This window comes from Pseudomonas sp. MH10, assembly GCF_034353045.1.
Taxonomy (GTDB): Bacteria; Pseudomonadota; Gammaproteobacteria; order Pseudomonadales; family Pseudomonadaceae; genus Aquipseudomonas.
This window is the reverse complement of sequence record NZ_CP133783.1, coordinates 57672-980417: the sequence shown is the minus strand read 5'-3', so window position 1 is coordinate 980417 and position 922746 is coordinate 57672. Positions and strand designations below refer to the sequence as shown.

Below are 922746 nucleotides of genomic sequence, written 5' to 3'. Positions count from 1 at the left end.
TTTCTTGCATGCTGTTGCTCTAACCAGAGTGAATTTTTTAAGCCAGCGTGAACGTCTCGCTGCTTAAGGTAGCCTTCGTCGACTCCATGTGTAGCGGGTTGAACAGATAGCTGGGTATGTGGCAATCACACTGGGAACCAGTATCAGTGTGGGGCGGTCATTGATACGAGTACCCTTACCGTAATTCAGATTCGTCCACCTCATCCTCTTCAACTGCATCATCGGAATTCAGGGAATTACGACACTGATCAACGAGTGCTGCAAGCTTTGACTGAAAGGTCTCGAGGTTGGATAGGATCACGCGCCGCTCGTCCTTAGGAGCTGGCCCGTCTTTCTCTTCCTCGGCTAACGGTCCCGTTGGCTCTTCCAGTTCAGTGTCTACGTCATCGTCGATAAATTTTGAATAGAAGGCCTCTAGGTCGAAGTCTTCTGAAGCTGGGATGACTAACAGTTTCTTCCACCGTCCCAACTGGTCAGTCAGGAATCGTTCATCCTCCGTTAGCGCATCCCATTCAGCATCTTCGATGGATCGAACCTCTACGGGACGGGTCAACAGGAGTCCGCTCATGACGATCTGTGTGAGCACACCGAACATTTCATGAAGCAGATCATCTTTCGAATGAGTGCGTCGAAACCGTGCCCAAGGATTCGCCGTAGGCTGCATTGCAGTCAGAAGTTCTATCGCGGCCATCTGACCACCCATTGGGTCAACCGATGCCGGTAGAGAGCGGCGGTTTGCCCAAAGCTTGATTATCAATTCCGCAGCTTGCTTTTTTGCTGTCTGTCGGACCTCCCCTTCACTGTTCTCAGCGAGATCCATAAGTTCTGCAAGATGATGAGCCATCCAGCGAGACGCCAACTCACCACGCGTGTCGTTTTCAAGCTGATGGACAATCGCTCTCCCAAGATCCAATACACCCTTCGGCGGTATAGAGGCGCCCTTCTTCGTCGAGTCTGTAGACCCGAGCGTACGTGGCCTCGGGATTCTGCTCTTCCGAGTCATAGCCTCGTCGACTGCTGCGTCCTTCACGTCTGACCTCCATCACGATGACAAGCTCAAGCCCCTCATTCTGTAGGAGCGCTTTTAACTGATTACGCTCGGTCAGCAATCTGCATCCCGAGGTCGAAGGGTACGATTGATAGTGATCTCCGTCCGATTCACGGTCACCCCAAACTTCGTAGCGAAACATTGCTGCTTGACCGGGTAACGACCAGGCATTCCCGCCATCCGGATCGCATTCCAGTCCGTATTCGCCGATTATCCAGCTCGCTGGCATCCAGCCCACGAGCGTTGCGTTGCCTCGCAAAGGATCTTGACTATCGATTCCGCCATCTGAATACGGTCGGCTTAGCCAGGGAATCATCTGATAATCGCCGTCATCGCCGTCGTAAGCGTCCTCACTCTCGGTCGGGATCGAATAATCCCACGTGCTCTCCATCGTCTGTAAGGTGCGTACCAAAGATCCGGCAAGTTCCTTCTCAACCAGAGCGCTTGAAAAAGAAAGTGTCTCAACGCGATCGGCATTAACAAGCCGCCATTCACCGCCGACAAGGATGTGGCCAGGGCAATCGGTCGGTATCATCTCTCTCCGCATGTTGAGCTCTGAGACCTGCTCCACCCAAATAGCTAGTGATTCCTCGGATTTCCGCCAGAAGTCAGACCGCAGTGGAATAGGCCCCAGTAGGTCTGCCGACCAGCACGGCGGTTGGGTTAGCATTTGACGTTCGACGCGATTAGACAGAGAACTCCAGTCCGAGTGTTCTCCCTCAGCGAGCGGCTCGGTTCGTAGCAGCTCGCCAAGGGAACACCATAGCGCATGCCATTCGAGATGGGTGCTCAGGCGCTCGAGTGTCGGATTGGCACCATGATCATTGCGCGTGAGAGCCCAGTCATGAGATGAGATACGTCCCTGCTGACGTTCTGCCTCGTACGATCGAATTTCGCCAGGATAACCCCAGCGATCAATAATCCAGGTCTCTGCCGTAGTCAGCAGCAGATCTTGGGAAACATTGGCAAAGCTATCAAGCATCGGATCGTACCAATAAGGCACCGTATCCATAGGGTCGAACTGAAAGCGGCGTTCTGGTTCTCCGGAGCCGTTACGGACCCGAGGTGGCCTACGGCTCGTCCCCGGCAGAGGTATCAACGCTGATCGCCCGGCAGCATTCAATTGTTCTATTTGGGAAGGATCAAGCGCAAGGGCGCCCGCGTCTACCAGTTTGAGGCAAGCATCGCGCGCAAATGAGACAAGAAGCAGATGTGGAAAAGTCTGATCCAACGCGACGGCGAGTAGAAGTGTTCCCACTTGAGCACCTATTTCTGGCAGCTCAGCTGCAATGCGATCCCAGGCAATCACAAACCACAGCCGCGCGGCGATCCAGAAGAAGTCGAGACGAGAAGACCGAAAGATTGACTCATCCCGACGGCCGTATTCGTCGATTAGCGCTTTCAGCTCTTCGACAGCATCAAGTCTGGCCAAACGCCGTATCCCATGAGCTGCGCGCCATCGCACTCGCACATCATAGTCGCCCAAGCATGCATAGAGGAAACGCGCCACCGATGCTGGAACGTTTACAGGTACATCCCGCGGTTGCCAGGTTTGGTCTCGATTTTCGGGCGAGACACGTTCGGCAAGACGGTTTGCGTACCATACGCCAATGACTGACGAAGAGTGCGGATCCAGATGCCCTGCAATCAGCCCCGCCAGAACAAAGACCTGTTCTCCGTCGAACATTTGCCCATGCTGCTCCACACCACGCAAAAGCAAATTTGCTGCTCCATCTGGGGCCAAACCAGTCCACTTCAATGCTTTAGGGAGAGACGTTTCGCTGTGTCCGATGTATCTGGCAAAATCGGGAAGGCGCTCAACGATAACTTCGGGCAATTCCGATGCAGCCCATCTTCGAATGGCCGGTGTATTCCATCGATCGAGCATTAGCAACATCATTTCGACCACGCTCGCACCATCTCGAACCTTAAGGTCTCGTAACACCTTGAGAAAAGCCAAGCGGTCACGTATCTCAACGCGTTCCGCAGCAGTTGCAATCAGATCCGATAGCGAAACATATCTATCTTCAGTACGTGCAGTCTGAAGCGCAGTTTTCAAAGCATTGGCAAAGTCCTCGCCGTTGAGCAGGTTCTCCCGGGTCCAAGTCGTTGTGGAGCGAACTTCAGGCTCTGTTGTCGCTACTTTCGTGATAGCGGGCAGAGAAGAGGCTGTCTCCTCCAGACTTTCAAGAAATGCCTGTCGCTCACGGAGTGCCCTGCTCCATTGCCCCGACCACTTCGCCATCCCACGACTAATGAGCAGCTTGCTGTTATCACGTTCGTTGTGGCGGATTAATGCGTTCCACGCCGCTTCCTCAAGATAAGATCCTGGGTTAACGCAGTTGGCGACGTGGTCCAATGCTGCATCATCGATTGCATGATTGCCGTGCAGCATCAACTCTAATGCCATTGCCGCAGCTGGGTCTAGTGTCCCTTGGGTGAGTCCAGAGTTGAGGACCGGCGCCAGTGTTTGAGAGAAGTCGACGAGATTGGCATCTTGCCACTTCGCCGTGTTTGCGAGCGCGAGAGGAAGGTCTAAAGCCGCAACAGTTTCCATGACCTCTTTCCAGGGCAGGTTCTCATCGCCGTCTAGACGGACGGCTGCATCAACCAGCACCTCACAAAGATCACGGGCGGCTACTCTCCTGTCCTCGACGTCACCAGTGCCTCGCTTGAAAAGCTGGCCGAGCAAGCGTAGTTGCGCCACGATTTCCCGATCGAGTTGGCTGGCGGCCTCAATTGCATCATGAAAAACAGCATTAGCATCGTCGGGACTGAACGGCAAGAGCAGGCGTGAGTAAGTTAGAAGCGCTTGGGATTTGTCTCGGGCGCCAATGCGTTGAGTGCCCATAACAGAAGCCGCTGTGTCAATATCCACGACAAGTGCGGCCTGCAGTTCTGGGCGCAGCATCATACGCTCCGCAAACTCTATATCCGGCTGCAAATCGGAGTCTCCCCGCCTACCATGAATTCGCTTGGCGATGCGTAGAACGAACTCCGCGTCTAATTTACGGCCTACGAGCAATAGCGCGCCACGAGCGGCTGCCATGGCAAGCGCGCTGGCACTGTGATCGCGCGCGAGACGCCATGTGTTGCTCTCTTTGTGCCTCGTCGCTTGTTCCAGAACATTAGCGATTGTGTCGTCATTCTTCCCGGACATCGCTAGTGCAGTCGCCGCATAGACGGGATACAGCATATTGGTCAGCTCGTTTAGCTTACGATCTGCCTCTTCTTGGTGATAGGTGTCGCGGCCGCGCTCCTTTTTCTCCGCGGGCTCGGGCCTGGATTCGTAGAGGTCGTCGGGTTCCAACTTCCCGCCGGTCCGGGCCGCTCGGAGTGCGTGCGCTCGAAAGAGCAGATCCATATGACTTGTGTTACTGATATGAACCTTGTCGATTCTCCGGCTGTCAGGCAAAAGCACTACATCCAAGAAACCATCTACAGCAGTCGCAGATAGCGGGTCCGCAGCAAGAAGCTCACAAGATGTCATGGCAACATCCATCATCCATGACCACAAGCTTTCCAGCAGACTGCGTGCACCCTGACGCTTGGGAGATAACATCCAGCGCTTGCAAAAGGCGCTCAGGCTGCTCGTGAGCCTTTTGGTATCCAAGGGAGCACCGGACACCACCAAGGGTACGAGTACAAAAAGCTCTTCCCAGGGTTTGAGATGACGTGTGTCCAGTACTCCCTGAAGCAGACCCGACCCATCTTGCGCAATTAGCCGCGGAATCAGGCAGCGCGCCACCAGCAGCCGAACCCGCTTCGGCTTCCATTTCCACAGCGACTGCAAAGCAAACTCTGGCCCATTACTGCGAAGCGCTGTTTCGATGCTGGCCGCAACGTCTGCAACTTCAAGCCGCCAGTCGCAATGCTGGGCCTTTTGAATGAGGGCTTTACGTGCAGCCATCCAAGCTTCGATAAATCGCTGCCCCTCATGCAACGAAATTCGATCGCCGTTGAGCGAGTCAATCACTTGTTTGTGAAGCAGGAAAGCGCCGTGGTAGCCGATTTGTTTCGGATCGGTAAGGACGAGCCTCCCAGCAGTGTCAGCAGCGAATCGCACCGCAAGGTCTGGATTATTAGACAGGAGTGCCCGTAGCGCGCGCTCAGTCTTGAGCCCTTCGCCTCCGATGAGCACGAAACGCAGCGCGCGTTGACTATCGCCCGCCTTCCGACAGAAGGAGATAGCTAACCGTAAGCGCGTAAGTTCCGCTTCTCGCCGCTTCACCGGATCATCAATTGCAGCCGGCGAAGGTCCGTGTTCAACGAGATCAAGCAGCTTATTGCCCAAGCCAGACGCAGCGAGTAGACCTGCGACGTGCTGCGCAGCATAAGAATCGCTTTCGCAGCGGCTCATCAGCCAATCAGCAGCGTTCTGGGTTACTTCGCTTAGCATTGACTCCCCCGCTTCACGGACGAAGTGCTCGAAGTCTTCGTCCGCAAAGGCGACAGTGTTTTCAGTGAGCCGAATCGCTGGTGCCATGTCGGTGCAGATGTCAATCAGCGCTGGCACCTGGATACGAATGATCGCGCTGAGATCTTCTATCGGTACTGGCCGCGCAAGAGCAATGAGCCCTGCACAAAACCTTGGAAGGTCTGTTGCGATTCCGCTTTTCCCCAGGGCTCGCTCAAACTGCTCGCGAAATACTTGGTCCAGAGACCGGCCTGCGGGCAAGAGGCGGTCAATCGCTTTTTCGGGAGGTGCATCACCCAGATCCATAGCATAAGCTTGGACTCTAGGTACTCCCATGGTCAGCCTGTGAAACGCATCGATCCAATCATCTGTTGCAGCCCACTTCCGCTGTACATTGATTTCAGTTTCATCACGGGTAAACGGTTCGATCTCTGAAAGTCTATAACTAGACGGTAGGGCAAGTTCAGCGAGACGGCCTGTCCTTGCCGTAACGATGAACCGGACATTAGGCGGCAAGTCGCCCAGTTCCAAGAAGTCGTGTACAAAGCAAGCCTCAGGCGGTTTGCGTGTTGTCGCAGCCGTAACGGCATTGTCGGCGGCGTCAACGGCAATGACGATCAGCGCGTCCGGATATTCAGACGCGTGCGCCTGGGCTGCGTGGCCTAGGCGATTCGAGAACAGGCGCGGAGGGTCTGATAGCTGGTGACGGCTAAGCAAAATTGGCAGCCGCAGCCTCGTGGCAAGCTCATTGGATAGCTGTAAAAACGCGTCCACATGTCGATGACGCAAAGTAGCGGCATCTAGATAGGTGCCACCTCCATAACAATCGTAAGTCACCATGATCGAATGAGGCGGGAGCATCGCCTCAATTTGCTGCAGCGCAGTCGTCTTGCCGACCCCTCCAGGACCATGTAGACAGATTCGCTGTTTGCCGGCAGCGATCTCGGTCGCAATGTCAGCGACGCTGCTCCGTGGCACCGGTGCATCAACTCGTTCAAGGACAGGTGGGCAAGGGAACAATGCGCCCATCGTAGAGACGCCGAGTTCGAGTAAAACTGACTCCTTCGTTATTAACTCGCCCGCAAATTCGGGACGCATGCGCTGACGAATGAACTGGCGAAGATTAGAGACTGGCGCTTGTAACTCGAGATCGGTCCATCCAGAAATATCAGCGAGCAACTTTTTCTCAATCGCGAAGCGCGATCCTGCTCCACCATTGAATCGAAGAGCCTTTGCAAATTCGGGCAGCACAGATTTGGACAGTCCGGCGGCGAACGCCATTTTTCGCTCGTCCGGCTCATCCTTTCCAGGTCGTTTTCGTGGAGCGGATACGCTACCTGTTGCGAGCTTTGCTGTAACAGTTTTTAACTCAGCCGCGATGGGCTGGTTGGTTACCAGTGATACTTCAACTGTTCCTTTTGGCTCCAGGGCTTGTATCCCAGCCCAGGCTTTTGCCAAGCGATTCAGGACGCTGTCCTCGCGCTTATCGCCGCTCACCATTCGTGCGACGGTCCACGAACTGCGAGGATTCGCGGCGGAATACTTCAGTTGCTCCAACAATATACGATCAGCTTCCTTTGCGTTGCCGCCGCCTTCGTACAATGCGCAATCCACGCCGTCCCACGTAGAAGGGGATGACCCAGCTTCGTCACTTGGAGCAATCCCTTCTACAGTCAACGCTTGAAGCGGATCACGGTCGTCTAGAAGGCGGATAGCATGCCGGGCGGCCCATAACTCGTGGAAGTCGTCGCCGGTGTTGGAACCTCGAGCTCCTCTGAAATCACTCACTTGCGTTCCTTGCATCCATCAGTTGATCGCCCAACACCCACAACCGGTGCGGTCGCAGATGGGTAGTTTGTTGTTCGGCATTTTCTTCGCACGCTTGAGCAACCGTCAATGCCTGACAGCACTGTGACATCGTTGCAGAGCTCCCCCGGCACGGTAAAATGCCCAGCCACGGAGTAATTCTTACGAGTCGCAGGTGTACATACCAGAGTACAGCGCGCGGCCTTGATCCGCGCATCGGGTATTTCGGTGATTTGCGCCATTACGCCTGGAGCCATTGCTGCTAGTGTGTTAATCGCCACCCTGCCCGCTGCCGCTGTCTATCGGAAACCAGGGGCGATTCAGACGTACCTCCTGTGGAGATCACCTTCCAGTACCCACTGGGTATCGTATGAACCTTATTCGCCCCAGGCAACCAACCCATATTCCGCTCGTAGAGTGACCCCGTCGCCACATACACCGATTCCACACCCTGAACCTTGCTCAGGCTCCTCTCTGAACCTCCAAACGCGCCTAGGCGCTCCATACCGGTATGTTCGAAATTGGAAAGCTCATCTGACTTATGGACAAGGCTAGTTGGCGTAGGTGAAAGAAAGGTATTTCAGTTTAGGTCGGGCGGCCAATGCCGACTTAAGCGGAGAGCATTAAAGTTTCTTGCTCTTGTTCCGATAACGCAGTAATCCTACCTCATCGCAATCACACTATTTCATGCAGGATCTTAGTAATAATGAGAAGTATAAAGCGAACTACCAAAACTGCTTCCGGGGAGCACGCTGCCATTACTAGGCGAGAAAAATTTCTCGAACTCACGAAGCGAGTTTCATTAGTCGGAACCGCTCTTTTCTTTTTTCTTTGTATCACTCCGGCTCAATGGCGACTTGTATCATTTTCAACAACTGTAATCTTTCTTGGTATCGCGATCGCAATTAGTGTGATGCAAATTCTCCACCCAGAAAAATATGATCTCAATAAATTCGCTGGTTTTTTGGGAGGCATAGTAAACTGGTACGATAATCTTGAACGCTATCATCAACTTTACCTCAATGTTATCCTGTTCCTCCCTTTTCTGGGATATCTTTACTTGCTGGACCCCAGCAATTTATTTGCACCGACCGCGATAGTATTTTTTATTTACTGCCTAGGCGTGGCTGCGCATGATGTTTATCGCATCTACGCAATCCTCTATGAAACCACGGTTGGCAAGGGGTTGATCGCCATCGCATTTGCTGTTGGCTCCAATCTCGCGTTCAGCGTCTCGGGAAAAATAATCGGTGGAATGGCTCATGTACCCCCTACAACCTTTCCTCATACTTTGGCTTTTTTAGCAATATTCGCGATTCCATTTCTTTTTATTGCTGCGGGAGCAATTTTTATTCCTATCTCCGTTGCAATGGCTCCATTTTTCATTTACGGATCGACTTTTGCGACAAAAGCACCACGACTTACGAAATGGATTTTTGGAGTTAAGGTTAATGATAAAGGCAGTCGCTACGCTGTTGCTACAGTTATTTTTCAGGCAATTTTTTATTTGGCGATTTGGACTTTGACGCCAGCAACATTTTTCCTTCTGCTAAATAGATACGACCAACAAATAGAATGGGCTATTGGACAATTGATATACGAACTCGATATGTATCCAGGCACAGAATGCAAGATGGGTTTAAGTTATCGCCAAGCATCGCTAGGCGACGAGAACTATATTTTAGCAAGCAAACAATCAGCGGGCATAACATTCGAATCGCCAACAAAATGTGCTCTCTGACGAGCCCCTTATGCGTATTGAATCGACCGCAGAAAAAAGGGCCCATAAACAGGCTGTGTGAAAAACCCAACCAGAAATTGAAGAGCGCGCTTGTGCGTGAAATCTGAAATTGATCGGCTGGTTTGTGAGGTCGGATTGTGCATGCGGTTTTCAGCCCTATTTTGGTGGTCGCTTCGCTCACAAACGCTTTCACACCGCTTGGGTCGAAAGAGTTTTAGCCGCTTGCAGTCAGCCTGAACCTTTTTGCGAGCGAGGGCGGAGTCCTCATGCTGGTCGTTCAGCCGATCGCATCGCCTGACCAGGTCATACACTGACTCTCCATAGCGCAACAATTGTGGGCCGGAGCTGATCGAATGCGACCGCCTTCATTGTGGTCGCAAAAGCCTTGCCTTAGGCCCATTAATGCCTGCACCAGAATCAATGGCGGCCCCCCGTTTCTTTCTGAGTGTGGGTTGCAGCCGCTCACTATCGTTCGCAAGCCAGGGTACAACCTTGCTGGCGGTCAACCAAGATATGCCAAATGCGAACAGACCGGCCGATTCGCCTGCAAATACAAAGCCTCGGTATTTTTCGTCCAAGTGGAATATCGCCCCAACTCCTAACGCGGCAACCGATCCGAGTATTGCGATAGCGCATATTAAGTAGATCACCATTCGTCGGCCGGCCATAGTCGGCTTTTGAGTGAGCGACTGCTCGCATTTTCGTTTAGCCCTGAGGTAGAAAATGCGGCAAAACGCGGTAAGGACTAGAAAGAGAACTGTAGCGGAGGCCAGATGAACGCCGGGCACCCGTTCCATCGTTGGGGGCTCAACACAGCTGGCTAACGCGGCTCCCGCCGTGCGCACGGCTTCGTCAACAGATGGGCATAGCTTGCAGTTACATGGGAACAACGCAACCCCAAGTGCAGCGACTGCAGCAATCTTGCTCAGCCAGGCCTCGCACTTCGAACCGCCAAGATAGGCAAGTAGGAACGCGGCAATTGAGAACAGGGACCCCACAAATACGTCCCGCGCCCAACCACCTTGGACGTATGCTTCACTGATAGAAGTAAGCCATTTGCCTGCCAAGAGGGTGCACACTGTTCCCAGAGACACTGCAATAAGGCCCACTATCAGCTTCATGGTGCCTTGATCTATGTCTTCAGGCTCATCCGTCGGGTCACTTGTTGCTTCGATAGGGCATCGGCCAGGAAGTACGTTTGAAGAAGCTTCTGTGTCCATATAGGGAATCTCGGGCTGTTCGGACAGTTTTCCGATGGATGAATGGACGGCGCTGGAGCGGTGTAAGCCCTCGTGCCACACCTGACATTACGCAATCACGATGTACTTACGAACTTCGCAATCCCTAGAGCCCCCTCTCGGCCAGCCTTGAGGACACATGTAGGTTTAGCACAGGGCGGCGGAGAACACGCACCCTCAAAGGCAGGAAGACCAACGGTGATGATTCAGTCGCCGGCCACTGGGTTGTCACGCAATCGGAGCCTTCATACCCAACTGCGCGCTGGCCTTGGATAGCAACCGGACGACGTGCATCTGGGTTTCGGCGGTGATCTCGCAGTCAACGCAGGAAGCCACCTGCGCCTTGACCTGCATTGCATCTCACTCAAGACCGCGTGAGGACATCCGCTTTTGGCCGGTTTTGGCCCGTCGCCACCGGCCGCTGTGGACCGCTGTGGGCCGAAACGACCCCGTCATATGCTTTCAAGTTGAGCACCCCACGCGCGACAGGCTGTACGGAATCTCATAGGCATCGTCGGACTAGGCACGCTTGCCACGCACACCCCGTTGCCGGATTTGGCAACGGGGTACAGATACTTCTGAGAATTTGAACGATGAAACGGCAGCATCCTTATTGGATATTAGCTCGATGTCACGCTTAAAGCAGAAAGCTAATTGAAATTTTCAAGCGATTTTCTGCGTGGGCCGACCTTTATGTTGATCTTGTGCGACTGAGAATCACGAGGAAATATGAAATTACTCATATTCCGAATACGGCGGAGTCAGCCCCGCATCATAGTATGCGTTATTGACTTTTATCTTTGCTTTCAGAACATCTAAGCGGTACTGGAGAATGGTATCATCGGAAGTGGAAACACTATTTTTAAGCGCTGTGTCCAAAATATTTTGAGATATTTCTAGCTGAGCACTTGAGGTTATTACGTCTTGAGTCTGCCCCCTTTTGACCGAATCAGCAGCGTCTGCGGTTTTTTTCCTGGCCTCGGGCAATTGATCTCCCACGGCTTTACCGAGATCTCCTGCGGAGGTACTAATTACATTTGCTAGGGCGACTCCAAATTTGTTTGCTTCTCTTGTATGGCTAATGCTGCCTACTGTAGAAATATATCCTGCTTGAGGATAGTCAGCTTTCTGATCGTCACCAAAGCAAGATCGCGGTCCATTTTTAGAGACATACCCTTTGCAAACTTCCTTAGCCCATCTAATTCTTCTAACTTTCAAATCATCGCTTTTCTCTGCATTCGACAAAACTTTAATAAGCTTGTCCCTCTCAGGTCGCTGTAACTCCCATCCGGAGCAAAGTGAATCTATGCTTGATGCCTTAAGTGACTTGCAGTAACTTATTAAGTTGTCGCGAGCACCGTTTACTGAGTACACGCTTACTACATCTTTATTGTATTCAAAATCGTTTGTTACACCTCCATTGTCAATATATGAAATGGCATCAACACGATCTTTCCCCTTCTTCGCTTGTGCGGCCTGTATTGCGCTAACATCGTTTAACTGAGGAGCAGCAAATGAATCGCTAGTGAGGAAGGTTAGTCGCGGGTCATTGACTTTTAACTCATACCCTTTCGTAACATCTGTAAAAAATATTGTGATTGAGCCAAAATTTTGTTCAGCATACATTGACTTTAATGTTATTTGTAGGTCTACACGCCTGCTTTTTGTCCAGAAGCTGGAGTCCTCAAACTCCTTTATATTTGCATACACTGGTCTAAATCGCAGAAATTTTTTGTCAATTGGGTCTTGCTCAAGCCTCAACTCGAAATACATTTGATCGTTTGGCCTCATAGCCCCAAGACTTCGGGCCCCATCCAAAATACTGAAATCACTTGCACTATAGATCCCTTTACGAATTATAAGGCATTTTTTATTTGAGACAATTTCCCCGAGCGGAGTAACTTTGTAAAATTTAGAATAAACAGGCTGTGATGCTCTGATAATGGTACTTGTGTCGGCGGAAGCCTTTATAGCCGCGCCAACTGCATCTACGGCAGCCTCCGCCGCCTTTGGTATAAGGATAGCTGCTACAGCCACACCAAAGGATTGAGCGGTGCGGTCTAATTTTTCAATAGGGCATGACTCATCCCAAGTCGCCACGGTCTGCGCTGGCTCTGCACCTATGCAAGTTTTAGCAAACGCCAAGACAACAAAAAAAGTAGTGCTTATTGATTTAGAGTGATTCATAGGTCGTCCCCTATTGATAGGTTGCAATCAACTGACACACCAACTATCTGAACATTTCCGATCTCTTGCACCTTGCGATTTTTAAAATACAAACTAAGCTATAGTATCAATATGCCTTTACGTCAAGGCACTCTCTAGGAGGGTTCATGATTAGTAAGCATATCCAAAAATGCCTGGAAATCGCGTCTGCACTGGCAAGGAGTTACCCAGCCTCTATTGGCGTAGATTATGGGTACGTCTATAAAAAAGGGAAAAGATTAAAAAATTTGGAATTCGCTTTCACGTACCCAATAAAATATCTCTAGATAGGCTGTTAAAGGATCACATCTTACCAAAAAGTATAAACGGCATCAGGTGTGACGTTATAGAGCGCATATATTACCCACACAGCAACAGCTATGACGTTTTGAATCCATTAATATCTGGGGCACTAATAGGAAACTTTTCTAGGCAAACCGCTGGAACCCTTGGCTTCTTTGCTAAGGATAACTTAGGCCGCGTAGGTTTGGTTAGCAATTGGCATGTCTTGGAGGGCAGTTTAGCTTGGGGGAATGAGACAATTCAGCAACCAAGAAGTGCCAGAGACGTTGCCACTACCGTGTCAATGCTTGAGCCAGTGACCGGTTACGACTTTGGATTTGCTGTATTGAACGAAGGGATCTCATGCTCTAGTGAAATATTAAATCTTGGGTTTTCTATTGTAGGTGTAGAACAGCCAAGGGCCGGAATACCGGTTGTTAAGTACGGCGCTGCCACAAAAGAAACGCACGGAGTAATAGAAGCTTATCCAAGCAAGGATCTTCCAATGGTATATCCAAGTCTGAACAACCAAACTTATTTTCTCAAAGCTTTTTGCATTACACCCGTACCTGGTGGCGAGCAGATAATTAGTGATCAAGGCGATTCAGGGAGTGTTTGGATAAACCCCGCAACACACAAGGTTGTTGGACTTCATGTGGGCGGTCTTAAAGATCAGGCAGAAGTGGCAGTTGCTCATTCAATTGTTGATATTCTCGATAAATTAGGATTGGAATTATTTACTCAATGAGGAGGTAAACGCAGTAGACAGCCGAGGGATAGATTAAGCTGATGGTCATTAATAGCGGTTCTCCGCGGCCATCGACCGTCCGCAATTGGCCGACTGCAATTGGCCGACTGCTGCCGGCAGCGAGGGCAATGGTAATGCAGCAAAAGACTCGACGGCCTGTCCGAGTCGAGATCACTGCGCAGACGCGCCGTGGAGGGATGTCTACGACAGGCTCGACTCAGAAATGAGGACTTCTTATTTCCAAGTCGGCTAAAATTCCGGAACACCTTTCCACATGCCAATGCGTGACTTCCATTGGCCTCGAACCAGTGCCTTATGCCGCCTATACGATGCGCCGGACCAAAGCTTCACTGATCCGTCGCAGAACAAAATCATCAGAACAGTACAAATACTTCTCGGCCACACCAAGCGAGAAAGTATCGTTAGATAGAAGCTGATGCAGGATTAATAGGTCGGACCATACCCTCCCACTATTGAAGGTGAAAAAGACTGAGCCTTCAGGCATAACCGCTTCCCCTCCAGCAACGCAACATAATCGATCAGGAACCTGCGAAAGTCCCCCTTGAAGATGCCGTTGTGCGCTTCTATCAACTCGTTCTCACTGTAGGCGACCACAAACGGGCTGAACTGTTTGCTGCGGCCAGGCAATGCGGCTAAGGTTGCATCGGCAAACGGAACACCAGGGTTAGTCAGGTCAAAACCCAAAGCCTGCCGGCAATAATCTTTCGAAAACTCATAGGAAGCCGTATTGGGCTGTAACTTCAGCGAATGCGTTCGTTGTGGTTCGTACTCACCCAATGCCGTAATCCACTCAGCTTTTTTCTCATCGCTTGAAAATGCCGGCCTGAACCAGGCACTGATGCGCCGCCCGACCGGGAAGAACCATTGCCGCGCCCAATCCCCCTCCCCTGAAAACACCAGCAACACAGGTGTCTGTGCCGGGCTGTAAGTGTATCTGGACTGCAAAGCTCGCAGGCGATCGAACTGTGCTGCCTCAAACGCTGGATTGATCAGCACGGCGACATCGCCCACGCCGGCCACTGGCATCTGGGCCGGTTGCCCCTCGTGCAGCAGGAAATTATCTTCCAAGTATGCCTCGACGGATTTATAAAGCACCTGCCCACCAAAACTATGACCAATGCTGACCAGGCCCATGAAATGCTGCTGATCACTTTGGTTACGTTTTTTATATATCTCGTTGAGGCGGAAGATAAACTCCCGCGCCGCACCATCCCCCACTCGCTCCGCGGCAGCCTTGCGTCCCCAGAAAGTTGAGTAATCCAGAAAACCAGGGAGCGACTCGCCTCGCCAGGAAAGATAGACACCCACGACCTTTACATCTCCGCCGATCTTCAACGTCGTTCTGGCGTCCTGGTAAATCTTTTCCTTGAGCTTGTCATCCATCGCCTTAACGGTAATGTGAAAGTCGTTGCGGTTGGTGTCGTCGTCGGCTGCGTTATGATGCCAGCCATGGACAAACAGCAGCACGACCACATTGGAGTTTGCCGCGCTGTCATCGATAGCATTGAGGATACTTTCCGCCTTTGTGCGATCCCAGAAATTGCCAAAATCATCCATTTCCACGTCGACGTTCGATAGGTCGTGCATGTGTTGCAATGGCGTCTGCTGAAACGGCCGATGTCCGTAATTGCAGCTGGTCAAAACAACGGCAGCGACACCCAGCAAGACTGCCAGGCCTGCCCTTCTTCGCTTGCCTGCGAAATTGGTCATTTAACCCTCTCCGTTGATTTTCAAGCAGGTGGCTAGACGAGTTGAGTGTAGGTGGTGGCGGATCAGCACGCGCGATAAATGTAGCCAACGACGGCGGGATCAATGGCAAATCTGTCCTGCCTGAAGACTGAATCAAAGAGGCCACTCGCTGGGCTTTCTGTTTCAAATGGCTTCACCAGAACTCTTATTAAGCGCGTTGCCACACATCAATCGGTCACCAACAGCCACACCTTGCGCAGCAACACAAGCGGGAGTGGTCGAAGTCGCATCGGCAAAAGCTATTACCGCATTACTGATGACAGTTCGCTTATATTAGGCTTTGATTTTCGGTGACAGGTGCCGCTTGAGTCCAAAGCCCAGAAGGTGACTGTGACCAGCTTGAGTCCCTCTGTAGCAATTCTGAAAGTTTTGCAAAATCCATGAAGCTCATGGTTTTTGTATGCGCGCTATAGCTTTCTACAACCCCTTTCGCTATAGCGGAAGACGTTACAAGTAATGATTTATCGCGCTTATCGCGGTGTTGGACCCCAAATAGACGATCAGCGACTCCGATTCCTACATTATCTTTATGCCGCTTCACCTCTACGACTACAGTTTTATTTACACCACCTTCTACATAAAACGCGAGTATGTCTGTACCACCGTCTTTAGAGAAACGACTAAGCTCCACCCTATAAAACCCGATATCTCTCAGCACTGCTGATACAGCAACTTCAAACACCCTGGCATCGAGCTGCCTAATAAGAGCTGGGTCTTTTTTCAGGACGCCCAAAATACAGTTCTCGGCCTCGCCAATTGAAATATCTCGTTTATGCCTTTTCCTTTCGCCATTCTCAATTACGGTAAAAGCGTCTAGAAAAAAGTGATCAAATGTAGTATCGATAGGCATTTGGCCGCCTAACGAGCGATCACTTTTGTTGAACGCAAGGTTGGCGGAAGTAATATCTAAAACTCCGGATTTTGTTCCCTTAATTGAGGCCATTTCGCCATTACGGGCTTTTGCTAGACCATTGAGAAGCTGTTCAATCTCAAAAACGTCAGAAAAATAGTCCTGATAATCGGGATCCAAATACTCAAATGATGCTTCTATGGTATCGACCCTTTGAGTTGTAACCCTATCCACCTTGATAACAAACTCGTCAAGACCATTTTTATATATATTCTCAAGCTTACTCAAGCCACCACTCCTTAACTCCTGAAAAACAGGAGAGACTACACCGACCTTCAAAAGCAATTTAATTTAAAGACCGGCAAAAAAATAACTTAAAAATTAGCAATTGCCCGGTTTAATACAATAGAGTTCTTTTCATACGCCTGATATTACATTGCATCGTCCACCAACTCCAACCCATTTGTAATTTTTGACTCGGGCTCGATACTTCAATGGTAATCAATTAGTCGACAATATTCCGGGTCGCCATGCAGTGGTTTGCAAACTGACCTGGTTGCAGCTAGACGGACTGAATCGCCCCAGGTTTCGTAGATACCCGACTGACCGCTTTGGCCGATAGCGGCCATTCTGTCTGTCTACGAAAGTTTGGCCCGAAGCTGCTAAACGATCACACGCCAATATCGTGGGCAAGGAGATTTTCTTCGAGCGTTTCCATACCGTGCTCTTGCGCAACCAGCTGCCGCTGTAGGCTTCAGACTAAATGGCTCCGTAACCTGGAACGCAGTTCGATAGCCAACCCTGATCGTAGAACCTCACGTCTCTGCTGGGGGCATCGAGGAGTATTTGATGGGACGCCTGACCGATACGTGCAGGCATGATCCTGACTGGCTTATTCTTCCGGGTTTTGTGCACGTATGCATTGAACACCTCGCTGACTTGACGCCTCAGGCTCGCAGCGTAGATGACATGTGCCCTTTCCCAGACCTCGCGATCAAATACCCGCCCCATGAAATCCAGGCTATCGAAAAGGCAGGAGGCCATCACTATGATGGGCATTAGGCTTTTGAGCTCAACAGCACGTATGGGGGCATGGTATGGAAGACTTCATCAAGCAACACCAGGACGTTTGGGGTGACGATCCCAGCGTGCTCTTGGATCAGTATGATTACCAGCCTGAGCTCACCAAAAAGCTCGATGGCCTTGACGCGACGCAGTTGACCGAGCAGACACTGCTGGAAATCGTGTTATGGAAACTGGATCGCTATCCGCAACTCGATACTTCACTGCTGAAAGAGCTCAAGGCTGTAGGCCACCTTAAAGCGAAGCAGCACAGAGAAGCCAAGGATGTGCTCGGCAAGCTACTCGTATCCTCAGGGATCCGCCTGCCCATGGCTTCCACTATCCTTCGATTCGTGAACCCAGATGTGTTCCAGATCATTGACGAGCGAGCCTTTCGGATGCTCCGCCCTACTCACAAAAGCTACCCAGATAAGCCCGTCGTAAAGACAAGGCTCAGCGCCTACGTTGAAAAATCGTCAACGATCTATTTCGACTACTTGGACGCCATGCATGAGGTCGTTTCCGAAAAGCTGCCATTTCGCCTGGCTGACCGAATCTTGTACCAACTGGATATTGAGCGCGACAACAAGATCCGTCAGAAGAAGTCGCCTGTGAAGTGACAGGATTGCCACTTCGCACATTGGTCGCACTAGATGCTGAATCCGTGACCGGTCAGCTGCCCATATAGGCGGCTACCCTTCAAGACCTTCAGGAAACACACCACCAATCATGTGTTATGTCAGATATCTTCTTGAGCAGCTTAAAGGGGGGATTCGACTGCGACGTTTTTTGCGATGTTTCCTCGCATAAACTCTTGCCGATTTACCCGTCTAATCCCCCTCTCTTGCGTTCGCTTACTGTCCTCCCAACGCCAAACAACGGGAGATCAGAATGCATGAGCGAACACTCGGAAACAGCTCGCTCACAGTGTCGGCTCAACAATCATGAACACACATCGATGAACACATCTTTCTACTGATCGACCGCTTAGCTAGCTCTGACAGCCCTTTTGTAGACTTATGAACATCTGACATCGCCCACTTGTTAAATAGCGTATCTTTGCCCGTCTTCCGCCGCGCTGTTGTCTGTTTCCACTAACCTACGCACCCGATTTCACAAACCCCCGAAATCCCGGCAAATCAGCAACCTCACGGCTTCTCGTGCTTGCATGTGCCATGACCGTACTTCTCCGTTTGAGTTTTTCAGCATGGCCGGGGCGATGAATGCGTATGGATCAAATTGAAGTAGTGCATCTGAGCCTCGACATTTTAAGTTATGTCAACGGCTCACATTCACCAATCAGCACCGGCCGGACGTACAGCTCTCAAACAGAAAGTCTTTGAATAGCGACGTCCATCCCCTCACCTAACCATCACTCGCGTGCTGTGGAAACGTTCACCGTATTCGGCAAAAAACCATTGCTGTTCTGGCCTACAGCCCTACCCCTTTTTTCAGTATCTTCCGGCAACCTTAGGCCCGACACTTTTAGTGATTTTGAGAACCTTCCCAAGAAAGGCAAAGTCCTCCTCTCGAGGGTGTGCGCGTTCCTCCACAAAACAGGCAGCCTTTGGGTCCTGAGGTCGTCAACCACGGTTTTCAGCCGGGCTTCATTAGTCCGAATAGCGAATGCTGTAATAGTTGCGACTTGAAGGGTTAAGCTTTAGCAAAACTTTGCTAGCTCAATCAAGGCTGCGTCCCCACCTGAATTATCAGCTTGAGGGCACCCTCAAATGCTCGGAATATACTTCTGAGACCATCATTCGGCGTCCCTTGGCTCAGTATTTTAACGCGGAGCTGCTTTACAAATACTCGCAGAATCAGTTTCTGACTCAACCATTTTGCAGCAGCGAATACCACTTGAAGATCGACCGGTAAAACTCGATGAGCATGGTTTTAGCGCCAGGCTTGCTAAGCTCCTCTCCCCCCAAACCGGTAGACTTCGTAGTCGACCAGTTTCAGCACACGGTCAGCTGCCATCATGTCTGAGATGCGTATCAAATTTGGCGGCAAAAAACTCACGCCCCCCGCAATATCAAATCCGCACCTTTCTCTGCCACCATCAACACCGCTGCATGGGTATTTCCAGAAGTCAGATTAGGAAAAATCGAAGCATCGACAATCCGCAATCCTTTAATCCCATGAACCTTCAATTCCTTATCTACCACCGAGTTGTGCTCATCCGCGCCCATGGCACAGGACCCGCACAGGTGGTAAATCGAACCACTGTTTTCACGGAAGTACTGCAGCATCTGTTCATCGCTTTCGACCGCTGGCCCCGGCAGTACTTCTTCGACGGTGATGCCTTTGAGCGCTGGCGCTTGCATGATTTTACGCATCAGCCGACTGCCTTGAATCACTTCGTCGATGTCTTTTTGTGTACTCAGGTAGTTCGGGTCGATAAGCGCTGCGTCCCGTGGATTTTTGGACGCAATTTCGATTGCTCCACGGCTGGTAGGTCTGCATGGGTTGAAGCACAACAGGAAGCCTGAATACGGCTCTGGCTTGAGGCTTGCCTTGTTGTTTTTTGGAATTTGATACGAAAGCGGATTGAAATACAACTGCAGGTTGGGGTAGGCCTGAGCCTCATTGCCGCGGAAAAAACCGCCCGCCTGGTTGACGCTCATGGCCAGTGCGCCTTTGCGAGTCAGCAGGTACTTCAAGCCCAGTTTGAACTGACCGAACAGCGAGCTGAGTTGGTCGTTAAGGGTTGGGATATTGGCCTTGTAGTAGTAACTGGCACACAGGTGATCTTGCAGGTTCTGGCCTACCGCTGGCAGGTGCTTGACCAAGGGAATCGCATGTTTGGCCAATAATGCCTGATCACCCACGCCCGACAATTGCAGAATCTTTGGTGTGTCCACGGCACCGGCACAGAGGATCACTTCCTTGTTGGCCGTGAACGTGCGAACCACGCCGTTCTGGGTCACGGAAATCCCGGTGGCGCGCTGTTGCGCTTCATCGAATATCACCCGATCAACCAATGCGTGAAGCTCTACAGTCAAGTTAGGTCGGCTCAATGCAGGGTGCAAATGCGCAAAGCTGCTGGAGCAGCGCTGGCCTTTGCGGGTGTTGACGTCGTAGATGCCTGAACCTTCAAATGTCGGGCCGTTGAAGTCGTCGCTGTGGGGATACCCCAGTTCGTCGCAGCCCTTGAGAAATACATCGCAAATGGGATGGGTCTGCCCCTTCATCGGCGTGATGCTGATAGGACCACTACCGCCGTGGTATTCGCTGTCGCCGAGTGGGTGATTTTCCAGTTTGCGGAAGTACGGCAGTACGTCTTTAAAACCCCAGCCTTCGTTGCCGTTGGCTGCCCAATCGTCGAAGTCGTGGGCCTGGCCGCGAACGAATATCATGGCGTTGATCGAGCCCGACCCACCCTGCACCTTGCCCCGTGGCGCGTAGATTTCACGGTTGTTCAATTGCTTTTGCGGTTGGCTGTAGTACATCCAGTTGAAGGTCGGGTTGTAATACATTTTGGCGAAGCCAACCGGAATCTTGAACCACAAAGAGCTGTCTTTGCCGCCCGCTTCCAGCAGCAACACGGTGTGCTTGCCCGACGCTGAAAGCCGGTTGGCGAGGATGCAACCTGCGGCGCCCGCGCCAGCGATGATGTAGTCATAAGTCATGTACGGTTACCGCGTAAGTCGTTTTAAAGCACCCGCATCAGGTGCCATGCCCCGCCCATTTAAAGGCGGGGGTGGTTCTCAGCCCCTGGCCGGGGAGGTGTCTTTAACGTCGGCGGGAGCGGCCGCCATTTGCAGGTGCAGGCGCTCGCCGGTGTAGGGCGAATGCTTGCGCACCACGTCCATGTTCAACTCCACGCCCAGGCCCGGCTCGGTGGACGGGATGATGTAACCGTCTTCCCATTGCAGCGGTTTGGTCAGGATTTCGGCATGGAATCCACCCCAAGTCATGATGCTTTCCTGGATCAGGAAGTTCGGCGTGCAGGTAGCCAGTTGAAAGCTCGCTGCCGCGCCAATGGGGCCGTTATAGAGATGCGGTGCAATTTGCGCGTAATAGGCTTCGGCCATGCTCGCGATCTTTTTGGCTTCCAGCAGGCCGCCACAGCGGGCGACGTTCATCTGCAAAATGGAGGCGGCACCGGTCTGCAAAACCTTGAAGAACTCATACTTGGTGGTCAGGCGTTCGCCGGTGGCAATGGGGATGCTGGTCTTGGCCGCGACTTGCGCCATGGCCTCTTCCTGACCCGGCGGCACTGGCTCTTCGAACCACAATGGGTCGTACTTTTCCAGGCGCTTGGCCAGACGGATCGCCGAGGACGGCACCATTTGCCCGTGGGTGCCAAACAACAGGTCGCATTTATCGCCCACCGCTTCGCGAATTTTGCGGCAAAAGGTTTCGCAGCGCTCTAACACTTCTAGGGAGATCTGGTGGCCGGAATACGCGGTATAAGGGCCGGCCGGATCGAACTTCAGCGCGGTGAAACCTTTGTTCATGTTTTCGATGGCGCATTCAGCCGCCAGGTCCGGGTCATCGTAGTCGTACTCGCCCTTGCTGTTGACCGGATACAGGTAGGTGTAGGAACGCAGGCGTTCATTGACCTTACCGCCGAGTAATTCGTAAACCGGTTTGTTCGCTGCTTTGCCGATGATGTCCCAGCACGCCATTTCCAGGCCGCTGACCACGCCCATCATGGTCAGGTCCGGACGCTGGGTGAACCCGCTGGAATAGGCCTGACGGAAGAAGCGCTCAATGTGGTGCGGGTCATGGTTGAGCAAGTAGCGTTCGAATACGTCTTCGATGATCGGCAGCATGGCTTTGGGGCCGAAGGTCGCAGCGTATATCTCGCCAACACCTTCGATACCGCAATCGGTTTTGATTTTGACGAACAACCAGTACATGCCACCAATGTGCGGTGGAGGTACGGCAACGATATGGGTTTCAAGGGCGACGATTTTCATCTCAGGCACCAGTCTGGTTCAAGGATTTACGATTGATACGCGCGCGCAATCCCAGAGCCGCGAAGGTCCCGAGCATGCCGACGAAGGCGATATAGCCGAAATAAAGCTGGTAACCGAATGCACCGGGGAAATTTTCGGTGAGGTAGCCATTGATCAGCGGAATGAAGGTGTCTGGCAGATACCCCACCACCGAAACAATGCCGATGGCGAGGCCGGTGATACGCAGCGGGATGTCGCAGGTGTCGAGAATGGCCCAATACAAGCCGCGGATGGCATAGGTCATCAGGCCAATGAAAATCACCGTACCGATCAGCAGTGCCAGACTGTTCAGCCCCGGGAACACTATCAAGCCCGCCATCCCCAAGGTCGCCAGCACCAGCGCCACGATCAGTACCGAGATATTGGAAAACTTGTCGCCGAGCAAACCTCCGCCAATACCACCAATGGGCCGCATCCATAACTTGATGGTGGTTATGGTCCCCGCCATGACCGCAGTCATACCGTTGCCTTGCAGGTAATCGGAGAAGCTATAGGTGGCCCAGAAGATGTGATAACCGCAAAACACAATGGCAGTTACCAGCCACAGCTCCGGGATTTTGACCAAGGTAGCCAAGTCCGAGAGCAGGTTGAAGCTGCCTTTCTGCTCCGCTGCGGTTTCAACCAGCGCCTTTGGATCTTTGATCAGCACCAGTGCAAAACCGATGGCGATGCAGATAAACGCGTACAGATAAACGACGTGTTTGAAACCTTCGGCTGCCGACTCGCCGCGGGTCTCGGTGGCGAAGGCAAAAAGCCCAAGGGCAATGGTGGCCAACAGCGCTTCTACCAAGCCGCGACCGCCATCAAGGATGCCGAAGAAGCGGCCCTGTTCAGTGTGGTGGGCAATCATTTTTACGCGTTTGAGCACCGAAGCCCAAAAGGTCAAACCGGTGGTCAGCCCCCAGCAACCAAAAATAATCATCAGGCCGGTCATGGACGGTGCGGTTGAATACCAAAGGCCCAATGCGCCGGTAGCGACCAGCGAAAAGAAGATTAAAAACCGTGGTGCAATCCGGTCGGCCAACCAGCCGCTGGGCAGATAGCTGAGCAGAAAGATCGTACCCAACATCGAATACAGGTACCCCAACTCACTGTGGCTGATGTGGAACACGTCGAGCATGGTGGTTTGGTAAACCTGACGCAGGTACAGGATCGGGTAGATCGCACCTGCGGCAAGTACCAACAACGACAACTGGATATAACGACTGGCCTTGTCACTGCGGCCTTTTAACGCCGAATTCTGAACAGCGGCAGCAGTGGATGCATGCTTGGACATCTGTGTGACCTCGGGCGTCCTGGTGATCCAGGTGCCCTGATAATTATTGTTTTAGGTGAAGCGGTAAGCGGTATAGAAACGGCCACAAGCGGCTAGCTGCGAACTAAAAACGGTTGGCGCTGAACGTGGCGTTTGAAGCCTGTAGCTGACCTTAAAACTTCATCACGACTAATCGAGTCTGGGTAAATTCGAGCATGCCGTGTTTACCGTCATCACCGCCCAGACCTGAGCGTTTCCAGCCAGCGTGGTAACCCTGATACGGGTCGGCCGGGGTGCGATTGATGTACAGCTCACCGGACTCGATGGCGTTGGCCACTTTCATGGTGGTGCGGTAGTTCTCGGTGTACAGCACCGACGACAAACCAAATTGGTGGTCGTTGGCCATGGCCAACGCTTCGTCGATGTCGCGGTACTTGAGTACGGGTAGCACTGGGCCGAAGATTTCTTCCTGAACGATTTCCATGTCCTGACGGCAACCGCTGAGCAGGGTCGGCGGATAGAAATGGCCTTTGCCTTGCGGCAGCACGCCGCCTGCTTCCAATACAGCACCGTCGGCAATGGCGCGCTCAACCATGGCATGAATGTTTTGCTGGGCACTGGCGCTGACCAGGGGCCCCATCAGTCTAGCGTCGGTGCTGCGGTCACCGATTTTCACCGCCTTGATTTTGGTTCGGAGCAAAGCCAGAAATTCGTCGTAGACATTTTCTTGCACGTAGACGCGCTCTACTGCCGTGCACAGCTGGCCGCAATGAGTGGTCTTGGAGGCGATAATGTCGCTGGCGGCTTTTTCCAGGTCAGCGTCTGCTTCGATGATCGCCGGAGTTTTGCCGCCCAGCTCCAGAGAAGGTTTGGCGATGTTGGTCTTGCAGTAGTCCAGCACCACTCGCCCGGCGTTGACGCTGCCAGTCAAGGTGATCATCCCGACCGATTTGTGGGTGCACAAGGACGATGCCGTGGCGTGGTCCATGGTCAGGATGTTCACCACGCCTGCTGGCATGCCGGATTGCTGGACGGCCTTGGCGATTTCAAAGGCTGAAGTCGGCGTGTTGTTGCTCGGGCGCACTACCACGGTGTTGCCGGCAATCAGCGCCGGGGCGATTTTGCGCAGCAAGGTGTAAACCGGGTAGTTGAACGGAATAAGGCAGGCCACGACGCCGATCGGTTCGCGGTGCAAAAAGATGTTTTCGTCCGGGGTGTCGCTGGGAATGATTTCGCCTTCGATACGGCGAGCCCATTCAGCGTGGTAGCGGGTGATCTGCGCGGCATAACGGGCTTCGTTGCTGGCGTCGGCCACGCTTTTGCCGGACTCGCTGGCCAAGGCAGCACCGATGCTTTCGGCACAGGCATCAAGGGCATCAGCGAAGGCACGCAGGTGGTCGGCGCGCTCAATGCTGGCGAGCTTGCCCCAACCTTTCTGAGCAGCGGCGGCGGCATCTACTGCTGCAATGGCTTCGCTGGCAGTGGCGGCGGCTACATGACCGACCAAGGCTTCGGTCGCGGGGTTGTACACCGCGATCGATGCGTCGCTGGTCGGTTCAATGAAGTGGCCGTTTACAAAGTTTCGCTCTAATCGCATGTCAATCGCCCATCGTTGTTTTTATCCAGTCACCGCAGTCTTGTCATCCGCGCCGGGTTGAACAAACGATTTATTGAGCATTAAAACATTCGTAAAACGCAGGTTACCCCTTACGTTACCCTTCAGACGGCTGACGGCACCGCTTTAGAGGGTTCCAACTGACGTTGCGCCAACCAGATCTCTTCTTGCAGCCATTGGTTGAATAGCTGTAATTGGGGCAACGACGTCTGCTCCGGGCGGGTCACCAGCCAATAGGATTGATGCCCGTCGACATGCACGTTAAGCACTTGGGTCAATTGCCCGCTGGCCAGTTCGGAAGCGACCATGTGCCAGTCGGCAATGGTGATGCCTAAACCATCGGTGGCCGCACGGATGGCGAGGTCCAGCAGGTCGAATTCGTAACCGCCTTGTGTGTCGACACCGCTGATGCGCGCGGCGTCCAGCCAGTGCTTCCAGGTCAAATAACGCTGGTCTTCCCGGGCCAGCACATGCAGCAGGGTCAAGCGATTCAGGTCGATGCCGCGCTCGCTCCACTCCCGCGCATACAAGGTCGGCGAGCACACGGCGATATGCCGCTCCTGTATCAGCAGCGAGCTGTCCAGCCCGTCCCATTCGCCGTCGCCAAAACGGATCGCACAATCCAGGGTGCTGGTCTCGGCCAGACTGTCCTGTAGGCGCGTGGTGATGCTCAATTCCAACTCCGGATGCCGCTCGCGCAGCCTGCCCAAGCGAGGCATCAGCCAGCGATTGGTGAACGTCGGCGGTGCATTGATGTGCAAGCGATTGGCGTGGGATTTCTCCTGAATGCTACGCACCGTCAGCTCGATCTTATCGAAGGACTGATGCAGCGCTCGCAGCAAAACCCGGCCCGCACTGGTCAGTTCCAAATGGTGGTGACGACGCTCCAGCAAGTTCTCGCCCAACTGCTCCTCAAGCTGACGAACCTGGCGGCTGACGGCACTTTGCGTGACGTTCAACAATTCCGCAGCGCGGGTAAAACTGCCCGTACTGCCGGCCACTTCGAAAGCTTTGAGTGCGTTCAGCGCGGGCATTTTGCGTTTCATTAAAGATACTTCCGCATCGGCTGACGAATGCCAAGCATCCCACACCCCGCAGAAAATTTTCTGAGTAACATGCATTTTTGTGTTGGCCGCAGCCACAAGGCTGCCATCAGTACGGCTTTAAGCAGCACTGTTTCCCATCATTAATCATGGCCGGGACAAATCCTAGGCTCGAGGCGTCGGTTTGAGACCAATAATTGTCGCTCACGCATAAGTAGCATGAGTATTTCGCAGTGCAACCATGACAATTAAGCACTGGCGATTTTTATTATATAAACGCTAGTCTAAGTTCAACAGTTAGCCTGTTATCTCCTCGCGTTTATTCTCGGCAAGATTAAAGCTTTGCCTGCACGTGGTACATCCAACCTTATCGAGTCAGACACATGCCAATGCCCATTAACTCGCCGGCAAGAAGTATCGGTGTGCTGGCAGTTATCTTTACCGCGTGCAACGCCACCACCCACGGTTTCAGTATTTTTCTGTATTCGGCTCTATTACCCGAGATCCGCCAAGTCTTCGGGCTAAGTTATAGCCAGGCCGCCTTCATCGCCGCGCTGCTGCAACTGTTCTATATGGGCGCATCTCTCGTCAGTGGCATCGCTGCGGCCTGGATCAGCCCTCGCAATATGGTGCGTTTGACCATTGCGTTAAGCCCGGTGTTGATGGTTTTAGCGGTTGCCACGCCATGGGTCATACCGTTCGCACTGTGCCTGGCGCTGATCTCGGCCTGCGCCGTATCGAACTGGAATGCCATTGCAGCATTGGTGGGCGAGGTAATCCCTGTCTCCCACCGAAGCCGCGTGCTGGGTCTGGCGTCATCGGGGGCGGCGTTTGCGATTTGCCTTAATGGACTGCTGATCGCTTTGTTGCAGGGCATCTCCCTGACGCACTTTTGGTTTATCTGCGCAGGCTTGACGCTGATCGTTACGGTAGCAACGTTTTGGGCGCTGGCACCACTGGCAGCGGACCAACGCGACAAGCCTCAGCGCAAGCCGTCGTTGTGGCGGGAACTCAAGCAATGGCTGCACCTGTGCCTGGAATACCCGGTGGCGCGGCACATACTCGTGCTTAGCGCCTGTGTTGGCGGGATCAGCGGACCCTTCCTGAATTTTCTCTCGGCGTTTGTCAGCGAACAGCTGGGCGCCAGCGCACAAACCACTGGATCGCTGTGGACGCTGATCGGTATCGGCGGGGCGGTAGGCGGTTTGTTGTTGGGCTCATTGGCGGATCGATGGGGCGCGCTGCGAGTCATGGCCTTGAGCATCAGCGCGTTCGGCCTGGCAATGATCGCCTTGCTGTGGCGGCCGAATCTGGAACTGACGTGGCTGGCAGCCGGACTGTTCGCGCTGTTCTATTTTCCGGCATGGGGCTTGATGGCGGCCTACCTCAGCGCACGGTTGAACCCGGTGCAGAGCCTGCAAGTGGTGAGCCTGAGCATGGTCGGCTATGGACTGGCCAGTGCCACCGCCAACGGGCTGTGCGGCTGGATACTGCAAACTACGGGACAGTTCAGCTGGGTACATGGCTGGATTGTCTGTTCGGTAGCGGCCAGCGTATTACTGCTGCGGCTGATGGCTGGTCGTCAACGCGGCGAGTCCGCGCTGGGCCGACAACTCTGAACGGCCCAACTGGCGCCACAAGATATCTGCCAGCGCCGTGACTGCCAACTCCTGACACTGGGCAGAACGCCAGAACATCAACCTCGCGGGTTCGATGGGCGGGAAGCCTTGTGCCTCGTCCAGAATTTGCCAGCCGGCAGGCACCAAGCGGCGCGCAGTAACTCCCACTGAACGCCCCTGTTCGATGGCGATGGCAATGCCACGCGGGCTTTGGCTGGTATACACCACATGCCACGGCCGCCCCGCCTCGGCCAGTGCACCAACGGCGTTGGCGCGAAAAGCACAGCCCTCCGCATACACGGCCAACGGCACGGACTCGTGGGTATCACAGCGCCAATCCCCGGCAGCCACCCACACCAGTGGCTCGTCACACAGGTATTCGCCTTGCTGCATGTTGGTGTGTTGCACGCCCAGCACCAAGTCCAGCTCGCCGCGTTGCAAACGGCCGACCAGCGCCGTGGACATTTCGCAGCAAATGTCTGGCCGCACCAGGGGGAACTGCTCTTGAAAGTCCTGCAACACCTGTGCGAGGCAAAATTGCGCGTAATCCTCCGGCATACCCACATGAACACACGCTTGCTCGTTGGGCAGGTGCACTGCGTTGATCGCATCGCCGTGGAGTTTGAGGATTTGCCGGGCGTATATCAGAAAGGTCTCGCCGCCAGGCGTCAGGCTAACTGAACGACTGGTGCGCTGGACCAGGGGCGTGCCGACGATTTCTTCCAGGCGCTGCAAACTCTGGCTGATGGTCGACTGGGTTTTATGCAAGCGCTCAGCTGCCGCAGAGAATCCGCGGCACTCGATAATCGCGACAAAAACTTTAAGTAAGGTCCCATCCAATTCGCCTGACATAACTATCGCACCCGCCGATGGATTCGATCACAACTTGTAATTTCCACTTCTCACCTCGTTAAGCAACTATCGACTCCACGCAAAACAGTGGTTAAGCCACTCCCAAAATACCCCGTGTATTGATAGTTCCAGGAGCCCTGCATGAGTCTTCAACTTGCCGACGCCGAAGTGGGCGATATCAGCGACATCATTAATACTGAGTTGTACCCCATACATGATTCGGGCCATGTCCGATTGCAGGCACTGATCGAGCACGCCCGCGCTGAATTGGCCGAGGATGGCTGCTGCTTGCTGAAGAACTTCCTGCGGCCGCAAGCGCTGGAACAGGCACGTGCCGAAGGACAGGCGCTGTCGGGCAAGACGTTTTATTCGGTGCGCAAGGTCAATGCCTATTTCACCGAAGACGACCCCACCCTGCCCCAAGATGACCCGCGACGCACATTCATGGAGCGCACCAGCGGCTTCGTGACACGAGACATGATCGCCCCAGACGCAATCATCCATCGCTTGTACGTGTCACCCATAATGAAGCGCTTCATCGGCGCCTGCCTGAACGAGCCAGAGATTTTCGAGTACGCCGACCCGTTCGCTGGCCTGGTGATCAACGTCATGCCCCATGGCACCGAACAACCTTGGCACTTCGACACTAACGAATTCATCGTCAGCATGATGACTCAGAAGCCAGAAACCGGTGGCTTGTTCGAATACGCACCGATGATCCGTTCGCGCACCCAGGAAAACCTCGGCGCGGTGGGCAAAGTAGTACGCGGCGAAGACCACAGCCGCGTGCAGGAACTGGACCTCAACCCCGGCGATTTGCAGATTTTCAAAGGGCGCTTCTCCGTGCACCGAGTCACCAAAGTGCAAGGTCCCACCGAGCGCAATACGGCGATTTTTGCTTATTCCGAAAAGCCCGGAATCGTCGGTCGCGCCCAACGCACCAAGCAGCTTTACGGACGACTGTCCGAAGCCCATCTACAGGCCGAACGCAACTTGGTACGCAGCGACCAGTTGCTCGACTGATTCAACCCCAAAACCTCTATAAAAAACCCACTACGTGCCCCGTGAGGAATACCCGATGAGCTTGTCCGGCCCAAACCGTAACCCCGCCGACTGTGAACCGACCTATGACGAGATCCAACAGATTCAACTCGACCGCCTGCAACGGGTGCGCAATGAGCTGAAGAAGCGCGATTACGCCGCCTGCGTAGTGTTCGACCCCACCCACATGCGCTACGCCACCGGCTCGCGCAACATGCAGGTGTACTCAGCACGCAACCCGGCACGCTATGCCTTTATTCCGGCGGAAGGTCCGGTAGTCATATTCGAATTTGGTGGCTGCCTGCACTTGGCGGAGTTACTCAACACCGTCGACGAAGTGCGTCCGGCCAAAGCCATTTCTTATTACTTCTGCGACAGTTTTTTGAGCAACGTCACCGCCGATTGGGCCGCCGAAATTGACGACTTGGTACGTAAATGTGGGGGCGGCAAACGTATTGCCATCGAAAGCGCGACGTCGGCGGCTGCGTTCGAACTGCAGAAGCTCGGCTACCAGGTGTTCGACGCTCAGGAACCGTTGGAGCGGGCCCGCTGCATCAAGGTGCCTAACGAGTTGAAGATGATCCGTGCCAGCCTGCGTGCAACTGAAGCGGGCGTGCGCTTGATGGAAAGCAAACTTACCCCTGGCATTACAGAAAACGAGTTGTGGTCGCACCTGCACCAACACGTGATCGCCACCGATGGCGACTACGTGGAAACCCGCCTTCTCTCCTCCGGTCCGCGCACTAACCCATGGTTTCAGGAATGCAGCACCCGGCCCATTGAGGCTGGTGATCTGGTGGCGCTGGACACCGATGTCGTCGGGCGTTTCGGTTACTACGCAGACTTCTCAAGAACCTTCCTTTGCGGCGAACAAGCAGCCACCGCCAAGCAGCAGGAACTGTACAAACTGGCCTACGAGCAAGTGCAGACCAACATGGAAATGCTCAAGGCCGGGCGCAGTTTCAAGGAGTACGCAGAGCTGGCATGGAAGATTCCTGACAACTACAAGGCCAACCGTTATTTCGCCCTGGCCCACGGTGTTGGCATGACCGGTGAATACCCCTACGTAGTGCACCGCGAGGACATTGATGCGCTGGGTTACAACGGCGTGTTCGAAGCGGGCATGACCATTTGTGTAGAAAGCTATATCGGTCACGATGCCGGCGGCGAAGGCGTCAAGCTCGAAGAGCAAATCTACATCCACGAAAACGGTATCGAATTGCTCTCCGATTACCCGTTCGATTCGCGCCTGTTGCCCCGTTGAGTTCCCCCGAACGGGGTCGACGCCTCCTTCGACGCCGTTCGTTTTCCCCTTGTTCCACACGGAACGAGGGTTTTTTTGGGCCACGCGCTCAGGGTTTTGCACCTGTGCGTTCACTCGTCCGGCCTGTCTAGCTCAAGCGGCAGCCTTCATTGCGGTCAGTAACATGCATTTATCGAACGTTTCACCCATGAATTTATCATTTGTCCATCGTGGCTCAGATGACAAAACTGCGGCCATCTCTAATAAAAATAAAATGAGAGCTGCCCCATGCCATACCCCGCATCCGTCCTCCTGATTTCGTTGCTCCTTTGTTTGCTGCCGGCTTCACGCCTGTCTTGTCTGCGCCTTTGCGGCACCTGCCACTGACAGTTTCGGTTTATCGGTTCGGTTCATCGAAAAGCGACCGCGTCTGCCGCGAGCCCCCTCTGCGGCCAGTCGGAAAACGCATATTTGCACGTTATCGGAGAGGCATATGAAAGACTTAATGACACTGGACGGCGCCCTGCCGCATCCAGCCGTAAACAGCCTGTGCACTCAAGTCCAAAGCGGCGAGATCAATCGTCGACAGTTCCTGCGTACCGCCGCGCTGCTGGGCATTACCGCCGCCAGCGCCAGCACGTTTGTGGGTTCTGCGCTGCTCGCTGACTCGGCCAGCGCCGCCGATGCCATCGCACCCCGTCAGGGCGGCAGCCTACGATTCGCCTGCGCCATCCAGGAAATCCAAGACCCGATGTTGATCACCTGGATCGAAGCCTCGAACCTGTTGCGCAACTCGCTGGAGTACTTGACCTGGGTAGACGCCGACAACATCACACACCCGTACTTGGCCGAGAGCTGGAGCCCGTCGGACGACCTCAAGACGTGGACCTTCAACTTGCGTCAAGACGTGAAGTGGAGCAACGGCGACACCTTCACCGTCGAGGACGTACAGCACAACATCGAGCGCTGGATTGCTGCCGATTCCAAATCAGTCAATCGCACCGCGTTCCAAGACATCGGCTCCTTTGAAAAACTGGGCGACTTTCAATTTCGCCTGATACTCAAGCGGCCGATACTGGCGATACCGCAAATGCTCAACGCCTTCACCTGCGCCATTGTCCACCGCAGCTTCAAGGCCGGTGACGACTGGGTAAAAAACCCGCTGGGCACTGGGCCGTTCAAGCTGGTCTCGTTCGCGGTCAACAAGCAGGCGACATTTGCCAAGCGTGCCGATTACTGGCGTAAACCTGCCAACCTCGATGAATTACGTTACGTCGACATGGGTACCGACGTTTCCACCCACTTGGCCGCACTGCAAGCAGGCCAGGTCGACGTGCTGTATCGGGTAACCGTCGCAGAGCTCGACCTGGCCAAACGCTTGCCGGGTGCTCAATTGCTAACCTGCAAATCGGCGCAAACCATCGTGATGCGCATGGCCTGCGATCAGAAGCCGTTCGATGATCTGCGGATTCGTAAAGCCGTGGTGCTCTGCGCCGACAACGCACAAATGCTGAAAATTGCCTATCGCGGCATGGGCACTTTGGGCGAAGACCACCATGTTGCCCCCTCCCATCCGGAGTACTTCCCGCTGCCCAAACGCGCCAGGGACGTGGCAGGCGCCAAAAAGCTGCTCGCCGAAGCGGGCCATCCCAACGGGATTGATATCGACCTGATCGTCGGCAATACCCAAGGCCGCTACGAACAGGACTGTGCACAAATCCTGCAGCAGAATTGCGCCGAAGCGGGCATCCGCATCAACCTCAAAGTGATCCCCGCCACTCAATACTGGCCGATTTGGGACAAAGCTGCTTTCAGCCTCACGTATTGGGCCCACCGCCCCTTGGGCGTGATGTCCTTGGAGCTGGCCTACCGCAGCGGCGCGGCCTGGAACGAAAGCCATTACAGCGACCCGGCATTCGATGCCGCGCTGGACAACGCCATGGGCATCATCGATCCAAAACAGCGCGCAGTGGCGATGCAAGCCGTCGAGCAGATTCTGCAAGATGCTTGCGTCATGGTGCAGCCGTTCTGGGGAGACAAATTCACCGCCGCCAGCAAAAAGGTACACGGGTTCAACGTGCACCCTTCGGACTTCTACCCAATGGATGAAGTGTGGTTGAGCGCCTGATTCCGGCGCCCACTCATTGAGCTTGCCCGCTCGGCGCGGCAAGCCTCCATCCCTTGATTAACGGAGCGTGCGAGCATGGCTGAATTTTTAATGCGCAAGCTATTGGCGCTGGTAGCAACCCTGCTGTCGGTGTCGGCGATCGTATTCCTGGCTCTGGAGCTGAACATCCAGGACGTAGCAATCAATGTTCTCGGACCCTACTCCGCTGCCGACCAGCGCGCAGCGTGGCTGGCGGAGCACGGCTACAACCAACCCTTCGTTTTACGATACCTTGTGTGGTTAAAAGACTTCGTGAGTGGCGACTGGGGCACCTCGGTACACTTTCGTGAGCCGGTGATCGACCTGTTGCTGCCTAGCCTCTGGCAGACCCTGATGCTCGCCGGACTGGCGCTGCTGATCATGGTGCCGGTGGCACTGACACTGGGAATTCTAGCGGGCATTCGTCAAGGCTCGGCACTGGACCGCCTGGTATCGTTTTTGTCGATCGTTACCACTTCGATTCCCGACTTTGCCAGCGCGGTGTTTGTCTCGGCCATCTTCGTCTTCTGGCTTAACTGGTTGCCGGGGGTCAGCAGCATGAGCGACGGCTTCAACGCCGTGGAAATGGCACTGCCACTGATGGTGCTGTGTCTGTTCGGCATCGGTTACCTGGCGCGGATTACGCGAGCGTCCATGGTCGAAGTGATGCAGGCGCCCTACATCCGAACTGCCCGCCTGAAAGGTGCATCCACCACTCGCATCGTACTGCGCCACGCCCTGCGCAACGTGCTGATCGCGCCTATCACGGTGATCATGTTGTACATCCCGTGGCTACTGTCGAACGTCATCGTGGTCGAGGTGTTTTTCGCCTACAAAGGTTTCGGCTCGCTGCTCTACACCGCTTCGCTGAACCATGACGTTTACTTGATCGAAGCGTGCGCAATGATCAGCGGCGTAGTGGTCGGTGCGACCAAAATATTCTCGGACCTGGCGTACACCTGGCTCAACCCGCGCATCACCCTGCGCAGTCTTGGCGCAGGTGCCCAATGAACCTTCTTAACTCGTTCAAACACCCCTTGGCCGCGCTCGGTCTGCTGCTGGTAGGCAGTTGGGTGCTAATGGCACTGTTTGCGCCTTGGCTTGCGCCTCATGACCCGCTGGAAAGTTTCACTCCGCTGCTGACACCCATGACCCCCGACAGCAACGGCATGAGCTTCCTGCTGGGCACCGACATGATCGGCCGGGACATTCTTTCACGGCTCATCTGGGGCACCCGAACCGTATTGTTCTGGTCGATCCTGGCGACGCTGACTGCATTCGCGGTGGGCATCGCCATGGGCCTGTGCGCTGGTTACTTCAGTGGCTGGGTGGACGCCTTGCTGTCGTATGTCGCCGACACCGTGTTGTCATTTCCGGTGTTGGTGCTCTACATCGTGATCATCATCGCGCTGGGTGCCTCGGCGCTGAACATTTTGATTGCAGTCACGTTCACCAGCGCCCCGGCGATCTTCAGGATCATGCGTGCGCTGACCATCGACATCCGCTCCAGAGACTACGTGCTCAGCGCCATCACCCAAGGCGAAGGTCCGCTGAGGATCATGCTGGTAGAAATCCTTCCCAACTGTGGTGGCCCGCTGATCGTCGATTTTTGCCTGCGCATTGGCTACACCGCAATCATGATCGGGGCCCTCGGTTTTCTTGGCCTCGGCTTGCCGCCACCCACCCCGGATTGGGGCGGAATGATCAACGAAGGCCGGAGCATGGCTATCGCCTTCCCGCACTTGGTGATTTTCCCCTGCATTGCCATCTCCACCCTGATGCTAGGCCTAAGCCTGCTAGCGGATGGTCTGGACGAACACGCCCAGAAAAGCACAAGGAGTTGAGCATGAGTCCCCAACCTAATCAGCAACAAGTGCTGCGTGTGGAAAACCTTTCCATTGAATTGCCCGCGGGCGCTGACCGCAGCCACGCTGTAAAAGGTATCAGCCTGGACGTGCGCAAGGGTGAAATCCTGTGCGTGATCGGCGAGTCCGGGTCCGGTAAGTCGGTATTGTCGGCGGCGATCATGGGCGACTACGCCAAGGGCCTGCGTCACAGCGAGGGAGTCATCGACTTTCTCGGCAGCGATATTTGCCGCATGGATGAGTCCGCATTGCGCCGGCTGCGGGGTAATCGTATTGCGATGATTTTCCAGGAGCCCATGGCAGCGCTTAACCCGGCGATTCGCATCGGTCAGCAGGTCGAAGAAATTTTCGATATTCACGCGCCAACGATGCCTGCTGCCGAGCGCCGCGAACGCACACTGGCACTGCTTGCTTCTACGCAGTTACCGGACCCGCCACGAATCGCTAACAGTTTCCCCCATCAACTTTCCGGCGGCCAATGCCAGCGCGTGGTGATTGCCATGGCACTGGCGATGAATCCTGATTTGCTGATTGCTGACGAACCGACGACAGCGCTCGACGTGACCACTCAAGCTCAAGTGTTGAAGCTGGTGCGGGACCTGCGCGGCCGCGGCCAGCACGGCATTTTGTTCATCACTCACGACTTCGGCGTGGTCGCAGAAATAGCTGACCGAATCGCCGTGATGGAAGGCGGTGTGCTGGTGGAAATTGGCGAGCGTGATCAAGTGCTGCACGCGCCGAAACACCCCTATACCCGCAAACTGATCGCGGCTGTGCCGGCCCTGCACCCTGAACTGCATGCACCGAGTGCAGACGGCGAAATTGCGCTACGTATTGAGCACCTGACCAAAACCTACACTGTCGGTGGTCGCTCGGTGTCGGCCCTCAAGGACGTTTCGCTGCAGTTGCCACGGGGTAAGACGTTGGCAATTGTCGGCGAATCGGGCTCTGGTAAAAGCACGCTGGTGAAAGCAGCCATTCGCTTGATCGACAGCGACAGCGGACACGTATGGCTCGGTGACACTGACTTTCTGGCCTTGAACGGTTCAGCCCTGGCGGCCAATCGTCGGCGGATCCAGATGATTTTCCAAGACCCCTATGGTTCGCTCAACCCACGGCATCGGGTCGGCGACATTATCGGCCGGGCTGCGCAACTGCGTGGGCTGTCGGCCAAGGATGCATGGACCGAAGCCGGCGACTTGTTAGAGCAAGTCGGGCTCAAGCGAGACGCCCTCAAACGTAAACCACGGCAATTTTCCGGTGGCCAACGCCAGCGCATCGGTATCGCCCGGGCGTTGGCGATGCGCCCGGAAATACTGATTGCCGATGAAAGCGTCTCAGCGCTGGATGTCTCGGTACAGAAGCAGGTCCTGGAGTTGCTCGCCGAGTTGCAACAACGGTTCAACCTGAGCATTTTGTTCATCACCCATGACTTGCGCGTAGCGGCGCAGATCAGCGATTACATCGCGGTGATGCGCCAAGGACAAGTGGTGGAGTACGGCACGGCGGAACAGGTGCTTTTGCGGCCGCAAAACACCTACACCCAAACCTTGCTGGCGGCGGCTCCCGGCGCCTCGGCGATACCGATGGCACCCGCAACAACCTCTGCGTTGAGGCTGATAAGACCCTAGTTCAACTGAGTCAACAAACCTTACCCCGTGCCGCCGCATTCGCTGCGGTCCGGGCTGCTGTTGCCCATTATAAAATCAGACATCGGAGCTCACTTTGCGCACACTCACCCCTCGTGCTATCCGTTCCATTGCTTTAATTCCCGTATTAGGGGCCTTCGCGGCGCCAGCCATGGCGATACAGGTGACCGACAACCTCGACCTCGGTGGCGCAGTGCGTGCCCGTTGGGACTACGACCCTGACCGCGACATTCAGAAGTTTAACTTCGACACGGCATTCCTCACTGCCAAGTACACGTCTGACACGTGGATCGGCGCGGCCAAGTACCGCTTTTACGGGCGGGCTTATCCTTACCAGTACACCAATAACGTCGGCGATGTAGCCTTTGCCGAGTCTGCCTGGGTCGGCTATAAATTCAATCCAAACCAGCAAATCCAGGTCGGCCTGAATCAGGTGCCATTTGGCCTGCAGCCTTATTTTGGCAGCACCTTCTATGAAACGCTGGGTAACGTCATCGGCTTGGAGGACTTGGAGGAAGTAGGTACCAAATACATCCAGCAAATCGGCGACTGGAACGTGCAGGCAGGTTATTACTTGCGTCCTGCCTGGCAAGGCAAAGGCACCAGCAAGGGCGATACCTACTCCAGCGCTATCTCCCAAGCTGACAGCTACGTTGTCGATGGCAGCAACAACCAGGAACGCAACACCGTGATCCTGCGAGTGGCCAAGGCACTGGACATCGGTGGCTGGAAATCCGAAGTTGGCATTTCCGGCCTGACCTCGGAACTAAAAAACAGTGATACCGATAACACCGGTCGTCGTAACGCGGTGGCTGTGCATTACCTCGGCAAAAATGGCCCGTGGGGCGTGCAGGTACAGGCCACGCGCCAACAGATGTCACCGCGTAACCCCGGCACCGACGCGCTGGTCACCGTTGGCGGCTACGACGGCACCTACAACGTTGCCGCCCGTGGCAACCTGTACGTGGCGGACCTGAGTTACGACGTCGAAGGCAAGCACCTGTTTGACCTGATCAGTGGGGTCAAGCTGTACGCCAACTACAGCGCCTTCGTGAAATCAGACGACGATTTCAACACCTCACAACGGGCAATCTTCGGCACCTCGTTCTCGTTCAGCAAACTGTGGATCGCCACAGAATGGCTGTACGGCAAGAACGACCCATACATTGGTGGCAGCAGCTATACGCAGAGCCTGGGCGCCGGTGGGACAAACCATTGGGAGAATCAGCTGTATACGAATATCGGGTATTACTTCTAAGGGCAAAAGCGCGGCGTGTAGCTTGTTAACGGTAATACGGCGCCGCTGCTTCGCGCTCCATCGCGAGCAAGTTCGCGCCTACAGAAGATGTGTGTTTGGTTGGCTAGTTGGGGCTGACCAAATCCTGTAGGAGACTGGCTTGCCAGCGAATGCCGCACCAAAGTTGTTCAGGTAGCCCGCGTTACCAACCGCGCTGATGGCCTGGCAAACCGCCTTCATCAGGTCAGGAAAAATCGCAGCCTTCGGCAGCCCCTACAAGATGAGGTAAAGGCATAAGACTTGGCGGCCCCCTTACACAAAATAACTACAACTCCTTGCACCACGCCCTACAGATAGCGTCAGATAAGCACCACAGAAGCGTCACCCACAAAAACAATAAACCAGCCCCACGCAACACCGGCGGCAGGTGTGGAGTCATCCTTTCATGCGTCAACTGCCCTCGCTGAATATGCTGCGGGTCTTCGAAGAGGTTGCTCGGCATCGCAGCTTTAGCCAAGCTGCCTTGGGTTTGAACGTCACTCAAGGTGCCGTCAGCCGGCAGATCAAGCAACTCGAAGATTACCTTGGCCACGCTCTTTTCATCCGTACCCCGCAAGGACTGTCGCTGACCGAAACCGGCATTGCCCTTTCCCCTCATCTGGAGCAAGCGTTCGACCACATCGAACGTGCCCTGCAATCTGTGCGAGTGCCCAACTTGCGCCAGCGCTTGCGAATTGTGGCGCCACCGACTTGGGCCACGCGTTATTTGTCAGCGCACCTGCGCGCATTCTGCCAGCGCTACCCTGATATCAGCCTGAGTGTGACCCACCAAAATGGCCACGATAACCTCGCTGAACTCGACTGCCATATCCGCTTTGGTGTCGAAGCCGCCAGTCACTGCAGCAGTCAATTATTGGTGATGGAACGACACATGGCGGTAGCGAGCCCGGAGTTGTTCGTCAACGGTCAGCCACCGGATCTGCAGCAGCATCCATTGCTGCACATTCTGCACGACGGCAAGCGTTTGAGAGTCTGGGAGAACTGGTTGGCGGCCATGGGTCGTGACGATATCGATGCCGGGCAAGGACTGGAATTCAGCACCCTGGACCAAGTCATTCACACAGCATTGGCAGGAGGCGGGCTCGCGGTCATCGACCGGCAGATGATCGAAAAGGAACTGTCCAACGGCAGCCTACTGCCAATCACCCCGGTGGAGGTGATCGGACCTTATGGATATTGGTTGGACGTGGCCAATGACAAGCTGGGGTTATCGAAAGTGCGGTTGTTTACTGAGTGGTTGGGGCTGGTGAGCAACCCTTGAAGGTGCGGATTCCAGCTCATCACAGAGCCCTTTTTCACTGGCGATGGCCTTCAGCTTCCCAGTGGCACCGCCACGTTGACCGCCGTTGAAGGACTGCCCTGAACAGGGATCGGAGCTGTGACCTGCGCCGTGCCCTGGACCTTGCATGCTTGGCTTAACGTGAGGGATTTGGTTTCCGGTGCCCAGGCCCAGGAAATGATCGCACCTAGGGTCAAAATAGCCGCGAGAATGCCCATGGTGGGACTCAAACCTATTCCTGCCACACTGACCGGCAACAGGAACGTACTGATCGCCGAGCCAAGGCGACTCACTGCTGTCGCCAGACCAATGCCACTGGCACGAACCTCGGTCGGAAAACTTTCAGCCGGGAAAACTCCCACCAGGTTACTCACCGCCGACAGCACCAAGGTGAAGACCCCAAACGCCAAAATCATGAAAAATGCCGCGTTGTTCGGCAGTACCGCGAGGATCAGCAAGGCCACCGCGAGAACAATAAATGCGTTGATCAAGAATCCCCGGCGCGAAAACTTTACCGTGCACCAGATGCCAATCAGCGCGCCCAAAATCAACAGCATGTTCAGCATCAATTCAGTACCAAACCCTTCGGCTAAACCCATCTTGCTCAGGATCGACGGCAGGAAGGTGTAGATAGCAAAGTACGGCATCACGATGCAGACGAAGAACAGGCAGTTGAAAGCGGTACGCTTACGGTATTCGGGGCTTAGCAGCACCGCATAGCCAGAACGCGTTTCAGTGGATTGGGTTTCGTCCAGTTCGACGTTGTCACCCAAGTGCTTCTTGACGATGGCTCGGGCTTCGGCAATGCGCCCCTGATTGACCAACCAGCGTGGCGACTCTGGCGTGCCGATACGGGCAACTAGAATCAACGCGGCGGGGATCGCCGAAGAGGCCAGCATCCAGCGCCATGCGTCATCACCCAAGCTGAGCATGGCGGTGCCAACGAACGTCGCCGCGACATAACCGAAAGTCCAGATCACACTGAATGATCCCAACAACACACCGCGGTTTTTCTTCGGCGCAAACTCGGCAAGCATGGCGTGGCCGACACTGAAATCACCGCCTAAACCGATGCCGATAAGCACTCGGCATAAAAACAACTGCAGGGGCGTTTGGGCATAGAACTGCATCACCGATGCCACAGTGATCAATACGAAACTCACCAGGAAGATCTTCTGCCGACCCGTTTTGTCGGCGATCCAGCCAAAGAACAGACTACCGAGAAATAACCCGATCAGAGCCGAAGCACCAATCAATCCTTGCCACAGTGCATCCAAATGCATCTGCGGGCTAAGCAGCGTAAACGCGATGCCGATAAGCCCGAGAATATAACCGTCTGTAAAGTGCGCACCGAACGTCAGGCCGGCGATTTTGATGTGGAAGCGCCCAATGGGCAGGTCATCGATCTTTATCGGTTGAACCGACATATTCTTCTCCTTTTTCTTATTTTTCAGGGAGTAAAACGTCGAGCATCAGGCGCCCCCGCGTACGAAGGCGCCGCTGTGTTACAAACCGCCCATCAACAGGTATTTGATCTCCAGATAATCCTCAAGGCCATACCGAGAACCTTCGCGGCCCAGCCCTGACTCCTTCACTCCACCAAAGGGAGCGACTTCAGTGGAGATTATCCCTTCGTTGATGCCGACCATACCGACCTCCAGCCCTTCGGCCATGCGCCACACCCGGCCGATGTCACGGCTGTAAAAGTAGGCTGACAACCCGTAGGGCGTATCGTTGGCTCGTTGCAGCACCTCGGCTTCGTCTTGAAATCGGAAACAGGCAGCCACTGGGCCAAAGGTTTCATCCTGGGCGATCAGCATGTCGCTGTTGGCATCAATCAGAATTGTTGGTTCATAGAACGTGCCGCCCAGTGCGTGACGGCGACCACCGCACAACAACGTGGCACCTTTGGCCAGTGCATCACAGACGTGAAGTTCAACCTTGGCTAGCGCCGCAGCATTAATCAGCGGACCTTGCTCGGTGTCGCCTTCCAAGGCGCTTCCGATGCGCATCGCTGCGACCGCTTCAGCCAGTTTGCCGGTGAAAGCTTCGTAGACGCCGTCTTGGATAAAGAAGCGGTTAACACATACGCACGTCTGCCCGGTATTGCGAAACTTGGAGGCCATGGCGCCTTTAACAGCGGCATCCAGATCGGCGTCGTTAAATACAATAAACGGCGCGTTACCGCCCAATTCCAACGAGACCTTTTTCAAGGTATCGGCGGCCTGACGCATGAGCAATTTGCCCGTGCGGGTGGAGCCGGTAAACGATAGTTTGCGTACGACGCTGGAAGCTTGCAGCGCGCCACCGATGGCCACCGCGTCACCGGAAACGACGTTAAATACGCCGGCTGGTATACCCGCCTGCTCTGCCAATACTGCCAAGGCAAACGCTGACAACGGCGTCTCTTCCGAGGGTTTGAGGATCATTGTGCAACCGGCTGCCAGTGCTGGGCCGACTTTGCGAGTGACCATGGCCAGCGGGAAATTCCATGGGGTAATTGCCGCTACTACGCCGATGGCCTCTTTGACGACGATGATCCGCGCATCAGGCTTATGGCTTGGAATGACGTCGCCGTAAGCGCGTTTGGCTTCTTCGGCGAACCATTCCAGGAAACTTGCCGCGTACACCACTTCGCCCATGGCTTCGGCCAGTGGCTTGCCCTGCTCGCGGCTGAGCAAAGTTGCCAGTTCTTTTTGATGACTGAGCATCAAGTCGCTCCAGCGCTTGAGACGCTGGCTGCGTTCTTTGGCGGTCAGTTTGCGCCAGGCCGGCAAGGCACGCTGGGCGGCAGCGATGGCACGATTGGTTTCCCCAGCACCGGCTTTTTGTACCTCTGCGATCAATTCGCCATTGGCCGGGTTCAGTACGGGATAACTCGGGCCGCCACTGGACCACTGGCCGTCGATGAAATTGCCGTTACGGATCAGCGCGCTCATGCCACAGCCTCGGTCAAAGTGAAACGTTCAAGACCCGGACGGGCCGTACGCAAAATACGTTTACCGGCGGTGTAGTCATTGATCACGTCGCACGGGGTGTAATTGCGCTCCAGCTCATGCAATTCGTCGGCATCAAATCGGGTTTCCAGCGCTGCCAGCGCGCTGTCGAATTGTGCAGTGGTGTCAGCACCCACCAGCATGCAATCCACCCCTGGATGGTTGGCGACCCACGCTTGGGCAATCTGTGCGTTGGACACACCACGGGCACGGGCAACACGCTGCACTGAATGGGCAATCGCAAACGATGCATCGTCGCTGTACATCTGCTGGGTAAACAGGTCGGTCTGGTTGCGTGTCGACTGTACGTCCCCGGTCAACAGCCCGCGGGCCAATGGACTAAACACCGAGACACCCAAACCTTGATCGCGGCAGAACGGAATCATCTCTCGCTCTTCTTCGCGGTAAGCGCAGTTAAGTTGCAGCTGCATATTGATGGGCTTGACCCAACCGTTGCGCTCACAGGCCAAGAGGACTTTTGCCAGTTGTCCTGTAAGCATGGTCGACACGCCGATGTAACGTGCTTTACCGGAGCGCACGATATCGTTCATGGCGCACATGGTTTCTTCCACCGGTGTGTTCACGTCGAAGTAATGCAACATGAACACATCGACGTACTCCATGTTCAGGCGCTTGAGCGAAGCATCGATGCTGTCCATGATGTGCTTGCGCGAATGACCGCTGACGTTGAGGCCATTGCGTGTTCCATAACCGACTTTAGTGGTGATGACCAAGTCTTCGCGACGGGCCAGACGCTTGACGATACGCCCCACCACTTCCTCACCCACACCAGCGGAATAAAAGTCCGCCAGGTCGATGAAGTTCACCCCATTGTCCAGCGCGTGCGCGACGATCGGCTCGCTTTGCTGCTCATTGAATATCCATGGTTTCCAGTCCGGGGTGCCCATGTTCATGGTGCCCAGGCACAGGCGGGAGACTTGCAGGCCGGAATTGCCCAAACGAATATATTGCATGGGAAACCTCAGGCTTTTGGCGTGTAGAAAGGGTTGCTGATGTGGTCGACCACATCCGTCAGTTGTGCTTTTTCCGGTTTACCGGAAAGGGCCGCTCGAATCGCCGTGCGGCAGGCGTTGTAGTTGTTGCGGTACACCGCATCCAGGTCGTTGCAGGCCGGGTTGACCCAGTTCGCGGTCACAATCGCCCACTCGTCTTCGGCTTCAGGCGGTAAGGTGCCGTCCAGCAACGATTCCAGAACAGCTTTGGCGATCCCCGCTTGGGACGCGCCCCACGTTGCATTGCCATGCAACTCGCTGCCGATGGCTGCTTTGTTGACATAAAGGGTCATGGGTTTGACCGGAATATTGGGCTGAGCGATCACCATGAACGGGCAATGCCCTTGGCTGGGTGACGCAAGGCTATTTGCGAAAGCCTGACCCGCTGGGCCATTGCGTGGGCCGATAAGAATATTAATGTGTGCTGCGTTGACGCCTGGACCTTCGAAGCCTTCACCGATGTACAAGTCGAGTTCTTTCATGAGTTATTACTCTTCAGGGATTTTGGGTGGTCAGAAATGCACGCAGGTGTAGGCTGCGTGATAAAAATCGGGGTTCGAAGAGCGCAGTACGTAACTGGCGAAGACGTGGCAGTGATGGTGAGTCATGGTTGCAAACGCTCTTTTTGTTGGGGAGCTGATTTGCGACTTTTTAGCATTGGGGATTGAAGGGGCGACAACCATTAAAAATCATGAGGCCATGAGTTAAGGTCATAACGAGCGATCTCGTCGATATTCAGTAATTTTCGCGCTGTACTACTCGGCTGAAATACTGGGTCAGGTCTGCTGCGCAGATGAAGCGTGTAATTGTATTGCTCAAGGTTTTGACAGCGGGAAGCCCCGAAAAATTGAGCCGGGCCTGTCGTCGACGCTCCAATCGAGACCATTGTTCAGTGAGTAATAATTGCTCCAGAAAATCGGCGTAACTGGTCTCTTTTTCGGCCGCCTGTTGCGCCAGTGCAGGCCATTTGGCGGCGAAGGTGTTCAGTTTAGGTGGACACCTTCGCCTTTGGCATCGGTGTCTGGAAGGCGTGTTCGCCGCACGGATACCAACGACCGCCCTATCCTGCTGCCAACACTTTAAAAGACCGGCAATCGCTCGAATCTTGACGCAGATAGTGCGTGAAGCCTCTAATAAAAAGCCTTAGCTATTTTTGTCCAGACGATAAACATTGGAACGGGCATCCTCCGTTCAATTTCGGAATCGGCTATGGATATTAGTTCCGACCTGCGGGTCTAGCTTTCATTGAGCCTCTAGCAGAAGCACCTATGAACCCTATCAAGATCATCTGCACTTTAATTCTCCTTCAGGGCTTAGCAGGCTGCACGACCGAGCCTACAACTCTGGAAGATGGCCAATCCAAGGTTAACCTGCAGGCACAGCCTGGTGACGAGATGATTGCAAGACGATTAGACGAAGAACGATCGAAAAAATTAAAATATTTCATCGTTTCTTCCGGAGAACACAAAATGGAGCTTGGAATAGTCAAATGGGACTACCAAGAAAGACGTCGTACTTGCCTTGCGGCTCTCAGTTTTAGGGATTTTTTACCGAATCAACGTTACGACTTGGTGGAGAGCAGTGGCCTCGGCAGGAATGTGACGGTGACCCTTATTGACAGCAAAGGTAATACCATCGCCAAAAATGACAAAGTAGCTTGCCTGTGAGATTTCAAAATCTTGCACCCCGTTGATGTTAGATGATTGACCAAGCGCATGAGCTAAAACGCTATTATTGAACACGGATTCCGAGACATTCCCCATCAGGCCCCAGCAGTAGCTGTAGCCATTGCCGTGCTGCCGATCGCTCGTCTACATCACCGTCATGTTCAACCCGCGCACTTCAGCCGCGCGTGATCCTGAGAAAGGGTCAGTCCAACAGGATTCGCAATTGCGCACATCAGTACGCTGGGCGGTAAGCTAACCATCCGGAGGAATGCCAACGATGTATCCAACCACGCCTGACGGGCACTATTTTGTTGTCAAAGGACGACTGTGGCGATGCTCCAAAGACTTGGATACCGACTTTTCTTTGTATGAGCGTCCAATCCCGAGATACCCACTCCCCCTCTACATCCCGATTAATTTGGCCTAGGACGACCTATGACCTTCTTCATCTTTCTTCTAGCATGCTGCGCAGCTGCAGCTACCGGTATCATTTTCAAACCTGGGGCATGGTATGAAGCGCTTCAAAAACCGAGCTTCACTCCACCGAATTGGGCGTTTCCGGTGGCTTGGACGACCCTCTATTTGCTTCTCGCGTGGGCAGGATATCGCCTAACTCTGCTTCCTGGCAGCGAGACAGTGCTGGCTTTATGGGCCGCTCAGATTGCACTTAATACGTTGTGGACACCGGTGTTTTTTGGAGCGAACCACATCGTCGCTGCGATGGTAATTCTTGCTCTGCTGTGGATCGTTGTGGCCGCGATGGTCGTGATGGCTTTGCAGCTAGACATCGTTACAGGGCTTATTCTATTCCCCTACCTGGCGTGGCTCTCGGTGGCAGCTGCATTGAATTTCTCAATCCTTCGTCACAATAAATGACGAAACCGAAGATGGTTCGTCGTAATAATTCTCAGCGTGGAAGCGGTATGCCCGCTTGGATATTGGAGGGCCAATATTGCATCTGGAAAGAACGCGTGAACGCTGTTTTGGAGAGGACAGTCGTCTAACTTCAGACATACACGTTGAGCTACAGGGGGCGACCACGGCTTATATCTATAACTTCGCAGTTGCCTGACCGGCGCAGTCTACGAAATCCCACGGGCGGCATGGCAACGCTCGAAATGACACCAGACGATCAGCATATCGAAGGCGCCAGGTAGTTTCTTCCCTGGCTACATCGAGCTCACCAAAATCCCGAACTCATTCGACTGCCAGACCTCAGATAAGAAGGTCTTGAAAAGTCGAAGGAACGGAAGATGAAAACGCTGAAGGTAGCGACGTTCAACGTTAACGGCATCAATACACGGCTCTCGAACCTTAAACAGTGGCTTGAGCGAGAGCAGCCCGATATCGTTTGCCTGCAAGAACTTAAAGCTCAGGATAAAGACTTCCCCGCACGGGAACTCGAAGCTGCGGGTTACGGATCGTTGCACCTGGGCCAAGCGTCTTGGAACGGGGTGGCCATTCTGGCCCGAGACTCGGAGCCGCTGCTCATCCAGAAAGGTCTTCCTGGCGAAGAGAAAGACATACAGTCCCGTTATTTGGAAGCCGCCGCACACGGCCTTATCGTAGCGTGCCTGTATCTGCCCAATGGAAATCCCCAACCTGGGCCAAAGTTCGAATACAAGCTCAGGTGGTATGAGCATCTAATTGAACATGCCAAAACGCTACAATCCAGTGACCACCCTGTTGTTCTTGCGGGCGATTTCAATGTCGTACCGACCGACATGGACATCTATAACTCGCGCTCCTGGCTTAAGAACGCACTGCTGCAGCCCGAAAGCCGTGAGTGTTTTGAGCGACTCTTGGGTCAAGGCTGGCTCGACTCGCTGCGGCATCTTTATCCAGAGGAGCGCGTATATACATTTTGGGATTATTTTCGCGGGCACTGGCAGAGCAATTCAGGTCTGCGCATCGACCATCTCCTGTTAAACCCGGTACTGGCCCCTCGCCTACAAGAGGCAGGAGTGGACGCCTGGGTGCGAGGTGAGGAGCATGCCAGTGATCATGCCCCCACATGGATCAGAATCGCGGAGTCCCCGAAAAAGCCCAAGAAAAACGCAAAGAAGACTGACGTTGCGCCTTCAGCATCAAAGTCCCATCCGAATCTTGAAGAGTACAACCGCAAGCGGGACTTCGAAGCCACCCCGGAGCCTTCGGGTGCTAAAAAAACCAAGTTCGCCGTAAACCACAAGGCAAAAGCGCCAGCGGCTTTACAATTTTGCATTCAAAAGCATGACGCATCCCGCCTCCATTACGATTTCCGCCTGGAACTGGATGGCACGTTGAAAAGCTGGGCTGTTCCCAAGGGGCCTTCACTCGATCCCCAAGTAAAACGCTTGGCCATGCATGTCGAAGATCACCCGATTGATTATGCAACGTTCGAAGGCAGCATCCCCGAGGGGCATTATGGCGCTGGCGATGTGATCGTCTGGGATCGTGGCGTCTGGAAACCACTGTCAGACCCCGCCGAGGCCTATTCCCAGGGGCGGCTCAAATTTGAATTGCAGGGAGAAAAGCTCAGCGGTCTCTGGAACTTGGTCAAAGGCCACAGCGAAGGAAAACAAAAACCGTGGTTTTTGATTAAGCACCAAGACGATTTCGCCCGCCCTGAATCAGAGTACGACGTCGTCAAGGAATTGCCTGACAGCGTGTTAAGCGAGCGGACGATTATCGCCAAAACTCATGGGGGAAAGGCCGCCGCCCCTAAGCCTGTTGAAACAGTACCGGCTGCGAAGAAAAAGACTGGCAACACTCAACTAACCGGGGCCCAAGCAGCCGAGATGCCTGACAGTATAAAACCAGAATTGGCAACGTTGGTGGAGTCAGCGCCTGGCGGTGATTGGCGTTACGAAATTAAGTTTGATGGCTATCGCATCATGGCCAGAATTGACGCCGGCAAAGTTCAGTTGTTTACCCGCAATGGTCATGACTGGACGCACAAACTTCCTCGCCAAGCCGAAGCCATCGCCGGTCTTGCGCTTGAATCGGCATGGCTAGATGGAGAAATGGTCGTCGCCAACGACGAAGGTGTTCCCGATTTCCAAGCGCTGCAAAACGCATTTGAAGTTGGTCGCAGTGGCAACATCGTCTACTACCTGTTCGACCTGCCCTATCTCAACGGTATGGATCTGCGGGAAGTGCCCCTTCAGCAGCGTCGCGCCGCGTTATCACAACTGCTGGAGCGCAGTGAAGACGACATACTCAGGTTCTCAGAAGATTTTGGCGAGGAGCCCGATGCTCTTCTGAACAGTGCCTGCCAGATGAAGATGGAGGGCCTGATTGGTAAGCGAGTCGGCAGCTCATACACCTCGCGCCGCAGCGGCGACTGGATCAAGCTGAAGTGCAAACGGCGGCAAGAGTTTATTGTGGTCGGTTATAGCGAACCCAAGGGCGCTCGCAGTAAATTCGGAGCCCTGCTATTGGGACTGCATGACGCCGATAGCGGCGAACTAAGGTACGCGGGAAAAGTCGGTACCGGATTCAACGAAGCCACGTTGAATACAATCTTCGATCAGCTTGTGCCGCTTGAAATGAAGAAGGCGGCGGTCGTCAATCCACCAACAGGCTTTGAAGCCAAAGGGGTTCATTGGCTCAAGCCCGTACTGCTGGCGGAAGTCGCATTCGCGGAAATCACCAAGGAAGGTTCTGTACGGCACGCAGTTTTTCATGGCATGCGCAATGACAAGCCGGCGAAGGCAATTACCGAAGAGCGCCCTGCTCCGCCAATAGCCGAAAAGAAGCAGACACCGTCCAAACCACCTGTAAAAACCCCGCTAGACAATCAGGCCCCCGAAGTTAAAACAGCTGCCTCCAAGACGACTGGCAAGATCAGACTGACCCACCCCGAGCGGGTAATCGACCCCGTCAGCGGTTCGTCCAAGCGTGATCTTGCCGATTACTACATCGGCGTCTCAGACTGGCTGCTTCCCGAACTTGCCAATCGTCCCGTCGCATTGGTGCGCGCACCTGAAGGCATCGCCGGTGAATTGTTTTTCCAAAAAAATGCAGACCGTCTCGCTATACCCGGCATTGAAACCATGGGCAAGGAATACACCGGCCACCCCGTGATGTTGATCAACAACATCGAAGCCCTGGTGGGTGCCGTCCAAATGAGCACCATCGAGTTGCATACGTGGAATGCTGTCTCCAAAGATCTTGAGCGACCCGACCGTTTCATCCTCGATCTCGATCCAGACCCCGTGCTGCCTTGGAAGAGCATGGTCGAGGCCACTCAGTTGACGCTAACCGTTCTGGATGAGCTCGGGCTCAAGTCATTTCTGAAAACAAGCGGAGGCAAAGGAATCCACTTGGTTGTGCCGCTTACGCCAAAAGACGACTGGGAAGCCGTCAAAAGCTTCAGCCATGCCATTGTTAAACATATCGCCAAACTACTCCCTGATCGTTTCTCCGCCGTTTCCGGGCCGAAAAACCGCGTCGGGAGAATCTTCATCGACTACCTGCGAAACGGCCTGGGCGCAACGACTGCATGTGCTTACGGGGTTCGCACCCGCGAAGGTTTGCCGGTCTCGGTGCCGATTTTCCGTGAAGAATTGCTGGAGATCAAAGGCGCTAATGTCTGGAATATCCAGAACATCCATGAACGATTGGGTCAGTTAGACAAGGATCCCTGGGCTGACCTGAACAAAACTCGACAAACGATTACGGCTGAAATGCGCAGGCGTGTTGGCCTCAAGTGAAACTCAAAAAACCGGAGAATGAAATCGACAACAACTCACATCAACAAAACCGACAAAGGCTGGGCGCTTACCAAGCAAGGTGCATAGCGCGCATCGAAAACCGCCGCCACTAAATAAGAGATTACGAAGCTTGCAGTTAAGATTTTGGACGGTAAGACGGCTTCGCTCACAATCCATCAAGACGATGGCACGACTCAAGAGGAACGTACCTACCCACGCAGCGCTGATCCGACTAAGTCCAAGGGCTAGGGTTAAAATCAGGGGTGCTGATTACAGTGACACTCCTACCGCCATCAGCCTTGCACACAATTTTGACCTCCATGACGCCGAGTGGATGTCCAATGCGCAAGCTCTGTGCATGCTCTTCCTTCTAGACGCTGGCCGATCTTGGCCTGGATTTCGACGCCGTGTGAATTTGGGCTTTTCGGGCAAAGCCCTTCTCATGATGCAATGAGAAGTCTATGCGGCCTGTACAGTGGAGGAATATGAGGGGTGAGGCGCCTGATTCAGGAGGCCCTAACGGTTAAGCTCTTCCAATGAGCGCCCGCGAGTGCGAGGTCCAAATAGGATGATCGACAACATTGATACTGCCATGGCACCGCAGATCAGCATGAGTGCGCCGGACACGCCCGCATACTTCAGCGCAGCAGCGATCAGGAACCCGCTCATTGCCCCACCGAGCCGCCCAATAGCGACCACAAAACCAGTTGCAAGCGCTCTGTTGCGGGTGGGGTAAAGTTCAGTTTGATAGGTATGTACGACCATCGGCACGACGGTTGCGCCCAGTGTGATTAACGAACCTGCCAGGATCAGCGGCAACATACCTCGCACCTCGACAAATAACAGACCACCGAAAATCATCAGGCTACCAGCAACGAGTAATTGCCATTTACGCTCAATTCGATCGGCGAAAAAGAACGCCACCAATGGACCGAGAGGTGTTACGCAAGAAATTATCAGGCCGTACTCAAGGCTCTTGGTGAGCCCAATGCCATGCTCAACAAGGAACGTGGGCATCCAGTTTGAGAAACCAAAAAGTGCAATGCCCATCGCCACCTGACACAACAGCAACATCAGGGTGCGACCGCGGTAGTGTCGGCTCCATATTTCGGTGAAGCTCACCTGCTCCCGAGTTTTCAGCACGACTCCCTGCGTTGGCGTCGGCTTCGGCAGCGCCTTACCATAATGAGTCTGTACCCTCGCCTCCAATTGACGCAGGACCGCGTCCGCCTCCTTTAAACGGCCATGGCTGGCTAGCCAGCGCGGGCTCTCTGGTAAACCACGGCGCAGGAACCAGATGAACAGTGCACCACAGGAGCCGATCCAGAAGACCCATCGCCACCCCTCGTAGCCGAGCAACGTGGTTGGTACCAAAAGGTAGGCGATCAATGCCACCATGGGCACGGCGATGAAGCTGCACATTCTCAGAATGGCGAAGGCGCGGCCACGAATCCGGGCTGGTACGAGCTCGCTCAGGTAAGTGTCGATGGTGACGATTTCTACGCCGAGGAACACACCAGCGACGAGTCGCCAGATGTTGAGCGTATGAGCGTCAGTCTGGAAGGCCATAATTGCCGAGGCAATCGAGTAGCCCAGTAGAGCGCAGGTGAAAACAGTGCGACGGCCGAATCGGTCGGCGACTTGGCCGAACAACAGAACGCCGAGGAACATGCCGACAAAGGTAGCCGCGATGTAACTCGCCGCGCCGGTCATACCGAAGAAACTTTCCGTTGTTGTAGTGAGAATCCCACTCGCGATCAACCCTGGCATGACGTAGGCCGTAGAAAATATTTCGTAAAATTCAAAGAACGACCCAAGCGCCAGCAACAGCACCATAGTCCAAACCGAGCGGGTTGCCGGAAGTCGGTCGAGCCGGGCGGCGATGTCGCCAGCCGAAATGGAATCGGAGAGAGACGTCGCAGCCGTATTGGCAGAGTCATCAAGGATGTGTTCACGCACAGAAATACTCCTGCTCTCTTATTTTTATCGTTCGGCTTGACTGTAGGTCTCGCCGCAGAACGGTGCGCCAGCAAGCAGCGCACCTCGGATGCATCAACTGGCGCTGCAAAGCGCCATGAGCTGGCCAAGAGACTCAGCCTTTTCCAAATTCAACACTACATCAACGATTTGTTCGGCCGCTTCGCGACTAATCGCACGGGTAGCGTTCGCAAAGAACTTGACCTCGATCTCGGCCCGCGACAGGGGTACTTCCGGCGTTCCAAGGCTGGTGGGCTTACGGCAACGAAAGACGCGCCCGTCCTTGAGCGTGACAATCACCTCCCCCGGAAAATGCTTAGGAAAATCGCTGTTGATGTCATCGATGCAATGCACCTTTGCCGCAACTTCCAGCACTTTAGGATCGCTGATCGGCTCGTCATAAAACGCTACCAAATCGACACGCCCCTTGGTGAGTGCGAGCGCCACCACATAATGCACACTGAAAAGCGCCGCATAGACGGTCGGAGGTTCAATGCAACGCTCGCGTGGTGCGCCAACCATCGGGTGCAACATCGCAGTCAGCGGGCATTCGATGCGCTCGACCTCATCCAGGTCGAACTGGCCACGCAACTCCAATGCGGCGTCGACAAATCCGTGGATGAAATGACAGCAGGGATATGGCTTTAGGGCGATGCCGAGAGTTTGCCAAGTCTCGCCGAGACCATGAGCTGGAGAGTGCTCACCCTGCGGCACAGATTGCACGTGAGTCGCATAAAAGCCGTGTGAGCCTTCGAGTACGGTATTGGGTCCAAGGAAACCCACTCGCCCGAGCGCCACCGCACTCAGACCTCCATGTGCGGCCCAGCCCGGATGCAAGCGCTTAAGCCAAGACTGTCCAACTTCAAGGATGCCCGCCGCCATGCTTCCGCACAGCCCCAAAGCTGATACCAATGCAGGGTATCCAAGTTTGTTGAGGCGGCCAGCAGCAGTAGCAGCGGCAAAGGTGCCGCACAGCGCGGTTGGATGGAAGCCTCGGACGTGGAGCTTGCCGGCAGCGCCGGTGCCCAGTCGGCATCCGATCTCCACAGCAATGATGAACGCGGTCAGAACCTCGCGGCCGCTGGCTTCGGTCGCCTCGCCGGCAGCCAATGCCGCCGCCATGGCTGGAGCGCTGGCGTGGTAGATAGCACCAATGTGGGTATCGTCGAAATCCAAACTATGAGCGAGGATGCCATTAGCCAGCGCGGCAGAAGTTGCCGGAAGGCGCTCTCCGGTCCCCAATACAGTGGCCTCGTCTCCCTTGCCGAGTGCGCGTGCACCCTCAATGGCTACGCGGCCGAATTCGAAACGAGAGGAAGCCAAGGCAATGCCAAGAACGTCCAGCAGATGCTCCTTGGCAAGTATCTGCACCTCGGCTGGAATTGCATCTAGATCTAGCTGCAAGGCAAAAGCAGCAATCCGCTCGGAATCAGTAGGTGACGTCGGCGCTTGATGTGTGTTCATAAGGGTTCTCTCCGAATCTTGGTTTTGTTTTGAAGAGCGGCGGTAGCTCAAGGAATATCGATGTCCAGCAACAGTGCGTGTTGCTGTGCGCCAAAAGTGTCGCGCTCCCCTATTCCACCCTGATTGCCATGACGCTTGATGGTGAATTTGAACGCGAGCGCGGGCTCAAAAAACATGAAAGTAATCAGTTCGCCAGGAGGAATCTGGTACAACTCAGTGATCAGCTCCTGCGTCAGTACGCGACTGGTGCGGACACGTTCGTAACGCTGGCGATCAGCGAAAATGACATCGAAAGTAATTTCGAACGGGCCTGAATTCTTACTACGTATTACTTGGGCCAAGCTCTTCAGCGCTGTCATACATGGGCCTCTATCACCTTGCTTGGAAACAGTTCACAGGGCGACTCCACGTCCATCAGGTGATAAAGCGAGAATCTGCAAACAGGACCAATAGGATTCTCCGGCGGATTGAGCGGAATCGCGAAGTTACCGCCAGTTGCCATCTGCCCCGGATAAGGCATGTGCAGCATGGCGATGCGCGCAGTGCTGCAAATGGCATTGGCCAATGTTTGTGTCGAAGCGGTAACTTCTCCAAGAATGCCAACCTCGTGAGGCTCGTGGTGACTTAAGGGTTCGCGCTTTCCCATCACCGCGTGCTTGCCATATACGTGGAAGTTTATTTGCGCTTCTCCGCTGGCCATCTCAGGGTAATAACCTTGCAGATATTGGCGTATGGAAATCAGTGCCTTATCGATAATGGCAATCAGGATTGGATCACGAACACCTCCGATGAAGATTGTCCGATAACCATCAATCGCAGCACCTTCGAGCTTTACCTGGTAGGTCGACGCTGGATGGAAAATGCTGCCACTGACGCGGACTCGGCGGTCGTCGAGCGCTTCATATTTCGAACTGCGAAGGTCGAGCACGCCGCCAGGACCGGCCAGCAAGTCTGGACGGCTCTTCTCGTACAACGTATGAGCAGCGACTGACGTAGGTGTGCAACGCTCGGCTGGATTCAATGGTTCCAGATCGAAGCTGTCGGCCCGCACCGTGGCGAGAATCACCTTGCCCTTCGGTTCAGCGCAGGCACCACCACACTCCATTATCTTGCCCATGTGCCAGTAAATGCCCGGCTCGATGCCATGCAACATGCAGAAAGCAGCAAAAGGCGCCGGATCGTAAGCGCGTCCGGCCACAACTACGTCTACATCGGGATGCTCACGCAGCACCTGATAAATAGGTTCAGCGCCCATCTGAGCGACAATGTGCACGCTCTGATCGATGTCTGCTTGGGTTAGCTCTGGAGCTGAGGCACAAGACTGAGTGCGCCCTGCGGCAAAACGCGCGCTTACCAACCCTGGATCAACGTCGGCATATATCGCAACTATCTTCAGTGACTTGCCCAACTCGGCGCCGATACGCTGAATGGTCTCCACCATGTCGTCGACGTGTTTTGCCGTGCCTGGACCGCCAGCAGAACCAATCAGCAGCGGCACGCCGCGTGCCGTACAACCCTTAAGCATCACACGCAGGTCACGGACGTATGCCTCGGGCTTGGCAAGAGTCTCGCCAAGGCCCAATTGGTAAGGTCCTGGATCGGTGGATCCGGAGTCGACGATCACGACATCTGCACCGGCCTCGAGCCCTGCCTCGAAGTCAACCTCGGGCACACCGTAGCCAAGCATCCCGATCGGGGTGAGGATTTTGATTTCTTTCATGACCATTATCCTCAGACGTATTTGCGCCAGGCGCGGGTTGTCGGCCTTTTAATATCCAACGTATCGCGCAAGGTCTGGCCCGGATACTCCTTGCGGTAGAGACCACGACGCTGCAGTTCAGGCACTACTAAGCGGACAAAATCTTCATAGGTCCCGGGCATTGAGGTGGCTTGCAATACAAATCCGTCGCAGCAATTCTCGAACCACTCAACCATCTGATCTGCAACTTGGGTTGGCGTGCCGATGAACGCAGGGCCTTCTTTGATGGTGCCGCGCCCGCTGCACTCGACAAAGTCACGTACCGAAGGGTTCTTCTTACCGCTGATGCGGATGACCTGATCTCGAAGGCTGTGCCAAGATACTGCGGCCAGTTCAGCGTCGCTAAATGGCTTATCGTAAGGACGGGTCGAAAAGTCGACGTTGAGCGCTTCACAAAGCAGCGTAAGCGCATCGATTGGCCGGCCCAATGAGCCAGCGTATTCGTACTTTTCTCTTGCCAACGCTTCGGTTTCGGCAACGAAGATTTTCACCGCTGGAGCAACCTTCACAGTTGCTGGATCTCGACCAGCCGCCTGGGTAGCTTCTTTCAAGTGGGCATATTGCTTTTTGCCAATTTCTAAATTTGGATATGCACCAAACACCAATTCCGCCCAACGTGCAGCGAATGCCATTCCACGACCGCTCTGTCCAGCCTGCAGAATCACTGGGCTTCCCTGCTTGGATCGCGGGACGGTGAATGGTCCGCGCGATTTGTAGAAGCGCCCCGCGTGGTCAAGACGATGCACTTTATCCGGATCTGCGAAGCGGTCGCCCACTTTATCAAGGATTAACGCATCATCTTCCCAGCTATCCCAATGACCCATTACGACTTCCATGAATTCGTCAGCGCGGTCATAGCGCAGGTCGTGCTCTTCATGCGCGTCTCGGCCGAAGTTTTCAGCTTCTGAGTCATTTAACGAAGTAACAACATTCCAAGCCACGCGGCCCTTTGTCATTAGATCGAGCGTGGCGAAGAGACGAGCAACATGGTACGGCTCGTAGTAAGTGGTCGAGTAAGTTGCGCCGAGACCAAGCTTACTAGTGACGGCTGCCATAGCCATTAGTACTGGCGTCGGATCGAGTTTCACCGCCCGAATGCCATGTGCAACCGTTTCGTGGTGGTCAGCCCCGAAGATATCAGGCATTGCAAGCCGGTCGTCGAAGAACGCCATGTCGAACAAACCGTCTTCCAGCGTACGTGCGATACGCTGGTAATATTCAGGCTCCATAAAATCATTCATAGTCGCAGGATGGCGCCATGAACCCACATAATTGGAACAATTCTGGGCCTGCATAAAGGCGACCATGCTGATCTGACGCGGTATTTTGGAACTCATTTTTATTTTTCTCCGACAAAATGATGAGGCTCATGCCCCAGCCCCGGTCGTTTAACGCGTCCGCGCCATCAATGTATGGAGCGTGACCGTGAAACAAGGACCTTACTAAAAGCAGGGCTCATCTTTGGCGATAAATAACGCTTGAACAAATCACCTTCTGCGATAGACTTATTTGAAATTAAAATAAATCATCAAAGTGTCTTTTCCCTATGACGAGTTCCATTTCTTCACTGCACGAGCCAATTTCGGCGATGGGGATCAAACTGGTCGAACTGGAAACCTTCCTTGCGGTCGCCGAATGCGGCAGCTTTAGCCAAGCAGCGGAATCACTACATGTCACCCAACCGTCTGTAACCAGTCGCGTGCAACGGTTGGAGTCGATCCTCGGAATCCAACTACTCGAACGAACGACTCGCAGAGTTGAACTGACCGCCGATGGCACACGCCTGGCAATCGAGGCTTCAACCGCCCTGCGAGGTCTGTTTAAAGTAATTGGCGACCTGCGCAATGAGACCCAACTGGCGCGCCAATGCGTTGTGATTGCCGCAACTCCGATGCTCGCCGCGCTCACGCTGCCACCCGTAATTCAAGCCTATACGCAGCGCTATCCCTCCGTGCAGGTGGAACTACTCGACCTCCAATACCCCGAAGCCCTTGCTGCTCTAGACAGCGGCGCGGCCAACTTCGCTGTCATCGCTTTCGAACCTCGCAGTGAGCGCTACCAACGGGAGCTACTTTGGCGCGAAAAAATGGTGTTAGTGGTGCCGGCTCAGCACCCGCTTGCAAAGTTTCGCAGCGTCGAACCCGCGATGCTGGTGAATTATCCGTTGATGGTGATTGAGCAATATCGATCGCTTCGTGCCCAGATTGCTGAAGTGTTAGAACAGCAAGGCCTGGTAATGCCACCGGTAAAATCTGTCGGCAACCTGAACACCTTACTCGGGATGCTTGATGCCGGAATGGGCGTAACGCTGTTACCGCATGTCATCGCTAAGCGCAACGATGAACGAGGAACGCGGATCGTCTTATTGGAAGGACTGGATCTGCATCGTGACTTTGGAATCGCTTATTCACAAAAAATCGATCAGAGCACCGCCGTCACCAGCTTTTGCGAGTTCTTGCGCCAACATATGGCACTCGAGGCGGCCGAAACCTCGGCTAAAGCTTGATCATTTATTCGCAGCTCCTATAGAGCGATTGACACTCGCAAATTGTTAGAGTCCTGCCTCGTGATTAGACTTGTTCTCCTACAAGACGGACTACTTCAGGAGAGCCGCTATGACCACAACTTTTACGGAATTTGATCAACGCCAGCTACGCAACGTGCTCGGCACATTTCTGACTGGGGTCACCGTCGTCACTACGCGTGACCCATCAGGTAAAGCGTTTGGCGTGACCGCCAATTCTTTCAGTTCTGTATCCCTTGATCCGCCGTTGGTGCTCTGGAGCCAATCTCTGAGTTCAAGCAGCTACCCGGCTTTTCGCGATAGCGACCGCTTCACCATCAATATACTTGCTGATGATCAGATCGCGATTTCCAATCATTTCGCGAAATCACAAGATGACAAATTCAGCTCTATTGCTCATAGCAACGGACTAGGCGATATTCCTCTTTTAGTGGGCGCAGCAGCGCACCTAGAGTGCACCAAAGTAGCAGCGTATCCAGGGGGCGATCACGTAGTATTTCTTGGTCGGGTTGAGGGTATCGGTGAGTCCTGTAAGCGGCCCTTAGCGTTTGGTAGTGGTAAGTATATGGTCGCCTATAGCCATGACTTGGGTCCGCTCGCGTTGCACCTTGGTACTTCAACGCCGACACAAATGGCCAGCGTTCGGCGAGTTATCCAAGAACTACCACAATTGGCCGAAGAAATGGGTGGTCATACGCTATGTTTAGCCGTCTGGGGAAATCACGGTCCAACTGCAATTTACTGGGAGCCTTCCAGCCAACCTGTGAGCCAGCAGTTACGGTTAGGATTAGTAATGCCTGTCACGCAATCTGCAACTGGACGCGCGTTCGCAGCATTTCTGCCTGACGAGATGACCAAGAACTTGATATCTGAAGAACTGCGCCAATATCGCGAGGAAGGTGAGGACGCGGCAACGCAACGAGAGCGCTTCGAGCACGAACTGGATGTGATACGTAGTCGAGGATTTGCTCAAGCTGCACGCTCCCAGCCGTCGCCGCTTCATCTGCAGACTGTAAATGCGTTCAGCGTACCGATTTTCAGCGATGGGCAGATGATCTTAGCGTTGTCGGTCACTTCGCCAGCTGGCCGCTTAAGTGCAGACTGTGATGGTCACTTACCAAATGCGCTCACAAACGCCGCTAAACGGCTGATGAGTTTAGTTCGGCAAACGAAACAAATTTAATTGGCTTTCAAATCCCCGCCACTGCCATTCGCAATACACCGGAATTCTATTGGATGATATCGATAAACTTTTCCAGGCATTATTTTGTTCGCATTAGCGTCAACAAAATCGACAATGCCGGATAGCTACGTTTGCAGTCCCATCTCAAAGGATATCGATGAAACCAACTGGCGGAAGTTTAGTTTAAGGACGCCGCCCTGGTCAGGGTGGTGGAATGAACTACGCTAGACCCGAAACGCTCCAATCAGCGACTTTAGCTCACCCACCTGGGCAGCAAGTTCACGGCTTGCCTGCTCTGCCTGGTGAGCACCCTCGGCAGTGCGCTCACCCGCATGGTTGATAGCCACGATGTTCTGATCGATATCACGGGCCACCGCAGTTTGCTGTTCGACTGCGGCGGCGATCTGCTGGTTTTGCTCGACTATGGTACCAACCGCGCCAAGGATATTTTTCAACGCCTGCTGCACCTTGTCCGATTGCCCCAACGTGCCGCTGGCCATACGATGACTTGTACCCATGGCGGCAACCGCAGCTCCGACGCCACCCTGCAAGCGGACGATCATGTGCTCGATTTCTTCGGTGGATTGCTGAGTGCGTTTGGCGAGGTTACGTACTTCGTCAGCGACCACCGCAAAACCGCGGCCCTGCTCACCTGCCCTCGCCGCTTCGATAGCAGCGTTCAGGGCCAGCAGGTTGGTCTGGCCAGCGATTTTTTTGATCACCTCAAGTACTTGGCCGATGGCCGTGCTGTCGGTTGCCAGTTGGTTGATCACTTGCACTGAGGTTTCTATTTCGGTAGCCAGTTGCTGGATGCTGCCAAGCTGGGACTCGACCAGCTCGCGTCCAGTTACCGTCTCGTCGTTCACGCTGTGCGCGCTGCTCACTGCCGCCGCAGCGTTTCGGGCAACTTCCTGCGCGGTGGCAGACATTTGGTTCATCGCCGTGGCCACCTGCTCGATCTGACCACGCTGCCCGGCGACAGCCTGGTTGCTGGCGCCGGAAACTGCCTCGACCCGATCGGCCTGACGCTGGACCTCGACCACCGTCTGGCCGACCCGATCGATTAGGCCGTGAATTTTTTTTACAGTACCATTGAACACCCGGCCCAGTTCCCCCAACTCATCTCGACTTTTCGCTTCGAAGCTCACAGTCATATCGCCCGCAGCAACCTTGTCCATCATTGCCCCGAGGCTCTTCAAGGTGCTGACAGTCGATACATAGAACGACGCGTACAAATAAACGATCAGCAGAAACACCAGCGCCAGCCCACCCGCAAGCCAAACCATATGCAGGCGGTTCTGCAGCAGCCTCTGCTCAAGTTCATGACGGACCAGCACTAGCGTTGCATCGTTAAGCTGGTAGGTGCTCGCCATGGACGCAGTGGTCTGGTCGTAAAAGTCGGTCCAGGCCATATCCAGAGTACTGGCCATTACTACCTTTTCTTCGAACAAGCGGCTGGCCTGTTTTAACGACACTTGGCTTTTCGCGGCCTGCTCTTGCAAGGCGTCCTTGGCCGAGCTGCCTTGCAGTGCGTCCTGAAGCTTGAGCGTGTAATCACCGTCTAGCTTGTCGAGCTGCTGGAGTATTTCATCGAACTTGCTGCTGGCAGCGGAATTAAGGAATCCCTGTCCCAGCGAATAGGAGCCCATGACACGGCCTTGAGCCAGAGCGTGGGTTACCAGCGGCGTAGAACCGACGACCAGTTCGGTCAATTGGCGCACCTGTGGGTTGTAGTCCTGATTGAAACCAGCCTGCCCGGCGACCAGCCGGCAGAACACCAAGGTCTGCGTGAGCACCTTATCGAGAATCTCGCTCTTGCTACGCAACGAGTTCTCGTTTTGCTGCTGTTTGAGCTGGTCAAGGAGTTCTCTTCGTGAAGCGTTGAAACGCTCGACGTCTTCGGACTTGTCGCTAGGAGAATTCAGCCCCTGCAACGTGCTGATGATGTCGCTGGTCAGCTTCGTAGCGCGGGCATTGAGGTCTCCGCCTTTGCCGGAGATACCCAGTACAACGTTGATAGCGACTAGGCTGTCAAGACTTTCGATATCGCGCCGCAGGCCAACGCTGGAATGCAGTAAGTCGATACTTTCAAGCTCGGCGCGGGTGGCTACGAACTGATCGTAAGAGTCGCGCACAAGGACGTAATTTGTCGCCAGCATCGGCGCGAAAAACAAGATACTGATCAGGCTGAACTTCATCGCGAAGCTCAAGCGATCCATTAAGACAATAGCCGGATATAATAGGCTTCTCACTGAAGTTCTCTCCCTATTCTTTGTTTTTATAGTGGGGATACCAATCTTGGCGGCCTGTGTAGCAGGTTGAATAGTCAGCAAGTTACGCTGACCCGCGTCCCGCTGGAGTAGCTCTGGAGGACGCAGGTCGGGTGCCGGTCATCTCCTCTTGGCGAAGATCAGCACCGATGCCAGCGCTGGGGTCAAGACTAGGGTTCCGATCATGTTCCAGATAAACAGCAGCACCAACAACACGCCCATGTCCGCTTGGAATTTAAGAGATGAAAACGACCAGGTGGCAACGCCGACCGCCAAGGTCAGGGCAGTAAAGACGATCGAGGTACCGGTGGTTTTCAGCGACTCCAGAAATGACTCTTGCAGCGTCAGCCCTTGACGCAGGAAACCTTCAATTCGGCTGTAAAGGTAAATGCCATAGTCCACGCCAATCCCCACGCCCAAGGCAATCACCGGCAAGGTGGCGATTTTTACGCCGAGACCCATTTTGGCCATCACAGCTTCGCAAAGCACGGTGGACAGGTACAGCGGTGCCATCAGGGCGAAAGCAACCTTAAGGGAGCGAAATTCCCACCACACCACCGCGCTGATTATCAAGAACACCAAAATCAGCATCAGCTTTTCAGAATGCCCGATGACGATATTGGTGGCCGCTTCTATGCCGGCGTTGCCAGCGGCCTGAAGCAGCTGTAGACCGCCAGTATTATTGGCGTTGGCAAACGTCTGTACCGCATTGGCCACTGCGGTGAGGGTTTGGGCCTTATGGTCGGCGAGGTACAGACTGATCGGCGCTACGCTGCAATCGCTGTTGATAAACTCTGTGGCGACGCCGGCGCGGGCGGTATTCATCACGTAAGGGTCGCGGGATAATTCGGCCCATTTCGGGTTGCCTTCGTTACTTGCCATGATCTTAAAACGCATCGCATTGTAAAGCGATTGCACTGACTCCACCCCAGGCACTTCGCGCATCGTGCGCTCGAATCGGCTCGCCAGGTCTGCCGCAGCGAAGCGAGCACACTGCTCTTGCGGCGTCTTGAAGATCACTACGTAAACGTCGGTGCTCGTGGTGTAGTGATTGAGCAAGTAAGCGTTGTCCTGGTTGTAACGCGCTTCTGGACGAAACTCAGGCGCACCCTTGTCCAGATCGCCGATCTTCAAGTCCTGACGAGCGTGATACCCGTAGCCCAGTAATAGCAGGCTCGCAACGATCAGCGGCCAGGCGAAGCGCGGTTCGCAGACCCTAGCCAAACGGGTAAAAACGGGCCATTTATAATTCAAACGCTGTTGTTGTTTACGCAGCCCTCCGGGGCTCACACCGACGTAGGACATCAACACAGGCAGCAGAAACATTTTTGTAAACAGCGCTACAAATACGCCGATGCTAGCTGTTATTGCCAGTTGCTGGATCACACCAATGTCGATCACCATCAACGTAATGAAACCCACAGCGTCCGCCAGTAACGCCGTTGATCCAGGCAGAAACAGCGCTCTAAAGGTGCGTCTAGAAGCCTGAAGTGGCGAGGCACCCTGCCCTATTTCGCTCATCATCAGGTTGATGTTCTGCACCGCGTGGCTAATGCCAATGGCAAAGATAAGGAACGGCACAAGAATCGAATACGGGTCGAGCCCCAAACCCAGAACACTCAGCAGACCGAGTTGGCATACCACCGTCAACAGGCAGGTCAACACGGTGACGGCGGTACTGCGCCAGCAGCGGCAGTAGCCATACAACAGCAGCGTGATCAGGCCCACGGTGATGGCGAAGAAAAGCGCAATGTCAGCCGCCGCCGCCAACAAATCACTAATGATCTGTGCAAAACCGATCACGCGAATGTGTACGCCTCGGGCGTCGAAGTGCGCCCGCACTTGTTTTTCTAAGTCATGCGCCAATACGCCGTAGTCCAAAGGCTTACCGCTTTGGGGGTCGTTCTCTAACAATGGAACCCGGATCACCACCGACCTGAAGTCATTGGCAACGAAACTACCTAGCATGTTGGCCCGCAAAATGTTCTGTCGCACCTGTGCCAAGGCTTGCGGCCCGCCGTCGTAGTTATCTGGGATGACACGCCCGGAGCGGATACCCTCGGTGGTGACTTCGGCCCACAGCGCATTTGGTGTCCACAGCGATTTGAGATTGCCTCGATCAACACCGGGAATAAAGAAAATCGCGTCATTAACTTCGCGCAGGGTGTCTAGAAACGCTTTGTTGAAGATATCGCCATTCGGATTTTCCACTACCACGCGCAAAACATTGCTCTGTGGGCGCAGCACATCTTCGAACTTCAGGTAGTTGACGACAAAAGGATGGTGAACAGGGATCATCCGGCTGAAGCTAGCGTCCGGGCGCAGGGACAATGCGGCGTATCCGAGCAAGAGGGAAACCAGCAGGAACAACGCCAACACTAGGATGCGATGCCCGAACAGATACCGTTCAAAGCCTGCGACCAGACGGTTAGTTAAGTTGGGGGGCGTCTGAATCTGTCGTGCAGCATTCATTGCAGGTGCTCCTTGAGCTCGATCAACGACTGGTTTTGCAGACCGGCGCTGCCAATCAACACCACTTGAGTCGAAGAAACCTGACCAATACCCAGCCAAGGCAACTTGCTTTTCGAACGCCAGACTTTGAAATGTTCGCCGTCGTCGCTGTACAGCAATATCCCACCCTGTCCGGCCAATATCAGGCTGCCGTCGGTTAATTGCTGGCCCCCATAGAGGCCCGCTTTCACCGGGTTGCTTAATGCCTGCCAACTGACACCGCTGTCATGGCTAGCAAATAGCACACCGCCAAATCCCATCGCCAGAACTTCACCGTTTTTCAAGGCCAGCAGTTTGTAAAAAGACGCAGGGCCAAGAGCCATGGCAGCCTGCCAATGCAATCCGTTATCCGCCGAGCGATAGATTCGTCCGCCCTCACCCGCCACTAGCAACGTTCCATCCGCCAGGCCCAGAACAGCGTTCAGGTGCAGTCGGTCTGGGTTATCCAGGTCGGGCAAGTAGTGCCAATTCTGCCCGCCGTCGATTGTCGATAACATCATCCCGTAGGCGCCCACCGCCCACCCCTGATTGGCATCGCGAAACCACAAATTGAGTAAAGGTCGCGACGGCCCGGCAGCACTGCTGGCCTTGGCATCGTCGACGGCAAACAGTGCGTTTTCCAACGCGCTTGTTTGTGTTTTATCGTCAGGTTGCGTGGCAACCGCCTGCTGCAGACGTGTGGCCTCGCTTGCGGTCCAAACGTTGAGCAGAGCATTGATGGCGTTGCCATCCAGCTGCTTTTTCCAGTTTTGACCCCCGTCATCGCTGTGCAAGATCACACCGTCATGACCCACCACCCAGCCTCGCTGGTCATCGACGAAATATACCGCCGTCAGCAGTAAATCCACCGGCACCTTGGCTTGGGTGACGCTGCCATCGGCTGCGAGCAGCAAAATGTGGCCACTGTCACCGACCATCACCTGTCGGTCGCCCAAGGTCTGAATATCGGTGAGCGGCGAATGGCTGGCCGACGCCGACATCGGTGAAGGCCGTTGCAAACGATCAGGGACCGGTTGCGCCAGAACAGGCACGCCTACGCTTAAGGCCAACGTCAGCGCAAGCGCTGGGCGCAAAATCAAAATAGTCATCGCGAAGGTGTCTCTGCTTCGAATTCAGCAACAAAGAGCGTGGCCGCACACCGGCCTCGCTCGTTCATTCGACCGTCGTCAGTTACCTGCTCGGCGCAAGGCCGCGGGACTGAAGTCTTGAAGGGTGAAATGGACGCCGAAACTGGACTGTTTTTCCTGATTCTCCAGGCCGTTGACCACATAGCTACGCGCTTGCAGGTCGTAGGCAACGTCGCTGATCGCAATGCTCGACAACACGTCGTAGCGTTGCAGCCCGTGGGCTTCCTGCATACGCCACAGCTCGCCACGACCGTCGAAAAGGTCTGCGGCGAGAATTGCCCAGCTGTCTTCGTCGATGTAAAAAATGCGCTTGGCGTAAATGTGCCTTGCACCCGGTTTCAAAGTCGCCTGCACCACCCACACACGATGTGTTTCGTAGCGGATCAAGTCTTGATTCAGGTGATCAGGCTTGACGATATCGCTGTACTGCAATGAGCGGTCGGCCAGTTTATAAGTGTCATACGGCACAATCATTTCTTTCTTGCCGAGCAGTTGCCAGTCGTAACGATCCGGCGCGCCGCTGAACATGTCGTACATATCCAGGGTGCGCAAACCGTCAGACAAACCATCGACAGTGTCATAGGCCAATTCAGGAGCTCTCAGCACTCGACGCTGACCTGGGTTGTACTGCCAGGCAAGCCGAGGTTCCTTGACCTGATCGATCGGCTCATGCACCAAGCTTTGCTGGCCTGCAACGCTGTCCGGCCCGGTCACCTTACTCAAGTAATAGTAGAGACGGTTCGGTTCAGGGTTGCCCAATGCAGAGGCCATCGCCAACGTCACATCACGATGAATTACCGTGAAGTTGCCGCCAGGCTTGACCACCATTTCGGTAGGGAAATAATGGTAGCCACCCGAGCGGTAGCGCAGAGAATGATTGTAAAGCAATTCCTGAGCAGTCTTCGGAACCGGAAACGGTACGCTTGTTTTATCGTAATTGAGCATCCCGGCGCCATTGTCAGCCAGGGCAACGGTCCCCGCTTCTTTCTTGATCTGTTCGTACTCGGTCGCAGGCAACCCAACCGGCCGATGCGTCGGATAGACGATCATCTTGTAGCTAGCAAATTTCTGCAGCATGGCCTTGTAGCCTGGCGTCAATTGATCCGCGTACTGCGCCATATTGGCAGCGGTAATGGTGTACACCGGTTTGTCGCTAGCATACGGATCGACGTAGCCTTTACCCGGAATGAATCCGGCTGGCGCCTGGGTCAACCCACCTGTCCAGGCAGGGATGGTGCCGCTAGCGTTACCAGCCTTTTCCGAGCCAAATGGCGTCAAATCCTGGCCCAGACGCGCCACATCGGCTGCGTCGGCCTTGGCCAGCGCGACGCTACTGGCAAGACCAAGCATGCTGCCCATGACGGTCACACAAAGCAGTTTTCTTGTTTTCATTGGATGCCTCATTTTTCCGAATGCTTTTTAGAAACCCATGCTGACGCTGAACGCGACAAAGTCTTTATCCGTTGTTGCCCACGGTGTGTTGCCGCTACCCGACCAGGACAAGTCGGCAGAGTATTTCTGCAAGTAATCAGCTTTGACCCCAACTGAACCGAGCAAACGGTCTTGGACGAAGTTGCCGTCGTAGGACCAACCTTTGATGTCCTGACCAAACGCCATGTAAGGAGAAACGTTGATCCCTGCTAACAGCGAGTTATAGGTCAGTTGCGCCTTCAGACGATAACCAGAAGAAAACTTGGTGGTGTAGCCGTCCTTTGAGCAGGCGAGCTTGGCATATTTTGGATTGGACGCAGTGCCGATGGCACAACCGGCAACGCTCCCGCTGGCCAAATCGGAGCCGTACTGGTCTGTACGACCAAAGCGGGCGTCACTCAAACTTGGCAAGTTGTTCATGTACTTCATACCCATCTCGCCGACCAGGCTCAGCGTGTCTGCACCCAACACATGCTGGAACGTCTTGACAGCGCCCAATGACAGTTGCGTCACTTTCAGCCGCTCGTATCCGTCGACTACGGTGCCGGGTGCGTAGACTTGATACGCCTCGCTCGCCAACGGAATACCTAACGCTTTACCCGTACCGGGAGGCAGTGCTGCAAAGGCAGCAATGAGGTCGGCACTGGCCAGTTGTACCGGCTGATTAGGGCGATAGCTTAACTCCCCAAACACTGACGTACTCAAGACGGTCGTTGAGAAACTTACGCCAAAGATGCGGATGTCCTCTGGATAACTGACGTCGTATTCACCGTTGCCCGCTGCCAGTGCAGGGCTAGTCGTCGGGCTGACCCAACCTGGATAAGGTCCTGACGCAATCGAGCGTGCACCAATGACCGAATTCGAATATGGGGTGCGCGAGTGAATGTTCATCGCATAAGCGCCAAACTCGGTTCCAATTTCGTCGGCAAAATACCGCAAGGCGAAGCCAAACTGGCCCATGTTTCTCGGATCTTTATCCGGTGCACGCTGGATAATCTGACCATTGGCAAAGGAAGCTTGATCGTTGCTGCCTGCCCGGGGCACGCCGTAGCAGCCGTCTGGAATGTAATCGTTGGTTGAAAAGAAAGTCCCACAACCTTCCAGAACCGTTTTGCGCCATGCGAGTTGGTAAAACGACTCAACACTCAGGCTGTCGGTGATTCCGAAATTGCCATAAAGCATCGGGACCGGCAGCAACCCTTCTTTAAGTTGTGCGCCGGGACGACGCAAGGCCGCTACGTCAAGTGGGTTGATAGCGTTAATACCGTTCTGAAAAAACAACCCTTCCCCCCAACTAACCACTTGTTTACCGGCGCGCACGTTTAACGGATGTCCTTCGATATCGTAATTACCGTAGACATAGGCATCCAGCAATTCGACTCCCTGGAACTTGGCCAGCTTGTCATAGTGGGCGTCGTTCAGGGTTTGATTTTGCTGATAGCCGTTGGCCGAACTACCGTAATCGACCTCCTTGTTTTCCAACGTGTAGTCGTACCAAGCCTTGCCACGAAGGAATAGGCCGTAGTTTTTCCACTTTAGTTCGGTTTCGGCCAACAGCGTGATGGGTGAGGACACCAACTCACCGGGCTTGTGAAAGTTCAAGCGGCTGTCATCTGAGGTACGCCCTCCACCGTTATTGAACTGACCGGCGTGGCCATAACCGATGCTATTAGCACTGCCTTGATTGATCGTTGAGTTGGTCGGGCTTTGAGTGCTCCAGAGCGCCCCAGCGGTAATATTGCCATTGTAGCGGCCAGTGATTTCACCGAAGTCGAAGTCGGTGGCGCGAGCACTCAATGAGATCGCACAAGCCAACGGTGTCAAAGTCAACGTTGCTATGCTCAGCCAAGGGGTACGACGAAACGACAGATGCGTACGTGTTGTCATGCAGCAGCTCCTATTATTTTTATTTTGAGTCATGTGCGGTATTCCGTAACTCGTGCCATCCAGGCCTAAACATTGACGAATAGGTATGGAGCGTCGCCGTGAAACTAGGACCTTTGCTAAGTCCGGGCTCATATTTGGCGATAAAGAACGCTTGAACAAATCACCTTCTGCGATAGACTTATTTGAAAATCCAATAAATCATCAAGCGCTTTTCTCCATGTCGATTTCCATTGCTTCTCTGCCCGAGGCAATTTCGGCAATGGGGCCAAGCTGGTCGAACGGGAATCCTGTGCGGCATTTCGTGACTCGTCCTCGCCCTAGGCTTAAACATTGACGAATACAAAATACATTGATTTTTACTTGACGATAACGAGCCTAATCAATCAAGCAATCGCTGTAAATCTGTACGTTTTTTGTCAATGTTCGGGAGCGCCTGACCGACGGGTTTGGATCGCGGTTCAATAGGAGCGAAAAAGTAACCGATACGCCTGTGCGGGCGGGACCTCAATCTCAGTCCGGCAACGGGCCGGTGTATTTGGCTCGCGGACGGATGAGAGGTTGATGGTGATACTGCTCGCTCGCATGGGCCAGCCAACCGATTACCCGGCCTACACCTGGCAGCGCCAGCTCTTGACCTTCGAGCTTCAGTTTTCGCCCGACAAAGCACAGCAAAAGGATGAAATCAGGGGGTTGTTGAATCAATTCATGGGCCACTTGTGCCGCCTTAAGTAAGCGCTGGAATTCGACATCAGCACTGAACAGCTGTTGCAAAGTCACCAACAGGCTTTGCGCCCGGGGGTCCACCACGCCATGCATATTCGAACCAAAACCCGGAATCGCTTCGCCTTCGCGGTAGCGCTTTAAGACCGGTGTTTGTGGATTCTGCGCAGTGCAAATTTCTTCTAACAGACGGACCACTGTTTCGCCCCGACTGTAGGCTAGTCGCCGTCCGCGAGATGAGGCCAGACCGGTGACGGCCGCGTAGTACGGGGTTACGCCTGTATTGGCGGCCGCGCGAACGGTGTAAGTCGATGGATCGAGTTCGTGATCAATGGACAAGATCAATACTTGACGCACCAGATCCTCAAATGCCGGATCAACGCCCAGTGCCCCTACGATAAATGCCGGTAACGGTTGAGCACTCGGACCGTCAGCCCCCACCATCAACGCCGCCATCCAACGCACCACGCCTACGCCTGTGCGCGCATAGCCTTCTGGGGACAAATCATAGGCCTTCGGGTTTTCGCGTTCTATCAGCGGAAACAACGCAATAGCCTTCTCCACGGGGTGCAGGTCTGCGAATGCCTTTAGCAGCTGTGTAGCCGCTTTCGGCCGCTTTGGCAGTACGTCCGTGAATACGCCTGGTGCCTGCCACATTAACTCCGCGACCTGCTCAACGCTGGCGCTGGCGGCCAACTCCGCCACATCAAGGCCCCGGTAATAAAGGCCCTTGTCGGTAAGCAAGGTGATCGTACTGGACGATGCAATGCGTTGTGGCTCATTTGACAGAGCTACCACATCGCTTCTCGGCTTGGCCAGACGTTGGATGTCCGCTGCCCAATACCGGCGGCTGCGCGAACCATCCACCTTCAATGAACGAATGTTTTTACGACTGACGTACGCGTAAAGCGTGGGCAGGCTGACGCTCAGGATTGCAGCCGCCTCATCAGCTGACAGGTACAAACCGTCTTCAGGACTTTCCATATAAAGTTCTCAGGTTGATGAATTTCGTACAGATTTACAGTTGCCAATTCGCGCTATATCTTCACATTAACAAAAATAAAGTACATATATTGATCTATATATGTAGTAGGTGGAGTGAAGCACTATGGAAATACGCGTTTTGGCACCGACCGGCGTGATTGGCGCCGGATTTAAGGTAAGTTCACTGGAACGTGGTCTTGCCCTCGCTCCCCACGTTATCGCTTGCGATGCTGGCTCTACCGATTCGGGGCCTTCAGCGCTGGGCAGTGGCCGCGCTAAGCTGTCACGCGATGCCTGCAAGCGTGACTTACGTCTGTTGCTGTTGGGTCGCGACAAACTCGACGTGCCGTTGATTATTGGTTCCTGCGGTACCAGCGGGCGTGATAGCGGCGTCGATTGGATGGCCGAGATCGCGTTGGAAATCGCCGATGAGGAAGGTCTGCGCTTTAAACTCGGTTTGATCTACGCCGACCAGTCATCCGCTTATCTGCGCATGCGCCTTGAAGAAGACCGAATTAAGCCGCTGATGCCAGCTCCGCATTTCGACGCTGCCGTGATCGATAGCAGCCATATCGTCGGGATGATGGGCACCGAACCTTTGAGCGAAGCACTTGATCAAGGCGCGCAAGTCATTCTCGCCGGTCGCGCAAGCGATTCAGCGCTATACGCTGTCGTTCCAGAACGTATGGGTGCCGACCGAGGCCTAACGTGGCATGCGGCCAAAACGATCGAGTGCGGAGCCGCTTGTTGTGTAACCCCAGCGGCCGACGGCTTGATCGCATACATCCGCGACGATCATTTCGAGATCGAACCACTGGACTTGGACGCCAAGGTCACCCCGCTATCGGTAGCAGCACATACGCTCTATGAGAATGCCAACCCGTATTTGCTTACTGAGCCGTCTGGCGTTGTCGACACCGAAGGCGCGATATACACCGCGCTGACTGACCGCACGGTAAAAGTCAGCGGATCGGCTTTTCATCCAGCCGACGTATACACCGTGAAGCTTGAAGGCGCACAGCCGAACGGTTTCCAAACTGTGGTAATCGGCGGTATTCGAGATCCGAACGTGTTCATGGCCCTCGATACGTTGTTGCCCAAGGCTCAGGAGTATTTCAACGCCCGGATTGCCGATCTGTTCGGCGGTCGCCTTCAGCCGAACGAATATGACATCAATTTCCGCCTGTACGGCATGGGCGTTGTCATGGGCCCGCTGGAAGTCGAGAAGCACCCTAAGCCGTCAGAAATCGGGGTGTTGATCACCGTCACGGCGCCGTCGCAGGAGTACGCCAGCAAGATCGCCAGTTTCGTAGCGCACGTCAGCGCCCACCTGCCAGTGCCCGGTTACGAAGGCCTGATCAGTACCATCGCCTACCCGTTCTCGCCGCCTGAAATGGAGCGCGGGCAGATCTATCGCTTCAGCGTCAACCACTTGCTGCTGCCCGACGACCCGTTGGAAATGTTCCGCATCAAGCTACTTGAGGTCTGACCCATGACAACCATTTCTGAACTGTGCAGCCTGGTGCGTTCGAAAAACGCCGGCCCCTTCGTCCTGACCTTTGACCTGATGTTCACCAATGAGGACAACTACGCCCGGGTGCGCCGCACCCAGCCGCTCACCCGAAGCATTTTGGCGCAGCTATATAAGCAAAAGGAAGAGGACATCGTGCTGGTCTATCACGACGCGGCGCGCGCCATCAAAGCCTCGTTCCCGCGCCCGGTGTATCAGGGCGAATTGGCCGACAGCGATTGCTATGGCGGCCAGCAGTACGTGCCGCTGCTGTCGATCCAGGTTCCGGAGTAAGCACGGGCAAGACCTGCAGAACTCGATAACAAGGATAAAAATAATGAGTGTTTTTTCAGCCTCGCCGCTTCAACAACCGGCCATGTCTGCGCAGGCGATGCTCGCTGCACGCATGGATCGGCTGCCATCGAGCAAGGTGATCTGGCAGATGGTGATTCTATTGTCGCTGGGTGGTTTTTTCGAAACCTACGAGCTGTTCTCAACGAGCTTTGTCATCCCAGGCATTATCCACAGTGGCGTACTGACCGCCTCCACCGCCGGATTATTTGATATTCACGGTGCGGCCAGTTACATCGCCGCCACGTTTATTGGCATGTTCATTGGCACCTCTTGCGTCAGCTTTGTGGCCGATCGCCTCGGTCGGCGCAGGGTGTTTATTTATGCACTGCTGGGCTATTGCGCATGCTCACTGATCATGGCCTGCCAGACAGACGCAATGGGCTTATGTTTCTGGCGCTTGATGGCCGGAATCGGACTAGGCGTGGAATTAGTGACCATCGATACCTACCTTGGAGAACTGGTTCCACCGGGAATTCGTGGTCGTGCCTTTGCTTATAACCACGTGATTTCTTATTTGGCGGGCCCGATCTGCGGCGTTTGCGCGCTGCTGCTGGTGCCCCATGAACCCTACGGAATAGAGGGTTGGCGGTGGGTAATTGGTCTCGGCACGCTAGGTTCGCTTGGTGTATTTCTGCTGCGCGGCAGGTTGCCGGAAAGTCCACGCTGGCTCGCGAGTCGCGGCCATATTGATCGCGCCGAGCAAATTGTCGCAGAGCTGGAGCGCAAATCCGTTCTGCAAACAGGCCGCGATCTTTTATCTCCGACCGTCACCAGCCTGCCACCACAGGAACACAAAGGACATTTTTCCGAGTTGTGGAACCGCAAATACGCCCGGCGAACCTTCATGTTGGTGATCTTCCACTTTTTCGCCTCGATTGGCGTGTACGGCTTCATGAACTGGGTACCAACTTTTCTTATCGAGCAGGGCGTATCGGTTGCGCACAGCTTGGCCTACACCATCGCTATGGGCTGCAGCGCTCCGCTTGGACCATTGCTCAACAGCACCTTTGCCGACAAAGTTGAACGCAAGTGGCAAATCGCCGGGGCGGCGCTGGTGATGGCTATCGGCGGGCTAGCCTTCGCATTCGTCCGCGAGCCTTCACTGGTGATTCTGTGCGGGGTGCTGGTAACAGTGGGCTCAACCGTCATGTCGGTGAGCTACCACGCGTATCAATCAGAACTCTATCCCACCCGAATTCGATCCCAGGCGGTCGGTTTCGTGTACTCGTTCAGCCGTATTTCCGGAATGCTCAGCGGCTTCATGATCGCCTTCTTGCTCGGCCATTACGGCGTTATATCAGCGCTTGGGCTAGTGGCCGGTAGCATGGTGGTCGTCGCTCTGATCATTGGAACGATGGGGCCCCGCACCCGAGGGCGCACCCTCGAAGCCATTAACGATTGACCCTTACTCCGGTCGCTGCCGAGCAGCGCCACTGACTCAAATGCACCAAGGAGAATAAAAATGAGAGACACCTATAATGGCCCTTGGAACTGGATGGCCTCTGACATGGAAGACCCGGTTCAATGGTGTATTCACCTGACGCCGGCTCACATCCGGGCCCTCGACAACGCCCTGCGTAGCGCGAAAAAAGGCGGCGTGACACTCGACAGACTAACCAAGGAAAACTTTCCGCTTAGCGACTTCGACCAACTGATCCCTGAAGTGCTCGACCGCTTGGAGAATGGCCGTGGCGTAGTGGTATTGCGTGGCCTGCCAGCGCTCGACTACAGCAAGGAAGAATTGCGACTGATGTATTGGGGTCTTGGCCTGTATCTGGGCACTGGCGTATCACAGAGCAGCAAAGGCGATTTGCTCGGTGACGTGATGAACTTTGGAGCTGATTTCAACAGCTCTACCGGCCGTGGCTACATGTCAAAACAGGCCCTTGGGTTTCACTCCGACAGCGCTGACGTTGTCGTACTGATGGTGTTGCGCACAGCAATGAATGGCGGGGTAAGCAAAATTTGCAGCTCGGTGGCGATCCGAAATGAAATCGCACGCACCCGACCCGATTTGCTTGAAGTGCTCTACACACCCTTCTACTGGAGCTGGAAAGGCCAGCAGGCGCCCGACGAAAAGAGTTACTACCCACAACCGACCTATTCTGAACATAAAGGCAAGTTCGCGTCCCGGCATATCCCGCCGCATGTATTGAGCGCCCACGAGGACAATCCAGAACTGGGCCCGCTGCCCGACAAGCAGAAAGAAGCCATGGTATTGATCAACCAACTGGCAAACGAGCCGCGGTTCCACTTCGGTATGCTCTTCGAGCCGGGCGATATCCAATTACTCAACAACCACGTGACCATGCACTCGCGCAGCGAGTTCGAAGATTGGCCAAACGAGCCTGAGCGCAAGCGCCACTTGTTGCGCATGTGGCTGTCGATGCCGAACACCCGCGAGCTCAGCCCGCTGATGTCGGCCCTCTATCAAGACCAGCGTGGCGGCACAGTCCGCGGTGGTTTCCCATCACGCACAGGCTCGCACAGCTTTGAAACGGTTGCTGCCAAGGATTGATGCCATGAACGAACTACCTTTTGCGATGATCCTTGCCCAAGCGCTAGCCTCGTTAACCGTCGACCACTTGACCGCAAACGTCATCCAGACCGCCAAACGCGGCATCATTGATACCGTGGGAGTGACCCTGCTTGGTGCGACCGAGCCGGTGGTCGAGGTGCTGCACAAAACCCTGACCGGCACCCTCGCCAACGGCCCAGCGCTGGTGTTCGGTGCACACCAGCGCATAAGTGTGCTGGACGCTGCGCTAATCAACGGCACCGCATCCCACGCCGCCGACTATGACGACATGGCCCGGCATATGGGCGGCCACCCATCAGTAGCGCTGGTGCCCGTGATCGTGGCCCTTGGCGAGGCGCTCGGCTCGACCGGTCTAGAGCTGCTGGAGGCTTATGTAGTCGGTTTCGAAACGGTCTGTCGGCTGGGTCGGGTAGTTCACCCACATCATTATGAAACCGGCTGGCACCCGACCTCGACACTGGGTGTGTTCGGTGCTGCCGTGGCGGCGGCGCGTTTACTACGCCTGAATGTGCAGCAAACGGCTACAGCGCTGGCCATTGCGGCGTCGCAATCGGCTGGCATCAAAGCCAACTTCGGCACCATGACCAAGCCATTGCACGTGGGCCAGTGCGTGCGCAACGGCCTGTTCGCCGCGCAATTGGCGAGCCAGGGCTTTACCGCTAACCTCGCGGTGTTCGAGCACAAACAAGGCTTTTTTGCTTCTTACGATGGCATGGCCAACGTGCACCCTGAACTCTTGCTTGATCAATGGGGTGGCATTCTGGAAATCGAACAGAAATCCGTCGGCCTCAAGCAGTTCCCTTGCTGCGGGAGCACCCATCCGGCAGTGAGAGCCATGCTGCAACTGCAGCGCGGCGGTTTGCGTGCCGAGGACGTCGAATCGATCCTGATTACCACCCACCGCCTACGATTGCCGCACACCGATAATCCCGACCCGAAAACCGCACTGGGTGCCAAATTCAGCGTGCAGTACGTTACAGCGCGCGCCTTGGTGGACGGCGTCGTGCGCCTCAAGGATTTCGAAGGCGAAGCCCACAACGACCCCCGCGTGCGTGGATTGATGGCCAAGACATCACTGGCCGTCTATCCGGATGAACCGAAGCAAACCACGGCATCCAGTAATGAATTCGCTGCCGACATTCGCGTGCTAACACGCACTGGCGAGACTTTGCTCAGCAAGGCTCCACATGCCCTCGGTCGTGGCGGCACAAACCCTATGAGCGACGAAGAAATGTGGACAAAATTCAGCGACTGCGCATCTCGCATGATGCCGCAAGCGCAAGCGCTGGTAGCCTTCAATGCCTGGCAACAACTGGAAAACTGCCAGCGAGTCGTTGAGTTGACGCAACTGCTTGAGGTACACAGCGCATGATGGATGCTATTACACGCAGTTTCTTTTATGCGGGCGGTCGCTACGTAACGGACGACACTGGCAAGCAACTGATGGTCGGGCAAATGTACGTTGAAGTCTTCACGCCCGCCGAAATCACCCAGCGCTACCCTCTGGTGATGATCCACGGCAGCGCGCAAACGGCTACCAATTGGTTGCGCACTCCGGATGGGCGCATCGGTTGGGCAGAGTATTTCGCCCGTCAAGGCTATGCGGTACACGTGGTCGATCAGCCGGCACGTGGCCGGTCGGCTTGGCACGCTGGGTTCAACGGTGAACTTGGCAGTATTCCAGTGGCGGCGACCGAGCGTTACTTCACCGCAACCGCCGAGTTGGGCGAGTGGCCCCAGGCTCGCCGGCATACACAATGGCCAGGCACCGGTCGACAAGGCGACCCGGTATTCGACGCGTTCTACGCCAGCCAGGTCGATTATCTAGTCGACAGCGTCGAAACCGAACACCTCTTCCAGGCTGCGGGCAGCGCCCTTCTCGACACTATCGGGCCGGCGATTCTGATTACCCACTCACAATCCGGACCGTTGGGCTGGCTGCTCGCCGATGCCCGGCCTCAGTTGGTAAAGGCCATTGTGGCGGTTGAGCCGCAAGGCCCACCCGTGAAAAACATGTCGTTGCAAAAGGCTCTAAAAAACCAGACACAAGACACGTCCGGGCAGCCGCCTCGGGTCGGCGGCATCACCGACATCCCGCTTGCCTACGACCCACCGCTCGCTGAGGGTCAAGCCTTGGTATTCGTTCAGCAAGACCCCGTAAATAGTGCGGAACGAGTACCGTGTTGGCTTCAACAGCCCCCTGCCCGGCAACTCCTCAATCTCGCGCATGTACCGGTACTCATCGTGACCGGTGAGGCCTCGTTCCATGCACTTTACGACCATGGTACTTACGAATATCTGATCCAGGCCGGCGTACCCTGCACCCACTGGCGCCTGGAAGACTTCGGCCTCTACGGCAACGGCCACATGCTGATGCTTGAACGCAACCACTTGGAAATCGCCGAACTGCTCAGCCGTTGGATCGCCGAAATTTAGGGCTTATTGATACATTCTCGCAGCTTGGCGGCTTAGGGGGCGCATGCCCGAAAAGGATCCAGCGGATGCTGAAACAAGGTTTTAGACTACATTCTGACCGGTCACTATTATGGCTGGTGGCCGGTGGCTTTTTTATGCTGACGCTCGATGCCACGGTGGTTACCACGGCGTTACCGGCAATGGCGCGCAGCCTTGGTGAAAGCCCGCTGCGCATGCAGTCGGTGATCGTCGCTTACGTTATGACCATGGCCCTGCTGATACCGGCCTCGGGTTGGATCGCCGACCGCTTTGGCACACGGCGTGTGTATATCACTGCCATTGGTTTATTTACTTTTGGCTCGCTGTGCTGCGGGATGGCACAAAGCTCCGAGCAGTTGATTGCCGCTCGGGTATTGCAAGGTCTTGGTAGTGCGTTGATGTTACCCGTGGGGCGTTTGGCCGTGATCCGCGTATTTACCGGCAACCGCTTATTACCTGCCATCAGCTTCGTCACCATTCCCAGTCTGATCGGCCCATTGATTGGCCCAGCGCTCGGTGGCTGGCTGGTGCAGATCGCCAGTTGGCAATGGATATTCCTAGTCAATATACCGGTAGGTTTTATTGGTGTGCTGGGCGCCTGGATGTATATGCCAGGGCGGCCGCTCAGCGGGCTTGGTCCATTCGACTTTGCCGGCTACGCCTTGCTCGCCCTTGGCATGCTTTGCGTCACATTGGCGCTCGACGGCGTCGCCAGTTTTGGCTTTGGCTGGGAAATAGCGTTGACTTTAATAATGCTGGGTTCAGCCAACCTAGCGGGCTACTGGCGGCATGCAATGCGCCATCGCAATCCTTTATTTCCACCGACCTTGTTTCGTGTCGCCAGCTTGCGCATTGGTTTGTGGGGCAACTTTGTAGCGCGTTTGGGCTGCTCCTCGACGCCATATCTGCTGCCGTTGTATTTCCAGGTATGCCAAGGATACTCCCCGCTGAATGCCGGCTTGCTAATGCTACCCATAGCGATGGCGGGGATGGTGGTGAAGCCGCTGGCCAACCGCTTGGTTACCCGCTTTGGATACCGCAATGTGCTGATTAACAATACCTTGTTGGTCAGCCTCACTATTGCCAGCTTCGCCATGGGTCGAGGCCCACGAACTCTCTGGCTGCAACTACCCGCGTTGTTATTTTTTGGGGCCTTTAACTCTCTGCAGCTTACGGCGATGAGCACGCTGACACTGAAAGACTTGGCTCCGCAACAGACCAGCAGCGGTAATAGCACACTGACGATGGTACAAATGCTTGCGATGGGGATGGGCGTATCTGGAGCTGGTGGTTTGCTGGTGCTGTTTTCCCATCTGTTCGCCAGCGATGCTGAAGTAACTCTGTTGACTTTCCGCACAACCTTTGTGTGCATGGGAGCAGTAACTTTCCTGTCAGCCGCGATTTTTTGGCGGCTGAACAATGATGCCTTAAAACCCAGTTTAACTAGGTTGGGTTAGTCGATGAAAATCGACCACGCATACCAAGCTAGTATCGCTGACATAGCCGTCAAGGGTTTTAAGAGGGGGGTGCTCTGACCACGATGTTCACCTCTGAATAAAACGCTTCATGGGCAATCCCTACGATGAAGTTCTCAGAAATCATAGAAAGGGTTTGATCAAGCGTTTTTCTTCACACCTCTGGGCCAAAAACAGCCGTTCGGACCTATATAGGGATGCAGGAACGAGTCATATCTCAACTTGGGGCGACACCTAACCTAAGCTTTGAACAATTGGTGGGAGTATCGAAAATGCCACTATCTAGCATCGTGCACGAGCAGACGCCGGGCGATCATCCAGGTAGGCAGCGCGTCCATCACTGGCGCGGCTTTTTCTTGTCGCATTCGTCGGCGTAAATCCGGTTCCAGGTCGCGGACTTCACGCTCGATTTCGAACAGCAGCTGAATGTATCGCAACGCCTGTTCGGCCAGTTGGCGCTTGTGTGTGGCGTGCAAATCGAAAAACCTGCACCGTGCATGGGCCATGCAACCGATCTCGGTCACGCCCTGTTCAAAACTGGCCTTGTAGCCGCCAAAATCGTCGCAGACCAACTTGCCTCGGATCTGGCGTTCGACGGTGAACACGCTCGGTGTGTAGTCGAGTTTTTCGCTGACATCCTCGCCAATACGCTTGAGTGCGCAGCCGCACTGCCAGTGGCTATTGTCGGGTTCGTGATGAATCAGGGTCGCTGTCACACGATGCGCCGGTTGGATTAGTCGAAGTTGGTTGATGTAGCGTCAACATCAACATCAACATCAGCACGGCTAAAATGTTCGACGTTTAAAACCTCTCGGGCGTTATTTTGGTCAAGTAACCAAACAGGTAAAGCAATTGCCTCCATCGGCCTAGCAATCAGATATCCCTGAATCTCATGGCAACCCCAACCACGGACAAGCTCGTAGGTCTCCATTGTTTCGACACCTTCCGCGACTACGCGGTATCCCAAAGAACAAGCAAGCTGGATGAGTGTCCGCACCATGCACTGGTTTTTGGGATTCTGAGCGAGGCCATCAATCAATGACCGATCCAATTTCACGACACGAGCAGGTAGCTGCTGGAGGTGTGACCAGTTGCTATAGCCGGTTCCGAAATCATCGATAGCAATCTCGATCCCGTAGGCGCGAAGCTGATCCAGATGCTCCAACATGCGCCCTAAGTTTACGACGCGAGCACTCTCGGTTAGCTCCAATTCAATTAAATGGGGGTCAACACCCTCGACGTGAACCCTCTCAATAAGATAATTGATGAATAGAAGAGATTCGAGGTCGTTAACCGTCACATTAATTGAGACTTTGAAGTTGAACCCTTCACGATGCCAATGGGAAGTCTGTTTGATAGCGTTCCGCAAAACCCAAAAGCTAAGCGGCCCCATCAGTGCTGTTTTTTCAGCTAGCGGGATGAATTCTCCGGGCCCGATTGATCCTAGAGTTGGATGCTCCCAACGCAGAAGTGCCTCAACCGAGGTGCATTCGCCAGTAATAATGTCGATGCGAGGTTGGTAAACCAGTCTAAGTTGATCATCGCTATACATGGCTGTGGTGAGCGAGCGCAAAAGCGTGAAGGTACGTTGCTGCGCAGCATCCAGCCCATTTTCGTAGTACCCCCAACCAACGTTTCGATCTCTGGCGTCACCAGCCGCGCTTATTGCCAACCGAACACACTCCTGCGACGAGCGACCTGACTGATCGAGTTTGAACAAGCCGATGCCCACCGTCATCTGCAGAGGAATGCCTTCGCACACTACCGGCGTTTGGTAGTCGTTGATAACTGCCTGGCTAAAGGCTTCTGCTTCGTGGCCAGCGAGCATGAGCCCGAAACGAGTGGGACTGATTCTGTATAGCTGGCAGTCCGCAGCAACGAGCTTTGAAAGGCGTTCCTTGATGGCCAGCATCAGACCCAACGAAAACTCATAACCTAGCGTTTTGACGATGTCATCTAAAAAGCTTGGGGAGATGATGTCGACCGCTACGACGAGACACTCAGGTGCCTCGGGACTCACTTTTCTAATGTCTTCTTCAAATCTGGTACGGTTGTAGATTCCGGTGGCAGCGTCAACAAAGTGTTCTGATCTAAGCGCGAGGATTCGGCTCATTACAAGCTTAGCCAAATGCATCAGCATTGAGAGGTCTTGTAGGCTCATCGCCGGCCTGGCCACAGTATCTATCACGCAGAGAGTGCCTAGACCCAGGCCATCTTCAGTGGTTAGAGGCGCACCAGCGTAATAGCGGATATTGGGGAGACCGGTGACCAGTAGATTGTCTTTGAATCGGACATCGGCTGTTGCATCCGGCACTTCCAGAAATTCATGCGAATGCACGGTATAGGCACAGAACGACTCGCTGCGCTGCGTTTCGTTGATGCTTACGCCGACCTTGGCGCGGAACCATTGCTTGTGCTGATCAACAATTGAAATAAGCACGATGGGCGCACGAAAGTAATCGGCACAAAGCGCCACAATTTGATCAAAAGTATCATCGTGGTGATCGTCGAGGAGGCACAACTCCCGAATACGTTCAAAACGACGTAGTTCAATTGTTGATGGTTCTTCAGCGTGTTTCATCCAATTCCCAAGAGAGGTGATCAGTAGCGGTAAGGGGATGTCGACGTACGCGTGCGATCCGTGCCAGCAGGAGCATCATGCTCCAAAAACGCAGCCATGATGTCGAAAGGCTACTACTTTAATCATACGCCCCGGTGCTAGGTTTCCCAAATGATAAAACGATGCCCCCATAGCGCTGACCAACTTCGCGGTGACGCACTAGTTCTTTCCTACGGCCGAGCAAGGGTGACAATATCTTCGTACACGCTCAAGCCCGGTCGTCATGGGCGGTCACAGGCGTTGGCAGATGCCCGGAGGTTATGGCCAGCGTTGAGATTGGCGCTCTGAAATCCAGGAGCTGAGCTTCTAACACGCTCACACTCTGCCATCAGCATGGCGTCGTGCTCGCCATCCAATGCGTCGCATAGACTCAGATAGAAGTACAGCTGATGGCTCAACAGCAGATCCCAGATTACGAACCAGCGGTCTCACTAGGGCGACCCCAGGGAAAAAGGAATTCGCAACGACTCAATGGGGCCTTCACGCCCGCCGCACATTTCATCATGGACACACTGCTGCACAAGCACACATGGAAACGGCGGAACCGCTTGCAACAGATCGCGCAAGTGAGTGACGGAACGAAGGTGCATAGGCTTCGCCGAATCGTTCAGCAGCGTAAGCTGGCCGTGATCAAGCCTAACGCGCGCTATGTAGATACCGCGCTCCAGTGACAGCAGTTCCAGTTCCCGTATCTCGCCATTTGCAGCCAACTCAGTCAGCTTTTTCAGATTCAAGTTTCACTCCTCGCCTACCAAGGTAGGCGCTCTCCGTCATAAGCAAAGAAGTTTCCGCTGTCGGCAGGGCCCAGTTGATCAATCAGCGATAGCAGCTCATGTGCGGCAATACGTGCCGGTCTTGCTCCAGCGGCGCCACGGAAGGGTTGGGAAAGGCCCGAAATAACGGTGCCTGGATGAAGGCTGAGTAAGCGGGACTTAGGGCAGGTTCGTGCCAGTTCGATTGCTGCGGTTTTAATCAGCATGTTCAACGCCGCTTTGGAGGCACGGTAGGCATACCAGCCGCCCAAGCGGTTATCGCCAATACTCCCGACCTTGGCAGAGAGCAGCGCCATCGCTCCACGAGAGTCAAGCAATGGCAGAAAGTGACGCAACACCAGCGCGGGCCCCAACGTATTCACTTGAAATACAGTCCTGAACGCATCGTCTTCAATCGCGGAGTAACTTTTCTCAGGCTTGATTTCGCCACGATGAAGCAGGCCTGCGGCATGCAGGATCAACTGATACGGTGCTTCTTCGGCTAATTCGGCAGCAGCCTTGGCAATACTCTCAGGTTCTTCCAGATCCAACCGTGGAAAACCATGGCGTCCCAGTTCGCGAACCCCCACACAATGTGGATCCTCCTTGAGCAATTCGCAGAAGGCCGACCCGAGTGCCCCGCTGGCGCCTATTACCAAGGCCCGGTAGCCGTCGCCAAAGGAATTCATCCGCAAGGTATTGTTCATTGAGTTTCCTCCGCATACTGGCGATGGAAAACCAACGCCACTTGCCCCATCTCGATGCCGAACTTAGGCATAGAGAGATTGATGACGCCGACGAGAGTTTTACCGTGATGCTCTACTAATGAAGGGTTCATTTTGACTTCTCGCGGCAATATTGCACTTCAGGAGAGGTTCACTCTAATCATTAGGGACGTGCCTTTAACGCTTGGCTTGAAGCAGATAACGCAGGTTTCGGTAGAGCAGCACCTATGGCCCGGATTCTTCGTCGGACGAATGACAGAGTGAAGCTGTCTAGGTCTTCTTTGTTTTCGATGTTGACTGCTTACTTGCCGCGGTTTTCGGCTCCGGCACTGTGCATCGGTTGTCGCGACAGCGACGGCTGCCATCAGGATGAGGTAGCCATGCCAAATAGGGGCGTAGGCGGCAGAACAGGCTATAGCCGACTGCAAGTAGCGGCCGAATTGCGCGCCATGTCAGTGGAGTGGCCCACATACCCAGACCGGCTGCTCGCCAGCTCCATAGGGTAGCGTCTAGACCGGTAACCCAGCGGCCATCGGCGAAGCTGGCATGAAGTGACGACTGCATTTGCTCGAGCGTGAACCCCAGTGCCTTGGCGTCAAAGTCATCGCGACTGATGTCAAAAAACAGCAGTCGTGCCTCTGTGGCGCTTCGGCTCAATATCTTGATTTCTCGAGCGCAAAGCGGGCAGTCACCATCAAAATAAAGCGTCAGTGGCCATTGCTCAGCGTTATACATATGAATGCACTTTGTATAGGTTTTGCATAGGGTATGCCGAAAAAAACAGACTTACAATGGCCACCATTCCTTTACCGTGATAGGGGCCGTCATGCCCGCCCCAGAGGCAGGCTCATCTGGGTTTGCGATGGGGCTTACCGCCGGAATGAAAATGATTGCAGCGGTGCATCGAGCATTCTGAAATGACTAGCAGCGGGTTTTCTCCCCGTCGACGCGTGTCATGAAATACAGGGTTCAGGCGCTTGTTCGAGCATTCGCAAGGGCAGAACAAAACGGCTCTATAGCGTGCACCTATTGCCTCGCCTGTCAGTATCAGTACGCGGCCACAACCACCGAACGTGCCCTGCCCTCAGGGCGATGGCTCATTCATATCGCTCCATCAAGCCCTTACCGGAGCTCCTAGCTCTACGCTCTACCTAGGAAAACTCAGTCTCCCCTGCCACGCGCGTCGGCCTTGGCATCGCCGCCAACGTGTCGCTACTTAAATGGATAACCGCCGTTGGTATTCAGCGGGAGGGCTCTATCGACTCCACCCTGGAAGACGTCAGCGAGAATGCGAAGTCATCAAACTGGTAAAGGCCTTCACCGATTCTGTTGTACCGTTGGATCAGCTTTTCGCAAGCCCGCACGTGACATCGCATGAGCAACTACTGCTGCAGGCCATTAAAGACATTGATCCGAAAAACACTCTTAACAGTATCGAGCTTTCATCGACTATTCTGCGCCAGCTTTAACTGGTACATCATCCGTCTGGATAACAGACATTCCTGACCCCAGCGCCTAGGGCGAGAGCCGAAGTGCAGGCAAGTTACCAGCGTCAAGGTGACCTGCTGAGGCCCGTTTGGGGGGTTACACCACCTCAAAGAATACCCCCCACGCAACGATGGTATTTTGATATGCAAGCCAATGAGTCTGTTAAGTTATCGAGCGTGCATAGAAATTATGCTCGATTTGGCCGACCCATGAGCGAGGCCGTAGCTGGATAATTTGGATTTATGGACAGTGATGACGAGTTCATTCGGAGCAAGGAACAGGAACCAAGCCTTTGCCAAACGTGCATTGATGCCTCGTGCTATAGGGCTGGCCGCTGGTTTTTTCTGCGTCGCCGGGGTCTTTTGGGAGCAAGGTCGTCCACCTTTAATCTGGGCATTGCTCATTACGTTTTGCTTCGTATGGCCGTGGATAGCCTTTGTACTAGCACTGTTCGCTGAACATCCCGCGTATATAGAGCGGCGCAGTGTCCTACTGGATTCAGCTTTGTCCGCGTTTTGGATCGCCGCCATAGGATTCAACTTGCTTCCCAGCGTGGTAATGCTATCGATGCTGGCAATGAACAACGTTGCTACAGGCGGGATGGCTTTCGTATTGCGTGGCTGGCTGGCCAAAATAGTTGGAATCGCCGTTTTCGTTGCAATATTTGGCTTAAGTATTTCGCTTTATAGCAGTCCTTTAGTCGTCTATTCGTCGATACCGATGATTATCATCCAGCCATTGGTCATCGGTTGGACGCTATACAAACTTGCGCTTCGGCTAGGGCGCAACCGTGAGATTTTGCGTGAGTTGAGTGAGACCGACAGCCTGACGGGTCTCTACAACCGTCGCTACTGGAACGCGCTGCTCTCAAACGAATATAAACGCAGCGTGTACGGGGTTTCGAAGGGCTGTCTCGCAATCTTGGATCTGGATCATTTCAAGCAGATTAACGACACGCATGGCCACTTTGTTGGGGATGAAGTCCTGAGGCATGTGGCTTGCGCACTCAGGTCTAACCTACGCTCAACTGATATAGTCGCGCGGTTTGGAGGAGATGAGTTTTGTGTGTTCCTACCTGATACCGATCGAGTAACAGCCTTTCAAGTTCTTGACAGGGTGAGGATAAAGGTCGCCGACTCTGTATTCGGTCAAAAGCAGACAACCGTTGCGACATTAAGCATCGGTCTAACGGCGTTCGACAACCCAATGTTACTACATGAATGGTTCAAACAGGCGGACATTGCGTTGTACGAAGCAAAAACGCGTGGACGCAACCAAGTTGCCTTTTATAATACAGCTGCAGGAGCTTTGAAATAACATAATACCTAGGTTGAAAAGGAACTGTGCTACGTCAAGGTACTGTTGCGTTCTCCACAGCAACGAAGTGCTCGACCTGACAAGGTGCCCGCTTCCTGGTTTGAATATTTCTTACACTTCACAGACTTCAAAAAAACATACGCAGCAGATTACGACTGTAAAGTTTTCAAATCTCCTAGGATGGAGGACACGCTCCCTATGCAACCAGTTGATATTACTCAGTGCTAGAACTCTGGTATGTTTTTGTATCTGTACTTCCAGGTATTTTCATCAAGGGCCATGTACTTCGCGTTCATGGCAAGTCATTGTTCGGCTACCGCACATCGAAGGGCTCTATAAATCTCAGAAATCACCTGCATCGTCGCGTCTTCAATCGTTCCTTCATTCCGGCATAAAACCCAGCCATGATCTGCAATCGCTCGCTCGAACGCCGTGGTACAAGCGACATGATCTTCAAGTTTATGGATCACAGTACTGCTCAGACCACGCCGTCGTGCCGCTGCCCTCGCCCATGAAATATCAGGCGCGGTGACTACCCCGACATGCAGGTCTGGCACCCGCACGTTTCGATCAATGTTCAACTGTAGGATCTCTGCAAACGGCACTATCCGGCGAAACGCGGCTTCAGACGGGTACCAGCGATCGATCAAGATGATGCTGCCTTGTGGCTGTTTAGCTAGCACGTGCTGGGAAATCCAACTACGGCTATCCGCAAAGCGCTCACAAACCCTCAGCTCCAAATCCCTGGTGGGATTTCTCACCAGTCCGTTAACGAGGGCCATTGTTTCACCCCTATAGGGGTCACTTTTTTTCTCGCAAAGCCGGATCACTTTTTTATTGTCTGCCCTCAGCTCTTTAGTGACGGCCTCCAACAGTGTGGTTTTGCCGACTCCCTTAGGTCCATCTAGAGAAACAAACAACGGACGATTCATTCTTCACATATCGATTGGTATACGGTTTTTTTGCCCTGTTGGTTCGCGGGAACCACTTGGCGCAACCACGCGAATCGAGTGGATGGCCCTATGAACAGACATTGATGAACACTCTAACCTGATTTGGCTAACGGGGCTCGAAATCCAGGATTATGGTCGGTCCGACCAGCCCATAGGACTGAAGCTCGACGCGGCCCAACAGTATCGTCCCCTCGTAGTTTCACCGCCCTCACCGGCTCCCCGCTCTGCTTGTCGGCATTGATCTTTGAACCACTGCTTGGCGCTTTTTCAGCGTTCGCGGCAGCCAATGGACCCTCTCTTACAATTGAGGCAAACACTCGTAGAGTCGATGTTTCCGTCGATCACTTTCCAAGTCGCCAGGTAGGTGACGTACCGTACCAGCCGCTCATCAAGTGCGACTCTTTGCCGGGGTAGTGGACGTGCGCTGGCCTCGCTGACTTCAATGCCTGATCGGCTTGGTATTTTGCAAGGTAGCTGGCCGACACCACTCCCTGACCCGATTAGCCCCGCACCACCCCCCTTCAAACCAATCCATTACCCCTCATTCAGGAAACAGTGTTTGTCGCAAACCTGCCTACTCACCGTTCCACCACTTCCTTAAGATCCGAGCCCTCGCAGAGGCTGCTGTAACTATTCACCAAACTCCAATTCCAAGAGAATCTTCGACAGCGTCTGACGGAAAAATAGATCATATAACGCGATCGCTTTTAGTTATATCGGAGTTAGAGATGAGTATAAGAAACGCGCTGATCACACTTGCACTTGCCGGCTTAAGCATTTCTGCGATGGCGGAGGATGCTGCGACTGCCAAGAGCGATCAGACCGCGCCGGTAGACATGTATACCTATGACAGCCACCCGGACATCGCCAAGGTCATCTCGCACACCGAGCCCGGCAACTCCTGCGGTGCAGAAACCGTGCAGCTGACCTACGAAGACTCGACCGGGATACGGCACGTTATGCAGTACCTGGTGATGGGCACCGGTTGCGACCACGGTTGATTTGTTGAACCTGATACTTACTGAGTTACACCGCTTGGCCATCTGATGAAAAAAACACCGCGCCAGTCCATAACTTAACGACAGATAAGACTGGCGCGTCAAGCTTGTTAACAATTCATAATAAATACACTTTGGGGCAACTATGCACAGCAAATCATTGTCAGCCGCGTTGGCGCTGACGAGTTTAACCGTGGGTCTTGGATTAACGGCCACGGCGCGCGCAGACTTTATCGAGGACAGTAAGTTATCGCTGGGCATGCGTAACTTCTTTTTCAACTCTGATAACCACTCCGGTGGTGCAGATCAAAAAGAATGGGCGCAGGGGTTCAAGCTTGACTATATCTCTGGGTTTACCGAAGGCCCTGTCGGTTTTGGCTTGGACGTACAAGGTATGCTGGGTCTGCACCTGGACGGCGGCAAAGGCATGCACCCGGCGGTCAATACCTTCACTCCGAGCAAAAGCGACGGTTCGGCTGAATCCACTTGGGCCAGTGCGGGTGCTACGGCCAAGGCGCGCTTCTCCAAGACCGAATTTCGCTATGGCAACACGCTGACCCCAGCCCTGCCGATCTTGTTGGCCAACGATGGGCGCCTGCAACTGCAGACCTTCGAGGGCGGCATGATCACCTCCAAGGACATCGATAACCTGACGCTGACCGGGGGCCAAATTGAAGGGGTCAAAGGCCGCGCTTCAACCAACAGCACCGGCTTGTCGGTGTCCGGCGCCACGCAAGACAGCAATAAATTCTTATTTGCCGGTGGAGACTGGAAGGTCAATAAAGACCTAACCCTGCAGTACTACTACGCCAACATGGAGAACTTCTACTCTCAGAATTTCTTGGGACTGGTGCATGTGCTGCCGATCACCGACGACTCTTCGTTCAAGACCGATCTGCGCTACTTCAAGAGCACCTCGGACGGACGCAACGGCGAGTCTGGCTACGCGTTCAACAACAACGGTGGCTACGCGAAGAACGCCGGTAAGGTAGACAACACCACCTGGAGCACGATGTTCACCTACTCCTTGGGTAACCAATCGCTGATGCTTGGCCGAACCCAAGTCTCTGACGACGGTGGTTTCGTCTGGAACAACGATGCCAGCGAAACTAACCAATACGGTAAGAACGAAGGCCAAGGCGGCTATAGTTTCTACCTGTTCAACGACGCTACGGTCGGAAGCTTCGCCCGAGCGGGTGAGGCCACCAACTTCGGCCAGTACAGCTATAACTTTGCCGGTCTGGGTATTGCCGGCCTGAAGGCGTCTGTCAGCTACCTGCGGGGCGCAGATATCAGAGCGGCCGATGGCCATGGGGCCGATCAGCACGAATCGGAAATCGACACTCGCGTCGACTATGTTGTGCAAACCGGCCCATTGAAAGGCTTCGGCACCACCCTGCGCCACGGCACCTACCATGCAGGTAACACGGGTTCTGCTGATCTGGATCAGACCCGGTTGTTCTTCAATTACACCTACAACTTCTTCTGATCTGACACCGCGTCAACCATTCCCAGGCAAACCTGCTCCCATAGAAGAATGCGTTCGCCTGTGGGGGCGGCCGGTCTCGCGTCTCCTGTATTTCCGCTCCCCAGCAAATCCATGGCCCTATTAAATATAGAGTTCTCGCGATCAAAAAGAGCGATATCCCTTGGCGACCGTTTTTCTACAACCTGAAAGCGGTAATGCAAAAAGTACGTTCCCTTTGGCCCGCTGCCTCGCAAGCCAGTGAAATGCCAGAGCATCAAAAGAATGTATTACGTGCATTGGAAGTTCTTGCATCCTGACATTCGGATTGGGTGCCGCGAATGACCTGCCTATTGGCGATAGGCAGGGACTGATCAAACTTGATGGTCAAGTTCTTGGCATCAAACCCTGTCCCCCAACTCGTTCTATTAAATCATTCGGAACCAAGTGTGGCTCAGGGTCATGGCCTTCGGCGACGTTCAAAAAAGCTATTCGCTCCTGCCCTGCCTTTAAATCTTGCTTGGCTCTATTCAAAAGAGATGTTTCAGCCCGCAGTTCAAACTTCAAGAAGTTGGCTGCCATTTCCGCGAGTGTGCTCAAGATTAACTCCTGACTAATGCTCCTCTCGGAACACGTCGATGCGAAGATGTGGGTATAGGTTTTAGCGCCAATTTTCAGTTATCAAGAACGCTTGAGCGGACCCGTTTGCAATGATCAGACCATCGCTAAACGTTAGAAGGTGCCATCTATCGGGATAGCAGGCCGCCGAAGTCGTACCCACGTGGCGTTCTATGTCGGATGGCCTAAAGCGATGTCGGCAGTTCCGGTACTAAAGGACGTGTTTGAGTCACGCTCGAACACCGGGTGATTCGTTCGACCATTCGCGCAGCGCTTGAACGAACAACCGCAATGCCATCGGTGGGTGACGATTGGCCGGGTAATAAAGACTCAGGCCTGGGTAGCTTGGGCTCCACTGTGTCAGTAAATGAACCAATCGGCCAGCCGCCAGATGCTCGGCTACCTGGTCTTCGGGCACCCAGCCAACGCCAATCCCTGCCAGTGAGGCCTCAATCATCAGGTTGATGTTATCCATTGTCATCGGGCCTTCGACATCAACGCTGGTGCTGGTTCCAGCGTGTTCAAGATCCCATCGAAACAGAGCGCCGCTGGCAAATCGAAAGCGTATACAGCGGTGTTGTTTGAGTTCGTGCGGCTCGTTCGGTGCGGGATGACGCTCAAGGTATTCAGGAGACGCGACTGCCGCAAAACGAATATCGGGGCCAAAGCGTACGGCGATCATGTCACGCGGAACGTCGTCGAACGCTCGAATGCCGGCATCGAAGCCGTCGGCAACGATGTCCAGCAATTTGCTGTCTACCACGAACTCAACGTGAATCTGCGGGTACGTTGCCAAAAACGCTGGAATAACGTGGCGGATAAGCGGCCTGATCGCTGATTCTGAGGCGCTGATACGGATCGAACCCGAGGGCGTATTGCGTGCGGAAGTCACCTCGTTGACGACGTTTTCCAGATCGCCAAGTAACGGCCGAACGCCATTGAATAGTTGCTCCCCCGCCTCCGTAAGCGCCACTGATCTCGTCGTGCGGTTGAACAGGCGCATCTCCAGTCGGGCTTCGAGGCCGCGCATTGAATGGCTGAGCGCTGACGGCGAAACCCCAAGGACGCGGGCGGCACCGCTGAAACTACGGTGTTCGGCAATGGCAATGAATGCCGTAAGTTCAGGTAGCCCGGCACGAATCATTTGTGATTTTTCCTCAATAACCTATGTACCGGAAGACGGATTGTTGAGGAGATTACAGCAATATAAGGTAGCAGACCGGCTGTAGGAGCCAACAAGTAGCCATCTACAGACATTTCAACAGGAGACTGATTATGCAAAAGCGCACAGTAGGCAGCAGCGGCCTTGAGGTATCAGCAATAGGCTTGGGGTGCATGGGCTTGAGTTTCGCTTACGGCCCGGCAATGGAGAAGTCATCTGCCATATCGCTTATCCGTAGCGCTTTCGACGCAGGCGTCACGTTCTTCGACACTGCCGAGGTTTACGGCCCATTCGTTAATGAAGCATTGCTCGGCGAGGCATTAGCACCGTTTCGCGATGAGGTCGTGATTGCTACAAAATTTGGCTTCAAAAATGCCGAAGTTGCACAAGGCCTCGACAGTCATCCTGACACCATTCGAGCGGTGGTCGAGGCCTCGCTCAAGCGCCTGAAAACGGACCGCATCGACCTGCTGTACCAACACCGGGTCGATCCGAGTGTTCCCATGGAGGACGTCGCGGGGGCGGTGAAGCAATTGATCGAGCAAGGAAAGGTCAAACACTTCGGCCTGTCAGAAGCCGGCGTGCAATCAATCCGTCGTGCCCATGCGGTGCAGCCGGTCACCGCGTTGCAAAGCGAGTATTCAATGTGGTGGCGGGAGCCGGAAAAAGACATTTTCCCCGTCCTGCAGGAACTGGGCATCGGTTTTGTACCGTTCAGCCCCTTGGGCAGAGGGTTCTTGACCGGGGCCATTGACGCCAACACCACATTCGCAAAAGACGACTTCCGCAATACGGTCCCGCGTTTCAACGAAGAAAACCGCAGGGCCAACGCGCAATTGGTCGAAGCCTTGGGGCGAATAGCCGAAGGCAAAGGCGCCACCCGTGCACAAATTGCCCTTGCCTGGTTGCTGGCTCAAAAGCCTTGGATTGTGCCGATTCCAGGCACCACCAAACTGCATCGTCTGGAAGAAAACGTCGGTGCTGCGACCGTCGCATTAAGCGATGCTGACGTGGCCACCATTGAGTCGGCATTGGCGCGGATTACAGTGGCGGGTGATCGCTACCCGGCTCACTTGCAGCAACGCGTCGACCGTTGAGTTCCCTTGGAACGCCTACTCCCGCCGATACGGGCTTAGGCGGTTCGTCTTTTTCCATACGCTCATCGTGGCCGCTTTTCAATATCACCTACGGGCCAACTCGTGCTTCAAGCATTCCTCGTTATAGGTTTGCTTGACCCCAGCGGGCTTTAACCGCGAGGCGCTGTTGTAGGTCTGCTCGGTGATTCCTATTGCCATCATTCGCATCCAACTCTGTTTGAACTTTTGATACTGTAACTTCCGGCGAGCGCCATAACGACTGACGCCTGAGAGCTTTGATGCTTGGGCAGAGCCCGCAATCCCGGCACCCCAACTGCACACAAACCGATCACTTTTACTCAACTGCTTAGCCTGAGCACCAAGCGCAACGCTGACCAAAATAAACCCTAGGAACGTAGATACTAAAATCCGCACATGACCCTCTCTAACCACCTGAAAAGTCAGCGATTTTGACAAGAAGATAGAGATCAAAGGGCCAGCAACCTGACGTTTTTGACAATTCAGCTCACTGTTATGACGTGAGCGTTATCAGCGCCGCTTTCGACTTCTGCTCTATGCGCCGAAAGAAGGTCTGCGCACGAATGTCCTGCGCATATGCCACGTTCAGCCGTAGCCAGTCACAGGTCTGACCCTCTGGCATGAATGCCGACCCTGGCGACAGTTGCACATGCAGTTCCTCGGCGATTTGATTGACCTGCTGGGCGCTTAAATGCCGCGACCGTGCCCACACGAACATACCTCCGGTGGGCTCGGAAAAAACCTCCCAATGAGCGTCGTCAAGTTGCCGAAGCGTGTTCGCCATCTGCTTGTTCAGGTGTTGGCGCAAGCGCTGGATCAGCTTGCGATACGACCCATTGGCTAGCAAGGTGGCAACCACGTTTTCGGCGAACAACGGGCAGCCTAAACCAGTGATCATTTTGACTTCAGCTAACCGATTGATGATTTTCGGTTGGGCAACCACATAGCCGACTCGCAATGAGCTGGTCAGGGTCTTGGAAAAGCTGGCGAGGTAAATCACCCGATCCAAGGCGTCCAGGTTGGCTAACCGAGAGGTTGTACCGTTCTGAAAGTCGGCGTAGATATCGTCTTCGATGATTCGAAAGTCATGTTGGGTGGCCAATTGCAGTAACCGGTAGGCGACGCTCGGCGCTAGGCTGGTGCCGGTTGGGTTCTGGTACATGCTGTTGATGAAGAAATAAGACGGGCTGTGTTGGCTGAGGATCGCTTCAAGACTGGCGATATCAGGCCCGTGCTGAGTTCTGGGTACGGCCAGGGTTTTGATCCCGTGCAACTTCAACAGGTTGAACAGATTGTAATAACCGGGGCTTTCCACCAACACCAGGTCACCCGGTTTTAACAACGTCCGCACCAACAGATCCAGGCCATGACTGGCACCTTGAGTGGTGATGATCTGATGCGGTTCGACGTGAAGGTCAATCAAGCTCAGACGTTTCTGAATGTGCTGCCGCAAATGAGCAGAGCCCAGTGGGGAGCTGTAGTTGAATAACGAGTGGCTGTCGCTGCGCACCACCTGGCGGATTGCCAGCCCCAAATCGGTACCCTCTCGCCACGATTCAGGCAACCAGCCACAACCCAGTTTGAGCGCTGTGGACTCACTGCCGAACAGCTCCCAAGCGCCGTTGTCGTGTTCTCGGTGGGTCTCCACGGACTGGGACCGCGTCTCGGCCACGAAGAAGCCCGATCCATGGCGGGACTCCAGCACACCGACGGCCACTAATTGATCGTAGGCTTTGATCACGCTCGACAGGCTCAAGCCGTTTTCCTGCGCCAATTGACGGATGGAGGGCAATCGGGCGCCAGGCCGGATGCGACGTCGCTTTATCCACTGGGTAACATTAGTCACCAGCTGCTGAGTCACCGGCGATGCAGCGTTTCGATCAATGTTCAAGTCCACGACGGGCACTGTTCTCAGATTTTGAGCGAACAGTTAAGCATAAAAGGTACCCGTCTGTTCCTTGTTTACATCGCCCCCCGGAATAGATAGTCCGGGAGTTTAGTGAAGGAACTAAAACGCCTATTTACGGAGCAGCATCTTTGAACGCACAGCATCGGAATTCATGGGGATTAGCGTTCGTTCTTTGCCTGATCACCCTCGCGGTAAACTTGCAGGCCCCGTTGTATACGACCTATGCGCAATTGTCTGGCTATGGCGCGGGCGCTACTGCGCTGGCGTTTTCCGGTTATGTACTGGGCGTGTTGCCGGTGTTACTCGCCCTCGGCGGACTGGCTGACCGGGTAGGACGCAAACCGTTGATTCTGACAGCGCTGTGTTTATCCATCATGGCGACGCTCATCATGCTGCTCTGGCCAAATTTGCTGGCACTGGGCGCGGCGCGGCTGCTGTTGGGCATCGGCACGGGGCTTGCCTCGGTCACCGGCACGGCCTACATGACCGAATTGATGTCGACGGGTGATGCTCGCGCCCCCGCTCATTGGGTCACTGCCAGTACGTCGTTAGGCTTTGGACTCGGCGCGGTGCTGACCAGCCTGTTTCTGCTTTCCCACGACAGCGTTACACCCGGCAGCTTTTGGGTGCAATTGGCGTTAGCGTGCGTGGCGATTGTTGTAGTGGTGAAGCTGCCGGACTCTAAAGTGAAAGTCAAAAACACGCCGCTGATACGCTTGCCTAGATTTCCCGCCGGCAGCCTCCCCTACAGTTTTTCAATTTTGTTGGCGTGGGCTGCCTCGGGAGTAGTCATCGCCATCGTGCCGTCGGTGCTTGCAGCCCATGGTATTGAACGTTGGTCTGGCGTCTGTACGTTCTTGGTGATCAGCAGTGGCGTGGTGTTTCAGCCTTGGGTTCGACGGATGCAACCGGCCAAAGCTACGGGGTTGGGACTGTTGATCTTGTCCCTGAGCTATGCACTGCTGGCGTGGGGTGCGATCAGCGGTTGTCTCGCTGCCGTATTAATAGGCGCAGTGGGTGCCAGCAGTGCGTGTTACGGGTTTATTTATTTAGGCGGGCTATCGGCCGTCACGGCGATGGCGGGCTCGGAAACACCCCGCGTCAATGCCGGGTTCTTTCTGTTGGCGTATATGGGTTTCAGCATTCCGGTCATTGTTACCGGCCTTCTGGCCGACCGCTTCGGCGCTCACGCTGCACTGTGGGTGTTCGGGTTGTTTCTGTTGCTGGGCGTGATCACAGTGGGGATTGTCATCGTTCGAAAAGAAGGCTATGTCGCCAAGGGCTGGGGCACCGGACGCAGCACAACCATCGCTACCGCGCAGGCCGCCATTAAGACAAAGGTGCCGATGAACACCATCCGCATACCGAAATGACCACCTAGATATCCTCCGGTCAAAGGCCCAAGCACTTGGCCGACATATTGGCTGGACGTGGAATACCCGAGCATCCTCCCGGCGATGTTCTCGGGTACCGAGTGGCGGATGATGGCCGCAATACAAGGCAATAATCCGCCCAATGCCAACCCCATCAGGAAGCGCAATACCACCAGTTGCCATTCATTGGTGACAAAGGCTTGGGGAATCAACAGCACTGCCGCCACTGACAGGCAGACCGTGACCACCCGCCAGTGGCCCACCGTGTCGGCAACCTTTCCCAAGCGCGAAGCGGAAATAATGCTGCCCAATGCTGCCGCCGACATGACCACCCCTGCCATCATTGTCAGGCTTTCTGTGTGCAATTCTTGCAAGTAAACAGTGATGATCGGCTCGATGGACATGGTTGCGAACATGACCAGACAGGCCACTACAAACATGATTTTTACCGGTCGTTTATCGTCAATCTGATCCCAGACGCGAAGAGGCGGCTCACCTTTCTGAGTGGCCTTGCGCGGCGCTCGTGGTGCTTCTTTCAGGAAAAAAACCGTCGCCAGAAACGTCACGAATATCACCGCGCCGGCGAGGAAAAAGGTGTTACGGATACCAATCAATGGCGGTAATAAACCACCCATCAATGGGCCCACGAGACTGCCGGCCATGATTCCCGAAGACAGCATGCCCAACGCCCATCCCGAACGCGCTTTGGGGGTTTGCGTAGCCACCAGAATCGTCGCGCCCGAGGCATAGCCGCCCAATAACCCTGCCAATAACCGCAGCAGAACCAATTGCCAGACATTCTCTGCCAAGCCAATCAACGACATGGCCACCGCCATTCCGAGGCTGGCCCGAATCAGCATCAACTTGCGCCCGTAACGGTCGCCCAGCCGTCCCCACAACGGTGCCGTAAACGCGGCGCTAAGAAAGGTCGCGCCAAACGCCACCCCCGACCATTGCACGATGGCGCCGGGGTCGCTGACGCCCAGGTGCTCAACGTATAGCGGTAAGAAAGGCAGCAACAAGGTCATCGCAATGATCGTGGTGAAAGAGCCGAAAACACACACTGCCAAATTACGTTGCCAGTGCTGCTGGGTGGAATTCGAAACCGTTGTCATGCCGACCATCCAGGGAAGGAGAACGGCACACGCTACAGCGTTGGTTTAAATAAATAAAATTCATGTTTTTTATGCAATGGATTCCATTACGGAATACAACCGACATCATCACCAAACACTAAGAAACCAAATTCTTTTCGCGGGGATCTGCGGGGGCTGCAACCACCTTGTTTCGGCCAGACTGTTTAGCCGTATAAAGCATTGTGTCCGCCTGCTTCAGAACTTCATTGATATCGGATGAGGTGTGCGGCCAATGTGCAACGCCCAACGAAATCGTGATGTGCCCAGCGGTCTTAAACAGCGTGAGTTCGACTTGTTGTCGCAAACGCTCAGACACCCTAAGGGCGACCTCGGGCGAGCTATTGGGTAACAGAATTAAAAACTCTTCACCACCAATGCGGCATAGCACATCATCGTCTCGCGTGTTGATACGCATCAACTCGCCCAGCCGCTTGAGCACTTGATCGCCGATGCCATGACCAAAGTTATCGTTCACCCGCTTGAAGTGATCAATGTCCACGGCCACCGCAGCAAAGGGTATCTGCTCGGCTTTCAGCCTTTCCAGAGAGCTGTCCAGGACACGGCGGTTGTACAAACCGGTAAGCGCGTCGGTTTGCGCTTCACTGGTGAGCAAGCCAATTTTTGCGTGAAGCAAGCGAACGCCCACCAACATGACGCGCTTGAGTTGCGCCGCCTCGTAGTACCAAGGCTTCACGCGCTCAATACGTCCCGCCGCACCAGGTGATTGCATTTCTTGAGCACTTTCAGCCAACTGCAGCAGAGGACGTGAAATCAAACGTGCCAGCCACCACACGATAATCAAACCGAAAATTCCCAAAGGCGCCGTGTTACGCAGCATGTCCAACATCAGGTTGTTGAGGGCTCCCAATCTTGCGTCGGTCTCCTTTTGCGCCACGATCCCCCAATGCGCCGACGGCACATTGGCATAGCCGGCCAACATGCTGACGCCCTTACTATTAATCAGTCGCTTCTTGCCATTCTCCCCACGAATGACCGCTTCGACCACGGGGTTGCCATGCACGATCTGGCCCACCCGTGCAGGATCCGGGTGATACAACAGACGGCGGTTTTGATCAACCACGTACAGATAGGAACCGTCGTGGTAGTACTGTTCGCCGAGAAGATCATTGAGGATGCTTTTTTTCTTAAGGTACAGCGTCCCGCCGATGTACCCGAAGTAATGGCCCGCTTGATCGACAACAGGGTGAGAAATAAATACCACCAAATTACCTGCCAGCGAGATGTACGGCTGACTGATGAGGGGCTGCTGTTTAGCCAAAGCTTCAATGGCGCCGGGTGTCTTTGCCATTTTTTGCTTTCCGGCAAATAAATCGGGCGAGACTGCCAATATCCAGCCTTGCTCATCCACGATCGCGACTGAATTAAAACTGTTGGTCTGCAACTGCAATCGCCGCACTTCCGATTGCAGCATTTGTTTGTTTTCCAGTTGGTCAGCTAACAGCGCGGCACTGTAGGCCAGCTGTTGCCTGGCCGCGATGAGAAACACATCGGTGCTGTTAGCCAGCTTGGTGGCGTAGACACGGTTCGCTTCCAAGGTGTTATCGATCAACAATTGGCGTTGAACGCGGTAGCTGGCGTAAAGGCTGTTGACCAGGGTAAGAGCAGCACTCAAGAGTGCCAACGTTATTATTAGACGGCGTAAATTGATGCTAAATATAGGTTGGGGGGGCATGCAGGCTATCCGGTGGGTCATCCTTGATCGTGTGACGCATTTATGTCGAAGTGGTCAACTTATTAATGCAGCTTTGCCCAGAACTGCTTGGTCAATTCATGCAGCGCGGACGTTAGACGTAAAGCTTCACTTGCGTTGTTATGATTGTTTTGGCTCGTGCTAACGCTCAATTCGGTAGCATCCCGAATATTAGCAACGCTGCGATTAATCCCTTCGCTCACCTCCCCTTGCTCTTCAACCGCTGCTGCGATTTGCATGTTCATTTCCGTGATTTCATGAACGCCACGACCAATGCCGCCTAGCGATTCTCTCGCTTGACGAGCCTGACTGACGCTCAATTGCGCGTGATCGCGGCTTTTCTCCATGACGCTCACTGCAGAACGGGTACCGTCCTGCAACGCGTTGATCATCTGCTGAATATCGGCGGTCGACTGCTGAGTCCGCGCAGCTAAACTGCGTACTTCGTCTGCGACCACAGCGAAACCGCGACCTTGATCTCCCGCGCGGGCCGCTTCTATTGCGGCATTGAGTGCCAACATGTTTATTTGTGCCGCGATATCGCCAATCACTTCCAACACTTGGGAAATATCGTTGCTGTGGTTTTCCAACGCATAGATGACGTTCGTGGCCTGATGAATTTCAATTTCCAGCGCAGTGATCATCTTGCTGGTGTCGCTGACCAATTGCTGTCCAAAGCGCGTCTCATTGCCAGCCTTTTCCGCCGCGCTGGCAGCAGTCTGCGCATTGCGCGCCACTTCCTGGATGCTGGCCGCCATTTGAGTGATTGAAGTGGCGATCTGATCGGTTTCGACCTGCTGCTCGACGGTCAGCCGATTGCTCGCATGAATTTCGTCCAGCAAGTTTTTCGCACACCCCCCCAGTCGGTCAGACGCATCGGCAATGCGACCGATAACAGCACCGGTTTCTGCATGGGCGGTCAGCAACGCAAATTGGATCTGACCGACCACGTCCGCCCGGCCCGTGTAAAGGATCTGGCTCAGTGGATTGTCTGCTGACCCGCGTACCTGACGCGCCAAGCCTCGCAGGGGCCTAAGTACGACGGCTATGGCGACACAGCTTAATGCGCAACTTAGCGCGGTTTCCAGAAGCGAAACATACGATGGAATCGACAGCACGCTGCCGAGGCTGAAGATGCTTAGCGTGATCAAGCTGCACACCAGCACAGAAATTTTTGTGCTTAATCCCAATCGCAACCATCGACTGGCCGAGCCCGACCCACTGCGCAGCTGCGTATATAGTTTTTCCGCTGCCTCAACCTGAGCGGCGGAAGGTGCAGTGCGTACGGACTGGAATTCGACTGTTTTGCCATTCTTTCGAATAGGTGTGACATACGCACTGACCCAATAGTGATCGCCGTTCTTACAACGATTCTTGACCAATCCCATCCAAGAGTGACCCATGTGCAGCGTTGCCCACATATGCTCAAACGCCAACGCGGGCATGTCCGGGTGCCTGACGACGTTATGGGGCTGACCTAGCAGTTCCGCTTCGCTGTAGCCGCTGAATTTTATAAAGTCAGGGTTCACATAGGTGATCAGGCTAGCGGTATCGGTCGTAGAAAGAATGTTTGCATCGCTTGGAAGTTGAATGGCGCGGCCGGTTACAGCTGAATTTTTTCTCATGCGCAATCCCTATTATTCTTGCCGCGTAACGACCGCCGCGCAGTGGCTATTTAGCAAAGTTACCGCTGATAATTAGGAATGCATTGTTCAATTGTCAAACAATCAACACCCTCATTCGGATAGCCCATGCAGCAACTCTCCGTTAATAATGCACAGCCCATACGTTAATTATTACGCAAAAAAAGTATGCATAATAATAGGCTTTTATTACTGACTTATTAATGCCGCCAGAACGTTGTCGCATAAATATGCGTATACGGCTGAATAAATACTTAGCTAACAAACTACTGTTCAATCACAGGAAAAAAGTCAGTGTGGCATTTCCTGTTAGCAGGCGAACAAGATAGTCAGTTAAGCGGCTTTGATGTGCGTGTTTAAAAAAGCGGATCAAAAAAGGCATTTGGCCATTACTTTTATGCCTGAACGGGACCGTACAATATCGTACAACCACATACAAGGTATAAATCGTCGCATCCCCATAATTAGCATGCTTGTCTTGGATCAATATATGCGCGTGTTGTTAGAGAAACGCCTTTGTCACAGGTCCGACGATAAAGCCCGTAGGATGGGCAGGAGGATGCGGTTCCAACGGCAATTCATCGCCCTCATGAAACCGCTGAAGGTCGCTCCCACCTTATCGCAGCGTTCGGCTGTTCCTACATTTCCCGAACTATATGCGGTCATAGATCAATCGTAAAAGGGTTCGACCCTTTCGCGGCTGCCCACGAAAAAGCTGTCCGCTACCAGACGCAATGGCTGAAGGTCCAGGTCACTGGATTTCCCTCTAATCAACTGCTCGAAGTGTCGGTACACCGCCGTGTATTCCCCTTCATCGGCTACTGACTGGGCAACACCATCGATGCTCAGAGACGCCCCGCCACTGTCCAGTCTCAGTATTCCATCAGCACAACGAACCTCGATACTCCAGAGTTCATCATGCCCATGGTCGAAATCGAACTCGGCTCGAATGTCCAAATGGTTTGGGTCGGACAGACGCAGCGACGCAGCAATTGGTGATTGGCAATTGCTCGGGACCCGCAGTTCGGCTGACTCAACGAACAGAGGCAATGGCAATAAATGGGTCACGATGGATAACGCGTTAATGCCAGGATCAAATACCCCCAAGCCGCCCGGTTGCCAGATCCATGCCTGACCTGGATGCCATTTGCGCACGTCTTCTTTCCAATCGATCTGCACGGACTGGAGGGTACGGCCCGACAGCCATGTGCGTGCCGCTTCAACGCCCGGGGCAAATCGTGAATGCCAGGCAAACAAACCACTCACTCCTTGATCGCGGGCTTGTTCCACCAGCGCCAGGGCTTCACCCAATGTGGCGCAAGGCGGTTTCTCCACCAAAACGTGTTTGCCCGCGGCCAAGGCGGCACGCACCAACGCGTAACGACCCTGAGGCGGCGTACAAAAAGCGATGGCGTCCAGCTCTGGCGACTGCTCGAGCATTTCGTCCAAGGAACTGAAATTTTTTACCCCTGGGCACGGTTGCCCAAGGCTGGCGACCGCGAGCAGTTGGAACGCGGGGTTGGCCAGAATCGCCGGTACGTGCTGATCCTGCGCAATCTTGCCGTAGCCCACTAAACCGAGACGAATCGGTTGCATCTGTGACTCCTGTTTTTGTACTTATGGTCGATGCAGCAACCTAGACGTAAAACGCTTGCTAAACAACTGGATCATGCTCGTGGCGGCGTTGACTCCAGGACGAGGCAACGCCGGCGCCCCAGTGCGGGTGGTCCGCCCGGAAAAAATTGAGCAGGCTGTTATTCGGGAAGCGGACAATGCGGTTGACTGTCAGATCGTATTTTGTCTGTAGGAGGGGCCCGCCACGCTGTCGCGCAGCAAACTGGACGTGTAGGAGCTGCCGCAGGCTGCGATAAGGTCGGCACAACCTTCAGTGGTCTTAAGAAAGCGACCGGTTCCCGGTCGAATCGCAGACTTCGGCAGCTCCTACAGTTTAAATGTTGATATTTCAATGAGTTACATCGTGTTTGACGAGGGTCAACCTGTTGGCGAGAGACAGGATGCGGCCCGGCTTGCACACCTCCTCACCAACAAGTCACCTTTTCCAGCCGAAATTTTAGAAGCTGAAATCGACCTTGGTCCACAGGGTACGGCCCGGCTCATTGATCGCCTTGTCGCCCGGATAGCCAAAGCCTGCATCGCCCGCAAGGTTCAGGTGCTCCGCATAGTCTTTGCCCAGCAGGTTATCGACGCCGGTGCTGACTTTCAGCTGTTTGCTGATTCGGTAGCTGGTGTTCAGTGAGAACACGCCGAACCCGGCGCTCTTGCCGAAGTCTTGACCCACCACATTGCCTTGATTGACTGCCACCCGATTTTGCTCGGCAACTATCCGCCATAGCGCCCCGGCGCCCCACGCACCTTTTTGATACGTCAGGCCAAGGCGGGTTTCCAACGGCGGCATTTGGGGTAAGGCCTGGCCGTCGGAGGTGTTTTTGCCCCAAGCGTAAGCCATGGTTGCGTCGGCCTTCAGGTTGGGCGTCAAACGGTACGCCGCCCCCAGTTCACCGCCCAGGGTTCGAGCATTAACGTTTTCGGCTTTGGAGCTGCTCATGCCCATCATGCTGGTGCTGTAGTCGAACAGGATGTAATCCTGCACTTGGCCTACATAACCGGACGCCCAAGCCTGCAAATCGTCACGGTTGTACTGAACGCCGAAGTCGATTTGTGTGGTTTTTTCAGGCTTCACGCCACTGAACGCATTGCTCGTGCCCGCCGGACCGCTACCCGCTGAAAACAGCTCCCAGTAGTCAGGAAAACGCTGCACATGGCCAATACCGACATACACGGTGGTGGGTGAGTCGGCCAAGTCGTATTCGTAACGTGCGAAACCGCTGGGCAAAGTATCGGCGCGGGTATCGCCGGCGGTGGGGTTGGACGAACTCATTGACATGCTGCGCAGGGTTTGCCGGTAATCCTTGGCTAAGGCGCGGTCCAGTCGAGCGCCGGTAATTACCCGTGAGCGTTCAGCGGCATACCAGGTCAGTTCCGCAAAAGCACCGTAATTGTGCTCGACCGCGTCTTTGCTCCAGGCCATTTCGTCGGTGTCGGTAAAGGTATCGGTCATCATGGCGTATTCGGAATCACGCACACGGTGTTCGCTGCGCAATGCATCGACCCCGGTTATCAGTTCCACCTCGGTCCACTTCCAGGTGGCCGCCATGCGCCCGCCCAGCGTGCGACGGTCGACTTCTGAAGCCATGGGCATTGGCATCATGCTGCTGGGGTCCGGTGTCCGCAGGCGGAAGTTGTCCATGATGTGATCGGCGTAGTTGTAGTAGACCTGCGTTTCGAACTTATCCAGCACCCCGCCGAGGTTGCTCTTCTCGAACTTCAGCCCGAGGCTTTCACGTTTAAACTGCGTTCCGTCCATGCTGCGCCCGGCATAGCGAGCTTCCCCGTTGCCCTTACCCGCCGTCAACTCCAACAACGTATCGGCGTCGGGCGTCCAACCCAGCGACACATCGCCGTTCCATTTGTCCCAGCGCGAAGGCACTGTGTGGCCGCCACCGTCTTTATAGTCATCCGCCTGTGACTGGTTGCCGACGGCGCGCAGATAGCCTTGCGGTCCGCCGACCGCGCCGTCGAGTACTTTGTCGAAGCGCCCGTTGGAGCCGGCCAGCACGCTACCACTCAAGCGGCTGCCCAATTGGGCAAAGTGTTCCGGGCCGCGCTCAAACAACACCGTACCGGCTGAAGCTCCCGGCCCCCACAGCACTGTTTCGGGCCCTTTGATTACGGTGAGTTTGTCGAACGTTTCCGGGGCTATGTAAGAACTGGGCGCATCCATTCGAAACGGACACGCGCCGAGCATCAGCCCACCGTTGGTGCGAATGTTTAAGCGTGAGCCGAACATGCCGCGCAGCACGGGATCGCCGTTGGTTCCGCCATTACGAATCGCCGAAAAGCCGGGAATGGTCTTGAGGTAGTCCGTGCCATCGCTGGCCGGGACCGGCTGGCGTGGGTCTTTTGGGTTAGTGATGATGGTCAGCGGTGAGCTTTGTTGAACAGCCGTAATCACTGTCGGTTCCAATACCAATGGCGGCGGTACGGGTGTCGAATCAAGGTCTTCAGGCTCAGCGGCCATTACACACACGGGCAGGGTCAAGCCCAAAAAGAATGCAAACGCCTGACGCCAGTAAAGATGCTGCGGGCGCAGGTGAAACAGGGACGCGTTAAAGATCGAGCGCATGAAATCGTCCGTTGAAAAGTCAGCGTTATCCGGGATAACAGGTTCACAAAGATGAGCGCCCGCACGGGGGCCGGCGCGTGTGCGCCCTGCTCAGCTTTTGCCTTGGGAAACAGGGTGAATGACGATCAGCAGAGTGCAGGTGGCGCCCGAGTCCTGGCCCCGGGAAACACCGGAGGCATTGCCGCTTGCGGCGCGACGCAAGACACCCGAAATAACGCGGGAGGGTAGCCCGAGCGGACGACAGTGAAGGTAGATGGCGGTAACGCCGGATGCTGGAACAGCAGCGAGCAATACCCGCACTTCTCCCAGACCACCAGGCTGTGAGGCGGGCTGATTTTAGCCGGCTCGGAAGCCTGCGCCATGCCAGGCATGCTGTCGTGGCACGGCATCTCGCCCATGGTCATGGCGTCGTTCATGCCATGAGACAAGCTCATGCCCTGAGAGACCAATGGCCCAAGGAAGATCATCAGCATGGCGAACAAACTGAGCCATGCGCCGATCGATCCCTTGCTGCTGCGCATCACGTGAAAGACGCCCCGTCGAATAGCGCGTGCAGAGGCATCCGCAAGCGGTGCTCTGTGATCACGGGGATTCGGGCGATTTTCATGGGCGCGGAATCTAACACCGTCCCGTCGGATGCGACACCAGCCTGTGTTGAGTAGGCGGTCAATGATGCAGTGAAACTTCCTACACGCGGCTGATTTAAAGGCGATGAAGCGTCGTGCGACATAACGGCGCATCTCTGGGCAATCACCACGGCGTTTAATTTTTGCAGGAAGACTGCCAGACTGACCGACAGCCAAACGCCCAGAGCACACCATGATCCAGATCCGCCCCATGACCGCCGCCGATTTCGAGGGTTTTTGGCCGACCTTTCAGGCCATTGTCACTGCGCGTGAAACCTACGCCTACGACCCTGAAATTACCCAGGAACAGGCGCTTCAACTGTGGTTGCAGACGCCGCTGCATACGTTGATCGCCGAAGAAGACGGTGTCGTGCTCGGCAGTTATTACCTAAAAGCCAACGCCGCAGGCCCCGGCAGTCACATCTGCAACTGCGGCTACATGGTCAGTGAGGCGGCCCGCGGGCGTGGCGTTGCCCGGCTGATGTGCGAACACTCCCAGCAACTGGCCCGCGACAGCGGCTTTTTGGCGATGCAGTTCAATTCAGTGGTGTCCAGCAACGAAGTGGCCGTCGCGTTGTGGCACCGGCTAGGATTCGAGACCGTCGGGCGCTTGCCCCGCGCTTATCAGCATGCGCGGTTGGGGTTGGTGGATTGCCTGGTCATGTTCAAATGGCTGGCGGATCCGATAGAAAAATCCGTTCCCGCACAAGCCAAGTTGATCGGTCGCAAGAACATTGAATCCATCGTATCGCGCCCGCGGCGCGGTGGATGATCGCTAAAGGCGGTGCGATTTGTCTGAAACGCTATGCCTGGCCCTTCCCGAACAAGTTCGCTCCTACAGAGTCTGTTGATGACCGCCTTCTAAAATGCTTTTTAAAAGGAAATCTGAATGCCATCCCTTTTTGATCCGTTGAAAATCGGCACCGTCTCTGCGCCTAACCGCATATTGATGGCGCCATTGACCCGCGGTCGTGCGACCCGTGAGCATGTACCCACTGAATTGATGATCGAGTACTACTCCCAGCGAGCCAGTGCCGGTTTGATCATCACTGAAGCGACCGGCATCAGTCAGGAAGGTTTAGGCTGGCCGTATGCGCCTGGAATCTGGAGCGATGAGCAGGTTCACGCCTGGAAAGCTGTGACCGACGCTGTTCATCAAGCGGGCGGGCGTATCGATCTGCAGATGTGGCACATGGGCCGTATTGTCCACCCAAGCTTCCTTGGCGGTGCGCAGCCGGTTTCATCGTCGGCCACTACCGCGCCGGGCAGTGCCCATACCTATGACGGCAAGCAACCGTATGCATTGGCGCGGCCGTTGAGCGTCGAGGACATCAAACGTTTGCTCGACGACTACGCCAAGGCCGCTAAAAACGCCATGGCAGCCGGTTTTGATGGGGTGCAGATCCACGCAGCCAACGGGTACCTGATTGATCAATTCCTGCGTGACAACACCAACTTCCGACAAGATGAATACGGCGGTTCGATCGAAAACCGCATTCGATTGTTGGTCGAGGTTACTCAGCGGGTTGCCGACACCATCGGCGCCGAGCGCACCGGCGTACGGTTGTCGCCCAACGGTGACTCCCAGGGCGTCAATGACAGCAATCCGGAAGCTCTGTTTGGCGCCGCAGCGGCAGCGCTGGACAAGATTGGCATCGCTTACCTGGAACTGCGCGAACCGCCGTTCAATGGCACCTTCGGCAAAGCCGACCGACCGCCGATTCATCCGGTGATTCGCAAGGCCTTCCGCGGCGCGCTGTTTTTGAATTCCGATTACAGCTTTGAGCGTGCTCAGGCTGCACTGGTCGCAGGCGAAGCTGACGGCATCGCTTTTGGGCGGCCGTTCCTTGCCAACCCAGACTTACCGCATCGTTTCGCCAACGGCTTGCCGCTCAACGATGACGTCATGCAGACCTGGTACAGCCAAGGGCCTGAGGGCTACGTCGACTACCCCACCGCGGAAGATTGAGTCTGTTGCAGCAATAAAAAAGCGGGCTGTGTTTTGCGCAGCCCGCCTTGTGACCTCGTAATCGATAACACTCAGTGAATTGTGTACAAACGAACCTCGGTATCGCCTACTTTCAATTCTGTCTCTTTATTCCATTCGCTTGGGATCGAGCGGAAATCATCGGGCTGGTAGCTCCCACTGACCAACCACACTCGACCGGTGCCTTTGGGCATTACCTGCAAGCGATCAACGTAGATTTTATCCGCGTCTTCGTCCACCAAGGTGCCGAAGCCGTAAGCGTTCGGACGGCCCGAAGTGCCGTCAGGCAAAGTGGGTGTATAGAGCAAGGGCTGTGCGCCAGTCTTGTTGTAATAGACGTAGCCGAAATACCAGAACAAATCGCTCACCACGATGCGGTCGCCCGCGACGTAGTTTTGATTGACGTAGTTGACCAGGACGTCGAACTGTTCGTTGTCCACGCTGTAGTTATTCTTTAAACCGACCATTTCAATGCCCAGCACTCCGACCAGCAGGCCAATCGCCAGAAAACGAAAACGTCGTTCAAGCTGATCGATGGCGACCGCCAACACCAACGGTAAGCCAATGGCGGCAAACATTAAGTACCGCTCGACCAGCAACGGTGTCACGAACGACACCGCAAAAATCACCAGCAGCGGCAGGAAAGTGTACGCCACCAGCAGTCCATTAAACCGGTAGTCGCTTCGGTCTCGGACGACAACCATGACTGCGATAGTCGCGATGGCCAGCGGCATTAACAGATACAGCGGAAACCAAACGTCGCCACCGTCTTTCAAGGTCAGAAATTGCCAGATCGCCGACGGTAAAGAATCCAGGGTGATGGGTGGAATCCAGCCTACATCACCGCCGACCCGCAATTGATCAAGGTGGGTCAACTGCCCAACCAAGCTAGGAATCCAAGGCGCATACAGCACGATAATTGCGACGTTGGTCACCCACCAGGCTGGTCGTGTGATCAGCTTGAGTTTGTCCTCAGACTTGCAGCGCAGCATCAACAAGTAGAACCAGTGAGCCAGCACGCAAAGGCAGGTGAAGTAATGGGTATAGAAACTTGCGGTCATCAACAGCGCATAGATCGCCAGATAACGCTTGCGGCTAGGGTTTTTGACCCAATACACCAGCGCCACGGTTGCACCCATCAGCCAGAAGCCCATCAGAGAGTACATGCGTACTTCCTGGCTGTAGCGCACGACGATGGGCATTAAGGCCAGTAACACCCCGCCCAGCACCGCCGCGCGGGGGGTCGTGATTAAGCGCATCAACCAGACCGCGAGGCCCACGGTCGCGATACCGGGTAAAGCACTCATGGCCCGAATCGAAAAGATCCCGTTACCGAAGACATTCATCCAGGCATGCAGCAGCAGGTAATAAAGCGGGGGGTGTACGTCGTGCGCGCTGTGAAACCAGGTCAGCGCGGGCGAGTACTGGCTCATGAGCAGGCTGGAGCCTTCGTCGCACCAAATCGCGGTTTGGGTCAAACCGTAAAAGCGCGCGATGGCGGCCAATGCCAAAATCGGGACGAGCCATAACGCATGTATCCAAAGGCCATGAGTCGATCGCGACGAGCGTCGGGTTCCTTCCACCTGCTGGCGATAGAAGGGTTCCCCCAACTCATAATCCCGTTGTAGCTTCATTCGCCCTCCGCCCCAAGCCATCAAAATGGTACTGCCAGACTCGCCACATCAAGGGTTCAAGGCACGGCGCTGCGCACAGAAAATACGAAGGCAAACCCTTCCAGACAACGTCTTTGCTTATCTGGACGCGATGGTACCCGCGCATTTATTCAAACGTCCAACTGTGAATAGGTTTGGCCCGTTCAGGTCACACGTAATGCGCTATTGAGGCTTAATTTTGAAACAAGTTCCGAGCCAACCCAATGAATCAAGGCGGTATTGCGCCTGATACCACCCGATTTCCAGATGCACGGCACAATTTCGTACGCGCGCCCAAGATGGCTGCGTTTACCGAGGTGGTTCAGATAAGGTGAGGGGCATCGCGCCCTTTCTTTACTGGAGAACCGCCCCTTGATCATTCCCGAATCTGTAGGACTTTCTTCCGAGCGTTTGGCACGTATCGACGCGTTCATTCAGAAAGAATACATAGACACCGGAAAGTTGCCCTGCGCGTCGACACAAATCTGGCGCCACGGCCAACTGGCGTACAGCTCGGTGTTAGGCTCTGCGGACAAAGAGCGCGGTCTGCCACTGAAGGCCGACAGCCTGTTTCGTATTTATTCGATGACTAAACCCATTACTTCCATCGCCTTCATGATGCTGGTCGAGGAAGGTAAGGTTTCATTGGATGATCCGGTGGCGCGCTATATCCCCTCCTGGGCAAACCTCGGTGTGTTTCAAGCGGGCGTAACCGGCGCCTTCCAGACGCGCAAGCCTACCCAAGCGATGCAGGTCATTGATTTGTTGCGCCACACCTCTGGCCTGACTTATGGATTTCAACAACGCAGCAACGTCGACGCTGCCTATCGCCACCTCAAGCTGGACGGCGTTAACAGCGAGGGAGGTCTTGAAGCGTTTGTCACAGCGCTGGCCAGCGTGCCGCTTGAATTTGACCCCGGCGAAGCCTGGAATTATTCGGTTTCCACCGACGTACTGGGTTATTTGGTGCAGGTGATTTCGGGGATGCCGTTCGAGACGTTTCTCCGTGAGCGAGTTTTTCAGCCGCTGAACATGGTGGATACCGATTTTTCGGTGCGCACAGGCCAAGAACACCGGCTGACTGCCTGCTACGCCCTGGATCAACACGGCAATGTCGTATTGCAAGACGATCCCGCCACCAGTGCCTTCTTGAGCGACCCTGCCACAAAATCCGGCGGCGGCGGTCTAGTCTCAACCGCCGACGACTACATGCGCTTCAGCCGTATGTTGCTCAACGGTGGCGAACTGGACGGCGTGCGAATTGTTAGCCCGAAAACGTTGAAACTGATGACCATGAACCACCTGCCGGGCGGCAAGGAGCTGGGAGAAATGTCCGACTCGCCGTTCAGTGAATCTCTGGTCGATGGACTGGGTTTTGGATTGGGGTTTGCCGTCACGATTAATCAAGCCCGCACGCTGAACATGGGTTCACTGGGCGAGTTCTTTTGGGGCGGCATGGCTTCTACCGGTTTCTGGATCGACCCGGTGGAAGACATTGCGGTGGTGTTCATGACTCAGCTGATGCCGTCGAGCGCGTACCCAATCAGACAGAAACTGCGCACGTTGGTGTATTCGGCACTGACGGAATCAGACGCCTGATCGCAGTCAGCTTTTGCCGAGATTGGCGAGCAAATCCGCCTGGACGATCTCGATCCAGTAGTTATCCGGGTCGCTGATAAAAGCCACGTGTTTCATACCTTTGTCCAAACGTTTTACGAACGGCACCTGCAAGGCATCGAAGCGCACACAAGCGGCTTCGATGTCCGGCACCGAAAAGCAGATATGACCGAAACCGCGCGGTTCCTGATTGCCGTTGTGGTACTGCGAATCGTCAGTCTCCGTGCCCCAGTTATGAGTCAACTCCAGCACCGATTCACGGCCAAAGGTATACACCTGGCGCTCTCCAGACTCGTCCGGCACGGCGTCGCCCTTCGTCATGGCCAAGAACATCAGGGAGAATTTGGCTTCTGGAAAGTCCACCTTGCGCAGCAAACGCATGCCCAGCACACGGCTGTAAAAGTCCAGGGATCGTTGGGGATCTTTGACCCGAAGCATGGTGTGGTTGAACACATAATCCTGAGTAACGGGATCGGGTGTCAGGCAGACACCGGGCTGATTTTCGCTGACGAAAGGCATGAAGGGATTCGCTCTTGTTGGGAGACGAACAGTCTAGTTCGGGTGGTGGCGGGTGGGTAATACGGGGTTACTACGAATGACGATCAAGATGCGTCGGGTTGGGGGTTTGCTTGTCGCTTCCCTGATCGAACGGGTTGCATAACAGCTTGATATGCCGTCACAACGAAAATCCAGATCATCGCCAGGGTACCCATCAGGATGCTAGGTTTCTGATCGCGAAATACCCCCATCTGTTCATGACTGGAGGACATGGTGAGTGATCCCAAGGCACATGCGGCCTATTCCTTGAAAGCTCAGGCCGATTTGGTCGCTCGATAACCGAAGATAGCGCCAAGAATTGCACCGATGACAGCGCTTCCTAGACTGGGGAAAATCATATTGGCGATGGCTGCAGAGCCGATAGTGGTCGCGATCATCGTGACATCCATGGCGCGGGCAATTGGGGATCGGGCTGACGTGTGATTGATCTTTTCAACTGACATTGGCTTGTCTCCATCCTGGATGTGCCTGCTAAGGCCTGTGTGAACGAACGCTGCGGCGGATTGTGTATTCGGGCATTCAAATCAGCAACGCCAATACGTAACTGAACAAAACCAACCGGGCACATCGGCCCCATGGCCTTATAACCACGTAGTAGCTCGCTATTACCTCTCTCCCCTCAGGCCTACTAGTATCAAGTGAGCTGAATCGCGTCCTACAAAAAAAATAACAAGGAAAATTAGCCATGAGTGACCTGAAACTCGATCGCCGCCGCTTTCTTCAGGGAAGCGGCGGTCTGCTGCTGGGTACCTTGTTGTTCGGTTCTGGGCCCATCGCCTTATTAGCTCCCAGCCAAAGCTGGGCACTGCCAATGACCACACTGGACAGCGCTACTGGCGATCATCTGCTGGTCATCGTCCGCCGCATGTATCCCCACGACACCATGGAGGACGCGGTTTACGCCTTCTCGGTCAAAGCCCTCGACGAAAAAGCCTCCAAAGACCCCGGCATTGCTGACTTGCTCAAGAATGGCGTGGCCGACCTCGATCAGAAAGCCGGTGGTTCATGGCTCAAGCTCGACGAAGCACACCAAGTCGCAATTCTGGCATCGGTAGAACACAGCGACTTTTTCACCATGGTGCGCGGGACGACCGTGGCGTCCCTGTACAGCAACGAACTCGCTTACCTGCACTTTGGTTATGAAGGCGCTTCCTTTCCGAAAGGTGGCTATCTGCACCGTGGATTCAACGACCTGACGTGGTTGCCCAATCCCCCTGCCGATGCCAGCCCTGCCCCCCTTTCTTGAGGAACACTGCAATGACTACCTATGCACTTGATGACGAAACCGTAGTAGTAATTATTGGTTCCGGCGCCGGCGGCGGCACCTTGGCCAACGAGCTGTGCCAAAAAGGTATTTCCGTGGTGGTGCTGGAGGCAGGCGAACGCCAGTCCACTGCAACCTTTATTAACGACGAATGGCCATCGTTCACTCAACTTGCCTGGTCAGACAAGCGCACCACGTCTGGCACTTGGCGGGTGGCGAAAGACTTCCCGAACCTGCCTGCCTGGATCTGCAAAACCGTGGGTGGCACCACAACGCACTGGGCCGGTGCCAGCTTGCGCTTTCGCGACTATGAGTTTCGCGCGCTAGAAACCTACGGCGCGGTCAAAGATGCAGACTTGCTGGATTGGCCGATTACGCTGGCCGAGCTTGAGCCCTATTACGCCCGCGCCGAAGACAAGATGGGCGTCACGCGCACCAACAACGTTCCAGGTCTGCCCGGCAACAACAACTTTAAAGTGCTGTACAACGGCGCAAAGAAACTTGGCTACACCGAATGTTCCACCGGCCACATGGCGATCAACAGCGCACCTCGAGCCGGGCGCGCCGCGTGCCAGCAGTTGGGCTTCTGCTTCCAGGGCTGCAAAATGGGCGCGAAGTGGTCGACGCTTTACACCGAAATCCCCGCGGCTGAAGCCACTGGCAAACTTGAACTGCGCACACAGGCCCAAGTGGTGCGTATTGAACACGACGACAAAGGCCTGGCCAGCGCAGTGGTTTACGCGGATGCCAAAGGTCAACTGCAAAGGCAAAAAGCACGGGTGGTCGCGGTGGCGGGTAATGCCATCGAAACCCCACGTTTGTTGCTCAACTCGTCCAGCACTTTATTTCCCCATGGCCTGGGTAACGGCGCGGGGATGGTGGGCAAGCATTACATGCGTCACATGACCGGCTCGGTGTTCGCCGAATTCAAGGAACCGGTGCATTTCTATCGCGGCACCATCATGGCGGGGATTATCAGCGACGAAGTGGCCAACAAACCTTCGCGTGGTTTCGTCGGTGGCTACGAGATGGAAACGATTTCCCTGGGCCCATCGTTCATGGGGGCGTTCTTTAATCCCGGGGCTTGGGGTCGTGACTTCACTCGGGTGTTGGACCAATACACGCACCTTGCCGGTATGTGGCTGATCGGTGAAGACATGCCGCGCGCCACCAACCGCGTCACCGTCAATGACGCGGTCAAGGATCAGTTCGGCATGCCGGTGGCCAACGTACATTACGACGATCACCCCAACGACCTGGCCATGCGCGAACATGCATTCACCCAGGGCGAAAAGGTGTACGCAGCGGCCGGCGCACTCAAAACCCACCGCGTCCCGCCCTACCCTTCGACCCACAACATGGGCACGTGCCGAATGAGCGCCAACGCGCAAGACGGCGTGTGCAACAGCCACGGACAGAGCCATGAGGTCGCGAATCTGTTCATCTCCGATGGCAGCCAATTCACTACCAGTGCGGCAGAGAATCCGACCTTGACCATCGTCACCCTGGCCATTCGACAAGCCGATTACATCGCTGAATCGTTAAAAGCGCAGCGGATCTGAAGGCGTTGGAGGTGCCATCGAGTTATCACGTTTAATTTAACAATGCGTGAGGACTTCGTTACGGCGAGCGCTCAACAATGGAGACCAGTTAGCGAATAACTAACGGCGTGCAGCACAGGTTGTTCGCCTCTCCAACCAACGTTTGAAGGGAATTACTCATGAAAAAATTATCCGTAGTCGTATTGTCCATGTGCATGGCCCTGGGTGCAGTTGGTAGTGCCTTCGCAGCCGACACAACCAGCGGCGATGCCATGAGCAAAAGCAGCATGTCCAACGACGCGATGAAAAAAGACACCATGAGCAAGGACAACATGTCCAAAGATGCGATGAAAAAAGATGCAATGAAGAAAGACAGCATGAGCAAAGACAGTATGTCCAAAGACGCTATGAAGAAAGACACCATGAGCAAGGACGAAGCTAAAGACCCAATGACCCATTGATAAATCTGTAGGAGCCAACGTGTTGGCGAATGGCCTGATGCGGTGTCACAGGTAAACCGCTTCGCCAACACGTTGGATCTCAAACTACTTTTCGGCAGCTCCTTGAAATCTGTGCAGCGTCAAAACTGTGGGACCGAATTTATTCGGGAAGGCTTCAGTCCTGCCACCCTGCAACCTCAAACCACACAAAGTGCCACACAGTTTGCTGCGCGACAGCGCGGCGTCGAAGACGTGGCGGTTCCTCCTACAGAAATGTTTATCGGTTATTTAAAATCCCGACTGCGTACATCCAATCCCGTCAACAGCGGCGTCAGGTCTTGCAAGCGTTGGGCGATCAAATGCCGTACGCCGTCTTTTGATTCAAGGCGACCATAGACCTGCAACAACCGCGAGCCCACCAATACGCGACGTTGGCGTTCGGCCAAATCCTGCCAGACCACCACGTTGATCATTCCGTGCTCATCTTCCAAGGTGACGAAAATTACCCCGCTGGCGGTTTGCGGTCGTTGTCTACCGATGACCAGCCCTGCGGCATTGATGCTGCGCCCGTGCTCGATGCTGATCAGGTCTCTTGAACTGCGGCAGCGTCGGGCGCTCAACTGAGGCCGCAACAAAGCCAGCGGATGCGGGCCGAGTGTCGTCCCGAGGGTGTCGTAATCGGCGTACATATCTTCGCCCACGGTGGGTAACGGCAACGGCACTTGGGGTTCTTCGATGGCCGTTTGTTCTGCAAACAAGGGTCGTTGCGCTTCGACGCCCGCCACCTCCCAGCGCGCCAGATGCCGGTGCCCGAGCAAACCGCGTAACGCTCCGGAATCTGCCAATAACTCCCGAGCCCGCTGGTCAAGACCGGCGCGTTCGCACAGATCGCTGGCATCGATATACGCCCGCTGGGTTCGGTTTTTTTCGATGCGCTTCGCGTCTTCCTCACGAAAGCCTCGGACCATGCGCAGGCCGAGGCGAATCGCCAGATCCGCATTACACGGTTCAAGGGAGCAATCCCACTCGCTGTAGCGCACATCCACAGGACGGATTTCGATCTGGTGACGACGGGCGTCCTGCAGGATCTGATCGGGGCTGTAGAAACCCATGGGCCAACTGTTGATCAGCGCGCAAGCGAAGGCCGCAGGTTCGTGGCATTTGAGCCAGCAACTGGCGTATGTCAGCAGGGCAAAACTGGCAGCATGGGATTCCGGGAAGCCATAGCTGCCAAAGCCTTTGATCTGTTCAAAGATATGGTTGGCAAATTCCAGGGTGTAACCGTTCTTGAGCATGCCTTCGGTCAAGCGCTTTTGATGCGGTTCAAGCCCGCCGTGGCGTTTCCAGGCGGCCATGGAGCGGCGCAGTTGATCGGCCTCCCCCGGCGTGTAATCGGCAGCGACCACCGCCAATTCCATAACCTGCTCCTGAAACAGCGGCACGCCGAGGGTGCGTTCGAACACCGCTTTAAGTTTTTCGGAGGGATAATTGATGGGTTCTTCTTTATTACGCCGCCGTAAGTACGGGTGCACCATGTTGCCCTGAATCGGCCCCGGCCGAACGATGGCCACTTCGATGACCAAATCGTAAAAAGTCCTGGGTTGCAGGCGTGGCAGCATAGCCATTTGCGCTCGGGATTCGATCTGAAACACGCCCACTGTGTCCGCACGGCTGATCATGTCGTAGGTGGGTGCATCCTCTTGCTCGATGGTTGCCAGCGTCAGGTCATACCCCCGGTAGCGGCGCACCAGATCGAAGGTGCGGCGCAAGGCGCTGAGCATGCCCAGCGCCAGAATGTCGATTTTGAGCAGCCCGACCATGTCCAGATCGTCTTTGTCCCACTGAATAATGGTGCGGTCGGCCATGGCCGCGTTTTCCACCGGCACCAGGGTTTCCAGCGGGTGTTCGGAGATGACGAAGCCACCCGGATGCTGGGACAGGTGCCGAGGGAAACCGATCAATTCTCCGGTCAAGGCCAAGACCCGGCGCAAGATCGGGCTGTCGGGCTCGAAACCGCACTCGCGCAGGCGTTCCGGCGGCGGCAAGTTATCGCTCCAACTGCCAAAGCAATCTGCCAACGCATTGATCTGGTCGGGCGGCAAACCCAACACCTTGGCCACATCGCGCACCGCCCCGGAGCCGTGATAGGTGCTGGCTACGGCGGTGAGCGCCGCCCTGCCCCGGCCATAGCGCTGAAACACGTACTGCAACACTTCTTCGCGGCGCTCGTGTTCAAAATCGACATCGATGTCCGGCGGTTCGTTGCGCTCTTTGGACATGAAGCGCTCGAACAGCATATTGCTGACCGCTGGATTTAACTCGGTGATGCCCAGGGCAAAGCACACCGCCGAGTTGGCGGCTGAGCCGCGACCCTGACACAGAATGGCTTGGCTACGGGCGAAGCGGACGATGTCATGTACGGTCAGAAAATAGCTTTCATAACCCATTTCGCTGATCAGGCTCAATTCACGCTCGATCAACGTACGGGCTTTCTCGGGCGCACCGCCAGGCCAGCGACGAAGCGCGCCTTCTTCCGTCATCTGTCGCAGCCAAGTGGCCGCAGTGTGGTCTTTGGGCACCAACTCATGGGGGTATTCATAACGCAACTGACCCAGATCGAAACTGCAACGCTGGGCGATACGCACGGTTTCTGCCAGCACGTGCGCCGGGTACAGCGCTGCCAGCTGCGGCAATGAGCGTAAATGCCGTTCGCCATTGGGGAACAAGCGATGCCCAGCCTCAGCCACGGTGGTGTGGTGACGAATCGCCGTCATGGTGTCTTGCAGGGCGCGTCGGCCACGGGCGTGCATGTGTACATCGCCGCTGGCCACGGCCGGAATGTTCATGCACTCGGCCAGCACCAAGAGATCGCTCAGGCGCTGAGCATCGTCAGGGCCACGATGCAATTCAACAGCGAGCCATAAGCGCTCGGGGAACACGCGGCTCAACCAATGGCCGTGTTCTGGACAGGTGTCACTGAGTAAATCCGGTAGCCAGAGCGCCAACAACCCCTCTAACGGCCCGCAGAAATCTTCACGCAACAGGCGGTACTCGCCCTTCTTGGCGCGACGCCGACCGACAGTGATCAACCGGCAAAGGGCCTGATAACCACTGAGGTTTTCTGCTAGCAGCACCAACGCCGGGCCGTTTTCTATGCGTATTTCGCTGCCGACAATCATCGGCAAACCGCAATCGCGTGACGCTTGCCAAGCACGGACAATACCAGCAAGCGTGCACTCATCTGTAATCGCCAGCGCCTGATAACCGTGGCGCTGGGCACGCTCGAACAACTCCTTGGCGCTGGACGCTCCGCGCTGAAAACTGAAGTTACTCAGGCAGTGCAGCTCGACATAGCCCGTCGTCTCGGCCGTCATGCAAACCATCCCTGCAACTGCAAACTTCCGTTTTCACCCACCGTTTGATAGGCCCAGGCACGCTGACCAGAACGGGTTTCCACCAGGAAGTAATCGCGCCGCACATCGCCGCCATCCCACCAACCGGATTCGATACGCTCGGGGCCCGCGAGAATACGCACGGCCGACTCGCTCAACGGCACCGGCTCACGCAATAACCAACCCGGACGCAAAGCCATCAGCAGCGGTCCAGTGGACTTGGTTTCAATGCTCGGTTGCCAAGCGCATTCGGGACGGTGATCGGCATGGGCACGCAAACCGTTGACCGCTTCATCACCCAATCGCGCTCGCAACCGTTCGCGCAGTTGCTCCCAAGGCAATGCCTGTTGCGGACGCTCATCGAACAGCTCGCGGTGGGTGGGAACAAAACTCGGCAGATCCCGGGCCAGCAAACGCAGCGCCCGCACCGGTGAAGACACCTGTATTTGCTCCAGTCGACCCCGGGCCAGCTCGAACAGCATCGCGGTTTCACGCTCGGCACTCAGCAATCCGACCGGCACCACTGTGTCTTTGCCTTCCAGGTGTTCCAGATGAATCGCGAAACGCTGCACGCCGCTGTCACGCCCGGCGAGAAACACGGCCAAATCAGAGATCAAACGCTTGAGCGGGAATAGCAGCGCTTGGTGGGACTCGACGTCGAAATTCAGCTCGATTCGCGTGTCAAAAAAGTCCGGTGGCAAGTAACACTCCAGCGCTAACGCTCGCTCGCCCAGCAGGGTATCCAGATGCTGTAACACCTGCGCCGGGAAGCGCCGCGCCAAGGTGTCGCGCGGCAGGGCCAGTACGTGCTGCAGCGTACGCAAACCCATGCGTGAAAAGGCAGTGGAAACCTCACGGCTCAGTCCGATGCGGTCGATGGGCATCCGCGCCAACACTTCGTGTAGAGATTCGCGGCAGGTTACGGCGAGACCGTCATGCACATTGGTCAGCATCCGCGCCGCCGCTGGGTTGGGTGCGACCACGATTCGATGGTGAAACCCCAAGGCGCTCAATTCGTCCCGCAAGCGTTTCTCAAACACCGGCCACGGCCCGAACAGGCCCAGGCTGGATTCGATTTCCATCATCAATACCCGAGGGTATTTCAGGCTGACCTGGGAACTGAACCGGTAGGCCCACGCAGCCAATAGACGGTGCCAACGTTCGACATCGGTCGGCTCATATTCCACTGTCGCAAAATCCCGGACTAATGCTTGCGCTGCCGTCAACGATTGTCCGGCACGCAGGCCCAACGCCCGCGCAGCCGGATTGACGGTCTGCAATACGCGACGCTGTGCAGTGCCGGTCAGCAGCGCCAACGGCTGATCGGGGTCGGCGCGACGGCGCATTACGCCGTCGAGCGCCAACTGTGGCAGCAAGACACAGGCCCAGAGCATATGAACCTCAGGAATCGATTGAAAACGGGATCGGTGACGGCGGTGTCAGCCCACCCCGACATTTGAGAACGCGCAACTGCCGAGGTCGCGCATCGATGGCAATCCGTAACGCCGCCGGTGACGGGTTTAATGCCGCGTGGGCGGGTCGACAGGCGAAGGCCAGGGTCTGGCCGGTTTCAGCGGCGACTTGCAGGCGACGCAATGCCCGATCATCCGCCTGTTTTTGCGGCGGCCAACACAACACGGCGCCGCAGCTGCCAGAACGCAAACATTGCTCGGTCGCCCACAGCGCATCCCGAGGACTGGCATCGACCAGCGTCAGCCAGCGCAAATCAATACCCGCCGCCTGCCACGCAGGGGGATAAGGCACAAAAGGTGGCGCTATCAGCACAATGCGTTCGCCTTTTTCCGCCAACCGTTTGAGGGTTGGCCAGAGCAATTGCAACTCACCGCTGCCATCGGCAGCCACCAGGATTTCGCTCAGGGCCGACGCGGGCCAGCCCCCGGTTGGCAGCGCCGCATCCAAGGCGGCGTGCCCGGTGGGTTGCGGACTGACGGGCGGCGCGACGGATCGGCCTTTCCAGACTCGACGCTCGTCCAGCAGCGTGTCGAGGCTGACCACGGCGCCCATCATTCGCGACGGACCAAGCCGCAATAAACGCCTTCAATGGCGAAGTCTTGGGTCGGCGAGACCACAATCGGCTGATAGGCGGGGTTGCGTGGCAACAGACGAAACTCCCCGGCACGGGTTTCAAGGCGCTTGATGGTGACTTCGCCGTCCAGTCGTGCGACGACGATTTGTCCGTCCTTGGCCTCGGCACTGCGCAATACGCCCACTAGGTCACCGTCGAGAATGCCGTCTTCGATCATCGAATCGCCCTGCACCCGCAGCAGATAATCCGGCACCCGATGAAACATGCCGCGATCCAGCACCAAGGTATCGTGCAGACCGATGTCCGGCCCAATCGGCGCCCCCGCCGCGACCCGGCCCAACACCGGAATCTCGATCATCTCCGGGCGTTGACGGCTGCCCGCGTAGTGCGAGACCAGCCGAATACCGCGCGCCTGATTGGGCGCAACCTCGATTAAGCCGGCTTCAGTCAGGGCCACAATGTGTTTGCGCGCCACGCTGCGCGAGGCAAAACCGAAGGCCTCAGCGATTTCAGCCAGGCTCGGAGATTGACCCTGCTGCACGATGCGCTCGCGGATAAAGGTCAGAATGGCAGTACGTCGGGGAGATAATAGGCTCATGGAGTACATTTGTACTCCTTTCGCGGTATTGCTGCCAGCGCCGCTTATCAACGGTTGAGATTGCAGGGTGTCAGGACTGAAGCTTTCCCGAATAAATTCGGTCCCACAGATTTCTGTAACGCCGAGCATTTCGCACGGCACCAGCACTATCCACGCTCAGCCACGGCAACAAGCTGGGGTCTTGAGGTTGGCCTGCGCTTGACGCTGCAACTCGGCACGCAATTGCACCAGGCTTGGGGTCACGATGGGCACGAAGGCCGACTCGCGCCAGCGTCGGGCAAACCCTGCGCCGTGAGCGGACAGGTACGCTTTGCCGCCGCTGGCCTGTAATTCCAACTGCACCGCGTTGGCGGCGGATTCAGCAAGGGCAATGCGTAACTGGAATAACGCGGCGGGTTGCGCAACAAAACGCTGTGCCAGCAAGCCCTGCTTCAACTGCAAGACAACGTTTTCCAAACGCCCGAGTTGCTCAAATAACTCGTCGCGCAAACCCGAACGAGAGCTTTCAAGATGGGTGCCGACTTCAACCAGCGAGCGCCGTGCCAAGCCGATGGCTAATCCACATTGCAACCCGAGAAACGCCGGGCGGACCACCGGTAAAAATAACCGTGCATCCTCGTGCAACAACCATTGCGCGCTCAATTCGACGCGCTCCAAGCTGAGCGCAGCGGTGTTGCTCGATTGCAAACCCATCAGCTCCAGGTCAGCGGAACGATACAGGCCCGGCGCTGAGTCAGGTATCGCGACAATGAACGGCACGCCGCCCTGCTCAGGCTCGATGGCAGCGGCCACCACAAAGTTGTTTTTGCGCAAATTGGTCACCCAGTGCAACTGACCCTCAAGCGTCCAGCCGCCCTCATGCGACTGCGCGCGGATCTGCAGGGCTTCGATGCCGGATAAAAACTTCATGGCGTTGGACAGTCCTGTGGCACCGGCCATCCGACCATTCAACAGATCAGGCAGCAATTGCTCACGCAACCCGGCGTTGGGGCTTTGCAGCAGGTATTCGATAAATGCCCGCTGCCCCCACAGCACAAACGCGGCGGCCAGCGAATGACTGGCCACGCTGGACAAAACCTCCACGGCATCAGCCAGATCACCGCCGCTACCGCCTTGATCAGTACTGATTCCAACCTGAAGCACGCCAGCACGGGCCAACTGCGGCAGCACCGTCTCAGCGTCGCAGGCGCCCAGATCCAAAGCGTTAGCCTGCGCGTCGAGCCACTGTGTCAATCCTGGGTCAAGCATGAACGTCTCCCGTCAAGCAATAGGCTGTGTATTCAAACCGCCGTTTTATCCCAGCGGTATTTCGCCAACTCGGGATTGAGCGGCGTGCGGGCGAAGACGTTAGTGAAGTTGCACAAGGTTGCCAGGCTGACGCCAAGAATGACTTCCAAGGCGTTGCCTTCGGTATAACCCGCAGCCTGAAATTCGCGGTAGACCTCATCTCTCACGTCACCACGGGTGGCCACCACTGCTTGGGTGAAGGCCGCCAAAATTCGTAGTTTCCCTTCAGGCAACTCAGCCCGAGCACGGAGCGCGGCGACCACGTCTTCCGACAGTCTGGCTTTATTCAAGGCCACCGCCGTGTGCCCGGCGACGCAAAAATCACAACCGTGTCGGGTGGCTGCGACCAATTGCACCACTTCCCTTTCCCCCAGACTTAGCTCAGCCTTGGCGTTGAGTCCCGACAAGGTGAGGTAGGCTTCCAGTGCAGCAGGTGCATTGGCCAGCACCCCGAGCAGGTTGGGCAGGTAACCGTTATTTTTCAGTGCGACGTCCAAGAAGGGGCGTGCTGCTTCAGGTGCGGTGTGTTGGGTCTGCAAAGTGACGCGGGACATGGGTTAACACTCCGAGTCAAAGACTGCCCCCATTCTGTTAGTTATAAGAACGTCTCTCCATATTCGAACGTCGTGTTTTCTTGCTCCAGAGTCTTTTCATTAGATGATTTCCTCCAGCCGCACTGTTGATTGGTTATTAGCAAGTATTGAACTCGATGCCAGCCTGTTTCACGTCGGCCGTTATTGCGGGGGCTGGCACGCCAGCACATACGGATTGGCCCGTGCCAGTTTTCACTTGGTGGTACACGGACAGTGCTGGTTGCATATCGACGGGCAATCCTGCGCACAACCGTTGAGCGTCGGCGATGCAGTGTTTTTAGTGCGTGACGTTAAATATCGCCTGTCCAACGAAGCGATTCTGGAACAAGCACTGCACCAGCCACGTACAGAAATGCAGCCATTGGATAAAACAGCGAAGGATGGAGTTGGATTGGTGTGTGGTTTCTTTCACTTCCAGTCAGGCTTGTCGACGCTGATCATCAACGCACTGCCGGACCTGATCATCCTGCGCGCTGATGATCCGTCTTCAAGCGCGGCGCGCAGCCTGTTTGCGCTGATCCTGGAAGAGTGCCAGCGACTGCCCGCCCCCTCCTCGACCTTTCTCGAACGGTTAAGCCATTTGTTATTTTTGTACGTGTTGCGCCATCAGGTGGTGGGCAACGCTGACCTCGGCGGTCTGGTGGCACTGGCACGGCACCCGACTTTTGCGCAGTTGCTGACGCAATTAATCGACCACCCCGAACACGGCTGGACCCTGGAAAGCATGGCGGCCAGCGTCAAGCTGTCTCGCTCGGCGTTTTTTAAACGGTTCAATGAGATGACCGGGCAGTCGCCGGGCCAAGTGTTATTGGTGCTGCGCATGCGCCACGCCTGCCAATTGCTCAAAACCAATAACACCGTGGAGCAGGCCTCGGTGGCCGTGGGTTACCAATCGATCTCAGCGTTTACCCGGGCGTTCAATAAAGTCGTAGGCGTACAACCCGGCGCGTACCGCAAGCAACATGAAGGCCGTTAGTGGCCGCGATGCCCCATCAGACCGGGCAACTCAGCGACCCGTTGTTCAGCCCTTGCTTCACCACTTTATGACTAACCGTCGCTTTGCCGTCATGCCACACAAGGGTCAGCACGTAGAGCGAATCGTAGTCACTGGAATCCCAGTCACTAATGATGACCTGGTCTTTTCCCGAGGCTTCAGTGGCGACCCGGTTAATCAGCTCCGGCAGATAACCGTGTGACCAGGCAGTGTAGACCGTGGCTGCGTGGTATTTGTCATGCATCAATTCATCCGCCAAGTCGCTGGTGTCATTGGCCGAGAAATCGATGTTGATCGCAAGGCCCAACTTGATGGCGCTCGGGGAAATGGTCAGTAGCGGGCGCAAGTAACTGAAGGATTCGTCGTTGACGCCTTCTTTTACATGGCGATTAGGGTTAGAGGCAAAGACAAAGTTGGCGTTGCCGTAGTCCCGTGGCAACACGGTTGATAAGGCGATAGCGCGGTTTAAGCCCTGGCAGTTGAGTTGCCCTAATCCTGCGGCTGGCTTCTCGGCGTGCCGGATGAAGATCAAGGTTTGTGTGCCGCCTGCTGTTTGTGCTTGTAGGCTTCTGCTGACGGAAAAAAACAAAACAAGGGCTCCCATAAATATAACGGGTAATAAAAGGGATGCCCAAGGACGCAAGCGCTTCAGAACAGCGGTACGGTTGTAGTTTTTCATTATTCTCATTGTGTTCAATACGCGTTATAGGAAGCTTGCTGCGAATGTGACTGGAGTGAATGTGGCGATTGAGTCCTGATTAATCGACCTTTAGTTTGTAAGGAAACTTGTCAAATTGCCTGAAGTGTTACTTATTTTTGCCGCGAGCAGACAATAGCACTCAATGCGATGGCCAATCCGGCAATGGCATAGACCCACGTCGCCGAAGCGACTGGCAACAGCACACCCGCCAGTAAAGGACCCATGCCGGCGCCGATATCACGCCAAACCGCATTGGCGGCGATGGCCTGCACGCGTCCTGTACCCGGGTTGCGTTGGGCAATGATGATCACCACCAGCGGCAGCTGTAACGCCCGCAATATCAGCACACAGGCGGCGCCGGCAATTAGCCAATGGCTGCCGAAAGCGGTCAGTGCAAGGCCGCTGAGGATTGAAAAGGCCACCAGCATGCGCAGCGCCCCGAAGTTTTCGGCGGCGCGCCCACCCATCGGGCTCAAGAGCATTTCCGACACGTAGCGCAGGGCCAGTAAGATGCCCGCGATAACCACCGCATTGCCGCCGAGCATGGCTTGGGCTTGCAGCGACAGCCCGAAAATGAATAACCCGTCCAACGCCACGCCTTCGACAAATGACCAGATCGCCACGCTGTCCGGCAGTTTGAAGCGTCGCCCCGTAGGCGCTGACAAGATGTGCCCGGTGCTGGGTAAACCGCGCGCCACCCAGAGCGCAACCAGTGCCGATACACACGCCAATAGAAAAACCAGCCGTGGTCCGATTTCAAGGCTCAGCAAAGCGCCCAGTGGCAACGCAACCATCGGGCCCGCCGCGATTAACGCCCTTGAGCGCCCTGCCCGGCGTGCGGCACCCGACGTTTCCGAGGTCGCCAACACTTGCGTCGACAGGTTTAGCGCGCCGAAACACAAGCCCCACGCGAGACGCAAAATCAGCAGCCACCAAAAACCGGAAATCAATGCGTTGCCCAATGCACACAGCGCGGCGACACCTGAGGCCAACATCAGCGTCGGACGATCGCCGTTTCGTGCGTAAAAGCGCATGACGTAGCCATAACCGAAAATCCGCACCAGTCGATTGGCCGCCAACAACACCCCGGCCTGCGCCAGCGTCACGCCGAATGCTTGAGACTGCATGGGCAGCAACAAGTACAGCAGCGTATCGCTGGGCAAGCAAAGACCCAGGACGATCGCTGCACGGCGGGAGTATGAATCGGCAGTAGATGGTACGGCGGCAGTCATGACCGGAGAAATCCTGAAACACCAAATGGCGCCTAGCATGCACGGTTTGACATATTTGATGACAATTATTCGGGCTCCCGATTCCTGCTCAATGGCCGACCGTTCAGTCCATGAAGGTTGACGCCAGCCTCGCTTTGGTGTTTTCTGAAACCGTTTTTAGAGCCCAATAACTATAATCCGGGTCACTATTTTGAATAGCTTTTCTCCCCATTCGCGCCCCCGCGTCACGATGAATGATGTCGCTGAGTTCGCGGGAGTGTCCAAAGCCAGCGTCTCGCGCTTTATTGGCGATGATCGGCAATTGCTGTCTGACGCCATCGCCTCACGCATCGAACACGCGATCGAAACCCTCGGTTATCGCCCCAATCAAATGGCGCGAGGGCTCAAGCGTGGACGTACTCGATTGATTGGCATGCTGGTCGCCGACATCCGTAATCCCTATTCCGTAGCGGTGATGCATGGCGTCGAAACTGCCTGCCGTTTGCATGGTTACAGCCTGGTAGTGTGCAACACCGACCGCGATGACGAGCAGGAGCGTGTACACCTCGCTGCCCTGCGCTCGTACAACGTTGAAGGCTTGATCGTAAACACCCTCGGCCATCATCTGGACGAACTGCGCCAATTGCATGAAGAACTGCCGATGGTGTTGGTTGATCGCAAAGTCGAGCAACTGCAAAGCGACTTGGTCGGGCTGAACAATGAGGATGCCGTGCGCCAGGCCATCGATCACCTGGACGACCGCGGTTATCGCGACATCTTGCTGGTCAGCGAACAACAGGACGGCACCAGCTCGCGGCTTGAACGGGTTAACGCTTTCAAACAGCTGATCGCCCAACGTGGGCACATGCGCGGACAAGTATTGGAAACCGGCGATCAACTGGGCACGCAATTGCAGGCCTTTTTAGCGGCGCCCGGTCCCGGACCTAAAGCGCTGTTCACCGGCAACGGCGTCGCCACCTTGACCTGCACGCGCTTGCTACGGGAGTCGGGCTATCCATTGTTCGACGACATCGGCCTGATCGCGTTGGATGAATTGGAGTGGTACCCCTTGGTGGGCAGCGGCATTACCTCGCTGGCGCAACCGACCCACGATATCGGCGTGACGGCGTTCGAATGCCTGCTCAACCGCTTGCGTGGCGATTCAGAACCTCCCCACCTCGTCGATTTCCGAGCAACCTTGATAGTGCGCGGCTCGACTCAGCGTCGCGCTTAACGACGCTAGACGCTTACGAACACTTTTCTTGCAGTAAAAATGAAACCGGTTTCAGAGGACAACGCCAATGACCCTTTACCCCGTCTCCATCAGTCTTTCGAGCTACGGCGCGGACATGGTTCGTGAAAAAGGCCAAGCCAGTTTTATCCCGTTGGTAGCTGATGCTGGCATGACACGCATCGAACTTCGGGAAGAGCTGTTCAACGACGAAAATCAACAGCGGTTCGCACCAGCCATTGCTGCTTATGGTTTGGAATGTCTGTACTCATCGCCGCTGGAGCTGTGGGTTACCGGCCAAAGCCAGCCCAACAACCAACTGGAAGCCACCCTGCTGCGGGCAACGGCCTGCGGCGCGCAGTGGTTGAAAGTTTGCCTCGGGGATTTCAGCGACAGTTGTGATCTGGGCGCGCTGGCTGAGTGCCTGGCACGGCATTCCGTGCGCTTGCTGGTTGAAAACGATCAAACGGTCAAGGGCGGGCGGATTGAGCCGTTACGGCGGTTCTTCGCCCGTATCGACGAATTGAGCGCCCCAGTCGGCCTGACGTTCGACATCGGTAATTGGCAGTGGCAGGAGCAATCCGCTGCCAGCGCCGCCAAGCAGCTAGGGCGCTACGTTGAATACGTGCATTGCAAAGCCGTGGCGCGCAATGCTCAGGGTACGCTTATTGCGATCCCGCCAGCACCAAGTGATTTGCAGCGGTGGGAATACTTACTGAGCCAGTTCACGCCGGGTGTGATTCGCGCTATTGAGTACCCGTTACAAGGCGATGATTTGCTAACACTGACCCGCCAACATCTGCACCCCCTCGCCCGGCTCGGCCAACCCAAGGAGGCCTTTGATCATGTCTGAATTCGACATCCTTTCCTTCGGTGAAACCATGGCGATGTTCGTCGCCGAACAGCCGGGTGATTTGGCTCAAGTAGAGCATTTCAGCAAGCGCATTGCCGGGGCTGACAGCAACGTCGCCATTGGTCTGTCCCGATTGGGCTTCAACGTGGCGTGGCTGAGCCGGGTCGGGGCAGACTCGCTGGGACGCTTCGTGATCGACAGCCTGCAGCGCGAAGGGGTTGACTGCCGTCACGTCACGATAGACCTCGCACACCCGACCGGTTTTCAGATGAAATCCCGGGAGCTTGATGGCCGTGATCCGGGTGTGGAGTATTTCCGTCGTGGGTCAGCCGCCAGTCATTTGTCCGTGGCTGATGTCCATTCCACGTTGCTGAGCGCTCGTCATCTGCACGCCACCGGCATTCCGGCAGCGCTGTCAGATGACACCCGCGAGCTGTCTCGGCTGTTGATGACCTCAATGCGTGAATCAGGCCGTAGTGTGTCGTTCGATCCCAATTTGCGCCCGTCGCTGTGGTCAAACCAAGCAACGATGATCCGCGAAATCAACCACCTGGCCGGGCTTGCGCATTGGGTCATGCCAGGTTTAGCCGAAGGGGCGCTGTTGACCGGCTTCGAAGATCCGGGCGACATCGCAGCGTACTATCTGGATAAAGGCGTCGAAGCCGTGGTGATTAAACTCGGCGCTAAAGGCGCGTACTACCGCACCCAGCACGATCAAGGTTTCGTCGCCGGTGTGCCGGTGGTCAATGTGGTAGACACCGTGGGTGCGGGGGATGGCTTTGCGGTGGGGGTGATTAGCGCCTTGCTGGAGAACCAGAGCTTTGCCTTGGCGGTGGCTCGCGGTAACTGGATAGGCAGCCGCGCCGTGCAAAGCCGAGGCGATATGGAAGGCTTGCCATCGCGCGCTGAATTGCAGGCCGCTCTGCCCCATGACCCCCTGCTACGACGACAGCCGGCCTGACTCGGCCGTTAGGTTTGTGCACGTCGATACCTGCTGCGACAAAAACAAAACCAGCTCAGGAGCCTCACCATGGAAAAGCTACGTCTGATCAACCGCCGCTGGCTGTACATCATGCCCATCGTGTTCATCACCTACAGCCTGGCCTATCTGGACCGCGCCAATTATGGGTTTGCCGCCGCATCGGGCATGGCCGAGGACCTGCACCTCACCCCGGGCCTTTCGTCATTGCTGGGTGCACTGTTTTTTCTGGGTTATTTCTTCTTCCAAGTCCCCGGCGCGATTTATGCGCAAAAGAACAGTGTCAAAAAGCTGATTTTCGTCAGCCTGATTTTATGGGGCTGCCTGGCCACGCTGACCGGGATCATCTCCAATGCTTACGTGCTGATCGGCATTCGTTTCATGCTAGGCGTAGTCGAAGCGGCGGTCATGCCGGCGATGCTGGTGTACCTGTGCCATTGGTTTACCCGCGCCGAACGCTCGCGAGCCAACACCTTTTTGATCCTCGGCAACCCGGTAACGATGCTTTGGATGTCGGTAGTGTCCGGCTACCTCGTGGCACATTTCAATTGGCGCTGGATGTTCATCGTCGAAGGCATGCCAGCAATCATCTGGGCGTTTATTTGGTGGCAGGTAGCCGATGAAAAACCGGCGCAGGCGAAATGGTTGCACGAGGCCGAAAAAGCCGAACTGCAAAGCACCCTGGAAGCCGAGCAAGTCGGCATCAAGCCAGTAAAAAACTATGCCGAAGCCTTTCGCTCACCCAAGGTAATCATCCTGTCGTTGCAATTTTTCTGCTGGAGCATTGGCGTTTACGGGTTTGTGTTGTGGCTGCCGTCGATTCTCAAACAAGGCGCCGACTTGAACATGGTTGAGGCGGGATGGTTGTCGGCCCTTCCGTACTTGGCGGCGGTGATTGCGATGCTTGCAGTTTCCTGGGGCTCAGACCGGATTCAGCGCCGTAAACGCTTCGTTTGGCCGCCGCTGCTGTTGGCGGCCCTCGCCTTCTACGGGTCATATGCCTTGGGCAGCGAGCATTTCTGGTGGTCCTATTCACTGTTGGTGCTGGCGGGCGCTTGCATGTACGCGCCCTATGGGCCTTTTTTTGCCATCGTCCCCGAGATATTGCCCGCCAACGTGGCCGGCGGCGCGATGGCGCTGATCAACAGCATGGGCGCGCTGGGTTCGTTTGGCGGTTCTTATTTGGTCGGTTATTTGAACGGCGCAACCGGCAACCCAGGTGCCTCGTATCTATTAATGAGTGGCGCGTTGTTGGTCTCGGTGGTGCTAACGCTGCTGCTCAACCCCGGCAATGACACGAAACCGGCGCGCACCGAGCGTCCCCTACCCCGGGTGGCTGCGCATCCTTGAACACAGGCGTGAATACCATGAGAAAACAGGTCGTTTTGTACAAAAAACTGTCCCCCGCGTTGATGAGCCGCTTACAGCAGCACGCCGACGTTGTGTTTATCGACGAGCCCAATCGCGACGCACTGGCGCGCCTGCGGGCGGCCCTGCCTCAAGCACACGGTTTGCTCGGTGCCAGCCTTAAGCTGGACGCGGCGCTACTCGACCTAGCGCCGCACCTGGAAGCGGTAGCGAGTGTCTCGGTGGGTGTTGATAACTATGACCTGGAATACTTCCACCGGCGCGGCATTGTGCTGACAAATACTCCGGATGTGTTGACCGAAACCACCGCCGATACCGGCTTTGCGCTACTCCTTGCCGCCGCCCGGCGAGTGGTTGAGCTGGCCAACCTTGTGCGTAACGGTCAGTGGACGAGCAACTTGGGAGCTGAGCATTTTGGTAGCGATGTCCACGGTAAAACCTTGGGTATCATTGGCATGGGCCGGATTGGCGAGGCGCTGGCGCAGCGCGGGCATTTTGGCTTCGGCATGCCGGTGATTTACCACAGCCACTCCCCAAAACCCGCCGTCGAGGCGCGTTTCAATGCAAGCTATCGACGCCTGGATGCGCTGTTGCAGGAAGCCGACTTTATTTGCCTGACCCTGCCTTTGACCGCTGAAACCGAGGGCATGATCGGTGCTGAACAATTTGCTTTAATGCGCCCGCAGAGCATTTTTATCAACATTTCCAGGGGCAAGGTGGTGGACGAGGCAGCGTTGATTGCGGCGTTGCAAAGCGGTCAGATTCACGCCGCAGGGCTTGATGTGTTCGAACGTGAGCCGCTGGACCCGGAGTCGCCGTTGCTGAGGTTGGACAACGTCGTCGCCACGCCGCACATGGGGTCCGCTACCCACGAAACCCGCGAAGCAATGGCCCGATGTGCGGTGCAGAACTTGATCAGTGCATTGGCGGGAGAACCACCTGCGAACAGGGTGAAAACTGACGCCGCCGCCCACGCAGCCTATCGCTAGCCTCGGCCTTCTGTAGGCGCTTTACTCGCGATTCAGAACGTTGTGCCGTTTTTGATCGGATCAAATCACAAACCTAGCCACCATCTCATTCAGATCAAGCGCCAATCGAGACAGTTCAGTGCTGGCCGCGCTGGTTTGATGCGCGCCGGCAGCGGATTGGGTGGCGAGGTCGCGGATGTTGACCAGATTGCGGTCGACTTCACGCGAGACCTGAGCCTGCTCTTCCGACGCACTGGCGATTACCAGGTTGCGTTCGTTGATGTGCGAAATCGCCACTGTGATCTGCTCCAGCGCCACGCCGGCGGCACGGGCCAGCTCTAACGTCGACTGGGTACGATTGGTATTCACCAACATCGATTGCACCGCTTCACCGGTGCCGTTTTGAATCCCTGCGACCATTTGCTCGATTTCCTGGGTCGACTGCGCCGTCCGATGGGCCAGTGCCCGTACTTCGTCAGCCACCACCGCAAAGCCCCTGCCCGCCTCACCGGCACGTGCCGCTTCAATGGCCGCGTTCAACGCCAGCAAGTTGGTTTGCTCGGCAATCGACCGAATCACGTCCAGCACTTTGCCAATATCTCGCCCTTGCACGGCCAAGCCTTCAACCAACAACGTCGTGGTTTGCACGTCTTGGGTCATGGCTTGTATTGCCGAAACCGTTTCCACCACCCGATCACGGCCCTCACACGCCGTCTGGTTCGATTGCTGCGAGGCTTCGGACGTGGAGACGGCGTTGCGTGCAACCTCTTCGACTGCGGCGGTCATTTCGTTGACCGCAGTAGCTGCCTGCTCGATTTCATTATTCTGCTGTTGCAGGCCACGGGAGGCTTCGTCTGTGACTACGCTCAGCTCTTCAGCCGCCGAGGCCAGCTGGGTCGCTGAACCGGAAATCTGCTCGATGGTTTTACGCAGGTTTTGCTGCATGACCTGCAATGCCGTCAGCAAGCGCGCCGGCTCATCGTGACCGTCAATCAGAATGGTCTTGGTCAAATTACCACCGGCGATGTCTTCAGCTGCGCGCAGTGCTCGTGTCAGTGGGATGACAATGCTGCGGGTCAACAGCCACGCCAGCAAAACCGTCAACAGCGCGGCACTGACCGCGACCACGATGACCATGACAGTAGCGTTATCGTATTTAGCGCTGGCGTCATCTAGCGTCTGCTTTGCTTCACTTTTGTTAATAGCGATCAATTGCTTGAGTTGATCACCCATCAAATCTGAATCGGCTTTCATGCGCGAGTTGATCACACCGCGTGCTTCTTCAAGTTTATCGTCCCGCGACAACTGAATCATTTGGGTCTGCGCATGGAGGTAACTGTCCAGCGTAGCGCTGAACGTTTTATATAAAGCGGCCTCCTCGGTTGTCATGGGCAGCGCCGAATAGCTGGCTTTTGCTTGCTGTAACTTACTCACCAAGTCATCAATGCGCCCGGTGCTTTCTTGCAACATGGCCGGTTCACGATTGAGCAGTATCCGAAAGGAAGTAACGCGCAGGCGCAGTACGTTCTCCGTCACGTTTCCGAGAAACGTAACACTGGGCAGGACGTTGAACTGCATCTCAGTGGCGGCTTGACGGATCACGGTCATGCGGTTCAGCGCAAACACCCCCAAGCCTATAACCAAGACTGCAATAAACGCGAACCCGAGAAAGGCGCGTGGTGCGATGTTCATATTTCTTATTGTCACGGGCGGTTCTCGATTAGGTAAGAAATCACAAGCGTCTATACACGGCCCATTAATGAGCCTGTGCCGTTCTAATTGTTTTGAACTTACGATTGCCTGCGAACTATTCATTTGAATGCGTCCGCGCAAAACTTAATGCTGTATTGAAGGTATAACCTTAGGTGTAACTGCGGCGCAATAGGGTGTTGAACGACAGGCGTCGAAACTGTTTCAACGGCCGTTACTTGTAGCGAATTTTATCAAGTCGCGCCACCGGTTTATAGCCCGACTCTATACCCGAGTGGCCCGCTATGGCTTCAGCCATAGCCCGCAAGCGTGTGAGCGACTTAACCCAGCGGTTCAGGCCGACCCTTCCAAGAACACCAGCGTCAAGCAGTCATTCGAATACTATTTTCCTGCTAAAAGTCGAATAGCACTCCATTTGAGTGGCCTGAGGGGCTTTTTTTTAACGGCATTTTAAATCAAGACCGTCAGCTTATTAACGTCAGAGATTTGACCTGCGTCATAAAATCGAAAAAGTTATTTCAACCCTGCAAAAAAACCGTTTTGGCCCAGCGTAACGGAGTGCTATTTTTAGTCACCTAACGGATAGGCGCAGCGGATGCGTCGCCTTTAAAGTGGGCTAAGCAATTGCTCGATTGAATAGGTGGGCCGTATGAACAAAGTAACGTTCCCCAATGCCTGTCAACTGATGCGCTGGCACTTCCATCCGGTTGGATTTGAAGCCGGAATGGACTCACCCAGCAGCATGGTCGCACGCCTGTTCGATCGCGCTACGGGCGAGACGATCATTGCAATTGCTGCCATCCCCTGTGCAACCGTCATGGACGTCACCGAGGTCGAGCGCATGATCGAGGCCATCGAATATGAGCTTGAGTCCTTCGTGCCGCCTCTCACATTGAAAGTCTCCTGATCGGAGACGTTCGCTTCAATCGCCCTGACTGTCTGCCTTGCCTCGTCTGTCGTCGAAAAAGGGCCTGTGGCCCGTAATTTTGTCGGACGCTTTAGGCACTGCCGAGTTGTCTGCGGACCCCGTGCTGTTGTTCTTATCGATGTACCAATAGCAATGGCGCACGGCGCGAGTAATGGCGACGTAAGCCAATCGCAGTATTTCGTCTTTCTGGGCGGAGTCGAAGGGATCCGCATCGCCGTCTTTGCCCAATCCCGCCAGACGGTAAGCTTGGTTTTTGAACGGTGATTGGGTCAGATGCTGGCAATCCCCGAGCAAAAATACAGCGTCAGCCTGGAGGCCTTTGGAGCTGTGATAGGTCAGCTGTTTAAACCGTCGAGACGCCGTCGGCAACCCAGAATCGTAATTAACTAGCGACTGTAAGCCTTCGGAAAACTTGGCTTTTTCGTTACTTTTCCGGTAAAGCAGCAAAATGGAGTCACCGTCGTTGTAATGCTGGATCAAACGTTCGGTGAGTTCGTCGTCATCACGGTCCAGCACCGTCACCGGTACCAACTCTTGAGCCGCGCCACCGGCCTTGGCCTTTTTGCCGGCAATCGCTGGCGCGCTGCGCACGATGTGTTCAGCGGCGTCAATGATGTGCTGATGGCTACGGAAGTTATCAATTAGCATCACTTTGGTAGTGGCGGGCGATGCGAACTCCTTGGCGAACGCCATGAAGTACTTTGGAGAACTGCCGCGCCATCCGTAAATCGACTGCCAATCATCGCCTACACAGAGTAATGACGAACGTTGCGCCACCCGGCCCACGTGCAGCGCCGGGCCACGACTGCGTATCTCCCGCAGGCTGGCACGAATCCAGGAAACGATTTGTGGCGAAACGTCTTGGAACTCATCGATCATTAAGTGCGACAGCGGCCGCAGCAGCTCATCGCTAATCTGTTTGAGATTCTCCGGTGACGTCTCGCCGAACAAGGCAAACATTCTGTTGTAGGTCATGACCGGTGGTGTTTGCGCCAGCAGGTGCCCTTCGAATGCTTTCCAAAATAGGCTCAGGGCTTCAAAGAAATACCGATCCGGGTCGTTCGCGGCAAAGCTCATCTGTGCCACGGCGGCGGGCACATCCAGGCCCAAGTTCTCAATAAAGCTGGCAGCGGCGACAAATCCATCCAGCACGGGGGCCGCGCTCAATTCACCTTTCACCTTGTAGTCGAAACCCGGGCCGGCCACTGCCGCCCCCGCCAATGACTGTAAAACGCGTGTGGCGGAATCGTAATTCTCTAGCCATATCACAGGCTTGCGACAGAAAGCTTGAAACAGGGTGCGCTTGATCAGCCATTCAGCCCAGACCGGCAACTTTGCCGACGACCGCTTCATCTGCTGGTTTTCAGACGGGTCAAACCCGAGCACCACCCAGGCATCAAGTTCGGCAATGTAGCCATGGAAATGAAACGAAAAACCATTGATTTCAACGGCTTGGCGCATAGGCTCAATGCCGTTTATAGGCCATGCGTTGGCGTGGATCCACAGGTCTTCAATGGTGTCGCACAGCTCTTCGTCGCGCTTGGCGGAGAGCTCGGTCACAACGACGCGTTTTTGCACGTCGGGATGATCGCGGTCCAGTTCCTTTAGTTGCAGGGCGTGGCGAAACAGCTGTGACATGACGTCCCGAAACCGTTCGTTACTCGCGTACAGATCTCGATAGCACAGGTTCAATTGCTGGCGCTGCGCATCGTTGATTCGCAGGTCAAACGGGTTGCTGTCGGCCCCTTCGTCCGAGCCCGATTGTAGAGCTTGGTTGCTAAGGTTCTCAAACGCACGCAACTGGCCGAAGCCAGGCAAGCTGCGCACCAGCGGCAAGATGCGCGAGTGAAAGGTGCGCACCAAGTCCCGGCCCTCTTTCAAGCTCAGGGTATGACCCCACAGCCCCATGATCTCAATCAGCTTGTTGATGAAGTCCTTGCGCGACTCTCGGGTGAAGGTCACTACGGTCATAGAACTGAGTTCAAAGCCTAAATAATGACTCAGCAGCAAAATGCGAAGCACCAACGACGTGGATTTGCCCGCGCCAGCACCTGCGATGACATACGTAGACGGCGTGTCGCTGAAAATCATCTTCCATTGCGCCGCGCTGGGCTGCACATGTGCCGGCAGCTTTAGCGCAACATCGGCCTTGATCCGCTTTTTCAGCTCGGGAGTCAGGGCCAAGCGCCAATCATCAAACAGATGGTCGTCGATGCGCGGCCCACGGTGCTCGGTGGGACGAGTGTCACGAATCAGCAAGACCTGACGTCCTTCTTCTACCCCGTCCAGACGACCCTCCGCATAACCTTCGTTCACGCCTTCCCCATGGCCATTGAGGTAGCCGTCTGCGTGTCCTTGTGACCATGAAGGTGAATGCAGCGCGCGCAGGCTATTGAGGCTGCGGCCAATCAGACGAGCCAGCAGGCGTTTAATCCAAGGCAGCTGTTCAGGAAGAGAAAGATCATCAGGCAATTGATGCGGCACGCGGGCTCCAGGTGTCAGTTGTGAGCGAATTGACGGACATGGTGGCCGCATTCAGCGATGACTTCTAGTGAAATGCTTTGCGATCAGCGTGTTAGCCGATCAAGTGCAGGTAAAGTCGCAAAGTCTACTGAGCGTCATCGATCCTCGCGTGTGTGCCAAAGGCGCAGCAAATAGACCGTGGAATCTTGAATTTCGTAACGCATCTAATAGTGGCCAATAAGGATTCGGCGCACATCCCGTGGCTCAAACTCTTCAAGTCTTTCGCCAATGCGTGGATTGTTCATCAAAACGTCTGGAGCAACCGTGAGCCTTAAAACTGTAAGCGCGGCAGCGGATCGGTCCACGGTGGCCAGAAACTCGAACAGCCGGGAAAGGTCGGAAAGCGCCTTGCTTGTCCACTTCAACTCCATCAGCGTGGCACTGGTAGCGGGGATTCGGTGCTGAGGCTGTCGGCCCAAGCCTGGACAGCCTGATGATTAATGACTCTACCAGCGTCCACATCTGCCAAAGCCTCTTGGGTTAGGCGACTGCGCTCCTCTTCGTGGTCAATCCAGGCAGAAAGAGCTTGCTTGACGATCCAATTCTTGGAGCGCTCCAGACGCTCAGCCATTAAATCAACCCTCTCTGCTAATTGCACGGGTACGTGAGCGGTAATAGATCGAGTTTTTGCAGCAGTTGCCATGATGGAAATGCTCCTATTCTGTGAAAGCGCAGGCCTTCTTTCAGTTTTTTACTCAAAGTCAATCATAGTGAATAACAATGTATCAGTCTCACGCTATAACATCGAATAAGTAGATATTTTTACTGCAAAAATCCCGCTTTTTACTGATCAATATTTGATAGATGATACTTCCCATCAACCCACACAACGCTCAGCAGCACTGAAGCACGCAGTCGGTTCTGCTCTGGAGAGGCCATAACCATGCTCGAATTAAGACCTTTCAACACCTTGGGCGGCGCAAACCACGGCTGGCTGAACGCTCATCATCACTTCTCTTTTGCCGAATACTACGACCCGAAACGTATGAATTGGGGTCAATTGCGGGTGTGGAATGATGATGTGATTGCCGCAGGTACCGGGTTCCCTAAGCACCCGCATCGCGACATGGAAATCATCACCTACGTTCGTGAAGGTGCAATCAGCCACGAGGACAACCTGGGCAATAAAGGCCGGACCGAAGCCGGCGATGTTCAAGTCATGAGCGCAGGCACCGGAATTGCCCACAGCGAGTACAACAAGGAGTCCACAGAGACCCGAATTTTTCAGATATGGATCGTGCCCGACGAGACCGGCTCAGCGCCGTCCTGGGGCGCTAAACCTTTTCCCAAGGGCGACCGTGAAGGTTTCGTGACGTTGGCCAGCGGTAAGGTCGGCGATGACCAAAGCCTGCGGATTCGTGCGGATGCGCGAGTAGTGGCGGCTAACCTTAAAGCAGGTGAAACCGCTGAGTATCGGTTGGATGCAGGCCGTCGTGCGTACCTGGTTCCGGCAACCGGCGTTATCGAAGTCAATGGCCTGCGGGCGGTGGCACGCGATGGCGTGGCGGTAGAACATGAGCGCGTCTTGACAGTAACAGCCATTGAGGACAGCGAAGTCGTTTTGGTGGATGTGGCGTAATTGTGGGCGGTACGCAAAAGGGACGGCTGATGCCGTCCCTTTTTTTTCGCGCTCGCTTAGCGGCAATTAAGGCGCGATGGCCGCGTCTACCAGGACCTGAGCTTCGGCCACCAAGCGTTTGAGGTGGTCTTCGCCGATAAAGCTTTCTGCGTAGATTTTGTAAATATCTTCGGTGCCCGAAGGGCGTGCCGCAAACCAGCCATTTTCGGTCATGACTTTCAAACCGCCAATGGCCTGATCATTACCGGGCGCGTGGCTGAGGATGCTCTGAATGGTTTCCCCAGCCAGCTCCGTAGACTTCACCTGATCGGGAGACAACTTGCCCAGCAGCGCTTTCTGCGCGGGATTGGCCTTGGCTTCGACCCGGGTCGAAAACGGTTCGCCCAGCTCTTCTGTCAGTGCTTGGTAGATCTCGCTAGGGTCACGGCCCTTACGTGCGGTAATTTCTGCCGCCAGCAAGGCCGGAATCAAACCATCTTTATCGGTGGTCCATACGCTGCCGTCTCTGCGCAAGAACGACGCGCCCGCGCTTTCTTCACCGCCAAAGCCCAGGGAGCCGTCGAACAGGCCGTCAGCAAACCATTTAAACCCCACGGGCACTTCATATAGACGCCGGCCCAAACGCTTGGCCACGCGATCAATCATGCCGCTGCTCACCACGGTTTTGCCGATGGCTGCATCGGCGCGCCATTGCGGGCGGTTCTGAAACAGGTAATCGATGCTGACAGCCAGGTAGTTGTTCGGCGCCAGCAAGCCCCCGGTCGGGGTCACGATGCCGTGGCGGTCATGGTCCGGGTCGCAGGCGAAGGCCACTTGGAAGCGGTCTTTGAGACCGATCAAGCCTTGCATGGCAAAGCTCGACGAGGGGTCCATCCGTATACGACCGTCCCAATCGACACACATAAACCGGAACGTTGGATCGACTTCTTTATTCACCACTTCCAGGTTCAGGCCGTAGTGTTCGCCGATGGCCGACCAGTAACGCACCCCAGCACCGCCCAGAGGGTCGACGCCCAAGCGCAGATTAGCGCCGCGAATGGCGTCCATGTCGATTACATTTTTCAAGTCGGCAACATAGGTGTTGAGGTAGTCGTGGCGATGAGTCGTGTCGGCCTTCAGGGCTTTTTCATAACTGATCCGCGTGACGCCCAGTACCTTTTCAGCCAACAGCTCGTTGGCCTTGGCCTCGATCCATTTGGTCACGTGGGTGTCAGCCGGGCCGCCATTGGGCGGGTTGTATTTAAAGCCACCACTTTCCGGCGGATTGTGCGACGGGGTAATTACGATGCCGTCTGCAAGCCCGCTGGTGCGACCGCGGTTGTAGCAAATGATCGCGTGGGAAATCGCCGGCGTAGGCGTGTATTCGTCGTTTTCGGCGATCATCACCTGCACGCCATTGGCGGCCAACACTTCCAGTGCGGTGACACTGGCCGGGGTCGACAACGCGTGGGTATCTGCGCCTAGGAACAGCGGGCCGTCAATGCCGTTTGCCTGTCGGTACAGACAGATCGCCTGGCTGATGGCCAATACGTGCCATTCGTTGAAGCTCAGTTCAAACGAGCTGCCGCGATGGCCAGACGTGCCGAAAGAAACGCGCTGGGTGGAGACCGAAGCATCAGGCTGACCGGTGTAATAGGCCGTCACCAATCTCGGGAGATCGACCAACAGTTCTGCGGGCGCTGGTTTGCCGGCAAATGGACTGAGACTCATAAGAAACCTCCATGGGTGGAACCATTACAAAAATGAGTGGGCCTGCTGCACGCAATCCGCATAAACAAATGACGAAACAGCCCGTGGCGCGGCAGTTTACTGGCAGTTTGACCGTGGCGCTTAGCTATCTATCCGTAAGCCGTTGAAGGTTTTACAACTGCCACCACGCGGGCAGCAAGTTTTGCACCTTGCGCTCGGCAAATCGGTCGTCGATCAGCATCACCACGCCACGGTCCTCAACCCCGCGAATCACGCGTCCGGCAGCTTGTACGACTTTTTGCAGGCCCGGATAAAGGTAGGTGTAATCGTAACCTGCGCCGAACAACAGCGACATGCGCTGCTTGAGTTGTTCATTGACCGGGTTCAGTTGGGCCAGACCCAAGGTTGCGATAAACGCCCCAATCAAGCGGGTGCCCGGCAGGTCAATGCCTTCACCAAAGGCCCCGCCCAATACGGCGAAACCAATGCCTTGGCTGCTCACGGTGAATTTATCGAGAAAGGCCTGTCGTTCAGCTTCCGCCATGCCTCGCGATTGCAGCCATAGGGTCAGGTGTGGATGGCGTTCGCGCATTAAGTCGGCAACTTGCTGCAAATATTCGAAGCTGCTGAAGAACGCCAGGTAATTTCCAGGTTGTTTTAGAAACTGCTCGGCCATCAATTCGACGATGGGCGCGAGGGACGCCTTGCGATGGACAAAACGGGTTGAAATTTGGCTGATGATGCGCACGTCCAACTGCTCACGGGAGAACGGTGACTCGACATCGACCCACGCGGTACTCGGTGGCAGGCCTAACAGGTCGGCGTAGTAATGACGCGGACTCAAGGTTGCCGAGAACAGCACCGTGCTGCGCGCGGTGGTGAGGCGCGGACGGATAAACGCTGCTGGCACCACGTTACGCAAATTCAATCGCGACAGGCTGCGGACGTCCTTCAGCTCACGTTTATTGATGTCAAAGACGAAGTGGTCATCGAACAGCTCGGCGATGCGTGAGAACTGGATCGCTTCGAAATAAAAGCTCTGCAAAACTCCGTCGACTGCATGCGGGTGCTCATTGAAGTAATCGCCAATGGCTGCGATGCAAAAGCTCAGGCTTTGCAAAAATCTACCCGGGGTATCGGGGTAGGCTTGATACCCGGCGTCCTGGTCTTTGTGCAGCGCACTCCAGTCGCGGTCAAGTCGCTCGAGGAATTTCCCCACCGAAGCCGGCGCGCCGGGCCGAATGGCGTTCAGGCTTTGCTGGTCGAGGCTGGCGCTGTACATCTGCCGCGTACGCTCAACCATGTTGTGCGCTTCGTCGACCAGCACTGCCACTTGCCATTGATTGAGCTGGCAGAGCCCGAACAACAAGGCGCTGAGGTCGAAATAATAGTTGTAGTCGGCGATGACCACGTCGGCCCAACGTGCCATTTCCTGACTCAGGTAATACGGGCAGACTTGATGCTGTAGCGCCACGTCACGCAACCCGGCTTGATCAAGCCAGGGGTTAATCAAGGCCGCGCTGCGGGCCGCTGGCAACCGGTCGTAAAACCCTTTGGCCAAGGGACAGGAATCGCCATTGCAGGCTTTGTCCGGGTGTTCGCAGGCTTTGTCGCGCGCCACCATTTCCAGTACACGCAAGGTCAGTTCCGGGGCGCTGTGGCGAATGACCTTCAAGGCATCCAGTGCCAGCTTGCGGCCCGGGGTTTTGGCCGTTAGAAAGAATATTTTGTCGAGCTTCTGGCCGGGGGCGGCTTTGAGCATCGGGAACAACGTGCCCACGGTTTTGCCAATACCAGTAGGCGCTTGCGCCATCAGACAGCGCCCGGTGCTGACGGCTTTGTAAACCGATTCGGCCAATGCCCGTTGCCCAGTCCGAAACGTCGGATGAGGAAACGCCATCGTGCCCAGTAACTCATTGCGCGCCTGAGTGTGCGCCATTTCCTGACGCGCCCAGCGCAGAAACACCGCGCACTGCTCGTTGAAAAACGTTTGCAGTGAAAGCGCCGTGTGCTGTTCGCGTAACGTGGTTTCTTCTTCGCTGACAACGTTGAAGTAGACCAGTGCGACGCGGATTTCATCCAGTTCAAGCTGCTGGCAGAGTAACCAGCCATACATCTTGGCTTGGGCCCAATGCAGTTGCCGGTGGTTGGCGCGCATGGCGGTCAAGTCGCCGCGGTAGGTTTTGATTTCTTCCAGCTGATTCAGCGCCGGGTTATAGCCGTCTGCCCTGCCCCGGATCTTGAGGTGCAGGTACTCGCCACTGAGGGCAATTTCGGACTCATAACCGTCGCCGCGTCGAGCGACGACAATACGGTGACCAGCCATACCCTCCAGGGCAGTGGGCGCCGGGGTAAAGCGCAGGTCGAGGTCGCCCACCTTCGCCGTGAACTCGCACAAGGCGCGTACGGCTACGGTATAGCGAGGGTCGTCGGTGGGGTTAATGGTCACTGGAGAAAAACGGCCGTTTGTTGCCCATACTGGATGGGCGTACAGATAGCAGTTATGGCCCGATGCTGGCAAATATTTTTGGATCAATGGCTGGCATTGGCAAGCTTAATCGCCACCGTTTAACCCGCTGTTTACAGGCGTTCCTGGCGCAACGCCCGGTCCAGCAAATCCAACGCCCTGCCAATGTCCTGGGTCCAGTCAAAGGCAAAACTTATTCTCAGGTTCTGTTGGTGTAACCCCTGAAGACTAAAGACCTCACCGGGTGCAATAGAAATTCGATGTTTGAGTAGACGATCAAATACTTGGCGCATGTTTACGGGCTGTATGCATTCGGCCCAGATACCCGCCCCCCCTACGGGCAGATTAAATCGCAAGCTGTCACCGACGCGCTCGTTGAGCAGCGTTGCCATCATCAGCATCCGGTCTTCCAGTAGTCGCCTTAGCCCAATAACGTGCAGGTCGATTCGCCCGGTGCTGTAAAGCCGGGCGATGGCTTTTTGACGAATAGGCGACAGCCGAAATGAGCGCACCAGAAAGTGCTGCTGCAATTCAGTTCTAAGGTGTTTGCACAGCACGTAACCATAAGGCGCCTCAGGTCCGATGATTTTGTCGAAAGCTGAGAACACCATCAGTCGATGAGGATTGACCCAATCGCGCAATCGGTTCGCCGATTGCTCGAAACACAGCTCGCCATGGCTATCGTTCTCCAACACCCAAACGCCGTGCTGATTCAACAAACCGGCCAGTTGTCGGCGATTCTCCACCGCAGCCGGTCCGATTATCGGGCTGACGCAAGAGGGTAGCAGCGCCAAACCGATATTTTCTTTACTGAGCAGGGCTTGGAAACAAGCAAGGTCGACACAGCTTTGAGCATCGAGGGGCACTTCGATCACACGGATATTGAACGATTTCAACACCCGCAAAATAGTCCATGAACAGGGTGATTCGACCAACACCGTCCCACCACGCAGCGCCAAGACATCGAGGACAATTTTGAGTACGCCACTCAAATCAGCACCGACATAGACGTTATCGGAGCACCAGCCATGCACCGCGCACGTGGTATAGCGGTCTGCTAAGGCGGTGCGCAGCTCAAGTTCGCCAAAAGGCTGAAACACCGAATAGGCCCGGCGCGGGTAATGTCGAATCAACTCACGCTCAAGCATTAACAGTGGACTTTCCAATGACGCCAGTACCGTCGGGTCGTCATGGCTGAGCACAAACATGCCGGGGCGTCGGGCATTTGCGTACAAGGTTTCAAGCAAATCCCCGCCCTCGTCGGGTATCTGACGATCCACGCCCGCCAGCGTGAAGTACCCGGATTTAGGTATCGAGCACACCCGGCCCTCCTTTTCCAGCAGGCAGTACGCATACTGAACGGTGGAAACGGAGACCTTCAGACGCCCGGCAAGGTGCCGCAATGAGGGCAATTTAGTCGAGGTGCCGGACTGCACGTTGTCGATCAACCGATTGAGGTACAGGTACACCGCCTGATACGCAAAGCTAGGCACGTCTTTCATGAGTGACAGCCCTCCTCGGCCGTTGATGACCGGGTGCCGGTAGACTTCACCGGAAGAATTTCCACTCAGCGCCCAGACACTGTTTGAGCCGATGGCTCACCCGTTTCGGCATCCACCGTCATGATTCGACGCTTGTCCGGGTCCCCTGCGCGAACCCTCGCAATCAACGAAGTTGGATCATTGAAATCCACACGTTTTTTGCCATACAGCGCTTGCAGACCCACCTTACTCAGGCCGCTGATATCTATCAGCCATTGAGTCACGTGCTCGGGCACCGGCAACCCCATTAGGGCTTTGTGCAAGTCGGGCAGCGCAACGAGCATGCCGGGATGGCAACGACGAAGGAACGCCTCAAGGAACAGACCGGAATCGACAAACGGAGCAAACAGCAGGCACACCAGTTGGGCATCGTTCAAACCAAATGCATCCAGCGCATGGGCCGCTGACAGCATGCGCCTGGCCTCGATTTTTGCGAGGGTGTCGTAGGCGGCCATGGCTTGGTCGATCAATTGCTCTGGCATTTTTTTTCCGCGCATCAAAGCTTTCGCCAGTATCAGGTATTCCCTGACGCCTTCCGGGTACGTGCGATCATTCACATACTGGGCTTGCAAGCCGCGCATATGCGCCATCAACATCGGATTAGCGCAATCCGACTCACTGAAATTGAATGAAAGGTCATCAAACTGAAAGTTCAGGAATTCGATCAGTAACGGCCAATGATCCTCTGCATTGCAGCTCACCAGATCGAAAAGCGTGAGGAATGCGGGAACCACTGCTTTGTTCGGGTAAGCGCATGTTCGACCGGTGGCCTCAGCGCCCTCGCCGTACAGCTCGTGATAATACGCTTGCCCTACTCCACTAACGGTTTTGAGTACCCCGTTGAAACTTTGGTTACGCCAGTCTGATGCAGGCAGATCGAGCCCCTCAGCCAAGCGCATGGCCCAGGCCATGTACTGTTTTTGTTCCTTGCGTGAATCACCGCTGACCAGTGAATCGATCCCGGTACCCCAGCAGGCTGCGCGGGCGAAAAAATCTGCTAGCCCCAAATAGCAGCTGTTGCAGAAGGTCGCGCGACCGTCACCGGCCGTCATGTGGCCGGTGAGCAGCATGTCCGAGCGGTTTCGCTCACGGCCTGCCGAAGAAAACGGTGACTCAATATTGAAGGTTCTGACGAACTGGTGATCCACCATCAAGACTTCGACGCGTGGGTCGTCATACAGAAATAAAGCGGAATAACTGCGGTGGATGTTGTCCATCACCGCCGACGTCATGCCAGCGTGACGCAGGGTGGCCACTCGCAGGGAGAAGGTGGTGGGCGACCGGTTAGCGATGCTCAATTGCGCCGCACGTAAAAATGCCACGGTGTAAGCACTGTCCTTTCCACCGCTGAACGCAACCATCACCTTGTAAGTCCCAATACGCTCGATACCACCGGCGGACACAATTAAACGCTGAATAAACAGTTGCAGAGCGGTTCGCTCAGCGCGAGAAAAGTAACTGGTCAACCGCTGCAATACTTGCTGGTAAACGTAGTTCATTGCCTGTTCATGAATAGAACTCATAGGGCAATTCCGCTGCAATGACAACCCGTTATCGAGCGATAGACAGTTGTCATCCAGCCCCAACTCCGTACGCAATAAGGGTTAAGTTCAGGCAGGGATGAAGAGCTGGAGATGTATTGTTGTTCGACCATGACTCATTCCTTGAGCAATAATTACCGGGCTATTATCAGTATTTGAGAAATGATTACAAGGTACAGAATTCTCATATAATGCAGCGCAGCAACTTTTAAACTTCCGTTTTCTCAGCGGCGTTTATTACTTATACGCCGCGCGTTTATTAATAGCTGCTTACTGGGCATTGTGTTTATTGCGCAGGGTCAAACCCCTTGCGCAACGCGGGCCCGAGCTACTTTAAGCGTCTGTTGAAACATTGCAGACGAAAAAAATCCTGCCGGATGACGGCAAGATTTCTGGGCTGCAAAAGACGTTAGATGACAGCGGGCTGTTCGTTTCACGGCGCCTGAACAGCGGCGCCGGCAGAGCAAACAAACAGTATTAAGCAGGATCGACCACTAATACCGCTCGCCCGGTGACGGGGCATTGGTCCATATAGCGATGAGCTGCAACAACATCGTCAAATGCAAATATCCGGGTGACCTGCGGCAGTAATACCCTATCAGCTGTTAGCTGATTGATTTCACGCAACGCACGTTGCAAGGCAGCTTCGTCTTGTGTGATACCCAACTCAGGCTTGCCGGTGAAGTTACCCAAGCAATGTACAAAGAACTGAATATTTTTCTGGAACGCGGCGCAGGCCGGGAACGGTGTTTGATTGCCACCCTGTAAGCCGTACAGAATGAGACTGCCGCGTGGTGCAAGAACGTCACCCAGGATCGACATCTGCGGGCCGCCCAAACCATCGAGCACCACATCTACACCACGGTTGTCGGTGTATTTATTAATAGCGATCAGCAAGTCTTGCTCTTCAGTGACAACGACTTTATCCGCCCCAAGGGCCAGCAAGTTGTCACGTTGCTCTGCAGATTTGGCTGCCGCGATCACTTTCACGCCCAACGCCTTGCCCATTTGAACGAAGGCCGGGCCAGCGCAGTGGGTCGCGTCAGTGATAAGTGCGGTTTGCCCCGGCTTTACCCGCGCCAGGTCAACATAGGCAAAATAGGCGATCAACAGCGGTGTGTAATGAACGCTCGCTTCAACCGGCGTCAACAGGTCCGGGTAGCGGGTCAATGCTGCTCGAGGCAAAACGATCAACTCGCCGTAGACCGGATGTTGGTTGGCAGTGGCTGCCGGGAAGCTTGCCACTTTGTCACCGACTGCCAAATCGGTAACGCCTTCACCCAATGCCGAAACAACACCAGCCATTTCCTGGCCAAGTCCAGCCGGCAAACGAGCTTGTGAAGGTGCCAGATTCTGCCGCCATAGAACGTCATACCAGCTGATGCCGATCGCTTCGACGCGCACTTGCACCTCACCGGGTGCCGGTTGCGCAGCAGGGAATTCCTCGATTTTGAGGACCTCCGCCGGACCAAACTGATGAAAACGGATTGTGCGGGACATTTCGAACCTCGCCTAATGAACCTTAATGCCATGACTCTATCCGGGGTTTTCCGCGAACACTATCAGTGGCTATTAATAGTCGACATGTCTGTCATTGATTCTGAAATTTTTATTGGTCAGTAAAATCACCGGCAAATAACCGCTGGAATCCTGCCATTTCTGGGGCGCATTGAATAGCATGTGGGCGCGACAATGCAACCCACCTTTATAATTCGGTCGTTTGGAAGCATTTCTGATTGGGGTACATCCTACGACGAGCGTTCCCTCAGCGTTCCCAACGGTAGCGTTTCAACGTTGGACTATCATTGACGTTGATGATAAATCCACTGACGTTGAATTTATCGATGTCCCAACAACAGAATCCTCGTATTATTCATTTCGGCGATTTTTCACCTGGGCATTAGTGCCTGAGCAGAACGATCGCAAGCCCCGTGCTGGCACAGACCAACGCATCGACAAACGGCCCGAGATCATCTGTCTATGAATCGCAACGACCTGCGTCGCGTCGACCTCAACCTGCTAATCGTGTTCGAAACCTTGATGCATGAGCGCAGTGTCACTCGTGCTGCAGAGAAGCTGTTCCTCGGACAACCGGCGATCAGTGCGGCGCTCTCGCGGTTGCGTGGGTTGTTTGATGACCCGCTGTTTGTGCGCACTGGCCGCAGCATGGAGCCCACCGCCCGTGCGGTGGAAATTTTCGCGTTGCTCTCCCCGGCCCTTGACTCCATTTCAACGGCCGTCAGTCGCGCGTCGGAATTCGACCCAGCGACTAGCACAACCGTCTTCCGGATCGGCTTGTCCGATGACGCGGAGTTCGCGTTACTGCCTTCGCTATTAAAACGGCTACGTTCTGAAGCGCCCGGCATCGTGCTGGTGGTTCGCCGCGTGAACTACATTTTGATGCCCGCGCTGTTGGCTTCTGGGGAAATTTCCATTGGCGTCAGCTACACCACTGACCTGCCCGCCAACGCCAAGCGCAAAGTCTTGCGCCGCAGTAAACCCAAGTTGTTGCGGGCCGATACCGTGCCTGGCCCCTTGAGCCTGGATGATTTCTGCGCGCGCCCTCATGCATTGGTCTCGTTTGCTGGCGACTTGGGTGGGTTTATCGATGAACACTTGGAAAAGGTCGGCCGTAAGCGCCATGTGGTTCTGGCGGTTCCGCAATTCAACGGTCTGGCGACGCTGATCGCGGGCACGGATATCGTTGCGACGGTTCCAGATTACGCGGCAGAAGTGCTGACGGCCGCAGGCGGTGTACGCTCCGAGGACGTCCCCATCGAAACCCGCACCTTCGATTTACACATGGCATGGCGCGGCTCGCAGGACAACGATCCGGGCGAGCGCTGGCTGCGTTCTCGCATTCAAATGTTCTTTGGTGACCCCGATAGCCTGATCTAGAGCCTTCGAGGGGGGTATCTATCATTCCCACTGATATTAACCTTCGGTTTATTCGATTCGTGCAATACAAGCTGTCAGAACAGAATCCGCCAACTCAACGAATATTGGCGGATTATTCCCATGGCACAGTCATTCAATCACTTGCGCTACCCCCTTGCTGCACTGGCACTGATCGTGATCAGTGCCTGTGGTCAGCACGGCCCTGCAGCGGCAGCCGCACCCGCTGCTGCGAAAGTGACCGTGGCCAAGGTACTCGAACAGCCTGTCAACGAATGGGACGAGTTCACTGGCCGCTTGGAAGCACCGGAAACCGTTGAAATCCGCCCAAGGGTTTCCGGCCAGATCGATCAAGTCTCTTTCACCGACGGCGCCCTGGTGAAAAAAGGCGACACGCTGTACCAGATTGACCCTCGCCCGTTCCTCTCTGAAGTTCATCGTCTGGAAGCCCAGCTGGCTCAAGCCCGCGCCGCACAAACCCGTACCGGTAACGAAGCGCAACGTGGCCAGCGCCTGCTGAGCAGCAACGCGATCTCCGCCGAACTGGCTGACACCCGTACCACCTCCGCCCAAGAAGCAAAAGCCGGTGTCGATGCCATCCAGGCTCAACTGGATCTTGCTCGCCTGAACCTGAGCTTCACCCGCGTGACGTCGCCAATCAGTGGCCGCGTCAGCCGTGCAGAAATCACCGCCGGCAACATCGTGACCGCCGACGTGACAGCGCTGACCAGTGTGGTTTCCACCGACAAGGTGTACGCCTACTTCGACGCGGACGAACGTGTTTTTCTGAAATACAAAGAGCTGGCACGCAAAGGTAAACGCGGTCAGGCCACCCCAGTATTCCTGGGTCTGTCCAACGAGGAAGGCAACACCCACCAAGGCACGATGAATTTCATCGACAACCAGGTCAATCCGCAAACCGGCACCATTCGCGGGCGCGCAGTGTTTGATAACGCCGACGGTCAGTTCACACCCGGCCTGTATGCCCGTTTGAAGCTGGTCGGCAGCGGCACCTACTCTGCGGTGTTGATCAACGATGAAGCCGTCGGTACCGATTTGGGTAAAAAGTTCGTACTGGTTATAGGCGCTGACAACAAATCGGCTTACCGCAGCGTTGAACTGGGTCCGAAACTCGAAGGCCTGCGTATCGTCCGCAGCGGCTTGAGCAAAGACGACACCATCGTGGTCAAGGGCTTGCAACGGGTTCGCCCTGGTACCGTGGTAGACCCTGAAATGAGCCCGATGGCCAGCGCTGAAACCCTCGCTGCTCTCGCCAAACAGCGTGAAGCGCTTGAGGCCAGCAATGTTCAGCAAGCAGCAGTGGCAGCCAAATTGGCAAGCAACGCTTCCCCACGCGGTTAAGGGATAACTCATGAACTTCTCTCAATTCTTTATATCGCGACCGATCTTCGCAGCGGTGCTGTCGCTGATGATCCTGATCGCTGGTGCCATTTCGCTGTTCCAACTACCGATCAGTGAATACCCGGAAGTGGTGCCGCCGACCGTGGTGGTGCGTGCAAACTTCCCTGGCGCCAACCCTAAAGTGATCGGCGAAACCGTTGCTGCGCCGTTGGAGCAGGCCATTACCGGTGTCGAGAACATGCTCTACATGTCCTCGCAATCTACGGCCGATGGCAAGATCACCCTGACCATCACCTTTGCGCTGGGCACTGACCTGGACAACGCCCAGGTGCAAGTCCAGAACCGTGTGACCCGCACCGAGCCGAAACTTCCAGAAGAAGTGACGCGCATCGGTATTACCGTGGACAAGGCATCTCCCGACTTGACGATGGTGGTCCACTTGACCTCCCCGGACAAACGCTACGACATGCTCTACCTGTCCAACTACGCCATCCTCAATATCAAGGATGAGCTGGCACGACTGGGTGGCGTCGGCGACGTGCAACTGTTCGGCATGGGCGATTACTCGCTGCGAGTGTGGCTTGATCCAAACAAGACAGCCTCGCGCAACCTGACCGCTACCGACGTGGTTAACGCAATTCGCGAACAGAACCGTCAAGTTGCCGCCGGTTCCCTGGGCTCACCGCCGGCACCGAATGCCACCAGCTTCCAGATGTCGGTGAACACTCAAGGTCGTCTGGTCACGGAGGAAGAGTTTGAGAACATCATTATCCGCGCTGGCGCCAATGGTGAAATCACGCGCCTCAAAGACATCGCTCGAATCGAACTCGGCTCCAGTCAATACGCGTTGCGCTCGCTGCTGAATAACCAACCCGCTGTAGCCATTCCGATCTTCCAGCGTCCTGGCTCCAACGCCATCGAAATCTCCAACGAAGTTCGGGCCAAAATGGCCGAACTGAAACAGAGTTTCCCTGAAGGCATGGACTTCTCCATCGTCTATGACCCAACCATCTTCGTGCGTGGCTCCATCGAAGCAGTGGTTCACACCTTGTTCGAAGCGCTGATTCTGGTGGTATTGGTTGTCATTCTGTTCCTGCAAACTTGGCGTGCCTCGATCATTCCACTGGTCGCTGTACCAGTGTCGTTGATCGGTACCTTTGCGGTCATGCACCTGTTTGGCTTCTCGCTCAACGCGCTGTCACTGTTCGGGTTGGTGTTGGCCATCGGCATCGTGGTGGATGACGCGATTGTGGTGGTGGAGAACGTCGAACGAAATATCGAGCTGGGACTCAGTCCGATCGAAGCCACCAAAAAAGCCATGAGTGAAGTGACCGGCCCGATCATCGCCACCGCGTTGGTGCTGTGTGCGGTGTTTATCCCAGCCGCCTTCATCTCGGGCTTGACCGGTCAGTTTTATAAGCAGTTCGCCCTGACCATTGCCATTTCCACGGTGATTTCAGCCTTCAACTCCCTGACCTTGTCCCCTGCCCTGTCGGCCGTATTGCTCAGAGCGCATGACGCACCGAAAGACGGCTTCTCGCGCTTTCTCGATAAACTGTTGGGCAGTTGGTTGTTCCGCCCCTTCAACCGCTTCTTCGACAAAGCTAGCCATGGTTATGTCGGCACCGTAGGCCGCGTTATCCGCAGCAGCGGCATTGCATTGTTCCTGTATGCCGGCCTGATCGTGCTGACGTGGTTCGGTTTTGCCAACACCCCCACCGGTTTCGTGCCGACTCAAGACAAGCAGTACCTGGTGGCCTTCGCGCAATTACCGGATGCTTCCAGCCTTGATCGTACCGAAGACGTGATCAAACGCATGTCCGATATCGCTCTCAAGCAGCCGGGCGTGGACAGTGCGGTGGCCTTCCCTGGCTTGTCGATCAACGGTTTCACCAACAGCCCGAACGCCGGCATCGTGTTCGTCACACTCAAGCCTTTTGACGAACGTAAGGACCCCAGTGAATCAGCCGGTGCGATTGCCGGTGCGTTGAACGGCAAGTTCGGTTCGATTCAAGAAGCGTACATGGCGATCTTCCCGCCCCCACCGGTCCAAGGCCTCGGTACCATCGGCGGCTTCCGGGTGCAGATCGAAGACCGTGGCAACCTGGGTTACGACGCGCTGTACAAAGAAACCCAAAACATCATCACCAAGAGCCGCACTACGCCAGGACTGGCCGCACTGTTTACCAGCTACACGGTTAACGTGCCCCAAGTCGATGCTGCCATCGACCGTGAAAAAGCCAAGACTCATGGCGTGGCCATCAGTGATATTTTCGACACGCTGCAGATCTACCTGGGTTCGCTGTACGCCAACGACTTCAACCGTTTTGGCCGCACGTATCAGGTCAACGTTCAGGCCGAGCAACAGTTCCGCCAGGAAGGTGAGCAGATCGGTCAGTTGAAAGTACGTAACAACCTTGGCGAAATGATCCCGTTGGCGACTTTTATCAAGGTCAGTAATACCTCAGGGCCTGATCGCGTTCAGCATTACAACGGCTTCATCACCGCAGAAATCAACGGCGCCGCGGCACCGGGCTATAGCTCAGGCCAAGCCCAGGAAGCGATTGAGAAACTGCTCAAAGATGAACTGCCAAACGGCATGACCTATGAATGGACCGACCTGACCTATCAGCAGATTTTATCGGGTAACACGGCGCTGTTGGTCTTCCCACTCTGCGTACTGCTGGCGTTCCTGGTGTTGGCTGCCTTGTACGAAAGCTGGAGCCTGCCACTGGCGGTGATCCTGATCGTACCGATGACCCTGCTGTCGGCTATCGCCGGGGTGATCATTGCGGGCAGCGACAACAATATCTTCACCCAGATTGGCTTGATCGTACTGGTGGGCTTGGCGTGTAAGAACGCGATCCTTATCGTCGAGTTCGCCAAAGACGAGCAAGAGAAAGGCAAGACGCCGCTGGAAGCTGTTCTGGAAGCCTGCCGCCTGCGTTTGCGCCCAATCCTGATGACCTCCTTCGCCTTCATCATGGGTGTTGTGCCACTGGTTCTTTCCAGCGGTGCCGGTGCTGAAATGCGTCATGCCATGGGTGTAGCGGTGTTCTCCGGAATGCTTGGGGTGACCTTCTTTGGTCTGCTGCTGACACCGGTGTTCTACGTGCTGATTCGTAACTATGTAGGTCGCAAAGCAGCCCGTAAAGCAGCCCGTAAACAGGCTCACGAAGCTGACAAGGCCCTGAAGCTGGAGTCGCAACAATGAGCGTCACAACGGTAAAGTTTTTCCTCCCGAGCCTGTTGGTTCTGGCGCTGGCGGCCTGCGCCGTCGGCCCGGATTACAAGGCCCCAGTGACCCCAGCGGCTGCGGTGTTGTCTGCCGCCCAAGGCAATTACGACCGCACTCACACTGAGTCAGTCTGGTGGGCGCAGTTCGATGATCCGGTCCTGAATCAACTGGTTGCTCAGTCGATGACCGGCAACCGGGATTTGCGCGTGTCGTTTGCTCGTTTGCAAGCTTCCCGGGCGATCCGTGATCAGGTGGCGTACACCCAGATGCCGATCATCACCAGCGGCGTCAGCAGCCAGATAGGCAAGGCGCAAGTGCCGGGTCAGACCAATCAGCGCGTTAACATCGAGAGTTACACCGCGGGCCTGGACATGGCCTGGGAAATCGACCTGTTTGGTCACATCCAGCGCCAGATCGAGTCGGCCAATGCCGATCAGCAAGCCAGCGAAGCCGATCTGTTCCAGTTGCAGATCAGCATCACCGCCGAACTGGTGGATGCCTACGGCCAGCTGCGCGGCGCGCAACTGCGTGAGCGAATTGCCCGGGACAACCTGAAAAACCAGCAGGAATCGCGCACTGTCACCGTCAGCATGCGTGACGCCGGGGTCGGCAACGAACTCGACGTGGTGCGCGCCGATGCCCGTCTGGCGGCGGTTGAAGCCACCGTGCCGCAGTTGCAAGCTGAACAAGTGCGGGAAAAAAACCGCATCGCGACCTTGATGGGTGAGCGTCCGGAATCGATGAAAGTCGACCTGAGCCCAGCGCAGTTGCCAGCGATTGCCAAGGCCTTGCCGATTGGCGATCCCACCGAACTGCTGCGTCACCGTCCTGATGTGCGTGCCGCTGAGCGCCAATTGGCCTCGGCCACCGCGCAAATCGGGGTGAACACGGCGGACCTGTTCCCACGGGTCAGCCTCACCGGTTTTCTCGGTTACACCGCCGCCCGTGGTTCGCAGATCGGTTCTTCGGCTGCTGCTGCCTGGTCGCTTGGCCCAAGCATCACTTGGCCGGCGCTGGATTTACGCAGCGTGCGAGCGCGGATTCGCGGGGCCAATGCCGATGCTGACGGTGCGCTGGCCAACTACGAGCAGCACGTGTTGCTGGCGTTGGAGGAGTCGGAAAACGCCTTCAGCGATTACAACAAGCGTCAGGAACGTTTGATCTCGTTGATCCGTCAAAGTGAATCGAGCCGTAAAGCGGCAGATTTGGCCTCGATTCAGTACCGTGAAGGCACCGCTGACTTCCTGGTGTTGCTGGATGCCGAACGTGAACGCCTGGCAGCCGAAGATTCTCAGGCCCTGGGTGAGATCGACACCTACCGTGGGATTGTTGCCATTTACAAGGCATTGGGTGGCGGTTGGCAACCTCAGTCTTAATGCTTCGCTAGCCCCACTAAAGGCGCCTCCTGTTTCTGGGAGGCGTTTTTTTTGAGCCCGGAAAAGCTCGTCTGGCAACCGCACCCTGCGATCGTCGTTTGACAGCTGACAACCACTCGCTGAAGCTGCAAGCCGTTATGAATTGGAAATTGGTATGCCCAAACCGCCTTTAAACGGTTCACCCGCCGAGCCGAAAACCCGTCGTCGATGGCCCATTGGTTTCTCCATCGCATGTCTGGCCATCGCTGTAGGGGGTGGTCTGCTTTGGTTGCGCAGTGGCCCCTCTGCTCCGCCCGCTATTGTCCACACCATCAGTTACGGCCGCGCTCTGGCACAGGCTCAAGACGGCAAACCCGGTGCCGCCCGCGTGCTTTATCAGCAATTCGCCCGCACCGACTTGTCCGGCCCCCGACGTGCAGGCCTATTGGTTGAACTGTCAAATTTCCCAGGTCCGCAGGCGCTCAAGCTGGCCGGCGAAGCGCTGCACAGCGATGAAGTCCTCGTTCGACAAGCGGCGATTGATGCGATCGTCAAACTCGTATCTGGAAGTCAGCGCAGCGTGTTGCTGGGCCCTTTGCTCGATGAAAAAGAGCCGGATACCCGATTCAGCGCGGCGAAAGCATTGCTGGGACTCACGCCAGATGAAGTCGGGTTGTATTTCACCCCGTTGGAGCAAGTCGTCGAGGAATATAAAACGGCGCTGCAAGCCAAGGTCCCCGCGACCAGTCAAAGTCAACTGCAACTGGCCAGGCTTTATTTGCACACCAATGATCCAGCACGGGCCGCAACAGCCCTGGAGCAGGCCCTCGCCCTTGAGCCGGGCAATCTGGAGGCCGCACTGGCGCAGATCGACCTTCTCGACAAGCAAGGGCAAGCTGAAAAAGCCAGGCACCTGCTGGGACAGCTGCTTGAGCACAATCCCTCGTCTTCGATGCTGCAGCACGCCTTTGGTATGTGGTTGCTCAATCACGGGCAAAGCGAATACGCGCTGCTGGGCCTGACAAAAGCCGTGGAGTTGGACCCGGAAAACAATGATTTCCGCTATGACCTGGCGGTCGCGCTGCACGGTCTGGAGCAATTGGAGCCTGCGCAGAAGCAGCTTGAAGACATTTTGCAGCGTCAACCCGCCAACCGACGCAGCCGAGTGCTCCTGATACATTACTGGCAAGAAAGCGGTCAGTTGCAAAAGGTCCAAGTGTTGCTCGCAGAACTTGAGCAACAAAATCCAGACGACCCGGCCTTGCAGCAAGGCCTCTAAGGCTCTAAATCAGGCGCCCGTAGCGGGCGCTAATGGTTTCCACAGACCCCGCTAATCTCGGAAATAACTTACAAGCAGCTTCTCCCGATATGACAAAAAACACGACTGCCGGTTAAGTGTAAATTTCCCTTTACTCTAATGAATTGCATAAGACTATTTTCTAACTCGAAAAAAAAGTGCATGATTTGTCCGTCGCTGGTTAACAACTACCCCTTTCACCAAACGTGATTGACAGCAAACCGTTAGTTTCTTCCCCCGACGGAAAACGCTCAGGGGGTTGGGTAGAGAACTGAGGGATCGCATCGGCCAGACGTTTTTTTCTTATCGCTTTGTCAGGCTAAAATCAGCCAACTACACTGTCGGAGTAAACCTATTTGTCCAGACTTGCCGAGTTTCGCGCAGCAGAAAAAGCCCTTCAAGAACAGCTTGCACAGCTGGAGACTTTGAAGAATGACGCCGGACTAAAGAAGGAGATTGAATTCGAACAAAAGCTTCAAGGTTTGATGAGCACCTACGGCAAGAGCCTGCGCGACATCGTCGCCATCCTCGACCCCAAGAGCTCGCTACCACAGGCCGCCCCATCAGGAATCAAGCGTCGCAGGGCCCGTGTCGTCAAGGTTTATCAGAATCCGCACACCGGCGAAATGATCGAAACCAAAGGCGGCAATCACCGCGGCCTGAAGTCCTGGAAAGAGCAGTACGGTGTTGACGCTGTAGATTCATGGCTTCGCGCCTGATCAAACTGTCACACTTAAAAAGCCCTGCTTGGCAGGGCTTTTTAATGGCTGTCAATATTACGTTCGCGCTAATATGTAACTCGTTCAGCGTTCAGACAGGAAAGTATCACTAGATGGGCAAAAAAATAGTTCTGACGTTTCAGCAGTACATTTTCGTACAGCCGACTCAGACTATGTCCTACGTGTTGTATTGGACCTTTCATCATGTTTCGACTGTCAGGGATGTAACACAAGGCGCTTGCAGTAAACGTCCGGCTTAATACACGACGCCAGATAATCTAGTGGCGTTTCAATGTTGAATGGTCACATTCTGAATAATTCATCTGAAGGCTGGTAGAGTGCCTTTCACTGTTTTTGAGTACACCCGCAACCCGCGTCTGAACTCCATTAGTTGGGAACGGAAATCCTTCACATATTTTTCACATCGATTCTTACAGGATGAAGGCTGCTAAAGGATTAGCGCCCCAATGCCCGCTTCGGCGGGCTTCTTTTTTCCTGTTATTTGGCGCCATCCCTTTAACACTTGCTATGCCACTAACAGCGGAGTGCTATTGCTCAACTACTAACTGAAGGCTGTCGCGAATATGCTGCACCTCATCCTTCGTAGCGGCATAGCCGTCAGCAGAACCTGCGTATGACAACGACCACGCCGTGTCCTTGGTTGCCGCCGCCACCAGCGTCTGAGTCATCACGTGACCGCCGTTCTGAGTAATGCTGCAGGTCGTCTCCAGCGTAGGCAATGCACTCAGGGTGCCCTCGTGGACTTTGCTACAAACGCTTTGGAAGCCATCGCGGGCAAAGTTGATCTGAATCGCCTTGCGCATCTCCAACAACACGCTCTGCACATTTACCTCGTGCCCTGGCTGAAGCCGCGTTTGGGTGAGTTCCATGACCATGACCGGATTTCCATTCTGATCATTCTTCACCGCACGCTGTCTCATCTGGACCGAGGGCTGCCCTTCAGTTGCGGTTGTAGCAGGCAATGGCTCAACTTCCCAGCCCGCAGGCCAGGTCACCATCGCATAGGCGGCGTGGGCGCTGCTAACGGCTAGCAGCAGGCCCAGGCTTATCAACGACGATTTGCATTGCGGGTAGATCATGATGGGTATCACCGGAACTGTTGAGCAGGAAAGTTTGGGCCTGTCCCCCTCGTGGAACAAGGCTTAGCACTGTTTTTATCGAAACCTCCTCACCGTTCGGGTTTGGCACTGATTGCTCTGACCCGTATCCTTTAGCAGTTGCACGACTATTTGAACCGGAGATTTCCATGAGCTTGCACGAATTGAACACCTTTGCCGGCGTCACTGCCGTACCGGAAACCGCAACACAAGGTTTTGTGTTCAACCACACCATGCTGCGGGTCAAGGACATCACCGCCTCGCTGGATTTTTATACTCGCGTGCTGGGCTTCAGCCTGGTTGAAAAGCGTGACTTTCCGGAAGCCGAATTCAGCCTGTACTTTCTTGCGCTGGTCGACAAAGCGCTGATCCCTGCTGAAAGCAGTGCGCGTAACCAGTGGATGAAGTCCATCCCCGGGATTCTAGAGCTAACGCATAACCACGGCACCGAGAATGATCCGGCCATCGCGTATCACAACGGCAACGCTGACCCGCGCGGTTTTGGGCACATTTGCATCTCTGTACCCGATGTCCACGTGGCCTGCGAACGTTTCGAAACCCTGGGTGTGCCGTTTCAGAAACGCCTGGCGGATGGTCGCATGAACAGCCTGGCGTTCATCAAAGACCCGGATGGGTACTGGGTTGAGATCATTCAGCCGACACCGCTGTGATTTGACCCTCCCCATAACGCATCTTTTGTAGGAGCCAACTGGTTAGCGAAGCTGGTTCGGACTTATCGCAGCCTTCGGCAGCTCCCGCAAAAATCTATCCAGCGCCAAAATCTGTGGGACCGAATTTATTCGGGAAGGTAGCGGCGCGGTGTTCCAGACATACCGAGGCGCCTGCTTACCGAATGAATTCGGTCCCTCAGAAATCACAAAGACCGACTAGGTGCACTCTTCACTGCTTGCGAAAGAACAACGTCACTTGTCCCAACTCGACACCCAGCTTGCTCATGTAGGAACGATTGGCCAAGGTTTTGTCATCGAGCATGTACATCCAGTCGTCAAAACGAACTTCGTAGGTCTTGCCGTCCACTGGCAGGTTCAGCACGTAGTTCCAATGGAAGGTATTGCCTGAAACCTCGCCGAATGCCTCGCCGACCACGTCACTCGCCGTGCCACGCCAGTGTCCTGGACCCTCCGGACGCAAGGTCCAGACCCGGGTCTGTTTTGTGCCGTCGCTGTAATTGAAAGTCTCATGCATGATGAGCGCGTCGCCTTCACTGTGGCTATCGATCACTACATGAAAGCGTTTGGTTACCTCGCCCGAGCGTTTTTGAAAAATACCTGACGCCAACACCTGCCCCGAGAAGTAATCGCGCAGGTCGAGTTTCGGGGTTTCTTGACTGTATTGCGTCACCTGGACACCGCTACAACCCGCCAGACCCAAGGTCAGCGCCAACGCTATTGTTTTCAACATATGACTTCCTCATGAGGGGACGCACCGTTTAACGCTTATGGTTTCGGGTGCAGACAGATATCGACCTGTGTTTTCGCAGAACGATGCCCGAATGGTTACGACAGGCCAAAAAAAAGCCGAAATCCTTATCAAATTCCGACTTTTTCTATCGCTATGCTGCGACGCCCGAGGCTTTACTCTGGCGCTGACGTGCGAATCAAGTGATCAAATGCGCTTAGCGATGCCTTGGCACCCTCGCCCAAGGCAATAATGATCTGTTTAAACGGTACGGTGGTGACGTCGCCAGCGGCGAAGACGCCGGGAATCGAGGTCTCGCCACGGGAATCCACAATGATCTCGCCGCGCGGTGACAACTCAATGGTGCCTTTGAGCCAGTCGGTGTTAGGCAGCAAGCCGATCTGAACAAAGATGCCTTCTAGGTCGATGGCAATCTCTTCGTCGTTCAAACGGTTTTTGTAGCGCAGACCGTTAACTTTCTGGCCATCGCCCAGCGCTTCTGTGGTGAGTGCATTGGTGATGACGGTGACGTTCGGCAGGCTCAACAACTTGCGCTGCAATACCGCATCGGCGCGCAGTTGCACGTCGAATTCCAGCAAGGTGACGTGCTTGACGATACCGGCCAGGTCGATTGCTGCTTCGACGCCGGAGTTACCGCCGCCGATGACCGCAACACGTTTGCCCTTGAACAGCGGACCGTCGCAGTGCGGGCAATACGCTACGCCCTTGTTCCGGTATTGCTGCTCGCCCGGCACGTTCATTTCGCGCCATCTTGCACCTGTCGCAATAATCACCGTACGGGCTTTGAGCGAGGCCCCGCTGGCGAATTTCACTTCGTGCAGCTCGCCCGCCTTGCCTGGGATCAACTGATCTGCGCGCTGCAGATTCATGATGTCGACTTCGTACTGTTTGACGTGTTCTTCCAGCGCAACGGCCAGTTTCGGACCTTCAGTGTGCTGAACAGAGATAAAGTTTTCGATGGCCATGGTGTCGAGCACCTGACCGCCAAAACGCTCCGCCGCGACGCCGGTGCGAATACCCTTACGTGCCGCGTAGATCGCAGCGGCCGAACCCGCTGGGCCGCCGCCGACGACCAGTACATCGAAGGCGTCTTTGGCGTTGAGCTTTTCTGCCTGACGATCACCAGCACTGGTGTCGATTTTGGCCAGAATTTCTTCCAGGCCCATGCGACCCTGGCCGAACAGCTCGCCGTTGAGGTAGACGCTAGGCACCGACATGATCTGACGGTCAGTCACTTCAGCCTGGAACAACGCACCGTCAATAGCGATGTGTTTGATGTTCGGGTTGAGCACGGCCATCAGGTTTACCGCCTGAACAACATCCGGGCAGTTCTGACACGACTGGGAGAAGTATGTTTCGAAGGTGAAATCGCCCTTCAGCGATTTCGCCTGTTCAATGGCGTCCGCGCTGGCCTTGGAGGGGTAGCCGCCGACTTGCAGCAGCGCCAATACCAGCGAGGTGAATTCGTGACCCATAGGGATGCCGGCGAAACGCAGGCTGATGTTTTGCCCTGGGCTGTCCAGCGAGAACGATGGAGTACGCACATCGGAGCCGTTGTCTTTAAGCGTAATAAAAGTCGAAAGGCTGGCGACTTCTTTAAGCAGCTCCAGCATTTCTTGAGATTTCGCGCCGTCATCAAGGGACGCAACGATCTCGATTGGGCGGGTAACCCGTTCCAGGTACGATTTCAACTGGGCGTTAAGATTGGCGTCCAACATGGCGCGATTTCCTTTTTTTGATTCGGTAGAAAAAACAACGCCCGAGCGATAGTCGCCCGGGCGTTTTTTGGGGGCGATGCGGTTTACTTAGTGCTTAAAAGCAGAGCCCATGGCCCCCAGCCGATGCATGTCGACTTAGATCTTGCCAACCAGGTCCAACGACGGGGCCAGAGTGGCTTCGCCTTCTTTCCATTTAGCTGGGCAAACTTCGCCTGGGTGAGCAGCGACGTATTGAGCGGCTTTAACTTTGCGCAGCAGCTCAGAAGCGTCACGGCCGACGCCGCCATCGTTCAGTTCAACGATTTTGATCTGACCTTCTGGGTTGATCACGAAGGTGCCACGGTCAGCCAGTCCTGCTTCTTCGATCAACACGTCGAAGTTGCGGGAGATCACGTGAGTCGGGTCGCCGATCAGTGGAAAGGTGACTTTGCCGATCACGTCGGAAGTATCGTGCCAGGCTTTGTGAGCGAAGTGGGTGTCGGTGGACACACCGTAGATCTCAACGCCCAGTTTCTTGAACGCAGCATAGTTGTCAGCCAGGTCGCCCAATTCGGTAGGGCAAACGAAGGTGAAGTCAGCCGGGTAGAAGAAAACGACAGACCATTTGCCTTTCAGGTTGGCTTCCGAGACTTCAACGAATTCGTTGTTGACGAACGCCGTGGCTTTAAATGGTTTGACGTGGCTGTTGATGATAGGCATCGGTGAATCTCCTGATGGTTGGGAAAAGCTAATGAAGTGGATCTTACGCATAATCAGCGATATAGGCTCATTGGCAAACCTCATGCTGCTGATTACCTTTCACTATAAGAGATCTCTATTAATAGAAGAAATCTGTGACAGCTGTGTGAGGTCATTCAGCGTCTTAAACGGCGTGGCTTCGATGTAGCGCAAGGCCGATTTCATGTCCTTCCAGCCGACGTAGGTCATCAGCGATTTCAAGTCCCAACCGCTTTGGTGGGCCCACGTGGCAAAGCCTCGGCGCAATGAATGACTGGTGTACTGCTCGGAAGGAAGGCCCGCACGCTCCAGCGCCTGGCGTAGCAGCGGAATAATGCTGTTGGCGTGCAAGCCCTCCTCCCCCAGATTGCCCCAGCGATCAATGGCCCTGAACACAGGCCCACGCACCAGCGCCGCACAGTTGACCCATTCGATATAGGCCTGCACCGGGCACAAGCGCTGCAGCGCTGGCGTTTGGTAGGTTCTGCCGAGGTTGTCGCGATCACTTTTGCTGCGCGGCAGATACAGGCTGATGCCCGAGCCGGCAATCGCTTGAACGTGCTCGATGTCTAGCCGGCACAACTCATCGCTGCGAAACCCCCGCCAAAAGCCCAACAAAATCAGGGCAGTGTTGCGACGGCAACGCAACAACGCCGGTTGATCGTGATCGACAAGCGCTTGCGCGCCCTCTCGATCAAGCATTGCGATCACCTGCTCCAGATGCTGCAACTCCAAAGGCTCGGCCTGCTTCTCCTGCGCGGGGTGCAGGGCCCGAATGCCCTTGAATACCTTGCGCACCACTGGCGCCTTGGTCGGATCAGCAAATCCCTGGCTGTTGTGCCATTGCGCCAAGGCCGACAAACGCAACTTCAAGGTGTTAATCGACAACACGCCAGCGAACGCGACCAAGTAACGGGCGACGCTGTCGCTGGTCGCGGGCAGGAAGCCGCCCCATGTCACTTCAAAATGCTCAATGGCCGCCCGATAGCTGCGCCGCGTGTTGTCACGAGTAGCAGCGGTCAGGTAGCGGTCCAAGTCATACATGCCAAGCGCGCCCGTTGTGTACTGAAAACCACCTTATAAAATTGGTTTCCGTGAATGACACGGGATAATACCAGTATATCCCGTGTGTATTTTCGTTAATTTTAGAACGTAATTGCCAAACTTATAGTATGTAATTACAGCGTACATACCACAGTACGAAATCGTAGGAGCAATGCATGGCACGCGGCGGAGTCAATAAGGCAGTGGTTCAAACGGCACGCATGGCGTTGCTCGCTCGCGGCGAAAATCCGAGCATTGACGCGGTGCGTATCGAGATGGGCAACACCGGATCGAAAACCACCATTCACCGCTACTTGAAGGAACTGGATGAGCAGGAGTCCAAAAGCTCCGCCCCCGCCCCCCAGGTCAGTGATGAACTGACTGAGTTGGTGAGTCGTCTTGCTCAGCGACTAAAGGAACAGGCCCAAGAGCGTATTCATCTGGCCCAGGCGGTGTTTGACGACCAGATGCAAACATTGTCAGAGGAATTGGCAAGGACTCAGTTGCATGTCAGCACCCAAGAGCAACAACTGAATACGCTGACCGCTGAGTTGAACGCAAAAAGCCTCGCCTTGGACAGTACGCGCGGCGCGTTGCAAGCCGAACAGACGTCTAACGCTCGCCTGATTCAGTCGCAGCTAGATCAAGACATTCGCCTGCAGGACAAGGATGGACAAATTCGCTCGTTGGAAGAAAAGCACCTGCATGCCCGCGACGCACTTGAGCACTATCGCAACTCAGTCAAGGAGCAACGCGAACAGGAGCAGCGTCGTCACGAAGGCCAACTGCAGCAGGTACAGATGGAAATACGCCAGGCGCAACAGGCCGCGATGGTACGGCAGGAGGAGATCACTCAGCTAAACCGAGACAATGAACGTTTATTAAGCGAAACACGCAGTACGTTGCGCGAGCTGAGTGCGCAACAGGAACAGCTGAAAAAAGCGACTCACGAGACGAGCAGACTTGGCGAACAGTACCAGCTCACCCACACCCAGTGCGCGTTGCTGCAAGAGCGCTTGAGCGCGGCCCTTGATGAAAGCAGCGCACTCAAGCAAACCGTGAATGAACATGCGCAGGCCAATCAGACATTGCACCTAGAGCTGATCAAATCCCAACTGGCCCTTGAGTCCGCAGCGCTGCTTGCCACGCAGAAAGAGCCCGAATTAACCACTCCCCTGTAGGAAAGTCCGCCACGTCTTCGACGCCGCGCTGTCGCGCAGCAAAGTGTGTGGCACTTTGGGTAGTTTGAGGTTGCAGGGTGTCAGGACTGAAGCCTTCCCGAATAAATTCGGTCCCACGGATTTTGGCGCTGCACAGACTTCTGTAGGAGCTGCCGAAGGCTGCGATAAGTCCAAAGGACCCTCGCCAACACGTTGGCTCCTACAGAAAATCCGACCGATCTTATTCGGGAAGCCTTTCATCGGGCACACACCGCGTGTCGCCGATCATCGACCGTACTTTCAGCGCCAACTCATCGACACTGAAGGGCTTGGTCAGTATGTCCATACCAGGATCGAGCAGCTCAGCCCGCACTTCAGCGTTTCGCGCGTAACCGGTCATGAACAACACGGGCAAGTCCGGACGGAATTGCCGAGCCATTTCCGCCAGCTGGCGACCGTTAAGCCCCGGCAACCCTACGTCACTGATCAGCAGATCGATACGCTCCGCACTTTGCAGTACCGGCAGCGCAGTCTTGCTGTCACCGGCTTCAAGCGTCGAATAACCGAGTTCGCGCAGCACGTCGATTACCAGAAGGCGCACCGCGACCTCGTCTTCGACCACCAGCACTTGCTCGCCCCTCACTGCCCGGGGAGCGCTGAGACTCTCTGGCTCCGCGATATGGCGCGCCCCTTGCTCGAGATGGCAAGGAAGATACAGCTGAATCCGGGTGCCTTCTTGGACCACGCTTTCGATCTGTACGTGGCCGCCGGTTTGTTTGACGAATCCATAGACCATCGACAGCCCCAAACCCGTACCCTGCCCAATCGGCTTGGTAGTGAAGAACGGATCAAATGCTCGCCGGATGACCTCAGGCGACATGCCAAAACCACTGTCTTCGACGCTGAGCAGAACATACTCGCCCGGAGCCATGGCTTCCCGCTGAATATCAACATGAACCACCGTGGAACTGACCGTCAGACGACCACCCTCAGGCATGGCGTCGCGGGCATTGATTACCAGATTCAACAACGCACTTTCCAGCTGATGCTCATCGGTATTGGCTTGCCACAACCGGGGTTGAAGGTCGATGCACAGTTCGATGCTCTCGCCGAGGGTGCGTCGCAGCAATTCCTCCATCGACATCACCATCTGGTTAACGTCCACGGCTTGAGGGTTAAGCGACTGACGCCGGGCAAACGCCAGCAGTCGATGGGTCAAGGACGCCGCGCGATTGGCCGAGGTCATTGCGGCGTTGATATAGCGATCCACCTCCGCCACGCGTCCTGCTGCGACGCGCCGTTGAATCAAATCCAGCGCACCCAACACACCGGTGAGCATGTTATTGAAGTCATGGGCAATGCCGCCGGTGAGTTGACCGATGGCGTCCATTTTTTGCGCATGCCGCAACGCCTCTTCGGCACTTTCGCGCTCGGACATCTCAACTTGCAGCAACTCGTTGATCGTGACCATCTCGCGAGTCCGCTCAGCCACTCGCCGCTCGAGGCTGTCATTGAGCTCACGCAAGGCTTCTTCGGCGTTAACCTGAGCGGTGATGTCGGTGTGGGTTCCCAGCCAATGCGTGACATGACCCAAACCGTCTCGAATGGGCAGCGCCCGAGACAGAAACCAGCTGTAGTTACCATCCCTGCCTCGCATGGGAAACGTATCTTCCCACACCGACCCGGTCGCGAAGCAATGCTTGACCCGCGCAGTGACTCGGTCAAAGTGCGCAGGGTCGTGAACCGAGCGCCAGCCCAACGCCAACATCGCTTCCAGCGAAGTGCCGGTATAGTCATACCAACGCTTGTTGTACCAATAGATTTTGCCGGACGGCTCGGCGGTCCAGGCCAACTGACTCATGTTGTCGGCCAAGGTGCGAAATTGCAGCTCGCTATCGCGCAGTGCCCGCTCGGCACGTGAACGCTCCATGGCAACCCAGCTGCGTTCGGCAACATCACGAACAAAACTGACTTCTTCGTCGCTCCAAATGCGCGGCTGCACACCGTGCAACATCAATAATGTGGTGATAACACCCTGTTCGAGCAGCGGGATGTTGATCAGCGTTCGCATGCCACGCGCCTGGCATTCACCGTCGCCTTGGGCGGTACGCGCATCCAGCTGAGTGTCGTTGATGACCACGCCCTCGCCACGGCGCATCGCGTCAAATAACGCGCCGAAACTATTGAGGCTGTAAACACCAACAAGGCTTGGAACTGCCCCCAGCACCCAATCACGTTTAATGACAATGCTGTCTTGTTCAAGGTCAACAGTGGCAAACGCGACGCGCTCAATCCCCAGTGTCATGCCCAAAATTCTGGCCGCGGCCTGTCGGATCTCCGTACAACCGGTTTTTTCGCGTAATTGATCACCCAGGATCAACAACGCCGCCTGAAAGCGCTCGGCACATGCACGCTCAACGATCTGGCTTTCCAATACCGCATTGATTCGGCGGAGATTTTCTTCACCGTTGCGTTCGAGCGTAATGTCTCGCGCGGTCCCAATCAAACGCACAGTACCGTCGCGCTCTTGCATCCGCCGCCCACGGATCGTCAGCCAGCTCGGCAAGCCATCGACACGCGGATGAACTCGAAAATCGAGGCTGATTTCGCCGGTAGAGCGAGCGCTCAGTGCTTGCGCGACAGCCTGCACCAAGGCGCTTCGATCCTCGACGTGGACGGCGACCAGAAAATCTTCGACCGTTGGATCGAGCTGCTCAGGCGACAGCTCGGCAATCATTCGCGCTTGGCTATCAAAGTGCAGTTGATTGCGGCTGATGGTGTACTCCCAGACACCCACGGCAGCGATGGAGTTCGCCAACTTGACCCGCTGCTCGGCTTCCAACAGGGCGTTGCGCGCTTTGGCTCGCTCATCCGCCGCCTGGGTGCGCTCCACCACTTCACGTACGAGAGCAATGTCTTCGGGCGACCACTGTCGCGGCTGCTCCGAGCTTATATAAAGCAGTGCATTGAAACCCAAGTCATCGCCCAAGGGCGCAATCAATATGCTGCGAACGTTGTAATCGGCGTAACGCTGTGCGGCAGCGGCCGTACGCGGGTCACTGCACACATCCTCAACGGCGATCAACTCGCCTTGAGTCAAGCGCTCGAACAAACCTTCGCCATATTCGTCAATTTGATGAAAGCCACGACTGCTGCGCGCCGAGCTTTTTAGCCATTCGCTCTCAATGGTCAATAAGCCCTGCGCGTCGAAGCGACCATGACCTATACGCTGGATTTCCAGAGTCGAGCCCAAGCTCTCGCCCAGATTGAACACCACATCTTCAGCGCGCACCGCGTCGTGCAAGCGATCGCTGAGCTGCAGCAAAAACGCCTGGCGCGCTTGTTGCTGCCGGTGGCGAACCTCGCTTTCACGTTGAGTGACCAGTGCACGGCGCAGCTCCAACTGACTGACCACCTGACTCGCCAATGTCGCCAGGGCGGCTATCTGCCGTTCGGACAGATGCCGGGGGCGCACATCGAGCACACACAACGCGCCCAACGGTCCATAGGGCGAAACCAATAAGGCGCTGGCATAAAATCGTAACCGGGCACCCCCAGCAACCTGCGGATGCTTGGCAAACCGGGGATCGGCCGACAGATCTTCAATGATCATGCCGTCCGCCTGCTGAATGGCATGGGCACACAACGAATACTCGAGGGGTTGATCGCCCTCTGCCAGACCGAATTGTGCCAAGGACCATTGCCGATCAACGTCGATCAGGTTGATCTGCGCCATGGGCGCATCGCACAGATACGCCGCAAGGCTGGCAAGCTCTTCAAATGTTCGCTCTGGGGGCGTGTCAAGTATGTCCAGCCGCGCAAGGGCGGTAAGCCGATCCTGCTCACACCAAGGCAGTGACGTCCAAACGTTTTGGTTGTTCAAGAAATGGGCCCGCGTCCTATAAATTTCTTATTTATGCCTCGACCCACTTCCCTGTGATCTAGTGATGCTCGGTTGGCCGCTGAATCAGCTGCCAACCGGTGTGCGCAGCGTGACAAACTCTTCGGCTGCGGTCGGATGCACGCCAATCGTGTCGTCAAAAATCTGCTTGGTTGCGCCCGCCTTCAACGCAATCGCTAGGCCTTGGATGATTTCACCTGCCTCTGGCCCGACCATATGACAACCGAGCACCCGATCTGTATCAGCATCGACCACCAACTTCATCAGCGTGCGCTCTTGATCCTGGGTAAGCGACAACTTCATGGGGCGGAAGCGGCTTTCGAATACCACCACCGTGTGACCAGCTTTCTTAGCGTCTTCTTCGGTCAAACCCACCGTGCCAATGTTCGGCAGGCTGAAAACCGCCGTTGGGATATGACGATAGTCCACCGGCCGATACTGCTCTGGCTTGAACAGCCGGCGCGCCAACGCCGTGCCTTCAGCCAGCGCTACCGGAGTCAACTGCACACCGCCAATGATGTCGCCCAGTGCCAGAATAGACGGTTCGCTGGTTTGATAAAGCTCATCGACTTCGATGAAGCCAGCCTTGTTCAGTTTTACCTGAACGTTTTCGAGACCGAGGTTGTCCAGCATAGGTCGACGGCCCGTCGCGTAGAACACGCAATCGGTGGTCAGCAGCCGACCGTCTTTAAGGACCACATGCAAGCTGCCATCGTCATTTTTGTCGATACGTTCGATGTCTGAGTTGAATTGCAGATCAATGCCGCGCTTCACCAATTCCTGTTTCAGATGAACCCGAACCGCATCATCAAAACCACGCAGGAACAGCTCGCCGCGATACAGCTGGGTCACGTCGGCCCCTAAACCATTGAAAATCGACGCAAACTCAACCGCAATATAACCGCCACCGACGACCATAATACGTTTAGGGAGCTTATTGAGGAAAAATGCATCCTGGGACGTAATCGCCAGATCACTGCCCGGAAATTCCGGAACCTGCGGCCAGCCGCCAGTCGCAATCAAAATGTGTTCTGCGCTGTAAGTCTGGCCATTGACTTGGACCCGATGCGGATCTACCAGCTTAGCGTGGCCTTCATGCAGGGTCACCCCGCTGTTGGTCAACAAGCTGCGATAGATCTCGTTAAGACGGTGAATCTCACGATCTTTGTTGCTGATCAGGGTCGCCCAATCGAACTCAGCCTCACCGGCTGACCAACCGTAGCTTTTGGCTTGCTCGAAGTCTTCGGAGAAATGCGCCCCGTACACCAGGAATTTTTTCGGCACGCAGCCGACATTAACGCACGTGCCGCCCAGATAGCGGCTCTCGGCAATCGCCACTCGGCCGCCATAACCCGCAGCAAAACGTGCCGCCCGTACACCGCCGGAACCGGCACCAATCACAAAAAGGTCAAAGTCGTAGGCCATTGCTGTCTCCTTAGCAGGTGCACAGCATAACCGCTTCGGCGAGCGGGGTCAGTGCTGACAGCCAGAAACGACAAAGCCACCCAACGGTGGCTTTGTCCTACAACCAAACGGGCAATGACTCAGTAAGCTTTGCCGGTTTTGTAGAAGTTTTCGAAACAGAAGTTGGTCGCGTCTATGTAGCCTTCGGCGCCGCCACAGTCGAAACGCTGGCCTTTGAATTTGTAGGCGAGGACGTTGCCCTCTTCCGCCATTTTCATCAGTGCATCGGTGATCTGAATTTCGCCGCCTTTACCGGGCGGGGTGTCTTCAATCATTTTGAAGATGTCCGGCGTCAAAATATAACGACCGATGATCGCCAGGTTGGACGGTGCGTCTTCAGGCTTGGGTTTTTCAACCATGTGGCTGACACGGTAAAGGCCCGGGTGGATTTCTTCGCCAGCGATGACACCGTACTTCTGAGTTTCGTCCGCCGGTACTTCCTGGATGGCGACGATGCAGCAACGGTATTTGTTGTACAGCTTGACCATCTGGGTCAGAACGCCGTCACCGTCGAGGTTTACGCAAAGGTCATCCGCCAGTACCACGGCGAAGGGTTCGTCACCGATCAAAGGACGGCCGCTGAGAATCGCGTGACCCAAGCCTTTCATTTCAGTTTGGCGAGTGTAGGAAAAGCTGCACTCGTCCAGGATTCGACGAATACCCACCAAGTATTTTTCTTTGTCGGTGCCTTTGATTTGATGCTCAAGCTCGTAACTGATATCGAAGTGGTCTTCTAATGCACGTTTGCCACGACCCGTCACGATGGAGATTTCTTTCAAGCCAGCATCAAGTGCTTCTTCCACGCCATACTGAATCAGCGGTTTGTTGACCACTGGCAGCATTTCCTTGGGCATGGCTTTTGTTGCAGGCAAAAAGCGCGTGCCGTATCCGGCTGCTGGGAACAAGCATTTCTTGATCACATTCTGGCTCATATAATTCCCTAATAAAAAAGGCGGTGGCTATTGCGGCGCAGTCTAATCAGGCACAGAGCACCTTACAATGCCCTTACTGGCCATCCTATGCCTTGATAGAGAGATTTACGCCACGATAGTTCCGTCGCGTGGAGATTGCCCTCGTCTGAGAGCAGCAGTAATAACGCCTATTTAGCCTCACCAAGCCTAGCTGAACGCACCTGACTGTGCGGGAATAATGTGCAGCTTACGAGCAGGCGCTCTATCATGTGCCGCTTGAACCATTCAGCGAGAGAGACCGATGTCGGAAGTGAAAAATGTTAACGGTTACTTGATCAACAAACTTCAAGATGGCCAGTGGTGGGTATCGGATGCCAGCGGCGAAGCGATCGCCGGCCCGTTTGCCTCGGAAAGCGCAGCCATTGAGGTGGCCGCTGTCTTGCAAGACCAACCCAAGGCTCATTCTCGTCGGCGCTCCGGGCCTAAAACCTGAAAAACAACACAGCGACGAACGCACAACGATTACGTCATCGCAGGGTCGAACCGTTCAGCCATGACGTCTGGTAACTCACTCCCATCCGCCCTTATTACGAAGCACGAAAATCATGAACAAACTTTTGCTGGTTGTCGCGGTATTGGGAATCGCCGGTTGCGCTACAGCCTCTAACACCTACCTGAACAACGGCCAGCAAGGCGTTAGCATTGATTGCTCAGGCGAGGCGATGTCATGGGACAGCTGCTACCAAAAAGCAGACGCCTCTTGCCCCAACAAGGGCTACAACATTGTTGCAACCAACGGCACCCCACAACCCAAGGAAAGCGATAAGACCCTCGGGGTTGATGTCGGCAACTTCAAAAGCCGCAGCCTAGTGGTGATGTGCAAATAACTAAAAGAATGGCAGAACACTGAGTGTTGCGTGTTGCGGGTGAAGTTTGCGAACCGCCCGCTTAGACGCAACCACTGCTAAAGATGGATTTCGGCAAACTTGATTCCCAACCCTCGGACTATCACCACCAGATCATCCAGCTGAGTGAAAGATTCGACCTCATCGCCGTCATCCACCAGAAAAAAACTTCTGCCCTCGCTCTTCTTGAAAAAAACAATCCACTCGCCGACTACTGCCGGATTTTGAATAATGTGCGTCGCCGAAATTTGGCCTTCGGCATGCCGTTGCTTTACCACTTCGCGTTTCATTGCTGCTCCATCAATTAGGTTGTGCGGCACATTTATCAACCCGAGATGCAGGCAGTCGCGGCGTTTTGCACATCTTTGGGCCGTATTGGCACATTGGACAGATGCTCATACAGCTTGATTGAGCTGCCGTTGTTGCTACGGCTCTCAATCAATACTACCGCAGCAGGGTCGGAATTGAAGTTCTGCGAAATGATCATGCGCAAACCGTCATGATGCGGCTCAACCAGTGGCGGTTTGCGGCTACCGGCAAGTTTGTGGACCAAGCAGTCAGCATAACTCTGAGGGCTTTTGCCGGAAATTACGCTCAGGGTCGGAGGGGTACGCTCAATCTCGGCAACCGTCGCGCAGCCAGTCATCGCAAGTGTCAAAACCACCACAGCTATTTTCATACAATCGCTCCACTAAAAGACCTACGACACGCTTGTGACCGAATAGATCCCTGTTTAGGCACTTTTATCGGGTATAAACGCAATAAAACCACTCGCGGCGGATAAATGCCGTCGCGCCCATGCTATCGTTTTGATTTTGCAGAAAAAGCCTTTTTGGAGACACCATGAAATTTGTACATCAGCGCGAACACCTCAACGAAGACGACCTCGTCGTCATCGAGTGTTCCCAGCTCTGTAACATTCGCTTGATGAATGACGCCAATTTTCGCAGCTTCAAAAACGGTGGTCGTCATACCTATCATGGCGGCGCATTCGACCGGTTCCCGGCAAAAATAGCAGCGCCAAGCACCGGCTTCTGGAACATCACCATCGATACGTCTGGCCGTAAAGCCGACACCGGTGGTGGCCGCAAACCCGCATTCACTCACACCATCAAAATCGTTCGTCGCTCGGCTACACGGCTGAGCTGACACGTATAAATAGCGCCTGAAGAAAGGAGCCGCTTGTGAGCACCCCCACTGCCACCACCAAATATGCGATTAGCTACAAACTCAACGGTGAACGTCGATTCGAGTTCGCCCAGTTACACGCAGAGTCATCAGAAGAAGCGACCGCGACCCTTGAAAAGATGCACAGCGGCAGCGGCGATAAAGTGACTGACGTAAAAGTCAGCAAAGCACTCTAACCCCTGCATCCCGGGATTCGACCACAGGTTTCGGGCTTTTACCAGACCACCGTGGGCGCCGAGGCAGCCACTGACATCAGTCGTGGCCAGGCAGCGGACGTAACACCGTTCGTGGAGAGATTGAAATGCTCAAGCGCAGCGGCTCTGAACCCGGCACATTGGATTTATTTGCCGACGACGTTACTCAAGCGCCGCGCACCGAGCAAATCGGCCCACAATCATTTGTCTTGAGGGGCTTCGCACTGCCGCTGATTGAACGCGTGCTACCCGCCCTGCAACACGTCCTCGAACAATCCCCTTTCAGGCACATGATGACCCCCGGCGGGTTCACCATGTCGGTTGCCTTGAGCAACTGCGGCACCCTTGGCTGGGTCACTGATCGCAACGGTTATCGCTATACCCGAATCGATCCAGAGACCGGCAAGCCATGGCCTGTTTTACCGGACGTATTCATGCAGCTGGCCCAGTCTGCAGCAACAGAATGTGGTTTTGCCGGTTTCACCCCCGACGCCTGCCTGATCAATCGCTATGTTCCCGGTGCGAAGATGTCCCTGCACCAGGACAAAAACGAACGTGGTTACCAATGGCCCGTTGTTTCGGTGTCATTAGGCATCGCCGCGAGCTTCTTGTTTGGTGGACTCGACCGTAGCGACAAAACCCAGCGCGTGTCGCTTTTCCATGGCGATGTCGTGGTGTGGGGTGGTGAAGACCGACTTCGCTATCACGGTGTGCTGCCGCTCAAACAGGCCGACCACCCCTTGCTGGGTGAACAACGCATCAACTTCACCTTTCGCAAAGCTGAATAACCCTCCGCAACGGGCTTAGCCCACGGTTGCATCGCTGTGACCACTGGCCCTGGATACCGCCGGGCATGCCGAGCGATGCAGATTGAGCGCTGTATTAATGATCCCGATATGACTGAATGCCTGGGGGAAATTACCCAGCATCCGTTTTTCCCTCGGGTCATATTGCTCAGCGAGCAGACCCACATCGTTGCACAGCCCACATAACCGCTCGAACAATGCCTCTGCATCGTCATAACGCCCCAACAGGACGTAAACGTCGGCCAGCCAGAACGAACACACGAGGAATGTCCCTTCATGACCCGAAACACCATCCACGGTACGGTCGGCGTCATAGCGCAACAGTAAACCGTCCTCCACCAGCGCCTTTTCGATAGCGGCCACGGTACCCACGACCCTTGGATCGGCAGCCGGCAAGAAGCCGGTCAGGGCAATCTGCAACAAGCTTGCGTCCAAGGACGTTGAGCCATACGTCTGTACAAAACTGCCGAGCTGGGTATCAAAGCCGTTGAGGCAAACATCAGCATGAATCTCGTTGGCGATGGTCCGGTAATGGAACGCCAAGGCAAGGTCTTCATCGTTTTCCGCGGACTGCTCAGCGAGGTGCGCATTTCGGTCGAAGGCCACCCAAGCCATGACTTTGGAATGGGTAAAATGCTGCGGCTCGGAGCGAATTTCCCAAATGCCTTTGTCCGGAAGGTGCCAGACCTTTTCCAGAAACGGCATGATCACCTTGATGATCGCTGCACTGCGAGGGGGCCTTGGCAGCCCACCTTTGGCGGCTTGGACCATGGCGTCGGCCACTTCTCCGAAGACATCCAATTGCACCTGTGTGGCCGCCGCATTGCCGATACGCACCGGGGCCGAGTTTTCGTAGCCGGTCAGCCAGGGCAGTTCATATTCGGGCAATCTTCGTTCGCCACCCAGCCCGTACATAATCTGAATCTGTTCCGGGTTGCCCGCCACTGCGCGCAACAGCCAGGCTCGCCATGCCTCTGCCTCCTCGTAGTACCCAAGGTTCATGAGCGCCAACAAGGTCATGGTTGCATCGCGCAGCCAGCAAAAACGGTAATCCCAGTTACGTTCGCCGCCCAGCTGTTCCGGCAACGACGTCGTGACGGCCGCGACAATCCCGCCAGTAGGTTCATACGTCAGTGCTTTAAGGGTAATCAGCGAGCGTTTGACCTGCGCCGACCACTGCCCTACTTCTGGACAGCGGCTGGAAAACTTTAGCCAGAAATGCTCGGTGTTCTTCAGCGCCGCTTCGCCGTCGATGCCGGCATGCACGGGGTGATTCGACGTCTGATGGCTGAGCACAAACACCTTGCGCTGGCCGGTCTCGACCGAAAAGTGACTGCCGGTGTGATGGTCGAAAGCATGGAGCTCAACCGGTGTATGCAGAATCAGCATTTCTGGACCGGCAATTGCCGTCAGCGTGTACTCGTCTTTCATTTCGACCCACGGCACGCTGCTGCCGTAGTCGAAGCGTATGGCCAGGTCCATGCCAAATTCGACGCGGCCCTCAAGACCCACCACGATGCGCACCACGCTACTGCCCACCTCAGTGGGCATGAATTCAATCAGCATGGCGCGCCCGGCGTTGGTCTCAAACACAGTTTCGAGGATCAGCGTACCTTCGCGATAGCGTCTTTCGGAGCGAGTGACCACATCCGACGGCGCGATTTTCCAGCGACCGTTGCTGCTTTCGCCCAGCAGCGCAGCAAAGCATGCGGGGGAATCAAACCGAGGGAAACATAACCAATCCAGTGAACCGTCCTTGGCGACCAGCGCGGCAGTCTTGCAGTTGCCGAGCAATGCGTAGTCTTCAATTAGTGCGGCCATTGGTAAGTATCCGAAAATGTCAGTGAATGAGTTTTCGAACAGGCCCCGCTCCCGGAGGCCTGCAGGGTGGTGCATGGTGTTTAGCGGTGTACGTTTAGCGCGGCAAAATATAGCGCCTAATGGCTGTCGCCACACCGTCCTCTAAATTACTGCCTGTCACGTAATCGGCCTGGCTGCGAACACTTTCATCGCCCTGCCCCATAGCAATCGACAACCCGGCGACATGGAACATCGCCACGTCATTGCTACCGTCACCAATAGCGGCAGTCTGGCTCAGTTGCACCCCCAGAAATTCGGCGAGGGTCACCAGCGCGTTGCCTTTGTTGGCTTCCACGGCATTGACGTCCAAGTAGTACGACTGCGACCGCGACGCTAATGCCAAGCCGTCAATCTGCGGATTGAGCTGTGCCTCAAGGTCTTTCAACAGTTGGTGATTGGCGCTGGCGGCGACGATTTTGTCGATCCGATCCAGATATGGCTCGAAACTGGAGACCACGATGGGGTCGTAACCCAGTGTCTTGCGCTCATGGTCGACCAACGCCCCATTGAGATCGCGCAACAACCATTGGTCATCGGCGAAGACCCACACCGAGCAATCCTGGCCAGTAAACATCGCCAGGCTCGCACTCGCCGCTGCCCGTGGAATACGGTGGGCTGACAACACCCGGCCATCGGGATGAGTGATCAAGCCGCCGTTAAACGCCACGGTTGGCAAATCAATCCCCAAGGCTTCGATCTGCTGGCGCATGGCCCTGGGAGGACGACTGCTGGCCAAGGTAAAGCGAATGCCCGCAGCGCGCAGTTGTTTGATCGCGTCGGCGTTGGCCTGGCTCAAGCTGTGGTCGGGACGTAGCAAGGTGCCGTCGATGTCGGACAGCAAAAACTGGATGAGGGGTTGCGCGGGGTCGCTCATCCGATAGTGCGCCATTCAAAGCCGTCGCGCGCCAGTAGCTCATCGGCAGCAGCGGGGCCTTCTTCGCCCGCCTTGTACTGCTCGACGTTGGGGTGCTTGGCCCAGGCATCCAGAAACGGTTGCACGGCGCGCCAGCCGTTTTCGATGTTATCGGCCCGTTGAAACAAGGTTTGGTCGCCGGCCAAGCAGTCGTAGATCAGGGTTTCGTAACCGGTCGACGGCAGCATCTCGAAGAAGTCTTTGTAAGCAAACCCCAGCTCGATGTCGACGATGTCCAATGTAGGCCCTGGTCGCTTAGCCTGCAGGTCGAACGACATGCCCTCGTTCGGTTGAATCTGGATCTTCAGATAGTTGGGCTTTGGCTGCTCAACGTCCGTATCGCGAAACTGCGCGTAAGGCGCAGGTTTGAAGCAGATCGCAATTTCAGTGTCACGGGCACTCAAGCGCTTGCCGGTACGCAGGTAGAACGGCACGCCGACCCAGCGCCAATTGTCGATCATCACTTTTAACGCGACGTAGGTTTCCGTGGTGCTGTCCGGCGCGACGTTGGGCTCTTCCCGATACCCGGCGACACTTTGGTCGCCCACCGTGCTTTCTGCGTACTGACCGCGTACCGAGTTGGCCAACGCCTCTTCTTGCGTCCACGGGCGAATCGCGCCAATGACTTTGGCTTTTTCGCCGCGCACCGCATCGGCGCCGAACGCGGCCGGTGGTTCCATGGCCACCATGGCCAGCAACTGAAACAAGTGGTTGGGCACCATGTCTCGCAATGCACCGGTACGCTCGTAAAAACTGCCTCGGGTTTCAACGCCCACGGTTTCTGCGGCAGTGATCTGAATGTGGTCGATGTAATGGTTGTTCCAGAACGATTCGAACAAGCCGTTAGAAAAACGGCTGACCATAATGTTCTGCACGGTCTCTTTGCCCAAGTAGTGGTCGATCCGGTAAATCTGCTTCTCAGCCATCACCTTTAGCAGGCAAGCATTGAGACCTACCGCGCTCGGCAAGTCGGACCCGAACGGTTTTTCGATCACGACGCGCCGGAAGCTGTCGTCACTCTCGACCAGCAACCCCGACGAGCCCAGACGCTTGGCCACTTCGCTGAAAAAGCGGGGTGCTGTAGCGAGGTAAAAGATTGCGTTACCCGAGCCGGTGGTTTTGATTTTTTCGCCAATGTCGCTGTAAGTCGAATCGTCGAGAAAATCACCCTGCACATAGCTGATACGGCTGGCCAGATCGCTCCACAAGGCAGGGTCCAGCGGTTCGGCTCCGCCTTCGGCGACTTTGCTGGCCGCTTCCTGGCGAATGAAGTCTTCGAGTTTTTTTGCAAAATCAGCGTCGCTAATCGCGTTATGGTCAACGCCAACAATGTGAACGCCGTTGCCCAGAAGACCATCACGGCTGAGGTTATACAGCGCAGGCATCAGCAAGCGTTTGACCAAATCACCGTGGGCGCCGAACAGAAACAACGTGGCCGGCGGGGCAACTTTCGGCGCTTGATTGGAGGTGGCTCGCGACAGACCCATTATTTTGGTCCCTCTTTGTGGCCGCCAAAACCGAAACGCATGGCAGACAGCATTTTATCGCCGTAGGTGCTTTCCTGCCGTGAGCGAAAACGCGCGAACAATGCGCTAGACAGTACCGGCACCGGCACTGATTGCTCCATGGCCGCATCAATGGTCCAGCGACCTTCACCACTGTCGGCCACATTGCCGGAGTAAGCATTGAGCTGCGGATCAGTGGCCAGCGCGTCGGCAGTCAGGTCCAGCAACCATGAGGACACGACGCTACCCCGACGCCAGACTTCAGCAATATCGGCAACATTGAGGTCGAAGCGCTGCTCAGGCGGCAAGTGGTCGGAGTTTTTCATCTTGAGGATGTCGAACCCTTCGGCAAACGCCTGCATCATCCCGTACTCGATGCCGTTGTGGATCATCTTCACGAAATGCCCGGAACCCGCAGGGCCGGCATGAATGTAACCCCGCTCGGCACGGTCGTCGGCCGCGTTGCGGTCTTTGGTGCGCTCAATGGAGCCATAGCCGGGAGCCAAGCTGTCGAACAGCGGATCCAGGCGTTTAACCACGTCGACATCGCCGCCGATCATCATGCAGTAACCGCGTTCCAAGCCCCACACGCCGCCTGACGTCCCGACATCGACATAGTGCAGTTGTTTCTGGGTGAGCGCCTGGGAGCGACGAATATCGTCTTTATAGAAGCTGTTGCCGCCATCAATGATCACATCGCCCGGCTCCAGCAGCTCACTCAAGGCATTGACCGTGTCTTCGGTGGGAGCGCCCGCCGGGAGCATGACCCACACCGCCCGGGGTTTTTCCAAGCCCGCGACCAGCGCAGCGAGGTCAACAACGGCGGTGGAACCTTCCTTAGCCATTACGGCACGAGCGCTCTCATCGCGGTCGTAAACGACCGTAGTATGGCCATTAAGCATCAACCGTCTTGCGATATTGCCGCCCATGCGGCCCAGTCCAATAATCCCAAGTTGCATGTGGGGTGCTCCTTAATACGAAGAAAGGGATGCCTCACCTTATATAGCCCAGCAGTACATAGCAGATAGTCCACAGCGGCCGGACCAGGGGGTATCAAAGGCAGGGGGCGTGGGTGAGCCTGCCTGATTCAGTAGATTTTCGCGATCAAGAAACATTCGCGACAATTAAAAATAAAAAAGTTCCATTCCTGAATAAAAGAAATCAGAATCGCCACCGATAGCTCAGTAGGCTAACGAAGATTCACGCTTAACCGAAGCCTGAAATTCTCACACGTCCAACGCTGAGTCGAAACACGATATTTGCGAGGTAAGCAATGGGCACCCTCCTGTCAGCACTCCCACCCCAAACCCTTTATGTCAGCATTCGTCGTGACGAGTTGCGTCAGCTCAAAGACGAACGTGATCAGTTGCTGCGAAAAGTGGCTCGTTTGACCGAGCGGCTACAAACGCTTGCGCAGACTGATTCAAATCCCGCCTCGCGCCTGACCAACTGACCTGATACCCCCTCTGTAGGCGATTCAAGCTTGATACGGTGTGTCAGGCTAATTGCCTCGCGAACACGTTCGCTACAGGTCGCGTCCGCAGCGTTCTCATTGGGTTCCGACCAGACACAGTCGCTAACGTTCCCCTGCACGGTTTGCCCGTCTGGTTACCTGATGCAATACTTCTTGCCCGCCTCAGCTATACTCTGCGCCCTTTTTATACGGCCCGGCTTACGGGTGAAGACAGGCTGGTCGGCTCGGACTCACGTTGTCGGCAGTACTAATGGATAACGTGCTGGAGCGCTAATGGCGATTTTCAAACGGGGTAAGACGACCTCGAAAGGTTTTGATTGGGCCGGTCTATGCTGGCTCTTCGTATTCTTTTGGTATTTTTCCGGCATCACCCAGCTGCTTATTCAAGTCACCGGAATCTCAGGTTTTGCCGGCTTTCGCCAGGCGTTCGTCATGAGCGCCATCTGGCTGGTGCCGATGGTTCTGTTCCCATCCAAAACCCGGGTGATGGCCGGCGTCATAGGCGTGGTGTTGTGGCTGTGCTCGCTGGCGAGCTTGGGTTACTTCTTCATTTACCAGCAAGAGTTCTCGCAAAGCGTGATTTTCATCATGTTCGAGTCCAACGTCTCTGAAGCCGGTGAGTACATCACCCAATACTTCGCGTGGTGGATGGTGTTGGCGTTCGTGGCGCATACCGCGTTTGCGGTGTTCCTGTGGACCCGTTTGCGCCCTGTTCAGATGAAACGCCGTAGCGCCTGGATTACCTCGCTGGCCATCGTGTTCCTCCTGATCGTGTTGCCGTTTGGCAAGCAGTTGGACCGGCGTGGCGATTTAGCCGCAGCCTTTGAAAGCTACGAAAGCCGTGTCGAGCCCGCAGTGCCATGGCAAATGCTGGTGGCCTACCACCGTTATGGCCAGCAGTTGAATAGCATGCAAGGGATGCTTAAAAGCAGCAGTGAAATCCCTCCGCTGACCAACTTGAAAGACCAGCAGGCCAATCTTCCAGCCACGATGGTCTTGGTCATTGGCGAATCGACCAACCGCCAGCGCATGAGTCTGTACGGTTACCCCCGCGAAACAACGCCCAACCTCGACCAGTTAAAGGACCAGTTGCAGGTCTTTGACAACGTCATCACACCACGGCCCTACACCATTGAAGCGCTGCAACAGGTGCTGACCTTCGCCAATGAAGAAAACCCGGACCTGTACCTGAAGACACCGTCTATTGTCAGTGTCATGAAACAAGCAGGGTACAAAACCTACTGGATCACCAACCAGCAGACGATGACCAAACGCAATACCATGCTGACCACGTTCTCGGAACAAACCGACGAGCAGGTGTACCTCAACAACAACCGCAATCAGAACGCTCGCCAATACGACGGCGATGTCATCGAACCGTTTAACAAGATCCTCAACGATCCGGCGCCGCGTAAATTCATCGTGGTCCACTTGCTGGGCACCCACATGAGCTACCAGTACCGCTACCCGGAAACGTTCGATAAATTTACCGATCGGACCGGCATTCCGGCCGGCGTCAGCGATGATCAGGTGCCGATCTACAACACCTATGACAATGCAGTCTTGTACAACGATTTCGTGGTATCGAGCCTGATCAAGAGCTACGCCAACGTCGATCCGAACGGCTTCCTGCTGTACCTCTCTGATCACGGCGAAGACGTTTATGATGGTCCGAAATACGATGTACTCGGCCGCAACGAGGCCAAGCCCACCGTGCCGATGTATACCATTCCGTTTATGGTGTATGCGTCGCCGAAGTGGCGTCAGACGCACAATTGGGACTTTTCCAGTATCAAGAGCCGGCCGTTCAGCAGTTCTTCGCTGATCTATACGTGGGCTCAACTGGCGGGACTGAGCTTCGATCAATTGGACAGCACCAAGAGCCTCGTCAGTTTCGACTTCAAAGAGCACCCGCGCATGATCGGCGACCCCTACGCCCAAAAAGGCCTGTCAGATTTCAGCCTGATGCGCGGCAATACACCACCGACCGTCGCGCCTAAAGTGGTCCAGCAATAGCCCACACAGGCCTGCCCTTCTGGCAGGCCTTTTTCTATCAATACCGATACCGATCTTCTGCCCGACGGACCCGCTTTAAAGCGGTGTCGTTTTGCGTGCACTCTAATCAACCAAATCGACACCTCAAAAGTCCACCCGCGCACCGGGAACTGGCAGTCGCTTTCGCTCACTGATTATTGCTGGCGCGTTTTTCTAGGCAAGTTTTTGTAACCCGGTTATTTTTTGGCCCATTGTCTAACAATCCGACCAATGGTTCGCGTCTCTGGGTTATCGTTGACCTGCCTCATAGAAGTGCATTTCAGTTGATAAACGCCTTGTAATATCGCGCACAAACCCGGCCTATTGAGCTGAGACCCCCTTGCCACGCCACTTCGTAAAAATAATCGAAACTTTCTGATACATCGGTGGGTCATCATGAAAGAGAGCCTAAGCTATTGGCGTAACCCGAGTAAGGGCTCAGTCCCCTGTCCAGCTATCACGCATACGGTAAATGGGTACCGTTCTTGCGTAGCGCTTGTGTGGACGGCCATAGGAAATGGCTAATAAGAAATCGAGTGCTGCACCACACTGTATTTATAACGGGAGAAAAAGATGATTAGCGCCGCTGTCAAAACCCAGAAGGGAGAGAGTTTTAATCAGCCGGCCAGCGAGCTGACCCATCTGCCGGTCTTCGCATCGACGAGCGTTCAACTGCTGCAACTACCGACTTCACAGCCAACTATTACTCTGACGAACAGAAGAAAAATTCTATTCGTGACGTCGGAGCTGGCTGATCTGGTGAAAACCGGAGGTCTTGGTGATGTGTCTGCTGCACTGCCGCGAGCCATGCGCCACCTGCACGATGTCCGCGTGCTGATTCCCGGTTACCCCCAAGTTCTCAATAGCGGTAATCCGATTCACGTCATTAGTGAGTTGAGTGGTTATGCCGCGTTGCCTGCGTGCAAAATCGGCCGAATGGACATGAAAGACGGTCTGGTCATATATGTTCTGATTTGCCCCGAGCTGTACGAGCGCGAAGGTACGCCGTATGGCGACAACAACGGCCGTGACTGGTCGGACAACCATATCCGCTTCGCTCGACTGGGCCTTGCCGCCGCTGACTTTGCCGCCGGTGCAGTGAAAACCCAGTGGTGCCCTGAGCTGGTTCACGCCCACGACTGGCCTGCTGGCTTAGCGCCGGCCTATATGAAATGGCGCGGGCAGACAACACCAAGCATTTTCACGATACACAACCTGGCGTATCAAGGGACGGTCAGTACCGGTTGTAACCGCGAGCTGGGTATTCCCGATCAAGCGCTGGGCACTGACGGTATGGAGTTCTACGGCAAGCTTTCGTTTATCAAAGCTGGCATGGCCTACGCCAGTCACATCACCACGGTCAGCGCGACCTACGCCAAGGAAATCACAACTCCGGCATTCGGGTGCGGGCTTGAGGGCTTCTTACAAAGCAAGGCTGAACAAGGCCTGCTCAGTGGTATTCCAAACGGCATCGACGCCAGTTGGGACGCAGCCACTGACGAGCACTTGATTTGCCGGTTTGAGCCTAACGAATGGCAGCGTAAAGAAATCAACGCCGACTATGTGCGTGAACTGTTTGAACTCGAACCGTCTCAGGGCCCACTGTTTGCGGTGGTGTCACGGTTGGTGTTTCAAAAAGGCCTGGACCTGACCATTGGCGTTGCTGAACACATCGTCAACTCAGGGGGCCAGATAGCGATCATTGGTCGAGGCGAACCCGAAGAAGAAGACGCCATGCGTGCCTTGGCGCTGCGTTTCCCCGGCCAAGTGAGTGTCCGTGTCGGCTTCAACGAAACCGACGCTCGCCGGATGTTTGCTGGCAGTGACTTTTTGTTAATGCCATCGCGCTATGAACCTTGTGGCTTGAGCCAGATGTACGCTCAGCGCTTCGGTTCGTTACCGGTAGCCCGTAATACCGGTGGCCTGGCTGACACCATTGAAGATGGCGTCACAGGTTTCTTATTTGAAGACGCCTCCATAGAAAGCTATTCGGAAGCGCTGACTCGGGCAATCAAGGTGTTCGCCAATCCCGAGCTGCTCAATGCGATGCGCTGCCGGGCAATGGCCGCGCCTTTTAACTGGCACCAAGCGGTGGAGCCTTATGCCGAGCTGTACCAGGAACTTCTGAAAAAGAATGTGGGTGCTACCGCCAACAACTAAAAGGGGTTGAACGGATGCCTATGCGCACGGATGAAAACTGGCGCCACGGCGCCGTCATGTTGGATGCCGAACGCACCCGGTTTGCCCTCTGGGCACCGGATGCTCACTCCGTCAGTGTTGAATGCGAAAACCAGCCATCTGCGGCAATGCTGCCGCAGAATGACGGCTGGTTCGTGTTGGAAACCTATTGCCCTGCCGGAACGCTGTATCGCTACAAAATCAACCATGAGCTTGAAGTGCCCGATCCCGCTTCTCGGGCGCAATCTTGCGATGTGCACTCCTCCAGCCGAGTGATCGATCACTCGGCGTATCGTTGGCAACACCCTGAGTGGGCCGGACGACCTTGGCATGAGGCGGTTATTTATGAGCTGCATGTGGGTGTACTGGGCGGTTACGCCGAAGTCGAAAAACACCTGCCGCGTCTTGCAGAGTTAGGCATTACCGCTATCGAACTCATGCCATTGGCGCAATTTCCCGGTGATCGCAATTGGGGCTACGACGGTGTTTTACCCTATGCGCCGCAATCGTCTTACGGCACCCCGGACCAGCTCAAAGCCTTGATCGATGCCGCCCACGGGCACGGCCTGATGGTCATTCTCGACGTGGTGTACAACCACTTCGGACCAGACGGTAACTACTTGGGCAATTACGCCAAGGGTTTCTTCCGCGAAGACATTAAAACCCCGTGGGGCGCGGCCATCGATTTTCGCCGTCGCGAAGTTCGTGACTTTTTTATCGACAACGCTTTGATGTGGTTATTGGACTATCGCTTCGATGGCTTGCGCCTGGATGCGGTACACGCGATCAAAGACGACACGTTCCTTAAAGAGTTCGCCGAGCGAGTACGCCAGCAAGTTGATGCCCCCAGGCAGGTATGGCTGAACCTGGAAAACGAGCACAACGAGGCCAGCTTGTTAGAAGAGGGTTTTGATGCGCAGTGGAACGATGACGGGCACAACGCACTGCACGTCTTGCTGACTGACGAAAGCGATGCGTACTACGCAGACTTTGCCAACGACCCTGCGCAAAAATTGGCTCGCTGCTTAAGCGAGGGCTTCGTGTTCCAAGGTGAGGGCAATCGTCATGGCCACCCCCGGGGCGAACCAAGCGGGCATTTGCCGCCCAGCGCGTTCGTATTATTTTTGCAGAATCACGATCAGATCGGTAATCGAGCGTATGGCGAACGTCTACCGCTGTTAACGAGTGGCCAGGCCCTTCGCGCAGCCACCGTTCTGTTGTTGCTGTCGCCAATGATTCCCTTGATGTTCATGGGTGACGATTGGGCCGCAAGCGAACCGTTTCTGTTTTTCACCAGCCACCACGGCGAGCTGGCCGAAGCCGTACGTGAAGGTCGTCGCAGCGAGTTTGCTGATTTTCCAGCGTTTGCTGATGAAGAAACCCGCGAAAATATTCCCGACCCTAATGCCCGCAGCACGTTCGAAAAATCGCGCCCGGCCTTCGACAAGGTATTTCTGGAAACCGATCAGGGGGCTGATCATCAACAGTGGCTCGCACTTTACAAGCAACTGCTGACGCTGCGTCACCAACACATTGTGCCGCGCCTGATTGGCGCCGAAGCATTAGCGGCCTGCGTGCTGGGCCACGGTGCCCTGATCGCACGCTGGCGTATGGGCGATGGCAGCGTGTTGCGCATCGATTTGAATCTGGGCGAGCATCCTGTCGATCTGCTCGCCTCTGAACGTGGCACCGTACTCTTTGAAACCCTGCCTCATTCGGCAGAACTTTCTCGGCACGGCACCCTCAACCCCTACACGGCAATTGTCAGCCTGACAGCGACCGATGTTTTGGAGGAACAGGATGAGCAATGAGCAACTCCATGGTTTGGCCATCCGCGCGGGTCTGTCGGTCCACTGGATCGACGCCAACGGACGGCCGCAAACTGTCGCTCCCGACGTATTGTGCAAAGTGCTCGACGGCCTGGGTTATCCCGCCTACAGCAGCCTCGATATCGACACCAGTCTGCAACGTCTGACCGAGTCGGATATACAACACAGCGCGCCGCCTCTGTTGACGGTGGATGACGGTCATGCGCTGGATCTTTTTACCTGGTTCGCACCCCATACTCCGTTTGTGCTCGAGCTTGAAGACGGTGGCACCCTTAACGGCGAATTGACCGATACCGTGCAACTGCCGGCGCCGGGGGTTGTCGGCTACCACCTGTTGCTGATCGACGGGCAGCGCCTGACAATTGCGGTAGCGCCGAAAACCTGTTTCAGCATGGCCATGGCAACCGAGACGCCCACCCCCCGGGTATGGGGTTTGACCGTGCAGCTGTATTCATTACGGCGCCAGGGTGACGGTGGATTTGGCGACACTCAGGCATTGGAAACCTTTATCCGCTCTGCCGGTGAACGTGGCGCCGATGCGGTGGCCATCAGCCCGATGCACGCGATGTTTGCCAGTGACCCCCATCGTTACAGCCCCTATTCACCCTCCAGCCGCTTGTTCCTGAATGGCTTGTATGCCTCGCCTGGCAATATCCTCGGCGAGCGCGACGTGCGCATGGCGATTGAACAAACCGACTTAACCGACGAGCTGGCGCGTCTTGAGGGGCTGCCACTGGTCGATTGGCCGGCGGCGGCCGCTGCCAAGTGGAAGCTGTTGCACGCGCTGTACGCAGGCTTCAGCAATGGCACGCACCCGATGAATGAGGACTTCGTCAGCTTTTGTGAAAAAGGCGGCGAAGCACTGGAAAATCACTGCCGCTTCGAGGCCTTACAGGCGCAATGCGTGACCCGTGGCATGAGTACGGATTGGCGTGAATGGCCGCAAGAGTTTAAGAATCCTCAAAGTAGGGACATTGCCGAGTTCGCAGATGTACACCGCGAGCAGATCCGTTTCCACGCCTTCGCTCAGTGGCTGATTGCCCGAGGGTTGGAGCGCGCGCAAGTCGCGGCACGCAGCAGCGGCATGTGTGTTGGCCTGATTGCCGATTTGGCTGTCGGCGCAGACGGTGCAGGCAGCCAGGCCTGGAGTCGGCAGGATGAACTGCTCTCGGCACTGACCGTGGGCGCACCGCCAGACATTCTTAATCGCTCCGGGCAAAGCTGGGGCATTTCGGCGTTTTCCCCTGATGGCTTGAAGCGCAACGGTTTCCGGGCGTTTATCGAGATGTTGCGGGCCAACTTCGCCCACGCCGGTGGCTTGCGCATTGACCATGTCATGGGCCTGCAACGCCTGTGGGTGGTGCCGGTGGGATCACCGCCCAGCCAAGGCGCCTACCTCAACTACCCGCTGGACGACATGTTGCGCTTACTCGCCCTGGAATCCTGGCGTCACAAAGCTGTAGTGCTCGGCGAAGACCTTGGCACCGTCCCCGAAGGCATGCACGACAAGCTGTCGGCCCGAGCCATTCTTGGCATGCGCGTTCTATTGTTTGAACAGGACAACGCGCATTTCAAACCGATTCTGAAATGGTCAGACGAAGCATTGGCCACCACCAGCACCCACGACTTGCCAACGCTCACTGGTTGGTGGAATGAGCTGGATATAGACTGGAGCCGTGGCCTAGGGCTGATCGACGAGGACACCGAATGTCATGCCCGCGAAAGCCGGCAGCGCGAACGCGAAGGGTTACGACAGGCGTTGAGCCAAGACTGGGCGAACTTTCGCGATCCCCTCAGCGAAAGCGCGCAAATTGTAGATGCAAGCGTCCGCTACCTCGGTCATACCCGGGCACCGCTGGTGCTGTTGCCGATGGAAGATGCCCTCGGCGTCGAAGAACAATCGAACTTACCTGGCACCATCGACAGTCACCCCAATTGGCGCCGGCGTCTGTCGGGAGACAGCGCGACCCTGCTTGATGATGAACATGCCGCCCGCCGCCTGGAACTGCTGTCTCAATCGCGGGTGCAAGCAGCGGAGCGTGACCAATGAACACGCCGTCCAATGCGCCGCTGCAACCGTTGCGAGCCACCCAGCGGCTGCAATTCCACAAGGGTTTTACCCTAGATGACGCCGTGCCGCTGGTGCCCTACTTCGCCCGCTTGGGCATCAGCCATGTTTACGCCTCGCCGCTGTTGAAGGCTCGAGCCGGGTCGATGCATGGTTATGACGTGGTCGATCCACGGGTGATCAACCCTGAGCTGGGTGGCGAACCGGCGTTGCGCCGGCTGGTCAGTGCGTTGCGCGAACACGGCATGGGCTTGATCCTCGATATCGTTTCCAACCACATGGCGGTCGGTGGTTCGGACAACCCTTGGTGGCTGGACTTGCTGGAGTGGGGCCGCCGCAGCCCCTACGCCGACTTTTTCGACATTCAATGGCATTCACCCGATCCGTTGCTGGAAGGCCAGTTACTGTTGCCGTTTCTGAGCAGTGATTACGGCACCGTGCTGCAAGCCGGGGAAATCCCGTTGCGCTTTGATGCGGTCATTGGCGGGTTTTACATCGAGCATTATCAGCACCGCTTCCCGATCAACCCAATCACCTACACTGCGCTGCTTGATGCCGCAGAGCACCCAAAGCTCAGTGAGCTGAGCCAACGTTTTGCCGCACTCGAACGCTACCCGCAAGCCTATGAACGCGCCCGACAGGCCCGTGCCGAACTGGCTGAACTGGTTCAACAACCGGACATCCTCCAAGCCATCGAACGTGGCTTGAAACAGTTCGACGCCAGTGAAACCCAAGGCTTTGAGCGACTCCATCAACTGCTCGAACGCCAACGTTATCGTTTGGCCAGCTGGCGCACCGCCGGCGACGACATCAACTGGCGACGGTTTTTCGACATCAATGAACTCGGCGGTTTGCGCGTCGAGCGGCCCATGGTCTTCGAAGCGACCCACGGCAAAATTTTCGAAATGATCAGCGACGGTCTGGTTGACGGTTTGCGCATCGACCACATCGACGGCCTCGCCGACCCACGAGCTTACTGCCGCAAACTGCGCCGGCGCGTCGAGGGCTTGCTCTCGAAACGTCCTGCCGCTACCCACGTCAGCCATGTGCCCATTTTCGTCGAAAAAATCCTTGGGCCCGATGAACAGTTGCCGTTGGACTGGGGTGTGGATGGCACCACCGGTTATGAATTCATGAACCAGGTGTCGTTGCTGCAGCACGATCCCCGCGGCGAAGTACCCCTTGGTGAGTTGTGGAGTCGGCTCAGCGCACGCACCGCTAATTTCAATCAAGAGGTGCTGGAAGCTCGGGATCTGGTGCTGCACGGCACCTTGGCCGGTGACTTTGAAAGCGTTGCCCAAGCCTTATTGCAGGTGGCCCGCAGCGACCTGATGAGCCGTGATTTGACCTTTGGCGCAATTCGCCGGGCGCTGCTGGCACTGGTGGTTAACTTCCCGATTTACCGCACCTACATCAGTGCGTGCGGGCGCTCTGCCGAAGATGACCGGTTTTTCCAACAAGCCCTGCAAGGCGCTCGACTCAGCCTCGGCGAAGCCGACTGGCCAGTGTTGGATTATTTGCAGCGCTGGCTCGGTGGACAACCTTGGCGTGAATTGCCGCGGGGACGTTTGCGCACGCTTCACCGCACTGCGTGCGTGCGCTTTCAACAACTCACCTCCCCGGTCGCCGCCAAGTCGGTTGAGGACACCTCGTTCTACCGCTCAGCGGTGCTGCTCTCGCGTAATGACGTTGGCTTTCACCCTCAGCATTTCAGTGCAACACCCGAGCACTTTCATGAAGCCTGCCAACGCCGCGTCGAATTTTTCCCCGACAACCTGTTGGCCACTGCAACTCACGACCACAAACGCGGCGAAGACACCCGCACACGGCTTGCCGTATTAAGTGAATGCGCTGGCTGGTACGCCGAACAAGTTGAGCGTTGGCGCACATTGGCTGAGCCATTGAAGGTGGGAGACGTCAGCATCAGCGCTGGCGACGAACTGATGCTGTATCAGGCGTTACTTGGCAGTTGGCCGCTGAACATGGACGGCGAAACTGCCTTCGAGGCGTTCGCGGAACGCGTGGTCAAATGGCAAGAAAAAGCCCTGCGCGAAGCCAAACTGCTCAGCAGTTGGAGCGCACCGAATGAACCCTATGAGCGGGCGTGTCGAGACTTTCTCAACAACCTGCTGTTAGCGCCCGAAGGCGTGGCCTTGCGTCAATCGCTGGGTGCCACGGCCAATCGTATTGCCGCAGCCGGTGCGCTTAACAGTCTGACCCAGACGTTGTTGCGGATTACCGCGCCTGGGGTTCCAGATTTGTACCAAGGCACCGAATTTTGGGATTTCAGCTTAGTGGACCCCGACAACCGTCGTCCCGTTGACTATCCCGCTCGGGTCGCAGCGTTGGCGGAGTTGCTGAGCCCCGAAGCGCTGATTGAGCAATGGCAAGACGGGCGGATCAAACAGGCGTTGATTCATCGCGTACTGAGCCTGCGCTCAGAGCATGCTCAACTCTTCAGACGCGGGCGTTATATTCCGTTGAACGTATTGGGTACACATGCCGACCACGTCCTGGCGTTTGCACGGGAGAGCGACGGACAGCATGCGGTGGTCGTCGTGCCGCGATTAATCACTGAACTATTGGGCACCGCGCAAACTCCATTAATCAATGCAGGTAGTTGGGGTGACACGCGAGTGGTGTTGCCGTTTGCCCAGGCACGCCATCGCTGGAAGGGAATTTTTTCCGAAGCGGCAGTTTCAATTGATCAGGAGCTGCTGCTCAGCGCGGCGCTCGTAACGTTTCCTGTAACCCTGCTTATTCAAACTGTGTAATACCTGGGAGTGCCGAGATGAGTGCCGACGAGAAACGTGTTCGGGAATTTGCGTACCAAATCTGGGAGTCTGAAGGGCAACCTGACGGCCAGGAAGAGCGCCATTGGGAAATGGCCCGCAAACTGGCCGAAGCGGAAGCTCTGGCGCCAGACAAAAAGGATGTGCGCAAGACTGCCAAGCCCAAGTTGCCCAAGGTTGACGGTGCCGGTGATGCTAAGCCTATGGCCTCTAAGCCCGCAGCCAAGCCCGTCGCAAAAGCGGCTTCCAAGCCAGCGCCCAAAACAACGGCGGCTCCGGCATCTACTCCGGTGGCCGCACCGGTAGCCTCAACGGCGAAGAAACCCAGTGCACCGCGTAAACCGTCCGCGACCTGACCGATTACCGGCGCGAAGCGTATGGCCGCAGGCATCGGTTTAACCGCCGATTAACCTGCGGTAGTTCCAATTGAACTAACCACCCACATTAGGGCTTCTGACGCCCGGCGGTGACGAATTCGGCCGCGTTTCAGAAAGCATCAAACCGCAGGGAATGTTTATGAGTACGTCACACGCCAAGGCAACAAAAGATCAAGACGCTAACCAACAGCCATCACCCAAAGACAGTACTGAACAAGTAACCTCACGAATCCGTGAAGGGCTGCCCTTCCCACTGGGCGCTAATTGGGATGGCCTCGGGGTCAACTTCGCGCTGTTCTCGGCCAATGCCACCAAAGTGGAGCTGTGCCTGTTCGACTCCAGCGGTGAAGTGGAACTTGAGCGTATCGAGCTGCCGGAATACACCGATGAAATTTTTCATGGTTACCTGCCCGACGCCCATCCAGGGTTGATCTACGGCTATCGCGTTTACGGTCCTTACGACCCGCAGAACGGCCATCGTTTCAATCACAACAAACTGTTGATCGACCCCTACGCAAAACAGCTGGTCGGCCAACTGAAATGGTCTGAAGCCTTATTCGGTTACACCATCGGTCACGAAGACGGTGACCTGAGCTTCGACGAGCGTGACAGCGCGCCCTTTGTTCCCAAAAGCAAGGTCATCGACCCTGCTTATACCTGGGGCCGCGACCAGCGGGTCAACGTGCCGTGGGATAAAACCATCATTTATGAAACCCACGTCCGCGGTTTCACCATGCGCCATCCGGCCGTCCCTGAAGACTTGCGCGGTACATTCTCCGGGCTGAGAAACGACGAGGTTATCGAGCACATCCGCAAACTCGGGGTAACCTCCGTCGAGTTGCTGCCGATCCATGCGTTCGTCAACGACCAGCATTTGTTGCAAAAAGGCATGACCAATTACTGGGGGTACAACAGCATCGCCTTTTTTGCCCCAGACCCGCGCTACTTGGCTCACGGCAAGATTGCAGAGTTCAAGGAAATGATTGCCCACCTGCACGATGCCGGCCTCGAAGTCATTCTGGACGTGGTTTACAACCACACCGCCGAAGGCAACGAGCTAGGCCCGACCCTGTCCATGCGCGGTATCGATAACGCCTCATACTATCGCCTGATGCCCGACGACAAGCGCTTCTACATCAACGATTCCGGGACCGGTAACACCCTGGATCTCAGCCACCCGTGCGTGTTGCAAATGGTCACCGATTCCCTGCGCTATTGGGCCACTGAGATGCATGTCGATGGCTTCCGCTTTGACCTCGCCACCATTCTTGGCCGTTACCACGATGGTTTTGACGAGCGCCACAGCTTCTTGGTGGCCTGCCGCCAGGACCCCGTGCTGCGCCAAGTGAAAATGATTGCCGAACCTTGGGACTGTGGCCCCGGCGGTTATCAAGTCGGCGGCTTCCCACCGGGCTGGATGGAATGGAACGACAAGTTTCGCGACACAGTGCGCGCCTTCTGGAAAGGCGACGAAGCCCAACTGTCCGACTTTGCAGCTCGAATGACGGCGTCCGGGCAGATGTTCAATCAGCGCGGGCGCAGCACCTTTGCCTCGGTCAACTTCATCACCGCCCATGATGGCTTCACGTTGCATGACCTTGTGTCCTACAACGACAAGCACAACGAAGACAACGATGAAAACAATCAGGACGGCAGCAACAACAACCTGTCCTGGAACCACGGCGTTGAAGGGCCGACCGATGACCCTGAAATCAACGCCCTGCGTCTGCGGCAAATGCGTAACTTCTTCGCCACCCTGCTGTTCTCCCAAGGCACACCAATGGTTGTGGCCGGGGATGAATTTGCCCGCACTCAACACGGTAACAACAACGCCTACTGCCAAGACAGCGAGATCGGCTGGGTCAATTGGGACCTGGATGAAGACGGCAAGTCGTTGCTCAAGTTTGTTCGACGCCTGATCAAGTTGCGCCACAGTTACCCGATTCTGCGTCGTGGACGTTTCCTGGTAGGTGAGTACAACGAAGAAATCGGCGTCAAGGACGTGACCTGGCTCGCCCCGACTGGCAGCGAAATGACCATCGAGCAGTGGGAAGACGGCAATGGCCGTTGCCTCGGGATGCTCATGGACGGCCGCGCGCAAGTGACCGGTATCCGCCGCCCCGGTGCCGATGCCACGTTAATGCTGGTGGTCAATTCACACCACGAGGAGGTCAACTTCACCTTGCCCGAAGTGCCCGAAGGCGTTTATTGGACCTTGCTGGTCGATACCAACCAGCCCGATACGCGCGGCGACGATCAACTTCCTTTCGGAACGCAGTACGCCGTTACACCGCGGTCCTTGTTGCTGTTTGAACTCCACCACGAAGAACAAGCATGAACCAAGCGCTCGGCGAGTTCCTCGGCTGGCGCAAGCACGGTTATGCCGATGCGAAAGCGCTCGGCGAGTGCTTGCAGGCGCTCGTGCATGAAGGACTCGATCATCTTCCGCTGCCCGCCGGCGGGCAAACCCTTGAGCGCTGGCGGGGCTTGGCCTGTGTGGCGGGTCATGACCTGGGCCTGTGCAAGCTGTATGAAGGGCACACCGACGCCTTAGCGATCATGACCGAGTTGGGTGCCCCGCCGCCTTCAGCCAGCAGTACCTGGGGCATGTGGGCAGCCGAACCGCCCCAGGCCAAGGTTTCCATCACCCCCGACGGCGACGCCGGTGATCACACTGACGGACAACCCGTGCGGCTGGACGGCCGCAAGGCGTGGTGTTCCGGCGCAGCCGTACTCAGCCATGCATTAATAACCGCGTGGGATGAGCAGAATCGACAGCAGCTCGTGGCTGTCGCCCTCAATCAACCCGGCGTCAGGATTACAACCGAGGGATGGCGTGCCGTGGGCATGGGCGCCACTGGCAGCGTGGAAGTGCAATTCGAACGAGCGCAGGGCTATCGAATAGGTTCTTCAGGACAGTACCTGACGCGATCAGGATTTTGGCACGGCGCAATAGGCATTGCAGCCTGCTGGTACGGGGCGGCCAATGCGCTGGCGAGCCGCTTGTTGGTACAGGCCAATAAACACGCAGAACCTCATTCTTTGGCGCATCTGGGGGCGGTTGATAGCGCATTGCACAGCGCGGCGAGCGTGTTGCGCGACAGCGCTCAATACCTTGACGATCAACCAACCGTCAATGCCGAACACGTGGCGCGGCGCAGTCGGGCGGTGGTCGAAGCCACTGCCGAATTGGTGATTCTCCACGTTGGCCGGGCGTTGGGCGCCGGCCCCTATTGCAAGGAATCGCACTTTGCGCGCTTGAGCGCCGATCTACCGGTGTTCCTGCGCCAAAGCCATGCCGAACGCGACCTCGCTGCGCTTGGGCAACTCACCAGTGATTCATTCACCAACCACTCACTGGACAGTGAGTCAGACGTTGGCCGTCAGCCGACAAGGATGTGGGGTCTGTGAGCGTAAATTTAATTGTTGGCGAGGGCACGTCGTTGCAGACGTGGAATCACTCGAAAAGCCTGGCGCGACTTCCGGTAATGAGTGCCGAACTCCTGGTTCCGGTGGGTTCCAGAGCGGTGATTGTCGCCCCCCACCCGGATGATGAGGTCCTGGGCTTCGGCGGTCTGATGCAACAGCTGGCGCAATTGGGCCGTGCTATGCAGCTTATTTCGGTGACCGATGGCAGCGCCAGCCACCCTGGTTCACACACTTGGCCGATGGAGCGTCTGGCGGTCATACGGCCTCAGGAATCCGCCGAAGCGCTGCGGCGCCTCGACCTGCCATTGCACCGCCTGCAATGGATTCGTGGCGGTTTCAGGGACAGCGCCATTGCCCGAGACGAACACGCCCTTAGCAGGTTCATCGAACGTTACCTGCGCCCGACCGATGTTGTCTTTGTCACGTGGGATCACGACGGCCACAGTGATCACGATGCCACCGGACGCGCGACCCTGCGGGCTGCCGAAAATGTCGGTGCCCCGTGTCATCAGGTGCCAATATGGGCCTGGCATTGGGCACAGCCTGAAGATGAGCTTATTCCTTGGCCCCGTGCACGAAAAATCCTGCTGGACCCGATGACCATCGCCCGAAAACGTCATGCGGCCCACGCCTTTGCCAGCCAGTTACAAGGCGACCCCGACATTGGCCTGCCGCCGGTGCTGACCGCCAACGTGCTAGAGCGATTGCTGCAACCGTTTGAAGTGGTGTTCCTGTGAGCGTCGCCGACAGTTATTTCGAGCAACTGTTTGATGGCAACGATGACCCCTGGGCATTCAAACAGCGCTGGTACGAGCGCCGTAAACGCGCCCTCACCCTGGCCGCCTTGCCGCGTGAACACTACTCAGCCATTTTCGAACCTGGCTGCGCCAACGGTGAACTCAGTGCCGCACTGGCAACTCGCTGTGATCATTTGCTGATTTGCGACACGTCGTTAACTGCCGTGGGTCTCGCCAAGCAGCGGTTACAGGGGGTTGAGCATGCTCAAGTGCTTCACGCCCGGTTGCCCTACGATTGGCCCGAGGAAACCTTTGAGTTGATTGTGTTCAGTGAGTTGGGTTACTACCTTGACCCCCTTGACCTGGACCAATGGATCGACCGCGCCCTTACCTCGCTGGCTCCCGACGGCCAACTACTCGCCTGCCATTGGTGCTTGCCCATCGAGGGCTGCCCGCAAACTGCGCAGCAGGTCCATCAGCGGCTGCAAGAGCGGCTGCCAATGCATCGGCTATTTGCCCATCAGGAAAAGGATTTTCTGCTGGACGTTTGGAGCCGCGATCCGATATCAGTGGCTGAAAAGGAAGGTTTGCGATGATCGGAGTCCTGATCCCCGTCCATAACGAAGAACAACTCTTGAGCCTGTGCCTGCAAACCGTGCAGTCGGCCAGTCAGCACGCGGCGCTCAATGGCGAAGCCGTGCTGGTGCTGGCGGTGCTGGACAGCTGCACCGACGGTTCGGCGACGATCGCTGAGAGTTTTGGGGTTTCAACCTTGGCATTGACCGTGCGCAACGTCGGTTTGGCCCGTGCTGCAGGCGCCCGGATGTTGCTTGAACAAGGCGCGCGCTGGATCGCCTGCACCGATGCCGACAGCACTGTTGCCGAGGACTGGCTGGTGCAACAATTAGCGCTCGGAGCCGACGCGGTGTGCGGCACGGTGACGCCCGGTCACTGGCACGCAGAGATTGCGCTCGAAGCGCAAATTCGCTACCAGCAAGGCTATCAACATCGCGACGGGCATCGCCATATCCACGGCGCCAACCTGGGCATCAGCGCGACAGCCTACCTCCGTGCCGGGGGCTTTCCGCCGCTGGCCTGCCATGAAGACGTGACCCTTGTTCAGCACCTGGAGTTATGCGGCGCGCGGATCGCCTGGAGTTGCGGGCCGCAAGTAACCACCAGCACCCGACTTGATAGCCGTGCCGTGGGTGGTTTTGGGGATTACCTGAGATCGCTGATTAGCGCGTGATGCACCTACCCAATCACCGTAGGGCCGAATTTATTCGGCAAGCAGGCGCCTCGTCTGTCGCAATACCGCGTTGCTGCCTTCCCGAATGAATTCGGTCCCACAGATCTTAGCGCTGCACCGATTGCTGTAGGAGCTGCCGAAAGCTGCGATCAGCTTGAAGGACCTTTATTATTCCTGTTCCTGATGCGCCGTCTGCATACCTTCCTGACTCGGCTGCCCTATGGTTTCACCAAAAAACCGTACGGCGTCGGCCGTCAAGTTGCGATGAATGTCCAACCGGTCTACGCCTTCGGCATCGGTACACAAAATCGCTTGGGTCGCTTGCTGCTCATCCGTGCACGGTGCGAGGAAGACAAAATGCCCAGCGCCCGGCAACAGCTTGAATTCAGGCGCCTGGGGCAATTGGCGCGCCAATGCCTGAGCATTTTTGTCCAGTGCGAGCAATTGATCGCCGTCGCCGCTGTACATCAACACCGGCACATGCACCTCGGCCAGCGCGTGGCGGCCGAACATTAAGCTCAGGGGTGCCATCAGCATCAATGCTCCGACCCGTGGGTCTGCCTCCGGGCGCAGATCATCCCGGTCAACAATCAATTCACCTTGAGTCTTGCACGCATCTTTGTCCTGCGGACGCTCCGCACAATATTTACGCAGACGCTGCAAATCAGGTTGAGCCCCGGCGAGGATTAACGCGGTTTCGCCACCGGCTGAATAACCGATCACGCCCACTCGCTGAGCATCGACATACGTGGACAACATTGGATCGGCCAGCGCGGCGGTGATTGCTTCGGAAATCTGCAATGGCCGCCCGTAAAGATTACTCAGGCTGCCCAGACGGCTGTGGTCAAGGTAGTTGTCGCCAGGATGAATCACGGCGACCACAACGAACCCTTTTCGGGCCAAAGACGTGGCCAGGTCATGCAGGGCCAGAGGCGTCCCGGTATTACCGTGGGACAGCATCAGCATCGGGAATCGACCCATGGCGATATCAGCGTCTTCAGTCGCTTCTACCAAGTACCCGTCGACCCGGTGGGTCTTCTTTTCGGCGGTGGAAGGATAGAAGGCAATCGCCTGCATCGGCTGGAGATCCAAGGGATCAAGGAACGTCAGCCGATGAAAGCCCGCGCTCAAATATTCAGCTGCTTCGGCTTGCACCGAAATCAGGCTTGTAAAGAGGCAAATCACTAACACCGCACAAAGACGCACCATCGCCAGGCCCCACCTTTGTTGATCCATATCATCCACGTGTGCAGTCCGCTGCGAGTTTCCGCGCTCCGCACCGTTTAACGCTGTTCGCGCTGACTAAGTTAAGAGTAGCTGCCAGACAAATAATGCATAAGCCGGGCCAAACGCTTGAAATTAAGTTTTAAAGTTGCCGACATAATTTTCACATCAGCGCTGATAGGGCGATCTTACTGCTAATGACAACGAGTTACCTGTCAGTTCTCCGTCAAGATTGATGATCGGTCGCAAATCAGCCGACAAATGGCGCTAAACGCAAAAACTCCACAGGCTCCTTGCTTGACAGCGCGGACTGTGGAGTTTTTTGGCAGCAGTGTTATTAAGCGATGACGCTATTACGCAACGGCAAACAGAGTTTCGTTGATCTGTTTTTCTGCGGCGGTCATAGCGTTGGCACGGGGTTCTTCACCGTAGGCCAAACCGTGAGCGAAGACGAATTGAATATCCGTAATGCCGATGAAAGCAAACAGCAGCCTTAGATAGTCTTCGTGACCAACGCTCGACGGCTGGCCAACATGCAGGCCGCCCGACGTTGAAACGATGATGATTTTTTTGCCAGCGCACAGGCCCTTTGGACCGTTCTCGTCGTAGGCAAAGGTACGGCCGGCAACCGAGATGCGGTCGATCCAGGCTTTCAGCTGGGTCGGCAAGCTGAAGTTGTACATCGGCGCACCGATCACCACGACGTCTGCCGCCAGGAATTCTTGCAGAATCGCTTCGTTGTTATCGACTTCAGCCAGTTGAGCGGCGTTGCGGGCTTCACTCGGTGTGCCGCCTGCGGCCAGCGTGGCGGCAGAGAAATGGCCCAGCGGGTCTTGAGCCAGGTCACGGTAGGTCACTTGGCCGTCAGTTTCAGCCGCTTTCCATGCCTGAACGACGCTACGGCTGAGCTGGCGGGAAGCAGAGTGGTCGCCAAGAATGCTTGAATCGAGGTGCAAAAGTTTCATGAAGCTCTCCAAGTAGGAATCGCCGCTGGGCGACCAAGTGCGGATCATCCTACAGTGCAAAGTAATAGCTGATTAGTCAGAAGAAATGCGATAGTTCGTCCCACTCATAGAACAGTCAGGTTTTCCGATGCAGGATCTTAACGATCTGTATTACTTTGCGAAGGTGGTGGAAGCCGGTGGTTTCGCTGCGGCTGGGCGGGTCTTGGGGATTCCCAAGTCACGCCTGTCACGGCGAATCGCGGAGCTGGAAACTCGCCTCAATGCCAGCTTGCTGCAACGCACTACGCGCAAATTGGCGCTGACAGCCGTGGGCGAACGCTATCTTCAGCATTGCCAGGCGATGCTGCTCGAAGCAGACATGGCCGATGAAGCGGTGGCTTCGCTGTCCGCCGAACCCAGGGGTCGGCTCAGGGTTTCATGCCCGGTGGGGTTGGTCCACTGGGAACTGTCCCACGTGGTCAGTGATTTTGTCGCCAGCTTCCCTCAAGTTCAGCTGGAAATGCTGCTGGTCAACCGCCGAGTTGATTTGGTTAACGAAGGCATCGACGTGGCGTTACGAGTGCGTGATATCGGTGATGAAGACCCAAGCCTGATTGTCCGGAACCTGGCTCCGACAACGGCCGTACTGGTCGCGGCGCCTGCATTGCTGGTCAACCGAATCATCAACACGCCACAAGACTTATCCAGCCTCCCGGTACTGGGCGCCATTGAGGCGGATCGCAAGGTTCATTATCAGTTGGTGCACACCAGCGGCACGCGTTGCGATATGTCCATGGACGCGCGGCTGGCCATCGATGACTTCCCTATCCGAAAGACCGCCGCCTTAAGAGGGCTGGGTTTTAGCATGCTCCCAATGATGAACTGTCGCGATGAACTGGCCGATGGACGTCTGATTCAATTGCTGCCTGACTGGTCATTGCCCAGCGGGCATTTGCAGGCGGCTTATACCCAACGGCGCGGTACACTGCCGGCGGTAAGGGCGTGGATCGATCACATCAGCGCAGCCTTTGCCCATAATGCAGGTGAGCAAGGCTGTTTCCAACGCTGATTGTCAAGGATAACCATGATGACCTCAGAACAGGTTGCACAGTTTTGCATGACCCTTCCGGGCGCTCGGGAAGATTATAAATGGGGGGGCACCCGGGTATTTTCCGTGGTGCAGAACAAGATGTTTGCGGTGCTTGATCTCGCAGGCATGGGCTTATCGTTCAAAATCGGGCCCGAGCTGTTTCTTGGTTATGTCGACCGCCCTGGCATTCGCCCGGCACCTTATCTAGCCCGCGCTTATTGGGTCAGCATCGCCCCACCCTACCCCCTAAGCGACAATGAACTGCGCGAACTGCTGACCCGTTCTCACCAGTTAGTGGTCAGCAAGCTACCGAAGATTCGTCAGATTGGGTTGAAGCTTGATCAGTAAAGGTGTCTGGCCAGGAAACGCCCGCCCAGTAACAGACGATCGAGCCAGAACAGCTCATGCGCTACAACGATGAGCCAAAAAACCACCTGATAAGACACTTTGCGGGTTTTATGCCGCAAGATTTGCTGCGCAACTAAACCGCCCGGCCAACCACCCAGCAGCTCAACAACGTGCAAGACTTTTTCTGGTGTACGCCATCCTTCATTCCGCGCCTGGGATTTATCTCGCCAGTAGAGAAAGAAGGTCAGCACGCTCATCACGCCATAAAGACACGCAGGGATCGCTGAGACGCGGCCGATAAGCATCGACAGCGCCCCGAAAACCGGCAGCGCACTCAATCCCAGTAAGATAAACAGCTTGACTCGCAAATACTGTGTCGGCCGTTTCACTGAGCGGGATTGAGCGCGCTGGTCCATGTTTATGGTCCCTTACGCCGAGACCGACGACCAATCGATCCAGCCAAACTTCCAGGTGGCGAGGATCAACAGGCCGAAGACGATCCGGTACCAGGCAAATGCCGCATAGCTGTGGGTGGCGATGTATTTCAACAACGCACGGACCGCGATCATGGCAAAAATAAACGACACCACAAAGCCAACCGCAATCACCGGAAAATCATCCGGCTGGAACAGATGACGATATTTAAAGCCCGAATAAATAGCGGCGCCTACCATCGTTGGCATGGCCAGGAAGAACGAAAACTCGGTAGCGGTCTTGCGTGAAAGACCGAACAACAAACCGCTGATAATCGTTGCACCAGAGCGCGACGTGCCCGGAATCATCGCCAGGCATTGCGCGCAACCCACCTTCAAGGCGTCGACCCAGGTCATTTCATCCACGGTCTCGGCATGTACCACGTGCTGGCGACGCTCGGCCCACAACATGACCACGCCGCCGATAACCAACGCCGTAGCGACCGTAATCGGGTTGAACAGGTATTGGTGAATCAAGTCGGCAAACATAATGCCCAAGACGACTGCGGGCAACACCGCAATAATCAGGTTCACGGTAAAACGCTGGGCTTCGCGTTGCTTGGGCAGCCCAGTGACAACATCGAGAATCTTGCGCCGAAACTCCCACACCACCGCCAGAATTGCCCCGAGCTGGATGATGATGTTAAACGCCATTGCCCGTTCACCACCGAAGCCGATCAAGTCGGCGACGATGATCTGATGCCCCGTACTGGATATCGGCAGAAACTCCGTCAGCCCTTCAACAACCCCAAGTATCGTCGCTTGTGCGGCGGTCCAAAGATCCATCATTCCCCCATGGGGCAGTGCGCTCGGCATGCCCTATTTAGTATGTCTATTGAAGTGAGTACGCGACGTCCGATACCTATCGGACTAAGAGTGTGACCATTAATACGTGAAAAAGGTGTGAGTCCCTCATGTTTAGGCCTACCGCGCCGAAATCCTGTCAGACACAGGTTATTAACGCTGTACAGTGAACAATGTAGTGCATGCTCTGATGCGGTTGCATGACAGCAAAACAAGAACAAATCGTTATGGAGTGGAACCTCATGAATAGCTTGCGCAGTATGTCGATCAGCCGCCGTCTCTGGCTGATTTTAGTGGTCTCGGTATTTATGCTATTTATGCTCGGCGTGTTGATGCTCAAGCAAATCCACACTGACCTGTATGCCGGAAAGTCCGAAAAAACTCATCATCTTGTAGAAACCGTCAGCGGCATTCTTACGTATTTCCACGATCAAGAAACGGCAGGCAAGCTCAGTCGCGATCAAGCGCAGCAACAGGCACAGGCCGTCGTGCGGGGGCTGCGCTATAACCAGAGCGAGTACTTTTGGATCAACGATTTGCGTCCGGTGATGATCATGCACGCGGCCAACCAAAAGCTCGAAGGCCAGGACCTGTCGGCGATCAAAGACGCCGATGGTGTGTTTATCTTCAATGAAATGGTCGCCATCGCGAAAAGCAAAGGCGCAGGTCCGCTGAATTACCGCTGGCCAAAACTAGGCTCAAGCACCGCAGTCGAAAAAACTTCTTTCGTTCAACTATTCGAGCCGTGGGGTTGGGTAGTCGGTTCAGGTGTGTACATTGATGACTTGCAGGCCGAGTTCTATGCGCAAGTGTGGAAAGCATCGATTGCCGGATTCAGCATTGCGGTGTTGATGGCGTTGTTGGTGGTGTTGATCTCCAGAAGCATCGTCCGACCGTTACAAGACGCAGTGGACGCCATGGCGAATATTTCCAGCGGCGAAAGCGACCTTACCCGCAACCTGGACACCCATGGACGCGACGAGGTGACGCAACTCGCGAACCACTTCAATGCGTTCACTACCAAAATGAAGCTCGTGGTTGAGCAGTTGATGGATGCCTCGTCGGCGCTGGGTCTGGCCTCGACCGAGCTGGGCAGCAGCGCCAGCCAGGCGCAAGTCCATAGCCAGCAACAATCGCAGCAGATGGAACTTGTGGCGACCGCCATCAACGAAGTGACCTACGGCGTTCAGGACGTAGCGAAAAACGCCGAACAGGCCGCCAGCGAAATGCGCGACGCGGAAAACCAAGCCAAACAGGGCCAGGTCAACATCGACAGCAGCTTGCGCCAGATCGATCTTTTGTCCAATACGATTACCCAGGCCGTGGCCGTCATCCAAACCCTGGCAGCTGAAAGCACACAGATTGGCAGTGTGTTGGAGGTCATCCGTTCCATCGCTGACCAGACCAACTTGCTGGCGCTAAACGCAGCCATTGAAGCGGCGCGGGCCGGCGAACAAGGTCGCGGCTTTGCGGTGGTGGCGGATGAAGTTCGCTTATTGGCACAACGTACACAAAAATCAACGGCTGAAATCCAGACGATGATTGAACGCTTGCAGGGTCATTCCAACGCGGCGGTCAAAGTGATCGGCGACAGCAGCCATGCGTCGCAGTTGACCATCGACCAAGCCAACCAGGCCGGTGCGAGCCTGGCGTCTATTACCCAGGCGTTGCGTAACCTCAATGGCTTGAATGCCTCGATTGCCAGCGCCACGTTGGAACAGGCGCATGTGGTCGAAGACATCAACCAGAACGTCACTCAAGCCGCAAGCTTGTCGCAAGACGCAGCCTATGCCGCAGAACGCTCCAGCACCGCCAGCGTTCAATTGCGCACGCTGAGTGATCGTTTGAAAACGTTGTTGGGACAGTTCCGGGTTTAGGCCTGCGCTAGTCCCCTATCGGGACTAGCCTTCCCCCTAACGCAGCGCCCGTACCTCGCCGGGCGCGGGCGCTCACACCCTCTCCTTCCCCACCATTCCCCAACCCGCTTACAATCCCCCGCGCCTTTATCCCCGCTGTCCCAAGGAGTTGTCATGTCCGGGCTTGAACTTTTCGCTGCCGCACTAGGCGTCACTGCTGTGTGGTTGACGGTGAAACAGAATCGCTGGTGCTGGCCCATCGGCTTGGTCATGGTGCTGCTGTATACGTGGGTGTTTTTCGAAGTGAAGCTGTATTCGGACATGCTGTTGCAAGTGGTGTATGCCGTATTGCAAGTGTACGGCTGGTGGCAATGGACACGTCGTGACTCAGCCCACCCAGGGCGGTCAGTCAGTTATCTGGCAACGAGTTCACTGCTGATGAGCCTGGTGATTGGCGGGTTGGTCAGCGTGGTATTGGGCGCTGCGATGGCGTATTTCACCGACGCGGCTCAACCTTGGCTGGATGCAACGCTGACCGGTTTCAGCTTGGTCGCGCAAGTGTGGATGGCGCAAAAGCGCGTGCAATGTTGGCCGTTATGGATTGTGCTGGATGTGATTTTTGTCAGCCTTTTTGTCTACAAAGACCTCTACCTCACTGCGGCCCTGTACGCGTTGTTTACTTTGATTGCGGTTCAAGGCTGGCGTGAGTGGCGCAACGATCCGGCGCTTGCCCGATGAAGGTGCTCGTATTGTCAGGACCAGAATCCAGTGGCAAGAGTTCGCTGGCGGCCCGTATTCAGGCACGCTTTGGCGGTCAGGTGGTGGGCGAATACGTGCGCCACTTCATTGAAGAAACCCAGCGTGAAACCTGCTATGCCGACATAAGCGCCATCGCCCAAGGTCAATTGGCGTGGGAAGACGCCGCGCGGGCCACAGAGTCGACATTGTTGATCCTCGATACCCACTTGTTAAACAACATGCTGTGGAGCCAGACGCTGTTTGGCGATTGCCCCGCTTGGCTTGAGCCACAACTATTGCTTCGCCGCTACGATTTGCACCTGTTGCTGGCGGCTGAGGGGTCTGAATGGGTCAGCGATGGCCAGCGCTGCCAGCCGGATTTAAATGATCGCCAAAGGTTTTTTGACGCCAGTCAGCAGTGGCTCGAAAAACACGCTCAGCCGTACCAGGTCATAGGGGGTGATTGGACGTCCCGCGAACGACAGGCCTTTATTGCGATCAGCCAACTCCTGGACCGCGTATAAAGTCTTCAAAAAGCGCAAAACTTCGAGTGAAGTGTCCGCTGCTGATACACATAAATCACACAACCGCCTGTCCCAGACAGCTCCGCTATCAAAATGCCTTTATGTGTTAAGCCAATGAAACACTCGCATTGAGGTGTTGCCGTCGGTCTGATGCGCGTAAACGCCCCTTCTATCCGTTTGAATCTGTATCAGCACCGTTACAGGCGCAATTCAATTTCACAACACCTCGTCTTAATCCGTTGATTTTCATCAACTAAACAAAAGCGGCACAGCTCCTGCTCTCTCTCCTTGCATCGCTGATTAGGGCCAGCGCATCTCACAAGGAAGAAGGTCATGGGGCGTTTCGAAAAAGGCGTATTTAGCCTACTAATGATGGGCTGCGTCAGTAGCACATTCATGCATCTTTCTGCTTTTGCGGGTAACGGTGAGATTGTTCTTGAACGCACCGTTCAGCCCCACGTTGCAACCCGTCCCGTGATGCGTCCTGATCCAAATCCCACCACTGTCAGTGCCAACCCGTCGAGTCAAATTCTCGGGGCCGTGGGCAGTTCTGAATTATCTGACGGCGACTTTGCCAGTGTCAGCAGCGGCGCAACTATTACCCACTTGATGATGCCCGGCGGAAGTTTGCGCGGTACGGATGCGCTTGGCCGTGGATTGCCCGGACTTAACGCAGGCCATTCGGGCGGATCCACTGGCGGCATCGGCGGACAAGTGACCAGCGCCGTACAACAAGGTTTGGCGCCGCTGCGAATGATGACAGGAGACATGAAATGAGCCGCTTTTTGCTGATTAGCGCATGGCTCTGCTCCTGTGCGGCGCTTGCCGACTCAAACAGTCCGGTGGTTGACCAATCCGCCATCAGCAATACCGGGCAAGGCTATCAAGGCAATGTTTCGGTCAACCAAGCGGCCGGCGATCAACAGCAACAAGTAAACGGCCGCGCCATCGCTATTGGCACGCAGGCGCAATCCACCGGCCAATACCGTCAGCAAATCAGCACCCGCGCCGACCCTGCACGGGATGCGCGATCCGTTATCGAAGGCAACGCTTTCAGCAATGGCGACGGGATTCTGGGGGTCAACCAGTCCTCCGGCGCCAACAACCAACAAATCAACGCCGTGCGCCTGAGCATCAGTGTTCAGCCGCAAAGCATCGACGACAGCGCCCTGTCACAGCAAAACGTGGCGCTGTTGCAAGGCTCCGGTTCATCTGAACATTCCCCCGGCAATCGCCAGGTCGCTACCAGCGATCAGGCCTTCACCGGTAGTCGGGGGGTCGTTCAATTGAACCAGAGCGCCGGGGTGGGAAATCAATCGATCAACGCCCTGAGCGTCCGGGTCTCGAACTGACCCAGCGGTAAACCGCAGCAAAGGTCCCAACACTTAGCTATCTAATAAAAATGGAGAAACACCATGAAACCTACAATGGCAATTAAGCCTTTGGTTTTTGCACTGGCAGCAGTCCTCGCAGTAGCCGCTCAAGCGGCTGAACACGGCAGCAACGACCATCGTGGAAATGATAACGATCCAAGCCCTCTGCTGAGCCTGCTCGTTAATGCCGGTTCCGCAGCCACCGTGATGGATTCACAGAGCAGCCATGACAACACTGTCCTTAACCAAGGCACGCAAAACAATGCGACCGTCGAAGGTTCGGCCTCTAACGCCAATGGCAACTTGGGGATCAACGTCGCGGGCGGCGACGCGAACCAACAGGACAACGCTGCGGCCATCGCAACCGCTGACGAAAGCTTCATTTTCGGCAGCGCTATTTCGGCGACCAGCGCGACCCAGACCAACACCGGTAACGCAGCGGGCAACTACTCCACTCACAGCAACGCGTCGCTCAGCAACTCGGCCAATAGCAGCTCGGGTAACGTGGGAGTGAACGTCACTTCTGGCGACTACAACCAACAGAAAAACAACCTGGCCATCGCGGTATCTGGCGGTCGTGTTGCGTCGGCATCGGCGTCGGCTAACCAGACCTCCAGCGCCACTTCCGTGGGCAACTACGCAACTCAGACCTTTGACAAAGTCACCCTGAAAGACACCGTTGACGTCACCGGTACCTACAAGGGCAAAGGCGAAGGCACCGTGGCTAATAATGAGCACCGCGGCTGGGGTGGCGAACGCAGCACCAAAGACAAACTGGCCTTCACCGAAAGCGGCACTGTTGAGCTGAGCGGCGTGGCGACTTATCAGGTATTGACCCCAAGTGGTTGGGCCAACCCTGTGACCAACAGCGCATCGTTGAGCAATTCGTTGAACAACGTGTCGGGCAACGTCGGCGCCAACGTGGCGGCTGGCATCGGCAACCAACAAAGCAACTCGCTGTCCATCGCGGCGGGCTGCAAAGCCTGCATGTAAAGGCAACGGTGAACGGGGGCTCTCCTGGAGAGCCCCCTTTTTTCCAGCTGCACAATGCAGAGGCTTAAACCATGCGCAGCAGCGCCCTTTTCTGCTTGTTATTTCTGGCGGGGCTGACCCAGGCCGGCCAAATGGCGGTCCCAGGGTTGCCCGGAGCGAACCTGGTGTATAAGCACGTTCAAAGCATTCGCGAGCGTCGTTTTAGCGATTTAGTCGAACAAAAAACTGATTTCAGCTGTGGCGCTGCCGCACTGGCCACAGTATTGCGTCAAGCCTATTGGCTGGATGTCACGGAAAACCAACTGATTGAGGGCATGCTCGTGACCGCGGACCAGAAACTGGTGCGCACTCAGGGCTTCTCAATGCTCGACATGAAACGCTATGTAGAAAGCATCGGTATGCGCGCGCGCGGTTACCGCATTCCAGCAGACAGCCTGGATCGCCTGACCATCCCGGTAGTAGTGCTGATGGATATTCGCGGTTACAAGCACTTTGTAGTCATGCAAAAAGCGCAAAAAGAGTGGGTCTATATCGGCGATCCGGTATTGGGTCACAAGCGTTATTCCCGCGAGGATTTTGCAAAAGGTTGGAACGGCATCATTTTCGCGGTTATTGGCCCAGGGTATGACAAGAATAACGCCTTACTGGATCCTCCTCTGCCGGTGACTGCCAAGGGTCGGTTGGACACCTTTAAACCGGTGCGGGATGCTGAGTTGTTGGATTTTGGCTTTATGAAAAGTGATTTCTTTTAAAAACACTTGATGATTTACCAATAATAAAAACAGCACCGGGAGCCGCACATGAACATGCACCAGTGGTTAGCCGCCGCTTGCCTGGCCGCTAGTTTACCCACGCACGCCTCGTCATTATTTCAACCCATCGAACTTAAAGACCAGGAACTGTCCCAATTGCGCGGGCGTTATGTCATGCCGGACCGAATTGTTTATTTCGGAATGACCATGACCAGCACCTGGCAAAACGCCGCGGGCGATGTGCTGGGGGCAAAAACAACACTGCAAGTCCAACAAAATACTATCAAGCCTCAATTCTACGTTTCGCTTATCAATCAAAAAGGTGATGGTTCTACGCCGGTAATCGGCAGCGGTTCTATCACTGGCGGTGCCGGTTTGAACACTGTTCAAGGCGTGGCGCAAAGCACCCGAACGGCGGGTGACAGCAACAGCGCCAATAACACCGTCGATATTAACGTCCAGCAAAACGGACAAGTGCCCAGTATTGCAACCCATCAGGGCGAACTCTTAAACAGCGGAACAACCCTCAGCACAGCGAATGGCGCCGGTGCGTTGTCGGTATCGTCAGTCAACGGTGGCGTGCAGTTAGCCATCCAGGCCGCTAATAATCAGGGGGATGCTTTGCAACGTATTGCCGCGGGTGGTGTGAGCCAAGCAGTCAATCTGATCGGCGCTGGAAATCAGGTTCAAAACTTGACGCAACTCAATGTTGTGCTACGAAACGATCTCCCTTCCGCCGGTTCATTAAATAATAACCTTGAGCAATTAAAGGGGCTCCGATCCCTGGGTTATTGAACTACGCTCTGTCTCATAAAAAAGACACTCATGGAAGGCTAAAAACTATGTCCCGATCGTTCTCGTTTCGCGCGGTTGTTTGTTTAAGTGCACTATTGCCAGCGACCTTTATTCAGGCGGCAACAGATGCCGATGTCGACACACTGAAACAGGAACTTCTGGAACTGAAACAACGTTACGACGTTCAGCAAAAAGCCTTAATGGTGCTGGAACAACGGGTTCGCCAGGTCGAAGACCAACCCGCTACGCCGCAACCCAAACGGCTGGTTCGTTCACCGGCCACACCGGCCAACAACGGCAGCACCGTGTCCACCGCCAGCAGCGACGCCCGCGCGCCCGGCACATCAGCCTCCAGCAGTTCGTATGGGCAATCGCTGAAAGACGATTCGGCACCGGCGCAAAGCGTGACCAACCTGTATGACGAGGCCAGCGGGTTTTTCGGCGGCGGCACTTTCAGCCTGGAGACCGGCCTTACCTATACCCACTACGACACGCACCAATTGATCCTCAATGGCTTCCTGGCGCTGGATTCAATCTTCCTCGGCAGCATCGGCGTCGATCAAGTCAAGGCCGACAACTGGACCCTGGACTTGACCGGCCGTTATAACTTTGATCAACGTTGGCAGTTCGACCTCAACGTGCCGGTCATCTATCGCGACACCACCTACTCCTCAGCGGGGGCTGGCAACTCGTCCACCGCCATCTCCGAAGTCGACGTCAAACGCAATCCGACCGTGGGCGATATCAACTTCGGGGTGGCGTATAAATTCCTCGATGAAACCGCCAACAGGCCCGACGCGATCTTTACCTTCCGGGTCAAGGCGCCCACGGGCAAAGACCCGTATGGCATCAAACTGCAACGCTCCAGCCAAAACGACAACCTCTCGACACCCGAAAGCCTGCCGACTGGCAACGGCCTATGGTCGGTGACGCCGGGCCTGTCGCTGGTTAAAACCATTGACCCTGCCGTGCTGTTTGGCAGCATTGCTTACACCTACAACCTGCAAGATTCGTTCGGCGACATCAGCCCTACCGAAGGCATTAAAGTGCCGGGCAAGGTCAAGCTGGGCGATACGTTCCAAATAGGCGCAGGCATTGCGTTCGCCCTGAACGAAAAAATGAGCATGTCGTTCTCGGTGTCTGATTTGATCGCGATGAAAAGCAAGGTCAATCAGGATGGCGCAGGCTGGCAAACTATCAGCAACAGCGATGCTAACGCCGGTTACTTCAACATCGGCATGACCCTCGCGGTCTCAGACAAACTGACCATCGTGCCTAACCTTTCCGTGGGCCTCACCTCTGACGCACCGGACTTCACCTTCAGCGTTAAATTCCCGTACTACTTCTAAAGATGGCTTACATGAAAAGCCCGCGATCATCGCGGGCTTTTTGTTTACGACCTGTAGGCTTCAACGAATCTGATGTTTATGCAGCAACCGGTAAAAAGTCGGCCTCGACACGCCCAATACCTTGGCGGCCACACTGAGGTTATCGCTGTGCCGTGTGAGTACGTCACACAGTGCCTGACGTTCGGCCCGGGACTTATAGTCATCCAGCGTGCCCATGGTGCTGATCACTTCATGCTGGCCCACCAGCCCCAAATCAACTGCTTCGATTTGTCGACCTTCAGCCAACACCAGCCCACGACGAACCCGGTTTGCCAGTTCACGAACGTTGCCCGGCCAGTCATGTTTGCCCATGGCCACCAGCGCATCCTGACTAAAGTTACGCGGACGACGGCCTGTTTCCTGGCTATAAAAGTGCGCAAAATGGTTGGCCAGCATCGCCAAATCACCGTGGCGCTCACGCAACGGTGCGGTGCCCACTTGCAGGACATTTAACCGGTAATACAAATCTTCGCGAAACCGGCCTAACGCAATGGCCGCTTCGAGGTCCACATGGGTCGCCGCCAACACCCGAACATCGACCGAGATAGGTTCACGACCGCCCACGCGCTCAATGTGTTTTTCCTGAAGAAAGCGCAACAAGTTGGCTTGCAACTCCAAGGGTAAGTCGCCAATTTCATCGAGAAACAACGTGCCGCCATTGGCGGCTTCGATGCGGCCGATCTTGCGTTGATGGGCCCCTGTGAACGCGCCTTTTTCGTGACCGAACAGCTCGGACTGAATAAGGTGCTCAGGAATCGCGCCGCAGTTGATCGCCACAAAAGGTTTGCCTTTGCGGTGGGACTGCTGGTGCAAGGTGCGAGCGACTAACTCTTTGCCCGTGCCACTTTCGCCACGAATCAATACCGGCGATTCGGTGGGCGCCAGTTTGCTCAGTAATTTGCGCAGTTCACGGATCGGCCGGCTTTCCCCCAGCAGTTCATGTTCGAGTTCTCGAACTTGAACCGCTCCCTGTCCACGCAAACGTGCCATGCCGTAGGCACGCCCAAGGGTGACCTGAACGCGGGAAACATCGAACGGCAAGGTATGAAAATCAAAAAACCATTCGCAGACGAAATCACCGAACTGCTGGCGCCGGAGGTCTTCAGGACTGACCACGGCGATCCATTCGGTGTGACTGCGGGTGATCAAATCCTTGACCGCTTCCGGGTGTTCGACGTGATAAGGCAATAGCCGAAGCAAGCCCACATCACAGGAACGTTCAACCGCCAACTCCAAGGTGCTGCTGTCTACACCCCACCCAGCATCGCGTAGCGCGGGGATCAATCGATGACAATCGTCGCAGGGATCAACAACTAACAGGCGACGCAGTGGAGCCGATTCTTGCATAGAGATTCCTTGACGCCAGATTTTATAACTCTTTTAGAAACAGTAAGTTGGCAAGCCCGGCTGTAACACTAGCAAAACATTGACGCGCGCTTATATTGTTTAGCTATATTTTTCCTAACTAAAACCACTAATGAATTAACTCGGTAATGACAGGAAGCCGGTTGTTTCATATCGCGTACTGCCCGGAGATCCCCAGCCACAGGCGCTCACCGATGAAACACTGGATTATTAATTTTTTTACAAGGGGTTGTGACTTAACCCGACGCTGAGATCATCAGTAAAAGGAACCAGCCGAACGGTAAGCCCATCGACGGTGAATGAACTATTCAGGACACAGAGAGGAACCCTCATGAACGTTCCATTGCGCTTTAACGAAGCACTTTTGATCGCGGGTCATGCATTCGAACCTTTTCAATGCGTCGCCTGGGCCCCGCAAGACGGTAACGGCGAACTTAATTTGACGGTCATTGACCGCACGAATAACAGCATTGGCCGACAACGAATCCCCAGCAGCGTTTATTGCGACCCTGCGCAGTTGGAACGACTGTTGGAACAGGTGCGGGCTGAGATCAGGCAGGGGGGGTACAGATTGATGCCGTGGTCGATGCCGGTTTGAGGCGCTTCAAGTCCAACGCATCGCTAACACGTTGGCTCCTACAGGTTTTATAGGGATCGCCCGAGAACTGTAGGAGAGTCCGCCACGTCTTCGACGACGCGCTGTCGCGCAGCAAACACAGGACAGCAGCAGAAGATACTGTGGGAGCAGGCTTGCCTGCGAAGAGTCCCGTCATCGCGCCGCTGATGCCAACCTGAAATTTGGGTCGCCTGCATTGACGCTTTCGTTGGCAAGCCAACTCCCACAGAAACTTCGGCAGATAAGAAAGGGTAGGCGCAGAGAAATCTTATCGCAGCCTTCCGCAGCTCCTACAAAATTATGGCGAGACGTCCCATCTGACACACCACTTATTACCACGCAAATATGCCCTTTATCGACAACGCATCAATGTGGCAATAATCCGCCCCTAGCGCCGACGCCAGTTGCAACGCCCTTCCCAACCTTATTGGCCCGGATTCAATATCAATCAACACACTGGGGCATTCGAGCTTGGCCATCACCGGCATATCTTTCACACGGCCATCAGTCAGTACTAAAACCCGTTGTTGCTCGTTCGGACGCTGTTGTTGCCGCACGGTCAGCCAATGATTAGCCAATTGCAACGCAGCAAAAAGCGGGGTTCCGCCCCCCGCCCCCAAGTCGTCCAACCATGGCTTCAAACCGGCTGGGGCTTTTAGGCCTTGATGCTGCCAGCGCGGTGAGTCACCACTGGCTGTCAACAGCGCCAGGCGCACGCGGCGGCGGTAGGCGTCATCGAACAACTGGCTTAATAACCCTTTGGCCTGACTCAGCGCGTGATGACGTCGAGTAGAGGCCGAGGCGTCGACGATGACCAACCACAATTCCTGAGGCTGGCTGCTGCGCGGCATGCGAATCAGGTCTTTTCGGGTACGCGGTCGACCCCTAAACAGGGTCGGTACCCAGCGAACTGCGCCGTCGACGCCGTTCCGCGCAGCGCCGCGTTTGCCGCCGATCAGGCTGCCGGGGCGGGGGGTGGCATCCGCCCCCAGCGCTAAACGAGGGCGGATGCCTACGGCTTTTTTGGCCAGCTCGGCACTTCACGGCGCTGGCCGACGGGCACGGCTTGCGCAGGTAATGCTCCCCAATTGCCCTGGCCGTCACGCGTGTCGTCAGGTTGTTCGTTGGGAGACTGATCCGTGACGGGCGGTGCAGTGGCCTCGTTCGGCGGCGGTGGATTACGGCGCCGGTGACGTAGGGCAAATTCCGCCACTGCGTTGATGTCCTCGTCGACGATTTCCCATGCCCCTCGCCACGCCGCATGGGCGCGCGCTGCCCGTAACCAAACCAGATCCGCCCGCATGCCATCAACGCCGGCCTCGAAACAGCGCTCGGTGATCTGCGCCAGGGCGTTGTCGTCCAGCGCAATGGTCGGTAGCAGCGCCCGGGCCTGCTCGCAGCGCTGTTTCAGCGCTTCTTGCTGGGTCTCCCACGCAGCGCAAAAGGCCACGGGGTCGTTATCGAAATCCAGACGTCGACGGATAATCTGCCCACGCTCGGCCGGCGCGGTCTGCCCACTAAGGGCTACGTTCAAGCCAAAGCGGTCCAGTAGCTGTGGGCGTAACTCACCTTCTTCAGGGTTCATGGTGCCAATCAACACGAAACGCGCAGAATGACGGTGGGAGATACCGTCGCGCTCCACAACGTTGACGCCACTGGCGGCGACGTCGAGCAACAAATCAACCAGGAGATCTGGCAGCAGATTGACTTCATCGACGTACAACACTCCGCCGTCGGCCTTGGCCAGAACGCCCGGTGAAAACTGTGCCCGCCCCTCACTCAATGCAGCGTCCAGGTCCAATGTCCCGACCAGCCGCTCCTCGGTCGCACCCAACGGCAGCGTGACGAATTGCCCGCTGGCCAGCAGATCGGCCAACCCACGGGCAAGGGTCGATTTGGCCATGCCTCGGGGCCCTTCGATCAGCACGCCGCCGATTCTCGGGTCGATGGCTGTTAAGCACAGGGCCAACTTGAGTTCGTCGGCGCCCACCACTGCCGCGAGGGGGAAATGCGGGATATCGCTCATGGACAATTCTCAAAAGTGATCAATGTTCTTCGATGTCCAGCAGCAGGTTTTCCAGGGCCTGGCGGTAATCGCCGGGTGCTTGCCAGAGCCCGCGCTGCTGAGCCTCCAGCATGCGTTCGGTCATGTCCCGCAGTGCATCTGGATTGTGCTGCTGAATAAAATCCCGGGTCGATGGGTCAAGCAAATATGCATCAGCCAGCAATGCGTATTGATGATCGTCGATCAACTGAGTCGTGGCGTCGAAGGCGAATAAGAAGTCCACGGTTGCGGCCATCTCAAACGCGCCTTTGTAACCGTGGCGTTTGACCCCTTCGATCCACTTCGGGTTGGCCGCACGGGAGCGCACCACCCGATTCAGCTCTTCTTTAAGGGTTCGAATTTTCGGTAAATCCGGCTGACTGTGGTCGCCGTGGTAGCTGGCGGCGGGTTGGCCGCTGAGGCTTTCCACCGCAGCCAGCATGCCGCCCTGGAATTGGTAATAGTCATTGGAATCGAGCAGGTCATGCTCGCGATTGTCCTGGTTTTGCAGAACCGCTTGCACTTGGCCCAGGCGTTGGGCGAAACGCTCCCGGGCGGGCGTGCCTTCGTCGGCCACGCCGTACGCGTAACCGCCCCAATTCAGGTAAACCTCGGCCAAGTCATCGCGGGTTTGCCACAAACGCCCGTCGATGGCGCCTTGCACCCCTGCGCCGTAGGCACCCGGTTTGGCGCCGAAAATACGCCAACCCGCTTGGCGCGACGCGTCCTCAGTGGTTAAACCTTCGCGTTCAAACCTGAGCCGTTCTTCGCGGACCTTGGCCGCCAGCGGGTTCAGCTCATCCGGTTCATCCAAGGCAGCGACGGCCTGTACGGCCGCATCAAACAGTCGAATCAGGTTGGAAAATGCATCGCGAAAGAACCCGGAAACCCGCAGCGTCACGTCGACCCGAGGACGATCCAGCAGGCTCAGCGGCAAAATTTCAAAATCATCGACCCGCTGACTGCCGGTGGCCCAGACCGGACGCACGCCCATCAGGGCCATGGCCTGTGCGATGTCGTCGCCACCGGTGCGCATGGTAGCGGTGCCCCACACCGACAGACCCAACTGACGCAAGTGATCGCCGTGGTCCTGCAAATGACGCTCAAGCAGCAGGTTGGCCGACTGGAAACCAATACGCCACGCGGTGGTGGTCGGCAGGTTTCGCACGTCTACTGAGAAAAAATTGCGCCCGGTCGGCAGTACGTCGAGGCGACCACGGCTCGGTGCGCCGCTGGGGCCTGCCGGGACAAATCGACCGCTCAGTGCATCGAGCAACCCTTGCATTTCAGCCAGGCCACAGGCATCAAGGCGCGGCGCAACCACTTCGCGCAATGAATGAAGAATAAGTTTTAAGTCATTGTTTTCAGATAACTCGTCTATTGGTGACCCGTGCAGCACTTGCTCAATCAGCTGCGCCGCATACAATTCCAACCGCTCTCGAACGTCGCCAGCCGTTCGCCAAGGGTCTTGGCTGACGCTGAGCAACGCATCGGGCCGAGGGCCGTTCCAAGGCTCGGATAACTCACAGTTCAACGGGTCGAAACCTAAATCGAGAGCTTTGCTCAGGGCCCGTAGCAAGCTCGATTGAGCGCCACGGCCGTCGCCTCGGGGGATGCGTAATAGGGCCAGCAAGGTGTCGATGCGCAACCGACCGCTGGGCGATTCGCCGAAAATGTGCAAACCGTCGCGAATCTGCGATTCCTTGAGGTCGCACAAATAGGTGTCCAGACGCGGCAGCCAGCCCCCCGCATCGGCGTCGCTGTCGAGCTGCTCGCCCAGTTGCAGCTCGCGGTCGATGTGGGTTTCCCGGACCAGCTTAAGAATGTCGCGTTGCAGTTCCCGTGCCCGGCGTGGATCGAGCAATTGCGCTTCGTAGAACTCGTCGGCCAGCACTTCCAGGTCACGCAACGGGCCATAGGTTTCGGCTCGGGTCAACGGCGGCATCAAGTGGTCGATGATCACCGCTTGGGTACGGCGCTTGGCTTGAGCCCCCTCGCCCGGATCGTTGACGATGAACGGATAGATGTTCGGCATCGCGCCTAATACCGCGTCCGGCCAGCAGGTCTCTGACAACCCCACGCCTTTGCCCGGCAACCATTCAAGATTGCCGTGTTTGCCAACATGGATCACCGCATGGGCGCCGTAGGCTGTGCGCAACCAGAAATAGAACGCGAGATAGCCGTGGGGCGGCACCAAATCCGGGTCGTGATAGACCGCACTGGCATCGACCTGGTAACCCCGTGCTGGCTGAATACCAACGAAGGTCATTCCAAAACGCAGCCCAGCAATCATCATGCGCTCGGCGCGAAACATCGGATCGGCCTGTGGCGCACCCCAACGCGCAGTCACCGCCTGTTGATTGGCCAATGGCAATTGACTGAATGCCGCCCAGTAATCGTCCAGCGCCATGCTCTGCTCGCAAGGACGTTGGTCAATGGTTTCCAAATCATTGGTGACGCCGCCGAGCAGCGCATGGATCAAGGCCGTACCGCTTTCGGGCAACGGTGTCAGCAGGTAACCCTGCGCCTGCATCTCGCGCAAAATATTCAGCGCGGCGGCGGGTGTGTCCAGGCCCACGCCATTGCCGATGCGACCATCGCGGGTCGGGTAATTGGCAAGTATCAGTGCAATGTGTTTTTGCTCGTTCGGCAGCCGTGCCAGCTCAATCCAGCGCTGCGCCAACTCGGCGACAAAATCCATGCGTTCAGGCTGAGCGCGATAACACACCACGTCCGACTGGCTGCGTTCGCTGTGCCACGCCAAGTCCTTGAAACTGATCGGCCGACTGATAATCCGCCCGTCCAGCTCCGGCAACGCGATGTGCATTGCCAAGTCCCGCGCGCCCAAGCCTTGTTCACTGGCCTGCCAAGCGGGCTCGTTGTCCTGCGCACAAATAGCTTGAATGACCGGCACGTTGCGCCGAAACGGTCGCAGATGAGGGGCTTCGGGGCTGGATTGGGCAAAGCCGGTGGTATTGAGGATCAGCTCAGCCCGGACCTGATCGAACAGGTCCTCCACCACCGCCAGACAACCCGCTTCTTTCAAGCTGGCGACTGCAATGGGCAGTGGATTCAGGCCCTGAGCCTGCAAACGGGCGCAAAACACGTCGATAAATCCAGTGTTGGCCGCTTGCAGATGGGAGCGATAAAACAGCAGCCCTACCACCGGTTGCGACGGCTGCCATTGGGCTTGCCAATCGCTCAGGTTCGCGTTGGTTATGTGCGGGTGATAAATCGCGGTACGTGGCAGGGTGGCCGGTTCAGCCCATGGATAGTCACGCGCCAGAAAGCGACTGGCCAAGCACCGATACAGCTCCAGCGCATTGTGCAGGCCGCCCTGGCGCAAAAAATGCCAAAGCCGCTCGCCCTCTTCCGCCGTCACGTTGCTTAAGCCGCTAAGCTCCGGGTCAGGCCGGTCATCGCCGGGCACCAGAATCAGCTTCACACCACGCTCAGCCAACTGCACCAGGCGCTCGACGCCGTAACGCCAATAACCGATACCGCCGTGCAGCGAAATCAAAATAACCTTGGCGTGTCGCAGCACTTGGTCGACATACAGGTCCACCGATGCATGATTCTGCACTTGCATCGGGTTGGCTAGGCGCAGACTTGGGTAGTCGTCGGGTAACTGTTGCGCCGCTTCAGCGAGCAGCGCCAAGTGGGAATCGCCGCTACAGAGAATCACCAGCTCGGCCGGGGTTTGCCCCAAATCGGCGATGCTGTCGTCGGGGACGAATCCGCCGGGCTGGGTTCTCAGTAAATGCATGGGTCAGCCAGCAACCGTTGCGCGCAACTGGGCTTCAAGCACCCCGGCGTCGAGCTTCTGACCGATCAACACCAAATGGGTTACTCGCTCTTCGTCGGCACGCCACGCGCGGTCGAAATGTTTGTCGAAACGGGTACCGACACCCTGAATCAGCAAACGCATCGGTTTGCCCGGAATCGCGGCAAAGCCTTTGACCCGCAAAATACCGTGCTGCACCACCAATTGGTTCAAGGCATCGAGTAACACGCTTTCGTCAGCCTGCGGCAAGGTGATTGAGATCGAGTCGAATGCGTCATGGTCATGATCGGCAGGGTCTGCGCCTTCATGAGAATCGTGATGGCTATGGCGACCGTCGATATGCAACTCGGACTCGGCGGCCAAACCCAACAACACGCTGATCGGCAAGCGACCATTGCTGGCTTCGATCACTTTCACCGCTGGCGGCAGCTCTTCCGAGACTTCGGCACGGACTGCGGCGAGGCCGGCAGCGTCCATCTTGTCAGCCTTGTTGAGGATTACCAGATCAGCGCTGGACAGCTGATCGGCGAACAACTCGTGCAGCGGCGATTCATGGTCCAGGTTCGGATCCAGCTTTCGTTGGGCATCGACTTGATCCGGGAATGCCGCGAAGGTACCGGCCAGTACTGCCGGGCTATCGACGACGGTGATTACCGCGTCAACCGTGCAGGCGTTGCGAATTTCCGGCCACTGAAAAGCTTGAACCAAGGGTTTTGGCAACGCCAGGCCAGAGGTCTCGATCAGGATGTGGTCCAGATCGCCACGGCGTGCGACCAGTTCGCGCATGACGGGGAAGAACTCTTCCTGAACCGTGCAGCACAAGCAGCCGTTGGCCAACTCATACACCCGGCCATTGGCTTCTTCTTCGGTGCAGCCAATGCTGCATTGTTTGAGCAGGTCGCCGTCAATCCCCAGTTCGCCGAACTCGTTGACGATCACCGCGATGCGCCGACCGTCAGCGTTATCGAGCATATGCCGCAGCAAGGTGGTTTTGCCCGAACCGAGGAAGCCGGTGACGATGGTGACAGGAAGTTTGGCCAGCGTTTTCATTGGGTGCCCTTTGGCAAAGCGGCGGGCAAAACAGGACGAGAACCACGCAGCGCAGGCGCGCGGATCAACTCGCCACCGGATCACCCCGCCCGGTTGTAGTGAGAATTCTGATGTTGAGGCAGGTCTCCTGGCTTGCGGTGGCGTGTCGAGCGCCTCTTCGCGAGACGTCCTGCACGCGTTCATTGCGCCTTCCCGCGTCAGGCGCAGTGGCTGTGCAATGAACATGACCGATTACAGTTGCGGGGGCAGCCGCGGCATTGACCGCGTTCCCTTCTTAGCCCCGACCTGCGCCGGAGAACCTCAAGCGTGCAAGGCTACGCAGTGACCTTGGGCAGGTCAATCACCAGCGCCGTTTGACGGGATGTGCGATTGACGTTTTGCGCTGAGTCATGGTCTCCTGCCACGCTTTGTCGGTACCTGAGGACAGCACGATGTCGACGACGCTGGTGGTGGGGCTTGGCTGCCAGCGCGGCTGTCCCGCCAGCCTGTTGCTTGAACTGATGGAGCAGAATTTGGCGGCTCACGGGTTTCTCATCGAAGCGATTGCCGCCTTGGCCTCCATTGATCAGAAAAGCGCTGAACCGGGACTGCTGGCGCTGGCCACGCAGCTCGCTCTGCCCTTGGTGTTTTTCAGTTCGGCCGAACTGGCGGACTTCGATGCGCAGTTGAGCCATCGATCGGCGCTGGCCTTTGCGCATACCGGTTGCCATGGCGTGGCAGAAAGTGCCGCCCTGGCCCTGGCGCAACGCCTCAGCGGACACCCCGGTACCTTGCTCATCAACCGCAGCAAAAACCGACGCGCGACATTTGCCTTGGCGGGTGATGTGCCTAATCGTCGATAATCCGCATCCTTGCTCACTTCAGCTATCCCTTCGCAGCTTCAGGAGATTCCATGACCGTCTTTTTCATCGGCGCAGGCCCCGGCGACCCGGAGCTGATCACGGTCAAAGGCCAACGTTTGATCCGCAGCTGCCCGGTGATTATCTACGCCGGATCATTGGTGCCGACGGCAGTGCTGGAAGGCCATAACGCGTTGCAGGTCATCAATAGCGCGGAGTTACACCTGGAGCAGATCATCGCCGTGATGAAGTCTGCTCATGAACAAGGCCAAGACATCGCCCGGGTTCATTCGGGCGATCCGAGCCTGTATGGCGCAATCGGTGAGCAAATTCGTCACTTGCGCGAGTTGAGCATCCCGTTCGAGATCATCCCTGGCGTTACCGCCACCGCTGCGTGCGCAGCGCTGTTAGGTGTGGAGCTGACGTTGCCGGACATTTCCCAGAGCGTGATTTTGACCCGCTACGCGGATAAAACCTCGATGCCGGTTGGCGAGGAATTGGCCAGCCTGGCGCAGCATCAGGCGACCATGGCCATTCATCTGGGGGTTAACCATCTGCCCAAGATAGTGGCCGAACTTGTTCCCCACTACGGCGCCGATTGCCCGATTGCGGTGGTCCATCGCGCCAGTTGGCCGGATCAGGACTGGGTGATAGGCACTTTGGCGGACATAGAAGAAAAAGTGCAGGCCAAAGGTTTTCGCCGCACCGCGTTGATTCTGGTGGGCCGGGTGTTGGGCAATGACAACTTTTCCGACTCATCGCTATACCGCGCCGGGCATGCCCATGTGTTTCGGCCTTGAGTGATGACCTCTGTAAGAGCCAACGTGTTGGCGAGGCGTCTTTCAGCCACCGCGCACTGAACTCCAACCAAAAAAAATACCCCGAACCAGTCGGGGTACTTTTTTGTTCAGGCCACGCCGCAGCTTTAGTAGTAGGCGTGCTCTTTTTGCGAGTGATCGGTCACGTCACGGACGCCTTTGAGTTCAGGAATGCGTTCGAGCAATGTGCGCTCAATCCCTTCTCTCAAGGTAACGTCAGCTTGGCCACAGCCTTGGCAGCCGCCACCAAATTGCAGGACCGCGATGTTTTCGTCGTTTTCTTCGACCACATCGATCAACGTCACTTGCCCGCCATGACTGGCCAGACCAGGGTTGATTTCGGTTTGCAGGTAATAGTTGATGCGCTCGTTGATCGGGCTGTCGGCATTGACCATAGGTACTTTGGCGTTTGGCGCCTTGATGGTCAGTTGGCCGCCCATGCGATCAGTGGCGTAGTCGACAACGGCATCGTCTAGAAAGGCTTCGCTGAAATTATCAATCCAGGCAGTGAAGCTTTTCAGGCCAATGGCGTTGTCTTCAGGTTTTTCTTCGCCCGGCTTGCAATAAGCAATGCAGGTTTCAGCATATTGGGTGCCAGGCTGGGTAATAAACACGCGGATGCCGATGCCCGGGGTGTTCTGCTTTTCGAGCAGATCGGCCAGATAGTCGTGGGCAGCATCGGTAATAGTAATAGCGGTCATGAAAATTCCTCGCAGACGTAGCCGGAGTTTACGCCAATCGCTCGCGCCGCACAAAGTCCTAGTAATTTTGTCGGGAAAGGGCCGCATCGGTCTTTTCGGTCCGATGCCGATCCAACCAGCCCTTGAGACGACGATACAGTCCTTTTTCGAGCCATTCATAACTGACCCAAGCACCCAAACCGATCACTGGCACGCAAACCGCAAACACTGCGTAGGGATTGAGCCCATAACGCTCGGCCGCCAGCCAACCGCTGTACAGCACCAACACATGCAGCAAATAGACCGAATACGAACAATCCCCCAGCGCCTTGAGCAATCGGTTGCCCTCAACATACGGTTCTAATGAGATACAGGCGATGACGATCAATGCACTCGGCAGGCCCCAGTTGATAAACCGATCATTTGCCGGCAAGTGATAAATAGTGATCAGCGCGCCCGCGATCGCTAATAAGGGCAGCCACAGCCCGTTGGCAATCCAACCGCGACGATAAATCACGCCAATCCCAATCCCGAGCAGAAACTCGTAAACGATGTCGTTTCGATAAAAATGGCTGATCACGCCATAGCGGGCCAGCACGCCATTGACGGCAAACAATGCCGCCGCCACCAACAGTGGACGATGGCGCTGGTGAACCAGAAATACCGTCGAGAATAATAAATAGAAGAGCATTTCGTAATTCAGCGTCCATCCCACATTGAGGGTTGGATACATACCGTAGCCGCCGGGATTTTCCGAAGGGATGAACAGCAGCGACAGGATGAAATGCTGCCAATCGACAACGGCATGCGGCATCAACGGCTTGGCAACTACGATCAAAAGGCCCATGGCGGCGGTGTAGACCCAATACGCGGGCACGATGCGGATGATGCGATTGACCATGAAGCGGCCGATGGGCATGTCTTTGCTTTGTGTCGACAGGTAGATCACCAAGCCGCTGATCACGAAGAAGATATCGACCCCTACCTGCCCCCGATCAGTGAAAAACTGCCCTATCGGGCCAGACGCATGAAAATCAAAGAAAATCTGCATGAAGTGGTGGCATACAACGACCCATGCGGCGAGTGCCCGCAAGGCTTGAACCGAAATCAACATCCGCAACTCACCTGTTTTCCAACCGCGATCAAGAACCTCGAACAGCTAATGCCCCAGGACGTGTTCATAGTTCCGACCGCGTAAAGGCCGAAAAGGTTGCGCCGGTTTGATGACCGGTAGATGGCTGCAGGCCATGTTTAACAAGGAATTAACCCGGTTTCTCTAGGAGCGCGCTTGCCGGTGATGGAGCTGACGCGGTATTCCGGATTCACCACAGCGCCAAAAAGCTGCGCGACAATGCGATATCGACGAAGCGGCGCCACCCCCTACAAATTCTCATACCGATTCATGTCCAGAATCCCTGCCTCTACTGGGTTGGTCTCTTGGAGATAGCGTGTCAGGTCGTGGAAGAAATCCCAAAAATGCGGGTTGCTGCGGCGTATGCCCCAGCGTTGGACGATCTTTTCAAACGCGTTGTTATCTCGGGCCCTTTCCATTGCCGCAACGAACTCCGGCACCTCGACCGCCGGGAGGTCGAACATGAAATTCGGGTAACTGCTCAGCACGCCGGGGTAGACCGTCAACGTGTCCAAACCGGGCTGATAGCGCGACTCATCGCCGAGGATGAACGCCACATTCGTGTGCGCTCGGTTGCGCAACATGCTGTATATCTCGCGTTTACCGTCACCAGCGTGGACGCGCAGCATGGTGGCCTCAGGGAGGTAATCGACAACGTGCAACCCGGCGGCAGGCCTGGCAGTCAAACGACTCAAGGCCTGCTCGGCGTCCTGCAACTCGGGTTCAAGGTTCGGCCGCGAACAGTACGCACCCCTACAACGATTGATCGGGTCTGGCTTTGCATTCAAGTCGCCATAGCGACGAATCAATTGCTGAGCAAAATCGTGCTCGGGGTCTTTATTGTCGAGAATCAGGCCGGTTGGGGTATCGTCATCAACTTTCTGATAATCGAGCCAAAGCCTGACCTTGCCACCCTCCTGGTACCAATCGTCCAGAAAATCATCGCGGGAGTCGGCAGGCATCAACCGCAGAAAATTGACCTCCGCGCCGTTGCGTATCAAATCGAAATACAGCCGGGTCTGGGCTTGATGTGCGACGTTGCCGAACACATCGAAATTGACCGCCAACTGATAATAGGTACGCTCCAACAAGGGAAAGTCGAACAGCCACATCGTCTGCGGCACTTCGCCAATCAACCCCTTATCCACCGATGCGCTGTCAAAATGGCGAAAGATCGACAACAGCGCATTGTCATTACCCGCCCAGAGGCTTGACCAACTGGGCGGCGGCGCGGCCGCATAGGCGTCGCTGCGCAGAGACTCATACTCATTGCGCTTGTCACGATACGACAGCCACAGGGTCAAAATGCTGCCGACATCGTCGATCTGCCCCGGCATGGCCAATAGCGGCGTCGCTTTGGCGCGATAGGCTGAGTTGGTCAGATAAAGGTCATGGCTTGGGTCTTGGAAAAACGCCCAGAAATTGTCCCGAATGACGTCACTGGCGATTTGCCCCCGACACACCGGGCCGCGAATGAAGGTGCGGACGAAATATTCGGCGTTATCGAGCATGAATTGATACCGGGCTTGAGCAGGAATTTGCTCGAAAGTCTCGAACGGATTGGCCCGACGACGCGGTCCATAGCCGGGCAACGAATCCACCGTCCAGTTACCGCTGTAGAACAAAGCTTTGACCCGCGCCATTTTGGCGGGACTCATGGGATAGGTGATGTGAGTCTTGTGCACGATCACGCCTTGTACCGGCCACAACCGGTAATAAACCAAAGTGCCAGGATCGTCGTTGGGACGGCGGGTGTTGATCAAGTCAATCGGCTGGCCACTGGGCGTGCGCGAGCGAACCCACTGGAAAAAATGCCCCGGCTCGCCGCCTTCGAAATAGATGTGTGCGAGAAACAAATGTTCGTACAGCCAACGAGCGACCAACGATTCGCGAGCGCCAGGCGCGTTGAGCAAGGATTCCCACTGGGTGATCTGCGACACCTCGTTGGCATTGGGCGAAAGTCCCCGTTCGTCAATGGGCGCACCCGCCGCCAGCCAGCGGCGTAAGGTTTGGTACTGCTGATCCGTCAAACCGGTTACTGCCAGTGGCATGCCCTCTTTAGGGTGGCTGGCGGCGTAACCCGCGAACTCTCCCGGCACAGGGCATTGATTGTCCCGGTTCATGCCCAGCAGGATCTCGGCGGGTATTTTGGCGTTGGCGAGCAAGGGCATGTTGTGCCCCAGCTCAAGCATGCGCGCCATCAAGGCCGCTTGACTGGCCTGCGCGTCCAGCACGGAATAAAAGCCTTTTTGCTGCCAGGCACTGGCGCTGTGGGCGTCGAGATAGAGGCGGGTCGGTGCTTGGGCATCGCGCCGCTCACCGTCATAGACCCGAATTTTGCTGGCACCGCGGGCGGCACCTTCGCCACTGCCGAGGTTAAGCTGGCAGGCCGAGTCATAGCAGGCATGGCAGGCCACACATTTCTCGGTAAAAATCGGCTGGACATCGCGGGTGTAAGAAATCGAGGGGGAATCCGACGCCAACGGCTCCTGTGCGCGCACGCCGCAGCAAATCAATAGCAGTAGAAAACTAACCAACAACCGATACGGCATATCCAACGTCCAGACAATTAACGCGGTAATTCTATCGAGACTGTCACCCTTCCAACATGAGCGATATTCATGCAAAACCGCGGCTCTCACTAAAAGCGCGCAGGTTTGCTATTATCCCCGACCTTCTGTATCAGCCTATTTCAGGTAGTCCTATGTCCGATCGCAGCGTTCGCCTCTCAGCTCTCCAAAAAGCCCTCAAAGAGCGCATTCTGATTCTCGATGGCGGCATGGGCACCATGATCCAGAGCTATCGGCTTGAGGAAGAGGACTACCGGGGCAAACGCTTTGCTGATTGGCCAAGCGACGTCAAAGGCAACAATGACCTGTTGATTCTCAGTCGTCCGGATGTGATCGGGGCTATCGAGAAGGCCTACCTCGACGCCGGTGCCGACATTCTCGAAACCAACACCTTCAACGCGACCCAAGTGTCCCAGGCCGATTACGGCATGGAAGCGCTGGTCTACGAGTTGAACGTAGAAGGCGCCCGCCTCGCCCGCAAGGTGGCTGACGCAAAAACCCTGGAAACGCCGGATAAACCGCGTTTCGTCGCCGGCGTTCTAGGTCCGACCAGCCGCACCTGCTCGCTGTCGCCAGACGTCAATAACCCGGGCTATCGCAACGTTACTTTCGATGAATTGGTGGAAAACTACACCGAAGCCACCCTCGGGCTGATCGAAGGCGGCGCCGACCTGATTTTGATCGAGACGATTTTCGACACGCTGAACGCCAAAGCGGCGATTTTCGCGGTACAGGGCGTGTTCGAAGACGTCGGATTTGAATTGCCGATCATGATTTCCGGGACCATCACCGATGCCTCGGGCCGTACCTTGTCCGGGCAGACGACCGAAGCGTTCTGGAACTCCGTCGCCCACGCCAAACCCCTCTCAGTGGGCTTGAACTGCGCGCTGGGTGCCGCTGATTTACGGCCTTATCTGGAAGAGCTGTCGAATAAAGCCGGCACCTATGTGTCGGCTCACCCTAACGCCGGTTTGCCCAACGCCTTCGGCGAGTACGACGAAGAGCCGAACCAGACGGCCGCGATCATCGAAGAGTTTGCCCAGAGCGGTTTTCTCAACATTGTTGGCGGCTGCTGCGGCACCACCCCTGCGCACATCAAGGCCATCGCCAATGCGGTGAGCAAGCACCCGCCGCGCGCTATCCCGGATATCCCGAAAGCCTGCCGCCTGTCAGGCCTGGAACCGTTCACCATTGATCGCAGCTCGTTGTTCATTAACGTCGGCGAGCGTACCAACATCACCGGTTCCGCACGTTTTGCCCGGTTGATTCGTGAAGATAACTACACCGAAGCCCTGGAAGTTGCCTTGCAACAGGTCGAGTCCGGCGCCCAGGTGATCGACATCAACATGGACGAGGGCATGCTCGATTCGAAGAAGGCCATGGTGACCTTCCTCAATCTGATTGCCGGCGAACCGGACATCTCCCGCGTACCGATCATGATCGACTCCTCCAAATGGGAAGTGATCGAAGCCGGCCTGAAATGCATTCAGGGCAAGGGCATCGTCAACTCCATCAGCATGAAGGAAGGTGTCGAGCAGTTCATTCATCACGCCAAGCTGTGCAAGCGCTACGGCGCCGCCGTGGTGGTCATGGCGTTCGATGAAGACGGCCAGGCCGATACCGAGAAACGCAAAAAAGAAATCTGTAAGCGCTCTTACGACATTTTGGTCAACGATGTGGGCTTCCCGCCGGAAGACATCATCTTCGACCCGAACATTTTTGCCATCGCAACCGGCATCGAAGAGCACAACAACTACGCGGTCGATTTCATCAACGCCTGTGCTTACATTCGCGACCACCTGCCCCACGCCCTGACCTCGGGCGGCGTGTCCAACGTGTCGTTCTCGTTCCGGGGCAACAACCCGGTGCGTGAGGCGATTCACTCGGTGTTCCTGCTGTACGCGATCCGCAACGGCTTGAGCATGGGTATCGTCAACGCCGGGCAGCTGGAAATTTACGACCAGATCCCTACCGAACTGCGCGATATCGTCGAAGACGTGGTGCTCAACCGCACCCCGCACGGCACCGACGCGCTGGTGGCGATTGCCGACAAGTACCGGGGCGACGGCAGCGTCAAGGAAGCAGAAACCGAAGAGTGGCGCGGCTGGCCGGTGAACAAACGCCTGGAGCATGCCCTGGTCAAGGGCATCACCACGCACATCGTCGAAGACACTGAAGAGTCGCGGCAGTCGTTCAAGCGCCCGATCGAAGTCATCGAAGGCCCGTTGATGTCCGGCATGAACATCGTTGGCGACCTGTTTGGCTCGGGGAAAATGTTTCTGCCACAGGTGGTGAAATCGGCGCGGGTGATGAAACAGGCCGTGGCGCACTTGATCCCGTTCATTGAACTGGAAAAAGGCGACAAGCCGGTGGCCAAGGGCAAAATCCTCATGGCCACGGTCAAGGGCGACGTGCACGACATCGGCAAAAACATTGTCGGCGTGGTCCTCGGTTGCAATGGCTACGACATCGTCGACCTCGGGGTGATGGTGCCTGCCGAGAAAATTCTCTTGGCCGCCAAAGAACACAAGTGCGACATCATCGGTTTGTCGGGCCTGATCACGCCTTCCCTGGACGAGATGGTCCACGTTGCCCGGGAAATGCAGCGGCAGAACTTCTTCCTGCCACTGATGATCGGCGGCGCAACGACCTCCAAAGCGCACACGGCGGTGAAAATCGAGCCCAAGTACAGCAACGATGCCGTGATCTACGTCACCGACGCCTCCCGCGCCGTGGGTGTGGCCACGCAATTGCTGTCCAAGGAGCTGAAACCGGCCTTCATTGAGAAAACCCGGCTTGAGTACATTGACGTCCGGGAACGCACCGCCGCCCGCAGCTCCCGCACCGAGCGCTTGAGCTATGGCGCAGCGTTGGCGAAAAAGCCCAAGTTCGAGTGGTCCAGCTATCAGCCCGTGAAACCGACGTTCACCGGTATCAAGGTGCTGGAGAATATTGACCTCAACGTGCTGGCTGAGTACATCGATTGGACGCCGTTCTTTATCTCGTGGGACCTGGCGGGCAAGTACCCGCGCATCCTCACTGACGAGGTGGTGGGTGAAGCTGCCACGTCATTGTTTGCCGACGCTAAAGAGCTTCTGCGCAAACTGATCGACGAAAAACTGATCAGCGCCCGGGCCGTGTTTGGCTTCTGGCCTGCTAATCAGGTGGATGACGATGATTTGGAGCTGTACGGCGATGACGGCGTGCCTCGGGTCAAGCTGCACCATCTGCGGCAACAGATCATCAAGACCGACGGCAAGCCTAACTTCTCCCTGGCCGACTTTGTAGCGCCCAAGGACAGCGGCGTGACCGATTATGTCGGTGGGTTTATCACCACCGCCGGCATCGGCGCTGAAGAGGTCTCCAAGGCTTACCAGGATGCCGGCGACGACTACAACGCGATCATGGTCAAGGCATTGGCCGACCGGTTGGCCGAAGCCTGTGCCGAGTGGCTGCACCAGCAGGTGCGGAAAAACTATTGGGGTTACGCCAAGGACGAGCAACTGGCCAATGAAGACCTCATCAAAGAGCAATACGTCGGCATTCGCCCCGCACCAGGGTACCCCGCGTGCCCGGACCACACTGAAAAAGGCACGCTGTTTGATTTGCTCGACCGTGGTGACGATGGCCAGACCGGGCTGAGCGGCGTGTTCCTGACCGAAAGCTACGCGATGTTCCCTGCGGCTTCAGTCAGCGGCTGGTATTTCGCCCACCCTCAAGCGCAATACTTCGCGGTCGGCAAAATCGACAAGGACCAGATCGAAAGCTATACCGCGCGCAAAGGCCAGGACTTGAGCATGACTGAGCGCTGGCTGTCGCCAAACCTGGGTTATGACAACTGATTGCATTTTTGCCTGAATAAAAACGGCCCTTCGGGGTCGTTTTTCATTTGTGGCCTACGCTCATCACTTACCTACCCTTTAATCGACCGTAGGAGCCAACGTGTTGGCGCCTACAGGGACTGGGTTAGACAAGCACATCTGCGAGGACGTATGAACGACTCACCAGACAACTCCAAGGGCAAACCACCGACGCTCTGGCAAATGCTGCAGAGCGTCACGGCAGCCGCCTTTGGCGTACAAAGTGGCAAAAATCGCGAACGGGACTTTACCCATGGAAAGCCGAGCCATTTTGTCCTGCTGGGGATTTTGTTTACAGGGGTGTTTGCGCTGACGCTGTTTGGCATCGTGCAGTTGGTGTTGCACTTCGCAGTGGGATAGACATCTGCGACGCCTACATGACGCACTGTCCGACACGCGTGCCGGACAGCCGCAGGTTGCTTTCGTTATTGGTGGCTCACCCAAAAAACGGCCGTGGAAACGACCAGGATGATAATGAAGAGAATGGCCCAAGCATCGGTTTTGCTATCGGGTTTTGCGATTTTGACAGGGTTGCTCATTGCATCGCCTCTTTTCGGTTTTATGGGTGATTGCATGAAGCGTGACCAGCACTCTGCCTTCAGAACACCAGGGTCACCCCCACAGTAAAGTCGAGCATTGGCCATCGCTCAAGTAGGGTTATCCAAACAAATTACCGCCATTAGTTCTTTTAGTTCTTTGCATATACTCAAACTTCACTTTTGCGCATAACTGCAAACTGTTATCTTCCCCCGGCTCCGTTGGGAGTGCGCGGCCGTGCGCGCGGATTTGCTCCAAGCAGCTGAGAACAGGACCTATATGTACGTATATGACGAGTACGATCAGCGGATCATCGAGGACCGCGTCAAGCAGTTCCGTGATCAGACCCGCCGCTATTTGGCCGGAGAGCTGAGCGAAGAAGAGTTTCGCCCGCTACGCCTACAGAATGGCCTTTACGTTCAACGTTTTGCGCCGATGCTGCGGGTCGCTGTGCCTTATGGTCAGCTGACGTCGCGTCAGATGCGAATGATGGCCAAAATTGCCCGGGACTATGACAAAGGCTATGCCCACGTCAGCACCCGGCAGAACATTCAATTCAACTGGCCCGCGCTGGAAGACGTGCCGGACATCCTGGCTGAACTCGCTACCGTGCAAATGCACGCGATTCAGACCAGCGGTAACTGCCTGCGCAACGTCACCACCGACCAATTCGCTGGCGTTGCCGCTGACGAACTGGTGGATCCACGCCCTTGGTGCGAGATCATTCGGCAATGGACGACATTCCACCCCGAATTCGCGTACCTGCCGCGTAAATTCAAGATCGCCCTCAATGGCTCACGCAGTGATCGTGTCGCAATTGAAGTGCATGACATTGGCCTTGAGCCGCTGCTCAACGCTGAAGGCGAGCTGGGTTTCCGGGTGTTGGTCGGCGGTGGTCTCGGCCGTACGCCAGTGGTCGGTGCATTCATCAATGAATTCCTGCCGTGGCAAGACCTGTTGAGTTACCTGGACGCTATCTTGCGGGTCTACAACCGCTATGGCCGTCGTGATAACAAATACAAGGCGCGGATCAAAATTCTGGTTAAAGCGCTGACCCCCGAAGTCTTCGCTGAAAGAGTCGACGCTGAGATGGTCCACCTTCGGGGCGGCCAAACCACGCTGACAGAAGCTGAAGTACAACGCGTGGCCAAGCACTTTATCGATCCCGAATACAAAGCCCTGACTGATCAAACCGCCGAACTGGCGCAGCTTGATCTTGATCACCCAGGTTTTGCACGCTGGCGCTCACGCAACATTCAGGCGCATAAAAAGCCCGGCTACGCTGCGGTGACCTTGTCACTTAAGCCTACCGGCGTCGCGCCAGGCGATATCACCGACAAACAGCTCGACGGCATTGCCGACCTGGCTGACCGTTACAGCTTCGGTGAACTGCGCACGTCCCATGAGCAAAACATCATTCTGGCAGACGTTGAGCAAAGCCAACTGTTCGCCATGTGGGGTGAGTTGCGCGAGCAAGGTTTCGCGACGCCGAACATCGGCTTGCTGACCGACATCATTTGCTGCCCGGGTGGCGATTTCTGCTCCCTGGCCAATGCCAAATCGATCCCGATTGCCGAATCCATCCAGCGCCGTTTCGACGATCTGGATTACCTGTTCGACATCGGCGAGTTGGACCTGAACATTTCAGGCTGCATGAACGCCTGTGGTCACCACCATGTGGGCCATATCGGCATCCTGGGTGTCGACAAGAAAGGCGCAGAGTTCTACCAGGTATCTCTCGGTGGCAGCAGCAACCGTGACGCGAACCTGGGCAAGATCCTCGGCCCGTCGTTCGCTCAGGAAGTCATGCCTGATGTGATCGAGAAGTTAATCGATGTCTACATTGAGAAACGCACCGAAGATGAGCGCTTCATCGACACCTTCCAGCGTATTGGCATTGACCCTTTCAAGGAGCGCGTCTATGCAGCGAATCATTAAGAACAACGAAGTCATCGACGAGACCTGGCACCTGCTGCCCAAGGACGCGACGTTGGACGAGTTGTCCAATTGCGACGACCTGATCGTGCCCTTGGCTTTATGGCTCGATCACGGTCACGCCCTAAAAGCGCGCGACGGTGGTCTTGGCGTATGGCTGGACAGCGACGAAGAAGCCGAACACATAGGTGACGACGTCAATCAGTTCCAGGTCATTGCCCTGAACTTCCCGGCGTTTACCGACGGCCGTAGCTTCTCCAACGCCCGTCTGCTGCGTGACCGTTATGGTTACAAGGGTGAGTTGAGGGCCATTGGCGACGTGCTGCGCGACCAATTGTTCTACATGCGCCGCTGTGGTTTTGATGCCTTTGCCATCCGCCCGGATAAAGACCCGTACGAAGCCCTTGAGGGTTTGAAAGATTTCTCGGTGACTTACCAAGCGGCAACTGATGAGCCATTGCCGTTGTTTCGGCGCCGCTGATCGATCATAGCGGCACTCTGTGGGACCGAATTTATTCGGGAATGGATTTCAAATCCAACCGCGTCGGCGTCTGATACGACGCCTTCCCGAATAAATTCGGTCCCACAGAGCCGGCACAGGCAGTGGTTACCAGAAGCGTTGCTGGGTCAATCGGCTCCACCACGTTGTCAACACACGATCCACTGAAGCACTGGCCGCCAGCCCCACACGTTCTTGAAGGCTTTTACGTTCGGAATAATGCAGATGGAACACGTCAGCGATTTTGGCGCGCTCTGACAGGTACTCATCACTGGTCTTCAGTTCGTCCACCAACTGTTTATCCAACGCAGCCATGCCGAGCCAGACTTCTCCCGTTGCCACATCATCAATGGCCAACTGCGGGCGGTAGCGGGCAACAAAGTTCTTGAACAGCTCGTGAGTGATGTCCAACTCTTCTTGAAACTTCTCACGGCCCTTCTCGGTGTTTTCGCCAAACACCGTCAGCGTGCGCTTGTATTCACCGGCGGTCAGCACTTCGAAGTCGATATCGTGCTTCTTCAACAGACGATTGACGTTAGGCAACTGCGCGACAACACCAATCGATCCAAGGATGGCAAAGGGCGCGCTGATGATCTTGTCGCCAATGCACGCCATCATGTAACCGCCACTGGCCGCCACTTTATCGATGCAAATCGTCAGCGGAATCCCCGCCTGACGAATCCGCGCCAACTGCGACGACGCGAGGCCGTAGCTGTGGACCATGCCGCCGCCACTTTCCAGGCGCAGTACCACTTCATCCTTGGCGGTGGCGAGGGTCAGCAGCGCGGTGATTTCATGGCGCATGCTTTCAGTCGCGGACGCTTTGATGTCACCGTCGAAGTCCAGCACGTAAACCCGAGGTTTTGGTTCGGCCAACTTCTTCTGCTTCTTCAAGCCCTTGGCCTGCTCTTTGCGCAAGACCTTTAGCCGGTCCTTGTCCAGTAACGATTGCTCCAGCCGCTCGCGCAACGCTTTATAGAAGTCATTGAGTTTGCTGACCTGCAACTGACCTGTAGATTTACGACGGCCTTTGCTTCGCACTGAGGCGAATGCCGCCAACACGATCAAAATGGCGACCACCAACGTCACCGTCTTCGCTAAAAAGCTCGCGTATTCAGCTAGAAAATCCACAGTTTCTCCTCAAGAACATTTCGCCCCTTCACTCAGGGGCTTAACAAAAAGCTTCGAATGGCCCAAGCATACCGGCGCGCCCTGCAGACGACCAGTCTGTGAGCACGCAACCATGGGCCCGTGAATCTGATTCAAACAAGCGTATGTTTTTTTATTGACAGGCTATGAGCATCCTCCTAACCTCGCAAAACCTCTAACGCACCAGGATGACGCGGACGTGGGCAGCATCTATCTGATACGACATGGCCAGGCCTCCTTTGGTGCGGACGACTACGATGTTCTTTCGCCCACCGGTATCCGCCAAGCAGAAATTCTCGGCGCGCACCTCGCTCAACTGAACGTGCGCTTCGATCGCTGCCTGTCCGGTGACTTGCGCCGACAACAACACACGGCTCAAGCAGCCATGGCGCAATTGGACGCGGCTGGGCAAAGCACGCCCACGCTAGAGATCGACACTGCTTTTAACGAGTTCGATGCTGACGCAGTGATACGCGCCTTGTTACCGGCCATGCTGCCGGACGAACCGGAAGCCCTGCACGTATTGCGAAACGCTGCGCAAAACCGCGCAGAATTCCAACGTTTATTTGCCTTGATCATGGGTCGCTGGCACAGCGGCAACTACGACACGCCGGGACTGCAAAGCTGGCTCGGTTTCGCTGAGCAGGTTCGGTCGGGTCTGTACCGGGTCCTGGACAACGCGGGTAACAAAGACAGCATTGCGATTTTCACTTCAGGCGGCACTATTACCGCCCTGCTCCACTTGATCACCCAAATCCCTGTCCATCAGGCCTTTGAACTCAATTGGCAAATCGTCAACACCTCGCTCAACCAGCTTAAGTTTCGTGGTCGTGAGGTCGCTCTGGCGTCGTTCAACAGCCACACGCATTTGCAGTTGTTGAAGAACCCGGAGCTCATCACCTACCGCTAACCCAGCGCAATCAAAGCTTGAGTTCGCTGGGCCCAAACCCCAAGTTTCACCAGACCCACAAAAAAGGATAAACACAATGACCTCCGTAGCCGACGCCGTTCAAGCAATGAAAGCCAAGTTCAACCCAAGTGCCGCTGCGGGCCTGGACCTGGTTTTCGGCTTCCGTATCGATGAAGACAAAAATTTCTCGCTGGTTGTCAAAGACAGCACCTGCGAACTGAAAGAAGGCGTGAACCCCGATGCCCAAGTGACCCTGGTCATGGACGGCGATACTCTGGACGGCATCGTCACCGGCGAAACCGACGGCATGCAGGCATTCATGGGCGGCAAGTTGCGCGCTGAAGGCGACATGATGCTGGCGATGAAACTCAGCGAGTTGTTCCCTTCGTAAGGGTTCTTTTCGAAAAAACCGAAGCTTGCGGGCTTCGGTTTTTTTTCGCCTGACAGATGTCGCTGTTCAGTAATCAAAGCCAATGATTTGCCTGCAACACGCTGGCCTATAAGGCCGCTTTAGCCTTGTGAGCAAATGGACGGCGCATTAGATTAGTCAATAATCTCTGCCCCTAATAATAAGCAGAAGGGATAAGCATGGCGCTCACTGATCAGTCCACCAAGATTCGCGTTGGCGAAGAACTAGACGCCAGCCTCATCGACCCTTACCTCAAAGCCCATATCCCCGGCTTGAGTGGTTCGCCTGAGATCAGCCAGTTTCCCGGTGGCGCTTCTAACCTGACCTACCTGATTCGCTACCCGGAACATGAATTCGTGCTGCGCCGCCCGCCCTTTGGCAGTAAGGCAAAATCAGCCCACGACATGGGTCGCGAATACCGCATCCTGAATCAGCTCAGTGATGGTTTTCCGTATTGTCCCAAGGCTTATGTCCACTGCACCGACGAGACGCTGATCGGTTCGGAGTTCTATGTCATGGAGCGGGTCAATGGCATTATTCTTCGCTCCGAACTGCCGCAGGAATTGAATTTCAATACCCAGCAAACCACTGCGCTGTGCAAAAACTTCATCGACAAACTGGTCGAATTGCATCAGGTCGATTACGCCGCCTGCGGGCTGGCGGATCTTGGCAAGCCCGAGGGTTATGTCGAGCGGCAAATCAGCGGCTGGAGTGATCGCTATGATAAAGCGCGCACCCCCGATGCGCCGAGTTGGGAAAGCGTCAGACGCTGGCTCAAGGAGAAAATGCCGGCCAATAGTCCAGTTTCCAGCATCGTACACAACGACTATCGCTTCGATAATGTGATTCTCGATCCGAACCAGCCGATGCAGATCATCGGCGTACTGGATTGGGAACTGACCACAATCGGTGACCCGCTGATGGACTTGGGCAATACCCTCGCCTATTGGATCGAAGCTAATGACCCTGCGCCCGTGCAGTTAATGCGCCGTCAGCCGAGCCACGCGCCGGGGATGTTGACCCGACGGGAGTTTGTCGATTATTACGCCGAGCGATCAGGCATCCAGATCGATAATTTCGACTTCTACTACACCTATGGCCTGTTTCGTCTGGCGGGCATTGTGCAGCAGATTTACTACCGCTTTTTTCATGGCCAGACCCAAGACAAACGCTTCGCGCAGTTCATTCACATGAACACGCTGTTGGAGCACATGAGCCTGCAAGTCATCGATAAATCCAGCCTTTGATAGCGACACAATAAGGAAGAAAACATGTCCAAGACCCACTTGTTCGACCTCGATGGCAAGATCGCTTTCGTTTCCGGCGCCAGCCGTGGCATTGGTGAAGCCATCGCCAAACTATTGGCTCAGCAAGGCGCCCACGTCATCGTCTCCAGCCGCAAAATCGACGGTTGCCAGCACGTGGCCGACGCGATTATTGCAGACGGCGGCAAGGCCACCGCGATTGCCTGCCACATCGGCGAGATGGAACAGATTCAGAGCGTGTTTGCGCAGATTCGTGAACAGTTCGGGCGCTTGGACATTTTGGTGAACAACGCAGCGACCAACCCGCAATTCTGCAATGTACTGGACACCGACCTCAGTGCATTCCAGAAAACCGTCGACGTGAACATTCGCGGCTATTTCTTCATGTCGGTGGAAGCCGGCAAGTTGATGCGCGAAAACGGCGGTGGCAGCATCATCAACGTGGCCTCCATCAATGGTATTTCTCCCGGCGTGTTCCAAGGCATCTATTCGGTGACCAAGGCCGCAGTGATCAACATGACCAAGGTGTTCGCAAAAGAATGCGCGGCCTTCGGTATCCGTTGCAACGCACTGCTGCCGGGACTGACCGACACCAAGTTTGCATCGGCGCTGGTAAAAAACGACGCCATCCTCAACATGGCCTTGGCCCAGATCCCACTCAAGCGTGTCGCGGCTCCCAGTGAGATGGCGGGCGCAGTGCTTTACCTGGCCAGCGATGCGTCAAGCTACACCACCGGCGTTTCACTGAACGTGGACGGTGGTTTCCTTTCCTGAGGTGCTCGTCAGAGCGGAAAAAACAGCCTGCGGGCTGTTTTTTTATGGGTCGCTCAGAGAATATTTATTCCATATATTAAAATTAGAGAATATATTTTCCGAACAACAACTCCAAAGGACCTCGCCATGCGTCAGTTTTCTCATCCTCCGACACCGTTGCCGGTGTTGGGTATCGGCCTGATCGGCACCGGGTTTATGGGGCGCGCCCATGCAATGGCCTTCCGTAACGTCAACGCGGCATTCGCGCTACCGGTTAAGGTCCGCTTGGCAGCGCTGGCGGATGCTGACGCAGCACGTGCCGAACAGTGCGCCCATGACTGGGGCTTTGACCATGCGCACAACGACTGGCAACAGCTGATCAATGATCCTGCCGTACACCTTGTCGCGATTACCACCCCCAATCATTTGCATTACCCCATGGCCCTGGCAGCGCTTGAGGCCGGCAAAACGGTGTACTGCGAGAAACCTTTGGCGATCAACCTCACCCAAGCAGACGCTATGCGCCAGGCCGCCAAAAAAGCCGGGGTCGTCACGCGGGTCGGTTACAACTACCAGCACAACCCCATTATTGAACTGGCGCGGCAGATGATCGACAGCGGCGAGCTGGGAGACATCATCAGCTTCCAGGGGGAGTTCAGCGAAGACTTCATGGGCGACCCGGCAAGCCCTTGGTCATGGCGTTGTGAAGAAGCGCATGCCGGCGGTGCATTGGCCGACTTGGGCAGTCATTTGCTCGCGCTGGCCCGGCATTTGTTGGGTGATATCGACGCTGTGTGCGCTGACTCACAGACCGTTCATACCCACCGGCCGGCGGTTTCCGGTAGCGATGAAAAACGCCTGATCGCCGTCGATGACCAGACCCACGCTTTGTTGCGTTTCGCCAATGGCGCACGCGGTACGTTCAGTAGCAGTTGGCTCAAGCACGGCTACAAAAACCACTTGGCGTTTGAAATCAGCGGCACCCGTGGCACCTTGGCGTTCGATCAGGAGCGGCTCAACGAACTGCGCGTATGTCGTTCCGGCCAGGACGGTTTTCAACGAATACTTGCCGGCCCCTCACTGCCAGGCTACGCCGCGTTCTCTCCCGCGCCCGGGCATCAACTGGGCTACAACGAACTGAAAACCCTTGAAGTGCATGCGCTCATACAAGCGGTTTGCAATAAAGGCACTGACGGCCCGGACTTTGAAGAAGCCTGGCAAGTGGAGCGTTTGGCAGCGGCGATTCGATTGGCCGCGCGGGAACAGCGTTGGGTCAGGATTGATGAGCTGTAGCGTAGTTGCGATTCGGTCCCACAGAATTCCGGCATGACCAATCCGGTGGACCTCGTTTATCTATAGGAGCAACTGGTTGGCGAAAAGGCCGCGACATAGGGCTTGAGATATACCGCGTCGCCGGCTGGATCGCCAACCAGTCCTACAGAGAATGCGTGCGCGACTCGACTCTCCGTGGGAGCAGGCTTGCCTGCGAAGAGGCCCATCATCGCGCCGCTGATGTCGACTTGAAACCTGGGTTGCCTACACTGACGCGTTCGTTGGCAAGCCAACTCTCCACAGGGGACTTCGGCATATCTGGAATAGTAAGGACTGAAAATCTTATCGCAGCCTTCGGCCGCTACAGATCTTGTGTGATCGCCTCACCAACACGCTTCACTCTCAGGGTAAGATGGCTGCCTTCTGGCGCAGCCATTCTGCCCAACAGCCGTGTAAGTCGAAAATCCCCATGCCTTTCGCCCTCAGTGTTGACCTGACTACCCTCGCCGTCCTCACCGCCGTCGCTTTTGTTGCAGGCTTCATCGATGCCATTGCCGGGGGTGGCGGTCTGTTGACTACACCTGCGTTGATGACGGCCGGCTTGCCGCCACATTTGGTGCTGGGTACCAATAAGCTCAGCTCGACCTTTGGCTCGGCGATGGCCAGTTACACCTTCTTTCGCCGCAAGCTGTTTGATCCAAAACAATGGATTCATGCCCTGCTGGGCACGGCGGTCGGTGCGTTGATCGGTGCCGTGGTGGCGCATTATTTGCCCTCTGAATGGATCAACCAGATGCTGCCGGTGATCGTCTTTGGCTGCGGCCTGTACCTGTTGTTCGGCGGAGTTCCCAAGGCGCCACTGGACAGCAGCGCTCCCATCAAAAAGAAATGGCAAGTGCCTCAAGGCTTGGGTCTTGGCTTTTATGACGGTGTCGCTGGACCGGGGACCGGTGCGTTCTGGACCGTCAGTTCATTGCTGATTTACCCCTTGGACCTGGTGAAAGCCAGCGGCGTGGCGCGGAGCATGAACTTCGTCAGCAATGCTGCTGCCCTGTCAGTGTTCATGTTTTCCGGGCAGGTCGATTGGATGATCGGCCTGTGCATGGGTTCGTCACTGATGGTCGGTTCGTTCTTCGGTGCGCGGACAGCGATTCAGGGCGGAGCAAAATTTATCCGCCCGGTGTTCATCGTCGTGGTGCTCGGCCTGACTGTGCGCCTAGCCTGGCAACACTGGTTCAGCTGAGCCTGTGCGACGCGCCAGGTACAGGTCGATCAAGTAACGAGCGATGGAACGGTTGGCCGGCAGCGGTGGCAAATCGTTGAGGTGGAACCAGCGCGCATCCTCAATCTCATCGGCCTGCGGAACTATGTCACCGCTGGCGTATTCGGCATGGAAGCCCAGCATCATCGAGTGCGGGAACGGCCAGCATTGGCTGCCCATGTACTGAATGTTTTTGACCTTCAGTTGCACCTCTTCCATGACCTCGCGACGCACACAATCCTCGACCGACTCTCCCGGTTCGGCAAACCCTGCCAGCGTGCTATAGACCCCCGTCACAAAGCGCGGTGAGCGTGCCAGCAGTATCTCGTCACCCCGGGTGATCAGCACGATCATGCTCGGCGAGATGCGCGGGTAATGGCGCAAGTTGCAGTGTTCGCAATACATCGCGCGCTCACCCGGCACCTGCTGCATCGGCAAACCACAACTGCCGCAAAAACGGTGTTCCCGCGCCCAGGTGCTGATTTGAGCCGCATAACCGAGTTTTCTATAAACGTCGACGTCGCCTTCGAGCATGAATTGACGAAGCCCAAGCCACGTGCAGCCGTCAATTTCAGTGGGGTGTTTGAGCACCAGCAGGTACACCGGCTCACCGTCAAAATGACCGATTCCGTGCTCACTCAGCACCGACAGATCCTGCCGCTTGAGCCATTCACGAGGAAACATAGCGCCGTTGTCGTCGCGCAGAAAACCTTCCGGGCTATGGACCACGGCCCAACCACCACTGAGCTGGGTATCAAGGACGGCAGTTGTCCAACGTGTCATGAAAATCTCCAGGCTTTTTTTATCGTCGAAGGCTGTCTATCGAAGCCTAATTATCAAACGCGGCTTTCTGTTTGCTCATGTGCGCAGACAAGGCCACGCGCAGATCGGCTGATTGGAGCATGGCAGCGTTCCACGTCGCGACGTACTCAAGACCGTCATCAATCCGGTGGTCGCGCATGTAACTGATCATCTCTTTGGTTCCGGCAATGGCGATCGGTGATTTATCAGCAATCTCCTTAGCAATGGCCATCACGCCCTCCAGCAGACTTGGCGCGTCCACAAAAGTGCGATTGATCAAGCCGATGCGGCACGCTTCTTCTGCGCCCATAGTACGCCCGGTGTAGGCCAATTCGCGCAACATACCGTCGCCAATAATTCGCGGCAGTCGCTGCAAGGTGCCTACATCGGCGGCCATGCCCATGTCGATTTCCTTGATCGAGAACTGTGCGTCATCGGCGCCATAGCGCATATCGCAGGCCGAAATCAAATCGATTGCACCGCCGATGCAATAGCCCTGAATCGCTGCCAGGACTGGCTTACGGCAGTTATCGACGGCATTGAACGAAGCCTGCATCTGCAAGATTTTGCGCCGCAACATTCTCGCATTACGGCCCACGTCTTTGCCCAGTTCTGAGGCCACCGACGCCAGCATCATAAGGTCAATGCCAGACGAAAAATGCTTACCAGCGCCGGTGAGGACCACCACGCGTACCTCGTCCGTGTCATCGACCCATTGAAAGATCTCGATGATCTCGGCCCAGAAAGCGGCGTTCATGGCATTGATCTTTTCCGGCCGATTGATTTGCACATGAGCGATGTGATCGGTCAGTTCAACGTGAAACGCTTGGTAATCGGACACGGCAGTCCTCCTTGGAAGCAGAAATGAGGGGGGTTAAACAGTGGTCAGACTATAACAAGCCTTCCCAGGCGACCGTAAGGTTGCGATTACGCCATTTGCAAGACCATAGAAGACACTCGTTTGAGTGCATTTTTAATCAAAATCGTCCATAAGCCGGAACGGTGGCGTTTGACTGTGGTCCAGAGTTAAGCGAACTATTAAAACCGCCGGATGCCATGTGTCATCTAGTCCAGCTAGCCAAGGTGGCTGACTGAGTGGAATGACTCTTTGCGAAGCGAAAGAGGGCGATTTGATCAGGTTAAATGCTCTACCAAAGGATGAAAGCGTGTGATCACCCAACGCGTGTTATCCGAGCGCGCAATTATCCTGGCTCCCCACGACCAGGAGAGCGACGTCGCACTGACGCTACTCGAACAAGCAGGTTTTACCGCGCTGATTGCCCCGGACCTGGCGGGGCTGATTGCCGAACTGGCCGCCGGTGCCGGTCTGGCGATTATTGCGGACGAGGCGCTCTACGGCATCAACATCCATACGCTGTTAGCGCTTATGGATCGGCAGCCTTCCTGGTCCGACATGCCTATTGTGTTACTGACCCATCCTGGCGGCCCGGAGCATAATCCTTCGCTCCAACTTGGCGCCCATCTGGGCAACGTCACTTTCCTTGAACGCCCTTTCCACGCGGCGACGCTGGTGAGTCTGGTCAGTACGGCGTTACGCGGCCGTCGTCGGCAATACGAAGCCCGCGCGCGCATGGACGATATTCTGGAAAGTGAACAACGCCTGCAGAACGCGCTCAAGGCGGGGCGTTTGGGCTCTTGGCAATTGGACCTCGACGACCTGACTTTTGACTGCTCGGCCATCAGCAAATCTCACCATGGCCGCAGTGAGCGCGACACCTTCACTTTCGACGACTGGCTTGGCTCGGTGTTGGCAGAAGACCAGCCGGCCATGCAAATGGCCCTGCACAGTAGCCTGCAAACGGGTGACGATTACATCTCGGAATACCGCAACGTCTGGCCCGACGGCTCGGTGAATTGGGTGGATGTCCGAGCCAGAGCGATTCGCCGCGACGACGGCAACGTGTGCTCATTGGTCGGCGTGACGTCTGATATCAGCGAACGTAAACGCGTTGAAGAACAACTGCACCGCCTAAATGACACCCTTGAGCAGCAGGTAGAAGAACGCACCTTACAACTTCGGCACAACGAAGAAGCCCTGCGTCAGTCGCAAAAAATGGAAGCGGTCGGGCAACTCACAGGGGGTATTGCCCACGACTTCAATAACCTGCTGACCGGCATCATCGGTAGCTTGGAACTGCTGCGTAGACGGCTATCCCGAGGTCGAACCGAAGACCTCGACAGCTTGATCGATCTGGGCGTGACGTCGGCTAACCGTGCTGCGGCGCTGACTCATCGCCTTTTGGCTTTTTCCCGTCGGCAGTCGCTTGATTCAAAACCGGTGCAGATGAACCAGTTGGTTAATTCCATGGGCGAGTTGATTGACCGCAGCCTCAACGGAAGCATTCGCCTGGAGGTGCAGTTGGACGAGCATCTCTGGACTGCCGAGGTTGACCCAAACCAATTGGAAAGCGCCCTGCTCAACCTTGTTTTGAACGCTCGCGATGCGATGCCCGAAGGTGGAAAACTGACCATCAGCACCTTTAATCAGCGGTTAGAAAAAACCTTCACCCATACCCATGAGAATTTACAGCCGGGGGAATACGTGGTGCTGAGCGTCAGCGACACTGGGTGCGGCATGCCACAGCACATTATCAGCCGGGCGTTTGATCCCTTTTTCACTACAAAACCCATTGGCCAAGGAACGGGCTTGGGCCTTTCAATGATTTACGGGTTCAGCAAACAGTCTCGCGGTCACGTCGGCATCCAGAGTGAAGTGGGTGTCGGCACCACGGTGCGCCTGTACCTGCCGCGTTGTCGCGCAGAACATGACCACGATGAAATCATCTACCAAAGCAATGCGCCGTACGCTAAATCGGGTGAAACCGTCCTGATCGTTGAAGACGATCCCGCCGTGCGCGTCCTGGTCGGCGAAGTACTCAGCGATTTAGGCTACGCCTACGTTTACGCAGGGAACGCCGATGCCGCGATGCCCATCCTTGAGTCTGGTCAGCGCATTGATTTAATGATCAGCGACGTGGGTCTGCCAGGCATGAATGGAAGGCAACTGGCCGACCTGGGCAGGCAGCTGCGCCCGTCGTTAAAGGTTTTGTTCATCACCGGTTACGCCGAACACGCCGCCGTGCGTGCCGGATTCCTTGATTCAGGCATGCAGATGATTACCAAACCGTTTGCCTTCGATCACCTGACCGCAAAGGTCCGAGAGATGATAGAAGCCTGACTCTTCGTGGGCAGTTGAGCCTAGAACAACAAACATTTGATCTGGTTATGCAGGCTGTCCATGGTAAAGGGCTTGGCCAGAATCGGTGCTTGCAAGGCGATGGGGCTCCCCGATTCAGTAATTTCGGCAGGGTAACCGCTGATGAAGATAACTTTCAGTTCGGGCCGCAATTTGACTGCGGGCTCGGCAATCATCACCCCAGAGATACCGCCTGGCAGGCGATAATCGGTAATCATCAAGTCCAAGTGAGGTTTAGTTGCCAGGATCTCGAACGCTTGCTCACCATTTTCAGCCTGCAATACCTTATAGCCTTCGCCTGACAGGTAGTCGGAGAGCAACATCAGGATCAGCGGCTCATCTTCGACAATAAGTACGACATTTTCTGCATCAGAACTCATGGGGACGCCTTACACCTTTGATTAGCTGCCATTACGACCATAGAGTACGACGGAGGTTGCGTTGTCTGTCAGATAAATCCAACCGTCAATCACAGCGGTAGACTGACCCGGAACAGCGCGCCCGCCCCCTCCTCGCTTTCAACGGCGATATTGCCAGCGTGCGCGGTCACGATCTGTTCGGAAATAAACAGCCCCAACCCCAACCCGGCTACGGCATGTTTGGCCGACACTCGCTCGAATTGCTGGAAAATCCGCTTCTGGTTTTCTTCACTGACCCCGATGCCTTGATCAAGCACGTCTACCCTTGCCTGACCATCCTGACTATAAACTCTGACGTCGATCGGCTTTTTAGCGCCATAGCGCAATGCGTTAGTCAGCAGATTAGCAACGACTTGTTCGATACGGAATTCGTCCCATGTGCCAACAACGGGTACATCCGCCGTCAGCGACACAATGGATTCAGCAGCGGTAATTTGGGCGGAAAAGCTTTCAAGCAGATGGCTGACCAACTGCACCAAATCAAAACGACTGGGCCGAATAGACAGTTTTCCCGTGCGAATCCGTGACACATCGAGCATGTCTTCGACGAGCCTGATCAGGCTTTGAATCTGGCGCTCATCTCTGTCGACCATCGCCCGTAGCTTTTCCAGCGTGAACGCTGCGGTATTGTCTTTGGCCAAGTGCAGCTTGCGCAGCTGTGTTTCCAGAATCAACCCGTTCAGCGGCGTACGCACCTCATGCGACACAATCGACATGAAGTCATCACGCATTTGTACAGCGTGCTGCAACTCGTTCTGCGTGGCCTGAAGCTCCTTGAGCAAGGCCTCCTGCTCTTGGCGGCTTTGTTCCAAGGCTTCAACCTGTTGCTTCATGGCCTTGCGCTGCCAGAAGAGATCAACGAAGACATTCACTTTACTTTTGACCGCGTGAATATCCAGCGGCTTATGCAGGAAGTCCACGGCACCGCTTTCATAGCCTTTGAACGCATAGTTCAGATCACGGCCGGCGGCGCTGACAAATACGATCGGAATGTTCTTGGTTTTCTCGGTACCGCGCATGAGTTCCGCCAGCTCGAAACCGTTCATTCCCGGCATCTGCACGTCGAGGATGGCCAACGCGAATTCATGTTGCAGCAGCAGCGATAAAGCCTCGTCTGCGGACAAGGCTTTATAGACGGCGCGGTCTTCGCGCTTGATCAGTGCTTCAAGGGCCAACAGATTTTCTGGCAGATCATCGACGATCAGCAGTTTGGCTCGGACTTCACTTAGCATGCGATTCTTTCCAGCTCGACCAGCAGTTGACCAATATCACTCAAAGCGAGAATGCGATCCGGTACGCTCAACGCCAAGGCGGACTCGGGCATTATCGACGCTTGGGCAGTTTTCGGGTCTTGGACCACTGTAAACCCACCTTCTTGCTTGATGTGCGCCAAGCCACGAGCCCCGTCCGCATTGGCGCCGGTCAGTAAAACCCCTGCCAGACGCCTTCCAAAGGCATCTGCGGCTGACTCAAAAAGTATATCGATACTGGGGCGAGAATGGTGGACGCGGTCTTCAAGGCTTAAGGACAAGCTGAGATCACTTTCCACCGATACGTGATAGCCGGGGGCGGCGAAGTACAAGGTGCCTGGGTTAATAAGTTCCTTGTCGGCAACCTCTTTGACCCTCATCCCCAGATGTTGCTGAAAAACTGAAGCCAAACGGCTGCGACGCTCTTCCGGCAAATGCAACACCACGATAATCGGCAAACGAAAACCGGGTGCCAACGGAGAAAAAATCCGCAAGAGGGCTTCGACTCCACCTGCCGATGCGCCAATGACAATTGCATCGACAAGGGGCAACACGTTGCTGGAAACCGATTGAACGTCGTCATGGGTATTCATGATTTGCGGTAGATCCGTTCCTGCTTGACCAAGGCCACGAAATTTTTGCTATACGCCGAAAAGTCGAGTGTCTCTTTGCTGCCAAGCACTAGAAAACCGCGATGACACAGCGAGTCATGAAACAGCCCAAAGGCGCGATCCTGCAATTTTTTATTGAAGTAAATCAAAACGTTCCGACAGGAAATTAACTGAGTCTCTGAGAACACGCTGTCAGTGGCCAAGCTGTGATCGGCGAACGTCACGTTTTCACGCAGGGTTTTGTCGAAAATCGCGTAATCATACGCCGCCGTGTAGTAATCGGAGAACCTTCGCTCGCCGCCGGCCTTCTGATAGTTCTCGCCGTACGCCCGAATATTTTCCAGCGCGAAAATACCTTGCTTGGCCTTTTCCAGCGAACGGGGATTGATGTCAGTCGCGTAAATGATGGTTCGCTCAAGTAGACCTTCCTCACGCAGCAAGATGGCCATGGAGTAGACCTCTTCCCCCGTGCTGCAACCCGCAATCCAGATTTTTATCGATGGATACGTTTTCAGCAGCGGCACGACTTCCTGGCGAATGGCTAAAAAATGCCCAGGGTCGCGAAACATCTCACTGACCGGAATCGTCAGGTACTGGAGCAGTTGCAAGAACGCGGTCGGATCGTGCAGCACCCGCTCTTGCAATGCCGAAATGGTTTTGCAGTCGAATTGAATCAACGCGTGGTTAACCCGGCGCTTGATCGAAGCGCCGGAGTAATCGCGAAAGTCATAGCTGTATTTGAGATAAATCGCCTCGATCAACAGCCGCAATTCAATTTCAGCGTTTCGTTCATGAGGCATCGAGAAAATCCGGATACACGAGTCTGAGAATCATCTTAGTGGCCTCAAAGTCTCAGACGTTCCATTCAGATCCGCTCCATTTTTGGCAGCCACACCCGAATCAACGAAAACAGTCGATCAAGGTCGATGGGCTTGGCCAAATAATCATTGGAACCGGCCTGTAAGCAGCGCTCCTGATCATCTTTCATCGCCTTGGCGGTGACCGCAATAATTGGCAGTTTGCGCCAGCGTGGGTCTTTGCGAATTTCGATGGTCGCTTCGTAGCCATCCATTTCCGGCATCATCACGTCCATCAGCACCAAGTCGATGTCGTCCACTTCGTCCAGTTTTTTGATGGCTTCGAGACCATTACGGGCGATTTCAACCACTGCGCCCTTATGTTCCAGCGCGCTGGTCAGCGCGAAGATGTTACGCACGTCGTCGTCCACGACGAGGATTTTCCGACCCTCGAACACCTTGTCGCGGCTGCGAGCCGCTTTGAGCATTTTCTGCCGCTCGTTGGAAAGCTTGGATTCCACTTTGTGCAGGAACAAGGTCACTTCATCCAGCAGCCGTTCCGGTGAGCGAGCGCCCTTGATAATGATCGAACGTGAATACTTGAGCAGTTCGGCTTCTTCGTCTCGGGTCAAGTTTCGCCCGGTATAGACGATGACCGGTGGAAAGGCGCAGATGTCATCGGTCGACATGCGCTTGAGCAAATCATTGCCCAACATGTCCGGCAGCTTAAGGTCGATGATCATGCAGTCGTAGACGTTGTCGTGCAGCAGCGACAACGCATCCTGAGCAAAGCCGACTGCCGTTATTTCGATGTCATCGTCGCCAATCAGACGGGCAATGCTGTTGCGCTGCAACGCATCGTCTTCGACCAGCAGGATGCGTTTGACCTTCTGGGTCAACTTGGCTTCGAGCTTGGCAAAAACGTCTTTGAGTTCTTCACGTGTGGTGGGTTTGACCGCGTAACCGACCGCGCCCATGTGCATGGCCGCCTCTTGCCGGTCTTCGACTGATATCACGTGCACGGGTATGTGTCGGGTAGAAGCCAGCTCCTTCAATCGCTGCAATACCGTGAGGCCCGAATGATCGGGCAGGCGCATGTCCAGCAGGATGGCGTCAGGGATAAATTGCACCGCCAGGTTAAAACCTTCATCGGCGGCATGCGCCACCAGGCATTGGTAACCCAGTTCGTGGGCCAGGTCGAAAAGTATCTGGGCGAAACGGACCTCGTCCTCAACGACCAAAATGCATCTGGATTTAAAGGGGGTGTTATTTCGATCATCAGCAAACAGCGCAACCGGCTCTGGAGAAAGGGTGGCTGGCGCTACAACCACCGGCGCCGCGACGGGCAGTTGGATCGGCGCGGGTTGCTCACCGTATTCGAGCTGAACGGGCTCAACATACTGCTCCGGAACTACCAGCGTAAAAATACTGCCCTGCTCAGGAGCGCTGGTTACGGCAATTGAACCACCGAGTAGCTTGGCCAAGTCGCGGGAAATCGATAACCCCAGGCCTGTGCCGCCATACCGTCGATTGGTGGTGCCGTCGGCCTGACGGAACGCCTCGAAAATGCTCTCTTGATGCTCCTCGGCAATACCGATTCCCGAGTCGCGCACGGTAAAGGTGATGCCCTCACCCGGCTGGCGCGAGACGATCAAGCTGACGCTACCGCGTTCGGTGAATTTGATGGCGTTTGATAACAGGTTTTTCAGCACTTGCTCTAGGCGCTGGCGGTCGGTGAACAACATCGTTGGCGCACCCGCCTGGAGTTCAACCTGAAAATCGAGTTTTTTCTCGTTAGCCAAGGGTTGAAACATCCCTCGCAAGCCTTCAACCAACCGTGCCACGCTGGTATTTTCGGGACGCATGTCCAGTTTGCCGGCCTCGACTTTTGAAATATCGAGAATATCGTTAATCAAATTGAGCAAATCGTTGCCTGCCGAATAGATCGATTCGGCGAACTTGACCTGTTCCTCGGTGAGGTTTTCTGTCGGGTTTTCCGCCAGCAATTTTGCCAAAATCAATGAACTGTTCAGCGGTGTGCGCAGTTCATGGGACATGTTGGCGAGGAATTCCGACTTGTACTTACTGGAACGTTGCAGCTCCTCGGCCCTCGCCTCCAGTTCGACCTGGGCGATGTTCAGCTCTTCATTATTGCGATCCAGTGCATCGCGCTGGTCTGCCATCTCCTGGCCCTGCTCGGCCAGCTGCTTGTTAGTTTGTTCCAGCTCAGCCTGCTGGGTTTCCAGATGGACTTGGGATTCCTTGAGAATCCGTGACTGCTCTTCAAGCTCCTCGTTAGCGGTTTTCAGCTCTTCCTGCTGCACTTGCAGTTCTTCGTTCAGTTGCTGGGTTTCAGCGAGCACTTCCTGCAACCGCTGACGGTATCGCGCGGCCTCGATGGAGGTGCCAATATTGTCTGAAATCACCTGCAGGAACTCGACATCGCGCTCGGTGAGCGCTCGCAAGAAGCCCAGTTCTATGACCCCATTGACCTGATCATCGTTACTGGTCGGTACGACTATCACACTGCGCGGCGAACCTTCGCCTAACCCGGAGCTGACCTTGAAGTAGTCATGCGGTACATCGTCCAGTGTGATGATTTTGTCCTGCTGCGCCGCTTGGCCAATGACACCTTCGTCACTGTAAATCGACTGGTCGTGCTGTTCCTGCTCACGGGAAAACCCATAGGACGCGACGCGCCGATAACCGCCGTGCTCCTGGCGGACGTACATCGCTGCGACCGAGGCGCCCAAATACTGCGCAAAAAATTGCAAAACGTTACGACCGAGCAAGTTCAATGTCAGTTGCCCGAGCACCTGTTCGGCTAACTCACTCTGCCCGTTGCGCAGCCATGCGACGTGCTGCAAACGCAGTGCGTTTTCTTGCTGCAGTTTTAAATTGTCACTGTAAGTGCCAGACAGCATGAGCATGTCGCGACGGCCAATGAAGGCAACCAGCCCGCTGATCGACAGAACAAAGATCAAGTAAAGGCTGACAGTCCAAATCGTGGTTCGCGTTACGCCTTCGTTGCGAGACGTGCGCAGTTGTTGCTCCATCTGCACTGCAACTTCATATTCGGTTCGAATCTCGTCGGATAATCGCTTGCCACGTCCCGCTCGAATTGCGCTCTGATAGTCGCCGTTTTGACGACGCAGAGTGATCATTTCCTGGGCAAAGTCGTTCCAGTCGTTCTGCAAAGCAGACAGGCGCTTAAACCGATCGACTTGGGGAGGGTTGTCCGCGACGAGTTCTTCAATCCCTTTAAGCTCGCTCCTTATCGCCGGCTTGGCTACTTCGTAGGGATCAAGGAAATGCTCGTCACCGGTCAGCAGAAAACCGCGCATCCCGGTCTCCATGTCGACTGACAGCTTGAGCGAGCGATTGGCATTATTAATGACCCTATCGGTATGCTCGACCCATTGAATCGCTGACAATAAATACGTGATCAGGATGATGAAAAACACCGCACTCAGCACCCCGACGCCTAAGGGCAGGCTGATATTGCGGGTTAACATTTTGCGGAAGCGTTGCTCGTCAATCGAAGACGGATGGTTCATCAGGAGGCCCGGGCGAATTCATCGAAACCGCAGAGTCTGCCGTAAACGTCACCAAAAGACTCGATATCTGACATAAAAATACAAAATGTCAGGCACGAAGGGATGCCATTATTTTTTGAATAGCGACTTTGGTTGAATAGCGGACAGAAAAACACTCGTTTGAATAGATTTTTCGTAAATGTTGAACTTGTTGTCATTTTTTACTCACTGATGAATAGGCCGAACGGAGACAATCAGCCATCTACCTCGCTTTCATTCCAAGGAGTACCCCCATGTCCGCAGGCGCCAGCACCATCCTTGTAGTGGAAGACGATCACATTGTCCGCATGTTGATCGTCGATGTGCTGGAAGAGCTGGAATACACCGTATTCGAAGCGGCTGACGCCCAATCCGCTCTGGCGCAATTGAGCGATCATGGGAAAACGTTTGATTTGCTGATGACCGACCAAGGTCTGCCCGACATGAAGGGCGTCGACCTGGCCAACGCTGCGCTGGTCTTGCGCCCTGCATTGCCTGTGTTATTCGCCAGCGGTTATTCGGAAAACATCGACGTCCCTAAAGGCATGCACATGATTGGCAAGCCCTTTTCGATCGATCAACTGCGGGAAAAGGTTAGACACATTTTGAGTCAAGCGCATTGATGCGCAAACGGGTGCTCACCGCTCAATCGTTGTACGCACTTTAGTAATAGAGTATTCCCTCTGGCCAGCACCCCGGGAGTTGCGCAGACCTGAACGATCCAGTGCGCAACAGCTTGCGCAGTTCATTCGAACTGAAAGCTAAAAATCTCGAATAACAATGAGTTAATCATCTCAATATACTGTTTTTATTGACTATTTTATTTATGGCACAGCTCTTGATAAAGACAGGTCTCGCGACGCACTTGCGTCGACGTGGACCCCGTAATTATTAGTAAGGAGAGCTTCATGCCAACACCCGCTTATTTGACGATCGAAGGCACCAAACAGGGCCTGATCACCAAAGATACTTTCACCGCGCCCTCGGTTGGCAACATCTATCAGGAAGGTCATGAAGACCAGATCCTGGTCCAGGCCTTCGCCCACCAGATCATCATTCCTCGAGACCCTCAGTCCGGCCAACCTACGGGCCAGCGCGTTCACAAACCGCTGATGATCACCAAGGTGTTCGACAAGTCCTCGCCGTTGATTTTCACTGCCTTGACCACCGGCGAAATGCTGACCAAATGCCGTCTTGAATGGTTCCGCACCTCGGCGTCCGGCGCCCAAGAGCACTACTTCACCATCGAGCTGGAAGACGCACTGATTGTTGACGTGAACTCGCGGATGCCGAACTGCCAAGATCCAAGCCAGTCGCATTTCACCCACCTTGAAGACGTTTACTTTACCTACCGTAAAATCATCTGGACCCACGAAGTCAGCGGTACTTCGGGCTCTGATGATTGGCGTATCCCGGTCGCGGGCTAACCTCGACTGACGCTGTAAACAACGGCCAGGTTTTCCTGGCCGTTGTTCGTTATGACGCGGCACTTCCGATCCCCATGACGCCCTGTGGTTTAATAACCGCCCCCCGAACACAAGAAGTCTTTCCACATGAGCCTGAACCAACCGAGCACTGCGACCCATGTGCTCATCATTGGTTACGTCTGGCCCGAACCGCGCTCATCCGCGGCTGGCGGGCACATGATGCAAATCATCGACTGTTTTCTGGAGCAAGGCTGGCAGATCACGTTCAGCAGCCCGGCAGCAGTCGGCGAGCACAAGGCTGATCTTGCGGCGCTGGGCATCTGCGAAGTTAACATTGAACTCAATAACAGCAGTTTCGATACGTTCATTACCGAGCTTCAGCCGGACATCGTGTTGTTTGATCGCTTCATGATGGAAGAGCAATTCGGCTGGCGTGTAGAGAAGCACTGCCCGAACGCGCTACGGGTTCTGGAGACGGTCGACCTGCAATGCCTGCGCGACGCCCGTCATCTATTGTTCAAAGATCACCTCAAGAACAGCGTAGACCCCAATGAATTGAATGAATTTTTCAGTTCTCTTGCTCAAGGCGTTCTGCAACCGATGGCGGCCAGTGACGTCGCCAAACGAGAAATCGCTTCGCTTTATCGTTGCGACCTCAACCTGATGATCTCCGACGTCGAAATCGACCTGCTTGCGGATCAGTTCATGGTGCCCAAATCACTGCTGCACTGGTGCCCATTCATGCTGGATGACGTCCCCAGCCAAGGGCGACGGTTCGATGAGCGTGCGCACTTCCTCACCATTGGCAACTTCCGGCATGCGCCTAACTGGGACGCGGTGCTTTGGCTAAAAACTGCGATTTGGCCGCTGGTTCGCCAACAGCTGCCGTCTGCGCAACTGCATATCTACGGCGCCTACACCCCACCCAAAGCCACAGCACTGCACAATGCGGCGCAAGGTTTTCATGTAATGAACTGGGCCGAGGATGCATTGGAGGTCATGTCCGGCGCCCGCATCTGCCTGGCCCCGTTGCGTTTCGGCGCTGGCATCAAAGGCAAACTCCTCGACGCCATGCTCTGCGGCACCCCCAGCGTCACCACCCCCATTGGCGCCGAAGCCATGCACGGCGAACTGCCATGGCCCGGCGCAGTCGTCAGCAGCGCTAACGAGATTGCCGCTGCCGCCGTCGAACTGTACCGGGATGAAAACCTTTGGACCGCAGCGCAGGCGAAAGGCTGGGCACTACTGGAAGCGCGGTATCGCCATCAGCAACACTGCGCCAGCCTGATCACCCGCATCGAGGAATGTCGGCAAAACCTGCAGCAACATCGCCTGCAGAACTTCACCGGGGCAATGCTCCGCCATCACCATCACAAAAGTACCCAGTACATGGCGCAGTGGATTGAGGCGAAGAATCGGAACGCTCATTGAATTTGATGGCGGTGTTTGAGGCTGACTTACGTGTGAAATCACAGCTTCAAATGTAGGAGTATTCCTAAACTCAGGTGAAGTGCAGTCTCGAATATCTTGGCTTGATAAAGTTTGTGGGTTTTCAATCCAAGGATAGATACCCATGCCGATGCCAGCTTCCCCTCCAACCGAATCAGTGGTCTCCAATATATTGGATTAAAGAAGGCATCCGATATGCGCAATCCAAGGGACATTATGCTGACTAAACGGCTATCAATTTACGCGTTACTTGCGTTCTCGCTGCTCATCAACGGCTGGACTTGGCTTACTAGCCCGAACGCACCTCAACTTGACAAAGTTATCCTTAAATACCCATTTGGGGATCAAGGGTTTGTTTACGGCGTCAGCACAAATGGCGGGGGTGCGACCGTAGGATTCAGCTACCGGTATTACTTGGATAAAGGCCTACCCAACGACGAACAGATTCTGTCATCACTCACAGACGCTTCACCGTTCCTGATAACCAAAGACCCTAACGTAAAGATTCAATCTCGAGGCGAGGAATTGGACGTATGGGTAGCTGGACGCATTGATCAGTTCCGCAGCCAAGCCCTTGTCCGTCGCAGCCGTGATGAGTACCGCGTAGTGAATATCAACCTGACGTCTTCTAGTGGAGAAGTCGGGTCAATGTAGACCGACAGATCGCGGCGCTTCATTCGCAGGCAAGCCTGCTCCCACAGGATGTTGGTTAAACGAAAATTCTGAGCCAAACGCAAATCCTGTGAATTTAGATATTTCAATTGGTTATGTCTTGAAAGGTTTGCGCAACAGGTAGGTGTCCATGATCCAGCCCTTCTCCCGCCTGGCCGTTTCGCGGGTGCGTTTGATGTCAGCGCTGACGTCTTTGAGCCTTCCGGATATCAAAATCTCATCCGGCGTGCCCAGGTACGCGCCCCAATAAATGTGTAAATCACTGTCGGTCAGGCGATCAAAGGCGCAATGGGCGTCGAGCATCACCACCACATTTTCAACGCCGTCAGCGCCCTGCTGCATCAGTCGCCGCCCGGTAGTGATCTGAATCGGTTCGCCGATACGATTCAGCGGGATGCGATGCCGAGCGACCAGTGCCTGCACACTGGTAATACCTGGAATGACGTGATACTCGAATGGCTGAGCACCGCGCGCCAAGACCCGGTCAAGGATCCGCAGGGTGCTGTCGTACAACGACGGATCACCCCAAACCAGAAAACCACCCACTTCGCCCTCGCCCACTTCGTCGGCAATGAGTTGCTCGAACAGCACGGCTCGCTGCTCATGCCAGGCCTCAATACCCATTTCATAGGACACCGGATTTCCCAGCCGCACGGGGTCCTGCACTTGCACTATTCGGTAATTTGCGTGGGTGATGTAGCGCTCGCAAATGTCCTTTCTCAGGCGCAACAAATCGTCATTTTCATAGCCCTTGTCGAGTACGAAGAACACGTTCGTCTGGTTCATGGCGTTCACCGCCTGAATCGTGATCTGTTCCGGGTCCCCGGCGCCGATACCGATCAGCAGTATTTTTTTCATTAGGTAACAGCTCCAAAAGTGACGCGTGCTTTAAGCCCATAGATAGTGAACACCCGCCGCGGAGCAAGCAAACAGCAAAATCGGCGGGATCATCAAGGCGCGGCGCCTGACCCAAGTCCAAGCGGCCGACATTCTTGGCATGCCCCAACCCAAGGTTTCGGAGATGCTGCGGGGCAAATTTCGCGGCATCAGCGAATCAAAAATGATCGACTGCCTTGCGCGTTTGGGCCAAGACGTACAAATTGTCGTCAAGGCCGCACCACCCTCCCGGCGCGAGGGACGGGTTGAAGTGATATTTGCCTGACTGACACACTATTGCGACGAACAACCCATGACAAAAACAACAAGAATCACCGATCCGTCTTATGAGCTGATGGACGACCATAATGGCCTGTCGATCATCTACCGTGAACATGGCTTCCCGTGCCCGCTGGTGCGTTGGCACTTTCACAAAGAATACGAACTGCATTTGATCGTCGCCAGTTCCGGCAAGGTTTTCGTGGGCGATTACATTGGCAACTTCTACCCGGAAAGCCTGTTTCTGACAGGCCCTAACCTGCCGCATAACTGGATCAGCCAAGTCGACGAGAACGAGGTTGTGCCCAAACGCGACATGTTGGTGAATTTTACCGATGAATTATTTGAAAGCGGCAATTTGGTGTTCGCTGAACTCAAGACCCTGACGCCGCTGCTGGAGCGCGCCCAGTATGGGATTGAGTTCCGCTGCAAACGCACCATCCGTCAGGCCATGAAGCTGATGCAAAAAATTGCCGACAGTAAAGGCATCAGTCGCTTGGGGCATTTTTTCATTTTGCTGGAGCTGCTGGCGGCCAGCGATGACATTCAGTTGCTGTCAGGCACCCAATCGCCGCAACTGCCGGACGAACACAGTGTCGACCGCACCAACCGCGCCGTGGACTATATATTTGCCCACTACGCCCGCGAGCTGCCCCTTGAAGAAGTGGCCGACTATTTGGGCATGAAGCCGACGTATTTTTCCCGAGTGTTCAAACAGGCCACTGGCCGGTGTTTTGTGGAATTCGTCAATCGGCTGCGCATCAGCAAATCCTGCGAACTGCTGGCGGTGGGCGATAAGCCCGTGACCGATGTCTGTTTCGAGTCCGGGTTTAATAACATCTCAAACTTCAACCGCCGCTTCCAACAGCTCAAGGGCATGACGCCGTCCCACTACCGTCGATTAGCCGTGCAGCGCCTGACCGAACAAAACCTGTACTGAATTACCCCTCCCCATCGCCCTTCAAAAATGCCAAAACCGCTCTATGCTATGCAGGGGCGGTATTTCAGTGCGTTTACTTTCACGCACCCTGTGCAAAATAGTATCAGTTCGAGTGCTGCGCAGGATTTGTCATTGCACGCCGAGACCGTTGTAATCAGTGGACAGTCTTCCGTACCTCCGGAAGCTACAAAAACAATAACTGACCCTCTGCAGCCTCATCGGCGCAGAAGAGGAGTAATCGATGAAGATCCCCGCAAAGCTCTTACTTGCAAGTACCTGTCTGGCTCTCAGCGGCATCGCCTCCGCCGGCACTGTGACCATCGCCACGGTCAACAACAGTGACATGATCCGCATGCAACGCCTCTCCAAAACCTTCGAGCAAGAACACCCTGACATCAAGCTCAATTGGGTGGTGCTGGAAGAAAACGTCCTGCGTCAACGACTCACCACTGATATCGCCACCAAAGGCGGGCAATTCGACGTGCTGACCATCGGCATGTACGAAGCGTCACTCTGGGGCCAGAAAGGTTGGCTTGAAGAGATGAAGGACTTACCGGCCAGTTACGCGCTGGACGATGTGTTCCCGTCCGTACGTGATGGCCTGTCAGTGGATGGCAAACTTTTCGCCCTGCCGTTTTACGCTGAAAGCTCAATGACCTACTACCGCACCGACCTGTTCAAAGCGGCCGGTCTGACCATGCCTGAGCGTCCAACCTGGACTCAAATTGCCGAGTTCGCGGCCAAACTCACCGACAAGAACAAAGAGCAGTACGGCATTTGTTTGCGTGGCAAAGCCGGCTGGGGCGAAAACATGGCCCTGATCAGCACCGTCGCCAACTCGTTTGGCGCACGCTGGTTCGACGAACAGTGGAAACCGCAGTTCGACCAACCTGAATGGAAAAACGCGCTGAACTTCTACGTCAATACCATGAAGGCTTCCGGTCCTCCCGGTGCCTCCAGCAATGGTTTCAACGAAAACCTGGCCTTGTTCAACAGCGGCAAATGCGCCATCTGGGTCGATGCCACCGTTGCCGGCTCGTTCGTCACCGACAAGACCCAAAGCAAAGTCGCGGACAACGTAGGCTTCACTTACGCACCGCATGAAGTCACCGACAAAGGCTCGGCGTGGCTTTACTCCTGGGCACTGGCGATCCCGACCAGCGCAAAAAACCAGACAGACGCCAAAGCCTTTAGCGAATGGGCAACCTCCAAGGAATACGCTGCGTTAGTCGCCAAGACTGACGGTGTTGCCAACGTGCCACCAGGGACCCGCGCTTCGACTTACAGCGACGCGTACATGGCGGCTGCACCCTTCGCCAAAATCACCCTGGAATCGCTGAAAGCCGTCACGCCAAAAACACCGACGCTTAAGCCGGTGCCTTACGTTGGCATCCAGTTGGTGACCATTCCTGAGTTCCAGGCAATCGGTACGTCTGTTGGCCAACAGTTTTCGGCAGCGCTGGTCGGTTCCAGCACGGTTGACGCGGCTCTGGCCTCGGCTCAAACCACCACCGAACGCGACATGAAGCGCGCGGGCTATCCGAAGAAATAGTCACGACCGACTGTTGCCAGTGCCGAGCGGCTCCCCGCTGCTCGGCACCTTGTCCAGGCTTGCACCGAGTTTCGGAGTCACCATGAATACGTCTGCCATCAATCCTCGTCTGGATACGTCCAGCCCGACACCCAAAGCAAAACGCCGCCTGACTAAACCCGGCTGGTATCTGGTCAGTCCCTCGGTATTGATGTTGCTGGTGTGGATGATCGTGCCATTGAGCATGACCGTTTACTTCTCTACGATTCGTTACAACCTGCTGTCGCCCGGCGACCACGAATTTGTCGGGTTGGAAAACTTCACGTATTTCATCACTGACAGCGGGTTCATTCCCGGCGCCATCAATACCTTGTTGCTGGTGGGCAGCGTGCTGTTGATCAGTGTCATTCTCGGCGTATTGATTTCCGCATTGCTGGAGGCCAGTGAATTTTTCGGTCGCGGCATCGTGCGTGTGCTGTTGATCTCGCCATTCTTCATCATGCCAACCGTCAGTGCGTTGATCTGGAAAAACCTGATTTTCCACCCGGTGTCGGGAATTCTCGCGGCGCTCTGGCGAGTCTTTGGTGCGCAGCCGGTGGACTGGCTGGCTCACTTTCCGCTGATGTCGATCATTATCATTGTGTCCTGGCAATGGCTGCCCTTCGCCATTCTGATCCTGATGACCGCCATGCAATCGCTGGATCAAGAACAGAAAGAAGCAGCCCGCTTGGATGGTGCTGGCCCAATCGCGATCTTTTGGCACCTGACCTTGCCGCACTTGGCACGGCCCATTGCGGTGGTGATCATGATCGAAACGATTTTCCTGCTCTCGGTATTCGCCGAAATTTTCACCACCACCAACGGCGGGCCGGGCTATGCATCGACCAATCTGGCGTACCTGATCTACAACCAGGCGTTGCTGCAGTTCGACGTCGGTATGGCTTCGGCTGGCGGCTTGATCGCCGTGGTCATTGCCAACATTGCCGCGATTATCCTGATTCGGATGATCGGCAAAAACCTCACCGACAAGTCATGAGGGCCTTGCCATGATGACACTCAAACAATCCCGCCGTTTACAGAGCGTGCTGCTGGGCACCCTGTCCTGGGCGATTGCAGCACTGATCTTTTTCCCGATCTTTTGGATGGTCCTGACCAGTTTCAAAACCGAGATCGATGCCTTCGCCACACCGCCGCAGTTCTTCTTCACCCCAACGCTGGAAAACTACATCCATATCCAGGAACGCAGTGATTACTTTCACTTCGCCTGGAACTCAATCGTTATTTCCTTCAGCGCCACCATCATCTGCTTGCTGGTGGCCGTGCCGGCGGCTTACTCCATGGCGTTTTTCGAGACTAAGCGCACCAAAGGCACACTGCTGTGGATGCTCTCGACCAAGATGCTGCCGCCCGTGGGCGTGCTGATGCCGATTTACTTGCTAGCCAAAACCTTTGGCCTGCTGGACACCCGCTTTGCGCTGATCGCCATTTACACCCTGATCAACCTGCCGATTGTGGTCTGGATGATTTACACCTACTTCAAGGACATTCCTCCGGACATTCTTGAAGCAGCGCGTCTGGACGGCGCCACCACCGCCCAGGAAATCTTTCGGGTGCTGGTCCCGATCTGCAAAGGCGGATTGGCATCTACCGCCCTTCTTTCGTTGATTCTGTGTTGGAACGAAGCGTTCTGGTCACTGAACCTGACGTCATCAAACGCCGCGCCGTTGACGGCCCTGATCGCCTCCTACTCCAGCCCCGAAGGGTTGTTCTGGGCCAAGCTTTCTGCGGTCTCGACCCTGGCTTGTGCGCCGATCCTGATCTTCGGTTGGATCAGCCAAAAACAATTGGTTCGCGGCCTGTCTTTCGGCGCCGTCAAATAGATAGTTTCAGCCTCTTTAACGAGAGCAGAACGGAGGCCATATGGCTAACCTGAGCATTAGAAATTTACAAAAAGGCTTCGACGGCCACGAGATTCTCAAAGGTATTGACCTGGACGTTCGCGACCGTGAGTTCGTGGTCTTTGTAGGACCCTCGGGCTGTGGCAAATCAACCCTGCTGCGGTGTATCGCCGGGCTTGAAGAAGTCACTGGCGGCACCATCGAGCTTGATGGACGTGACATCACCGAAGTGTCCCCGGCCAAGCGCGATTTGGCCATGGTGTTTCAAACCTACGCGCTCTACCCCCACATGACCGTGCGCAAGAACATGTCCTTCGCCCTCGACCTGGCAGGCGGTGACAAAGCTGAGGTCGACCGCAAAGTCGCCGAAGCCGCGCGTATTTTGCAACTGGAACCGCTGCTGGAGCGCAAACCGAAACAGCTGTCCGGCGGACAGCGCCAGCGGGTCGCCATCGGGCGTGCCATCGTGCGTAATCCAAAAGTCTTCCTGTTCGACGAACCGTTATCCAACCTCGACGCCGCCCTGCGGGTACAAACCCGGCTGGAGCTGTCGCGGCTGCACAAAGAATTGAAAGCAACGATGATCTACGTGACCCACGATCAGGTCGAAGCCATGACCCTGGCCGACAAAGTGGTGGTACTCAATGGCGGCAAAGTTGAACAGGTCGGTACGCCACTGGAGCTGTATCACCACCCGGCCAACTTGTTTGTTGCCGGTTTTCTCGGCACACCGAAGATGGGCTTTCTCAAAGGCAAGATCAGCCGCGTCGACAGCAGTGGCTGTGATGTGTCCCTTGATGCGGGTGCCATTGTCAGCTTGCCGTTGAACGGCGCCAGCTTGACAGTCGGCAGCCCGGTGACCTTGGGCATTCGTCCGGAGCATCTGAACATTGCCAACGTCGGCGACTGTCAGATGCAAGTGATTGCCGACGTCAGCGAACGCCTGGGCAGCGACACGTTTTGCCACGTGCGGACCTCGTCTGGTGAAGCCTTGACCATGCGTATCCGCGGCGATCTCGCCAGTAAGTACGGCGAAACGCTGAACCTGCACCTGGACAGCGCCCATTGCCATTTGTTCGACGCCCAAGGTCTGGTCATCGCCAACGCCTTGCAGGTCGCCGCTTAAGCATTCGAGAATTCTGATCATGAAGCTCAACAAGCAAAACCTGTCACAACTGGATCCGCATATTGCCCGCCCGGCCTACTCGCCCAGCGAAACCCGTCAAGGCATCGCCCACATCGGGGTCGGTGGTTTTCACCGTGCGCATCAGGCGTTTTACACCGATGCGCTAATGAACACCGGCGCAGGCCATGACTGGAGCATTTGCGGCATCGGCCTGCGACCGGAAGACCTCGGCGTGCGTGACGCCTTACAAGGACAGGACTATCTGTACACGCTGTACGAGTTGGGTGACACCGACGACACTGAAACCCGCATCATCGGCTCCATCAGCGGCATGTTGCTGGCGGCAGACGGTGTCCAGGCGCTGATCGACAAGCTCGCCAGCCCTGAGATTCGTATTGTGTCGCTGACCATCACCGAAGGCGGTTATTGCATCGACGACAGCAACGGCGAATTCATGGCGCATTTGCCACAGATTCAGCACGACTTGGCGCACCCGTCGACACCCACCACCGTCTTCGGCTTACTGTGCGCCGCATTGGCCAAACGCCGCCAGAACGGCACGCCCGCGTTTACCTTGATGTCCTGCGATAACCTGCCGCATAACGGCGCTGTGGCCCGAAAAGCCCTGCTGGCGTTCGCGACCTTGCGCGACGCCGATTTGCACGACTGGATCGCCTCCAATGTCAGCTTCCCCAACGCCATGGTTGACCGCATCACCCCCATGACCAGCACCGCTCACCGCTTGCAGCTGCATGACGAAAAGGGCATCGACGACGCTTGGCCAGTGGTCTGCGAACCTTTCGTGCAATGGGTATTGGAAGACAAGTTCGTCAACGGGCGTCCCGCGTGGGAAAAAGTCGGCGTGCAGTTCACTGACGATGTAACGCCTTACGAAGACATGAAAATAAAGTTGCTCAATGGCAGCCACTTGGCATTAACGTATTTGGGCTTTTTGCAGGGCTACCGCTTCGTCCATGAAACCATGAACGATCCACTCTACGTGCGCTACATCCGCGCCTACATGGACCTGGACGTGACACCGCAATTGGCTTCGGTGCCCGGCATTGATCTGGACACCTACAAAGACACCTTGATTCAGCGCTTCTCCAACCAGGCCATCGCCGACCAACTGGAGCGCGTGTGCTCCGACGGCTCGTCGAAGTTTCCCAAATTCACGGTTCCGACCATCAATCGGCTGATTCTCGACAAGGGTAACCTCGACCGCGCATCGTTGGTGGTCGCAGCTTGGGCGCTGTACCTCAAGGGCAAAGACGAGAACGGCGCAACGTTCAAGATACCCGACCCGCGCGCCGAGTTCTGCCAAGCGTTGGTGGCTGATGATGTGTTGGTTACCCAGCGGCTGCTGGCGGTGGAAGAGATTTTCGGCGCGGCCATTGCGCAATCGGCTGAGTTCATCGCGTCTTTCGAACACAATCTCAACAGCCTGCGCGAGCTGGGCGTGAAGAAAACCCTGGAAAAACTGTTGGCCACAATCGCCTGAGGTGACCCTATGTTTCTCGGTATTGACTGCGGTACCCAAGGCACCAAAGCGATTGTGCTCGATGCCGAGAGCGGTAAGGTCCTCGGCCAAGGCTCCGCGCCGCACACCTTGATCAGCGCTGCCAATGGGCGGCGCGAGCAAGAGGTCTCGCAGTGGCTGACAGCGTTCGAGCAAGCGACTCGCCAAGCGCTGGCGCAAGCGGGCATCAGCGGTTCGCTGATTCAGGCCATTGGCGTCTCAGGTCAACAACACGGATTGGTGTTGCTCGATCAACAGGGCGAGGTGTTACGCCCGGCCAAGCTGTGGTGCGACACCGAAACCACACCGGAAAATGATCGGCTCTTGGAGTACCTCGGCGGTGAGGCGGGTTCATTGGCGCGCTTGGGTGTTGCCATCGCGCCGGGTTACACCGTGTCCAAGCTGCTGTGGACCAAGGAGCAGCACCCGGATGTGTTCGAGCGCATCGATAAGATTCTTTTGCCCCACGACTACCTGAATTATTGGCTCACCGGCCGCTGCTGCAGCGAGTTTGGTGATGCCTCTGGCACCGGCTATTTCAACGTCCGCACCCGCCATTGGGACTCGGCCATTCTGGAACACATCGACCCCAGCGGTCGGTTACACCGGGCCTTGCCGCAGTTGCTCGACGCCCAGCAATGCGTGGGCACGATTCTTCCCGAAATTGCTCAACGGTTGGGGCTCAACCCTGAGGCGATTGTTTCCAGTGGCGGCGGCGACAACATGATGGGCGCCATCGGCACTGGCAATATCGAACCGGGCTCAATCACCATGAGCCTGGGTTCGTCAGGCACGGTTTACGCGTACGCAGGCGAAGCGCAGGTCAGCGATCAAGCGTCGGTGGCGACGTTCTGTTCGTCTTCCGGCGGTTGGCTGCCATTGATTTGCACCATGAACCTGACCAACGCCACCAGCGCTGTCCGCGAATTGTTTGCGCTGGACATCGAGCAATTCAATCGAGCCATTGCCGAGGCGCCCATCGGTGCGCACGGCGTGTTGATGCTGCCGTTTCTCAACGGCGAACGCGTCCCTGCCCTGCCCAATGCCACCGGTAGTATTTTGGGTCTCGACAGTACCAACCTGAACCAGGCGAATCTGTGCCGAGCAGTGGTCGAGGGCACGACCTTTGGCTTGCGCTACGGCTTGGACTTGTTGCGGGCCAGCGGCATCAAAAGCCAGGCGATCCGGCTGATCGGCGGCGGCGCTAAAAGCGCCATTTGGCGGCAGATTGTCGCTGACATCATGGACACCCCCGTCATCTGTACCCAGCACAGCGAAGCGGCAGCGTTAGGCGCGGCAATTCAAGCCGCGTGGTGCTGGTACGAAGAGCAGGGGCAAAATCCCGGGCTAAACTCTTTGTGTCGTCGTTGCGTCAGCCTTGATGCAAGCAGCGAAACTCAACCCGTAGCGGAAAATGTTGCTGCCTATCAGCGGGTTTATGACCGCTATCGCGCGTGCTTAAAGGCACTTTGAGGCCATTGATGTTTTTGGAGCGTTTATGTTTTTAGTCTGTGGCGAAGCGTTGTTCGACTTTTTCAGCCAGCCAGATAGCAGCGGGCATAGCAATCGAGTCGGTTTCCAAGCCGTTGCCGGCGGTTCACCATTCAACGTGGCGGTCGGGCTAAGCCGACTGGGCATCACGGCGGCGCTGTTTGCCGGCCTTTCCAACGATTATCTGGGCCGGCGTTTACGCACCGTGCTGGACGAGGAAGGCGTACGCCCCGATTACCTGATTGATTTCAACGCCCCGACCACGCTGGCAATGGTGGCCGTGGGTGCCGACGGTTCACCGCACTATAGTTTTCGCGGTGAAGGTTGCGCGGACCGTCAGTTGCAACTGGAGCACGTGCCCGTATTAGGCGACCACATACGGGGTATCCACGTGGGCTCTTTTTCATTGGTGGTACGCCCAGTCGCCGATACGTTGCTGGCCTTGGTCAGGCGCGAGAGCGCACAACGGTTGATTAGCCTGGACCCGAATGTTCGTCTCAATCCAGAGCCCGACATTCAACGCTGGCGTGAGCAGATCAGCGCCTTCGCCGAGCACGCGCACCTGATCAAAGTCAGCGATGAAGACCTCTCCCTGCTGTACCCCGATCTGGATCCACAGACTGTCGCCGAAGGTTGGTTAACTCAACGTTGCCAATTGGTGTTCCTGACCCGTGGCACCGAAGGCGTCAGCGTGTTCACCCGCCATCACGGAGCCTGGTCTATTGCGGCCCGCAAAGTCGTCACCGCCGATACCGTCGGTGCAGGCGACACTTTCCAAGCGGCGTTGATTACCTACCTCACCGAACACCAACTCGACAGCCCGCTCGGCCTCGAAGCGCTGACCCACGAACAAATCACCGAGATGATGCAGTTCGCCGTCGCTGCAGCGGCCTTGACCTGCACCAAAGTCGGACCGGACTTGCCGTACCGGGATCAGGTCACGCTGATATAACTCTAGATGCATCTTTGGGGTTGCAGTATGGCTCTTAGCCGCATCCGCGGACTTGAAACACTGTGGGCGAGGATCGACGACGGCCCAACGTTCCACACCCTAACGATTATTTTGAGGAATCCGCATGAGCCTGTCTTACTACCAACTGTCTGTCCCGGTATTCCTGCGCAGTTTGAACAACTTGTCGAAGTGGCTGGATAAAGCAGTCGAACACGCCACCGCCAATGGCACGACTATCGACGAACTGTTGCAAGCGCGCCTCGCACCGGACATGTACACCCTGACGGGTCAAATCCAAGCAGCCAGCGATGCATCGAAACTCTGCACCGCACGCTTGGCCGGGGTGACGCCGCCGAGCTACTCGGATACCGAGACCACCCTCGAGCAGTTGCGCGAACGCATCGCCAACACCCAGGCGTTTATCCGCAGCGTGACGCCAGAGCAATACGAAGCCAACGCGGGCAAGACCGTCACTCTGAAGACCCCAAGCCAGGAAATGATCTTCAGCCAGCAGGATTACCTGTTGAACTTTGCTGTGCCGAACTTCTACTTTCACCTGACCACCGCCTACGACATTTTGCGTCACAACGGCGTGGCAATGGGCAAGCTGGACTTCTTGGGCGGGATCTAGGCCATCGGCTTAGCAGCAGAATCAGGCAATAACCGGGCAGGATCCAGATAGCGCTGCTGATTGTCCGGTCGTAATCTCGATCCATGCGAAGCGCCCCACAGCGGCGCTTTGCAAACGGGTTCTCAGCGCTGCATCGCTTGTTTTTATTCGGGTTCCCCCGCACTGACCGTCCCGGACCTTCTTTCCTGAATGTGGCCGGAGTCAACTCATGAAAAGCTTTATCGCCGCGCTCTTCACCGTGATGATTCTGGCCATCAGTGCCAGTGCCTTGGCAATGCCCAGGACGCACGAACGCTCGCACAGTAACGGCCCGCATTCAGTACACGTTTACCTCACCCAATTCGACATCGAGTATTTCGACGTGATGCTACTCAGCTGATGACCGCAGAGGCATTCAGGCGCTTTTGGAAAAAGAAACGCTGGTGCCCCGGCGGAAAGTCTTCGACTTTGGCGAACTCGACGAACCCGTGCTTGCGGTAGAACTCAGGCGCCTGAAAGCTAAAGGTATCCAGCCATATGCCTATGCAGTCGTTCTTGCGGGCGTGGTCTTCGGCCATGTGCATCAGGCGCGAACCCATGCCTTGCCCTCGGCACTGCTCAGGCACGGCCAGTAACTCGACAAACAACCAACGGTAGAGACTGCGGCCGTACAAGCCGCCGATGATTTCATTGCTCTGCTCGTCGCGAATCAGCAACGCGAATCGCTCAGGCTTGGCATCGCCCGCCTGGGAAACGTTGTAGGCCCGCAACGGCTTGAGAATCGCCAGGTATTCTGCTTCACCAGGACTTTGTGATACGTCGATCCTAACGCTCATTCGCTTCTCCCTAAGCATGCCCAAACACTCAGAATTTCACCTTGCGGCGCATGAAACCATTGATGACGACCACAACGACCGCCACGGCGATAGCGATGTACTGAAAGGTTTTTTCCGTGATCACGCCGGTGTTCTGCAGGTGTGACAAGCCCAGCATGATCGCCAGTACCACGAGGGCGATCACAATCGAATACGACAAACGCTGTTTGTTAGTCATTACGTTTTCCTGATAGGCGTAGAAATCATTTGCGCCGTGCAAATGCGCGCCTATGGTACCGCTGATAGTCTGGCGTGGCACGATCGGTTTGAGTTACTGAGCCTTGAGCTTCTCAAAGGACATGCGCATGTCCGAAGCCCAACCGTCGAGAACCACTTTGACGTCGACGGCAGTCAGCACCTGCTTATGGTTTTCCAGGGTTTTTCCGGTGCCCTTGCGCACCACCTGCCCGACTACCTGATTACTGCCTGGCCTCCAGGACAACCCGCAATCGCAATTGCACCGGCACAAAGCACACTGAACAACAATGGCTGTTTCATTCCCTGACTCCTGAACCAGTTGAGCAATCCTTACAGACTGCCGGCGCACCACACGTTGAACTAACACGCCTACGAGCTAGTTATAAAACACATTGTCGATTACGCCAGTTTAGAGGTGCATTTAATATTCGGCACGCGGACGACTTATCATCTGCAAAAACCCGGTAACTGATCCGTATCAGTGTGAAACCAAAGCCGATGAGATAAACCTTCGTGGTCTAATGCCCGCCCGTTTCCAACACCACGTCTCAAAGGAGTCACCGATGCCCCACGAAGGCAACCTGCTGCAGGCCGCTGTTGTGTTTCTGCTTGCCGCAGTCCTCACCGTGCCACTGGCCAAACGCTTGCAACTGGGCGCGGTGCTGGGCTATTTGTTTGCCGGAGTGATTATCGGCCCGTCGGTGTTGGGGCTCATTGACAACCCACAAAGCGTCAGCGACATATCCGAGTTGGGCGTGGTACTGCTGCTGTTCATCATTGGGCTTGAATTGTCGCCTCGGCGTTTATGGGTGATGCGCAAGTCGGTGTTTGGCGTCGGACTGGCACAGGTGCTAGTGACCGGGCTGGTGATTGGCGGCGTTGCCTTGTTCGCTTTCGACCAGCCGTTCAATAGCGCGGTGGTGTTGGGACTGGGTTTGGCGTTGTCGTCCACTGCCTTCGGCCTGCAAAGCCTGGCCGAGCGTAAGGAGCTCAACAGCCCCCACGGTCGCCTGGCCTTTGCCATTTTGCTGTTCCAGGACATCGCTGCTATTCCGTTGATTGCCATGGTGCCGTTCCTCGCGGGCGTCAACGATCACGCCAGTCACGCCGACAAGCTGACCCACGGTCTGCAAGTAGCAGGGAGTATCGTAATTCTTGTGATTGGCGGACGTTATCTGTTGACACCCGTGTTTCGCATCGTCGCCAAAACTGGCCTGCAAGAAGTCTCAACCGCTACCGCATTGCTGGTGGTCATCGGTACTGCCTGGCTGATGAGCCAAGTCGGCGTCTCCATGGCCCTTGGGGCATTTTTGGCTGGATTACTGCTGGCAGATTCCGAGTACCGCCACGAATTGGAATCGCAGATTGAACCGTTCAAAGGCTTGTTACTCGGGCTGTTCTTTATCAGCGTGGGCATGGGCGCCAATATCGCGTTGTTGTTTAGCGTGCCCAGTGTGGTGCTGGGCTTGATGCTGTTGTTGATGCTGTTGAAGTTGCCCCTGTTGTTTTGCATAGGACGGTTAGCGGGCGGACTCAATCAGCAAAGCGCCCTGCGCCTGGGCGTGGTGCTGGCGGCCGGAGGGGAGTTTGCCTTCGTGGTGTTCAAGATCGGCCGCGATCAAGGGCTGTTTGAACCTCGACTGTACGACATTCTGGTATTGACCATTACCTTGTCTATGGCCCTGACGCCCTTGTTGCTGCTGCTGGTTTCACACCTGCTGAAACGAAAAGTCGTCGCGCAGGTGGTGCCAGACGAGTACCGCGATATCGAAAGCGACGCTCCCCGCGTGGTGATTGCAGGTATGGGGCGGATGGGCCAAATCATTGCGCGGATTTTACGGGCGCAAAAAATCTCCTTCGTGGCGCTGGACACCTCCGTAGAGTCCATCGAGTTCTCTCGCAGCTTCGGGCATATGCCGGTGTTTTATGGTGACCCGTTACGCCCGGAGATCTTGCGTACGGCCAAGGTTGATCAAGCAGAATTTTTTATCATCGCCACCGATGACCCTGATACCAACATCAAGACTGCCGAACTGGTGCGCAAGCTGTACCCAACGATGAAAATCATCGCTCGAGCACGTAACCGTCAGCATGTGCATCGCTTGATGGACGTCGGCGCGCAGCCAGTGCGGGAAACCTTCTATTCCAGCCTGGAAATGAGCCGTCGCACGCTGGTCGGCTTAGGCCTAAGCCAGAACCAAGCCGATGCGCGGATCAGTCGCTTCAAACACCACGATGAACAGGTGCTCAATGCTCAGCATCAGGTGTACGACGACGCGGCCAAAGTCATGCAGACCGCGCGGGAAGCCAGAGCCGAGTTGGCGAAACTGTTCGAGGCGGATCGGCAGGAAGAGGAATCGGCAAAGGGCTGACACCTGCCATCTTTGACCCCAAGGAGCCAACTTGTTGGCGATATATCAGATAAAGCGGTCTTGCTGAAACACCGCGTCGCGCCCTTCCCGAATGAATTCGGTCCCACCGACAAATCGCGACCCCCTGTGGGACCGAATTTATTCGGGAAGCGTTATACCTGGCACACCGCGTTGATCGCCTCGCCAACAAGTTGGCTCCCACAGATTGAATCCGCTGGGACGGTAAAACGCCTGTCGGCTCAGGCAAAAACCTCACTCAAGGGGATGAAATTCACCCAGTCGCCCTCAGCAACGGTGGTGCCTTCTCGGATTTCGATTAACCCGTCCGCCCAGGCTGCGCTGCGCAATACACTCGAGCTTTGGTTGCGGTAATACATCGCTCGCCCCTGCTCCATGCGTCCGCGTAGATATTCTCGGCGGTCACCGGGCTTGCTCCAGGTAAAGCCGGCGGGCACTTGGAATTGCAGCGGGGCCACGTCTTCAACGCCTTGACGGCGCAACAGATAAGGCCGCGCCAGCAGCGCGAAGGTCACCAGTGTCGAGGCTGGGTTACCCGGCAATCCGATCACCGGCACGCCACGAAAATGGCCAAAGGTAAGGGGCTTGCCCGGTTTGATCGCCAGTTTCCACAATGACAACTCCCCGTCTTCTCGCAATGCATGCCCGAGAAAATCGGCCTCGCCCACGGATACACCGCCCGTCGACAGGATCAAGTCGACGTGGCTAAGGCTGCCCAACGCGGCACGGGTTTTTTCCAGATCATCTGGCAAGATCCCGGCGTCTATCACCTCGCAACCCAAGCGCTGCAGCCAACTGCACAACAACACCCGATTACTGTTGTAGATTTGCCCCGGCCCCAAGGGTAGCCCCGGCTCAATCAACTCATCGCCCGTAGACAAGACTGCCACGCGCGCACGTCGGACCACGGTCAACTGCGCCAGGCCTAGCGAGGCGGCAAGCCCCAACTCGATGGGACCCATGCGTGTACCTGCCGCCAGTACCTGCTCGCCGACTGTTGTTTCCTGACCCTGCGGGCGGATGTTTTGCTCAAGTCTCATCGGCTCAGTGAAATGCACCCGCTGATCGGCCAATACTTCGGCGTTTTCCTGCATCTCCACACAGTCGGCACCGGCCGGAACTGGCGCACCGGTAAATATCCGGGCGCAGGTGCCTGGGGTTAAAGGGGCTGGCGCTTGCCCGGCAAAAATCCGTTGGCTGACCGGCAACGGCTCGCCAGTCCAGTCCGACAACCTGAGTGCGTAACCGTCCATGGCGCTGTTAGGCCATGGGGGTAAATCCAGGGTTGAGACCAATTCTTCAGCCAACACCCGTCCGTGCGCGCTTGCCAATGAAACCCGCTCACTCTCAAGGATGGGCGTTGCTTCAGCCATCTCCAGTAAACGCGCCATGGCCACTTCGACCAGCATCATCGGCCGGGCTCCAGTGCTTTTCATATCCACTTACCCGCGGGTTTCGCAGGGCTCGGCCTGCTTAAGGTGGGCAACGAAATTACACGGACGGTGACGCGAATCCAGTTGTTCCGCCAGAATGCCATCCCAGCCGGTGCGGCATGCGTTGGTTGAGCCCGGCAGGCAACACACCAATGTGCCATTGGCCAGCCCTGCCAATGCGCGGGATTGCACGGTTGAGGTGCCGATATCGTCCCTGGAAATCTGCCGAAACAGCTCACCAAAACCATCGACTTTTTTGTCCAGCAAACAGTTAACCGCTTCCGGCGTACTGTCGCGCCCGGTGAAGCCGGTGCCGCCGGTAATCAATACCACCTGTACGTCGTCATCGGCGATCCAAGTCGCCACCTGAGCACGAATCTTGTACAGATCGTCCTTGAGCAATACCCGTTCTATCAGGCTATGCCCCGCTTCAGTCAGGCGATCGACGAACACTTGGCCGGACGTGTCGGTTTCTCGGGTACGGGTATCGCTGACGGTCAATACGGCAATATTCAAAGGAACGAATGGTGTATCAGCCTTCGATTTCATAGGCTCAATCCAGAGAGAAAGAAATAGCCCGCTGTTATATCACAGCGTCGATTTTGCAGGCCCGCCGGTTGGGGTGACAACGATTGACTGCCCATAACACTATTCAGGGAACTTGCCAGTGATGTATACGTCTCAAGCTCGTAAGCTCTAAACCAAAGCATTCCCTGATGGAGAGACGTTATGACTCAACGGACCCTAACCGCCGCCTTCCTGCTCGCATTGAGTGTGGCCAGCCTTGCCGGCTGTGCTTCGCCTACTGTGATCACTCTTAATGATGGTCGCGAAATTCAGGCTGTTGATACACCTAAATTCGACGAAGAGACAGGCTTCTACGAATTCAAACAGCTGGATGGTAAAGAGACCCGCGTAAATAAAGACCAGGTTCGCACCGTTAAAGAGCTGTAAGTTTTAACTGTTTCAGTTTTGGCAATACCGCTTGCGGCCAGCGTCGCAAGCGGGTGGCGGGCGCAATTGATGTATGTTGAATCAGTTCGATGTCCGGTTATTTCGGGGTGTAGCGCAGCCCGGTAGCGCGTCTCGTTCGGGACGAGAAGGCCGCAGGTTCGAATCCTGTCTCCCCGACCACCTGAGTGTTTCGACCCTTTGAAGTACGGCCCGAAACGTTGAAAAACCCGCCAAGCGCGGGTTTTTCTTTGTCTAACGCACGGCTGGAATGCTGAAACTAAACGTACTGCCCTGCCCCGGCTCGCTGCTTACCCACAACCGGCCGCCGTGGGCTTCGACGATCCCATGGGCAATGTAAAGACCCAGACCGCTTCCGGTTGGGTTGCCCTCTCGGTTAGCCCAGTAGCGGTCGAACACGTGGGGCAACTGTTCAGGATTGATACCAACACCATTGTCCCGAACTCTGAATACCACTCTGTCGTTGGCTGCCTCGGCCGACACTTCAATTTTGCCCGTCGACGGGGTGAATTTAATTGCGTTGCCCAATAAATTTGAGAACACCTGAAACAGCCGTTCCGGGTCAGCCTGGATGGTCAGGTTTGGCTCAGTCCCATAGCTGAACTCGATATTTTTGACCGCAATCAGTGGCGCAAGCGTCGTGCAGATCTGCTCTAGCATTACTTGGACATCAGTGGTGCGCAGTGAGACCGAATATCGCCCAGCCTCAAGCTTGGAGGTGTCGAGCAAATCATCCAGCAAGGCATTCATCCGCGAAGTGGCCTGGCGCATGGTATTGATGGCCGAGCCCATTCGTTGGCTGGACTTGCTGTCATCCACGACCACCATGTTTTGCATCACGCCACACTGCAGGGTGATGATGGTCATCGGTGTGCGCAGGTCGTGGGAAACCACGGCGACCAAGTCATCGCGCTCCCGTACCGCCTGGTGCTCGCGCTGCACCTGCCGTGACAAGTCGTTTTCCAGCGCTGAGCGTCGCAAGTTCTCTACGGCATAGAGGTCGCCGGAGCTCCAACGCTGGCTCATGCCCTCGACCTGCTGCTTCCATATTTCAAATGATAATCGCGGGTGCAAACGGTGAGGCCCGGACCCCGGCTTATCGGGCTTTCCGCTCCATTTGACCGTGGCTTTCACTTCCGCACGAAACCACATGACGGCGTTATCCACGGGTTTGGGCAAGGTGAAACCCAAGAGTCCGCTGGCCACACCGTGGTAAGCCTGGGCCGGTGAAAACTCAGCGCCAAGGTTTGCCGAGTGAAAAATCCCTTGCTGCTTGTGCCGCACCCAGCGATACAAGACGCGGATGTCCGTCGCGCTGGGGCAGTCGCCAAACACGTACAACTGATGCGCTATCAACACCGCGGCACCTGTAGCGCCGGTCAATGCCATCAGCTGCTGGGGATTGTTGATCAGGCCCTCAAGCACGTCGTTTTCAGCCGCCACCATGGCGGTGACCAAATGGTCCACCAGAACACTCTTTTGCGCCTGCTGATGTCGGGCGTCTATGTCTTCTAGCATGCTGATCTGTGAGGACAGCAACTGGCCTATGGACTTACAGGCGGTGCGCAATTCATGGGATACCGTCAATGGTTGACGATTACCGCAGGTGATCAAGCCCCAGAGTTTTTCATTTTTGATCAGGGAGATACTCATGGACGAGCGTACGCCCATGTTGTGCAGGTATTCGCAGTGCCAGGGCGACACGCTGCGCAAGACGGCGAAACTCAAGTCCAGCGGTTGCTGCGTGTCCGGGCACAGGGCTGGCTGAATCGCCGCGGGCAGATAGCGCGCATCTGGAATCACCCGAATCCAGTTTGCGCGATACAACTCTCTGGCCTGAGGCGGAATATCCGAGGCCGGAAAAAATGCCCTAGGTACGGTGACATCCCAGGCATCAACGCTTCACCGATGACCTGCCCATGCCCGTCTTCCTCGAAGCGATAAATCATCACCCGGTCGTAACCGGTCAGCGCCTGTATCTCACTGACACTGACCTGGTAAAGCGCATCCAGGGTTTTAGCCGCTTGCATTCTGCGTAATGCACGGGCAATAAGTCTTTGTTGATCGAAAAAGACCGGCGCATTCAACTCCAACTCAAGAATCAGTACACCCTGATGCCGATGCAGCAGACCGTCGAACAGGTTATCGCCCAGCTTTAACCTAAGCGGCTCGTTGTCCTCGCTGTCGAGATCTTCTACTGCGTGCTGCAGGCTTTCGAGCTGGGCGACGTCCAATAAGACCGCCACTGAGTGCTTGAGTAATTGGGCGGGAGCCAGCCCCAGTATGTCAAAACTGTTGGCGCTGATTTGCAGGACGGTCAAATCAGGTTCGGCCAGGGTCAGTAGCACCCCATGGGGCTGAATCGAACCGGGGATACGAATAGGCTCGTCTGCGCATTCTTTCAGCGCAACGGCAGGTGCGCCCAGTTCCAAGTAGGTCATTACAACACCCCTGAAAGTTCTAGCCATCCTTCAAAGCAGATAAACGTCTGCTGGGCGACTGCCACCGTTTGTGCAATGTCTTCAGCTTCGTGTACGCACGAAAGGCAGGCCAAAAAAACCTGCCATAAGTGTCGGGTTTCAACGCCATAGACGTCCATGAACGCGCCGCCCGTAGCGAACTCGACACCGACTTTAGCCTTAATGATGGGACGCAATGCTTGACCGCCTAGCGTCGCGCCTTCCACCACATACAACGCGCCCAACGCTTGGGCGTGTGTTTCAACCACGGGCAGGTTTTGGCATAACGGCAACGCGGCAATCTGCGCATCGGTCAAACCCAGCGCGAGTAAATCCTGCTTTAAAGTGGGCGTTTTAAGCCGCTGCGCCCACCCCATGCCCGGTATGTTCGATGCCGGCTCAGCAAGCAAGGCTTCGAAGGGCAAATAGAACCCGTAGTAGGCCTGCATAATGCGCCGATACACGGCGATGTCAGTGGTAAAAAAAGGTAAACGAGCATCCAGACGACGATGCAGGTGGGAAGTAGCGGCACGCAGATCGCTGTGGACCGGCTGCACAGGAAGCTGCTGTGTTTTCATATGCCTTGTAAAGTAACAGCAAGCTGTAAACCAATGTATCTTCGTTCGACACTATTTAATAAATAGTTGCCATGCCATGACTGGGCTAGTGATTTCTGCTCACCACTTCAGCTCGATGTCGGTCTCGAACAGCCGGACTTGCCCAGACAACGGATCGATAAAACGCAAGCTTTGCGCCAACAGTTTCAAGGGTTGATTGAAGTCATCCTTCACTGTGTTGATGACCTCCGGATAAAACGGGTCGTTACAGATGGGCGCACCCAACGCCGCCATGTGCACGCGCAATTGATGCTTCTTGCCCGTTACCGGGTACAGGCCATAACGCCAAAACTCGCCATTACGTTCACTGACCTCAATACGGGTTTCGGTATTGCTGACGCCCTCTGCTTCGCGCATTCGAAAAAAAGGCTCTCCGGCTACCAGACGGCTTTTATGCACTCGGGGAAACTCGACGTCAGGCAACGCCCGCGCAATGGCCTCATAACGTTTGTCGATTTGACGGGTTGGAAACAAGGACTGATACGCCGAACGGCTGCTCTTTTTTGCCGAGAACAACACCAGACCCGCCGTGTGGCGGTCAATTCGATGCAAGGGCACCAGATTGGGATTGTCGAGGCGGTGGATCAGACGTCGCAATAACGTCTGCTCTACATATTCGCCGGCGGGCGTTACCGGCAGAAAATGCGGTTTGTCGGCCACCACCAAGTGCTCATCAGCATACAAGATCGTTTCCAGTACCGGGATCGGTGTTTCGTTCGGCACTTCGCGAAAATAGTGAACACGCAAGCCTTCTTTGTAGGGTAACGCAGAGGTAATGGCCAAACCGCTAGCGTCCAGCACCCGGCCTCTGGCGATTCGATCCAGCCATTGCTCTCGACTGATCGCCGCAAAGTGCGCGCACAAACACTCCAGAACCGTGCCCCACGGCCCGGCGGGCAAATAAAGGGTGCTGGCCTGGGTGTGTGCGGGGGAGAAGTTCGACTCGGACATGAATGGGCTCAGCAGCGGGCGGGCCTTGATTGGCCGGTTGCGCATTATCGCGCAACGGTTGACTGGAATCTAATAGCCGTGTGCGCTGGTGCGGCCTTAGCCCGGAACCTGGCACCTAACCTAGCACCGAGCCAGCACCTGGCTTTGCGCCGCAGCGGCTTCAGTAAACTCTTTTAACCAACGCAATACGTCCACTGCCTCCCAGCGTGCGGGGTCGTATAACGCGTAAAGCAGGCCCTGATAACCGACCACATCCAACTGACGGTGATAACCTGCACGCTGAAACAGCGCTTCGATTTCGGCGAAACAGGTATTGAAATGCACTTTGGTAAACGGGGTTTTGCCCTCGGTGACCAAGCCATCCATGCGTAACTCCAGCACGGCTTCGCTGACCACCTCGGCCGACATGTGATTCACGCTGTTTTTCAATTGTTCGACATTGACCATGACTGTAGCTCTCTGTGTGTTCTTTGCATTCGTTCAATCGCGATTGGACTGCGCTGTCAAGCGCTGAGCTCTATCAGCACGGTTGCAAGACAGGACGCCCATGCGCCAGCGCGGAAATCGCAGGCGGCGGGAAGACCAGAAGCATACGAATAAATCCGCATTCCTGTACATGCATACAGTAAACGAATCAGAGATGACTGACCACGGGTTAATGCCGAGCGGGCGTCTAACGAAGAAACGTCACCACCTGTTCGGCATCGAAAGGCCAGTCCAGCTCGGCACCGGTATCGATGCGGCGCAGCACCGGAATACGCAGCCCGTAGTCCTCGAACATCGCTTCACTCTCGCCGATATCGATCAGCTCGACCATTAAACCGTGCTCGACCAAAGGCAACAGTTCCGCTTCGGCGACTTCACACAAGTGACACCCGAGGGTGCCCAATAGCTGGCATTCAGGAGGCATGGTTACACCTTTAAACAGAGACATTTGAGCGTGAGACAGGCCCTATTTTAGGCCCGTGTCATTGAGGGCGTCGAGGGCAAATCCCACGCTAAACGCTGCCAGGCTTTCAATCCTGACTGACCGATCCGATCTTGTGTATCGACAAGTCGGCACCGTAGTACTCCTCCTCCTGGGTCAAGCGCAGGCCGGTCACCCACTTGATTGCGCCATAAACGACGAATCCACCGAGCAGCGCCACGCCTACCCCCGCCGCGCTGCCGATCAATTGGCTAACCAGACTGACACCGCCCAATCCACCCAGCGCTGTTTGTCCAAAGATGCCGCAGGCGATACCCCCCCAAACGCCGCACAAACCATGTAACGGCCACACACCCAGCACGTCATCAATTTTCCAGCGCACTTGGGCGGCGGTGAAACACCAGACAAACAAGGCGCCGGCAATTACGCCGGTTATTAAAGCGCCAACGGGGTGCATCAAGTCTGATCCGGCACAGATCGCCACCAACCCCGCCAACGGACCATTGTGCAGAAACCCCGGATCGTTACGACCAACAATCAGTGCCGCAACAGTGCCACCTACCATCGCCATCAGTGAGTTGACGGCCACCAGCCCGCTTACGGCCTGCAGGGTTTGAGCGCTCATGACATTAAAGCCGAACCAACCGACGATCAAAATCCACGAGCCCAGCGCCAAAAAAGGAATACTTGAAGGTGGATACGCCACCAACTTTCCCTCTCGATAACGCCCGTTACGGGGACCCAACAACAGCACTGCGGCCAAAGCCAGCCAACCGCCCATAGCATGCACGACAACCGAACCGGCAAAGTCGTGAAAGCTGGCGCCGAAACGGGCCAACAACCAGGCTTGCAGGCCAAAGTTACCGTTCCAGACAACGCCTTCGAAAAAGGGGTAAACAAACGCCACGATCAAAACGGTTGCACACATCTGCGGGGCGAATCGCGCACGTTCAGCAACCCCACCGGAAATAATCGCTGGAATAGCCGCCGCGAACGTCAGCAGAAAAAAGAATTTCACCAAGCTGTAACCGTGATCAGCGCTGATTACTGCGGCAGGCTGTAGAAAACTCACCCCATAGGAAATCCAATAGCCTATAAAGAAGTACGCGAGCGTCGACATCGCAAAATCACTGAGAATCTTCGACAGCGCGTTCACCTGGTTTTTATGGCGAACGGTACCGACCTCAAGAAACGCGAAGCCAGCGTGCATGGCTAACACCATGACTGCGCCGAGCAAGATAAAAACGGTGTTGGAGCTCTGGACTAAATTGTCCACAGCACTGTGTAGATTTTCCATGGATGGGCAGGCCTGCAAATTTGCTGAAAAGCACCAAAACAGGTCAACTGACGATAACCCGCACCGAAACAGCGCCACCCTATTTCAGCGGTATCTCGGCGTGTACCTATTTGGCGCAAATAAATCAGGCAGTCATTCTGAACAATGGACTTTTACGAAAGTTTTTGAGTGCGAGCGTCAGGTCTGGAGCATATTGCCCTAGCCTTCGCCCTTATTAAGCGCATCCGCCCTCCGTGGCGCACCAACGAGAAGCAAGTCCTGTACCAGCCAACAGCGATTAGCGGCTTGCGATTGAAATGAACCTTCAGTAAACGGTTAGACTCGAAGCACCAGAAGCCACTAAACGGAGATAACCATGGCCCGCACTACAGCGCAAAACGCTCAGGAAGTACTAATGGCTGATTTTCAGACATTGGTCAGTGACACGGAAAAGCTGCTGGCACACACCGCAACGTTAGCGGGTGATCAGGCTGATGAGTTGCGGGGGCAGATTCACGAAAGTCTGCTCAAGGCGCGGGAAACACTGAAGCTCACCGAAGAATCGCTCCGCGAACGCGGCAAAGCGGCCGTAGTGGCCACCGAAGACTATGTGCAGAGCAATCCGTGGCAATCCGTTGGCATCGCAGCCGGCGTCGGGTTCTTGCTGGGTCTTCTGGCTACCAGGCGCTGACGGTTATGGCTTTGGGTACAGAATCAGGTCCATCCCCTTCGGACCCTACCTCTACGCCTCGGCGCTTGAGTGCTGCATTTCTGGGCTTGCTGCACAGCCATGTCGAATTGTTCGGCATTGAACTGCAAGAGCAAAAATCACGCACGGTCAGCCTGTTTCTCTTTGCGGGCTTGGCGCTGGTGTTCGCATTGTTGCTGTTCATAGGCCTATCGGCCCTGGTGTTGATCTTGGTATGGGACACTTACCGGCTCGCTGGCATCATCGGCCTGTGTCTGTTCTATACCTTGGCCGCAGCGTTCTGTGGCATGCGACTAAAAGCGGCGATCTTTGATGAGTCTTCACCCTTTAGCGCAACGCTCGAAGAACTGGCCAATGACCGTGAGCGACTGATGCCATGAGCCTGATTGAACCGCAACCAAACTCCCGACGTGAGCTGCGCAAGGCGCTTATCCGCCTGCGAATGGAAATGCACCGCCAGGAAATTCGCCACGAAACGAGCCAACTACTGCAACCGCTGCGTCGAGTGCGCGGCATGAGTCAGGACTGGCAAGGCGTACTGGGAATTAAACATGCTCCGCTCTGGGGCATGGGCATTGTTACCCTGCTTGGCTTTCTCGGCGGCAAGGGGACCAAAGCCGGTGGTCTCAACAGCGTCTCCCGCTTGGTAAGACTGGGCACCACCCTTATGCCATTGATAAAACTGGTATTACAGGGTTCACCGCCCAAACGCTGATTATTCTATCTGGCTGCATTCTTGCAGAGCGTTACCGACTTGATCACCTCATGGCTTGCCATGGGGTGATGGGTGATGGGTGCTGCCTACTCGGCAGACCCTTTTCTGAACCCACAAAGGAGGTTCCGTGATCGATGGGCAACCGCTAGCCTGCTTTCAGCCGTTCATCGATACCGCTACAGGCCGCATTGCCGGTGTCGAAGCCCTGGGTCGCCTGCGTCAACTTGATGGTCAACTGTTATCCGTTGGCCCGTTATTCGCTGACCCGAAAAGCTCTCCGGCGATTCTTCGCCGTCTTGACCGAGCCATCCGCGACAATGCCTTGAGCCGCCTGCATGAAGTCCCTGCTGACTGGTTTTTGAGCCTTAACATTTCGCCGCGCTGGATCAGTCGGCTTCGTCCCGGCCAGCCGCTCCCCAGCCTAAAACAGCTGAAGCGTCATGGTGTGGCGCCACAGCGCATTGTCTTTGAAATAACTGAGCTGGTCGGCGATAGCCAGCGCTTGGCCAGCGTCGTCGCACGCTACCGCGAAGCGGGGGCACGCATTGCTATCGATGATTTTGGGGCGGGCTATTCACAGTTGGATCGGGTGCTGGCGTTACAACCCGACATCTTGAAACTGGACATGCGTTTATTCCAGGCCGCTGCGAGGGGTGGTCCCAGCAGTGATGTGGTTAAAGCGCTCGCGCAGATGGCCGAAAAGACCGGATGCTGGATCATTGCCGAAGGCGTTGAAACCGAAGCTGAACTGGATTTCGCCCTGGAATGCGGATCACGTTACGTGCAGGGTTTTTTATTCGCCAAAGGTGAATTGGACTTCCCCCCCGCCGACGCATTTGTCCGGCGATTCGGCGAACTGCGTGACCGCTATGTGCTGAAAAAGCTGGAAGAGCGCGCTCGCCTCATGACCTTACGTCAGCAGTTGGGCACATTGATGAATCTCCTCCAACGTTGGGCGGAGGGTCATGCCCCTGTCAGTGATCTACCGCAGTTGCATGACTACCCTTGGTTTCTGCGCTTCTACCAATGTGATCGTCACGGAACCCAATTGACGCCAAACCTGGAATGGCGCAACGGCGCCTGGCACGCAGACCCCAGCTACCTGGGTCACAACTGGTCCTGGCGACCGTATTTTTACCAGCTGTTGGCTGAAGGATGGGACGACCGGCGCCTGACCCTCTCCAACACCTATCGCGACGCGACCAGCAACCAATACTGCCTGACTGCCGGACAGTTTTTCGACAATGGTCAACGTTTGTTGCTTATCGATATTGATGCAGCGGGGTTGTGATTCGGGATGTGCATAGCATGCAGATAGGCCCTAGCGCAGATCAACAGACAAACGCACGCCGGGACTGAAGCCTTCCCGAATGAATTCAGTCCCACAGATTTTGGCGTTGCACAGATTTTTGTAGGAGCCAAAGGCTGCGATAAGTCCGAAGGACCTTCGCCAACCCGTTGGCTCCAGAGGTGTAGATCACCGTGCCAAAAAACGCTCTCGGCCTTTTGTATCCGCCCCGATACATTCACGACAATCCCCCGACACGCTGACAGAACAGCCTTGCGCGCCGTCTGTAGGCGAGTAGCCTGCGGGCAGCGGTGTTCTTCAACCTTTAGACGGCACTCGCACCATGCAATTAAGCCCTACCCCCACACCCGACAACGCCCTGGCCGAAGAACGTCGCTGGAACATCCGTGCGCTGATCGTCGACGACGATGTGCCGATTCGCGAGCTGCTGTGCGATTACCTGGCGCGCTTCAATATTCAAAGCCGCGGCGTGACCGACGGCGTGGCGATGCGCCAGGCATTGACCGAAGAAACCTTCGACGTGGTGGTGCTCGACTTGATGCTGCCGGGGGAAGACGGCCTGTCGCTGTGTCGCTGGTTGCGAAGCACGTCAGACATTCCGATTTTGATGCTGACCGCCCGTTGCGAACCCACCGACCGCATCATTGGACTGGAACTGGGGGCCGATGACTACATGGCCAAGCCGTTCGAACCCCGGGAGCTAGTGGCCCGTATCCAGACCGTGTTACGCCGGGTGCGTGATGACCGCAGCGAGCAGCGCACCGTCGTTCGTTTCGATGCCTGGCGCTTGAACAGTGTCATGCGCCAACTGACCGCACCCGATGGCTTAGTGGTGCCGCTGTCCAACGCTGAATTCCGTTTATTGAGCGTATTCCTCGAACGTCCACGCCGAGTACTTTCCCGCGAACAATTGTTGGATGCTGCCCGTGGCCGGACGATTGATGCGTTCGATCGAAGCATTGATCTGCTGGTGTCTCGCCTGCGACAGAAACTCGGTGACGACCCAAAAGCGCCGCAACTGATCAAAACCGTACGGGGCGAAGGCTATCTGTTCGACGCCAGGGATATCGGTTGATCCGTTCAGCTGACACCCTGTTTGCCCGGCTTTTCGGCGGTGCATTGCTGGCAATCTTGCTGGCGCACCTGTTGGCCTTCATGTGGTTCATGCACTACGGCCCGCCGCCTGCGCCACCTCATCCGCCGTTTGCTGCAGAATACGGCCCGCCCGGCCCCGATGTCGGCCCCGACTTCGAGCACTCAAGACCGCCACGGATGCAGCACCCGCCAGGCCCACCACCCCTGTTCGGTGGGCCGATTGTGCCTTTAGTCTTTCAACTGATCACCTTGGTCGCGGCTGCCTGGTATGGCGCCAAGGCGCTAAGCCGACCGATTCGGCGCATGAGCGAAGCCGCCGAGCGTTTGAGCGAGAACCTCGACAGCCCGCCGCTGGAAATCACGGGGCCCTACGAGGCGCGCAAAGCCGCCCAGACTTTCAACCTGATGCAGCAGCGTATCCGCGAGCAGGTTCAGCAACGCGGGCGCATGCTTGCGGCCATGTCTCATGACATGCGCACGCCGCTGTCGCGCTTGAAGCTGCGGGTCGAACACATCGAAGAACCCAAGCTGCACGGGCAAATGTCCCAGGACCTGGACGACATGATCAACATGCTCGACGCCACCCTGACCTACCTGCACGAACAGCGCACCCGGGAAACGCCGCAACTGTTTGATCTGCAAGCGCTGGCCGAGTCCCTCACTGAAAACGCTCAGGATCAGGGTGACGATGTGCAGTGCCATGGCCACTGCACGCCGCTCATGACGCAACCGATGGCGTTGCGGTCCTGTTTGAACAATTTGATTGATAACGCCTTGCGCTACGCCGGTCATGCGCACATCGACATTCACGACCACCCGCATCAGGTCCAGGTTCGAATTATCGACCGGGGGCCCGGCATCGACCCCAGTCAACATGAATCGGTGTTCGAGCCGTTTTTCCGCGTTGAGGGTTCCCGTAACCGCAACTCCGGGGGTGTCGGCATGGGCATGACCATCGCCCGCGAAGCCGCACGGCGCATGGGCGGCGACCTGCAACTGGAGCAAACCGTTGGCGGCGGACTGACAGTGGTCCTCAATCTGCCTCGCCCGTTGTCGTAGCAAGCTCTGGACAACTGTAGGGGCTGCCGAAGACTGCGAAGAGGCCCATCGTCAGCTCAGAATGTGTGCACTACCTGAATCTGTGGGACCAATTCATTCTCTGTAGCCAACTTGTTGGCGAAGGTTGGTGCGGTGAATCAGGCACACTGCCTCGCCAACAAGTGGCTCCTACAGCGGTTTGCCGGCGCGTTTGATTCCAGGTATCGGCTCCGGTACACGCCTCACACACCGCGGACACTTCATCCCCAGAGTCTGTATAAGCCGGAGCACCGTTACCGGCCAAATCAATCTGTGGGGAGTCAGTCCGATGATCAGTGGCGTCAGTAGCAGCAATAGTTATTCGAGTTACACCAGCTCAAGCGCGACGGCAACTGCCAGCGCGGCCAGTAAAAAGTTCCAGGCTGAGTTGCTGGCAAAACTGGACACCAATGGCGACGGTAGCATCAGCAAGGACGAACTGAGTTCAGCCGAGACGTCGGACAGCAAAAACCGTGTCTTGGTGAGCCTGAGCAAGGCCTTCACCAGCCTCGACAGCAATGACGACGGCAGCCTCGACGCGACCGAGTTGTCCGCCATGGTGCCACCTCAGCCGCCGGCGCAACCGTCCACCGACGTCGCCGATAAGCTGCTGAGCTATCTGGACACCAACGGCAGCGGCTCCATCAGCAGTGACGAACTGAAAACAGCCTTGAGCAGTACCGACAGTACAGCTGACAGCTCGAAACTGTTCGCCGCACTGGACACCAATAAAGACGGCACCGTCAGTCTTGATGAGCTGAGCAGCGCATTGCAGGCGTCCTCTGGACCACCGCCTCCGCCGCCTGCACAGGACTCCGCCGCTCAATTGTTTAGTCAGCTCGACGCCAACAACGATGGCAGCATCAGCGCCAGCGAGTTGAGCAGCGCACTGGACAGCGCATCCGCGAGCAATAGCACCAGCAGCACGCACTCAACTACCAGCGCCAACGACTCCAGCTCGCTATTGAGCAGTCTCGACAGCGACAGCAGCGGCAGCATCAGCCTTGAAGAATTGACGTCGGCGCTGACGAGCACCTTGAGTGCCAACGCAAGCAGTGCAAGTACGGGCGCTAGTACAAGCTCAAGTACAAGCGCCACCACCGTTGCAAGTACCAGCACGGACACCAACCTCACGGGGCAAAACACCACCGAAGCCAAACACGCCGCAGCCTTGGCGCTAAGCAAGATGATTGCTGAGCTGACTCAGCGTTACACCACCAACGGCGGCAAACCCGTCGGCAATAACCTGAACGTCGCAGCCTGATACAAAAACGCCGCGACACCCAGGTTTCGCGGCGGTTCAGCTAACACCCCACCCAGCGGATCAGAGGACGGTTGGAGTGTCAGGACGTTGGTTTTTTGAAGCGGTCCAGTCGATCAACAGGCTGTAGGCCACCGCCAATAACGTCGGACCGATGAACAAGCCAATAAACCCGAACGCCAGCAAGCCGCCAAATACCCCCAGTAACACAATCACCAACGGCAAATTGCCGCCCCGACTGATCAGGTAAGGCTTAAGCACGTTGTCGACGCCACTGATGATGAACGTGCCCCAAATGCCGAGAAAGATCGCCATGCCGTATTGGCCTTTCCAGGCCAGCCACGCCGTGGCGGGAACCCAGAGCAGCGGTGGGCCCATCGGCACCAGACTGAGCAAGAAGGTGCCAATCCCCAGCGCCATTGCGCCCGGAACGCCGGCAATCAAAAACCCGATAAACGCCAACACCGCTTGGGCCGCCGCTGTACCGATGACCCCATTCACCACTCGCTGAACCGTACCGGCCACCAAGTCCAGATAATAATGGGCTCGGTCGCCAATCAAACGTTCCAACAGGCTGAGGACAAACGCCGCCAGCCTTGGGCCGTCGCGGTAGAAGAAAAACACGAACACCAGGCTCAAGGTAGTTTCGAGAATCCCGCCTCCAATCTGCGCACTGCGCGCCAACAACCAGTTCCCGACCTGGCCCAAGTAAGGCTTGATCGCGATCATCGCCGCAGCGCCCTGTTCGTCAATGGTGTTCCAGTAACCCACCAACCGTTCCCCAACAATCGGCACCCCGGCCAACCACACGGGCGGCTCGGGCAGGCCATCGACCTGAACGTCCTTGATGAACAGGGTCGCATCCCGCACGTGGTCTGCCAGGTTAAACCCTAGCCAGACCAAAGGCGCTGCCACCAGCAACATCCAGATCAGGGTCAACACGCCGGCCGCCAGCGACTCGCGCCCGTGAAGCCAGCGCGTCAGCACGCGCATCATCGGCCAACTGGCGAACGCCAACACCGCGCCCCAAAACAGCGCCGACCAAAACGGCGCCATGACCCAGAGACACGCACCCAGTAGCGCCAGGAGCAGAATCTGCACCAGCAGGCGATCATTATTGAGCATGGGTTATCCCGAAAAAGAAAACGGAGGTTGTAAGCATAACGGCGAACACCGACAGCGCCAGTGTTCGCCCGATGAGAACAAGGATTTCAGCGAATAAGCTCGACAACCAGACCCGGCTTGTCAGCACTGCCGGTTTCAAGACGTGCCGCGCGCACGCTTTTGGTGATCAACGCCTGACGCCAAGCTTCGGCATTCGCCCCGGATACCGTGACCCGCACCGTGCTGTCCAGATTGAGCGCACGGGAAATCAAGGTCGTCCAGGTGTCCTGCGGGTCGCCAGTCAGCTTCGGAAACTCCAGTTTGCCGGTGCTTTTCAACTGACGCAGCAAGGTCGCCGAGGTGGGCAGTAGATCACCCAGCGGTGCGGCGGAATCAAACTGTTCGACGTGCAAATAGGCTCGTCGATTGCCACGGGTAATGCCATACAACGCCACCAATGTGTCGTTCTTCGGGACCGCCAGACGAAGCAGCAAATAGGCCTGCTGGTCATCGGCGCCGTACAGTTTGGAGTTACCGAACACTTCGTTGGCCCACAAGCTGCTTTCACCACAGTCCCGAGCCTGGCACCAGAACAACAGCTCGGCGCCCTGCTTTTGCAGCGCTTCCCGAGCGATGGTAAAAGCCTCATCCGAGGTGTGTTCGGTGGGCAGCTCGTAGGTCACAGAAGTGGCGCTGCCTTTGGCGCTGACTTGGCCGTCAAAGCGCAACTGGCCACTGATTTTGCGGATAGAACCTAACGGGTAAATTCGCTCCAGGTCCACCGGCGGGCGGTAGTCGACAATTTCGGCGTCCAACACCCGTGGCACCACATCCAGGTCATGGCTGCCGGGAACATCGGCGGCAAAGAGCAGGGTACTTAGCAACGAACTGCTGATCGACACGCTGAGAACACTCAGTAAACGCATACGTGCTTTCATCGGGTCGCCAAGGTGAGGGCGGGCTGGTTGGGGTTGCAGGTTACGGCGGGACGGTGGTCCATCAAGGTCATCTCCTGTTTCAAGGAGCCCAGCCTCGGCAGTTGCCCGCCGCAAGTCAAGGAACGGCGTAAAAGCGATTGAAACAGTCTGCAACAGAGCGTGCGCCCTCTTCGTCATTCAGGTGCAGGTGATGACCGCCCTCCAGGGTCGTGACTTCAAAAGGCAGTTGCGACAATAACTCCGGATGTTGCGCCAGCATGCCCTGCCCGGCCACCACCAACTGCGTCGGACAACTGACGCGTTTAACGAAGGCCATCGCCTGATCTCGGGTCAAGCGCATGGGTGACGCCAGGGTCAAGCGGCTGTCACTGCGCCAGGTATAACCACCGGCTACCGGCATCAAGCCACGTTGGGCGAGCAATTCAGCCGCTTCACGGCTCACGGCCACCACGCCTTTCATCCGGGCTTCCACTGCACTGTTCAGGTCAGGGTAGACCGGCTTGTGTTTGGCAGACAGGTTCAACTTCGCCTGCAATGCCATGCCCATCCGCTCTGCGGTACTGTCCGCTTCGCCAGTGGGCGGAATCACGCCGTCGATCAAGGCCAGACGCGTAACCCGCTCGGGCAGCGCACCGGCCAGCACCACAGAAATAATCGCGCCCAACGAATGCCCCAGCAAAGAAAAGCGCTGCCAGCCCAGTTGTTCAGCCACCTGCAACACGTCATGGGCGTAGTCCCACAAGGTATAACCGGAACCCACTGGGCGATGGTCCGAGTGCCCGTGTCCGGCCAGGTCCAAGGCGACAATCCGTAGCCCTTTAAGTTGTGGCGCCAGGCGCGCGAAGCTGTTGGCGTTGTCCAGCCAACCGTGCAGGGCGATCACCGGTTGACCGTCTTCCGGCCCGAACAGGTGGGCGGCCAATTCGATGTGCGGCAACCTCAGGCGAACTTCTTCGACCGGCATACTCATGCGCTGATTCTCTCGGTGAGCGCCATGTTCCAGCGAGCAAATACCTGCTTGAGCAGGTCGGCGGTTTCTTGCGGACGTTCCAGGGGAAACATGTGACCTCCGGGCATAGATAACGACTCACCCAGCGGCAGGTGTTTTACCGAACGGGCGTGATGACGCATGACCACTCGGCTGTGCTTGCCGCGAACCACGGCCAGCGGTACTTGCAACTGTTGAGCGCGACCGGGGCTGGTGTGCGGAACGCTGCGGTAGATGCTGATTTCCGTGGCCGGGTCGAAGCTCAAGCGCAAGTGCTCTCCGTCTTGCCGCAAACCGTGCAGCAAGTAGGCATCGAAGCATTCTGGATCAAAACGCCGAAACAGGGTTTTGCCGGAAAAGTAGTGGCGGGCGGCGTCCATGTCAGCAAACGCTTCCCGACGTCCCAAGGTGCGGCCCGCCGGGGTAATGCGATCAATAAAGCCAAAGCGCTTGGCCGCGCGGATCATCAGTTGATCGGCCAATGTGAGTACCGGTGAGTCAAGCATCACCACCCCGCGATACAGCTCCGGACAGCGCAGCGCTGCATGAAAATGCAGCACGCCGCCCAACGAGTGCCCCACGCCCCAGACCGGCTCGGGCTGTAGACGCAGGTGATAAATCAGCTCATCGACTAAATTCAGCCAGTTGTCATCCACCGGAAATCGCGGATCATGGGCGTGCTGCTGCAAATGTGAAACGACGAAATCCGGCGCCAAGGCAGCAAACAACTTGCCGTAGGTGGCCGACGGAAAGCCGTTGGCGTGAGCGAAAAACACCTGTTGCGACATACGAGCACGTCCATAACGAAAACCCAGTGGCGATTGTGCGCACCCGCCCAGCGCCGGGCAATGACTGTAACCGCCACTTGAAGTGACACTTAGGACAGGATTGCCTTCACAGGATCAACGAACCGGCGGTTGCTCGCCTATGGGCACGACCGCCATGGTCAGGCGCGAGATACAGCTGGCCTTGCCTTCGTCGCTGGTCAAGCGAATGTCCCACACGTGTGTCGTGCGGCCAATGTGGATTGGGTGGGCGACTGCCGTCACTCGACCGCTGCGCAAACCGCGCAGATGGTTGGCGTTGATTTCCAGACCGACGCAAAAAAACTTGCTTGGATCGATGCACAGGTAGCTGGCCATCGAACCCACGCTTTCTGCCAGCACCACCGAAGCCCCCCCGTGCAACAGCCCATAAGGTTGATGGGTACGGTGGTCGACCACCATGCTCGCGGTAAGGGAGTTGTCATCGAAACTTTCGAAACGTATGTCCAGCAGCTCACCGATGGTGTTCTTCTGCAACCCATTGAGTTGTTCGATATTGGGGGTCGTAAGCCAAAGGCTCATGTTAAATCCCTGGGTTATGGCGCCCGGTTGGCGAGCGCTTAAATTGGAGTCGGTCGCCGCATAGTAGCGTTTTCGAACGCCCGTTTCATTCGGTAAAAAATGATGTGATCACGTCAGATTTTCGGGGTTATGCCCAGCGCGGTGCTGATCTCCACCAAGATCGCCGGATCATCAATGGTAGAAGGCGGCGTAAACACTTCCCCGTCGGCTATTTTGCGCAACACGGCGCGCAGTATTTTGCCGGAGCGAGTTTTGGGCAGTCGCTTGACCACCACTATCCGCTGCAAACAGGCTAACGCGCCGATTTTCTCACGCACCAAAGCAACCATTTCGCTCTGCAGTTGCGCATTGCTTTCTTCGATGCCGTCTTTAAGCACGATCATCCCTAACGGCACTTGGCCTTTGATCTCGTCATGTACGCCAATCACTGCGCACTCGGCGACGGCCGGGTGTTGGCCCACCAGGTCTTCCATCTCGCCGGTGGACAAGCGGTGACCCGCGACATTAATCACGTCGTCGGTGCGGCCCATGATGTAGACGAACCCTTCGTCATCGACATAGCCGCCGTCGCCGGTATGAAAATAACCGGGGAAGCTCTGTAAATAGGCCTCAAGGTAGCGCGAATGGTCGTTCCACAAGGTTTGGCTGCAACCGGGTGGCAACGGCAAGGCAATCACCACCGACCCCTGCTCGCCAGGCCCGACCAGTTGCCCGTGCTCATCCATCACCCGAACGTCGTAACCCGGCACCGCGCGGTTGCTTGAGCCAGGGCCGGGACGGTGACCTTCCAGACCCACGCATGGCGCAGTCACCGGCCAACCGGTTTCGGTCTGCCACCAATGATCGAGGACGGGCTTGCCAGTCAGTTGTTCCAACCACTCGTGGGTGCTGGAATCGAGTTTTTCCCCGGCCAGAAACAGATGACGAATCGAGCTCAGGTCGCGGTGTTTGATCAGTTCGCCGTCGGGGTCCGCCTTGCGAATCGCCCGCATGGCGGTCGGGGCGCAGAACAAGGCATTAATCCGGTACTCCTCGATCATCCGCCAATAGCTTCCTGCATCCGGCGTACGGATCGGTTTGCCTTCGTACAGCACCGTCGTGCAACCGGCCATCAACGGCCCGTAAACAATCAGCGAATGGCCAACGACCCAGCCCACATCGGAAATCCCCCACCAGACATCGCCGGTTTGCATGCCATAAATCGAGGCCATGGTGAAGATCAGCGCCACGGCGTTGCCACCGTTTTCGCGAACGATGCCTTTGGGCCTGCCGGTAGTGCCTGAGGTGTACATGATGTACAGCGGGTCGCTGCTCGCGACCGGCACCGGATCAACCGGTGCAACACCGGCTAACGCAACGTTCCAGTCCAAGTCGCGCCCTGCCTGCAACGGCGCCAGAACTTGGGGGCGCTGCAAAACCAGCACCTGACGCGGCTGATGACGGGCCAACTCCAGCGCTTTATCGACCAGGGGTTTGTATTCAATCACCCGGTCAAACTCGAGGCCGCAGGAGGCGGTCAGCAATAACGTGGGTTTGGCATCGTCGATCCGCAGCGCCAGTTCGTTGGCCGCAAAACCGCCGAAGACCACCGAGTGAACCGCGCCCAACCGAGCACAAGCCAGCATGGCCATCACCGCTTCGGGAATCATCGGCATGTAAATAATCACGCCGTCGCCTTTTTCCACGCCCAACTGGCGCAACAGTCCGGCCAACCGCGCCACTTCGTCACGCAGTTCGGTGTAGCTGTAACGGACTTTGCTGTAGCTGACCGGCGAGTCGTAGATCAACGCTGCCTGATCGCCGCGCCCTTGCTCGATGTGGTGATCCAGCGCCAGGTAGCTGCTGTTGAGCAGGCCATCGCCGAACCAACGGTGCGTGCCGTCGGCCAAGGTTTCAAGGGTATTGAGGGGCGCGCGATACCAGGCCACGTGCCGCGCCTGTTCGGCCCAAAAAGCCTCGGGGTCGGCGATCGATTGCGCGTGACTCTGGACGTAGTTCATCGGTTGCTGGCTCATCGGTATCCCTGTGATTGTTCTTGTTCTGGGCTTGCGAGAAAGGCCTTACACCGATGAACGTAGCAGATGCGCAGCGAAATTCCGCTACGACTTTTGTCGATCGTATCAGCCGCGTTGCAGCCTGCGAGTGTTGGCCAACCGTTGAAGCAACAGCCCGAACAACGCCAAGACCGCGAGAACGATGACCACCAGCCCGTAGACGTTGGCAGTGTTGATCAGGCCGAAGCTGTGCGAAGACAAGCCTGCCACCAACGCAGGCACACAAAATGCCAAGTAACTGAGCACGTAGAACGTCGACATCAACCCTCCCCGTTCATGGGCATGAGCCAGTGGCATTAGCAGCCGCATGGCGCCCAGAAACCCCGAGCCGAAGCCACAACCCGCGATCACCGTGCCAACAAAAAACAACCACAGCCAGCCGCTGTTGACCGCCAGCAAAATCACCGCGACGCCAATGCCCAAGCAGGTCGCGCCGACGAACAAGGCCAGAACCGGCGCGCGCTTGCGCAGGTTAAGAATCGCCAGCACCCCACTCAAGGTGAGCGCAGCCACGGCCAACCCGCCATTCATGACCGAGGTTGAACCGGTTGCTGCGGCCAACAGCGAGGGCGTCAACGACAGGTAGAACCCACCCAGCGCCCATGCCGCAATGTCCACCGGCAGAATCAGCCAGAGCGTGCGCCGCGCTTGCGGCGGTAGGCTCAGCGTCGGTTTTAGCGAGGCCCACACACCGGGTTGCGGGCTGACCGTTTCCGGCAAACGCCACAGGTACGCTGCTTGCAGCGCAAAGGCGATCAATAGCACGATAAACGCCAGTGTCAGCGGCATCGGTGCGTAAGCCACCAACACGCTGGTTCCCAGCGCGCCGCCCGCCATGCCCAATAATGGCGCCACGCTATTGACCAGCGGGCCTTGGACCTGATCACAGTCGAGCAACGCTGCGCCCAGTGCGCTGGCGGCCATTCCCGTGGCGAAACCCTGGAGCAACCGCGCCCAGAGCAACCAGGTCACGTCCGTGGCACCGATGAACAACGCCATCGACAGGATTTGCAGCAACAGTGCGGCAAAGATCACCGGGCGCCTGCCGAGGTAATCCGACAATGACCCCACGACCAGCAGTGCCACCAACAAGCTCAACGCGTACGCAGCAAAGATCAACGTCAGCATCGCAGCCGAGAAGCCCCAGCTTTGTTGATACAGGTGATAAAGCGGGGTCGGCGTACTGGATGCGGCGAAAAAGCACAGTGTGGTAATGGCCAGAAACCCTACACTGTTACGACCGCGAACCGTCATAGACGGGTTCTGCAAAGGGTGGGACATGGGTACACTCTCCAAACAAAGCAAACCGCTAAAGCCTATATTTAGCTTTTGCGAGTGTGCAACGCGATTTCGCTTAAAGCAAATTCTTTGTGTTAAGGTCTGCCGCATGGCTATTAAAGAAGGTATTCGCACGGGCGGCCGCAGTGCCCGTATTCAGGAATCAATCCACGCGGCCATCCGCGACCTGTTGCTTGAGCATGAGCGCTCGATCCTCAGCGTGCCGATGATCGCTGCACGGGCTGGCGTCACACCGTCCACCATCTACCGGCGCTGGGGCGACCTGACGAGTTTGTTGGCGGATGCGGCAGTAGAACGTTTGCGCCCGGACGTGCCGGTCAATTGCGGCAACCTGCGCGATGACCTGCAAAGCTGGACCGAGCAATACCTGGATGACATGAATTCCCTCGCCGGCCGGGAAATGATGCGCGACGTCGTGGGAAGCGCCACCAGTTGCTCAAGCAAATGTGCGTCTATCGTTCGCGATCAACTGCAAATCATTGTCGATCGCGCCATCGCGCGGGGCGAGGCCTCGCCGCCTGCCGAAGAACTGGTGGATGCCATTGTCGCGCCGATGATCTACCGGATTCTTTACGCTGAAGCCGCGCCGAGCCTGGAACGAATGTTTCAGTTAATTGATATCTGCCTGGTCCGGCACCGCTGATGATGATGGGTGCCGATAAACGACCCCACACCCTCGAACGACTCCGCGCAGGCCAACTCGACGGCATCAAACGCCTCGATTTGTCCTGCGCACTGGTTGAGTTTCCAGCGGAAATCTTCGACCTTGCTGACTCGCTTGAAACGCTTAACCTGACCGGTAATGCACTCAGCAGCCTGCCAGCCGACCTCTATCGCTTGAAAAAACTACGGGTCTTGTTCTGTTCGCAGAATCAATTCACCGAGCTGCCGGCGTGTATTGGCCAATGCAGTCAGTTGCAAATTGTCGGGTTCAAGGCCAATCGGATTCAGCACGTTCCGGCCGAGGCACTGCCGCCGCTGCTGCGCTGGTTGATCCTTACCGACAATGGCGTGAAAAGCTTGCCCGAGGCATTGGGCGACTGCGCCCGCTTGCAAAAACTAATGTTGGCCGGCAACCAGCTGCGTTCATTACCAGCGTCCCTTGCTCGCTGTACGCAACTCGAACTGGTGCGTATTTCCGCCAATCATCTGACCTCACTCCCCGACTGGCTGTTGAAACTGCCCGCCCTGGCATGGCTGGCCTACGCGGGTAATCCGCTGCCCACCCATCACGCCGAGACGCCAATTCGGCAAGTTGTCTGGTCGCACCTGGACGTGCAGCATCAATTGGGCGAAGGCGCTTCCGGGGTTATCCAGCAGGCGCTGTGGCAAGCACCGGAACAAATCGAGACCTCGGTGGCGATCAAACTCTATAAAGGCAGCATCACAAGCGACGGCTCGCCGCTGAACGAGATGGCCGCCTGCATAGCGGCAGGGGCGCATCCGAACCTGATCACCGTCGAAGGGCAAATCGCCGACCACCCGCACGACCAGGTCGGTTTGGTCATGCAACTCATTGCCCCGCACTTCGGCAACCTCGCCGGACCGCCAAGCCTTGAGTCGTGTACTCGGGATATCTACCCTGCCAACACTGTGTTCTCTTTAGAAACCGCGTTACGCCTGGCACGCGGCATAGCCTCGGTCGCCGAGCACTTGCACGCCTGCCACCTGAGCCATGGCGACCTGTATGCCCACAACATCTTGTGGAACCAGGACGGAGAATGCCTGCTGGGCGACTTCGGTGCGGCGTCTTTCCATCCCACTGAACACACAGACCAACCGGCGCTGCTTGAGCGGATCGAAGTTCGGGCATTCGGGATCTTGCTCGGCGAACTGCTGGAGCGTTGCGGGGCGCAGGAGGCGGGATTGCTAACGCTGCAGCGTCAGTGCATTCAACCGGACGTGTCGGCACGGCCATCCTTTGTTGAAGTAAATCGAGTGTTGCAGACGTTTTGAACGCGCGACCTCTGTAGATCGGTGTAATTGCCCAACGAAAGCGCGGCTGTCGAAGACGCTGGGGCAGCGTCTCCACAGTCTCTTTTTATGCGTTGCCTGGAATCATCAATCCGGCTGAGCAGCCTACCCTGCCAACCCCACATAGACATTCTGCACATCGTCATGCCCATCAATCGCTTCCAGAAACGCCTCAACATCAGCCATTTCCTCATCACTTAAGCCATCAACCGTGCTTTTAGGCCGATAGCCCAGCTGCGCCGATTGCACGGTAAAACCAAACTCCGGCAGCGCTTTGCACACTGCGTCCAAGTCGGTCAACTCGGTCAAGAACAGCGTAGCGCCCTCTTCACCCGGTTCGAAATCCTGAGCACCGGCTTCGATAGCCGCCAACTCAGCGTCGGCATCGGGCGTAGCGGGCACGGCTTCGATCATCCCAAGATGGTTAAAGTCCCACGACACCGAACCTGCAGCGCCGAGTTGACCCTTGCGAAACAACACGCGAATTTCTGACACCGTGCGATTAATGTTGTCTGTCAGGCACTCGATGATCACCGGAACACGGTGTGGCGCAAAGCCTTCATAGGTCAGGCGCTCAAAGTGCACGCTTTCGCCTAACAGACCCGCCCCTTTCTTGATGGCGCGCTCCAGTGTTTCCTTGGGCATCGAGGCTTTCTTCGCTTGTTCGATGACCAACCGCAAGTGAGAATTCGTGTCTGGATCTGCACCATTGCGCGCGGCAATCATGATTTCCTTGGACAGCTTGCCAAAGATTCGACCCTTGGCGTTCGATGCCGCTTCTTTATGCTTGACCTTCCACTGTGCGCCCATGTTCTTCTCTTGATCGGTGGCTGATAACTGCCGCCGTAGCGGTCAGCAGGCAGCTGACGAAACGGTGGCAAAACGCTGAAATTGGCGGTCATTTTATACGCGATGACGTGAGATGAAACCCCCCGTTGGCCGCCGATGGCAAAACGGATCCTATCTGCAATCAAAATCCGCTTTAGCAACGGGGATACTTACCTTTGACTTGTAGTCCTTTTCCGAATAATCGCGCAGCTCTGACGTTCTGCATCGGCATTCCGTACCCTCTGCCGAGGTTTTTTAGAAGTAAGGAACGAGCCGTTGAGCCAAGACGAGGAAACATGGGTCACCTTGACCGTCGCCAACACCCCGCTGGAATTGCACATCACCCAATTCAGAGGCTATGAAGCACTAAACCGACCGTACCGGTTTGAAATTGATCTGATCAGTCAAACCCCGCATATGGACGTCAGACTGCTGAAATCGCGAGCCGCCTTTCTTTGTTTTGGTGACGTGAACACGGGTATTCATGGCCTGATTGGCAGCATCCTCCCGCTGTACGTTGGCGCAACCCTCAGCCATTTTCGTGTGACCCTTGAACCATGCGTGCAAGCGTTGCAGCAGCGCTATCATCGGCGGCTGTTTCACTGTTTGAGCGTCCCCCAAATCATTGCGCAGCTTCTCGAGGAGCACGGTATTGGCGTTGACCACAGTCGTTTCGAAATGCCAGTGGGGCTGTATCCACCACGGGCAAGCTGTGCCCAGTACGACGAAAATGATCTTCATCTGCTGCAGCGGCTCTGCGCAGAAGAAGGTATTTATTACCGTTTTGAGCATCGCCCCGACCGGCACGTGATTGTTTTTGGCGACGATCCGGCCAGCTTCCCCGAGTTACCGGCACCCACCCGCTACCGAAAAGGCGGCGACAGCGGTGCAAAGGGCCCCACCATCAGCCATATGGCCGAGACCCATGCGTTTAGCGCTCGCCCTAACCGCCACGGGGCTTTTGCCCAGGACTCGCCGCGAACCGCTACGCAGGACAGCGTTCTGATTCCTCGGCACGACCTGGCAGCCAATCAGTCTCGCGATGTCTCTCGCCGCAACGAACATCTGGATGCGACGCAGACCAGGCGCCGCCAGTTGAGCGAACGCACGTTAGAGCGCATGCGCTGCGAGCGGCGACACGTGCACGGTCTTAGTGATCAACCCATGCTGGGCAGCGGCCGAATACTGTGGGTGGTCGCTCATCCCGACGGCGCGTTCAACGACCATTGGTTGCTCACTGAGCTTCACCACGCGGGCAAACAGCCCCAGGTGTTGAAAGGGCTCGACCCGCTAGACAGTGTCGGGATCATTGAACAGGCGTCTTTTGACCATGATCAGTGGCCACGGACCTTGGACCTCGAGTCTGACTTCATGGATGGTCAAGGGATTGCAGCCTTTACTCGCGGCTATCGAAACCACTTTCGGGCTATCCCGTGGGTCATGGCCTATCGCCCGCCACTCACCCCTCATAGGCCAAGAATTGACGGAGATCACACCGCCATATTGATGGGCGCAGACGGCGATCCGGTAACACGTGACGAGCAAGGCCGTGTTCGGGCCACCTTATGCTGGCCACAAACTCAGGCAAATCACGATGCGTCTGTGTGGTTGCCATTGGCCCTCGCAATACCCACCGTCCAGAGACCGGCGGCCTTGCTGGCAGGCACCAAGGTGATGCTGAAACATTTCGACAGTGACCCGGATCGACCGGTCATTTTCAGCACGGTTAAAAACGACGCGACAGCGCTGCAGCGGCCACCGATAAGCATTGATGGTCAAATATTGAACCGCATGGCGCAACACATCCATTTAAGCGCCAGCCAGGCGTTACGCGTTGATGCGCAGTTACCTCTAACCCTGGCCAGTGCGCAAACCCGCATCGAGTTGTATGCCGACTGTATTCGACTGTCTAATCCGAAACGGGTGAATCGCAACGTCTGCGAGGAAGAACCCAGTCCATATGGGACGCTACGGCAATCAGGCCCACTCGATCTCTCGCCCACCCGGCCTGACTTCAGTGCGCTGCTGCACTGGGCGGGCCGGTCTCAACCCGACCCCGGATAATCAATGTCCTTTGAAGAGCGGCTCGCGTTTTTCGATGAACGCAGTCATGCCTTCTTTTTGATCGTCCGTCGCGAAGGCCGCATGGAACACCCGGCGTTCAAAACGGACGCCTTCGGAGAGGCTCACTTCAAAGGCACGGTTAACGCTTTCCTTGACCATCATCGCTACGGGCAGGGATTTCGCAGCGATTTCAGTGGCGACTTTTAACGCCTCTTCCAGCAGTTCATCCACAGGCACCACCCGCGACACCAGCCCGGAACGCTCAGCCTCAGTGGCGTCAATCAGGCGCCCGCTCAAGCACATTTCCATGGCCTTGGCTTTGCCCACCGCGCGGGTCAGGCGCTGGGTGCCGCCCATGCCAGGCAAGACACCCAACTTGATTTCCGGCTGGCCGAATTTGGCGTTATCTGCGGCGAGGATAAAATCGCACATCAGCGCCAGTTCACAGCCCCCGCCCAAGGCAAAACCCGACACAGCGGCGATCATCGGTTTGCGTCGGCTGGCGACGCGATCGCTGTCGGAAAACAAATCATCGAGGTAGATTTGCGGATATGTCAGCTCGGACATCTCCTTGATGTCGGCCCCGGCGGCGAACGCTTTTTTGGAACCGGTCAGGACGATACAACCGATGTCGCGGTTAGCGTCCAGCACGTCAAGCGCCTGGTTCAATTCACTGACCAACTGGGCGTTCAGGGCATTCAAGGCGTGTGGGCGGTTTAACGTAATCAAACCTACACGACCTCGAATTTCCATCAGAATCGTTTCATAACTCATTGATTTTTATCCATTATAAAATTCATTAAAAATCTGATCAGGTCATACATTCAACGTTAACTAAAGATTACAAGCGACTGATAAATATGATTAAAGACTTCTTGAAATCACTATTCGTTGAATATCGCTGGTGCCTTCATAAATCTGGCAGACCCGCACGTCGCGGTATATACGCGCCAAGGGAAAATCATTCAAATAACCGTAGCCACCCAAAGTCTGTAAAGCATTGGAACAGACTTTCTCGGCCATCTCTGACGCAAACAGTTTGGCCATAGACGCTTCTACCAACGCCGGCTTTCCACTGTCACGCAGCGCCGCCGCGTAGTGCACCATTTGCCGGGCAACCGCTATCGAGGTGGCCATGTCCGCCAGGCGAAAGGCTACAGCCTGATGTTCAGTCAGCGACTTGCCAAAGGCGGTCCGCTCCTTGGCGTAATCACGCGCTACTTCAAATGCAGCACGGGCCATGCCGATGGATTGAGCCGCTATACCGACGCGCCCTCCTTCGAGGTTGGCCAAGGCAATTTTGTAGCCTTCACCCTCGGCACCCAGGCGCTGATCAATCGGCACTTTGACGTTTTCAAACAGAATCTCGCAGGTGTCGGAGGCGTGCTGGCCCAGCTTCTCTTCCACCTTGGCGACGGTGTAACCCGCAGAGTCGGTCGGCACGATAAACGCGGTGATTCCACGCTTACCGGCGCTGGGGTCGGTTACGGCGAAGACGATCACCACGCCGGCATTTTTCCCGGACGTGATGAACTGCTTGCTGCCGTTCAGTACGTAATGATCACCTTCCAGCCGCGCCCGCGTGCGCAGGTTGCTGGCGTCGGAACCCGCCTGGGCCTCGGTCAAGGCGAAAGCCCCGAGCATCTCGCCACTGGCCAACGGCGTCAGAAACCGCTGCTTCTGTTTTTCGGTACCGAACCTGAGAATTGGCACACAGCCCACTGAGTTGTGCACGCTCATAATGGTCGAACAGGCGCCATCGCCCGCGGCGATCTCTTCCAGGGCCATGGCGTAAGCCAGGTAACCGGTGTCGCAGCCGCCCCATTGCTCAGGGACCAACATGCCAAAGAATCCGAGCTCGGCCATTTCACTGATGGCCTGGCGCGGAAAGGCATGATCGCGGTCCCACTGCGCAGAGAAGGGCCGGAGCCGCTCTTGAGCGAACTGCCGGGCTGCATCGCTAATCTGTTGCTGTTCTTCAGTGGGGAGCATGACCGTTTCCTTGTTTAACGCTTCAGTACAGGCATTCAACCGCGACCGCTGTGGCTTCGCCGCCGCCAATACACACAGCGGCTACGCCGCGTTTAAGACCCTTTTGGCGCAGTGCCGAGATCAGCGTGACCAAAATCCGCGCCCCTGAAGCGCCAATCGGGTGGCCCAACGCACAGGCGCCGCCATGAATATTCAGTTTGCCGTGAGGAATTTCCAGGGTGTTCATCGCGACCAATGCCACCACGGCGAACGCTTCGTTGACCTCAAACAGGTCCACGTCTGCCAGCGACCATTCAACTTTGTTCATCAATTTTTTGATCGCACCGATGGGCGCGGTCGGAAACAAACCCGGCTCATCGGCAAAAGCCGCGTGGCCGTGAATCATTGCCAGAGGCTGCAGCCCACGGTGTTCGGCTTCGGAGCGGCGCATCAACACCAATGCGGCGGCACCATCGGAAATGGAGCTGGAATTGGCAGCGGTCACCGTCCCACCGTCGCGAAACGCCGGTTTCAGGGTCGGAATTTTCTCCAGGCGGGCCTTGGGCGGCTGTTCGTCATCGCTGATCAACCGCTGCTCCTTACCAACGGTGACCTGCACCGGAACAATTTCAGCGGCGAAACTTCCGTTGCTGATGGCCTGTTGCGCACGCAACAGGGACTCCACGGCAAACGCATCTTGCGCCTCGCGGCTGAGACCATTGCGCTCAGCGCAGTCTTCGGCGTAGGTACCCATCAAGCGGCCCTTGTCGTAGGCATCTTCCAGACCGTCGAAGAACATATGGTCAAGCACACGGCCATGGCCCATCCGATAGCCGCTGCGGGCCCGATCAAGCAGATACGGCGCGTTGGACATGCTTTCCATACCACCTGACACCACCACCTTGGCGCTGCCAGCCAACAACGAGTCATGGGCCAGAATGGTGGCCTGCATGCCCGACCCACACATTTTGTTGAGCGTGGTGCAGACCGTCGAATGGCTCAAACCCGCACCCAATGCTGCTTGCCGAGCGGGCGCTTGACCTAAACCAGCCGACAGCACGCAACCGAATAACACTTCGTCGACATCCTGGGGCGCAATGCCTGCACGCTCGACGGCCGCATGAATTGCCGCTGCGCCCAGTTGCGGCGCGGTCAGGCTGGCCAGCGCCCCTTGGAACCCGCCCATGGGTGTACGGGCTGCGCTAACGATGACAATGGGATCTTGAATAGACATTTATGGACTCCTGGTTATGGGTCAGTTACTTGGCGGCCATACGCAAGGCGCCGTCGAGGCGGATGACCTCGCCATTGAGCATGCTGTTTTCGATGATATGCCTGACCAGCGCCGCGTATTCTTGCGGCTTGCCTAGGCGTGGCGGGAACGGCACTCCGGCCGCTAGCGATTCACGCACCTGCTCGGTCATGCCGGCCATCATCGGTGTTTCAAAAATGCCGGGGGCGATGGTCATCACCCGAATACCAAACCGCGCCAGCTCACGCGCTGCGGGCAAGGTCATGCTGACGATAGCGCCTTTGGAGGCTGCATAAGCGGCTTGGCCGATTTGGCCATCGTAGGCCGCCACAGACGCGGTATTAATGATCACGCCTCGTTCGCCCCCCTCATCGGCCTCCGTTTCGGCGATGGCGGCTGCGGCTAATCGCAGCAGGTTAAAGCTGCCGATCAGGTTGATAGTGATCACCCGGCTGAAGCTGTCCAATGCGTGCGGACCGGTTTTACCGAGGATTTTTTCGGCACCCACCACGCCGGCGCAATTCACCAAGCCATGGAGCCCACCGAATGCGGTCACGGCGGCCTCAACGGCAGCCTGCGCCGCCGATTCCTGGCTGACATCGGCTACCGCATAGCGCGCTTGCGCACCCAAGTTTTGCGCCTGAGCGGCGACTGCGGCTTCGTTTATATCCACCAGCATGACCTTGGCGCCCGCGGCCACCAGCATCTGCGCGGTGGCCGCCCCCAATCCTGAAGCGCCGCCACTCACTAGAAAAACCTTGCCTTCGATCTGCATGAACGTGCCTTCGCTTTTTTGGAATAGCGAAATAGTCGACGTACGGGCAAGCGCGGGCAATGGTCAAAGCGCTCAAGTTGGCTGACTGGTTTGGCCAATGGTCTGCAGAAGCCAGCGTGTTGGCGAGGCGGTGGTTCAGGCTTACGGGCCTCTCGCCACAGTTGGCTCTACAGATTTGTGCATCGCCCGAACCGGTGAGAGCAGGCTCGACTGCGAAGAGGCCCGTCATCGCGCCGCCGATGACGATCTGAACCTGCTGCGCTTGCAATGACGCTTTCGTTGGCAAGCCACCCACAGGGATTAGGGTCTGTGCATCGCCAGTATCTGTGGGACCGAATTCATTCGGGAAAGCGCCGGTCCTGACGCATGCAGCCTCAAACCCCCACGATCAAGCTCCGGTAATGCCCGGGATTGGAGCCGGACCATTTGCGGAAGGCTTTATAGAACGAACTGGTGTCGGCAAACCCCAATCTCGCGGCGATGTCAGCGAAGCTGACGTCAGGATCGGCCAGCCAGACAATCGCCAATTCCTTGCGCACGCTGTCTTTGATGGCTTGGTAGGTCTGGCCTTCTTCCGCCAAGCGCCGGCGCAGGGTTGACGCTGACATGTGCCAGGCCTGGGCCAAGGTCTCGGTCTCCGGCCAGTATTCCGCGGGCTGCGTGCGCAGTTCGTTTTTGATCCGCTGGGCGACGCTTTCCGGGTCGCGGTACTTCACCAGAATATTGCCCGGCGCCCGGGCCAGGAATTGAGTCAACTCCTCGGCGCTGCGCTTGATCGGCAGGTCGAGGCAGTCTGCCGCGAAGATCATTCGAGTACGCGGTCGGTCGAAACGCAGGTTGTCGGAAAACATCACCGCGTAGTCTTCGTAAAAGTCGGGCTTAGCGCAGCGCAACTCGATGGCCAGAATCGGAATCCGTCGCCCCGCGAGCCAACACGCCACCCCGTGAACAATCATCCAATAGGCGAAGTAGGTGAACGCCCGTTGCGGGGGTTGGTCGCGCTCTTCTAGAACGATTTCAGCCAAGGTCTGCTGTCGGAACAGGCTCGCCTGAAAGCCCTCCAGCATCAGCGACAAAAAACTCAAGCCCGACTCAAGCCCTGCCGACACGGTCAACTGGGCCATGGACGAGCGGCACAGAAACGCCAGGCTGCCCGACTTTAGCCGCCGGGGGTCCATGCCGAAAAACTCATCGTCCAGACGGCGCGCGAGCAAACGCCACAACCGTGCGTAAGCGCTGGCCGTTACCCGCGCATCCGGCTGCGCAAAGGATTCCGGCGCAATACCCACCTTGTTCAACACCTCATCGGTGGCCGCGCCGGGTGTGCAACACTGCAACAACGCCTCGCGCACCAGTTGCATGGAGATGGTGTCTTTTTCCGACATGAATGAGGGCTGCCCTGCTGGCCATTTAGGTGTGTTTAGGCGTCGCTGGTCATCTTAGGGCGCAAATAGTAAAAAGCCAGTCCCTGCGTTGGAAGCGAACCTATAGTCCCCCGAGGGGTCGCACAGTGGAGCCGCTAAGCGTTCACTTTGCTCAAGGAGACATCGATGCCGCTACGCCCACTTCGCGCCCTACTGGCTTCATTACTGATCATTGCACTTAGCGCCTGCGCGTTATTGCCCAACCGTGACCCACTGAACATCAACGTGGTCGGTATTGAGCCGCTGCAAGGCCAAGGCCTGGAAGTGCGCTTTGCGGTCAAGCTGCGGCTGCAAAACCCCAATGAGACGGCCATCGATTATTCCGGGGTTGCCCTCGACCTTGATGTGAACGGCAAGCTCTTGGCGTCTGGCGTCAGCGATCAACGCGGCACTATCGGACGTTTCTCCGAAGCCGTGCTGGTGGTGCCGGTGACGGTTTCCGCGTTCGCCGCCCTGCGCCAAGCAGTCGGACTGAGCCAAAGCGAAGGGATCGACAATTTACCCTACGTGCTGCATGGCAAGCTGGCGGGCGGTTTGTTTGGGACGATGCGTTTCAGTGACAGCGGCACCCTCAGCCTGCCCCGCGCCGACGGCAGTTGGTGAGTCTATTTGGTCGCGGCGACTAAACGGTTCACTTCACTGCGCACCATGTTGGCGTATTCCGGTGGGGACATAAGGTCGAGCTCGGAACGGACCCACTCGGACCATTTGCCCTTGCGCTTGGAGCGTTCGCCCATCAGCCTTGCGGCATCGCTCTTGGCTTTGCCCAAGTTGCTCTGCCAAAGGTCGAACAATCTGGATTTTTCATCTTCAAGCGCCGCGCGCTCGGTGATAGGCCGGTTGGCAAGGTTAAAGCTCATACGAATCACCTGTGACTGAAAACGGCTGCATCTTACACTGCCGAGTGAAGTTTCCGAGGCGACATTGTTTGCCGAGTTGAGGGACGAAAGCAAAAAACACTGCAACTTTTCCGCTCACCGGGGCTCCATTGCTCACTGTCGTAATCAACTGGAAGGATGAAATCATGGCGCGCAAAACTGATGCTCAAAACACCGCCGAGCAAATCAAGGATCAAGCATTCAGTGAGTTACAGGCGCTGATCGAGGAATCAGACAAGTTGCTCAAGGACAGCGCCGCGCTGGTCGGTGAGGACGCTGCCACCCTGCGTGAGCAGTTGAGCCAAAAGCTCAAACAAGCGCTGGATTCGGTGTCCAGTGTGCGTGAAAGGACCAAGCCGGCTGTCGACGCCACCGAAACCTACATCGGTGGTCATCCGTGGCAGACCGTTGCGGTATCTGCCGGGTTTGGCTTGGTGATTGGCCTGCTGCTTGGGCGTCGCTCTTAAGTCGTTCGCTGGGGCGGTGTGTCTGACACACCGCTTCGCTAGACCGACGATTCAGGCTGTATGCGCACTGACTCAGACAGGATGCTGAGGCACCAATGTTTGCAGCTGACGCGCAAAATAATCGGCGGTGAATTGATGAGTCGCCGATTCTTTTACCCCGATGCGTCGGGTCATCTGCCACTCGCTGCCGTCGGCATCCAAGGTCAATGACACTTGCTCCTGCGCGTGCACGCTCAGGCCAGTGGCGGCAATCGAAATCAAGCCTTTAGGGCCCATTGCATCGGGCACGAACACAACCTGCCGTCCAGCAAATGACAAGGTCAAACGCTGAGTACGAAACGGTGAGTTCTCGTCTGGATAGCCCTTGCTTTGCGCCTGGTGCGGCTCGTATTCAAACTCCATCTGGCCAGTGCTTTTAAGCGGTGCCATCCAGCTTTCGATCTGCTGGTACAGGCCTGAAATACCGGATTCCCAGCGCGCAAGGTCAGTGTGGAACTGCTGGTGTTTATGCTCTTCGTTGCGTTGATTGGCGCTCAGTAACTCGCCTAACCGTTGTACTTCGTCCATAAATTGCTCCCGCAGTCGCTTGCTTGATAAGGCGCAGGTGTTAACACACCCGTGTTTGAGTGTCGCGTTGCAACTGAATGTGGAGAATCGTATCGAACGCGAGCCGATTACTGGCTACAGCATGTGGTCGACGATAGACGACTCATAACTCATCTTCAGCGCCAATTGCGCGCGTTTTTCTTCAGCGGCGGCCCTGGAGTTGAATGGGCCGAGCAATACGCGCTCCTTCCCGTCACGAACGGCGACAAAAGACGGAAAACCGTGCTCGACGAGCCTGTCGGTCAAGTCACTGACGGCCTTGGGGTCTTCGACCAAAACGTCCCACTGAGGTACTGAAACCTGAGCCACGGCTGGCGCCTGCACTTTCGCAGGCTTATCCGCTGCCCCCTCGCCACACCCAGCCAACATCAAAACAGCTACCGCCATGAGCAATCCGCGCACGATTCTTCCCTCCCGTGTGAAGTGTCGGGAGTTTATCACTCCCACGCTTCCTACAGGCGCGAACGAAACGGCGACTTTTGGGTGATTTACAAGAGGCAATACAAGGCCGACGTCAATGCGTAAGGCTGTCGATCATCCCCTGACCTATAAGAATGCCGGCGTGATGGGCTTCGTCGTAAGACTCGTAACCGCGGCCGCAAACGTTGATGGCCGGCGAGGCGGCTTGGTGGTTCAACGTCACGGTCACTTGAACGATGAAATCAACAGTGTCGAGAACGCCTGGCGGACAAACAACCAAAACATCGATCACTTGCCCCCGGTAAACGTCCGAGAACGTCCGGCAAGGCATGTCCATACGAGTACTCTTTTAGTCGATTAAGATGTTTCGACTACGTTATCGACCATTTGTTGCAAAATAGCATCCAATTTGACGATGATCGGTACTCTTGTTTTCCCGACCTTCAGATCAGGGTATCAGCTTGCACGGTAGGCTTGGGCTCAGCCAACACCGCTTCAAGCCGATTATCGTTCATTGCCTGGATCGCCCGCGTGGCCTTGGCTTGATCGAAAGAGCCGTCCCATTTGGCGATAGCAATGGTGCCAATGCCGTTGCCGATCAGGTTAGTCACTGCACGCGCTTCGTTAAGGAAGCGGTCGACGCCCAGCAGCAGGACCAAGCCCACCAGCGGAATCGCGTGGATCACCGACAATGTCGCGGCCAGCGTGACAAACCCTGCACCCGCGACCCCTGCCGACCCTTTGGAGGTCAGCAACAACACACCTAAAACCACCAACTGATCCATCAAACTCAGCGGTGTGTTGGTGGCTTGGGCGACGAAGATCGCGGCCATGGTCAGGTAGATACAGGTGCCGTCGGAGTTGAAGGTGTACCCCGTCGGCAATACCAACCCGACCACTGATTTTTCACAACCCAGCGCTTCGAGCTTGACCATCATTCGCGGCAACACAGCTTCGGTCGAACAGGTGCCCAGCGTTACCAGGATCTCGTCCTTGAAATAACGCAAGAACTGCAACAACGGCAACCCCGACCAGCGCGCCACGGTGCCGAGCACGACCACAATGAAAATCAGCGTGGTGACGTACAACGCGATTAACAGTTGCCCCAACGACAACAACGTACCAATTCCGTATTTGCCAATGGTAAACGCCATACCCGCGCCCGCGCCCAAGGGTGCCAGGCGCATCACCATCGCAACGATACGAAACAGGCACTGCAACAGCATGTCGATGACCGAGACCAGCGGCTTAGCGGTTTCGCCCAACTGCACCAAGGCGATACCCATCAGCACCGAGACCAGAATCACCTGAAGCATCGCGCCCTTGGCGAACGCATCGAACAAAGTGGTCGGGATGATATCGAGGAAGAACTGAATGATGCCGCCTTGGGCAGCCGCCGCTTGGGTGTAGCTGGTGATCGCACTGCCGTTGATGGTGCTGATGTCGACGTTCATGCCGACACCCGGCTTGAGTACGTTAACCACGATCAAACCGATGACCAGCGCCAGGGTCGACAGCACTTCAAAGTAGATCAGCGCCTTGGCGCCGATGCGCCCGACCTCCTTGACGCTGCCCATTTTGGCGATGCCGACCACCACCGTCCCGAAAATAATCGGCGCCAGCAGCATTTTGATCAGTTTGATGAAGCCATCGGCAATGGGTTGTAGCTTGGCGCCGAGGTCAGGAACGAAGAAGCCAATAGCGCCACCAATGACGATGCCGATCAGTACTTGGATGTAGAGTTGGCCGTACCAGCGGGCCGGAGCATTATCCACGGGGTGTACCTCATATTTATTTTTATAGTGAGCAAGCATCGAGCCTTCCGGGAAAGCCGTGCGGCTCGACGCCAAAGACCTCGCCGAGCCGCGAACCTCATGACCATATTGCTATCACGCGCGCTCGCCCAACTCACGCATCACCGCGTACAACGCCGATTTGGCTTCAAAGCCCACGCCTGGAATGTCCGGCAACCCTACGTAACCGTTTTCAACACGAATACCGTCAGCAAAACCGCCAAAAGGCTGGAACACATCGGGGTAGGATTCGTTGCCGCCAAGATGCAAACCGGCCGCGATGTTCAGCGACATTTGGTGGCCGCCATGGGGTACGACGCGACGCGATGACCAGCCCATCTCCTCCATAACTTCGAGGGTCCGCAGGTATTCCACTAAGCCGTAGGACAGCGCGCAGTCAAATTGCAGGAAATCGCGATCCGGGCGCATGCCGCCGTGACGCAGCAAGTTACGTGCATCTTGGTGGGAAAACAGGTTTTCACCGGTGGCCATCGGCAGGTCGTAATGATTGGCCAACTCGGCTTGCAGGGCGTAATCCAGTGGATCGCCTGCTTCTTCGTACCAAAACAAGTTGTACGGCTTGATTGCCTCGGCGTAGGCGATCGCGGTTTTCAAGTCAAAACGGCCGTTGGCATCGACTGCCAGGCGCTGACCATCACCGACCACTTCCAGCACGGCTTCAATCCGACGCAGGTCTTCATCCAGCGACACGGCGCCGATTTTCATTTTCACCACGTCGTAACCGCGGTCCAGGTAGCTGCGCATTTCTGCCTGCAACTTGGTTTGGTCTTTGCCGGGGTAGTAATAACCGCCTGCCGCGTAGACCCAGACTTTGCTGTCTGCTACACCGCCGCGATAACGGTCGGCCAGCACCCGGTACAGCGGTTTGCCTTCAATTTTGGCCACTGCGTCCCACACCGCCATGTCAATGGTGCCCACCGCAACCGAGCGCTCACCGTGGCCGCCGGGTTTTTCGTTGGTCATCAGGGCTTTCCAGATGGCAAACGGGTCAAGGTTGTTGTGTTCTTTATCGATCAGGCTTTCAGGATCAGCTTCCAGCACACGCGCCAGAAAGCGGTCACGCATCAACGCGCCTTGCCCATAACGACCGTTGGAGTTGAAGCCATAGCCGATCACCGGCTTGCCATCGCGGATTACATCGGTGACGACCGCTACCACCGAACAGGTCATCTTGGAAAAGTCGATGTAGGCGTTGGCAATAGGGGATGCGATAGAAACCGTCTTCTCGCGAATGTCCACGATACGCATGGTGAATCCTCTCTTAGTGATTATGTTCAAGCAGGTCGCCACTCTAAAACTGGACGTTGCAGCGCGGCCAATGCTAAAAACACCGCACTTCATGCAGGAACGGCATTGCGATGGAACTGGTGTGGCTGGAAGATTTCAACGCGCTCGCGGACAGCGGGAATTTCTCCCGTGCAGCCGAGCTGCGACACGTAACCCAACCGGCATTTAGCCGGCGCATACGCGCGCTGGAAACCTGGGTGGGGGTCGATTTGTTCGAGCGCACCACCCAAGGCGCGGCTCTGACCGAGGCGGGCAAACACATGCTGACCAGCGCCCAGGAAATGACTCGGCGCCTGTATCAGATGCGACTGGATGCGCGGGAAGTGGCGGGTAAACAAGTGCGTACGCTGCACTTTGCTGCCACTCATTCGTTATCGTTCACCTTCTTTCCAGGCTGGATCAGAGGCATCGAGCGCGGCGCGCCAATCGAAGCTCTTCGCTTACTTTCGGACAGCATGATGGTCTGCGAGCAAATGCTCTTGCATGGCGAAGTTCAGTTTTTGCTCTGCCATCAACACCCTGACGTTCCCCCCCGCTTTGCCGCAGACCAGTTTCATTCCAAGGCGGTGGGCGGTGATGTGCTGACGCCGTTACGGGCTGCGGATTTTCTGGCCGAGGGCGACTCCGCTCCGTTGCAGCATTTGGCCTACACCGCAGAGTCCGGCCTGGGACGGATCGTCGGTGCACGCTTACAGGGTGAACACTCCCCGCCCGCGCTGAACACGGTGTTCAGTTCGCACTTGGCCGCTGTTCTGTTGTCAATGGCACTGGAAGGCAAAGGCATCGCCTGGCTGCCCCGGTCCTTGGCGGAACAAGAAGTGAGCAGCGGCAAGCTGGTGCGGGCGCTGGATGAGCGCTGGGACATCCCTGTAGAAATCCGTCTGTTTCGACCTAACGCGGCGTTGAGTGATTTTGCTGAGGACTTCTGGGCTCGGCTTTGATCTGTCCTGACCTGCGATATTTCCCCGACTGTCTGGAGTCAATGATGCCCAAAGCGCCCTTCTCTCCTTACCAATCGTTGGCCGAAATCTTGTTGACCCAAGCAGGTCAAAGCCAGTCAGACGGCTCCCACGACCTCTCTCATCTGTATCGGGTGTGGAGCAATGCTTGCTCGATTCATCGTGATGAAGGCGGTGATCTTGAAGTGCTATTGGCCGCGACCCTGTTGCATGACTGTGTGTCCGTCGAAAAGAACTCGCCCTTGAGGTCGCAGGCCTCTCGATTGGCCGCCGAAAAAGCGGCTTCCTTGCTCAAGGCGCTGGATTGGCCCCAGGACCGAATCGATGCCGTCGCCCACGCCGTGGAAGCCCACAGTTTCTCGGCCGCTATTACCCCAACCACCCTCGAAGCAAAAATCGTTCAGGACGCCGACCGACTCGACGCCATCGGCATGCTCGGCGTCGCCCGTTGTTTCTACACCGCAGGCCGTATGGGCAGCGCCATGTACGACGCCACCGACCCCGACGCGCAGCACCGCGAGCTTGATGACAAACGCTTCGCCGTTGATCACTTCCATACCAAATTACTGCACCTGGCGGATGAGTTTCAGACAGCCACTGGGGCACGTATTGCAGCGTTGAGGCACGAGCGGCTGAAGCGGTTTTTGGATGAGTTCATGGAAGAGGTTGGGGCTGATTGACCGGGGGGTAGCTCCGAAGGCCCTCCGCTAACAAATGGCTCCTACAGATGGCCGCTCGCCCATGGATGTTAGGTGCTCACTGCTCCAGATCCGCCGAAGTCCCCTGTGGGAGATTGGCTTGCCAACGAAAGCGTCGTTACCGGCGACCCAGGTTTCAAGTCGACATCAGTGGCGCGATTACGGGCCTCTTCGCAGGCAAGCCTGCTCCCACAGAATGCGCGGCGACGTGAGTCTTTCGGCCGATGAAATCCAAGAGCTGTATCGGCTTCGCAGCCTTCGGCAGCTCCCACAGTTCAGTGTTTGCTGCGCGACAGTGCGGCGTCGAAGACGTGGCGGACCCTCCCACAGAGACGTGGCCAGTCACGAACTTGGGATTCGATGAGGTCCTTATTTGGCGCACTTATCCAGCAACGCGCAGGCATCAATGAAGTTCATCTTCTTTTTACGCATCGCGTCTTGAACGGTCTGTGTGGCTTTTTCCAGGGCTGCACTGGGTTTGGCCCACTGCTCGGCGGGAATGGGTTGGGACCAACGCTGCACCGCTTCAGGCAAAACGGGCGAACCGGCTTTATGGCCCCATTCTGCGAGCATGTAAGGCATTTTCCAGAAGGTCAAAACGCGGCGCACGTACCACCAACGCAGTGGCCAGCGGGTGCGGGGTTCAAGGCCTATTTCGGCCATGCGTTCATCACTGATCGGCATATGTAAGCTGCCCATGTCTTCTTTGATTCGTCGCTCCACGTTCCATGTATGCAGTCCTTCATACGGACGCAACTCATCTTCTGTTAAATCACGGCCTATCATCCATACCGACAGGTCATCCGCCTGGCTTGGTATGCCTTGCTCCATGTACAAGCGGATCGCTTCCCATGTACCGATGGCGTGGGCTTGACTGGGCTTACTGGCCAGGACGAACTGCACGGTGTCGTTCTTTTCATCCTCAAGCCCCATGCCGAATTCGAAAAATTGAATGCTGCCGTATTGACCCATCATTTCCGACTGGGACACCCAGGCGACAACGCTTTCCCATGGCACGATCAACACTTCATAGGTGTCGTTGTCGACAAAACAAACTTCGCGGCGTTGGCGATTGAAACGTAGGGGGTATTGTTTGGCACTTGTGCGGACGCCTTGAAGAGTGGCGTGCCAACATATACCAATCATAAAAGCCCCAGAAATCAGCGCTACTTCAAAATTAGCCTGTATGCCCATCCCGAGGAGTTCCCAAAAAAAACGCTCGATATGAGGAGGTGAAAAAACAACCATCATCGTCGCTAAAATTAGTGGGAATATGAACATTATAATTAACACTATCCAAATAACCCATGCCAGCAACTTCCCCTGCATCACCATGCCGTTGTTACTTCCCCCCAATCTGCAGATAGACATCGTTCATTTCGGAAAAGTTCTGGGTACTAATAGGCTGCTGCCCGGTAAAAACCGGCAGCGGGGCGAGATACAGAATTTCCTCCGGTCCGTGTTTCCGAACTTCTCCAACGCGGGGCCTGTTGTTTTTTATGTCTGGCTTCGCTACGGACGGCAATTTGTTTGGTTTGCGCCGGTACAGTTTATTGAGCATTTCTTTCCAACAGCGCGCAGGCATCAATGAAGTTCATCTTCTTTTTACGCATTGCGTCTTGAACGGTCTGTGTGGCTTTTTCCAGGGCTGCACTGGGTTTGGCCCACTGCTCGGCGGGAATGGGTTGGGACCAACGCTGCACCGCTTCAGGCAAAACGGGCGAACCGGCTTTATGGCCCCATTCTGCGAGCAGGTAAGGCATTTTCCAGAAGGTCAAAACGCGGCGCACGTACCACCAACGCAGTGGCCAGCGGGTGCGGGGTTCAAGGCCTATTTCGGCGATGTATTCATCGCTAAACGAGCAGTGTAAATCCCCCAGATCCTCTTTAACTCTCCGCTCTACATTCCACGTGTGCAGCCCTTCATACGGCCGTAATTCATCTTCGTTTAAATCACGCCCCAGCATTAGTCTCATCCAGTCACCGGTCTGATCCTTGGGAATGCCTTGCTCCATGTACAAGCGGATCGCCTCCCACGTACCGATGGCGTGGGCTTGACTGGGCTTACTGGCCAGGACGAACTGCACGGTGTCGTTCTTTTCATCCTCAAGCCCCATGCCGAACTCGAAAAATTGAACGCTGCCGTATTGACCCATCATTTCAGACTGGGACACCCAAGCGACCACGCTCTCCCATGGCACGATCAACACTTCATGGGTGTCGCTGTCGACAAAACAAACTTCGCGGCGTTGGCGGTTAAAACGTATTGGGTATTGTTTGGCACTTGTGCGGACGCCTTGAAGAGTAGCGTGCCAACATATACCAATCATGAAAGTCCCAGAAATTAGCGCTGCTCCAAAATTAGCCTGTATGCCCATCCCGAGGAGTTCCCAAAAAAAACGCTCGATATGAGGAGGTGAAAAAACAACCATCATCGTCGCTAAAATTAGTGGGAATATGAACATTATAATTAACACTATCCAAATAACCCACGCCAGCAACTTCCCCTGCATCACCATGCCGTTGTTACTTCCCCCCATCTGCAGATAGACATCGTTCATTTCGGAAAAGTTCTGGGCACTAATAGGCTGCTGCCCAGTAAACACTGGCAATGGGGCAAGATATAAAGTTTCCTCCAGCCCGTGCCTCCGAACTTCTCCAACGCGGGGCCTGTTGTTTTTTATGTCTGGCTTCGCTACGGACGGCAGTTTGTTTGGTTTGCGCCGGTACAGTTTATTGAGCATTTTTTTCCAACAGCGCGCAGGCATCAATGAAGTTCATCTTCTTTTTACGCATCGCGTCTTGAACGGTCTGAGTGGCTTTTTGTAGGGCTGCACTGGGTTTGGCCCACTGTTCGGCGGGAATGGGTTGGGACCAACGCTGCACCGCTTCAGGCAGAACGGGCGAGCCGGCTTTATGGCCCCATTCTGCGAGCAGGTAAGGCATTTTCCAAAAGGTCAAAACGCGGCGCACGTACCACCAACGCAGTGGCCAGCGGGTGCGGGGTTCCAAGCCTATTTCGGCCATGCGTTCATCACTGATCGGCATATGTAAGCTGCCCGTGTCTTCCTTGATTCGTCGCTCCACGTTCCATGTATGCAGTCCTTCATACGGACGCAACTCATCTTCTGTTAAATCACGGCCTATCATCCATACCGACAGGTCATCCGCCTCGCTTGGTATGCCTTGTTCCATATACCGGCGAATTGCCTCCCACGTACCAATGGCATGAGCTTGGCTGGGCTTACTGGCCAGGACGAACTGCACGGTGTCGTTCTTTTCATCCTCAAGTCCCATGCCGAACTCGAAAAATTGAACGCTGCCGTATTGACCCATCATTTCAGACTGAGACACCCAGGCGACCACGCTCTCCCATGGCACGATCAACACTTCATGGGTGTCGCTGTCGACAAAACAAACTTCACGGCGTTGGCGGTTAAAACGTATTGGGTATTGTTTGGCACTTGTGCGGACGCCTTTAAGAGTGGCGTGCCAACATATCCCTAGCAGGGATACTGCCGTCAATACACGCGCTTCAATATGAACCTGAAATCCTAGGCCGACTATTTGCCAGAAATCACGTTCTATATCGACGGGGGAAAAAACCACTACGAACGCTGCCATAAAAAATGGAGATATTACTGTCATGAACAACACAATCCAGATCACGAAAGCCAGCATTTTCCCCTGCTCAACCATGCCATTATTATTCCCTCCTATCTGCAAATATACTTCGCTCATCTCCGAGAAATTCTGGGTACTAATGGCCGGCTGCCCAGTGAAGACCGGCAGCGGGGACAGGTACAATATTTCTTCCGCACCGTTTTTCCGAATCTCCCCCACGCGAGGCTTATTATTTTTTATATCAGGATTCGCTACGGGTGGTGCGCTAATTTTTTTGCGCCGAAATAACTTATTCAGCATCACGGCTCCTCAACTCTATAGCTGTTAACGGCCAAGCGTCAGTGGCTTGCAACTTGAAGGGAAGTTCCGTCTCTGGCTTGTATTTAAACACGCCCTTGTGATAAAGGGCCCTACTGTGTACATAGGATTTGTGTATGTCGAGGATAGGAAAAATAGTTCGATGGCGTAAAGGTTGGTGGTCTTCCAGCTTGTAGGCCAGCGCGACAACTAAACCGAACGGGTCGGTCAATTCGTATTTTGAAAACGAAAGGCTTAATACCAACGCTTCATGGTTTTGGCTGACGATGCGAAGCTGGCTCGCAAAATATTCACTGCGCCCCTCCCAGTAAGGCGGGATATGTACCGGGCGACCCCACCCCTTCTGTGATTGCTCCCTCTCACGGCGCTGATGCACTTCGATAGACACCTCACGACGGTCCAAATCTGCAGTGCTGACGCCGGGCAATGCGAAGCGGAACTCGGTCACGTCATCGTCTTGGCGAATCATTTCGCACAAGGGCTGTTGGACGGCGGTCGCCAACGCGATCCAATCGTCTTCCAGACTGCGGTTGAGGTTGTCCAAACCCCAAGCGCTGCGGTGCAGCCATTTTTTTGTATCATCCAAATTAAAGTAATTGTAGATACCTTGCCCTGCCATTTGCAGCGCCATACCAATGATACCGATCAGGTTGGCACGGGCAGCAATGCTGACTAAGCGCGGACTTTTTTCAGCCCAGGCCATGGCGCGCAACTCTTTGGGCAAGCGCAGGATGTCCCTGGTGATGATGTAGGAATGGCTAAATCCCCAGCCATTGGCGCCCATCAAAACGACGTCGCCCCCCATCTGTATCGATGTTGCAGCAAGTTTCTTTCCATCGCCCTCCGCTAGTGCTCGCCCCCATTGGTTGGTATGCCTTATTAGATCGAGTCCAGCCGCTGCAAAACCAAAACTAAAGGCGCCAAGTCCTGCGAAAGCCGACCATCTACCTAACCTACTCATAGCATTAAGCTTGCCTGATGCACTTTCCATCGCTGCAATATGGGCTTGTAGTATGCCTATCGCCATGCCTTGGCTTGCAGAAAATCCGGCTGCGGACATTCCAATCAGTGAGATGAAAAAATCTCCTAATTCAGTTCGCGACATTGACCTGCCGCCTAATAGCTCATCCGCAGCACTAACAAAATTAACCGCCTGAAAATAAAACACAACCACCGCAATCTGATTACCTTTAGCCGTCAATGCACCTGCAATCGGTTTTTTAAACGTGCCCGTACTTCGATAATCCCGAACCGTGCGCTGCATCTCGTCGCATAGCTCGGCGTCCATGTTGCCCAACACCAATCCAATTTGGCCGGGGCCTTTACCGCCAGGCGTAAGCCCCTGAGTAAGACGATCCTCCACAAGTTCAAGACTATTTTTTAGATTAGCGATCTGGTTATTTAAATGACGCGAGGCTTGATGACGAATTAAAACAAGGTGGCGCTCTCTGTATAACTGCTTCAGTTCTCGTCGCATGTCGATTGCTGTGTTGCGGTCGCGGTTGAAATTCTCTATCTCAAACGGTGTCGCTGCCCGAAGTGTCAGCCCACTGGTGGCATACGCACGGAGCAGCCGCAGCCGTGCAACTGGACCGATGTTACGAATAAAACTGTTGAGATCAACGCGCGAGCCTCTCTCAAAGTCCTGCTTAAAAAGGTCCAATTGATGAGCCGTGGTCATCTGCCGTGCCGGGTCATACGCCCCACCCAACAAGCTATTCAACCCTTCAAACTGACTGGTCAACGCCATGTAATTAGGCAAGCGCTGGCGCATGAGGCTGTTGAACTGGTTGGCCAACGCATCCATTTCCGCGACAGCGGCTGGGGCGTCGGCGATTTTGATTGAGATATTACTGAGGTCCGCGAGTTCTTTTAATGTCGCGTCCTGTTCGGCACTGCCCAGGGTGTCCAGACCTGGCACTTGTACCAGTGGGTTTTTCTCCAAGTAGGTTTCCAGTTGCTGCCAAGCATCCTGGTCGTCGCAGATGGCGGCAACGCAGAGCAGTTCAGTTTCCAAGCGGTGCTTGATCTGTTCGCTTTGTTGAAAGTCGTAATACCAGGCGGCACGGTGAAAATGCCCTTCGACGATCATCTTCAGGCGGTCGGCGCGGATGCGCTTGAGTTGACCTTGCCAGTGCTGCAACAGGGTTTGCTGCTTGAGCACAAAGGTCTGCATGGCTTGGCGCTGGACTAAATCATCAATACCGCGCTCGCCGGGCTCTGCCCCATGAAGCGATTCATAGGTTTGAAGATTAATTTCGGCGATGGTTTGTTCGTGCTTTTGCCAGCGTTCGCCCCCCAAGGCATCGCGCAAGGCCAATATGGATTCGGCGAACGGAATGGTTTTCGCCATCTCGCGCCATTTGAGCTCGTCGCCATACAGCGTAGGCCCTTGGTACTCACGCTTGTTGTGCAGGTAGCTAACCAGTGTTTCCTGTTCTGATTCGTTGATGTCTTTAAGTAATTCGGTGACGCCCGGATTATCGCGGGCCAGGTCCACAAGGCGTTTTTGATTGACGGTGTACAGAGACTGAATGTAAGAGCCGGTCACGTATTGACGCTGAATGATGTCATCGTCGGCCCATTCACCCATCCAATCGGCAACCTTGAGTTGCGCGGCTGCCAGGTCGCGCATGATGCCAATGTCGTCGCGAACGACCAGAAACAAGAAGTCATTTTTGTGCGCGCCACCGACCTGACTGGTCAGCTCCTCAATCCAGGTATGACGAAACAACGGCGCCTGTTCCCAGAGGTAAGCAGTGTTTTCTTCCGGGTTGGCGCCTTCGGGCAGTTGCGCTGTGGGTGCCTTATCAACCGGACCGCGACCGCCCGCCTCGCAACGATTTTCCGCAACTTCTGCCAACCAGGCGCTGGCTTGGCTCTCGGTCAGTAGATGTTTGGCGGTGCGTTCACTGCTTGCTGAAGCGAGATTCACGCGTTGCATGAACCGTTCACGCTCAGTCGCGGACTGGATCACTTGCGAGCATTTATAGGCGGTCCACTGGATTTCCGAGTAGGCGACATAGACGGCGTTGTTTCGGGGGACTATCAGCGTACTTTCATTGCCAACGGCATGTTGACGTACATCACTCGCCACCTCGGCTCCGTCCCAAAGCAGCTTGGAAAGGGAACCCTGCTCAATCAAATACTCATGGAGGAACCCGTTGCTGCTGTCGACAACATACAAGTAGCCATCGCGCAGCAATCGAATGCCCATGGCCTTGCTTTGCAAGGTATGGGGCATGGGCAAGTCGGAAGGTGGCGTGAGGTGTTCCACCAATCCGTAGCGCAGCGGCAACAACTGAATCGTGGTTTTGGTCAGCGGGCATGCGCCGCCAGCGCTGGCGCTGTCATGGCTGCGTGACTTGGCAATCAAATTGGCCAAGTGTCCACGTGGGGTCATTAGATTTGTCATGGGAAGCATTTCCGCTCGGCCAATGAGGAGATAAGGTGCATGCGCTGTTCGGGAGACGGTTGCTCCGGCGCCAATAATTGGAGGATTTCCGGGTCTTCGCCCATGACCTGATCACCCAGCAACCCGTGAGCGTTGGCGTAAAGCCAGATGTCCGCTTCGCTGTCATGCCCGTAGGCAGCCGCGCGTTTGGCTAACCGGTACAGATGGTCCCAGCGTTCGTGCGCGGTCAGGGTTGATTGGTATTGCGGAAAAAATTCGCTCATGTGCTGATAGAGTTCTGACACCATTTTGCTAAAACTGGCGCTTTCCAGAAGCGACCATTGGTGCTCGCTCAGTTGGTACAGCGCCGAGTGGTCCGCAATGGGCGCCTCGCTGTGGCGGATAAAATGATCCCAGCCATCGCCAATCGGGTTGATCACGACCACCCGTTGGCAAGGCCCGAACAGCGTGGCCGTCGATGTTTGTGTATCGCCTAACAGCGCGCGAGCCACTGCTGGATCGGCGATGCGCAATAGCATGTCGGCCCCTGACGGGTGCTTGATGCTTGCCAGCCAACGCAGGTGAGCGACCATTTCCGCCCATGGCGCAACACTGCAGATGAGATAGCCCCAATGCTCCTGAGCGTGGGCCAGAAACTCGACAAGTGCCGGATCACTTGGACTTCTCACCCGCACTAGGCAGGGTGAAACGTCTCGGAGCTGGGCGAAACGGGTTTGCAGGTAAAGGGGCTCTACCTTCACGGTGCAATCCCACGCGAACAGCTTCGGCAGCAAGTTCCCGACCTGTACGGCGTCAAGCAGTAAGCCCACGCTCTGCGTCCAAGGAAGATCATCGGGTATTTTCAGCGGGGTCCGTTTAGTCGTTGTCATGGGTTTGCTCCGTGTTATCCAGTACGCACACCGGGCAGACCAAGGATTTGCTTTTGAGCGCTTTGATCAGCCCCTCAGTGGCCAACGCTACGCCTGCATCCAGAGGCTGGGTGCTGCCAGGCGCTAAAGGCGCCGCAGGTGTTCCCGGCAGCGGCGCTCCTCCCAACACAATCGGCACACTGCAGAAAATGCCCGCCGGGTTGAGCACCAGATGCTGACCATTGATGGAGAGGGTCAGCGTGATGCCGCCATCGATAACGATGTTTGCGCCAGAAAGGTGTACTTCTTGCGCCGCGTCTATGACCAGCGCGCCACCGACCCGGGTGTGGCTGGAGCCGGCCACTTGTAAATGATCCCCCGCTGACAGTTGCACCTTGCGCGCGCCGGTAACTGTGAGGTGTTGCTCGGCCTTGATAACGGTGGTGCTGTTGCCTTTGATCGTCTCCAGCCGCTGACCGCGCACTTCAAGACGGCTGTCGTTCTGGATCAGTTGTTCCATGTCGCGCTGGGCACGCAGGTAGACCCGTTCAGCGCCATCGCGATCTTCAAAAGAGACTTCGTTGAAGCCCTGGCTGGCCTTGGAGCTGCGACTGCGGAACACGCTTTTGGTCTTGTTCGCCGGCAGCTCACACGGCACCGGATTCAGACTGTTCGGCAAACAGCCCATGACAATCGGCCGATCCGCGTCGCCTTCCAAATAAGAAATCAGCACTTCCATGCCGACCCGAGGCAAGGTCACCGCGCCATGACTGTTGCCCGCCCAACTCGACGCCACCCGCACCCAGCAGCTGGTGGTTTCGTCATTCAGCTCGCGGCGGTCCCAGTGAAACTTGACCTTTACCCGGCCGAATTTATCGCAGTGAATTTCTTCGCCTTCCGGGCCGGTAACCTTGGCGGTTTGGGTGCTGTGAATCAGCGGTTTGGGGTGCCTCAAGGCGGGGCGAAACTGGATGGTTTCGGGGATGGCGGTGAAGGAATTCCGATAACCCTGAGCGATTTTCCCGGCGGCGACCGGGGCGTCAGCGCCCAATTCTTCCAATACCTGCGGCTGCCGCCCTTCGTGCTTGATCGAAATCAGCACCCACGGGTTATTCCATTTCAGCTGCGGATGGTCTTCCAGCTGGATCACCGTCCCGCTGCGCAACACCGGGTGATCGCTGCTGCCGTCGGCCAGTTGGAAATCCGTGCGGTGCCGTTCCAGGTCTCGGTTGGATAATCGTCTGCCGTGATCGTCCTCCAGAAAGCGGCCGGGATAGACGTAATGCTCAAGCTTGGGATCGACATGCAGGGCCTCACCCCTTTGGGCTTGCGCTTGCGTCAGCGAAGGTTGTCTCGAACTTTCCAGCAAATAACCGGCTTTCTGGAAATCGTAATCGCGATGCACCACGTGGCTGGTGCGCGCCGCCAGGCGCACGCCGAAGGTATTTATCGAATACTCGTCGGGCACCATGCCGTTCAGCGGCTTGAACGGCAGCGTCCGCCGCGCCGCATGGGGAAACATTATTTCGTCATCGGCGAAAATCAACCGATGGCCGTCAGCCGAATGCTCAAAACGGTAAAACCAGCCGTCTTCTTCACACAGCCGATTGACGAAGTGCAGGTCGCTTTCGTCGTACTGCACGCAATATTCACGGATCGGAGCGCGGGTCACGCCACTGTCGAATTGCACGTCCAGGCCGTCAAACAGGCCGTGTTCTTTGAGCACTTCAAGAATAATTGCGGGCACGCTCATCTGCTGGAACGAGCGGCGGTGGCTGCTGTGTTCCAAGTACGCGAGAGAGGGTTTGAGCACCGCGACGTAGCGGGTCAGCCGGGCATTGGAATCGCTTTTGTGGATGGAGTGAATCTGCCCGTGAATGCCTTCGCCGTTCGGGCCAAAACCGAGAAAAGCCGCCTTGTGCAGCAGGTCCGACAGCTCAATACCAGACGACCGACTGACCAGTTCGACGGTGATGGCGTACGGCGTGCTGACGGCTTCTGCGCCATCAAACGCGAGCACTTGCAAAGAAGGATTTTCAAGACCTTTCACACTAAGCGTGAAGGTTGGGACGGCGGCCTGGGACATTGGCAGATTCTCCGCATCAAAAGATGCGGCAACTCTGCAGGACTGGGCCTTTAACGACTATCGGGCGGAGCTAACATAGGACGTAGGACGCTTCCCATGATTAAGTAATCTGAGACTTACAGCCACTTCCTTACTCTTTACCCTCATACGCCGACACTCGATTTCGACCGCCTTCCTTCGAGACGTACAGCGCCTGGTCGGCCCATTCGATGAGTTGTTTGTACTCCGGAGCCGGCTTGCTCAAGTCGGCGACGCCGAGGCTGATGGTGCAGCGGATCGGTTTTCCGTCATGCACCACTTCCTGCGCTTCCACCGCTTCGCGCAGGCGTTCGGCGAAGACCACGCCCCCCGCCTTTGTCGTGCCTGGCAGCAGCACTGCAAATTCTTCTCCGCCGTAACGGCCGGCGATGTCAACATCGCGGATATGCTCAAGCACGGTTTCAGACACGCACTGGATCACCTTGTCACCCGCTTGGTGGCCGTAGGTGTCGTTAACGCGCTTGAAGTGATCGATGTCGAACATCACCAACGTCATGGGCGTGTCGTAGCGGCAATGGCGGGCGTATTCGAGCTTGAGCGCTTCTTCCCAATGGCCGCGGTTGTACAGGCCGGTGAGTCGGTCGGTGCTGGACAGCAACTGCAGTTGACGGTTGGCGGTTTGCAGTTGGTGAGCATGGGTCGCCACGTCGGTGACGTCGTAGATCACCAGGCAAATGTGGCTGATTTCGCTGTTGGTCGAGCGCAACGGGAACAAGGTGGTGTTCTGGTACATGAAGTCTTCCTGGCCAGTGATTGGCTGGTAACTCTTGAAATGCACCAGGTACGGACGTTGCTCCCAGATGGTGAAGGCCGGTGTGCCGAGGGTTAGCACGCTCTCGATTTTTTTGCGAAACCACGCTTGATTGACCTCGGGAAACAAGTCAAAAAACGATTGATCATGGGCCACGCTCGGCACGACGCCGGAACGGTTTTCCATGAAGGTGTTCCAGACTTGCACTTTAAAGTTTCGGTCAAATACCACCACGCCCACGTCGATGCTTTGAGTGATGGTCAGCAGCCAATGAAGTTCTTTAATGTCGATGCGGTCGTTCATGGTCAGCTCATCACGTAGGCGAGTTTTTTGGTGAGCCGCTCTACCGAGTCTTCGGTGAACAACAGCAAAAGATCAAAATGGATATTGTGGCCTTCAAGGCTGTAACTGATTTCCACCGCCAGGGTTTTCTTCCAGCGCCGCTGATTGGTCCGAATCAGCTCCTCAATGCTCCCCAGCACTTGCGGGTGGCCTTGGGAAAAAACCACGTCAATTTGCTCGGCAATTCCGGTCAAACAGGCACCGATCAAAATCGTCGACAGGTCCAGAAGCATTTCCATGTCGGAATAGTCGGTGGAGTCCTGCTCCATCAACTTGGCCATGTCGGCGAGTTCAGAGCCGTGAAAGATCAACAGCGCCTCACCCGCGATACCGCCACCAATATAGCCCTGACAAACCGCCGTCAGTTGCTCGCCGCTCTGGGCATCGGCCAGCGCCATGTGCAATTCGCCCACTTCCAGCATGTTTACATTGGGCACAGGCAAATGAACGAACACGCCAAGCACCCGCGCCAATAGCGCAGCGGCACGGCCCATGGCGACGTTGATAACTTCGCGAAACGCATCTTGAAAACTGGTGGCAGACTCGACCACGGACTGCGCAACGGCCACGGACCGGTTCGATTCGCCCAATATCCCAAGGTTTTCGAGCAGACTCTTCAGCTCTTCCGGTTCCACCGGCTTTTTTAGAAAAGCCAGTGCCCCCAACTCTAGAACGCGACGCACCGCTTCAGCCTGTACGTCGCCGGAAACGACGATGACCCGGGTTTTCAGCTGTTCTTCACGAATGGTCGCCAGCACCTGATAGCCGTCCATCTCCGGCATGGTCAGGTCGAGCAACACGACCTCCCCCAACCCGCGGCGAATGGCCTCGACCCCTTCTTTACCATTCGTTGCCAAGGTTACCGAGACATTTAAGTCGTCGGGTAACGCTCGCAGTAACTGCTTGCGCGCCATGTTGGAGTCGTCGCATATCAGCAGGGGTATCGTGGGCATCGTGTTCTTTTCTCACTGCGTAAAGAGTTTAAGACCGAAGCCAGTGTGCCAATGCACCTTTAAGGTGCCCAATGTTCGCCCGTCTAGTGACGAGACCTGATGAAACGCACTTAAAAACCCCATATAAACGCGTGTGCCATCATTATGCAATTTCTGTGCAAGCCGCCGGGCCGTTTTAATACCGCGACCCCAGGATGACTCACGACATTTGCATTCACATTGGGATGAATCGACAGAGCGGCTGCAGCAGTGAGCTTGCCCTTCCCTGATCAGCCTCGCAGCCTGTTAAGACGCGTCCTGCGGATCACGAATTGGCCTGTTTGCTAACGCGTATGGATCGGTTAGAGGTCACGACGGCGAGCTAAAAAGCCGCGCCATTGTAACTGAACTGTTACCTGACGAAACGCCTGCTAAACGCGCGTCACTCTTTGCGCACAATCAGGCGTTTGGTTCAGGTTGATTAGGGCCACGCATTTCGTTGGCAACGCAGAATATACACTTTCAACGTTGCGTCGCCGAAGCTCGACGTAATCCCCGCCAACCCTCGTGATCATCTTGCGTGAAGCAACGTGATACAACGTGTATGCGCTAATGAGCCTGGCTGTGCCGCCATACATTTTCCCCACCCTCCACCTCCATGATTCAACGTCTTCATCTTCCATTTATAGGGTCATGCATGCCTGGATTCGATCCACACACCGTCATCTGGATCGCCGCTGCCTTGGCAACCTGTTGCGTGATTTTTCGACCGTTTGGCGTTCCGGAGTGGGTCTGGGCGTTGAGCGCCGCCGCGTTGCTGACCGGCTTCGGGTTGATTCCCTGGCCTTCTGCGTTGGCAGCGATTGCCAAAGGCACTGATGTCTATCTGTTCCTGATCGGCATGATGGTGCTGGCCGAACTGGCACGTCAGGAAGGCCTTTTCGACTGGCTGGCGATGTACGCCGCGCAACATGCACAGGGTTCCGGGCAGCGGTTGTTCGACCTGGTGTTCCTGGTCGGGACGCTGGTCACCATTTTTCTGTCCAACGACGCGACGGCGGTCGTCCTGACCCCGGCGGTGTATGCCGCCGCCAAAGCAGCCAAGGCCGAGCCACTGCCTTATTTGTTCGTCTGCGCTTTTATCGCCAATGCGGCAAGTTTTGTGCTGCCGATATCCAACCCTGCCAACCTGGTGATTTTCGGCAGCCACATGCCGCCGTTGCTGACGTGGTTGTGGCAATTCAGCCTGCCGTCGATGGCCGCTATTGGCCTGACCTACATTGTCTTGCGCCTCACTCAGCGCAAGCACCTGCGTCAAACCTTGGAAACGGTCATCGCCCTCCAACCCCTGTCCAGCGGGGCGCGGCTGACAGCATTTGGCATCATGCTTACGGCCGCGGTGTTGTTGCTGGCATCGGCCTTCGACCTGCAACTGGGGTTGCCGACGTTTTGTGCTGGATTGGCCACCGCCGGTCTGATTCACCTGCGTCAGCGGATGAGCCCGATGCCTGTACTCAAAGGCGTTTCCTGGGGCGTGTTGCCGCTGGTGGGCGGCCTGTTCGTCCTGGTTGAAGGGCTCGCCCAAACCGGGATCATCAATTCGTTGGCGCATACGTTGGCCTCCCTGGCCGAACATTCCAGCAGCCAGGCAACCTGGGGTGCCGGGCTGGTTGTGGCGATTGCCAGCAATGTCATTAATAACCTGCCAGCGGGTTTGATCGCTGGCTCCGTGGGGCATATTGCTCACCTGCCGACGCCTACTACCAGCGCATTGCTGATTGGCGTCGATCTGGGGCCGAACCTGTCGATTACCGGTTCCCTGGCGACGCTGTTGTGGCTGATCGCCGTGCGTCGCGAAGGTGAGCATGTCAGTGCCGTCGACTTCCTGCGGGTCGGGATTCTGGTGATGCCGCCCGCCCTGATCGGTGCACTGGCGGCGTTATCCCTCAACCCGGGTTAGTCGATCATTTGATACAGCGGATGCGGTAAAGCCCGTCTTCTACCTCGACCCCGTGGGTATCGTGGGTAAACCCTGGGAAGTGCCGGTCGTATTCTTCCAGCGCCTTGAGGTAGCCGAGTATCGGGCCGTCTGCTGCACCCGCGCTTTCGCCAGGCATTAACAGCGGAATACCCGGCGGATACGGCACCACCCCGGTGGCCACGGTACGCCCGGCCATCTGCTCCAACGTCAGCACTTCGATGTTGTCGCGGACTAACTGCTCGTACGCGGCCACCGGGCTGAGCCGAGGTTCCGGCAGGGTCGAAAACGCCTGAGACAATGCGTCTGTGGTGCGCAGTTCGGACATTTTTTGGAACATGCTTTCGCACAATGCGCGCAAGCCCATGCCCCGATAGCGTTGCGGATGCGCTGCCAACAACGCGGGTAACACGCTGTCCAGCGGTGCATCGGCATCATAGTCACGCTTGAAATCGAGCAGCGTATTGACCAGCGTGCCCCATTTGCCTTTGGTCACGCCGATGGAAAACAGAAACAGAATCGTGAAATCGGTGGTTTTTTCTACCACTATGCCTTGGCGATCCAGATAAGCGGTGAGCACCACGGCCGGAATGCCCTGTTCGCTCATGCCGCCACCAGGCAAAATTCCCGGCGTAGTGATCGACACTTTGATCGGGTCCAGCATGCAGTAGCCGTCTTCGATATCACCGAAGCCATGCCACGCCGCGTTCGGTTTAAGCACCCAGCACGCCGGTTCAGTCGCCAGCAATTCCTCGTCAGCGGCAAAAAACGGCAGGACCTGAGCGCTTTTCGGGTGGGTCACGGTGTCCGGCTGCCAGACGTTGAAGAACCATTCGCCCTTGGTCTGGAACTCGCTGTTGAGTCGCGCCAGCATTCGCCGAAACGCAATCGCCTCGCGGATCGAATCACCGGTCAGGGCTTTGCCGCTGGGGCCGTCCATCATCGCCGCACTGACGTCGTTGGAGGCGATGATCGCGTAATTGGGCGAGGTCGAAGCATGCATCATGAACGCTTCGTTGAACCGCGCATGCTCAATCGGCCGCCGACCATCGCGGACATGGATCATCGACGCCTGGGACAGCGCCGCCAGCAGTTTATGGGTCGACTGAGTGGCGAACACCGTCGGCCGGTCAGCGCTGTAATCAGCCGGCTCGCCATGCATCGCGAAGCGCTCGCGGTAGAGGGGGTTGAAGCGTGCGTAACCGAACCAGGCTTCGTCGAAATGCAACCGGTCGACGCTCTGACCCAGCAGCGCTTCGACCCGGGTCACGTTGTAGCAAAGGCCGTCGTAGGTCGAGTTAGTAATGATCGCGTGCATCGGCGTCGGGTCCAGCCCTTCGCGCAACAGCGGGTTGCTTGCTATGGCGCTGTGAATCGCTTCCGGGGTCAATCGCTGCGGCGGAATCGGGCCAATCAAGCCGTAATGATTGCGCGACGGAATCAAGTAAGTCGGAATCGCCCCCGACATGGTCATGGCGTGTTCGACTGACTTGTGGCAGTTGCGATCGCACAACGTGACCTGATCCCGGGTCACGCTGGCCATCAAGATCACCCGATTGGAGGTCGAGGAACCGTTGGTGACGTGGTACGTGCGGTGCGCGCCAAAGACCCTGGCGGCATACACCTCGCTGGCTCCGATCGGGCCGGAATGATCCAGCAGCGAACCCAGCTCACCGACGGAAATCGACAGGTCGGAGCGAAACAGGTTTTCGCCAAAAAAATCAAAAAACGCGCGCCCTACCGTGGACTTCAAAAACGCCGTACCCCCGGTGTGTCCCGGCGTGTGCCAGGAATATTCGTACACCTGGGAAAACCGCACCAGCGCGCCAAACATCGGTGGCAACACGGCCTCACGGTAACGCTGAATCGCGGCGACAATACGGCCACTGATAAAGCGTGTGGTGTCTTCCAGCAGCCAAATGAAATCGTCTGACTTCTGCATCGCTTCTAGGGGAACGGTTGCCGCGCTGCTGCGGTCGGCCAAAAGAAAAATCGGCACGCCTTCGCTACGTTCACGCACGGCGTCCAACACCCGGTTGGCGATGGCATGGCTGTCGTCCAGCGCCAACTCCCAATCGAGCAATACGCATTGCAACATCGGGTCCGAATGGATCAGGACGATGGCGTCTTCTGCCGACTGCGCCAACAGGACTTCCACTTGGCGTTCTTCTAACTCTTCGGCAAGCTGCCGGACGGCGCGACCGGCCGAGCTGTTGGCGGCAAGTTCTTCGTGAATAAGCAGGGCTTTCATGCCCAGACGATGGTGCTGATGAAGGGACATGGCGTCCTCCGAACTCATAGGAATGCGGCTCGACGCGCGCTATGACGCGTCGAGTCCCGACTTTCAGGGGGCTGCGGCTGGCGCGGGGGCAACGGCAGGTTGTTGCAGCTCGCCTGGCAAAGGCACCCGACGCTGCAAGTTGAGGTCGTCACGGCTACCGACGGAGACCCAGAACGTACCGATCAACGCGGCAATGACCATGGCCAACGCCATGTAGCGAACCCAAGTGGGCGAAATGCCGCCGGGGTGCAGATGGCCTTCCTCGATTTCACGACGACGGGTAATAGCGCCGGAGTAAAAGACGATGGTCGCAATAACGAAGATCAGTGCCCAGCGGGTTTGAGCGCCGTCGGAACCGACCATCGCCCAGATGCTGTAGACCGCACCGACCAGGCCGATGAAGGTGTACAGCGCATATTGGTTAGGCGGCATGGCTTTGTAGCCCAGCACCTTGATCGAAATACACGAGTAGATGTACGGCAGCAGCGTCATGATCACGGCAATCGACGCGATCTTGCCGAACTGTTCGCTGGCGGTCGGCGACATGGTCACCAACACCTGAACGCTCATGATCGCCGCAACAATCGCCAGCCCTGCGGCCGGAACGCCCTTGGCATTCACCCGGGAAAACACGTTTTGGAAAAGGCCATCATCCGCCGCGGCTTTGGCGGTCTGTCCAACCAGCAACGTCCAGCCCGCCAGCGATCCGAGGCAACCAATGGCGGCGCACAAGGCGACAATATTGGCGGCGGTGTTGCCCAATGCCAGCCGTGCAGCATCGGCAAACGGCGCAGAAGACGAGATCAATTCCTTGTTTGGAATCATGCCCATGATCACCGAGGAACTGAGGATATAGCAGACCGCCGCGATGATCACGCCGCCCACCGTGGCGATGGGCACGTTACGGCGCGGGTTACGCACCACTGCCGCCGAGACCGACGCACTTTCCACGCCAATAAATGCCCACAGGGTGAAGTTCAGGGTCATGCCGACCGCAGAGAAATCACTTTTGCCACTCACGTTCCAGCCGGCCATGTACACATCGCCGCTGAACCAGAACCAGCCAAACAAGGCCATGCCGACAATTGGGAACAAGGCAAAGATAGTGGTAACCGACTGCACCCGACCTACCAGTTTTGGCCCGAGGATGTTGGCGTATGTCAGCAGCCAAATGACAAAAATCTGCGCAATGGCGAATACCAACGGCTCTTTCAGCGATGGAAAGAAGTGCGTCAAGTAACCCAAACCAGCCACCGCCAGGCCAACGTTGCCCAGCACATTGGCCAGCCAATACACCAGATTGGTCTGGTAACCCATGTAGTTGCCGAAGGCTTTGCGGGTGTAGGCATAAGGGCCGCCCGCTGCAGGATCGATGGAAGCCAGTTTGGCAAAGGTCAGCGCAAGGGCGACTGAACCGACGATGGTAATCAGCCAACCGTACAACGCGATGCTGCCGATACCGGCGAGGTTGGCCGGGAGCATGAACACCCCCGAGCCCATCATGTTGCCCGCGACCATCAGAATTGCGGGGGTAAGCCCCATTTTGTTGGAGTCGTCATCTATAGCTGCCATGAACCAGACATCCTTGATAAGGCATAAAGAGGAAATCACTGCGACCCGCTGGCTGTTTCTCTGCCGCCATAGAGGCACATGACAAGAGCAGCCAAGAGCGTAGTCTAGTTTTTGCGCAGCTCTTATAACAACGAACGCTAATGGCCCTACTGCGCTGGATCAACGAAGCCGTCCGTCAGCTTTTCCAGGCGATCAATCCCACCTCCAGCGGCACCGTCAACCCAGTCGAGTCGTCGGCGATGACTCGCGCCGTGTATTCACTCGCGGGCCGGTCGTCAGCTACTTCAACCCGGTAAAGCAATAGCCCATCCGCTTGGGCCGCCAGGTCGACCTTCAAGTCAACGATGGTAGCGTCCGCTGCGCCCACGCCCTCGACGTACAACTGAACGCGAACTTGAGACGGTGAAAGCCCGCCCAGGTCCATGTGTAATGCCACGGCGTAGCGGCCTGCCCGCCGCTGCATGTCCATTTGCAGAAAACGAATGTCGCCCCAGTGGGTGCGCAACTGTTCATGGTCCTGAGCCAGTTGCAGCGCCAGTCGGCTGCCGTCGGCACCCCGCGCGTGGTAAGCGCTAGCGGCGGGTAGGTAATAGTGTTCGGCGTACTCCCGGACCGCCCGGTCGGCTGAAAATTGAGTGACCAGGCTCCCCATGCTGGCGCGCATACGTCGAATCCATTGCCCGGGGATACCGTCGGCGTCACGTTCATAAAACGCAGGCACGACCTCGCTTTCCAACAGCGTGTAGAGCTGATCGGCATCGGCTGCGTCGTACTCAGCGCCATGTTCGGCACCATCCCCAATGCCCCAGCCCACTTCGTCGGTGCAGGCTTCGGCCCACCAACCATCGAGCTGTGACAAGTTCAAGCCGCCGTTGGCCAAGACTTTCATGCCGCTGGTGCCGCTGGCTTCCCACGGCCGACGCGGGGTGTTGACCCACACGTCGACGCCCTGCACCAGATGGCGCGCCACGCGCATGTCGTAGTCTTCAAGGAACGCCACCCGCCCATTGGTTTCCGGGCGACGAATGAACGCGTGCCAATCAAGAATCATTTGCTGCCCGATGCTATCAGCCGGGTGCGCTTTGCCGGCAATAAGCAACTGCACGGGTCGAGTGGGATGGTTGAGAATTCGCAGCAGACGCTCAGGGTCTTGCAGCAATAAATTGGGTCGTTTGTAGGTAGCAAAGCGACGGGCAAAGCCGAGGGTCAATACTTGCGGGTCGAACGCCACCCCGGCCGATTCGATGGCCTTCAGTGATGCGCCATGAACGGCTTCACTGCGCGCAAGATGGGTGCGCACAAATTCAAATAGCAAGGCCCGCGCCTGCTCGCGCAATTGCCACAAGTCCTGATCATCGACCTGCTTTAACAACTCGTTGACCCTTGCTTCGCGGATGCCGCGCCAGGGCAGATCGTCACCGTGCAGCGCTTGCCAATGGGCTTCGGCCTCCAATGAAACCCAGGTCGGCAGGTGTACGCCGTTGGTGACGTGGCCGATGGGCACAGCGTCATTGGGCCAGCGCGGAAACAGCGGCTGAAAAATATGCCGACTGGTCGCTCCGTGCAAACGGCTCACGGCGTTTACCGCTCCGGCACAATGAGTCGCCAGGAACGCCATGTTGAACAGCTCTTCGGAGTCGTCACCGCGTTGCCGGCCCAAGGCCAAAATGCTTTCCAACGACTGGCCCAGCTCATGCTCAACGTAACGTCCGACGTATTTGCTGATCAACGCGGCGGGAAAACGATCAAACCCGGCTTCAACCGGAGTGTGGGTAGTGAACAGGTTGCCGGCGCGGGTTGCGGTCATGGCCACGTCGAAACTGACCTTGTTGGCCTGCATGTAACTGCGCGCCCGTTCAAGCACCGCAAACGCCGCGTGCCCGTCGTTCAGATGAAGCACATCCGGCGTGTAGCCTGCCGATTCCAGCAAACGCCAACCGCCGATGCCCAACACCATCTCCTGACGCAGGCGCATCTCTACATCACCGCCATATAACTCACCCGTCAGCAACCGAAACGGCGGTGGATTCGCCGGGTCGTTGCTGTCCAGCAGCAATAACCGGTTACGCCCGACCGTCGCCTGCCAACCACGCAACCAAACGGTCAATCCTGGCAGCTGAATAGCTAGGCGCAACAGGCTACCGTCGGGACGGAGCAAGGGTTCAATGGGTAATTGCCGGGTGTCGTTGACTGGGTATAACGCCTGTTGGTGCCCGTCGACGCTGATCTCCTGACGGAAATAACCGTGCTGCCAAAGCATCCCGACGGCCACCACCGGAACCCCCAAGTCACTGGCGGCTTTCAGTTGATCCCCCGCGACATTTCCCAGCCCACCGGAATAGATCGGCAGTGCTTCGCTGAGCATGTACTCCATGGAGAAATAGGCCACCTGGTGCAGTGACGCGTCCGCGTGTTCGCGCTCAAACCAGGTTGTCTGGGCCAATACCGCATGGTGCGCCGCGGCGATCTCGGTGACGCGCCCATGAAAATGGATGTCGGCGAGCAAGACGTTGATCTTTTGCTCGGACACCGCGTTAAGCACGAGACAAGGATTGTGGGTGAGTTCCCACAGCTCGTTGTCCAGTCTGCGCCAGATATCGTCGTTCAAATCGGACCAACGAACGGTTTGATCAAACGCCAGTTGGCGCAAGGTTACGATGTTAGATTCAAGCGGCGTGCGACGAGAAGGCATGAGCTGACCCTGATAAGAAATACCACCACTCTCTGTAGGATTTAATGCGTCACGCATCGGTAAAGGTCTGGCCCCTTGGATGCCCTTTGGCCAGCGGTGGGGGGCCGTCGGGTTCGCTGAAGTCGTCTGTCCAGTGCCAGTTGCGGATCTCGGGCATGTCTTCGAAATGCTCACGGATGTAGGTGTGATGCCGACGCAATTGGCCTTCGAAGTAACTCATGGCGTCGAGGCTGTGGGAGCGCAAACGCGGCACGTGGCTCAAGGCGTCGATGGCGAGCTGGTAGCGGCTCATGTCGTTGAGCACCACCATGTCGAACGGCGTGGTGGTGGTGCCTCGATCCGAGAAGCCCCGCACGTGAAAGCGCGCCTCGTTGGCGCGGCCGTGAACCATGGAATGAATCACCCACGTCGAGCCGTGAAACGCAAACATCACCGGGGCCTCGCGGGTGAACAACGCATCGAACGACACGTTGTCCATGCCGTGCGGCCGGGTTTGCGGGCTGCTGAGGATGCCCAGATCCACCACATTGACCAGCCGCACGCGGATCCCCGGCACGTGTTTTTGCAGCAACCAGGCCGCCGCCACCGCTTCGGTAGTGGGCACGTCACCGGCGCAGGCCAGCACCACGTCCGGATCGTCGCCGTCATCGTTGCTGGCGAAGTTCCAAATTGAGGCCCCTTGGGAGCAGTGTTTCAGTGCTGCGTCGAAATCCAGCCATTGGAAATCCGGTTGCTTTCCGCAGGTGACCACGTTCACGTAATTGCGGCTGCGCAGGCAGTGATCGAACACGTTGACCAGACAGTTTGAGTCTGGTGGGTAATACACCCGCACCACGTCCGAACGGCGTTGCAGCACGTTGTCGACGAAGCCGGTGGATTGATGGCTGAAGCCATTGTGGTCGTTACGCCAGGCGTGACTGGTGAGCAATATGTTGAGCGAGGCCAACGGCCGACGCCAAGGGAACTCGCGGCTTTGCTGCAACCACTTGGCGTGTTGGGTAACCATGGAATCAACGACCTGGGCGAACGCCTCATACGTCGACCACATGCCATGGCGCCCGGTGAGCAAATAGCCCTCAAGCCAGCCTTCGCACAAGTGCTCGCTAAGGACTTCCATCACTCGGCCATCAGCCGCTAGGTGATCGTCAATTTCAAGGATCGGTCCAGCAGCCGTGCGGTTGGTGGCCTCGAAGACCGCGTTCAGACGGTTGGAATTGGTTTCATCCGGGCCAAATACCCGGAAATTATGCGGATTAGCGCGAATCACGTCCCGCAGGTATTCACCCAGTTTGCGCGGTGCCTCGGCTATGACTTCCCCCGGCCCGGGGACGTCGAGGCCGTAATCGGCGAAGTTGGGCAAGTCCAGCGCCACCAATACCCGGCCGCCATTGACGTGGGGAACGGCCCCCAAGCGCAGCGCAGACGGTGGGGTCAGGGCGCGCAGTTCGGGCACCAGCGCGCCATTCTCATCGAACAGCGTCTGAGGTGAATAACTGCGCATCCAGCGCTCCAGTTGCGCCAAATGCTCAGGGTTCTGGATGACATTAGCCAGCGGCACTTGGTGCGCGCGAAACGTCCCTTCCACCGGCATGCCGTCGACTACTTTCGGCCCGGTCCAGCCTTTGGGGCTGCGCAAAATGATCATCGGCCAGCGCGAGCGTGTAACCGACCCCTCCTCCCTCGCTCGGTGCTGGATATCCCGAATCCCGGCGTAGCAGGTGTCGAGGGCCGCCGCGAAACGTTGGTGCATGCCGGGCAGGTCATCGCCGGCGACGATGATCGGCTCGTAGCCACGCCCTTGATACAGCGCGATCAGGTCGGCGTCGTCGGTGCGTGCTTCCACCGTGGGGCCGGAAATCTTGTAGCCGTTGAGGTGCAGAATCGGCAGCACCGCACCGTCGTAGACCGGGTTAAGAAACCGAATACTTTTCCAACTGCCTTCCAACGGGCAGGTTTCCGCTTCGCCATCACCGATGACGCAGGCCACCACCACCTGCGGGTTGTCGAACGCGGCGCCGAACGCATGCACCAACGAATAGCCCAGCTCGCCGCCTTCATGCAGGGAGTTGGGCGTGTGCGGACCGCAGTGGCTCGGCACGCCACCGGGGGTGGAGAAACTGCGGAAGAAGCGCAGCATCCCCGATTCATCGGCGGTGATCTCTGGGTGAACGTCGCTGTAAGTGCCTTCCAACCAGGCACACGCATTCAACGTTGGACCGCCGTGACCGGGGCCTGAAATATAGATCATTTGTATATGTTGTTCGCTGATCAGCCGGTTCAAGTGCACATAGATAAAGTTCTGCCCGGCCGAAGTGCCCCAGTGTCCCAATAGCCGAGGCTTAATGTGATCGGCGCTCAACGGTTCACGCAGTAATGGGTTGGCCTTGAGGTAAATCTGGCCGACGCACAGGTAATTGGCGGCGTACCAATAGCGGTTCATCCGCTCCAGCAGTTCAGGCGCCAGCGGGCCATTGTCGACCAAAAGCGGCTCGATAATCGGTGCGCTGGAGGGGTTATCGGCGCTGGACAGCAGTGGGTTGAAGATATACATGGCGACTCCAGTGGAATGGGCGATGTAAAACCCTCGGGCCCAAGCCCGAGTCTCAACTAATGGCTGCTGGTGTCCAGCAACTGCAAGGTATGGCGGGCGATCACGTGGTCTTCATCAGTGGGGATCATCCAGGCAGCGACGCGGCTGCTGGACTGGGACAGAAACGGCCCGTCAACTTCATTGGCCTGCTCGTCGATTCTCATGCCAAGCCAGGCACAACCTTCGATAATCCGTGCGCGCACGCTGGCTGCATGCTCACCAATACCGCCTGTGAACACCAGTGCATCGAGGCCGCCCAGAACCGCAGCGAAGGCTCCGATTTCACGGACGATGGTGTGTACATACAGATCAATTGCTTCTTTGGCCGCTGGGTCCTCGCTGACAGACAGCTCCCGCATGTCGCTGGAGATGCCACCGGAAACGCCGAGTAAACCACATTCGTGATACAGCAAATGCTCAAGCGCCTCAGCGGTCATGCCACGCTCGCGCAACAGGTACAGGAGAATGCCGGGATCAAGGTGTCCGGGGCGTGTGCCCATGAGAATCCCGTCGAGGGTGGTAAAACCCATGCTGGTGGCGCAACTGCGGCCGCCGCGCAAGGCACACAGGCTCGCGCCATTACCGAGATGAGCCACGATGGTCCGCCCGGCCGCTGCCCGGCGATCATAAGCGGGCAGGACACTGGCGATGTACTCGAACGACAAACCGTGAAAACCATAACGACGGATACCCTCCTCGCTCAAGGCACGGGGCAATCCATACAAGGTTTCCATCCGGTCCAGCGAATGATGAAAGGCGGTATCAAAACAGGCTACTTGTTGCAAATGAGGATGTTCACGCGCCAGAAAGCGCACCGGGGCCAGGCACGCTGGCTGATGCAACGGCGCAATAGGAATCAACGCCTCCATTTCCGCCATCACGGCCTCGTCGATCAACGCCGCAACTTGGGTGCGCGTGCCGCCATGAACGATTCGATGACCGGCGGCAGATAGCGTGTCGCCGGTGTGCTGCTCGATCCACTGGATCAGCCGGGCCAAGGTCTCGTCAGTGATCGACTCTTCGGAGTGTGGCCACTGCTCTTCGATATCTTTTTCGCCGCTGGCCTCGCGAAAACACAGCCAATAGTGATCCACGTGTTTTTCCAGGCTGCCGTAGCCCAGGGCAACCGGTTGGCCGTGGCTGTCCAGACTGGCGCGGTAAATCGCGAATTTGATGCTGGACGAACCCGCGTTGACGACCAGCAGCAGGCCGGAGGTGGTCTGATCCAGCGCAACGCTTACCGGTTCAACTAACTGCTCAACCATTCGATCTCCCCGATCGCGAATATCAGCGCGAACCGTCCAATGAGACAGCTTCACGTCGGCCATGGCAGTTAGTTATAGCAGGGTGCTTTTTTTCGACCATTGATTTGGATCAAGGGTCATTCGCGGTATCTCGTGACGCTGAAGGCGACGATTTATAGCCATCAGGCTCGGCGCCTTTAAGGCGGCCACGAATCAGTGCTTCGGGATGTCGCCCAATGAAATCAGTTAACACCCTTACCGAACGGGCGGTGCGTTTCACTTCTTGCATGGACTGGCTCAATTCCTGGCGCTGCGGTGAGTCCTCGGCGAAGGCTTCGTTGGCCGATGCGAGGGTTTTTCGGGTCTGCACGAGGGTGTCGCGCATCTGCGGCAGAACGGAGCCATTCACTTGTTTCAGGGTTAGCTGAAGTTCGGCCAAGCTGCCGTTAAGGTTGTTGGCAATCTGATCGATGGGCAGTTTGTTGATCTTATTGACAATACTTTGTAGTTGCTCCTGAAGCTTGTCCAGGCTCGCCGGCACCGTGGGCACCTCTGCCGGCTTGGCGTTCAGGTCAAAGGTCACCGGCTTCGCACCCGGGACAAAATCCAGCGCGATGTACAGTTGGCCGGTGAGCAAATTGCCGTTTCGCGCTTGGGCCCTGAGCCCTTTTTCGACTAACTGGGCAATGACCGCGAGCGCCCGGGCATCGTCGTCCTTGCCCGGTTCGCGCAGGAGTTTTTCATGGGCCTTGCCCAGCCTATTGGGGTAAATGACCGCACCGACCAAGGTCGGGAAGTCTTTGGTTACAGGGTCATAGTCGAGGTCCACTGACACCACACGGCCCAGGGTGACCCCGTGAAAATCAATCGGTGCATTGACAGTCAAGCCACGCAACGGCTGATCGAAGCGCATGCGAATGTAGCGCGATGGTCCATCGATGGGGGCCATGGCGGTGTCCTGGTCGGCAAACAACGCAAACTGAGTGCCTTCTTCCGCCGCCTGTGAATCAGGGTTGTATTTGGGTTCAACGAACGCGATCCCTCCGGCCAGGATCGCAGACACCGATTGGGTGTTCAGTTTTAGGCCCTCGGCACTCAAGCTGATATCGACGCCGCTGGCGTTCCAAAAGCGTGAATCCCGGGTGACAAATTTATCGTTGGGCGCGGTCACAAAAATCTGCACATCCACGCCTTTACCGTCGGGGGACAGCTGATAAGACACCACCTGACCTACGGTGATTCGCCGGTAGTAAACCGCCGAACCGATGTCCAATGAACCCAGGGAGTCGGTGCGCAAGCTATAACGGGTGCCCTTCTCTGCGTAGGTCACGGGAGGCGGCGTTTCCAAACCGACAAAATCTTTCTGGACGTCGTCCGACGCTCCCGCATCAGCGCCGATAAACGCCCCGGACAACAAGGTATCGATGCCGGAAATACCGTTGGCACCGATCCGCGGGCGTACCACCCAGAAACGAGAACCCTGAGTTGCGAAGGTCTTTGCCGAAGCGTCCAGATCAAGTGTCACGTCAACATGACTGCGGTCTTTACTCAAGGCAATGGCCGTGACTTCGCCGATCACCACGTTCTTGTATTTGACTTGGGTCTTGTTCGCCTGCAGGCCCTCTGCGGTCTGAAAGGTGAGCGTAATCTCGGGGCCGGCCGATATCGCGTTATGGACCAGCATCGATAACCCCACCAGCGCCGCCACGATGGGCACAATCCACACCAGCGATACATTGAAACCTCGATGTTTGATCTCGGCTGCGCCGGGTACCGGGCTGGCCGTGGGCTTCGGGTTTTCAGGCATGGCTTACCTCGGCATCCCAGACGAGTAAGAAGCAAAACGAACCGACTATGGACAGCCTACGCTGGGATCCTGCGCCCATTTGCGCGCCGTCCCGGCGATTATAGTCGCCAACTGCGCGATGACCTGCTGGTGCGCCATGATCACGTCTTGCACTTGCATCCCGGCGGGTTGGCGAAGGGTTGAACTGCAGGTCAAGCTGCGACGCGGTTCGGTATCAAGCCGGCGACTGATGCTCCACACCACGTCGATCAACGCGTACTGACCCGGCACCGAGTCAAAGCGTCGAACGTCGGTTTGCAGTGAAATGACCGGGCGGCCGGGCATTTTGGGCAAGCCCTCAAGGTTTCGCGTACCGAGTCGCAGCTCCATCTGGTTGGCCAAGGCGTCGTGAAACTCATCGGCCAACGGCGCGCTCCAGCGTTCGGTTTCAAGAATCGATAAGGCACCACTGCTGAGTCGCACTACCACTTGGGGCTGATCAACTTGCACCGGTATCAGCACCGGCTGCATTTCGAACTGAAACGCCGGCATGCTGCTGCTCGCTCGCGCATCGTTGGCGGTGGGCACCAGCGTGTAGTAATGCGTGGGCGCCGACACACAAGCGGCCAAACCCAGCGTGGCCAAGAGGGCAAGAAAGCGACTTTTCATGGGGATCATTCCGGATCAATCTCGCGAGAAGACGAAGGTGACGATGTGTAGCCATCGGGTTGGGCGGTTTTCACGCGCCCACGAATCAAGGCTTCAGGGTGCCGGCCGAGGAAGTCGGTCAATACCCGCACCGAGCGAGCGGTGCGTTTCACTTCCTGCATGGCCTGACCCAGCTCCTGACGTTGTGGCGAATCCTCGGAGAAGCTGTCGTTGGCTGACGCCAAGGTTTTTTTGGTTTGCGCCAAGGTGTCGCGCATCTGCGGCAGTACATCGCCATTGACCTGTTTCAAGGTTTTCTGAAGCTCGGTCAAACTGCCGTTGAGGTTGCTGGCAATCTGATCGATGGGCAGTTTGCTGATTTTGTCGACGATCTGTTGTAACTGCTCCTGCAGTTTGTCCAGGCTGCCGGGGATGGTCGGAATGTCCAAGGGTTGCGCGGTTGAGTTAAATGCCACCGGTTTTGCGTTCGGCACAAAATCCAGCGCGATGTACAATTGGCCGGTCAACAAGTTGCCGCTCCGGGCTTGGGCACGCAGCCCTTGTTTAACGAATTCCGCCATCAACTCCTGGGTTCGAAGGTCGTCAGCTTTGTCCGCGCCGGCCTGCTTCAGGAGCGTTTCGTGGGCCTTGCCCAATCTATTGGGGTAAATAACCGCACCGATCATGGTCGGAAAGTCTTTTTTCGTCGCGTCATAGTCAAGATCGACCGACACCACTCTGCCGATGTTCACCCCATGGAATTCGACCGGCGCGTTGACCGACAGCCCGCGCAACGGCTGGTCAAAGCGCATGCGGATGAAGTGCGGATCGCCGTCAGCGGGCGCCATGGCGGTTTGCTGGTCGACGAACAGCGAGAACGTAGCATCCTCCTCCGCCACCACCGGATTCGGGCTGTACTTGGGTTCGACGAAGGCAATACCGCCAGCCAGAATCGAAGAAACCGACTCGGTATCCACCTTCAGGCCGTTAGCATCCAGACTGACATTTACGCCACTGGCATTCCAAAATCGTGTGTCCTTGGTCACGAACTGATCGTTTGGCGAATGAACGAAAATTTGCACATCAACGCCTTTGCCGTCTTCAGACAACTGATAGGCAACCACCTGCCCCACCGCGATGCGGCGGTAGTAAACGTCCGAACCAATATCCAGCGAGCCGAGGGTGTCGGTGTGCAAGGTATAGCGCTTGCCCTTCTCGCCATAGGTCACCGGCGGCGGCGTTTCAAGGCCGACAAAGTCTTTTTTGGTCTGTTCGGATTCGCCGGCATCGGCACCAATAAATGCCCCGGAAAGCAAGGTACCTACCCCAGAAATACCGTTGGCACCGATGCGGGGGCGCACGACCCAGAAGCGCGATCCCTCGGTGGCGAACGACTTGGCGGACGCATCTAGGTCGATGGTCGCATCCACACGATTACGGTCTTCGCTCAAGGCGATGGCGGTGACTTTACCAATCACCACGTTTTTGTATTTGACCTGGGTCTTATTGACCTCAATCCCTTCAGCGGTCTGGAAGCTGACATTGATTTCCGGTCCAGCCGAAAGAATGTTATGCGCCACCATAGACAACCCGACCAACGCCGCCACGATGGGTACGATCCACACCAGTGATACGTTGAAGCTTCGATGCTTGATATTCGGCGCGCCTGGTGAGGGTGGACCCGACGCGGGGTTTAGGGTGGAACGTGGGTGATCAGACATCTTCAACCTCTGTATCCCAGATAAGCCGGGGATCAAAACTAATGGCGGCTAACATGGTCAGGACGACTACCAAACCAAAAAACAAAATACCCATGCGCGGGTCGATGGTGCTCAGCGAGCGAAATTGCACGAGCGCGGCAATCAAGGCCACCACCAGCACGTCCAGCATCGACCAATAACCGACCACCTCTATCAACCGATATAGCCTGGCCCGCTCCCGCCTGGCCCAGTGGCTGCGGCGCTGACAGGTAATCAGCAGCGTGCCCAGTACCAGAAATTTCAAGCACGGTACCGCCACGCTGGCGATGAAAATCAACAATGCGAGGTCCCAGGAACCCTCGCTCCAAAACTCTATGATGCCGCTGAAGATCGTGTTTTCACTGCCGCTGCCAAAGATGTTGGTGTACATCACCGGCATCAGGTTGGCCGGGATATAGCAGATCAGGCTGGCGAGCAAAAATGCCCAGGTGCGGGTCAGGCTGTTCGGTTTGCGTCGATGCACCGCTGAATTGCAACGAGGGCATTGTGCATCGTTCACCGAGCAGGCGTAGCCGCAGGTATGGCACAGGACCAGGTTCATTTCGCTGGCATACGGCGGCTGACTCACGGAATGACACCTTCAAGGTCTTTCCACAGCCGACGGATGCCTTTGCCCGAAATCAGGATGATCAGCACGGTTAGCATGCCCAGTGCCCATAGGCCAACGCCGGGGTGTACATCGAGCATGCCAGCCAATTTGACGATGGACACCAGAATGCCCAGCAAGCAGACCTCGAGCATGCTCCATGGCCGCAGGTGTTCCAGCGTTCGCATGCAGAGCTTAAAACCAGGCGCCGCACGCCTGGCCAAGGCGAAACTGAGCACCCAGCAGAGCAGAATGATTTGCAGAAAAGGCGCAAGAATGATCGTCAGCCCCGCCACGGCTGCCATCGGGCTGATTTGCCCTTGGGCCAGAGCCTGAACCGATTGCCACAAGGTGGCCTGATTGCTCAAGCCTTGCAGGCTGATGGAAATGACGGGGAACGCGTTGGCGAAAATGAAAAGCATTGCGGCGCTGATCGACAGCGCCAACAGTTGTTGAATGCTCAATTGACCGCCGCGCCCAAGAATGGCAGCGCAACGCACACAGCGCGCGGTCTGGCCTCTGGCCAACGCCGTGGACTGATAAACCGAGTCGCAGTGTTCGCAGATAATCCATGCTGGGGACGATGTCATAGGCTCGACTGGTCGTAATGCAAATCCAATCCTTGGAGCCGGGCATTGCCAGCTAGTTCAAGGGGCAAGGTCGCGCAGATGAATAATGTCTGCGGGCGGTGATTATACCGGCCCAGGCATGGCTGCCAACACTAAGCTGTTACGGACACCCCCGGCGGGAGCCAACGTTTTGGCGAACGCTATCACTGCGCTACAGGCACTATCCCGAAGCCACTCACCGAATCACTGACAATTCGAAAATGTTGAGAGCCGCTGCCCTGCAACTGAACCGCCAGCTCGCGGTGCAAACGGCCTTTGCTGCACATTGACGTGTCCTGTTCATCGAGGCCGATGCCCACGATCCGAGCACCCGCGGGCACCTGAAAATGCGCTTCTTCACCGATACCGATTCGGGCGGCGACGGTGCGGTCAATCGAAAAGGCCAGGAAACAACCGCCGCCCAGCATCCCGATGTCACGGTTTACGATGATTTGCCCCCCGCCCTCCACCGGCTGTTGGAACGCGAGCAGGCGATCCTCTGGCACTTGGGTCACGTTGTCCGGATCGGCCGTGAATGATGAACAACCCGCCAGCAACAGAGGAATCGCGAAACAGATCAAGCGCATTGAGACTTCCTTAAACAGATGTCAGCACAGGGTTGCTGCAACTGTAGCTGAAGGACGCTCGCCGACAAGTCTGATCCGCTAAAGCCCACGAACCACCTGCATTAGGTGGGTAATGCTGGAGTCGGTCGACTGCTCATTGCCCGCCATGTTCTGCTCGATACACAGGCCCGAAAAAAACACCATGATCAGCTCGGCAATCGTCGCCGCGTCCATGGTCGGGTTTCGACAACGACGAGGGCGTGCCGACGGCAATGTCAGCCCGCCCCTTGCGGTTAAATGTCTTTCGGATAGTTGAACGGGAACAGCGCCCGTCGCGCTTGCTCGTCCATCTCTTTTTTGAATGCATGGTCTTTGCCGACTGCACGGGCGCGGGCGACGGCCGGGCGAGCATCGATGGCTTGGAACCAGCGCTTGAGGTTAGGGAACGGCGCCAACGGATCTGCCTCGCCTTTGAGTACACGCGGAGCCTTGTCCAGCCAACCCCATGCCGAGATGTCGACGATTGAGTAGGTATCACCGACGATGTAGTCACGTCCCGCCAAACGCTCATCCAACACCTGATAGTGCCGCTCGATTTCACGCCGATAGCGATTGATCGCGTATGAGTTTCCTTCTGGCGCGGCGTATTGGAAATGCACTGCCTGCCCCGAAAAAGGCCCCAAACCTGTACCAATGAAGAACAGCCACGACAGCAGCTCTGGCCGATCAGCGGGCGTGCCCATGAACTGAGCGGTTTTTTCGCCGAGATAAAACAGAATCGCGCTGGAATCGAACACCCGCGTTTCAACGCCGCCCGGTCCATCCGTGTCGACGATGGCGGGCACCTTGCCGTTTGGGTTGATGGCATGAAACTCCGCCGTGTGCTGCTCGCCCTTGCTGGTATCGACCGGCACGAGCTCGTAAGCAAGCCCGGTTTCTTCAAGCATCAGCGCAACTTTCGCCGGATTCGGTGTCGGGTGGAAATAGAAACGGATCATGGCGTCACCTTTGTATTCTAGAACGATTGATTTAGAATAGTGGGTAACGGAAAAGGGGGCAACCGCTTCCTTCCCCGATGGGAGGAAATACCTAATGGCTCGGCCAAGAGAGTTCGACGAAGCAGCGGCATTAGACGCAGCGATTTTGTGCTTTTGGGCGCGTGGCTACGAGGCCACGTCCATTCGTAACCTTACCCAAAGCATGGGGATTACCGGCGCCAGTCTCTATAACGCGTTTGGCGACAAGCGTTCACTCTATGAGCGCGCGCTGGATCATTACATCGAGCGCGGCTCGTTGGACCGGATCAAGCGACTCGAAGCGCACTTGCCACCGCGTCAGGCGATTACTGCGTTCTTCGAAGAAATCATCGAGCGCTCGCTGAGCGATCCGCAACGTAAAGGTTGCTTGCTGGTCAACGCAGCGGTTGAGGTCGCACCGCATGACCCAGGTTTCCAACAAATTGTTGCGGATGTTCTGGTTCAGATTGAAGCGTTCTTTCGCCGTTGCGTCGCCACGGGTCAACGTACCGGCAGCATTTCCATCGCCCAACCTGCGGAGGATCTGGCCCGCCTGCTATTGGGTCTGTTGTTGGGCATTCGCGTGCTGGCCCGCGCCCGGCCTGAGCGAGATTTATTGGAAGGTATGGTGCGCCCAGCCTTTGCGTTACTTGACTGTCATTTCATTGCACAGGAAATCTCCACCCATGATTGAACTCTATTACTGGCCAACCCCCAACGGCCAAAAAATCACGATGTTTCTTGAAGAAGCGGGTGTGGCGTACAACCTTCATCCCGTGGATATTAGCGCTGGCGATCAGTTCAAGCCGGAATTCCTGGCGTTTTCGCCGAACAACAGAATGCCAGCCATAATCGACACCGAACCGGCTGACGGCGGCGAGCCTATTACTGTGTTCGAGTCTGGCGCAATTTTGTTGTACTTGGCCGAGAAGACCGGACAGTTTCTGCCCAGCGACCTGCGCGAACGCAAGACCGTGATGGAGTGGTTGTTCTGGCAAATGGGTGGGCTGGGGCCTATGGCCGGACAAAACCACCACTTCGGAATCTATGCACCGGAAAAGCTTCCGTACGCGATCAATCGCTACGTCAACGAAACCAATCGCTTGTACGGCGTGCTTGATCGTCGATTAGCAGGCCGTGAGTTCATTGGCGGCGATCACTACAGCATTGCGGACATGGCCGCTTACCCGTGGATCGCGCCCTGGAAAAACCAGCAGCAGAACCTGGATGACTTCCCTGACCTGCGTCGTTGGTTCGATGCCATCCACACGAGGCCGGCAACCGTTCGTGCGTATGCCAACGCCGAACCCTTCTCCAGTCGCCCGACAGTGACCGAAGAAGGCAAAAAAATCTTGTTCGGCCAAACCTCAGCCCCACGCCCGTAATTTGCGGATGCCCCGGGAACCGTGGGACCGCATTTATTCGGAATGGATTTTACGTCCAACATCGTCAGCGCCTGACACGACGCCTTCCCGAATAAATTCGGTCCCACGGATTTTGGTGATGCACCTATTTCGGTTCTGCAATGCCATCGCTGAGTTCGTGCGGACCCAAATCACCCCGTGGGAGATTCTATGTTTGAGGGCAACCCCCAGAGCCGTCCCGGCTTCGCAGCTCTCGGCAGTGCCTTCAGTTGCCCGGCGTTTGCTGCGACAACGTGTTGACGGACAACCTCAGGGCATGAATGAATTCGGTCCCTCAGTGACGGAATTCTGTAGGAGCCAACCTGTTGGCGAGGCGGTATGTCAGGCAAACCGCATCAAGCCCCTTCGCCAACAAGTTGGTATCTACAGGCGTGGATACCCGAGAATTTAGCGGGCTTCTGGCATGACCTGGAACGGGGCTTCTTTATCCGTTCGCTCTTTACTGCCCCATGCCGCTACACCGACCTTGATCGCGTAGAACAGGATGGCGAATACCACGAACAGGAACAGCGCTGTCAACGTAGCGTTGGTGTAGGCGTTGAAGATCACGTGCTGCATCTGGTCGATGGTCTTGGCCGGGGCCAGTACCTGACCCGCGTCCAGCGCCGTTTTGTATTTGCTCGCCAAGGCGAGGAAACCCAGTGCAGGGCTTGGGTCGAACAGCTTGATGTAGCCGGCTGTGGTGGTGCAAATCAGCAACCAAACCGCTGGCAACAAAGGCACCCAAATGTAGCGCTGGCGCTTCATTTTGATCAGGACCACGGTGGCGAGCATCAGCGCGATGCCGGCGAGCATCTGGTTCGAGATGCCGAACAGCGGCCACAAGGTGTTGATCCCACCCAATGGATCGATCACGCCTTGGTACAGCAAATAACCCCACATCGCGACGCAACCGCCGGTGGCGATCAAGTTGGCCGTCCACGATTCCGTCCGCTTGAGCGCCGGAACAAAAGTGCCGAGCAAATCCTGAAGCATGAAGCGACCCGCACGGGTGCCTGCATCCACCGCCGTCAAAATAAACAAGGCTTCAAACAGAATCGCGAAGTGGTACCAGAACGCCATGGTGTCCTTACCAGGCAGCACCTGGTGCAGGATCTGCGCGATGCCAACGGCTAACGTGGGTGCGCCGCCTGCTCGGGCCAGCACCGTGGTTTCGCCAATGTCTTTCGCCACAGCCATCAGCGCGTCCGGGGTAATGGCAAAACCCCAACTGCTGACGGTTTGTGCCACGGTTACCACGTCACCGCCGACAATCGCTGCCGGGCTGTTCATGGCGAAGTACACGCCCGGATCAATCACGGAAGCCGCAACCATGGCCATGATGGCCACGAACGATTCCATAAGCATGGCGCCGTAGCCGATGTAACGAGAGTTGGCTTCGCTGTCCAGCAGCTTGGGCGTGGTACCCGACGCGATCAACGCATGGAAGCCAGACACCGCACCACAGGCGATGGTGATAAACAGGAACGGGAACAAGCCCCCCTTCCACACCGGACCAGTGCCGTCAGTGAACTGCGTCAACGCCGGCATTTTCAGTTCAGGAGCCAGAACCAGAATACCAATGGCCAACGCGAGGATGGTGCCGATTTTCAAGAATGTAGACAGGTAGTCCCGAGGCGCCAGCAGCAGCCAAACCGGCAATACTGCGGCAACGAAGCCGTAACCGACCAACATCCAGGTGATTTGGATGCCTGTGAAGGTGAACGCCTTGGCCCACACCGGATCGGCAGCAACGTGGCCGCCCGCCCAGATCGACGCCAGCAGCAGAACCACGCCGATCACCGAAATCTCACCAATTCGCCCGGGACGGATGTAGCGCATGTACACGCCCATGAACATGGCCAGGGGAATGGTTGCCATGACCGTGAACATGCCCCACGGACTGTCAGCCAAAGCTTTGACCACGATCAGCGCCAGCACCGCGAGGATGATGATCATGATCAGGAAGCAACCGAACAGTGCGATGGAACCTGGGACTTTGCCCATTTCCTCACGGACCATCTCGCCCAGTGAGCGACCATTACGCCGGGTCGACATGAACAACACCAGGAAATCCTGCACCGCACCGGCGAATACCACGCCGGCAATCAGCCACAGGGTGCCAGGCAAGTAACCCATCTGCGCGGCCAATACCGGGCCGACCAAGGGGCCAGCGCCAGCGATGGCGGCAAAGTGGTGACCGAACAGGATGTGCTTGTTGGTCGGCACGTAGTCCAGACCATCGTTATTGAGGACTGCGGGGGTCGCGCGGTTGGGGTCCAGCTGCATCACTTTAGTGGCGATGAACTTGCTGTAATAGCGATAGGCAACCAGATAGATTGCGACTGCGGCAACCACGATCCAGAGGGCATTGACGGCTTCACCGCGACGCAGCGCGACGACACCCAGTGCGAATGCCCCCAAGCAGGCAACGGCGAACCAAGCAAGATGTTTGGTCAGTCGGGTCATTGTGGGTCTCCTGCCGAGGACCGTAACCCTGCGGCGATAATTGTTATTGTGTGCCCTGTGAAATGAGCCACGCTACTATCCGCGCACCGCGCCCGCATAGACATCCGCAGTACTACCGGGGCGCCTGCGTAGTACTACGCAGGTAAATGCCGCCTGATGCGATTACCCTGTGCCACTTAACGGCCTTCCATCCGGATTTCATCTGCCATGCAGCTCAAACATAAAATCGTCGCGCTTGGGATTTTGCCGCTGATACTCGCGGTGGCGATCATCAGCGCGCTGGTGATTTCCCAGAACCAGCGGCTGGGCGAACAGCAGGCGCAATTGATCGAGGACAGCATTCTCGCCAGCAAACGCGCGGAGCTTAAGAACTACGTGGAAATGGCCATGAGCTCGCTGGCGCCGCTGTATAAAAGTGGCCGCGACGACGAACACACCAAGCAACAAGTGCTCAACGAGTTGGCGAAGCTGAGTTTCGGGATCAACGGCTATTTCTTCGTATACGACCACAACGGCCGCAGTCTGATGCACCCTCGGCAAGCCGACCTGGTAGGCCGCGACCTATGGAACATGACCGATCCCCATGGGTTGCTGGTGATTCAGGCACTACTGAAAAGTGCACAAAGCGGTGACGGGTTTCAGCCTTATGCCTGGGAAAAACCTTCTACCGGCCAAGTCACCGACAAGCTCGCCTACGTGGTCATGCTCGACCGCTGGGGCTGGATGCTCGGCACCGGAATTTACTTGGAAGACGTCGAGCACGCCACCCATCAAGCACGGGAAGAAGTGGCTCGCGGCATCCACACCACCATGCTGGCCATCGGTATCGTGGCGCTGATCGCGGTGCTGCTGGTGTTTGCCTGCGGCCTGACTTTGAACGCCAGCGAACATCGCCTGGCGGACAAAAAGCTCCAGGGCCTGACCCAACGGATCGTCAGTCTGCAGGAAGAAGAACGCTCCAGACTTTCCCGAGAGTTGCACGACGGCATCAGTCAGGTGCTGGTGTCGATCAAATTTCAATTCGAATTGGCAGGCCTTGAATTGGAAGCGCAAAGCGGTAAAGGCCCGGATATCTTGCGCCAAGGCATCGACCGGCTGGCCGACGCGATTGGTGAGGTCCGAAGTATTTCCCATGACCTGCGCCCTTCCCTCTTGGACACCCTGGGGCTTGCCGCCGCCATTGCGCAGCTGGTCACCGAGTTCGAGGCCCGCAGCGGTCTGACAGTGCACTACCAAAACAACCTCGGCGACTTCCAATTGGTGGAGGGCGCGCCCGTGGCCATGTTCCGAATTCTTCAGGAAGCCCTGACCAACATCGAACGCCATGCTCAGGCCAAAAACGTTTACATCGACCTTGAAGGTGACTCGGTCCACGTGAAGTTGTCGGTCTGCGACGACGGCGTTGGCTTCAAGATCAACCGGCTGGAGTCGATACAGGGAGGTATCGGTTTGAGTAACATTCGCGAACGGGTTGACCATTTCGACGGCCAATTCAGCCTGACGTCTGTGCCTGGCAGAAGCGAACTGAGCGTAACCCTGCCCACCCGACCCCGTTCATTCCTTAACCCAACCCGAGTCTATTCATGACCCCTGCACGCCCGATTCGCATTGCCCTGGTGGACGATCACGCGTTAGTACGTGACGGCGTACGCGCGTTGCTGGCCGTCAGGCCTTCGTTTGACGTGGTGGGCGAAGCGGAAGATGGGCCCGAAGCCATTAATCTCTGCAGCCAGGTGTCGCCGGATATTTTGCTGATCGATATCGGTTTGAAGGACATGAATGGACTGGAACTGACCAGGCTGCTGCGCGCGCAGTACCCGGCCATCAAAATCCTGATCTTGAGCATGTACGACAATCAGGAATACATCGCCACCTCGATCCGAGCCGGCGCCAGCGGTTATGTGCTGAAAAACGCACCGTCCCGGGAAATCGTCGCGGCCATTGAAGCGATTGCCGCCGGTGGAACGTTTTACAGCGCCGAAGTCGCACTAAAGCTGGCGAGTAAAAAGTCAGACGAAACGGAACTTACACCGAGGGAAAGTCAGGTGTTAGTCGGATTGGCGCAGGGTTTGGACAACAAGACCATCGCCCGGGAACTGGCGATCAGCGTACGCACCGTCGAAACCCACCGCCTGAGTATCCGACGCAAACTAAACGTCGATAAGCCAGCAGGATTGGTCAAATACGCCATGGAGCATGGGCTGCTTTCTCGTTAAAGCAGGCGTTGACCAGCCAAAGACCTCGTTGTGAACATCGCGTCGCGGCCTTCCCGAATAAATTCGGTCCCACCGGTTTCTTTGGCGATTTACAAAAAACCTGTAGGAGATCGCGGCCGATATCACCGCACACCCGCTACCGGTGCAACCGCCACGCTGGCAAGTTCACCGGTATTCCAACCGCCGCCCAGGGCTTTGATCAGGGCCACGTTGGCACTCAGTTGTCGGGTCTGTAAATCCAACACGCTACGCTGGGCGTCAAGTGCAACGGTTTGCGCTTCGACGACATCCAGATAACCCACCGCGCCCTGGCGATACCGCGCTAGCGCCAAGTCTTCTGAATACTGCGCGGCATCTGCGGCATCGTGTTGATCTTTCAGCGCTTCGCCTAGCCCGGAGATAAGCGTCAGGTTGTCTTCCACCTGCTGAAACGCTCCCAAGACCACGCTGCGATAGCGGGCGCCGGCTTCATCGGTTTGCGCCTTGGCAATGTCAACCCCGGCTTGCCGTGCACCGGCGTCGAATAACGTCGTGACCAATGAAGGTCCGATTGCCCAAAACAAGTTGGGTGCAGCAAGCAGGCCGGCGTATTCGTCGCTTTGATAACCGGCCTGCGCGCTAAGGGTGATGGTCGGGAAGAACGCTGCACGGGCTACGCCGATTTTCGCGTTGGCTTCGGCGATCCGCCGTTCCGAAGCTGCGATGTCAGGCCGGCGTTGCAACAGCGCCGATGGCACTCCGGTTGGCACCACCGGCAAGGCAATGGCTTGGGTGTTAGCGTTGACGCGAAACTCAGAGGCAGAAGCACCCACCAACGACGCGATGGCATGCTCCATCAGCGCCCGCTGGGCAAGGTTTTGCTTAAGTTGCGACTTGGCCGACGACAACTGCGTCTTCGCCCGAGAGACGTCCAGCCCGGAAACAATACCGCCGCCGTGCAGGCCTTCGGTCAAGTTCACCGCTTTGGCATACGCCTCAGTGCTCTCGTTCAGCAATTGCGTCTGCTGGTCCAGACCGCGCAGGCGAATGTAGCTGTCGGCCAACTGGGTTTGCAGGCTCAGGCGCGCATTGGCCAGATCGGCTTTGCTCGCTTGCGCCTCATCGGTGCCGGCGGCAACGGAGTCACGCACTCGGCCCCACAGATCGACCTCGTAATCGACCTCGGCACCCACGGTAAACGAGTTGTACTCCGGCCCCGCCGTTGCCGACCGCAGCGGACGGGTGTCAGATTGCCGATCACGCTGACCGTTGGCGTTGCCTTTGATGCTGGGGAACAACCCCGATTGCACCTGCGTCACAAACGCTTGAGCCTGGGCGTAGTGCGCCAGGGCGGCCGCAAGGTCTGGGTTATTGGTTAGCAGACGCTGCTGCAAATCGTTGAGCTGTGGGTCGTTATAGATACGCCACCAGCCATCGCGGCTTAACTGATCGCAAGGTTGCGCGGCGCGCCAAGGACCGTCGGTACGGTATTGCGCAGCCATCGGGATCGCAGGCACCTGGTACTCCGGCGCCAGATGACACGCGCCCAAGCCCAAGAATGTCATCAGCAATGCGCTTAATTTAAACGCCGGGTGCGGATTAACCATGAGCTTTGGCCACCGCTTCGTTGGGCTTGTTGGTGTCGTTGGGTTTGGCGATTTGTACCGTGTCGCCATCAAGCAGACCATCGGGTGGCGTGTTGATGACCTTATCGGTGGGCAACAGGCCCGAGCCAATTTCCACTGCATCGCCGAAGTCACGGGCAATGGTCACGGTCTTGAACAGCACATGGTTGTCCTCGCCAAGGGTCGCCACGCGCAAACCATGGTCGTCGAACACCAGCGCGCTGGACGGCAAACGCAAGGCATTGGCCTGCACCGGAAGCTTGAATTGGACGTTAGTAAAGGCGCCGGGCATCAAGCGACGACCCGGATTTTCCACCAACAATTGCACCAAGGTGGTTCCCGACGCGGCATTAACCGCATCGGCCGAGGCAATCACTTTCGCGGTGAACTGCTCTTGCTGATATTCCGGCACCGTTAAGCTGGCGATGGCTCCTGCTCGGACCAGTGGTGAAAAGCTCTGAGGCACTTGCACGTAAACCCGTAGGCGACTGACGTCCGATACTGCAAACAACTCTTGCGCGGTGCCGCCACCCGCGTTGATCAATTGACCAACGTCGGTGTTACGCGCAGTGACCACGCCATCAAACGGCGCGACCAGACGCTGGAAGCCTTTGGTAGCCACCAGCCGCTCAACGTTGGCTTTCGCCGCCGCCACATCGGCCTGTTTGGCCGCTTGATCACTGACGCGCTCATCGACTTCCTGACGCGACACTGAATCAGAGGCCAGCATCGCCTGCCAACGTTTAGCCGTGGTGCCCGCCAAGGACGAATTGGCCTGCGCCGTAGTCAATACCGCACGGGCCTGAACCAGTTGCTGATCCAGCTCCGGCGTGTCGATTTCAGCCAATAACTGCCCGGCTTTGACCGGGGCACCAATGTCCACTTTCCACGATTTCAGATAACCCCCTACCCGCGCCGAAATCGACGCCCGGGAGTAGGCTTCCAACCGGCCTGGCAAGTTCAGCACCGGTCCTTGTGGCGAAGGATTAGGCGTGATCAGCACCACGCTGGGCGTCGCTTGAGTATCGGTCCAGACTTTCAGGTCTTTGGATTCGCTGGCCCGGATCGAAATACCGGCCACGACCACGATGACCACGACAATCAGCGCAATCACGATGCGTACCTGGCCGCCGCGCCGACGAGGGGGTGATGTGTTGTTTGAGGAAGAAGTATCAGTTGACATGTCAAGACCCTTGAATGGCGTTTGCCGGGATGGACGCTTGCTCGCGGCGTGCGTGAAGAATGCTGAAGATCACCGGGACCAGAAACAATGTTGCAATGGTGGCAAACGCCAAGCCGCCAATAACGGCTCGTCCCAAGGGTGCGTTTTGTTCGCCGCCTTCACCCAGGCTCAGGGCCATGGGCGCCATACCAATGATCATCGACAACGCCGTCATCAGCACCGGACGGAAACGCGTGAAACCGGCTTCAAGCGCTGCCTTGATCGGGTCGCCGTGCTCGGCCAGCTGTTCTCGACAGAAGCTGACCACCAGAATGGCGTTTGCGGTCGCCACCCCCATGCACATGATGGCCCCGGTCAACGCCGGCACTGACAACGTGGTGTGCGTCACGAACAAGGTCCAGACAATGCCCGCCAGCGCCGCCGGCAAGGCGGTAATGATCACGAACGGGTCGGTCCAGGACTGGAAGTTGACCACGATCAGCAGGTAAATCAGCACCACTGCGCCGAGTATCCCGAACAGCATCCCGTTGAACGCGTTGTTCATGGTTTGCACCTGCCCCTGGAACATGACTTTTGATCCTTTGGGCACGTCATTGGTGCTGTCGGCAATCAGTTTTTGAATGTCTGACGCGACAGCGCCCAGGTCGCGGTCTTGGGTCGAGGCGAAGATTTCCACCACCGACTGGATGTCCGATTGGCTTACCACCGAGTTGCTGTGGGTCCGCTCAATGGTCGCCAGTCCACCGAGAATTTGCCCACCAACACCCGGTCCCGATGAACTGAGCGGCAGGTTATGCAGCGCCGCTAACGTATCGAGGCTGTATTGCGGGGTTTGCATCACGATGGGGTATGACACCCCGTTCGCGCTGTTCAACCAATAGGTCGGAGCGACCTGGCTGGAGCCGGCAAAGTTGACCACCAAGCTGTTGGTGATGTCGCGCTCGGTGATGCCCACCAACTGCGCACGGGTCCGGTCAACATTGACTTTGAACGTCGGCAATTGCTGCGATTGTTGAAGCCGCGCATCGACGACCCCAGGCACTTTGCGAATATCACGCAGCAGCTTGTTGGCGTAGGCAAAGTTACCCGCCAAATTGTTGCCCTGCACCTGCACGTCGATGGGCGCCGCCGCACCGAAGTTAAGAATCTGCCCCACAATGTCCGCCGGCGGATACGAGAACACCACACCCGGAAACTCTCGCGGCAAGCGCTCGCGCATCTCACGGATGTATTCAGCGGTGGGGCGGTGACCGTCGTTAAGCTTGACCTGAATGTCGCTGTCCTGCGAACCCACCGTACCGGTGTTGTTGTAGGCGGTATTAATACCGCTGATCGACAAGCCGATGTTATCCACCACGGTGCCCAGTTCCTGAGCAGGGATAATCCGTCGGATGGCGTTTTCCACGTCAAAAACCACCTGCGCCGTGGTTTCAACGCGCATTCCGACCGGTGCTCGGACGTGCATCAGGATCTGCCCTGAATCCACCGCAGGGAAGAAGTTGCGCCCCAGGAATGGCACCAGACCGAACGACAGCACAACAAATCCAAGGAAGCAGGCAACGAACAAACCCCGGTGGTGCAACGCCGTTTCCAACATGGCGTGGTAGCTGTCGCGGACATTCTCGAAGCGCTTCTCAAACCCACGCTGAAAGCGCACCAATGGATTCGAAGAAGGCTTGGTGTGTTCTTCCTCTGCTTCTTTGGTGTGCGGGCTGAGCAGGAAGTTGGCCATGGTCGGCACCAAGGTACGCGACAAGATGAACGAGGCGATCATGGCGAAAATGACTGCTTCGGCCATGGGCACAAAGAGGAATCGCGCCACACCATCAAGGAAGAACATCGGTACGAACACGATGCAAATACACAGCAGCGAAACGAACGCCGGGGTCACGATTTGCGCGGCACCGTCGAGAATCGCCTCTTTGACTTGCTTGCCTTGTTCGAGGTGCCAGTTGATGTTCTCGATGGTCACCGTAGCATCGTCCACAAGAATACCAACGGCCAGCGCCAGCCCTCCCAGGGTCATGATGTTCAGGGTCTCGCCCAGCGCCGACAGCATCGCAATGGAAGACAGAATTGCCAACGGAATCGACACCGCAATGATCACCGTTGAACGCCAACTGCCAAGGAACAACAGAATCATCAGACTGGTCAGCGCAGCGGCGATAACGCCCTCCCGCGCGACGCCTTCGATGGCGGCACGAACGAACAGCGACTGGTCACTAATAAAATCGATCTTCAGGTTTTCAGGCAATGCTGCCTTCGACGCCTCAAGCTTCTCCCTGATCCCGGCAATGACCCCCAGGGTCGACGCCGAGCCGGTTTTCAGCACAGTGATCAATACCGAACGGCTGCCGTTAACGTGGACAATGTTCTGTTGCGGTGGGTTGCCATCGCGCACGCTGGCCACGTCACGCATCAATACCGTCGTGCCGTTAGCGGTCTTGATGGGCAAGTCCTCCAAGTCGGCAATCGCCGACGGCGCGTTGTTCAACTGCAGCATGTACTCGTAGCCACCGATTTTTTCCGTACCGATGGGCGTGATCAGGTTTTGCGTGGCCAGGGCATTGGCCACGTCCTGGCCCGATAAACCCCGTGCTTGCATGGCCGCAGAATCAAGGTCGATCTGCACCTGCCGGCTTTTACCACCAAACGGATACGGCATGGCCGCGCCGGCAACCGTGGTCAGCATCAGCCGCACGGTGTTCAGCCCCAAGTCACCCAGTTGCTGTTCGCTCAGGCCTTTGCCCGATAGCGCGAGCTGCACGATGGGTACCGTTGAGGCGCTGTAATTGAGGATCAGCGGTGGCGTGGTACCGGCCGGCAACTGTTTAAGGATCGCCTGAGACACCGACGTCAGTTGCGCGTTGGCAGTACTGATGTTCACGTTGGGCTGAAAATAGACTTTGATGATGCCGAAGCCGTTCAGCGATTGCGCTTCAATGTGCCTAACATCGTTGACCGTGATGGTCAGCACCCGCTCGAACGGTGAGGTAATCCGACCCGCCATTTGGTCTGGGGACAGACCGGTGTACTGCCAGATAACGGCAATAACTGGGATACGAATTTCAGGAAAGATATCGGTCGGCGTGCGCAGGGCCGCCAGCGGACCGATGATCATGATGAATATCGCCAGCACGACGAAAGTATACGGTCGGCTTAAAGCTATACGTACGAGGCCTTGCATTGTTGTTATCCGGACTGGGAACCGAGCAGAGACCAGCGCACCTCAACGCAGACTACAGGCGCTGTAAATTGCGCTGCATCTCCATGGTTACGTAAAAGGCCGCGATGAGCTGCGGAACTCGAACAGGACATTCGATTGATCCGCAGGCTGAGCGCACAGTTCAAATGCTGATACCCAAAGGGTACAAATCAGCCAAAACCACCGGTTTTTCCGTGACGGTCATGCCAACTGACGCGCCAACAGCATTCAATCTTCATCACCATATTCCTGCAACAAGCCCCACGAGCGGGGGCATGCGCCACAATATCGATATTAGGGGTATATGCCAACAAATATCTACGCGAAGACTACGTGCGTATTACGGCCCGAACCTACTTTGCTCCTTCCAAGAATAAAGACGCTAGCCATAGGCCGTCCTAACCGACCAATTAAAGCCTTGCCCTTTCAAAATGCCCGACCATAATCGAGGCATATACCGCTATGACAGTGAGTCAAATGACCAAGACTGCCGTTTTGCTCAGCCCTGCCATCCCTTCCGGTAGTGGCTGTTCCAATGGTGCCATCCGCCGTGCAGCACGGCGCATGGGCCAAATTTACGATGATGCCTTCGCTCCCAGCGGGCTTAAAGGCACCCAGTATTCGTTGTTGTCACAAATCACGCGCTTGCAAGGACCGACCATGCGCACCCTGGCTCAGGAATTAGTCATGGACCTCTCGGCCCTGGGCCATACCTTGAAACCCTTGGTGCGAGATGGGTTTGTTGAACTCAATGTCGATGCAGATGATCGCCGATGCCGGCGGGTAACCCTTACCGAAAAAGGCGTGAAAAAATATCAGGAAGCACGGGAAATCTGGACCCGCGTCAGGCGTGTGTTTGATGAGATCTATGGCGCCGAAGAGGCCGTTCGACTGCGCGCGACCCTTGATTACATCGCTTCGGAATCGTTTGCTGCGGCCATGGCGCTGAAGCTTGCCGCCCGTTGATGTTTTCAGACCTGTTGCTCGAATGGGGTATCCGGCGTCATCACCGTTCGTCGTCATCTCACGCACTTATTTGATCACGCGGCACCCAACTCATGTAACGACTCTATAACCCCGGAGACGAATCATGACCCTGAAATATGTCACGACCCTTGCATTCGCTACCCTGCTGTCGGCCGCTTCGATGGTCGCGATGGCACAAACCACCGGCACTAGCGACCCGATGAATAAAACGCCTTCAACCACCGGAATGGGCGCTGACCCCACCAATGATGAGGGCACGGTTCCGTCGGACAGAACCCTCAATCCGCCGAGTAAGGCGAACCAGAACTCTTCTCACGTTCCGGGCACCAAAGGCTCCAACAACAATGGTGCCGATCAGTCGACCTCCACCGGTGTGGGCAAAGGCAGCGGCGCGGACGGTGACACCACCAACGAAATCAAATAAGCCATATATAGCAAAGCGCCACATCATTGAATGTGGCGCTTGTCCGGCGCTCTGACATTCACTCTGAGCGATCGGTTTCACTGGACGCCGCGTCATGCAAACTAACCACTGATTTTTCGTGCTCTGAGCGCTCAACTTGAGCTTCTTCCTGCTGATGCTGCTGCATCACGGCTTCGTTATGCGCCAACATCAGCGCCATAGTCCGGTCGCCGCCGCCTTCGGCCATTGCGCTTACAGAAGTGCCCAGCAAAGCGATGATGAATAATGTTTTCAACGTGTTCATAAGGTTTTCCAAATAGGGTCTGCCGGCACCTATTGCCGACAGAAGCGTTAAGCTCGAGCCCATTTTGGGGGGATAGGGCTTTCAGCCCGATCCCCACCACATGAATTTTTTGACAGGTTTTAAATTAATTCACCCAACCGCCGCCACGCCAGTGCCAGCCATCAGGACGGTGTTCCCAATGCGGGTGCACATAGCGATAGCCTGGACGCGCTGGTTCCCAATGTCCGCCAACGGCCACATAACGCCCGCCGTCCCAGCGCCAATAGCCATGGGCCCAGATAAAGCCGTCACGACGACCCGGCTCCACTTCAACGATACGTTCAGGGGGAGGTTGTGGAGCGACCACTTCAACGTACTGGGTCTGAACCGGACGCTCGCGAACGACGCGTTCATGGACCCGCTCAACACACCCACTGGTCATAGCGACCACAGCGATTACTGCCACGCAGCGTAAAAACATAGCTTTCCCTCGGTTAAACTTTCGACAATTTCAGACACATTTTGAAACCTACATCACTCTGCTCATCAGTAACAGCAGCTTTACCGGACCATTACATTCAGCTGAAAGCCACGTCCCGTGGGCGCAGTCGCCCGCTTGCCGGTCCTCGGATATGCGGCCACTATGGTTCCAGATGCGCCCCTGATCGTCAGTTCGACGGCATGGAAAACTCATCTCGGAAACCTTTCAAATGCTCGCATTCAGCACCGTATTACGGCCTTTGTGTGTGTCGGTTTGCTTGTTGTTGCTCGCGCCGTCTCACGCCATGGCAAGCGCTCCCGTCCCTTTGAATACTGCGGACATTGCTTGGTTGCGGCGCGACGGTTTTGACCTCGATGCGGCCAGCGTGACGCGTTTGCGCTCGATGGGCCGCGCGGGTCTGCTGGAAGCGCAACTGACCGACCGCATTCCCGACCTATTGCCGCCGGCCATCAACACCTTGTTGCATGGCTATCCGGCCCTGACCTCTTCGCTTGAATCATCGTTGATTGCCCGCAAGCAAGAGCAAGAACAGCTTAACGCCATGCCCGACGGCGATGACAAAATAGCGGCAAAAAAAGCGGCGCAACAAGCCGCTAACGAATACGGACAGCAAGCGCAGGAAATCGTGATGCTGCGGGCGGTGTATGGACCCAATCAGTTGAAGGAGCAGTTGATCAGCTTTTGGCTTAACCACTTCAGCATCTACATGGGCAAGGGTCGCGTGCGCTGGATGGCGGCGGATTATGAAGAGCAAGTCATCCGCCCCCATGCACTGGGCAAGTTCAAGGACTTGGTAATGGCGACGCTCAAAAGTCCGGCGATGTTGGAGTTTTTGGACAACGCCCAAAACGCACAAGGTAAAGTTAATGAAAATTATGCCCGTGAGCTGATGGAGTTGCATACGCTCGGTGTAGGTTCAGGGTACACCCAGCAAGACGTGCAACAGCTGGCGCTGATATTGACCGGCGCTGGCCTTGCCCCGCTGGATGGCAAGCAACAACGGTTTCCGCCCGCGCTGGCGCCGTTCGTGGTCCAGGAAGGCGTGTTCGAGTTCAATCCCAAGCGTCACGATTTCAGTGACAAGGTCCTGTTGGGGCAGCCCATCAGGGGTTCAGGTTTTGATGAAATCGCCCAGGCCGTTGAGCTGATCACTCGCCAGAAAGCCTGCGCAGTATTTATCTCGCATCAATTAGCCCAGTACTTTGTGGCCGACAACCCACCACAGGCACTGGTCGACCGCATGGCCGCGACCTTCCAGCGCACCGATGGCGATATTGCCCAAGTGATGCGTACGTTGTTTCAATCTAAGGAGTTGCAGCAGAGCGCCGGGACGAAGTTCAAGGACCCGATCCAGTTTGTTGCTTCATCAGTCCGACTGGCCTACGACGGTAAAACCTTGGCCAATGCCAGGCCGATGGTCAATTGGCTGAACCAACTGGGCGAGCCGGTGTTTGGTCGCGTCACCCCAGACGGTTGGCCGCTGGATTCCAGCGGTTGGACCAGCTCGGGACAGTTGTCCAAACGGTTTGAAATTGCACGCATTATCGGCAGGGGCGACAACCGGTTGTTCACCCCCGAAGGCAGCCCAAAGGAAGGTATCGGGTTTCCGATGATTACCACCCGACTTTTTTATGATGCGGTGGCTCCGGGCTTGAGTGCTGCGACCCGAGGGGCGCTTGACCAAGCAGCCTCGCAACAGGAATGGAATACGTACTTGTTGTCGTCGCCTGACTTCAACAGCCGATGACAATGCGAGTTACGTGAGCAAGGCCAGGGCCGGCTGAATCGTTGAATGTCTACCATGATCCATTGCGTCATGAGGTGCCTGATGAACCGTCGAGAATTCCTGTTAGCAACCGCTGCCGCCGCAGCGTTGCCAAGCCTGTCGTTTTCCGGGAAATTATTTGCCGCGCCACCTTCCGCGCCCCGATTCCTGTTTGTGTTCTTGCGCGGCGGCTATGACTGCAACAACTTGTTGGTGCCTTACAACAGCGACTTTTACTACGATTCGCGGCCTACCCTGGCCATCGCCAGACCCGATCAGGGCAACCTCGACAGTGCCATCGCACTTGATTCCAATTGGGGGCTGAACCCGGTGCTGCGCGACTCGATCTACCCGCTGTGGCAACGCAAACAAATCGCCTTCGTCCCGTTCGCAGGCACCGACGACCTGTCGCGCAGCCACTTCGAAACTCAGGACAACATCGAATCCGGCGAGCCGAGCCAGCAGCGCAACGGGTACGGCTCGGGCTTCCTCGCCCGCTTGGCGCTAGCTGCCCCCGACAGCGCGCCCATTGCATTCACTGACGCATTGCCGCTGAGTTTTCAAGGCGGTAAAGACATTCCTAACCTGTCGTTGCGTGGGGTTTCGAAACCGGCGTTCGATAATCGGCAATCGTCGATCCTCGCCAGCATGTACAAGGGCACCCCGCTTGCCGCGTCTGCGTCTGACGGCCTTGAGCTGCGCCAGCATGTCTCGAAAGACCTGGAGGAAGAGATGATGCGCGCCAATCGCGGCGCGGCTACGGCGAAGAACTTTGCTGCCGAAACCCAACGTATCGCCACGTTAATGCGCGACCAGTACCGGTTGGGGTTCGTCGATGTGGGCGGTTGGGACACCCACGTCAATCAAGGCAGTACCACGGGCAATCTCGCTAACAACCTGGCCAACCTCGGTCAAGGCTTGGCAGCGTATGCACAAGCACTCGGTGACGAGTGGAACACCACCACGGTGGTGGTGGTGTCTGAATTCGGCCGCACATTCCGCGAGAACGGCAACCGTGGCACCGATCATGGCCATGGCACGGTGTACTGGGTGCTTGGCGGCAACGTTCGGGGTGGGCGTATCGTCGGCGAGCAAGTCGCGGTGAACCAGAATACACTGCTGCAAAACCGCGATTACCCCGTGCTTAACAATTACCGCGACCTGCTCGGCGGATTGCTCGGGCGTACGTGGGGCTTGTCCACTTCACAGCTTCAAGCCGTGTTCCCCGGCGCGCGACCCAATGCGCTGCAATTGGTTTGACGGTACATATGCCGCCGCCTCGCCAACCAGTTGGCTCCTACAGGGCGCAGCAAAAAGCCCGGATAACCGGGCTTTTTTAAGCGTTTAGTCGATCAATAGCGCTGATACTGCGAACCGAATTCTTTGCGGTTTTCAGCAACGATGACGTTGCCGTGCAGGTCACTGCTCAGACGCTCAAAGGTCTTGGCCGAGTTTTCCGCGACGCGAACGTGAGTCGCTTCAGCGACTACTGGCTTGGCAACCGAAGTGGTGGTCTGAGGGCTGGCGAAAGCTGAGGTTGCGGCCAGAACCGAAAGGGCGAAGCCGAAAGCAAGGGTACGTTTCATGGTTAAGCTCCAATAGGTAGTTCAAAGGAAGGTGGGTTTCGAGTAAGTGGCGCTAAGTTACCCCCTGCCCCCGCCAATGAAAAACCACGAGCATAGATACCCACTATCGACAGCGGTGATCTGATACTAAAGTCGGTAAGCGCCGACGTATTTGGCGCGGCGTCTACACATCAGAAATCAGCACCCTTCAAAACAAACCCATTTGCCCGCCAACCAATGTGCTGAAGTCGTCATTCACAAACGGCAAGATCGCGTCTGCCACCGGTTGCAGTTGGCGGGTGACGTAGTGGTCGTAGTCGATGGGTGCTGCTTGGGTTTCCAGAGGTTCAGGGCCTGCGGTGGTCATTACGTAACTGATCCAACCGCCGCTTTGATACTGCTGTGGTCGGCCCTGTTGGTCGTTGTACTCATCGGCGATTCGCGCCGCGCGGACGTGGGGTGGCACGTTGCGTTGGTAATCGTCCAGTTTGCGCCGCAGCCGCTTGCGGTAAATCAACAGGTCATCAAGCTCGCCTTTCAAGGTCTTGCGAACGTAATCGCGTACGTAGTCTTGGTACGGTTGCCGGTTGAAGATTCGTTCATACAGTTCCTGCTGAAACTGTTGCGCCAACGGTGACCAATCGGTGCGCACGGTCTCCAGCCCTTTGTAGACCATCTCGTCGCGACCGTCCGCCCGGGTGACGAGGCCGGCGTAACGTTTCTTGCTGCCCTCCTCGGCACCCCGCAGGGTCGGCATTAAAAAACGCCGGAAGTGCGTCTCCAATTGCAGTTCAAGCACGCTGTCCAGTCCAAACGTCTGTTGCAGATACCCACGCCACCATTGGTTGACGTGCAACACCAACGCGCGCCCGATACGCGCGGCGTCTTCCTCGGTATGCGTGCGACGGAGCCAGACAAAGGTGGAGTCGGTATCGCCGTAGATCACCGCGTGACCTTCAGCCTCGATCAGTTCGCGGGTTTTGCGCATGATCTCGTGACCGCGCAAGGTGATGGACGACGCCAGACGCGGATCGAAGAAGCGGCAGCCGCTGGACCCCAACACGCCATAAAACGCGTTCATGATGATTTTCAGAGCCTGAGACAACGGCGCGTTACGTTCACGTTTCGCCACTTCGCGGCCTTCGGACACACGGGAAATAATCGCAGGCAAACAATGCCGGGTGCGGGAGAATCGTGCGCCACGAAAACCCGGCACCGACTCTGCATCGCCGGGCTGGCGTATGCCTTCGACCAGTCCCACCGGGTCAATCAGGAAAGTGCGGATAATCGACGGGTACAGGCTCTTGTAATCCAGCACCAATACCGACTCATACAAACCCGGTTTCGAGTCCATGACAAAACCACCAGGGCTGGCCTCGGGCGGGCGCTCGCCGAGGTTTGGCGCCACAAAGCCTTGGCGGTGCATCAGCGGCATGTACAGATTACTGAAGGCGGCGACTGATCCACCGCTGCTGTCAGCAGGCAAACCCGTCACCGAGGCCCGCTCCAGCAAAAACGTCAGCAGTTCGGTTTTGGCAAATATTCGCGTCACCAGCTCGCAGTCTTTGAGGTTGTAGCGCGCCAGCGCCGGCTTGTCCTCGGCAAACATGCGGTTGATTTCGTCCATTTTTTGGTAGGCGTTGTTGATCGCTTTACCCTCACCCAACAAGGATTGCGCGACGTTCTCCAGGCTGAACGAAGGAAAGCTCCAAGTCGCCGAACGCAACGCTTCGATGCCATCAATGATCAAACGCCCGGCCGCCGACGCGAAATAATGATTATTGCGCGTACCGTGCTGACGCCAACCCATCTCCTCGCCGCCGCGTCCGAGGCGTAACGGCACGTTCAGGCGCTGCGCGTGTTCGTGCAGCACGCGCAGATCGAATTGCACCAGGTTCCAGCCGATGATTGCATCAGGGTCGTGGCGCACCAGCCATTCGTTGAGTTTTTCCAGCAACTGCGCACGGCTGTCGCAGTACTCAAACAGAAAATCGACCTCATCCTCCACGCCATTCGGCGGCCCGAGCATATAAACCTGACGCTGGCCACACCCCTCCAGCGCGATGGAATACAGCTCGCCTTGCGCCGTGGTTTCGATGTCCAGCGAGACCAGCTTCAATGACGGTCGGTACTCTGGCGCCGGCTTCATCTGGGCATCAAGCAGCAGGCCGTTGGCGCCCGGCTTTCCACTGAACGTCACGGGTGCGGTGATAAAACGCTCCATCATGTAGCGTTCCGGTGGCCGAACATCCGCCTCGTAGACATCGACCCCAAAGGCGCGCAATTGCTTGTCGACATTCATCAGTTGCCGATGCTGCTGGCAATAAAGGCCTAGCACCGGGCGGTGACGGAAATCGCACAGGTCCAACGGCCGAAGTTCGACGTTACGTTCGCTGCGCAGTAATGACTTGGCTCGCTCCTGCTGCTCGACCGGGATAAACGCCACTGAGGGTTGGTGCGGCAGCCGAATGTGCCGAGGGCCGTTATCGGTGGCCAGCCAAAACTCGACTTCGGTACCCAAGGCGCTGTCGCGCCAATGTCGGGTCAGGACAAAACCCTGCTGTAAATCCACCGTTGCAACCTCGATCACTTGAATCCGCGACGTTTCTCATGCGCTTGAGCCGTTAGCGTCATTAACGGCCACACTATAAAGATTCGTTACGGTTCTGACCGGGTTTTGTTTACTGTGGTGCCTTGGCGAACCCTTGCAGCCAAACACGTCCCGCAGCTTACCCACCGATGCGTAACTTTAATCCTGAGGCCCCGCTACCCACCATGAACGCCCTGCCCCTTGAAATCCACCTGACCGGGTTGACCGTCGAACTTCAACCGCTGCAACTGAGGCATACCCCACAACTGCTGGACGCCGCCGCTGACGGGCAATTATGGAGCATGACACTCACCGTGGTGCCGGGGCCGGACACGGTCGAGCAGTATGTTTCGACGGCGCTGGAGGGAAGACAGGCAGGCACAGTGATGCCGTTCGCGATCATTCAGCGCGAAACCGGCAAGCTGGTGGGAAGTACACGTTTTTGGAAGATTGACCGCAAGAATCGAAAGCTGGAAATTGGTCACACTTGGTTGAGCGAGTCAGTGCAGCGCTCGGGGATCAATACCGAAGTGAAGCACCTGCTGCTGATGTACGCCTTCGAGGTCATGCACTGCGTGCGGGTGCAATTTACCACCGACGAACTGAATGAAAAATCCCGCGCAGCCATCTTGCGGATTGGCGCGACGCAGGAAGGGATTGTCCGTCATGAACGAATCATGCCCGACGGCCGCAAACGCAACTCCGTGCGCTTCAGCATCATCGATTCGGAATGGCCGAACGTGAAAGCGTCGCTGGAAGCGAAGATGCGTCGTTAAGCGAAAGGCAGCAAACCGGGTGGCACGCTGTGTGGGTTGGGGTAGCAGCGCGTCAAGACTGAAGCCTTCCCGAATAAATTCGGTCCCACAGATCTCGGCGCTGCAAAGGCTGTGAACAGATTTTCAGTGCCTACTATTCCGTGTCCGTCTCTGTGGGAGATTCTATGTTTCAGGTCAACATCAGCGGCGCGACTACCGGCCTCTTCGCAGGCAAGCCTGCTCCCACAGTATCTACGGCTCCTACAATAGTCCGGTGTTTGCTGCGGCAACGCGTTGACGGACCAGGGCATGAATAAATTCGGTCCCTGCGAACAGTCCGGAGCACCTTCGCCCACTTGTTGGCGAGGCGCCGTCGCTTACATCACCCTCAAGTCGTCAAGCTATAAGCCGGTCGTTCGCCACGGAAGTTCTGCTCCAGACTGACCACGACGATTTCGCCCATGCGGGTGCGTGTCTCAACCGTTGCGCTGGCACGGTGCGGCTGCAGCACGACGTTTTCCATGCTCCACAGCGCTTCAGGCACATGCGGCTCGTCGACGAACACATCCAGACCGGCACCGGCGATACGGCCTTCGGTCAGCGCAGCAACCAGGTCGGTTTCGTTGACCAATTTGCCACGGGCGACGTTGATCAGGTAGCCGTCTTTGCCCAGTGCGTTGAGCACTTCAGCGTTAATGATGCCTTCTACTTTATCCGCAGCTGCCGCAACGATCAGCGCATCGCACTGCTTGGCCAATTCGGCGAGGTTGTCGACAAAATCATAAGGCACGTCGCTGATGGTCTGGAGATCGGTGTAGCTGATATTGCAGTTGAACGCTGCGGCACGGGCTGCGACTGCACGCCCTACCCGGCCCATACCGACGATGCCGACGTGCATGCCGCTGAATTGGCGAGCCAAAGGCAATGGCACCAACGGCGTGGCGCTCTTGCCCCACTTGCCGTCACGTACATAACGGTCGCCGGTGTTGATCCCACGACAGACCGCGATCAGCAGGCCAATCGCCAAGTCAGCCACGTCATCGGTCAATGCGCCGATGGTTGCAGTGACGTGAATACCCCGTTCCCGGGCGTAGGCCATGTCCACGGCATCAGTGCCGACGCCATTGACCGCCACCACTTCCAGCGCTGGCAAACGCTCCATCATTGCCCGGGTAATCCCGGTATGACCACCGGAAATAACGCCGCGAATATTGGCCGCGTGTTCTTGCAAAAAGGCTTCTTTATCGGCCTGAGCCTGCTGAAAGTACGGACGAATCGTAAACAGCTCATTCAACTTTTCGTTGATCGACGGGATCAACACAGGACTCAACTGCAAAATTTCGGGTTTCATGGGATTCGACTCATGGCGTTAAAAGGGTCGCCGGGCCGACAACGGTTATCGAAACCGCCATCAACCCGAGGGAATACGCAAGACTATTAGCCCCGGCCAACGAACGGCATGTTGGTTGCCATCACAGTCATGTTCAGCACGTTGGCTGACAGCGGCAAAGCCGCAATGTAGCGCACGGCGTCAGCGATGTGTTTGACATCAACCATCGGTTCGATTGCTGTTTGCCCGTTAGCCTGACGAACACCTTTGGTCATGCGCACCGACAGGTCGGTCAACGCGTTACCGATGTCGATCTGGCTGCACGCGATGTTGTATTCGCGGCCATCCAGCGCCAAAGCTTTGGTCAAACCCAGCACCGCGTGCTTGCTGGCGGTGTAAGGCCCGGTGAAAGGACGCGGCGTATGGGCAGAAATAGAGCCGTTGTTAATGATGCGACCGCCCTGTGGGCTTTGCTTTCTCATCAAACCGAACGCGCCGCGAGCGCAAAGGAACACGCCGGTGACGTTGGTGTTGATCACGTTCAGCCACAGGTCGACGTCAAGCTCGTCCACTGGAATAGCCGGCGCGTTAATGCCGGCGTTGTTGAAGGCAACGTCCAGGCGACCGTAAACCGCTTCGATTTTTGCAAACAGCGCGTCAACGCTGGCAGGGTCACGAACGTCGGTAGAGACCCCAATGGCGCTTTGGCCCGCGGCTTTGGCAATCTCGACCAATTCGTCCAGCGGTTCTTGGCGACGACCCGCCAGGACCACACTGAAACCATCAGCCAACAGTGCTTGAGCAACAGCGCGACCGATGCCGCTGCCTGCGCCCGTTACCAGTGCAACTTTCAAAGTGGACGTGTTGGACATTGTTATTTCCTTCTTCAAATTAGTGTTTGATCGATACCGACAGATGGCCGATACCGTCAATGCCTGCGGTCACGGTGTCACCGCGCTGGATGCCTTCCACGCCAGGTGGAGTGCCGGTCATGATCAAGTCGCCGGGGTTGAGCTGGACGGAGCGAGAGATGTGACTGATCACCTCGGCCACCGACCATATCTGATTCGCCAGGTCTGACCGTTGGCGGTCAACATCATTGACCTTCAGCCATACCGCGCCTTGGCTCGGGTGGCCGATGGTGCTCACCGGCACAATAGCGCTTATCGGCGCGGAGCCGTCGAACGCCTTGGAACCTTCCCACGGCCTGCCCTGCTGTTTCGCGACCATTTGTAAGTCACGCCGCGTCAAATCCAACCCGGCGCCGTAACCCCACACATGGTCGAGGGCATCGGCGATAGCGATATCTTTACCCGACTTGCCGATAGCGATTACCAGCTCGATCTCAGGGCAAAACTCCCCGGTCAACGACGGATAATCCAGCTCACCTTGTGCATCGATAACAGCCTGAGACGGCTTCATGAAGAAAAACGGCAGTTCACGCTCTGGTGCTGTTTCAGTCGATGCATCAGGCCACCAGTAGTTACGGCCGAGACAAAAGACCCTGGCCACCGCAAAGCGTTTGGTGTCACCGACTACGGGCAAACTTGGCTGGGACGACGGGGGGAAAACATAGTGGCTCATACAGATCCTTGCTCAACGACTTGACGACTTACCCGGCAACCAGTGTACGCAGCGTCGTCCTGTTCAACAGGACGAAACTGCGCATTATTTGGACAAAACACACAACCTGCGGGTGTGTATTAACGCGCAACCAGAACGATGCGGTGCAACTTGCCCAGCAACAGTGAGTAGGACAACGCGCCCATCAAGGCCACCGCACCAATGAAATAGAAGGCCAATGTAAAGGAGTGAGTGACGTTCAAGATCGCGCCAATCACGATAGGGGTGATGATGCCGCCAATGTTTGCCGCAAGGCTGGTGACACCGCCGGTCAAGCCGATCAATTCCTTCGGTGCGATTTCCGCGACTGCTGCCCATGAAGCGGAAGCAATACCTTGAGCGAAGAAAGCGATGGTCAAGATCGCGATACACAGCACGTTGGAGTCAGTGAAGTTAACCAACACGATGGACATCCCAAGCATCGACCCCACTACCAACGGTAACTTGCGAGCAAACGACATGGTGTGGCCGCGACGGATCAAGACGTCTGACACCAGCCCTGCCAACAACACACCGACGGTTGCGCCAATGAACGGCAGCACGGCGAAGATGCCGACTTTGATCATGGTCAGGTGACGCTCTTCAATCAGATAGGTAGGGAACCACGTCAAAAAGAAGTACAAGGCCGACGTGCTGGCAAACTTGCCGATGCAAATCGCCCAGATCTGCCGATAGCGGAACAATTCGGCCACTTGGCGCCAGTTGAACTTAGTGCGCTCCTGGCTACTTTTGACCAGACCACCACCGTCTTCGATGTACTGCAATTCTTCCTTGCTGACTTTCTTGCAGGTCAAAGGATCGCGGTACAGGTACATCCAAGCGATACCGAAAATCACACCCACAATGCCGGTAGTGAAGAAGATGTAGCGCCAGCTGTAGGTCGTCGCCAGCCACAACAGGCCGCCGGTAAACAACGCTGTGCCCAAGTACTGTCCGCTGACATAGATGCTGCTGGCCAAACCGCGCTCACGAATGGGGAACCAAATGGCTACTGCCCGAGTGTTTGCTGGGAACGCCGGGGCTTCTAATGCACCCACGCCCAACCGAAGCCCGAACAATGAGGCGAAACCACCTGCGGCACCCTGTGCCACGGTAGCGATTGACCAGGTGATCAGTGAAATACCATAGGTCAGCCGTGAGCCGAAGCGGTCTGAAATGAAACCTGCCGGTACTAACGCAAACGCATAAGTCCAAGCGAACGCCGAGAAGATCAATCCCATCTCAAACTTGTCCAGCCCAAGGTCTTTGGCCATGAACGGTGCGGCGATGGAGATATTGACCCGGTCCGCATAGTTGATAATCGTCGCGATCAACAACAAGAAAAGCATGAAGTAGCGACGCCGTGTCGGTAACCGGGTGGCCACCTCGGCAGGTATGGCTTGCGCAGCGTTAGTAGTCATCGAGAGGCCCTCATTATTTTTATAAACCAAACAGGAACAGCGACTGCTTTTGCGATCCAACTGAGTCGAGCAACAACGGTTAAAGCGACTGCGGACCCTGCTTGGCCATCAATGCAGCGAGCATTTCAAACTCTTCTGCGGTGAGATCAGTCAGTGGCGTGCGGACTGGGCCTGCGTCGTAACCAGCGATTTTTGCGCCGGCTTTAACGATGCTGACCGCGTAACCCGATTTGCGGTTACGGATGTCCAGGTACGGCAGGAAGAAGTCGTCGATCAGCTTGCCAACAGTGGCGTGATCGTCACGGGCAATGGCGTGGTAGAAGTCCATGGCCATTTTTGGCAGGAAGTTGAACACCGCCGACGAATACACCGGAACGCCCAGCGCTTTATAAGCAGCGGCGTAGACTTCGGCAGTCGGCAGGCCGCCCAGGTAGCTGAAGCGATCGCCAAGGCGATGACGAATGGAGACCATCAGTTCGATGTCGCCCAGGCCGTCTTTGTAGCCGATCAGGTTCGGCCAGACGTTCCAGCAGCGGAGCGGTCAGGCGGCAGACGTTACGGTTGTAAACGATCACGCCGATCTTGACCGACTTGCACACGGCTTCAACGTGGGCGGCAACGCCGTCCTGGCTGGCTTCGGTCAAGTAGTGCGGCAACAGCAAGATGCCTTTGGCGCCCAGGCGCTCGGCTTCTTGTGCGTATTCGATGGCTTGGCGGGTCGAGCCACCGACACCGGCCAGAATCGGCACGCTATTAGCGCAGGTATCGACCGCAGTCTTGATGACTTCGGAATATTCGCTGGCGGCGAGGGAGAAAAACTCACCGGTGCCGCCGGCAGCGAACAATGCGGTAGCGCCGTACGGGGCGAGCCATTCAAGGCGCTTGATGTAGCCGGCCTTGTGGAAGTCGCCCTGAGCGTTGAAATCGGTAACAGGAAATGAGAGCAGACCGGACGAAACTGTAGCTTTGAGTTCTTGTGGGGTCATTTTAAAATCACTTTCTTATGGTTGTTGTGGTGATGCACGCTCAGACACGACGTACGTTATCGTACATCTCTATTAATACAAGCCATATTTTTTGCTGACTCACTCATAAGGATGGAATCATGGCTGCATCCAATCGCTCGCCAATGTGGCAAATAAGAGCGGCTAATCGTTAATAATCAACTATATATGATTTAGAGCTCATGCAAACGGTAACTGCGAGCAGTCATAGGACATCTGATGACCGGAAATACGCTTAACGATAATGGGTACAGGGATCTACGTACTTAAGGCGGCTGGGTGCTGCGTCCATACCTAAAACTGAACAACCCCTCCCACCGTAGGTCTGACCCTTGGTGACTGAAACTGCCCTTACACAGGAATTCCCATGATCATCGTCCATCACCTGAACAACTCGCGCTCACAGCGGATCCTTTGGCTATTGGAAGAGCTGGCCATCCCCTACGAACTCAAGTGCTATCAGCGCGACCCAACGACAAATCTCGCACCGCCTGAGCTCAAAGCGATTAACCGGCTGGGCAAGTCGCCGGTCATCGAAGACGGTTCCAATGTCCTGATCGAATCCGGGGCAATCGTTGACTACCTGATTCGACGCCACGGCCACGGGCAGCTGCAACCAGACCCGTCCACGTCGGCGTATGACGAGTACGTGCAATGGCTGCACTTCGCCGAAGGCTCGGCCATGTTGCCGTTGATGCTGAACTTGTACGTCGCTCGTTTAGGGGAAGCCGGCAATGCGCTGCATCCTCGGATTGATTCGGAAGTGACCAACTACTTGAGCTATATCGACGAGGCGTTGAGCCATTCCGACTACCTGCTCGGCGATGAGCTGACCGGCGCGGACATCCAATTGAGCTTCATCGGCGATGTCGCCAAACAGTTCGGCAAACTGGGCGCTTACCCTCACCTCGCCGCGTGGGTAGACCGCACCCAAGCACGCCCTGCCTATCAAGCGGCGCTGGAGAAAGGCGGCGAATACATTTTTGCGCGGCATTGAGCAGTCGCTGAATAACCGCTGAGTCACTGCAACATGAGTTCCGGCGCCCCGGATTTGACGTGGGTGACCGGATTCCCCAAGCTAATGCCCTCGAATTTCACCAGGAACGCATCGTGTGATTGATTTTTTCTGCCGCTGGCGCCGGTTTTTGTTTTGCGTCGCGCCACTCTTCGCCCTTCTGGCCGCCTGCGACAACGGCGTGCCCAAGGCCACGCCGCCGACTGTGACCACCTACGTCAGCGTCAAGTGGGAGGACCTGCCGGTGACCAGCGATGAAGACCTCCTCGCAGGCTTCAACACCTGGTATTCCGCGTGCACTCGGATGGCCAACGATAAAATCTGGAAAACCACCTGCAGCGCTGCCGCTCAAGTCCAACCAAACGCCCCGGCGATTCGTGAATTTCTTAAGTCAAACCTGCAGGTGTATAGCCTGCGCTCGGCAGACAAAGGCGCCAAGGGATTGATCACCGGTTATTTCGAGCCCATCTACAAAGGCAGCCTTGAGCGCAGCGATACGACCACTGTCCCGGTGTATGGCGTGCCGGATGACTTGGTGGTGGTCGCGTTGGATAGCATCTACCCCGAACTCAAAGGCAAACGCCTGCGTGGCCGGCTTGAGGGTCGCACGCTCAAGCCCTATGACGATGCCGCTACCATTGGCCGCCAAGGCGCAAACGCTCCGGTACTCGCATGGCTAAGCAACCCGATGGACCTGCAATTTCTGCAAATCCAGGGTTCTGGCCGCATCCAGTTAGACAGTGGGAAACAGGTGCGCATTGGCTATGCCGACCAGAATGGTCATCCCTACAGACCCGTTGGACGCTGGTTGGTCGATCATGATCAGCTCAAGAAAGAAGAATTGAGCATGAGCCGAATTCGCGATTGGGCAACGGCCAACCCGGATCAGGTTCCGGAGTTATTGGCGAGCAATCCAAGTTATGTGTTCTTCGGTATCCGCCCAGAAAGCAACGAAGGCCCACGCGGTTCGCTCAACGTGCCACTGACGGCGGGTTACAGCGTGGCGATTGATCGCAAGGTCATTCCGCTGGGCAGCTTGCTATGGCTCTCCACCACCCGCCCAAACGGCGGGGCCATCGTCCGTCCAGTCGCCGCACAGGATACCGGTGGTGCAATTGCCGGCGAAGTTCGCGCGGACCTATTCACCGGTACCGGTGTGGAAGCTGGCGAACTGGCGGGGAACATGAAACAGTCGGGGCAAATCTGGTTGTTGTGGCCTAAAGATACGGCGATGCCGACGGTTCAGTGAGGGCTGCGCAAGGCTAAGGCGAAGGTTTAATGCTTACTATTCTAGGTCTGCCTAGGTCTGTGTGAGTTGGCTTGCCAACGAAAACGTCAATGCAGGCGCCCCAGGTTTCAAGTCAACATCAGCGGTGCAATTACAGGCCTCTTCGCAGGCAAGCCTGCTCCCACAGATTCGGTTCTACAATGCCATCGCTGAGTTCGTGCGGACCCAAATCACCCCGTGGGAGTTGGCTTGCCAACTAAAGCGTCAATGCAGGCGCCGTAGGTTTCGGGTCAACATCAGCGGCGCGATTGCTGGCCTCTTCGCAGGCAAGCCTGCTCCCACAGATTCGGTTCTGCAATGCCATCGCTGAGTTCGTGCGGACCCAAATCACCCCGTGGGAGTTGGCTTGCCAACGAAAGCGTCAGTGCAGGCGCCCCAGGTTTCGGGTCAACATCAGCGGCGCGATTGCTGGCCTCTTCGCAGGCAAGCCTGCTCCCACAGATTCGGCTCTGCAATGCCATCGCTGAGCTCGTGCGGACCCAAATCACCCCGTGGGAGTTGGCTTGCCAACGAAAGCGTCACTGCAAGCGACCCAGGTTTCAGGTCCACATCAGCGGCGCGATTGCCAGCCTCTTCGCAGGCAAGCCTGCTCCCACAGATTCGGTTCTGCTATGCCATCGCTGAGCTCGTGCGGACCCGAATCACCCCGTGGGAGTTGGCTTGCCAACGAAAGCGTCAGTGCAGGCGCCGTAGGTTTCGGGTCAACATCAGCGGCGCGATTACCGGCCTCTTCGCAGGCAAGCCTGCTCCCACAGATTCGGTTCTGCGATGCCATCACTGAGTTCGTGCGGACCCAAATCACCCCGTGGGAGTTGGCTTGCCAACGAAAGCGTCAGTGCAGGCGCCCCAGGTTTCGGGTCGACATCAACAAGTTGGCTCCCACAGAAAGACCGTGCTGATTGCCCGTTCCTGTTACTGCCCTTCTGGAAAATCCGCACCTAGCGTGGTGCTTTCCCACGTATCGAAATCATGACGTAACGATTCGATTTTCTTGCGGGCCAATTCCAGCGCAGCTTTGCCCAGGAGCAAGCGCAGTGGCGGATTTTTCGAGCTGGCAGCGTCGATGATCGCTTGGGCGGCGCGTACCGGATCACCTGCTTGGTTGCCACTGCGTTGGGAGGTCTGGCGGCGACGTTCGCCGGCGGTGGCGTCGTAATCATCAATCACCGTAGCCGACGCTTTGATCGATGGACCAGCCCAATTGGTGCGGAATGGGCCTGGCTCGACGATCAATACATCGATTCCCAACGGTTTGACTTCAATCGCCAGCGACTCGGAAATACCCTCAACCGCGTATTTGGTACCGTGGTAGTAACCAGTGGCGCCAAAGCTGGCAAGGCCGCCGATGGAGGATACGTTGATGATGATCCCACTGCGTTGCTTACGCAGGGTCGGCAACACCGCTTTTGTCATGTCGACCAAGCCAAACACATTGGCTTCGAACATGGCCCGCACTGCGTCGTCTTCGCCCTCTTCAATCGCCGCCAAGTAACCATAACCGGCGTTGTTGACCAACGCATCGATACGGCCAAAACGCGCATTAGCTTGACTTACAGCGTCGTGGATTTGCTGAGGATTAGTAACGTCGAGCGCCAGCGCCAGTGAGGAGTCTTCATGGCCTTTGACAATATCGGCGAGCGTTGACGGATCACGGGCGGTCACCACCGCACGCCAGCCACGTGCCAACACCAACTTCGCCAGTTCGCGACCAAAGCCTGTAGAGCAGCCAGTGATCAGCCATACGGGTTTATCTTGAGTCATCATCTATCGGGTTCCTTTGGGATTTGCGCGGCACACAAAACAGAACACCGGGCATTTACAGACGTGCTTCGGAGACCGTGACGTGCGTCGACACCGTAAGTAGAGCTTGATCGCAGCTCCCCCCCACAAGTTCCCTCAAAATTCGCGCGGCACATCAAATTTCTTGCGCAGCACGTATACCCGCCACATCGCGTACAGCGGTAGAAAATCCAGGCGTTTCTCAATTTCGAAGCCGGCTTGAACGAACTCGGCTTCTGCTGTTTTCACTGGAATTACGAAGCGGTTTTGATAGCCGCTTTGCTTTCCATCCACCAGACGCAGTTGCTCTTGGCGCTTGCGCTTCCACGCCTTGAAGTTGCCGTCGACCCACAACGAGATAATCACCGTGTCACGGGTAACACGGTTCAACTGCTTAAGTAACGACACTCTATGGTTAGGGTCACCAATGTGGTGTAGCAAGCGCATGCAAAAAATGCAGTCCACCGCGTTCTCAGGCAATTCGATATCGAAGGCTGAGGTTTGCAACGTTCGCACGCGCTTTACGACCGCAGGCGACTGGGATTCACACGCGGTCTGCAACATTGCTGCCGAGTTGTCCGCCGCAATAATAACCCGATTGGCTTTCTCTGCCAGCAGCGGCCAAAACCTGCCCGCCCCGCAGGGAAGGTCTAGCACGGTGGTTGGCTCACCCGCTAACGCCAGGGCTTTGCGTGCTAATTGTTCATCTCGCCAGTGCGACAGCCGGCGGGCTGAACCGTCCTGATGCTTGAGAAAATAGCGCTGCGCATGGGCTTCATCGTATTTCTCGGAAAACTTGAGCTTGATGGGATTAGTCATCTTCTACTCCACTAATAATGACAAAATATTATTCAGTGGCGCGTCGCAACGAAGTTACCCCGCTGTGAAAATTCCGTTTAAATCCGCCCAACAATTACAAGACATGACAAGAACACGCTTAACTAAGCAAAACTAAGCAGATGTATGAATCCTGTATCCGACCCCATGATAGTTATGCAACAAAGGAATATCAAAACCCTTATCCACGACTTTACGTAATAAATAAATATTACTTCTCAGGCTGTCACTGTCCGGTAAATCAGTACCCCAGACCGCTTCTTCCAATTCCTGCCGACGCACGATGGCCGGACTTTTCAGCATGAGCACCGCCAATAACGTCAGGTTTATCGGGTTAAGTTTTAACGGCTTTCCCGCACGCGTGACCTCAAGCGCATCCAGGTCGTAGACCAAATCATGAATCTGGATAATGCGCTTTTGCAGGCCCTTTTTACGCCGTGCGATGGCTTCGATCCGCGCCAACAATTCTGACAGCGCAAAGGGTTTAACGATGTAATCGTCGGCCCCGGATTTGAACCCTTTCAAGCGATCCGGCAAATCGTCCCGGGCGGTCAACATCAAAATCGGCGTGTCCAATCGCGCATGTTCGCGCAGATTCTTACACAGCTGATTTCCATCCATCCCCGGCAACATGACGTCGAGGATAATCGCGTCAAACGTCTCTGTTGCCGCCAGATGCAGACCGGTCAAGCCGTCCGCTGCCCCCACTACTTCACAGCCCTTCAGCACCATGTACTCGGAGATGCTATCTAAAATATCTTTATGGTCTTCGACTACCAGAATACGCATGGTTTTTTCCTACACTGCTCGTTATGCAAGCCACCTTGACGCTTAGTGTTCCGGGTGGCTAATGAAAATAACGTCAAAACTCTCCTTATTTTTAGTAATAAAATCGCTGTAACGCGCCGCTCATGCGCTCTAAATCAGCGGTTATCAAGCAACAGTGAGTTCGGCTGCAACGGCACGACGGGTGCGCAAGCGATCAAACCATAGGTAAACAACCGGCGTGGTGTACAGCGTCAGTACTTGGGAAACCAGCAAGCCGCCGACTATAGCGATGCCCAGCGGCTGGCGTAATTCCGAACCGGCACCATGCCCCAATGCCAGCGGAACCGCGCCCAACAATGCTGCCAACGAGGTCATGAGGATCGGCCGCAATCGTAACAAGCACCCTTCACGCACGGCGTCTGCCGGAGACATTCCCTGCTTTTCCGCCGCCAGGGTGAAGTCAACGATCATGATGGCGTTCTTCTTGACGATACCGATCAACAAGATAATCCCGATCATCCCCAGCACCGACAGGTCCTGACCGCAAATAATCAACGCCAACAGCGCGCCAAATCCGGCCGACGGCAGGGTTGAGATGATAGTCAGCGGATGGATGGCGCTTTCATACAGCACGCCCAACACGATGTAGACGGTCAAAATGGCCGCGAGAATCAACCACGGTTGAGACTTCAGAGAATCCTGAAACGCTTGGGCCGTGCCTTGGAAACTACCGCGAACATTGTCCGGCAACGCCACCGCCAATGAGGCGTTCTGGATTGCATCGACCGCTTCGCTTAACGCATGCCCCGGCGCCAAATCGAACGACAGGGTAATCGCCGGAAAGATGCCCTGGTGGTTGATGATGATCGGCACCAATTCATTCTTGAGGTTGGTCATCAAACTTAACGGCACTAGCGCGCCACTGCTCGAGCGCACGTACAAATGGCCTAGGGTTTCTAGCGACAATTGCCACTTCGGATCGAGTTCCAGGATGACGTGATTCTGGTCCAGCGCCGTGAACATGGTGGCGATCTGGCGTTGACCGAACGCGTCATACAGCACGTCGTCGATGGCTTGCACAGTGACGCCCATCCGCGACGCAGTAGCGCGGTCGATGACCAAGGTTGCCTGGGTGGTGGCGCGTTGCTGGTCGGACGTCACGTGTTGCAACTGCGGCAAGGTCTTGAGTTTGGCCAGTAACACGCCGCTCCAATGGTCCAACTCGGTACTGTCAGGGTCTTGCAGGGTGTATTGGTATTGAGTTTTGCTGGCTCGACCGCCGATCTGGATGTCTTGGTTGGCCTGCATGTACATCTTGATGCCAGGGATCTTGTCCAGCTGTGGCTGCAACCGCGCAATCACTTGTTGCGCAGAGGCCGTACGCTGAGCAAATGGCTTGAGGTTAATCATCACCTTGCCCTGGCTGATGGTCGGGTTGGGGCCAATCCAGAAGTAGACTTTGGCCACCGCCGGATCAGCACCGACGATATCTGACAGCAGCGCCACTTGGTCACGCATGGCTTTGGGCGAGATATCCGGTGCGGCCTCGGCGATCCCTTGGATCAAGCCATTGTCCTGTTGCGGAAAAAAGCCTTTGGGGATGTAAACGTACAGTGCGGCGGTCGCCAGAAAAGTCGCCATTGCCACGGCCAAGGTCAGTCGCTGGTGGGCCAGCACCCAATCAAGGCTGCGACTGTAGCCAGTGTGAATGCTGTTGAACGCGTTTTCACAAATCCGTGAAAAACGCCCCGGCTCAGGTTCTTCCTCGTGGTGTTTGAGCAGCCACGCGCAGAGCATCGGCGTAACCGTCAAGGACACGATGCACGACATCAAAATCGCCACGCTGACGGTTACTGCGAACTCACGCATCAGCCGGCCAACAATGCCGCCCATCAACAGAATCGGCAGGAACACAGCGATCAGCGAGATGGTCATCGAGACGATCGTGAAGCCCACTTCCCGCAGTCCTTCTACTGCGGCCTGTATTTTTGTTTTGCCCATTTCCAAGTGACGGACGATGTTTTCCATGACCACGATGGCGTCATCCACCACGAACCCGACGGCAATCGCCAAGCCCATGATCGACAGGTTATCGAGGCTGTAACCGAGCACATACATCACCGCAAACGTTGCCACCAGTGACAGCGGAATGGTCAGCGTTGGAATCAAGGTCGCCGTGGCTTTGCGCAGGAATACAAAAATAACCACCACCACCAAGGCAATCGACAGTAACAGCGTGAACTGCACGTCGTTGACCGAGGCTTCGATGGTTTGCGTGCGGTCGCCCACCACCTGGACATTAACGTCTTTGGGCAACTGCGCCGTTAATACTGGCAGTCTGGCTTTGATGGCGGCGATGGTCGACAGGACGTTGAAGCCGGGCTGCTTGTGGATGTCAACGATGATGCCCGGCTCGCCTTCAATGGCCGCGGCTTGTTGCGTGTCTTCTGCGCCATCAATGACCTTACCCAAGTCACCCAGCTTGATTGGCACGCCGTTTTTATAGGCGACCACTTGTTCGCGATAGCCTTTGGGATCGAGCAACTGGTCGGTTGCACCCAGCGTGATCGAGCGGTATTCGCCATCCAGGCTGCCCTTGGGTTGGTCGAGGGTGCTGACACCGATGATGCTTCGCACGTCTTCCAAGGTCAGACCGCGAGCTGCCAATGCATCAGGGTCGATTTGCACCCGCACCGCTGGTTTTTGTTCGCCATGAAAGTCGATCAACCCCACGCCAGGCATTTGCGACAGCTGCTGTGCGAGGTAGTTATCGGCGTACAAATCCAGCTGGTGCAGGGTTTTGGTCGGCGAGGTCAGGGCCAACGACAAGACCGTGAACTCAGCTGGGTTGACCTTGTTGAAGGTCGGGGTGCTGGTCATGGTTTTCGGCAGGTTCGGGGTGGCAGTGTTAATCGCCGTCTGAACGTCTTGCGCTGCGCCATCGATGTCGCGGTTCAAGTCGAACTGCAACACAATCTGGGTTTTGCCAGCGGCGCTGGTCGAGGTCATCGAGGTGACTTGCGGTACCGCTGAAAACGCCCGCTCCAGGGGTGTCGCCACCGAGGTCGCCATGGTGTCAGCGCTGGCACCGGATAATTTGGCCGTGACCTGAATAGTGGGGAAATCCACCGTTGGCAATGGCGCGACTGGCAATTGGAAGTAGGCGTAACCGCCAAGCAACATGATCCCAATGGCCAACAGGCACAGGCCCACGCGGCGTTGAATCAAACCGGCTAACGCGTTCATCGACTGGCCTCCGCATTCACCGGGGGCTGGAGGGACGTCACGTCAGTCTGGACTGCCGAAACTTTTACCCCTGAGGCGATTCTTGACTGCCCCTGGACCACCACGGTTTCACCCGGCGACAGGCCTTTGCGAATCCATTGCTGCCCGCCGACCACCGAAGAGGCATCCACCAAGCGCGGTTCTACCCGCTGATCGGCGTTGACCACGTACACGAACGAACCCTTTTGCCCTTGTTGCACCGCATTAACGGACACCACCGTGGCATCGCGCTGGGTGTGCAGCAGAACCCGCGCGCTGACCAACTCACCCGGCCACAGTTGCGACTTATCGTTGCTGAACTCGGCCTTTAACTGGATCTGGCCGCTGCCCGCAGCGACTTGGCTGTCGATAAAACTGAGCTTACCGGTGGCGATTTCCTGCTTGCCATCCCGGCTCATTGCAACGACTTGCAAGGGCTGACGGGCGTTTTCTTCGAGAATTTCAGCCAGGACGTCCTGGTTTACCGAGAACGCCACCGAAATGGGGTTCATCTGAGTGATGGTGACCAACCCGGTCGCGTCAACGCCGTGAGCGATGGAACCGACGTCAAGCAAACGCTGGCCAGTGCGGCCGGTTAGCGGCGCGGTGATTTGGGTAAAGCTCAACTGTAATTTGGCGTTATCCAGCGCAGCTTGGTCGGCCTGAACCGTGGCTTGTTGCGCCGCCAGCTGTGCACGGAACGTGTCGACATCCTGAGTCGGCCCGGCCTTCGCGGCGGCCAGCTTACTGGCTCGGTCCAGATTGACACGCAGATCGGCAACCTGTGCCTGGTCTTTGGCGACCATCGCCTGCGCTTGCGCCACTTGAGCTTGATAAACCCGTGGGTCAATTTTCGCGAGTTCGTCGCCAGCCTTGACCATTTGGCCTTCGTTGAACAGCACCTTCTGCAATTCACCATCGACCCGCACACGTACGTTGACGGTGTTGAGCGCCTGTACATTACCAATGGCATCCAGCCAGATCGGCAAGTCTTGTTGCTGCACCTGTTGCTGGGTGACCGGAACCGCCGCATCAGCGGCCACGCTCGGCGCAACGTGCACCCGGCCCGGCCAGAACTGGCGCACCAGCACCGCGATAATTACCGCGACGACCAGTGCAATGAGTCGAAATCGACGACGAGAAGAAACAGGTTGCACCGAAGTCATGGGCGGGAGGCCTGAAGAGAGGAAGAAGATGTGGATGGCAGGACGTTGCTGGCAACGCTGGCGGGGCTGAAATCACCGCCCAATGCCCGGAACAAGCCAACCGCAGCTTGCAGGTGTTGAAGTCGTACTTGCAGCAACGTGTCTTCGGCTTGGTATTGGGTGCGTTCGACGATCAGCAAGGTTTGAAAATCAGTTGAGCCCAGCCGGTAGCGTACTTGCGCCAATCGTGCGGCCTCACGGGCGGAGGTCACGGCCGCCGCATTCAAGGTGTAACTCTGGTCGAGTTGGTGCGCGGCGCTCAGTTGGGTTTGTACGTCCTGCAGGGCCTCGATCACCGACTCGCGATAGCTGGCGGTTAATTCCTGGACGTGGGCCTGGTCGAAGTGCAATTGGCCGTTTAGCTGTCCGCCAGCAAACACCGGCTGGCCCAAGGCGCCGAGCATGCTCCAGATATTGCTGCCGGTCAGGGTGTCGATACCGCCTTGAAGGTCAAGAGATAGGTTGGGTAAAAACGCGGCCCGTGCGACGCCGACATCAAAGTTGGCTGATTTCAAGCGTGCTTCCGCCGCCTGAATATCTGGGCGCTGACGCAACAGCCCGATCGGCAGACCGGCGCGAGGAATCGGCACGGCCAAATCGTTGAGGCCCTCTTGGTTAACCTTGAAACCCTGAGGCGCAACCCCGACTAAAACCGCAAGCTGATACAGCGCCATGTCTCTCTGTTGGCGCAGCGGTGGGACTGCGGCCTGGAAGGTCTGGAGCGCGTTACGCTGCTGCGCAACTTCCAGGTTGGAAACCGCGCCTTGGGCCGCTTGGACGTTCACCAGGTCAAGCACCTGTTGCGCATCGCCGGCAATCGATTGAGCCAGACGCAGTCGGTCATCCAGTGACAACACCTGAAAATAGGTGTTGGCGATGGTCGCCCCGAGGGTCATGCGCAACGTTTGGGCATCGAACGCACTGGCGTGGGCCAATGCCGTGGAGGAATCGGCGGCGGCGCGTTGATTGCCCCAAAAATCCACCTCGTAGGAAGCGTCGGCAAACACACTGCGCTTTTGCGTGGTGCCGTAGTCGTTCTGGCGCTGAAAGCTGCCGCCCAGCGACAGCAATGGGTATTGCGCGGCGCCGGTCACCTGGGCCAAGGCTTGCGCTTCATCGATCCGACTCACCGCTGCCTTAAGCGTGTAATTGTCCGCCAGCCCTTTAGCGACCAAGCCGTTGAGTTCGTCGCTGTGAAACTCTTCCCACCAAGGGCCACCTGACGCTGCCGATACCCCTTGCGCGCCGTCCCACGCTGGAGCGACTGGCACTTCAGGCTGATTGTAGGAAGGCACTAACGAACAGCCCGCGAGCAATAGCCCTGCGACGAACGCCAGTGATCTATAAGCTCGCCCTGGCGCTAAACGCTTTACAACTCTTGACGGTAGTGATGCGCCTGACATGTGCTGCCCATTCCCATAACCCAGTGGGACGTCCCACGAAAGGTTGGAAGATAACCAGCCGCGACTGTCACTGCGGTCCTCTGGACTTAAACAATTGTTTAATAAGCCTGGGAGGCTAGTGGCCGCGCAGAAAACACAGGACATCCTTAGAAGCGCGCTTGCCAGCTATCAGCTGCGCAACAGTCGTAAAAACAGGCAGCTCAGTTCTTCCCGTTGGAACAGGGGGCGACCTGTTGGGAGCGCTTCGCGCGGAATCGCGGGCAAGCGCGCTCATACAATTTAGGTATCGTTCATTCAACGGTTATGCGGTGTTTGATGTGCTCACTCATCACTCGACTCAAACACATACCCCGCCCCCGCCACTGTCCGAATCAGGGAGCGGTCGAAGCCTTCGTCCAGCTTGCGACGCAGGCGGTGAATATGTTTATCGATAACGTTGTCATTGGGGTCAAACGCGTAGTCCCAAGCACTTTCCAACAGCATGTCACGGGTCACAACTTGGCCAGCATGGCGCATGAGTTTGGCCAGTATCAATGACTCCCGGTGTTGCAGAACCACCACCCGCCCCTTTCGCGTCACCGAGCGTATGGCGCAGTCAAGTTGCACCTCGCCAACGGACACGACTTGTGAGTTCCCGGCAGGCTGATCAGCCGTTCGCAGCAACGCGTCAAGCCGCGCCAACACCTCAACGAAGGCGTAAGGCTTGGTCACGTAATCGTCGCATCCGGCACACAAACCTTCGACCCGGTGTTGCGTCGAGGCCAGCGCGCTGAGCATCAAAATCGGTGTACGCAGACCCCGATCACGTAACGTGCGCACCAGCACCAAACCATCCATGCCTGGCAGACGCCGATCAACGATCAAGGCGTCATAAATACCTTCGAGCGCCATGGCCAAGCCGCTGTGCCCTTCGTCGGCGGCATCGGCAACGTGCCCACTCTCGTTCAAACCCCGCACCAAATACGCGGCGGTGCGGGCGTCATCCTCAATTACCAGTATCCGCAAAATAACCTCGATGGAACTGCAGCTAAACTTTTGTTCATGTTGGCGCGAACTTCCCGTTCACTGCGCATTGGCACACTATGCCACCACTGACGAGGACTGTACCCGGTCCTTGGCTCTCATTCATCGAGGACGGCATCGCCCCATGACCCACGTACTCATCGTCGAGGATGACGCGCCCACTGCCAATGAAATCAAAGCCGCGCTGCAAGACCACGGTTTCGAGGTGACCTGCGTTGACAACGGTCGTGACGGACTAATGAACGCGTTTAGCGGCGATTTCGACATCATTGTGCTGGACCGAATGTTGCCTGGCGCGGTGGATGGGCTGGGCGTGCTAACCGCCTTGCGCGCCGCTGGCATTGCCACACCGGTGTTGATCTTGAGCGCCTTGAGCGCGCTCGATGAACGTGTGAGAGGGTTGCGGGCGGGCGGCGATGATTACCTGACCAAGCCTTTCGAGTTCATCGAACTCACCGCGCGCCTCGATGCGCTGATCCGCCGTCGGGTCTCGCCGCCAAGCCAGGAACGGGAAAGCCGGTTGAAGGTCGGTCAGCTTGACGTCGACCTGTTAGCCCGCACCGTACGGCGTGGCGAGCGAACCATCGACCTGCTGCCGCGCGAGTATGCGTTGCTTGAACACCTGATGCGTCACGCCGGCCAGGTCATCACCCGCACCATGCTGTTCGAGGCGGTGTGGAATTACAGTTACGACGAACGCACCAATGTCATCGAAGTGCACATCGGTCGTTTGCGTCGCAAAGTCGATGGCGAGGGCGAAGACCCGATGATTCACACCGTACGTGGAGCCGGCTATGTTCTCCGTTCACCTGAGTGAAATCCCACGCACCATCAGCTTTCGCACTGGGCTGATGTTCCTCGGCTTATTCGGCTTTTCGTTCCTCGCGCTGTTTGGCTATATCTATTGGCAAACAGCGGTTTATCTCAAGGCCGAAGCGGACACTGCCCTGCAACGTCAGGTTGATAATCGCAGTCACCAGACACCCGAATTGCGCGAGCAGGAAATCCGCAAACACGACCTGCAGGACGTTGACGGGCGGCTCCCCCACTCGCTGTTCGATGAGCATGGCAAGCTCATCGTTGGCCCCATCGACACACTGCCCGCGTTCAAAGCCTACGACCAGCCTGACGAATTTCGCTGGGAAAATCCCAACGGCCGCACGCGCCCCATCCGCTTCATGGTGCACAAACTGGACGACGGCAATACGTTGCTGGTCGCTCAGGACATGCATGACATTCATGAGTTCGACGAGTTGCTGGTCAATGCGCTGGTGTCCGGTGGCTGCCTGTTACTGGTGGTGGGTTTGATCGGCTCAATAGGACTGGGGTATTTGGCCCGACGCAGGCTCGACACCTTGAGCACCTCGATCAAACAGATCGTTGAAGGCGACCTCAGCCGACGCTTGCCGACACGGGGCAATCGCGACGACATCGACCGTCTGGCCAATGTGGTCAACGGCATGCTGGACGAACTTGAACGACTCATGAGCGAGGTCAAGGGTGTCTGCGATGACATCGCCCATGACCTGCGCACGCCCCTGACCCGGCTGATTGCGGGCCTGGAACGCGCACAACGACGCGGCCTGCTGGAAGAAGATTACGCCCTGACCGTGGACTCGGCACTTAACGAGGCTCGAGGCTTGCTGCTGACCTTCCGCGCGTTGCTGCGAATTTCTGAAATTGAAGACAGCGCACGCCGCAGTAGTTTCGCCGAGGTCGATCTAAACCGCATCGGTGCTGATGCAGCCGAGTTCTTTGAGCCTTTGGCCGAAGAGCGTGGCATGACCCTGACCTTCGAGCCCGCGCCGACGCCTGCGATTCTGGCGGGGGACGCGCAACTGCTGTTCGATGCGGCGTGTAATTTGTTGGACAACGCCATCAAGTTTTCACCGGACAACAGCCGCATTCGGGTCACGGTGGCCGGTGGCGCGGACGGTCCGTGCTTGATGGTCAGCGACAACGGTCCCGGCATTCCGGAAATCGAACGCGAAGCCGTTTTTCGACGGTTGTACCGTTCTGAATCCAGCCGACATACGCCGGGCAATGGTTTGGGGCTGAGCATGGTGGCGGCCGTGGCCCGCCTGCACGATATGACCTTGGAAGTGTGTGACGCTGAACCGGGGTGTCAGATCGTATTGAGGAGCGCCAGTCGTTAACGCGTTTCGCTCACGCCGTTTTTTTCACTTGCTCTCTACATATTTTTGACAAAGACTAAGGGATAGTTGCGCGCACGATTAATAGCTGGGCTGTCTTTTTCATTCGCATATTCCGCGTGAAGGCTCTAGTCCGAGTATCTCCTGACAATTTACTGGGCCAAATGGCTTGTTGATTGACGATGGACGTTCGCAAGAAATCGTTAGGCTGATTTCTATCCACTCCGCACCACCCTTTTTATGTCATCGAATTACATCAAGCTGACGCTGCACCCATAAAACGTCCCCTTCGAATTGCTTATTCGAAACACCCCTGACGTTGCACACCATCAACGCCATGCGTAAGGAAATAATAATGCGTGCTCCTCAAACAGCGCCCGTTCGCTATCTACTTTTATTGACCGGTACCTGGTTCGCGATTTTTTTAATCACCCGCGCTGTGCTCTTGGCCACGCATTTACACGAAGCAGGCCATGGGTTTTTGTCCATTTTCGGGATCGGCGCTATTTATGACATAGCGTTCCTGATATACGCCGCATTGCCCTTGGCCTTCTACGTGCTGTTCTGCCCGCCAGCCCTTTGGCGCACGCGCGGCCACCGTTGGTTTTTGCACGGGGTCATGACGGTCAGTATTTTCATCATGCTGTTTGTGTCCGTCGCTGAATGGTTGTTCTGGGATGAGTTCGGCGTGCGCTTCAACTTCATCGCCGTGGACTATCTGGTCTATTCCAAAGAAGTACTGAACAACATCCTTGAGTCTTACCCTATTGGAGCCTTGCTGGGCATTTTGGCCGTGGCCGCCATCGGCCTGAGTGTTGTGCTGTACAAGCCGGTCAAGTCTGCGGTAAATGCGCCCTTGCCCAAAGCACGGCTGCGACTGATCAGCTTTGCCGTATTGCTGGTACTCGCCGGGCTGGACATGCAGTTCATCGATCAAGAAACCCCACGGGGAGAAGGTGGCAACGCGTACCAGCATGAGTTGGGCACTAACGGACCGTTTCAGTTCTTCGCGGCGTTCAGGAATAACGAACTCGATTACAAGCAGTTCTTTGCCAGCCTGCCGAACGAAGAAGTCGCCCATCAATTGCGTGCGGAATTGGCCGAGCCCAATGCCACGTTCGTCGGCAAAGACCCGCAGGACGTTCGTCGCAACATTGCGAACCCCGGCACACCCCGGACCCCAAACATTATCTTGGTCACCATCGAAAGCCTTAGCGCCAAGTACATGGGCAGCAACGGCGACCCACACAACTTGACCCCCAATCTCGACGAACTGCGCAAGCACAGCCTTTACTTCAACAACTTCTACGCCACCGGCACTCGCACGGATCGCGGGTTGGAGGCCATCACCTTGTCGATTCCGCCGACGCCGGGGCGCTCAATCGTCAAGCGTATTGGTCGTGAAAGTGGTTACGGTAGCCTGGGCCAACAATTGAACGCCGTGGGATACGACAGCGTGTTCATGTATGGAGGCCGTGGTTACTTCGACAATATGAACGCTTTTTTTAGCGGCAACGGTTATCGCATTGTTGACCAGAGCAGCATCAAGGAAGCAGACATCCACTTCAAAAATGCCTGGGGCATTGCCGACGAAGATCTTTTCCAGCAATCACTGAATGAGGCGGATGCCGTCTTCGCCAAACACACACCGTTTTTCTTACAATTGATGACCACTTCAAACCACCGTCCTTACACCTACCCCGAAGGTCGGATCGACATTAAATCGGGTGATGGCCGCAACGGTTCGGTGAAGTACACGGATTGGGCCATCGGTAAATTCCTCAACGACGCACGACAGAAACCTTGGTTCAGCAACACGATCTTTGTGTTTGTGGCCGACCACACGGCGGGGAGCGCAGGCCGAGAAGACTTGCCGATTACCAACTATCAAATTCCGTTGTTTATCTATGCGCCGACCCTGATTGAAGCGCGGGAGTCATCCCAACTGGCGAGCCAGATCGACTTGGCTCCGACGCTGCTTGGACTGTTAAACCAGAGTTATCAGTCAACGTTTTTTGGCCGTAACTTGTTACAGGACAATCCGCTGCCCCCTCGCGTACTGGTGGGTAACTATCAGCACTTGGGGTTGTTCGACGGCACCAACCTGGCCATTCTCAGCCCGCAAAAATTGCTGCGCCGTCATGACCAGGCACTGGGTGAGAGCCGTGAGTCACGGGTTAACGACACCGACCCATTGATTATTCGCGCCATCAGCTATTACCAGGGCGCCAGCTACGACTACAAGCAGCGTTTGCTGAACTGGGTACCCGGTAACACCGCTCAGTAATACCTAGAATGCCGACGCCACTAATAAACCCGTGGCGTCGGCTTTTTTTCATCTTGTCTGCAGCCATTAACCCAATAGATGCTTGGCTGACTGATCGGTCTTCGCTAAATTTTCACATCTTTTTTACCGTCAAACTACGCCCCCTCCCTTACTATCAACTGTATAACGATTGCACACCACTTCCTCTTAAAGCTGACTAGCAAGCTTTTAAGGTTGCGGGAATCGCGCATCGAAAATTCGTCATCTCGGAGCACTAAGCAGGTGAAAACCTCAACTGACGTTTCAACACCGTCATTAAAAACGCCAAACGCGAACACCCTTAAAAAAGCTGTGTTCGCAACAGTGCTGGTGCTTTGCATCGTGTTAGTCATGGGGTTTGTATGGTGGCCAAAGTCGCTGACAGACTTGGGCAAACACGAAAACATGATCACTGCAGGTGTCTATAGCCACTGGCAACAAGGTGACATTGTTGCCCTCGTGCGGCACGCCGAACGCTGTGATCGGTCGAGCAATCCGTGCCTGGGTCCGGCAGACGGTATCACCCAGGCAGGCAGCGACACCGCGGTTCTAGTGGGCAAGGCGTTCAACAGACTGGGCATGAGTAACACCGACGTCATGAGCAGCCCCCTTCATCGTACCGCGCAAACCTCGTTCGCCATGTTTGGCAAAGCCAGCCCTAATCAAGAGTGGCTGGTCAACTGCGAGCACGCCATGCTCGACAACGTACTGACCCACAAGACCGCTCATCGCAACATGGTGTTAGTCACCCACAGTGGGTGCATGAGTGCCTTGGAAAAAGAGCTGGGATTTCCCCATGCCAAAACCAGCGAATACGCCAGCACGTTCCTTGTTTCCATTGGCGCTGACGGCCGCCCGAAAGTGCTGGGTTTCATTAACTACCAGGACTGGGCATCGACCCTGGACAAGAAACCGTAAGTCTCCATTGATCACTATTGAGCACGACGAATGCCAAACCTTATGGCGAAACCTTGGGCCCTGCTGTTTTTGTTACTGGCCTTTGTTATTTTTTATTTGCTGCCCCTAACCACTCATGGCCTCTGGGTTCCAGACGAAACCCGCTACGCGCAGGTCAGTCAGGAGATGCTGCTAACCGGTAAGTGGGCCGCCCCTCATTTGATGGGCCTGCGTTACTTCGAAAAGCCTGCGCTTGGCTACTGGATGATTGCCCTCGGCCAAGCCCTGTTTGGCGACAACCTGTTCGGCGTTCGCATTGCTTCGGCGCTGAGCTTGGGACTGAGCACTGTGCTCGCCTACCTGATCGCCCGGCGATTGTGGAATTCGCCGCGCAGAAGCCTGGCGTGTGCGACGGTTTACATGAGTTTTGGCCTGATCATCGGCCAGGCTGGCTATGCCAACCTCGATCCGCAATTTACCTTATGGGTCAACCTGAGCATCGTTGCGCTGTGGTATGCCGTCGACAGTACGACACACCGAGCAAAAGTCATCGCGTGGGCCGTTTTGGGATTGGCCTGTGGCATGGGTTTCATGACCAAGGGGTTTCTTGCGCTGTTGTTGCCGGTACTCATCGCCCTGCCCTACATGATCTGGCAGCGGCGCTTCAAAGAACTGGTGCGGTACGGCGGTATCGCAGTGCTGGTTGCCACCTTGATCTCGCTGCCGTGGGTATTGACCATTCAGGTGCGCGAGCCCGACTTTTGGCGATTCTTTTTCTGGCATGAACACATTCGCCGTTTCGCCGGCGATGACGCACAGCATGCTGAGCCCTGGTGGTTCTATTTGCCGTTGCTGATCGGCTCCAGCGTGCCGTGGGCGCTGTTGTTGCCAACTGCGTTGAAGCATGCCTGGCAAAACCGCAAACAACAGAACACTGCTTTTCTGCTGCTGTGGCTGTGCCTGCCGCTGGCTTTTTTTAGCCTGAGCAAAGGCAAACTTCCCCCCTACATACTTCCGTGCATGTTGCCATTGGCGCTGTTGCTAGGCGATGCGTTGATCAATCGGCTCGAACAGGCCAAGACCTTGGCCATCCGCAGTAATGCCGCCTTCAATATCGTGGCCGGCGCCGTTGGACTGATGGCGGTGATTTACCTGCAAATCAAGCATCCCATCTTCGACCATGAACCGCTGCATATGGCCTTGTTGATCGTCGCCCTGGCAAGTTGGATTTTGGCCAATGCGTTGCAGCTCAGCAAACCGCAGATGTTCTACCTCGCCCCGGCCTTGGGTATGTGGCTGATGGTGGCGCTATTGCCTGCGGCGTTGCCGGACAACGTAGTCGAAAACAAGACGCCTGGCAGGTTTATAGCCGAGCATGCCCAGGCACTTCGCCAAAGCCATGCATTGATGAGCAACGATCTGGCGGTTGCGTCGGCACTGGCGTGGAAGACAGCGAACCCTGAAGTAACCCTCTACAACACCGTAGGCGAGGCCAAATATGGGCTCGCCTACCCGGACGTCACGGACCGAACCGTCAAGACCGCCAATGTTCAGCAATGGCTGGCCCAGGCACGCCGTGAGGGGTCGGTGGGCGTGGTGATGCGGGTCAAGAGTGACGATGAACGGCGTGAGCTTGAACAGTTGCCCACTGACGCAACGCGGTATGACCGTGGCAGCGAGGTGATCTTGCTCTACACGCAAACTGAACCCAATCACATCTCCATAAAGTAATACGCTCGGTCGCCCACAATGATTTTCTTCAAGACTTTGAGTGGCGCGACCGGGTCAGTCTGACGCTCCATCACCGCAACGTTGGTGGGCGATTCACTGAGGAAGCTGTTTAGCTGTTCCTCGGATTGAAGGGCCACCAACAAGCTTTGGGTGTAGAACACTCCCGCTCCGGCGAGTCGTTCGCTGGGCGTGAACAACACAACCCGTTGGCCGTTTTGCTGTAACGCGCGAATCTGTTCGGTAAGCGGGGTAAAAGCTTGTTGGCGGTCTTCCCTCGGAATGACCCAGATCGCCACCGCCAAGTAGCTGATTACGAACAGGCCCACCACACCGAAGATCGATGCTCGTTGGTGACGAACGAGCCTCTGCGCCCACACCGACGTGGCTGATCGCTCACGCAGGCGCTCCAGCAGCAGCGCCCCGTACTCGGCGGCGATGACCGCAGCAGCCGGGGTCATCGACATCAGGTAGACCATGCGTTTGCTGGACGCAAGCGTCAACAAGGTCAGTTGCGCCAACAACCACAGGCTGAAAAAAAGTAGGTACGGACTGGCGCGCAGTTTTTTGCAAAAATGCCACAGGCCGACATAAACCAGAATATTCCAAGGTAAAAACGCCTGCGGCAACTTCGCCAGGTAATAGTAAAACGGCTCGAAATGCCCGGCCTCTGAGAAGCCACCGCTGAAACGCCCTACGCTGTTGGCCCACAGCACCTCGTTAATCGCGGACCCACCGCCTGCCTGATACAGAAACCCGAGCCACACTGCCAATGGCAGCAAAGCGACCAAGGTCAGCGCCGCCGGCCACACCCAATCGGCTAGCACAAAGCGTTTTTCGATCAGGCTTTGCGCAATCAGAAACGCAAAAATCACCGCCCCCGGCAGTGCCAACCCCAGCACGCCTTTACTCAGGGTGGCGATGACGATACCCAGGGCAAACATCGACCAGAGCCCGACCGAACGACGACGCTGCAACACCCAATGCTGGCTGGCGAGAAAGAACCCCAGCAGCGCCAAGGTTACGCCCAACGAGAGTAACGAATCTTCCCCGACCTGCCGAACGTTGCTCCAGTAACTGGCCGTAGTCGCCAGGAACACCGCTGCTGCGACCGCGATCATCACCGGACGTCCCAATTTACGCAGGGCACCATATAGCGTCAGCATGCTCAACAACCCGGCCAGCGCAGAGGCCAACCTGACTGACCAAGTGTTCGCGCCAAATACCCTTATGGCGCCCGCGTCCAGCCATAAACTCAAGGGTGGTTTTTCCAGAAAGGGTTGGCCGTTGAGCTTGGGCGTCACCCAGTCGTTATCCAAGTGCATCTCCATGGCGATCCCAGCCACGCGGGGCTCAGTGGAACCTTGCAATTGGTGGTTACCCAATCCGACGAAGAACAATAGACAACCGAGTACGAACAACAGGAAGACGGGACGAGTTGACATAAGCGTGTGCGACTCACAAGGGTAATCAGCGACGGAAAGGCGGCAAGCGTAACGCAGAGTAGACAGATCAAGGCGACATCATTGACCCCACAAGGCAACCTTTCGCCATCCAGGGGCACGCCCGATTCCATTCATAGCGCGCAGCCGCGCCTGAGCTTTCGGTGTAGTAGGCCAGTTTAAGTTGGGTAGAGGTGAAGTCGAGTTTGGCGAAACCAGCTTCAGACTTAGCAAAATTGACCGGGGAATGTTTCGCCGATATCGCAGACAGCGTTTTTCCGCCGCCACCGGAGATGACCCAGGCCGGCTCGCCTTCATTGAGGATCAGTTGTTGGTTGTGGTCATGCCCGGACAAATAAAGGTCCACTTTAAGACGCTTGAGAACCGGCAGCAACTCGGTTACCAAAAGGGAGTTTTGATTGTGCTCTCCCACATTCCGTACCGGGTGATGAGCCGCCACCACACGCCAGATAGGCTCGGGACCGGGCTGCATAAACGCCTGCTCTAAAATCGCGATTTGCGCCGACAGTTGACTGTCGGGCACCGACGTGTCGATGAACACCATGCGCACCAGCGGACGGCCCTCATCGCTGCCGAAGTCTCGGGTGTAGGTGTGGTCGGGCATTTGCCAGCGGCCCGAGCCTTTATGCCGGCGGCTGTATTCAATTTCCACCCGTTGCGAGTCGGGATAATCGTGATTACCCAGCACTGCATAAAACGGCACGTGGCTTAACCAGCGGCCCCAATAAACACTCTCAAACCTGGTCCGCCAGCTCAGGTCAGCGGTGCCGGTCAGCGACTTGCCGTAGAAGTTGTCGCCCAACAACACCACCATGTCCAGTCGGCCATCTTTCTCCGCGACTTTTTCCATGGCATAGGCGACGGCCCACTGCTGGAAGTTTCCGCTGCCTTGGTCGCCCATTGCAATGAGCGACACATGGGTCGGATTCAGACCGGTCATGGGCGTATAAGGCGTCGGTGGTAAATAAATAAAACCCATTACTGTTAATGCGCAAAACAGCAGAATGGCCAATCCGACCAGTGTCCAGCGCCGGGTGCGTCGTGAAAAGTGGGGGGGGGCAGGATTTTTAAGCGATGCAGTGCCAGGCATTTATAGGTGTCATCCGATATCGCGCAATGGAAACTTATCGCGTGACAAGTAATACGGAAGGACTCTCCAACCTTCCGTAAACAGCACTTGTGTGTGCAGATCAATCAGCATGTGGGTACGTACAATTCTATCCTAGGGACGCCTGTGTGAAAAACAGGTGAACGCCATGTGAAGGCCGCTGATCAAGTGGCTTACGCCTCAAGTCGCATTACCCCGTTTTCGTCAACCCGGACAACGGTTCGCTGGTAATCCATGATCGACGCGTGCGACGTGTCCATCGGATCAACATGGGTGGCGGTCACCACCATCACAGCGGCGCCCGCCGCTTCGCCCGCAAGAATGCCGACGGGCGCATCTTCGAAGACCAAACAATCAGACGCGTTCACCCCCAACTGTTGCGCCGCCAGTAGGTAGCAATCGGGGTTCGGTTTGCCATGGCTGACGTCTTCGGAGGTTATGAACACAGCAGGAAGGGGAATTCCCGCGACCTCCAGGCGCCGGATGGCCAACTCTTTTGGCGCCGAGGTGACGATGGCCCATTTGTTTGCCGGAAGCGATTTAACAAACGCAGCAGCGCCGGCCACTTCGACAATTCCGGCGAGGTCAGCTATTTCAGCTTCAGTAATGGCCAGCGCCTCGAGTTCTGGATCTACCCCGACAAGCCCCAATCGCTTGATCGTATCGACAGCGCGCGCACCGTGTATGGTCGGCAGGAAGGTATCGACTTCAACTCCGTGCGCCCTCGCCCACGTCGCCCAAATACGTTCGGCCGCCGCGATGGAATTAATCAGGGTGCCGTCCATGTCGAATAGAAACCCATTGTAATGACCGTTAAACACTGATGAGCGAGCAGACAAGGTTCAGTTCCTTCCAGCGAGCGTTGGGCCGATTCGGGGATCGCGCCAATAAACCTTAAGGCCCGTCATTTGTCTAGCATCGAGCGTCGCTAGGCATTTGAAAGTCAGAACGACATCCGACTGCCATATAAACGTCCAATCAGATTTTTCTATCCCCTATGCATTCGTTTCGACCTTGCCCAATTGGCCATACTCTACGATTCTGTAGGGGCAATTAGGGCGATTCGCGCTCGCCCCTTAGAATCCTGCCTGGAGAGACCCCTAATGAAGACCGTCGCACAACTACTCAATACAAAAGCCGATGACCACCGGCAGGTCCATACCATCGCTCCCGACCAGACAGTATTGACGGCGCTTAGCCTGATGGCAGAGAAAAACGTCGGCGCGTTGCCGGTCGTCGAGAATGGCCACGTGATTGGGGTCATCAGCGAGCGAGACTATGCGCGCAAGGTCGCGCTGAAGGGCCGCTCGTCTGCGGACACACGGGTTAGCACCATCATGAGCGAGCGCATTATCACGGTGAGCCCCAGCGAAAGCGTCGAAAAATGCATGAGCATCATGACCGACAGCCATCTGCGCCATTTGCCGGTGGTCAAAGACGGGCAACTGATGGGGTTGTTGTCGATTGGTGATTTGGTGAAAGAAGCCATTGCCGAACAGGCTGATTTGATTCGGCAGTTGGAACAATACATTCGGGGTGAGTAGGAAGTTCTTGTTGAAAGTCTGTAGGAGCGAACTTGTTCGCGAAGCGGCATGCGCGACATACCGCATCAAACCTTCACCAACAAGTTGGCTCCAGAGTGGCCCCGTCCATACGATGCGAAGCGGCGCGGTCATCGTCGTGCGTCTGTTGGTTAACGCGCTTTATCCATTCTGCTGGCGGCACGCCGATGATGCTCATGAAGGTCCGCGAAAACGAGGCCTGGGAGCTGTAGCCCACTGAGGCGGCAATGACTTTGATCTGAACCCCGTCGCGGAGCATGTCTTGCGCTACCCGCATGCGCCAATGGGTCAGGTAGACGATGGGCGACACTTCCATGATTCTCGAAAAATACGCCGAAAACTTCGACCGCGACATGTTTGCCAGCGCCGCCAGTTGCTCCACGCTCCAGTCGGCTTCCGGCTCGCGATGAATGGTGCTCAATACCTCCCCGAGGCGTCCATCTTGCAGGGCGAACAGCAAACCGCTGGTGATTTTCTTTTGTTGCACCGCTTGGCGCACCAGCAAAATAAACACGTATTCGAATAACAGATTCAGTGCTTTACCCCTGCCCGGTGCGTCATCGCGAAATTCTCTGGTCAGCGATGAAATGGCGGGGACAATGTGCTCAAAAGCTTCCAACGGAAAGACCAGGGTTTCGGTCAATCCCAGCGGCAAAACGTAGCGCGCTTGCTGGCCAAACTGAAACGACGCGCAAATGATATCGGCCCCTGGCGAAGCCGTTGAACGCAGCTGATATTGGCAACTGCTCGGACAAAACAACACGCTGGGTTCATCGATGGCGATCTTCGGCACGCCGGGTCTGACCAGATCGATGCCACCATTTTCAATCACATGGACAAACGCCATGCCAGGCGGTTTGTCCAACACCAGCGTGCCGTCCACCCGGCCAGCAAAAAACAGCCGCCCTTGCAGGTGGGTTCGCTCAAAAAACTCGGAAAGAATGTCCATTGGGGATAACCGGTCAAAGGTTGTGTACGCCCAGGGAAAAGCGCAAAAAATTTCGGCCTAGGATGAAGTCTTCGCTGGGCACAATACACCGGTCGACCGGAATGCCCAGGCGGGAATGAAACCCTTAGCCGTTGGAGGCCTTTTACCATGAGCACCGAGACAACCCGTCCCTCTGCAAACCCTTACGCCGACACGGACACACCTGCGCTGCCGGGCTCGGTCATGAAGCTCGACCTGAGCAAAGCCGCGTTGGTGATCATTGATCCGCAAAACGACTTCCTCAGCCCCGAAGGCGTGAGCTGGGCGTTGGTGGGCAAGAGCGTGACTGAGAACGATACGGTCAAGCACATCGGCCAATTGTTCGCCGCCGCAAAACAGGCCGGGATTACTGTCGCCGTGTCTGCGCACTATTATTATCCATGTGACCACGGCTGGCACTTCGGCGGCCCACTGGAACATGTGATGCACGACATCGGCATGTTCGACCGCAAGGGTCCATTGACCCTGGAAGGCTTCGAAAACTCTGGTGCTGACTTCCTGCCTGAGTACAAGCAGTACATTCTTGACGGCAAAACCATCATTGCGTCACCACACAAAGTCTACGGGCCGGAGAGTAACGACCTGGCCCTGCAGCTGCGCAAACACGGTGTGTCGCAGATCATTCTGGCGGGCATGGCGGCGAATCTTTGCGTTGAATCTCACCTGCGTGAGTTGCTGGAGCAAGGCTTCGAAGTGGCCGTCGTACGTGACGCCACCGCCGCGCCGATTATTCCCGATGGCGACGGCTATCTGGCCGCACTGATCAACTTCCGTTTCCTCGCCAATGCGTTGTGGACCACCCAAGAGACGGTCGCACGCCTTGGCGCGGTGGACTGATCTTCGCGAAACAAAAATCACGCGGGTTCAACCCCGCGTGATTTTTTTTGCTTAAATCACCGCAGCAGGCCGTCGCAATGCCCGCCAATGGGTCCAGGTCGCCAGCACCGAAACTACCAACAGCACGGCAAGATACCCCTGCGCGGTTTGCAGAAGGCCAAACGGCGCAATCAAAAACCCCGCCACAACCGGCGCAAGGCTCAACGACAAATACGAGGCCACGAAGATCGCCGCGAACAGCTCGGCGCGCTCGTGCTCATCCGCCAATGGCGCGAGGGTTTGCACCAGCGCTGAGAATGCGGCGCCCGATCCTATGCCGGCTATCGCTGCGCCAATGAAAAACAGCTCAACCGAGTGCGTCGCCAACGACAGCAGAAGAATCAACAACCCTAGCGAAATGCTCGCCATCCCCAGCACTGCCGTTACTGCTGGCCGCCATGACCTGAGCAACGGCGGAGTCGCCGCGCCAAAGCCACATAACACCGCAACTGGTTCTACACGTCGCTGGAATTTACCGAGGACCCAACGCAGACGCCCCGGCCGATGTGATCGGCCGGGGCGCTGAGAAATTCAGTCAGTTTCAGGCAGGGGTTTTCACGCTTGGACGTTCGCCGACTTTGGCATTCCAGGCGATCAGGGCCGTGCATTCTTCCGGCACTTTGATCTGCGCGTAACCGGCGAAGATCAAGCCCGCCCAGACAGTGATGTCCGCCATGGAGAACTGTTCGCCAGCCACGTAGGGCTGGGTTTTCAGCACCGAATCAAAGTACTTCATGCCTTTGATGGCCTTGTCACGGTGCATTTCGCCCCAGACAGTGCGATCAGTCCACTCAGGACTTTTGTACGGTTTTAAACCAGCGCCAAGGCCGTCGGTGGCGTGATGGAAGTAGATGCCGATGGCGTCGATGAGTTGGTCATCCGCGCGCTTCTGCATCATGTGAATGATGCCCTTCTCTTTCGGCGTGGTGCCGGTGAGCGTTGGCTTGCCATCCAGGTTGTCGAGGTATTCAGTGATGGCGGTGCATTCCGACAGGTAGAAACCGTCGTCAAGTTCAAGTACTGGGACAGTACCGGCCGGATTCATCGCCAAGAAAGCCGGCTGCTTATGTTCAGCGCCCGGCAGATCGATGTTGATGAATTCGACCTGCGAAGCCAGACCTTTTTCGGCCAAGACAACACGGATACGCAAAGGACTAGGGAAGCCAGGGATATCATAAATCTTCATGTGAGCACCAGTTGTTGTCTACCTATCGAGTGATAGATACTAGAGAGCGTCACATACCCCTGTCAACGATTATCTATCACTAGGTAGGTTTTTCTATCAGTGGTCATCCGGGACGGTTTTAACCTTCACCCCGTAAAAGGCGCCAATAGCGAAGCCCTGCACCAGGGCTTCGCTCACGGACTCAATAACCGAGAGAAAGCCCGGTATTACGACGCGGGTCATTTGCGCCATAGAAGCGATTGTCACCCACCGGTTTGCCGCCAAGGGAAGGCGCTCCGACTAAAATTGCAGCCAAGTGGTTAGAGGGCTGTGCGCCGGCAAATTTCTGCCCCCAACTTTCGAGGATCTTCTGGGTGTCCGGGCTGATCGCGAATTTCTCCAGGTTGGTTGTTTCAGGCAACCACTGCTGATGGAACCGGGGGGCATCGACGGCTTCCTGAATGTTCATCCCGTAGTCGATCACGTTGAGCATTGTTTCCAGCGTCGCCGTGATAATCCGGCTGCCGCCCGGCGTACCGACCACCATGACCGTTTTGCCGTCTTTGGTGACAATGGTTGGGCTCATCGAAGACAGCGGGGTTTTCCCTGGGGCAATGGCGTTGGCTTCTCCCTGCACCAGACCGTACATGTTGGGAACGCCGATCTTGGAAGTGAAATCGTCCATTTCGTCGTTCAGCATGACCCCGGTCCGGCTGGCCATCACCCCGGCCCCAAACCAGTCGTTCAGCGTGTAGGTCACCGAGACGGCGTTGCCCCACTTGTCCACGATGGAATAGTGAGTGGTGTTGTTGCCTTCGTGCGGCGCAACGCCAGGCTTGATGTCCCGGGAAACACCGGCTTTGTGCGGGTCGATGGCGGCCCGAATTTTCGCTGCGTAGTCTTTATCGAGCAAATGAGCCACCGGGTTCTTGACGAAATCAGGGTCACCCAAATAGCTGTTGCGATCGACATACGCATGACGCATGGCTTCGATCTGGTACTGCATGCCTTGGGCTGAGCGGAAACCCAGATCCGGCATTGGATAGCCTTCGAGGATGTTCATGATCTCGCAGATGACCACCCCGCCCGAGCTTGGAGGCGGCGCCGAGACCACGTGATAGCCGCGGTAATCGCACTCAATCGGCGCGAGTTCACGGGTCTGGTATTTATCCAGGTCTGCCTGAGTAATCAGGCCTCTACCGGCGTAACTTGAAGACACAATGGAGTTCGCCACCCAGCCTTTATAGAAGCCATCGGTGCCTTTGCTGGAGATTTCCCGCAGCGTCCTGGCCAGGTCTTTTTGCACCAGCTTTTGACCTACCTTCAGCGGTTCTCCTTTGTCCAGGAAGATGGCGCCCGAGTCATGCATGTCTTTTTTGAATTCGGCGGTCGCCGTATCCAGCAGGTCGACATCACCCTGTTCGAGAATGAAACCTTCATCGGCGTACTTGATGGCGGGCGCGATAACCTGTTCGCGCTTCATGGTGCCGTATTTCTTCAGGGCCAACTCCATGCCGGACACCGTGCCGGGAACCCCAACGGCCAAGTAACCCTTGGTGCTCAAATCAGGGATCACGTTGCCGTCTTTATCGAGGTACATGTCGGCGGTGGCCGCCAACGGCGCTTTTTCACGGAAATCCAAAAATGTCTTGCGGCCATCGGCCAGCTGTACGGTCATGAACCCGCCGCCACCAAGGTTACCTGCTGCGGGATAAACCACCGCCAGCGCATAACCAACCGCCACCGCGGCATCAATGGCGTTGCCACCGTCCTTGAGCACATCAACCCCTACATGGGTCGCCAAGTGCTGGGCCGTGACCACCATGCCATTTTCAGCAGCAACCGGGGCTTGCGAGGCTGCTTGCGCGCAGGTGTAACAAACAGCGAGTGCCGTCGCGATAAGGGATTTGGCAAAGGGCTCAAATTTCATGAAGTCGATTCTCTTGTTTTGAAAGGAGTAGTCGTGCGGGCAGTTCATGACGTGCGATGAAAGGTGCCTACGGCACCCACTTCAAAGTACCGGCTCTTCGACGTTGAAGACAGTCCCCATTCGGAGAACTGACCGATTTCAGCGATCCGTAAGCACGGGCAGGTAGGAGACCGCCCGCGATCGGCTGCGAAGCAGTCGTAAATCAACGACCCAGTTCTTTTCAGTTGAACCGAGTGAGTCCATTGGACCGCTTCGCGTTACATCGCGGGCAAGCGCGCTCCTACAATTTCTTTCGACAGCGCCTACAAGCCCTCAATTCGCTGGCCGAAAGCCCGGCGATCGTAAACCGTGCACACAATAATTCTCCCTATCAGTAGATAGTCGTTGACAGCATCCACTACCGGAACCTAATCTGCGCCTATCGGTAGGTAGGCAGAGCATCGCAGGTCAGTTAAACCGCCCGAGCACTGGATCTCAATCCCACTTTTGTAGCCTTTGAACTTGGAGCATCACCATGAGTCGTTCCCCCCTGCAATCAGCGTTTCGGCAGGCATTGCTCGTCGCCGCTTTTGCCACAGCGTTTACAGCCCTGCCTGCCACTGCCGCGGTTAAAGCGCCAACGTCCATCAGCGCCGTCACCTTTACCACCGCTAAAACCCGGTTCATCGAAGTCGATGGCGATCGTTTGGCTTATCGTCGGTTCGGTAAACATGAAGGGATTCCCTTGGTGTTCTTCCAGCACTTCGTTGGCAACCTCGACAGCTGGGACCCTAAAGTCATCGACGGATTTGCACACCACCGTGTGGTGATTCTGTTCGACAACGCTGGCGTTGCTGGCTCGGGCGGCGAAGTGCCTACCAACATCGAAGGCATGGCCAAATACGCCATTGATCTGCTGAAAGCATTAAACATCAGCAAGGCAGATTTGCTCGGCTTCTCCATGGGCAGTCTGGTCGCACAAGAGGTTACCTTCGAGCGTCCTGACCTGGTTCGTCGCTTGGTCTTGGTAGGCAGCGCGCCCCGCGCAGCAGTCGGCATGACCCCGCTGACTCCAGAGTTTCAAGCGGTGATCGCGAAGAAACGTGAAGTGCCGGAAACCTTGCTGCTGGATGCATTCTTCACCGCATCCCCTGCCAGTCAAAAAGCCGGACACGCCTTTCTTGAACGCCTGCATGCCCGCACTGTAGACCGCGATGTCAACATCAACGAAAAAGTCGCACCGGCTCAGATCGCAGCGTTTGCTGCCTGGGGCAAGCCAAGTCCTGACGCACTTCCCTACCTGAAATCGATCAAACAACCGGTGTTGGTCGTCAGCGGCAGCAACGACATCATTCACTACCCGGTTAACTCGTTCACCCTGCAACAGAATCTGCCGAACGCCGAACTGATCATCTACCCTGATTCCAACCACGGTTCGCTGTACCAGTACCCGGAACTGTTTTTGGCAAACGTCACCACGTTCCTGAACCAGTCCAACTAACGGCAGCAGGACACCCGTTCCGCAACCGCCCTGCTGCCATTAATCAATGACAGCAGGTTTTTGTTTTTGATCAAGGAAATCCAATGAAGAGCTTTGTTTTCCGCGCCACCGGTGAACCGTCCGAAGTCCTTGCGCTTGAAGAGGTTCCGCTTGCGCTTCCGGGGCCCGGCGAGGTTCGGGTACGCGTGCATTTGGCGCCGGTTCATCCCGGCGATTTGCATGTGTTGCGAGGTAAGTTCGGACGCCAACCCGTGCTTCCTGCGAGTCCAGGGCTGGAATGCATGGGCACTGTTGACGCCCTCGGCGCCGGTGTTGTTAGCCCAGCAATCGGTACTCGGGTGATACCGCTCAACGTGCCTGGCACGTGGCAAGTATTCATCGTCGTACCGGCGGATCGGCTTGTGGTTGTGCCCGACACGATTTCGGACAACGACGCGGCGCAGGCCATGATCAATCCCTTTACTGCGCTGGCATTGACTCGGCATTTACGCGGTCTGAAGGCCAACGATTGGCTGGTGCAAACCGCTGCGGGCTCCACCGTGGGACGCCTGATTTTACAACTGGCGCGCAGCGAAGGTTTTCGTACCATCAACCTAGTCCGACGCGAAGAGCAAATGGCCGAAATAATTGCGCTGGGCGGCGACGTGGTGATTTGTACCGATGACGACAATTGGCCACAGCAATTGCTAGCGGCTACCGACGGCAAAGGCGCTTCATTCGCGATCGACTCCGTGGCCGGATCGGTCGGTGCAACCATCGCCCGCAACATGGCGGCAGGCGGTCATATGCTGGTCTACGGTGCACTGTCATCGCACCGGCAGACTGAGCCCAGCGCCTTTCAATTACCGCTCTTCACGCCGCAACTCATCTACAAGAGCATCACGGTTGAAGGCTGGTATCTGTTCCATTGGTTGGCGGTCGCGCCCCTCGAAGACACCCGCTCACTGCTTGAAGACGTGCTCAATCGAATGGCCACCGGTCGTCTTGAACTGCCAGCGGCGAAACGTCACTCGATCAACGACATCCGCCAGGCATTGATTGACGCCGGAAGCAGCGCCCGGGAAGGCAAACCACTGTTGGAATTTTTCAATTCAGGTTACCAACCCGCGCCGCGCGAAAACTCATAGCCCACCAACCCCGTTCGGCGAGGGGGCGTCTAGCTCGGCCTCCTGGCCGCTCACCGACTGATTGTAAAATTATGTAGTGCCTTTAAAAAAACACTACATAACGGTTGACGCCCCCTATTCGTCCCGGCATGATGGCCCTGTCTCCCCGATCGGGAGCGCCGGCAAAGGTATTCCAAACACACTCGACGAGCCGTCGAGTCGTTAGCGGATGTGTACTGCCCACAAGGCAGATTGATGAAGTTGACTGGCAGGATCGTTCCGCAAGGACGAGAAAGCTGGCGAAACGTTCTCATGATGCTTGTGGTTGACCGCATTAACGTCGCCCTTCGTATTTTTGATCCGTTCGCTTGTCCTCCTACCCTCATCAAACCCCTGCCTGATGTGCATTCGATCGACCATTGGGTCCATTGAACTAACCACTAAACAGATCAACGAATGGTCTAGGGGAATACCGATGAACTTGAACAATCAGCCTACTGTTGACCAACTTGCCCGACTGTTCGCTTCACAAAAGGACAGTCTCGACAGCCACATCCTCTGGGTGGGCGAAGCCGGAGACGTTCACATCGACCGGCTGTCGAGCAACGCAGGTGAAGGCGAATTCGAGCAATGCAACCCGAGCATGCGGGCCAGGCTGAAGATGTACCGCAGGGGCCAGGGTTATGTTGGTAAGAAAGCCGCCGCTGACGAGAACTTCATGGGTCAGGTACTGCAAACCCTGACACGTGAATGGCAGTCCCTCGGTAAAACCGCAGAAGTTCGTGTTGTAGACAGCTACTGCTAATGCTTTAACCGCGTCGCCGGTAAGCGCCCCAAGCGCTTACCGGCGACGTTTTTTTTTGGTTTTGATACCCCGCCTGAAATAACACTACATCCCCGATTTCAAGCTCGCGCTCAAGCGCTGGCCTGCATTTGGGCAGCCGGTCCGCAGTATTGAACCGCCGTGGACAACGCCGGTCAGGTTGATTAAGTCCCCGAGCCAATAGCCAAGAATCCAAGAGCGCAGGCTGCGGACCGAATTACGCCTCTGCCCTAATCTGACCGGAGAAACCTGATGACAACGCTTCTTAACGTTCAGCCGTTACCGTTTGAACCTTCTTTTGAGCAAATACCGGAAGACGAATCACAGACCAGCCAAGCGTTGGCCGAAACCATGCGCTCCATTCTGGAAACCACTTATCACGACTACGGCCACGCCGTGCGCGGCGTGCATGCCAAAGCCCATGGGTTGTTGTATGGGGAAATTCAGATTCTCGACGGCTTGCCTGCAGCACTGGCCCAAGGCGCATTTGCCAACCCCGTCAAACTGCCGGTGGTTTTGCGTTTCTCAACCAATCCCGGCGATATTCTCGATGACAAAGTATCGGCGCCCCGTGGCCTGGCGATCAAAATGATCGGCGTAGAAGGCAGCCGTCTGCCCGACAGCGAGGGTGATATTACTCAGGACTTTGTGCTGCAAAACGCCAAGGCCTTCACCGCCGCTGACCCCAGGGCATTCCTGAGAACCTTGAAAATGTTGGCCGCAACCACCGACAAGGCACCGGAGTCAAAAAAGGCCTTTTCCGCCTTGCTCAGGGGCGTGGAAAGTATCGTCGAAGCGGTAGGTGGTGAGAGCGGCACACTCAAAAGCTTGGGCGGTCACCCCATTACCAATCTCTTGGGCGAAACGTATTACAGCGTGGTGCCGTTTTTGTACGGTGCGTATTACGCAAAATTAAGCATCGTTCCGGTATCGCCCGAGCTGACTGCATTGACCGACAAAGAAGTCGACGTCGCAGACAAGCCCGATGGCCTGCGCGAAGCGGTTCAGGATTTCTTTTCGAGCAACGGAGGAACCTGGGAAGTACGGATTCAGTTGGCCACGAATTTAGAGAAGATGCCGATTGAAGACGCGTCAGTCCAATGGCCAGAAGACGTCAGTCCGTTTATAGCCGTCGCTCGAATCGACGTTCCGAAACAACAGTCATGGTCTAAACGTCGTGAAGCGGACATAGATGAAGGCATGGCCTTCAGCCCATGGCATGGTTTGGAGGCTCATCGTCCATTGGGCGGCATCATGCGGGCGCGCAAACCGTCGTATGAATTGTCATCGCGTTTTCGGAGTCAACGCAACGGCTGCCCCATTCATGAACCCCGTGAACTCAACGAAAATTGATTCAATTTCGTGAGGTTTTCTATAGACAATAAAAAACCCGCCGAAGCGGGTTTTTCCAAGACCATTCCAACACCCTGTCGGTGGCCATCCGGGCCATGGTCGATCATCCTTGATCCGCTGGCGCTCCAAGCGCCTGCGTTGATGGATCAAGAATATCGCTGACAGCAGCCCCCCGCATAGAGCGAAGTTACCCTTCGTCGTGTAAGCCTTTCGCTATAGCCGGCTCTACAAAAATTTGCCAGTTCCGGAAGTGGTCAACCTGAGCCCGACGCACATTCAGCGGCGTACAAGCGCGGCGACATCGATGGTGCGCTCACCGGATCGAGCGCCCTGACCGGTGGCATTGAACGGAGTTGAACATTTATTGAGATTCAAATCACCAATGGTTAACGGGCCCGAAAAGTTGGGCGAAACAATGGACTAGCACACCGTGACCGATCTTCATGACCTCCAGCCTGCGCAGTTAAGGCGCCTCAACGCTTTGGCCCAGTTTGGTGAACTTGCGCTGAAATCACCGAGCCTTGACGAGATCCTGCAACAGGCCTGCGCACTGGTGCGCGAGGCGTTGGGTACTGACTTTGCGAAAATCATGATGCTGTGCGACGACGGTCGCTTCCTGAAGGTTCGCAGCGGGGTGGGATGGCAACCAAACGTGGTCGACAACGTGACAGTACCGATCAAAAAGGACGTCTCGGAGGGCTACGCCTTTGGCTCGAAATACCCGGTCATCTCCACCGACGTCAGCCTGGAAAAACGCTTTCGTTATGCGCCGTTTTTGCTCGATCACGGCGTTCAGGCACTGGTCAATGTCCCGATCTTGGGGGTGGAAGGAAAGTCCCCGTTCGGGATTTTCGAAGTCGACAGCAAAAAGCCCAGAAATTTTACGGATCGCGATATCGACCTGTTGCGCACCTACGCGAATTTTATCGCGGGTGCCGTGGAGCGTTTTAGATCGCTGGATGAAATCAGAGCCTCCGAACGTGCGCTGCGCAGCAGCGAAGAACACTTCCGCGTGGCCGTGGAACTCAATCCGCAAATTATCTGGACCGCCGACGCGGAAGGTCGCGTGACCTCGTTTGATCAACGTTGGCTGAAACTGACCGGCCTCAGTCAGGAGCAGGCGCTGGATCAAGGCTGGCTGCAGGTTTGCCACCACGACCACGAGCAGAAGATTGCCGACGCCTGGGCCTACTCGATACGCACCAAAGTGCCCTATGACGTCAGCGCCACGTTGCGCAAAACCGGGGGCGATTATGGCTGGTTTCGGATGCGCGCCTTTGCGCAGCTCGATAGCCAAGGCGCCTGCCTTCAGTGGTACGGAACCATCGAAGACATCGAGGAGCGCGTTCGACTCGAATCGGCCCTGCGTGACTGGAATGAAACCCTGGAAGAGCGGGTGGCTGAGCGCACGCTCGCGTTGGTCAAGGAGCAGGGCGAGCGTGAAGCCACCGAAGAGAAACTTCGGCAGAGCCAAAAAATGGAGGCTGTCGGGCAATTGACCGGGGGCTTGGCCCATGACTTCAACAACATGCTGGCCGGCGCCTTGGGCAGTCTTGAGCTAATGCAGCTCAGGCTCGCACAAGGCAAGGTCGACAAGCTGCCTTCCTACATCGATTTGGCCAAGTCGACGGTGCAACGTGCGGCGGCATTGACCCATCGGTTGTTGGCGTTTTCCAGGCAGCAAACGCTTGAACCCAAAGTCATCCACCCGAATAAACTCGTCGCCGGCCTCGAAGACTTGCTGCGAAGGACCGTAGGCCCCGGCATTGATCTCGAAACCACCTTGGCCGCCAACAGCGCGATCCGGTGTGATCCAAACCAACTTGAAAACGCAATCCTGAATTTGGCGATCAACGCTCGGGATGCCATGCCCAACGGGGGATCACTGTCGATAAGAACCGGTCGAACTCCAGCCGAGCGGCCGGTGGTCCAAGGTCGGGATTTCGCCGTCAACGATTACGTGACTATCACGGTGACGGATTCTGGCACCGGCATGACACCCGAGGTCATGGAGCGGGCCTTCGATCCATTTTTCACCACCAAGCAATCGGGGGAAGGCACCGGATTGGGTCTGTCGATGATTTACGGCTTCGTCCAGCAATCCGGTGGGCATACGCAGATCAGCAGCGAGATGGGCCACGGCACCTCGATCGCGCTTAGCTTTCCGCTGCACAGCGAAGTGGTCGACGAGTCCAGCTTGATGACCAGTGCCGTCAAGGCGTTGCCGAGGGCGTCGGGTGAAACCGTTCTGTTGGTGGACGATGAAATGGTGGTTCGCCACGTGATGATCGAATTGCTGACCGATTTGGGATACACCGTGCCTGAAGCGATTGACGGCCGGTCAGCACTCAGTCGCGCAGAAAAGCTCGAACATATCGATTTGTTGGTCACCGACATCGGTCTGCCAGGCGGGCTGGACGGGCAGCAACTCGCCGCCCTCCTGCGGGTTCAGCACCCGCAGCTAAAAGTGCTGTTCATCACCGGGTTTGCGAAAAACCTGCAGATCGATGAAAACGCCAAACCGGCCACCCGGGTTTTGGCCAAGCCGTTCAGCATCAGCGATTTTAGTGAGCGCATCCGCTTAATTCTTGGCGAAGACTAAGCGGTCTCAGGCCAGGGGCCTTGGAATCAAGGCAAATCCTATCGACTGGCCACGATAAATAATCGTGGAAACGGCAACAGCACTTTGCCGTGCGCTGATACCGGGTAGGCTTCTTTCATGGCTGCCAGGTATTGCGCAAGGAACGCCGCTTTTTCGGCATCGTCTAGCGGACCGAGGTACGGGCGTAATGCCGATCCCTTGAACCATTCGACTACCGCTTGCGCACCACCCGCCAATGGGTGGTAATACGTGGTTCGCCACACATCAACCTTGCTGCAATGATGGCTCAGCAGGTCGTAATAATAGTCAGCGCTATGGCGCGGCGGATGCAGTTGGCCGCCGATTTTATTGGCCCACGGCCCGTTCGCGGCAATCTTACGCGCCATCCGGTGAGCCGGCTCTTCCAGGTTATCAGGGGTCTGGATCGCGAGACTGCCACCCGGTGCAAGCTGCTTCACTAAAAACGGGTACAACCGTTCATGGTCCGGCACCCACTGCAACGAGGCGTTCGCCAGGATCACGTCGTACTGCTTGGTCGGCTTCCAGCCAGCGATGTCGCTGACCTCAAACTGCATGGAGGGCAGTCGTTTATTGGCAGCGGCAACCATGTCTTCAGAGCTGTCGATGCCACTCACGACGGCATCGGGGTAGCGCTCGGCAAGGACTTCAGTGGAGTTCCCCGGACCGCAGCCCAAGTCGATGGCAACGCGTACTTCATGCTGCGCAATGGCGCCAACAAGATCCCGCACGGGGCGGGTACGTTCGTTTTCAAAGGCAGAATATTGCTTGGCTGACCACGTCATCATGATGTCCTTATGTGCGGATGATTGCCGGCAAGGGTACCCTTAATTGCGCATCAATCATGAGGCATGAATATATGTCTGAATAATTCATCTGAGGCGCCTCGTTGCCAGCCAATCAGCTGCGAATCGACCTCGCGTGCTCGTCGTCCTGGCGAACCATCAACATCAACGCATCGCGTTTTTCCAGCAAGTGATGGCGCAGGATCGCGCTCAAACGCTTGCCGTCACGGGCTTCCAGCGCTTCGATCATTTGCTCATGATCATGCACCGCCCGGTCCCATTTCGGGGCCTGAAAATTTGACCGAAACCGCAGCGCCTGCAACCTGAAGTTAAGCGATTGATAGGCCTGACACAGCGCCGAATTGCGCGCGGCCTGATTGATCAGATCGTGAATGGCGCGGTTGCGCTGGTAGTAACCGGGCAAGTCGTTTTGGTTCTTGCACACGACCATGGCGTAATGCAGCGCCCTGATTTGCGCCAGTTCCTCGTCAGTGATTCGCTCGCAGGCCAGCTCTCCGGAAAACCCTTCCAAACCGCTCATCAATTCGAAGGCTTCGCGGATTTCCAGCTCAGACATGCGTGCGACGCTGGCGCCGCGATTGGGCGATATTTCAATCAAGCCTTCCGCTGCCAATACCTTCAATGCTTCCCGCAACGGCGTTCTGGAAATGCCGAGGGTTTCGCACAGTTCTCGCTCGTTCAGTTTCCTGCCAGCTTCCAGCACACCTTCGATAATGAAGCTGCGCAGGTGCTCAACGACGGTGTCATGCAAACGTTGGCGTTCTACTTTGGGTAATTGTCGAACGGCGTCCTTTTCCGTAATGAAATCTGAATCTTGCATACAAAGTCCTCAAATGGCTGAAAGGATCTTAATTCATTTTCAGCGTTTAAGCCCAATGGATAGGGGCTAAACAACAATTTTATTCAGGTTGACGTGGCGCGGAGTCCTGCTATGGTATTTTGAATTCAAAATACAACAACAAGGAAAACGACCATGGTAAAGCTCGATTTTCACCCAGCCGGCCGCCACTTTTTACAGATTCCCGGCCCAAGCCCGGTTCCCGACCGCATCCTCCGTGCCATGAGTTACCCGACCATTGATCACCGAGGTCCTGAGTTCGCAGAACTCGGTTTGAAGGTGATTGACGGCATCAAGCAAATTTTCAAAACCAACCAACCGGTGATCATTTACCCAGCCTCAGGCACCGGCGCCTGGGAAGCCGCGTTGTGCAATACCCTGAGTTCCGGCGACAGCGTGTTGATGTTTGAAACCGGTCATTTCGCCACTCTCTGGAAAAAAATGGCCGAAAGCCTTGGCCTGAAACCTGAGTTCATCGGCTTGCCCGGTGTTGAAGGATGGCGTCAGGGACTCAAGCCCGAGATGATCGAAGCGCGTCTGCGCCAAGACTCAAACCACAGCATCAAAGCCGTCTGTGTTGTACATAATGAAACCAGTACCGGCGTTACCTCAGACATCGCCGCCGTGCGTAAAGCTATCGACGCTGCCGGCCACCCTGCCCTGTTGCTGGTCGATACTATTTCCGGCCTGGCCTCAGCCGATTATCGCCACGATGAATGGGGCGTGGACGTCACTATTTCCGGTTCGCAGAAAGGCTTAATGCTGCCACCCGGCATCAGCTTTAACGCGGTCTCGCCCAAGGCCATCGCCGCCAGCAAAACCGCCGGTTTACCACGCAGTTTCTGGGCGTGGGACGAAATTATCGAAATGAACAAGACCGGTTACTGGCCGTACACGCCAAGCACCAATTTGCTGTATGGCCTTAGCGAAGCATTGGACATGATTCTCGGCGAAGGCCTGGACCACGTGTTTGCCCGACACAATCGCCTGGCCGAGGCCTGCCGAATCGCTGTCACCGCGTGGGGCCTGAATATCCAGTGCGCCGACCCGAGCGTCTACAGCCCGGTATTGACCGGTGTCATGACCCCTGATGGCGTCGATGCCGATCAGGTGCGCAAGATCATCTACGAACGCTTCGACATGTCGCTGGGTACCGGCCTGGGCAAAATGAAAGGCCGTATGTTCCGCATTGGCCACTTGGGCGATTGCAACGACCTGACGCTGATGGCAACCCTGACCGGCTGCGAGATGGGCCTGAAAATGGCGGGTGTGAAGCTCAACGGCAGCGGTGTAGTTGCGGCGATGGACTTCCTCGGCGCCCAGGATGTCCCGCTGCGCCGGTAATGAAACCCACCAAAAACCTGTAGGAGCCAACGTGCTGGCGAGAGGTCTGTTATCAATTGCCTGATTGATCGCCTCGCCAACACGTTGGCTCCTACAGGATGTTAATTCCCGTAATCAGTAGAACAATAAAGATCTATCCCGACCTATCGTGCGTCGTTGCACGAACAATAAGAAACTGGAGATAGCGTCATGAAACGGTTCCGCTTACGCCCAACGAGCATGGTGTTGCTCATGCTCTGCGTCATGTACTTCATCACCTACCTTGACCGCGTTAACGTCAGCACGGCGGCCTCGGGTTTCGGTGCCGAATTCGGCCTGTCAAACACCCAAATCGGTCTGGTTTTTTCTGCCTTCGCTTACCCTTACCTGGTGTTTCAGGTCATCGGCGGGTGGATCAGCGACAAATATGGCGCTCGGCGCACGCTGATTTTCTGCGGAGCGTTGTGGGGCGTAGCGACCATTCTTACCGGTTTTGCTGGCGGCCTGTATTCCATGCTCGCCGCGCGCTTGCTATTGGGTCTGGGCGAAGGTGCAACCTTCCCTGCCGCTACCGCCGCGATGTCGCGCTGGGTGGCTAAAGAAAAACGCGGTTTTGCTCAAGGCATTACCCATTCGGCAGCCCGTATTGGCAACGCGGTTGCACCAACGGTCATCGTTGCCGTGATGGCCACGTATAACTGGCGCATGGCGTTCTATGTGTGTGGCGCCATCAGCTTGATCTGGGTAGTGGTCTGGGCTTTCGTATTTACCGAACACCCTAAAGATCACCCACTGATCACCCAAGCAGAACTGGCAGTGCTGCCAGCACCAAAAGGCCCTGCACCTAAAGTGCCGTGGGAAGCCCTGTTTAAACGCATGGCACCGGTGACCATTGTTTACTTCTGCTATGGCTGGACGCTCTGGTTATTTCTGTCGTGGATCCCTCAGTACTTTTTGCACAGCTACAACATGGACTTGAAGAAATCGGCGGTGTTTGCATCGGCAGTATTCTTCGCCGGTGTGATCGGCGATACGGTGGGTGGCGTCATTACGGACAAGCTGTTGATCAAAACCGGGTCGCTGAAGAAGTCCCGCAGTTGGATGGTTGCGATCTGCATGTTCCTGACGTTGGCGTGCCTGATGCCCGTGATGTTCAACCACAACATGTACATCTCAATGGCCTGCCTGGCGGGTGGTTTCTTCTTCGCCGAAATGATGATTGGTCCAATGTGGGCGATCCCGATGGACATCGCGCCGGAGTTCAGCGGCACCGCGAGCGGCATCATGAGCACCGGCTCTGCCGCCGCCGCAATCCTTTCACCAGTGGTTTCCGGCTATTTGATCGACCGCTATGGCAGCTGGGATTTGCCCTTTGTCGGCAGCATGCTGCTGATGGCCATCGGCGTTATTCTGGCGTTTCGCATGAAGCCCGAGAACAAGTTCGAATGCGTGACTAATCTGCCTTCCGAGGTAGACGAGCAGCACCCGCAACGGCCTTCGGTTATTGTCGGCAAATGATCTCGATTGCTTCATTCCCCGCGCAGCCATTGACTGAACCGGCGCGGGTTTCACCTTCAAAATATTCAAAGGAACTGCCCCATGACTGACACCGCTCACACGTCCAACATCGCCCAACTGATTGTCGACGCCGGACGTCATCGCCAGCCCATCGCGCAGTTATCGGTAGACCAGGTGCCGGTCGACGCCGCTGGGGCCTATGCGTTACAGCAAGACATTCTGCGGCTACGGGGTTGCACCGTCGGCGGCTGGAAAATCGGTTCAAAGTCCCACACCGGCCCGGTTCAGGGCGCCCCGCTCCCCACTGAATGCTTGTTGCCCAGCGGCGCCAACCTCGAACGAGCCGCGTATTTTCCGCCGGGCCTGGAGTTGGAAATCGCCTTTCGTTTCAACCGCGACTTCGCACCCCGCGCCGACGCCTACTCGGATGAAGAAGTACGCCAGGGCATCGGCTATATGGCAGCGACTATCGAACTGGTTGCCAGCCGATTTGCGGTCTGGCCAAAGGTCGAGCCGCTGTTGCAACTGGGCGACTTGCTGAACCACGGTGCGTTGATCGTGGGCGAATTTGTCGAGTACAGGGAGGATTTCCCGTTTGCCGAACCCGAGATGACCTTCACCTACGCTGGCCAAAACATCGTGCCGGGTAAAGCCGCCAATCCAGCCGGGGATCCCCGTCGGTTGCTGGCCTGGCTGGTCAACCACCACACCGGACAGGGATTGACGCTGAGCAAGGACACCGTGATCACTGCAGGTTCCTTTACCGGTATGTATATCGTCGAAGGCCCAGGTTTGGCCTGCGGTGAAATCACAGGTTTACCTGCTGTGTCGCTGAGTCTTTTCTGAAACATCGGGCGGTTCGCGAGCGCTCCGCGAACCGCCGCCGCTCAGGATTGGACCCAGTAATTCGGGCGATTATAGACCTCCTTCAAGAACGCAATAAAAAACCGGACTTTGGCGGGCAGATAATGCTGTTGCGGGTAAACCCCTTGGATGTCGTAACTGGGCAACGCGAAGGTATCCAGAACCGTCACCAGTTCGCCGCTTTCCAGCGCGCTTTGGATTTCCCAGACCGAACGCCAACTGACGCCAAGACCACGCTTGGCCCAGTCAAACAACAGCTCACCGTCGTTGCAGTACAGATTGCCCGCGACCTTGACCGCGACCTGTCGCCCGTCACGCTGAAAGGTCCAGCCCCGGTGCTGTCCGCCCTGCAGGTTGAACGTCAAACAGTTGTGCTTCGCCAGGTCTTCCAAGGTGTGCGGGTAGCCATGGGTCTCAAAGTATTGCGGCGCACCGCACACCACCCGTTGGTTGGAAAACAATTTGATCGCCACGTAATTGGGGTCCAGCACCTCGCCAATGCGAATCGACAAGTCGTAGCCCTCACGGACCAGATCGATCACGTTGTCGGTCAAATCAAACGACAAATTAAGCTCTGGGAACCGCGCCTGAAATTCCGGCGCGTGAGGCGCTACGTGGCGTCTGCCAAAACCAGCGGGTGCCGACACCATCAGATGGCCGCGTACCGCACTTTGGTTCTCGCTGACGCTGGCGTCGAGTTCTTCGAACGTACGCAACAGCGCTTTGGCGCTCTCCAGGTAGGACTCACCCAATTCGGTCAAGGTCAGGCCCCGGGTGGAACGATGGATCAGCTTAATGCCCAGTCGGTCCTCAAGTGCAGTGAGACGGCGACCCATGATGACCGGCGTCACCCCTTCAACCAGCGCCGCCGCCGCGAAGCTGCCTTTGGCGGCGACCAGCACATAACTGTGCAATTCGGTGTAGCGGTCCATTCGATACTCCTGATACCGATAGAAAGGATTAAAGCAGCAATTCTCAACGTTATCTTGAAGAAGCAGGATAGTCAGGTACTCAAACTATCGACTTCAGGAGACTACCAAATGACTGTCATGCGCGCTATCGAAGCGGCCGTTCTGGTGATGCAACGTGAGGGAATCGACACCGCGTTCGGGATTCCCGGTGCAGCCATCAATCCGTTGTACGCAGCCCTGAAGAAGCTCGGCGGCATTGATCACGTGCTGGCACGTCACGTCGAAGGCGCTTCGCACATGGCAGAGGGTTACACCCGCGCGGTCGCAGGCAATATTGGGGTGTGCATCGGCACCTCAGGCCCGGCCGGCACCGACATGATCACCGGCCTGTACTCAGCCTCGGCAGATTCGATTCCGATCTTGTGCATCACCGGACAAGCGCCCCGCGCCCGCCTGCACAAAGAAGACTTCCAGGCAGTAGACATCGCCAGCATCGCGGCACCGGTGTGCAAATGGGCGACGACGGTAATGGAACCGGGGCAGGTGCCGTATGTGTTTCAGAAAGCGTTTCAACTGATGCGCAGCGGACGGCCTGGTCCTGTGCTCATCGACCTGCCGTTCGACGTGCAAATGGCCGACATCGAATTTGACATCGACGCCTACGAACCGCTGCCCATCGTCAAACCCAAGGCCAGCCGCAAGCAGGTAGAAAAAGCCTTGGCGATGCTCAATCAGTCCGAGCGCCCGCTGATTGTGGCCGGTGGCGGCATCATCAACGCCGACGCTTCGGCAGCTTTGGTTGAGTTCGCCGAGCTGACCGGTATTCCGGTGATTCCAACGCTGATGGGCTGGGGCACTATTCCTGACGATCACCCCCAAATGGCGGGCATGGTCGGGCTGCAAACGTCCCACCGATACGGCAACGCCACAATGCTTGAATCGGACCTGGTGCTGGGGATCGGCAATCGTTGGGCCAACCGCCACACCGGCACTGTTTCGGTGTACAGCGAAGGCCGTAAATTCATCCATATCGACATTGAACCGACGCAGATAGGTCGGGTGTTGATGCCAGACTTGGGCATCGTCTCCGATGCGGGCGCTGCTTTGGAGATGTTCCTCGAAGTCGCTAGGGAAATGCACGTCGCCGGAACGCTCAAGAACCGCAGCGCCTGGCTGCACAGTTGCCAGGAGCGCAAACGCACCCTGCAACGTAAAACCCATTTCGACAACGTGCCGGTCAAGCCGCAACGGGTGTACGAAGAAATGAACCGTTACTTTGGCAAGGACACCTGCTACGTCACCACCATCGGGCTGTCGCAAATTGCCGGGGCGCAATTCCTGCACGTTTACAAACCACGCCACTGGATCAATTGCGGCCAGGCCGGGCCGCTGGGCTGGACAATTCCAGCAGCACTGGGTGTGGCCAAAGCTGATCCTGGCCGCCAGGTTGTTGCGCTGTCCGGGGACTATGATTTCCAGTTCATGATCGAAGAATTGGCCGTGGGTGCGCAGTTCAAACTGCCCTATATTCACGTCGTAGTGAACAACTCGTACTTGGGCTTGATACGTCAGGCGCAGCGCGGTTTTGACATGGACTTCTGCGTGCAATTGGCCTTCGACAACATCAATGCACCGGAACTGGAAGGGTATGGGGTGGACCACGTCGCGGTGGCTGAGGGCTTGGGCTGCAAAGCGATTCGCGTCACCGATCCGGCCCACCTGCAGGCAGCGTTCGCTGAAGCCAGCTCCCTGATGCAGCAATACCGCGTTCCGGTGGTCGTCGAAGTGATTCTGGAACGAGTGACTAACATTTCCATGGGTACAGAGATCAACGCCATTAATGAATTCGAAGCGCTGGCAGAGTCCCGCGCCGACGCCCCTACATCTGTCAGCTTGATGGACTAAACCTGATTGACTGACAACCGTTTCGACTGAGGAGCCCACCATGCCACGCTTATGCGCCAACCTGTCCATGCTGTTCACCGAACATGACTTTCTGCACCGCTTCGACGCCGCCGCGGCGGCGGGTTTCACCGGGGTTGAATACCTGTTCCCTTACGAGTTCAACTCGGCGCAAATCAAGGAGCGGCTGGATGCGAACGGGCTGACCCAGGTGCTGTTCAATCTACCTGCGGGCGACTGGGCCAACGGCGAACGCGGCATCGCCTGTCACCCGGACCGCGTCGAAGAGTTTCGCGGCGGGGTCGATCTGGCCATCGCCTACGCCCAGGTTTTGGGCAACACGCAAATCAACTGCCTAGCGGGGATTCGTCCGGCTGAGGGCAGCGATGAGCTGATCGAAAACACCTTCATTGCCAACCTCAAATACGCCGCCGACAAACTTGAAGCCGTGGGTATTCGGTTGATCATGGAAATGATCAACACCTTGGACATTCCAGGCTTTTACTTGAACACCACTCGCCAGGCACTGGACATTCGCGACAAGGTCGGCAGCAAAAACCTGGCGCTGCAATACGACATCTACCACATGCAAATCATGGAAGGTGACCTGGCTCGCACGCTAGAGACCCACCTGCAGGTGATCCAGCACGTGCAGTTGGCCGATAACCCTGGCCGCCATGAGCCCGGCACCGGGGAGATCAACTATCACTTTCTGTTCGAACACCTGGACCGCATCGGCTACCAGGGCTGGGTCGGCTGCGAATACAAACCGCTGACCAGCACCGAAGCAGGATTGGGCTGGCTGAAAACGTATAACGTGATTTAACAACTTGCCTGTGAACCAGGCAACTCGGTTCATCAGATAAACCGCAGTGCAGCGTTCGCAGGCAAGCCTGCTCCCACAGAATTCCCATTCGCCTGAATGCGTTCGTTGAATTCAGGAAACCGACTACAAAAGGATCACCACCATGGCAACAATCGGATTTATCGGAACCGGCATCATGGGTCTGCCCATGGCTCAAAACCTGCTCAAGGCAGGCCATACGCTGATTCTGTCAGACCATCACAGCACCCCACCCGGCTCGCTGTCCGAGGGCGGCGCACAGGTGTTGCACAGCCCGAAAGCCGTCGCAGAAGCCTCAGAGTTCATCATCGTTATGCTGCCCGACACCCCGTACGTCGACGCCGTGCTGTTTGGCGAAAACGGCATCGCCGAGGGTGTATCAGAGGGCAAGGTCGTTATCGACATGAGTTCGATCTCCCCGTCTGCCACCAAAGTCTTTGCCGAGAAAATCAACGCCACCGGCGCGCAATACCTTGACGCGCCGGTGTCTGGTGGTGAGGTCGGCGCCAAAGCAGCCACGTTGAGCATCATGGTCGGCGGCAACCAGGCCACCTTCGACCGCGCCCTGCCGCTGCTGCAAACCATGGGTAAAAACATCACTCTCGTGGGTGGCAATGGCGACGGTCAAACCGCAAAAGTCGCTAACCAGATCATCGTCGCCCTGAACATTCAGGCGGTGGCTGAAGCGCTGCTGTTCGCCGCTAAAAACGGTGCTGATCCCGCTAAGGTCCGTGAGGCACTCATGGGCGGTTTTGCAGGCTCGAAAATCCTCGAAGTACACGGTGAGCGGATGATCAAAGGCACGTTCAACCCCGGCTTCCGTATCGCGCTGCACCAGAAAGACCTGAACCTGGCACTCGAAGGCGCTCGCGAACTGAACCTCAACCTGCCCAACACCGCCAATGCCCAGCAAGTGTTCGGCACCTGCGCCGCCATCGGTGGCAGCCAGTGGGACCACTCAGCGCTGATCAAAGGCCTTGAACACATGGCGAATTTTTCTATACGTGGTGCAGAACCTAAAGCATGAGGCCATAACCTTAAGTAAATCGGTAGGAGCCAACGTATTGGCGAAGGTCCTTCGGACCTTATCGCAGCCTTCGGCAGCTTGCGCCTACAGAAAACTCTGTCGCTGTTGGGCGTATGCTGCGTTCATGCGCTTTCGCTCGCTGACGCAGGATTATTATCAATGTCACAAGCTCCGCTGATAACGCTCAATGATGGTGTGCAAATTCCTCAGTTAGGGTTGGGCGTCTGGCAGCTCACCGATGAGCAAGCCTTCGACTCATCTACGGCCGCGCTTGCCGCTGGCTACCGGCATATCGACACTGCAATGATCTATGGCAATGAGGCCGGTGTGGGTCGCGCCGTGGCTGAGAGTGACGTGCCGCGTGAGGATATCTTCATCACCACCAAGCTATGGAACGCCGACCACGGCTTCGACAAGACGCTGCGGGCGTACGACGCTAGCCTCAAGCTGCTCGGGCTGGAAAAGGTTGATTTGTACCTGATCCACTGGCCGCTGCCGGCCAAAAATGCGTACGCCGCCAGTTGGCGTGCCTTGGTACAACTGCAAAAAGAAGGCCGTATTCGCTCGATTGGGGTGTCCAATTTCAACGCGGATCATCTTGAAAGAATCATCGGTGATACCGGTGTAAAACCGTCGGTCAACCAAATTGAGATCCATCCGGATTTCGTGCAACAGGAGTTACTCCAGTTTTGCCAATCCCAAGGCATTGATACTGAATCCTGGAGCCCGCTGGGCCAAGGTGGTGAGTTGCTCAACCAGCCGGTATTAAAAGGTATCGCTGCCGGCCACGGCCGCACCGCGGCGCAAGTGATTCTGCGCTGGCACTTACAGACCGGACGCATTGTCATACCGCGCTCCAGCAACCCAGGGCGAATTGTCCAAAATTTCAGCGTGTTTGATTTTGAATTGAGTGCTCAAGACATGGCCGCGATAGCCAGCATTGAGCAGGCCAAACGCCTGGGCCCTGACCCGGCCACATTTAATTTGGGGGCTTAATGTCACCTGATAGCCCAAGCACCACTCAAACGAGGTAGTAAGCGCTTTCTCAGGTAGTATGCATCGCACAGGCGTGTACTACCCTGAACCGAACACGGCAAGCGAGCCGCACCCTCCGGCCCGCTCCACTCTAAGCGCCTATATTTCCGGTAATCCACCCGATGCCCCGCACCAACAATAATCTTAATGAGTGCGATCGCGAGCCCATCCATCGGCTTGCTCGGGTTCAGACATTTGGGTTTCTAATCGCTGTGTCCCATGACTGGCTGATAACGCACGTTTCCGCCAATCTCAGCAACTTCCTGCCCTTTTCTGCCGAATCGGTGATCGGAAAACCGTTGGGCGACATTGTTCCGTTGCCAACCCTTCACGCACTGCGCAACGGACTGCAGTTCATGGCCTCTGCAGACTCGGTAGAACGGGTCTTCGGTGAACCGTTGTTGCCCGATCAACTGTTTGACTTCGCCATTCATTACAGCGGCTCAAGCATTGTGATTGAAGCCGAACCCGCAGCAACGGTTCACCGAGCAGACTCGGCGCCCACGCTTCGCGCCATGATCATGCGGCTACAGCGACCAGGAGACTTACTGACGCTGTGCAAAGAAGCCGTTCGCCAGATAAGGGCGTTGACCGGTTATGACCGGGTGATGGTGTACCGATTCGAGCAGGACGGGACCGGAGAAGTCATTGCCGAGAAAGCTGCCACGGGGATGACGGCGTTTCTGGGCCTGCGCTACCCCGCTGGCGATATTCCGCAACAAGCCCGCGCGCTGTATGTGCGCAACAGCCTGCGTATCATCGCGGACGTCAGTGATTGGGGTGTAATCATCCTGCAAGACCCCGTAAACCCTACGCTCGACCTGTCACTCAGCGTCCTGCGCTCAGTCTCGCCCGTTCATTTGGAATACCTGAGCAACATGGGTGTCGCAGCCTCATTATCGATTTCGATTATTCACCAGGGACAACTGTGGGGCCTTATCGCCTGCCATCACGGTGTATCGGGCCCGCTGTCATTGGAAATTCGTACGACGGCCGAGTTATTCGGGCAGATGTTTTCGCTGATGCTTGAAAGCCGCGAGCGGGATACCGAACTTAAACAATCGCTCTACAAGCGCGCATTACATGATCAGTTAATCGCAAGACTGAGTACGGTCACGCCGATATTTAAAGGTCTTGGCAACGCCCTCGACGATTTCGCCGGGCTGATTGATTGCGATGGCGTTGGGTTGTGTATCGACGGCAGGGTTCGCATCAGCGGCTATACACCTGACGAACAGGCGTTTTACGCCATGACCGGCTTCCTCAACCATGCCGCAACCGCTGACGGGTTTTCTACTTGTGCACTGGCAAGTGTTTACCCCTTAGGCGATAAGTTCGTCGAGGCTGCCGCCGGGGTGCTGGCGATCCCGCTGTCGCTCACCCCTGGCGATTACCTGGTCTTTTTCCGTCGCCAATGGCGCCATTCAGTGAATTGGGCGGGTAACCCCGACAAGAGCGTCGTGGTGACAGATGACGGCGAACGACTGACACCGCGCAAAAGTTTTGCAGTGTGGAGCGAACAGGTCGAGGGACAGAGCCGCCCGTGGACCGACGGTGATCATGCAGTCGCCCGGCACCTGCGCACCGCGCTTTTGGAAGTTATTCTGCGAGTAAAAGACCCCAGCAGCATCGAGCGTCAACAAGCCGATGAAAAACGGGAATTGCTGGTGGCCGAACTCAACCATCGGGTGCGCAACATCTTGACCCTGATTCGAGCCGTTGTGGGCCAAAGCCGAGACACCGAAACGACACTTGAACAATTTATTCAATCAGTCAGCGGACGGATCCAGGCACTGTCCCTGGCCCACGATCAAATCACCGCCGATCAGTGGAGTGCAGCGCCCCTGCGCGCCCTCATCGACGCCGAAGGCAAAGCCTACCTGTCTCAAGGTCATGAACGACTCAAGATTGATGGCCCCGATGTGCTACTGGACCCCCAGGCATTTTCCACGGTTGCGCTGGTGGTTCATGAACTGATGACCAACTCGACCAAGCATGGCGCGCTGTCAAACGCCCAAGGGGGAATCAACATTGACTGGCGCCTTGACCTGGCCGGGCGGCTGACGCTGTCCTGGAAAGAGCATGGGGGGCCGGCAGTCACGCCGCCCAGCCGTCGCGGCTTTGGTAGCACCATCGTCGAGCGCTCGATACCCTTTGATCTAAAAGGCACTGCCGAGGTGCTTTATGCGCGGCATGGTCTTGAAGCGAGCTTTGTCATTCCGTCGGCCTTTGTAAAACTGGCCAGCACCCGACCGTTAGCAAAAGCAACGGCTCAAACAGCCTGGCCGTCCACGTATCATGGACGGGTGTTGGTTCTCGAAGACAACATCATTATTGCGCTTGAGGCCGAAGATATTCTGCTCAAGCTCGGCGCGCAGGAGGTCGACATTACGTCCAGGGTGATTGATGCGCTGCGCATCATTGACCAAACGCCACCGAGCTTCGCGTTGCTCGATTTTAACTTGGGAAGCGAAACCAGCTTGCCGGTAGCACTGAGTCTCAAGCAGAAAAACATTCCCTTTGCGTTTGCTACAGGCTATGGAAATGAGCTTCGCGTGCCGGCCGAACTCGCTGGCGTCGCCATCATCAAAAAGCCCTACAGCGTGGAATCTTTTCTGGTTTCAAAGCCCTCCGTTGAGTAAATCAGCTGCGATTTTCGGATGTCCGCACCGGCCCGCCGTGCTCTGACAGCAGCGTAATGCTTTAAATCGGTTTGCCCGCGACTACGTTGACGAACTCGAACGTCGCGCATATCGCAAGCCCAAGCACTTGGAATTCGGGATAAAGAATGAGTCCGATATCTTGCATGGCAGTGGACGCCCGTATGACCTGACGGTGATGGAATCTATAGGAGCTGCCTAAGTCTCTGTGGGCGTTGGCTTGCCAACGACATCGACAACATTCCCCATTGAGCGTTTGGGTTCAATGAGGGAAAGCTTACCGTCAGAACGATACGACTCAAATGTCAAAGACACCACTTTTCAGGACATAGTAACGGTTATTAGAATTCGCTTAGACGCGAGCTTTGACGGCATTGATCCACGCAGGGTCAAATCGAGCCTGATCGGTGTCGATCCCTAGCTGGGTCATCCGCACCCGGTGTTGATCTATTTCTTGGATCATTTGCAGGTGAGCACTGGAGTTGGCATCCAGCTGATGCATTTCGCTAATGCCCAGATGGTAAAAGCGCAGCAACTTCATGGCCGTTGGATCGTTAACCTCCACACCAGCGGTCACGTAATGCATCACGTTGGTAACTTTCATCAGGTTACGTTTAAGCTGCCAACCGTACACAGCGGGTGCCATCCAGCCTTGTGACCAAAATTTAAACCGCACCAACGCGACCGTCAGTAACAGGCCGATTACAACGCCGGCTGCATTCAACCAAAAATTATCCCCGCCTGCTTCGCCTAACAGCTTGACCGCGACGCCGGACAACACGACCGCCAACACCGCGAACGTCAGGGCAATAATCAACGTACTGCGCCGGGTTTGTCGGCGATAGGTTTCAGGATTCAGGTGTTTTATCTCGAACATGACTGCTGCCGAACTCCAAGGGTGAGTTGATTACAAAATGACAGGGCATTATCGCCCGTAGAAAGGGTCACACACACAGTTAATCAGTTTTCCGGGACATGCCATTTGATCTGAGTGCCGGAGTAAGATACGAAAACCACTCGCTTTCCACTGTTTATTGGCTCATAGATCTTTAACTGCCGCTCTCTGCTGCGCCGCGAGACAGCTCGCCACCGATGGTCCCCACACACCATTTGCATTCGTGCCCGGTCGCCGGAGAAAATGCCCGCCGCGCGATCATCTGCGGCGCTCACTTATTTTGAGGCAACTGCTCCCCTTCTGGCGTGGTTGCCTCGTTTTCAGGAATTCAGAATGGCTTTAAGACACGTAATTAACGCTTCGGTCAGCCCAAAGGGCAGCCTTGAAACATTGTCCCAACGCGAAGTTCAACAATTGAGCGAAGCCGGGTCAGGCAGTATTTATAAATTATTCCGCCAATGCGCCCTGGCAATCCTCAACACCGGCGCCCACGTTGATAACGCCAAGACCATTCTTGAGGCGTATGAAAGCTTTGAAGTTCGCATCCATCAGCAAGACCGTGGTGTGCGCCTGGAATTGCTCAACGCCCCGGCCGACGCCTTCGTCGACGGAGAGATGATCGCCAGCACCCGCGAAATGTTGTTCTGCGCCCTGCGCGATATCGTCTACACCGAAAACGAGTTGGACAGCCCACGTATAGACCTCGAAAGCTCTCAAGGCATCACCGATTACGTGTTCCATCTATTGCGCAACGCCCGCACCTTGCGTCCTGCGGTAGAGCCGAAGATCGTCGTGTGCTGGGGCGGTCACTCGATCAACACTGAAGAATACAAATACACCAAAAAAGTCGGCCACGAACTGGGCCTGCGCAGCCTGGACATCTGCACCGGCTGTGGCCCTGGCGTCATGAAAGGTCCGATGAAGGGCGCAACCATTGCCCACGCCAAACAACGCATCAGCGGCGGCCGCTACCTGGGCCTGACTGAGCCGGGCATCATTGCGGCCGAAGCGCCGAACCCCATCGTAAACGAGCTGGTGATTCTGCCGGACATCGAGAAACGTCTGGAAGCCTTCGTCCGGGTTGGCCACGGGATCATTATCTTCCCAGGTGGCGCAGGCACCGCCGAAGAGTTCCTTTATCTGCTCGGCATCTTGATGCACCCGGACAACCAGAACTTACCGTTCCCGGTGATTCTGACCGGGCCGAAACATGCGGCGCCGTACCTGCAACAACTGCACAACTTCGTCGGCGCCACCCTGGGCGAAGCTGCACAGCGTCGCTACCAGATCATCATCGACGATCCGGTTCAGGTCGCACGGGAAATGAGCGCCGGGCTCAAAGAGGTCAAACAGTTCCGTCGCGAGCGCAACGACGCGTTTCACTTCAACTGGCTGCTAAGAATCGACGAAGGTTTTCAGCGTCCGTTTGATCCGACACACGAGAACATGGCTAATTTAAAATTGAGCCGCGACCTGCCACCTCACGAACTGGCGGCCAATCTGCGCCGGGCGTTCTCTGGGATCGTGGCGGGGAACGTCAAAGACAAAGGCATCCGGCTGATCGAAGAACATGGTCCATATGAAATCCACGGTGACGCTGCCGTGATGGAGCCACTGGATCATTTGCTGCAAGCCTTTGTCGCACAACACCGCATGAAACTTCCCGGCGGCGCGGCGTATGTGCCGTGTTATCGCGTGGTGACGTAAGAGGCTTCATATCTCCTGCCGGACACTCGTGTCCGGCATTAAAACCATCGCGTTTTGTAGGAGACGCAGCGCTGTCGCGCAGCAAAAACGAGGAAATTAAATGGATTACGCGGTGTTTGATGAGAGGGTTGCAAAGTAACCACCCGCGGCTAGGCTAAGTTCAAATAAAACGACTGCCAACACGGGCAGGACATGCCATGGGCAAACTAGACTCGAAAGATCCTATCAAGTCTGCGCAGTCCGATATTGAACTGCACCGTATTACGGAGCGACGCAAAGCTCTCGATATCGATCAGCGACCCGATCATCCGCGCCATTGGGGTATTGCGTTATCCGGCGGAGGTATTCGTAGCGCGACGTTCGCCCTTGGCGTGTTGCAAGCGATGGCACGGGCACCGGCCCTGCCGATCAAACCTTGCCGCAAGCCATCGCAGCAAAGCGATTACTTATTACCCCATTTCGATTACTTGTCCACGGTCAGCGGCGGCGGCTATATAGGTTCGTTCTTCATTAGTTTGTTTGTACCGGGCCGACTTACCGGCAACCCATCACCTTCGTCGTCTCCGTCTCTTGAGGGACACTTTGCCGCAGCTGAAAATGCCTACGCGGCACTTCGCTTGGAGCCCCCTGGGCGCATTCATACCACACGCGATTACAGTGAAAACCGCGGCGAAGCGGCCATGGCGTGGCTTCGAGAAAACGGCCGCTACTTACTGCCGTCCGGTTCTGGAGACTTTTTCTATGCGATGGCGCTGACGCTGCGAAATCTGCTGTCGGTGCAGTTTGTGATCGGTATGCCGGTGCTACTGATTCTTTCGTTACTGGCAATGGTGCGGCTTTATGTCAATGCGCTGTATTGTGCACCCGGCATCGTCGACCCTGAAAGTGGAGTGGGGATGCTGCTTTGCACATCGCTCTGGTGGCTACCCCTGTTGTGGTTAGTCGCGGCCGGAGGGCCACTGGTGCTCGCGTTCTGGATGGTCTATTCAGTCAATAGCCAAGATGAAAAGGTGGAGGCGATCAGTTGGTGTAGCGTCATCATGAGCATTGTGGGTATCGCGTTTGCTGGCGCCGCATTGAAGATGGCCCTACCAGCAAACTTGACCGCCATCTTTTTGTTGGGGGCGTTCGAAATCGGAACCATGCTGTTGGTGTTCCTGACCCTCATTTTTTTTATGTACCTCAACAGCACAAGCACCACCTTCACCGGCCCATTTAACAGCGTGCGCAATTACCGAGTTCTCATCACGCGGTTACTTTCTCAACAGTTGATTGCCGTCATTGCCATGGTATTCATTGCAATCGTTACCAGTCTGACCGAGTGGGTATATGGCCAGTTGCACGAGCACCCTTGGTCCAGTATCGCCGTTGCCACCCCGCCCGCTCTCATCGCACTGGTACGTCTATTTTCAAAGTTTCTGGATGATAAATCGGTACCGGGCTGGCTCAGCAAACTGCCGACAGACATTCTGGCCGGTATTGTCGGGTTTTCGATCCTGCTCTCTATCACCGTGCTGTGGGGTTTGCTCGTAGCGTGGGTGCGCGACGATGTGTCACTCATCAGCCTAACGAACAGTTCCGCCTACTATGGGTTAGTGATCTTGTCAGCAGCGGCGCTGGGGCTGACGTTATCATCCGGTCAGTTCATCGGCTTTATCAACCTCTCCTCGTTACAAGCCTTTTACTCTAGCCGCCTCGCCCGAGCCTACCTCGGCGCCTCAAACGGTCAGCGCTTTACGTTTGATACTAATATCCAGTCTCAACGGTCGCGCTTAAGCGTTGCTGATGCGATGGCAGGCGACGACCTCCAACTAGGGGACTATTACGCAAGCGTCTGCGCGCCCATTCATTTGATCAACGTGACCATGAACCTGACCGTGGACCCTGCTGAACAACTGGTTCAGCGGGATCGCAAAGGCAAGCCGCTGTGTATTGCCCCTGGCGATGCTAAAAGCTCAAGCAAAGTCAGCTTCATACTTGATGGAGAATTACGCGCGCAGCAGAACAAATGCTCGCGCAAAAGCGAGATTAACCAGCCGCTGTCCGTGTCCTACTGGATTGCGACTTCTGGTGCGGCCTTGACCACCGGTCTAGGCCGCGCAACCTCCTTGGGAACGTCCATGGCGCTCGGTCTGGCTAACGTGCGTTTAGGGACGTGGTGGCCGTGCAACTTTGATTCAAAAAGTCTAACCCAGTCCATCTACCAAAAAGTCTTCCCCATTCAGGCCTATCTGCTCTACGAATTGACGGCTCGCTTCCACGGGTTGCGGCGCGAATTTCAGTACCTCTCTGACGGAGGGCACTTCGAGAACACTGCCGCTTACGAGTTGATCCGCAAGGAACGTGATATTGAACTCATTGTGTTATGTGACAGCGGTTGCGATGTTAACTATGAGTTTGACGACTTAGCCAATCTCACTCGCCTTGCCAGGATTGATCAATCGCTGGAAATAGAAGTCGATACCGAGATTCTGAAGCACCCCATCCTTGGCTCTATTTTCGGCGACGTCGGCGATTTCAGCCCCCAGAAAGAAGCCGACCAGCGCTGCGCCTTATTGCTCAATGTCTTCAAAAAAGACTGCCAACGCGACTTACAAAGCCGGATCCTAGTCTTAAAACCGCGAGTGATCGTTGGCGTGTCTGCGGACGTATCAAACTACGCCGTACAGAATCCGAAATTCCCCAACGAAAGCACCGCAGATCAGTTTTTCAACGAGGCACAGTTTGAGAGCTATCGCCAGCTAGGATTGACCATTGGCCAATTGCTGTTCGGTCATGCCGAGTCTGGTAAATCGAAAGTGGCGCAAGCCCTCTGGTCCTATTTATGGTCTGAGCAAAGCGATATCACCGGTTGAAGAAAACAGTGCCCTGCTCAACAGGCACAAAATCCGGAGTCTTTATCAAACTTGTGCCTGTGGGCTCAGCGGGTCGTCTATAAGGTTCAGGATTTCGCTTTGTAGCATATTAAGGATGCTGCTGCGTTGCGGTTCTCCAGCGCCAGGCTGACGTCCCGGGCCTTGATACTAACGCGCACGCGTTGGCCCAACGGCAGTTCGCTCAACGGCAAAAATAGCCAACCGCCCGGCACGCATACACGACTCAGGCGGAAGATTTCGTCATGGGCGTCGAGCACGCCTTCCAGCGCGGTTTCAGCTTCATCCAGATGTGCCAACGGCAGATCGGCACGGGTCAACAGTTGGTTCCGCGGTCCGGCGGCGCGCAGTTGGCCGTTTTCCACGTAGAGCATGTGGTCTGCCAAGCGGCTGACTTCCTCCAACGAGTGACTGACGTAATGCACCATCGCTCCTACAGAGAGTGTCGCAAAATCAATACGCCTTTGCCGCAACCTTGCCGTTGCTGACGATGGAAATCCCGGAACTGGTGCCAAGGCGAGTGGCGCCTGCGTCGAGCATCGCTTGGGCGGTTGCTGCATCCCTTACGCCACCCGACGCCTTGACGCCGATATTCGGTCCGACCACTCGGCGCATCAGCAGCACGTCATCCAAGGTTGCGCCGCCATGCCCGAAGCCGGTGGAGGTTTTGACGAAGCCGACGTTCAAGTCGCGACAGATTTCGCAAGCGTGAATTTTCTCCGCGTCGTTAAGCAAACCGGTTTCAAGAATCACCTTAAGCGTGGTCCCTTGGCAGGCGCTCAACACCTGAGCGATGTCGTCACGCACTTGGTCCAGTAGACCGTCCTTGAGCCAACCAATATTGAGCACCATGTCGATTTCGCCGGCGCCGGCCTCAATGGCCGCACGGGCTTCAAACGCTTTGGCGACACTCAACCCCGCCCCTAACGGAAACCCGATCACCGCGCACACCAATGGCGATGCATCGCGCAAGCACTGAGCGGCCAGTGGCACGTTGGCGCTGTTGACACACACCGATTTGAAACCATGCTCGATGGCTTCTTCGCACAGGCGCCGAATGGCGGCTTGCGAGGCGTCAGCGGCAAGCAGCGTGTGGTCGATGTAGGCAGCAAAAACTGAGGCGGAGGCTGGCATGACGATGTCCTTTCCAAGGGCGCAGCGAGGCGGCTGCTGAATGTTACCTTTCGATCATTAAATGTTAATATTTTCACATTGTAAATATTTTTTTCACCCCCCCGCTTCGCCTAGTATCTAGACCACCAAGGTGCGGTAATTTTTTCTCATTTTGTTAGAACTATAACAAAATCGCCTTGACACATGACGACTTGGGGTCCAGATTTTCAAATGTGATGACTCATCACATTTGTGAGCGACACCCCAATGAGGGCGGCGCTTGACTCCAACAACAATAAAAATAGGAATCGCCATGTTGCAGATAGCCCGCACACCTGTTCATGCTTTTTCCCTGGCCCTTGCCATCAGCGCTGCCGTGCTGACCGGCATGCCCGCCTACGCCAACGACCTGAAAATTGGCTTCAGCCAAGTCACCCTGCAATCGCCTTTCTACGTGCAACTGCGCGACGGTGCCAAAGAAGCGGCCGCCAAAGACGGCGACACGCTGATCTTCCTGGATGCCAACGGCGACATCAGCAAACAAAACAACGACATTCAAGACTTGCTGACGCAGAAGGTCGATGTGCTGATTATCAACCCGGTCAACCCTGACTCCGTCGGTGCGGCGCTAGACGCGGCCAAGGCCGCCAAGGTGCCGGTGATTGCCGTGGACAGAGCGATCAACGGCGAGGTCGCGGCCAGCATCGGGCGCAATAACCAGAAGATGGGTGAACTGTCCGGCAGTGCGTTGCTTGCCGCCCTGAAAGCCAAAGGCGTGACCAAAGGCAAAGTCATCGAGATTCAGGGCGATGCCGGCGGCACGGTAATGAAGCAGCGCCGTGCCGGCTTCCACGCTGCTTTTAAAGGTAGCGATTTCAAAATCATCGATGGCCCCTACAGCGAATACATCCGCGCCAACGCCGTAACCGCCATGCAGGATTTGCTGCAAGCCAACCCTGACGTCAAAGCCGTGTTCGCCCACAACGACGACATGGCCATGGGTGCGTTGCAGGTTCTTAAAGAGCGCGGTTTGACGACGGTGCTGGTGGCCGGCGTCGACGGCTTGTCCGAAGCCATTAGCGCCATCGAAAACGGTGACCAGTACGTGGCCACCGCGTTGAACGACCCGCGCTATTTGGGCGAAATCGCCATCGACGCCGCACGCAAATTGGCCACCGGCAAAACCGTGGATACGTTTGTCGACGCCGGTACCGAGGCCGTGACCAAGGCCAACGCGGCTCAGGTCAAGCACGACGCGACCTTCGGTGAGTACCGCCCCGGCGCGCAATAAGCCTTATTTGATTCATGAACGTTTTGGGCGCCTCTCACGAGAAGTCTGCCCCTGCACGTCATTCACCAAGAGGATGTCATCGTGAAAGCAGCCGTCATGTACAAACCGGGGGATATCCGGGTCGAGGAAGTCGAAAAACCTACGGTCAAAGCCGGCCATGCTTTGGTACGTGTTGCCGCGTGCGGGGTATGCGGTTCGGATATTCCGCGCATGCTGAGCAAAGGCGCGCACCGCATGCCGCTGATTTGCGGCCATGAGTTTGCCGGTTTCATTGAAGAGATTGGCGACGGCGTAGAAGGCTATGCCCTCGGCGAGCTGGTCACCGTGCCGCCGATGATTCCCGACGTCAGCAGCGACCAATACCAGCGTGGTTTCCCATCGCGTTCGGAAAACTATGACTACTTTGGCAGCCGCCGCGATGGCGCGTATGCCGAGTTCGTCAACGTGCCGCTCACTAACCTGATCAAAGTCCCGGCGGGCATGGACCCGATTGCCGCCTCTCTGGTCGACCCGGCGGCGATTGCCCTACACGCCATCTGGAAAGCCGATTTCAAGGCGGGCCAAACCGGCGCGGTGGTGGGTTGCGGCCCCATTGGTTTGTTCGCCATCCAGTGGCTGAAATTGATGGGCGCCAAAGACATCGTCGCCATCGACATCGCCGAAGAAAAACTCGCTATGGCCCGTGAAGCCGGCGCCACCCAGACCCTGCTCAGTGGCGCACCTGATGCCGAACTGCCGCGCTGCCAACTGGTGATCGAAGCCGCTGGCCACCCGAGCTCTATCAACCAGGCGGTGCAACTGGCCAAAGCCGGCGGGCACGTGGTGTTCATCGGCATTCCGGTGAACGACGTCCCGATCAGCACCGCAACCTTCTCGCATTTTTTGCGTCAGGAAATCTCCCTGCACGGCGCTTGGAATTCGTTTTCCGCGCCTTTCCCTGGCGACGAATGGACCGCCGCCATCGACAAATTGGCCAGCGGCGAATTGCAGTGGAAGTTCATGATTACCCATGACCTGCCACTGTCGGACTTACCGGACATGTTCAAGCGCTATGCAGAACGCAAGGAGATCGCAGCGAAAGTGATCTTCCGGCCCTGAGCGCGTGACGTGGCTGGCGACCTAAACCGCTGGCCACCGGTCAGATGCACCGCAAACCAATAAAACAAGAAGCGTCGCCAGAGACGCAGGAGAACAACAATGACCCTGTTGCTGGGACTGGATTTCGGAACGGGTGGTGTCCGGGCCGGCTTATATGACCTCCACAGCCACAAGCTGGTGCAGGTCGCCGAGGCGCCTTACGCCACTGACTATCCGCAGTTGGGCTGGGCCGAGCAATCGCCGCTGGAATGGTGGTCGGCATTGGGCAGCGCGTGCCGAACCTTGATGATCCAGGCCGGGCACCCGCATGTAGCCGCCGTGTGCGTGGCGACCACCGCCTCCACGGTGGTCGCAGCCCGCAGCAATGGTGAGCCGTTACGCCCGGCGTTGTTATGGATGGACTGCCGCGCCACCGAACAATCCGCCCACACCGCCCGCGTGACGCACCCGATGATGAACGCCGGTGGCGATGCCGTGGAATGGCTGATCCCCAAAGCCATGTGGCTGGCGCACCACGAACCTCAGGTCTATGCCCAAGCGGATCGCATTTGCGAAGCGGTGGACTGGATCAATTATCAACTGACCGGTCGCTGGGTCGCCTCGCAATTGAACGCCAGCTGCAAATGGAACTACGACACCCTGAATCAATGTTTTCCGGTGGATTTGTATGCAGAACTCGGGGTGCCAGAACTGGCCGAAAAGCTCCCCCGTGAGGTGATCCCGGTAGGTGGTCGCATCGGTCAACTAAGCGCCAACGCCGCCAACCATTTAGGACTGAGCCGCGACACGCTGGTGGCCCAAGGCGGAATCGATGCGCACATGGCGATGCTCAGCGCCGGGACGACCGGGGCCGGAGAATTGCTGTTTATTGGCGGCACATCGGTGGTGCAGTTGATGCACACCCCGCAACGCATCGACGTACCCGGCATCTGGGGCCCCTACCCCGGCGCGCTGCTTGAAGGCCAATGGTTGATGGAAGGCGGCCAGGTCTCAGCCGGTTCGATTCTCAACTGGTTGGCGCAAAAGATATTTGGCCTCAACGCCGCCGAACACCAGCAGATGATTCAAAAAGCGGCCCAGCTACAACCGGGTTCCACCGGCTTGCTGGTGCTCGATTACTGGATGGGGAACCGCACGCCGTATCGCTCACCGGACATGCGCGGGGCGATTCTGGGTTTATCCCTCAATCATGACCGGCACGATTTATACCGCGCCTCGGTGGAAGCGATTGCCCTCGGCTCGGCGAATATTTTTCACACCTGGCGCGCCCAAGGCATCGAGATCACGCGGGTGGTGGCGGCCGGTGGTTTTCAGAAAAATCCGTTGTGGCTGCAAGCAACCATTGATGCCACCGGCGTGCCGTTCGAAATGGTTGCCCATGATAATTTGACCCTGATTGGCACCGCCGCCGCTGCCGCCTGCGCATTGGGCGAGTTCGGCCATCTGCAGGAAGCGGCCGACAACTTCACCACCCGTGGCACCCTCATCGAACCGGACGCCCAAGCCCACGAGCAATACGTTGAGCTGTTAGGCCGCTATCGCGCCGCCACCGACAGCGTGGCGCCCATCAGTTGCAAACCTGCACTCGCCCGCTTGAGCGGCGTAAGGCCCATCGCATGAGTAACCTGACCGATTCAAAAATCCCGGAAACCTTGCCCGCTCGGCTGTCTTCCGATGCCCAGCGCGAAGATTTGATGGTCCAAGTGGCCAAGCTGTATTACGACCTGGAAAAGACCCAAAGCGATATTTCCAAAGAAACCGGGCTGACCCGCTGGCAAGTCAGCCGTTTGTTGCGCGAAGCCCGTGACACCGGTGTGGTCAGAATCGAAATCATCCCGCGCTCCTCGCGCTTGCCCGAGTTGGAGGCTGCGTTACAGCGGCGTTTCGGCCTGCGCGAAGCCTTGGTGCTGGGCGTAGTCGGCGATGACAGCGGGCTGAATGCGGTGACTCAAGCTGCGGCGCGCTATGTGTGTAGCCTGCAACCGGCACCGGATTTGATCGGCGTGTCGTGGGGCCGAACCCTGACCAAAATGGCCCAGTGGCTGGTGCCGCGCTGGAACGAGTCGGTCAACGTGGTATTGCTCAATGGCGCCATCAATACCCGCTCAGTGGGCGAGCCCAGCCATAACGTCGCCGAGCGTTTCGCCCATGCAGCACGCGGCCAAGCTACTTTATTGCCGGTGCCGGCGATTCTCGGCAATGCCCGAACCCGCGAGGCGCTGGAACAGGACCCGATCATCGCGGACGTATTGCGCTTGGGCGAACAGGCTCCCGTTGCGTGCTTCAGCCTCGGTGAACTGACCGCGCATTCGGTGCTGATGGAATCCGGTTATATAGACGCCGCACTGTTGGCCGAGCTGGAGCGGCGCGGCGCAGTGGGCGACATTATGGGCCGCTTCATTGGCGCCGATGGCCAAGTGGTGATGCCGGAACTGGATGACCGAACCCTGGGCCTGCGCCCTCAGGCACTGCGCGACAAAGCCTGGTCGATTGCCGTCTGTGTCGGCACGCACAAGCACCAGATCGCCAAAGCCTGTGTCCGCGCCGGGTACGTCAACGTACTCGCCACTGACGAAGCCACCGCCCGTTTCTTGTTGGAGCAGGACCATGAATGAATTGGCGCTCGAGATTCGTCACCTCGCTAAACGCTTTCCGCCTAACGTCATCGCGCTGACCGACGCGTCACTGACTGTGCGCCCCGGTGAAGTCCATTGTTTGCTCGGCGCGAATGGCGCCGGAAAAAGTACGTTATTGAAAATCGTCGCTGGCGCCCATCGGCCCGACGGCGGCGAAATGCTCGTCGGTGGTCGGCAGGTCGAGCTGAAAAGTCCGCAGCAAGCCCGTGAAGCCGGAATCGTAATGATCTATCAGGAACTGGACCTGATCGGGCAAATGACCGTCGAAGAAAACCTGATGCTCGGCTACACCCCCAGCCGCTTTGGGATCATTTCCCGGGCCAAACGCAGCGCCCGGGCAGCGCTAGCCTTGAAACGGGTCGGCGCCCACTTCAGCGCCACGGCGCGGGTCGAAACCCTGTCTATCGCCAATCAACAACTGACGGCCATCGCCAGGGCATTGACTTGCGACGCCAAGCTAATGGTGATGGATGAACCGTCTGCCGCGCTCAATGAAACTGAGTTGAAACGGGTGTTCCAGGTGATCCGTGAAATCACCGCCGCGGGCGTCGCCGTTTTGTACGTCAGCCACCGCTTGCACGAGATTCGCGAAATTGGCCATCGGGTGACGGTGCTGCGTGGCGGCTGCACGTTGGAAACCCGTGAATTGAGTGACGTCGACGACCAGGCCTTGATCAACGCCGTGGTCGGCGAACACCGGGAGTTGCTGGAACGCAGCGCCCGTACCCCGCCCCGCGCCGAGCTGGCGCTGAAGGTCGACAATTTGCACGGTGCCCAAGGGCTGGACGTTCATGGCCTTGAAGTGCGTCAGGGCGAAATCGTCGGCCTGGCCGGGCTCAACGGCGCCGGGCGCAGCAGCCTGCTTAAAGCCTTGTTCGGCTCCGGGCGATTCACCGGCAACATCCAACTGTTCGGGCACGCCTATAAACCCAACACCCCACGCGATGCCATTCGCCTGGGGGTGGGTCTGGTCCCGGAAAGTCGCAAAACCGAGGGCTTGATGCTGGATGCGCCGATCTACCGCAACGCCACGCTGGTGCACACCCATCGCTTGACCTGGTTTTCTCATTGGCAGGCCAAGCAGCGCACGGAGCCGGTACTCAAACGCCTGCAAACCAAGTTCGACAACCTGGACCAGCCGGTGCGGCAATTGTCCGGCGGCAATCAACAGAAAGTGGTCATGGCCAAGTGGGTCATCGAAGGCACGCGCTTGTTGCTGTTGGACGAACCGAGCCGTGGCCTTGATGTGGGCGCCAAGGCCGACTTGTACGCCTTGGCCCGCAGCCTGGCGCAGGAAGGCTCGGCAGTGCTGGTCGCCAGCAGCGAACTTGATGAGTTGTATGTCAACTGTGACCGCATCTGGGTGATGCATGAAGGCCGCAATGCGGAGTGTTTCGATCCATTGACCACTCCTCGCGATCACATCGAGCACGCCATCCTGACCGGTAAACGAGTGCACACATCATGACGACGACTAGCAACCCACTGCCTGCTTTCGAAAAAGTGTCTGTCTGCGGTCCCCCGCGCAGAAGCGCAGCCCTCGACTGGGTCATGCGTTATAACTTCGTGTTCATTTTTCTGTTGGCGGTGGTGGTCGCTACGTTTCTGTCCGATGACTTCCTGACCTTCGGCAACATCGCCAACCTGTTTCAACAAGGCGCCATCGTCGGCATCGTTGCCATCGGCATGACCTTCGTGATCCTGACAGCCAACATTGATCTGTCGGTGGGCAGTGTCTGCGCCTTCGGCGGGATCGTGGTCTCGGTGATGCTGCAACAACAGATCGGCAGTTGGCTCGCGGTACCGGCGACCTTAGTCGTCGGCGTGCTTATCGGCACCTTTATGGGCGGCATCACCGTGTTCGGCAAAGTCCCGAGTTTCATCGTGACGTTGGCGGGATTAGTGTCGCTGCGGGGCGCAACCTTTTTAGCGTCGGACGGCGCGCCCATCGGTAACTTGCCCGCAGGTTTTACCCGGATTGGCTCAGCGATGATCGACATCCTGCCCAGCCAAGGCATTGTGTTTCCGGTATTGGGTTTGATCTTTATTGTGATCACCGCCGTCGCCTGGTTGGTGCTGCGTTACACCGTGTTCGGTGAATACGTACTGGCCACGGGCGGCAATCTGGAAGCTGCGCGCTTATCCGGAGTTCCGGTGCGCACCGTGACCATTGCGGTGTTTGCCATTTGCGGCGGGCTCGCGGCCTTCGCCGGCATGCTCCTGACCTCGCGCTTACACGTGGGCCAACCCACGGCCGCCCAAGGGTTGGAACTGGATGCGATTGCCGCCGTGGTATTGGGCGGCACCAGCCTGTTCGGCGGACGCGGCAGCGTGGTAGGTACGGCAGTGGCCGTAATGCTGCTGCAAGTGCTGCGCAATATTTTCAACTTGCTGGGGCTGGGTTCGTTTTATCAAATGGCGATTACCGGGGTGATCATCGTCCTGGCCATTCTGTTGAATCGCCTGATCGACCACTACGCGGGCCGCACGTGAGCCGCCACGCGATGGCCGCAGTGATCTTCGACATGGACGGCTTGCTGCTGGACGCCTTCGGCAGCTCTTATAAAACTACTTTTCAATCTGTTAAAAGCAATGGGTTGGCGCTGAGTTTTGTGTGTACATCCAGCATTTGTGGGGGGATGAAATTATGGTTTCGCTTTTACAGCGAGGCACCTTTTTCAACCGTCGGAACGCCGAACCGCAAAAAGGTCCCCAAAAACGCTTGCCCCACCATGCAGGACCTCGCTTAGGCTCGGTCTTCCCTCACTCCGGCGTCGCTTGCTTCATCGCCAACACGCCGGCTACGGGCGCTTTGGCCATTCCAAGGTACGACCGTATGTCGCCGCAGAACTGCCTGCCGCTGTCCGTTTGTCGTCCAACACACCAAAGTCAAAAACTTCCACTCATAATCAAGCCTTCGAGCGATTCGGTCGGTGGCGGACAATAGTCTGAACCGAGGCCATTCGAGGGTCGCCGAAGTGTCCCTTTGTAGTTTCCCTGAACGCGACGTTCGTTCGCGAAGGGAGTACCGCAGTCATCGGCTGTCTATGCCGCATTACGCATAGTTGATGTAATAAACATGCAGCTTGTGCTCCCGAGCATGGCTTGGGCGGTAGCATTGTTTTTTTCCTTCTCGCACCCTGCCAACAGTCGTTGTGATTGCACGCGCAGTAAGCCGCGTTGCCCTGAAAACTTTCTCGGGCACTGACCGGCATAAAACCTTCATGGATGTTTACCACCGACACGTTCCAGGTTGTTCTGGAGGGGGTTGAGCCGAGTATTTTTTACCACGCTGCTTCTATCGCACTGCGAGAAAGGATCCTTGATGAATGACAGGCAACGTTTGTTGACGTTACTCGTACTTGTGCCTTTCCCGATGATCGCTATGGCGGATGAACCGCAAAGTGTGGAACTGGGTGGCTTTGATTTCACGCCGACGCTGAAAATCGGCGAGCGTTATGACGATAACTTCCGAACATTGCCCAATCAGGTTGAATCCTCCTGGATTACATCCGTGCGTCCAACGTTTGTGTTGGAAACGCAAACCCGCACCAGTGGCTATCAACTTGAGTACGACGTTGACAGCCTGACGTACCAAGACCATGCCGACGCCGACCATGTTGATCAGCACGTCATGGCCAAGAGCATCGTAGAGTTTGATTCGCGTAATCGTCTGAACTGGGAGCTGGGCTATCGCCGCGCCGAAAACACAGTGCAAACCGCCCAGCCGCGGGAGAACGACAAGTACACCTTGAAGAACGCTGATTTGGGCTACAGTTTCGGCGTGCTCAGTGGCATGAACCAAATTGATCTGTTGGCCGAATATCAACAGCTACGTTACCGCAACAGCGATGGAATCAATGATGACAAGGAACACAACACCACCCTCCTCGTCGCGACTTGGTTTCACCGCCTCGGCGGTAGCACCCGCGCGTTGGTTGAAGTGCGCCACAGTGATTTTGATTATTTGCTCCACGACAGCACCCGAAACAGTACCGGCGATGCTGCGTTAGTCGGCGTTACACGGGACGTCAGCGCCAAAGTCAGTGGCAGCGTGCGGGTAGGTTATGAACGCAAAGACTTCGAGGGCGTGGCCAATGATTACAGCAGCCCAACGTGGGAAGTCGGCGTGGACTGGAAGCCGCGCACCTATTCCACGTTCTCTCTGAATGCAAGCAAAAAATACGAAGAAGGCGACGACGGTTCCTACACCGTCCACGACACCAGCACCCGTCTGGGTTGGCGACATACCTGGTCGCCGTGGATCGCGTCGGAGATCGATTACCGTTATGCAGACCTTCAATACCTGGGTATCGGGCGCGACGACAAACTCAACACCTACGGCGCTTCACTGATTTACTCAGCCACCCGCTGGGCTGACATCACCCTGGGCTACCAGCGTTGGGAAAACGACTCGAACTTCAGCGACCAGACCTACACCCGCAACGTATTTATGTTGAGTATTGCGTTGAGTCTTTGATTTAGCTGGGCGCCAGAACACGTCCCCGTCTTCGACGCCGTGCTGTCGCGCAGCAACACCGGGCAATTGTTAAATATTCAATTCAACAGGTTACGCGGTGCTTGATAAGAGGTATCCCTTATGTTCATCCGTCAATTCGTTATCGCGGCGTTGCTGATGGTGTGCAGCCTGCCGATTTTTGCGGCGGCTCAGTATCAGCTCAGTTCCGGCGATGTGATCAATATCAACGTCTTCGGCGAATCCGACCTCAGTTTCAAAGAGATCCGACTAACCGACGCCGGGACGTTTTCCTATCCGTTCATTGGCGAAATCAACGCCAAGGGCTTAACCCCCACCGAGGTGGAAAAGCTGATCACCGACAAACTCAAGGACGGCTATTTAGTCGCCCCGCGGGTTTCAGTCAGCGTGCTCACGTATCGACAGTTTTACATCAGCGGTGAGGTCAAGTTACCGGGTGGCTATCCGTTCCAGCCGGGGTTGACCCTGGACCGCGCCATCGCAGTAGCCGGTGGGCTGACAGAGCGTGCGTCGGATAAGCGCATCAGTATTGTGCGCGGCACTGACCCGACCCGTAGAAGCCTCAAAGCGAGCTTGAACACGTTGGTCGAACCGGGTGACACCATCACCATTGAACAGGGGTTCTTTTGACATGGGCCAGATCAGCATCAGCAGACGTGACGTGCCAAAGCGTTACATGGCGCCGCTGGAAGATGACAGGGACTTCATCGACTCGCGCAAAATCGGGCATACGCTGTGGGGCCGCAAGTGGAGCATTCTGGCCCTCGCTATCTTGGCCACGATGCTGGCGGCGGTCCTTATGCAATCGATCACGCCGGATTATCGCGCTGTGGCGTCGCTGGTCATCGAACCCAAGGGCGCGATGCTTATTTCATTCCAGCAAACCGCCGACCCGAATAATCCAACCAACGATTACCTGCAAACCCAGATCAGCCTGATCCAGAGCCGGGCCGTGGCCGAGCGCGCGGTGCGCCAGTTGAACCTTACCGAGCACCCTGAGTTCGACCCGCGTCAACGGCTGTACCTTATGCCGCGCATTAAAATGCTGATGGCGCGTATACAACCCGAATGGTTCCCACCCAGCTGGAGCCAGAACCCGCCGCTGACGCCGACTGAAGTGTTCGATGGTACCGTGCTGGAATTGATGGAACACACTTCGGTGTCATCCGTGGGTAAAAGCCAGGTGGTGACTATCGGCGTGACGCTCAACGACAAAGAGACCGCTGCGCTGGCCGCCAACGCCTTGGCCCAAGGCTATCTGGACAGCCGCCTCGACGCGCAAATTAGCGACTCGTTGACCGCCAGCCGTTGGATGAACACACGTTTGGTTGAGTTGCGCACCCAGTTGCAACAGTCCGAAAACAAACTGCAAAGCTACCGCGATGCTGAAGGACTCGTGGACGTTGACGGCGTGGTGACCATCAGCGCCAACGAGCTGTCGAAAAACAGCGATAACATGGTCGCGGCGAGGCGCGAGCGGGCTGAGGCGCAGAGCCAATACCAACAAGTGCAGGGCATGGGCTCTAAAGGCTCGGATCAGATGTCGAGCATCCCGGCAGTGATCAACAACCCGGTCATTCAGCAGTTCCAGGCCGACGAAGCGCGGGCCCAAGCCAAGGTCGATGAGCTGTCGCGGCGCTATGGCGACCGCCACCCGAAAATGCTCGCGGCACGCTCTGATCTTGCGGCCGCTCAGGCGAGCATGCGCATCCAGGTCAACCAAGTGGTGGCCGGGCTCAAGCGTAATTATCAGTTGGCCCAGGCCAACGAGGACTCATTGCGCGCGTCGGTCAATAGCAGCCGCGCGCAAATTCAAGACATTTCGCGTAAAGAGTTCAAGCTGCGTGAATTGCAGCGCGATGTAGAAAGCAATCGCTCGTTGTACGACACCTTTCTCACCCGCCTGCGCGAGACCACGGCGACCGCCGATATCGGGCTAAGCAACGCCCGCATTGTCGACGAAGCCATCGTGCCGCAGCAGCCCAATACACCGCGTAAATCCTTGATGCTGTCGATTGTGGCGGTATTGGCATTAGGCGTCGGCTGCGCCTTGGCGCTACTGCGCGACGCCATGAAAAACACCTTCAAATCCAGCGATGAGGTTGAGAAGAAACTGCGCTTGCCGGTGCTGGGTGTGGTGCCGTTGCTGCAAAAGAAAAACCGCGCACGCATTGCTCGTCAATTCGAGCGCAACGACAACGCGGGCTTCAATGAGGCGATTCGAACCTTGCGAACGGGTGTGATGCTCAGCGACATCGAAAACCGACGCCGGGTGGTGGTGGTTACTTCTTCGGTGCCCGGCGAAGGTAAAAGCGCAGTCGCCGTTAATCTTGCCTGCGCGTTGGGACGCCTGGAACGGGTGCTGTTGATTGAAGCCGATTTACGGCGGCCGACCCTGGCCCGAAACGTTGGTCTGAATAATGAGAAAGTGGGCTTGGCGGACTTGATCAGCGGCAGTGCCCGCAGTGAAGAGTGTATTAAGCGGGTCAGTGGTATCGACGTTCTGCCCGCTGGAGAGGTGCCGTCCAATCCGCTGGAGCTGCTTGCATCGCCACGCTTCAGCAGTTTTCTGGAATGGGCCAAACAACGTTATGACCGAATTATCATCGACTCTCCCGCCAGTCAGTCCGTCAGTGACGCGGCACTGTTATGTGCAATGGCGGATGCCGTGCTTTACGTCGTCAAATCCGACAGCACCTCTGCGCCACAGGTCCAGCGCGGGGTGGGTGAGTTGTTGCGCAATGGGGCGCCCGTGACTGGCGTGGTGCTCAACCAAGTCTCTGCGACCAACGCTCGGTATGGCCATCAAGGGTATTACGGCTATTTGCCCGGCGAGACAACTTAGACCGTTACCGCAATCAATAGCACCGGCCTGGGCGGGGATTTACAGGCATGCGGCGATCACTGGGAGCTACGAGCATGATTGCTCGACGCCTACACCCTTCGGTCAATCGGCGCGGCCTGACGTTCTGGAGCCAGTGGTTTTGCGCAACGGGAGCGTCCAGCCTCGCCTTTTGCCTCTTGGTGTTCTTCACGTTTGGCTATATCCCCCCGTCCTACCGGGTGCTGGTGGTACTCGGCGTGCTGTGTTCGGTGCCGATCTACAGCGCGTTGCACGTGTACCACAAGCGCTTCGGCTATGGCTCGGGGCTGTTGCGGTTGCTGATTGGCTGGGCGGTACTGATGGTCGCTTTGATTGGAATGTTACGGTTGTGCAAGGTCTACACCGGCCTTGACTACCGGTTGCTGGCGAAAGCCGCGTTACTGGGTTTTTTGGCGCAGGCCTTCACGTTTGTGCCGCTGCACTGCCTGATGAACCTGCACGCGCGGCGGCTACGTTTCGAGCGCACGTCGGTGATCATTGGCACCAGTGTGCTGGCGTATACCCTGGCCAAAAGGCTGCGCAAGCGCGTTCCAATTGTGGGACTAGTATCGACCGACGCCCATGCCGAGGACGTGCAGCTCGACGCTAATTTGCCCATTCTGGTTGGATTGCCAACGCTGACCGATTTGGTCAAAAGCGGTAAGGTTCGGCGGGTGTATATCGCCCTCTCACTGAGTGAGTCAGCTCGAATCGAGGCGCTGTACCGCGAGCTGCTCGACCTGAACGTCGATGTCGTCTGGGTGCCGGACTTCAGCGGCATGACACTGCTTAATCCCTCCTTCTCGCAGATAGAACAATTCCCCGCCATTTACCTCAATGAAACGCCACTTAGTTCTCATCCGGCGTCAGCCTTCGGCAAAGAATTATTTGATCGCGTGGTGGCCTTGATCACGCTGATTATCTTGTTCCCGGTGCTGCTGGCCGTAGCGATTGCCGTGAAACTGTCGTCCCCCGGCCCGGTGTTTTTCCGCCAGCCGCGTCATGGCTGCAACGGCACCGTGATTCAAGTGTGGAAGTTTCGCTCCATGCGCCAGCACGATGACGAGGCCGTCAAACAGGCGACCCAAGGCGATCCACGCGTTACCCGTGTCGGCGCGTTTTTGCGGCGCAGCTCAATGGACGAACTGCCGCAACTGATCAACGTACTGCGCGGCGAAATGGCGCTGGTAGGTCCACGCCCGCATGCGATCACCCACAACAACTATTACGGCGACAAAATTCTGGCCTACATGGCCCGGCACCGGATCAAACCCGGCATCACCGGATTGGCGCAAGTCAACGGCTATCGAGGTGAGACCGAGACCCTGGAAAAAATGCAACGCCGGGTCGAACAGGACTTGGCATATATCAATCACTGGTCGCTTTGGCTGGACATCAAAATTCTGCTCAAAACGCCGTTCACCTTGTTCTCGCGGAATATCTATTAAACGGTTTCTGTAAAAGCCTGTAGGAGCGAACACGGTGTTTATTGCGCACCCGCGCGGAGTAGTTTTAAAGCGTTTGACCGGCGCGGAGAAGGTAATGATAGACCCCCAATTAAGCGCCTCGGCACCGCAATCACGCAGGGTTGGATGGCGCGCCGGGCTGCAGCAGTTTTACCGGGGCCGCCTGGTGCGCAACATTCTGACGACCATTTCCGGCAGCGCGGGAGCCCAAGCAATCAACTTGGCGCTGATTCCCGTGATCATGCGCATCTATGGTCCGGACGCATTCGGGGTAGTCGGGACCTTCCAGAGCCTGATCATTATTCTGATTCCGTGGTGCGCATTGACTTACCCCATGGCAATTGTGCTTCCCGTACGCGACGACGATGCCCGAGGATTAATCCGGTTGTCGCTGCTGATAGCGGCCACGGTTTGCGCGGCGTCGGCTCTGTTGCTTTATGGCTACGGCGCGCAGTTCGCCGCGTCACTGGGCATCGACATCCTGACCCCGTACCTGATGCTGCTTCCCATCGTCATGTTCAGTTCCGCGGTGCTGGAGATCACGCAACAGTGGCTTTACCGAACCCAGCGTTTCAGCCTGACAGCCCGAGCTGCGACCCTTCATGCCCTGCTCTACAACGCTACCCGCAGCCTCGCGGGCTTGATCCAGTCGTCGGCCCCGGTGCTGGTGGTGACCAGCGCGCTTTACTACGTCATTCACAGTTCTCTGTTACTGATCGGCATCCGTTTGGGTGGCGATCAGATCCCTTTGTCAAATGCCCACCCGTCGGACGTCGGACAGCGCAAAAGCCTGCGGCAACTGGCATTGGACTACCGAGACTTCCCGGTTTACCGCGCGCCACAAGTATTGATCAATGCGCTGTCGGTGCACATGCCGACGCTGGTCCTGGCGTCTGCTTTCGGCGCAGTGCCCGCAGGCTTCTTTGCGTTGTGCCTGCAAGTGCTGGCGATGCCGAGTAATTTTATTGGCAAGGCCGTGGGCAGCGTTTATTACCCGCGCATCACTCAGGCGACCCACGCCCACGAACCGGTGACCCGCTTGTTGGCACGAGGAGTGGCAGGCATGGCGCTGGCCGGGTTGGTGCCCTTCGCCACCTTGGCTATCGCCGGGCCGTGGCTGTTTGGCTTGGCGTTTGGTGCGCAATGGGAACCCGCCGGCGAGTACGCGCGTTGGCTGGCGCTGTCCGAATTTGCAGGGTTTATCGGTGGTCCTTGTCAGGTAGCCATTCCCGCGTTGTCGTTGCAGAAGCGCTTTTTGGTGTTCGAGATCGTCAGCACCAGCCTTCGAATTTCAGCGGTGTTTACCGGCGCGTTGTTCTTTAAAGAAGCGCTGGCGGTGGTCATGGCGTTTGCCGCCGCGAACGTCGTCATCAACCTGTCGATGATCGCCATTGTGCTGTTTGAGGGGCATCGCGGGTATCGCCGCCAAATCGCCTGAACACTCGTATTTCCGCATCGGCGGTGTGTCGATCCCCTCGGTGTTCGACACGTTATCAGTTCCCCTCAACACGTGACTGAGCAGGTATTAATGACATGGAAAGAAAGCGCGCATTGATCACGGGCATCACCGGTCAGGACGGCTCTTACCTGGCTGAGTTGTTGTTAGAGAAAGACTACGAGGTGCATGGCATCAAGCGCCGCACCTCGTTCTCCAACATTCAGCGCATTGATCACTTGCATCGAAATCCGGAGTTGGTTGATCGGTTTTTCCTGCACGACGGCGACCTCAGCGACACGTCCAGTGTGATTCGAATCATGAACCACGTGCAGCCCGACGAGGTGTATAACCTTGCCGCCCAGTCGCACGTTGGCGTCAGTTTCGAATTGCCGGAATACACCTCCGATATCGACGGCATGGGCACGATGCGACTGTTGACGGCGATCCGCGAGCTAGGGCTTGAACACACAACCCGCTTCTATCAAGCGTCCACTTCCGAACTGTACGGCTTGGCGCAGCAAGTGCCGCAAACTGAGTCCACCCCGTTCCATCCACGTTCGCCCTACGCCGTGGCCAAGCTTTATGGCTACTGGATCACGATCAATTACCGCGAATCCTATGGCATGTATGCGTGCAACGGAATTTTGTTCAATCACGAGTCCCCCCGGCGCGGAGAGACCTTCGTCACCCGGAAAATCACCCTTGGCCTGGCCAATATTGCGTTCGGCCTGCAAGCCTGCCTGACCTTGGGCAACCTGAATTCAATGCGTGACTGGGGGCATGCCAAGGACTACGTGCGCATGCAGTGGATGATGCTGCAGCAGGAGCAACCGGAAGATTTCGTGATCGCCACTGGCGTGCAGCATTCGGTTCGCGAATTCATTACCTGGTCGGCTGCGGCTATGGGTGTTCGCCTGCGCTTTGAGGGCGAAGGCGTGGACGAACACGCCATCGTGGTAACGATTGAGGGCGACCTGGCGCCGGCGATAGACGTCGGCGATGTGATCGTACGCGTTGATGCACGGTATTTCCGTCCGGCCGAAGTCGAGTCGTTATTGGGCGACGCAACAAAAGCCGCAATCAAGTTGGGTTGGGTTCCAGAGATCAGCGCTCAAGAAATGTGCGCCGAGATGATGCATGAGGACCTCAATGCCGCCAGGCGTACTGTCATGCTCAAGAACTCCGGTCTTTGAGGCATTCACCATGAACATTAACACCGTGTGCGCTATTGTTCTCAACTGGAACGGCGCTGAGCAGACCCTAAGGTGCGTCCAGTCTCTAGAGGCCTGCAGTTCGATTCCCATCGTCATCATCGACAACGATTCGCAGCCCGAAGACTATCAAAAGCTGGTGGCCTATATGACCGGGCAAGATCCTCAACGGGCGCTGATTACCACTCAAGAAGAAATCAAACACCTCGACCGCACCTATTCACGCTGCCTGATCAAGAACAACCGTAACGCGGGGTATGCAGGCGGCAATAACGTTGGCATTGATTACGCGTATCGAGCCGGTTATGACTACTTCTGGGTCTTGAACAACGACGTCACGGTAGAAGCAGGCGCACTTGAAGCGCTGCTTGAGACGATGAAAAGTAACCCGTCGTGTGGGTTTAGTGCTTCGGTGTTGGTCTATGCCGACAACCCGAACAGTGTTCAATGTGTGGGCGGGGGAACGGTGTATCCGTGGTTGGGCAAGACTAAGTTGATCGGTAAGAATTTGGATCGCTCGCGACTGGAACAGGCCTTATTACCCACGCCGGACTATTTAATGGGGGCGTCGATGATGGTCGCGCGCGAGGTTGTTCAGCGCGTGGGGCTCATGGACGAGCGTTATTTCATGTATAGCGAAGAAGTCGACTGGCAACGCCGGGCAGCGGTAGAAGGCATTGGTTGTCAGGTGTCACTGCGCAGTTTTGCGCGTCACGCAGACAGTGGTAGCACTCAGGGTAAGAGCCACCTTTTTCACTTTTATCGAAACCGCGCCGCGATTATGTATAACCGCAAATTCCATTCCATGACCTGTTGCATTGTGTCATCGCTGGCGCTGGCATCAATCACGGTGCTGCAAAACCGTGGAAGCCTGAAAAATATTCACTATGGCCTAAAGGGCATCAGCGAAGGACTGACTTTTTCCTGGCGCTGATGATGAATACCCGGCCCCTCCCCCACGGGTTTATCCACGAAGGTATAAGGCTGTGATCCGGACGCTGTTCTCCTACCGAACCCTCTTATTCATGCTGCTGTTTCTGAACTCGGCGTGTTTGTTTTTGACCGAGAACAAGAAAGCCGGGGTGCCCTATTTGCGTGAGGTATTTATCGTCGCCATTGTGGCGTCCGCCTTTATCCTGCTCGTGATCTGGAAACGCGCACAACAGTCGCGGGCCAGTTTATGGGTGTTGTGTTTCGGATTGCTGTTACCGGCCTTATCGGCACTGCTGGCCAACATCAAGTTCGGGCAGCCCCTGATCTTTGGCTTACTCGAAGAGCGTCGCAGTTTTCTCTACCTGCTGTTCTTCCCGGCCTTGTATTTGATGATCAAGGCCCGGCCTACTCAGGAAGAACTGGAACGGTTCTTTTTGTGCTGCGGGTTGGCGTGTGTCGTCGTCGGTTATCTGTATTACGTCGGTGTGATTCCAGAGAATAACGACTTTGCCTTTACGGTCGACGAGAAAGACTATGGGCTTGATCCTCTGCGGCCCAATCGGTTCGGCATCGGCGCGCCTTACGTCAGCGCCTGTGCCTTTATGTTGATGTACCGCCTCAAACGCCGCTTCTCGCTGATGACGGTGTTGTTACTGCTGCTGTTTGTCTCTTACTTGTGGTTGGTTATTCAGACTCGCAACACCATGGTGATTTGGGCGTTGGCGGGGGTGTGGATTTTCCGAAGCCAGTGGGGCGTGCTGCTCAAAGTGGGCATCGCAGTGATCGGGATTTTACTGGTGGCCTATTTGATCCTGCCGGAGGCCTTTTTTACCGAACAATATGCCAAATTCAACGCGCTGTTAGCGGAAGCAACCAGTGACGGCGGCGTGCGCAGCACCACGGCGCACATCGTGCTTGGGGAAGTAGCTCAGAACTTTTACATGGGCATGGGCGCCTTGTCGTTGCAATGGCAGAACGGCTTTGCACGGATCTACAGCTCGTACTTCTACCTGTCCGATGTGGGCCTGTTGGGTGTGTACTACCGCTATGGTTTCCTCGCACCGATCATTGCGTTGATTTACTACATCGGCTATTGGCGAATCATGCGTCAATGCCGCAACAAAGCTGATCTATTGAGTGCATTGCAACTGGACTTCGCGTTCAACTGCATTAACTTCTTTCTCTCGGCATCGATCATGTATGGCGGCGAGATGGCGGGGTTGGCGATTGCCGGTTTCGTTTACTTTGCCCAGGTATCCGTGGCGCAGGAGCGGGTAGAGACTTCTCCTGCGTGGCAACCTATAAGCCCATGAAGTCGGTTCCCTGTGGGACCGAATCTACAGAGGGTTTGGGGCAGGACCGTAATCAGTACACTTCGGGGCTTCAAGGTATTTGGCGAGCACCGGCCATTGCGGGCGGTCGCGGCCATTTATTGGCTCGACGGCCAGCCTGTATTCACCCCATGCCTCGCCCGCTGACCAATAGGCCACTGGCACGCACTGGCTACGCAGGAAGCCGAGCAAGCGATCCGTCGCCTCGAGCCAGCGCGGGTCATCGTCGGGAATGCCCATTTCGCCAATCTGCCCACGACGGCCATTCTTTTGTAGCCACGCAATAAAGGGTTTGACCCGCTTGACCCCGACATCGGGGTCGATGTGCGGGTCTTTGCGCTTTTTGTAGTCACCGCCTGCGTCTTCGTCCATGTACAAATGCGCCGAGAACACTAGGTGATTGGCCGGGTCTTTCAGTGCCAGTAATTCATCGTTGTATTGCGGCCAGCGTGAGGCGCTGGACCATGATCGGCCTTCAACAATGATCAATCGCCGTGGGTCCACCGTGCGAATAGCATCAATGCCCGCCTGCGCCGCTTCAGGCCAAATCGCGTCGGACTCATCGTGGGGCTCGTTCATCAGGTCATACGCATACAGCGCCGGATTGGAATGCCAGCGCTGGGCGATGTGCTGCATCAATTGTCGATAGTGGTCGACAGTGACCACGGGCCCACCGATGACCTGGTTTTTGTAACGCGCGGAATTATGCACATCAAGAATGACGTCCACGCCCTGCTGGCCGGCCTGGTCAAGCATTCGGTCAATCAAACTGGCATAAGTGCCGTCCAACTCGCCGCCCAGAGTAGGTTGCAGGCGCTCCCATTTCACCGGGAAGCGCACCCTGCGAATGCCCTTGGCTTTCCAATGGGCGAAGAACCCCTCAGAAGGGAAAGAATAGTTGGTGCCGTTTTTTCCAGGCCACACCCCGTCCGCAAACTCGGCCCCCGAAACATTGATTAACACCATGGGCAGCGAGGCCGTCTCGGCACGCGCAAGCGCCCCGTGAACAAGAGTCCACATCAGCGCAAAAGCCGTTACAGCGCCCATCGTCGGCGATGAATGACGGTGTGCCTGACTTTTCATTAAGGAGCCATCCTATGAACGTGTTTGGAATTGAGTTCTATCACGGACAACGGCAACAACTCATCGAAGAGCTAATCATCCTGAGTCGCGCACCTTTCAGTTATATGGTGACCGCCAACGTCAACCACATCGTGCTGCTCGATCATGACGAGCGGTTTCGCGATGCGTACCAGCATGCCAGGCATCGAATCTGTGACAGCCGCGTTTTGTTTCCGTTATTGCGACGTTTCAAAGCTGAAGTTGCCGAGCCGATCCCCGGCAGCACACTCACCCGATCGATGATGTCCATCGCGCAGGATCGACGTTGGACGGTCACGGTGCTCGGCTGCGAAGACGACGTTATTGCGACGCTGAAAATCAAGTACCCGTCGATCACGTTTTATCACTTCAACCCGCCCATGGGCTTTATTGATGATCCGCTCGAAGTCGAGCGCTGCGTGGCCTTCATCCGACACCACGAAGCGCATATGACGGTGTTGTCCGTTGGCTCGCCTCGCCAGGAAATAGTTGCCGCTGAAGTGCTGGCGCGGGGCGGTGCCATGGGCTTTGGATTGTGCGTGGGTGCGTCGCTGACGTTCTTGTCTGGCAAAGTCAAACGTGCACCGAATTGGGTACAACGGTTGTCGTTGGAATGGTTGCATCGGATGTGCACCGAGCCCAAGCGTTTGGCCGGACGTTACGCAGTCGATGCCTACCGGATACTGCCGATCATCGCGCGGCAGTTGCGAAAGCATCATTGGGATAGGTAAGGCTGAGTGTAGAACGGCTACTGGTTTTTGCACGGAAAGCTGTCGATAACGCGGAACGATTTCGCCTTGGTTCACGTGCAAAAACAGCATAAGTGCCCAGTTAAATTACGGGGTTAGCGGTTTCTTCAGTCAGCATTTTAGGTGCAGCAATTTTCGGCTGATCGTTGCGTTCATGAACATGACGATGAGACGTGCGATCAATGTTCAGGCTTAACATTTGCGGACGACTGTAGTGACCGCGACTATCCATCTGGCGTTTGCGTTTTTCAATTTCAAAAAAGTCGATGTCCGCGATCACCCCACCTTCGCCCTCGGTTATCGAACCGACAACTTCGCCTTGTGGGTCGATGATCGTGGTGTAGCAACACCCGGAGATTGGACCGATGGCGCAACCGGATGCTGACTTCCATTTGACGGGTGAACAGGTCGCCGGCGAACGATCATCCGTAGTGGCGGACGGCACGACTACGGCTTTCCAGCAACCTGTAGTGCTCAGAGCCTATTTCAAACGGCGTCTGCACGAAAGAGAAGTACGGGTAGTACGCAACGATGGTTTCCGGGAAAACGGCGAACTGAACGCCCTTTTCACCGAGTTCAAGAATCTTGGCGACGACCTTTACAACAGTGCCTTTGTTGATCCCTGGCGCACAACACAATAGGATTTAGATCAACATACAAAAAAAGGAACAGTCGATGAATCGTCGTTACGTGACCGCAGATGTATTTACGGATACGCGGTTCCATGGCAATCCACTCGCAGTGGTGTTGGACGCTGAGGGGTTGTCCACGCGCCAAATGCAAACCGTTGCTGCCGAATTCAACTACGCGGAAACCACTTTTGTGCTGCCGCCTACAGCCGCAAAAAATACGGCGCGTATCAGAATTTTCACCCCGGTTCGGGAAATGCCCTTCGCGGGCCATCCGAATATAGGCACCGCGTATGTGCTGGCACATCAGGCGGAAAAAGAGGGGCGTTCGTTGCCGGACAGCATCACTCTTGAACAAATCGCAGGTGAAGTGCCCCTTAGGTTTCTCAGACAAGGCAACAACGTCGTCGGGGCTGAGCTTGTCACTCCGACGCCATTCATATCGCTTTCAACCGTATCTGCACAAAATGCCGCGCTGTGCTTGTCGCTCAGCGTGAACGATGTCCTGACTCACATCCACACCCCTCAAATCGCGTCAGTCGGCATGCCGTTCTTGATCATGGAACTGATGTCGAGAAATGCGTTGCGAGCCTGTGTACCCAACCTGAGTGCGTTCAAATCGCTGTTCCCCTTAGATGGCGCTACTGCTGTTTATGCCTACACGCGAGCAGTTCAGGACTCGGCGTCAGCCTGCGAAATAGAAGCCCGGATGTTTACCATTCGAATGACAGAAGACCCCGCAACTGGCGGCGCAGCAGCCGCACTCGCCGCATTGCTGTCCAAGGTTCAAGGCGTGGACGATCTGGAGTTGGTGATTGCCCAAGGTACAGATATTGGCCGACACAGCCTGCTGCGAACGGCGGTCCAAACAACCGCGAAAGGCGCGTTCGTCAGGCTTGGAGGGGAATGTGTGAGGATGATGGAGGGGGTGTTTTTTTTGGAGGGTGAATAGGAAAATTGCGAAGGAGAAGGCTTAAGAAGTCGACGGATGACGCAATACTCACGCACATGAAAAAGTCCCGAAAAACTCCCGACCATAAAAAAGCCCAACTGGCTAGAGTTGAGCTAAGTCATTGAAAAATATGGTCGGGACGGAGTGATTCGAACACTCGACCCCTAGCACCCCATGCTAGTGCGCTACCGGACTGCGCTACGCCCCGACTAGGCGTGAATCTTTTATTCGCGTCTGCGAAAGAGGATCAGGAATATAGCCTAAGCGTTTGAATTAATAAAGTATGGGCTGACCAATTACTTGCGCAGCACACCCAGTACGTCTTCCAGTTCTGAAATCATCTGGCGGATCATTTGTTTGTACTGGGTCGTGTCGTCCTTGGCCTCATCACTGGACATACGCAAGCGCGCACCGCCAATGGTGAAACCTTGGTCGTAGAGCAAGGCGCGGATCTGCCGGATCATCAGCACATCTTGTCGCTGATAATACCGCCGATTTCCACGTCGTTTGACCGGATTGAGCTGAGGAAATTCCTGTTCCCAATAACGCAAGACATGCGGTTTGACCGCACAGAGCTCGCTGACTTCACCAATAGTGAAGTAGCGTTTGCCTGGAATGGGCGGTAGCTCGTCGTTATGACTTGGTTCCAGCATAAGCCTCAACTCGGGCCTTCAACTTCTGCCCTGGACGAAAGGTGACCACACGGCGAGCCGTAATCGGGATTTCTTCTCCCGTCTTTGGATTTCGACCAGGCCGCTGGCGTTTATCGCGCAGATCGAAATTGCCGAAACCGGACAATTTAACCTGTTCGTTATCTTCCAACGCGTGCCTGATTTCCTCAAAGAACAGCTCAACCAGTTCCTTGGCTTCCCGTTTGTTCAGGCCTAGCTCTTCATACAAGCGTTCGGCCATCTCAGCTTTAGTCAGAGCCCCCATACGCTACTTCCTTAACGTGGCGTTTAACCTTTCCTCGAGAGAGGTGAGGATATTATGCGTTGTCGCATTCACCTCATCGTCATTAAGAGTGCGTGATGGATGCTGCCAGGTCAAGCCGACTGCAAGACTTTTTCTATGTGGATCAACACCTTTACCCTGATAGACGTCAAATAGCCTGAGGTCTGTGAGCCATTCGCCTGCATTTTCACGGATTACATCCAATACTGCGCTGGCAGCGACGTCGCTATCAGCAACTAACGCGAGATCACGACGCACTTCCGGGAAGCGTGAAAGCTCCTGGAATTTCGGCAGATGACCCAAGGCGACTTCAGCCAGCAGCAATTCGAAGACAAACACGGTGCGATCAAGACCCAAAGCTTTCGTCAGCTCAGGGTGCAGCGCGCCGACAAACCCGACTTCGCGACCGTCACGTTCAATCCGGGCGGTCTGCCCAGGATGCAGCGCAGGGTGCTGACCTGATGTGAAAGTGAAGGCGTCAAGGGCACCAGCAAAGCCGAGCACTGCTTCAACATCAGCCTTGATGTCGAAGAAATCGACGGTATCCCGACCTTGAGCCCAGCCTTCAGGCAGGCGGCTGCCGCAGATGACGCCAGCAAGCATGGGTTCTTGCTTCAAACCGTCCAACTGACCGACGAACCGCAGGCCGCTTTCGAACATGCGCACGCGGTCTTGCTGACGGTTGAGGTTGTGCTGCAAGGCTTTGACCAGACCTGGCCACAACGAGGACCGCATGGCAGCCATGTCGACCGAAATCGGGTTGGCCAGCAACAAGGGTTCGACGCCAGGGTTGAACAGCTCGAACCACTTGGGATCGATGAAGCTGTAAGTGATCGCTTCCTGATAACCACGTGCGACCAATAAACGACGCAAAAGCGGCAGATCCGCCTGCGCTTCAGCTTTGGCTTGTGGCGCCAAACGCGCCTGCGGATAACGAACCGGCAGACGGTTGTAACCATACAAACGGGCCAACTCTTCGATCAGGTCCACTTCCAGACTGATGTCGAAGCGGTGACTCGGAACCTTAACGAGCCATTGACCCGCAATGCCGGGGGACACGCTCAGGTCCAGGCCGACGAGCAAACGCTCGACTTCAACCGGGTCCATTTCCATACCGAGCATCTGGGTAATACGGTCGGCACGCAGGACAACAGGGGCGATCGATGGCAGGTCTTTCTCGCTGACCGCCTCAATGATCGGGCCTGGCTCGCCGCCAACGATTTCCAGCAACAGGCCTGTTGCGCGCTCCATTGCCTCGCGGGCCAATTGCCAGTCAACGCCACGCTCGTAGCGGTGCGAAGCATCGGTGTGCAGGCCGTAGGAACGAGCTTTGCCCGCGACCATGATCGGATCGAAAAACGCAGCTTCCAGGAATACATCTTTTGTCTTGGCACTGACACCGCTGTGCTCGCCGCCCATGATGCCGGCAATGGCCAAGGCGCGGTCGTGGTCGGCAATGACCAGTGTGTCTGCCCGCAAGCTGACTTCCTGACCATCCAGCAGAACCAGCTTCTCGCCCTCTTCGGCCATTCGCACACGAATGCCGCCGTTAATTTCGGCGAGGTCGAATGCGTGCAGCGGCTGACCCAGTTCAAGCATCACATAGTTGGTGATATCGACTGCGGCATCGATGCTGCGCACGTCTGATCGGCGCAGGCGCTCGACCATCCACAACGGCGTTGGGCGCGACAGATCGACATTACGTACTACTCGCCCCAAGTAACGAGGGCACGCGGCAGTGGCCAACACTTCTATTGGACGCACTTCATCGTTTACAGCAGGCACCGCAGCCACTATTGGGCGCTTGACCTCAGCGGCATACAATGCGCCAACTTCACGCGCCAAACCCGCCACCGACAGGCAATCGCCACGGTTAGGGGTGAGGTCAACTTCAATGCTCGCATCGTCCAGTTCAAGGTAGACGCGGACGTCCTGCCCTACTGGCGCATCGGCGGGCAGCTCCATCAAACCATCGTTGCCCTCGCCTACTTGCAGCTCGGCAGCGGAACACAACATGCCGTTGGACTCCACGCCCCGCAGCTTGGCCTTTTTGATTTTGAAGTCGCCGGGCAGTTCAGCCCCAATCATGGCGAACGGAATTTTCAAGCCAGGGCGCACGTTCGGCGCGCCACACACGATTTGAAAGGTTTCGGCGCCATTGCTGACTTGGCACACGCGCAATTTGTCGGCATCCGGGTGCGGCTCGGTGCTCAACACCTCGCCGACTACCACGCCGGTAAACTCGCCGGCGGCCAACGTAACGCTGTCGACCTCAAGACCGGCCATCGATAGACGCGCAACCAGTTCGTCGCGGGATACTTGCGGGCTTACCCAGCCACGCAGCCATTGTTCACTGAATTTCATCCTGCTCTCCTGAAAGATTCGTTACGAACGTGCGACCTAGCGAAATTGCGCGAGGAACCGCAAGTCGTTGTCGAAGAACAGACGCAAGTCATTCACGCCGTAACGCAGCATGGCCAAACGCTCAACGCCCATGCCGAATGCAAAGCCCTGAAACTCTTCGGGATCAATGCCGGACATCCGCAGTACGTTCGGATGGACCATGCCGCAACCCAAAACTTCCAGCCAGCCGGTTTGCTTGCACACACGGCAACCTTTGCCGCTGCACATCACGCATTGAATATCGACTTCTGCCGACGGTTCAGTGAATGGGAAAAACGAGGGGCGAAAACGCACCGCCAGTTCTTTTTCGAAGAACACCCGCAGGAATTCCTCGATGGTGCCTTTCAGGTCCGCGAAATTGATATCGCGGTCAATCAGCAACCCTTCAACCTGGTGGAACATCGGCGAATGGGTGATATCCGAATCGCAGCGATAAACCCGACCTGGGCAAACGATGCGAATAGGCGGTTGCTGCGTTTCCATGGTCCGCACTTGCACCGGGGAGGTGTGGGTGCGCAAGAGCATGTTCGCATTGAAATAGAAGGTGTCATGCATTGCCCGCGCCGGGTGGTGGCCGGGGATGTTGAGCGCCTCGAAATTGTGGTGATCGTCTTCGACCTCAGGACCTTCAGCAATGCCGTAGCCAATATGAGTGAAGAATTGCTCGATCCGCTCCAGCGTTCGGGTAATTGGGTGCAAGCCCCCAGAGGTTTGGCCGCGGCCCGGCAGGGTCACATCAATGCACTCAGCCGCGAGCTTGGCGGACAGTTCCGCTTGCTCCAACGACGCTTTACGCGCATTGAGAACCTCTGTAACGCGCTCCTTGGCGACGTTGATCAGCGCACCGAATTGTGGACGCTCTTCAGCCGGCAAATTCCCCAGGGTCTTCATCACCTGAGTCAACTCGCCTTTCTTGCCAAGGAACTGAACCCGAATTAGCTCCAGGGCATTAATGTCTTCAGCGTGTTGCACGGCCTCAAGTGCTTGAGAGACCAGCGCATCCAGGTTTTCCATGTACAGACTCCAGATACGAAATAGGGGAAGAGCTTAAAAGGCTCTTCCCCTATTTATGACGTTCAACACCGAGCTCGAAAACCGAGCCCAGTGATTGTCGGGGACTTAGGCCAAAGTGGCTTTAGCTTTCTCGACAATCGCAGCAAACGCAGCTTTTTCGTTCACAGCCAGATCAGCCAGAACCTTACGGTCGATCTCGATGAAAGCTTTTTTCAGACCGGCAATGAAACGGCTGTAGGACAGACCGTTAACACGAGCACCAGCGTTGATACGAGCGATCCACAGAGCGCGGAACTGACGTTTTTTCTGACGACGGTCACGGTAGGCGTATTGACCTGCCTTGATTACCGCTTGTTTGGCAACACGGAATACGCGTGAGCGCGCGCCGTAGTAGCCTTTAGCAAGTTTCAGAATCTTTTTGTGACGTTTACGGGCGACAACGCCACGCTTTACACGAGCCATGAGTTACTTCCTCTATTCTTGACCAGGATTAGCAAAGACGCAGCATGCGCTTCACTTTCGCGACGTCGGACGGATGCAGCAAGCTGCTACCGCGCAATTGACGTTTACGCTTAGTGGACATCTTGGTCAGAATGTGGCTCTTAAAAGCGTGTTTGTGCTTGATGCCATTAGCAGTTTTCAAAAACCGCTTAGCTGCACCACTTTTCGTTTTCATCTTTGGCATGTTCGGTACTCCGCATTCAGTTGATAAACATAACCGTAAGGCCTGCCGTGCCCTGGTGGTTACTTCTTCTTTTTCGGGGCGATGACCATAATCAGTTGGCGTCCTTCCATCTTAGGATGCTGTTCGACCGAACCGTATTCAAGCAAGTCACCTTCAACCCGCTTCAACAATTCCATCCCCAGCTCCTGGTGGGCCATCTCACGACCACGGAATCTTAACGACACCTTGGCCCTGTCCCCATCACTCAGGAAACGTACCAGGTTGCGCAGTTTTACCTGGTAATCCCCTTCCTCCGTCCCTGGACGAAACTTGATTTCTTTTACCTGAACCTGCTTCTGGTTCTTCTTCGCTGCAGCAACCTGCTTCTTCTTTTCAAAGATCGATTTGCCGTAATCCATCACGCGGCAAACTGGAGGTACTGCGTCGGCAGAAATCTCTACCAGATCGAGCTTGGCTTCTTCAGCAATACGAAGCGCTTCATCAATCGAGACGATGCCAATCTGCTCGCCGTCAGCGCCAATTAACCGAACCTCGCGTGCCGAGATATTCTCGTTGATCGGGGCCTTCGGTGCAGCTCGTTTATCTTGTCTCATTTCACGCTTAATAATAATTACTCCGAATCATGGCGACCACGCCGGGAAACCGCTTGAGCGAGAAATTCAGCGAATTGCGCGACCGGCATTGAACCCAGGTCTACGCCTTCACGTGTCCGCACAGCGACAGTCTGCATCTCGACTTCCCGATCTCCAATAACCAAGAGATAAGGAACCTTGAGCAAAGTATGCTCGCGGATTTTAAAGCCGATCTTTTCATTTCTCAAGTCAGACTTGGCACGAAACCCGCTTTCAGACAGGGTTTTTTCTACTTCAAGGGCAAAATCTGCCTGTTTATCAGTGATATTGAGGATCACTGCCTGAGTAGGTGCCAACCAGGCCGGGAAAGCGCCTTCGTAGTGCTCGATCAAAATACCGATGAAACGCTCGAAGGAACCGAGAATCGCACGGTGCAGCATGACCGGGTGCTTGCGGCTGTTATCTTCCGAAACATACTCGGCGCCCAAGCGGATTGGCAGGTTGAAATCGAGCTGCAATGTGCCGCATTGCCAGACCCGACCCAGACAATCCTTCAACGAAAATTCAATCTTGGGGCCGTAAAAGGCTCCCTCGCCGGGTTGCAGATCATACGGCAAACCAGCGATGTCGAGTGCAGCTGCCAATGCATTTTCTGCACGATCCCACAAATCATCCGAACCAACGCGCTTTTCAGGGCGAGTCGACAGCTTCAGTTCGATATCCTTGAAGCCGAAGTCAGCGTAGACATCCAGCGTCAATTTGATGAACGCGGCGGACTCAGCCTGCATTTGCTCTTCAGTACAGAAGATGTGCGCATCGTCCTGTGTGAAACCACGTACGCGCATGATGCCGTGCAACGCACCTGACGGCTCATTGCGGTGGCAAGCACCAAACTCAGCCAGACGCATTGGCAGTTCGCGGTAGCTTTTCAGGCCTTGATTGAACACCTGCACATGGCACGGGCAGTTCATCGGCTTGATGGCATAGTCGCGGTTCTCGGACTGCGTGGTAAACATGTTTTCGGCGTAGTTAGCCCAGTGACCAGACTTTTCCCAAAGGGAACGATCGACCACCTGTGGCGTTTTAATCTCCAGATAACCGTTTTCGCGCTGTACTTTACGCATGTACTGCTCAAGCACTTGGTACAGGGTCCAGCCATTCGGGTGCCAGAAGACCATGCCCGGCGCTTCTTCCTGGGTGTGAAACAACCCAAGACGCTTGCCAATCTTGCGGTGATCGCGCTTTTCAGCTTCTTCGATCCGCAGGATATAAGCAGCCAATTGTTTCTTGTCTGCCCACGCAGTGCCGTAAATCCGTTGCAGCTGTTCGTTCTTCGCGTCACCACGCCAGTAGGCGCCAGACAGCTTGGTCAACTTGAACGACTTGAGAAAGCGTGTGTTCGGCACGTGGGGGCCGCGACACATGTCGACGTATTCTTCGTGGTAATACAGGCCCATGGTCTGTTGCTCGGGCATGTCTTCAACCAAGCGCAGCTTATAGTCTTCATGGCGAGCCGTGAAAACCTCGATGACTTCTGCTCGCGGCGTAACCTTCTTGATGACGTCGTAATCTTTTTCGATCAGCTGCTGCATACGCAATTCGATTGCAGCCATATCGTCTGGCGTGAACGGACGCTCGTACGCGATATCGTAATAGAAGCCGTCATCGATCACGGGGCCGATAACCATTTTGGCCGTCGGATACAGTTGCTTGACTGCGTGCCCTACCAAGTGAGCGCAAGAGTGGCGAATGATCTCCAGCCCCTCTTGATCCTTGGGCGTGATGATTTGCAGGCTGACATCGCCCTCGATGAGATCGCTGGCGTCGACCAGTTGACCGTTGACCTTGCCGGCCACGGTGGCTTTGGCCAGGCCGGCACCGATCGACAGTGCTACCTCGGCTACGGAAACCGGATGATCGAACGAACGCTGACTGCCGTCGGGAAGAGTAATGGTGGGCATGGCGCCTCCTCTCCTAGTGGTGACCCCTACCAAAGGTCACGTGGGTTGGGATGAGCCAGTACAAGATCCGGCGGTATGCCTGCCTCACAGTGGCAGGAGCCCGAAGGCCAACCGTTTAACCGAACCAGAGTGACTGGAGTGGAACAAACAGGTGTGCAGCAAATAAAGCGATTACAACGACCAACTGAGCAGTTGCTCGGCCACCCGCGGATATTCAGGCGCGCATGCTACCACACATGTTCACGAAGGACGCCGCGACATGACTCAAATCCGCAAAGACAACCAAAAAAGAGCCTTACACTGAACTAGAAGAAAGAAACGACCCTCAGATGTTGGGTGAACGTTGTGACACAAACCCCTCATCACAAGGAGTATTCAAGCATGCGTGTTTATCGCTTATTCACTCTCGCCGCTTCCCTCGCGATGCTGCTGCCTTTCGGCGCACAGGCTGCTCAAGCCGTTTGGCCAGGTGGTGGACGCGCTGAGTTCGTCAACGACTGCGTGAGCATCGCCAGCAAGAATCTTGGTCAGGCGTCGGCTCAGGCGCATTGTGATTGCGGTGCGGATACCGCAGAGAAAAAACTCAGCCCCGCCGAAATGAAGGTGCTTGATGACCAAACGGACATCGGCCGAGCTGCACGTGCGAAGTTACTCAAAGAAGTCGATACTGCATGCCCGAGAAAATAGATTATTCAATCGGTGAATGGGGCATTACTCGCCCGAACTTCAGCTTTTTCCACTTTTTTTACGATAAAAGTGGATTTTTTTAAACAGTCTAAATTGAGCGAAGGCCCCGTAGAACGGGGCTTTTAACCATCTAACCACGTACCTGAGGTGTATTGCGTGTGTAAACAGTGCTGCGAAAGCGCTCTACATCCAAACATTTCGACTATGATAGCTCGGTGTGCCCAGTTGGCCTGAGCAGCACAGTACTACTGAAAAATTATGTTCTTGGAGATACACCATGTCTAATCGCCAAACCGGCACCGTAAAATGGTTCAACGATGAAAAAGGCTTCGGCTTTATCACTCCTCAGGGTGGCGGTGACGACCTGTTCGTACACTTCAAAGCTATCGAAAGCGACGGCTTCAAAAGCCTGAAAGAAGGCCAGACTGTTTCGTTCGTGGCTGAGAAAGGCCAGAAGGGCATGCAAGCTGCTCAGGTTCGCAGCGAGTAATTTCCCCTCGAACTAAAAAAACCCCGTCCACGTGACGGGGTTTTTTATGGGCGAACAAAAGCGCCCTGCCCGCCATTAGCCGCAATTGACGCGAGTGATCGTCGCCGAATCATCCGCATTAACATTCAGGCGATCTGAACGGTATTCGAGCGTCACGATAGTATCGGGCTTAAGCAGTCGAACGCTCCAGGCGCCGGCCTTGATCCGAGCTTGCTCCAACAGTTCGGGTGATGCTTTCTTACCCACGGCGAAATTAGCGGCGGCAGCGTTGCAACTGCTGCGCCCCTCCTCCGTGACTCCCGGGTCCTGGGCGGGCATTGGTTTCGTGCCACACCCAGCCAGTAAGGCTGCTGCGACCACAACACCAAACGATGCAAACTTCCAAGGCATACAACCTCCTTTCAAATAACGGTATCGAGCCGTCCTGCGACAGCGTCCAAAAGGTTCTGCTGCAAAGGCTGTCACTGCTGAGCTCCGCCTTCGAAGCCGGGAAGTCTGCCTCAGCCGGTAATCGGGCGCGCAGCCCAATCGTGTCAAAACGTGTTCAGTACACATCCACATAATCAAATCGCGGATTAGCCCAGTTATCCTTTAGCGCATTGAATATCTGCATGACCCACACCGCATCACTGGCTGGAATAGGCCCTACACAGCCGGAACCTGCAGACCAGGTTTCGAGACGAAACAGCAAGCCGTCGATGTCGACCCCGCCCACTGCCGACGACGAGATATAAGCGTTACCGGCCGTGGTCACGCGCAATTGGTTATGTACCTCATCGTTGCCCGAGGCAATGAGTTGGCGCACGGCATCTAACGTGAAACTAGCAGCGTTGTTCAAATCAATGTGCACGGCGGCATCCTCGTAAATGTATCGACAAGTTTGGCATGAGCCTCTCGTCATGCCTAAGTCTGAGTGCCAAATGCTGGCCAAGATGGTTTACTGACCCGCTTTAGCGCGCAGGGTTGCAGCGAAGTAGAGGCACCCGGGCCTTTTTTTGGACCAGATGAGATCGAAATGGCAATTGTATCAATTGACGCGGACATTAAGGCCAAGTGGCCTCAGGGACAGTGCTCGTATAGCCCGGGCAGCGCTGAAGAAATGGCGATTATCGGCATAGACTTGCTGGTTAAAGAGTTGGGCACCGAAGGCGCCCAAGCGTTTGTCAGCCAGGTTTTCGAGAAATACCCTACGGGACAGGCCGGCGAGTAACGCAGCACCCAATAAGGGTTTCGTAGGGCGTATGGCCGAGTTACTTCAAGCGACCCAGCCGCGCGGTCAGCAGGTCAAAGAACCCTTGGGCATCGCCGTTTTCAACCCAGAATACGTTCTTGTCTTGCTTGAGCGTGTCGTACCAATCAACCACGGTCTGGCCGAAAGTAATGCCCTCGCGAGTGTCTATCGCCAGGTTGACTTGCTTGCCGGAAAACAGCTCTGGTTTAAGTAAGTAAGCAATGACGCTGGCGTCATGTACCGGGCCACCCGGCAGACCGTAATGCACCATGTCGGCCTTGACGTATTCGTTAAGAATATCGCCGACCAACTTACCCGCTTGATTGTTTAGCGCCTCAATCTGTTTGAGTCGCGCCTCGCTGGTTAGGATTTTATGAGTAACGTCCAATGGGATGTACGTCAGTTTCACGCCGCTGGCCAGCACCACCTGTGCGGCGTGCGGGTCGGCAAACATGTTGAATTCCGCGACGGGCGTGATATTGCCACCGTTGAAGTGCGCGCCGCCCATGACGATGACTTCTTTAATGCCCTGAGTGATGTGCGGCGCTTGTATCAGCGCCAGTGCCAGATTGGTCTCTGGGCCGAGTAACGCTAGGGTAATACTGTGCGGCGGCGCTTTGCTCAAGGTTTCAATCAGGTAATCCACCGCATTACCTTTGGCCAACCCCACTTTGGGCTCATGCACCGCGACACCGGGCAGGCCTTCTTGACCATGGATGTTTTCGGCGTAAATCGGCGTGCGCACTAAAGGTTTGGGTGCGCCTGCGTAGACAGGCACTTCTTCGCGCCCCGCCCATTCCCGGGCCAACCGGGCATTGCGTGAGGTCTTATCCAACCGCACATTACCGGCCACGGTGGTGATGGCCAGCACATTCAACTCTTCAGGCGACGCCAATGCCAACAGCAGCGCCACCACATCGTCTGCGCCCGGATCGGTATCGATGATCAGGTCGCGTTTTTCGGCGGCCTGCACAGCGCTAACACTGAGTAAGGACAAAAGCAGGACACTCCGAACAAGTTGTTGCAGGTAGTGGGTATAGCGTGACATGTGAAGTTCCCTATTCAAACGCGCTTACTACTTGAGCATCGCCTTTTAGAAGGTGACGCCTGCGACAAGAGCGATATTGGTATACGGCTGGCATTCACCCGTGCGCACGATGGCTCGTGCCGAACGGCTCAGTTTTTTTAGCTCATCATGACTGACCGAACACTGCCGGCCCAAGCCACCCTGGAGGTGCAGGCCTTCAACGACAACCAATGCCGGAGGTTGTTTATCAAACATCTCCTCGGCAATCACATGGCTCTCGACCTGCATTTCTGTCAGGACGATCCGCAACACGCTGGCGAAATCGGGAATGCCTGGGGTCAGCGCCAAATCGATAAGCTCGACACCCGGCGGCACCGGCATCCCGGCATCGACGATCATCAAGATGTCGCCATGGCCCAACGAAGCGATAACCCGCGACAAAGCGATATTGAGCAGCGGTGTCTTTTTCATGGTTGATGAAAACTCTGAACGTCATTGAAGTGGGGGATGGAAGGTTGTGCTCCCGCCCGCGTGACCGACAAGGCCGCAGCAATCTGACCAAACTGGATGGCCTGAGCCTCGCTCTTGCCCTGCGCCAATGCCGCGGCAAAACCACCGACGAAGGTGTCGCCCGCCGCAGTGGTGTCAACCGGCTGGACCTTGGGCGCCGGAAAATGCTGAACACCTTGACCGTCGGCGAACAGCGACCCCTGAGCGCCCAAGGTGATGATGACTTTTGCGACGCCCGCTTCGAGCAGCTTGTTCGCGGCTTTTTCGGCGGATGCCAGAGAGTCCACCGCCAGCCCGCTCAATGCAGCGGCCTCGCTTTCATTAGGAATCAAATAATCGATCATCGGCAACCAGGCGCTCGGCAATGGACCCGTGGCCGGTGCCGGGTTAAGGATGACAACCTTGCCCAATTCACGACCGCGCTTGAGGGTGTACGCGACGGTGTCCATCGGGACTTCAAGCTGGCAGATGATCACGTCGGCCTGAGCCAGTTTGGCGTCAAAGCCTGCTAATACCTCAGGGGTCAACCGCCGGTTGCCACCCGCCACGATGACAATCGCGTTCTGGCTGCTGGCATCCACCACGATGAGCGCGACGCCGCTGGAAACACCTGTCGCGATGGTCACCGCCTCACAATCAATCTGTTCAGTCAACAATGCGGCACGCAGCTGTTCACCATACGCGTCGTCCCCGACGCAACCCACCATCGCGACGTGGGCGCCCAGCCGTGCCGCAGCCACCGCCTGATTAGCACCTTTACCGCCCGGCACGGTGGTAAACGATTCACCGGCCAAGGTTTCACCTGCACGCGGCAGGCGTTGCGCCCGAGTGACCAAATCCATGTTTAAGCTGCCCACTACCACTACGTTTGCTTGCATGCGTCAGCACTCTTTGATCCGTCTCAACGGCTATCTGTTTACGGCTATCTGTTTCAACGAAAGGCGTTGAAAACAGTGGTTGGCGGCGCCGTGGACTCCCGGATAACGATACTCGGCGCCACGATGCGCTGCTCAATGGCGGTGTCGGTTGGGGCAGAGATGCGCCGAAGCAGCACCTCAGCAGCCATTTCACCTAGTTGCAAAATTGACTGGCCGACCGTGGTCAGCGCCGGGTAAACAAAGCGGCTCATTTGGATGTCATCAAAACCAATCACCGACAGGTCGCCGGGCACCCGCACGTTGCGCTCGGCAGCCGCCCGTAATACGCCGATACCTATCATGTCGTTACCGGCAAAGATGGCCGTTGGCGGGTTGTGGTCCAACAAGCCAACCGCCGCCTGGTAGCCGCCCGGACTGGTAAAATCGCTCTCCACCACCCACTCTTCCGGCACGACCACCTTAGCTTCAAACATGGCCCGGCGATAACCGGCCAGACGCATCTGCGCGACACTGGTTTTGGCAGGCCCGCAGATGCAGGCTATATGCCTATGCCCCAGGTCCAGCAGATGACAGGTGGCCAGATAAGCCCCCAATTCGTGGTCGATTCGCACCAGATCAGCAACGATGCCCTCCAGATCACGGTCGACCACCACCATGGGCGTACGCACCGCTGACAGGCCTTCGTCCATGCCGATGCCGCCGCCCACAGAGGAGACGATCAAACCGTCGACGCGTTTTTCCAGCAGTACGCGCAAGTAACTGCGTTGCTTGTCTGGGTTATCGTCGGCGTTGCACAAAATCACGCAAAACCCGTTGCGCTCGCAATAGTCCTCAATGCCCCGCGCTAGTTCAGCGAAATACGGGTTGCTGCCATTGGGAATCAGCAAGCCAATGGTCGAGGTCGCCTTGGCCTTGAGCGACCGGGCGACGGCGCTGGGTACGTAGTCGAGGGTAATGATGGCCGCCTCGACCTTGATCCTTACTTCGTCACTAACAGGCCTGGTTTTGTTCAGAACGTGGGACACCGTTGTGTAGGAAATCCCCGCCAGCGCAGCTACATCCTTGATGGTCGACATATCAAGCCTGCCGACGTGCGCGGTTGCTGCGGTAGGTATCCAGCACCACCGCGACGACAATCACCGCGCCGGTAATAATGCGTTTGGTCGGTTCAGTTGCGCCGATTTGCGCCAACCCGGCGGCCAGCACCGAGATAATCAAGACACCGAAGAACGTGCTGATCACCGATCCACGGCCACCCATCAAACTGGTGCCCCCGATGACAACGGCGGCAATCACTTGCAACTCTAAGCCAGACCCCGCGTTTGGATCGGCGGCTTCCAGGCGTGAAATCTGGAACAGCGCCGCAACGCCGGCTAGCAGGCCCATCAGCGAAAACACCAGAATCTTGTAGGGTTTTGGATTAATCCCCGCCAGACGCACCGCCTCTTCGTTGGTACCGATTCCGATCAGATACCGGCCAAAAACGGTACGGGTCAGCACGGCCTGGGCAATGAAGATCACGGCCAGCGCAATGATGAACGAAGGCGAAATCCCAAACGCAATCGGGTTCGACAGCCAGGCGAACGCATCGCCGATATACGCAGTACGCGAGCCAGTCATCTGGTAGGCGACGCCACGGGCCATCTCCAGAACACCGAGGGACACGATAAACGACGGAATTTTCCAGGCCACGGTGATCGAGCCGGTAATCGTCCCGGCAATTGCAGCGCAAACCATTCCCAACAACGCGGCAGGCACAACGCCCCAGCCCCATCCAAGGATGGCAACGCTAACGGCGGACGCGGCCAAGGCCAGGACTGAGCCGATCGACAAGTCGATGCCGCCGATGATCAGGACGAATGTCATGCCCACCGCCAGCACCATCAAGTCGGGGATCTGGTTGGCCAAGGTGCTGAATGTTTCGTACGACAAGAAGTGATCGCTGAGTGCGGAAAACAGCACAATCATCGCGGCCAATGCGCCCGCCAGGCCCAAGTAAGTGCCAAGGCCATAATAGTTACCGCTGCGTTTTCCGGGCGATGGCACGGCCTGGTTTGACGGGGTCGTGGTGGTAGAGGGTTTCATAAGTCGTTCCTGGGCGCGGCTTCAGTCAGCAGCGCATCACGTTTTTGATAGCCGGCAAACGCGGCGGCAAGCAGTTCGTCCTGGGTCCAGGTCTCCCGTTCGAAGGTATCGATCAGGCGGCCAGCGGACAGCACGCCGATACGATCACAGATCAGCATCAACTCACGCAGATCACTGGAGACCACGACCAGCGCCCTGCCCTGGCGGGTCAATTCGCCCAATAGCGCATAGATATCAAACTTGGCGCCGACATCGATACCACGAGTCGGCTCGTCGAACAGCATCACTGTACTCTCGCGCTCCAACCAACGACCGATCACGACCTTCTGTTGATTGCCACCCGACAGCTCGGAGACTAATTGGGTCGGGCTGGAACTGCGGATGCGCATGGCATCGACTTGACGTTGGGCCAGTTGCATTTCATCGCGGCCGTTAACCACACCGCCTTTGGAGATCGACGGCATGTTACCCAGCGCGATGTTGGCGCTGATCGATTGCGTCAGCAACAAGCCTTCACCCTTGCGGTCTTCGGTGATCAACGCGATGCCCTCTTTAACCGCGTCGACCGGAGAGCGAATGGTTACCGGCCGTGAAGGAAACCCCAACGCAATAGTGCCGGTGTCCGCGATGTCAGCACCATAAATCAACCGTAACAGCTCAGTGCGACCGGCGCCGATCAACCCGGAAATGCCGAAAATCTCGCCACTTCGGACCTCGAACGACACGTCCATCACCTTGTTCGAGCGGCCCAGTCCTTTGACCGACAAGGCCACGTCGCCTATCTGGCGCGGGCCCAGGTCAATATGCTCACCCAGCTCGCGCCCGACCATCAACGTGACCAGTTGCTCACTGTTGTAATCGGCCATTGGCTCGACGCAGACCAACTGACCGTCACGCAGCACCGCAATCCGTTGTGCGACACGGGCCAGCTCTTCCAGCCGGTGGGAAATATAAATGATCGACACGCCGCGTGCTTGCAGGCGGGTGATCTGTTCAAAAAGCATTTCGACTTCACGGGACGTCAGCATCGCCGTCGGTTCGTCGAGAATCAGTACATGGCAATCGCCAATCAAGTTGCGGGCTATCTCGACCATCTGTTGATGGCCTATCCCCAACTCGCTGACCAAGGTGTCTGGATCGATAGCATCCAGTCCGACCTGAGCCATGGCCTGAATGGCGTCAGCGCGCAATTGCTTGCGATTGATCCAGCCGCCACGATTGGGCAAGTTATCGAGGAACAGGTTTTCCGCCACAGATAACGTTGGCAGCAGGTTCAGCTCTTGCATGACCATGCGGATCCCGAGCTGCTCGGCCTGGGTTCGACTGGTGGGCGCGTAAGCTTGACCCTGAAACTTCATCTGCCCCGTGGTTGGCGTAACCAGCCCACCAATAATTTTCGACAGCGTACTTTTACCGGCACCATTTTCACCGGTCAAAGCCAACACTTCACCGCGCGATAGCGTCAGGTCGATGTTGCCGAGCACAGGTTGAGCGTAGGTTTTGCCGATACCGCTGACCGATAGAACCGTCGCCTGAGCAGACGCTGACATGAGAATCTCCAGGCGCCCGCCGCGATAGCGGGCGCTCTTATTGCAGAAGAACGACTATTGCCGAGTATTACGGTTTAGTAACCAGCTCGACGGGCGTTTCAATCCGGTCGCTGGCGCTGTCGGCCTTACCGTCTTTGATGATTTTCAGCGCGGCTTCGATACCGAACACCGCTTGCTTGGCAGCGAACTGATCGGCAGTCGCCAGCACTCGGCCGTCTTTGAGCATCGGCTTGATCGCGTTGATGTTGTCATAGCCGACCACTTGCACTTTGCCAGCCTTGCCCGCAGCGCGCACGGCCGATACAGCGCCCAATGCCATGCTGTCGTTACCGGCCAAGAGTGCCTTGACGTTCGGGTACTCGTTGAGGATGGCCGACGCTACAGCGTTGCCTTTATCGATTTCCCAATTACCCGACTGCGTGGAGACGATTTTCATCCCGGCAGCGTCCATGGCGTCTTTAAAACCGGCGGTACGTTGCTGAGCATTGGTGGTGGTTGACACCCCTTCGATGATTCCAACCTCATCGCCAGACTTCAACTGCTTGGCCAAGTAGTCACCTACAATACGCGCGCCTTTGCGGTTGTCAGGGCCTACGAATGGCACACTCATGCCCTTGCTTTTCAGCACGTCCGGGTCAAGTTGGTTGTCGATGTTGATGACCGTGATACCGGCGTCTTGAGCCTTCTTGATCACCGCCACCAATGCTTTAGAGTCGGCGGGGGCAATGACCAGTGCGTTGACTTTCTGCACGATCATTTGGTTGACGATGGAGATTTGCGCAGTGGTGTCGGACTCGTCCTTGATGCCGTTAGAGATCAAGTCGAAATCAGCCGAATGTTCTTTTTGGTAGGCCTTGGCGCCGTCTTCCATGGTCAGGAAAAACTCATTGGCCAGTGACTTCATCACCAACGCAACTTTTGGTTTTTCAGGGGTCTGAGCATGCGCTGCGGACAGCGGAAGGATGGCCGAGGCGGCGGTGAGCATAGCGACAGCGAGAAGACGAGCAGCGAATGGCAGCTTCATGGGTTCACTCCGATCTTATGATTATTTTTAGCATCGAATGCGAGGAGGCGCAAACGTTTGCGTGAAGGGGACTATAGAACGACGCAATGATTTGTCAACTCTCCACTCACGCCTCCTGACGAGCAACGCGGTGACTTATTGAGTTTGCTTAACGGCGCCATCACGTCGGTCCTAGAATTTGATCAATCCGTCGGTTGCGAAAATTCCCACAGTGAAATACTGTATGCACATACAGCAAACCAAGGATTCCTCCGTGGCAAAGACGACTGCAGCGACACCCAAGGCCCCTAGTTCCTACGAACTACTTGGCGTGCGGATTCAAAAGATCATCAATTCCACTCACGCACAGAAATCGAGAACCGCGCTGATTATGCGTCTTCCAGAAGAGCTGGAAGATGAGTGGAATCAACTACTGGGCGAAATAGCAGAAAACGATAACGTCACCCTCGCCTACCGTGACGACGGCGGCGTGCAGATTTTCTGGACCGTACCGAAGGAAGATTGAGGCAGTGTTTGTACGAATAATCGCCTTGCTAGCATTGAGCTTTTCCATCACTGCCCATGCTGATGCACCCCGCACCTTCAGTGAAGCCAAAAAAATCGCGTGGGGTCTCTATGCGCCGCAATCGACCGAGTTTTATTGCGGCTGCAAATACAGCGGACACCGGGTCGATATCGCCGGATGCGGGTATGTCCCACGCAAAAGTGCCAGCCGCGCCCAGCGCATTGAATGGGAGCACATCATGCCGGCCTGGCAGATCGGCCATTTGCGCCAATGTTGGCAAAACGGTGGACGTAAGAACTGCACCAAGAACGATTCGATGTACCAGCACGCCGAAGCCGACTTGCACAATCTGGTGCCGAGTATTGGGGAGGTCAACGGTGACCGAAGCAACTTCAGTTTTGGCTGGCTTCCCGTCCGGTCAGGGCAATACGGTTCTTGCCTGACTCAAGTCGATTTCAAAGCCAAGAAGGTCATGCCACGCCCATCGATTCGCGGAATGATCGCCCGGACCTATTTTTATATGAGCAAGCAATACGCCCTGCCCCTGTCGAAACAAGACCGCCAGTTGTACGAAGCCTGGAACAAGACGTACCCGGTAGAGCCGTGGGAAAGTCAACGCAATCAGCGGGTGGCCTGCGTGATGGGTCGAGGCAATGAGTTTGTCGGCCCGGTGAATCTTAAGTCCTGCAGCTGACTAGCGAAACAATCGACGCAAAAAAGCCCGACACTTGCGAAAGTGCCGGGCTTTTTGATGAAGCCGGACGACGTCTTATGACGCGTCGGCTGCATCCTCTTCAGCCTGGATACGCAGGGAGCGCTGGATCATCAACTCCGACGCGTAATCAGCGGCCAATTCGGCAGCGTCGACGGGCTCGATCGCGCCGCGGCCGATCAAACCGGTCAAGGCCGAGGCTGCAAACATATCCCAAATGTCTTGTTCATCATCTAGCAGTGACATGCGTACTTCCTCGTCTAAATAGAGACGGCACTGTAACACCGGACGTCGCCGGACGTTGTAAGTCAGTTCCGAAAACAGGCCAATTCTTGAAGCGCGCCCTTTACAATTTTTGCGTGTTTCCACTCATCGGAAGATCGTCCAATGTCGTTCAAAAAGGTGCAATTTCTTCGACAGTGAGAAGTCCGAAAGAGAGGCTTTGTAGAAACGTTTTTTCGAGCGACAGCTCTTGCGCCGTAGCTGCTTGAAGTGATCGACATGCCGCACTTTTACGTTAACTGGCGGAGGCGCATTGATGGACCAGCAAATAGGATTTGAAATTTGTTATCAGTTCAACGGAGAGCAGCGTCACTTTGCTCATAACGCCGCTCATTTGTGTGAAAGTGAAGCGCTGCACATGGCCACCCTTCACGCAGGGATTGTGAGCGCCCATGCGCAGGTGGCCGCTGGCCCGCTTCGATTGGCACTCCAGCAAGCCGAAGGGCTTGGGATTACCGGAGTGCAATGGAAACGCTCGAGTTAAAACGACTTTAAATGCTGGGGTACTCACCCGTACCCTCTGGCCAAGGCGTCAACAGCTCAAAACCGGTAGCGGTGACCGCTACCATGTGCTCCCACTGAGCAGACAGGGATTGATCGCGGGTCAGAACCGTCCAGCCATCGGGTAATACCTTGGTGCCGGGTTTCCCCGCGTTGATCATCGGCTCAATGGTGAACACCATGCCGATTTTCAATTTCATTCCCTGCCCGGCACTGCCGTAATGCAGCACTTGCGGGTCTTCGTGGTAGGCGCGGCCGATGCCGTGCCCGCAGTATTCGCGCACCACGCTAAAGCCTTCGCGATGGGCAACGCTCTGAATGGCATAACCGATATCGCCCAGCGTTGCCCCGGGGCGAACGGCGAGGATGCCGGCGCGGGTGGCTTCATACGTGGTCTCCACCAGGCGCCGTGCCAATGGGCTGACTTCACCCACAAAATACATGCGGCTAGTGTCGCCAAACCAACCGTCTTTGATCACTGCCACATCGATGTTGATGATGTCACCATCCCTGAGGATGTCTGTTGGCGACGGAATACCGTGGCACACCACCGTGTTCGGAGAGATACAGGTGGTTTTTGTAAAACCGTGATAGCCCACGTTGGCCGGAATGACTTTCAGCTCGTTCACGATGTAATCGTTGCAGATATCGTCCAGCGCTTCGGTGCTGATCCCGGCTTTTACATGAGGACCTATCATCGCCAGTACATCTGCGGCCAATCTGCCGGCGATTCGCAGTTGAACCAGATCGGCTTCGGTCTTGATACTGATGCTCGGGCTCATTGCAACGCTTCCTGGGATTGGCCAGTCTGAGCCGATAGGTCAAATGGAGTCGCCGATAAGACACTGCCACCCGCGTGTTCGGCACGAATGAGCAGTTGGCAGATATCGCTGTAATTCAACGCAGGATGCAGTTCCGCCATCATCCCGACCTTCATCCAATGCTCGGCTTGTGCATTGATAGAACGACTCAGCGCCGCGCTAGCAGCGCGCGCATTGGCATGCATTTGTTCCGATATTTTTACCAGCCCCATCTCTAACACCTCGCAATCAATATACGAAGCATATACGTTTCATTTATAAATGATCAACAGGGAGGGATGCAATTGAAGCGGATAATCAAGAAAGCGCAGAAATCGGGATGGTGGGGTACCGCATTAATCAGTCAGACATTCTGAAAGCGACAGCGCGAGCTGACCGATCGCGTCTTGATCGACTCCCGTGAGCGCGCGGTAATGAAGGATGACGATTCGTTCGGCCTCGGTCAGACTTTCGATACGCAGCGGCGTTCGATGGCCAGACAGCAAATAAAGCACGTCAACGCCCTTGAAACTCAAGGCCGCCAGGTAATCGGAGCGCGGCGTACGCTGGCCACTTTCATATTTACCCTGCGCGTTGGCTTCGACGCCGCCGATCGCGGCGAAGTCATGTTGAGAGAGCCCCAGCGTCTTGCGCTCTTCTTTCAACCGCGAACCGAGATGATTCATTTGGGTTTACCTAAAGAGTAATATCACTCATAACCATACGCGCACTTTGCTTACGGGGTTGAACAATCAAATCAGCGTCTGGATAAGGTGGCGGTTTGAGTTGTCAAATCGCCGCGCGGCGCTGGGCAAACGGCTCCACAGGCCTTATGTATGGGGCTTAATGGCATCGATTGGCGCATTTATTTCAACGAAAATTTAATTGCACGGTCTGACCGAAGGAACCCCATCCGCCGACCGTTTAGGACAAAACACACAACAAAAAGCCGAGGCATGAGCCTCGGCGATCGGTGACGTCAGATGATCGGACCTAAACAGTCATTTCCTGTGCGCGAAAGAATGAGTAATCCGTGTAGCCGATTTCCGTCCCGCCAAAAAAACTCGGGCGGTCGTAAAGGTTCAATGGTTGCTTGTTACGAATGCGCTCAGGCAGGTCCGGGTTGGCGATGAAGTCGCGCCCGAAAGCCACCAGGTCTGCATCGCCAGCGTTGATGATGGCTTGGGCTGTGTCGCCCTTGAAGCCACCCGCCGCGATAATGATGCCCTTGTAGTGCTTGCGAATCAGTTGTGCAGCTACCGGGTTTTGATCCTTGGTGTCGTCATCGACGTTGCCTAAAATACGCGGCTCAATCAGGTGGATATACGCAAGGTAGCGGTATAAGCCACGCCGCCGTGAGGGACTGCAGACGGACCGACAGGTTGAACATCCTGTGGTTGAACGTCGGCATGGGATTGGCGACCGGCGTGATAAAGCGCGGAGCGAGCACCACGCGATGGGAAAACGAGTAGGGGCCGACGTTAACGGCGGACATGAGTTTGGACATAATGACCTCGACGTAATGGGTTAAAAGCGCAGAGCGCTAAAGACGTTTGAATTTTTCGGCAGATTCAGATTTCGTTTCATTTGCCTAGGTGGGCAGTACAAACGAATTTGACTCAAAGAAAAATGGTCCACGTCGCCACACACATCGGACATCTTGTCGTTAATCGCGGGCTATCTCGAGCGAAAAGCAACCCCTCCGCGCCGCTCATACAACGTTAATTTTTGCATCAATCGGCTATGGGTGTTAGGGGAAGTGAAGCTACGAAATCACCAAATGACTGTCCGAGCTATCAATCAAAGGAGAGTGATCACCCTTGACCTCCCCACGTTGGTGGCTAAGCAACCTGCGCGACTTCTCGACGTTGAAGGCCTGCCCTTTGGCTTTCATCTCGGCAAACAGTGCGCCGCTGACTCGAAAATGCCCACACTCCGGGCAATCAAGCTCAACCCAATCACCCATGGTTTTGATGCGCTGCGCTGCGGCATTACAAATCAAGCAATTCATACCCCAATCCTTAATTTATGACACCTGAACTGTAGTCAGCAATTTAACTGAATAGGACCTGCCATTCAGAGCGACTTCCCCTCTAACGCCTACACCGTGATCGCAACCGGCTCCAACGTCGCAAGGTCCACCAGCGTGAAATACCCGCTGCCATCCGAACGCCAGCCGCCAGTGTCGATATACAAGACATTACCCAGCCACTCAGCCTTACGTAAAGGACTATGTCCAACCAGCAAAGCACGAATATCTGGAATGCCGTCCGAATTTCTATCCTGAAGACGCTCACGTGACCATTGGCAGTATTGCTCGACCTGCTGTTGACCCGAAAACTGTCCGCTCAATGTTTCCCTGAGCCGTTGCCATGTCGGTGACGGACAATCCGCATGGACGATTCCGACAAGCCCCGCTGACGTTTCCACCTCAATCGCAATCGGCATGTCTGCGAAGCGAGCTGCGAATTGCCGCTGATAGCCGGGTGAAAGCTTTAGAAACCAAGTGCCTCCGCTGGCGCGATACATCTGATAGTCGAGACTTTGCTGCCGCACATGCTGAATGGCCAGCGCCTCATGGTTACCCTGAACCGCAAAAAACCACGGTTGCGCCAACCATTCAAGCGAATCCTTACTTTCTGGCCCCCGATCGACAATATCACCGACGCTAAACAAGCGATCCACTGCCGAATCAAAACTAATAGCGTTCAATGCGCCGCGCAGCCGGGTGAAGTGTCCATGAATGTCACCGACAGCAAAGTCGCGGCCATTCATATTTCGTTCACAGTGCTGGAACTTGCTCACGACCAATCTCCTTGCGCGCCGAACACCCCCATCGTGGCACAGACCACCCGGCGCGCGCGAGTTGTGAGGTTTGATTCACACCGGCGGATCAAAGAGGATCGGGTTCGCCATCCAGCACGGCAGTGTCCGTTTGTTCACGGGTACGCTCGGGGTCGACGCCGCTATCGTCATCCGGCTCAAAAGCCCCCTCGCCCTCAACGTCCGATAGCTGTTCTATACCCTCCTCATCGTCCGGATTAACCGTCGCCAGACCTGGGCTCAGAGGATTAGTCGGCGATGGCAACGGGTATTCCGGGGTCTCGTCGTCTGGCGAGCTGATTTCGTTATTCATGGCGAACCTCCAGTCAGGCTTGGAAACCAAGCACTAACTATTGGAGGGTCAGCAACGACTTGCGGTTCGGTAGCGGAGACGATTGGTGCTTTTAACTGGCCAATTGATGAATTTTTCCGACGGTCACTGTCAGATAAAATACTAATCACTCACCACGAGGTGTAATTTTAACCTCGAACGGATTTAAAAAAATTCCTGCGGAGCTCAAATGAATGGTATCGGTACTCGTTTAAAGGAAGAACGCAAACGGCTCGGTCTATCACAGACAAAGCTGGGGGCGATTGGTGGAATTGAGCCCAATTCTCAAGGGATGTATGAACGAGGCCAACGCTTTCCCAATGCCACCTACCTTTCGTCAATCGCTGATTCCGGGGTCGACATTCTGTATGTCATTACGGGCGTGAAAAAAGTGCAGGCTTCTGACGGGATATCGGCCATAGAAACCAAGGTCTTGCGCGAACTGGACAGCCTGCCAAAAGATGTTCAGACAGACATCAAGCAACTGATTACTACACTGTTTAAATCTGACTGAGGCTAAACACGTGCCCCCTGATTTCGTCACCTCGCCCAAGGCTCGCTGATAAATAGTTCACGAATACATCACCGTCGATAAATGATCAGGAGGCTGCCGTGACCCTCGAAGAAATGAACATCCCCACAGAAATCAAACGCGCCGCCGCCGACATCATCGAGCGCATCGAAGACGCCACAGGAATGCTCGATGCGACCATGGCCGGAGGGGTCGCTGAAGGGTTTGTGCTCGGGCTGGACTGTTTAAAGGCCGTGAGTCCTCAGCACCTTGATGAGCTAGAAAGATTGTTTGGTAAGGCGACTGATCGGAAGATGGCGTTGTTGAGGTAGGGGGTTGCCGTTTTTCTCTCAAACAACGCGTCTAGAAGACTATTCCAGCAAACAGCTCAACCCAGTGAAATTACTCTAAAGAAAGCCATGCAAGACGTTGGATCTGGACCATAGCTAATGAAAATAGCGGAGGGCGATGTAAAATCGGCCCTATCGCCTCGGATGTTACCGTTGTGTTCAATATCGCGCCAGCAACAAAAAAACAGGCAACTTCACGATTGATTAACTGTTCCCACTGCTGTTACTGGCACGGCGAAAGCGGGGGGCAGATTAACGTCCGAGTCCGACTCCCAACGCGGAAACACCGTAACTATAAAATTCGTGAATCTAGTCCATTCCAATGGATGCTCAGGCATATTAGGGACGCTTGGCTGACATAACCACAGTGGTGTCTGGACCAAAACCACTCAATTACGCCCGACTCAAATAGAATCAATATAAAAGGCCTGTCGCCTTTGGAGTGACAATCACTCCTCAAGAACGATTGAACATAAAGTAGCTAAAGAAATGACAACAGAAACCCGGCTCAATTACCGGGTTCCTCAACACAGCATTTGTAGCGAGTCAGGAGGCTTCATCCGACACCGAATTGTTGACCTCGACATCCGACATATCCTCATCGACGGATGCTTCGTCGTCGCGAGCCAGAGGCATTTCACTTTCGTTACCGGTCAGCACCTCGCGGCCTCGCTCTTGCCGCTCACGCAATTCGTCCTCGTCTAGCGACGACTTGGCTTCATCCGACCTAGGGTCAAATCCTGTTTCGTTATCTGTACCGCTCGTTACGCCCCTTTGAGATATGTTCCCTGGCGCATTTTCATTGATGTCCATAATGGGTCTCCGTTAAAGCCCGGGATATCCGTGCTTTAATTTGAGAGATGGCGATGTAGCAAGTGCCCATAGTTGGACGGACGGCAAAAGTTCCCAGACGAATACATCTAAGCGTTACTGGGAAATGGTCGACGTACTGACTCCCGTCAGCCGTCTGACCTCTGGCAATTTGATGAGCTCAATTGAGCCGTCATAAATTTAATGCTTGGCCGACAGCGGTTGCATAGGGGTGGCGATGTGCCCTAGTCTGTAGCGCTATGCATTTAGCCATCGCCTGGCGAAGACGTGTTGTTTGGCGTGGCCGTAGCGTTGGCTAGCAGATCAGACGTGGCGGATATCTGTAACGTTTAGATGGAGGCAGTTATGGGCCTTAAAAACCGAATCAAGAGTTGCGGCGCAACCTGAAAAATGTTTCGTTAAACCCTGAGCAGACGGCGATTGACGCTCTGAGACTGACTTCTCGGGCTGACGCAGAGCATGCCGTCGCAATTTTTTTCCACTTGGTGAATCGCCGTGATGAGGATATTGATTGTCTAGCTACTTATGCGGACGAAATTAAGGCGGGAAGGATTGCGCGGGGAAGGCTGAATAACTCGCGATACTAGCCCAAGTATTTTGGCGGACGACGCACTCGTGCTAAAAATTGAAAGACAAAGCAATACCCTGCAGAAGGGTAACTGAATGCCGAAGAAACAACCGGAAAGTAAAGTTGCAGCGACTGCTGCTGAAATTGAGCGCTCTATCCAGACCCTGAACAAAATGGCGGAACGCCTTTGGGGAGAGGGTCGAGAGGCTGAGGCGAAAGCTCTCCTCAATGCCTTGGACGCGTTAAACCGGGCGCTTGATCGAATCAGAATTGGAGAGAGTCGAAGAATTCTCCATTGAAGGTACAAATTAGCTGGCGGCTGAAGGGTTATGAGGTGAGGTGCGGGCTGGGAGGATTGTGCGAGCCAAGGCTGAGTAGGTGGCGTGGCCGGAATTTGTAGGGTGTTTTTGTAAGCATTCTCTTACGAGAAGTGTGTGACCAAATCTACAAAATACGGGCGCCGGGCCACCCAAGCGGAGATTTGAAATGTGCGGAAGACTGACCCAGTACCGGGGCATTCACGATTTCGTTGCAGCCCTGAGCATGCCGAACCCGATGATCAACACAACGGGCGATCTGCCGTTTGAGCGTTACAACGTGGCACCGGCCACTCAAGTGGCCTTGCTCCATATGGACGGCGAGACATTGAGAGCGGATCGCGTGCGCTGGGGATGGCGTCCGTTCTGGGCGAAGGATCGTGCGGCACCGATCAATGCCCGCGTCGAGAAAGTCGCCCACGGGCCTTTCTTCCGCAATGTCTGGCCGCACCGAGCCATTACGCCAATCGACAGCTGGTTCGAGTGGGTCGACGAAGGTGGGCCGAAGAAGCAGCCGTATTTGATCCAGCGCAGGGATGGGGCACCGATCTTCTGCGCATCTATCGGGCAATTTCCCGCAGAGGAGGCGCGCGACGATGATGGGTTTGTGATTATTACAGCCGACAGCGAAGGGGGAATGGTGGATGTGCATGACCGTAGACCGGTTGTGATGTCGCCAGAACTGGCAAGGGAATGGCTTGACCCGGCCACGCCGAAAGAGCGCGCGGAACAGATGGCCTTGTTGAAGGGCGAGCCGACAGAAACGTTTGAGTGGTTCCGGGTGTCGGCTGCTATTGGGAATGTGCGGAGTCAGGGGGTGGAGCTAATCGAAAACATTGAATTGGCTCGCAACTGAAGGCAACGGAATGCATTAAGTCGCCGATCCGGTCGCCCTACCTAATCCACTACAAGCCCCGAGCCGAAAGAAATTCAGTACGTCGAGGTGGGTGCCAATTTGGCATTTTGAGGCGGGGTGACTTGCAAACGTTTTGCAAACCGCAAACAACAAAAAAGGGGCCCACCTTTCGGTGAACCCCTTCTAGACCGCCCAGCAGGGAGCGGATTTTATGTGGTAGGCGCGACTGGACTCGAACCAGCGACCCCCACCATGTCAAGGTGGTGCTCTAACCAACTGAGCTACGCGCCTGCTGTGGGTCGGCATTCTACGGAAATCCAAATGTGTGTCAACCTCTTTTTTACGCTAACTCCCTGAATATGCGTATTTTTTTTAACCGCCTCTACGAAGCTGATTTCACCCCTCGCTGGTGACGGTTTTTCTTCTGAGGTAGGATCTGGTCATCCGTAAAAAATATAAAACAGAGGTTGCAGGATGACGAACACTCCTTATCCACAGTCTTACTACGCCGCGTCGGCAAACGATGCCCCAGTGCGCCCTCGGTTGGAGGGTGATGTCGAAACGGATGTTTGCATCATCGGCGCCGGGTACACCGGGCTTTCCAGTGCATTGTTTTTGCTGGAGCACGGTTTTCGGGTCACGGTGCTGGAGGCCGCGAAAGTCGGCTTCGGTGCATCGGGGCGCAACGGCGGTCAGATAGTTAACAGCTACAGCCGTGACATCGATGTGATTGAGCGCACAGTAGGCCCAAAGCAGGCTCAGTTGCTCGGGCGCATGGCGTTTGAGGGCGGCGCGATTATTCGTGAGCGGGTGGCCAAGTACCAGATTGATTGCGATCTAAAAGACGGTAGTGTCTTTGCGGCGGTCACGGCTAAGCAAATGGTGCATTTGGAAGGGCAACAAAAACTCTGGGAGCGCTACGGGCATACCCAGCTGAAATTGATGGACAAGCGTCGTATCGGTCAGGTTATTGGTAGCGAGTTGTACGTCGGCGGTTTGCTTGATATGAGCGGCGGGCATATTCACCCACTCAACCTGGCCCTTGGTGAAGCGGCGGCGGTTGAGTCATTGGGGGGTGTCATTCACGAACAATCCGCGGCGATTCGGATCGAACGCGGCTCGCAGCCTGTGGTTCACACGGAACACGGCAGGGTTCGGGCAAGCTTTATCATCGTCGCAGGCAACGCTTATTTGGGCAATCTGGTGCCGGAGCTGGCGGCCAAATCGATGCCGTGCGGCAGCCAAGTGATCACTACCGAGCCGCTGAGTGACGAGCTGGCGCACAGTTTGTTGCCGCAGGACTACTGCGTCGAAGACTGTAATTACCTGCTGGACTATTACCGCCTCTCGGCCGACAAGCGCCTGATTTTCGGCGGCGGTGTGGTCTATGGCGCCAAGGACCCAGCGGATATTGAAGCGGTTATCCGGCCGAAAATGTTGAAAGCCTTTGCGCAGCTCAAGAACGTAAAGATCGATTACACATGGACCGGAAACTTCCTGCTGACCCTGTCTCGCCTACCCCAAGTCGGGCGGCTGGGCGACAACATTTACTATTCTCAGGGCTGTAGCGGTCACGGGGTGACGTACACCCATCTGGCTGGCAAGGTATTGGCCGAAGCATTGCGCGGTCAAGCAGAACGGTTCGATGCGTTTGCCGGCCTGCCCCACTATCCGTTTCCCGGCGGCCAATTGTTGCGCACGCCGCTTACAGCCTTAGGTGCGTTGTATTACTCACTGCGGGATAAATTGGGGGTCTGATCAGGTACAAAAAAACGGCGCCCAGTGCGCCGTTTTTTCTTTCAGCGAGAAACACTATTGCGCCTTCAACGCCTTGGTCGCTTCGCCTGCTGCCTGTTCTTGTCCGGCCTGAGCCAACTCCTTAGCCGCATTCAACCAGCGTTGCTGATCGACTTGCGCTGGAAGCTGCCGTGGCCCTTGAATCAGCACCGCCCAGTGGCCAGCGTCTTTCCAGGCCGACGTGAAGCTGCTGAAGCTCATCAACACTCGACGGTCCATGCCCGCGTGCAGCAAAACCGTCTGTTTGTTGCGGTTATAGCCAATCAGCAGGGCGTACCGAGGCTTGGACCACCATGCGGAACCTTCGGTGATACGCAGCATGACAGGGAATCCAGCGGAGACCTGAGTCAACAGCGCGTCCAACTCGCCGTCCAGCGGATAGACCATAAAGCCGTATTCACGCGCCAGGTTTTGCATGTTTTGTTCGAGGTTGGCTTCCCTACCCGGTAATTGCAGCGGTTTGTCCAACAGGCCAGGGGTAATGATCACACCCTGCTGCGACAGCATGGCGGCCAAGGTTCCCGGCCCGCTTTGATAAACGTTGCCCCTAAAGAACGGCACCGAATTGAGTTCGACCCTGTCTGGCAAGCGCTTCATCGCCGGCGTCACGCCGCTAGCACAGGCTGTCAGGGACAGAATAAACGCCAACACCAAACCGATTCGCCTGGATTGAACGGAATGAAATAGTGGTAAGGCCAGCAGCATGTTCACTCGCTTAAAAGACTAGCGCCGGGCAACCCGCGACCCCGCTTGAATGCAGATCATAGGATGCTGCCCGTCTGCGGTATAGCTCCATTTGCGCCAGTTTTTAGCTCTGAATAGAGCAAATCTGTCATACGCCTTAGACCATTGGTCAACAGACGGAAACATAGCGTGGTCTAGACTGTCGATTAGTAAGACGCAGACCGTCACCACATCGGGGGGGATGTATGAACCTGGGACTGACAATCGTAATGCTAGTTTCGGCTTGGTTAGCCGTAGCATCAGCCATGCTATGGGGAGTCATGCGCGTTTCTCGCCACCATCATCTGCACGCACAACCCACGCCTACGGAACAAACCTCAGCCGGACATAATCGCCCCGTCGCTTCGCATTAATTCACGGTTCTATGCCGCTTCGCCTTGCGCGACAGCATGTTCAAGCATTCGATCGCTGCCGAGAACGTCATGGCGGCATAGATGTAGCCTTTGGGTATGTGCACGCCAAAACCATCGGCGATCAACGTCATACCAATCATGATCAAGAAACCCAACGCCAGCATCACGATGGTCGGGTTGTCGTTGATGAATTTCGCCAGGGGTTCTGCCGCCACCAACATCACCACCACGGCGGCGATCACAGCAATCATCATGATCGGTAAATGCTCGGTCATGCCGACGGCGGTGATGATGCTGTCGATGGAAAACACCATGTCCAGCAATAGAATCTGGCCGATGGCCGCAGCGAACCCAAGGGACACACCCGACGTGGTGACTGTTTCTTCCTCTGTTTTGCGGGCGACACTGTGGTGAATCTCCGTCGTGGCTTTCCATAACAGGAACAAACCGCCCGCGATCAGGATCATGTCTTTCCAGGAAAATACCTGGCCGAACACGTCAATCACCGGCTCAGTCAACCGCACGATGTACGCCGCAGTGCTGAGCAAGGCCAGCCGCAGAATCAGCGCCATGCTGATCCCGATACGCCGCGTTCTGGCGCGCTGATGCTCGGGTAATTTGTTGGTCAGAATCGAGATAAAAATCAGGTTGTCGATACCCAGTACGATTTCCATCACCACCAGTGTCGCCAACGCAATCCACGCGGTGGGGCTGGCAGCCAGTTGTAAAAGATATTCCATGTGTGAGAACCCTGATTCAGCGTGAAGCATTTAAGTGAGTGCCTGGACATAAGGCGTAACAACAGCGCGCATTCTAGGCAGACCGACACATCAGGAAAATTCGTATTTTCACCGTGTATACTTCGGTTTTTACGAATCGGCGATTCTCATGCTCAATTATCGACAACTGCACTACTTCTGGGTGGTGGCGAAAACCGGCAGCGTGGCGCGCGCGTCGGAACAGTTAAACCTGACGCCGCAGACCATCAGCGGACAGATCAGCCTGCTGGAACAGACTTATGGCATGGATTTGTTTCGCCGGGTGGGTCGGCAGTTGGAGTTGACCGAAGCCGGGCGCCTTGCCCTGCCCTACGCCGAACAAATGTTTCAGCTAGGCGGCGAGCTGGAAGCCCTGCTCCGCGCGCAGCCAGATGAACAACAGCTTCTGTTTCGCATCGGCGTTGCAGACGTCGTACCTAAATCCATCGTGTACCGGCTGATTGCACCCACCATGGAGTTGGCCGAGCCGATTCGCATTACCTGCCGCGAAGACACACTGGAGCGCTTGCTGGCTGACTTGGCGATCCAGCGACTCGATCTGGTGATTTCCGACAGTCCCATGCCTTCGCACCTAGACATAAAAGGCTACAGCCAGAAGCTGGGCCAATGTGGCATCAGCTTTTTCGCGACCAAAGCGCTGGCCGAGCGCTACGGCGCTGACTTTCCCGCCGGTTTGCAAGGCGCGCCGCTGTTGGTGCCAGGGCAAGACACGGTAGTGCGCAGTCGTCTGATGCGCTGGTTCGCTGAGCACAATATTCGGCCGCGCATCGTGGGCGAGTTCGATGACAGTGCACTGATGAAAGCATTCGGCAAATCCGGCAGCGGAATTTTCATTGCGCCCAGCGTGATCGCAGACGAAGTGCAGTCCCAATACGGCGTGCAGTTGATCGGCCACACCGACGCGGTTACCGAGTCTTTCTACGCGATTTCCGTTGAGCGCAAGGTGAAACACCCCGGCATTGTCGCCATCACCGAAGGCGCTAGACGCGAGTTATTCACGGTGCCCGATTAAGTGCAAACCGGCACCGGCTTGAAAAACATCATCCACAGTGCCAACAGAATCGACAGCACGATGATCCCTGCGGCGGCAAACCCCAGACTGCCCAGCCCGAGATGGTCAATCACACGGCCGCCGATAATCGCCCCCACGCCGATGCCCAAATTGGCGCCAGCGATGTTCAACGACGCCGCAAAGGCTGGCGCGTGGGGCGCGGCCTTCATCAGTCGTACGTGACTGACCAAAAACAGCGCCGCTTGAGTAATACCCCACACCCCCAAGGCCAACGCCAGGCCCAACACTGAATGCATGCTCGGCACAACCGCCACCATTCCGGTGACCATGAACACGCTAAATACCAGGCTGGCAATCAACGGGTGATGATCCACCATGCGCCCGCCCAACGAATTACCCAGCAAGCCGACAGCGCCGAAGCCCATCAAACACCAGCCCACCAAGGTGCCGTTGAAGCCAGCCAAGCGTTCGAGCATGTCCGCCAAGTAGGTGTAGGCCGTGAACATGCCGCTGAACACCAGCACCGACAGCAACACATGCCCAAGCATCAAAGGACTGCGCAGAATCTTGAACTGAGTCCAAAAGGACGCTGGCGCGACATGTTTGTGAGTCACCGGCAGGTAAATCCATAGCAATAGCGCCTTGGCAAACGCCACGACCGCCAGGATCGCAAAGGCGCTGCGCCAGCCAAATGCATCGGAGATCAAGGTGCCGACCGGAATGCCAAACACCGTCGCGCAGACAATACCGAAACCGATTTTGGCAATAGCGCGTCCGGCGTACTCCGGGCCGACAATATCGACCGCCGTTTCACTGGCCAGCGCCCAGAACACCGGCAACCCCAACGCAGGAAGCAACCGGGCACAGGCCATCACCTCGATGTTGGGCGCCAGTGCTGCCAGCACGTTGGACAGGCCGAACATGATCAGAATGGTGACGAACAGACGCTTGCGCTCAAAACGCGAAAAGTAAGCAGTCAGAAATGGCCCGAATGTCGCTACGGTGAACGCGAACAACGTCACCAGCAGGCCCGCTTGCGACACGCTGACCTCCAGGTCACGGGCGATGGCAGGCAATAGACCGACGATGACGAACTCTGTGGTCAGTACGGTAAAACCGGCAGCCGACAACAGCAAAATGGGGAACAACATGAAAACTCCAGAACGACGACACGGATCAATCAACAGGAAAGATCTGTAGGGGAATACGCAGGGGAAAATGAATAGTAACAGACTGTCGCAAGGCTAAAGCGCGCAAAAAAACCGCTGCCTGAAAACGGCTCAGGCAGCGGTTGGGTGTCAATGATGCAGCGTGATCAATGCATCAGTACGAGGTGAATCAATACGAGCCCATGAAATCGCGCTTGCCGACTTCAACACCGTTGTGGCGAAGGATCGCGTAGGCCGTGGTGACGTGGAAGAAAAACTGCGGCAGGCCATACCCCAGCAAGTAGGTCTGAGCGCCGAAGCGCTTTTCTTTTGGCGTGCCCGGACGGGTGATGATTTCGCGATCTTCCTGGCCGTTAATCTGCTCGGGTTGAATAGTGGCGATGAACGCCAGGGTCTTGGCGATCAAAGCGTGCAGCTCGGCAAAGGTTTTTTCCGAGTCGTCGTACTTCGGTGCATCAATGCCGGCCAAGCGAGACGAGACGCCTTTGGCGAAATCAACAGCGATTTGCACTTGGCGAACCAGCTGGAACATGTCCGGGAACAGGCGCGCTTGCAGCAGTGCGTCAGGCTCAATAGATTTGGCAGTGGCATGCGCGTCGGCCTTGGCCAGAACGTCGCTCAACGCGGAGAGCATTTGCTTGAAAACCGGAATGGAGGTGGCGTACAGGGAGATAGTCATGGCAGGTCCTGGGTTTAAGGTGAGTGATTATAGTCATGGCGGGCAGCGAAGCGGCTTGTCTTTTATGTCGCCGAGCCCCTAGGCTAGTGGCCTTTGAACGCCTAGGGAACGCACTATGTCTACTGAGCCCGTGTCCACCGACTCTGCCGATAAACTGCAACTCAACAGTGCGGAAATCCGCATCCTGGGCTGCCTTATCGAAAAGAAGGCCACCAACCCCGAGACCTATCCCCTCACGCTCAATGCGTTGGTCACTGCCTGTAATCAGAAAACCAGCCGCGAACCGGTGATGAGCCTGACCCAAGGCCAAGTCGGCCAAAGCCTTCGCGCACTTGAAGGTCAAGGCTTGACCCGGTTAGTCATGGGCAGCCGAGCCGACCGCTGGGAGCACCGCGTCGACCGAGCGCTAGAGTTGGTCCCGGCTCAGGTGATCCTGAGCGGATTGTTGTTCTTGCGCGGGCCGCAAACCGTCAATGAACTGCTGACCCGCAGCAACCGCATGCATGAGTTCGAAGACGTTGAGCAAGTCGTTCATCAATTGGAACGCTTGATCGCTCGGGGACTGGCGGTGCTGTTGCCGCGTCAATCCGGTCAGCGGGAAGATCGCTATGTACATTCGCTGGGAGACCCTGGCGATATCGATTTGATTCTTGCGGCGCGAAGCACTCAGCCTGAACGCACGGGAGGCGGAAACAACGCCGCGTCCGCCGAACGTTTTGATGAGCTGGAAGCCAGGATTGCCGCCTTGGAAGAGCGATTGGCGAAGCTGGAATAAGTCTTGTGGGTAAGCGGCTGGTCCGCTTCCCATTGCTTACGCCACTGGGTGGGCGATAATGGTGCCCTGAGTGCCCAGACACACTTACACAATATTTACTCACGCGTTTCGCAGATTGCTGCAAAACCGCTGTCTTAGAAGTATCCCGTGGCAGTGCTTGAGAGTAACGCAAGCTCGCGACAACGGGATTGAAAGTCGAGGAATAGTCATGATTCGTCAAATCCCCAAGGTTGCCCTTTTCATAGGTGCCCTAGCTATCGCAACCCAGGCGTCAGCCCACGGTGGCGGAGGTTGGGGTCCGGGTCTTGCGGTAGGCGCTGTTGTCGGTGCTGTTGTCGGTAGCGTTGTAGCCTCTCAACCGCGGACTGTGTATGTCCAACCACAACCGGTATATGCGCCGCAGCCGGTTTATTACCAAGCTCCACCGCCTCCGGTTTATTACCAACCGGTGGTTGTAGCGCCTGGCCCTGGTTACTATCGCCCGGGGTATTACGGCCCGCCCCGCGGCTATTATGGTCACCCGCATGGTTATTACGGCGGTGGTTACGGCCACTACTAACAGCCCCGACTCTGGCCTCGCCCCTGAAAAGGGCGGGGCTTTTTTTTGTGTACATATTAGTGTGCTGGAGGTCGCTGGCAAGACAGCGTTTTTTAGCGGAGGCAGGCATCATTTCTAATCGCGCAATGAATTGTTAACCGATCAAAACAGTCACAACGTCACAGCCAAACATTGGCTCGTTAATACCGATCAACTTTTTCACCTCCCTAACAATAAGGACGTCCCCAATGCCAACTCAACACCCCTACCGCGCGGCGGGCTTGTGCACATCGAACAAAGTGTATTGCGCACTCACCGAACTCAAGAGTCTGGAAGGTCATCGCAGCGCAAAATTTCTATCGTTGCTTGCGCAAAACCTGGTTGAGAAAGGGATCATCAGCGACCACGAAGTCATGAACATGCTTGACCAAGTGGTTGATTGATCCACTGCGGCAGTACAGTCGTTCTCGATCAAGGATCTCGCTACCGTCAATGTCCACTATCGAGAGGGGTGATTATCCCTGCCTCCCCTGGCGCCGTAGAGTAGCGCCATAGATTGATGGAGGCACTTATGAACCAGGTCCAAGTTATGTCGGTCATTGGTAGCGCAGTCCCAGCCCCGCTCAGAGCGTCAGGTTTGTTGGCTTGCTGGTACTTGGTACAAAACGGCGAGCCAGTCTGCGGCCCCTTTACATCACTGCCAGCAGCGCAAGCGCTGTCAGCAACGTTTGAGGCGCACCGATTGAGCGCCTGAACAGTTTTCGCGTTTAAGCCCAGTTTTTAACGATCATGCTTGACCCAGTATCGTGCGTTGCTCCGCACATCCCTTACCCGCATCCCTGATGCGGGTTTTTTTTGCGCCGCAGAAAGCACGTGGGATCAGAGACGCTCAGCCATCGTCGCGTTGACTTGAGTCTTGTGCACCAGCTTCTGCAAACGCTTGTCCAGGTTCATCAACACGCCGCGGTCCGATCGACCGCTTTCAAGTTCATCGACCAGTTCGTTCACCACTTGCCGCAGTTCATGGGCAATTACAACGCGATCATCGTTCAAGTCTTGCTTGTGAGATTCAAACAAACGATGCAGATAGTCTTGAAGGTTGTGTTGCAAGCGGTGCCGATCCGTAGCACGCAGGTGGACCAGATTGGCATTGATCTTTGTCAGTAACTCGGTCAACTCGGCACACAGGTACTGCATTCGGCGTGAAAAGCCTATTTCCCGCTCACGTAGTTGGGTGTGCTGGGTGCCCGCATGCTGCTTTTTCTGAATCGCCGGGATTGAGATCGCCATCATCAAACCGACGATTAAACCGATGGCCTGAATCCAGCCAGCCCAGTCTGCGGGCTTCTGAAACGCGCCAATCCCAAGTAAAAGCACCGCAACCAGAACCGCAACGGTCACCAGTACGACGTAATCCTTGCTGATAAAACCCTTGGGCATTGTTTGACTCCTCAATTGTTGAGAGCGTGTTGGTATCAATGGCGAAGGATGCTAATCGCTGCGCTCTTCAGACACCACGGATATTGCTGATCTGCTCGGCAATTGTGGCTTTTTCGTCCATAAAAGCGCATAGCTGCGTTTAACCATGATTCAACTCACAACACATATCGACAGCGCAAGGAGCTGCTAATAAACTGCAACAGATTTCATAGAAAACCCCGTGCTAAACGGCATATCCATTATTAGTGAGCCTCGCTCGTGAAAATTCGTCATTCCCTTCTGAGCCTATTATTTGTATGTACAGGCGCCGCACTGACCGACAGTGCTTCAGCAAACGAACCCGCTCCGTTTAATCGCGACCCTTCACAACTTCACCTGGCCTCCGGCAGCGCCATGGTGGTTGACCTGAAAACCAACAACGTGCTGTTTGCCAACAATCCAGATGTCGTCGTACCCATCGCTTCAGTTACCAAGTTGATGACGGCAATAGTAGTGCTTGATGCCAAGCTGCCAATGAATGAAATGATTCCGGTGTCCATTGTCGACACCAAGGAAATGAAAGGTGTGTTTTCCCGCGTCAAAATCGGCAGCGAGCTAGATCGCAAAACCATGCTGCAGATTGCCCTGATGTCGTCTGAAAACCGTGCCGCCGCGAGCCTGGCCCACAGCTACCCGGGCGGCTATAGCGCTTTTATCATCGCGATGAACGCCAAAGCCAAATCGCTGGGCATGAAGCACACGGTATATGTAGAGCCTACCGGCTTGTCGGTCTACAACGTTTCCACCGCCCGCGACCTGAGCAAGCTGGCACTCGCGGCGCGCCAATACCCGATGTTGAGCGAACTGAGCACCACCCCCGATAAAACCGTCACCTTTCACAAACCGACCTACAGCTTGGTATTCAACAACACCGATCACCTGATCAAAAAATCCAACTGGGACATCAAACTCACCAAAACCGGATTCACCAATCAGGCCGGTCACTGCTTGGTGCTGCTGACCACCATGGCTAACCGGCAGGTATCGGTAGTGATTCTGGACGCCTTCGGCAAATACACGCACTTCGCCGATGCAGGCCGCCTGCGCAATTGGATGGAAACCGGTAAAAGCGGCCCGGCTCCACAGGTTGCAGTGCTGTACAAGAACGAGAAAAACATGACCATGCAGCAGATCGGGATCCAGGCCAAGGAATAGTTGCCTGACCACCTGACAAGCCCTGCTTTATAAGCCCTGGGCGATGCGTTCCGCGCACCGTCCTAGGCCTTATTGGGCCTCTGTACTTGATCGGCCCTGACGGTGCTTACGCATCGGATGAACTTTCAAACGGTTTGATTAGTCATCCAACTGTGTCGAAAAATTAACGCTTTGTGAGACCTGACTCAGGCAAAACTCACACGGTGAGCTAATACTCAGTTATCCGCCAGTCGGTGGGTGATGTGCTTTTCGTTAATGAATGGAGATGAAAAACCATGTACTTCAAATGGTTCCTGGCAACATTGCATCTCTTGGCATATGGGGTTGCACTCGGGGCAGTGTTGAGTCGTGGGCGGTCTCTACGGCGGTTGAACAGAACCAACCCTTCCAAACTTCGGGACGTCTTCGTCGCCGATAACTTCTGGGGCATTGCTGCCGCCGTACTACTTGTAACCGGGGCTATGCGCGCGTTCGGAGGATTTGAAAAAGGCACGTTCTATTATCTTCATCAACCGCTGTTTCATCTGAAGATGGCCGCGTTTGTCGCAATCATCCTGCTGGAAATCGCACCGATGGTGACGCTGATTAAATGGCGTAACGCGTTCAAGGTGGGCGCACCCATCGACACCCATCGTGCCCTGCTCTACTCAAGGATCAGCCACATTCAGGTAGGGCTGATCATTGTCATCCTGGTCGCCGCGTCCGGCATGGCACGTGGGATGTTTATCAGTTAGCCATCGCAGGCAAAAGAGAAGAAAATAGCGACCTTCTCTTTTATACGGCTCTCACATGAAAATCTGCGGTATCGAAATCAAGGGCAGCGAAGCCATTTTCGCTGTCGCTACACTGCGCGACCACACCCTCGAACACCTGCCGTTGCCCATCAAAAAAATTGCCCTTGAGGACGATGACGAGTCATCGAACGTCAAAGCGTTCGCGGCGCTTATCGAGGCCTTCGTCCGTGACAATGGCATCGAGCATCTGGCAATCAAGAAGCGCAGCAAAAAAGGTGAATTCGCGGGCGGGCCCACCACGTTCAAAATCGAAGGCGTTCTGCAATTGCTCAACCAGTGCAGCGTGACCTTGGTGTCGCCGCAGACAGTCAGTGCCCAGCACAAGAAGCACGACTTCACACTGGCTGCGTCATTGAACAAGTACCAGCACGAAGCCTATAAAACCGCCTGTTCAGCGTTGATGAAAGCGTCCTGAATGCGCGTTCAGACGTTACCGTCGTGCGCCTGGGAAAGCGGCCGAGCCACTGACTCCAACGACTGGCGCTCCGCTGCAACGCCCCACAGCGCCTGAACAATGGCGGCCAGCAGCATCAACCCGGCGCCGATCAGATAACCGATGAGCACATTGCTGCGGTTATGGGTTTCGATCAGATGGCCAAACAACGTCGGCCCGACAATACCTCCCAACCCGGTGCCAAACGCGTAGAACACAGCGATGGCCAACGCCCGGATTTCCAGCGGGAAGGTTTCTGCGATGGTCAGGTACGCAGAACTGGCCGCTGCCGAGGCGAAAAAGAAAATGACCATCCAGGCCACGGCCTGCTGCGTGACCGTGAACAAGCCCTGCTGAAACAGATAGCCACTGATGGCCAGCAGCACCCCTGACACCCCATACGTCAGGCTGATCATCACCCGGCGACCGATCACATCGAATAAGCGTCCCAACAGCAACGGACCACAGAAATTGCCCAACGCCAATGGCAGTACATACCAACCGATACGCTCATAGGGCACGTCGTAAAAGTCGGTGAGCACCAACGCATAGGTGAAGAAGATCGCGTTATAAAAGAACGCCTGGGCACTGAGCAACGTCAGTCCCACCAGGGCGCGACGACGATAGGTCACGAACAACGTCTCGAAGACTTCCCGCAACGGCGTGTGATCACGGGACAGCAAGCGCAACGGCGGCGCCGTAGACGGTTGCAACTCGCGCCCTTGTTCGCGAAAGCGCGCTTCGATGGTTTCGACAATCCTTTTCGCTTCCTCCGGCTGATTGTGGATCAGCAACCACCGAGGGCTCTCGGGCACCCACAAGCGCATGAGCAATATCACCAGCCCCAGTAACGCACCGATCCCAAAGCACAAACGCCAGCCAAGATCGCCACCGACGATATTCGGATTGAGCAAGACGATGGAGCCACCCGCGCCCAGCGCAGCACCCAGCCAGAAGGTGCCGTTGATGGTCAAATCAACCCAGCCGCGGAACCTCGCTGGGGTGAATTCCTGAATCGTTGAATTGATCGCCGTGTACTCGCCACCGATGCCCATCCCGGTCAGAAAGCGGAACAGCACGAAGCTCCACAGGCTGAAGGAAAACGCCGTGGCGGCGGTTGCACTGACGTAAATGAACAGCGTGATGAAAAATAGTTTTCGACGCCCTAAACGGTCGGTTAACCATCCGAAGAACAGCGCCCCCACCACCGCGCCGGTCAGATACGCCCCGCCGGCCAAGCCAATATCGCTGTTGGACAAATGCAACAACCGGCTGTTTTTCAAGGCCCCTGACACCGAGCCCGCTAATGTCACTTCCAAGCCGTCCAACAGCCAAGTGATGCCCAGAGCTATTACCAGCAAGGTATGAAACCGCCCCCACGGCAATCGATCCAAACGCGCAGGCAGATCGGTTTGGTAAATGCGCGACTGCTGATTGGCTGCTGTCATACGATGCCCCGCAGGAATTTAAAAATCCACGCGTGTAGAAAGTTCCGCGCTTGCATAGCTGTGGGAGCGCGCTCCTACCCTTTAATAGTAAAAGTTTATGCATTGGCGGACACACGGATTGTGAGTCCCCTCAGCACCGATGAGTTCAGCCCCTGCAAAAAACGCCCGCCTCCAATAATCGGTATAAGCTCAGGCCTCAAGAAAAATCCTAGTCCCAGCAAAGGAAATTACCGACATGAATTTCATTTTCGGCACGCGCCTGCGCAACCGCGTATTGGCCTCGACAATTGTCGCGGCAACGCTCATGACCGCAGGCTTCGTACAGGCTCAAGATGCGGTGCCGGCGCCACGAATCGGCGTACGTGGTGCGATCACAGCGCTCGACGGTGACGCCATGAAAGTCCACACCACCCGTGGTGAAGACTTAGTCATCAACTTGACCAAAGACACCCAAGTACGCGGCGTGACCTTGGCGAAAATATCCGACATTAAACCCGGCAGCTACGTGGGCACCGCCGCGGTCCCGTTGCCGGATGGAACCTTGAAAGCCCTCGAAGTACACGTTTTCCCGCCATCAATGGCAGGTACCGGGGACGGGCACCGCGCTTTTGATCTGACCAAAGACAGCACCATGACCAATGGCAGCGTCGGTGATTTGGTCACCAGCAACGGCCGCACCATGACCGTGAAATACAAAGGCGGTGAAAAGACCGTGGTCGTACCGGATGACGTCCCTATCGTCAACCTGGTGCCCGGCGACCGTAGCTTGCTCAAACCCGGCGTCAAAATCGTTTTGTTCGCGCAAAAGGCGGCCGATAACAGCATGACCGCGTTGTCGGTTTCAGCTGGAGAAAACGGTATTACGCCACCGATGTAACGAGTGTTTGCACAGGGATTGGCCGTGCAGGACGTTCGGCACCTAAAAAAAGCTGAACCGCTTTTCTGTACCGTTCTTGAAAAAGCACCGTGAACAAAACGAAAGGAGCTGCGAGAATCGCGCCACTCTTTTTGTCGACCTCGGTGGGTTCATGCTCAAGCGCGTCAGTTCTACACGGTTAGTCATCCTGTTTTCGTTGGCGCTGGTGGTGTTTTACAACCTTGCCACCTGGAAGGCGTTGATCAGCCTTACCCAGTTGCAGGGCCTCAAGGCGCTGCTGTTCGAGCTGTCGTTCGGATTTTTTCTGTGGGCCGCCTTCACCCTCCTATTACTACCGTTCTCGTTCAAACCGACGCTCAAACCGATATTGAGCCTGATCGCCCTCTGCTCGGCGTCTGCGGCTTATTTCATGAACGACTACGGCATCTCCATCGACACGGTGATGATCCAAAACGTCGTGGAAACCAACCCCGCCGAAGCCACTGCGCTGGTGAGCGCCAAGCTGTTCGTGTACCTGGCCGTGCTCGGGCTGCTGCCGATTATCGTGATCTGGCGGGCACCGGTCGTTTACCGCAAAGTGCTGCCAGGGCTGCTGAACAAGATTCTCGCCATGATCGGTTGCGTGATCATAATCGCAGTCTCGGTGGGCGCGTTCTATTCCACCTACGCACCGATCTTCCGTAAACAAGACGAACTGACCCACTTCATCAACCCGACTAACTACGTGTACGCGGTTGGCAAGTTGACCAAAGACCGCTTTGCAATCAAACAAAATTTAAAAATCCAGACCGTGGGTGAAGACGCGACCTTAAGCACCGCCGCCCAGCAACGTAGCAAAAAGAGCCTGATGATTTTCGTTGTCGGTGAAACCGCCCGCGCCGACCACTTTTCGCTCAATGGCTATCCACGCGACACCAATCCAGAACTGTCGAAGCTCGACATTCTCAACTTCACCCAAGTCAGCTCGTGCGGCACCTCGACCGCGGTGTCGGTGCCGTGCATGTTCTCGATGTTCCCGCGCACTGATTACAGCGATAAAAAGGGTAAAACCTACGAAGGAATGCTCGATATCCTGCAACGTGCAGGCGTGCAAGTCTTGTGGCTGGACAACAACAGCGACTGCAAAGGCACTTGCCTGCGCGTGCCGCACAAGGACATTCCAAAGAATCAGCCCAGCCCGTTTTGCGACGGTAACACCTGCCTGGATGAATCCCTGCTGGTCGGACTTCAAGACTACATTGACAGCCTCAAGGGCAACGCAATCATCGTGCTCCATGCCGACGGCAGTCATGGCCCGGAATATTACGAGCGCTACCCGAAAAGCCTTGAGCGCTTCACCCCGGTTTGCCACACCAACCAGTTGGGCAGTTGCAGCTCGGACGAGCTGATCAATGTCTACGACAACACCATCCTTTACACCGACCACTTCCTCGCCAAAGTGGTCGATTTGCTGGGCAAAAATCAGGACAAATACGACACCTCAATGATCTACGTGTCGGACCACGGCGAATCCCTGGGCGAGAACGGCGTTTACCTGCACGCCGCCCCTTACGCCATCGCCCCGGTCGCGCAAACCCACATCCCGATGGTCATGTGGTTCGGCAACAGCACCCTCAGCGACGCCGCCGTCGACCGCAAATGCCTGGCCGCCAAGCGTGACAATACGGACTTGAGCCACGACAACATGTTCCATTCGGTACTGGGTATGTTCGGCGTACAGACCGGCGTTTATAAACCCGCGCTGGACATTTTCCACAGCTGCCACTCCGGCACCTAAGTCATCGTTATTGATTTGTGTAGGCGCTGCCGAAGGCTGCGATAGGCGTTCGGTGCCTACTATTCTGGATCTGCTCAAGTTCTGTGAGAGATGGCTTGCCAACGAAAGCATCAGTGCCTGCGACCCAGGTTTCTGCTCAAAATCAGCGGGGGGGCATTGGCCTCTTCGCAGGCAAGCCTGCTCCCACACTATCTGCGGCTGCGTGCGATCAACTGCATCAATGAAATCGGCACTCCAGACCATCGGTATCCTCAGGCCCTTGAGCGATCCCTCGGGACCTTGTACTGTACATAAAACCAGTATAAGAGCCGACCATGCAACTCATCGAAAAGCTGAGCATCCTTGCTGACGCTGCCAAGTACGACGCTTCTTGCGCCAGCAGCGGCGCGCCCAAGCGCAGTTCGCAAGGTAAGACCGGGCTTGGGGCCACCGATGGCATGGGCATTTGCCACAGCTACACGCCCGATGGCCGCTGCGTCTCACTGCTGAAAATCCTGCTGACCAACTTCTGCTTGTACGACTGCCAATACTGCGTCAACCGCCGCTCCAGCGACGTGCCCCGCGCGCGCTTTACGCCGGAGGAGGTGGTGACGTTGACCCTGGACTTTTATCGGCGCAATTGCGTGAGCGGTTTGTTCCTGAGCTCCGGGATCATTCGTTCAGCGGACTACACCATGGAACAGCTGATTCGGGTCGCAAAACTCCTGCGCGAAGAACACGAATTTCGCGGCTACATTCATCTAAAGACCATCCCCGACGCCGACCCATTATTGATCGAAGAAGCCGGGCGCTACGCAGACCGGCTAAGCGTCAACATTGAGTTACCCACTGACCTCGGCCTCAAGACCCTTGCGCCGGAAAAAGACGTCGCGTCGATCAAACGTGCCATGCAGACGATCTACACCGGCGAACAAACCATGCGTAACGAACCGCGCGCGCCACGTTTCGCTCCCGCCGGGCAAAGCACGCAGATGATAGTCGGCGCCGATGACACCGACGACAGCACCATCCTGCACACTGCTGAATCGCTGTACGGTCATTTCCGCTTGCGTCGCGTCTATTACTCAGCCTTCAGCCCGATACCCAGCAGCCCAAAAAGCGTGCCCTTGGCCGCCCCGCCGCTGATGCGCGAACACCGCTTATATCAAGCTGACTTTCTGCTGCGTGCTTACGGTTTCACTGCCGGCGAACTGTTTCAAGGCCCCGGCGATCTGGCGCTGGACATCGACCCGAAACTGGCTTGGGCACTGGCGAACCGCGAGGTCTTTCCGTTGGACTTGAACCGCGCCGAACCCGCATTGATCGCGCGGATCCCTGGCATCGGCATCCGCACCACCAAACGCTTGGTAGAACTGCGTCGCCAACGGCGCATTCGTTACGAAGACCTGACCCGCTTGCGCTGTGTGTTAGCCAAAGCCAAGCCATTCTTCATTACTTGCGATTACCACCCTCGGCAAGCAGACAGCAGCAGCCAGTCGTTGCGTCAGCAATTGCAGGATCGGCCACAACCGCAACAAATGGGCTTATGGGGATGATCAGCCTCGATTGCGACGATCTGTTCAGCACCTGGCGACAGCAAGCCCGTTGGCTACTCAGCCATCAGATCGACCCCGCCCGCGTGAGCTGGTCGCGGCACAGCGCGGCCGACCTGTTTGCCACCGACGAACCGATTTCCGAGCACCAAGGACCGTTCCAGGCGCGTATTCCCCTGACGTTGCTGGCCCTCCTGGAAAACGCCGCGCGCTACCGTGGTGATCAGCGCTGGAGTTTGCTGTATGAAGTGTTATGGCGGGTCAGTCATGGTGACCGCACCGCCATGCTGGCCGGCGACAAGCTGGGCAGCGAGTTGCACCGCCGGATCAAAACAGTGGAGCGAGAAGCGCATCATCTGCACGCGTTTGTGCGTTTTGTCGCGGTGCCATATCAGATTCCGGACGACAAACACCCCGCGACCGACAAACCTATCCAATCCGCCGAACTGCCTCAGTACGTTGCCTGGCACGAACCGGCGCACGATATTTTGCACAGCGCCAGCGCCCACTTCATCGGTCGCATGGGGCAACAGCGCTGGATGATAGCCACGCCGCAGGACGGGGTTTATTACGACGGCCAGCAGTTGATTCATCACCGCCACTGCCCCCTCAACTGGCAGCATTTGGCGCAAAACATTGACGACCCGTGCGGCGATTTATGGCTGACGTATTACAGCCACATTTTCAACCCGGCGCGCTTGAACCCCAAAGTCATGCAAGGGCACCTGCCTGCGCGCTTCTGGAAGAACTTACCTGAAGGCATGTTGATTCCCGCGCTGATCAGCGAGGCCCGTACCGGCAAGCAAAGGGATGGGCAAGCCAGCAAAATCGCCTCAAAACCGGGAAAACGTATTTCCCTTACCCTTGAAAAGCGCGACCCGCTGCAAAGCTAGGTGCGCGCTTACTCTTTAAACCGACGGCCATCGCGGCGTCAAAGAATGGGTTTACCGCCCGTAACACCGATCCTCGATCCAGAGATGTAGCTGGATTCGTCTGACGCCAGTAACACGTAAAGCGGCGCCAGCTCTGCGGGTTGGCCAGGCCGACCCAACGGCGTCTGCGATCCGAACGAAGTGATGTCCTCGGAGGTCATGGTCGAGACAATCAGCGGCGTCCAAATCGGGCCCGGCGCCACACTGTTGACCCGAATGCCTCTCTGGCCCAACAACTCGGCGAGCCCGGCGCTGAAATTGGCGATGGCGCCTTTGGTCGCAGCATAGGCGAGTAAGGTTGGCTTCGGCATGTCGGAATTGACCGAGCTGGTGTTGATGATCGAGCTGCCCTTGTCCATGTATTTAAGCGCCGCCTGAGTGATGCGAAACATGGCGGTGATGTTCACATCAAAGGTCCGCACCCACTCCTCGTCCGGAATCTCTTCGAGGCTTTGATAGGTCATTTGAAAGGCGGCGTTATTGACCAAAATGTCGATACGCCCGAAACGTTCCACCGTCTGATCGACAATGCTCAGGCACTGCGAGCGTTGAGCAAGGTCGCCGGGCATCAGCAAGCATTGACGGCCCGCCTGTTCGATCAGTTGCGCAGTGGCTTGGGCGTCTTCGTGTTCATCCAGATAAGAAAGGGCAATGTCTGCGCCTTCACGGGCAAACGCGATCGCCACCGCCCGACCAATACCGCTGTCTGCGCCGGTGATCAGCGCAACTTTGTTGGCCAAACGCCCTGAACCTTTGTAGCTCTCTTCGCCACAGTCAGGCACTGGGTTCATCCGTTGTTGATCACCTGGAACGCTCTGATGTTGATCGGCAAATGGCGGCCGTGGGTACGATTTCATGGGTAACTCTCCGATTCGATAAGCGGACATTTCGCCCATCAAAAACGTCGATTCACTGCTAAGACGCTTCCGGCAGGCGTGCTTATTTTTCCGACCCAGTGAGTGTGTGCAGGTTCAGAGCAACTGCTTATTGGTGTTTTGAGGAAGCCAAACACATGGTCGCAGTATAAAAAACACCGTAAAACGCTAATGGCCGAGATCGGAAAGCAAAGGATTCGAAATGACTGAACTAACAATCTCTAAAAGGCTCATCTTTCGGCGCCCGGAAATCAGCGATTTAAAGACGTTCTTCACGATATTTGGTGACCCCAGGACCCAACAATTCAACCCCGCCGGCCCGATCCTGGATGAAGCGGCCGCCTACCAGGCACTGAGTAAGCTGATTGGTCATTGGGATGAACATGGGTTTGGGCAGTGGGCGATTCTTTCTAGGGACGAACCGGACGTGCCGCTGGGGTTTGGAGGGCTTACCTTTCATCCCTACAACGAAACAACCAGGCTGAATGTAGGGTACCGATTAGCTTTTGAGGCGTGGGGCAAAGGGTTCGCAACCGAGATTGCGCTGACAGCCCTGCAGCAAGCCGCCCTCATCCACCCCGGCGAGTATGTGTTTGGCTTAGTCAGGCCTAGCAATCTGGCGTCGATACATGTTCTCCAAAAAAGTGGCATGCAGTTGTACGGAACGTTAGACGACGTTCCGGGTAAAGAAAGCAGCCTGGTTTATCGGACCTCCGGTATTGCCTGAATCAAGATCCCTGACTGCAGGTTATATCAGCGGCGAGTCATTAACCGGTTCGCGTCAGCAAAGCTTATAGCGCTGTCTGCAAAACTAAACGTGCCGTTGTTTTTTACCTCTTCGGCGGCGCGGATAAACGCCCCCAGCGCAGCCCTTGCGAGCGAGCTGCCAAGACTTATTCTCTGGACCCCAGCGTGAGCGAGTTCATCGACAGTAAATGCACAACCGCTCAACCCCATCACCACATTGACGGGTTTTTCCAACGCATCGCAGACAAGTCGAATGGTTTCCAAATCAGGTAACCCAGGTGCGAACAAAACATCGGCACCCGCCTCTTGAAATGCGATTAGCCGGCGAAGCGTATCGTCCAGGTCAGGCCGACCACAGATGTAATTTTCGGCGCGCGCCACGAAGACGAAAGGAAACGGAAGACTTCGTGCTGCCTCGACGCCCGCGGCAACGCGCTCTACGGCATGATTGAAATCATAGAGGGGACGGTTCAACTGACCGGTTGCATCTTCGATTGAACCCCCAACAAGCCCGACTTTCGCAGCGGCATGGATGGTGTAAGCCACCTCTTCGGGCGAGTCCCCAAATCCATTTTCCAGGTCTGCGCTTACCGGCAAATCAGTTGCTTCAACTATGCACCGTGCATTCTCAAGCACCTCATCACGCGATAGAGCTCCTTCAGCATCTCTTTTCCCCAAGCTGAAGGCCAAGCCTGCGCTGGTGGTGGCCAACGCTTCAAACCCAAGCGCCGCCAGTACCTTAGCGCTGCCTGCATCCCAAGGATTGGGAACAATTAACGGCTGGTTCCGTCTGTGACAACGCTGGAATATCAGTGCTTTTTCGGTGGTAGACATATGCCATCCTGTTTTTTCAAAAGTTCTGCCACGGCTGTTGCAGCATGCCTGCATCCAATTTCGCTTCCCCAACACCCGTAAGTTACAGGTCTGGCCGCTGCGCAATGATCAGCAGGAGATTGATCTGCAACTGCCGATCTCCATGGTCTGCAACACTCTCGAAGCCGCGAAGGGTTGGACTGCGGCAAGCGGGTCCGAATCCTTCCCGGCTGTTCTGCATCCGGCACCTTCAAGATCATGTGGCCCCCGGACAAGCACCCTGCTCTCAAGTTGCGGGTGTTCATAGACTTCAAAGCTTACAAGCGATCGGCCAGAAACATGTCGGTGATAGGGCGCAGATACTGTGGGATCACCCGAATTTCACGTTCATGGTGATTTTCGCCGTAAACACTTTGACCCCGTCCTCATCGAAGATGTCCACGGGAACGATTTTGTCCCCTGCTGTCGCCCAGTCGATGGCACTGCCGTCCGCTACGGCGCGAATGTTGGTTTTGGCTTTCGCCAGGTATTCGACGGTCATGCCCTTGGGAATCCAGCGTGCGCCTTCCGGGATCGATACGTCGGTCATCGTGCCGCCGGCCAGCTCGGCGGCGTTGCACAGTGCTATCGCATGCACCGTGCCCAAATGGTTGGTAATTTCCTTGCGGAACGGCGCTGTCACCACCGAATAACCCGGCCGGAGCTCGGTGATTTCGGGGGTAATGGAGCTGAAATAGGGGGCCATTGTGCAGGCCATGTTGCTGAATGCAGCAGGGCCGACGCTGTTGTAAAGACTAAGGGTTTGGCTCATAGCGCACCTCGATGTGGGAGTGGAATAATTACAGAATATTATTCCGTAAAGGAACAATATTCCGTAAACTCCACACCTGTCAATCCGGCGCATTCCCCCGCTGCCGTGATCTGCCTTACTATCGCAACCTTTGGCCTGGCAAACAGCATGGAAACCCTAGACTTGCTCGACCGCTGCTATCCCGGCAGAAGAGCCGAGCTGAAACGCTCGATTCTTAAAACAGCCCTGTCACTGTTCAATGAGCACGGGATAGAGGCCACGACCATCGACACCCTTCGGGTCGCGTGCGAGACCAGCGTCGGCGCAATTTATCATCACTTTGGCAACAAAGATGGGGTAGTCGCCGCGCTGTTTCTTACCGCCATTGAGGACCAGACGCGCTTGCGTGACAGCTTTCTGGCCGAAGCTACAACCTCTAGGGAATGGGTGCACGCGCTGGTCTACAGCTACGTCGACTGGGTGGAAAGCCAACCCGACTGGGCAAGGTTTCAGTACCACGCGCGGCATGCGGTGACCAAAGGTCCTTTCAATGAGCAACTGGTGCTGGCCAATAAGTCGCGTCATTCAAAACTGTCCGTTTGGTTAAAAGACCCTCTCCACAGTCGCGAACTAAAAGCACTGCCCATGGAGTTGGTGCCGTCTTTGATCATTGGTCAGGCCGAAAATTACTGCCGGGCCTGGCTGTCCGGACGCGTGAAACACAGCCCCATGACCTACCGGGAAGAACTCGCTGAAGCCGCCTGGAGTTCGGTGGGGTTGAGTGAAGTAAGTCGGGCTACGGTATGACGGAAACACCGCGTCGCATTCCCCCCGATACGAATGAATTCGGTCCTACGGATTCTGGCGACACATAAATTTCTGTAGGCGCTAAGGCTGCGATCCGATTTTCAGTGCCTACTACTTCGTGTCTGCCGATGTCTCTGTGGGAGATTGGCTTGCCAACGAAAACATCATTGCAAGCGACCCAGGTTTCAGCTCGACATCAGCGGCGCGATTACACGGCCCCTTCGCAGGCAAGCCTGCTCCCACAGTATCCACGGCTGCTCGCTATCAACCGTGTCAACGAAACCCCAGAGCCGTGCCGACCTCGCAGCCTTCGGCAGCGCCTATAGAACCCACACGGAATCTCGGATTATCTGTGCAGGCCGTGTGAAAACGCCTGTTTTTAACGCAGTAATGCCGAGCGCAGTAGTTTTCACACAGCCTGTGTGAGACCGAATTCATTCGAGAGGCCTTTGTATTTGACACACCGCATGAGTTGCTTACTCAAGCCACCCACTCAATCAACTGTTGCCGCTGCGCCTCGGTCAGCACCGGCGTTTTCGGCCATGTAGCGCGGCGGGGGGACGAATCGAAGATTAAAACCGCAGAAGCACCGGCAGCCAGTGTCAGTATTTTCCGTCGGGTGAAAACAGTCGGGTGCGTCATGGAATTCCCCCTGTAGACCGTTTAACGTTGAGCGCATCCTCAAACAGACACCTTAAGACCAACCGATACGGTGCGGAAAATGAGATTAACGCTTCTGTTCATGCTGATAACGTCAGCCGCTTTCAGCAACGCGCAGGCTGGAGATTTGAACGTCCTGACCGCAGGCGCGTTCAAGCCAATCCTTGTAGCGATGGCGCCGAGGCTCAAAACATCAGCCCATATCAACCTGATTATTTCCAACGCAACGGCTGGCGAGTTGAGCAAACGGATCGACGCGGGAGAGTCCTTCGACGTAGCGATCCTGACGGACACCCTGGCGTCGACATTAGAACGCTCCGGCAAACTGGCGCAGGGCTCAGTTAGAAACGTGGCCAAGGTGGGCATTGGGGTCGCCGTGCCCTTAGGCGCGCCGAAACCCGATATATCAACTGTAGACCGGTTCAAAAACACCCTGCTCTCGCAGCAACGGGTGGCGTATATCAGTCCTTCATCAGGGGGTTCATCGGGAGTTTATCTTTCTGCGCTGTTTAGCCGACTGGGGATTGCGGATGACATCGCGAACAAAGCAGTACTGGTCAACGGCGGTTTAGTGGGCACCACGCTGGTGGATGGCAAAGCAACCTTGGCGATCCATCAAATCAGCGAGCTGTTCGCAGTTAAAAACATCCAGTACGTCGGGCCGTTGCCGAAGGCAATACAGAGCTACACCCGTTATGCCGCCGGTATCGCCAACGACTCCAGCCACGCTGCTGATGCCGCGATCCTGATGAAAGCGCTCGCTGATAAACAGACGTTGCGCCTTCTTCAAGAAAAAGGAATGGGTTCACCTGACCCGCTGTAAACCTTACTTCGCCTTGCCGTCGTGAGGTTTGTAGAACAGGAACGTGTCGGTCTCAGTGGTCTTGATGTATTCCTTTGCCCAACTGGGGTTCACTTTTTTGTCGTGAAAATACATGGCGCCACCGGTTCGATCCTTGAGTTGTTGGTTGAGGGCTTTGCGCGCTATTTCCTTGGCAGCCGTGTAACGGTCGTCCTCGTCTACCTGATCGGAACGCCCGTCACACCACCATGAGAACTGACATACCTTCTTTTCAGCCCCTTGCTTGACCACTTCACAAATCGTACCCGGAAAGCCGTCGTGGCCGATCCGATTCAAGATCACATTGGCGACATCTTCCATGTCAGTCGATGTTCCGCCCTTGGCTTCCCAGTAAATCGTCCGAGACAAGCACGTGATCGCATCGTCCACCGGCGCTGCGCCTGCGGGGTCAACCGCCTGAATTTCAGATTTGGTGATGGTCGCGGCCTGAGGCAAAGGCGCAATGCTTTCCTTGTCGGCCGCTTTCTGCTCAAGGACCTGCGCTTTGACCACCGCGACTTCCGTGCTGGGATCTTTCTGCGCCCCGCTCGCCTGCCCCCCGAAAACAACAATTGCCCAGCACGTTGCTATCCAAATAAGGCGCATGGTCGACCCTGATGATTGAGGCAAAATTGATCCTGCAATCACGCCATGATTAACCTACGGATTAAGGCCAGTCAGTCATGGGGTGAAAGAGACATTCGCACTAAAATCTGGCGGTAAAGAGTCGACACGCCACTGTTCAAATCATTCCAACAGTCTGCGAAATTCTGCGCATCAAGCGCCGGTAATCCTGTGCGGTTAAACGATAGGCTTGACCGAAATCACTTCGAAATACTTGAACTTCTTCTTTTTCGCTTCATTCTTCGCTTCTTGCTCGGCGACGAAAGTGCTCAAAGTGTTCGCATCATAAATAAACACTTCTTCCTCGCCTTCGAACTCATTCGTGACGTGCAACGTCACCCTAAGCTTGGGCGAAAGCGGTTTTGAAACCGAACGGGCTTTCGGGCTAGGCTTGGGTTTTATGACAATTTCCGGCTCGGGTATCACCGCTGGCGGCTCGGGATCAGGCGTGTTCGAAGGGCCGAATAGCGCTTCGCGCATCTCTTCCTCACTCACTTCTGCGCTCATGGACTTCTCGTTACTCAGATAAGAGCCGGGATCTTCACCACGTCGAGGCCATTTGGCAAGCCCTGATGGCCCGCAAACCTTCGTTCGGCGTGCTTACCCGCCGTCAACTCGCACCCATGATTCGATGAACCTTCGGGTTGGCCACTCGGTCGATAGTTGCCACTTGGCAAGTTTTTCCGGTTTCCTTTAGACGGTGGTAACTTGCATGCTTAACTTTCTGGAGAGCGATGCGGTGATATCTAGTTTAAGCATTGCCAGGCTCAAAGCATGGGGCGCCCATGGTTTTACCGCGACGGGCGTAGTCACGGCGTTTTTGGCGACGATTGCGTTATTCGACGGTCAGCCCAAAGCCTGCCTACTGTGGTTGGGGGTTGCTCTGATCGTGGATGGACTGGACGGAGCGCTGGCACGCAAGGTCAATGTTTCATCGGTATTGCCCAATTTCGACGGGTCGATTCTGGACTTGGTTATCGACTACTTGACCTATGTATTCATCCCGGCGCTGTTCATCTATCGCTATATTCCGTTGCCGGCTTACACGCTGCTGCTGACGGTGTCTTTGATTCTGGTCTCGTCGCTGTTCTGCTTTTGCAACGTGAACATGAAGAGCAAGGACAACTATTTCCAGGGTTTTCCGGCCGCGTGGAACGTCGTTGCGCTGTGCATTTACATCATCTCCCCGCCGTCTTGGTTAACGCTGGTCACTGTTGTCGGCTTTTCACTGCTGACCGTGACCCGGATAAAGTTTCTTCACCCCTTCCGCGTCCGTCAGTTCATGCCGATCAACATTGCGGTTACGTCCGTTTGGCTGCTGTGCAGTCTGTCGCTGGTGGTCAACCATCCCGACATCAATCCCATGGTGATGGGCCTGTGGCTGTTGATGTCGGCGTATTTTCTGGGCATCTGCGCATGGCGCACGCTGGCCGACCGGCTTGATCGATCGCGGGCCTAATGTACCGATTTCTGTAGGAGCCAACGTGTTGGCGAAGCGGTTTACCTGGCATACCCTTCGCCAACACGTTGGCTCCCACAGGTCAATTGTTCGCATGGCGGCTTACGTCCACACCTTTACCCTGATATTCACGGGGTGTGCAACCGAATTCGCGTTTGAACACGGTGTGCAGGTATTGCGCTGATTTGAAGCCGCAGTCACGGGCGATGTCGGCGATGCCGACGGTGGTGTTGTCCAAACGGGTCGCAGCCGCTGTCAGCCTGAATCGGAGGATTTCGTCATGGACGCTGCGGCCCAATTCGCTGCGAAAGTGAGCTTCCAAGGACGAGCGCGAGACGCCGACGTAGTTCGCTACCTGTGCCGTTTTGATCCCTTGGCATGCGTACTGACGAATAAAATGCAGGCCTTGCATGACGTAGGTATCACCCAATGGCTGGTGCAGGCTTGAGGTCTGCACGTTGATTGCTTCGGGTGGCACCAGAATCTGGCTGCCGGTCGATGGCATGCCGTGCAGCATCTGATGCAACAACCGCGCGGCGGTGCGCCCCATGCTTTCAGTGCCCTGGATTACCGAGCTAAGTGGCACCCGGGTCAGGGTTCGGGTCAGCGGGTCGTTGTCGATGCCAATCAACGCCACCTGTTCTGGCACCGCAATGCCGGCGGTCAGGCAGGCTTGCAGCAATTGTCGGGCACGCGCGTCGCTGACCGCGATGATGCCGATGGGTTTGGGCAGGCTGTGTAGCCAGGCGATTTGCTGTTCCACGGCGCTGTCCCAGAGCGGCGCGCTGGTTTCCAGGCCCCGGTAGATCTCCACCGTTACGCCATCGCGCTGGAGCAGTCGGCGAAAGGCTTTTTCCCGCTCTTGGGCCCAGCGATTAATCTGCGCGTGGGGCAAACTGAAACAGGCAAAGCGTGTCAGACCGGCGTCGATCAAGTGTTCATAGGCCAGTTTGATCAGTGCGAAATTGTCGGTGGCCACGTAAGGAATATTGCGCGGGTAAGCGCCCTCATCCTCGTACGAGCCGCCCACCGCCACCACTGGCAAATCAATCGCCGCCAGCGCCTCGCCCATGGTCGGGTCGTCGAAATCCGCGATGATGCCGTCACCGTGCCAGCGCTCGATGCCTTTGAGCCGGCAGAGAAAGTCCTCTTCAAGAAACAGGTCCCATGACGCCCGGGTGCTGCTCAAGTAGTTACCAATCCCGCTGATGATGCCACGGTCGTAAATCTTGTTGCCGTTGAACAAAAGAGCAATGCGGTGCACGGGCGGGACGGTCTTCACGGTGCTTCCTCCGATCCAATCGCCACAGACTATGCCCACCCGCAGCCCGCCTCAATAACTAAAATCGAACCCCGGTTTGGTGATTTTCATAATCATCAGGCGCGGGGAGGTTGCTACGCTCGAAGTACGGTCATCTTCCTTCTAAAAACAACTAAGGAAATCGCAATGCCCTACTTTCCTGCGGTCGAAAAAATTCATTACGAAGGCCCAAATAGCGACTCCCCCCTCGCTTTTCGTCATTACGATGCCAACAAAATCGTCCTCGGCAAACCCATGCGCGAGCACCTGCGGATGGCGGCCTGCTACTGGCACAGCTTCGTCTGGCCCGGCAGCGACATGTTCGGCGTCGGCACCTTCAAACGCCCGTGGCAACAACCCGCCGACCCGATGCACATGGCCCGCGCCAAGTCCGAAGCGGCGTTTGAGTTCTTCTCCAAGTTGGGCATCGATTACTACAGCTTTCACGACACCGACGTCGCCCCCGAAGGTGCAAGCCTGAAAGAGTACCGCGAGAACTTCGCGCAGATGGTCGACCAGCTCGAACGTCATCAAGAAGAAACCGGCATTCAGTTGCTGTGGGGCACCGCCAACTGTTTCAGCAACCCACGCTTTGCCGCAGGTGCAGCGAGCAACCCAAACCCCGAAGTCTTTGCGTACGCGGCGGCCCAAGTGTTTAGCGCGATGAACGCCACGCTGCGACTCAAGGGCGCCAACTACGTGTTGTGGGGCGGTCGTGAAGGCTACGAGACCCTGCTCAACACCGACCTCAAGCGCGAGCGTGAGCAACTCGGGCGTTTCATGCGGATGGTGGTCGAGCATAAATACCAGATTGGTTTCACCGGCGACCTGCTGATCGAACCCAAACCGCAAGAGCCCACCAAGCATCAGTACGATTACGACAGCGCCACGGTGTTTGGCTTCCTTCATGAGTTCGGGCTGGAAAAAGAGATCAAGCTCAATATCGAGGCCAATCATGCAACCCTGGCCGGCCACAGTTTTCAGCACGAAATTGCCACAGCGGCATCCCTCGGCATCTTCGGCAGCATCGACGCCAACCGAGGCGATCCGCAGAACGGCTGGGACACCGACCAATTTCCAAACAGCGTCGAAGAAATGACCCTGGCCACCTACGAGATTCTCAAGGCCGGCGGATTCACCCGCGGTGGCTTCAACTTCGATTCCAAGCTGCGCCGCCAGAGCCTGGAAGAAGTCGATCTGTTTCACGGTCATGTCGCCGCAATGGATGTGCTCGCCCTAGCGTTAGAGCGTGCAGCGTCTATGATCCAGAACGACTTGATCGAACAATTCAAAACTCAACGCTACGCGGGCTGGAGTCAGCCGTTCGGTCGTGCCGTGCTTGCCGGGGATTTCAGCCTGGAAACCCTCGCTCAGCACGCGTTTAACAACGACCTGAACCCGCAACCGGTCAGCGGCCGCCAAGAGATGCTTGAAGGCGTCGTGAATCGTTTTATTTACCCTTAAATCAGCCGTTATCGGAGGACCTCGTTCCCGGTCTTGAAGTGCGTCTAAACAACAATAAGAGGACTCACCATGAAAAATTTTAAAACCGTCGTACTTGCCAGCGTTCTGGCCCTGCTCGCCAACTCGGCCATGGCCGACGCGGCCCACCCGAAAATCGGTTTCTCCATTGATGACTTGCGCCTTGAGCGCTGGGCGCGGGACCGTGACTACTTCACCGCAGCGGCCGAGCAGTTGGGCGCCAAGGTCTACGTGCAGTCTGCCGACGCCAACGAGCAACGGCAGATTTCCCAGATCGAAAACCTGATTTCGCGCGGCGTCGACGTGATCGTTATCGTGCCGTTCAATGCGACGGTGTTGAACAACGTGGTGGCCGAAGCGAAGAAGGCCGGGGTCAAGGTGCTGTCGTACGACCGGCTGATTCTGAACGCCGATATCGACGCCTATATTTCCTTCGATAACGAGAAGGTCGGCGAGATGCAGGCCAGTGGCGTGTTGAATGCTCAACCCAAAGGCAATTACTTCCTGCTCGGCGGCGCGCCTACCGATAACAACGCGAAAATCTTGCGCGAAGGCCAGATGAAAATCCTGCAACCGGCCATCGACAGGGGCGACATCAAGATTGTCGGGCAGCAATGGGTGAAAGAATGGAACCCGACGGAGGCGCTAAGCATCATCGAGAACGCCTTGACCGCCAATAACAACAAAATTGACGGCATCGTCGCCTCCAACGACGCCACCGCTGGCGGCGCTATTCAAGCCCTCGCCGCGCAGAAACTGGCCGGTAAAGTGCCGATCTCGGGTCAAGACGCCGACTTGGCCGCGATCAAACGGGTTGTCGCCGGGACCCAGACCATGACCGTCTACAAACCCCTGAAACTGCTCGCCTCCGAAGCCGCCAAACTCTCGGTGCAATTGGTGCGCAACGAGAAGCCCACCTACAACTCGCAATACGATAACGGCAGCAAAAAGGTCGACAGCATCCTCCTCAAACCGACCCCGCTGACCAAGGACAACATCAACGTGCTGATAGACGACGGGTTCTATACCAAAGCGCAGATCGCCGGGAGTTAAGCTGTTTGCGATAGAAATCTGTAGGACCAAATTCATTCGGGAAGGGTCAAGCGCAGCCATACATTTGTGTCGGATGTACCGGCCTTTTCCCGAATGAATTCGGTCCCCTAGGGGTCCGGCAGATTTGGTTGCCTTTTCGCTGCGCAATGAGTGCTCGCAATGTCCGACTATCTGCTGGAAATGAATGGCATCGTCAAAGCCTTCGGTGGCGTCCGGGCGCTGAATGGCATCGACATCAAGGTCAAGCCCGGCGAATGCGTGGGATTGTGCGGCGAAAACGGCGCGGGTAAATCGACGCTGATGAAAGTGTTGTCGGCGGTCTACCCCTACGGCAGTTGGGAAGGTGAAATCATCTGGGACGGCAAGCCGCTGACGGCGCACTCCATTGCCGAAACCGAAGCCGCCGGGATCGTCATCATCCACCAAGAGTTGACCTTGGTTCCCGACCTCTCGGTCGCGGAAAACATCTTCATGGGCCATGAACTGACCCTGCCGGGCGGACGAATGAACTACCCGGCCATGATGCACCGCGCTGAAGCCCTGATGCGTGAGCTGAAAGTGCCGGACATGAACGTCGCCCTGCCGGTCTCGCAATACGGCGGCGGTTATCAGCAACTGGTGGAAATCGCCAAAGCGCTGAACAAGAAGGCTCGGTTGCTGATCCTCGACGAACCCTCGTCTTCGTTGACCCGTTCGGAGATCGACGTGCTGCTGGACATCATCCGTGGCCTCAAAGCCAAGGGCGTCGCTTGCGTTTACATCTCGCACAAGCTCGACGAAGTGTCGGCGATCTGCGACACCGTTTCAGTGATTCGCGACGGCAAACACATCGCTACCACGTCCATGGCCGACATGGACGTCACCCGGATCATCACGCAAATGGTCGGCCGCGAAATCAGCAACCTCTACCCCACCGAGCCGCACGCAGTCGGCGAGGTGTTGTTCGAAGCCCGACACATCACCTGTTACGACGTGGACAACCCCAGGCGCAAACGGGTTGACGATATATCGTTCTCCCTGCGCCGTGGGGAAATCCTCGGCATCGCCGGATTGGTCGGAGCAGGCCGCACGGAATTGGTCTCCGCATTGTTCGGCTCCTATCCCGGTCGATTTGAAGGCGAGGTCTGGCTGGACGGCAAGAGAATCGACACCCGCACCCCGCAAAAGTCGATTCACGCCGGCCTGGGCATGGTGCCTGAAGACCGCAAGCGTCAAGGCATCGTGCCAGACCTGGCCGTCGGGCAAAACATCACGCTGGCGGTGCTGGACACCTTCTCCCGGCTGACCCGAATCGACGCCGAGGCCGAGCTGGGCAGCGTCCATCAGGAAATCGCCCGCATGCACCTGAAAACCGCCAACCCTTTTCTGCCGATCACCAGCCTGTCGGGCGGCAATCAACAAAAAGCGGTACTGGCCAAAATGCTGCTGACCAAGCCCCGAGTGCTAATTCTCGACGAACCCACGCGCGGGGTCGATGTGGGTGCCAAATACGAGATCTACAAATTGATGGGGGTGCTGGCGGCCGAAGGGGTGTCGATCATCATGGTCTCGTCGGAGTTGGCCGAAGTGCTGGGCGTGTCCGACCGCGTGTTGGTGATTGGCGACGGCCAGTTGCGTGGCGACTTCATCAACCAGGAATTGACTCAGGAGCGGGTGCTCGCTGCCGCGCTCAGCCAGCCGATCGGCACGCCACTATTGAGCGGAAATCCGTCTAAATGAATCAGCTCAAACAGCTGTTTACCCGCTACAAAATGCTCGCCCTATTGATCGCTGTGGTGATTATCTGGCTGTTCTTCAGTTGGCAGACCGAAGGCGGTTTCATCACGCCACGCAACCTGTCGAACCTGCTTCGGCAAATGTCCATCACCGGGATACTCGCCTGCGGCATGGTGCTGGTGATCATCAGTGGCGAGATCGATTTGTCGGTGGGTTCGATGCTGGGCCTGCTCGGCGGCGTGGCAGCGATTCTCGATGTGGTTTATCACCTGCCGCTACCGCTTAACCTCGCCATCGTTGCGGTCTGCGGGCTGTTGATCGGCCTTGGCAATGGCTACATGACCGCGTACCTGCGCATCCCCTCCTTCATCGTCGGGCTGGGCGGCATGCTGGCGTTTCGTGGTGTGCTGCTGGGGATCACCGGCGGTACTACGATTGCACCGGTCTCGGCCGATTTGGTCTACATCGGCCAAGGCTATCTGCCGCCGCTGGTCGGGGTGGTTCTCGGCGTGCTGCTGTTCGGCCTGACGTTGTTCCTGACCTGGCGCCAACGCCACAACCGCGCGCTGCACGGGTTGTCGGTGCCCTCCATGCTGCGCGACACCCTGCGCGTGGTGCTGATCGGCGCGGTGTTGGCAGGTTTTGTCTACACCCTCAACAGCTACGACGGCATTCCGGTTCCGGTGCTGCTCCTGCTGACCTTGCTCGGCGTGTTCAGCTATGTGACCAGCCAGACGGTGTTCGGGCGGCGGATCTATTCAGTCGGCAGCAACATGGAAGCCACGCGGCTGTCCGGCATCAACGTGCAAGCCATCAAGCTCTGGATTTTCGGGATCATGGGGGTGATGTGCGCCCTCGCCGGCCTGGTTAACACTGCACGGCTGGCGGCGGGCTCACCCTCCGCCGGGAACATGGGCGAACTGGACGCCATCGCCGCGTGCTTCATCGGCGGCACCTCCATGCGCGGTGGTTCAGGCACGGTGTACGGCGCCCTGCTCGGCGCCCTGGTCATCACCAGCCTCGACAACGGCATGTCGATGCTCGATGTCGACAGCTACTGGCAGATGATCGTCAAAGGCAGCATTTTGGTGCTGGCGGTGTGGGTGGACGTGAGTACGCGTGGGAGTCGGCGTTAGGTGACGATTCGGCGCGTGCACCGGCAAACTCTGGGCCACGGCAAATACCAATTCCATGACGGTGAACGCCAGGATCAACACGCTTGCACCTTGGCTTACGGCATACAGTTGCCACAGCGCAAAAAGCCCCCTCGCGCAGGCATCGTAGCGTCCAACCCGCTGACTGGCGTGGCGCAATCGCCACACCGACCAGACCACCACGATGCTGCCGAGCAAATTGGCAAACAACATCGCAGTGCTGTCGATTACTGGAATCGCTCGTTCCAATCCCAATTGAGCTGACAAGCCCGTGAGCCCACCCAACAGCAAGGTGGCCGTCCAGGGGCTCATAAAACCCGCCGTGGCAACCAGGTCATACCCAGCGCTGGCCCGCACAATTTTCAGATTCAGTCTTGAGTCGATCATCGCGTTCCCTCATTGTCAGAGCCATCAGCCTAAAGCCTTGACCTAGGTCCAGAGTCAAGCGCAGTAACGCGAACCTCTGTAGGAGATGCCGCCGCAATTGTAGGGGCGCGCTTGACCGCGATGGGCTGCGCAGCCGTCGTAAAACCAGGCAGCTGGGTTGTTGCAGTTGGCTGGGCATTTGGGACCGCTTCGGTCGAGCACGACCCCGGGCCCATCGCGGGCAAGCGCGCTCCTACAATTTAAATATCTAAATTCAACTGGTTATGTCGTGTTTGATGAGAGCATTTCCATGAGAGAAACGATGAAAATAGGCGAAGTGGCAAAACTCACCGGTGTCAGCCCGGACGCTCTGCGATTTTACGAAGACAAGGGCCTTATCCAATCGACACGCAGTGCCAACGGTTATCGCTGCTATACCGCAGAGGCGGTGCAATTGGTCGACTACATAAAACTGGCGCAGCAACTGGGTTTTTCTCTCGCTGAAATTGGCGAAAACCTACCTGAACTCTGGTCTTCAACCACCGCATCGGCTGAACTGTTGGCCGCTATTTTTGTGGAAAAAATTCAGATCATTGATCAGCGAATCATTCAGATGCAGGTGCTTAGAGCGGCCTTGGCTGAACGAGCAAAACAGGTATGTCCGTTGCTGCGGCTGCCATAGCTCTGGCAGCACTCGAGTAATATCGCGCATGATGGCCGCAGTCATATCAAGGGAGAGTTTTATGCGCGTCGTATTGTCCGTTATCCATCTTGTTGTGTTGTCGCTAGGCCTTTTTTCTGCCGCTTCGGCGATGGCGACCGAGGAAACCCAACTGGTTGACTCCATCAACGCCTACCGCAGCCAACCGCAGCGTTGCGCTGAAGGGGTGTCCCACGAGTTGCCACCGTTAACGGCGGATCCGCGTCTGATCCTTCCCGCCACAGGTAATACGGACTTGAAACAAGCGATGGCAAGTGCGGCGTACCCCATGGTCCACGTGCAGGCCATCACGTTGTCTGGGCCGCGCGATGCACAGACCGCTCTGCAGATGGTGCAAGAGAGCTTCTGCAAAGTGGTGTTGGACCCACAATACGTTGATATCGGTGTCAGCCGAGAGGGACGTGATTGGCGCATTGTGCTGGCGCGTCCGCTGTTGACTGCCCGCCTAGGCACTTCCCAAGCGGAAGGCCAGAAACTCCTCGTCATGCTCAATGCTGCCCGCGCCCAGCCGCGCCAATGCGGCACGCAGTCCTTTGCCGCCACGGCGCCGCTGACCTGGAACGCCATGCTGGCCACCGCGACGGATACCCACTCCCGAGACATGGCCAACAACAACTACTTCGGTCACAAAGACCGCGATGACCACACACCGGGTGATCGAGCCGAACTGGCAGGCTACATCGGCCGTGAAATCGGCGAAAACATTGCCGCCGGGCAAGACTCCGGCCGCAAAGTGGTGGATGGCTGGCTCACCAGTCCAGGCCACTGCGCCAACGTAATGAACCCACAATTTCGTGAGCTGGGCGCAGCCTATGCAGTAGATCCAAAGAGCGATGCGGGGATTTACTGGACCGCGATGTTTGGGGTGCAGTAAATCTGTGGAGCCAACTTGTTGGCGAGAAGTGTGGAAGCCTGAAACGCCGCCTCGCCAACAAGTTGGCTCCTACAAAGTTCGAGGTTGCAGCGTGTCAGGGCTGACGCCTTCCCGAATAAATTCGGTCCCACAGATGTTGGCGCTGCACAGATTTTTGTAGGATCTGCCGAAGGCTGCGATAAAAGTTCTCGGCATCTACCCTTTCGTGTCTACCGAAGCCTCTGTGGGAGCAGGCTTGCCTGCGAAGAGGCCGGTCATCGCGCCGCTGATGTCGACTTGAAACTTGGGTCGCCTGTATTGCTGCTTTCGTTGGCAAGCCAACTCCCACAGAGGCTTTGGCAGACACGGAATAGTAGGCACTGAACATCTGATCGTGCTTCAGAAATACGCGCTGTCTACCAAATGCCAACAAGTTGGCTCACAGATTGGGGGATAGCGACTTCAACCATCATTCCCATCGATGAACACCATGGACACAGACACTTTCTGGTTTGAAGCCTCGCCAGTAACAATGGCGCCATCCAAACCTGACCGGGACTACGACCATGATCTTCCACGCCATCAATGTTGTATTGCTCAGCGCCATGACGCTTTACGTCGTTAACGCCGTCTACTCGATGATTGACCTGGTTCGCGCTGCGACAGTTGATACTGATTTCGGCGTTTGAATGGCCTCAAAAACCACAACGCCTCCACACGGGAGGCGTTGCAGGTTTTCAGAGGCAACAGTCCAACGCAGGTTTCACGCTAGATCGAAGCGGTCCAGGTTCATCACTTTGGTCCAGGCGGCTACGAAGTCCTTAACGAACTTCTCTTGCGCATCCGCGCTGGCGTAGACCTCAGCCAAGGCCCGCAGTTGGGCGTGTGAACCGAAGACCAGATCGACCCGAGTGCCGGTCCACTTGACCGCGCCGGTCTTGCGATCGCGTGCTTCGAACGTATCCTTGGCGTCCGAGACCGCGTTCCACGCCACGCCCATGTCGAGCAGATTGACGAAGAAGTCGTTGGTCAACGTCTCCGGCCGCTGGGTAAAAACCCCGTGGCGAGTTTGGCCGACGTTGGTGTTCAACACACGCAGGCCGCCGACGAGCACTGTCATTTCTGGTGCCGTCAGGGTCAGCAACTGCGCCTTGTCAACCAACAACGCCTCAGCCGATACATTGTATTGACCCTTAGCGTAGTTACGGAAACCATCAGCGATAGGCTCGAGAAAAGCCGAAGACTCCACGTCCGTCTGCTCCTGTGAAGCATCCATGCGTCCCGGCGCAAAAGGCACTGTGACGGCGTGACCGGCATTTTTCGCGGCTTGTTCGATCCCAGCACCACCGGCCAACACAATCAGGTCGGCCAGCGAGATCTTCTTACCCCCCGCCTGCGCACTGTTGAACTCGCCCTGAATACCTTCGAGGATATTGAGCACGTTCGCCAACTGCTCCGGTTGGTTGGCCTGCCAATACTTCTGCGGAACCAGACGCAGGCGTCCGCCGTTGGCGCCACCCCGTTTGTCAGAACCACGAAAGGTCGAGGCTGCTGCCCAAGCGGTCGAGACCAGTTGCGAGACCGACAGGCCCGAGGCCAGGACTTTGCTCTTGAGCGCCGCGATGTCAGCTTCTTCTACCAGCGGATGATCGACCTCTGGAATCGGGTCTTGCCAGAGCAGCTCTTCAGCCGGCATTTCCGGGCCGAGGTAACGCGCGAGCGGCCCCATGTCACGGTGGGTCAGCTTGAACCACGCGCGGGCGAAGGCATCCGTTAGCTGCTCAGGATTCTCCAGAAAGCGCCGTGAGATTTTTTCATAAGCCGGGTCGAAGCGCAGGGCGAGGTCCGAGGTCAACATGGACGGGGCGCGACGCTTGGACGGGTCGTGGGCATCGGGAACAGTGTTGGCACCACCGCCATCTTTAGGCGTCCACTGATGGGCGCCCGCCGGGCTTTTCGTCAGCTCCCATTCGAAGCCGAACAGGTTCTCCAGGTACTGATTGCTCCACTTGGTGGGCGTGGAGGTCCAGGTCACTTCCAGACCGCTGGTGATCGTGTCACCGCCTTTGCCGGTGCCGAAGCTGTTCTTCCAGCCAAAGCCTTGGTCTTCAAGGTCAGCGGCTTCGGGCTCAGCCCCTACGTTGGTGGCAGGCCCGGCGCCGTGGGTCTTGCCGAAGGCGTGGCCGCCAGCGATCAGGGCCACGGTTTCCTCGTCGTTCATCGCCATGCGACCGAACGTCTCGCGAATGTCCTTCCCTGACGCCACCGGGTCCGGGTTGCCCTCGGGACCTTCCGGGTTCACATAGATCAGGCCCATCTGCACGGCGGCGAGCGGATTTTCCAAGTTGCGACCTTGGCTGTCGGTCCGGCTTTCTTCAACAGGATGCATCTCCGGCTCGGCAACCAACACCCCTTCGCCCGGCTCCTGCATTGCCTTGGTATTGCCGTAGCGACTGTCACCGCCCAACCAGGTGGTTTCAGAACCCCAGTACACGTCTTCTTCCGGCTCCCAGACATCCTCGCGCCCACCGGAGTAACCGAAGGTTTTGAAGTCCATGGACTCCAGGGCGACGTTGCCCGTGAGAATGATCAGGTCAGCCCAGGAAATTTTACGGCCATATTTTTGCTTGATCGGCCAAATCAGCCGACGCGCTTTGTCGAGGCTGACGTTGTCTGGCCAGCTATTGAGCGGCGCAAAACGCTGCTGGCCAGCACCCGCGCCACCACGGCCATCAGCCGTGCGGTAAGTCCCGGCACTGTGCCAGGCCATGCGAATGAAAAAAGGTCCGTAGTGACCAAAGTCAGCAGGCCACCATTCTTGAGAGTCGGTCATCAGCGCTCGCAGGTCATTCTTGACCGCGGCCAAGTCGAGGCTCTTGAATTCTTCGGCGTAGTTGAAGCCCTCCCCCATGGGATCAGACAAGGACGAATGCTGGTGCAGGATCTTCAAATTGAGTTGGTTAGGCCACCAGTCCCGATTCGTGGTGCCACCACCGGCGGCTTGGTTGAATGGGCATTTCGATTCAGTTGACATGTTTGATCTACCTTTGTCGTTTTCATCGGCTCACGAAGCGTTGAGCATCTCCCTATCAGTTTCAGCGGGCCGGCTTACGCCGACGCTAGGTCAAGACTAGACCCCTTCCGGGAGAGTTCTAATAGAGAGAGCATAGGCGCTCGATAGGTATTCTCTGTTACCAACGAAGAAACCCGCGTGCAAAAAATGCATAACTTATTGAATGACAAAGATTACCTGCAGGAGCGCGCTTGCCCACGATGAACCGAGAAGCGGTCCCAATAGCCGCTCGACAATTTGACCTCAGAGATCAGGCATCATTCCCTACAAAAAACCAAGCAACCCTATGCCGACGGCGCTCGTGATCAACTATTTTCAAACGTGTCCGATGAAAACCAAGGTGACAGCCATGACCAAAACCGACCTTCCCAGCCTGTACCGTGGCTACATCGCCTGCCTGAACGAGCAAAACTGGCCAGCGCTCGACACCTTTGTGCATGAGGACGTGTACTACAACGATCGCCGTATCGGACTCATCGGCTACCGCGAAATGCTGGAAAGAGACTTCGATCAAATCCCGGACCTGCATTTCAACATCCAGCTGCTGATTGCCGAATCGGACTACATAGCCGCTCGCCTAAACTTCGTGTGTACCCCAAAAGCTCTATTTCTCGGCCTGCCGGTGAACGGAAAGAAAGTGTTCTTCACCGAAAACGTCTTCTACCGATTCAATGGCGAAAAGATCGAACAGGTCTGGTCGGTCATCGACAAAGCGGCTATCGAAGCGCAGCTAGTGGGTAACGACGATTATTCCCGCTGACCTGCGGCGCGCTCAAGGGATCTGCTAGGCTGCCGAGCCCCACCGCCGACAAAGCCAGGCTCAAACCATGTTCACGCTGCGCGTCATGACCCTAGACGATTACGACTCGGTCATCGCCCTCATGCGCTCCACTCCGGGCGTCACCTTCCGCGATGCCGACTCCCGTGAATCGACCTCACGCTATCTAGAACGAAACCCCGGAATGAGCTTCATCGCCGAAGACGGAACGGTCCTCTGCGGCTGCATCATGTCCGGCCACGATGGCCGCCGAGGGTACTTACAGCACTTGGTCGTCTCGCCCGAATATCGACGACAAGGAATCGCCAATGCGCTGGTGGAGCGCTGCCTTTCCACGCTTGAGGAACACGGAATACTTAAATGCCATCTCGACGTAATCAAGACCAATACGGCAGCGGCTGATTATTGGAACAGTCAGGGTTGGCAGTTGCGGACTGATATTGACCGGTATTCGTTTTCGCGGTTGGGGGGTGGGAATGTTTGAGTGAGCTGTTGTTGTTTCGCGTTATAAATGCGCATTGTTATCGACGAACCTAGCTTTCACTTGAAGTGATCTTTATCGCCGCTAGCACGTTGTCTGGACAGCAGCCAAAAGCCGCCTCGATGCCTCCGCTTCGACGGTCCCTTCGTCATTGCCTTCACTGAACACTGAACAGGTAGCTGTGCTTGTTCCATTTGAACAGTGATACACCGCAATAACCCCGCCCGGCCCCGCGCCGGTATGCCCGATGAGAGTCTGGCCAGTATTCACGCCGCCAATCATAAGACCGAGACCATAGCCTGGAGTAATCCAGGGCCGTCCTGACATCGGTCCGCCGAGCACGATTGCATCTAGCATCTCGTTCTGCAAAAAAGATGAGAGGAATGACCCATTCAGCAGTTGGTCCAGCAGAACAGACGTTTGATTAAGTGGGCCGACCAACAGACCGTGGTAGACCCAACCGGGGTGATAAGTCGACGCAGAGCCGAGATAGACACCCAGCAAATCCTCTGGCGTTTTTGCTAGCCGTACGTTGGACAAACCGAAGGGCGAAAACACGCGCTCAACTAAGGCATCGCCAAGGCCAAGCCCCGTCGCTCGCTCAATGAGTCTTCCCACGAACATATAACCCACGTTGGAATACTGCCAGCCAGCGCCTGGCGCGTAACGCAACTGGGAGGCATCGAGACGCTGCATCATTTCTTCCGCTGACCACGGGACGTCGCCGTCGGCAACCGCCGCGTGGTATTCCTTCAGCTCTCCATAGTCAGCCAGCCCCGCTTGGTGCTTGAGCAGTTGCCGCAGAGTAAATTGACCCTCCGGCAAAGACGCATCCAGCTCAATCAAACCGTCTCGAACCAATGAAAGCGCCGCTACGGCAAGCACTGTTTTGGTAAAGCTCCACCAAGGGACGATGACCTCGGATTGATCAGACTCCAGCGGCTTACCGTTTAATAGTGTGGAGGAAAGCATTGTTGGGATGCTCTGTATGAGACTGAAAGATCAGCGCTGGAGTAGGCCGGATGATGGGGCGGCGGGCAAGGGTTGCCTTTCGGGATAGGGCAGATTTCGGCCATAAGCGGACGCTCGCTTTGCACCGATTTCAGTGGATGCGGATAGAAAAGCCGAGGAACCGGTCAGCGCCACTTGTGATTATCAGACGCCAGATGCTTACTGAGTCTGAGCCCACCACCGACAACGTAAAGAGAACTCACCCATGAGCGATGATTTGATCCGTCTTTACGACGTCCCACTCTCTGACAAGGAGGCGATACTCATCGGCAGGATCATTGCTCTATGGGGGGCGCTTGAGTCCGAGGTATTTGAGCAAACACTTGCAACCTTCGACGTGCAAGACGGAGAGGGGTTACCAAATGCAATGAACAACCTCAGCTTCCTCAAGGTACTGGAGTTGTGGAAAGCTCGGGTTGCTGACGTAGCAGATGGGGAACGTGCATTAGTGTTGAAGCATCAGTTCGGCAGAATCACCCACCTGCACGATTCAAGAAACGCTCTGATTCATGGCATGTGGACGTGGTCTATGGCCGAACCAGAGAAAATAAGCACCACGCGAGTGTCTAAAAAGCAGGTCATAACCATGCACTTCCCAGCAGGAAGCTTGGCAGACTTCCACAACGAGCTTGGCGTCATCAACTTCAAGATCAGATATCCGGACGGAGTGGAGGATCTAGCACGCGAGATAGCGGATGAAGACGGCTTCATAAGTCGTAGGGCTATGTGCATGCTTACCGACAATCCTGCCGCCGATGGCTGGTTCCTACGCCGTAGAGTGCTGATAGACAAACTCGACTGACATTGGCCTGCTACGCTTCTGATTTCCTCGAGCGGATTCGAAGTCATGCCCGCCCCTTCGGGTTGATAGCGGTCGGTTGCCAGCGACCGCTTCGCTGTGAAAAGTTCAGATTGCCGGAAATTTCAATCCTGTTAATTTGTGAAGTAGTTCAAGATTCGAGTTGCAATCCAATCCTTCATTGCATGATTGACTTTTCTTATATCAAGCCCAAAAGTCCAGCTTAAGATCCCCCATGCGGCAGCGATGAGTATTATTGCGGTAGTCAGTGCCGGAGGTAGGGACGCATTCTTAATATAGTCGGGGAGCAGGTCTGCGGGCAGAGCTTTTACACATGCGATAATTAATGAGGCAAGAAGTGCTAGGCAAAAAATGGAGGACAACGTAACTGCAATTCCACCTGCTAAGCTTTCAATTTTTTCTGTAAGAGCAGAGTGGCGCTTGGTCAAGTCTTTAGTGACTGAGCGCTCCGCGTTTAGTTGTTGGCTCGCTTCATCTTGGATGCGTGCCAATTCTTCATCTTTCTGCTTGCGCAAGCTTTCAATTGCTTGTTCAGATTTCTGAGTATATTTTCGCTTAATGCCTTCTACGATGTCGAAAACATCTTCTTCAGAAAAGTCTTCACCAACATCTACCGAGACGTCATGGACTGCACTCAGAAGATCAGAATCCCAGCGCACCAAGATGAAGTCTTCTTCTGATATATCACCCCGCTTGGTGATAGACTCCAAGCGCTCTAAGAAAGCGTCCCAGAATTTGTCATCAGTGTAGAGAAGACTATATGCAGTTGCTATTACTTGGTCAGTGGGTAGTTTGTTTGAGATGTCTGGATTTTTTAACCAGAACATAATGGTGAGCCACTGCTCGGAAACGACGACTGGAATGGCGCTGCGGTACTTTGCTCGGCTAAAAAAACCGTTGGCATATTTGGCAAGCCCAGTATTTCCAGTCACAAATACTGAGAATTGTTCACCCAAATCCTGAATGTGTCGGTTTTCACGCATGTTATGAACACGAGAGATGCAAATCGTATCGTGCTCTAGGTCTTTATTTTTGTGAAAATTTTCGGCAATTGCTTTTTCGAGGGCTACCTCATCGCATTGATATCTTTCTTTAGCCGAAAATCCATATTTTATCGTAATTCCTTTGTTTTCGATGGTTCGGCGCAAGGTTTTGATTTCGGTGTCCAGGCGGATTGCATCGTATCCTTGGGAGCGTAACAGTTCCAATGTTTTGGTGTTAAATCTTTGGAATGTATTTTTTTCGAAGTCGTGTTTCCAAGCTGATAATAGCCTCTCAATTTCATCGAGAGTTTTATCGAAAATACAAATATTGATCTTGAGTGACTTTAATAGCTCAATTAACTCTTCGTTAGCTTGTTTTTTTAGCGAGCCGTTGAATCCCAGTAGGCCGATAATAAGTGGGGAGTCTAAATATACCGAGATTTTATCGAAAGTTTTTTTATTGGTAAGCTTGTCTGCAAAATAAAGGTACTTCGCTAGGAGCATGCCTTTAACGCATCTACTGAAGTGCTCTAGCAGATGAGGCTCTTTGCGGTGAATGTGCCCGATGAATGAGGCAATAATGTGATCGGCGTTCTTTATGCTCTCATCAAGTTCCGCTTTGCTATAGGCTCTGCGGCTAACAGCGGCAGATACGTTATCCTCGATGAACTTGAATATCAAACCTTCGGCTTCGCTCAGGCTCAAATGTTTTTGAAAGCGATCTTGAGCGAATTCAATTAGTGATTTTTTCAAGCTGCTAAGGGAGATTTCAAGATCTTGCTTCTTTTCTTCGTAACCGTTTGACCACTCTTTGATTTTTTCTGCCCGAGGAATAAATGCATGGTTTTCTCGGATAAGTAGTCCTTTATTTTTGGCTCTGCTAACTAATACTTTTATAGCCGATAGCGGAGGCCGAAAACCGAATAGTTCGGACAGCTTCGATTGGATGTCAATGATCTCTACTGTGGGCTTACCGATTTGTTGAATAGTGACTGCGATAAAGGGAAGGAATAGATCTATTTCATCCTTGAATTTTTCGGACTTTAACGTTTCTAGGAGGGCGAGGTTGATTAAGGGGCTTTCCATACCGATATCCGCTCAAGCTGAATCTTATATTTCCTGGCTTTGGTGCAGGACGTTTTTGGAGTTCCATAACGCGGCAGTTCCCACGGTGCAACAAATGGAAATGTACTACGGATGTCATTTGGCTATCAATGCATTACTCGCATCAAAGCCAGGCTGACGCTCCAAGCGAGGGGGTAATTTATCCCTCAATCGCGATGCGACTTTTGGATGAGGATATTGTGTTTGGCATTGCTCAGGACTGGGTGGTCGACTGTAGCGCTGCTCGATACTGAGTCCGCCGCTCGGAAGGGATTTATCCCCCCTTTGCCTAATGTTGGGCAGGGAGGCTGTGACTACGGAGCGAATTAGCCGGATCCCGGCGAGGCCTGTCAGGGCGATGCGCCGGGAGATGTTTGCAAATGTGGGATTGCTATGCTGGCTCAGTGACCGCTTCTGGCCGAATCCTGCCATTGCTAACCGGCTCCTATGGGTCGAATTAGCCCGTCACCAGCGACCACAATGCACCGCTCTCAGACCAGATCCCAACAAACCTCTCTACTATTTCCGCTCCAACACCTCATTCAATTTCTCGTCATTCTCCATCAACACTTCCACCTTTTTAATCCGCTTAGCGTAGTCAGCCGCTGCGGCTTTGAGGACGGCTTCTTGCCGTTGAGACGTATATGACGTTGATGCATTCAGCGAGTCAACGCTACACGGTGTCTGCTGAAAAATGCTTTTGCCGTCTGGATTCGTGCATTTATAAACGGCTCCGGCGCTCGCAGTGCTTGCACCTGCCAAGAGCATTGCACACACGATGATTGGGAAAAGGGGGTTAGTTTTACTCACGCTGTACCTGTCGGTGGCTTAGGGCGTTTCAAAAATATCGCCGTGAACTCCATCCGCAGTGTAATCCAAGCCGGCGGGTTGAATGGTCTCTCATACCCTGTGGAGTCCAGGAAGCTGTTAGGGTGAAATGCGACCTGACAACAGCGTTCATAAACCTGAGAGAAAGAGATTGAGTGATGCGTATCACCTGCCTACACACGGCTGAGAGCAACATAGCGGTCTTTGACTTGGCCGCAAAGCTGCTGGGTATCGGGCCCGATGTTTTGCGGCATGAAGTTCGAGCGGACCTCTTGGCTGCGGCCGAGCGTGCCGGTGGACTGACGGCTGACCTATCGAATGCAACGCAACTAGTGCTGTTTTCACTCGCTCAGCACGCTGACGCCGTTGTGCTTACCTGTTCGACCTTGGGCCCCGCTATCGAAGGCATTGTAAATGCTCAGTCGCCGATTTTGAGAGTCGATGAAGCGCTGGCCTCGGCTGCCGTTCATGCCGGTTCTGCGGGTGGCAAAATCGTAGTCTTGTGCGCGGTCGAAACCACACTCGACCCCACCTCTCGTCTGTTCCTTCATGCTGCGCAGGGATCAAACGCATTGGTCGAGGTGCAGCTTGTTTCCGGCGCTTGGGCATTGTTCAAGTCTGGCGACCTTGGGGGATACTTAGCGGCCATTGCGAAAGCGGCAGACGCTGCCTATATCGACGGCGCGTCAGTAGTTGCACTGGCACAAGCATCAATGAGTGGGGCCGCTTCGCTTGTGACCGCTGGCCCACCCCCACTCACCAGCGCAACGGCAGGTTTGAGGGCCGCACTGGAAGTCGAAAAAAAGGACCGCAGTTGAACGAACACACTTTGTCCATGCGCCTGGAGCGTGTGGCGGCGAATGTGCCAGCGGGTGCGCGGCTGGCGGATATTGGCTCGGATCACGGCTATTTGCCGGTGGCGTTGATCCGCCGTGACGCGATCTCGACGGCGGTGGCCGGTGAGGTGGCGTTGACGCCGTTCCGCGCGGCCGAACGCACGGTGCGCGAGAGTGATCTGGAGCAGCGGATCACCGTGCGGTTGGCCAATGGCCTGGAGGCGATTGAGCCGGAAGACGGGATCACGGCGATCAGTATGTGCGGCATGGGCGGCGAGACGATTCGCGACATTCTTGACAGCGGCAAGGCGCGCTTGAGCGGCCAGGAACGGCTGATTCTGCAGCCCAACGGCGGCGAGCAGCCTTTGCGCCAATGGCTGATGGACAATGGCTACCGAATTCTCTGCGAGGAGGTGCTGCGAGAAAACCGCTTCGACTATGAAATCATCGTGGCTGAGCCCGCCTGCCCGGTGATGTACACCGCCGAGGAGTTGTACTTCGGCCCGCTGCAGATGCAGACGCGTAGCCCGGCGTTTTTGCTCAAGTGGCAGCGCATACTGCGTCAGAAGCAGAAGACCTTGACTCATTTCGCCAAGGCGCGGCAGGCCTTGTCCGAGGGCAAGGTGCAGGACGTCGCCCAACAGGCCCGTTGGATAACCGAACTGCTGGCGTGTTGAACGGTGCCGAGCGGCGATCAGACCAGGCACTAACCGCGTCGCAGCCTGACAAGCATCGGGGCAATAGTTAAGCTGATACCCTTCAAGCACTTACACGCTGAGCAGAACACTATGAATCGTCAAAAAAAACTACAGCAGTTATTCAAGGCCAAAGCTAAAAAGGCCAGTTCCAAATTGGCACCGTCAAATCGGTCTACCTACGTCAGTAAAGCTGACCGATTGAAATTGGCAGCTGAATCCAGTCTTGAGCCAATCATTGCCGCTGAGAGCTGATCTGTCTCTCTAGCACTAACGGCATTTATCGTCGGCTCATTGTTTTATCGTCGCCAACAGTTGGAGCACCTGTTGTTTCAACAGGGTGTTCAAACTCTCGAGGATATGGGGATTTGGCTCATTGGCCCTGGTCATCATGTACAAGGTTACTGGCAAGGGCGGTACCAGCTTGCGAATGGTTTTACGCTCTGGAGAGCCTTCCAACGCGGTAAATGGGTCGACGATTGCCAATCCCGCGCCAGACTCTACCAACGCACGCGCCAGGGAGTAGGTCTGAACCCTGATGGCAGTGCGCGGGGGTGGGTTGATGCCGGCGAGGTACAGGTCCAACTGGGCGAACAACGGGTCTGTGTGCGACAGCCCGATCAGGGGGGCATCGGCCAGCGCGTCAATCATCAATGGACGGTCGATTTCAGGCGATGGCCAGTAGTCCTTTGGGGCTAAAACCACCAAAAAGCTCTGGGCCACGGGGCGAACTTCGAGCCCTGGATGTTCCGGGTGCTGGAATGTCAGCGCAACATCGATCTCGCGCATGAATAAATTTTGCACCAGCTCATGGCTGTGCAGGCTGGCCAGTTCACACGACGTATCAGGAAAACGACGACACCACTCCCCTATCAGTGCGGGCAGCAGTGAAGAGGCCAAGGTCGGTGTCGCACCGATGCGCAATGTCTGCCCAGGCTCGCGACGCAAGCTCTCGGCCAATCGCCTCACGCCGTCAAGACTGACCGTGACCTTGCTTACCTCACGCTCCAGCGCCAAGGCTTCGGGGGTGATGACCAGTTTGCCTTTGATCCGCTGGAACAGCGCAAACCCCAACTGTGCTTCGGCGTGCTGAAGCACTTTGGTGACCGAAGGCTGGCTGACATGCAACAGCTGTGCAGCGCCACTGATGGAGCCGGCCTGGCGAATGGCTTGGAAAATTTCAATGTGTCTAAGTCGCATAACCAGCCCATAACCTTTGTCTATACCCGACCGATCTTTATTCATTATCGCCGCGCTGTCATCCCCATTACTTTAACGACAGGTTCAACACATCAGGATCGTTAAAAAATGGCTCGACGTGTAAGCATCATCGGCGCTGGAGTAATCGGTCTGACAACAGCCTACGCCCTTGTGCGCGAAGGATTTGAGGTAGACCTGATTGATGCCCAGACGGAGCTGGCCAGTCAGGCCAGTTTTGCCAACGGTGGACAATTGTCCTACCGCTACGTGTCGCCGCTTGCCGATGCCGGTGTTCCGGTTCAAGCGTTGGCATGGATGTTACGGGGCGACTCCCCGCTTAAGCTCCGGCCAACATTGGATATTCGCCAATGGCGTTGGATTAGCGCCTTCCTCTGGGCTTGCCGGGGTTCGGTTAACCGGCGCAATGCTGAAAAGCTTTTACGCTTGGCAATGCACAGCCGCGACACCCTCGAAAAGTGGCGCGAAAGCGACAGGTTGGACGATTTCGGCTGGCGGCGTAACGGCAAACTGGTCACCTTCCGCTCCGCCTCAAGCTTCAATCGAAGTCGGAGTTACCTTTGCGACCCGAAAACGCAACAGGTCCTCGGCGCCACAGAACTGGTGACTGTCGAGCCAACGTTAGCGGGGTCCTCGTTTGTGGGCGCCATCTTCACCCCGGACGAAGAAGTCGGCGATTGCCACCGTTTTTGTCTTTCTTTGGCTTCCAGGCTACGTGCATCCGGACGCTGCAATTTCATGCTCGGCCGCCCGGTCACCCGAATTAACCAGTCCAATGGCGTCGTGCAGTCCGTGGAGCTGGGCGGCGACGTTTATGCGGTCGATCATCTGGTGCTTTGCGCAGGCTACCGGAGCGTGTCATTGACACTTCCCGGCCTGCACCTGCCGATCTACCCGCTGAAGGGCTACAGCCTGACAGTGCCGATTGAAGCCGGTCATCGCCCCCCAGACATCAGCATCACCGACTACGACCGCAAGGTGGTGTATGCACGCCTGGGCGAGCAACTGCGAATAGCCGCCATGGTCGACATCGTGGGCTTTGATACGTCAATCGACCAGCGTCGCATCACTTCAATGCGTGAAGCCGCGCAAGCGCTGTTCCCCAACGGTGGCGATTATCAAAACGCCGTCGAGTGGGCAGGCATGAGGCCGGCAACTCCCACCGGCGTTCCAATCATTGGCGCGACGCCTTACCAAAACTTATGGATTAACGGCGGGCACGGCGCGCTGGGGTTTACCTTGGCGTGCGCCAGCGCCGACCTGCTGTCCCAAGAGATCGCCGGCCGAATTCCGACGATAAACCTACAGGGGTTCGCTCCTCGAGCAGCCTGAACTGACGCTATTTTTTAAGGAACACTTATGACTATCGAGCGCTTGCACACCAATGAACGACTGAGCGCAGCCGTCCTGTTTGACTCGCTGATTTTCCTCTCAGGCCAAGTGCCGGGGGACGCAACCGACATCGAATCCCAAACCCGACAAGTGCTGGAAAAAATCGACGCATTGCTACTCGAAACCGGCGCACATAAAGACTCGATACTGAGCGCCACTCTCTACCTCAAAAACATAGAACGTGATTTCGACGCCATGAACCGCGTGTGGTCAGCTTGGCTTTCGCCTGGAAAAGCACCCGCGCGCACGGCATTGCAGGCCGAGTTGGCACGTCCGACGGTGCTCGTCGAAATTACCGTGATCGCCGTTAGACCTTGAGTCTGTAATGGGCTCTGCCCATCGTTTTTTAGATTACTGCCTCTCAACAATAACGTTTAAAAAGAGAGAACCGTCAATGACAAGCGTCGCGCAAACACGAAGTAGAGCCCAGAAGACAATCTGTCTATCCGCACTGTTTCTGGCGTGGGCAGTGGGTTATGCAGACCGGATCGTGATGAGTACGGCGATCATCCCCATCGGCAAGGAGTTCGCTCTCGATGCACAGCAGGCAGGGATGGTGTTGAGCACCTTTTATGTCAGCTACGCAATCATGCAGCTGTTGGGTGGTTTGATGTCCGACCGCTATGGGTCGCGAGTTGTGGTGGTGGTGTGTGTCGTCGCCTGGTCTATTTTCACGGCACTGACCAGCGTCGCGTGGTCGTTCACCTCCCTGTTGGTCATCCGTTTTCTGTTTGGCGTGGGCGAAGGCTGTTTCTCGCCCGCAAGCTCGGTGACAGTGGCCGAAGTGTTCCCCAAGCAAGAGCGCGCCCGAGCCAAGGCGTTCCTGATTTCCACGGTTTTCCTGGGCAACGCTGTCGGTTCAGGCTTGGTGGCGTTGACTGTGGTGTATCTCGGCTGGCGCGGCGCTTTTCACATTCTGGCGGTGGTTGGACTGTTGGTTTCAGCGGTCCTTTGGTATGCGCTTAGAAGCGGTATAGCCCAACAAAGAGTTCGCACAGAGCCGCGTGAGAGTAATCAGTTAGGCGCGCTGATTCGAGACCCCGCAGCCCTGAAACTCACGGCTATTTGGTTCTGCTCCAGCATCTTGTACATCGGGATGATCTCTTGGATGCCGTCCTACCTGATGAAGCACTATCAGGTTGATCTGCTGCACATCGGTTTGGCCTCGGCGATTCCCTACCTCATCGCGTTTCTGGGCACTAACGGGGTGGGCTGGCTGTTGGACAAGGTCGGTCAGGACCGCGAAAAGCATTTCCTGATGGGCGGTTCCCTAGGCTGCGCCGCGTTCCTGTCATTGATGATTACCACCACCTCAATCACCTTGCTGGTGGTGTATTGGACCTTGTGTCTGTTGTCCTTCAATTTCATTTACGCCACGGTTTTTTCAGTTCCGCTCAAACGCTTTCGGTCAAATCTGATCGGCAGTGCAACGGGACTGATGAACTTCGGCGGACAAATAGCCGGGGCTGTGGCACCCGTCGTCATGGGCTCTTTGATTGTCGCGTTCGGCGGCTCTTACCTTTCAGCGTTCTGGTTTCTCGTCGGCGCTGCACTGGCGGCATTCCTCCTGTCATTAACCTGGCAAAACCCTGTTCCACCCCTCCAACAACAAGGACCAGCACATGCATAACCACTTGGCGTTCGACATCATCATTGAAGGGGGCACGGTCATAGACGGCAGTAAGGCCCCGCGTTTCATGGCCGATGTAGGCATCCGCGAAGGTAAAATCGGTGCGATTGGCGATTTATCCGCTTGCGATGCCGCTCAACGTATCAACGCCCACGGCAAGGTCGTGGCGCCGGGATTCATCGACTCCCACACCCACGACGACCAAGCTGTGCTGTCCAAACCGGACATGACTTTCAAGATTTCACAGGGTGTCACCACGGTAGTCACGGGAAACTGCGGCATCAGCATCGCGCCATTACGCCCCGACAGCGACCTACCCTCCCCGCTTAATCTGCTGGAGGACACGCAGAACCCGCGTTTCTCCACCTTCAAAGACTATTTGGATGCGTTGCGCCAGTCGCCGTCGGCGGTCAATGTCGCGGCGATGGTGGGCCATTCGACACTGCGCGTAATGACCATGAGTTCATTAGAGCGAGCCGCAGACCCCGCTGAAATTGCCGCCATGTCGCGGTTGCTCGACGAGGCACTGGCCGCCGGTGCTATCGGTATTTCCACCGGCACCTATTACCCACCCGCCGCCCACGCCCCGACTCAAGAAATCATTGATTTCTGTCAGCCACTCAAAGGCAGCGGCGCCTTGTACGTCACCCACATGCGTGACGAGGCGGACAACACCTTGACCTCGCTTGAAGAAACTTTCTTTATCGGTAGAGAGCTGAACAGTCCGGTGGTCATATCGCACCACAAACTCATGCGCCCACAGAACTTCGGCAAGTCGGCCATCACCTTGCCGATCATTCAAAAAGCCATGAAATGCCAATGTATTTCGCTGGACTGTTACCCCTATAACGCCAGCTCAACCATGCTGCATACCGATCCCAATCGCTTACAAGGCCGCATATTAATTTCATCCAGCGAGCCCCATCCCGAACAAGCCGGACGCGACCTGGATGACATCGCGGCCGAATGGGCCATCGACAAGGTAGACGCCGCAAGACGTTTACAACCGGCCAGTGCGATTTATTTCGGTATGGACGAAGCCGACGTGCAAAACATCTTGGCGTTCGACGAAACCATGATTGGCTCTGACGGTATCCCCTCGGGTGAAAAGCCTCATCCCCGCCTTTGGGGCACGTTCCCTAGAGTCCTAGGCCATTACAGCCGAGACCTGAAGCTGTTTCCGCTGGAGACCGCCGTATGGAAGATGACCGGGCTGACGGCGCGCAACTTCAACCTCCCCCAACGAGGGACGCTGGTGATCGGCAACTACGCCGACATCGTGATTTTCGATCCGTTGACGGTACGCGACGCGGCCGACTACGAGAACTCGACCGCCCCCGCCAAAGGCATAGAAGTGGTCATTGTGAACGGTGAAGTTAGTTGGCTTCACGGCACGCATTTGGGCACCCGAGCCGGCCAAGTCATAACCCGCGCAATGAACGGATAAAGGACCGGTTTACCCCCTTACTTTAGCAACATCCTTTTAACAACTATCAAGGTCCCGAACCGGAACTTGAGGCATTCGTTCGTTCGAAAACGAAGCTGGAGCTTTCTATGAAATTAATATTAACCACGGCATTGGCGTTGGCCAGTATCGGTTTACCCTACGCAGTCCGGGCTGACGACAGCACATTCACGTTGCTGCCTGTGAAACCTAAAATCACCAGCACCCAGTCTAACGCCGGGGGATTTATCGAGGGACAAAGCCTGAGCGGCTTTACCCGTAATTGGTATTCTAGCGAACGTGCAACGAGTGGCCCGCTGTGGAGTTACTACAACGACGATGGACGTAAAGTTGCGACTTCAAACCGAACCAACTGGGTGCAGGCAACCGTCATTGACTACACGTCGGGCTTTACTAAAGGCGCCCTCGGTTTGGGTATTGAAATAGCCGCCTATGACACCGTCGCCCTGGAGCAAGGTAAGGCCGCCGTTGCCGGTCCCAACAACCGGACGCTGACTGACAGCCGAGGCAACGTAGAGGCGCAATGGAGCAAGTTGGGTTTGGCAAATCTCAAAGCCAGGATCTCGGATACCACGATCACCGCTGGACGCCAGGCATTCAATACCCCAGTGCTGGCGGTGTATAACAACCGCGCCCTGCCCTCAAGTTTCGAGGGCGTCGGACTTGTCAGTGAAGAACTCAGCACCCTCAGTTTCAAAGCGGGAGCGTTTGACCGTGTGTCCCCTCGTACCGAACAAAGCGAGACGCACTTTCAAGCGAAGTATGCGTCCAAGGCGTTCGAGTCCGATAATGTAAGCCTTGGCGGCGTCGACTTTCAGCCAATGAAAGGCGTAAAAACCTCGGCCTATGTGTCCTCAGTAAAAGATTTCTGGACCCAGTACTACCTGGGTTCCGTCATCGATTGGGGTAACCCAAACGAACTTGCCTTTAATACAGCCTTTAACTACTACAACACTCAGGACACTGGCAGTCGGAAACTGGGTGAAATAGATAACCAGGCCTACAGCCTGGCGCTCACCGCTACTTACAACATCCATGCGGTGGCAATCGCCTGGCAACAGGTAAATGGCAATGAATACTTTGATTACCTTAATGAGTCGGGCGCCAACTACTTGGCCAACGCCCTGTATTCAGACTTCAACGGCCCCAATGAAAAATCCTTTCGCGTGGGCTACAACGTCGATATGGCGGGCTACGGTGTTCCGGGTCTGAAGCTCAACACCTACACCGCACGAGGCTGGGGCATCGACGGCAGCCACTATCGAGGCACGGCGTATAACGTGCGCAACCTGCAAGACGCCAGTCATAACGAATATGGTCTAGGGGTCTCTTATGTCGTGCAAAGCGGCGCGCTGAGGAAAACTTTTCTCAGGGCGACCTATACCCTTCACCGTGCCAGTGTCGGCCAGATTGATGGAAACGTTGACGAGCTAAGAGTCGTTAGCACTGTCCCGTTCAATGTGTTCTGAGAAAGGTTAAACCGTCGAAAGGCTTGGCGAGAACATGGGTAAGCAGGACAGTTCGACTGTCCTGCTGGCTATAACCGGCGGCATTAGGATGGCGAAAAAAATCACCTACGCCGGTGTCGACTGCATTAGATAAATTCCCAGCTGTAACGCCCCTCAGCCTCAGTAACACGTCCCACTGAGGACTCGTTGAAGTGGCTGGTGAACACCGTTGTACGGTCTATGCACGCCTGATCCAGCAACCGTTTACGCGATTGACGCGCTACCAACTGCTCCCCGCAAAACATCGAATTCCAATCAGGAAATGCCACTTGCAAGGGGCTGTGCATAACGTCTCCGCAGAACAAGGCGATCTCATTGCCTGATTCGATGCTGATGCTCATGTGCCCAGCGCTATGCCCCGGCGTGGGATGAAATTTAATCCCGGGCAAGTATTCTCCACCCTGATCATCGATCACCTCTAACTGACCTGCATCACGCACCGGGCGAACACTGTCCTCAAAAATCATCATGCGAGATGCAGCCGCCGGCGACTCGTAAAATTCCATTTCCGCGTTGGAGCACACGTAAGTCGCATTAACGAACGTAGGCACCCAGAGGTCACCGCTTCGAACGGTATTCCAGCCAACATGATCAACGTGCAAATGCGTGTGCAGGACATAATCAATCTCGGACGGAAGAACACCTGCCAAGGTCAGGTTTTCCATCCATGGGCTGTTTAAGTGATGAAACAGGTTGCTGAAGGGGCGTTCTTTGCCATTGCCCGTAGCGGTATCGATCAACAGTCGGTAGTGCGGCGTTTCCACCAGCCAACTGTGAACGCTCATTTCAACCGCACTGTCTTGTGTCACCTCAGCGACACCGGTTAACGACTTTAACAACGCCGCAGTGGCATCTGGATAAAGTTGACGGGCCGTTAGCGTGCGAATTATTTGTTCGGTGATTTTCGTTATTCGAAGATCACCAACGCGATAAACATTAGTATTTTTCATGGCACCTTCCTGTTCATAGCAACGTCATAAGGCGGTTTAACGGGATGGGACGGCGTTCGGTTTCATCGCCCCAGGCCGAGAAACGGCTAACGTCGCGTAGCTATAAAGGATCGCAGCGAGAACCGCCGAAACGCTCCCGACAATAGCCAACGCTATTCCCAGGCCGTTTTGCTCGTCAGCCAATGATTGGCTGATGTAACCCACCGCGAATGGCCCGATCCCGCCGCCGATCACGTTGGTCATGAACACGAGAAGGGCGATAGAACGTCCGCGCATTCGATTTGGAATAGCGATTTGCAGTGGCATGGGCGCTAACGCCATTACGATGCTCGCGGCAAAAGCACACAAGCCGTAAAACGTGACGGCGATACTGAAAGGGGCCAACGGTGCAATTATCGCTAAAGGGATCAACAGGGTGCAGGCGTACGCCGCCACCTTGAGTGCCATGCCTAACGCTTGTGCATCCTTCGCTCGCCGAACTAATAGTCCGGAGGTCAGTACACCAAGTACTCCGCCAAGCATGTAAAGGGGACCGGTGACTTTCCCGACGTAACTCGGCTCCAGGGCAAAATGCCGGATTAATACCGTGGGAAACCAGGCGGTAAATGAGTAAAACAACATGATCAGACAGGCGTAACCGAAAAAGTACGGCAGGCAGAACCTGTTTCGAACAAACAGCTCCTTCAGTACTTCATTGAAGGGAGGCGCCACTTCGCAATCAACGGCATAGACGTCTCCGGCAGCATCACGCCGTGGAGGTTCTTTAAGCGTGAAGAACACCAGCGCCGCCAATATAAAACCGGGCAAACCCACGCAGAGAAAAACCACCTGCCAAGCCTGCAAAGACGTACTGCTAAGAACGTCATTACCCGGTTGATTCAGCCACCCGAGTAACGCCCCTCCGCCCATCAGCGCAGCTCCGCTTCCGATATAGGGGCCGAGCATGAAAATACCGGTGGCACGGCTCAATCGACGTGGCGCGTACAGATCAGCGAACAACGACAAGACCGCCGGGCTAAGCGCTGCTTCCGCAATCGCGGTACCTCCTCGGTACACCAACAGTTCGGTAAAGCTGCCAGCTGTGGCGCAAAGTGCCGTTGAACATGCCCAAATCGCCACACAGATGGCAATGATGTTCACCCTGTTTGATCGATCCACCAACCGCGCGACAACCACGCCAGCGGTCGCATAACACAGGGTGAATGAGAAACCTTGCAGCATCCCGATTTGGCTATCAGTCAAGTTCAGCGTCGCTTTAAGCGGCTGCACCAGAATGCTGACGATCTGTCTGTCCAGGTAAGAAAAAGCAAAACAGAGCAGAAACAAACCAACGCTGTAGGCCGAGCCTCGATTGTCTTCGCAAGCAGTCCCCGCAGAACGGAATACGTTCATAACGCACACTCCAGAGGTGGACGGGCATTCACTGCCAAGTAGCCGGACAAGCCAATACGGCAATGCAATCGCCGGCAGCTACGTGGGCAAAGGTGCGCTGGACCATCACTTCCCCCTCTTTTGCAAAGTGCAATTCTTCGGCGGGTTTCCAAGGGGCATCGATGTCAAATAAGCGCCCCGCCAATTGCCCTTTAGTGACCCGATCGCCTAAGGAAAAACACGGTTCAAACACCCCGCGAGCGCTGGCGAACAGGTAATGGCCTGAATCCTCGACTTTAACCAGACGGGTCTTTTGCACGGGCGTAGGGGGGACTTCGTTGAGAACACCAAGGCTGTGCAAAACCCGGTGCAACCCGTCCTCAACAATCTTCAGGTTGCCGGGACTGCACGATGCCCCGCCTCCAAACTCCCCGCACAGAAACAGCTTTCCTTGCCGCTCGGCGGCCGCGCCGTAGGTACGATCCTCCCCCAGCAGATTCATGACCATGGTTGTCGGCGCAGCGAACGCATAGACAAGCCGCAAATAGTCATCGTGCTGTTCTCGATTAGCGGGCAACGAGGCCAGCAACGCTGGCGCGTGCTGGAACGAGGCTCCGCCCGCGTGCAGGTCGAGTATCACGTCCGAAATGGGGAATAGCTCGGTATTGACGTAGTGGGCAATCATCTCGGTCAGGCTTCCACTGCGATTGCCAGGGAAAAGACGGTTCAGATTTCCTTTGTCGATGGGAGACGTGCGGGTGCCGTTTTCAAACGCAGGAAAATTCAGCCCTGGAATGACGATCAAGCGTCCGTTGATTTCAAGAGAACTCATGCGCTGTATGAGCTTCATTAGCGCGATGGGGCCTTCAAGCTCATCGCCATGATTGCCCCCGGTAAGAAGAACCGTCGGACCTACGCCCTTCTTCAGGACGACGACGGGTATGGGGATGCGGCCGTAGGCCGAGCGGTCTTGGGAATAAGGCAGCATCAGTGCGCCCTTTTGAAATCCTTCCTGTGAGAAATCGACGGTACACGCAATGAGTGATGCTTGGTTGTTGTTATTCATACGACACTCCTGAAACTGAGACGTGGGCGAAATAGCCAACGTCCCCCACTATCCTTCAGGGTGTTAAGCAAGAAAATTGCCGTTTTATGAGGTCAGTGATGCTTAGGAGGCATCGCCTACTTATTTCCGTGCAGGGCATCAGTGAGTGCTTTTACAAACCTTAAAAGCATCGGGCTGTCGTTGTCGCTTCGGTAAGCAAAAACCAGCGGCATGGCCAGCGACAAGTCCGCGAGCTTAAGGAACCTGACAGACGCTGGCGGTCGGCCCAGGTTCGCCGAGTTCACCAACGCGGCACCTATGCCTGACCCCACCAGCGCAAGAATGGCCGACTCGGTTTGCTCCTCTTGCACCACATTAAGGGTGATCCCGCGCTCGACACAGGCCGCCATCAGGTGGTCGTAGTAGACCGGATACACCCAACGCGGGAATGTGATGAAGGGACGCTCGGCGACCTCTTTTAGCGTGATGTGATCACCGCTGAGATTCCAATCAACGGGGATGGCTAACAACAGATCGTGTTGGTCCAATCGGAGCGTGCTCAACCCCTCAGAAAACGGCCGGTATTGGTAAACAAACCCGCCGTCGATCAGCCCATCTTCGATTCGCTGGATCTGCTCAGGCGTATTAAGCGGGCTAAGCTCCAGACTGGCACTCGGCGTTGCGACCTGAAAGTTTCTCAGTGCTTTAGGAACGATGCCATCCCAACTGCTGTTTTCTACGAACCCGAGTCGCAACCTGCCTGCCCACCCCGTAGAAATTTGCTTTGCCTTGCGCGCTGCAGCCTCCAAATCCGTCATCAGCTTGCGGACATCAACCAAGAAGGACTGGCCCGCAGTAGTCAGCGTCAAACCACGAGGATGCCGGTCGAACAGTGCTAGCCCAAGCTCTTTCTCAAGATCATGGATCTGACGCGAAACAGCGGGCTGCGTGACGTGAATACGCTCCGAGGCGAGCCGAATACTCTTATGCTCCGCAACGGCAATAAAATAACGCAGGTGACGCAGTTCCATTATTTTTCCTTTGTTAGATGACTCACCCAACGTATTGCCCACAACTCACCACGGAATCACTTACCAAGGAACCACTCACCAAGGAACGATCCGCCCAAGATAGTCCAAATAATGCAACCCCGAACGCCCTTCATAACCCTCAATCGTATTCACCAAATTCGGAATGCTTTCTCCAATACTCAGACGCGCTTCAGGCCCACCCATGTCTGTGCGAACCCATCCTGGCGCCATGAGTAACAAGGTTTTTGCGTCTTCTTGGTGGCGCGCGGCAAAGCTGCGCATGAACATGTTAAGTGCGGCTTTGCTGCCCCGGTAGACCTCATAATTTCCGTTAGTGTTATTGGTCAGGCTGCCCTGCCCGGACGACATGACGCCGAGGGTTCCGGTTGGCTGAACAAGGTCCTGGAGCGCCTCGATGACTCTCATCGGGCTCAGTGAGTTGGTCACCATGACGCGCACAAATTCCTCGGTGGAGACGTCCGCGACGGTTTCGCGGTCGTCGTTTTTGACGCCCGCGTTTACGAAGAGCACATCCAGTCGCCGAGCGTCGAGACGAACCCGTAGCGCAGCAATTTGCGACTCAATGGTGATGTCGACTGTTTCGACATCGAGCGCGCCGTCGGCGGTTTTGGCCAACTGAATAAGTTTTTCCGTCGCGCCCTCTCTCCCGGTAGCGATCACCTGCCAGCCGCGTTTGAGGTATTCCTCGACCATGGCGAAACCAAGGCCACGGGATGCACCGATGAGGAGGATGGTTTTTTTCACATTTGGGTTTTGCATTGATGGCTTCCTTTATGTGAAACCTGATTGAACGTGGGCGCGGTTGTAACTCCGCCCGACACATCGAGCGGAGTTACAGATCAAGACCACAACCCTACTCCACCCGAAGCAACCCCGCAGGCACCACCGTATCAATTCGCCCGGTAGCCACGTCGTAAACAAGCCCCGTCACGGTAATTCCACCCGGCAAATTCGGGTTGGCCTTCAGTGCGGCGACGTCTATCTCGACCGCTTTATACGGATCGTCGATCTGCAGCGCCTCAAGCTGGTGTTCTTCGACGCCCATGTATTTCGCCAACAACTCAGGGGCGTGGTGATAGCAACCGGATATGCCGCAGTCGGTGTGGTGCAAGACGATCAGGTTCCAGCCATGACCCACCTGCGCGCCAGCAACCCGCGAGACGGTGCCAAGAATGGCCATCGTTCCGAACAGCGCCGGGTTCACGCGGCCCCCCACGTTGCGGATAACGGCGGCCTCGCCGGGCGCGAGTTTGAGCACGTCCATGGGGTCGACCCGAGGGTCGACGCAGCCGATGATCATGGTTTTGCGTGAAGGAATAATCTTGAGGTCAGCAGAGAAACCGGTCTCTGCGAATTCGGTATTGCGTTGGGTCAACGTCTGAAGAAAGTCCATGATGGCCTCGTCGTTAAGTCAGTTAGGTAATCAAACGCGCTGGGGAAGTTTGGTCGACATCATTGCCTGCACCTTTTTCGGGTCGGCAGTGAATGCATCGTGAATGCCACGCGACTGGGCGCCGGCGATAACTTCATCGTTGGTGCCCGCTTCAAGGGCGTCCAGCGTGTCAGTGACCACTTCAACTCGGCTGAGATATCCTCACGTTGCGGCTTTATACCCGCGTGGCCCGCCTTGGGAGTTTCTCGACAGCCGCCCGCGAGAGCGGGCTTGCGCAGTCTCAGGTCTCCCGGATGATTGCGGAGCTGGAAGCGGGCCTTGGTGCGCGGCTGCTTTCACGCACCACCCGAACCGTGGTTCCGACCGAAGCGGGCATCGAATTTCTGACGCGCATGGAACCGATTCTTGCGGCCGTCGATGACGCGGAGAACAGCGTGCGGGAAACCGGAGAGCTGCGTGGCCTGCTCCGCATCGGGATGCCGTCAACAATGGGTATCCGCGTCGTGCTGCCCAAGTTGTCTGCATTTACTGAACGTCATCCGCTGCTGCACATCGAGCTGCTGCTTGAAGATCAGTGGCAGGACATGGTCAAGGAAGCTGTCGACGTCGGCATCCGCCTGGGCAATTTGCCGGACTTGGCCGGTACCGCCCGGCAGATTGGAACGATGCGCCGTGTGATCGTGGCCTCTCCCGGCTACCTCGCGCGCCACGGCACACCGGACACCCCAGCCGACATCGAGCACCATCGAATCATCGGCGGCCCGGCCGGTGCACAAATGTCTTCGTGGCAATTTGAGCGCGACGGCAAGGTTTCATCTATCACGCTCAACCCCCAAGTCTCGATCAATGACACCGCAGGCGCGCTAGCGGCAGCAACAGGAGGCTTGGGGATTACATCCACCACGTCGTGGGCCTGCGCATTGGAGTTAGAAAGCGGAGCCTTGGTGCACCTATTTCCAGAATGGAAAATGGCCGAACTGCCCGTCCACGCGTACTTTCCGATGGGTCGGACCACGCGCCTGGCAGCGCGCGCGTTTGCTGACTTTCTGGCCACCACCCTCGCCAGCGATACCCGGCATTTTGTAAGTCTGTAGGAGGGGCCGCCTCGGCTTCGACGCCGCGCTGTCGCGCAGCAAACTGGGTGGCACGTTGTGCTGACGCACGCCTTCGCGAATAAATTCGGTCCCACCGTTTTTGGCATTTAACAGATGTTTGTTGGGAGTCCAGTGGGACCGAATTTATTCGGGAATCGATTTCAGAGCCATAGTTGACGATCAAACCGGGTAGGCTCTCTAATCGCCAAAAGAAACCACGAGGTTCGTCTCATGAGCAAAGCGTCCTATGTTCCGCCGAAGGTCTGGAAAGATGATGCTCCGTCTGGCGGCCAGTTCGCCAGCATCAACCGCCCGGTTGCAGGACCGACCCACGACAAGGTGTTGCCCGTTGGCAAACACCCATTGCAGCTCTATTCACTGGCCACGCCCAATGGGGTGAAGGTGACGATCCTGCTGGAAGAGCTACTGGCGCTTGGGCACACCGACGCCGAGTACGATGCGTGGCTGATCCGTATTAACGACGGCGACCAGTTCTCCAGCGGTTTTGTCGCCATCAACCCCAACTCAAAAATCCCGGCCTTGCTGGATCACAGCGTGGAGCCGGCGATTCGAGTCTTTGAATCTGGGTCGATTTTGCTTTACCTGGCGGAAAAATTCGGTGCCTTCCTGCCCACCGATGTGGCCGGGCGCACGGAAACCCTGAACTGGCTTTTCTGGCAAATGGGCGCGGCCCCATACCTGGGCGGCGGCTTTGGGCATTTCTACGCGTATGCGCCGGAAAAGCTCGAGTACCCCATCAACCGTTTCAGCATGGAGACCAAGCGTCAGTTGGATGTCCTCGACCGCCGCCTTGGCGAGAGCCCCTACCTGGCGGGTGATGCCTACACCATCGCCGATATCGCGGTCTGGTCCTGGTACGGTCAATTGGTGCGGGGCAATTTGTACTCGGCGGCCGAGTTTCTATCTGTGCAGGCGTACACCCATCTGCAACGCTGGGCAGAAGAAATCGCCAACCGGCCTGCGGTTATCCGTGGCTGTCGAGTCAACCGGCCGTGGGGCGATGAAGCAAGCCAAGTGCCAGAGCGGCATCAGGCTGAAGATTTGGGCTGATGCCGATCTTCCAGGCAGGAACATGGTTTGGGGGAACAGAGTCGCGTTAGCTTGAGCGCGGGGGACAATTTATGCCATTTGACGGTGGCGCCCCCCTCTTTAGTACCCTATCGCCGATTTGATTCAAACCGTGTGTTAGCCTGATCGCAATTAAGCCAGCAGGTGCATCAATGAAACATATATTTGCACCGTTGCGCGGACGTTTTACGTCTGCCCGTTGGCGAACTCGATTGACGCTTTGGACCGCCGCCACGATAGCCGGCTTGTCGGTGGTTCTCTTCGCCAAGCTTGCAGATCAGGCGTTGGCTCTCTTTGCCACCGTTACCACTGGTCGCAGTTGGCTTCCCTTTCTGCTGACACCTCTACTCGGCATGTTGGTGGTATTTCTCACTCAACGCTTTTTTCCGGGCAGCCAAGGCAGCGGTATTCCTCAGGTGATCGCGGCAACGCGTTTGGTAGCAAACGGAAAACCGATCAACAAACTGATTTCGTTGCGTATCGCCCTGGGCAAGATTGGTCTTGGTACGTTGGCGCTGACGGGGGGATTTTCGGCCGGCCGAGAAGGCCCCTCGGTGCAGGTGGCCGCCTCCATCATGCACGCGGCGCACCGCTTCTTGCCTCACTCTCGGGTGATCAGGGTCCAAGACCTGATCCTTGCTGGGGGTGCAGCGGGCATTGCTGCCGCATTCAACACGCCATTGGCGGGTATTGCCTTTGCGGTGGAAGAGTTGGGCCGCAAGCTAGAAACACGCACCAGTGGGGTGCTTCTAAGCACGATTATCCTGTCCGGGATGATCGCCATTGGCTTGCAGGGGAACTACAACTATTTTGGCCGATTGGATGTCGACGCCGTAACGCGACAGATCATCGTGCCGGTACTGGGCTTGGGGGTGCTCTGCGGTTTATTAGGAGGGCTGTTCAGTCGCTTGTTGCTGCTGCCTCAGCGAATGCCAAAAAACGCGGTCTGGAGATGGAGAACCCTGCACCCTATCTGGTTCGCAGGTGCTTGCGGTTTGGTGGTTGCGTCACTGGGATGGGCCAGTGGAGGCCTTTCTTTCGGCAGCGGTTATGGCGTCGCTACTCAGATCATTAACCATGGACAAAGCATTCCCTGGTACGCCGCTGTTACTCGGTTTTTGGCCACCCTGGCCACCTATTTTTCCGGTATTCCTGGCGGCATCTTTGCACCGTCTCTCGCAGTAGGGGCTTCGTTGGGAGCAAACGTTGCCGAGCTTTTCAAGCTGGCCCCACAACCCATTATTGCGTTGTGCATGGCTGGGTTCCTTGCCGCCGTCACTCAATCGCCCATCACCTCGGCGATCATTGTGATGGAAATGATCGACAGTCACGGCATGGTCATCAGCCTGATGGGCATCGCACTTATTTCCAGGGCCGTCAGCTCGCGGTTTGGCCCAGAGTTGTATCAGCAACTAGCATTAGGCTTCCTGCAAGCCTCTCAACGTGAAAATGCGGCACCGAAGGTCAATGCCGCTCACGAGGGTACCCTTAGGTAGCCCTTAAGGACCTCTAGGCGAAGGGTCAATCACTGCGATCACAACACCGGTGAGGAATCACGCGCTAAAACACTGTGTAGAAAGCTGCGGGTGCGTGCCTCCTTGGGTGCGGTGAATAACGCCGCCGGCGGGCCTGCTTCGACGATTGCGCCTTCGTCCATTACCACCACGATGTCGGCCACTTCCCGGGCAAAACCCATTTCATGGGTCACGATGATCATCGTCATGCCCTCTGCGGCCAGGGTTTTCATGACCTGCAATACTTCGCCTACCAGCTCGGGGTCGAGGGCCGAGGTCGGCTCGTCGAACAGCATCACTTTCGGGTCCATGGCCAAGGCTCGGGCAATCGCCACGCGCTGCTTCTGCCCACCAGACAACGTGCCGGGGAAGACCTTGGCCTTATGCTGTAGGCCGACCTTTTCAAGCAGGCGCAAGCCTTGCTCCTCAGCCTCTTTGCGCGGGGTGCTGCGTAACGCCATGGGCGCCAGGGTGATGTTGTCCAAAACCGTGAGGTGGGGGAACAGGTTGAACGACTGAAAGACCATGCCGACTTCGCTGCGCAGCGCGTCAAGCTTTGCTTCGGACATCATGCGGCCTTGTTCGACCACGGTGTGACCACAGACATGCAGCGTGCCGCCTTCTGCGGTTTCCAGGCCATTCATGCAACGCAAAAACGTACTCTTGCCGGAACCACTGGGGCCGATGACCACCACCACTTGGCTGGTTTCCACGCTGAAGTCGATGTTGTGCAGCACGTGGTGGGTGCCGAAGGATTTGCTTAGATTCTTGATGTCGATAATGGTCGTAGTCATCACACTCTCCCGTCCGCGCGCAGCATTTTTTCGGTTCGGCGCAGGATCAATGTCGTGGTAGTGGTCAGTACCAGGTAGATGAACGCAATGGCCAAGTACACTTCCAGCGAGCGATAGGACACGCTGATGATCTTCTCGCCCTCGTGCATCACGTCGGCGATGGTCAGCAGGGACACCAGTGCGGAGTTCTTGATCAGGGCAATAAACTCATTACCCAATGCTGGAATCATGCGCACGAAGGCTTGGGGCAGGATGACCTTGCGCATCGCCATCTTGTACGGCAGACCCAACGAGCGGGCGGCTTCCATCTGGCCTTTTTCCACCGACTGAATCGACCCGCGTACGACTTCCGAGACGTAGGCCGCGCTGTAGATGCCCAAGCCGAAGATACCGCACACGTAAGCGGGCAACTGAATACCAAAGTGCGGCAGGCCAAAGAATAGGATAAACAACTGCACCAGCAGCGGCGTGCCCCGCACTAAGGTCAGGTAAGTGGTGCAAAAACCATAGATCAGCCTGCGTTTGGGGTTCAAGCGGCCCATTCCGATCAACAACCCCAGCGCACAACTCAATACCAGCGCGGCGAGTGTGATTTCGAGGGTGACCAGGGTGCCGGACGCGAGGTCGCGCCAGCCGTCCCAGACCGGGGAAAAATCGAGGTCCATGGTGTACTCCGCAGAGGTAGACGGCTAAAGGCAATCGGCAAACAGTGTCCGGCACACAGGCGCCGGACACCTATCGGCTGATTATTCTACGGTGGTGCCAAACCATTTTTGCGTCAGTGCAGCGTACTCGCCGTTGCTGCGCAGGGTTTGCAGCGCCTGGTTCATTTGCTTCTGCAGTTCGCCCTCATCTTTGCGGACGGCGAAACCATAAAGTTCGGTGGTCAGGCCTTGATCGAGCACCCGGACTTTGGGCTGGGACTTGGCGAATTCCACCGCCGCCGGGCGACCGGTAACCGCCGCATTAACTCGGCCAATCGTGAGCAGGTCGAACATCGCCTGGTTTTTCTCCACCTCAACGACCTCGACCGCCGGGTAGTTGGTCTTCAGAAACTCGATGGACTTGGTGCCCACCTGCGCCGAGACTTTTTTGCCGGCCACTAGATCAGCGGGAACCTTGATGCTGGTGTCATCCTTAAGCACCAGCACCGCCAAGCCTCCACGGTAGTAAGAGTCGGTGAAGTTGACGACCTTGCGGCGCTCTTCGGTCATGTAGATCGCCGAGGCGGCCACGTCGAATCGATTGGCAATAAGGCCCGGGATCAGGCCTTTGAAACCAATGTCGACCCATTCCACTTTCTTGCCCAACTGCTTGCCGATGGCTTCGATCAACTCGACGTCAAAGCCCGTACGTTTATCGTCCTTAACGAACTCCATGGGTGGGAAAGTGGCATCAGTGCCCACACGGATCACATCATCGGCGGCCTGGACCGGCGCGCAGATCAACGTGACCAGCGCGAATGCCGCAACAAGTGGACTAAACAACTTCAACGCTTTCATCACAAATTCCTTCGGCGAGAGTGAGTCCTGATCTGTTCAGAGCAGGTGGTTAACCGGCAGGTTAGAAGCGGTTGCAGATACGGCTGGCTGCTTTTCTGGTGAGGCTGATCAACTCCGCCTCCCGTGGGCCAACGCGCAGTGAGGGCGCCATTAAGGTGACGGTGCCTTCAAGGGTTTCATCCTGTGAAATCAACGGGACACTGACGCCCCATACGCCCAGGTCTACCTCGCTGTCGCTGGTAGCAAAACCGTTAGTGCGGATCTCGGCAATTTCTTTTTCAAGCGTCTCGCTCTGGGGAGAATCGCCCAACTGCTTGGCAATAATCCGCCGTCGGGTCTGCTCGGGCAGGAACGCCAACAGGCTCTTGGCTGACGCACCTTGCATCATGGAATGGGCGCGGCCTTTGGTGAACGAACACCGCAGGGAGTTGCTGCTTTCTTCCATGGCGATGCAGACCATTTGCCCATTGCTATGCACCAGCAGCCCGACGCTCTCGCCCGTGCGCTCCACCAACGCGCTGATTTCATCGCGGCTCTGGTTAACCAGGTTCGACGTCTGGTCAAAACCCCAGGCCAGTTGCACCCCGGTCGCGCCGGGTTCATAAAGGCCGGTGGTCATGTGTTCCTGTAACAAGCCCCACTTTTTCAGCGCGGCCAAGTGTCGATACACCGTACTCAGCGGTATCCCGACGTGGGCGGCGATACGCTTTGCGCCAATCGGCTGCCCGGCCTTGGCCACACAGGCCAATACCTGGAGAACACGGTCGGCGAGGCTTTTGGTTACGGAATCGTTCATGCCTGCACTATAAGAGACAATTCTCGATTTGGGAGGCTGATTCTCATGGGGTGAGAAAATAGGGAACATTAGAAAGTCGTCGATTTTACCGTATCGCCGCTACCTGTTAAGACCGGGTGGCCGATGGCAGGCAACCCAGCCCTTGGAGCGTCGCTTCAATCGCCTGATCCAGAGGCGTATGGGGTTCTTCGCCCAGGGTCGCTTGAAGGTGCGCGTTGTTCATTCGAACCGGAGTGCGCCACAGGTAGCGCATCTCAAGCACCTCGCGAAACGTCTCCTTGAACGGTGAAATCAGCATGATCATCCACCAAGGGAATGGCTGCAATGTAGGCGGCTTACTGCCTCGGGCTGCGACGATGCGTTGGATCGCCCCCGCCATTTGCAGGCCATCATTATCCCAATGGCCGTTCATGTGAAACACCGCAAAGGGCGCCAGTGTTGCTCGCCGTTCTATCAGACTGACCATCGTGCGTGCCACGTCGGGTATATAAGCCCATTGGTGACCCACCCCCGGAGCGCCGGGCAGATTCACTTTCGTCACCGCCGTCCCCGGTTTGACCAAGCCTTGGGAGAACCAACTACTGCCCGCTGCGGGACCGAAAAAGTCACCCGCCCGAACGATAATCACACGGCTTCCCTGGGTGCTTGCAGCTCGCAGGCGTCGTTCCATTTCAACGCGGATTTTGCCTTTTCCGGTAGCAGGATCAATACCTGGCTGGCCATGCACGAGGACCTAAGGCATAGCCCGCGCTGTAAGGTTACTTTTGATGCGCTTCTGGAAGGGCTTCAGCACTATGTTTCTTGAAGCGTGGGAAGGGAGGACGCTTCTACCGTACGCTGAACAGACCCACCCCTCATTTCAGCCAACGACTGACCACGACGTTCACATTTTTTGTACACAATCGACCAGCGGTCGAATCCCCCGCTCATTCGCCGGTATCCTGCGTAGCTCTAGCTCTAGCTCGCGGTTCTTATCAGGCTACCGGCCACATCGATTAGACACCACCGACTCCACTCCTCAGTAAACCCAAGGAGGGAGGCATGCCTCATGTTCGCTACTACGTGCTCATTGCCAGCACCGTGTTCATTTGCCAGACCGTCTCGGCGCAGGTCATCGACCGAGAACTCGGCGACTTCAGCCTCAAGCTCGGAACCACGCCCAGCCGCAGTATGGCTCAAGGCCTAGTCACGTCCACCAGCGACGGTTCAACTTTCCATGGCGGTCTGGACCTGACGCATAACAGCGGCTTTTACGTGGGTCAGTGGTCACCCGATGCGGGCATCGCAGCTGACAGTACGCTCGAAGTCGATTCCTACATGGGTTTTAGAAAGCCGTTCGACAAGACACTGGGTTACGAATTGGGCGTCATCCGCTACAGCTACGCCAACGCTGACCAGATCGATAGCCACGAACTGTATGCCGGCTTCCGGATTTTCGATTCCCGCATCGGTACTGCGTTCAGCAACGACGCTGGACGCCAGGACAGTACGCTGTTTCTCGATCTGGGTGGCATCGTTCCGCTGGGAGTCGATGTGCGCATGCAGTACGCGGATCACCAGCTCGATACAACCACTTTGATTGAAGGCGGCAGCATGGTCAGCGCCTACAAAGACTGGTCGTTTAATGTCTCGCGCCCCTTTATGGGCATGGACATGAATCTGATGTACAGCGGCTCAAGCCTCACCGGGACCGATTGCAGTGCGTACAGCGGTCACAACAGCGAGTGCGAAACCACCGTCACGCTCAAGGTAGTGCGCGCGTTTTTTTGATGAGCTGCCTGGGTTCCCATTGTTGAGCGCGCCTGGAGCGTTGCATGAAAGTTGGTGTGATTTCCGATACCCATGGCCTGCTCCGCGCCGAAGCCATTGCTGCTTTACAGGGTTGTGAACAGATCATTCACGCGGGTGACATCGGCAGTCCCCAGATCCTTGATCAACTGGCGTCGATTGCCCCGCTGCACGTCGTCCGCGGGAACAATGATCTGAACGCCCCGTGGGCTGAGCATATCGCTGACCGTTTGTGTTTTGACCTCAATGGATGGCAGACCCTACTGGTGCACGACATCGCCGATGTTCCAGCGGTGCTTGATGCAGGCATAAAACTGGTGATCACCGGCCATTCCCACAAGCCACGCATCGAATGGCACGGCGAGCAGCTGTACCTCAATCCCGGCAGCGCGGGCCGTCGGCGTTTCAAACTGCCGGTGACGCTGGCTTTGATTGAAGTGCTGTCGAGCTCGATTGAGCCACGTTTGATTTCGTTGCTGGTTTGAGATTGAAGCGTGTCAGGACTGAAGTTTTCCCGAATGAATTGGGTCCCACGCAGGTGAACTGACCCCAAAAGTTGGACATCCACCTGACTTTTGGGGGTCAGTTCACAGGCTGCACGGCTCAATGACCGATTAAGCGCACCCTCACCTACAAGGAGCCAACACGTTGGCGCCTACAGAGGCCGAGCGGCGTGGCGTTCCAACACAAACGCTTTCGCCTGACGGGTCATCTGATCAAGGTGCCGGTCACGTTTCTTTTCGGCGTCTTGCATCGCTTTTTTCCCGTGTTGCTTAAGCAGATACAGATGAATCTGCCGCACTTCCAGCGAGCTATAAATCGGGGCGACGTCCAGTACCGCCAGCAATCCGTCCGTGCCGTGGTCACGGGTGTTCATCACGACCTGGGGACCGCGCGCGCTTAATACCTGGAAACCCATCGACTCAAAAAACGGCACTTTGGCAACGGTGCAGGCCAATTCGGCATGGGGGTATCGACCCCGCATTTGCTGGAGCATCGCCCGAGCGATGCCTTGACGCCGATGGGTCGCGCGCACCGCCATGTAGGGCACAGAGCAGGCGTCGGGATCGTCTTTCACCGGCAGATACAGCAAAAACCCTACCACCGTAGAATCATCTTCGGCATCCAGCGCCACGATCAATTCGACGGGGATGCCTTTAGAGCCATCCATCGCGTCCAGGTAAAGATGGACCTCGAAGCCGATGCCGTATTGATACAAGTTGTACAGCGGATTGCTCGGCGCGATGGCCACCATGCTGATGTCGGTCAGGTAATCGACGACCATCTGCAGGATCTGGCTTTTGATCAGTTCTGGCGGCGGGGTTTGAAACAGGGTGATCGTGGACATCAAGTCTCTGGCTCCGAGAAAAAAACGCCCCACGGCTTAGGGGTCAGCGTTGGGCGGCGCCATCATAACGCTTCTTGGCGCTGCGCCACCTCGGTGTAGTGGGTCAGATGAGCCAACGCATGGCCCTGCTCGTCGAACAGATGGCAACGTGCGCCGGTCACTCCAATCGCCAAACTTTGTCCGGTCTTGACCTGCGAATGCCCTTCGCCTTTGACCATCACGTCATGGCCGTCCGTGGTTTGCGCGTGGGTGAAGGTTTCGCCTCCCAAATGTTCAACCAGCAACGCTGTTGCCAGTATCCGCGCCTCACCCTGCCCGCGCTCCGACACGTGTTCCGGCCGCAGGCCCAATGTCAGCGTCGAGCCCGCAGCCACACCTGCGGCGTTGACCGGGACCCACAGCGATTCGCCGCCCGGCAGGCTGATCTGCACCCCTTCGGCGCTGACCGCCAACGCCTGGACCGAGACGAAACTCATCTGCGGCGAGCCAATAAAGCCGGCGACGAAGCGGTTGCGCGGGTGGTGGTACAACTCCAGCGGCGAACCCACCTGCTCGATTCGGCCCTTGTTCAGCACCACAATCTTGTCGGCCAGGGTCATGGCTTCGACCTGATCGTGGGTGACGTAAATCATCGTCGCTTGCAGTTCTGCATGCAGCTTGGCGATCTCAATGCGCATCTGTACCCGAAGCGACGCGTCAAGGTTGGAGAGTGGTTCGTCGAACAGGAAGACTTCCGGCTCATGGACGATGGCGCGGCCAATTGCGACGCGCTGTCGTTGGCCGCCCGACAGAGCTTTGGGCTTGCGGTCGAGCAAGGCGTCGAGTTGCAGAATGCGTGCGGCATTGCGGACCTTGGCCTCAATCTCTGCCTTGGGCAGCTTTTGCATTTTCAGGCCGAAGGCGATGTTGTCGTAGACCGACATGTGCGGGTACAGCGCGTAGGATTGAAACACCATCGCCACGCCGCGATCGGCCGGTTCCAGGTAGGTCACGTCACGGGAGCCGATACGAATTTGCCCTTGGGTGATGCTTTCCAGCCCGGCAATGGAGCGCAGCAGGGTCGATTTGCCACAACCCGAAGGCCCGACGAACACCACGAACTCGCGGCTTTCGATGTCCAGTTCGATGTCATGCAGGACTTTGATGTCGCCATAGGCCTTTTCGACGCCGCGCAATTTGAGCTCAGTCAAAATCGTTCCCCTTGATTATTGTTGTGGGTGACGAGTGAAGCAAAGCAGGAATTCGGACGCTTGACAGTCAGAATTTTCCTTCTACGATCATTTGTAATTCAACAATTACAAATGTCAAGGTGGAGGTTGTATGCGGGCTGCCTATATCCACGGCATCCACGACGTGCGCATCGGCGACAAACCGATGCCGACGCCCGTGGGCGATGAGGTTCTGCTGCGTGTTAGCGCGGTTGGGGTCTGCGGCAGTGACCTGCACTACTACAAAGAAGGGGCTATCGGGCATGCCCGAATCACCAAACCGTTCATCGCTGGGCATGAGTTCGCTGGCTACGTGGTCGACAACCATCCCGCGCTGGGCCTGACTGCCGGACAGTTGGTGGCGGTGGATCCGGCCAAACCCTGCGGCCACTGTGAATGGTGCCGGCGCGGCCACGTTAACCTCTGCCCGCACGTGGTATTCCTCGGGTCGCCGCCTGATACCCACGGCGCCATGACTGAATTTATTTCGGTGTCTCCTAGCCAGATCTATCCGGTACCCAGCGGTTTCACCCCGGTGCAGGCGGTGATGCTCGAACCCCTCGGCGTGGCGATCCATGCCATGGACCTTGCCGGGTCAAAAAGGGTGTTTGAAAGCGTCGCGATTATCGGCTGCGGCCCCATCGGCCTGTGCCTGCTGCAATTAGCACGGCTTATGTGCAAAGACGTGGTCTACGCCATCGACCCGATTGCCTACCGCACCGACATGGCCCTGCAACTGGGCGCCGACAAGGTCTCCAATGACCATGCGTCCATCGCCGAATGGACGTACGGTCGCGGCGTGGACCTGGTGCTTGAAGCCACCAACTCACCACAGGGATTTCAGATCGCTGCGCAAACGGCGCGCATTGGCGGTCGGGTGGTGTTAGTGGGCATTCCCGACGGCGATCAATACGCGCCGCTGAGTGCCTCGTTGTTACGCCGCAAAGGCCTGGACGTTCGCATGTCCCGGCGCATGGGGCATGTTTATGATCGCGCGATCAAACTGGTTGCCCAGGGGCTGGTGGACGTCGAGTGTCTGGTAACCCATCGCTTCGACCTCAGCCAAGCCTCCCATGCGTTCAGTTACCCCGCTGAGTTCATCGACGGTGCCTTGAAGACGGTGATTTTGCCTAGCCCGTAAAAGGAGCCCTTAAGCGAAACCCCTAAAACCCGGCGCGCAACTGCGCGCCTAAAACGACGTACTCCTCACCAACAACAAAAAATGAGGTCACGTAATGAAAACGCTGGTATGGAATGCTATTGCACTGTCAGTTGCCCTCGCCTCCGGGGCTGCGCACGCTTGGACTCTGGAGGAAGCCGCCGCGCCCTACAAAGGCACGACGATCAAGGCGATCTTCCTCGACCGCCCCGGTTACGCCGCCGCCATCAAGCTACTGCCCGACTTCGAAAAAAGAACCGGGATCAAGGTCAGCTACGAAACCGTTCCCTATGAAAACAGCCGCGAACGCCAAGTGCTGGATTTCACCGCGGGCAACGAAAACGATGTGGTGCTGACCGACGTGGTGTGGATCGGCGAGTTCGCTGGCAACGGCTGGCTCGAACCGGTCAAGACCTTCACCGACGACAAGAAACTGGCTGACCCGGACCTGAAACTCGCAGGGTTCTTCCCGATCCTGTTGGAATCGTTCGGCACCTGGGACAAGCAAGTCTACGGACTGCCGTTCGATAACTATTCGGGCCTGCTGTATTACAACAAATGCATGCTCAAAGACGCCGGTTTCGACAAACCGCCAGCGACTTGGGATGACCTGCTCAAGGTTTACGCACCGAAACTGACGGCCAACGGTAAATACGCTTATGCACTGCAATCACGGCGCGGCGAAACCCAGTCGGCGGACAGTTTCATGCGTTTTCTGTGGCCGTTTGGTGGCTCGCTGTTGGACGCTAAATTCAAGTCCAACCTGAACTCGAAAGAATCCCAGACCGGCTTGCAGTTCCGTCAGGATTTGATGAAGTTCATGCCACCGGGCATCGTTGACTATGACCACAACGAAGCGGTCAACGCACTGGCCCAAGGCAACGTGGCGATGATCACTGAATGGTCGGCGTTCTACAGCACCTTGGCCGACCCGAGCAAATCCAAAATCACCGATTGCCTGGCCGTGGCGACCGAGCCCAAGGGTCCAGCGGGGCTGAAACCGGCCTTGGGTGGTTTCTCCCTCGGGGTGAACGCCAATGCTCCGGCTGAGAAGAAAGCCGCCGCCTGGCTGTTCATTCAGTGGGTCACCTCCGAAGCCATGGCCAAGCCGTATATCGAAGCCGGTGGCGTCAGCGGACGCAGCGCGGTTTACAAAGACCCGGACATTCAGAAGCGCTACCCGTTTGTGCAGCCCATGGTGACCTCGTGGGAAGGCGGCGTGCCGGACTTCCGCCCACGTTTTGCCGAATGGCCTGAGATTTCCGAAATCGTTGGCGAGAACGGCACGGCCATCATGCTCGGCAAGGTCAGCGTCGCGGACGGGGCCAAGACCATTGGCACGCGGGTTGAAGAGATCCTAGGCAAAGCCGGTTACTACGACGGTAAAAAACCACTGTTGAAATGACCGATTCGGGTGCCGTGCAGACTTGTTTTTGGCACGGCAGCCGCCTCTTGAACTTGCTTTGCCCCGAGGAGTGTCTTGCCCATGTCGAGGGATAAAAAGCCGGCGGTCTTTCCGACCCTCTGGAACAACACCCGGGCGGCCCTGGCCTTCCTCGCGCCCGCCACCGTGGCCTTGGCGCTGATCGGGATATTCCCGACGGTGTTCGCCTTGGTTAACTCGTTCCGTCAGTACAACCTGTCACGCCCGCGCGACCCGACGCCGTTCATTGGGTTTGATAACTACGTCAGCGTGTTCCATGACCCGTCGTTCTGGGCCGCGTTGGGCCGCACCTTCGTGTTTCTGGCCGCTGTGGTGCCGATTCAATTGGCGCTAGGGCTGATCATCGCGTTGCTGCTGCACAAACCGGGGTTGTCCGGTTTCAAACTGCTGGCGCGCATGAGCTTGGTGATTCCGTTGGCCACCGCCCCCGCCGTGGCTGGGCTGATTGGCCGCTTGATTTTCAACCGCGACTTCGGTGTCGCCAACGCTTTGCTGGCCATGGTGCATGCCGGCCCGGTGGAATGGTTGGGCGACACCACCAACGCATTCATCGCCGTGGCGCTGATGGATATTTGGCAATGGACGCCGTTCTGCGCGCTGGTGCTGCTCGCAGGCCTGACCATGGTTCCCACCGAAATTGAAGAAGCCGCACGGCTGGAAACCCGCAGCCGCTGGCAAATCATCCGCCACGTGCAACTGCCGTTTTTGCTGCCCAGCGTGACGGTGATCCTGATCCTGCGAACCGCCGACGTGCTGAAGATGTTCGACACGGTGTTCACCATGACCCGCGGCGGACCGGGGGCCGCCACCGAATTGGTCAGCGTCTACATCCAGCGAATCGGCTTTCGCGTGTTCGACCAAGGCGTGGCGTCGGCCCAAGCGATTTTGCTGCTAATTCTGACCATCGTGCTGGCGCGCCTGTACATCAAATTCGTTTACCAGGAGATCTGACATGGACACGTTGAGCGCTACCGCCGTCGCGGCTCCGGCCATCGCAAAACCGCGCAGGCGAGTTAACGGTTGGCATTTGGTCGGGCTGCTGGCGATCTTTCTGTTCGCCATCTTTCCGTTCTATTGGATGGTGGCGACCAGCATGAAAACCCAAGCCGAAGCCCTATCTTCCCCGCCGATCTGGCTGTTCACCCCGCGCCTGGACAACTACGTTCAGGTTCTGTTTCACCGCGACGTACTGTCAAGCCTGGCCAATTCGCTGATCGTTGCCGTCAGCACCACCGCATTGGCCGTCGGACTGGGTACACCGGCCGCGTATGCGTTGGCGCGGTTTGAATTCAAGGGCAAGGAAGACCTGTGGTTCTGGTTCATCACCAACCGCATGCTCAGCCCCATCGTTGTAGCACTGCCGATTTTCCTGATGGCCCGCACCTTGGGGTTGATCGACACACGGTTGGTACTGATCTTGGTGTATTTGACGTTCAACCTGCCGATTGTGGTGTGGATCTGCACCGACCAGTTTCGCGGCGTACCGAAAGACCTTGATGAAGCAGCGCGACTTTCCGGGGCTTCGCGATTCACGATCTTTTGGCGAATTGCCCTGCCGTTGGCGATGCCAGGGGTCGCGGTGTCGGCGATTTTCTCGTTCATCTTTTCCTGGAACGAACTGCTGTATGCCTTGGTGCTTACCCGCAACGTCGCGCGCACGGCCCCGGTGACGGCGACCAGTTTCATGAGCGGTTACGACTTACCGTGGGGAGAAATCATGGCCACTGGCACCTTGATCGTGTTCCCCGTGATTATTTTTGCGTTGATGGTTTCCAAGCATCTGGTACAAGGACTGACCATGGGCGCCGTGAAGTAGGCGCCGCACACCTCAACGAATGAGAAGGGAAAAGGCCGTGCAAGACCCCCATCCAGACTTTGATCTCGACGCTGAACGGGTCAACGCCGAGCACCAGTTGATCATCCGTATCGCCTGGTACTACTACGTCAACAACATGACCCAGCAGCAAATCGCCGACCGATTCGGCATCACACGGGTTCGGGTCAACAAAGCGTTGGCCAGCAGCCGCGAGACCGGCGTGGTGCAAATCCGCATCAACTCGAAACTCGCCTCCTGCATCGAGCTGGAGTACGGCCTGCAAGAACTGTTCGGCCTGGACCGGGTGACGGTGGTCCCGACCCCGGAAGACCCGCGCATGATTTTTCGGGTGCTGGGTGTTGGTGTTGCACCGACGATCAATGAGCAGTTGTTTGATGGCTGCACCGTCGCCGTCGGCTGGGGCCGCACCCTGCGCCAAGCGGTGCTGGAGACCCAAAGTCGAGCGCTGCAAGGCATGACCGTGGTGTCACTGCTGGGTGGCCTGCATTACGGCTCGGCCAACAATACCGTGGAGATCGCGTCCAGTTTCGCCGGGCTGTTCGGCGGCTCCCATTTCTATTTGGCGGCGCCGGTCTACGCGCCGTCGGCCCAATACCGCGACATGATCCTGGCCGAAGCCTCGGTGCAAGACGTGCTTGGGAAAGCCAAAAATGCCGACTTGGCGCTGGTCACGGTGGGCGACCTGACCGAGCGATCATTGATGTTCGAACTCGGCATGGTCAGCCCCGACAACGCCCGAACCTTGCAAGCCGCCGGTGCGGTGGGCGACCTGCTGGGGCGCTGGCTCGACCGCGACGGCGTGGAGGTCAACCACCCGCTGAATCGGCGGGCGATTTCCCTTGAGCTGGACGACCTCAAACGCATCAAAAAAGTGGTGCTGGTTTCTGGCGGCCCTTACAAATCCGACATCATCCGCGCCGTGCTGCTGCGCAACTTCGTGCATGAATTGGTCATCGACGAGACCACCGCACAGCAGTTGCTTGAGCGGGGTATTTGAGATCGTTTCCCGAGTGAATTCGGTCCCACGGATGTTGGCGATGCACACATTTCTGTAGGACCTGCCGAAGGCTGCGATCAGATGTTCAGCGCCTACTATTCCGTGTCTGCCAAAGCCTCTGTGGGGCTTGCCAACGAAAGCGTCAGTGCAAGCGACCCGGGTTTCAGGTCGACATCAGCGGATGTGATTACCTGCCTCTTCGCAGGATGAAATCCCAGAGCAGCACCTCAGGGCATGAATGAGTTTGATCCCACAGGGAATCGCATTTCAACTGTGGGACCGAATTCATTCGGGAAGGCGTTAGTCCTGACACCCCCTAAAGCGAGACTGACCTTAACGACGATTTAGTTTTGCTAGCCGTGGGTATAAATCCCGGAGGCGCGGATAAAGGTCGACATACAACTCAAACAATTCATGGTGAAACTCGCGGTGTTCAGGGGCCGGCAGCAAGGTCTCGCCACCTTGGGTCATGGCGCTGGCGGCGTCAGCAAAATTCGCATACCACCCTGCGCCTACTGCCGCTGCGATGCCCGCGCCTAAACTCGATGCTTCTTGGGTGATCGCCCGCACCACCGGGCGATCAGTAATGTCGGCAATGATCTGGCACCACAGCCGACTGGAAGCCCCTCCGCCGATGGCGATGAAGGCGGTGACTGGCTCGCCGGTGGCCTCGACCATTCGCTGCGTGGCGAGGGCCTGTTCCAGTGCGAGGCCTTCCAATAAAGCGCGATAAATTTCAGCCCGGCCATGATCCGGCGACAAGCCCAGTACACAACCGCGCGCGTCCTGATCCCAGTACGGATTCATCACCCCGTTCCAGTACGGCAATAGCAGCAGCCCGGCACTGCCGTGGGCGACGCTAGAGGCTTGGGCGTCGAGTTGGATCAAACACTCAGGCTGGGTGACCGGATCCATGCCGAAGAACTGTCGCACCAGGCTGTTGATCAGCAGCGTGCCGGAACGCAATGAGGTTTCAAGCACATAGCCTTGGCGGTCAAGCGCACACATCGTGCGAAACGCCATGTTCACCCTGGGCTCACGGGCATAAACCCCCGAGACAAGCGCCGTCCCGAGGTTCAGATACGCCGCGCCAGCGCTGACCACCCCCACCCCGAGCCCGCCCGCTTGACCATCTCCACCCCCCGCAACCACCGGAATCCCCACAGGCAGCCCGGTCAACTCCGCTGCCCCCTGCGTGACACGACCGATCACGCTGCCCGGCGCCGCCGCCTCGGGAAAACACGCGGCGTCCAGTGTCAACGGCAACGCGTGGAGCACCTCGTCGGACCAACAATGATGAGTGATGTCGAACGCGCCAAACGGATCGGCGCTGGCCCAACTGGTGGCGAATTCCCCCGTCAGCTTGCGCACCAACCAAGCGTGAGGGTCGTACACATGGCGGATGCGGCGGAACAGTTCCGGCTCGGCCCTCGCCATCCACGCCAAGCTATAAATGGCCGGCGACCAATCGCGCGGCTTGCCGGTGATCGCGTGCAGGCGTTCGCTGCCAATATGCTCGGTAAGCGCCTCGACCTCGTTTTTGCGCCGCTCATCCAGCCAAAGAATCGCCGGCCGCAACAGACGATCTTCTGCGTCAGTCACTGTCAGCGTTTCACGCTGACTCACTATCGCCACCGCTGCGATGGCCGGCCCGGCGATCTGCGGCGCCAAGGCTTTCAATGCTGCCTGAGCCGCCGTCCACCATTGCTCGGGATCTTGCTCATAGGCATTCGGACCCGGTCGCTCAAGGCTAAGCGCCGCCCTGCCCTGGGCCACCAAGGTTCCATCCGACGCCCAGGCAATCGCCTTGCACGTTGTGGTACTCAGATCAATGCCAATGACGAGTGTCTTCATCATTCACCTCCCCACTCTGCGAGTCAGCTGGGGTTGGGTGCAAGGTTAGTCGAAATCTCCAGGGCTGATTTCATTCCCAGGGAGGACGTCTCGCCAACCAGTTGGCTCTAAAGGCAAGGCGATCAATGCGGTGTGTCATCAGGTGCTCTCCCGCACGACCAATTCAAACCCCAAATCCACTTGGGTTTCTTGGGCGATGCCTTCGATCAATCCCAACAGCAACTGCGCCGCGCGTTGGCCGACCGCCTCTCTTGGGGTGCGAATCGACGTCAGGCGCGGGACCATGTGTGCTGAACCCGGCAGATCATTGAAACCAATCAGCGAGACTTGCTGCGGAATTTTGATACCCCGCCTCAGCGCCTCCAGCGTTGCGCCCTGGGCCAGGTCGTCGTTGCAGAAGAACACCGCATCCACGTCCGGGTGCTCTTCCAGCAATTTCGCGAATAACTCTCCCCCTAACCCAATGGACGACGGCAGCGGCGATCTCACCTCCAGCGCCGGGTCGTACAAGCCCGCGTCATGCAGCACCCGACGGAAACCTTCGCCTCGCTGCAACACCCGTGGGTCGAGTTGCGCCGACATATAGGCCAATCGACGGCGACCGCGCGCCAGTAAATGCCGAGCGGCTTCGGCCCCCGCCTGCTCTTGGGAAAACCCCACGCAATACGCGCCGCGCACGCTGTCCAGTTCCATCATGTGTACGCACGGCACGCCGCTGGCCGCGAGCAGTTCACGTACGGCTGGGGTGTGGTCGAAACCGGTCAGCAATAGCCCACGCGGGCGGTTCGCCAAATAGTTGCGCAGCAAACCCTCTTCTTCGATAGGCGAGTAGTGATAGTTACCGATCACCACTTCCAGCCCCCGCGTGCGCAGTACACCTTGAATCGCTTCGAGGGTTTCGATGAACAGCTGGTTAGACAACGACGGTACCAGCACCACCACCGTCTGACTTTGCGACGACGCCAGTGCCCGCGCCGCCGGGTTGGCGACATAGCCCAGGCTCAGCGCCGCAGCACGGACTTTTTCTACCAGCTCGGGCGCCACCGTGGTCACGCCCCGCAACGCTCGCGAGGCGGTAATGGGCGAAACGGCGGCCAGCCGAGCGACCTCATTGAGGGTCGGACGGCCGGTGGAACGGGAACCAATGCGTGTCATGCGCTGCCAATAATTCAGAGGGGTTGCAAAATGTTACCAAGGGGCTCTAAGGTAGCGCTGTCTCGCGAACCCTCGCAATATTTTTTTCCTCGCTACTTATTCGCACCGAAACGGGTACGAGCAATGTATGCAGCGCCTGACGATCAATTTGATCTACCCAAAACAATGACAAGAACTGGAAGCAGCCTGGCCAGGCTTTTATTCAAGCCGCCAAAGATAGCGCTGTCTTCAGCTGAGGTGATTATGAATACTGCTATTTCCGCCCTCGTGGTGATGGGTGTTTCCGGCTGCGGCAAAAGCGTGGTCGGTGCCGCTATTGCCGCACGCAGCGGCGGCCGCCTGATTGAAGGCGATGCCTTTCACCCTGCCGCTAACATCGAAAAGATGAGCGCCGGCATCCCCCTCAATGACGAAGACCGTGCCGGGTGGCTGACCCGTTTGGGCCAAGAGCTGGCGACTGCCGTGCAGAACGGCGAACTCCCGGTGCTGACCTGCTCCGCACTCAAACACAGTTACCGTGAAACCCTGCGCCATGCGGTACCGGCGCTGGGCTTCGTGTTTCTTGAGTTGACCAAGGAAGTCGCGATTGAACGATGCGAACACCGCCCTGGTCACTTCATGCCTGCGAGTCTGGTCGACAGCCAGTTCGCGACCCTTGAGCCGCCTAACGGCGAACCCCTGACCCTGGCCGTTGACGCTACGCTTCCCATCGATACATTGGGCGAACAAGCTGCGGCCTGGTGGAAAGCCTCGCGGCAGCCATAACGCCGCCATAAAAACAAAGACAATTGGAGAGGCACCCCATGTTCGGTATGACCCAAGAGACGTACTTGCTCGTCGATGCACTGGTGACCATCATCGCCCTTGTGCTGTTGATCACCCGGTTTAAAGTCCACCCATTCGTTGCACTGACCCTCGCTTCGGGCTTCCTTGGGTTGACCTCGGGCATGCCGGTGGACAAGGTGATGAAGTCCTTCCAGGACGGCTTCGGTGGCGTGCTCGGCTTCGTCGGCATCTTACTGGCGCTGGGCACAATGCTCGGCAAGCTGATGGCTGACTCCGGCGGCGCCGATCAAATCGCGCAAACCCTGGTTCGGGTGTTCGGCAAGAATCGTGTGCATTGGGCGATGATGTTTTCCGCGTTTCTGGTGGGCATCCCGCTGTTCTTCGAAATCGGCTTTGTGCTGCTGATCCCGCTGGTGTTCATCGTTGCACGGCGCACCGGCCTGTCCATCGTCAAAATCGGCATTCCGTTGCTCGCTGGCCTGTCTGCCGTGCACGGCTTGGTACCGCCGCACCCTGGCCCGTTGTTGGCAATTGGGGTGTACAACGCCGACATCGGCAAAACCATTTTCTATGGCCTGATCGTGGCATTGCCGACCGCAATGATCGCCGGTCCGATCTACGGCACATGGATTTCCAAGTACGTGCCAGGAACGCCAAACCAAGCGTTGATGGACCAGATTGCACAAGAGTCGAAATCTGAAAACCTGCCGAGTTTCACCATCACCGTGGTAACGATTCTGTTGCCGGTGTTTTTGATGCTGCTCAAAACGCTGTCCGACATCACCTTGGCAGACAACAGCTCGATCCGCGTGTGGATGGACTTGATCGGTCACCCGATCACCGCCCTGCTGGCCGCCCTGCTGCTGGCGTTTTACACCTTCGGCGCGGCGCGCGGTTTCTCCCGTCAGGAAATCTTGAAGCTATTGGATCAGAGCTTGGCACCGGTTGCTGCCATCGTGATGATCGTGGGTGCCGGTGGTGGTTTCAAACAAATGCTGGTGGCCAGCGGTGTCGGTGATGTGATCGGCCACATGGCCGTTCGCGCTGAAATCTCGCCGATTCTATTAGCGTGGCTGGTGGCAGCAGTGGTACGAGTTGCCACAGGCTCTGCCACCGTCGCGATCATTACCGGCGCCGGTATTGCTGCACCGGTGGTGGGCTTGGTTCCTGGGGTTAACCGCGAACTGCTGGTATTGGCCACTGGCGCCGGTTCGTTGATTTTGTCGCACGTTAACGATGCAGGTTTCTGGTTGGTGAAGCAGTACTTCAACATGACCGTCGCTGAAACCTTCAAAACCTGGACCGCGATGGAAACCATTCTGTCGGTGGTCGCGCTGGGGTTCATTTTGCTCTTGTCCCACTTCGTCTGACGCACCTGATCGATCGTGCCTGCGCCCCTAGGCACGATCGTCAGCCTCGCTTCAACCCGAGCCGTTTACGCATGTCTGCGGTGATGGTTTGCCGGGTATTCCAATACTCGGCCCACGGGTATTGCTCCTGATCAGCCATGCGCTCCATGAAGTGATGGATATTCCAGCCATCGGCGCCCTTGCGTTCAGCGACCTCATCGCGGTACACCGGCACTGAAATCGGCAATCCCTCGCGGGTGCGTGCCGAGCGCCGACAACGCCGCTCGCCGCTGTTCCACCGGCACGTCGCGCACGTCCATGCCGTTCAAGTACGGCATGTCGAACAGGTAAAACAGCGTCCCGTCGATTTCCAAGCGAAAGTCATAATGCAGACGGGTGGCATCATGCTTTTGGATACAGAACTGTAAGACGTGAGCTATTTTTTTACGTGGGCCTGAACGTTTTCCACGGGGCACGCCGGACGGTTCCGGGGGTCGCTTCGAAATCACGCTCGCGCTGGTAGTGGTCGAGGGAAGTGCTCATGGATAGTCCGATTGCGCTGTGTTAAGCCCCTGCACTAAAAAGCAAAAGTTGGCGGAATTAGTTCAGAGCGTTAGCACTTGCCGTCAATTACCTGACAATTACCTGACAATTAACGGGATAAGCTAACGCCGAGGTTCAAAAAAAAGCCTGACCTGCGTAAGCTTCTTTAAGCACCGAAACCACGACTTGATGGCAGATAAAGCGTTCAAAGGAATTAAATATGCCCTTATGACGTCTTATTGATGGACGCATTTGGACGTACTCGGCAACAATCACCCCCGCACGGCACACGCTAGCCTCTTGGTAGAGGCGCTTCAAGAGGCCATCAAGGAAAAGATTATGTTGATACTCACCCGAAAAGTAGGCGAAAGCATAAACATTGGTGACGAGATCACCGTCACGATTCTTGGCGTTCAGGGCCTTCAGGTCCGGCTAGGCATCAACGCACCTAAAAATGTTTCTGTGCATCGCGAAGAGATTTATAAACGTATCCAGGCCGAGATTGCTCCACAGCAAGATCCACAATGAATTCGTAACTGCGTACACCCCCTTCTGAGCTGTCTGACGCTGTGTCAGATAGGCAATCCGGCGTCTTGATGACGCCGTTTTTTTTGCCTCGTTTTTCTCCCTCGGTTTCGCCATCGTTTTGCCACGCAATACCATTTGTCTGCCGCCTCGAACTCCGCCGGAAATCCCTCAGTCCACCTTTTGTAAGCCAGAAGACGCGCTGCTCGAAGTTACTGTGAGCGGAACGTTCTCCTTTACTTTTAAGGGCATAAACGACGGTGAATGACGATGGCCACGACCTACGAGAACTCAACCAGCGGTAGCGACCAAGGCGATAAGCCGGGCGCTGCGGAGCACTTGCAGACGTTGCAAGACGATGCAAAAGCCGCGCTTCAGGGCGCCAAGGAACACGGTGCAGCTCAGTTCGAGCAGTACCGGGATACGGCGGCCGACCAAATCAATAATTTGGCGCAAACCGCCAAATCGGCAGCGGAACAATTTCAAGAAAACGACACGTTGGGCTTGTCCCATTACGTCACTGATATCGCCCAAGGCATGACTAGCCTGGCGGACAATTTGCGCGGTAAAAGTGCCGATGAACTGTTACGCCAGGCCGGTCAACTGGCCCGAGACAATCCAGCGTTGTTCCTGACCGGCAGCGTCGCCGTCGGGTTTGGCCTGTCGCGGTTTTTGAAAGCCTCAAGCTCGGGCGCTTCATCGGGGATGGGAGCCTCGAAAACACCGTCTCCTACCGCTGATACGCACAGCGGATCCGGCTACAAAACCGAGCCGTCTACCTCTGGCATGGCTCAGGGTTCTCCAACCCCGCCGCCGAACACCGACGACGTTTACCACAGCGCACGGCCTGGGGTGCCTGACAGCTTTTCACCGCCGCCGCTCAGCGAGAAAGCCTTTGGCCCCGGGCACTCATCTGAAGACCTGCCCAGCGACGGTCTGTCCAAAGGAGAGGTGTGATGGCCATCAGTCCACAGACGCCGCCGAGCGGCATACCTGAAAACGAAACGTCGATCATCGGCCTGATTCGCCAGTTGGCCCACGAAGTACCGGCGCTGGTCACCAAAGAGCTGGCCTTGGCCAAAGCCGAAATCAACGAATCGATCAACTCCACCAAGGCTGGCATCGCCGCCGTTGCGGGGGGCGCCATGGTGCTGTTCGCCGGGCTGATCATCTTGCTGATGTCAGCGGTGTATGCGCTGGCAATGCTGATGGCCCCGTGGCTAGCCGCGCTGATTGTCGGCGTGGTGGTCATGGTCATCGGCGTAATCATGCTGCAAGCCGGCAAAAAATCGTTCGATGCCACCCGCTTCACGCCCGAGCGCACGGTGAACTCCTTGCAAAAGGATAAGGAAGCCATTCAGAGGAAAGTCTCATGAGTACTGACAGCAGTTTTGAAGACAATCGGTATGACAACACCGGTTACCAAACCAGCCCTCCGGGTGCCAGCAGTCTGGACGTCGAGTCCCAGAAAAGCCCGGAATCCCTGGAGCGAGAAATCGACGCGCAACGGTCGAGTATCGGCAGCATTGTCGACGCCCTGGAAAGCAAACTGTCTCCCGGCCAGTTGGTTGACCAAGTGATGTCGTTCACGCGCGGTAATGGCGGTGAGTTTTTCAACAATCTCGGTAAAACCATTAAGGCCAATCCGGTGCCGACGCTGCTCACGTCGATCGGCGTACTGTGGTTGATGATGGGTTCCAATAAAAGCCCGAACTACTCCACCGGGTCGTCGGGTCCGTCGATGTTCGACAGCTTGGGTAACCGCATCAGCGACATGGCCGACAAGGTCTCTGACACCTTGGGCAACGTCAAAGCGAAAGTGCAGGACAAGGCTCATGACCTCCAGGATGGCGCGAGCCGCCTCAAGGACAAGGCCGGCCACCTGACTGACAGTGTCACGGATAAAATGTCCTCGACCGGGCAGCAGATGAACAGGGGTTCGCACGACGCGACCCACGCCCTGCGCCAACAGTCCGAGAAAGTGAAATCCAGCTTCAACTACTTGCTCAATGAGCAACCCTTGGCACTGGCGGCCATTGGTATTGCACTGGGCGCGATGGCCGGTGCTGCATTGCCCATCACTGATAAGGAAAATCAGATGATGGGCCACGCCAGCGATTCGCTGACGGACAAGGCGAAACAAATGGCCAGCGAAGGCTACGACAAGGCCACCGAAATCGGTAAGGACATGGCCAATGAAGTGAAGAAGCCCCTCGCCGATGCGGACAAGGATACGCCGCACAATGGCGCATCTTCAGACCATCAAGCCTTTAGCGGGCAGCCACCAGAGGGCGGGCAATCGAGCAACGCGCCGAGCAACCCAGGCTCAACTCATGGGCTGGGGTAGTCAGTTGCACTGATGCATAGCGCGGCACATGAAAGGCCCTGTGAACGACAGGGCCTTTTTTATCGTCGCGGTTCACACCTGGTAAATCACAAGCGCTAGGGGCTCTCGAAACGAACCAAGCGTTCGCCGAGTTTTTCCTTGGCCCAGCTGATAAAGGCCCGTGAACAAATCGACACCCGCCGCGCCGGCAGGTACACCAACGATACCGGCAACGGCTCAGGCTGGTAATCGATCAGCAGCCGTTGCAGCGCTCCATCGTCAAGCAATGCCTGAACCTGATAAGACAGGAAAAACCCCACGCCGACACCGGACAGGCACGCCGAGATAGCTGCGTCCGCATTGTTAGTGGTCATCTTGATGTTGCTCATTTTCACCGTCAGCGGTTTGCCGTGTTCCTGGAGCGTCAACTGCGCGCCAGGCACCCCACCACCCATGCGAATAAACGGGGCGCAGCCAAGGTCAGCCGGGGTCTTGATGGTTTTTAGCACCGCCAGCAAGGCCGGGCTTGCACACAGGTAACGGCGCACTTGGCCCACTTTCGCGACGACCAGATCCGGTGCCGTGACATGACCGATGCGCACCGCGATGTCTATCCCCTCCTCCAGCAAATCGGTCACCCGATCAATCAGGTTCAGGGTCACGGTGACGTTGGGGAAACGGGTCATAAAACCGTTCAGCATGGGCGCCACATGCAGGCGGCCGAACAATACCGGGGCCGTAATGTTCAACGCCCCGCTGGGCTCACTTTCCTTTTCGTGAAACACATCCTCGATGTGCCCAATCTCACGAATCACCGTGCGGCAAACCTCGGCGTACAAGCGCCCTTCTTCGGTAAGTCGTACCTGTCGGGTGGTGCGCTCGAACAGGCGCACGCCCAAATGGTGTTCGATGGACGCCAATACCCTGACCACCGTAGGCAGCGATACCTCAAGTTTTTCTGCCGCAGCTGTGAGGCTGCCATGATCGACAATCCCAAGCACAACCCGCATTGACTGGATAGAGTCCATGATTACTCCCTTATCACTACGATTCACATCGTCCATTTCCGTAGTGATTCAACTGGCTTGGGGCGTTGCAATGGTAGGAACTGCCGAAGGCTGCAATCTGTCTGGGAACCGTTCACCCGCAGCCTATAGCAGCCTCTAGCAGCGCCTAAACAGGTTGCGAGTAATCAGTCGGAGAGGGTCAGGCGCTGGACGATTTTGTCCTTTACCGACAGGCGTTTTTCCTTGAGCTTTTTAAGTTGATCATCGGTGATATTTCCCGATGATCCCGACTCGGCCTCAACCACCTCGGCGTCCGCGACGCCGTAGGAATCAAGCAATTGGCTGAGCCTTTCATCTTTGCTACTAAGCGCGGCGATTTCTTCCTTTGTGACGTTTAGATCCTTGAACAAATCGTGTTTAACCGGCATGTCTTCACCTCTTCTGAACCTGTGGCAAGTCGTAAGAATATGAGACAGGTTCTTGGGAAGAGTTAGGCGTCAACGCACACCTTTTCCTGCTCACCGAGAACCAGACCCTCTGCAGATTGTAGTGCGCAGGAGGCGTTGCGCTAGTTAGCGCGGGAGGGAAGCAGCAGTTGAACGATCAAATCAGCGTTTTTCCTCAGCCGTTCCACGTCTTGGTAAATGCGCTCCAGCACGACAATCCCCCGGGTGAACGTCACGATCACCCGGGCCGCGTCTACCGGCGCGATGGCCAATTTTGACCGCGCCTCCTCGGCCTCGAACCGGGCAGTCAGTAGGCCCTCCATTTCATTAAGAAAACCCTGCAAAGCGGAGCGCACCGTGTCGAGATCAGCGTTGTGTTCGTCAACCGCCGTTTTGGTCGACAGGCAACCCCGCGTAGGCGAGCCCTGGGTCATTGAGCTAATGCTGAACGCCAGAAAATTTCGCAACGCCACGTCGATTGAAGGGTGGTTGAGGGAAGCGCCCATGTCGCCGAGCATCTTGGCTTTGTAGCCATCGAACACCCGCAGAAACAAGCATTCCTTGCTCTGATAAGCGTTATACAACGACCCACGTTGCACGCCGGTCGCTTGCGCCAAATCCTGCATCGACGTAGCACCTAGTCCTTTTTGCCAGAAAACCCCTAACGCCACGTCAAGGGTTTTGTCTTCATCGAACTGCCTGATACCCGCCATGATTCAAGCCCTCCAAGGGCCCGCGAAAAAGTGTCTGAACAAAACTGATAAGAGAGTGGACATCATTCTTGTCAGTACTGTCAATATTGACTACCCTGTCAAACATGACACCACTGTCAAAGATCACTCAGAGTGCACGACCATGCAGACCGAATTGACGGCTTCACCCCGTGCGACGCCCGCTACGTCGATGCCTTGGCACGCCATCATTGCCGGCATGTGCGCCAACCTTGTCGGAATTGGCCTGGCTCGCTTTGCCTACACCCCCCTTATCCCGTCACTTATTCAAGCGCATTGGTTCGCCACCTCCGACATCGTTTACCTCAGCGCCGCCAACCTGGCAGGGTATTTCGTCGGCGCATTGGTGGGTCGGCCAATTGCAAGGCAGTTAAGTAACCGCAACACCCTGCGTCTGATGATGCTGATGGTCACCCTGTCGTTTGCGGCCTGTGCGTTGCCCTTATCGTTCAGTTGGTTTTTCGGCTGGCGGTTGGTCTCCGGCGTCGCGGGTGGCGCCATCATGGTCGTCGTCGCCTCCACCGTACTGCCGCATATTCCGAGCGCACGTAAGGGATTTGCCACCGGCGCAATATTTTTAGGGCTGGGGTTGGGCATCGCGGCGTCCGGCACCTTAATTCCGATCTTGCTCGAGCAGGGTTTACGCCAGACCTGGATTGGCCTAAGCGTATTCTCTGCGCTCTTGACCGCCATCAGTTGGCTGGGCTGGCCGGCAGCGTTGCCAGTGTCCGTCACGGCTCAAGCGCCGGTGCCGGCAAGCCATCGCGCTAAAGGTCACTCACTGCTTTTGAAGTCGATTTATGTGCAGTTTGGGTTTATGGCAGTGGCGCTGGTGCCCTTGATGGTGTTTTTGGTGGATTTCGTCGCCCGTGGCTTGGGCAAAGGCGCTCACATTGGCGCGCTGTACTGGATTTTATACGGTGTAGGCGCGTTGATCGGCCCGATACTTTATAGCGCGCTGGCCGATTACCTGGGCCCGGTGCGGGGTATTCGTTGGGTCTTGCTGGTACAAGCGGCGGTAGTTGCGACGTTGTATACATCGCACAACGCCATTCTGATCGGTGCGCTGACCGTCGTGATCGGCACCTTTCCACCCGGCATCGTGCCGTTGATGATGGCGCGTATCCATCAACTGCTACCCAACGACCCCCTCGCCCAAGGCGCCGCCTGGACCCGCGCCACCACGGCATTCGCCTTGTTTCAGGCGTTGTCCGGGTATGGGTATTCAATGCTGTTCAACGCCAGCGGCGGAAATCATCGGTTATTGTTTTTGATCAGTGTTGGAGCATTGGGTGTGGCTATGCTGATTGAAGTGCTGGTGCTGGGGTATTTCCGAGTGTTGGAGCGGCGGGAGCGAACATAAATTTTAGTTTATAAACAATGGGTTGACGCTTGTTTCGTATGTATATCCGGCCTTTGTGGTAGCTGATCTTATGGTTTCGCTTTTACAGCGAGGAACCTTTTTCAAACGTCGGGGCGCCGAACCGCAAAAAGGTCCCGCCAAAAGGGCTTGCCCCACCATGCCGGGCCTCTTTCGGTAATTTGATATTCAATTCACCGGCGATCTATAGGCGGGCGACTATCTGGAGCCAACTTGTTGGCGAGGCGATTGATGCGTCGTGTTAGATCAGTCACCTCTGTGGGACCGAATTCATTCGGGAAGACTTCAATGCGGTTCATGAATATTTATATCTACCCCCGCAAACGCCGTGCCTCGTACGCTTTCAGGTGGGTATACGCAAACCCCAGCACCGACAGATCGGCCGTTCCAAGTGCTTCTGCATCCCGACGCGCCACGAGATCACCCAACACATGTTCAACCTCGATCGCCGCGCCGCGCTCTACATCACGCAGCATTGAAGCGGTCATTTTGGAGCCCGGCAGGGTCAGCATTTTCACGAAGCGTTCGCGCACCTCGGGGCGTATCGGATATCCCGCTCTGTCGGCGACTTGCGCGCACTCCTCCAACAATTTAAGAATCAAACACTCACCCCCGGCGACCAGCACATCGCCGATGGCCGAGCGCATGGAGCCGGTGATGCCCGCGCCCGTCGCGATGAAGCACCACTTTTCCCACATTTCCTGAAGAATGCTCAAGCTGAGCTTGGCCTCAAACCCGGCGCCGCTCAGCGCGCTCGCGATGTGCTGGGCCCGGGCTGTTGATTGACCGTCCAACTCACCAAAGGTCAGTTGATGGGTGTCGTTAAGGTGCACGATGGTGCCCGACGCGTCGCGATCCACAGAGATCAGGCATTGACCGCCCAACACATTGACCTTGCTGAAACGTGCAGCCAAGCGATCAACATGCGCCATGCCATTGAGCAGCGGCAGGATGGCGGTGTCGGGGCCCACCGCTGCGGCGAATGAATCCATTGCTGCATCAAGATCGTAGGCTTTGCAGCTCAGGAGGATCAGGTCATAGGGACCGTTCAGCTCTTGGCTCGCAATATGCGGGGGCGCGGGATAGTCGATATTGCCCAACGGACTGCGCACCACCAAGCCATCACGGTCGAGTTCTTGAGCGCGGCCGGGCCTGACCAAGAACGTCACGTCCCGGGCGGCCTCCAACAACCGCCCACCGAAATAACCACCTATCGCACCGGCTCCAACAATCAAAATTCGCATCGCTGCCGACCTCCTGCTGAACGACTGAAAGGCTTCGCCTGAGCGCAAGCCGAAATGACCCGAGCCGAGAGAATAGAGGACGCAAACCCGCTATTCAACGTTAAATGAGCCTCATCATCTTTTAACGGAATGACGCAAAAAAAACAAAAAAAATCCCGAGCAGTCTGGGCCACTCGGGATTTTGATAACGTTACGCTCGATGCCGCTTAGAACTTCGCGGAGGCCATGCTCGGCCAGAAAAACGGACGATCATCTTGCACCCGCGCCTGGCGTCGACGATCAGGCACCACTGTTTCAGCGACAGGTACGCTGAGTCGTGCCGAAACCGACTCTATCGCGACGCGGCTAGCATCGTTATGGAATTGCCAGACCCCATAGATCCGTCCATCAAACGATGGCTCGCTGCCCAAGCGCGGGTCTATACCCAGGCCCGAGCCCAGCCCAAAAAGATACAAGCCGTGCATGCGCTGACCGATCGAATCCAGCGGGCAGCCGGACGGGTCCGAATCAAGCCCACCCTTCACCTCACGCAGTTTAATCGGGCTGCCATCGGCATATTTCAGCGCAGGAAGCCGCGGTTGATAGCCCGTGCATTGCACCACGACACTTGAGTCGGCCAAGGCCTGGCTGGCGAGCCCGTACTGTTGGCCCACACCGGGACCGGATTGCAACAAACGAACACGCACGCCATTTGGACTGATACGGCCGTATTGGAGAATATTGCGACCGACCTCCAGCGCGCTGTAACGCAAGCCGCCAGAGCGATTCACCCGGCCCGACACCGGACACACATCATTTACCGGGTCGAACACATAACCGCTAGCCAGTGCCTGTTCAACACTTTCATAGAACAAGCGGATCTGAGACCGATGAACCAGGGTCAACTCTTCAAGCCCCACGCTTTGCAAAGCTGTGCCGAGGTTTTCGAGCATTGAGAAGGCGCTGTGTGATCCACCCACCACCGTCAGACGTCCGCCCTTGGCAAGCGTCGGCGCGAAGTGAGCACGCAAATCATGGGCACTCATGCGCAACAGCGTGTCAGCGCTCTGCACGCTGGTGGCTGGCGGTAATGCCAGCCCTTGATCAGCCAACGCATTGAGCAAATGCTGAGGATCCTGATGACCCCCCAGATTAAGCACTAACGAGCGGCAGCGAATCACTTGGGAGCGACCCTTGTGCTCAACCCACACTTGATATTCATCTGCGCTGCTGACGACTTCGGTAATCGTCGTGCTACGCCATACTTCTACGGCGAAATGTTCGACAAGATGGTCCAGCACCAACTTCGACGCTTCGGCTAATAACTCGCCAACGTCCGACAACAACGGAGCAACAAACGCCTGATTGCGAATGCGCCAATACGCCGGGCTGCGCTCCAGCGGTTCGAACACATCCCGCAACGCCGGGTCACGCAGGCAATCGAGAAAAACATCGCCGACCGAGTTCGCCGTAATTCGGTAGTCCCCGAGTCGCCCGATGCCTGGAAGGGGACTGGCGTCGACGATGATCAGGCCATGTCGAGCCATCTCCGGCAGACTGCCGCTTTTCAACGCGTTAAATATCAACCCCATACCCGCAGGGCCCGCGCCACCGATTACACAACCGCACAGCGTTTCCAGTTGGTTTCCAAACATGATGTCGTGCTCCGCATTAAAAGGGGCTGATAGTCTTGATTTTTTTGTTATCGACAACGCACGTTGGTTCACAGCAAAAGACTGCCGGAGAGCATTTTGATGTCAGGCTAAAGTTATAAACAGGGGCACTTAAAGCAACGTAAAGGTAAATAACCACGAGGGGATTAAGTACTGCCCAATTTCAGGCATGGCTACCGCATCAACCCTAACGTCAGCATTGACGCTGTTAACGGAGGCGACCACTAAACCAAACTCGCCTCACACTTATTAACGCCAACGCTACCGCACGGTTCCGAACGGATACCCTGTTAAATAGTTAACATGAAGCGTAACTGAGAATGAATCGCCGCCCGATCCGAATCGGATCAAATGAGGGCAGCGCCAGCACCCGCTCACCAGAAAGCCTTGGACGAAGTGATACCAACTGCCAGCAATGGATTGATAATTTCAAAGTTAACGAAAAGTGTCAAATTTTCGAGAAATGCCATAATCAAACATAAAAAATCGATAATCTATTGATAATTATAATGTAATTTTTTTGACGTCGAAAAATAAACGCTCGCCAACCATAAGTTTATTTTTAATAATCGATTTGAACACCGCGCCCTGATGTACTAGCAAGTCGATATTGAGAAGCGCATGTAACAAAAGTGGACACGTGCAAGCAGCGGCAACTGCCAACCCAGCACCCACTTAAACGTTCAATCATAAAACTTACTGTTTTAGCCGCACTTCAATTCATCTCCAATCGCAATAAAACTGCTATCAGGACTGTTGCTGCGAATAAACGAAGCCGCGTTGGCGATGTCTTCACCCAAGGGCCGGTCATCGGCATACACCGCTATCTCCCTGCGCAGCGCCCGATACAGTGCGGCTGTTCGGGGGGCTGGATTCAATGTGCTGTTCAATAGATCGTAACTTTGGCTAGCGGCCAGCAGTTCGATACCGAACACATGTTCCAGATTGTCGAGAATCAATTGGGCTTTAAGGGCAGCGGGCGTTGCGTGACAGAGAATGTCTTCCTGCAAACCTGACGTCACGCCACCGTCGAGACTTGCCGGTGCCGCCAGACGCCGGTTATGCGCCACCAACGACACGGCGGTGTATTGGGCAATCATGAAGCCCGACTCCACCCCACTTTCCCCGGCGAGAAAAGCCGGTAGGTTGTTGACCAACGGATTGACCATGCGATCAATCCTTCGCTCGGAGATTGACCCCAGCTGCGCCATACCGATACCCAATTGATCCATGGCCAAACCAATGCCAGCGCTGACCGCATGGGCTTGAGAGTAAATTTCCGGCGCCTGAGGGGTGCCGCATACCACCGGGTTATCGGTGACGCTGGCCAACTCTTGATCAATCACCACTGCAACCTGAGCCCAGGCATCGCGAACCGCGCCGTGGACGTGGGGAATACTGCGCAAACTCAGGGCGTCTTGAGTTTGTCGCCCGGCAGCAGCGGCCAGAATTTGCGAACCGTCAAGCCAATGGTTCAAACGCTCAGCCACGTACCTTTGCCCCGGCGACGCTCGCAGCGCCATGGGTGCCGAATGGACTGCGCGGATCTGACAGCGCTGGGTCTCAAAACTCATGGCTGAAATAGCATCGGCCCAGTTCATCAACTGCAAGGAACGGTCCAACAACAGACAGCCAAGACCGGTAACACACGGCGAACCATTGACCAGGCACAAGCCTTCTTTGGCCTGCAAAACAAACGGCTCGAGCCCGAGCCGGTGTAACGCGGCGGCGGCGGTTAAGCGCTCATTGCCGAGCCGGCAATAACCCTGACCAATCATCACCAGGCCGATATGTGCCATGTGGCTGATGTAACCCACCGATCCCTGATGCGGGACTTCCGGCGTACACCGGGCATTTAGCAGCGCGACGAGACGCTCCACCAATTGCAGGCGCAGCCCGGAATACCCGTGAGCAAAGTTATTGATAGCGCAGACCATGATTGCTCGGGTTTCGTGTACCGATAACGGCGTGCCCAACCCCACCGCGTGGCTCATCAAGATATTGCGCGACAGCGCACTTTGCTGCGCGGGCGCGACCACGGTATTGGAAAGCGCGCCAACCCCGGTATTGACGCCATAGGCGCGAATATTCTTTTCCACCACCGTGCGCACGATGGTATTGGCCGCTTCAATCCGTGTTTTAGCGGATGAGGACAACTCCAGGAAAGCGTCTTCCTTCGCAACGTCAACTACCTGTGCCCAAAGCAACGACTGATCAACGATTACGCGCTTCATACAACTACTCCAGATGAATTCAAGGTTCGTGGCCCACAACGGTGTCTTCAGCACTCACGAAGCCAGGGGCATCCATGCGTGAGAGGGTTTTATGGAAGCGAGACGAATTACGTTAAGCTCGCTGTACTCAGGAGTAAACGCGGTGAATTCTCATGCAATCCATGCCTACAGCTCATGTATCGGACAACCCGGATTTTCAATCGCGACTGCCACCGCTGCGGGGCCTGGAAGTGTTCGCCGCGGCGGCGCGTTACGGCACATTTAGCCGTGCCGCCAAGGCGTTATTTGTCACCCAGAGCGCGATCAGCCGGCAGATTCAACAGTTGGAAGAGCACCTGGGGGTAATCCTGTTTATCCGCCACAAAACCGGCCTGCGGATGACACCGGAAGCGGAGGCGTTACTGCCGGTGGTCGATGACGCTTTTGCACGCCTGACTAACATGTGCAACAACCTGCGCACCGCCAGCCAGGTATTGACCTTGCGCATGCCGCCCACCTTGGCCACCCGCTGGTTTTTGCCACTGCTGCCTAGCCTTCGGGTGTTAATGCCCGACGTGGACGTGCGGGTCACCACCTACGATGCGTGGGAGCCGCGCTTCGAGGACAGCGACATTGATGCGGCCATTATTCACGGCCGCGGCGATTGGAAAGGCGTCGAGGCGATTCCGTTGATGGCCGAGCGACTCACGCCAGTGTGCTCGCCGGAAATGGCCAAGCGCCTGACACAACCCGCCGACCTGAAGTCGATGCCGTTGCTGCATTGCATACCGGCCAATGGCTGGCGCCGCTGGCTGGAAGCGGCCGGGGTCGCAAGCATCGCCTCCCATCGCGGGCAGACGTTCGACACCCTGGACCTGGCGTTGTCGGCTGCAACCCGTGGACAGGGAATTGCCTTGGGCGACCTGAACCTGGTGCGAGAAAGTTTGAAAGACGGGGTGTTAGTGGCGCCGTTTAAAACGGAGCTTAATCAAGGCATTGGTTATTACCTGATCTACCCGGCTTCACGGGCGCAATTGCCAAAGATACGGGCGCTGCGGGAGTGGTTGTTGGATGCTGTTTCTTCCCCCCTGTAGAGCCAACTTGTTGGCGAAGGGCTTTCACGCGGTGTATCAGTCAGGCTGTTTGGCTCGCTGAAGGGTCGTCTCGTCCAACTCGGCAATAAGGAAATCCGCAAACGTTCGGGCTGATGGTTTGGCTGCCCGACCGGCCGCAAACACTGCATGTACGTCAATCATGCCCATGTTCCATTCCGGGAGCATCTGCACCAACGTACCTGAGTGGATTTCATTCCAGCAGCCGCCCTGGATCATTGAGATCCCCAACCCAACGACCGCTGCTGCGGTTGATACTTCATTCACCTTCACCGTCCGTTGCGCGTCCACCCGCACTGAGACCGCTTTACCTTTTCAGCCGAGCAAGAAATTCTGCCCCCGCTTCGGTCAGGCTGACGGCACGGGTGGTGCGAATCAGCAGCGCCGCGCCCACCTTCTTTTTCCAAGGCGGATACCAGACGCGAGACGGTGGGCTGCGGAATATTCAGGTCGCGCCCCGCCGCCGAAAAGCTGCCTTTGCGTGCGACGCGGACGAACAATCGCAGAGAAAACAGATGATCACTCATGGCAGATTTGAATAACTGATACTCAGGTTTAGGGTCTAGTTCGGATTTTTTGCATGGGCGATAGTTGACCCATCCACTCCCCAGTGCAAGGAAATCAGCATGACGCTTCAAGCCAAACTCGATGCCCGAGGTCAACACTGACTACACGCTGCGCCCAGAGCCATCGGAAGTATTTGCGACCCTGGAACTGCTGCGCAGCAAGGTCAGTTGATTGCCCTGTCCCTCTTCTAATTAACGCATAACACATTGTAGGAGCGCGCTTGCCCGCGATGGAGCGCGAAGCGGTCCCTACGGATCTTCCAGTTCCAATTGGGAGAGTCGAGCTGCTTGATTTCGACTGCTGCGCAGCCGATCGCGGGCAAGCGCGCTCCTACATGTCCTATGTCATCGCAGCCAGTGCGAAATCCACCCTCAGGAATTCTGAACATGTCAGCTCTCTTCCAGCCGTTCACCCTTAAAAGCGTGACGCTGCGCAATCGCATCATTGTGTCGCCGATGTGCCAATACTCAGCCATCGACGGCGTGACCCAAGAATGGCACCACGTTCATTACGCAGGCTTGGCCCGAGGCGGCGCCGCGCTGGTGACCGTTGAAGGAACCTCAGTTTCGCCCGAAGCGCGGATCAGCATAGGTGACGTCGGTCTATGGAATGACGAACAAGCCCAAGCGCTGCGGCCCATCGTTGAGTCGATCAAACAGGCCGGCGCCGTGCCGGGGATCCAACTGGGTCACGCCGGCCGTAAAGCCAGCGCCAACCGGCCTTGGGAAGGTGACGACCACATGGCTGAAGACGATCCGCGCAGCTGGCAACCCCTGTCGGCCTCGGCCATCGCGCTCGGCGGCGGACTGCGAAGAGTGCCTCGGGCCATGACCCTCGACGACATCGCCAAGGTGAAAGCAGACCACGTGGCGGCAGCCATACGTGCCCGTGATGTCGGTTTCGAATGGCTTGAACTGCACTTCGCCCACGGTTATCTGGCGATGGGTTTCCTGTCGAAACACTCTAACCAGCGCATCGACGAATACGGCGGCAGCTTCGAAAACCGCACGCGATTCATGCTCGAAACCCTCACCGCCGTCCGGGAAGTCTGGCCGCAGCACTTGCCGCTTGCCGTTCGTTTGGGCGTCATTGAATACGACGGACAGGACGAAGAGCACCTGTTGGAGTCCATCGAACTGGCCAAGCAGCTCAAGGCGATTGGGGTTGATTTACTCGACGTCAGCATGGGCTTCTCTACCGCCACTCCCGACGTACCTTGGGGCACGCCAGCGTTTCTTGCGCCTATTGCCCAACGTTTGCGTCGCGAAGTCGGTTTGCCAGTCACCGCGTCTTGGGGCATCGGCACGCCAGAGCTGGCAGAAAGCGCCCTCGCTGAAGGCCAGCTCGATCTGGTGAGCTTCGGCCGCGCCATGCTCGACAACCCGCACTGGCCGCTGCATGCAGCCCGTAAGTTAGGCGTCGAAAACCCGTCCTGGGTCTTGCCTGCGCCGTACGCCCATTGGTTGGAGCGTTACAGCGTCGCGTGATCGATAACGGGGTAAGCAAGGAAGCATCCGCAGTGGCGGATGCCTCCTTTTTTTGCGTTGGGCCCTGAGAAAGGCCCTCGGCGTTCAGGCCATTGCGCTTAAACTGCGCGCTCATGAATGACCGACCTTTTTCGCTATGAATTCAGATGCATTGTCTCTGCTGCACGCCCACTTGCTCGATGCCTTGAGCAGTCCCCCCGACGAAGCGCGGCGCCTGTTCCATGGCCGGGGCCGACGTTGGCAGGGCCTGGAACAGGTGACCATCGACTGGTTGAACGGTGCAGTGCTGGTGTCGCTGTTCAAAGAGCCCGACGCGACCGAAATGACTGGATTGCGCGAAATACTTGAGGCACTGAGCCAATCGCCGACGTGGCTCAACTCCGGTGCGCACGCGCTGTTGCTGCAGCACCGCTACCTGCAAGACAGCAGCACCGAGTGGTTGTTGGGCGAGCCGGTTGATAACGGCGTTATCACCGAGCACGGCCTGCACTACAAGCTGGATTTTGGCCGCAATCAAAACACCGGTTTGTTCCTCGACATGCGTTATGGGCGCAACTGGGTTAAAGCCCACTCCCAAGGCAAGCGGGTGCTTAATCTGTTCGCCTACACCTGCGGTTTTTCCGTGGCCGCGATTGCCGGTGACGCGGGACAGGTGGTCAACCTCGACATGTCCAAAGCCGCCCTTAATCGGGGGCGAGAAAACCATCGGCTCAACCAGCACGACCTGAGCCGCGTCAGCTTCCTGGGGCACGACCTGTTCAAATCCTGGGCTCGGGTCAAACGGGACGGCCCTTACGACCTGATCATCATCGACCCGCCGTCGTTCCAGAAAGGCAGCTTTGTGTTGACCAAGGATTACCAAAAAATCCTCCGCCGCCTACCCGACCTGCTCAACCCCCAGGGCACTGTACTGGCGTGCCACAACGACCCGAGCATCGGCGCCGAATTCCTCATCGATAACATGGCCATCGAAGCGTCCCGCCTGAGTTTTCAATACCGCCTGGAAAACCCGCCTGAGTTCGCCGATGAACAGGCTGGAGGTGGATTGAAGGCGTTGGTTTTTTTGCTGGATACACCGAGTCTCATGGGCGAAGACAGTACCGCTCCACGCGAGCAGTAACTAACGCGAACAACTACGCTGTGGGTTAAGGTCCGCACTACCCGGAGGGCATGTGATGGCGACCCCCCATTTTGATGTTCTGATCATCGGCGCTGGGCTGTCGGGGATTGGTGCGGCGTATCGGTTGCAGACACGCTGCCCCGGCAAGCGTTACGCCATTCTGGAGGGCCGCGCCGAAAGTGGCGGCACCTGGGATTTATTTCGCTATCCAGGCATGCGTTCGGACTCGGACATGTTTACCTTGAGCTACCCCTTCCGACCCTGGAAAGGCACTCACGCCATTGCCGATGGCGCGGCGATTTTGCAATACCTGCGCGACACGGCCCATGCGTTTGGTATTGATCAGCACATCCGCTTCGGGCATCAGGTGCGGTCTGCACAATGGTCTTCTGAAGATTCCCAATGGACCGTCGACACGGTGAACACGGGCACGCAAGAAACGCTGCCATACCGCTGCAACTTTTTGTACGTGTGCAGCGGCTACTACGATTACGCCGGGGGCTACAGCCCTGAGTTTCCGGGCAGCGAGGGGTTCACCGGTAGGCTGATCCATCCTCAACGCTGGCCGGAGGGCCTCGACTACGCGGGCAAACAAATCGTCGTGATTGGCAGTGGCGCCACTGCCGTCACCCTGGTACCGGCGCTGGCAGCCAAGGCAGGGCATGTGACCTTGTTGCAGCGCTCGCCGAGTTATGTCGCCTCGTTACCAAACACTGATCCCATTGCCGACTTTTTAAGGCGTACCTTGCCGGAACACGCAGCCCACCGGATTGCACGTTGGAAAAATATCCTCCTCGCCCTCGGTCTCTACCAGTTTTGTCGAGGCATGCCGGTGCTGGCCAGAAAACTCCTGAGACTTGGGGTGATGAGCAAGCTGCCCAAGGGGTTTGCCGTGGATAAGCATTTCAAGCCACGCTATCAACCTTGGGATCAACGGTTGTGCCTGGTGCCCAATGCGGATTTGTTCAACGCCCTGTCTTGCGGCGCTGCCTCAATGGTCACCGATGAAATTGATACGTTTACTGCCAGCGGCATCCGGCTCAAGTCCGGTCGGGAGTTGGCGGCGGACATCGTGGTGACCGCCACCGGCTTGAAACTGCAAGCCTGCGGCGGGATGCGGCTCGTCATGGATGGGCAAAACGTTGAACTGGCCGACACCTTTGTCTACAAAGGCGCACTGCTGAGCGGTATTCCGAATTTCGCCCTGTGCGTGGGCTACACCAACGCTTCGTGGACACTGCGCGCGGATTTGTCGTCGATGTATGTGTGTCGGCTGATTAATCACATGGACAAATATGGCTTCAAGACCGCCATGCCGGTGTGCGACGACAGCAGCGTTGAGGCTCGTCCGTTGCTGAACATCTCCTCCGGCTATGTCCTTCGTGCGACCAACGCACTGCCGAAACAGGGCTCTAAGAAACCTTGGCATTTGCCACAGAATTACCTGAAAGACCTGGTGGCGCTCAGGTATGGCCGGGTGGAGGACGGGGTTATCCGGTTTCTGTCTGAAACATCGCGGCGCGACCTTCCCGAATGAATTCGGTCCCACTGATCTCCGGTTTTTCGCATCACACGAGAAACCGGTGGGACCGAATTTATTCGGGAAGCGTTCTACCTGATACTCCCCATCAGTCGCCTCGCCAAACGGAGGGCTCCGGCTTGACATAAAACCTCAAAAGCAGACTATCGTTACCCACCTGCCCAGCCCCCCCCGGCGCCTTGCAACGGAGCTTCCCCGATGATCGACAGCCTGACCCGCGACGGCGTGGAGACTTTGTGCCAGTTAATGGACGAACGGCCGTTTCTAGTGCTGACCGGGGCCGGGATCAGCACGTCCTCCGGGATTCCGGACTACCGGGATAAAGACGGAGTTCGCCGGGGCAAAGCGCCGATGATGTATCAGGACTTTATCAATGCGCCCACCGCACGCCAGCGCTACTGGGCACGGGCGATGCTCGGCTGGCCACGTATTCGCCTGGCCCGACCCAATGCGGCGCATGATGCTTTGGCGGAGTTACAGGCGCGGCAATTGATCAACGGGGTCATCACGCAAAACGTCGACACACTGCACGACCAAGCCGGCAGCCGCGATGTTATTGAACTCCACGGCAGCCTGCACCGGGTGGTCTGTCTCGACTGCGGGCAGCGCACCGATCGCGATGCAGTCCAAGTGATCCTGGAAACCCAAAACCCCTACTTATCGGGAGTCGATGCGGTACAGGCACCCGACGGCGATACGTTGCTTGATCCGGCGTTCGAAGCGCGTTTCCAAGTGCCGCACTGCCCGCACTGTCAGGGCGATCGCTTGAAACCGGACGTGGTTTTTTTCGGCGAAAACGTTGCCCAGGTCACTGCCGTCAAAGCCATGCACAGCGTTGAGCAGGCCCAAGGGCTGTTGGTGGTGGGTTCATCGCTGATGGCATTTTCTGCGTTCCGTTTGTGCCGAGCCATGGCCGATCAAAAAAAACCGCTGATCGCCATCAACTTCGGCAAAACCCGCGCTGATGAATTTCTCGATTTGAAAATCGAAGCTTCCTGTGAGCTGCTGCTGCCGTTGATCGCTGAGCGGCTGGGCACCTTCGAGTAAACCTCTCGGCGCTGATGCGACAAGGCAGCGCACCCCCCAAGAAAACTGATCAATCTCTGCTTTTGCATGTCAGATTGAGTAGCTCGGCATCATCTCGGGCACCGTTGTGCACACACAGGGGCTGGACATGTACGAATACCTTGTAGATCGAATGACCATTGCGGATTTGATTAACGGCTGGATTTATCGAGATCTGGCGCAATGGGACAGTCTGCGCGAATTGTTTCACCCCGAGGGCACCATTGAGGTGACCTGGTTTGAAGGCCTGTTCAGTGAGTTCGTCGACGCGTCGATGCATATGGGCAGCTCGGATTTACGCACCAAGCACTTTATTGCCGCGCCCATGGTCACGTTCAACGCGTGCCGGGCCATCGTTGAAACCAACGCGATCATCGTCGGCGAAAACGTCACCCTAGGGCTGGGATGCAGCGTTCACAATCGTTTTTATGATTGGGTTGAACAACGCAATGGTGTTTGGAAGATCATCAAGCGCCAGAGCATTTACGACATGGGATCGTTCACCTTCCCTCAGGGCGTGGTCGACATCGACGCCGAGACCCTTCAGCGTTATCCCCGGGAATATGCGCCGCTGGCCTACGTGCTGGAAAAAAGCGGCTTCCCGGTGACACGGGTGTTCGCCACCAAAGGCAGCCAGATGGAAACCGACATGAAAACCGCCGGGCTGGCCTGGTTGGCGCGCTGATAGCTGTTCGTTAAGGGGCTGCCAGCGGGCAACCCCATACGTGCTATTTTTCCCACTCAGCCTTGGCAATCTCCAAGCCGTGCAAGCCTTTATAGGCCGCGCGTTCCGGTTGTTTCCAGCCGTCCAGCAGGCTGTTATCGAGTTGATAAATTTCCACCCCCAGCGGCCGGCAAACGGTCAATGGGTCTTGCGCGTCAGGCCCCCACATGGCCAAGGACAAGTCACCCCCCGGACAGGTCGACAGCGCGCACAACACGTCGATTTCCGCGAAAAACTCAAGGTAATCGCCCTTCTTCGCCGGACAGGCTTTCATGAAGTACATGTCGTCGTGGTTCAGGCCGGTGCATTGAAAGATGTTCAACACATCATGCACATCGAATTCGGTCAGCCCGTGAGGCAATACCGCGCGCGTCAGGTTTGAGTGGCAGTGATGATGGAAGTCTTCGCCGGTCAGCATCTTGTTCACATAGGGATCGCAACGGGTGCCGAGCAGATCGTGCAGACGGCCGCCATGTTCATCGATACCGTAACCGGCCAGGCTGTCGTCGGTGATGGTCGCCATTGGCCGCAGAAACGGTAGGTTCGACCAGAGCCGATCATAGGTGCTGACGTGGGCGCCCTGGAGTTGCCGGGTGCGTGCGGCCCACATCCGTTCGCGGGGGTCGTGGGCGTTCCAGATATTGAAATCCCCCACCTGCGGGCCGACCGGGGTTGTGACTCGAAACACCTGCCCCGCCGAGACTTTCCAGGCGCGCCCGGTGCGGATCGGCACTTCGAACTGCTCAACCAGGGTGCGGGCGCCCGTCTGTTCGCGGATGCGTTGATAAAAGGCTTTATCGACGTTGAGCGCCGAGCCTTTACTGACCTGATAAGCCGCAGGGTAATCTTTGTACATGGGGCAATGGCCTCTCGCTGGAAAAAGGGCTGACACATTCGGCCGAATGAATGTAACAATTTATCGCACAAAAAACGCACCTTCTGCCCTTGGATTTGGAAAGCCCGCATGTCCACGCTCTCCCCCGCCGCCACCCCCGACAGTGCCACTATTACCGATGGCGTCGACCCGATTCGCGCCGCCTTTATTTCGGCGCGCATCGACCGGCTACCCACGGTCGCAACGTTATGGCGGCTGGTGGCCTTGCTGTCGATTGGGGGATTTTTCGAGCTGTATGACTTGTTTCAGACTGCATACATCAGCCCAGGGCTGATCCGTGACGGGATTTTCGCCACCGGCAATCTGGGGGTGTTTGGCTTCTCCGACCAGGCGGCTTTTGCCTCAGCAACTTTTCTTGGGTTGTTTCTCGGCGCCAGCCTGCTCAGCCCGATTGCCGACCGGTTTGGGCGGCGTGCGATCTTTACCGTGGCGTTGATCTGGTACACAGTCGCGACCGTGCTGATGGGCGTACAAAGTTCGGCGCTGGGCATCATCGGCATGCGCTTTCTGGTTGGCATCGGGCTCGGTGTGGAGCTGGTCACGATTGACGCCTACCTGTCGGAGTTGGTGCCCAAACGCATGCGCAGCTCGGCCTTCGCCTTTGCGTTTTTCGTGCAGTTCTTGTCGGTGCCGGCGGTGGCGTTAATGTCCTGGTGGCTAGTGCCCCAAGACCCGTTCGGGGTCTCCGGCTGGCGCTGGGTGGTACTCGCCAGTGCTGGGTTCGCGTTGTTCATCTGGTGGTTGCGTTCGCGTTTACCGGAGTCGCCGCGCTGGCTAGCGCAGCAAGGTCGGTTCGAAGAAGCCGAGCAGATCATGGACAACCTTGAAGCGCGCTGCCTAAGCGATCATGGCAAAGCGTTGGAGCAGCCGGAGCCAAAGGCAGTTGCGGTTGAGGGTGTAGGACGCTTTGCCGACATGTGGCAACCGCCTTACCGCAGGCGTTCACTGATGCTGATCGTGTTTCATGTATTCCAGGCCATCGGTTTTTTCGGTTTCGGCAATTGGTTGCCTGCGTTGCTGTCCGGCCAAGGTGTCAGTGTCACTCACAGTTTGATGTACGCCTTTGTTATTACCCTCGCTTATCCGCTCGGGCCGTTGCTGTTCGTCAAGTTTGCCAACCGGTTCGAAAACAAATGGCAAATTGTCGGTTCGGCGCTGGGAAGCATGATCTTTGGAACACTGTTCGCACTGCAAACATCCGCAGTGGGGCTGATGGTGTGCGGCATCATGATTACCTTCTGCAACGCTTGGCTAAGTTTCGCGTACCACTCTTATCAAAGCGAACTGTTCCCGACCAATATTCGCGCGCGGGCGGTGGGGTTCTGTTATTCGTTCAGCCGTTTATCGACCGTCTTCAGCAGTCTATTGATAGGGGTCTTTCTCGATCACTTCGGCACACCCGGCGTGTTGGCATTTATCGTTAGCAGCATGTTGATCGTAATGATCACCATCGGTCGTTTCGGGCCACGCACGCGCAACCTGGCACTGGAGAACATTGCCCACTAGCCGTCAGCCCTGTGCCCACTCAACGTCCGTAATGCCGAAATGTTCGGCGTACGGGCGCGACACCCGAGGCACTCTTTCCAGCCGGTACTTAGGAATCCGGCCAATGCCCGCATCGACACTTGCGTGGTGCCATGCTTCGGTGTTGTCCATGAATTCAGCGCTGATATAGAACGATTTGAAACTGCCATTAAGCAAGTAATCGATTCTGTAATGTTTGGAATGGTTCATCTACTGGCGGCCTCATCAACTCAATCCTAGAGAATCAGATGACACGCCGCTATTAAGAAAAATTCCGTGCTTAGTTCCGAGCGGTATAACAACAACGCAAGCGGATACAGTTGGTTACAGAGTGCAATCAAATGGATGAATAAAACATGCCAGTTTGCCAGCACCTACCCCTCAACGGATACCCAGGCGCTTCGCCAGACGACTCAAGTTAGCGCGATCTACTCCTAACTCCCGGGCTACGTCGACCCATTTCCCCTGATGACGGGACAATGCATCTTTGATCAACGTGTGTTGATAAGCATCCACAGCCTCTTTTAAACCCTCGCCTTGATTGAGTCGGGTTACTTCGCTCGTGGCCTCGGGTTCTGCTCGCGATGCTTGTTCGTCCATCCCAAGGTGCTGCGCCTCAATGGTTAGAATACGCGGCCGCTCGGCATGGCTCGCAAGCGCTTTGAGGGTGGCGCGACTGATCAGGTGTTCCAGCTCACGAACGTTGCCGGGCCACGCATAACCCACCAGCAACTTTTGCGCGTCCGGGTTTAAACGCAAACTGCGCAGGCCCATTCGCGCACGATTTTCTTCAAGGAAAAAACCAGCCAGCAGCAACACATCTCGGCCGCGCTCACGCAACGGCGGTACGCGCAGCGGGTAGACGCTCAATCGATGGTAAAGGTCCGGCCGAAAACGCCCGGCGCGCACCTCTTCGGCGAGGTCGCGGTTGGTTGCTGCGATGATCCGTACATCGACATGGTGTTCCTGGTCGGATCCCACCCGTTGCAATTGGCCGCTTTGCAATACCCGCAACAGTTTCGCCTGAACCGCCAGCGGCATCTCACCGACCTCATCGAGAAAAATCGTACCGCCGTCGGCCAGTTCAAACTTGCCGCTGCGTCCGCTCACTGCGCCGGAGAACGCGCCTTTGACGTGGCCGAAAAGCTCGCTCTCTACCAGTAGCTCCGGCAACGCGGCGCAATTAAGGCTGATCAGCGGTTTCTGCGCCCGCGGTGATTGAAGGTGCAGCGCTTCGGCGACCAATTCTTTGCCAACACCGGTTTCGCCGGTGATCAACACCGATAACGCGCTATTGCCGACCAGTTCAATTTCTTGTTGCAGGCGTTTGTGAATGGGGCTCTGACCCATCAACTCTCGCGGCCCGCGCCCGCCCGCTGCGCGCTTATACACCTCGGCCAGTTGGCGTTGATCCTCAACGTTGCGCGCCAGCTGGTTGATGCGTTCGCTGGCCATTACCGTGGCGGCGGCCAGACTGACGAACGCTTCAAGGGTGTCGAGATCGACCCGGCCAAAGGTTGAGGGATCCAGCGCGTCGAGGGTGATCAGGCCCCAGGGCTTGTCCTGTAAATACAAAGGGCAGCCGAGGCAGTCGTGAACTTCAAGGTGCCCGTGGTGGCCTTCGACCAAGCCATCGTAGGGGTCGGGCAATGCGCAATCCATTGAGAACCGAGTCGGGCTGCGGTTTTCCAGAAGGATTTTTAGACGGGGATGCTCTTCGACCTTAAAGCGTCGGCCCAGGGTATCTGGACTCAGCCCTTCTACCGACAACGGAATCAGCACATCGCCCTCAAGCTTGAGCAACGCCACCGCATCGCATGGTAACAACTGACGCAGCGCATGCAGCAGCCGTCGATAGCGCTCATCATCCGGTAATTCCCGTGACAAATCGGCCACCAAAGGCACCAGCGCGAGCAGCAGAGGGTTAGTCATTGTGACTCCATGAATGCGGTCATCAGGACCGCATCGCATTATCAAAATGACTCGTACAAATTGCAACAAAACCTGTGGGAGACGTGGTTTGAGGTTGCAGGGTGTCAGGACGGACGCCTTCCCGAATAAATTCGGTCCCACAGACTGGCGATGCACACATTTCCGTAGGCGCTGCGAAGGCTGCGATCAGATTTCAGTGCCGACTACTCCGTGTTTGCCAAAAGTCGCTGTGGGAATTGGCTTGCCAACGAAAGCGTCATTGCAAGCGACCCAGGTTTCAAGTCGATATCAGCGGCGCGATTATCGGCCTCTTCGCAGGCAAGCCTACTCCCACAGGATTTGTGGCTGCTTGCTATTAACCCTGTCAATGCAACCGCAGAGCCGTATCGGCCTCGCCGCTTCGGCACCGCCTACAGAACCTTGGTGGTTGCTGCTACAACGCGTTGAGGCCTATGTTTCTGTGGGAGTCGGCTTGCCAACGAAAGCGTCATTGCAAGCGACCCAGGTTTCAGGTCCATATCAGCGGCGCGATGCGGGCCTCTTCGCAGGCAAGCCTACTCCCACAGGATTTGTGGTTGCTTGCTATTAACCCTGTCAATGCAACCGCAGAGCCGTATCGGGCTCGCAGCTTCGGCACGCCTACAGAACCTTGGCGTTTGCTGCTTCAACGCGTTGAGGCCTATGTTTCTGTGGGAGTCGGCTTGCCAACGAAAGCGTCATTGCAAGCGACCCAGGTTTCAAGTCGATATCAGCGGCGCGATTATCGGCCTCTTCGCAGGCAAGCCTACTCCCACAGGATTTGTGGCTGCTTGCTATTAACCGTGTCAATGCAACCGCAGAGCCGTATCGGCCTCGCAGCCTTCGGCACCTCCTACAGAACCTTGGTGTTTGCTGCTACAACGCGCTGAAGGACCACCTCAGGGCATGAATGGATTCGGTCCCACCGATTCAGGTGGTGCACAGACTTCTGTAGGTGTCGAAGGCTGCGATAGGGTCCGAAGGACCTTCGCCAACACGGGCTCCACAGATGGCTGCCCGCCCGGATACACACACGAGCCCCACCGTCCCAATCAACTATTCGCCACCCGCTCTAACGCTTCTTCTTTGTGCATCGCCAGGTGCCCGGTCTTGTCACTTTTCACTTCGTATTGCGGTTGTTCTTCAGTGGCATGCCGGGTTTTGCCCATGAATTCAACTTCTTGCACATGCACTTTGGTGACTTTGCCGATGATATGTCCGGCCTCTGAATTCCAGCGAACGTGATCACCCACTTTGAAAACATGGCTCATGACACACTCCTTTTTATGTTGTTAATAGGACCGCTCAGGGCTGCCACTGCGTGTCGTCATGGTCCAGTTTTCGGTCAAGGAAGCTGGCTGCGCTGATCAACGCCAAGTGGCTCAACGCTTGGGGGGTATTGCCCAGATGGCGACCGTGGGTGTCGAACTCTTCGGCGTATAGTCCCAACGGATTCGCGTAGCGCAGCAACTGTTCAAACTCCAGATGGGCTTGGTCCACTCGGCCAGCGCGGGCCAGGCATTCGACGTACCAGAACGAACACGCGGTGAAGGCGCCTTCATCCCCTTCCAACCCATCACCGTTGGCATCGTCGTTGCGGTAACGGTAGACCATGCCATCGCGAACCAAGTGACGTTCAATGGCCTCCAGGGTCGACAGCCAACGGGGGTCGCTGGCCCCGACAAAGCGCACCAACGGCATTAACAACATGAAGGCATCTAAATTACGGCTGCCGATGTGCTGCACAAAATGCCCGAGGTCCTTGTCCCAAAAGTGGCTCCAGATATCGTCGTGAATCGCTTGGCGCTCTTTGTCCCAACGATCAAACGGTGCAGGCAGCGAACGCTTGAAAGCCAGGCGCAAGGCGCGGTCCAAAGCCACCCAGCACATCAGCCGCGAATGCAAAAAGTGCTGATCCTGACCGCGCATTTCCCAGATCCCGACATCCTTGTCTCGCCATTTCTCACACACTTGGTCCACCAAGCGCGTCGCGTGTTTCCAGCCGTCGTAGGAAATCGCCTCGCCGTACTTGTTGGCCAAATACACCGCGTCCATCAGTTCGCCGTAAATGTCCAACTGGGTCTGCTGATACGCCTCGTTGCCAATGCGTACCGGGCTGGCACCGCCGAAACCGGACAGGTGCGAGAGTTCTTCTTCGGGCAGCTCTTCGCGACCGTCCAACGCGTAAAGAATCCCGAGGTTTTGCGAGTCATCACAGCAATCGCCCATGCGGCCCCGCACCCAGCGCATGAACGCGTTGGCTTCGTCGATATGGCCCAAACGCATGAACGCGTAGACGGTAAACGAGGCGTCGCGGATCCAGGTGTATCGATAATCCCAATTGCGGGTACCCGCTGTGGCCTCCGGCAAGCCGAAGGTGGCGGCGGCGATGATTGCGCCGTGCTTGCGTGACGTTAATAGCTTCAAGGCCAACGCCGAGCGATGGACCGTCTCGCGCCAGCGGCCACGGTAGTTGGACTTGGCGCTCCAGGTACGCCAAAAGCTCAGGGTTTCATCCATGTAGCGTTGGCATTTACCAGCGTCGACTTGCGAATCGTCGACTGCGCCCAAAATGAATTCGACGAATTCCCCCTGCTTCAGCTCAAACTCGGCCGTGGCGGCCTGACCGTCAAGCTGCAGCGGCTGGGTGCCGGACAACCGCATGCCCGGTTGGCCGGGCGCGGAAAAGCACACGTCTTCGCCGTCCATCTGCGCTTGGGTGTTCGCGCGGCTGTAGTCCAGACGTACAGCGCAGCGCATATGAATCATGGCGCGGCCATAGCGAACATTGACCCGACGGACGATTCTCGGCAAATCATCTTCGCTGTGGGTGATGGGCATCAGGTCCGTGACTTCGATCACCGCCTCTTCAGCAATCCAGCGGGTTTGCAGGATATTGGTGTTGGGCAGGTAGATTTGCTGGCGACGGGCATCAGGCAGGTCCGGTGCCAGTTGAAAGATACCGGCCTGCGGTGTGTCGAGCAGCGCGGTAAAAATCGACGGGCTGTCGAAGTCCGGCCAGCAGCAAAAGTCGATGCTGCCGGTGTCGGCCACCAGAGCAGCGCTGCGCATGTCGCCGATGATGCCGTGGTTCTCGATAGGGTTTTGCGCTTCGTGTCGATCAACCATTGTCGCGAAACTCCGGGTACAAGCTCATGCCACCGTCGATGAACAGCGTGGTGCCGTGGACATAATCAGAGGCGTCCGAAGCCAGCCACACCACCGCATTGGCCACATCCTCGGCGTCACCGATTCGGCCATAAGGGATCAGCTTAAGCAGTTTTTCCGCCGCCGCGCCGTGGGTCGCGGCCTCATTGATCGCGGTACGTATGGCGCCCGGCGCAATGCTGTTGACCCGAATTCGCTGCTGCCCGACCTCTTGCGCAATGGTGCGCATCAGCATATCCACTCCGCCTTTAGAGGCGGCGTAATTGGCATGCCCGGCCCAAGGGATAAGCTGGTGCACCGAACTCATGTGAATAATTTTACCCGCCGCGCGGGAGACGCCAGTCCGGTCTCCTTGTTTGGCAAATTGGCGTAAAGCCGCCCGTGCGCAGAGAAACTGACCCGTCAGGTTGACCTCTATCACCGTGTTCCAGTCCGCCAGGCTCATTTCGGCAATAGGTGAATCCTTCTGCAAACCGGAATTGGCCACCAAAATATCGATATAACCAAAGGCTTTGATCGCCTCGGCAAACAGGTGCTCGACCTGGTCTTCCTTCGACACATCCGCACCGATGGCGATGGCCTGGCCTCCGGCGGCGCGAATTTCATTGGCCAATTGCTCGGCCGGTTCGGGATGCGAATTGTAGTTGATCACCACCGCCGCACCCGCAGCCGCAAGGGCCCGCGCTGCTCCTGCCCCGAGCCCGGAACTGGCACCCGTGACCAAAGCGACTTGCTGTTTCAGTGAGATATACATGGGAACTCAGCCTCTCGGTTAGCCTGTAAAAACTGACTGGTGCAGATACCCCTAAGTTCATTTCCTGCTATTACTTGAGGGATACCGGACTAAAGCCGAGGTAGACGGTAGGACAACCAGCTTCCTAAACTGTCGGCTGTTTTCGCGCGCGCGTGTTTTTGGCCGTTCGGCCATATGTGGATGTACAGGGGACGGCAACAGATGAATCGCAACGAATTGCGCAAAGCTGACATCAATTTGATGGTGGTTTTCGAAACACTCATGCAAGAGCGCAACGTAACCCGTGCCGCCGAAAAGCTGTTCCTCGGCCAGCCCACTATCAGCGCTGCATTAAACCGCCTGCGCACGCTTCTCAATGACCCATTGTTTGTTCGAGTCGGTCACCGAATGGAGCCGACCGCCAGGGCCTTGGAAATCATCCAGCACCTGTCGCCTGCGCTGGACGCGATGTCCACGGCGCTGAGCCTGACGCGTGACTTTATCCCCGCCGACAGCAACATGACGTTCCGCATCGGGTTGTCCGACGACGTTGAATACGGCCTGTTGCCTGCGTTATTACGCGCGATCCGCATAGAAGCACCGATGATCGTGATCGTGGTCAAGCACGTTGATCATTGGAATATGTCGGAACTGCTGATGTCCGGTGAAATCACCGTGGGCATTAGCCGCACTGAAGACTTGCCGGCCAACGCCAAGCGTAAAACCCTCAGAAACATGTACCCGAACGTGCTGCGAGCCGATGCCTCCTCGACACCGCTGACCCTTGACGAGTACTGCTCACGCCCCCACGTGGTGGTCTCGCACACAGCCAACGTCAGTAGCTTCTCGGACGAGTGGCTGCGGGCAATCGGTCGTAAACGCCATGTGGTGCTGTCGATTCCACAATACAGCACGTTGCCGGCGCTGATGGCCGGCACCGACCTGCTGGCGAGCTTGCCCGATTACACGGCGATTGCCATGGCCGCAGCATCTAGAACACTGACCGCCGAACCCCTACCCTTCGTCACACCCACCATGGAGCTGTCGATGGTTTGGCTCAGCCTCAGTGACACCGACCCTGCTGAGCGCTGGCTGCGCGGCAGGCTCGAAGCATTCATGAGCGACCGGCCGCAGGACCCCACCCCCGTTGTCGAGACGAAGGTGAATACCGCGCTTAGCCGAATCGCCCTGTGATGTAGTCTTCGGTCTGGGTTTTACTCGGTTTGGTAAAAATGGTATCGGTGTCGCCATGTTCGATCAGTTCACCCATGAACATGAACGCGGTGTAATCCGAGACCCGTGCCGCTTGTTGCATGTTGTGGGTGACGATGATCACCGTGAACTGCTCTTTGAGGTCGGTGATCAATTGCTCGATGCGGCCGGTGGAAATCGGGTCGAGGGCCGAGGTTGGTTCGTCGAGCAGCAACACTTGTGGGCGTAAGGCGATGGTCCGGGCAATACACAGGCGTTGTTGTTGGCCACCGGACAGGCTTTGCGCGCTGTGCTTGAGTTTGTCTTTGACCTCATCCCACAACGCGGCGCCATGCAGCGCTTGCTCTACGCGGTCTTCCATCTCCCGACGCGAGAGTTTTTCATGGTGCCGTACGGCGTAAGCAATGTTGTCGAAAATCGACATCGGGAACGGCACCGGCTTCTGGAAGACCATGCCGACGTGGCTGCGCAGCCGGTTCATCGAATAGCCCGGCGCCAAAATATTTTCGCCATTGAGCAACACTTCACCCTTGGCTTCCTGCTTGGGGTACATCGCGTAAATACGGTTGAACACCCGCAGCAGCGTTGACTTCCCACAGCCCGAAGGCCCGATGATTGCAGTGATGCGCTTTTCAGGAATGTCCATATTGATGGACTTCAGCGAGCGTTGGTCGTTGTAGAAGAACTCCAGGTCGCGCACGCGAATTTTGGTTCTTTCATTGGCTAGGGCGAGGTTATTCATCAGGTCAACCTATTGCGCAAAAGGATCAAACGGGACAGCAAGCTGAGGATCAGCACGAACAGCGTCAGGATCAACGCGCCCGCCCAAGCCAAGGAATGCCAGTCGTCAAAGGGGCTCATGGCGTACTGGAAGATCACCACCGGTACGCTGGCAATCGGCTTGAGCAGGTTGCTGCTCCAGAACTGATTACCAAATGCAGTAAACAATAACGGCGCGGTTTCGCCGGTAATCCGCGCCAGGGCCAGCAGCACACCCGTGACAACTCCGGCCTTGGCCGCACGCAGAACGATTTGCAGGGTCAACTTCCATTGCGGTACGCCCAGGGCCAAGGCGGCTTCGCGCATGGTCGAGGGTTGCAACTGAAGCATTTCATCGGTGGTACGCACCACCACCGGGATCACCAACAGGGCCAGGGCCAAGGCGCCGGCAAGGGCCGAAAAGCCGACTTGATGGTTAGTCAGCAGGTTCAGCGGCAGGATGACCCCGGTGTAGATGAACAGGCCCAGCACGATAGACGGCGCCGACAGCAAGATGTCGTTGATGAAACGAATGGTGGTGCCCAGTCGGGTATACCGCGCAAATTCCGCCAGCCAGATGCCAGCCATCAAACCAATCGGCGTACCGATCACCAGCGCGATGCCAGACATCAACGCGCTGCCGTAAAACGCGTTGGCCAAACCGCCTTCAGTACCCGGCGGGGGGGTCATCTCAGTGAACAACCGCAGGTTCAGCGCCTGGAATCCGTTGATAACGGTAGTGAGCAGAATCCAGACCAACCACAACAATCCGAACAAGGTGGCGCCACAGCTCAAGCTCATGGCCAGCCAGTTCTTTATATTGCGACGCCGGTAAAGGCGCTCGTTGCTGACTTTATGAGAATCAGTTGCATCTGTCATAGCCCCTCCTTACGCGAAAGGCGCATCAACATCAGTCGCGCCAAGGCCAGCACGATGAAGGTCACAACGAACAGCAAGAAGCCCAGGGCAATCAACGCCGAGCGGTGCAGGTCGGTGTATGCCTCGCTGAACTCGTTGGCGATCACCGAGGCGATCGAGCTGCTGGGCATCAGCAATGACGCCGAAAACTGTTGGGCGTTGCCCAACACGAATGTTACCGCCATGGTTTCACCAAGTGCCCGGCCCAACCCCAAAAAAACACCGCCGACGACGGCTGATCGGGTGTAGGGCAGAACGATGTCCCAGACCACTTCCCAAGTCGTGCTGCCAAGGGCATACGCGGACTCTTTGAGCGTGGTGGGTACGCTGCGGAACACTTCATGCATTACCGAGGTAATGAACGGCATGATCATGATCGCCAGGACGATGCCCGCGGTCAGCATGCCAATCCCCAGTGGCGGTCCCTGGAACAACGAACCAATCAACGGCAATGCACCGAGGTAGTCATTGATCCAGGGCGACAGGTACTGCGCCATGAACGGGCCGAACACAAACAGCCCCCACATGCCGTAAATAATCGAGGGAATCCCGGCCAGCAGTTCGACGGCCGAAGCAATCGGCATCCGCAGCCAAGGGGGTGCAACTTCCGTCAGGAAAATAGCGATACCGAAGCTAACGGGCACCGCGATCAGCAACGCCAGAAACGAGGTAACCAGCGTGCCGTAGATCGGTACCACGGCACCGAAGTGACCGTTTACCGCATCCCATTCGGTGCTGGTCAGGAAATCCAGGCCGAACGTTCTAAACGCCAGACTACCGCCCCACAAGGTGGACCCGGCAATGCTGATCAGCAAAAACAGGACCAGCAGTGCAGCGCCCATCATCGAACGTCGAAACCACAGATCGTGACGTTGATCCCGAGCAGCGTGTTTGTCGCCAAGACTGTCGACGCTGGAGTGTGTCGTGGACAGGGTTTGGGTGTGTTCAGTCATCAAGGTCCACTCGCAAGAATGCTCCCTGTCATCCCACCTTAATGGCGGGACGAGAGGGAGCCAAAGGCTTCAAATCAATGGTTGAAGTCAGATTTCCAGTAGCCTTCAATCCGTTGAACCAACGAGCCTGGCAGCGCAACGTAATCCAGAGCAGCGGCTTGTTGTTGGCCGTGCTCCAGAGACCATTTGAAGAAGTCGAACGCCGCTTTGCTTTGCTCGGCGTTCTTGGCTTTTTTGTACATGATGATCCAGGTGGTCGCAGTGATCGGCCACGCGTTTTCGCCCGGTGCGTTGGTCATGATCAGGTTGAAGTCTTTGGCACTGGCCCAATCGGCAGTGTCAGCAGCGGCCTGGAATGCCTTTGCGTTAGGCTCAACAAACTTGCCTGCGGCGTTTTTCAACTGAGCGGCGTTCATTTTGTTGGTCAATGCGTAAGCGTATTCAACGTAACCGATAGAACCTTTGATCTGCTTCACGTAGGCAGCAACACCCTCGTTACCCTTGCCGCCCACACCGACCGGCCATGGCACTGCAGTGCCGAAACCTGGGCCGGCTTTCCACTCAGGGCTGACTTTGGCCAGGTAGTTGGTGAAGTTGAACGAAGTGCCCGAGCCGTCCGAACGGTGTACCACGGTGATGGCAGCGGCCGGGAGCGTCAGACCTGTGTTCAACGCAGCAATGGCTGGGTCATTCCAGGTTTTAACGGTACCCATGAAGATCTTGGCCAACGTTTCGCCGTCAAGCTTGAGCTTGCCAGCGTCGATGCCTTCAACGTTGAACACCGGCACGATGCCGCCGATCACGCTTGGAAATTGACCAAGGCCAGCAGCCTGAAGGTCTTCGGCAGACAACGGTGCATCGGAAGCACCGAAATCAACGGTTGCTGCTTTGATCTGAGCAATGCCGCCGCCCGAACCAATCGACTGGTAGTTGATGCGATCCGGGGAAGTTTTACCGTAGTCCTGGGACCACTTCGCCAGCACTGGGAATACAAAACTCGAGCCTGCACCGGTTACATCAGTCGCGTGTGCCATGCCGCTCAGGCACAACGTGGCCAGCAAAAGCGACAGACGGTTTTTAGTCAGCAACATCACGGCAACACCTCAGAAAGGGGGATTTTGTGGTTAGCCCACAAGGAAGTAGCCGTGACGATTTAATGCTTTAAATATTTCCGCTTGATGACAGTAATTCGGGATATTGCGAAATACCTGTAGGACCCTGCCTACGCCATCGACAACCATTTGTCGGCCTACCGGCACCTATCAATTGGGGGGAAGGACCAACGTTTTGTATCGACCTATCCCCCAGGAGATGTTCAATCATGATCACTACAAAAATGACCGTTCTGGCCTTGGCAGCGCTGCTCTCCACCGCCGCAGTGGCTGCCACCAGCTCTTCCACCGGCACTACCGACCCCGAAGACAACGCACCTCGAACCCCGGCGTCGATGGAAAACGGCAACATGCCCAACGGTACATCCGGTGGCGCAAACGCCAACGGGGCCGGAACCATGAAAGGCAACGGCGGCGGAGCCGAGGGCGGCGGCGCAAGTAATGGCAGCGGCATGGGTGGCAGTGGTGGCGGCGGCGCCGGTGCGGGTGCGGGTGCGGGTGGCGGCGCGGGCGGCAGCGGGAGCAAGTGATTGTCCTGATTTTGAAAAATATTCACTAGATCTGTAGGAGGGTCCGCCACGTCTTCGACGCCGCGCTGTCTCGCAGCAAACTGTCTGGCACTTTGTGTGGTTTGAGGTTGCAGGGTGTCAGGACTGAAGCCTTCCCGAATAAATTCGGTCCCACAGATGTTGGCGATGCACAGATTCTGTAGGAGCTGCCGAAGGCTGCGATAGGTCCGAAGGACCTTCGCCAACACGTTGGCTCCTACAGATAGTCGCCCGCCTATAGATCGCCGGTGAATTGACTATCAAATTACGCAAAGAGGCCCCGCGAAACCATGCGGCCGGAGTGAGGGAAGACCGAGCCTACGCGAGGTTCCGCATGGTGGGGCAAGACACACCGCGTCGCCGCTACATCGCGAACACGTTGGCTCCTTGAGTCGTAGAGGGTGTTTTTACACGCCGTCAACTGCTTGCTGCAACGCGTTCAGATCAAGTTTTTTCATCTCCATCATGGCGCTCATGACCCTGTCTGTAACCTGCGGATCGGTTTGATTGATCATCTCAGCCAGCAACTCCGGCACCACTTGCCACGACAGCCCGAATTTATCTTTTAGCCAACCACACTGCTGGGCGCTAACATCTGCGCCAACCGTTAGCGCGTTCCAGTAATGATCAATTTCAGCTTGGGTCTTGCAGTAGATTTGCAGCGAAACCGCCTCAGTGAACGTGAACAACGGGCCGCCGTTGAGGGCAGTGAAGCGCTGCCCTTCCAGCTCAAACATAATCGACATCACTGAACCAGCAGGCCGGTGGTGCATCTCAAATCCCACCTTGCTGTAACGCGTAAGACCAAGGATGCGCGAGTCCTTGAAGATGCCGGTATAAAATTCGACCGCCTCCTCAGCCTCCTCGGCGAACCACAAACATGGGGATAGTTTCTGGATGACGTGCATGGCGTATCTCCTGAGTGGATTCGCGGCCAGATGCGGCCACGATTACCCTTAGTCGATTGCGCCACACAAAATTCGACAGCGGCCGGCTGGTGCAGCTTCAACTACCTAAAATCAGCAGTAGCCCGTATAACGTCGACCTCATCTACCGCACCGACACCCCGCCAGGGCCCTTTGCCAGCTGGCTGATCCAACGGTTTATCGGGCACGTGGATTAAGAGGCCTCACCTATGGAACTGCACGTTGTAATCAAAGGGCGCAAGGACTTGGCGAGCCAGCTCTATCAGCAGCTACGTGAGGCAATTGAGTCCGGCAGATTGGCCACTGGCGCCCGACTCCCCCCCAGCCGTTTGCTGGCGGAACAACTGGGTATTTCACGCAAAACCGTTTCCGACACCTACTCCCTACTGACGTACGAAAACTACCTGGTGGGTAAAATCGGCAGCGGTACCTTTGTCAACGCTCGCCTAGCGACAAAACGCCCCAAGCAAAGCCGATCGGATTTCGCCAGCGCCGAACTGATTCAACACTGGCAAGACCTGCAATCCCCGATCCGCCACCCGGCGATGATGGGCACCTCCCGTTGCGATTTCATTGGTGGGGCAACGAACAGACTCCAGTTCCCCGAACAAGAGTGGCGCCGCTGCACGCAATACGCCCTGCGGCAGATTGCTCGTTCACCGGGCTTTTATAGCCAGCCCGAAGGCTTGCCGGCGTTGCGCGAAGCTATTGCCCAGCACGTTTCGTTTTCCCGCGGCGTTGTCTGCGTCGATAGCGATATCGTGGTGTGCAACGGCGCCCAACAAGCGCTGGACCTGATTTCACGGGTGTTGATTCAGCCCGGCAATATCGTCGCCATGGAAGACCCCGGTTACACACCGGCACGCCTGTTGTTTTCAGCCCAGGGCGCAAACGTAGTGGGGATACCCGTGGACAGCGAGGGCATCTGTGTCGAGCTGATTCCTGACGGCACACGGCTGATTTATGTCACGCCTTCGCATCAGTTCCCGCTGGGCATGCCCATGAGTCAGGCACGCCGGGAAGCCCTGTTGGAACGCGCGCGCGAACTGGGTGCGGTGATCATAGAGGACGACTACGACAGCGAATTCCGTTACGAGGGGCGCCCGACCGATTCCCTGCAGAGCATGGACGAACTCGGAATCGTGGCGTATGTCGGAACCTTCTCGAAAACCCTGCTGCCCCAGTTGCGCCTTGGCTATGCGGTGCTGCCTCCGGCGATTATCGAAGCGGTCATCATTGCCAAACAGCTCACCGACTGGCACACCTCGACGTTGCCTCAGTGGGCGTTGGCCAAGTTCATTTCAGACGGCTACCTGCTCAAGCACATACGCCGTTGTCATGGAATTTATGCGGGGCGCCGCGAACGCCTTCTGTCCCGCGTCCATAGCGACCTGGCGCCTTGGTTTGTAGCCGTGCCCTCCATGGCAGGGTTTCACATGGCGCTGCTGTGCAAGGTGCCAATAGACATTGCGCGGCTGATTGAGCGAGCGAAGAAGGCCGACATCGGCCTGTATTCCTTGGCGCCGTTCTTCTACGCCACCGAAGAAAAACCCGGCTTGCTAATGGGTTTCGGCGCCATTGAAACCCTGGACATCGACCCCTCCCTGGACCGGCTAAAGTCGTTGCTGGAGGCCATGGCCTGAGTCGAGATTGGCCTACTGACCTTGGCCGGATTCACGCCGCTGGGCAAATGACTGGCAGCTCCGCCGACCACTGCACGGAACACACCACCACTGGCATGCCGTGCTCGGCGCAAAAATCCAGCCAGCGCAATTGGTTGTCCTGTAGACGGTCGCCGGGGCCTTTGACTTCGATCATTCGATAGCGCTGCTCGGCTGGGTAAAACTGGATCAGGTCGGGCATGCCGCTGCGATTGGCCTTGATGTCCAGCAGCAGCCGGCGAAACCAGTGGCGCAGGTGATCGGCGGGCAAGCAGTGCAGCGCATGCTCCAATAACTCCTCGGTCAATGTGCCCCAAAAGACAAACGGCGATTGCAGGCCTTGTTTGGTTTTAAAGTGCTGGCGAACAGTGGTTTGGTACGCCTGGGAATCCAGCTGTTGCAGACAATCATCAAATAAAGCCGCTCGACGCTGATAGAAGTCCGGGCTGTAAAGGTCGCTGGGGGCGCTGTGAAATGGGTGAAAAAAAGCCCCCGGCAGCGGCGCAAAAATCGCCGGCCAACAGAGCAAACCGAACAGTGAGTTGATCAGCGTATTTTCGACGTAGTAAACCGGTCCGACGTCATCGGCCAAATGCCGCTGAATCATCTGCTCCACGCTCAGGTCCAGGGCTTGGGAAACTGTTATATCGAGGCGACTGAGGACGTTGGCACTGCGCCGACGCTCGGCCGGCAAACCCAGCTTGCGTTGCAGACGCGGCAAGATGCGCAGCAAGCCTTGGGCTTCGGCGGCATTTTCAGGCGCCGTTTGCGCACTTTCGAGCAAGACCATGGCCGCTGAGTAGTCAGCGCTGCGCTCCAACACCCGAATCCGCCGCAAGCGCGCACCGGGGTACTCGCCCTGCTCATACACCGCCAGCGCTAAAGACCACTCCTGCAACCGTTCAGCCTGTTGACCGATCTGAAACAGCAGCTTGGCTCGACGCATGTTCAGCCACGGACTGCGACTCTCGACCACAAGCGCTTGCTGCGCCAATGCCGTCAGTGCTTGGAGCGTGTTTGGCAGCTCCAACGCTTGCCGACAACGGTGCAGCTGCAAACAGGTGTCGATGTCCGCGCGCTCATTGATACCGCGAGACTCGGCAGTAAATTCGACCTTTTCGTAGCGGTAGACGCCCAAATCTGCGAGCACAAACTCGGACCATTCTTGATGCAGGTTGCCGAAATACAGCAGCCGCAACCGCTCGCAAAGAGCCATGACGGTAAGGCCATACACCGGTTCATCGAATCCACGGTGCCACTGATCGATGGGCTGCGGCTCGGGGTAAAGCGCGTGCAACCGTTCAAACATCGCGGTCTTTTTATCCGCGATTTTAATTCCATGGGATGTGAAACACGTAACGACCTCGGCCTTTCGCAGCAGCCCGAATAGCTCGTCCAGGCTGATTGCTGGTCGTGGGTCCACCCAGCCTTTTTTCAGCAACGGTTGGACCGCTGATGCCGGATCGCCTATTTCCGCGTAGCTCAATTTGCTGGCGCGAAACAACGTGCCCTTGCGCATGACCATACGTACCAGCAGGCCTTGAGCGGTCTGGGGCAGGTCAATAAAGTCATTGATGAACTGACGCTCAGTGCGGTCGAGCACATCGGTATAACGCTCGGCAATCCACTCCAGCACATGCTGGAAATTAACGAGGTAATAAAACGGGTTGTCGAGGGGACTGCTGTTCACAGATTTTATTCACATAAGCTGATGGCACATTGATGAGCACTGGTTATCCGTACAGATACCAGCGCAGGTTCACACAGGCAAGCTAGAATCGACGCATGGCAAAAACCAAGGGAACTTACTATGAAAAAATTCTCTGCACCGCAGGTTTATTTGGCAGGTTTCGACGTTTTTCGGCCGGACGCCATTGAGCACGGCCGCTACCTCAAGGCGCTGTGCGCGGACCATGGGCTTGAAGGTTTGTATCCGTTCGACAACGACGTCACCGAAGATCGAACGCCAGAAGCGACGGCGCAACAGATCTGCGCAATGAACATCGTCATGCTCCGGCGCTGCACCGGGGTGTTGGCTAATTTGAATGTGTTTCGTGGCCTGGAACCGGACTCTGGCACGGTGTTCGAAGTCGGCATGGCGGTGGCGTTGGGCAAACCAGTGTGGGCTTATTTCGACCCAATCGGTTCGCTGCGCGAATTGGTGAGTCATGATCAAGAAGGGTTTGATGCGAATGGGCTCATGGTGGAAGACTTCGGCCTGCCGCGTAATTTGATGCTGGCCTGTAGCTGGGCAGGCGCAAGTGCAACGGCCGAAGAAGCGGTGGTTGAAATGGCGCGGTATTTGGCTGCTGAGGGTGGCGCCCAATCCTTGTAATATCTGGGACCTCATTGACGCAGACGAACGCAAACAGCCGAAAATCCTGTGGGAGCAGCCGCGCAAGCGCCGGGCTTGTAGGCGCTGCCGAAGGGTGTCAAGACCCATGGCTTCAGCTCAGTGAAGAAGACCCGACGTCGCCGCCATGGGTGGAGTCGAGTTTGTCTGAGTCGCTGAACTCTTCAAGCCTCAGGTCTTCCAGATCGATATCGACGTCACCGCCGTAGCCGCCATAAGTGTCGTCTTCATCGGCGTCGGAATCGTTGAGCGGCGATTGATCGCCGCCAAATATAAAAGGTAACGCCTGAGTGTGCGTGCTCAAGTAGGTGTTTGTATTCATCAGGTGTGTCTCCCTGGCTCACAGAGGTTTGACTACAGGTTAACCCCATCAGTCGGCGTTAAAAAAGTGCCCATTGCTGTCGCGCAGCATCTGAACCATGGAGTGCGCCGCCGGTGACAAATAGCCGCCAAGGCGCAATGTCAGGCCAATGGTGCGTTTCATCGTGGTTTGCGCCAGCGGTACTTCGCGTAAATGCTTCATGCCCGCACCGAATTCCAGCGTCTCCCGTGCGATGAAACTCAACAGATTGGTTTGAGCGATCAGCCGTGGCAGCAGCGAAATCGAATTAGTTTCAACCTGGACCGACGGCACCGGCAGTTGATTAGCGCGAAACGCCGCGTCCACCCACTGCCGTGACGACACGCTAATAGGCGGCAATATCCATCGGTAATTGCACAAATCGCTCATCTGAATCTGGGTCGCGAAAATCGGATGGTTGTGACTGGCCACTACTACTGCTTCATCTTCCAATACCGGAAAACTGACGAATTGTTCGTCGCGGGTGATCAACGGACAAATGATCATGTCCAGTTGCCCGGAGCGAAGGAGGTCACTTAACAAGTCATCTTGGCCAATCACCAGTTTCAGCGTGATGTCCGGAGCACGCTGCAACAGCGTCGCCGTCAGTTCAGGCAGCAGGTATTCGGCCATGGTCGCCGCGCAACCCAGGCGAATGTTACCTACAACGCCGCTGGCGAAATCGCGCACTTCGCGTTGGGTCTCGGCGATGCTTTGTTGCAACTGTTTGCCCCGCGCCTGGAGCAACTCCCCCACCGGCGTCAGCTTGATCCGTCGACCATCGCGCTGGAACAGTTTGGTGCCGAACGATTCTTCCAATCGCTGAATGCTTTTGGTCAGTGCCGGTTGGCTGCGGTTGAGCTTCTGCGCCGCGCGTCCCAAGTGCCCCAACTCGGCAATGGTTTCAAAATACGTGAGGTCTCGCAGGTCCATATTGATCAACCAAAGTTATCGATTCATGACTATTAGAAAATAGACTTGATCGGTTGAGCTGTCGATACTGCATGCGCTGCGTTGGTAAATATTCCACGAGGAAAACCGATGCTCTGGAGAAACTCTGTGTCTCGCGTGTCAGATTTTTCGCTGCATACCCAACCGATTTACGTTCAGTGGCTTGGTTTGATCGCACTGGCTGGCGCTTCTGGCCAACTCCTCAAATATTGGAATATCCCCGCCGCGCTATTTCTCGGGCCCATGCTGGTTGCCATCGCGTTCGGTGTTTGTGGCGCGTCCATCCGTCTTCATAAGCAGGCATTTCGCATAGGCCAAGGCTTCGTGGGCATGCTGGTGGCGCATGCCATGACCGTTTCGGTACTGGCGACCGTCGCTCACTCGTGGCACTTCATGCTATTTGCCACGGTGCTAACGATTCTGCTGAGTAGCGTCGTCGGTTTGGTTTTGGTGCGTTATGCAGGCTTCGACGGTAGCACCGCAGCCTGGGGTACATCGCCCGGCGCGGCGTCGGCGATGGTCGCCATGTCCGAAGAGTCCGGCGCTGATTCCCGGGTGGTCGCGACCATGCAGTACGTGCGAGTGGTGTGCGTGGTGATGCTGGGCGCATTGGTCAGCCACTTGATCGGTGCAGACACTGGCGTCGCAGTGGCACAGGTCAGCGCGGCGGTCTCCCTCGGTTCCGACTGGCTCAGTATTGCCCTTAGCGTGCTGGCGATTGTGGTCGGTGTCGGGCTGAGTTCCAGAATCCCGGCGGGGGCGCTGCTGCTGCCGCTGTTGATCGGCAGCGCGCTGCAGCTCAGCGGATTGCTGCAAATCAACTTGCCGCATTGGTTGCTCGCCTTTGCTTACGGCGCCATTGGTTGCTACATCGGCCTGCGGTTTGACCGGCCCGCCGTGCTGTATGTGTGGCGACGTTTACCCGCGATGATTCTCGGCTCGCTGCTGTTGATCCTGCTGTGTTCGCTGTCGGCCTGGCTGCTTGCCGAATGGATGAACAAAGACTTTCTCTCGGTTTACCTCGCCACCAGCCCCGGTGGTCTGGACTCTATGGCGATCATCGCCATGGACACCCACTCGGACGTTGGTTTTGTGCTGGCGATGCAAACCTTGCGGCTGTTTGGGGTTATCGTCAGCGGCGGCTTCTTTGCCCGGCAGATCATTCGGCTGACGGAAAAAAAGACCGCCGCGGTCAGCGTGACACATTGAATCTCTCGCGGCGGTGCCCCTCAAATCACTGAGATCCGCCCACTGAGACGCCGCCAATGAATCTGCTCAAGATTGCTACGTTTAATATCAACGGCATTCGCGCACGGCTGCCCATTCTATTGGCGTGGCTGGCGCGTGAAGCACCAGACGTGGTGTGTTTGCAGGAACTGAAGGCGACCGATTTGGCCTTCCCCATTGATGACATTCGTGAAGCGGGTTACGGGGCGATTTGGCACGGGCAATCATCGTGGAATGGCGTGGCGATCCTGGCCAAAGGTATGGACCCGCTGGAGATTCGTCGCGGGTTGCCGGGCAATGAAAAAGACACCCACAGGCGGTATCTGGAAGCCACCGTGCATGGGGTCATCGTGGGTTGTTTGTATCTGCCCAACGGCAATCCGCAGCCGGGGCCGAAATTCGAGTACAAACTGACATGGTTTGAAAAGTTGATCGAGCACGCTGCGGGCTTGTATGACAGCGGCCACCCGGTAGTGCTGGCCGGTGATTACAACGTGATTCCCACCGACGAAGATATTTACAACACCCGTTCATGGCTGAAAGACGCGCTGCTGCAGCCCGAAAGCCGCGAATGTTTTCAGCGCCTGCTGGCTCAGGGCTGGACCGACGCTTTGCGCGCCCGATACCCGGATGAGCGGATCTATACCTTCTGGGATTACTTTCGCAAGCACTGGGAGACCAACTCTGGCCTGCGCATCGACCATCTGCTGCTCAACGCCGAACTTGCGCCCCGCTTGAAAAACGCTGGCGTCGACCGCTGGCCCCGCGACCAGCCCCACGCCAGCGACCATGCGCCGACGTGGGTTGAATTGGCGATTGAGTGAGCACTGGCGGATGTTCTGTAGGAGGGTCCGCCACGTCTTCGACGCTGCGCTGTCGCGCAGCAAACTGGTTGGCACTTTGTGTGGTTTGAGGTTGCAGCGTGTCAGGACTGAAGCCTTCCCGAATAAATTCGGTCCCACGGTTTTTGGCGCTGCACAGATTTCTGTAGGAGCTGCCGAAGGCTGCGATGGATCGCGAAGCGGTCCCAACGGGCTGATTCGATTTCACTGAAACAACCGAGTTGCCTGATTTACGACTGCTGCGCAGCCGATCGCGGGCAAGCGCGCGCCTACAGTTGTTTGCTGTGCGACAGCGCGGCCGTCGATCTCAGGTCTCACCCCAACCGAGCAAGCCCCGTGGCCAAACTCGGCGCCAACGGCAACAACGGCAACAGCGTCGCTTGGTAGGCGTGATACAGGTCCGGTTTGCCGGGCCAGATATCGGCGCTGGGCTGGTTTTGTGGGTTTAGCTCGTGACGCCAGCTGCCGTGAATGCGGTCGATGAAGTAGGTTTCGTTGAATTCCCAAAACAACCGATACCAGTCCTCGTACTGCTTTTCGCCGGTGCGTTGCAACAACGCCGCTGACGACGCGCAGGCTTCGGCGTGGGTCCAGTGCAGACGGTGACCGACCACCGGACGGTTTTGCCAGTCCAGCGTGTAGACAATTCCAGGGGCGTTATCGACGTTCCAGCCATACCGACAGGCGCCGTCGAACAATAATGTGGCGTCTTCCAGTAACCAATCCGGTGTGGGCAGTTGCGCCTGGCGGCGTGCCGCTTCGAGGTGCAGCAGCAACCGCGACCATTCGAAGGCATGGCCCGGCGTGGTGCCAAAAGGTCGAAAGCCGTCCGCAGGATTGTCTTGGTTGTAGTCCGGCAAGGCCTGCCAATCCAGGCTGAAATGCTCCACCACCTGAAAGCCATTGGTGGCGGCATGGGTATGAATCACCCGCTCGACAATGCTCAGCGCGCGGTCCAGCCATTTGCTGTCGCCGGTGACATCCGCCAGTGCCAGAAAGGCTTCGGTGCCGTGCATGTTGCTGTTGGCGCCGCGATAGGCTTCCTCATGACTCCAGTCCCGGGCGAAGGATTCGCGCAACGCGCCTTCTTCGGCGCTCCAGAAATGGGTTTCCAGAACGTCGATGGCGTCCGCCAATAACTCGCTTGCACCGGGTCGGTCGGCAACAACCGCTGAACTGGCTGCCAGTGCGACGAAGGCATGCAGGTAGGCAGCTTTCCCGTCGTCAGTGCCTTGCGCCAGCGCCGTGGCAAACCAGCCGCCATGCTCGGCGTCGCGTAACGGACCACGGAGCGCCGCAATCCCATGATCGATCAGCGCCGAACAGCCCGGAATACCGGCGATGTGCGCCAAGGCAAAACTGTGGGTCATGCGCGCAGTGTTCATGGTTTCAGCTCGAGCGTGCTCGGGCAGATGCCCTTCATCGTCCAGATTGCCGAAGCCTTGGGGTAATTTTGCGGCCTTGGCGAACGCCAACAATCGAATGCCTTCCTGCGCCAACCACGCCGCATGCCCCGGGGCCTGCAACCAACTGCTAAAACCGTGATTTACCTCTTCCATCGACGACAGAGCCTCCGTGACAAACCGATTCGGCCGCTGACCGTGACGCCGTCAGCAAAGGCCAGATCATGCGTGCTGAGGCTTGCCGGGTGCAAGCACAGGAATGTCACCCAGCGTCACCGGTCAGACGTGGAAGCGTGTTACCACTTGATTCAGTTCGGCAGCCAAACGCGACAGCTCGTTACCGGCAACGCTGATCTGATGTGCACCCGTAGCGGACTGCATCGACAGGTCGCGAATATTGACGATGTTGCGGTCCACTTCCCGAGCCACTTGCGCCTGCTCTTCGGCGGCACTGGCGATCACCATATTTCGCTCGGAGATCTGGTTGATGGAGTGGGTGATGTCAGTCAGCGATTCCCCCGCGCCTTTTGCCAGTTGCAAGGTTGACCCGGCCCGCTCGCGGCTGGTGTGCATCGACTCCAACGCCTGCGCCGAACCGCTGCGCATGGCGGTGACCATTTTGTCGATCTCAAGGGTTGATTGCTGGGTGCGGTGCGCCAAGGCCCGCACTTCATCGGCCACCACCGCGAAACCACGACCCGATTCACCCGCCCGCGCTGCTTCAATGGCCGCATTCAAGGCCAGCAAGTTGGTCTGGTCGGCAATCGAGCGGATGACGTCGAGGACTTTGCCGATGTCCTGGGATTGATCGGCCAGGTTCTGCACCAGCGTCGAGGTGTTTTCTACGTTGCTGGCCAGGGCTTCGATGGCCTGCACCGTGTCGAGGACCCGCGCTTGCCCGGCCATGGCCGAGTTGTTGGACTGGGTGGAGGCTTCGGAGGTCGACACGGCGTTGCGCGCCACCTCTTCAACCGCTGAGGTCATCTGGTTGACCGCCGTCGCCGCCTGTTCGATTTCAGCATTTTGCTGCTGTAGGCCACGGTTGCTGTTCTCGGTCACTGAGTTCAGTTCAGTGGAGGCCGACGCCAACTGCGTGGCTGAATTGCCGATCTGACGCAGCGTCGTGCGTAAATTGCTTTGCATCTGCTCCAGCGCCTGCAATAACCGGGTTACCTCGTCTTTACCGACGATGCGAATGCGCTGGGTCAGGTCGCCCTTGGCCACGTGCTCGGCGGCGATAACCGCCTCTTCCAGCGGCCCGACGATGCTGCGGGTCAGCAACCAAGCCAATACAATCGTGCCCAACGCAACGCCAACCACAAAAATCAGCACTACGTTGCTTGAATGGCTGTATTGCGCCTGAGCGTTAACGCCTTCCAGATCGACCTGTTTAGCGTAGAAGTCACTCAAGTCGCTGAGCTGTTTGCCGGAGCCATCGACGATTTGCTTCATGTCGACCAACAGCAACTTGATCAGCGCCGGCGGATTATTTTGTTGGGCCAGGGCAAAAGACTGAGCAATGCCGCGCTGATAATCGGCCAACGTCAGCTTGAATTGATCCGTCAGTTGCCGCTCTTGCGGAGCGCTGACGAAGGCCGCGAAGGTGTCGAGTTTTTTCGCCAGGTCCTGATTGCGCACGTCCATTTGGCTGCGGTATTCGCTGAGGTGACCAGGGTCAGGGTCTAACGCCATGCGCAGAGAAATAGTCCGAATGCGCAGCATCAATTCACGGATGTCATTCACCACCCGGATGCTCGGCATCCATTTGCTTTCAACCGCGACTTCACTCTGACGAATCGTCGACATTTGCATCAACGCAAACCAACCAAGCAGCGCAACCAGCAGGGAAATCAAAGCGAAACCAAGGCCCGCGCGGCGGGCGATGGTCAAATTGCGAAGGTTCATGACCGTAGACTCTTTGTTTTTGGGAGGTAGGACGCTGACCTAGGATGTCGTACGACAGCTAACGAGCTATCGACTGAGCTCAATGCATCTTTAGGGGAAATCCGTGAATACCTGCCCCTAAAACCCCTTGAGATCATGTACGCCTTGGCTTCCCTCCAAACGAATGTGGCACTTCTCCGACGAACGTAGCCAAGTTGCAGGCCGGCAGCGCTCATTTGCACTGAACCTCACTAAACACGCTGACTCATAAGGGAAATAGCCTGTCTGGAGAACGTCCATGGCCATACATCCAGTCGCCCGTTTCGCCGACCTGCGTCATGACCGGGGCACCCAGGTTGAAATTGGCGAGCAAACATTTCTGTTGCTGAGGATGGGCAACCAAGTCCGTGCTTATCAAGCGAGCTGCCCCCACGCTGGCGCGCCGCTCGCTGATGGCGCGGTGTGCAACGGCAGGCTGATTTGCCCGTGGCATAAAGGCGCGTTTTCGATTGAGGACGGCACGTTGTGCGAACCGCCCGCGCTGGATAACCTGTTGCGCTACCCGGCGTACGTCGTGGACGGCGAAGTGCGAATAGACGACCGGCCCCTGCCCACGTCCGCTGCCGTGGTGAACGATGAGCGTTGCTTTGCGATCATCGGTGCCGGAGCTGCCGGAACTGCAGCCGCTGCCGCGTTACGGGCTAAAGGCTTTGGGGGTCGTCTACTGTTGATCGACCGTGAGTTCCAGCCCGGTTACGACCGTACCGCGCTGAGCAAATTTGTCATCGCCGGCGACATGAAACCGGACAAAATCCCTCCACTGCGCGATGAAGCGTTTTACCGCCAGCAGCGTATCGAGCGAATTCACGGCGAGGTCACGCGGCTGGAAGTTTCAGCCAAACGCCTGACCGTGCGTGTCAACGAGGCTGACGAGCAGCCTATCGAGTACCACGCGGCGCTACTGGTCACCGGCGGAAAACCCCATTCGCTGGACGTGCCCGGCGCCGATTTGCCAGAAGTGTTGTTGCTGCGCACCCGGCAAGACGCCGAGTGGATTCTGCAAGCGGCGCCGCCCTCCGCTCAAGCGGTGATTATCGGCGACAGCTTTATAGGGCTCGAAGCCGCCTCGGCGTTGCGCAAACGCGGAATGTCGGTGACGGTGCTGGCGCGCCATGAAGCGCCGTTCATTGCGCAGTTTGGCGACCGCATCGGCCGCGCTATTCGTCACCTGCACGAGCAAAACGGCGTGCTGTTTCGCAGCCATGTTGATGTGGCGCGTTTTGAAGGCACCGGGAATCTTGAGACGGTGGTGCTGAATACCGGCGAGCGGCTTGACGCTGAATTAGCGTTGATTGGCATCGGTGTCAGCCCGGCAATCGAATGGGTCGAGGGCGTCAACCGCGAGCACGACGGCTCATTGCGGGTAGACGCGGGCATGCAGGTTGCCGAGGGCTTATGGGCGGCGGGCGACATCGTTACCTTTCCGTTGTTGGGCAAACCGCATCGCATCGAACATTGGCGGCTGGCCCAACAACAGGCCCGGGTCGCAGCGCACAACATGCTCGGGGCGCATGAACAATACGCTGACGTGCCGTTCTTCTGGACCTACCACTTTGGCAAACGCTTTGATTACCTGGGCCACGCTGAAACCTGGGACAACATCGTTTTTGAAGGCTCGCCAGAACACTACAACTTCATTGCCCTGTTGAGTCAAAACGGCATAGTCGCCGCCATCGTCGCCTGCCAATACCAACGGGCGATGGCGTTGTTTGCAGAACGAATGAAGCAGCCGCTGGCGGTAGACGAAGCTCGGCGGTTGATTCGCTCCATCAGCCAGTGATTAATCGAGGAGACATTCACCATGACTCAAAACACCACACGCAGTGACGCTGCTCAAACGCCTAAAGAAGTCGGTGATGTGGGCGAGCGCAATAAAAAACTCAACCAAGAGGGCGAAAAACCGCGCCCCACCACCCCACCCGATCCCAAGGATCGTTCGTAATAATGCGGGTTTGGTGCGAAATATGCCGACGTTTCAAGATCCAAACGCCATCGCCGAATCCTGCCGCGATTGGGCCAGGCAGATCGCAATTCTCAATCAGGCGCTGGAAGCCACGGGGGGTTACATCACGGGCGAGCAATTTTCCCTGGCCGACATTCCGTTGGGGTTGTCGGTGAATCGCTGGTACGAAACCCCATTGCAACACGCGGAATTTCCGGCGGTTCGTGCGTATTACGAACGTTTGAGTCAACGGCCGGCGTTCATGACCTATGGCCGGAATGGGATGGCGTGAGGGTGTATATCCGGCCTTTGTGGTTGCTGAACTTATGGTTTCGCTTTCCGCAATTTGATACTCAATTCGCAGGAGATTGATGGGCGGGCAACTATCTGTAGGAGCCAACTTGTTGGCGAAGGTCCTTCGGACCTTATCGCAGCCTTCGGCAGCTCTTACAGAATCTGTGCAGCACCAAAACTGTGGGACCGAATTTATTCGGGAAGGCTTCCGTCCTGACACGCTGCAACCTCGACCCACACAAAAACATCCCCTACAGCCCTCGAACCCCGTGAGCCTCACCATCGCCCGCACTTGTCTCAACCACCCCTTTAACCCCTAACCACCAGGCATGCCCGCGGGTGGGGTAGTCCAGGTAGAACGGTTGGCCCATCTGCGGCGTGCTGATAGCGATATTCTTTTCCCAAGCCAGTGCGAGAATACGATCGAAAGGTTCGTGCCAGGCATGCATGGCCAAGTCGAAGGTGCCGTTATGGATCGGCAATAGCCAGCGGCCGCGCAGGTCGATGTGTGCTTGCAGGGTATGCTCGGGCTGCATGTGCACGTCAGGCCAATCGACGTTGTACGCGCCGGTTTCCATCAGCGTCAGGTCGAACGGCCCAAAGCGGTCACCGATCTGTTTGAAACCTTTGAAATACCCGCTGTCGCCACTGAAGAAAATTTTCTGACCGTTATCAATCATCACCCACGACGCCCACAGCGTCTTGTTGCCGTCGAGTAACGTACGCCCGGAAAAGTGCTGCGACGGTGTAGCGACAAAGGTTAAACCGCCAATTTCAGTGGACTGCCACCAGTCCAGCTGCCGTACTTTTTCTGCCGGCACGCCCCATTCGATCAAGGTGTCCCCCACCCCAGTGGGCGCCAGAAAATGTTCGGTCTTGTGGATCAACGCCTTGATCGCCATGTGATCGAGGTGGTCGTAATGGTTGTGCGAAAGAATCACGGCTTTGATCGGCGGCAGTTCCTCGAGGCTGATGGGCGGCTGATGGAATCGCTGCGGCCCGGCCCATTGCACCGGAGAGGCGCGCTCGGCAAACACCGGGTCGGTCAACCAAAATTGATCGCGCAGTTTGAGCAATATGGTCGAGTGCCCCAAGCGGAATACGCTGTTATTGGGCGCCGCGAGCAACTGCTGACGGGACAGCGGCTGCACCGGGATGTCGCCTGCTGGACGGGTGTGTGCGGGCTTGCCGAAGAACGCCATCCAGAACACGCGCAAGGTTTTTAGAAACCCCAGTCGGTGCGTCGGTGCGTGATTGCGGTAGCGCCCTTCTTGCTGCAAAGAATCCATCACCGGAGCGGCGGCTTTAGCGGAATGCAATGTATTAGTCATGAAAAGCTGACTCCAAGGAGCAGGATGAGGTTCCTGGATCTTGATGAACGAGGATGACCGGTAGAACGTTTCAGGTGCAGAACTACACTACACAGTGTAGTTTTAAGCTTGCGACATCTCTGGTGACAAGTAAACTACCAAGTGTAATTTTTTCAATCCGCCCGTCTGAAGCGAATTTTTATGAAAGCGCCCCTACGCCTGACCGACCGAAAACGCGAAGCCATTGTTCAGGCGGCCATTGCCGAATTTCGCGTCAATGGGTTTGAAGTCACCAGCATGGACAAAATCGCCGCGTTAGCGGAGGTGTCCAAACGTACGGTGTACAACCACTTTCCAAGCAAAGAGGAATTGTTTTCCGAAATCCTTCAGCAGTTGTGGACCAGCAGCACTGAGCTGCAAGACATGACTTACCACCCTGAGCTCCCTCTGCGCGATCAGCTTAAGGCCCTGCTGGAGTCGAAAATGCGGACGCTGGCTGACAGCAACTTCATCGACCTGGCCCGGGTGGCCATTGCCGCCACGATTCACTCCCCGGAGCGCGCGCAGAACATGGTCTCGCGGTTAAATGAGCGCGAAGAAAGCTTCAACGCCTGGATTCGCGCCGCGCAACTGGACGGCCGTTTCAAAGCAGTTGATCCCAGTTTCGCCGCGACTCAGATTCACGCGTTGATGAAAGCGTTCGCGTTTTGGCCGCAGATCACCCTGGGCGCCGAAACGTTGGTTCCAGGGGTTCAGGGCTCGGTGATTGAATCCACCCTGGACCTGTTCCTGGGCTGGTACGAAATCCCGACAGCCGCCTAAAAATAGGCATAAACGCTCAGGCATCCTGCGCGTGCTCGCGAAACAATACCTCCAGCCATTGCATGAACACCCTGAGCCGCTCCGGTACGTGCTGTTGCCGGGCGTAGAGCAGCGACACCTCCATCGGCGCGGGCACGTAATCAGGTAATACCGACACGAATTCGCCGCTGGCCAGAAACTCACGCGCGCCCATCCGTGGAACCTGCACCAGACCAAGGCCCGCACGGCAGGCGGATTCGTAGGTCTCGGTGTTATTGACCGTGATACAGCCCGCCATCGGCACTCGCCGCACCTTGCCGTTGTGCAGGTATTCAAATCCATCTGAGCGGGCGCCCAAGACCCCCACGTAATGCACCAAGCGATGCCGGGCCAAGTCGTCGAGGGTGTGCGGCACCCCATACCTACGCAAATAGCTTGGGCTCGCGCAATTGATCATCGTGACCCGCCCAATCGACCGAGCGATAACCGATTGATCCGGTTGTGCACCCACTCTCAACACACAATCAAACCCTTCCCGCACCAGATCAACCCGCCGATCGGTGCTGCTGATTTCCAAATCGATTTGCGGATGACGGGCAACGAACTCAGGCAGCCGCGGCATAAATAATTTGCGCGCCAATGAGCTGGGCATGTCCACCCGCAAACGTCCGGCCAATACCGCGCCCTCCTGCCGAAATAAACCTTCGAGTTCGTCCATGCTCGACAGCAAACTTTTGCTACGGTCATACAATACCAAGCCGTCTTGGGTGACCTGCACTTTGCGGGTGGTGCGGTGCAATAACTGCGTGCCCATCAAGACTTCCAGCGCTTGCACGTGTTCGGAAACCGTTGATCGCGGCAGGCCAAGGCTTTCCCCCGCTTGAGTAAAACTCGACAGCTCGGTGACCCTGACGAATGTTTTCAATAACTCAAGTTTGTTCATCGCCAGCCCTTGGATTGTTCGAATTATCCGATCAGTGATTCCGATCTAGCCCTGTTTATCATGCAGCGGCGGACAAATACACTACGTCCACCGCATCACCCTTCAGCAAAAGGAACGCACAATGACCCGTAAAATCGCACTCATCACCGGCGCCAGCCGCGGCCTGGGCAAAAGCACCGCCCTGCACCTCGCCGCCCAAGGCATCGACATCATTGGCACATTTCACAGCAACAGCGCCGAATCCCAAGCCGTCGCCAGCGAAATCGAGGGCCTCGGCAGCCGCGCCGTCATGCTGCAACTGGACGTCGGCGACAGCAGTTCGTTTGCCGCGTTTGGCTCATCGGTCAGCAATGCACTGAAGAACAGCTTTTCCCGGGATTCATTCGACTTTTTGGTTAACAACGCCGGCACCGGCATGGACGCCAGCTTTGCCGAGACCAGTGAAGAGCAGTTCGACCAGATGATGAACATTCACCTCAAAGGTCCGTTTTTCCTGACCCAACGTCTGCTGCCGCTGATTGCTGATCAGGGCCGGATTGTGAATATTTCCTCAGGCCTGACCCGCTTTTCCATGATCGGTAAAGCGGCCTACGCAATGATGAAAGGCGGCATCGAAGTGCTGACCCGCTATCAGGCGCAAGAACTGGGGCCACGGGGTATTCGGGTCAACACCTTGGCGCCGGGCGCTATCGCCACCGATTTCGGCGGCGGGCTGGTGCGTGACAACCCACAGGTCAATCAACACATCGCTTCCGGCACCGCGTTAGGCCGGGTGGGTTTACCCGACGATATTGGCGGTGCGATTTCCATGCTATTGGCCGATGGCAACGGCTGGGTCAATGGTCAGCGCATCGAAGCCTCCGGTGGCGTTTTCCTTTAATTGAGTGTTCTTGAGCCCGGCAGCGCCTGAAGGCTCAGGCGCTGTGCAGTCTGGCAGCAACCCGCACTATCAACTGCTGACGGTTGGCCAGCGACGCCGCACCGCGTTTGACGGCCAACGCTAGTACCTCAGCGGGCGCCGTCTCGGGATGCCCTGCATTAAACGGCGGCGCAGGCGCATATTCGAGTTGCAATTGAGTGGCTTGGGCTTCCAGCGCACCGAACAATTCCCCGGCCAAGGTCAGCGCGAAATCAATCCCCGCCGTGACCCCTCCGCCTGTCATCAGGTTGCCATCGCGAACCACCCGCGCCTGCACCGGAATCGCCCCGAGCGCTTCGAGCAATCCGTGTGACGCCCAATGCGTGGTCGCGCGCCGGCCCCGCAACAAACCCGCCGCTCCCAACACCAATGCGCCAGTGCAGACCGAGGTCACAAAGCGCGCACCCTGCGCCTGACGTTGAATGAACGCCAACGTCTCGGCGTCCTCCATCAACGCATCGACACCCTTCCCCCCAGGAATACAAATCACGTCCAGAGGCGGACAGCTTTCAAAAACAGTATCGGGCGTGAGGGTCAGTCCGGTGCTGGAGCGAATCGGCGCAAGCGTCTTCCAAACCAGATGCACGGTCACCTCAGGCAACGAGGCGAACACTTCATAAGGCCCAGTCAGGTCCAGCTGTTGCACGTTGGGAAATACCAGTAAACCAATGTGAAGCGCCATGCGATGCCTCCTTCTCTGAGTACGCCGTGGTGTGGGCGATGGACGAAATCAATATAGTCCGCTAGCCTTTGGCAGATACGCCAGATACCCCACATTTTCCGCCAAATTGCTTCGCAAGCGCAGAGCCGGCCCATGACCACCCCACTTAAAACCGTGCATCTATTGGCCTTTCCCGACGTGCAATTGCTGGACGTTTCCGGCCCGCTGCAAGTATTTGCCACGGCCAACGATTTAATGCGCAAGCAAGGCCGTGGGGTGGTTTACGCGCCTCAGGTGATCGCCGTCGAACCGAATTCGGTGGTTTCATCGGCAGGCTTGGGATTGCTGACCGCGCCGTTACCCGGTGCTGACGACCCCTCCGATACATTGATCATTGCGGGCGGTCGGGGCGTTAATGCGGCGGCTGAAAACGTTGAGTTGCTGAGCTGGTTACGTGGGCAAGCGACAACGGCAAGGCGACTGGCGTCGGTGTGCAGCGGCGCGTTTTTGCTGGCGGCGGGCGGAATGCTGGATGGACGGCGGGTGGTGACGCATTGGAGCCGTTGCGAGGAACTGGCACTGCGCTATCCAACGCTGCGGGTAGAGCCCGATCCTATTTTCATCAACGACGGCGCGGTCTGGACCTCAGCAGGGGTGACGGCAGGTATCGATCTGGCGTTGGCGCTGGTGGAAGAGGACCTGGGCCATGAACTGGCATTGGCGATCGCTCGCCATTTGGTGGTATTCCTCAAACGTTCCGGTGGGCAATCACAGTTCAGCGCGACCCTCGCTTTACAGAAAAGCGCCGGGCGCTTCGCCGAACTGCATGCCTGGATCGCTGACAACCTCAGCGTGGATTTATCGGTTGCCGTGCTTGCCGAGCGGGTCGGCATGAGTGAGCGCAGTTTCGTCCGTCACTACCGCGCTGAAACCGCAAGCACCCCAGCACGGGCTATTGAACACCTTCGCGTGGAAGCCGCACGACGGCTGTTGGGTGACACCACTGTGCCCATCAAGCGCGTCGCAAGCCGCTGTGGTTTTGGCACGGAAGAAACCTTGCGCCGCAGCTTTTTAAGGGCCATCGCGGTGACACCGCAGGCGTATCGTGAACGGTTTTCGACCACAGAGAGACTGACATGCTCTATGACTTATTGATCCGCAACGCCCTGATCATCGACGGCAGCAACCGCCCGGCCTACCCCGCTGATGTGGCTGTCCATCAAGGTCGAATCCAACGGATCGGCAAGCTTGATGACGTGTCGGCCAGCGAAGAAGTCGATGCCAAGGGCCGGGTGTTGGCGCCAGGTTTTATCGACGTCCACACCCACGACGACACCGTGGTCATTCGCACACCCGAAATGCTGCCGAAAATCAGCCAGGGCGTAACCACGGTGATCGTCGGCAACTGCGGAATCAGTGCTTCGCCCGTGAGCTTGTTGGCCGAGCCACCGGACCCGATGAACCTGCTGGGCACTGCCGCTGCGTTTGTTTACCCGCGCTTCAGCGATTACCGCGCGGCAGTAGACGCCGCCCGCCCCGCCGTTAACGTCGCGGCGCTGATCGGTCATACCGCCTTGCGCAGCAACCATCTGGATGATCTGCACCGCACCGCGACCCCGGCGCAAATCGCTGCCATGCGTATCCAGTTGCGCGAAAGCCTTGAGGCCGGTGCGTTGGGGCTTTCTACTGGATTGGCCTACGCCTCGGCGTTTTCAGCGAACACCGACGAAGTGCTGCAACTGGCCGAAGAACTGACGGCGTTTGGTGCGCTGTATACCACCCATTTACGCAGTGAATTCGAGCCGGTGTTGGAGGCGATGGACGAAGCGTTCCGCATTGCGCGTCACGCCCAAGCACCGGTGGTGATCTCCCACCTGAAATGCGCTGGCGCCGGCAATTGGGGCCGCAGTCCGCAACTGCTCGCGGCGTTGGAAAGCGCTGCGCACACCCATCCGGTGGGCTGCGATTGTTACCCGTATGCCGCCAGTTCCTCGACACTTGACCTCAAGCAGGTCACCGACGCGTTCCGCATTACAATTACCTGGTCAACGCCGCACCCGGAACAGGGCGGTCGGGACTTGATCGACATCGCCGCTGAGTGGGGGCTGTCATTGTTGGACACCGCACGCGCATTGCAGCCTGCGGGCGCGGTGTATTACGGCATGGACGAAAGCGACGTGCAGCGGATTCTGGCACATCCGTTATCGATGATCGGCTCTGACGGTTTGCCGGAAGACCCGTTTCCGCATCCGCGTTTGTGGGGTGCGTTTCCAAGGGTGTTGGGGCACTTTAGCCGCGACCTTGGCCTGTTCCCGTTGCACACCGCCGTGCACAAAATGACCGGGCTTTCAGCGGCGCGTTTTGGTTTGCATGAACGCGGGGAAATTCGCGAAGGGTACTGGGCGGATCTGACGCTGTTTGACCCAGCGCGCATCCGTGACGTCGCCGACTTCAACGACCCACAACGCGCCGCCGAGGGCATTGACGGCGTGTGGGTCAACGGGCAATTGAGCTATGCCGACGGGCAAGTCCAAGGCAATCGGCATGGGCGCTTTTTGCCGCGCAGCGGGTCGTTGAAGGATGGGTTTAACCGCGAATTTTGATCTACCTGCTCGGCCCCTTCGCAGGCAAGCCTGCTCCCACAGGATTACTGGTTGCCGACGGTTTTTGTTTGGAACACTTTCTCTGCGGGAGCAGGCTTGCCTGCTCCCACAGGATTACTGGTTGCCGACGGTTTTTGTTTGGAACACTTTCTCTGTGGGAGCAAGCTTGCCTGCTCCCACAGGATTACTGGTTGCCGACGGTTTTTGTTTGGAACACTTTCTCTGTGGGAGCAGGCTTGCCTGCGAAAACGGTTTCGAACGGCACCAAAATCAAGCGCCAAGCACGACACCTCTGCACTCGCCAAACCCAATCGAGGCATAGCCTTCACGCTTACAACGAGCGCGAAAGATCACTTCGTCACCGGTTTCCAGGAAGCGTCGCGATTCGCCATTGGGCAGTGTCAGCGCAGTTTTTCCGCCGTCACTGATTTCCAACAAGCTACCAAATTGCCCCGTGTGCGGTCCGGACAAGGTCCCGGTACCCAACAAATCTCCCGGCTGTAATTTGCAGCCATTGACGCTGTGGTGGGCGACCATTTGCGCGACGGTCCAGTACATGTTTTGCGTGTTGCTCAAGGCCAGACGCTGCGGCGCCATACCCTGCCCTTTCATCTTCTGCGTGAGCAGCAGCACTTCCAGTTCTATATCCAACGCACCGCCTTGTTGATCGCCGGCATCGAACAGATACGGCAAGGGTTGCGGGTCGCCCGCTGGCCGTAACGGTTGCGCCATGCGAAACGGCGCCAAGGCTTCGGCCGTCACGACCCAGGCGGAAATGCTGGTGGCAAAGCTCTTGGACAAGAACGGCCCCAATGGCTGGTATTCCCACGCCTGTAAATCCCGCGCGGACCAATCATTGAGCAGACAAAAACCGGCAATGTGTTCGGCCGCGTCGCCGATGGCAATCGCCTCGCCCATGGCGTTACCCGGACCGATCCACACGCCCATTTCCAGTTCGTAATCCAGGCGTTTAGTCGGACCAAACTCGGGAACCGTAGCGCCGGGGGCCAAGGTCTGGCCGTTAGGACGTTTGACCGGCGTGTCGGAAATACAAATGGTCGAGGCACGACCGTGGTAGCCGATGGGCACATATTTGTAGTTGGGCAGCAACGGGTTATCCGGGCGAAACAGCTTGCCGACGTTCATCGCATGATGGATCCCGACGTAAAAATCGGTGTAATCACCGATGCGCGCTGGCACATGCATCACGCAGTCGGCCATGGGGTGCAGCAGGGTTTCAGCTAAGGGCTGCAAACGTGAAAGCTGCGGGCTCGCATGATCCAGCAAGTGCAACAGCTCAGTGCGCAACGCCCGCCGAGCAGGCGAGCCCAAGGCGAAGAAGTCATTCAACTGATCACGACCGGCCGCTTCGGCAGCGTCACGCGCAGCACCGTTGAAAAACCCCGCCTCCAGCGCCGCCCGCAGGTCGAAAATCATCTCGCCGATGGCCACGCCGCCGCGCTTGGTTAACCCGTTTCGGCTGAACACACCCAGCGGCAAGTTGTGCAACGGGAAATCGCTGTGACCGTTGGCGCTGGTGACCCAGCTAAGGGTATTCAATGAAGGCGTCATGCTTGGGTTCCCGAATCAAAGGTTTTGGCCATGCCTGACCAGCAGGCATCGTAATCAGTTTGCAGTTGTGGGCAGTCGAGGGCATGGCGGCTGGGGCGCAGCACTTTGCCGGTCTCAAACATGAACGCCATGGTGTTGTCGATTTTCTGCGGTTTCAACTCGGCGGCGATGGCTTTTTCTGCCGTGGCATTGTCCGGCCCATGAGCGCTCATGCAAGTGTGCAACGACACGCCACCGGGCACGAAGCCCTCGGCCTTGGCATCGTAAGCACCGTCGATCAACCCCATGAACTCGTTCATCACATTGCGATGAAACCACGGTGGCCGGAAGGTCTTTTCGGCTACCATCCAACGCGGCGGAAAAATCACGAAGTCGACATTGGCCTGGCCTTGAACCGCACCAGGCGCGGTCAACACGGTAAAAATCGACGGGTCCGGGTGGTCGAAACTCACTGAACCCACGGTATTGAAACGACGCAAATCGTATTTATACGGCACGTTATTGCCGTGCCACGCCACCACATCGAATGGCGAGTGATCAAGCCGTGTGGACCACAGTTCACCGAGAAATTTCTGTACCAACTGCACCGGCTCATCCCGGTCTTCGAAGTAAGCGACTGGCGTCAAAAAATCCCGAGGGTTGGCCAACCCGTTACTGCCAATCGGCCCCAAATCCGGCAGGCGCAAGGCGCAGCCATGGTTCTCGCAGACATAACCGCGGGCGCTGGCGTCCAGCAATTGAACGCTGAATTTCAGCCCACGTGGTAGCACGAGGATTTCTTGCGGCTCGATGTCCAACACGCCTAACTCAGTGATCACGCGTAAACGGCCCGATTGAGGGACGATCAGCCACTCACCGTCGGCGTTGAAAAATGCCCGGTCCATCGAGCGGTTGGCGCAGTAGACGTACACACTGACGCCCTCCGCCTGATCCGCAGCGGCCGTGCTGGCAAGGTTGATTAAGCCGTCGAGGAAATCAGTGGGCGTTGATGGAATATCGAACGCATCCCAGCGCAACCGGTTGGGGGTAATCGGGCCAATCTCTTGCCCCACGATCTGCCGCGACAACCGCTCGAAACGAGGGTGCGCCGCCGACGGCTTTATTCGGTACAACCAAGTGCGACGGGCCTCGGCACGCGGCACGGTGAACGCCGTACCAGAAAATTGCTCGGTGTACAGGCCATGGGAATGTTGCTGCGGCGAGTTCTGCCCAAGGGGCAACGCACCCGGCACGGCTTCGCTGCTGAACTCGTTACCGAAGCCACTTTGGTAGGCCAAGGAATCAATAGAGTGGGCTGTGAACATCTCGACCTCTGTTTGAATTCTGTAGGAGCCAACGTGTTGGCGAAGCGCCCGATGCAGAGCAACCCGTAAGCAGCCTCGCCAACACGTTGGCTCCTACAGGCATTTCGTAATCTGATTACGCATAACGTAATTTGAGTTTGTGACGAGGTCAAGCTATAAAGCAGCCTTCCCAGACCGGCGCACACTTGTTCATGACAGCGGAAATCGAAAGCCCAGCAGGCGCACGTCAGCAAAAAGTCCAGGCGGCTGAAGTCGGGGTTGGCATTCTCAAAGCACTGGCTGAGCTGGCGCCGGCGACCTCGTTGTCGAAATTGGCTGAGCATGTGGGCATGCCGGCCAGCAAGGTTCACCGCTACCTGCAAGCGTTGGTCGCCAGTGGTTTCGCCGAACAAAACGTCGTCACCAATCACTATGGCTTGGGGCGTGAAGCCTTACTGGTGGGGCTTGCGGCCCTCGGACAACTGGACGTCTTGAAAACCGCTGCGCCGCACCTGTCTGCGCTGCGTGACGACCTTAACGAGACCTGTTTTCTCGCGGTGTGGGGCAATAAAGGACCGACCGTGGTCTACGTCGAACAATCCATCGGTGCGGTGACGCTGGTGACGCAGATCGGCTCGGTGCTGCCACTGCTCAGCTCTTCCACCGGGTTGGTGTTCAACAGTTTTCTACCGGCCAATGAAACAGCGGCGTTGCGTGAGCTGGAGTCAGCCCAACTGAACGCCCGGCAATTGAAAGACGTTGAGAAACACCTCAAGGACATCCGCAGCACTGGGGTGCATCAGATTCACGGAATGTTGATGGCGGGGGTGAATGCCGTGTCGTCACCAGTTTTCGCCATGGGCAATAGGCTGGCGGGGGTGGTAACGGTGGTGGGATCGGCGTCGGGGTTCAACGGCGAGGCACAAGATCAGGCCGCGCAGAAACTGCTGAAAACCGCCCAGGATATAAGCCTGAGAATGGGCGGCAGTTTTCAGCGTTTAAATCTGTAGAGCCAACTTGTTGGCGAGGTTTGAAGAACGCTTCGCCAACACGGTGGCTCCTACAGGTTTTTTAGCAGGCTCAATCAGCCGTCAACACCCCACGCCGCACCTGATCGCGCTCAATGGATTCAAACAACGCCTTGAAGTTGCCTTCGCCGAAACCATCATCGCCCTTGCGCTGGATGAATTCGAAAAACACCGGCCCCATGAGGGTTTCCGAGAATATCTGCAACAGCAATCGGCGCTCACTGCCGTCTGACGAGCCGTCCAGCAGTATCCCTCGGGCTTGCAGTTCGTCCTGCGGCTCGCCGTGATTCGGTAAACGCCCTTCGAGCATCTCGTAATAGGTGGCCGGCGGCGCGGTCATGAAGCGCATACCCATGGTTTTCAGCGCGTCCCAAGTTTTGATCAGGTCGTCGGTGAAGAACGCGACGTGCTGAATACCTTCGCCGTTGAACTGCATCAGAAACTCTTCGATTTGACCGGCGCCCTTCGACGACTCTTCGTTCAACGGAATACGGATCATGCCATCCGGCGCGCTCATGGCTTTTGAGGTCAGGCCGGTGTACTCGCCTTTAATGTCGAAATAACGCAGCTCGCGGAAGTTAAACAGCTTCTCGTAGAAGTTCGCCCAATAGGCCATGCGCCCGCGATAGACGTTGTGCGTCAGGTGGTCGATGAATTTCAATCCGGCACCGATCGGGTGCCGTTCCACGCCTTCAATGAAATTGAAGTCGATGTCGTAAATCGAAGTGCCTTCGCCAAAGCGGTCGATCAAGTACAACGGCGCGCCGCCAATGCCCTTGATCGCGGGCAGTCTCAGTTCCATTGGCCCGGTGGCGATTTCCACCGGTTGGGCGCCCAGTTCCAGCGCACGGTTGTAGGCCAGTTGCGCATCCTTGACCCGAAACGCCATGCCACACACCGACGGGCCATGCTCGGCCGCAAAGTACGACGCGACGCTGTGGGGCTCGTTGTTGAGGATTATGTTGATCTCGCCCTGACGGTAGAGCGACACGTTTTTGGAGCGGTGATTGGCGACCTTGGTGAAGCCCATGATCTGGAACACGGGCTCCAGGACGTTGGGAATCGGCGAAGCAAATTCGATGAACTCAAAGCCCATCAGGCCCATTGGGTTCTCGTAAACATCAGCGTGAACATCGGTGCGGGAATCAGCCATGACATGGCTCCTTGCAGTAGAGAATGAAAGACGTAAACAGGCCGTTCTCTACAACGGTGGCGCACAAGGGATGCCACGCACGCTGCGGGCAAGGAAATCGCCGAAGATCAGCTGTAAGCCCAGGATTCTCATGCTGAAGGGATCACTCTGGCTTGTCGGATTGCGCATCGGGGTGCGCGGACTGGAAAGCAGTATGTTGCAACGCCAAGTGCTCGACTCGGCGGATCTTCGGATAGCCGGTCAAGTCGACGTTGAAACGCCGAGCTGCATACAGCTGCGGCAGCAGAAACACGTCGGCCAGGCCCGGCTCACCGAAGCAAAATCCTTCGTCACCGATAAGGGCTTCGACGGCATTGAAACCCTCGGTAATCCAATGGTCGATCCAGGCAATAACCTCCGGCTCAGGACTGCCCAGCTCGCGCAAACGCTTCAGCACCGAGACATTGTGAAGCGGATGGATATCACAGCCGATCAGGGCCGAAACGGCTCGTTGTTGCGCGCGCTGGATCAAGTCTGCTGGCAACAAGGCCGGCTGCGGATAGCACTCTTCGAGGTATTCAATGATGGCTGATGACTGAATGATCACGTCGCCGCTGTCCAGCCGCAACGCTGGCACTCGGCCCTGGGGGTCAATGGCGAGGTAATCCGGCGTCAACTGCTCACCGCCGTCGCGGATTAGGTTCACCGGAATCGAGCGGTACGTCAGGCCCTTCAATGCCAACGCGATTCGCACCCGATAGCTGGAGGTTGAGCGGTAGTAGGTAAATAAGTCCACGGGGCTGCCTGCTTCGTTGCGCGTTTTTTATGTTCGTAATTTAATTACGCATTGCGTAAGTTGCGGGAGAGGGAGTGGGAATGTCAAGTTGAAGAACGCCGACTATTCTAGAAGCGCCGATCACGTCCAGCCTTCCAGCCGTAGCGTCGAGCGTACCAACCGGTCCTCTTCGTTCTCGATTTCCTTTAGGTTTTCGCTGATGCTTTGGATGTGCGCAATCGCCGCCTTGCGCGCTTGCTCTGGCAGCCGTCCAGTGACCGCGTTGTACAGCCGCGCATGCTGGCGGTCGATTTGGCGTTTCTGCGGTTCGCGGTGATAGAGGTTGTTGACCGATGCGAATACCGTATTCAGCAGCAGGTCGGTCAGCGAACGCAGGGTCTGTACCAGCACCGGGTTGTGTGACGCTTCACAAATCGCCAGGTGAAACGCGTGATCCAGTCGCGCATGCCCCGACGCTTCCAGCGGTTGGCCGTGGGCGGCGATCAGCGCTTCGTAGCTGCGGGTGATCAGCACAAAATCAGCATCGGTGCCGCGCAAGGCCGCCAAGCGTGCGGACTCCCCTTCCAGTAGGCTGCGCACTTCAAACAAGTCGTACAGCGTGCGCGGCTGCGAACCGAACAGGTGCATCAGCGGTGAGGTGGCGGTATGGCCCGACAACTGCGCGACGAACGAACCTTTACCCTGCTCGGTGTCAATAATCCCCCGCGCGCGGAGCAACTTCAGGCCTTCACGCAGCGCCGTTCGGGACACACCGAGTTTCTCCGTCAGACGCCGTTCGGAAGGAAGAATCTGCCCGGTTTTCAACACGCCGTCGACGATCAAGCGTTCGATACGCTCACACACAACATCGGCCACCTGCGGTGCACGGGGCACAGAGGACGTATTCATGCTGGCTCTCCACTGGTATGACCAGTCATAAACATCACAACGCCTTATTCGGTTAATAGATTTAACTGCATGAAATAAAACAATTTTTTAAATTAACAATGATTATCGAGTGAAAAAAACTGGTTCGACCACTCCCGTAAGTCATGGACAGTACTGCGCTGACAGCCAATGATGCAAGTCAGTGGATCAGCTATACGATCTCCAATAAAAAAACAACGCAGGGTTGTCAGCCCACCATGAACATCCTTTACGACGAACGCGTCGACGGCGTATTGCCCCCTTCTGATAAGGCCGGTCTGTACCTGGCGTTGCGTGAGCAACTGCCCGACCTCGATATCCTCCATCGCGAGGAAGAACTCAAACCCTACGAATGCGACGGTTTGTCTGCCTATCGCACCCTGCCGATGCTGGTGGTCTTGCCCCAGCGCATCGAGCAAGTCCAAACCCTGCTCAAGCTGTGCCACGAACGCCAGGTCCCTGTTGTGGCCCGTGGCGCTGGCACTGGTTTGTCCGGGGGCGCGTTGCCGTTGGAAAAAGGCGTGTTGCTGGTGATGGCGCGCTTCAACCAAATTCTGGAAATCAACCCGGCTGCGCGCTTCGCCCGTGTCCAGCCCGGCGTGCGCAACCTGGCGATCTCCCAGGCGGCGGCGCCGTTTGACCTTTATTACGCGCCAGACCCGTCCTCGCAGATCGCCTGCTCCATCGGCGGCAACGTCGCCGAGAACGCCGGGGGCGTGCATTGCCTGAAATACGGCCTGACCGTACATAACCTGCTCAAGGTTGAAATCCTTACGGTGGAAGGTGAGCGCCTGACCCTGGGCTCAGAAGCCTTGGACTCGCCGGGTTTTGACCTGCTGGCGCTGTTCACCGGTTCCGAAGGCATGCTCGGCATCATCACCGAAGTCACGGTTAAGTTACTGCCCAAACCGCAAGTTGCCCGGGTGCTGCTGGCCGCGTTTGATTCGGTGGAAAAAGCCGGCCGTGCGGTGGGCGATATTATCGCCGAAGGCATTATCCCCGGCGGCCTGGAGATGATGGACAACCTGGCGATCCGCGCGGCTGAAGACTTTATTCACGCCGGCTACCCGGTGGACGCCGAAGCCATTCTGCTGTGCGAACTGGACGGCGTTGAAGCCGATGTCCATGACGATTGCGAGCGGGTTCGCCGCGTCTTGGAAAACGCTGGTGCCACCGAAGTGCGCCTGGCCCGTGATGAAGCCGAACGCGTGCGGTTTTGGGCGGGACGCAAAAATGCGTTCCCGGCAGTCGGGCGTTTGTCGCCGGATTATTACTGCATGGACGGCACGATTCCGCGCCGTGCATTGCCCGGCGTGCTCAGAGGCATCACAGCGCTGTCCGAAGAATATGGGCTGCGAGTGGCCAACGTATTCCACGCGGGCGACGGCAATATGCACCCGTTGATTCTGTTCGATGCCAACCAACCCGGTGAGCTGGACCGCGCCGAAGCGTTGGGCGGCAAAATTCTTGAGCTGTGCGTCAAAGTTGGCGGCAGCATCACCGGCGAGCACGGGGTTGGCCGCGAAAAAATCAACCAGATGTGCGCACAGTTCAACAGTGACGAATTGACCTTATTCCATGCAGTGAAAGCAGCGTTTGACCCTAGCGGCCTGCTCAACCCCGGCAAGAACATACCGACCCTGCACCGCTGCGCTGAATTCGGCGCCATGCACGTGCATTTGGGTCAGTTGCCCTTCCCCGAACTGGAGCGTTTTTAATGCTCGCTCATAAAGATCACGCTAAGTCCGATGTCGACGCCAGCGCCACGCTGCTGGAACAAGTCAATCAGGCCTATCAAAACGGCACACCGCTGCGGATTCAGGGCGGCAATAGCAAATCATTCTTGGGTCGCGAAGTGTTCGGAGAAATCCTTGACACCCGCGCCCATCGCGGCATCGTGACCTACGACCCGACTGAATTGGTGATCACCGCCCGCGCCGGTACACCGCTGCACGAACTGAACGCCGCGCTGGAAGCGGCTGGACAAATGCTGCCGTGCGAGCCGCCGAGCTTCAGCCAAAACGGCATCGACGACGCGACGGTGGGCGGCATGGTCGCTGCTGGGCTTAGCGGGCCTCGCCGTCCGTGGTCAGGCTCGGTGCGTGACTTTGTGCTGGGCACCCGGGTGATTACTGGGTTGGGCAAGCACTTGCGCTTCGGCGGCGAAGTGATGAAAAACGTCGCCGGCTACGACCTTTCACGGCTGTTGACCGGCAGTTATGGCTGCCTGGGCCTGCTGACCGAAGTCTCGCTAAAGGTCCTGCCCAAGCCGCGAAAATGCATCAGCATCGCCTTGGAAATGGACACCGAACACGCCCTGCTCAGGCTCGCCGAATGGGGCCAGCAACCGATTCCCATAAGCGCCGCCAGCCATGACGGCCGCGTGCTCAGGCTGCGACTGGAAGGTGGCGAAGGTTCGGTGGCCGCTGCCCATGATCGCCTCGGCGGCGAATTGCTCGACACCCAGTATTGGAGCGACCTAAACGAACAGCGCCTAAGCTTTTTTGACGAAGGGCAAACCCTGTGGCGCCTGTCGCTGCCGAACAATACCGGTGAGTTGGTAGTGCCCGGCGAACAGTTGATCGATTGGGGCGGCGCTCAGCGCTGGTTGAAATCCGATGCCGACGCCGAGCACATTCGCGCCGTTGTCAGCGAAAACGGGGGTCATGCAATCTGCTACAGCCACGGGGCTATCGACAGCCCGTTCCAGCCGCTGGCCACGCCGTTGTTGCATTACCATCGCCAGTTAAAAGCTCAACTCGACCCTAAGGGGATTTTCAATCCGGGCCGAATGTACGCAGAGATCTGACCATGCAAACTACCCTGAGCGAAAAAGCCAAACAGCTGCCCCGCGCTGAAGAGGCCGAAAGCATTCTGCGCAGCTGCGTGCATTGCGGTTTTTGCAACGCCACCTGCCCGACGTACCAACTGCTGGGCGATGAGCTAGACGGCCCGCGCGGCCGTATTTACCTGATCAAGCAAGTGCTGGAAGGAAACGAGGTCACCGCAAAAACCCAACTGCACCTGGACCGCTGCTTGTCCTGCCGCAACTGCGAAACCACCTGCCCGTCCGGGGTCAATTATCACAACCTGCTGGACATCGGCCGCGCCGTGGTTGACCAGGCCGTGCCGCGTCCGCTGAACCAACGGCTCCTGCGCACCGGGCTACGCGCCGTGGTCCCAAACGCGGCGCTGTTTAAAACCCTGATTCAGCTAGGACGGGCCTTTCGTCCGCTGATGCCAAGCGCCCTCAAGGCCAAGCTGCCCAAGGACATTCACCCGGCCCGACCGCGACCGACTTCACAGCATGCACGTCGGGTGTTGATGCTCGAAGGCTGCGTGCAACCGGGTTTGTCACCCAACACCAACGCTGCCACGGCTCGGGTGCTGGATCGTTTGGGCATCAGCGTCACGCCCATCGCCCAAGCCGGTTGCTGCGGCGCGGTGGACTACCACTTGAATGCCCAAGAAGCCGGCTTGAACCGCGCCCGGCGCAACATCGATGCCTGGTGGCCCAGCGTTGAAAACGGCGCCGAAGCCATCGTCCAGACCGCCAGTGGTTGTGGCGCGTTCGTTAAAGACTACGGGCACCTGCTTCGAGAAGACCCAGCCTACGCCGCCAAGGCACTGAAAATCAGCGCCCTGACCAAAGACTTGGTGGAAGTGCTGCGCGATGAACCACTGGAGAAGCTTGGTGTAAGCAGCGATGTGCGCCTGGCGTTTCATTGCCCCTGCACGTTGCAACACGCGCAGAAATTGGGCGGCGCGGTAGAAAGCGTGCTGACCCGACTCGGTTTTAACCTGACCGCCGTGCCCGACGGGCATTTGTGCTGCGGTTCAGCCGGCACCTATTCCATTACCCAGCCCGAGCTGTCGAAGCAATTGCGCGACAACAAGATGAACGCACTGGAAAGCGGTAAGCCAGACATGATCGTCACTGCTAACATCGGCTGCCAGACCCATTTGGACAGCGCTGGCCGAACCCCGGTCAGGCACTGGATTGAACTGGTCGAAGACGCGCTGCATTAATCGACTAATAACGTTTTTCTTGGAGATTCAGATGAAAACCAAAGCCGTATTGAGCCAGACTGAAGTTGGCCAAATCCTCGCTGCCGCCCGTGCCGAAGCACTGAAAAACAACTGGGCGGTCTCGATTGCCGTGGTTGACGACGGCGGTCACCCTTTGGCCATGGAACGTCTGGACGGCTGCGCACCGATTGGCGCCTACATCGCAATGGAAAAAGCCCGCACCTCAGCGCTGGGCCGTCGCGAATCCAAAGGCTACGAAGACATGGTCAACGGTGGCCGCAATGCGTTCCTGTCCGCGCCATTGCTGACCTCACTCGAAGGTGGCGTGCCGGTGATCGTTGATGGCCAGGTGATTGGTGCCGTCGGCGTGTCCGGGGTCAAAGCTGACCAGGACGCTCAAGTGGCTAAAGCCGGTGCTGATTGCCTGAAGTAATCGTCGCTTAACCTGTAGGCGCTAGCGAACGCAGCATGTGGCAGCGACTACAGGGGTTATTTTACGAATTGAATAAGAGAGCCCGACATGACCGATTTTGTGAACTGCCAACGCCTGAAAGTGGCGGCCAACCTGCAACGCTTTGTCGATGACGAAGTGCTGCCGGGTACAGGCCTGGACCGTGACGCCTTCTGGACCGGGTTTGATGCGTTGGTGCACGAACTGGCGCCGCTGAACCGTGCGCTGCTGGCCGAGCGTGATCGCTTGCAGACCGAATTGGACACATGGCATCGGGCTCACCCTGGTCCGATCAGCGACATGCCAGCCTATCGCGCTTTTCTGACGTCCATTGGCTATTTGCAGCCGCAACCGGCACAGGTGCAGGCCAGCACTTCCAACGTTGATATCGAAATCAGCAGCCAGGCCGGCCCGCAATTGGTCGTGCCTGCGGTCAACGCCCGCTACGCGCTGAATGCGGCCAACGCCCGTTGGGGCTCGCTGTATGACGCGCTGTACGGCACCGACGCCATCGCTGAAACCGACGGTGCGGAAAAAGGCAGCGGTTACAACCCGGCACGCGGAGCCAAGGTCGTGGCCTTCGCTCGCGCTTTTCTAGACGAAGCAGCTCCCTTGGCCAGCGGCTCCCACCTGGACGCCCAGCGCTACGCTATAGATTCTGGAAAGCTTCTGATTACCCTGGCCGATGGCAGCCAAACCCACCTCAAGCAGCCGGAAAAATACATCGGCTATCAAGGTGAGGCGTTTCAACCTGTCGCCATCCTCCTGAAAAACCACGGCCTGCACGTCGAAATTCAATTCGACGCTAACAGCGCCATTGGCAAGACCGATGCAGCAGGCGTCAAGGATTTACTGCTGGAAGCCGCCGTGTCGACCATCATCGACTGCGAGGATTCGGTGGCAGCCGTTGATGCCGACGATAAGGTCTCGGTGTATCGCAACTGGCTCGGCCTGATGAAGGGAGACCTGACTGAAGACCTGGTCAAAGGTGGCAAAACCATCACTCGCCGCCTGAATGCTGACCGCCAATACATCGCCGCAGACGGCAGCCCACTGAAGCTTCACGGCCGTTCGTTACTGTTGATCCGTAACGTGGGCCACTTGATGACCAACCCGGCGATTGTCGACGGCGAAGGTCATCAGATTCCCGAAGGTATTCTCGATGGCGTGATCACCAGCCTCATCGCCTTGCATGACCTGTCCCGTCGCGGCAACTCGCGCACTGGCAGCGTCTATATCGTCAAACCGAAAATGCACGGCCCGGCTGAAATCGCCTTTGCCGCGCAGATATTCAGCCGTGTCGAAGACCTGCTGAAGCTGCCGCGCAACACCCTGAAAATGGGGATCATGGACGAAGAACGGCGTACCAGCGTCAATCTGAAAGCCTGTATCGCTGAAGCGTCGGCCCGGGTTGCGTTCATCAATACCGGCTTCCTTGACCGCACTGGCGACGAGATGCACAGCTCCATGGAAGCCGGCGCAATGCTGCGCAAAGGCGAGATGAAAAACACTCCATGGATCAAGGCTTACGAGCGCAGCAACGTGCTGGTTGGTTTGGCCTGCGGCCTACGCGGCCGGGCTCAAATCGGCAAAGGCATGTGGGCAATGCCGGACCTGATGGCTGACATGCTTGTACAGAAAATCGGCCACCCGAAAGCCGGTGCCAACACCGCGTGGGTGCCCTCACCTACTGCCGCTACGTTGCACGCGCTGCATTACCACAAGGTTGACGTACGGGCGATTCAGGAAGAACTGGAAAAAGTCGATCTGGCCGGTGAGAGCGAGCAAATCCTCAACGACCTGCTGACCATCCCGGTATCGCCAGACGCCAAATGGACGCCTGAGCAGATTCGTGAAGAAGTTGAAAACAACGCCCAAGGCCTGCTGGGTTATGTGGTGCGCTGGGTAGAACAAGGCGTGGGTTGCTCCAAGGTACCGGACATCCATAACGTCGGCCTGATGGAAGACCGAGCGACGCTGCGAATCTCTAGCCAACACATGGCCAACTGGATACGCCACGGCGTGATCAGCGAAGCGCAAGCCCTGGACACCCTCAAGCGCATGGCGGCAGTGGTGGATCAGCAAAACGCCGGGGATTCGTTGTACACACCCATGGCGGCGGATTTCGACGGTTCAGTAGCGTTCCAGGCAGCGTGCGCCCTGGTGTTCAAAGGCCGCGAACAACCGAGCGGCTACACCGAACCGTTGCTGCATGAGTTCCGGTTGGCGTTCAAACAACTGTAACGGGCCAGGCGTTGGCTGGGCAGGGATCGAGGATTAATTGGGGGATCGGATTTTTCGGGAAGGGCGCGCCGCGATAGTTCATACATCGCGCCGCCTTTTAATATCCGTGTAGCCAACGTGTTGGCGGAGGCCCGGCCGGCGTGGCGCGGTATCAATTCACCAACGCTGCTCCGCCAACAGATTGCCCATCCGGCCCATACTGACGTGGCGAACAGCCCTTCACCCGCTTGAACGCCGTACTGAAAGCGCTTTGTGATTCATACCCCAGCGAGCGCGCGATGGCGGACACCGAGGTGCTGGAATTGACCAACCTGTCCCCCGCCACCGTCATGCGCCAACGCGTCAGGTATTCAATGGCAAAGACCGCGACCTTCTCCTTGAATTTCAGAATGAAGCGGGTGCGCGACATACCGGCTAGAGTACGTCTGAGAGCGGGTCCATCGATTGCGTAGCACGATTCACTTATCCAGGAGCCCACACCATGACCGACACCTCGCGCCTGACCATCGCTGTATTGCTGGGCTCCGTGCGTTCCGACCGTCAAGGCATCAAAGCCGCTCGCTTACTTTTGACTGCGCTTGAAAAGCGGGGACACGAGGCGGTCCTCGTCGATCCCATGGTGACTCGCTTGCCTCTGTTGGACCGCATGTATAAGGAATACCCAAAAGGCTCGGCACCGGCTGAACTAGAGCAACTCGCCACGCTTTACCGCCGCGCCGATGGCTTCCTGCTAGTGAGCGCGGAATACAATCACGGGGTTCCACCAGCGTTGAAAAATCTGCTCGACCACTTTCTTGAGGAATACATGTGGCGCCCCTCCGCGATCACCTGTTATTCCGCCGGAGGGTTTGGCGGCGTGCGGGCCGCCATGCAACTGCGCATGATTCTGGGAGAATTGGGCATGCCGAGCATTCCCAGCCTGTTTTCCATTCCGTATATCGGCGATGCCTTGGCCAATGATGGACAGCCCAAGGAAGAGCACACCACCACACAGATGAACAGATTCCTGGATGAGTTTGAGTGGTATGCGCAGGCTTTGAGACGTCAACGAGCGGATGGGGTGCCTTATTGAATGCACGGTGCGTTACAACCCCGTGCTGGCATAATCAAGGACGATACACCCTGAGCAGGATCGCTTATTGCGTCTTTCGTCCCGATGAGTACTGCTACCTCAAACTGAAACGGACAAAGACCATCATGAACAGCTTTAAATGCACTCTCAGGACAAGCCTATTGAAGCAACATTTGTACGAAATTGGTGCAAGAACTGGGTTCGCTTAGGTTTACCTCCGTATTTAATATCGGCGATGGCAACCTGTTTAATGCGGGCTGCGTTTAACCGACCAATCTTCCGGCAATTTAAGAAAACTGACTTTTTCAACAGAATTGGTTGAAAGCGGAAGGTGGACAGTTATCGGTGACGCACATACTCAGAGCTTTATCACCTCCGCTACAGCGGCCATGAACGCCTCTTTGCCAGTTCTGCCTTTCAAACGCTTGGATGGTCGGTTCCACCAAGCCGATGAAGGATGGGACGAAGCCCTTACCTGCAATCCCTGTCCCCGTATCTCGTCAAGCAGCGTGGTCTTCTTCGCGGACTTCCAGGCCAAGGAGCTACAAAACACTACCAGATCTGGCTTTATCACCCTCACCACAGCCCCCACTGTTGCGGCGCTGCTGGCCAGGTCCAAAGGACTGACCCAGATCGACTCGCCCGCCTGCTCGGCGGGACGCTGGAAGTAGTTCATGAAAGCAATCGACATGAACGAATTTTCAGGCATCACGCCCCCGACCTCCAAAGCGCTGGCGATATTTCTGTAGATGGTTTTGGAAGCACCTTTCCAGTGGTTGCCGATACCGTTATGGATGATCCCACGAGTATTTATCCAGCCTTGATCTACGACGTCAGTAAGATCTATACCTGAGTACCAGCTCTGGGGATTGTGGTGATAGGTACTGTTTGGCTCCAAGTAATGGCTTTCACCCAAGACCAATATTTTCGCCGGTGCAGAGCGGTAGCCCGACCCCACCCAAGGCTTCAGGTTGGGATAAAGAGTGAAGTGAGGAATACATTTAAGTTTCGTATCGAAGGAATAGTCCTGCAAGCACTGCGTCCTTTTAAGGGGTCGGGGCTGTAGCGCCCAGAAAAATAAAAAGCATCTAAACAGTCCATCGCGCTACACCACTTGAGTGTCAACTTCCTGCAGATAAATGTCGCCCAAGTGGGGGTAATGCATCGTCAAAACCGCCCATCTCAATCCCTGTACCCCGGGCACTTCGCCAAACACCTTGGATGAGTGTTCGACATTTCCCGCATATTCTTCAACTCGCTCAAGGTGACTTTCCCAGCCCGCCACATCTAAAAAATTCACGCCGAAAATGATGACGCTGCCGGTAGCCGCCTTTTCCGCCAGAGCTTTAAGGCGAGTCATGTACCAATAATCTTTGGCCGCACTTTCGAACATTTTTCCTTGATTGGAGTTTGCGAAAGGCGCTTTGAGCTCAATAAAATGAAAGCGCTTTTCGTCCTGGTCCCGTACCCACAAGTCGCATTGTTTGGTAACGATATCCATCTCGGCCCAACGTTGATCGAGGGCCACCTTGTATTCCACGCCGACGTCGCCCATCCAGCCATCGTGGGGACCACTAAGGCCGCGGGCACGGACCAACCAAAAGTAAAACTCGAATTTCAACCACCCCTCGAAACCATTCGCCAGCGCGCCGATGGATGAGGGCAAACAAATATGTTCTTTTTCCCACGACTGCAAAAAATCGCGAAACGCTGTTGCGACGTTATCGATACCGCTCATTGGATACATCCTTGTAAGTACCACACATTTTGGCAGACTGCCATCATGCGCTTTAGTTGCTATAACGTCCAACGGCAGAATGATAAGACCTGCTGTTCCGACTAAAGAATATCGCATCGTCTTTTTGGCTTTGTATCGTCCCGGGAGCGCTTACTATTTATAGAGATTTCCCCCTAAACCCCTTCCAACTCACCCAACAACTCAATCCCAATCACCAGCTCACTCGCCGACAAATTCTCCCGCAAGTGCGCCACGGACGAAGTCCCCGGAATCAATAAAATATTTGGCGCCCGTTGCAGCAACCAAGCCAGCGCGACACGCAGCGGCGAAGCTACCAACTTCACCGCGACGCTCGAAAGAACGTCCGACTGCAGCGGCGTAAACCCGCCCATGGGGAAGAACGGCACATAGGCAATGCCCTGCGCGCCCAACTCGGCGATGAGTTGTTCGTCAGCCCGGTGGGACAGGTTGTAGTGGTTCTGGACGCAAACGATGTCGGCGATTGCCTGCGCTTGCTTAACCTGTGTTGCCGTGACGTTGCTCAGCCCCAAATGGCGAATGAGGCCTTGGCGTTGCAGTTCAGCGAGGGCGGTGAATTGTTCTTCGATGGAATCTTCGTTGGGTGAATGCATGTTTCCCCAAGCCCGAAAGTTCACCACTTCCAGTACGTCTAGACCCAGGTTATGCAGGTTGTCATGCACGGCACGGGTTAGTTCGGCTGGAGTTTGGGCCGGGTTCCATGAAGCGTCAGCTCCGCGCTGGGCGCCGACTTTGGTCACGATTACCAGATCTTCAGCGTAGGGGTGCAAGGCTTCGCGGATGAGCTGGTTGGTGACATGCGGACCGTAGAAATCGGCCGTATCAAAGTGGTTCACCCCGGCCGCTAGCGCTTCGCGCAGTACTGCGATTGCCGCTTTCGGGTCTTTGGGTGGACCAAATACCCCGGGACCGGCTAACTGCATGGCGCCGTAGCCCATTCGGTTAACTGTCCGACCGCCCAGTAAAAAGGTTCCTGCTTTGCTGGCGTCGCTCATCTGGTGTGCCTCTGTCGATGGGTGTAGACCCACTATAGTCATTGACCACTCCATTGATAATCAGGTGCAATCGGCACGGGTTGTACGGAGCAGCGAACAATGGCGACAGATATTCAGGACTTGCTGGCCTTTGTGGCCGTGGTCAACGCAGGCGGATTTCGCGAGGGCGCCCGTGCGAGCGGGAAATCGGCTTCAAGCCTCAGCGACGCGGTCCGACGCATAGAAACCCGGTTGGGCGTGCGTTTGCTCAATCGCACCACCCGCAGCGTGGCGCCAACCGAGGCCGGCGCCCGGTTGATGGAGCGCATCGTACCCGCACTGGGCGAAGTCGAGTCGGCGTTGGATGTGGTCAACGACTTTCGCGACCGGCCTTCGGGCACGCTCAAATTGAACGTGCCGGTCAGCGCCGCACGGTTGGTACTTCCCGCGATCATCACGCCGTTCCTGAACGCCTACCCCGACATCCGCCTGGAAGTGATCGTCGAAGAGAGCTTCGTCGATATGCTGGCGGCGGGTTGTGACGCTGGCATTCGCTATGATGAGCGACTTGAACAGGACATGATCGCCGTGCCCATCGGCCCTCGATTTCAACGCTTTGCGACCGCCGCATCGCCAGCCTACCTGAACGCCAGAGGTCGGCCCGAACACCCTCGAGACCTGCTCGACCACGCCTGCCTGCGCGGCAAATTCCCCAGCGGCTCAATGCCGCCTTGGGAATACGAACGTGATGGCGAAACCCTGCGCGTCGACCCGACGGGTCCGTTGATCGTCAGGGTCGGAGGCGCCGTGGACTTGGCAGTACAAGCGGCGATAGATGGCTTGGGCATTGTTTACTTGTTCGAGGACTGGTTGCGTCCTTACTTGGACAGCGGCGCACTAGAACCGGTACTTGAACCTTGGTGGCAGAAGTTTACTGGACCGTTTTTGTATTACCCAGGGCGCCGCTATGTGCCCTCGCCGTTGAGGGCATTTGTGGACTTTATTAAGGCCGGTTGAGAGGGGTTGATGGGTAGTTGATCGATGGTGGCAAACGCAACGCTTCCCGAATAAATTCGGTCCCACAGGGATCGTTACTAATCTGAGCACCGCGCTCTGGTAGGCTATTCCACCAATCCTGCCCCTTGGTTCGCAAGATGAGCTACACGCCCACAGCCCTGCGCATGCTAGATGAACTAGGCATTCCGTTAAGCTCCGTAATGGATCGCAATCTGCAAGAGTTCGTTGAGGCGAACGGCTTGGAGCTTGCTGAGGTTGACGCAAACGGAAGAGAGCACTGGCTGACATCTGTTGCTGCCCAGGCGTGGCGACAGTTGAAAGCTTCCGCCAGTGAGCAAGGGGTGGAGATTTACATTGTTTCGGCTTTCAGAAGTGTTGAGCGGCAAGCGGCAATCATCAAAAGAAAGCTGGACTCGGGTTTAAGTATTGAAAACATTCTTAGGGTCTCGGCGCCTCCATTCTTCAGCGAACACCACACCGGGTGTGCCGTCGATATAGGCACGCCAGGCTGCGCTGCCCTCGAACGCGAGTTTGAAGATACATTGGCGTTTGAGTGGCTGGCAGAAAACGCGGAATCATTCGGTTTCCAGATGTCTTACCCGCTCAACAATCCCACCGGCTACGCCTATGAGCCGTGGCATTGGCGAGTTAGATCTGACTTCGAATGACTTCGGTCCCACATTTGGGTAATGCACACGTTTTTGTAGGAGCTGCCGAAGGCTGCGATAAGCCCGAAGGACCTTCGCCGACACGTTGGTATCTACAGAAACGCCGCCCGCGTGGGGATCGTCTGCGGGACCGCTTCGCGCTCCATCGCGTGCAAGCTGATCTGATCCAATGATGTCGGTCATGTCCCATAGCAAAAACCCTGGACCTTCAAAGAAGAGACCAGGGTTTTCAACCTTCCAGGGTAAATCCCTGCATCGGTTCAAACGGCGGGAACCCTATCGGTTACTACCCACGCCATTGTGAGCCAAATGACTGCCAAGCCTGAAAACAGTGCGACATATTCTTGATTTGTCATCACAGGTCCTCCACTCACTGATTCAGTTTATGGCGATGTCTATCCCGTTCAAATACCCAAACAGGATTAATACTTTCGATAGCAACGCCTGCACGCACCCCTCGTCTCCATCCACGTTTCAGCCGCCCCCTTTGAGGTGTAACCTACGCCCCGGTTGCCGTTTGGCTCGACGTTAATGTGCATAAAGGAAAACAAGATGGACGCATTAGACTTGAATGAAGCCGCACTGGCGAAATACATCACCACCAACCCTGGCCTGCTGGATGAGATAAAAGACCTCAGCCCGGAGGAGCAAAAGCAGCAGACGCAATGGGCGTTCGAAGATGAAGCCGAAGATCAGGGCATCGAACCCTGGGAGCTGGCATTGCAGCTGGTCGCGGAAAACCCTGAGCAATTGAAAGCCATGCGCCTCGAAGCGCATCACCAAGTGGCCGAAACCTTGGGTATGGACTGGGCCGAATACTGCGAGTTGAATGACATTCAGGAATGAGTCATGAACGCTGTCGTTTAGATTCAACGACATCGGCTCAAACCCTGACTCACCAGTCAGTCATAGCGCTTTACCTTGGCGCTTTGGATGGGTAACGTCTGCCGTCTTCAACACAAGGATTCGCGTCATGAGTGAGTTGATTTCGTACAGCCTGGAAGACGGCATCGCCACCCTGACCTTGAGTAATGGCAAGGTCAATGCAATTTCCCCGGAGGTGATCACGGCCTTCAACTCGGCGCTGGACCAAGCCGAGCAAGACCGCGCGGTGGTGATCATTACCGGTCAACCGGGCATTTTTTCTGGGGGTTATGACCTCAAGGTCATGATGACGGGCCCGGTAAACGCGATCAATTTGGTCACGGCCGGTTCGACCTTGGCCCGCCGCCTATTGGCGCACCCGTTCCCGGTGGTTATTGCTTGCCCCGGCCACGCCGTCGCCAAAGGCGCGTTCCTGTTGTTGTCAGTGGACTACCGCATCGGCGTCGATGGGCCGTTCAGCATTGGTTTGAATGAAGTTCAGATTGGCATGACCATGCACCACGCCGGGATTGAGTTGGCGCGTGACCGTCTGAGTAAATCCGCGCTGCATCGCTCGGTGATCAATGGCGAGATGTTCGACCCAAAAGGCGCCGTGGATGCGGGGTTCCTCGACAAAGTGGTCAGCGCCGAAGACTTGCAAAGTGCTGCACGCGCCGCTGCAGCGCAGTTGAAGAAGATCAATATGGTTGCTCACAAAAACACCAAATTGAAGGTACGCAAAGCCCTGCTGGACGCCCTTGACGAGTCGATCATGCTGGATCAGCAACACTCAGTGGTCGGATAACGTCCTGATTGAAAATGCCTGGCGTCTGCCGGGCTTTTTATTGCCTGTGAACTCGCAAAACTTTGCCGACTCTGATCAGGAAGACCACGTTAAGCTGCGCGCTTCGTGAACTGCCACCTTAAAGAAGAAGCGATACCACCATGGGTCGAGTCGTTGCTGCTGCGGTTTACAGCGCCGGAAAGAAAGTTGCCAATATCTCCATTGATGAGGGCGCCGAATGGGCGGCCAAGCCCGGACATTTCGTTTGGATTGGGTTAGAGCAGCCTAACGCGGATGAACTGGCCATCCTGCAACGCCAGTTTCATTTGCATGAACTGGCCATCGAAGACGCCCTGGAAAAGCACAGCCGGCCCAAGTTGGAAACCTTCGGCGATGCGCTGTTTATCGTGACGTATTCGCCGATTCGCGAGAACGGCAAACTCGAGTTTATCGAGACGCATATTTTCGCTGGCAAAGGCTATGTCATCACCTCGCGCAACGGCCATTCTAAATCCTACGGATTGGTGCGTCAGCGCTGTGAAGCACGGCCGTTGCTCCTGGAACATGGCGAAGACTTCGTGTTGTACGCGCTGCTGGATTTCGTCACCGAGTGCTATCAACCAGTGACCGAGGCCATCCATGCCGAACTCGACGAGCTTGAGGGTGGTGTGTTGGGCGGCGTACTGATGGAGGCCGATATTCTGAGCATTCACAGCCTGCGTCGCGATGTCCTGCGGCTACGACGCTACGTCGCGCCGATGGTGGAAATTGGCGAAGAGCTGCAGAAACTGGCCTTTCCGTTCATCGACAAAAACATGCGCCCGTACTTTCGCGATGTGGAAATTCACGTCACGCGGCAGATGGAAGACTTGGCCAACCTGCGGGATATCGCCAGCCAAACCATCGAAATTGGTCTGCTGCTGGAATCCTCCCGACAAAGCATTGTGCAACGCAAGTTCGCCGCCTGGGCCGCCATATTGGCGTTCCCAACGGCGATTGCCGGGATCTACGGGATGAACTTTCAGAACATGCCGGAACTGAGCTGGCACTACGGCTACTTCGCCGTGCTTGGGTTTATCGTCGCGGGATGCGTCGGTTTGTATGCCAGCTTCAAACGGTCGGGTTGGTTGTAATTCGGGTGACATACACCTTGTAGAGCCAACGTGTTGGCGAGGCACTGAACCTGTATCCACGGCGTCGGACCTCTCGCCAACACGTTGGCTCCTACAGAGGTCTTTCCCTCAGACCTCTTCAACCTCAACCTTGTGCGCCACAAACCGCATCATCCATTCCGCTACGGTTGTGCCTTGATGCTCGTGTTCTAGGCTGGCGATGGCATTGCTGTAAATATCGTCGCCAAGCGCTTGTTGGCGAATGTCCAGCAAAGCGCGGGAGTAGTCATGGATAAATTCAGGATGTCCTTGGAAGCACAACACCTGATGGTTGATGTGGTACGCGGCAAACGGACAAAACTCACTGGACGCGATAACGGTGGCGTTGTCCGGGAGTGCCGTCACTTGATCTTGATGGCTGATCAATAACGTCAGGTTATCAATGGCCGGTGTCATCCAGGGTGCAGCGGGCGCCAGCGTGTAGCGATGGGTGCCAACGCCCCAGCCCTGCGTCGCACGTTCAGTTTTACCGCCCAGCAGCAGCGCCAATAATTGATGGCCGAAGCAGATGCCAAGCAATTTGTCGCCGCGCTCGAAGCGTTGCAGCAGATAGGTTTTTAGCGTTTGAATCCACGGCTCGCTGCCAAATGAATCAGCCTTGCTGCCGGTCACCAGGTACGCATCGAACTGCTCGTCGTCCGCCGGATAAACACCGTGCATGACGTTGTAGATGCTGAATTGCGCAGCAATCGGTTGCCGTGAAAACAACCGCTCGAACATCTGCCCATAACCCTGAAATTGATCGACCAGTTCTGGCCGCAGGACATCGGTTTCCAAAATGCAGATGCGTAACGACATAAAAAATTCCCAAACGGTAAAGGCAATAGCGCACCACAGAGCCTGCCTTGGATAGCCACTCCAAGGCAAGACCCGAATGCTGTCGATTTGTCTCGTGCTAAAACGTCAGACCCTTGCTCGCCTTTTCCAGCAACAAGGCCGGCGGTTCAAAACGCTCGCCGTATTGCTCGGCCAAATACTGCGCGCGGGCGATGAAGTCGTTGAGGCCGTATTGATTGATGAACTGCAACGCGCCACCGGTCCAGCCCGCGAAGCCAATGCCAAAGATCGAACCGATATTGGCGTCAGCCGTGGACATCAGCACGCCCTCCTCCACACAGCGCACGGTTTCCATGGCTTGGATAAACAGCAGCCGATCACGCATGTCTTGCGCGGCGATTTGCCGGTCGGGGTTTTCAAAACGGCTTTTCAGCTCCGGCCACAGGTGCTTGGGCGCACCTGCCGGATAGTCGTAAAAGCCCGCCCCGGCGGCCTTACCGGCGCGTTTGTATTCATTCACAAAAAGATCGACGACTGCAAACGAAGGGTGCTCGGGTATCGGTTTGCCCTCGGCCTGCAAATCCTTGCGCGCCTGCTGGCGAATATGGCTCATCAAGCTCAACGACACCTCATCCGAGACCGCCAGCGGTCCCACGGGCATGCCCGCCTTGCGCGCTTGGGTTTCAATCATCGCCGCCGAGAGGCCTTCACCGAGCATGGCGATGCCTTCGCTGGTAAATGTCGCGAACACCCGCGAGGTGAAGAAGCCGCGGCTGTCGTTGACCACAATCGGGATTTTCTTGATGTGCAGTACGAAGTCGAAACCACGGGCCAACGTGGCGTCACTGGTGTGGGCGCCTTTGATGATTTCAACCAACTGCATTTTGTCCACCGGGCTGAAGAAATGCAGGCCAATGAACCGATCTTGTTGCGCAATCGCGGTCGCCAGGCCGCTAATCGGCAGGGTCGATGTATTGGAAGCGATGACCGCATCCGGCAAAGCCAGCCGTTCGGCAGCCGCAGTGACGGTGCGTTTGAGCTCACGGTCTTCAAACACCGCTTCAATGATCAGGTCACAGCCATGCAGATCACTGTCCTGCTCGGTGGGAGTGATCCGCGCGAGAATTGCGTCCCGCTGTTGTTCATCCATCCGGCCGCTAGAGACCTGTTTCTCCAGCAGTTTGACCGCGTGATGCTTGCCCTTTTCAGCGGCGGCTTGGCTGATGTCTTTGAGCACCACCTCAATCCCGGCTGAGGCACTCGCGTACGCAATACCGGCACCCATCATCCCAGCGCCCAGCACGCCGAGTTTTTTCGTCACTTGAACGGGAATCCCTTTGGGACGCGATACACCGGCGTTGATTTCATTGAGTTGGAACCAGAAGGCCCCGATCATGTTTTTCGCCACTTGGCCAGTGGTCAGTTCGGTGAAGTAACGAGTTTCAATAATCTGCGCGGTGGCGAAATCGACCTGGGCGCCCTCCACCGCCGCGCACAGGATTTTCTCCGGTGCAGGAAAACAGCCTTGGGTTCGAGCGCGTAAAATCGACGGCGCAATGGCGAGCATCTGCGCAACTTTTGGGTGTGAGGGTAAGCCACCCGGAATCTGGTATCCGGCCATGTCCCAGCGCTGCTTGGCCGCCGGATTGGCCATGATCCAGGCCCGGGCCTTGGCGAGCATGTCGTCACGGTCCGTGGCGAGTTGATCAATCAAGCCGGCGTCTAGCGCTTGCTGCGGGTTGACCTTTTTACCTTCCAGGAGAAACGGCAAGGCTTTCTCGAGCCCGAGCATGCGCACCATCCGCACCACGCCTCCACCGCCCGGCAACAGGCCAAGGGTCACTTCTGGCAATCCGATCTGTACGCGGGGATCGTCCAGCGCGATGCGATGATGGCACGCCAGGCAAATTTCCCAGCCACCCCCAAGCGCAGCGCCATTGATCGCGGCCACCACTGGCTTGCCCAAGGTTTCAAGTAAACGCAACTGAGCCTTGAGGCCCAACACCATCTGGTAAAACCACTGGGCTCGCGGCTTATCGACTTGAATCAGCTCGTTGAGATCGCCTCCGGCGAAAAACGTCTTTTTCCCCGACGTGATGATCACCCCAACGATGGCGTCTTTTTCTGCCATCAGCCGGGCCACCGTATCGGCCATGGCGTCGCGGTACAGCGCATTCAGGGTATTGGCCGTCTGGCCGGGCATATCGATAGTCAGAACCACAATCTGGTCCTGGCCCTTTTCATAGTGGATGGCAGCGTCGGCGGTGATGGTCATGAAGAAATCCTGATGAGCCGTTGAACGGGCTTAGTAACGTTCGATGATGGTGGCAATGCCCATACCGCCGCCGACGCACAAGGTCGCGAGGCCATAGCGCAACTGACGCACCTCCAACTCGTCGAGCAACGTACCTAGAATCGCGCAACCGGTGGCCCCCAGCGGATGGCCCATGGCGATGGACCCGCCGTTGACGTTGACCTTGCCGGCATCGATGCCCATGTCCTTGATGAACTTGAGCACTACCGAGGCGAACGCTTCGTTGACTTCGAACAGGTCGATGTCTTCAACCCTGAGTCCGGCACGGCTCAGTGCCTTGCGGGTGGCGGGCGCCGGGCCGGTGAGCATGATGGTCGGATCAGTGCCGGTGACCGCCGTTGCGACGATTCGCCCTCGCGGTCGCAAACCCAGCGCCAAGCCTTTGGCCTCGGAACCGATGAGCATGGCCGCAGCACCGTCGACGATGCCCGAGCTGTTGCCAGGTGTGTGGACGTGATGAATCCGCTCAACCTGGCTATAGACCCGTAACGCGGTGGCGTCGAACCCCATCTGGCCGATCGTCTCAAAACTGGGTTTGAGTTTACCCAAGCCTTCCAGCGTGCAATCACCGCGAATGAACTCATCGTGGTCGAGCAGCACGATGCCGTTCTGATCCCATACCGGAATCAAGGACTTACTGAACGAACCATCGCCCCGTGCTCGCAACGCTTTTTGCTGCGAATGCAGCGCGTAAGCATCGACATCGTGGCGACTAAAGCCCTCCAGGGTCGCGATCAGATCGGCACCGATGCCTTGCGGCGTGAAGTGGCAGTGCAGATTGGTTTGCGGATCCAGCACCCAGGCACCACCGTCACTGCCCATGGGTACGCGTGACATGGATTCGACGCCGCCGACAACAACCAGGTCTTCGAAACCCGAGCGGATTTTCATGGCGCCGAGGTTCACTGCCTCCAGCCCCGACGCACAAAAGCGGTTGATCTGCACGCCGGCGACGCTAACGTCCCAGTCCGCTACCAGCGCGGCGGTTCTAGCAATGTCTGCGCCCTGATCACCGACGGGGGTGACGCAACCCAGAACAATGTCGTCCACATGCCGCGTATCGAGCTGGTTGCGCTGTTGCAGGGCGGTAAGCAGGCCGGCCATCAAATTCACCGGTTTGACGCTGTACAGCGCACCGTCCGGCTTGCCTTTGCCACGGGGCGTGCGCACCGCATCGAAAATCAACGCTTCTGTCATGACAGCCTCGGATCACGGTAAGAAAATGGATTTCTGTACCGACACCATAAACGGGGTCTTCATTGAATCAATGACCGAAGCGCTCATTACACTTGACTGACCCCACTCGGACGAACGGTAGGTCACTATCAAATAGGCTGGGAAGATGTTAAACGTGTCTAGCAAGGGCGGAAAAGGAAGGTGGCAATGAGCTTCATTTCTTTTCTTGATGAAAAAAATAAACTTCGAACCAAATGGATCTAAGCCAAGTGACACGCGGGCTCTAAAGTTATCTTTATGACAGGCAAACGCTAAAAAAAGAAAATAGGCGTTTGAGTAGCCGGGTTTTCCGGGACACCTGATCAGCAGCACCCCCTTTGCCAGCTGCCCGATTAATGAACTGCTCAATAATCGGCGAGCTTTTGTAGCTCAGGAATAACAACAAAAGGCATTAGCCATGTTCAAATATTCGAAAATTCGTCAGGCGGGACTTATCGTCGTCGTCACTACCCTGGTATTGATCTTGCCAAACATGACCCGTCTGTTCGGTTAATTGTTTGGCTGTTCTGAAGCGGATTCATGATGAGTCCGGTTTCGGCAGGTCTGCACCTGGTATTTGGGTAAATCAGAAGTAAAGCTGGATGAATGCAGGGACGGCAGGAGATCCCGCTCATCTGCAACAAACACAATCTCTGTAAGAGCCAACTTGTTGGCGAGAAATAGCCCGTGTGCATCAAGCGTACTGCTTCGCGAACAAGTTCTCTCCTACAGGCAAGGGGGTGATGTTAGCGGAGAGGGTGCGCCATAGCGCACCGCTTATCAGCTTTGCTCTTGCGTCTGCGTAGCGCGGATCGGCGAGACCGATACCTTGGCATGCATTTGTTCGCATCCCCCCCCGCGACGCATGCCACGTACCGGACAGGCGTCCAGGTAATCCAGGCCCACGGCCAATTTCAAGTGACGCTCAGGTCGCGAGAGTTGGTTGGTGACGTCAAAGCTGTACCAAGCATCGTCAATCCAGGCTTCTGCCCAGGCATGACTGGCCAAGTGTTCGCTGTCTTCGCTGTACAAGTAGCCCGACACATACCGCGCAGGAACGCCCAGGCTTCGGGCGCAGGCCAGAAACGCGTGGGTATGGTCCTGACACACGCCTGCTTTACCCGCGAATGCCTCGGCAGCGCTGGTGTCGACTTCAGTCGAACCGGGTGTATAGGTCATGTGCTGGTTCAAGCCGTGCATCAAATCAATCAGCGCGGTGCGGTCTTTGCGCTGTTGACACTGAAGGGCAGCGAACGCGCGTATGGCTTCGTCAGGTTCGGTCAGACGGGTGAACCGCAAGAACGGCAGCGCTGATTGGCTTTCGTGCTCGGATTCAGTTTTCTCGTCGATTTCAACCTGACCACGGGCGCCAATAATAATCGCTTCGTGGGGCTCATCTAGCGTTAGCACGTGGAGAATGTTGCCGAACGGATCAATTTGCGCGCGCACTGGACGCGGCAACGTCAACTGCCAGCTGAGCACATGCTGGCGTTCACTGTCATGCGGCGTCAACCGCAGGTATTGGATACTGGCACGGACCTGGTCTTCATAGTGATACGTGGTTTCGTGGCTAATTGAGAGTCTCATGCAGCCTCCAGGTACGAAGTGTGAATAGCGTTACCCAATTGGGCTACCAACGGAATGAATTCGTTCAACCACTTATGCAAACCCTCATCGAGAATTTCATCGATGCCGGTGTAACGCAGACGCGCGTCCAACTGCGCGGCCAAGCGTTGTGCCGGACGACCATTGGCCCCAGACAAGCTGGCTAGCGTTTCGTCAATTTCTTCCATGCAGGCGCGCAACGAACGTGGAATGTCGGCACGCAACAGCAGTAACTCAGCGACATGGCGCGCACCCGGCGCGTCCCGATACAGCTCGGTATAGGCTTCGAACGACGACAGTGCCCGCAACAACGCACTCCACTGGTAATAACCATGGGCCGTGGTGTCTGCAACCACTTCGGTATCGTGGCCGCGTAACTCAAGCATCTCGTAACGGGCGTCCAGTAAACGCAAGGTATTGTCCGCGCGCTCGATGAACGTCCCTAACCGAATAAAGCGGAATGCATCATGGCGCATGATGGTGCCGAGGGTGGCGCCGCGAAACAGGTGCGAACGCTCCTTGACCCATTCGCAGAAACGGCTGATGCCGTAACGGCTCAGGCCCTGATCAGCGATACCGCGAATCTCCAGCCACGTGGCGTTAATGTTTTCCCACATGTCCGCCGTAATTCGGCCACGTACCGCATGGGCGCTGGCCCTCGCTGCACCCAGGCAGCTGTAGATGCTGGCCGGGTTGTTCGCGTCAAGGGCGAAGAAGTGCAACAAGCGTTCAGCGTGCAGTTCACCGTGGCGTTCGACGTAGTCGTCCAGCGTTCCGGTGATCAGCAGCGGCATGGCAATTTCATGCAAACCGTCGTCTTGCCCGTCCTGTGGCATGAGCGACAGCGAATAACTGACGTCGAGCATCCGGGCGAGGTTTTCCGCTCGTTCCAGGTAACGCGACATCCAATACAAATCCGAGGCAGTTCTACTTAGCATTGGCAGGCTTCCTTAATCCTCAACCACCCAAGTGTCCTTGGTTCCACCGCCCTGGGACGAGTTTACGACGAGGGAGCCTTCACGCAGCGCCACTCGGGTAAGGCCACCGGGAACAACCCGGGTTTCACGGCCGGAAAGAACAAACGGGCGCAAGTCGATGTGGCGCGGGGCGATGCCGTTCTCGACAAATGTCGGACAGGTCGACAAGCATAAGGTGGGTTGTGCGATATAAGCGTGCGGTTTGGCCTTGAGCCGAGCTCGAAACGACTCGATCTCTGCGGCCGTGGCCGCCGGACCCACCAGCATCCCGTAACCGCCCGATCCTTGGGTTTCCTTGACCACGAGTTCTGGCAAATGCGCCAGCACGTGGGATAACTCTTCCGGTTTGCGGCATTGCCAAGTCGGAACGTTTTGCAGCAGTGGCTCTTCGTCCAAGTAGAAACGAATCATGTCCGTGACGTACGGGTAAATCGATTTATCGTCCGCCACTCCTGTGCCGATGGCGTTAGCCAGCACCACGTTGCCGGAGCGATAGGCTGACAACAGACCCGGCACGCCGAGCATCGAATCAGGGTTAAACGCCAGCGGATCGAGAAACGCATCGTCCAGACGGCGGTAAATGACGTCGACGGCTTTCGGGCCATCGGTGGTGCGCATGAACACACGGTCATCGCGCACGAACAAGTCAGCACCTTCCACCAACTCAACCCCCATCTCCCGCGCCAAAAAGGCGTGCTCGAAAAAGGCGCTGTTGAAGCGGCCCGGCGTCAGAACCACAACGCTCGGGTTATCAATGGGGCTGGAGCTTTTCAACGTATCGAGGAGCATGTTCGGGTAGTGATCGATGGGCGCAATACGCTGCGCCGCAAACAGTTCCGGGAACAGACGCATCATCATCTTGCGGTCTTCGAGCATGTAGCTCACGCCGCTCGGCGTCCGCAAATTGTCTTCGAGCACGTAATAAGTGCCGTCGCCATCACGCACCAAGTCGACGCCAGAAACGTGCGAATAGATGTCGCGGTGCAAATTCAGGCCTTGCATCGCCAACTGGTATTGCTCGTTGGCCAGCACCTGTTCGGCGGGAATGATCCCGGCCTTGATAATTCGCTGATCGTGATACAGGTCGGCGAGGAACATATTCAACGCCTTGACCCGCTGAATACAGCCACGTTCGACGAAGCGCCATTCACTGGCAGGAATGCTGCGTGGAATGGTGTCGAACGGGATCAGTCGCTCAGTGCCTTGATCGTCGCCATACAGGGTGAATGTGATCCCCGCACGATGAAACAACAGATCGGCTTCACGCCTGCGCTGAGCCAATAACTCGGGCGGTGTTTCGCCCAGCCAACGGGCGAATTCCCGATAATGCGGGCGGACCAGGCCACCAGCATCGTACATCTCATCATAAAAGGTGCGGATCATGCCGTACTCCTTGTCACCACGGACACCAAAGGCCTTCGCAAGGCCCGTGCCATCGGCATAAACGCTTATTTATCAAGCCGTTGGATAAATACTTCCCACAGGGTGCACCCTTCTTGTGCAGTAACCGCCCCAGAAAAATCTCCTACGCCTCATTCGGAAGCATCTTTCATCGCTATTGGCTATCAACAGCATAGTCAGAGTTGATTTCACGAGGGGAGTTTGTTTCCCCATAATCGCCAGCATTCAAGCGAACCATGGGCTGAATCCATTCATCGAGATTGAGTTTTTATCGAACGCTTAACCGAACTTCCCTTTGAGCCACTCTATGAGTGGCTTTTTTTTGCCTGGCGGCTATGAAACCCCATCGCTAAATAGGGCATGGGTCAAGCGGCACGGATGGAACCGACTGACGAAGCGTCAGCCGGTAAGGATGCAGCGAACCAATGTGTGGCACAGGCGCCCGTGGTTAGTGGAGGCCTTTGATCACTTGAGTGACTCCCCAACCCTCGACCTCGCCATCCAGAGGCGTGATCATGGTTTGAAAGTCCTGTTCAAAATCACCGATGCCACCATACGTGGCGTACATCAATTTACTCAACTGAAGATGCCATGCCCCGTCATCACGCGCGCTGACCTGCGCGTTCAGGGATTCTCCGCGAAACTGCCCTGCAGCCTGCCGTGCCCGGTCCTCGTCCGGGAAGACGGCGTAAAACTCGATGGGATGGATGCTGGCGAAATCAAAACCGCCCTCTTTCATGCGGCGCAGTACGTTACTGCTGATGTCCTCTTGATAGGCTGTGCTCATGAAACGTCCTCCTATGCAACGATAGATAGAGTTTCAACTTTCCCGGCACGACCACTGAACAGTGGCCGCTCAGCGACAGATACTCTGCCACCGGGGAATCAAGCATGTAGCTGACAAGGCCAAGTGGTGAAAAACCTGGCGTCGACATGAAGAGACCGGAGCAATGCTGCGCCGGCCTCATTTGCAGAGTAGTCCTATCGACCGCCTGTGCCAATGGCAAAACAGGATTAACGAGCGAGCGCTCAGGACGCCTCGGTGACGGTGAGAATTTGCACGCTGTGCATCGCTTTCAGAGACTTTACGGTCGGCTCGGGCGCTCGACCGTCGAGGTCGTTCAAATCAAGCTTATCGGCGATAGGAAACAACACCTCACGCAGGTAATCTGCTGCGTCTTCATTACTCGGGCGTTGCTCACGTTCAAGCTCAAGGCTCTGCTTCACACCGTCTTTATCGACATACGTAATGGTCCACTGTTTCATCGATGTCTCCTTGGCCAAGCCGAAAAGCGGCTCACTCAATCTGGACCTTGAGCTTTCCCCATTCGTTCCACCGCGATGCACGCTAAAAAACAGGCAAAAAAAGAGGCCAATCAAGGCCCCTTTTTTCCGATCAGGTCACTGTCAGCGCTTTGTACCGCCGCTCACACCCGCTGTGTTGTCCATCAAGCTTTTGGTCGCCGTTTGTATGAACGCTTCCAGCCTTTCCTTGAGCTGCGCCTGATCAGGTTGATCAGTCATCAATTCAGCGTGGGGTTTGGCGCCCAACTGGTATTGATACAACAGCGGCTCCATGCCTTTGGGCTCGACCAGAATGCGGTCACCCGTGACATAACCCACGGTCAACTCGCCACCCGAGGGTTTGATAACACCGAAACCCTTGTCGCCCTCAGGCAGGTTGAGCAGGTCGCGGCCCCAGCACTGGTTGCGCGACTCACCGCCCAAACGGCCCATGATGGTCGGCACAATGTCGATTTGAGTGCCGACGGTACTGCTGCGCTTACCGAACTTTTCCTGAATTCCAGGGCCAATCAACAGCAACGGCACGTTAAAGCGCCCCAAGTCCAGCTCAGTGAGTTGCTTGTCATTGCCGAAGCCGTGGTCGCCAACGATCACGAACAAGGTGTCCTTGAAGTAAGGTTCTTTTTTCGCTTTCTCAAAAAACTGCCCCAGCGCCCAGTCGGCATAGCGCATGGCAGTCAAGTGTTCGTCCAACGTGCCGTGGCCGGTAACGCGCTCAACGGGCAAGTTGGCGGGAAGCGCGTAAGGCGTGTGGTTCGATAGCGTTTGCAACAGCGCATAGAACGGTTTTTTGCCTTCGCGGGCTTTCAGCTCTTGAGCGCCACGGTCAAACATATCCTGGTCGGATACGCCCCACGTTGGGTCGGAGAACACTGGATTGACGAAATCGTTACGACCGATAAACGTGGTCATTCCCTGATTGCTGAAAAACCCCGACTGGTTGTCCCAGGCGAAATCGCCGTTATAGACATACACGTCGTCGTAGCCACGGGCGCTGAGCAACTGCGGCAGGCCGGACAGTTTGTTACTGCCTTCCGGGGTCTGCATCAGGTATTCGAACCCAGGCAAGTTAGGGAAACACGCCATGGTGGCGAACATGCCCTGGTGGGTGTGGGTGCCGTTGGAAAAGAAGCGGTCAAACAACAAGCCTTCTTTCGACAGCTTGTCGAAGTTCGGCGTGATATTGGCGTCGCTGCCCAAAGCGCCCACCGAGTGACCGGCGAAGCTTTCCATCAGGATCACCACCACGTTGCGAATCGGCAGCGTGTTTTCGACCGGCGGGACGGTGTCACGGCGCACGGCGGCCACGTCGGCGTCAACCAAAGTGTCATTGGCGGTCAGCAGCATGTCACGAGTGACCTTCTGCGCCTGCGCATCCGGCATGGTTGATTTCCAGATGTTGGCGCGCTGGCTCGAACCCAAAGCTTTAGCCGCTTCGATCAGCGACAAGGTGCCATTGAGACCCAACTGGTTGGCGAAGTTCGAATCCGTGGTGTAAGCATCACCCCATCTCAGCGGCGGGCCTTGACGCAAAGTGCCACGAGACGCAATCACCGCCACCACCATACACAGCAGCAATACGGCAATGCGCGTGTACCACGGCGCCACCGAGCGGATGCTACTGGCGCTGACGCTCGGTAGGCGCTGTGGTCGCGTCAAACGATCGATGCCTTTGAACACCAGGCTCAGCAGCCAAGTCACAGCGGCCCACACCAGCAGATAGCGCGCTACCGGGAAACCGTACCAAAGCATGCTTAGCACGGTTTTCGGGTCTTCTTTGACGTATTGGAACACCAAGCCATTGAGGCGCTGGTGAAACTCACGGTAGAAGTCCATCTCCATCAAGCCCAGGAACAGCGTGATGCTGGCGCCCAAGGTCAGCCAGAAACGGAACAGACCCCGCCAATTCATCGTTCGGGCGCTGAGCAGTGCCAGCAACAATGGGATCAGCAAGTAGACCGTCAGGCGCAAGTCAAAACGCAGGCCATTGCCCATGGCTTCTATAAAGGTCGAAGCCGGCGTCGTGCCGATCATTTGACGGTTATAGACCAGCAACGCGACGCGCAGCAGGCTGTACATCACCATCAGCACCACGCCGCTCAGCAGGGTGTAAGCCAGGTGCGATTTGACGGAAGGTTGTAGCGAGCGCGACGAGGCGGGCTGATGACTCAGTGCGTCCGTTTTGGCCATGGTGTTCTAAGATCCGTTGAATTCGAGGGAGAAGGTTGAAGGCAAATGTGCCCCGCCCGTTAAGCAACTAAGCGGGCACGATCTTCTTCGAAAGGCTGTGAAATTTATGTAGCACCCTAGGGCTGAAATGTAAAAAATCCTTTCAGCCTGGCGCCTAAACCGTAATTAGTCGTTACTTGGCTTGTTCACAGCGTGCAAAACATATTGCGGCATGGCAAATGCGCCAATATGAATTTCGGGATTGTAGTAGCGCGTGATAATACCGCTGCCCGCAAAACGCTGACGCAAGGTCTCCAGCGGCAACTTGCGATACGCCGTGTTGGTCGCGCCCCAGGCAAAGGTCATGGCGCCGCCGATATAGGTCGGAATCGCAGCCTGGTAGAAATGCCAATCCGGGAACAGGCTGCGCAAGCGACCCGCCGTGGTCTGAACTTCGGTCAGTTGCATGAAAGGCGTACCGTTTTGGGTGACCAAAATGCCGCCTTCATTCAAGCAGCGGCGGCAGGCTTGATAAAAGTTCTCAGAGAACAGCACCTCTCCCGGACCGATTGGGTCAGTGGAGTCGGAAATAATGATGTCGAACTTTTCCTGAGTCGTCGCGACGAAACGCATGCCGTCGTCGATGACCAGATTCAGTCGCGGATCGTCGAAAGAACCCTTGGAATGATTTGGCAAATACTGTTTGCACATCTCGACCACGGTGCCATCGATCTCGACCATGGTGATGTGCTCAATGCTGCGATGCTTGGCCACTTCACGCAGCATCCCGCCGTCGCCGCCGCCAATGATCAGCACGCGCTTGGCGGAACCGTGAGCGAGAATTGGAACGTGGGTGAGCATCTCGTGATAGATGAACTCATCGGCTTCGGTGGTCTGAATCACGCCGTCGAGCGCCATGACCCGGCCCATGCGCGGGTTTTCAAAGATCACCAGGTGTTGATGTTCGGTACGCACTTCGTGCAGCAGTTTTTCCATACGAAAGCGCTGGCCATAGCCTTCGTACAACGTTTCTTGATAATCGCTCATGGGTAAGTCCCCGGTGAATGCTGGTGGCAACGGACAGCGACAGCTTGAAGACAAGCACCGCCCCTAATAAGAGGCGGGCATTCTACGTTGCGCAAGATGTCAGGTCGAACCTCTATTGGTCAGCCCCCGGTATTGAGATCGGAAACAACAAAGCGCCTGACAGCAATCAGCCGTCAGGCGCCTGGGTCCAGCATCGAATCAGACAAGGCCAGTCAGATGCGTACATTGCCCCGTGGCCCGGCAATCGCCCAGATAATCAGGCCTAATACCGGCAGCAGCAGAATCAGCAATACCCATAGGACTTTCATCCCGACTTCCCCGCCACTCTTCAATACATTGATGATCGCCCAGATATCCAGAACCAGGATGATCAGCCCAATCAGACCGTTAAACGTGGATCCCATGGTTGTTGCTCCTAAGTGAACACTCACCTGTTTAGGATGATTACACGCACAGAGGGTTCCGTTTCGGCAGGGTCTTATTTTGTCGATCTGTAGGGGCGGTGTGGGCGAAGGTGGTCGGGGTGTCAGTTTGATCGCCTGCCAACACGTTGGCCACTACCGGGATGGCATTCATCAAACGTAAAGCGCAATCCGCAACGCTTCCAACGACGGCGCAGCAGCAATCCCGACGGCTGCGCACAACTCAATCACGCGATCCACATCGTTGCCGAAAACCAGCACTGCCTGCAGATCGTCGTCCAGCGGTTGGCTCAGGTTGAGCAGCACGTAACCGCCCTTCTCCTTGTTCATGCTGCTTAGTTGGATCTGAATCCGATTTAGCGCGATCAGCGGTTCAACCTTGGCCAGTTGCTTGGGCTTGATGTTGAACGTTACTTCAGTGCCAAACGAAGCAACGATCTGCGCGAACAAATCCATATAGCTATCCGCCTGGAACAACACAGTATCCGGCAGGCTGCCCATCACCATCCATTCGCCCAACGGGAACGGGAAGCTATCGTCGTAGTTGACGTCAGGATTGGCGGCCAGAAATCCTTGCGGATCGGCGTAGGCTTTTTCGGCCTCGTCGGCCACTTGGGCGATTTCGTCTGCCTCCATGCAACCCGAACTGATTTTGCTGATTAATTCTATGAGTTGGTCTTTCATCGGAAGTCCTGACAGGCGGCTAGCAGCTAAAAAATTAGGCGCGGAGGATAGCCGGAAATCAAGCAAGCCTCTATGGGATAGCGGCTAATTGCCAAGCCGTTGGTCATCCATTAGGAATTGAGCTTGCTCAGCAACTCAGCGGTGTCCACTGCGCCCATGGTTTGTGCGGCGGCTAACGGCGTAACGCCCCGAGCATCCTGAGCCTGTGGATTGGCGCCTTGAGACAGCAAGTAATCGACGATTTCAATACGGTTGAACATAGCCGCCATCATCAACGCAGTCCGGCCATCCGCTGATGCGCCTTCAACCTCCGCACCGCCTTCAACCAATAATCTGACCACCGGCAAGTCACCCTTGAAGGCGGCGCCGGCAATCGGGCTTTGTCCATTGTCGTTACGAATTTCAGGGTCCGCCTTGAAGGCCAATAACACCCGAACAGCTTCTGAGTGACCGTGATAACTCGCGAGCATCAATAAGGTGTCGCCTTTATGGTTGCGCAAATTAGGCGTCAGGTCCTTTTCCAGCAATAGGCCCAACATTCGCGCATCACCTTTGCGCGCCAGATCGAACACCTGCTCGGCAAACTCCAAGGCTTCGTCATCGGTCATTTGCTGGGCGGCGGCGGATTTGGAATTGTCTGACATGGTGCTACTCCTGAGACACAAGCTAAAACCTAGCCTGCTGCTATGAACGGGTTGCCGGCAGTTTCGAGAGCGGCCCGCTCAGGGTCAAGGTATATGGGCGATAGGGAAATTCAATAGCGACCAAAGCTTCGGCAATCAGTCGAGTGTTCTGGCATTTAAAGGTTCCACACACCGCACTGTAATTTGAAATTTAACCGCAAAATGCAGGATGCCCGATGGCCTTTCATGCAATATGCACGAGCCACAAAATTCGTGATTTAGCTAAGTGTCTGATTTAAATAGATATGTTTGGTATCAGAATGCTGGCACAGACACTGCAACAGTCCTCCCAAGCTTGTTACCCCCTTGAGCAACGGAGCCGCCTGACATGACTTTTATCCAAGAAAAATTTTCTTCCGTATTTTCTGAATTCGAAGTGACCACCCAGTTGCGTCCGGACGGCGGCGTTCTGCTCAGCCTGCGCAACACCGAAGGCAAACAAATTCGCCGTTCGGTGACCTACGCTCAATTGCACACCCCGGTCCAGCTGGACTGGGTAATCAGCGCCATTCGTCGTGACCTGGCCGCGCAAGCCAGTGAGTTGCCAGCGATCTCCATGCTGCAAAGCCAGCACCGGTTCGACCTGCCGACTTACCATACCCGCTAGGTCGAGCTGTAACTGTGGAGCGAACGTTGGCGAGGCGCTGAACTCGTATTTACGGGGCTGGCCTCTCGCCAACAAGTCGGCTCCTATAGCGATGCGGCGACGCACGTCTCCCACCGCATCAGTTAATACCTCCTTGCGGCGTTTCGCACCTACTTGTCCGGGTAGTTTCATTCAACGACCATTCCCCTTAACGTTTTCCTTGTCGGGCATTTCGCCCGACCTATTTGGAGAACGACATCATGAATAAACCCTCCCTTAATCGAGTGAAACCCTCACTGCAAAATTCATTCGGCTTTTATCCACTGACCAAGTGGTAACAGTCGAGCGTTAATCGAAACTTGCCGGAGCTTATCGCTGCGGCAGGTTTTATTTTTTTAAAGTGATGGAATTAAACATGAACCCACTTAGGGAAACTCTGAAAAAGGTTTTCAAATCTGGTGAAATGTCCCCCATCACATGAGCCGAGCGGTTGCCCCCCCATGAAGCAAATTTCTTTCGCCGATGCCGAGTACGCCGGTAAACGTAAGCGAACCCGCCGTGAGATTTTCCTGAGCGAGATGGACAAGGTCGTCCCCTGGAAGGGGTTGATCGCTTTGATCGAGCCGCATTATCCAAAAGGCGAAGGGGGCCGCCCGGCGTATCCCTTGATGGCCATGTTGCGTGTGCACCTGATGCAGAACTGGTTCGGCTATAGCGATCCAGCAATGGAAGAGTCTCTTTATGAGACCACGATTCTGCGCCAGTTCGCGGGGTTGAATCTGGAACGCATTCCCGACGAAACCACGATTCTCAACTTCCGTCGCCTGCTGGAGAAAAACCATCTTGCCGGGGGAATCCTGGAGGTCATTAATGGCTACCTGGGAGACCGAGGTTTGATGCTTCGTCAGGGCACAATTGTTGATGCCACGATCATTCATGCGCCGACGTCGACCAAGAATAAAGAGGGTAAACGCGACCCCGAAATGCATCAGACCAAGAAAGGTAATCAATATTTTTTCGGGATGAAAGCGCACATCGGAGTAGACGCTGATACGGGTCTGACGCACAGCGTGGTGGGCACGGCAGCCAATGTCGCGGACGTCACTCAAGTCGATCAGTTGCTGCACGGCGAAGAGACCCATCTCTGTGGCGACGCGGGCTACACCGGCGTAGAAAAGCGGCTTGAACATGAGGGGCGCGAGATGATCTGGTCGATCTCCGCCAGGCCCAGCAGCCGCCGCAAACATGGAGAAAAAAGCGTCATTGGCCGTGCGTTGCGCAAGATTGAATACGCCAAATCGCAAACTCGGGCCAAGGTTGAGCACCCGTTTCGGGTGATCAAGCGCCAGTTTGGTTACACCAAGGTGCGGTTTCGCGGGTTGGTAAAGAACACGGCGCAGTTGGTGACACTGTTTGCACTGTCGAATCTGTGGATGGCGCGCCGACATTTGATGGAGCCTATAGGACAGGTGCGTCCGCAGTATGGAAATTAAGGGTTAATAAGTGCTTAAAACCGGCTTATTCATCAATAAAAGCCGATATTTTCGAAATTTCAGTGAAGTACTTTCTTTCGGAGCGCTTGACGCCCGATTTGCCAGAAAAAGAAGGTCTTATTTCAGACCTTCCTTAGGACAAGGGTGTTACGCTGGTTCGTGTATTAGACTGACAAAATAATTCAAGGAAAGAGAATGTTCGATCAGTCGTTCAACCAAGTATCCATCTCCCGAATGCTTCGAAAAAGTGACTTCCTGACGACTCCTAGACTACGGAATCAGACCGTAAAATCGCAGGTGATATCACATGCTCTTGACAGAGCACGGCTAGGATTTGAAGGTTACGATTTTCTATTAAGCACCAAAGTTAAAAAGAAAATTATATATAGAATAAAAAACTTTTATGACGAACTTGTACTTAGAAAAATAAACAAGAACATACAAAGAAATATAAAATTAACTACTGCAAGCCGCGATTCTATTATAGCAAATATAAAAAATATTTTATCTGAAGGTGTATCGTACAGAATATATCGCCTCGACATAAAAAGCTTTTATGAGTCATTTCAATTTGAAGATGTCATTTCCGCCATATCAAAAATTCAAAGACTGAGTCCGACTACAAAACGAATAGTTAAAGAAATATTAACCAACTATGCAATTAGTGGGGGCCTCGGGGTGCCTCGGGGGCTAGCATTAAGTGCAACACTCTCAGAAGTAATGATGCTTCAATTCGACAAGACTATACGTACTCAGCCTGGAGTGTTTTTTTACTCTCGGTATGTTGATGATATCATCATAATTACAAGCGGAAATGAAGACGAATCTAAATTTATGAATTTAGCCTCCAGATTTCTTCCGCCGGGATTGCAATTAAACACGCAGAAAACAAACGTCCGCCATGCTAGCCAAGATATAAAACCTTATAAGCAAAACACTGTTGCTCCTAGTGAAATTTTGACATTTGAATTCCTAGGATATCAATTAACCGTACGCGAACCATTAAAAACCGCTGAGCGATCACAATTCAGAGATGTTTGGTTAGACATTGCAAGAAGCAAAGTCAATAAAATTAAAACAAGAATAACTCGTTCCCTTATTAGCTATTGCAAAGACGGAAATTACGACTTGCTTGAAACGCGCCTATCCTTTCTAACGTCCAACTTCAGTGTCTTGGACGCAGACCGAGAAAGGAAAAGGTTGGCCGGGATATACTATAACTATCACCGCGTAGATATGGAAAAATCAGAAGCATTAACTGAACTTGATCACTATTTTCGACAAGCAATACTGTCTGGATACGGCAAAGTATTTGATGAATTTTTCTGCAAAACTACAGTCGCACAGCGACGTCAACTCTTGAGATTCAGCTTTAGTCGCGGATTTAGGGAAAAGACTTTTTTGTACTTTTCTCGCTATAACCTAAAACTTGTTCAGGAGTGCTGGAATTATGCCTGACCCAAACGCAAAAACAATTAAAAAAAGCGATTACAACAGAATTTTAGTTACTGAAACCGTTCCATATGAAACTCCTTTAATTTTCTCAAACGACGGTTTTTACTCAATATGCAAAAAGCCGCAGGATGACAACTCAGTCTTAAATCTTCTATTTCAAAGACTAGTACTAGCAAAAGGTCGCAAGAAATTTTTTACCATTCCGTATCAATATAAAATCCGAAAAACCATTTTGGATTATCGACGATTATCTGTTATCCATCCAATATCACAGTGGGAAATGAAGCAATTCTATGAAACTTATGAATCTTTGATTTGCCACTACTGCTCCATAAGCAACTTTTCTATAAGGGCACCGCAAAGAACAGCTAGCGTTTTCTATTATAAAAATTCGTGGGAAAATATAGCTCAATATAAACGCGGAGCAGTCGAGGAAACTGGATCAGACAAACGTCATAAACATAGCTCATCTTTTTTTTCTTATCGAGGACACGATCGACTGTATAAATTCTTTAATTCCAACGAGTTTATATCGCTAGAGAAAGACTTTGCCTCTCTTCAAACGCTGGATGTTTCAAAATGCTTCGACAGTATTTATACTCATTCGATAGCATGGGCTACAAAGGAAAAACAATACGTCAAATCTAAAATAGGTCTATCAACCTTTGGTGCTGCTTTTGACTCACTGATGCAGAGAGCAAACTATAATGAAACTAATGGAATCGTGATTGGCCCTGAAATAAGTCGTATTTTTGCAGAAATCATTTTTCAAGATATTGACCAAATGGTACAAGCGCGTCTTGCAGGCGAATTGTATCGCTACGAACACGGCGTTAACTACTCAATTAAAAGATACGTAGATGATGTTTTCATCTTCGCTAAAGAAGAAAAAATCTCTCGAAAGATTTATGAGGTTTATGCTGACTGTTTAAACTCATACAATCTTCACGTAAACTCTTCCAAATCATTAACTTACACAAGGCCGTTTTTCACTGCAAAGTCCAAGGTAGTCCGTGAAGTTAACCAAAAAGTAAATGAGTTCTCAGAGAAATTCTTGGAGAGTAAAAACGGTAATTCTATACTCATTCCAAAAGAGATCCATCGAGTTGATCGGCTCGTCCATAGTTTTATTGACTCTATCAAAGCTACTTGCTCTACCAACTCAGTTGGTTATGATGAAGTTTCGTCCTATTTGATCTCAGCTTTTTTTGAGCGTGTCAAACGATTGATCAATATAGACTCGGTTGATCAGGAAGATGGATCAATTGATCAATATCGTGATGCGGTAATAGTATTTCTCGAACTCATCTTCTTCTTCTACTCTGTCGCCCCTTCTGTCAGCGCATCTTATAAATTGTGCGCATCAGTAATTTTACTTTCCAGGTTTTCGGAAATGTATTTGGGCCCTTACGAACATACTATAAAACAAAGAATTTACGAGCTGGCAGTGGAATTACTTCAGGGTGACTTAGGGGCTGTAGAGTCCGATGTCGACAACTTCATTTTTCTTGAAGCTTTGAACGTCATTCTCGCAATTAGCGATATGGGAGATGATTACCTACTTCCACCTGAGTTAATTCTGAAACTTTTTCAAGGCAAAAACTCTTATTATGATTTAGTTGCATGTTTATTTTATGTAAAAGACCGAGATCAATACCTATCAATTCAATCAGATATCATTTCACGTATAGAACGCCGTCTCGTCGATCTCAACTCGATTCAGACAGATGCAGAACAAGCGTGTTTATTTCTTGATTCCATTTCCTGCCCATATATTGACCGAAAAAAACGTTCAAGGTGGATTTACCGATTTTATCAAGCCTCTAGTGCACCCAAGCCAGTTAAACAGCAAATTGATGACTTTATCGAAAATACTGATGAAAACTTTTGGTTTGTCAACTGGAACGAAGTCGACCTGCTTAACGCTCTAGAAAGAAAGGAGTTGAGACAGGTTTACTAAGCATGGTAGGCTTCCACGAGAGAAGTAGCCAATATACCCTCCGCGTCTTCTGTATCTAGGTTGGCGCTTTACTTGCCTCTTGAAGCTAACAAATATCCTTTTTGGGTAGTGTTAGAAGACAGTTGCAGGAGCGACTTTTGCTTAGCAGAGGTTGCACACACTTAGGGGTGAGGCTACTTTTCACCTCCCGTCACCCCGTAAGCTAGCCCTCTCTACAAAGCATCTATGATGTGACGCCTACCCGGAACTCTTGTAGCTTGCACCAAAAAATCCCTGATTCCCTCTAGTGGATAGAGAGGCTCATTGCCAAGACGAACGTATGTGGGGCCTACGCGTCTTTTGCGCCACGCTTCTAAGGTTGACTCTTTGACACCGGCAAGAATGGCTAACTCAGATGCGGTTAAGAAGCCAAGAGCCCTAGCGATATGCTGCCGTTTTTCCTCATTACTTACCGTAGCCTCTTGCATATATTCTCCATCCTCTTTCTAACTAGAAATGATGGGACAACTATAAATTCATTTAAGGCGTATTGAAGGGGATGGAATTTGGAAAAAAAATACAAATCCCCCTCTTTGCTTAATGCTTTTGAACTCGCTCGAACGCGCTATGTACATCGGCAGCTTTAATAGAGGTATACCGCCTCAACATTGCCCATGTTTTATGTCCAGTCAGTAACGCAACATGGGGTATATCTAGTCCAGACCGGAAAAAATCAGCTGTAGCCTTGTGTCTTAAATCGTGAAAGTGAAGGCCCTGGATTTTAAGTTTTTGGCAGGCTCGGGTGAAAGCCGTACTAGCAGAACTGGCGTTCACACAAAAGACCTCCCCTTCTGTTCGGCCTGCAATCAGCGGGTCAACGATTTCCCAAGCTAGTGGAAACAAGGGGACTGTCTGATCGTTCCCCTTCTTCAACCTCGGATCCTTCCTGTCCCTGATTACAACGGTGTGCTTTTCCAGATCTATATCAGCAACCTTGATTCGGCAGATTTCCCCCAACCGCATGCCAGTAGCCAGACCAAATCTAACCAATGACGGCATATCGATCTTTTGTCGTGCGTTCCCATCCCAGTAGGAATACAGCGCGCTCAACTCCTCATCTGTAGGCTCTCTCTCTCGCTCCGCACTGCGAGTTTTCATCCCGCGATGCTTTAGGCTTTCTCTTGCCTCTAGCGCAAGGCGGTCATGAACATCGAGCCTTCGCGAGTGGCGCGCCCATTTCAAGACCGCTGACAGAAACGAAAGATCAGCAGCGATCGTTACCCCGCCAGCGCCATCAATTTCTCGTTTATCAATGAAGTCCCTCAAAACCGCTGCATTGAGCATCGAAAGCTTTACGCTCCCAAGTCTTGCACTCAGCATCTTAAGTGTGGCTTTTTTGGTTTTTCCAGCGTCGGCCGCCGCCATAGACGTATATTTTTCAATCAAATCAGAGAGTGTTGCACCCTTCGGCGGTGGCGCATAACCGCTCACTGCGACATGATTAGCATGATGCTCGATCGTGGCTGCCCAGTTTTTTGCTTCTACTTTTGTTGAAAATGTAGCCCCCTTATAGATACCGGCTTTGCGTACCTGTGCACGCCATTTTCCGCTTGGTAGCTTGGTAATAGTCGCCATTTCAACTCCTTGATAGCCGCGTATAGAGTGCGCGACTCGGGATTCTGCGGAAGCCCTAGCAACCAATGAAGGAGGGGAATTCTAGTAAAAAACACGATATCCCATCTCCAACGATATTGCCGAACCGTTGCGCCAGCGTACTTGCCGTTCAAACCCAGGAAAAACGCAAACGGTGTGCTGACCAATGCCCCTGTATAATACCCAGCCTATACCCTTTATGTGCACCTCGTGTGCACTTGATGCTGTGCACACGGACTTTACGGACGAAAACCAGTGACGAAAATCGTTACAAATCAACATGTTATGAATAGACGCTTTAGCGTCGCCCCGATGATGGATTGGACTGACCACCATTGCCGGTACTTCCTACGGCTCCTGTCAAAGCACGCCCTTCTCTATACAGAGATGGTCACCACCGGCGCATTACTCAACGGCGATCACGAGCGCTTTCTGCGCCATGACCAAACTGAGCATCCATTAGCGTTGCAATTGGGTGGCAGCGTCCCTACGGACTTGGCCGCATGCGCGCGGATGGCGGAGGCTGCGGTTTATGACGAGGTTAATCTGAACGTCGGCTGCCCGAGTGATCGGGTGCAGCACAATTTGATCGGTGCGGTGTTGATGGCGCATCCGGGGCTGGTGGCGGATTGTGTGAAGGCAATGCGGGATGCGGTGGCTATTGCGGTGACGGTGAAACATCGCATCGGAATCAATGGCCGAGACAGCTACGCTGAGCTGTGTGATTTTGTTGGTCAGGTGCATGAAGCGGGTTGCACCAGTTTTACCGTGCATGCACGGATTGCAATTCTTGAGGGCTTGTCGCCCAAAGAAAACCGCGATATTCCGCCGCTTCGGTACGACGTGGTAGCAAAGCTGAAGGCAGACTTTCCCAATCTGGAAATCATTCTGAACGGTGGCATCAAGACCCTTGAGGAGTGCGCCGAGCACTTGGAGATCTTTGACGGGGTGATGTTGGGCCGCGAGGCTTACCATAATCCGTACATTCTGTCTGACGTCGATCAACGGCTGTTTGGCAGCACCGCGCCGGTAATTTCCCGAGCGCAAGCGCTGTCGGCCTTGCGGCCTTATATTGCTGCGCATATCGAAAGTGGTGGATCAATGCATCACATCACTCGCCACGTACTGGGTCTTGGCACGGGCTTTCCAGGAGCACGGCGTTTTCGGCAACTGTTGTCAGTCGACATCCATAAAGCACAAAACCCGCTGGCGCTGCTCGATCAAGCGGCAGAGCTGCTGGATGGTCGCTAGTTATCTATAAGTTAACGGAACAAGCTGTGCGGACGGGGCTCAAATGGATCTGGATTGCCCATCCGCCTCAGGACGCATCGACGAAGATGCTCTCTTGAGTGGCCGGCAGCGCTCGGGTAATGTCATCTAACCGCACAGGACAGAGCACACTCATGACTTCCAAGCTGGAACAACTCAAGAAAATCACCACTGTAGTCGCCGATACCGGCGATTTTGATGCCATCGCCCGTCTTAAGCCGGTGGATGCCACGACCAACCCGTCCTTATTACTCAAAGCTGCTTCAAGTTCGAGCAACGAAGAATTGCTCCAGGAAGCATTTAAGGGCAGTAAAAACGATATCGGCTTGGCCTGCGACCGTTTCGCTGTCGCTATCGGTCAGAAAATTCTTAAAGTCGTTCCGGGCCGCGTATCTACCGAAGTGGATTCCCGCCTCTCGTTCGACACCAACGCCATGATCGAACGTGGCGAACGCCTTATCGGTTTGTACGACGAAGCCGGCATCGGCCGCGAGCGGATTCTGATAAAGCTGGCATCGACCTGGGAAGGTATCCGTGCCGCCGAGAAGCTGGAAAAAAGCGGCATCCAAACCAACCTCACCCTATTATTCTCGTTTGCTCAGGCGGTAGCCTGCGCCGAAGCCGGCGTGTTTTTGATCTCGCCGTTTGTGGGTCGGATTTACGACTGGTACAAAAAATCGGCTGGTCACGACTTTGTGGGCGCCGATGATCCTGGCGTTCAGTCGGTCAGCAAGATCTACAACTACTACAAGTCTAACGACTACAAGACAGTGGTCATGGGCGCCAGCTTCCGCAACCTGAGCCAGATTGAGCAATTAGCCGGCTGTGATCGCCTGACTATCAGCCCAGATCTGCTGGAGCAACTGTCGAAAGACATGGGCACGCTGGAGCGCAAACTCGCACCGGGCAACCCGGGCGAACCGCGTCAAAGCCTGACCGAAAACCAGTTCCGCTGGGCATCGAACGAAGACGCCATGGCCACCGAAAAATTGGCCGAAGGTATTCGCCAGTTCGCTCGCGATCAGGAAAAACTTGAGGCATTGCTCGCCGCTAAGGCCTGAATGCATAAAGGGCGGCACCTTTTTGTAGGTCCGCCCTTTTTTATGCCCGCCCAAAGCGATGACTGTGCCAGTCGTTTTAGTGGGCCTTAATGCCCTCAAGCGCATTGACCAGATCATGAAACGCTTCGCGATTCGAGTCGTTAAGGCCCATCAAAATCTTGTGCGCCTCCAACACCTTCGCTTTTACCACTTCCTCGGACTGATCTTGCGAGGGCAGGTCCGTCAACGAGTCAGGGCAGCGAATCGGCCGATCAACGATGTTGAACACCTGATCGAACCCCATCGACTGCAGTAGCCGAGTAATGTCTTCGTGGGTGGTGACAACCGTCGGCAGCAATCCAACTTTTTGCCGCGACATGATCGACAGCTTGGCCAGCAAGCCGAGCGTCGTGCTGTCTATGCTGCGGGTTTCGGTCAAATCGATGACGATTGCCGAAAAATTCCGCGAGGTGAAGATTCTTTCAATAGTTGTATCCAACGCCGAACAGAGCGTCAGCCGCACTTCCCCAACGAACTTGAGAATGAACGTGCCTGCTTGCTCGGCGAACTGGATTCTACCGGTACTCATTAAAGGTTCCTGCTCAACACCAACAAGGCGATATCATCCGGCATCTCCCCTAGCGTGGCCAATCCAAACACTTGACGCAGGCCTTCCAGGCTGCCGCCTGCCGCTTTCACCAATTGAGGTAAAACGGCTTCTTTCTCTTTGAGTGTATCACCCGGTAAAAGGTCCAATATCCCATCAGACAGCAAGGTCAGACTGAACGCTTCGGGCAAATCCAACACATGATCCTGATAGGTCGCTTCATTGAACAGTCCTACTGGCAAGCCTCGACCCTCCAGATAGTGCACTTCAGTGGGCGTATACATAATCGGTAGCGGTAAATGGCCGCCGATGCTGTAGGTCAATTTTCCGGTGTCTTCGTCGATGACGCCGCCAACCATGGTGACATGCTTACCCAGGTTGCAGTTGATCAATCCACGATTGATGTGACCAAGTACTTCCGAAGGCTTGAAGTCGGGCATGGTGCCGTTGCGCTTGAATTCGAACATCAAACGCGTGGTCATGAATTTCAGCAGGACCGTAACAAACGCGGATGAAGCTCCGTGCCCCGAGACGTCAGCCAAATAGAAGGCTACGCGGCGCTCGTCGACGCGAAAGTAGTCTACAAAATCGCCAGACAAGTACAACGACGGAATGATCTCGTGAGCGAACTGAAACTCGCCGACTTCCCACGGGTTCACCGGCAGCATGTTCATCTGAACCTGGCGACCGGCATTCTGGTCTTCCTGGAGCAAATGCAAGCTGGCTTCAAGTTCCCGGTTAGCCGTTTCCAGCTTTTGCCGATAGCGTTGGTTTTCCAGCAGCAAGCGTGCTCGATCCAAGGCTCGACGCACCGAATGCTCGAGCACTGCCAGATCTTCCAACGGCTTGACCAGGTAGTCTGCCGCGCCCAAACGCAATGCCTCGACAGCGTCGTTCATCACGCCAGCGCCGGAAACGACGATGACCGGCATATCAGGGGCGAGGTCTGTCACCTGACGGATAAGTTCAAGGCCGCCTACCTGAGGCATACGCAGGTCGCAGATCACTAGATCGGGCTTTTTTTGCTCGAAGATCTGAAGGCCCTGCAAGCCATTGCTCGCTTGCAGGACGCTGAAGCCACTGTCTTCCAAATAGGCGGCGATGCTCGCGCGCACTACCTCGTCGTCATCGATTATCAGCAGCGTGGCACTGGTTTTCTGCATGTGGGCAAACGGCGCCAGGGGTAGGTTGGCGTAAGCGATTCGGATCTACCGGAGCGCTTACTGGATTCGCTTCTAGCCTCTCTAAAACGGTAGCGACAGACTTTTCGGTCGCTGACATTGCCATTCAGAGGTGCCCTTCAAGGCGCAGACGGTACTCCCATCCGACGGGCGTTTCAAGCTCATGCCTGTGGTGCCTTGGAGTCTTTACATCACAAATCACAGAGAGTTATAAGAACAGACAAATCAGCAACTAAATCGAAGGACTAACCATGAGCCAAAATGACCGGGACTACGCGGAAAAGAGAGATTACATCCGCATGCGTGTGGATGCCGACATCACCTTGCTGTATGCAGGCCAGATCATCCCTGCATTCTGCGTAGACCTGTCAAGCTCGGGCATGCAGGTGCAGGCGCCGCGTGCATTCAAGGTGGGCGACAAGCTGAACGTACACATCGACTCGGACCATTCGGCCCTCAAAGGATTAGAAGCTGAAACCGAAGTGGTTTGGCTTGTGGATCATGAAGAAGGCGGTCAAAAACTCGGCCTGACGATTATTTCGATGAATTGATACTAATTTTGTCGTTGCGAATTTATTGAAAAAAAAGGCGACCCGAAGGTCGCCTTTTTTTCAGATCAAGAACGATTAGAAATCGTCTTTCACCTTGCCGTCTTTGACCTTGAATTCGCGATGCTGCAGGTAAGCGTTACGGATGAACGTGTACTTGTCACCGCTGATCAACTTCTCAGCCGACAGCAGGCTGGCGCGGGTATCAATGATATCCAGCGCCTCAAGCGAATTACGCCAGGCGATGTCATTCATGTAGGGGTACGGCGCGTCATAGGTGTCAGGAAACCTGGCGAGGCCATCACGCACGGTGCTTGGGCCAAGCAATGGCAGCATCACGTAAGGACCGCTGGAAACACCCCAGTAACCCAAGGTCTGACCGAAGTCTTCGTCGTTACGCTGCAAGCCCATACGGGTGCCGACGTCGATGAAGCCAGCAACACCCAGCGTGGTGTTCAACAACAGACGCGCTGTATCGACGCCCGCAGCATGGGGTTTGGCCTGCAATACATCGTTGGCAAAGTTGCGAACGTCGCCAATGTTGTTGAAAAAGTTATGGATGCCGTCTTCAACGAATTTTGGCGTGATGAACTCATATCCTTGAGCCAGCGGCTTCAGCGCGTAAGTATCAAGCGTATCGTTGAAGCGAAAAATAACGCGGTTGACGCCTTCCCACGGATCTTCATCCGCCGCTTGAGCTGCCAAAGGGACCAGTGCTACACCGGCAATAAAGCACAGTTGAGCCAGACGATTGATTAAGCCTGCACCAGTCACGGGCATAGCTGACACTCCTAATTAATGGGTCGGGCTCTTGCCCTGCACGTCAAGGCCGGCATTATAAGGCCTTATGCGACATTTTTGGCAGTCTCCCTGATACTGATAGTGCTAATGCACAAAATCGATAGCGTTCTGCCCCTCAAGCGTTCATCTAACTGTCATAAAGCCTCCGTAGCGTAGGAGAATATTTCAGGGACGCCACTATGCCTGCGCCACACGCCCTACATCCGCCTGTACCCGCTCCCGCCTTCACCGCGTTGCTCTTCGGCCTCAGCGGCTGTTTGGTGGACTTTGGCGCCTGTGCAGCGTCCTCATCGAGCAGTAACTCGACCAGTATCAAGCCTGAAAATCTGCGCGATGGGATCAACGAATACGCCAGCGTTACCCCCGGCTCCCTCGCTATTCTGCAAACCCTCAACCGCCAAGGGGTGCCCTGTGCCTGGCTGGATGAATTACCCGAAACCCTGAGTCAACACCTCGCCAAGCCACTCGAAAACTGGATAAAGCCTGCAGGCCGTTCCAAGGCCTGCGCGGATTGGCCTGCACCGGATGCTTGCTGGCAAGCGTTAATGAGCCTCAACGTGCAACAGTTAGACGGCTGCGTGCTGGTTAGCGGCGAGCCACGGCTGTTGCAGTCAGCGCTGAACGCGGGACTTTGGACTATCGGCTTGGCAACCTGCGGGCCACTTTGCGGTTTGTCGCCCAAAGACTGGCAGGCGCTTAGTGACGCCCAGCGCGAATATCGACGAGGCCAAGCTACCTTGCAGCTCTACAGCCTCGGTGTTCATTCGGTGATCGATCACCTGGGCGAGCTCGCGTCCTGCTTGGCGGATATCACGTTGCGAAGGACCAAAGGCGAAAAGCCCTGATAACGTCTGTTTGATCAAGATCATGCACTTAGGAGCGGAGTGGATTAGTCTTACGCACATCACGGACCTTTTAGCCTTGCGCTGGGTCCATGCCAGAGCCTATCCATAGAGGGAGCACGCTATGCCTGCCCGCGAACTGCAAGAACAACTCAATACCCTGCGCGAGCAACTGGAGAAGAATCCACCGCTTTCCGAATCTGAACGTCAGCATCTGCACGAACTGATGGTGCAAATCGACCGTAAAATCAAACTGGAGTCCATGACCCAGGACCAGGATTCAAGTCTGTCCGACGGTGTTAACCTTGCGGTGGAACGCTTCGAGCTGAAGCATCCAGCCATTGCCGTCACACTGCGCAATATCGTGCAGACTCTCGGTAACATAGGGATTTAAACCTTTTCAGGTTTTATCTTCTGTAAAAAAACCCGTCCTGCCGACGGGTTTTTTTATTACTGTCGCGCCAGCCGGCGATTTTCATGACTGATCGCTTCGGTGCTGCGGTAGGGGTTGATATCGAGACCGCCCCGGCGTACGTAACGCGCGTAAACCGTCAATTTTTCCGGTTTAAGCAGGCGTTGCAAATCAAGAAAAATTCGCTCGACACATTGCTCGTGAAAGTCGGAGTGCTGACGAAAGCTGACGATATAAGCCAACAGACTGGCAGGCTCGAGCGCCCGACCGCGGTACTCCACGACAACGCTGCCCCAATCGGGCTGACTGGTCACTGGGCAATTGGATTTAAGCAGATGGCTGTGCAGGCTTTCTTCGATCACTCTCGATTCATCGCACCGCAATAACTCCGGACGTGGCGCCTCGTAGCTGGTGACGTTGATATCCAGGTCGTCGATGCAAGCACCGGGCAGTGACGCAACCCCTTCTCGCTCAATGTCGACCAGACTGCGAATGCGCACGCCCACCGACTTACCCGCAGATGCTGACAAGTCTTTTTCCAGTACCGCCACCAGCACCGCGCGATCAGCGAACACGGTTTGGTTCAGCGAGTTTAGGTAGAGCTTGAACGACTTGGATTCGATGATATTCGGCGAGTCTGCCGGAATACTGAACTCACCGATGGCCACAACCGGTTTGCCGGATGGCAATAACCATGACAGCTCATAGCAGTTCCAGAAGTCGACCCCCTGATAGGGCAAGGTTTCAGCGGTCAGACCGAGTTCGGCCCACTTCGCGGCACGGGGAATCGGGAACAGCAATGAAGGCGTGTAGGTGGCGATGTATTCACTGGATTTGCCCAGCGGCGAATGTTCGGCTGCGGGATGCATAGCGGAGACCTGACTAAATTATCCCGCCGAGTTTATAGGGTTTACACGCCGCTTTCAGCGCTTAGTCGACGATCTCGACGTTGCCAACCATTCCCGCCTGATAATGCCCAGGAACATTGCACGCGAATTGAATGCCACTGGCCTTGCTGAACGTCCACGTCAATTCCGCGGTTTTACCCGGTTCGACCAGCACACTGTTAGGATCATCGTGCTTCATCGCTCCACCCATCATGCTGCCGTGATCCATGGCGTCATGGTTGACTCCGGTCGGCAGAAGCATTCCGTTTTCCTGCATTTCACGCATTTCTTTTTGATGTTCAGCATGCATGGACGCGCTGCCGAGGTTGAACTCATGCAGTAACTGTCCCTTATTGGTCAGCACAAAGCGCACCGTCTCACCGGCTTTGACCTGCAAGACCTTGGGCTGTAAATAAATATCACCCAGTGTTACCTGCTCGGTGCGCGTGGCTTGTGCGGCCGGGGATGCATGTCCAAAACTCAGGGTTTCGTCAGCGCTGGCCAGCAGGGGCAAACTCAACGCACACATCCCCGTTGCGACTAACAAGCGAAAAAGCGTGGTCATAATTTCTCTCCCTTATGGAATCCATGAATCCTGAAAATCACTCGTACCGCAACGCGTATGCCGGCTGGATCTGCGCCGCACGCCAGGCTGGGTACAGGGTAGCCAGAAAGCTCAGAATAAACCCGGCGCTGCAGATCAAGACGACATCGCCGCCTTGTAATTGGGACGGCAGGTTGTTAACAAAGTACACGTCTGAACTGAAGATGTGCTGACCACTGACACGTTCGAGCCAGCCGACCATCGCGCTGACATTGATCGCAGCAATGACGCCCAAAACGCCGCCGATCAACGTACCAACGATGCCGATAACAGTACCCTGAACCATAAAAATAGTCATGATCTGCCCGGGCGTGGCGCCGATGGTGCGCAGGATCGCAATGTCAGCGCCCTTATCATTCACCACCATGATCAACGTTGCGATGATGTTGAAGGCAGCCACGGCCACAATCATCAGCAACAACAGACCGATCATGGTCTTTTCCATTTTCATGGCGCTGAACAGACTGCCTTGGGTATGGGTCCAGTCATCGGCACGGTAATCAGCCCCCAAACCGGCGACGATGGACGCTGACACCTGGGGTGCGGTATACAAATCCTTTAGCGCCAACCGCACGCCTTGCACTTGATTCGGCTGCCAATGCTGTATCTGTGCAGCATCGGCCACGTTGATCAGTGCCATGGTGCCGTCAAGCTCTGCGCCAACCTTGAAAACGCCAACCACGGTCAAACGCTGCAGGCGCGGTGTAATGCCACCCGCAGCCGTCGCGCTGGCTTCCGGGACGATCAAGGTAACTTTGTCGCCGACATTCAAACGAAAGCGTCGGGCAGTGATTTCACCCACCACCACCCCGAACTCACCGGCTTTAAGGTCTTCCAGACGGCCTTGAGTGATGTGTTGAGCCACAATTGATACTTCGTGCTCGAGCGCCGGATCAACACCGCTGACCTGGATCGGCTGCATCGAGCCCTTATAGGAGAACATGCCGTCCATTTCGGTAAACGGAACGGCAGCGGTCACCTCAGGGTTCTTCAGTGCCGCCGCCGCAACGGGCTTCCAGTTGTCGAGCGGCGTTACGCCATTGATGACGGCGTGGGGCACCATGCCGAGAATCCGCGAACTCATTTCACGCTGAAAGCCGTTCATGACCGATAGCACAACTATCATCGCCAGAACGCCCAACGCGAGGCCGATCATCGAGGTCATGGAAATAAACGAAATAAAATGATTTCGGCGCTTGGCGCGGGTATAGCGCGTGCCAATAAAGATCGATAACGGTCTGAACATTCGCGGAGCACCGTAAAAAAGTGTGAAAAACCCGACGCCGTTATGGGCGTCGGGCTAATGGGTCAGCCTTCGACCAGTCGGCCTTCTTCAAGACGCAACACACGGTCCATCTGGCTGGCCAGGCTCATATCGTGAGTCACCACCAAAAACGCCGTGCGCGACGAGGTGCTGAGCTCCAGCATCAAATCCTGAATACCCTGAGCCGTATGCTGATCAAGGTTACCCGTAGGTTCATCAAGCATCACTAAGCCTGGCTGATTCACCAATGCCCGGGCAATCGCAACACGTTGCCGCTCGCCACCTGACAACTCCGACGGCTTATGCGCCAGCCGATGCCCAAGCCCCACGCGTTGCAGCAAGGCCGTAGCGCGCTGTCGTGCTTCCGGGATCGCCGTACGCCCGATCAAGAGCGGCATGCACACGTTCTCAAGCGCGGTGAATTCTGGCAGCAGGTGGTGAAACTGGTACACGAAACCCAGCGATCGATTGCGCAGCAGCCCGCGAGCTTTCTCGCCCAATGCCGACAGCTCTTCGCCCGCCAGCCACACGCTACCTTGCGAAGGTGTATCCAGACCACCCAACAGATTGAGCAGCGTACTTTTACCCGAGCCGGAACTGCCGACAATTGCCACGCGCTCGCCAGGGTGCAATTCCAACTGCAAACCCGACAAAACCACCACGGACTCCGGGCCTTCCTCGTAGGATTTGCCCAGATTGCGGCAACTCAGCACTGCTTTATCACTCATGCCCGACTCACTCATAACGTAACGCCTCCGCCGGCTGGGTGCGCGCAGCACGCCAAGCTGGATACAGGGTGGCGAGGAAACTTAAAACCAATGCGGCGCCGCAGACCAAAACCACGTCTTCGGTCATCAACTGCGACGGCAGATAGTCAATGAAGTAGACATCTGAACTGAGAAACTTGTGCCCTATCAGACCTTCAAGGGCGGAAATGGCTGCGCTGACATTGAGTGCGGCAAAGATCCCGACCACCGCGCCAATCAACGTACCAACCACGCCAATGACGGTGCCTTGGACCATGAAAATACCCATGATCTGCCCAGGCGTCGCACCGAGGGTACGCAAAATTGCGATGTCGCCCTTCTTGTCGTTAACCACCATTACCAGCGTAGAAATGATGTTGAAGGCCGCAACGGCGACGATCAGCAGCAACAACAGGCCGATCATGGCTTTTTCCATACGAATCGCTTGATACAGATTGCCATGGGTTCGGGTCCAGTCACGGGCATAAAACTCGTGATCGCCCAGCTTCTGGGCAATTTCCCACGCCACGCGTGGCGCTTGGAACAGGTCATTGAACTTGAGTCGCAAGCCCTGCACCTGATCCGGCTTCCAGCGATGCAGGCGGGCCAGATCCGTCAGATTGGTCAGGCCAAGGTAGCCATCCAGCTCACCGGCACCGACGTGAAAAATGCCGACCACAGTGAAGCGCTTCATGCGCGGAAAGATGCCGCCGGGGGTCACGGTGACTTCCGGGGCAACGAAGGTGACCTTGTCACCCAGACCAACACCCAGGTTGGTGGCGGCCTTGTCACCGATCACAATCCCGAAACTGCCAGGTGTCAGATCGTCGAGGCGACCCTGCTGCATGAAGTTATCGATAATGGAGACTTTGCGCTCTTCGACCGGATCGACCGCGTCCAGGAGCACCTTCTGCACTTTACCGTTGTTGGTCAGCAAACCCTGCATCTGGGTAAACGGCGCGACCGCCTGGACTTCAGGATGCGTTTTGACCTTTTCAGCCAGCGCATGCCAGTCGTTGATCGGTCGATCACCCTCAATGGTGGCGTGGGGCACCATGCCGAGGACGCGGGTTCGCATCTCATGATCGAACCCGTTCATCACCGACAACACGACAATCATTACAACCACGCCAAGGGCAAGGCCGATCATCGACGTCAGGGAAATGAAAGAGACAAAATGATTACGACGTTTCGCACGGGTATAACGCGTGCCAATAAATACAAAAAGAGGTCTGAACATTTAGGGGCTTGTTCGGAGGAAAAGGAACGTCCTTGTGGCGAGGCTCAACGAGCAGCTTTACACTCAGACCACCGCCGCTACCATGGGTTCGCCATGTCGACATTAGATGAAGAAGATCGCCGCGAATACTACCGTATCGAGGACACGATCGCACTGGAAATAAACCAACTGTCAGGCTCCGGGCCAGGCCATCCGGCGTCCGCGCACGACACCTCTATTTTGTTCAACCTGCTCAGCGATCTGCATGTCAGCGAGTTCGAATCTCAGCATCTGCTGCGCCAGCTTGGCGAAAAAGACCGCGTGCTGAATAGCTTTCTGAAGGCCCTGAGCAAGCGCATCGATTTACTGGGCCAAGTGGTGGCACATACCGTTCTAGGCAGCATCGGCGAGCCCCAGCTGGTGACGCTGTCCGAAGGCGGTGTGCAATTTCATCATCCGCTCCCCCTTCCAGCCGGCACTCAGCTGTCGGTCAAGATGGTGTTACTACCCGAGGCAAGAGGCCTCATGGTTAACGCAAGAGTCACCCATTGTGATGCCCATGAAATCGGCAATTATGAGATTGGCACCGAGTTCGAAGACCTCTCGGACGCTCAACGACAGCTGCTTGCCCGACACATCCTGCAACGACAATCTCAGCAACGGCGCTTGGCGAAAGAACAAAGTGAGACGCCTGAGTCATAGGATTGCCGGGGCCGCCTGACCATGCTGGGTTGGCGCCGACCTCTTCGAAACTGAATTTACCCTCACAACACATCAGGGCCGGGCGCCACCAGCCCTACCCTTTTCAACCTTGAGTCAATATTGACGGACGCCCCCTAGGAGTAAACGTGACGCTCATTTACGGCCACCGCGGCGCCAAAGGCGAAGCACCGGAAAACACCCTGACCAGTTTCCAGGAATGCCTCAAGCATGGCGTTCGTCGATGTGAACTCGACCTACACCTGTCGCTGGACGGTGAGCTAATGGTCATCCACGACCCAACGCTCAAGCGCACCACTGATCGACGCGGCAAAGTGGTCGAGCACTCCGCCGCCGACCTTGTGACCTATGACGCACGTAAAGGTGGCCCAGGCTGGTTCCAACCTTGCCCGATTCCGCGTTTGGAAGAATTGTTCGAAACCTGTGATTTCGACCATTGGCAATTGGAAGTCAAAAGTGCCTCACGCACCCGCGCTGCAACCACTGTGTTGGCGATTCGCGAGATGGCGCAACGTCATGGCCTGTTGGACAAAGTGACGGTGACGTCAAGTTCCAGGGAAGTTTTGCGAGCAGCGCTGGACCTGACCCCCGATTTATCTCGGGGATTAGTCGCCGAATACGCTTGGCTCGACCCATTGAAGGTCGCGCACGGTTATGGCTGCACGGTATTGGCGTTGAACTGGACCCTATGCACACCTGAGCGGCTACAAAAGGCCCAGCGTCAGGGTTTGCACGTGTCCGTGTGGACAGTCAACGAACCCGCGCTGATGCGCAGGCTCGCCGACTTCGGCGTAGACAGCCTGATTACAGACTTTCCCGGTTTGGCCAGCGCCACGCTCGGGAATCACTGAAATCGGTCTCCCCGACCGGCTCAGGCCACCGGCCGGAGCCGCTTAAAAAAGCCGGTTGAGGCCGTCGTAAGCAGCTACCCGATACGCTTCGGCCATGGTCGGGTAGTTGAACGTGGTGTTAACGAAATACTTCAGCGTATTGGCTTCGCCCGGCTGGTTCATGATCGCCTGACCGATGTGCACAATCTCTGACGCCTGGTCACCGAAACAATGCACGCCCAGCACTTGCAGCGTGTCGCGGTGAAACAGGATTTTCAGCATGCCCACCGGTTCGCCGGAAATCTGCGCCCGCGCCATGCCTTTAAAGAACGCCTTACCGACTTCGTACGGCACCTTTGCCTGGGTTAGCTCGTGTTCGTTTTTACCGATCGAGCTGATCTCGGGAATCGTATAGATACCGGTTGGCACGTCGTTGACGAAGCGCCAGCTGCCGTTGTCGACAACACTGCCTGCCGCTGAACGCCCTTGGTCATAAGCCGCACTCGCCAAACTCGGCCAGCCGATTACGTCACCTGCACCGTAGATGGTCCCCACACTGGTGCGGTAGTTCTCATCGACTTCAATCTGACCACGGCTGTTGGCTTTGATACCGACGTTTTCCAGACCCAGCTTGTCAGTGTTACCGGTGCGGCCGTTACACCACAGCAAGGCATCGGCCTTGATTTTTTTGCCGGACTTGAGGTGCAGGATCACACCGTTTTCCAGGCCTTCAACTTTCTCGTAATCTTCGTTATGGCGAACCATTACGTTGTTGTTGCTGAAGTGGTAGCTCAGCGCCTGGGCAATTTCCGAATCGAGGAAGCTCAGCAACTGCTCACGGTTATCCACCAACTCAACCATCACACCCAGGCCACTGAAGATCGATGCGTATTCGCAACCGATAACCCCAGCACCGTAGATGATCAGTTTGCGCGGGGTATGCCCGAGGCTGAGAATGGTGTCGCTGTCATAGATACGTTTGTGGGAAAAGTCGATGTCGGCCGGACGATAAGGGCGCGAACCAGTGGCGATGATAACCTGACTGGCCACCAGCTTTTCCACTGCGCCGTTGGCGCACACCACGTCGACGGTACGCTCGTCAGCAAAACTACCGGTGCCAAAAAACACGTCGACTCGGTTGCGGGCGTAATAACCCGTACGCGAGGCCACTTGTTTATTGATGACCTTTTCGGCGTTTTTCAACACGTCTGGGAACGAAAACCAACGCGGTTCGCCAATCGCCCGAAACATCGGGTTGGTGTTGAACTGGATGATTTGCTTGACCGAGTGACGCAATGCCTTGGACGGGATAGTGCCCAGGTGAGTGCAGTTGCCGCCGACCTGCTGACGGCTATCGACCATCGCGACCTTGCGCCCCGCTTTCGCGGCGTTCATTGCCGCACCTTCTCCCGCAGGACCGGAACCCAGTACCACTACGTCGTAGTTGTAGACAGCCATGCGTACTCCTATAGAACGGGCCGAAACGCCACTCTGGCGTCTCTGGCTAAATCACGTCGCGGCCAGCGACATGAAGGATCAAAACCTGGGGCGCAGTCTAACCAAGCGCCGACGCGGCGAACATTAACCCTTGGTCGCGTCGTAGGCTAATGTTGTATGCACTACATCGCCCATCGCATCCAAAAACCTGCGCTCAGCTACTGTAATTTGCCGGGAAACAGGCGGTCGAATTCCGCACTGCTGCGGATGATAAAGCCGTTATCGGCTCGGATCACAAAAAATGCTGCGATTTTATGCGCGTCGGCAAAGGCCCACCCCCGTTCCGGGCCGAGAATCTCTAGTAATGTGGAGAGCCCATCAGCCACTAACGCGGAATGATCAATGACCGTGACGGATGCCAGCGCATGCACAATTGGCGCTCCGGTCAGTGCATCGAAAGTGTGGGAGTAGCGTTTGCCGTCTTGCTCGAAATAATTTCGATAGTCGCCGGAGGTAGAAACGCCATACCCGTCCAGTTCGACAATTTTTTCGGCAACCTGCTGATCGTCTCGCGGCGTTTCAAGGGCTACGCGCCAAGGCGACCCGTCGGCTTTTTTGCCGACCGCCTTGAGTTCACCAGTGGCCTCGGCCAAAAAACTCTGGATGCCCAATGCCTGTAAGCGAGCGCTGATGAGGTCCACCGCGTACCCGGCGGCGATGCTGTTGAAATCGACCTCAATCGGCGCGTCCTTGCACAACTGATCGCCGTCAACGCTAAGGTGGCCGTGACCCACGCGCTGAAGCACCTGCGCCAACTGTTCCGGCGTCGGCACACGTTCGACCCGGGCTTGCGGCCCAAAACCCCATACATCGAGCAATGGCTCGACGGTTAGGTCGTAGGAGCCCTGGCTGTCGTTGGACAACTGCTCACCGAAACGCACCAACTGCAGCACGCCTGCGGGCATCGGCTGACAGCTGTTTCCTGGCAGCTTATTGAACCGCTCAATATCGGAGTCGGCGCGGTAGGTCGACATTTGCCGATCCACTTCGGCCAGAATCGCCTCAACCTCCGGCTGAATATCCTTGGCCTGTGGTCCGCCAGAGTGCCTGACGTACTGCACCGAATAGGTGCTGCCCATGGTCGGACCCGTAAAGCTTTCAAGACTGTCACCCGAATCGCACGCGGTCACGGCACTTATCAGCACCAAAGACATCGAAATTCTTACCAGATGGGGACAGAGCCGAAGCGACGTCAGCCGCATACGCCAATCAAAACGCATAGTCACTCTCAAAACCCGTCGTTGGACAACAATTGTCGTACCTGTTTACGCTAAACACCAATGAGGCTCGGCCGTTATGCGATATCTGCTTCTCTGCTTGTTACTGTTGTTGAGCCCGATCGTCTCGGCCGACTCAGCCGATCGACTCAAGGAAGCCGCGTTTCCCAGCCAATTGAGCGACAAAACACCTGCGCTTGCGCTAAAAGGCCAGGGGGTACTGACTTATTTATGGGCTGACGTTTATGCCGCCGCCCTGTTCAACGAGCCGTCATTGAGCGCCCAACAAGCGTTTAGCGAACAGCGTGCGCAATGTCTTGAGCTGTATTACTTCCGAGATATTGATCGCTCGGACGTGATCAAGGCGGCCGATGCTACGCTGGCCCGTCAACAAGACGAAGCCACCCTCGCCCGCTTGAAACCGGAACTGGATCAACTGCACGCAAGCTTTCACAACATTCAGCGCGGGGACCGCTATCTACTTAGTTTTCTACCGCAGCACGGCCTTAGCTTAGAGCGAAATGGCCAAGTAATTTTCAAAAGTGCAAACCCGGAATTGTCGCGGGTCTACTTCGGTCTCTGGCTGGGGCCCGACGGTTTGTCGAAAAGCTTGCGTAAAGCCCTGTTAAATCGAACTTAAACCGCGTTTTCCAGTTGTCTTGGCGACTTATTAAACATATTGTTACATCTATGTGCTGCATGCCGGCAGGATGCCAAGGTGCAACAACAAAAAAAACAAGGGATTTCAGCGACATAGCCTAACGTGAGTAATTTGAAATGGCCTCGAATACGGGCAAGGGCAAGGCGATTTTTCGCGTTGTCAGCGGCAACTTTCTAGAAATGTTCGACTTTATGGTCTACGGCTTTTACGCCACGGCCATTGCGAAGACTTTCTTCCCTACCGATAGCGCTTTTGCTTCACTGATGCTGTCGTTGGCGACATTCGGTGCCGGCTTCCTGATGCGCCCATTGGGTGCGATTTTCCTCGGCGCTTATATTGACCGTCACGGCCGTCGCAAAGGCCTGATCATTACATTGGCGATGATGGCCATGGGCACGGTGCTTATCGCCTGTGTACCGGGTTATGCGACGCTTGGCGTTGCAGCGCCGCTGCTGGTGTTGTTCGGGCGCTTGTTACAAGGCTTCTCCGCTGGCGTGGAACTGGGCGGTGTCTCGGTTTACCTCGCAGAAATCTCAACGCCGGGCCGTAAAGGCTTCTTCGTTAGCTGGCAATCAGCTAGCCAACAAGCTGCGGTGGTATTTGCCGCCTTGCTCGGTGTCGGTCTCAACCATTGGCTGAGCCCGGAACAAATGGGTGATTGGGGCTGGCGCGTACCGTTCCTGATCGGCTGCATGATCGTTCCGGCGATCTTCATTATTCGTCGTTCGCTGGAAGAAACGCCTGAGTTCCAGGCCCGCAAGCATCACCCAACCTTAGGCGAAATTATTCGTTCGATCGGCCAGAACTTTGGCTTGGTATTGGGTGGCACCGCGCTGGTGGTGATGACCACTGTGTCGTTCTACTTGATCACCGCTTACACACCGACCTTCGGTAAAACCGAGCTGCACCTGACCGACTTGGAAAGCTTGCTGGTCGCAGTATGTGTGGGTATCTCGAACTTCATCTGGCTGCCAGTCATGGGCTCGTTGTCTGACCGCATCGGCCGCAAACCGCTGCTGTTGGCCGCAACTATCCTGGCATTGCTCACGGCTTACCCTGCGCTGTCTTGGCTGGTGGCCCACCCAAGTTTCGAAAACCTGTTGATTGTCGAGCTGTGGTTGTCGTTCCTGTACGGATCTTATAACGGTGCCATGGTTGTAGCCCTGACCGAAATCATGCCCGTCGATGTACGGACAACCGGTTTCTCCCTGGCCTACAGCCTGGCAACGGCGACCTTTGGCGGCTTCACCCCGCTGGCCTGCACCTACTTGATCCACGTTCTGGATAACAAAGCAGCGCCTGGCATCTGGCTTAGCGGTGCCGCCCTCCTGGGCTTGGTCGCAACGCTGGTGCTGTTCCGCAAAGGCAAAAACCGACTGGAAGCGCCTCAGGCGGTTCCTGTTAACGGCTGATAGCTGGATACAAACGTCGTGATAAAAAATGCCCCGGTTAGCCGGGGCATTTTTTTGTCTTGAGTTTGGTATTGACCTACTTACGCAACTATCAGCCGCGATGACGACCCGTGGGAGGTGGCTTGCCGACGAACGCGGTCAGTCACCACCGAGTCGCGACTTTCGCAGGCAAGCCTGCTCCCACCGTTTTTGATCGTCATGTGGGTGCAATATCCATCGAACACCAGACAGCAGACAAAAAAATGCCCCGACTCATCAGGGCATTTTTTACAACCGCTGCTTACTTCGGAAAAGCTGGCGGGTTAACCCCAGCAATATCTTCCATAACGCGCACCACCTGGCAGCTGTAACCGAATTCGTTGTCGTACCACACGTACAGAACAACGCGGTTGTCGTTGCAGATAGTCGCTTCAGCATCGACAACACCGGCGTGACGCGAGCCAACGAAATCGGTTGAAACCACTTCCAGCGAGTGAACAAAATCGATCTGCTTATGCAGATCCGAGTGCATTGCCATGTAGCGCAAGTACTCGTTGATTTCTTCGCGGGTGGTGGGTTTTTCAAGGGTCAGGTTGAGAATCGCCATCGACACGTTAGGTGTCGGTACCCGGATCGCATTGCCGGTCAACTTGCCAGCCAGCTCAGGCAGGGCCTTGGCGGCGGCGGTGGCGGCACCGGTTTCGGTGATGACCATGTTCAGCGCGGCACTACGGCCACGGCGATCACCCTTGTGGAAGTTGTCGATCAGGTTCTGGTCGTTGGTGTACGAGTGAACCGTTTCAACGTGACCGTTGACGATACCGAACTTGTCGTTGACCGCTTTGAGCACCGGCACGATGGCGTTGGTGGTGCAAGAAGCCGCCGAAATGATCAAGTCATCAGGGGTAATCTGGTCATGGTTGATGCCATGCACGATATTCTTCAGCTTGCCTTTACCCGGCGCAGTCAACACAACGCGGGCGATGCCCGGGCAGGTCAAATGCTGGCCCAGGCCTTCGGCATCGCGCCACACACCGGTGTTATCTACCAGCAAGGCATTCTTGATGCCGTACTGAGTGTAATCCACGTCAGTAGGGTTCTTGGCGTAGATCACCTGAATCAGGTTGCCGTTGGCGGTGATGGTGTTGTTGGCTTCATCAATGGTGATGGTGCCATCGAACGGGCCATGTACCGAGTCGCGACGCAACAGGCTGGCACGCTTGATCAAATCATTGTCGGCGCCTTTGCGCACAACAATCGCCCGCAGACGCAAGCCATCGCCGCCGCCGGTTTTTTCGATCAGAATCCGCGCCAACAGGCGACCAATCCGGCCAAAACCGTACAGCACGACATCGGTGCCTTTGCCCGAGGTAGCGCTTTGCTGACCCACTACATCGGCCAACTCATCACGTACAAATTGCTCGGCGCTGCGGCCCTTGCCTTCAGCCTTGAATTTCACGGCCAGCTTGCCCAGGTCCACCGAAGCGGCACCCAGTTTTAGCTCACTCATGGCTTTAAGCAGCGGGAACGTCTCATGCACGGACAACTCGACGCCATCGGCCTGACGGTGACGAGCAAAGCGATGTGCTTTAAGAATTGCGATGACTGAACGGTTGATCAGGCTGCGGCCATAAATCGAGCTCACCACATTATTATTGCGGTAGAGCTGACCGATGAGAGGGATCATTGCCTCGGCGAGGGCTTCACGATCGATCCATTCACCAAGACACTGGTCGGGCTTCTGAGTCACGGGAACCTTCCACATGTAGGGGCTGAAAAAAGGGACTACATTATGCCGCCGCCTTTGTTTATGAGCAATGCGTGACAGTGAGATCACACAGCACTACATAAATTCCATGCACGTGAAACGCTGAAAACTGACAGCACACGCCTTCGTTCGCTACAATCGCCGGCCCTGTCGCAACGCTGGAGCTCAACCTTCCGTGCCCGTTCTGCGTCTACCGATACTCCCTGCTGCGGCAGGCAAACAACACTGGGGCAATTTGCCCGGTGCTGCCCTCAGTCTGGCCATTGCCGAGGCCGCCAGTGCTGCCAAGCGTTTTACGCTGCTGCTAACCGCTGACAGCCAAAGCGCCGAGCGTCTTGAGCAAGAACTCGGCTTTTTTGCGCCGGACTTGCCGGTTCTTCATTTTCCAGACTGGGAAACCCTGCCCTACGACCTGTTTTCTCCGCATCAGGATATTATTTCCCAGCGCATTGCCAGCCTGTACCGGCTGCCAGAACTGGCGCACGGCGTGCTGGTGGTCCCCATCACCACCGCCCTGCACCGACTGGCGCCGACCAAGTTTTTGCTCGGCAGCAGCCTGGTGCTGGACATCGGCCAAAAGCTCGACGTCGAACAAATGCGCACCCGGCTCGAAGCCAGTGGTTATCGCTGCGTTGATACCGTGTACGAGCACGGTGAGTTTGCCGTCCGTGGCGCGCTGATCGATCTGTTCCCCATGGGCAGCAAACTGCCGTACCGGATCGATCTGTTCGACGACGAAATCGAAACCCTGCGCACCTTTGACCCGGAAACCCAGCGCTCCATCGACAAGGTGCAGTCGGTTCGGCTGCTGCCCGCGCGCGAGTTTCCGCTGCAAAAAGATGCCGTGACCCGCTTCAAGGCCCGGTTTCGCGAGCGCTTCGACGTAGATTTCCGCAAGTGCCCGATCTTTCAGGACTTGAGCAGCGGGATCACGCCGGCCGGAATCGAGTACTACCTGCCGCTGTTCTTCGATGAAACCTCGACCCTGTTCGATTACCTGCCCCAAGACACCCAGGTGTTCTCGCTGCCCGGCATTGAACAAGCGGCCGAGAACTTCTGGAGTGATGTGCGCAACCGCTATGAAGAGCGCAAAGTCGATCCCGAACGGCCGTTGCTGCCGCCCAGCGAATTATTCCTGCCGGTAGAAGACTGTTTCGCCCGCCTGAAAAGCTGGCCACGGATAGTCGCCAGCCAACAAGACGTCGAAACCGGCGTCGGCCGTGAACGGTTCCCGGTTCTGCCGCTGCCAGACCTGGCCATCGAATCCAAGGCCACCCAACCACTGGCCGCGCTATCAAAGTTTCTCGACGATTTTGCGGGGCGCGTGTTGTTTACCGCCGAGTCTGCCGGGCGCCGCGAAGTGTTGCTGGAGCTACTGGAGCGCCTGAAGCTGCGGCCAAAAACCGTCGACGGCTGGACAGACTTCATCGAAGGCAAAGATCGCCTGTCGATCACCATTGGGCCGTTGGACGAAGGCCTCATTCTGGAGCAGCCAGCTCTTGCGCTGATCGCAGAAAGCCCGCTGTTCGGCCAGCGGGTCATGCAGCGTCGACGTCGGGAGAAACGCACCGACGGTGGTAATAACGACGCAGTGATCAAAAACCTCACTGAACTGCGCGAAGGCGCCCCCGTGGTCCACATCGACCACGGCGTAGGTCGCTATCTTGGGTTGGCAACACTGGAAGTCGAAAACCAGGTCGCCGAGTTTCTGATGCTGGCGTACGCCGAAGAGGCGAAATTGTACGTGCCGGTGGCCAGCCTGCACTTGATTGCACGTTATACCGGCAGCGATGACGCCTTGGCGCCGCTGCATCGGTTGGGTTCTGAGACCTGGCAGAAAGCCAAGCGCAAAGCCGCCGAACAAGTCCGTGATGTGGCCGCTGAATTGCTCGACATCTATGCCCGTCGAGCCGCCCGTGAGGGCTATGCCTTCGCCGACCCGAAAGCCGACTACGCGACCTTCAGCGCCGGCTTCCCGTTCGAAGAAACTCCAGACCAGCAAACCACCATCGATGCCGTGCGCGCCGACATGCTCGCGCCAAAGCCGATGGACCGCCTAGTGTGCGGCGACGTGGGCTTCGGCAAAACTGAAGTGGCCATGCGCGCGGCGTTCATCGCCGTGCACGGCGGTCGCCAGGTCGCCATTCTGGTGCCGACCACCCTCCTCGCCCAACAGCACTACAACAGCTTCCGCGACCGCTTTGCCGATTGGCCGGTCAGCGTCGAGGTCATGAGCCGCTTCAAGTCCGCCAAAGAGATCAACGCCGCTGTCGCGGACTTGGCCGAGGGCAAAATCGACATCGTGATTGGCACGCACAAGCTGCTGCAAGACGACGTGAAGATAAAGAACCTCGGGCTGGTGATCATCGACGAAGAACACCGTTTCGGGGTGCGCCAGAAGGAACAGCTCAAGGCCCTGCGCAGTGAAGTCGATATCCTGACCCTGACCGCAACACCGATTCCGCGAACGCTGAACATGGCCGTGTCGGGGATGCGCGATTTGTCGATTATCGCCACCCCGCCGGCGCGTCGTTTGTCGGTGCGCACCTTTGTCATGGAGAACAACAAAAGCACCGTCAAAGAAGCCTTGCTGCGTGAACTGCTGCGTGGTGGGCAGGTTTACTACTTGCACAACGACGTCAAAACCATCGAGAAATGCGCCGCCGACCTCGCTGAGCTGGTGCCGGAAGCGCGCATCGGTATTGGCCACGGGCAAATGCGTGAACGCGACCTCGAACAGGTAATGAGCGATTTCTACCATAAGCGCTTCAACGTGCTGATCGCCTCGACCATCATCGAGACCGGCATCGACGTGCCCAGCGCCAACACCATCATCATCGAACGGGCCGACAAGTTTGGTCTGGCACAACTGCACCAACTGCGCGGCCGGGTGGGTCGAAGTCACCACCAGGCGTACGCCTATTTGCTGACCCCGCCTCGAGCACAAATCACCCCGGACGCCGAGAAGCGTCTGGAAGCGATTGCCAACACCCAGGACCTCGGAGCGGGCTTCGTGCTCGCCACCAACGACTTGGAAATCCGTGGCGCGGGCGAACTGTTGGGCGATGGCCAGAGCGGGCAAATTCAGGCCGTGGGCTTTACCCTGTACATGGAAATGCTCGAACGCGCAGTCAAGGCCATTCGCAAGGGAGAACAACCGAACCTCGACCAGCCCTTGGGTGGCGGCCCGGAAATCAACCTTCGGTTGCCGGCCCTGATTCCCGAGGCGTATTTGCCTGACGTGCATACCCGCCTGATCCTCTACAAGCGCATTGCCAACGCCGCCGACGAAGATGGCCTCAAGGACTTGCAGGTCGAGATGATTGATCGCTTCGGCCTGTTACCTGAACCGACTAAGAATCTGGTGCGTCTGACGTTGCTCAAACTGCAAGCCGAGCAATTGGGTATCAAGAAAGTCGACGCTGGGCCGCAAGGTGGGCGTATTGAGTTCAGCGCAAGTACCCAAGTCGATCCGCTGGTGCTGATCAAGCTGATTCAGGGTCAGCCAAACCGCTACAAATTCGAAGGGGCCACGCTGTTCAAATTCATGGTGCCCATGGAACGGCCAGAAGAGCGCTTTAACACGCTAGAGGCGCTGTTCGAACGTCTTGCTCCGAAAAAAGCGTGATTCCAGAAAAGCGCTCTACTTGAACCGCGCGCCCGGCCATACTGGTCGACGTTTATCACAAAGCACTCAAGGGGCGCATTGCGCCTCTTGCCTTTTGAGCACCGCTGCGGCGTAGGGCTGTATTGAACTGTGTCGTCAATTCTTGAAAGAGTTTTAGCCTCTTCGTGGGCAGATGGTTTCAAAGCTCAGAGCCTTGAGCGAGGGCGTGACTATGCCCGGCAACAACGCATCATGTTGCACCACCTGAGCGGTGAATTAGTCCAGACGCTATGCCGAGGCTCAAGCCTGGAAATCTACACCCAGACCCTCAAGCTCAAGGACCCCGCGAAGTACAGCCAGTTCGTGATCGCCAAATGCACCTGTCCAGTCCGTAACAACTGTAAGCACTGCGCCGCCGCGTTGTTTTTCCTGCAAGCCCCGGAAAATCAGCCGTCAATCCTTGCTGCGCTGGACATCGCCGAACCCACGATCGATCTCGCTCCCCCCGTAAAACAAAAACCGGCGCTGCCCGAACGCGCAATCGACTACTTTCCACGACCACGGCTGACAGTCGCCAGTGTCGAGTACAGTGCCTACGAACCCCGTAACGGCCGTATGCAACGGCACCTCCAGCACCGCGCGGCCTTGGCTTTTGGCTATGGTCCTTACTATGCGGCGGGCAAACCCGTCGATATGGTTTTGCACGAGCAAACCGAGACCCTGCGCCTCCATCGCCACGCCGATGAGGAAAAACGCTGCTACGAGGCGATGCAGGAACGTGGCTTTAAGCTGGCGACTCGGCAAAGCAAGGCACTACCCGACAGCGCCGGGGATATGTTCGAACTGCCGAACGATAAAGCCTGGCTGCATTTCATGACCCACCAATTGCCGCTGCTGCGCGACCAAGGCTGGGAAATTGATATTTACGACGACTTCAGTTTCGACGTCACGCCGGTCGAAGACTGGTATGCGGTCATTCAGGAGCAGCCAGAACACGACTGGTTCGACCTGGAACTGGGGATTATCGTCAACGGCGAGCGCCTGAGTTTATTGCCGATTTTGATCAACCTGCTGCGCACTCACCCTGAGTTGATGAGCGCCAGCGGGATAGCCAAACGCCGCGACGACGAACAGCTTCTGGTACAGCTCAATCATTTCACGCAGAAAGGCGGCGAACCGATTCAGGTGGCGCTGCCTTATGGTCGGCTGAAACCGGTGCTGGCAGCCTTGGGCGACTTCTATTGGCACGACGACGGCAATAACGCGCTACGGCTGAACACTGCTGACGCTACGCGCCTGACGGTATTAGACGACTTGCAGTTGATTTGGGAAGGCGGCGAGCGCGTGCGTCGTTTCGCTGATCGCTTGGCCAACATCAAGAATTTTTCGGTCGGTGTACCTGAGCGCTTGAACGCAACGTTGCGGCCCTATCAGCACGAAGGCTTGAGCTGGATGCAGTCACTGCGCGAGTTGGAAGTGGGCGGCATTCTTGCTGATGACATGGGTCTGGGCAAAACCCTGCAAACCTTGGCTCACCTGCTTATAGAGAAACAAGCGGGTCGAATGGATCGCCCTTCTCTGGCGGTCATGCCGACCAGCCTGATCCCTAACTGGATGGACGAAGCCGAGCGCTTCACCCCTGACTTGAAAATCCTGGCGCTGCATGGCGCTGGCAGAAAACGCGAATTTGCGAACCTGCAGGATTACGACCTGATCTTGACCACCTATGCGTTGCTGCCGCGTGACGTCGAACTGTTGGCGCAGCAACCGCTGCACGTGCTGATACTCGACGAAGCGCAATACATCAAGAATCCCCGCAGCAAGGCCGCTAATGCTGCACGCAGCTTGAATGCCCGACAACGTCTATGCCTGAGCGGTACACCGCTGGAAAACCACTTGGGCGAGCTGTGGTCGCTGTTTCACTTTTTGATGCCGGGCTGGCTGGGTGACAACAAACACTTCAATAGCAATTACCGCAAAGCCATCGAAAAAGACGGCAGCGAGGAGCGGCTGCAGCATTTGAATGCCCGAATCAAGCCGTTCTTGCTGCGCCGAACCAAAGAACAAGTCGCCACCGAGCTCCCGCCGAAAACCGAAATTGTGCATTGGGTCGAGCTCAACGACACCCAGCGTGATGTATACGAAACCGTCCGGCTGGCCATGGACAAGAAGGTTCGCGAGGAGATCAGTCGCAAAGGCATGGCGGGCAGCCAGATCATTATTCTTGAGGCGCTGCTGAAACTGCGCCAGGTGTGCTGCGATTTACGCCTGGTCAACAGCGCTCCTACCACCGGGCGCCATGGCAGCTCAGCCAAACTGCACAGCCTGATGGAGATGTTCGACGAGTTATTGGCCGAGGGTCGAAAGATCCTGTTGTTCTCCCAATTCACGTCCATGCTCGCCTTGATCGAGGCGGAGCTGAAACAACGCGGAATCGAGTATGTGCTGCTTACCGGCCAAACCCGCGACCGCCGTGCGCCGGTGCACGACTTTCAGAGCGGCAAGGTGCCGGTGTTCCTGATCAGCCTGAAAGCCGGCGGTACCGGTCTGAACCTGACTGCCGCCGACACCGTGATTCACTACGACCCCTGGTGGAACCCGGCAGCGGAAAACCAGGCCACCGACCGTGCGTATCGCATCGGTCAAGACAAACCCGTGTTCGTTTACAAAATGATCGCGCGCGGCACCGTCGAAGAGAAAATCCAGCGGTTGCAGCAAGAAAAATCAGCGCTGGCCTCCGGTGTGCTGGATGGCCGAGCGGCGGGTGACTGGCGACTGGAGAGCGAAGACATCAGCGCGTTGTTCGCGCCGCTGCCTTTGCCCTCACCCAAGCCGAAAAAGGCCAAGCACTAACGCAAAATACTCTGAGCTAACTTGTTGGCGAGGCCCTTTAAAGCGAACTGCACTAGACCGCCTCGCCAACAAGTTGGCTACAGAGTGTTGCGGTACTCAATCAGCCGCCAACACTCGGGCCAATGTCGCTTTAACCTTGCCCATTCCGTCGTGTAATGCCTGTTCGATTTCCGCCATGGTAATCACCGCCGAAGATTTTCCCGCAGCAGGGTTAACCACCAACGCCAAACACGCGTAAGCCAGGTCGATCTCACGAGCCAATGCAGCCTCGGGCATACCGGTCATGCCGACGATATCGCACCCGTCGCGCTCCAGACGAACAATCTCCGCCACGGTTTCCAAGCGCGGGCCCTGGGTGCAGGCATACACGCCTTGATCGCTGTAATCACAGCCTTCAGCAGCCAGCGCAGCGATCAGCCGGGCGCGCAGCTCTTCGCTGTAGGGGTAGCTGAAATCGATGTGGGTCACGTGCTCCAAGTCATCGGCGAAGTACGTGTGTTCACGGCCGCTGGTGTAATCAATCAACTGGTGGGGTACGCAAAAGTGACCGGTGCCCATCGCCGGGTGAATTCCGCCGACCGCATTGACCGCCAAAATCGCCTGCGCTCCGGCCTGTTTCAAGGCCCAGAGATTGGCGCGGTAGTTCACTTGATGCGGGGGGAAGCGATGGGGATGCCCGTGGCGCGCGAGAAACAATACTTCGCGCCCGGCGTAGTCACCAACCTGAATCTCGCCAGAAGGCAGGCCGTAAGGCGTGTTCATGGGCAAAGACTGACGGATGTTAAGTCCTTCCAGCTGGGTCAGGCCGGTACCGCCGATAATCGCGTAAACAGTCATGGGAAAAGTCCTTTAATCGATCAGTTGGGCAGCGCGCAATGCTTCAAGCGCTGCCAGCCAGCGCGGGTGCTGACGGTATTCAGTGGTGGCATAGGCCTGCCCGCGCATCCGCGCGATTCGCAGCGATGGCGTGACCTTCATCCGCTGCACCGCGCTGAGGGCCAGTTCAGCCGCCACACGATCGTTACACACCAAACCCATGTCACACCCTGCCGAAAGCGCCGCTTCGATACGACTCGCCGCGTCCCCAACTACATGGGCGCCGGCCATGGACAGGTCATCACTGAAGATCACGCCATCGAACTTCAATTCGCCACGCAAGATATCTTGCAGCCAAAGGCGGGAAAAGCCCGCGGGCTGTGAATCAACCTGTGGGTAAATCACATGAGCGGGCATCACTGCCGCCAGTTGCTTGCTCAGCCTGGCAAACGGCACCAGGTCGTTGGCCCGAATCTCATCCAGGCTGCGTTCGTCGGTCGGTATCGCGACATGGGAATCGGCCTCAGCCCAACCGTGGCCAGGGAAGTGTTTACCGGTGGCGGCCATGCCAGCGGCGTTCATCCCTCGAATAAACGCCCCCGCCAGCAAGGCTACGCGCTCGGGATCACCGTCGAACGAGCGGCTGCCCACGACCGCACTGCGCTGATAATCCAAGTCCAGAACCGGCGCAAAACTCAGGTCCAGCCCCACCGCCAGGACTTCAGTCGCCATCAACCATCCGCAATGCTCGGCCAGTGCTTCTGCATTCGGGTTGTCGGCAATCGCCCGCATCGCTGGCAAGCGGACAAAGCCCTGACGCAAACGCTGCACGCGCCCGCCTTCTTGATCCACCGCGATCAGCACGTCCGGTCGAACGGCTCGGATCGCCGCGCTCAGCTCCCGAACTTGACGAGGATGCTCGATGTTGCGGGCAAAAATGATCAAACCACCCACTTCGGGCTGACGCAGTAGCTGACGATCTTCAGCGGTCAGCCACGTACCGGCGACATCGACCATCAACGAGCCTTGCAGGCCTGAACTCATCATGAAAATTCCTTAACTCAACACTGCCAAGCCCTGCAAGGGCGCGGCATCAAGCACAGTGGAGACAGCCAGACGCGCAACTCGTTGAGGACAAACGAGTGGGCGAGGGAGACATGGATAAACCGAGGGGTACGCATAAGCGGCTAGCTTAGCGGATGAAGGCCGTCACGCCCACCCGTCACCCGCTAAACCTTGGCGGCTACCGGGCTTTTGCTGCGAGGCTTGAGCTGTGCTGAAACCATCGCATCGTCGGTGACACCGGTTTCGGCGCGCATGCCAGCTGCCAGGAACGGCACCATCAGTCGCATCACCTGTTCGATAGAGGTGTTCACGCCGAAATCCGTTTCGGCAATGGCGCGCAAAGCTTTGATCCCGGACATGCTGAAGGCTGCCGCCCCGAGCATAAAATGCACACGCCAGAACAGCTCGATCGGGGGAATGCGCGGTGCGGCTTCGTTGACCAACAGCATGTAGCGCCGGAAGACTTTGCCGTACATGTCTTCAAGGTAACGCCGCAAGTGGCCTTGGCTCTGGCTGAACGCGAGACCGAGCAAACGCATGAATATAGAAAGATCGTTGTTGCTGCGAGGCTGGACTGCCAAGGCTTGCTCGACAAGGATTTCCAGCAGCTCTTCCAGCGTAGGTTTGTGTTCGGGCTTGGTCTGACGGCGCTCCAGCTCACGGTCCAGGCTGACGCAGAAAGGCCCGAGAAAGCGCGAGAACACCGCTTGAATCAAGGCCTTCTTCGAACCGAAGTGATAATTCACGGCCGCCAAATTGACGGATGCTTTGCTGGTAATCAACCGCAGCGAAGTTTCGGCAAAGCCTTTCTCCGCAAACAACTGCTCAGCAGCATCAAGGATGCGTTCTACTGTTTCCGACTGGGCCATGATCTTCGCCTGACAAACACTTGTTTGAAACATACGTTTCAAGCGGGCTGTTTGTCAACCCTGTCCGTTCATTTTCTGGCTGGGCAGTCACGCTTGTATTCAACCATACAACATTGCTTAGACAGCATACGAACCGGGGCCTAAGGGCTTAGCGGAACCGGTGACCGCAGCGAGTCTTTGGTTACTTGGTAGAGACCGTCCAGCGGTCAGGATAAAAAGGACGATTGCCAAGACGCAATCACTGTATATAATCCCAGTCACTGTATAAAAAGCCAGAGCGATCAACATGCTGAAACTGACGCCACGCCAAGCCGAAATTCTGGGTTTCATCAAACGCTGCCTTGAAGACCACGGCTATCCACCGACCCGTGCGGAAATCGCTCAGGAACTCGGCTTTAAATCGCCCAACGCAGCGGAAGAACACCTCAAGGCGCTAGCCCGCAAGGGCGCCATCGAGATGACCCCTGGTGCTTCCCGAGGCATTCGAATTCCGGGCTTTGAAGCCAAATCAGAAGAAAGCAGCCTGCCCATTATCGGTCGCGTCGCTGCTGGTGCCCCGATCCTTGCGCAGCAACATATTGAAGAGTCCTGCAACATCAACCCGGCCTTTTTCCACCCCGCTGCCGACTATCTGTTACGCGTCCACGGCATGAGCATGAAAGACGTCGGCATTTTCGACGGTGATCTGATTGCCGTGCACACCTGCCGCGAAGCGCGTAACGGGCAGATCGTGGTCGCTCGGATAGGCGACGAAGTAACGGTAAAACGTTTCAAGCGAGAAGGCAGCAAGGTCTGGCTGATTGCCGAAAACCCTGATTTCGCCCCTATCGAAGTGAACCTTAAAGATCAGGAGTTGGTGATCGAAGGTTTGAGCGTCGGCGTCATTCGCCGCTAAAGGAGACGTTATGCAGTTCCACCAAGCCCCACAGCATGCTCAATTACCACTGTTCGAGGCATTTATGGCACAGCCCATCGCCCCGCTGCTTACAGATGTGGTCGAAACGCCCTGGAATACAGCGCCAGAAGCTTTTAGTGAACTGTCGTTGCGCGGCGCGGCCGGGAACTGCCTCAACCTTTTGGCGCCCATTCTGCGGGAATTGAGTCAGGATCAGGATGCGCGATGGCTAACGCTGATTGCACCCCCGTCTAGCCTGACTCAGGCCTGGCTGCGTGACGCGGGGCTCAACCGAGAGCGGATTCTACTGCTTCAACCGCGTGGCATTCAAAGCGCACTGCAGTTGACGTGTGAAGCCCTGCGCTTGGGCCGCAGCCACACAGTGGTTAGCTGGATCAATCCGATCAATGGCGTGGGACGCCAACAACTGATCAGTGCGGCCAGGATCGGCGATGCGCAAAGTTTGAATATTCGACTGGGCTGATTATCAGCCCGCAACTACCCGCGATCAGTGGAGAATCCGCGGGCCATTGTGTTTATCGAGGTCACCTTCCGCGAGACGCCCGGCCATCTGCACGCCAACACTCAGCATCGCTTTAGCAATTTCTACGTGCTGTCCCTGCAAGAACGCTTTTGCATCTGCAGAAAAATCCAACGTAACCAAAGACCCTTCGTCCTCGGCGCGGCGCAACTCAATGCGACCGTCAGGCAACTCGACAATTTCTAAAAAAGACGTTGGCATAACGACTGCTCCCCACGAAAGGGCGGCATTGTATCAGCCACTCGACTCAAGCCCTAGCCCATCGATCACTCAGCATTCACTGAGCCCTTCGCGAAAACGAACCGTCAGACCCTTGAGCTGCTGACGCCAGTCTTCCATTTCCGTGCGAGTCAAGGCAGGAGCAGGCTCGTCACCTAGGCTGATGGCAATGATAGACGGCTGAGTCACGTCACCCTTTGGCTTCTTCGGTGCCCGAGGCGGCTGGAACAGCGCGTTATACGCCGCCAACAACTGAGCCAGCCAGGTTTGCGAATGCTGAGCCAGTTCGATCAGTTCTGCCATTTCAGGAATCGCAACGGCGCTCAACACCTCCTGCGTCAGCAACATTTCTGCCCGGGGTGCATTGGCCTGAGGCAAACGATAGAAACCGGCGATTTCATGGCAAAGGCCCAGCAAGGCGCCATACAAATGAAACAACGCACATTCGCGCTCGGACTGGATCAGCGCCTGTGCATTCATGGCGCGGCTGTCTTCAGCTTTGCCAAGCGCTTCCAGGGCGAGCCCAGCGAAATAGATTTTCTGGTTGGTGCGGGTATAAAGCTCATGGGCCATGGCGCGACTCTCCATAACAAACAGTTTTAGCCATCAAAAACAATTTTAGAACAGCTGGACTCAAAGCAAATCTGGCTCGCGCAATACGCATTATGCGTACCGGGCGAGCCAGCATCCGACAACTGAAAGCACCCGACCCAGCGGTCAGGCGCACATCATCAACGTTTGTCTTCGACCTTCCAGGCCTTACCGTCGTAGAACGCACGCCAGCCTGTCGGCTTGCCTTCCACTTCAGTCTGCACATATTGCTCTTTGGTTTTGCGGCTGTAACGTATCACCGCTGGGTGCCCGTCCGGATCCTTCTTCGGCGCGTCGCAGAGGAAGTGATACTTGGGGTCGATTTCGTCCCGGTGAGGAACAATCTCGATCACCAGTGGCGCACGGGTCTCGCGATTTTTCGGGAACTGACTGGCGGCCAGGAACAAACCTGAAGCACCGTCACGCAAGATATAGGTGTCGGTGACCTTCTCGCACTTTAGCTCAGGCATCTTCACCGGGTCCATTTTCGGCCCGGCCGCTTCACCGCTTTTCAGCAGTTTGCGGGTGTTTTTGCACTCGGGGTTGGTGCAGCCGAAGAACTTGCCGAAACGACCGGTCTTGAGCTGCATCTCGCTGCCGCACTTGTCACATTCCAGGCTCGGGCCTTCATAGCCCTTGATCCGGTAGGTGCCCTCTTCAACTTCATAACCCACGCAATCAGGGTTATTTCCGCAAATGTGCAGCTTGTGTTTCTCGTCCAGCAGGTAAGCGTCCATCGCCGTGCTGCAGATGTGGCAACGGTGCTTGCCACGCAATACACGGGATTCAGACTCGCCTTCATCGTCCTCGGCGATTTCATCGCCTGGCGTCAGATTGACCGTTGCCTTGCAGCGCTCTTTCGGCGGCAGGCTGTAACCGGAACAACCGAGGAACACGCCGGTGGAGGCGGTACGGATTTGCATCGGGCGACCGCACACCTTACAGGCGATATCGGTCATCACCGGTTGGTTGGCGCGCATGCCGCTGTCGGCAGCCTCGGCCACTTCAAGTTTTTTCTTGAAGTCACCGTAGAACTCGTCGAGGACGTTTTTCCAGTCGCGCTGACCTTGAGCGACGTCATCGAGGTTCTCTTCCATGCCGGCGGTAAAACCGTAGTCCATGAGATTGGAAAAGCTTTCAGACAGGCGCCCGGTAACGATGTCGCCCATTTTTTCGGAATAGAAGCGGCGGTTATGCAGCGCCACGTAGCCTCGATCCTGAATAGTTGAAATGATCGCGGCGTAGGTCGATGGACGGCCAATTCCGCGTTTTTCCATTTCTTTGACCAAACTCGCTTCGGAGTAACGCGCAGGCGGCTTGGTGAAGTGCTGGGTCGGGTCAATCTTGTTGAGCTTGAGGTTGTCGCCCTGCCCCATGTCGGGCAACACATCGTCGTCGCCCGGCTTGGCCATCTGCGGCAGAACGCGGGTGTAACCGTCGAACTTGAGGATGCGGCCCTTGGCCCGCAACTCGAAGGTCCCAGCGGCGACACTGACGGTAGTCGACAGGTATTGCGCCGGAGGCATCTGGCAGGCAACGAATTGGCGCCAGATAAGCTCATAGAGGCGCTCAGCGTCACGCTCCATCCCCGTCAGCTTGCTAGGGTGGGTGTTGACGTCTGAAGGACGAATCGCTTCGTGAGCCTCTTGTGCGCCTTCTTTGCTGCTGTAGACGTTTGGCGCCTCCGGCAGGTATTTCTTGCCGAACTCGGTTTCGATGTAAGCGCGAGCCATGGTCACGGCATCGACCGACAGATTAGTCGAGTCGGTACGCATGTAGGTGATGTAACCCGCTTCGTACAAGCGCTGGGCCATCATCATGGTTTTCTTCACGCCATAGCCCAGGCGGTTGCTGGCGGCCTGTTGCAATGTGGACGTGATGAACGGCGCCGACGGTTTGCTGCTGGTCGGCTTATCTTCGCGCTTGACGATGCTGTAGCTGGAAGCCTTGAGCTTCTCCAGCGCGGCCATGGCGGTGGTTTCGTTCAGCGGTTTGAACGCTTCGCCGTTTTCACGAGCGACTTCGAAACGCACGTTTGCGCCCTTGGCGGTGCCGAGGTCTGCGTGGATTTCCCAATATTCTTCGGGGTTGAACGCGCGGATTTCCCGTTCGCGTTCCACCACCAGCTTCACCGCAACCGATTGAACGCGACCTGCCGACAGGCCACGGGCAACTTTCTGCCAGAGCAGCGGCGAGACCATGTAACCCACGACGCGGTCGAGGAATCGACGTGCTTGTTGCGCATTGACCCGATCAATATCCAATTCGCCCGGTTTAGAGAAGGCTTCCTGGATTGCTTTCTTGGTGATCTCGTTGAACACCACACGCTTGTAGCGGCTGTCATCACCACCGATGGCTTCGCGCAGGTGCCAGGCAATGGCTTCCCCCTCGCGATCCAAGTCGGTTGCGAGATAGATGATGTCAGCATCTTTGGCAAGCCGGCGCAGCTCTTCGATCACTTTCTCTTTACCAGGAAGGATCTCGTACTTGGCTTTCCAGCCGTGATCAGGATCGACACCCATCCGCGACACAAGCTGGCGCTTGGCCTTTTCTTTAGGTGTCAGGACAGGCCCCTCGCCCACAGCAGCCTTGCCGCGCTTGGCAGCAGGCTCTTTGCTGGCGCTAGCCGAACCGCTGGTGGGCAAGTCTCGGATATGGCCGATACTCGACTTCACCACGTACTGGTTACCCAAGTACTTGTTGATGGTCTTGGCCTTAGCCGGGGATTCCACGATGACCAGCGATTTGCCCATGGATCAGAAAATTCCTGAATTTAGAAATGAAAGGCGCTTGGTGCCCTGTTGAGGCACCGCTATATATAGTGGCAATAAGGCGAGGTCAAGCACAGGCTATTGCGCGATCTCTACTCAAGGCCTTGAAAACAGGCTCGGTTCGGCTTGAACCAAAGCAAAGCGTGGCACCTGTTCGCCGTCAACTTCGACGGACTCCAGGAACATGCTCAAGGGACGTACCCAAAGGCCGTAATCGCCATAGAGCGCTTGATAGAACACCACTTCTTCTTCGGTTTCGGAGTTTCGGGCGATGCTGAATACGCGGTACTCAGGGCCCTTGTAATGGCGATAGAGTCCAGGCTGTAACTGCATACTGCGGCCCTCGAAAATGAAACTCGAAAATAAATTATTTTAAAATGCAACTTTTTGCAAAAAACCAACTTTTTAGAAAAACAAAAGCCGGGGCACTTGGCCCCGGCTTCCCATCTGAGGAACCGTTAAACGCGTTCGAAGACGGTGGCAATGCCCTGACCGAGGCCAATGCACATGGTCGCAACGCCAAGGTTCCCGCCATTCTGTTTCATGACGTTCAGTAACGTACCGGAGATACGAGCACCAGAACACCCAAATGGATGGCCAAGAGCGATAGCGCCGCCGTGCAGGTTAACCTTCTCGTTCATCTTGTCGAGCACTTTCAAATCTTTCAGCACTGGCAGGGCCTGTGCGGCGAAAGCTTCGTTAAGCTCGAAGAAGTCGATATCAGTAATATTAAGGCCTGCACGCTTCAAGGCTTTTTGGGTCGCTGGCACCGGACCATAGCCCATGATTGCAGGGTCCACACCGGCCACCGCCATCGAGCGAATCACCGCCATCGGCTGAATACCGAGGTCGTGAGCACGCTGTGCCGACATGACAATCATGCACGATGCACCGTCGGTGATTTGCGAGGAGGTGCCCGCCGTTACCGTACCGCCTTTAGGGTTGAAGGCCGGTTTCAAGGCGGCCAGGCTTTCCAATGTTGTATCCGGACGAATGGTTTCGTCGTAGTCGAACATTTTCAGGAAGCCATTCTCGTCATACCCGTGCATCGGGATAATTTCGTCTTTGAACTTACCTTCGATCGTTGCCTTGTAGGCCAACTGATGCGAACGCAGACCAAAAGCATCCTGGGCTTCGCGGGTGATGCCGTGCATTTTACCGAGCATCTCTGCAGTCAGCCCCATCATCCCCGACGCCTTGGCAGCGTACAGCGACATGTGCGGGTTCGGATCTACACCGTGCATCATGCTGACGTGGCCCATGTGTTCGACACCGCCGACCACGAACACATCGCCGTTACCGGTCATGATCGCTTGCGCGGCAGTGTGCAGCGCACTCATGGACGAACCACACAGGCGGCTGACCGTCTGCGCAGCGGCGGTGTGCGGAATCTGAGTCAGCAGTGACGTCATGCGGGCGATGTTCCAGCCCTGTTCCAGGGTCTGGTTTACACAACCCCAGATCACGTCTTCAACTTCCGCAGGGTCAACCTTGACGTTGCGCTCCAGCAATTTGCTGATCAGGTGCGCGGACATATCTTCAGCGCGGGTATTACGGTGCATGCCACCCTTGGAGCGGCCCATCGGGGTGCGACCGAAGTCAACAATCACGACGTCTCTCGAATTCAAGCTCATAAATTCCTCTCTGTCGTTGGGCGCTTAACCGAAGAAGCTTTGGCCATTTTCGGCCATCTCACGCAGCTTCGCGGTCGGGTGGTACAAGGCGCCCAGATCAGCATATTTGTCAGCCAGGGCAACGAATTCGGCCACACCAACGGAGTCGATGTATCGCAGCGCACCGCCACGGAAAGGAGGGAAACCGATGCCGTAGATCAAGCCCATATCGGCTTCGGCAGCAGTGTCAACGATGCCGTCTTCCAGGCAACGAACCGTTTCCAAGCACAGCGGAATCATCAACCAGTTGATAATGTCGTCGTCGGACACTTCGCGTTGTTCGTAGACAATCGGCTTAAGGACTTCAAGCACAGCGGCATCCGTGACTTTCTTCGGCTTGCCTTTCTTGTCCATTTCGTACGCGTAGAAACCCTTGCCGTTTTTCTGGCCCAGACGATTGGCTTCGTAAAGCACGTCTACCGCCGAACGACGGTCGTCCTTCATGCGATCAGGGAAACCTTCAGCCATCACGTCGCGACCGTGGTGACCGGTGTCGATACCGACCACGTCCATCAGGTACGCCGGGCCCATTGGCCAGCCGAATTTTTCCATCACCTTGTCGATACGGACGAAATCCACGCCGGCGCTGACCAGTTTGGCGAAACCGCCGAAGTACGGGAACAGCACACGGTTGACCAGGAAGCCTGGGCAGTCATTGACCACGATCGGGTTTTTACCGATTTTCTTGGCGTAGGCCACAGCGGTTGCTACTGCTACTTCGCTGGACTTCTCGCCACGAATGACTTCCACCAGCGGCATCATGTGCACTGGGTTGAAGAAGTGCATGCCGACGAAGTTTTCCGGACGCTTTAGGGCTTTGGCCAACAGACTGATAGAGATGGTCGAAGTATTCGACGCCAGAATCGTATCGTCTTTAACTTGACCTTCTACTTCGGCCAGTACCGCTTGCTTGATCTTTGGGTTCTCGACCACGGCTTCAACCACGAAGTCGACGGTGCCGAAATCGCCGTAGGAAAGCGTAGGACGAATCGCGTTTAGCGCGACGGCCATCTTCGCCGAGGTCAAACGACCTTTGTCGACACGATTGCCCAACAGCTTGGACGCTTCGTTCAGACCCAATTGAATGGCGTCTTCGCGAATATCCTTCATCAGGATCGGCGTGCCTTTGACGGCCGACTGATAGGCAATGCCGCCGCCCATGATCCCGGCGCCGAGTACGGCGGCCTGTTTCACGTCTTTTGCGACCTCATCGTAGATCTTGGCTTTTTTCTTCAGTTCCTGATCGTTCAGGAACAGGCCGATCAAGCTCTGCGCAGCCGAGGTCTTGGCCATTTTGACGAAGCCGGCGGCTTCGATTTCCAGCGCCTTGTCACGGCCAAAGTTGGCGGCTTTCTGGATAGACTTGATCGCCTCAACCGGTGCTGGGTAGTTCGGGCCAGCCTGCCCCGCAACGAAACCCTTAGCCGTTTCGAACGCCATCATCTGTTCAATAGCGTTGAGCTTGAGCTTGTCCAGCTTAGGCTGACGCCTGGCCTTGTGATCGAACTCGCCGGAAATAGCGCGTTTGATCAAATCCAGCGCAGCTTCGGCCAACTTCTCTGGCGCAACAACCGCATCGACCGCGCCGACTTTCAGCGCGTCTTCAGCACGGTTTTCCTTGCCTGAAGCGATCCACTCGATGGCGTTATCGGCGCCAATAAGGCGCGGCAAACGAACGGTGCCGCCGAAACCGGGGTACAAGCCCAGTTTGACTTCAGGCAAACCGACTTTGGCGCTGCTCGACATGACACGGAAGTCAGCCGCCAAGCACATTTCAAAACCGCCGCCTAGCGCGATTCCATTGATGGCTACGACGGTTGGAACACCGAGGTCTTCGAAATCGCTGAAGATCTTGTTGGCTTCGAGGTTGCCAGCCACCAGCTCAGCATCCGGCAACTTGAAGTTCTCGACGAACTCGGTGATGTCGGCGCCGACGATGAAAACGTCTTTGCCACTGCTGACGATCACACCTTTGATCGAACCATCAGCCTTGATGCTATCTACGGCCTGACGCAGTTCGTTTAGGGTTAGACGGTTGAACTTGTTGACGGACTCACCCTTGAGATCGAACTTCAGTTCGACGATGCCACTTTCAAGGGCCTTAACCGTGATGGCTTTACCTTCGTAAATCATCAACTGATCTCCACGATATGGAAGCTGAACAATACGCGCTGGACGCTAGAGGCTGACGTAAACACGGCTTACGCCGTTGCTACTACCAACCGCCTAGGCACACCCGCCGACGCGATACTCGGGATTCTGTAAGAGCTTTCTCGATGCAAACGCTCATTTCATACGCCCGTTTGATTTGGGTGTGGACACCATCACGGAAATCCTGGCAATTGTCAATTCCGCAAAATGCCGGTGAATGCAGCGAAATATCGACACGCCAGTAACCAACGCCACATCAGCCGCAGGTTTGATACGGAACGGATGTAGGAATATTCGCTGGAATAATAATTCGCAGACTCACGCGACTGCCGCACCCAATCGGGGCAATTCAACCGGGCACGGATAAAAAAGAGGCACTATCGCGACAAACCCCGCAGGAAGGTCTACATTCAGCGCACTGACGAATCAGCCCTATGAAAACGGGCTTCAGGTTCGTGACGACAAGTCCGCCCCCGCGTTGCGCAAGGGGTCGCTGCAGATTATCCGGCCTGCCTGGCCAACCCTGGCCCGATGTTGTTGTCGGGCTTTTTATTGCCTGCCTTTCGCTGAAAGCGTATTCGTGGCGTTAAGCCAACGCTCTGAGCGCCGCAGAAATTCGCTGCAATATTTCGGGCTCGCCGCGCTCAGCCCAATACAGGGAAATGAGCTGTTGGCCCGCTTCGACCTTGAAAACGTCGGAGGGCAGCAGACAAAACTGCGCCATCAATGATGCGTTGTCACAGGGTTCGCGCCATTGATTTAGCCAGACGCCCGGCTCGGCTTGCCAGTAAACCCAGCACGCCGGCTCTTTGCGGCTGCGCGGTAGGTGATATTGCGCACAAGGGCTGGGCGGTTCAGTAGGCAGCCAATGCGGCCAATCTTGAGGCGCGAGCTGCATCCCCAAACCGATACGACGCGCCTCCATGCGCAAGGCCATTCTTCCACTTTGCCGGCGTGAAGGTCGCAACCAAGCTAAAGGGCTCAAAATCAGCGCAAGTATTGACAGCACTATCCAGACCGTCATAGTTCTTTCCCAGAAATAACCATCATTTAATAGCGCACATGGTTGTGCGCGAAAGAGCCATACTCAAGGCTATCGTAATCCTCAAGGGGTACTCCTCATGCCGTACGAACATATCTTGGTCGCTATCGACCTTACTGAAGAGTGCGATCCCGTTATTCGCCGAGCGCGTGAATTGGCGGTCAGCAACCACGCCAAGCTCTCACTGGTGCACATCGTTGAGCCCATGGCGATGGCGTTTGGCGGCGACGTGCCCATGGACCTGTCGCAACTGCAGCAACAGCAATTTGATCAAGCCAAAGAAAAGCTCGAAGCCTTGAAATTGAAGTATCCGGAAGTGAGCATCGGCGACGCCCATCTGACTTACGGCCAGCCTCGTCAGGAAATTCATCAGCTGGCCAAAGCGCAAAACTGCGATTTGATCGTTGTCGGCAGCCATGGCAGGCACGGCCTGGCCTTGCTGCTGGGCTCCACGGCTAACGACGTTCTTCACGGCGCGCCATGCGACGTACTGGCTGTGCGCTTGAAAGTGCAGAGCTGACAAATCTGTAGAAGCCAGCTTGTTAGCGAGGCGGTATAGGCGGTGTGTCTGGCACACCGCGTAATCTTTCGCCAACACGCTGGCCGCTACAAATCAACGATCACGCGTCCAGCTCAGCCCAACGTTCCAGCAAGGTGTCGAGCTGCGCTTGCAGGTTTTCCAGTTGCGCCAGCACCGCAGCCGATTGCTCGGCAGGCCGCTGATAGAAACCGGCATCGGCCATTTCAGCGTTCAACGAAGCCATTTGCGCTTCAACGTCGTCGATCTGCTCAGGCAACGCTTCCAGCTCGCGCTGGAGCTTGTAGCTGAGTTTTTTCTTGGCAACCGGCATGTCCTGAGCGGCAACCGGGGTTGCCGCAACGGCAGCGGTAGCCAGTTCAGCTTTACCGGACTTGTTCTCGGTAACGCCCAACAGACGTGGCGAACCACCCTGACGCAACCAGTCCTGATACCCACCGACGTACTCACGAACCTTGCCTTCGCCTTCAAACACCAAGGTACTGGTCACCACGTTGTCGAGGAATGCCCGGTCGTGACTGACCATCAGCACGGTGCCTTTAAACGTCAGCAGAACCTCTTCAAGCAGCTCAAGGGTCTCCACGTCCAAGTCGTTGGTCGGTTCGTCAAGGACCAGCAGGTTGGCTGGTTTGCTGAACAGTTTTGCCAGCAACAGACGAGCACGTTCACCGCCGGACAACGCCTTCACCGGTGTACGCGCACGTTGGGGGCTAAACAGGAAATCACCCAGATAGCTCAGCACGTGACGGCTCTGACCATCGATATCGATGAAGTCGCGACCTTCGGCCACGTTGTCGATAACGGTTTTTTCCAGATCGAGCTGGTGACGTAACTGATCGAAATAAGCCACGTCCAGGCGTGTACCCACCTCAACCGAACCGCTACTTGGCTGCAGGCTGTCGAGCATCAACTTGAGCAAGGTGGTCTTGCCGGTACCGTTGGCACCCAACAGACCAATACGGTCTTCGCGCTGCAAGACCATGGAGAAGTCTTTGATCAGGAACGGACCGCCTGGGTGAGCAAAGCTGACGTTATCCAGAACCATCACTTGCTTACCGGATTTATCGGCCGTATCGAGTTGGATATTGGCCTTGCCGGTGCGCTCGCGACGCTCGCCACGCTCTACACGTAATTCTTTCAGAGCACGTACGCGGCCTTCGTTACGCGTGCGACGGGCTTTGATGCCCTGGCGAATCCAGACTTCTTCTTGGGCAAGACGCTTGTCGAACAAGGCGTTGGCAGTATCTTCGGCCGCCAACTGGGCTTCTTTGTGCACCAGGAAACTGGCGTAATCGCCGTTCCAGTCGATCAAGCCGCCACGGTCCAACTCAAGAATCCGGGTGGCCAGGTTCTGCAGGAATGCCCGGTCGTGCGTGATGAACAGAACCGCGCCCTGAAAACCAAGCAGGGCCTCTTCGAGCCAGGCGATTGCGCCAATGTCCAAGTGGTTGGTTGGTTCGTCGAGCAACAGCAGATCCGGCTCGGATACCAAGGCCTGGGCCAGCAGCACCCGGCGACGCCAGCCACCCGAAAGCTCAGCCAGGGTTTTGTCGGCCGGTAATTGCAAGCGGCTCAGCGTACTGTCGACCAATTGCTGCAAGCGCCAGCCGTCACGGGCTTCGAGGTCTTGCTGAACGTGCATCAGCTTGTCCAGGTCCTCGGCGGTGACGATGTTCTGGCTCAGGTGGTGATATTCGGCAAGCAGTGCGCCGACGCCGTCCAGGCCTTCGGCAACCACGTCGAACACAGTCCGCCCGTCTGCTTCCGGCAACTCTTGCGGCAGTTCGCCGATTTTCAGGCCCGGCGCGCGCCACACAGCGCCGTCATCCGGCTTCTGAATGCCTTTAACCAGTTTCAACATACTGGACTTGCCGGTGCCGTTGCGGCCGATGATGCACACCCGCTCACCACGGGCGATCTGCCAGGACACCTTGTCCAACAACGGCATAGCGCCGAAAGCAAGGGACACATCGCTGAATTTGAGCAGGGTCATGATCTTCTCCAAAAACTGGGGGCGCATTCTACCTGAGATACCCGCCGCATGTTGGCATTCAATAACAATCAAACAGGCGCCATTGGCCCTCGTTGCGCTGAGACGCTGATGAATATCCAACAACATCGAGCCTATTGCCCCGCAAGCACCGGCAATGCTTTCACCCGGAGTAGGCAAGGGCTAAGCTAACGGAACTTTTATCGTTTCCTCTGCACGGAAGTCTCATGCGCAGTCGTTTGCTCGGCCTTTTATCCTGTCTGCTTGTCTCTGCCACCGCCGCCCAATTTGCTCAGGCTGGGGACATTATCCAACAGCGTCAGTATTACGATGAAGCAAAACGGGCATTGGCCAAAGGCGATACCGGGCCTTATATGCGTTACAGCGAAGCGCTTGCCGACTACCCGCTGGAACCGTATCTGGAATATGACGAACTGACCGCTCGCCTCAAAACTGCCAGCAACCAAGAGATTGAAAAATTTCTCGCGCAGCACGGTGACCTGCCCCAAGCCAACTGGATGAAGTTGCGCTGGCTGCGCTGGCTGGCCGATCGCGGCGACTGGCAGCCCTTCGTCAAGTATTACGACCCCAAGCTCAATTTCGTTGAGCTGGACTGCCTGTATGGCCAATACCAACTGAGCCATAACCTGCGCTCCGAAGGCTACGCCAACGCCGAAAAACTCTGGATGACCAGCAAGACTTTGCCAGCCTCGTGTGACGGTTTGTTCGCGCGCTGGGCAGCGGAAGGTCAGTTAACCGAAGAGAAACGCTGGAAACGCGCAAAACTAGCCGCGTCGGCGCGCAATTACAGCCTGGCCACGACCCTGGTCGACAGCCTCGTGACCCTCGCCCCCCAAGGCCGACTACTGATCGCGGTCGCACAGAAGCCCGAGTTGCTCAACGACCCTTCGCGCTTCCGGCCGGTCGATGAGGCCATGTCGGACGTGGTGGGCCTCGGCTTGCGTCGTTTGGCCAGGAAAGACCCACAGAAGGCCTTGGAGATGCTGGACAGCTACTCCTTAACCATGCACTTCTCCCGTGACGAGCAAGTAGCGATTGCCAAGGAAATCGGCCTTACGTTAGCGCGCAGCTTCGACGGTCGTGCCTTGGAAGTGATGACCAAATACGACCCGGACCTGCGCGACGACACCGTCACCGAGTGGCGCCTGCGTTTATTGTTGCGACTTGGCCGTTGGGACGATGCGTACCAACTGACCCGCCGACTGCCTCAGGACCTCGCCACAACCAACCGCTGGCGCTACTGGAAAGCGCGCTCACTGGAACTGTCCCAGCCCAACAATCCGCTGGTGCCTTCACTCTACAAAGCCGTTTCCAAAGAGCGTGACTTCTACGGTTTTCTTGCCGCCGACCGCACACAAACTGCGTATCAGTTGAATAATCACCCGCTGATGCTCAGCCAGCAGATCATCAATAAGGTGCGCAACACCCCTGGCGTGCGTCGAGCGTTGGAATTTCATGATCGCGGCGAAGTCGTCGACGGCCGACGCGAGTGGTATTACGTCAGCCGCTTGTTCAATCGCGATGAGATGGTTGCCCAAGCGAAGCTCGCCTACGACATGCATTGGTACTTTCCAGCCATCCGCACCATCAGTCAGGCGCAGTATTGGGATGACCTGGACATCCGCTTCCCGATGGCTCACCGCGACACTCTGGTGCGCGAAGCCAATGTGCGTGGCTTGCATTCCAGCTGGGTATTCGCCATTACTCGCCAGGAAAGTGCATTCATGGACGATGCCCGCTCCGGCGTTGGCGCCAGCGGCCTGATGCAGTTGATGCCAGCGACTGCCCGAGATACCGCGCGTAAATTCAGCATCCCGCTGGCATCACCGCAGCAAGTGCTTGACCCCGATAAAAACATCCAACTGGGCGCCGCGTACCTGAGCCAAGTGCACAGCCAGTTCAACGGCAATCGCGTGCTGGCCTCGGCCGCCTACAACGCTGGCCCGGCGCGTGTTCGTCAGTGGCTCAAAGGTGCAAATCACCTGGCGTTTGACGTTTGGGTTGAAAGCATCCCGTTCGACGAAACCCGTCAGTACGTCGAGAACGTGCTGTCTTATTCGGTCATTTACGGAGCAAAACTCAACTCGCCGCAACCGCTGGTGGATTGGCATGAACGGTTTTTTGATGATTTGTAAGCAGTACGCGGCGCATCTGTAGGAGCCAACAAGTTGGCTCCTACAGAGGACTGCGAATCACTGTGGGACCGAATTCATTCGGGAAGGCTTCAGCCCTGACACATCGGACGCTGGGGCCTCTCTACAGATCTTTACTCCAACACCGTGACCGGCATCCCAACCTCAAGGGTGCCGGGCCCGTCATTGACCATGTTCTGCCCAAACCATATGTCCCCGTCCCGTTCACGGTAGGTTTTCAGGGTCGCCATAGGTTCGCGGTCCGGCGAGCGTTCGCCGGTCTTTGGATCGAGGGTGGTCAATATGCAGCGGGTGCAGCCTTTGAGCAGGCGAAATTCGATGTCGCCGATGCGGATACGTTTCCAACCATCTTCAGCGAACGCCTCGCTGCCCTCCACTACCAGATTCGGTCGAAAGCGCAGCATTTCCAGTGGCCGTCCGACCTTGGCCGACAGGTCATCAAGGGACGCTTGGCCAATCAACAGCAACGGAAAGCCATCGGTGAAACCCACTTTATCCTCAACCGTGCCGTAACCGCTGGGCAGCCAGCGCGCACGCTCGGCCGGGACATGCACCATGCGCGTCGGCCGCCCCATGAACGCGGTAAGCCAGTGTGCGGCAGCATCGCCAGCGTCTGGCACACGCAAGGTGTCACGCCAGATGGTCACGCCAAGCAATGAACTCTCGGTAACTTCCGGTACGGGAACATCAAGCGCTGCGAGGCCTGGCGCACTTAAGGTCAAGCCACCCGTTGCGCTCCATAACGCCGACAATTGCGACATTTGTGGCATGGCCCGCTGGGTGAAAAAACGTCCGGTGCCCTCCTCTACCAGCATCCAGCGACGATCACCGGTCAACCCCAACCCGTCGAACGCTGCTTGCTGGAGCGGCTCGGCAATGCCGGACTTGAGTGGGTATCGATAAAGGGCGCTGAGGCGCAGCATGGTCGGTTTTCCTGAATGCGAAAAAAACCAACTTATACGAGTTGCCGGCGCCCTCGACAACCCCCCTTGCTGAGCCTCAACTCAAATCAGCAGCCGTAATCAGCTCTGATCGAGCATCAAACGCTCACGCACCACGTCAACCAATTTATCCGGCTGGAATTTGGAGAGGAAGTTGTCGCAGCCAACCTTTTTCACCATGGACTCGTTGAAACTGCCCGACAACGAGGTGTGTAACACGACATACAGTTTGCGCAAGCGCGGATCGCTGCGAATCTCGGTGGTCAACCGATAGCCATCCATTTCTGGCATTTCGGCATCGGTGAAAATCATCAACAACTTGTCAGTCATCACTTCGCCGGAGTCCGCCCAGCCTTTGAGCATGTTCAGCGCCTTGAGGCCGTCACGAGCCACGTGCATCTTTACCCCGAGCTGAGACAACGTCTCGCGCAGCTGGGACAGCGCAACGTTCGAGTCATCCACCAACAACACTTCGCGGCCACGGGCTAGCTCTAACACTGGGTCCAACAGCTTTTCGCGAGAAACTTTTGCGTTGTAGGGCACGATCTCGGCGAGGACTTTTTCCACGTCGATGATTTCCACCAACTGGTCATCGACCTTGCTGATAGCCGTCAGATAATGCTGACGACCCGCACTGGCAGGCGGCGGCAGAATCGCTTCCCAGTTCATGTTGACGATACGGTCTACGCCACCGACGAGAAATGCCTGCACTGAGCGATTGTACTCAGTGACGATAATGGTGCTGTTTGGCCCTGGAATCAGTGGGCGCATGCCGATGGCCTGGGACAAATCGATTACCGGCAATGTCTGTCCACGCAAGTTGACCACACCACAAACAAAGGGATGACGCTGCGGCATCAATGTCAGCTTGGGCAGTTGCAGCACCTCTTGAACCTTGAACACGTTAATCGCAAATAACTGCCGACCCGCCAGGCGGAACATCAGGATTTCCAGGCGATTCTCACCCACCAGCTGCGTACGTTGATCTACCGTGTCGAGAATGCCGGCCATTATGACTCCTGGAGGTGGTTCAAGTATTAGAGCGCTTCGTAGTGTATCGGCTGAAGCAGGCGAGACCTTAATATCTGGAAGTATGGCACGGAGCCATTGATATCATATTAATATTAAGGGAAACCCTTAGCCGTCATCAGGCCCAACCTGATATTCGCCCTGTGTAATAGACATTAATGTGACGTTATTCTCATTGCATGAACGGAGTCAGGCTTGTGTCGGCTATAACGCGGCCCAAATCAAGCAATACCAGACGCCTTATTGCCTCTCTCGGGCGCCGAGCAGGCCGTGCCGCCATTGGCAGTGAAGGGGCGCCCCGAGCCCCTATAAGAAGGTCGTACAGACAACAGATCGAATCGGTCGATACAGTTCAAAAACAAAACTCGGAAACGGCCTACAGACTTCCGTTTGATTTCAACATTAACTTGAGGCCACTCGCCAAGCGAGATTTACGTTCGCTGACCAAGAGCTGTGGAGATAAAGCATGTTGAAGGACAAAGAGTGGCAACATTCGCTTCCTGATTTTTTGACAGGAGCCCAAACGCTTCTTACCAAATCGGACGAGTGCCTGAGTCACCTCGAACTGTTTACTAACGATAAGGACGCTATCGAATGCTTGCTTGGCACCTTACTGACCCTCGCCCATAAGGCCGACGCGCTCGGCCTCGACGGTATCACTGATTTTTCCCTGCGAATTAATCGCCTGTTAAGCCTCGCTTATCCGCATATCAGCCTGCAGGGTGACACGCTGCGAGCGCTAAAGAACTGCTTCACCCTCCTGGCCTGGCAACTGGAACTAATCGATGCCGACACCGGGCTTTTGCTCCTTGATGACAGCGAACAAGTGGAGTTGCTATACGCCTTTGCAACCATCGCTGGGCTCGAACATGAACTGGCGAGTCTAATGCCCAGCGCGACGTGGTCGACGCCTTTGGCGCTTCGATTAAACGTCATAGCACACAGGCACTGATTCATCAGGCTTCGCCGACCCTGAAAGGCTAACAAAGCATCTTGGGGTCGCGCATAGACTTTCAAGGCGCTACGCTGATCACCTGCTCTGACGCCCTGCCAACTAGTGGCATTGCGTCAGCGCACTCATTTGCATACTTCCCAACCCGAAATTGACTTAATAACAATCCAATCGGGTTATCCGCAGCAAACATCAAACGGCTCCTGCGCTATGTACGCCAGCATCAAATCACTCAAATTTCGGCCGCTGAGCAAGAACACTGCTCGTTGGTTGACCGTCGTGCTCTGCGGGGGGTTGATTGCGGGCAATGTCGCCGTTTATTTCACGGCAATGGCCTTGCCGCCTGAACTGTTGGCGCTAAACCTGGCCACTGTCGCCAGCGTCTGGTATGTCCAGCGCCGGTCGGGTGACTCGATCAACTTTCAGCCGCAAGAACTGGCTGAACGCATGCTCGAAGTTCAAGAAACCGAACGTCATCGACTTAGCCGGGAACTGCATGACGACATTGGGCAGATGCTCACCGCCGCCAAACTGCAAACCGACGTGCTGCAACGTCATATGCCCGCGCAGCTGAATAAGCAGTTTTCAACGTTATGCACCACCCTGGATGAAACGCTGGCGAAGGTGCGCGATGTGTCGGCCATTCTCAATCCCCGCCAACTGACCAGTCTTGGACTGGAAGCCAGCTTGCGTGAGCATCTGTTGCGCACGCTGGGTAATACGGCGGTGCATTGGAGTCTAGAGTGTCATCAACGCCTGGCAGGTATCTCGGAAGAGGTCGCGGTTGCGGCGTTTCGGATCACCCAGGAGGCCGTGACAAATATGCTGCGCCATGCTGCGGCAACAAATCTGCTGGTGCGTCTGCAGCGCTCACCGGAAGGATTGTCACTGCACATAACCGATGACGGCACAGGCTTTCTGCCCGCAGAAAACCCGGGGCAACAAGGTCAACGCGGCATGGCGGGCATGGCAGAGCGGATGGCGCTGCTGAGCGGCACGCTGACGGTCCAAAGCCACCCCGGCAAAGGTACTCACATCGAAGCGCTTTTTCCTTGGGCGCCCCGCGTTCGTGAACGCGCCAATACAAGCAGCGGCTCATGACCTGCAACCTGCTTCTGGTCGATGACCACGCGCTTATCAGGGCCGGAGTGCGCGCGCTGATTGCGGAATTTCCAGGCTACGCCGTGATTGGCGAAGCCAACGACGGCTCGCAACTACTTGAACTGGCGCGTCAGTTGCGGCCGGACATCATTCTTCTGGATATTTCCATGAAGGACACCAACGGCTTGGATGCTCTGGAACAGTTGCTCAGCGAGCTACCCTTGAGCAAGGTGCTGATCTTGTCGATGCACACCGACCCACAGATGATCATGCGAGCACTGGAGAGAGGTGCCCATGGTTACTTGCTCAAAGACGCCACCGGCACCGAACTTGAACAGGCCTTGGCGGCATTGCTTAATAACGAGCGCTACCTGAGTCCTGCCATCGCCCACGCCGTTATCAATCAAGCGCTCATCAGCGCGCACGCGCACCGCCCCGACAGCGTTGACCCGCACAATTTGACCAGTCGCCAGCTGGAAATCCTTCGCCTGATCGTACGCGGCAAATCCACCCGAGAAATCGCCGGAGGTCTTGGTCTGAGCATTAAGACGATAGAAACCCATCGTGCGCAAATCATGAAGCGTTTGCAGATATTCGACGTCGCAGGCTTGGTGCTGTTCTGCGTGCGTGAGCGAATCATAAGTCTCGACGACTGAGGGTCAAACATCGCTCAACAACGGCGAATGCTCGGGCAAATGCACCCGCAACGCCCCTGGACGAATGGAAAAACGCAGGCTTTCGCCACTCAACGGCTCACCGTCAAGATTGATGTCCAATCCCCGAGTTGATTTGAGTTCGACCCACGGCAACCGTGCGCGGATGAACATATTGTCAATTCCCAGCCCCCCGTCGAGCAATCCTTTTAGGGTGCTCACGACGTCCTGAGGTGCAGGCAAAATACTGATATCCAGCAGGCCGTCATCCGCCAGGGCCGTCGGGCACAATACATGCCCACCTCCCGCTTGACGCCCGTTGCCAATACCCAATGCCAACAGGTCGCCACTCCAATGAAAATCAGGCCCGGTCAACTCACCGTAGGCAGCCCGCAACTCACTGAAGCGTGACAAACCGGTAAATAAATACGCCGCGCCACCCAAGACTTTCTTCAGGTCTTCAGACGTATTGGCTGTCACCTGGCTACCAAAACCACCGGTTGCCATATTTAAAAACAACTGCCCGTCGACATCACCCACGTCCACCTCACGAGCAGGCAACTCAAGCAAATCCAACGCCGATTTGGCCGCTAATGGCACACCGGCCGCACGCGCAAAATCATTGGCGGTTCCCATGGGCAACAGCGCCAAGCTGACTTCATGTGGATACTGAGCATCCGCCAATACCAAGGCTTGGGCGATTTCACGCAGCGTTCCGTCGCCACCGCCGGCAATGATTATTCGATAACCCGTCGCCAGCGCCTCGTTCACCAGACGCTGAGCATCCCCCCCTTCCCAGGTCACTCTCACCTCAAGCTGCCAGCCCTCCTCGCGTTTGGCCCCGACAGCGGCGCGGACTTCTTCGTTGAGCGCTTGCTTGCCGTGCAATATCAGAAGTGCCATGCGTTGCGTCATTCAGATTCCCTCCAAGCAGGCTGCAGACGTGCAAACCACTGTCCTTGCGAAGACTGTGACCGCACGGCAGCTGAAAAAAATCCGGTTCTGTGGATAAATTTTCAGTGACGGCATCGGTTTTGACGGCGGGCACTGTTTCATAGGCTTAACGCTCAAAAACAGACCACTCACTTGGATAGCATCAGTGACAATCGCCTCACATTTGTCACCTTTTTGAAGATAATTTCAATTTTTTGAAAAATTCCGATTGAAAAGAAATGAACGGCCATGGTTTATTCGACAAAATATTGGCTTTCATGGAAAGAAATCGCGCAAAAGTCATTTTATTGACTTTCCGATAAATACCGGCCGTTGTGCTGTGAAATCCGGCAACGGTTCATGCCGTAAAGGGGTAAGGAGTTTTATGCGCTTGCGACCGGTTAATAGTCTTTTGCTGACCCGCACTAGCCTCGTCGAATACTTCTTATTCGGCGTGCGCGTGATGCACGGTGTCACTTGTATATTGCCAGGGATGTTGATTTTGGCGTTCTGGCAAAATGACTACCCTGTTGCGCTGAAGAGCTATGTCGCCGTGCTGATGTTTTTCGGATTTATCAGCGTGCTGATCTTCCAAGCCATCGGGGTGTACTCAGAAACTATTTTCAGCAACCTGCTGCGCTTTCGCCTGACACTGTTTGCCTGGTCTTCGGCATTTTGTTTGTTGCTGTTCATGCATCAGGCGCTCTCACTGCTCAGCTACATCACCGACGTCCAGTTGGTGCTCTGGTTCGCGACTAGCTTCATGCTGTTTGGCGTTGAACGGTTGTTGGTGCTGATGGCGTTCCAGCGCTTGATGCAAAAAGGCTTCTTTCTGCAAAAGGCGATAATTCTTGGCGCAACAGAAAATGGCCAGCGGCTGGCGCAATACCTCGAACAGAATCAAGACATTCGATCCGGGGTTTCCGGGTTCATCGACGACCGCATAGGGCGTATGCCCGAGACCGTAGCGAATCTGCCGCTGATAGGAAACTCGGGCGACCTTGAACGGCTGATTCGCGAAGAAAAAGTCACGCAGGTGCTGGTCGCCTTGCCCTGGTCCGCAGAAAACCGCATGGACTACATCATTCGCGAACTGCGCAGGCTACCGGTCAATGTACTGTTAGTGCCAGACATGGTCGCCTTTCGCCACGCCCACAACCGAATCACCGAAGTCGCCAACCTACCGATGTTTAACGCATCCGATGTGCCGTTAAACGGTTGGTCGCCGTTCTTCAAACGCCTTGAAGACATGCTCTTGTCGAGCATCGCGCTGCTAGTGGTTGCGCCAGTCATGGTAATGGTTGCAATCGCGATCAAGCTCGACTCTCGCGGCCCGGTGCTGTTCCGACAAAAACGCTACGGTTATAACAACCGCCTGATTGAAGTCTGCAAGTTTCGCTCAATGCATCAACACCAAGCCGATGCAAACGCTGAAATCCAAACCATTCGGGGTGACGCCAGAATCACGCGCGTTGGGCGATTTATCCGCAAAACCAGCCTGGACGAACTTCCGCAGTTGTTCAACGTCCTGGCGGGGAGCATGTCGATGGTGGGTCCAAGACCCCACGCCACTGCAACCAAGGCCGCCGGCATCCTGTTTGAAGAAGCCGTCAAGGAATACACCTCCCGTCACAGGGTCAAGCCCGGCATTACGGGCTTGGCACAAATCAACGGCTACCGGGGGGAAACGGACACCTTGGAGAAGATCGAGAAACGCGTCGAGTTCGATCTTGAGTACATAGAAAACTGGTCGGTGTGGTTCGATTTATACATCCTTTTGCGTACTGTTCCGGCAGTGCTCTTCACTCGTGAGGCTTATTAATGAGCATCCTCATTCCTTGCATCATCGCTGGCGGCGCCGGCACCCGTTTGTGGCCGGTGTCTCGCGAGGCCATGCCCAAGCCATTCATGCGTCTGCCCGATGGCGAGAGCTTGTTGCAGAAGACCTTCGTCCGCGCCTGCGAGTTGCCGGAGGTTGATCGGATTGTCACCGTGACCAACCGCGACGTGTATTTCCGGACAGTGGATGACTATCGGCAACTGAACAAAACCCACGCGAAACTGGATTTCATTCTCGAACCGTTCGGGCGCAATACTGCGGCGGCCATCGCCTGCGCGGCTCTGCATGTCGCCCGACTGTATGGCGAAGATGCGCACTTACTGGTACTGCCCGCCGATCACCTGATCAAGGATGTAAACGCCTTTGCCGAAGCCGTTGCTGTGGCCAGGCAACTGGCAGACAAAGGCTGGATCGCCACGTTCGGCATTGTCCCAACCAAGGCCGAAACCGGCTTCGGCTACATCGAAAAGGGCCAGATGCTGAACGATTCGGCCTATCAGGTGGCGCGTTTTATCGAAAAGCCCAACGCCGCGACCGCTCAAGACTATCTGGATGGCGGCCTTCATTTGTGGAACGGCGGCATGTTCTGCATGCGCGCTGACACCCTGCTGAGGGAGCTTCAGGAACATGCACCTGACGTATTGAACAGCGTCCGCGCCTGCTTGGAGCAAAGCCCAAACAAGGAAGGCAATCACGAACTGCAAGTGGAATTGGACAGTGAGCTGTTTGCGCTGACGCCGGATATTTCAATCGATTACGCGGTCATGGAACCTTCGCAGAACATCGCTGTGGTGCCCTGCCAGCTTGGCTGGAGCGACATTGGGTCATGGCAGGCGATGCGCGAATTGAGCCCGGCCGATGACAATGGCAACCAATGCAATGGCCAGACCGTGCTCCAGGACGTGACCAATTGCTACATCGACTCGCCGCGACGGCTGGTGGGCGGCATCGGGCTGGACGACTTGATCATCATTGACACGCCGGACGCCTTGTTGATCGTCGACGCAAAGCGTAGTCAAGATGTCAGCATTATTGCCAAGGAACTCAAACGCCAAGGTCATGATGCCTACCGACTGCACCGCGCTGTCACTCGCCCGTGGGGCACCTACACCATCCTCGAAGAGGGCAAACGGTTCAAAATCAAACGCATCGTCGTTCGGCCGCAAGCGTCGCTGTCATTGCAAATGCACCACCACCGCAGTGAGCATTGGATCGTCGTCAGCGGCATGGCGCTGGTCACCAATGGTGAAAGCGAATTCCTGCTCGACACCAACGAATCGACCTTCATAAAACCGGGTCGCACCCACCGTTTGGTCAACCCTGGGGTCATCGACCTTGTGATGATTGAAGTGCAAAGCGGCGAATACCTGGGCGAAGACGATATCGTGCGCTTCACTGATATCTACGGCCGCGTGCCTGTGGAGATCGCCAAGCCCTGACCCCGCCCACCATAGGGGGCGGATAGCCCTCTGTAGGAGCCAACGTGTTGGCGAAGGTCCTTCGCCTTCGGCTCCTAAAGCATGTGTGCATCGCCAACATCTGTGGGACCGAATTTATTCGGGAAGGCTTCCGTCCTGACACCCTGCAACCTCAAACCACACAAAGTGCCACCCAGTTTGCTGCGCGACAGCGCGGCGTCGAAGACGTGGCGGACCCTCCTACAGATTTAGCGGGTGTCGGACCGATATTCAGGCAATCGCGGATCAAACGTATTCAGAGATTTCGATCAAATTCAAATCCGGATCACGGAGGTAAACCGAACGAATCGGCCCTGTGGCGCCGGTGCGCATGATCGGGCCTTCGATAATTGGCCAGTTGGCCGCCCCCAAACGCTCAATTACCTGATCCAGAGGAATCGACGCGATAAAGCACAAATCTAATGCACCGGGCACGGGCAAATGGGCCTTGGGCTCGAACTCCTGCCCTCGAATGTGCAGGTTTATTTTCTGATGACCAAAAATAAACGCCATGCGTCCTGCACCGAAGGTCTCCAGCCGCATGCCTAACACGCGAACGTAAAAATCCTGAGTGGCTGCGGCGTCGGTGGCAGTCAGCACCAGGTGGTCCAGGTGATCAATCATTGTGTGAGCTCCTCAAGCATTTTTGTCGCGAAGGGGCTGTAAACCACTCGCTACTTATGCGGTTACTTGTGCGGTGTACGTGTGCGGTCGCACCTACCAGGCACCGCGAGAGCGCCCTAACCCATGAAATGCTTCACGTGCTCAATAAACCGCGCCACGGCCGGCGCCTTTTCGAAACGTCGATGCACCAGCGACAAGCATGACGAAGGGTGGCAGTCCTCAATACGTCGGTACACCACATTGGGCAGGTTGATGTGGTCCACCACGGATTCAGGCACCACCGCCACCCCCTGTCCAAGGGAAACCAGCGCGATGACCGAGACCAGTCCGCCCGGTTGAGGGCCGAGCGTCGGCGCGAAACCTCCGTGGGTCGCTACCTGCAAGGTGCCGGAGATCTGTTCGGGAAGAATGAACGTTTCATTTTGCAAATGCACGGCGTTGACTTCCTTCAAACGGCACAACCATGAGCTGTCGGGCAGCGCCAAGGTAAAGCCTTCCGCCAACAGGCTAATGGTGCTGAGCGAATCGGGCACGTGCATGGGTGAGCGGATGTAACCGACATCCAGCCGTCCTTCCTCAATCAGCGTCGGCAACGCAGGCATCAAGCGCTCGCTGATGGCAAACCCAACGTCGGGATAGCGCTGACGAAAGCTGCTGACCTGCTGCTGCAACGCACCGGAAAACACCGCTGAAGCAACGTAACCCAATTCGATATGCCCGGTCTCGCCCCGGCCAGCCCGCTGAGCGTTGAGTTGCGCGGTTTCAAATTGCCGCACCGCCAACTCCGCTTCCACCTGCAATGCCCGGCCGGCGTCAGTCAGGCTGACCTCCCGCTGTAACCGCAGGAACACCCGTGTGCCCAGTTCATTCTCCAGGTCCTGAATCTGCCGCGTCAGTGTCGGCGGGGCGATGCCCAATTGTTCCGCAGCACGGGTGAAGTTGCGGTGCTTGGCAACGGCCAAAAAATAGCGAAAGTGGCGTATTTCCATGACTGGATTAGCTCAAAGGTAATGAAACTCGGGCGCTTGGGTAATTCCAGGATCATGACGGCGCTTTATGCTGGCAGCGGCATTACCTGCAAGACAATCATGAGTATGAGCAACCGGAGGCACAATTGAAAATCGTTAGCCCGCGCATGACCTTGTTGACCGCTTCCGGGGTCTGCTCGCTCATCGTTCTAGACACCAACATCGTTGCCGTCACGCTGCCCAGCATCGCCCGTGATCTGGGTGCGGGCTTTGCCGACATTGAGTGGGTGGTCAGCGCCTACATGCTGGCGTTCGCGGCATTGCTGTTACCGGCCGGCAGTATCGCTGATCGTTTCGGTCGCAAAAAAACCCTGATCAGCGGCTTGGTGCTGTTTATTTTGGCGTCGGTAGGATGCGGTGCGGCACCGAACATCCTATTGCTCGACATCGCGCGTGCGATCAAAGGTGTGGGTGCCGCGTTGCTGCTGACCTCTGCGCTGGCAACCATCGGTCACGTTTTCCACGACGAAACCGAGCGCGCCAAAGCCTGGGCGTTTTGGGGCGCATGCATGGGCGTGGCAATGACCGCAGCGCCCACCGTGGGCGGATTGATCGCCTCGTTCGTCGGCTGGCGTTGGATTTTTTACCTGAATCTGCCGGTTGGAGCGCTGCTGATGCTCATGGTCTGGCGCAACATCCCCGAGTCGCGTAATGAGCAATCGGCGCGCCTGGACCCTTGGGGCAGTTTGGCGTTTAGCGGCAGTTTGTTGTGCTTGATCTGGGGTTTGATCGAAGCCAACCGCATTGGCTGGGACAACACGCTGACCACCCTGCGCATCGTCGGCGGAATATTACTCTTGGCGCTGTTCGTGGTTGTCGAACGCCTACAGCATCGGCCGATGGTTGACTTGCAATTGTTCAAACACCCACGCTTCATCGGCGCGCTGCTCGGGATGTTCGCCTACGCCGGTTGTGCGCAGGTGATGATGACCATGTTGCCGTTCTACTTGCAAAACGGCTTGGGCTTTACCGCCATTGCGTCAGGGTTAGGCATGCTGCCGTTCGCGGCGACCATGTTGATTTTTCCGAAAATAGGTGCCCGGTTATCGAACCGGATTTCACCAGCCGGCATGATGACCATCGGACTGATCCTGGTGGGCTGCGGCAACTTGCTCAGCGCGTGGGCGGCTTCGGCCGGGGGTTATCTAGGGTTTGCCTGCGCGATTGCAGTGACCGGCGCCGGCGCGGGTTTGCTCAATGGCGATACACAGAAAAACATCATGGCGTGTGTGCCCAGGGATCGCGCCGGCATGGCATCGGGCATGAGCACCACCATGCGTTTCAGCGCCATCGTATTGGCCATCGGCGTCTACGGCGCGGTGTTGGCCAGCCACACACAACACGCGTTGAATGGCAGCCTGCACGCGGCAGCTCCCGAATGGTTAATGCACACCGATTACATTGCCTCGCGGGTCGTGGCCGGTGACATGGCCGCCGCATTGTCGCCCTTGACGGAGAGTGCCCGGTTGGTGATTCAGCCCTTGGCGCAACAAGCCTTCGTCGCGGGCTTCAGCACCCTACTTTGGCTAGCCGGGTTGTTGGCGTTGTTCGGTGCGGTGTTGGTGGGCACATTGATGCGTAATCCAATTCCGTCGGCGCAGACGAGTCCGGCGTATGAGGTCGAACCCCTGTAGGGTCCCCACGTCTTCTTATAATTCAAGGGGTTATGTCGAATTTGATGAGGGCTGCCGAAGGCTGCGATCCGTTCGAAGAATCTTCGCCAACAAGTTGGCTCAGATAAAATCGTCAAAAAATTTTCCGTCCCCGGGAATAAACCTCAATGCCCTTCGTCGTACAGGCTCAAGAATTTGAACCCAACCACGAAGAGTGCCTCACCATGAACACTTCACTGAAAAGCACACTGATCGCTTTTTCTCTCTTGGCCCTCAGTGGCGCAGCGTCGGCCGCTGGGAATGATCAAAAATCGGCAGGCGTCGAGGATTACAGCTATACGACCAAACTCGATATCGCCAAGGTGGTCGCCGGTCCAGACCTCAACTACTGTGGCATTCAGCCGGTTGAAATGACCTATCGCGACCACACAGGCAACACCCACACCGTGCGTTACGAAGCATTCGGCAGCGGCTGTAACAACATGGGCTGAAGCTGCACCGATGACTTTTTCGGCACCTGCTTCTGTTTCGAGAACCTGCCGCTTTTTATAGTGGGCCCTCAGCGGCGCATTCAATGCGCCGCGGTTTTCGAGACCTCAACCATGTACCACGCGCTCACCCTGCCGTGCTCTCCCGACGACGTCCATGACCAGCTCTACAGGGGTCATATCCTGGCTATCGACGCTCAACCAGCAATGGCGAAACTGGTGACGTTCGCCGATGGTTTTTTGCGTGAGGCCTTGTTCCCCCACACCCCTACATTGATTCATCAGCACTGGTCCCACGCTCAACAAGCCGAAGGATTCACTCGCTGCCAACAGGACTTTCATCAGGCACAAGAAGTAAAAAACCTCTGGACCCAGCTGATGGAAGACATCGGCTTCGACCCGACGGAGCTTGCCTGTGACCGGCTGCATTTACGTTTCCAACCTCCGCCCTGTCTCGACGCACCCGCGTCCCGCGCACGTGCGACCGCAACCATCGCGTTTCATCGTGACACGTGGGGTTCGAACCTCTATGCGCAGACCAATTGGTGGGCACCCCTCTACCCCGTGAATGCCGAAAGAACCTTCGCCATCTACCCGCACCTATGGGAGCAGCCGTTGCACAACAGCAGTGCTGGGTTCGACCTTGCCGCAGTGCTGGCGCAATCCCGAGCCGGCGGCCGTAACTCGGTAGACGCCGATCAGGCCACGCCGCATTTACTCGAAACCGTGGACGCTAGCCTTGGGCAACCGGTGCTCATCGCGCCCGGTTCGATCATCGCCTTTTCCGGTGCCCACGCCCACGCAGGCGTGCCCAACAGCAGCGCCCTGACGCGCCTATCTTTCGAAACCCGGACTCTGTGGCTCAACGACCTGCGCACCGGGCGCGGCGCACCGAATGTCGATGGCCACGCACGGTGGATGTCACCGGGATTTTTTCAGCGTCTCAGCGACGGCCAACGCCTGAATGAATGGCTGGGGTGTGGCTACATCACCCCGTACACAAAAGGCCAAAAACACGCTTAGCGCGACGCCGCCAACTGCCAGACCTTGGCCAGATCGCGGGCCCGGTCATGCAACAAGTCGGCAGCGTTGCGGCAGGCGTGATCGAGGGTCATCGGGCCGCTGGTCACGGCGAACGCCGCGCTGATGCCGTGTTCGTAAAGCTCGGCATAGCCCTCGCCCAAGGTCCCCGCCAAAACGATCACCGGAACGCCTTTGCGCTGGGCAATTTTTGCAACGCCAAACGGGGTTTTACCGCGCAGGGTTTGGGCGTCGAAACGGCCCTCACCAGTGATCACCAAGTCGGCGCCGTCGAGTGCTTCGGCCAGCCCGACCAAATCAGCCACGACCTCCACGCCAGGCCGAAAGGTCGCGTTCAGGTACGCCTTGGCGGCGAAGCCCATGCCGCCCGCTGCGCCACAGCCAGGGTTGTCCCGCAGGTCACGGCCCAGCACGGCGACGGATTGATCGGCGAAATGGTCCAGCGCAGCGTCCAGTTCCAGGACTTGCTGGGGCGAAGCGCCCTTTTGCGGCCCAAAAATATGCGACGCCCCGTGCAGCCCGCATAGCGGGTTATCAACGTCCGCGGCGACTTCGAAGCGCACGTCGCGCAAACGGCTGTCGAGGCCGTCCAGTTCAATTCGTTGGACCTGCGCCAATGCGATGCCGCCTGGCGCGACACGGTGACCCTCGGCATCCAGGAACCGCGCACCCAGCGCCGACAGCATGCCGCTGCCGGCGTCATTGGTCGCGCTGCCGCCGATGGCCAAAATGATCCGTTGCGCACCGGCATCCAGCGCCGCGCCAATCAATTCACCGGTGCCGTGGGTCGTGCTGATACAGGCGTCTCGTTGCTCCAGGGTCAAGAGTTGCAGACCACTGGCCATGGCCATCTCGATGATTGCGGTGCGACTTTGCTCCAGCCAACCCCATTGCGCGTGTACTGCATCGCCCAGCGGACCGGTGACCGCGGCACGCATCCACTGGCCGTCGCACGCTGCCAAAATCGCCTCGATAGTGCCTTCACCGCCATCCGCCATTGGGCATTGAACGAGTTCGGCATCTGGCCAGACATCGGCCAAACCGCTCGCGACAGCAACGGCGACACCTTGAGCGCTCAGGCTGTCCTTGAAAGAATCCGGGGCGATGACGATTTTCATAGTTATTTTCCTGTGCGTAATGAGTGGATGTTCTCACCCTGGTCGACATTTTCCGCCTGACCTTCGCACAACTAACACCAGGCGTTATTGGTCATCGGAACAACGGTTGCGGTTGTGTTAATCGGCATCACTGCGCGGGGTCATTTGCAAACCCAAATAAAGCCGCAGCAGGTCGTTGGTTCGATAAGGGTCGCAGCCGCTGAGTTCGGCGACCTTCTCCAGTCGATAGCGCAGGCTATTGCGGTGGATACCTAATGCGTCGGCGCAGGCTTGGCTTTCGCCGCTGTAATCGAACCAACTGCGCAAGGTTTCCAGCAACTGGCTGCTGTTGCTGTTCTGTAATCGGGTGATGGGATCGGCCACACCCTGGGCGAGCCAATCGTTACGGTAGCGCCAAAACAACACCGCCAGCCGATGCACCGCTAAACGAAACAGGCGCTGCTGCGGATGAACGTGGCGGGCGTAATCCAGTAAATCGCGGGCAGCGGCGCAGGCGTGGCGTAAGGTCGACAGACCGGCAGACTGCTCCACAGTGACCAAACGCAGAGCTGGCCAACCCTGCTCCGCCAGTTGCTCCAGCAACAGCGCGTCATCGCGTTCTTTACCATTGGCCCGGCACCAATACACCAGCGTCGACTCGCGAACGACGCACCAACTGTTGACGTAACGGGCGTTCAGCCAGTTGCTTATTTGACTGGCGGTAGAGGTGTGCGCTGGCAGTTCAATCAATACCACCTGACGCGGCAACTGCGGTTGCAATCCCAGGTGCTCCGCCTCCTCGACCAGGCTGCTTGGGCAGTCAGGCAGTAACAGCCGCGAGAGCAAATCTTCGCTACGCTGATGCCGCCATTGCTGGTCCGCTTGCTGACGACGATGTTCCATGAGCATTTCGGCGGTCATCTTAACCAATTCGCCATAGACCCGAACCTCGTCCGGTTCGCCGGTGATGCCCAGCACACCGACCAATTGCTGATCCAGCATCAACGGCAAATTAACCCCCGGCCGCACACCGCTCAAGTGCTTGGCGGTCTGCGAGTCGATTTCCACCACCCGGTGATTGGCCAGCACCAACTGTGCCCCTTCATGCCGAGTGTACAAGCGGTCGGCCTCGCCACTGCCGATGATAATGCCCAGGTAGTCCATCACATTGACGTTGCACGGCAAAATCGCCATAGCCCGGTCAACGATGTCCTGAGCAAGAGCGTGGTCGAGCGCAAACATAAAAGGCTCCGGGCAGAGGGGAATGAGGGTGAGTTTGCATGATTCGGAGCGCTGAATCATAGACTCCCGGTAGGAGCCCACTTGTTGGCGAAGCGGCTTGTCTGGCACATCGCTGAAAAAGCATCGCCAACACGTTGGCTCCTACAGAGGGTTGTAGAAATCCCTATTCCAACGGCGCCAATCGCTCTCGACTGTTGCTCAAATGCGTCCACATGGCCGCGCGGGCTGCGTCAGGGTCTTGGCGGCGGATCGCGCTCAGCAAGGCTTCGTGTTCGAGGTTGGCCAAATAACCGTGATGCGCAAGGTTAATGCCCCTGCGTTCGCTGGAGCCAATACGGCTACGCGGGATCATCGCCGGACCCAGGTGCTGCATGATTTCGACGAAGCACGGATTGCCCGTGGCTTCAGCAATCAACAGATGAAAACGTCGGTCGGCCTCAACGCAGCTGTCTTCCTTCGCCAACAGGTCCTGATAGTCATCCAGCGCCTGACGCATAGCCCCCAACTGTTCATCGGTACGGCGTAACGCCGCCAGTGCCACGGCCTGAGTTTCCAAGCCAATGCGCAGCTCAATAATGTCACGCACGCTGGCGGCGGTTTCGACCTTCAAGCGCATGCCAGTCGGGCCGCGATGCTCCAGCACAAAGGTGCCGATGCCGTGCCGGGTTTCTACCAGCCCGGAGGCCTGCAGCTTTGAAATCGCCTCGCGGACTACGGTGCGACTGACGCCGTGCTCACGAACGATTTCGCTTTCCGAAGGGAGCTTTTCACCGGGGCTGATTTTGCCCAATAAAATCCGCTGACTCAGTTGCGTCACCAGATCGGTGGCGAGGCTGTTAGGTCGTCGCTTGGTCAAAACGGGCGGCAAAGTGTGCATGCAAATGATGTCCAGATAGACGCGCTAAGACCCGCGCTGGCGGGGATGATACCACCTGTTTCACTTGCAATGAATTGCTCGCCAGCTTGTATGACAACTATGAATTTTTTAAGTATCCCGCCTACGACAGCCTTTTAGAACAACGCCAAAACCCCAATAAAACTTGGATAATCGGCACCTAACCCACTTGCGCGACGTAATTTTACTTGTATGATGACTGCCAACTGGACGCATGATCCGGTTGCAACATTACCCGCATAAAAATAACGAGTGGGAGTTCAGATTGTGACTACATCCAATGCCAGGGTGAGCGACGGCACGGTGTCCGTGCTCCTTTCAGCCGTATCAAAAGTGAAGCGTCGTGTACTGCCGCTGTTCGTCATCATGTTCATCGTCAATTACATCGACCGCGTCAACATCGGTTTCGTCCGAAGCTACATGGAACACGATCTGGGCATCGGTGCCGCCGCCTACGGTTTGGGCGCCGGGTTGTTCTTTATCGGTTACGCGCTGTTCGAAGTACCCTCCAATATCCTCTTGCAGAAAGTCGGCGCCCGTATCTGGCTGACACGGATCATGCTGACGTGGGGCTTGGTGGCCGCCTGCATGGCCTTCATCCAAACCGAAACCCATTTTTATATCCTGCGTTTTCTGCTGGGCGTTGCTGAGGCCGGCTTCTTTCCTGGGGTGATTTATTACTTCACCCGCTGGTTGCCGGGCGTCGAGCGCGGTAAAGCCATTGCGATATTCCTCAGCGGTTCAGCCCTCGCGTCACTGATTTCCGGCCCCCTCTCCGGCGCCCTGCTGCAAATCAGCGGCATGGGGTTGCATGGCTGGCAATGGATGTACTTGATCGAAGGGTTGTTTTCGGTCGGCCTATGCTTTTTCGTCTGGTTCTGGCTGGATTCCAAACCCCATGACGCCAAGTGGCTGACCATCGCCGAAAAAGACGCCTTGGTCGAGGCCATCGAGACCGAACAGGCAGAACGTGAAGCCGCCACACCGATCAAGCCGTCGATGATGACCCTGCTCAAAGACCGGCAGATCATCCTGTTTTGCGTGATCTACTTCTTCATTCAATTGACGATCTACGCCGCGACGTTCTGGCTGCCCAGCATTATCAAGAAGATGGGCGACCTCAGTGACATGCAAGTCGGGCTGTTCAACTCGATCCCTTGGCTGCTGTCGATCATCGGCATGTACGCTTTTGCTGGACTCTCGGCGAAATGGAAGCACCAGCAGGCCTGGGTGGCCGCCGCACTGCTGATCGCCGCCGCCGGGATGTTTATGTCCACCACTGGCGGACCGATCTTCGCCTTTGTTGCGATCTGCTTTGCCGCGCTGGGGTTCAAATCCGCTTCGTCGCTGTTCTGGCCGATCCCCCAGGCGTATCTGGACGCACGTATCGCTGCCGGAGTGATCGCACTGATCAACTCCCTCGGCAACCTTGGCGGCTTTTTCGCCCCGGCGACCTTTGGCTGGCTCGAAGAGCACACCGGTTCGATTCAAGGTGGCCTGTACGGCTTGGCCGGCACTTCGATCATCGCCGCGATCATTGTGTTCTACGCCCGCAACACGCCTAAACGTTCGCCCGCCACCGCAGTGACCGGCAAACAGGCGCCGACTCATTCCTGAAGCAACGTGGCCGCGCGCCGCGATCCTCAGTGGCGCCGCTGATAAACCACTGCCTCGCACTGTTTATAGGACTCCAGTATGAATACCTCAAACGCCCAAGCTGTCGGCAACGCCCCCGTGATTACCAGCATGCAAATTGTTCCGGTTGCTGGCCATGACGGCATGCTGCTGAACCTGAGCGGCGCCCACGGCCCGTTTTTCACGCGCAACATTGTGATTCTCAAGGACAACGCCGGGCACACCGGCGTCGGCGAAGTGCCCGGCGGCGAACGCATTCGGCAAACCCTGGAAGATGCCCGCTCGCTAGTCGTGGGCAGCCCCATCGGCACGTACCAGAAGATTCTCAATCAAGTGCGCCAAGCGTTCGCCGATCGTGACTCAGGCGGACGCGGCCTGCAGACTTTCGATTTGCGCATCACCATCCACGCCGTTACTGGCCTGGAGGCAGCGATGCTCGACCTGCTCGGCCAGCACCTGGACGTACCGGTTGCGGCCCTGCTCGGCGAAGGCCAGCAACGCGACGAAGTAAAAATGCTCGGTTACTTGTTCTACATCGGCGATCGCAACAAGACCGACCTCGCCTACCGCAGCGAGCCGGAGGCTGAAAACGATTGGTTCCGTCTGCGCCACGAAGAAGCGATGACCACCGAATCTGTGGTGCGCCTGGCCGAAGCGGCCCACGCCAAATACGGCTTCAAGGACTTCAAACTCAAGGGCGGCGTGTTGCGCGGCGCCGAAGAAATCGAAGCCGTCACCGCCCTCGCCGAGCGCTTTCCCGATGCGCGCATCACCCTTGACCCCAATGGCGCTTGGTCACTCAAAGAAGCGATTCACTTGTGCCGCGATCAGCACGCGGTTTTGGCTTACGCAGAAGACCCCTGTGGCGCCGAAAATGGCTACTCCGGCCGTGAAGTCATGGCCGAATTCCGTCGCGCCACCGGCCTGAAAACCGCCACCAACATGATCGCCACCGACTGGCGCGAGATGGGCCATGCGATTCAGTTGCAATCGGTGGACATCCCCTTGGCCGACCCGCACTTCTGGACCCTGCAAGGCTCAGTGCGCGTGGCGCAGATGTGCCATGAATGGGGCCTGACCTGGGGTTCGCATTCGAATAACCACTTTGATATTTCTTTGGCGATGTTCACCCACGTTGCTGCAGCGGCACCGGGCGACATCACGGCCATCGACACCCATTGGATCTGGCAAGACGGCCAACGCCTGACCAAAGAACCGCTGCAAATCGTTGGCGGCTGCGTGCAAGTGCCGAAAAAACCGGGGTTAGGTATCGAACTGGACACCGATCAAGTGGCAAAAGCCCACGCGCTGTACAAAGGCATGGGGCTTGGGGCCCGGGACGACGGCATTGCCATGCAGTATTTGATTCCAGGCTGGTCATTCAATAACAAGCGACCGAGCCTGGTGCGCTAAACCCCTTCATCGCGTTTTCGCCCCCTTAGGCGTGCGGCGCTGAAACACTCGCGCGCCGTTTTTTCATCTGCCACAGAGAGCGTGCTAAGGTTCCCGCAGACCCTCACCGCGATGCTCTCCAATGCCCCACCTTTCCCGTACTCACCCCCGTCTGACCGCCGCTGGATTGGTTGGCTGCGCCAGCGGCATCGCCTGCAGTTTCATTGTTCCCGGCCTCACGCTGACCACCCACATACTGATCGGCTGGAACGTTGGCGTCTGGACCTACCTGATTTTGATGATGTGGCTAACCACGCGCACAGATGCCGACGACGTCAAGCGTTTCGCCATCATTGAAGATGAAAATGCCGGGCTGGTGCTGGCGATGGTTTGCGTCGCGGCAATTGCCAGCCTGGCGGCCATTAGCGTGGAGTTGATCGGCAGCAAAGACCTCAGCACCAGTGCCAAAGCACTGCACTACGGTTTCACCGGGCTGACGGTGGTCGGTTCCTGGCTGATCACCGGGGTGATTTTCAGTCTGCACTACGCGCGCTTGTTCTACACCGCCGACACCCAAGAACCGGCGCTACGCTTTGCCGACGGGGAACAAAACCCGAACTACTGGGACTTTTTGTATTTTTCTTTCACCATCAGCGTCGCCGTGCAAACCGCCGACGTCGGTGTCGCCAGCCGCGATTTACGCAAAACCGTGCTCGCGCAATCGTTGATTGGCTTTGTGTTCAATACCGCGATTCTGGGGTTTTCGATCAACATTGCGGCGGGGTTGTTTGGTTAGGAGAAAGACCCTGGAAGCTCAGGCGTTGTTTCTCTTGCAGCAAAAACCGTCTGAATGACTGCAACCACATCCACGCCGACTGAGCCCTCCGATAACAGCGGAAACTCCTTCAACAATTTATTTGATAACTTCCCGCCGTTCTCTCGAACCGAACGGATAATGCGATCTATGTCGCTGTCAGGGCCTTCCAGCACATTTTTGACCTGCTCACGGGCCAGTCGAAGGGCGCGCAAATGGTCGGCCTCTTTGCGCATTTCTAGTTCGATAGTGACCTTTACCACGTGGCCGAGGTATTCAACGTGGTCCGTCAAATCCGGATAACGCCAAGCAGGTAGCGCGTCCTGGTAAGCGTCGAATTCCAAGCTGTAATGCACCCCATCTTCAGCCACCTGCTCGGCGGCAAATCGCCAGTCGGCAGCATAACGGCGCATCAGAGGCCGAGAAAACAATTCGAGAATCTGATCGTAGCCACGGCGATTCACCAGGCTGCTTGTGATAGTCGCCGATACAGGGAGGATGAAGGGTTCGGGAATAGCTCGATCTCGCCGCAGCACATCGTTGATCAAGAAACGTGAAATTCGACCGTTACCATCAGCCATCGGGTGGATATACACAAAGCCGAACGATAGAACGGCCGCTCGTATCAACGCCGATGCACCCTCAGTACGTTGCGCAACCATCCGTAAACCGCTTAGCAATGAAGGCGCGTCGTTCCAATGGGGTGCGATGTAATGTACGACATCTGTGAAGCCATCCACCTCCCCCACAAATACCGGCGAACGGCGAAGCCCGTAGCGGGTCGCACGCGGACCGAGAATCTGAGCCTGCAGGTCAGTCAACGCAGAATCAGACAACGGCTGCTCATACTGACCACAACGTTGTTCCATTACGGAGGCAAAACGCTGAACGCGATCAGTGTGCTGCTCTTCATGCTCAATAGCGAAACTCGCGCGGCTCTCCTTAATCGTCAACCACACCGAACTGCGTTGCAGTAGATCAGACCCAAACTCGATCTCAAGGGCGTTTAGTTGCTGCGCACAGTTGTATTCTTCGATCTGCCTGATGCGTTCGTTGCGCAATACCATCGGGCAATAGTCACGTGTCCCCGGTAGATTATTGCGCACCCGCCAACGTGGATTATTTTCTGGCCGTGGGGCTGTCAGATAAAGGTTTTCATCAAGGGCCGAGATGTAATTCCCGCTGATAACGCCCTTAAAACTTAAACGGTTTCCGGTCAGAAACTCGTAGAAAAAACCGGCCCGTCGTGCGTACTGCCCGGTAGGTTCAGCATCAATCCAGCGGTCCAACTGCTCTGCTGAGACCTCGTTAAATAGGCGTGCAAGTAACTCAAGATGAATGCCTTCGTGCTTAAAGGCGAAAGCCAAATGGCCTGCAAAGGTGTCGACAGGTCGTGACGTGGCTGGATAGTATTCGTGGACGTAACCGTCTTCACGTTCGGTGGTTCGTGACTTGGAAATTTGACTGTCAACGCGCAATGCCTGTACGCACTGCAGCGAATAATGGTGTTGCAGCCATCGATAACCGATCCAGTCCGTCACTTAAAACCTCCACAAAGTAGCTTAAACCGCTTATTCCCGAGAAGTTTCGATTAGAAATCAGCTTTTCGTCAACAAAACGATTACTGCGCACTCATAATTCCAACGCACCTTAGCGAGGCACTTTGAATGACTTCCCTCCTGCGAATCGCCGTCCTCGACGACTGGCAATCAGTGGCCAGCGACGTGGTGGACTGGGCGGTTCTTAACGCCATCGCCGACGTCAGTTTTTTGCATGAGTTCCCGGCAGACACTGCAACCATGGTTGCCCGGCTGGCATCGTTCGAGGTCATTTGCGTCATGCGAGAGCGTACGCAGTTCAACGACGCCTTGTTGAGCCAACTACCGCACCTGAAGTTGTTGGTCACCGGCGGCATGCGCAATGCGGCTATCGACCTCCCCGCTGCGGCACGTCTTGGCATTCAAGTGTGCGGCACCGACAGCTATAAAAACGCCGCACCAGAAGTGACTTGGGCCTTGATCATGGGCATCACCCGCAACCTCGTGGGGGAGGCCAATTCCTTTCGCGACGGCGGTTGGCAAATCGGGTTGGGCAGCGACTTGTATGGCAAAACGTTGGGGATTCTGGGCTTGGGCAGCATCGGCAAATGGGTTGCCAAATATGCCCAGGCGTTCGGCATGCGGGTGATCGCCTGGAGTGAAAACCTTACCGTCGAACGTGCCGCTGAAGTGGGCGTTACCTACGTGACCAAGCGCGAACTGTTTGAGCAATCGGACGTGCTGAGTGTGCATCTGGTGCTCAGTGACCGCAGCCGCGGCATTGTCGATGCCCAGTCGCTGAGCTGGATGAAACCGACCGCCTACCTGATCAATACAGCGCGCGGCCCCATCATCGACGAAGCGGCGCTGATCAGCTTGATGCAGCGCGGCGATATTGCCGGGGCCGCGTTGGATGTTTTCGACCCCGAACCGCTGCCCGCCGACCATCCGTTTCGTACCCTGAGCAACGTGCTGGCCACACCGCACATCGGTTACGTCACAGAGAATAACTACCGGATGTTCTTCAGCCAGATGATCGAAGACATTCAGGCGTGGCAAGGTGGTAAACCGATTCGGGTTTTGGGGTAACTGACTGCGGGAGGTCCGCTTTTGTGTGGCTGAGATCACTGATTTTGGCGATGCACAAACTTTTGTAGGCGCTGCCGAAGGCTGCGATCAGATGTTCAGTGCTTACTATTGCGTGTCTGCCAAAAAATCTCTGTGGGAGATTCTATGTTTGAGGGCAGGCGACCCAGGTTTCAGGTCGACATCAGCGGCGCGACTACGGGCCTCTTCGCAGGCAAGCCTACTCCCACAGTATCTGCGGCTGCTTGCAATCTACCGTGTCAATGAAACCCCAAAGCCGTACCGGCTTCGCCCCCAGGGTCCAGATGCGGTTGGCACCGAGAACAATCCGCCCCATGCGTTGCTGCGGTAACCGACTTCAGCACTCAGATCGACGTTGGGATAGAACGCCGCTTCCTGTTGGCTGGTGGAACCGATTTTGATCAGTTCGCGCTACCGCGCCAAATCGCACTCAGCGTTGGTCACTACGGCTTGATCACGCGCGACAACTTGGCCGCAACCACCACCACCGGCTCACCCACACCCGATCAACAGCGAATCGCGCAGCGTTAAAACCGGCAGGCTGCACGGACATTGATAAATGGCCAATAGCCTAATCATTGGGCTCAAGCGAGCAGTGCTACCGCCCGCAAAACATCAAGTGTTCAGCTCGGTGACAGCTGCACCCCACAGGTTCAGGGGCTATGCGCCGTGACGGGCATTCTTGAGCCCGTCGCAAGGCCGGTGCTACCATGCGCAACCGCCAGGACTGGCAAGGAATTCTCTGGTTTATGAGCAGCATTCGCGAGCGAAACAAAGAACTGATCCTAAACGCAGCCAGTGAGGAGTTTGCCGACAAGGGCTTCGCCGCCGCCAAAACCAGCGACATCGCGGCCAAGGCCGGGCTGCCAAAGCCCAATGTCTATTACTACTTCAAGTCCAAAGAGAACCTCTACCGCGAGGTGCTTGAAAGCATCATCGAGCCAATTTTGCAGGCTTCGACGCCCTTCAACCGCGACGGCGTGCCGGCCGAGGTACTCAGCGGCTACATTCGCTCGAAAATCCGCATCTCCCGCGACCTGCCCCACGCCTCAAAAGTGTTCGCCAGCGAAATCATGCACGGCGCGCCGCACCTGACCGCCGAGCAAGTCGGGCAGCTCAACGAGCAGGCCAAGTACAACATCGAGTGCATCCAGTCCTGGATCGACAGCGGCCAAATCGCCCCCCTCGACCCCCACCACCTGATGTTCACCATCTGGGCCGCGACCCAAACCTACGCCGACTTCGACTGGCAAATTTCCACCGTTACCGGCAAATCCAAACTCGAAGACAGCGACTACGAAGCGGCTGCCGAGACCATCATCCGGTTGGTGCTTAAGGGTTGTGAGCTAGACAAGTAGCCCTTGGCCTGACCCCACATTCCCTGGTTCTCGGACTTATCGCAGCCTTCGGCAGCTCCAACAGAAATCTATGCATCGCCTGAATCTGTGGGAGCAGGCTTGCCTGCGAAGACGCCGGTAATAGCGCCGCTGATGTCGACCTGAAAACTAGGGCCCTTGCAACGGCGCTTTCGTTGGCAAGCCACAGAGACTTTTCGGCAAACACGAAAGAGTCGGCACTGAAAATCTGTGGGACCGAATTTATTCGGGAAGGCTTCAGTCCTGACACGCTGCAACCTCAAGTCATCCACTCCACAGAAAGAAAAAAGCCTTTGACCGACGTGCCTCGTCGTGAATAAACTTCGCCCCCAGACATATTGTATACAAATACATACTTAATTGATCACAATAAAATATAAATCCATGAACAAAATCTCCTGCCCCGACTGGGCCGAAGCCATCCTCAACGGCTTTAGCCAAGTCCTGCTGCAACGCCATCCTTTTTGCGGAATGCTTTGTCTGCTGGCAATCCTGCTCACCGCACCTGAATTGCTGGGGGGCGCGTTGCTGGGTGCGGTGGCCGGTTTACTCACTGCTCAACGGCGTGGCTATGACAAAGCTGAACGCCAAGCCGGTCTCTACAGTTACAACGGGGTGCTGCTGGGCGTGTTGTTGTGTCATCAGTTGCCTTGGTCACCCGTATTGCCGTTGCTAATTATGGTCAGCGGTGGCTTAAGCGCGATGCTCATGCACCATTGGTTGGCGAACACCCGGCAAGAGCATTGCCTGAAGGCTTACACCGCGCCGTTTGTGCTGTTCAGTTGGTTGTTACTTGCCGTTGTAATGCCCCACACACCCGCACTCAACACTGCCGACAACACCTTGCTACACGCCGTGTCCCAAGGATTGGGACAAATATTTTTGCTCGATCAACCGTTAGCGGGGCTGATGATCGGTGCCGGCCTGCTGATCGCTGATCGACGTGGCGCCTGTTGGGCGTTGCTGGGCTGCACCGCCGGAATCGCCGTGGCACTTGTACAAAATGAACCCTCCAGCGCCCTGTTCGGCCTCGCCAGCTACAACCCGGCGCTGGCCGGCTTGGCGTTCAGTCATCAGCGCACCAAACCGTGGCTGCCGTTGTTCGCGATCGCTCTGGCCATTGTCCTGCAGCCCGGATTTTCCCAACTGGGTCTGCCGACCTTGACCGCGCCATTTGTCCTGGCTTGCTGGCTGGTTCAGGCCAGCGCCCGTCTGCTGCGACAGTCCACATCCGATCACGGCTTGCACTGGTGAGCCGAAAGCTCCAGGCTTTGCAAAAATTCACTTCGGAATTGACCCATGGACAGCAACACTGGCTGGCGTGAACAGCTACGCATCATCATTTTTCAGACCGACACCGTCGCCGGTCGACGCTTCGACACTGCCCTGCTGCTAATCATCTTAAGCAGCCTATTCGTCGTCATCATTGACAGTATCGACAGCATTCACCGCAATTACATCGATTTGTTCGCCTACATCGAATGGGGCTTCACGCTCGTATTCGCTGTCGAGTACGCCTTGCGGCTGTACTGCTCGCCGAAGCCGATGCGCTATGCCTTCAGCTTTTACGGGCTGGTCGATCTGCTGGCAATTGTGCCGGGAATTCTGGCGCTGTATTACGCTGACGCACAATATTTGCTAATCATTCGGATCATTCGGATGCTGCGAATCTTCCGGGTGCTCAAGCTCAGTCCCTATTTGAAGCAAGCCAATTTCTTGTTATTGGCACTGCGTGGCAGCAAGCAAAAAATCATCGTGTTTCTCGCGACAATTTCCACCTTGGTGATCATATTTGGCACCTTGATGTATGTGATCGAAGGGCCGGCGAACGGTTACACCAGTATTCCGGTTGGCATTTATTGGGCCATTGTCACGATGACCACCGTAGGCTTTGGCGACATCGTGCCGAAGACGCCAGCCGGGCAAATGCTAGCGTCACTGTTGATGATTACCGGTTATTCGATCATCGCCGTGCCCACCGGCATTTTCACAGCCGAACTGGCCAACGCCATGCGCGGCGGTGGGCTTGAGCATGAATGCCCTGTGTGCGCCAAGACCAACCACGAAAACGAAGCGGCGTTCTGCGCCCGTTGCGGCAATGCGCTGTTTCCAAACGTTGATAAACAGGCATAAGTACCTCCGTTTTTAGTATTTATAAGCCGCACTGCATCCGGCTATAGTCGCGCGCACTAAGCCCCACCCAACCTCGAACAAGGAATTCGCCGTGAACAAACTTTTGGGTGCCTCACTATTGGCCGTAGGTCTGGCCATCGCCAGCACGGTCCAGGCTGCTCCGCCGCTGCTCAACGTCTCTTACGACGTCATGCGCGACTTCTACAAAGACTACAACAGCGCGTTCCAGAAGCACTGGCAGGCCGAGCACAACGAGAACATCACGTTGCAGATGTCCTTTGGCGGCTCCAGCAAACAGGCCCGCTCGGTGATTGATGGCCTGCCGGCTGACGTGATCACCATGAACATGGCCACCGACATCAACGCCTTGGCCGACAACGGCAAGTTGGTACCTGATAACTGGATCACCCGCCTGCCGAATGACAGCGCGCCCTTTACGTCTGCCACGGTATTTATCGTGCGCAAGGGCAACCCTAAAGGCCTCAAAGACTGGAACGACTTGGTAAAAGACGGCGTGCAAGTGATCGTGCCCAACCCTAAAACCTCGGGCAATGGCCGTTACACCTACCTGTCGGCGTGGGGCTATACGCTGAAAAACGGTGGTGACGAAGCCGCCGCGAAACAATTCGTCGGCAAGCTATTTGCCAACGTACCGGTACTCGACACTGGTGGCCGTGGCGCAACTACCACGTTCATGACTAACCAGATCGGAGATGTGTTGGTGACCTTCGAAAACGAAGCCGAAATGATCGCCAAAGAGTTTGGCCGCGATCAGTTCGAAGTGGTCTATCCAAGCGTCTCGGCCGAAGCAGAGCCACCGGTGACGGTGGTCGATAAAGTCGTCGACAAAAAAGGCACCCGGGCCGTGGCCGAAGAATACTTGAAATACCTCTGGTCACCCGAAGGCCAGGAAATCGCCGCCGCCAACTACCTGCGCCCACGCGACCCCACCGTACTGGCGAAATACGCCGACCGCTTCCCGAAAGTCGACTTTCTGTCGGTAGAAAAAACCTTCGGCGACTGGCGCACCGTGCAGAAAACTCACTTTGGTGACGGCGGGATTTTCGATCAGATTTATTCGGGTAAATAGTGTTGGATTTCGCTCTGTAGGAGCCAACTGGTTGGCGAGGCAATAGCCCTGACAGGCTCAATCAGGCTGTTTCGCCAACACGTTGGCTCCTACAGATTCGGGTATTTATAGGAGATCCATCATTAATTACATCCTCCGTTTAATACTAAAAATCACTTGCCGAACCTCCTCGACGGGCAGGCGAATTGTTATAAGCTCCACGTTCTCACTCCCCAAAATCAGTACGGTATGAAAATCGTCCTTCGACCTACTTGGCTGCCAAATCACATCCACTGACCCACCAATCAAATAGCGGGTGACGTGCGCATTACAATCCAGCTTTAAAAGGGAGCGCTGGCGCTTCAGCTCTTCAACTTCTTCGCGGTTAAGATTTTCCCCAGACGAAACGCCATATATCAGCCGATAAGCATCTGCAACAGCGTGGGATGACGAGGTAAATATCTCGGCCTGGTCACTCCAGGGTCTCGACGTTACGTGTTGCTGCCCGACGTACCCTTGGCTCGGATAACTGGCTACAAACCCATCGCCACTCAGCAAGGATCGAGGCTTACCGGGCAAGTTAAATTGATAGGAAGAAAAATAAACCGGCGTAGATAACCCTTCTTGATAAGCCGCTTTCATAATTGAAGGCGGTGAATAGTCGCATTTATCAGCCGATGCATTAACGGCGACAATCATTAGTACACTTGGCAACAGCATTTTTTTCATTACATGCTCCTTTGTATCTATGACAAACGCGTGGACTTCAATCATGCCCTGCCAATATAAGGGTCGGGCTGGGGCGGGCGGACGCAACTTGGCCAACCAGCAAGGGCAATCGTCTGACGTAACTATATTTCAGACTCTATAAATATTTCGCGTATATACCTTAATCTTTCTATCTCTTCCCTCACTTCACAGTCACCCTTTAGCATCTCACCTCGCTGACCACCGAGCATCATGCTTAATCACGCGACACCCAAGCCGATAGATATTTTATTATATATACAATTGAGAATACGAGCTCCCAGACCATTCATACACGACTCTATGCTCCGACTCCACGCTATGGCAGCATGGGAGAAATTGCATTCAGGTAATATCGTCGCTCGTCACTCATTCTTGAGATGCAGTTGTCCAGGGTCACCTTGTATGCTTGGCTTCCTGTCTCTATCTCAATCCCCTCAAGCGCGCAATTTTTATCTCTTAGAACTATCCATGCCCGCTGAGAGCTTTTTATCATTGATAAATAATCTTTCTCTATTTTCGGATGATTTTTATATTGAGATTTAACTCTGGCCATAAGCTCTTGGTAGCTTTCGTTCAGCCTGCTATCGGCAACATTTTTTTTTGCCGTTGCGCAGGTCACAACTGCCAAGCTATTGTTTACATTCTTGCAGGCTTCGCTTTCAAAGTCTGAACCGAAAGCGGGATACGCCACTGCCAAAAAAGCACCGGCGATCAATGGTGACTTCACACACCTCATAAGTTGATTCATCGACTTTTCCGAAGGTAATTAGCCCGTTGCCGACCGGGCTCATATTGACTTAGTGTAGGAGTGTTTTCGATATAGTTTATTAATTCATCGATATTATTTCTCATTCCCGCCTTCATAGGATTGGCACCTTGTGTGAAGCCTTGATAGACGAAATCGACTAAAATATCTTTGATCGCGGGCAGGAGTTCATCCCATTCAAAGCGTGCATCCTCGCCAGCTGTCCATCTATTGTAATTATTGATAGCGCGATTAACGTAGTCTGGATATGTGATATTAAATAGATTTTTCTGTTGGGCATGAGTAATCTCGCCAATATCCAGTTTGTTATTTTCCACAAACGTTCTTGCTGAAATACCTTTCAGGCCATTTGCCTTACAGATTTTCGACGCTTGTATCGGATCTAATCCTGCTGCAATCATATGGTCTTTTATTTCAATTCCCGATCTTGAACCCATGTCATAACCTCGGCCTAACGTAACACCTGAAAGATCGTTGCCAGGCCAATGAATCACACGGCTGAAATAATACGAGTCAACTGTATCGCTGCCTTCGGCATCAAACGTTACTTTTCCCGCTAGTTTTGATTCTTCGCTCGGTTTTATCGCCCCAACAAACTCCACCGGATGAAAATAAGAAACCCATCCATCCTTGGGCAGTCCAACCTTCTCCGCTACTTCATCCCAAAACACCAAGTTATTAATCCGCTCACTCTCATGCCGCAGCCACTCAGGGTCGTGACTCAGACGGTCCCGAAACGCTTGCCAGTTGGCAGCGTCGGCGGTGGTTTGCCATTCGGTGTGGTGGTGGGTGATGAGTTTTGACCAGCGATTTCTGAACGCGGGGTTTCTCAGTGTCAGCCGCAGTTCTTCGGCGCTGACATCTCCGTCGTGATTGACATCGGCCAACGCGTGCAGGTGTCTATAGAAATTACATACCTTCCCTGAAATCAGCGGGCTACAAGTATTGGCACCTTGCTCGACGACCTTGAAGCCAAGCGCCTTAAGGTTGTATTGGCTGACGATCTGGGCCTTGGTCGTGCCGTCCTGTACACCCTGTTTACTGATCAATGCTTCAAAGTTACGGATCGGCGCCTTGGGGGTGGCGACCTTTTCCTGAACGTTGATCTTGTAGGCGGGAGCACCGTTTTTGTCGTTTACGACCGGCAGCTTGTTCAGGTCAAACACATGGTCTTGAAACAGAAATCTCCGGAGTTCGCTTTCGGTGTCCTGAGCCACGATGTCCGCTTGCAACTTGGGTACGTGAAGGTATTGCTTGCCCTGTTTAAGGCCCGCTTCGTTGCTGAGAAAAGCGTCGAGGTTCGGGTCGCAGGTGAAAACTTCCACGTGCACTTGGTGTTTGGATGTCTTGCCGGTTTTGGCGGGTGTTTCATACATCCCCAGGTAACCCACCGGGGCGCCAGCTTTGATCGGGATCGGTTTTTCGGGAACGATAACGCTGTCCAGACCGACCGGCTCAGTGCGCGGAAACTCCAGCTCAATGTCATCCACGTAGGCCCAAAACGCTTGAATGAGAGGCTCGCCTCTGATGGTGGTCGGGGCAATGGTGCAGCGCGCCATGGGCCGTCGGGTGCCATCCGGTGCGTTGACCAACACGGTGTGTGCGTTATCAAAACGAAAGGTATAGCCCGAGGGTAATTGTTCCCGCACGCCGTAGCTGGCGCCCGGATCGTTATTCTCAGGCGCGCGATGCATGTCCAACCCGTGGAACTGCCGCACGCGGGCTTCAACCATGCCTTGCCAATACACAGGTCGGGCTCGCGCAGGTGGCAGCACCTTGGCCAACAGCAACCGACAGTTATCTGGGCTGATGGGTTGCCCGTGTTGGTGGCTGGCGAACCAGAGTTCTGCACCGGAATTGAACGGGCCTTCCGGTGGTGCCCAGACAAGGCGGCCTTTGGCAAAGCGATAGCCTTCGGCGCCTTCTCGCTCTTCAAGAATGTCGAACACGCTGCCGGCGAGGATTACACCGATCTTTTTACTGCCGGGTTCACCCAAGGGCACATTGCGGGCTGCGCGGTCGCCGAAACCGACTTGCACGCGGTTGGCGTAGGTCGGGTCATCATTCGGATAGCGCTCGAAGGGCAGCAGGTGCATGTACAGGCTGTAAAAGGTCAGGCTGTTTTGCTTGCCGTGGTCGGGACCTTCTTCGGGATTGGGCGGTGACTGATAAGTGTGGCGGACCAAGCAAAACGAGGTGGAGTATTTCAGTTGCAGGCAACTTGCGTCCTGTTCGAACTGGGAATCGAGGTAGTCGGCATTCAAGCGGTAGGCGACCACTTCACCGTCGGCGATGCAGCGCACCGGTTCGTTGTGGACGCAGTGCGGGGCGCTTTCATTGCTGATATGAATACCGCCGTGCCAGAAGCCGCTTTTGCTCAATAAGTAGAACCCCGACGTTTCTTTCTCCAACAGTTGATGCAGTTGCTCGGCGTCAGCAAAGGGTTTGCCATCCGCCTTGCGAATCGGGAACTGGAAGAAGTCGCTGACGCTGGATTTTGGAATATTGGACATGGGCCGGTCTGCATAGTGGAGAGGCCGGGCAAGTTTCAGGTAGAAAAACATACGTATATAGACGCTATGACCGACTAGCGTCGTAGGGGAACTCCCACATAATTGTGGGCATCGACCTAAAGACGGGGCTTCAGCTAAAACCTGTTATCCGGCAGTTAAAGGCTATGGAAAGCAGAAAAAAACACTTTGGTGACGGCGGGATTTTCGATCAGATGTATTCGGGTAAGTAAGCCAATTCGCTAGATCCACTGCGGGATATGCGTAATGTCGAAATTTCTGTAGGAGGGGCCACCACGTCTTCGAAGCGGCGCTGTCGCGCAGCAAACTGAGTGGCATTTTGTGTGATTTGAGATTGCAGCGTGTCAGGACTGAAGCCTTCCCGAATAAATTCGGTCCCACGGTTTTTGGCGCTGCAAAGATTCTGTAGGAGCTGCCGGAGGCTGCGATCAGGTCGAAGGACCTTCGCCAACAAGTTGGCTCCAGATGGCCGCCCGCCCGTAGATCGGCTGTGAATTGAATATCGAATTGCGGAAAGAGGCCCCATGAAACCATGCGGCCCCTGGAGCGACGCCGGTGTGAGGGGAGACCGCCTAAGCCTCTCGCCAACACGGTGGCTTCAACAGAGAATTTCTGTCAGGCAAACATCAATGCCCAAACTGCCGACCCAACCCCGGCGGGACACCATTAACGTCGGTGGCTTGCCACGGTCCGTTACGGGCGGTTGACCAGCTCCAGCCGTTGTCCCAGCGGTAGTAGGTGCGCTGGCGGTAGAAGGTGTCCGGTTGGTCGTCCAGCACATAGACCCCGAGCTGTGAGTCCCAGTGGCTGTTGCCACCCGGTGGCGGGGCGAAGTGGGCGGAGGTTTGCGGCGCGCCCGGTGCCGGGTGTTGTGGCACGGGCTGCGGTGCTTTGTGGGGCGCGCTCGGTTGTGACGTGCCGGGCTGCGGCGGGATGGGTTCGCTGCTTTGCGGTGCCGGTGGTTGCAACGCACACGCACTCAAGCCCAGCACCAGACTCAACAAGGTAATGCGTGCGGCGGCGCTCATGGCGTTCTCTTTAATGATCCGGGCTGTCGATGGTCAGCGCTTGCAGCTCCGTGGTGCTGCTGGACAGGGGCGCGCTGCGGCCAATCCACTCACCCGTTGTCGCTTGGCCGGCGCGGGAGATGCGCGCAACCAGTTGGACTTCAGGGAAGTTCGACAGTTTCAGTTGCGGCATCATCGCGTCCGCATCGGCCAGTTCGACTTCAGCGGGCAGGTCAGCCACGGTCAGGCGCTTGACCGCCAACGGCATGGGCGGGCCGGAGGTGGCGCGGGCAAAGATAAACACGCTGTCGCCGGGTTGGACCTTGGCTTTGAGGGCTTCGGCGAGGTCAACATGAACCTTGATCAGTGCCGGCACCCTGCTTTCAACCGCTGACGTCTCTGGCGCCTTGACCGCGACCACAGGTGTCGCAACGACTGCAGCGCCACTGCCAAGTTTCTCGGCAGCGCGGGCAATGCCACCTTCCAGCGCTGAGCGGGAAGGATCATCCGCCGGTAACACCGCTAACAGGCGTTTCCAGTAATCCATGGCTTGCTGATAGCGCTCGCCCTCGAAGGCAGCGATCCCCAACAGCCCGAGGCTGGTGACTTCATTGGGATCGGCTTTAAGCGCTTCGGTGGTCAGCGCCTGGACCTGCGGCGAGAACTTTTTGTCACCGGCGAAATACAGCGCTTGAGCCCACTGCCCGAGCAGTTCTGGCTGACGCCCGGCCAATCCGACCGAACGTTCAAACAGAACTGCCGCGTCCGCAGGCCGGTCCTGCGCCATGTAACTGCGCGCCAGGAAGTACAAACCTTCCGCCGAATCCGGCTGAGCCTTTACCGCACGCTCCAGGCGTGTAGTCATTTCCGCCAGGGACGTTGGCGCCTGAGCGAATTCGCGACTCAGTTCGACCTTGTCACTGGCACCGAAATGCAGGTACAGCGCCAAGCCCAGGACCGGCACCAGCACCGCCGCCAGCAACGGTAATGATTTGCCCAAGCGCGCCGAGCGCGAGATATCGGCGCCTTCGGTGTCGGCCAGCAACTCACGCGCGGCTTCGGCACGGCCGGAATCCATTTGCGAGTCAGAGAGCACGCCCTCCTCCTGCTGACCCACTAGCTCGGCCACACGCTCCTGATACAGGGCAACGTTGAGCGCGGTACGATCCTCTTCACTTTGAGCGCGACGACCACGCAGAACAGGGATCAACAAAAAACTCAGGGCCACCAGCAACAGCAGGCCGGCAGCTAGCCAGAAATCAATCATTCGTGGTTTTTATCCAACAGGTGGGCGAGGCGCTGACGCTCCTCGTCGGAAAGAACATCTGCATCTTCGGCGCGCTTGCCGCGTCGGCGCGTGATCATGACGCCGATCACCAACACGCCGCCCAACAGTAAGCCCGCCGGGCCAAACCAAAGCAGCCAGGTCCCCGAATTGAGCGCCGGTTTGTAGCGCACGAAATCGCCGTAGCGATCAACCATGAAGTCGATGATCTGCTGATTGCTTTGGCCTTCGCCTAGCATCCGATAAATCTCTTTACGCAGGTCGGCGGCGATGGGCGCGTTGGAGTCAGCGATGTCTTGATTCTGGCATTTCGGGCAACGCAGTTCTCGGGTCAGGTCGGCGTAACGCGCGCGCTGAGCCTCGTCTTTGAATTCATATGAATCGATGGCGGCCTGGGCGACACCCGCCAGCCCTGCACTGAGAACCGCTGCGGCTAACCAACGCTTCATGGTTTGGCCTCATCTACCAGGCCTTGATACAGGCCGGCCAGTTGTTCATGCCAAACCACGTCGTCGATCACGCCGACGTGCTTGTAACGAATAACGCCCTTGCTGTCGATCAGGAAGGTTTCCGGCGCGCCGTACACCCCCAGGTTCAGACCGAGGCCACCGGCCTCATCGTTGATGTTGATCTGGTAAGGGTTATGAAAATCCTTCAGCCATTTCTGCGCATCAACGTTGACGTCTTTGTAGTTGATGCCATAAATCACCACGCCTTGCTGCGCCAACTTATTCAACACCGGATGCTCGACGCGGCAGGAGATACACCACGTGCCCCAGACGTTGACCAGCGCCGGCTTACCCAGCAAATCAGCCTGGGTTATGACTTTGCCGCTTTGCACGTCAGGCAAGGAAAACGCCGGGAACTGCTTGCCGATCATCGCTGACGGCAACTCGGCAGGGTCAAGGTACAGGCCGCGATAGAGAAAAGCCGCCACGCCCAAAAACAAGGCCAGCGGTATCAACAGAATCCAGCGCTTCATGCAGTGGCCCCCGTCAGGCCCAGCGCATCACGCACTTTGCTTTTGACTTTGACTCGATAACGACGGTCCGACGCCGCCATCAGGCCGCCCAAAGCAGTGAACAATCCGCCGAACCAAATCCAGCGCACGAACGGTTTGACGTGCAGGCGCACAGCCCACGCGCCATTCTCCAGCGGTTCACCGAGGGCCACGTACAGATCACGGCGGAAGCCCGCGTCGATACCGGCTTCAGTCATCATCGATTGCTGCACGCTGTACAAGCGTTTTTCCGGGTGAAGCAGCGCCACTTGCTTGCCGCCTTCGAGGACGCGAATAGTGCCTTGGTCGGCAGTGAAGTTCGGGCCCTGAATATGCTTGGCGCCTTCGAACTGGAAGACATAACCACCCAAATACAACGAATCACCCGGCGCCATTCGCAGATCCCGCTGAGCACTGTTGGAACTGGACAGCACCACGCCCAACGCACAGACGGCGATGCCGATGTGCGCAACCTGCATGCCCCAATAACTGCGGGTCAAACCACGAACGCCTTTGATCAGGCCTTTGTGGCGGGTTTTGTCGAGGATGTCGCGAACACCGGCCAGCAAGACCCACGCCGCGAGCATGAAGGTCGCCAGGGAACCCCATTGCGTGTCATGCAGCACGAACGCAGCGACTCCCGCCAGCAACGCGCTGCCGACCAAAACTGGCGCCAACATGCCCAGCAACCATTTCACCGGGGTGTCTTTCCAGCGCACCAACATACCGACGGCCATCACTGCCATCAGTAACGCCATCAAGGGCACGAACAACGCGTTGAAGTAAGGCGGGCCCACCGACATTTTGGTGCCGCTCATCGCATCCACCGCCAGCGGATATAAGGTGCCCAACAGAATCGTTGACGCGGCGACGACCAGGATCAGGTTATTGCCCAACAGCAGGGTTTCACGGGACCACAATGAGAAACCTACGTGGCTTTTCACCACCGGGGCACGGAACGCGAACAGGGTCAGCGAGCCGCCGACCACGATCAGCAGGAAGATCAGAATGAACACGCCACGGGCGGGGTCAGAAGCAAACGCGTGGACCGACGTCACCACCCCGGAACGCACCAGAAAGGTGCCCAACAAGCTCAGCGAAAACGCCGCAATCGCCAACAGCACGGTCCAGCTTTTGAAGACACCGCGCTTCTCAGTCACCGCCAGCGAGTGGATCAACGCCGTGCCGACCAACCAAGGCATGAACGAGGCGTTTTCCACTGGATCCCAGAACCACCAGCCGCCCCAACCGAGTTCGTAGTAAGCCCACCAGGAACCGAGGGTGATGCCGACGCCAAGGAAGGCCCAGGCAATGATCGTCCACGGACGTGACCAGCGCGCCCATGCAGCGTCCAGACGCCCGCCGAGCAGCGCAGCAATGGCAAATGCGAAGGCGACCGAGAAACCGACGTAACCCATGTACAGCATCGGCGGATGCACAATCAGGCCAATGTCTTGCAGCAAGGGGTTAAGGTCGTGACCATCTGCGGGGATTTGCGGCAGGATCCGCGTAAACGGGTTGGAGGTGAGTGTCAAAAACAGCAGGAAGCCCACGCTGATCATGCCCATCACGGCCAATACCCGCGCCAACATGATCTGCGGCAGTTGACGAGAAAAGATCGATACCGCAAAGGTCCAGCCACCGAGGATCAACGCCCACAGTAACAACGAGCCTTCGTGTGCGCCCCATACGGCGCTGAATTTGAAATACCACGGCAACGCACTGTTGGAGTTATTGGCCACATAGCCGACCGAAAAGTCGTCGGTCATGAATGAGTACGTCAGGCAGCCGAAGGAAAACACCAAGAAGGCAAACTGCCCCCAGGCCGCTGGCTGGGCCAGGCTCATCCATTGACGGTCACCGCGCCAAGCGCCGATCAAGGGCACGCTGGCCTGCACGATGGCAAGGCACAGCGCCAGAATCATGGCCAGATGGCCGAGCTCAGGAATCATGGGGTCAGCCCTGTTTCGATGGTAGAGAGGTCGACGAAGACGATACGGGCGCCGACTGGCCGCTGTCTTTCAATGCTTTTGTCACTTCAGGCGGCATGTATTTCTCATCGTGCTTGGCCAGTACCTCATCGGCGACTACCACGCCATCGGCGTTGAGTTTGCCCAAGGCGACGATGCCCTGCCCTTCACGGAACAGGTCAGGAAGAATGCCCCGATAGGTAATGGTCACCGACTTATTGAAATCGGTGACGATGAATTTGACGTCCAAGGAATCGCCGGAGCGTTGCAACGAACCTTTTTCCACCATGCCGCCAGCGCGAATACGCGCATCAACCGGGGCCTCGCCGTTGGCGATCTGAGTCGGGGTGTAGAACAGGTTGATGTTCTGTTGCAGCGCACTCAAGGCCAGGCCGACGGCGACGCCCACTCCGGCCAGTATTCCGACAATGATCAACAGACGCTTCTTACGCAGCGGATTCACTTCTGATTCTCCCAGCGCAGACGTCGCGCCTCTTGTTGCAAGTAACGCCGACGGGCCAAGACCGGCAGCGCGACGTTTAGAGCCAATACCGACAGGCAAATGCCATACGCAGACCAGACATACAGGGCATGACGGCCCATGGCCAAGAAATCACCAAACGAGTCGAAACTCACTGTACGACTCCTTTGACGGGCACTTGATTCAGGCTTTTCATGATTTCGTCCTTGACCCAACTGCTGCGCGCTTCGCGCTTTAGGACTTCAAGGCGCATGCGCAGCAACAGCACTGCGCCAAAGAAGCAATAGAACCCCAAGACCATGAACAGCAACGGCAGCCACATCTCGGCCGGCATCGCCGGTTTTTCCGTGAGGCTGAAGGTCGCGCCCTGGTGCAAGGTGCTCCACCATTCCACCGAGTATTTGATGATCGGTATGTTGATCACGCCAACAATCGCCAGTACCGCGCAGGCTTTGGCGGCGCTCTCGCGGTTGGTAATGGCGTTGCCGAGGGCAATCAGACCGAAGTACAGGAACAACAGAATCAACATCGATGTCAGGCGCGCATCCCACACCCACCACGAACCCCAGGTCGGTTTGCCCCAGATGGCGCCAGTCACTAACGCCACGGCGGTCATCCAGGCCCCCACGGGAGCAGCACACTGCAGCGCAACATCGGCTATTTTCATCTTCCAGACCAGCCCGACCACACCGGCCACGGCCAACATCACGTAGCAGGACTGGGCGACCATGGCGGCCGGAACGTGAATATAAATGATGCGAAAACTGTTGCCCTGCTGATAGTCCGGCGGCGCAAAGGCGAGGCCCCATACCAGACCGATACCGATCAGCAACACGGCGGCGATGCTCAGCCAGGGCAGCATGCGCCCGCTGATACCGTAAAACCATTTAGGTGAGCCCAGCTTGTGGAACCAGGTCCAACTGATGTTGCTTTTCATCACGCTGCCTTTCATCACAGTACTTTCAGGGTCTTTATTGATCAGCGCCCTCGGGCGGCGATGATCCAACCTCAATTATTCGCCGACGCTGATCTTCAGGCCAGCGGCTATTGCAAAAGGTGTCAGGGTTACTGCCAAAGCGGTCAGGCTGCCAAGCCAAAGCAAGTAACCGGTGGCGGGCATGCCATGCAGCGCCGCTTGTAACGCGCCGCTGCCCAGAATCAATACCGGGATGTACAACGGCAATATCAATAACGCCAACAATAATCCGCCGCGCTTCAAGCCGACGGTCAATGCCGCACCCACCGCGCCGAGCAAGCTTAGTACCGGCGTACCCAGCAGCAGCGAGAGCAACAATACAGGCAGGCATTCACTGGGCAAACCCAGCATCAATGCCAATAACGGCGCCAATAGCACCAGCGCCAGTCCGGAAAACACCCAGTGTGCCAGCACCTTGGCTGAAACTAGAAGAGCCAGGGGGTGCGACGAAAGGACCCACTGCTCCAGTGAACCGTCTTCAAAATCACTGCGAAACAGCCCGTCAAGCGAGAGCAGGACTGACAATAGCGCTGCCACCCAGACTAATCCCGGCGACAAGGTTTGCAACAATTGAGTCTCCGGGCCGACGGCCAGCGGGAACAAGGCGATCACGATTGCGAAAAAAACCAGCGGGTTAGCCAATTCCGCCGGACGACGAAATAACAAACGTGCTTCACGGGCGACCATCAGGGTAAACACATGACTCATACCGCCCACTGCCCCAGATCAAGGTCTCGATAACCGCCAGGCATATGGCCCAGCGTATGGTGAGTGGTCAACACAACCATGCCGCCGCGCTCGCAATGTGCCGCCAGGTGCGTTTCGAGTTGAGCCACACCTTGTTTGTCCAACGCGGTGAACGGTTCATCGAGGATCCACAACGGCGGGCTATCGAGGTACAGACGCGCCAACGCGACGCGCCGTTGCTGGCCTGCCGACAAGGTATGGCAAGGCACGTCTTCGAAGCCGCGCAAACCGACCGACTCCAGCGCGCGCCAAATATCGTCGCGGTGGGCGGGACGGTGCAAGGCACACAGCCATGTGAGGTTTTCCTCGGCGGTGAGCAGGTCCTTGATACCGGCAGCGTGGCCGATCCACAGCAGGTTGCGCGCCAGCTCGGTCCGCTGCGTCACCAGCGGCTGGCCGTTAAGCAGCACGTCCCCCGCCGTCGGCTGCATCAGCCCGGCCAGCAACCGCAACAGGCTGGTTTTACCACTACCGTTCGGGCCGCTTATTTGCAGCATATCGCCGGCAGACAGACGCAGTTCGAGGTTCTCGAAGAGCATCCGCCAGTCACGCTCGCAAGCAAGCGCCACGGCTTCTAGAAGCGGGCTGGACATGGCTGACCTTTCTTTGATGATCAAGGGCTAAGCGGTTCAAGTCGGCTAAAAACCGGCCGTTATACTGATGACGTTTAAACGTGCACCTACCCGAAAGGAGGGGTGACTTAAATTTTTATCCGCACCCTCCTAGACGGGGCGGCATTATACATGTCATGTCCTACTTTCAAGAGGGCAATTTCCACAGGTTGTAACTCTCCATGACTGGCGACATTAGCAGCCTCCCACCGCTCTCCCCTGCCGCAGTGCTCATTAAGGCTGGGGTTGCGCCGAGTGACGTTCTCAAATTGCTTCAACCTGCGGCGGGATTGTTGGCGGCGGGCGAAATCGTTACCGCAGAAGTCGTCACGACAAAACCCGTGGATCAGGCGTTTCAGTTGCTGTTACGGCTAAACCTGGTGAGCGGCGGTCAAACCCTGATACAAGCCATCAGCCCGCAGCCGTTGCCGGTGGGCGCTAATTTGTTGGTGTCGCAGCCCACGCCCAGCAGCCTGGCCATTACTGTGCAACAGAGCTTGAGTTCGGCGGTTGCCAGCTTACTGACCATCGACACCAAACAATTGCCGGTGGGCACCTTGCTGCAAGGCACTGTGCAGAGCAGCCAGCCATTGCCATTGCCTCAGGGTCAGGGTCAGGGTCAGGGTCAGCCTGCGCTGTTTCGCAACATCATCACCCTGATCAACACCGTTCTCGCCGGCACCAGCCTGACGGTGGACAGCCCCCAGCCATTGGCAGTTGGTAGCCAACTCAACGCTCAGATCCAGGGGCCGCAGTCCTTGAGTTTCGTACAACTGAGCACGCACCTGGATCAAGTGGCGGTTTCCCAGCAGCTCAGCACCCAGCAAAGCCGCCAAGGCTCACTGGACGGTTTGTTCAAGATGCTGCAGAACATTCAGCAAAACCAAAGCTTGCCACCCGCGCTGCAAGAGAGCATCGATACGTTGTTGGCCGATCTGCCGGATATTCAACAATTAAGTGACCCCAAAGTCGTCGCGCAGGCCTTGAGCGGCAGCGGCGTGTTTCTTGAAGCCAACCTCCTCGGCGGCCAAACCGTGGCCGCCGGTCCAGACCTGAAAGCCAATTTATTAAGGCTGATTGCGCAGATCCTGCCGAACGTTCCTGACAACACCGATTACGACGCCGCAGCGGCCGCTAATAGCATGGCCCGGGTCATGCCGAGCATTATTCGCAATGCGTTGGGCACGCTGGGGTTGGTAGGCGCACGCCCGCACCTCAGTGGTTTCCCGATTCCGTCGCGTCACCTCGGCGCAGAGAATGCGGAAGACCTTGAGACCTTGTTAAAGCTTACCGCCGCGGCCATTTCGCGCCTGCAAAGCCATCAATTGTCCGGGCTCGAACAGACCCGCACCAGCGCCGACGGAAGCCTGTTGACCACGTGGCAATTGGAAATTCCCATGCGCAATATGCAGGACATCGTGCCACTACAGGTCAAAGTCCAACGTGAAGAAACGTCGGATCAGGATGAGAGTGCCGAGAAAAGCGACAACCCGAACAAGCCCGCCAAAGAGAAGCTCTGGCGGGTCGAACTGGCATTCAATTTGGAGCCGCTAGGGCCGCTGCAAGTCCAGGCGCAACTGGTACGCGGTAGTTTGTCTAGCCAGTTGTGGGCCGAGCGTTCGCAAAGCGCCGAGCTGATCGGCCGTGAATTGGGTTACCTGCGCGAGCGTCTGGTGGCGTCTGGCATCACCGTCAGCGAGTTGGCCTGCCATCGCGGCACCCCGCCACAAGGCCAGCGCACCGCCCTTGAACAACGCTGGATCGACGAGAAAGCCTGATGACTCAATCCGACCACACCCCGCGTCAGGCCATCGCCCTCAGCTACGACGGGCAACAAGCGCCAACCCTCACAGCCAAAGGCAACGACCAATTGGCCGAAACCATCCTGGCCATCGCCCGGGAATACGAGGTGCCAATCTACGAAAACGCCGAACTGGTCAAACTGCTGGCCCGTATGGAATTGGGCGACAGCATCCCTGAAGCGCTTTATCGCACCATCGCCGAAATCATCGCGTTTGCCTGGCACCTGAAAGGCAAGTTTCCTGCGGGCCGTGACCCTAACGCCGAGCCAGTGGAACGGGACATCACGCCGAGCGCCTGAGAAACCGCATCAAGCCCTTCGCCAACAAGTCGGCGCCTACAGATCGGTAAGGCTTTTCAGCTTTCCGACGCCAGCATATGGTCGAACAGCAGTCGCGCAGTGACCGACAGCGCTTCCCGGGAGCGTACGCACAAGGTCAGTTCGCGGGTAGCCCAGGGTTCGTCCAGCGTGAGGGTTTTTGCATGCTCAATGGCATAAATATCGACACTGCCCTGAGGCAATATCCCGATCCCGATACCCGCTTGAACCATCAAGCATAAAGCGTCGTAACTGGACACTTCCATCCGCAACTTGAGCGATCTTCCTGCATCACTGGCCGCTTTGATCATCTGAAAATTGAGATGGGTGCCGCTGCGTAACGCCACGTATTCATAATCGAGGGTGTCGGCGAAAGTCACGCTGTCGCGGGCTGCCAATGGATGGCCATCGGGGACCAGCAGCACCAATTGATCCGTGCGGAACGGATACACCTCTACGTCCGAGCCATGCGGTAATTGAGTAAATACGCCGATGTCGGCGAGGTTTTCCGCGACGCCCTTGGTGATCGCCAGGCTTTGCTTTTCTTCCAGGGTTATCTGAATCTGCGGATAAAGGTCCATGAACGACTTGAGCAGTGAGGGCATGAACTGAGTGATGGCTGAGATGTTAGCGAGCACATGAATAGAGCCGCGTCGACCGTGGGAAAAATCGTGCATCTGCACGACAATCTCATTCAAGTTGTTGAGCACGCTACGGGCCATGTACAGCAAGGAAATACCTGCGGCCGTCGGGGTAATCCCCTTGTTGGTGCGCACCAGTAACTGCGAGTTGAGCAGCTCTTCCAGCTCACTCAAACGCTTGCTGACCGCCGCAGCCGCAATGTGTTCGCGCTTGGCGGCGGCAGCGATCGTGCCTTCTTCAATGACGCTGACAAACAGACGCAACGAGACGGGATCGAGTTTCATAAGGGCCAACAGGCTCAACGGTGTGGACTGCGCCGATGGTAACCCTTTACGTCGGCTTCAGAATGCGCCAGAAAGCAGATAACCCGCGTTTGGCACTTGGGCTTTCAAGCCCAGGGTTTTCAGTATCTGGTAAACGGTGGCGACTGACGCTGACAACACCGGCAGGTCGATACGGTCTTGGACCACTTGGATCGCCGGCAGCGATGGCATCTGTACACAGGCTGAAAGCACTACGCCGTCCGCTTGGCCTATATTCAGGCGATCGGCGTGCGCCACCAGATTCATCGGGTCCAGACGACCCACCGCGAGGTTGTCGGAGACTTCCAAACTGATCGAGTCGGTCACTTCAATTCCGGCGGCTTCGATGTAGTCGATGACTTGTTGGGTCAGCGGCTTCATGTACGGGGTGATCAGCGCGACTTTCTTGTAGCCCAGCACGTTCAAGCTGTCGATCAACGCGCCCGCCGAACTCAACACCGGGGTCGGCGCATTGTTGCTCTTAACGGTTTCACTCAGGCGGGCCTGGGAGACTTTGTGGTAACCGGCGCCTTGGCACATGATCGCTACCAGGCAGGCATAGGCCATGACGTCGACTCGGGCATCGCTCAGTTCCAGTGCGCAACGGTCACTGTCGATGTCCATTCTTTTAAGTTCTTCCGGGCTTACATTCATCATCCGCATGCGCGCGGAGTGAAAGGTGAAATGCTCCTCAGGGAACAGCGAGTATCGCGAGGTCAGCATCGCTGGGATTTCAGTTTCCATGGTGGTGTTGGAGCTTGGAACGATTTGGCCGATACGAAAATTTTTCATAACTCAGTCCTTCTCTAGAAGTCAGTTGCCGCTGGTCAGTTGAGCGCCCTTGGTTTCCTGAAGCGTGAACACCAGGACGGCGGCGATCGCATAAGAAACAGAGGCAAGAGAAATGGTCGCAGTGAAGCCAACAAGCGGGATTAAAATCGGTACCAGCTTGATCCCGGCGATGGCGCCGACACGACCGAAGTTGAAGCAAAAACCTGACGCGGTGGAACGAATGCTGGTCGGGAACAATTCCGAATACCACGAACCGAAACCGCTGAAGTAGCCGGTAAAGAAGCCCAGCAATGCAGCCAGGGAGCCGAGGGTGATCACGTTCTGGGTGGTGAACAGCAGTTTGCCGTCAGTCAATGGCATCAGCGTCGCTGAGTAGGCAAACACCGGCACCATGATCGCCATCCCCGCGAAAAAAATCGCGAACGACAGACGCCGGCCAATTGCTTCGGCTAAATAGCCATACGCCAGGTAACCAATGGTCGCGCCAATGCCGATCCAGATCACAAACACCGGTGCTTGATCAATTCGCACGTTGAGGATGTTCTGCAGATAGGCGGGCATAAAGGTCATGATGATCCAATAGCCGTACATGCCGAGTACCGAGATGCTCAAACCGAGCAGGGTCAGCTTCAGGTATTGCGGACTGAAGATCTCCATCAGCCGGCCTTTTTTGGCGTTCTGGCGCATAAATTCGCGGTTGGCCAGCCAAACGGGCGATTCTTTGACGAACAGCATGATGAACACCAGCGTGAAATAGGCTGGGATCGAGGCGTAGATAAACAGCGAGCGCCATGATTCGGGGTCGCTGGTCTTTAGAAAGGTCCACGCGAATATTGCTGCCAGAAGGCCACCGCCCGACCAACCGGTTTGCATCACCGCGAAGGCTTTGGCGCGACCGGCCGGCGGCCAGATCTCCGAGACCAGTGCTGCGGCTGCAGACCACAACCCACCCACCGCGATACCGACACAAAAGCGGCAGACGTTGAGTTGCCACAAGCTGTCGGCGTAACCACACAACAGGGTTCCGGTACCGTAGACAAACACCGACAACAACATAGTTTTTTTGCGGCCGATCTTGTCAGCAATATTGCCCAGGAAAAAACCACCAATACCGGTCGCTAGCAGGAACCAGGCAACAGTGGAAACCACCTCACCCATGCCGACCGAAAAGGTTTTCGCCACGGCCAATAGGACAAAGCCAAACACGGTGGCGTCCAGCGCGTCGAATAACCAGGCGGCCCAAGAGCCTCCAAGCGTCAGGTAGCGTTCACCCTGAGTAAGGCTGTTGGCGCCCGTCGTGGTAGACGGTGCTGCAATCGGTCTCGCAGTCATGGTTTTCATCGCATTATCTCGTCGTGATCGACTTATTGTTTTTGCGGACTCACTCGCGACAGCGGTGCGAGATGAGCAATCTGTAGGATGAATACTAAAAGCGGGGATTTGGCGCGTATATCAGGCATTCACGAGCCTGCCATCGCGTATGGCGATGGCTAGCACCTGAAAGGCATGTTTGCGGGGAATTCAGAGATTCTGTAGGAGCTGCCGAAGGCTGCGATAGGTCCGAAGGACCTTCGCCAACGAGTTGGCTCCTTACAGGGATAGGGGCCGTAGACGTGTGCCCTACCCGCGCCGTGGCGACTCGTGCATTTTGCTCATCAACCGAGCTTCTGCCTGGGTCAGGCCGCAGGATTGGGTCAGTTCATCGACGCTGGCACCCATGCCGACCAATCGGGCGGCTTGGGCGAAGGACAGCGTGGACGGGTCACGCTGCTCAAGCTGGCTCAACTTGTCCGGCAGCGGCGCGACGACTGAGCGCAATTCGTGCAAGTCCTCGCCCATGCGAATGGTGCCGCTCTGGTAGTTATCCAGACGTCTGGCCAACTCTCGGATGCGTTGATCACGCACCGTGTCGTCTTCGGCCTGTTGCGTCAGCAATAACCGCTGGCGTTTGGCGTAAGACAGAAACAGCACCAACGAGAGCACCCAAAGGATGCCCAGGAAAATTACCGCAGCCTCAAGAATCAATCAGATGTTCTCCAGGTCCGACCACTCTTCTTCCGACATCATTTTGTCCAGCTCAACAAGGATCAGCAGTTCACCGTTCTTGTTGCACACGCCCTGGATAAACTTGGCGGATTCGTCATTGCCCACGTTCGGCGCGGTTTCGACTTCAGACTGACGCAGATAAACCACTTCTGCCACGCTGTCGACCAGAATCCCGACCACTTGCTTGTCCGCTTCGATGATCACAACGCGGGTGTTGTCGCTGACTTCAACCGGGGCCAGACCGAAACGCTGACGGGTGTCGATGACGGTCACGACGTTACCGCGCAAGTTAATGATGCCCAGCACGTAGCTTGGCGCACCCGGAACAGGAGCGATTTCGGTGTAGCGCAGCACTTCCTGAACCTGCATCACGTTGATGCCATACGACTCGTTATCCAGGCGGAAGGTAACCCACTGCAGGATAGGATCTTCGGAACCTTGTGCTGACGACTTATTCATACCCCTAACCCCTCAAGTGTGTGCTGTACAGACGGCACTGAGCGCCGCCCTATGATTATTTGATAACGCCCATTTGCTTGACCGCGCCACTGGCTATCAGCTCGGCCAATTCGGAAACATCCAGCAATGCACACATGTGTTCAATCACTGTGCCCGCCAACCAGGGGCGTTGGCCGCGCTGGCTGCGCCATTTGATTTCGTTGGGGTCCAGGCGTATTGAGCGGCTGACGTGATGCACGGCCAGCCCCCATTCATAACCCTGAACCGAAATAACGTATTGCAAGCCCTGGCGGAAATCGTCGCGGTAGCGGTCAGGCATCACCCAGCGCGCCGTGTCGAGTACCTTCAAGTTGCCGCTTTGGCTGGGCAAGATCCCCAGAAACCAGTCCGGCTGGCCAAACAACGGTGTCAGCTCAGTCCCGGCCAAGGAATAGATCGAGCCCAAGCACACCAACGGCACGGCCAATGTCAGGCCGGCGACGTCGAACAACAAGCATTCGAACGGCTCGGCAGCCCACGCGGGGCGGCCGTCTTTGGCCAACGGCGGTGGCGTGCCCTGAGCCAAAGCAACGGGCACGTCCACCACGGAGCTGAACATGGTCACCGAACGCTCAACAACTGGCTTCGCTTCGATCACCTTGGGCACAAGCGCCACAGGTGCGGGCAACGCCAGCTCATGAACCACGCTCGGCACAGGCACAGCAACGACAACCGCCGCCAACGCCGCGCTAACCACCGCATCACGGGCTTGCTCTTCGAGCACCGCAGCCTGGAATTCATCCAGGTCGGAACTGACCGTCAGCTCTTGCGTGGCGTCGAAAAGCAACGCATCCAGATAAGACTGCAGCGCCAGTTGTGGCCGTGTTGCGATATCGACAGGGCGGTTCATGACTCAGATCCGAAAAGACGACCTTTAGGGTTTATCGGCCGTGTTGGCACCCGACTTGAATGTGTCGGCAACTCAGCCATAAGCACCTCAAGCGACCTGCGCGAGAAGTTGTTGGGACAGCAAATCTTTGAGCAGCGCGCGGTAAGCCAGCACGGCCCGACTCTTATTGTCGAACTGCGAAGGCGTCACGCCCACCCGGCTGGCGTCACGCAAACGGGTATCGATCGGCACGTAGGCTTTCCAGAGGTGTTCCGGGTAGCTATCACGCAGCACCTTTAGCGTGCCCATGGACGCCTGCGTCCGGCGATCAAACAAGGTCGGGACGATGGTGTAAGGCAGCGCGACTTTGCGTGAACGGTTAATCATTGCCAGGGTGTTCACCATCCGCTCCAGGCCTTTAACGGCGAGGAATTCGGTCTGCACCGGGATCACCAGTTGCTGACTGGCCGCCAAAGCGTTGACCATCAACACCCCGAGCAACGGCGGGCTGTCGATAATCGCGTAATCGAAATCTTGCCAGAGCTGCGCCAAGCTTTTGGCGATCACCAGACCCAAACCGCTTTGTCCCGGCGATTGGCGTTCAAGCACAGCTAGGGCGGTGCTCGACGGCATCAGCGAAATATTGTTATCGCTGGTCGGCAGCAACAGTTGGCCGGGCAACCCCTCTGGCACCAAACCCTTGTGCAGAAACAAGTCATAAGCACTGTGTTCGAGGGTATCGGGGTTGTGTCCGAAGTAACTGGTCATGGAGCCATGGGGGTCAAGATCGACAACGACCACGCGCTTGCCGGCCTCAGCCAGCAAACCGGCTAAAGCGATGGTAGAAGTGGTCTTACCGACCCCACCTTTTTGATTAGCTACTGCCCAGACTCTCATGGTGCTTTTTCCGCTCGGCAATCCATTGACCTACCGAGAATTGGCTATAAGGCGGGCGGCGGAGAATTGACGGCGTTCGCGCGTACCGGCGGTATTAATCGGGGCGGTGCAGTTTGTGTGCCAGCACGCCTTAATGCTGCGTCCGGCTTGGCGTTGGCAGTGCCAGAGCCGGTGAGGCTGCGACGAACTTCCAGGTTGCGGGAAATGACTAACACCACGCGCCGATTGCGGGCACGGCCCTCAACGGTGGTGTTGGGCGCCACTGGCTGAAACTCGCCGTAACCGACTGACGCCATACGCGCCGGGTTGATCCCGTCAATCGCCAGCATGCGGACGATGCTCGCCGCTCGGGCAGACGACAGCTCCCAGTTTGTCGGGTACTGAGCGGTGCGGATGGGTTGGTCATCGGTGAAGCCTTCGACATGCACCGGGTTGTCAAACGGACTCAGGATCTTCGCGACCTTTTCGATGATATTGAACGCCGCGTCGCTGGGCATCGCATCACCGCTGCCGAACAACATGCTGGAATTGAGCTCGATCTCAATCCACAGCTCGTTACCCCTGACGGTCATCTGGTTGGATTTGATCAGATCGCCAAAACCATCGCGCACGTCGTTGGCAATGGTTTGCAAGGGTGCAATCGGACTCTGCGCGAGGCCGGCATCTACCTCTTGGCTGTCTTTGATCAACGGCTTGGAGGGCGTGATCGTGAGTGGCTTTTCATCGCCAATAGGAATCGGCTTGAGGCTGCGATCGGGCTCGTTGAAGGCCCCGATGAGTGCCTGTGAAAGCACCTTGTATTTACCTTCGTTAAGCGACGAGATCGAGTACATGACCACAAAAAACGCGAACAGCAAGGTGATGAAGTCCGCGTAGGACACCAGCCAACGTTCATGATTATCGTGCTCTTCAACTCGACGACGACGGGCCATGGTTAATCCATCACTCCATGAAGCCTTGCAGCTTCAATTCAATCGAACGCGGGTTCTCGCCTTCGGCAATGGACAAAATGCCTTCGAGCAACATTTCACGGTAGCGCGACTGGCGGACGGCGATCGCTTTGAGTTTGTTGGCGATGGGCAGCAGGATCAAGTTGGCCGAGGCCACACCGTAGATCGTGGCGACAAACGCCACAGCAATGCCGCTACCCAATTGACTCGGATCGGCCAGGTTGCCCATCACATGGATCAGCCCCATGACGGCACCAATGATGCCAATGGTCGGCGCGTAGCCACCCATGCTTTCAAATACTTTGGCGGCCTGAATATCGCGGGTTTCCTGGGTGATGAAATCCACTTCCAGAATGCTTCGGATCGCTTCAGGTTCAGCGCCGTCAACCAGCAATTGCAGACCTTTGCGCGCGTATTGATCCGGCTCTGAGTCGGCGATGCTTTCCAGTCCGAGCAAGCCTTCCTTGCGTGCGGTCAGGCTCCAGTTAACGACGCGATCAATGCCGCCGGGCAGATCGATACGTGGCGGAAACAGAATCCATCCCACGATTTGCATGGCGCGCATGAACGCACTCATGGGCGACTGCAGCAGTGCCGCCGCCATGGTGCCACCCAATACGATCAACGCTGCCGGACCGTTAAGCAGCGCAGCCAGATGACCGCCTTCGAGAAAGTTACCGCCAATGATCGCGACAAACGCGAGGATGAGGCCAATAAGACTCAGTACATCCATCAGATGCATGCCTCGACGAGGTGCTTGCCAATCTCATCCAGGCCGTACACCGCATCGGCGAGGTCAGCTTTGACAATCGCCATCGGCATGCCGTAAATCACACAGCTCGCCTCGTCCTGCGCCCAGATGTGACTACCGCCCTGCTTGAGCAGGCGAGCGCCTTCACGACCGTCAGCGCCCATGCCTGTGAGCACCACCGCCAAAACCTTGTCACCGTACGACTTGGCGGCAGAGCCGAAGGTGATGTCTACGCACGGCTTGTAATTCAGGCGTTCATCACCGGGCAGGATTTTCACCGCTCCGCGACCGTCGACCATCATTTGTTTGCCGCCAGGCGCAAGTAACGCCAGGCCCGGACGCAAAATATCGCCGTCTTCGGCTTCCTTCACGCTGATCTGGCACAGCTTATCCAAACGCTCGGCAAACGCTTTGGTGAACGCTGCGGGCATGTGTTGAATCAACACGATGGGCGCCGGGAAGTTGGCTGGTAATTGCGTCAGCACACGCTGCAGTGCGACGGGACCACCGGTTGAAGTACCAATGGCGACCAGCTTGTAGGCTTTGCGCTTGGGAGCAGGCGAGTAGTGAGCCGCCGGCGCGTGAGGCGTGACCGCACGCGCCGGCGTGCTACGAGCAGCCGTGGTTGCGCTACTGAAACTGCTGGCCGTTGAGGTCGAACTGGAGGACGACGAAACGGACGACGCTGAGGCTTGCGGTGTCGGGGTGCTATAGCCGCTGAAACGACTGCGCGAAAGGGTGTGGATCTTTTCGCACAACAGTTGTTTGACCTTCTCTGGATTGCGCGAGATGTCTTCGAAGTTCTTTGGCAGAAAATCAACTGCACCTGCATCCAGCGCATCCAGAGTGACGCGCGCGCCCTCGTGGGTTAGCGAGGAAAACATCAGGACCGGGGTCGGAATGCGCTGCATGATGTGACGCACGGCCGTGATGCCGTCCATCATCGGCATTTCGTAGTCCATGGTGATCACGTCAGGCTTGAGCACCAGCGCTTGTTCAATCGCTTCCTTGCCGTTGGTTGCCGTACCGACAACCTGGATATTGGGATCAGCAGAAAGAATTTCCGAGACGCGGCGGCGGAAAAATCCAGAATCGTCCACCACAAGCACTTTAACTACCATAAACACTCCGTAGGGTATTGCGGGCGCTTAGCACGACCCGCAACCCCAGAATCAAATACGCCGAGCGGCGTAGCGCTTGAGCATGCTCGGTACATCGAGAATCAAGGCAATCCGACCGTCACCGGTAATGGTGGCGCCCGACATCCCCGGCGTTCCCTGGAGCATTTTGCCCAGCGGCTTGATAACCACTTCTTCCTGGCCCACCAGTTGATCGACGACAAAGCCGATGCGCTGAGTACCCACGGACAGAATCACGACATGACCTTCACGTTGTTCTTCATGGGCGGCTGAAGCGACCAGCCATCGTTTGAGATAGAACAGCGGCAACGCTTTTTCGCGAACAATGACCACTTCCTGGCCATCGACGACGTTGGTTCGCGACAGGTCGAGATGGAAAATCTCGTTGACGTTGACCAACGGGAAAGCGAACGCCTGGTTGCCCAGCATCACCATCAGGGTTGGCATGATCGCCAAGGTCAATGGGACCTTAATGACGATTTTCGAGCCTTGGCCCTTGGTCGAGTAAATATTGATCGAACCGTTGAGCTGGGCGATTTTGGTTTTCACCACGTCCATGCCCACGCCACGGCCTGACACGTCGGAAATCTCGGTTTTGGTCGAGAAACCCGGTGCGAAGATCAAGTTGTAGCAATCGGTTTCGCTCAAGCGGTCAGCGGCGTCCTTGTCCATCACGCCACGTTTCACGGCAATGGCACGCAGAACAGCCGGGTCCATGCCTTTACCGTCATCGGAAATCGACAGCAATATGTGGTCGCCTTCCTGTTCCGCCGACAGAATCACACGACCGCAACGGGCTTTACCCGAGGCTTCGCGCTCTTCCGGCGATTCGATACCGTGATCGACCGCGTTGCGCACCAAGTGGACCAACGGGTCGGCAAGGGCCTCGACCAGGTTTTTGTCCAGGTCGGTTTCTTCACCCACCAGTTCCAGGTTGATTTCTTTCTTCAACTGACGCGCAAGGTCTCGGACCAAACGCGGGAAGCGACCGAAGACTTTCTTGATCGGCTGCATCCGGGTTTTCATCACCGCGGTCTGCAGGTCAGCGGTAACCACGTCCAGATTCGACACGGCCTTGGACATGGCTTCGTCGCCGCTGTTCAGGCCCAAACGAACCAGGCGGTTGCGCACCAGCACAAGCTCGCCAACCATGTTCATGATTTCGTCGAGGCGTGCAGTGTCAACCCGTACGGTGGTTTCAGCTTCGGACGCTGCCGGTTTTTCTGGCGCGGCTTTGGCCGGGGCAGCGACCGCTCTGGCGGGCTCAGGCGCATGCACCGCGGCCGCAACCACGGGCGCAGGAGCAGGCTTAGAGGCCGGTGCGGGCGCAGCGGCGGCAATTTTTGCGACCGCTTCGGGCTCGAACTTGCCTTTGCCGTGCAGCTCGTCAAGCAGTGACTCGAATTCGTGATCGGAAATCTGGTCGCTACCGGGCGCTTTACTTGGCGCGGCGACAGCGGCCGGTGCGGTCACTGTCAGTGCGTCGGCAGCGAAAGAACCCTTGCCATGCAATTGATCGAGCAGTGCTTCGAATTCGTCGTCGCTAATGTCGTTGCTGACGGGCGCGGCGAGCGTGGCAACAGGTGCAGCGGGTTTTGCATCGGCGGCAAACTTGCCTTTGCCGTGCAACTGATCAAGCAGCGAATCGAATTCAGCATCGCTGATCTCGTCGCTGGCGGCCGAACCACCGGCGTAGGCGGCGACCGGTGCTGCTACTGCTGGGGCTGATGCAGAGGCTTCCGCCTGAGCTTTGACCGCATTGAGCGAATCGAGCAATTGTTCGAATTCGGTATCGGTAATGTCCGCAGTGGCTTCGACCGGCGTCGGCTCAACGCTGACGGGCGCGGCGACAGCACTCGCTTTGGGTGCTGGCTCTGCCAGGCGCGCCAATTTCGCGAGCAACTCCGGCGTAGCCGCCGTCACGTCGGTGCGTTCACGCACTTCGGTGAACATGGCATTGACCGCGTCCAACGCTTCCAGAACCACGTCCATCAATTCCGAATCAACGCGACGCTCACCCTTGCGCAGGATGTCGAAGACGTTCTCGGCGATGTGGCAGCACTCCACCAGCTCATGGAGCTGGAGGAAGCCGGCGCCCCCTTTTACAGTGTGAAAACCGCGAAAAATTGCATTGAGCAACTCCGCATCATCGGGACGGCTTTCCAGCTCGACCAACTGCTCGGACAATTGCTCGAGAATCTCGCCAGCCTCTACCAGAAAATCCTGAAGGATCTCTTCATCGGCGCCGAAGCTCATTGGGGTGCTCCCTAAAATTCAATCAATCGACCTAGAAGCCCAGGCTGGATAGCAGATCGTCAACATCATCCTGACCGGATACAACGTCTTCACGCTTATCGGCATGAATCTGCGGACCTTCACCTTGAGACAGATTTTTTTCTTGATCTTGTTCTGTACGGATCGATTGATGGTCATGTTCGATCCCTGCAAAGCGATCGACCTGGCTGGCCATCAGCACCAGTTTGAGCAAGTTGCTTTCCACTTCCGTAACCAGTTGCGTAACGCGCTTGATCACCTGACCGGTGAGGTCCTGGAAGTCTTGAGCCAGCAAAATATCGTTGAGGTGGGCGGAGACTTCGCGGCTGTCTTTCTCTGTACGCGCCAAGAAACCTTCGACCCGTCGAGCCAGTTCGCGAAACTCTTCGGCACCGACTTCGCGACGCATAAAACGCGCCCAATCGGCACTCAAGGCGCTGGCTTCAGACGCCAGCCCGCCCATCAATGGCGTGCTTGCCTCTACCAGGTCCATCGTGCGGTTGGCGGCATTCTCGGTCAGCCTGACCACATACGACAGACGCTCGGTGGCATCAGTGATCTGCGAAACTTCTTTGGCTTGCGGCATGTTCGGGTCAATTTGAAAATTGACGATCGCACTGTGCAGCTCACGGGTCAGTTTGCCGACTTCCTGATACAGACCTCGGTCGCGAGTCTGGTTCAGCTCATGGATCAGTTGCACCGCGTCGCCAAATCGGCCTTTTTCAAGACTTTCGACCAACTCGTGTGCGTGTTTCTTCAGGGTCGACTCGAAGTCGGCCTGGGTTGAATCTGTGTGCTCCATACAGCCCCCACGGCGGACATCAGCTATTGACGCGCTCGAAGATCTTTTCGATCTTTTCTTTCAGCACTTGGGCCGTGAAGGGCTTGACCACATAACCGTTAACACCGGCCTGAGCGGCTTCGATGATTTGGTCACGTTTGGCTTCGGCCGTTACCATCAATACTGGCAAGTGCTTGAGACGATCATCGGCGCGCACATGGCGCAGCAAATCGATACCGGACATGCCAGGCATGTTCCAGTCAGTCACCAGAAAGTCGAAGTTACCGCTTTGCAGCATGGGCAGCGCGGTAGTTCCGTCGTCCGCTTCTGCCGTGTTGGTGAACCCAAGGTCACGCAACAGGTTTTTAATGATCCGCCGCATCGTTGAGAAGTCATCAACGATGAGGATTTTCATGTTCTTGTCCAATTCGACCTCCAAGCAGTCTTAAACGCATTCAGCACCTGAATACGCTGTTCAATCAAAACCGGCACAGCACATATAGGCTGCACGAAAACGACGACGGGCTTGGTAAATCAACACGCCGGAATGGACACAGAAAGTCTAAAGGACTCTCTGAACGGCTTCCGCCTAGTCTTATGCTTCGCACGCAACGCTTTGCACAGCCGGCTTACAGGCAACTCGTCACCACCAGGGGTCACGCCTTGCCCATCAACGCGCTCGCCATTCTCCCAAACGCCCTCGCAAACGAGCTGCGCACTGGCTGTGTAACTGGCTGACCCGCGATTCGCTAACCCCCAATACTTCACCAATTTCTTTGAGGTTCAGCTCTTCGTCGTAGTACAGCGCCAACACCAGTCGCTCACGCTCCGGCAAGTTGGCTATTGCATCCGCTAACGCTGCCTGGAAGCGTTCATCCTCCAGATCGCGTGACGGCTCAAGCTGAGCGCTTGCGCCATCCTCATGCAGCCCTTCATGTTCGCCGTCCTGTAAAAGATCGTCGAAACTGAACAACCGGCTGCCCAAGGTATCGTTCAAAATCCCGTAATAATCATCAAGACTCAATTGGAGTTCGGCCGCAACTTCGTGATCTTTAGCGTCACGACCTGTTTTAGCTTCAATTGATCGAATTGCGTCACTGACCATGCGTGTATTGCGGTGCACTGAACGAGGGGCCCAATTGCCCTTTCGCACTTCATCGAGCATGGCGCCACGGATACGAATCCCGGCATAGGTTTCGAAACTTGCGCCTTTGGTGGCGTCATATTTGGTAGACACTTCTAGCAAACCGATCATGCCGGCTTGGATCAAGTCTTCAACTTGTACGCTGGCTGGCAGGCGTGCCAGCAAGTGATAGGCAATGCGTTTCACCAGCGGCGCATACCGCTCGATCAGCTCGTACTGGGAGTCCTTGGACGCCTTGCTGTACATGCGATAGCCGCTGGCTGTCATAGGACTGGTCCTGCACTCGTCTGATGTACGAGCCGTTCAACGAAAAATTCAAGGTGTCCGCGCGGGTTGGCCGGCAATGGCCACGTGTCGACTTTCTGCGCGATGGCCTTAAAGGCCAGGGAACACTTGGAACGAGGAAATGCTTCGTAAACTGCCCGCTGCTTTTGCACGGCCTTGCGCACACATTCGTCGTAGGGCACAGCACCGACGTATTGTAAGGCGACGTCTAGAAAGCGGTCCGTGACCTTAGTCAACTTGGCGAACAAATTGCGCCCTTCCTGAGGGCTTTGCGCCATGTTGGCCAGCACTCGAAAGCGGTTCATGCCGTAATCGCGGTTCAGCAGCTTGATCAACGCGTAGGCGTCGGTAATCGACGTGGGTTCATCGCACACCACCAGCAGCACTTCTTGAGCTGCGCGCACGAAACTGACCACTGACTCACCGATCCCGGCCGCCGTGTCGATCACCAGCACATCGAGGTTGTCACCGATGTCGCTGAACGCCTGAATCAGCCCGGCGTGTTGCGCAGGCGTCAGGTGAACCATGCTCTGAGTGCCCGAAGCCGCTGGCACGATACGAATCCCGCCAGGGCCTTGGAGCAACACGTCGCGCAGTTCGCAACGCCCCTCGATCACATCGGCAAGGGTTCGTTTGGGTGTGAGGCCAAGCAAGACGTCGACGTTTGCCAGACCCAGATCAGCGTCCAGCAACATGACGCGTCGGCCAAGCTCTGCCAGCGCCAGTGAGAGGTTCACTGAAACGTTTGTCTTACCGACGCCACCCTTGCCGCCAGTTACTGCGATGACCTGTACGGGATGCATGCTACCCATTTTAGTTCTTTACCTTGACTTGCTTAGACCGAGGCCACATCAGTGATTGCGCGTGCGTTGCATGAACAACGTCGGCGCCACCCTTGATGCAGGTACATTCCAATGTCTTGCCCTACCCAACCCGCTTGTTCGGGCTGTGATAAAGATCCGCGAACATATCCGCCATAGCTTCTTCGCTTGGCTCTTCCTGCATTTGCACACTCACCGCACGACTGACCAGCTGGTGCCTACGTGGCAAATGCAAGTCGTCCGGTATTCGCGGTCCATCCGTGAGATAAGCCACCGGTAACTCATGGCTTATTGCCAAACTCAACACCTCTCCCAGACTGGCAGTTTCGTCCAGTTTGGTGAGGATGCAGCCCGCCAGCCCGCAGCGTTTATAGCTGTGGTATGCAGCGGTTAGAACCTGCTTCTGACTGGTAGTTGCTAACACCAGATAATTACGTGCTTTGATACCGCGACCCGCGAGACTTTCCAGCTGCATTCGCAGAGCCGGATCGCTGGCTTGCAGACCGGCGGTGTCAATTAACACCACGCGCTTGCGCAACAGCGGTTCCAACGCCTGGCCCAACGACTGGCCAGGATCGATGTGGGTGACGGATACATTGAGGATCCGGCCCAGGGTTTTAAGCTGTTCCTGAGCACCAATTCGGTAGCTGTCCATGCTCACCAGAGCGATGTTTTGCGAACCGTATTTCAAGACATAACGCGCGGCCAGTTTCGCCAGGGTCGTGGTCTTGCCCATACCAGCCGGCCCTACCATCGCAATCACGCCGCCTTCTTCCAGCGGCTCGACATCCGGGGTCACAATCATCCGCGCCAGGTGCGCCAACAACATGCGCCACGCCTGACGAGGCTCTTCAATTTCAGTGGTCATCGCCAACAGGTCCCGGGACAGCGGACCCGACAAACCGATGCGTTGCAGGCGACGCCACAGGTTGGCCTGTTGTGGACGGCTGCCTTGCAGCTGATTCCAGGCCAGCGAACCGAGCTGTACTTCGAGCAATTCGCGCAGACCGTTCAGCTCCGAACGCATCGATTCGTAAGCTTGCAGCCCGATCATTGGCTCGCTGGCGGCGCTTGCCATCGGTGCAGCAGCACGTCGAGGCTCGTCGAACGTCGGTTCGATGTGCGTTTCACCAGCTTCCAGAGACGCGCCCGTGAACAACTGGCGATTAATCAACGAATCGTTGTCGCCACGCGAACCCAATTCAGCTTGAGCGGAGACGATGCGCGATTGAGTTTTGCGCAACTCGTCTTCAAGCTCGATGTTCGGTACACGCGGTGCCAACGCGGAAAGTTTGTAATCCAGGGCAGCAGTCAGCTCTACGCCACCAGCGATTCGGCGGTTACCAATGATGGCGGCGTCAGCGCCCAGCTCATCACGAACCAGCTTCATGGCTTGACGCATATCGGCGGCGAAAAAACGCTTAACTTGCATGACTCACTACCTCAGCCGTTTGGCCCGACAGTCGCGACGATCGTGACTTGTTTGTTGTCGGGAATTTCCTGATACGCCAGCACATGCATGTTCGGTACAGCCAGCCGTCCAAACCGTGACAGCATTGCGCGAACCGGTCCTGCGACCAACAAAATCACCGGTTGCCCCTGCATTTCTTGGCGTTGTGCAGCATCTATCAAAGAACGCTGGAGCTTTTCAGCCATACTTGGCTCAAGAAGAACGCCCTCTTCCTGACCCTGACCAGCCTTCTGAAGACTATTGAGCAATATCTGTTCCAACCTTGGCTCAAGAGTGATAACAGGCAGCTGCGGCTCAATGCCCACAATGCTTTGCACGATTGCGCGGCTCAATGCGATACGCACGGCGGCCACCAAAGCGGCGGTATCTTGACTCCGAGGGGCCGCATTCGCGATCGCTTCGGCGATGCTACGAATATCCCTGACGGGAACCTGTTCTGCCAACAAGGCCTGCAGCACTTTGAGCAATGCAGAGAGCGACAGAATTCCCGGGACCAACTCTTCAGCCAGTTTTGGTGATCCTTTAGCCAGCAATTGCATTAACTGCTGAACTTCCTCATGGCCAATCAGCTCATGGGAATGCTTATACAAAATCTGGTTAAGGTGGGTCGCTACCACGGTGCTGGCATCTACCACGGTATAGCCCAACGATTGCGCCTGACTGCGTTGACTGACTTCGATCCACACCGCTTCCAGACCAAACGCGGGGTCTTTGGCCGTAATACCGTTGAGCGTGCCAAAGACTTGCCCAGGGTTGATCGCCAGTTCGCGGTCCGGGTAAATCTCGGCTTCGGCCAAGGTCACGCCCATCAGCGTCAGACGGTAGGCACTGGGCGCCAGGTCGAGGTTGTCGCGGATATGCACCGTGGGCATCAAAAAGCCCAGCTCTTGCGAGAGCTTCTTACGCACGCCCTTGATTCGCGCCAGCAGTTGACCGCCTTGATTGCGGTCCACCAACGGGATCAGCCGATACCCCACTTCCAGACCAATCATGTCGATGGGCGTCACGTCATCCCAACCCAATTCCTTGGAGTCCTGCGCGCGTGTTGGTGATGGCAGCAGATCTTGTTGACGCTGAACTTCCATCAAGGCGTTAACTTTGACCATGTTCTGCTTTTTCCACACCAGGTAGGCAGCACCTCCAGCCAACATGCCCAAGCTGATGAAAGAAAAGTGCGGCATCCCCGGCACCAGTCCCATCACCACGATCAAGCCGGCGGCCACCGCCAATGCCTTGGGTGAGGTGAACATTTGCCGATTGATCAGCTTGCCCATTTCTTCCGAGCCGGAAGCACGGGTCACCATAATCGCGGCGGCCGTGGACAAAAGCAGTGATGGCAATTGCGCCACCAAACCGTCACCGATGGTCAGCAGGGCGTAAACCTTGCCCGCATCAGCAAACGACATGTTGTGTTGAAAGACACCAACGGCGACGCCGCCGATCAAGTTGATGAACAGAATCATCAAGCCCGCGATGGCGTCACCGCGCACAAATTTGCTGGCACCGTCCATCGAACCGTAGAACTCAGCTTCTTGAGCGACTTCCAGACGACGATGTTTGGCTTGGGGCTGGTCGATCAAACCGGCGTTAAGGTCAGCGTCGATGGCCATCTGTTTACCGGGCATCGCGTCGAGGGTGAAGCGCGCACTCACCTCGGAAATTCGCCCGGCACCTTTGGTCACTACGACGAAGTTGATGATCATCAAAATCGCGAACACCACGATACCGACCACGTAGTTACCGCCGATCACCACCTCGCCAAACGCCTGAATCACCTTACCGGCGGCGGCGTGGCCCTCTTGGCCATGAAGCATGACCACGCGCGTGGAAGCAACGTTGAGCGCCAGTCTCAGCAGCGTAGCCACCAGCAGGATGGTCGGAAATACCGAGAAGTCCAATGGGCGCAACGCGTAAACGCAGACCAGCAGAACCACGATCGACAGCGCAATGTTGAAGGTGAAAAATACGTCGAGCAGGAACGGCGGGACTGGCAACATCATCATTGCCAACATGACCAACAGCAGCAGCGGCACACCCAGGTTGCCACGACCGACGCTGACCAGGTTGTTACGTGCTGCGTTGATTAATTGAGAGCGATCCACCAATTCTTTTCCTGCCCACTAAATCAAACTTTTGACGCCAAATGCGCCGTAGCAAGGGCATTGCAAGAACCTTTCCAACTATTGAAATATTGCTAAAGAACAATGAGCGCCCTTCGAGCTTGCTGCTCGCGCCTGATTCACCTGTGAAAGTTAGCTTGCCAACGAAGGCGATGTGTCAGGCGCCACCGAGTCAAGCCATTCGCAGGCAAGCCTGCTCCCACAGGTTTTTTGGGGCTTGGCTGAGCAATATCTCAAACCTGTGAAAGTTGGCTTGCCAACGAAAGCGATGTGTCAGGCGCCACTGAGTCAAGCCATTCGCAGGCAAGCCTGCTCCCACAGGTTTTTTGGGGCTTGGCTGAGCAATATTCAACTCGTGGGAGTTGGCTTGCCAACGAAAGCGATGTGTCAGGCGCCACTGAGTCAAGCCATTCGCAAGCAAGCCTGCTCCCACAGGTTTGGGGCTTGGCTGAGCAATATCTCAAACCTGTGAAAGTTGGCTTGCCAACGAAAGCGATGTGTCAGGCGCCACTGGGTCAAGCCATTCGCAGGCAAGCCTGCTCCCACAGGTTTTTTGGGGCTTGGCTGAGCAATATCTCAAACCTGTGAAAGTTGGCTTGCCAACGAAGGCGATGTGCCAGGCGCCACTGGGTCAAGCCATTCGCAGGCAAGCCTGCTCCCACAGGTTTTTTGGGGCTTGGCTGAGCAATATTCAACTCGTGGGAGTTGGCTTGCCAACGAAGGCGATGTGTCAGGCGCCACCGAGTCAAGCCATTCGCAGGCAAGCCTGCTCCCACAGGTTTTTTGGGGCTTGGCTGAGCAATATTCAACTCGTGGGAGTTGGCTTGCCAACGAAGGCGATGTGTCAGGCGCCACTGAGTCAAGCCATTCGCAGGCAAGCCTGCTCCCACAGGTTTTTTGGGGCTTGGCTGAGCAATATCTCAAACCTGTGAAAGTTGGCTTGCCAACGAAAGCGATTGTCAGGCGCCACTGAGTTAAGCCATTCGCAGGCAAGCCTGCTCCCACAGGTTTTGGGGCTTGGCTGAGCAATATCTCAAACCTGTGAAAGTTGGCTTGCCAACGAAGGCGATGTGCCAGGCGCCACTGAGTCAAGCCATTCGCAGGCAAGCCTGCTCCCACAGGTTTTTTGGGGCTTGGCTGAGCAATATTCAACTCGTGGGAGTTGGCTTGCCAACGAAGGCGATGTGCCAGGCGCCACTGGGTCAAGCCATTCGCAGGCAAGCCTGCTCCCACAGGTTTTGGGGCTTGGCTGAGCAATACTTCGACCTGTGAAAGTTGGCTTGCCAACGAAAGCGATGTGTCAGGCGCCACTGAGTTAAGCCATTCGCAGGCAAGCCTGCTCCCACAGGTTTGGGGCTTGGCTGAGCAATATCTCAAACCTGTGAAAGCTGGCTTGCCAACGAAGGCGATGTGTCAGGCGCCACTGAGTTAAGCCATTCGCAGGCAAGCCTGCTCCAACAGGTTTGGGGCTTGGCTGAGCAATATCTCAAATCTGTGGGAGTTGGCTTGCCAACGAAGGCGATGTGTCGGGCGCCACTGGGTCAAGCCATTCGCAGGCAAGCCTGCTCCCACAGGTTTTTTGGGGCTTGGCTGAGCAATATCTCAAACCTGTGAAAGCTGGCTTGCCAACGAAGGCGATGTGTCAGGCGCCACTGAGTCAAGCCATTCGCAGGCAAGCCTGCTCCAACAGGTTTGGGGCTTGGCTGAGCAATATTCAACTCGTGGGAGTTGGCTTGCCAACGAAGGCGATTCCAAAAGCGCAGACATCTTCTGTTAACCATCAACGTATGGACCCCGCCCTCGACGATGTAGCGTGGCAGGCCGCTTTGAACTCATAAGGGGCAACGGAATGCCATCAATTGCACAGTCTCATCGTTTGCGCTCAGGCCGTTTTTCTGAACACGGGCGAATCTATTCGGTGACCTCCAAAACTCACAATCGCCAACCCATCTTTGAGGACTTCTGGCTGGGTCGAACGCTTGTGAAGGAAATGAAGAAAACCAACGACAGCGGCCTTGTCTGTTCATTGGCATGGGTGATCATGCCCGACCACTTCCATTGGTTATTCGAACTAAAGCAAGGAACGCTAGACGGTCTGGTTCGAAGAGTGAAGTCCCGAAGCGCTATCGCGATCAACAAACAAAGGGGCACTGACGGTCGATTTTGGCAAACGGGCTTTCACGATACCGCAGTTCGCCATGACGAAAATTTACACCAATTTGCCCGATATATCGTTGCCAATCCCCTTCGCGCAGGCCTGGTAGATCGAGTCAGCGATTACCCCCTATGGGACGCGGTGTGGCTCTAAAGGTTGGCTGAGCAATAGTTCAAACCTGTGAAAGTTGGCTTGCCAACGAAAGCGATGTGTCAGGCGCCACTGAGTTAAGCCATTCGCAGGCAAGCCTGCTCCCACAGGTTTTGGGGCTTGGCTGAGCAATATTCAACTCGTGGGAGTTGGCTTGCCAACGAAGGCGATGTGTCAGGCGCCACTGAGTTAAGCCATTCGCAGGCAAGCCTGCTCCCACAGGTTTGGGGCTTGGCTGAGCAATATTCAACTCGTGGGAGTTGGCTTGCCAACGAAGGCGACGTGTCAGGTTTCGCTGAATCAAGCTGTTCGCAGGCAAGCCTGGCACACAAGTTTATTCATCGCGCTGCAAGTCGGTCGGGATCGGCAGGTCGCCAAGGGGATCGGGGCGTTTGCCTCGGCCGGCGCGGTGTTGGCGGATTTGATAGACGTACGCCAACACTTGGGCCACCGCCAGGTACAGCCCGGCGGGGATTTCCTGGTCAAGTTCGGTGGAGTAGTAGATCGAACGCGCCAAAGCAGGAGACTCAAGCATCAGGATAGTGTGCTCACCGGCGATTTCGCGGATTTTCAGCGCCAGGAAATCAGTCCCTTTAGCCAGCAACATCGGCGCCCCGCCCTTCTCGGGGTCATATTGCAGCGCGACAGCGTAGTGGGTCGGGTTGGTGATGATTACATCAGCCTTGGGCACCGACGACAGCATGCGTCGCTGAGACATTTCTCGTTGCAGTTGACGAATCCGCTGTTTGACCTCGGGCCGACCTTCGCTGTCCTTGTGTTCGTCGCGTATCTCTTGCTTGGTCATCATCAGTTTTTTGTGGGCTTCGTACACCTGGAACGGAACGTCCACCGCTGCAATGATGATCAACCCACAGGCCATCCACAAAGCACTCCAGCCCAAGAGGCGAATGCTGTGGATAATCGCCGAGTCCAACGACTCATGAGCGATAGAGATCAGGTCACTTTGGTCCTTCTGCAACACGAATAACGCCACCATCAGCGTGATGCAAAACTTCGCAATGGACTTCAACAGCTCGACCAAGGCATGGGTCGACACCATGCGCTTGAGGCCCGACAAGGGGTTCATTCGGCTGAACTTGGGCGCCATGGAACTGCCCGAGAATATCCAGCCACCCAAGGTGATAGGACCAATGACCGCCGCCAACACCATGACCAGCATCAACGGCTGTATAGCCACCAGCGCTGCTTTACCGGCGTTGAGAAAATACAAGCCCATGTAGTGATCGTCCATGATCACCTCGCGCGACAAGGTGAAATTGGTGCGCATCAGATCGAGCATCATTTGTGCGATCTGACCGCCGAACACCAGCAAGCTACCCGCGCCGGCCATGGTGACGATTAACGTGTTCAGCTCCTTGGAACGGGCCGTCTCGCCTTTTTCGCGGGAGTCTCTGACCCGTTTGTCCGTGGGGTCTTCTGTTTTATCCTGGCCATTCTCGTTCTCGGCCATATCAGCGCGCCCTCACCAGGCCGCGTAGCAATTCCAATGCATTGGCGGCCAGCGGTGGAAATTGATTGAGCATATCGCCGAGGGTCATCCACAGGATCACCATCCCCAGCACCAGCGTCAGCGGAATGCCGATGGAGAACATGTTCAGCTGCGGCGCCGCGCGTGTCATGACGCCAAACGCAACGCTGACGATCAGCAAGGCGGTAATAGCGGGTAGCACCAACAGTAATCCCGCGCCTAATACCCAGCCAAAACGACCGGCCAGTTCCCAGAGATTGCCGACGTCAATACCGCTGCCGACCGGCAACGTGGTGAAGCTTTCAACCAAGACCTCAAACACCACCAGATGGCCATTCATGGAGAGAAATAGCAGGGTCACCAGCATGCTGAAAAACTGCCCGAGAACCGCTACCGAAACGCCGTTCGTGGGGTCAACCATTGAAGCGAAGCCCATGCCCATCTGGATCGAAATAATTTGCCCGGCGATGACGAACGCCTGAAAAAACAACTGAAGGGACATGCCCAGCATGGCGCCAACGATGATCTGTTCACCAATCAGCAGCAGCGCACTGAGGTCCAGCGCATGCACGGCTGGCATCGGTGGCAGGCTGGGCGCAATCACCACGGTAATCGCCAGCGAGAAATACAACCGCACCCGTGTCGGCACTAACGTCGTGCCAAAAATCGGCATGGTCATCAACACGGCCGCGACCCGGAACAGGGGGAGCATAAAGCTCGCCACCCAGGTCCCGATCTGCGTGTCAGTCAGGGCAAGTACGGAGGGCATGCGATCAACCAATCACGGTCGGAATGCTGCCGTATAGCGATTGGATGTACTCCATGAACACCCGAACCAACCAAGGGCCGGCGACGATCAACGTGACCAACATCACCAGCAGGCGAGGGAGAAAGCTCAAGGTTTGTTCGTTGATCTGGGTCGCCGCCTGGAACATGGCCACCAGCAGTCCGACGATCAGGCTCGGTACCACCAATACCGACACCATCATGGTGGTCAGCCATAACGCGTCGCGAAACAGATCGACAGCAACTTCTGGCGTCATTGCGTGCTCTCCCTTCTCATGGCGATACGCCGCCGAAACTGCTGGCCAGCGTGCCGATGATCAAGGCCCACCCGTCCACCAGTACGAACAGCATGATCTTGAACGGCAACGAAATAATCAGCGGCGAGAGCATCATCATCCCCATCGCCATCAGTACGCTGGCGACCACAAGGTCAATGATGAGAAACGGAATAAAAATCATGAAGCCGATCTGGAACGCGGTTTTAAGCTCGGACGTCACGAACGCAGGGACCAGAATCGTCAGGGGCGCCTGATCCGGACTGGCGATGTCGGTGCGTTTTGACAAACGCATAAACAGGTCCAGGTCGCTCTGACGGGTCTGCGCCAACATGAAGTCCTTGATTGGCACTTGCGCCTTGAGCACCGCGTCCTGCGCCGTGAGTTTTTCGGCGAGATAGGGCTGTAAGGCGTCAACGTTCACTCGATCAAACACCGGCGCCATGATGAAGAGGGTCAGGAACAGCGCCATGCCGGTCAAAATCTGGTTCGACGGCGTCTGCTGCAAGCCCAAGGCCTGACGCAGGATGGAAAAGACGATGATGATCCGGGTAAAGCTGGTCATCAGCATGACGAACGCCGGGATAAAACTCAGCGCGGTCATGATCAGCAGAATCTGCAGATTGACCGAATATTCTTGAGCGCCGTTGGCACCGGTGGACATGCTGATCGCCGGGATCGTCAACGGATCTGCAGCGAACACCAAAGGCGCGGCCAGTACCAGCAGCAGCGTCAATACGATGCGCAACGCGGTCATTACTTCTTATCCTTATGATCCTTGCCCAGCAGCTCCATCAGACGCTGGGCGAATTCTGGCGTGGCATTTTCGCTATCAGGCACCTGCACCGGCTCTTTAAGCACATGCAGTGGCGTAATTCTTCCCGGCGAGATCCCGAGCAAAATCTGCTCCTTGCCGACTTGTACCAATATCAGCCGATCGCGAGGACCGAGTGCCCGCGACCCGAGCAGTTCGATCAACTGACCGTTGCGCGGGTTGGCGCCCTGAACCCGACGCAGCAGCCAGGCGAGTCCGAAGATCAAGCCGACAACTAACAACAGACCCAGCACCAATTGCGTCAACTGGCCCCCGATGCCGCCGCTGATCATTGTGCTAGCGGGCGCCGCGACGGCCGGCATGACCGGTTCTGCCGCCATTGCACCCACAGCTATTACGCTGAGCAACAGGGCGAAAATCACACCGGGGAGCCTGTTCATTTAGCGTAACTTCTTGATGCGTTCGCTAGGACTGATCACATCCGTCAGGCGGATCCCGAACTTTTCGTTGACCACGACCACTTCACCGTGAGCGATCAACGTACCGTTGACCAACACGTCCAGCGGCTCACCGGCCAGACGGTCGAGTTCGATCACCGAGCCTTGGTTGAGCTGCAACAGGTTACGAATATTGATGTCGGTGCTGCCCACTTCCATGGAGATCGAAACCGGAATATCCAGAATCACATCCAGGTTTGGACCGTCCAGGGACACCGCAGCATTGTTCTTTGCCACGCTGCCAAACTCTTCCATCGGCATGCGATTGGAGGCTGAAGCGTTCCCGGCATCCGCGGCGAGCAGGGAATCAATATCGTCCTGGCTGGCGTCACCGGATTCACCCAGTGCAGCGGCCCACTCATCGGCCAATGCCTGATCTTCAGCGGAGGTTATTTCTTTTTCATCGGCCATCGGTTGTCCTCGGCGAGCTTTGTTTCGTTAAAACAGCACGTAGTTCTGCTGAAATGGATGTCAGCGGCGTTCGATCGGTTCGATCACTTGCAACGCCAGGTGTCCTTTGTGTGTTCCCAGTTTGACTTTGAACGCTGGCACGCCGTTGGCGCGCATGATCAGCTCTTCGGGTAACTCCACCGGAATCACATCACCCGGCTGCATGTGCAGGATGTCGCGCAGGCGAATTTGACGACGGGCGACGACGGCGCTCAACGGCACGGAGACATCCAGCACGTCCTCTTTCAGGGCGTTGCCCCAGCGCTCGTCCTGGTCATCCAAATCGGATTGGAAGCCGGCGTCGAGCATTTCGCGAACCGGCTCAATCATCGAGTAAGGCATGGTGACGTGCAGGTCGCCGCCACCGCCGTCGAGTTCGATATGGAAGGTGGAGACCACCACCGCTTCGCTTGGACCGACAATGTTGGCCATGGCCGGGTTCACTTCCGAGTTCATGTACTCGAAGCTCACTTCCATGATCGCCTGCCAAGCTTCTTTCAGGTCGGTAAAGGCCTGTTCAAGCACCATCCGCACGACACGTAATTCTGTCGGCGTGAATTCACGGCCTTCGATTTTGGCATGCCGCCCGTCACCACCGAAAAAGTTGTCCACCAGCTTAAACACCAGCTTGGCATCCAAAATAAAAAGTGCAGTGCCGCGCAACGGCTTGATCTTGACCAGATTCAAACTGGTCGGAACGTACAGCGAGTGCACGTACTCGCCAAACTTCATTACCTGAACGCCGCCCACCGCAACATCTGCGGAACGCCGCAGCATGTTGAACATGCTGATACGGGTGTAACGGGCAAAACGCTCGTTGATCATTTCAAGCGTCGGCATCCGCCCACGGACGATTCGATCCTGACTGGTCAGGTCATAACTTTTTACGCTGCCGGGCTCGGGTGTGCTTTCGGTCTGGACCAGACCATCGTCGACGCCATGCAGCAGCGCATCAATTTCTTCCTGTGACAGCAGGTCTTGCACGGCCATGTCGTGGTCCTACTGCAATACGAAGTTAGTGAAAAGCAATTGCTCTACGACGACTTTGCCGACTTCTTTCTGCGCCACTTCCTGCACACTGGCAAATGCTTTTTGACGCAGCAGTTCTTGTCCGATCGGCTGGAGCAGCGAGTCGAATGGCTGTCCAGAGAACAGCATGACCAGGTTGTTGCGGATAACCGGCATGTGGACTTTCAACGCGTCCAAGTCAGCCTGATTGCGGCCCAGCAAGGTAATACTGACCTGCATGTAGCGCTGGCGGCCGCCTTGGTTGAAGTTGACCACAAAGGCTGGGGCCATTGGTTCGTAGATCGAAGGGAGCCTGACATCAGCGGCTTGCGCCGCGTCCACGGGCTTGGCTTGCGCCTTATGCAGAAAAAACCAGGTTGCGCCTACCGAAATGCCGACGGCCAGCAGCAACCCAAAAACCACCAGGAGAATGAGCTTGAGTTTGCCTTTAACGGCGGGGTCTTTAACTTCTTCGCTCTGCGCCATGCCAATAATCCGTCACTATTCGGGGAGTTCGTAATGCGTGACGGAAGAAGAGCAAGTGTTATGCCAGATACGCGAGCGGCGGCGCCTCAGGCACACCGAAGTAGCGGGTAAGCCCGCTACCAATAGGGTCAAGCGTAGTAATCGACCTGGCTACTGCCAATGACGGTCATCGGTTGACTAACAGCAGCCACGTCCTGAATCGTGCCGTCATCAAGGCCGTCGTGGCGGTCAGAACCGCTGTTTGCGACGCTACTGCTGCCTTGGCCCTGGTTGGTCTGTTGCTGGTTCTGGCCCTGACCCTGCCAGCCGCGTGACTGATCGAAAACGCTGACATCAACCTGCCCTAGGCCTTGCTGAGCAAACGAATCTCGCAGCTTGGACATCTGCCCTTCCAGCGCTTCACGCACGCCAACATGGGCGCTCATGAAGGTGATTTGCGTCTGCTGGTCTGCGGCCATGTTGACGCGAATATCCAAACGGCCCAACTCAGCCGGGTCCAACTGGATATCGGCGGACTTCAAGTTTTGGCTTGAAAGGTACATGACCCGGTCTACTACCGCTTCACTCCATCCACTTTGGTGCATCGCCAACGGCTGGGTTAATGGCGACGCAACAGCGGTGGTAGTTAGCGCAGACACTGCGGCTTTCGGTTGTACCGCCTGACTCAACGCGGCCAAGCGGTTGGCAAAGTCATCGACACGGGTATCGGACGCTGCACTTTTCGTATCTTTCAGTCCGCCTTCGATCAAGCCCTTGAAGGCTTGATCGCCATCGCCAGGACCGGTGTTGGTGCTGGTGTTATCGGTCGGCTGCTGGTCTACAGGAACCGCCAGGTTATTGGCGACTGTCAGCAACGGATCAGTATTCTTTTGAGTGGTTGAAGTTTTTTTGTCAGCAACGGTCGCGGTCACGCCGTCAGTGGGGGTGGTCGTTGCTGCACCTTTAGTCGTGTTGATCTGCACGGCCACCTGCACAGCGGCGAGCCCCGCCAACGGGTCCGATGCAGGGTCGAACGCCGGAGCGGCGGCCGCAGTCGCCGGGGTCGCCGCAGTGGCTGGCTGCGGAACAACAAGGGCAACCATGGACGCGGGAATTTCAATCGGCGGCGGTGCGATGGCAACCGGTGGCGCAGGGTCTGGGACCGGCGGCGCAACGGCGGCAATCAAGGTTGGATCGGGAACCGGGATGACGGGCGCGGCGTCGAGCGCCAATGGATCCTTCGCCTTATCATCCGAGTCTTTGTCATCGTTATTGCTATCGTCGGACCCATCGCTTTTATTGCTAACCTTGTCGGCAGGCAAGTATTTGCCGCTATCGGCAACGTCTGACGTGGAGGCGGCAGGCTTGGCGTCCGGGACAGCCTTGCCGTTGGCAACGACGGTTTTGTCTTTGATTGGCTTTTGCGCAACCTCATGGGTCGCCGCTGGCTTGGGGTCCGCCTGTTTGGCATACACGTGAGCGAAGCTGGGCGTGTTGTCCTTGACGGTCTCAACGGGTTTTACCACGTTGGTGGCGACCGTCGGTTGGGACTTGACTACAGGGGTAGTCAGCAAAAGAGGATTAGGGGCAAGGGCCATGGCGGTCTCCGTACGGGGCGCGAGTACAAAGACACTAAGCAAACGACGGGCCAGCTTTCTATTCGACTTGGATTATTCAGAGAATCGCTGGCGTTCTGCGCAGAACAAACGGCGGACGGTGGCAAATTCGCGCTCTATCTTGTGTACCCATTCCGGCGCGTCCTCCATTTCCCCGCGCTGGGTGCGCTCTTCAAGCTGTCCGCACAGCTCGGCGAGCCGAGTGGCGCCCATATTGCCGCTGCTGCCTTTGAAGCTGTGGGCAGCCATTCCCAGCCCTTCCAGGCAAGAAACCTGGGTCAACAACGCATGGTGCAACTGCAGCAGCCGTTGTTCTGAATCGTCCAGAAAGGTATCGATCAGTATCGGGTATTCACTTTCCATGACGTCTTGCAGGTTACTCAAGACACCGTAGTCCACATGGATCATCGCCACTTGTTCGCTCCTTGATCAAGAATCTGGGAATCATGCCTGAGCCCCCCAGGAAAATTCCACGCATGCCGTACGTCCATCCTCAGACCAGTGGCAATGTTGACTTAGCTTACGGACCAGATTGAGTCCGCGCCCCGATAACTCATGACCGACTGTCGGTAGACTCATCGCACGTTTCACGTCAAACCCCGCGCCACTGTCTTCGATGCGGACAGTCAACTGCCCGCCATCTTCGAGAGGCACCACCTGCAAATGCAGGCGTATATAGCCCTCTTCAAGGTTAGCCAGACGGTTATTGCGTTCTCGGTAATAGTGGGAAAACCCCGAGGCATCGCGCTTGAGGCCGGAATCCAGTCCAAGCACTCCGTGTTCCAACGCGTTGGTGTACAACTCGGCCAGTACGCTATAAAGCGCGCCGCTTTGGCTCCTTAGCCCGTGCACTTCCAACAGCAACTGCAACAGATAGGGGAGCGGATTGAATCGTTTCAGGGTCGCCGCGCGGTATTCGAAACTCACCGACCAGTCCAGCGGGCTCGACTCACCACTGTCGGAATAGGTCACGACTTGGGCGCCCAGCAACTCGGGCTCGACCAAGGTGATTTCGACCATACTCACGTCATCCCTAACGTCTCCACGGAAGTCGTTCAGGGCCTCCTGGATTTCACCAATCAGCGCGTCGGGCTCGCGATTGGCCGCAAAAACAGTGTTAAGGCGCTCCACCCCAAACAAGCGGTCGTCGATGTCACTGGTGTCGAGCACCCCGTCTGACAATAGAAAAATCCGGTCGCCCATCGCCAACGGATGGACTTCGGTCTTGTCATCAAAACGATTGGGATCCAGCACGCCCAGGGGCAAATGACGCGATACCAACGGCGTGCGCTTCCCGCTGGCAACGTGATGCAAATAGCCGTCGGGCAGTCCACCGTTCCACACCTCGACCTGACGCACGTTGAAGTTGACGCTCAACAGGGTCGCGCAACAAAACATGTCCACCGGCAAGATACGCTTGAGCTTGGCGTTCATCTCTCTAAGGGTTTGCGCCAAACCGTAACCCTTTGCGGTCATTCCATAGAACACCTCGGCCAACGGCATCGCGCCCACTGCCGCAGGCAAACCATGGCCGGTGAAATCACCGAGCAATACGTGCATGTTCCCAGCCGGGGTGTAGGCCGCGAGCAGCAAATCGCCGTTGAACAGCGCGTAAGGCGATTGAAGATAACGAATATTCGGTGCGCTCAAACAGCCGGAGTGCGCAACCTGATCAAACACTGCCTTAGCAACCCGCTGCTCATTGAGCAAGTAATCGTGGTGCTTGGTGATTTGATCGCGTTGTCGAAGCACCGTTTCGTGCAAGCGCCGCAAGCGGTCCATGGCGTTGATTTTGGCCGCGAGGATGATTTGGTTGTAAGGCTTGGCAACGAAATCATCGCCCCCGGCATCGAGGCAACGCACCAACGCTTCGCTTTCGCTCAGCGACGTCAGAAAGATGATCGGCACCAACGACTCGCCCGCCATCTGCTTGATTCGCCGCGCGGCTTCAAATCCGTCCATGACCGGCATCAAGGCATCCAGCAACACTAACTGTGGACGCTCCCGCTCAAAGACCTCCACCGCCTCCTGGCCATTGCTGACGCTTATCACGCGATGACCCTGTTGCCGAACGATGGTGCTCAACAGCAAGCGATCACTGGCATTGTCGTCAGCAATCAAAATGCACAGGCTCTCGGGCGCGCCGGTCACCGGTCAGCCGATCGTGAAGAGTTTGGAAAAGTTGGAGATGGTCAGAATGGTGTCCACGTCCTTGTTGCAGTTGATCAGGCTTATCTTCGAGTTTTCTCCGCCCGCATGGTCGCGCAGCAGCAGCAACATACCCAGTGCTGAACTGTCTAGGTAACTCGTGCCTTTGAGGTCGACCACAAAACGCCGGGGGATTCCTTGGGCCCCTTCATAAGCACTCCGAAAATCTTGGTGCGCTGCGAAGTCAAAGCGGCCGATGATGGTAATGGTCAGCTCTTCCCCGTCGCGGGAGAGGTCGGAAGTAACGGACATGTGTGAATTCCTTGGGTCAACGAAGGGCACAGTGCAGAAAGGTTTTTAGCATTTCTAATGACCGTGCAGCAAATTCCTTATTTGGCGGCACTAACGAACCTGGCGCTTATAGAAAATCATGGCGGGGCAACCGCTGGGACAATTCGTCGAGCAGTTTTTGCTCACGCTTGTCTTCCAGTTGCCGGGCCTCGTCGATGTAACGTTGAACCAGTTTGCGAAGGCCTTCGACCCGCGCATAACACTGCTGCCAGGCGCCGCGCGCTTTGTCGAGGTTCGTTTGGTGCCAGCTCAGGCTTTGCCGTTGTTGAGAGACCGCCGTTTCCAGTTGATTAAGGAAGTTTTGGTAGTTCATCAGCCACTGGCCGGAGACGCCGGTGGCGCCCTTTTCGATCCACTGCATTTGATAGTCAGTACGGAAACGCTCAAGGTCGCCAAGCTTGGTTTCTGCCAGCTTGACCTGTCCTTGAAAATGCCCGAGCCGCTGAACCGCCGCACGCTCGGCTTTTTCCGCCATGTCGACCACCGGTGCCAGACGCACTGCACGGGGCTGAGCCATGACTAACCGCCGCCGGCGATAGGGTTGAACACTGCCGCCAGCCGCGCGCCGCTTTCTTGCAGGCTTTCATTGTCATTCAGCCCTTGGCGCAGGTACCGCACCAGGGTGGGCTGCAGCGAGATTGCCATGTCGGTTTCACGGTCACCGCCGGCCACGTAGGCGCCCACACTGATCAAATCACGGCTCTGCTGATAGCGTGACCACAGCTGTTTGAAGTGCTGCGCCTGCTGCATATGTTCTGGTGTGACCACCGAAGGCATGACCCGACTGATGGACGCTTCGATATCGATGGCCGGGTAATGACCCTCTTCGGCCAACCGCCGGGACAACACGATGTGCCCGTCGAGCACGCCCCGCGCCGCATCCGCGATGGGATCTTGTTGATCATCGCCCTCGGACAATACGGTATAAAACGCAGTGATCGAACCGCCACCCGCCTCGGCATTACCGGCACGCTCCACCAGCTTAGGCAGTTTGGCAAACACCGAGGGCGGATAGCCTTTGGTCGCGGGCGGCTCACCAATGGCTAACGCGATTTCACGCTGGGCCTGAGCAAATCGAGTCAATGAGTCCATCAACAGCAGGACATTTTTACCCTTGTCGCGGAAGTATTCAGCGATCCGCGTGCAATACATGGCTGCCCGCATCCGCATCAGCGGCGCATCGTCCGCAGGGGAAGCCACTACCACTGAACGCTTAAGGCCTTCTTCGCCGAGAATATTCTCGATGAATTCTTTGACCTCACGACCGCGCTCGCCGATCAGCCCAACCACGATGATGTCGGCCTCGGTAAAGCGCGTCATCATGCCTAGCAGGACACTTTTACCGACGCCGGTACCCGCAAACAATCCTAGGCGTTGGCCACGGCCGACCGTCAATAATCCGTTGATGCTGCGAATGCCGACGTCCAACGGTTGGCTAATGGGGTCGCGCTTGAGCGGATTGATGGTGGGGCCATCCATCGGCACCCAATCTTCAGCTTTCATGCCGCCCTTGCCGTCGAGCGCACGCCCGGCGCCATCGAGCACACGACCGAGCATGCCCATGCCCATGGGCAAACGACCGGTATCGGCCAACGGGACGACCCGGGCACCGGGCGCAATACCCGCGACGCTGCCGACAGGCATCAAAAATACTTTAGAACCGGAAAACCCCATGACCTCAGCTTCGACCTCCACCGGGTGGTGGCTGTCGTCGTTGATCACCACGCAACGGCTGCCCATGGCGGCGCGTAAACCTTCAGCTTCCAAGGTCAAGCCAACCATGCGCAACAAACGTCCTTCCACCACCGGTTGAGCCGCCAATTCGATGGCTTCGGTGTAGGAACTCAGGCGCTTACTAAAGCTGGTCCGCTCAAGGTGCATCGGCGGCTTCTTTTTTAATCACGGGTTCAACGGACGGCTCGGCGGCGGACGGCACAACAGCGGCAACTGCTGGCACCGCGTCGAGATCAACACTCAGGTCGGGTGCTGCCGGGTGCAGCGCTTGATCGTGCAACTGGTCAAACATCTTCGCCAGTGCTTGGGAAATACGGGTTTCAATGGTGGCGTCGATGCGACTGTATTCAGTTTCAACCCGACAGCCTCCGGCCTCCAGGGTATCGTCCTCAACGATGCGCCAGGTTTCTTCGTGGCGCTCGCGCAAGGCTTTGACTTGCGAGAAATCTTGAGGATTGATGAAAATCCGAATGTTTTGCGCCCCCATGGGCAACAACTTCAAGGCGTCACGCAAGACCCGGCCGATTTGGCTGGAGTCGGTGACCAGTTCACGCTGAATGACCTGACGGGTGATATGACCGACCAGTTCGATCAGGGATTTTTCAATCTGCGAATCCTGCTCGGCGATGGGTTCAAGCAAGTGCGTCATCAAGCGCTCAAGACTGGCCAGCTTGCCAGCCAAGGCTACGTCAGCTTCGTGACGAACCTTAAGTTGGGTGCTGTGAAAACCTTCTTTCTCGCCGGTTGCAAAGCCCTCGTTATAGGCTTCCTGACGAATACCTTCCAACTCTTCGAGGGTCAGCGGCTGAACTTCGTCCAGCGGCACTTCTTCCATCTCGGCCGGGGTTTCCAGAGCTGGTTCTGGCTCTGGCGGTGGCTCTTGATACGGGTCGAAGCTGGGCAGCGACCAAATATCGAAGCCGCCCACGTCCTTGGCGCGAATCAGTTCGCTGGGTGCTTCTTTTTTCGGACTAAACATGTGTCGGTCCTCAGATCATTTCTTCGCCGCCCTTGCCACCGAGAACGATTTCTCCGGCTTCGGCCATACGGCGAGCGATGGTGAGGATTTCTTTCTGCGCGGTTTCTACGTCGCTGACGCGCACCGGGCCTTTGGCTTCGAGATCGTCGCGCAACAATTCGGCGGCGCGCTTGGACATGTTCTTGAAAATCTTTTCCTTGATCGCTTCGTCGGAGCCTTTGAGCGCCAACACCAGCACATCGGAAGACACTTCGCGCAGCAATGCCTGTATACCACGGTCGTCAACATCGGACAGGTTGTTGAAGACGAACATCAAGTCTTCGATCTGCGTCGACAATTCGCCATCGACTTCGCGGATCGCGTCCATCAACTGACCTTCCACCGAACTGTCGAGGAAGTTCATGATATCGGCAGCACGCTTGATACCGCCCAAGGTGGTGCGCGCTGCGTTGGAATTACCGGAGAACTGTTTCTCCAGAATCTGGTTCAGCTCTTTCAGGGCCGCAGGCTGAACGGTATTGAGCGAGGATACCCGCAGAATGATGTCCAACCGCACTTTCTGATCGAAATGACCCAGCACTTCACCGGCTTGGTCCGGGTCCAGATACGCCACCACGATCGCTTGAATCTGCGGGTGTTCGTAACGAATCACGTCGGCAACGGCGCGGGGCTCCATCCATTTAAGGCTGTCCAGGCCGCTGGTGTTGCCGCCAAGCAGGATCCGGTCGATGAGGCCGTTGGCCTTGTCTTCGCCCAGGGCTTGGGTGAGCATTTTGCGAATGTAACCGTCGGCACCGACGCCCAGGCTGGTTTGGTCGCCGACGATTTCAACGAACTCGCTCATGACCAGTTCGACTTCTTCGCGGTGCACATTGCGCATTTGCGCCATGGCAACACCGACCCGCTGAACCTCTTTTGGCCCCATGTGCCGGAGCACTTGTGCGGCGTCGGTTTCACCGAGGGAGAGCAATAAAATCGCGGCCTTATCAACCCGGGTCAATTTGGTGGGAAGCGCTCGAGTTTCACTCATCTGCATTAATCCACTCTTTCACGACCTGAGCCACGCGACCCGGGTCTTCAGCCACCAGACTCTTGATCGCATTCAATTGCGCGTCATAACCTTCGGTCGGGCTAGGCAGCATGATGCTCTGCGGTCCACCGAGGCTTACGCGGTCGTTGGCCAATTCGCCACCCAGTCCGCCCATGCCACCGAGTTCAACATCGCCCTCAGAGCCGAGCATCTGCCGGCTCTTACCGCTGGTAATGTTGTTGAGTACCGGGCGCAGAACACCAAATACCAAGACCAGGATGAACAACACACCCAGCACTTGTTTAACAATGTCCCAGAACCATGGCTGCGAATAGAACGCTATGTCAGGAATCACTTCGCCACGATCAGGTGCGAATGGCACGTTGACCACGCTTACGCTGTCGCCACGACTGGCGTTGAAACCCACCGCGTCTTGCACTAATCGGGTAAAGCGCGCCAGCTCATCGGCATTCCACGGGATGTGGGTGACGTCGCCGGTCTTGGCGTCAATCCTGGATTTATCGTCCACGACCACGGCCACCGACAAACGATTAACCCGACCCTGCTGCTGCTTGGTATGGCTGATGGAACGGTCCAGCTCGAAGTTCTTGGTGGACTGTTGTCGTTTGTCTGCCGGGTACGGCGCGAGCATTGGCTGGCCCGTCGTCGGGTCCATGATTTGCTGGCCGTTCGCATCGAGCAACGGCTGGCCTGGCTGAATCGACGCGGTGGCGGAACTGCTCGCCGCACCCGCACTTTGTGGCGCAGTCGCCGGACCCGGCGGCTGGTTGCTCAAGGCACCTGGAACCCCCGACGGCCCTGAACTGGACGTGCGCTGTTCGTTGACTGATTGCTCACTGCGCAAGGCAGGTTGATCGGGGTTGAAGCTTTCAGCAGTCGATTCAACAGCGCTGAAATCAACGTCAGCCGTCACTTCTGCCTTGTAACGGTCATTGCCCAAAATCGGTTGCAGAATGCTTTGCACGCGCTGGGTCAGCATGCTTTCCATCCGGCGGCTGTAATCAAACTGCTTGCCGGCCATGCTCAATTCGGAGTTCTGGTTCTGATCGGACAACAGTGTGCCCTTCTGATCGACCACGGTGATTTGCGACTTGCTCAATTCAGGAACGGCGGTCGCCACCAAGTTCATGATCGCCAGCACTTGGCCTGGCTCCAATGAACGGCCCGCGTACAACTCGATCAATACCGACGCGCTTGGCTTGCGCTCATCACGAACGAACACCGAGCTTTTTGGAATCGCCAGATGCACCCGCGCACCTTTGACGTTGTTCAAGCTAGAGATGGTCCGCGCCAATTCACCTTCAAGGCCGCGCCGATAACGCGTGGCTTCCATGAACTGGCTGGTACCCAACCCTTGGTCTTTGTCGAGAATTTCGAAGCCGACGTTACCGTCGCTTGGCGCAACACCGGCGCCGGCTAACTTGATCCGGGCGCGCTGCAGATCGTCGGACTTGACCAACAAGGCACCGGAGCTTGGCTCAACGGTGTATGGAATGTCCGCTGCGGACAGGGTTTCCATGACTTGTTTGGTGTCCATGCCTGCAAGGCTGGCATAAAGCGGCTTGTAATCGGGCTGCTGCGACCAGAGCACCACAGCAAAACCAATCGCCACACTGGCTGCCAGACCGACCATGAGGCCGACCTGCCGCAGCATGGTCATTTCGGCAAGGTTCTCCAGAAATGACAAACCGAACAAAGGCGACTTGCCCGAAGCGGCGCCCGACTTAGCGGGCAGGTTGTCGCCGACTGGTTCAGCCATGACTCAAATCGTCCTTAAACCGGCATCTGCATGATGTCTTGATACGCCTGAACCAGCTTGTTGCGAACCTGGGTCAGCGCGGTGAACGAAACGCTGGCTTTCTGCGAGGAGACCATCACGTCGGTGAGGTCTACACCGCTTTTTCCGACTTCGAACGCGCTCGCCAATTGGCTGGAAGCCTGCTGGGTATCGTTCACCTTGTTGACCGCCTGACCGAGCATGTCCGCAAAGCTACTGGTGCCCACAGCGGGAGTGCCTGCAGCCTTCGGCATCGACATGGCGTCCATTTGCATGGAGCGCATGTCCAACATCAAGCGATTAAATTCAACACCTTGGCTCATGACGTTTCTCTCAAAAGGGCCGCAGATTTTTGACACTCGTTAAGCGGTTATCTATGACATAGCAACAAGGGTGCCAGCTGAGTGCTGGCATTTTGACATAGAATGCAGCGACGAGGGGTTAAGATGCGTAGCTATCTGTGCAGGGGCTGAATTTCCGCCGCCTGGCGCGGTAGACCAAGGCCTGGCAAACAGGCCTTCTTTTTACTTCAAGCAAACAAATAAGCCTCGACATCCATCCCGGCATCACGCATCTGCGCCAATTTATAACGCAAGGTTCTAGGGCTGATGCCCAGCCGTTCGGCCGCTTCTTTGCGACGCCCACGCTCGGCGCGCAGGGTGTCGATAATCATTTGAAACTCACGGCGCCGCAGGTCATCACCTAAGGCGCCGGCAGATTCGCTTGCCGGGGCGTCGGGCAGTGAACCTTCCAACGGCGCGCGCGCCGCTGCGACCAGCAGTGGCTGAGTGGGTACGCCCAACGCAGGCAGAGGCAAGGCCGCTATCGGCCCGGCCAAACAGAAGTCTTGCGCTTGAATGACGCCACCCTGCTGCAAGATCAATGCGCGTTGAATCGCGTTGTCCAACTCACGCACATTGCCCGGCCACGGGTAGCCGATGAGGCAGGCTTGAGCCTCTGCCGACAATCTAACGGCAGCATGTTTCATTTTATTGACGTGTTTAGACAGCAAGCGTTCAGCCAGTGGCAGAATGTCGGCGGTCCGCTCGCGCAATGGGCGCCATGCCAACGGAAACACCGAAATCCGGTAGTAAAGGTCTTCCCGAAACCGCCCGGCCGCCACTTCACCGGCCAGATCGCGGTTGGTGGTGGCCAGCACGCGAATATCCAAGGCGATGGGTTTGCGCGCACCCACGCGCTCAACTTCTCGCTCTTGCAGCACTCGCAGCAGCTTGGCTTGCAGACCCAACGGCATTTCCGAAATTTCGTCGAGCAGAATGGTGCCGCCGTCTGCCTGTTCGAATTTGCCCGCTTGGGCGGCGATTGCGCCAGTGAACGAGCCTTTTTCATGCCCGAACAAGGTCGCCTCAAGCATGTTGTCCGGGATCGCCGCGCAATTGATCGCAATGAACGGTTTGGTGGCGCGGGTCGATTGCTGATGTATGTAGCGTGCCAGCACTTCTTTGCCGGTACCGGATTCACCAGAAATCAGTACCGTCGAATCACTGCGCGCCACCCGCGCCGCCAAATCCAGCAATTGCGCGCTGGCCGGTTCGGCCGCCACCGGACCTTCGCCGTCGACCGGTCCAGGGCGGCCCAATGCATGACGCGCAACCAGCTCCATCAGCGCTTTGGGCTCGAACGGCTTGACCAAATAGTCCACCGCGCCCTGACGCATAGCATCCACAGCCCGATCAACCGCCGCGTGCGCTGTCATCAACAACACCGGCAACTGCGGATGGCGACTGCGCAGGGCAGTCAGCAACTGGTGGCCATCCATGCCCGGCATGTTGACGTCACTGACCACCAAACTGAACAGCTCTTCGGCCGCCGCCTCCAGCGCTTCCTCGGCAGAACCGACCGCGCGAAAATCATGACCGGCCAGCAACAGGGTTTCGCCCAATGCTTCACGCAGCGACGGGTCATCTTCGACCAGTAATACTTTGATCGCCATCAGTTGAGGCCTGTAACGTTGGCAGCGGGTATCAATGGCAGGGAAATAATCGCGCAAGTGCCACGGCCCGGACGGGAGCGAAACTGTAACTGCCCCTGATGCGCACGCGTCACTGCATTGACAACCGCCAAGCCCAAACCGGTACCGGTCGCTTTGGTGGTGAAAAACGGCTCGCCAATCCGTGCCAATGCCGCGGCATCAATACCGCTGCCGTTATCACTGATGCACACGCGAAGGGTATCGCCGCGCCCGTATAGGTGTATTTTCAAGCGGGCCTTACCGGCACTGGCTTGGATCGCGTTTTCAATCAGGTTGAGCAGTGCACCCACCAAGGTGTCGCGATTGCAGAGTAATTCGCCCTCAAGCGGATCGCATTGCCAGCGCACCGGCATCTCTCGTACCTGAGTCTGGGCCGACGCCTGCAAGGCTTGAAACAATTGCTGCGGCGCAAGGCGGTCGGTCATCGGCAGCTCACCGCGAGCAAACACCAGCATGTCGCGCACCTGATGCTCAAGCTCGTGCAAACGCTCTTTCAAGCGGCCAGCGAACCGCTGTTGAGTCGCCACCGGCAACTCTTGTTCAGTCAAATGACTGGCGTAGATCAACGCGGCGGACAGCGGCGTGCGAATTTGATGCGCCAACGAGGCAACCATTCGGCCCAACGATGACAGGCGCTCATGGCGAGCCAGCTGTTCCTGCAAGTGACGGGTTTCAGTAAGGTCAGTCAACAGCACTAACTGCCCTGGCTCGGCGTCGAGTGAACGCGTAGCAATCGACAGCCGCCGCCCGTCTTTGAGCGAGACTTCATGACCGTCATCGTCACGCGGCGCGAAACAGCGCCCGATCACTCGCCACCACAGCTCGCCCGCCAGGGGTTCGCCCAACAAATCGCAAGCCGCCGGGTTGGCTTCACGCACTCGACCGTGGTCGTCGATGACGATTACGCCACCGGGCAATAACGACAACAGGTTTTGCAAGCGGTTGGCCAGCAGCTCTTTCTCGGCCAGCTCCTGCATCCGTTGCGCACTGACAACGGCCAGCTCGCCTTTAAGCTCGGCGACCCGCGCTTCGAGCAAGCTGTAAGAGTCACTTAACTGGTTCGACATCTGATTGAACAGCGAGAACGCCTGCTCAAGACCAGCCCGACTCTCTTCTTCTAGAGAGGGCTGCGCTCCGAGAGGAACGGCAGAAGACAACAGAGCGGCCTGGGGCATAGTGATCTCTCGCATGGCGAACCGTCATTAAACGGTGTGTAGCCACTGACGTAGCAATACCCGTGCCTAAAAAAAACCCCTGAATATTCAGGGGTTTAGTTATCAGGCGAAAATCCGGGCGTCAATCATCTGCCTGCTCATCACCCTCACGGCGGCTCATGCCGTACTTACGCATCTTTTCCACCAGCGTGGTGCGGCGAATACGCAGTCTTTCAGCGGCACGGGCCACGATGCCATTGGCGTCGTCCAATGCCTGCTGAATCAAGCCCTGCTCAAGCCCACCCAAATAGTCCTTGAGGTCCAGACCTTCAGGCGGCAACAGCGCGCTAGAACCAAAATTCGGCGTGTGGCCATTGATCGCCACCCGCTCCTCCAGGTCGCTGCGCAGGCTGTCGACCAATTGCTCGTCTTCATCATCGACGTAGCGAAATTTCTTCGGCAACTCAACAACGCCAATCACACCGTACGGGTGCATGATCGCCATGCGCTCAACAAGGTTTGCCAGTTCACGCACGTTACCCGGCCAAGGATGGCGGCAAAGCGACATGATGGCGGCCGAGTTAAAGCGGATCGAGCCACGTTTTTCGTGCTCCATGCGCGAGATCAACTCGTTCATCAACAACGGAATGTCTTCTACGCGCTCACGCAGTGGGGCCATTTCGATTGGGAAAACGTTCAGGCGGTAGTAAAGGTCCTCACGGAACGTGCCGACCTCAATCATGCTTTCAAGATTCTTGTGCGTCGCAGCGATGATTCGCACGTCAACACTTTGAGTCTTGTTGCTGCCAACGCGTTCGAAGGTACGCTCTTGCAGCACGCGCAGCAGCTTGACCTGCATCGGCAGCGGCATGTCGCCAATTTCATCGAGGAACAACGTACCGCCATTGGCCAGTTCAAAGCGCCCGGCACGGCTGGTGATCGCCCCGGTAAACGCACCCTTCTCATGGCCGAACAACTCGCTTTCGAGCAACTCGGCGGGAATCGCACCGCAATTGACCGGCACGAACGGCGCATCACGACGCTTGGAATGATAGTGCAAATTACGCGCGACCACTTCCTTGCCGGTGCCGGATTCCCCGAGGATCAGGACGCTGGCGTCGGTGTCCGCGACTTGCTGCATCATTTGCCGAACATGCTGAATCGCGCGGCTGGTACCCACGAGGCTGCGAAACAGGTTCGGTTCACGATGACGACCGCGCTCACGGGCCTGATCGTACATTTCACGATAGACCTGCGCACGGTGCAGAGAGTCCAGCAACTTGCTGTAGCTCGGGGGCATTTCCAGGGAAGACAAGACACGCCGGCGCAGATCATCCGGCAGGTCAACGGAACAGACTTCACCCATTAACATGACTGGAAGGAACTCATCCCACGCGGCGATTGTCTTAAGCAATCCTTGAAGGGTCCCCGGCGCGCTGACTGCGCCAACCAGCACGCATAGCACTTCACGGGTCGAGGCCAGAGGAGTAACCACCTGCTGCCACTCCTGGCTTGAACAGGCCAAATTTTCTTCGCCGAGAAAATTTAAAATAACCGCCATATCACGGCGGCGTTGGCTATCGTCATCAATCAGCAGAATCTTGATTTCACGCCACATGCAATAGCAACTTCCCTAGTCAACTCAATGCCCATGAAATAAGGCAGCTTGGCATCTATAGCCCATACGGCAAATTAGACGCCAGAAAATGGTAAGCATCACTAGTTAAGTCAAAAAGCCATACAATGTCAAATTTATGGCGCACTGCTTTTGATCCACCCAGCGTTAACCGAACAGATGGTAAACCTTTGCCGCGTTTTTGGCATGCTGGATCTGCGACATCTCATCGACTATCGCTTGGCGCTCACCCGTGGCGACCTCAAGCAGTTGGCGATAAACCCCTAGCAACTCTTCCAAATTACTGCGCACTGCCGTTTCGTCGAGCGGACTTTCGCTGATTACGTCATCGACACAGGCGCGGCACGCCAGGTCCAATTGACCGATAGCATTCCAGTCGCGCTCTGCCAGCGCACCGACTAAGGCTTCACGGGTTTCTTCGATACGCTGCAATGCAAGACTCATGGTGCTTTCCTCAGAACAGCAGGCAATTAGACCGCAATCGCATCCCAGCCATCTTTGACCGTGCGCAACAGGTCACTGACTTCGTCGAGAATTTTTGGGTCATCTTTTATATTGGCTTCGGCCAGGCGGGTCATCATGTACATGTACAGATTGTCTTGAGCGGTCAGGGTGTCCGCCAAGTTGTGCATGTCCAGGCCTTCGCGCAAGCCACCGATGATGCCGATGGCTTTGCTGATCAGCGTGCCCTTGCCTGGTATGTCTTTGCGCTCCATGGCGCCCTTGGCTTGAGCAATACGGTCCAGGCCGCCTTCCATCAGCATTTGCACCAAGCGGTGCGGGCTGGCTTCAGACGTTTGAGCCTGCGCACCAATTTTCTGATACTGCCGTAGAGCTAACATCGGGTTCATGTTCTGCCTCATAAAATCTCAAAATTCGTATAACAGGCTATCGACGCAACACACTGAAACTTTAGACCTGGAATGAAAAACCCGGCATGCAGACAAGCGCAGCCGGGTTTTTTTATCGATCTCAGTTAGCCTGTTTTTGACCCATTCAACGATGCAAAGAACGAAGTGATGCTGGTCGCGGTAGCTTTGAGCTGTCCCACAATCAAATCCATCGCGTTGTACTTCGCCGTCAGTTGAGTCGTCAGGTCGGCGGTCCGCGTGTTCAGCGCAGTCTGCCGATCCGTCAGGTCACTTTGCTGGGCAGTCAAGGTGGAGGTACGCGTTGCCAGAATGCCGCCGGACTGGGTATAGGGCGTGAGGATCTTTCCCATGCGCACCAGCATACCGTTGGCACCAGCCGTGCCATCGGCATTGGGTGTGCCAGAAAACAGGGCCTGGACTTGCCCGCCCAGGTTTTTGTCATTCATTGCCGACGCAAACTTGACGGTGTCCAAACTCAAGGTCCCGTCCGCCTGCGAAGTCTGAATACCCAACTGCGAGAGCACCGACAATTGACTGCCCGGCCCAGGCGTCACCAGCACACTGCGAAGAGAAGAAATCAATGAGCGTGGCAACGGGTCGTTCGCCATCGCCCCGCCATCGCCCACTGTGCCGTTAGCCGCGATGGCACCAGGCGCCGTTAGCGTATTGAGGGTTTTGGTCAATGCATTGTAGGCATTGATGAAGGTTTGCAGGGATGTCTGCAGCCCCGAGGTGTTGGTCGCAACGGTCACCGTAGAGGTTGCGCCTGCCCCCGCCAGCAGCGTCATACTGATGCCGCTGATAGGGGTCACGGTGTTGCTGGCGCTGCTCACCGCCAAACCGTCGACGGTAAACTTCGCATTCTGAGCAACAGCCCCGACATAACCAGCGCTGCCGGAGGTGCCGTCCATTGCCGTAGTGCCGTTGATTTCAAGGCCCGCAATACCGCTGACGCTGAGGTCGCTGCCAGCACCGGTATTGGTAGAGCCCAACACCAGACGCGAGCCATTGGCGTCCGTCACGATGTTGGCGGTAATCCCGTTACCTTTGAGTGCCGTGTTGATCGCATCGCGGGTTGACTGCAACGTCGAGCCGTCTGGAATAGTGACTTTGTACGAAGTGCCATTTTGACTGATGTTCAAGGTCCCAGTCGGAATGGCACTGGTAGCACCGCCAGAAAAAGAGGCACTGGCGACTTTAGAACCGGTGGCCAGTTGTTGCACGGCGATCACGTAGTTACCACTCACTGCCGTGTTATCTGACGTGGTGGTCAAGGTTGCCGGAGTCGACGAAGAGGCAGAAAAACCGGTAAACGCTGGAGCGGTGGGGCTGCTCAAAGCGGTTAGAGCTGTCTGGAAGGTCGCCATGGCGCTGTTCAGCTGGCTGACACCGGACAGCTTCGCCGTTACATCGGCGGTTTGAGACTTGATCTGGGTCGTATCGGCTATGGTGTCAGACGCAACCAATGCATTAACAATCGACCCGATGTCCAGGCCTGAACCAAGGCCCGTGCTGGTAGTAATTGGACTTGCCATTAGGTGGATCTCCTTTCTTTTTTACGACAGTCTTTTGACCACTAAGCGGTCAAAAGAACTTAAAACACAATTCATGCCAGCTTTATGCTTTGCCTGAAAACAGCACGCTGCTTGCATCCTTCATGCTGTCTGCCAATTTCAGCACCTCTGCCGAAGGAAGCTGCCGAATAACTTCGCCGGTTTCACTGGCGATCACCTTAACTACCACCTTACCCGAGCGCTCATCGATGGAAAACTCCAGGTTGCGCTTGGCGGCATCCACGAATTTCTCGATCTGTTGGACGGCCAACTTCAATTTGTCTGCGTCCGTGCTTTTGTCTGCCGACATTGCCGCAACAGTTGTAGCAGGAGTAGCAACCGGAGGCGGCGCAGCGGGCTTGGCAGCAGCCGTCGTAACGGGCACGGGCGTCGGGTAAGTCGAGTTCAGCTTGGCGCTCATATCCATGTCCATCACCTCCTCTAAAAGCAAAAAAGCGAGAAAGCACGTAAACGCGCTCCCCCGCTAAAACTCTTTCCGAAATTACTGAAGCAGTTTCAGTACAGCGGAAGGCAGTTGGTTAGCTTGGGCCAGAACAGCGGTAGAGGCCTGTTGCAGCGTTTGCTGTTTAGTCAGGTTAGCCGTTTCAGATGCGAAGTCAGTGTCTTGAATACGACCCAGTGCAGCCGTGGCGTTCTGGTTTACGTTTTGCAGGTTGGCGATGGTGCTGGACAGACGGTTCTGCGAAGCACCCAGGTTTGCACGGGTGCTGTTGATGGTTGCCAATGCAGCATCGATCGCGGTGATCGCGTTGTCGATGTTGCCGCTAGCGGTACCGGCAACAGATGGAGCAGACGCTACAGAAGCGACATAAGCGACAGAAGCTGTCCCTGTAGTTGCAGCAGCTGAAGCCTGACCGGTAGGGTGGCTAGCATCCGAAGCAACGGATGCAGTAGATGCGGTGGAGCCAGCTGAAGCTGCAGAAGCCTGACCCGTTACCCCAGCGATCGCTTGAGTATCCGAAGTACCCGAAACAGATACTGAAGCACTGGCAACTGCCAGCGATGAAGCGTCGAACTTACCACCCAATGCCAAGCTAATGTGGTTAGCCGAACCGGTGTTAGAACCGACCTGCAGGGTCAATGTACCGGCCGAGCCGTCCAGCAAGTTCTTGCCGTTCAAGCTGGTGCTTGCAGAGATACGGGTCAATTCGTCAGACATTTGACCGAATTCAGCGTTCAGGGCCACACGGTCTGAGCTGCTGTTACTGTCGTTTCGTGATTGAACTGACAGTTCACGCATACGTTGCAGAATGTTGGTTGATTCTTGCAGCGCGCCTTCAGCGGTTTGCGCCATCGAAATACCGTCGTTAGCGTTTTTGATCGCTACGGTTTGGCCGCGGATTTGGCTGGTTTCGCGGTTAGCGATCTGCAGGCCGGCTGCGTCATCTTTAGCGCTGTTGATTTTCAGGCCGGAGGACAAACGAGTCATCGAAGTGGTCAGTGCGTCAGACGCTCTGTTCAGGTTGTTCTGAACCGCCAGGGAAGCAATGTTTGTGTTTACGCCTAACATAATGAATTCCTCATCGATTGGTTATTGCGGCTTCCGGCCCTGGCAACCGCCGGGATGGCTAGAGAACCTTCATGATGGTTATCGTCGTAACCGCACGGAGCTTGAGGGCTTTTTTAAAAAAAATTGCCATTACCCTGACATCCCTACAGTTGTCGGGGGTTGCAGGGCTTTGTTCCTCGTTGTCCATTACCGGTTCAAACCATCAATTCCCAATCTTTTGAGGCCTGACATCCCAAAAGGACGTCAGGGTGGCAGCTGCCCGAAGGCGTTTTGTTTACTGCAGCAACTTCAGAATCGCCGCCGGCAATTGATTGGCCTGGGCCAAAATCGCCGTGGAAGCTTGTTGCAGAATTTGTTGCTTAGTGAGTTCGGCAGTCTCTGCGGCGTAGTCGACATCCTGGATCTGCCCCCGAGAAAACGTCGCGTTATGCACCATGTTGGTCAGGTTCGAGATGGTGCTGGTCAGGCGGTTTTGCTTGGCCCCCAACTCGGCGCGGGCGCTGTTGATTTTTTGCAGCGCCGCGTCGATTGCTTTGAGGGTTGAATCCAGGTTGTCGGAAATGGCCTTGTCGATTAAGGGCTTCTTCTTGTCCAGGTCAACTTTTAGTGCTGCGTCGGCCACGTTCTTCTCCTCTTGGGCAGCTGCGACTTCGGCTAACTTCGCCTCATAGGCAACTGCGGCTGGGTCAGGCGCAGGGGGGGTGCCGCCAGGCGGGGTAACGGCTGGCGCGGGCGGCATGGGCAACGCGGCCAGCTCTTCCTTTAAGAGGTCCAACGCTATGGTTTTATCAGCAACGGCGGCCTCCAGCACCTCATCGCCAGTGGTCTTGCGACTGCCTTTCCCGTCGATTGAAAACGCTGTGTACTCACCCGCCACGATGGCTTTAGAACCGGTGGTGGTAGCGTCCTCCTGGACAGCGGCCACATTTTTAGCCGCCACAAATAATGACTCTGAGGAAAAGTCGTCGGACAGCGAGAGACTGATCTTCTCGTTAGAACCTGCGTTAGCCCCGACTTGAAAGGTCAAGGTGCCCGCACTGCCGTCCATTACGTTCAAATCGCCACCGAAGGTCACAGACTTAGAAGCCCGGGTGAGTTCCTCCAGATTTTGTTTGAACTCGGCATTAAGAGCGATGCGCTCTTTGGGACCGTTATTGCCGTTTTGAGACTGAATCGTTAACTCGCGCATCCGCTGCAACTGGCTGGCTGATTTGTCCATCGCCCCTTCGGCGGTTTGGGCGATAGAGATGGCGTTGCCAGCGTTTCGGATGGCAACGGTCATGCCTCTGATTTGTGTGGTTAGGCGACTCGCAATCTGCATACCGGCGGCATCGTCTTTAGCGCTATTAATGCGCAAGCCGGAAGACAAACGCGACATGGTGGTGTTCACCGAATCAGAGCTCTGGCTCAGGCTGTTCTGAACCGACAACGAAGCAGTGTTGGTGTTAATGGTTAAAGCCATGGTGAATTCCTCTCAATAAAGATTGCTGGCGCTCAAAAGCGGGCTGCATCCGGCTTGCCCTGAACGCCTACAAATGGTTATCGGAAAAATTACAAGTGGCTTTAATGTGCTTTTTAAGACTGTTTGGATATTAGCAAGCACCAATACCCGACATATGTAGGGCATTTAAGTTATAAGCAGCGATTTTATAAGGATTTATTTTTTGGCGAAAAAATATAAGAAAAGAGGGAAGAAATGTGGGGAAGGTGAGCTGATCGACACTGATCGATGGTCGCATCAAGCCATTCAGACATTCAGACATTCAGACATTCATGAATGCCGAAAATTTTCGGCTGGCCGAGCTACTGTAGATAACAACTTTTTGGCGAGGCGGCGTATCTGGCAACCGCGTCAAGCCTTCTCGCCAACACGTTGGCTCCTCAGATTCAGGCGTTTGGGTACGGCACAGAAATTCAGGGACGTGACCCCAACAATTCAACGAGTTCACATTCGAGATAATCCGCCAGCCCCAGTACGTCGCGCGCCTCCTGGCAGGCCAACATCACTGTCAGCAACCGCAGCCATTCCTGTTGCACTTCGGCCGGCTCTTCAGAAAACAGCGGCATCAGCCGGGTAAACAGCTCGACCATCTCAGACACCGCCTCGACATCCCGTCCCAATCGAAACAGCCCAGCGCACTGGCGCGCTGCCAGGGTCAACTCTGGCGCAGGGTTCATTGGCAAAACTCCGGGTCGTAGGCAGTGCCCGCGATCATGGCGCCCGCCCGACTGCTGTTGAAGAAGCGCACGTCGGGATGTGCGGCAATGTAGCGCTCTAGCACGATCAGGTAACCACGGAAGTTGAGTTGCGTCTTGACCCGTTGCCCATGACCATCGAGCACCCAATGTTTGGCCAGGTCCGCACCGGGGCCCAAATCACCGTCATTCCAACCCGCATGGGTTTTATTCATTGGAAAGGCGAAGTCGGCACCGAACAAAGTGATCTGTGTGGCCCCCATTTTCACCGCCAGGTCCACCGCCGGGTGCATCACGCTGCCGCCCACATTGAGTTGTGCTTTGCTGAGCTGTTGGCGCAGTTCGGCATAGATCGGGCTGGCGGAATAGGCGGTGTAGCGCTTCCCTCGCCAGCCCTGCACTACGCTTGGGTTGCTCATGGGCACGTAGACCAGCGGCAGATCGTCTGAGCCCTCTAGCGGCAAATGCCGCAGCGTGATGTTTTTATCGACGGTGACCACCAGGTCCGGCTTGATGCCGTGCTCCAGCAACGGCCGATAGGCCGTATCAACGCTGATGAACAGCGGTCGCGGCGACTGCGCACGGAGAGCCAAGAGCTTTTCAAAGTGCAATTCCAGGGTTGGCCCGGTGCCGATCACGTAAACCTCACGCCCCGGCTGCGTAGCGAAAAGCTCAGCGACGTCCGCATCACCGCGCACGCATTCAAGGTTGTCCTGCAAACGCTGGAGGATCTCAGGAGCCTGCGGGTCGAAATGGCGGTTATTGAAGCTCAAGTGCACTTCGCTGATCAGCCGATCGCGAATTCTGGCATTTAGCCCATCCGCCAACTCGAGTTCACCCGGCAACGCAAAGAACGGCAACTGGATATCCGGGCAGTCAGCCGCGTAGCAAAGCGCTACCCGAGGATCATTCAGCCATGCCGTTTGGTCGAGCAGTTCAAGCACCCGCTTGAACAGCCCGCCATTGAGGATATGGACGTGTAAACGCTCAAGGGCTGGACGCTCAAGCAACACCCGTTGCAGATCGCCTAGGCCGGTGCCATAAACGTGCAACAGCGGACTTTCAACAGTAAGGATGGCAGCCTGAAGCCGCGCCTCAGCGTCGCGGTCATGACGACTGGTCAGTTGGATGCCGCCGGTTCTCAGGGTTGAGTCCAGCCCTTGCACCCACTCAATCTGCAATGCCTCACCCTCTTCGGCTACTAGGCGGGACAACACCGTCGGCCAACGACGACCCAGGACTGTGGCATTTTGCTGAAAACATTCGCTCATGCGGCCTCGCTCAAACCCTGCGCAAAAAAATAGCGCTTCAGGTTACTTCACCTGAAGCGCCACTTAGCTGTCGGCTGCCTTTACGGGCGGTGGAGAATCGCCGATCCCCACGACAAGCCCACCCCGAAACCGCTGATTGCCACGCGTTTCCAGGTTGAATTCAATACATGCTTCTCTAACAACAGCGGAATACTCGACGACACGGTGTTCCCGGTCTCAAGCATGTCCTTGATGAATTTTTCTGGCTCGCCTTCGAAGCGCCGTGCCACGGCATCGACAATGGCCGCACTGCCTTGGTGAATGCAGTAAGCGTCAATGTCGTCGCCTGTCAGGCCGGACTCGTCGAGCAGTTCATGCAAATGCGCCGGGACTTTTACCAACGCGAAATTGAACACTTGACGGCCGTTCATGAAAAACACGCCGTTGCTGACCTTCAGGTGCGGTGCGCCCGAGCCGTCGGTACCAAACTTGGCCTTGCCCAACTGCCACGCCGCGTCTTCGCCTATCCAGGTCGCGGTGGCCGCGTCACCGAACAGCATGGTGGTGTTGCGGTCTTGCGGGTCGACAATTTTCGAATACGGGTCAGCAGTCACCAGCAGGCCGTTTTTCATGCCCGTGGCTTCCATGAAGCCTTTGATCGCGTAGATGCCGTAGACGTAACCCGAGCAGCCGAGGGAAATATCGAAGGCGGCGACGGTGGTGGGCAACCCCAGCTTGTCCTGAACGATGGCCGCCGTGTGGGGTAGGCCTTCTTCGTCACCGTTCTGGGTAACGACGATCAGTACATCAATGGATTCGCGCTTGAGATCCGGGTTGTTCGCAAACAACGCGTTCACCGCCTCAACGCACAGATCCGAGGTTTCTTGCTCAGCCTCTTTGCGCGGCAGAAAGGCAGAGCCAATCTTGCCGAGGATGAAGTCTTCGTTCTTATCGAACTTGGCACCTTGTGCGTAGTTATCGACGCCGGCTACGGGCACGTAACTCGCTATGCTTTTTATGCCAATCATTATGGCTTCCCAATCATGTGCTGCTGAATACCACCACTCGCGAATGTCGAGGGGGCTTTCAATCAGAGATTATGTCGTCCCAAGGAGCGACAACGAGAGAGAGTAAAAGGCAATCACTGGACCCGTTAAGGAGCCAGGCGCCGTCATCCCCGGTCAATACAATACAGTGAAGATGCGCGTTATGACTCACAGGTCACTCTATTTTGCCGAATCATCGACACAAGCCGTTATTCGACCATCGACCAGTCCAGCGGAGTACCCCGTTTCAACGCCTGTCTGGCACGCCGACCGATGACCGCGTCGCTGTGTTTGGGCGCTAATCCAAGGCCGGGACGGATGGCCCGAAAATTGTGGGCGCTGAACACCTCACCCGCCGCCATGTCCTGAGTGACATATAGCGACCGACGATAAACCAGCGACTTGCGCTCAGCCTCCGTCACCCCGTAATGCACCTGCCCCATGGCCTGCCAGGCACGCTCGGTCTCAATCACCAGGCTGGCCAACTCCGCCGGTTCCAACGAGAAACTGGCATCAACCCCGCCCGCAGAACGGTCGAGGGTGAAGTGTTTTTCAATCACAGTTGCCCCGAGCGCCACCGCCGCAACGGACACGCCCACGCCCATGGAGTGATCGGACAGCCCCACTTCGCACCCGAACAGTTCGCGCAAGTGTGGAATCGTCCGCAGGTGGCTGTTCACTGGCGAAGCGGGGTAAGTGCTGGTGCATTTGAGCAGTATCAAGTCTTTGCACCCGGCCGCACGGGCAGCACGGACGCTTTCGTCCAACTCGGCAACGCTGGCCATGCCGGTAGACATAATCATCGGTTTACCGGTGGCAGCCACGCGGCGAATCAACGGCAAATCGGTGTTTTCAAAACTGGCGATTTTGTAGGCCGGAACATCCAGGCTTTCCAGGAAGTCCACAGCACTTTCATCGAAGGGCGTCGAGAACGCCAGCATACCCAGCGCTTTGGCCCGGGCGAAAATCGGCGCGTGCCATTCCCAGGGCGTATGGGCTTTTTCGTACAGTGCATAAAGCGAGGAACCGGCCCACAGGCTATCGGGATCCTTGATGAAGAACTCGCCGTGATCAAGGTCCAGGGTCATGGTGTTGGCGGTGTAGGTTTGCAGTTTCAGGGCATGAGCGCCGGCCTTGGCCGCCGCCTCGACAATCTGCAGCGCGACCTCTAATGACTGGTTATGGTTGCCGCTCATCTCGGCGATGATAAAGGGCGCCGAGCCCGCGCCAATCGAACGCTGGCCAATCTTGAAGCTAGTCATCTGAATGATCCCTTAAAGCGCGCTCGAAGCGGCAGTCGGCTTGAACATACCCGGCCTCTTGAAACAGACAAATTGACGCTTTATTGGCGGGCAATACCTGAGCGTCAATGGTGTGTAATTGAGGCCAATGCGCCCGGACGAACTGTTCGCCTTTTAGCAACAACGCCCTGCCCCAACCAAGACCAAAGCGCCCGTAGAGCAAATAGACCGACACTTCGGCTCGACCGCCAGCGAGGTCATAACGCAAGACCCCTACCGGCCGGTCGCTCGCTTCGGCAATCAACAATAATCGCTGAGCGTTGTTGAGCGTGGCTGCCAACCACGCAAGGTGAACATCCCAGCCGATGGGTTGCGCTTGCACAGACCATTGGCGAACGGCCTCTGCATTGCGTCCGTCGAATAATAAACGAGCGTCGGCCACGGTTGCCAAACGCATCTGCAGAAACTCGCCTTCCAGCGCGGCCGCAACGCGCCTTGCGCCTTGGCCATCGACCAACTGACGGGAGCGCTCAGCGAAGCTCTGGCGTATACCTTGATTGGTCAGCAGCACACCGATGGCATCCCGCAACGCCCCGACAGAAACGTCTTCACTCGGCCCTAGATATAAATGCGCGCCAATCGTGGCCAAGGCTTCGGCGTTGGCCCGTTGATTAGCCGCCACGGCAATGCAAACTGTCGGCAATCCCAACGCCGCGCGCTCCCAACTGGTACCGCCGCCCGCGCCGATAAACAGGTCGGCTTGCGCCATCAGCTCAGCAAAGTGTTCCGTGTGAGCTTGAAAGCGCCACGTCGGCCGAGTGCTCGCCATGGCCTGCATCGACGCCCCTTTTGGGTTGCCGGTGCCAGCGACAAAATCAATCTCCAGCTCATGAAAGTCGACAAGCGCCAACATGGCTTTCCAGGTCTCACCCGCTGCATCGAAGCCGCCGAAATTCACCAGAATCCGCTTAGCCTGCGCCCGAATCGGTACCGGGGGGCGCTTGAACTCGTCACGAATCATCGCAAAGCGTGGACCCAATAAGCATCGGCATGCGGGGGTAGTCCAGGGATCGTACGCCTCGGGTGTGCCGCTGAAATTCTGGTCGAGCAGTAAATCCGCAGCGTGACGGCGATTGGCCAAGTCATCGATGGCCGCAATTTTTAATCCCCATTGCCGCGCTGCGGTCTGCCACTGATGGTCCAGGCCGTAATGATCGACGATGATCCAATCGAAGCGCTCATCCACTGGCAACACCTGTTGCAGCGCTGCGATATCGACCTGCCAGGGCAATGCAGCTTCAATGTTTTGTCCGGCATCGGACGTTTCGGCATACGCCGCTGGCAAGCCGTAGGTGCGCCACCCTTGAGCGGCTAGCCGGTCGAGTAGATGCCCTGGCAATAAACGGCAGGCAAAGCTGACCTGCGCGCCGCTGTTGCGCAACACCGTTGCCAAGGTTAGGCAGCGCGCAATATGGCCGCTGCCAATGGCATGGGACGCGTCGGCTCGAATCAGGACGTTCACGGCGCCAGCTCCCCGCCCGCAAGCAAGGCGGCGTAAAGGTATTCAGCCCGAGTCCAGTCTTCTTCGTTGTCGATGTCCTGAACCAAATGCCGAGGCAGGATAACCGGCAGACTTTGCTCGGAAAACAACACATCGCCACGCAGCCACGCCTCGCTACGCCCCCAATAAAATTGCCCGGCGTCTTGATAGGCCACGGGCAAATCTTGCGAGCGGGTTTCCCGGAATTGCGGATACATCGATTGCAAGGCGCCCTCCTCGGTCAAACCTAAAGCCCGTTGCACGGCGAAACCAAAACCGCACACTGAAAAGGCGTAGGATTTTTCGGGGTGCTGCTTCAGGAGGGTCAATCCTTCAGCCAGGTAGCGGGCTTGCAGTAACGGCGCGGTGGCATAAATGCAGCACGCATACTCGAAGCGCTGGCCTTGCTCCTGAAGCGTGGTTAGGGCGTGAACGATCACCGCTGCCGTGCCCGTGAAATCATCAGCCAGACGTGCCGGGCGGATGAATGGCACCTGCGCTCCATTCGCCCTGGCTATCGCTGCAATTTCATCGTCATCCGTACTAACCACAACCTGATCGAACAACCCGTATTTAAGCGCGGCGCGTATCGACCAGACGATCATCGGTTCGCCGTTGAACAGCTTGAGATTCTTGCGCGCAATCCGTTTGCTGCCGCCCCGGGCCGGGATTATCGCCACCGCTGTCATAGGCGTTTTTCCAGCAGAAACCAGTTGATGTCGTCCGTGGGAAATTGCGGATCGCGGTGGTAACTGAAGCCGTAATCCAGCAGTTGCAGATCCGGGTAACAGTCAAGCATTTCACCGGCGAAATCACGCTTGAACAACTTGCCGGCGTTGCCGCGATAAGCCACTTCAACCGGCACCGGGTTGTAGTATTCGCCGATCAGAATGTAACGCTGGCTTAGGGCATGCAGTTGCGCATAGGCCGCCGGCAGTAACTCAGGCGCCAAGTGAATCAGCACGCCTTTGCTCAGCGTCAGGTCGAAAGTTCGTTGACGGGGATAGTCGAACAACGAACCGTGCCAGACATCTCCAATGCCCAGCGCTTGAGCGTAGGCCTGAGCCTGTGCGTTGATCTCGACGCCCTGCAAGACGCAGTTCGGAAATAACTGATGCAGCGCCAGCAAGTTATTGCCTGTATTGGTGCCCAGCTCCAACAGACTGTTCAGCCGCGACGTGCGTGCCAGCGCTTTGGCGAATAACGCCAGGTTGGCAGCGGTCAGCGGCTGGCCTTGGTTGCGCCCCACGTACTGATCACCAAAGTCGCCCTGCCAGAACTGTTCTTGCTCACTCAAGTCACGCATCGATCATTCTCATCAACGAATCGCACAACGCTTAGGCCAAAAGGCGGCGCAGCTGCTCGATCACATAGTCTTGTTGCTCATCGGTCAGATCAGGGAACAGCGGCAAGCTGACTGCTTCACCGAAATAACCTTCGGCCACCGGAAAATCACCCTCGCCAAAGCCCATACTTTGGTAATACGGTTGCAGATGCACTGGAATGTAATGCAGGTTCACCCCGATACCCGCCGCCCGCATGGCGTCGAACAAGTCTCGCTGGCTGAGTGTGAGCCGATCAAAATGCACCCGCACCACGTAGAGGTGCCACGCCGATTCAGCACCGGCTTGTGCGCTGGGGAGCTGAATGGGAAGACCGGCCAACAGTCGATCATAACGAGCCGCCAACTGGCGCCGTCGCGCGATAAAACCCTCGAGCCGGGCTATCTGCGAAAGCCCCAGCGCAGCGTGCAAATCTGTCATCCGATAGTTGAAACCCAGCTCGACTTGCTGGTAGTACCAAAGCCCCTCGCTGGGCACCGACACCTGCGCCGGATCAGCGGTAATCCCATGGCTGCGCAACCGACGTAACCGTTCGGCCAACGCCGGTCGATTGGTCAAGACCATCCCGCCTTCGCCCGAGGTAATAATCTTCACCGGGTGAAAACTGAAAATGGTCATCGCCGCGTACGCGCCACACCCAACAGGACGCCCAAGGTACGTCGCGCCCACTGCATGGGATGCGTCTTCAATTAACGTAAATCCGTAACGTTCAGCCAGTGCCGCCATCGCGCGCAGGTCACAGCTTTGGCCGGAAAAAGCGACCGCAACCACTACTTTGGGCAATGCCCCAGCGGCCTCGGCAGCGACGAGCTTTTTCGCCAGCACATCCGCATCAAGGTTCCAGGTCAGCGGGTCAATGTCGACAAAATCAACCTCGGCACCGCAATAGCGTCCGCAGTTGGCGGAGGCCACAAAGGTATTGGGCGTGGTCCATAACCAGTCACCCTCGCCCAACCCGGCAGCCAGACACGCGATATGCAGCGCCGCCGTGGCATTGCACACCGCTACCGCGAAATCAGCCTCGCAATGCTCGGCCATTGCCGCTTCAAAGCGTTCAATGGTCGGGCCTTGAGTCAGCCACGGCGATTTAAGAACCGCCACTACGGCGTCGATGTCCGTTTGGTCGATGTTCTGTCGCCCATAAGGAATCGAAAAGGTGCTCATGCCGGCAGCTCGACCGGCCGCTGGGGAGGTGACTCTTCGTGCAGGGCTGAAATCTGCCCCACACTCAAAAATTCGGGGTTGATGTCGGAGCGGTATTCAAAATCTTCATTCACCGCCACGCCCTGCTCACCCACACCGTCGATGGCAAAATCGACATCGACGCTGGTGAAGCGAATCGACGGTTGAATGGTGTAATGATCCTTGAACTCTATGGTCATGCGCGCGTCGTCCAACGGCACCATCAGTTCATGAAGCTTTTCACCGGGACGGATACCGACAATCGTGTGCGGCAAATGCGCCGCCATGCCTTTGGCCAAATCCACCACCCGAATCGACGGAATTTTCGGCACGAACACTTCCCCGCCATGCATCCGGGCAAAACTGTCGAGCACGAATTGCACGCCATGATCGAGGGTGATCCAGAAGCGTGTCATGCGCACATCGGTGATTGGCAGTTCCCGCGCACCTTCGCTGATCAGCTTGCTGAAAAATGGAACTACCGACCCTCGGGAGCCCGCGACGTTGCCGTAACGTACTACCGAGAAACGGGTCGATTGGTCTCCGGCAATATTGTTCGCCGCGACGAACAGTTTGTCTGACAGCAACTTGGTTGCGCCGTACAAATTGATCGGGCTGGCGGCCTTGTCTGTAGACAAGGCGATCACCCGCTTCACCCCGTTGTCGATGGCGGCGGCAATAATATTTTCCGCGCCATTGACGTTGGTTCGGATGAACTCCGTCGGGTTGTATTCCGCTGCTGGCACCTGCTTAAGAGCAGCCGCATGCACCACGTAATCGATCCCTCTCATTGCCACCCGCAAACGCTCGGCATCGCGCACATCGCCAAGAAAATAACGCATGCACGGTGCATTGAACGTTTGCTGCATTTCGTATTGCTTGAGCTCGTCGCGTGAAAACACCACGACGCGCTTGGGCTGGTACTGTTCCAGCAAGCGACGAATGAAATTACGGCCGAATGAACCCGTGCCGCCAGAGATGAAAATCGATTTGCCGTTGAACATGCTGTGAGTCCTTAGACCAATACCTGACTTAAACGAGCAATGGAGCCCAGTTCACACTGGACGCGTCACCGAGGGTGAACCCCTTGCCTATCAGGGACAGGTTGCTGTTGTAGGCTGGGTCGTGGGCAAACTGACTGCTCCATTTGGTGCGCAGTTTTTCTAGCGCGCCTGCAGACTTCGGCATCGTGCCCGGATGAATGATTTCGACCTGTGGCGTCCACACCGTCATGTGGCCGGTTTGTCTAATTTTCAGGCACAGATCGACGTCACTGTAGGCCTCGGCGAAATCGGTCTCGTCCAGACCACCGACGGCGTCGAAGAGTGCTTTGCGGACCATCAAACAGTTGGCTGACACGGCGGAATAGCTTTGTTCTACCCGTAGACGTTGCAGGTATCCGTTGGCGTCTTCCTTTTCACCCACAAACGGCGAACCAACGCCGTCGTTCAAACCGAGAATCAACCCGGCCTGGGTGATTGTGCCGTCACGCTCCATCAGCTTGGCGCCGACGACCCCGACTTCAGGGCGTTGGGCTTGGTTAAGCAGCAACTCGATCCAGTTCGGGCTAACGACCTCACCGTCGTCCGACAGCAATACCAAGTAATCGCCTGTTGCCTGGCGGCAGGCTTCATTGAGCAACGCAGAGGCATTAAGGCCTTGTTCGTTGCGTAACACGCGCACTCGACGTCCTTCATGCTCCTGTTGACCCAACCACGTAACCGTCTCTGGGTCGGTACTCTGGTTGTCCACAATCAGTACTTCATACAGTCTGTAGCGAGTTTTCAGCAACACGCTGGTTAAACATTGCTTAAGCGAACCTACGTTATCGTGGCTTTGCACGATGATCGACACCTTGGGTTGGGTGCGGTGACGATAATCGACTTGATAAGTGCCCGGCAGTTTGGAGTTAACTTTCGCCTTATAACCGTAACTGGTGAGGTGACGGTTCAACGCCAGGCTTTCATGGCTATTTTCATCTGTCCACGGCTGATCACAAATTAGCAACGGCTCGTCTAAATGCGCCAACCAATCCATACCGCCACGTTCGATGATGCGCAACAGCAAATCGAATTCTAATGCTCCGGAAAAATCGGCTGAGTAACCACCGGCCTCTACGAATACGTCTTTGCGGATCAGCCAATGCCGCGCCATTAATGAGGGCAGGCTTCTCAGCATGTCCAAGCTAAATCCCTGACGGAACACATCGTGTAGCGAGCCACCAGGCACGCGTTGAATCTCGTCGGCAAACACTGCACGGCATTGAGGTGCTGCCAACAACTCCAGGCTCGTGCGTAATAAACCGCTGCGGGTGAACTGATCACCACCGTTTGCCAAGATTACCCAGTCACAGGACGTTTCCCGTGCTACTTGATTAAGTTTATCTATATAGTTATCAGCATTAACTTTAACGAAGTGAAGCATGTCTTGTGCCGTTGTAGTAGTCGCCGGCATGCCGTTGGTAAACACGACTATCTTGAACGCTCTAAACTCGCTTTCCATCAAGCTATCGAGCGTGATCTGCAACTTACTGTTGTCGTTGTCGGTGTTCAACAACATAATGCAAAACTGAGGGCCGCCCTGGTGGATCTCAAGGTGCCCGGCAATCAACGCTGCCTCGTCCACGCTAGGCGTACGCTGTTCAAGCCATTTTAATAAACGACCGGAGGGCATGCTTGCCAGTTGGGCGCTGCGGTCTTCAATCGATATAGCGTCCAGCCGCTGCACCCAATCAAACATCGCTGCGGCCTCTTCCGGCTCCGCCAACAGCTTCAGATTATTCGCGAGCGTTTCAACGAGCCGTTTATTAAACGGACTAAGGTCCATCGCTGGCCACAAACGCCCCGTGATTGTTTTAAGGTTATCGGTGTCGTGTACCCGCAGCGCCTCATCTTGCTGGACCCAGATACCCTCAAGTACCTCGAGCTGCAGCAGCCCCGCAGGCATGGCGTGAGCCAAGAATTCAATATCAGTCAGTTGATCAAAAAACGCCTTGTTGTAAAAAGGCATTTCAACAAACTGCTCAGGATTGAAACGTCGTTGTGGCCCCTCGAGTGGACTGCTCCAACTCGAATCAAAGATAGGCTTCACCGTCAACGCTACTGCGGTCATTAGCCCCTCCTTCATCGCTTCAAAACTTTCCAGCGTCGATTGCTTGATTTGCTCAAGGCTGAGATCGGTGATGGTCGTAGAAAGGCTGGAGAAGAACTCAGCGTAGTGCTGCCGCTCTGACTCTAATTTAGGATCGAGCGGTTTGAGAACGTTGACTACGTTACTTCCGTGGTCTGACGTATACTTCGTCTCACGCACACTGTACGGAATCGGAAGAATCCTGACTTTGGCGGACATGGAAAGATAATAAGCATGGCCAATTTCGGCCCACTCAAAACCGATATCCAGAGGCACTACTGCGAACCAATCACGTAGAATCTCTGTCCGTGTTACTGAATAGAACGGCGGTATGAACTGACTTAAGAAATCCCTAATACGTCGCTCAGGCCGGTCAGATGAATAATCCTCCTGCACTTTCTTATCGCGACGATAATATTGGACCTTATTGCCTTGCGTCATATACATCACGCTATAGCCGTAACAGGCGCCATAGTCAGGCGTCGCTTCAAGGAACTCCAGCGATTGGGTAATCCCGCTGTGCAAGATGAAATCATCATCAGCAGCGAACAACATATACGGGGTCGTTACCAAGGCGACGCCATGAGCAAGTTTAGCCTGCAACACACCGTAGCCAAACTGCGGGAGATGCTGGTAATCGACATTCGGAAAACGTTCAGCGAGTCCCTTACAGAGCACCGGGGAGGAATCAAGTACAAGAATCTTGCAGGGAAAATCAACGTAATACTGCAGCGCCCTGAGTAAAAACGCCGGGCGATTGTGAGTCGTTATTACCAGCGTAAGGCGCTCAGACAACGACGATGCAAGATCAAGACTGTACGTGTTTTTCATAAACTTCCCCAACCGGCAAACCAAAAATAAGGTAACTGTCGCATTTTCATTAATGCACTTGGCACAGCAGTGTGTCTAACCGCGCGAATCTGACAACCCCTCGCCAACAAAGCCTCGACGAGAGGGCGACCGACAACCCCCGTCGCCCCCGTGACCAGACCATGCATACCCTTCACAGGACAATCAATTTGGGCACGGCAATGACAAACTGCCCGCCCCACTCGCGAACGTGCGCCTGCTGCTCACTGACTTCGCTTAACAAATTCCAAGGCAGAATCAGCACGTAATCCGGCTTTTCAATGGCCAACCGTTCAGGCGCCACCACCGGAATCCGGCTACCCGGCAAAAATTTACCCTGTTTATGCGGGTTGGCATCTGCCACCCATGCCAACAAGTCAGGCTTGACCCCGGCGTAGTTGAGCAACGTATTGCCCTTCGCCGCAGCACCGTAGCCCACCACACGCTTGCCGTCGGCTTTCGCTTGCAGCAAAAACCGCAACAGATCGTGTTTGATCTGCTCGGCAGCGGGTGCCAGCGTGGAATAAAACTCACGCGTTTTCATCCCGGCTGACAATTCGATGTCCAGTACTCGTTGCACCGCCGGTTCAAGCGCCCGACGCGTCCCATCGGCACGTTGCACAAACACCCGCAACGAACCGCCGTGTGTAGGCAGCTCGCTCACATCAAAAACTTCCAGGCCATTGCGCTCGCACAACAGCTGGACCGCCGTCAGCGACAAATACGAATAATGCTCGTGGTAAAGCGTATCGAACTGGGCGCCCGCCATCAGTGTCAGCAGGTGCGGAAACTCGAACGTCGCAACGCCGCTCGGTTTCAACAACAGGGCAAAACCGCTGAGAAAGTCATTGATGTCAGGGACGTGTGCCAAGACATTGTTCGCGGCCATCAAGTCCGCAGCCCAACCCTGCGCCAACAGTTGCGCAGCAGCCGTCTGACCGAAGAACATTTCACGAATATCCAGGCCTTTTTCTCTGGCCGCCAGTGCTGTGCTGTGGGTGGGTTCAATCCCAAGACATGCAATGCCACGTTGAGCTACGTATTGCAGGAGGTAGCCGTCATTAGCGGCAATTTCTACAACCCGGCTTTGCGTGGTTAAACCAAAGCGCTCGACCATCTTGGCCACGTATCGCTCGGCGTGCGCCAACCATGTGCTGGAGTACGAACTGAAGTAGGCATAATCGGCGTCGAACAAACTTTCAGCGCTGGTGTAGTCCTCGGTCTGTACCAGCCAACAGGCCTGACACACCTGAACCTTGAGCGGCACCCACTGCTCCGATTGCCCAAGTTGCTCCTCGGTAATATAAGCGTTGGACGGGGGCGCCGTACCGAGATCAATCAACGGAAAAGCCAGTGGAGTGGCGCAACCTCTGCACTTCATGGCAATACTCCGGCGAGCACAGGGTACGAGCGCCCTCGTTCCGACAGACCTCGATACTGATTCAATTGAGCCAGCGTCACCTCACCCATGTCAGCGCCACCCTTCCAGGCCAAGTGCCAATCCAGTGTCTGTTCAAGACCCTGCTGCAGCGACCAGCGTGGATGCCAAGCTAACAACTGGTGAGCGCGACTGCTGTCGAGGCGTAACAGAGCGGCCTCATGCAAATCGCTGGGTTCGATACGCAGTCCGGGCGCTAGCGGCCAGCGTTGAGCGAGCTGATCCACCACCTCGCCGACGCTGCACATATCGCTCTCGCTTGGACCAAAATTCCAGGGGCCGCCAAATTCCGGGCCTTTTTCATACAGCGCAGCAGCCAATTGCAAGTAGCCCGCCAAGGGTTCCAAGGCGTGTTGCCAAGGCCTGACAGCCTGTGGATAACGCAACGTGACCGGTTCGCCCGCTGACCAGGCTTTAAGTACGTCAGGGATTAAACGCTCAGGCGCGAAATCGCCACCGCCGAGCACATTGCCGGCTCGCGCGGTGGCTAACGCCAGACCATGTTCGGCGTAGCGATCAGCAGCGAAGAATGACGCAGCATAGGATTGAGCCAACAGCTCACAACAGGCTTTGCTGCTGCTGTAAGGATCATGCCCACCCAGCGCTTCACTCTCGCGGTACGGCCACAGCCATTCTTTGTTGGCGTAAACCTTATCGGTGGTCACTAACACGCAGGCCCGGACACAGCCTACCTGACGAATAGCCTCAAGCAGGTTAAGGGTGCCCATCACGTTGCTGGAATAAGTGCCTAACGGGTCACGATAGCCTTCGCGCACCAGCGGTTGGGCCGCGAGGTGCAACACAATCTCGGGCTCGACATCCGTCATCACTTCCAGCAACGCGCCCAAGTCACGCAAGTCGCCGCGCTGATCGTTTAAGCCAACGCCCACCTGCGCAAGCGCATACAAATTCGGCTCGGTCGAAGGATCCAATGCAAAGCCGGTGACATTAGCACCCAGGCTCTTTAACCAGAGCGCTAACCAGCTGCCTTTAAAGCCAGTGTGACCGGTGAGCAGAACCCGCTTACCACGCCAGAATTCTGGGCTCAGTCCCACTGCTTCCATGGGGCCTCCCCTTTTTGCCACAGCTCTTCGAGATGATTCTTGTCGCGCAAGGTATCCATGGGTTGCCAAAAACCATCATGTTGGAACGCCATTAGATGGCCGCCAGCCGCGAGGTCTGCCAAAGGCTCAGCTTCCCACGGGGTTAAGTCGCTTTTAATGAAAGGCAAAACTTTTGGCGAAAGCACAAAAAAGCCACCGTTGATCCAACCGCCATCGCCTCGGGGCTTTTCAGTAAAACCCTGTACCGAATTGCCCAGGCGATCCAGGGCGCCATAACGTCCTGGCGGTTGCACTGCGGTCACGGTCGCTAATTTGCCGTGAGACAGATGAAAATCCACCAACGCGCCGATATTCAGATCCGAGACGCCATCACCGTAGGTAAAACAAAAGGCTTCTTCGTTCTCAATATGACTGGCAGCTCTTCGCAGACGGCCACCGGTCTGAGTGTCTTCACCGGTATCCACCAGTGTGACCCGCCACGGCTCGCTATAATTCTGGTGCACGTCCATGCGGTTGGCGACCATGTCGAACGTGACGTCCGAGGTGTGCAGAAAGTAGTTGGCGAAGAAGTCCTTAATCGCGTAACCCTTGTAGCCGAGGCAGATGATGAAGTCGTTGATACCGTGAGCCGAGTACTGTTTCATGATGTGCCAAAGAATTGGCTTACCACCAATTTCGATCATCGGTTTGGGCTTGAGATGCGACTCTTCACTGATTCGTGTACCCAGACCGCCCGCCAGAATTACTGCCTTCATCCTGCTCTCTCTTGTTCCATTAACGGTTCAGCCAAGCGGTATAGGCTTCGCAGACCGTATGAATGTACCGTCTGCTACCTGATGCGCAACGTTCGCTGCTGCGCCGGGACTAAACAATTTATGGCACATGAGGGAGATTTAGCAGGAAGCATGCCAGCTCAGATTGCCCGAGCTGACCTGCATTTTATAAAAAATCGACGTTAATCTGCCAACCAGCCGGTAACCCACTGCTGCAAATTGTTGTCGCGCAGCATGTAGTCGCGCAGAACGACCTCACGTAGGTCATCGCCCATTCGGTAGCTGGCCTCGGGATCGGCCAAGTGCATGCGGATGGCCTGCAGCCACTCATCGGTCGTATTTGTCAAAATGCGCGTACATGGCATGTATCCCTCATACGCCTTGGTGTTGGTACAAATGACCGGGAAACCGCACGCGCCATATTCCAACAACCGAAGATTGCTCTTACAGTCATTGAAAATATGAAACTCCAGCGGTGCCAGCGCAAGATCCAGGTTCAAACTTGCCAACTTCGCTGGGTACTGGTCCATACCAACGACCGGATGAAACTCGTGCAGGTAGGGGCGTAGCGCCTTTGGACACATACCAAAAAACACCCACTCAACTTCATCCGCCAACTCGCGAATAACATCGGCAATGATCTCAAGATCGCCGGTGTGGCTGGTGCCACCGCCCCAGCCAATCCGGGGCTTTGTTGATGTTTGGCGAGCACCGCGAAGATTACTCCACAACCGAGTAGCCAGCATATTGGGCACGACCCTGATGTCAGAGTGCATACTCGAAAGAACATCGCCCAACGCTGCAGTAGACACGACTACCCGATCACAAAGGGCAATACCTTGACGGATCACTTCAGTCATCACATCGGCCGAGGGAGAGTTGCGCATATGTCCGTTCTTCTTCGGGACCTCGATGACGTTATCATCAAGCTCATAAATGCGCCGCGTGTTGAAATGCTTCTTCATCGAGCCGATTTGCAGAACGCCGCCCTGAAAATACCGTCCTTGAAACACCGCAACATCAGGCGCTCGACGTTGGATTTCTGCCAAGGTGGGCCATTCATAAGCTATTTGCCCAACGACCCTGCCTACCGCTTCGAGCTGAAAAAAAGGTTCGCTCATGCGGTAGTGCCCAACAGCCGAAGAGTTAATTGGCAAAATTAATAGTTCAGGCAATGACGTGGATGAGAATGGACTCCAGCCAGTTTTCATGCAGGATTCCAATCGATAGCTGCAACCGTTCATTGCAAAATTCTGATTGTAGGCCGGGTCATGTGCAATTAACGCTAACCGATGTTCAAGAAAGGCGTCCTGCTGTAGCGCCCTACGTTGAGCTTGCGCCTCAGTCGAACCCACCACACGTCGACTACCAATAGCCAGTTGCACCTCAGGGGTCCAAACCACTAAAAACCCCGCGTCGCGTACTCGCAGGCATAAATCGATTTCGTCGAACCCTTCACTGAACTCAACGTCGTCTAATCCGCCAATGCTGACGAAGAGACTCCGGCGTACTATCAAGCAATAAGAGCCTACCGCACTTAAATTCTGTGGCACCTGCAATCGATGCATATAGCCGTTGGCATTCTTGTTTTCGCCGTAAAACTGATAACCCGCGCTCCCGTCCAGCCCGAGAATGATACCCGCCTGCAAAACCAGACCTTGCGGGTTGAAGACTTTGGGGCCAACCACACCTACCTCAGGACGTTGCGCATGGCTCAGCAGGCCATCCAACCATTCGGCTTGAGTGATAACGATGTAGGTGCTGAGAATCAATAAATAGTCGCCCCGCGCATGCGCGGCGCCGAAGTTACGTAGCGTGGGCACGCTAGCAGGCTCTGAGTGCTCAAGAACGCGTAACTTGTCCGAGTTCATCTGCGCTATGCCACTTAGCCAGTCACGGGCTTCAACGGATATGCTGCCGCTGTCGACAATCAACACTTCGAAATGGGGATAGGCTGTTTTTTCCAAGAGCGATTCGATACAACGCTGCAAGGCTATCAACTGATCCGTATGAAGGATAATAATCGATACCAGCGGACGCTCGGCGTGCAGGTAAGTGATTTTGTTGACCGCTGTCTCAACGTTGGGCTGGATGCTGTAGGCGATACCCGAACGCTGCAAATGAGCACCCACAACACGGGCATTTTGCTCAACAACCGATGCCGACGATAACCATTGAGCAAAGGTTAACTGCGACTCCAGTACGATATCCGCAATATGATGTACCGCCCTTTCACCATGACACTCATACACACGCCATAACAGGTCGTGCGGCGCCAACTCGCCATGGTTTGAATCAAAACCACCCAGCGCTAAGTAGCTTTCGCGATCAAAGGCCAAACACCGGCCTACAAAAGGATAGCTGCGGAACAAATCGAGATTGAAGTCAGGCTTGAATACGGGCTCTGCCGACTCGCCGCTGTGCAAAGCACCTTCATCCGTATAAATGCACTTTATGGCCTCATTATTGACCACCCGGTCGGCCAACATTAACAGCGCAGACTCCACCAAGCGATCACCCGCCCGAAGCAGGTAGAACCATTCGGCGCCGTTGAGTTGCGTCAACAACTCATTGACCTGAGCAATCCAATCGTCCTGCAACGGTAGCGTAAATACGTTGCCCTTTAGAGAGGTTTCGGTACAGCCCGCAGATAAAACGATCACTAAATCCGGAGCATAAAGCTGCGTTGCAATACTGTGCGAGGTAATCGCCAGACTGGCACGACTGCCTTTGTCATCAATGATGACAGGAACAATTTTGGGTTGTTTTGGCCAATGCGACAGTGTGACCGGCAGCATGTTCTTCTGCCCTGCGGATATAACTTTGTACGCCAGCCATTCAGCATAAAACTCTGAAAAATTTTCACTGTAGCTCCCTACTTTCCCCTGCATGCTCCCCACTCGATTGCCCAAGGAACGACTTGTACCCAATTCGGACCAGACAATTGGCACCGCGTTCGCAGCAGCCAAGGGTACAAAACGGACGTATCCTGAGGCTGGCGGCAATTCGCCGCTACGCGCTTCCAACATCGCTATAGCCAGTGGAATTTCGTCAACCATCGCATCAATCATTAACTGCTGGTGGCTTAAACGATCATGATGAAGCCGCTCAATTATTAAAACGTCACACAGTGCCACCATATTGCCGCGACGCAACAAGCAGCTGTACAACATCATGTCGAGTAATGCGACGAATTGGTTCCCTTCTGCCAATAAAGGCAGATATTCCTGTACTACCGAACACCGCATCAGCGCACTGCTCAGACCACCTACAAAATTATTCGGATAGAGCTCAAAGATACCAAGTACGTCCCCGCCTTTTAATACGCTATTCACGTGACAGAGCGCAATATTACCGATGCGATCCGGCAGTTGGACGTCGTCGGCATCCCAAAAATAACGCTGACCAATCACCAGATTAATATCTTTGTAGTCAGTAAAGCCCTTTACCTGCGATTCAAGACACAACGGAAACAACTGATCGTCATCGCACAGAAACTTAATGAACTCGCCTTGGGCTTCACTCAGGCAGTTGAGCAAATTACCAACAAACCCCAAACGCTGCGGGTTTTTGATATAGCGAACTGGCACCGCGCTGAATTCGGCAAACGAATCAACAACCTCTTTGATCCCTTCCGTACGGCAATCGTCACAAATCACAATCTCATAATTTGTGTATGTCTGATTCAACGCACTGTGCAATGTCCGCTGAAAAAACCGTGGGTTATAGGCGGGGATCACAATACTGACGAGGGGAAGTGGATTCACGGCGAGAACTCATAAGCGGTGGGCGGCGGGCGCTGCGCTCGACCAGCGAGCGCCCTGAACCAGTAGATAATCATGACCGCCGTTAGTAGCCGGTCGTAACGTCGAACGAGCGTTTTTAGACTTTGTTGAACAGACCCAACTGTGAGATTTTGCTGAAGGCGAGCTGTGCAGCCGACAACATGGTGGTCTGCAACGTCAAGCGGGTGTAGGCCTCGACCGGATCCGAGTCGCGAATCACGCCTTGGGCGACGGTGTTGCCAATGACCAAGGTGTCGTTGGTAGCACCTTGGTTGATGATGATTTTTTGCCGTGCACCGGAGTTACTAATGGCGCTTTGGACCAAGGTGTTGGCTTTATCCAAGTTACCGATGGCCGCATCCATGGATGCAGCCAGTTTCTGCTGGGCAACCGGGTTGCCGTCAGACGGTGCAGCCAATGCAGCCGCAGCGGCCGCCAAGGTGTTCAGTACGTTTTGCGACTGGTGGGTATTGGCCTGAACCGAGAAGGTATCAGACGCCGCTGGCGTACCGCTGAGGCTGAAGGTAATACCGGCCGCCGTGGCCGTGGTAATTGATGGGGTGCCCGAGGTATTTACGGTGCCGCTGGATACCGCCTTGCTGGTGGATGTAATAGGCGCGGCATACAAATCAAATTGGGTGGGGCTGGTGAATTTCAGGACCGCGCCGCCCGGTGGAAAGCTGCTGCTATAGGCGGTGGCATCGGTCTCGGCAGCACTGGTGATGACCGTAGTCGAGGCATTGCCGGGGCTGCGCGACGTTGAAAAGGTGTCAGGGGTTGCGGCCAGTTGGAACGTGTGTCCCGCGACAGCGGCGTCGGCTACTTGCGTTGCCGTCTGCGTTCCCGTTGCCGTTTTGTCGGCAGTGCTCAGGTTGGTATTCAGGCTAATTTCAAGCCCACGAAACCCGATGCTTTGGCTGGCCGAGCTGGTGGAGCTAAACGTGCCGTTTCCGCTGGATGCCGACGTAACGTCTAGGTTCATATTGTCAGTAATCTTGTACGTGGTGCTGCTGAGAAAACTGACTGTGTAGGGCTGACCACTGGCGAACGCAGAGTTAAACGTTACGCTGTTCGTCACCTGACCAGCAGACAGATTTATCCGCCCGTCATCGGTAGTCGGTGAAGTCATGGTCGTGGACGTACGGGCGGTATTGGTAGCTTGTTCAAACGCGTCCCAACCGGTGGTGTTGGTGGCAATCGACAAGCCGTTGCCGATCGGCACGCTGCTCGAGGTCTGGTCACCGTTGTAGCTGTACGTTCCGTCTGAGTTCTGCGAATAAGGCGGTGTCGACGACTTGGAACCGGAAAATATGTACTGACCGTTGGCATCTTGGCTGTTCATCAGCGACAAGACTTGCGCCTGGATCTGGGTTAACTCTTCAGAGTTGGCTAGACGGTCCTTATCGGTGTTCGTGCCGTTAGCACCGCCGACTACCAATTCCTGTGCCCGCCCCAACGCGGTTTGGATACCGGTCATTGCCGACTGCGCCTGGGTCATCGTCGCGTTGGCCGCTGTCATGTTCGAGGAGTATTGACCGAGCAGAGAACTTTGTTGCCCCAGTTGCAGCAAACGCGTCGCGCCGTCCGGATCATCAGCGGCGGTATTAAGCTTGATCTGACTGCTGACTTCCTGGCCAGTGGACAGCGTGTTGCTGTAGATGCGCTGATAGTTGGCCGCACTCGCGTCGAAAAACTGACCTGTAGAAATACGCATGATTTACGACCCCTTAGAGAGCGTTGATCAAAGTGGTAAACATGTCTTGTGCAGTCTTGATGATCTGCGACGAGGCGGTGTAGTACTGCTGATACTTGACCAGGTTGGCGGTTTCTTCGTCGAGGTTGACACCCGACACCGAATCCCGAGCGGCCTTGGCTTGGGTCACGATGGCCGTGGTCGCGGCGTTGTCGCTTTTGGCCTGGGCCGCTTGCGCGCCCACGGTGCCTACCAGCTTGCCGTAGGCGTCAGAAAGACTGATACCGGTGCTGGTGCCCGAGACACCTATCGTTGGTGCCGACTGCAAGGCCGAGGTCGCTGAAGCGTTGCGGTTATCGGAAGACCCCGCTGCCGTCATTGACAGGCTGTAGCTGTCGTTAGCGGTAGGTGTTCCGGAAATAGTCATCTGAACGGTGAAGGTCTTCTGTACCGGCGACGCACCGGTCGTGTTGATCGCATTGCCGCTGGCATCGACCATCGGCACCTTCAGGTTCAAGGTGTTGGATTGGCCTGGGACGATAGTGCCGCTGCCAATCGACGTGCCTTGGGCGTTGAACATCGTGTAGCTCTGGGAACCACTAGTCGCGGCACCGAAAACCAACTTGATGGGTGTCGAATTGGTAATGCCCGTGCGCAGATCCGCGCTGCTAGAAGCGTCGTAAATATCGATCGGGGTGGTGATGGTCGGTTGTTGCGAAATCGTCGTGCTGCCCTTGTTGCTGGCGCCCGCCGAGGCGGATATGGGCGCTGCAGCCGCCAGGGCGTTGGGGTCGGTCATGGTCGTGGTGATGTTACCCGCAGCGTTACGGGTTGGCGTGACTTTGAAGCTATCGCCGGCACTGAACGCCCCACCATTTTTCGCGATGGAAAAACCATCGATAACGGGTGTCGGTGTGGTCGCAAGGTCGTACGCGCCCATGTCCGTGCCGTCCGGCAGACGCTTGACGTCGTAAGCGGTGGCGCTGGTAAAGGTGACTTGATAATCACTGGCGGTAATCTTACTGGTGTCGGCGATGGTGACATCCAGGTTGCCCGACCCGGCACTGTTGCCCATAGAAGCAATACTGCGCTGGCTGACCTGAGTGGCCGTGTTGATGCTGCTGAACAGATTGGAGCCAAATGCGCCGTTTAGGTCGACGCCTTGATTCAACTGGCTGTTGATTTGATCCGATACGGTCAACGCAACGCGCCCCAGCTCGTTGGTCGCTGGCGCCAGCACATCGCTGCGGTAACGCAACAGGCCGCCAATGCTGCCGCCGGTCACTACCGAGGTCACGTCTGTACTACTTTGTCCGTAGCTTACCGATAGGTTGTATTGGCTCGGGTCACTGCTGCTCGGGCCTGCGGACAAAGTATTGACGCTGGTGCCACTGACCAAGGTCTGGCCGGTACCAATGGTGATGTCGTAGCTGCCATTGTTGTCGATGACTTTTGCGCCCACCAGCATGTTGAGCTGGCGCACCGCTTCGTTGCGCGAGTCGAGCATAGAATTGGGCGTCGAGCCAGTGGCTGACGCTTGGGTAATCTGTTTGTTCAAATTTGCAATCGACGCCGACAGCGTATTGACCTGCGATGCCAGGGTAGTCAATTGACTATTGATGTCGGTGCTCTGGCTGCTTAGCTGTGCTGAAATCGAGTTAAAGCGGCTGCTCAGAGAACCTGCGGTGGTGAGCAACTGCGAGCGGGCACCGGCATCGGTGGGGTTCGTCGAGACGGCTTGCAACTGAGTGAAGAAGGTCGTCAATACGCTGGCGACGCCGGTACTGGAATCGGAGAGCAAGGTATCGGTCGAGCTGACTTGCCCAAGAAACGCCGTGGTGTCAGAGCTCAACGAAGTACTGGTTTGCAATTGGCTGTCGAGGTAGCTGTTATAGATTCGACGGACGTCCATCAGCGTAGTGCCGGTACCGATATAGCCGTAACCGACGTTCTGCGGCGCCGAAGCACTGGTAACCACCTGCTGACGCGAATACCCGGCGGTATCGACGTTGGAGATGTTGTTACTGATGGTGTTGAGCGCTGCAGAGTTTGCAGTCAGCCCCGAAAGCCCAATTGAAATCAGAGACATGGTTCAAGCCTTATAAAGTCGTGGAAGAGCCCGCTGCGGCGTAGGTTTGGTAACTCTTCATCTGCTTGGCAATTTGCGAAATCTTGCTGGCGTAGTCTGGGTCAGTGGCATAGCCAGCCTTCTGCAGCTCTTTCACAAACTGTTCCGGGTTATCGGCAGATTTCAGCACACCTTGATAGCGACTATTGTTCTGCAGCACCGTCACCAGATCATGGAAGCTGTCGGCGTAGGAATCATACGAGCGGAAGTCCGCTGTCTCCTTGACCATCTGCCCGTCGCGAAACTCGCTGGTGATTGCTCGCGCCTCTGGACCTTGCCAGCCACCCTGAGCCTTGATACCGAATAGGTTGTGGCTGTTGCTGCCGTCCTGTTGACGCATGATGGATTTACCCCAGCCCGTTTCCAACGCGGCCTGTGCAACCAGCACCGTCGGATCGACACCAATACGTGCGGCCGCGTCCTTGGCCAGGGGCAACATGGTCGCGACGAACGCGTCTTGGCTGGCGAAAGTTTTCTTGCTCGGCGCCAAGGGTATCTGGGCCATGGCCCGACCCAAAATCTGCATCGCGCCCCCGGATGCTGTCAGCGACGGGTTTTGAGTCCAGTCGCCATTCCCGGCGTAGGTCGCGCCATTGCGCGCCGCTGCGGTTGCCGTACCGGCGCTCGCGCTCGCTTGGCCAAGGGTTGGCGTGGTCGTCGGGACGATTCCGGCCAGCAAGCGATCGGCAAGGCTGCTGGGCAGCGCCAATCGACGGGCATTGAGCTTCGCAACGTCGTTATGCAAGCCCACATCGGCGGAAGCAGTCGCCGCCGCCAATCGATGATCCGCTGCCACTGAGCGCGTCGCCCACAGCGGGCGCTGAGCAATTTGCAGCGCCAGACCGGTGCTTTTGACGGCATCAGCATCCGTATCCGGACTGGCCTGATCGGCCAAAAGGCTGGTGTCTGGACGCGGCACGTTCGAGCGTTTCAGGTCGGTAAATTTGCCACCCAACGTTGTCAAGTTGCCGGCGGTGGTCGCCGGAGCTGTCTCGGAAGCCTTGATTTTCGACAGTTGCCGCATCAACACGTCTTGCAGACCGATACCGCCGCCCTGCCGGGACATGGTGACGGACAGTTGCTGGTCGTACATTTCCTGGTACTGGCGCATTTCCGAGGTGTTCATCGGATTGTCTTTGGCCAGCACTTCGTTAGCCGAGCGCATAGACTTGAGCATCTGGCTGACGAACAGCGACTCAAATTCCTGGGCCACCTTTTTCAGGTTGCCGGTGCTGTCGCGATCGCCGGTTTTCAGGGAGTTCAGGCGATTGAGGTCAGAGTAAGCACCCGAATCGCCGGCGGTTGGCGCGGCACTGGAGGGAATGTCCATGGGCGGCTCCTTAAATCACAATCAGGTCGGCTTGCAGCGCGCCGGCTTGTTTCAAGGCTTCCAGAATCGCCATCAAGTCGCCTGGAGCAGCACCGACCTGGTTAACCGCGCGTACGATTTCATCCAGCGTGGTACCTGGACCGAACTTAAACATCGGGTGCAGTTCTTGTGCCGCGTTGAGTCGAGAGCGTGGAACCACCGCCGTCTGGCCGCCGGACAGCGCGCCTGGCTGACTGACGATTGGGTCTTCAGTGATGGTGACAGTCAAGCTGCCGTGGGTAACGGCCGCCGGAGAAACCCGAACGTTCTGGCCGATCACGATGGTGCCGGTACGCGAGTTGATAATGACTTTGGCTGAGGCCTGGCCTGGATCGACTTCCAGGTTTTCCAGCACGGACAAGTACTCAACCCGCTGGCTTGGGTCCATCGGCGCGGTCACCCGTATCGAGCCGCCGTCGAGGGCTTGTGCAACGCCAGGGCCGAGCATGTCGTTGATCTTGTCGACCACCCGCTTGGCGGTGGTGAAGTCAGAACGGTTGAGGTTGAACGTCAGGCTGTTGCCTTGATTGAACCCACTCGGTACAGCGCGTTCGACCGAGGCGCCGCCAGGAATCCGACCGGCTGAGGGAACGTTAACGGTGATCTTTGAGCCGTCACGACCTTCAGCATCGAAACCACCCACCACCAGGTTGCCCTGGGCGATGGCGTAGACGTTGCCGTCAACACCCTTCATGGGTGTCATCAACAGGCTGCCGCCGCGCAGGCTTTTCGAGTTACCGATGGACGACACCGTAATATCGACCATCTGACCCGGTTTGGCGAACGCTGGCAGGTCCGCGTAAATGGCCACCGCTGCAACGTTTTTCAATTGCACGGTGCCGGAACCCGCAGGAACCTTGATCCCGAACTGAGCCAGCATGTTGTTGAAAGTCTGCAGGGTAAAGGGCGTCTGGGTGGTTTGGTCGCCGGTGCCGTTGAGGCCAACCACCAAGCCGTAACCGATCAATTGGTTAGTCCGCACCCCGGAAATACTGGCGATGTCTTTCAACCGCTCGGCGTGTGCGCCGAGGGCAGTAGACGAGAGCAGTATCGCCACCATCAGTTGTTTGAACGTGGTCATGTCTCACCCGCTATCAGAAAGGGAACAACGGGCTGAGGAAGAAACGATCGAACCACCCCGGTTGGTTGGAATCGGCAAACGAACCGGTCCCCGCATACGTGATACGTGCATCCGCTACCCGCGTCGACGACACGGTGTTGTCGGTGGCGATGTCATCGGCGCGAATCAGGCCGGCAATTCGCACCAGTTCGTCACCGGTGTTAAGAGTCATCCACTTTTCACCCCGGACCGCGAGAATACCGTTGGGCAACACTTCTGCCACCGTCACTGTCACCGAGCCGGTCAGGCTGTTGCTTTGCGCCGCCTTGGCATCGCCTTTGGTGGTGCGGGCGCCGTTATAGCCCACGTTCAAACTCAGGTCGCCGCTGCCCAGCGGGTTACTGGTGTTGAGGCCACCACCGAACAACGAGGTCAGGCCGATGCTGTTGCTGCTGTTTTTGGTGATGCCGTCACTGGCCGCTTTACTGGCCGCCATCTTCTCGGAAAGCGTGATGGTGATGATATCCCCCACCCGATAAGCCTTGCGGTCGTCGTAGAGGTTCTGCTCAAAACCGGCTTGGTAGATCGAACCGTTATTGGCAGCGGAGGGCAGTGGCGTTCGTGGCAACACCGGCGCGTAGAAAGGGTCATTGGGCTTGGCCACAGGCGCAACACAGCCGGCCAGTAATGCGATTGCGCAAAACGGGGCTACCAACAGAGCAGTCAGTCGGACAAGCCGCAGAACAGGAAGCCGTTTCATGACACTTAAAACCTCGCGGTGCAGCAGGTACTTATCAGGTACCCCATCCAGTTGATCAGGTAACGTGACAGGCCGAAGTGGCCCATCAGGGTTTTACAGATTTTGCGTGACGTATTGCAGCATCTGGTCGGCGGTAGAAACCACTTTGGAGTTCATCTCATAAGCGCGCTGGGTAGTGATCATGTTGACCATCTCCTCAACGGTGCTCACGTTTGACGCTTCCAATGTGTTCTGCTGAGTGGTACCGAAGCCATTCAAGCCAGGTGTGCCGACTTGTGGCGCACCGCTGGAAGCGGTTTCCAGAAACAGGTTGCTGCCTTTCGATTGCAGACCGGCCGGGTTGATGAAGTCAGCGGTCTGTATGTTGCCGATGATCTGCGGCGTGGCACTGGAGCTCGCCAAGGTGATTGACACCGTGCCGTCCTGGCCGACAGTGAATGTCTGGGCTTGCTGTGGCACGACGATAGCGGGTTCCAGAGCGAAACCACTCGCTGTCACGATTTGGCCATTGGTGTCCAGGTGGAACGTACCGTCGCGGGTGTAGGCGACCGTGCCGTCAGGCTGGCGAATCTGGAAAAAACCGCGACCGTTAACCGCAAGGTCGAGGGGCTGATCGGTGGTTTGCAAGCTGCCGGCGCTGAAGTTCTTTTGCGTACCGACGATGCGCACACCCGTACCCAATTGCAGGCCGGACGGCAGTTCGCTGTCCTGCGTCGACTGGGCACCAGGCTGACGCTTGATCTGATAGAGCAAGTCTTGGAATTCAGCACGATCACGTTTGAAACCAGTGGTCGAGACGTTTGCCAAGTTGTTGGAAATGGTCGTCAGGTTAATGTCCTGAGCGGCGAGACCGGTTTTGCTGACGTAAAGTGCCGGAAGCATTATTTCTCTCCTCGAGCGCCTGGTATTCGGCGCAAGCTATCAATGGTTAGCTCTGCAAGACTCGCGCCACCGACTCATCGTTGGTTTCGGCGGTTTTCATCATCTTGATGTGCAATTCGAATTGGCGCGAAAGGGCCAGCACCTGGGTCATTTCTTCCACCGCGTTAACGTTGCTCGCGTGCAAGAACCCGGACTCGACCTGAACGTCACCGTTTACGGCGGCAGGCTTGCCGTCCTTGGTATGAAGCAGGCCATCAGGGCCTTTTTCCATGTTGCTCAAGTCCGGCTTGACCAGCTTGATGCGATCAATCTGTGCCATCACTTTCGGGCTTTCGCCCAATGAGCGAATACTAATAGTGCCGTCGGCACCGATTTCGATTTGCTGCTCGGGCGGTACGGCAATGGGCCCACCATTGCCCATGACCGGCAAACCATTGCCATTGCGCAACACACCCAGGGCATCGACGTTCATGCTCGCGGTACTGGTATAGGCTTCGCCACCGTCGGGAGTTTGCACCGCGATCCAGCCGCCGCCTTTGACGGCAACATCGAGATCACGGCCGGTTTCCATCATCGCGCCTTCAGAAAGATCAGTTCCCGGACGTTCGCTCAAGGCGTACGCCCGCGAAGGCATGACGTCCCCGTACACCGGCATCGAACGCGCCTGTTCGAGGTCACGCTGAAAGCCAGTGGTGGTGATGTTCGCCAGGTTGTTGGCGTGAGCCTTCTGGGCTATCGCGTTCTCAGACGCTCCGCTCATGGCGACGTAAAGCAACTTATCCACAGTTTTCCTCCTCTGACAGACGCTTGCCGTATGTAGATGTTCTAATCACGCTGAAGCAATATTCGAACCAACTTGTCAGGACTGATACAAAGCGTTGATTCGCCAATGTTAATGGGCTAAGGCTAATCGTCAGATCTCGGTGAACGAACGAACGCGGCGGTGGATTGCCGCATTTGCTCATCCTATGAAAAGGACCGCGCCAAAAAAACCTCGCTCGACGCAAGCGCACGGTCGCGCGACAAGCAGAAACTGCGCGGCAGACAAGTGAACCTACAGACCCATGAGGCTTTTATGCCATTCATTCACGCACTAACCCTTTGTCTGCTAGTCGCCTGCGGCGCGGCAATGGCTGGGCCTGCGCCTTGGTATACATGGCAAGGCTCAACCCGGGTTGTCTGCGCGCAAAACAGCCCAGGATCCGGTTGGGTTCGGTTGGCCGGCCCTTTTAAAAAATCTGACTGCAAGCTCTGAACCGAACGGCACGCTCAACAAAAGCCCCGACAGGTCGAGGCTCTTGCTCGCCTGCGCTGCTTAGATGGCTTGTATTAAGGTCTGCATCAACGTTGCCTCAGTGGACAATGCTTTAGAGTTGGCTTGATAGGCCGTTTGCGCCTGAATCAACTCCACCAGCTCATCGGTCAGCTTGACGTTGGAGCCCTCTAATGACCCAGAAACAATGCCGCCTATTCCACCCGATCCGGGTGCGTCCAATTTGGCCATGCCAGAAGCGCTGGTTTCTCTCCAGCGGGTTGTGCTGTCTGGCAGTAGTCCCTGCTCATTGGCAAACGTGGCAAGCATCAGTTGGCCAATACTCTTGTTTTGGCCATTGCTGAAACCCGCTTGGATCACACCATTAACGCCGATGCTGACCACCTCAAGCTGCCCTGCCGCATAGCCGTCTTGCTGGGCGGTGGTGCGGCCGGTGGTTGCGTTATGTTGGGAGAGATTTTTCATATCGATGGCGATACCGGCCACGCTGCCCTGAGCGCCGTTTGTAGTCCACTTCTCACTGCTTTTGCCTGCATCGAGCACCCTGGCCGGGACCCAGCTTTTTAACGTGACAACGTTATTTTCCACGCTCAAGCCTTCGCCTCCCGTCATTGATCGAACGCTGCCGTCGGCATTGAAGATCAGGCTAGCGGTAAGCGGCGCTTCTAGATCCGGTGTTGTCGGATTGCGCCCGCTGACCAGCACATGCATCTTCCAACTGTTAGTACCGTCTTTGACAAAATGTTGAGTCAGCTCGTGCTGATTGCCCAAACTGTCAAAGATCGCCGTGGAAAACAGCTTGTTGAACGTGGTGATATCGGCCGCATTGAACCTCGGCACGCTCCGGCTCATTACCGCACCTACCTCATCAAGCCCGTTGACGCCTCCCTCGCTGAGCGACAGCACAATTGGACCGTTGTTAACGGCGGGGCTTGCGGACCATATGCCATCAACCTCACGAGAAGGCGTCCAACCCGCCAACGGAAACTCCGTGTTAGAGGTCTTCTTGATCAGGTCGCCCTCGCTTACCAATGAAATGCTGCCATCTGGCTGTTTAGTGATCGTTGCCACCAGCGGCGAGGTAGTGCCTGGATCAATTGGGTGACGGCCATTGATCAACGTGTACATCGTCCAACGGTTAGCATCCGTTTTCACAAAGTATTGTTTAAGTTCGTGGTCCGCTGGAGCAATCGCAGGCGTGGCCGAAACACGTACCGCCTCGTTACCTTGAACATCTTTTCCTTTGACCTCCGCTACTGCCGCCGCCCCGCCGTCCTGAATAGTTTTAGTCAGCACACTGGAATAAGTAGCAGGGTCATCCCGGTTGAAGTTCGGCAGTGCAGCCAGCGAGGGCAGCGAAGAGTCCAGGTTGATTGTCTGGCCAATTACGCTGGTGGTTTTAGCGGCCATGTTACCGGTGTTGATTTTCAAGTCGGCACGAATACCATTAACCACGGCACCTTTATCATTAACACCGTAGCCCTGCAGACGACTGCCTTGAGTATCCACAATATAGTCGTTCGCGTCCTTTATAAACGCTCCAGCGCGGGTGTAACTTAATGCGCCACTATCACTGACCACAAAAAATCCTTTTCCCTGTATGCGCAAGTCCAGCACCCTCTCAGAACTTGAGCCGATCTCCCCCTGGCTGAAATTCTGTGCAACGTTCGCCAGCCGCACGCCATCGCCTACCGCATTGCCAACGCGCCCCAGCATGGCGCCGGAATACAGCGCCGTGAACTCTGCCCGCGATGATTTGAACCCATGGGTTCCGACGTTAGCAATATTATTGCTGGCCACTTCCAGTCTTTTATGGGCAGCGTGTAACCCATTCAGCGCAACATTGAATGACATAGAGACTCCCGTACCATCATCGATGGCACTATCGTTAAATGCGTTTTTTTTCGCAGTGTCTATCTGCGGTTTTTATTCTCGCATTAACTAAAGTAGGAAATTTCTATGTATATAGTAGGAAATGGCTGATTTATTTACTTAGAACCTCTAAAAAAAAACATAAAAAAACCCCTTCGAAAAGAGGCTTTTTAGAGGTGAACTTAACCAGTCTTACCCGACCATTTGAATAGTGGTCTGCATAATAGCGCTTTGAGTTGATATAGTTTTAGCGTTCGCCTGGTAGTTACTTTGCTCGCGAATCAAGGCCACTAACTCAGAGGTCAAGTCGACGTTGGAGTCTTCCAGTGCAGACCCGACGATGGAGCCCAAGGTGCCGGTTTGAGGCGCACCGGTAACCGGCACACCCGATGCAAACGACTCTTTCCAGCTGCTGCCGCCTACCGAGATCAGCCCTTGAGAGTTGGCGAAGTTAGTGATCGACACCTGGCCAATGACTTTGGATTGAGAGTTGGTGTAGGTGGCGAACAACACACCGGTTGAGTCTACCGACAAGCCAGCCAATTGGCCGGTGGCATAACCGTCCTGGCTTTTGGTGGCCACACCGCTGGCCGCGTTAGTCTGCGTAGTGGTCAACATATTGATCTGGATGCCGGCCGTGTTGCCGCTCGCTCCGTTAGCCCCCCAAGCAAGCGGGGTGCCGGACTGTGTAGCCGGAACCCAGCCACTGAGGGTATAGGTACCGTCGGTGTTAACCGCCAGGTTGGCAGTGGGCGATGCCGACGATTTCAACGAGCCGTCGGTGTTAAAGGTCAACGCTAAAGAATCTGGCGTTGTCGATGTCGGGTCTTTAGCATTACGACCATCGACCAAGGTGTACATGGTCCAATCGTTAGTGCCCGTTTTAACCATGTACTGGTCCAGAGAGTGTTGATTTCCCTGGCTGTCGAAGATCGGTGTACTGACGCTAAAGTTATAGCTGGCAGTGTTGCCTGGAGTGAAACTAGTCACTTTAGGAACAGTCGCCGTAGAGTCCAAGTTTGATGCAATCGTGACCAGACTCGTTGGCTTAGGCGTCAGGTTCGACGAGTCGATGACCAAATTGGTCGACACACCCGTTACCACTTTGCCGCTCGCATCAACGCTGTAGCCCTGCAGCTTCTGGCCGCTGCTGTTGACAATGTTGCCGTCTTTGTCTGGATAGAATGCGCCGTCGCGAGTGTAGAGCTTCTCGCCGTTGTCGCTGACCATGAAAAAGCCGTTACCTTGAATCGCCAAGTCAAGGCTGCGCCCGGTGCCGGTGGTCAAGTTGCCTTGAGTAAACTGCTGAGACACAGCAGCAACCCGTACGCCACTGCCTGAGTTAGTGGCGCCAGAGGCACCGCTGACTGCCGCCGAGTACTGGTCCTGAAATTCGGTCCGGGACGATTTGAAACCGGTGGTCGCGACGTTGGCAATGTTGTTGCCGGTGACGTCGAGACTTTTGTTTGCTGCATAGAGCCCACTGAGACCGATGTTGAATGACATGTTTCGCTCCTACGCCGTCTAGTCGGCTCTATATACCGATTGTTTGAACTTTGGACAGGCCAACACTGCTGCCACCCGCCAAATTTAAAGTCATTTCCGCGCCAGCCAAACCCATCGTCACGCTGTTCACAGTGGCGGGCAGGTAAGTCGTCAATGCAGTGGCCGTACCACCAGCAGTACCCGTGGCCACAACGCTGTATGTACCCGCCGGTGCAACGGTGCCGTCACTTGCCTTGCCGTCCCAAGTAAAACTGGTCGTGCCTGCCGGTTGAATACCCAAGTCGATGGTGTCGACCAAATTGCCTGAGGCGTCGTTGATCTTGACGACTGTAGAACTAGAAGCGGGCACCGCGACCGAGCCGGTCATCCCTTTAGTGGTATCGACCACTGCCGTGCCGGTCGCGACGACGACCGAACGCCCGACCAGTGAAGACGCTTGCAGCGCTTGGGACGATTGGTAAGTGGTAGCAATCGAGCCGACCGAAGTGTTGAGATTCTGTGTCGCCTCCAGATTGCTAAACTGGGCCAGTTGGGACACAAACGCAGTGTTGTCCTGCGGGGTGAGCGGGTCTTGGTTTTTCAACTGAGTTACGAGCAGTTGCAAGAAGGCATCTTTGCCCAGCGCTGAGGAAGGATTGGTAGTGACCGAAGTCCCTGATGTTTTTGAAAGCTGGTCTAGGACCGATTGGCCGACCGCGGTAGTCGTTGTCATTAGCTGCGCCCCTTATTACTGACCCAGGGTCAGAACCTTCTGCATCATGGTTTTGGCGGTATTCATCATGTCCGCGTTGGTTTGAAACGAGCGACTGGCAGAAATCATGTCGGCCATTTCTTGCACAACGTTGACGTTGGGGTAGTAGACGTAACCGTTTTTGTCGGCAGCCGGATGGTTCGGCTCATAGCGCGCGTCGAGGTTGCTCTGGTCCTGGACAATACCGGCAACCTGAACACCCTCGCCCGCTTCGCTCTCGCTACCGAACAACGAACCGCTGTCGCCATCGGTTTGACCCTGCATGACGGTGGCAAACACCGGGTGACGGGCGCGATAGGTCCCACCTGCGCTCGACGAAACTGTTTCGGCGTTGGCAATGTTGCTGGCCACGGTATTCAATCGCGTGGTCTGCGCGCTCATGCCGGTACCGGCAATGCTAAAAACGCTGGCAAGGGACATGAATTACTCTCCTCGCAGGGCTGACATAAGCCCTTTGAATTTGTTATTGAGAAAGGTAAAGCTGGCTTGGAAGCCCACCGAGTTCTGCGCGTAGTTGGCCTGTTCAACCTGACCATCAACGGTGTTCTGATCCAGGGATGGCTGACTCGGGGTGCGATAAAGCAACGTCCCGTCCATGTTGCCCAGGGTGTTAGCTTCGATGTGGCCGGCATTGGTAGTGTTCATCGCGAACGTGCCGTTCTTACTCTTGTCGGCCTGGGCCGCGAGCACGGCGGCGAAGTCCAGGTCTCGCGCCTTGTAATTCGGCGTGTCGGCGTTGGCAATGTTATTGGCCAACACTTCTGCACGCTGAGCGCGGAAGGCAAGCGCCTGCTCATGAATGCCTAACGCTTTATCGAAGCTGATGCTCATCTCGGGAAACCTTTAGCGGCTGACCTGTTTTCGTATCTGAGACAAAGCAATCAGCGTGCCAGCTTCTTTAGAGCCGTAATTCAAGGGCTTCAAGCAGGTTGACCAAGCGGCAAGCCAAAATAGCGGCAATGGATTTCCGCTGACCGCCAGTAAAGCGGCAATGGGCACCGGCATCGGTTGCCGTTGGCTTAACCTTGCAACGCGCGATCTGCGCACACAAAAATGCCCCGATCTTGCGACAGGGGCATTTTTAAGTGGCGATGACACTTACTTGGTCTGGTAAATAATCCCCGGACTGCATTGCACCATCTGGTAATGGTCAGGCAAACCATTGAGTGCTTCGGAGGCGCCAAGGAACAGATAACCACCCCGCTTGAGTGTGCTGTGAATGCGCAGCAGGATGTCTTTTTTAACTTCAGCCGAAAAGTAGATCAATACGTTGCGACAAAACACGACATCGAACTTACCCAGGCTGGCGTAGCTGTCGAGCAGGTTAAACGAGCGAAATTCCACACGGTTCTTGATGGGTGCTTTGACCGCCCAGCGTCCCGGTGTCTTGACGTCGAAGAATCGCTGTAGCCGCTCGGGAGAAAGCCCCCGCCCAATCGCCAAACTGTCGTACTCACCCGATTTGCAGTTGGTCAGCATCGCCCCGGATAAATCCGTGGCAACGATTTGCACGCCGCCTTTGAGATGACCGATGTTGGTCCGCTCAAACTCGTCGATCGACATCGACAGCGAATACGGTTCCTGCCCAGAGGAGCATGCCGCCGACCAGATTCGCAGACGCTGATTGGGGCTGGCTTTGATCGCTTCCGGAAGCACCCTGTTTTTCAGCACTTCGAACGGATAGGTGTCACGAAACCATAAGGTTTCGTTGGTCGTCATCGCGTCGACTACCTGCTCACGCAAACCACTGCGTGGCTGGGCCTGGATCCGCTGAATCAACTCACCCAAGGATTTGATGCCCTGCTGCTCCATCAGCTTGTTGAGACGGCTGGAAACCAGGTACTGCTTATTTTCACCCAGCAAGATGCCACAGGCTTTTTCCAGGAAGACCCGGAACTGTTCGAAATCCAAATTACCCGTAGACAAAGAAACCGCCTCTTAACTCGTATGTACCACCGCAGGGCACTGCCTGCGGTGATTATTTCGCTGCGTTGATCCGGGCAACTACCCGGGATGCGAGATCATCAGGTCGGAACTTTGCGAGAAAATCATCGGCGCCGACTTTCTTGACCATCGCCTGGTTGAAGACACCCGACAAGGAAGTATGCAGGATGATATGCAGCTTTTGCATGCGCGGATCGGCGCGGATTTCTGCGGTCAGGGTGTATCCGTCCATTTCAGGCATTTCGATGTCCGAGATCATCATCAAAAATTCTTCTTCGGGCTTCTTGCCTTCCTCAACCATCTTGCGCAAGTAATCCAACGCCTGCCGGCCATCGTTCAAGGCCACCACCTCGACGCCGACCGTTTGCAGACAACGCGAGACCTGCTTGCGCGCGACCGAGGAGTCATCCACCGTCAAGACGCGCAGCGTGACTGCTTTCGCCTGAGTCTCAACGTCTATCACGCCGACAGAAATATGCTCGGAGGTGGGCGCTACTTCGGCGAGGATTTTCTCCACATCGATGATTTCAACCAACTGATTGTCGACTCGAGTCACTGCCGTCAGGTAGTGATCGCGCCCGGTCCCCTTGGGTGGCGGATGGATCTCCTCCCAGTTCATATTCACGATGCGTTCTACCGAATGCACCAGAAAACCCTGAATCTTGGTGTTGTATTCCGTGATGATCACGAAGGTGTTACTGACGTCTTTCAACGCCTGCGCGCCGGTGGCCATCGCCAGATCAATGATCGGAATGGTCGCCCCACGAATATTTGCAACGCCGCGCACCACTGGGTTGGACCTGGGCATCACGGTCAATTTAGGGCATTGCAGCACCTCTTTGACCTTGAACACGTTGATCCCGTAGAGCTGCTGTCCGTTGAGACGGAACAGCAAAAGCTCAAGGCGGTTCTGCCCTACCAGTTGAGTGCGCTGGTTCACCGAATCCATTACACCAGCCATGCCGTGACTCCTAGACCAAAAGCTTCGAACCGAAGCGCACTCACATGAGGAAGCGGCACGGGGCTTGCTTTTTAACTGTTATGAATTCGAAAACGACATTTTCCCGACGCATGGCATCATTTCCCGGCAGCTTACACTGCGCGGTTGCCGCGCTGTGTTTTTTCAGTGTCTGCCAACCGGCGCAGGCCGTGCTTTTAAGCGTGCCTGATCAACTTATCGGCGCGACCCAAGGGTTTCTTGAATTCTCTGTCGAGGACTATCAGGCCACGACACATTTAGAGGGCCGCTATCAGATACAGGTCAATACACTGGATCAACGGATGACGCTGACCCAGTGCGACAAGGAATTGACAGCCAGCCTCGAAAGTCCTGCCCAGCCCATCGGCCGTGTCACCGTAAAAGTTCGTTGCGAAGGAACCTTGCCGTGGACGGTTTACGTGCCCGCACAGGTTCATTTATTTCGCCAGGTGGTGATTGTGAAGCGCCCCCTCAAACGCGCCTCGATCATTGGCGAAGATGACGTTTACATGGCTGAACGTGACATCAGTCAAATGCCTCAGGGCTTTATGACCTCGATTGATGATGCCATCGGGCAGAAAGTGACCCGACAAATGATCAACGATCAGGTGCTTACGCCGCTGCAGTTGGAGCAAGCCGAGGTTATTCGCAAGGGCGATCAGGTGATCATCACCGCTAAAAGCGGCACACTCCAGGTGCGTATGCCGGGCGAAGCGCTATCCGACGGTGGAATGAGCGAGCAAATCAGGGTGCGGAACTTGAATTCGCAACGCGTGATCAAAGCGCGGGTAACCGCACCGGGACAAGTTGAAGTCGCCTTGTGATTGCTGGCGTGATGGTGCAGAGTTTCCTAGACTGATTCAGCCTGCGACGGCGTTACCCTCACTTCAATTAAGCGCTAAAGTTATTTCGTGTTTGGCCGAAAACAAGGCAAGCGTCCAAACACCTAGAGGTTTTTAAAAATGGTCATCGACTTTAGTCGTTTAAACAGCACTGCACCTGCTACGGGCAGCTCGCGCTCCGGCACCACCAAGGAGACCAGCACCACCGTTGCGGACTCCTCCAGCGCGACCCCAAAAGCAAGTACCGTCAGCCAGTCCAGCGGAGAAGCGGTGCACCTCAGTGATGAAGCTCAGCGACTGCAAACCATCGGCGATAAAGTGCGCAGCCAGCCCGTCGTCAACAGCGCCCGCGTGGCCGAGTTGAAGCAGGCCGTTGCCGACGGCAGCTACACAGTCGACAGCGGCCGCGTCGCCAGCAAACTGCTTAATTTCGAAGCCCAGCGCTAGCCTTAGGCTTGCGCGGGCTTTTGGACGCTTAAAACCCAGAGCCAGCCATGCACGACACTACTCTGCTGCAACTGATCAACGATGACATGGCCCCAGCACAACATCTGCTGGAGCTACTGCAGGCCGAATCCCTGGCTTTGCATGGCCGCGACCTGTTTTTGCTGGAGGAAATCCTCGCGCAAAAGCAGGCGCTGGTGATCATGCTTGAGCAGCGTGGCCGCAAGCGCAGTCAAATTCTTATCGACCTCAAGCTGAGCCCGGACCGGGACGGCCTTGTTGAATTGGCAGGCCATTCGTCTGTAGGCGAAGCGCTCCTCACGCAGGGCGATATGTTGGCCGGCCTCATGTCCGAGTGCCGCACTACCAACCAGCACAACGGCGTATCGATTCAGTTACAACAGGCGACCACCGCCAACCAGATGAAGATTCTGACCGGGGGCGATGCGCCAACGCTCTACGACAATCGCGGATCTACCTCCCGGTTCACCAAGCCGCGCCCTCTTAGCCAAGCTTAAATTCCTGTATCAAGGCGTTACACATGCTGGCAAAATGCTGGCGATTGAGAGCTATAGTATTCTGCTTGGGATGATGAACAGTGTTCAATGCCGTAAACGCGGAAGATGCTCCGCAACCGCCAAAGGTCCTCACTACGTCGCTGGAGATTTCCGCTAATTTGCGGTTGCTTCTGGACAGTCACGACCCGTTGATCATTACGTTTCATGAACGCACCCAGCGCTTTCAGAGTTTTCTGATTGAAGTCGACCGCGACAGCAACAGCCTTGCGCTTGATGAAATGATCCCGCGCGACGGTGAGCGTTTCTTGACCAATGGCGAAGCCTATCGCGTCGAAGGCTTCCACGACGGCGTGCGAATCGCTTGGGAAAGCGTGGATGCCCTGACTATCGACGATGGCGAGCACCGCTGCTACAGAGGCGTCCTGCCCAAAGAAGTGGTTTATCACCAACGCCGCAATGCCTTCCGTGCAGCGCTCAAACTGGCCCAGTTAGTAAATGTGGAGATTGGCGGCGACAAACTCTTGTCACCCATTAATGGCAAGTTGCTGGATATTTCCGCCACCGGCTGCAAGCTGCGTTTTGAAGGTGATATTTCTGACCGGCTACAGTTGGGTCAGGTTTATGAGCGCTTTATCGCCGCCCTGCCCTTTGGCAAAATGACCGCGCCTGTGGAGCTGCGTTACCTGCACTACGAAGAGCGCATCGACGTGACCTTTGGCGGTATCCGTTTTCACAACATGAGCGGGCTGGTGCAACGGCAGGTTGAGCGCTTTGTGTATCAATTGCAGCGCGAAGCGCGGCGATTCGATAAAGACGACGACTTCTGATCAGACCTGTGTCTGTTGGCGAAGGGCCCGGCGCAATTTCCTCCGCAAACGCTTCGCCAACAAGCTGGCCGCTACCGAAGCGGTCATTATTAAATTGTAGAGTCTCTGTGGCTTGCCAACGAAATCGCTAACGCAGGCGACACAGGTTTCAGGTCGAGAGAAGCGCCGCCATTCAGGCCTCTTCGCAGGCAAGCCTGCTCCCACAGTTGGCGGCTCCTTTTCTTAAACAGACTCTTTCTCAGCATTCTCTGCCGGTTGTGGCTCGCCCTCGACCGGCGCTTGCATCTGCTCTTGAACGACTTGTTCATCCACCCGTGGATCCAGAGCTACCACCAGCGGTGAGCTGGACATGCTGTCTGGCATGGCGACGTGGTGCAGCGGCGCATCTTCGACCTGGTGCAAGTTGGTCACGGAGTTGGGGCGAATTCTCAGCGCCAGGGCCAAGGCAGCAAAACAGACGAAGGCGTACAGCATGTTGCTGCCAAACATCTTCATCAGCACACCCGCTGCCAACGGACCGATGCTGGCGCCAATGCCGTAGGTCATCAGTAACATCGCGGTCAACGACACCCGGCGCTCCCCTTCCACGTGGTCGTTAGAAAACGCCACGGCCAACGGATAAAGACAAAATTGCATCAGCGATGCAAAGAAGCCGACGACGAATAAAACCTCCACCGGCACTTGAGGCATGACCGCCAACGGAAACGCGATCAACGCCAGCGCAGCAGCAAACGCACGAATCAATACCGCCCGATCGTAACGATCCGACAGGCGACCCAGTGGCCATTGCACCACCAGCCCGGCCAAAATGCAGCTACCCATGAACAAACCCACCGTCTCGGTGGGAAGTCCTTGCTGGGAGGCGTACAACGGGGCCAAGCCGTAGAAAGCGCCAATGATCAACCCGGCAGCCAATACCGTACTCAGGGATTGCGGCACGCGCTTGAGAAAAAATCGAGGTTCCAGCGGCGCAGGGTGCATGGGCGCCGGGTGAATGCTGCGGGTCATTGCCACAGGCACAAGACACAGGGCGAAGCACAGCGCCACCAACATCAGCAGTTCAGGCCCCAACGAAGGATGGATGACCAGAATCAATTGACCCAGCACCAGCCCCAGGTACGACGCGATCATGTAGCCGCTGAACACGGCGCCGCGCTGCTTGGCTTGAGCCTGCTCGTTAAGCCAGCTTTCGATCACCATGTACTGGCACATCATCCCCAGGCCGACAATCATCCGCAGGAACAGCCAAGCCGGTAACCAGTCAATCAGCCCATGTCCCAACACGGCAGCGCTGACGATACCGGCGCACGTTGCGTAGGCGCGAATGTGTCCGACACGCCCGATGAGCCGGTGGCCGATTTTTCCGCCCAGCACCAGCCCGAAATAGTTGGCGGCCATCAGCCCACCCACCCACAGACCGTCGACATTTTCTGCCCCCAGGCGCAAGGCGAGGTAGGTACTTAACAAACCAGAGCCGATTAGCATCATCAGCGAGGCGAAATAAAGCGCTCGAAAAGATTTCCAGATTTGGCGCATTGCGGTCCAGACGTTCCTATAAAAAGTGAGGAGCTGCCCGGACGGGCAACTCCCAAACAACAGTTTCTAAGCTTGAGCGGCCAATACGCGCCGCTCCCAAGGCGTGATTTCATCAAAGAAGCTGGTCAGCTCCATGCTCTTCGAGGCGACGTAACCGTCAATGAATTCACGGCCAAACAGCTCTTTCGCCAGTTGGCTGCGTTTCAGACGCTCTAAGGCGGCATGTAAGGTACATGGCAACGACAAGTTATCCGGCACTTCAATTTCGCCCTGCATGGCCGCCGTGGGTTGCAGCTCATGTTCAATGCCATACAGACCCGCCGCAAGGCTAGCGGCAATGGCCAGATAAGGATTAGCGTCAGCGCCAGGGAGACGATTCTCTACCCTTCTGGCAACGGGCGCACTCGCCGGAATTCGCAAACCCGCTGCGCGATTGTCGTAGGACCAACACGCATTGTTCGGCGAGGCGTAGGGATGACACAAGCGCTGATAAGAATTTACGTTGGGTGCAAATAGCGCGGTGAAATCCGCCATGGCCGCTTGCTGGCCACCGATGAAATGTTGGAATGCCGCCGTCTCGTTGCCCTGCTTGTCACTGAACACGTTGTTGCCAGAGTGCAGGTTTACCACGCTTTGATGGATGTGCATCGAGCTGCCGGGCGTATGCGCCAACGGCTTGGCCATGCAAACCACAATCAGGCCATGCTTGAGCGCGACTTCCTTGAGCAAGTGCTTAAACAGAAACGTCTGGTCGGCCAGCAACAAAGGATCGCCGTGCAACAGGTTAATCTCAAACTGACTGACGCCCATTTCATGCATGAAGGTGTCACGCGGCAAACCCAGCGCTGCCATGCAGGCATAGACCTCGGTAAAGAACGGTCGCAAGCCATTATTGGAACTGATGCTGAACGCCGAATGCCCGTCTTCCCGACGACCATCCAGGCCTGTTGGTGGCTGGAACGGCTGGGCGGGGTCGGAATTGGGCGCAAAGACAAAAAACTCCAGCTCAGTCGCCACCACCGGTGCCAGCCCAAGAGCGGCATAACGTGCAATTACCGCTTTTAGTTGAACGCGGGTCGACAGACTGGACCCTCCGCCCTCCAAGTCATCGGCGTCACAGATCGCAATAGCTCTGGGCTGCACGCTCCAGGGTAGCCGATGAACCTGTGTCGGATCTGCCACCAGTGCCAAATCACCGTCATCACTGCCGTAAAAGCGTGCCGGCGGATAACCGCCCATGATGCATTGCAGCAAAACCCCACGGGCCAATTGCAGCCGCCGACCCTCAAGAAACCCTTCGGCGGTCATGACCTTCCCCCGGGGCACCCCGTTCAGATCAGGCGTTACACATTCAATCTCATCAATGCCTGCCAATCGCTGCGCGAATGAACTGTGGTCATTAACCGTCATGATTCAAATCCTTGATAGCGACAAAAGCCGTTCAACGGCAACCCGTACAAAATACGCATCACCTGTTCGAGATTTCAAGCACGGCTTTTCAGTGCGTTTTTTAGTAGCGCAAAACCCACGGATTGGCCGATAAATTGCTAGTTCCAGAGCGTCCTACGATTAGTTGCCATTTTTATGGCAGTTGGGTGGTTTTAAATCCGCAAGCGGCGCATCAGCAAACTGCTCGGCTGAGTGACACTCCTCGAATTAGCAAGAGTATGGCAACTAATGAAAACGCTGATCCCTGTCGCAAGTCCGCTGCTGCCACCCTTAGAGGAGTTCATCCCCTATCTCGAGGAAATCTGGAAGACCAAGCGGTTGACGAATGGCGGCCCTTTTCACCAACAGCTCGAAAAGGAGTTGGCGGACTATTTAGGGGTGAAATACCTTTCATTATTTGCCAACGGCACCCTGGCACTGGTCACCGCGCTGCAGGCGTTAAGGATCAGCGGGGAAGTCATCACTACACCCTATTCATTTGTAGCCACCGCGCATTCTCTACTTTGGAACGGCGTCAAACCGGTGTTTGTGGACATTGATCCGCACACCTACAACCTTGACCCGGACCGTCTTGAAGAAGCTATCACGCCAGCGACCACCGCTATCATGCCGGTCCATTGCTACGGCATTCCCTGCAATGTCGAGCGAATTCAGGAAATCGCTGATCGCTACGGGCTCAAAGTTATTTACGATGCCGCACACGCTTTCGGGGTCCGCCATAACGACCAGAGCCTGCTGTGCCATGGCGACATGTCGATACTTAGCTTTCATGCCACAAAAGTGTTCAACACCTTTGAAGGCGGGGCAATCATTTGCCCCGATGCCAAGACCAAACAGCGCATCGATTATTTAAAAAACTTCGGCTTCGCAGACGAAGTGACTGTAGTCGCGCCCGGCATCAACGGCAAGATGAGTGAAATAAACGCTGCGTTTGGGTTGCTGCAACTCAAATATATCGACGCTGCGCTACAGCGAAGAAAGCGGGTTGATACCATTTATCGTGAGGCCATTGCCGCGATCCCAGGCATCGAACTGGCCTGGACGGTGCAAGACGGCCACAACTATTCTTATTTCCCAATACTCGTGGGCCCTGGCTTCAGCCTCTCAAGAGACGCTTTGTACGAGCGCTACCGCGAACAGAATATTTTGGTTCGCCGCTACTTTTATCCGCTGATTACAGAATTCCCCATGTACCGGGGACTGGAATCAGCGCGAAAAACGAACGTGCCTTTCGCCGACGATATTTCCCATCGAATACTGTGCCTGCCCATTTTTGACAGCCTTACGGATGACGAGATTGAACGGGTCATTCATCTCATTAGCTCTGCTGCCAGCGAGTCTCTTTAATATGCGTACATGCCCTGTCTGTTCAACGCGCTTTCCAAATTTTTTGCCGTTGCCTGCAAGCTATTTCGAGATATTCAATCGCTTAAATGCTGCCTATTCTTTGGACGATTTTGAAACGCTCAACCTCGGTCAATACGGTTGCCCTAACTGCGCTGCCTCAGACCGAGACCGTCTTTATGCCCTGTTTGTCAATCAGATACTCGGCCGCTCCAATGACAGCCCTATGCGAATTCTGGACATTGCGCCCGCACCGGTTTTATCTAAATTCTTGCGTGCGCTTCCCAATGTTGAATACCGCTCCGCCGACCTGTTCTCTCCCTTGGCGGATGATACTGTCGACATCATGGATATGTATATCTACCCGGATAACGCGTTCGATTTCATCGTGTGTTCGCACGTTTTGGAGCATGTGCCTAATGATGCCCTCGCGATCGCAGAGCTCTACCGAGTGCTGTCGCCTGGAGGAATAGCGATCCTCATGGTACCTATACTGCTGACGGCCACCGAAACAGATGAAGACCCACTGGTAACAGACGTCAATGAACGCTGGACGCGTTTTTGCCAAGATGACCATGTACGTCTTTATGCTAAAAACGATTTTTTGAATCGTTTAAAGACCGGCGGCTTCCACGTGATTTCTCTGGCAAGTGGCGCCTTTGGCAGTGGGACGTTCACTGAGCACGGCATTACTGAAAAGTCAGTATTATTACATGTCGGTCAAAAAATGTGACTGACTGACCGATGATCCGATTCACGCCGATGGACCAATCGGCGCTTGAGTCATGATCGAATGCCCCTGAATAAGAATTCCTGTTTTAGAATTAGGTATATAGATGAAGCCCTCTCGACTGGTCAGTATTGCTATTCCCGCCTACAAAGCCATTTACTTCGAGGCGAGCATAGCCAGCGCGCTGAGTCAGAATTACGATGAAATCGAAATCGTTATCTGTGATGATTGCCCAACCGAAGAAATTGCCATCATTGTCGAAAGAATACAAAAAACCAGTCATTGGCCGATCCGCTATTTTCGAAATGAAGTACGGCTGGGTGAAACAAAGAACGCGGCGCGGTGCATTGCAGAGGCCAAAGGGCATTATATAAAATTCTTATATGACGATGACATTATTCTCCCCGATTGCGTGCGACTGCTGGTCGATGTGCTGGAGCGTAATCCTGAAGTCATTTTGGCGAGTTCGCGCCGCCAGTTCATCGATGAAAATGATGACTTTAGCCCAGTAGACCGCGCCATATTCTTTCCATTTGATCAAAATACGATTATAGAAGGGAAGTCGTTGGTTTCGTTTTTAGGCCAACATATTATTAACTTTATCGGCGAACCTTCATGCGTCATGTTTCGGCGGGCAGATGTATTAGCCTTCGGTGATGATCTCATGTCATTAAATGGGAGAGTCAGCAAAACGTTGGGAGATTTGACCATTTACGTGAAGTTGCTACGCGCTGGCAACTTGGCAATCATCAAAACTACACTGTCTTACTTTCGTATCTCCACGGTTCAGTTCAGCCACCACTTGCGCGAGAATAACACCCTCGGGTGGGACGACCATCAATTTCTCAAGCAAACATTAGACGAATTAGGCTGGATAAATCACGAGATCGCTAATTGTTTAATAGGCGTAGCGCCGTTTGGCGACCCTCTGAATTTTAAACCTTTCAACCTGCTCAAAATTTTCGTTCCTAACGCTGTTACGACCGACAGCGCGATCAATGTTCAAGGATGGTTAAAAAAACGAGTAACCCCTGCCGGTCAGCGCCTGCTGTTAGATCAGCGCCTAAGCAAACCTGGAGCCCCCACATTTCTTATCGTCATTTCTAATTTGGACAACGACGCGAAAAAATTACTGAGTTCGTTGACTAGCCTGTCTACGAACGAATCCAGGATTAGCGGGCTGTGCGTTGTTGTGCTGTCGGCTTACGACGACCTTCCCGATAAAGATTTCGGCACGGCATTGATGTGGGCAGAAGCAACGGTGGATAACCGCTCACTGGTTATCAATGACTTGGTTGCTCAGTCCAGTGGTGCGCAATGGATTATCTTAATCGACGCAGGCACAACGTTTACCCACAGCGGCCTACAGTCGGTGGCCCTGCAATTGATGGCCATTACCACTAACCAAGCAGTGTACGCCGACGAACTTTATCGCCAGCCTGGAGATGCACCAGGACCTGTACTGCGGCCAGATTTCAACCTTGACTACCTACTAAGTTTCCCCCTCGTCACGTCCAAACACTGGTTTTTCCATCGGGCTGCGTTCCTTAATGTAGGTGGACTTGACCCGCATGTTCCTCACGCCTTGGAGTTCGACCTAATCCTTAGATTGATCGAACGCCACGGGATGGAAGGATTCGAGCATATCAGTGAACCTTTGCTGGTTTGCGATGCACCTAGCGCAGAGCAAAACGCTGATGAACACTCAACGCTCCAACGCCACCTTCATGTCCGGGGTTATGAAAATAGCCAGGTCATTCAGACATTACCCCGGCGCTACCATATCCAATACGGTCATGCTGCTGTACCGGTTGTATCGATAGTCATTACCTTGAACGGCCATCTAAATAGCTTGATTCGTTGCGTAGAAAGCATTTTAGAAAAAACCACTTACCAGCAATACGAACTCTTGATTATCGATAACCACAGCCAAGACCCTGATACCGTTGACTGGCTGGCCGGGATCGAGAGTATGGGCAGCGAAAAAATCAAAGTGGTGAGATGTGCACATACGTTGAATTATTCAGCGAGCAACAACCTGGCAGTACGACAGGCTAAGGGTGAATACCTTGTCCTGCTCAACGATGAGACGGCGATTCTCCAAAATTCCTGGCTTGATGAATTACTCAACCACGCCATGCGCCCAGAGGTCGGTATTGTAGGTGCGAAGTTATTAGATGCCGAGGGCAATATTCAACATGCCGGTTTTGTTTTAGGGTTAAATGGGCCGGTGCAAAGTGTATTCATGCAACAACCACATTTGGGCCCTAGCTATATGCAGCGCCTGGAGGTGGACCAGAATTACAGTGCCGTTTCCGCCGCGTGTCTCATGGTTCGCACGTCACTCTTTAACGAGGTCGACGGCTTGGACGAAGTGCGGTTTGGCAGCGCCTATAGCGATGTCGACCTGTGTCTGAAAGTTGGGGCACACGACCATCTAGTCGTTTGGACGCCGCATGCTTCGCTGCTGTATGAACCACGCTTAAATACGGCAGGCTCGGAGGAAGCCGACACCCTGGATTTGAAAAACGGCGAAGAGGGGCTGTATGCCAAGTGGTTACCCATTATCGGCAACGACCCTGCTTACAATAAGAATTTCTCCCTGACGGGCGCTGATTTCCACCTGCAATTCAACAGTGACCTGACATGGCGACCGCTCTCGTGGCGGCCGCTGCCGGTGGTACTGTGTCATCCAGCGGCACCGTGGGGTTCTGCCGCCTATCGGTTGATAAAACCGTTTGAGACATTGCGCGACACCCTTCGACTTGACGGCGCGTCCACTCCAACACTGCTGTCGATGAGCGAGCTGGCTCAGTTCAATCCTGATTCAGTTATTCTTCAGCGGCACTTGGATGAACACGGTCTGGAATCGTTGCGCCTGTTCCACGCGTATTCAAAAACCTACACCGTGTACGAAATGGACGAATATCCACTTTCCATGGATAACGTCGATAACGTGCAATCGCTCCAAGCGCTTCGCAGCTGTCTGAATTTGGTTGATAGGGTTGTGGTTTCCTCGGCAGGGCTCGCTGATGCGCTGTCGAGCATGCATTCAAATATTCACATCTTGGAAGATCGCCTGACGTCGGACTGGTGGCTTGGCCATCAATCGTTACGCCGTCAAGGCAATAAACTGAGAGTTGGCTGGGTGGGTGAAGCGCAACAACTGGATGACCTGGAACTCATTATTGACGTAGTGAAAATTCTCGCCCATGAAGTCGAATGGGTCTTTATGGGCGATTGTCCGTTAGCAATAAGCCCCTATGTCCATGATTGTCGACCCTTGCCCGTCGTTGGAGGTTACCCCGCGTCGCTGGCAAGCCTGAACTTGGACCTGGCACTCATACCGCTCAAACAAACCCTGTCCAACGAACTCAGAAGTAATCTGATGGTGCTGAAGTACGGCGCTTTTGGAATACCGGTTATCGCCAGCGACATCCGTTGTTTCCAAGATAGTTTGAACATCACGCGGGTCAAAAACACGACTGCGGCATGGGTAGAAGCCATCCGCGCCCATATCAACGACGCCGATGCGTCCGAACGCATGGGTGATGAACTACGCCGTCAAGTCACTGGCCACTGGATGCTCGATAAAGACCACGCTGATCAGTGGTTAGCCGCCTGGTTGCCTAGCTGATAGTGATAACGGTCATGTCTGGGTACACTTGGGCATCTCGCCACAAACACCGTCGTAGATGACGTTGATAGCGGAACTCATGGGTACCCAGACTTTCCTCAGACCTCAAGCCTCTCAATGAAAAAAATCCCAGTCAGCATCAGCGACATCGCCAAGCGGGTGAATATGACGCCGACCACGGTTTCGCGGGCGTTGAACAAGCCTGACTTGGTCAAGCCCGCCACCTTGGCGCGGATCCTTGAGGTGGCCCGTGAGCTTGATTACGTGCCGAATGCCTTCGCTCGCGGCCTGAAGAGCAGTGAAAGCCTGATCCTTGGGGTGATCACTGCGTCTGTGGATAACCCGTTTTACAGCGTGATGATCAAGGCGATTTCCCGAGAGGCAAAAAAACACGGCTACACCATCATGCTGGTGGACACCGATGGCTTGGACGAGCTGGAAAACAAGGCGGTGGAAACGCTGTTGAGCTACCGTGTGGCCGGGATCATCCTGTCGCCGGTCTCGGATGAGCCGGGGTATCAGCCTGATTACCTGACGCGCTTGAGTTCCGGCGAAACACCGGTGGTCATGCTCGACCGGGTGCTGCACAACAGCGCGTTCAGCCAGGTCGCCCTGGACAATTATCAAAGCGGTTTCAAAGGTGCCCGGTACCTGCTTGGGCATAACCCGAATATCGAGCGTTTGCTTGTGTTGACCGGCCCTGAGCACTCACACATCACCGAACAACGCTTGAGTGGTTTTCGCGCCGGCCTTGAAGGCCACGGTAGGCCGGTGCAGGTGGACGTTTGCCCTGGCGATTACACACTTGAACCTTCACACCAAGCCACCCTCGCCTACTTGGCTCATAGCCGGCCAGACGCAATTTTTGGCTTCAATCAACTCATCACCCTGGGCGCCATGAGCGCATTGCGCGACATGAATATCGCCCACGACAGTGTGGTGATCTGCGGTATCGACCGGCTGCCGTTTGCCGATATTTTCGGCGTGCCGATTGCCTGTATTGCTCACGATGCCGAACGGGCGGGCACCAGCGCCGTGAGTCTGTTGCTCAAACGCATCCACCAACCCCATGCGCCGCAGGAACAGGTGGTGATTGTCGGTGAGTTGGAAACCGGGATTCAGCGGCTGGTGTAACCGCCATCGATCGCTAGGCTCACGCCGCTGATCATCGACGCGGCTTCGCTTAGCAAAAACAGAATCGGTCGGGCGACTTCCGCTGTTTCAGCAAAGCGTCCGAGGGGAATCGCCGCCAACGCTGGGTCGCGTTTTTCCGGGGCGCTCCAGACCTGTTGCGCCATGGGCGTCAGGGTTACCGTCGGGTTGACACTGTTGACCCGAATCCCAAACTTGCCCCACTCCGCACATTGCACCCGGGTCATGGCATCCAGCGCCGCTTTCGACGCGCAATAACTCAGATGATCATCCAATGCCACCAGCGACGCCTGGCTCGACACATTGACGATGCTGCCGGCAATCCCCGCCGCGATCATGCTTTTCGCTACCCGGCCTGCGACGAGAGCGGCTGCGCGAGCATTGACTGCCATCACCTGATCAAACGACTCGGCGGTGACTGAATCAGCTGCTTCAAGGTTGGCGATGCCGGCGCAATTGACCAACCCGTGCAGGGCCGGAAACGTGCTCAATGCCACTTCAAGGGCCGCACTGTCGGCGATGTCCAAACGCAGGACATGGCAGCCCTGCGCTTCCAGTTGCTTCAATGCCGAGGGTTCACGGCCAATCGCAAAGACTTCGGCACCCGCGGCCAGCAGTTGTTGCACCACTTCCCAACCAATGCCGCTGCTGGCACCGGTCACCAAAAAGCGTTGATCACTAAAGTCGAAAGACATCCGATCCATGCTGCAAACCTCTGAGTGGTGTTACCCAATAAAACAGAGTCTCAAGGAGCCAACTTGTTGGCTCCTACAGATACCCGGATTAAGCCTGCTGCAAACGGTGCATGATCGGTCTAAGCGCCGGGTACAGGTTCAGGTAGTCGGCAAATGCCGCGTCGTAAACGGCGACATGTTCGGCCACCGGCTCAGCGCGCAGGCGTAGCTTGATCCAGCCTTCATCAACCTGCTGGTCATCCACGAGACCCACGCTGTGCGCCGCCAACAAGGCGGCGCCCATTGCCGCTTCGACGTCCTGGACGATGGTGTAAACCGGGTAGTGGGTGATGTCAGCGATGATCTGCATCCACAGGTCTGAATGACTAGCGCCACCCACCACAATCAACCGAGGGTCCAGGGAATGCGCGCCGCGTGCCCCGGCTTCGATGTTGTGCCGCAACGCAAAGCTGACCCCTTCCAGCACCGCGCGGTACAGGTGAATACGGCTGTGATACAGGGTCAATCCGACGAAACTGCCGCTGGCTTTGGCGTCCCAGATTGGGCTGCGCTCGCCCATCAAATAGGGCAAGAACAGCAAACCTTCGCTGCCCGCTGGAATCTTTTGCGCCAAACGCTCGAGCAGTACGTGGCTGTCTTCCCCGGTGTCCAGCGCCTGCTGCTCTTCGGCCTGACAAAACTGCTCGCGAAACCAGCTGATCGACGCCCCGGCGGTGATGGCTCCGCCAAAAATATAGAGGTCCTTTTGACCGTTATACACGTGGGGCATGCTGACCAACCCGTGGCGTGCATCCACCTGCTGATTCAAATAGCCCCAGCACATGCTGGTGCCAATCATGGCCACGTGGTTGCCCGGCTGGGTAACGCCGGCGGCAAAGGTTGCCATGGCCGCATCGACGCCACCGGCCAACACCGGTGTTCCTGTCTGTAATCCCAAGCGCTCAGCCCAGCTGCCGAGCAATCCACCCACCGCTTCGCCGGAATACAGCAGCCGCTCAGGCATCATTTCCGAGGGGATGCCCAAGGCCGCGAGCAGCTCTTGAGACCAGCGACGCTCAGCAACGTCATAAACACCGCCGATGTTGCCCGCCGAACTGTGGTCCACGGCGATCTCGCCGGTCAGGCAATAGTTGAGGTAACTGTTGGGCGGCAGCAGGTAACGCATTTTGGCCCACACTTCTGGCTTATGTTGCTTGAGCCAGAGCATTTTGGTGAAGCCGTAATAACTGTCCACCGAGTTGCCGGTAATTTGATACAGGCGCTCCAGATCGACGTGTTGCCGAACCCACTCAACCTGTTCTTCCGCGCGCCGGTCCATCCAGATCAGGCACGGGTGCAGCGGCTGCATATTGGCGTCCACTGCAATCCCGGATCCGCCGTACAAACTGCTGATGCACAGCGCTTTGATCTGTTCTTTCGCAACGCCAGCCATACCCACGCAGCGCGCAACGCAGGATTCAACCGCGTCGAGCCAGACCTGCGGCCATTGTTCGGCCCAGCGCAATTTTGGCGTGTCGACCCGGTAACCTTGGCTGTGCTGAGCGACGATGTTGCCCGTGCTGTCGACCAGCAGCGCCTTGGTACTTTGCGTGCCGACGTCCACACCGATTACATAGTTCATCATGGCGTTTGCGCTCTAGATTACGGGCTTCAACAGCACTTTGATTGACTTCACCGAGTCTGCCAGGGCGAAGGCTTCGGCATAGTCATCCAAACCAAAATCGTGGGTAACGATGCCTTTTGAGGTGATCAAACCGCGCTCGAACAAGTCGATGGCAACCGGATAGCAATACGGGCCCAAATGCGCGCCACGCACGTCAAGTTCCTTGCGGTCGCCGATGATCGACCAGTCAGCACTGGTTTCAGCACCGAACACGCTGAACTCGACAAAACGACCGAGTTTGCGGATCAACTCCAGACCTTGTGTGACACCTGCGGGTACCCCGGTGGTTTCGATGTACACGTCGCAACCGTAGTTGTCGGTAAGGCTGTTGATAACCGCTCGGGCGTTGTCCCGGGACGGGTTGATCACCACGTCGGCACCGAGCTTCAGCGCCAGCTCCAGGCGCTCATCAACCATGTCGATGACCACCAGCTTTTTCGGGGTCTTCAGCGCGGCGATTTGCACCATGCACAAGCCAAGGGTGCCTGCCCCAGCAATGACCAACACATCGTCGAGTTGAATGTCACCTCGGTTAACGGTGTGAATCGCGCAGGACATTGGCTCGATCAGCGCCGAATCTTCCAGGCTCACCGATTCGGGAATCTTGTGGACGATGGCGGTCTTGGGGATGCGCATGTATTGCGCCATACCGCCCTCGGCCACTTCGCGCTGGAAGCCAAAGATATTGTGCACTTCGCACATCCAATACTTGCCGGTTTTGCAGAAACGGCACTTGTCGCAGGGCACAATTTGCTCAGCGATCACCTTGTCGCCGACCTGCACGCCGAAGTGCTCTTCAGCACCCTCGCCCGCTTCGACGACGTAGCCGAAAAATTCATGGCCCGGTACCACGGGCGCCTTGACCCATGGGCTCTCGCCGCCCCAAAACATCGCTGCGCCGGAGTGGCATTTGCAATCGCTGGCGCAAATCCCGCAGGCGGCGATGCGAATCACCAGTTCGTTAATCCGCGCTTGGGGCTTGGCGATCTGCTCCAGGCGATAGTCTTTCGGGCCGTGGCAAACAACGGCTTGCATGGCGTGTTCAGGTTTATCGTTCATGAGGCTCTACCTTTATCAGCGTGTAGTTATCGTTGTAGGAGCGCGCTTGCCCGCGATCGGCTACGCAGTAGTTGAAAATGAGGCAACTCGGTTTTCCGGTCTGAACTGGGTTGCACATTGGGACCGCTTCGCGGGCAAGCGCGCTCCTACAGGTTTGATCTATTTATGCCGCTGGCGGCTGATGTAGATCGCCAACAAAATGATCCCGCCCTTGATCACACTTTGGACGTAGGGCGAAACACCCAGCATGTTCAGGCCGTTGTTGAGGACGCCCAACAGTAAAGCGCCCACCAACGTCCCGAGAATCACCCCGCGACCACCGGCAATTGAGGCGCCGCCGAGCACCACGGCGGCAATCGCATCGAGTTCGAACGACACCCCGGCGTTGGGCTGGCCGCTCATCAATCGCGAGGTCAATACCAGACCCGCTATGGCGGCGGTCAGGCCACTGATGCCGTACACCAACAACTTGAAGCGCGCCGCCCGTACCCCGGACAAACGCACCGCTTCTTCGTTGCCGCCAATGGCATAGATATAGCGGCCAATTCGCGTGTGTTGCAGCAGCACGTATGCGAAGAAGTACGTGAGCAACATGATCAAAATCGGCACTTGAACGCCGAACAAGCTCTCGCGACCGAAAAACCCAAACCAGTCCGGCAGGCCGGAAATCGGGTAGCCATCGGTGTACATCAAGCCCAGTCCGCGGGCGATGCCCATGGTGGCCAAGGTCACGATGATCGGTGGCATCTGCAGGTAAGCGACGAACAGCCCGTTGCCCAGGCCAAAAGCGATACCGATCAACATTCCAGCACCAATCGCCAACGGCGGTGGCAGGCCTGCGGCCATCAAGCCTGCGGTCAAAGTGCCGGACAAGGCCATGACCGGACCCACCGACAAGTCGATGCCGCCGGTCAAAATCACGCAGGTCATGCCCACGGCGATGATCGCGTTGATCGACACCTGACGACCGATGTTTGCCAGGTTTGCCGAGGTGAGAAATTTATCGCTGGCAAAGACCATCACCAGGGTCACGATCACCAGGCCCACAAACGGCAGAAAGGCCGGTGAGCGCATGAGCTTGGCCAGATTAAGGCGCAGCACGGCGCCGCCGAGGGTGTTAATGGACGTATTCACGTTGAGTGTTCCCCGTTGCATGGCGCATGACCTCCTGCGGATTGACGTCGGACGATTCCAATACGCTGACGATCGCCCCTTTGTGAAACACCGCGACGCGGTCACACATGCCAATGATCTCGGGCAGTTCCGAAGAAATCATGATGATCGCGAAACCTTTCTCGGTGAGCTTGCGCATCAAGGCGTAGATCTCGGCTTTGGCACCCACATCAATCCCACGGGTTGGCTCGTCAAACACCAGAATGTCGCAGTGATGGTTAATCCAGCGGGCAATCACGACCTTCTGCTGATTCCCGCCGCTGAGGTTGAACACCCGGCTTTCACAGCTGGGCGCCTTGATTGCCAACTGGCTCATCAGCCCTTGGGTGGTGTGGGTTTCTTTGCCTGTGTCCAGCAATCCGCCACGGTTTTCGTACTTCTTCAGGTTATTCAGGGAGATGTTTTCGCGGATGCTGAAATCAACAATCAGCCCCTCGCTCTTGCGGCTTTCCGGCAGTAACCCGATGCCCAGTTTTAAGGCCTCGGCCGGGTCGCGCAACGCCACCTGCTGGCCGCGCAGCCGTACGGTTTTAGCGATCACCGGAATCGCACCGAGAATGCCCAGTGCCAGTTCGGTACGCCCCGATCCCACCAACCCGGCGAAACCCAGAATTTCACCCTGATGCAAATCAAAGCGGTTATGCGGCCCTTTGCGGGTGAGTTGAATATCGTCCACCTGCAACAGCACCGCACCGCGCTCGGTCTGGGATTTCGGCGGAAAACTGTTTTCCAGACGGCGACCGACCATCATCTCAACCAAGCGGTCGATGTCGCTGTCAGCCACGTCGGTGACACCGACGTTTTTGCCATCGCGCAGCACACTGATGCGGTCACACACTTGGAAAATCTCTTCCAAATGGTGAGAGATAAAAATCACCGCCACGCCTTGGCGCTTGAGTTCGCGCATGATGTCGAACAGTAATTCGGCTTCGCTGGGAGTCAGGGTGGCGGTGGGTTCGTCGAGCACCAACAAACGCGCATCAAGGTTCAGCGCCTTGGCGATTTCGACAAACTGTTGTTCGGCAACGCTTAGGGCTTTCACCGGGCAATGAAGGTTGATGGTCACCCCGAGCCGCTTAAACAACTCCCGCGCCTTGACCTCCATGTCACGTTTACGCAGCAGGCCAAAACGGTTGACCCATTCGTGACCGAGGAAAATATTTTCCACGGCGTCCAAGTAAGGAATCAGGCTGAACTCTTGAAAGACGATGCCGATTCCGGCGGCAATCGCATCGTTATAGGTCGCGAACTGCTGCGCCTGACCATCGATCAAAATACTGCCTTCATCCTGATGCTCGACGCCCACCAGAATCTTCATCAGGGTTGATTTACCAGCGCCGTTTTCGCCGAGCAAGGCGTGGATTTCGCCCCGTTCAACTTGCAGGTTGATCGCGCTGAGCGCCTGCACGCCGGGGTAGCTCTTGCAGATATTTTCAAGTTTAAGAAGACTGCTCATGCTCAGGTGCTCCGCGCCAATCCTTCGAGTTCGTAAGCCCTGCTCCGTGAACCGCCACGGAGCAGGTATCGCTTACCAGCTAAAGTCTTTCGCTTTGCTCTGGTCGATCAGCGCGATGTCCACCGGGATAGTGGCTGGCACCTGCGCGCCCCACTTTTTGGCCAGCGCGATGCCTAACGCCAAACGCACTTGGTCACGAGGATACTGTGCTGAGGTCGCAATGAACTTGCTGCCCGGTTTGAGGATGGCCTTGATCGCTTCCGGCGCGCCGTCAACGCTCACCAGTTTGACGTCGAGCCCGCTCGCTTCGATGGCGGAAAGCGCGCCCAATGCGCCGGTGTCATTGACGCTGAACAAGCCTTTCAGACCCGGCTGCGCCTGGAGCATGTTTTCAGTCACGGTCAGCGCCTGATCACGCTCTTGCTTGCCGTTTTGGATGCTGACAATCTTGATTTTCGGGTGTTTGGACAGTGCGTCCTTACACCCCTTAACGCGATCAAGAATCGGCACTACCGCAATGCCATCAAGAATACCTACATCACCGGCATCACCGATGTGCTGAGCCAGGTACTCACAGGCCTGGTAGCCGGCATCAACGTTTTTTGAACCGACGAATGAATCCAGCGGCCCCTTCGCCTGTGCATCTACGGCAACGACTACGACCCCGGCTTTGTGTGCGGCTTGTACAGCCGATTGCACACCTACAGAGTCAGTCGGATTGATCAGCAGAATATCGATGCCCTGTTGCAGCATGTCTTCGATATCGCTGACCTGCTTGGAGACATCATGACCGGCGTCAGTGACGATCAGTTGCGCACCGATGGTTTTGGTCGCGTCGGTCAACGCGTCCTTCATGGTGACGAAGTAGGGATTGTTGATTTCCTGGAAGGACACGCCGACTTTCAGCGGGCCGGTCTTGCTGTCGGCAAAAGCACCCGTGGCGATGCCACAGCTGATGCTTAACGCCAGTAAACACAGAGCTTTAGGGAGCTTTACCATGGACGATTTCCTTCTTGTTTTTATTTTTTTTAAAAATGTCATCGTTAACATTTTCAAATAAAGTAGCAAAGGAATCGGAGGTCAGCAAGGTGGGGAGAGAAGGAATTAGCGGGCAGGATGATGGCAGATGGGTGCTATTGCAGCGCCGATTTCAGGATATTCAAGGGGTTAGTGAGCAGTGTTTGTATAGAATATTTTCTGGTTTGCTACAGCCCCAAGGGGCCAACTTGTTGGCGAAACGGTTGAAGCGATGTCTCAGACACATCGCTTCTCCAACAAGTTGGCTTACAAAGATGATGTGAGCCTATTTTCTCCGCATCGCTGCGGTCAACTTGTCGACGTTGTAGCGAAACATCTGTGCATAAGTCGCGGCGGGGCCATCGGCTGGGGACAGGGCTTCAACGTACAGTTCGCCGCCGGGTTGAGCGCCGCTGGCGGCGGCGATTTGTTTGACCAGACGCGGATCACCGGAGTTCTCAAAGAAGTAAGCGCTGACGTGCTCGCTCTTGATCTGACGAATCAACCTGGAAACATCCGCCGCCGATGGCTCCGCTTCGGTGGAGAAACCGAGCGGTGAGAGGAAGGTCACGCCATACGCATCGCCGAAGTAACCGAACGCGTCATGGGAGGTCAGCACTTTGCGCTGGGCAACGGGAATTGCCTGCACTTGAGCGCGAGCATAGGTGTCCAGGTCTTGCAGTTGAGCGGTGTAACGGTCGCCGTTGGCTTGATAGATATCGGCGCCTTCGGGGTCGGCTTTCTTCAGCGCGGCAATGATGTTGCGCACGTAAATCACAGCATTGGCGGCGCTGTTCCAGGCGTGTGGGTCGGTGATGCGCTTGCCATCTTCTTCCATGCTGCGGGTCTTGATGCCGGTGGATAACACTACGGGCTCACCGCGATAACCGGACGCTTTGATCAAACGGTCCAGCCAACCTTCCAGGTGCAAACCACTGACAAACGTCAGATCAGCTTTTTTCAACGCTTGAGCGTCGGCCGGGTTTGGCTCATACACGTGGGGGTCGCCATTGGGGCCAATCAGCGAGGTCACGTGAACCCGATCACCGCCAACGGTGTGCACCATGTCGGCGATGACGGTGAAGGAAGCCACCGCTTCCAGCTGTTTAGCCGACGCGAAACTAGAAAACACAGACAGCACAATGGCTGCCATGGCGCCCGATAGCATGGGTTGTTTCATGTTAATCCTCGAAGTTGCGTAAGAAGCAGCGTTAAGAACTGGCGTTAGAAAGTTGGGTCAGTTAGCCAAGTGAGGTTTGGGGAACAATCGACGCAGAATGCCGCTGCGACCGAACAACAATGAGAAGCCATAAAACGCACTGGCGGTCAGCACGATGGCCGGACCGGATGCGACGCCCAGGTGATAAGACACGATCAAGCCGATGAGCCCAGAGAGCGTGGCCACCAGTGTCGAAATCATCATCAAGGCGCTCAAGGATGTGGCCCAAAAACGTGCTGCCGTGGCCGGAAGCATCATCATCCCGACCGCCATCAAGGTGCCCAACGCTTGGAATCCAGCTACCAAATTCAGCACCACCAGCAGCAGAAAAAGCACATGGTAGAGGGAACCGCGACCGCCCACTGCCCTCAAGAAACCGGGGTCGAAACACTCCAACACCAGCGGTCGGTAGATCAGTGCGAGCAGGATCAGGGTGAACGATGCGATCCCGCCGACCATATAGATTGCGCTGGAGTCGATGGCCAAAATGGTGCCGAACAGCACATGCAACAAGTCCACGTTTGAACCGTGCAGTGAGACGATCAATACCCCAGCCGCCAATGATGTCAGGTAAAAACTGGCAAAGCTTGCGTCTTCACGTAGGGCGGTGAGTCGGCTGACCAACCCGGACAATAGCGCCACCGCCAAGCCGGCAATTAATCCGCCGAAACCCATGGCCGGCAGCGACAGACCCGCGAATAAAAAGCCCACCGCGGCTCCCGGCAACACCGCGTGGCTCATTGCATCGCCGACCAGGCTCATGCGCCGCAACATCAACAACACGCCCACTGGCCCGGAACCGATGCCCAATGCCAGGCACGCAACCAGCGCGCGGCGCATAAAACCGAACTCGACAAAGGGTTCAACCAACGTGGTGTAGAGCATCATGACCGGTCACCTGCGGCGTCATCGTCGTGGGTCGCGCATTGGTCGGCGTCAGCGCTCCAGAATTCGGCCATGTTGCGGGCCTTGCGCAGGTTTTCGACGCTCAACACCTCGGCGGTGGCGCCCCAGGCAATGGTTTCGCGGGCCATCAACAAGGTTTGCGGAAAGTGCTTGCGAACTTGCTCCAGGTCGTGAAGAACGGCGATCACCGTGCGGCCCTGACCATGCCAGACGCGGACCAACTCCAGCAAATCGCGGGTGGTGCGGGCATCAATGGCGGTGAACGGTTCGTCCAGCAGGATGACCGCAGCGTCTTGTAACAGCAGCCGCGCAAACAGCACCCTTTGAAACTGCCCTGAAGACAGCGAGCCAACGCTGCGCGCCTCAAATCCTTCTAGACCAACCGCCAGAAGTGCGTCTCGGGTGCGTTTGCTTTGGTCGCGACTCAGGCCACGGAAAGGACCGATGCTGCGCCACGCGCCCATGGCCACGGTGTCGGAAACGCTCAGTGGGAAACTGCGGTCGATCTCGGCAGCCTGTGGCAGATAGCCCAGCGTGCGAGTGGCGATCTTACCGAGGTCAACCCGCCCCGACGCTGGCTTCATGGTGCCGGCGATGGCTTTGATCAGGGTCGATTTTCCCGCGCCATTTGGCCCGACGATGGCCGTCAGGCTGCCCGCCTCGAAGCGCCCACTGATGTGGTGCACCGCTGGGCGACGCTCGTAGGCGACGGTGAGATTGTCCAACGCGATGGCGGCGCTCATGGAATAGCCACCGCCCAAACGATGGCTACCCATAGCAGCACGAGCATGGCCAGCGCCAGCAGCACCCGTTTCCAGGCAGATTGGGCCAACACTGAGCTGGCAATAGACGGAGCGAGGGGTGCTTTCACGGGAGGAGAACCTGACACGATTTGTTATAGTATTACATAACTTATCGGGTTTGGTTCCAGATGTTTCAAAAAAATCAAAGGGCAAGTCGAAATCTGTAAGAGCCAGCGTGTTGGCGAGGTGGTGTGTCAGGTACACCGTTTCGCCAACACGTTGGCTCCTACAGAGTCATTGTGGGCGTCAGGCCTTAACAATCCAGCCTTCAGGCCCTTCGATATCCCCCGATTGCACGCCGGTCAGCTCGTTGTAGAGCTTCTGTGTGATCGGCCCCACTTCTTCCTGGCTGAAGAACACGTGAAGGTTGTCGTTGTAATCAATCCCGCCGATAGGCGTGATGACGGCAGCTGTACCACAGGCGCCGGCCTCCTTGAAGTCGCTCAGCTTGTCGATGAACACATCACCTTCAACGACCTTAAGGCCCAGACGGCTTTGCGCCAGTTCGATCAGCGACAGGCGAGTAATGCCTGGCAATACCGACGGCGACTTCGGGGTGACGAACACGTCGTCGTGGGTGATGGCGAAGAAGTTGGCAGAACCGACTTCTTCGATCTTCGAATGCGTTAGCGGATCGAGGTAAATGCAATCGGCGAAATTCAGTTTCTTGGCTTGGGAGTTCGGCAGCAGGCTGGCTGCGTAGTTACCGCCAACCTTGGCTGCGCCGGTGCCGTTGGCGGCGGCGCGGTCAAAGCTGGAAATCTGGAAGTTGTTCGGCTTCAGGCCGCCTTTGAAATAAGCACCCACCGGCATGCAGAAGATCGAAAAAATAAACTCAGGCGCAGTGCGCACGCCGATGTTGTCGCCCACGCCGATGATGAACGGACGCAGATAGAGGGAGCCGCCAGTACCGTAAGGTGGAATAAAGCGCTCGTTGGCACGCACGACTTTTTTACAGGCTTCGATGAAATCTTCGGTCGACACGTGTGGCATCAACAACCGCGCACAGCTGCGCTGCATGCGCATTGCGTTCTGGTCTGGGCGGAACAGGTTGATCGAGCCATCTTTGCAACGATAGGCCTTTAGCCCTTCGAAGCACTGCTGACCATAGTGCAACGCCGTTGAGCCCTCACTGATGTGCAGCACGTTGTCTTCGGTCAGCGTCCCTTCCTGCCAGGCGCCATTACGCCAGTGCGACAGATAACGCAGATCTGTTTTGATGTAATCGAAACCCAGCTTGTCCCAATTTATGCTTTCGTAACTCATGACACCCTCTACCTTTAAAGACCGCCTGAACAACCCAAGCTTTTCGTTTCTATCCGATGGCAGCAACAATACTTTATTCAGGGGCCAGCTCGCATCCTCTCAATGGCATGACAGGAAATATCAGGCGAATGATCGCCGGCACTTGACGACATCTGGCTTACCGCAATCGCGAAATTGGGCCTATTCTTGATGGCATGTACGACAGACTCCTGACCTTGACGGCGGCCCGGGGCATGCCTGACACGTCCGCAACCGGACGGGAGAGAACCAAGGCAAGGCAGCAAAAAACGGCCGCAGTGAAATTCTTTGGCAGACATCATGAACATTGATTCGATAAAACGTTTTGTTCTTGCGGGACTGGTGGTGATCGGCGCGGGATTATCGGTCCCAGCGGTTGCGCAGTCCTATGGAGGCGGTGGTTACCACGGTGGCGGGTATCACGGCGGCGGGAATTATTACCACGGCGGTGGCGGCTATTATCGGGGCGGCGGATATCACGGTGGCGGCTGGTATGGCAACGGCGCATGGTGGGGACTGGGCATCGGATTAGGCGTGGGCTATGCCGCCGCGACGTATGCCAACTCCTATTACTATCCGACGTATTACTACCCCGCACCCGGCTACTACTACCCTTCTACTGCTTACTACCCGGTGGCTCAGCCTGCTCCGGCGGTTGACCCGTACTATTCGCAGCCAGTCTCCGAACCTGCCACGGCCGCACCGCCGCCGATGTCACAGGCGTCCAACTGGTATTACTGCGTTCCGACCAAGGGTTATTACCCTAACGTGCGCCAATGTTCCGAGCCTTGGCGCATCGTGCCGGCCACACCGCCCGGCCCGATTAACTGAAAGCCGGTTACAGCGTCGGGTGGGCAATGGGTCACCCGACGCGGCATTTTTCCTATCCCCTTGACCGCGATTTACCGTACCAATAACGGCACAACGTATCACTGAGGCTGTGCCATATGTGCCACAGCCTCATTGATAGCCCTTCCACCCCCTACCTCGAAACCCCCTCTAAATCAGGCCATTCACGGCACTGGCCTAATCCTTGCTGAGTGAGTTGTAAGCGCACCGACGCTTGCTCCGACAAAAACACAAAACCAAGGAGATCTTATTTATGCGTTCCAATCAGTCCGATGACGCCCCTCCCCAGCCCCCCAGCCCGGAAGCCATCACCAACGCGTGACCCCCTACTTGCTACTGTCGTTAAAGGATTTCTATCATGCAAAAAACAATGAAAGCCGCAGTCGTCCATGCCTTCGGCAAACCACTGGAAATTCGTGAAGTACCTGTGCCCACTCCGGGTTACGGCCAAGTATTGGTAAAAGTCGCGGCTTCCGGCGTCTGCCACACCGACCTTCATGCTGCTGAGGGCGACTGGCCGGTCAAACCCAACCCACCGTTTATCCCAGGTCATGAAGGGGTGGGTTATGTGGTCGGCGTCGGTCCGGGCGTTAAACACGTTAAAGAAGGTGATCGGGTCGGCGTGCCATGGCTCTATTCAACCTGCGGCCATTGCGAACATTGCCTCGGCGGCTGGGAAACCCTGTGTGAGAAACAAGAAAACAGCGGTTATTCAGTCAACGGTGGATTCGCCGAATACACCCTGGCGGACGCCAACTTCGTCGGCAAATTACCGGACAACGTCGGTTTCATTGAGATTGCCCCCATCCTGTGCGCCGGCGTAACGGTTTACAAAGGCCTGAAGATGACCGAAACCAAACCCGGCCAGTGGGTGGTGATCTCCGGCATCGGCGGCCTGGGTCACATGGCTGTTCAATACGCCAAGGCCATGGGCATGAACGTGGCCGCCGTCGACATCGACGACAGCAAGCTTGACTTGGCTCGCAGGCTCGGCGCTGAAGTCACGGTTAACGCCCGCCATCATGACCCTGCTGCCTTTTTGAAAGACGCCATCGGCGGCGCTCACGGGGCATTGGTTACTGCGGTTTCGCCAATAGCATTTAAACAAGCCATGGGCATGACCCGCCGCGGCGGCACTATCGCGCTCAATGGCCTGCCCGCAGGTGAGTTCCCTATATCGATCTTCGACATGGTACTGAACGGCACCACGGTGCGTGGTTCTATCGTCGGCACCCGTCAGGACCTTCAAGAGGCATTGGATTTCGCCGGCGAAGGCAAAGTAAAAGCGACGGTTTCAACGGAGAAACTGGAGAACGTCAACGCGGTGTTTGATCGGATGCGTGAAGGCCAGATCGAGGGACGCGTGGTTATCGACATGCAGGACTGATTACAAACGAATCCAAGCCCGGCGTAATGCCGGGCTTTGTCGATTTCATTATTTGCCAGCGTGTTTAACCATCTGATTGTAGACCTTGACCCTTCGGTGACTCCCCGCGTAACCCCCCACCGCTGACACCGTGCCGCTTTGCAGGTGATCCAGATAACCAAACAGCGTCCTGGGCGAGATGAACCTAATCGTATATCCCAGCGCCACCATTCTGTCCTGCAACTCATAACCGGGGTTACGATCGTCCATTAAAAATTGCAAGCCGTGCTTTTTAACCAGTCTTACATTCCAGAGCGCACAAAAGCTCTTCAAGTGCTGTTCCATAAATGGCTTCGGCGCTTTTGACTTAATGCCCAAGGCTTGAAATGCTCGACGAGCGTAATGCTTTACACAGCGTGAAACCAACCGCCAAGCGGAACGACCCAGGCCTCGATTTAATTGTTCAACACACCCCACTGCGGCAACTTCTCGCGGACCTGCACATTGACTGAGCATCATGTCAAACACAGAAAGGTCGTACACAAAAGTGTCGGTGTGCAATAAAAAAACATATTCCGTCTTGACCTGTTCTAAGGCGAGGTCCAACGCCCGCCCGTGTGCGACGCTGCCGGCTTCCGCCCGAACCCTTTCGCGCTCAATCAGCGTGATCCAATCCAACGTACGCAAATACTCAGTACTGGCGTCAGCAGAATAATTGTCTACGACCAACACAGGAATACCCCAACGGCACATCCCATCGCGTAACAAATCCAAACACGCCTTAGTCAGTTCGAGGGACTTGTAATTAACTAATATAATACTAAAGTTTTTCATAGGTCGATCGATCAAACCTGAATGTGGGACGCCCGTGGCAATCAGCGCGCCCTGAATTTAACTGATCGTTCGTCATGAGGTTGTTAGGTAAATGAGAAAAATGTGTCGTTAACAAACCTGACTTTCTTTAATAAAATAAACAGCGACCTAGCAATGTAAATATTAATTTACTTAAATAATTATTTATATACACAGCCCTACCTGTCTGCGCACACGCAGAAAATGCTGATTAGCCTTCGGTAGTTCTCTTCTCAAAACGACGCGTACCTTATTGAGTCACAGCTATTAAACTGTAGGAACGGGATGCTCTGGATAGGCCCGGGGGTCGCGCTCGACTGAAGCGGTCCCAAAAACCGGCCCAGCTCCAATTGAAAGAAATGAATCGCTGATCTAAGGACTGCTAGGCAGCCGATCGAAAACAACCCTGCGGCGAAAACGCGGCGGTACATTGACGACGTCCAGCCATATTTAACGCTACCACCGTCAGATCAAGCGTCTTCTTCTATAACAACCTTTATAAAATATTTCTTCCCATCAATATCAGTGAAGTAGGCATTCTTAAAATCGCCGTGCGAGGTTGCTCGCAATAAGTTTATGTGCTCACCGAGAGAACCAATTGATTTAAGGGACAGCTCACACATCGCTCGATAATCTTTAATACCGTTATAGTTTATATCTTCTGTTGGTGTCGTTGTCTCAAACACACCTTGAATAATACTGAAGATATTTTTTTGAATAAGATCTTTCTCTGCCTGTATGATTTTCCTGTAAACCTCAAGCGAGGTATCTGAAATATGGATATCAACAATTTTCTGGTCAATAATCTCACCATGATCCACTTCGGCGTCCATTAAATGAATAGTTGAACCAGTGGGCAAACCATTCACGATCGAAAAAGCTTGTGGAAACCAGCCGCGATTATAAGGATTTAAACCCGGGTGAAAATTTATACAGCATATATTTTCAACGAGCCGTTTAGGGAAAATTTGCTTACAATGTAAACTAAAGGCCAAATCATAGTCTTTTATTACTCTGTCTATAGTCGCTTCATCTTTCACGTTAATTTTTTCTGCACCTATTTCAATCATTTGTTGCGGGGTCTGATTGACGGACGTGTAGCAGAAATCAACTTTTAACAGATACTCAAATGAGTGTTTCTCAAGTTCACTTTTCAAAAAAAGCGACAATTCTTGATTTTCTGAAACGACAAGTAGTCTTTGTGCTGGACGCTTAGGTTTAGAGGCATGTGGGCTTGGAAATTTCTGTACATCTTCCATTACTGTTTCTCGTTGGTACTAATGCTCAGACTTGATTTTACGTGTAGCAACTATTTGTGGGAAGCAAAATAAGCAGCATGAAACGTTGCGTGATGTCTGCGCAAGGCATGACGTGTAAAATCCTATGGAAACAATGGATTAAATATTTATAAGGCGCTAACAGTGCTGTACAGTGACCCAAAAAGCATGCACTCAACTGTCGAGATGTAAGTGATTGAAAAAATTAAAAAAACAATCGAACTATTGAGTCCTCTCGCCCTTTTTTGACCTTCATCTATTTTAGGAAGGTGTTTTGGCGCGCCTGTTCAGTCTCGAAATAAAACCCCTGAGATTGACGATACTTATTAAGCATCGCTGCCTTGGAGGCGAATACTTGAACCACACACGTGCCACCCAGTTTGCTGCGCGACAGCGCGAGCGTCCGAGACTGGGCGGCAGCTCCTGCGGTGATTAACGCAAATTAGTTTCCGCCAGTTCGAGCACCTCATCACCCCGTCCGCTGAGCACTGCTTTGAGCATATACAGGCTGAAACCCTTGGCCTGAGCCCATTTTATTTTCGGCGGCATTGCCAACTCATGCTTGGCTGTCACCACGTCGATCAGTACCGGGCCGTCATGGGCCAATGCCTGACGCAGCGCCTCGGGCAGCGCTTCAGACGATTCGACGCGAATTCCCAGAATCCCTGCACCCTTGGCGATGGCGGCGAAGTCAGTGGTCTGCAAATCAGTATCGTGGGGCAGATAACCGCTGGCTTTCATTTCCATCGCCACGAACCCCAGCGAACTGTTGTTGAATACCACCATTTTAATTGGCAAGTTCAACTGGCGGGTGCTGAGCAGATCGCCCAGCAACATCGACAACCCGCCGTCACCGCACAGGGCAATCACCTGCCGGCCGGGATGCGCAGCCTGTGCACCCAGCGCTTGAGGCATGGCATTGGCCATCGACCCGTGATTGAACGAGCCGTGTAACGACCGCTTACCGTTCATGCTCAGGTAACGCGCAGCCCATAACGTGGGGGTACCGACGTCAGCGGTGAATACGGCGTCCTGATCGGCCATTTCGTTGATCAGGTGCGTCAGGTATTGCGGGTGGACCGGTTGACCAGCCGCCGAGGGCCGTGCCAGTTCATCCAGGTCTTTGCGGGCGTTAGCGTAATGTTTCAGAGCTGTTTCAAGAAAGCGTCGATCCGGCTGGCGTTCGAGCTTTGGCAACAGAGCGGTGAGGCTTTCCCGAATGCCACCGACCAACCCCATCGCCAACGGCGTACGCCGTCCAAGTGCGCCTGGATCGATGTCGATCTGCACGATGTTGGAGTGGGTCGGGTAGAAGTTGCGATAGGGAAAGTTGGTGCCCAGCAACACCAAGGTGTCGCACGACATCATGGCGTGATAGCCGGAGCTGAAACCAATCAATCCGGTCATGCCGACATCGAACGGATTGTCATATTCCACGTATTGCTTGCCGCGCAAGGCATGCACGATTGGCGCGCCCAGCACGTCTGCCAGGGCAACGACCTGATCATGGGCCTGCGCACATCCCGCGCCACACATTAAGGTCACGGCTTTGGATTGACTCAACAGGTTGGCAAGCTTTTCGAGCTCCTCGTCGGCAGGCGTCACGTTTGGCGCTGCGGCAGCGGCCCAGCTCGCAGTGATGTCCGGTGCTTCGCTAAGCGCTATATCCCCGGGCAACACAATAACGGCGACCCCGCGCTGGCCAATGGCGACCCGCATTGCCCGCTCCAGCACCCGGGAAAATTGTTCAGCGCTGGTCACCAATTCGACAAAATGGCTGCACTCTTTGAACAACTCGGTGGGGTGAGTTTCCTGAAAATAACCCAGCCCGATTTCGGTGGACGGAATATGCGCTGCAATGGCCAGCACGGGCACTTGATTTCGATGACAGTCATAAAGGCCATTGATCAAATGCAGATTGCCAGGCCCGCAGCTGCCCGCGCACACCGCCAGTTTGCCGCTGGCTGCCGCTTCCGCCCCGGCGGCGAACGCAGCCACTTCTTCATGACGGGTATGCATCCAACGGATAGAACCCAGTTGCTCCAGGCTCTCGGTCAGGCCGTTAAGGCTGTCACCGGTTACGCCCCATATGTTAGAGACGCCTGCTGCGGCAAGGGTCTGTGCGAGATGGTCGGCGATGGTTCTGGACATGTGGATAATTCCTTCTCAAAGCAAATGAAGTTCGCAGGCCTTTAAAGATGGTGATGCCATACCCTGTGACAACCAAATGCGTGTGAGTTCTCGATGTTGTGGTGCGTCGGGCGGGGATAAACTGGGTCGGGCGCTGTAACTGAAGGTTTTATGCTCAAAACAAAAAAGCCCTGCCAGGATGAACCTGAGCAGGGCTTTCTTTTTTTGCTGGATCGTTTACACGCTTGCTGAATCCGACACGCCGTATTCCAACGGCGCAACCTGGACGGTGCTTACGCTGGCATACGACACGTAGTACGCCAAGCCGACGAAAACCGCACCACCCACGGCGTTGCCAAGGAATACAGCGACGAAGTTTTCAAAGAACTGACCCCAGCTCAAGGCATCGGCGAAAATTGCTGCCGGGATCAGGAACATATTGGCGACCACGTGTTGGAAACCGATGGCGACAAAGGCCATCACCGGGAACCACGTGCCCAGGATCTTACCGGCGGCGTCTTTGCTGGAATAAGAAAGCCAGACCGCCAAGCACACCAGCCAGTTGCAGCCGATACCCGAGATGAAGGCATGTCCGAAGTCCGCACTGACTTTAGCCGTCGCTGCGGCCACCGTTTTAGCCAGGTACGGGCCTTCGGTGAGGCCCAGAAAATGGCCGAAGAAATAGGCCACGAACAGCGCGCCGAGCAGATTGGCAAGTGTGACCAACAGCCAGTTGCGCACCACCGCCGACAGTCGGATTCTTCCGGCGAACATTGCCATGGGCAGGCTCATCATATTGCCGGTGAGCAATTCGCCCCCCGCCAGAACTACCAGAATCAGACCGATGGGAAACACCGCTGCGCCCAGCAGATTGCCCAACGATGCCCATTGTGCAGGAATCATGGTGCTGACGTGGATATCCAGTAGAAAGCCTAACGCAATGAAAGCGCCGGCCAGAAAGCCTAAAACGAGAATTGAGAGCAGCGGTAAGTGAGCTTTCCTCACCCCGGCTTCGACGGTCATTTCAGCAATTTGTAGAGGTGAGTTGACGGGCATGGTAATGGTCTCAGGCTGGACGGCAGCCAGGGCAACGTGCGGGAGCGACGTGACCTGATTAAACGCCGAAAATTAGTTTTTTTAGAGTCCAGTCTTGATGCGCAACTTGAATGAACAAGGTGGCATGTCCAAGGTGTAGCGGCAGGAGAAACAGAGCTGCAAGGCAGGGAACAATCAATTCATAGACTGAATCGATCAGCACGCTAACTGAGTCGAATTGCCACAGTCCAATCGCTTGTACCGATGAAGTGATCGACTGGCTCTATGGGGAGGTTCTAACGATGTTGGCCAGCGCACGCCAAGTCTGGTTAGTAGGGCTGCCAAGAGGGTAGGCGTACGACATTATCCAAACAGCCATTCGGTCGCACAGCAGTCTCTTGTTTTGAAAATGTTCGCGCGCAGACCTACGCCAAATCAACGGGGGTCAATTTGGCGTATAGGCGCTGACTGAAAGATCAGTGCGAGTGACGTGGTTGGCCGCCTGATCGCGCAATAACATTCAAATGCACGGTGGCCGGCTCCAGACAACCGCCCGTTGACAACTGGCCCACCATCTGACGATAGAGCTCCTGCTAAAGCGTTTGCGAAGGTGGATAGCTCGATTTCCAAGTGCTGCGGCGTTCGGCCATTTCTTCATCACTGACCAATACATTAACCGAGCGTTTGTTGAGGTCGACCCGTAGCCGGTCGTTTGTGCGCAGCAGCGCCAAGCCGCCACCAATCGCTGCCTCGGGAAACAGGTTGAGAATTGACGGGCTCGCAGACGTGCCACTCTGGCGACCATCCCCCAAACCCGGCAACGAATCGATGCCTTGTTTGATCAGGCTGGCAGGTGGCGCCATGTTCACAACCTCGGCGCTGCCGGGGTAACCGACGGTGCCCGCACCACGAATCACCAGGATGCAGCGCTCGTCGATTTCCAACGCAGGATCGTTGATTCGGGCGTGTTAATCCTCAGGCTCTTCAAACACAATGGCACGCGCCTCAAAGGTGTTTTCCGCGCCAGGTTCCGACAGGTAGGTTTTGCGAAAGGCCTCGGCCACCACTGACATTTTCATGATCGCACTGTCGAAAAAATTTCCGCTCAGCACAATGAAACCCGCACCCTGCTTCATGGGCGCTTCGTAGGGGTAAATGACATCGACGTCGCTGGCAACGGCATTGCGAACCTGTCCGGCTTAACCGGTTCGATGATCACCGCCGTCGCTGAAAATCTTACGGGAAACATTAACAACGGCACCTACGTCCTGGCGCTTTGCTTACTCGTCAGTGGCGGCTTGATTCTGGCTATCCCCAAATCGATGATCGACAAGCCAGCGTAAAGAGGCGCCCACTCTAGCCCGCGAAGACTATCAATAAAAAGCCCCGCCAGGCATACCTGAACGGGGCTTTTCGTTGGCTGACCCCCACATACCTACCCACCACTGGCACTCATCAATCAAACATTGAACGCCACCAGCCCAGCCATTGAGTAACGGTTCTTGCCTGCGCTTTTCGCGTCATAAAGGGCCCGATCAGCGCGACGCATCAAGCTGAAAATGGACTCCTCCGGTTCGTGATTCGCCAATCCCACGCTGATGGACAAGCTCAGGCCGAACAACTGGCTTGAGTTGACTGCGTTGACGATGCTCCTCGCCAGTTCCTGCGCCACCGCGACGTTCGCCACCCGCGCCGCGACTGCGAACTCTTCACCGCCCAGCCGGGCAAAGTTATGGCCTTGGCTCCGGTGTCGCAGCATCTTGGATACCTCCACCAACACCTGATCGCCGACATCGTGGCCAAAGCCGTCATTAATCTTCTTGAAATCGTCTATGTCGAGCATCAAGAAAAACAACGGCGCGGGTGCAGAGCTGTCCGCCAAAGTCACGGTCAGCCGCTCCATAAATGCGCGCCGATTGGGCAGACCAGTCAACGTATCGTTATAGGCCATACCATGCAGTTGGCGCTGCAAGTCGAATACGTCTTCGCGTATACCGCAAAACTTCGTGCACACCAGCGTTGCAACCAGCAGGCTCCCCCCAATAAGTATCAGCGTCAGCGTGAGATCCAGTCGCTGGTCAAAACTGGGCTGAACTACATAAAACAACGTGGCCCAGATGGCTGCTCCCGTGCTGAGGGCATGCCAAGGGTGAGCGTGCATGGCCGAAGCTGGCAAACTCAAAACCAAACCAATAGGCAAGAACCAGATGATCGGATTACCAATGGCGACGGCCAGCGAACCTGCGCAGGCAGCACATGTACACAGCAACAGCAAACCGGTTAGCCATAAATGACGAGTAGTGCGGGCCCGATAGGTAAGGTAACAGGCAATGCCGGCGACGAGACAATAACCATAAAGCCAAGGAGATAAGTCGTGGCTTGAGTTGGCAAGTGCCAACACGAGCAAGCAAGCTACTGTCGCTAAAATCTCGCTTGAAACTTTCAGTGGGCGCAATTGAGCAAAGGATTTCTGCTCAAGACTTTCTTCACTTCTCTGCACTCTTTATTACCTCACGGGATCCGTGGACGCCATTCATAGGAGGCATCCACATCCGCTATAAGAATATTTTGGGCGACGGATATTGCTCTGAAAGCAGTAACTACTGGCCAGCATAGTAACCCTTCAACACACCTTCGAGACGGTCAACTACTTGGTCTATCTGCTCCAAGGTAACGATTGGCTGGCCACCAGGCCACGTCACCGGCTGACGCTATTATCAGGGCTCACGGTGTGATTTCTTGGAGAATTGCGATGCGCTGGCATCTGCTCGCTATCACCCTACCCATGACAGTACCGTGAACACTGCTGACAGTTCTGGCAGATACTTTCGGCAGTGTGGATTGCTTGAAGTCTTACAGGGCTAATCCAAGACGGAGGACGAGCACCGGGTGCCAAAGGGGGTTAGAACGAGCAACGAACTTTTGGAGCGGGAGGGCTACACAAACGACATGACAATATAATTCTGTCACCGCCCTGCCCCGGACGCTAGCCCGGCGCTATCCCATAAAATCTCCTACAAACCGTATATCTATGGAGGCCGTGTTTTAGATGGTGTCCCAGGGCAGGTTCGAACTGCCAGCCTTCCCCTTAGGAGGGGGATGCTCTATCCAATTGAGCTACTGAGACACAGGTGCCGACACACATAGAAGGTGCCAGCGAGGACGGCGTGCATGTTAACGGCACGGCCCGGTTTTGTCATGTCGTCCGTGGCTTTTTAACCTGTAGTACATTGCCATCCAAGGTTGTCCAATCCAGCCAGCGATGCAGTCGTCGTGCAATTTGCAAGACCCCAAATTGCCACCATTGCAAACTGCAACGTCACTCCTTTCATGGAAACAATTAACCTATTGATTTTTAACAATTTTCTATATAGTCAGCGCTTGGCACAAGGCATGCAACCTATTGGGCATACAGATAATTCCTAGAAAAGTTCCAGGCGAAGGTGCACGACATGAACAACATTGTTCTTTCATTTCTAAACGCCGTTGCACTGGTCGTTTTGGTGAGTTTTCAATTTCAAGGCAGTGGGAATGAAACTGAACAGGTTCAAGCCCAGTCTTCACATGTCATGCACCAATCGGCACAGGTTGCGGTGATGCATCAGCAGCGCGGCATCCAGGCGATGCTCGCAAAAGATAGCAATGAAGCCACGCCGACGTCGGTTGACCGTTCCGAACGCTGGGTGTTTTGAACCAATGGTTGAGCGCTTTGTATTTTCGCGATGTTCGCTTGGAGAATCGCCATGTCAAAATCTGCCCTGTCATTTCTAATCTTGACGGTGATGGCACTCGCATTCGACATTTCACTCCCTTACGACGAAAACGTAGCGAGTCTGGTGTTAACAATTGCCACGGGCACCTTTTTTATTCTGTTTATCGCAGCCCTGGTGGTGGGACGCAGGATCAAGTTTGATCCGCTGCTCCGGTAGCTCAACCCGGCCTCTCCGTTGGGCCGCATTTTACTGGCGTTGCTAGCAAATCCATAAAACAGCTCTACGCTCAATTGATGGCTACGTAGTATCAGCTTCAGAATACCCCTCTGAAACTGCCGTTTAGGTCAATGAAACCGGATTCTTTGCAAAACAGTCGACATTTTGGATAATTGGTACTGGCTAAGCGCCTTTATTGAGTTCAATATTTGTCACAGAATTGGCGCCAAGGAACCGGCAAATTTGAGGCATGATGCTGGCCTCTTAACAACTGAGGTTGAACATTTGCCCAAAAGGACTGTCACAGAATGACGTCTGGCGGCCAAATGCTAGAAACCGCTCCCTCTGAACTTATCCGGTTAATCTTATGAGCCCTATGAAACAGGCTATTTATTCCAGCCGAACGGCTGATAAATTTGTTGTTCGACTACCTGATGGCATGCGTGATCGCGTCTATCAAGTAGCAAAAAATCATCACCGCAGCATGAATTCCGAAATCATTGCTCGTCTCGAGCAGAGTTTAATTCAGGAAGGTGCTTTGGGCGATGAGCCTAGCTTACGCCTTGACAGCCCTGAGCTGTCCTTGCATGAGCGCGAATTACTTCAACGGTTTCGTCAACTTTCCCACCGTCAACAGAACGCACTTGTTTCGTTGATTGCTCATGACAATGAGCTGGCTGCAGACGACGAGTCCTGACAGCCCGCTCAGCCATTCAGGCCAGCATTTAGCTGGCTTTTTTTTGCCCGCTGAAAATTGCTTGTACGAGCGAACTTTTTCGCGAGGCGGTGTCCCGGGCAAACCGCGCTGGGTCCTTCGCCACCCAGTAAGCTCCTAGAGAGAAGGCAGCAAATTTATAAGCTGCCTTCCATATCTTCCAAGCTGAAGGTCTCGGTGTGGTCGTTGTACGAGAAAATCTCTGCGTATCGTCCCCAACTGATGACGCTGTCGAGCGTTTCTTTCGCGATGGACTCGTTGAGCGAGTCTTCCAGTTCCTGCTCAAAACGCACACGCGGCGCCCAATGCCCGTTTCGCTCCTGCAGTACCTGCCGTATACGGGCAGCCAGTGGCACATGCTTAACGAGGTGTTCGGCAAAAACCTTTTTGCGCTCCTGTGTGCCGTACTCAGCGAATAACTTCCCTGTTTCTGTCAGCGTGATGTCCGCGCCCTTGAGTTCGGCGAAGCCCAAGTACTCAAGCATTTCTGCCACCGGAAACAAATCATCGACCTCCAGCAGCAACCGCGCAGAGATTTGCGGCAATCCCGCGTGGCCGTGGTAAGGCTCAGCCGCCAGCGCCTCGATCAGGCCCGCCATCAGGTTAGTGGAAACATCCGGCAGCGGACTGCCCATCTGAAGTTCGGCTTTACCCGCAGTGGCATCCGCACTACGACGGTGGGTCATCAAGGCGTAAATATCGTCGACCATGTGCCGGAACGTTGGGTCCAGGCGATTACGCGGATGGCCAAACGGCACTTTGATTTGCGCCACGACCCTACCGGGATTCGATGACAGGACCAGAATGCGGTCGCACATCAACACGGCTTCTTCGATGTTGTGGGTCACGATCAGGATGGATTTGATCGGCAGTTGCTTGCCGCTCCACAGATCCAGCAAATCGGACCGCAGTGTTTCAGCAGTCAACACGTCCAGTGCCGAGAACGGTTCGTCCATCAGCAACAAGGTCGGATTCACCACCAGACCACGGGCAAAACCCACGCGCTGGCGCATCCCCCCCGACAATTCTCGCGGGTAGGCGTTTTCAAAACCGTCGAGACCAATCAAGTCAATCGCGGCCAGCGCGCGTTTACGCGACTCCTTGGGCTCTACCTGCAACGCCTGAAGACCGGCCTCGACGTTTTCCAATACGGTCAGCCACGGGAACAGCGCAAAGGTCTGAAAAACCATGGCCACGCCTTCCGCAGGGCCGTTCAACAGCTCACCGTTATAGCGGACCTCTCCAGATGACGGCTCGATCAGCCCGGCGATAACCCGCAGCAGCGTCGACTTTCCGGACCCGGAACGGCCCAACATGCCAACGATTTCGCCTTCGCGCAGGGTCAGGTCAACGTTGCTAAGTACCTGCAACTCATCTTTGCCTTTGCCAAAACTGCGACTGACTTCGCTCAGAGAGTAAATTTCGCGTGGTACGCCAGTGTGTTCGGTGAAAGTATTCATAAGATCGACTCCAATTAATTCAGACGGAGTTTGTTTTCAGCGATGGCGTACATCGGGCGCCACACCAAGCGATTGAAGGCCACGACAAACAGCGACATCACCACCACGCCCAGCGTGATTTTTGGGAAGTCACCGGCGGCAGTGGTTTCAGCGATGTAAGCGCCTAGACCGTGCGCCACTACTTTGTCCTGGCCCCACGAAACGTATTCAGAAACGATACTGGCGTTCCATGCGCCGCCCGAGGCCGTGATTGCCCCGGTCACGTAGTACGGAAAAATGCCCGGCAGCATGACTTTGCGCCACCACAGCCAGCCGCGAATGCGGAAGTTGGCGGCCGCTTCACGGAAGTCATTGGGGAACGCACTGGCACCGGCAATGACGTTGAACAGGATGTACCACTGCGTACCCAACACAATCAGCGGACTCAGCCAAATATCCGGGTTCAAGTTGTAGTGCAGGATAACGATCACAAACACCGGGAATAACAGGTTCGCCGGAAACGCCGCTAGAAACTGCGCCAACGGCTGAATCTTGCCCGCGAGCCGCGGCCGCAAACCAATCAGCACGCCCAGCGGCACCCAAATCAGCGAAGCGACCACAATCAGCAACACCACTCGCAGCAACGTAATCATAGCCAACCCGAACACGTGCCACACCTCGCCGAAGGTGACTTCGGTGCTGACGTAAATCGCTATGCGGTACAACACGTAGAGCGTAAGCGCCGCGATCACGACACCCCAGATAAAGTCGATCAACCGCGACCTTGCTTCACTGTAGTGGACCGGGGCTGATTTGGAGCGCGGCAGACTCAAGCGCATATGACCGATTCGGGTAATCGCGCGCGCAAACGGACGCAATACTCGTTGAATGAAGCGAGTCCGTTGAATCAAATTTAGCACCCAGGACTCAGGTGATCCGCCTTGAGACGCAGTGTCTTCCATGCGGAACTTATCCGCCCACGCCACCAGCGGCCGGAACAGAAACTGGTCGTAAATCAGAATTACCGCCACCATCGCTAAAATTACGTAGCCCACAGCGTGCATGTCTTGCTGTTGAATAGCAGTGGCCAGATAAGACCCTACGCCCGGCAAGGTGATGGTCTTGTCTCCGACAGTAATAGCTTCCGAGGCCACCACAAAAAACCAGCCGCCCGACATGCTCATCATCATGTTCCACACCAGTCCTGGCATCGCAAACGGCACGTCTAGCTTCCAGAATTTTTGCCAGCCGGACAGCTGGATATTCTGCGCCACCTCTTCCAGATCACGGGGCAACATCCGCAGCGACTGATAAAAGCTGAACGTCATGTTCCACGCCTGGCTGGTAAAAATCGCGAAAATGGCCGCGCATTCCGCGCCCAACACGCGCCCCGGAAACAGCAGCAGGAAAAACGTGACGGTGAACGAAATGTAGCCCAGCACAGGCACCGATTGCAGGATGTCCAAAACCGGCACCAGCAGCTTCTCAGCGCGTCGGCTTTTTGCTGCCAGCGTCCCGTAAATCAGGGTGAATATCAGTGATGCAACCATGGCTGCGAGCATGCGCAAGGTGGTGCGTATCGCGTACTCGGGCAGATTGGACGGGTCGAGGGAGATCACCTCGCTTTGCAACGTTGAAATCGGCGCCCACGTTTCACGTGCGCCGATCGAGAAGAACAGCAAAAACCCGATAACCAATGGCATGGCTACCAAATCCCAGCGGTTGGGCAGCAGCCGTCGCGCCGTTGCGGGGATGTAATGACGGAATACTTTATTCATGTTCGGTGATTCCAGTAGCGTTCCGGGCGTGATCACAGATCACAAACCAACGTCCTCCAGAGCACAAATTGCGCGTAACTGCCAGCAGGCAATCGACACCCAGCACACTGTATTGAGGCTGTAAAACGACGGAGATTGGCCACGCAAACGAACGCTAGCTGGCATTACAGAAGTGATCGCGCTATTCAGTGATCCAAATCGCTGAATAGATCCGCGCACCTACTGCATCCGGTCTGGCATCCCACTGTGTGACCCACCGAGAATGGTCAGGGTCCATGGGGATCTCCTTTGGTAAGGTTAAGATGATGTCAGGGTGCAAAACGAACAGCCTTCATGTGTTTTTCAATGAACATAAATGCAGTGCTTTTCGCGGCCGGATAATACCTATCAATATGTGACACAAACATGAATCAGGCTTAATTATTGCTCAATCATTCTGTCTGGCACCTGTCGCTACACCTTCCAGCGTAGCCACGCTGACGGGGGTAAAACATCCGAGGCTGGCTTAAAGCAAAAATATCGTCGCCAGCCCCAGGAAGATAAAAAATCCGCCACTGTCGGTCATCGCGGTGATCATTACGCTTGCACCCATGGCCGGATCCCGCCCCATACGCACGAGCGTCATCGGGATCAATACGCCCATCAGTGCCGCCAGCAACAGGTTGAGAGTCATGGCAGCGGTCATCACCACGCCAAGCGACCAACTTCCGTAAAGCAAGTAGGCAACCACACCGATTACCCCACCCCAGACCAACCCATTTATCAAGGAGACGATCAGCTCTTTGCGCATCAGGCGCGAGGTGTTGCCGGTACTGACCTGATCCAGCGCCATTGCACGCACGATCATGGTGATGGTCTGGTTGCCGGAGTTGCCACCAATGCCGGCGACGATGGGCATCAAGGCGGCCAGAGCCACCAACTTCTCGATCGAGCCTTCGAACAGGCCAATGACCCGTGAGGCGATGAAGGCGGTGATCAGATTGATTGCCAGCCACGCCCAACGGTTACGCAGAGACTTCCAGACCGACGCGAAGATGTCTTCTTCTTCACGCAGACCCGCCATGTTTAGGACTTCGCTTTCGCTCTCCTCACGAATCAAATCGACCATTTCGTCAATGGTCAAACGGCCGATCAGCTTGCCGTTCTTGTCGACCACGGGGGCAGAAATAAGGTCATAACGCTCGAAGGCCTGAGCGGCGTCGTAAGCGTCTTCGTCCGGGTGAAAACTGACGGTGTCATTGGCCATGACCGCCGCGACTCGCTTCTCAGGGTCGTTGACCAACAACCGCTTGAGTGGCAGCACGCCTTTGAGTATGCCGTCGTTGTCGACCACAAATAATTTATCGGTATGGCCTGGCAGATCTTTGAGCCGGCGCAGGTAACGCAAGACGACTTCCAGGCTGACGTCCTCGCGAATCGTCACCATCTCGAAGTCCATCAGGGCGCCAACTTGATCATCCTTGTAGGACAACGCAGAGCGCACACGCTCACGCTGCTGGACGTCCAGTGCCTCCATCAGTTCGTGAACGACGTCACGCGGTAATTCAGGGGCAAGGTCAGCGAGTTCGTCGGCGTCCATTTCCTTGGCCGCAGCCAGGAGTTCGTGATCGTCCATGTCGGCGATCAGCGTTTCACGAACGGAATCTGAAACTTCGAGAAGGATGTCTCCGTCACGCTCGGCTTTGACCAACTGCCAGACCGTCAGACGATCTTCGAGTGGCAAGGCTTCTAGGATGTGGGCAACGTCGGCAGAGTGCAGGTCATCAAGCTTGCGTTGCAACTCGACGACGTTCTGCCGGTGAACAAGGTTTTCAACACGGTCGTGGTGCTGACCTTCCTGACGATGAGTCAGGTCTTCGACCACTCGCTGCCGCTGCAGCAACTCAATGACTTGAGCGAGGCGGTCCTGCAAGCTGTCTTGCGATTTTTTTACTTCTGTTTCGGTCATAGGCGAACTCCACTCCCAGCAGCGGAGCACGCCGGGGAGATCAATCAGTCAATTCATGATTGGTAAAACGTGTTGCCGAGTTACTACTGGGTAAGTCCATGGAGGTATTCCACAAGCCCCGGCGGGGCTGACGGGCGCAATGATACACGCATGCCGCCTTCGCACCCTATAAAATCTTGGCAAGAACAAGCGCTTGCGACGCACAATTAATTCAACAGTGCTGTGACGTTACATCCTGCGAAGAAAACACGCGGGTTACACATTAGGCCAAGCGTTAAGCTTGGAGGCGAGCGTCACGGAGGACCTCAAATGCTTGCCACTGCCCGAACAACGCTAATCGCCGCCCTGCTCAGTTGCGCACCTTCAGCACCCGCCACCACCGTTCAGCGCTGCGAGGACCCCGAAGGTCGTGTCAGCTTCACCTATCACGGCTGCCCCGACGGCCATCGCATGCAGTCGCAAAATGCTTACAACCCCACACCCGGCAGCACGATGTCGCTTTTGCCCGAAGCCGAGCCCTTTAAAGACCGGCGGGTAACACGCACAGACCCACAGCGAACCGATAAAGAATTAGTCGTTGTAGGGCGACATGATGATGGCTGTGGAAATGTGTTGAGCAGCGAGCAACGACGTCGCGCGATTATTCAGCAGCAGATCCGCGTCGGCATGACGCTGCGCGACGTAGAAAGCTCTTTGGGCAAGCCGGATAAAGTGGTGAGTCGCAACGGAGAAACTCGCTATACGTACGAGCCAAAAAATGGACGCAGCAGCCAAGTTGTTTTCGATGAGGAAGGATGCGTAAAAGGCAAACGTTAGACAGCAAAAAGCCCGCATCAAGATGCAGGCTTTTTGGTGTTTGGTGCACTCGACAGGATTCGAACCTGTGACCGCTCGGTTCGTAGCCGAGTACTCTATCCAGCTGAGCTACGAGTGCATTTTGTGTTTGATAAACCAGACCACCGCTGGTTGAAGCAAGTTACTTACATCACTGCAAACAACCTTTGAAATGGTGCACTCGACAGGATTCGAACCTGTGACCGCTCGGTTCGTAGCCGAGTACTCTATCCAGCTGAGCTACGAGTGCATTTGTTGCCGCGCATTATAGGTCGTTAAATCATTTAGTCAAGAACTTTTGCTAGTAAAATCAGACACTTACCGCTCAAGCCAGATTACAACGCACTACATAAATAATGGCGGAGAAGGGGGGATTCGAACCCCCGACACCCTTTTGAGGTGTACTCCCTTAGCAGGGGAGCGCCTTCGGCCACTCGGCCACCTCTCCGCAACACGGGGCGTATAATAACCAGCTTTCCCCCGTTTGCAAAGCCTAAATTTCAATAAAAATTAATGACTTGGTTCTTCGTCCTTCTCTTTCTTAATACGCAGGTAAATTTCCTCACGGTGAACCGCAACCTCTTTCGGGGCATTGACGCCGATTCGTACTTGATTACCTTTAACGCCGAGCACAGTCACAGTGATTTCGCCATCACCAATGATCAGGCTTTCTGCGCACCGACGAGTCAGAATCAGCATACCTTTCTCCTCATGCATTGCTTTCAGGGACAACAGTCTGCAAAAACTACAGGCGCGTTTCACCGCGCCTTATGGCAACGCGTCACTCGCCTTGGCGGGCCGGTGCGTCCAATTCAAAAGCAGTGTGCAGCGAACGTACAGCCAGCTCCAGATACTTCTCTTCGATGACCACTGAAACCTTGATTTCAGACGTGGAGATCATCTGAATGTTGATGCTCTCCTTGGCCAACGATTCGAACATACGGCTGGCAACTCCTGCATGGGAGCGCATACCCACACCCACGATAGACACCTTGGCAATCTTGGTGTCGCCAACGACTTCCCGCGCGCTGATTTCACGCGCGGTATTTTCCAGCACCAACAAGGCGGCCTGATAGTCATTGCGGTGTACGGTAAAGGTGAAATCGGTGGTGTTATCGTACGCAACGTTCTGCACGATCATGTCCACTTCGATGTTCGCGGCGCTGATCGGGCCGAGAATCTTGAAAGCCACACCAGGGTTATCTGGCACGCCACGGATGGTCAGCTTGGCTTCGTCGCGATTGAAGGCGATGCCGGAAATGATCGGCTGTTCCATGGATTCCTCTTCATCAATGGTAATGAGGGTGCCCGGACCCTCCTGGAAACTGTGCAATACGCGCAGCGGAACGTTGTATTTACCGGCGAACTCGACCGCGCGGATCTGAAGCACTTTTGAACCGAGGCTGGCCATTTCCAGCATCTCTTCAAAGGTGATCTTGTCCAGCCGTTGAGCGCTCGACACCACACGCGGGTCGGTGGTGTAGACGCCATCGACGTCGGTATAAATCTGGCACTCATCCGCTTTCAGTGCAGCCGCAAGGGCTACGCCTGTCGTGTCTGAACCACCACGACCCAGGGTCGTGATATTGCCGTGCTCGTCGACGCCCTGGAAGCCAGCGACGACCACTACTTTGCCTGCTTTCAAATCAGCACGAATCTTCTGATCATCAATCTGCAGAATACGCGCCTTGTTGTGCGCGCTGTCGGTCAGGATGCGCACCTGGTTGCCGGTGTAGGACACCGCAGGCACACCGCGCTTGATCAGCGCCATGGCAAGCAAGGCGATGGTCACCTGCTCACCGGTGGAAACGATCACGTCCAGCTCACGCGGAACCGGTTGATCGCTGATTTGTTTCGCCAGGCCGATCAGACGGTTGGTTTCGCCGCTCATGGCCGACAACACAACCACCAGCTCAGTACCTGCATCGTGGAACTTCTTAACCTTGTCGGCCACTTGCTCAATTCGCTCGACAGAGCCAACCGAAGTGCCCCCAAATTTCTGTACGATCAAAGCCATCTTAAAGCCGCCTCAGCCCATGAAGGGCGCCCAATAAACATTCATACCCCAAGCGCCAAAGCCTGCCGCATGCGGCAGGCCTGGAGGACGACTAGATACCCTGCTCGACAAAAGGCACGGCCAACGCCAGCGCTGCATCCAGCGCCCCGGCGTCCACGCCGCCACCTTGAGCCATGTCAGGACGACCACCGCCTTTACCTCCAACGGCGGCAGCCGCTTGCTTCATCAAATCACCGGCCTTGAGTTGGCCAGTCAGGTCCTTGGTTACGCCTGCAACCAGTACGACCCTATCTTCATGGACACTGCCGAGCAGGATCACTGCGCGGCCGAGTTTGTTCTTCAACTGATCAACCAAGGCCAACAGGGCTTTACCATCCTGACCGTCAAGGCGCACGGCGAGGACTTTGACCCCTTTGACGTCCAGCGCGGCCGATGACAGATCGTCACCCGCTGCGCTCGCCGCCTTGGCTTGTAATTGGTCCAGCTGTTTTTCCAAAAGACGGTTGCGTTCAATCACTGCGAGAAGCTTGTCCAGCAGGTTGTCGCGACTGCCTTTGACCAGAATTGCGGCTTCCTTGAGTTGATCTTCGGCAGCATTGAGGTACGCCAGTGCCGCAGCCCCTGTCACCGCTTCGATGCGTCGAACCCCCGCAGCCACACCACTTTCATTGGTGATTTTCAGCAGCGCGATGTCACCGGTGCGATTAGCGTGAATACCGCCACACAGCTCAACGGAGAAATCACCGCCCATGCTCAGCACACGGACGTTATCGCCGTACTTCTCGCCGAACAGCGCCATGGCGCCCTTCTTCTTGGCGGTCTCGATATCGGTTTCCACGGTTTCTACCGGAGAATTCTTACGCACTTCGCGGTTGACGATTTCTTCCAGCGCTTTCAACTGCTCTGGCTTGATCGCTTCGAAGTGGCTGAAGTCGAAACGCAAGCGCTGACTGTCGACCAACGAACCTTTCTGCGTCACATGCTCGCCCAACACTTGGCGCAATGCCGCGTGCAGCAAGTGTGTCGCCGAGTGGTTCAAGGAGGTGGCATGACGAACGTCGGCATCAACTTCGGTGGTCAGCTCGGCGCCTGCGTTAAGACTGCCTGAAGCGAGCACACCGTGGTGAAGGAACGCGCCACCGGTTTTAGTGGTATCGCGCACATCAAAGCGCACACCGGCCGCTTCGAGGTAACCGCAATCGCCGATCTGCCCGCCGGACTCAGCGTAGAACGGGGTTTGGTCGAGGATCACAACGCCCTCTTCGCCCTCGCTCAACTGATCAACCGCTTGGCCGTCTTTATAGAGAGCAACCACTTTGGCCGTGCCTCGGGTCGCGCCGTAACCGAGAAACTCGGTCGGTACGTCAACTTTGACCAGGCTGTTGTAATCCATGCCGAACGCACTGGCTGAACGAGCGCGCACGCGCTGAGCGTCCATTTCACGCTCAAAGCCTACTTCGTCGAGGGTCAGGTTACGTTCCCGAGCGATGTCGCCGGTCAGGTCCATCGGGAAACCGTAGGTGTCATACAACTTGAACACGACGTCGCCGGGCACCACCGTGCCTTTCAATTCAGCCAGGTCCAGCTCCAGAATCTTCAGGCCCTGTTCCAGGGTTTTGGCGAACTGCTCTTCTTCAGCTTTGAGTACGCGCTCAATGTGCGACTGGTTCTGGGTCAGTTCAGGGAACGCGCTGCCCATTTCCGCGACTAGCGCCGCGACGATCTGATAGAAGAAGCTGCCGGTGGCGCCAAGTTTGTTGCCATGACGGCAGGCGCGACGAATAATCCGACGCAACACGTAACCGCGCCCTTCGTTGGACGGCAGCACGCCGTCAGCGATCAGGAAGCCGCATGAACGAATGTGGTCCGCCACGACTTTAAGCGATGGCTGCGCGTCGTTCGTGCAACCGACGGCTTTGGCCGATGCCGCCAACAGGCTTTGGAACAGGTCGATTTCGTAGTTGGAATGCACGTGTTGCAGTACGGCGCTGATGCGTTCCAGGCCCATACCGGTGTCCACCGACGGCGCTGGCAACGGGTGCAGCACGCCATCCGCAGTGCGGTTGAACTGCATGAACACGTTGTTCCATATTTCGATGTAACGGTCGCCGTCTTCTTCCGGTGAACCCGGAGGGCCGCCCCAGATGTCAGCGCCGTGGTCGTAGAAAATCTCGGTGCAGGGGCCGCACGGGCCGGTATCGCCCATGGTCCAGAAGTTATCGGATGCGTAAGGCGCGCCTTTGTTGTCGCCGATACGGACCATACGCTCGGCCGGCACACCAATCTCCTGGGTCCAGATGTCGTAGGCTTCGTCATCGCTGGCGTAGACCGTAACCCACAGTTTGTCTTTGGGCAGGCCCAACACTGATGTCAGAAAGGTCCAGGCGAAGGTGATCGCGTCGCGCTTGAAATAATCACCGAAGCTGAAGTTACCCAGCATCTCGAAAAAAGTGTGGTGACGCGCGGTATAACCGACGTTCTCCAGGTCGTTGTGCTTGCCACCGGCGCGTACGCATTTTTGACTGCTGACGGCGCGGGTGTAGGCGCGCTTTTCCTGGCCCAGGAAGCAGTCCTTGAACTGGTTCATGCCTGCGTTGGTGAACAGCAGGGTGGGATCGTTGCCCGGAATCAACGAGCTGGAAGCTACACGGGTGTGACCTTTCTCTTCGAAGAAGCGAAGGAAGGCTTCACGAATTTCTGCGCTTTTCATAGGTTCTTCCACGGAGACTGCTGCCAAAGGCAAGTGCAAAACGTCCAAAAGAGGGTGCGACTTGCAAAGGGCCGCATTATATAGGCGTTGGCCGCTCGGCACAGCGTGTTTGTACATTGTCAGCCCGCAATTGGACTGTCGGCGTGTTTAGCGGCGGGCGAAGTCCGCAAAAGCTGCGATCACCTGCTTAATCTGGGCCGACGAAACGTCGAGGTGCGTCACCATCCGCAAACGAGGTGCCGCGCTGAGTTTGATCCCCCGCTCGGCGCAGAAGGATTTAAGCCCGTCAGCTCGCGCACCCAGCTGCACGTACACCATGTTGGTCTGCACCGGCTCAACGGAATAACCAAAGCCCCGCAAGCCTTCGGCCAAGGCGCTGGCGTTGGCATGATCGTCAGCCAAGCGCTCGACCTGATGCTCAAGGGCATACAGCCCGGCCGCTGCGAGTCCGCCGGCCTGGCGCATACCGCCGCCGACCATCTTGCGCAAACGTCGAGCTTTGCCAATCAATTGAGCAGTGCCCAGCAGCACTGAGCCGATCGGCGCACCTAAGCCTTTGGACAGGCACACAGAGACCGAATCGAAATGACGGGTAATCTCTCTGGCATCGACACCCAGTTTGACTGCGGCGTTATACAACCGCGCGCCGTCCAAGTGCAGTGCCAGTCCGTGTTCGTCGCAGAACTCACGCGCAGTCGCCAGGTACGAGAGCGGCAGCACCTTGCCCTGCACGGTGTTTTCCAACGCCAATAACCGGGTGCGGGCAAAGTGGAAGTCATCGGGCTTGATCGCGGCCAGCACCTGTTTCAAGTCCAACGAACCATCGTCTTGGAAGTCCAGTGGCTGCGGCTGAATCGAACCGAGCACCGCTGCGCCGCCGCCTTCGTATTTATAGGTGTGCGCCTGTTGGCCGACGATGTATTCCTCGCCGCGTCCGCAATGAGCCATCAACCCAAGCAGGTTGCTCATGGTGCCGCTGGGTACGAACAGGCCGGCGGCAAAACCCAAACGCTCAGCCAGGGAGGCTTCAAGCCGGTTAACCGTCGGGTCTTCGCCGTACACGTCATCGCCCAACGCCGCGCTGGACATAGCCTCAAGCATCCCGGCAGTCGGCTGGGTCACGGTGTCGCTGCGCAGATCAATAGCCGTCACGGTGAAGCTCCTGAAAGAGTTAAGACGTCGATATTAAGTCGAAGGACGAATTGGGGATAGGTCATTACTGAGGTCACCGGGTTGCTTATTCAAGGTCTGCACTCAATGAACCTATGGGTTCGATATAAGGGAATGTCCGGGTGCATAGACGAAAGTGACCAAGCACGGCCAGAGAATCTGTGATAAAAACTCACCGCCGACAGAAAATGCTGTTGGCAACGTTCTCAGGGCGGGGTGCGATTCCCCACCGGCGGTAATGGCGCGCAATGCGCTTAGCCCGCGAGCGCTTGTGGTGCGTAAAGCTTCGGTTTTCGCACTGACAAGGTCAGCAGACCCGGTTTGATTCCGGGGCCGACGGTCATAGTCCGGATGAAGAGAGAACGGGATTGGTACCACTGGGTCGTATCGTGCGCACCGTCGTGAACAGCTTTTTTGTTGCGGCCGTGATCTCGACGTACCTTGGCATCCCATTCGATCCAAACGCCCTGTTTTTTTCATTAAACAGGAGTCAGAACTGATGCAACCCACCGCAATCGATAGCAAAAACAAAAGCCACCCCAACGAACGCATTGCCTTCATCCAGGCCTGCTGGCACAAGGATATTGTCGATCAAAGCCGTAAAGGTTTTATCGCCGAGATCGCCAACCACGGCTACGCCGAGACCGATATCGACTTCTTCGAAGTCGGCGGTGCGTTTGAAATTCCTCTGCACGCCAAGTTGCTGGCCAAGAGCGGTCGCTATGCCGGCATCGTCGCCGCTGGTTTAGTGGTCGATGGCGGTCTGTATCGCCATGAGTTCGTCGCTCAATCGGTGGTCAGCGCGCTGATGCAAGTGCAGATGGAAACAGAGGTCCCGGTTTTTTCCGTGGTGCTCACCCCTCATAACTTCCACGCAGGCGACGAACACCAGCAGTTCTTCTTCAACCACTTCGTGCAAAAAGGCGCAGAAGCGGCCGAGACCTGTGCAGACACCCTGCACAAAATCCGCAGCCTGCGCCGTAACGAACTGCCGCAGCGCGTCGCGGTTTAAAGGTAACCACTTCTGTAGGAGCCGACGTGTTGGCGAGAGGTCTGATGAGGTGTATCAGATCTAATGCCTCGCCAACACGTTGGCTCCTACCGATTGAGCGGCATCAAACCAAGGCTTCACCTTTGCTTGGCACGATCAAAATCCCCGCCCGCAACCCATTCTTGACCTTGGGATTGGGGAAGATGATCCGGGCGCCCTGCTCTTCAACGACCCAGAGGCTGCTCGCCAAATCGTTAGCCAACACAAAGCCCTGCTTCAACTCCGAAAAATTCTCGACGTCCGCAGGCAAATTAAGCTGAAACGCATCGCTGTGCTTGATGATTTCCCGGGCAACGCTGAATAACTGCAGACCCCTGAGCGACGAATCTGCACCTTCAGGCTCTATGCCTTCGATCAACTCTGTCAGGTAGATTTCCAACAGCAGCAGGTTGACCTGCTGGTTCTGCCCGAACGGCCGCGCTTTGCCCAGCTCCAGCGTGAAAGACTCAGCGCCCAGTTTGTCGTAGGTATAGGAACTGAACACGATGGAGGGCTTGTTCTGCAGCACGACAGCTTTTATTCCGGCGGCGTGCAAACGCGCAAGTTCCCGGCGTGAATGCCGACGGCCTTCTTTCCAGGGATACAGCGCGAATTGCTCGATCTTCGAACCACGAATGGCCGTGTGCAGGTCGTAATGCACGCGGTGGCGACCCGGCAGACTGAAAAAGCTGTCTGCCAGACGCTCCAGTTCACAGGCGCGAAGTGCCTCAAAACCCGTTGCTTGCTCATGCCGACCGTTGAACAGCCGATTCAGGTCCTGCTCGATATACCGCTCGCCCCGACGCATGGCCTCAGGGTTACCCAACAGAAACAGAATGCGTGCCCGCGGCACTAAATCGCCACACGCAATGTCGCGCAGCAATTGATCAAGCAGTTCAATGGGCGCCGTTTCATTACCGTGGATACCGGCAGACAGCAGCAAGTCCATCCCGTTGTCCTGCCCTTCGGCTGGGCTCACTTCAAGGGCCCCTTCGCTCAGCCAATGCAAGCGCACGCCATCAACCGTCAGTTGAGTCTTTTGCGCCGGTTCGCGACCGGCCAGGGTCAGTTCAAGCAGCTTGCCGAGAGCGAGCATAAGTCATGCACCTAATTGAGCGACGTCAGGAAGATCGATTCAGTCGTGATCGCAGTCAGGGCCATGAACGTGCTCTTGGCCGTCGCCGACGTCGGCCGGTTCCATTTCCAGTTGCAGGCTCACCAGGTTGGTCGCCAGCGGACGCAGCAACAGGTTGGCGTATTCGGCATCGCCTTCTTCAACGTCAACGCCAATCAATAACTGGCCACGGCCGTCGTGCTGAATCCACAATTCCTTGCCCTGCCACAGAACGGCCACGCGGGTGCAGGTGGTTTCCAGCTGGGTGCCATCGGTGTCTTCAAGGATTAACTGCAGGATGTCGCTCATGATTCAGTGCTCTGTAAAAGGATTGAAAGTCAATTAAGTTGAAAAGGATAGACCGAGCCCAGCTTAAGGAGCTGGGTCAGTTCATCCAGTGCCGCACGGCATTCGACCAGCAAGGTCGGATCAGCCAGGTCGTTTTCGCTCACACGGTCGCGGTAATGCTTTTCGACCCAGTGCGTCAACGTGCCGTACAGCGGCGCGGTCATGATAACGCCTTGGTTTACCGCTGCCAGTTCGGTTTCGTTCAGCGCGACGCGCAAACGCAAGCACGCCGGGCCACCGCCGTTCTGCATGCTTTGCTTGAGGTCGAAGACCTTTACTTCTGCCACAGGGCCGTCGTCGGCCAGCAGGCGCTGCAAATACTGCCACACCCGCTCGTTGCCACGGCACTCTTCGGGAACGATGAGCAACATCGATCCATCAGCACGCGAGAGCAACTGACTGTTAAACAGGTAAGAGCGCACGGCGTCTTCTACTGCAACTTCGGCGCGTGGCACACAGATCGCCCGAAAACGCCCGCCGCGACGGCTCAGTTTGTCGTGCAATTGAGCCAGCATATGGTCGGTATTGAGAAACGCATCCTCGTGATAGAACAGCACTTCACCGTTCCCCACCGCGATCACATCGTTATGGAACACACCCTGATCGATCATCGCCGGGTTTTGCTGGGCAAAGACCACACCCTCCTCGCTCAAACCGTGCAAACGCGCCACCGCCTGTGAAGCTTCGAGGGTTTGTCGCGCAGGGTATTTCTGCGGGGATGGGTAACGGGTGTCGAACGCACTGCGCCCGAACACGAAAAGCTCGACGCCGGGCTGGCCATAATCGTGGCAAAAGCGCGTGTGGTTAGCCGCGCCCTCATCGCCGAACTGCGCCACGGCGGGTAACGCCGCGTGGTGGGCGAAGTGCTGCTGATTGGCGAACATCGCCCCCAGTACGCGACTGGTGGTCGGGTGTTCAATGCTGCGATGGTATTTACAGTTCAGGTTGGCGGCGGTGAAATGCACCCGACCATCAGCGGTATCAGCACTTGGGCTGACTGTGGCGGCGTTGGCCACCCACATGCTGGATGCCGAGCAACTGGCAACCAGCAAGGGCATCGCGTCTTTGGCCGCTTTTTCGATCACCTGCGCGTCGTTGCCGGTGAACCCAAGGGCACGCAATCCGGCCAGATCCGGACGCTCTTGAGGTGCCAGGACGCCTTGGACATACCCCATTTCCATCAACGCTTTCATCTTGGCCAAGCCCTGCAGCGCGGCTTCCTTGGGGTTGGAAGACTGCTGGCAGTTGCTCTGTGACGCAACGTTGCCGTAAGACAAGCCGCCGTAGTTATGGGTCGGGCCCACTAAACCGTCAAAATTGACTTCATAGGATTTCATAGGGTTTCATCGGCAAGGCTCGGTCGGTAAATGTGTTTTTTATGACTGCTATTGTGAATCACCTGAATTCCGGTGGGACCGAATTCATTCGGGAAGGCAACAACGCGGTCAAGTCAGACAATCCGCATAGCCGGCTTCCCGAATAAATTCGGTCCCACAGAAATGCTGCATCAGGAAAGCGTGATGCCCGGCGTCAACGTCTCCGGCAAACTGATGCGCGGCGCTTCCAGTGAGGCCACCGGATAAGCGCAATAATCTGACGCGTAGTAGGCGCTGGCGCGATGGTTGCCCGAGGCGCCGACCCCGCCGAACGGCGCGCTACTTGCAGCGCCGGTCAATTGCTTGTTCCAGTTGACAATACCCGCCCGGCTTTCCAGCCAAAACTGCTGATAACGCGCTTCGGAGTCGGACAACAGCCCCGCCGCCAAGCCGTAGTGGGTGTCATTGGCTTCGGCGATGGCCGCCTCAAAATCAGCATAGCGGATCACTTGTAGCAGCGGTCCGAACAACTCTTCATCGGCCCGATCAGTCACGTCACTGACGTCGAGAATCCCTGGGGTGAGCAATGCGGCGTTAGCCTGCGGCTGCGTCATTTCCAATAAGGCCACGGCGCCATTGGCCAATAGCAACTCCTGGGCATCGAGCAACGCACGCGCCGCGCCCAAGGAAATGACCGAACCCATGAACGGTGCTGGCTGTTGATCGAACGCACCGACTTCAATCGTTGCGGTCACTGCCACTAGCCGTGCAAGCAACGCATCGCCCCATGCACCTTCGGGCACCAACAAACGCCGGGCGCAGGTACAACGCTGGCCGGCAGAAATAAAGGCCGACTGAATCACCGTGTACACAGCGGCTTCAATGTCTTCAACATGATCGACGATCAGCGGATTGTTGCCCCCCATTTCTAGCGCCAGGATCTTCTCCGGGCGTCCGGAAAATTGTTGGTGCAGCAAGTTTCCGGTACGGCTAGACCCGGTGAAAAACAACCCGTCGATGCCAGGGTTCGACGCCAGCGCAACGCCGGTTTCCCGAGCGCCTTGCAGCAGGTTCAACACCCCGGTTGGCAAACCGGCTTCGATCCAACACTTGACCGTCAGCTCGGCGACTTTTGGGGTCAGCTCGCTTGGTTTGAACAACACCGTATTACCCGCCAACAACGCTGGCACGATATGGCCATTGGGCAGATGCCCAGGAAAGTTGTACGGACCAAACACCGCGACCACGCCATGGGGTTTATGCCGCAGCACGGCAGTCGCATCGCCCAATGGGCCGCTTTTTTCGCCGGTTCGCTCACGGTAGCTCTGCACCGAAATCGCGATCTTGTTGATCATGCTGGTGACTTCGGTGGCCGATTCCCACAGCGGTTTACCGGTCTCTTCGCCAATGCAGCGAGACAAGGCGTCGGCATGGGTTTTCAGGCTCGCGGCAAACGCTTCCAGCAGCACGATGCGCTCATCCAGCGAACGCTTGGCCCAGGCTGGGAATGCGTGTCGCGCCGCCTTGATCGCGGCATCAACCTGCTCAGCGTTGGCGCCTTGCCCAGACCACACCACCGCCTGAGTGACCGGGTTCAACGACTCGAACGGTTCACCCTGCCCGGCGTGCCAGGCACCCGCGATATACAGCGTGCTCATCACACACCCTCCCTTGTGGCGGACAACGGCACCGCACGCACTTGATCACCGGCGCTCAGCCGCAAGCGTTTTGCGGTCATCGGATCCACCACCAGCGTGCCGGCGGCCAACCGCGCCGGGGCAGCAGTGATGCGGCAGTCTTCGCGTTTGCGGTTATGAATCAGAAACGGCGTCGCGTCGTCCCCCGGCGTACCGATGGCCAGGACCAATGCCTGACTGTCGCGTACGGCGCGGATCTTGGTGGTTTCACATTCAACGGCTGGGCCGGCGTCGAAGATGTCGACATAACCCTGATAACTGAAGCCTTCGCTCTTGAGCATTGCCAATGCCGGTTCGGTGTCGGTGTGTACACGGCCGATAATGTTGCGCGCATCTTCGGAGAGGAAGCAGGTGTAGAGCGGGAACTTGGGCATCAGTTCGGCGATGAAGGCTTTGTTGCCCACGCCCGTCAGGTAGTCCGCCTGGCTAAATTCCATCTTGAAAAAGTGCCGTCCCAGGCTTTCCCAGAAAGGTGAACGCCCGGCTTCGTTGGACATGCCGCGCATTTCGGCAATGATTTTATTGCCGAACAGCTTCGGGAATTCCGCAATAAACAGCAGCCGCGCTTTGGCCAGCAACCGACCGTTAACACCGGTACGACTGTCACCACGTAAAAACAACGAACACAGCTCTGAATTGCCGGTCAGGTCGTTGGCAAGGAACAGCGTCGGTATTTCGCGGTAGATGTTCAGTTCTTGAGACGCACTGACCGTCAGGCCTACGCGGTAGTTGTACCAAGGCTCTCGCAGTCCAACGGCACCGGCGATTGCGGAAATACCTACCACGTGGCCGTCATCGTCTTCCATGACAAACAGGTAGTCAGCGTCGGCGCGCTCGGCTTCGCCACGAAAGGTTTTCTCGGCCCAACTGATTCGGTGCGCCAAGCGCTGTTCATTGGCCGGCAGCGTGGTCAAGCCGGGGCCAGTGGTGTGCGCCAACTCGATCAGTTTCGGTAAGTCGCTGCTGCGTACGGGACGAACGATCATGCTTTCTCCTCAACCGGGCACCCGTGGGAACCCGCGAATCTCGCTAAACCTGCAAACCAGACGCCAACGGCGCCTGTTAAACCGCCACGATACGAACGCTGGCGCCTTCACCCACGCCCAGTGCCTCGGCGGCTTCCAGACTCAGGTTGACCGGTTTGCCCGGCGCCCAGTCGAGCTCCAACAGCACCGCGCGGTAATCCTGCAATTGGCCGTTGGCGACCAGATATTGGCGCCCGCCTTTGCCGATATCAGCGGTTTTCACCGTATCGAGCTTCACCGGGACCAATCGGCTCTGAGCGATCGAGCGGATACCGGACACTCGCGCATGCAAGGTCGGGCCACCGTCGAAAATATCGATGTAATGGTCGGTCTCAAAACCTTCGCGCATCAGGATGTCGAACGTGATCTGCGCACGCGGATGCACTTGACCCATGGACTCTTGCGCGGCGTCAGGCAGCAATGGCACGTATATCGGGTAATGCGGCATCAATTCAGCGAGAAAGGTCCGGCTTTTCAGGCCGCACAGACGCTCGGCCTCGGCGTAGTTCAGGTCGAAGAAGTTACGGCCGATGGCGTCCCAAAACGGCGAGTCGCCGTGCTCATCGCTGTAACCGACGATTTCGGTGACCACCGAGTCGGCAAAGCGCTCCGGATGACCGGCGACGAACAGCAGGCGCCCACGGGAATTGAGCTCAGACCAGTGGGTGCCGACCAATTCCGGGATCACATAAAAACTGGTGAGCAGGCTGTTGCCTGTCAGGTCGTGACATTGCGACAGCACGTGAATCTTGTTGTGAATCTTCAGTTCGCGAGACGCGTGAACAAAGGTCTCGTTACGAAAGCTATAGAAGGGTTCGGAATAGCCCGCTGATGCGACAATCCCGGAACACCCCACCAGGCGCCCGGTGTCGCTGTCTTCGAGCACGAAGAAGTAGCTTTCTTCACCGTTGAAACTGACTTCAGCGGCGAACGAGGCTTCCGAAGCGGCGATCTTGTCGGTCAAGCGTTCAGCATCGTCCGGCAAGGAAGTGACACCAATCGGGCTGTCTGCGGCCAGACGCTGTACCTCGCCCAGATCAGCCATTTGCGCGGGGCGCATCACCAGCATGGTGTCACTCCTTACCAAAAATACAGGCCGGCATCGCCGACACAGAAAAAAAACCGACGCTGGCAATATGACCAACGCCGAGGGGTACCGCTTTAGAACAACAGCAACAACATATCAGCAGCCCTTCACGCCTGGGTCAGCTTGGCGATAGCGCGTTCAAAACGGTTCAAGCCTTCATCAATATCGACTTCAGTCACCACCAGGCTTGGCGCGAAACGGATCACATCTGGACCGGCTTGCAGGACCATCACGCCTTCTTTTTCGGCGGCATTGAAGATGTCTTTGGCTTTGCCTTTCCAGGCATCGCTGAGCACACACCCGATCAACAGGCCCAAGCCACGCACTTGGGTGAAGACGCCGTATTGCTTGCCGATCTGTTCCAGACGCGCTTGGAACCGCGCGCGCTTGGCGTGAACGCCCGACAGTGTTTCCGGGGTATTAACGATGTCGATCACCGCTTCAGCCACGGCGCAGGCCAGCGGGTTTCCCCCATAGGTTGTGCCGTGGGTGCCTACAGTCAGGTGATTGGCCAGTGTTTCGGTGGTCAGCATCGCGGCAATCGGGAACCCACCGCCCAAGCTTTTGGCGCTGGTGAGGATGTCTGGGATCACGTTGTAATGCATGTAGGCAAACAGCTCGCCGGAACGGCCCATGCCGGTCTGCACTTCGTCGAATATCAGCAGCGCCTTGTGCTTGTCGCACACATCCCGCGCGCCTTGCAAATAGGCCAATTCACCCGGAATAACACCGCTCTCGCCTTGTACCGGCTCTAGCACCACGGCGCAGGTCTTGTCGGAAATCGCCGCTTTCAGCGCGTCCAGGTCATTGAACGGAACATGGGTGATGCCGACGATTTTCGGACCGAAGCCATCGGAATATTTGGACTGACCGCCAACGTTCACGGTGAACAAGGTGCGACCGTGGAAGCTGTTGAGCGCGGCAATGATTTCATATTTTTCCGGGCCGTACAGGTCATGAGAGACCCGACGCGCCAGCTTGAATGCAGCCTCGTTCGCCTCGGCACCTGAGTTACAGAAAAACGCACGCTCAGCAAAGGTGGCGTCGACCAGTTTCTTCGCCAGCCGCAGGGCAGGTTCGTTGGTAAATACGTTGGACACGTGCCACAGGGTATTGGCTTGCTCGGTCAGCGCACGGACCAATGCCGGGTGGGCATGGCCGAGCACGTTTACTGCGATGCCGCCGGCGAAATCCACCAATTCGCGACCCGATTGATCCCAGACGCGGGAACCCGCACCACGCACGGGGATAAAGCCCGCTGGCGAGTAGTTAGGGACCATTACCTGGTCAAAATCGGTGCGTTGCACCTGAGCATGCTCAACGGACATCGGAGTCTCCTGAAGAGGTACGTCTGCCTGAAACGGGCAAACGATGGGAGGATTGTAAGGACTGATGTGGGTCCGACCTTGCCGCCAAGCGACAACTTGTTACAGCGCAAAACCGTGTTTATCAGTGGCTTTCGGCAATGCGACATATAACGTCGGAAAAAGGCAGTTTAAACGTTTTCATGGTTTGAGCCGCAATCTACGGGTATCAACCTCGCTCAGACGGCACCGATGACAATTCAAACGGGCTGCTGCTGCGGCGCTGGTTACGGTCTTCTCGAGGGGTGGCGCCGAAGAAGTTACGGTAAGCGCTGGAGAAATGCGGCCCGGAGGAAAATCCACAGGACAAACCGATCTGGATAATCGATTTACTGGTCTGCATCAGCATCTGCCGCGCCTTGTTCAAGCGCAGCTCCAGGTAGTACTGGCTTGGTACGCGATTGAGGTATTGCTTGAAAATCCGCTCCAGTTGCCGACGTGACACGCACACGTGCTGAGCGATTTCGTCGGTGGTCAGCGGCTCTTCAATATTGGCCTCCATCAGCAACACGGCCTGGGTCAGCTTCGGATGGCTGGACCCCAGACGATTTTGCAACGGAATCCGCTGGCGCTCGCCGCCCTCGCGAATGCGCTCCACCACCAATTCTTCCGACACCGCACCAGCCAGCTCGGCGCCATGGTCACGGGCCAAAACGGCCAACATCAGATCCAGCACCGACAACCCGCCGCAGGCGGTCAAACGGTCGCGGTCCCAATCGAATAAATGGCTGGTGGCGATCACCTTTGGAAAACGCTCGGCAAAATCGTCCTGCCAGCGCCAGTGCACCGCCGCACGGTAACCGTCGAGCAAACCGAGCTGGGCCAAGGGATAAACCCCGGCAGAGAGCCCGCCGATCACACACCCGGCACGCACCAGTTGCTTGAGCGAGGCACTCAGTGCCGAGGTCATTGACGCCGGTGGCTCATCGGCCAGCAGAAACAACTTCTGACAGCCTTCCAGACGCCCCAGCCATGGTTCACCCGGCAATTGCCAGGCACCTTCCACGGGCGGTTCGGCCTGCAAAAACAGCAAGTCGTAAACCACTTCTGGGTGGACGCGCTGTGCAACACGCAAGGCTTCCTCGGCCAGTGCCAGCGTCAAGGCTTTGGTGCCGGGCCAGATGAGAAAACCAATTCGATGGGCAGTCATAGCGTGCAATCCGAAACGTATGGCGGTTGTGGGTCGAGCATCAGTGCGCTCGATCTTTATCGGTGGAACCAAGTCTTGCGGTGACGCGGAGCATGACGTGTTCTGGTGCGAAAGGCACAGTCAAAAATGTTTCGTTACTTCAAGCTGCCAGACAGAAACTGCTGAAGACGCTCTGACTGAGGGTTTATCAATACGTCACGAGGGTCGCCGCGCTCTTGGACCTGACCCTTGTGCAGAAAAATCAGCTGGTTCGAGACTTCACGGGCAAAGCCCATTTCATGCGTGACCACCACCATGGTTCGCCCTTCCTGTGCCAGCGCTTGCATCACCTTCAGCACATCGCCAACCAACTCAGGGTCAAGCGCCGAGGTTGGCTCATCAAACAGCATGACCTCGGGCTCCATCGCCAACGCCCGTGCAATCGCTACGCGCTGTTGTTCGCCGCCGGACATATGCCCCGGATACGCATGCTTGCGGTGCGAAACGCCGACTTTGGACAGGTAATGCTCGGCCTTTTCCAGGGCGTCTTTTTTTGACATGCCCAGCACATGGATGGGCGCTTCGATAATGTTTTCCAAGGCGGTCATGTGTGACCACAAATTGAAGTGCTGGAACACCATCGATAACCGCGACCGCATACGTTGCAGCTGTTTCGGGTCAGCGGCTTTCAAGCCGCCCTCCTTGTTCGCCACCAATTTCAGCTCTTCGTTGTTCAGGACGATTTTGCCGGCATGGGGTTGTTCAAGCAGGTTGATGCAGCGCAAAAAAGTGCTTTTGCCCGAGCCGCTGGAACCGATGATGCTGATCACATCGCCCGCCTTGGCCGTCAGGGTCACGCCCTTGAGCACTTCATGACTGCCGTAGCGTTTGTGCAGGTCGTGGACTTCTAGCTTGTTCATCGTTGGGTTCTCACAAAACAGTTCGCGGCGCTGGTCATGGTTCAAGCCTTGCGCGGGGCGAGATAGCCCAGCCAATGGCGCTCGGCCATTTTGAACAGTCGCACCAGAATGAAGGTCAGGCACAAGTAAAACGCGCCAGCGGTGATGTACGCCTCGAACGGTAAATAGAACTGGGCATTGACCGTGCGTGCCGCGCCAGTGATATCGATCAGGGTCACGATCGACGCCAGACTGGTGGTCTGCAGCATCATGATGACCTCGTTGCTGTACTGCGGCAGCGCCCGACGCAATGCCGACGGCAACAGAATCCGTCGGTACATTTTCGAGCGGGACATGCCCATTGCCCTGGCCGCCTCTATTTCCCCGGCCGGGGTCGATTTGAGGCTGCCTGCGATGATTTCAGCGGTGTAGGCGCTGGTATTGATCGCGAATGCCAGGCACGCGCAAAACGTCGCGCTCGACAAAAATGGCCAGAGAAAACTGTCGCGCACGGCTTGGAATTGGGCCAGACCGTAATAAATCAAAAACAACTGCACCAGCATCGGCGTGCCGCGAATCACATAGGTGTAGAGCCAAGCGGGCAGGTTGACCCAAGGGTTTTTCGACACCCGCATCAACCCCAGTGGCAACGCCGCCAGCAGGCCGAACACCAGGGAAATCCCCAGTAATTTGAGGGTAATCAGCAAACCACCAAGGTACAGCGGCAGGCTTTCCCAGACGACGTTGTAATCGAAGATCATAAGTCAGCCTCCCTAACGCCTACTGAGTAGCGTTTTTCGAGGTAGCGCAGCACCAGCAACGACACACTGGTAATCACCAAGTACATCCCCGCCACGGCTAGATAAAAGGTGAACGGCTGTCGAGTCGCATCTGCCGCCTGCTTGGCTTTGAACATCATGTCTTGCAGGCCGACCACCGAAATTAGCGCCGTGGCCTTGGTCAACACTAACCAGTTATTGGTGAACCCAGGAATTGCCAAACGAATCATCTGCGGCACCAGAATCCTGAAAAACACCTTGAAACCGCTCATTCCATAGGCCATACCCGCTTCCGCCTGGCCCTTGGGTATCGCCATGAACGCACCGCGAAAGGTTTCTGACAGGTACGCACCGAAGATGAACCCCAAGGTGCCAACACCGGCCGCCAACGGGTTCAAATCAATGTAATCGTCGAAGCCTAAGAGCGGTGCGACACGGTTCAGCAGGTCTTGGCCGCCATAGAAAATCAGCAGGATCAGCACCAGATCGGGGATCCCGCGAATCACCGTGGAATACAGATCACCCAAGCCGGCAAGCCAACGTACTGGCGACAACCGCAACGACACCCCAACCAGTCCGAGAACGATCGCCAAGGCCATGGACGACAAAGCGAGTTGCAGCGTGAGCCATGCGCCATCGAGGATGACAGCCCCGTAGCCGTTCAACATGATTCAGGTCCTCCAAGCACGACAATGAACAACGGCGCAGGCCAACAAGTCTCTGCTGGCAGCACCGCCACAAGCGTTATTCGCCGTAAATATCGAAGTTGAAGTATTTGTCCTGAATCTGTTTGTATTTGCCGTTAGCACGAATGGCAACGATGGCCGCGTTGATCTTGTCCAGATCAGCCTTGTCACCCTTGCGTACAGCGATACCAATGCCATCGCCGAAATATTTTGTGTCGGTGAAGGCCGGACCGGCGAAGGCATAACCTTTGCCTGCATCGGTGTTGAGAAAGCCGTCTTGCAATAGGGTGGCGTCAGCCAAGGTGCCATCGAGGCGACCGGCAGCAACGTCCAGGTAAATTTCGTTCTGTGAGCCGTACGGTACGATTTCAGCGCCTAAAGGCTTCAGGATTTCCTGAGCGAAACGGTCGTGAATCGACCCGCGTTGCACGCCGATTTTCTTGCCTTTGAGTTCGGTCAGATCGGCGCTGATTACCGTGCCGTCTTTCATGACCAATCGGGCTGGGGTGTTGTAGTACTTATTGCTGAAATCGACCGATTTCTTGCGGTCTTCGGTGATGGACATCGAGGACAGGATGGCGTCGATCTTGCGCACTTTCAGCGCCGGAATCAGGCCATCGAACTCTTGCTCGAACCACGTGCACTTGACCTTCATTTCCTCACACAGCGCGTTGCCAATGTCGTAGTCGAAACCCACGATGCTGCCGTCCGCAGCTTTGGATGCAAACGGAGGGTACGCCGCTTCGATGCCAATTTTCATCGGTTTTTCATCCGCAAATACGGGCTGCACCAACACAGACAACGCCATAGCGCCGAGAAGCATGAATTTTTTCATTATTAGAGCTCCATCGGCGTGAACCGACATAGGACAGCGGTGAGCCACAGGCTCAATAGGCAAAGGAAAACGAGGGCAGCAACGTCTGGGCCGAATGAGGGGCATTCTAACGAGAGGTCCAAAGTCGATATTTCTTCAATGCGACAACTAGTTACAAATGCACTGAAAAAGCGGATTTGGAATATTGACAGTGTTGGAAAATCGTGGGGAGCGAAAAGGAATTTAACCGTTTATACCAGCAAAGAACGCGCCGCTTATTCAGATAAGGCTCTATATCAATGGTTACAATGCTTGGCGAGATTTTGGAGGTCAGTATTTCAAGTTAAATCGCTTCCTAAGACCCCGAAGAAATGATTGGCGGTTACACATTCGGTTACCCGTAAACGTCTGAGTAACGTCGATAAATATCCTGTAGGGGATGCCGTCCCCTCCTCGACGCCGCGCGGTCTTGCTGAATGACCGCGTGGCGCCATTCCCGAATAAATTCGGTCCCACAGATAAACCGCGACCCCTGCAGGACTGAACTTATTCGGGAAGCGTAATAGCTGACACCCCCACTAATCGCCTCGCCAACAAGTTGGTATCTAAAGGGAAAGTGGTCTGGAGCAGGGGCGATAGGTCCGAAGGACCTTCGCCAAAACAAAAACGCCCCGCTCGGCAGCACCGGGCGGGGCGTTTTTTTAACTGCCTGGACTCAGGCGTTCATGGTCTTGTGCGTTTCGATCAGGTGTTGCACTACGCCTGGGTCTGCCAGGGTGGATATATCACCCAAGGAACCGTATTCGCCGGTGGCAATCTTGCGCAGAATGCGGCGCATGATTTTGCCCGAACGGGTTTTCGGCAGCCCCGGTGCCCACTGGATAAAGTCCGGTGAAGCAATCGGACCGATTTCCTTACGCACCCAATTTCTCAATTCCAGGCGCAGCGCCTCACTTGGCTCTTCGCCACCGTTCAGGGTGACGTAGACATAAATGCCCTGCCCTTTAAGGTCGTGTGGCACACCCACAACAGCGGCTTCGGCCACTTTAGGGTGAGCAACCATGGCGCTTTCGATTTCGGCGGTGCCCATGCGGTGCCCGGAAACGTTAAGCACGTCATCCACACGCCCGGTGATCCAGTAATAGCCGTCCTCGTCGCGGCGGGCGCCGTCACCGGTGAAGTACATGCCACGGAAGGTTTTGAAATACGTATCGACGAAGCGGTCATGGTCGCCGAACAACGTACGTGCCTGACCTGGCCACGAATCGAGAATCACCAGATTGCCTTCAGCCGCGCCTTCAATCAGGTTGCCCAAATTATCAACAAGCGCCGGCACGACGCCGAAGAACGGCCGTGTCGCCGAGCCTGGTTTAAGCGCTGTCGCCCCCGGCAGTGGGCTGATCAACACCCCCCCCGTCTCGGTTTGCCACCAAGTATCGACAATCGGGCAGCGCTCTTTGCCGACGGTCTTGTAGTACCAGTTCCAGGCTTCCGGGTTGATCGGCTCACCGACCGAACCCAACAGGCGCAGGCTTGAACCGTCCGCACCCTCAACCGCTTTGCTGCCTTCGGCCATCATGGCGCGAATGGCGGTCGGTGCGGTGTAGAGGATATTGACTTTGTGCTTGTCGATAATCTTCGACACGCGGGTAATGTCCGGGTAATTGGGCACGCCTTCAAACAGCAGGGTCGTAGCACCGTTGGCCAGCGGGCCATAAACGATATAGCTGTGGCCGGTGATCCAACCTACGTCAGCGGTGCACCAGTAGACTTCGCCTGGACGGTAATCGAACACACGTTCGTGGGTCATGGCCGCATAGACCAAGTAACCGCCCGTGGTGTGCTGCACGCCCTTCGGCTTACCGGTGGAGCCCGAGGTGTAAAGAATGAACAGTGCTTCTTCGGCGCCCATTTCTTTCGGCGCGCAATGGCTCGACGCAACCCTCATCAGGTCTTCGTACCAGATGTCACGGTGTTGGTGCCAAGCGATATCGCCGCCGGTGCGTTTGCACACGATGATCTTCTGAACGCTGGCGGTTTCCGGGTTGGTCAACGCCAGATCGACGTTGCTTTTCAGTGCCGTGCGCTTGCCACCGCGCAAACCTTCGTCAGCGGTGATCACGATTTTCGATTTGCAGTCGATGATGCGACCGGCGAGTGCTTCTGGGGAAAAGCCACCGAAGACCACCGAGTGAATAGCGCCGATCCGGGTACACGCCAGCATGGCGACCACAGCTTCGGGAATCATCGGCATATAGATAGTCACCACGTCGCCGCGGTGCACATCCTGGCCACGCAGGGCGTTAGCGAACTTGCAGACTTCTTCGTGCAGCTCGCGATAAGTGATGTCGCGGTGTTCGGAAGGATCGTCGCCTTCCCAGATGATTGCGATCTGATCGCCGCGCTCGGCCAAATGACGATCAAGACAGTTGTAGGAGACGTTCAGGGTGCCGTCAGCGAACCATTTGATGTCGACATGGTGATCGTCGAAAGAGGTTTGCTTGACTAGGGTGAAGGGGGTGATCCAATCAAGACGCTGGGCTTGCTCGCGCCAGAAGCCATCGGGATTGACCACCGACTGCTGGTACATGGCCTTATAGGTCGCCTCGTCGGTCAGCGTTGTCGCTAAAACCTCGGGACGAACAGGATATAGGGAAGCCGCACTCATCTTTGGTACCTCGGTGGACAGTTGTTTTTATATGGGCCCAGTTGTATCGCGTCCGCCCCCGGTAAAGCCATTCGACGATGGTCTTACCGGATTTGGACCACACACTATCCTACGCCCTCTGCCGGTTCGCAACAGCGCGGCCACAACCCGTGTTATCGGCTTCGACGGGGCAGCCAGTCACCCGATACGATCGTTTTCGGGGATTGTTGCAAATTTGATCAATAGCTTTATCAGAACCCCTCGTATATGAAGTGCCGCGACACGCATAGAATCAATCTCGCCAACCGGCAACTGATTAACATGTAACGCCCCCACAAAGGCTTGTTAATCCACTTGTACACTTCGTGACATGCCTGGCTTCACAAGGGTCAGGTTTCCCTCACGCTTAATATAGGAAGTTTAGTGATGAAAGCTGCACTGTTAGTTCTGGCCATGAGTGGTTTTTGCGCATCAGCCTTTGCCGCCGAAGCACCTGACGCAACAGCAAGTTCGAACCTTCCTGTTGAACAATACACTTACGCCAGCCACCTGGACGTTGCGAAAGTTATTTCCATGAGCCCTGCTTCGGATGCTTGCCAAGTAGTGCCAGCGCGTATGGACTACCTCGACTCTGCCGGTAAAGAGCACGTCGTTGAATACCGCGCCATGGGTAACGGTTGCATGGAAGGTTGATTGTACCTGCAGCATCGCTAACCAAACGCCTCGTGGGAGTCATCCCAACGGGGCGTAGTTTTGTCTACGCGTAAGAAATAACTATTAACCGGCGACTTAATACCCACAGACTCCACATTCTGGGTATCACTGCGCGCCTGTTTTCTATGCCGCCCTGTTTATCAAAAACAGCACATTAACTTAATCGTGTTCATCTTCACGCCCAGCCTTCTCGGCGCTCAGTTGATAACCGCGTAACTTGTTCGCAATAGTGGTGTGGGAGACTCCCAACCGCTTGCCTAATTGCCGACTGCTCGGGTGTTGCGCATACAGTTGCTCCAACACCGCCTTTTCAAAACGCCCAACAATGTCATCCAAACCGCCCTCCAGTGAAAAGTCTCCCAATGGCTGGCGTGCGCCGTAGTCGGGAAGCCGGATGTGTTCGGCTTTAACCATACCGCCTTCGCACAGGGACACCGCCTGAAACAGCGCATTTTCCAGTTGGCGTACGTTGCCGGGCCAATGGTAATGACTCAAACGCTCCATCGCCGCTGGTGACATTTTCGGTAGCGGACAGCCTATTTGACGACTGGCCTGATCGAGGAAGTGATTCACCAGCGGTGTTAGACCGTCCAGGCATTCGCGCAGCGGTGGAATGTGCAGCGACAACACGTTGAGCCGGTGATAAAGGTCCTGACGAAACTCACCCTTGGCGCACAGTTCAGACAGGTCGACTTGGGTGGCGCAAATCACCCGCACGTCCAGGTGCATCTCCTCATCGCTGCCCACCCGACGAAAACAGCCATCCTGCAAAAAACGCAGCAGCTTCACTTGCAAACGCGGGCTCATTTCGCCCACACCGTCCAGGAACAAGGTGCCGCCCGCCGTCAGCTCAAGCAAACCGAGCTTGCCCTCAGCCCGCGCGCCTTCGAATGCGCCGGGGCCGTAACCGAACAATTCGGTCTCGGCCATGGATTCCGGCAGTCCGGCGCAATTAAGCGCCATCAACGGTGATTGCCCACGCGGACTGGCCAAGTGGCAAGCGCGCGCCAGCAGCTCTTTACCGGTGCCGGTTTCGCCCTCAATCAACAACGGCGCATCCAATGGCGCCATGCGCCGTGCTTCACGGACCACGGCGGCCATGACTTTTGAGCTTTGGAAAATACTGTCGAAACCGCGCATTTCCTGCTTGCGCACGTGGTAAATCCGCTCGCCCACGCGGTCCGCCCGGTGCAAGGTCAACACCGCGCCCGCCATGGCTTCGCTGTCATCGTGCTGGGATTGTAACGGTGCAATGTCCGCCAGAAACACATCGCCCCGAACCTTGACCCGTAACCCGTTGATCCTGGATTTGTTGGCCCGAACCAGCGCCGGCAAGTCGAAATCTTCGGTGTAACGCGACAGCGCAATGCCCGGTACCTCGTCGACCCGCACACCCAGCAATTGCGCCGCTGCCCGATTGGCCGCAACGATGGAGCCGCCCATGTCGATGGACAACACCGGAAACTCCAAGGCGCCGAGCAGCGCGTTAAGTTCCATGTGTCGACGTTCGCTGGGCATCAATCCGACACGCTTGACCCCGAACACACCGGTGATGGCTTCGAATTTAGGGCGCAGGGTTTGGAACTGGAGATTGATCAGGTTCGGACAAAGTAAATAAATCGCGTCGCCGCGCTCACCGCCGACTTCACCTAGGGCAACGTTGACGCCGTACTCCACCAACAAATTAAGGATGTCGCGGAGAATGCCGATGCGGTTTTGGCAGTGCACTTTGATGCGCATAATCGGTTTGATCCTGAAAAACGGTCTTTTTTATTTTTCGGCTGTTTTAGTCGTCAAGATTATGTGACAGCCGCCGGGCAATTCCCATCACCTGCGCCCCGTCTTTTCGGAACACATAGGCATTAACGTAAACCTTTCGTTACGGCTAGCTGTTTTATTACGGTTATTCCCGCTGTTTCCCCGCATTCGGGTGCCATCAAATGCGTTATCTCTAAGGTCATACCTAACAAGAAGCTTCCCCCGAGGAGAACAGCATGACGCAGACCTCGTACGTGGCCCGCGAGCCCGACGTGAATGGCTTTATCGACTACCCACCTGCCGAGCATGCAGTGTGGAACACCTTGATCACGCGGCAACTCAAGGTGATAGAAGGCCACGCCTGCCAGGAGTATTTCGACGGTATCGAACAGCTGGGTTTGCCCCATGACCGCATTCCGCAATTGGCCGAGGTCAATAAGGTGCTGGGCGCCACCACGGGCTGGCAGGTCGTTCGCGTTCCAGCATTGATCCCCTTCCAAAAGTTCTTCGAATTACTGGCTAACAAACAATTTCCGGTGGCGACCTTTATTCGCAGTCAGCAAGAGTTGGATTACCTGCAAGAACCCGACATCTTCCATGAGGTGTTTGGCCATTGCCCGCTGCTGACCAACCCGTGGTTTGCTGAATTCACCCACACCTATGGCAAGCTGGGTTTGAGCGCGAGCAAGGAACAGCGTGTCTATCTGGCGCGCCTGTACTGGATGACCATCGAGTTCGGGTTGGTGGACACGCCCCAGGGTCGGCGAATTTACGGTGGTGGGATTCTGTCCTCACCCAAAGAAACGGTTTACAGCCTGTCCTCCGCGCCGGAACATCAGGCGTTCGACGCTCTGGAAGCGATGCGCACGCCGTACCGAATCGATATTTTGCAGCCGCTGTATTTTGTCCTGCCAAGCTTGAAGCGGCTGTTCGACCTCGCCCACGAAGACATCATGGGCCTGGTTCGACAGGGTATGCAGCTCGGGTTGCACGCCCCGAAATTCCCACCAAAAATCAAAGCTGCCTGATCAGGAATCTTTTTATGAGCACCCTCAACCAAGCCCACTGCGAAGCCTGCCACGCCAACGCGCCACAGGTCAGCGACGAAGAATTGCCTGTTCTGATCAAGCAGATCCCGGATTGGAACATCGAAGTACGCGATGCCGTGATGCAGCTGGAAAAGGTCTTCGTGTTCAAGAATTTCAAGTTCGCGCTTGCGTTCACCAACGCGGTCGGCGAAATTGCCGAAGCCGAGGGTCATCACCCTGGCTTGCTCACCGAATGGGGCAAAGTAACCGTGACGTGGTGGAGCCACTCGATCAAAGGGCTGCACCGCAACGATTTCATTATGGCCGCCCGCACTGACGAAGTGGCCAAAGGTGCCGAGGGCCGCAAGTAATGCATTTCAACGATATCCAGCGAGTACCAGGCGATCCGATTCTGGGGTTGATCGAGGCGTACGCGACTGATACGAACCCGAACAAATTCGACCTTGGCGTGGGCGTCTATAAAGACGCTGCGGGCCTGACGCCGATTCTGCGCTCGGTCAAACTGGCCGAGCAGCGTCTGGTGGATCAGCAAACCACCAAGACTTATATCGGTGGCCACGGCCAGTCGAATTTCGGCACCCTCATCAGCGAACTGGTGCTGGGCAAGGACTCACCCCTGTTCGCGCAGAAGCGGGTCGGCGCAACGCAAACGCCAGGCGGTACCGGCGCCTTGCGTCTGTGTGCGGATTTCATCGCCCGTTGTCTGCCGGGGCGCGGTATCTGGTTGAGCGATCCGACCTGGCCGATTCACGAATCCATCTTTAGCGCAGCCGGGCTCAATGTCAGTCATTACCCGTACGTGGGCAGCGACAACCGCTTGAACGTCGAGGCAATGCTTGCCACGTTAAATCAGGTGCCACGTGGCGATGTGGTACTGCTGCACGCCTGCTGCCATAACCCGACAGGTTTTGATCTGTCCCAAGACGATTGGCGGCAAGTGCTGGAGATTGTGCGCCGCCGCGATCTGCTGCCGTTGATTGATTTCGCCTACCAGGGCTTCGGCGACGGCCTGGAGCAGGATGCATGGTCGGTGCGACTGTTTGCCGACGCATTGCCGCAATTGCTGATTACCAGCTCGTGCTCAAAGAACTTTGGCCTGTACCGCGAGCGCACCGGCGCATTGATCGTGTGCACCGACACCGCTGAAAAGCTCTTGGATGTGCGCAGTCAGTTGTCGTCCACCGCGCGCAATTTGTGGTCGAATCCGCCGGACCATGGCGCCGCCATCGTTGCTGAAATCCTCGGCGACCCTGAGCTGAAAAGCCTGTGGATGGATGAGGTGGAAGAGATGCGCGCGCGCATTGCGCAGCTCCGTGCAGGTCTGGTCGAGGCTCTGACACCGCTGGGCTTGGGCGAACGTTTTGCGCACATTGGCGTGCAACGCGGGATGTTTTCCTACACCGGACTGAACGACGCTCAGGTGGCCAGATTGCGTTATGAACACAGCGTGTATTTGGTCAGCGCTGGACGCGCCAACATTGCCGGCATCGATGCCTCGCGCCTCGACCTGTTGGCCCAGGCAATCGCCGACGTCTGTCACGACTGACAGGATTTTCCTATCGTTGTCATCAATCGCGCCCTTCCTGGGCGCGATTGCGTTGTGCCACCCAAGCAGCCTGTCGCTAAATGGCAAAAGAGTGGCAGATAAAGTCTGATTGTCATTTCCAGTGCTGTATCCTGCCCAAGCTTTACATAAGCACGGATCTTTCCAGCACCTTCAATCAGATCTTGCGCGGAGCGACGACGATGCATGAAATACCGAACTTCCCTTACCCAAGCCTTCACGAACCACAGCAATCCCCCAAGGCCCAACAAGCACCCGGCCGACAAGCCGAGTTGAAAGCCAATCCGGTCAAAGCTAAAGATAGCCAACGCGCTAAAAGCCGAGACTGACGGCAGTTATTCAGACCGTATGCCAAACCAGTGTTTTGCGCCTGTTTGCATACGGTCTGTTATGCCTCCTGCCCCCCCCCGCATTCGTGCATCGCTCTGAACAACACAAGTGAGCAGTGAAATGGCTAACCTTTCCGACCCCACCGCCCGCGTCGTGATGGAAACCACTGAAAGAATGGTCGAAATATGGTCCCGCCTCAGCACCGAAAAACAGACGGCTTTACTCCAGCGCTTCGGCACCAAAGAAACCGCGCTCGCCGCACTGGTCACGACCCAACTGCTTAACCCTGCCAAACGCTGATCTGTTTTTTGCCTTTGGCAAAACAGTCCGCTAGATTTTTCCGTATTTTTTCTAAGCCAATCTCCAGCGATGTCTCAACCGCCGCTATGATAAGCAGCCTTGATCGCGCCTAAAGCTGAAACGTTTCTTCTGCAACGCGTTGCGCGCCACCATTTCCTGCTAAAACGTGGATTTTTACGCATGCCAGACTCCTCGCCCGCCGCCGCAGAACGACCGATGGCGGTCACCCTGCAGGTCGTTTCCATTGTCTTGTTCACCTTTATCGGCTACCTGAACATTGGTATCCCGTTGGCGGTCCTGCCGAGCTATGTCCACACCGATCTGGGTTTTGGCGCCGTGGCTGCCGGACTGGTGATCAGCGTCCAATACCTGGCGACACTGCTCAGCCGCCCGTATGCCGGCCGGATCATCGACAACCGTGGCAGCAAAAAAGCCGTGATCTACGGCTTAGCGGGGTGTGGGCTCAGCGGTGTGTTCATGCTGGTGTCCGCTTGGCTGCACAACGCGCCGATGCTCAGTTTGATCTGTTTGTTCATCGGTCGACTGGTGTTAGGCAGCGCTGAAAGCTTGGTGGGCTCCGGCTCCATTGGCTGGGGGATCGGCAAGGTTGGCGCGCTTAATACGGCCAAAGTGATCTCTTGGAACGGCATCGCCAGCTACGGCGCGCTAGCGATTGGCGCACCGCTTGGGGTGTTGTTGGTCCAGGAGTTTGGCTTATGGAGCATGGGATTCAGCATTATCCTGCTCGCGGCTCTGGGCCTGAAACTGGCCTGGAACAAGGAGCCAGCACCCATCGTGATGGGTGAACGTTTGCCGTTTATGCACGTGCTGGGTCGCGTGCTGCCCCATGGCACTGGGTTGGCATTGGGTTCGATTGGCTTCGGCACCATAGCCACGTTCATCACGTTGTATTACGCCAGCCACAGTTGGCCGAATGCAGTGTTGTGTTTGAGCCTGTTTGGCGCCTGCTTCATCGGTGCGCGCTTGCTGTTCGGGAAATTCATCAACCGCCTCGGTGGCTTCCGCGTGGCGATTGCTTGCCTATCCGTCGAAACGCTGGGCTTGGTGCTGTTATGGGTCGCACCCACACCGTCGCTGGCCTTGGCCGGCGCGGCACTCACCGGTTTCGGATTTTCCTTGGTGTTTCCGGCATTGGGGGTAGAGGCCGTGAACCTGGTACCGGCCTCCAGCCGGGGTGCAGCAGTGGGTGCGTACTCGCTGTTCATCGACCTGTCACTGGGCATCACCGGCCCGGTCGCCGGAGCCATCGCCTCGGGCTTCGGCTTTGCTTCAATCTTCCTCTTCGCCGCCTTGGCGGCGCTGACCGGATTAATCCTCAGCGTTTACCTGTACCGCCAGGCGGTGCATCTACGGGATTATAAGCCGTAGGCGTTGCGTTCATCTGTAGGAGCCAACGTGTTGGCGATGCAACAGGCGGCGCGGTGAGTCAGTTGCTGCGCCTCGCCAACAAGTGCAACACCACTGCCAGTACCGACGGCAGCTAACGTCCCTAACCCCCTCGGTATCTTTCACCTTTTTACACGCCCCAGTATTTCCAGCGGCGGACACATGTTGAACCTTCATGTACGAGGCGCCACCGCCGATAGAATTAAACAAGACCGAGCTTGGCAACTATACCCATCCCAATCATTACCAATAGAAGTAACCCGCTGGTCCAGTGCAACATGACAAGTTGCAGTCTTAGGTCAGCTGGGAAATTTTTCAAATCCTCGGCACTAGCCCCTCCATCGCGGAGGTGGACACGAGGCATGGTCATTAATCCCATAATTGCACCCAGAAGATGCAACCGCCCCCATGGACCTGCATGCAATAAAAATGCTCGAATGGTAATAGTGGGGCAATTTTTCAGATGGCTTAACATCAGTTCGACTTTGTTGTATGCAAGATAAAACGCTATGCCAATGCAAGTGAAGACGCCTACAAAACCGATTAAACTTATGTAGAAATAACCGTTTTCACCAGTACTAAGGCTCATTTACTTTTCTCGTAAATGAGTTCACCCGCTTTTTCACCTGCCATTGCGAGGCCAATGCCAGCTGCAAAAGAACCCGCTCCGACTACTACGATGCCGCAAACAAGCGTTCCCGCTCCAAGCGTTGGTACCCCTAGCGCTGCACAGATAACGCCAGTGGAGCCGACTAATGCGAAACTACCTAACGCACCCCCACCCACCGTACCTACAAAACTTCCGCCCTCGGCATATTTCACCTTTTTACAAGCCTCAGTATTTCCCGCTACGCAAACATCCTGAACCTTCATGTAAGAAGCTCCGCCGCCAATTGCTATCCCCACGTACCCGCCGTATTTGAGATATTTGGATGCCCTAGCCACGCCGGCAAGGTGAGTGGCATAACCGGAGTTCATGCCGTAGTCGCCAGCTCTTCCCCAACCGTGTACCAAACTACGACTGGAAATACCTAGAGTCATAAACCCAATTCCTTTTTTCGATAGCTATTTAGGCTACTGAAAAACGGACTGAAGGGCTGTAGGACGCTTCTGAAAATGCAGGTTGCTGGCGCATTTTTGTGGCGCTAAGTGACCTCCAGCTAAAAATCCACCTTCCCACGCCCAGCCTTGATACTGCCGCGCAGCGTCTTGCCTTCCAAACGGCGTTTCTTTGAACCCAGGGTCGGCTTGGTTGGGCGTCGTTTCTTCTCGACTTTGGTTGCGTTGATGATCAACTCGGTCAAGCGTTCCAACGCATCGGCGCGGTTTTGCTCTTGAGTTCGGTACTGCTGGGCCTTGAGCACAATCACACCGTCACCGGTGATGCGACTGTCGCGCAGCGCGAGCAAGCGCTCCTTGTAGAACGGCGGCAAGGACGAGGCGTTGATGTCGAAGCGCAAATGCACCGCGCTCGATACCTTGTTGACGTTTTGCCCTCCGGCACCTTGGGCGCGGATGGCCGTCAACTCGATCTCGGCATCGGCGAGCTGCACGTTATTGGAAATCACCAGCATATGAGCATTACATGGTCCTGAAGCGTTCAACGATCTGCAACGAACGAAGTTAAAACGTGGCACATTGTACACCGCCGCACTCCACCGATTTATTGCAACCGCCTACATAGACCTGTCTCTAGTTGCTGACCGAACGGATGGGAAACGGTCCACACTCACTTCAAACAAATAGCTGACTGTATTTTGGCGCGAAATAAGTTTTGTTCATTCAGAACTGCATTCGGTCCCCGGCTGCCCGTCAAACCTCCACGCTTCAGCGCCTGTAAGTGACTCATTGGCGTTACACCATTCGAAAAATTTATTGCGCATAAAACATTCATAAACTAGTTTTTCTACTGTCTGCTGGCCAATCATGGTTAGCGCGATTTTCGGCGGGGACATTTAGAACCAAGCAATTAAAGGTGATGAATGTGCCCGCCGCTTTCTCTTCAATCAGCTTTTCTAACACGCCCTCCAGCAGATGCGGTGTGCTGCACCTGCAACGCCTGGCTGCCCCTCCTCGCAACGGGATGGATCCATGGACCAGATCAGCGCAATCGAACATTTTTTGCACGACCTGAAACATCACCCGGCCGTCGAATACACGTTTAAACCACAAGTGCTCATCGGCTACACCGACGCCTATTCAGCGCTCGTCAGTAACATCATCGAAACCGCCCTGGAAGATGACTCCTTTCGTTTCAGCGCAATGAACTTGAACACGTCGTCCACTGACTCGCTGAAAAACGCAATCATAGAGAACGACCTGTACATGCTGCTGTATGACACCTCAACCCAGTCCGACCTAAGCACTAAAGGCCCTGGGTTCATTCAGGAGTTGAGGACTGTCATGAACGAAAATCCGAAGAAGTCGTTGCTGCTCAAAAATTATGGCCGCTTCTTCTAGCGACGTCGTGACCCCGCTATACGTCCCTGTCACCCATAAAAAAACGCCAACCTCTCGGTTAGCGTTTTTTTACATCTGCTGCTAAAGCCAGACGATTACTGCGGTTTGCGACGACCAAAGCCTGGACGCTGGCCAGAGCCTGCTGGCGGACCGTTGCGTTTGCCCGAAGGCTTGCCGTTGTCTACCAGAACAATGCCCGCACGCTGCTGTTTAGGCTTGGCTGGGCGCTTGCTCACGTCACTTGGACGTTCTGCGACTGGCGTGCCGCGGCTGTCCGAACGCCCGTTGGCTGGACGCGGAGTGCGAGGTGAATCACCACGCGGCGAACGCTCGGCCGACTCACTGCGCGGAGTACGCGGAGCGCTGGCACCGTCTTCACGCGGTTTGCGTGCAGGACGTTCAGCACCTTCGCTGCGGCCACGCAACGGACGATTAGTCTCGCCGCCTGCACCGGAACGCCCGGTGGCAGGACGCGGAGCACGACCCGACGAGTCGGAACGCGGGCCTGACGGACGCGTGTCACGGTTGCCTTCCGAACGAGGACGGTCGCGCTCGCTACCGGTCACTTGCGGCTGACGTGGCGCACGCTCGCCGGTCGGTGCCGGAGCGCCTGGGTTGGCCGGACGCAACGTACGAACGCGCTCGCCTTTGCCCAATGGGCGCGACGATTGACGCTGAAGACGCTCCATCTTGTCTTTGGTCTTGGCGTTCATTTGCGGCTGAGCAACCGGCGTCAGGCCCACTTCGGCGCTGAGGGTGTCGACTTCGTACTGGCTCATTTCGCGCCAGCGACCCATCGGCAGATCAGAGTTAAGGAAAACCGGACCGTAACGCACCCGCTTCAAGCGGCTGACCACCAGGCCCTGGGATTCCCAGAGACGGCGGACTTCGCGGTTACGACCTTCCATCACGACGCAGTGGTACCAATGGTTGAAGCCTTCACCGCCCGGCGCTTGCTGAATGTCGGTGAAACGCGCTGGACCATCTTCCAGGACCACACCGGTCTTGAGGCGCAGCAGCATGTCGTCATCGACTTCGCCACGCACACGGACCGCGTATTCACGGTCCATCTCGAAAGACGGGTGCATCAGGCGGTTGGCCAATTCACCGTCAGTGGTGAACATCAGCAAACCGGTGGTGTTGATGTCCAGACGACCGATGTTGACCCAGCGGCCCTCTTTCGGGCGCGGCAAGCGATCAAACACCGTCGGCCGACCTTCTGGGTCGTCACGGGTGCAAATTTCACCGTCTGGTTTGTTGTACATGATGACGCGACGTACCGATTCGGCCGTCTCTTCGCGTTTTATCACGCGGCCATCAACGCTGATGGCGTCATGCAGGTCGACGCGTTGACCGAGGGTCGCGTCTTTGCCATTGACTTTGATTCGGCCTTGGCTGATCCAGTCTTCGACGTCACGTCGTGAACCTACGCCAATACGTGCCAGAACCTTTTGCAGTTTTTCGCCTGCTGGGCCGTCTTCTTTGCTGTCAAGCGTGTCTTTGTCACTCATCTGGGCACCTCCCGGTGTGTCGATAACAGGTCGCGCTGAGAAATGGCGCGAGCTGATTGCTGAATCTGAAGCCTATGGCGATGTATGAAATCGCAAAAGGTCGCGAATCATACGCGCAAGGCGCCTACTGCGCACCAAAGACTAGTGCATTTGCGTAGGCTTACTTCTTTTTCCGCCGATCGGCCGCCTTCATTTGAATCAAACGCTGGGCGGAATCGGCCAGCACCTTGCGCCGGTCGCCTTTGTCGAGCTTTTTCCAAGCCTTGATTTCGCGCTTGCTGCGGCCACACCCTACGCAGATATCGTCATCGAACTTGCAGACGCTGATGCAGGGATTTTTGCTGCTCATGGAAGAGTCCTAAGTTTTTCTGTAGGAGGGCCCACGTCTTCCACGCCGCGCAATGGCGAAGCAAACACAGGCCTTTGGGAGCGCGCTTCTACAACAAATAGCCGTGATTCAATACGTTATTCGTTGTTGGAGGGTTCGGTGCCGCCTTCTTCGTCCTGCTCGGCGAGATCAGCCCGCAGCAAGTCGTCGAAGTCTGTCTTGAGACCCAACTCCATGGCGTCAAGTTCGACCAATAAACTGCGGAAACTGGTTTCGTCCCGTGGCGGCTCAGGTTCCGCGTCCGGGTCGAGGCTGGCGTCGGCCATGGCTTGGAGGTTGGCGGGCACCGGGGCGTCGTCGAAATCGAGCATGGGCTCAGGTTCCAGCTCGCGCAGTGCAGCCAACGGCGGCAGGTCATCCAGGTTTTTCAGGTTGAAGTGATCGAGAAACGCCTTGGTCGTGGCAAACATCGCAGGCCTGCCCGGCACTTCACGGTAGCCGACAATCCTGATCCATTCGCGTTCCAGCAGTGTTTTAACGATGTGGCTGTTGACCGCCACGCCCCGTACGTCTTCGATTTCGCCCCGAGTGATCGGTTGGCGGTAAGCAATCAACGCCATGGTTTCCAGCATTGCCCGTGAATAACGCTGCGGCCGTTCTTCCCACAAGCGGCCCACCCATGGCGAATACTGCTCGCGGATCTGCAAGCGATACCCAGAGGCAACTTCTCTTAATTCAAACGCACGGCCCTCGCAGGATTTCCCCAACATTTGCAGGGCTTTTTTAAACACCGGGAGCTCAGGACGCTCGCCGTCTTCGAACAGCTCGAACAGCCGTTCCAGCGACTGTGGTTTTCCAGATGCCAGCAAAAAAGCTTCGAGCAGGGGGGCCAGCTCGCGGGGATCAGTCAGGTTCATGCGTTGGCTCTTTGCTCGATTATTCGGCTCTTGCCCGGACGTGTATCGCCGCGAAGGCCTCGTTTTGCACCAGGTCCACCAAGGATTCTTTGACCAGTTCCAGAATCGCCATGAAGGTCACGACCACACCGAGGCGCCCTTCTTCGGCGGTGAACAGTTCGGAAAACGGCACGAATCCGCCGCCCTTGAGGCGCTCCAGCACATCACTCATGCGCTCCCGGGTCGACAACGCTTCGCGACTCACCTGGTGACTTTCAAACAGGTCGCCCCGGCGCAGCACTTCGGCCATAGACATCAACAGTTCGTCGAGGCTGACATCGGGCAGCAGTCGGCGCGCTTGGGCTTCGGGGGCGTCCAGCTTAGGCACCACCACGTCACGCCCAACCCGACTCAGACCATCGATGCCTTCGGCCGCCGCCTTGAAGCGCTCGTATTGTTGCAGACGCCTGATCAACTCGGCGCGTGGATCGTCTTCTTCGGCTTCGATCTCCGCCGAGCGTGGCAGCAGCATCCGCGACTTGATCTCGGCCAACATGGCTGCCATCACCAGATACTCCGCCGCCAACTCCAGGCGCACGGTTTTCATCAGCTCGACGTACCCCATGTATTGCCGAGTAATTTCGGCTACTGGGATATCGAGGATGTTGATGTTCTGTTTGCGAATCAGGTACAGCAGTAAGTCTAGCGGACCTTCGAACGCGTCGAGAAACACCTCCAGCGCGTCCGGCGGAATATAGAGGTCTTGCGGCATGTGCATTACCGCTTGGCCGTAGACCATGGCGAACGGTAACTCTTGCTGAGCGCCCGCTTGGCTGTCTAGCGTTTCAAGCGATGCCATTCAGGCCTCAACCTCGAACGGTCGCGGGTCGCCGCAGCCCACCCGGATGATCTGGGCTTCGCCGTCTGCCAGATTGATAACAGTGGACGCCGAAATACCGCCGATACCGCCGTCAATGATCAGGTCAACCTGATGCTCCAGCAGTTGGCGCATTTCATACGGGTCGCTCAAGGGTACGGTCTCGCCGGGCATGATCAAGCTCACACTCATCAACGGCTCGCCCAGCTCCACCAACAACGCTTGCGCAATCGGATGGCTTGGCACGCGCAGGCCAATGGTCCGGCGCTTGGGGTGCAGGATCAACCGTGGTACTTCGCGGGTGGCGTTGAGAATGAAGGTGTACGGCCCCGGCGTGTGGATTCTGAGCGCACGAAACGCCGCCGTATCGACTTTGGCATAGGTACCCAGCTGCGACAGATCACAGCACATCAGGGTGAAGTTGTGCTTGTCGTCCAATTGGCGCAAACGGCGAATACGCTCGATGGCGCTTTTATCGCCGATCTGACAACCCAGCGCGTAAGACGAATCCGTGGGATACACCACCAGTCCACCGGACTTGATGATCTCAGCTGCTTGCTTTATCAGACGCGCCTGCGGGTTTTCCGGGTGCACCTGGAAAAATTGACTCACGGTATCTTCCTGTTCAGACGGCAGTAGGCTGGTCATGTTTGAATCGACACCAAAGTGGCGGTAGGTCCTCAGGCAACGGGCGGTAAACGCCAATCTCGGACCAGGCGCCAGGGGCATGAAAGTCACTGCCGGCAGTTACCAGCAGACCAAACTCACGAGCCAGAATAGCCAGACCACCGACCTGTATTGCGGGTTGCAGGCCGTTGACTACTTCAATCGCGTGGCCGCCAGCCTGAAGATAGTCGGCGACCAATTTACGACGTTTACTGCGGGTGAAATCATAATGCCAAGGGTGTGCCAGGCTGACCCAGGCTTTGGCTTCGCGCAGGGTCGCTACGGTTTCTTCCAGCGTAGGCCAATGTTGTTTGACGTCGCCCAGTTTGCCAGCGCCCAGCCATTTACGAAACGCCTCGGCGCGATCCTTGACAAAACCGGCCCGGACCATAAAGTCCGCGAAGTGCGGTCGAGCCGGTGCATTACCACTGTCACCAAGCTCCTGCTGGATGGCGCGAGCACCTTCCAGTGCCCCCGGCATACCTTTGATCGCCAATTTTCGGCTTATTTCTTCAGCGCGCAACCAGCGACCATGGTGTAAACGCTCAATAGCGTCGACCAAGGCGGGCGCGTTCATGTCGAAATCGTAGCCTAAAACATGGATGGTGGCACCGCCCCAGGTACAGGATAATTCAACACCGTTGACCAACTGCATACCCAGCGCAAGCGCCGCAGTACGGGCCTCTTCGAGTCCTTCGAGGGTATCGTGGTCGGTCAGGGCGAGCACCCGCACACCGTTTTCAAACGCACGCGCAACAAGGACCGCAGGCGCTAGTGCGCCATCGGAAGCAGTGCTGTGGCAGTGCAGGTCAACATTCATAGGTGGCGCTTTCGCTGTCATTGATGTTTGTTATTATGCCGCCACATCCTGCATCTGGCTGCCATTGTGAAACAATTCATCGACTTCATTCCGCTGCTGCTGTTTTTCATCGTGTACAAAATCGATCCTCGCGCCGTCGACATTCTTGGCCACAGCGTCATGGTGGGCGGGATTTTCAGCGCCACGGCCATGTTGATCATCAGTTCGATCGTGGTGTATGGCATTTTGTTCATCACTCAACGCCGACTGGAAAAAAGCCAGTTGCTAACCTTGCTCGCCTGCCTTGTGTTTGGCAGCCTGACGTTGGCTTTCCATAGCGAAGCCGTCCTCAAGTGGAAAGCACCAGTGGTCAATTGGGTGTTCGCCCTGGCCTTTGCCGGCAGTCACTTCATCGGTGATCGTCCGCTGATTCAACGCATCATGGGCCACGCACTGACCTTGCCGCAGGCGATCTGGACCCGACTGAACATCGCCTGGATCATCTTTTTCGTATTCTGCGGTGCAGCCAACTTGTACGTGGCCTTCACGTATCAGGATTATTGGGTGGACTTCAAAGTGTTCGGCAGCCTCGGCATGACCTTGCTGTTTTTGCTCGGCCAAGGGATATTCCTCGCCCGCCACCTGCACGATGCGGATTCCTCAACGCCTGAAACCAAGGATTGAATATGCTCTACGCTATCATTTCGACCGATGTCGCCAATTCATTGGAAAAACGCTTGGCTGCCCGGCCTGATCACTTGGCACGCCTGACCCTGCTGAAAGAACAAGGCCGCATGGTCTTGGCCGGGCCGCATCCGGCCATCGACAGCAATGATCCCGGCACCGCAGGTTTCTCCGGCAGCTTGATCGTCGCCGAGTTCGAATCCCTGACAGCCGCGCAAGCCTGGGCCGACGCTGATCCGTACGTCGCCGCTGGAGTGTATGCCAACGTGATGGTCAAGCCGTTCAAACAAGTAATGCCGTAACACAGCGTGCGGGCGCCGCGCTTGAGCGCGGCGCCCATGGATCATTGCGGTATTGCTCACGATTGCGTTAAACCTGCCGATAACCCGCCGATACTCAATAAAAATATAAGGCGTTCAGATGCGTTCAGGTTCGATGTATTTGTTGTGGGCCCTATTGAGCGTTGGCGTCAACGCTCAGGCCGAAGAACCCTCCACTCCATCGGTGTCCACTGCGGTACCGCTGAACACGGGTAGTCGGATCGCCGATTTGCAGCTGCGCCTTACAGCAAGCGAGCAACAGCGCGAGAAATTGAGCCAGCAAATCCTAAGTAAAGACACTGAACGTGAAAGCCTGCTGAGTCGACTGCGCCAAGAGAACCAACGCCTCACGTTGCAACTCAAAGAATCGCAGACTGCCGCGCCGCAACGTATGCTCACCGAGCAACAACAATGGTTCGTTACTGGCGGCGGTGTCGCTATGATTGCCCTTCTTTGCGGTATCTTTGCCAGCGGCTGGCGTAGACAACGTCGGCAGTGGCTAAATTGAGTGAGTCATGAGCGAACTGTTACTAATTGATGATGATAAGGAGCTCTGTGAGCTTCTGAGCAGTTGGCTAAGCCAGGAAGGCTTTCAGGTGCAGTCTTGCCACGATGGCAGCAGCGCTCGACGCGCATTGGCGCAATCGACGTCGCCAGCCGCCGTCGTACTGGACGTGATGCTGCCGGATGGCAGCGGTCTCGAACTGCTTAAACAATTGCGTACCGACCACCCTGATTTGCCGGTGCTGATGCTGTCAGCCCGTGGCGAACCGTTGGACCGCATTCTCGGCCTCGAACTGGGCGCCGACGATTACCTGGCCAAACCTTGCGACCCGCGAGAACTCACCGCTCGCTTGCGCGCCGTCCTGCGCCGCAGCCACTCCTCGGCGGCATCCAGCCAGCTCGAACTGGGGGATCTGTGTTTCAGCCCGGTGCGCGGCGTGGTCACCATCGACGAGCATGAATTTACCCTGACCGTTTCGGAAAGCCGTTTGCTCGAAGCGCTGCTGCGTCAACCCGGCGAGCCGCTGGACAAGCAAGAACTGGCGCAGCTGGCACTGGGTCGCAAGTTGACGCTGTATGACCGCAGCCTAGACATGCACGTCAGCAACCTGCGCAAGAAAATCGGCCCCCACGCCGACGGCCGCCCAAGAATCGTCGCCCTGCGCAGTCGCGGTTATTACTACTGCGTTTGAAACGCTTGCGTCTTCGAGGCGGCAGAGCGTCAGGACTGAAGCTTTCCCGAATAAATTCGGTCCCACAGACTGAACTGACCCCAAAAAATTCTGTAGGAGCTGCCAAAGGCTGCGATAAGGTTTGAAGGACCTTCGCCAACAAGTTGGCTACAGAAAACAGCGTTTACAGCGCGATTCAAAGGACGCGGCGGGAATCTATTCCAGGTGATTTCGTCTTTACCCAAGCTTTACTGTCACCTGACCGCCGTTGACCTTGTTCTCCCTACACTGGCCTCAACCGGCATCGAGTCGGATCCGAGACAAGGAGATTCACCATGCGTAAGACTTTAATCGCCCTGCTGTTTGCTGCTGCTCTGCCTACTGTTGCGATGGCCATGCCTCCCGAAGACGGTGGCGGTCATAGCGGTGGCATGCACAGCCACAGCCCCTACAGCCAATTGAACCTGACCCCGGATCAACGCCAACAAATCGGGCGGATCATGTTTGAGCAGAAGCGTAACCGCGACGAAGTCACCGAGCGTTACCTGCAAATGCTGACCCCTGCCCAACAGAAAAGCATGCAGGACGAGCTAGCCGCCAAACACATCAAAGCCCAGAGCGATGTCCGTGCGCTGCTAAAGCCTGATCAGCAAAAACAGTTCGACGTGATCCAGCAACAAGAGGCTCAACGCCGTGCCGACCACGCCGAGTTCCAGGCATGGAAAGCGCAAAAGGCTCAGCAAGCTCAATAACTGCTGGCTTGCCCTACCCGACACATTTAAATGTGTCGGGTTTTTATTGTTTTGAGGAATTCACGTGCGTTCATTGTTCTGGCGAATTCTGGCAAGTTTCTGGTTAGCTATAGCCCTGGTGGCAGGGCTGTCGATTTTGCTCGGGCACATGCTCAATAAGGACGCCTGGATCCTCAGTCGCCATCCAGGCATCGCCAAATTGGCGCAGAACTGGACCCAACTCTATGAAGACAAGGGTCAAGAAACCGCACAGGAATACCTGCAACAGCGAAAACGGCGTTATCACGTTGATGTTCAGGTGCTCAACGAAAGCGGTGAAGCGCTGGTACGCGGGACATTTCCACCTCGGGCGGCGGCCTTCGAAGCGCGCCAGCACAACGACCCCGAGCAACTTCCGTGGCGTCGTCTAACCAGCGAGTACACCAGCCCGAAAAGCGGCGAAACCTATTTATTCATCTACCGCATCCCCCACCCGGAGCTGAATGCGTGGCACCGTGACAGCTTGATCTGGCCCCTCAGCGCTCTGGGTATTGCGCTGGTGGTACTGACGCTGTTCAGTTTAATGGTGACGCTGTCCATCACTCGCCCGCTCAGTCGATTGCGCGGTGCGGTGCATGATTTGGGGCAAACCACTTATCAACAGAACAGCTTGGCGCAACTGGCAAATCGTCGCGACGAGTTCGGCGTGCTGGCTACCGACTTCAACCGTATGGGCGCCCGCCTGCAAGCCTTGATCGGTAGCCAGCGTCAGTTACTGCGTGACGTTTCCCATGAGTTGCGCTCGCCCTTGGCGCGGTTGCGTATTGCGTTGGCGCTGGCTGAGCGAGCCGAACCGGCAGAACGCGAGAAGCTCTGGCCGCGCCTGGCCCGGGAATGCGACCGTCTCGAAGCCTTGATCAGCGAGATTTTGGTGCTGGCGCGTCTGGACGCGGATTTTGGAGAGGCCGAGTCAGTGGACTTGGCTGAGATGCTGCACCACTTGCAAAGCGACGCCCTGCTCGGCGCCGCAGATCAGCAAGTACGGGTCGATGTTCAGAACGACGTTGAACTGCAAGGTTGGCCCGACATGCTTGAGCGGGCGCTGGACAACCTGTTGCGTAACGCCCTGCGTTTCAACCCCGTGGGGAAAACCATTGAGTTTCTGGCACAGCGTGAGGGCGATCGGTTACTCATCAGCGTGCGTGACCACGGCCCCGGCGTGTCTTCAGAATTTTTACCGCAATTGGGCGAACCCTTCTACCGCGCCCCCGGCCAGACAGCGCCGGGTTACGGCTTGGGCCTGGCCATCGCCAAACGCGCCGCAGAACGCCACGGCGGCAACCTGACACTGGCCAACCACCCTGAAGGCGGGTTTGTGGCAAGCATGAATTTGCCGCTAGACCCGATAGTTTCCAGTGCTGCTTAGTGGCCATCTGTAGGAGCGAGCTTGCAGCGCGACAGCGCGGCGTCTAAGACGTGGCGGCCCCTCCTACAGAGTCCCCCACGCGCTCACGAAGTCAGCGATATCGAGCTTAGGCGCGGTGCGCGGTTCGTTTTGCGGGGTGCCTAGGTAGAGGAACGCAACGACCTCTTCCCCTGCTTCCAACCCCAGCCCTTTTGCGACGTGGGCTGAATAAGCCAGCTCGCCGGTGCGCCAGACAGCGCCCACTCCCAATGCAAAAGCCGCGTTAATAATGCCGTGGGCAGCGCAGGCGGCGGTGATCAGTTGCTCTTGCTTGGGCACTTTAAAGTGATCCTGCAATTTGGCGATGACAACCACCACCAACGGCGCGCGTAATGGCCCAAGGCGCGTTTTTTCCAAGGCCTGAGTGTTGGGCTCGGCACCGCTGAGTTGCAGCGCCTGCGCCAGCAACTCGCCCATTTGTTCTCGGGCATGACCTTCGACGGTCAAGAACCGAAACGGCCGTAACTGACCATGGTCAGGCGCGCGCAGGGCTGCGGCAAACAACAGTTCTCGCTGCGCGGCGTCGGGTGCCGGATCAACCAGCCGTGGGACTGATACGCGGTTGAGCAAAGCGTCGAGCGCCTCCATTGGGTATCTCCTGAAAAAATGATCGGTCATTCTAGGTGGGGTACGTTACTACTAACGAGCGAGCGCATAATTTAATTACTACCATTTATATCCGAGCGCGGTATTCCCCCGGCGTTGCATCGAACCAACGACGAAAAGCCCGGAAGAAGTTGCTGGGGTCGGCGAAGCCCAACAAGTAGGCGATTTCCAACAGGGTCATTTGCGGCTGCGCCAAGTATTGCTCGGCCAGTTCACGGCGGGTGTCATCAAGCAATGTCTGAAAACTGGTGCCCTCCTCCTGCAAACGTCGTTGCAACGTGCGTTGAGACAAATGCAAACGTTGCGCAACCATCTCACGCTTGGGCTCGCCCTGCGGCAGCAACCGGCACAGCACTTGACGGGCTTGATGAGTCACACGACTTTCAGAAAACCGCGCCAGGTACTCTCCGGCAAAACGATCATGCAGTTGCGCCATGGCCTCATTGGCCGTGGGCAGAGGCGCGTCCATGTCGGCACGGTCAAACACCAGGGCGTCGTAGGGCGCATTGAACGTCATCGGCGCATGGAAGGCCTGTTTGTACGGTTCCATGTTCTTGGGCGGATCACCCTGAATCAGCACCTGGCGCGGTTGCAGTGTCCGTCCGGTGAGCCAACTGCAAAACGCCAGGACCGACGCCATTGAGGCTTCGGCGCTTTGCCGGGTGGGCGGCAGATGATCGCCGTGCACGGTCAAGATCAGCGCATAGCCTTCGGCCAGCAGACGGAAACTCAAGTCAGCACTTTCGGCGATGATTCGCTGGTACCTGACCAAACGCGAAAAACCGTCCTTGAGCGTCTGACTCGACATCAGTGCGTAACCCGCCACGCTGAAGGAACCTGGACGGACGACTTTGGCCATGTTCAAACCAATCGCTGGATTACCCGACAGCGCAACCGCCCGCTGCCAAAGCCGGGTCAGGGAATCTTGTGGGAAACGCGCGTCGGGGTTGTCCAGGTCGGAGTAATCAAGCCCCAACTCCTTGAACAGTAAGCGGCAGTCCAGGCCATCCAGCTCCAATGACCTGACGATACCCATGGCCCAACTGGCAGAAGTCGTTCTTTCGCTCATGATTTTTCTTATTCGGAATAAGCCGCGTCCCGCAGCCAGTGCGGCCAAGGATACGCTGGAGGCTTAATCATGTACCACGAGATGTTGCTGGGCAAAGTACGCTTTTAGCAGAGCATTAGCGTTCTACGGCGCGTTGGGCCAGCAAAGCGTCCTTCACGGCCACTGCCGGAAAACCTGCAACGCCTAGACTGAACCCGTCCACTTCTAATAACGACAGGACCGATGATGAACACTCAGGCGCGCTTCACCCACATGCAGGACGGCACTCAAGAAGACTGGATGATTATTGCCAAGGACTTCGCCGCTTACGCCAAGCAACTGCCGGGACGAATTCTGACCCACCTTCGACTGCTGGACGGAGACTTTGGCGGTTTCCCGGTCGACCGACTGACCCATTCGCTGCAAACCGCCACCCGGGCGCACCGCGATGGTCGCGACGAGGAGTACGTGGTGTGCGCGCTGCTCCACGACATCGGCGATACGCTGGGCTCGTATAACCACCCGGACATCGCGGCCGCCATTCTCAAGCCCTTTGTCAGTGCGGAAAACTTATGGATGGTGGAAAAGCACGGGATCTTCCAGGGCTATTATTTTTTCCACCACTTGGGCATGGATCGGCTGTTGCGCGAACAATTCAAGGACCACCCGCAGTACCAACGAACCATCGAATTCTGCGCCAAATACGATGCCGCAGCGTTTGACCCCAGTTACGAAACACTGCCGCTGGGCTTCTTCGAACCCATGTTGGAGCGGGTATTCGCGTTCCCAAAAAACTCGATTTACGCATCAGCGGCCAAGGAAAACCCTGGGTTGGCGTGAGGCCTCCTTAAGCCCGCCCGCCAACTAGTCTTGCACGCGATCGTTGTGCCCAAGGTCGCGTTGCGGGTCGATCTGATCGCGAACGCGCTGCTTGAGCACCTTCGCTTCGGGAAAGCCGCCATCGGCCTTGCGTTCCCAAATCTGCACGCCGTTGCAAGTGATGCGAAACGCCCCACCGGTCGCTGGCTCAAGAGAAACCCTGCTCAGGTCATCGGTAAAGGTACTGAGCAGCTCTTGAGCGAGCCAGGCGGCACGCAGAAGCCAATGGCACTGCGTGCAATAGGTGATGACAATTTCAGGTTTGGTGTTGGGCATACTGGCCTCAGCTGATTCCCGCTAACAAGTCCTGAGCCTTGCGCTGGTGCTCGATGTCACCCTCCTTGATCACTTCTTGTAACAGTGCCCGCGCTTCGTCCAGCTCGCCTTCATCGATCAGCAGTTGCGCGTGGTTGATTTTGCTCAGCGGCTCATCATCGGCGAGGTCCAGCACATCAAACTCAGTCGAGTCGCTCATGAAGCCGTCAAGAAAACCGTCATCCAGTGCGTCGTTGTTGGACTGGATGTTCGGTTCCAGCTCAGGTTCGAGTTCAGGCTCAGGCTCAGGCTCGGCGAAGTCGCTGAGAAACAGCTCATCAGGGATTTCGAAAACCTCAGGAAGCTCCGTCAGGTTGGATGCAAATTCCGGCTCAGCTTGCGGCGCAATTTTGTTGCGCGGGGCCGGCGGGGGCTCGAAGGGATCGACCAGATCCCATCCAGCGTCCATCGACAGATCATCCAGGTTCAGGTGGAATTCATCCACAGGCTGAGCGACTGGGATCGGAGTTTCGGGTTCAACGAACCGAGAATCGGACTGCACCGGCGCTAGGCCTGGTTTCAACACAACTTCGGCTGGCACCTGCGGCAACGGCACTGCAACCGGCTCAGGCTTGATGAACATCTGCGGATAACGCGCACGAACCTCCTGCACGGCATCGGCGCTTATGCCGTGATCAAGCAACGCTTGCTCTTCGCGAGCAAAACCATCGACATCGCCTTGCTCGGCCAACAGCTCCAGGATTCTCAGGCGCAGATCAGTACGTTGCGGCTGCTTGAGCGACGCCTCACGCAAAATACCTAACGCTTCAGTGAACCGGCCATACGCGATATAGATGCTTGCACCGTCCAACGCATCGGTGGCAGCGCCGGCAAGGCGCTGACTTGAGGAACTCGCCGCAATGACAGCGGGCACCACGGGCGCGACCACCGCCTCGACCCTGGGTGACTCGACCACCCGAACCCGCATGGGAGAGGGCGTTGTGGGGTCCGGCGTTACCTGAACCGCTTGCTCAGGCGGTACGTTTTTCAGTCGCTTGCGTCGCACTGAGTACGCCACTCCCAGCAGCAGTAGCAGTACCAACACCGCGCCAATCAGCAAGGGGATACTGATGAATGAATCAGCTATAGGCGCCGCCACAATGGGCGCAATCATCACCGCAGGCACAGCAGCGGTCGGTGCCACCGGTTTGGCTTTCAGTTCTGCCAACGCGGTTTGTAGTTCGATGACTTGCTTGTCTTTGCCTGACACCTGGTCCTGAAGGCCCTGTATCTGGCCTTTCAAATCACCGACGGATTTCGTCAGTTGTTGGTTTTCAATGGCATCTGCCGCCAGCCGTTCAGCGGTTTTTTGTTCATCACTGACAACGGCGGCCGGTGCCGTGCTGTCGGCGACGGCCGGCTTAGCTGAAGGAGTAACGGGCACTGCTACCGAGCGCGGCAATACCGCGCTGTCCGGCAGTAATAAATTTTGGCCGACTTTCAGTCGCGTGCCGCTACCGTTGGGAAACGCCTGGGGATTAAGCGCCTTTATGCCTTGCGCGATATCAGCTGCGGAGGTTTGACTGCCTGGGCCGAGCAAACGACGCGCAATGGCGCCCAAATTGTCACCGCTGACGACCGTGTAGTGATTCCCTTGCACGGCCTGAGGTGGCGCGACTGGCATGCGTGCATCCGCATGGTTATTGTCCTTGGGTTCTACCCAGCGGGCACGTGACGCTGCCCGGCCTTGGGCAGATTCAGGAGGGTCGATCAACACCGTATAAGCGTGGACCAGATCACCGTTCGGGCGGGCCAACCGCACCAGAAAGCTCAGATAGGGCTCGCTAACCGGCTTTTTCGAAACCACATGCACGACACCACGATTGCCATTGATGACCGTCGTAAAGCGCAGGTCATTCAAAAAGAACAGCCGTTCGACGCCCGCTCGGTTAAAGGCATCTTGCGAAGCGAGACTTACATGGATGTCGTCGGCAGTCAGGCCAGCCGTTTCAATCAGCTCTATGTCGGCGTTGAACGGTTGTTCCAATGCCGAATGCAGCGTGATCTCACCCAGCCCCAAGGCCGAAGCCATAGCCGAGTACAACAACGAGGCTGCGGCCGCAGCCATACAGCAACGACGCACGAATGACCGCGACGGACGATTTACCCGGGGGAGCGCAACCTGAGAACTCTTCAGCATGAAAATCCCTATAGAAACCAAAGCTCGCTTCTCGGCACACTCAACATCTACACATAGATGGCGCTAGTACGGAGGCAATTCCAGCGCAACCCTCTTACGCGTGAAACAATGCTCAAGCTTATAAGAATCACCCCATCGCTGAATACTGACGCTTACGATTTTTCGAGGTTTGACAGGATTCTGGCGTGAACTTGCATGCAGATGCGTAGTTCCTCTTCGTCAACACCCTCAAACAACTCTTTGCGCAACGCTGTGGCGATGGTTTCGATCTTGTCGATCAATGGGCGGGCGGTGGAACTTAGCAGGATCTTTTTAGCTCTGCGGTCTTCAACGACTGCCTGACGGCGAACCAGCCCTTGGGTTTCCAGACTGTCCAGCAGCCGCGCAAGGGTCGGCCCTTCCACGCCAACGCTCTGTGCCAGCTCGCGCTGGGTCGGCGGTTCGTCAAAACGTGCGAGGTGCAACAACACCAGCCAGCGCGCTTGTGACAATCCGAGGTCAGCCAAACGTCGGTCCAGTTCGGCGCGCCAGCCGCGAGACATGTGCGCCAGTTGCATACCGAAGCGATGTTGATCAGTGAGGGGCATAGAAAACTCAAGGTTAGAGGCTTGTACTAATTATTAGTAAGCTAACCATGCCACTTACACAGAGGCAAGTGGCCCGTTTGTAGCGAATCGTCGCAGGTGCCATGGTGGCACTGATTGTAGGACAACTTATTAACGAGGCGATTGATGCGCTATAAGCAAAAAGCTTCCCGAATAAATTCGGTCCTACAGGGATTGGCCCATTACTTTGGGACCGAATTTATTCGGGAATGAAGCCGCGCAATATTAAACTTCAAACTCCGATTGCAACGCCGCCCTTACGCAATACAACACGCCTTCCGGCACGCGACCGGCGAATTGTGCAGCCACGGCAGACACCGACGGCAACTCACCTTCGCCATCAAGGAATGCGTCTTGCACTTCGCTGAGCAAATCCTCGGGAAGGTCCAACGCCTGTTCCAGCGACAACTGCTGTTTGCCAATGGCCTCGGCCAACATCGTATAGACGTTCTTTTCAGAGCATTGCAACTGACCGGAAATTTGCAACGGGGTCATGCCAGCACGGGCCAGACTGATCAATTCATGCCGCAGATCAGCGACGACCCTTGACGCCTCGGCCGTGCCACCCAGCACTTCGAGGAACGCTTCGCCATACCGCTCGAGTTTGCGCGCACCGACACCGCTGACCTGGGCCATTTCCGACATCGAACCGGGTTTGCTACGAAGCATTTCAAGCAGCGTGGAATCGGGGAAGATCACGTAAGGCGGCACCCCATGTTCTTCGGCCAACTTACGCCGCAGGGCACGCAGGGCCTCCCACTGTTCGCGCTCTTCAGCACGAACCAACTGGCTGGCGGGGCTGCTGCCAGATCCGCTTTTCGGGGTTGTTTGTGGTTTCAGGTCACGGCGTAATTCCAGCGTCACTTCACCGCGTAACAGCGGTCGACAGGTGTCGCTCAAGCGCAGACCGCCATAGCCTTCGAGGTCGATATCAGCCAAACCGCGAGCGACCAATTGGCGAAACAGTGAACGCCACTCACCTTCGGCGCGCGCCTTGCCAACGCCAAATACTGCCAAGTGCTGATGGCCGAAGCTTTTCACTTTGTCGTTGTCGCGGCCGAGCAGCACGTCCACCAAATGCCCGACGCCATAGCGCTGGCCGGTGCGGTAGATTGCCGACAACGCCTGACGCGCTGGCTCGGTGGCATCCCAGGTTTGCACGCCATCGACGCAGTTATCGCAATGGCCGCACGGCTTGGGCATGTCTTCGTCGAAATACGCCAACAGCGTCTGGCGACGGCAACGGGTTTCTTCACAGAGCGACAACATGGCATCGAGCTTGTGCTGCTCAAGACGCTTATGGCGTTCGTCTCCTTCGGAGTTTTGCAGCATCTGTTTGAGCATCAACACGTCTTGCAGACCGTAAGCCATCCACGCATCAGCAGGCAGACCGTCGCGACCCGAGCGGCCGGTTTCCTGGTAATAGGCTTCCAGTGACTTGGGCAGGTCCATGTGCGCGACGAATCGTACGTTGGGTTTGTCGATGCCCATACCGAAGGCGATGGTCGCGACCATGATCAAGCCTTCCTCATTGAGGAAGCGCTTTTGGTTGGCGGCTCGGGTTTCGTTGGGCAGGCCCGCGTGATACGGCAGGGCCGGGTAGTTGTTTTCACACAGGAAGGCCGCGACTTCATCGACCTTTTTACGCGACAGGCAATACACGATACCGGCGTCGCTGCGTCGCTCGGAGAGGAACGCCAACAACTGCTTGCGCGGTTGCTCTTTGGGCACGATGCGATAAAAGATATTCGGGCGATCGAAACTGGACAGAAAACGCTCGGCCTTCTGCAAATGCAGACGCTCGACGATCTCTTCTCGGGTGCGTTTATCGGCCGTGGCGGTCAGGGCAATACGCGGCACGTCGGGGAACAGTTCAGCGAGCTGCCCCAGCTTCAGGTATTCGGGGCGAAAATCGTGACCCCATTGCGACACGCAGTGAGCTTCGTCAATGGCGAACAAGGCAATTTTCAGGTTCTGCAAGAACGCCAGCATGCGCGGCTGGACCAGCCGCTCAGGCGCCAGGTAAAGCATTTTGATCTCGCCCAGACGAATCCGATTGGCCAGATCACGCTGCTGCTCGGCGTTTAGCGTGGAGTTAAGCGCCGCTGCTGAAACACCCAATTCTTCAAGGGTTGCCACCTGATCATCCATCAATGCAATCAGCGGTGAAACCACCACGGCCAAGCCATCGCGTAACAGCCCAGGCACTTGGAAACACAAGGACTTGCCGCCACCGGTGGGCATCAATACCAAGGCATCGCCGCCGTTGGCAACGCGTTCAATAATGGCACCCTGGCGACCACGAAAACTGTCGTAGCCGAAGATGTCTTTAAGTACGCGTTGAGCCTGTTCGAGCATAAAAACCCCAAAAATTGCAGAAACAACCTGCTACAGCCGGTCGCGACCCTTGGCAGCATCGCAAAGCGCGGCATTATACCCGAGGGTTTCCAGGCCAGGGACGGCAGTGACATCAGTGGTCGAAATTAAACCTGTAACCGTTTCTAACACCTGTCTCGCTGGCGCGCAGGCCTTACACAGCCTAGAATTCAGCATCGTTTATTCCCAAGGTAGTCTTTCAATGTCCTTCGCTGAGCAACTAACCCGCCTGCAAGTTTTCCTCGACGCCGACGAGCTGCACGACGAAGCGTTGGACTATGTGGCCGCCCATGGCTACCTGACCGCGCTGTCGATTTGTGCCGAAACAGTGCCGAGCCGTGAATGGATCGACACCTTGTTCTCTGAGCCACCGCAATACACCGACAACGCTCAACGCGAGGAAATCGAAGCCACGTTGATCCAGTTGCAAGCGCACATCGCGCGCCAACTGGCTTCAGACGAAGAATTCGAGTTGCCATGCGACCTGGACCTGGGCGAAGACCCGGATGACTCCGAGTTGCGCGGCTGGTGCATCGGCTTCATGGAAGGCGTGTTCTTGCGTGAAAACGCCTGGTTTGAAAGCGCTGAAGAAGAAGTCAGCGAAATGCTGCTGCCCATCATGGTTGGCTCGGGCCTGTTTGACGAACAACCGGAGTTCGAGGACATCGCAAAAGATGCGAACCTGATGGATGACATGATCGTACAGATCCCGGAAGCCCTGACTGCTCTGTACCTGCTGTGCCAGGCACCCGACGAAAAGCCCGCTCCAGCGATCCTCAAACCCCGCCATCACTGATCCAAAGGCCTCTCGCCAACACGTTGGCTCCTACAGCGAAGTGAAACGACGCGGTTTACCAGACACACCGCGCCGTTACCTTCGCAGGCAAGCCTGCTCCCACAGACTATTGCCAGGTGCAGAGTCTCTGTAGGACTAACGTGTTGGCGAAGCACACGACGCGGTTTACCAAACACACCGCGCCGTTACCTTCGCAGGCAAGCCTGCTCCCACAGACTATTGCCAGGCGCAGAGTCTCTGTAGGAGCTAACGTGTTGGCGAAGCACACGACGCGGTTTACCAAACACATCGCGCCGTTACCTTCGCAGGCAAGCCTGCTCCCACAGAACTGCAACCAGACCCAGATGCAGCCAAGCGCGGATTCTGTGGGAGTTGGCTTGCCGACGAAGACGATTTTTCAGGCAACCCGTTTCAAGCCCTTCGCGAATAAATTCGCCCACCGAATCCTCCGCTGTATTTCACACCGTATCCACCTTCAACGAGTGATCACTGATCATGCCGGTGATGATGGACGCCGTGTCATGCCCACTCGCAACCATCCCGCCCGACCCCGGCGTTACGCCGTAATGATTCGCCAGATCGACCCCCGCCAGGTCGATGGTTTGGGTCGGGGCTTGGCCAACGATGGGGTTGACTTCAATCGTGGTAACCACGCTTGCCCCGGCGCCAGTGACTTTGAAGTGCAGATAGTCATCCAGTGACGCCGAGCTTGAGTTATCACCTTGCAGTAATTGCGACAGATCAAGCTTGTCGACGCCGATGCTGAAATCCGTTACCAGGTCATGGCCAACATTGCCTTGGTCCCATTTGAAGGTGTCGTTGCCGCCACCACCGGTCAAGGTATTGTTGCCCAAACCGCCATTGATGATGTTATCGCCACCGTCCCCGATTAAGGTGTCGTTGAAGTGCGAGCCAATGAGGTTTTGGATGTTGACCAGGGTATCGGTCCCGGCGCCGAGTGTGTTCTGCGCGGTGGTGATGCTCAGATCAACATGGACCCCCGCCGTGGCGTTGACGTAGCTGGCGGTGTTGTTGCCCGCGCCGCCGTCGAGCAAGTCATTACCCGGCCCGCTGATCAATACATCGTTGCCGTTGTCGCCAAACAACTCGTTATTACCGCTGCCGGCCTGCAACACGTCATCACCATCGCCGCCGTGCAGATGAACGTCGCCTGGGCCGCCGATCAATATGTCGTTGTGGTTGGTGCCTTGCACCGTGTCGCCCGCTTGATAATGCAGGGCGACGTCCGCGACGCTGGTGCCACCGTGACTGTCAGTGACGGTGTAGCTGCCGTGAGAATCCGCCGTCACGTCTTGCGCACCGGCGTAATTGACCGTCAATTGAAGTTGGTAGTTTTCGTCCCCCGTTGCGCTCGTCGCACCGCTGGTGTTGACGATGTTGGTCACATGTAGGTGATACACACCATCGTCGGTGGCCGTAAACGAATGCCCATCGGCAATGGTGGAGAGCACATCATTGCCGTCCTGCCATTGCGTTGAAACGTGACTGTCATCCTGAGAGTTATTCAGGGTCACGGTTTCGCCTTTGTGCAGGGTCACGGTGTAGGTGTCTTGCGCGTTGGCAGCCTCAGCGTTGGTTGCGCCCAAATACCCGTTAAGCACCACCAATGCCGTCAACGCCGAGGCGCTGTTGAAAAAGTCGCTGCGCTCCACGGTTTTCAGCTGATTGGCGCTGCTATTGCTGGTACTGGCAAAGTTGATGGCGTTCGCATTGGTCGCAGTGAAGTCGGCACCTTTTGCCGCCCACCCCGTGGTGAAGGTGGTGGAAGTGGTCGTCAGTTTGTCGCCATTAGAATCGGTGTTATTGGCCAACAACAACTGCGCCGCCACCGTAAGGGTCGGCGACAGAATGTTGGTGATGACATTGTCGGCCAGCGCCACGGCCACGTCCGCCACCGCCACCGCCACCGGGGCGGCGCTCGGATTGACGTGAACCACCAGATTGGCGCCAGCCGTGTCGCCGTCGTTATCGCTCGCCACAAAACCAAAGGTTTCTGTCACCGCCGTGCTGCCGATTTTTGGCGGCGTGTAGGTGTATTGGCCATTGTCCATGTCCACCACCAGCGTGCCGCCATCGTTGCTAGCGACCGTGGCGCTGTGAGTGCTTGAGTCAAACGTGCCGTGGCTGGTACCCGATACGCTAAGGCCGCCCTGTCCGTTGTTGGCTTTGGGGTCATAGAGGTAGGACGTCCCATCAACGACGATCGCCTTGATAAACCCACCATCGGCACCAAAAGTGCCTCCGGTCATCAGGCTGCCGGTAATAGGCGTGCTTTGCACCGTACCGCTCAGAACCGAATTGAGTGCGCTCAAGTCGGTGACCAGCACCGCATTGGTGTCGGTGTGAGTACTGCCGTCATACGCCAAAGGATCGAGGTAGGTGTTGGTGATGCCGGAGCCCAGGCCAATCGCGTAGGCCTTGATTTCATTGGAATTGAGGAAAGCTTTCCACGCGGCCTCGTCGGACGGACTCAGGTTCTCGCCGATGGTCGGGTTACCGTCTGACAGGAAGTACGCGACATTTTGCGCACCCGCAATTGCACCGTCGGTGGGGAATGCCTGCTTGGCTGCCGCGACGGCCGCATCGTAATTGGTTTCGCCGCCCGCGGTCAGTGTGCCAATGATCGCTTTGGCCGCGCTGACATCGACCCACACTGGCGTTTTGTCCGCCGCCGAATCGCTGAAAGTAACGATCTGAACCTTCACATCACCCAAGTCCTGATACTTGTCGAGTAACGTGCTGATCGCCTGTTTCTCCAGGTCCAGGCGTGACAAGCCGGAAACGCCCGACGCATCGGCCATGCTGCTGGAGACATCAATGATCAGCAGCACGTTCGAATCGACCCCCACCACGGTCGAGGTGCGTTCGCTGCTAACGGCTGTTGGCACGTCATCGACAATGTTGATGACCAAGGAGTTACTTACCGAGTTGCCCGAGGCGTCGGTGGCCTGGTAAGTGAAGATCTCGTGCTCAACGTTTGCTCCATCGTTAGCAACGGGCGAGGTTTTTGGTGCGGACGTCAGGGTATAGGTATAGGTGCCATCGCCGTTGAGATGAATCTCTCCGTATTGGCCCACCAGCGTTCCGTCAGCGCTGCCGACCAAACTGAAGCTGACCGCGCCCACCGCCCCGGACACCGCGCCCACCAACGTGCCAGAAGCGGTTTCCGCGGGGGAATCCGGCGTGCTACCGATCACCGTGCCAGGGGCCAGGTCGTGGCCACTTTGGGTCAAGTCCAAGGCATTTTCAAACACCGTGACCCCTTGGGCAGAGACCGCCTTAAGGCAGGAATCAGACACGTTTATAGTGAGCGTCGTGGTACTGACATCGCCGTCTGCATCGCGGATTGAATAGGTGAACACATCATGCGCACCTGAATGACCCACCGAATCCTGATTGCTGTGGTAGGTCGCATTGCCCGATGCATCCAGCACCAGCGTGCCGTAAACCCCGACGATGGAAGCGCCCAAGCCTCCGTAGGCTGCTTGCGAAGTGTCACCACCGGCACGCACGCCCACCACCGGGCCTCCCGCGCCAGGTCCGTCAGCCCCCATGACGTCATTGATCAATACGTTGCCGCTGACGGTCCCGCCCTCCACCACGCCGACAGTATCGGCATGGGCAGTCGGCACGTCATCAACCACATTGACGTCAATGACGCCAGACGCCGAGCTGCCGTCGCTGTCGGTGGCGACCACCGTGAAGTGTTCGCTGATGCTGTTGGCACCGTTGTCGTCAGCCTGCAATGCGTTGTGTTGAAGGGTGTAGCTGTAGCTGACCACGCCGGTTTGGGCGTTATAACCGGTCACCGTTAGTAAACTGCCAATGACCGTTGAAACCGAGCCAGGGAAGCCTTGCACCACCCCACCACTGACGACGTTGATTCCGCCGACATTGAGGCTCTGCAACCCATCCGGGGCATGAACCACAAACTCGCCGTGCTGGGTCAGTGCCGCCGCATTCGGGCTGGAGCCGTTGCTGAGGTTTTTCTCATAAACGGTCAGCTCGCCGCCGCACACGTTCAGGCCATCGACAGTGACCGGCTGACCGTTGTTATGAATAGTTAGCACCAGGTTCGCCTGGCTGGTATCGCCGTCGGCATCCTTGAGCGTGTAAGTAAACACTTCAGTACCATTGGCGCCGCCGTGCAGGGCGATGAAATCCGCATCGTGGGGGTTGAGCGTGTAAGTATAAGAACCGTCGGTCTCCAGCACCAACGTGCCGTAGGTACCGGCGAACGTGCCGCCGACAATTGGCCCGCTGGCGATCCGGTCTGCACCTTGAACGTCGTTGATCAGCACGTTACCCATCAAGACCGGGTTGGTTTCTGTGGCGGAGTACGGGTTGCTATCACCGTGGGCGGTGGGCACGTCATCAATGACGTTGACGTTTAAAGACGCATTCGAGGTGTCACCATCGTTATTGGTAGCCACAACATTGAAATGCTCGGTAAGGCTGTTAGCGCCATTGCCTGTTGGGTGGGTGTCGGCGCCGTTCAGGGTGTAGCTGTAACTGACCACCCCGGTTCCAGCGTTGTAACCGGTGATGGTCAGGGTGTTGCCCAATCCGGTGGTCAACGACTGGCCGACACCGCTGGCCACGCCAGCCACCACCACGTTGAGGCCGCCGATGGACAAGCTTTGCACCCCGTCGTTGGCGGTCACGGTAAAGGTGCCGTTTTGGGTCAACGCGGTCGCGTCCGGGCTGCTGCCGGTAGCGAGGTTTTTCTCATACACCGTGTCGTCGGGACCTTCGCCATTCAGGCCGGTGATAATCACCCCGTTATCGTTGTTGTGGATCTGCAACACCAGGTTCGCCTGGCTGGTATCGCCGTCGGCATCTTTAAGCGTATAGGTGAACGTCTCCGTGCCGTTACTGTTGCCGCCGTGCAAGGCGACGAAGTCCGGGTTATTAGGATTGAGGGTGTAGGTATAAGTGCCGTCCACTGCCAGCACGAGAGTGCCGTAGGTTCCGACGAACGTCCCGGCCACAATCGGTCCCGTCGGGATTCGGTCGGCGCCTTGGATGTCGTTGGTTAATACGTTGCCGGCCAAGGTGATCAGGTTTTCGGTGGCGGTGCCGGGGTTGCTGTCGTTGATCGCAGTGGGCACGTCATCGACCACGCTGACGTTCAACGAAGCGTTGCCCACCGAACCTCCGGTGTCAGTGGAGACCACGGCGAAATGCTCGGTAAGGCTGTTAGCGCCATTGCCGGTTGGGTGGGTGTCGGCGCCGTTCAGGGTGTAGCTGTAACTGACCACCCCGGTTCCAGCGTTGTAACCGGTGATGGTCAGGGTGTTGCCCAATCCGGTAGTCAACGACTGGCCGACACCGCTGGCCACGCCAGCCACCACCACGTTGAGGCCGCCGATGGACAAGCTTTGGACCCCGTCGTTGGCGGTCACGGTAAAGGTGCCGTTTTGGGTCAACGCGGTCGCGTCCGGGCTGCTGCCGGTAGCGAGGTTTTTCTCATACACCGTGGCGTCGGTGCCCTCGCCATTCAGGCCGGTGATAATCACGCCGTTATCGTTGTTGTGGATCTGCAACACCAGGTTCGCCTGGCTGGTATCGCCGTCGGCATCTTTAAGCGTATAGGTGAACGTCTCCGTGCCGTTACCGTTGCCGCCGTGCAAGGCGACGAAGTCCGGGTTATTAGGATTGAGGGTGTAGGTATAAGTGCCGTCCACTGCCAGCACGAGGGTGCCGTAGGTTCCGACGAACGTCCCGGCCACAATCGGTCCCGTCGGGATCCGGTCGGCGCCTTGGATGTCGTTGGTTAATACGTTGCCGGCCAAGGTGATCAGGTTTTCGGTGGCGGTGCCGGGGTTGCTGTCGTTGATCGCAGTGGGCACGTCATCGACCACGCTGACGTTCAACGAAGCGTTGCCCACCGAACCTCCGGTGTCAGTGGAGACCACGGCGAAATGCTCGGTAAGGCTGTTAGCGCCATTGCCGGTTGGGTGGGTGTCGGCGCCGTTCAGGGTGTAGCTGTAACTGACCACCCCGGTTCCAGCGTTGTAACCGGTGATGGTCAGGGTGTTGCCCAATCCGGTAGTCAACGACTGGCCAACACCGCTGGCCACGCCAGCCACCACCACGTTGAGGCCGCCGATGGACAAGCTTTGGACCCCGTCGTTGGCGGTCACGGTAAAGGTGCCGTTTTGGGTCAACGCGGTCGCGTCCGGGCTGCTGCCGGTAGCGAGGTTTTTCTCATACACCGTGGCGTCGGTGCCCTCGCCATTCAGGCCGGTGATAATCACGCCGTTATCGTTGTTGTGGATCTGCAACACCAGGTTCGCCTGGCTGGTATCGCCGTCGGCATCTTTAAGCGTATAGGTGAACGTCTCCGTGCCGTTACCGTTGCCGCCGTGCAAGGCGACGAAGTCCGGGTTATTAGGATTGAGGGTGTAGGTATAAGTGCCGTCCACTGCCAGCACGAGGGTGCCGTAGGTTCCGACGAACGTCCCGGCCACAATCGGTCCCGTCGGGATTCGGTCGGCGCCCTGGATGTCGTTGGTTAATACGTTGCCGGCCAAGGTGATCAGGTTTTCGGTGGCGGTGCCGGGGTTGCTGTCGTTGATCGCAGTGGGCACGTCATCGGTGATGTTGACGTCGACACTGCCAGTGGCCACGTTGCCGTCGTTGTTGGTCGCTACCACCGGCAGATGGTCAATCAGGTTGTTAGCACCATCGCCCGGTGAGTGGGTTTCGGCGCCGTTGAGGGTATAGGTGTAGGTGACTACGCCGGTCACCGGGTTGTAGCCGGTCACAGTCAGCGTATTGCCAAGCCCGGTATCAATCGCTTGGGGGAAACCAGTGGCCGTGCCGTTGGTGATGACGCTGACGCCGCCAATGGTCAAACCTTTCACACCGTCCGCCGCGTTGATCGTGAAGCTTGCGCTTTGGGTCAAAGCACTCGGATTGGACGCCGACCCCAAAGGTAAATTGGCCTCGTTGACGGTCAACTCGCCGCCACTCACGTCCAATCCTACGATACTGATACTGGTGTCAGGCGGCGCAACCACTACTGCCGGCGTGCCCGAGCCGTTATCGGGAAGAGTAGCGACCTGACCTTCAGGAAATATCGCTGAGCTGCTCAATCCCGCCGTCGGGAAACCGACTGTCGGCGCAACTGACCCACCCACTTCCGTTAGCAATACAAAGGAGTGCCCGCCCCCTTGCTCGCCAGGTACGCCATTGACGGTGGGACCTGCGGCGGTTGGATCAGCGACTTTGGTCGGGTCATCACCGGCCGCGATGGCGCGTTGCAATTCTTGCACATCGGTCAGCTGCGCCTGGTTCGGCGCCGTCGTGTCCGGGGTGTCGATGTGTGTTGCATGGTTGGCCAGAATTTCGGGGGACAGCGGCATGCTGCTGTCTCGCCCCAACGTCAGTTCGCCACCGTCAGCAAGGTGCACGGCGACAGCACCTAGGGGTCCGGTTTGCAGCTGCTCGCCTGCGAACACCCGATCACCTGCTACTAAAGCACGGCGGGCCCCATCACCTGCCACCGCGAAGACTTCACCCACAACGTGCGTGATGGTACCGATCAACTTGGCCATATCCACTCCTCCGTTACCGACGTCTGTCGGCTATTGGATCTGTAAAAACGCCGGACTTTAACGAGCGGCTTTCTTACAAATCCCGAACTAAACGTTACATATCGCTCGAAAACTGTTCACAAAAAGCAACGCAATATCACTAGGCCAGCAGCAAAGTGACAATAAACCGTCACCTCGTATAACCTTGTTTTTGACCCTTTTTACACTTTCATTTTATTTTTTTAATCGTATTTGAAGTTTGCTTGAAATCGACTAAAACCCCTATGGCGCTAGCGATAAAGCGTTTTAAGAGTTGAACAATGTCCGTAAATCAGAACGACGCATAAGTTTTTTTTGGCATAAACGTTATGAAAAAATCGTCTTAACGGAGCGTCAAAAACTTCTTAACCCTGTTGTTACAATTCTGATACGGTTTTAGCAGTGTTTTTCGCCAATTTATTGGCGACGATGACACTTCATTGAGTTATAGGGAGAAGTACATGCGCGTTTTAAACCCCCTCTGCAGCGCAATTTTGTTAGCAATGACCTGTGCAAATGCTCAAGCCATGTCAATCACCGAGGCGATACAAAGCACTATCCAATATCACCCGGAGATTCACTCCAATTCGAACAATCGACTGGCCGCAAATGAAGACGTCAAAATTGCCAAGGGCGGGTACCTGCCGACTGTGGATTTAGTTGCCGGGTACGGCCGTGAGGGCACCGACAGCCCCACCAGCCGAGCGCTGACCGGTAACAACGGTAGAGAGACGCTCAACTACACCCAGTCTGAGCTGCGGTTGCGGCAAATGCTGTTCGATGGGTTCAATACACCCAACGAAGTTCAACGCACCCAGTCGGTGGTTAACTCCCGTGCCTATTACGTTCAAGGCGTATCGGAAGATGTCGCGTTGCGCGCCATCGAGGTGTACCTCGATGTGCTGAAGCGGCGAGAACTGTTGACCCTTGCCAAGAACAACCTTCAAGCGCACCTGCGTATCAATGATCAGATCGGCTTACGCAGCACCCGGGGTGTAGGCACCAATGCCGACCTCGACCAATCCAAAGCCCGTCGCGCCTTGGCAGAAGATAACTTCTATACCGCGCAGGTAGACCTGGCTGATGCAGAGGCGAACTTCTTCAGTGCCGTGGGCCGTATGCCCGACGAACTGGAGACCCCGCCGACCATCAAAGGCCAAGTGCCGGTCAACTTGGTGGATGCCCAGCACTCGATGCTGGAAAACAACCCGTACTTGAAGTCAGCCCAAGCCGACGTGCAATCAGCAGAAAGCCAATACGAAGTCGCCAAATCACCGTTCTACCCGCGTTTCGATGCCGAGCTGGCAACCGGCGCCAACGAAAACTTGCAAGGCGAACCCGGCTACGACAATGAATGGCGCGCAGCGGTGGTGATGAATTACAACCTGTTCAACGGTAGCCGTGACAAGGCCCGCTTGCAGGGCGACGCATACCGCATCAATCAGTCCATGGACATTCGCGACAACGCCCTGCGCACGCTGAACGAAAACCTGTCGCTGGCCTGGCATGCCATGAATAACGCCCACGTCCAGACCCCCATCGCCCGGGAATATGCTGAAACCACGACCAAGGTTCGCGCGGCGTATCAGGATCAGTTCGGCCTCGGCCAGCGGACCCTGCTCGACTTGCTGGACAGTGAAAACGAACTGTTCAATGCCGCCCGCCGCTACACCGAGGTGCGTTACACCGAGGAGTACTCCATGTATCGCGTGCTAGCGACCACTGGCGATTTGTTGCGTCAATTGCGCGTGGTGTTACCCGCCGAAGCCGTGGCGCTCTCGGACGTCAAAAGCGAAGCCCATTTGCCCGAACTGAAATGACGGTTGTCGTCCGGAGTAGCCTAATTTGACCACCATGGAAAACGTGTCAGTTGACCCCCGGTTGAGCTTCGATGACCCCTTGCTTGATGGTCTATTGATTCTCTGCAAACTGCATGACTGCACTGTGAGTCGGGCCAGCCTGAGTGCTGGCCTGCCACTGAAGCAGCAGCGGTTGACCCTTGATCTGCTGCCTCGGGCTGCCGCTCGCGCGGGTTTGCAAGCGCGCCTGTTGCGACGGGAACTCAATGACCTGTCGGCTTTGAGCCTGCCGGTGCTGTTAGTGCTGAAAAATAACCGCTGCGCCATCCTCAGGCGGTGGTCCGACGACGGGCAGGCGCTGATTCTGCCCAGCGAAGCCGAGGGCGGCGAGCAGTGGGTTAGCCGCGAAGAACTGCTGGAAAATTACGGCGGCCAAGCCTTGTTCGCCCGCCCGCGCCACGAACTCGAAGACTTGCGCTCGCCGCTGGTGCCTCGGGTTGAAGCCTGGTTTCGCGACACCCTGAAACTCTCGCGTTGGCTATACAGCGATGCGATTCTCGCCAGCCTGTGCATAAACGTACTCGGGTTAATGGTGCCGTTGTTCGTCATGCAAACCTATGACCGAGTCGTGCCCAATCAAGCCACCTCAACCCTGTGGGTGTTATCAATCGGGCTGTTGGTCGGTACGGTATTCGAGCTGATCCTGCGGTTGGTTCGCGCGCATCTGCTGGATCAAGCCGGCAAGAAAACCGACGTTATCCTCTCGGCGACCCTGTTTGAACGCATTACCGGGATGGCGATGAAGGCCAGACCGGCAACCATCGGCGGCTTCGCGCAAAGCATTCATGACTTTCAGGGCCTGCGGGAATTTCTCACGGCAGTCACCCTGACCAGCTTGATCGACTTGCCGTTCGCCGTGCTAATGCTCGGCGTGATCGGCCTGCTCGGCGGTTGGCTGGTGGTGATTCCCATGGTGGCGTTTCCAATCACCATCATCTTCGCCCTGGTGATCCAGGCGCGACTGCGCGACACCGTGCAGCGAAGTTTATCCTTGGGCGCCGAACGCCAAGCACTGCTGATCGAAACCCTCGGCGGTCTGGAAACCCTCAAGGCCTGCAGCGCCGAAAGTGAGCGCCAACACAAATGGGAAACCACCCACGGTGCCCTCACCCGCCTCGACAGCCATGCTCGCAACCTCTCGGCGCTGGCCACTAACGGCACGCTGTTCATCCAGCAGTTTTGCGGCATGGCGACCATTGTTGCCGGGGTGTACAGCATCATCGCCGGTAATTTGAGCGTCGGTGCGCTGGTCGCTACCTACATGCTCGGCAGCCGGGTGCTGGCGCCGCTCGGGCAAATCGCCGGGTTGATTACGCGCTACCAGCAAGCGCAACTGACCATGAAAAGCACCGACGCGCTGATGGCCCTTCCGCAAGAGCGCGACGCTAAGCAAAGACCTTTGGAACGCACCCAACTTAAAGGCGCGCTGGAGGTACATCACGTTACCTTCCGCTATAACGGTCAAAGCACCCCGGCGCTGCACGCGGTCAACTTTTCGGTAAAACCCGGCGAGCGAATCGGCATCATCGGCCGCAGCGGCTCGGGCAAAAGCACCTTGGCGCGACTGGTCATGGGCTTCTACGCCCCGGAAGAAGGCCAGCTATTGCTCGACGGTCTGGACCTGCGTCAATTGGACGTGGCAGATCTGCGCCAACAAATCGGTTACGTGGCCCATGACTTGCCGCTGCTTGCCGGCAGCCTGCGCGATAACCTGACCTTGGGCGCGCGCTACGTCAGCGATGCGCGAATGCTTGAAGTGGCGGAAATGACCGGCGTCAGTGAACTGGCCCGGCAACACCCGCAGGGCTTTGATCGGCCGGTGGGCGAACGCGGGCAACTGCTCTCCGGCGGACAACGCCAAGCGGTATTGATGGCCCGGGCGTTACTGCTGGACCCACCGATCTTGTTGCTCGACGAACCCACCAGCGCCATGGACAACAGCAGCGAAGAGGACTTGCGTCAGCGCCTGCATGGCTGGATGCAAGGCAAAACCTTATTACTGGTCACCCACCGCACCTCAATGCTCAGTCTGGTGGATCGGTTAGTGGTATTGGACAACGGCAAAGTCGTCGCCGATGGCCCAAAAGACATCGTCATCGAAGCACTACGCAAGGGCCGCGTCGGCTCGGCAGCGGTCTAGGAAGCCCCTCATATGTCAGCAACGACCGGCCAACGCGGCTACTTTCATTTCGGCAAATCCGCCGACACCGAATTCATGCCTGAAGTGGCCGGGGTTGCCGCCCAGGACTCGCCTCGAGGCTCACGCTTGACCGTCTGGATTGCCGCGTCGTTGATCATCGCGGCCTTGGTTTGGGCCAAGTTCGCGGTGCTCGAAGAAGTCACCATGGGCGAGGGCAAAGCGATTCCGTCGAGCAAAGTGCAGGTCATTCAGAACCTGGAAGGCGGGATCGTCACCGAGATTTTTGTCCATGAAGGGCAAATGGTGAACAAGGGCGACACCCTGCTGCGCCTCGACGACACGCGTTTTCTGTCAAACAAAGGCGAAAGCGAAGCCGACCGATACGCCCTTATCGCCCAGGTTGAGCGTTTGTCGGCGGAAGCCGAGGGCCGGCCGTTCAAGCTGTCGGACGAGGTGATAAAAAAAGCCCCACAGGTCGCCGCCGATGAGCAGTCCTTGTATGACTCCCGGCAGCGGCGCCTGAGCAGCGAACAACGCACGCTGAACCAGCAACTGCTGCAAAAGACCCAAGAACTGGCCGAGTTTCGCTCCAAACAGGAGCAATTCCGCAATAGCCTGAGCCTGCTTCAGCAAGAGATGAACATGTCGGCACCGCTGGTGAACACCGGCGCCGTATCACCGGTGGAAATTCTCCGGTTGAAACGCAATGCCGTCGAAGCGCGGGGTTCCATGGACGCCACTACCTTGGCGATTCCTAGGGCTGAAGCAGCCATCAACGAGATCAAAAGCAAGGTCCAGGAATCGGAACTCGTGTTCCGTTCCGACGCCTCGAAAGACCTCAATCAAAAACGCACCGACCTGTCGAAACTCACGGCCACCAGCATCGCCATCGACGACCGAGTCAGCCGCACCACGGTGGTCTCACCGGTACACGGCATCATCAAGGTGATGAAGGTCAACACCATCGGCGGCGTGGTTCAGCCTGGCAGCGACATGGTGGAAGTCGTGCCGCTGGAAGACAACCTGCTGATCGAAGCCAAAGTCCGCCCGCAAGACGTGGCGTTCCTGCACCCGGGACAACCGGCGATGGTCAAATTCAGCGCCTACGACTACACCATCTATGGCGGCCTGAAAGCCAAACTGGAACTGATCGGCGCCGACACCATCACCGACGACAAGGGCAACAGCTTCTATTTAATCCAAGTCCGCACCGACAAAAACCACCTGGGCTCCGACGCCAAACCGCTGCTGATCATCCCCGGCATGGTCGCCACCGTGGACATCATCACCGGCGAAAAAAGCGTCATGGACTATCTGCTCAAGCCGGTGCTGAAAGCGCATACCGAGGCGATGAGGGAGCGGTAGACGCTCAGACAAGTCAAATCTCTGAAGGAGCAGATCTGCGCGGGCGACACTCCAAGGAGAGTCAGGCAGATCGAGTAATGGAATTGGCAGGCAAGCCTGCTCCCACAGAATGTGTGTCATTCACAACGAGGGCGATCACGTCATTCGCTTCCCCATAAATGGGCACCAATTCATATCGGGAAAAGGCCATACCGTTTTACTTCACCGCCTCAAACAACCCCGTAGCACCCATCCCGCCGCCGACGCACATGGTGACGATGCCGTAGCGCAGGTTGCGGCGTTGCAGTTCGCGGACCAGGTGGCCGACTTGGCGTGAGCCGGTCATGCCGAAGGGGTGGCCGATGGAGATGGAGCCGCCGCTGAGGTTGTACTTTTCGTTGTCGATGCCCAACCGGTCACGGGCGTATAAACACTGTGAGGCGAAGGCTTCGTTGAGTTCCCAGAGGTCGATGTCAGCGACTTGCAGGCCCTTGGCTTTCAGCAGTTTGGGCACCGAGTACACCGGGCCGATGCCCATTTCATCCGGGTTGCATCCGGCCACGGTGAAACCACGGAAAAACGCCCGGGGTTTCAAACCCAGTTCCAGCGCTTTATCCAGGCTCATGATCAGCGTCATTGACGCGCCGTCGGACAATTGCGACGAGTTTCCCGCTGTCACCGAACCGTCTTCGGCAAACACCGGTTTCAGACTGGCCAGGCTCTCCAGCGTGGTGTCAGGGCGGTTGCAGTCGTCACGATCAACGATGCCTTCCACCAAACTGATCGCACCCGTGGCTTTATCCTCCACGCGGTAGGTCACCTTCATCGGTACGATTTCGTCATCAAACAGCCCAGCCGTCTGAGCCGCCGCCGTTCGTTGCTGGCTCTGCAAGGCGTAAAGGTCCTGCTGCTCGCGGCTGACGTGGTAACGCCGCGCCACGATTTCAGCGGTTTGACCCATGGGAAAATAAATGCCGGGCACCTGCTCTTTCAGCAGCGGGTTGATCAGGTTGTCCATATTGACGCTTTTCATCGTCAAGCTGATGGACTCAACCCCGCCCGCGACGATGACGTCGCTGCATCCGGAAGCAATCTGGTTAGCCGCGATAGCGATCGCCTGCAAGCCCGACGAGCAATAACGGTTGAGGGTCATGCCGGGCACGTTAATCCCCAGCTTCGACAGCACCGCCACGTTACGCCCGATGTTGTAACCCTGAGCGCCTTCGTTGGAGCCCGCACCAACGATGCAATCTTCTACCAGCGCGGGGTCCAAACCGTTACGCGTCAACAGCGCGTTGACGCAATGCGCCGCCATGTCATCGGGACGGGTCTGGTTGAACTTGCCGCGAAACGACTTGGCCAGGCCAGTCCGCACGCTGTCGACAATCACCACTTCACGCATGGCACATCTCCGTTCTTATTGGGGGCGAGGAAGGTTGCTAAAACTCCCTTGAGCATAAGTCCAGGTCACTGCACTGCGCGATGATCATTCATTGGCTGTATGGAAAATCATCGGATCACTTGGATTTGTTGTCCTTGGCGAATGCCGCTTCCAGTGCTTCGTTAATGGTGCGCAACACCTTGACCCGCGCCCAGTGCTTGTCGTTGGCTTCAACCAAGGTCCACGGGGCAATTTCGGTGCTGGTGCGGTCAACCATGTCATTCACTGCCGCGCGGTATTGCGGCCATTTTTTACGGTTGCGCCAATCGTCGTCGGTGATTTTGAAGCGTTTGAACGGAATTTTCTCCCGTGCTTCGAAGCGCTCCAGCTGGGTTTTTTCATCGATGGCCAACCAGAACTTCACCACCACGACGCCGGCCTCGGTCAATTGCTCTTCGAAGTCATTGATCTCGCTATAGGCACGCATCCAGTCCGCTGGGCTGCAGAATCCCTCGACCCGCTCAACCAGCACTCGGCCATACCAGGAACGGTCGAACACGGTGAATTTGCCCCGCGCCGGGACCTGCCGCCAAAAGCGCCACAAATAGGGCTGCGCACGTTCGTCTTCGGTGGGTGCAGCAATTGGGATAATCGCGTACTGACGTGGGTCCAACGCCGCTGCGACACGCCGAATAGCCCCGCCTTTACCCGCCGCGTCGTTGCCTTCAAACACCGCCACCAGCGCGTGTTTGCGCATACGTTTGTCACGCATGTTGCCCGAGAACCGCGCTTGCTCGGTGATCAGTTGCTCTTCGTAGTCGTCCTTGTCCAAGTGCAGAGTCATGTCGAGGCTGGTTAACAGGCTCAGCTCGTTGACGGTGGGCGCTTGCGGCTCCAAAGGCGTCGGCACCGACTTGGCTTTGCCATTGGCCAACGCGGCCTGCATGCCTTGGAGCAATAACCGTCCAGTGGTCAAGCTGCGGTAATGCGGGTCTAAGCCTTCGATCACGTACCAAGGCGCGTAATCTCGGCTGGACCGGCGCAGTACGCGCTCACCGTAACGCACGAACTTGTCGTAGGTTTTCGATTGCTGCCAATCCAGCGGGCTGATGCGCCAGCTGTGCAACGGGTCATCCTCAAGCGCCTTAAGCCGAGCTTTCATCTGTTTCTTGGACAGGTGAAACCAGAACTTGAAGATCAGCGCACCTTCATCGACCAGCATTTTTTCCAGACGCTCGGCGCTGTTGATCGCTTGATCAAGTTTGGCGTCCTTGAACGTACCGTGGACCCGGCCCTGAATCATCTGGCTGTACCAGTTGCCGAAAAAAATCCCCATGCGGCCTTTGGCTGGCAATTGCCGCCAATAACGCCAAGCCGGCGGATGGGCCAATTCCTCATCCGTCTGCTGATCGAATGTACGCACCTCGATCAACCGTGGGTCCATCCATTCGCTGAGCAGTTTGATTGTCTCGCCCTTGCCCGCGCCTTCAACGCCGTTGATCAACACGATCACCGGGAAACGCGCCTGCTGTTGAAGCTCGTACTGCACGTCAAGCAATGCTTCGCGCAGCGCGGGCACTTCGGCGTCGTAAGTTTCTTTGTCGATGGCGTGACCGATTTCGGCGGATTCGAACATGCACACATTCCTCTTTCAAGATCGCCCAAGACTAACGGATAGCGTGAATCAATGTCCGGTTAAGACAGCCAATCCTTGCGATGGGTCAACGGAAGGGCGATTTCATTCGCGACGCCCTCCCCATACCTTGGCCGCCACAGTGATTACGTTAATATGTCGCGCTTCTGAACTCTGTCGAGCCCGCCATGACCCTCACCCGCAATGCCCAGATCGAATGGGATGAACAGGGCAACCCCCACTCGCCGGCGTTTTCGGATGTCTATTTCTCGACGCAATCGGGCCTCAATGAAACCCGCCACGTCTTTCTAAAGCAGAACAACCTGGCGCAGCGCTTCACGGCGTTAACGGCAGGCGCACGGCTGGTCATTGGTGAAACCGGCTTTGGTACAGGGCTGAATTTTCTGTGTGCCTGGCAGCTGTTTGCCCAGTGCGCCCCGGCCGAAGCTCGGTTGCATTTCGTCAGCGTTGAAAAGTTTCCGCTGACCCACAGCGACCTGCAACGCGCCCTCCGCTTGTGGCCGGAACTGACTGTCTTTGCCGATCAACTCCTGACGCAGTACGTGGCCGTGCACGAAGGCTTTCAGCGGTTTGTGTTCGATGGCGGGCGAGTGACCCTGACCCTGTTGATCGGTGAGGTGCTGGAGATGCTGCCGCAACTGGACGGGCAGATCGACGCGTGGTTCCTCGACGGCTTCGCCCCGGCAAAAAACCCGGACATGTGGACCCCGGAACTGTTCGCCGAACTGGCGCGACTGGCAGCCCCTGATTCAACCATCAGCACCTTTACCAGCACCGGTTGGGTGCGTCGGGCGTTGAACGCCGCCGGGTTCAAGATGAAACGCACACCGGGGATCGGCCACAAGTGGGAAGTGCTGCGCGGGACATTTGTCGGCTGGCCGGACGATGCGATTAAACCGCTGGCGGCCAAGCCTTGGTTCGCCCGTCCTGCGCCCTTCACTGGCCCACGTAAAGCGCTGGTGATTGGCGCAGGCCTGGCAGGATGCGCGACCGCCGCCAGCCTCGCGGCACGGGGTTGGCAGGTGAGTTTGCTGGAGCGTCACAACGACGTCGCCCAGGAAGCCTCGGGCAATCCACAGGGCGTGCTGTATTTGAAATTGTCCGCCCATGGCACCGCGCTGTCGCAGCTGATCGTCAGTGGTTTCGGCCATACACGGCGGCTGTTGGAGCGCCTGCAACGCGGCCTCGACTGGGACGCTTGCGGCGTGTTGCAACTGGGGTTCAATGACAAGGAAGCCGAGCGTCAGGCACAGTTGGCCGAGGCCTTCCCTGCCGACTTGTTGCAACTGCTGGACTTGCCGACGGCCCAGGCAAAAGCCGGTATCACCCTGGCCTGCGGCGGTTTGTTTTTCCCCGAAGGTGGCTGGGTCAACCCGCCATCGCTGTGCCGACTCCAAGCGTTGCACCCGAACATCCAATTGCTGACCCACCACGATGTGCTGGAACTGCGCCGTGATGGCGAACGTTGGCAAGCGTGGGCCGGCGAGCAAATGCTGGAACAGGCACCGGTGGTGGTGTTGGCCGGGGCCGCTGAGGTCAAGCGCTTTCCAGCCAGCGCCGAGCTGCCGCTCAAACGCATTCGCGGACAAATCACCCGACTGACTGAAACCCCGGCCAGTGCGGCGCTGAGTACCGTGGTCTGCGCTGAAGGCTACATCGCACCGGGCCGCTCTGGCGAACACACGCTGGGCGCCAGTTTCAACTTCAAGAGCAATGACCTGACGCCCACCACCGCCGACCATTTGGACAACCTGCAACTGCTGCAAGAAATATCTGTCGACCTGGTGAAACGCCTCGGCGCCGATACCTTAGCCCCCGAGGACTTGCTCGGCTTCGCCGGTTTCCGCTGCACCAGCCCGGACTACTTGCCCATCGTCGGGCCGCTGGCGGACAAAGACGCGTTCGTCGAGGCCTACGCCGTGCTGGGCAAAGACGCCCGCCAAGTACCGGATACCCAATCCCCGTGGCTTGACGGTTTGTACGTCAACAGCGGCCATGGTTCTCGGGGATTGATCACCGCCCCCTTGTCCGGCGAACTGCTCGCCGCCTGGCTGGACAACGAACCGCTGCCACTGCCCCGCAGCGTCGCCGAAGCCTGTCACCCGAATCGTTTTGCGTTGCGAGGGTTGATACGGGGTAAGGCGTGAGGCGGTTGTTTTTGGCGCTGCGCGATTGACGCCTACAGATGGCCTCCCGCCCGCAGGTCGCCTGTGAATTGAATATCAAACGTCGGCAAGTGGCCCTTTCGCAGGCAAGCCTGCTCCCACAGTACCGCAGACAAACATAGAGACTGTGGCTTGCCGACGAAAGCGGCGAATCAGACGCCACCAAGTCGCGTTTTCACCAAAATCAATGCCACTAAACCCCACACCAGCTATCCTCTCCCCACCCCAATTGCCCAGGCGAACCTCCATGCTGCAAGTGCAAGCCGTGTTCAAAAGTTACGCCACACCGCAAGGTCCATTGGCGGTGTTGCAGGGGGTGGATTTGAATCTTGAACACGGCAGCAGCCTCGCATTGATGGGCGAATCAGGCAGCGGTAAAAGCACCTTGTTGCACTTGGTCGCTGGGCTGGACAACGTTGATCGCGGCGTCATCCGTATCGGCGGGCATCGGCTGGACCAGATGAACGAAACCCAACTTGCCCACTGGCGACGCACCGAAATCGGCCTGGTATTTCAACAATTCAACCTGATCAGCAGCCTCAAGGTTGAAGACAACCTGGCCTTTCAAGCTCGCCTGGCCGGTCGATTCGATCCCATCTGGCAAGCGCAACTGATCGAGCGCCTGGGGCTCGGCGATTTACTCAAACGCTACCCGGAACAACTTTCGGGCGGTCAACAACAACGCGTCGCCCTGGGGCGCGCCCTCGCCTCGCGTCCCGGTTTGTTGTTGGCCGATGAACCCACCGGCAACCTGGACGAAGCCACCAGCGACGAAGTCCTTCAGTTGCTCCTCGATTTGCTCCGGGACAGCCCCACCAGCCTCCTGATGGTGACCCATAGTCCGCGTATCGCCGCTCGCCTGGCGAACAAAGTGGTGCTGCATGCCGGGCGCTTGGCCGCTGCAGGCGAACGCTAACGTGCAGGTTTTTTATTGGACATTGCGTGCACTGCTGAGCCATTGGCGCAGGCACCCAGTGCAGTTTTTCAGCGTGCTCACCGGGCTATGGCTGGCGACCAGTTTGCTGACGGGGGTGCAAGCGCTGAACAGTCAGGCGCGGGAAAGTTATGCACGTGCCAGCCAATTGATCGGCGGCGAACCTCAGGCCAGCCTCAGCGCACCCAATGGCGCTACCTTTCCTCAAGCGCTGTTCATCAGCCTACGCCGTGCGGGTTGGCCGGTGTCACCGGTATTGCAGGCGCGGGTGACGCTCAAAGGTCATGAAGACCAACGCCTGCAATTGATGGGCATCGAGCCGCTGTCGCTGCCCGACGGTGCAGCGGTGGCGGGCAAAGACTTAGACATCGCGCAGATGGTCGGATTTTTCAGCGCGCCGGGCAGCACCTGGATCGCGCCGCAGACCTTACTGGCATTGGGTTTTCACGAAGGTGACACGCCGCTGACCGACAGCGGCCGCACCTTGCCACCGCTGCACAGTCAGACCGACATGGCGCCCGGTTTGTTGTTGGTCGACATCGGCTTCGCGCAACACCTGCTAGACGCGCCGCAACAGCTTTCCCGGCTTCTATTGCCCAAGGCATTCGCCGACAACAAACCGGTGTTACCGGCCAATCTGATGGGTCAGTTGATCCTTAAAACCAGTGGCGAAGAAAATAACCTGGAGCGCCTCACCGAAAGCTTTCACCTGAACCTCGATGCCTTGGGGTTCCTATCGTTCGTGGTGGGGTTGTTCATCGTCCACGCTGCTATCGGTTTGGCCCTTGAACAACGCCGGGGCCTGTTGCGAACCCTGCGGGCGTGCGGGGTCAGCGCCCGGTTGTTGATCATCAGCCTGGCTGTCGAACTGGGTTGCCTAGCCGTGCTCGGCGGG

807 protein-coding genes, 7 tRNA genes, 21 pseudogenes and 2 riboswitches (1 of these 837 cut by a window edge) are annotated in these 922746 nt (G+C 56.3%); of the genes and pseudogenes, 354 read left to right on the top strand and 481 right to left on the bottom strand.

The features are described 5' to 3' along the window. Positions 1-175 precede the first annotated feature (175 nt). The gene (locus tag RHM59_RS04410) at positions 176-844 is read right to left on the bottom strand and encodes a hypothetical protein (RefSeq protein WP_322286050.1); all 669 of its coding nucleotides are present in this window, start codon (positions 842-844) and stop codon (positions 176-178) included. 34 nt (positions 845-878) lie between these two features. Further along, on the bottom strand, positions 879-7253 hold the full coding sequence (locus tag RHM59_RS04405) for a hypothetical protein (RefSeq protein WP_322286049.1): 6375 nt from the start codon (positions 7251-7253) through the stop codon (positions 879-881). A gap of 724 nt (positions 7254-7977) precedes the next feature. Here RHM59_RS04405 and RHM59_RS04400 point away from each other — a divergent pair. Further along, positions 7978-9012: a hypothetical protein gene (locus RHM59_RS04400; RefSeq protein WP_322286048.1), complete on the top strand. Its 1035-nt coding sequence runs from the start codon at positions 7978-7980 to the stop codon at positions 9010-9012. A 1973-nt stretch (positions 9013-10985) separates the two neighbouring features. Here the strand turns inward: RHM59_RS04400 and RHM59_RS04395 are convergent. Further along, positions 10986-12437 (bottom strand): hypothetical protein, encoded by a 1452-nt coding sequence (locus RHM59_RS04395; protein ID WP_322286047.1) that lies wholly within the window; start codon positions 12435-12437, stop codon positions 10986-10988. A gap of 616 nt (positions 12438-13053) precedes the next feature. Here RHM59_RS04395 and RHM59_RS04390 point away from each other — a divergent pair. Both RHM59_RS04390 and RHM59_RS04385 read left to right on the top strand, forming a co-directional pair. Further along, complete coding sequence (locus RHM59_RS04390; RefSeq protein WP_322286046.1) at positions 13054-13485, top strand: hypothetical protein; 432 nt, start codon at positions 13054-13056, stop codon at positions 13483-13485. 116 nt (positions 13486-13601) lie between these two features. Continuing rightward, positions 13602-13915, top strand: a pseudogene (locus RHM59_RS04385) (integrase); the annotation flags it as partial. A 14-nt stretch (positions 13916-13929) separates the two neighbouring features. On the opposite strand, the gene RHM59_RS04380 reads toward RHM59_RS04385, so the two are convergent. Continuing rightward, positions 13930-15216 (bottom strand): hypothetical protein, encoded by a 1287-nt coding sequence (locus tag RHM59_RS04380; RefSeq protein ID WP_322286045.1) that lies wholly within the window; start codon positions 15214-15216, stop codon positions 13930-13932. A 307-nt stretch (positions 15217-15523) separates the two neighbouring features. Further along, on the bottom strand, positions 15524-16393 hold the full coding sequence (locus RHM59_RS04375) for a restriction endonuclease (protein ID WP_322286044.1): 870 nt from the start codon (positions 16391-16393) through the stop codon (positions 15524-15526). 809 nt (positions 16394-17202) lie between these two features. Between RHM59_RS04375 and RHM59_RS04370 the strand changes: the two genes are divergently transcribed. Further along, positions 17203-17787, top strand: coding sequence for a hypothetical protein (locus RHM59_RS04370; protein WP_322286043.1), 585 nt, complete (start codon positions 17203-17205; stop codon positions 17785-17787). Between the two features lie 1395 nt (positions 17788-19182). On the opposite strand, the gene RHM59_RS04365 is transcribed toward RHM59_RS04370, so the two are convergent. The 5 genes from RHM59_RS04365 to RHM59_RS04345 form a co-directional block, all read right to left on the bottom strand. Beyond that, positions 19183-20796 (bottom strand): GMC family oxidoreductase, encoded by a 1614-nt coding sequence (locus tag RHM59_RS04365; RefSeq protein ID WP_322170346.1) that lies wholly within the window; start codon positions 20794-20796, stop codon positions 19183-19185. 78 nt (positions 20797-20874) lie between these two features. After that, positions 20875-22092 (bottom strand): mandelate racemase/muconate lactonizing enzyme family protein, encoded by a 1218-nt coding sequence (locus tag RHM59_RS04360; protein ID WP_322170350.1) that lies wholly within the window; start codon positions 22090-22092, stop codon positions 20875-20877. 1 nt (position 22093) lies between these two features. Next, on the bottom strand, positions 22094-23407 hold the full coding sequence (locus RHM59_RS04355) for an MFS transporter (RefSeq protein WP_322286042.1): 1314 nt from the start codon (positions 23405-23407) through the stop codon (positions 22094-22096). A gap of 151 nt (positions 23408-23558) precedes the next feature. Next, entirely contained in the window at positions 23559-24983 is a 1425-nt protein-coding gene (gene aldA, locus RHM59_RS04350; RefSeq protein WP_322286041.1) for an aldehyde dehydrogenase, read from the bottom strand. Between the two features lie 122 nt (positions 24984-25105). Further along, positions 25106-26047 (bottom strand): LysR substrate-binding domain-containing protein, encoded by a 942-nt coding sequence (locus RHM59_RS04345; protein ID WP_322170358.1) that lies wholly within the window; start codon positions 26045-26047, stop codon positions 25106-25108. 380 nt (positions 26048-26427) lie between these two features. Between RHM59_RS04345 and RHM59_RS04340 the strand changes: the two genes are divergently transcribed. Beyond that, entirely contained in the window at positions 26428-27663 is a 1236-nt protein-coding gene (locus RHM59_RS04340; RefSeq protein ID WP_322286040.1) for an MFS transporter, read from the top strand. Here RHM59_RS04340 and RHM59_RS04335 read toward each other — a convergent pair. Continuing rightward, entirely contained in the window at positions 27601-28515 is a 915-nt protein-coding gene (locus RHM59_RS04335; RefSeq protein ID WP_322286039.1) for a LysR family transcriptional regulator, read from the bottom strand. The two genes, RHM59_RS04340 and RHM59_RS04335, sit on opposite strands and share 63 nt — an antisense overlap. Before the next feature lie 141 nt (positions 28516-28656). Between RHM59_RS04335 and RHM59_RS04330 the strand changes: the two genes are divergently transcribed. From RHM59_RS04330 to RHM59_RS04295, 8 genes are all read left to right on the top strand, one after another. After that, entirely contained in the window at positions 28657-29538 is an 882-nt protein-coding gene (locus RHM59_RS04330; protein ID WP_322170368.1) for a phytanoyl-CoA dioxygenase family protein, read from the top strand. A gap of 55 nt (positions 29539-29593) precedes the next feature. After that, entirely contained in the window at positions 29594-30820 is a 1227-nt protein-coding gene (locus RHM59_RS04325) for a Xaa-Pro peptidase family protein (RefSeq protein ID WP_322286038.1), read from the top strand. A gap of 472 nt (positions 30821-31292) precedes the next feature. Further along, positions 31293-32927, top strand: coding sequence for an ABC transporter substrate-binding protein (locus RHM59_RS04320; RefSeq protein WP_322286037.1), 1635 nt, complete (start codon positions 31293-31295; stop codon positions 32925-32927). A gap of 75 nt (positions 32928-33002) precedes the next feature. Next, on the top strand, positions 33003-33956 hold the full coding sequence (locus tag RHM59_RS04315; protein WP_322286036.1) for an ABC transporter permease: 954 nt from the start codon (positions 33003-33005) through the stop codon (positions 33954-33956). Next, entirely contained in the window at positions 33953-34789 is an 837-nt protein-coding gene (locus RHM59_RS04310) for an ABC transporter permease (protein ID WP_322170379.1), read from the top strand. The genes RHM59_RS04315 and RHM59_RS04310 overlap by 4 nt, the downstream gene beginning before the upstream one ends. Positions 34790-34791: 2 nt before the next feature. Continuing rightward, on the top strand, positions 34792-36441 hold the full coding sequence (locus RHM59_RS04305; RefSeq protein ID WP_322286035.1) for an ABC transporter ATP-binding protein: 1650 nt from the start codon (positions 34792-34794) through the stop codon (positions 36439-36441). A gap of 169 nt (positions 36442-36610) precedes the next feature. Beyond that, positions 36611-37717: a hypothetical protein gene (locus RHM59_RS04300; RefSeq protein ID WP_416195051.1), complete on the top strand. Its 1107-nt coding sequence runs from the start codon at positions 36611-36613 to the stop codon at positions 37715-37717. Positions 37718-38141: 424 nt separating this feature from the next. Continuing rightward, complete coding sequence (locus tag RHM59_RS04295; RefSeq protein ID WP_322286033.1) at positions 38142-39017, top strand: LysR substrate-binding domain-containing protein; 876 nt, start codon at positions 38142-38144, stop codon at positions 39015-39017. A 50-nt stretch (positions 39018-39067) separates the two neighbouring features. Here RHM59_RS04295 and RHM59_RS04290 read toward each other — a convergent pair whose 3' ends face one another. The 5 genes from RHM59_RS04290 to RHM59_RS25330 form a co-directional block, all read right to left on the bottom strand. Next, entirely contained in the window at positions 39068-40462 is a 1395-nt protein-coding gene (locus tag RHM59_RS04290) for an MFS transporter (protein WP_322286032.1), read from the bottom strand. Between the two features lie 78 nt (positions 40463-40540). Next, positions 40541-41974: an NAD-dependent succinate-semialdehyde dehydrogenase gene (locus RHM59_RS04285; RefSeq protein ID WP_322286031.1), complete on the bottom strand. Its 1434-nt coding sequence runs from the start codon at positions 41972-41974 to the stop codon at positions 40541-40543. Continuing rightward, a complete protein-coding gene (locus tag RHM59_RS04280) occupies positions 41971-43005 on the bottom strand; it encodes an aldo/keto reductase (RefSeq protein WP_322286030.1) in 1035 nt (344 codons plus the stop codon). The genes RHM59_RS04285 and RHM59_RS04280 overlap by 4 nt, the downstream gene beginning before the upstream one ends. Positions 43006-43013: 8 nt before the next feature. Continuing rightward, positions 43014-43526, bottom strand: coding sequence for a formaldehyde-activating enzyme (fae, locus tag RHM59_RS04275; protein ID WP_322170393.1), 513 nt, complete (start codon positions 43524-43526; stop codon positions 43014-43016). 253 nt (positions 43527-43779) lie between these two features. Continuing rightward, positions 43780-44001 (bottom strand): ATP-binding protein, encoded by a 222-nt coding sequence (locus tag RHM59_RS25330; protein ID WP_416195075.1) that lies wholly within the window; start codon positions 43999-44001, stop codon positions 43780-43782. Between the two features lie 311 nt (positions 44002-44312). Here RHM59_RS25330 and RHM59_RS04270 point away from each other — a divergent pair, with 311 nt between their 5' ends. The 4 genes and pseudogenes from RHM59_RS04270 (at position 44313) to RHM59_RS04255 (ending at position 49657) form a co-directional block, all read left to right on the top strand. Continuing rightward, positions 44313-44711 carry a hypothetical protein gene (locus tag RHM59_RS04270; RefSeq protein ID WP_322170396.1) on the top strand — a complete coding sequence of 133 codons (399 nt, stop codon included), beginning with the start codon at positions 44313-44315 and terminating at the stop codon, positions 44709-44711. Positions 44712-45146: 435 nt separating this feature from the next. Beyond that, positions 45147-45587 carry a tryptophan-rich sensory protein TspO gene (gene tspO, locus RHM59_RS04265; protein WP_322286029.1) on the top strand — a complete coding sequence of 147 codons (441 nt, stop codon included), beginning with the start codon at positions 45147-45149 and terminating at the stop codon, positions 45585-45587. A 377-nt stretch (positions 45588-45964) separates the two neighbouring features. Next, positions 45965-49408: a DNA ligase D gene (gene ligD, locus RHM59_RS04260; RefSeq protein WP_322286028.1), complete on the top strand. Its 3444-nt coding sequence runs from the start codon at positions 45965-45967 to the stop codon at positions 49406-49408. Positions 49409-49426: 18 nt separating this feature from the next. Beyond that, positions 49427-49657 (top strand): annotated as a pseudogene (locus RHM59_RS04255) (DUF2188 domain-containing protein). Positions 49658-49924: 267 nt separating this feature from the next. Here the strand turns inward: RHM59_RS04255 and RHM59_RS04250 are convergent. From RHM59_RS04250 to RHM59_RS04230, 5 genes are all read right to left on the bottom strand, one after another. Further along, positions 49925-51367, bottom strand: a complete 1443-nt coding sequence (locus RHM59_RS04250) for an MFS transporter (protein ID WP_322170404.1) — start codon at positions 51365-51367, stop codon at positions 49925-49927. A 93-nt stretch (positions 51368-51460) separates the two neighbouring features. Next, positions 51461-52849 carry an MmgE/PrpD family protein gene (locus tag RHM59_RS04245; protein ID WP_322286027.1) on the bottom strand — a complete coding sequence of 463 codons (1389 nt, stop codon included), beginning with the start codon at positions 52847-52849 and terminating at the stop codon, positions 51461-51463. 47 nt (positions 52850-52896) lie between these two features. Continuing rightward, entirely contained in the window at positions 52897-53208 is a 312-nt protein-coding gene (locus RHM59_RS04240) for a DUF4387 domain-containing protein (RefSeq protein ID WP_322170410.1), read from the bottom strand. Then, entirely contained in the window at positions 53205-54569 is a 1365-nt protein-coding gene (locus tag RHM59_RS04235; protein ID WP_322286026.1) for an acyclic terpene utilization AtuA family protein, read from the bottom strand. Before RHM59_RS04235 ends, RHM59_RS04240 begins: the two co-directional genes overlap by 4 nt. 11 nt (positions 54570-54580) lie before the next feature. After that, positions 54581-55945: an LLM class flavin-dependent oxidoreductase gene (locus RHM59_RS04230; RefSeq protein ID WP_322286025.1), complete on the bottom strand. Its 1365-nt coding sequence runs from the start codon at positions 55943-55945 to the stop codon at positions 54581-54583. A gap of 209 nt (positions 55946-56154) precedes the next feature. On the opposite strand from RHM59_RS04230, the gene RHM59_RS04225 reads away from it, so the two are divergent. Beyond that, positions 56155-57114, top strand: coding sequence for a LysR family transcriptional regulator (locus tag RHM59_RS04225; protein WP_322286024.1), 960 nt, complete (start codon positions 56155-56157; stop codon positions 57112-57114). Positions 57115-57223: 109 nt separating this feature from the next. Then, entirely contained in the window at positions 57224-58315 is a 1092-nt protein-coding gene (locus RHM59_RS04220) for a flavin reductase (protein WP_322170421.1), read from the top strand. Between the two features lie 224 nt (positions 58316-58539). On the opposite strand, the gene RHM59_RS25325 is transcribed toward RHM59_RS04220, so the two are convergent. The 6 genes from RHM59_RS25325 to RHM59_RS04190 all read right to left on the bottom strand — a co-directional run bounded on the left by RHM59_RS25325 (position 58540) and on the right by RHM59_RS04190 (position 69245). Further along, on the bottom strand, positions 58540-59244 hold the full coding sequence (locus RHM59_RS25325) for a methyl-accepting chemotaxis protein (RefSeq protein ID WP_416195074.1): 705 nt from the start codon (positions 59242-59244) through the stop codon (positions 58540-58542). Positions 59245-60705: 1461 nt separating this feature from the next. Then, entirely contained in the window at positions 60706-63057 is a 2352-nt protein-coding gene (locus tag RHM59_RS04210; protein ID WP_322170427.1) for an efflux RND transporter permease subunit, read from the bottom strand. Next, the gene (locus RHM59_RS04205) at positions 63054-64184 is read right to left on the bottom strand and encodes a WD40/YVTN/BNR-like repeat-containing protein (RefSeq protein ID WP_322170431.1); all 1131 of its coding nucleotides are present in this window, start codon (positions 64182-64184) and stop codon (positions 63054-63056) included. The genes RHM59_RS04210 and RHM59_RS04205 overlap by 4 nt, the downstream gene beginning before the upstream one ends. Positions 64185-64262: 78 nt before the next feature. Further along, positions 64263-65615, bottom strand: a complete 1353-nt coding sequence (locus RHM59_RS04200) for a DUF1329 domain-containing protein (RefSeq protein WP_322170434.1) — start codon at positions 65613-65615, stop codon at positions 64263-64265. 27 nt (positions 65616-65642) lie between these two features. Continuing rightward, positions 65643-67541, bottom strand: a complete 1899-nt coding sequence (locus RHM59_RS04195; protein WP_322170437.1) for a DUF1302 domain-containing protein — start codon at positions 67539-67541, stop codon at positions 65643-65645. A 510-nt stretch (positions 67542-68051) separates the two neighbouring features. Further along, positions 68052-69245, bottom strand: coding sequence for a citrate synthase (locus RHM59_RS04190; RefSeq protein WP_322170440.1), 1194 nt, complete (start codon positions 69243-69245; stop codon positions 68052-68054). 124 nt (positions 69246-69369) lie between these two features. Here RHM59_RS04190 and RHM59_RS04185 point away from each other — a divergent pair, with 124 nt between their 5' ends. The 7 genes from RHM59_RS04185 (at position 69370) to mdtD (ending at position 77559) form a co-directional block, all read left to right on the top strand. Next, positions 69370-70734: an acyclic terpene utilization AtuA family protein gene (locus RHM59_RS04185; protein ID WP_322286022.1), complete on the top strand. Its 1365-nt coding sequence runs from the start codon at positions 69370-69372 to the stop codon at positions 70732-70734. A 3-nt stretch (positions 70735-70737) separates the two neighbouring features. Further along, positions 70738-71049, top strand: a complete 312-nt coding sequence (locus RHM59_RS04180) for a DUF4387 domain-containing protein (protein WP_322170446.1) — start codon at positions 70738-70740, stop codon at positions 71047-71049. A gap of 43 nt (positions 71050-71092) precedes the next feature. Next, positions 71093-72511, top strand: coding sequence for an MFS transporter (locus RHM59_RS04175; protein ID WP_322286021.1), 1419 nt, complete (start codon positions 71093-71095; stop codon positions 72509-72511). A gap of 60 nt (positions 72512-72571) precedes the next feature. Further along, positions 72572-73627 (top strand): TauD/TfdA family dioxygenase, encoded by a 1056-nt coding sequence (locus RHM59_RS04170; RefSeq protein ID WP_322170452.1) that lies wholly within the window; start codon positions 72572-72574, stop codon positions 73625-73627. Positions 73628-73631: 4 nt separating this feature from the next. Continuing rightward, positions 73632-75020, top strand: coding sequence for an MmgE/PrpD family protein (locus tag RHM59_RS04165; RefSeq protein ID WP_322286020.1), 1389 nt, complete (start codon positions 73632-73634; stop codon positions 75018-75020). Next, entirely contained in the window at positions 75017-76084 is a 1068-nt protein-coding gene (locus RHM59_RS04160) for an alpha/beta hydrolase (RefSeq protein WP_322286019.1), read from the top strand. Before RHM59_RS04165 ends, RHM59_RS04160 begins: the two co-directional genes overlap by 4 nt. Before the next feature lie 65 nt (positions 76085-76149). Next, positions 76150-77559 carry a multidrug transporter subunit MdtD gene (gene mdtD / locus RHM59_RS04155; protein WP_322286018.1) on the top strand — a complete coding sequence of 470 codons (1410 nt, stop codon included), beginning with the start codon at positions 76150-76152 and terminating at the stop codon, positions 77557-77559. Positions 77560-77870: 311 nt separating this feature from the next. On the opposite strand, the pseudogene RHM59_RS04150 reads toward mdtD, so the two are convergent. The 6 genes and pseudogenes from RHM59_RS04150 to RHM59_RS04125 form a co-directional block, all read right to left on the bottom strand. Then, positions 77871-78284, bottom strand: a pseudogene (locus RHM59_RS04150) (IS66 family transposase); the annotation flags it as partial. A 26-nt stretch (positions 78285-78310) separates the two neighbouring features. Next, positions 78311-80158 (bottom strand): EAL domain-containing protein, encoded by a 1848-nt coding sequence (locus RHM59_RS04145; RefSeq protein WP_322286017.1) that lies wholly within the window; start codon positions 80156-80158, stop codon positions 78311-78313. A 470-nt stretch (positions 80159-80628) separates the two neighbouring features. Continuing rightward, positions 80629-80931 carry a DUF6482 family protein gene (locus tag RHM59_RS04140; protein ID WP_322170465.1) on the bottom strand — a complete coding sequence of 101 codons (303 nt, stop codon included), beginning with the start codon at positions 80929-80931 and terminating at the stop codon, positions 80629-80631. Between the two features lie 14 nt (positions 80932-80945). Continuing rightward, the gene (locus RHM59_RS04135) at positions 80946-81656 is read right to left on the bottom strand and encodes an SDR family NAD(P)-dependent oxidoreductase (protein WP_322286016.1); all 711 of its coding nucleotides are present in this window, start codon (positions 81654-81656) and stop codon (positions 80946-80948) included. Beyond that, the gene (locus RHM59_RS04130) at positions 81653-81787 is read right to left on the bottom strand and encodes a hypothetical protein (RefSeq protein WP_322286015.1); all 135 of its coding nucleotides are present in this window, start codon (positions 81785-81787) and stop codon (positions 81653-81655) included. Before RHM59_RS04130 ends, RHM59_RS04135 begins: the two co-directional genes overlap by 4 nt. A gap of 157 nt (positions 81788-81944) precedes the next feature. Beyond that, positions 81945-82409, bottom strand: coding sequence for a DUF393 domain-containing protein (locus RHM59_RS04125; protein WP_322170472.1), 465 nt, complete (start codon positions 82407-82409; stop codon positions 81945-81947). 485 nt (positions 82410-82894) lie between these two features. Here RHM59_RS04125 and RHM59_RS04120 point away from each other — a divergent pair, with 485 nt between their 5' ends. Both RHM59_RS04120 and RHM59_RS04115 read left to right on the top strand, forming a co-directional pair. Beyond that, positions 82895-83143: a hypothetical protein gene (locus RHM59_RS04120; RefSeq protein WP_322286014.1), complete on the top strand. Its 249-nt coding sequence runs from the start codon at positions 82895-82897 to the stop codon at positions 83141-83143. Positions 83144-83414: 271 nt separating this feature from the next. After that, positions 83415-84479 carry a diguanylate cyclase gene (locus RHM59_RS04115; protein ID WP_322286013.1) on the top strand — a complete coding sequence of 355 codons (1065 nt, stop codon included), beginning with the start codon at positions 83415-83417 and terminating at the stop codon, positions 84477-84479. A 302-nt stretch (positions 84480-84781) separates the two neighbouring features. On the opposite strand, the gene RHM59_RS04110 is transcribed toward RHM59_RS04115, so the two are convergent. Beyond that, the gene (locus tag RHM59_RS04110) at positions 84782-85411 is read right to left on the bottom strand and encodes a dTMP kinase (RefSeq protein ID WP_322286012.1); all 630 of its coding nucleotides are present in this window, start codon (positions 85409-85411) and stop codon (positions 84782-84784) included. A gap of 749 nt (positions 85412-86160) precedes the next feature. Between RHM59_RS04110 and RHM59_RS04105 the strand changes: the two genes are divergently transcribed. Beyond that, positions 86161-86433 (top strand): DUF2790 domain-containing protein, encoded by a 273-nt coding sequence (locus RHM59_RS04105; RefSeq protein WP_322286011.1) that lies wholly within the window; start codon positions 86161-86163, stop codon positions 86431-86433. A gap of 142 nt (positions 86434-86575) precedes the next feature. Then, positions 86576-87919: an OprD family outer membrane porin gene (locus RHM59_RS04100; RefSeq protein ID WP_322170484.1), complete on the top strand. Its 1344-nt coding sequence runs from the start codon at positions 86576-86578 to the stop codon at positions 87917-87919. A gap of 363 nt (positions 87920-88282) precedes the next feature. Here RHM59_RS04100 and RHM59_RS04095 read toward each other — a convergent pair whose 3' ends face one another. Both RHM59_RS04095 and RHM59_RS04090 read right to left on the bottom strand, forming a co-directional pair. Further along, positions 88283-88495: a hypothetical protein gene (locus tag RHM59_RS04095; protein ID WP_322286010.1), complete on the bottom strand. Its 213-nt coding sequence runs from the start codon at positions 88493-88495 to the stop codon at positions 88283-88285. Positions 88496-88742: 247 nt separating this feature from the next. Beyond that, positions 88743-89657 (bottom strand): LysR family transcriptional regulator, encoded by a 915-nt coding sequence (locus tag RHM59_RS04090; protein WP_322286009.1) that lies wholly within the window; start codon positions 89655-89657, stop codon positions 88743-88745. 131 nt (positions 89658-89788) lie between these two features. Here RHM59_RS04090 and RHM59_RS04085 point away from each other — a divergent pair, with 131 nt between their 5' ends. Next, complete coding sequence (locus tag RHM59_RS04085) at positions 89789-90772, top strand: aldo/keto reductase (RefSeq protein WP_322170492.1); 984 nt, start codon at positions 89789-89791, stop codon at positions 90770-90772. A gap of 84 nt (positions 90773-90856) precedes the next feature. Here the strand turns inward: RHM59_RS04085 and RHM59_RS04080 are convergent, their stop codons facing one another. Then, positions 90857-91186 carry a hypothetical protein gene (locus RHM59_RS04080; RefSeq protein ID WP_322286008.1) on the bottom strand — a complete coding sequence of 110 codons (330 nt, stop codon included), beginning with the start codon at positions 91184-91186 and terminating at the stop codon, positions 90857-90859. Positions 91187-91283: 97 nt separating this feature from the next. Beyond that, positions 91284-92687, bottom strand: coding sequence for a PLP-dependent aminotransferase family protein (locus RHM59_RS04075; protein WP_322286007.1), 1404 nt, complete (start codon positions 92685-92687; stop codon positions 91284-91286). A 140-nt stretch (positions 92688-92827) separates the two neighbouring features. On the opposite strand from RHM59_RS04075, the gene RHM59_RS04070 reads away from it, so the two are divergent. Next, entirely contained in the window at positions 92828-94072 is a 1245-nt protein-coding gene (locus RHM59_RS04070) for an MFS transporter (protein ID WP_322286006.1), read from the top strand. Here RHM59_RS04070 and RHM59_RS04065 read toward each other — a convergent pair. From RHM59_RS04065 to RHM59_RS04040, 7 genes and pseudogenes are all read right to left on the bottom strand, one after another. After that, complete coding sequence (locus tag RHM59_RS04065; protein WP_322286005.1) at positions 93967-95187, bottom strand: MFS transporter; 1221 nt, start codon at positions 95185-95187, stop codon at positions 93967-93969. The two genes, RHM59_RS04070 and RHM59_RS04065, sit on opposite strands and share 106 nt — an antisense overlap. Before the next feature lie 118 nt (positions 95188-95305). Beyond that, complete coding sequence (locus RHM59_RS04060; RefSeq protein WP_416195050.1) at positions 95306-96901, bottom strand: sensor domain-containing diguanylate cyclase; 1596 nt, start codon at positions 96899-96901, stop codon at positions 95306-95308. Positions 96902-96963: 62 nt separating this feature from the next. Then, a complete protein-coding gene (locus RHM59_RS04055) occupies positions 96964-98037 on the bottom strand; it encodes a methyl-accepting chemotaxis protein (protein ID WP_416195073.1) in 1074 nt (357 codons plus the stop codon). Positions 98038-98262: 225 nt separating this feature from the next. Beyond that, positions 98263-98544: pseudogene (locus RHM59_RS25320) on the bottom strand (PAS domain-containing protein); the annotation flags it as partial. Positions 98545-99231: 687 nt separating this feature from the next. Next, positions 99232-100158: a Gfo/Idh/MocA family oxidoreductase gene (locus tag RHM59_RS04050; protein WP_322286002.1), complete on the bottom strand. Its 927-nt coding sequence runs from the start codon at positions 100156-100158 to the stop codon at positions 99232-99234. A 475-nt stretch (positions 100159-100633) separates the two neighbouring features. Then, positions 100634-102766: a TonB-dependent copper receptor gene (locus tag RHM59_RS04045; protein WP_323553503.1), complete on the bottom strand. Its 2133-nt coding sequence runs from the start codon at positions 102764-102766 to the stop codon at positions 100634-100636. Positions 102767-102891: 125 nt separating this feature from the next. Beyond that, on the bottom strand, positions 102892-103287 hold the full coding sequence (locus tag RHM59_RS04040) for a DUF2946 domain-containing protein (RefSeq protein WP_322170517.1): 396 nt from the start codon (positions 103285-103287) through the stop codon (positions 102892-102894). A 298-nt stretch (positions 103288-103585) separates the two neighbouring features. On the opposite strand from RHM59_RS04040, the gene RHM59_RS04035 reads away from it, so the two are divergent. Both RHM59_RS04035 and RHM59_RS04030 read left to right on the top strand, forming a co-directional pair. Further along, positions 103586-104164, top strand: coding sequence for an N-acetyltransferase (locus tag RHM59_RS04035; RefSeq protein WP_322170520.1), 579 nt, complete (start codon positions 103586-103588; stop codon positions 104162-104164). A 117-nt stretch (positions 104165-104281) separates the two neighbouring features. Beyond that, positions 104282-105361 (top strand): alkene reductase, encoded by a 1080-nt coding sequence (locus tag RHM59_RS04030; RefSeq protein ID WP_322170523.1) that lies wholly within the window; start codon positions 104282-104284, stop codon positions 105359-105361. Positions 105362-105432: 71 nt separating this feature from the next. On the opposite strand, the gene RHM59_RS04025 is transcribed toward RHM59_RS04030, so the two are convergent. Next, complete coding sequence (locus RHM59_RS04025) at positions 105433-107013, bottom strand: glycosyltransferase family 39 protein (RefSeq protein WP_322170526.1); 1581 nt, start codon at positions 107011-107013, stop codon at positions 105433-105435. Between the two features lie 390 nt (positions 107014-107403). Between RHM59_RS04025 and RHM59_RS04020 the strand changes: the two genes are divergently transcribed. Next, a complete protein-coding gene (locus RHM59_RS04020) occupies positions 107404-108630 on the top strand; it encodes a serine hydrolase domain-containing protein (RefSeq protein ID WP_322170528.1) in 1227 nt (408 codons plus the stop codon). Between the two features lie 6 nt (positions 108631-108636). Here the strand turns inward: RHM59_RS04020 and gloA (RHM59_RS04015) are convergent, their stop codons facing one another. Both gloA (RHM59_RS04015) and RHM59_RS04010 read right to left on the bottom strand, forming a co-directional pair. Continuing rightward, on the bottom strand, positions 108637-109167 hold the full coding sequence (gloA, locus tag RHM59_RS04015; protein WP_322170531.1) for a lactoylglutathione lyase: 531 nt from the start codon (positions 109165-109167) through the stop codon (positions 108637-108639). A 293-nt stretch (positions 109168-109460) separates the two neighbouring features. Beyond that, positions 109461-109649 carry a hypothetical protein gene (locus RHM59_RS04010; protein ID WP_322170534.1) on the bottom strand — a complete coding sequence of 63 codons (189 nt, stop codon included), beginning with the start codon at positions 109647-109649 and terminating at the stop codon, positions 109461-109463. Positions 109650-109891: 242 nt separating this feature from the next. On the opposite strand from RHM59_RS04010, the gene RHM59_RS04005 reads away from it, so the two are divergent. The 3 genes from RHM59_RS04005 (at position 109892) to RHM59_RS03995 (ending at position 112472) form a co-directional block, all read left to right on the top strand. Beyond that, on the top strand, positions 109892-110452 hold the full coding sequence (locus tag RHM59_RS04005) for a twin-arginine translocation signal domain-containing protein (RefSeq protein ID WP_322170580.1): 561 nt from the start codon (positions 109892-109894) through the stop codon (positions 110450-110452). Positions 110453-110463: 11 nt separating this feature from the next. Continuing rightward, entirely contained in the window at positions 110464-112032 is a 1569-nt protein-coding gene (locus RHM59_RS04000) for a GMC family oxidoreductase (RefSeq protein ID WP_322170583.1), read from the top strand. A 158-nt stretch (positions 112033-112190) separates the two neighbouring features. After that, complete coding sequence (locus RHM59_RS03995) at positions 112191-112472, top strand: pentapeptide MXKDX repeat protein (protein ID WP_322170587.1); 282 nt, start codon at positions 112191-112193, stop codon at positions 112470-112472. A gap of 263 nt (positions 112473-112735) precedes the next feature. Here the strand turns inward: RHM59_RS03995 and RHM59_RS03990 are convergent, their stop codons facing one another. The 6 genes from RHM59_RS03990 to RHM59_RS03965 form a co-directional block, all read right to left on the bottom strand. Continuing rightward, positions 112736-115834, bottom strand: a complete 3099-nt coding sequence (locus tag RHM59_RS03990; protein WP_416195049.1) for an error-prone DNA polymerase — start codon at positions 115832-115834, stop codon at positions 112736-112738. Beyond that, positions 115822-117237 carry a DNA polymerase Y family protein gene (locus RHM59_RS03985; protein ID WP_322286000.1) on the bottom strand — a complete coding sequence of 472 codons (1416 nt, stop codon included), beginning with the start codon at positions 117235-117237 and terminating at the stop codon, positions 115822-115824. Before RHM59_RS03985 ends, RHM59_RS03990 begins: the two co-directional genes overlap by 13 nt. 7 nt (positions 117238-117244) lie before the next feature. Next, positions 117245-117868: a translesion DNA synthesis-associated protein ImuA gene (gene imuA, locus RHM59_RS03980; RefSeq protein ID WP_322170954.1), complete on the bottom strand. Its 624-nt coding sequence runs from the start codon at positions 117866-117868 to the stop codon at positions 117245-117247. Then, a complete protein-coding gene (lexA, locus tag RHM59_RS03975; protein WP_322170596.1) occupies positions 117868-118497 on the bottom strand; it encodes a transcriptional repressor LexA in 630 nt (209 codons plus the stop codon). Before lexA (RHM59_RS03975) ends, imuA begins: the two co-directional genes overlap by 1 nt. A gap of 147 nt (positions 118498-118644) precedes the next feature. Continuing rightward, entirely contained in the window at positions 118645-119736 is a 1092-nt protein-coding gene (locus tag RHM59_RS03970) for an acyl-CoA dehydrogenase family protein (protein WP_322285999.1), read from the bottom strand. A 32-nt stretch (positions 119737-119768) separates the two neighbouring features. After that, positions 119769-120329 (bottom strand): carboxymuconolactone decarboxylase family protein, encoded by a 561-nt coding sequence (locus tag RHM59_RS03965; protein ID WP_322285998.1) that lies wholly within the window; start codon positions 120327-120329, stop codon positions 119769-119771. A 103-nt stretch (positions 120330-120432) separates the two neighbouring features. Here RHM59_RS03965 and RHM59_RS03960 point away from each other — a divergent pair, with 103 nt between their 5' ends. Then, the gene (locus RHM59_RS03960) at positions 120433-121344 is read left to right on the top strand and encodes an AraC family transcriptional regulator (protein WP_322285997.1); all 912 of its coding nucleotides are present in this window, start codon (positions 120433-120435) and stop codon (positions 121342-121344) included. A 16-nt stretch (positions 121345-121360) separates the two neighbouring features. Here RHM59_RS03960 and RHM59_RS03955 read toward each other — a convergent pair whose 3' ends face one another. Next, positions 121361-122041, bottom strand: a complete 681-nt coding sequence (locus RHM59_RS03955) for a histidine phosphatase family protein (protein ID WP_322170609.1) — start codon at positions 122039-122041, stop codon at positions 121361-121363. Between the two features lie 131 nt (positions 122042-122172). Next, a complete protein-coding gene (locus tag RHM59_RS03950; RefSeq protein WP_322170612.1) occupies positions 122173-123294 on the bottom strand; it encodes an MFS transporter in 1122 nt (373 codons plus the stop codon). Between the two features lie 190 nt (positions 123295-123484). Here RHM59_RS03950 and RHM59_RS03945 point away from each other — a divergent pair, with 190 nt between their 5' ends. The 5 genes from RHM59_RS03945 (at position 123485) to RHM59_RS03925 (ending at position 128693) form a co-directional block, all read left to right on the top strand. Beyond that, positions 123485-124507 carry a LacI family DNA-binding transcriptional regulator gene (locus RHM59_RS03945; protein WP_322285996.1) on the top strand — a complete coding sequence of 341 codons (1023 nt, stop codon included), beginning with the start codon at positions 123485-123487 and terminating at the stop codon, positions 124505-124507. A 67-nt stretch (positions 124508-124574) separates the two neighbouring features. Then, positions 124575-125357 carry a sugar phosphate isomerase/epimerase family protein gene (locus tag RHM59_RS03940; RefSeq protein ID WP_322285995.1) on the top strand — a complete coding sequence of 261 codons (783 nt, stop codon included), beginning with the start codon at positions 124575-124577 and terminating at the stop codon, positions 125355-125357. Beyond that, a complete protein-coding gene (locus tag RHM59_RS03935) occupies positions 125350-126318 on the top strand; it encodes a sugar kinase (RefSeq protein WP_322285994.1) in 969 nt (322 codons plus the stop codon). Before RHM59_RS03940 ends, RHM59_RS03935 begins: the two co-directional genes overlap by 8 nt. Before the next feature lie 69 nt (positions 126319-126387). After that, positions 126388-127686, top strand: a complete 1299-nt coding sequence (locus tag RHM59_RS03930) for an MFS transporter (RefSeq protein WP_322164499.1) — start codon at positions 126388-126390, stop codon at positions 127684-127686. Positions 127687-127703: 17 nt separating this feature from the next. Then, entirely contained in the window at positions 127704-128693 is a 990-nt protein-coding gene (locus RHM59_RS03925; protein WP_322285993.1) for a D-glycerate dehydrogenase, read from the top strand. 60 nt (positions 128694-128753) lie between these two features. Here RHM59_RS03925 and RHM59_RS03920 read toward each other — a convergent pair whose 3' ends face one another. After that, positions 128754-130379 (bottom strand): methyl-accepting chemotaxis protein, encoded by a 1626-nt coding sequence (locus RHM59_RS03920; RefSeq protein ID WP_322164501.1) that lies wholly within the window; start codon positions 130377-130379, stop codon positions 128754-128756. Between the two features lie 652 nt (positions 130380-131031). Here RHM59_RS03920 and RHM59_RS03915 point away from each other — a divergent pair. Further along, positions 131032-131289, top strand: coding sequence for a DUF1652 domain-containing protein (locus tag RHM59_RS03915; RefSeq protein WP_322164502.1), 258 nt, complete (start codon positions 131032-131034; stop codon positions 131287-131289). Between the two features lie 15 nt (positions 131290-131304). Here the strand turns inward: RHM59_RS03915 and RHM59_RS03910 are convergent, their stop codons facing one another. The 3 genes and pseudogenes from RHM59_RS03910 to RHM59_RS03900 all read right to left on the bottom strand — a co-directional run bounded on the left by RHM59_RS03910 (position 131305) and on the right by RHM59_RS03900 (position 134476). Next, positions 131305-133794, bottom strand: coding sequence for a UvrD-helicase domain-containing protein (locus RHM59_RS03910; RefSeq protein ID WP_416195048.1), 2490 nt, complete (start codon positions 133792-133794; stop codon positions 131305-131307). Between the two features lie 134 nt (positions 133795-133928). After that, positions 133929-134204, bottom strand: a pseudogene (locus RHM59_RS03905) (type II toxin-antitoxin system RelE/ParE family toxin). Further along, complete coding sequence (locus RHM59_RS03900) at positions 134204-134476, bottom strand: ribbon-helix-helix domain-containing protein (RefSeq protein WP_322164504.1); 273 nt, start codon at positions 134474-134476, stop codon at positions 134204-134206. The pseudogene RHM59_RS03905 and the gene RHM59_RS03900 overlap by 1 nt, the downstream one beginning before the upstream one ends. A 240-nt stretch (positions 134477-134716) precedes the next feature. Here RHM59_RS03900 and RHM59_RS03895 point away from each other — a divergent pair, with 240 nt between their 5' ends. Then, positions 134717-135412 (top strand): pirin family protein, encoded by a 696-nt coding sequence (locus tag RHM59_RS03895; RefSeq protein ID WP_322164505.1) that lies wholly within the window; start codon positions 134717-134719, stop codon positions 135410-135412. A 66-nt stretch (positions 135413-135478) separates the two neighbouring features. Here RHM59_RS03895 and pgm read toward each other — a convergent pair whose 3' ends face one another. The 5 genes from pgm to RHM59_RS03870 all read right to left on the bottom strand — a co-directional run bounded on the left by pgm (position 135479) and on the right by RHM59_RS03870 (position 144150). Next, positions 135479-137122 carry a phosphoglucomutase (alpha-D-glucose-1,6-bisphosphate-dependent) gene (pgm, locus tag RHM59_RS03890; protein ID WP_322164506.1) on the bottom strand — a complete coding sequence of 548 codons (1644 nt, stop codon included), beginning with the start codon at positions 137120-137122 and terminating at the stop codon, positions 135479-135481. A gap of 151 nt (positions 137123-137273) precedes the next feature. Then, positions 137274-139550 (bottom strand): ATP-dependent DNA helicase, encoded by a 2277-nt coding sequence (locus RHM59_RS03885; RefSeq protein WP_322285991.1) that lies wholly within the window; start codon positions 139548-139550, stop codon positions 137274-137276. A 131-nt stretch (positions 139551-139681) separates the two neighbouring features. After that, the gene (locus RHM59_RS03880) at positions 139682-141070 is read right to left on the bottom strand and encodes a PLP-dependent aminotransferase family protein (protein ID WP_322285990.1); all 1389 of its coding nucleotides are present in this window, start codon (positions 141068-141070) and stop codon (positions 139682-139684) included. A gap of 65 nt (positions 141071-141135) precedes the next feature. Next, positions 141136-142632 (bottom strand): hypothetical protein, encoded by a 1497-nt coding sequence (locus RHM59_RS03875; RefSeq protein WP_322183856.1) that lies wholly within the window; start codon positions 142630-142632, stop codon positions 141136-141138. Between the two features lie 495 nt (positions 142633-143127). Continuing rightward, positions 143128-144150, bottom strand: coding sequence for a zinc-dependent alcohol dehydrogenase family protein (locus RHM59_RS03870; RefSeq protein ID WP_322164510.1), 1023 nt, complete (start codon positions 144148-144150; stop codon positions 143128-143130). 480 nt (positions 144151-144630) lie between these two features. On the opposite strand from RHM59_RS03870, the gene RHM59_RS03865 reads away from it, so the two are divergent. The 6 genes from RHM59_RS03865 (at position 144631) to RHM59_RS03840 (ending at position 153516) form a co-directional block, all read left to right on the top strand. Then, positions 144631-145548, top strand: a complete 918-nt coding sequence (locus RHM59_RS03865) for a LysR family transcriptional regulator (RefSeq protein WP_322164511.1) — start codon at positions 144631-144633, stop codon at positions 145546-145548. A gap of 120 nt (positions 145549-145668) precedes the next feature. Next, positions 145669-146907 (top strand): multidrug efflux RND transporter periplasmic adaptor subunit MexE, encoded by a 1239-nt coding sequence (mexE, locus tag RHM59_RS03860; RefSeq protein WP_322285989.1) that lies wholly within the window; start codon positions 145669-145671, stop codon positions 146905-146907. Between the two features lie 10 nt (positions 146908-146917). After that, positions 146918-150121, top strand: a complete 3204-nt coding sequence (locus RHM59_RS03855) for an efflux RND transporter permease subunit (RefSeq protein WP_322164513.1) — start codon at positions 146918-146920, stop codon at positions 150119-150121. Further along, positions 150118-151521, top strand: coding sequence for a TolC family protein (locus RHM59_RS03850; RefSeq protein WP_322164514.1), 1404 nt, complete (start codon positions 150118-150120; stop codon positions 151519-151521). The genes RHM59_RS03855 and RHM59_RS03850 overlap by 4 nt, the downstream gene beginning before the upstream one ends. A gap of 154 nt (positions 151522-151675) precedes the next feature. After that, a complete protein-coding gene (locus RHM59_RS03845; RefSeq protein WP_322164515.1) occupies positions 151676-152779 on the top strand; it encodes a tetratricopeptide repeat protein in 1104 nt (367 codons plus the stop codon). 374 nt (positions 152780-153153) lie between these two features. Beyond that, positions 153154-153516, top strand: coding sequence for a histone-like nucleoid-structuring protein, MvaT/MvaU family (locus tag RHM59_RS03840; protein WP_322164516.1), 363 nt, complete (start codon positions 153154-153156; stop codon positions 153514-153516). Positions 153517-154064: 548 nt separating this feature from the next. Here the strand turns inward: RHM59_RS03840 and RHM59_RS03835 are convergent. After that, a complete protein-coding gene (locus RHM59_RS03835; protein WP_322164517.1) occupies positions 154065-154616 on the bottom strand; it encodes a DUF4946 domain-containing protein in 552 nt (183 codons plus the stop codon). Between the two features lie 167 nt (positions 154617-154783). Between RHM59_RS03835 and gloA (RHM59_RS03830) the strand changes: the two genes are divergently transcribed. Then, a complete protein-coding gene (gloA, locus tag RHM59_RS03830) occupies positions 154784-155305 on the top strand; it encodes a lactoylglutathione lyase (RefSeq protein ID WP_322285988.1) in 522 nt (173 codons plus the stop codon). A 229-nt stretch (positions 155306-155534) separates the two neighbouring features. Here gloA (RHM59_RS03830) and RHM59_RS03825 read toward each other — a convergent pair whose 3' ends face one another. From RHM59_RS03825 to RHM59_RS03810, 4 genes are all read right to left on the bottom strand, one after another. After that, positions 155535-156056 carry a DUF3833 domain-containing protein gene (locus RHM59_RS03825; RefSeq protein WP_322285987.1) on the bottom strand — a complete coding sequence of 174 codons (522 nt, stop codon included), beginning with the start codon at positions 156054-156056 and terminating at the stop codon, positions 155535-155537. Between the two features lie 173 nt (positions 156057-156229). Continuing rightward, complete coding sequence (gene ahpF, locus RHM59_RS03820) at positions 156230-157792, bottom strand: alkyl hydroperoxide reductase subunit F (RefSeq protein ID WP_322164520.1); 1563 nt, start codon at positions 157790-157792, stop codon at positions 156230-156232. Positions 157793-157927: 135 nt separating this feature from the next. Further along, entirely contained in the window at positions 157928-158491 is a 564-nt protein-coding gene (gene ahpC / locus RHM59_RS03815) for an alkyl hydroperoxide reductase subunit C (protein WP_322285986.1), read from the bottom strand. A 102-nt stretch (positions 158492-158593) separates the two neighbouring features. Further along, on the bottom strand, positions 158594-159553 hold the full coding sequence (locus RHM59_RS03810; RefSeq protein ID WP_322285985.1) for a site-specific integrase: 960 nt from the start codon (positions 159551-159553) through the stop codon (positions 158594-158596). A 176-nt stretch (positions 159554-159729) separates the two neighbouring features. Between RHM59_RS03810 and RHM59_RS03805 the strand changes: the two genes are divergently transcribed. After that, positions 159730-160734, top strand: a complete 1005-nt coding sequence (locus tag RHM59_RS03805) for a DNA-binding protein (RefSeq protein ID WP_322285984.1) — start codon at positions 159730-159732, stop codon at positions 160732-160734. Between the two features lie 220 nt (positions 160735-160954). Here RHM59_RS03805 and RHM59_RS03800 read toward each other — a convergent pair whose 3' ends face one another. The 3 genes from RHM59_RS03800 to galU form a co-directional block, all read right to left on the bottom strand. Further along, entirely contained in the window at positions 160955-164596 is a 3642-nt protein-coding gene (locus RHM59_RS03800) for a GAF domain-containing protein (protein WP_322164524.1), read from the bottom strand. A gap of 84 nt (positions 164597-164680) precedes the next feature. Then, positions 164681-166039 carry a glutathione-disulfide reductase gene (gene gorA, locus RHM59_RS03795; protein ID WP_322164525.1) on the bottom strand — a complete coding sequence of 453 codons (1359 nt, stop codon included), beginning with the start codon at positions 166037-166039 and terminating at the stop codon, positions 164681-164683. A gap of 119 nt (positions 166040-166158) precedes the next feature. Then, positions 166159-166998: a UTP--glucose-1-phosphate uridylyltransferase GalU gene (gene galU, locus RHM59_RS03790; protein WP_322170957.1), complete on the bottom strand. Its 840-nt coding sequence runs from the start codon at positions 166996-166998 to the stop codon at positions 166159-166161. A 292-nt stretch (positions 166999-167290) separates the two neighbouring features. Between galU and RHM59_RS03785 the strand changes: the two genes are divergently transcribed. Both RHM59_RS03785 and RHM59_RS03780 read left to right on the top strand, forming a co-directional pair. Then, entirely contained in the window at positions 167291-167482 is a 192-nt protein-coding gene (locus RHM59_RS03785; RefSeq protein ID WP_322164526.1) for a hypothetical protein, read from the top strand. A 112-nt stretch (positions 167483-167594) separates the two neighbouring features. Beyond that, positions 167595-167876, top strand: coding sequence for a hypothetical protein (locus tag RHM59_RS03780; protein WP_322164527.1), 282 nt, complete (start codon positions 167595-167597; stop codon positions 167874-167876). Between the two features lie 77 nt (positions 167877-167953). Here RHM59_RS03780 and RHM59_RS03775 read toward each other — a convergent pair whose 3' ends face one another. Both RHM59_RS03775 and RHM59_RS03770 read right to left on the bottom strand, forming a co-directional pair. Further along, complete coding sequence (locus RHM59_RS03775) at positions 167954-168184, bottom strand: hypothetical protein (protein WP_322164528.1); 231 nt, start codon at positions 168182-168184, stop codon at positions 167954-167956. Between the two features lie 35 nt (positions 168185-168219). Next, positions 168220-168573, bottom strand: a complete 354-nt coding sequence (locus RHM59_RS03770; protein ID WP_322164529.1) for a hypothetical protein — start codon at positions 168571-168573, stop codon at positions 168220-168222. A 164-nt stretch (positions 168574-168737) separates the two neighbouring features. On the opposite strand from RHM59_RS03770, the gene RHM59_RS03765 reads away from it, so the two are divergent. From RHM59_RS03765 to alkB, 3 genes are all read left to right on the top strand, one after another. Next, complete coding sequence (locus RHM59_RS03765) at positions 168738-169043, top strand: DUF1883 domain-containing protein (protein WP_322285983.1); 306 nt, start codon at positions 168738-168740, stop codon at positions 169041-169043. A 35-nt stretch (positions 169044-169078) separates the two neighbouring features. Then, positions 169079-169258: a hypothetical protein gene (locus tag RHM59_RS03760; RefSeq protein ID WP_322164531.1), complete on the top strand. Its 180-nt coding sequence runs from the start codon at positions 169079-169081 to the stop codon at positions 169256-169258. 125 nt (positions 169259-169383) lie between these two features. Then, entirely contained in the window at positions 169384-170064 is a 681-nt protein-coding gene (gene alkB, locus RHM59_RS03755) for a DNA oxidative demethylase AlkB (RefSeq protein WP_322164532.1), read from the top strand. A gap of 15 nt (positions 170065-170079) precedes the next feature. On the opposite strand, the gene RHM59_RS03750 is transcribed toward alkB, so the two are convergent. The 4 genes from RHM59_RS03750 to gnd all read right to left on the bottom strand — a co-directional run bounded on the left by RHM59_RS03750 (position 170080) and on the right by gnd (position 175319). Then, complete coding sequence (locus tag RHM59_RS03750; protein ID WP_322164533.1) at positions 170080-171903, bottom strand: glycoside hydrolase family 15 protein; 1824 nt, start codon at positions 171901-171903, stop codon at positions 170080-170082. A 94-nt stretch (positions 171904-171997) separates the two neighbouring features. Then, positions 171998-172816: an HAD family hydrolase gene (locus RHM59_RS03745; protein ID WP_322285982.1), complete on the bottom strand. Its 819-nt coding sequence runs from the start codon at positions 172814-172816 to the stop codon at positions 171998-172000. Next, on the bottom strand, positions 172813-174342 hold the full coding sequence (gene zwf / locus RHM59_RS03740) for a glucose-6-phosphate dehydrogenase (protein ID WP_322285981.1): 1530 nt from the start codon (positions 174340-174342) through the stop codon (positions 172813-172815). Before zwf ends, RHM59_RS03745 begins: the two co-directional genes overlap by 4 nt. Beyond that, the gene (gene gnd, locus RHM59_RS03735; protein ID WP_322285980.1) at positions 174342-175319 is read right to left on the bottom strand and encodes a phosphogluconate dehydrogenase (NAD(+)-dependent, decarboxylating); all 978 of its coding nucleotides are present in this window, start codon (positions 175317-175319) and stop codon (positions 174342-174344) included. The genes zwf and gnd overlap by 1 nt, the downstream gene beginning before the upstream one ends. 314 nt (positions 175320-175633) lie before the next feature. Here gnd and RHM59_RS03730 point away from each other — a divergent pair, with 314 nt between their 5' ends. The 12 genes from RHM59_RS03730 to RHM59_RS03675 all read left to right on the top strand — a co-directional run bounded on the left by RHM59_RS03730 (position 175634) and on the right by RHM59_RS03675 (position 192527). Beyond that, entirely contained in the window at positions 175634-175813 is a 180-nt protein-coding gene (locus RHM59_RS03730; protein ID WP_322164538.1) for a DUF6026 family protein, read from the top strand. Positions 175814-176107: 294 nt separating this feature from the next. Then, positions 176108-177850, top strand: coding sequence for a phosphoethanolamine transferase CptA (locus RHM59_RS03725; protein ID WP_322183852.1), 1743 nt, complete (start codon positions 176108-176110; stop codon positions 177848-177850). A gap of 591 nt (positions 177851-178441) precedes the next feature. Continuing rightward, on the top strand, positions 178442-180028 hold the full coding sequence (gene glgA / locus RHM59_RS03720) for a glycogen synthase GlgA (protein ID WP_322285979.1): 1587 nt from the start codon (positions 178442-178444) through the stop codon (positions 180026-180028). Positions 180029-180042: 14 nt separating this feature from the next. Next, positions 180043-181857 carry a malto-oligosyltrehalose trehalohydrolase gene (treZ, locus tag RHM59_RS03715; protein ID WP_322285978.1) on the top strand — a complete coding sequence of 605 codons (1815 nt, stop codon included), beginning with the start codon at positions 180043-180045 and terminating at the stop codon, positions 181855-181857. Continuing rightward, the gene (malQ, locus tag RHM59_RS03710) at positions 181847-183925 is read left to right on the top strand and encodes a 4-alpha-glucanotransferase (protein WP_322285977.1); all 2079 of its coding nucleotides are present in this window, start codon (positions 181847-181849) and stop codon (positions 183923-183925) included. Before treZ ends, malQ begins: the two co-directional genes overlap by 11 nt. After that, complete coding sequence (locus tag RHM59_RS03705; RefSeq protein WP_322285976.1) at positions 183922-186717, top strand: malto-oligosyltrehalose synthase; 2796 nt, start codon at positions 183922-183924, stop codon at positions 186715-186717. The genes malQ and RHM59_RS03705 overlap by 4 nt, the downstream gene beginning before the upstream one ends. Before the next feature lie 17 nt (positions 186718-186734). Beyond that, the gene (locus tag RHM59_RS03700) at positions 186735-187091 is read left to right on the top strand and encodes a DUF2934 domain-containing protein (RefSeq protein ID WP_322285975.1); all 357 of its coding nucleotides are present in this window, start codon (positions 186735-186737) and stop codon (positions 187089-187091) included. A 160-nt stretch (positions 187092-187251) separates the two neighbouring features. Further along, positions 187252-189450 (top strand): glycogen debranching protein GlgX, encoded by a 2199-nt coding sequence (gene glgX, locus RHM59_RS03695; protein WP_322285974.1) that lies wholly within the window; start codon positions 187252-187254, stop codon positions 189448-189450. Then, positions 189447-190523: an acyl-CoA dehydrogenase family protein gene (locus RHM59_RS03690; RefSeq protein ID WP_322285973.1), complete on the top strand. Its 1077-nt coding sequence runs from the start codon at positions 189447-189449 to the stop codon at positions 190521-190523. Before glgX ends, RHM59_RS03690 begins: the two co-directional genes overlap by 4 nt. Next, positions 190520-191278 carry a PIG-L deacetylase family protein gene (locus tag RHM59_RS03685; protein WP_322164549.1) on the top strand — a complete coding sequence of 253 codons (759 nt, stop codon included), beginning with the start codon at positions 190520-190522 and terminating at the stop codon, positions 191276-191278. The genes RHM59_RS03690 and RHM59_RS03685 overlap by 4 nt, the downstream gene beginning before the upstream one ends. After that, positions 191275-191874, top strand: a complete 600-nt coding sequence (locus RHM59_RS03680; RefSeq protein ID WP_322285972.1) for a class I SAM-dependent methyltransferase — start codon at positions 191275-191277, stop codon at positions 191872-191874. The genes RHM59_RS03685 and RHM59_RS03680 overlap by 4 nt, the downstream gene beginning before the upstream one ends. Continuing rightward, positions 191871-192527 carry a glycosyltransferase gene (locus RHM59_RS03675; protein ID WP_322164552.1) on the top strand — a complete coding sequence of 219 codons (657 nt, stop codon included), beginning with the start codon at positions 191871-191873 and terminating at the stop codon, positions 192525-192527. Before RHM59_RS03680 ends, RHM59_RS03675 begins: the two co-directional genes overlap by 4 nt. 168 nt (positions 192528-192695) lie before the next feature. On the opposite strand, the gene RHM59_RS03670 is transcribed toward RHM59_RS03675, so the two are convergent. Continuing rightward, on the bottom strand, positions 192696-193736 hold the full coding sequence (locus RHM59_RS03670) for a dienelactone hydrolase (RefSeq protein ID WP_322170960.1): 1041 nt from the start codon (positions 193734-193736) through the stop codon (positions 192696-192698). Between the two features lie 368 nt (positions 193737-194104). Then, positions 194105-194716, bottom strand: a complete 612-nt coding sequence (locus tag RHM59_RS03665) for an FMN-dependent NADH-azoreductase (RefSeq protein ID WP_322164553.1) — start codon at positions 194714-194716, stop codon at positions 194105-194107. Positions 194717-194843: 127 nt separating this feature from the next. Between RHM59_RS03665 and RHM59_RS03660 the strand changes: the two genes are divergently transcribed. Beyond that, complete coding sequence (locus RHM59_RS03660; RefSeq protein ID WP_322285971.1) at positions 194844-195764, top strand: LysR substrate-binding domain-containing protein; 921 nt, start codon at positions 194844-194846, stop codon at positions 195762-195764. An 18-nt stretch (positions 195765-195782) separates the two neighbouring features. Next, positions 195783-196133 (top strand): MmcQ/YjbR family DNA-binding protein, encoded by a 351-nt coding sequence (locus RHM59_RS03655; RefSeq protein ID WP_322170963.1) that lies wholly within the window; start codon positions 195783-195785, stop codon positions 196131-196133. Here the strand turns inward: RHM59_RS03655 and RHM59_RS03650 are convergent. Both RHM59_RS03650 and RHM59_RS03645 read right to left on the bottom strand, forming a co-directional pair. Then, positions 196127-196549 carry a DUF1294 domain-containing protein gene (locus tag RHM59_RS03650; protein ID WP_322164555.1) on the bottom strand — a complete coding sequence of 141 codons (423 nt, stop codon included), beginning with the start codon at positions 196547-196549 and terminating at the stop codon, positions 196127-196129. The genes RHM59_RS03655 and RHM59_RS03650 overlap by 7 nt on opposite strands. Before the next feature lie 12 nt (positions 196550-196561). Beyond that, positions 196562-197392 carry an undecaprenyl-diphosphate phosphatase gene (locus RHM59_RS03645; RefSeq protein ID WP_322285970.1) on the bottom strand — a complete coding sequence of 277 codons (831 nt, stop codon included), beginning with the start codon at positions 197390-197392 and terminating at the stop codon, positions 196562-196564. A 218-nt stretch (positions 197393-197610) separates the two neighbouring features. Here RHM59_RS03645 and RHM59_RS25315 point away from each other — a divergent pair. From RHM59_RS25315 to RHM59_RS03600, 10 genes and pseudogenes are all read left to right on the top strand, one after another. After that, a pseudogene (locus RHM59_RS25315) lies at positions 197611-198372 on the top strand (cache domain-containing protein); the annotation flags it as partial. 63 nt (positions 198373-198435) lie between these two features. Continuing rightward, on the top strand, positions 198436-199287 hold the full coding sequence (locus tag RHM59_RS25310) for a methyl-accepting chemotaxis protein (RefSeq protein ID WP_416195072.1): 852 nt from the start codon (positions 198436-198438) through the stop codon (positions 199285-199287). Positions 199288-199440: 153 nt separating this feature from the next. Continuing rightward, complete coding sequence (pnuC, locus tag RHM59_RS03635) at positions 199441-200004, top strand: nicotinamide riboside transporter PnuC (RefSeq protein WP_322164559.1); 564 nt, start codon at positions 199441-199443, stop codon at positions 200002-200004. Next, positions 200001-200528 carry an AAA family ATPase gene (locus tag RHM59_RS03630; RefSeq protein WP_322285968.1) on the top strand — a complete coding sequence of 176 codons (528 nt, stop codon included), beginning with the start codon at positions 200001-200003 and terminating at the stop codon, positions 200526-200528. Before pnuC ends, RHM59_RS03630 begins: the two co-directional genes overlap by 4 nt. A 333-nt stretch (positions 200529-200861) precedes the next feature. Then, positions 200862-201305: a hypothetical protein gene (locus RHM59_RS03625; protein ID WP_322164561.1), complete on the top strand. Its 444-nt coding sequence runs from the start codon at positions 200862-200864 to the stop codon at positions 201303-201305. Further along, positions 201302-201880, top strand: coding sequence for an adhesin (locus tag RHM59_RS03620; RefSeq protein WP_322285967.1), 579 nt, complete (start codon positions 201302-201304; stop codon positions 201878-201880). Before RHM59_RS03625 ends, RHM59_RS03620 begins: the two co-directional genes overlap by 4 nt. 63 nt (positions 201881-201943) lie before the next feature. After that, on the top strand, positions 201944-202894 hold the full coding sequence (locus RHM59_RS03615; RefSeq protein ID WP_322285966.1) for a heme utilization protein: 951 nt from the start codon (positions 201944-201946) through the stop codon (positions 202892-202894). 71 nt (positions 202895-202965) lie between these two features. Then, complete coding sequence (locus tag RHM59_RS03610; RefSeq protein WP_322164564.1) at positions 202966-203646, top strand: C39 family peptidase; 681 nt, start codon at positions 202966-202968, stop codon at positions 203644-203646. 48 nt (positions 203647-203694) lie between these two features. Continuing rightward, positions 203695-204441 carry a hypothetical protein gene (locus RHM59_RS03605; RefSeq protein ID WP_322164565.1) on the top strand — a complete coding sequence of 249 codons (747 nt, stop codon included), beginning with the start codon at positions 203695-203697 and terminating at the stop codon, positions 204439-204441. Positions 204442-204488: 47 nt separating this feature from the next. Next, a complete protein-coding gene (locus RHM59_RS03600) occupies positions 204489-205790 on the top strand; it encodes a hypothetical protein (RefSeq protein ID WP_322164566.1) in 1302 nt (433 codons plus the stop codon). 60 nt (positions 205791-205850) lie between these two features. On the opposite strand, the gene RHM59_RS03595 is transcribed toward RHM59_RS03600, so the two are convergent. Then, positions 205851-207176, bottom strand: a complete 1326-nt coding sequence (locus RHM59_RS03595; RefSeq protein ID WP_322164567.1) for a sigma-54 dependent transcriptional regulator — start codon at positions 207174-207176, stop codon at positions 205851-205853. Between the two features lie 349 nt (positions 207177-207525). On the opposite strand from RHM59_RS03595, the gene RHM59_RS03590 reads away from it, so the two are divergent. After that, positions 207526-207792 carry a hypothetical protein gene (locus RHM59_RS03590; protein WP_322285965.1) on the top strand — a complete coding sequence of 89 codons (267 nt, stop codon included), beginning with the start codon at positions 207526-207528 and terminating at the stop codon, positions 207790-207792. A gap of 350 nt (positions 207793-208142) precedes the next feature. Here the strand turns inward: RHM59_RS03590 and RHM59_RS03585 are convergent, their stop codons facing one another. The 4 genes from RHM59_RS03585 to cobW are packed head-to-tail and all read right to left on the bottom strand — an operon-like array spanning position 208143 to position 214688. Beyond that, complete coding sequence (locus RHM59_RS03585; RefSeq protein ID WP_416195071.1) at positions 208143-208802, bottom strand: vWA domain-containing protein; 660 nt, start codon at positions 208800-208802, stop codon at positions 208143-208145. Positions 208803-208822: 20 nt separating this feature from the next. Next, entirely contained in the window at positions 208823-209836 is a 1014-nt protein-coding gene (locus RHM59_RS03580) for an ATP-binding protein (protein WP_322285964.1), read from the bottom strand. A gap of 19 nt (positions 209837-209855) precedes the next feature. After that, the gene (cobN, locus tag RHM59_RS03575; RefSeq protein ID WP_322285963.1) at positions 209856-213620 is read right to left on the bottom strand and encodes a cobaltochelatase subunit CobN; all 3765 of its coding nucleotides are present in this window, start codon (positions 213618-213620) and stop codon (positions 209856-209858) included. 3 nt (positions 213621-213623) lie between these two features. After that, on the bottom strand, positions 213624-214688 hold the full coding sequence (cobW, locus tag RHM59_RS03570; protein WP_322164572.1) for a cobalamin biosynthesis protein CobW: 1065 nt from the start codon (positions 214686-214688) through the stop codon (positions 213624-213626). 99 nt (positions 214689-214787) lie between these two features. Then, positions 214788-215006: riboswitch (cobalamin riboswitch) on the bottom strand. A 113-nt stretch (positions 215007-215119) separates the two neighbouring features. Here cobW and RHM59_RS03565 point away from each other — a divergent pair. Then, on the top strand, positions 215120-215530 hold the full coding sequence (locus tag RHM59_RS03565) for a cobalamin biosynthesis protein (protein WP_322285962.1): 411 nt from the start codon (positions 215120-215122) through the stop codon (positions 215528-215530). A 50-nt stretch (positions 215531-215580) separates the two neighbouring features. Then, on the top strand, positions 215581-216327 hold the full coding sequence (gene cobM / locus RHM59_RS03560; protein ID WP_322164575.1) for a precorrin-4 C(11)-methyltransferase: 747 nt from the start codon (positions 215581-215583) through the stop codon (positions 216325-216327). Between the two features lie 125 nt (positions 216328-216452). Here cobM and nfuA read toward each other — a convergent pair whose 3' ends face one another. From nfuA to RHM59_RS03545, 3 genes are all read right to left on the bottom strand, one after another. Then, entirely contained in the window at positions 216453-217046 is a 594-nt protein-coding gene (nfuA, locus tag RHM59_RS03555) for a Fe-S biogenesis protein NfuA (protein WP_322164577.1), read from the bottom strand. 58 nt (positions 217047-217104) lie between these two features. Beyond that, positions 217105-218139: an acyltransferase gene (locus RHM59_RS03550; protein ID WP_322285961.1), complete on the bottom strand. Its 1035-nt coding sequence runs from the start codon at positions 218137-218139 to the stop codon at positions 217105-217107. Positions 218140-218405: 266 nt separating this feature from the next. After that, positions 218406-220709 carry a fatty acid cis/trans isomerase gene (locus tag RHM59_RS03545; protein WP_322164579.1) on the bottom strand — a complete coding sequence of 768 codons (2304 nt, stop codon included), beginning with the start codon at positions 220707-220709 and terminating at the stop codon, positions 218406-218408. Between the two features lie 152 nt (positions 220710-220861). On the opposite strand from RHM59_RS03545, the gene metH reads away from it, so the two are divergent. The 4 genes from metH to RHM59_RS03525 all read left to right on the top strand — a co-directional run bounded on the left by metH (position 220862) and on the right by RHM59_RS03525 (position 227540). Then, a complete protein-coding gene (gene metH, locus RHM59_RS03540; protein ID WP_322285960.1) occupies positions 220862-224569 on the top strand; it encodes a methionine synthase in 3708 nt (1235 codons plus the stop codon). A gap of 150 nt (positions 224570-224719) precedes the next feature. Beyond that, the gene (locus tag RHM59_RS03535) at positions 224720-224947 is read left to right on the top strand and encodes a DUF2970 domain-containing protein (RefSeq protein ID WP_322164581.1); all 228 of its coding nucleotides are present in this window, start codon (positions 224720-224722) and stop codon (positions 224945-224947) included. 456 nt (positions 224948-225403) lie between these two features. Then, the gene (locus RHM59_RS03530) at positions 225404-227062 is read left to right on the top strand and encodes a nitrite/sulfite reductase (protein ID WP_322164582.1); all 1659 of its coding nucleotides are present in this window, start codon (positions 225404-225406) and stop codon (positions 227060-227062) included. Beyond that, the gene (locus RHM59_RS03525) at positions 227046-227540 is read left to right on the top strand and encodes a DUF934 domain-containing protein (protein ID WP_322164583.1); all 495 of its coding nucleotides are present in this window, start codon (positions 227046-227048) and stop codon (positions 227538-227540) included. The genes RHM59_RS03530 and RHM59_RS03525 overlap by 17 nt, the downstream gene beginning before the upstream one ends. A 126-nt stretch (positions 227541-227666) precedes the next feature. On the opposite strand, the gene sohB is transcribed toward RHM59_RS03525, so the two are convergent. Then, positions 227667-228689: a protease SohB gene (gene sohB, locus RHM59_RS03520; protein ID WP_322164584.1), complete on the bottom strand. Its 1023-nt coding sequence runs from the start codon at positions 228687-228689 to the stop codon at positions 227667-227669. Positions 228690-228906: 217 nt separating this feature from the next. On the opposite strand from sohB, the gene RHM59_RS03515 reads away from it, so the two are divergent. From RHM59_RS03515 to RHM59_RS03490, 6 genes are all read left to right on the top strand, one after another. After that, positions 228907-229617 (top strand): histidine phosphatase family protein, encoded by a 711-nt coding sequence (locus RHM59_RS03515; protein ID WP_322164585.1) that lies wholly within the window; start codon positions 228907-228909, stop codon positions 229615-229617. A gap of 76 nt (positions 229618-229693) precedes the next feature. After that, a complete protein-coding gene (locus RHM59_RS03510; RefSeq protein ID WP_322164587.1) occupies positions 229694-230008 on the top strand; it encodes an SCP2 sterol-binding domain-containing protein in 315 nt (104 codons plus the stop codon). Positions 230009-230205: 197 nt separating this feature from the next. Next, positions 230206-231273 (top strand): phosphotransferase family protein, encoded by a 1068-nt coding sequence (locus RHM59_RS03505; protein ID WP_322285959.1) that lies wholly within the window; start codon positions 230206-230208, stop codon positions 231271-231273. Positions 231274-231297: 24 nt separating this feature from the next. After that, positions 231298-232065, top strand: a complete 768-nt coding sequence (locus RHM59_RS03500; RefSeq protein WP_322164589.1) for an SDR family oxidoreductase — start codon at positions 231298-231300, stop codon at positions 232063-232065. Positions 232066-232191: 126 nt separating this feature from the next. Beyond that, complete coding sequence (locus RHM59_RS03495; RefSeq protein WP_322285958.1) at positions 232192-233337, top strand: Gfo/Idh/MocA family oxidoreductase; 1146 nt, start codon at positions 232192-232194, stop codon at positions 233335-233337. Positions 233338-233785: 448 nt separating this feature from the next. After that, the gene (locus RHM59_RS03490) at positions 233786-234559 is read left to right on the top strand and encodes a TSUP family transporter (RefSeq protein WP_322164590.1); all 774 of its coding nucleotides are present in this window, start codon (positions 233786-233788) and stop codon (positions 234557-234559) included. Here the strand turns inward: RHM59_RS03490 and nudC are convergent. Then, a complete protein-coding gene (gene nudC / locus RHM59_RS03485) occupies positions 234533-235360 on the bottom strand; it encodes an NAD(+) diphosphatase (protein WP_322164591.1) in 828 nt (275 codons plus the stop codon). The genes RHM59_RS03490 and nudC overlap by 27 nt on opposite strands. A 46-nt stretch (positions 235361-235406) precedes the next feature. Further along, positions 235407-236219 (bottom strand): crotonase/enoyl-CoA hydratase family protein, encoded by an 813-nt coding sequence (locus RHM59_RS03480; RefSeq protein WP_322285957.1) that lies wholly within the window; start codon positions 236217-236219, stop codon positions 235407-235409. Positions 236220-236546: 327 nt separating this feature from the next. On the opposite strand from RHM59_RS03480, the gene RHM59_RS03475 reads away from it, so the two are divergent. Continuing rightward, positions 236547-238577: a response regulator gene (locus RHM59_RS03475; RefSeq protein WP_322164593.1), complete on the top strand. Its 2031-nt coding sequence runs from the start codon at positions 236547-236549 to the stop codon at positions 238575-238577. Positions 238578-238597: 20 nt separating this feature from the next. On the opposite strand, the gene RHM59_RS03470 is transcribed toward RHM59_RS03475, so the two are convergent. The 5 genes from RHM59_RS03470 to RHM59_RS03450 all read right to left on the bottom strand — a co-directional run bounded on the left by RHM59_RS03470 (position 238598) and on the right by RHM59_RS03450 (position 245229). Next, entirely contained in the window at positions 238598-238975 is a 378-nt protein-coding gene (locus RHM59_RS03470) for a response regulator (RefSeq protein ID WP_322164594.1), read from the bottom strand. Positions 238976-239064: 89 nt separating this feature from the next. After that, a complete protein-coding gene (locus RHM59_RS03465; RefSeq protein ID WP_322164595.1) occupies positions 239065-240246 on the bottom strand; it encodes a hybrid sensor histidine kinase/response regulator in 1182 nt (393 codons plus the stop codon). Next, positions 240240-240860 carry a chemotaxis protein CheB gene (locus RHM59_RS03460; protein ID WP_416194805.1) on the bottom strand — a complete coding sequence of 207 codons (621 nt, stop codon included), beginning with the start codon at positions 240858-240860 and terminating at the stop codon, positions 240240-240242. The genes RHM59_RS03465 and RHM59_RS03460 overlap by 7 nt, the downstream gene beginning before the upstream one ends. Next, complete coding sequence (locus RHM59_RS03455) at positions 240854-241675, bottom strand: protein-glutamate O-methyltransferase CheR (protein ID WP_322164597.1); 822 nt, start codon at positions 241673-241675, stop codon at positions 240854-240856. The genes RHM59_RS03460 and RHM59_RS03455 overlap by 7 nt, the downstream gene beginning before the upstream one ends. A gap of 65 nt (positions 241676-241740) precedes the next feature. Further along, positions 241741-245229, bottom strand: coding sequence for a response regulator (locus RHM59_RS03450; protein WP_322164598.1), 3489 nt, complete (start codon positions 245227-245229; stop codon positions 241741-241743). A 272-nt stretch (positions 245230-245501) separates the two neighbouring features. Between RHM59_RS03450 and RHM59_RS03445 the strand changes: the two genes are divergently transcribed. The 4 genes from RHM59_RS03445 to RHM59_RS03430 all read left to right on the top strand — a co-directional run bounded on the left by RHM59_RS03445 (position 245502) and on the right by RHM59_RS03430 (position 248777). Further along, positions 245502-245870, top strand: a complete 369-nt coding sequence (locus RHM59_RS03445; RefSeq protein ID WP_322164599.1) for a response regulator — start codon at positions 245502-245504, stop codon at positions 245868-245870. Between the two features lie 285 nt (positions 245871-246155). Next, entirely contained in the window at positions 246156-246674 is a 519-nt protein-coding gene (locus RHM59_RS03440; protein ID WP_322164600.1) for an Hcp family type VI secretion system effector, read from the top strand. 126 nt (positions 246675-246800) lie between these two features. Next, complete coding sequence (locus tag RHM59_RS03435; protein ID WP_322285956.1) at positions 246801-248105, top strand: glycosyltransferase; 1305 nt, start codon at positions 246801-246803, stop codon at positions 248103-248105. A 111-nt stretch (positions 248106-248216) separates the two neighbouring features. Beyond that, positions 248217-248777 carry a hypothetical protein gene (locus RHM59_RS03430; RefSeq protein ID WP_322164602.1) on the top strand — a complete coding sequence of 187 codons (561 nt, stop codon included), beginning with the start codon at positions 248217-248219 and terminating at the stop codon, positions 248775-248777. Positions 248778-248888: 111 nt separating this feature from the next. Here RHM59_RS03430 and cobF read toward each other — a convergent pair whose 3' ends face one another. Further along, on the bottom strand, positions 248889-249653 hold the full coding sequence (gene cobF / locus RHM59_RS03425) for a precorrin-6A synthase (deacetylating) (protein WP_322285955.1): 765 nt from the start codon (positions 249651-249653) through the stop codon (positions 248889-248891). Between the two features lie 64 nt (positions 249654-249717). On the opposite strand from cobF, the pseudogene RHM59_RS03420 reads away from it, so the two are divergent. The 11 genes and pseudogenes from RHM59_RS03420 to RHM59_RS03370 all read left to right on the top strand — a co-directional run. Next, positions 249718-249957: pseudogene (locus RHM59_RS03420) on the top strand (helix-turn-helix domain-containing protein); the annotation flags it as partial. Between the two features lie 27 nt (positions 249958-249984). Continuing rightward, the gene (locus RHM59_RS03415; RefSeq protein WP_322164604.1) at positions 249985-250890 is read left to right on the top strand and encodes an AraC family transcriptional regulator; all 906 of its coding nucleotides are present in this window, start codon (positions 249985-249987) and stop codon (positions 250888-250890) included. A gap of 241 nt (positions 250891-251131) precedes the next feature. Then, positions 251132-252442 (top strand): sugar ABC transporter substrate-binding protein, encoded by a 1311-nt coding sequence (locus RHM59_RS03410; protein ID WP_322164605.1) that lies wholly within the window; start codon positions 251132-251134, stop codon positions 252440-252442. A gap of 82 nt (positions 252443-252524) precedes the next feature. Then, on the top strand, positions 252525-253457 hold the full coding sequence (locus RHM59_RS03405) for a sugar ABC transporter permease (protein ID WP_322164606.1): 933 nt from the start codon (positions 252525-252527) through the stop codon (positions 253455-253457). 10 nt (positions 253458-253467) lie between these two features. After that, positions 253468-254301, top strand: a complete 834-nt coding sequence (locus tag RHM59_RS03400) for a carbohydrate ABC transporter permease (protein ID WP_322164607.1) — start codon at positions 253468-253470, stop codon at positions 254299-254301. 40 nt (positions 254302-254341) lie between these two features. Continuing rightward, on the top strand, positions 254342-255445 hold the full coding sequence (locus RHM59_RS03395) for a sn-glycerol-3-phosphate ABC transporter ATP-binding protein UgpC (RefSeq protein WP_322285954.1): 1104 nt from the start codon (positions 254342-254344) through the stop codon (positions 255443-255445). A 19-nt stretch (positions 255446-255464) separates the two neighbouring features. Beyond that, positions 255465-256946, top strand: coding sequence for a mannitol dehydrogenase family protein (locus RHM59_RS03390; RefSeq protein ID WP_322285953.1), 1482 nt, complete (start codon positions 255465-255467; stop codon positions 256944-256946). Positions 256947-256955: 9 nt separating this feature from the next. Beyond that, positions 256956-258437 carry a xylulokinase gene (gene xylB, locus RHM59_RS03385; protein WP_322285952.1) on the top strand — a complete coding sequence of 494 codons (1482 nt, stop codon included), beginning with the start codon at positions 256956-256958 and terminating at the stop codon, positions 258435-258437. Positions 258438-258462: 25 nt separating this feature from the next. Further along, complete coding sequence (locus RHM59_RS03380; protein WP_322164612.1) at positions 258463-259407, top strand: carbohydrate kinase; 945 nt, start codon at positions 258463-258465, stop codon at positions 259405-259407. Positions 259408-259531: 124 nt separating this feature from the next. Next, positions 259532-260038 carry a DUF1993 domain-containing protein gene (locus RHM59_RS03375; RefSeq protein WP_322285951.1) on the top strand — a complete coding sequence of 169 codons (507 nt, stop codon included), beginning with the start codon at positions 259532-259534 and terminating at the stop codon, positions 260036-260038. 208 nt (positions 260039-260246) lie between these two features. Further along, on the top strand, positions 260247-260417 hold the full coding sequence (locus RHM59_RS03370; protein ID WP_322164614.1) for a hypothetical protein: 171 nt from the start codon (positions 260247-260249) through the stop codon (positions 260415-260417). Here the strand turns inward: RHM59_RS03370 and RHM59_RS03365 are convergent. The 3 genes and pseudogenes from RHM59_RS03365 to RHM59_RS03355 all read right to left on the bottom strand — a co-directional run. Then, positions 260410-260853: a GNAT family N-acetyltransferase gene (locus RHM59_RS03365; protein ID WP_322164616.1), complete on the bottom strand. Its 444-nt coding sequence runs from the start codon at positions 260851-260853 to the stop codon at positions 260410-260412. The genes RHM59_RS03370 and RHM59_RS03365 overlap by 8 nt on opposite strands. A 28-nt stretch (positions 260854-260881) precedes the next feature. After that, positions 260882-261070: a hypothetical protein gene (locus RHM59_RS03360; protein ID WP_297836426.1), complete on the bottom strand. Its 189-nt coding sequence runs from the start codon at positions 261068-261070 to the stop codon at positions 260882-260884. 93 nt (positions 261071-261163) lie between these two features. Continuing rightward, positions 261164-261319: pseudogene (locus tag RHM59_RS03355) on the bottom strand (DUF3313 domain-containing protein); the annotation flags it as partial. A gap of 334 nt (positions 261320-261653) precedes the next feature. On the opposite strand from RHM59_RS03355, the gene RHM59_RS03350 reads away from it, so the two are divergent. Then, positions 261654-263462: a monovalent cation:proton antiporter-2 (CPA2) family protein gene (locus RHM59_RS03350; protein WP_322164618.1), complete on the top strand. Its 1809-nt coding sequence runs from the start codon at positions 261654-261656 to the stop codon at positions 263460-263462. A gap of 239 nt (positions 263463-263701) precedes the next feature. Here RHM59_RS03350 and glp read toward each other — a convergent pair whose 3' ends face one another. Both glp and moaB read right to left on the bottom strand, forming a co-directional pair. Beyond that, on the bottom strand, positions 263702-264916 hold the full coding sequence (gene glp / locus RHM59_RS03345; protein WP_322164620.1) for a gephyrin-like molybdotransferase Glp: 1215 nt from the start codon (positions 264914-264916) through the stop codon (positions 263702-263704). 6 nt (positions 264917-264922) lie between these two features. Continuing rightward, positions 264923-265462 (bottom strand): molybdenum cofactor biosynthesis protein B, encoded by a 540-nt coding sequence (moaB, locus tag RHM59_RS03340; protein ID WP_322164621.1) that lies wholly within the window; start codon positions 265460-265462, stop codon positions 264923-264925. 180 nt (positions 265463-265642) lie between these two features. On the opposite strand from moaB, the gene RHM59_RS03335 reads away from it, so the two are divergent. Continuing rightward, positions 265643-265867, top strand: coding sequence for a YgdI/YgdR family lipoprotein (locus RHM59_RS03335; RefSeq protein WP_322164623.1), 225 nt, complete (start codon positions 265643-265645; stop codon positions 265865-265867). Between the two features lie 103 nt (positions 265868-265970). After that, positions 265971-266047, top strand: a tRNA-Pro gene (locus tag RHM59_RS03330). Between the two features lie 72 nt (positions 266048-266119). On the opposite strand, the pseudogene RHM59_RS03325 reads toward RHM59_RS03330, so the two are convergent. The 6 genes and pseudogenes from RHM59_RS03325 to RHM59_RS03300 all read right to left on the bottom strand — a co-directional run bounded on the left by RHM59_RS03325 (position 266120) and on the right by RHM59_RS03300 (position 272137). After that, a pseudogene (locus RHM59_RS03325) lies at positions 266120-268326 on the bottom strand (ATP-binding protein). Continuing rightward, complete coding sequence (locus tag RHM59_RS03320; protein ID WP_322164627.1) at positions 268326-268922, bottom strand: biliverdin-producing heme oxygenase; 597 nt, start codon at positions 268920-268922, stop codon at positions 268326-268328. The pseudogene RHM59_RS03325 and the gene RHM59_RS03320 overlap by 1 nt, the downstream one beginning before the upstream one ends. Before the next feature lie 99 nt (positions 268923-269021). Continuing rightward, positions 269022-269912 (bottom strand): pseudouridine synthase, encoded by an 891-nt coding sequence (locus RHM59_RS03315; protein ID WP_322285950.1) that lies wholly within the window; start codon positions 269910-269912, stop codon positions 269022-269024. Between the two features lie 120 nt (positions 269913-270032). Further along, positions 270033-270359, bottom strand: a complete 327-nt coding sequence (locus RHM59_RS03310; RefSeq protein ID WP_322164630.1) for a transcriptional regulator — start codon at positions 270357-270359, stop codon at positions 270033-270035. 226 nt (positions 270360-270585) lie between these two features. Next, positions 270586-270822, bottom strand: coding sequence for a glutaredoxin family protein (locus tag RHM59_RS03305; protein ID WP_322164632.1), 237 nt, complete (start codon positions 270820-270822; stop codon positions 270586-270588). A 106-nt stretch (positions 270823-270928) separates the two neighbouring features. After that, the gene (locus tag RHM59_RS03300) at positions 270929-272137 is read right to left on the bottom strand and encodes an ammonium transporter (protein WP_322285949.1); all 1209 of its coding nucleotides are present in this window, start codon (positions 272135-272137) and stop codon (positions 270929-270931) included. Between the two features lie 355 nt (positions 272138-272492). Between RHM59_RS03300 and RHM59_RS03295 the strand changes: the two genes are divergently transcribed. The 7 genes from RHM59_RS03295 (at position 272493) to xopAW (ending at position 278285) form a co-directional block, all read left to right on the top strand. Continuing rightward, positions 272493-272807, top strand: a complete 315-nt coding sequence (locus RHM59_RS03295) for a YqjD family protein (protein WP_322285948.1) — start codon at positions 272493-272495, stop codon at positions 272805-272807. Positions 272808-272812: 5 nt separating this feature from the next. Then, positions 272813-273205 carry a phage holin family protein gene (locus RHM59_RS03290; protein WP_322285947.1) on the top strand — a complete coding sequence of 131 codons (393 nt, stop codon included), beginning with the start codon at positions 272813-272815 and terminating at the stop codon, positions 273203-273205. Then, positions 273202-273540 (top strand): hypothetical protein, encoded by a 339-nt coding sequence (locus RHM59_RS03285; RefSeq protein WP_322164638.1) that lies wholly within the window; start codon positions 273202-273204, stop codon positions 273538-273540. The genes RHM59_RS03290 and RHM59_RS03285 overlap by 4 nt, the downstream gene beginning before the upstream one ends. Before the next feature lie 127 nt (positions 273541-273667). Next, a complete protein-coding gene (locus tag RHM59_RS03280; protein ID WP_322164640.1) occupies positions 273668-274831 on the top strand; it encodes an EAL domain-containing protein in 1164 nt (387 codons plus the stop codon). Positions 274832-275171: 340 nt separating this feature from the next. Continuing rightward, positions 275172-275924, top strand: coding sequence for a response regulator (locus RHM59_RS03275; RefSeq protein WP_322164642.1), 753 nt, complete (start codon positions 275172-275174; stop codon positions 275922-275924). Further along, a complete protein-coding gene (locus RHM59_RS03270; RefSeq protein WP_322164644.1) occupies positions 275921-277003 on the top strand; it encodes a HAMP domain-containing sensor histidine kinase in 1083 nt (360 codons plus the stop codon). Before RHM59_RS03275 ends, RHM59_RS03270 begins: the two co-directional genes overlap by 4 nt. 307 nt (positions 277004-277310) lie before the next feature. Continuing rightward, on the top strand, positions 277311-278285 hold the full coding sequence (xopAW, locus tag RHM59_RS03265; RefSeq protein ID WP_322164645.1) for a XopAW family type III secretion system calcium-binding effector: 975 nt from the start codon (positions 277311-277313) through the stop codon (positions 278283-278285). A gap of 60 nt (positions 278286-278345) precedes the next feature. Here the strand turns inward: xopAW and RHM59_RS03260 are convergent, their stop codons facing one another. From RHM59_RS03260 to RHM59_RS03230, 7 genes are all read right to left on the bottom strand, one after another. Then, entirely contained in the window at positions 278346-279407 is a 1062-nt protein-coding gene (locus tag RHM59_RS03260; protein ID WP_322285946.1) for an AI-2E family transporter, read from the bottom strand. An 86-nt stretch (positions 279408-279493) separates the two neighbouring features. Then, on the bottom strand, positions 279494-280312 hold the full coding sequence (locus RHM59_RS03255; protein ID WP_322286661.1) for a DUF4892 domain-containing protein: 819 nt from the start codon (positions 280310-280312) through the stop codon (positions 279494-279496). A gap of 127 nt (positions 280313-280439) precedes the next feature. Further along, a complete protein-coding gene (locus RHM59_RS03250) occupies positions 280440-281294 on the bottom strand; it encodes an alpha/beta hydrolase (protein WP_322164649.1) in 855 nt (284 codons plus the stop codon). After that, the gene (locus tag RHM59_RS03245; RefSeq protein WP_322164651.1) at positions 281291-282100 is read right to left on the bottom strand and encodes an alpha/beta hydrolase; all 810 of its coding nucleotides are present in this window, start codon (positions 282098-282100) and stop codon (positions 281291-281293) included. The genes RHM59_RS03250 and RHM59_RS03245 overlap by 4 nt, the downstream gene beginning before the upstream one ends. Positions 282101-282214: 114 nt before the next feature. Further along, positions 282215-282658, bottom strand: a complete 444-nt coding sequence (locus tag RHM59_RS03240) for a hotdog fold thioesterase (RefSeq protein WP_322164653.1) — start codon at positions 282656-282658, stop codon at positions 282215-282217. A 113-nt stretch (positions 282659-282771) separates the two neighbouring features. Next, a complete protein-coding gene (locus RHM59_RS03235) occupies positions 282772-284658 on the bottom strand; it encodes a propionyl-CoA synthetase (RefSeq protein ID WP_322286660.1) in 1887 nt (628 codons plus the stop codon). Positions 284659-284778: 120 nt separating this feature from the next. Continuing rightward, the gene (locus tag RHM59_RS03230) at positions 284779-285993 is read right to left on the bottom strand and encodes an MFS transporter (RefSeq protein ID WP_322285945.1); all 1215 of its coding nucleotides are present in this window, start codon (positions 285991-285993) and stop codon (positions 284779-284781) included. 106 nt (positions 285994-286099) lie between these two features. Here RHM59_RS03230 and RHM59_RS03225 point away from each other — a divergent pair, with 106 nt between their 5' ends. Together RHM59_RS03225 and RHM59_RS03220 are read left to right on the top strand one after the other, a co-directional pair. Continuing rightward, on the top strand, positions 286100-286654 hold the full coding sequence (locus tag RHM59_RS03225) for a TetR/AcrR family transcriptional regulator (RefSeq protein ID WP_322164655.1): 555 nt from the start codon (positions 286100-286102) through the stop codon (positions 286652-286654). Beyond that, a complete protein-coding gene (locus tag RHM59_RS03220; protein ID WP_322164656.1) occupies positions 286654-287967 on the top strand; it encodes a leucine-rich repeat-containing protein kinase family protein in 1314 nt (437 codons plus the stop codon). The genes RHM59_RS03225 and RHM59_RS03220 overlap by 1 nt, the downstream gene beginning before the upstream one ends. Before the next feature lie 123 nt (positions 287968-288090). Here the strand turns inward: RHM59_RS03220 and RHM59_RS03215 are convergent, their stop codons facing one another. Further along, positions 288091-288795: a YebC/PmpR family DNA-binding transcriptional regulator gene (locus RHM59_RS03215; protein WP_322164657.1), complete on the bottom strand. Its 705-nt coding sequence runs from the start codon at positions 288793-288795 to the stop codon at positions 288091-288093. Positions 288796-289089: 294 nt separating this feature from the next. Here RHM59_RS03215 and tssI (RHM59_RS03210) point away from each other — a divergent pair, with 294 nt between their 5' ends. Beyond that, positions 289090-290877, top strand: coding sequence for a type VI secretion system tip protein TssI/VgrG (gene tssI / locus RHM59_RS03210; RefSeq protein WP_322285944.1), 1788 nt, complete (start codon positions 289090-289092; stop codon positions 290875-290877). Here tssI (RHM59_RS03210) and RHM59_RS03205 read toward each other — a convergent pair whose 3' ends face one another. From RHM59_RS03205 to RHM59_RS03190, 4 genes are all read right to left on the bottom strand, one after another. Next, the gene (locus tag RHM59_RS03205) at positions 290878-291651 is read right to left on the bottom strand and encodes an enoyl-CoA hydratase (protein ID WP_322164659.1); all 774 of its coding nucleotides are present in this window, start codon (positions 291649-291651) and stop codon (positions 290878-290880) included. A gap of 90 nt (positions 291652-291741) precedes the next feature. After that, positions 291742-292869, bottom strand: a complete 1128-nt coding sequence (locus tag RHM59_RS03200) for an acyl-CoA dehydrogenase (protein WP_322285943.1) — start codon at positions 292867-292869, stop codon at positions 291742-291744. A gap of 22 nt (positions 292870-292891) precedes the next feature. After that, positions 292892-294082 (bottom strand): acetyl-CoA C-acyltransferase, encoded by a 1191-nt coding sequence (locus tag RHM59_RS03195; RefSeq protein WP_322285942.1) that lies wholly within the window; start codon positions 294080-294082, stop codon positions 292892-292894. A 25-nt stretch (positions 294083-294107) separates the two neighbouring features. Continuing rightward, positions 294108-294875 (bottom strand): SDR family NAD(P)-dependent oxidoreductase, encoded by a 768-nt coding sequence (locus RHM59_RS03190; RefSeq protein ID WP_322164663.1) that lies wholly within the window; start codon positions 294873-294875, stop codon positions 294108-294110. Between the two features lie 97 nt (positions 294876-294972). On the opposite strand from RHM59_RS03190, the gene RHM59_RS03185 reads away from it, so the two are divergent. After that, the gene (locus tag RHM59_RS03185) at positions 294973-295146 is read left to right on the top strand and encodes a hypothetical protein (RefSeq protein ID WP_322164665.1); all 174 of its coding nucleotides are present in this window, start codon (positions 294973-294975) and stop codon (positions 295144-295146) included. Between the two features lie 103 nt (positions 295147-295249). Here the strand turns inward: RHM59_RS03185 and RHM59_RS03180 are convergent, their stop codons facing one another. Then, positions 295250-296260, bottom strand: coding sequence for an AraC family transcriptional regulator (locus tag RHM59_RS03180; RefSeq protein ID WP_322164667.1), 1011 nt, complete (start codon positions 296258-296260; stop codon positions 295250-295252). Between the two features lie 165 nt (positions 296261-296425). Between RHM59_RS03180 and RHM59_RS03175 the strand changes: the two genes are divergently transcribed. Continuing rightward, entirely contained in the window at positions 296426-296902 is a 477-nt protein-coding gene (locus RHM59_RS03175; protein WP_322164668.1) for an LEA type 2 family protein, read from the top strand. 2 nt (positions 296903-296904) lie between these two features. Here the strand turns inward: RHM59_RS03175 and RHM59_RS03170 are convergent, their stop codons facing one another. Next, the gene (locus tag RHM59_RS03170; protein WP_322164670.1) at positions 296905-297159 is read right to left on the bottom strand and encodes a hypothetical protein; all 255 of its coding nucleotides are present in this window, start codon (positions 297157-297159) and stop codon (positions 296905-296907) included. A gap of 164 nt (positions 297160-297323) precedes the next feature. On the opposite strand from RHM59_RS03170, the gene RHM59_RS03165 reads away from it, so the two are divergent. After that, positions 297324-297644, top strand: coding sequence for a DUF883 family protein (locus tag RHM59_RS03165; protein WP_322164672.1), 321 nt, complete (start codon positions 297324-297326; stop codon positions 297642-297644). A gap of 72 nt (positions 297645-297716) precedes the next feature. On the opposite strand, the gene RHM59_RS03160 is transcribed toward RHM59_RS03165, so the two are convergent. From RHM59_RS03160 to RHM59_RS03140, 5 genes are all read right to left on the bottom strand, one after another. Next, the gene (locus tag RHM59_RS03160; protein WP_322164673.1) at positions 297717-298211 is read right to left on the bottom strand and encodes a hypothetical protein; all 495 of its coding nucleotides are present in this window, start codon (positions 298209-298211) and stop codon (positions 297717-297719) included. Positions 298212-298325: 114 nt separating this feature from the next. Then, positions 298326-298637 (bottom strand): SPOR domain-containing protein, encoded by a 312-nt coding sequence (locus tag RHM59_RS03155; RefSeq protein WP_322285941.1) that lies wholly within the window; start codon positions 298635-298637, stop codon positions 298326-298328. A gap of 127 nt (positions 298638-298764) precedes the next feature. After that, positions 298765-299007 (bottom strand): hypothetical protein, encoded by a 243-nt coding sequence (locus RHM59_RS03150; protein ID WP_322164675.1) that lies wholly within the window; start codon positions 299005-299007, stop codon positions 298765-298767. Between the two features lie 106 nt (positions 299008-299113). Then, positions 299114-300445 carry a C4-dicarboxylate transporter DctA gene (gene dctA, locus RHM59_RS03145; RefSeq protein WP_322164676.1) on the bottom strand — a complete coding sequence of 444 codons (1332 nt, stop codon included), beginning with the start codon at positions 300443-300445 and terminating at the stop codon, positions 299114-299116. 114 nt (positions 300446-300559) lie between these two features. Further along, positions 300560-301732 (bottom strand): mandelate racemase/muconate lactonizing enzyme family protein, encoded by a 1173-nt coding sequence (locus RHM59_RS03140; RefSeq protein WP_322164677.1) that lies wholly within the window; start codon positions 301730-301732, stop codon positions 300560-300562. A 110-nt stretch (positions 301733-301842) separates the two neighbouring features. On the opposite strand from RHM59_RS03140, the gene RHM59_RS03135 reads away from it, so the two are divergent. Continuing rightward, positions 301843-302712, top strand: a complete 870-nt coding sequence (locus RHM59_RS03135) for a LysR family transcriptional regulator (RefSeq protein ID WP_322285940.1) — start codon at positions 301843-301845, stop codon at positions 302710-302712. Positions 302713-302756: 44 nt separating this feature from the next. Further along, positions 302757-303410, top strand: coding sequence for an HD domain-containing protein (locus tag RHM59_RS03130; protein WP_322285939.1), 654 nt, complete (start codon positions 302757-302759; stop codon positions 303408-303410). 387 nt (positions 303411-303797) lie between these two features. Here the strand turns inward: RHM59_RS03130 and RHM59_RS03125 are convergent, their stop codons facing one another. The 8 genes from RHM59_RS03125 to RHM59_RS03090 form a co-directional block, all read right to left on the bottom strand. Next, entirely contained in the window at positions 303798-304574 is a 777-nt protein-coding gene (locus RHM59_RS03125; RefSeq protein ID WP_322285938.1) for a hypothetical protein, read from the bottom strand. Positions 304575-304978: 404 nt separating this feature from the next. Continuing rightward, entirely contained in the window at positions 304979-306172 is a 1194-nt protein-coding gene (locus tag RHM59_RS03120; RefSeq protein ID WP_322285937.1) for a hypothetical protein, read from the bottom strand. Beyond that, positions 306162-307352 (bottom strand): DUF6708 domain-containing protein, encoded by a 1191-nt coding sequence (locus RHM59_RS03115; protein ID WP_322285936.1) that lies wholly within the window; start codon positions 307350-307352, stop codon positions 306162-306164. Before RHM59_RS03115 ends, RHM59_RS03120 begins: the two co-directional genes overlap by 11 nt. Next, positions 307342-310668 (bottom strand): toxin VasX, encoded by a 3327-nt coding sequence (locus RHM59_RS03110; RefSeq protein WP_322285935.1) that lies wholly within the window; start codon positions 310666-310668, stop codon positions 307342-307344. Before RHM59_RS03110 ends, RHM59_RS03115 begins: the two co-directional genes overlap by 11 nt. Before the next feature lie 113 nt (positions 310669-310781). Further along, positions 310782-311654: a DUF4123 domain-containing protein gene (locus RHM59_RS03105; RefSeq protein WP_322285934.1), complete on the bottom strand. Its 873-nt coding sequence runs from the start codon at positions 311652-311654 to the stop codon at positions 310782-310784. Further along, positions 311641-313719 (bottom strand): type VI secretion system tip protein TssI/VgrG, encoded by a 2079-nt coding sequence (gene tssI, locus RHM59_RS03100; RefSeq protein ID WP_322285933.1) that lies wholly within the window; start codon positions 313717-313719, stop codon positions 311641-311643. Before tssI (RHM59_RS03100) ends, RHM59_RS03105 begins: the two co-directional genes overlap by 14 nt. Positions 313720-313849: 130 nt before the next feature. After that, a complete protein-coding gene (locus tag RHM59_RS03095; protein WP_322164687.1) occupies positions 313850-314812 on the bottom strand; it encodes a diguanylate cyclase in 963 nt (320 codons plus the stop codon). A gap of 2 nt (positions 314813-314814) precedes the next feature. Beyond that, positions 314815-315804 (bottom strand): response regulator, encoded by a 990-nt coding sequence (locus RHM59_RS03090; RefSeq protein WP_322285932.1) that lies wholly within the window; start codon positions 315802-315804, stop codon positions 314815-314817. Between the two features lie 676 nt (positions 315805-316480). On the opposite strand from RHM59_RS03090, the gene RHM59_RS03085 reads away from it, so the two are divergent. Continuing rightward, the gene (locus RHM59_RS03085) at positions 316481-317743 is read left to right on the top strand and encodes an arsenic transporter (protein WP_322285931.1); all 1263 of its coding nucleotides are present in this window, start codon (positions 316481-316483) and stop codon (positions 317741-317743) included. A 4-nt stretch (positions 317744-317747) separates the two neighbouring features. Here the strand turns inward: RHM59_RS03085 and RHM59_RS03080 are convergent, their stop codons facing one another. The 13 genes from RHM59_RS03080 to RHM59_RS03020 form a co-directional block, all read right to left on the bottom strand. Next, entirely contained in the window at positions 317748-320042 is a 2295-nt protein-coding gene (locus RHM59_RS03080; RefSeq protein WP_416195047.1) for an Orn/Lys/Arg decarboxylase N-terminal domain-containing protein, read from the bottom strand. A gap of 63 nt (positions 320043-320105) precedes the next feature. Beyond that, positions 320106-321614, bottom strand: coding sequence for an arginine/agmatine antiporter (gene adiC / locus RHM59_RS03075; protein WP_322285930.1), 1509 nt, complete (start codon positions 321612-321614; stop codon positions 320106-320108). Between the two features lie 175 nt (positions 321615-321789). Beyond that, positions 321790-324306 carry an alpha-glucan family phosphorylase gene (gene glgP, locus RHM59_RS03070; RefSeq protein ID WP_322164691.1) on the bottom strand — a complete coding sequence of 839 codons (2517 nt, stop codon included), beginning with the start codon at positions 324304-324306 and terminating at the stop codon, positions 321790-321792. A gap of 49 nt (positions 324307-324355) precedes the next feature. Beyond that, complete coding sequence (locus tag RHM59_RS03065) at positions 324356-326857, bottom strand: phosphoketolase family protein (protein ID WP_322285929.1); 2502 nt, start codon at positions 326855-326857, stop codon at positions 324356-324358. Positions 326858-326913: 56 nt separating this feature from the next. After that, entirely contained in the window at positions 326914-328161 is a 1248-nt protein-coding gene (locus RHM59_RS03060; protein ID WP_322285928.1) for an acetate/propionate family kinase, read from the bottom strand. 109 nt (positions 328162-328270) lie between these two features. Beyond that, positions 328271-329947 (bottom strand): intermembrane transport protein PqiB, encoded by a 1677-nt coding sequence (locus RHM59_RS03055; protein ID WP_322285927.1) that lies wholly within the window; start codon positions 329945-329947, stop codon positions 328271-328273. Positions 329948-329992: 45 nt separating this feature from the next. Continuing rightward, positions 329993-330595, bottom strand: coding sequence for a PqiC family protein (locus tag RHM59_RS03050; RefSeq protein ID WP_322285926.1), 603 nt, complete (start codon positions 330593-330595; stop codon positions 329993-329995). 5 nt (positions 330596-330600) lie between these two features. Beyond that, the gene (locus tag RHM59_RS03045; RefSeq protein WP_322164696.1) at positions 330601-332295 is read right to left on the bottom strand and encodes an intermembrane transport protein PqiB; all 1695 of its coding nucleotides are present in this window, start codon (positions 332293-332295) and stop codon (positions 330601-330603) included. Further along, a complete protein-coding gene (locus RHM59_RS03040) occupies positions 332288-332875 on the bottom strand; it encodes a paraquat-inducible protein A (RefSeq protein ID WP_416195070.1) in 588 nt (195 codons plus the stop codon). Before RHM59_RS03040 ends, RHM59_RS03045 begins: the two co-directional genes overlap by 8 nt. 23 nt (positions 332876-332898) lie before the next feature. Continuing rightward, positions 332899-333510, bottom strand: coding sequence for a paraquat-inducible protein A (locus tag RHM59_RS03035; RefSeq protein ID WP_322164698.1), 612 nt, complete (start codon positions 333508-333510; stop codon positions 332899-332901). A gap of 182 nt (positions 333511-333692) precedes the next feature. After that, positions 333693-334115 carry a 3-isopropylmalate dehydratase gene (locus RHM59_RS03030; protein ID WP_322285924.1) on the bottom strand — a complete coding sequence of 141 codons (423 nt, stop codon included), beginning with the start codon at positions 334113-334115 and terminating at the stop codon, positions 333693-333695. Between the two features lie 78 nt (positions 334116-334193). Then, positions 334194-334328, bottom strand: coding sequence for a hypothetical protein (locus tag RHM59_RS03025; protein ID WP_322285923.1), 135 nt, complete (start codon positions 334326-334328; stop codon positions 334194-334196). A 59-nt stretch (positions 334329-334387) separates the two neighbouring features. Then, positions 334388-335092 carry a glutathione S-transferase family protein gene (locus tag RHM59_RS03020; protein ID WP_322164700.1) on the bottom strand — a complete coding sequence of 235 codons (705 nt, stop codon included), beginning with the start codon at positions 335090-335092 and terminating at the stop codon, positions 334388-334390. Positions 335093-335186: 94 nt separating this feature from the next. Here RHM59_RS03020 and RHM59_RS03015 point away from each other — a divergent pair, with 94 nt between their 5' ends. Further along, complete coding sequence (locus tag RHM59_RS03015) at positions 335187-335804, top strand: TetR/AcrR family transcriptional regulator (protein WP_322285922.1); 618 nt, start codon at positions 335187-335189, stop codon at positions 335802-335804. Further along, the gene (locus RHM59_RS03010) at positions 335797-336495 is read left to right on the top strand and encodes a glutathione S-transferase N-terminal domain-containing protein (RefSeq protein WP_322285921.1); all 699 of its coding nucleotides are present in this window, start codon (positions 335797-335799) and stop codon (positions 336493-336495) included. The genes RHM59_RS03015 and RHM59_RS03010 overlap by 8 nt, the downstream gene beginning before the upstream one ends. 426 nt (positions 336496-336921) lie before the next feature. Here the strand turns inward: RHM59_RS03010 and RHM59_RS03005 are convergent, their stop codons facing one another. After that, positions 336922-338982, bottom strand: a complete 2061-nt coding sequence (locus RHM59_RS03005; RefSeq protein WP_322285920.1) for a carbon starvation CstA family protein — start codon at positions 338980-338982, stop codon at positions 336922-336924. Between the two features lie 207 nt (positions 338983-339189). Between RHM59_RS03005 and RHM59_RS03000 the strand changes: the two genes are divergently transcribed. Continuing rightward, positions 339190-340569: a cache domain-containing protein gene (locus RHM59_RS03000; RefSeq protein WP_322164706.1), complete on the top strand. Its 1380-nt coding sequence runs from the start codon at positions 339190-339192 to the stop codon at positions 340567-340569. After that, positions 340566-341198, top strand: coding sequence for a response regulator transcription factor (locus RHM59_RS02995; RefSeq protein ID WP_322285919.1), 633 nt, complete (start codon positions 340566-340568; stop codon positions 341196-341198). Before RHM59_RS03000 ends, RHM59_RS02995 begins: the two co-directional genes overlap by 4 nt. A gap of 122 nt (positions 341199-341320) precedes the next feature. On the opposite strand, the gene RHM59_RS02990 is transcribed toward RHM59_RS02995, so the two are convergent. Genes RHM59_RS02990 through RHM59_RS02980 form a run of 3 tightly spaced genes read right to left on the bottom strand, consistent with a single transcriptional unit; the run spans position 341321 to position 347172 of the window. Then, positions 341321-342784: an efflux transporter outer membrane subunit gene (locus RHM59_RS02990; protein WP_322285918.1), complete on the bottom strand. Its 1464-nt coding sequence runs from the start codon at positions 342782-342784 to the stop codon at positions 341321-341323. Further along, positions 342777-343985 (bottom strand): efflux RND transporter periplasmic adaptor subunit, encoded by a 1209-nt coding sequence (locus RHM59_RS02985; RefSeq protein ID WP_322285917.1) that lies wholly within the window; start codon positions 343983-343985, stop codon positions 342777-342779. Before RHM59_RS02985 ends, RHM59_RS02990 begins: the two co-directional genes overlap by 8 nt. A gap of 1 nt (position 343986) precedes the next feature. Continuing rightward, on the bottom strand, positions 343987-347172 hold the full coding sequence (locus tag RHM59_RS02980; RefSeq protein ID WP_322285916.1) for an efflux RND transporter permease subunit: 3186 nt from the start codon (positions 347170-347172) through the stop codon (positions 343987-343989). Between the two features lie 495 nt (positions 347173-347667). Here RHM59_RS02980 and RHM59_RS02975 point away from each other — a divergent pair, with 495 nt between their 5' ends. Both RHM59_RS02975 and RHM59_RS02970 read left to right on the top strand, forming a co-directional pair. Next, the gene (locus RHM59_RS02975; RefSeq protein WP_322285915.1) at positions 347668-348156 is read left to right on the top strand and encodes a MarR family winged helix-turn-helix transcriptional regulator; all 489 of its coding nucleotides are present in this window, start codon (positions 347668-347670) and stop codon (positions 348154-348156) included. Between the two features lie 124 nt (positions 348157-348280). Continuing rightward, the gene (locus tag RHM59_RS02970; protein WP_322285914.1) at positions 348281-348601 is read left to right on the top strand and encodes a hypothetical protein; all 321 of its coding nucleotides are present in this window, start codon (positions 348281-348283) and stop codon (positions 348599-348601) included. A gap of 58 nt (positions 348602-348659) precedes the next feature. Here RHM59_RS02970 and RHM59_RS02965 read toward each other — a convergent pair whose 3' ends face one another. Both RHM59_RS02965 and RHM59_RS02960 read right to left on the bottom strand, forming a co-directional pair. Next, entirely contained in the window at positions 348660-348884 is a 225-nt protein-coding gene (locus RHM59_RS02965; protein WP_322285913.1) for a co-regulatory protein PtrA N-terminal domain-containing protein, read from the bottom strand. Between the two features lie 124 nt (positions 348885-349008). Beyond that, positions 349009-349344 (bottom strand): hypothetical protein, encoded by a 336-nt coding sequence (locus RHM59_RS02960; RefSeq protein WP_322164714.1) that lies wholly within the window; start codon positions 349342-349344, stop codon positions 349009-349011. 229 nt (positions 349345-349573) lie between these two features. Here RHM59_RS02960 and RHM59_RS02955 point away from each other — a divergent pair, with 229 nt between their 5' ends. Next, positions 349574-351112, top strand: coding sequence for a DUF1800 domain-containing protein (locus RHM59_RS02955; protein ID WP_322285912.1), 1539 nt, complete (start codon positions 349574-349576; stop codon positions 351110-351112). Positions 351113-351193: 81 nt separating this feature from the next. Next, a complete protein-coding gene (locus RHM59_RS02950; RefSeq protein WP_322285911.1) occupies positions 351194-352390 on the top strand; it encodes a DUF1501 domain-containing protein in 1197 nt (398 codons plus the stop codon). A 92-nt stretch (positions 352391-352482) separates the two neighbouring features. Here the strand turns inward: RHM59_RS02950 and RHM59_RS02945 are convergent, their stop codons facing one another. Both RHM59_RS02945 and RHM59_RS02940 read right to left on the bottom strand, forming a co-directional pair. After that, positions 352483-352716, bottom strand: coding sequence for a hypothetical protein (locus RHM59_RS02945; RefSeq protein WP_322285910.1), 234 nt, complete (start codon positions 352714-352716; stop codon positions 352483-352485). Between the two features lie 187 nt (positions 352717-352903). Further along, the gene (locus RHM59_RS02940; RefSeq protein ID WP_322286658.1) at positions 352904-355267 is read right to left on the bottom strand and encodes a DNA polymerase II; all 2364 of its coding nucleotides are present in this window, start codon (positions 355265-355267) and stop codon (positions 352904-352906) included. A gap of 203 nt (positions 355268-355470) precedes the next feature. Between RHM59_RS02940 and RHM59_RS02935 the strand changes: the two genes are divergently transcribed. Next, positions 355471-356061 (top strand): GNAT family protein, encoded by a 591-nt coding sequence (locus RHM59_RS02935; protein ID WP_322285909.1) that lies wholly within the window; start codon positions 355471-355473, stop codon positions 356059-356061. Positions 356062-356428: 367 nt separating this feature from the next. Here RHM59_RS02935 and RHM59_RS02930 read toward each other — a convergent pair whose 3' ends face one another. From RHM59_RS02930 to kdgD, 5 genes and pseudogenes are all read right to left on the bottom strand, one after another. Then, positions 356429-357391 (bottom strand): 2-hydroxyacid dehydrogenase, encoded by a 963-nt coding sequence (locus RHM59_RS02930; RefSeq protein ID WP_322164718.1) that lies wholly within the window; start codon positions 357389-357391, stop codon positions 356429-356431. 86 nt (positions 357392-357477) lie between these two features. Beyond that, positions 357478-358242: an SDR family oxidoreductase gene (locus tag RHM59_RS02925; RefSeq protein WP_322164719.1), complete on the bottom strand. Its 765-nt coding sequence runs from the start codon at positions 358240-358242 to the stop codon at positions 357478-357480. Positions 358243-358261: 19 nt separating this feature from the next. Then, entirely contained in the window at positions 358262-358954 is a 693-nt protein-coding gene (locus RHM59_RS02920; RefSeq protein ID WP_322164720.1) for a fumarylacetoacetate hydrolase family protein, read from the bottom strand. A gap of 119 nt (positions 358955-359073) precedes the next feature. Next, complete coding sequence (locus RHM59_RS02915; RefSeq protein WP_322164722.1) at positions 359074-360393, bottom strand: MFS transporter; 1320 nt, start codon at positions 360391-360393, stop codon at positions 359074-359076. A gap of 79 nt (positions 360394-360472) precedes the next feature. Continuing rightward, positions 360473-361379: pseudogene (kdgD, locus tag RHM59_RS02910) on the bottom strand (5-dehydro-4-deoxyglucarate dehydratase). A 385-nt stretch (positions 361380-361764) separates the two neighbouring features. Here kdgD and RHM59_RS02905 point away from each other — a divergent pair. Both RHM59_RS02905 and RHM59_RS02900 read left to right on the top strand, forming a co-directional pair. Beyond that, the gene (locus RHM59_RS02905) at positions 361765-362394 is read left to right on the top strand and encodes a glutathione S-transferase (RefSeq protein WP_322164723.1); all 630 of its coding nucleotides are present in this window, start codon (positions 361765-361767) and stop codon (positions 362392-362394) included. A gap of 115 nt (positions 362395-362509) precedes the next feature. Beyond that, positions 362510-363661, top strand: a complete 1152-nt coding sequence (locus tag RHM59_RS02900) for a murein transglycosylase A (RefSeq protein ID WP_322164724.1) — start codon at positions 362510-362512, stop codon at positions 363659-363661. A gap of 951 nt (positions 363662-364612) precedes the next feature. Here the strand turns inward: RHM59_RS02900 and RHM59_RS02895 are convergent. From RHM59_RS02895 to RHM59_RS02865, 7 genes are all read right to left on the bottom strand, one after another. Continuing rightward, positions 364613-365464, bottom strand: a complete 852-nt coding sequence (locus RHM59_RS02895; RefSeq protein WP_322164726.1) for an oxidoreductase — start codon at positions 365462-365464, stop codon at positions 364613-364615. 132 nt (positions 365465-365596) lie between these two features. Continuing rightward, on the bottom strand, positions 365597-366298 hold the full coding sequence (locus RHM59_RS02890; RefSeq protein WP_322285908.1) for a class I SAM-dependent methyltransferase: 702 nt from the start codon (positions 366296-366298) through the stop codon (positions 365597-365599). A 132-nt stretch (positions 366299-366430) separates the two neighbouring features. Then, positions 366431-367105 (bottom strand): response regulator transcription factor, encoded by a 675-nt coding sequence (locus tag RHM59_RS02885; RefSeq protein ID WP_322164730.1) that lies wholly within the window; start codon positions 367103-367105, stop codon positions 366431-366433. Between the two features lie 144 nt (positions 367106-367249). Further along, on the bottom strand, positions 367250-370330 hold the full coding sequence (locus tag RHM59_RS02880) for an efflux RND transporter permease subunit (RefSeq protein WP_322285907.1): 3081 nt from the start codon (positions 370328-370330) through the stop codon (positions 367250-367252). Beyond that, positions 370327-371514, bottom strand: coding sequence for an efflux RND transporter periplasmic adaptor subunit (locus tag RHM59_RS02875; protein WP_322285906.1), 1188 nt, complete (start codon positions 371512-371514; stop codon positions 370327-370329). Before RHM59_RS02875 ends, RHM59_RS02880 begins: the two co-directional genes overlap by 4 nt. Continuing rightward, on the bottom strand, positions 371511-372848 hold the full coding sequence (locus tag RHM59_RS02870) for an efflux transporter outer membrane subunit (RefSeq protein WP_322285905.1): 1338 nt from the start codon (positions 372846-372848) through the stop codon (positions 371511-371513). The genes RHM59_RS02875 and RHM59_RS02870 overlap by 4 nt, the downstream gene beginning before the upstream one ends. A gap of 429 nt (positions 372849-373277) precedes the next feature. Then, on the bottom strand, positions 373278-373961 hold the full coding sequence (locus RHM59_RS02865; protein WP_322285904.1) for a response regulator transcription factor: 684 nt from the start codon (positions 373959-373961) through the stop codon (positions 373278-373280). Positions 373962-374103: 142 nt separating this feature from the next. Here RHM59_RS02865 and RHM59_RS02860 point away from each other — a divergent pair, with 142 nt between their 5' ends. The 5 genes from RHM59_RS02860 (at position 374104) to arnT (ending at position 381065) form a co-directional block, all read left to right on the top strand. Then, a complete protein-coding gene (locus tag RHM59_RS02860; protein ID WP_322164735.1) occupies positions 374104-374796 on the top strand; it encodes a response regulator transcription factor in 693 nt (230 codons plus the stop codon). Further along, positions 374774-376135 carry a sensor histidine kinase gene (locus RHM59_RS02855; protein ID WP_322164737.1) on the top strand — a complete coding sequence of 454 codons (1362 nt, stop codon included), beginning with the start codon at positions 374774-374776 and terminating at the stop codon, positions 376133-376135. The genes RHM59_RS02860 and RHM59_RS02855 overlap by 23 nt, the downstream gene beginning before the upstream one ends. Before the next feature lie 352 nt (positions 376136-376487). Beyond that, a complete protein-coding gene (locus RHM59_RS02850) occupies positions 376488-378419 on the top strand; it encodes an LTA synthase family protein (protein WP_322164739.1) in 1932 nt (643 codons plus the stop codon). A gap of 261 nt (positions 378420-378680) precedes the next feature. Further along, complete coding sequence (locus RHM59_RS02845) at positions 378681-379355, top strand: histidine phosphatase family protein (protein WP_322164742.1); 675 nt, start codon at positions 378681-378683, stop codon at positions 379353-379355. A 42-nt stretch (positions 379356-379397) separates the two neighbouring features. Beyond that, positions 379398-381065 (top strand): lipid IV(A) 4-amino-4-deoxy-L-arabinosyltransferase, encoded by a 1668-nt coding sequence (gene arnT, locus RHM59_RS02840; RefSeq protein WP_322170988.1) that lies wholly within the window; start codon positions 379398-379400, stop codon positions 381063-381065. Here arnT and RHM59_RS02835 read toward each other — a convergent pair. From RHM59_RS02835 to RHM59_RS02825, 3 genes are all read right to left on the bottom strand, one after another. Beyond that, the gene (locus RHM59_RS02835) at positions 381047-382507 is read right to left on the bottom strand and encodes a glycosyltransferase family 39 protein (protein WP_322164744.1); all 1461 of its coding nucleotides are present in this window, start codon (positions 382505-382507) and stop codon (positions 381047-381049) included. The two genes, arnT and RHM59_RS02835, sit on opposite strands and share 19 nt — an antisense overlap. A 67-nt stretch (positions 382508-382574) precedes the next feature. Beyond that, positions 382575-383615: a metallophosphoesterase gene (locus tag RHM59_RS02830; RefSeq protein ID WP_322164746.1), complete on the bottom strand. Its 1041-nt coding sequence runs from the start codon at positions 383613-383615 to the stop codon at positions 382575-382577. A 191-nt stretch (positions 383616-383806) separates the two neighbouring features. Next, positions 383807-384472 carry an HAD family hydrolase gene (locus RHM59_RS02825; protein ID WP_322164747.1) on the bottom strand — a complete coding sequence of 222 codons (666 nt, stop codon included), beginning with the start codon at positions 384470-384472 and terminating at the stop codon, positions 383807-383809. A 264-nt stretch (positions 384473-384736) separates the two neighbouring features. On the opposite strand from RHM59_RS02825, the gene RHM59_RS02820 reads away from it, so the two are divergent. Then, the gene (locus RHM59_RS02820; protein WP_322285903.1) at positions 384737-385177 is read left to right on the top strand and encodes a CBS domain-containing protein; all 441 of its coding nucleotides are present in this window, start codon (positions 384737-384739) and stop codon (positions 385175-385177) included. A 73-nt stretch (positions 385178-385250) separates the two neighbouring features. On the opposite strand, the gene RHM59_RS02815 is transcribed toward RHM59_RS02820, so the two are convergent. Beyond that, positions 385251-386144 (bottom strand): AraC family transcriptional regulator, encoded by an 894-nt coding sequence (locus tag RHM59_RS02815; RefSeq protein WP_322285902.1) that lies wholly within the window; start codon positions 386142-386144, stop codon positions 385251-385253. Between the two features lie 147 nt (positions 386145-386291). On the opposite strand from RHM59_RS02815, the gene RHM59_RS02810 reads away from it, so the two are divergent. Continuing rightward, positions 386292-387020, top strand: a complete 729-nt coding sequence (locus tag RHM59_RS02810) for a cysteine hydrolase (protein WP_322285901.1) — start codon at positions 386292-386294, stop codon at positions 387018-387020. 51 nt (positions 387021-387071) lie between these two features. Here the strand turns inward: RHM59_RS02810 and RHM59_RS02805 are convergent, their stop codons facing one another. The 3 genes from RHM59_RS02805 to ggt all read right to left on the bottom strand — a co-directional run bounded on the left by RHM59_RS02805 (position 387072) and on the right by ggt (position 390154). Further along, a complete protein-coding gene (locus RHM59_RS02805) occupies positions 387072-387428 on the bottom strand; it encodes an MFS transporter (RefSeq protein ID WP_322164751.1) in 357 nt (118 codons plus the stop codon). 172 nt (positions 387429-387600) lie between these two features. After that, positions 387601-388245, bottom strand: a complete 645-nt coding sequence (locus RHM59_RS02800; protein WP_322164752.1) for a glutathione S-transferase — start codon at positions 388243-388245, stop codon at positions 387601-387603. Between the two features lie 181 nt (positions 388246-388426). Beyond that, a complete protein-coding gene (ggt, locus tag RHM59_RS02795; RefSeq protein ID WP_322164753.1) occupies positions 388427-390154 on the bottom strand; it encodes a gamma-glutamyltransferase in 1728 nt (575 codons plus the stop codon). Positions 390155-390668: 514 nt separating this feature from the next. Here ggt and RHM59_RS02790 point away from each other — a divergent pair. The 5 genes from RHM59_RS02790 (at position 390669) to RHM59_RS02770 (ending at position 397518) form a co-directional block, all read left to right on the top strand. Next, entirely contained in the window at positions 390669-391634 is a 966-nt protein-coding gene (locus RHM59_RS02790; protein ID WP_322164755.1) for an alpha/beta hydrolase, read from the top strand. Between the two features lie 83 nt (positions 391635-391717). Next, positions 391718-392761, top strand: a complete 1044-nt coding sequence (locus RHM59_RS02785) for a zinc-dependent alcohol dehydrogenase family protein (RefSeq protein WP_322164757.1) — start codon at positions 391718-391720, stop codon at positions 392759-392761. A gap of 454 nt (positions 392762-393215) precedes the next feature. Continuing rightward, positions 393216-393545, top strand: coding sequence for a hypothetical protein (locus RHM59_RS02780; RefSeq protein WP_322164758.1), 330 nt, complete (start codon positions 393216-393218; stop codon positions 393543-393545). Positions 393546-393815: 270 nt separating this feature from the next. Further along, complete coding sequence (locus RHM59_RS02775) at positions 393816-394916, top strand: catalase family protein (RefSeq protein ID WP_322285900.1); 1101 nt, start codon at positions 393816-393818, stop codon at positions 394914-394916. Positions 394917-395346: 430 nt separating this feature from the next. After that, positions 395347-397518, top strand: coding sequence for an ATP-binding protein (locus tag RHM59_RS02770; RefSeq protein WP_322285899.1), 2172 nt, complete (start codon positions 395347-395349; stop codon positions 397516-397518). A gap of 38 nt (positions 397519-397556) precedes the next feature. Here the strand turns inward: RHM59_RS02770 and tam are convergent, their stop codons facing one another. Both tam and RHM59_RS02760 read right to left on the bottom strand, forming a co-directional pair. Further along, complete coding sequence (gene tam / locus RHM59_RS02765) at positions 397557-398321, bottom strand: trans-aconitate 2-methyltransferase (RefSeq protein ID WP_322170991.1); 765 nt, start codon at positions 398319-398321, stop codon at positions 397557-397559. A gap of 115 nt (positions 398322-398436) precedes the next feature. Further along, positions 398437-399162, bottom strand: a complete 726-nt coding sequence (locus tag RHM59_RS02760) for a GntR family transcriptional regulator (protein ID WP_322164764.1) — start codon at positions 399160-399162, stop codon at positions 398437-398439. A gap of 153 nt (positions 399163-399315) precedes the next feature. Here RHM59_RS02760 and RHM59_RS02755 point away from each other — a divergent pair, with 153 nt between their 5' ends. The 3 genes from RHM59_RS02755 to RHM59_RS02745 all read left to right on the top strand — a co-directional run bounded on the left by RHM59_RS02755 (position 399316) and on the right by RHM59_RS02745 (position 402867). Beyond that, positions 399316-400524 carry a pyridoxal-phosphate-dependent aminotransferase family protein gene (locus RHM59_RS02755; protein ID WP_322164766.1) on the top strand — a complete coding sequence of 403 codons (1209 nt, stop codon included), beginning with the start codon at positions 399316-399318 and terminating at the stop codon, positions 400522-400524. A 189-nt stretch (positions 400525-400713) separates the two neighbouring features. Beyond that, positions 400714-402021: an MFS transporter gene (locus RHM59_RS02750; protein WP_322285898.1), complete on the top strand. Its 1308-nt coding sequence runs from the start codon at positions 400714-400716 to the stop codon at positions 402019-402021. Positions 402022-402102: 81 nt separating this feature from the next. Next, positions 402103-402867, top strand: coding sequence for a 2-keto-4-pentenoate hydratase (locus tag RHM59_RS02745; protein WP_322285897.1), 765 nt, complete (start codon positions 402103-402105; stop codon positions 402865-402867). A gap of 41 nt (positions 402868-402908) precedes the next feature. On the opposite strand, the gene RHM59_RS02740 is transcribed toward RHM59_RS02745, so the two are convergent. Continuing rightward, positions 402909-403817, bottom strand: coding sequence for a LysR family transcriptional regulator (locus tag RHM59_RS02740; protein ID WP_322164770.1), 909 nt, complete (start codon positions 403815-403817; stop codon positions 402909-402911). Positions 403818-403925: 108 nt separating this feature from the next. Between RHM59_RS02740 and gcl the strand changes: the two genes are divergently transcribed. The 5 genes from gcl (at position 403926) to RHM59_RS02715 (ending at position 411246) form a co-directional block, all read left to right on the top strand. Next, positions 403926-405701: a glyoxylate carboligase gene (gene gcl, locus RHM59_RS02735; RefSeq protein ID WP_322164771.1), complete on the top strand. Its 1776-nt coding sequence runs from the start codon at positions 403926-403928 to the stop codon at positions 405699-405701. A gap of 40 nt (positions 405702-405741) precedes the next feature. Further along, entirely contained in the window at positions 405742-406524 is a 783-nt protein-coding gene (hyi, locus tag RHM59_RS02730) for a hydroxypyruvate isomerase (RefSeq protein WP_322164772.1), read from the top strand. Positions 406525-406666: 142 nt separating this feature from the next. Next, positions 406667-407569 (top strand): 2-hydroxy-3-oxopropionate reductase, encoded by a 903-nt coding sequence (locus RHM59_RS02725; protein WP_322285896.1) that lies wholly within the window; start codon positions 406667-406669, stop codon positions 407567-407569. Positions 407570-407728: 159 nt separating this feature from the next. Beyond that, complete coding sequence (locus RHM59_RS02720) at positions 407729-408565, top strand: aldo/keto reductase (RefSeq protein ID WP_322285895.1); 837 nt, start codon at positions 407729-407731, stop codon at positions 408563-408565. A 161-nt stretch (positions 408566-408726) separates the two neighbouring features. Next, positions 408727-411246: an HWE histidine kinase domain-containing protein gene (locus RHM59_RS02715; RefSeq protein WP_322285894.1), complete on the top strand. Its 2520-nt coding sequence runs from the start codon at positions 408727-408729 to the stop codon at positions 411244-411246. Positions 411247-411616: 370 nt separating this feature from the next. On the opposite strand, the gene RHM59_RS02710 is transcribed toward RHM59_RS02715, so the two are convergent. Continuing rightward, on the bottom strand, positions 411617-412141 hold the full coding sequence (locus tag RHM59_RS02710; protein ID WP_322285893.1) for a DUF3087 family protein: 525 nt from the start codon (positions 412139-412141) through the stop codon (positions 411617-411619). 351 nt (positions 412142-412492) lie between these two features. On the opposite strand from RHM59_RS02710, the gene ppnN reads away from it, so the two are divergent. Then, a complete protein-coding gene (gene ppnN / locus RHM59_RS02705; RefSeq protein WP_322164777.1) occupies positions 412493-413866 on the top strand; it encodes a nucleotide 5'-monophosphate nucleosidase PpnN in 1374 nt (457 codons plus the stop codon). 197 nt (positions 413867-414063) lie between these two features. Continuing rightward, positions 414064-416721, top strand: coding sequence for a hypothetical protein (locus tag RHM59_RS02700; protein ID WP_322164778.1), 2658 nt, complete (start codon positions 414064-414066; stop codon positions 416719-416721). A gap of 86 nt (positions 416722-416807) precedes the next feature. Here RHM59_RS02700 and RHM59_RS02695 read toward each other — a convergent pair whose 3' ends face one another. Both RHM59_RS02695 and deoC read right to left on the bottom strand, forming a co-directional pair. Further along, a complete protein-coding gene (locus RHM59_RS02695; RefSeq protein ID WP_322164779.1) occupies positions 416808-417164 on the bottom strand; it encodes a hypothetical protein in 357 nt (118 codons plus the stop codon). Between the two features lie 28 nt (positions 417165-417192). Further along, complete coding sequence (gene deoC / locus RHM59_RS02690; RefSeq protein WP_322164781.1) at positions 417193-417873, bottom strand: deoxyribose-phosphate aldolase; 681 nt, start codon at positions 417871-417873, stop codon at positions 417193-417195. 292 nt (positions 417874-418165) lie between these two features. Between deoC and RHM59_RS02685 the strand changes: the two genes are divergently transcribed. From RHM59_RS02685 to RHM59_RS02615, 15 genes are all read left to right on the top strand, one after another. Then, entirely contained in the window at positions 418166-419143 is a 978-nt protein-coding gene (locus RHM59_RS02685) for a substrate-binding domain-containing protein (protein ID WP_322164783.1), read from the top strand. A gap of 81 nt (positions 419144-419224) precedes the next feature. Then, positions 419225-420241: a galactitol-1-phosphate 5-dehydrogenase gene (locus RHM59_RS02680; RefSeq protein ID WP_322164784.1), complete on the top strand. Its 1017-nt coding sequence runs from the start codon at positions 419225-419227 to the stop codon at positions 420239-420241. 99 nt (positions 420242-420340) lie between these two features. Continuing rightward, positions 420341-421861, top strand: coding sequence for an FGGY-family carbohydrate kinase (locus tag RHM59_RS02675; protein ID WP_322285892.1), 1521 nt, complete (start codon positions 420341-420343; stop codon positions 421859-421861). Next, the gene (locus RHM59_RS02670) at positions 421858-422856 is read left to right on the top strand and encodes a sugar-binding transcriptional regulator (protein WP_322285891.1); all 999 of its coding nucleotides are present in this window, start codon (positions 421858-421860) and stop codon (positions 422854-422856) included. The genes RHM59_RS02675 and RHM59_RS02670 overlap by 4 nt, the downstream gene beginning before the upstream one ends. After that, the gene (locus RHM59_RS02665) at positions 422849-424345 is read left to right on the top strand and encodes a sugar ABC transporter ATP-binding protein (protein WP_322285890.1); all 1497 of its coding nucleotides are present in this window, start codon (positions 422849-422851) and stop codon (positions 424343-424345) included. Before RHM59_RS02670 ends, RHM59_RS02665 begins: the two co-directional genes overlap by 8 nt. Further along, positions 424342-425370, top strand: a complete 1029-nt coding sequence (locus tag RHM59_RS02660) for an ABC transporter permease (protein ID WP_322164790.1) — start codon at positions 424342-424344, stop codon at positions 425368-425370. The genes RHM59_RS02665 and RHM59_RS02660 overlap by 4 nt, the downstream gene beginning before the upstream one ends. A gap of 11 nt (positions 425371-425381) precedes the next feature. Beyond that, positions 425382-425627 (top strand): hypothetical protein, encoded by a 246-nt coding sequence (locus RHM59_RS02655; RefSeq protein ID WP_322285889.1) that lies wholly within the window; start codon positions 425382-425384, stop codon positions 425625-425627. 575 nt (positions 425628-426202) lie between these two features. Continuing rightward, a complete protein-coding gene (locus tag RHM59_RS02650; RefSeq protein WP_322285888.1) occupies positions 426203-427357 on the top strand; it encodes an outer membrane beta-barrel protein in 1155 nt (384 codons plus the stop codon). A 120-nt stretch (positions 427358-427477) separates the two neighbouring features. Next, on the top strand, positions 427478-428005 hold the full coding sequence (locus tag RHM59_RS02645; protein ID WP_322164794.1) for a polysaccharide biosynthesis/export family protein: 528 nt from the start codon (positions 427478-427480) through the stop codon (positions 428003-428005). A gap of 1 nt (position 428006) precedes the next feature. Continuing rightward, entirely contained in the window at positions 428007-430220 is a 2214-nt protein-coding gene (locus RHM59_RS02640; RefSeq protein ID WP_322164796.1) for a GumC family protein, read from the top strand. 74 nt (positions 430221-430294) lie between these two features. After that, positions 430295-431686: an undecaprenyl-phosphate glucose phosphotransferase gene (locus tag RHM59_RS02635; RefSeq protein ID WP_322164798.1), complete on the top strand. Its 1392-nt coding sequence runs from the start codon at positions 430295-430297 to the stop codon at positions 431684-431686. 94 nt (positions 431687-431780) lie between these two features. Next, a complete protein-coding gene (locus RHM59_RS02630) occupies positions 431781-433142 on the top strand; it encodes a lipopolysaccharide biosynthesis protein (RefSeq protein ID WP_322164800.1) in 1362 nt (453 codons plus the stop codon). Between the two features lie 95 nt (positions 433143-433237). Continuing rightward, a complete protein-coding gene (gene gmd, locus RHM59_RS02625) occupies positions 433238-434335 on the top strand; it encodes a GDP-mannose 4,6-dehydratase (protein ID WP_322164802.1) in 1098 nt (365 codons plus the stop codon). Between the two features lie 10 nt (positions 434336-434345). After that, the gene (locus RHM59_RS02620) at positions 434346-435287 is read left to right on the top strand and encodes a glycosyltransferase family 2 protein (protein ID WP_322164803.1); all 942 of its coding nucleotides are present in this window, start codon (positions 434346-434348) and stop codon (positions 435285-435287) included. Between the two features lie 91 nt (positions 435288-435378). Further along, complete coding sequence (locus RHM59_RS02615; RefSeq protein WP_322164805.1) at positions 435379-436599, top strand: hypothetical protein; 1221 nt, start codon at positions 435379-435381, stop codon at positions 436597-436599. Positions 436600-436623: 24 nt separating this feature from the next. On the opposite strand, the gene RHM59_RS02610 is transcribed toward RHM59_RS02615, so the two are convergent. Further along, positions 436624-437700 carry a glycoside hydrolase family 5 protein gene (locus RHM59_RS02610; RefSeq protein WP_322164807.1) on the bottom strand — a complete coding sequence of 359 codons (1077 nt, stop codon included), beginning with the start codon at positions 437698-437700 and terminating at the stop codon, positions 436624-436626. A gap of 14 nt (positions 437701-437714) precedes the next feature. On the opposite strand from RHM59_RS02610, the gene RHM59_RS02605 reads away from it, so the two are divergent. Then, positions 437715-438449 carry a WecB/TagA/CpsF family glycosyltransferase gene (locus RHM59_RS02605; RefSeq protein ID WP_322164809.1) on the top strand — a complete coding sequence of 245 codons (735 nt, stop codon included), beginning with the start codon at positions 437715-437717 and terminating at the stop codon, positions 438447-438449. A gap of 100 nt (positions 438450-438549) precedes the next feature. Here RHM59_RS02605 and RHM59_RS02600 read toward each other — a convergent pair. Continuing rightward, a pseudogene (locus tag RHM59_RS02600) lies at positions 438550-439111 on the bottom strand (hypothetical protein). Positions 439112-439142: 31 nt separating this feature from the next. Between RHM59_RS02600 and RHM59_RS02595 the strand changes: the two are divergent. Beyond that, positions 439143-440048: a PhzF family phenazine biosynthesis protein gene (locus RHM59_RS02595; RefSeq protein ID WP_322285887.1), complete on the top strand. Its 906-nt coding sequence runs from the start codon at positions 439143-439145 to the stop codon at positions 440046-440048. A gap of 131 nt (positions 440049-440179) precedes the next feature. Here the strand turns inward: RHM59_RS02595 and RHM59_RS02590 are convergent. The 9 genes from RHM59_RS02590 to thrS all read right to left on the bottom strand — a co-directional run bounded on the left by RHM59_RS02590 (position 440180) and on the right by thrS (position 447637). Further along, positions 440180-440256 (bottom strand) — tRNA-Pro (locus tag RHM59_RS02590). Positions 440257-440344: 88 nt separating this feature from the next. Next, positions 440345-440701, bottom strand: coding sequence for a MerR family transcriptional regulator (locus tag RHM59_RS02585; protein WP_297841348.1), 357 nt, complete (start codon positions 440699-440701; stop codon positions 440345-440347). Then, positions 440682-440984: an integration host factor subunit alpha gene (gene ihfA / locus RHM59_RS02580; protein ID WP_002553164.1), complete on the bottom strand. Its 303-nt coding sequence runs from the start codon at positions 440982-440984 to the stop codon at positions 440682-440684. Before ihfA ends, RHM59_RS02585 begins: the two co-directional genes overlap by 20 nt. 3 nt (positions 440985-440987) lie before the next feature. Continuing rightward, entirely contained in the window at positions 440988-443366 is a 2379-nt protein-coding gene (pheT, locus tag RHM59_RS02575; RefSeq protein ID WP_322285886.1) for a phenylalanine--tRNA ligase subunit beta, read from the bottom strand. 36 nt (positions 443367-443402) lie between these two features. Beyond that, entirely contained in the window at positions 443403-444419 is a 1017-nt protein-coding gene (gene pheS, locus RHM59_RS02570; RefSeq protein WP_322164813.1) for a phenylalanine--tRNA ligase subunit alpha, read from the bottom strand. A gap of 105 nt (positions 444420-444524) precedes the next feature. Continuing rightward, on the bottom strand, positions 444525-444881 hold the full coding sequence (gene rplT, locus RHM59_RS02565) for a 50S ribosomal protein L20 (protein ID WP_322164815.1): 357 nt from the start codon (positions 444879-444881) through the stop codon (positions 444525-444527). Positions 444882-444909: 28 nt separating this feature from the next. After that, the gene (rpmI, locus tag RHM59_RS02560) at positions 444910-445104 is read right to left on the bottom strand and encodes a 50S ribosomal protein L35 (protein WP_003442181.1); all 195 of its coding nucleotides are present in this window, start codon (positions 445102-445104) and stop codon (positions 444910-444912) included. 59 nt (positions 445105-445163) lie between these two features. Beyond that, positions 445164-445715, bottom strand: a complete 552-nt coding sequence (gene infC / locus RHM59_RS02555) for a translation initiation factor IF-3 (RefSeq protein ID WP_296251578.1) — start codon at positions 445713-445715, stop codon at positions 445164-445166. Continuing rightward, positions 445715-447637, bottom strand: coding sequence for a threonine--tRNA ligase (thrS, locus tag RHM59_RS02550; RefSeq protein WP_322164816.1), 1923 nt, complete (start codon positions 447635-447637; stop codon positions 445715-445717). Before thrS ends, infC begins: the two co-directional genes overlap by 1 nt. A 381-nt stretch (positions 447638-448018) precedes the next feature. Here thrS and RHM59_RS02545 point away from each other — a divergent pair, with 381 nt between their 5' ends. Both RHM59_RS02545 and RHM59_RS02540 read left to right on the top strand, forming a co-directional pair. Continuing rightward, positions 448019-448324, top strand: coding sequence for a hypothetical protein (locus tag RHM59_RS02545; protein WP_322164817.1), 306 nt, complete (start codon positions 448019-448021; stop codon positions 448322-448324). 277 nt (positions 448325-448601) lie between these two features. Continuing rightward, positions 448602-448814 carry a cold-shock protein gene (locus tag RHM59_RS02540; protein ID WP_322164819.1) on the top strand — a complete coding sequence of 71 codons (213 nt, stop codon included), beginning with the start codon at positions 448602-448604 and terminating at the stop codon, positions 448812-448814. A gap of 75 nt (positions 448815-448889) precedes the next feature. On the opposite strand, the gene RHM59_RS02535 is transcribed toward RHM59_RS02540, so the two are convergent. Then, a complete protein-coding gene (locus RHM59_RS02535) occupies positions 448890-449204 on the bottom strand; it encodes an I78 family peptidase inhibitor (RefSeq protein WP_322164821.1) in 315 nt (104 codons plus the stop codon). Between the two features lie 154 nt (positions 449205-449358). Next, positions 449359-449664: a hypothetical protein gene (locus RHM59_RS02530; protein WP_322164823.1), complete on the bottom strand. Its 306-nt coding sequence runs from the start codon at positions 449662-449664 to the stop codon at positions 449359-449361. Positions 449665-449829: 165 nt separating this feature from the next. On the opposite strand from RHM59_RS02530, the gene RHM59_RS02525 reads away from it, so the two are divergent. Next, entirely contained in the window at positions 449830-450024 is a 195-nt protein-coding gene (locus RHM59_RS02525; protein ID WP_322164825.1) for a hypothetical protein, read from the top strand. A 40-nt stretch (positions 450025-450064) separates the two neighbouring features. On the opposite strand, the gene RHM59_RS02520 is transcribed toward RHM59_RS02525, so the two are convergent. The 7 genes from RHM59_RS02520 to RHM59_RS02490 form a co-directional block, all read right to left on the bottom strand. Beyond that, a complete protein-coding gene (locus tag RHM59_RS02520; RefSeq protein WP_322164826.1) occupies positions 450065-451093 on the bottom strand; it encodes a nucleoside hydrolase in 1029 nt (342 codons plus the stop codon). 45 nt (positions 451094-451138) lie between these two features. Further along, entirely contained in the window at positions 451139-451543 is a 405-nt protein-coding gene (rbsD, locus tag RHM59_RS02515; protein ID WP_322164827.1) for a D-ribose pyranase, read from the bottom strand. Then, positions 451540-452460 carry a ribokinase gene (gene rbsK / locus RHM59_RS02510; RefSeq protein WP_322285885.1) on the bottom strand — a complete coding sequence of 307 codons (921 nt, stop codon included), beginning with the start codon at positions 452458-452460 and terminating at the stop codon, positions 451540-451542. The genes rbsD and rbsK overlap by 4 nt, the downstream gene beginning before the upstream one ends. A 53-nt stretch (positions 452461-452513) precedes the next feature. Beyond that, positions 452514-453536 (bottom strand): LacI family DNA-binding transcriptional regulator, encoded by a 1023-nt coding sequence (locus RHM59_RS02505; protein WP_322285884.1) that lies wholly within the window; start codon positions 453534-453536, stop codon positions 452514-452516. A gap of 1 nt (position 453537) precedes the next feature. Continuing rightward, positions 453538-454545 carry an ABC transporter permease gene (locus RHM59_RS02500; protein ID WP_322164830.1) on the bottom strand — a complete coding sequence of 336 codons (1008 nt, stop codon included), beginning with the start codon at positions 454543-454545 and terminating at the stop codon, positions 453538-453540. Next, on the bottom strand, positions 454542-456095 hold the full coding sequence (locus RHM59_RS02495; RefSeq protein ID WP_322285883.1) for a sugar ABC transporter ATP-binding protein: 1554 nt from the start codon (positions 456093-456095) through the stop codon (positions 454542-454544). The genes RHM59_RS02500 and RHM59_RS02495 overlap by 4 nt, the downstream gene beginning before the upstream one ends. Positions 456096-456162: 67 nt before the next feature. After that, positions 456163-457119: a sugar ABC transporter substrate-binding protein gene (locus tag RHM59_RS02490; RefSeq protein ID WP_322164832.1), complete on the bottom strand. Its 957-nt coding sequence runs from the start codon at positions 457117-457119 to the stop codon at positions 456163-456165. A gap of 223 nt (positions 457120-457342) precedes the next feature. Here RHM59_RS02490 and RHM59_RS02485 point away from each other — a divergent pair, with 223 nt between their 5' ends. Both RHM59_RS02485 and RHM59_RS02480 read left to right on the top strand, forming a co-directional pair. Then, complete coding sequence (locus RHM59_RS02485; protein WP_322164833.1) at positions 457343-457624, top strand: DUF1654 domain-containing protein; 282 nt, start codon at positions 457343-457345, stop codon at positions 457622-457624. Positions 457625-457628: 4 nt separating this feature from the next. Then, entirely contained in the window at positions 457629-458318 is a 690-nt protein-coding gene (locus RHM59_RS02480; protein ID WP_322164834.1) for an endonuclease I family protein, read from the top strand. 75 nt (positions 458319-458393) lie between these two features. On the opposite strand, the gene RHM59_RS02475 is transcribed toward RHM59_RS02480, so the two are convergent. After that, entirely contained in the window at positions 458394-458582 is a 189-nt protein-coding gene (locus RHM59_RS02475) for a hypothetical protein (RefSeq protein ID WP_322164835.1), read from the bottom strand. Positions 458583-458874: 292 nt separating this feature from the next. Here RHM59_RS02475 and RHM59_RS02470 point away from each other — a divergent pair, with 292 nt between their 5' ends. Further along, on the top strand, positions 458875-459102 hold the full coding sequence (locus tag RHM59_RS02470; RefSeq protein WP_322285882.1) for a DUF6555 family protein: 228 nt from the start codon (positions 458875-458877) through the stop codon (positions 459100-459102). 7 nt (positions 459103-459109) lie between these two features. On the opposite strand, the gene map is transcribed toward RHM59_RS02470, so the two are convergent. The 8 genes from map to RHM59_RS02430 form a co-directional block, all read right to left on the bottom strand. Beyond that, positions 459110-459901 (bottom strand): type I methionyl aminopeptidase, encoded by a 792-nt coding sequence (gene map, locus RHM59_RS02465; protein ID WP_322285881.1) that lies wholly within the window; start codon positions 459899-459901, stop codon positions 459110-459112. Further along, positions 459898-460152, bottom strand: coding sequence for a ParD-like family protein (locus tag RHM59_RS02460; protein ID WP_322164838.1), 255 nt, complete (start codon positions 460150-460152; stop codon positions 459898-459900). The genes map and RHM59_RS02460 overlap by 4 nt, the downstream gene beginning before the upstream one ends. A gap of 123 nt (positions 460153-460275) precedes the next feature. Continuing rightward, the gene (locus RHM59_RS02455; protein WP_322164839.1) at positions 460276-460605 is read right to left on the bottom strand and encodes a helix-turn-helix transcriptional regulator; all 330 of its coding nucleotides are present in this window, start codon (positions 460603-460605) and stop codon (positions 460276-460278) included. 307 nt (positions 460606-460912) lie between these two features. After that, positions 460913-461221, bottom strand: coding sequence for a hypothetical protein (locus tag RHM59_RS02450; protein WP_322286657.1), 309 nt, complete (start codon positions 461219-461221; stop codon positions 460913-460915). Between the two features lie 7 nt (positions 461222-461228). Continuing rightward, entirely contained in the window at positions 461229-461426 is a 198-nt protein-coding gene (locus RHM59_RS02445; RefSeq protein WP_322285880.1) for a hypothetical protein, read from the bottom strand. 258 nt (positions 461427-461684) lie between these two features. Next, positions 461685-461930, bottom strand: coding sequence for a hypothetical protein (locus tag RHM59_RS02440; RefSeq protein WP_322164841.1), 246 nt, complete (start codon positions 461928-461930; stop codon positions 461685-461687). Between the two features lie 89 nt (positions 461931-462019). Then, complete coding sequence (locus tag RHM59_RS02435; RefSeq protein ID WP_322285879.1) at positions 462020-462724, bottom strand: metallophosphoesterase; 705 nt, start codon at positions 462722-462724, stop codon at positions 462020-462022. Between the two features lie 88 nt (positions 462725-462812). Continuing rightward, a complete protein-coding gene (locus tag RHM59_RS02430; protein ID WP_322285878.1) occupies positions 462813-463055 on the bottom strand; it encodes a hypothetical protein in 243 nt (80 codons plus the stop codon). 208 nt (positions 463056-463263) lie between these two features. On the opposite strand from RHM59_RS02430, the gene RHM59_RS02425 reads away from it, so the two are divergent. Then, entirely contained in the window at positions 463264-463587 is a 324-nt protein-coding gene (locus tag RHM59_RS02425) for a helix-turn-helix transcriptional regulator (RefSeq protein ID WP_322164844.1), read from the top strand. Positions 463588-463685: 98 nt separating this feature from the next. Further along, positions 463686-463916 carry a hypothetical protein gene (locus RHM59_RS02420; protein ID WP_322164845.1) on the top strand — a complete coding sequence of 77 codons (231 nt, stop codon included), beginning with the start codon at positions 463686-463688 and terminating at the stop codon, positions 463914-463916. A gap of 564 nt (positions 463917-464480) precedes the next feature. Here the strand turns inward: RHM59_RS02420 and RHM59_RS02415 are convergent. Next, on the bottom strand, positions 464481-464747 hold the full coding sequence (locus RHM59_RS02415) for a hypothetical protein (RefSeq protein WP_322164846.1): 267 nt from the start codon (positions 464745-464747) through the stop codon (positions 464481-464483). Between the two features lie 681 nt (positions 464748-465428). Between RHM59_RS02415 and RHM59_RS02410 the strand changes: the two genes are divergently transcribed. After that, positions 465429-465632, top strand: a complete 204-nt coding sequence (locus RHM59_RS02410) for a hypothetical protein (RefSeq protein ID WP_322164847.1) — start codon at positions 465429-465431, stop codon at positions 465630-465632. Between the two features lie 187 nt (positions 465633-465819). Then, the gene (locus RHM59_RS02405; RefSeq protein WP_322164848.1) at positions 465820-466506 is read left to right on the top strand and encodes an SOS response-associated peptidase family protein; all 687 of its coding nucleotides are present in this window, start codon (positions 465820-465822) and stop codon (positions 466504-466506) included. 214 nt (positions 466507-466720) lie between these two features. On the opposite strand, the gene RHM59_RS02400 is transcribed toward RHM59_RS02405, so the two are convergent. Beyond that, a tRNA-Val gene (locus RHM59_RS02400) sits at positions 466721-466797 on the bottom strand. A 183-nt stretch (positions 466798-466980) separates the two neighbouring features. Between RHM59_RS02400 and RHM59_RS02395 the strand changes: the two genes are divergently transcribed. After that, a complete protein-coding gene (locus RHM59_RS02395; protein WP_322164849.1) occupies positions 466981-468264 on the top strand; it encodes an FAD-binding oxidoreductase in 1284 nt (427 codons plus the stop codon). A gap of 54 nt (positions 468265-468318) precedes the next feature. Here the strand turns inward: RHM59_RS02395 and RHM59_RS02390 are convergent, their stop codons facing one another. Next, positions 468319-469008 (bottom strand): peptidase C39 family protein, encoded by a 690-nt coding sequence (locus RHM59_RS02390; protein WP_416194706.1) that lies wholly within the window; start codon positions 469006-469008, stop codon positions 468319-468321. A 388-nt stretch (positions 469009-469396) separates the two neighbouring features. Continuing rightward, complete coding sequence (locus RHM59_RS02385) at positions 469397-470140, bottom strand: TerC family protein (RefSeq protein WP_322164850.1); 744 nt, start codon at positions 470138-470140, stop codon at positions 469397-469399. A 148-nt stretch (positions 470141-470288) separates the two neighbouring features. Here RHM59_RS02385 and nhaR point away from each other — a divergent pair, with 148 nt between their 5' ends. Next, positions 470289-471191, top strand: a complete 903-nt coding sequence (gene nhaR, locus RHM59_RS02380; protein WP_322183825.1) for a transcriptional activator NhaR — start codon at positions 470289-470291, stop codon at positions 471189-471191. Here nhaR and RHM59_RS02375 read toward each other — a convergent pair. Both RHM59_RS02375 and RHM59_RS02370 read right to left on the bottom strand, forming a co-directional pair. Continuing rightward, positions 471188-472342: an MFS transporter gene (locus tag RHM59_RS02375; protein ID WP_322285877.1), complete on the bottom strand. Its 1155-nt coding sequence runs from the start codon at positions 472340-472342 to the stop codon at positions 471188-471190. The genes nhaR and RHM59_RS02375 overlap by 4 nt on opposite strands. Before the next feature lie 187 nt (positions 472343-472529). Beyond that, complete coding sequence (locus RHM59_RS02370; protein WP_322285876.1) at positions 472530-473039, bottom strand: DUF1993 domain-containing protein; 510 nt, start codon at positions 473037-473039, stop codon at positions 472530-472532. Positions 473040-473154: 115 nt separating this feature from the next. On the opposite strand from RHM59_RS02370, the gene RHM59_RS02365 reads away from it, so the two are divergent. The 4 genes from RHM59_RS02365 (at position 473155) to RHM59_RS02350 (ending at position 475106) form a co-directional block, all read left to right on the top strand. Beyond that, positions 473155-473814 (top strand): YceH family protein, encoded by a 660-nt coding sequence (locus RHM59_RS02365; protein ID WP_322285875.1) that lies wholly within the window; start codon positions 473155-473157, stop codon positions 473812-473814. A gap of 208 nt (positions 473815-474022) precedes the next feature. Continuing rightward, positions 474023-474373 (top strand): hypothetical protein, encoded by a 351-nt coding sequence (locus RHM59_RS02360; RefSeq protein ID WP_322285874.1) that lies wholly within the window; start codon positions 474023-474025, stop codon positions 474371-474373. Between the two features lie 227 nt (positions 474374-474600). After that, positions 474601-474795, top strand: coding sequence for a hypothetical protein (locus RHM59_RS02355; RefSeq protein ID WP_322164856.1), 195 nt, complete (start codon positions 474601-474603; stop codon positions 474793-474795). A gap of 128 nt (positions 474796-474923) precedes the next feature. Then, complete coding sequence (locus RHM59_RS02350; protein WP_322164857.1) at positions 474924-475106, top strand: hypothetical protein; 183 nt, start codon at positions 474924-474926, stop codon at positions 475104-475106. A gap of 125 nt (positions 475107-475231) precedes the next feature. On the opposite strand, the gene RHM59_RS02345 is transcribed toward RHM59_RS02350, so the two are convergent. Next, complete coding sequence (locus RHM59_RS02345) at positions 475232-475792, bottom strand: hypothetical protein (protein ID WP_322164858.1); 561 nt, start codon at positions 475790-475792, stop codon at positions 475232-475234. 258 nt (positions 475793-476050) lie between these two features. Between RHM59_RS02345 and pbpG the strand changes: the two genes are divergently transcribed. The 3 genes from pbpG to RHM59_RS02330 all read left to right on the top strand — a co-directional run bounded on the left by pbpG (position 476051) and on the right by RHM59_RS02330 (position 478195). Further along, positions 476051-476986 (top strand): D-alanyl-D-alanine endopeptidase, encoded by a 936-nt coding sequence (gene pbpG, locus RHM59_RS02340; protein ID WP_322183821.1) that lies wholly within the window; start codon positions 476051-476053, stop codon positions 476984-476986. Between the two features lie 275 nt (positions 476987-477261). Beyond that, entirely contained in the window at positions 477262-477720 is a 459-nt protein-coding gene (locus tag RHM59_RS02335) for a DUF2214 family protein (protein ID WP_322164860.1), read from the top strand. Between the two features lie 55 nt (positions 477721-477775). Continuing rightward, positions 477776-478195, top strand: a complete 420-nt coding sequence (locus tag RHM59_RS02330) for a DUF3010 family protein (RefSeq protein ID WP_322164861.1) — start codon at positions 477776-477778, stop codon at positions 478193-478195. Between the two features lie 8 nt (positions 478196-478203). Here the strand turns inward: RHM59_RS02330 and RHM59_RS02325 are convergent, their stop codons facing one another. Then, complete coding sequence (locus tag RHM59_RS02325; protein WP_322285873.1) at positions 478204-479661, bottom strand: MFS transporter; 1458 nt, start codon at positions 479659-479661, stop codon at positions 478204-478206. Between the two features lie 235 nt (positions 479662-479896). Here RHM59_RS02325 and RHM59_RS02320 point away from each other — a divergent pair, with 235 nt between their 5' ends. The 4 genes from RHM59_RS02320 (at position 479897) to RHM59_RS02305 (ending at position 484740) form a co-directional block, all read left to right on the top strand. Continuing rightward, a complete protein-coding gene (locus RHM59_RS02320; protein WP_416195046.1) occupies positions 479897-480538 on the top strand; it encodes a DUF5666 domain-containing protein in 642 nt (213 codons plus the stop codon). Between the two features lie 151 nt (positions 480539-480689). Then, on the top strand, positions 480690-482315 hold the full coding sequence (locus tag RHM59_RS02315; protein ID WP_322285872.1) for a phosphoethanolamine--lipid A transferase: 1626 nt from the start codon (positions 480690-480692) through the stop codon (positions 482313-482315). A gap of 314 nt (positions 482316-482629) precedes the next feature. Beyond that, complete coding sequence (locus RHM59_RS02310) at positions 482630-483850, top strand: putative DNA modification/repair radical SAM protein (protein ID WP_322285871.1); 1221 nt, start codon at positions 482630-482632, stop codon at positions 483848-483850. Beyond that, complete coding sequence (locus RHM59_RS02305; RefSeq protein WP_322285870.1) at positions 483847-484740, top strand: TIGR03915 family putative DNA repair protein; 894 nt, start codon at positions 483847-483849, stop codon at positions 484738-484740. Before RHM59_RS02310 ends, RHM59_RS02305 begins: the two co-directional genes overlap by 4 nt. Before the next feature lie 38 nt (positions 484741-484778). Here RHM59_RS02305 and RHM59_RS02300 read toward each other — a convergent pair whose 3' ends face one another. Further along, positions 484779-485636 (bottom strand): SDR family oxidoreductase, encoded by an 858-nt coding sequence (locus RHM59_RS02300; RefSeq protein ID WP_322164866.1) that lies wholly within the window; start codon positions 485634-485636, stop codon positions 484779-484781. Positions 485637-485856: 220 nt separating this feature from the next. Here RHM59_RS02300 and RHM59_RS02295 point away from each other — a divergent pair, with 220 nt between their 5' ends. Beyond that, positions 485857-486381: a GNAT family N-acetyltransferase gene (locus RHM59_RS02295; protein ID WP_322285869.1), complete on the top strand. Its 525-nt coding sequence runs from the start codon at positions 485857-485859 to the stop codon at positions 486379-486381. A 26-nt stretch (positions 486382-486407) separates the two neighbouring features. On the opposite strand, the gene RHM59_RS02290 is transcribed toward RHM59_RS02295, so the two are convergent. Beyond that, the gene (locus RHM59_RS02290) at positions 486408-487235 is read right to left on the bottom strand and encodes an isocitrate lyase/phosphoenolpyruvate mutase family protein (RefSeq protein WP_322285868.1); all 828 of its coding nucleotides are present in this window, start codon (positions 487233-487235) and stop codon (positions 486408-486410) included. 349 nt (positions 487236-487584) lie between these two features. After that, the gene (locus tag RHM59_RS02285; RefSeq protein ID WP_322164869.1) at positions 487585-488025 is read right to left on the bottom strand and encodes a hotdog fold domain-containing protein; all 441 of its coding nucleotides are present in this window, start codon (positions 488023-488025) and stop codon (positions 487585-487587) included. A gap of 147 nt (positions 488026-488172) precedes the next feature. Here RHM59_RS02285 and RHM59_RS02280 point away from each other — a divergent pair, with 147 nt between their 5' ends. Further along, complete coding sequence (locus tag RHM59_RS02280) at positions 488173-488811, top strand: TetR/AcrR family transcriptional regulator (protein WP_322164870.1); 639 nt, start codon at positions 488173-488175, stop codon at positions 488809-488811. A gap of 480 nt (positions 488812-489291) precedes the next feature. On the opposite strand, the gene RHM59_RS02275 is transcribed toward RHM59_RS02280, so the two are convergent. Beyond that, the gene (locus RHM59_RS02275) at positions 489292-489453 is read right to left on the bottom strand and encodes a hypothetical protein (RefSeq protein ID WP_322164871.1); all 162 of its coding nucleotides are present in this window, start codon (positions 489451-489453) and stop codon (positions 489292-489294) included. 79 nt (positions 489454-489532) lie between these two features. Here RHM59_RS02275 and RHM59_RS02270 point away from each other — a divergent pair, with 79 nt between their 5' ends. Beyond that, the gene (locus tag RHM59_RS02270) at positions 489533-490294 is read left to right on the top strand and encodes a substrate-binding domain-containing protein (protein WP_322285867.1); all 762 of its coding nucleotides are present in this window, start codon (positions 489533-489535) and stop codon (positions 490292-490294) included. A gap of 3 nt (positions 490295-490297) precedes the next feature. Here RHM59_RS02270 and RHM59_RS02265 read toward each other — a convergent pair whose 3' ends face one another. Then, complete coding sequence (locus RHM59_RS02265; protein ID WP_322164873.1) at positions 490298-490918, bottom strand: cell wall hydrolase; 621 nt, start codon at positions 490916-490918, stop codon at positions 490298-490300. A gap of 195 nt (positions 490919-491113) precedes the next feature. After that, positions 491114-491443: a hypothetical protein gene (locus RHM59_RS02260; RefSeq protein ID WP_322285866.1), complete on the bottom strand. Its 330-nt coding sequence runs from the start codon at positions 491441-491443 to the stop codon at positions 491114-491116. Between the two features lie 232 nt (positions 491444-491675). Here RHM59_RS02260 and pcsA point away from each other — a divergent pair, with 232 nt between their 5' ends. After that, a complete protein-coding gene (gene pcsA, locus RHM59_RS02255; RefSeq protein ID WP_322171001.1) occupies positions 491676-492395 on the top strand; it encodes a phosphatidylcholine synthase in 720 nt (239 codons plus the stop codon). A gap of 82 nt (positions 492396-492477) precedes the next feature. On the opposite strand, the gene RHM59_RS02250 is transcribed toward pcsA, so the two are convergent. Continuing rightward, positions 492478-493677, bottom strand: coding sequence for a XylR family transcriptional regulator (locus RHM59_RS02250; RefSeq protein WP_322285865.1), 1200 nt, complete (start codon positions 493675-493677; stop codon positions 492478-492480). Between the two features lie 165 nt (positions 493678-493842). Here RHM59_RS02250 and xylA point away from each other — a divergent pair, with 165 nt between their 5' ends. From xylA to RHM59_RS02210, 8 genes are all read left to right on the top strand, one after another. Next, a complete protein-coding gene (gene xylA / locus RHM59_RS02245; protein ID WP_322164876.1) occupies positions 493843-495159 on the top strand; it encodes a xylose isomerase in 1317 nt (438 codons plus the stop codon). A 69-nt stretch (positions 495160-495228) separates the two neighbouring features. Next, positions 495229-496230 carry a D-xylose ABC transporter substrate-binding protein gene (xylF, locus tag RHM59_RS02240; protein WP_322285864.1) on the top strand — a complete coding sequence of 334 codons (1002 nt, stop codon included), beginning with the start codon at positions 495229-495231 and terminating at the stop codon, positions 496228-496230. Between the two features lie 159 nt (positions 496231-496389). Further along, positions 496390-497949, top strand: a complete 1560-nt coding sequence (gene xylG / locus RHM59_RS02235; RefSeq protein ID WP_322164878.1) for a D-xylose ABC transporter ATP-binding protein — start codon at positions 496390-496392, stop codon at positions 497947-497949. Next, complete coding sequence (locus RHM59_RS02230) at positions 497946-499082, top strand: sugar ABC transporter permease (protein WP_322164879.1); 1137 nt, start codon at positions 497946-497948, stop codon at positions 499080-499082. The genes xylG and RHM59_RS02230 overlap by 4 nt, the downstream gene beginning before the upstream one ends. A gap of 15 nt (positions 499083-499097) precedes the next feature. Continuing rightward, on the top strand, positions 499098-499364 hold the full coding sequence (locus RHM59_RS02225) for a hypothetical protein (protein WP_322164880.1): 267 nt from the start codon (positions 499098-499100) through the stop codon (positions 499362-499364). Positions 499365-499776: 412 nt separating this feature from the next. Beyond that, positions 499777-500148, top strand: a complete 372-nt coding sequence (locus RHM59_RS02220; protein WP_322285863.1) for a MerR family transcriptional regulator — start codon at positions 499777-499779, stop codon at positions 500146-500148. A 61-nt stretch (positions 500149-500209) separates the two neighbouring features. Further along, a complete protein-coding gene (locus tag RHM59_RS02215; RefSeq protein WP_322285862.1) occupies positions 500210-501061 on the top strand; it encodes a CAP domain-containing protein in 852 nt (283 codons plus the stop codon). Positions 501062-501606: 545 nt separating this feature from the next. Further along, on the top strand, positions 501607-501729 hold the full coding sequence (locus RHM59_RS02210) for a hypothetical protein (protein WP_322285861.1): 123 nt from the start codon (positions 501607-501609) through the stop codon (positions 501727-501729). 74 nt (positions 501730-501803) lie between these two features. Here RHM59_RS02210 and katG read toward each other — a convergent pair whose 3' ends face one another. Then, complete coding sequence (katG, locus tag RHM59_RS02205) at positions 501804-504074, bottom strand: catalase/peroxidase HPI (RefSeq protein WP_322285860.1); 2271 nt, start codon at positions 504072-504074, stop codon at positions 501804-501806. Between the two features lie 388 nt (positions 504075-504462). Between katG and RHM59_RS02200 the strand changes: the two genes are divergently transcribed. Together RHM59_RS02200 and RHM59_RS02195 are read left to right on the top strand one after the other, a co-directional pair. Beyond that, on the top strand, positions 504463-504873 hold the full coding sequence (locus tag RHM59_RS02200; RefSeq protein ID WP_322285859.1) for an ester cyclase: 411 nt from the start codon (positions 504463-504465) through the stop codon (positions 504871-504873). Positions 504874-504940: 67 nt separating this feature from the next. Next, positions 504941-505375, top strand: coding sequence for a GNAT family N-acetyltransferase (locus tag RHM59_RS02195; protein ID WP_322285858.1), 435 nt, complete (start codon positions 504941-504943; stop codon positions 505373-505375). Positions 505376-505456: 81 nt separating this feature from the next. Here RHM59_RS02195 and RHM59_RS02190 read toward each other — a convergent pair whose 3' ends face one another. After that, complete coding sequence (locus tag RHM59_RS02190) at positions 505457-506344, bottom strand: serine hydrolase domain-containing protein (RefSeq protein ID WP_322285857.1); 888 nt, start codon at positions 506342-506344, stop codon at positions 505457-505459. A gap of 244 nt (positions 506345-506588) precedes the next feature. Here RHM59_RS02190 and RHM59_RS02185 point away from each other — a divergent pair, with 244 nt between their 5' ends. Then, positions 506589-507185: a hypothetical protein gene (locus tag RHM59_RS02185; RefSeq protein WP_322285856.1), complete on the top strand. Its 597-nt coding sequence runs from the start codon at positions 506589-506591 to the stop codon at positions 507183-507185. A 131-nt stretch (positions 507186-507316) separates the two neighbouring features. On the opposite strand, the gene RHM59_RS02180 is transcribed toward RHM59_RS02185, so the two are convergent. Both RHM59_RS02180 and RHM59_RS02175 read right to left on the bottom strand, forming a co-directional pair. Next, a complete protein-coding gene (locus RHM59_RS02180) occupies positions 507317-509272 on the bottom strand; it encodes a hypothetical protein (RefSeq protein WP_322285855.1) in 1956 nt (651 codons plus the stop codon). 537 nt (positions 509273-509809) lie between these two features. Continuing rightward, the gene (locus RHM59_RS02175; RefSeq protein ID WP_322285854.1) at positions 509810-510100 is read right to left on the bottom strand and encodes a DUF4124 domain-containing protein; all 291 of its coding nucleotides are present in this window, start codon (positions 510098-510100) and stop codon (positions 509810-509812) included. A gap of 176 nt (positions 510101-510276) precedes the next feature. Between RHM59_RS02175 and RHM59_RS02170 the strand changes: the two genes are divergently transcribed. The 3 genes from RHM59_RS02170 to RHM59_RS02160 all read left to right on the top strand — a co-directional run bounded on the left by RHM59_RS02170 (position 510277) and on the right by RHM59_RS02160 (position 511904). Continuing rightward, the gene (locus RHM59_RS02170; RefSeq protein ID WP_322285853.1) at positions 510277-510936 is read left to right on the top strand and encodes an aspartate/glutamate racemase family protein; all 660 of its coding nucleotides are present in this window, start codon (positions 510277-510279) and stop codon (positions 510934-510936) included. Further along, the gene (locus RHM59_RS02165; protein WP_322285852.1) at positions 510933-511631 is read left to right on the top strand and encodes a tRNA (adenine(22)-N(1))-methyltransferase; all 699 of its coding nucleotides are present in this window, start codon (positions 510933-510935) and stop codon (positions 511629-511631) included. The genes RHM59_RS02170 and RHM59_RS02165 overlap by 4 nt, the downstream gene beginning before the upstream one ends. Positions 511632-511742: 111 nt before the next feature. Beyond that, on the top strand, positions 511743-511904 hold the full coding sequence (locus RHM59_RS02160; RefSeq protein ID WP_322164895.1) for a DUF2986 domain-containing protein: 162 nt from the start codon (positions 511743-511745) through the stop codon (positions 511902-511904). Positions 511905-511940: 36 nt separating this feature from the next. Here the strand turns inward: RHM59_RS02160 and RHM59_RS02155 are convergent, their stop codons facing one another. Further along, positions 511941-512849 (bottom strand): LysR family transcriptional regulator, encoded by a 909-nt coding sequence (locus tag RHM59_RS02155; RefSeq protein ID WP_322164896.1) that lies wholly within the window; start codon positions 512847-512849, stop codon positions 511941-511943. 108 nt (positions 512850-512957) lie between these two features. On the opposite strand from RHM59_RS02155, the gene RHM59_RS02150 reads away from it, so the two are divergent. The 5 genes from RHM59_RS02150 to RHM59_RS02130 all read left to right on the top strand — a co-directional run bounded on the left by RHM59_RS02150 (position 512958) and on the right by RHM59_RS02130 (position 518823). Further along, positions 512958-514199 (top strand): D-amino acid dehydrogenase, encoded by a 1242-nt coding sequence (locus tag RHM59_RS02150; RefSeq protein WP_322285851.1) that lies wholly within the window; start codon positions 512958-512960, stop codon positions 514197-514199. Between the two features lie 27 nt (positions 514200-514226). Beyond that, positions 514227-514577: a RidA family protein gene (locus RHM59_RS02145; RefSeq protein WP_322164898.1), complete on the top strand. Its 351-nt coding sequence runs from the start codon at positions 514227-514229 to the stop codon at positions 514575-514577. A gap of 76 nt (positions 514578-514653) precedes the next feature. Next, positions 514654-515889, top strand: a complete 1236-nt coding sequence (locus tag RHM59_RS02140) for an MFS transporter (RefSeq protein WP_322285850.1) — start codon at positions 514654-514656, stop codon at positions 515887-515889. Further along, positions 515882-517336 carry a D-aminoacylase gene (locus RHM59_RS02135; RefSeq protein ID WP_322285849.1) on the top strand — a complete coding sequence of 485 codons (1455 nt, stop codon included), beginning with the start codon at positions 515882-515884 and terminating at the stop codon, positions 517334-517336. Before RHM59_RS02140 ends, RHM59_RS02135 begins: the two co-directional genes overlap by 8 nt. Positions 517337-517443: 107 nt before the next feature. After that, positions 517444-518823 carry an OprD family outer membrane porin gene (locus RHM59_RS02130; protein ID WP_322285848.1) on the top strand — a complete coding sequence of 460 codons (1380 nt, stop codon included), beginning with the start codon at positions 517444-517446 and terminating at the stop codon, positions 518821-518823. Between the two features lie 125 nt (positions 518824-518948). Here RHM59_RS02130 and RHM59_RS02125 read toward each other — a convergent pair whose 3' ends face one another. The 7 genes from RHM59_RS02125 to RHM59_RS02095 all read right to left on the bottom strand — a co-directional run bounded on the left by RHM59_RS02125 (position 518949) and on the right by RHM59_RS02095 (position 524853). Beyond that, a complete protein-coding gene (locus tag RHM59_RS02125; protein WP_322285847.1) occupies positions 518949-519812 on the bottom strand; it encodes an MBL fold metallo-hydrolase in 864 nt (287 codons plus the stop codon). A 36-nt stretch (positions 519813-519848) separates the two neighbouring features. Beyond that, entirely contained in the window at positions 519849-521204 is a 1356-nt protein-coding gene (locus tag RHM59_RS02120; protein WP_322285846.1) for an MFS transporter, read from the bottom strand. A 28-nt stretch (positions 521205-521232) separates the two neighbouring features. Then, complete coding sequence (locus RHM59_RS02115) at positions 521233-522249, bottom strand: succinylglutamate desuccinylase/aspartoacylase family protein (RefSeq protein WP_322285845.1); 1017 nt, start codon at positions 522247-522249, stop codon at positions 521233-521235. A gap of 116 nt (positions 522250-522365) precedes the next feature. Then, positions 522366-523301, bottom strand: a complete 936-nt coding sequence (locus tag RHM59_RS02110; RefSeq protein WP_322285844.1) for a LysR family transcriptional regulator — start codon at positions 523299-523301, stop codon at positions 522366-522368. 33 nt (positions 523302-523334) lie between these two features. Further along, a complete protein-coding gene (locus tag RHM59_RS02105) occupies positions 523335-524039 on the bottom strand; it encodes an SDR family NAD(P)-dependent oxidoreductase (RefSeq protein WP_322285843.1) in 705 nt (234 codons plus the stop codon). Between the two features lie 94 nt (positions 524040-524133). Further along, the gene (locus RHM59_RS02100; protein WP_322285842.1) at positions 524134-524673 is read right to left on the bottom strand and encodes a carbonic anhydrase; all 540 of its coding nucleotides are present in this window, start codon (positions 524671-524673) and stop codon (positions 524134-524136) included. 30 nt (positions 524674-524703) lie between these two features. Then, positions 524704-524853 carry a hypothetical protein gene (locus RHM59_RS02095; RefSeq protein ID WP_322164909.1) on the bottom strand — a complete coding sequence of 50 codons (150 nt, stop codon included), beginning with the start codon at positions 524851-524853 and terminating at the stop codon, positions 524704-524706. A gap of 44 nt (positions 524854-524897) precedes the next feature. Here RHM59_RS02095 and RHM59_RS02090 point away from each other — a divergent pair, with 44 nt between their 5' ends. The 3 genes from RHM59_RS02090 to RHM59_RS02080 all read left to right on the top strand — a co-directional run bounded on the left by RHM59_RS02090 (position 524898) and on the right by RHM59_RS02080 (position 528352). Further along, positions 524898-525767 carry a LysR family transcriptional regulator gene (locus RHM59_RS02090; protein WP_322285841.1) on the top strand — a complete coding sequence of 290 codons (870 nt, stop codon included), beginning with the start codon at positions 524898-524900 and terminating at the stop codon, positions 525765-525767. A gap of 231 nt (positions 525768-525998) precedes the next feature. Continuing rightward, positions 525999-526838 (top strand): glutathione-dependent disulfide-bond oxidoreductase, encoded by an 840-nt coding sequence (yghU, locus tag RHM59_RS02085; protein ID WP_322164911.1) that lies wholly within the window; start codon positions 525999-526001, stop codon positions 526836-526838. Positions 526839-527008: 170 nt separating this feature from the next. Further along, positions 527009-528352 carry a chloride channel protein gene (locus RHM59_RS02080; RefSeq protein ID WP_322285840.1) on the top strand — a complete coding sequence of 448 codons (1344 nt, stop codon included), beginning with the start codon at positions 527009-527011 and terminating at the stop codon, positions 528350-528352. Between the two features lie 38 nt (positions 528353-528390). On the opposite strand, the gene RHM59_RS02075 is transcribed toward RHM59_RS02080, so the two are convergent. The 5 genes and pseudogenes from RHM59_RS02075 to RHM59_RS02055 all read right to left on the bottom strand — a co-directional run. Further along, positions 528391-529164 (bottom strand): amino acid ABC transporter ATP-binding protein, encoded by a 774-nt coding sequence (locus tag RHM59_RS02075; RefSeq protein WP_322285839.1) that lies wholly within the window; start codon positions 529162-529164, stop codon positions 528391-528393. After that, entirely contained in the window at positions 529164-529829 is a 666-nt protein-coding gene (locus RHM59_RS02070) for an amino acid ABC transporter permease (RefSeq protein ID WP_322164914.1), read from the bottom strand. The genes RHM59_RS02075 and RHM59_RS02070 overlap by 1 nt, the downstream gene beginning before the upstream one ends. A gap of 81 nt (positions 529830-529910) precedes the next feature. Further along, positions 529911-530666 carry a transporter substrate-binding domain-containing protein gene (locus RHM59_RS02065; protein ID WP_322164915.1) on the bottom strand — a complete coding sequence of 252 codons (756 nt, stop codon included), beginning with the start codon at positions 530664-530666 and terminating at the stop codon, positions 529911-529913. Between the two features lie 61 nt (positions 530667-530727). Continuing rightward, the gene (locus tag RHM59_RS02060) at positions 530728-531462 is read right to left on the bottom strand and encodes an IclR family transcriptional regulator (RefSeq protein WP_322285838.1); all 735 of its coding nucleotides are present in this window, start codon (positions 531460-531462) and stop codon (positions 530728-530730) included. A gap of 106 nt (positions 531463-531568) precedes the next feature. Continuing rightward, positions 531569-532165, bottom strand: a pseudogene (locus RHM59_RS02055) (hypothetical protein); the annotation flags it as partial. 6 nt (positions 532166-532171) lie between these two features. Here RHM59_RS02055 and RHM59_RS25305 point away from each other — a divergent pair. The 3 genes and pseudogenes from RHM59_RS25305 to RHM59_RS02045 all read left to right on the top strand — a co-directional run. Then, a pseudogene (locus RHM59_RS25305) lies at positions 532172-532267 on the top strand (LysR family transcriptional regulator); the annotation flags it as partial. 236 nt (positions 532268-532503) lie between these two features. Further along, positions 532504-533232, top strand: a complete 729-nt coding sequence (locus RHM59_RS02050) for a TorF family putative porin (protein WP_322285837.1) — start codon at positions 532504-532506, stop codon at positions 533230-533232. Between the two features lie 44 nt (positions 533233-533276). Continuing rightward, the gene (locus RHM59_RS02045; RefSeq protein ID WP_322164921.1) at positions 533277-533735 is read left to right on the top strand and encodes a metallophosphoesterase family protein; all 459 of its coding nucleotides are present in this window, start codon (positions 533277-533279) and stop codon (positions 533733-533735) included. Positions 533736-533905: 170 nt separating this feature from the next. On the opposite strand, the gene RHM59_RS02040 is transcribed toward RHM59_RS02045, so the two are convergent. Then, on the bottom strand, positions 533906-534598 hold the full coding sequence (locus RHM59_RS02040; protein WP_322285836.1) for a GNAT family N-acetyltransferase: 693 nt from the start codon (positions 534596-534598) through the stop codon (positions 533906-533908). A 62-nt stretch (positions 534599-534660) separates the two neighbouring features. Further along, entirely contained in the window at positions 534661-535788 is a 1128-nt protein-coding gene (locus tag RHM59_RS02035; RefSeq protein ID WP_322164923.1) for a sn-glycerol-3-phosphate ABC transporter ATP-binding protein UgpC, read from the bottom strand. 130 nt (positions 535789-535918) lie between these two features. Between RHM59_RS02035 and RHM59_RS02030 the strand changes: the two genes are divergently transcribed. From RHM59_RS02030 to RHM59_RS02010, 5 genes are all read left to right on the top strand, one after another. Next, positions 535919-536947: a zinc-dependent alcohol dehydrogenase gene (locus RHM59_RS02030; RefSeq protein ID WP_322164924.1), complete on the top strand. Its 1029-nt coding sequence runs from the start codon at positions 535919-535921 to the stop codon at positions 536945-536947. A 94-nt stretch (positions 536948-537041) separates the two neighbouring features. Next, positions 537042-538370, top strand: coding sequence for a sugar ABC transporter substrate-binding protein (locus RHM59_RS02025; protein ID WP_322164925.1), 1329 nt, complete (start codon positions 537042-537044; stop codon positions 538368-538370). An 81-nt stretch (positions 538371-538451) separates the two neighbouring features. Further along, positions 538452-539360, top strand: a complete 909-nt coding sequence (locus RHM59_RS02020; RefSeq protein WP_322285835.1) for a sugar ABC transporter permease — start codon at positions 538452-538454, stop codon at positions 539358-539360. Position 539361: 1 nt separating this feature from the next. Beyond that, complete coding sequence (locus tag RHM59_RS02015; protein ID WP_322285834.1) at positions 539362-540225, top strand: carbohydrate ABC transporter permease; 864 nt, start codon at positions 539362-539364, stop codon at positions 540223-540225. Positions 540226-540262: 37 nt separating this feature from the next. Next, positions 540263-541243, top strand: coding sequence for a sugar-binding transcriptional regulator (locus RHM59_RS02010; RefSeq protein ID WP_322285833.1), 981 nt, complete (start codon positions 540263-540265; stop codon positions 541241-541243). Between the two features lie 333 nt (positions 541244-541576). Here RHM59_RS02010 and RHM59_RS02005 read toward each other — a convergent pair whose 3' ends face one another. Together RHM59_RS02005 and RHM59_RS02000 are read right to left on the bottom strand one after the other, a co-directional pair. Next, positions 541577-543097 (bottom strand): xylulokinase, encoded by a 1521-nt coding sequence (locus tag RHM59_RS02005; RefSeq protein ID WP_322285832.1) that lies wholly within the window; start codon positions 543095-543097, stop codon positions 541577-541579. Between the two features lie 138 nt (positions 543098-543235). Beyond that, on the bottom strand, positions 543236-544252 hold the full coding sequence (locus RHM59_RS02000; RefSeq protein ID WP_322285831.1) for a LacI family DNA-binding transcriptional regulator: 1017 nt from the start codon (positions 544250-544252) through the stop codon (positions 543236-543238). A 273-nt stretch (positions 544253-544525) separates the two neighbouring features. On the opposite strand from RHM59_RS02000, the gene RHM59_RS01995 reads away from it, so the two are divergent. Beyond that, positions 544526-545017, top strand: a complete 492-nt coding sequence (locus RHM59_RS01995; RefSeq protein ID WP_322171006.1) for a gluconokinase — start codon at positions 544526-544528, stop codon at positions 545015-545017. A gap of 38 nt (positions 545018-545055) precedes the next feature. After that, entirely contained in the window at positions 545056-546408 is a 1353-nt protein-coding gene (locus RHM59_RS01990) for a GntP family permease (RefSeq protein WP_322164932.1), read from the top strand. Between the two features lie 40 nt (positions 546409-546448). Here RHM59_RS01990 and RHM59_RS01985 read toward each other — a convergent pair whose 3' ends face one another. Next, the gene (locus RHM59_RS01985) at positions 546449-546622 is read right to left on the bottom strand and encodes a hypothetical protein (RefSeq protein WP_322164933.1); all 174 of its coding nucleotides are present in this window, start codon (positions 546620-546622) and stop codon (positions 546449-546451) included. Then, positions 546603-546761 carry a hypothetical protein gene (locus RHM59_RS01980; protein WP_322286760.1) on the bottom strand — a complete coding sequence of 53 codons (159 nt, stop codon included), beginning with the start codon at positions 546759-546761 and terminating at the stop codon, positions 546603-546605. The genes RHM59_RS01985 and RHM59_RS01980 overlap by 20 nt, the downstream gene beginning before the upstream one ends. 508 nt (positions 546762-547269) lie before the next feature. On the opposite strand from RHM59_RS01980, the gene csrA (RHM59_RS01970) reads away from it, so the two are divergent. From csrA (RHM59_RS01970) to RHM59_RS01955, 4 genes are all read left to right on the top strand, one after another. After that, complete coding sequence (gene csrA, locus RHM59_RS01970) at positions 547270-547458, top strand: carbon storage regulator CsrA (RefSeq protein ID WP_297843550.1); 189 nt, start codon at positions 547270-547272, stop codon at positions 547456-547458. Positions 547459-547725: 267 nt separating this feature from the next. Next, positions 547726-548412 (top strand): hypothetical protein, encoded by a 687-nt coding sequence (locus RHM59_RS01965; RefSeq protein ID WP_322285830.1) that lies wholly within the window; start codon positions 547726-547728, stop codon positions 548410-548412. Further along, on the top strand, positions 548412-548831 hold the full coding sequence (locus RHM59_RS01960; protein ID WP_322164935.1) for a phage holin family protein: 420 nt from the start codon (positions 548412-548414) through the stop codon (positions 548829-548831). Before RHM59_RS01965 ends, RHM59_RS01960 begins: the two co-directional genes overlap by 1 nt. Beyond that, complete coding sequence (locus tag RHM59_RS01955; RefSeq protein ID WP_322164936.1) at positions 548828-549802, top strand: DUF3618 domain-containing protein; 975 nt, start codon at positions 548828-548830, stop codon at positions 549800-549802. Before RHM59_RS01960 ends, RHM59_RS01955 begins: the two co-directional genes overlap by 4 nt. Positions 549803-549897: 95 nt before the next feature. Here the strand turns inward: RHM59_RS01955 and RHM59_RS01950 are convergent, their stop codons facing one another. The 3 genes from RHM59_RS01950 to RHM59_RS01940 form a co-directional block, all read right to left on the bottom strand. Next, positions 549898-550809, bottom strand: a complete 912-nt coding sequence (locus RHM59_RS01950) for a LysR family transcriptional regulator (protein ID WP_322164937.1) — start codon at positions 550807-550809, stop codon at positions 549898-549900. Between the two features lie 164 nt (positions 550810-550973). Further along, the gene (locus tag RHM59_RS01945) at positions 550974-551216 is read right to left on the bottom strand and encodes a DUF465 domain-containing protein (RefSeq protein WP_322164938.1); all 243 of its coding nucleotides are present in this window, start codon (positions 551214-551216) and stop codon (positions 550974-550976) included. A 140-nt stretch (positions 551217-551356) separates the two neighbouring features. After that, entirely contained in the window at positions 551357-551947 is a 591-nt protein-coding gene (locus RHM59_RS01940) for a TetR/AcrR family transcriptional regulator (RefSeq protein WP_322164939.1), read from the bottom strand. A gap of 142 nt (positions 551948-552089) precedes the next feature. Between RHM59_RS01940 and RHM59_RS01935 the strand changes: the two genes are divergently transcribed. Beyond that, the gene (locus RHM59_RS01935; RefSeq protein WP_322164940.1) at positions 552090-553328 is read left to right on the top strand and encodes a YbfB/YjiJ family MFS transporter; all 1239 of its coding nucleotides are present in this window, start codon (positions 552090-552092) and stop codon (positions 553326-553328) included. Between the two features lie 329 nt (positions 553329-553657). On the opposite strand, the gene RHM59_RS01930 is transcribed toward RHM59_RS01935, so the two are convergent. The 3 genes from RHM59_RS01930 to RHM59_RS01920 all read right to left on the bottom strand — a co-directional run bounded on the left by RHM59_RS01930 (position 553658) and on the right by RHM59_RS01920 (position 558476). Further along, positions 553658-554590: a ketopantoate reductase family protein gene (locus tag RHM59_RS01930; protein ID WP_322285829.1), complete on the bottom strand. Its 933-nt coding sequence runs from the start codon at positions 554588-554590 to the stop codon at positions 553658-553660. A gap of 206 nt (positions 554591-554796) precedes the next feature. Further along, the gene (locus RHM59_RS01925; protein WP_322285828.1) at positions 554797-556224 is read right to left on the bottom strand and encodes a pyridine nucleotide-disulfide oxidoreductase; all 1428 of its coding nucleotides are present in this window, start codon (positions 556222-556224) and stop codon (positions 554797-554799) included. A gap of 722 nt (positions 556225-556946) precedes the next feature. Continuing rightward, positions 556947-558476: a histidine ammonia-lyase gene (locus RHM59_RS01920; protein ID WP_322285827.1), complete on the bottom strand. Its 1530-nt coding sequence runs from the start codon at positions 558474-558476 to the stop codon at positions 556947-556949. A 152-nt stretch (positions 558477-558628) separates the two neighbouring features. On the opposite strand from RHM59_RS01920, the gene RHM59_RS01915 reads away from it, so the two are divergent. Beyond that, on the top strand, positions 558629-559549 hold the full coding sequence (locus RHM59_RS01915) for a LysR substrate-binding domain-containing protein (RefSeq protein ID WP_322285826.1): 921 nt from the start codon (positions 558629-558631) through the stop codon (positions 559547-559549). A gap of 36 nt (positions 559550-559585) precedes the next feature. Here the strand turns inward: RHM59_RS01915 and RHM59_RS01910 are convergent, their stop codons facing one another. Together RHM59_RS01910 and RHM59_RS01905 are read right to left on the bottom strand one after the other, a co-directional pair. Then, positions 559586-559834, bottom strand: coding sequence for a LysR family transcriptional regulator (locus RHM59_RS01910; protein WP_322285825.1), 249 nt, complete (start codon positions 559832-559834; stop codon positions 559586-559588). Positions 559835-559836: 2 nt separating this feature from the next. After that, the gene (locus tag RHM59_RS01905; RefSeq protein ID WP_322171010.1) at positions 559837-560094 is read right to left on the bottom strand and encodes a LysR family transcriptional regulator; all 258 of its coding nucleotides are present in this window, start codon (positions 560092-560094) and stop codon (positions 559837-559839) included. Between the two features lie 426 nt (positions 560095-560520). On the opposite strand from RHM59_RS01905, the gene RHM59_RS01900 reads away from it, so the two are divergent. From RHM59_RS01900 to RHM59_RS01880, 5 genes are all read left to right on the top strand, one after another. Then, positions 560521-561621 carry an NADH:flavin oxidoreductase/NADH oxidase gene (locus RHM59_RS01900; RefSeq protein WP_322285824.1) on the top strand — a complete coding sequence of 367 codons (1101 nt, stop codon included), beginning with the start codon at positions 560521-560523 and terminating at the stop codon, positions 561619-561621. A 136-nt stretch (positions 561622-561757) separates the two neighbouring features. After that, entirely contained in the window at positions 561758-562741 is a 984-nt protein-coding gene (locus RHM59_RS01895) for a class I SAM-dependent methyltransferase (protein WP_322285823.1), read from the top strand. A gap of 55 nt (positions 562742-562796) precedes the next feature. Beyond that, entirely contained in the window at positions 562797-564278 is a 1482-nt protein-coding gene (locus RHM59_RS01890; RefSeq protein ID WP_322285822.1) for an NAD(P)/FAD-dependent oxidoreductase, read from the top strand. Between the two features lie 201 nt (positions 564279-564479). Continuing rightward, complete coding sequence (locus tag RHM59_RS01885) at positions 564480-565328, top strand: NAD-dependent protein deacetylase (protein WP_322164949.1); 849 nt, start codon at positions 564480-564482, stop codon at positions 565326-565328. 127 nt (positions 565329-565455) lie between these two features. Then, positions 565456-566031 (top strand): nuclear transport factor 2 family protein, encoded by a 576-nt coding sequence (locus tag RHM59_RS01880; RefSeq protein ID WP_322285821.1) that lies wholly within the window; start codon positions 565456-565458, stop codon positions 566029-566031. Positions 566032-566074: 43 nt separating this feature from the next. Here the strand turns inward: RHM59_RS01880 and RHM59_RS01875 are convergent, their stop codons facing one another. Next, positions 566075-566926 carry an urea carboxylase-associated family protein gene (locus RHM59_RS01875; RefSeq protein WP_322285820.1) on the bottom strand — a complete coding sequence of 284 codons (852 nt, stop codon included), beginning with the start codon at positions 566924-566926 and terminating at the stop codon, positions 566075-566077. A 108-nt stretch (positions 566927-567034) separates the two neighbouring features. Between RHM59_RS01875 and RHM59_RS01870 the strand changes: the two genes are divergently transcribed. Then, positions 567035-568471 (top strand): MFS transporter, encoded by a 1437-nt coding sequence (locus tag RHM59_RS01870; protein WP_322285819.1) that lies wholly within the window; start codon positions 567035-567037, stop codon positions 568469-568471. A gap of 3 nt (positions 568472-568474) precedes the next feature. On the opposite strand, the gene RHM59_RS01865 is transcribed toward RHM59_RS01870, so the two are convergent. The 5 genes from RHM59_RS01865 to RHM59_RS01845 form a co-directional block, all read right to left on the bottom strand. Next, the gene (locus RHM59_RS01865; RefSeq protein ID WP_322164953.1) at positions 568475-568699 is read right to left on the bottom strand and encodes a DUF6555 family protein; all 225 of its coding nucleotides are present in this window, start codon (positions 568697-568699) and stop codon (positions 568475-568477) included. 171 nt (positions 568700-568870) lie between these two features. Next, entirely contained in the window at positions 568871-570421 is a 1551-nt protein-coding gene (norR, locus tag RHM59_RS01860; protein WP_322164954.1) for a nitric oxide reductase transcriptional regulator NorR, read from the bottom strand. A 1070-nt stretch (positions 570422-571491) separates the two neighbouring features. Further along, on the bottom strand, positions 571492-571710 hold the full coding sequence (locus RHM59_RS01855; protein ID WP_322164955.1) for a DUF2945 domain-containing protein: 219 nt from the start codon (positions 571708-571710) through the stop codon (positions 571492-571494). 34 nt (positions 571711-571744) lie between these two features. Next, a complete protein-coding gene (locus tag RHM59_RS01850) occupies positions 571745-573568 on the bottom strand; it encodes a glycoside hydrolase family 15 protein (protein WP_322285818.1) in 1824 nt (607 codons plus the stop codon). Continuing rightward, the gene (locus RHM59_RS01845) at positions 573561-574361 is read right to left on the bottom strand and encodes a glucose 1-dehydrogenase (RefSeq protein ID WP_322164957.1); all 801 of its coding nucleotides are present in this window, start codon (positions 574359-574361) and stop codon (positions 573561-573563) included. Before RHM59_RS01845 ends, RHM59_RS01850 begins: the two co-directional genes overlap by 8 nt. A gap of 201 nt (positions 574362-574562) precedes the next feature. Between RHM59_RS01845 and RHM59_RS01840 the strand changes: the two genes are divergently transcribed. Further along, complete coding sequence (locus RHM59_RS01840; protein ID WP_322164958.1) at positions 574563-575534, top strand: LysR family transcriptional regulator; 972 nt, start codon at positions 574563-574565, stop codon at positions 575532-575534. Here RHM59_RS01840 and pstB read toward each other — a convergent pair. From pstB to pstS, 4 genes are all read right to left on the bottom strand, one after another. After that, positions 575515-576294: a phosphate ABC transporter ATP-binding protein PstB gene (gene pstB / locus RHM59_RS01835; RefSeq protein WP_322164959.1), complete on the bottom strand. Its 780-nt coding sequence runs from the start codon at positions 576292-576294 to the stop codon at positions 575515-575517. The two genes, RHM59_RS01840 and pstB, sit on opposite strands and share 20 nt — an antisense overlap. Next, a complete protein-coding gene (gene pstA, locus RHM59_RS01830) occupies positions 576294-577190 on the bottom strand; it encodes a phosphate ABC transporter permease PstA (RefSeq protein ID WP_322164960.1) in 897 nt (298 codons plus the stop codon). The genes pstB and pstA overlap by 1 nt, the downstream gene beginning before the upstream one ends. Continuing rightward, entirely contained in the window at positions 577187-578182 is a 996-nt protein-coding gene (gene pstC, locus RHM59_RS01825) for a phosphate ABC transporter permease subunit PstC (RefSeq protein ID WP_322285817.1), read from the bottom strand. Before pstC ends, pstA begins: the two co-directional genes overlap by 4 nt. Positions 578183-578256: 74 nt before the next feature. Continuing rightward, positions 578257-579276 (bottom strand): phosphate ABC transporter substrate-binding protein PstS, encoded by a 1020-nt coding sequence (gene pstS, locus RHM59_RS01820; RefSeq protein WP_322164962.1) that lies wholly within the window; start codon positions 579274-579276, stop codon positions 578257-578259. A gap of 227 nt (positions 579277-579503) precedes the next feature. Here pstS and RHM59_RS01815 point away from each other — a divergent pair, with 227 nt between their 5' ends. Continuing rightward, positions 579504-579824, top strand: coding sequence for a hypothetical protein (locus RHM59_RS01815; protein WP_322285816.1), 321 nt, complete (start codon positions 579504-579506; stop codon positions 579822-579824). Positions 579825-580249: 425 nt separating this feature from the next. Here the strand turns inward: RHM59_RS01815 and RHM59_RS01810 are convergent, their stop codons facing one another. After that, positions 580250-580750: a VOC family protein gene (locus tag RHM59_RS01810; protein WP_322285815.1), complete on the bottom strand. Its 501-nt coding sequence runs from the start codon at positions 580748-580750 to the stop codon at positions 580250-580252. Between the two features lie 77 nt (positions 580751-580827). On the opposite strand from RHM59_RS01810, the pseudogene RHM59_RS01805 reads away from it, so the two are divergent. Together RHM59_RS01805 and RHM59_RS01800 are read left to right on the top strand one after the other, a co-directional pair. Next, positions 580828-580965: pseudogene (locus RHM59_RS01805) on the top strand (LysR family transcriptional regulator); the annotation flags it as partial. Between the two features lie 12 nt (positions 580966-580977). Continuing rightward, positions 580978-582411, top strand: a complete 1434-nt coding sequence (locus tag RHM59_RS01800) for a PLP-dependent aminotransferase family protein (RefSeq protein WP_322285814.1) — start codon at positions 580978-580980, stop codon at positions 582409-582411. Between the two features lie 31 nt (positions 582412-582442). On the opposite strand, the gene RHM59_RS01795 is transcribed toward RHM59_RS01800, so the two are convergent. Further along, positions 582443-584119 (bottom strand): VRR-NUC domain-containing protein, encoded by a 1677-nt coding sequence (locus tag RHM59_RS01795; RefSeq protein WP_322285813.1) that lies wholly within the window; start codon positions 584117-584119, stop codon positions 582443-582445. A 120-nt stretch (positions 584120-584239) separates the two neighbouring features. Here RHM59_RS01795 and RHM59_RS01790 point away from each other — a divergent pair, with 120 nt between their 5' ends. Beyond that, positions 584240-584764 (top strand): nucleoside 2-deoxyribosyltransferase, encoded by a 525-nt coding sequence (locus tag RHM59_RS01790; protein ID WP_322285812.1) that lies wholly within the window; start codon positions 584240-584242, stop codon positions 584762-584764. A 112-nt stretch (positions 584765-584876) separates the two neighbouring features. On the opposite strand, the gene RHM59_RS01785 is transcribed toward RHM59_RS01790, so the two are convergent. After that, positions 584877-585104, bottom strand: a complete 228-nt coding sequence (locus RHM59_RS01785; protein ID WP_322285811.1) for a hypothetical protein — start codon at positions 585102-585104, stop codon at positions 584877-584879. Positions 585105-585152: 48 nt separating this feature from the next. Continuing rightward, positions 585153-586055, bottom strand: coding sequence for a LysR family transcriptional regulator (locus RHM59_RS01780; protein WP_322285810.1), 903 nt, complete (start codon positions 586053-586055; stop codon positions 585153-585155). Positions 586056-586181: 126 nt separating this feature from the next. Here RHM59_RS01780 and RHM59_RS01775 point away from each other — a divergent pair, with 126 nt between their 5' ends. Together RHM59_RS01775 and RHM59_RS01770 are read left to right on the top strand one after the other, a co-directional pair. Next, positions 586182-587282: an AbrB family transcriptional regulator gene (locus RHM59_RS01775; RefSeq protein ID WP_322285809.1), complete on the top strand. Its 1101-nt coding sequence runs from the start codon at positions 586182-586184 to the stop codon at positions 587280-587282. Between the two features lie 56 nt (positions 587283-587338). Continuing rightward, entirely contained in the window at positions 587339-588124 is a 786-nt protein-coding gene (locus RHM59_RS01770) for an exodeoxyribonuclease III (RefSeq protein WP_322285808.1), read from the top strand. Positions 588125-588456: 332 nt separating this feature from the next. Here the strand turns inward: RHM59_RS01770 and RHM59_RS01765 are convergent, their stop codons facing one another. From RHM59_RS01765 to RHM59_RS25295, 3 genes and pseudogenes are all read right to left on the bottom strand, one after another. Next, positions 588457-589701: an AGE family epimerase/isomerase gene (locus RHM59_RS01765; RefSeq protein WP_322164973.1), complete on the bottom strand. Its 1245-nt coding sequence runs from the start codon at positions 589699-589701 to the stop codon at positions 588457-588459. Between the two features lie 123 nt (positions 589702-589824). Beyond that, positions 589825-590424: pseudogene (locus tag RHM59_RS25300) on the bottom strand (methyl-accepting chemotaxis protein); the annotation flags it as partial. 306 nt (positions 590425-590730) lie between these two features. Beyond that, positions 590731-591450: pseudogene (locus RHM59_RS25295) on the bottom strand (MCP four helix bundle domain-containing protein); the annotation flags it as partial. Positions 591451-591727: 277 nt separating this feature from the next. Between RHM59_RS25295 and RHM59_RS01755 the strand changes: the two are divergent. The 3 genes and pseudogenes from RHM59_RS01755 to RHM59_RS01745 form a co-directional block, all read left to right on the top strand. Then, positions 591728-593269 (top strand): FAD-dependent oxidoreductase, encoded by a 1542-nt coding sequence (locus RHM59_RS01755; protein ID WP_322285806.1) that lies wholly within the window; start codon positions 591728-591730, stop codon positions 593267-593269. 21 nt (positions 593270-593290) lie between these two features. Beyond that, positions 593291-593431, top strand: coding sequence for a hypothetical protein (locus RHM59_RS01750; protein WP_322285805.1), 141 nt, complete (start codon positions 593291-593293; stop codon positions 593429-593431). Between the two features lie 10 nt (positions 593432-593441). Further along, a pseudogene (locus RHM59_RS01745) lies at positions 593442-593723 on the top strand (glutathione binding-like protein); the annotation flags it as partial. Positions 593724-593976: 253 nt separating this feature from the next. Here the strand turns inward: RHM59_RS01745 and RHM59_RS01740 are convergent. Next, the gene (locus RHM59_RS01740) at positions 593977-595056 is read right to left on the bottom strand and encodes an MBL fold metallo-hydrolase (protein ID WP_322164977.1); all 1080 of its coding nucleotides are present in this window, start codon (positions 595054-595056) and stop codon (positions 593977-593979) included. Positions 595057-595236: 180 nt separating this feature from the next. On the opposite strand from RHM59_RS01740, the gene RHM59_RS01735 reads away from it, so the two are divergent. Then, positions 595237-595857: a TetR/AcrR family transcriptional regulator gene (locus RHM59_RS01735; protein ID WP_322164978.1), complete on the top strand. Its 621-nt coding sequence runs from the start codon at positions 595237-595239 to the stop codon at positions 595855-595857. A gap of 16 nt (positions 595858-595873) precedes the next feature. Here the strand turns inward: RHM59_RS01735 and RHM59_RS01730 are convergent, their stop codons facing one another. Further along, positions 595874-596779: a LysR family transcriptional regulator gene (locus RHM59_RS01730; RefSeq protein ID WP_322285804.1), complete on the bottom strand. Its 906-nt coding sequence runs from the start codon at positions 596777-596779 to the stop codon at positions 595874-595876. A 121-nt stretch (positions 596780-596900) separates the two neighbouring features. On the opposite strand from RHM59_RS01730, the gene RHM59_RS01725 reads away from it, so the two are divergent. Beyond that, entirely contained in the window at positions 596901-597659 is a 759-nt protein-coding gene (locus tag RHM59_RS01725) for an SDR family NAD(P)-dependent oxidoreductase (protein ID WP_322164980.1), read from the top strand. Positions 597660-597693: 34 nt separating this feature from the next. On the opposite strand, the gene RHM59_RS01720 is transcribed toward RHM59_RS01725, so the two are convergent. Continuing rightward, on the bottom strand, positions 597694-598380 hold the full coding sequence (locus RHM59_RS01720; protein WP_322285803.1) for a DJ-1/PfpI family protein: 687 nt from the start codon (positions 598378-598380) through the stop codon (positions 597694-597696). 132 nt (positions 598381-598512) lie between these two features. Between RHM59_RS01720 and RHM59_RS01715 the strand changes: the two genes are divergently transcribed. Beyond that, positions 598513-599514, top strand: coding sequence for a GlxA family transcriptional regulator (locus RHM59_RS01715; RefSeq protein ID WP_322285802.1), 1002 nt, complete (start codon positions 598513-598515; stop codon positions 599512-599514). Beyond that, on the top strand, positions 599496-600962 hold the full coding sequence (locus RHM59_RS01710; protein ID WP_322285801.1) for a D-aminoacylase: 1467 nt from the start codon (positions 599496-599498) through the stop codon (positions 600960-600962). The genes RHM59_RS01715 and RHM59_RS01710 overlap by 19 nt, the downstream gene beginning before the upstream one ends. 270 nt (positions 600963-601232) lie before the next feature. On the opposite strand, the gene fahA is transcribed toward RHM59_RS01710, so the two are convergent. After that, on the bottom strand, positions 601233-602534 hold the full coding sequence (gene fahA / locus RHM59_RS01705; RefSeq protein WP_322285800.1) for a fumarylacetoacetase: 1302 nt from the start codon (positions 602532-602534) through the stop codon (positions 601233-601235). Next, complete coding sequence (gene hmgA / locus RHM59_RS01700; RefSeq protein WP_322285799.1) at positions 602531-603838, bottom strand: homogentisate 1,2-dioxygenase; 1308 nt, start codon at positions 603836-603838, stop codon at positions 602531-602533. The genes fahA and hmgA overlap by 4 nt, the downstream gene beginning before the upstream one ends. 191 nt (positions 603839-604029) lie before the next feature. Here hmgA and RHM59_RS01695 point away from each other — a divergent pair, with 191 nt between their 5' ends. Next, positions 604030-604827, top strand: coding sequence for an IclR family transcriptional regulator (locus RHM59_RS01695; RefSeq protein WP_322164986.1), 798 nt, complete (start codon positions 604030-604032; stop codon positions 604825-604827). A 70-nt stretch (positions 604828-604897) separates the two neighbouring features. On the opposite strand, the gene hppD is transcribed toward RHM59_RS01695, so the two are convergent. The 3 genes from hppD to glcC form a co-directional block, all read right to left on the bottom strand. Continuing rightward, positions 604898-605998, bottom strand: a complete 1101-nt coding sequence (gene hppD / locus RHM59_RS01690) for a 4-hydroxyphenylpyruvate dioxygenase (RefSeq protein ID WP_322164987.1) — start codon at positions 605996-605998, stop codon at positions 604898-604900. Between the two features lie 142 nt (positions 605999-606140). Then, positions 606141-606773, bottom strand: coding sequence for a maleylacetoacetate isomerase (gene maiA / locus RHM59_RS01685; RefSeq protein WP_322285798.1), 633 nt, complete (start codon positions 606771-606773; stop codon positions 606141-606143). A gap of 120 nt (positions 606774-606893) precedes the next feature. After that, positions 606894-607661 (bottom strand): transcriptional regulator GlcC, encoded by a 768-nt coding sequence (glcC, locus tag RHM59_RS01680; protein ID WP_322164989.1) that lies wholly within the window; start codon positions 607659-607661, stop codon positions 606894-606896. A 236-nt stretch (positions 607662-607897) separates the two neighbouring features. On the opposite strand from glcC, the gene glcD reads away from it, so the two are divergent. The 5 genes from glcD (at position 607898) to RHM59_RS01655 (ending at position 614403) form a co-directional block, all read left to right on the top strand. Continuing rightward, on the top strand, positions 607898-609397 hold the full coding sequence (glcD, locus tag RHM59_RS01675; protein WP_322164990.1) for a glycolate oxidase subunit GlcD: 1500 nt from the start codon (positions 607898-607900) through the stop codon (positions 609395-609397). Then, positions 609397-610488 carry a glycolate oxidase subunit GlcE gene (gene glcE / locus RHM59_RS01670; protein WP_322164991.1) on the top strand — a complete coding sequence of 364 codons (1092 nt, stop codon included), beginning with the start codon at positions 609397-609399 and terminating at the stop codon, positions 610486-610488. Before glcD ends, glcE begins: the two co-directional genes overlap by 1 nt. 2 nt (positions 610489-610490) lie before the next feature. Further along, positions 610491-611708 (top strand): glycolate oxidase subunit GlcF, encoded by a 1218-nt coding sequence (gene glcF, locus RHM59_RS01665; RefSeq protein ID WP_322164992.1) that lies wholly within the window; start codon positions 610491-610493, stop codon positions 611706-611708. A 31-nt stretch (positions 611709-611739) separates the two neighbouring features. Then, positions 611740-612141 carry a heme-binding protein gene (locus RHM59_RS01660; protein WP_322164993.1) on the top strand — a complete coding sequence of 134 codons (402 nt, stop codon included), beginning with the start codon at positions 611740-611742 and terminating at the stop codon, positions 612139-612141. An 87-nt stretch (positions 612142-612228) separates the two neighbouring features. Beyond that, positions 612229-614403 carry a malate synthase G gene (locus RHM59_RS01655; RefSeq protein ID WP_322285797.1) on the top strand — a complete coding sequence of 725 codons (2175 nt, stop codon included), beginning with the start codon at positions 612229-612231 and terminating at the stop codon, positions 614401-614403. 151 nt (positions 614404-614554) lie between these two features. On the opposite strand, the pseudogene RHM59_RS01650 reads toward RHM59_RS01655, so the two are convergent. Beyond that, a pseudogene (locus RHM59_RS01650) lies at positions 614555-614821 on the bottom strand (helix-turn-helix domain-containing protein); the annotation flags it as partial. Positions 614822-614884: 63 nt separating this feature from the next. Between RHM59_RS01650 and RHM59_RS01645 the strand changes: the two are divergent. Continuing rightward, the gene (locus tag RHM59_RS01645) at positions 614885-615475 is read left to right on the top strand and encodes an NAD(P)H-dependent oxidoreductase (protein WP_322285795.1); all 591 of its coding nucleotides are present in this window, start codon (positions 614885-614887) and stop codon (positions 615473-615475) included. 358 nt (positions 615476-615833) lie between these two features. Here RHM59_RS01645 and RHM59_RS01640 read toward each other — a convergent pair whose 3' ends face one another. From RHM59_RS01640 to RHM59_RS01630, 3 genes are all read right to left on the bottom strand, one after another. Continuing rightward, positions 615834-616508, bottom strand: a complete 675-nt coding sequence (locus RHM59_RS01640; RefSeq protein WP_322285794.1) for a hypothetical protein — start codon at positions 616506-616508, stop codon at positions 615834-615836. A 72-nt stretch (positions 616509-616580) separates the two neighbouring features. Then, positions 616581-617213, bottom strand: a complete 633-nt coding sequence (locus tag RHM59_RS01635) for a hypothetical protein (RefSeq protein WP_322285793.1) — start codon at positions 617211-617213, stop codon at positions 616581-616583. 173 nt (positions 617214-617386) lie between these two features. Further along, the gene (locus RHM59_RS01630) at positions 617387-618247 is read right to left on the bottom strand and encodes an aldo/keto reductase family oxidoreductase (protein ID WP_322286655.1); all 861 of its coding nucleotides are present in this window, start codon (positions 618245-618247) and stop codon (positions 617387-617389) included. A 99-nt stretch (positions 618248-618346) separates the two neighbouring features. Here RHM59_RS01630 and RHM59_RS01625 point away from each other — a divergent pair, with 99 nt between their 5' ends. The 5 genes from RHM59_RS01625 to RHM59_RS01605 all read left to right on the top strand — a co-directional run bounded on the left by RHM59_RS01625 (position 618347) and on the right by RHM59_RS01605 (position 622692). Continuing rightward, on the top strand, positions 618347-619243 hold the full coding sequence (locus tag RHM59_RS01625) for a LysR family transcriptional regulator (protein WP_322285792.1): 897 nt from the start codon (positions 618347-618349) through the stop codon (positions 619241-619243). A 137-nt stretch (positions 619244-619380) separates the two neighbouring features. Next, positions 619381-619911, top strand: a complete 531-nt coding sequence (locus tag RHM59_RS01620) for a M15 family metallopeptidase (protein WP_322285791.1) — start codon at positions 619381-619383, stop codon at positions 619909-619911. Positions 619912-620463: 552 nt separating this feature from the next. Continuing rightward, complete coding sequence (locus RHM59_RS01615) at positions 620464-620757, top strand: DUF6388 family protein (RefSeq protein WP_322285790.1); 294 nt, start codon at positions 620464-620466, stop codon at positions 620755-620757. Positions 620758-620884: 127 nt separating this feature from the next. Continuing rightward, complete coding sequence (locus RHM59_RS01610; RefSeq protein ID WP_322165005.1) at positions 620885-621580, top strand: crotonase/enoyl-CoA hydratase family protein; 696 nt, start codon at positions 620885-620887, stop codon at positions 621578-621580. A gap of 140 nt (positions 621581-621720) precedes the next feature. Next, positions 621721-622692: a magnesium and cobalt transport protein CorA gene (locus tag RHM59_RS01605; RefSeq protein ID WP_322165006.1), complete on the top strand. Its 972-nt coding sequence runs from the start codon at positions 621721-621723 to the stop codon at positions 622690-622692. A gap of 108 nt (positions 622693-622800) precedes the next feature. On the opposite strand, the gene RHM59_RS01600 is transcribed toward RHM59_RS01605, so the two are convergent. The 13 genes from RHM59_RS01600 to RHM59_RS01540 all read right to left on the bottom strand — a co-directional run bounded on the left by RHM59_RS01600 (position 622801) and on the right by RHM59_RS01540 (position 637291). Then, positions 622801-623529 (bottom strand): amidotransferase, encoded by a 729-nt coding sequence (locus RHM59_RS01600; protein ID WP_322165007.1) that lies wholly within the window; start codon positions 623527-623529, stop codon positions 622801-622803. A 97-nt stretch (positions 623530-623626) separates the two neighbouring features. Then, a complete protein-coding gene (locus tag RHM59_RS01595) occupies positions 623627-625783 on the bottom strand; it encodes a 3-hydroxyacyl-CoA dehydrogenase NAD-binding domain-containing protein (RefSeq protein ID WP_322285789.1) in 2157 nt (718 codons plus the stop codon). A gap of 30 nt (positions 625784-625813) precedes the next feature. Continuing rightward, on the bottom strand, positions 625814-627019 hold the full coding sequence (locus RHM59_RS01590) for an acetyl-CoA C-acetyltransferase (protein ID WP_322285788.1): 1206 nt from the start codon (positions 627017-627019) through the stop codon (positions 625814-625816). A 798-nt stretch (positions 627020-627817) separates the two neighbouring features. Next, on the bottom strand, positions 627818-628624 hold the full coding sequence (locus tag RHM59_RS01585; protein ID WP_322285787.1) for a transglutaminase family protein: 807 nt from the start codon (positions 628622-628624) through the stop codon (positions 627818-627820). Further along, positions 628621-629580 (bottom strand): alpha-E domain-containing protein, encoded by a 960-nt coding sequence (locus RHM59_RS01580; protein ID WP_322165011.1) that lies wholly within the window; start codon positions 629578-629580, stop codon positions 628621-628623. The genes RHM59_RS01585 and RHM59_RS01580 overlap by 4 nt, the downstream gene beginning before the upstream one ends. 12 nt (positions 629581-629592) lie before the next feature. Then, positions 629593-631002, bottom strand: a complete 1410-nt coding sequence (locus tag RHM59_RS01575) for a circularly permuted type 2 ATP-grasp protein (RefSeq protein WP_322165012.1) — start codon at positions 631000-631002, stop codon at positions 629593-629595. Between the two features lie 466 nt (positions 631003-631468). Further along, positions 631469-631807, bottom strand: a complete 339-nt coding sequence (locus RHM59_RS01570; RefSeq protein WP_322165013.1) for a ribonuclease E inhibitor RraB — start codon at positions 631805-631807, stop codon at positions 631469-631471. 242 nt (positions 631808-632049) lie between these two features. Then, positions 632050-632286: a hypothetical protein gene (locus tag RHM59_RS01565; RefSeq protein WP_322165014.1), complete on the bottom strand. Its 237-nt coding sequence runs from the start codon at positions 632284-632286 to the stop codon at positions 632050-632052. 141 nt (positions 632287-632427) lie between these two features. Then, a complete protein-coding gene (locus tag RHM59_RS01560) occupies positions 632428-634515 on the bottom strand; it encodes an LTA synthase family protein (RefSeq protein WP_322285786.1) in 2088 nt (695 codons plus the stop codon). 165 nt (positions 634516-634680) lie between these two features. Next, entirely contained in the window at positions 634681-635541 is an 861-nt protein-coding gene (speE, locus tag RHM59_RS01555) for a polyamine aminopropyltransferase (protein WP_322165016.1), read from the bottom strand. A 212-nt stretch (positions 635542-635753) separates the two neighbouring features. Further along, on the bottom strand, positions 635754-635945 hold the full coding sequence (locus RHM59_RS01550) for a PLDc N-terminal domain-containing protein (RefSeq protein ID WP_322165017.1): 192 nt from the start codon (positions 635943-635945) through the stop codon (positions 635754-635756). 171 nt (positions 635946-636116) lie between these two features. Beyond that, the gene (locus RHM59_RS01545; RefSeq protein ID WP_322285785.1) at positions 636117-636647 is read right to left on the bottom strand and encodes a hypothetical protein; all 531 of its coding nucleotides are present in this window, start codon (positions 636645-636647) and stop codon (positions 636117-636119) included. A 110-nt stretch (positions 636648-636757) separates the two neighbouring features. Then, positions 636758-637291 (bottom strand): ankyrin repeat domain-containing protein, encoded by a 534-nt coding sequence (locus RHM59_RS01540; protein WP_322285784.1) that lies wholly within the window; start codon positions 637289-637291, stop codon positions 636758-636760. 367 nt (positions 637292-637658) lie between these two features. Between RHM59_RS01540 and RHM59_RS01535 the strand changes: the two genes are divergently transcribed. The 4 genes from RHM59_RS01535 (at position 637659) to drt3b (ending at position 642824) form a co-directional block, all read left to right on the top strand. Beyond that, positions 637659-637937: a DUF3509 domain-containing protein gene (locus RHM59_RS01535; RefSeq protein ID WP_322165020.1), complete on the top strand. Its 279-nt coding sequence runs from the start codon at positions 637659-637661 to the stop codon at positions 637935-637937. Positions 637938-638416: 479 nt separating this feature from the next. After that, complete coding sequence (locus RHM59_RS01530; RefSeq protein WP_322165339.1) at positions 638417-639409, top strand: IS5 family transposase; 993 nt, start codon at positions 638417-638419, stop codon at positions 639407-639409. A 195-nt stretch (positions 639410-639604) separates the two neighbouring features. Then, a complete protein-coding gene (drt3a, locus tag RHM59_RS01525; protein WP_322285783.1) occupies positions 639605-640867 on the top strand; it encodes an antiviral reverse transcriptase Drt3a in 1263 nt (420 codons plus the stop codon). Then, positions 640860-642824: an antiviral reverse transcriptase Drt3b gene (gene drt3b, locus RHM59_RS01520; protein ID WP_322285782.1), complete on the top strand. Its 1965-nt coding sequence runs from the start codon at positions 640860-640862 to the stop codon at positions 642822-642824. Before drt3a ends, drt3b begins: the two co-directional genes overlap by 8 nt. Before the next feature lie 576 nt (positions 642825-643400). Here the strand turns inward: drt3b and RHM59_RS01515 are convergent. Then, positions 643401-644438, bottom strand: a complete 1038-nt coding sequence (locus RHM59_RS01515) for a site-specific integrase (RefSeq protein ID WP_322285781.1) — start codon at positions 644436-644438, stop codon at positions 643401-643403. Between the two features lie 303 nt (positions 644439-644741). Between RHM59_RS01515 and dusA the strand changes: the two genes are divergently transcribed. Both dusA and tal read left to right on the top strand, forming a co-directional pair. Next, positions 644742-645707, top strand: a complete 966-nt coding sequence (gene dusA, locus RHM59_RS01510; RefSeq protein WP_322285780.1) for a tRNA dihydrouridine(20/20a) synthase DusA — start codon at positions 644742-644744, stop codon at positions 645705-645707. A 152-nt stretch (positions 645708-645859) separates the two neighbouring features. Continuing rightward, positions 645860-646786 (top strand): transaldolase, encoded by a 927-nt coding sequence (gene tal, locus RHM59_RS01505; RefSeq protein ID WP_322168736.1) that lies wholly within the window; start codon positions 645860-645862, stop codon positions 646784-646786. A gap of 76 nt (positions 646787-646862) precedes the next feature. On the opposite strand, the gene rssC is transcribed toward tal, so the two are convergent. Continuing rightward, positions 646863-647354: an anti-sigma factor antagonist RssC gene (gene rssC, locus RHM59_RS01500; RefSeq protein WP_322168732.1), complete on the bottom strand. Its 492-nt coding sequence runs from the start codon at positions 647352-647354 to the stop codon at positions 646863-646865. Next, positions 647354-648535, bottom strand: a complete 1182-nt coding sequence (gene rssB, locus RHM59_RS01495) for a two-component system response regulator RssB (protein ID WP_322168730.1) — start codon at positions 648533-648535, stop codon at positions 647354-647356. The genes rssC and rssB overlap by 1 nt, the downstream gene beginning before the upstream one ends. Before the next feature lie 269 nt (positions 648536-648804). On the opposite strand from rssB, the gene RHM59_RS01490 reads away from it, so the two are divergent. Further along, a complete protein-coding gene (locus RHM59_RS01490) occupies positions 648805-649104 on the top strand; it encodes a PilZ domain-containing protein (protein ID WP_322168728.1) in 300 nt (99 codons plus the stop codon). A 75-nt stretch (positions 649105-649179) separates the two neighbouring features. Here the strand turns inward: RHM59_RS01490 and RHM59_RS01485 are convergent, their stop codons facing one another. Beyond that, positions 649180-649881 carry a VacJ family lipoprotein gene (locus RHM59_RS01485; protein WP_322285779.1) on the bottom strand — a complete coding sequence of 234 codons (702 nt, stop codon included), beginning with the start codon at positions 649879-649881 and terminating at the stop codon, positions 649180-649182. Positions 649882-650081: 200 nt separating this feature from the next. On the opposite strand from RHM59_RS01485, the gene RHM59_RS01480 reads away from it, so the two are divergent. Beyond that, complete coding sequence (locus tag RHM59_RS01480) at positions 650082-650747, top strand: HAD family phosphatase (RefSeq protein ID WP_322285778.1); 666 nt, start codon at positions 650082-650084, stop codon at positions 650745-650747. 121 nt (positions 650748-650868) lie between these two features. Next, positions 650869-651138 carry a DUF4404 family protein gene (locus RHM59_RS01475; protein WP_322168720.1) on the top strand — a complete coding sequence of 90 codons (270 nt, stop codon included), beginning with the start codon at positions 650869-650871 and terminating at the stop codon, positions 651136-651138. Between the two features lie 56 nt (positions 651139-651194). Here the strand turns inward: RHM59_RS01475 and queF are convergent, their stop codons facing one another. From queF to RHM59_RS01450, 5 genes are all read right to left on the bottom strand, one after another. Further along, positions 651195-652025, bottom strand: coding sequence for an NADPH-dependent 7-cyano-7-deazaguanine reductase QueF (gene queF / locus RHM59_RS01470; protein ID WP_322168717.1), 831 nt, complete (start codon positions 652023-652025; stop codon positions 651195-651197). A gap of 61 nt (positions 652026-652086) precedes the next feature. Continuing rightward, the gene (locus tag RHM59_RS01465; protein WP_322285777.1) at positions 652087-652608 is read right to left on the bottom strand and encodes a cupredoxin family protein; all 522 of its coding nucleotides are present in this window, start codon (positions 652606-652608) and stop codon (positions 652087-652089) included. A gap of 37 nt (positions 652609-652645) precedes the next feature. Further along, positions 652646-653893, bottom strand: a complete 1248-nt coding sequence (locus RHM59_RS01460) for a lipoprotein-releasing ABC transporter permease subunit (protein ID WP_322168712.1) — start codon at positions 653891-653893, stop codon at positions 652646-652648. Between the two features lie 62 nt (positions 653894-653955). Then, on the bottom strand, positions 653956-654639 hold the full coding sequence (gene lolD / locus RHM59_RS01455; protein WP_322168709.1) for a lipoprotein-releasing ABC transporter ATP-binding protein LolD: 684 nt from the start codon (positions 654637-654639) through the stop codon (positions 653956-653958). Positions 654640-654646: 7 nt separating this feature from the next. After that, positions 654647-655897, bottom strand: coding sequence for a lipoprotein-releasing ABC transporter permease subunit (locus RHM59_RS01450; protein ID WP_322168706.1), 1251 nt, complete (start codon positions 655895-655897; stop codon positions 654647-654649). 93 nt (positions 655898-655990) lie between these two features. Between RHM59_RS01450 and RHM59_RS01445 the strand changes: the two genes are divergently transcribed. Both RHM59_RS01445 and RHM59_RS01440 read left to right on the top strand, forming a co-directional pair. Further along, on the top strand, positions 655991-656578 hold the full coding sequence (locus RHM59_RS01445) for a PilZ domain-containing protein (protein WP_322168704.1): 588 nt from the start codon (positions 655991-655993) through the stop codon (positions 656576-656578). A gap of 146 nt (positions 656579-656724) precedes the next feature. Continuing rightward, entirely contained in the window at positions 656725-657447 is a 723-nt protein-coding gene (locus RHM59_RS01440; protein ID WP_322285776.1) for a glycerophosphodiester phosphodiesterase, read from the top strand. A 42-nt stretch (positions 657448-657489) separates the two neighbouring features. Here the strand turns inward: RHM59_RS01440 and sthA are convergent, their stop codons facing one another. Together sthA and RHM59_RS01430 are read right to left on the bottom strand one after the other, a co-directional pair. Continuing rightward, positions 657490-658884: a Si-specific NAD(P)(+) transhydrogenase gene (gene sthA, locus RHM59_RS01435; RefSeq protein ID WP_322168698.1), complete on the bottom strand. Its 1395-nt coding sequence runs from the start codon at positions 658882-658884 to the stop codon at positions 657490-657492. A gap of 197 nt (positions 658885-659081) precedes the next feature. After that, a complete protein-coding gene (locus tag RHM59_RS01430) occupies positions 659082-660077 on the bottom strand; it encodes an FAD:protein FMN transferase (RefSeq protein ID WP_322285775.1) in 996 nt (331 codons plus the stop codon). A 142-nt stretch (positions 660078-660219) separates the two neighbouring features. On the opposite strand from RHM59_RS01430, the gene RHM59_RS01425 reads away from it, so the two are divergent. Together RHM59_RS01425 and RHM59_RS01420 are read left to right on the top strand one after the other, a co-directional pair. Next, positions 660220-660780, top strand: coding sequence for a chalcone isomerase family protein (locus tag RHM59_RS01425; protein ID WP_322168692.1), 561 nt, complete (start codon positions 660220-660222; stop codon positions 660778-660780). 137 nt (positions 660781-660917) lie between these two features. Beyond that, positions 660918-662213, top strand: coding sequence for an MFS transporter (locus tag RHM59_RS01420; protein WP_322168690.1), 1296 nt, complete (start codon positions 660918-660920; stop codon positions 662211-662213). Between the two features lie 280 nt (positions 662214-662493). Here RHM59_RS01420 and RHM59_RS01415 read toward each other — a convergent pair whose 3' ends face one another. Next, positions 662494-663957: a glyceraldehyde-3-phosphate dehydrogenase gene (locus RHM59_RS01415; RefSeq protein ID WP_322168687.1), complete on the bottom strand. Its 1464-nt coding sequence runs from the start codon at positions 663955-663957 to the stop codon at positions 662494-662496. A 178-nt stretch (positions 663958-664135) separates the two neighbouring features. Here RHM59_RS01415 and mfd point away from each other — a divergent pair, with 178 nt between their 5' ends. After that, positions 664136-667588, top strand: coding sequence for a transcription-repair coupling factor (mfd, locus tag RHM59_RS01410; protein ID WP_322168683.1), 3453 nt, complete (start codon positions 664136-664138; stop codon positions 667586-667588). A gap of 129 nt (positions 667589-667717) precedes the next feature. Further along, complete coding sequence (locus RHM59_RS01405; protein ID WP_322168681.1) at positions 667718-670420, top strand: DEAD/DEAH box helicase; 2703 nt, start codon at positions 667718-667720, stop codon at positions 670418-670420. A gap of 96 nt (positions 670421-670516) precedes the next feature. Here the strand turns inward: RHM59_RS01405 and RHM59_RS01400 are convergent, their stop codons facing one another. The 3 genes from RHM59_RS01400 to RHM59_RS01390 all read right to left on the bottom strand — a co-directional run bounded on the left by RHM59_RS01400 (position 670517) and on the right by RHM59_RS01390 (position 673170). Then, entirely contained in the window at positions 670517-671257 is a 741-nt protein-coding gene (locus tag RHM59_RS01400) for an S-methyl-5'-thioinosine phosphorylase (RefSeq protein ID WP_322168678.1), read from the bottom strand. A 12-nt stretch (positions 671258-671269) separates the two neighbouring features. Next, on the bottom strand, positions 671270-672268 hold the full coding sequence (nagZ, locus tag RHM59_RS01395) for a beta-N-acetylhexosaminidase (RefSeq protein ID WP_322170838.1): 999 nt from the start codon (positions 672266-672268) through the stop codon (positions 671270-671272). Positions 672269-672465: 197 nt separating this feature from the next. Further along, a complete protein-coding gene (locus RHM59_RS01390) occupies positions 672466-673170 on the bottom strand; it encodes a TetR/AcrR family transcriptional regulator (protein WP_322168675.1) in 705 nt (234 codons plus the stop codon). Positions 673171-673456: 286 nt separating this feature from the next. Between RHM59_RS01390 and lexA (RHM59_RS01385) the strand changes: the two genes are divergently transcribed. Together lexA (RHM59_RS01385) and sulA are read left to right on the top strand one after the other, a co-directional pair. Beyond that, on the top strand, positions 673457-674065 hold the full coding sequence (gene lexA / locus RHM59_RS01385; protein WP_322168672.1) for a transcriptional repressor LexA: 609 nt from the start codon (positions 673457-673459) through the stop codon (positions 674063-674065). Positions 674066-674075: 10 nt separating this feature from the next. Next, entirely contained in the window at positions 674076-674549 is a 474-nt protein-coding gene (gene sulA, locus RHM59_RS01380; protein WP_322168669.1) for an SOS-induced cell division inhibitor SulA, read from the top strand. A 24-nt stretch (positions 674550-674573) separates the two neighbouring features. Here the strand turns inward: sulA and RHM59_RS01375 are convergent, their stop codons facing one another. The 7 genes from RHM59_RS01375 to RHM59_RS01345 all read right to left on the bottom strand — a co-directional run bounded on the left by RHM59_RS01375 (position 674574) and on the right by RHM59_RS01345 (position 683035). Next, the gene (locus RHM59_RS01375; RefSeq protein ID WP_322168666.1) at positions 674574-674807 is read right to left on the bottom strand and encodes a hypothetical protein; all 234 of its coding nucleotides are present in this window, start codon (positions 674805-674807) and stop codon (positions 674574-674576) included. Positions 674808-674876: 69 nt separating this feature from the next. After that, on the bottom strand, positions 674877-675398 hold the full coding sequence (locus tag RHM59_RS01370) for a DUF6586 family protein (RefSeq protein ID WP_322168663.1): 522 nt from the start codon (positions 675396-675398) through the stop codon (positions 674877-674879). 158 nt (positions 675399-675556) lie between these two features. Beyond that, positions 675557-678169, bottom strand: coding sequence for a type I DNA topoisomerase (gene topA / locus RHM59_RS01365; protein ID WP_322168660.1), 2613 nt, complete (start codon positions 678167-678169; stop codon positions 675557-675559). Positions 678170-678283: 114 nt separating this feature from the next. Continuing rightward, positions 678284-678520: a DUF1653 domain-containing protein gene (locus RHM59_RS01360; RefSeq protein ID WP_322168656.1), complete on the bottom strand. Its 237-nt coding sequence runs from the start codon at positions 678518-678520 to the stop codon at positions 678284-678286. A gap of 125 nt (positions 678521-678645) precedes the next feature. Next, positions 678646-679821 (bottom strand): acetyl-CoA C-acyltransferase FadA, encoded by a 1176-nt coding sequence (gene fadA / locus RHM59_RS01355; RefSeq protein WP_322285774.1) that lies wholly within the window; start codon positions 679819-679821, stop codon positions 678646-678648. A gap of 24 nt (positions 679822-679845) precedes the next feature. Then, positions 679846-681993 (bottom strand): fatty acid oxidation complex subunit alpha FadB, encoded by a 2148-nt coding sequence (gene fadB / locus RHM59_RS01350; protein WP_322168651.1) that lies wholly within the window; start codon positions 681991-681993, stop codon positions 679846-679848. A gap of 604 nt (positions 681994-682597) precedes the next feature. Then, positions 682598-683035, bottom strand: coding sequence for a hypothetical protein (locus RHM59_RS01345; protein WP_322168648.1), 438 nt, complete (start codon positions 683033-683035; stop codon positions 682598-682600). 97 nt (positions 683036-683132) lie between these two features. Between RHM59_RS01345 and RHM59_RS01340 the strand changes: the two genes are divergently transcribed. Beyond that, positions 683133-683573: a universal stress protein gene (locus RHM59_RS01340; protein WP_322168645.1), complete on the top strand. Its 441-nt coding sequence runs from the start codon at positions 683133-683135 to the stop codon at positions 683571-683573. Between the two features lie 100 nt (positions 683574-683673). Here the strand turns inward: RHM59_RS01340 and RHM59_RS01335 are convergent, their stop codons facing one another. Further along, entirely contained in the window at positions 683674-685584 is a 1911-nt protein-coding gene (locus RHM59_RS01335; protein ID WP_322285773.1) for an ATP-binding cassette domain-containing protein, read from the bottom strand. 224 nt (positions 685585-685808) lie between these two features. Here RHM59_RS01335 and RHM59_RS01330 point away from each other — a divergent pair, with 224 nt between their 5' ends. Continuing rightward, positions 685809-687737 (top strand): transglycosylase SLT domain-containing protein, encoded by a 1929-nt coding sequence (locus tag RHM59_RS01330; protein WP_322168640.1) that lies wholly within the window; start codon positions 685809-685811, stop codon positions 687735-687737. Positions 687738-687868: 131 nt separating this feature from the next. Here the strand turns inward: RHM59_RS01330 and RHM59_RS01325 are convergent, their stop codons facing one another. Further along, positions 687869-688678 (bottom strand): MOSC domain-containing protein, encoded by an 810-nt coding sequence (locus RHM59_RS01325; RefSeq protein WP_322168638.1) that lies wholly within the window; start codon positions 688676-688678, stop codon positions 687869-687871. Between the two features lie 99 nt (positions 688679-688777). Next, entirely contained in the window at positions 688778-689707 is a 930-nt protein-coding gene (locus RHM59_RS01320; RefSeq protein WP_322168636.1) for a chemotaxis protein CheV, read from the bottom strand. Positions 689708-690191: 484 nt separating this feature from the next. Between RHM59_RS01320 and RHM59_RS01315 the strand changes: the two genes are divergently transcribed. The 3 genes from RHM59_RS01315 to RHM59_RS01305 all read left to right on the top strand — a co-directional run bounded on the left by RHM59_RS01315 (position 690192) and on the right by RHM59_RS01305 (position 692434). Beyond that, a complete protein-coding gene (locus RHM59_RS01315; RefSeq protein ID WP_322168634.1) occupies positions 690192-690677 on the top strand; it encodes a hypothetical protein in 486 nt (161 codons plus the stop codon). Between the two features lie 210 nt (positions 690678-690887). Further along, positions 690888-691778 (top strand): sensor histidine kinase, encoded by an 891-nt coding sequence (locus RHM59_RS01310; RefSeq protein ID WP_322168632.1) that lies wholly within the window; start codon positions 690888-690890, stop codon positions 691776-691778. Continuing rightward, complete coding sequence (locus RHM59_RS01305) at positions 691775-692434, top strand: response regulator transcription factor (protein ID WP_322168629.1); 660 nt, start codon at positions 691775-691777, stop codon at positions 692432-692434. The genes RHM59_RS01310 and RHM59_RS01305 overlap by 4 nt, the downstream gene beginning before the upstream one ends. A gap of 3 nt (positions 692435-692437) precedes the next feature. On the opposite strand, the gene yegS is transcribed toward RHM59_RS01305, so the two are convergent. Next, entirely contained in the window at positions 692438-693346 is a 909-nt protein-coding gene (gene yegS, locus RHM59_RS01300) for a lipid kinase YegS (protein ID WP_322168625.1), read from the bottom strand. Between the two features lie 403 nt (positions 693347-693749). On the opposite strand from yegS, the gene RHM59_RS01295 reads away from it, so the two are divergent. Both RHM59_RS01295 and RHM59_RS01290 read left to right on the top strand, forming a co-directional pair. Beyond that, on the top strand, positions 693750-695186 hold the full coding sequence (locus RHM59_RS01295) for an undecaprenyl-phosphate glucose phosphotransferase (RefSeq protein WP_322285772.1): 1437 nt from the start codon (positions 693750-693752) through the stop codon (positions 695184-695186). After that, a complete protein-coding gene (locus RHM59_RS01290; RefSeq protein ID WP_322168620.1) occupies positions 695186-696643 on the top strand; it encodes a mannose-1-phosphate guanylyltransferase/mannose-6-phosphate isomerase in 1458 nt (485 codons plus the stop codon). The genes RHM59_RS01295 and RHM59_RS01290 overlap by 1 nt, the downstream gene beginning before the upstream one ends. 264 nt (positions 696644-696907) lie before the next feature. On the opposite strand, the gene RHM59_RS01285 is transcribed toward RHM59_RS01290, so the two are convergent. Together RHM59_RS01285 and RHM59_RS01280 are read right to left on the bottom strand one after the other, a co-directional pair. Further along, positions 696908-697285 carry a VOC family protein gene (locus tag RHM59_RS01285; protein WP_322168617.1) on the bottom strand — a complete coding sequence of 126 codons (378 nt, stop codon included), beginning with the start codon at positions 697283-697285 and terminating at the stop codon, positions 696908-696910. Between the two features lie 116 nt (positions 697286-697401). Next, on the bottom strand, positions 697402-698274 hold the full coding sequence (locus RHM59_RS01280) for a LysR family transcriptional regulator (RefSeq protein WP_322168614.1): 873 nt from the start codon (positions 698272-698274) through the stop codon (positions 697402-697404). 125 nt (positions 698275-698399) lie between these two features. Here RHM59_RS01280 and RHM59_RS01275 point away from each other — a divergent pair, with 125 nt between their 5' ends. The 3 genes from RHM59_RS01275 (at position 698400) to RHM59_RS01265 (ending at position 701437) form a co-directional block, all read left to right on the top strand. Next, on the top strand, positions 698400-699947 hold the full coding sequence (locus tag RHM59_RS01275; protein ID WP_322285771.1) for an MFS transporter: 1548 nt from the start codon (positions 698400-698402) through the stop codon (positions 699945-699947). A 203-nt stretch (positions 699948-700150) separates the two neighbouring features. Then, entirely contained in the window at positions 700151-700417 is a 267-nt protein-coding gene (locus tag RHM59_RS01270) for a DUF2790 domain-containing protein (protein WP_322168609.1), read from the top strand. A 111-nt stretch (positions 700418-700528) separates the two neighbouring features. After that, positions 700529-701437: a hypothetical protein gene (locus RHM59_RS01265; RefSeq protein ID WP_322168606.1), complete on the top strand. Its 909-nt coding sequence runs from the start codon at positions 700529-700531 to the stop codon at positions 701435-701437. On the opposite strand, the gene RHM59_RS01260 is transcribed toward RHM59_RS01265, so the two are convergent. The 3 genes from RHM59_RS01260 to RHM59_RS01250 all read right to left on the bottom strand — a co-directional run bounded on the left by RHM59_RS01260 (position 701434) and on the right by RHM59_RS01250 (position 704671). After that, complete coding sequence (locus RHM59_RS01260) at positions 701434-702573, bottom strand: glycerate kinase (RefSeq protein ID WP_322168603.1); 1140 nt, start codon at positions 702571-702573, stop codon at positions 701434-701436. The genes RHM59_RS01265 and RHM59_RS01260 overlap by 4 nt on opposite strands. A 117-nt stretch (positions 702574-702690) precedes the next feature. Then, the gene (locus RHM59_RS01255) at positions 702691-703794 is read right to left on the bottom strand and encodes a sugar diacid recognition domain-containing protein (protein WP_322168600.1); all 1104 of its coding nucleotides are present in this window, start codon (positions 703792-703794) and stop codon (positions 702691-702693) included. A gap of 163 nt (positions 703795-703957) precedes the next feature. Beyond that, positions 703958-704671 (bottom strand): FadR/GntR family transcriptional regulator, encoded by a 714-nt coding sequence (locus tag RHM59_RS01250; protein WP_322168597.1) that lies wholly within the window; start codon positions 704669-704671, stop codon positions 703958-703960. Positions 704672-704956: 285 nt separating this feature from the next. Here RHM59_RS01250 and RHM59_RS01245 point away from each other — a divergent pair, with 285 nt between their 5' ends. From RHM59_RS01245 to RHM59_RS01235, 3 genes are all read left to right on the top strand, one after another. Then, a complete protein-coding gene (locus tag RHM59_RS01245; protein WP_322168594.1) occupies positions 704957-706306 on the top strand; it encodes an MFS transporter in 1350 nt (449 codons plus the stop codon). 78 nt (positions 706307-706384) lie between these two features. Next, positions 706385-707737, top strand: coding sequence for a glucarate dehydratase (gene gudD / locus RHM59_RS01240; RefSeq protein ID WP_322168591.1), 1353 nt, complete (start codon positions 706385-706387; stop codon positions 707735-707737). Between the two features lie 121 nt (positions 707738-707858). Further along, positions 707859-708512 (top strand): DUF1345 domain-containing protein, encoded by a 654-nt coding sequence (locus RHM59_RS01235; RefSeq protein ID WP_322168588.1) that lies wholly within the window; start codon positions 707859-707861, stop codon positions 708510-708512. Here RHM59_RS01235 and RHM59_RS01230 read toward each other — a convergent pair. Continuing rightward, entirely contained in the window at positions 708509-709897 is a 1389-nt protein-coding gene (locus RHM59_RS01230; protein ID WP_322184080.1) for a Fic family protein, read from the bottom strand. The two genes, RHM59_RS01235 and RHM59_RS01230, sit on opposite strands and share 4 nt — an antisense overlap. Positions 709898-710197: 300 nt before the next feature. Between RHM59_RS01230 and RHM59_RS01225 the strand changes: the two genes are divergently transcribed. The 5 genes from RHM59_RS01225 (at position 710198) to RHM59_RS01205 (ending at position 715774) form a co-directional block, all read left to right on the top strand. Beyond that, positions 710198-711157, top strand: a complete 960-nt coding sequence (locus RHM59_RS01225; RefSeq protein WP_322168582.1) for a D-2-hydroxyacid dehydrogenase family protein — start codon at positions 710198-710200, stop codon at positions 711155-711157. A gap of 767 nt (positions 711158-711924) precedes the next feature. Continuing rightward, positions 711925-712533, top strand: a complete 609-nt coding sequence (locus RHM59_RS01220) for a TetR/AcrR family transcriptional regulator (protein WP_322168579.1) — start codon at positions 711925-711927, stop codon at positions 712531-712533. Positions 712534-712935: 402 nt separating this feature from the next. Then, positions 712936-713805 (top strand): urea transporter, encoded by an 870-nt coding sequence (locus RHM59_RS01215; RefSeq protein ID WP_322285770.1) that lies wholly within the window; start codon positions 712936-712938, stop codon positions 713803-713805. A gap of 45 nt (positions 713806-713850) precedes the next feature. Continuing rightward, the gene (locus tag RHM59_RS01210; protein WP_322168573.1) at positions 713851-714684 is read left to right on the top strand and encodes an ion transporter; all 834 of its coding nucleotides are present in this window, start codon (positions 713851-713853) and stop codon (positions 714682-714684) included. A gap of 91 nt (positions 714685-714775) precedes the next feature. After that, the gene (locus RHM59_RS01205; protein WP_322168570.1) at positions 714776-715774 is read left to right on the top strand and encodes a sulfate ABC transporter substrate-binding protein; all 999 of its coding nucleotides are present in this window, start codon (positions 714776-714778) and stop codon (positions 715772-715774) included. A gap of 126 nt (positions 715775-715900) precedes the next feature. Here the strand turns inward: RHM59_RS01205 and RHM59_RS01200 are convergent, their stop codons facing one another. The 13 genes from RHM59_RS01200 to ccmA form a co-directional block, all read right to left on the bottom strand. Next, positions 715901-716482: a hypothetical protein gene (locus tag RHM59_RS01200; protein WP_322285769.1), complete on the bottom strand. Its 582-nt coding sequence runs from the start codon at positions 716480-716482 to the stop codon at positions 715901-715903. Between the two features lie 337 nt (positions 716483-716819). Beyond that, the gene (locus RHM59_RS01195; protein ID WP_322285768.1) at positions 716820-717251 is read right to left on the bottom strand and encodes a lysozyme inhibitor LprI family protein; all 432 of its coding nucleotides are present in this window, start codon (positions 717249-717251) and stop codon (positions 716820-716822) included. After that, positions 717248-719782, bottom strand: coding sequence for a hypothetical protein (locus RHM59_RS01190; RefSeq protein ID WP_322285767.1), 2535 nt, complete (start codon positions 719780-719782; stop codon positions 717248-717250). Before RHM59_RS01190 ends, RHM59_RS01195 begins: the two co-directional genes overlap by 4 nt. Before the next feature lie 644 nt (positions 719783-720426). Next, positions 720427-720828, bottom strand: coding sequence for a hypothetical protein (locus tag RHM59_RS01185; RefSeq protein ID WP_322285766.1), 402 nt, complete (start codon positions 720826-720828; stop codon positions 720427-720429). Positions 720829-720838: 10 nt separating this feature from the next. After that, positions 720839-722074 (bottom strand): c-type cytochrome biogenesis protein CcmI, encoded by a 1236-nt coding sequence (gene ccmI, locus RHM59_RS01180; RefSeq protein ID WP_322285765.1) that lies wholly within the window; start codon positions 722072-722074, stop codon positions 720839-720841. Continuing rightward, positions 722071-722541, bottom strand: a complete 471-nt coding sequence (locus RHM59_RS01175) for a cytochrome c-type biogenesis protein (RefSeq protein WP_322168553.1) — start codon at positions 722539-722541, stop codon at positions 722071-722073. The genes ccmI and RHM59_RS01175 overlap by 4 nt, the downstream gene beginning before the upstream one ends. Then, complete coding sequence (locus RHM59_RS01170) at positions 722538-723074, bottom strand: DsbE family thiol:disulfide interchange protein (RefSeq protein ID WP_322168550.1); 537 nt, start codon at positions 723072-723074, stop codon at positions 722538-722540. Before RHM59_RS01170 ends, RHM59_RS01175 begins: the two co-directional genes overlap by 4 nt. Beyond that, entirely contained in the window at positions 723071-725044 is a 1974-nt protein-coding gene (locus RHM59_RS01165; RefSeq protein WP_322285764.1) for a heme lyase CcmF/NrfE family subunit, read from the bottom strand. The genes RHM59_RS01170 and RHM59_RS01165 overlap by 4 nt, the downstream gene beginning before the upstream one ends. Before the next feature lie 4 nt (positions 725045-725048). Continuing rightward, entirely contained in the window at positions 725049-725525 is a 477-nt protein-coding gene (gene ccmE, locus RHM59_RS01160) for a cytochrome c maturation protein CcmE (protein ID WP_322168544.1), read from the bottom strand. Beyond that, positions 725522-725698 (bottom strand): heme exporter protein CcmD, encoded by a 177-nt coding sequence (gene ccmD, locus RHM59_RS01155; protein WP_322168542.1) that lies wholly within the window; start codon positions 725696-725698, stop codon positions 725522-725524. The genes ccmE and ccmD overlap by 4 nt, the downstream gene beginning before the upstream one ends. Next, positions 725695-726480: a heme ABC transporter permease gene (locus tag RHM59_RS01150; RefSeq protein ID WP_322168540.1), complete on the bottom strand. Its 786-nt coding sequence runs from the start codon at positions 726478-726480 to the stop codon at positions 725695-725697. Before RHM59_RS01150 ends, ccmD begins: the two co-directional genes overlap by 4 nt. A gap of 75 nt (positions 726481-726555) precedes the next feature. Continuing rightward, positions 726556-727227 (bottom strand): heme exporter protein CcmB, encoded by a 672-nt coding sequence (gene ccmB / locus RHM59_RS01145; RefSeq protein ID WP_322168538.1) that lies wholly within the window; start codon positions 727225-727227, stop codon positions 726556-726558. Further along, the gene (gene ccmA, locus RHM59_RS01140; protein WP_322285763.1) at positions 727224-727859 is read right to left on the bottom strand and encodes a cytochrome c biogenesis heme-transporting ATPase CcmA; all 636 of its coding nucleotides are present in this window, start codon (positions 727857-727859) and stop codon (positions 727224-727226) included. Before ccmA ends, ccmB begins: the two co-directional genes overlap by 4 nt. Positions 727860-728059: 200 nt before the next feature. Between ccmA and RHM59_RS01135 the strand changes: the two genes are divergently transcribed. Continuing rightward, positions 728060-729655: a flagellar hook-length control protein FliK gene (locus RHM59_RS01135; protein ID WP_322285762.1), complete on the top strand. Its 1596-nt coding sequence runs from the start codon at positions 728060-728062 to the stop codon at positions 729653-729655. Further along, positions 729655-729978: an EscU/YscU/HrcU family type III secretion system export apparatus switch protein gene (locus RHM59_RS01130; RefSeq protein WP_322285761.1), complete on the top strand. Its 324-nt coding sequence runs from the start codon at positions 729655-729657 to the stop codon at positions 729976-729978. The genes RHM59_RS01135 and RHM59_RS01130 overlap by 1 nt, the downstream gene beginning before the upstream one ends. Positions 729979-730034: 56 nt before the next feature. Here RHM59_RS01130 and RHM59_RS01125 read toward each other — a convergent pair whose 3' ends face one another. The 17 genes from RHM59_RS01125 to flhA all read right to left on the bottom strand — a co-directional run bounded on the left by RHM59_RS01125 (position 730035) and on the right by flhA (position 747720). Beyond that, positions 730035-730922, bottom strand: coding sequence for a LysR family transcriptional regulator (locus RHM59_RS01125; protein WP_322285760.1), 888 nt, complete (start codon positions 730920-730922; stop codon positions 730035-730037). Positions 730923-730979: 57 nt separating this feature from the next. After that, positions 730980-731732, bottom strand: a complete 753-nt coding sequence (locus RHM59_RS01120) for an Asp/Glu racemase (protein ID WP_322285759.1) — start codon at positions 731730-731732, stop codon at positions 730980-730982. A gap of 21 nt (positions 731733-731753) precedes the next feature. After that, positions 731754-733073 carry an MFS transporter gene (locus RHM59_RS01115; RefSeq protein ID WP_322285758.1) on the bottom strand — a complete coding sequence of 440 codons (1320 nt, stop codon included), beginning with the start codon at positions 733071-733073 and terminating at the stop codon, positions 731754-731756. Between the two features lie 279 nt (positions 733074-733352). Then, positions 733353-733757, bottom strand: coding sequence for a DUF2802 domain-containing protein (locus RHM59_RS01110; protein WP_322168528.1), 405 nt, complete (start codon positions 733755-733757; stop codon positions 733353-733355). Next, positions 733758-734237: a chemotaxis protein CheW gene (locus RHM59_RS01105; RefSeq protein ID WP_322168526.1), complete on the bottom strand. Its 480-nt coding sequence runs from the start codon at positions 734235-734237 to the stop codon at positions 733758-733760. It lies immediately after the preceding gene. 55 nt (positions 734238-734292) lie between these two features. Next, complete coding sequence (locus tag RHM59_RS01100) at positions 734293-735126, bottom strand: CheW domain-containing protein (protein WP_322168524.1); 834 nt, start codon at positions 735124-735126, stop codon at positions 734293-734295. An 87-nt stretch (positions 735127-735213) separates the two neighbouring features. After that, the gene (locus tag RHM59_RS01095) at positions 735214-736002 is read right to left on the bottom strand and encodes a ParA family protein (protein WP_322285757.1); all 789 of its coding nucleotides are present in this window, start codon (positions 736000-736002) and stop codon (positions 735214-735216) included. 44 nt (positions 736003-736046) lie between these two features. After that, a complete protein-coding gene (motD, locus tag RHM59_RS01090) occupies positions 736047-736934 on the bottom strand; it encodes a flagellar motor protein MotD (RefSeq protein WP_322168521.1) in 888 nt (295 codons plus the stop codon). A gap of 10 nt (positions 736935-736944) precedes the next feature. Continuing rightward, the gene (locus RHM59_RS01085) at positions 736945-737685 is read right to left on the bottom strand and encodes a flagellar motor protein (protein ID WP_322168519.1); all 741 of its coding nucleotides are present in this window, start codon (positions 737683-737685) and stop codon (positions 736945-736947) included. Beyond that, positions 737685-738824 (bottom strand): chemotaxis response regulator protein-glutamate methylesterase, encoded by a 1140-nt coding sequence (locus RHM59_RS01080; protein WP_322168517.1) that lies wholly within the window; start codon positions 738822-738824, stop codon positions 737685-737687. The genes RHM59_RS01085 and RHM59_RS01080 overlap by 1 nt, the downstream gene beginning before the upstream one ends. 51 nt (positions 738825-738875) lie before the next feature. Next, the gene (locus tag RHM59_RS01075) at positions 738876-741098 is read right to left on the bottom strand and encodes a chemotaxis protein CheA (RefSeq protein WP_322285756.1); all 2223 of its coding nucleotides are present in this window, start codon (positions 741096-741098) and stop codon (positions 738876-738878) included. A gap of 31 nt (positions 741099-741129) precedes the next feature. Further along, on the bottom strand, positions 741130-741918 hold the full coding sequence (locus tag RHM59_RS01070) for a protein phosphatase CheZ (RefSeq protein WP_322168514.1): 789 nt from the start codon (positions 741916-741918) through the stop codon (positions 741130-741132). Between the two features lie 19 nt (positions 741919-741937). Next, complete coding sequence (locus RHM59_RS01065) at positions 741938-742312, bottom strand: chemotaxis response regulator CheY (RefSeq protein WP_322184084.1); 375 nt, start codon at positions 742310-742312, stop codon at positions 741938-741940. Between the two features lie 255 nt (positions 742313-742567). Continuing rightward, the gene (gene fliA / locus RHM59_RS01060) at positions 742568-743308 is read right to left on the bottom strand and encodes an RNA polymerase sigma factor FliA (RefSeq protein WP_322285755.1); all 741 of its coding nucleotides are present in this window, start codon (positions 743306-743308) and stop codon (positions 742568-742570) included. Next, the gene (gene fleN, locus RHM59_RS01055; RefSeq protein WP_322168511.1) at positions 743305-744138 is read right to left on the bottom strand and encodes a flagellar synthesis regulator FleN; all 834 of its coding nucleotides are present in this window, start codon (positions 744136-744138) and stop codon (positions 743305-743307) included. Before fleN ends, fliA begins: the two co-directional genes overlap by 4 nt. A gap of 112 nt (positions 744139-744250) precedes the next feature. Continuing rightward, a complete protein-coding gene (flhF, locus tag RHM59_RS01050; protein ID WP_322168509.1) occupies positions 744251-745579 on the bottom strand; it encodes a flagellar biosynthesis protein FlhF in 1329 nt (442 codons plus the stop codon). Positions 745580-745590: 11 nt separating this feature from the next. Next, a complete protein-coding gene (flhA, locus tag RHM59_RS01045; RefSeq protein ID WP_322285754.1) occupies positions 745591-747720 on the bottom strand; it encodes a flagellar biosynthesis protein FlhA in 2130 nt (709 codons plus the stop codon). Between the two features lie 1867 nt (positions 747721-749587). Here flhA and RHM59_RS01040 point away from each other — a divergent pair. Next, complete coding sequence (locus RHM59_RS01040) at positions 749588-750046, top strand: REP-associated tyrosine transposase (protein ID WP_322286654.1); 459 nt, start codon at positions 749588-749590, stop codon at positions 750044-750046. A gap of 331 nt (positions 750047-750377) precedes the next feature. Here RHM59_RS01040 and flhB read toward each other — a convergent pair whose 3' ends face one another. The 56 genes and pseudogenes from flhB to RHM59_RS00755 all read right to left on the bottom strand — a co-directional run bounded on the left by flhB (position 750378) and on the right by RHM59_RS00755 (position 811218). Then, positions 750378-751514: a flagellar biosynthesis protein FlhB gene (gene flhB, locus RHM59_RS01035; protein ID WP_322168506.1), complete on the bottom strand. Its 1137-nt coding sequence runs from the start codon at positions 751512-751514 to the stop codon at positions 750378-750380. 1 nt (position 751515) lies between these two features. After that, positions 751516-752301: a flagellar biosynthetic protein FliR gene (gene fliR / locus RHM59_RS01030; protein WP_322168504.1), complete on the bottom strand. Its 786-nt coding sequence runs from the start codon at positions 752299-752301 to the stop codon at positions 751516-751518. A 4-nt stretch (positions 752302-752305) separates the two neighbouring features. Next, positions 752306-752575, bottom strand: coding sequence for a flagellar biosynthesis protein FliQ (gene fliQ, locus RHM59_RS01025; protein WP_322168501.1), 270 nt, complete (start codon positions 752573-752575; stop codon positions 752306-752308). Positions 752576-752591: 16 nt separating this feature from the next. Next, positions 752592-753350 carry a flagellar type III secretion system pore protein FliP gene (gene fliP, locus RHM59_RS01020; protein WP_322168499.1) on the bottom strand — a complete coding sequence of 253 codons (759 nt, stop codon included), beginning with the start codon at positions 753348-753350 and terminating at the stop codon, positions 752592-752594. Continuing rightward, positions 753350-753808, bottom strand: coding sequence for a flagellar biosynthetic protein FliO (fliO, locus tag RHM59_RS01015; protein WP_322285753.1), 459 nt, complete (start codon positions 753806-753808; stop codon positions 753350-753352). Before fliO ends, fliP begins: the two co-directional genes overlap by 1 nt. After that, positions 753809-754276, bottom strand: a complete 468-nt coding sequence (fliN, locus tag RHM59_RS01010) for a flagellar motor switch protein FliN (protein WP_322168496.1) — start codon at positions 754274-754276, stop codon at positions 753809-753811. It abuts the gene before it with no gap. A gap of 60 nt (positions 754277-754336) precedes the next feature. Then, on the bottom strand, positions 754337-755305 hold the full coding sequence (fliM, locus tag RHM59_RS01005; RefSeq protein ID WP_322168494.1) for a flagellar motor switch protein FliM: 969 nt from the start codon (positions 755303-755305) through the stop codon (positions 754337-754339). A gap of 9 nt (positions 755306-755314) precedes the next feature. Continuing rightward, positions 755315-755809 (bottom strand): flagellar basal body-associated protein FliL, encoded by a 495-nt coding sequence (fliL, locus tag RHM59_RS01000; protein ID WP_322168492.1) that lies wholly within the window; start codon positions 755807-755809, stop codon positions 755315-755317. A gap of 128 nt (positions 755810-755937) precedes the next feature. Further along, positions 755938-757386, bottom strand: coding sequence for a flagellar hook-length control protein FliK (locus tag RHM59_RS00995; protein WP_322285752.1), 1449 nt, complete (start codon positions 757384-757386; stop codon positions 755938-755940). 72 nt (positions 757387-757458) lie between these two features. Beyond that, positions 757459-757812 carry an Hpt domain-containing protein gene (locus tag RHM59_RS00990; RefSeq protein WP_322286653.1) on the bottom strand — a complete coding sequence of 118 codons (354 nt, stop codon included), beginning with the start codon at positions 757810-757812 and terminating at the stop codon, positions 757459-757461. 36 nt (positions 757813-757848) lie between these two features. Continuing rightward, a complete protein-coding gene (locus RHM59_RS00985) occupies positions 757849-759555 on the bottom strand; it encodes a fused response regulator/phosphatase (protein WP_322285751.1) in 1707 nt (568 codons plus the stop codon). 3 nt (positions 759556-759558) lie between these two features. Next, positions 759559-759864 carry an STAS domain-containing protein gene (locus RHM59_RS00980; protein ID WP_322168486.1) on the bottom strand — a complete coding sequence of 102 codons (306 nt, stop codon included), beginning with the start codon at positions 759862-759864 and terminating at the stop codon, positions 759559-759561. A 106-nt stretch (positions 759865-759970) separates the two neighbouring features. Then, positions 759971-760420 (bottom strand): flagellar export protein FliJ, encoded by a 450-nt coding sequence (gene fliJ, locus RHM59_RS00975; RefSeq protein ID WP_322168484.1) that lies wholly within the window; start codon positions 760418-760420, stop codon positions 759971-759973. A gap of 2 nt (positions 760421-760422) precedes the next feature. After that, positions 760423-761784, bottom strand: a complete 1362-nt coding sequence (gene fliI, locus RHM59_RS00970; RefSeq protein WP_322168482.1) for a flagellar protein export ATPase FliI — start codon at positions 761782-761784, stop codon at positions 760423-760425. Next, on the bottom strand, positions 761774-762616 hold the full coding sequence (fliH, locus tag RHM59_RS00965) for a flagellar assembly protein FliH (RefSeq protein ID WP_322285750.1): 843 nt from the start codon (positions 762614-762616) through the stop codon (positions 761774-761776). Before fliH ends, fliI begins: the two co-directional genes overlap by 11 nt. A 10-nt stretch (positions 762617-762626) precedes the next feature. Beyond that, positions 762627-763646, bottom strand: coding sequence for a flagellar motor switch protein FliG (gene fliG / locus RHM59_RS00960; RefSeq protein ID WP_322168478.1), 1020 nt, complete (start codon positions 763644-763646; stop codon positions 762627-762629). Next, positions 763639-765426 (bottom strand): flagellar basal-body MS-ring/collar protein FliF, encoded by a 1788-nt coding sequence (fliF, locus tag RHM59_RS00955; RefSeq protein ID WP_322285749.1) that lies wholly within the window; start codon positions 765424-765426, stop codon positions 763639-763641. Before fliF ends, fliG begins: the two co-directional genes overlap by 8 nt. Positions 765427-765440: 14 nt before the next feature. Continuing rightward, positions 765441-765767 carry a flagellar hook-basal body complex protein FliE gene (gene fliE / locus RHM59_RS00950; RefSeq protein ID WP_322285748.1) on the bottom strand — a complete coding sequence of 109 codons (327 nt, stop codon included), beginning with the start codon at positions 765765-765767 and terminating at the stop codon, positions 765441-765443. A gap of 206 nt (positions 765768-765973) precedes the next feature. Further along, on the bottom strand, positions 765974-767398 hold the full coding sequence (locus RHM59_RS00945; RefSeq protein ID WP_322285747.1) for a sigma-54 dependent transcriptional regulator: 1425 nt from the start codon (positions 767396-767398) through the stop codon (positions 765974-765976). After that, the gene (locus RHM59_RS00940) at positions 767398-768612 is read right to left on the bottom strand and encodes a sensor histidine kinase (RefSeq protein ID WP_322168470.1); all 1215 of its coding nucleotides are present in this window, start codon (positions 768610-768612) and stop codon (positions 767398-767400) included. Before RHM59_RS00940 ends, RHM59_RS00945 begins: the two co-directional genes overlap by 1 nt. Positions 768613-768733: 121 nt before the next feature. After that, entirely contained in the window at positions 768734-770209 is a 1476-nt protein-coding gene (locus tag RHM59_RS00935) for a sigma-54 dependent transcriptional regulator (protein ID WP_322168468.1), read from the bottom strand. 165 nt (positions 770210-770374) lie between these two features. Then, positions 770375-770671, bottom strand: coding sequence for a flagellar protein FliT (locus RHM59_RS00930; protein WP_322168466.1), 297 nt, complete (start codon positions 770669-770671; stop codon positions 770375-770377). Positions 770672-770697: 26 nt separating this feature from the next. Further along, positions 770698-771078, bottom strand: coding sequence for a flagellar export chaperone FliS (fliS, locus tag RHM59_RS00925; protein ID WP_322168464.1), 381 nt, complete (start codon positions 771076-771078; stop codon positions 770698-770700). Positions 771079-771203: 125 nt separating this feature from the next. Continuing rightward, positions 771204-772634 (bottom strand): flagellar filament capping protein FliD, encoded by a 1431-nt coding sequence (fliD, locus tag RHM59_RS00920; RefSeq protein WP_322168463.1) that lies wholly within the window; start codon positions 772632-772634, stop codon positions 771204-771206. An 82-nt stretch (positions 772635-772716) separates the two neighbouring features. Beyond that, positions 772717-773079, bottom strand: coding sequence for a flagellar protein FlaG (locus RHM59_RS00915; protein WP_322168461.1), 363 nt, complete (start codon positions 773077-773079; stop codon positions 772717-772719). A gap of 75 nt (positions 773080-773154) precedes the next feature. After that, entirely contained in the window at positions 773155-774186 is a 1032-nt protein-coding gene (locus RHM59_RS00910) for a flagellin (protein ID WP_416194788.1), read from the bottom strand. Between the two features lie 271 nt (positions 774187-774457). Next, positions 774458-775645 (bottom strand): flagellin, encoded by a 1188-nt coding sequence (locus RHM59_RS00905; protein WP_322168459.1) that lies wholly within the window; start codon positions 775643-775645, stop codon positions 774458-774460. Positions 775646-776097: 452 nt separating this feature from the next. Further along, complete coding sequence (locus tag RHM59_RS00900; RefSeq protein WP_322168457.1) at positions 776098-776361, bottom strand: hypothetical protein; 264 nt, start codon at positions 776359-776361, stop codon at positions 776098-776100. Continuing rightward, positions 776358-777650 (bottom strand): motility associated factor glycosyltransferase family protein, encoded by a 1293-nt coding sequence (locus RHM59_RS00895; RefSeq protein ID WP_322168455.1) that lies wholly within the window; start codon positions 777648-777650, stop codon positions 776358-776360. The genes RHM59_RS00900 and RHM59_RS00895 overlap by 4 nt, the downstream gene beginning before the upstream one ends. Positions 777651-777730: 80 nt before the next feature. Beyond that, positions 777731-778657, bottom strand: coding sequence for a ketoacyl-ACP synthase III (locus tag RHM59_RS00890; RefSeq protein ID WP_322168453.1), 927 nt, complete (start codon positions 778655-778657; stop codon positions 777731-777733). 227 nt (positions 778658-778884) lie between these two features. After that, positions 778885-779937, bottom strand: a complete 1053-nt coding sequence (gene pseI / locus RHM59_RS00885) for a pseudaminic acid synthase (protein ID WP_322168451.1) — start codon at positions 779935-779937, stop codon at positions 778885-778887. Beyond that, entirely contained in the window at positions 779930-781438 is a 1509-nt protein-coding gene (gene pseG / locus RHM59_RS00880) for a UDP-2,4-diacetamido-2,4,6-trideoxy-beta-L-altropyranose hydrolase (protein ID WP_322168449.1), read from the bottom strand. Before pseG ends, pseI begins: the two co-directional genes overlap by 8 nt. Then, complete coding sequence (pseF, locus tag RHM59_RS00875) at positions 781435-782145, bottom strand: pseudaminic acid cytidylyltransferase (protein WP_322168447.1); 711 nt, start codon at positions 782143-782145, stop codon at positions 781435-781437. Before pseF ends, pseG begins: the two co-directional genes overlap by 4 nt. Further along, a complete protein-coding gene (locus RHM59_RS00870) occupies positions 782142-782762 on the bottom strand; it encodes a pseudaminic acid biosynthesis-associated methylase (protein ID WP_322168445.1) in 621 nt (206 codons plus the stop codon). The genes pseF and RHM59_RS00870 overlap by 4 nt, the downstream gene beginning before the upstream one ends. Before the next feature lie 31 nt (positions 782763-782793). Continuing rightward, positions 782794-783963: a UDP-4-amino-4,6-dideoxy-N-acetyl-beta-L-altrosamine transaminase gene (gene pseC, locus RHM59_RS00865; RefSeq protein ID WP_322168443.1), complete on the bottom strand. Its 1170-nt coding sequence runs from the start codon at positions 783961-783963 to the stop codon at positions 782794-782796. Continuing rightward, positions 783960-784985, bottom strand: coding sequence for a UDP-N-acetylglucosamine 4,6-dehydratase (inverting) (gene pseB / locus RHM59_RS00860; RefSeq protein ID WP_322168441.1), 1026 nt, complete (start codon positions 784983-784985; stop codon positions 783960-783962). Before pseB ends, pseC begins: the two co-directional genes overlap by 4 nt. A gap of 28 nt (positions 784986-785013) precedes the next feature. Next, entirely contained in the window at positions 785014-787941 is a 2928-nt protein-coding gene (locus tag RHM59_RS00855) for a glycosyltransferase family 2 protein (protein WP_322168439.1), read from the bottom strand. Between the two features lie 53 nt (positions 787942-787994). After that, positions 787995-788108, bottom strand: a pseudogene (locus tag RHM59_RS00850) (NAD-dependent epimerase/dehydratase family protein); the annotation flags it as partial. A gap of 5 nt (positions 788109-788113) precedes the next feature. After that, positions 788114-789340, bottom strand: coding sequence for a class I SAM-dependent methyltransferase (locus RHM59_RS00845; RefSeq protein ID WP_322285746.1), 1227 nt, complete (start codon positions 789338-789340; stop codon positions 788114-788116). Continuing rightward, the gene (rfbG, locus tag RHM59_RS00840) at positions 789337-790461 is read right to left on the bottom strand and encodes a CDP-glucose 4,6-dehydratase (RefSeq protein WP_322168435.1); all 1125 of its coding nucleotides are present in this window, start codon (positions 790459-790461) and stop codon (positions 789337-789339) included. The genes RHM59_RS00845 and rfbG overlap by 4 nt, the downstream gene beginning before the upstream one ends. Next, entirely contained in the window at positions 790443-791216 is a 774-nt protein-coding gene (rfbF, locus tag RHM59_RS00835) for a glucose-1-phosphate cytidylyltransferase (RefSeq protein ID WP_322168433.1), read from the bottom strand. Before rfbF ends, rfbG begins: the two co-directional genes overlap by 19 nt. 200 nt (positions 791217-791416) lie before the next feature. After that, a complete protein-coding gene (locus RHM59_RS00830) occupies positions 791417-795001 on the bottom strand; it encodes a glycosyltransferase (RefSeq protein ID WP_322168431.1) in 3585 nt (1194 codons plus the stop codon). A 115-nt stretch (positions 795002-795116) separates the two neighbouring features. Beyond that, positions 795117-796733 (bottom strand): flagellar hook-associated protein 3, encoded by a 1617-nt coding sequence (locus tag RHM59_RS00825; RefSeq protein WP_322285745.1) that lies wholly within the window; start codon positions 796731-796733, stop codon positions 795117-795119. A 13-nt stretch (positions 796734-796746) separates the two neighbouring features. Continuing rightward, entirely contained in the window at positions 796747-798801 is a 2055-nt protein-coding gene (gene flgK, locus RHM59_RS00820) for a flagellar hook-associated protein FlgK (RefSeq protein WP_322168427.1), read from the bottom strand. A 10-nt stretch (positions 798802-798811) separates the two neighbouring features. Further along, positions 798812-800170 (bottom strand): flagellar assembly peptidoglycan hydrolase FlgJ, encoded by a 1359-nt coding sequence (flgJ, locus tag RHM59_RS00815; RefSeq protein WP_322168425.1) that lies wholly within the window; start codon positions 800168-800170, stop codon positions 798812-798814. Between the two features lie 10 nt (positions 800171-800180). After that, complete coding sequence (locus tag RHM59_RS00810; RefSeq protein ID WP_416194762.1) at positions 800181-801290, bottom strand: flagellar basal body P-ring protein FlgI; 1110 nt, start codon at positions 801288-801290, stop codon at positions 800181-800183. A 13-nt stretch (positions 801291-801303) separates the two neighbouring features. Further along, entirely contained in the window at positions 801304-802029 is a 726-nt protein-coding gene (gene flgH / locus RHM59_RS00805) for a flagellar basal body L-ring protein FlgH (RefSeq protein WP_322285744.1), read from the bottom strand. A gap of 93 nt (positions 802030-802122) precedes the next feature. Next, complete coding sequence (gene flgG, locus RHM59_RS00800; protein ID WP_322168421.1) at positions 802123-802911, bottom strand: flagellar basal-body rod protein FlgG; 789 nt, start codon at positions 802909-802911, stop codon at positions 802123-802125. Positions 802912-802957: 46 nt separating this feature from the next. Further along, on the bottom strand, positions 802958-803695 hold the full coding sequence (locus tag RHM59_RS00795) for a flagellar basal body rod protein FlgF (protein WP_322168419.1): 738 nt from the start codon (positions 803693-803695) through the stop codon (positions 802958-802960). A gap of 531 nt (positions 803696-804226) precedes the next feature. Continuing rightward, positions 804227-806038, bottom strand: a complete 1812-nt coding sequence (locus RHM59_RS00785; RefSeq protein ID WP_322184090.1) for a flagellar hook-basal body complex protein — start codon at positions 806036-806038, stop codon at positions 804227-804229. Between the two features lie 210 nt (positions 806039-806248). Beyond that, complete coding sequence (gene flgE / locus RHM59_RS00780; protein WP_322168414.1) at positions 806249-807562, bottom strand: flagellar hook protein FlgE; 1314 nt, start codon at positions 807560-807562, stop codon at positions 806249-806251. 28 nt (positions 807563-807590) lie between these two features. Beyond that, positions 807591-808274 carry a flagellar hook assembly protein FlgD gene (locus tag RHM59_RS00775; protein WP_322168412.1) on the bottom strand — a complete coding sequence of 228 codons (684 nt, stop codon included), beginning with the start codon at positions 808272-808274 and terminating at the stop codon, positions 807591-807593. 15 nt (positions 808275-808289) lie between these two features. Beyond that, positions 808290-808733 carry a flagellar basal body rod protein FlgC gene (gene flgC / locus RHM59_RS00770; protein ID WP_322168411.1) on the bottom strand — a complete coding sequence of 148 codons (444 nt, stop codon included), beginning with the start codon at positions 808731-808733 and terminating at the stop codon, positions 808290-808292. Between the two features lie 3 nt (positions 808734-808736). Then, positions 808737-809144 (bottom strand): flagellar basal body rod protein FlgB, encoded by a 408-nt coding sequence (gene flgB / locus RHM59_RS00765; RefSeq protein WP_322168409.1) that lies wholly within the window; start codon positions 809142-809144, stop codon positions 808737-808739. 267 nt (positions 809145-809411) lie between these two features. Then, on the bottom strand, positions 809412-810239 hold the full coding sequence (gene cheR / locus RHM59_RS00760) for a protein-glutamate O-methyltransferase CheR (protein ID WP_322168408.1): 828 nt from the start codon (positions 810237-810239) through the stop codon (positions 809412-809414). Positions 810240-810291: 52 nt separating this feature from the next. After that, on the bottom strand, positions 810292-811218 hold the full coding sequence (locus RHM59_RS00755; RefSeq protein WP_322168407.1) for a chemotaxis protein CheV: 927 nt from the start codon (positions 811216-811218) through the stop codon (positions 810292-810294). Between the two features lie 80 nt (positions 811219-811298). On the opposite strand from RHM59_RS00755, the gene flgA reads away from it, so the two are divergent. The 4 genes from flgA to RHM59_RS00735 all read left to right on the top strand — a co-directional run bounded on the left by flgA (position 811299) and on the right by RHM59_RS00735 (position 813867). Next, the gene (gene flgA, locus RHM59_RS00750; RefSeq protein ID WP_322285743.1) at positions 811299-812060 is read left to right on the top strand and encodes a flagellar basal body P-ring formation chaperone FlgA; all 762 of its coding nucleotides are present in this window, start codon (positions 811299-811301) and stop codon (positions 812058-812060) included. A 138-nt stretch (positions 812061-812198) separates the two neighbouring features. After that, on the top strand, positions 812199-812525 hold the full coding sequence (gene flgM, locus RHM59_RS00745; protein ID WP_322168403.1) for a flagellar biosynthesis anti-sigma factor FlgM: 327 nt from the start codon (positions 812199-812201) through the stop codon (positions 812523-812525). 47 nt (positions 812526-812572) lie between these two features. After that, positions 812573-813040 (top strand): flagellar protein FlgN, encoded by a 468-nt coding sequence (locus RHM59_RS00740; protein ID WP_322168401.1) that lies wholly within the window; start codon positions 812573-812575, stop codon positions 813038-813040. An 80-nt stretch (positions 813041-813120) separates the two neighbouring features. Next, entirely contained in the window at positions 813121-813867 is a 747-nt protein-coding gene (locus RHM59_RS00735; RefSeq protein ID WP_322168399.1) for a flagellar brake protein, read from the top strand. Between the two features lie 222 nt (positions 813868-814089). Here the strand turns inward: RHM59_RS00735 and RHM59_RS00730 are convergent, their stop codons facing one another. Together RHM59_RS00730 and RHM59_RS00725 are read right to left on the bottom strand one after the other, a co-directional pair. Next, positions 814090-815403 carry an MFS transporter gene (locus tag RHM59_RS00730; RefSeq protein ID WP_416195045.1) on the bottom strand — a complete coding sequence of 438 codons (1314 nt, stop codon included), beginning with the start codon at positions 815401-815403 and terminating at the stop codon, positions 814090-814092. 66 nt (positions 815404-815469) lie between these two features. Next, entirely contained in the window at positions 815470-816711 is a 1242-nt protein-coding gene (locus tag RHM59_RS00725) for a glutamine synthetase family protein (protein WP_322286651.1), read from the bottom strand. A 369-nt stretch (positions 816712-817080) separates the two neighbouring features. Here RHM59_RS00725 and vioA point away from each other — a divergent pair, with 369 nt between their 5' ends. From vioA to RHM59_RS00705, 4 genes are all read left to right on the top strand, one after another. Beyond that, on the top strand, positions 817081-818199 hold the full coding sequence (gene vioA / locus RHM59_RS00720) for a dTDP-4-amino-4,6-dideoxy-D-glucose aminotransferase VioA (RefSeq protein WP_322285742.1): 1119 nt from the start codon (positions 817081-817083) through the stop codon (positions 818197-818199). A 1-nt stretch (position 818200) separates the two neighbouring features. Continuing rightward, positions 818201-818929 carry a class I SAM-dependent methyltransferase gene (locus tag RHM59_RS00715; RefSeq protein WP_322285741.1) on the top strand — a complete coding sequence of 243 codons (729 nt, stop codon included), beginning with the start codon at positions 818201-818203 and terminating at the stop codon, positions 818927-818929. 103 nt (positions 818930-819032) lie between these two features. Then, on the top strand, positions 819033-822563 hold the full coding sequence (locus RHM59_RS00710; RefSeq protein ID WP_322285740.1) for a glycosyltransferase: 3531 nt from the start codon (positions 819033-819035) through the stop codon (positions 822561-822563). A gap of 117 nt (positions 822564-822680) precedes the next feature. Further along, entirely contained in the window at positions 822681-823697 is a 1017-nt protein-coding gene (locus tag RHM59_RS00705; protein WP_322285739.1) for a LacI family DNA-binding transcriptional regulator, read from the top strand. Here RHM59_RS00705 and RHM59_RS00700 read toward each other — a convergent pair. The 11 genes from RHM59_RS00700 to RHM59_RS00650 all read right to left on the bottom strand — a co-directional run bounded on the left by RHM59_RS00700 (position 823682) and on the right by RHM59_RS00650 (position 834972). Further along, positions 823682-824419, bottom strand: a complete 738-nt coding sequence (locus tag RHM59_RS00700) for an SDR family oxidoreductase (protein WP_322168389.1) — start codon at positions 824417-824419, stop codon at positions 823682-823684. The genes RHM59_RS00705 and RHM59_RS00700 overlap by 16 nt on opposite strands. A 79-nt stretch (positions 824420-824498) precedes the next feature. Continuing rightward, positions 824499-826031, bottom strand: coding sequence for an FGGY-family carbohydrate kinase (locus tag RHM59_RS00695; RefSeq protein WP_322170820.1), 1533 nt, complete (start codon positions 826029-826031; stop codon positions 824499-824501). A gap of 15 nt (positions 826032-826046) precedes the next feature. Further along, positions 826047-827132 (bottom strand): alcohol dehydrogenase catalytic domain-containing protein, encoded by a 1086-nt coding sequence (locus RHM59_RS00690; protein ID WP_322285738.1) that lies wholly within the window; start codon positions 827130-827132, stop codon positions 826047-826049. Positions 827133-827291: 159 nt separating this feature from the next. After that, a complete protein-coding gene (locus RHM59_RS00685; protein WP_322168385.1) occupies positions 827292-828287 on the bottom strand; it encodes an ABC transporter permease in 996 nt (331 codons plus the stop codon). Then, positions 828250-829761 (bottom strand): sugar ABC transporter ATP-binding protein, encoded by a 1512-nt coding sequence (locus tag RHM59_RS00680; protein ID WP_322285737.1) that lies wholly within the window; start codon positions 829759-829761, stop codon positions 828250-828252. Before RHM59_RS00680 ends, RHM59_RS00685 begins: the two co-directional genes overlap by 38 nt. Positions 829762-829833: 72 nt before the next feature. After that, positions 829834-830760 (bottom strand): substrate-binding domain-containing protein, encoded by a 927-nt coding sequence (locus RHM59_RS00675; protein ID WP_322168382.1) that lies wholly within the window; start codon positions 830758-830760, stop codon positions 829834-829836. Positions 830761-831064: 304 nt separating this feature from the next. Continuing rightward, the gene (locus RHM59_RS00670) at positions 831065-831958 is read right to left on the bottom strand and encodes a metal ABC transporter substrate-binding protein (protein ID WP_322168380.1); all 894 of its coding nucleotides are present in this window, start codon (positions 831956-831958) and stop codon (positions 831065-831067) included. 57 nt (positions 831959-832015) lie between these two features. Beyond that, positions 832016-832885 (bottom strand): metal ABC transporter permease, encoded by an 870-nt coding sequence (locus RHM59_RS00665; protein WP_299828461.1) that lies wholly within the window; start codon positions 832883-832885, stop codon positions 832016-832018. Then, entirely contained in the window at positions 832882-833646 is a 765-nt protein-coding gene (gene aztA, locus RHM59_RS00660) for a zinc ABC transporter ATP-binding protein AztA (RefSeq protein ID WP_322168377.1), read from the bottom strand. The genes RHM59_RS00665 and aztA overlap by 4 nt, the downstream gene beginning before the upstream one ends. Continuing rightward, positions 833643-833774: a hypothetical protein gene (locus tag RHM59_RS00655; RefSeq protein ID WP_322168375.1), complete on the bottom strand. Its 132-nt coding sequence runs from the start codon at positions 833772-833774 to the stop codon at positions 833643-833645. Before RHM59_RS00655 ends, aztA begins: the two co-directional genes overlap by 4 nt. Before the next feature lie 178 nt (positions 833775-833952). After that, on the bottom strand, positions 833953-834972 hold the full coding sequence (locus RHM59_RS00650) for a branched-chain amino acid aminotransferase (RefSeq protein ID WP_322168373.1): 1020 nt from the start codon (positions 834970-834972) through the stop codon (positions 833953-833955). Positions 834973-835290: 318 nt separating this feature from the next. On the opposite strand from RHM59_RS00650, the gene RHM59_RS00645 reads away from it, so the two are divergent. Together RHM59_RS00645 and adhP are read left to right on the top strand one after the other, a co-directional pair. Further along, positions 835291-835821: a hypothetical protein gene (locus tag RHM59_RS00645; RefSeq protein ID WP_322168371.1), complete on the top strand. Its 531-nt coding sequence runs from the start codon at positions 835291-835293 to the stop codon at positions 835819-835821. Between the two features lie 376 nt (positions 835822-836197). Further along, positions 836198-837226: an alcohol dehydrogenase AdhP gene (gene adhP / locus RHM59_RS00640; protein WP_322285736.1), complete on the top strand. Its 1029-nt coding sequence runs from the start codon at positions 836198-836200 to the stop codon at positions 837224-837226. A gap of 48 nt (positions 837227-837274) precedes the next feature. On the opposite strand, the gene RHM59_RS00635 is transcribed toward adhP, so the two are convergent. The 5 genes and pseudogenes from RHM59_RS00635 to RHM59_RS00615 form a co-directional block, all read right to left on the bottom strand. After that, positions 837275-838039, bottom strand: coding sequence for a glycosyltransferase (locus RHM59_RS00635; protein WP_322285735.1), 765 nt, complete (start codon positions 838037-838039; stop codon positions 837275-837277). Positions 838040-838527: 488 nt separating this feature from the next. Then, entirely contained in the window at positions 838528-839316 is a 789-nt protein-coding gene (locus RHM59_RS00630) for a dTDP-4-amino-4,6-dideoxyglucose formyltransferase (protein WP_322285734.1), read from the bottom strand. Between the two features lie 450 nt (positions 839317-839766). Next, positions 839767-841485, bottom strand: coding sequence for a ubiquinone-dependent pyruvate dehydrogenase (gene poxB / locus RHM59_RS00625; protein ID WP_322285733.1), 1719 nt, complete (start codon positions 841483-841485; stop codon positions 839767-839769). Positions 841486-841701: 216 nt separating this feature from the next. Then, positions 841702-842520: a formate/nitrite transporter family protein gene (locus RHM59_RS00620; protein WP_322285732.1), complete on the bottom strand. Its 819-nt coding sequence runs from the start codon at positions 842518-842520 to the stop codon at positions 841702-841704. A gap of 455 nt (positions 842521-842975) precedes the next feature. Next, positions 842976-843671: pseudogene (locus RHM59_RS00615) on the bottom strand (dihydroxy-acid dehydratase); the annotation flags it as partial. Between the two features lie 3 nt (positions 843672-843674). On the opposite strand from RHM59_RS00615, the pseudogene RHM59_RS00610 reads away from it, so the two are divergent. Then, positions 843675-843842, top strand: a pseudogene (locus RHM59_RS00610) (MFS transporter); the annotation flags it as partial. Between the two features lie 116 nt (positions 843843-843958). Here the strand turns inward: RHM59_RS00610 and RHM59_RS00605 are convergent. Together RHM59_RS00605 and RHM59_RS00600 are read right to left on the bottom strand one after the other, a co-directional pair. Next, positions 843959-844900, bottom strand: coding sequence for a GGDEF domain-containing protein (locus tag RHM59_RS00605; protein WP_322286650.1), 942 nt, complete (start codon positions 844898-844900; stop codon positions 843959-843961). A gap of 649 nt (positions 844901-845549) precedes the next feature. Beyond that, positions 845550-845626 (bottom strand) — tRNA-Arg (locus RHM59_RS00600). A 325-nt stretch (positions 845627-845951) separates the two neighbouring features. Between RHM59_RS00600 and RHM59_RS00595 the strand changes: the two genes are divergently transcribed. The 3 genes from RHM59_RS00595 (at position 845952) to RHM59_RS00585 (ending at position 847125) form a co-directional block, all read left to right on the top strand. Continuing rightward, positions 845952-846191, top strand: a complete 240-nt coding sequence (locus RHM59_RS00595; RefSeq protein WP_322285731.1) for a hypothetical protein — start codon at positions 845952-845954, stop codon at positions 846189-846191. Positions 846192-846242: 51 nt separating this feature from the next. Further along, positions 846243-846428: a PA3371 family protein gene (locus tag RHM59_RS00590; protein WP_322285730.1), complete on the top strand. Its 186-nt coding sequence runs from the start codon at positions 846243-846245 to the stop codon at positions 846426-846428. A gap of 367 nt (positions 846429-846795) precedes the next feature. Then, entirely contained in the window at positions 846796-847125 is a 330-nt protein-coding gene (locus RHM59_RS00585) for an Arc family DNA-binding protein (RefSeq protein ID WP_322168352.1), read from the top strand. A gap of 155 nt (positions 847126-847280) precedes the next feature. Here RHM59_RS00585 and RHM59_RS00580 read toward each other — a convergent pair whose 3' ends face one another. The 3 genes from RHM59_RS00580 to mgtE all read right to left on the bottom strand — a co-directional run bounded on the left by RHM59_RS00580 (position 847281) and on the right by mgtE (position 852308). Continuing rightward, entirely contained in the window at positions 847281-848603 is a 1323-nt protein-coding gene (locus RHM59_RS00580; protein ID WP_322168350.1) for a nitrate/sulfonate/bicarbonate ABC transporter ATP-binding protein, read from the bottom strand. 14 nt (positions 848604-848617) lie between these two features. Next, positions 848618-850360, bottom strand: a complete 1743-nt coding sequence (locus RHM59_RS00575) for an ABC transporter permease subunit (RefSeq protein WP_322168349.1) — start codon at positions 850358-850360, stop codon at positions 848618-848620. Positions 850361-850865: 505 nt separating this feature from the next. Further along, positions 850866-852308 carry a magnesium transporter gene (gene mgtE, locus RHM59_RS00570; protein ID WP_322168348.1) on the bottom strand — a complete coding sequence of 481 codons (1443 nt, stop codon included), beginning with the start codon at positions 852306-852308 and terminating at the stop codon, positions 850866-850868. Between the two features lie 309 nt (positions 852309-852617). Here mgtE and RHM59_RS00565 point away from each other — a divergent pair, with 309 nt between their 5' ends. Further along, the gene (locus RHM59_RS00565; protein ID WP_322285729.1) at positions 852618-853124 is read left to right on the top strand and encodes a cell envelope protein SmpA; all 507 of its coding nucleotides are present in this window, start codon (positions 852618-852620) and stop codon (positions 853122-853124) included. 41 nt (positions 853125-853165) lie between these two features. On the opposite strand, the gene RHM59_RS00560 is transcribed toward RHM59_RS00565, so the two are convergent. From RHM59_RS00560 to ltaE, 7 genes are all read right to left on the bottom strand, one after another. Then, positions 853166-853242: transfer RNA gene (locus tag RHM59_RS00560), tRNA-Arg, on the bottom strand. Between the two features lie 73 nt (positions 853243-853315). Continuing rightward, positions 853316-853392 (bottom strand) — tRNA-Arg (locus RHM59_RS00555). 107 nt (positions 853393-853499) lie between these two features. Further along, positions 853500-853590: transfer RNA gene (locus RHM59_RS00550), tRNA-Ser, on the bottom strand. 62 nt (positions 853591-853652) lie between these two features. Beyond that, on the bottom strand, positions 853653-853841 hold the full coding sequence (gene csrA / locus RHM59_RS00545) for a carbon storage regulator CsrA (protein ID WP_002554426.1): 189 nt from the start codon (positions 853839-853841) through the stop codon (positions 853653-853655). 82 nt (positions 853842-853923) lie between these two features. Next, complete coding sequence (locus tag RHM59_RS00540; protein WP_322184099.1) at positions 853924-855159, bottom strand: aspartate kinase; 1236 nt, start codon at positions 855157-855159, stop codon at positions 853924-853926. 91 nt (positions 855160-855250) lie between these two features. Beyond that, the gene (gene alaS, locus RHM59_RS00535; RefSeq protein ID WP_322285728.1) at positions 855251-857869 is read right to left on the bottom strand and encodes an alanine--tRNA ligase; all 2619 of its coding nucleotides are present in this window, start codon (positions 857867-857869) and stop codon (positions 855251-855253) included. Between the two features lie 147 nt (positions 857870-858016). Then, entirely contained in the window at positions 858017-859021 is a 1005-nt protein-coding gene (gene ltaE / locus RHM59_RS00530; protein WP_322285727.1) for a low-specificity L-threonine aldolase, read from the bottom strand. A gap of 216 nt (positions 859022-859237) precedes the next feature. After that, a riboswitch (FMN riboswitch) is annotated at positions 859238-859407 on the top strand. A 131-nt stretch (positions 859408-859538) separates the two neighbouring features. On the opposite strand from ltaE, the gene RHM59_RS00525 reads away from it, so the two are divergent. Beyond that, positions 859539-860051 (top strand): 6,7-dimethyl-8-ribityllumazine synthase, encoded by a 513-nt coding sequence (locus RHM59_RS00525; protein WP_322168338.1) that lies wholly within the window; start codon positions 859539-859541, stop codon positions 860049-860051. A 103-nt stretch (positions 860052-860154) separates the two neighbouring features. On the opposite strand, the gene astE is transcribed toward RHM59_RS00525, so the two are convergent. From astE to acs, 13 genes are all read right to left on the bottom strand, one after another. Next, positions 860155-861165: a succinylglutamate desuccinylase gene (astE, locus tag RHM59_RS00520; protein WP_322285726.1), complete on the bottom strand. Its 1011-nt coding sequence runs from the start codon at positions 861163-861165 to the stop codon at positions 860155-860157. 39 nt (positions 861166-861204) lie between these two features. Beyond that, positions 861205-861492 (bottom strand): topoisomerase II, encoded by a 288-nt coding sequence (locus RHM59_RS00515; protein ID WP_322285725.1) that lies wholly within the window; start codon positions 861490-861492, stop codon positions 861205-861207. Positions 861493-861521: 29 nt separating this feature from the next. Then, on the bottom strand, positions 861522-862868 hold the full coding sequence (astB, locus tag RHM59_RS00510) for an N-succinylarginine dihydrolase (RefSeq protein WP_322285724.1): 1347 nt from the start codon (positions 862866-862868) through the stop codon (positions 861522-861524). Between the two features lie 170 nt (positions 862869-863038). Further along, positions 863039-864508, bottom strand: a complete 1470-nt coding sequence (gene astD / locus RHM59_RS00505) for a succinylglutamate-semialdehyde dehydrogenase (protein ID WP_322285723.1) — start codon at positions 864506-864508, stop codon at positions 863039-863041. Further along, positions 864505-865530 (bottom strand): arginine N-succinyltransferase, encoded by a 1026-nt coding sequence (gene astA / locus RHM59_RS00500; protein WP_322285722.1) that lies wholly within the window; start codon positions 865528-865530, stop codon positions 864505-864507. The genes astD and astA overlap by 4 nt, the downstream gene beginning before the upstream one ends. Positions 865531-865606: 76 nt before the next feature. Then, positions 865607-866638, bottom strand: a complete 1032-nt coding sequence (gene aruF, locus RHM59_RS00495; protein WP_322285721.1) for an arginine/ornithine succinyltransferase subunit alpha — start codon at positions 866636-866638, stop codon at positions 865607-865609. Positions 866639-866763: 125 nt separating this feature from the next. Beyond that, a complete protein-coding gene (locus RHM59_RS00490) occupies positions 866764-867984 on the bottom strand; it encodes an aspartate aminotransferase family protein (protein ID WP_322168324.1) in 1221 nt (406 codons plus the stop codon). A 205-nt stretch (positions 867985-868189) separates the two neighbouring features. Next, complete coding sequence (argR, locus tag RHM59_RS00485; protein WP_322168322.1) at positions 868190-869170, bottom strand: transcriptional regulator ArgR; 981 nt, start codon at positions 869168-869170, stop codon at positions 868190-868192. A gap of 134 nt (positions 869171-869304) precedes the next feature. Next, a complete protein-coding gene (locus RHM59_RS00480) occupies positions 869305-870069 on the bottom strand; it encodes an ABC transporter ATP-binding protein (RefSeq protein WP_322285720.1) in 765 nt (254 codons plus the stop codon). Positions 870070-870110: 41 nt separating this feature from the next. Further along, the gene (locus tag RHM59_RS00475) at positions 870111-870809 is read right to left on the bottom strand and encodes an ABC transporter permease (protein ID WP_322168318.1); all 699 of its coding nucleotides are present in this window, start codon (positions 870807-870809) and stop codon (positions 870111-870113) included. Then, positions 870806-871495 carry an ABC transporter permease gene (locus RHM59_RS00470; protein ID WP_322168316.1) on the bottom strand — a complete coding sequence of 230 codons (690 nt, stop codon included), beginning with the start codon at positions 871493-871495 and terminating at the stop codon, positions 870806-870808. The genes RHM59_RS00475 and RHM59_RS00470 overlap by 4 nt, the downstream gene beginning before the upstream one ends. Positions 871496-871571: 76 nt before the next feature. After that, a complete protein-coding gene (locus RHM59_RS00465) occupies positions 871572-872348 on the bottom strand; it encodes an ABC transporter substrate-binding protein (protein WP_322285719.1) in 777 nt (258 codons plus the stop codon). Positions 872349-873042: 694 nt separating this feature from the next. Continuing rightward, positions 873043-874995, bottom strand: a complete 1953-nt coding sequence (gene acs / locus RHM59_RS00460) for an acetate--CoA ligase (protein ID WP_322168312.1) — start codon at positions 874993-874995, stop codon at positions 873043-873045. Positions 874996-875400: 405 nt separating this feature from the next. Here acs and RHM59_RS00455 point away from each other — a divergent pair, with 405 nt between their 5' ends. Further along, complete coding sequence (locus RHM59_RS00455) at positions 875401-875667, top strand: DUF2790 domain-containing protein (RefSeq protein ID WP_322168310.1); 267 nt, start codon at positions 875401-875403, stop codon at positions 875665-875667. A 180-nt stretch (positions 875668-875847) separates the two neighbouring features. On the opposite strand, the gene RHM59_RS00450 is transcribed toward RHM59_RS00455, so the two are convergent. Next, positions 875848-877428 carry a sigma-54-dependent transcriptional regulator gene (locus tag RHM59_RS00450; protein WP_322168308.1) on the bottom strand — a complete coding sequence of 527 codons (1581 nt, stop codon included), beginning with the start codon at positions 877426-877428 and terminating at the stop codon, positions 875848-875850. A gap of 254 nt (positions 877429-877682) precedes the next feature. Between RHM59_RS00450 and phhA the strand changes: the two genes are divergently transcribed. The 6 genes from phhA (at position 877683) to RHM59_RS00420 (ending at position 882078) form a co-directional block, all read left to right on the top strand. Then, positions 877683-878474: a phenylalanine 4-monooxygenase gene (phhA, locus tag RHM59_RS00445; protein ID WP_322168306.1), complete on the top strand. Its 792-nt coding sequence runs from the start codon at positions 877683-877685 to the stop codon at positions 878472-878474. 14 nt (positions 878475-878488) lie between these two features. Beyond that, the gene (locus RHM59_RS00440) at positions 878489-878845 is read left to right on the top strand and encodes a 4a-hydroxytetrahydrobiopterin dehydratase (protein WP_322168304.1); all 357 of its coding nucleotides are present in this window, start codon (positions 878489-878491) and stop codon (positions 878843-878845) included. Further along, on the top strand, positions 878845-880041 hold the full coding sequence (locus RHM59_RS00435; protein WP_322168302.1) for an amino acid aminotransferase: 1197 nt from the start codon (positions 878845-878847) through the stop codon (positions 880039-880041). The genes RHM59_RS00440 and RHM59_RS00435 overlap by 1 nt, the downstream gene beginning before the upstream one ends. A 200-nt stretch (positions 880042-880241) precedes the next feature. Continuing rightward, entirely contained in the window at positions 880242-880388 is a 147-nt protein-coding gene (locus RHM59_RS00430; protein ID WP_322168300.1) for a hypothetical protein, read from the top strand. Positions 880389-880509: 121 nt separating this feature from the next. Further along, positions 880510-880689 carry a hypothetical protein gene (locus RHM59_RS00425; RefSeq protein ID WP_322168298.1) on the top strand — a complete coding sequence of 60 codons (180 nt, stop codon included), beginning with the start codon at positions 880510-880512 and terminating at the stop codon, positions 880687-880689. 180 nt (positions 880690-880869) lie between these two features. After that, on the top strand, positions 880870-882078 hold the full coding sequence (locus tag RHM59_RS00420) for an MFS transporter (protein ID WP_322168296.1): 1209 nt from the start codon (positions 880870-880872) through the stop codon (positions 882076-882078). A gap of 220 nt (positions 882079-882298) precedes the next feature. On the opposite strand, the gene RHM59_RS00415 is transcribed toward RHM59_RS00420, so the two are convergent. The 3 genes from RHM59_RS00415 to arfB form a co-directional block, all read right to left on the bottom strand. After that, positions 882299-882685 (bottom strand): hypothetical protein, encoded by a 387-nt coding sequence (locus RHM59_RS00415; RefSeq protein ID WP_322285718.1) that lies wholly within the window; start codon positions 882683-882685, stop codon positions 882299-882301. Beyond that, entirely contained in the window at positions 882682-883137 is a 456-nt protein-coding gene (locus tag RHM59_RS00410; protein WP_322285717.1) for a hypothetical protein, read from the bottom strand. Before RHM59_RS00410 ends, RHM59_RS00415 begins: the two co-directional genes overlap by 4 nt. Positions 883138-883256: 119 nt before the next feature. After that, positions 883257-883670, bottom strand: a complete 414-nt coding sequence (arfB, locus tag RHM59_RS00405) for an alternative ribosome rescue aminoacyl-tRNA hydrolase ArfB (protein WP_322168288.1) — start codon at positions 883668-883670, stop codon at positions 883257-883259. Positions 883671-884187: 517 nt separating this feature from the next. On the opposite strand from arfB, the gene RHM59_RS00400 reads away from it, so the two are divergent. Continuing rightward, positions 884188-884556 carry a hypothetical protein gene (locus RHM59_RS00400; RefSeq protein WP_322168287.1) on the top strand — a complete coding sequence of 123 codons (369 nt, stop codon included), beginning with the start codon at positions 884188-884190 and terminating at the stop codon, positions 884554-884556. A gap of 95 nt (positions 884557-884651) precedes the next feature. Here the strand turns inward: RHM59_RS00400 and rluB are convergent, their stop codons facing one another. The 6 genes from rluB to RHM59_RS00370 form a co-directional block, all read right to left on the bottom strand. After that, complete coding sequence (gene rluB, locus RHM59_RS00395; RefSeq protein WP_322285716.1) at positions 884652-886067, bottom strand: 23S rRNA pseudouridine(2605) synthase RluB; 1416 nt, start codon at positions 886065-886067, stop codon at positions 884652-884654. Between the two features lie 160 nt (positions 886068-886227). After that, entirely contained in the window at positions 886228-886416 is a 189-nt protein-coding gene (locus RHM59_RS00390) for a DUF1289 domain-containing protein (protein ID WP_322168285.1), read from the bottom strand. Positions 886417-886532: 116 nt separating this feature from the next. Beyond that, positions 886533-887312, bottom strand: a complete 780-nt coding sequence (gene scpB, locus RHM59_RS00385) for an SMC-Scp complex subunit ScpB (protein ID WP_322285715.1) — start codon at positions 887310-887312, stop codon at positions 886533-886535. A 19-nt stretch (positions 887313-887331) separates the two neighbouring features. Next, on the bottom strand, positions 887332-888030 hold the full coding sequence (locus RHM59_RS00380) for a ScpA family protein (protein WP_322286757.1): 699 nt from the start codon (positions 888028-888030) through the stop codon (positions 887332-887334). Positions 888031-888150: 120 nt separating this feature from the next. After that, positions 888151-888780, bottom strand: a complete 630-nt coding sequence (locus RHM59_RS00375; protein WP_322168283.1) for an L-threonylcarbamoyladenylate synthase — start codon at positions 888778-888780, stop codon at positions 888151-888153. A 13-nt stretch (positions 888781-888793) separates the two neighbouring features. Continuing rightward, a complete protein-coding gene (locus RHM59_RS00370) occupies positions 888794-889654 on the bottom strand; it encodes a PHP domain-containing protein (protein ID WP_322285714.1) in 861 nt (286 codons plus the stop codon). A 66-nt stretch (positions 889655-889720) separates the two neighbouring features. Here RHM59_RS00370 and RHM59_RS00365 point away from each other — a divergent pair, with 66 nt between their 5' ends. The 6 genes from RHM59_RS00365 (at position 889721) to RHM59_RS00340 (ending at position 893969) form a co-directional block, all read left to right on the top strand. Further along, a complete protein-coding gene (locus RHM59_RS00365; protein ID WP_322168281.1) occupies positions 889721-890317 on the top strand; it encodes a septation protein A in 597 nt (198 codons plus the stop codon). Positions 890318-890319: 2 nt separating this feature from the next. Beyond that, the gene (locus tag RHM59_RS00360; RefSeq protein ID WP_322168280.1) at positions 890320-890619 is read left to right on the top strand and encodes a YciI family protein; all 300 of its coding nucleotides are present in this window, start codon (positions 890320-890322) and stop codon (positions 890617-890619) included. 118 nt (positions 890620-890737) lie between these two features. Further along, on the top strand, positions 890738-891145 hold the full coding sequence (locus RHM59_RS00355) for a translation initiation factor 2 (RefSeq protein WP_322285713.1): 408 nt from the start codon (positions 890738-890740) through the stop codon (positions 891143-891145). 7 nt (positions 891146-891152) lie between these two features. Continuing rightward, on the top strand, positions 891153-891833 hold the full coding sequence (locus RHM59_RS00350; protein WP_322285712.1) for a response regulator transcription factor: 681 nt from the start codon (positions 891153-891155) through the stop codon (positions 891831-891833). A gap of 314 nt (positions 891834-892147) precedes the next feature. Beyond that, positions 892148-892564 carry a Spy/CpxP family protein refolding chaperone gene (locus tag RHM59_RS00345; protein WP_322168277.1) on the top strand — a complete coding sequence of 139 codons (417 nt, stop codon included), beginning with the start codon at positions 892148-892150 and terminating at the stop codon, positions 892562-892564. A 64-nt stretch (positions 892565-892628) separates the two neighbouring features. After that, positions 892629-893969 carry a HAMP domain-containing sensor histidine kinase gene (locus tag RHM59_RS00340; RefSeq protein WP_322285711.1) on the top strand — a complete coding sequence of 447 codons (1341 nt, stop codon included), beginning with the start codon at positions 892629-892631 and terminating at the stop codon, positions 893967-893969. Positions 893970-894032: 63 nt separating this feature from the next. Here RHM59_RS00340 and RHM59_RS00335 read toward each other — a convergent pair whose 3' ends face one another. Together RHM59_RS00335 and RHM59_RS00330 are read right to left on the bottom strand one after the other, a co-directional pair. Continuing rightward, entirely contained in the window at positions 894033-894596 is a 564-nt protein-coding gene (locus RHM59_RS00335; protein ID WP_322285710.1) for a nitroreductase family protein, read from the bottom strand. An 85-nt stretch (positions 894597-894681) separates the two neighbouring features. After that, entirely contained in the window at positions 894682-895683 is a 1002-nt protein-coding gene (locus RHM59_RS00330; protein ID WP_322285709.1) for an AraC family transcriptional regulator, read from the bottom strand. Positions 895684-895908: 225 nt separating this feature from the next. Between RHM59_RS00330 and RHM59_RS00325 the strand changes: the two genes are divergently transcribed. Continuing rightward, positions 895909-896502, top strand: a complete 594-nt coding sequence (locus RHM59_RS00325) for an HD domain-containing protein (RefSeq protein ID WP_322286756.1) — start codon at positions 895909-895911, stop codon at positions 896500-896502. Positions 896503-896526: 24 nt separating this feature from the next. Here the strand turns inward: RHM59_RS00325 and RHM59_RS00320 are convergent, their stop codons facing one another. From RHM59_RS00320 to recQ, 4 genes are all read right to left on the bottom strand, one after another. After that, complete coding sequence (locus RHM59_RS00320; protein ID WP_322168273.1) at positions 896527-896817, bottom strand: SelT/SelW/SelH family protein; 291 nt, start codon at positions 896815-896817, stop codon at positions 896527-896529. 7 nt (positions 896818-896824) lie between these two features. Then, positions 896825-898996 carry a FimV/HubP family polar landmark protein gene (locus tag RHM59_RS00315; protein ID WP_416195044.1) on the bottom strand — a complete coding sequence of 724 codons (2172 nt, stop codon included), beginning with the start codon at positions 898994-898996 and terminating at the stop codon, positions 896825-896827. Positions 898997-899148: 152 nt separating this feature from the next. Then, positions 899149-899583 (bottom strand): MarR family transcriptional regulator, encoded by a 435-nt coding sequence (locus RHM59_RS00310; RefSeq protein ID WP_322168271.1) that lies wholly within the window; start codon positions 899581-899583, stop codon positions 899149-899151. 243 nt (positions 899584-899826) lie between these two features. After that, entirely contained in the window at positions 899827-901959 is a 2133-nt protein-coding gene (recQ, locus tag RHM59_RS00305) for a DNA helicase RecQ (RefSeq protein ID WP_322285707.1), read from the bottom strand. A gap of 220 nt (positions 901960-902179) precedes the next feature. Between recQ and RHM59_RS00300 the strand changes: the two genes are divergently transcribed. Beyond that, positions 902180-902773 (top strand): YecA family protein, encoded by a 594-nt coding sequence (locus RHM59_RS00300; RefSeq protein ID WP_322168269.1) that lies wholly within the window; start codon positions 902180-902182, stop codon positions 902771-902773. A gap of 458 nt (positions 902774-903231) precedes the next feature. On the opposite strand, the gene RHM59_RS00295 is transcribed toward RHM59_RS00300, so the two are convergent. After that, the gene (locus RHM59_RS00295) at positions 903232-910356 is read right to left on the bottom strand and encodes a retention module-containing protein (RefSeq protein WP_322285706.1); all 7125 of its coding nucleotides are present in this window, start codon (positions 910354-910356) and stop codon (positions 903232-903234) included. A 479-nt stretch (positions 910357-910835) separates the two neighbouring features. On the opposite strand from RHM59_RS00295, the gene RHM59_RS00290 reads away from it, so the two are divergent. The 3 genes from RHM59_RS00290 to RHM59_RS00280 are packed head-to-tail and all read left to right on the top strand — an operon-like array spanning position 910836 to position 915738. Beyond that, complete coding sequence (locus RHM59_RS00290) at positions 910836-912194, top strand: TolC family outer membrane protein (protein WP_322168267.1); 1359 nt, start codon at positions 910836-910838, stop codon at positions 912192-912194. Positions 912195-912228: 34 nt separating this feature from the next. Next, positions 912229-914373 (top strand): type I secretion system permease/ATPase, encoded by a 2145-nt coding sequence (locus tag RHM59_RS00285; protein WP_416195111.1) that lies wholly within the window; start codon positions 912229-912231, stop codon positions 914371-914373. Positions 914374-914385: 12 nt separating this feature from the next. After that, positions 914386-915738: an HlyD family type I secretion periplasmic adaptor subunit gene (locus RHM59_RS00280; protein WP_322168265.1), complete on the top strand. Its 1353-nt coding sequence runs from the start codon at positions 914386-914388 to the stop codon at positions 915736-915738. 196 nt (positions 915739-915934) lie between these two features. Here RHM59_RS00280 and RHM59_RS00275 read toward each other — a convergent pair whose 3' ends face one another. Beyond that, on the bottom strand, positions 915935-917119 hold the full coding sequence (locus RHM59_RS00275; RefSeq protein ID WP_322168264.1) for a thiolase family protein: 1185 nt from the start codon (positions 917117-917119) through the stop codon (positions 915935-915937). A gap of 115 nt (positions 917120-917234) precedes the next feature. Then, positions 917235-918734, bottom strand: coding sequence for a polyphosphate:AMP phosphotransferase (gene pap, locus RHM59_RS00270; protein ID WP_322168263.1), 1500 nt, complete (start codon positions 918732-918734; stop codon positions 917235-917237). A 185-nt stretch (positions 918735-918919) separates the two neighbouring features. On the opposite strand from pap, the gene mnmC reads away from it, so the two are divergent. From mnmC to RHM59_RS00255, 3 genes are all read left to right on the top strand, one after another. Beyond that, positions 918920-920899, top strand: coding sequence for a bifunctional tRNA (5-methylaminomethyl-2-thiouridine)(34)-methyltransferase MnmD/FAD-dependent 5-carboxymethylaminomethyl-2-thiouridine(34) oxidoreductase MnmC (gene mnmC / locus RHM59_RS00265; RefSeq protein WP_322285704.1), 1980 nt, complete (start codon positions 918920-918922; stop codon positions 920897-920899). Positions 920900-921164: 265 nt separating this feature from the next. Beyond that, on the top strand, positions 921165-921833 hold the full coding sequence (locus tag RHM59_RS00260; RefSeq protein ID WP_322285703.1) for an ABC transporter ATP-binding protein: 669 nt from the start codon (positions 921165-921167) through the stop codon (positions 921831-921833). Position 921834: 1 nt separating this feature from the next. Beyond that, positions 921835-922746 carry the beginning of an ABC transporter permease gene (locus RHM59_RS00255; protein ID WP_322286755.1) on the top strand. Its footprint extends 1569 nt past the window's final position, so only the first 912 of its 2481 coding nucleotides appear in the window; the start codon lies at positions 921835-921837; its stop codon lies beyond the right edge, outside the window.

Excerpts from the sequence above, each read along its gene's own strand:
- RHM59_RS04410 (WP_322286050.1), bottom strand. The coding sequence starts at position 844 with ATGGCTCATCATCTTGCAGAACTTATGGATCTCGCTGAGAACAGTGAA.
- RHM59_RS04400 (WP_322286048.1), top strand. The coding sequence starts at position 7,978 with ATGAGAAGTATAAAGCGAACTACCAAAACTGCTTCCGGGGAGCACGCT.
- RHM59_RS04395 (WP_322286047.1), bottom strand. The coding sequence starts at position 12,437 with ATGAATCACTCTAAATCAATAAGCACTACTTTTTTTGTTGTCTTGGCG.
- RHM59_RS04380 (WP_322286045.1), bottom strand. The coding sequence starts at position 15,216 with ATGACCAATTTCGCAGGCAAGCGAAGAAGGGCAGGCCTGGCAGTCTTG.
- RHM59_RS04370 (WP_322286043.1), top strand. The coding sequence starts at position 17,203 with ATGGAAGACTTCATCAAGCAACACCAGGACGTTTGGGGTGACGATCCC.
- RHM59_RS04365 (WP_322170346.1), bottom strand. The coding sequence starts at position 20,796 with ATGACTTATGACTACATCATCGCTGGCGCGGGCGCCGCAGGTTGCATC.
- RHM59_RS04360 (WP_322170350.1), bottom strand. The coding sequence starts at position 22,092 with ATGAAAATCGTCGCCCTTGAAACCCATATCGTTGCCGTACCTCCACCG.
- RHM59_RS04355 (WP_322286042.1), bottom strand. The coding sequence starts at position 23,407 with ATGTCCAAGCATGCATCCACTGCTGCCGCTGTTCAGAATTCGGCGTTA.
- aldA (WP_322286041.1), bottom strand. The coding sequence starts at position 24,983 with ATGCGATTAGAGCGAAACTTTGTAAACGGCCACTTCATTGAACCGACC.
- RHM59_RS04345 (WP_322170358.1), bottom strand. The coding sequence starts at position 26,047 with ATGAAACGCAAAATGCCCGCGCTGAACGCACTCAAAGCTTTCGAAGTG.
- RHM59_RS04340 (WP_322286040.1), top strand. The coding sequence starts at position 26,428 with ATGCCAATGCCCATTAACTCGCCGGCAAGAAGTATCGGTGTGCTGGCA.
- RHM59_RS04335 (WP_322286039.1), bottom strand. The coding sequence starts at position 28,515 with ATGTCAGGCGAATTGGATGGGACCTTACTTAAAGTTTTTGTCGCGATT.
- RHM59_RS04330 (WP_322170368.1), top strand. The coding sequence starts at position 28,657 with ATGAGTCTTCAACTTGCCGACGCCGAAGTGGGCGATATCAGCGACATC.
- RHM59_RS04325 (WP_322286038.1), top strand. The coding sequence starts at position 29,594 with ATGAGCTTGTCCGGCCCAAACCGTAACCCCGCCGACTGTGAACCGACC.
- RHM59_RS04320 (WP_322286037.1), top strand. The coding sequence starts at position 31,293 with ATGAAAGACTTAATGACACTGGACGGCGCCCTGCCGCATCCAGCCGTA.
- RHM59_RS04315 (WP_322286036.1), top strand. The coding sequence starts at position 33,003 with ATGGCTGAATTTTTAATGCGCAAGCTATTGGCGCTGGTAGCAACCCTG.
- RHM59_RS04310 (WP_322170379.1), top strand. The coding sequence starts at position 33,953 with ATGAACCTTCTTAACTCGTTCAAACACCCCTTGGCCGCGCTCGGTCTG.
- RHM59_RS04305 (WP_322286035.1), top strand. The coding sequence starts at position 34,792 with ATGAGTCCCCAACCTAATCAGCAACAAGTGCTGCGTGTGGAAAACCTT.
- RHM59_RS04300 (WP_416195051.1), top strand. The coding sequence starts at position 36,611 with ATGGCGATACAGGTGACCGACAACCTCGACCTCGGTGGCGCAGTGCGT.
- RHM59_RS04295 (WP_322286033.1), top strand. The coding sequence starts at position 38,142 with ATGCGTCAACTGCCCTCGCTGAATATGCTGCGGGTCTTCGAAGAGGTT.
- RHM59_RS04290 (WP_322286032.1), bottom strand. The coding sequence starts at position 40,462 with ATGTCGGTTCAACCGATAAAGATCGATGACCTGCCCATTGGGCGCTTC.
- RHM59_RS04285 (WP_322286031.1), bottom strand. The coding sequence starts at position 41,974 with ATGAGCGCGCTGATCCGTAACGGCAATTTCATCGACGGCCAGTGGTCC.
- RHM59_RS04280 (WP_322286030.1), bottom strand. The coding sequence starts at position 43,005 with ATGCAATATATTCGTTTGGGCAATTCCGGCCTGCAAGTCTCCCGCCTG.
- fae (WP_322170393.1), bottom strand. The coding sequence starts at position 43,526 with ATGAAAGAACTCGACTTGTACATCGGTGAAGGCTTCGAAGGTCCAGGC.
- RHM59_RS04270 (WP_322170396.1), top strand. The coding sequence starts at position 44,313 with ATGAACCCTATCAAGATCATCTGCACTTTAATTCTCCTTCAGGGCTTA.
- tspO (WP_322286029.1), top strand. The coding sequence starts at position 45,147 with ATGACCTTCTTCATCTTTCTTCTAGCATGCTGCGCAGCTGCAGCTACC.
- ligD (WP_322286028.1), top strand. The coding sequence starts at position 45,965 with ATGAAAACGCTGAAGGTAGCGACGTTCAACGTTAACGGCATCAATACA.
- RHM59_RS04245 (WP_322286027.1), bottom strand. The coding sequence starts at position 52,849 with ATGAACACACATCAAGCGCCGACGTCACCTACTGATTCCGAGCGGATT.
- RHM59_RS04240 (WP_322170410.1), bottom strand. The coding sequence starts at position 53,208 with ATGACAGCGCTGAAGAGCTTGGCCCAAGTAATACGTAGTAAGAATTCA.
- RHM59_RS04235 (WP_322286026.1), bottom strand. The coding sequence starts at position 54,569 with ATGAAAGAAATCAAAATCCTCACCCCGATCGGGATGCTTGGCTACGGT.
- RHM59_RS04230 (WP_322286025.1), bottom strand. The coding sequence starts at position 55,945 with ATGAGTTCCAAAATACCGCGTCAGATCAGCATGGTCGCCTTTATGCAG.
- RHM59_RS04225 (WP_322286024.1), top strand. The coding sequence starts at position 56,155 with ATGACGAGTTCCATTTCTTCACTGCACGAGCCAATTTCGGCGATGGGG.
- RHM59_RS04220 (WP_322170421.1), top strand. The coding sequence starts at position 57,224 with ATGACCACAACTTTTACGGAATTTGATCAACGCCAGCTACGCAACGTG.
- RHM59_RS25325 (WP_416195074.1), bottom strand. The coding sequence starts at position 59,244 with ATGTCTGCCACCGCGCAGGAAGTTGCCCGAAACGCTGCGGCGGCAGTG.
- RHM59_RS04210 (WP_322170427.1), bottom strand. The coding sequence starts at position 63,057 with ATGAATGCTGCACGACAGATTCAGACGCCCCCCAACTTAACTAACCGT.
- RHM59_RS04205 (WP_322170431.1), bottom strand. The coding sequence starts at position 64,184 with ATGACTATTTTGATTTTGCGCCCAGCGCTTGCGCTGACGTTGGCCTTA.
- RHM59_RS04200 (WP_322170434.1), bottom strand. The coding sequence starts at position 65,615 with ATGAAAACAAGAAAACTGCTTTGTGTGACCGTCATGGGCAGCATGCTT.
- RHM59_RS04195 (WP_322170437.1), bottom strand. The coding sequence starts at position 67,541 with ATGACAACACGTACGCATCTGTCGTTTCGTCGTACCCCTTGGCTGAGC.
- RHM59_RS04190 (WP_322170440.1), bottom strand. The coding sequence starts at position 69,245 with ATGGAAAGTCCTGAAGACGGTTTGTACCTGTCAGCTGATGAGGCGGCT.
- RHM59_RS04185 (WP_322286022.1), top strand. The coding sequence starts at position 69,370 with ATGGAAATACGCGTTTTGGCACCGACCGGCGTGATTGGCGCCGGATTT.
- RHM59_RS04180 (WP_322170446.1), top strand. The coding sequence starts at position 70,738 with ATGACAACCATTTCTGAACTGTGCAGCCTGGTGCGTTCGAAAAACGCC.
- RHM59_RS04175 (WP_322286021.1), top strand. The coding sequence starts at position 71,093 with ATGAGTGTTTTTTCAGCCTCGCCGCTTCAACAACCGGCCATGTCTGCG.
- RHM59_RS04170 (WP_322170452.1), top strand. The coding sequence starts at position 72,572 with ATGAGAGACACCTATAATGGCCCTTGGAACTGGATGGCCTCTGACATG.
- RHM59_RS04165 (WP_322286020.1), top strand. The coding sequence starts at position 73,632 with ATGAACGAACTACCTTTTGCGATGATCCTTGCCCAAGCGCTAGCCTCG.
- RHM59_RS04160 (WP_322286019.1), top strand. The coding sequence starts at position 75,017 with ATGATGGATGCTATTACACGCAGTTTCTTTTATGCGGGCGGTCGCTAC.
- mdtD (WP_322286018.1), top strand. The coding sequence starts at position 76,150 with ATGCTGAAACAAGGTTTTAGACTACATTCTGACCGGTCACTATTATGG.
- RHM59_RS04145 (WP_322286017.1), bottom strand. The coding sequence starts at position 80,158 with ATGAAACACGCTGAAGAACCATCAACAATTGAACTACGTCGTTTTGAA.
- RHM59_RS04135 (WP_322286016.1), bottom strand. The coding sequence starts at position 81,656 with ATGAACAATACCTTGCGGATGAATTCCTTTGGCGACGGCTACCGGGCC.
- RHM59_RS04130 (WP_322286015.1), bottom strand. The coding sequence starts at position 81,787 with ATGAACCCTTCATTAGTAGAGCATCACGGTAAAACTCTCGTCGGCGTC.
- RHM59_RS04125 (WP_322170472.1), bottom strand. The coding sequence starts at position 82,409 with ATGTATAACGCTGAGCAATGGCCACTGACGCTTTATTTTGATGGTGAC.
- RHM59_RS04120 (WP_322286014.1), top strand. The coding sequence starts at position 82,895 with ATGGATAACCGCCGTTGGTATTCAGCGGGAGGGCTCTATCGACTCCAC.
- RHM59_RS04115 (WP_322286013.1), top strand. The coding sequence starts at position 83,415 with ATGACGAGTTCATTCGGAGCAAGGAACAGGAACCAAGCCTTTGCCAAA.
- RHM59_RS04110 (WP_322286012.1), bottom strand. The coding sequence starts at position 85,411 with ATGAATCGTCCGTTGTTTGTTTCTCTAGATGGACCTAAGGGAGTCGGC.
- RHM59_RS04105 (WP_322286011.1), top strand. The coding sequence starts at position 86,161 with ATGAGTATAAGAAACGCGCTGATCACACTTGCACTTGCCGGCTTAAGC.
- RHM59_RS04100 (WP_322170484.1), top strand. The coding sequence starts at position 86,576 with ATGCACAGCAAATCATTGTCAGCCGCGTTGGCGCTGACGAGTTTAACC.
- RHM59_RS04090 (WP_322286009.1), bottom strand. The coding sequence starts at position 89,657 with ATGATTCGTGCCGGGCTACCTGAACTTACGGCATTCATTGCCATTGCC.
- RHM59_RS04085 (WP_322170492.1), top strand. The coding sequence starts at position 89,789 with ATGCAAAAGCGCACAGTAGGCAGCAGCGGCCTTGAGGTATCAGCAATA.
- RHM59_RS04065 (WP_322286005.1), bottom strand. The coding sequence starts at position 95,187 with ATGACAACGGTTTCGAATTCCACCCAGCAGCACTGGCAACGTAATTTG.
- RHM59_RS04060 (WP_416195050.1), bottom strand. The coding sequence starts at position 96,901 with ATGCCCCCCCAACCTATATTTAGCATCAATTTACGCCGTCTAATAATA.
- RHM59_RS04050 (WP_322286002.1), bottom strand. The coding sequence starts at position 100,158 with ATGCAACCGATTCGTCTCGGTTTAGTGGGCTACGGCAAGATTGCGCAG.
- RHM59_RS04045 (WP_323553503.1), bottom strand. The coding sequence starts at position 102,766 with ATGCGCTCGATCTTTAACGCGTCCCTGTTTCACCTGCGCCCGCAGCAT.
- RHM59_RS04040 (WP_322170517.1), bottom strand. The coding sequence starts at position 103,287 with ATGCGCAGCAGCAAGGGATCGATCGGCGCATGGCTCAGTTTGTTCGCC.
- RHM59_RS04035 (WP_322170520.1), top strand. The coding sequence starts at position 103,586 with ATGATCCAGATCCGCCCCATGACCGCCGCCGATTTCGAGGGTTTTTGG.
- RHM59_RS04030 (WP_322170523.1), top strand. The coding sequence starts at position 104,282 with ATGCCATCCCTTTTTGATCCGTTGAAAATCGGCACCGTCTCTGCGCCT.
- RHM59_RS04025 (WP_322170526.1), bottom strand. The coding sequence starts at position 107,013 with ATGAAGCTACAACGGGATTATGAGTTGGGGGAACCCTTCTATCGCCAG.
- gloA (WP_322170531.1), bottom strand. The coding sequence starts at position 109,167 with ATGCCTTTCGTCAGCGAAAATCAGCCCGGTGTCTGCCTGACACCCGAT.
- RHM59_RS04010 (WP_322170534.1), bottom strand. The coding sequence starts at position 109,649 with ATGTCAGTTGAAAAGATCAATCACACGTCAGCCCGATCCCCAATTGCC.
- RHM59_RS04005 (WP_322170580.1), top strand. The coding sequence starts at position 109,892 with ATGAGTGACCTGAAACTCGATCGCCGCCGCTTTCTTCAGGGAAGCGGC.
- RHM59_RS04000 (WP_322170583.1), top strand. The coding sequence starts at position 110,464 with ATGACTACCTATGCACTTGATGACGAAACCGTAGTAGTAATTATTGGT.
- RHM59_RS03995 (WP_322170587.1), top strand. The coding sequence starts at position 112,191 with ATGAAAAAATTATCCGTAGTCGTATTGTCCATGTGCATGGCCCTGGGT.
- RHM59_RS03990 (WP_416195049.1), bottom strand. The coding sequence starts at position 115,834 with ATGGTTTGCATGACGGCCGAGACGACGGGCTATGTCGAGCTGCACTGC.
- RHM59_RS03985 (WP_322286000.1), bottom strand. The coding sequence starts at position 117,237 with ATGCTCTGGGCCTGTGTCTTGCTGCCACAGTTGGCGCTCGACGGCGTA.
- imuA (WP_322170954.1), bottom strand. The coding sequence starts at position 117,868 with ATGGGCGCCGTGGTCAGCCTCGACACGCTGCTGGACGAGCGTCGAGTC.
- lexA (WP_322170596.1), bottom strand. The coding sequence starts at position 118,497 with ATGTACTCCATGAGCCTATTATCTCCCCGACGTACTGCCATTCTGACC.
- RHM59_RS03970 (WP_322285999.1), bottom strand. The coding sequence starts at position 119,736 with ATGCTTGACCCAGGATTGACACAGTGGCTCGACGCGCAGGCTAACGCT.
- RHM59_RS03965 (WP_322285998.1), bottom strand. The coding sequence starts at position 120,329 with ATGTCCCGCGTCACTTTGCAGACCCAACACACCGCACCTGAAGCAGCA.
- RHM59_RS03960 (WP_322285997.1), top strand. The coding sequence starts at position 120,433 with ATGATTTCCTCCAGCCGCACTGTTGATTGGTTATTAGCAAGTATTGAA.
- RHM59_RS03955 (WP_322170609.1), bottom strand. The coding sequence starts at position 122,041 with ATGAAAAACTACAACCGTACCGCTGTTCTGAAGCGCTTGCGTCCTTGG.
- RHM59_RS03950 (WP_322170612.1), bottom strand. The coding sequence starts at position 123,294 with ATGACTGCCGCCGTACCATCTACTGCCGATTCATACTCCCGCCGTGCA.
- RHM59_RS03940 (WP_322285995.1), top strand. The coding sequence starts at position 124,575 with ATGACCCTTTACCCCGTCTCCATCAGTCTTTCGAGCTACGGCGCGGAC.
- RHM59_RS03935 (WP_322285994.1), top strand. The coding sequence starts at position 125,350 with ATGTCTGAATTCGACATCCTTTCCTTCGGTGAAACCATGGCGATGTTC.
- RHM59_RS03930 (WP_322164499.1), top strand. The coding sequence starts at position 126,388 with ATGGAAAAGCTACGTCTGATCAACCGCCGCTGGCTGTACATCATGCCC.
- RHM59_RS03925 (WP_322285993.1), top strand. The coding sequence starts at position 127,704 with ATGAGAAAACAGGTCGTTTTGTACAAAAAACTGTCCCCCGCGTTGATG.
- RHM59_RS03915 (WP_322164502.1), top strand. The coding sequence starts at position 131,032 with ATGAACAAAGTAACGTTCCCCAATGCCTGTCAACTGATGCGCTGGCAC.
- RHM59_RS03900 (WP_322164504.1), bottom strand. The coding sequence starts at position 134,476 with ATGGCAACTGCTGCAAAAACTCGATCTATTACCGCTCACGTACCCGTG.
- RHM59_RS03895 (WP_322164505.1), top strand. The coding sequence starts at position 134,717 with ATGCTCGAATTAAGACCTTTCAACACCTTGGGCGGCGCAAACCACGGC.
- pgm (WP_322164506.1), bottom strand. The coding sequence starts at position 137,122 with ATGAGTCTCAGTCCATTTGCCGGCAAACCAGCGCCCGCAGAACTGTTG.
- RHM59_RS03880 (WP_322285990.1), bottom strand. The coding sequence starts at position 141,070 with ATGAAAGACGTGCCTAGCTTTGCGTATCAGGCGGTGTACCTGTACCTC.
- RHM59_RS03875 (WP_322183856.1), bottom strand. The coding sequence starts at position 142,632 with ATGAGTTCTATTCATGAACAGGCAATGAACTACGTTTACCAGCAAGTA.
- RHM59_RS03870 (WP_322164510.1), bottom strand. The coding sequence starts at position 144,150 with ATGTCCCGCACAATCCGTTTTCATCAGTTTGGTCCGGCGGAGGTCCTC.
- RHM59_RS03865 (WP_322164511.1), top strand. The coding sequence starts at position 144,631 with ATGAATCGCAACGACCTGCGTCGCGTCGACCTCAACCTGCTAATCGTG.
- mexE (WP_322285989.1), top strand. The coding sequence starts at position 145,669 with ATGGCACAGTCATTCAATCACTTGCGCTACCCCCTTGCTGCACTGGCA.
- RHM59_RS03855 (WP_322164513.1), top strand. The coding sequence starts at position 146,918 with ATGAACTTCTCTCAATTCTTTATATCGCGACCGATCTTCGCAGCGGTG.
- RHM59_RS03850 (WP_322164514.1), top strand. The coding sequence starts at position 150,118 with ATGAGCGTCACAACGGTAAAGTTTTTCCTCCCGAGCCTGTTGGTTCTG.
- RHM59_RS03845 (WP_322164515.1), top strand. The coding sequence starts at position 151,676 with ATGCCCAAACCGCCTTTAAACGGTTCACCCGCCGAGCCGAAAACCCGT.
- RHM59_RS03835 (WP_322164517.1), bottom strand. The coding sequence starts at position 154,616 with ATGATCTACCCGCAATGCAAATCGTCGTTGATAAGCCTGGGCCTGCTG.
- gloA (WP_322285988.1), top strand. The coding sequence starts at position 154,784 with ATGAGCTTGCACGAATTGAACACCTTTGCCGGCGTCACTGCCGTACCG.
- RHM59_RS03825 (WP_322285987.1), bottom strand. The coding sequence starts at position 156,056 with ATGTTGAAAACAATAGCGTTGGCGCTGACCTTGGGTCTGGCGGGTTGT.
- ahpF (WP_322164520.1), bottom strand. The coding sequence starts at position 157,792 with ATGTTGGACGCCAATCTTAACGCCCAGTTGAAATCGTACCTGGAACGG.
- ahpC (WP_322285986.1), bottom strand. The coding sequence starts at position 158,491 with ATGCCTATCATCAACAGCCACGTCAAACCATTTAAAGCCACGGCGTTC.
- RHM59_RS03810 (WP_322285985.1), bottom strand. The coding sequence starts at position 159,553 with ATGTATGACTTGGACCGCTACCTGACCGCTGCTACTCGTGACAACACG.
- RHM59_RS03805 (WP_322285984.1), top strand. The coding sequence starts at position 159,730 with ATGGCACGCGGCGGAGTCAATAAGGCAGTGGTTCAAACGGCACGCATG.
- gorA (WP_322164525.1), bottom strand. The coding sequence starts at position 166,039 with ATGGCCTACGACTTTGACCTTTTTGTGATTGGTGCCGGTTCCGGCGGT.
- RHM59_RS03785 (WP_322164526.1), top strand. The coding sequence starts at position 167,291 with ATGTCGGAAGTGAAAAATGTTAACGGTTACTTGATCAACAAACTTCAA.
- RHM59_RS03780 (WP_322164527.1), top strand. The coding sequence starts at position 167,595 with ATGAACAAACTTTTGCTGGTTGTCGCGGTATTGGGAATCGCCGGTTGC.
- RHM59_RS03775 (WP_322164528.1), bottom strand. The coding sequence starts at position 168,184 with ATGAAACGCGAAGTGGTAAAGCAACGGCATGCCGAAGGCCAAATTTCG.
- RHM59_RS03770 (WP_322164529.1), bottom strand. The coding sequence starts at position 168,573 with ATGAAAATAGCTGTGGTGGTTTTGACACTTGCGATGACTGGCTGCGCG.
- RHM59_RS03765 (WP_322285983.1), top strand. The coding sequence starts at position 168,738 with ATGAAATTTGTACATCAGCGCGAACACCTCAACGAAGACGACCTCGTC.
- alkB (WP_322164532.1), top strand. The coding sequence starts at position 169,384 with ATGCTCAAGCGCAGCGGCTCTGAACCCGGCACATTGGATTTATTTGCC.
- RHM59_RS03750 (WP_322164533.1), bottom strand. The coding sequence starts at position 171,903 with ATGGCCGCACTAATTGAAGACTACGCATTGCTCGGCAACTGCAAGACT.
- RHM59_RS03745 (WP_322285982.1), bottom strand. The coding sequence starts at position 172,816 with ATGAGCGACCCCGCGCAACCCCTCATCCAGTTTTTGCTGTCCGACATC.
- zwf (WP_322285981.1), bottom strand. The coding sequence starts at position 174,342 with ATGGGTCTGTCGCGAGCCACCTCCAATCAAGCGCCGAAAGTTGCCCCG.
- gnd (WP_322285980.1), bottom strand. The coding sequence starts at position 175,319 with ATGCAACTTGGGATTATTGGACTGGGCCGCATGGGCGGCAATATCGCA.
- RHM59_RS03730 (WP_322164538.1), top strand. The coding sequence starts at position 175,634 with ATGGGCACCCTCCTGTCAGCACTCCCACCCCAAACCCTTTATGTCAGC.
- RHM59_RS03725 (WP_322183852.1), top strand. The coding sequence starts at position 176,108 with ATGGCGATTTTCAAACGGGGTAAGACGACCTCGAAAGGTTTTGATTGG.
- glgA (WP_322285979.1), top strand. The coding sequence starts at position 178,442 with ATGATTAGCGCCGCTGTCAAAACCCAGAAGGGAGAGAGTTTTAATCAG.
- treZ (WP_322285978.1), top strand. The coding sequence starts at position 180,043 with ATGCCTATGCGCACGGATGAAAACTGGCGCCACGGCGCCGTCATGTTG.
- malQ (WP_322285977.1), top strand. The coding sequence starts at position 181,847 with ATGAGCAATGAGCAACTCCATGGTTTGGCCATCCGCGCGGGTCTGTCG.
- RHM59_RS03705 (WP_322285976.1), top strand. The coding sequence starts at position 183,922 with ATGAACACGCCGTCCAATGCGCCGCTGCAACCGTTGCGAGCCACCCAG.
- RHM59_RS03700 (WP_322285975.1), top strand. The coding sequence starts at position 186,735 with ATGAGTGCCGACGAGAAACGTGTTCGGGAATTTGCGTACCAAATCTGG.
- glgX (WP_322285974.1), top strand. The coding sequence starts at position 187,252 with ATGAGTACGTCACACGCCAAGGCAACAAAAGATCAAGACGCTAACCAA.
- RHM59_RS03690 (WP_322285973.1), top strand. The coding sequence starts at position 189,447 with ATGAACCAAGCGCTCGGCGAGTTCCTCGGCTGGCGCAAGCACGGTTAT.
- RHM59_RS03675 (WP_322164552.1), top strand. The coding sequence starts at position 191,871 with ATGATCGGAGTCCTGATCCCCGTCCATAACGAAGAACAACTCTTGAGC.
- RHM59_RS03670 (WP_322170960.1), bottom strand. The coding sequence starts at position 193,736 with ATGGTGCGTCTTTGTGCGGTGTTAGTGATTTGCCTCTTTACAAGCCTG.
- RHM59_RS03665 (WP_322164553.1), bottom strand. The coding sequence starts at position 194,716 with ATGAAACTTTTGCACCTCGATTCAAGCATTCTTGGCGACCACTCTGCT.
- RHM59_RS03660 (WP_322285971.1), top strand. The coding sequence starts at position 194,844 with ATGCAGGATCTTAACGATCTGTATTACTTTGCGAAGGTGGTGGAAGCC.
- RHM59_RS03655 (WP_322170963.1), top strand. The coding sequence starts at position 195,783 with ATGACCTCAGAACAGGTTGCACAGTTTTGCATGACCCTTCCGGGCGCT.
- RHM59_RS03650 (WP_322164555.1), bottom strand. The coding sequence starts at position 196,549 with ATGGACCAGCGCGCTCAATCCCGCTCAGTGAAACGGCCGACACAGTAT.
- RHM59_RS03645 (WP_322285970.1), bottom strand. The coding sequence starts at position 197,392 with ATGGATCTTTGGACCGCCGCACAAGCGACGATACTTGGGGTTGTTGAA.
- RHM59_RS25310 (WP_416195072.1), top strand. The coding sequence starts at position 198,436 with ATGAAGCTCGTGGTTGAGCAGTTGATGGATGCCTCGTCGGCGCTGGGT.
- pnuC (WP_322164559.1), top strand. The coding sequence starts at position 199,441 with ATGTCCGGGCTTGAACTTTTCGCTGCCGCACTAGGCGTCACTGCTGTG.
- RHM59_RS03630 (WP_322285968.1), top strand. The coding sequence starts at position 200,001 with ATGAAGGTGCTCGTATTGTCAGGACCAGAATCCAGTGGCAAGAGTTCG.
- RHM59_RS03625 (WP_322164561.1), top strand. The coding sequence starts at position 200,862 with ATGGGGCGTTTCGAAAAAGGCGTATTTAGCCTACTAATGATGGGCTGC.
- RHM59_RS03620 (WP_322285967.1), top strand. The coding sequence starts at position 201,302 with ATGAGCCGCTTTTTGCTGATTAGCGCATGGCTCTGCTCCTGTGCGGCG.
- RHM59_RS03615 (WP_322285966.1), top strand. The coding sequence starts at position 201,944 with ATGAAACCTACAATGGCAATTAAGCCTTTGGTTTTTGCACTGGCAGCA.
- RHM59_RS03610 (WP_322164564.1), top strand. The coding sequence starts at position 202,966 with ATGCGCAGCAGCGCCCTTTTCTGCTTGTTATTTCTGGCGGGGCTGACC.
- RHM59_RS03605 (WP_322164565.1), top strand. The coding sequence starts at position 203,695 with ATGAACATGCACCAGTGGTTAGCCGCCGCTTGCCTGGCCGCTAGTTTA.
- RHM59_RS03600 (WP_322164566.1), top strand. The coding sequence starts at position 204,489 with ATGTCCCGATCGTTCTCGTTTCGCGCGGTTGTTTGTTTAAGTGCACTA.
- RHM59_RS03595 (WP_322164567.1), bottom strand. The coding sequence starts at position 207,176 with ATGCAAGAATCGGCTCCACTGCGTCGCCTGTTAGTTGTTGATCCCTGC.
- RHM59_RS03590 (WP_322285965.1), top strand. The coding sequence starts at position 207,526 with ATGAACGTTCCATTGCGCTTTAACGAAGCACTTTTGATCGCGGGTCAT.
- RHM59_RS03580 (WP_322285964.1), bottom strand. The coding sequence starts at position 209,836 with ATGAGCGATATCCCGCATTTCCCCCTCGCGGCAGTGGTGGGCGCCGAC.
- cobN (WP_322285963.1), bottom strand. The coding sequence starts at position 213,620 with ATGCATTTACTGAGAACCCAGCCCGGCGGATTCGTCCCCGACGACAGC.
- cobW (WP_322164572.1), bottom strand. The coding sequence starts at position 214,688 with ATGAAAACGCTGGCCAAACTTCCTGTCACCATCGTCACCGGCTTCCTC.
- RHM59_RS03565 (WP_322285962.1), top strand. The coding sequence starts at position 215,120 with ATGTCGACGACGCTGGTGGTGGGGCTTGGCTGCCAGCGCGGCTGTCCC.
- cobM (WP_322164575.1), top strand. The coding sequence starts at position 215,581 with ATGACCGTCTTTTTCATCGGCGCAGGCCCCGGCGACCCGGAGCTGATC.
- nfuA (WP_322164577.1), bottom strand. The coding sequence starts at position 217,046 with ATGACCGCTATTACTATTACCGATGCTGCCCACGACTATCTGGCCGAT.
- RHM59_RS03550 (WP_322285961.1), bottom strand. The coding sequence starts at position 218,139 with ATGTTGATTTCGGTTCAAGCCTTGCGGGCACTCGCCGCATGGGTCGTT.
- RHM59_RS03545 (WP_322164579.1), bottom strand. The coding sequence starts at position 220,709 with ATGCCGTATCGGTTGTTGGTTAGTTTTCTACTGCTATTGATTTGCTGC.
- metH (WP_322285960.1), top strand. The coding sequence starts at position 220,862 with ATGTCCGATCGCAGCGTTCGCCTCTCAGCTCTCCAAAAAGCCCTCAAA.
- RHM59_RS03535 (WP_322164581.1), top strand. The coding sequence starts at position 224,720 with ATGAACGACTCACCAGACAACTCCAAGGGCAAACCACCGACGCTCTGG.
- RHM59_RS03530 (WP_322164582.1), top strand. The coding sequence starts at position 225,404 with ATGTACGTATATGACGAGTACGATCAGCGGATCATCGAGGACCGCGTC.
- RHM59_RS03525 (WP_322164583.1), top strand. The coding sequence starts at position 227,046 with ATGCAGCGAATCATTAAGAACAACGAAGTCATCGACGAGACCTGGCAC.
- RHM59_RS03510 (WP_322164587.1), top strand. The coding sequence starts at position 229,694 with ATGACCTCCGTAGCCGACGCCGTTCAAGCAATGAAAGCCAAGTTCAAC.
- RHM59_RS03505 (WP_322285959.1), top strand. The coding sequence starts at position 230,206 with ATGGCGCTCACTGATCAGTCCACCAAGATTCGCGTTGGCGAAGAACTA.
- RHM59_RS03500 (WP_322164589.1), top strand. The coding sequence starts at position 231,298 with ATGTCCAAGACCCACTTGTTCGACCTCGATGGCAAGATCGCTTTCGTT.
- RHM59_RS03495 (WP_322285958.1), top strand. The coding sequence starts at position 232,192 with ATGCGTCAGTTTTCTCATCCTCCGACACCGTTGCCGGTGTTGGGTATC.
- RHM59_RS03490 (WP_322164590.1), top strand. The coding sequence starts at position 233,786 with ATGCCTTTCGCCCTCAGTGTTGACCTGACTACCCTCGCCGTCCTCACC.
- nudC (WP_322164591.1), bottom strand. The coding sequence starts at position 235,360 with ATGACACGTTGGACAACTGCCGTCCTTGATACCCAGCTCAGTGGTGGT.
- RHM59_RS03470 (WP_322164594.1), bottom strand. The coding sequence starts at position 238,975 with ATGAGTTCTGATGCAGAAAATGTCGTACTTATTGTCGAAGATGAGCCG.
- RHM59_RS03465 (WP_322164595.1), bottom strand. The coding sequence starts at position 240,246 with ATGCTAAGTGAAGTCCGAGCCAAACTGCTGATCGTCGATGATCTGCCA.
- RHM59_RS03455 (WP_322164597.1), bottom strand. The coding sequence starts at position 241,675 with ATGCCTCATGAACGAAACGCTGAAATTGAATTGCGGCTGTTGATCGAG.
- RHM59_RS03450 (WP_322164598.1), bottom strand. The coding sequence starts at position 245,229 with ATGAACCATCCGTCTTCGATTGACGAGCAACGCTTCCGCAAAATGTTA.
- RHM59_RS03445 (WP_322164599.1), top strand. The coding sequence starts at position 245,502 with ATGTCCGCAGGCGCCAGCACCATCCTTGTAGTGGAAGACGATCACATT.
- RHM59_RS03440 (WP_322164600.1), top strand. The coding sequence starts at position 246,156 with ATGCCAACACCCGCTTATTTGACGATCGAAGGCACCAAACAGGGCCTG.
- RHM59_RS03435 (WP_322285956.1), top strand. The coding sequence starts at position 246,801 with ATGAGCCTGAACCAACCGAGCACTGCGACCCATGTGCTCATCATTGGT.
- cobF (WP_322285955.1), bottom strand. The coding sequence starts at position 249,653 with ATGAAAAAAATACTGCTGATCGGTATCGGCGCCGGGGACCCGGAACAG.
- RHM59_RS03415 (WP_322164604.1), top strand. The coding sequence starts at position 249,985 with ATGACAAAAACAACAAGAATCACCGATCCGTCTTATGAGCTGATGGAC.
- RHM59_RS03410 (WP_322164605.1), top strand. The coding sequence starts at position 251,132 with ATGAAGATCCCCGCAAAGCTCTTACTTGCAAGTACCTGTCTGGCTCTC.
- RHM59_RS03405 (WP_322164606.1), top strand. The coding sequence starts at position 252,525 with ATGAATACGTCTGCCATCAATCCTCGTCTGGATACGTCCAGCCCGACA.
- RHM59_RS03400 (WP_322164607.1), top strand. The coding sequence starts at position 253,468 with ATGATGACACTCAAACAATCCCGCCGTTTACAGAGCGTGCTGCTGGGC.
- RHM59_RS03395 (WP_322285954.1), top strand. The coding sequence starts at position 254,342 with ATGGCTAACCTGAGCATTAGAAATTTACAAAAAGGCTTCGACGGCCAC.
- RHM59_RS03390 (WP_322285953.1), top strand. The coding sequence starts at position 255,465 with ATGAAGCTCAACAAGCAAAACCTGTCACAACTGGATCCGCATATTGCC.
- xylB (WP_322285952.1), top strand. The coding sequence starts at position 256,956 with ATGTTTCTCGGTATTGACTGCGGTACCCAAGGCACCAAAGCGATTGTG.
- RHM59_RS03380 (WP_322164612.1), top strand. The coding sequence starts at position 258,463 with ATGTTTTTAGTCTGTGGCGAAGCGTTGTTCGACTTTTTCAGCCAGCCA.
- RHM59_RS03375 (WP_322285951.1), top strand. The coding sequence starts at position 259,532 with ATGAGCCTGTCTTACTACCAACTGTCTGTCCCGGTATTCCTGCGCAGT.
- RHM59_RS03370 (WP_322164614.1), top strand. The coding sequence starts at position 260,247 with ATGAAAAGCTTTATCGCCGCGCTCTTCACCGTGATGATTCTGGCCATC.
- RHM59_RS03365 (WP_322164616.1), bottom strand. The coding sequence starts at position 260,853 with ATGAGCGTTAGGATCGACGTATCACAAAGTCCTGGTGAAGCAGAATAC.
- RHM59_RS03360 (WP_297836426.1), bottom strand. The coding sequence starts at position 261,070 with ATGACTAACAAACAGCGTTTGTCGTATTCGATTGTGATCGCCCTCGTG.
- RHM59_RS03350 (WP_322164618.1), top strand. The coding sequence starts at position 261,654 with ATGCCCCACGAAGGCAACCTGCTGCAGGCCGCTGTTGTGTTTCTGCTT.
- glp (WP_322164620.1), bottom strand. The coding sequence starts at position 264,916 with ATGAAAAGCACTGGAGCCCGGCCGATGATGCTGGTCGAAGTGGCCATG.
- moaB (WP_322164621.1), bottom strand. The coding sequence starts at position 265,462 with ATGAAATCGAAGGCTGATACACCATTCGTTCCTTTGAATATTGCCGTA.
- RHM59_RS03335 (WP_322164623.1), top strand. The coding sequence starts at position 265,643 with ATGACTCAACGGACCCTAACCGCCGCCTTCCTGCTCGCATTGAGTGTG.
- RHM59_RS03320 (WP_322164627.1), bottom strand. The coding sequence starts at position 268,922 with ATGAAAACACAGCAGCTTCCTGTGCAGCCGGTCCACAGCGATCTGCGT.
- RHM59_RS03315 (WP_322285950.1), bottom strand. The coding sequence starts at position 269,912 with ATGTCCGAGTCGAACTTCTCCCCCGCACACACCCAGGCCAGCACCCTT.
- RHM59_RS03310 (WP_322164630.1), bottom strand. The coding sequence starts at position 270,359 with ATGGTCAATGTCGAACAATTGAAAAACAGCGTGAATCACATGTCGGCC.
- RHM59_RS03305 (WP_322164632.1), bottom strand. The coding sequence starts at position 270,822 with ATGCCTCCTGAATGCCAGCTATTGGGCACCCTCGGGTGTCACTTGTGT.
- RHM59_RS03300 (WP_322285949.1), bottom strand. The coding sequence starts at position 272,137 with ATGGAAAATCTACACAGTGCTGTGGACAATTTAGTCCAGAGCTCCAAC.
- RHM59_RS03295 (WP_322285948.1), top strand. The coding sequence starts at position 272,493 with ATGGCCCGCACTACAGCGCAAAACGCTCAGGAAGTACTAATGGCTGAT.
- RHM59_RS03290 (WP_322285947.1), top strand. The coding sequence starts at position 272,813 with ATGGCTTTGGGTACAGAATCAGGTCCATCCCCTTCGGACCCTACCTCT.
- RHM59_RS03285 (WP_322164638.1), top strand. The coding sequence starts at position 273,202 with ATGAGCCTGATTGAACCGCAACCAAACTCCCGACGTGAGCTGCGCAAG.
- RHM59_RS03275 (WP_322164642.1), top strand. The coding sequence starts at position 275,172 with ATGCAATTAAGCCCTACCCCCACACCCGACAACGCCCTGGCCGAAGAA.
- xopAW (WP_322164645.1), top strand. The coding sequence starts at position 277,311 with ATGATCAGTGGCGTCAGTAGCAGCAATAGTTATTCGAGTTACACCAGC.
- RHM59_RS03260 (WP_322285946.1), bottom strand. The coding sequence starts at position 279,407 with ATGCTCAATAATGATCGCCTGCTGGTGCAGATTCTGCTCCTGGCGCTA.
- RHM59_RS03255 (WP_322286661.1), bottom strand. The coding sequence starts at position 280,312 with ATGCGTTTACTGAGTGTTCTCAGCGTGTCGATCAGCAGTTCGTTGCTA.
- RHM59_RS03250 (WP_322164649.1), bottom strand. The coding sequence starts at position 281,294 with ATGAGTATGCCGGTCGAAGAAGTTCGCCTGAGGTTGCCGCACATCGAA.
- RHM59_RS03245 (WP_322164651.1), bottom strand. The coding sequence starts at position 282,100 with ATGTCGCAACAGGTGTTTTTCGCTCACGCCAACGGCTTTCCGTCGGCC.
- RHM59_RS03240 (WP_322164653.1), bottom strand. The coding sequence starts at position 282,658 with ATGAGCCTTTGGCTTACGACCCCCAATATCGAACAACTCAATGGGTTG.
- RHM59_RS03235 (WP_322286660.1), bottom strand. The coding sequence starts at position 284,658 with ATGAACTACGTCCAGAGTCACGCGCAATCGATCGCCGACCCCGAGGCT.
- RHM59_RS03230 (WP_322285945.1), bottom strand. The coding sequence starts at position 285,993 with ATGTCCCACCCTTTGCAGAACCCGTCTATGACGGTTCGCGGTCGTAAC.
- RHM59_RS03225 (WP_322164655.1), top strand. The coding sequence starts at position 286,100 with ATGGCTATTAAAGAAGGTATTCGCACGGGCGGCCGCAGTGCCCGTATT.
- RHM59_RS03220 (WP_322164656.1), top strand. The coding sequence starts at position 286,654 with ATGATGATGGGTGCCGATAAACGACCCCACACCCTCGAACGACTCCGC.
- RHM59_RS03215 (WP_322164657.1), bottom strand. The coding sequence starts at position 288,795 with ATGGGCGCACAGTGGAAGGTCAAGCATAAAGAAGCGGCATCGAACGCC.
- RHM59_RS03205 (WP_322164659.1), bottom strand. The coding sequence starts at position 291,651 with ATGAGTTATGAAACGATTCTGATGGAAATTCGAGGTCGTGTAGGTTTG.
- RHM59_RS03200 (WP_322285943.1), bottom strand. The coding sequence starts at position 292,869 with ATGCTCCCCACTGAAGAACAGCAACAGATTAGCGATGCAGCCCGGCAG.
- RHM59_RS03195 (WP_322285942.1), bottom strand. The coding sequence starts at position 294,082 with ATGTCTATTCAAGATCCCATTGTCATCGTTAGCGCAGCCCGTACACCC.
- RHM59_RS03190 (WP_322164663.1), bottom strand. The coding sequence starts at position 294,875 with ATGCAGATCGAAGGCAAGGTTTTTCTAGTGAGTGGCGGCGCTTCAGGA.
- RHM59_RS03185 (WP_322164665.1), top strand. The coding sequence starts at position 294,973 with ATGGTCTGCAGAAGCCAGCGTGTTGGCGAGGCGGTGGTTCAGGCTTAC.
- RHM59_RS03180 (WP_322164667.1), bottom strand. The coding sequence starts at position 296,260 with ATGTCGGAAAAAGACACCATCTCCATGCAACTGGTGCGCGAGGCGTTG.
- RHM59_RS03175 (WP_322164668.1), top strand. The coding sequence starts at position 296,426 with ATGCCGCTACGCCCACTTCGCGCCCTACTGGCTTCATTACTGATCATT.
- RHM59_RS03170 (WP_322164670.1), bottom strand. The coding sequence starts at position 297,159 with ATGAGCTTTAACCTTGCCAACCGGCCTATCACCGAGCGCGCGGCGCTT.
- RHM59_RS03165 (WP_322164672.1), top strand. The coding sequence starts at position 297,324 with ATGGCGCGCAAAACTGATGCTCAAAACACCGCCGAGCAAATCAAGGAT.
- RHM59_RS03160 (WP_322164673.1), bottom strand. The coding sequence starts at position 298,211 with ATGGACGAAGTACAACGGTTAGGCGAGTTACTGAGCGCCAATCAACGC.
- RHM59_RS03155 (WP_322285941.1), bottom strand. The coding sequence starts at position 298,637 with ATGGCGGTAGCTGTTTTGATGTTGGCTGGGTGTGGCGAGGGGGCAGCG.
- RHM59_RS03150 (WP_322164675.1), bottom strand. The coding sequence starts at position 299,007 with ATGGACATGCCTTGCCGGACGTTCTCGGACGTTTACCGGGGGCAAGTG.
- RHM59_RS03140 (WP_322164677.1), bottom strand. The coding sequence starts at position 301,732 with ATGCGTATCGTGGACATTCGCGAGAAGACGGTTTCTATCGCATCCCCT.
- RHM59_RS03135 (WP_322285940.1), top strand. The coding sequence starts at position 301,843 with ATGGAACTGGTGTGGCTGGAAGATTTCAACGCGCTCGCGGACAGCGGG.
- RHM59_RS03130 (WP_322285939.1), top strand. The coding sequence starts at position 302,757 with ATGCCCAAAGCGCCCTTCTCTCCTTACCAATCGTTGGCCGAAATCTTG.
- RHM59_RS03125 (WP_322285938.1), bottom strand. The coding sequence starts at position 304,574 with ATGATTGGTATATGTTGGCACGCCACTCTTCAAGGCGTCCGCACAAGT.
- RHM59_RS03120 (WP_322285937.1), bottom strand. The coding sequence starts at position 306,172 with ATGCTCAATAAACTGTACCGGCGCAAACCAAACAAACTGCCGTCCGTA.
- RHM59_RS03115 (WP_322285936.1), bottom strand. The coding sequence starts at position 307,352 with ATGCTGAATAAGTTATTTCGGCGCAAAAAAATTAGCGCACCACCCGTA.
- RHM59_RS03105 (WP_322285934.1), bottom strand. The coding sequence starts at position 311,654 with ATGACAACGACTAAACGGACCCCGCTGAAAATACCCGATGATCTTCCT.
- tssI (WP_322285933.1), bottom strand. The coding sequence starts at position 313,719 with ATGTCCCAGGCCGCCGTCCCAACCTTCACGCTTAGTGTGAAAGGTCTT.
- RHM59_RS03095 (WP_322164687.1), bottom strand. The coding sequence starts at position 314,812 with ATGAACGACCGCATCGACATTAAAGAACTTCATTGGCTGCTGACCATC.
- RHM59_RS03090 (WP_322285932.1), bottom strand. The coding sequence starts at position 315,804 with ATGCCCACGATACCCCTGCTGATATGCGACGACTCCAACATGGCGCGC.
- RHM59_RS03085 (WP_322285931.1), top strand. The coding sequence starts at position 316,481 with ATGCCTGGATTCGATCCACACACCGTCATCTGGATCGCCGCTGCCTTG.
- RHM59_RS03080 (WP_416195047.1), bottom strand. The coding sequence starts at position 320,042 with ATGTCCCTTCATCAGCACCATCGTCTGGGCATGAAAGCCCTGCTTATT.
- adiC (WP_322285930.1), bottom strand. The coding sequence starts at position 321,614 with ATGGCAGCTATAGATGACGACTCCAACAAAATGGGGCTTACCCCCGCA.
- glgP (WP_322164691.1), bottom strand. The coding sequence starts at position 324,306 with ATGCCTTCTCGTCGCACGCCGCTTGAATCTAACATCGTAACCTTGCGC.
- RHM59_RS03065 (WP_322285929.1), bottom strand. The coding sequence starts at position 326,857 with ATGTATATCTTCAACCCACTGCTGTCCAGCGCCGATAACCCCTCCAGC.
- RHM59_RS03060 (WP_322285928.1), bottom strand. The coding sequence starts at position 328,161 with ATGGTTGAGCAGTTAGTTGAACCGGTAAGCGTTGCGCTGGATCAGACC.
- RHM59_RS03055 (WP_322285927.1), bottom strand. The coding sequence starts at position 329,947 with ATGCCTGAAAACCCGAAGCCCACGGCCAGCCCGGTACCCGGCGCAGCC.
- RHM59_RS03050 (WP_322285926.1), bottom strand. The coding sequence starts at position 330,595 with ATGAAAAGTCGCTTTCTTGCCCTCTTGGCCACGCTGGGTTTGGCCGCT.
- RHM59_RS03045 (WP_322164696.1), bottom strand. The coding sequence starts at position 332,295 with ATGTCTGATCACCCACGTTCCACCCTAAACCCCGCGTCGGGTCCACCC.
- RHM59_RS03040 (WP_416195070.1), bottom strand. The coding sequence starts at position 332,875 with ATGAACCTGGTCCTGTGCCATACCTGCGGCTACGCCTGCTCGGTGAAC.
- RHM59_RS03035 (WP_322164698.1), bottom strand. The coding sequence starts at position 333,510 with ATGACATCGTCCCCAGCATGGATTATCTGCGAACACTGCGACTCGGTT.
- RHM59_RS03030 (WP_322285924.1), bottom strand. The coding sequence starts at position 334,115 with ATGCGCTTGATCTGTTTCGCGATTCCTCTGTTGCTGGCGGGTTGTTCA.
- RHM59_RS03025 (WP_322285923.1), bottom strand. The coding sequence starts at position 334,328 with ATGGACGCGGCGACGATTGCCGAGCTGATCATGGTGTTTTTTTCGGGC.
- RHM59_RS03020 (WP_322164700.1), bottom strand. The coding sequence starts at position 335,092 with ATGATCCGTTTCTATTTCCACCCGACACCGAATCCGGCGAAAGTTGCG.
- RHM59_RS03015 (WP_322285922.1), top strand. The coding sequence starts at position 335,187 with ATGGCTCGGCCAAGAGAGTTCGACGAAGCAGCGGCATTAGACGCAGCG.
- RHM59_RS03010 (WP_322285921.1), top strand. The coding sequence starts at position 335,797 with ATGATTGAACTCTATTACTGGCCAACCCCCAACGGCCAAAAAATCACG.
- RHM59_RS03005 (WP_322285920.1), bottom strand. The coding sequence starts at position 338,982 with ATGACCCGACTGACCAAACATCTTGCTTGGTTCGCCGTTGCCTGCTTG.
- RHM59_RS03000 (WP_322164706.1), top strand. The coding sequence starts at position 339,190 with ATGCAGCTCAAACATAAAATCGTCGCGCTTGGGATTTTGCCGCTGATA.
- RHM59_RS02995 (WP_322285919.1), top strand. The coding sequence starts at position 340,566 with ATGACCCCTGCACGCCCGATTCGCATTGCCCTGGTGGACGATCACGCG.
- RHM59_RS02990 (WP_322285918.1), bottom strand. The coding sequence starts at position 342,784 with ATGGTTAATCCGCACCCGGCGTTTAAATTAAGCGCATTGCTGATGACA.
- RHM59_RS02985 (WP_322285917.1), bottom strand. The coding sequence starts at position 343,985 with ATGTCAACTGATACTTCTTCCTCAAACAACACATCACCCCCTCGTCGG.
- RHM59_RS02980 (WP_322285916.1), bottom strand. The coding sequence starts at position 347,172 with ATGCAAGGCCTCGTACGTATAGCTTTAAGCCGACCGTATACTTTCGTC.
- RHM59_RS02975 (WP_322285915.1), top strand. The coding sequence starts at position 347,668 with ATGACCAAGACTGCCGTTTTGCTCAGCCCTGCCATCCCTTCCGGTAGT.
- RHM59_RS02970 (WP_322285914.1), top strand. The coding sequence starts at position 348,281 with ATGACCCTGAAATATGTCACGACCCTTGCATTCGCTACCCTGCTGTCG.
- RHM59_RS02965 (WP_322285913.1), bottom strand. The coding sequence starts at position 348,884 with ATGAACACGTTGAAAACATTATTCATCATCGCTTTGCTGGGCACTTCT.
- RHM59_RS02960 (WP_322164714.1), bottom strand. The coding sequence starts at position 349,344 with ATGTTTTTACGCTGCGTGGCAGTAATCGCTGTGGTCGCTATGACCAGT.
- RHM59_RS02955 (WP_322285912.1), top strand. The coding sequence starts at position 349,574 with ATGCTCGCATTCAGCACCGTATTACGGCCTTTGTGTGTGTCGGTTTGC.
- RHM59_RS02950 (WP_322285911.1), top strand. The coding sequence starts at position 351,194 with ATGAACCGTCGAGAATTCCTGTTAGCAACCGCTGCCGCCGCAGCGTTG.
- RHM59_RS02945 (WP_322285910.1), bottom strand. The coding sequence starts at position 352,716 with ATGAAACGTACCCTTGCTTTCGGCTTCGCCCTTTCGGTTCTGGCCGCA.
- RHM59_RS02935 (WP_322285909.1), top strand. The coding sequence starts at position 355,471 with ATGAACGCCCTGCCCCTTGAAATCCACCTGACCGGGTTGACCGTCGAA.
- RHM59_RS02930 (WP_322164718.1), bottom strand. The coding sequence starts at position 357,391 with ATGAAACCCGAAATTTTGCAGTTGAGTCCTGTGTTGATCCCGTCGATC.
- RHM59_RS02925 (WP_322164719.1), bottom strand. The coding sequence starts at position 358,242 with ATGTCCAACACGTCCACTTTGAAAGTTGCACTGGTAACGGGCGCAGGC.
- RHM59_RS02920 (WP_322164720.1), bottom strand. The coding sequence starts at position 358,954 with ATGAGCCACTATGTTTTCCCCCCGTCGTCCCAGCCAAGTTTGCCCGTA.
- RHM59_RS02915 (WP_322164722.1), bottom strand. The coding sequence starts at position 360,393 with ATGACTACTAACGCTGCGCAAGCCATACCTGCCGAGGTGGCCACCCGG.
- RHM59_RS02905 (WP_322164723.1), top strand. The coding sequence starts at position 361,765 with ATGATCATCGTCCATCACCTGAACAACTCGCGCTCACAGCGGATCCTT.
- RHM59_RS02895 (WP_322164726.1), bottom strand. The coding sequence starts at position 365,464 with ATGATGACTCAAGATAAACCCGTATGGCTGATCACTGGCTGCTCTACA.
- RHM59_RS02890 (WP_322285908.1), bottom strand. The coding sequence starts at position 366,298 with ATGACTAATCCCATCAAGCTCAAGTTTTCCGAGAAATACGATGAAGCC.
- RHM59_RS02885 (WP_322164730.1), bottom strand. The coding sequence starts at position 367,105 with ATGCGTATTCTGGTAGTCGAAGACCATAAAGATATTTTAGATAGCATC.
- RHM59_RS02880 (WP_322285907.1), bottom strand. The coding sequence starts at position 370,330 with ATGAACGCGTTAGCCGGTTTGATTCAACGCCGCGTGGGCCTGTGCCTG.
- RHM59_RS02875 (WP_322285906.1), bottom strand. The coding sequence starts at position 371,514 with ATGACTTCGGTGCAACCTGTTTCTTCTCGTCGTCGATTTCGACTCATT.
- RHM59_RS02860 (WP_322164735.1), top strand. The coding sequence starts at position 374,104 with ATGACCCACGTACTCATCGTCGAGGATGACGCGCCCACTGCCAATGAA.
- RHM59_RS02855 (WP_322164737.1), top strand. The coding sequence starts at position 374,774 with ATGTTCTCCGTTCACCTGAGTGAAATCCCACGCACCATCAGCTTTCGC.
- RHM59_RS02850 (WP_322164739.1), top strand. The coding sequence starts at position 376,488 with ATGCGTGCTCCTCAAACAGCGCCCGTTCGCTATCTACTTTTATTGACC.
- arnT (WP_322170988.1), top strand. The coding sequence starts at position 379,398 with ATGGCGAAACCTTGGGCCCTGCTGTTTTTGTTACTGGCCTTTGTTATT.
- RHM59_RS02835 (WP_322164744.1), bottom strand. The coding sequence starts at position 382,507 with ATGTCAACTCGTCCCGTCTTCCTGTTGTTCGTACTCGGTTGTCTATTG.
- RHM59_RS02830 (WP_322164746.1), bottom strand. The coding sequence starts at position 383,615 with ATGCCTGGCACTGCATCGCTTAAAAATCCTGCCCCCCCCCACTTTTCA.
- RHM59_RS02820 (WP_322285903.1), top strand. The coding sequence starts at position 384,737 with ATGAAGACCGTCGCACAACTACTCAATACAAAAGCCGATGACCACCGG.
- RHM59_RS02815 (WP_322285902.1), bottom strand. The coding sequence starts at position 386,144 with ATGGACATTCTTTCCGAGTTTTTTGAGCGAACCCACCTGCAAGGGCGG.
- RHM59_RS02810 (WP_322285901.1), top strand. The coding sequence starts at position 386,292 with ATGAGCACCGAGACAACCCGTCCCTCTGCAAACCCTTACGCCGACACG.
- RHM59_RS02805 (WP_322164751.1), bottom strand. The coding sequence starts at position 387,428 with ATGGCGAGCATTTCGCTAGGGTTGTTGATTCTTCTGCTGTCGTTGGCG.
- RHM59_RS02800 (WP_322164752.1), bottom strand. The coding sequence starts at position 388,245 with ATGAAGATTTATGATATCCCTGGCTTCCCTAGTCCTTTGCGTATCCGT.
- ggt (WP_322164753.1), bottom strand. The coding sequence starts at position 390,154 with ATGAAATTTGAGCCCTTTGCCAAATCCCTTATCGCGACGGCACTCGCT.
- RHM59_RS02790 (WP_322164755.1), top strand. The coding sequence starts at position 390,669 with ATGAGTCGTTCCCCCCTGCAATCAGCGTTTCGGCAGGCATTGCTCGTC.
- RHM59_RS02785 (WP_322164757.1), top strand. The coding sequence starts at position 391,718 with ATGAAGAGCTTTGTTTTCCGCGCCACCGGTGAACCGTCCGAAGTCCTT.
- RHM59_RS02780 (WP_322164758.1), top strand. The coding sequence starts at position 393,216 with ATGAACTTGAACAATCAGCCTACTGTTGACCAACTTGCCCGACTGTTC.
- RHM59_RS02775 (WP_322285900.1), top strand. The coding sequence starts at position 393,816 with ATGACAACGCTTCTTAACGTTCAGCCGTTACCGTTTGAACCTTCTTTT.
- tam (WP_322170991.1), bottom strand. The coding sequence starts at position 398,321 with ATGACGTGGTCAGCCAAGCAATATTCTGCCTTTGAAAACGAACGTACC.
- RHM59_RS02760 (WP_322164764.1), bottom strand. The coding sequence starts at position 399,162 with ATGCAAGATTCAGATTTCATTACGGAAAAGGACGCCGTTCGACAATTA.
- RHM59_RS02755 (WP_322164766.1), top strand. The coding sequence starts at position 399,316 with ATGGTAAAGCTCGATTTTCACCCAGCCGGCCGCCACTTTTTACAGATT.
- RHM59_RS02750 (WP_322285898.1), top strand. The coding sequence starts at position 400,714 with ATGAAACGGTTCCGCTTACGCCCAACGAGCATGGTGTTGCTCATGCTC.
- RHM59_RS02745 (WP_322285897.1), top strand. The coding sequence starts at position 402,103 with ATGACTGACACCGCTCACACGTCCAACATCGCCCAACTGATTGTCGAC.
- RHM59_RS02740 (WP_322164770.1), bottom strand. The coding sequence starts at position 403,817 with ATGGACCGCTACACCGAATTGCACAGTTATGTGCTGGTCGCCGCCAAA.
- gcl (WP_322164771.1), top strand. The coding sequence starts at position 403,926 with ATGACTGTCATGCGCGCTATCGAAGCGGCCGTTCTGGTGATGCAACGT.
- hyi (WP_322164772.1), top strand. The coding sequence starts at position 405,742 with ATGCCACGCTTATGCGCCAACCTGTCCATGCTGTTCACCGAACATGAC.
- RHM59_RS02725 (WP_322285896.1), top strand. The coding sequence starts at position 406,667 with ATGGCAACAATCGGATTTATCGGAACCGGCATCATGGGTCTGCCCATG.
- RHM59_RS02720 (WP_322285895.1), top strand. The coding sequence starts at position 407,729 with ATGTCACAAGCTCCGCTGATAACGCTCAATGATGGTGTGCAAATTCCT.
- RHM59_RS02715 (WP_322285894.1), top strand. The coding sequence starts at position 408,727 with ATGCCCCGCACCAACAATAATCTTAATGAGTGCGATCGCGAGCCCATC.
- RHM59_RS02710 (WP_322285893.1), bottom strand. The coding sequence starts at position 412,141 with ATGTTCGAGATAAAACACCTGAATCCTGAAACCTATCGCCGACAAACC.
- ppnN (WP_322164777.1), top strand. The coding sequence starts at position 412,493 with ATGGCTTTAAGACACGTAATTAACGCTTCGGTCAGCCCAAAGGGCAGC.
- RHM59_RS02700 (WP_322164778.1), top strand. The coding sequence starts at position 414,064 with ATGGGCAAACTAGACTCGAAAGATCCTATCAAGTCTGCGCAGTCCGAT.
- deoC (WP_322164781.1), bottom strand. The coding sequence starts at position 417,873 with ATGCCAGCCTCCGCCTCAGTTTTTGCTGCCTACATCGACCACACGCTG.
- RHM59_RS02685 (WP_322164783.1), top strand. The coding sequence starts at position 418,166 with ATGTTGCAGATAGCCCGCACACCTGTTCATGCTTTTTCCCTGGCCCTT.
- RHM59_RS02675 (WP_322285892.1), top strand. The coding sequence starts at position 420,341 with ATGACCCTGTTGCTGGGACTGGATTTCGGAACGGGTGGTGTCCGGGCC.
- RHM59_RS02670 (WP_322285891.1), top strand. The coding sequence starts at position 421,858 with ATGAGTAACCTGACCGATTCAAAAATCCCGGAAACCTTGCCCGCTCGG.
- RHM59_RS02665 (WP_322285890.1), top strand. The coding sequence starts at position 422,849 with ATGAATGAATTGGCGCTCGAGATTCGTCACCTCGCTAAACGCTTTCCG.
- RHM59_RS02660 (WP_322164790.1), top strand. The coding sequence starts at position 424,342 with ATGACGACGACTAGCAACCCACTGCCTGCTTTCGAAAAAGTGTCTGTC.
- RHM59_RS02655 (WP_322285889.1), top strand. The coding sequence starts at position 425,382 with ATGGCCGCAGTGATCTTCGACATGGACGGCTTGCTGCTGGACGCCTTC.
- RHM59_RS02650 (WP_322285888.1), top strand. The coding sequence starts at position 426,203 with ATGAATGACAGGCAACGTTTGTTGACGTTACTCGTACTTGTGCCTTTC.
- RHM59_RS02645 (WP_322164794.1), top strand. The coding sequence starts at position 427,478 with ATGTTCATCCGTCAATTCGTTATCGCGGCGTTGCTGATGGTGTGCAGC.
- RHM59_RS02640 (WP_322164796.1), top strand. The coding sequence starts at position 428,007 with ATGGGCCAGATCAGCATCAGCAGACGTGACGTGCCAAAGCGTTACATG.
- RHM59_RS02635 (WP_322164798.1), top strand. The coding sequence starts at position 430,295 with ATGATTGCTCGACGCCTACACCCTTCGGTCAATCGGCGCGGCCTGACG.
- RHM59_RS02630 (WP_322164800.1), top strand. The coding sequence starts at position 431,781 with ATGATAGACCCCCAATTAAGCGCCTCGGCACCGCAATCACGCAGGGTT.
- gmd (WP_322164802.1), top strand. The coding sequence starts at position 433,238 with ATGGAAAGAAAGCGCGCATTGATCACGGGCATCACCGGTCAGGACGGC.
- RHM59_RS02620 (WP_322164803.1), top strand. The coding sequence starts at position 434,346 with ATGAACATTAACACCGTGTGCGCTATTGTTCTCAACTGGAACGGCGCT.
- RHM59_RS02615 (WP_322164805.1), top strand. The coding sequence starts at position 435,379 with ATGCTGCTGTTTCTGAACTCGGCGTGTTTGTTTTTGACCGAGAACAAG.
- RHM59_RS02610 (WP_322164807.1), bottom strand. The coding sequence starts at position 437,700 with ATGAAAAGTCAGGCACACCGTCATTCATCGCCGACGATGGGCGCTGTA.
- RHM59_RS02605 (WP_322164809.1), top strand. The coding sequence starts at position 437,715 with ATGAACGTGTTTGGAATTGAGTTCTATCACGGACAACGGCAACAACTC.
- RHM59_RS02595 (WP_322285887.1), top strand. The coding sequence starts at position 439,143 with ATGAATCGTCGTTACGTGACCGCAGATGTATTTACGGATACGCGGTTC.
- RHM59_RS02585 (WP_297841348.1), bottom strand. The coding sequence starts at position 440,701 with ATGCTGGAACCAAGTCATAACGACGAGCTACCGCCCATTCCAGGCAAA.
- ihfA (WP_002553164.1), bottom strand. The coding sequence starts at position 440,984 with ATGGGGGCTCTGACTAAAGCTGAGATGGCCGAACGCTTGTATGAAGAG.
- pheT (WP_322285886.1), bottom strand. The coding sequence starts at position 443,366 with ATGAAATTCAGTGAACAATGGCTGCGTGGCTGGGTAAGCCCGCAAGTA.
- pheS (WP_322164813.1), bottom strand. The coding sequence starts at position 444,419 with ATGGAAAACCTGGATGCGCTGGTCTCTCAAGCACTTGAGGCCGTGCAA.
- rplT (WP_322164815.1), bottom strand. The coding sequence starts at position 444,881 with ATGGCTCGTGTAAAGCGTGGCGTTGTCGCCCGTAAACGTCACAAAAAG.
- rpmI (WP_003442181.1), bottom strand. The coding sequence starts at position 445,104 with ATGCCAAAGATGAAAACGAAAAGTGGTGCAGCTAAGCGGTTTTTGAAA.
- thrS (WP_322164816.1), bottom strand. The coding sequence starts at position 447,637 with ATGCCCACCATTACTCTTCCCGACGGCAGTCAGCGTTCGTTCGATCAT.
- RHM59_RS02545 (WP_322164817.1), top strand. The coding sequence starts at position 448,019 with ATGCGTGTTTATCGCTTATTCACTCTCGCCGCTTCCCTCGCGATGCTG.
- RHM59_RS02540 (WP_322164819.1), top strand. The coding sequence starts at position 448,602 with ATGTCTAATCGCCAAACCGGCACCGTAAAATGGTTCAACGATGAAAAA.
- RHM59_RS02535 (WP_322164821.1), bottom strand. The coding sequence starts at position 449,204 with ATGCCTTGGAAGTTTGCATCGTTTGGTGTTGTGGTCGCAGCAGCCTTA.
- RHM59_RS02525 (WP_322164825.1), top strand. The coding sequence starts at position 449,830 with ATGGCAATTGTATCAATTGACGCGGACATTAAGGCCAAGTGGCCTCAG.
- RHM59_RS02520 (WP_322164826.1), bottom strand. The coding sequence starts at position 451,093 with ATGTCACGCTATACCCACTACCTGCAACAACTTGTTCGGAGTGTCCTG.
- rbsD (WP_322164827.1), bottom strand. The coding sequence starts at position 451,543 with ATGAAAAAGACACCGCTGCTCAATATCGCTTTGTCGCGGGTTATCGCT.
- rbsK (WP_322285885.1), bottom strand. The coding sequence starts at position 452,460 with ATGCAAGCAAACGTAGTGGTAGTGGGCAGCTTAAACATGGATTTGGTC.
- RHM59_RS02505 (WP_322285884.1), bottom strand. The coding sequence starts at position 453,536 with ATGTCGACCATCAAGGATGTAGCTGCGCTGGCGGGGATTTCCTACACA.
- RHM59_RS02500 (WP_322164830.1), bottom strand. The coding sequence starts at position 454,545 with ATGAAACCCTCTACCACCACGACCCCGTCAAACCAGGCCGTGCCATCG.
- RHM59_RS02495 (WP_322285883.1), bottom strand. The coding sequence starts at position 456,095 with ATGTCAGCGTCTGCTCAGGCGACGGTTCTATCGGTCAGCGGTATCGGC.
- RHM59_RS02490 (WP_322164832.1), bottom strand. The coding sequence starts at position 457,119 with ATGAAGCTGCCATTCGCTGCTCGTCTTCTCGCTGTCGCTATGCTCACC.
- RHM59_RS02485 (WP_322164833.1), top strand. The coding sequence starts at position 457,343 with ATGCACATACAGCAAACCAAGGATTCCTCCGTGGCAAAGACGACTGCA.
- RHM59_RS02475 (WP_322164835.1), bottom strand. The coding sequence starts at position 458,582 with ATGTCACTGCTAGATGATGAACAAGACATTTGGGATATGTTTGCAGCC.
- RHM59_RS02470 (WP_322285882.1), top strand. The coding sequence starts at position 458,875 with ATGGACCAGCAAATAGGATTTGAAATTTGTTATCAGTTCAACGGAGAG.
- map (WP_322285881.1), bottom strand. The coding sequence starts at position 459,901 with ATGAGCCCGAGCATCAGTATCAAGACCGAAGCCGATCTGGTTCAACTG.
- RHM59_RS02460 (WP_322164838.1), bottom strand. The coding sequence starts at position 460,152 with ATGGGGCTGGTAAAAATATCGGAACAAATGCATGCCAATGCGCGCGCT.
- RHM59_RS02455 (WP_322164839.1), bottom strand. The coding sequence starts at position 460,605 with ATGAATCATCTCGGTTCGCGGTTGAAAGAAGAGCGCAAGACGCTGGGG.
- RHM59_RS02445 (WP_322285880.1), bottom strand. The coding sequence starts at position 461,426 with ATGTCCAAACTCATGTCCGCCGTTAACGTCGGCCCCTACTCGTTTTCC.
- RHM59_RS02440 (WP_322164841.1), bottom strand. The coding sequence starts at position 461,930 with ATGAATTGCTTGATTTGTAATGCCGCAGCGCAGCGCATCAAAACCATG.
- RHM59_RS02430 (WP_322285878.1), bottom strand. The coding sequence starts at position 463,055 with ATGAATAACGAAATCAGCTCGCCAGACGACGAGACCCCGGAATACCCG.
- RHM59_RS02425 (WP_322164844.1), top strand. The coding sequence starts at position 463,264 with ATGAATGGTATCGGTACTCGTTTAAAGGAAGAACGCAAACGGCTCGGT.
- RHM59_RS02415 (WP_322164846.1), bottom strand. The coding sequence starts at position 464,747 with ATGGACATCAATGAAAATGCGCCAGGGAACATATCTCAAAGGGGCGTA.
- RHM59_RS02410 (WP_322164847.1), top strand. The coding sequence starts at position 465,429 with ATGCCGAAGAAACAACCGGAAAGTAAAGTTGCAGCGACTGCTGCTGAA.
- RHM59_RS02405 (WP_322164848.1), top strand. The coding sequence starts at position 465,820 with ATGTGCGGAAGACTGACCCAGTACCGGGGCATTCACGATTTCGTTGCA.
- RHM59_RS02395 (WP_322164849.1), top strand. The coding sequence starts at position 466,981 with ATGACGAACACTCCTTATCCACAGTCTTACTACGCCGCGTCGGCAAAC.
- RHM59_RS02390 (WP_416194706.1), bottom strand. The coding sequence starts at position 469,008 with ATGCTGCTGGCCTTACCACTATTTCATTCCGTTCAATCCAGGCGAATC.
- RHM59_RS02385 (WP_322164850.1), bottom strand. The coding sequence starts at position 470,140 with ATGGAATATCTTTTACAACTGGCTGCCAGCCCCACCGCGTGGATTGCG.
- nhaR (WP_322183825.1), top strand. The coding sequence starts at position 470,289 with ATGCTCAATTATCGACAACTGCACTACTTCTGGGTGGTGGCGAAAACC.
- RHM59_RS02375 (WP_322285877.1), bottom strand. The coding sequence starts at position 472,342 with ATGTTGTTCCCCATTTTGCTGTTGTCGGCTGCCGGTTTTACCGTACTG.
- RHM59_RS02370 (WP_322285876.1), bottom strand. The coding sequence starts at position 473,039 with ATGACTATCTCCCTGTACGCCACCTCCATTCCGGTTTTCAAGCAAATG.
- RHM59_RS02365 (WP_322285875.1), top strand. The coding sequence starts at position 473,155 with ATGTCTACTGAGCCCGTGTCCACCGACTCTGCCGATAAACTGCAACTC.
- RHM59_RS02360 (WP_322285874.1), top strand. The coding sequence starts at position 474,023 with ATGATTCGTCAAATCCCCAAGGTTGCCCTTTTCATAGGTGCCCTAGCT.
- RHM59_RS02355 (WP_322164856.1), top strand. The coding sequence starts at position 474,601 with ATGCCAACTCAACACCCCTACCGCGCGGCGGGCTTGTGCACATCGAAC.
- RHM59_RS02350 (WP_322164857.1), top strand. The coding sequence starts at position 474,924 with ATGAACCAGGTCCAAGTTATGTCGGTCATTGGTAGCGCAGTCCCAGCC.
- RHM59_RS02345 (WP_322164858.1), bottom strand. The coding sequence starts at position 475,792 with ATGCCCAAGGGTTTTATCAGCAAGGATTACGTCGTACTGGTGACCGTT.
- RHM59_RS02335 (WP_322164860.1), top strand. The coding sequence starts at position 477,262 with ATGTACTTCAAATGGTTCCTGGCAACATTGCATCTCTTGGCATATGGG.
- RHM59_RS02330 (WP_322164861.1), top strand. The coding sequence starts at position 477,776 with ATGAAAATCTGCGGTATCGAAATCAAGGGCAGCGAAGCCATTTTCGCT.
- RHM59_RS02325 (WP_322285873.1), bottom strand. The coding sequence starts at position 479,661 with ATGACAGCAGCCAATCAGCAGTCGCGCATTTACCAAACCGATCTGCCT.
- RHM59_RS02320 (WP_416195046.1), top strand. The coding sequence starts at position 479,897 with ATGAATTTCATTTTCGGCACGCGCCTGCGCAACCGCGTATTGGCCTCG.
- RHM59_RS02315 (WP_322285872.1), top strand. The coding sequence starts at position 480,690 with ATGCTCAAGCGCGTCAGTTCTACACGGTTAGTCATCCTGTTTTCGTTG.
- RHM59_RS02310 (WP_322285871.1), top strand. The coding sequence starts at position 482,630 with ATGCAACTCATCGAAAAGCTGAGCATCCTTGCTGACGCTGCCAAGTAC.
- RHM59_RS02305 (WP_322285870.1), top strand. The coding sequence starts at position 483,847 with ATGATCAGCCTCGATTGCGACGATCTGTTCAGCACCTGGCGACAGCAA.
- RHM59_RS02300 (WP_322164866.1), bottom strand. The coding sequence starts at position 485,636 with ATGAAATCGTACCCACGGCCGCCATTTGCCGATCAACATCAGAGCGTT.
- RHM59_RS02295 (WP_322285869.1), top strand. The coding sequence starts at position 485,857 with ATGACTGAACTAACAATCTCTAAAAGGCTCATCTTTCGGCGCCCGGAA.
- RHM59_RS02290 (WP_322285868.1), bottom strand. The coding sequence starts at position 487,235 with ATGTCTACCACCGAAAAAGCACTGATATTCCAGCGTTGTCACAGACGG.
- RHM59_RS02285 (WP_322164869.1), bottom strand. The coding sequence starts at position 488,025 with ATGAGCCAAACCCTTAGTCTTTACAACAGCGTCGGCCCTGCTGCATTC.
- RHM59_RS02280 (WP_322164870.1), top strand. The coding sequence starts at position 488,173 with ATGGAAACCCTAGACTTGCTCGACCGCTGCTATCCCGGCAGAAGAGCC.
- RHM59_RS02275 (WP_322164871.1), bottom strand. The coding sequence starts at position 489,453 with ATGACGCACCCGACTGTTTTCACCCGACGGAAAATACTGACACTGGCT.
- RHM59_RS02270 (WP_322285867.1), top strand. The coding sequence starts at position 489,533 with ATGAGATTAACGCTTCTGTTCATGCTGATAACGTCAGCCGCTTTCAGC.
- RHM59_RS02265 (WP_322164873.1), bottom strand. The coding sequence starts at position 490,918 with ATGCGCCTTATTTGGATAGCAACGTGCTGGGCAATTGTTGTTTTCGGG.
- RHM59_RS02260 (WP_322285866.1), bottom strand. The coding sequence starts at position 491,443 with ATGAGCGCAGAAGTGAGTGAGGAAGAGATGCGCGAAGCGCTATTCGGC.
- xylA (WP_322164876.1), top strand. The coding sequence starts at position 493,843 with ATGCCCTACTTTCCTGCGGTCGAAAAAATTCATTACGAAGGCCCAAAT.
- xylF (WP_322285864.1), top strand. The coding sequence starts at position 495,229 with ATGAAAAATTTTAAAACCGTCGTACTTGCCAGCGTTCTGGCCCTGCTC.
- xylG (WP_322164878.1), top strand. The coding sequence starts at position 496,390 with ATGTCCGACTATCTGCTGGAAATGAATGGCATCGTCAAAGCCTTCGGT.
- RHM59_RS02230 (WP_322164879.1), top strand. The coding sequence starts at position 497,946 with ATGAATCAGCTCAAACAGCTGTTTACCCGCTACAAAATGCTCGCCCTA.
- RHM59_RS02220 (WP_322285863.1), top strand. The coding sequence starts at position 499,777 with ATGAGAGAAACGATGAAAATAGGCGAAGTGGCAAAACTCACCGGTGTC.
- RHM59_RS02215 (WP_322285862.1), top strand. The coding sequence starts at position 500,210 with ATGCGCGTCGTATTGTCCGTTATCCATCTTGTTGTGTTGTCGCTAGGC.
- RHM59_RS02210 (WP_322285861.1), top strand. The coding sequence starts at position 501,607 with ATGATCTTCCACGCCATCAATGTTGTATTGCTCAGCGCCATGACGCTT.
- katG (WP_322285860.1), bottom strand. The coding sequence starts at position 504,074 with ATGTCAACTGAATCGAAATGCCCATTCAACCAAGCCGCCGGTGGTGGC.
- RHM59_RS02200 (WP_322285859.1), top strand. The coding sequence starts at position 504,463 with ATGACCAAAACCGACCTTCCCAGCCTGTACCGTGGCTACATCGCCTGC.
- RHM59_RS02195 (WP_322285858.1), top strand. The coding sequence starts at position 504,941 with ATGTTCACGCTGCGCGTCATGACCCTAGACGATTACGACTCGGTCATC.
- RHM59_RS02190 (WP_322285857.1), bottom strand. The coding sequence starts at position 506,344 with ATGCTTTCCTCCACACTATTAAACGGTAAGCCGCTGGAGTCTGATCAA.
- RHM59_RS02185 (WP_322285856.1), top strand. The coding sequence starts at position 506,589 with ATGAGCGATGATTTGATCCGTCTTTACGACGTCCCACTCTCTGACAAG.
- RHM59_RS02180 (WP_322285855.1), bottom strand. The coding sequence starts at position 509,272 with ATGGAAAGCCCCTTAATCAACCTCGCCCTCCTAGAAACGTTAAAGTCC.
- RHM59_RS02170 (WP_322285853.1), top strand. The coding sequence starts at position 510,277 with ATGCGTATCACCTGCCTACACACGGCTGAGAGCAACATAGCGGTCTTT.
- RHM59_RS02160 (WP_322164895.1), top strand. The coding sequence starts at position 511,743 with ATGAATCGTCAAAAAAAACTACAGCAGTTATTCAAGGCCAAAGCTAAA.
- RHM59_RS02155 (WP_322164896.1), bottom strand. The coding sequence starts at position 512,849 with ATGCGACTTAGACACATTGAAATTTTCCAAGCCATTCGCCAGGCCGGC.
- RHM59_RS02150 (WP_322285851.1), top strand. The coding sequence starts at position 512,958 with ATGGCTCGACGTGTAAGCATCATCGGCGCTGGAGTAATCGGTCTGACA.
- RHM59_RS02145 (WP_322164898.1), top strand. The coding sequence starts at position 514,227 with ATGACTATCGAGCGCTTGCACACCAATGAACGACTGAGCGCAGCCGTC.
- RHM59_RS02140 (WP_322285850.1), top strand. The coding sequence starts at position 514,654 with ATGACAAGCGTCGCGCAAACACGAAGTAGAGCCCAGAAGACAATCTGT.
- RHM59_RS02135 (WP_322285849.1), top strand. The coding sequence starts at position 515,882 with ATGCATAACCACTTGGCGTTCGACATCATCATTGAAGGGGGCACGGTC.
- RHM59_RS02130 (WP_322285848.1), top strand. The coding sequence starts at position 517,444 with ATGAAATTAATATTAACCACGGCATTGGCGTTGGCCAGTATCGGTTTA.
- RHM59_RS02125 (WP_322285847.1), bottom strand. The coding sequence starts at position 519,812 with ATGAAAAATACTAATGTTTATCGCGTTGGTGATCTTCGAATAACGAAA.
- RHM59_RS02120 (WP_322285846.1), bottom strand. The coding sequence starts at position 521,204 with ATGAACGTATTCCGTTCTGCGGGGACTGCTTGCGAAGACAATCGAGGC.
- RHM59_RS02115 (WP_322285845.1), bottom strand. The coding sequence starts at position 522,249 with ATGAATAACAACAACCAAGCATCACTCATTGCGTGTACCGTCGATTTC.
- RHM59_RS02105 (WP_322285843.1), bottom strand. The coding sequence starts at position 524,039 with ATGCAAAACCCAAATGTGAAAAAAACCATCCTCCTCATCGGTGCATCC.
- RHM59_RS02100 (WP_322285842.1), bottom strand. The coding sequence starts at position 524,673 with ATGGACTTTCTTCAGACGTTGACCCAACGCAATACCGAATTCGCAGAG.
- yghU (WP_322164911.1), top strand. The coding sequence starts at position 525,999 with ATGAGCAAAGCGTCCTATGTTCCGCCGAAGGTCTGGAAAGATGATGCT.
- RHM59_RS02080 (WP_322285840.1), top strand. The coding sequence starts at position 527,009 with ATGAAACATATATTTGCACCGTTGCGCGGACGTTTTACGTCTGCCCGT.
- RHM59_RS02075 (WP_322285839.1), bottom strand. The coding sequence starts at position 529,164 with ATGACTACGACCATTATCGACATCAAGAATCTAAGCAAATCCTTCGGC.
- RHM59_RS02070 (WP_322164914.1), bottom strand. The coding sequence starts at position 529,829 with ATGGACCTCGATTTTTCCCCGGTCTGGGACGGCTGGCGCGACCTCGCG.
- RHM59_RS02065 (WP_322164915.1), bottom strand. The coding sequence starts at position 530,666 with ATGAAAGCGTTGAAGTTGTTTAGTCCACTTGTTGCGGCATTCGCGCTG.
- RHM59_RS02060 (WP_322285838.1), bottom strand. The coding sequence starts at position 531,462 with ATGAACGATTCCGTAACCAAAAGCCTCGCCGACCGTGTTCTCCAGGTA.
- RHM59_RS02050 (WP_322285837.1), top strand. The coding sequence starts at position 532,504 with ATGCCTCATGTTCGCTACTACGTGCTCATTGCCAGCACCGTGTTCATT.
- RHM59_RS02045 (WP_322164921.1), top strand. The coding sequence starts at position 533,277 with ATGAAAGTTGGTGTGATTTCCGATACCCATGGCCTGCTCCGCGCCGAA.
- RHM59_RS02040 (WP_322285836.1), bottom strand. The coding sequence starts at position 534,598 with ATGTCCACGATCACCCTGTTTCAAACCCCGCCGCCAGAACTGATCAAA.
- RHM59_RS02030 (WP_322164924.1), top strand. The coding sequence starts at position 535,919 with ATGCGGGCTGCCTATATCCACGGCATCCACGACGTGCGCATCGGCGAC.
- RHM59_RS02025 (WP_322164925.1), top strand. The coding sequence starts at position 537,042 with ATGAAAACGCTGGTATGGAATGCTATTGCACTGTCAGTTGCCCTCGCC.
- RHM59_RS02020 (WP_322285835.1), top strand. The coding sequence starts at position 538,452 with ATGTCGAGGGATAAAAAGCCGGCGGTCTTTCCGACCCTCTGGAACAAC.
- RHM59_RS02015 (WP_322285834.1), top strand. The coding sequence starts at position 539,362 with ATGGACACGTTGAGCGCTACCGCCGTCGCGGCTCCGGCCATCGCAAAA.
- RHM59_RS02005 (WP_322285832.1), bottom strand. The coding sequence starts at position 543,097 with ATGAAGACACTCGTCATTGGCATTGATCTGAGTACCACAACGTGCAAG.
- RHM59_RS02000 (WP_322285831.1), bottom strand. The coding sequence starts at position 544,252 with ATGACACGCATTGGTTCCCGTTCCACCGGCCGTCCGACCCTCAATGAG.
- RHM59_RS01995 (WP_322171006.1), top strand. The coding sequence starts at position 544,526 with ATGGGTGTTTCCGGCTGCGGCAAAAGCGTGGTCGGTGCCGCTATTGCC.
- RHM59_RS01990 (WP_322164932.1), top strand. The coding sequence starts at position 545,056 with ATGTTCGGTATGACCCAAGAGACGTACTTGCTCGTCGATGCACTGGTG.
- csrA (WP_297843550.1), top strand. The coding sequence starts at position 547,270 with ATGTTGATACTCACCCGAAAAGTAGGCGAAAGCATAAACATTGGTGAC.
- RHM59_RS01965 (WP_322285830.1), top strand. The coding sequence starts at position 547,726 with ATGGCCACGACCTACGAGAACTCAACCAGCGGTAGCGACCAAGGCGAT.
- RHM59_RS01960 (WP_322164935.1), top strand. The coding sequence starts at position 548,412 with ATGGCCATCAGTCCACAGACGCCGCCGAGCGGCATACCTGAAAACGAA.
- RHM59_RS01955 (WP_322164936.1), top strand. The coding sequence starts at position 548,828 with ATGAGTACTGACAGCAGTTTTGAAGACAATCGGTATGACAACACCGGT.
- RHM59_RS01950 (WP_322164937.1), bottom strand. The coding sequence starts at position 550,809 with ATGGACTCTATCCAGTCAATGCGGGTTGTGCTTGGGATTGTCGATCAT.
- RHM59_RS01945 (WP_322164938.1), bottom strand. The coding sequence starts at position 551,216 with ATGCCGGTTAAACACGATTTGTTCAAGGATCTAAACGTCACAAAGGAA.
- RHM59_RS01940 (WP_322164939.1), bottom strand. The coding sequence starts at position 551,947 with ATGGCGGGTATCAGGCAGTTCGATGAAGACAAAACCCTTGACGTGGCG.
- RHM59_RS01935 (WP_322164940.1), top strand. The coding sequence starts at position 552,090 with ATGCAGACCGAATTGACGGCTTCACCCCGTGCGACGCCCGCTACGTCG.
- RHM59_RS01930 (WP_322285829.1), bottom strand. The coding sequence starts at position 554,590 with ATGCGAATTTTGATTGTTGGAGCCGGTGCGATAGGTGGTTATTTCGGT.
- RHM59_RS01925 (WP_322285828.1), bottom strand. The coding sequence starts at position 556,224 with ATGTTTGGAAACCAACTGGAAACGCTGTGCGGTTGTGTAATCGGTGGC.
- RHM59_RS01920 (WP_322285827.1), bottom strand. The coding sequence starts at position 558,476 with ATGAAGCGCGTAATCGTTGATCAGTCGTTGCTTTGGGCACAGGTAGTT.
- RHM59_RS01915 (WP_322285826.1), top strand. The coding sequence starts at position 558,629 with ATGCAATCCATGCCTACAGCTCATGTATCGGACAACCCGGATTTTCAA.
- RHM59_RS01905 (WP_322171010.1), bottom strand. The coding sequence starts at position 560,094 with ATGAGTGATCATCTGTTTTCTCTGCGATTGTTCGTCCGCGTCGCACGC.
- RHM59_RS01900 (WP_322285824.1), top strand. The coding sequence starts at position 560,521 with ATGTCAGCTCTCTTCCAGCCGTTCACCCTTAAAAGCGTGACGCTGCGC.
- RHM59_RS01895 (WP_322285823.1), top strand. The coding sequence starts at position 561,758 with ATGAATTCAGATGCATTGTCTCTGCTGCACGCCCACTTGCTCGATGCC.
- RHM59_RS01890 (WP_322285822.1), top strand. The coding sequence starts at position 562,797 with ATGGCGACCCCCCATTTTGATGTTCTGATCATCGGCGCTGGGCTGTCG.
- RHM59_RS01885 (WP_322164949.1), top strand. The coding sequence starts at position 564,480 with ATGATCGACAGCCTGACCCGCGACGGCGTGGAGACTTTGTGCCAGTTA.
- RHM59_RS01880 (WP_322285821.1), top strand. The coding sequence starts at position 565,456 with ATGTACGAATACCTTGTAGATCGAATGACCATTGCGGATTTGATTAAC.
- RHM59_RS01875 (WP_322285820.1), bottom strand. The coding sequence starts at position 566,926 with ATGTACAAAGATTACCCTGCGGCTTATCAGGTCAGTAAAGGCTCGGCG.
- RHM59_RS01870 (WP_322285819.1), top strand. The coding sequence starts at position 567,035 with ATGTCCACGCTCTCCCCCGCCGCCACCCCCGACAGTGCCACTATTACC.
- RHM59_RS01865 (WP_322164953.1), bottom strand. The coding sequence starts at position 568,699 with ATGAACCATTCCAAACATTACAGAATCGATTACTTGCTTAATGGCAGT.
- norR (WP_322164954.1), bottom strand. The coding sequence starts at position 570,421 with ATGACTAACCCTCTGCTGCTCGCGCTGGTGCCTTTGGTGGCCGATTTG.
- RHM59_RS01855 (WP_322164955.1), bottom strand. The coding sequence starts at position 571,710 with ATGAGCCATGTTTTCAAAGTGGGTGATCACGTTCGCTGGAATTCAGAG.
- RHM59_RS01850 (WP_322285818.1), bottom strand. The coding sequence starts at position 573,568 with ATGGTTGATCGACACGAAGCGCAAAACCCTATCGAGAACCACGGCATC.
- RHM59_RS01845 (WP_322164957.1), bottom strand. The coding sequence starts at position 574,361 with ATGTATATCTCACTGAAACAGCAAGTCGCTTTGGTCACGGGTGCCAGT.
- RHM59_RS01840 (WP_322164958.1), top strand. The coding sequence starts at position 574,563 with ATGAATCGCAACGAATTGCGCAAAGCTGACATCAATTTGATGGTGGTT.
- pstB (WP_322164959.1), bottom strand. The coding sequence starts at position 576,294 with ATGAATAACCTCGCCCTAGCCAATGAAAGAACCAAAATTCGCGTGCGC.
- pstA (WP_322164960.1), bottom strand. The coding sequence starts at position 577,190 with ATGACAGATGCAACTGATTCTCATAAAGTCAGCAACGAGCGCCTTTAC.
- pstC (WP_322285817.1), bottom strand. The coding sequence starts at position 578,182 with ATGACTGAACACACCCAAACCCTGTCCACGACACACTCCAGCGTCGAC.
- RHM59_RS01815 (WP_322285816.1), top strand. The coding sequence starts at position 579,504 with ATGATCACTACAAAAATGACCGTTCTGGCCTTGGCAGCGCTGCTCTCC.
- RHM59_RS01810 (WP_322285815.1), bottom strand. The coding sequence starts at position 580,750 with ATGCACGTCATCCAGAAACTATCCCCATGTTTGTGGTTCGCCGAGGAG.
- RHM59_RS01800 (WP_322285814.1), top strand. The coding sequence starts at position 580,978 with ATGGAACTGCACGTTGTAATCAAAGGGCGCAAGGACTTGGCGAGCCAG.
- RHM59_RS01790 (WP_322285812.1), top strand. The coding sequence starts at position 584,240 with ATGAAAAAATTCTCTGCACCGCAGGTTTATTTGGCAGGTTTCGACGTT.
- RHM59_RS01785 (WP_322285811.1), bottom strand. The coding sequence starts at position 585,104 with ATGAATACAAACACCTACTTGAGCACGCACACTCAGGCGTTACCTTTT.
- RHM59_RS01780 (WP_322285810.1), bottom strand. The coding sequence starts at position 586,055 with ATGGACCTGCGAGACCTCACGTATTTTGAAACCATTGCCGAGTTGGGG.
- RHM59_RS01770 (WP_322285808.1), top strand. The coding sequence starts at position 587,339 with ATGAATCTGCTCAAGATTGCTACGTTTAATATCAACGGCATTCGCGCA.
- RHM59_RS01765 (WP_322164973.1), bottom strand. The coding sequence starts at position 589,701 with ATGGAAGAGGTAAATCACGGTTTTAGCAGTTGGTTGCAGGCCCCGGGG.
- RHM59_RS01755 (WP_322285806.1), top strand. The coding sequence starts at position 591,728 with ATGGCCATACATCCAGTCGCCCGTTTCGCCGACCTGCGTCATGACCGG.
- RHM59_RS01750 (WP_322285805.1), top strand. The coding sequence starts at position 593,291 with ATGACTCAAAACACCACACGCAGTGACGCTGCTCAAACGCCTAAAGAA.
- RHM59_RS01740 (WP_322164977.1), bottom strand. The coding sequence starts at position 595,056 with ATGACTAATACATTGCATTCCGCTAAAGCCGCCGCTCCGGTGATGGAT.
- RHM59_RS01735 (WP_322164978.1), top strand. The coding sequence starts at position 595,237 with ATGAAAGCGCCCCTACGCCTGACCGACCGAAAACGCGAAGCCATTGTT.
- RHM59_RS01730 (WP_322285804.1), bottom strand. The coding sequence starts at position 596,779 with ATGAACAAACTTGAGTTATTGAAAACATTCGTCAGGGTCACCGAGCTG.
- RHM59_RS01725 (WP_322164980.1), top strand. The coding sequence starts at position 596,901 with ATGACCCGTAAAATCGCACTCATCACCGGCGCCAGCCGCGGCCTGGGC.
- RHM59_RS01720 (WP_322285803.1), bottom strand. The coding sequence starts at position 598,380 with ATGGCGCTTCACATTGGTTTACTGGTATTTCCCAACGTGCAACAGCTG.
- RHM59_RS01715 (WP_322285802.1), top strand. The coding sequence starts at position 598,513 with ATGACCACCCCACTTAAAACCGTGCATCTATTGGCCTTTCCCGACGTG.
- RHM59_RS01710 (WP_322285801.1), top strand. The coding sequence starts at position 599,496 with ATGCTCTATGACTTATTGATCCGCAACGCCCTGATCATCGACGGCAGC.
- fahA (WP_322285800.1), bottom strand. The coding sequence starts at position 602,534 with ATGACGCCTTCATTGAATACCCTTAGCTGGGTCACCAGCGCCAACGGT.
- hmgA (WP_322285799.1), bottom strand. The coding sequence starts at position 603,838 with ATGTTCACAGCCCACTCTATTGATTCCTTGGCCTACCAAAGTGGCTTC.
- RHM59_RS01695 (WP_322164986.1), top strand. The coding sequence starts at position 604,030 with ATGACAGCGGAAATCGAAAGCCCAGCAGGCGCACGTCAGCAAAAAGTC.
- hppD (WP_322164987.1), bottom strand. The coding sequence starts at position 605,998 with ATGGCTGATTCCCGCACCGATGTTCACGCTGATGTTTACGAGAACCCA.
- glcC (WP_322164989.1), bottom strand. The coding sequence starts at position 607,661 with ATGAATACGTCCTCTGTGCCCCGTGCACCGCAGGTGGCCGATGTTGTG.
- glcD (WP_322164990.1), top strand. The coding sequence starts at position 607,898 with ATGAACATCCTTTACGACGAACGCGTCGACGGCGTATTGCCCCCTTCT.
- glcE (WP_322164991.1), top strand. The coding sequence starts at position 609,397 with ATGCTCGCTCATAAAGATCACGCTAAGTCCGATGTCGACGCCAGCGCC.
- glcF (WP_322164992.1), top strand. The coding sequence starts at position 610,491 with ATGCAAACTACCCTGAGCGAAAAAGCCAAACAGCTGCCCCGCGCTGAA.
- RHM59_RS01660 (WP_322164993.1), top strand. The coding sequence starts at position 611,740 with ATGAAAACCAAAGCCGTATTGAGCCAGACTGAAGTTGGCCAAATCCTC.
- RHM59_RS01655 (WP_322285797.1), top strand. The coding sequence starts at position 612,229 with ATGACCGATTTTGTGAACTGCCAACGCCTGAAAGTGGCGGCCAACCTG.
- RHM59_RS01645 (WP_322285795.1), top strand. The coding sequence starts at position 614,885 with ATGACCGACACCTCGCGCCTGACCATCGCTGTATTGCTGGGCTCCGTG.
- RHM59_RS01635 (WP_322285793.1), bottom strand. The coding sequence starts at position 617,213 with ATGAGCGGTATCGATAACGTCGCAACAGCGTTTCGCGATTTTTTGCAG.
- RHM59_RS01630 (WP_322286655.1), bottom strand. The coding sequence starts at position 618,247 with ATGAGCGACGCCAGCAAAGCAGGAACCTTTTTACTGGGCGGTCGGACA.
- RHM59_RS01625 (WP_322285792.1), top strand. The coding sequence starts at position 618,347 with ATGGCGACAGATATTCAGGACTTGCTGGCCTTTGTGGCCGTGGTCAAC.
- RHM59_RS01620 (WP_322285791.1), top strand. The coding sequence starts at position 619,381 with ATGAGCTACACGCCCACAGCCCTGCGCATGCTAGATGAACTAGGCATT.
- RHM59_RS01615 (WP_322285790.1), top strand. The coding sequence starts at position 620,464 with ATGGACGCATTAGACTTGAATGAAGCCGCACTGGCGAAATACATCACC.
- RHM59_RS01610 (WP_322165005.1), top strand. The coding sequence starts at position 620,885 with ATGAGTGAGTTGATTTCGTACAGCCTGGAAGACGGCATCGCCACCCTG.
- RHM59_RS01605 (WP_322165006.1), top strand. The coding sequence starts at position 621,721 with ATGGGTCGAGTCGTTGCTGCTGCGGTTTACAGCGCCGGAAAGAAAGTT.
- RHM59_RS01600 (WP_322165007.1), bottom strand. The coding sequence starts at position 623,529 with ATGTCGTTACGCATCTGCATTTTGGAAACCGATGTCCTGCGGCCAGAA.
- RHM59_RS01595 (WP_322285789.1), bottom strand. The coding sequence starts at position 625,783 with ATGACCATCACCGCCGACGCTGCCATCCACTATGAAAAGGGCCAGGAC.
- RHM59_RS01590 (WP_322285788.1), bottom strand. The coding sequence starts at position 627,019 with ATGACAGAAGCGTTGATTTTCGATGCGGTGCGCACGCCCCGTGGCAAA.
- RHM59_RS01585 (WP_322285787.1), bottom strand. The coding sequence starts at position 628,624 with ATGAGACTCTCAATTAGCCACGAAACCACGTATCACTATGAAGACCAG.
- RHM59_RS01580 (WP_322165011.1), bottom strand. The coding sequence starts at position 629,580 with ATGCTAAGTAGAACTGCCTCGGATTTGTATTGGATGTCGCGTTACCTG.
- RHM59_RS01575 (WP_322165012.1), bottom strand. The coding sequence starts at position 631,002 with ATGATCCGCACCTTTTATGATGAGATGTACGATGCTGGTGGCCTGGTC.
- RHM59_RS01570 (WP_322165013.1), bottom strand. The coding sequence starts at position 631,807 with ATGAGCACAGCCTATCAAGAGGACATCAGCAGTAACGTACTGCGCCGC.
- RHM59_RS01565 (WP_322165014.1), bottom strand. The coding sequence starts at position 632,286 with ATGAAACAGTGGACCATTACGTATGTCGATAAAGACGGTGTGAAGCAG.
- RHM59_RS01560 (WP_322285786.1), bottom strand. The coding sequence starts at position 634,515 with ATGGCCAAAACGGACGCACTGAGTCATCAGCCCGCCTCGTCGCGCTCG.
- speE (WP_322165016.1), bottom strand. The coding sequence starts at position 635,541 with ATGAGCGATTATCAAGAAACGTTGTACGAAGGCTATGGCCAGCGCTTT.
- RHM59_RS01550 (WP_322165017.1), bottom strand. The coding sequence starts at position 635,945 with ATGGGATCCACGTTTAACGGTCTGATTGGGCTGATCATCCTGGTTCTG.
- RHM59_RS01545 (WP_322285785.1), bottom strand. The coding sequence starts at position 636,647 with ATGAAAGACCAACTCATAGAATTAATCAGCAAAATCAGTTCGGGTTGC.
- RHM59_RS01540 (WP_322285784.1), bottom strand. The coding sequence starts at position 637,291 with ATGTCAGACAATTCCAAATCCGCCGCCGCCCAGCAAATGACCGATGAC.
- RHM59_RS01535 (WP_322165020.1), top strand. The coding sequence starts at position 637,659 with ATGACTTTTATCCAAGAAAAATTTTCTTCCGTATTTTCTGAATTCGAA.
- RHM59_RS01530 (WP_322165339.1), top strand. The coding sequence starts at position 638,417 with ATGAAGCAAATTTCTTTCGCCGATGCCGAGTACGCCGGTAAACGTAAG.
- drt3a (WP_322285783.1), top strand. The coding sequence starts at position 639,605 with ATGTTCGATCAGTCGTTCAACCAAGTATCCATCTCCCGAATGCTTCGA.
- drt3b (WP_322285782.1), top strand. The coding sequence starts at position 640,860 with ATGCCTGACCCAAACGCAAAAACAATTAAAAAAAGCGATTACAACAGA.
- RHM59_RS01515 (WP_322285781.1), bottom strand. The coding sequence starts at position 644,438 with ATGGCGACTATTACCAAGCTACCAAGCGGAAAATGGCGTGCACAGGTA.
- dusA (WP_322285780.1), top strand. The coding sequence starts at position 644,742 with ATGAATAGACGCTTTAGCGTCGCCCCGATGATGGATTGGACTGACCAC.
- tal (WP_322168736.1), top strand. The coding sequence starts at position 645,860 with ATGACTTCCAAGCTGGAACAACTCAAGAAAATCACCACTGTAGTCGCC.
- rssC (WP_322168732.1), bottom strand. The coding sequence starts at position 647,354 with ATGAGTACCGGTAGAATCCAGTTCGCCGAGCAAGCAGGCACGTTCATT.
- rssB (WP_322168730.1), bottom strand. The coding sequence starts at position 648,535 with ATGCAGAAAACCAGTGCCACGCTGCTGATAATCGATGACGACGAGGTA.
- RHM59_RS01490 (WP_322168728.1), top strand. The coding sequence starts at position 648,805 with ATGAGCCAAAATGACCGGGACTACGCGGAAAAGAGAGATTACATCCGC.
- RHM59_RS01485 (WP_322285779.1), bottom strand. The coding sequence starts at position 649,881 with ATGCCCGTGACTGGTGCAGGCTTAATCAATCGTCTGGCTCAACTGTGC.
- RHM59_RS01480 (WP_322285778.1), top strand. The coding sequence starts at position 650,082 with ATGCCTGCGCCACACGCCCTACATCCGCCTGTACCCGCTCCCGCCTTC.
- RHM59_RS01475 (WP_322168720.1), top strand. The coding sequence starts at position 650,869 with ATGCCTGCCCGCGAACTGCAAGAACAACTCAATACCCTGCGCGAGCAA.
- queF (WP_322168717.1), bottom strand. The coding sequence starts at position 652,025 with ATGCATCCCGCAGCCGAACATTCGCCGCTGGGCAAATCCAGTGAATAC.
- RHM59_RS01465 (WP_322285777.1), bottom strand. The coding sequence starts at position 652,608 with ATGACCACGCTTTTTCGCTTGTTAGTCGCAACGGGGATGTGTGCGTTG.
- RHM59_RS01460 (WP_322168712.1), bottom strand. The coding sequence starts at position 653,893 with ATGTTCAGACCGTTATCGATCTTTATTGGCACGCGCTATACCCGCGCC.
- lolD (WP_322168709.1), bottom strand. The coding sequence starts at position 654,639 with ATGAGTGATAAAGCAGTGCTGAGTTGCCGCAATCTGGGCAAATCCTAC.
- RHM59_RS01450 (WP_322168706.1), bottom strand. The coding sequence starts at position 655,897 with ATGTTCAGACCTCTTTTTGTATTTATTGGCACGCGTTATACCCGTGCG.
- RHM59_RS01445 (WP_322168704.1), top strand. The coding sequence starts at position 655,991 with ATGTCGACATTAGATGAAGAAGATCGCCGCGAATACTACCGTATCGAG.
- sthA (WP_322168698.1), bottom strand. The coding sequence starts at position 658,884 with ATGGCTGTCTACAACTACGACGTAGTGGTACTGGGTTCCGGTCCTGCG.
- RHM59_RS01430 (WP_322285775.1), bottom strand. The coding sequence starts at position 660,077 with ATGTCTTTGGTGCTGATAAGTGCCGTGACCGCGTGCGATTCGGGTGAC.
- RHM59_RS01425 (WP_322168692.1), top strand. The coding sequence starts at position 660,220 with ATGCGATATCTGCTTCTCTGCTTGTTACTGTTGTTGAGCCCGATCGTC.
- RHM59_RS01420 (WP_322168690.1), top strand. The coding sequence starts at position 660,918 with ATGGCCTCGAATACGGGCAAGGGCAAGGCGATTTTTCGCGTTGTCAGC.
- RHM59_RS01415 (WP_322168687.1), bottom strand. The coding sequence starts at position 663,957 with ATGTGGAAGGTTCCCGTGACTCAGAAGCCCGACCAGTGTCTTGGTGAA.
- RHM59_RS01400 (WP_322168678.1), bottom strand. The coding sequence starts at position 671,257 with ATGACTGTTTACGCGATTATCGGCGGTACCGGCCTGACCCAGCTGGAA.
- RHM59_RS01390 (WP_322168675.1), bottom strand. The coding sequence starts at position 673,170 with ATGGCCCAGTCGGAAACAGTAGAACGCATCCTTGATGCTGCTGAGCAG.
- lexA (WP_322168672.1), top strand. The coding sequence starts at position 673,457 with ATGCTGAAACTGACGCCACGCCAAGCCGAAATTCTGGGTTTCATCAAA.
- sulA (WP_322168669.1), top strand. The coding sequence starts at position 674,076 with ATGCAGTTCCACCAAGCCCCACAGCATGCTCAATTACCACTGTTCGAG.
- RHM59_RS01375 (WP_322168666.1), bottom strand. The coding sequence starts at position 674,807 with ATGCCAACGTCTTTTTTAGAAATTGTCGAGTTGCCTGACGGTCGCATT.
- RHM59_RS01370 (WP_322168663.1), bottom strand. The coding sequence starts at position 675,398 with ATGGCCCATGAGCTTTATACCCGCACCAACCAGAAAATCTATTTCGCT.
- topA (WP_322168660.1), bottom strand. The coding sequence starts at position 678,169 with ATGGGCAAATCGCTGGTCATCGTGGAATCCCCGGCTAAGGCCAAGACC.
- RHM59_RS01360 (WP_322168656.1), bottom strand. The coding sequence starts at position 678,520 with ATGCAGTTACAGCCTGGACTCTATCGCCATTACAAGGGCCCTGAGTAC.
- fadA (WP_322285774.1), bottom strand. The coding sequence starts at position 679,821 with ATGAGCTTGAATTCGAGAGACGTCGTGATTGTTGACTTCGGTCGCACC.
- fadB (WP_322168651.1), bottom strand. The coding sequence starts at position 681,993 with ATGATTTACGAAGGTAAAGCCATCACGGTTAAGGCCCTTGAAAGTGGC.
- RHM59_RS01345 (WP_322168648.1), bottom strand. The coding sequence starts at position 683,035 with ATGACGGTCTGGATAGTGCTGTCAATACTTGCGCTGATTTTGAGCCCT.
- RHM59_RS01340 (WP_322168645.1), top strand. The coding sequence starts at position 683,133 with ATGCCGTACGAACATATCTTGGTCGCTATCGACCTTACTGAAGAGTGC.
- RHM59_RS01335 (WP_322285773.1), bottom strand. The coding sequence starts at position 685,584 with ATGACCCTGCTCAAATTCAGCGATGTGTCCCTTGCTTTCGGCGCTATG.
- RHM59_RS01330 (WP_322168640.1), top strand. The coding sequence starts at position 685,809 with ATGCGCAGTCGTTTGCTCGGCCTTTTATCCTGTCTGCTTGTCTCTGCC.
- RHM59_RS01325 (WP_322168638.1), bottom strand. The coding sequence starts at position 688,678 with ATGCTGCGCCTCAGCGCCCTTTATCGATACCCACTCAAGTCCGGCATT.
- RHM59_RS01320 (WP_322168636.1), bottom strand. The coding sequence starts at position 689,707 with ATGGCCGGCATTCTCGACACGGTAGATCAACGTACGCAGCTGGTGGGT.
- RHM59_RS01315 (WP_322168634.1), top strand. The coding sequence starts at position 690,192 with ATGTTGAAGGACAAAGAGTGGCAACATTCGCTTCCTGATTTTTTGACA.
- RHM59_RS01310 (WP_322168632.1), top strand. The coding sequence starts at position 690,888 with ATGTACGCCAGCATCAAATCACTCAAATTTCGGCCGCTGAGCAAGAAC.
- RHM59_RS01305 (WP_322168629.1), top strand. The coding sequence starts at position 691,775 with ATGACCTGCAACCTGCTTCTGGTCGATGACCACGCGCTTATCAGGGCC.
- yegS (WP_322168625.1), bottom strand. The coding sequence starts at position 693,346 with ATGACGCAACGCATGGCACTTCTGATATTGCACGGCAAGCAAGCGCTC.
- RHM59_RS01295 (WP_322285772.1), top strand. The coding sequence starts at position 693,750 with ATGCGCTTGCGACCGGTTAATAGTCTTTTGCTGACCCGCACTAGCCTC.
- RHM59_RS01290 (WP_322168620.1), top strand. The coding sequence starts at position 695,186 with ATGAGCATCCTCATTCCTTGCATCATCGCTGGCGGCGCCGGCACCCGT.
- RHM59_RS01285 (WP_322168617.1), bottom strand. The coding sequence starts at position 697,285 with ATGATTGATCACCTGGACCACCTGGTGCTGACTGCCACCGACGCCGCA.
- RHM59_RS01280 (WP_322168614.1), bottom strand. The coding sequence starts at position 698,274 with ATGGAAATACGCCACTTTCGCTATTTTTTGGCCGTTGCCAAGCACCGC.
- RHM59_RS01270 (WP_322168609.1), top strand. The coding sequence starts at position 700,151 with ATGAACACTTCACTGAAAAGCACACTGATCGCTTTTTCTCTCTTGGCC.
- RHM59_RS01265 (WP_322168606.1), top strand. The coding sequence starts at position 700,529 with ATGTACCACGCGCTCACCCTGCCGTGCTCTCCCGACGACGTCCATGAC.
- RHM59_RS01260 (WP_322168603.1), bottom strand. The coding sequence starts at position 702,573 with ATGAAAATCGTCATCGCCCCGGATTCTTTCAAGGACAGCCTGAGCGCT.
- RHM59_RS01255 (WP_322168600.1), bottom strand. The coding sequence starts at position 703,794 with ATGTTTGCGCTCGACCACGCTCTTGCTCAGGACATCGTTGACCGGGCT.
- RHM59_RS01250 (WP_322168597.1), bottom strand. The coding sequence starts at position 704,671 with ATGCACACTTTGCCGCCCGTTTTGACCAAGCGACGACCTAACAGCCTC.
- gudD (WP_322168591.1), top strand. The coding sequence starts at position 706,385 with ATGAATACCTCAAACGCCCAAGCTGTCGGCAACGCCCCCGTGATTACC.
- RHM59_RS01235 (WP_322168588.1), top strand. The coding sequence starts at position 707,859 with ATGCCCCACCTTTCCCGTACTCACCCCCGTCTGACCGCCGCTGGATTG.
- RHM59_RS01225 (WP_322168582.1), top strand. The coding sequence starts at position 710,198 with ATGACTTCCCTCCTGCGAATCGCCGTCCTCGACGACTGGCAATCAGTG.
- RHM59_RS01220 (WP_322168579.1), top strand. The coding sequence starts at position 711,925 with ATGAGCAGCATTCGCGAGCGAAACAAAGAACTGATCCTAAACGCAGCC.
- RHM59_RS01215 (WP_322285770.1), top strand. The coding sequence starts at position 712,936 with ATGAACAAAATCTCCTGCCCCGACTGGGCCGAAGCCATCCTCAACGGC.
- RHM59_RS01210 (WP_322168573.1), top strand. The coding sequence starts at position 713,851 with ATGGACAGCAACACTGGCTGGCGTGAACAGCTACGCATCATCATTTTT.
- RHM59_RS01200 (WP_322285769.1), bottom strand. The coding sequence starts at position 716,482 with ATGAAAAAAATGCTGTTGCCAAGTGTACTAATGATTGTCGCCGTTAAT.
- RHM59_RS01195 (WP_322285768.1), bottom strand. The coding sequence starts at position 717,251 with ATGAATCAACTTATGAGGTGTGTGAAGTCACCATTGATCGCCGGTGCT.
- RHM59_RS01190 (WP_322285767.1), bottom strand. The coding sequence starts at position 719,782 with ATGTCCAATATTCCAAAATCCAGCGTCAGCGACTTCTTCCAGTTCCCG.
- RHM59_RS01185 (WP_322285766.1), bottom strand. The coding sequence starts at position 720,828 with ATGAGCGCCGCCGCACGCATTACCTTGTTGAGTCTGGTGCTGGGCTTG.
- ccmI (WP_322285765.1), bottom strand. The coding sequence starts at position 722,074 with ATGATTGATTTCTGGCTAGCTGCCGGCCTGCTGTTGCTGGTGGCCCTG.
- RHM59_RS01175 (WP_322168553.1), bottom strand. The coding sequence starts at position 722,541 with ATGAAGCGTTGGTTAGCCGCAGCGGTTCTCAGTGCAGGGCTGGCGGGT.
- RHM59_RS01170 (WP_322168550.1), bottom strand. The coding sequence starts at position 723,074 with ATGAAGCGCTGGATTCTGTTGATACCGCTGGCCTTGTTTTTGGGCGTG.
- RHM59_RS01165 (WP_322285764.1), bottom strand. The coding sequence starts at position 725,044 with ATGATTCCTGAGCTCGGCCATCTGGCCATGATTCTGGCGCTGTGCCTT.
- RHM59_RS01150 (WP_322168540.1), bottom strand. The coding sequence starts at position 726,480 with ATGAAAAGCAACATCAGTTGGACCTGGTTCCACAAGCTGGGCTCACCT.
- ccmB (WP_322168538.1), bottom strand. The coding sequence starts at position 727,227 with ATGAGTCATGTGTTTACCCTGATGGTCGCCCGTGAAGCACGTTTGTTA.
- ccmA (WP_322285763.1), bottom strand. The coding sequence starts at position 727,859 with ATGTCCAGCCCGCTTCTAGAAGCCGTGGCGCTTGCTTGCGAGCGTGAC.
- RHM59_RS01135 (WP_322285762.1), top strand. The coding sequence starts at position 728,060 with ATGACTGGCGACATTAGCAGCCTCCCACCGCTCTCCCCTGCCGCAGTG.
- RHM59_RS01130 (WP_322285761.1), top strand. The coding sequence starts at position 729,655 with ATGACTCAATCCGACCACACCCCGCGTCAGGCCATCGCCCTCAGCTAC.
- RHM59_RS01125 (WP_322285760.1), bottom strand. The coding sequence starts at position 730,922 with ATGAAACTCGATCCCGTCTCGTTGCGTCTGTTTGTCAGCGTCATTGAA.
- RHM59_RS01120 (WP_322285759.1), bottom strand. The coding sequence starts at position 731,732 with ATGAAAAATTTTCGTATCGGCCAAATCGTTCCAAGCTCCAACACCACC.
- RHM59_RS01115 (WP_322285758.1), bottom strand. The coding sequence starts at position 733,073 with ATGAAAACCATGACTGCGAGACCGATTGCAGCACCGTCTACCACGACG.
- RHM59_RS01105 (WP_322168526.1), bottom strand. The coding sequence starts at position 734,237 with ATGAATAAGTCGTCAGCACAAGGTTCCGAAGATCCTATCCTGCAGTGG.
- RHM59_RS01100 (WP_322168524.1), bottom strand. The coding sequence starts at position 735,126 with ATGAACCGCCCTGTCGATATCGCAACACGGCCACAACTGGCGCTGCAG.
- RHM59_RS01095 (WP_322285757.1), bottom strand. The coding sequence starts at position 736,002 with ATGAGAGTCTGGGCAGTAGCTAATCAAAAAGGTGGGGTCGGTAAGACC.
- motD (WP_322168521.1), bottom strand. The coding sequence starts at position 736,934 with ATGGCCCGTCGTCGTCGAGTTGAAGAGCACGATAATCATGAACGTTGG.
- RHM59_RS01085 (WP_322168519.1), bottom strand. The coding sequence starts at position 737,685 with ATGGATGTACTGAGTCTTATTGGCCTCATCCTCGCGTTTGTCGCGATC.
- RHM59_RS01080 (WP_322168517.1), bottom strand. The coding sequence starts at position 738,824 with ATGGTAGTTAAAGTGCTTGTGGTGGACGATTCTGGATTTTTCCGCCGC.
- RHM59_RS01075 (WP_322285756.1), bottom strand. The coding sequence starts at position 741,098 with ATGAGCTTCGGCGCCGATGAAGAGATCCTTCAGGATTTTCTGGTAGAG.
- RHM59_RS01070 (WP_322168514.1), bottom strand. The coding sequence starts at position 741,918 with ATGGAGCACACAGATTCAACCCAGGCCGACTTCGAGTCGACCCTGAAG.
- RHM59_RS01065 (WP_322184084.1), bottom strand. The coding sequence starts at position 742,312 with ATGAAAATCCTCATCGTTGATGACTTCTCAACGATGCGGCGGATCATT.
- fliA (WP_322285755.1), bottom strand. The coding sequence starts at position 743,308 with ATGACAGCCAGCGGCTATCGCATGTACAGCAAGGCGTCCAAGGACTCC.
- fleN (WP_322168511.1), bottom strand. The coding sequence starts at position 744,138 with ATGGGTAGCATGCATCCCGTACAGGTCATCGCAGTAACTGGCGGCAAG.
- flhF (WP_322168509.1), bottom strand. The coding sequence starts at position 745,579 with ATGCAAGTTAAGCGTTTTTTCGCCGCCGATATGCGTCAAGCCATGAAG.
- RHM59_RS01040 (WP_322286654.1), top strand. The coding sequence starts at position 749,588 with ATGCCATCAATTGCACAGTCTCATCGTTTGCGCTCAGGCCGTTTTTCT.
- flhB (WP_322168506.1), bottom strand. The coding sequence starts at position 751,514 with ATGGCCGAGAACGAGAATGGCCAGGATAAAACAGAAGACCCCACGGAC.
- fliR (WP_322168504.1), bottom strand. The coding sequence starts at position 752,301 with ATGCCCTCCGTACTTGCCCTGACTGACACGCAGATCGGGACCTGGGTG.
- fliQ (WP_322168501.1), bottom strand. The coding sequence starts at position 752,575 with ATGACGCCAGAAGTTGCTGTCGATCTGTTTCGCGACGCGTTATGGCTG.
- fliP (WP_322168499.1), bottom strand. The coding sequence starts at position 753,350 with ATGACCGCGTTGCGCATCGTATTGACGCTGCTGCTGGTACTGGCCGCG.
- fliO (WP_322285753.1), bottom strand. The coding sequence starts at position 753,808 with ATGAACAGGCTCCCCGGTGTGATTTTCGCCCTGTTGCTCAGCGTAATA.
- fliN (WP_322168496.1), bottom strand. The coding sequence starts at position 754,276 with ATGGCCGATGAAAAAGAAATAACCTCCGCTGAAGATCAGGCATTGGCC.
- fliM (WP_322168494.1), bottom strand. The coding sequence starts at position 755,305 with ATGGCCGTGCAAGACCTGCTGTCACAGGAAGAAATTGATGCGCTGCTG.
- fliL (WP_322168492.1), bottom strand. The coding sequence starts at position 755,809 with ATGGCGCAGAGCGAAGAAGTTAAAGACCCCGCCGTTAAAGGCAAACTC.
- RHM59_RS00995 (WP_322285752.1), bottom strand. The coding sequence starts at position 757,386 with ATGGCCCTTGCCCCTAATCCTCTTTTGCTGACTACCCCTGTAGTCAAG.
- RHM59_RS00990 (WP_322286653.1), bottom strand. The coding sequence starts at position 757,812 with ATGATCCATGTGGACTACGGTGTCTTGAGTAACCTGCAAGACGTCATG.
- RHM59_RS00980 (WP_322168486.1), bottom strand. The coding sequence starts at position 759,864 with ATGTCCGTTACTTCCGACCTCTCCCGCGACGGGGAAGAGCTGACCATT.
- fliJ (WP_322168484.1), bottom strand. The coding sequence starts at position 760,420 with ATGGCTCAGCCCCGTGCAGTGCGTCTGGCACCGGTGGTCGACATGGCG.
- fliI (WP_322168482.1), bottom strand. The coding sequence starts at position 761,784 with ATGCACCTTGAGCGGACCAGCTTTAGTAAGCGCCTGAGTTCCTACACC.
- fliH (WP_322285750.1), bottom strand. The coding sequence starts at position 762,616 with ATGTTTAGTCCGAAAAAAGAAGCACCCAGCGAACTGATTCGCGCCAAG.
- fliG (WP_322168478.1), bottom strand. The coding sequence starts at position 763,646 with ATGAGTGAAACTCGAGCGCTTCCCACCAAATTGACCCGGGTTGATAAG.
- fliF (WP_322285749.1), bottom strand. The coding sequence starts at position 765,426 with ATGGCTGAACCAGTCGGCGACAACCTGCCCGCTAAGTCGGGCGCCGCT.
- fliE (WP_322285748.1), bottom strand. The coding sequence starts at position 765,767 with ATGAGCCAAGGTGTTGAATTTAATCGCTTGATGTTGGACATGCGCTCC.
- RHM59_RS00945 (WP_322285747.1), bottom strand. The coding sequence starts at position 767,398 with ATGGCGATCAAAGTATTACTGGTCGAAGATGACCCGTCGCTGCGTGAA.
- RHM59_RS00940 (WP_322168470.1), bottom strand. The coding sequence starts at position 768,612 with ATGCCCCAGGCCGCTCTGTTGTCTTCTGCCGTTCCTCTCGGAGCGCAG.
- RHM59_RS00935 (WP_322168468.1), bottom strand. The coding sequence starts at position 770,209 with ATGTGGCGTGAAATCAAGATTCTGCTGATTGATGACGATAGCCAACGC.
- RHM59_RS00930 (WP_322168466.1), bottom strand. The coding sequence starts at position 770,671 with ATGAGTCTTGCATTGCAGCGTATCGAAGAAACCCGTGAAGCCTTAGTC.
- fliS (WP_322168464.1), bottom strand. The coding sequence starts at position 771,078 with ATGAACCCGATGTTAGCTCTACGGCAGTATCAGAAAATTGGTGCGCAG.
- fliD (WP_322168463.1), bottom strand. The coding sequence starts at position 772,634 with ATGGCAAGTCCAATTACTACCAGCACGGGCCTTGGTTCAGGCCTGGAC.
- RHM59_RS00915 (WP_322168461.1), bottom strand. The coding sequence starts at position 773,079 with ATGGATATGAGCGCCAAGCTGAACTCGACTTACCCGACGCCCGTGCCC.
- RHM59_RS00905 (WP_322168459.1), bottom strand. The coding sequence starts at position 775,645 with ATGGCTTTAACCATTAACACCAACACTGCTTCGTTGTCGGTTCAGAAC.
- RHM59_RS00900 (WP_322168457.1), bottom strand. The coding sequence starts at position 776,361 with ATGAACCCTGCGCCAGAGTTGACCCTGGCAGCGCGCCAGTGCGCTGGG.
- RHM59_RS00895 (WP_322168455.1), bottom strand. The coding sequence starts at position 777,650 with ATGAGCGAATGTTTTCAGCAAAATGCCACAGTCCTGGGTCGTCGTTGG.
- RHM59_RS00890 (WP_322168453.1), bottom strand. The coding sequence starts at position 778,657 with ATGATTGGCATAAAAAGCATAGCGAGTTACGTGCCCGTAGCCGGCGTC.
- pseI (WP_322168451.1), bottom strand. The coding sequence starts at position 779,937 with ATGACTAGCTTCAAGATTGGCCAGCGTTCGATTGGCGCGGGCTCGGCG.
- pseF (WP_322168447.1), bottom strand. The coding sequence starts at position 782,145 with ATGACAGCGGTGGCGATAATCCCGGCCCGGGGCGGCAGCAAACGGATT.
- RHM59_RS00870 (WP_322168445.1), bottom strand. The coding sequence starts at position 782,762 with ATGCGTGACTTGAGTGAGCAAGAACAGTTCTGGCAGGGCGACTTTGGT.
- pseC (WP_322168443.1), bottom strand. The coding sequence starts at position 783,963 with ATGAGCACCTTTTCGATTCCTTATGGGCGACAGAACATCGACCAAACG.
- pseB (WP_322168441.1), bottom strand. The coding sequence starts at position 784,985 with ATGTTCAACGGCAAATCGATTTTCATCTCTGGCGGCACGGGTTCATTC.
- RHM59_RS00855 (WP_322168439.1), bottom strand. The coding sequence starts at position 787,941 with ATGAAAAACACGTACAGTCTTGATCTTGCATCGTCGTTGTCTGAGCGC.
- RHM59_RS00845 (WP_322285746.1), bottom strand. The coding sequence starts at position 789,340 with ATGAAGTGCAGAGGTTGCGCCACTCCACTGGCTTTTCCGTTGATTGAT.
- rfbG (WP_322168435.1), bottom strand. The coding sequence starts at position 790,461 with ATGGAAGCAGTGGGACTGAGCCCAGAATTCTGGCGTGGTAAGCGGGTT.
- rfbF (WP_322168433.1), bottom strand. The coding sequence starts at position 791,216 with ATGAAGGCAGTAATTCTGGCGGGCGGTCTGGGTACACGAATCAGTGAA.
- RHM59_RS00825 (WP_322285745.1), bottom strand. The coding sequence starts at position 796,733 with ATGCGTATTTCTACAGGTCAGTTTTTCGACGCGAGTGCGGCCAACTAT.
- flgK (WP_322168427.1), bottom strand. The coding sequence starts at position 798,801 with ATGTCTCTGATTTCAATTGGGCTTTCGGGGCTGACTGCAAACTCTGCA.
- flgJ (WP_322168425.1), bottom strand. The coding sequence starts at position 800,170 with ATGGACATTCCCTCCAGTGCCGCGCCAACCGCCGGCGATTCGGGTGCT.
- RHM59_RS00810 (WP_416194762.1), bottom strand. The coding sequence starts at position 801,290 with ATGACCACGTTCAAACAACTGATGGTGGCGATACTGCTCTCGTCTACT.
- flgH (WP_322285744.1), bottom strand. The coding sequence starts at position 802,029 with ATGAAACGGCTTCCTGTTCTGCGGCTTGTCCGACTGACTGCTCTGTTG.
- flgG (WP_322168421.1), bottom strand. The coding sequence starts at position 802,911 with ATGCTTCCGGCACTTTACGTCAGCAAAACCGGTCTCGCCGCTCAGGAC.
- RHM59_RS00785 (WP_322184090.1), bottom strand. The coding sequence starts at position 806,038 with ATGTCATTCAATGTTGCGCTGAATGGGTTACACGCTGCCCATAAAAGA.
- flgE (WP_322168414.1), bottom strand. The coding sequence starts at position 807,562 with ATGTCATTCAACATCGGTCTCAGTGGGCTCTATGCAGCAAACAAAAGT.
- RHM59_RS00775 (WP_322168412.1), bottom strand. The coding sequence starts at position 808,274 with ATGACAACGACTACCGCGGTCGGCCAATCGGTCCTAGACCAGCTTTCA.
- flgC (WP_322168411.1), bottom strand. The coding sequence starts at position 808,733 with ATGTCCCTTGCCAGCGTTTTTAGCATTGCCGGTACCGGCATGAGCGCG.
- flgB (WP_322168409.1), bottom strand. The coding sequence starts at position 809,144 with ATGAGCATCAGCTTCGATAAAGCGTTAGGCATTCATGAGCAGGCGCTT.
- RHM59_RS00755 (WP_322168407.1), bottom strand. The coding sequence starts at position 811,218 with ATGGCTGGTGTAATGGATTCGGTGAACCAGCGCACTCAACTGGTAGGG.
- flgA (WP_322285743.1), top strand. The coding sequence starts at position 811,299 with ATGAATTCGAAAACGACATTTTCCCGACGCATGGCATCATTTCCCGGC.
- flgM (WP_322168403.1), top strand. The coding sequence starts at position 812,199 with ATGGTCATCGACTTTAGTCGTTTAAACAGCACTGCACCTGCTACGGGC.
- RHM59_RS00740 (WP_322168401.1), top strand. The coding sequence starts at position 812,573 with ATGCACGACACTACTCTGCTGCAACTGATCAACGATGACATGGCCCCA.
- RHM59_RS00730 (WP_416195045.1), bottom strand. The coding sequence starts at position 815,403 with ATGCGCCAAATCTGGAAATCTTTTCGAGCGCTTTATTTCGCCTCGCTG.
- RHM59_RS00725 (WP_322286651.1), bottom strand. The coding sequence starts at position 816,711 with ATGACCGCCGAAGGGTTTCTTGAGGGTCGGCGGCTGCAATTGGCCCGT.
- vioA (WP_322285742.1), top strand. The coding sequence starts at position 817,081 with ATGAAAACGCTGATCCCTGTCGCAAGTCCGCTGCTGCCACCCTTAGAG.
- RHM59_RS00715 (WP_322285741.1), top strand. The coding sequence starts at position 818,201 with ATGCGTACATGCCCTGTCTGTTCAACGCGCTTTCCAAATTTTTTGCCG.
- RHM59_RS00710 (WP_322285740.1), top strand. The coding sequence starts at position 819,033 with ATGAAGCCCTCTCGACTGGTCAGTATTGCTATTCCCGCCTACAAAGCC.
- RHM59_RS00705 (WP_322285739.1), top strand. The coding sequence starts at position 822,681 with ATGAAAAAAATCCCAGTCAGCATCAGCGACATCGCCAAGCGGGTGAAT.
- RHM59_RS00700 (WP_322168389.1), bottom strand. The coding sequence starts at position 824,419 with ATGGATCGGATGTCTTTCGACTTTAGTGATCAACGCTTTTTGGTGACC.
- RHM59_RS00695 (WP_322170820.1), bottom strand. The coding sequence starts at position 826,031 with ATGAACTATGTAATCGGTGTGGACGTCGGCACGCAAAGTACCAAGGCG.
- RHM59_RS00690 (WP_322285738.1), bottom strand. The coding sequence starts at position 827,132 with ATGAACGATAAACCTGAACACGCCATGCAAGCCGTTGTTTGCCACGGC.
- RHM59_RS00685 (WP_322168385.1), bottom strand. The coding sequence starts at position 828,287 with ATGCAACGGGGAACACTCAACGTGAATACGTCCATTAACACCCTCGGC.
- RHM59_RS00680 (WP_322285737.1), bottom strand. The coding sequence starts at position 829,761 with ATGAGCAGTCTTCTTAAACTTGAAAATATCTGCAAGAGCTACCCCGGC.
- RHM59_RS00675 (WP_322168382.1), bottom strand. The coding sequence starts at position 830,760 with ATGGTAAAGCTCCCTAAAGCTCTGTGTTTACTGGCGTTAAGCATCAGC.
- RHM59_RS00670 (WP_322168380.1), bottom strand. The coding sequence starts at position 831,958 with ATGAAACAACCCATGCTATCGGGCGCCATGGCAGCCATTGTGCTGTCT.
- RHM59_RS00665 (WP_299828461.1), bottom strand. The coding sequence starts at position 832,885 with ATGATGCTCTACACCACGTTGGTTGAACCCTTTGTCGAGTTCGGTTTT.
- aztA (WP_322168377.1), bottom strand. The coding sequence starts at position 833,646 with ATGAGCGCCGCCATCGCGTTGGACAATCTCACCGTCGCCTACGAGCGT.
- RHM59_RS00650 (WP_322168373.1), bottom strand. The coding sequence starts at position 834,972 with ATGAGTTACGAAAGCATAAATTGGGACAAGCTGGGTTTCGATTACATC.
- RHM59_RS00645 (WP_322168371.1), top strand. The coding sequence starts at position 835,291 with ATGAACATTGATTCGATAAAACGTTTTGTTCTTGCGGGACTGGTGGTG.
- adhP (WP_322285736.1), top strand. The coding sequence starts at position 836,198 with ATGCAAAAAACAATGAAAGCCGCAGTCGTCCATGCCTTCGGCAAACCA.
- RHM59_RS00635 (WP_322285735.1), bottom strand. The coding sequence starts at position 838,039 with ATGAAAAACTTTAGTATTATATTAGTTAATTACAAGTCCCTCGAACTG.
- RHM59_RS00630 (WP_322285734.1), bottom strand. The coding sequence starts at position 839,316 with ATGGAAGATGTACAGAAATTTCCAAGCCCACATGCCTCTAAACCTAAG.
- poxB (WP_322285733.1), bottom strand. The coding sequence starts at position 841,485 with ATGTCCAGAACCATCGCCGACCATCTCGCACAGACCCTTGCCGCAGCA.
- RHM59_RS00620 (WP_322285732.1), bottom strand. The coding sequence starts at position 842,520 with ATGCCCGTCAACTCACCTCTACAAATTGCTGAAATGACCGTCGAAGCC.
- RHM59_RS00595 (WP_322285731.1), top strand. The coding sequence starts at position 845,952 with ATGAACAACATTGTTCTTTCATTTCTAAACGCCGTTGCACTGGTCGTT.
- RHM59_RS00590 (WP_322285730.1), top strand. The coding sequence starts at position 846,243 with ATGTCAAAATCTGCCCTGTCATTTCTAATCTTGACGGTGATGGCACTC.
- RHM59_RS00585 (WP_322168352.1), top strand. The coding sequence starts at position 846,796 with ATGAGCCCTATGAAACAGGCTATTTATTCCAGCCGAACGGCTGATAAA.
- RHM59_RS00580 (WP_322168350.1), bottom strand. The coding sequence starts at position 848,603 with ATGAATACTTTCACCGAACACACTGGCGTACCACGCGAAATTTACTCT.
- RHM59_RS00575 (WP_322168349.1), bottom strand. The coding sequence starts at position 850,360 with ATGAATAAAGTATTCCGTCATTACATCCCCGCAACGGCGCGACGGCTG.
- mgtE (WP_322168348.1), bottom strand. The coding sequence starts at position 852,308 with ATGACCGAAACAGAAGTAAAAAAATCGCAAGACAGCTTGCAGGACCGC.
- RHM59_RS00565 (WP_322285729.1), top strand. The coding sequence starts at position 852,618 with ATGCTTGCCACTGCCCGAACAACGCTAATCGCCGCCCTGCTCAGTTGC.
- csrA (WP_002554426.1), bottom strand. The coding sequence starts at position 853,841 with ATGCTGATTCTGACTCGTCGGTGCGCAGAAAGCCTGATCATTGGTGAT.
- RHM59_RS00540 (WP_322184099.1), bottom strand. The coding sequence starts at position 855,159 with ATGGCTTTGATCGTACAGAAATTTGGGGGCACTTCGGTTGGCTCTGTC.
- alaS (WP_322285728.1), bottom strand. The coding sequence starts at position 857,869 with ATGAAAAGCGCAGAAATTCGTGAAGCCTTCCTTCGCTTCTTCGAAGAG.
- RHM59_RS00525 (WP_322168338.1), top strand. The coding sequence starts at position 859,539 with ATGCAACCCACCGCAATCGATAGCAAAAACAAAAGCCACCCCAACGAA.
- astE (WP_322285726.1), bottom strand. The coding sequence starts at position 861,165 with ATGCTCGCTCTCGGCAAGCTGCTTGAACTGACCCTGGCCGGTCGCGAA.
- RHM59_RS00515 (WP_322285725.1), bottom strand. The coding sequence starts at position 861,492 with ATGAGCGACATCCTGCAGTTAATCCTTGAAGACACCGATGGCACCCAG.
- astB (WP_322285724.1), bottom strand. The coding sequence starts at position 862,868 with ATGAAATCCTATGAAGTCAATTTTGACGGTTTAGTGGGCCCGACCCAT.
- astA (WP_322285722.1), bottom strand. The coding sequence starts at position 865,530 with ATGATCGTTCGTCCCGTACGCAGCAGCGACTTACCGAAACTGATCGAG.
- aruF (WP_322285721.1), bottom strand. The coding sequence starts at position 866,638 with ATGCTGGTGATGCGCCCCGCGCAAATGGCTGATCTGGGCGAGGTACAG.
- RHM59_RS00490 (WP_322168324.1), bottom strand. The coding sequence starts at position 867,984 with ATGTCCGTTGAGCATGCTCAGGTGCAACGCACCGATTTTGACCAGGTA.
- argR (WP_322168322.1), bottom strand. The coding sequence starts at position 869,170 with ATGACTGCCCATCGAATTGGTTTTCTCATCTGGCCCGGCACCAAAGCC.
- RHM59_RS00480 (WP_322285720.1), bottom strand. The coding sequence starts at position 870,069 with ATGAACAAGCTAGAAGTCCACGACCTGCACAAACGCTACGGCAGTCAT.
- RHM59_RS00475 (WP_322168318.1), bottom strand. The coding sequence starts at position 870,809 with ATGATCTTCGATTACAACGTCGTCTGGGAAAGCCTGCCGCTGTACCTT.
- RHM59_RS00470 (WP_322168316.1), bottom strand. The coding sequence starts at position 871,495 with ATGTTGAACGGCTACGGGGCTGTCATCCTCGATGGCGCATGGCTCACG.
- RHM59_RS00465 (WP_322285719.1), bottom strand. The coding sequence starts at position 872,348 with ATGAAAAAATTCATGCTTCTCGGCGCTATGGCGTTGTCTGTGTTGGTG.
- acs (WP_322168312.1), bottom strand. The coding sequence starts at position 874,995 with ATGAGTGCGGCTTCCCTATATCCTGTTCGTCCCGAGGTTTTAGCGACA.
- RHM59_RS00455 (WP_322168310.1), top strand. The coding sequence starts at position 875,401 with ATGAAAGCTGCACTGTTAGTTCTGGCCATGAGTGGTTTTTGCGCATCA.
- RHM59_RS00450 (WP_322168308.1), bottom strand. The coding sequence starts at position 877,428 with ATGCGCATCAAAGTGCACTGCCAAAACCGCATCGGCATTCTCCGCGAC.
- phhA (WP_322168306.1), top strand. The coding sequence starts at position 877,683 with ATGACGCAGACCTCGTACGTGGCCCGCGAGCCCGACGTGAATGGCTTT.
- RHM59_RS00440 (WP_322168304.1), top strand. The coding sequence starts at position 878,489 with ATGAGCACCCTCAACCAAGCCCACTGCGAAGCCTGCCACGCCAACGCG.
- RHM59_RS00435 (WP_322168302.1), top strand. The coding sequence starts at position 878,845 with ATGCATTTCAACGATATCCAGCGAGTACCAGGCGATCCGATTCTGGGG.
- RHM59_RS00430 (WP_322168300.1), top strand. The coding sequence starts at position 880,242 with ATGCATGAAATACCGAACTTCCCTTACCCAAGCCTTCACGAACCACAG.
- RHM59_RS00425 (WP_322168298.1), top strand. The coding sequence starts at position 880,510 with ATGGCTAACCTTTCCGACCCCACCGCCCGCGTCGTGATGGAAACCACT.
- RHM59_RS00420 (WP_322168296.1), top strand. The coding sequence starts at position 880,870 with ATGCCAGACTCCTCGCCCGCCGCCGCAGAACGACCGATGGCGGTCACC.
- RHM59_RS00415 (WP_322285718.1), bottom strand. The coding sequence starts at position 882,685 with ATGAGCCTTAGTACTGGTGAAAACGGTTATTTCTACATAAGTTTAATC.
- RHM59_RS00410 (WP_322285717.1), bottom strand. The coding sequence starts at position 883,137 with ATGACTCTAGGTATTTCCAGTCGTAGTTTGGTACACGGTTGGGGAAGA.
- arfB (WP_322168288.1), bottom strand. The coding sequence starts at position 883,670 with ATGCTGGTGATTTCCAATAACGTGCAGCTCGCCGATGCCGAGATCGAG.
- RHM59_RS00400 (WP_322168287.1), top strand. The coding sequence starts at position 884,188 with ATGGACCAGATCAGCGCAATCGAACATTTTTTGCACGACCTGAAACAT.
- rluB (WP_322285716.1), bottom strand. The coding sequence starts at position 886,067 with ATGAGTGACAAAGACACGCTTGACAGCAAAGAAGACGGCCCAGCAGGC.
- RHM59_RS00390 (WP_322168285.1), bottom strand. The coding sequence starts at position 886,416 with ATGAGCAGCAAAAATCCCTGCATCAGCGTCTGCAAGTTCGATGACGAT.
- scpB (WP_322285715.1), bottom strand. The coding sequence starts at position 887,312 with ATGAACCTGACTGATCCCCGCGAGCTGGCCCCCCTGCTCGAAGCTTTT.
- RHM59_RS00370 (WP_322285714.1), bottom strand. The coding sequence starts at position 889,654 with ATGAATGTTGACCTGCACTGCCACAGCACTGCTTCCGATGGCGCACTA.
- RHM59_RS00360 (WP_322168280.1), top strand. The coding sequence starts at position 890,320 with ATGCTCTACGCTATCATTTCGACCGATGTCGCCAATTCATTGGAAAAA.
- RHM59_RS00355 (WP_322285713.1), top strand. The coding sequence starts at position 890,738 with ATGCGTTCAGGTTCGATGTATTTGTTGTGGGCCCTATTGAGCGTTGGC.
- RHM59_RS00350 (WP_322285712.1), top strand. The coding sequence starts at position 891,153 with ATGAGCGAACTGTTACTAATTGATGATGATAAGGAGCTCTGTGAGCTT.
- RHM59_RS00345 (WP_322168277.1), top strand. The coding sequence starts at position 892,148 with ATGCGTAAGACTTTAATCGCCCTGCTGTTTGCTGCTGCTCTGCCTACT.
- RHM59_RS00335 (WP_322285710.1), bottom strand. The coding sequence starts at position 894,596 with ATGGAGGCGCTCGACGCTTTGCTCAACCGCGTATCAGTCCCACGGCTG.
- RHM59_RS00330 (WP_322285709.1), bottom strand. The coding sequence starts at position 895,683 with ATGAGCGAAAGAACGACTTCTGCCAGTTGGGCCATGGGTATCGTCAGG.
- RHM59_RS00325 (WP_322286756.1), top strand. The coding sequence starts at position 895,909 with ATGAACACTCAGGCGCGCTTCACCCACATGCAGGACGGCACTCAAGAA.
- RHM59_RS00320 (WP_322168273.1), bottom strand. The coding sequence starts at position 896,817 with ATGCCCAACACCAAACCTGAAATTGTCATCACCTATTGCACGCAGTGC.
- RHM59_RS00315 (WP_416195044.1), bottom strand. The coding sequence starts at position 898,996 with ATGCTGAAGAGTTCTCAGGTTGCGCTCCCCCGGGTAAATCGTCCGTCG.
- RHM59_RS00310 (WP_322168271.1), bottom strand. The coding sequence starts at position 899,583 with ATGCCCCTCACTGATCAACATCGCTTCGGTATGCAACTGGCGCACATG.
- recQ (WP_322285707.1), bottom strand. The coding sequence starts at position 901,959 with ATGCTCGAACAGGCTCAACGCGTACTTAAAGACATCTTCGGCTACGAC.
- RHM59_RS00300 (WP_322168269.1), top strand. The coding sequence starts at position 902,180 with ATGTCCTTCGCTGAGCAACTAACCCGCCTGCAAGTTTTCCTCGACGCC.
- RHM59_RS00295 (WP_322285706.1), bottom strand. The coding sequence starts at position 910,356 with ATGGCCAAGTTGATCGGTACCATCACGCACGTTGTGGGTGAAGTCTTC.
- RHM59_RS00290 (WP_322168267.1), top strand. The coding sequence starts at position 910,836 with ATGCGCGTTTTAAACCCCCTCTGCAGCGCAATTTTGTTAGCAATGACC.
- RHM59_RS00285 (WP_416195111.1), top strand. The coding sequence starts at position 912,229 with ATGGAAAACGTGTCAGTTGACCCCCGGTTGAGCTTCGATGACCCCTTG.
- RHM59_RS00280 (WP_322168265.1), top strand. The coding sequence starts at position 914,386 with ATGTCAGCAACGACCGGCCAACGCGGCTACTTTCATTTCGGCAAATCC.
- RHM59_RS00275 (WP_322168264.1), bottom strand. The coding sequence starts at position 917,119 with ATGCGTGAAGTGGTGATTGTCGACAGCGTGCGGACTGGCCTGGCCAAG.
- pap (WP_322168263.1), bottom strand. The coding sequence starts at position 918,734 with ATGTTCGAATCCGCCGAAATCGGTCACGCCATCGACAAAGAAACTTAC.
- mnmC (WP_322285704.1), top strand. The coding sequence starts at position 918,920 with ATGACCCTCACCCGCAATGCCCAGATCGAATGGGATGAACAGGGCAAC.
- RHM59_RS00260 (WP_322285703.1), top strand. The coding sequence starts at position 921,165 with ATGCTGCAAGTGCAAGCCGTGTTCAAAAGTTACGCCACACCGCAAGGT.